Below are 895,687 nucleotides of genomic sequence, written 5' to 3'. Positions count from 1 at the left end.
GGCGACGCGTGCGGCGGCTCGGCCGTGAAGGCGGCGCGCTCCGGCGGCAGCAAGACCGGCATCATCCACATGCTCTATCCCTACGACATGATCGCCGGGCCGTGGACCGAGTGCGTGCTGCAGGAGGACCGCTCCGGCCAGCGCTACACCCTGCTCGACCTGCCCAAGGCGGGCGGGAAGGCGGCGGTGCTGGCCTGGACCGTCGGCGACGTGTCCGCCGGCTCGAACTGCAAGGCCTGGGTCGGCCGGCTGGTGACCCTGGTCGTCACGGTGGAGACCGCCAAGCGCGAACAGCGGATGGAAACGACCGCCGCCAGCGCGATGGGGCAGGGGCTCGCGCAGGAGGGCCGCGTCGCGCTCTACGCCATCCAGTTCGACACGGCGAAGGCCGACATCAAGCCGGAGAGCCGGCCGCAACTCGCGGAACTGGTGAGCTTTCTGCGCGGCGCCCCCGCGACGAAGGTTCTCGTGGTCGGGCACACCGATAACCAAGCGGGGATCGACTACAATCTCGATCTCTCGCGCCGCCGCGCCCAGGCGGTCGTCGCCGCTCTGACGAGTGCAGGCATCCCGGCAGGCCGCATGGCGGCGCAGGGAGTCGGCATGGCCGCGCCACTGGCGAGCAACGAGACCGAGGAAGGCCGCGCCAAGAACCGGCGCGTCGAACTGGTCAAGCAGAACTGACAGGCCTCTCATGCGCGACCGGCTCCTCGCCGCGATCCTCCTGCTCGCATCAAGCTCCGGGGCCGGAGCCGCTCCCACCCCCTCCTTCATCAAGGACAGCGTCGGCGAGTGGCTCATCGCCACCGATGATGGCCGGCCGGGATGCCGCGTGACGCTGTCGGCCGAGCCTGCGGGCAAGCTGTGGCGGGCGACCCCCGCCGAGGCCTGCGCCGCGCGCCTGCCGGCCGTGGCACGGGCGAGCGCCTGGGACTACCAGTCCGGCATCCGCCTCTTCGCCCCGGACGGCAAAATGCTCCTCGAATTCGGGGAGGACGAGACCACGATCATGAAGACGTCGTTCGAGGCGCCGCCGGTCCACTTCATGGTCCGGACCAAGCCCGGCGTCGAGCGCGCGCCCTACGCCCCCGCCCTCGTTGGATCGTGGGTGCTTCGCCGCCCCGGCGGACCGAGTCTGTGCCCGCTCACCCTCGCGCGGTCGCCGAAGGACGGCGAGACCGAACTGACGCTCAAGACCGGCACGCCCTGCGATCCCGCCATCGCGCGGCTCAAGCTCGACTCGGTCCGCGTCGAGGACTTCACGCTGATGCTCTACGGCAAGCCGGAAACGTCCCTGAGCCTTGAACCGTCGGGACCCGAGAGCTTTGCCAAGAGGGAGGGCGGCAAGCCGCTCGAGATGGTGAGAACGCCCTGATTCAGACCATGGTCGATCGCAGCGGAGCCCGTATCGGCGGGCCCGCGCGGTGTTCGGGAGCAGCTCGAACCCGCCTTGCAGCGATCGATGGACCGGATCTCGTTTGCGCTCAGGCTCCCCACGGCATCCGTCCGCCGGCGTAGCGCATGATCGCACCGATCCGGTCCTCGACCGGGGGATGGGTCGCCAGCAGGTCGAGAAAACCCGAGCGCGGATTGTCGAAGCAGAGTTCCATGACCCCGGAGGGTGCGCGCACCAGATCGCCGCGCCCGGAGATCTTGAGAAGCGCCGAGATCAGCGCGTCCGGATCCTTGGTCAATTCCACCGCTCCGGCATCCGCGACGTATTCGCGGCTGCGCGAGAGGGCGAAGCGGATCGCCTGGGACAGGACCCAGGCGAGCACGATCAGCGCCGCACCGAGGAGCATCGCCGGGACGGCGCCCGTCCTCTTGCCGTCGCCCTGCGCTGGCGCGCGCATCAGGTCGGCCCGGGCCATCCCCTCCGCCACGAAGGCGTAGAGGCCCGCGATCACGACGGCCAGCATCATCGTCCGCACGTCGTCGTTGCGGATATGGGTCAATTCATGGGCAAGCACCGCCCGCATCTCCCGGGCATCGAGCGCTGCCATGAGGCCGGTCGTCACCGTGATCGCGTATTGCTGCGGGTTGAGGCCCGTGGCGTAGGCGTTCAGCGCGGAATCGTCCACGATCTGCAGCGCCGGGACGGTGATGCCCCGCGAGATGCACAGGTCTTCGAGCAGGCGATGCAGGCCGGGCGCCTCCGGCCGCGCCAGCAGGCGGGCGCCGACCACGCCGGAAACGAGGGCTTGGTGAGCGTGAAAGGCGACGAAGAGCCAGAGGACGGTTCCGGCGACGGCCAGCGGCCCGACCCAGACAAGGTCATGCATCGCCGCGCGCAGATAGGCGCCGAAGCCGGAGACCGTTCCAACCGGCAGGGCGGCCTGCATCGCCCGCACGACGAGGGCCACGCCGTAGGCCAGCACGAGATTGAGGACGAACAGGCCGAGGAGGAGGGTGCGGGACCGGACCTCGTTCGCGCGGATGTGGGTGTAGAGGCCGTAGGCGGGCAGCATCGCGAGGCCGGAGGCGCACTCAGAACGCGACCCGGGGCGGGACATCGAGCGACGGGCGCGCGCCCTCGCCGACGTCGAAGAACGGCCTGGGCATGAAGCCCAGGGGGGCCGCGAAGAGGACGGCGGGCACCGCCGCGATGGCGGCGTTGTACTCTGCGACCGCGTTGTTGAAGAAGCGCCGGGCCGCCGCGAGCTTATCCTCGATCTCCGCGAGCTGCCCCTGAAGCGTGAGGAAATTCGTGTTCGCCTTGAGGTCGGGATAGGCTTCGCCCAGGGCGACCAGACGTCCGAGCGAAGCCTGCAGCGCCCCCTCGCTATGCGCCACCTGATCGGGGCCGCGGGCCGCCGCGGCGGCGTTGCGCGCTTGGATCACCGCATCGAGCGTGCCCTTCTCGTGAGTGGCGTATCCACGCACGGTCTCGACAAGGTTCGGAACGAGATCGTGGCGCTGCTTCAACTGGACATCAATGTCGCCGAAGGCCTGTGCCGTGCGCTGACGGAGGGCGACGAGCCCGTTGTAGGTGACGACGATCCAGATCAGCAGGAGGATTACGGCGGCCACGAAAACCCATTCCATGACCAAATTTCCCCAGCGAGCAGGACAGTTCGAGGCCGAAATCCATGAACACAGATGCCCCTCGAAGTCCACTTCACTCGGAAGAGCGGCGAGAACTGCTTTCGGAAGCGAAGCATCCTGAGCCGGTCCGCGGATCATGATCAGGACAGGCACCGCGCCACGGATCGCCAGGAATGCGTGCAGCCTCGCCACCACCATCATGCTCGCGCATAGCCTGGGTCTGGAGGCGTTCGGCCTGTTCTCGACAGCCTGGATCGCGGTGCTGCTCACCGTCAGCCTGCAGCTCGGCCTTGTCGTCTGCCCGATGATCAGCATCGCGCCGGGTGAGGCCGGGCACGGCCTGTGCCGCTCGGCAGGCTGCAGCCGGCCTGAATGCGGGACCCCGAAGGGATCATCCCTTTGGCGGGGTGCCGGGGCAGCGCCCCGGCTTCCCTTCAACCAGGGCTCTGGCCTGGACCCGCGAAAGGACTCGTCCTTTCGAAATTTGGATCGATGCGCGCTACAGACGCAGCGTTCCGCCAGTAATCTGCACGTAGAGCGCTCGATCGATCCGGCGGTAGGCGCCGTCGCGGTCGATGTAGAGCGGGTCGTCGGTGCGGTCCGGGTCGAAGCCGTCCTCGGCCAGCGCGCCCTTCTTCTGCTTGAAGGTCTCGGTGTGGCCGAGTTCGTCGCTCAGGCGCAGGAACAGCGGCCGGGCATAGGCCGGCAGCCGGCTCTCCATCTCCGCGTGAAGCTGCGCGAGATCGAAATCGGGCCCGACCGCGAGCGCCGCCATGCCCGCCCGGCCCTCGGCGCCCGGCACGGCGACGCCGTAGACATTGGCCTCGCGCACGCCCGCGACGCGGTGGAGCGCGTCGGCGACCTCCGTGGTGGCGACGTTCTCGCCCTTCCAGCGGAAGGTGTCGCCGAGTCGGTCGACGAAGTAGAAGAAGCCCTGCGCGTCGCGGCGCATCAGGTCGCCGGTGCGCATCCAGGCATCGCCGGGCTCGACCACGTCGCGCAGCACCTTGCGCGCGCTCTCGGCAGCGCTGGTATAGCCCTCGAAGGTGTATTCCGCCTTGTCCGAGAGCCGGCCGAGCAGCTCGCCCGCCTCGCCGGACGCGGCGGGGATGCAGCGCCCCGCTGAATCGCGGGCGGGCAGGCCCGTCGCCGGATCGTGGCGCACGATCAGGGCCGGCGAGCGCCTCGCCATGAAGGAGGGCACGCGCCCGACCGCGCCGATCCGGCCCTCGACATTGTAGAGCGAGAGCGTGCCCTCGGTCGCGGCGTAGAATTCGAGGATGCGGGGGATGCCGAAGCGGGCCTGGAACGCCTCCCAGACCTCCGGCCGCATCCCGTTGCCGGTGCAGAGCCGCAGGCGGTGCCGGGCCTCGACCGGATCGGGGGCAGCCAGCGTCAAGTAGCGGCACAGCTCGCCGATATACTGGAACAGGGTCGCGCCGGTCTCGGCCACGTCGGCCCAGAACCGGCTGGCGGAGAACTTTTCGCGGAGGACGACGGAGCCGCCGCCGAGCAGCACCGAGCCCGGCGCCACCACGCCGCCGACGCTGTGGTAGAGCGGCAGGCAATCGTACATCCGGTCCTCCGGCGTCGGGTCGATCAGGCCGGCGAACCAGTGGGTCCACATCATCACCCGGTGGTGGCTCACCCGCGCGGCCTTGGGCAGACCGGTGGTGCCGGAGGTGTAGATCAGGAGCGCCGGGTCGCGCAGAGTGACGGAGGGCGCCTCGTCGGGGCCGAGCGGCGCACCGGAGAACGCCGCCGAGGCCGCCGCGAGGGTGCCGTCCGCATCGCCCCCCTGCCACACGATCTCCGGCCTCTCGGCGAGGTGGGGCAGGGCACCCTCCAAGGCCTCGGCAGGGTCGGCGGCGACGATGACGAGCCGGGGCGCGGCGACGGCGATGCAATGGGCGAGGCCCGCGCCGCGCAGGTTGGTGTTGAGCAGCGCGACGCAGACGCCGACGCGGGTCAGCCCGAGCCAGACCGCGAGATAATCCGGACAATTCCGCATCAGCAGGGCGACGGTGTCGCCCTTGGCGAGCCCGCGGGCCAGGGCCCAGCGGGCGTAGCGGTTGCGGCGCTCGGCCAGTTCGCTGTGGCTCAGGGTCTCGTCACGGCCGATCAGGGCCGGAGCCGACCCACGCTCATCGGCGATCGCGTCGAGGACGAGGGGGAAGATGCGCTCCGGCTGCGCGTCGATCCGCGCCGTGCGGGCGAGGGCGCCGAGCCAGCCGGCGGTGGAGGAGGTCCGCGGCGGGGGAAGCGCCGCGCTCTCCGGCTCCGGGCTATCGGGGCGCGGATCGGGGGAGGGCCGTTCGGACGACGAGAGATCCATCGCGGGCGACCTCAGGCGGCGAGCGCGGCGGTGCGGGCCGAGACCAGCGCGAGCCAGTTGCGGAACAGCCCGGCGGCGCCCTCCGGCCAGCCGGCCGGCCGGGCGGGTGTCTCGGCGATCGTCGGGAAGTCGGCATGCAGGGCCGGCGCACGGTCGGCCCGCGCCATCGCCGCGAAGGCCTCGAGACAGGCGACCGACTCGTCGGTGTAGTAGTTCTCGGGAAGCGAAGGGCAGGTCTCGCGCTCGCCCTCGAGGAAGCGGCCGACATCCCGGCGGTACTCGCGGGCCAGGGTGTCGGCGTCGTATTCCGGATGGCCCTGGAGAAAGACCATCGGGGCGCCGCCCGCCCCGTCACGAACGAACAGATCAACCCCGACCGCGTCCGAGCGGCGCAGGATGCGGTAGCCGCGGGCCGCCAGTGCCGCCTCGGGAAGGTCGTTCCAGCGCGAATGCGGCACCGGCATACTCGCCGGCATCCCCGCCAGCAGCGGGTGCTCGGCCACCACCCGGCAGGCGTAGACGCCGGAATACTTGGCCGGCAGCGGCCGCCGCTCGATGCCGTCGAGATGCAGCACCGCCGCATGGGCGGCGAAGCAGGAGAATAGGGTTGGGATCCCTTGCGCCTCCGCCCAATCCACCACCGCCGCGAGAGCTGCGAAGAACGGCTCGTCGGCGAGGTGCCTCGCCTTCGGCTCGGCGCCGGTCACGACGAGCGCGTCGAGCCCGGCCCCGGCCAGCGCCTCGTGCGACGCGTAGAAGCGATCGAGATGGGCGCGGGCCAGCGGCCCCCGCGGCACGGTGTCGAGGCTGAACAGGCGCAACTCGACGCCGGGACCGATCAGGCGCCGGAACTGCCGCTCCGTCTGCATCAGGGCGGCATCGGGCATGTTGTTGAGGAGGCCGACCCGCAGGATCCGCTCGGGATGCGCTGGCTCCGACCACGGGGCGCCGGCGAGGCCGTCGAGTTCCGTCTCCGCGACGGGGCGGCTCGCGGGCAGGATCGAGGTGCCGTGGTCCAGCATAGCGGATCTCCCCTCAAACGGTGAGGAACGACGTCAGGCCGCGAGCGCGGCGGGGACGGCCGCCGCGAGCGCCTGGTCGAGGTCTTCGAGGATGTCGTCGATATGCTCGATGCCGACGCTGAGCCGGATCGTCTCCGGCAGCACGCCCGCGACCCGCTGCTCGTCGCGGGTCATCTGGCGGTGGGTGGTCGAGGCCGGGTGGCAGGCGAGCGACTTGGCGTCGCCGATATTGACGAGGCGCTTCACCAGCTTCAGCGCATCGTAGAACGCCTTGCCGCCCTCGAACCCGCCCGCGACGCCGAAGGTCAGGAGCGAGGAGCCCTCGCCCTTGAGGTACTTGCGCGCCATCGCGTGGTTCGGGCTGTCGGGGAAGCCGGCATAGTTCACCCAGGCGATGTGCGGGTGCGCCCGCAGGTACTCGGCGACCTTGCGCGCGTTCTCGACATGGCGCTCCACCCGCAGCGCCACCGTCTCGATGCCCTGCAGCAGCAGGAAGGCGGACATCGCCGGCAGCACCGCGCCGGTGGTGCGCTGGTAGACGCTGCGCGCCCGCGCGGCGAAGGCGCCGGGGCCGAAATGCTCGGCGTAGACGAGACCGTGATAGGAGGCGTCGGGCCGCGTGAACATCGGAAAGCGGTCGGGCTGCGCCGTCCAGTCGAAGCGCCCGGAATCGACGATGATGCCGCCGAGCGTGGTGCCGTGGCCGCCCATGAACTTGGTGAGCGAGGCGATGACGATGTCGGCCCCGTAATCGATCGGCCGCATCAGGATCGGGGTCGGCACGGTGTTGTCGACCACGAGCGGCACGCCGTGGGCGTGGGCAACCGCCGCCAGCGCCTCGATATCGCAGATATTGCCGGCGGGATTGCCGATCGACTCGCAGTAGACGGCGCGGGTGTCGCCATCGATCAGCGCCGCGATGTCCTCGGCCCGGTCGCTCGCGGCGAAGCGGCAGGTGATGCCCTGCCGCGGCAGGACATGGGCGAGCAGTGTGTGCGTCGTGCCGTAGAGCTGGGGCACCGCGACGATGTTGCCGCCGTGATCGGCGAGCGTCGCAATGGCGTAGTGCAGGGCCGCCTGCCCCGAGGCGACGGCGAGCGCCGAATGGCCGCCCTCCAATTCCGCCACGCGCCGCTCCAGCACCGCCACCGTGGGGTTGGCGATCCGGCTGTAGCGGAAGCCCTCCTCCTCCAGGTTGAACAGGGCGGCGCCGTGGTCGGCGCTGTCGAAGGCGTAGGCCACGCTCTGGTAGATCGGCACCGCGACCGCATGCGTCGCCGGGTCGTGCTCGAAGCCGGCATGGAGGGCGATCGTTTCGCTGCGCATGGTGTGAAGCCGTCCCGGAACCGCAGGGTTGGAGCCCCGTGAGCAAGGCCGGGACCAGGCTTCGCCGTACCGGAACGGGATGGCAGGGGCCGGCCTTCGACCGCGCGCGGAACCGACGCGGACCCCGGCCGGCGCCTCGGCGCGGAGAGGGGCAACAATCCTCGACCCGGTGTCGCGGCGCCGCCCGCCCGCTTTGTCCATGAGCAGGATCGATGATCGCCACCCGTCCCGAAACGGATCAGGCGTGCCAAATCGGATCTAACCTATCGAATAACGCCCATACGCGGAGATCAGCAGTCTTCGCGCCCATCGTCGTTAGTCATATTGCCAGGATCGACTTGTGATCCAGTCACCACCGTGCTTTCGATTCGAGCGAACGCCACCGGTGCGAATCCGGGCGCCAGCCCCCACAGCGAGGATGCCGTGTCGACCACAGCGATGATTCCGTCCGTGACCTCGGGCGAGCTGCGCTCCGCCCCGATCGAGCCGAGCTGGATCCACGAGGGACGGCCGGTGGCCCGCAACACCATGCTCTCGCGCAGCGCAGACGGCATGGCCTGGACCCTGGTCTGGGACTGCACCGCCGGGCGGTTCGAGTGGCACTACGACATCGACGAGACGATCCACTTCATCGAGGGCTCGGCGACGATCAGCGACGGCGTCTCGCCGCCGAAGACCTTCAAGGCCGGCGACGTGCTGTTCATCCCCCGCGGCGCGGTCTGCCACTGGCACGTCGAGAGCTACGTGCGGAAGGTCGCCTTCTGCCGCAAGACCCAGCCGAAGGTCGTGGCGCTGGCCCTGCGCGCCGCCGGCAAGGCCAAGCGGATGCTGAACCGCCGCGCCGGCTCCGGCGGGCAGCTCGAAGCCGCCTGAGACAGGCTTGCGCAGAGGATCGGACGCGATGACGATGCCGGACCACGATACCTGGACGTTCTTCGAGGGCGCGTGGCATCCCGGCAATGTCCGGATCATGGGGCCGCGCACCCACGGCGCGTGGCTCGGCTCGACGGTGTTCGACGGCGCCCGCGCCTTTGAGTGCGTCACGCCCGATCTCGACCTGCACCTCGCCCGGGTCAACCGCTCGGCCACCGCCCTCGGGCTGACGCCGAAGGTCGCGGTCGAGGAATGGGCCCGCCTCGTCGCCGAGGGGCTGACGCGCTTCGCGCCGGACGCCGAACTCTACATCCGGCCGATGTACTGGGCCGAGAGCGGCTTCGCCGGCGGCGTGCGCTTCGATCCCGCCTCCACCAATTGGTGCCTGTCGCTCTACACCGCGCCGATGCCGCTGCCGTCGGGCATCAAGGCGACGCTCTCGCCGTTCCGCCGCCCGTCGATCGAGGTGGCCCCCGTCGACGCCAAGGCAGGTTGCCTCTATCCCAATGGGGCGCGGGCGCTGACCGAGGCGCTGTCGCGCGGCTTCGGCAATTGCCTGATGCTCGACGGGCTCGGCAACGTCGCGGAATTCGCCAACGCCAACGCCTTCTTCGCGCAAGACGGCGTGGTGTACACGCCGGTCCCGAACGGCACCTTCCTGGCCGGCATCACCCGCGCCCGCGTCATCGCGCTGCTGCGCGGGGCCGGCGTCGAGGTGGTGGAGAAGACGCTGCGCTACGAGGACTTCCTGAGCGCCGACGAAGTCTTCACCGCCGGCAACTTCGCCAAGGTCGCCCCCGTCACCGGGCTCGACGACAGGCGCTTCGAGCCGGGTCCGATGTTTAGGCAGGCGCGCCAGCTCTACTGGGATTTCGCGCACGGCCGGCTGTCGTAGCGCTTCAAACCTGACGCTTCGGACCAGCCGCCAATGGCTGTTCGCCAATCTTTTTCGGCCAAGCGCTTCGATGCCTCAGCAGTGCGCTTCAGGCCAGATCCTGACGAACGGCCGTTCGGATCTGAGGCTTGACGCTCTGACCGGTGGGCCATCGCTGATCCAGCCATGGTGCCGAGAACGATTCCCGATCGGCTGCGTTTAGGGCCATGCTTTCGAAGACCTCCAGACATCCGCTCCGCGCCCGAACCGCCAGATTGGCCGGCAAGATCGAGGCGATTGATGTCGCAACGGGGATCTCGCTCGCTCGAACGAAGGATCATCCGGCCAATCGCGCCCTCGGATCAGTCGGCGAGGTCGGAAGCTGGCAATCTCTTCTCGCCTTGTCGGTTACGGTTCTGGCTTGCGGGACGATCGCCGGCAATCGCGGTCTCGCCGAGGCTGGACGCAACATGCTCGCCGCCGGCATCGCGGCCAGCATCGTCAAGACGACGCTCAAGCGGAGCGTCCACCGCACCCGTCCCAACGTGCTGATGGACGAGGGGCGCTACGCTCGAGGCTGGCCTGGGACCGGCATCGGCCCCTGGCAATCCTTTCCTTCAGGGCATGCGGCGCTGAGCTTTGCCGTCGCTCGGTCGGTGGCGCGCACCTCTCCCGGCCTTGCGGAAGCGGCGTATGCCGCCGCCGTCGGCGTCGCGGCCATACAGGTCGTCCGCGGGGCGCATTTTCCGATCGACGTCCTGGCTGGCGCCGCGATCGGCGTCGGAGCCGAATCTGTCTGCCACCGCATGCTGCGTCCGGACCCGGCAGGCGCGGGTCCTGATCCATCGGTGGGTTGAGGCAAACTCCGCTCCACGCCAGGAACCGAGCTGCGAGCGCGTTCCGACGAAGTAGCCGCCCCCTTCTCCCGACTTAGGAACGTGCGGCCGATCGGATCGAGGGCGAGCTACCGGGCGCCGTCACGTCGACGCTCCCCCGTCCGCCCGACGAAGATCCGTCTCCGCGAAGGGGAGGGCTCCTGTCTCATCCCCCCGCCAGCGCCCGCTCACGGATCGCCGTGAGGCTCATGCCCGGCGCGATCGCGTCGACCGACATCTTCACGTGGATGATCGCCGGGCGCCGCGCCGCCAGCGCCTCGTCCAGAGCGGCGGCAAAATCCTCCGTGCGCTCCACGGTGAAGCCGACGCCGCCGAAGGCGCGGGCGTAAGCTGCAAAATCCGGGTTCACGAGGTCGGTGGCGCAGACGCGGCCGGGGAAGTCCCGCTCCTGATGCATGCGGATCGTGCCGTAGCTCGCATTGTCGGCGACGATGCAGACGATGTTCAGGCCGTATTGCACGGCGGTGGCGAAGTCCTGGCCGTTCATCAGGAAGTCACCGTCGCCGTTGATCGAGATCACCGTGCGGTCGGGAAAGATCCGCTTCATCGCGACCGCCGCCGGCACGCCGTAGCCCATCGAGCCGGAGGTCGGCGCCATGTGGGTGGCGAGGCGGCGGAAGCGGTAGAATCGGTGGATCCAGGCGGCGTAGTTGCCCGCGCCGTTGCACAGGATCGCGTCCTCCGGCAGCGCCTCGCGCAGGCGCACCATCACCTCGCCGAGATTGACCGGGCCGGGCTGCGGCGTCGGCACCTCCGACCACGCCAGGTATTCGGCGTGCGCGGCGCGCGTCGCCTCGGCCCAGGGCCGCGCGGCGGGCGGCGCGAGCTTCGCCAGCGCCGCCGCCATGCGCGCGGGCGCGGCGGTGATGCCGAGATGGGGCACGTAGACCCGCCCGAGTTCCTCCGATCCGGGATGGATGTGGACGAGCCGGGTGCGGGGCGCCGGGATGTCGAGGAGCGAGTAGGTCTGGCTCGCAACCTCGCCGAGGCGCCCGCCGAGCACGATCATCAGGTCGGCGGCCTTCGCCCGCGCCACCAGCTTCGGATTGGCGGCGAGCCCCAGATCGCCGGCATAGCTCGGGTGCAGCGGGTCGAACAGCGGCAGCCGCCGGTAGCTCGTGGCCACGGGAAGGTCGAAGCGTTCGGCGAAGCGCCGGATGTCGGCGTAGGCCTGCTCGGTCCAGCGGCTGCCGCCGAGCACGAGGAACGGCCGCTCGGCCTCGGCGAGCAGAGCGGAGAGCCGCTCCAGATCCTCCGCGCCGGGAGCCGCCTCCACCGGTTCGAACGGGGGCGCCAGCGGACCCTCTGCGGCATCCTTCAGCATGTCCTTGGGCAGCGCCATCACGACAGGGCCCGGCCGCCCGCCGGTGGCGGTGTGGAAGGCGCGGGAGACGTATTCCGGCACGCGCGCTCCGGTCTCGATCTCGGTGGCCCATTTCGCGATCGGCCCGAAGGCGGCGCGGTAATCGATCTCCTGCCACGCCTCGCGGTCGCGCAGGCCCCGCTCGATCTGGCCGACGAACAGGATCATCGGCGTCGAATCCTGCTGGGCGATGTGGATGCCGGCCGACGCGTTGGTCGCCCCCGGCCCGCGGGTGACGAAGCAGATGCCGGGCCGGCCCGTCGCCTTGCCGTGAGCCTCCGCCATCATCGCCGCCCCGCCCTCCTGGCGGCAGACGGTGAGGGCGATGCCTGATTCGTAGAGCGCGTCGAGCACCGGCAGGTAGCTCTCGCCGGGCACCGCGAAGACGTGGGTGACGCCGTTGGCCGCGAGCTGCTCCACGAGCGCCTGGGCGGCGTTCCGCCCGCGGCGGGCGGCGGGCAGGGCGGGTTCGGCGCTTCGGGACATCGATCGGATCTCGCTTGACGGCCGGGCGCGTCCCGGATCGGGACCGGCCCCTTTGCACATCCTGCGGTTCGTACCGGAACTGCACAGTTTCCGGCCCCATCGGCCGGGCCCTGGACTTGCACAGACACGCCGCAAGGACAGGCAACGACATAGCGATGAACCGATAACGTCCGGTTTCGACCGGCCCGGAGCGGACAGGTTTCACCAGGCTCGATTTCAGCCCGCCGAACGGATTGCGAACGATGAGCGCGCCCCGGAGATCACCGATATCCCGCCTTCCGGCCGGCCCGCATACCGTCGTCGGTTCGAGCCAGGGACGGAGCGCGTGATGGCCGCCGCCGCGCTGCTCCCCCCGCCGCTCGCCGACGGGGCCCTCCTCAAGCAGGCGATGCGCCGCCTCGTCGGCGGGGTCGTCGTGGTCACCGCCGGCATCGGCGAGGACCGGGTCGGGTTCACCGCGACCTCGGCGGTCTCGCTCTCGGTCGATCCGCCGACCATGCTGGTCTGCGTCGATCGCCGCGCCTCGACCTGGCCGGTCATCGCCCGGCGGCGGCACTTCTGCGTCAGCATCCTCGGCGCCGGGCAGCAGGCGATCGCGGAGCGCTTCGCCGGGATCGGCGGGGTGCGGGGCGCCGCCCGCTATCGCGACGCGGACTGGAGCATCATGAAATCGGGCGCCTCCGGTCTCACCGAGGCACAGGCCATCGTCGATTGCACCCTGGACGAGGTCATCGAGCGGCACAGCCACGCCATCCTGCTGGGCGCCGTTCGCGAGGTGCGGCTGAGCCGGGTGGAAAGACCCGGACTCGCCTATGGCAACGGGCGCTTCATCAGGCTTTCACCGGAGTGAATCGTTGAAAGAACCTGCGGATGCCCGCATGCACTCCGAATGCAGCAGATTAACCAAGGAAGTATTTAAGATCAAAACGCACTTTTCTCATATAATACGAATCAGTATTTTCAATAAAACAAGTTGTCGTTGAGCCGAACAATCAGACGCCGGCGCATCCGGAACAGGTCGAGGGGAATTAGGACAATGTCGCAAGCGGTGACTGCAAGCGTCGCGGATCGCACCATGGGCCTCGCCTGCGCGATCGCCGCCCGCCACGCGATCAAGCCGGAATTCGGCCGATCGGACGCCCTGGTCGATGTCGGCCTGTCCTCCCTCGACCTCGTCAACCTGATGGTCGCGGTCGAGGCGGAGTTCGACATCATGATCCCGCCGGCCAGCCTGACGCCGAAGAACTTCTACTCGATCGAGACCATCGCCCGGATGGTCGAGAGCGTGCGCGGCCCGCACGCCTGACCGGTCCGGGATCGCGCGCCCCGAACCTCCGCGAACCCCTCTCACGTGCCGCCGGCCCGGCCGGCTTCAGCCCATCGGAGCCCCGCCATGACGATGCAGCCCTCGCCGCAGCCGGACGCCCGCATCGGCGACGCCGCCGACCTCCTGACCCGCGCCAGCGCCGCCGCCGCCATCGCCGCCGCCCATGCCGAGGCGGTGGACCGCGACGGGCGCTTCCCCGAGGAAGCCGTTGCCGCCTTCCGTTCGCAACGCCTGCTGGGAGCCGCCGTGCCGATCGAACTCGGCGGGGAGGGCGCCTCGCTGCGGATGCTCGCCGAGATCGCCTACATCCTGGGCCGGGCCTGCGCCTCCTCGGCGATGATCTTCGCCATGCACCAGACCAAGGTCGCCTGCCTGATCCGGCATGGCCGGGGCGAGCCCTGGCAGGACGGGCTGCTGCGCCGCATCGCCGACGAGCAGATGCTGATGGCCTCCTCGACCACGGAAGGGCAGGGCGGCGGCAATGTCCGCTCGTCGGCCGCCGCGATCGAGGCCGAAGGCGCGGCCGTCACGCTGGAACGGGCCGCCACGGTGATCTCCTACGGCGCCCAGGCCGACGGCGTCGTCACCGTCGCCCGCCGCTCGGCCGAGGCCGGGCCGTCCGACCAGGTGCTCTGCGTCTTCCTGAAGGAGGATTACAGCCTGGAGCGCCTGAGCGGCTGGGAGACGCTCGGCATGCGCGGCACCTGCAGCAGCGGCTTCCGCCTCAAGGCCCGCGGCCTGCCGCAGCAGGTGCTCGCCGCCCGCTATGCCGACATCCACAACCAGACCATGACACCGGTCTCGCACATCCTGTGGTCGAGCGCCTGGGCCGGGATCGCGGCCTCCGCCGTCGACCGCGCCCAGGCCTTCACCCGGACAGTGATGCGCGGCGCCGGCGGCGTCGCCCCGCCCGGCGCGCTGCACTACGCCCGCGCCGTCTCCAGCCTGAAGCAGGCCCGCGCCCTCATCACCCAGGCGCTCGACACCTTCGAGGGCGCCGAGGGCGATCCCGCCGCGCTCGCCGGCCTCGATGTCCAGACGGCGCTGACGATGCTCAAGGTCGAGGTCTCGGAACTCGCCGTCGCCACGGTGTCGAGCGCGCTGCGCGCCAACGGGCTCGCCGGCTACCGCCAGGACGGCGACTTCAGCATCGGCCGGGCCCTGCGCGACATCCTCTCGGCGCCGATCATGATCCACAACGACCGGATCGTGGCCAACCTCGCCACCGCGACGCTGATGTCGCCCGTCGCCGCCTCGCTCGGCGCCTGACGCCTGCGCCCGCTCTCACGCCCTGAGGACTTGCCTGCCATGAACATGCCCGTGATGAACGCGCCGGCCTCGCCGCCCGCGACCGATCCGCTCGACGCCCTGTTCGACGCGATGTTCAAGCCGATGAACGCGCAAGGCGTCTACGCCCGCACCGGCGCCTACGAGTCGGTGGTGGAAGCGCTGGCCGCCTTCATCTCGGCCCGGCGCGAGGCCGACACGGAAGTGTTCCGCTTCCCGCCCGTCATGAGCCGGGCGCATCTGGAGCGGCACGGCTACCTCAAGAGCTTCCCGAACCTTCTCGGCTGCGTCTCCTGCCTCGAAGGCACCGAGACCGAGATCCGTGCCTCGGCCGACAAGCATCTCGCCGGCGGCGACTGGACCGCGGACCTGCAGACGGCCGACCTCGTGCTGACCCCGGCCGCCTGCTACCCGGTCTACCCGATCGCCGCCGCCCGCGGCGCGGTGCCCGTCACCGGCTACCGCTTCGATGTCGCCTGCGACTGCTTCCGCCGCGAGCCCTCGCGCCATCTCGACCGGCTGCAATCCTTCCGGATGCGCGAATACGTCCGCATCGGCACGCCGGAGCAGATCGTCGCCTTCCGCGAGAGCTGGATCGCGACCGCCACCGCCATGGCCGACGAACTCGGGCTTCCCTACACGGTGGAGACCGCGAGCGATCCGTTCTTCGGCCGGCTCGGCCAGATCATGGCCTTCAGCCAGCTCGAACAGGCGCTGAAGTTCGAGCTGCTGATCCCGCTCCGGGGGGCTGCCGCCGGCACCGCCTGCATGAGCTTCAATTATCACCGCGAGCATTTCGGCACGACCTGGGGCCTGAACCTGGAGGACGGCGAGCCGGCCCATACCGGCTGCGTCGCCTTCGGCATGGACCGTCTCGCGGTGGCCCTGTTCGCCACCCACGGCGCCAGCATCGAGGCGTGGCCGGCCGCAATCCGCTCCGCGCTGAAGCTCTGACGAAGGCACCGGGAGCCGTCCGATGCCGCTCGATCCGCATGTCAGCCGCTTCCTCGACATGATGGCGCTCGGGAGCTCGGACGGCATCGCCCTGGACGCCCGCCGGGAAGCGATCCGCGGGCTTGCGCGCCTCGCCGGGCTGACGGCGGAGAGCGTGGGAGGCTGCGATCTCGTCCTGCCGGGTCCGGCCGGGCCGCTCGGCGCGCGGCTCTACGCGCCGGAGGGCGGCGAGGGTAGCGAGGGCAGTCCCGGCCTGATCTACCTGCACGGCGGCGGGTTGGTGACCGGCGACCTCGACACCCATGACGGGATCTGCCGGGTTCTGGCCGAAGGCGGCTCGGTCCGCGTCGTCTCGATCGATTACCGGCTTGCGCCGGAACATCCGTTCCCGGCCGCCCTCGACGACGCGCTGGCGGCGGCCGATTGGGTAGCCGCCCATGCGGACGAACTGGGAATTGATCCGGCCCGCCTCGGGATCGGCGGCGATTCCGCCGGCGCGGGACTGGCGGCGCGGGTCTGCCAGGAGCGGCGCGGTGGCACGATCCGCGCGCAGCTCCTGATCTGCCCGGTGCTCGATGTGCACGGCGCCCCCGCCTCGCGCCGCGACTTCGCCCGCGGCTACTTTCTCGACGAAGCGACGATCCAGGGCGATCTCGCCGCCTGCGGCCCCGCGGCCGCCGCGCCCTCGCCCCGGCTCTCGCCCCTGCGGGAGGCGGACCTCGCCGGCCTGCCGCCGGCCCGCATCCATACCGCCGAATACGATCCCGTCCGCGACGAGGGCGCGGCCTATGCCGCGCGCCTGCAGCGGGCGGGGGTCGGCGCCGCCCACACCTGCCACGCCGGCATGATCCACTTCTTCTACGGCCTCGGGCGGCTCGTGCCGCGCGGCCGACCGATCCTGTCGGACATCGCCCGCGACTTCGGCGAATGCCTTCGCGGCGCGTCCAGCCAGCCCGTCCTTGCAGCCCATCCTTGAGGAGAGCCACCATGTCCCTGCGTTCCACCGTCTTCGCCGAGATCGCCGCCATCGCCGCCGAGCAGGAGAAGCGGATGCCGCCGATCACCGACGACCTCGTGATGCTCGACACCGAGTTCGACTCGCTCTGCTTCGCCCTGCTGGTGGCGCGGATGGAGGATCTCACCGGCGCCGACCCGTTCAGCGAGATGGACGCCTCCGACCTGCCGGTGACGGTGGGCGACCTCGTCGCCCTCTACGACCGCGCCGCGACCCGTCTGGCGGCCTGACCGCGATGATCCTGCGCGAGAGACTTCTGGCGGCGGGCGGTCTCGACGACCTGTTCCTGTCCGATCACCGCACCGAGCGGAATCTCGCCGGGATCGTCTCCGGCGGGCGCGACGCGCACGCGACCGCGGCGCTGGCCGGCCGCCGGGTGCTGCTCGCCGTGGGCGGGCAGATGGCGTCCGCCCGCGCCATGATCGCGCTGGACGGCCTCGCCGCCCGGCTCGCCCTCGTCCCGCCGAAGCTCGCGCCGGAGCACATCGCCCGAATCGCCCTCGATGCCGAGGCCGAGATCTGCGTCACCGACGCGGAAGGGCTTCCCGCGGACGCCCTGCCGGGCCTGCCCCGCATCGACGCCGAGGAGGCTTTTCGCGCAGCCGCGGAGACGCCGCGCGAGACGGAATGGGCTCTGGCCACCTCCGGGACGACCGGGGCGCCGAAGCTCGTCGCCCACACCCTCGAAGGGCTGGCCGGCGGCATCAACACCGCCGCGACCCCGGAGCCCGGCACGGTGTGGAGCACCTTCTACGACATCCGCCGCTACGGCGGGTTGCAGGTCCTCCTGCGGGCGATGCTCGGGCCGTCCTCGCTCGTGCTCTCCGAGGCGAGCGAGCCGGTGCGCGACTATCTCGTCCGTGTCGGCGAACGACAGGTCAGCCACATCCTCGGCACGCCCTCGCATTGGCGCTTGGCCCTGATGAGCGCGGCGCTCGACCGGCTGAGCCCCCGCTACGTTCGGCTCTCGGGCGAGATTGCCGACCAGACCATCCTCGATGCCCTGCGCGGCGCCTTCCCGCAGGCGCGCATCGCCCATGCCTACGCCTCGACCGAGGGCGGCGTCGGCTTCACCGTCGAGGACGGGCAGGAAGGCTTCCCGGCCGCCCTGATCGGGACGCGCGCCGGAATTGAGATCACCGTGCGCGAGGACAGCCTGTTCGTGCGCTCATCCCGCACCGGCCGGCGCTATCTCGGCGCGGCGCCCGAGGCGCTGATCGCCGCCGACGGCTTCATCGATACCGGCGACCTCGTGGAGCGGCGCGGCGAGCGCTACCACTTCCTCGGCCGGCGCAGCGGCGTGATCAATGTCGGCGGCGCCAAGGTGCAGCCGGAAGAGGTCGAGACCGTCATCAACGTCTTCCCCGGCGTGTCGATGTCCCGCGTGCGCGCCCGGCCGAACCCGATCCTCGGTGCCGTGGTCGAGGCGGAGGTGGTGCTGCGCGCCGATGCGGGCGCGGATCAGGCAACCCTCAAGAAGGCGATCATCGCCCATTGCCGCCCGCGGCTTGCCGGCCACAAGGTTCCGGCGAGCGTGAAATTCGTCGACGCGCTGCCGATCACCTCGGGCGGCAAGCTGGTGCGGAGGGGCGCGTGAGCGACGAACTCAAGACCGGACGCCTCGTCGTCGTCACGGGGGCGAGCCGCGGGCTCGGCCTCGCCACCGCCGCGACGCTCGCCGCCGACGGGTTTCGCGTGGTGGCGCTCGCCCGGCGCCCGAGCGAGGCGCTGGAGGCGGCACAAGCGGCGGCCGGTCCCGGCCGGATCAAATTCATGGCCGGCGATCTCGGCGAGATCGACGCGCTGCAGCCGCTCGCGCAACGAATCCGGGCCGAGCACGGGCCAGTCTACGGCCTCGTCAACAACGCCGCGCTCGGCACGCCGGGCCTGCTCACGACGATGCCGGCGAGCAAGATCGCCGAACTCGTCCACCTCAACACCCTCGCGCCGATGGTGCTGACCAAGTATCTCGCCCGCGGGATGATGACGGCCGGCGCCGGCCGGATCGTCAATGTCAGCTCGATCATCGCGTTCACCGGCTACAACGCGCTCTCGGTCTACGCCGCGACCAAGGCCTCGATGATCGGCTTCACCAAGTCGCTCGCCCGCGAAGTCGGCCGGCTCGGCGTGACGGTGAACGCGGTGGCGCCGGGCTTCATCGAGACGGCGATGACCGGCGAGATGGACGAGGCCGAGCGCGGCCGCGTGGCCAACCGCAGCGCCCTCAAGCGGCTGGCCGAGCCGCAGGACGTGGCCGACGCCGTCGCCTACCTGATGTCAGACCGAGCCCGGAACATCACCGGCACGGTCCTCACCATCGATGCCGGCAGCACGGCGTGAACTGCGCCGGCGGCGGTGCCGCCGATTCAGACGGCCACGCGATCCGACGATCGTTGGTGTGAAATCAGTATTCGCCCGCGCTGTCTTGCTTGATCCCGATCGATCAGATCATTCGTCTACCAAGAAGTGCCGTCTCGCAACGGGACAGACCGACCGGCATCGATTTCGCTCGATTTCGAGCATGTCCGGGCGCGGGACGAGAATGCGCCGGTCTCCCTCGGTCGATGACGTCGATTCCTGGGGGCACCGGTGCCGGGCAGCACGATCAGGCGAAGGGGGCCGGCGATGAATGAAGTGAACGAGGGGTTGGTCGATGTCCCCCCCACAGGGGAGGGCGTTCGGGCGGCGCGAGTGAAGGTCCGCTGCCGCCTCATCGAGGAGGACGACCTCGATTCGGTGGTTCGGCTTCTGCAGATCGGCTTTCCCGACCGCTCGGAAGCCTACTGGTGGACCGGGCTCGATCGGCACCGCATCCAGCCCCTGCCCGACGACGTGCCGCGCTACGGCTATGTGCTGGATCGGGACGGCGCGATCGTCGGTGTCCTGCTCGCGCTCTACCGAACGGTGACGGACGAGGCCGGCACGCATCTGCGCTGCAACCTGTCGAGCTGGTACGTGCTGCCGGAATTCCGCGCGCTCGGCACGCTGCTCGACGGCTTCGCCATGCGCGACCGGCGCGTGACCTACACCAACGTCTCGCCCGCCCCGCAGACGTGGCAGATGCACAAGGCGCGCGGCTTCAAGCCGGTCTGCTCCGGTCAGATGCTCGTCATGCCGCTGCTCGCCGGCTTCGGCCGCGGACGCCGCGTCCGGGCGGCCACACCCGAGACCCTGCGCCTGCTGCCGGAGCACGAGGCCCGTCTGGTCGCCGACCACATCGCCTATGGCTGCATCGGCCTCGTCTGCTCGGAGGGGGACAAGGCCTGGGCCGTCCTGTTCCAGCGGCGCGCGATCAAGCTGCGGCCGGGGGAAACCCGGTGGCCGCGCCTGCCCTGCCTCCAACTCGTTTACCGCTCGACCGCCCTCGACTTGGCCGCCTTCCTCGGCGCGATCGGGCGCTACCTCGTCCTGCACCACGCCATGCCGTGGTTCGTGCTCGATGCCGTGGGGAAGCTGCCGGGGCTCGTCGGCCACTTCTTCGACGGCCGGGCCCCGAAATACGCCCGCGGCCCGAACCCGCCGGCCACCGGCGACCTCACCTATACCGAGGTCGTCCTGTTCGGCGCCTAGAGCGCATCCCGACGAAGTGGTCACCGGTTCGTCGAAAGAAGGCGCGCCAAAACAATGAGCTAGAGACGCCGGCCTGATGCAATCAGGTCGGATACGGCTCTAGAGGCGCCTTCCGGCGAAGTGGTCGCCGGCCCGTCGAGAGAGGAGGCGCGGCGGAGGAGCAACCTGGGAAGGCCGACCTGATGCGATCGGGTCGGTTACGGCCCTGGAAAGCATTTCGACAAGTCCGCGTCCCGCCTTTACCGAAAAATTGGCTAGGCGCCGCAGGGTCACGGCGTCGCGCACGGCCCTGGCGGCCCGAAAGGCGCCATAAACCAAGATTCCACGGAGTCTTGGCAGGCACGGGATCGACGCGGCACGCGGTCGGCTTCCTTCCCATCCGGCCGAACTGAGGAGACGACCGGGGATTCCGCCCGAGGAAAAGCCGATGGAACCGCCGGAATGCTGAATCTCCTCTTGGTCGTCGCCGTGGTGGTCTGGTTCGCGCTGCTCTACCCGCTGGCGCGCCACCGTCTCGAGACCCGGCTGGGACCGCTGAACGGACCCGTCGCGGTGCCCTTCGCCCTGATGTCGGTCTTCGCGCTGCTGCCGCTCGTCTTCAACGTCCCGCGGGACGACGGGAATGCCGTGCTGGACCAGGGGCTCACGGCCTCCAACATCGCCCTCGTCGCCATGACAGGCCTGACTGGGCTCTATCTCGCCATCCGCATCGCCGTCGACCGGCGCGTCCTGCTGGTGGCGTTCTCGATGCCGTACCTGCCATTCACGCTGATGATCCTCGTGAACGGCGTCAGCACCGCGTGGTCGATCGTGCCGACCTACACGGTCTACCGCACGGTCGAGCTGGCGATCTTCACGCTCGCCTCGATCCTGATCTTCGACCGAAGCGACATCGAGCGGCGGCTGCCCAACCTCTTCGCGGCGTTCATCGTCCTCTGGCTGATCGCCACGGCGCCGATCATCCTCGACAACCTCGCGCACGGGATCGTCTTCTCGTCGGCCAAGCACAACCTCGTCCCCTATCTCTGCGCGACCTACGCCTTCCTCGTCATCTTCGACGACCGCATCCGCCACCGGGCCCCCCACCTCCTGCTGGCCTTCGCCGGCTTCGTCATCGCCGGCTCGGCGGCGAGCACCGCCTCGCTCGTGGCGGCGGTGCCCGGCCTGATGGTGGCATCGCACCACCGGCGGCTGCGCCTCCTCGGCTATGCCGGGTTCACCGTCTACCTGACCCTGTTCGTCGTGCTGATGGGCGGCCTGTCCGCCTTCCCGGCGCTCCTCGACGTGATCTCGACCGTGCTGCAGAAGCCGCCGGAGGAGCTCGCCGACGCCACCGGCCGCGGAACCTTCTGGCCGGTCTTCATCGAGGCGACCAAGGACCGCTTCGTCGGCGCCGGCTACGCGGCTGGCGACCGCTTCATCCAGCTCCTGATCCCGACCACGGCGCTGGCGGAGACGCTGGCCCGGGACGCGGTGTTCATCTCGAGCTCGCACAACATGCTGCTGAGCGCCTGGGCCGGCACCGGCATAATCGGGATCGGCCTCTGCGCGATGGTGCTGGGGGCGGCGATGCGCTGGGGTATGAAGCTCGACCGCGCCGGGCGCCGGCTCGTCGCCACCTGCGTGTTCTTCCTGATCCTCAACGGCATGACGACACCGGGCATCTTTCAGGACTGGAACATCAACGTGCTGACCTTCGTGGGCCTGCTGGCCTATGCCCGCATCGGCGCCCTGCGCCGCGAGCCGGCGGAGGCGCTCGCGGCGGACACGGCTTCCTTCGACTTTCGACGGGCGGCGCCCGCATGACGTCCGCAGGGCGTGCACATGGCGTGCTGGTGGCGTGCATCTTGAAGCGTGAGCCGCCAACCGACATCCGGCGCGCGGCCGATGTCCCGAAACGGGAAGGATCATCTCGTGTGATCCGCTCCGGGACAGGGGCGGCGGGCCGGATCGATCGCAGCGGGCCGGCTGAGTCCGCGGAAGCCCTTTGTTCGAAAGTCTTGCGATGACGATGGTCGAGCGGATGCCTTCGCGATTCTTCGTCGGCGCCGAGCCGGGCAAGCCCGACGTGACGCCGGAACCCTGGTTCCTCGATCCGCGGGAGATCGCGCGGGCGTTGCGCGCGCGCTGGGCACTCGTGCTCGCCCCCGTGGCCCTGCTCCTCGTGGCGGCGGTGGCGTGGCTCGCCCTGGTGCCGCCGCTCTACGCCGCCGTGACGCAGATCCTGATCGACCCGCGCGGCATCCAGGTGGTCAAGGACGGCGTGACGCCCTCCGATCAGGCGAGTGACGCGAGCCTGCTCCTCGTGGACAGCCAGATCCGCGTCCTGATTTCCGACGACGTCCTGCGGCAGGTCGTGGGTCGCTTCAAGCTCGATCAGGACCCGGACTTCGTCCGCTCCGCTTCGCTGCTGGAAACAGTCAAGGGCAGCCTGTCCTCGCTGCTCGGTGCCTCCGGCGGTCCATCCGACGACCGTCTCACGGCCCTGCGCACCCTGCGCGACCGCACCGCGGCCCGCCGGCTGGAGCGCAGCTTCGTGGTGGAACTCGCCGTCACCACCGAGTCGCGCCAGAAATCCGCAGATCTCGCCCAGGCGATCGCCGAGACCTATCTCGCCACCGTCTCGCAGGCGCAGGCGCAGGTTACCCGCAAGGCCGGCGAGGCGGTAGCCGGTCGGCTCGGCGAATTGCAGGACGATCTGCGCACGGCCGAGGACAAAGCGCAGAAGTTCCGCGCCGCCAACAATCTCGTCGGCACCCGCGGCCAGCTCGTCAGCGAACAGGCGCTGACCCAGCTCAACCAGCAGCTCGGCGCCGCGCGCGCCCGGGCCGGCGAGCTGCGCGGGCGCCTTGCCCAGATCGAGGCGGTCGCCAACGGGCGAGCCGATCTCAACTCGGTGACCGAGATCGTCCAGTCCACGACCATCGCCCAGCTGCGCGCCCAGCTCGCCCAGATCGAGGCGGCGCGCGCCGACACGGTGTCCAACCTCGGGCCGCGCCACCCCACCCTGCGCACCGGCGAGCTGCAGGTGCAGACCCTGCGCAACGACATCAACGCCGAGATCCGGCGCATCGCCGCGGCGACCCGGAACGACTACCGCTCGGCGCTCGCCAACGAGGCCTCGCTCGCCGCTACCCTGGAGAGCCGCAAGAAGGAGGCCCTGTCCGTCGACAGGAGCTTCGTGCGCCTGCGCGAGCTGGAGCGGCAGGTCGAGGCGAGCCGCGCGGTCTACGAGGCCTTCCTCGTCCGCGCCCGCGAACTGCAGGAGCAGCAGCGCCTCGACACCTCGACCTCGCGCATCATTTCGCCGGCCTCGCTCCCGGCCCGCCGGCTCGGCCCGCCGATCCCGGCGATCTTCGCGGCGGCGGTAGCGGCCGGGCTCGGCATCGGCGTTGCGCTCGCGCTCCTCGCGGTCCCGGCTGCCGGGCGGATCGGTTCCCGCCGCCGGCTCCAGCAACTCGCCGGCCTCCCGGTCGTCGCGGCGCTGCCGGTCCGGGCGCGGACCCGCACGCGGGGCCGGGCCGGCGGCAAGTCCCTGCGCGCCGACACCGCCTACGACCTCGCCGTGGCGCGCCTCGGAAGCCGGCTCCAGCGCGACGTCGCGGCCGCGCGACCGACGATCGTCCTCGTCACCTCGGCGGATGACCGGACCGGCAAATCGGAGCTGGCGCGCAGCCTCGCCGCCTCGGCCGCGCTCGACGGCCAGCGGGTGCTCCTCGTCGATGCCGATCCGGAGGCGATGATCTCGCGCGATCTGCGGGTCACGGCCAAGCGTGGCGTCGCCGAAGCGCTGCGGACGCAGTCGGGGCTCGGCGACGCGCTGGTGGACGGGCCGACCGGGGTCAAGATCCTGCCTTTCGACGACGCGGCCCTGAGCCTCGGCACCGCGGCCTATACCGGCGCGCTCCTGACGGCGGCCTCGTCCTTCGACACGGTCTTCGTTGATATCGGGCTGATCGGCACCGACATCGCCGCCGAGCGCCTCGCCCAGGACCAGCGCTTCCCCGCGCTGCTGCTGACGGCGAGCGCCACCCGCAGCGCCGTCAGCCGGCTGCGGCGGGCGCTCGATGCCATCGGCCGCGACCCGCGGGTGCATCTCGTCATGACCGACGCGGACGCCGAGGCGTGAGCCTCGGGCCGCTCCGGACCCTGGCCGCGCTCGTCGCGGCCGTCCTCGCAGGATTTTCCGTCCCCGGCTTGGCCGGGCGGGTCCAGGCGGGCGATCCGCAGGCATCCCTGATCCTGCGCGTCACCCCCACCGGAGCGGCCGGCACCGGCCGGAAAGACCGCTTCGCGGACCTGCCGCAGGCGCTCGCCCGCGTGGCGGCCCTGCGCCGACAGGGGGAGGGGCGAGCGATCGTCGTGGAACTGGAGCCTGGCACGCACCGCATCACCGCGCCGGTGCGGATCGGCCCCGAACATTCCGGGACTGAAGGGGCGCCGCTGATCCTGCGCGGCGCGGCCGATGGATCGAGCCGGCTCGTCGGCAGCGTGCCCTTGCCGTCCGCGCCGCTGCCGCCGGACCTGCGCGAGCGCCTGCCCGCGGTCGCCCGCGAGGCGGTGCGGGCCTACCGCCTGCCGGATGCGCTGCGCCGGGAGCCGGCCTTCCGCGCCCCGCGGCTCCTGCGTGAGACGCATCCGCGCATCACCGAGATCTTCGATTCCGTCGGTGCCCTGCGGCCGGCGCAGTGGCCGAATATCGGGACGTCCGGTCCGGATGCCGCCTGGGCGAGGATCGCCACCGCCGCCCCCGAAGGCCTGGACTTCACCCTCAGGGACGCACCGCCTCTGCCCGACTTGGCCCGGGAGCGCGAGCTGTGGGCCGCGGGCTTCTGGCGGTGGGACTGGCTGCTCGAAACGCTGCCCGTCGCGCGGGTCGACCACCGCCACCGTTTCGAGTTGGAGGTGCCGCCCTACGAAGGAATCCGCGAGGGCGCCCGGATGCGGCTGGTGCACGCGCTCGCGGCCCTCGACGAGGCCGGCGAATGGTGGCGGGACCGCGACAGCGGCCTGCTGCTCGCTTGGCCCTCCCCCGGCGCGACCGAACTGGAAGCGAGCCTCGCCGAGACGCTGATCCGGGCCGAGGGCGCGCGGCACCTGCGCATCGAGCGGCTCCGGCTGGAGCGCGCCCGCGGCGATCTGATCGTCGCGCGGGGCGGGGAGGACATCGAGATCCGGGCGAGCGAGCTGTCCTGGGCGGCGGGCCGCGCAGTGGTGTTCGAGGATGTCGTTCGGGGCGGCCTCTCCGGCAGCGCGATCCACGATATCGGCGCGAGCGCGGTCCGCCTCGTCGGCGGCGACCGCGCCACCCTCCGGCCTGGCAGCCTGTTCGTGCGCGACACCCGCTTCTCCCGCTTCTCCCGGCTGAGCTGGACCCAGAGTTCGGCGATCGAACTCGACGGCGTGGGCGCGGAGGCGAGCGGGAACCTCATCAGCGACGCGGTCGGCTACGCGGTCTACCTGCGCGGCAACGATCACGTCTTCCGCCGCAACGAGGTCGCCCGCCTGATCCACGGCCTGAGCGACACCGGCGCGATCTATGCCGGCCGCGACTTCACCGCCCGCGGTTCGATCATCGAGGACAATTATGTCCACGACATCCGCACCGTGCCGGGGATGGAGGTGAAGGGCGTCTACCTCGACGACATGGCGAGCGGCTTCACCATCCGGCGCAACCTGTTCGTCGATGTCCAGCAGCCGGTCTTCATCGGCGGCGGCAGCGACAACACTGTCACCCGCAACGTCTTCGTCGCGTCGAGCCCGATGGTGGCGCTCGATGCGCGCGGCCTGACCTGGATGAAGTCATCCCTCGACGAGGCGGATTCGGAATTTCGCGCCGCCTTCGCCGCGATGCCGCTGGACTCGCCGCCCTGGAGGTTGCGCTTTCCGAAGCTCGCGGAGGCGCTCTCCGATCATCCGGGCGTGGCGCGCAACAACCAGATCATCGACAACGTGACCATCGGCGGCGACCTCGTCACCCTCAGCGAACGGGCCGAGGCGGGCCGGCAGATCATCCTGTTCAACACCCGCCTCGACGGCCCAGCACCGCCATCCGGCGACCTCGCGGCGCTCGCCCGTCTCGTGGCCGGGCGCGGCGTCGCGCTCGGGCTGGATCCGCCGGCGATGCGGCGGGACGATCTGCCGCCCTCGCCCTTCACCGACGCGCGGCCCTGAGCCCCCGCCCGCCGGAGGGACGATCACGCAACCTTGGACGGCGCCTCCGTGAGGATCGAGAATTCGCTGACGATGGCTTCGTGGACCTGCTTCAGCCAATCCTCGGCGATTCGCGCCCGCTCCTCCGCGGCCTCCGCCCGCTCCTCCGCCGCCCGGATGCGCTGCTCGGCCTGGGCCTGAATGTTGGCCGCCCTGGCCTCGGCGGTCCGCACCCGCTCGCTGGCGAGCTTGACGTCGTCGCGAACGCGTTCCAGCAGCTCGTGCACCCGCTGCTCCTGCTCCTGGGCCTGCGCCTCGACTTCGCGGGTCCGGTGGGCGGCGGCCCGCACGCGCTCGATCAGGCTCGTCCAGTCCTGGGGAGACGAGGGCGTCGCGACCGCCGCAGCGGCGCCCGCCCCGGCATCCGATTGCACGAGACGCAGAATATTCGTCAGGCTATCCGTCGCCTTCGGACCGTCTTGAGACACGGTGGTCGCATTTTGAGACTCAAAATGATCAAATTCGAGCGGCCGCTCCCAACGCATTTTCTTGACGATGTCCATTTCCAAGAGCTTTCATCGTGAGATGGAGGCTGGGCCGATACATGCGGGGAAGGGGTGAACCGCAACACCACATTCGTGCAGGACAAAGTTCCGAGGCAAGACAAATTCTCAACGGCTAAATTGCCGAGTTTTACCTTCCAGGCCGATGTAGCAAAAATATCACGAATGTAATTTATGCATCTTTTTGAGCACGGAGTCGGTTTACTCGTGCCGCGCGCGCCATGGGCTCGACGATTTCAAGCTTCGATATGGCCTCCGCCGAGGCAGGCGGAGACCAACTCACGGACGTCCGTGCAGAAACGGCTCAAGGACGTCGAGATATCCCGCGACGGCCGCCTCCGCCGTGAAGCTTGGGAGCGCGCGTTCGGCCGCGCGCCGCAAGTCACCACGAAGGGGCTCGTCGTCGAGGAGCCGCAGGGTCGCCGTGACCCAATCCGCCACGACCATCGGCCGCACCGCGCCGCAGCCATGGGCTTCGAGCAGGCTGCGGGCCGCGCCGGAATGGGGCGAGGCCAGTACCGGTGTCCCGCTCTGGAGCGCCTCCTGCACGACGATCCCCCACACGTCGCCGCGGCTCGGAAACAGGAAGAGCCTTGCCGAGGCATAGACCTCGGGCAGCGCCTCCTGGCCGAGGAAGCCGTCGAACCGGGCGGCGAGGCCGGCCTGCGCGAAACGCGCCTCCATCTCCGCCCGCAGCGGCCCATCGCCCGCGATCCGGACCGACAGGGGCCTTCCGCGCTCACGGCAGCCGAGCACCACGTCGGTGAAGAAGCGGGCGCCCTTCACCTCCTCGTTCAGCATGCCGCAGAAAAGAAGGTCGTAGCGCCGCGCGGAATCGGGCGGCGGCGGGGCAGGTGGCGTCCAGGCCGGGAAGAGCGGGCTGAGGACGAACCGTTCGGGCGGCAAGCCGTATCGGGCGAGCACGGCGCCGCTGCCCTCGCTCGGCCCGATCCCGGCGACGGCCCCGGAGACGATGGCACGGCGCAGCCAGCGATGCGGGGCAGAGCGCCGCCCCGGATCGGTCTCGGGCACCCCGTCGGTGCGGATCAGGGTGGGGATGCGCCGCAGGCGCGCCGCTGCGCTCGCGAACAGCATGGTCGGCGAGAAGTCGTTGAGCACGAGTGCCACCGGCCGAAGCGCGGCGAGCCGCGGCACCACCGCCGGGTTGACGTAGAGGTTGCGGATCGAGGAGCGGTGCCAGCGCAAGCCCGGCAGCACCGCGTGGCGGTAGAGGCGCGGCGGCGGCATCACCCATTGCCGCGCCCGCTCGCGCGGCGTGCAGGACAGGACGTGCAGGGCGCGTCCGTCACGCTCCGCCAGACGCTCCGCCAGACCTTCGTAGAGGACGTGGGTGTAGGGCGCGAGCGCCCCGGTCACGACGACGACCGGGCGCGGATCGGAGGCATCGGGGGCGATGTCGGGAGGCCTCGCTCCGGCTGGCATGGTCGGGGACCTCGGGTCGGGATTTGCCGGCCCGAACCGGTGCCGCGCCGATCACCAGCGATAGATCGGAAATCTTCTCAAGCCGTTCCCTTTGCCGTTCCCATCGCCGTGCCCGTCGACCGCCATCCCGTCCTGCGGCCGCCCATCAGGGCCTCGAAGTCCGAGACCGGCCAATGCGGCTCGACCACGTGACGGGGCAGCATCGGAAGATCGGCGGCGCTCAGCGCCCGGCCGCGCCGCGTGGTGAAGAACGTGTGGTAGCCGCTCTCCAGGGCCAGCGCCGGGTCGCGCCCGGGGTCGAAATCGTGGATGGCCACGCCCCAGGGGCAGGCGAAATGGCGGATCTCCCGTCCGGTGATGGCGGCGAGGTCGCGCCGGGAGCGGGCGATCTCGTCGGCGACCCGATCGCGGTCGAGCCGGCTCAGGCGGTGATGGGTGGCGGTGTGGGATCCGACGTCGAGGCCGTCGGCGCACCAGGCCATCACCTCGGACCGGTTCATGTACAGGCGCCCGCTCGGGGAGAGGGACGTCACCCGATCGAGTCCCGGCGGGACCGACGGCGGCGCATCGATCCAGTCGCTGACCAGGAAGACGATGCCCGGAACGCCGAGGGCGTTCAGAACGGGCCGCGCCACCTCGAAGGTGTCGGCATAGCCGTCGTCGAAGGTGATCAGGAAGGCACGCTCACCGGCCGGCCATCCCGCGGCGAGCCGGTCGATGGCGCTGTCGGCGTCGATGAAGTCTCCGTGCCGGCCGAGATGGCGCAGTTGCGCGGCGAACTGATCCTGCTGGGCTTCCGGCACCTGATGGTAGCACAAGGTGTACAGGCCGGCCTCGGCGCGGGCCAGCGACTTGAACAGAGCGGCGCCGCGCAGGGCGAGCGCGCGCATGCCCGGCGCGCGGCGCAACGTCGATTTGACCCAATGCTTCATCCGGCCGCCCACCTCCGAACCATTCGCCTATCACGAAAATGTTCTGAGGGCACCTGTACAATTAATCCCGGAATACCGTGGTTAATCTGTCTTATTGGTTTCATTATTGGTACCAGCGCCGTGGCTCGACGCTTGCTGAGAGGAAGCGGGCGGGCCATGGATCGTCCCGGCTTGGGACATCGGGCACGTGAAGGATCGGTAGAGTGGGTCAAGCGACGGTCGTCGATCTGACGGACGATCCCGATTGGGACGAGGCGATCTGGCAGCATCCGGGCGCCAGCATCTACGCGTCGCGCGGGTGGGGCGAGTACAAGCGCCGCATCGGCTGGGATGTGAGGCGGCTCGCGATCCGCTCAGACGACGGGCAGGCGCTCGGCTTCGCTCAGATCCAGCGCCGACGCCGCTGGCTCGGCCACGTCGTTCTGGCACAGGGCTGCCCGATTCTGACGCCGCTCGGGGCGCGGCGGGCGGAGACGGTGTTCCGCGCCTTCCTCGACCATCTCGAGCTCGGCCGCCTCGACCTGCTCGGCGTCAACTACCAGCAATTCCAAACGCCGGCGGCGATGCTCGCCCTGCTCGGCCACGGCTTCGCTCCGGTCGTCACCACCCGGACCCACACCCTGGAGCTTGACCTGACCCGAGAGGCGGAGCGGATCCGTGCCGGCATGGAGGGCCGCTGGCGCGACGTGCTCAAGGCCGCCGAGGGCAACCCAGACCTCACCACCGGCTTCCCGACGGGGCCGGCCGAGCGCCTGTCCGCCTTCGAGACCTTCAGCGGCCTGTATGCCGCCCTGAAACGGCGCAAGGGCTTCCGCAACAGTCTCGACCCGGCGGCCTTCCGCGATCTGGCCGCCCACGAACCGAGCCTCCTGTTCCTCGAGGTCCGGGAGCGGGGCGAGCCGATCCTGGTGCGGATCATCCACCGCACCTTGCATCGCTGGACGGATTTCTACGTCGCCTCGAACGACCGGGCCAAGGTCACAGGCGCCGGGCGCCTCGCACTCTGGCGCCTGATCGAGCGGGCCCAGCGCGAGGGAGCCTCGGTACTCGATCTCGGCGGCATCGACCCGGCCGGTAATCCGGGCGTCTACGAATTCAAGCGCGGCATCTGCCGCAACGCCGTCGCGGCCAACCCACTCTGGCTCTTCAGCCGGACCCGGTCGGTGCGCCGCGCCGCGACGGCCATCCTGGCCACGCGCTGAGCAGGAGATCCGCGTTGACCAAAGCTCCGACCGCGTTCCGCCGGCCGACCGACCTGCTCCGGCGCGCCGCCGGCCTCGTCCGGCATCCGCCGGCCGCGCTCGTGGCCCTGGCCGACCAGGGCGTCGTCAGCGGCTTCGGCTTCGTCAGCGGCATCGTCGCCGCCCGGCTCCTCGGGATCGCCGAGTTCGGGCATTTCGCGATGATCCTGATCGTGCTCAGCTTCGCCCAGGCGCTGCACAACGCCCTCATCACGGCACCGATGATGACCCTCGTCGGCGCCCGCAGCGGCGTGTCGACGGCCTATGCCGCGACCATCCTCGCGGGCGCCTTCCTGCTCTCGGTGCCCGGGGCCCTCTTCGTCGTGGTCGCCCTCCTGATCGCCGGAATGTCGGGCGAGACGCTCCTAGCGGCCTGCGCCCTGATGCTGGCGCAGAACCTTCAGTTCACCCTGCGCCGCCTGCTGTTCGCCAAGGGCCGGGGGATGCAGGCCCTGCTGATGGATTTCGCCCGCGCCGCGAGCTTCCCCTTCGTCGCCGCGCTGATCTGGCTGGAGCACGACGTCATCGGCGGCAACGGCTTCGTCTGGCTGCTCGCCGCAACCTCGTTCGCCACCTGCCTTCCCTTCGTCGTCGCGTTCGGACGGCCGATCCTGCGCTGGCCCGGCTGCGTGCAGACCGGCGCCGTCACCCGGCGCCACATCCCGCTCGCGCGCTGGCTCCTGCCCATCGTCTTCGTCACCTTCGTGCAGGAGCAGCTGATCTGGCTGGTCGCGGGCTCGACCCTCGGCCTCGAGGAACTCGGCGGCCTGCGGGCGGCGCAGTACCTCGTCGGGACGGTGCTTCTGCTGCTGTCCGCCACGGAGAACGTCCTGCCGGTGGCCGCGGCGCGCGCCCATGCGGAGGGCGGGGAGGCGGCCCTGCGCGCTTACCTGCTGCGCACGAGCGTGAAGCTCGGCGTGCCGATCGTCGCGATCCTGGCGGTTCTCGCCGTTCCCGGCGAGATGTGGCTGCGGCTGATCTTCGGCGCGGAATACGCGGCCTACGCCAACTGCCTTCGCATCCTCTCGGTCAGCGTCGTGATCGTGCTCGCCCGGGATCTCACAGCCAACTATTTTCGCGCCAAGCAGAACACCCGCGTGCTGTTCGAATCGCTGTGCGTGAGCATGGTCGTTTCGGTCGCTGTCGTGGTCCCGCTGATGCGCGCCGGCGGCGTCAGCGGCGCGGCGGCGGCGGTGGGCGCGGGACACCTTGCCTCCCTCGTCTACCTCGTGCTCGCGGCGCGGCGGCAATCGCGCCGGAGCCCGGACCGTTCGGCCTTCGGCCGGTGGCGGCGCTGCCCCGGGCTGCCGACGGGCTCGTAGTCCGAGACGGCGGCGATGGCTGTCTCTGCAGCCCCCTGCGGATCGGCTCGCGACGACCGCGCGCGCGAGCGGCGGCCTGTACGCGCCGCGGCAAAACCCGTACGCTGCATTCATGTTTGAGGAGCGTTTCCAGGCCGACCCGCAGCTGGCGCGGACCGCCGAGCTCATGGCCGAGGCCGGCTCCCTCGAGGACGTCGTGTCCATCCTGACGCGGACCGGCCGCTGGATCGCGGGCTCCGACGGCATCGCCGTCGTGCTGCGCGAGGACGACGTCTGCGCCTACGTCGCCGAGGACGCGATCGAGCCGCTTTGGAAGGGACGCCGCTTCCCGCTCGATACCTGCGTCTCCGGCTGGGCGATGCAGAACCGGGAGACGGCCGTCATTCCGGATATCGGCAGCGATCCGCGCATCCCGACCAGCGCCTACGCCTTCAAGGCGATCCGAAGCCTCGTGATGGTTCCGATCGGCGCGCCCGAGCCGGTGGCCGCGCTCGGCGCCTACTGGTGTGCCATGGTCTGGCTCGATACCGCGACGGTGTCGCGCCTCGAAGCCCTGGCCGGCCAAGCCACGGCGGCCATCGCCCGCCTGCAGGGGCAGCGCAGCCCCGAACCGGCTCCCCCCTGACGTTCGGCCCGCCGGTCGGCGTCCCCGCCCTCGGGGCGGCGGGTCCGGCGCGCGCACCATTTCGGCGTGACCAGTGGTGCGGCCGAGGTTATGCAGCGTCGGTCGGGAGGATGGGGGAGACAGGCATGCCGGTTTTCGTTCTCAGGGGCGCCCACCGGACGGCGGACGGCCAGATCGGACCGCCGCTGTTCGAGGAGACGATCACCGCAGACCATCCGAACGAGGCCGTCCGCCTCGCCAACGCGCAGGATCTCTCGACCAAGGACGAGCGGGCGAATGCCCTCTGGCTCGTCGATGCGCAGGGTGTCCTGCACTGGTCGCTGCGGCGAGCGGACCGGGATTGAACGGGGCAGGGCAGGTCAGCGGGGTAACGTCTCGGCGGGATCGCGCTCCCGATTCGAGCGGGGGCGCGAAGAGCGGGGGAAAACCGGCTCTGCTCCGGCCGAATTGGTCTTTGCCGGCGCTTTCGTGCTAAGTCCGAAGGCAGGAATCCTCGACGGTCCCGCTCGGGGTTTTTCGCCGTCCCACGCCCGATCCCATCCGCGTCGGGACGCCGCGCGCCGCCGCCGGGATTTCACGCGGCGCGAGTTCTCGCCGAAAGATTTTTTATGAGCGACGACATCGACGCCAAGACCCGCGCAGCGGAGCGCGCCGAGCGGGCCGAGCGCATGGCCCGCGAAGGGCAGCAGGCCATGGCCGAGCATCTGGCCGCGGTGAAGGCCGTGGACGAGCGCACCGTGCGCCTGCGGGCCCTGCGTCTCGCCAAGGAAGCCGAGGAGGCCGCGGAGCGGGCCGCCAACCCGCCCGCGCCCAAGCGCGGCCGCAAGAAGGCGACGGCCTGAACCCATGGCCATCGATCGTACCCGTCGCCCGAGCGACCCGCGCCAAGCGGCCGAGGCCGCCTTCCGGGCGGTGACGCGCAAGACTCCCGAGGCCGCACCGGAGGTGGTCCGGGCACCGGTGATCCCCGGCACGCGTGAGACCGTCTCCCTTCGCATCGACCGCGCGGTGCTGGAGCATTTCCAGAAGGACGGGCCCGGCTGGCAGGACCGCATCAACGCGGCCCTCAAGGCCGCCGCCGGCCTGTGAGGCGGGCCATGAACAAGTGCCTTGAGGCATGTGCCATGAGGCGGGCGTTCTCAGAACTCGGCCGGTGAGGGCGAGGCTCGGCCCATGAGCGCGTGCCTTCCGGCGGAGAGGGCGCCGTGAGCGGTCTCGCGGACTGGCTCGGCCTCAGCCCCGACGAGACGACCGCCCTCCTGCTTTCCCTGCGCATCGCCTCCGTGGCGACGCTGGCGAGCCTGCCGTTGGGTCTGCTGGCGGCGTGGCTGCTGGCGCGGCGGCGGTTTCCCGGCCACGCCCTGCTCGACGGCCTGGTCCACCTGCCGCTGATCCTGCCGCCTGTGGTGACGGGCTACCTGCTGCTGCTCGCCTTCGGCCGGCGCGGAGTGTTCGGCGCGTGGCTCGCCGAGATCGGCGTCGTGTTCTCGTTCCGCTGGACTGGCGCGGCGCTCGCCTGCGCGGTGATGGGCTTCCCGCTGATGGTGCGGGCGATGCGCCTGTCGATCGAGGCGGTGGATCGCCGGCTCGAACAGGCGGCGGCGACCCTCGGCGCGGCCCCACCCCTGGTGTTCCTCAGCGTGACCCTGCCGCTCAGCCTGCCCGGAATCCTGGCGGGCGCGGTGCTCGCCTTCGCCAAGGCGATGGGCGAGTTCGGCGCGACCATTACCTTCGTCTCCAACATCCCCGGCGAGACCCAGACCCTGCCCTCGGCGATCTACACGCTGACCCAGGTGCCGGGTGGGGAGGCGGGGGCGCTGCGCCTCACCCTGATCTCGGTCGCGGTCTCGATGCTGGCGCTGGTAGCCTCGGAGGCGCTGGCGCGGCGCATGAGCCGGCGGATCGGGGCAGGGCGGTAGGGACAGCCGAGGACCGCCTGCCGATCGGCAGGGCGACAGCCACCGCGGCCGGTCGACCGGGATGTCGCCCCTTTCTCTCAATTCTCGAAACGGCCACGCCCGTGCATCGCGGAGACGCCGATATCGACGCGGGCCTTCCGCGCTCGGCAGGCGCTCGAAGGTTTGCGGAACAACGAATTCGAACGGTGCAATCCCGGCGACGGCCTTGGTTGCGGAGCGTCGAGCCATCCGCCCCGACCGTGCGCGACACGGGCGAAGGTGGTGCGTGGTCACGCGCCGGGACCGGATCGAGCCTGCGCGACGCGCCCTCGGCGCCCGATGCGCAGACTCTCCGCATCCAAGCGGCCCCTATCGTATAGTCGGATCGATCCCTCCCTTCGGGATAGACCATACGATCAAATCTCAGTTTTAATCCGTGCAAAAATTTAGGCTTTGCCAATTTTTATTGCATTATTTCTGATGTGTTATTTCGCACTTGGCTCAAGAAACCAGACGTATATTTGAGCAATGTGCCTCATGTCTGGGCTTTTCTCTGTAAGTCAGGAGAGATTTGTTGCCTCGCGGATTGACCTATGCCCTCGCAATGCTTGTCGCGACGGCAGGTGCCCTTCATCCGACCTCGGCCACGGCGCGGCGCACGATGGACCTCCGCAGCGCATCCGATCCCAATCGGGCCTACTGCGACATCGTCGTGAAACACTCGGGCGGAAATCCAACCCAGGATATGACCGGCTCCATTGGCCATGCAAAGAGCTACCAAAGTGGCGGACGTCGAGCGAACCCATTGATTTGTTATCTCCCCGGGACGCGTTGATTTTATTGAAATATTATAAGATCGTAAGCGTCGATAAAATAATATTTATAAGATAATTAAAGCATTAAATGCAAAACGTTTTCTGAATAAGCACCAAATATGCAAGAATTATATTTTCTTATTCAATAATACAGCATAGATATTCTATTTCCGCAAAAATCAACTCCACATCAGCACGGGAGGCGATGCGTGACCGAAACGAAATTTCTCAAGATCGCGCTCGTCGGTTTGGGCTGCCTGCTCTCGAATACGGCGGCACATGCCATGAATCAGCCGGCCCGGACCGGAACAGGCGGCGGCCCGGAGACGACGATAACAGCGCCATATACCGCGCCGACCGGGCGGGTGATGCCACGCCCGCGCGCCGTGGACACGCAGACGCGTGGCGAGGCCGCACAGAACACAGCACCTCAGTTCAAGGATAGTTTCCTTATGAAAGATATCTGCGTCGGCTGTTGAAGCGGGTCGAGCGAGACGATCATCGATGCAGTCGGAGCGGTGCCGTCATCGAACAACAAGATGAGCAGGTGATCGGAGGCGGGCCACAGCTCCTTGCTGCGGACAACGTGTTCGCATCAAGTCGGGACCGTCGGATCGACCGAGGCCGGATCTCGGGGATCGGCGCGGGGCGAAGACCGGTCTCAGGGCCCGCGATCCCCACCGAACGTGCCTTCGCGGAGGAGGCCGGCGGGTGTCGTCATCGGCGGCCCCGACGCCTCACGCGTAGGCGTAGGGCCCGCCCCGCTCCAGCGCCCGTGCGTAGGCGGGCCGTGCGTGGAGGCGCGCCAGCCAATCCGTTACCCGCGGCCCCGCGCCGGTGCCGCGGGCGGCGAACGCCTCCAGCGGGAAGCTCATCATGATGTCGGCGGCGGTGAAGGCGTCGCCGCAGAAATACGGCCGTTCGGCCAATTCCGCCTCCCAATAGGCGGCGTGGCGGCGCAGCTCCGGATCGACGAAGCCGCCCGTCACCCGGGCCGCGATCGCTCGCACCAGCGGGCGCAGCAGGGCGGGGCTTCGCGGAGCGAGCTGCGAGAATACCAGTTTGAGCAGGAGCGGCGGCATCGCCGAGCCCTCCGCGTAGTGCAGAAAGTAGGTGTAGCGGTCCCGCTCCGGCGTGGCGGGCGGCGGCACCAGCGCGCCGTCGGCGCGGGCGGTGAGGAATTCCACGATGGCACCGGTCTCCGCCACCACCCGCCCATCGGCCTCGATCACCGGCGACTTGCCCAGCGGATGCACCGCCCGCAGCGCGCGCGGCGCCAGCATCGTCGCGGGTTCCCGAGCGTAGCGCTTCACGGTGTAGTCGAGCCCGAGTTCCTCGAGCAGCCACAGCACCCGCTGCGAGCGGCTGTTCTCCAGATGGTGAACGGTGATCATCGTGCGCCTTTTTCGATCCTGCGCCGACAACGCGGCAGGCCGCACATCGAGCCTCTTGTCTCCGCACCGTTTTTGCTGAGAAGCCGGCCGCACGGGTTCGGACCGAGGCTGCATGACCATCGACGTCGACGTTTCCCTCCGCCGCGACGGGTTCGCGCTCGACGTCGCCTTCAGCGCGGGCGACGGGCTCACCGCCCTGTTCGGGCGCTCGGGCTCGGGCAAGACCACGGTGATCGACCTTATCGCCGGACTGATCCAGCCGCAGCGCGGACGCATCGTCGCCGACGGCACGGTGCTGCTCGACACGGAGCGCGGCATCCGCGTGCCGGTGCATCGGCGGCGGATCGGCTGCGTGTTCCAGGAGGCGCGGCTGATGCCGCATCTCAGCGTACGGCAGAACCTGCGCTTCGGCCGCTTCTTCGCCCGCGGCACGGGGGGCCCGAGCCTCGATGCGGTGGCCGATCTCCTCGGGATCGCTCCGCTGCTGGAACGGCGACCCGCCGGCCTGTCGGGGGGCGAGCGGCAGCGGGTGGCGATCGGCCGGGCGCTGCTCGCGCGCCCGAGGCTGCTGCTGATGGACGAGCCGCTCTCGGCGCTCGACGAGGCCCGCAAGCGCGAGATCCTGCCCTATATCGAGCGGCTGCGCGACGAGGCGGGCCTGCCCGTCGTCTATGTCAGCCACTCGGTGGCGGAGGTGGCCCGCCTCGCCTCCACCGTGGTGGTGCTGGAGGCCGGCCGCGTGGCGGCCAGCGGCCCGGTCGATGCCGTGCTGCGCCGGCCGGACCTGATCCCCGACGGCGCGGAAGCCGGCAGCGTGCTCGCCATGCGGGTCGAGCACCATGATCCCGAAACCGGGCTGACGCGCCTGACCGGCCCGGCCGGCCCCCTCGATCTGCCGCTGATCGACGCCCCCGAGGGACGCCGCCTCAATCTGCGGGTGCCCGCCCGCGACGTGCTGCTGGCGCTCGCGCGGCCCGAGGATCTGAGCGCCCGCAACGTCCTGCCGGGCCACGTCGCCACCCTGCGCGAGGAGGGGACGGCCTGCCTCGTCGAGGTGACCTGCGGAGAGGCGACCCTCGCCGCCCGCCTGACCCGCGCCTCCGCCCGCGACCTGGGGCTCACGGTCGGGCGCCCGGTCTTCGCCATCGTGAAGAGCGTGGCACTCGATGCGGGGAGCACGCCGGGAGGCGGCCGGATCGAGATCTGAAGCGACGGACGCAGCTCGACTTCCGGAACGTCGCGCCGAGAAGCGGAGCGTGAGGCTCCGGCCATCCTGCGACGCGCCGCACCGGTCGGGGTGGTGGATTCGGCCTCCGTTCGAGCGCCGCGCGGGCTTGCCGCGACGTCGATCGAGCGGCCACCGTCCCGGGCGGTCGAGCGGATGAATCGGCCGGCGCCTCTCGGCACGCGCGGTGGCCGCGCCATCATGGGCACTCGTAGCGGAAGCGTCCCCGCGCAGGCGGCTGGGCCGCGAGCCGACCGAGTCCCCGCTCCATGTCGCCGGCGCCCGCCTGCCAGCGGTCGCGGATCGAGGAGGGCGAGAAGTCGAAGCTCTTCGATGCGAGCTGGTCGGCGCCGGCCCGGTAGACGAGGTGCAGCAGCGTCGCGACCGGCCCGTCCGGATCGAGCCGCTCGCGCAGGGCATAGCTGCGCGCGAGACCGGCGACCGCGCGCCGGGCGGCGCTGGCGAAGATGAGGTCGTTGGCCCGCTCCAGCACCGCGTCGAGCGAGCGCGGCGGATCGGCCCGCAGGGAGAACAGGTCGAGGGCGATGCAGAGCCGATCGCGGGTCGGCTCGGGCTCGAACAGCGGGTCGAGCGGCAGGTTGTTGGTGTAGCCGGCATCACACAGCAGGCGCCCGTCCACCTCGACCGGCGGGAAGGCCGGCAGCAGGGCCGCGCTCGCCAGGACATGCTCGGGCCGGATCGCCTGGCGGGTGTTGTCGAAATAGACCTCCTCGCCGGTCGCCACGTCGATGCAGGCGATCGTGAGCCGGATCTCGGCCCGGTTCAGGCGCTCGAAATCAACGAGCCGCTCCAGCGTATCGCGCAGGGGCCGATGATCGAACAGGGCGACGTCGTTGGGCACCCATGGCAGTGCCGACCACAGGCCGGGATAGCGGTGCGTGAAGATGCTGGGCCGTCCCCAGGCCAGCGTCAGGAGCGAGTGCAGGGCGTTGTAGTACTGGCGCGGCTTCAGGAGGTCGGTGCCGGAGAGGCCCGTATGCAGGGTCGCCTCGTTCCAGAACCGGTGGAGCCGCTCGATCCGGTCCTCCGGCGCGTTGCCGGCGATGATCGCCCCGGTGACCGCCCCCATCGAGGCGCCCACCAGCCAGTCCGGCCGGATGCCGCGGGCCTGCAGAACCTCGAAGGCGCCGGCATGGTAGGCGCCGAGCGCGTTGCCGCCGCCGAAGACGAGGGCGATGTCGCGGTTGGGGGACGTCAGTTCCATAGGGCGGGCGGACCTCTGCTTTCCCGGTCGGGACCCTGCGCGTGCGGCCGGTCTCCTGCTGGGCAACCCGGCGAGCGCGGCATGCGATGCATGAAGGCGCGCGAAGGACGCGGCCGGCACATCACCCCGGCGAGAACCCGGCGGCGAGGGCGAACAACGCCAATCCCACCGCCATCCACGTCACGTAATCGCCGACCAAGCCGCTATGCAGCGCCTGGAGCGCGCCGAACGCCGCTCTCTCACTCCGCGCGAGCGCCCGGGCCAGGCCGCTCAGCGCACGGCGGCGCAGCAGGGCGAGGGCGAGCAGGCCGGCGGTCAGCAGCAGCGGGGCCGGGCTGCCCCACCCGGCCTCGGGCAGGGCGAGCGGCGGGGCGGACGGGTCGTGCAGGCGCGCCGCCGCGGCGCCGAGGAAGGGCATCACGGTCGACGACGGCGCCAGAGCAAGGGCGACGAGGACGAGCGCCGGGAGTGCCATCAGCCAGAGCGGGCGGTCGGGCTTCTCCCGCTCTCGCTCCGTCGGCGCCAGGAGTTCGGGCCCGGGCACGCCGCTGGCGCCCGCGAAGATGCGGGCGGCCGCGCGCAGCACCGCGGCGCCGGTCAGGGCGGTGGCGATCGCCACGACCGCCCGGTCGGCGAGGCTCGCGGAACGATCCATGAGACCGGTCCCCGCATGCATCAGGCCGACCGGCAGGCCGCCGAGCAGAAGCCCACCCAGCCCCATGGCGAGCGCGGGCGCCCACAGACCCCGGCCCCGGCCGTAGAGGACGATCTCGTCCGCCGAGCGCCGCAGGGCCAGTAGGATGCCGGCGACCATGAACAGGGCGCCCTTCGTGAGCCCGTGGCCGACGATGTAGAGCAGCAGACCCGCGGTGGCGGTGCCGGTTCCGGCGCTGAGCGCGGTCAGCATGATCCCGAGATGGGCGATGGTGGAGAAGGCGAGGAGCCGCTTCAAGTGGCGCTGCGCGAAGGCCATCGACCCGGCCACCAGGGCCGTGGCGAGCCCGAGCCCGTGAAGTAGGCCGTGCACGAGGCCCATCACCTCGGCATTTCCGGAAAAGACCTGGGCCACGAGTTTGGCGAGGCCGAACAGGCCGAGGCTCACCATCGCCCCGGAAAAGATCACGGAGACCGGGCTCGGCGCCACCGCGTGGGCATCGGCGAGCCAGAGATGGAAGGGCAGGATCGCCGCCTTGGTCAGCAGGGCGGCGGCCACCAGCACGAATCCGCCGGTCAGAACCGGGTCGGAGCCGGTTCGGGCCAACACCTCGCCCATGGTTGCGAAATCGAAGCTGCCGGTGCGGGCGTAGAGCAGGCCGGTGCCGGCGAGCATCAGGAAGCTCGCCAGTGCGTTGGTGACCGTGAAGTTGAAGGCGCCCTCCAGCGCGCTGCGGCCGAGCGGATAGGCGGTGAGCGCGAAGGCGGCCACGCTCATCAGTTCGAACCAGACGAACAGGTTGAATAGGTCGCGGGTCAGGCAGAAGCCGACCATCGCCGCGAGGAAGAGCAGCATCAGCACGTGGAAATGCGCGTGCTCGGTGTCGAAATAGCCCCAGGCGAAGAGGAAGGTGGCGCCAAACATCAGGCCGCAGAAGGCGGCGAGCGCCGCGCTCGCCGGATCGGCCTGGAAGCCGATGCCGAGGATCACGCCGGGCCGGTGGGCGGCGTCGGGCGTCCAGCCGCCGAACCAGTGCCGCACCGGTCCGTCGAGGCTGGCATGGGCGAGGCCGACGCAGATCGCGCAGACGGCGAGCGCCACGAGGATCGCCACGATCTTCGGCAGCCGCGGCGGCAGCCAATGGGCCAGCGCCAGCAGCGCCGTCGCGACCCCGAGCGGCAGCAGCACCGCGACGGGCAGGAGCGTCTCGGAGCGGCTCATTCGGCGGAAGAGGGCGGCGGGCGCAGGGGGCGCAGAACCTGCGGGTCGAGGGTGCCGCGGCGCTTCTGCACCTGGATCGCGATGGCGAGCAGCAGCGCCGTGACGGCGGCGCCGATGACGATGTCGGTGAGCACCAGCGCCTGCACCACCGGATCGACCGCGGGCGTGCCGGGCGGGTGGTCGTAGAAGACCGGCGGCCCGGCCTCGTGGACGTAGCCGAGGCCCAGAAGCAGCACGTAGGTCGCCGATTGGCACACCGTCAGGCAGCCGACGAGGTGCACGCAGTGGCGCGAGGTGACGATGCCGTAGAGGCCGACCGCGAACAGCCACGCGGCGACGAGCCAAGGAAGAGCGCTCAGCGGGAGTGCCGTCGTCGGGAGTGCCGTCATCGCGAGGGTGCTCATCAGTCCTCCTCGTCGGGAACGGGATCGTCGTCGGCCTCGCGGGTTTCTTCGAGGAACTCGACGAGCAGCAGGCCGAAACTCCCCGCCACCGACAGGGCGACCGCGACGTTGACGACGACCATCAGCCCGCCGGAATAGAGATCCTTGAGAGCGCCGAGCGGCAGCCGGTTCGCGAGCGCCGGATGGCCGGCGAGCAGCGGCAGGCCGGCGCAGAGCACGAACAGGAGGGCGCCGCCGCCTTCCAGCACGGCGAGCACCGGAGGCGGAACGAGTGCGCGCCAGCCCTCGTAGCCCTCGCCGAGATAGAGCAGCAGCAAGCCGGAGGCGGCGATCACGCCGCCCTGGAAGCCGCCGCCGGGCGTGGTCATGCCGTGGAGTGCCACAGAGAGCCCGACCATCAGGGTCAGCGTCGCGAAGAGGCGGCAGAGCAAGACCGTGGCGTCGGCCCGCGGCGTCACCGGCCGGCCGGGCAGGTGGCCGGCCCGCGCGGTGTCGCGCTCGCCCCGGGCGCCGCGCAGCAGCACCGTCGCCCCGGTGACGGCGCAGAGCAGCATGCATTCCTCCCCCAGCGTGTCGATGCCGCGCAGGTCGAAATTGACCGCCGCCACCATGTTGGTGACGCGGCGCAGATCCGGCACCAGGGCGTTGATCGTCTGGCCCAGGGCGGCGGTCGGCGCGCCGAATGCGGGCAGGGACAACGCGATCCGGAGGACGGCCGGCGTCAGGACCAGCAGCGCCAGCGCGAGCAGGAGGAGACGCCAGCGGGGCGTCATTGCGGCCCTCCCGGCGCCATCATCGCTTGGCTCGGTCCATGCGGATGGCGGCGAGCGCGGCCAGGAACAGCAGCGGCGTGACCGCGGTGCCGACGGCGATTTCCGAGAGGGCGACGTCGGGCGCCTGGAGCACGAGGAACAGCAGCCCGAGCACGAGCCCGTTGCCGGCCATGGCGAAAACCTGCCGCCGCGGATCGCGGGACAGCACCACGAGGAGGCCCGACAGGGCGGCGAGGAGCAGAAGCGCGGCGACGAGGATGGTCATCGCCGCTCCCCGTCGCGGATCTGCAGGGCATGTCCCGTCATGTGGCCGAGGAGCGCGCCGATCAGCAGCGTCACGAGCCAGATCGCGGCGCATTTGAGCACCCGCGACGAGAATCCGTCGGTCAGACAAGCGGCGAGCAGCACCGTCCCGCCCCCGGCGACGTTGACGAAGGTGACGGCGTGCAGCCGCTCCAGCGGCGTGCGCAGACGCCAGAGGGCTACGGCGGCGATCCAGGCGGAGAGGACCGCCAGCGCGAGGCAGAGCATGACACCGACGCTCATAGCCAGCGCTCCTGGAACAGCGCGAAGAGCAGGGTGCCCGGCAGCGTCAGCACCGCGAGGGCCAGCGCGAGGTCGATGGTCGCGGGCTGATCGAGGGCGAAGCTCAGGGCGACGAGGAGCAGGGTGGCGAGCGAGGTCGCGAACTGCACGGCGACGAGGCGGATGCGAAGGGCCCCGCGCCCGCTCGCGACCACGGCGAGGGCGAAGGGCGGCAACAGTGCCAGCGCGGCGACGAGCCAGAGTTCGCTCATGCCAGCCAGCGCGGGTCGGGGGTGGGGCCGGGTTCGCCCAGCGCGTGGATCAGCGCCTCGTCGCGGCCGGGATCGGCACGCAGGACGAAGCTGTCGGGGCTGAGCGAGGCGAGGAGCACCGCGCAGGCCCGGCGCCCCGCCTCGGCCGGGTCATCCGCGGGACCGTGCCGGAAGGGGCGGCGCAGGGCGTGGCCCGGATGACCGCCCGCGAAGGCCGCTCGCAGCAGCACCCGCCCGGTCCGCGCCGTGGCCGGGACGAGACCGGCGAGCCCCCGTCCGACATGGCGCGCCGCGCCGGCCGGGACAGCGAAGCGCCGCGCGGCATGTCCCCGGATGCGTCCGGCCCAGAGCGTCAGCAGGCCGGCGACGACCGCGCCGGTCAGCGCCTCGTGCAGGCCGGCTTGGCCCGCCAGCCCGAGGTAGAGGGCGAACAGTCCGAGCCAACTCGCGCCTGTGCGCAGGATCATCGTGGCGTCCCTTTCCTCGAAGCTAACTCGGCAGGAAGCCATCGTGTTCTGTCGGCTGATCGTGGGCCGTCACCGTGGAGGGAGAGGCGTCGGAGAAGCCCCTCGTGCCGGTCTCATCGCCAGGATGAGGATTTCGATCGAAACGCGATGCCCGGGACGACGGTCCAAGGCCGCCGAGGGTGGAGCGCCATCATTGGCCCGGAGCATCGTCCGACGACGTGGAGACCGGCCCGCCAAAAAAGATACCGCCCAATCAAAACCTTGGGGCGACCTCCAATGGCAATGCCACGGTACACGGCCGCGGCATGGGATCTGGCGGCCTCGGGCATTCCCAGCCGCAAATTCAGGTTGAAGTCTCGGGCTGGACGGGCCAGCCGAGCGTTCATCCGTGTTGCCGCGGACCGTGAAGCTACGCGATCGGACGCTGCTCCGGCACGTCGATCTGAGGGCGTGCCGCCCCCTCGCGTGCCGCTCCCGTATCGTTCGGAATGTTCACGCCGGGCCTGACGCCTGTGCGGTCGCGCGGGCCGTGAACTTGTAGGCGCCCACGAGCGCAAGCACCGTCGCGATGATGTCCAGGCGCCTGGGGATTTCCGGGACCCAGAGCATCGCCGCGTCGGCCAGAACCAGCACTGCGAAGGCCGCGGCCCAAACGAGGGAAATGGTGCGATTGACCGCTCGGAAGCGCGGATGGTCCCAGACCTCCGCCGGGGCGCCCTCACGGGCGTATTGGAGCGTGAACGGCTGCCCCGCCGCGAGCGAGGCGAGCACGATCAGCAGCAGACCCGCATCCACCACGAGACGCACGGCCGGGATTGTCCAATCTTGCCCTGTGGCCCGCGTGTAAAGCGCGAGGGCAGTGAACAACAGGAGCGTGGCGATCTCCAGGATCTTCAAGGAGCGGCCGAGCACAAGCCGATCGCGGATCAGGAGGAGGCCCGCGACGAGTGCACTGGCCCAGAGCGCCGCCTCGACGTAGCCGAGGTGGATAAGCACCGCGAAGGCGAAGAACGGTGCGAAGCTTAGGAGCAGGCTCATCGCAGCACCGCACATCCTGATCAGCGTCCGCTGGTCTACACCTTTTCGGCATACCCCGCACGTCACTACGATGATCGCTCAGGATGAATTGCAGACGTCTTCCCTACCACCTGATCTGGATTGTTTCGTGAACCTATAAACCGGGCGACGAGGATGTGGGATCGGCTGCCGTCTGCCGAGTCAGCGCTTGAGCGGAACTTCGCAAGTCATCCACCGTGCAGAAGGTCCATACGTCTCAAGCTTTTCCAGAAATTTCCTCGAAACTTCTCCTTCGACAAACCCGAGCCGGCGCCAGTAATCTGCTGCGCCTTCCACCGCGATCAACTCTGCGCTGCGAAGACCGTCTTGAGCCGCCAACTCGAACGCGCGCGTGATGAGCCTTTGACCGACCATCAGCCCACGATACGCAGACGACACCGCAAGATCATGTATGAAGAGCACCTCGCTCGGTACGTCATCCGGAAGTACCGTCCCTAAAGGAGGCGGCGACTGGCGGCGCCAACTATGAGCAAGCAGGTATCCCAGCAATTCTTCTCCATGTTTCGCTGCGAGGCAATATGAAGCTGTCCGGTTGATCCGGCTCAGAAAGGTGTCTTCGTCCTCGATGAGAAACGTCGGGTACGTCTCTGCTTGGATGCTGAGCGCGGCAGGCAAATCCTGCCGCCCGAGCGCCTCGATTGAGATAGTTGGCTTCAGACGTGACATATTGCTTTTCGCTTGGGCACCGAGCGTTCGCAAGGATGCATTAGCTGCCGGACAGCTTCAGAGTTGAGGCGGTCTTTGCAGACAGGCAGGGCTTGATGCCTTCGAAGACCCATGGAGCCAGAGGCCTGCAATCGGTGGCAAGCGGAACTCGACTCCGCGCCGGGGAGTGGACGTTCCGCCCTCGACCTGAACCGGGCGTACGAAGCGTTGTCGCCAGCTCTCTCAAAAGCGGGCATCCTCTACAAGCGACGTCCGCAGCAACGGGAAAGGAATGAGTTCGATAATGAGCGACATCAAGACGATTGCGAAGGCTTTCTTCGACGCCTGTGAGACGGGTGGAGGATGGGAGAACTGCGAGCGCTATTGCACTCCTGACGCGACCTTCTCGGCTCAGGCCGACGCCCTGGCCGGCGTCACCTCGCTACGGGACTACACAGAGTGGATGAAGGGGCTTCTGACCTTCATCCCCGACGGTCGGTACGAGGTAAAGTCCTTCGCCACGGACGAGGAGCGCCGAAACGTTGCGGCCTACGGGATCTTCCACGGAACCCATACGGGAGAAGGCGGCCCCTGCCCGCCGACGGGCAAGAGCACGTCGACCGACTACGTCTATGTTATGCAATTCGAGGGTGATAAAATCGTCGGGCTGACGAAGATCTGGAACGACGCCAGAGCAGTGACGGAGTTGGGTTGGGCTTAGCCACCGCAGCGGCGAGCCTCGTCTTCGACTGAGCAACGTGACGAGGCTGCGCTAAAGCCTCGTCAGCTCAACAACAGCATTCTTTGGTGTTGGTCTCTTCAGCGGAACGGCCGAAAACCATCCGACCTAGTCGTAAGTCCCCGCCTAATCGATAGCCCGAAAGCGGACCATCCCAGGGTCTGGAATGGGTCGAGGCTGTGTGAAAACGAAGACACGCTGCGAGACCGTAGAACAATCTTCTGCTTGACGAGGAGTCCAACTCGCAAGGCAGTCATGCTGATGGCGGCAATGCGTCCTTTTCGACGCTTCACACAGCGCCTTGGGGAATAACCTTCTGCCGCAACCGATACCTCTCACGTTTTCACACGGCCTCGGTCGAGAGCGGCCCCTCGCCGGGTCAAGTTGATCGGGCTTCGCTCTACCGGAAATTCCGCGCCCGCACCGGCAGCGCCGACGCCCGCGGGTCGGGCCGGGCGCCCTGGCCGGTCTCGTCGCCGCGGCCGGTGCGGAGCGCGATGACCGCCTCGTCCTCGTCGATCCGTCGTAGCAGGCCGGAGCGGTCGTAGAGTTCCGCCGCCACGAGGTGGACGACGTCGCCGACCCTCTGCACCCGGCCGCGGCAGGCCATCAGCCGGGCGCCGAGCACGACCCGGCGCTGGCGGTCGAACAGTTCGGGCCGGACGATCAGGTTGGCGATGCCGGTCTCGTCCTCCAGGGTCATGAACATCGTGCCCTTGGCCGAGCCCGGCCGCTGGCGCATCAACACGATGCCGGCCACGACGATCGACGCGCCGTTGCCCGCCCGATCGAGCGCCGCGCAGGGCCGCGCCCCCAGACCGGCCAGCGTCCCCCGCAGGAAGGCGAGGGGGTGGGCGCGCAGGCTGAGGCCCTTGGCGCAGTAATCGGCCACCACCTCGCCGCCCGCGCTCATCGCCGGCAGGGTCACAGGCGGCTCGACCGCCATCGGCGCGGACGGTTCCGGCAGGGCGGCGAAGAGGGGCAGGGCGTCAGGGCCCAAGGCCTTGGTCGCCCAAGCGGCCTCGCGCCGGTTCAGCCCCAGCGAACGGAACGCGTCGGCCCGCACGAGGCAGGTCAGGCCGGCGGCCGGGATGCCGGATCGGTCCGCCAGTTCGGGCAGGGAGGTGAAGGGCCGCCCGCCGCGCGCCGCCACGAGGCGCTGCCCGTCCCGTTCGGCCAGGCCGCCCGCAAGGCGCAGGCCCAGGCGCACGGCAAACAGTTTTCGGCCATCACCGAGGGATTCGAGGGTGCAGTCCCAATCCGAATAATTCACGTCGAGGGGACGGATCACGACGCCGTGGGCGCGGGCGTCGCGGACGATCTGCGCGGGCGCGTAGAAGCCCATCGGCTGCGCGTTGAGGAGCGCGGCGCAGAAGACGTCCGGATGGTGGCACTTCATCCAGGAGGAAGCGTAGGCGAGCAGCGCGAAGGAGGCGGCGTGGCTCTCAGGGAAGCCGTAGGACCCAAAACCTTCGAGCTGCTTGAAGGTACGCTCGGCGAAATCCCGGGCGTAGCCGTTGGCGATCATGCCCTCGACCAGCCGTGTCTGGAAGCGGTGCACGCCGCCGGTGAACTTGAAGGTCGCCATGGAGCGGCGCAGTTCGTCGGCCTCCGTGGCCGAGAAGCCGGCGCCGACCATCGCCACCTGCATCGCCTGCTCCTGGAACAGCGGCACGCCCAGCGTCTTCTCCAGCACCGCCTTCAGCTCGGGCGTCGGGTAGGTCACCTCTTCAAGCTTTTCCCTGCGCCGCAGATAAGGGTGGACCATGTCGCCCTGGATCGGGCCGGGGCGCACGATCGCCACCTCGATCACGAGGTCGTAGAATTCTTTCGGAGCCATCCGCGGCAGCATCGCCATCTGCGCGCGGCTCTCGATCTGGAAGACGCCGAGGGTGTCGGCGCGCCGGATCATCGCGAAGGTCGGCTCATCCTTTGAGGGGATCGAGGCGAGGTCGTGCGGGTCGTTCTTGACCTCGGCCAGCAAATCGAAGGCGCGGCGCAGGCAGCCGAGCATGCCGAGCCCGAGCACGTCGACCTTCATGAACTTGAGGGCGTCGATGTCGTCCTTGTCCCACTCGATGACCTGGCGGTCGGCCATCGCCGCCGGCTCGACCGGCACCAGTTCGTCGAGCCGGTCCAGCGTCAGCACGAAGCCGCCGGGATGCTGGGAGAGGTGGCGCGGGGTGCCGATCAGCTCGCGGGCGATCTCGAGCGTCAGGCGCAGGCGCCGATCCTCGGGATTGAGGTTGAGTTCGCGCAATTCGCGCTCGCCGACGCCCTCGCTGCTCCAGGACCAGGTCAGGCGGTTGAGGGCGCCGGTCACGTCCTCGGGCAGGCCCATCACCTTGCCGACCTCGCGGAGCGCCCCCCGCGAGCGGAAGCGGCTGACGATGGCGGTGAGCGCGGAGCGGTGGCGGCCGTAGGTCTGGAAGATCCACTGGATCACCTCCTCGCGGCGCTCGTGCTCGAAATCGACGTCGATGTCGGGCGGCTCGCGGCGCGCCTCCGACACGAAGCGCTCGAACAGCAGGTTCTGCCGGATCGGATCGATCGAGGTGATGCCGAGGCAGAAGCAGACCGCGGAATTGGCCGCCGAGCCGCGCCCCTGGCACAAAATCTTCTGCTCGTTCGCGAAACGGACGATCGATTCGACCGTGAGGAAGTAGGGGGCGTAGGCGAGACGCCCGATCAGGTCGAGTTCGTGGCGCAGCTGGCGCGTAACCGCCTCCGGCACGCCGGCCGGATAGCGCCGTTTCGCGCCGGCCCAGGTCAGGACCTCCAGGCGCTCCTGCGGCGAGAGCCCGTCCTCGCGGGTCTCCGTGGGGTAGGTGTAGGCGAGGTCGTCCAGCGAGAAACGGCAGGCGGCGGCGATCTCGCCCGCTCGCGCCAGCGCCTCGGGAAAGCGGGCGAACAGGCGCGCGGTCTCGTCCGGGGGCTTGAGGAAGCGGTCGGCGTGGCGCTCCTTGGCAAACCCCGCCCGGTCGATGGTGAGGCCGAGCCGGATGCAGGTGACCACGTCCTGAAGCCGGCGCCGGCCGGCGACATGGTAGAGGATGTCGCCGGTGGCGACACAGGGCACCCGCGCGGCGCGGGCGGCGGCGGCCACGGCGTCGAGCCGGTCGGCGTCGTCGGGCCGGAAGCGGCGGGTCAGGGCGCAGGAGGCGCGGGCACCGAATGTTTTTTTGAGTTGGACGAGATTGCCCGGCAGCGTCGGCTCCGGCCGTTCGGCGAGCAAAATGGCGAAAAGCCCCTCCTGCCACGCTTCGACATCGCGCCATGTCAGGCGGCAGCGGCCCTTGCCGCCGCGGGCCTTGCCCAGGCTGAGCAGGCGGCAGAGCCGGCCGTAGGCGGCCCGGTCGGTCGGATAGACCAGCAGCGGCGAGGAAAAATCATCGAGGTCGAGCCGGCAGCCGACGACGAGGCGCACGCCCGTGACCTTGGCCGCCTGATGCGCCCGCACCATCCCCGCGAGCGAGCCGTGATCGGTGATCCCGAGCGCCGGGATGCCGAGCAGGCTTGCTGCGGAAAACAGCTCCTCCGGGCTCGAGGCGCCGCGCAGGAAGGAGAAATGCGTCGTGACCTGAAGCTCCGGAATGCTCACGCCTCGCCGAGCCCGTGCAGCCACCAGCGGCCCTGTGCCTCCATCGGCCCGTCGCGGAACAGCCAGAAGCGCTCACCGGCTTCCGTCTCGACCCGGTAATAGTCCCGGGTGAGGTCGGCCTCCGCCTCCGCCACCCACCACTCGCCGAGGATGCGCTCCGGCCCGTCGGCCCGGGCGATCGCGTGGCGGGTGTTGCGCCAGACGAAGAACAGCGGCGGGGCGTCGGGGATCTCGGCCACGGCCGTGACCGGCTCGGGGGGTGCCAGGAGGCGGGCCGGGCGCGGTAGGTCGGCGGGCCAGACCGCGCCGAGGGGATCGGCGAGCGCCGGCACGCGGCGCACCGCCCGCTCGGGCAGATCGCTCTCCACGGGGGCCAGCCGGTAGACCCGCGCCGCGCCGAGGCGCACCAGCAGGGTATCGACCAGGGCGGCGAGGTCCGGCGCCTGCGGGCCGGCGGCAAGATGGGAATCCTGACGCTCGGCCAGGGGCTCGACGCGGGAGGCGGACAGGACCGCCTCCTCGATGCCGAAGCCGGGATCGACCAGGGACAGGCACTCGGCGAGCAGCCGGGCGAGGTGGCGCGCATCGCGGCTCGGCCGCGCCGTGCCGATGCGGATCGCCTGATCGAGGCGGTCCACGCGGGCGAAGACGAGGTCGAGGCGGCGCGCGCCGAGACCGCGCCGCTCCAGTTCCGGCACGAGCCGGGCGCAGAGGTCGGCCACGATCCGCTCCAGGCTCTCGCGGGCGCCGACCGGCTCGGCGAAGCGCAGGGCCACGCGCGGCGTCTCGGGCGCGGCGAGCGCCGTCAGCGGCTCCGGCTCGCGGCCCAGCGCCCGGTCGAGGCGGAACAGCAACTCGGCGCCGAAGCGCAGCCTGAGCGACGACCGCGGCTTGTCGAGGAGATGGCCCACGCGAGTGATGCCGACGTCCTGCAACGCCCGCACCGCCCCGAAGTCGAGACGCAGGGCCGCCACCGGCAGCCCCGCGATCGCCTGCCCCGCCTCGCCCCGGAGCACGATCCCGCCCTCGCCGAAGCGGGCCACACCCCAGGCGCAGCCCGGCGTGTCGGCGAGCGCCAGCCGCGCAGCGATTCCCGTCCGCTCCAGACGCACGGACAGGTCGGCGAGCAGGGGCGCCTCGCCGCCGTGGAGATGGGCGGCGCCGGTGATGTCGATCATCAGCCCGTCGGGCGGGTCGAGGGCGACGATCGGCGCGTAGCGCTGGCACCACAGGCCGAGCCGCTCTAGCGCCGCCGCGTCGGCGGCCTCGTCGGCGGGGACGAGGTGCAGGCCGGGCACCAGCGCCTGGGCGTGGGCGGCACTCATGCCGGGATGCAGGCCGAGGCGGCGGGCGGCGGTGTCCACGCCGGCCAGCCCGCGCCGGGCGCCGTCCTGCGCCACGGTGACGAGGGGCTCACCCTGCGGCGGCGCGGCGGACCCGCTCCGGCGCAGCCGGTCGGTCGGCCAGGACGGCAGGTAGAGCGAGACGACCCTGCGCATCGCAAGCCTCCACGATCCAAGCGCCCGGCGCCCCGCCGCGGCAGCGCTGCAGGTCGAGCCGCCAGCGCGGACGGCCCAGTCGACGGTCGAGGCGGCGGTCGCTTCCCTCGGAAGGGGCGGGCGCCACCCGCCAGCGGGTTCGCGCGGCGGAGGGCTCCGGCTCGGCGGCCTCGCCGGCGCAGAGGCGGTGCACGACGAGGGCCGTGACGCCCGAGCCCTCGGCCGCGAGCTGGAGCCGGCGCGAGGGCGTGAGCGCCATGCGGGTGAGTTCGCCGACGACGCCGGCCAGCCCGCGATGGCGCAGGCCCTCCTCCATGGCCGGCAGCACCTCGGCGTCCCGCCAGGTCTCGCAATAGACGACCCGGTCGGGATGGAGGCCGACGCGGGCGAGAGCCGGAGCGAACAGGTCGCGGCTGTGCAGGCACCACAGCACGGGACCGTCGAGCCGGGCGAGGATGCCGCCGGCGAACAGCACGGCGGTGGCGGCGTAGCGCCCGCGCGGACCGCCCTCGTGGATCTGGTGCAGCGCCCCGAGCGCCAGCCCGCCGCCGGGCAGGGCGGCATCGAGCCCGGCGATCCCGAAGGGCAGGGTAGGAGCAGCGTCGGGCCCGAGAGTCCCTCCGGCGGAATCCGTCAGCCGGCGAAGCTCGGCCAGGGTCGGCGCGGCGGGAGATCGGGGAGGGGGCATGGGTTCGGAGGCCGGCTTTCGATGTGTTTCTTAGAACAAATAGTGAACACACCTGAGCCGTAACCCGTCAACCGCTCTGTTGTTGCCATCCTTGTTGAAAAGGCGGATTTTATTCCGAATCCGCCCTTGACCATCGAATCGAGGCGGCCCGGCCTGTCGAGTCCTGCACGCAGCGCGGGTGCGGCGGCTTATCTCATCCGAAACTGCATGCCGACTCGACCCGAGAGCAACAAATCCGCCCGCTGTTGCCCTTGAACGACAGACGTTTGCCCTCGCCGTTCTATCGTAATGTCTGCCGGGGACTTTGCCGGAGGATGTCGCGCGGGATGCGCAATCTGCGTTTTCCCCGCACTCTCAAGATAAGCCAGGGTCATGAGTGACCGGTCATGAGTGACGCACGACCCACAGACCGCCGGCCCGTCATCCTCGTCGTCGAGGACGAGCCCGACGAGCGCTACCTCGCGGCCGAGCTCCTGGAGGAGAAGGGCTTCGAGGTGATCGAGGCCGAGACGGCCGAGCGCGCCCTCGACATCCTGCGCCAGCGGGGCGACGGGATCGACGTGGTGTTCTCCGACGTGCGCACCCCGGGCACGATCGGCGGCTTCGAGCTGGCACGGATCATCGGCGTGACCTGGCCGCGCATCCGCATGCTGCTGACCTCGGGCGATGCGGGCGACCAGCCGAGCGACCTGCGCGTCACCGCGACCTTCATGCCGAAGCCCTGGCGGGCGCCGGAGATCCTGACGTGGCTGGAGGAGGCGGCGGGCCTCAGGCAGCCGCCGGAGGGGTGAGCTACAAGCCGCTCCCTTCCTCCTCGGGGGGAGTGCCTCGCGGATGCGGGGGCGAGAATGGAGTCATTGCGGCCCCGGCGGCTCTCACAAAACCGCCGCTGCGCCGTCCTGCCCAGAGAAGCGTCCGGTGACCGGAAGTGTCGTGGGCTCCTCTAGTATGATTTCCGGTTGACCGAATCGGATCCGGACCGGCGCCGTCACCGCTTCGCCCACGCTCGCGAGGAGATATGAAGCCCCGCAGCGATCCCGCGGATACTGCATCATAACAGAGCCAACTCAATTTTCCTGCCGATGCGGGGGGCCTGCAATCTTTCTTAGATTTCGAAAAGGCTTTCCTGCCGACGGTCGAAGAATGCCGGATCACCCAGACATGACCGAACATACGATTTACTCAACAATCTATATATTGATGGCGATCAAAATCTCGGAACACGCCTCAATCGGGTTTTATAGGTAAGAAGACATCCGGATTATTTGAGCACAAAAACCACACAAACCCACGTCAGACTTGCAAAGTTCAAACATCGGATGATGCCGTCACGGCTCTGTTGAGAGAATGGAAGCCGCCGGCATCGAGGGAGACCGGTACGGGCCAGTCGGGGCGCCATTCGGCATGAGCGGTGTCATCCCCGTCGCGCGGAGCGGCGCGCCCAGTCCGGTTCGATCAGGAGGGAACGATGCGGCGGACCTTCTTTCTGGCAACGGCGCTCATGATCGCGACGCCCACCATCTCATTCGCCCTGGATCCGGCGATGATCGCGCAGGGTCAGGTGCTTTCCGGCATGGCACGGGGTTACGCTGAACGCGGATACGCGGAGCGCAGGGGCGTCCGGTCACGACGCGCCGAGCCCAGACGTGCCGAACCGAGCGAGGCGAGAACCCGGCAGACCTGCGCCAACGGGCGCGCGATGGCCCGCCGCGGAAATCGCGATCCACGGCTTCGCTATCTGCTCGCGTTGTGCCGCGAGGGTGGCTGGTAGGCTCCGTGAATCACGGGATGAGCGCAAAGCGGAAGTCGGCCTCCCGGTGGTGAGCCGATGACCACCTCCCAACCCAAGCGATCTTTCCGCACGGCCGAGCTGCCGTGAGTTTGGATGTCACAGCTGCAGGGAAGCCGACGGAGGGTCGGCCTTCAAAGAATCGATTTCTAAAGCATCTGCGTCCGGCCAATGCCCGCCGCCCCGCAGCATGGGGCAACCGGCGATGAGGACACCTCATCGCCGGTTGGGTCTTACGCCGCGGCCACGGTCGCCTTCACGATCCGGTCCGGATCGCGCACGGGCTCACCGCGCTTGATCGTGTCGACCACTTCCATGCCCTCGATCACCTTGCCCCACACCGTGTACTGGCGGTCGAGGAAGCGGGCATCGGCAAAGCAGATGAAGAACTGCGAGTTCGCCGAGTGCGGGAAGTTGGTGCGCGCCATCGAGCAGGTGCCGCGCACGTGCGGCTCGGCGTTGAACTCGGCGTTGAGGTCGGGCAGCTCGGAGCCGCCGGAGCCGGTACCGGTCGGATCGCCGGTCTGGGCCATGAAGCCGTCGATGACCCGGTGGAACGGCACGCCGTCGTAGAAGCCCTGGGACGCCAGCGTCTTGATCCGCTCGACGTGGTTGGGGGCGAGATCGGGGCGCAGCGCGATGACGACGCGGCCCTTCGTGGTCTCCAGGACGATGGTCTCGTTCGTCTCTGCCATGGCTTAAATTCCCTGTCCTCTGGGTCCGTCGTAGATGAAGCGCAGCGCCAGGGGGCGCCCCGCGATGGCGCCGCCGAGAGCCGGGGTGATCCGGACCGGCGTGCAGCGGGCGATCGCGTCGAGCGTCGCCCGTATCAGGATGTCCCGGGTCCGGGCGTCGCCCGGCGCCTTGGCGAAGGTGATCTGCGGCGTGCCGATCACCGAGCCGTCCCGGCGCAGCGAGAGCCGCGCCGTGATCTCCGCCCGCTCGAACCGGCTCAAGCCCTCGGGCACCTGCCAGCAGGCGGCGAGCGCCGGATAGAGTGCCCGCAAGGTGTCGGCCGGGGCCGGCTCCGTTTCCGCCGCAGGCAGCGGCACCCGCTGCGTGCCCCGCAAGGTCTGGGGCAGGGTGCGCCAGGGTTCAATGCCCTCGAACGCATTCGCCCTGCCCGGTGCGAGCAGGGCCGCGGGCAGGACGGCGGACACGGCAAGCCCGGCCACCAGGAGGCCGGCGCGACGGCCGGCCCGGCGACACGCGGTGCGTCCGGCCGCTATTGGCCGCCTCCGAGGGTCATCTTCACGATCTTGTCGGGGTCCTGAACCGTGCCGTTATTGGCCTTGGAGCCCTTCTTGATCTTGTCGACCACGTCCATCCCGGAGGTGACGACGCCGACGACGGTGTAGTTGTTGTTCAGGAACTCGGCGTCGCCGATGCAGATGAAGAACTGTGAGTTGGCCGAGTTCGGATCGCCCGAGCGGGCCATGCCGACGGTGCCGCGCTTGAACGGGGCGGAGGAGAACTCGGCGGGGATGTTGGGCAGGCTGGAGCCGCCGGTGCCGTTACCCTTGGGGTCGCCGGTCTGGACCATGAAGCCGTCGATGACCCGGTGGAACTTCAGGCCGTTGTAGAAGCCTTGGCCGATCAGCGTCTTGAGCTGCTTGACGTGCTTCGGCGCGATCTCCGGGCGCAGCTCGATCGTCACCCGCCCATCCTTGGTCTCGAGGGTGACGGTGTTCTCGCCCGCCCGCGCCGGTGCGGCGAGAAGCATGGCGGAGAGGGCGAGGCCGAGGACGGCGTGGCGGCGGTTCATGCGGGCGGAAGCTCCGTGGTGGAAATCAGGATTTTGCGAAGCGGGCGGCGAGCTGCGCGGCGACGCGGGGCGGCACGAAGGGCGAGACGTCGCCGCCCATGGCCGCGATCTGGCGCACCAGAGTGGCGGTGATCGGCCGCACCCCGGTGGAGGCGGGCAGGAACACGGTCTGGACCTCGGGCGCCATCGCGCCGTTCATGCCGGCGAGCTGCATCTCGTAATCGAGGTCGGTGCCGTCGCGCAGGCCGCGGATGAACAGGCTGGCGCCGCAGCGCCGGGCGGCCGAGACGGCGAGGTCGTCGAAGGTGACGACCTCCAGGCTCGCCCCCTCGGCGGCGGCCAGCGGCCCGCAGGTCTCGCGCAGCAGGGCGGCGCGCTCCTCGGCCGTGAACAGCGGCGCCTTGCCCGGATGCACGCCGATGGCCAGCACCAGCCGCGGCACGAGGCGGCAAGCCTGCCGCACCACGTCGAGGTGGCCGTTGGTGACCGGATCGAAGGAGCCGGCATAGAGGGCGGTGCGGGTCGTCACGGGAACGGGCCTAGAGCATTTTCCCCGCAAACGGAACCCGATGGCTTTCCGCCTCGTCACACCCCTCCGTCATTCCGGGGCGCTGCAGGCGAACCCGGAATCCATCCGTGTGCCCGGCTACGCATCACGGATGGACCCTAGTTCCGCTGCACAGCCCCGGGATGACGAGTGCAGGGCTCAGGCCTCGTCCTCGCCGGTCTCCTCCTCGCCCTCGATATGCTCCACCGAGACGACGCGCTCGGCCTTGTCGGTGTTGAACACCGTCACGCCCTGCGAGGCGCGGCCGACGATGCGGATGTCGTCCACCGGCACGCGGATGAGCTGGCCGGCATTGGTGACCAGCATGATCTGGTCCGAGGCCTCGACGGGGAAGGAGGCGACGAGGTGGCCGTTGCGGGCATTGACCCGCATCGCCGTGATGCCTTTGCCGCCGCGGCCGGAGGTCCGGTACTCGTAGGAGGACGAGCGCTTGCCGAAGCCGCGCTCCGACAGGGTCAGCACGAATTGCTCCGCGGCACCCATCTCGGTGTAGCGCTCCTGCGAGATCGCGGCCTCCGCCGTGCCGTCCTCGACCTCCGGCGCATCGCCCTCGGCCTCGGCCTCGCCGATCACGGCGCGGCGCATCTTCAGGTAGCCGGCGCGCTCCTCGGGCGAGGCGTCGAAGGCATTGAGGATCGCCATCGAGATCACGCGGTCGTCCTTGGCCAGCGAGATGCCGCGCACGCCGGTCGAGTCGCGGCCCTTGAAGACGCGCACGTCCTCGACGGGGAAGCGGATGCACTGGCCGAGCGCAGTGGTGAGCAGCACGTTCTGGTCGGCCCGGCAGATCTCGACATGGACGATGTGGTCGCCCGGATCGAGCTTCATCGCGATCTTGCCGTTGCGGTTGACCTGGACGAAGTCCGACAGCTTGTTGCGGCGGACATTGCCGGAGGCGGTGGCGAACATCACGTCGAGCGTCTCCCAGGACGCCTCGTCCTCGGGCAGCGGCATGATCGTGGTGATGCGCTCGCCCTCGTTCTGCAGGTGCAGGATGTTGACGAGGGCCTTGCCCCGCGCGTTCGGCGCGGCGACGGGCAGGCGCCAGACCTTCTCCTTGTAGGCTTGGCCCTGGTCGGAGAAGAACAGCACCGGCGTGTGCGTGTTCGCCACGAACAGCCGCGTGACGAAATCCTCGTCGCGGGTGCTCATGCCGGTGCGGCCCTTGCCGCCGCGCTTCTGCGACCGGTAGGTCGAGAGCGGCACGCGCTTGACGTAGCCGGCATGGGACACGGTCACGACCATGTCCTCGCGGGCGATCAGATCCTCGTCCTCGACGCTGAAGTCGGAATCGATGATCTCGGTCTTGCGCGGGGTGGCGAACAGCTCGCGCACCTCGGCCAGCTCCTGCTTCACGATCGCCTGGATGCGGGCGCGGGAGCGCAGGATGTCGAGATAATCGGCGATCTCGTCGGCGAGCTTCTTCAGTTCGTCGCCGATCTCGTCGCGGCCGAGCGCGGTGAGGCGCTGCAGGCGCAGGTCGAGAATGGCCCGGGCCTGGGTCTCCGACAGGCGGTAGGTGCCGTCATCGGCCACCCGGTGGCGCGGGTCGTCCACCAGCGCGATCAGCGGGGCGATGTCGTGGGCCGGCCAGTCGCGGGCCATCAGGGCCTCGCGGGCGGTGTTCGGGTCCGGCGAGGTGCGGATCAGGCGGATCACCTCGTCGATATTGGCGACCGCGATGGCGAGGCCGCACAACACGTGGGCGCGCTCGCGGGCCTTGTTGAGCAGGAACTTGGTGCGCCGGGAGACGACTTCCTCGCGGAAGTCGTTGAAGGCCAGGAGCAGGTCCTTCAGGTTCATCAGCTCCGGCCGGCCGCCGTTGAGGGCCACCATGTTGGCGCCGAACGAGGTCTGGAGCGGGGTGTAGCGGTAAAGCTGGTTCAGCACGACGTCAGCCATGGCGTCGCGCTTGATCTCGACGACGATGCGCATGCCGTCGCGGTCGGATTCGTCGCGCAGGTCCGAGATGCCCTCGATGCGCTTGTCCTTCACCAGCTCGGCGATCTTCTCGATCAGCGTCGCCTTGTTCACCTGATACGGGATCTCGGTGAAGATCAGCGCCTCGCGCTCCTTGCGCAGCTCCTCCACATGCGAGCGGGCGCGCATGATGATCGAGCCGCGGCCGGTGGTGTAGGCCTGCCGGGTGCCGGCGCGGCCGAGGATCATGCCGCCGGTGGGGAAGTCGGGGCCGGGGACGATCTCGTTGAGCGCCTCGATGGTGAGGGCTGGATCGTCGATCAGCGCCACGCAGGCATCGACCAGCTCGCCGAGATTGTGCGGCGGGATGTTGGTGGCCATGCCCACCGCGATGCCGCCCGCGCCGTTGACGAGCAGGTTCGGGAAGCGGGCGGGGAGGACCGTCGGCTCCTCGCGGGAATCGTCGTAGTTCGACTGGAAGTCGACGGTGTTCTTGTCGATGTCGGTGAGCAGCGAGATCGCCGGCCGGGCGAGCCTCGACTCGGTGTAGCGCATGGCCGCGGGCGGATCGCCGTCGACCGAGCCGAAATTGCCCTGCCCGTCGATGAGCATCAGGCGCATGGAGAAATCCTGCGCCATGCGGACCAAGGCGTCGTAGATCGACTGGTCGCCGTGGGGGTGGTACTGACCGATCACGTCGCCGACGATGCGGGCCGACTTGACGTATTTGCGCTCGGGCAGATGCCCGGATTCGAAGGCCGAGTAGAGAATGCGCCGGTGCACCGGCTTGAGGCCGTCGCGGGCATCGGGCAGCGCGCGGCTCACAATCACGCTCATGGCGTAATCGAGATATGAGCGGCGCATCTCGTCGGTGATGGAGACGGGCTTGATGTCGGTCGCGGGCGGCGGAGTGCCGGCGCCGGTGTCGTCCTTGTCGTCTGCCAACGTCGTTCTCTCGATCTTCTGTTCGTTCACCCACCGCCGGGAGGCGCCGGGTGGGACGGAAAGGCCGTCGCGGGGCGGCTGCTCCGATCCACCGTCCATCCTGAGGTGCCGGCGCGAAGCGGCGGCCTCGAAGGATCCTCCAGGGATTTTGCGCCTGCTGGAGGATCCTTCGAGGCCGCTTCGCGGCACCTCAGGATGAGGACGTCGGACGGGACACCCCGCCAGGAGCCAAAGGCCGTCGTTTCAGTTACTTAAATATGAATTCCGGGGCTCCGGCACAACATCTGCGGCCCTGTCGGCGGCGCTTTCCCGACGCCTCAGGGATGCCGCGCCAGCAGCGCCTCCGCCGCCGCGAGATCCTCCGGCGCGTTGAGGTTGAGGAAGGGGTCGAGGGGCTCCGCCGGCCAGGCGGCGACCGCCGCCCCGTGCCGCTCGATGAAGCCGCCGACCCGCCGCTCGCCGCGGGTGAGCCAGTCGCGCAGGTCCTCGCGCAGAGCGACCGGCCAGAGCGCGGAGGTGAAGTGGCGCCGCTCGCCCGAGGCCGCGAGTGCGATGGGCTTTCTCTCCGCCGCGGCGGCGGCGGCGAGGCGCGCGACGAAGTCGTGCGGCAGGAACGGCGCGTCGCCCGGCACGCTCGCGACATGGGTGACGCCGGGCAGGGCGGCCGCCGCCTCCATCCCGGCGAGAATGCCGGCCAGCGGCCCCGGATGATCCGGGATGGTGTCCGGCAGGACGCGCCCCGCAAACGCGATTTGGAAGCGGGCCGGATCGCCGTTGGCGCTGAGCGCGAGGCCGCCCCCGCATTGCGGTTCGAGGCGCTCGGCGACGTGTTCCAGCAGGGTACGGCCGGAGAGCGTCCGGAGCGGCTTGTCGCCGCCCCCCATCCGCCGCGACAGACCGCCGGCCAGGATCAGGCCCAAGATACCCGACCCCAAGATGCCCGATCTCAAGGTACTCGTCCCGGAGACCGGGGCGCCGCTCACTCGATGACGATCCGCGGCGCCGCCCGGCCGGCGGGGGCGCCGGTGAGATTGCCCCAGAGTTTCTGGGCGATCTCGCGGTAGACCTTGGCCTGCGGCCCGTCGGGATCGGTCGCGACCACGGGGCGGCCGGCATCCGAGGTCTCGCGGATCGCCATGGTCAGCGGGATCTCGCCGAGGAAGGGCACCTCCAGGCGCTCGGCCTCGTGGCGGGCGCCGCCATGGCCGAAAATCGCCGAGGCCGCCCCGCAATTCGGGCAGATGAAGGTCGCCATGTTCTCGATCACGCCGAGGATCGGCACCGAGACCTTGCGGAACATGGTCACGCCGCGGCGGGCATCGATCAGCGCCAGATCCTGCGGCGTCGAGACGATGACGGCGCCCGACAGCGGGGTCGCCTGCGCCATGGTGAGCTGGGCATCGCCCGTGCCGGGCGGCATGTCGACCACGAGCACGTCGAGTTCGCCCCAGGCCACGTCGCGCAGCATCTGGGTGATCGCCGACTGCACCATCGGCCCGCGCCAGATCATCGCCGATTCCGGCTCGATCAGGAAACCGATCGACATCGCCTTGAGGCCGTAGGCCTGCATCGGCTCCAGGGTCTTGCCCTCGATCACCCGGGGCTTGCCGGACAATCCCAGGAGCTTCGGCACCGAGGGGCCGTAGATATCGGCATCGAGCAGGCCGACGCGCAGACCCTGCGCACTCAGCGCCAGAGCGAGGTTGCAGGCGGTGGTGGACTTGCCGACGCCGCCCTTGCCCGAGGCGACCGCCACGATGTGGCGCACGCCCGGCAGGGCATTGCCCTGGGGCGGGCGCGGCGGCGCGGCGCCGGGGCCGCCGGATTGGCGCGGCGCACCGGGCGCGGGGCCGGGGGTGGCGGAACCGCGCTCGGCGGTGAGGCTCACCAGCACGCTCGACACGCCGGGGAGCGCGAGCACGCGGCCCTCCGCCTCGCGACGCACCGGCTCGAAGCGCTCGGCCTCGCTCGGATCGATCAGGATGGAGAACATCACCCGGTTGCCGGGATCGATCACCACCGGCGAGAGGCGGCCGGAGCCGGGCAGGGTGGTGCCGCCGCGATCGACCGTGACGGTCGAGAGCGCCTTCAGCACGTCGTCGCGGGTGATCGCCAAAACTCGAACTCCATCCGGCGAAGGGGCGGGCCTTCAGGGCAGGCCAGGCCGCTCCCGTTCATCTAACCGCCCCCGCGGGAAACACCAGCCCGGGCGCGCCGTCTCAGCGCCGCTGCCCGGGCGGGATGGCGATCAGGTTGCACTCCTCCATCGGCCCGCGCACGACCGAGCCGTCGCCGCGCCGGTAGGCGCCGCGGCGCAGGTGCCTGCATCCGACGGGACCGCGCAGCCGCTTCACCCGCTCGATATGGACGCTGCGGTAGCGCCGGTTCGAGAAGTCGTGGCCGCCGATACGCACGCCGGGCCCGTAGCGCACCTCGGCCGCGGCCGGTCCGAGGCCGGCGATCACCAGTGCTGCGAACAGCGCAACCCTTATCCCCATCCTCGCGCGGCTCCCCAACCCGACCCTGAACCAATACAGGCCTCGCTCGTTGTCGAGGCAATCGCCGGACGGCCCCGCGCGCGGCCGGCTCACAGCATTGCCGACAACGGAGAACGGATCTCATGCACCAGGGCAACCATCGCGACCACGAGGGCGCGAAGAAGCTCTTCGAGCTGACCAAGGACGTCAAGGTCGCGATGCTCACCACCGCCGACCAGAGCGGCACGCTGAACAGCCGCCCGATGTGGAACAACGAGATCGACGAGAACGGCGACATCTGGTTCTTCACCAAGCTGCACAGCCCGAAGACCGCCGAGATCAGCCGCGACAACCAAGTCAACCTCGCCTATTCCGACCCGTCGAGCCAGACCTACGTCTCGATCGCCGGCAAGGCCGAGGTGATCCGCGATCAGAAGCTGATCGACGAGAAATGGCAGGAGAGCCTCAAGACGTGGTTCCCCAACGGGAAGAACGACCCCGAGGTCGGCCTGATCCGCATCCATCCCGAGCAGGGCGAGTACTGGGACAGCCCGTCCTCCACGATGGTCCACCTCTACGGCTACGTGAAGGCCTCGCTCACCGGCGAGAGCCCGAAGACCGAGACCAAGAAGGTCAACCTCGCCTGATTCTTTTCGGATGGGGCCGCGTGCCCCTCCGCGACGTTCGGCGCTCCCGTCCCTGGCGGGGGCGCCTTTTTTGTCACGAGGCATCCGACCGGTCGGCGTTGATCGACGGCGCGATCCGTCCCAAGCTCGGGCGACACTCCCCGAAAACGGACGGCCCATGATCGACCTCGCGAAGCGGGTCTACGACCACAACTTCCGCATCGACCCGATCGTACGCTCGCTGCTCGATACGGATTTCTACAAGCTGCTGATGGCGCAGATGATCTTCCGCCGTCACCGCGACGTGCGGGTCAGCTTCGGGATCCAGAACCGCACCAAGAGCGTGCGGGTGGCCGACGAGATCGATCTCGGGGAATTGCGGGCGCAGCTCGATCACGCCCGCACGGTGCGCCTGAGCCGGGGCGAATCCACCTGGCTTCGCGGCAACACCTTCTACGGCCGCCGCCAGATCCTCTCCTCCGAGTTCATGGCGTGGTTCGAGACCTTCCGGCTGCCGGACTACGAGCTGGAGGTCCGCGACGGACAGGTGGCGCTCACCTTCCACGGCCCCTGGGTCGAGACCACGATGTGGGAAGTGCCGGCGCTGGCGATCCTCAACGAGCTGCGCTCGCGCGCGGTGCTGCGCGGCATGGGCAAGTTCGAGCTTCAGGTGCTCTACGCCCGCGCCATGACCCGGGTCTGGGAGAAGATCGAGCGGCTCAAGCGCCTGCCCGATCTGTCCATCGCCGATTTCGGCACGCGGCGGCGCCACGGCTTCCTGTGGCAGGATTGGTGCGTGCAGGCGATGAGCGAGGGGTTGGGCGAGCGCGCCTTCCTCGGCACCTCGAACTGCCTGATCGCCATGCGCCGCGAGGTCGAGGCGGTGGGCACCAACGCCCACGAACTGCCGATGGTCTACGCCGCGCTCGCCGGCGACGACGATGAGGCGCTGGCCCAGGCGCCCTACGCCGTGCTCGCCGACTGGCAGCAGGACTATGCCGGCAACCTGCTGGTGGCGCTGCCCGACACCTACGGCACCACCGGCTTCCTCGCGAACGCCCCCGACTGGCTCACCGCCTGGACCGGCATCCGCATCGATTCGAAGGAGCCGATCGCGGGCGGCGAGGAGGCGCTGGCCTTCTGGGAATCGCGGGGCTGCGACCCGCGCGAGAAGCTGGCGATCTTCTCCGACGGGCTCGACATCGACGACATCGAGGCGATCCACGCCCATTTCCACGGCCGCATGCGCATCGGCTACGGCTGGGGCACGCGGCTGACCAACGATTTTCGCGGCCTCGTGCCGGAGGGACGCCTCGATCCGATCTCGGTCGTCTGCAAGGTGACCGAGGCCGAGGGCCACCCGACGGTGAAGATCTCCGACAATCCGAGCAAGGCGCAGGGGCCGGCGGCGGAGGTGGAGCGCTACAAGCGGGTTTTTGGAGTGGGCGAGCAGGCGGCGATGGCGGTGGCGGTCTGAGCTGCTTGGCATCCGCCGACGGCCTGCAAATGATCGAGTTCAATTCTGAAGAGCAAGCGCCAAGCCGATCGGCTTCTTTCCAGTCCAATGTCGTGCATAATGGAGGCATGACCGAGTTGCTGGAAAGAGCCATCGCACGCGTCCGCGCCCTCCCGCCCGAGACGCAGGACGATATGGCTCGCGTCCTTCTCAGTCTCGCAGGCGACGAGGAGCCGTCCGTTCCGCTCACACCGGAGGAAGAAGCCTCGTTCGCCAGCTCCCGTGCTCAGGCCGCGTGTCGCGAATTTGCGACGGACAAGCAGGTGCGGGCGATCTGGGCGAAGCATGGCCTGTGAGACTGCGCTACACTCCGGACGCCGCCGCCGAGCTTGACGCGGTTCTGACCTACATCCGAGCCTGTCACCCCAAGGCGCTCGCCGCGTTCAGCGCCGCATCCAGGCAGTGATCGACCTGCTCTTGCTGCATCCCCTGAGCGGGCACGCGACCAGCCTTCGGCCCATGCGCCGGATCGTGGCGACACCTTATCCCTACCTGATCTTCTACGAGGCGACCGAGGACGAGGTGGTCATTCTCGGCATTCGGCACGCTGCCCGCGACCCGGCCTCCATGCCCGGCACCTCCTGAGACTCGCGAGAAGGACGGAAAGGCGGCGCCGGGCTCATCACCCGGCGCCGCCGTCACTTCGTTTCCGCCTCGGCGGCCTTCGCCACGCGCTTCGCCGCCGCCTTCTTCCGCCAGGGCGCGTCGGCCTCCCAGTCGCCTGCCATGATGCAGCCGTAGGGCTCCACCGTGTCGACGACCTCGGCCAGATCGTACTTGGCGATCTGGGCGCGCACGGAAGCCGCATCCTTGTAGGCGCCCGGCAGCTCCGACAGGTCGGGCTTGCCGCAGAAGAAGCGCACGTCGATGCCCTCGGGCAGGGCGGGCGCGTGCTCCCGCAGGTAAGCCGTCCGGCTCATGTTGCGGCCCGCCCCGTGCGGGGCGAAGCCGAGCGAGGCCGCGTGGTCGCGGTGGCGGGCAATCAGGATCGGCTCGGCCATGTTGAGCGGGATCAGCGTGCGCCCGTCATCGTCGGCCGAGAATCCCTTCCACGACGGGGTCGCCCCCTTGCCGTGGTAGTAGAGCCCGTCCTCGCGGCGGAAGACGAAGTTGTGCTCGTTCCAGAACCGGTCCGCGACGGCGTTGCCGACCTTGCGCGCCACGAGGTCGTGGAGCGCGAAGTGGCTCGCCTTGGTCCAATCCCGCACGATCTGCAGCGCCTCCCAATAGGCCCGGCCGTCGTCGGATTCCGCCCGGATCCAGGCGTTGTGCGCCGGGACCCGCGGGGCGACGATCGCCGTGTGCCGGCGCGCGGCGGCCATGCCCTTCTTGTAGAGCTGGGCACCGAGCCCCCGCGAGCCGTGATGGGTGACGAGCGCCACCTGCCCGGTCGAGGCGAGGTGCCCGACATAGGCGAAGTGGTTGCCGTCGCCCTGGCTGGCGAAGTGGCCGACCGCGATGTTGGCGAACTCGGCGAGGAAGCGGTTACCCGCGACTCCCGCCATTACCGCGTCCGGCGGCTTGACCACGCCGTTGCGCCCGCCGGGCCCGAAATGCGTCACCGCCTGCATGGCATCCAGCACGCGCTTCGGGTCGTCGGCCCGGCGAAACACGGTGATCGCCACCGAGCAGCAGATGTCGGCCGAGTGGAAGCCCGGATGGATCGCGTCCGCGCAAGCCACCGCGCCGCCCACGGGGATGGTCCCCTCCGCGAAGCCCGACGGGCAGGCATCCGGCATCACCGCCCCCTTCACGATGGTCGGCACCCGCATGAGCGCGTCCATGTGGCGGATGACAGCGACCGCGTTCGCCCGCTCGGCCTCCGTCTCGGCGTCGAGGAAGACGCCGAAATCCAGGGCGTTCGTGCGCATCGGGATCGCGTGGGTGGCGGGGTCGAGGGTGGCCAGATGCGCGCGGATCGCCGCATCGTCGGCGCCCTCGAGGCGCATGGCGTTGGCAATGGAAACCGCGCGCTTGAACCACTCGCCGGGCTCGAAGCCCCAGACGATGAGATCGCGTCCGTTGATCGCGGTCATGGTGCCGCTCCGTCTTCTCGAATTTTTTCCGAATCGGGACGGGCGGCCCGTCCGGAGCCGTCCGTCCCTCTCGTCATACGCGGATGAAGTCCGCGATCAGCGCGGGCGCCGCCGTGTCGAAGCCGACCACGTCGAGCATGCCGGAATCGTTCGGGTCGGCGATGCTGAACCCGTTGGAGACGAGCCCCACGACCACGAGCTTGGCCGGAATCCCGGTCTTCTCCCGGTACTCGCGCAGCGCTTGGACCGGGTGGACCGGCCCCGCCCAGGTCTCCGAGTCCGTGTAGACCACGAACGCGTCGGCCCGGACGCCGCGCTCCAGCGCCCACCGCATCGGCAGCGAGCAGTCCGTCCCGCCGAAGGGCAGGCCGGCCGTCGCCGCCACCGCCTGGTCGAGCCGCATCGACGGCCCGATCGGCAGCGCGGTCAGCGCCGCCCCCTGGCTCCAGGACTGGCCGGGCTCGGCGGTGAAGCCGAGGACCTGCCAGTGCTCCTCCGTCGCCGCGGTGACGAGCGCCATCGCGGCGGCCGCCTCGCGGGGTGTCAGGGCGGAGCCCGCGACCGAGCCGCAGGCCATGGAGCCGGAGACGTCCAGCGCCAGCACGAGGCGCCGGCCCGTGGGCTCGACGCAACCGAAGGCGGTGTAGAACGCCGCGTTCAGCGCCTCGACGATCGCCGCCACCGGCTCCCAGGAGAGCCGGCCGTGCTGGCCGCGCCCGGACGCGTAGGTCTGGAGCGCGATCAGCAGCGCCATCGGATGCAGGCGGGCCTTCAGCAGACGCTCCCGGTCCGACAGCACGGACACGACGTGCTCGGTCGCCGGGGTGAAGGGCGCGAGCGCTCCCGAAGCGGTGAGCCGGCCGAGCTGGCGCACGAGGGCGCCGACCGGCATCCGCTCGATCAGGGCCTCGTTCACCGCGCGGCTCGTCATCAGCCCGGTCGGCAGCGCCTCCCAGGGCAGGCCGTGCGTGCGCACCTGCGCCGCCGCGAAAGCGCCGTCGACGCCCTCCGCCTGCACGCAAGCGAAGGCGTGGACGAGGGCGGGGGTCTCCTCGGTCAGCGTGCCGCGGCAGATCCAATCGAACAGCGCCTTCCGCGCCGGCTCGTCCGTCTCCGGATGAGCCAGTCGCAGGAGGTCGCGGTGCGACCAGCCCTGACGGGCGCGGTATTTCACCGCCTGGTAGGCGAGGGCGTCCACCGGACGCGCCCGGTACCAGTCGCCGACCGCGCGCCGCAGCGCCCGGCCCCAGCCGCGCATCGCCTCGACGGCGTCCGCGAACTGGAACAGGTGCGTGCCGGTGCGGCAGACCCGGGGCAGGGCGGCGAGCGCCAGCCGGCGGGTCGCCTCCGCTTCCGCGGAGGCCGCGAGCGCCAGGGCGAAGATCGCCGGATCCTGCTTCAGGGCGCGACCCGCCTCGCTCACCGCGACGATGGTCGCGACCGCCCGCGCACCGTCCTCGGCGATGCAGCGCATCACCGCGACGGCGTTCTTCCGGGAGAGAGCCCGCTCACCCGCGTAATAGGAGCCGCCCTCCGAGCCGAGCATCAGGAAACGGTCGAGCCGCGCCCAGTCGCTCACCGCGAAGACGTGGCCGCCGGCCGAATTCGGCACGGTGCCGGGAAGGGGCTCCGACTGCGGGGTGCGCCGGAGCGAGAACAGCTTTCCATAGTTCAACATTGCTCGCTCCTCTCTCCGCGGGGTTCTTCTGGAATTGTCCCCGAGGCTCGTTGCGGCCACGCGGTCGTGAATCGTGCGAGGGATTCCGGCGCCTCGCGGCGCCCGGGATTCGAACCCAAGGACCTGATCACCCTCGCAATCCGGCCCGCGCGGCCGAATTCGTTTGTTCCGTCAGCGGCCGTGCGGGCATGGAGGAGAGACAGGCGGTCCGCTCGCGCGGCCTGCGTCGCCCGTCCGCCACCCGGGCATCGGACCTCGCGGCCCGTGGGATTCGAACCCGGCCTTCCGGCCGACGATCACCCGTCTCCATCGGCCCGCACGGCCGATTCCTGTGTTGGTTTGTGCCCGCAGGCCGGACGGGTGTCCGGCTCGCGGGCCGCGCGGTCGTGGGATGAGGAAAGGGGCGCTCTACCCGACTGAGCTACGGGCCTTGCGACCCGGCGGGCTTCGAACCCGCGACCACCTCATGAGGAATGATAACCTTCCCTCTTCGGCCCGTGCGTCTTTGAATGTTTTCCTACAACTTAGCCGAGAACGGCCCTGCGGTCATGGGGGTCGGGGGCGGATGACTGAGCTACGGGCGTGATGCTCGGCGGACATCGAATCCGCGACCTCCGCGGCCTAGGCCGCGGCGCTCTACCGGTAACCGTCCCCGTTCGGCCCGCAGGGGCCGCCGGGATGGGGATTTGGGGAATTGAAAGGCCGAGCCGGAGCGGCGGCCACGCGGGCATGGGGGTGCGGACGGGAACGTCCTTGCGGACAACGGAGCCCTCCGCCCGAAGGCGTCAGGCGTTCGATTCCCTGAGATAACCGTCCGCTATCGGCCCGCGCGGCCGGATCGCTCCTGAGCGGTCGGATTCGACCGCATCGACCATGGCCGCTCCGACCCTGGACGGGCGAAAGCGGCGACATGTAGGTCGTCGTATCTCATGCCTTGCTCCGTCGAGGCGGGGCCAATGGGGAGCGCGGGCGTGTAAATTGTGATCGGGGCTTCACGGTGCAGGTGATAACCGATCACGACCGGCCCGCGCCGGTGATGGTGTTCAAGCCGAAAGCCGAACATGATGTGAAAGAGCGGAGGAGTTCTCTGATGGAGAATGGGATACCGCTCGTTTCTCCGGCCCGGCTGAGCCGATGGACCCGTGCTTACGGTTGTGCCGCGGATGCGTCAACCCGAAACTTGAAAATTCTTTCAGCTTCACGCATCTCCCCTCCATGAACCCATCGGCCATCACCCCTGCCCAGATCCGCGCCGGCCGCGGCCTTCTCAAATGGACGCAAGGGGTTCTGGCGAGCCGCGCCAGCATCTCCGCCGTCACCCTGAACATGATCGAGAGCGATCAGGTCGCGCCGCGCACCAAAACCCTGGATGCGATCCGCACGGTGCTCGAAGGCGAGGGCATCCGTTTCATCGGCGACGCGGCGGAAGGCTTCGGCGTGATGATGCGCCCGCGTTCCGAGACCTCGACGCATCCGCGTCCATCCGCGTCACCTCGTGGGAAGAGGTCGAGTTCCATACGGGCTGCCGAGTGAGCGCCCGCATCGATCTCAACGCCGATCTCGGCGAGGGCTTCGGCCCCTGGCGCCTGGGCGACGACGCAAGGCTCCTCGATATCGTCACCTCGGCCAACATCGCCTGCGGCTTCCACGCGGGCGATCCCGACATCATGGTCGAGACCGTCGCCGCGGCGCGGGCCCGCGGCGTGGCCGTGGGCGCCCATCCAGGCTTTCACGATCTGCGCGGTTTCGGCCGGACCCGGATCCAGGAGAGCCCGAGACGAATCGAGCGCGACATCGCCTATCAGATCGGCGCGCTCCAGGCCTGCGCCGCGCTGGCGGGCGCTCGCGTCACCCACGTCAAGGCGCACGGCGCCCTCGCCAACCTCTCGAACGAGGACGAGGCGGTCGCCGACGCCCTGGCCCGGGCCGTGGCCGGGGTCGATCCGGGCCTTGCCCTGGTGGTGATGCCGGGGCTCGCCGCCGAGCGGGCCGGCGCGCGCGCCGGGCTGACCCTCGTGCGGGAGATCTACGCCGACCGCGCCTATGCCGAGGACGGCACGCTCAGCCCCCGCGGCTCGCCGGGCGCAGTGATCCACGAGGCGCAGGAAGCCGCCGCGCGCGTCGTGCGCATGGTCGAGGAGGGTGCCGTCTTCACACGCGGAGGACGATGCATTCCCGTCGAGATCGACACCGTCTGCGTCCACGGCGACAATCCGGAGGCTATCGCGATGGCACAAGCCGTGCGCGCGGAGCTGGAGCGCGCTGGTTTTAGCCTCCGGCCCTTCACCAACTCCTTCGTCGAGATGTGTCCAGGGGCCTGACGGGTCGCCCTGTTACGGCGACGTTTCAGGGATCGAATCCGGCCTGCTCACGGTTTCTTGAGTTCTAGTGCCCCCGGGCACCGGCGGCTGCGTCGGACCCGCGCGGCTCTCGAGCAGGACGAAAGGGCCGCGACGCGGTCCGTCGGGCCTTGCGATGAAGCGTGGCGTGAGAGGGAAGTTCGGCCTGACATGAAGCGCATATCCCCCGGTGAGGGCTTCATCGTGCCGCCACGCCCCACGCGGGTCGCCGCCGCCGAGACGCCCAAAGGTCCGCTCGCCTCATCCCTCGTCGTGTTCGCGATCATCGTCGCCGGCCTGTTCCTTGCGCGCGAGGTGCTGATCCCCATCGCCATCGCGGTGCTGCTGTCCTTCGTGCTCGGCCCGCTGGTGAACTTCCTGCGCCGGCTGCGGCTGGGGCGGGCGGTGGCGGTCCTCGTCTCGGTGCTGTTCGCCGCGGGCGTCATCGCCGCGCTCACCACCGTCATCGGCGTGCAGGTCGCCGAGCTCGCCCAGGACGTGCCGCGCTACCAGCGCACGGTCGAGCGCAAGATCGAGGGACTGCGGAACGGCTCGCTCGGCCAGACCATGGACTACATCGCCAACATCAACCGCGCGATCCACCAGGGCGGGGAGGAGAACAAGGAGAGCGCCGAGCGGGCCAAGGAGCGATCGCTTCGCGAGCAGGCCGCCCGCGACAGCGCCCGCAGGGCCGAGCCGGAACCGGCCAAGCCCCTGGTGGTGCAGGTGGAGGAGCGCCGCCCGAGCCCGCTCGAACTCGCCACCACCGTGCTCTCGCCGGTGGCGCAGCCGCTGGCCACCGCCGGCATCGTCATCGTCGTGCTCCTGTTCATCCTGATGCAGCGGGAGGACTTGCGCGACCGCCTGATCCGCCTCGCCGGCTCGAGCGACCTCCACCGCACGACGGTCGCCATGGACGACGCCGCGCGGCGGCTCTCGCGCTACTTCCTGGGGCAACTCGCCCTCAACACCGCCTTCGGCATCGTCATCGGCGTCGGGCTCTGGATCATCGGCGTGCCGAGCCCGGTGCTGTGGGGCATCTTCGCGCTGGTCATGCGCTTCGTGCCCTATATCGGCGCCGTGCTCTCGGCCGTGCTGCCGATCGCACTCGCAGCCGCCGTCGAGCCGGGCTGGAGCATGGCACTGGCGACCTTCCTTCTCTTTGCCCTCGTCGAGCCGATCGTCGGGCAGATCATCGAGCCGCTGGTCTACGGCCACTCCACAGGCCTCTCGCCCTTCTCGGTGCTGGTCTCGGCCCTGTTCTGGACCTGGCTGTGGGGACCGGTGGGGCTGCTTCTCTCGACGCCGCTGACCGTCTGCCTCGTCGTGCTCGGGCGCCACGTCGACCGGCTCGAATTTCTGGACGTGCTGTTCAGCAACCGGCCGGCACTGACCCCGATCGAGAACTTCTACCAGCGCATGCTCGCCGACGATCCGGAGGAGGCGCAGGAGCATGCCGAGCTGATCCTGCGGGAGTGCTCGCTCTCGGCCTATTACGACGACGTGGTGCTCAAGGGTCTCGAACTCGCCGCCCGCGACGCCGCCCGTGGCGTGCTCACCCCCGACCAGAAGGACGAGATCCGCGCCTCGATCACGGCGCTCGTGGAGGATCTGGAGGATCGCGACGACAAGGTGCCCGAGCCGGCCTCGAAATCCGCCCGCCTGATCTCGGACGGAGCGGGCGACGGCGAGAGCGCCTGCAAGAGCGATCCGATCCCAGAACCGGATCCGGACGACCTGCCCGAGGCCTGGCGGCAGGACGGGGCGGTGCTCCTCGTCTCCGGCCGCGGCTTCCTCGACGGGGCCGCCACGGCCATCGCCGACCAGCTCCTGCGCAAGCGCGGGTTCGGCACGCGGCAGGTGCCCTTCGCCGAGGTCGCGCGGGTGCGGATCGGCGCGTGGGAGCCGGGCCCGGCCCAGGCCGTCTGCGTGATCTCGCTGGCGCTGTCGGGCGAGCCGACCCATCTGCGCCGCCTCGTCACGCGGCTGCGCCAGAAGATCGACACCGTGCCGATCGTCGCCGGACTGTGGCGCCTCGACGAGCCCATGCTCTCCGATGACGCGCTACGGGCCAAGCTCGGGGCGGACGATCACGTCACGTCCCTGCGTGACCTGATCGAGACGATCCTCGCCATCGCCCGCCACGGCACGCCGCAGGAGCCGGAGCGCCAGCAAGCGGCAACGCCTCCGCGGCAGGCCCTGCCGGAACCGGCCTAGCCGGCGTCCCGGCGGAACGGCGGCTCCATCAGCCCTCCGTCAGGTAACTTCCGTGCACCCAGCCCGAGAAATCGGGCTGTCCGGCCTCGTTCAGCACCGAGACGAAGCGCCAGTTTCCCTCGTGCTCATGAACGATCACCCGAGTGCCGTCCGGCAACGGAACCGGCCGAAGCGTCTGCGCCGAGGCCCGCGGCTCGGCCCGGATATTGAGACCTGTCGGCGAGCGCACGACGAAGATCTCGGGCCCGTCCTCCTCCCGCCCGAACACCTTCGCCCTGAACATCGCCATGTCCCAGGCCGGCCCGGGATCGGTCTTGCGGCCGGGCGAGATGTCGTCGTGGCCGATGATCTCCGTGAGGCCGTAGTGGGAGCAGACGGCCTGCGCGACGTCGATCGTGGCGTGGATCTGCGCGTCGGTATACGTCTCCCAGCCGCAGACGGGACCGCCGTTCTTGTGCCGGGCCTCCACGACCTTGCTGGCATCGACCGCGCTGCCCGTCCACGAGACCCAGCCCGATCCGGACTTCCTGAGCGGCCCCCAATTCTCGATCTCGATGCCGATCGCGCTGCGATTGAGGCCGGTGTAGCGCTCGCCGTCCTTGGCCGTCCAACTGCTCAGGCCCGCGTGCCACGCGACCACGTTGAAGGGAACGCATTGGATCACCGATCCGTCGCGGCGCACGACCACGTGCGCCGACACCTTCGCCTGTCGGTTCGAGAAGTACTTTGCGATATCGGAACTCGGCCCACTGGCTGTGAAGTGAATGACGAGGAATTTCGGATCAAGCGCGCCGCCTGTATTCGGCGAAGCAACGAAGTCGATCCCCGTCTGTCCGATGACGAGCTTATGCGAGCGAATCTTGTACATGGAATCCTCCCGGACCATGGACACAAACAATAGAAATGTTCGCCAGATTTTGGCGATTCAATAATCAACCTTATGGTCTCACGATTCTACAAGAGTGACAACATCAATTCACGACACCGGGGCCATTCAGCCGGCCGCCCGGTGCCTGCAAAACCTCTCGGCTCAAGACTATCCGCCTCGGCCTCGCCGCAAGCGAGGAGGGGGCGCCCGCCCTGGCGGCGCGGGGACGCGAACGGAAATCGCGGCGGCGGCTTGACGGAGCCGTCCGCCGACGGCTTCGTCTCGGGCAGTCAACGGGAGGCTGTCCCTCGATGAGCGTCGTCGATCTCGCCCAGTTCATGGAAGACCTCGCCACCCAGTCCGGGGCGGCGATCCTGCCGTTCTTCCGGGCGCATTTCGGCCTGGACGACAAATCCCACGGGACAGGGCACGCCTTCGACCCGGTCACCGAGGCGGATCGCGCGGCGGAGACCGTGATGCGCCGGATGATCAAGGACCGGCTTCCCAGCCACGGCATCCTCGGTGAGGAATTCGGCTCCGAACGGGCGGACGCGGAATGCGTCTGGGTGCTCGATCCGATCGACGGCACCCGCGCCTTCATCAGCGGTCTGCCGACCTGGGGCACGCTGATCGGGCTCACTCATCACGGCGCGGCGGTGCGCGGACTGATGCACCAGCCCTATCTCGGCGAGCGCTTCCTCGGCGACGGCAAGACCGCGAGCGTGCGCAGCCCGAGGGGCGAACGCCGCCTGCACAGCCGCCGCATTGAGGCGCTCGGCGACGCCATCCTCGCCACCACCGATCCGCGCCTGTTCGCCGACGGCGAAGAGGCGGAGCGCTTCCGCGCGATCGAGGCGCAGGTGAAGATGTCGCGCTACGGCGCCGACTGCTACGCCTACTGCATGCTGGCGGCGGGCCAGATCGACCTCGTGGTCGAGGCGGGCCTCAAGCCCTACGACATCGTCGCGCTGATCCCCATCGTCGAGGGCGCGGGCGGGGTCGTGACGGGCTGGGACGGCGGTTCGGCCACCGGCGGCGGCCGGATCGTGGCGGCGGGCGACCGCCGGCTGCACGAGGCTGCCCTGAGGCTGCTCAATCCGTAGGCCCGGCTCGCTCCGGTGGCGCGGCCAGGCCGGAGCGGTCCCCTTCTCCCGCAAACACCCATCGCCGAGGCGCGGTCCGCCGCGGCGATGGGGCTCGGGATCAGGCGAAGATCAGATCCTTCACCTGTCCGGCCAGCGCGGTATCCCAGGACCAGTTGGAATGGCCGACCAGGTCGCTCGTGCGCAGGACGTCAAGCGGAACCGCCCCCTGCCCCTCGGCGACGACCTTCTCGTTCTTGAGCAGGCGCATGTAGCCGGCCTCGTCCACGCTGGCCTGCCACTTCGCCATCTCCCCCTCGACGATCGCGTCCGCCGCCGTGATCCGGTGCTTGGTGGCGCCCGTCAGGATCTCGAACGCCATGTCGTCGCCGTTGCCGACCTGGCCGAGCCAGATGTTGTCGCTGTCGCGGCCATTGCCGGTGTCGAACACGCGCTGATAGCTGCCGTGGCTGAGATCGTCGAAGCGAACCTCGGCGAACATCTTGAAGGCGCCGTCGATCTCCGGGATGCCCTTGAACGGCGTGATCGTCAGGTCGCTGACTTCGCCGACGAGCGGCTTGTCCGAGGCCCAATTGGATTTGCCGACGAACTCGTTGACCCGGGCGATATCCTTCGGGACGATCCCCTGCCCCTCGGCCACGAGCGCCCCGTCCTTGAACAGGCGCATCCAGCCGGCCTCGTTGACGCTGGTCGTCCAGGTCGCCTGCTGACCTTCGACGATCGCGCCCTTGGCCACGATGGAGGCAGCCTTGCCGTCGTTCAGAATGGTGAACTGCATGTCGGTGGAGGTGCCGACCTGACCGAGGAAGACGTTGTCGGCGCCCGGGCCATTGCCGAGGTCGAAGACCCGCTGCCACGCACCGGCATCGATGTCGTCGAACCGGACCGTCGCGCTGGCGGTGAAGGCGCCGTGGATGTCGGGCAGGTCGTCCTTGAAGGTCAGGTCGTAGACGTTACCGACCAGCGCCGTATCCTGCGCCCAGTTGGAGTGCCCGACGAACTCCTTCGCCCGCGTCACGTCGCGTGGCACGGTGCCCTGACCCTCGGCGACGAGCGCGCCGTCCTTGTAGAGCGACATCCATCCCTTCTCGTCGACGCCGGCGGTCCAGCGCGCCTCCACGCCCTGCGTGATCGCGTCCTCGGCGGTGATGCGGTGCTTGACCGCGCCGTCGAGGATCTCGAACGCCATGTCGCGCCCGTTGCCGACCTGCCCGAGCCAGATGTTGTCGCTGTCGGGGCCGTTGCCGGTGTCGAAGACGCGCTGATAGTTGCCGCCCGCGAGATCATCGAACCGCACCCGCGCGGTGACGCTGAACGCGCCGTCGATATCGGGAATGTCGGGGCGGTAGGCTTCGTCGGCGGCGGCGTTCAGGGCCATCTCGTAGGTCGCGCCGCCGGCCTTCACGGTGCCGAAGCGCCCCTGCAGGTGGGCGAGAAGACCGGCCGTGCCGAGCACCGTATCGTCGAAGCTCAAGGATTCGATCGAGGTCAGCGTATCGACGCTGCCCGAGGGGAGATGCTTGATGGCGAGCGTGCCGGTGGCGGCACTCGCGTCGTAGAGGGCGACGTAGTCCCGGCTCCGGCCTGCGAACACGGCCTTGTCGATGCCGTCGCCGCCATCCAGCGCGTCGTTTCCGGCTCCGCCGATGAGAACGTCGTCGCCCGCGCCGCCGAAGAGCCTATCGTCGCCCGCACCGCCGTCGATCCAGTCGTTGCCGCCGTAGGCATAGAAGGTGTCGCTCCGGTTGCCGAGCCAGATCTTGTCGGCACGCTCGGTCGCGATCGGCATGCCCCGGTCCTGGAGCATGGCGAGGTCGAGGTCCGAGATGCCCTTGCGCACACCCGAGGAGATCGAGGCGCCCATCAGATCCCCGTCGAACCCGACATGCGCCCGACCCCAATCGAGCGGGCTCGCGCCACCGAGAACCGCCCGCGTGTTCTCGCCGTTGAAGACGAAGCCCCCGCCGGCATCCGTCGCGGCCTGGAAATCGAGAAAGCCGAGCGCGTGGCCGAGCTCGTGCTGCATCACCGAGAAGGCGTCGATCCGGTCGCCGGGAACACCTGCAACACCCGCCGGATCGTAGAACCAACCGCGGTAACTATAATCGGCGAGCGTGAGGTCACCGTCGGGCTTGCTGCCGTTCCCGTCATAGCCCTCGCGGGCCTTGAGGATGGTGGCATAGTCCCACCCGCCTCCGTTCCAGGCGTAGTTGGGTCCGGCGTTGGCGAGGATGCCGCCGCTGCCGATATTGCCGATCGCGAGGGCAATATCGATCGTGCTGTCGCCTTGAATGTACTTGGCCCAGCCGTCGGCCGCGCCTTGAGCCGTCGCAAGGATCAAGTCGGCCTGCCAACCGGCGAGCCAAGGCGAGTAGCCGTTTGCCCAAAAGACAGAGATTTTCGCCATCGATGAATCTTTCCATTCATTTGGACTTCGATCCGCCGCCGGCATGTCCGTTCACCGGCCGAGATCGACAACTTCAAGTTCAAGCTTTTTCAGTCCACCGATCGGCTCATCTGACCAAGCCTTCGCAACCGAGAGCTATTATCAATCTGCTTTTCGAATATTGAGGAGCGAATTAAAGTTTTATCTTAACATATGCTGGATTTTTGCGGGTCGACGGGAGCAAGCTCGTTCGCGACAGGACGAGCGCATCCAAGAACATTTCAGTGCAAACGCCATCGATCAGGAGAGACATCCGCTTGCCCGGCACGATCGACCGCGTGACAAAAAAAATTTTCAGCGAGCATTCAAATGATTGCGCCACTAAAAATACGCATAGTGTCGTACTTTATTCTCAGTATGCGGCGTCTTCTGGCACAGAAAATTTGCGCACAAGTGCTCGGATCGAATACCTGCAAGAAGATGCGTCGATCGAGGAAGGCCGACCGTCGAGACGGCATTCCGCTTCGGTCCGGGGCGATCGCATCGGACCGGAACGCCCCTCGGGAGACGACCGCCGCCGGCCATTTCCATCCCTGGCGCGGCGGGCGCTGCGTATGAGGCGCGAAGGGGATCGGCGGCGGCGCGCTCAGCGCGCGTCCGGCGAACGCTCTCAGGCCGGTCCGGCGCCTCAGCCGGGGAGGGCGGGCTCAGACAGGGTCCGCTCGGCGGCAGCCTGGGAGCCGTGGCCGGGGATGAAGGCGTCGAAGGCAGCCCAGAAATCGGTGCGGACCGCGTCGCACTCGCTCAGGATCTCGTGGCGGGCACCCGGCAGCACGATCAGGCGCCCGGTCTTGAGCCGGGCGACGAAGCGCTCGATCGTCGGCGTCCCGCAGACGGGATCGGCCCCGGCCCCGATGATGAGACAGGGCGTGCGGATCTGCCGGATCAGCGCCGGATCTTGAAGCCGACGCATGGCGCGAAAGGCGGAGGCGAGCCAGGCGATCGTCGGATCGCCGACCGCGCCGGCGCCGACTTCGCGGGCGGCGGCCGCGTTGCGGGCGTAGCGCACCGGATCGGTGGAGAGGCGGTTGCCGGGGAACGGCTTGGTGGCGATCGAGACCTTGCTGCCGGAGGGCACGTAGCAGCGCCCGAGGCCGAGCCGGTGCAGTCCGCGCGCGAGCAGCGAGACCGCCGCCGGCCAGCGCACCATGCGGATCGACAGCATCGGCGCGACGGTGACGAGCCGCCGGAACGGCAGCCAGCCCTCGGCCGAGCCGATCAGCGCCACCGCGCCGCCCATGGAATGGGCGAGCCCGAAATACGGTTCGGGCATCATCGGCACGAGCACCGTCTCGGTGATCGCCTTGAGGTCGAGGCGGTAATCGTCGAAGTGGCGGACATGGCCCTTATGGGCGTCGCGGACCTGCCGGCCCGAATCACCCTGTCCGCGCCAGTCGAAGGCGACGACGCAGAAGCCGCGGGCGCGCAAGTCGGCGATCGTCTCGAAATACTTCTCGATGAACTCGGCCCGGCCCTGGAGCAGGCAGACCGTGCCCTTCACGCCGCGCGTCGTCGGCTGCCACGTCGCAGCGCGCAACGCCACGCCGTCCTCGGTCTCGACCGGCACGAGCCGGGCGCCGGGCGGCACCGGGTTGCCGGGGGTGGGTCTCAGGCTCAGCACGGCCGACGCATCCCGCAAAAATTTCCGCTCAAGCTCACGCAAAAACCTCGCAAGCAGACCCTTGCGCGGTTTTCGGCTCCCACCAATATCGTGGGCGCGCCGGCCGAGACGGCGGCGCGACGGTCCGGCCCACGGGCGGACCCGAATACACAGAGCATGTTGCTTCTTCTGGAGGATATGTAATGCGTCAGTTCGATCTGGCTCCCCTGTACCGTTCCACCGTCGGCTTCGACCGCCTTTTTGCGGCCCTCGACGGTTTCGTGAGCGCCGAGGCTGCTCCAACCTATCCGCCCTACAATATCGAGCGCACGGGTGAGAACGTCTATCGCGTGACCGTCGCGGTGGCCGGCTTCACCGAAGCCGACCTGTCGATCGAGGTGAAGGAAAACGCCCTCACCATCAAGGGCGAGCGCAAGGCCGCCGAGGGCAAGTCTTCCGAGGTTCTCTATCAGGGCATCGCCGCCCGCGCCTTCGAGCGCCGCTTCCAGCTCGCCGACCATGTCCAGGTGACCGGCGCCGTGCTTGAGAACGGCCTCCTCCACGTCGATCTCGTTCGCGAGGTCCCGGAGGCGAAGAAGCCGCGCCGCATCGAGATCGCGAGCCGGCCGTCGAGCCAGCCGGTGATCGAGGGCTCGGTCCAGCAGGCCGCGTAATCCTCCGGCCGAAAGGCCGCCACGCCCGACGGGGAGCGCCCCGGCCCTGATGGCCGGGGCGTATTCGTATCGGGCGCTCAGAAATCCCCGAACCGGTCGCCGCGGCCGGGCTCGTAGCAGGTGAATCCGACGAAGCAGCCCGGTGTGTCGCGGGTGGGCACGAAGGCGCGCCGGCCGATCTCCGTCGCCTCGCAGAACGAGCGGTCGCGCACGAAGCGGTCGTAGGTCGGTCCGCCGGTGCCGAGCACCGCCGCGCCCTGCCGCGTGACCAGGGCACGGGCCTGGGCGCAGGTGAGATTCGTCGTGGAAGGGCGCTGCGCCAGGGCAGAGCCGCTGCCGGCGGCGAGCAGGGCCGCGGCGGCGAGGATACATCGCGAGAGAGGGCGTCGCATGAAGGGGATCCGGCGCGAGGAAATCTGTCTCCTCAACAGCGCCGATCACGGATGTATCCCGTCGAGTTCCGGCAGCAGGACCACGCTCTCCTGCTCGTTCGGATCGGTGCGGGCGATGATCGCCGTGCAGGGCTCGGTCAGGCTCGGATTGTAGGGCAGGTGCGGCACGCCGGCCGGGATGTAGAAATACGCGCCGGGCTTCAGCTCGGTGTGGTGCTCCAGCCGCTCGCCCCACCAGGTGCAGGAGGTGCCCGCGAGCGCGTAGATCGCGGTCTCGTGGCCCTCGTGCTTGTGCGCCCTGGCCCGGGCACCGGGCGGAATCGTCACCATCTGCAGGTGGATGCCGGTCGCGCCCGCCGTCTCCGCCGAGATGCCGGGGGCGTAGGACAGCCCCTGCTTGCCGATGAAGGCGTCGCCGGGCTGCACCAGCCGGCAGCGCCTCTCGCCCGCCCCGGCCATCGCCTACAGGTCCCCGAAGGCGAGTTGCCCCTGGGGTGCGGCCGGCTTCTTCGCCGCGCGCGGCGCATCCCTGCGGGCGAGGGGCTTCGTGCGCGGCCTCGGCTGCGATTTGGGGTCGGCGCGCATGCGGGCCTTCGCCTTGTCGCGGGCCACCGCCTCGGGGGCATGCGGATCGTCGTCGAGCCACTTGCCGCGCTTGATCACCTCGTTGACGCGGCCCTGGTTCACCCCGACCTTGAAGGCGATCTCCTGCTGGGTCATGCCGGTGGAGGCGTGCAGCTCCAGGATCGCGCGGGCGAGGTCGGGCGTCATCTTCTGGCCGGTGATGCGCCGGGCCGGGCGGATGGTGCGGGTCTGGCGGTCGCGCTCGCGCAGGCGCTCCAGCAGGGCGAGCGCCATGTGCATGCCGTGCTCGCGCAGGGCCTCCTCGAATTCCTTCAGCGTCGCCATGACCGGCTCCTCGTCCGGGGGGCGGACATCCGACGGGGAAACGCCCTGCCCATGCCCCAGGTTGCCTACGCTCCGGGGCGCCGATCAGGAGACGCGCGCGCGGGCGACGGGGCAAGCCGACGCGATGTCCCGTCCACCGCAAAACATCCCGCTTGCCCCCGCGTGACGCCGCGGCGGGTTGGCGTGTTGGCAGAGCGTCGGCCCGTCGGTTACACCGCGCACCAACCTATCGTGCGGAAACGACAGCCATGATCAGCCCCGTCCTTCCCGTTTCCCGCTCCGAGGCGGCGCCGGGCGCGCCCGCCCTCGTCGAGGCGCTGGAGAGCGGTTCGGTCCTCGTCTTCCGCGATCTCGACTTCCCCTTCGACGCCTTCGAGCAGCGCTTCGTCGAGCGTCCCTTCGCCGACGGCAAGGCCAAGAACGTCTCGATCCGCAACGAGACCGCCGAGCTGCGGGGCGGGGCCGGCAGCGCGGAGGAACAGGCGCGCCTGCGCGACCTGCTGGTGCGCTACCGCCGCTTCGCGCAGGACCTGATCGAGACCTACCTGCCGGCCTACAGCGGCAAGCTCTCGCTCGCGGGCACCTCGTACCGGCCGTTCGACGTCGACAAGCGCAAGCTGAGCTGGCGGCGCGACGACACGCGCATGCACGTCGACGCCTTCCCCTCCAACCCGATCGGCGAGCGGCGCATCCTGCGCATCTTCCGCAACATCAACGCCGAGGGGCAGCCGCGGCTCTGGCGGGTCGGCGAGGATTTCGGCTCGATGGCGGACAAGTTCCTGCCCAAGCTCCCGGGCTATTCCGGGCTCTCGGCGAGCGTGCTGGCCGCGCTGAAGATCACCAAGGCCAAGCGCTCGGAATACGACCACCTGATGCTGCACCTCCACGACGCCCTGAAGCGCGACCTCGACTATCAGGCCAACGCGCCCCAAGCCGATGTGCGCTTCCAGCCCGGCGAGACCTGGGTGACCTTCTCCGACCTCGTGATGCACGGTGCGATGGGCGGTCGCTACATGCTGGAACAGACCGCCTACATCGCCGTCGCCGATCAAGCCGATCCGGAGAAGAGCCCGCAGCGGATCCTGGCGAGGAAACTCGGACGGCCGCTGAAGCATTGAGCGGGCCGCGGCCTCAGACGGCCTCCGGCCCCTCCGTCAGTTCCCGCCACAGCAGGATCAGGGCGGCCATCACCGCCGGGCCGATGAACAGGCCGAGCAGGCCGAAGGTCTCGACCCCGCCGAGGATGCCGAGCAGCACCCACAGGAAGGGCAGGCGGGTGGTGCCGCCGATCAGAGCCGGGCGGACGAAGTGGTCGGCGACGAAGGTGACGACGAAGCCGGCCACCAGCACCGTCACCGCGGGCACCACCGAACCTCCCGCCAGCAGCAGCGCGGCGGCGAGGCCGAAGGCCAGCGGTGCGCCGAACGGGATCATTGCGGCGACCGCCGTGACGGCGCCGAACAGCACCGGATGCGGCACGCCGGCGAAGGCGTAGACGATTCCGAGCAGGAAGCCCTCGCCGATCCCGACGAGAACCAGCCCGTCCACGGTGCCGTGGACCGAGGCCACCATCTGGCGCGCGACCCGCTCGCCGCGCGGCCCGAACAGGCGCTCGCTCGCCCGCAGCGACTGCGCGACGACGGCATCGCCCTCGCGGAACAGGAAGAACAGCGACAGCAGACAGAAGCCGAACAGCACCACCCGATGCACCAGCCCGGCTCCGACGGTGCGGGTCAGGTCGCGGTTGGAGGCGGTGTTGAGACGCTCGCTCAGCTCATGCGCCAGCCCGGCATGGGCGAGATGCGCGTTCCACCATTCGGTCACGGCGGAGGCGCCGTAGGGCAGGTGGGCGACGAAGTCCGGGACAGAGATTCCGTTGCGCTCGGCTTCGCGGGCGTAATCGAGAAGGTCGTGCGCCTCGCGGCCCGCCTCGACCCCCAGCAACGCCAAAGGCAAGAGTAGAACCAGGGCGACGAGGCCGGTGAAGACGGCCGGCCAGAGGATGTTGTGCCGCCCCGGCGGAAAGCGGCGGCGGGCGCGGGTGAAGAGCGGCCAGAGGGCGATGGCAAGCACCAGCGCCCAGATCAGCGCCCGCAGGAATCCGGACAGGATGTACAGGCCGAGGCCCAGCAAACCCGCAACGAGAAGCGCCCGCAGCACCCGCTGACTGCGATCGATTTCGGGCCCCGTCTGATCGCTGGCGCGCATCGCCGCCTTGCTCCGTTCCGCCGGGTTGGCGGCGCGGGCAAACTAAGGCGGATCGAGCCGCGATCCAGGGCCGGCGGCAGGGCGCCGCGCCTTCGGGTCCCGGACGGGCCCGGAAAGGGTCCGCGCGGTATCCCGCACCCGGGCTGACGGGGGAGGCGGCCGATCGCTCCGCGCCGAGCCCATCCGGATAGGACGGGAGCGGGCGGAAGGCGGATCGCCGCTTGGGGGGAAGCCGCGCTCACGCCGCGACGGTGCCGTCGATTGTCGGAACGAACTGCGAACAAACGCTTGACCGATCCGGCGCCCGAACGCATTGTTCATGGAACGTTCCGGACCGATTCGCGGCGCTTGCCGCGAACAAGGCAGGAGGCTTCCATGATCGAGATCGGCTTCGACGACGATGTGCTCGACCGGCCGGCTCCTGCGGCGCTGACGCCGTCCCCCGATCGGGACTGGCGTATCCTCGACGATGGCCTCGAACATCCGGCGAGCGGCTACTTCATCGCCCGTGAGGAAATCGCCGGCCGCCGCGGCGACGGGCTCTGGATCTGGCCGATGCAGCTCGCCGAGAAGGCGTGGTGCGCGCCGCTCGGCTTCCGGCGGGTCTTCCTGGCCGCCCTGGAACGCTACGGCGTGGCGGCGGATGCGGATCTCGCCCGCTCCTTCGCCCTCGGCTTCGGCATCCAGGATGCGGGGCAGAGGCACAACGACCGCTTCGTGGCGCTCGGTGAGCTGGTGCGCCCGCGTGCGGCGGAGCGCAAGCGGCCCCTGCCGATGGAGAGCCGCCGTTCCGGCCGCGAGCGGCCGCGGCAGGGGGCGGATACCCGCACGCCGGCGCACGACCTCAGCCGCTCGGCCGGGTGAGGAGCGGCGGATCGGGCCATGTGGAAGGCGGCGCTGCATGGGGGCGATCGCCCGACGCGACGCCCGAGGTTGCCCGCGCTCCACCGCTTCGTGTAAGGGGTCGCGATCTTTTCAGAAGCGCCATCGGGAACCGGCGGCGATGCGGGGCCGCGGACCGGCTCGGGCGCCATGGGGGCGTGCCGCGCGAGGGGTCGGCGACGCCGGACATGAAGAATCGAGAAAGCGGCCAGCCCTAATGTCGAACGAGACCGCCACCTTCGACCGCGTCGCGGACATCATCGCCGAGACGGCGGACATCCCGCGCGACAAGATCACTCCCGAGAGCCACGCCATCGACGATCTCGGCATTGATTCGCTCGCCTTCCTCGACATCGCCTTCGCGGTCGACAAGGCCTTCGGGATCAAGCTGCCGCTGGAGCGGTGGACCCAAGAGGTCAACGAGGGCAAGGTTCCGGCCGAGCAGTACTTCGTGCTGAAGAACCTCTGCGCGCGCATCGACGCGCTGGTCGCCGAGAAGGCGGCCAAGGCCTGATTCGTCGGGCTTGAGGAGTTCGCGCGATGCGGCTCGAATATTTCGAGATGATCGATTCCGTGGTGCGGCTCGACCGCGTCGCCGGCCGCATCGAGGCGCGGGCGCTCGTGCCCGAGGCGAGCCCGGTCTTCGAGGGGCATTTCCCCGGCCATCCCCTGGTGCCGGGGGTGCTGCTGACGGAGACCATGGCCCAGGCCTCCGGATACCTCGTGCTCGCCCATCTCGACTTCGCGCAGATGCCGTTCCTCATGGCGGTGGACAAAGCGCGGTTCCGCTCGTTCGTCGGGCCGGGCGCCGCCCTCGACATCACGGCGAGCCTGGAACACGACGGTTCGGGCTACGCGGTGACGAAGGCCGCGATCCGCCACGAGGGCAAGGCGCTCTGCGACGCGGAGCTGAGGTTCCGCACCATGCCGTTTCCCGACGGGCTCGATGCGCCGATGCGTGAGCGCGCCCGAAAGATCGGCCTGCTCGAGGGAGATCAGCCGTGAGCCGCCCGCAGGCCCGCGACGTCGTCGTCACCGGAATCGGACTCGTCTCCTGTGCGGGTGAGGGAATCGAGGCGCATCTGACGGCCTTCGCCTCGGACGCGCCGCCGCGGACGGATGCCGAGACCTTCGCGCCCTATCCGGTGCATCCGGTCGCGCCGCTCACCTTCGATACGCAGATCCCGAAGAAGTCGGACCAGCGCCAGATGGAGCTGTGGCAGCGGCTCGGCGTCTATGCCGCCGGCCTCGCCCTCGATTCGGCCGGGGTGAAGGAAGATGCGGCCTTCAAGTCAGCGCTCCCGCTCGTGGTGGCGGCGGGTGGCGGCGAGCGCGACTATGCGGTCGATGGGGCCATTCTCACCGGCCTGCGCGGGACCAACGATCCCGGCGCCTTCCTCAACGAGCGGCTCCTGAACGACCTGCGGCCGACCCTGTTCCTGGCGCAGCTCTCGAACCTGCTCGCGGGCAATATCAGCATCGTCCACGGCGTCACGGGGGCCTCGCGCACCTTCATGGGCGAGGAGTCAAGCGGCGTCGACGCGTTGCGCATCGCCCATGCCCGGATCGCCTCCGGTCAGGTCGAGACGATGATGGTCGGCGGCTCGTACAATGCCGAGCGGCCGGACGTCCTCGTCATTCACGAGATGGGCGGCTACCTCCTCAAGGACGCCTACCGGCCGGTCTTCGAGCGCGGGGGCGAGGGGAACGGCGGCTTCATCCTCGGCAGCGCCGCCGCCTTCCTGATTCTGGAAGCGGCCGAGCACGCCGCCGCCCGCGGCGCCCGAGCCTTCGCCCGGCTGATGCCGGTGGCCAACGACCGGGTGGCGCGCGCAACCAACAGCGTGTCGGCGAGCCTGACCCGCCTGATCGCCGAGGCTGGGATCGAGCGGCCGGACGTGGTTCTCTCGGGCGCCACCGGGCTGTCCGACCTCGCCGCCGAGGAGATCGCGGGCATCCACGCGGCGCTGCCGGGGGCGGGCATCCGCGCCACGGGCGACGTGATCGGCCATCCGATGGAGGTTGCCGCTCCGTTCGGAACGGCCCTGGCCGCGGCGCTCTGCGCGGTCGGCTCGGCCCGGGAAGTCGCGGTCACCTCGGTCGGCCACCGTCGCGGCGAGGGCGTGATCCGCGTCGTGAAGGTCTAGAGCATCATCCCGAAAGGTGGTTTCCGGCTTTCGGAAAAAGATGATGCAAAACCAAAAGCCTAGCGCATCGTGCTGGATCCGATATCCGGCACGATGCGCTAGAGCGTCATCCCGAAAGGCGGCCGCCGGCTTTTGGGAAGAGACGATGCGGAAGAGAAGGGCTGCCGCTCCGGAGATCGCCGCCGCGGCGGTCCGGATGCATGCCGGCCGAGAAAATGGTCTGAGGCCCCGATGTCACAACCGCGCTCCTCATCCACCCACGACGCCCAGGGCCGGCCGCTCGTCGCGGTGACGGGCCTCGGCATCGTCACCTCGCTGGGCCGCGGCGTGACCGAGAACTGGGACGCGCTCACCGCGGGCCGCTCCGGCATCCGGGCCATCAGCCGCTTCCCCACCGAGGGCCTGCGCACCCGCATCGCCGGCACGGTCGATTTCCTCGACACCGACCCGCTGGTGGCGCCGCTCCTGTCGGAGCGCTTCGCCATGGTGGCGGCCGAGGAGGCGGTGACGCAGTCCGCCATCGGTGCGGGCTTTCCCGGCGGCCTGTTCGTGGCGGTGCCGCCGGTCGAGATGGAGTGGCCGCAGCGCCAGGCGCTGGCCGAGGCCGGGGGCGAGGCGGGCGAGGTGAGCTACGCGGGTCTCCAGCGCGCCGCCGCGACCCGCCGCTTCGACGCGTGGCACGACCTGTTCATCTTCGGCACGGTGGCCGACCGGCTGGCCGACCGCTTCGGCACCCGCGGCTCGCCGATCTCGCTCTCCACCGCCTGCTCGTCCGGCGCCACGGCGATCCAGCTCGGCGTCGAGGCGATCCGCCGGGGCGAGATGGACGCCGCGCTCTGCATCGGCACCGACGGCTCGGTGAACCCGGAATCGCTGATCCGCTTCTCGCTGCTCTCGGCGCTGTCGACGCAGAACGACCCGCCGGAGGGGGCCTCGAAGCCGTTCTCGAAGAACCGCGACGGCTTCGTCATGGGCGAGGGCGCCGCCGCGCTGGTGCTAGAGAGCGCGGCGTCCGCGCGGGCGCGCGGGGCGAAGATCCTCGGCTACGTGCTCGGATGCGGCGAGAAGGGCGACGGCTTCCACCGCACCCGCTCCAGCCCGGACGGGGCGCCGGTGATCGCGGCGATGCGCGCGGCGCTCGACGACGCGGGCATCGGGCCCGACCGGATCGATCACGTCAACGCGCACGGCACCTCGACGCCGGAGAACGACAAGATGGAGGCGCTCGGCTGCTCGGCGGTGTTCGGCGACCGGATCGGTCAGTTGCCGATCTCCTCCAACAAGTCGATGATCGGCCACACGCTGACGGCGGCCGGCGCGATCGAGGCGGTGGTCTCGCTGCTGACGATCCGCGAGGGGCGCATTCCGCCCACCATCAACTACGCTCTGCCCGACCCGGCGCTGCTCCTCGACGTGGTGGGGACCGCCCGCGACACCCGCGTGGCGCGGGTCCTGTCGAACTCCTTCGGCTTCGGCGGGCAGAACACCTGCCTCGTCCTGGGAGACGAGCCGGCATGAGCGGAGACCGCAAATCCGTCCTCGTCGTCGGCGGCGCCTCGGGGCTCGGCGCGTCGACCGTCCGCGCCCTGGCATCGGCCGGCCACGACGTGACCTTCACCTATCGCTCCTCACCGGAGCGCGCCGGGGCGCTGGCCGACGAACTGGCGCAGGCGCACGGGGGGGGCCGGGTCGCCGCCCGCGCCCTCGACCTGTCGGACCGCGACGCGGTGGAGGCATTCTGCGACTGGGCCGAGGACCAGGGCTTCTACGGCTACGTCCACAATGCCGGTCAATCGGCGGACGCGCTCGCGGCCATGCTCGACCGCGACCGCTCGGAAGCGGCGATGCAGGTCAATTTCTGGTCGATGACCCGGATCTCCAAGGCGCTCGTGCGCGGCATGACCCGGGCCCGCGCCGGCCGCATCGTCGCCATCGGCTCGGTGGCCGCGCTCCAGGCCAATGCCGGCAACGCGGCCTACGCGGCGACCAAGGGCGCCCTGATCGCCTATTGCCGGACGCTCGCCATCGAGTCGGCCAAGCGCGGGGTGACCGTCAACGTCATCGCTCCGGGCTTCATCGATACCGAGATGCTGGCGGGCTATGCCGGCCACCGCGAGGGCATCGAGCGCCAGATCCCGCTCGGCCGCTTCGCCCGGCCGGAGGAGGTCGCGGCCATGGCCGCCTTCCTGATCGGCGAGGGCGGGGCCTACATCACCGGCGCGGTGCTGCCGGTCGATGGCGGACTGACGGCGATGATGGGCATCCACCGGACCTGAGCGCCACCTCGATGCGCCGCCTCCCGCCCGCTCTCGCCGCCGCCCTGCTCCTCGCGGGCGGCCCGTCCGTCCGGGCGGCCGAGACGTTCCGGGTCGAGGGGCTGCCGCGGGATGACAGTCTGACGATCCGCGAAGCGCCGGATGCGGCCGCGCCGGCGCTCGGGCAGATCCCGGCGGGGCGACGGGTGCTCGGCTTCGGCTGCACCAACGAGACGCCGAGCGGCCTGACGTGGTGCCGGGTGAAGTTCGGCGGCAGCCTGGGCTGGGCGCGGCGACGCTACCTCACGCCGGATTGAACGGCCTTTCCGGGCAAGGGCCCGTCTCGCCCGGAAAGGTCCGAGCCTTCGCGCCGCCCGCCGCGGCGACCGGCTTCACAGCGGCGCCCGCAGCGTCGCAGCGAGGAAGTGGACCACACGCCGCAACTCGACCGGCTTCTGAAGCCGTTCGACGTCGGCGAAATCCGGCGGGATCACGCCCTCGTCGTAGCCGGTGATGAACACGAACGGCACACCGCGCTCCCGAAGCAGGGCCGCCAGGGTGAAGGAGGGACCGGTCCCGAGGTTGATATCCACCAGCGCCGCCGCCGGGGCGTCGTTCTTCAGCGCCTCGCGGGCCGCTGCCTCGGTCGGACAGGGACCGATCACTTCCGCCCCGACGCCCTGCAGGGCGCGCGCCGTGTCGGTGGCAAGATAGTAGTCGTCCTCCACCACGAGGATGCGGTGGCCGCTCAGGTCTACTTCGCCGGTCATGTCGAGCGCTCCTCCGAAAACGGTCGCGCGCTGCGGAGCATCCGTTTCCAGAATGCTCGCTCCCTCGCGCAGAGGGAAGTCCAGACGGCACCGGGCGCCCTCGGGCCCGATCTCGAGACGGCCGTGCCCCTCGAGTTCGTAGGGCAGGCGCCCCTCGATCAACTCGCGGCCGAAGCCGCGGCGCAGAGCGGCGGGACCGTCCCCCCGGCCCATGTCGCGCGCTTCCCGCGGGGCGCCGTCCTCCAACCAATCGAACCCGAGCCAGTTCTCGCCGCCCTTCTCGAACAGCGTCCAGCGCACCCGGACCCGACCATCCGGCACCGACAGGGCACCGTATTTCAGGGCATTGGTCGCCAGTTCGTGGACGGCGAGCGTCAGGATCTCCGCCGCCTTGGGCGAGAGCTCGACCTCGGGTCCCGACAGGTCGTACTGGTCCTCGCGCAGGGCCTGGGCGCTGACCTCGTCGTGGACGATGGTCGCCACCGGCACGCCGGCATTGGCCGAACGTGTCAGGAGCGCCTGGACGCGGGCCAGGGTCATGAGACGGCCGCCGACGAGGGACACGTAATCGGCCACCGTCTCCGCCCGCTCGCCGGTGCGGGCGACGATCGAACGGGTCAGCGCCATGATGTTGCGCACCCGGTGCTGCAACTCCGCCAGCAGCACGGATTGATGTCCGGCGAGCAGCTTGGCTTCGGTCATGTCGGACGACATGCCGCCGATGCGCCGAACCCGGCCCTGATCGTCGCGCAGGGGAAACAGCGTGCTTCGGATCCAGCGGAAGGCGCCGTCGTTCGGCCGCATGATACGAAACTCGTTGACCAGCGCTTCACCGGCCCCCGCCCGCCGCAGGTTCTGAAAGCCGCGCTCGCGATCCTCCGGCACCATGTGGCCGGCCCATCGCCGGACGTCGCGTCCAAGGGTCTCCGGATCGACGCCGTACACCGTCCCCAGCGCCGGACTGACGAACTCCATCTCGAGCGTCTCCGCGTCGCGGATCCAGAGCACGTCGGAGGAGGCCTCGGCAAACTGCCGGAAGCGCTCCTCGCTCTCGCGCAGGCGCAATTCGGCCCGCTTGCTGCGCAGGGCGTGCCAGATCGCGGGCGCCAGCGCCTCGACCGCCTCCAGATCTTCGGGCCGGTAGCCGCCTTCACGGTTGCCGAGTCCGATCAGGCCGCGGGTCCTGTCGCCCTGCTTCAGCGGCACGCCGAGGAAGGCGGTCAGCGGCGCGTGGCCGGCGGGAATACCGACGCGGTCGGGGTGAGAGGCGGGGTCGTTGACGATGAAGCTCTCGCCATCCCGCAGCACGCGCCCGTAGATGCCGTGGACGGCGAGATCCAGGGCGACCTTTCCCGGCGGAAGGCTGCTGCCTCCCTCGCCCGCGAGCGCGGCATGGTGCGCCCGGCTTCGGTCACTGAAGAACAGGCCGTCGAGGCGCCCGGTCGCCTCGTCGATCTCGCCCATGAAGCCGATGGCACTGCCGGTCAGTTCCTCGGCCAGATCGAGGGAGATGCGCGCCAGATTCTCTTCCGAAGAGGCGCCGAGCGTCTCGCTGAAGACGAGATTGATCGCCTGAAGGACGGCGTTGTTGCGCCTGACGCGCTCCTCGGCCTGCCGCCGCTCGGTCACGTCGATCGAGACGCCGACGAAGCGGCCGTCCTCCAGGGGCCGGCCCGAACTGCTGAGCCAGCGGTACTGCCCGTCGGCGCGGCGGAACCGGGCTTCGTCGGCGAAGGGACGGCGCTGGGCGAACGCGTCACGGAAGAGGGCGAGGTGCCGCTCCGCATCCTCGGGATGCAGGAACCTCTCCCAGCCGTCGCGCGCCAGGGCCTCGAAGCCCAGGCCGAAGAAGGCGAGGTAGTGTTCGTTGACGAAGACCGCGCCCTGCCTGTCCACGTCCCAGTGGAGAACCGGCGCGGCGTCGGCCATCGTGCGCAGCCGCGTGTCGGCCTCGCGCGCGGCCCGCTCCGCGCGGGCGCGCTCCGTCGCCGCCCAGATGCGCTCACCCGTTTCGCTGACAAGCCTGACCTCGGCCTCGCTCCACGCGCGCGGACGGGTGCAGGAGACGCTCAAGGCGCTGACCCATTCGCCGCGCTTGATCAGCGGAACCCCGATCCAGGCGACGAAGCCGGTGGCGATGGCCGCCGACCGATCCGCCTCCGAGATGAGGTCGGAGTTTGCGACGTCGGCCAGAACGACGGGACGCCCCTCCCTGTAGAGCAGGAGAAGCCCCTGGACGAGGGAGAGGCGATGTCGGCCGATCAAGGGGTGGAGCGGTCCTCGGATATGCTCCTGCTCGACGGCGAGGCCGTCCCCGGCCTCGTCGATCACCGTGTACTGGGTACGCTCGACCTCGAGGTGCTCGCCGAGCAGCCGGCAGGCTTCGGCCTGCATCGCGGACGGGTCCGTCAAGGGGCGCAATGCGTCGCTGAGCCGGAGCAGGAAGGCCTGGTGCTTCTCGCTCTCGCGCAGGGCCCGCTCGGCCAGAACACGGTCGGTCGTCTCGATGCTGGAGAGATAGACGCCGACGATGCGGCCGGAATCGTCGCGAACCGGTGTCCAACTCGACGTGAACCAGCCGAAGGGTCTTTCCGACCGGGCGGTCAATTCCCAGAAGCGGTCGACCGTGTGGCGCGCTTCCCCGCGCAGGATCAACCGCGCGATGTCCTGGCCCTCCGGCGCCGGCCAGACATCGAGGAACGGCCGTCCCAGAGCGGATGGCTGTCCGGCGCCGATATTCGCCTCGAATCCGTCGTTGTAGAGCACCGTCAGGGCTGGGCCCCAGGCAATGGCGGCAGGTTGCGGGGCGCCGAGCATCAGCTCAACCACAACCTTCAGGCTCTGCGGCCAATCCGCGATCGGCCCGAGCGGAGTTCGTGCCCAGTCATGAGCACGGATACGCTGAGCCATCCCTTCGCCACGGGGCCAATCGGTCATTTCTTCTTGCACCTCCCATCGCAAAAACATGACTTTCTGGAAAAGTCACGCCGCGAATTTTCCAATGAACCGGCTGAATTTGGAACAATCGATGCAGCGTCGGGCGAACCGGAGGCATGGACGAAAGGGGCATCCGGCCGGCCGGGGCCGCTTCGGCTGGAGCCTTCCATGGATCGGCCTTTTCGCGATACGGAGGCGGCAGCCTTGCCGGGCCGGAATTCTGACGAGAGGACCGGACCTGTTTCATTCGCGGACGAGATCACACCTGATGCAAGCCCTCCAGCTCTTCGGCGACCGCGACCTGCGCCTGACCGAGGTCGAGCCGCCGCCCGCGCCCGGACCCGGCGAGGTTCAGGTGCGGGTGCGGGCCGTCGGGCTCAATTTCATCGACGTGTGGGGCTTTCGCGGCATGGCCTTCGCCAAGCGCAAGCTGCCGCTCACCGTCGGCGCGGAGGCTGCGGGCGAGATCGCGGCGATCGGGGAGGGCGTCGAGGGCCTGTCCGTCGGCGATGCGGTGGTGCCCTACGGCGCCCTGACCTGCGGGAAATGCCGGGCCTGCCGTGAAGGCCGCGACAACCTGTGCGAGGACGTCTCCGGCGTCATGGGCTTCCATCTCGACGGCTTCGCCCGCGAGCGGGTGAACCTGCCGGCCCGCCTCGTGGTGCGGGTGCCGGAGGGTGTCGATCACGTCGGAGCGGCCTGCGCCGGCATCGCCTTCGGCACGGTGCAGCACATGCTGTTCGACAACGCGCGGCTGGAGCCCGGCGAGTCGATCCTCGTCCATGCCGGCGGCTCGGGCATCGGCACCGCGGCGATCAAGATGGCCAAGGCGATCGGCTGCACCGTCTACACGACGGTGGGCGACGACGCGAAGGGCGAGAAGGCGAAGGCGCTCGGGGCCGACCATGTCATCAACTACCGCGAGGAGCGCTTCGAGGGCGAGGTGCGGCGCCTGACCAAGCGCAAGGGCGTGGACGTGGTGTTCGAGCATGTCGGGCCGGACACCTGGAACGGCTCGCTGCTCTGCCTCAAGCGCGGCGGGCGCCTCGTCACCTGTGGCTCGACCTCGGGCGTGTCGGTGCAGATGAACCTGATGCAGCTGTTCCAGCAGCAGTACCGCATCACCGGCTCGTTCGGCTGCCGCATCGCCAACATGCGCGAGAGCCTCGACAAGATGGCGTCCGGCCTCACCCCGGTCATCGACACGGTGCTGCCGCTCGCCGACTTCGCGCAGGGGCTGGAGCGCCTGGAATCGCGAAAGGTGTTCGGGAAGATCCTGGTGACGCTCTGATCGGACGGATGCGATAGCGCTCAGGCGAAGAGCCGGCTCGCGAGGCCCGGGATCTCGCGAAAACTGTCCGCGACGTGGCCCGCGAGAGCCCGCGCCGCCGGCCCGGGGCCGTCGCGAAGGCGCATCAGCACGTCGTAGCTGCCGAGCGGCGGCAGGGCCGTGATCCGGCGGAACGGCGGCCGCGCGACGCTCAAGGGGAGCGGTGCGACCGCGAGGTCGGCCTCCACCGCCGCGATCTGTCCCTGGCAATGCTCGCTCGTGTAGGCGACGCGGTAGGGAATGCCCGCCTGATCCAGCGCATCGAGCGCCGCCGCCCGCCAGGTACAGCCGCTCTGACAGAGGGCCAGGGGTAGGGGGCGGCGCGCCTCGGCAAGCCCGCCGGACAGACCGATCCAGGCCAAATCCTCCGAATGAACCACCTGTGCCGCACGGTTCGACGGGTGGTGGCCGGTATAGAGCACGAGGTCGAGGCTACCTTGAGCGACCGCCTCCGCTAGCAGACGGCTCGCGTCGAGGCGCACATCGACCTCGACCTGCGGATGGGTGGCGGCGAAGCGCCGCAGCATGGCCGGCAGGGCGAACAAGCCGGAATCATGGGGCGCGCCGAAGCGCACGCGCCCCTCCATCGGCGGCGCATCGAAGAAGGCGACCACCTCGTCGTTCAGGGCCAGCAGGCGGCGACCGAGACCGAGTAACGCCTCGCCGTCGGCAGTGGGAACGACCGCGCGGGACTGGCGCACGAACAGGGCCCGGCCCAGGCGCTGCTCCAACCGCTTGACCTGGAGGCTGACGGCCGAGGGCGTGCGACCGACCCGGTCGGCGGCACGGGCGAAGGTGCCGGTTTCACAGATCGTCACGAAGGTGCGGACGAGATCGAGATCGAGGTTCGACGGGGTGGACGCGCTCACGATCGGCTTCCGATGACATGGCGTTCCGATGAGATTCCCTCACCATTTGCGTGAAATCAATTCGTTCGACTCATCACAACGCCGCCTGCATCCTCGCGGCGCCACGGATGGAGCAACAATGATGGAGTGGATCGGGAACGCCTTGCGCCGAGGCCTCGACGGGGTCGTCGCGGGATGGCGCCGCCGTCGGGAGGCGGCCTCGGGCGCTGCGCGGAATGAGCGGATCACGGAGGCTTTGGCTGGCCTCGACGCGCGGCTTCTGGCCGATCTCGGCGTGACGCGGACGGGCGCTGCGATCCCGAGCGCCGAGGCGCCGCCGCGTCAGCGCAGACAGACGAGGACGAGGCCGCCGATCATCAGCGCGCAGCCGAGAATGCGCCACGGATCGGCCGTGTGCTGGGCGAATCCGACCCAGCCGAAATGGTCGAGCACCACCGAGGTGATGATGGCCGCCGTCACGGTGATGCCGGTGAACACGGCGGCCCCGAGCCGCTCGGCAATGAAGATCGTGGCGAGCACGTAGGTCGCGCCCATCGCACCGCCGAGCCACGCCCACCACGGCACGCCCGCGATCCGCTGGCTTCCCGGCCAGCCGATCCCGACGAAGGGCGCGGCGGCGAGGTAGACCGCGACATTGGCCGCGGTGACGACGAGGGCGGCGAGGATCGGCTGACCGAGCCCCTTGTTGAGCGAGGCGTTGGCGCCGGATTGCACCGTGTTGAGGATGCCGGCGATGGCGGCCGCGGCGGCGATGAGAAACGGCATCGTTCGGCTCCTATCCGCCCGTTCGCGGAAGCTCAGGGCCAGCCCCCGAGCAGCTCGACCTCGCGGGGGCCGCCGAGGCTGGACAGCGGTCGTTCGCCGATCACGGGGCGAACATCCGGAATGCGGACCAAAGCGGATGCCCTCGGAGGACATACACCCTACTTCGCTCGTGACGGCGGAGGCTCTGCGGGAGATGCCTTCTTCGACGGCGTGCTCCCCGGCCCGGCCTTGGTCCCCCATTCCGGATCGAAACGAGGTCCACCAGCCGCGCCCGTTGCCGCTTGCAGTTCACCGGATGCGACGTCGGTGACGCGCTTCCAGGCTTGCGAAGCGCAGAACACCAGCATGCAGCCCTTCACGGTCAGGCTTGATGGTTGCTCGCTCCACACCGTGACGTCGTAGGACTTGCCGTTGTCCGCGTTGTAGATTTTGCCCTCGAAGCGCCCCTCGCTGTTCGGCCTCAATCCGAGCAGCATCTGATGGCCGAGCTGGGGGCGAGCCTGCTTGGCCGGGTCCGGATTGTATCGGTCGATTTTCGGCCTGCCGTCCTCGCCGAGCGGCTGGCTCCCCCACACGACGAAGCCGCAGAGGCGGGTTGGATCCGAACCACACCGCTCGGTTCGAACGCGGGCACGACCGTCTTCAGTCAGCCATGTCCCGGTCGGGACGACCGCTTCCGCGGCACGACATTGGGAGCCCATGAGGGCGGCTGTCGCGACCAGCGCGGCTGTGGCCGCGCGGATGAGGATCAAAGGCATGAAGCAACTTCGCGGTTGATGATCTGGAATGAGCCGCGCCGCAGCAACCGAGCCTCGCACCGAGATGTTTGGCTCAATACGCTGATCCATCTTCCTTTTTTGGCTGCTCGGCGAAGCGATGCGAGCGTTGTAAGGTTGGAGCATGGTCCATGGTCAAGGGATGAGGGTCATGCTCATTTCGGAATTCGCCCGAGCCACGGGCCTGACGACCGACACGGTGCGCTTCTACATCCGCCACGGGCTTCTCGAACCCAACAAGACCAGCAAGGGCGGCCGCAACCCCTACAGCGTTTTCACGAAAGAACATCTGAGACTGGTCGAGGATATCCGTGTGGGCCAGATGCTCGGCCTTTCGATCAAGCAGATGGTTGCCCTGAAGAAGGAGCAGGATAGCTGCGGACTTCCCCCCGAGCGAGGCAGAGAAGTCGGGGTTGCCCTGCTGAGGGATCTGGAAAGAAAGGCAGAGCACTTTCAAAAGCTGGCCGCGTGGCTGAAGGCGTCCATCGAATGGGAGGATAAGGGGCAGACCGGGCCACGGCCGGAGATGCCGCCAATCCAAAAAATCCGGTGATGGACAAGAGGCCTCGATCACGCAGAGGTCTCGACCGCACGCCACGGCCGGGGGGCGCTTTTTCATCAACGCTTGGTGTCACGAGAAGCCGGCGCAAAGGTCCGAGCCGGGTGAGGAACGGACCACGACGCGTCGCCGGAAAGTGGATGTTATCGCCGCCGTCCCCGCTGAGCCGAAGGTATGGCCTGGGCGCCGTCCCGGAAGCGGCGCGTCCCGAGGTTATCGTTCTCTGGACGGGCGACACGGCTCGCCCGTTTCAGCCTCGTCACGACAGGAAAGGCTCAACCGGCCTGTCGGTTGTCCGCACCGAGCTCGTAGGTCTGCGCCGTTCCCTTCCGGGTGCGCTTGGCAGCGTAGAGCGCCGCATCCGCCTGACGCAGGAGCACATCGCGATCCTGTGCGGCCCCGCGCGACCACGCGATGCCGATCGTTCCCGTCACGCGGGCGATGTGCCCCTGTCCGTCCGCGACGATTTCGAGGTCGTGCAGCAGGCGCCGCACCTTCCGATCGAGTCCGTCGCGATCGAGACCGGCGGACATCACGACCGCGAATTCATCACCACCCAGTCGGGCCGGAAGACAGCCGTCGTTGCAGGCGGCGCGCAGCCGCTCGGCGATACGGCGCAACACCGCGTCGCCCGCCGCGTGGCCGAGGACATCGTTGACGCCCTTGAAGCCGTCGAGGTCGATCAGAAGCACCGCCACGTCGCCGTCCGCAACGCGCGCCGCGCGCAGCCGTGCATCGAGAACCCGGTGAAACTCGGCCCGGTTGGCCAGCTGAGTCAGGTCGTCGGTGCGGGCTTGGTGGCGCAGGCGCTGCTCCAGGTCGTGCCGCTCGGTGATGTCCTGGATCAGACCGATGAGAGCGACAGGCTTGCCCTTGGCCAACTCGATCTCGCAGGAGCACCGCACGCGCCGCGCATTGCCTTTCGCGGTCACGAGATCCGCGTCCATCTCGAACGGCTCGCCCGTGTCCAGCGTGCGCATCACCGCGGCAACGAACCGGGCGCGGTCGGGCTCGGGAAAGTGGTTCATGATCTCGCCGCTCGGCACGCCGCCGCTGACGGGCCGCTCGTGGATGGCGAAGACGCCGTCCGACCAAGTGGTGGACCGCTTCTCGATATCGTACCGGTAGGAGCCCATATCGGCCATGCGCTCGGCCTGTTTGAACTGGCGGCGTTCACGCTCCAGCCGCTCGACGGCCAGGCGATGCTCCTCGGCAACCTTGGCGGCGCGAAGGGCGGCGGCCCGAGCCTCGATCAGGGCTTCGGCGACGCAGGCCAGCTCCTCCAGAACCTCCACGTCGGTCGGCATCGGCACGCGCGGTTGCTCGTCGAGGACGCAGAGCGTGCCGATCGTCACCACGTCGCCGTCCGACAGACGGGCGCGAACCGGGACGCCTGCGTAGTAGCGGATGTTCGGTGCGCCCGTGACGAACGGGCTTCCGGCGAAGCGCGGGTCGAGGCGGGCATCCGCCACGGTGAGCGGCGCCTCGGTCTCGACCACGACGGGGCAGAACGCCCGAGCCCGCGCGGTCTCCGGCGCCAGGGGGCCGCACCGCGCCTTGAACCACTGGCGCTCCGGGGCGATCAGGGTGATCGAGGACATGCCGGTGCCAAGCATTCGTCGTGCGAGCTTTGCCAGCACATCGAACTCGCGCTCGGGCGGCGTATCGAGGAGAGCGATCTCGGCCAACACTTTCTGGCGGAGTGCCTCGCGCTGATTGTCCGACATGTGCCGCCCCACCCCCCATAGCCTCGCCGCGGCCGGAATGCGGGAGTGGCTGTATGCCGAGTGGCTTTAACCGCTCGTGACGGAGCCGGATAATTTCTCGTCCCGTGTGGACAGGCGACGAATGGCCCTCCGTCCAGGACGTTCACCCCGCCCTCATCGAGCACCGGAAGGCGGACCTTCGAGGTTCGGCAGAGTGCCGAGAGCACATCCTCATCCGGCCGGTCCGGCGCGATCCAGCGGCGGCTCAGACGCGCGGAGTCGGACGCCAGTCCTCGGGCGCCATCTCGAAGCCTGAGAACTCGAAGCCCGGTGAGACCGTGCAGCCGACGAGCGTCCAGGCGCCGAGGCTGGTCGCCGTCTGCCAATGGCCCGCGGGCACGACGATCTGCGGGCGCTGACCGCGCAGGAGCTCGGGCCCGAGATGGTGGGCGGAGGCGTCGTGGCCGTTGGGGCTCATCGTGATCACCATCGGCGCGCCGGCATGCCAATGCCAGATCTCGGCGGCATCGACCCGGTGCCAGGCCGAGGTCTCGCCGACGCCGAGCAGGTAGTAGATCGCGGTGCCGACCGAGCGGCCCTCCACGGTGCGGGGATCGCGGAACGTCTCGCGGTAATGGCCGCCCTCCGGATGGGGCTCGAGCCCGAGGGCGTCGATCACCTGGGCAGCCGTCAGACTGTCGGTCATAGGGTCTCGTCCTCTCTCTCGTCGCAGCGGGCCAGCCAGCCGCGATAATGCACGAGCAGCCCGACGAGCGGCAGGAACAGGGCCACATCGAAGCGGAAGCGGCCCTGCGCATCGATCCGCTCGCCCGCTTGCGTCGTCGGGCGCAAGGCCCGCGGCAGCGGCAGCGGGCCGAAGCGCCACCCCGTCACCACCATGTCGAGCCCGTCCGCATGGGCGCTCACCGCGAGGTCCATCACGAACGGGCCGAAGCGCTCGCGCAGCCGCCCGCTTCCGTCGGGTCCGGCGCGCTCCATCCGGCTGGAAAAATGCCGGCCCGGAAAATGACGCGTCCAGCGCTCCGCACCGGCGTCAAGATCGGGTTCGATGCCGACGCGCACGGGCCCGTCCGCCATGGCCGGCGGCAGCCGGAAGATCAGGGCGACGAGGGCGACCACGGGTCCGCGCCCGCGCCGCACTTCGGCCCGGCCCCGGAAAGCGCCGTCGCCGACCGAACCGTGCAGGGCCTGAATCGCGCCCGGCATCCGCGCGAAGCCGGCGCCGAGCGCCCGCTCGAACAGCGGCACGGGATGATCGCTGTCGCGGCGGGTGCGGATCGCCAGCCGCTCCATCTCCGCCTCGATGGCAGCGAGCGGCAGCACGCCGACGCAGGCGCGGGCGCCCGGCGGGATCGGCGCGGCGGCCGGATCGGTGAGGCGGCGGATCGCGGCGAGCGCCGGAAGCGTCGGGACGAAGGGGCCGTCGCCGGCCTCCGCGACGAGGCCCCACACGGCGCGCGCCGGCCGCCCGGTCGCGTCACGGCCGAGCACCTCGACGCTCATGCCGCCGCGGTCGCTGCCGAAGCGGTCGAGCCAGCCGGCCATCGCCAGGAAGGGGCGGGCGAAGGGCACGAGCGAGGGCAGGAGGCGCCACCGCACCGGCAGGCTCGCGAGACTCAGGCCCAGATGCAGCGCGGGCAGTTCGAGCCCGGCCCGGAACAGGGCCGTCCGCAGCCCGGGGAAACGGGCGGGCAGGATGTCGAGGTCGGGTGTCTCGCACAGGCTGGCGAGGCGCCGCCCGAGGCCCGGCACGGCGATCCGCCGGAGCAGCCCCCAGCCGGGACGGTTCTGCCACGCACCGACCCGCAGCACGCGCACGGGACGCCCGGAATAGGAGAGAATCGCGCGCATCACCGAGAGGCCGCGGGGCGCCCGGTTGCCCGGAACGATCGCGACCCGAACCGTCTCGAGCGAGCGCCAGCCCTCGGTCAGCGCGTCGAGGGCCGCGTTCGACAGGGCCGGAGTCGAACTCGCACCGGTGAGCGCGACGACGCCCTTCGTCCGTGCCGCCGGGTCGAGGGCGGAGAAGGCAGCCACGAAGTCGCGGCCGTCGGCGAGATCGAGATAGGGCAGGCCGGCCTCGATCGCCGCGCGGGCGAGGGCCGGTGCGCCGCCCTGGAACGGTCCGGCGGCGTCCACCACGATCGCCGCGCCGAGTGCTCGCAGCTCCGCCGCATCCGATCGCGTCGCGTCGAGGCGCGCCGCCCGCCCGCGCCCCTGCGGCACGGTGCGAGCCACGGCCTCGGCCCTCGCGAGGTCGCGGCCGGCGACGATCACGGCGAGGTCGGTGGTGGCGGCAAGCCCGGCGACGAGCCGCACGCCGAAGGCGCCGGCTCCTCCCACAACGAGGATGGCAGGCGGCTGCGTCAGGGAATCGCCCCCTGCGGCAGAGCCGAACCCGGTGCTCGCGACGGGACTTGGGGAGACGACCGCACGCCGGCGGCTTTCGCGGCCTCGCGCGCCGCGGCCTTGGCGGCCTTCTCCGCTTTCTCCGCCTCCGCCGCGACGGCTTCCGGCGTGGGCGCCATGCGGCGCGCCTTCGGCGGCGGCAGGAGCTTGCCCGACGGCGGGGCGGTGCATTCGCGGAAGCGCAGCTCGGCCAGGGGCTCTCCGGTCTCCGCGTTGATCGGCAGGCTATCGGGAAGCGGCGGCAGGGAGGCATCCCAGTGGATCTTGCCGCCGATGGTCCCCTCCAGCGTCGCCGGCGATCCTCCCCGGCGCAGGGAGAGCAGGTCCGGCCCGTAGGCGGTGGCGACCTTGCCGGCGACCACGACCTGGAGCACGCGGGTCACGTCGGGCGTGAGCGGGCGCAGGGGATTGTCGAGGGTGATGGCGCCGCTGCGCGTCACCCAGAGCTCGACGTTCTTGGCACCCTGATAGCGGACGGCCTGGCCCGCCTCGCAGACCACCGGCGGCGCGGCGAAGTTCGTCGCGGCGGGCAGCGGGGAAGACGGGATCGGATTCGCGGCGCCGCCCCTTGCGGCCGGCTCTCCCCCCGGCTTCGTGTCCACAGGTTTCGCGTCCGCGGGCGACGAGGCCGCCGATGCGGAATCGGCGTCAGACTTGGCCTCGGATTTCGCCTCGGGCTTCGATTCTGGTTTCGCCTGCGGCTTCGGGCGAGGCTTGGGCCGCGGCTTCGGCTTGGGTTTCGGCGATTCCGGCAACGCCTCGGACCCGGCGGGCGCCTGCGCCGCCGGCGCCTCGTCCTGACCGAGTGCCGCCGGGATCATCACCGGGACGAGCGTCATCCAGGCCGCTGCGAGGGCGGTGAGCGGGCCGATGCGCCTCATCGGACTCGGCGATCTCATCGGCCCGGCCGTTCCTTCGGCCCGGAGGGTGGGGCCGCGTCGGGTTCCAGCGCCTGCTTCAGCGCCCGGTTCTGCTGGTCGAGAAGTTGATCGAGCATCCGGCTATCGAGTTCTTCCGCGTCGAACCTTCGGGATGTCCCGGCGTCGCTCCCGCGCGCCGCGTCCGCAGGGGTGTTCAGCACTTCCCCCTCGATCACCGGCCCCTCGATGACCGGCCCGCCCGCCATCCCGTCACCGACGCGGCGGGCATCGAGCACCTGCGCCCCGCGGTCGATCGGGCTGGGGTGGGCGGCGTTCAGCACCTTCGAGACTTCGTCCGCGTGATCAGACCATTCCTCCTCGCGGGGCAGGCGCAGCGGAGGCTGGCGGGGCCCTTTGGAGAGCGTCGCCACGAGGATGCAGGCGAGCAGGGTCGCCGCCACCGCGGCAAGGATCACCAGGGTTTCCATGGTCGAGCCGACCCTAGACCGGATCGCGCGCCGTTGCACGTGCTGGGGACACGGCACCCCATCCGGGAACGGTCCTTGCGTCGCGGGCCGAAGGGTGAGAACCGCGTGGGCACCGCCGTCCGACGGTCACCGGCCGCTCACGACCAGGAACGCTCGATGCCCCTCGAAGCCCCCCGCTCCAGCCAAGCGCAGCCTGCCGCGCCGATGCCCGCCCATCCGCCCGCCCATCCGAATGCGGGCCCGGCGCGCCCGACGGATCGCGACGTCGATGCGCGCGACGTCGATGCGCGCGACCTGGAATCGGAGCTTCTCGACCTCGTCGCCCGGACTCGCGAGCAGGCGAGCGAGGATCCGTTCCGCAATCCGGTCCTGGCGGTCACGCTCGCCATCACCCGTCAGCTCGACCGCGACGAGATCGGGGAGGCGGACCTCGATGCGCTGCTCGCCACCCTGCGGCGGCGGGCGCTCACGGCCCGGGCCGAGCGGCTGCGCGGCTATGTCGGCCTCGATGCCGATGCGTCGACCGGGGAACCGTCCCCCGTGGTGGACCTCGCCAACCGGCTCGTCGCGGCGGTGTCGCGCGGCTCGGGCGACTTCGAGACGTTTCGCGAGCGCGTCGGCCGGACCGCCTTCGCGGCGGTGTTCACGGCGCATCCCACCTTCGGCATGCCGCGGGCCGTGGCCGAACTGATCGCGCGCGCCGCCTCGCTGGCGGACGCCGACAAGCGCGCGCCGATCATCGGCGAAGCCGCCGCCCGCTCGACCCGGCCCGACCCGCAGATCAGCCTCGACGACGAGTTCGAGCAGGCCTGTGTCGCGGCCAATCACGGCCGCGCGGCGATCGACGCCTTCAACGGCGCGATCCTCGATGCCGCCCGGGCCCGCTGGCCGGATCGCTGGACCGAGCTGGTGCCCAAGCCGCTGGCCATCGCGAGCTGGGTCGGCTGCGACACCGACGGCCGCACCGATATCGGCTGGTGGGACACGATGCGCTACCGGCTGATCTCCAAGCGCATGCAGTTCGACCGCCTCCTGCGCGGCCTGCCCGACATTCCGGCGACCCGCGTCGTGCGCGAGCTGACCGCGGGCGCGCGCGACGCCGTAGAGCGCCAGCTCGCGGGCGCGCCGCTGCTGGGCACCAAGCCATCGCTGGAGGCGGTCCACCGCTTCGCGCTGGCCCTCATCATCGAGCGCGAGCGGGCTCAGACCGATGCCGGGCCGATCCTGGCCGGTCTCGCCGCCGCGATCGGGGCCGCCGAGACCGATGCGGATCGCCGCGCCATCGCCGTGCTGCGCTCGGGCGTCGCCGCCCACGGCCTGTCGAACGCCCTGCCGCATTTCCGGCTCAACGCCAGCCAGATCCACAACGCCGTGCGCCGGGTCATCGATCTGGAGGGCGAGCCGACCGACGCCGCGCAGCGCCGCTCGCATCTCGCGGCGATCAACACGCTGCTCAACGACGTGCGCGCCGTGCCGGTCGATTTCGGGGCGCTGGCTGCCGAGCGGGCCTCGGCCGCGCGGCTGATGATGACGATCACCCAGATCCTCAAGCACGTCGACGGCACCCATCCGGTGCGCTTCCTCATCGCCGAGACCGAGACCGGCTACACCCTGCTCGCGGCGCTCTGGCTCGCCCGCCACTACGGCATCTCCGACCGGCTCGAGATCACGCCGCTGTTCGAGACCGCAAGCGCCCTGGAACAGGGCATCCGCGTGCTCGACGACGCGCTGCGCAACCCGCACTGGCGCGCGCATCTGAAGCGACTGGGCCGGCTCTCGGTGCAGTTCGGCTACTCGGATTCCGGGCGCTATGTCGGCCAGCTGGCGGCGACGTTCTGGATCGAGCGGCTGCGCCTGCGCATCACCGAGCTGATGGTGCAGAACGGCCTTTCCGACATCGAACTCGTCATTTTCGATACCCACGGCGAGTCGATCGGCCGCGGCGCCCACCCGACGAGCTTACGCGACCGCCTCGCCTATCTCGCGCCCGAGGATTCGCGCCAGCGCAACGCGCGGGCAGGCATCCGCGAGCGGCTTGAATCGAGCTTCCAGGGCTCGGACGGGTACCTGATGTTCGGCTCGCCCGAACTTGCCGGCGCCTCGGTGGCGCGCATCGCCGAGCACGTCTTCGCCGACGCGCTGGCCGAGGACGACGCCTTCGCCGATTACGCGCTCAACGACCGGGCCACCGCGCCGGCGACCGACCCGATCTACGAGGAGGCCGATTTCGCCGCCGAGTTTTTCCGGGTCGTGCGCCAGGACATGGAAGCCCTGGTGGACGATCGCGGCTACGCGGCCTTGCTCGGCACCTTCGGCCCGAGCCTGATCGACCGCACCGGCTCACGCCCCGTCGCGCGCCAGTCGGATGCGGGCGGTCCGGCGGCGATCACCCATCCGCGCCAGATGCGGGCGATCCCCAACAATGCGATCCTGCAGCAGCTCGGCTATCTCGCCAACTCGCTCCACGGCGTCGGCCGCGCCGCGCACCGGGCGCCGGAGCTGTTCCGCCACATGCGCCAGGATTCGGTGCGGTTCTCGCGCGCCTTCCGCCTCGTGCAGCACGCCGCCAGCGTCGGCGATCTCGACGTGATGCGCGCCTATATCGACAGCCTCGACCCGGCGGTGTGGCTGGAGCGGGCCCGCCGCACCCGGCGCGACGCGCGCCGCGACGAGCTCGTCACCATCGCCGCGGCGCTGGAGCGGCTGAATCTCGCCCCCGACCTGCGCCGCCTGTTCGGCCGGCTGACCCGCGACGGGCTGTACCTGCAGGCCGCGGCGCCGGATCTCGCCACGATGTCGACCCGGCTCGCCCTGCTCCATGCGATCCGCCTCGCGCTGATCCACCGGATCTGGTTCCTGGCCGCCCACATCCCGAGCTTCCGGCCGCAGGCGGGCCTGACCCGCGAGATGCTGCTGGAGCGCTTCCTGCGCCTCGACATCGACGGCTGCCTGAAGCTGCTCGACGAGATCTATCCGGTCACGCCCGACCCGACGCTGGGCCTCAATTTCGGTGAGCCGCCGGGACCGCGCGACGTCGGCACCTACGAGACCGAGCACAACACGCTGTTCGGGCCGATCCGGCGGATGTTCGAGCGGGTGCGGGAGATTTCCGGGATCATCCAGCACGAGGTCGGCGCCTTCGGCTGAAGGCGGAAGGAAGCGGCGGAAGAGGGCTGCCGCCCCCCCCGCCTCAATGCTTCATCATGCTCTCGAGGCTCTCGAAGCTGGCATCGGGCTCGACCTTGCCGGCGAAGCGGGCGAGCCGGCTCAGGCTCGGCTCGGAGAGGCCGCCGGCATTGGCGTAGGTGGCCAGCGCGAAGCTCACCAGAAGCTCGGCCTCCTCGTGGGTCATGGCCCGGCCGCTCAGGGTGCTGGCCGCGCCGCGCACCGCGAGGGCGGCTTGGCGGAAGGCGGGGTCGTTCTTCAGTTCGTCCAGGCGACTCATGGCGTCCTCGGGGCCGTCCTCGGTGTTGCGTGGTCCTGCCGGCGGCGCCGGCCGCGCGGGCTCGCTCGTGAAACGCACGAAGCCCGGTCCCGTCTCCGGCGGGGCCGATGCCGCGGTGGACAGGCTAAGCGCGGCTTAAGTGAACTGCGCCCGAACGGAAACACCGTTCAGCCGGGAGCGCGGTCCGGTTGTTCCGGGATCCCCTCGCCATCCCTGCGGGCAGCGATACATTCGCTGATCGGTCGGCCCGCGGGCCGCGCGGGGAGGACGAACCATGGACGGGATCGGCGAGGGCATCGATCGGGACGAGACTAACTCACCCGCCTATCGCGACGGCCGTGGGGCTGCCGAGCGGCGCGAAGCGGCTGACAGAAACCCGCATCCCGCCGGCTCGAACGAGCACCGCCTCTGGCAGGCGGGCCATGCCTCGGTGACGGCGCCCGACATCGTCGCCGACAAGGTCGGCGATTTCGCCTGAACCCGATCCTCGGAACCATCGCCTGGGGCGGGCGTCTTCGCGTCGGCTTCTCTCGCGAAACGCCGGCCCCGATCGCGTGTCAGAAAATCTGGCAGCGGAGGAGTCTCGTGAGGACGCTTCCGAGGATCAGCGCGGAGGAGCGGCGATGCGGGTGCTGGAAACGCCGGACGGGCGCTACATCGTCGTGCACGGCCGGCTGTGGCGCCGGCATCGGCCCGATCTCGAACCGATGCAGCGCGACCGCTTGGTCCGCGACCTGATGGATGCCCGCCGCGCGGTGCGCGCCGCCAAGCGATCCGGCGAGGCGGCGGCGCTCGTCCGTGCCCGGGCCGCGGTGGATGCCGCCAAGCACGGACTCGGTGAGCGTGGGCCGGTCTGGTGGACGGACGGCGCACCCGATCAAAACCGGCGCATGATCGCCAACACGCCCTATGCCGCGTGGTACGCGGCCCTGCCCGATGCCATGAAGGCCGACCACGACCGCCGCGGACGGTAGGACGGGAGGCGAGCGGGCCGTGCAGCATATGCTGCAAGGCCGGTGTGCGGCACCGCACAGACGGTTTTCGAGGTTTGGGCCGCACCGCGCGCGACCCCTTCTCCGGGACGCCAAAGCCTCGGACACGACCGAGTCGCGCGATTGCCATAGCCTCCCGGTTCTGATTAATTCCAAACAAGAAATGCAGTCGAGGCCGTTCCGCGGCCTCCGCATCGTTGCGGCGCCGCGGCTTCGCCGCCCTCGCGACCGACCACGAGCATGAACCAAGAGCCGGACGGCATCCGCCCGTAAACCGGCCGCCACGGCAGCGATCCACCCGCCCGTCGGGCTTCGGATCGCGTCCGGTACGGCATCCCTGGGGAACGGCAGATCGAACCGGCGGCCGGGCGGGGTCTCTCCGCTCGCGCGCCCTCCAATCTGAAACGGCAGATGGCAGCGATGATAAAACTCACGGTCAACGGAGCCGAGCGCAGCTTCGACGGCGATCCCGAGATGCCGTTGCTCTGGTATCTGCGCGACGAACTCGGCCTCACCGGCACCAAGTTCGGTTGCGGGATCGCCCAGTGCGGCGCCTGCACGGTCCATCTCGGCGGCACCGCCGCACGCGCCTGCATCACCCCCGTCTCCGCGGCGGAAGGCCAGGAGATCACGACGATCGAGGGGCTCTCCCCCGACGGCAACCACCCGGTTCAGGTGGCGTGGCGCGACCTGAACGTCGCCCAGTGCGGCTACTGCCAGACCGGCCAGATCATGCAGGCGGCGTCCCTCCTCAAGGACAGCCCGAAGCCGACCGATCAGCAGATCGACGAGAACATGAGCGGCAACATCTGCCGCTGCGGCACCTATCCACGCATCCGCGCCGCGATCCATCAGGCTGCCGGCCAGGCGCCCGCCAGCAAGGGAGACCGCCTGTGATTCACGAAGCCAAGCTGATGGCCGAACTCGCCGCCGCCAAGGACTCCGCTGGTCCGGTCCGGATCGACAATTTCAGCCGCCGCGGCGTCCTCGGCGGCATGGGCGCCCTGGTGCTCGCCCTCTCGCTCTCGGACCGCGCCAAGGCCGACGAGGGCCAGACCGAGGAGCAGAAGGCGAAGAAGTTCGGCGCCGACGGCATGCCGAACGGCTGGCGCGACGATCCCAAGATCTTCGTCGCGATCGCCAAGGACGGCACCGTCACCGTCACCAACCACCGCTCCGAGATGGGCCAGGGCGTTCGCACCTCGATCGCCTTCACCGTCGCCGACGAGCTGGAGGCCGATTGGTCGAAGGTGAAGGTGGTCCAGGCCTGGGGTGAGGAGACCCATTTCGGCAACCAGGACACCGACGGCTCGCGCTCGCTGCGCCACTTCTTCCAGCATTTCCGCCATGCGGGCGCCGCCGCGCGGCTGATGCTGATCCAGGCCGCCGCCAAGCAGTGGGGGGTCCCGGCCTCCGAGGTGAAGGCCGAGAACCACGTCCTGACCCACGCCAAGTCCGGCCGCACGCTGGGCTACGGCGACGTGGCCGAGGCGGCAGCCAGCCTGCCGGTTCCGGCCCGCGAGAGCGTGCAGCTCAAGAAGCCGGAAGCCTTCCGCTACATCGGCAAGGGCAAGATCGGCCTCATCGACAACCACGACATCACGACGGGCAAGGCGATCTACGCCCTCGACGTGAAGCTCGACGGGATGCTCTACGCCGTGGTCGCGCGCCCGGCCGTCTACGGCGGCAAGGTCGTCTCCTTCGACGACACCGAGGCCAAGAAGGTCCCGGGCGTGGTCAAGATCGTCAAGATCGAGGGCGGGGAGATCCCGTCCGAGTTCATGCCGCTCGGCGGCGTCGCGGTGATCGCCAAGAACACCTGGGCGGCGATGAAGGGCCGCGAGGCTCTCAAGATCACCTGGGACGACGGCCCGAACGCCTCCTACGACACCGATGCCTTCCGCAAGGAGCTGGAGAAGGCGGCGCGAGCCCCCGGCAAGGTCGTGCGCGTGGCCGGCGACGTCGATGCGGCGATGAAGACCGCCAAGTCGAAGTTCGAGGCGGAGTACTTCGTGCCCCACCTCGCCCAGGCGCCGATGGAGCCCCCGGCCGCGGTCGCGCGGATCAAGGACGGCGTCTGCGAGGCCTGGGCCTGCACCCAGGGTCCGCAGGCCGCCCATGACCGGGTGATGAAGCGCCTCAACCTGCCCGCCGACAAGGTGCGGGTGAACGTGACGCTGCTCGGCGGCGGCTTCGGCCGCAAGTCGAAGCCCGACTACGTGGTCGAGGCGGCGCTCTGCTCGCAGGCCGTGGACGGCCAGCCGGTAAAGCTGGTCTGGACCCGCGAGGACGACATCCAGCACAGCTACTACCACACCATCTCGGTGGAACGGATCGAGGCGGGCGTCGACGACAAGGGCATGCCGGTGGCGTGGCTCCACCGCTCGGTGGCGCCGACGATCGGCTCGATCTTCGCGCCCGACCCGAAGCACGAACTGCCGTTCGAGCTCGGCATGGGCCTCGTCAACAACCCGCTCGCCCTGAAGAACCTGCGCTTCGAGAACCCGGAAGCCTCCGCCCATACCCGGATCGGCTGGTTCCGCTCGGTCTCGAACATCCCGCACGCCTTCGCGATCCAGTCCTTCGTGGCCGAACTCGCGCATGCCGCGGGCCGCGACCCGAAGGACTACCTGCTCGAACTCATCGGCCCGGCCCGGAAGATCGACCCGACCGAGATCGGTGACGTCTGGAACTACGGCGAGGATCCCAAGCGCTACCCCGTCGATACCGGCCGCCTGCGCCGCGTCATCGAGACGGTGGCCGACGGCGCCAAGTGGGGCCGCAAGCTGGAGAAGGGCCGGGGCCTCGGCATCGCCGGCCACTACAGCTTCGTCACCTACACCGCGGTCGCGGCCGAGGTTGAGGTCGATGACAAGGGTCAGGTGAAGGTTCACGCCATCGACATCGCCGTCGATTGCGGGCCGCAGGTGAACCCGGAGCGCGTCCGCTCGCAGATGGAGGGCGCGGTGGTCATGGGGATGGGCCTCGCGCTCACCTCGAAGATCACCTTCAAGAACGGCCGGGCCGAGCAGGCGAACTACGACGGCTACGAGGTCATCCGCATCGACGCCGCCCCGAAGGTGGTGCGGGTCCATCTCGTGCCCTCGAACGACTACAACGCCCCGCTCGGCGGCGTCGGCGAGCCGGGCGTGCCCCCGGTCGCGCCGGCGATCGCCAACGCGGTCTTCGCCGCCACCGGCCGCCGGGTGCGCGAACTGCCGCTGCGCGAACAGCTCAGCAGCTGAAGTCCACCATCGACGCTCTCCCCCCTCGCCGGGGGGAGGGCGGCTCCGGAGGGGGACGGGTGAGGGGAGCGATGCCTCCCCGGCAAGCTTGGCCCGCCCCTCTCTCGCCCGCTGCGCGGGCATCCTGCCCCGCAGAGGGGAGAGGAAAAATCCGCGGCAACTCTGCGGGTGCCTCGCGACTTTCTCAGGCATCAGTGTTGTACGAGGATCGACGTTTCATGACGCTTACCGCCCGTCTGACCTTCGGCCTGTCGCTGACCGGCATCCTGCTGGCGGGGCCGGCGCTTGCCTCGCCCTGCGCCGACAAGATCGCCAAACTCGACGGCCGCGCGAAGTCCGAGGCGTCTGAGTCGATCGCGGCTTCGACCGGCAGCAAGACCGTCGCCGCCCATCGCGAGGGCGAGGGGCAGACAGGTACCGGCGGCCAGACCGACCAGCGCGAGGCGCCACCGGAGAAGTCGGCGGAAGCCGGCAAGGGCGGCGATCAGGCCCAACAGGCGCGTGTCGCGCTGGAGGAAGCCCGCACCGCCGACGGCAAGGGCGACGCCAAGGGCTGCGAGGAGGCCGTGGCCCGGGCCGAGAAGCTGATCAACGCCAAGCCCTGATCGAGCGAAAGGCCGGCCCGCGCGCGGGCCGCGCCCCGCCGGCCGAACCCTCTCGATCAATGGCTTGCATGGAAGGGTTCGGCAGCGCCGGGCCTTTCCATTCTGCGTTGCGCACCCAACCTTCCCATATTGCCGACACCGTCGTCTGCCATCGCGCGTCTGCCCGGCGCATCGCACGCGCGAGACCGGCCTTTTGGGAACGCTGAGACGATCCTATGACCGAGCTTTCGCCGGCGGCCCTCGACCTTCGGCTGCGCCAGCAGGCGATTCTCTCCGATTTCGGCGTCGAGGCCCTGCGCGCCACCGAACTTCTTCCGCTGCTGCAACGGGCGACCGAGCTCTGCGCGGAAGGGATGCAGGCGCAGTTCTGCAAGGCGCTCGAGTATCAGCCGAGGCAGGACGTGCTCCTTGTCTGCGCGGGCGTCGGCTGGGAGCCGGATTGCGTCGGCCGGGCGATCGTCGGCGCCGACCTCGCCTCGCCGGCGGGCTACGCCCTGAAGACCGGACAGCCGGTCATCTCGAACCATCTGGAGAACGAGACCCGATTCCGGACCCCGGAACTGATGGCGAGTCACGGCATCCGCCGCGCGGTGAACGTCCTCATCACCAATCGGGACGGCCATTACGGCGTGCTGGAGGTGGACGACACCCGCGAGGGCGTGTTCGGCCCCGCCGACATCGCCTTCATGCAGGGATTCGCCAATCTCCTCGGCAGCGCCATCGAACGTCAGCGCTCCGAGGCGCAGCTCAAGGTCGCCCTCGAGCGGCAGGACCTGTTGAGCCGCGAGATGAGCCACCGGGTCAAGAACAGCCTCGCCGTGGTGGCGGGCCTGCTCGCACTCCAGGCCCGCGGTACCGAGAACGAGGACGTGAGGAGCGCGCTGGCCGATGCGCGCGCCCGCGTCGAGGCCGTGGCGCAGGTCCACGACCAGCTCTGGCGCCAGCCGGACCTGACGCAGATCGACGTCGCCGGCTTCCTCGAAGCTCTCTGCGAAAAACTGACCGAGAGTGCGGGCGCCCACGCCCTGCGCTGCCGCGCGGCGGCCGTGACGATGCCGGCCGATCTCGCGATCCCGCTCGGGCTGTTCGTCAACGAACTCGTGACCAACGCGATCAAGTACGCCTATCCCGACGGCCAGGGCGAGATCCGCGTCGGGGCGATGATGCGGGAGGATGGCGGGCTCACCGTCTCGGTCTGCGACGACGGAATCGGCCTGCCGCCGGGCTTCGATCCCCTGAAAGCCAGAGCGAGCCTGGGCATGCGCGTCGTCGGCAACCTCGCCCGTCAGCTCGACGGTACGCTGATCCTGAAGCCCGGAAAGGGCGCGCAGTTCGAACTGCGGATGGCCCCACGGGGCTGAGCCGGAACCGGCGCGGGCCGGTTCCGTCATGTCTTCGAGGATCAGTTGCCGCCGGAGCTGCCGCTCCCGCCGCCGCCGCTTCCCTGCGGCACCGCGCGGGAGGGCTGGTTGGCGTTGCCGCCCGCCGCCGAGTCGGTCTGCACCGTGTCAGCCCCGGTGCTGCCGCGGGGAATCGTGGCGTTGGTGTCGGCCCCGGTGTTGTTCTGGCCTCCGGTAACGGGCGCGCCCGGCCGCGGCGCCGTCGGCGCGGCGGTCTGGGCGAAGGCGGGCGCAGCGAAAGCCAGCGTCGCGGCCAGGATTAAAGTTCGCATCAAGTCCTCTCGTCCGAGTAAGGTGACCGTCGGACGGGCATCCAATCGAATGCACCGACGGTCCGTGTGCCCGAACAACCCCGCAAACGCGGGATGGCTCCAAAAAAGTCGTGCGAACAATATGTTCGCGTTCGTTCGACGGAACCGTCGCATCGTCGTGACCGAGATGCGATGAACGGGGGGATCAGAGTGACACGCTACGCGACGACGCCTGCCCAGCTCACGTCTGCGCGCATCGGCCGGGGCGGAATAAGCTTCGCCGCCGCGCTGCTGCTTCTCGTGCCGGCGCTCCTGCCGAGGGCGGGTGCGTCGGCCCAAGAGGCCGCCCGCTCCTCCGGTGACTGGCCGGCCTTCGGGCGGGACGCCACCAACACCCACCACTCGCCGCTGGCCCAGATCGACCGCGGCAATGTCGCTCGCCTGCGCCCGGCCTGGATCTTCCAGACCGGCGTAACCGGCTACTTCCAGGCCGAGCCGGTGGTGGTGGAGGGCGTGATGTACGTCTCGACCACCGGCAACCACGTGGCGGCGCTGGAGGCGAAGTCCGGCCGGGTCTTGTGGACCTACACCCACAAGGCACGCACTGAGAAGATCTTCGGACCGCCCTCGAACCGAGGCGTCGCCGTGTCCGGAGGCCTCGTCTACGAGGCCACGATGGACGGGCGTGTGATCGCGCTCGATGCGAAGACCGGCCAGCTCGCATGGGACCGCGAGGCGGTGCGCCCGGAGGAGGGCGAGACCGAGACCGCCTCGGCCCTCGCCGCAACCTTAGGCGACAAGCCGGTCCAGGGGTCGAGCCGTCTCGGCTTCAAGATGCCGCCGCTGGTGGCCGAAGGCCTCGTCATCGTCGGGGTGACGGGCGCCGGCTACGGCCTGCATGTCGAGGACGAGCGGGGCGGTCTCGACGGCGGCGCGGTGGTCGGGATCGAGGGCGGCTACGGCCGGCGCGGCTGGCTCGCCGCCTACGACGCGAGGACCGGCGAGGAGCGCTGGCGCTGGTACGTCACCAAGGCCGATGGCTGGGAGGGCGCGTTCGCCGAGACGACCCCGGACGGGATTCCGCTCAACCGCGATATCGCAGCGGAGAAGGCTGCCGCGCCGAAGCACAGGGAGGCCTGGAAGGTCGGCGGCGGCTCGCTCTGGATGACGCCGGCCTACGATGCCGCTCTCGGCCTGATCTATCTCGGCACCGGTAACCCCGCGCCGCAGAATTTCGGCCTGACGCGCCCCGGCGACAACCTCTACACGATGAGCCTCGTCGCCCTCGACGTGAAGACCGGGCAGCTCCGCTGGCACTTCCAGCAGGTGCCGCACGAGGAGTGGGGCTACGACGTAGCGAGCCCGCCCTTCCTGCTCGACTATCCGACCGCGAACGGCCCGGTGAAGGCGGTGGCGCAGGCGAGCAAGCTCGGCTGGATCTATGTCCACGACCGCGCCGACGGGCGCCTCCTCGGCAAATCCGCCCCCCTCATCACGCACAAGAACCTGTTCGTGCCGCCAAGCCCGGAGGGCACGGTGGTCAGCCCGGGCCCCCTCGGCGCGGTGTCCTGGCATCCGGTTGCCTACGATGCGGGAAGCGGCCTCGCCTTCGCCCAGGTGCGGCACGGAGCGGCGACCTATACGGTGAAGACGGCGCCAGCCGCCGGGGGACGCGGCGAGATCCGCTACACCGAGACCGGCGAGGCGAAGGGCGAGCCGGCCTACTCCACGCTGACGGCGGTCGATCTCGGCCATGGCGGTGCCGTGGCGTGGTCGCGCAAGGCGGGAAGCCGGCTCTCCGGCGGGACGCTCGCCACCGCGGGCGGCCTCGTCTTCTCGGGCGAGGAGGACGGGCATCTCGATGCCCACGACGCCCGGACCGGCGAGATACTGTGGCGCTTCCAGTGCGGAGCAGGGATCGGCGGGCCGCCGGTCACCTACACGGTCGACGGCCGCCAATACGTCGCCGTGGCCGCGGGCGGCGCTTCCTTCACCAGGGCGTCCGGCTTCGGCACCGGCGACGCGCTCGTGGTGTTCGCGCTTCCCGAGTGAGCCGGATCGCGGGCGCCCGCCTCACTCGGCCGCGTCGGACTCCTCGTCCCCGTCGGCCGGCTCCTGCGGGTCGACCGCTTCGTCCGACGTCTCGTCGGAGGCGGGATGGGCCGTTCCGGCCGCGTAGAAATCGCCGCGGCGCAGAGCCTCGCCGCTGTTGGCCATGACGCTGAGATAGGTGTTGAGCGTGTTGGGCGCGACGTCGGGCAGGCGCCGCGCGATTTCGGCATGAGACAGGCCCTGCGGTCCGGCACCCTCCAGAAGGGCCTTGAGCCGCCCCTTGGCCGAGTTGGCCCGCGGCCCGCGGCTGCCGCGCCCGCCGCGTCCGGAGCGCATCTCGGCCGAAAACGTCTGGGCGGTCGCGCTCGCAGCGCCCAAGGCATCCTCGAGGGGCGCGCCTTCCACGATCGCCGCGAGCGACTTCTCCGCCACCCGGAGCTTGGTCAATTCGGCGGAGACGCGCTCGTACTGGCTCTGGAGATCGGCCATCCGCTGCCGGACATCGGCAAGGGCCTTGGCCAGCGTATCGCCTTCGGACATGACGGAATCGAACCCCTCGCAACACGAAGAGGCCTACAGCCATAGCCGAGGGCCGTCGTCAACAGAGCGATTTGGCGGCTCGTTTCAGCAAAGCCCGGATCGCACGGACTGCTTTGGCCGGTCTCAGCCCTGCGCGGCACGGGCCGGCGGCGGCAGGAGCTTGCCCGATTGATAATCCAGCGGATGCGGCTTCGGCGGGGGCGCGTCCGGATTCTTGCTCCATCCCCGCCGTCCCTCTGAGAGGCCGCACTCGACGAAATGAACGAGCGGGTTGCAGCCGCTCTCGCGCACGTCCGGATTAGCCCTCAGATAGCCCTCGGTGCTGAACCCGGCGCTCGGATCGCGCCCTTCCCGCCAGCCATAATGAATATAGTGGACCAGCGGACCCTGCGGAAACGCGCGCACGTCCGGGTACCAGTAGAGATAGTAGATCGGATCGAAGCCCGGCAGCGGCGTGCGGACGATCGAGGACGGCGCCCGCCGCGTCGTCAGGGCCTGCAGTTTCGCCTTCTTCAGAAACTTCTTCACGACGCGCACGGCTCAAGGACTCGCTGGGACAAGGCGCCCTTTCATCGGCGGGTTGCCCGCCCCTGTCCAGTGTTGCGGGCCGACATTCGCGGGCGGAAGGCGTGAGCCTCACCGTTACGGTGCACGGGCACTGGGCGGGGCTGCCTGCGGACAATCGGGGGAGCGGGACGCCGCTCCGGGCTTCGGCTGATCGCAGGGTGCGCTGGTCCGAAGACCGGCCGTATCCCGAGCCGTACTGGGCCCGTCGCTGGTGGTGCGCAGCACGATGGCCGCGATCGCGACGACGGCGAACAGGAGGACGGCGAGAAGGGCGATCGGGCGGAAGCGGGTCATGGTGTGATGCATGTGCCGAGGCGATAGGGACGTATCCGCCGGCGCGGGCCGGCCGTTCCCGATCCAGGCCGGCGTTTCGCCTTTCGCCTTTCGCCTTCATCCCCGCCGCGTGCGGGATCGAGCTCGATCCCGTGGACATGCGGTCCAACATCCACACGAAGCGGACCGGCTCGCGAGATCCAGGTAGACCACGCAATCAAAACCGGGCAAAAGTGGCAAATCGCGCGAAGAACGCGAGGGGTGCGGAGAGGATGAGATGCGGCGGCGGGTCGTTCTGCCCGTGGGGCTGGCGCTGGGCTTGGTCGGGCTCGGCGTGCTCGCCCTGACGGAAGCCGGATCCGGCCTGCGCGTCAACGCCGGTCCGGTCTTCTCCGACCTGCACGATCGACTGTCCAGCGCGATGAGGCCCGCGGCACACCAACCGCCGGCCGGGAACCGTCCCCCGGTCCGGATCGCCGTCGAGGGCGGACGAGCCGTCGTCCGGCTGAGCGACGAGGAACAGGAGCGGATCGGCATCGAGACGGCGCGGCACCAGCGGAAGGCTCACCGCATCGAGGTGCAGGCGTTCGGTTCGGTTCTCGACCTCGCCCGGGTCACGGAACTCACCAACAGCTATGCCAGCGCCAAGGCGCAGCTGCAGACGGCCGAGGCGAAGGCGGAGGTCTCGCGGGCGGCCTATATCCGGGCGCGCAGCCTGGGCCAGTACGCGACGCAGGTCCAGCTCGAGACGGCCGAAGGCACCTTCCGCACCGACGAGGCGGCACTCGCGGCGGCGCAGTCCCAGGTCCGGACGCTGGCGGCCACCGCGCAACAGGAATGGGGCACCGTGATCGGCCGCGCCATCATCGAGCGCTCGCCCGTCATCACCCGGCTGATCGAGCGCACCGACTTCCTGGTGCAGGTGACGCTGCCGCCCGGCGAGACGCTGAAGGCACCGCCGGCGATCGCCCACGCCGAAGTGCCCCCGCAGAGCGAGCGCGTCGCCCTGCGCTACATCTCTCCCGCGACCCGGACCGACCAGCGCATTCAGGGCGTCAGCTACTTCTACACCGTGGCCGGCGACAGTGGGCTTCTGCCCGGCATGAGCACGCTCGCCTTCCTGACCTCGGAGCGCGAGACGAGCGGCATTGCCGTGCCCGAGAGCGCGGTGGTGCATTGGCAGGGGAGCGCCTGGATCTACCGCAGCGTCGGCGACGACGCGTTCGCCCGCCATCCGCTCAAGCCGGACGCACCGATCTCGGCCGACGCCTATGTCGTGGACGATCTCGGCCCCGAGGCGGAGATCGTCGTGACCGGACCGCAGGCCGTTCTCTCCGAGGAGCTGAGAGGTCAGATCCAGGCCTCCGACGCGGACGACGACTGAATGCTCGACCATCCGCCCGCACGCCGGCCGGTGCGAGACGACGCGCCGGCGACACCTCCGGGCCCGGCCCCGTCGGGCCTGCAATCCGCCCTGGTCGCCTTCGCGGTGCGACGGCCCGGCATCGTCCTGGCGCTGGTCCTGGCGCTCGCCGTCTACGGCGTCGTCGCCCTCGGTTCGGCCAAGTACGACGTCTTCCCGGAATTCGCTCCGCCCACGGTGACGGTGCAGACCGAGGCGCCGGGCCTGAACCCGGAACAGGTCGAGGTGCTGGTGACCCAGGCGCTGGAGGTCGCGATCGGCGGCCTGCCGGGGCTGGCCACGATGCGCTCGAACTCGATCCAGGGCCTGTCGGTCATCACCGCGACCTTCGCCTCCGGCAGCGACATCTACCGGGCACGCCAGCTCGTGAACGAGCGGCTAGCCTCGGTGACGGCGCGGCTGCCGCAGGGCGTGCTGCCGCCCACCATGACCGCGCTGACCTCATCGACTAGCTCGGTGCTTCTCGTCGGCCTGAGCTCGCCGACGCGGTCGCTGATGGACCTGCGCACGGTCGCCGACTGGCGCCTGCGTCTTCGCCTGCTCGCGACTCCCGGCGTCGGCGAGGTGCTGGTCTATGGCGGCGACCTGCGCTCGATCCGCATCCAGGTCCGGCCGCAGGATCTGGTCCGCTTCCGCATCGGCCTGAACGACGTGCTCGCGGCCGGGCGCAAGGCGACGGGCGTGCGCGGGGCGGGGTTCGTCGACACGATCAACCAGCGCATCACCCTGCAGACGGAGGGGCAATCGCTGACCCCGGAGGCGGTGGCGCGCACCGTGCTCATCAACGAGGGCGGCGCGAGCGTGGTGCTCGGCGACGTCGCCGATGTCGTGGCCGGGCCGGAGCCGGCGATCAGCGCGGCCCTGGTCGACGGCCAGCCCGGCGTGCTGCTGATGGTCGGCGCCCAGTACGGCGCCAACACCCTCGACGTGACGGCAGGGGTCGAGGCGGCGCTCGCCGAGATGCGCCCCGGACTGGAGCGCGACGGCATCACCCTGCGCGCCGACCTGTTCCGTCCGGCAAACTTCGTGACGCAGGCCACCGACAACGTGGTCCAGGCGCTCGCGCTCGGCGGCCTTCTCGTCGTCGTCGTGCTGTTCATCTTCCTGGCCGACTGGCGGACGGCGCTGATCAGCGCCTCGGCGATCCCGCTCTCGCTGATCGGCGCGGTGCTGATGCTCGGCGCATTCGGCCAGAGCCTCAATACGATGACGCTCGGCGGGCTCGCCATCGCCATCGGCGAAGTCGTGGACGACGCGGTGATCGGCGTCGAGAACGTGATGCGCCGCCTGCGCGAGAACCGATGCGCCGCCGTTCCCCGATCCGGGGCACAGGTGGTGCTCGACGCGATCCTCGAGGTGCGCGTCTCGGTCGCCTACGCCACCTTCGCGGTGCTGCTCGTGTTCCTCCCGGTGCTGGCGCTGACCGGGGTGCCCGGCCGGCTGTTCGCGCCGCTGGCGCTGGCCTACATCCTCGCCGTACTGACCTCGCTCGCCGTGGCGCTGACGGTGACGCCCGCGCTGGCCCGCCTGCTCCTTGCCGGGCGTACGAACCTGCCGGTCCGCGAGCCGCCGGTGAGCCGCCACGTGCGCGGCACCTACGCCCGCGGGCTCGCTCGGCTCAACCGCCACCCCCGTCTGGTCCTGATCGGGAGTTTTGCCCTGATCCTCGCGGCGGCCCTGCCGGTGCCGTTCTTCGGCGGCGTGTTCCTGCCGGACCTCAAGGAAGGGCACCTCATCCTGCACATGGCCTCCGCGCCCGGCACCTCCCTGCAGGAGACGCTGCGGCTCGGCGAGCGCCTCACCGCCGGGCTGAAGGCGGTGCCCGGCGTGCGCGCGGTGGCCCAGCAGGTCGGGCGCGCCGAGGCCGGCTACGATCTGGGCGGCACGCATGACAGCGAGATCCATATCGATCTCGAGCCGGGTCTCGACGGCGCAGGGCAGGAGCGGGCGGAGGCCGGCATCCGCGCGCTGATGGCGGCCACGCCCGGAGCGAGCTTCTCGCTCAAGACCTTCCTGACCGAGCGCATCGAGGAGGTCGTCTCAGGATTCACGGCGCCGGTCGTCGTCAGCATCACCGGCACGAATCTCGACCGGATCGAGGCCACCGCCCGCGACGTGGCGCGCGAACTCGCCGAGGTGCGCGGCGCGGCCGACGTCCAACTCAAGTCGCCGCCGGGCCTGCCGCAGGTCAATGTCAGCCTGCGGCCGACCGACCTGCGCCACTGGGGACTCGACGCGATCGAAGTGCTGGAGATCGTGCGCACGGCCTATCAGGGCGACATCGTCGGTCAGGCTTACGAGGGCAACGCCGTGTTCAACGTCGTCGTCGTGCTCGAACCGGCCGTGCGCACCCGCCTCTCGACGCTCGGCAACCTGCCCCTGCGCACGCCGAGCGGCAGCTACATCCGCCTCGCCCAGGTGGCGGACGTTTACGAGACCGCCGGCCGCTACGCCGTCGGCCATGTCGGCGCGCAGCGGGTGCGGGTCGTGACCGCGAATGTGGAAGGGCGCGACGTCGCCTCGTTCACCGAGGCCGCGAAACGCAAGATCGCCCGCGAGGTCGCGCAGCCCTCAGGGATCGACATCGGCTTCGGCGGCGCCGCCGAGACGCAGGCGAAGGCGCGGCGCGAACTCGCGCTCTACACAGGGCTCGCCGGTCTCGGGATCGTGCTGCTGCTCCTCGTCGTGACGGGTTCGCTGACCAATCTCGCCCTCGTCCTCGTCAACCTGCCCTTCGCCTTCGTCGGCGGCGTGCTGGCGGTGGCCGCGAGCGGCGCGGTGATCTCGCTCGGCTCGATCGTCGGCTTCGTGACGCTGTTCGGCATCTCGCTGCGCAACACCATCATGATGATCGCGCATTACGAGCACATGGTGCTGGTGGAGGGCCGCGCGTGGAACGAGGGTGCTGCGATTGAGGGGGCGGCCGACCGCCTGGTGCCGATCCTGATGACGTCCCTCGTCACCGGCCTCGGACTGCTGCCGCTGGCGCTCGGTGCGGGCGAGCCCGGCCGCGAGATTGAGGGGCCGATGGCGCTCGTGATCCTCGGCGGCCTCGCGACCTCGACGGTGCTCAACCTCGCCGTGCTGCCGATGCTGGCCCTGCGGTTCGCCCGGTTCAAGGCCGCGGACACCGCGCTGTGATCGTCGTCTCGGTCTCAGAGTTCCTGACCTGACGCGGCCTCGGCCGGGAGGATCGCTTCGCACTCCCCGGAAATGACTCCGGCGCCGTCAGGCGCCGGAGGATCGTGTGGCACATCCGTGCGTCCCATCGGGCCGGCTCAGAAGGCGGCCTGCCGGGTCCTCACGTCCGTGGCGGGGGTGACGATCCACTGGACCGAGCCGGGGAGGGCGAAGCCGCCCTGGCGGTGGACCGAGAGATCGCTGGTGGCGAGCCCCCGGGTCTCGAGGGTCAGTGCGCCGACCGTCTTGACGTTGTGGGCGATGCCGGTCTCGTCGGCGCGGGCGGATGCCGTCGCGAGGGCGGTGAGAGCCAGGGCGGCGGCGGTGAGCGAAACAAGGGTCTTGGACATCGTGATCAGCCTCTTTTTTCTCGGCGGCGGGCTCCCCGTCGCCTTGTGAGACTGTATGTGCTGGGTCGTAGGCTATGAATCAAATGGATCGATTTCATAATGCGCATCGATCACGTGCATCTTGCTCGTCTCGACCTCAATCTGCTGGTCGCCCTCGATGCACTGCTGACCGAACGGAGCGTGACCCGCGCGGCGGGGCGGATCGGCATCAGCCAATCGGCGATGAGCCATGCCCTGGCGCGGCTGCGCACCACCTTCTCGGATGAGCTGCTGACGCGGGGACCCGACGGCATGCGGCCGACGCCGCGGGCGCTGGCGCTGATCGCGCCGGTGCAGGCGGCGCTGTCTCAGATCCAGGAGATCACGGCGCCACCGGACGCCTTCGATCCGGCGACAGCCGACATCACGTTCACCCTCGGCATCCCGGACTCGACCGAGGTGCTCTTGATGCCGACCCTCATCGCGCATCTGCAGGCGGTGGCACCGGGTGTGAAGCTTTTGCTGCACACGGTCGATCGGCACCGGATCCTCGACGATCTCGATACCGGCCGTGTCGATCTCGGCATCGGCGTGTTCGAACAGGGCCAGACGCACCACAAGCGGCGCATCCTCAACAAGGAGAGCTACCTCTGCATCTTCAACGCCGACCTCGTCGGGGTGACGGCGCCGATCTCGCTCGACGACTACGTGCGGCTGCCCCACCTGCTGACCAGCCTCGTGGAGAGCGCCCACGGCGTCGTGGACGACGCGCTGGCCAAGATCGGCCGCAAGCGCGTCATCGCCCTGACCTCGCCGCGCTTCTCGGTGATGCCGTTCGTCGTGCGGCAGGCCCCCGTCATCGCCACGATGCACGCGCGGCTGGCGCGCTTCTTCGCCGACAGCATGGGCCTGACCGTAAGTCCGGCGCCGATCACGCTGCCGGACGTCTCGATCTCGATGATCTGGCACGCATCCAACGATGCCGTGCCGAGCCAGCGCTGGTTGCGGGAGACGATCGTGAGGCTGCGCCGGCCGGGGCCGACAGCCCCCGCACCAGAGGCATCGTGATCGTGGAGGCCATCGGAGGGAGACGCTGCCGGCTCTCAGTGACACGCGTCCCCCGTCAGGATCGAAGGCAGCGGCGAGGCTCGAAGAGCACCAAGGAAGACGGACGATGCAGCTGCCGCGCAGATGGTTGCGCGACGGTCGAGGTGTTGCCACCCGCGCTTCCGTTCGGCCCCTCCTCGGCGAGGAATCATCAAAGATGCCGCAGGAATAAGGACAGGCCGACCTTGGTCAGGCAGTCATGTTACTGTTCCAAAAATTTGGCACGGCACCGAGGGTCTGCTTCGAGGAAAGGCCTGCAGCGATGATCAGTAAGCTACCGACCGATTCACGGACTTCCGTTACGCTACACGAAGCCGCTGTCGGGCGAACCGCAATCGGGGCTCTCGCGGTTGGAGCGGTGGCCCTCGGTGCGCTGGCCGTAGGAGCCTTCGCGATCGGACGGCTTTCGGTCGGGCGAGCTCGGATCGGCCGCTTGGAGATCGGCGAGTTGACGGTGGATCGGCTCCGCATCCGGCGGCAGGAGTGACGCCCACCTCCCTCGGCGGTCGTCGATCGGCCCTGATCAGGCCGAATCGCCGACAGCGAGCCCCGAAGGCCGCTCGAACAGGAACTTGCGAGAGGGTCTGCGAAACGGCGGCAGATCAAGAAGGCTGAAGCAGCCCTAAGCCGTTGCAGAATGATGGTCGGAGTGGCCGGACTTGAACCGACGACCCCCTGTCCCCCAGACAGGTGCGCTACCGGGCTGCGCTACACTCCGATACCCTTGCCGGGCTTGCGGCTCATAGCCGTCCGCTTCGGGCAGCGCAACCCCTGCCGCATGCTTGGGACGCCGAGGCACGATCCTGCGCGGCCGCGCCGAGGCTGTGGGCAAAGGTGCATTGTTCCTGCGACATTGACACGGCGCATTGTTCGCCCCCACGGCATCAAGCACGACGGCAGACAGGAAGATGCCTCGGCCGTCCGCGCCAAGCGCCTCGGCGCGCTCCCGATGAAGCAACCTAAAGGAAATTTTCGATTGCTCTTCTCAAAGGCGACCGAGAGACTTATCGTGATGCGAGAGCGATAGTTTTGCTTGGCCATGTCTAGAAAATCACTCGACCTCACGTTGGAAATCCTCAAATCGCTCGATCGAGCGCATTCGCGCGAGGATATCCTGCGGGCGATCATGCCGAGGCTGAACACGCTCGGTATTGATTATATTATCTCAGCCATGATCCCGCAGAAACGCCTTCCGGCACGCACTCAAAAGAATTACGTGATACTGGAGAATACTTCGGACGAGTGGAACCGGCTCTATTTCTCGAAAGGCTATATGTATACTGATCCGATCGTGCAGACGACCTTGTCCAGCACGACCGGCTTTCGGTGGTCGGAGATAGAACCGGCGGGCGGCCTCGATCTCCGCGCGCGGCAGGTGATGAACGAGGCGGGCGAGTTCGGCCTCGGCGACGGCTTCACCGTGCCGCTGGCCACGCTCGAGGAGGAGCGGGGCGGCCTGACCTTCGCCGGCCGTCAGCTCGATATCAGCCCGGGGCAGCGCGGGATGCTGACTCTGATCGCCTCCTACGTGGTCGGGCAGACGCTGCTCATCGACAACGGACCCAGCGAGCGCCGGATGGGACTGACGCCGCGCGAGCGCGAGAGCCTGCAATGGGTCGCCGAGGGAAAGACAGATTGGGAGATCGGTGAGTTGATGGGCATCTCCCGGCACGGCGTCGATTTCCACCTGCGCTCGGCCCGGATGAAGCTCGGATGCATCTCCCGCACGCAGGCGGTCGCCGAGGGATTCCGGCGCGGCCTGATCGTCTGACCGGACCCGACGGCATCGCGAGCGATACCGGCCGCCCGCTCCACGAGCGTCGGGTCTCTCCGCGTCCGGAGAGCCGGCGCGCGCGCGAGGCGCCGCTCGCTCAAGGATCCGCGCGCTAGCGCATCGTGCTGGAAATCGGATCCAGCACGATGCGCTAGGCTTTTGTTTTTGCATCATCTTTTTCCGAAAACCGGAAACCACCTTTCGGGATGATGCTCTAACGGGCGCAGGGCATCGACCCGACAAGCTGTGGTCCGGTTTTCGGGAAAGACAATGCAAAATTGAATGTCGGCGCATTCGCTCCGATGCGCTACCCGGAAGGGCCCCTCGGTTCGAAGACATCACCCACGGACCTTCGAGGCATCATGGGTGGAGCGATCCGTGCGGAGGCTCGATCGCTCGCGTCGGTAGGCTCAAGCCGATTCTCTCGTCGATCGGCGCACTCTGTATTGTCTTCGACATACAATCCAAGATAGAGATCGCCGCGGCGCGACTCTTACCGTATCGGCGTGCGCGCTCACGACTGGCCTCATCTCTCGGACCGCGCGTCTCATCGCACGAAAACCTACGGGTTCTCGTAGTGCCGCCGTCGGGCTGAATTTGGGACGAACACCTCAGGTTTACGAAGAGGTGTTCCGATGATTCATGTCGTGACCGCTGAGAACATGCAGGACTATGCCGGCGCCCTGGACCAGGCCTTCCGTCTGAGGCACCGGGTCTTCGTCGAGGAGCTGGGCTGGTCCAACCTCGCCCGGCCCGACCGGCGCGAGATCGACGAGTTCGACGACGAGCACGCCGTCCACCTGCTCGCTCTCGACGAGGGCGAGACCGTCATCGGCTATTCGCGCCTGCTGCCGACGACGCGCCCCTACCTGCTGCCGATGGTGCTGCCGCAGCTCTGCGAGGGCACGGCGCCGTCGGGTGCGCATATCGTCGAGTGGGGCCGCATCTGCGTCGCCGAGAGCGCGCGGACCTCGGGCCGGCGGCTCAACCCGACGGCGCTCGCCCTGATGACGGCGATCGTCGAATGGGGCCTGCCGCGGGGCATCACCAGCTTCGTCTCCGAGATGCCGACGAGCTGGATCCTGCGCCTGCTGCAGCTGCATCTGCGCGCCATCCCCCTCGGCCTGCCGCACGAGATCGAGGGCGAGGAGATCGTCGCAGTGGAAGCGGCCTTCGACCGCCGGTCGCTGCGCCAGCTCCAGACCAAGCGCGGCGACATCCGCTCCGTCCTGGCGCCGCCGCGGGCGAGCGTCGCTCGTCTCGCCTCCTGAGACGCGTCTCCCGAGACACGAAGCGACCGATACAGGCGCCGCGGCACGGTCGCTGCGGCGCCGGAACACCTCATCAGCCTGACGCATCCCGCGCGGGGAGTAAGTACCTTGAAACGCAGACGCAGTGACACCCGGCTCGGAACAGCCCCGGCGCTCGTTCGGACGCTGGCGAAATCCGAGAGCGTCGGAACCTGGGAATGGGATCCGGAAACCGGCTACTTCCACCTCGACGGGGGGGCGGCCGGACTCATGGCGGGCGATGTCCGCCTTGCGGGGCGCCCCCTGCGCAGCGAGCAGGCGACCGCCGGCCTCGCCGCGCCGGAGGCTGCCCGCTTCCTCTGCGAGGTGGCCCGTGCCGCCGAGCAGGACGACGACGTCGCGGTCGATCTCTGGGTCGCATCCTCGTCCGAACCCGCGCGCCAGGTTCGGTGCCGCGGCCGGATCCATCGGGATGCGCGCCGCCACCCCACGCGCGGGGAGGGGACCCTGGTCGAGGTTGCCGAGGCCGGTGCCGAGACGCGGACCTTGTGCGAGTTGAAGAGTGCGGCCGCGGCGGACGCCATCGACGAGGCGGCCGAACTCCTCATCGCGGCGCGCCGGGCGATCGATGCGAGCGGCAGCCCGCGGCTGCGCCAGCTCGTGGACGTCCTCCTGATGGAGGTGGCACGGGAAATCGCGAGCCATAGCTGCGCCGAGCCTCAGTCTCATTAGGCCCGAGACGCGGGATCGGCGCCGGTCGCCAGGGTCATGGGTTCCGGTCTATGCAGCGGCCCATGCACGCCTGCCTCGCCATCGACCTGACCCGCCTCATCACCCGGCTCCGGCATGCCAGCCCGACCGGCATCGACAGGGTCGATCTCGCCTATGCCCGGCACGTCCTGTCCGGGGGCGCGCCCGGCACGCGCTTCGGTCTCGTCTCGACGGCCCTGGGTCCGCGCGTCCTCGACCGGGACACGGCGCGCGGCATCGTCGAGGCGGTCGCCGAGGGCTGGGTCGAGGACGTTACGGCCGACGCCGATCCGGTCTTCCAAGCGCTCGCGGCATCGCTCGCCGCCGATCCGGCCACCGACGAGCGCCGGCCGCGGCGCGTCGGCAAAAGCCGGGGAGAGGGCGGCCTCGACCGGCGCCGCCTCCAGGCCGAGACCGCCCTGCGGGTGCTGCGCTCCGGCGGCGCCGAGCGGCTGCCTGACGGCACGATCTACCTGCACACCTCGCATCTACGGCTCGACCGACCCGAACGCTTCGACTGGCTCTACGATCGGCGCGACATCCGGCCGGTCTTCTTCGTCCACGACCTGATCCCGATCTCCCACCCGGAATACGGCCGGCCGGGAGAGGCGGAGCGCCACGCGCTGCGGATGGAGACCGTCGCGCGGCACGCCGCGCACGTGCTCGTCAATTCGGGCGATGTCGGCGCCCGCTTCACCGACTATGCGCGCCGGCTCGGCCTGGGCGCCAAACCGGTGACCGTTGCCCCTCTCGGCGTCGAGCCGGTCTTTTCGGGCAGCCCCGGCGCGGCGGACCTGCCGGGGCTCGCGCGGCCGGTCCTCCTCGTCTGCGGCACGATTGAGCCGCGCAAGAACCACCTTCTGCTGCTCAACCTCTGGCGCGATCTCGCCGGGCGCATGGGCCCGGCGACGCCGCGCCTCGTCCTCGTCGGACGTCGCGGCTGGGAGATCGAGAACGTCGCCGACATGCTCGACCGCTGCCCGGCCCTGCGTCCCCATGTGAGCGAGGTGGTCGGCCTGTCGACCCACGGCCTGGCAGCCCTGATGCGCGGCGCCACCGCCCTGCTGATGCCCTCCTTCATCGAGGGCTACGGGCTGCCGGTGGTGGAGGCGGCGGCGAGCGGCCTTCCTGTCGTGGCCTCCGATATCCCGGTCCACCGCGAGATCGCCGGGCGCTTCGCTCATTTCCTCGATCCGCTGGACGGCCCGGGCTGGAGGCAGGCCGTCCAGGCCCTGAGCGAGCCCGGCTCCGAACTCCGGGCGGAGCTGGCCGGCCGCCTCGCCGGATACGAACCGCCGGGTTGGAGCGCGCATTTCGCCCGCGTCGATGCGGCGCTCGCCGACCTGCCGGAGGCGGCCGTCCCGATGTTGCGCCGCACGGGCGAGACGACTTAAGACAACCCTACGCGTTTCGAACCGCCCATTCGCGGCGGCTTCCCTCTGGAAAGATCGGTTGCGATGAAGGTGGTCGACCTCGACCGCGAGACGGTCAAGCGGGGCTTGGCGGACGGCTCGCTGCTGCTCATCGACGTGCGGGAGGATCACGAATTCGCCCGCGGGCACATCCCCGGTTCCGTCTCGCACCCGCTCTCGACCTTCGATGCCGCGGCGCTGAAGGCGCTGATCGAGGCGGATGGCCGCCGGCCGGTCTTCTCCTGCGCCTCGGGGGTCCGTTCGATTCACGCGATCGCCGCAGCGCAGCAGTCGGGGCTCGACCTCAGCGAGCATTACGCGGGCGCGTTCAAGGATTGGTACGCCGCGGGCGAACCGATTGAAGCGTAGATCGGGCAGGTCTGCGCCGCAGCGTGCCTCAGCGTTCCTTCCGAAAATGGCCGTCATGTGCGCGGGCGCACGCCCCACATCCGGTTGCCGGGACTAGGCCGCGCCATGCAGGGAACCGAATGATGCGTAGCCTCAGGCCTCTTCTTCTCGTCACACCGCTGATCGCCTCCGCGCTGCTGGGTGCCGGGCCGGCCGGCGCGCAGATGCCGGGCGCGCCGCCCCCCGGCGTGACCGTTGCGAAACCGGTGGTGCGGGAGATCATCGAGCAGGACCAGTATACCGGCCGCTTCGACCCGATCGAGTTCGTCGAGGTCCGCGCCCGGGTGACCGGCTACCTCGACAAGATCATGTTCCAGGACGGCGCCAACGTGAAGAAGGGCGACGTGCTCTTCGTCATCGACCGCCGGCCCTACAAGGCGACGCTGGAGCAGGCCCAGGCGGCGCTGGTCTCCGCCAAGGCGCGCCTCTCCTTCACCCAGACCGACCTGGAGCGTGCCCAGGTCCTCTCGCGCGGCGGCAACATCTCCGAGCAGGTCACCGATCAGCGCCGGCAGGCCTCGCAAACCGCCCAGGCCGACGTGGACAGCGCCGAGGCGGCGCTTCGCAATGCCCAGCTCAACTACGACTTCACGGAAGTGAAGTCGCCGATCAACGGACGGATCAGCCAGCGCCTCGTCACCGAGGGCAACATCGTCAGCACCGACCAGACGATCCTGGCCCGGATCGTCTCGCTCGATCCGATCTATTTCGGCTTCAACGTCGATGAGCGCTCGTTCCTGAAGTACCAGGGCTCGCTCGGCATCGGCATGGGCCAGATGCAGCGCGGCAAGGGCGCTCCGGTGCTGATCGCCCTGTCCGGCGAAGAGAAGCCGACCCGCAAGGGCACGCTCGACTTCGTCGACAACCGGGTCGACTACCAGACCGGCACGATGCTCCTGCGCGCCACGGTCGAGAACCCGGACGAGTTCATCAAGCCGGGCCTGTTCGGCATCGTCGCGATGCCCGCGACCAAGCCGTTCCAGGGCATCCTGATTCCCGACGAGGCGGTCTCGGCCAACCAGGACAAGCGCATCGTCTACGTGCTCGGCGAGGGCGACAAGGTCTCCGCGCGGACGGTGAAGCTCGGACCGATCGTCGACGGCTACCGCGTGGTCCGCGACGGCCTGAAGGGCGACGAACTCGTGGTCATCAACGGCGTCGCCAAGGTCCGCCCGGGGGCGCAGGTGAAGCCCGAGACGGTCGAGTTGCCGCCGACGAAGAAGTAAGGCCGCGGTGATGCCGCGCCGTCGCGGGGGCGAGGCGGAGAGCGGACGAGAAAGATTCGAGCGCCGGCGCTCCCGGACCGACCGGGCGGCGCCGGCCTGGACGCAGACGGCAAGCCGCACGGGTCGCGCCAGCGCGCGCACCGGCCGGCGAGAGGTTTGAACGATGCGTTTCGCCCATTTCTTCGTCGACCGGCCGATCTTCGCCTCGGTCACGTCGATCGTGTTCCTGATCCTCGGCTTCGTCGCCTACGAGAAGCTGCCGGTCTCGCAATATCCCGAGATCGTGCCGCCGACCGTGACCGTGCGCGCGAGCTTCCCCGGCGCCAACGCCGAGACCGTGGCCGCCACGATCGCGACGCCGCTGGAACAGGAGATCAACGGCGTCGACAACATGCTCTACATGACGTCGTTGTCGACCAACGACGGCGCCATGCTGCTGACCGTGACCTTCAAGGTCGGCACCAACCTCGATATCGCCAACGTGCTCGTGCAGAACCGGCTCTCGGTGGCGCAGCCGCGCCTGCCGCCGGACGTGCGCAACCTCGGCGTGACCGTGCGCAAGGCCTCGCCCGACCTGATGCTGGTCGTGCACCTTCTCTCGCCCAAGCGCACCTACGACCAGAACTATCTGGCCAACTACATCTACCTCAACATCCGCGACGAGCTGCTGCGCCTCGACGGCGTCGGCGACATCTCGATCTTCGGCGGCAACGAGTACGCCGAGCGCATCTGGATCGACCCGCAGAAGATGGCCGCCTACGGCCTGACCACCACCGACGTGACGAGCGCGCTGCAGGAGCAGAACGTTCAGGTCGCGGCCGGGCAGCTCAACGGCCCTCCCGCCGCGCCCGGCGCCGCCTTCCAGCTCGTGGTGCAGTCACAGGGGCGCTTCCAGACGCCGGAAGAGTTCGCCGACGTCATCGTCAAGGCGAGCGACGGGCGCCTCGTGCGCGTGCGCGACATCGCCCGCGTCGAGATGGGCCAGAAGGACTACACCACCAACTCCTTCCTCAACGACACGCCCGCGGTCGGCATCGGCGCCTTCCAGCGGCCGGGCACCAACGCGCTCGAGGCCGCGGAATCGGTCAAGGCGACGATGGAGCAGCTCAAGAAGAACTTCCCGCCGGACGTCGAGTACCGCATCGCCTACAATCCGACGGAGTTCATCGAGGAATCGATCCACGAGGTCTACAAGACCCTGTTCGAGGCGGTCCTCCTCGTCGTGATCGTGGTGCTGGTGTTCCTCCAGAGCTGGCGCACCGCGCTGATCCCGGTGATCGCGATTCCCGTGTCCCTCGTCGGCACCTTCGCGGTGATGTCGGCGCTGGGCTTCTCGCTCAACAACCTCACCCTGTTCGGTCTCGTGCTCGCCATCGGCATCGTCGTCGACGACGCCATCGTCGTGGTGGAGAACGTCGAGCGCAACATGGCCGACGGGCTCTCGCCCGGCGAGGCGGCCCACAAGACCATGGACGAGGTGGGCGGCGCGGTCATCGCCATCGCGCTGGTGCTCGCGGCGGTGTTCATCCCGACCGCCTTCATCCCCGGCATCTCGGGCCAGTTCTACAAACAGTTCGCGCTCACCATCGCGGCCTCGACCATCATCTCGGCCTTCAACTCGCTCACCCTTTCGCCGGCGCTCTGCAAGCTGCTCCTGAAGCCGCACCACGAGCATAAGCCGCCGAAATTCTTCCTGACGCGCTTCGTCAACTGGTTGGCGCACCTGTTCAACCGCGGCTTCGACTGGCTGTCGAACGTCTACGGCCACACCATCCGCGTGCTGACCGGCACCGTGGTCGGCGTGATCGCGATGCTGCTCGTCTACGCGGGCGTGATCGCCGGCACGCTGCACCTCGCCCAGACCACGCCGACGGGCTTCATCCCGGATCAGGACCAGGGCTACCTCATCGGCGTCGTGCAGCTGCCCTCGGGCTCCTCGCTCGACCGCACCACGGAGGTGGTGAACCGGGCTGCCGCCATCGCCCGCAAGATCGACGGCATCACCAACACCGTCATCATCGCCGGCTTCGACGGCGCCACCTTCACCAACACCACCAACGCGGCGGTGATGTTCCTCACCCTCAAGAACGCCAAGGAGCGGGCGGCGCAGGGGCGCAGCGCGGCGGTGATCACCGGCGACGTGATGAAGGCGACCGCCGGCATCCAGGAGGCGAGAGTCATCGTCATCCCGCCGCCGCCGGTGCGCGGCCTCGGCCAGGGCGGCGGCTTCAAGATGCAGATCGAGAGCCGTCAGTCCTCCGAAATCGGCCCGCTGCTCGCGGCGGCCGGCGAGGTGATGGGGCAGGCCAACCAGAGCAAGGACGTGACGCGGGTCTTCACGACCTTCAGCAACGACACGCCGCAGCTCTACCTCGACATCGACCGCACCATCGCGCGCATGCTGAACGTGCCGCTGGCCAACGTCTTCTCGACCGTGCAGACGGCGCTCGGCGGCGCCTACGTCAACGATTTCAACACCCTCGGCCGCATCTATCAGGTGCGCGTGCAGGGTGATGCGATCTATCGCATGTCGCGGCGCGACATCGAGCAGCTCAAGGTGCGCTCCTCCACCGGTGCCCTGGTGCCGATGGGCACGCTGGCCTCGATCCGCGACATCGCCGGCCCGCAGATCGTGCAGCGGTTCAACCTGTACTACTCGGTGCCGCTGCAGGGCGTGGCACAGGCCGGTGTCTCGACCGGTCAGGCGCTCGACACGATGGAGGAGATCGCCAAGCGGGCCCTGCCCGAGGGCTACTCCTACGACTGGACCGAGATCGCCTTCCAGCAGAAGGCGGCGGGCGGCACGGCGATCTACGTTTTCGCGCTCGGCGTGCTCCTCGTCTTCCTCGTGCTCGCGGCACAATACGAGTCCTGGGCATTGCCGCTGGCGATCCTGCTGGTGGTGCCGACGGGCGTGCTCGCCGCGCTGTTCGGGGTGCAGCTGAGGGGACAGGACAACAACATCCTGACCCAGATCGGTCTCATCGTGCTCATCGGCCTGGCCGCGAAGAACGCGATCCTGATCGTGGAGTTCGCGCACGACATCGAGAAGAGCGAGCACAAGGGGCCGGTGGACGCCGCCGTCCAGGCCTGCCGCCTGCGCCTGCGCCCGATCCTGATGACGGCCTTCGCCTTCATCCTCGGCGTGCTGCCGCTCGTCATCGCCACGGGCCCCGGCGCAGAGATGCGCCAGGCGCTCGGCACGGCGGTGTTCTTCGGAATGATCGGCGCGACCTTCTTCGGCCTGTTCCTAACGCCGGTCTTCTACGTCGTGATCCGCAAGACGGTGATCTGGATCGGCCGCAAGCGCGGCAAGGATCCGCACGGGAGGGACTCGCACGGCGAGCCGAACGGGGCCCCGGCCCACGGCTGAGGCACCACCCGGCCGGACGCGCGGCAGAAAGCGCGACTGGGGATGAGATTGCGGCCGGGAGCACTAGCTTCCGGCCGTTCTCTTTTTTTCCAAGCAGGTTTGCCCGTGCCCGGTTATCTGCCCTTCGCGGGCGCCCTGAAGCTGCCCTCCTACACCTGCGACAATTGCGGTTTCTGGCAGCGCCACTTCGAGGTGCCGCCGCATTGCCCGATGTGCCTGGACGCCCGCCACGTCGTGCCGCAGGACGGCTGGCGCTTCCGCACCGCGCAGGAGGCGCAGGACGCGTTCCCCTGCCACTGGGAGGAGCTGGAGCCGGGTGTCTGGCGCTTCTGGAACGAGCCGGTCTCCGGCATCGGCCCGAGCGCCTACCTGATCCGGACCGAGAACGGGAATATGGGCTTCGAGGGCTGCCCCGTCTTCAGCGAGGCCGCACTCGACCAGATCGAGCGGCTGGGGGGCATGCAGGTGCTCTCGGCCTCCCATCCGCATTCCTACGGCGCGCTGGTGCAGCTCCAGGACCGGTTCGACCCGGAACTCTGCCTGCCGGCCGCCGACTTCACCTGGAGCGCGGCGCTTCAGGTGTCCTGGCCCTACGACGACTTCCTGGAACCCCTGCCCGGATTGGAGTTGCACCGGACGGCGGGTCATTTCGACGGCCACGCCGTGCTGTTCGACCGGAAGCGAAAGATCTGCTTCTGCGGCGACGCCCTCAAGTTCGAGCTCGACCCGGACGACTTCCGCCGGGCGCTGACGATCTCGGCGCACAAGGCCTTCGTGCGCGGGGTGCCGCTGACCGTCAGCGAGTTGCGCCGCTATCGCGACGTGTTCGAGCGCCTCGACTTCATCCAGACCTGGACCCCGTTCGAGCCGGCGGCCAATGTCGGCCGGGCGGAGGTTCTGGCGCTGATCGATGCGATGCTCGGCAGTCGGCCCCACGCCGCGCCGGTGCCGCTGGACCAGCTCGGCCGGCGCGGCTGACACTGCCCCATCATCCCGCCCTCGGCACGCGGCCATCCTCCCGGCACCTGAAGGGTTCCAGGTGCCGACAGCCTGTAGAGGAAGGCACTTTTCCAACGCGATGCCTTCACATGTTTTGTTATTTATCAGGCAAATCGTCAGTTACGGATCAGTCACCACCTCCAGCCCGGCAGTGTTATCCGCCGCCTTACGAAAGCAAAACTTGCAACATTAACTGTAAATTTAAGAATGTGGCTTAGTTTCCAACCCGAGATCGGTTATCGAGAGTCATCGGATAACCTCGACCCGAGGCCGGCATCTCATCTACGACTCGGATCACTCTTCATGACAGCGCGGATGGAGGGAGATCTCGTCACGGGGGCCCTTCCATGTTTCGCATGCCGAAGCACAACGACGCACAGGCCAAGCTCGACCGCTCGCTCGCCACGATCGAATTCGCCATGGACGGCACGATCCTGAGCGCGAACCAGAACTTCCTCTCGGTCGCAGGCTACGCGCTCGACGAGATCCAGGGCAGGCACCACCGCATCTTCGTCGATCCGGACTACGGTGCGAGCCCCGAATACGCTGCCTTCTGGGACAATCTGCGCGCCGGCCGCTACGCCGCCGGCGAGTTCGCGCGGCTCGACAGGGCCGGCCGCCGGGTCTGGCTGGAAGCGACCTACAACGCCGTTCTCGACGCGGAGGGCAAGCCGGTCCGGGTGATGAAGTTTGCCACCGACATCACGGCCAAGAAGAACGAAACCAACCGCCTGATGACGATGATCGACGGCATGCCCATCGCGGTCATGACCGCGGATCCGCGCGACGACTTCAAGATCAACTACCTGAACGCGACCTCGCGCACGACGCTCGGGACGATCGAGCAGCATCTGCCGATCAGGGTCTCACAGATGCTGGGACAGTCCTTCGATGTGTTTCATAAGAACCCGCATCATCAGCGGGCCATGCTCGCGGATGCGAGCCGCCTGCCGCATCGCGCCCGGATCAAGGTGGGACCGGAGACGCTCGACTTGCGCGTCTCGGCGATCAACGGGCCTGATGGGCGCTACCTCGGCCCCATGATGACCTGGGCGGTGGCGACCGCGCAGGTGGAGATGGAGGCGGAGGTCTCCCGCGTCGTCGCGGCGGTCGGCAACGCGGTCGAGGAGATGCAGCTCTCCGCCGCGGGGCTGGCGCGTTCGGCGGAGGACGCCCGGCAGCGCGCCGCCTCGGTGGCGGCGGGCTCGGCACAGATGACCGCCTCGATCCAAGAGATCTCGGGGCAGGTCGGACGGGTCTCCGAACGTGCCCAGCGGATCGCGGCCCAGGCCGAGACGACCGATCTCACCGTCCGCCGCCTCGCCGAGAACGCCGGCAAGGTCGATGCGGTGGTGGCGATGATCCGCTCGATCGCCGACCAGACCAACCTGCTCGCCCTCAACGCCACTATCGAGGCGGCGCGGGCGGGCGCCGCCGGCCGCGGCTTCGCCGTGGTGGCCGCCGAGGTGAAGGCCCTGGCCGAGCAGACGGCCCGGGCGACCGGCGAGATCTCCGGGCAGATCGCCGCGATCCAGGGCGCTACGGGCGAGGCGGTGGAGGCCATCGGCACCATCACCGCGGCGGTGACGGACCTCTCCGGGCTGACGCTCGCCATGGCGAGCGCGGTGGAGGAGCAAGCGGCCTCGACCCACGAGATGTCCGGCAACATCGTCGGCGTGTCCTCGGCGGCGGACGCCACCGGCGGCCATGTCGAGGCGGTCCGCGCCATCGCCAGCGATCTCTCGGCGCATTCCGCGGGCCTTGGCGCCAGCGTCGAGAAGTTCCTCAAGGCGGGCTGAGGGCGAGAGGGAGAACGGACCGCGCGGCGGGCTGTAGCCGACGTGCCGCATGTCACGAAGATCGACAGGTTCGTGCAACCCTCGGGCGTCGGAAGGCTTATAGGCACTCCCGCCCCGGCGCTTCGACCCCGGCACCTGTCATGATCGACACCACGCGCCTTCACCCGCCCGGCTCCGGTCTCTCGACGAACCCGATCCTGTTCGGGATCTCGGAAGGCCTCGCACGGTTGCTGCCGCTGCCGGAGGACGACGCCTTCGCGGCCCGCTGGCCGCTCGCGGCGGGAGAGGAGCCGGCACCCGCGGCGGCCCCGGTTCTCGCCGAGGTAAGTGACGCCGGCTGACGGGGCCGCCCTGCTGCGGCCACGTTCGTGGACAGACTGCGCCGCGCCACGTGCTGCGGAGCCCTTTCATCCATGTCCTTCCTCCAGGGACTTCCGATCGCCGACCTCATCGCCCATTACGGCTATCTCGCCGTCTTCGTCGTCGTCGCGCTGGAGAGCGCGGGGGTACCGATGCCGGGGGAGACCATCCTGATCTCGTCGGCCGTCTATGCCGGCAGCACCGGAAGCCTGAACGTCGTCCTGATCGTCGCCGCCGCCGCAGCCGCCGCGATCCTCGGCGACAATCTCGGCTACTGGGTCGGGCGCCGCTGGGGCATGCCGCTGCTGCTGCGCTACGGCCACCTCATCGCCCTCGACCACGGCCGGCTGAAGCTCGGGCAATATCTGTTCCGCGAGCATGGCGGGAAAATCGTGTTCTTCGGCCGCTTCACCGCGATGCTGCGCGCCTACGCGGCGGTGCTCGCGGGCGTGAACCGGCTCGATGCCCGCCGCTTCATGCTGTTCAATGGCCTCGGCGGCGTCGCCTGGGCCGGCATCATGGGCTTCGGCGCCTATGCCTGCGGCCGTTCCATCGAGCACATCGTCGGCCCCGTGGGCCTCACACTTCTCGCCTTCGTCGTCTTCGGCGGAATCGCCCTGTGGCTCTTCATGAAGCGCCACGAGGAGAGGCTGCTGGTGAAGGCCGAAGCCGCGATCCCCGGCCCGCTGACGCACTGACCTTTTTTCGAAGACGGATCGCGACGGCCGCCATTGTCGCCCTCTCCCCCCGCTTGTGGGGAGAGGGCCGCGACAGCCCCGTCGTCGGCGCGGCAAGGCCGCAACCGAAAGTGAGGGGGCGATTCAGGCGGAGCCCCTTACGGAGCCGTCCTCTCACCATCGCTTCGGCCTCGCCTCCGCTTCCTGCAGGCACAACAGGGTGCCTGCGGACCTCTCCCTGCGCGCGGGAAGAGGGGGGAAGCCTTATCCGGCAACCGCCGCCTTGATCGCCGCGGCGACGCGCTTCACGCCGCCGGACACATCACCACCCTTGAGGTGGATTCTCAGCGCCCGGCGCTTGCGCTCGGACAGCACGGCGAAATCGCCCCGCGCCTGGGCCGCGATCACCGTCTTGAAACCGAGCTTGCGCCCGGGGATCGGCAGGTCGGCCGACGGGTCGGCGGTGATCTGCAGGAACACGCCGGAGGCCGGACCGCCCTTGTAGGCCTGTCCCGTGGAATGGAGGAAGCGCGGGCCGAATTCCAGGCAGGTCGCGACCTGCCGCGCGTCACGGACCGCGAGGCGGGCCTCCTGCAGCACCGCGTGATGCGCCTCGTTGCGCTCGACATAGGCCAGCAGGGCGACGTAGTCGCACGGCTTCACCCGAGCGAGATGCGCGGCCACGATCGCCTCGAAGCCCTCGCCGGAGCGCAGGGCCTCGGCGTTGGCCGCATCGGCGTAAAGCGCCACGGTGTCGTCCTCGAAGATCGGCGTCTCGGCGGGCAGCGCGCCGGTCTCCTCGGCGCTGGCAAACAGCTTCTTCGTCTCGATCTTGCTCGCCTCGACATCGGGCTGGTCGAACGGGTTGATGCCGAGCACCGCACCCGCCACCGCCGTGGCGATCTCGAAGCGGAAGAATTCCTGCGGAAGCTGCTCGGCCTTGTCGAGGTCGATGCGCACCACCGGCTGCGCCTCGCTCTCCAGGATCTTCACCGCCTCGTCCTGGCGCGCATCGGCCTGGCTTGCCAGGCGCAGATACACGAACAGGCGGTCCTCGCCGTAGACGGCCGGCACGCCCACCGGCTCGCCCTCGACCGGGATGATGCCGACGCCCTCCTTGCCGGTCGACTCGGCGATGAGCTGCTCGGCCCAGGTACCGAAGGTGTCGATGCCAGGCGAGGCGATGATCGTGATCTTGTCGCGCCCGAACTCCTTGGCCGCGACGCCCATCGCCGCGCCGAGGCGCACGCCGGGATTGGCCGCGGGCGGCACCGCCGGCCCGCAGGAGCGGACCATCATGCGCGCGCTGTCGAGGAAATCGCGGATCTCGACGCCCGCCGCCGCGGCCGGCACGAGGCCGAAGGCGGAGAGCACGGAGTAGCGGCCGCCGATCTGCGGCACCCCGAGGAAGGTTTTTCTGAAACCGTCGTCCTTGGCGGCCCGCTCCATGGCCGAGCCGGGATCGGTGACGGCGACGAAGTGACGGCCGGCCTTGTCGGCCCCCACCACGTCCTTCATCCGGCCGAGGAAGTAGTCGCGGAAGACGTTGGGCTCGAGGGTCGAGCCGGACTTCGAGGCGACGATGAACAGCGTCTTCTCGAGGTTCACCGCGGCCTCGACGGCGCGGACCTCGTCCGGATCGGTCGAGTCGAGGATGCGCAGCCGCGGATAGCCCTCGCGATGGCCGTAGGTCGCGGCGATCACCTCCGGCCCGAGGCTGGAGCCGCCCATGCCGAGCACGACGGCGTCGGTGAAGCCTTCCGCGCGGATCTCCTCGGCAAAGCCCTCGTAGAGATCGACCCGCTCCAGCTCGTCCTCGACGATGCGCAGCCAGCCGAGCCACTTGTCCTCGTCGCGGCCGGTCCAGACCGTGTTGTCGTGGGCCCAGAGGCGGCGGATCGCGCCGCTGGCGCGCCAGGATTCGATTGCCTTATCGGTGGCCGCCTGGAGCGCGTCGTCGAACTTGAAGGACTGCGCGTCGAGCCGGTGGTCGAGCAGCGCCGCGCGCTTTCCCGCGACGGCGCCGAGCAGGGCGTCGGCGGCATCGACGAAGAGCTGCACGCCCTCCTCGACGAGCTGGCGCGCCACCGCCTCGATGTCGATCCCGGCCTCGGCGAGACGCGCCATCACGGTCTCGGCCTCGCCGACATTCTCTTCCAGCGTCGCCCGCACCCGGCCATGGTCGCGGAAGGCGTCCATGGTGGCCGGCGGCATGGTGTTGACGGTGTTCTTGCCGATCAACTCCTCGACGTAGAGCACGTCGGAATAGGCCTTGTTCTTGGTGCCCGTCGAGGCCCAGAGCAGGCGCTGCGCCTTGGCGCCCTTGGCCTCCAGGGCCGCCCACTTCGCCCCCGAGAAGATCCGCTTGTAGCGCTGGTAGGCGAGCTTGGCGTTGGCGATCGCCACCTTGCCCTTCAGATCCTCGTAGCCGCCGGTCTCGTCGAGGCGCTTATCGACGAGGCTGTCGATCCGGCTGATGAAGAAGCTCGCGACAGACGCGACCTTCGAGACGTCGCCGCCCTTGGCACCGAACTCGGTCAGGCCGTCGATGAAGGCGTTGGCCACCTCCTCGTAGACGCTCTGCGAGAAGAGAAGGGTGATGTTGACGGAGATGCCCTCCGCCGTGAGCTGGCGGATCGCCGGCAGGCCGGCGGGCGTGGCCGGCACCTTGACCATCAGATTGTCGCGCCCCACCGCCTGATGCAGGCGACGCGCCTCCTTCAGGGTCTCCTCGGTGTCGAGCGCGAGGTAGGGCGAGACCTCGAGGCTGACATAGCCGTCGGCGCCATCGCTCGTGTCGTAGACCTTGCGCAGCACGTCCGCCGCGGCCTGGATGTCGGCGATGGCGAGCCCCTCGTAGAGATCGATGACGCGGGCGTCGCTGTGATCGAGGGCGGCCTTGAGGCTGTCGTCGTACTCGGCCGAGTGGCCGATCGCCTTCTCGAAGATGGCGGGGTTGGAGGTGACGCCGCGCAGGTCGTCCTTCTCCACCAGCGCCTGGAGTTCGCCCTTGGCGATGAAGCCGCGGGCCACGAAGTCGAGCCAGACCGCCTGCTCGTGCTCGGCGAAGAGGGCGTTCAGCGGGTTCATCTCGGTCGTCCTCGCGTGATTTTCGTGCGTCCCGTGCCCGGTAGATAGGGCGGCGGCGGGCGCCTTAACCCTCCCCCCTCTGCGGGGGAGGGTGCCCTGCGGATGCAGGGCGGGAGAGGGGCCGGCTCAGGTCTCTCCGAACGCGTCGCGCCCCCTCACCCGTCCCCCCTCCGGGGGCCGCCCTCTCCCGCGGAGGGGAGGGGGTTCAACGTCCGCGCCCTACTTCTTGTGCTTGGCCACCTGGGCGCGGGCCGCCTCGATCACCTTCTCGGCGGTGAAGCCGAACTTGCCCAGCAGATCCTTGATCGGAGCCGAGGCACCGAAGGTGTGCATGCCGACGATGGCGCCGGAGGAGCCGGCGTAGCGGTCCCAGCCGATGACGCTGCCCTGCTCCACGGCCACGCGGGCCAGCACCTCGGGCGGCAGCACGCTGTTGCGGTAGGCCTCGTCCTGGCGCTCGAACAGATCCCAGGACGGCATCGAGACGACGCGGGCCTTCACGCCCTCGCCCTTGAGGGTCTCGTAGGCGCCGACGCAGAGCTGCACCTCGGAGCCCGTGCCGATCAGGATCACGTCCGGCGTGCCTTCGCTATCGGCCAGCACGTAGGCGCCCTTCGCGGTGCCGGAGGCGGGCGCGTATTTCGTGCGGTCGAAGGTCGGCAGCGGCTGGCGCGAGAGCGCGAGCACCGCCGGCTGATCTTTCAGCGAGAAGATCACCCGGTAAGCCTCGGCTACCTCGTTGGCGTCGGCCGGGCGCAGGGTCACGAGACCGGGGATGCAGCGCAGCGAGAGCAGTTGCTCCACCGGCTGGTGGGTCGGCCCGTCCTCGCCCACGCCGATCGAGTCGTGGGTGAAGATATGGAAGACCGGCAGCTCCATCAGCGCGGCGAGCCGGATCGGCGGGCGCATGTAGTCGGCGAAGACGAGGAAGGTCGCGCCGTAGGCCCGCAGGCCGACGAGGCCGAGACCGTTCACGATCGAGCCCATGGCATGCTCGCGCACGCCGAAATGGATGTTGCGCCCGCCCGGCTCGAACGGGGTCAGCGAGCCGGCGCCCTCGAAGGTGAGGTTCGACTTGTTCGACGGCGCCAGATCGGCCGAGCCGCCGAGCAGGAACGGCACGTGCTTGGCGATGGCGTTGAGCACCTTGCCCGACGACTCGCGGGTCGCAAGCCCCTTGGCGTCGGCCTCGAAGACTGGAATATCCTTGTCCCAGCCCTCCGGCAGGCGGCCTTCGAGGAAGGCAGAGAGATCCTCGGCATGCGCGGCGTCGGCCGCCTTGGCTTCCTCGAAGAAGGCCTGCCACTGGCTGTAGAGCGCGGCGCCGCGCTTGCCGATGCCCTCGGCGAAGGTGTCGTAGACGCCGTCCGGCACGAGGAACTCGGAATCCTCCGGCCAGCCATAGGCGCGCTTGGCGCCCTTCACCTCGTCGGGACCCAGCGCGTCCGAGTGGGCCTTGGAGGTGTTCTGCTTGGTCGGCGCGCCGTAGCCGATGATCGAGTTGACGATGATCAGCGTCGGTCGGTCGCTCGATTGCAGGAAGGTCTCGAGCGCCGAGGCGATGGCGTGGGTGTCGTTGGCGTCGGCCACCCGCAGCACCTGCCAGCCATAGGCGAGGAAGCGCGCCGCCACCTCCTCCGAGAAGGCGAGCTCGGTGTGGCCCTCGATGGTGATGGTGTTGTTGTCGTAGATCCAGCACAGGTTCGACAGGCGCAGATGGCCGGCGATCGAGGCGGCCTCCTGGCTGACGCCCTCCATCAGGTCGCCGTCCGAGCAGATGGCGTAGACGTTGTAGTCGAACAGCGGCAGGTCGGGCCGGTTCAGGCGCTCACCCTTGAAGCGGCCGCCGATCGCCATGCCGACGGAATTCGCCACGCCCTGGCCGAGGGGGCCGGTGGTGGTCTCGACGCCGGTGGTGAAGTGGTATTCCGGGTGACCCGGCGTGCGGCTGTCGAGCTGCCGGAATTTTTTGATATCTTCGAGAGAAACTGCCGGGGCGTTGGCGCCATCGCCCTCCGCGACCCGAGCCAGGTGCAGCAGCCCGTAGAGCAGCATCGAGGCGTGGCCGGCCGAGAGCACGAACCGGTCGCGGTTCGGCCAGTGCGGATGGGCCGGATCGTAGCGCAGATACCGGTTCCACAGGGTGTAAGCCACGGGCGCCAGCGCCATCGGCGCGCCGGCATGGCCGGAATTCGCCTTCTGCACCGCGTCGATCGCGAGCGTCCGGATCGTGTCGATCGCGAGCTTGTCGCCCTCGCTCAGGGCCGCCTTCGGGCTCGTGTCTGCACCGCTCATGGAGTACCCGTCTTTCTCGCTTCCATTGCCCGCCCACCGGACGGGACGCGCCTACTGCGCCGCAATGGATTCGCCTACCCTCGACTCGGAATGGTCCGTGCCGCTGCCTCGTTCCGCCGCCGGACCGATTGCGCGGCTGTAATTGAGGATCGTGTTGACGAGTGCAACATGCGTGAACGCCTGAGGGTAGTTCCCCACCAGCCGTTTTTCGCGCACGTCGTACTCCTCGGAGACCAGTCCGAGATCGTTGCAGACGCCGATCAGGCGCTCGATCAGCGCATGGGCCTCCTGGCAGCGGCCGAGACCGATCAGGTTGTCGGCGAACCAAAAGCTGCAGGGCAGGAACGCCCCCTCGTTGCCGGGCAGGCCGTCGGTGGTCTGTCCCTCGGTCTCGTAGCGCAGGATGAAGCCGTCGCGCATCAGATGCGCCTCGATGGCCGCCACCGTGCCGACGACGCGGGGATCGTCCTGGGGCAGGAAGCCCATATGCGCGATCAGCAGCAAGCTCGCGTCGAGCGCCTTGCTTCCGTAGGATTGGACGAAGCTGTTGAGCTCCGGGTCGAAGCCCTTCGTGCAGACCTCGGCATGGATCTCGTCGCGGATCGCCTTCCAATGCGCGACCGGCGCCTCGCCGGAATGCAGATCGTCGTCGCCCCGCATCTCGACGCTGCGGATCGCCCGGTCGAAGGCGACCCAGGCCATGACCTTGGAATGGACGAAGTGGCGCCGCCCGCCGCGCACCTCCCAGATACCCTCGTCCGGCTCCCGCCACGCCGACTCGAGATGCTTGATCAGCGCCTGACCGACGCGCAGGCCCTCCTTGTTCTGCCCCATGCCGCGGGCGCGGGCCTGGAACAGCGCGTCGAACAGCTCGCCGTAGACGTCGAGCTGGAATTGCGCGATCGCCGCATTGCCGATGCGGACGGGCCGGGAGTTCTCGTAGCCGGGCAGCCAGTCGAGCTCGATCTCCGGCAGGAGCCGCTCGCCGGCGATGCCGTAGAGGATGTGCGCCTGCTCCGGGTTGCCCGCCACCGCCCGGGTCAGCCAGTCGCGCCAGGCGCGGGCCTCCTCGATATAGCCCGAATCCATCAGCGCCAGCAGGGTGAAGGTCGAGTCGCGCAGCCAGCAGAAGCGGTAGTCCCAATTGCGCACCCCGCCGAGCTCCTCGGGCAGGGAGGTGGTGGGCGCGGCCACGATCCCGCCGGTCGGCCGGTAGATCAGCGCCTTCAGCGTCAGGAGCGAGCGGCGCAGGATGTCGTCCCACGGCGTCTGCGCGGCGGTGCAGCGGCCCGACCATTCGCGCCAGAACCGATTGGTGTCGTCGAGCCAGCGGCGCGGCTCGATCGGCGGCGGATCCTCCTCGTGCGAGGCGCCGTAGCTGAGCACGAAGCGAATCGCGTCGCCCTTATAGACCGTGAATTCCGAGATCGTGGTCTGGCGGCTCGATCCGTGCATCGGCGCGTTGGTGCGCAGGACGACCTTGTGCGGACCCGAGATAGCGCGCAGATCGCCGAGCTCGCTGCGCGACACCCACGGCACCGCCGAGCCGTAATCGAAGCGGACGGCCAGCTCCATCCGCATCGCCATGCGCCCGCGGATCCCCTCGACGAGGCGGATCACGTGGCTGCCGTCGCCGACGGGCATGAAATCGGTGACGCGGACTTCGCCCTCGTGGGACCTGTGCGTCGTCTCCAGCACCAGCGAGCCGGTGCGGTAGCGCCAGCTATGCTGCGCGCCCTGCGCCGCGGGAGCGAGCTTCCAGAAGCCGTGCTCCTCGGTCCCAAGCAGGCTCGCGAACAGGGCGGAGGCGTCGAAGCGCGGCATGCACAGCCAGTCGATGCTGCCGTCGCGCCCGACCAAAGCGGCGGTGCGCCCGTCGCCGATCAGGGCGTAATCCTCGATCCGTCCCGCCATCCCGGTCTCCGTCGTCGCATCCCGAGCCGAACGGCGCGGGGGAAACGCGGGATCGGCCTCACTGGCAGAGGATCGCAGGTGTCGAGGCCGCCCCGTCGCCAACGAGGCGGGCGCAATCACCGCCCTGCCAAGCGCGAAGTGGCGCAGCGGCCGCGCTTCGCAAGGTTTCGCGACGAAGGATCGTGATGCCGGCCGCTTCGACGCCGAGACGGCGTCCGATCGCCGAGCGTTCGAAAACCCACCTCAAGCCGGGCTTCGACGAGGACGCGCGAACCAGGCCGCCGCTCTCCGTACAGCCCCGGCTCAGCGCAGATCCGAGACGAGGCTGACGGCCGAACGGCCGAGGGTCTCGACACCGGTCACAACCCCTGTTGCAACGCCGGTCGCGACCCCCGTCGCTGCCCCGGTGCCGACCTTGCGGGCCACATCCCAGGCTGCGTCGACGGCGGCGAAGGGCAGGGCGCCGGTCGGCAGGAAGCGGTCGTCCTCTTCCTCCGCGCGGGCCATCGGCGCCGGCGCCGGAACAACCGGCTCCGCGGCCCTGGGCGGGTTGGCCGGCTGCGTCGTCGCCATCCGGCTCGCGGGCGCGCGGCGGCGCTCGGGTCGGGCCGCGACTCGCGGGGGACGGGTCGACGACGGCGCCGCCTCGCTGGCGGCAACGAGGGGCATGAGGCGGGCGAAGGCCTCGCTGGCCGGCCCCGCCTCGACATCGGCGAGCAGAGCCTTGCCCGGATCGAACACGGTGAGGCCCGGCGCCGCGGCCATGGCCGGAACGGGCCGCGCCGAGGATGGCGGAGCCGATTCCTTGGCCGGCTCGCGGCAGGCGAGAGAAAGCAGCGCGGCGACCACGGCGAGCCCGAGGGTCGGCAGGAAGGGGGGAAGCACCGGACGGGAGGTCGCGGACACGTCCGGCTTTCGCAGCGGATCGACGACGCGCATGAACCGGACCCTCCTGATGGATTCGCGAACGGGTTGAGTGTGCGCCCCGGTTTGCGGCAGAAGCGGGGCCGACAGATGTCCGATTCGTAACTGGCGTCGCTGATTCGGGGGCACACGGCTTGCGTGCCCACGCGGCAGCGTCACTCTCAGCCCGTTCGCCCGCACCGGCCACTCCCAGTCCCACCCGCCCCCCCTCCTCGAACGGATCGAACCATTCGGGCCTCGATGACCGAGACCAGCCTCACCGTTGCCGTGATCGATCCGAGTCCCGCCCGCGCGGCGATCCTCGAGGAGGGTCTCCGGGTAGGGGGCGTCGGCCACGTGGTGGTGATCCCGGACGGCCCGGATCTCCAGGCCCGGGTGGCGAGCCTCAAGCCGGACGTGATCGTGGTGCATCTGGAAAGCCCGAGCCGGGACGTGCTGGAGCAGATGTCGGGCCTGTCCCGGCAGGCGGAGCGGCCCGTGGCGATGTTCGTCGACCGCTCGGACCAGACCATGATGCAGGCGGCGGTCGATGCCGGCATCTCGGCCTACGTGGTCGACGGGCTGCGCTCCGAGCGGATCCGCTCGATCCTCGACATCGCGATCCTGCGCTTCAACGCCTTCGCGCGCCTGCAGCGCGAACTCGACGAAGCCCGATCGGAACTCGCCGACCGCAAGCTGATCGAGCGGGCCAAGGGCATCCTGATGACGCGCAAGGGCATGAGCGAGGACGAGGCCTACAAGCTCCTGCGGCGCCAGGCGATGAACGAGAAGCGCAAGATCGTCGACATCGCCCGCGCCATCGTCACCGCGGCGGACCTGCTCGGATGAGGATCAGGCTCGGATACGTTCCCCTTACCGACGCCGCCCCCGTGATCGCGGCGGCGGAGTTGGGCTTCGCGCGGGCCGAGGGGCTCGACATCGAGCTCTCGCGCGAGCCCTCCTGGGCGACGCTGCGCGACCGGCTGGCGCTCGGCCATCTCGACGCCGCGCACATGCTCGGACCGCTGGCCATCGCCAGCGCGCTCGGACTCTCGGGGCCGCAGGCCCATTTGAGCGTGCCGATGGCGCTCAACCTCAACGGCAATGCCGTGACCGTCTCGAACGCGCTCTGGGCGGCGATGGCGCCGGAGAGCGACGAACTCGACCACGTCGCTGCGGGCTTCGCGCGGGTCGCCCGCGCGCGGGCCGGGGAGGGACGGCCGCTGACCCTCGGCACCGTGCATCCCTTCTCCAGCCACTCCTACCAGCTTCGCTTGTTCGCCGAGCGCGGCGGCCTCGATCTCGACGCCGCGATCCGCCTCGTCGTGGTCCCGCCCCCGGAGACGGTGGACGCGCTGCGGCGCGGGAGTATCGACGGCTTCTGCGTCGGCGCGCCCTGGAACAGCGTCGCAGTCGCCGCCGGCCTCGGCCGGATCGCGGCCCTGGGCTGCGAAATCGTGCCCGACTGCCCGGAAAAGGTCCTGGCGCTTCCTGCGGACGGAGCCGATTTCACGGTTCCCCTGGTGCGGGCGGTCCACCGGGCCGGGCTATGGTGTGCCGATGCCCGTAACCGCGGCAGCTTGAGCGTTCTCCTCGCGGAACGGGCCGAACTCGATTCCGATGCCGGGCTCATCGCCCGCACGCTCGACGGCGCACTGATCGTGGATGCCGACGGGCGCGAGCGGACGAACCCGGCCTATCTGCGCCTCGGGACCGAGACCCACCGGCCCGATCCGGACCATGCCCGCTGGCTCGTGGCGCAGATGATCGCCTGCGGGCAGGTCGCCCCCGGCGGGGACGCCGCCGACCGGGCGGCGGCGCTCTACCGGCCGGACCTGTTCGACGCGGCGGTCGGCCGCTGAGCCCTCGGCCGACCGGGCGAGCCCGGCTCGGGCCACCCATCGCGGCACCATCAGCCTAATTTTTGTGCAACGCAAGAAATTGCCGCGCTTTTGAGCGCGCAGCGCAGCAAATGCGCCTCGACGACAGCCACGAGGGCTATGACACACGCCACCCCACACTCGGAAGGCTCTTGGCACGCCTCCTGCAAAGAGCCTCGCAAGGGCTCGCCAACGATGACGGCCCCAAGACGTCAGCAAAGCCGCTGATCCGGAATGCCCGCACGCGACGAATGTCGATCGCGCAGGCGATCCCCGGATGGCGGCTTTTTTCATGTGCGGACAGCGCACCGGAGCGGAGAGCGGATGAGCATCGATCACGGCAACACGACCCGCCGCGGCGTCCTGAAGGGAGCGGCGGCCGCCCTCGCCCTCGCGGGTGCCGCCCGCGCCGCTCTGCCGGCCGGTGCCTTCGCGCAGGGCGCGGGGCCGGAGGTGAAGGGGGCCAAGCTCGGCTTCATCGCGCTGACCGACGCCGCGCCGCTCTTCGTGGCCAAGGAGAAGGGCATCTTCGCCAAGTACGGCCTGCCCGAGACCGAGGTGCTGAAGCAGGCGAGCTGGGGCACCACCCGCGACAATCTCGTCCTCGGCTCCGAGGGCAACGGCATCGACGGCGCCCACATCCTGACGCCGATGCCCTATCTGATCTCCGCCGGCCGGGTGACGCAGAACAACGTGCCGGTGCCGATGTACATCATGGCCCGGCTCAACCTGAACGGTCAGTGCATCTCGATCGCCAAGGAGCATATCGACCACAAGATCGGGCTGGACACCAAGCCGTTCAAAGCCGTGCTGGAGGCCAAGAAGGCGTCGGGCAAAGCGGTGAAGGCGGCGATGACCTTCCCCGGCGGCACCCACGATCTCTGGATCCGCTACTGGCTCGCCGCCGGCGGCATCGACCCCGACAAGGACATCGAGACCATCGTCGTGCCGCCGCCCCAGATGGTGGCGAACATGAAGGTCGGCACGATGGACTGCTTCTGCGTCTGCGAGCCGTGGAACGAGCAGCTCATCCACCAGGGCATCGGCTACACCGCCATCACCACCGGCGAGCTGTGGAAGGACCACCCGGAGAAGGCCTTCGCCATGCGCGCGGCCTGGGTCGACAAGTATCCCAACGCCGCCAAGGCCCTGCTGATGGCGGTGATGGAGGCCCAGCAATGGTGCGACAAGCCTGAGAACCGCGACGAGATGGCGGCGATCGTGGCCAAGCGCCAGTGGATCAACGTGCCGGTGGCCGACGTCGTCGACCGGATGAAGGGCAAGTTCGACTACGGCACCGGCCGGGTCGTCGAGAACAGCCCGCACATCATGAAGTTCTGGGCCGACAATGCCTCGTACCCGTACCAGAGCCACGACCTCTGGTTCCTCACCGAGGATATCCGCTGGGGCAAGTTCGACGCGGCCACCGACACCAAGGCGCTGATCGGCAAGGTCAACCGCGAGGATCTCTGGCGCGAGGCCGCCAAGGCGCTCGGCGTGTCGACGATCCTGACCTCCACCTCGCGCGGCGTCGAGACGATGTTCGACGGCAAGGTCTTCGATCCGGAGAACCCCAGCGCCTACCTCAACAGCCTCGGCATCAAGAAGGTCGCGTGATGGCCACCGGAGCAACGCTCACCGCAACCCGCGCGCGCGCCTCGGCGAAGGCCCGCGCGCCCTTCATCACCGGGGCCGGGCTGCGCGGCATCGCCGCCCGCATCCTGCCCCCGCTCGTCGTGCTGGCGGGTTTCCTGCTGCTGTGGGAGGTGCTGTGCTCCTCCCCCACCGCCGGCCTGCCGCCGCCCTCGCGGGTGCTGACGGAGGCCTGGGACATCATCGTCGATCCGTTCTACGACAACGGCGGCACCGACAAGGGCCTGTTCTGGCATATCTCCGCGAGCCTTCAGCGCGTGGCGCTGGGCTTCGCGCTGGCCGTCGTGGCCGGCGTGCTGCTCGGGACGCTGGTCGGCCAGTCCGAATGGGCGATGCGCGGGCTCGACCCGATCTTCCAGGTGCTGCGCACGATCCCGCCGCTGGCCTGGCTGCCGCTCTCGCTCGCCGCCTTCCGCGACGGGCAGCCCTCGGCGATCTTCGTGATCTTCATCACCTCGATCTGGCCGATCATCATCAATACGGCCGTCGGCATCCGCAACATTCCGCAGGACTACCGCAACGTCGCCGCGGTCATCCGGCTGAACCCGATCGAGTTCTTCTACAAGATCATGCTGCCCTCGGCGGCGCCGTACATCTTCACCGGTCTTCGCATCGGCGTCGGCCTGTCCTGGCTCGCCATCGTCGCGGCCGAGATGCTGATCGGCGGCGTCGGCATCGGCTTCTTCATCTGGGACGCGTGGAACTCGTCGCATATCAGCGAGATCATCGTCGCCCTCGTCTATGTCGGACTCATCGGCTTCGTCCTCGACCGGCTGGTCGCCGGCGTCGGCGTGCTCGTGACCCGCGGCACCTCCGCAGCCTGAGGGACACATTCACATGGCCCATCTCTCCCTCTCCCAGGTCGGCATCTCCTTCCGTCGCGGCGGCAAGACTTCGGAAGTGCTGCGCGACGTGAACCTCGACATCGCCAAAGGCGAGTTCGTCTCGATCATCGGCCATTCGGGCTGCGGCAAGTCGACGGTGCTCAACATCGTCGCCGGCCTGCTCAAGGCCTCCACCGGCGGCGTGCTCCTCGACGGCAAGGAAGTGAACGCCCCCGGCCCCGATCGTGCGGTGGTGTTCCAGAACCACTCGCTCCTGCCCTGGCTCACCGTGCGCGAGAACGTGGCGCTGGCCGTCGACAAGGTCTCGAAGGGCAAGAAGACGCGCTCTGAGCGTGCCCAGTGGATCGAGCACAACCTTGCGCTCGTGAACATGATGCACGCCGCCGACAAGCGACCGGCGGAGATCTCCGGCGGCATGAAGCAGCGCGTCGGCATCGCCCGGGCGCTCGCCATGGAGCCGACGGTGCTGCTGATGGACGAGCCGTTCGGCGCCCTCGACGCGCTCACCCGCGCCCATCTCCAGGACCAGCTCATGGAGATCCAGACGCGGCTCAAGAACACCGTCATCATGATCACCCACGACGTGGACGAGGCGGTGCTGCTCTCCGACCGCATCGTGATGATGACCAACGGGCCGTCGGCCAGCATCGGCGAGATCCTGCCCGTGCCGCTGGCGCGCCCGCGCCGCCGGCTCGACCTCGTGGAGGACGCCACCTACGTCCACGCCCGCGCCGCGGTGCTGGAATTCCTCTACGCCCGCCACGCCAAGCCCGCTCTCGCCGCCTGAGTTCGTGAAGGGGGATCACGAGCCCATGAGCGCGAAGGACAGACTCGTCGTCGTCGGCAACGGCATGGCCTCGCTCCGCTTCCTCGAGCGGCTGACGGAGCGCGCGCCGGGCCGCTACGACGTGACGGTGGTCGGCGCCGAGCCGGTGGCGGCCTACAACCGGGTGCTGCTCTCCTCGCTGCTCGGCGGCGAGGTGGATGAGGCGGCCTGCGGCTTCCGTCCGCTCTCCTGGTACGAGGAGCATGGCATCCGCCTCGTCACCGGCGCGCCGGTGACCGAGATCGACCGGGCGAACCGCATCGCCCTGGTCGGGGAGACACATGTCCTGCCCTACGACCGGTTGGTGCTGGCGGTGGGCTCGCTGCCGATCCGCCTGCCGCTGCCGGGCATCGACCTGCCCGGCGTGCTGACCTTCCGCGACTTCGCCGACGTGGCGGCGATCCGGAAGGCGGCGGTGGAGCATGCCAGGGCCGTGGTGATCGGCGGCGGGCTTCTGGGCCTTGAGGCCGCGGTCGGGCTCGCCCGGCTCGGGGTCGACACCACGCTGGTCCACGTCATGGATCGGGTGATGGAGCGCCAGCTCGACCACGCCGCCGCCCGCCTCGTGCGCACGGCGATGGAGGCCCGCGGCGTGAAGGTGGTGCTCTGCGCCGACACCGCGGCGATCGAGGGCGAGGGTCGGGTCCAGCGGCTGCGGATGAAGGACGGCAGCGTGATCCCCGCCGACCTCGTGGTGATGTCGGTCGGCATCCGCGCCTCGATGGCGCTGGCGCAGGGCTGCGGGCTCGCCTGCGGGCGCGGCATCACGGTGGACGACCGGATGACGACCTCCGATCCGGCCATCCATGCGCTCGGCGAATGCGCCGAGCACAGGGGTGTCGTTTACGGCCTCGTCGAGCCCGCCTACGAGCAGGCCGAGGTGCTGTCCCGTCACCTCGTCGGTGAGACGGCTTCCTATCCCGGCACGTCCGTTGCCACGAGCCTGAAGGTGTCGGGCTTGCCCGTCTTCTCGGCGGGCGTGGTCGATACGCCGGACGGCGCCGAGGCGGTGGTGATGCACGACGCCGCCGCCGGGCTCTACCGCAAGCTGATCATCGCCGACGGCCGGCTCGCGGGAGCCGTCTTCGTCGGCGACATCTCGGAGCAGGCGCGCTGCAAGGAGCTGATCCGCTCCGGCGCGCCGCTCTCCCCTGACGACCGGGACGATCTGATGTTCGGCCCGGCCCCGAAAACCCTCGCAGCGTGAGTGAGGCAGCGATGGCAGACGAATTCAACGCCGAGCAGAAGCGGTATCTCGAAGGCTTCGCCTCCGGCATCGCCGCCGCCCGGATGACCGGCGGCCTCGCCCTGGGGCAGACCCCGGCGGGTGCGCCGGCCGAGCCCACGGGCCCGGACGCGATCCACATCAAGGCGCAGGACCGGACCGTCAAGGAAGGCGGCAAGCTCTGCGAGCAGGAGAAGTGGAAGCGTGCCGAGAACCCGTTCGACGGCCACAACCGCCTGAAGGCGGAGGCCGCCACCGGCAAGCAGCCCAAGCCTGAGGACAATTTCCGCTGGCGCTACCACGGCATGTTCTGGGTGGCGCCGACCCAGACCTCCTACATGTGCCGGATCCGGGTTCCGAACGGCATCCTGCAACACTGGCAGTTCGCCGGCCTCGCCGACCTCGCGGACGCCCATGGCGGCGGCTACAGCCACGTCACCACCCGTGCCGGCCTGCAGGTGCGCGAGATCAACCCTGAGCACGCCCAGCCCTTCCTCGACGGGCTGATCGATCTCGGCCTGACCGCGCAGGGCGCGGGGGCCGACAATATCCGCAACGTCACCGGCTCGCCCGCCGCCGGCATCGACGCGCAGGAACTGCTGGACACCCGTCCGCTCACCAAGTCCTGGCACAACTGGATCCTGAACGACCGCTCGCTCTACGGCCTGCCGCGCAAGTTCAACGTCTCCTTCGACGGCGGCGGCGTGATGCCGGCGCTCGAAGAGACGAACGACATCGGCTTCCAGGCGATCCAGGTGCTGGAGGGTGCCGCGGTCGCGCCGGGCGTCTGGATGCGCCTCGTGCTCGGCGGCATCTCGGGCCACAAGGATCTGGCCCGCGACACCGGAATCGTCCTCAAGCCCGAGGACTGCAACCGCGTGGCCGACGCGATTATCCGGGTCTTCATCGAGAACGGCGACCGGACCAACCGCAACAAGGCCCGGATGAAGTACGTCCTCGACGCCTGGGGCTTCGACAAGTACATCGCCGCCGTCGAGGAGAAGCTCGGGCGCAAACTCGACCGGGTCGATGCCGCCCATGTCGCCCCGCGCCGGCCGACCGATCGCTTCAGCCATGTCGGCGTCCATGCCCAGGCCCAGCCCGGACTGAACTGGGTCGGCGTGGTGCTCCCCGTCGGCAAGATGACCACCGACCAGATGCGCGGCCTGGCCAAGATCGCCGCGGAATGCGGCGACGGCCAGATCCGCATGACGGTCTGGCAGAACTTCATCTTCTCCGGCGTGCCGGACGCGAAGGTGGCCGAGGTCGAGACCCGGGTGCTCGCCCTCGGCCTCACCACCAAGGCGGCCGGCATCCGCTCGGGCCTCGTGGCCTGCACCGGCGCCCGCGGCTGCAAGTTCGCGGCCTCCGACACCAAGGGTCACGCGATGATCATCGCCGACCATGTCGAGCAGACCGTGCCGGCGCTCGACGTGCCGGTGAACGTCCACCTCACCGGCTGTCATCACAGCTGCGCCCAGCACTACATCGGCGATATCGGCCTGATCGGCGCCAAGGTCGTCGTCTCGGAGGAGGGCGACACTGTCGAGGGCTACGACGTGGTGGTCGGCGGCGGCTTCGCCGAGAACCCGAAGATCGGCACCGAGATCTGGAAGGCGATCAAAGCCGAGGACGTGCCGACCCGCGTCGAGGCCCTGCTCAACGCCTATCTCGCCCGCCGCCAGGGCCCGGAGGAGAGCTTCCAGGCCTTCACCGCGCGCACCGGCCCCGAAGCCCTGCGCGACGCCGCCGAAGAACAACCCGCCCTCAAGGCCGCCGCATGACCCAGCACGTCGCGCCCCCGCTCGTTCTCATCCCCGAGAGCGCCCCCTTCACCGCCGACCAGCGCTCCTGGCTGTCGGGCTACTTCGCCGCGCTGCTGGGCCCGGCGGTCGAGGGCGCCACCGCCCTCGCGCCCGGCGAAGCGCCCTCGACGGGTCCGAAGCTCGCCGACAACGACGACGCGCCCTGGCACGACCCGTCGATGCCGATCAACGACCGCATGGCGATCGCCAAGGACCGCTCCGAGCCGCAGAAGCTGATGGCCGCCATGGCCCAGCAGGATTGCGGCCAGTGCGGCTACAACTGCGCCGACTACGCCAACGCGATCTTCCTCAAGAACGAGGAGCGGCTGAACCTCTGCCAGCCCGGCGGCAAGGAAACGCTCCGGATGCTGAAGAAGCTGGAGGAGGAGTTCGGCGCGTCGGGCGGCGCGGCGGCCCCGAAGAAGGACGAAGGGGACGCGCCCAAGAAGGAGCCGGAACTCGGCCCGCTGGGCTTCTGCCGCGAGAATCCGGTCGAGGCGACCTTCCTGTCGCGTACGCGCCTCAACGCCCCGGGCGGTGAGAAGGAAACCTGGCACATCGAGATCGACCTGAGGGACACGCCGATCACCTACGAGGCCGGCGATTCCCTCGGGCTGTTCCCCGCCAACGCCCCGGCCCTGGTCGATGCGGTGATCGCCGAACTCGGCACGCGCCCCGAGCGGATGATCCGCGGCAAGACCCTGCGCGACCGGCTGCTGACCGACTATTCCCTCGGCGCGGCGCCCGACAACCTCTACCAGCTCCTCTCGCTCCTGACCTCGGGCGAGGCGCGCAAGAAGGCGCAGGCGCTGGCGGCCGGCGAGGATCCGGACGGCGACGCCGCCTATCTCGACGTGCTCGGCGCCCTCCACAAGTTCCCCGGCGCCCGGCCCGACGCCGAGGTGTTCCTGGAGGCGCTCGACGAGTTGCAGCCGCGGCTCTACTCGATCTCGTCCTCGCCGAAGATGGATGTCGGCCGCGTCTCGCTCACCGTCGACGCGGTGCGCTACAACCACCGCTCGCGGCTGCGCCTCGGCGTCGCCTCCACCCATCTGGGTGAGCGCCTGCCCGAGCAGACGAAGGTCAAGATCTACCTGCAGAAGGCGCACGGCTTCGGCCTGCCGGAAGATCCGTCGAAGGACGTGATCATGTGCGGCCCCGGCACCGGGGTCGCCCCGTTCCGCTCCTTCCTGCGCGAGCGCGCCGCGACGAAGGCGCCCGGCCGCAACTGGCTGTTCTACGGCCACCAGCGGCAGGCGACCGACTTCTTCTACAAGGACGAGCTGAACGGCCTTAAGGACGACAAGGTGCTCACCCGCCTCTCGCTCGCATGGTCGCGCGACGGCAAGGAGAAGACCTACGTCCAGGACCGCATGCGCGAGAACGGCGCCGAGCTGTGGAAGTGGCTGGAGGGCGGCGCCCATTTCTACGTCTGCGGCGACGCCAAGCGCATGGCCAAGGACGTGGAGCGGGCGATCATCGACGTCGCCGCTCAGTTCGGCGGCAAGAACCCCGACGAGGCGGTGGCCTATCTCGCCGCCCTGAAGAAGACCGGACGCTACCAGGCCGACGTGTATTGAGCGCTTGCCGGCCGCCTCACGGGGCGGCCGGGTTCACCCGCGGGTCGGCGCGCAGCCGTGCCGCGGCGAGATCGACGAAGGCCCGCACCTTGGCCGGCGCCCGCCGCCCTTCCGGGCTCACCACGTGGATCGGGACGGGCGCCGCCTCGTGCTCTTCGAGCAGCAGGCGCAGGCGTCCCTCGGCCAGGGCCGGCGCGACCTGATAGGACAGGAGCCGCGCGATCCCCCAGCCCTCCACGGCCGCGGCGAGCACCGCATCCACCGTGTTGCAGGTCAGCCGGGGCTCAATGGTGACGACCGTCCGCTGCTCGCGCCCGAACCGCCATTCCGACAGGCTGCCGGGATTCGATGAGCCGATCACCGCGTGCCCGCGCAGGTCGCGCGGGGCCGTCGGCACGCCGCGCCGCTCCAGATAGAGCGGCGCCGCGCACACGACCCGGCGCACGCTGCCGACCCGGACCGCGGTGAGCCCGGAATCGGCGAGATGCCCGATCCGCACGCCGACATCGATGCCCTCCTCGACCATGTTGACGATCCGGTCGAGGAACAGCGTCCGCACGGCGACCGCGGAATGGTGGGTGAGGTACTCGGTCGCCAGCGGCAGCACGTAGAGGCGCCCGAACTGCACCGGCGCCGTCAGCGTCAGGGTGCCGGTGGGCGTGGCGGCCGAGCCCGCTGCGGCGGCCTCGGCTTCGGCAAGCTCCGAAAAGATCCGGCGGCAATCTTCCAGATAGCGCCCGCCCGCCTCGGTGAGCTTCACCGAGCGGGTGGTGCGGATGAGGAGCCGCGCCCCGATGGCGGCTTCGAGCGCGGCCACCGCCCGCGTCACCGCCGGTGGGCTCATGTTGAGCGCCCGCGCCGCGCCGGCAAAGCCACCGCTCTCGGCAACCCGCACGAACACCCGCATGCCCTGAAGCCGATCCATCGCAGCGCCTCCCTGTCGCGGACAGCGTGGCGATTATTCCGCTTCACGCAACAGTCGCTTGCCCACAATCCCGGTTCACCCGGGAGCGAATAAACAGTCTGATCCCTCGCATGGCCGGCCCCCGCGGCCGGGAGGAGATGACGCGATGAAGCTCTACAGCCTGACGCTTTCGGGCCATGCCCACCGGGCGCGCCTGTTCCTGTCGCTGCTCGGCCAGCCCTACGAGGCGGTCGAGGTCGATTTTGCCGCCGGCCAGAACCGCTCACGCGAGTTCCTGGCGCTCAACCCATTCGGGCAGGTGCCCGTCCTCGACGACGAGGGGGTGATCGTGCCGGATTCGAACGCCATCCTCGTCTATCTCGCGAAGAAGCTCGGGCGCGGCGACTGGCTGCCCGAGGATGCGGAGGGGGCGGCGCGGGTGCAGCGCTGGCTCTCGGTCGCGGCCGGACAAATCGCCTTCGGCCCCTGCGCCGCGCGCCTCGTCACCCTGTTCGGGGCGCATTTCGACGTGGAGGAGGTGATCGCCCGCGCCCACCGGATCCTGGCGCTGATCGAGGCGGAACTGTCGTCCCGCGACTGGATCGCCGCCGAGCGCCCGACCATCGCCGACGTGGCGCTCTACAGCTACATCGCCGCCGCCCCCGAGGGGAACGTCGATCTCGCGGCCTACCGCCATGTCCGCGCGTGGCTCGCCCGCATCGAGGCGCTGCCGGGCTTCGTGGCGCTGCCGGCTTCGCCGGTCGGCCTGAACGCGGTGGGAGATCCGTCATGAGCAGGCAGGCCGCCAACCCATCCTCTCCCTGGCACCGGGGCGAGGTGGCGATCCAGGAGCATGTCGGCATCGCCGGCCGGATGGCGGAACTCGGCCCGCGGGTGATCCGCGATCACCTGAACGAGCAGCACCGGGCGTTCTTCCCGCTCCTGCCCTTCGCGGTGATCGGGAGCGTGGACGCGGACGGCCGCCCCTGGGCGACGCTGCGGGAGGGTGCGCCGGGCTTCCTCCATGCGCCGGACCCGTTCCAGCTTCGGGTGGAGGCGCCGCGCGATCCCGACGACCCGGCCGAGGCCGGCCTGCGGGACGAGGAGGGCGTGGCCCTGCTTGGGATCGAACTGGCCACGCGTCGCCGCAACCGCTTGAACGGACGGATCGAGCGGAGCGGACCGGAGGGATTTGCAGTCCGCGTCGAGCAGAGTTTCGGAAACTGCCCGCAATACATCCGCATTCGGCACGAAGTCGGCCCGGACGTGCCGTGGGCCTCCCGTCCCCGCCCGCGCGTGTCGGACCGGCTCGATGCGGCGGCGCGGGCAGTCGTCGCGGCCGCGGAAACCTTCTTCGTCGCGAGCGCCGTCGAGGAGGCGGGCGGACGGCGGCAGATCGATGTCTCGCACAGGGGCGGTCCGGCCGGCTTCGTGCGGGTCGACGCGGAGGGCCGCCTCACGATCCCCGATTATTCCGGCAACCGCTTCTTCAACACGCTGGGCAACATGCTGGAGAACCCGCGGGCAGGGATCGTCTTTCCGGATTTCGCGACCGGCGATCTGCTGCAGATGAGCGGGCGCACCGAGGTCGTCCTCGAACCGGCGGCGGAGGAGCGGATCGAAGGCGCCGAGCGTCTGTGGCGGTTCATGCCGGAGCGGGTCGTGTTCCGGGCCGGCGCGCTGCGGCTGCGGTTTGCCGCGGCCGATGCGGCCTGACGCATCAGCTCGAAACGCGACCGCCGGTTTACGAGGAAGAGGGAGGCAGAGCCTCAGTCGGATTTGCGTCCGCAGCGGATATAGTTCGCTTGGCCCTTGCCGCTCGTCCAAGTGAGCCGGTCATGCTCGACGAGGAGGCGGACCTGGGAGGTCCAGCGCCGGCCGCGCTCACTGCAATCGGCGGCCATGGTCCAGGCGCTTCCCTCGCGGCGATTGTTGCGGAAGCGGCAGACGGTGCGCCCGGCCTTGGCGCCGTCCTCGGTGATGGTGGCGGGCAGGAAGCCGCGGCGGCGCTGGCGCTGGCCGCAGGCGACCGGGGTCGGCCCCCAGATCCCGACGAAGGCCGCCCGCTCCACAAGCGGCGCGGCGGGCCGCGGCTCGACCGGGGCAACGACGGTGTCCAGCGGCGGAGCGGGAGCGGCAACCGTGAGCACCCGCGGCTGGGCGCTGGCGGCGGGTGCTGGCGGCCGCTCCGGTTCGGGCAGGCGCACCTCCGGCAGGTCGATCCCGTCCGCCGCCGCGAGCCGGGTGTGCCCGGCATGCGCCGCAACCGGCCCGTCATCGGTGAGCACGATCAGCGTGTAGGCGAACAGCGCCCCCCAGCCCGCGGCGAGGATGACGGGGATCATCAGACGTCGCGACAGGGCCGAGGGGGGAGCCTCCCGCGTCGCGTCCTTCCCGTCCACGTTCTGCGCGCCGTCCGCCATCGTCGTCCCGAACGCCGTCTCGTGCGCTTCTGCTCCCGACATCGTCATCCTAGCGTCCAAAAATAGCTTTCAGCAATCGCGCATCGCGGGTACGCCTCAGCCGAGGCGCGCGTGGCGCCGCTCCAGGCCACCGGCGCGGCCCGTCCTCGGCGCGGCACCTCAAGGTTGAGGATCCACAGGGCCGCCATCGTTCGGCTCCGCTCCCATCCACCGGATGATTCGGCCCCGGTCGCAGGGCGGTGCGGACCGGACGGGCCCAGCGTGGCCCGTAGGCCAGGATACACTCTCCGAATGCGGCAGAGGCACGGCAACCCCTTCCCGGCGCAAGCGGAACCTGCCATGGTCAAGCTTGGCGGCCGCAACCGGCCGTCGGCCGTACCCGCGTGATGAAACCTGTCACCCTCGCCGTTCTGGGCTCGGCATTGGCGCCCCTTCTGACGTCGCCCATCGCCCTTGCTCCCGCATTCGCCCAGGCGCGCACGCAGACGGCGCGCCCGACCTGCGCTGAGGCGATGGCCATGGTGAAGGCCGAAGGCGTGGTGACGCTCGGCTTCGGCGGGCGCCCGCCCGAGCGCTTCGTGCGCGACCGCAGCTTCTGCGAGATCACCGAGATCGCCGAACTGCGCTTCGTCCCCACCCGCGACAACCCGCAATGCCCGATCGGCTACCGCTGCCGCGAGCCCGATTACGGCGACTGGAACTGGGACGCGAACTGACCGCGACGCGGGTTCGGCACCTGTTCACGGTGTCGCACCCGGCCCGCGCACCGCTGACGAGCCGCGGCCCCGGGCCATGACATGACCGAAATTTCACGTGACAGCTGCGGTCCCGCGCCACGTTCTCGCCACGACGGATAGCCAGGGGCGCCGCATTCGGCGATTGAACCCGGCGGCCGGCGCGTCATCCGTAACCGGGATGGGGCAGGGCCGGTGCAGCGAGAAGGAGTGATCCGCGTGGCCGCATACAAGAGCAGGCTCGGCATCCAGGCCGTGCTGACCGCGCTCTTCGCGCTCCTGCTGCTGGCCATCCCAGTGATCTTGCCGGGGATCCCGAGTCCGCCGCTCTACGTCTCGCTCGCGGGCTTCGCGATGGCGGGCATCCTGCTGGCCTCGAACACCCTCTCGGCCTACCTCAAGATCTTCGTCTCGGTCTACGGAATCGGCTACCTCGTGCTGGCCGGCGCCAAGACGCTCGCCGCCGTGGGCGCGCTGCCCGCCACCGTCGCGGCGCTGCTGCCGCCGGATTTCGCGGCCACCGGATCGGTGGTGTTCGGCGGCATCGTGCTCGCCATCTCCCACTGGAAGCCGATCCGGGACATCACCCTGATCGCCGACCCCTATTTCGCGAGCCACGACGCCCCGAGTCGGGAGATCGGCATGTTCCGCCGCTTCGGTCGCACGGAAGGGCAGATCGGCCGCAATCTCGTGGCGCTGTCGATCTTCGTGAATTTCGCCGACGTGGCGCTGACCCTGCGGTTCAACTTCTTCTACCGCGACATGTACAACGCGCTGCAGGAGTTCGACGCGGCGGCCTTCTGGTACCAGCTCGGCTACATCTTCGTGCCGCTCGCGATCCTCAACGTCGTGATCGGCATGTTCGACATCTACGTCGATTCGGGCCTGCAGCTGCGCTGGCGCACTTGGCTCACCCACAATCTGTACGAGCGCTGGCTGGGGCAGGGCACGCATTACCGCATCCCCTTCGTCGACGAGCACGCCGACAACCCAGATCAGCGCATCCAGTCGGACGTCAACAACTTCATCGCCCAGACCACGACGCTCTCGACCCGGCTGCTGTCGCAGGCCGCTCAGCTCGTCTCCTTCATCGTCATCCTGTGGACGCTCTCGCGCGACTTCGTGCTGCCGTTCACCGACACGGTGATCCCGGGCTTCCTGGTCTGGCTGGTGATCGCCTACGCCGTGGTCGGCACGTGGCTGACCCACCTGATCGGCAAGCCGCTCATCGGCCTCGACTATCGGCAGGAGCAGGTCGAGGCGGATTTCCGCTTCGCGCTGGCGCGCAACCGCATCTACTCGGAGCAGATCGCGCTGCTGCGGGGCGAGCGGGCCGAATCCTCGCGGCTGGCCAGCCTGTTCCACGCCATCGTCGACAACTACGTCGGCATCATCTTCCGGCGCATCAAGCTGATCGCCTTCACCTTCAGCTACCGGCAGGCGAGCACGATCTTCCCCCTCGTGATCGCCGCCCCCTCGTTCTTCGCCAAGAAGATCACCCTGGGCGCGCTGCAGCAGACGTCGAACGCGTTCAGCAACGTCCAGAACTCGCTGAACTTCTTCATCAACTCCTACACCATCCTCGCCGCCTACAAGGCGAACACGATCCGTCTCGGCTCGTTCAAGCGGGCGATGACCAAGGCCGAGGCGCTGGCCGGCGCCGGCTACGGCCTTGCCAGCGGCAACGACACCGCCGGTGCCGTCAGCGCCCACGACCTGACGCTGGCACTGCCCGACGGCCGCGAGATCGTGCGGGCGAACGCGCTCGAACTGCCGAAGGGCGGTGCGACCCTGGTCACCGGCCCATCGGGCTCGGGCAAGTCGACCCTGTTCCGGGCGATCGCCGGGATCTGGCCGTTCGGCAAGGGCCGGGTCGATGTGCCGGCCGGACAGTCGGCGCTGGTTCTGCCGCAGCGGCCCTACCTCCCCCTCGGCTCGCTCCGCGGCGCGGTGGCCTACCCGCAGACGGTCGATCACTTCTCCGACGAGGCGATCCGCGACGCCTTGCGCGCCGCGCGGCTGCCGCAACTCGCCGACCAACTCGACGTGGTCGATAGCTGGGACCGTCGCCTGTCGGGCGGCGAACAGCAGCGGCTGGCCATCGCGCGGGCGATCCTGGCCAAGCCCGACTGGCTGTTCCTCGACGAATCGACCGCCGCCCTCGACGAGGAGACCGAGGCCGAGATCTACCGGATGCTGCGCGAGACCCTCCCCGGCACCACCATCGTCTCGATCGGCCACCGCTCGACCCTGAACAAGCACCACGACCGGCGGGTCGAGATGAAGCCGGCCGGCGACGGCCGGTTCGAGCCGCGGATGTCGGCGATGCCGGCACCGGCGGAGTAGGGGCCGTTCACAGCCGGGCCTCATCCCGGCCCTGTCCGGTTGAGTCCGCGGCCGACGACGAACCGCCGCCGTTCGGGCATGGTGGACGGCGCGAGGCCGCGAGGGTCGCAGGAAGGCGGCGTGATCGCGCCCGTTCACGCTCGGAGCGACAGGATGACCGACCTCGCGGCGAACAAGGCGACCGTCATCGCCTTCTACGAGCTGATGTTCAACGCGTGCCGGCCGAGGGAGGCGATCGAGCGCTACGCCGGCGACGACTACATCCAGCACAACCCGCACGTCGCCAGCGGCAAGGACGGATTCATCGCCTATTTCGAGCGCATGGCCCGCGAGTGGCCGGGCAAGCGGGTCGAGGTGAAGCGGGCGATCGCCGAGGGCGATCTCGTCGTGCTGCATTGTCTCCAGCACTGGCCGGGCAACCACGACTACGCGGCCATCGACATCTTCCGGCTCGATGACGCGGGCCGGATCGTCGAGCACTGGGACGTGCTGCAGATCCTGCCCGAGACCTCCGCCAATTCGAACGGAATGTTCTGAGCGATTTCTTTCGACGGGAGCCTCCGGTCGCCCCCGTCCGGCGTCCTCTCCGTCATCGCGAGCGGCAGCGAAGCGATCAAGGGGCGGGCGTCTCAGGCGCCCGCCGCCTCCAGACACCCTTCGACCAGGCCGTCGTAGCCGGCGCCGAACAGGCGCCGATGCACCAGCGCCGGCCAAAGCTTGTAGATCGCCGCACGCTCCGACGCGCCGGGTTCCGACGGCCCATAGGCGATGCGGAACGCGGGACCGGGACGGCCGAACAGGCTCAGCATCGCCAGATCGACTTCGGCATGACCGTAATAGCAGGCCGGATCGATCAGTCCCGAGACCCGGTCGCCGGCAGTGAGGACGTTGCCGCTCCACAGGTCACCGTGGAGCAGGGCGGCGCGGGGCCGTTCCGGCAGGCGGCTCCTCAGGTCTCCCGCCAGCCGCTCGACCCGCTGGAACAGCGGGACGGGGAGGTGGCCGGCATGACAGAGCAGGCGGCGCTCGCCCCAGAAGGCGGGCCAGTCCTCGGCCCACGCATTCGCGATGGCCACGGGACCGAAGGCGTAGTCGGCGTGCCAGCCGTAGCGCTCGCCCGCGGCGGCGTGCAGGCGGGCAACGACCTGACCGAGGTCGGCCTCGGCGCCCGGCCCGGCACCGGTATCGGGCAGGGCTTCGAGGACGAGCAGCGTCGCGTCCACGGCCAGCACGGCGGGGGCGGGCGCGCCGGTCGCGGCGATGGCCGCGAGCATCCGGGCCTCCTCCGGCGGCGCCGGTCCGGTCTTGGCCACCGCCTCGCGTCCGTCCTCCAGCCGCAGGCGCATGCATTGGGACAGATCGCCGCCCGCCATCGGCCGAGCCTCGGCGACGGAGATGCCGAGCAGGTCCGCCGCCCGGCGGGCGAGGACGTTCATTCCGGCTCTGCCAAGCGGCGGGCGAGGGCGCGGGCGCCCGCCGTCACGTCGGCCCAGGTGGTGTCGAAGCCGTCGTCTGCTCCGTAATACGGGTCGGCCACCGGCTCGCCCTCCCGGCCCGGCACGTGGTCGAGGAGCAGGCTCAACGCGGCCCGTGAACCGGCCGGCCGCAGGGCGCGCAACTTGGCGAGGTTGGCGAGATCCAGGGCGACGACGTGGTCGAACCGCTCAAAATCGTCCGGCGTCACCTGACGCCCGCGATAGCCGGCAATCTCGACGCCGTGCGCCCGCGCCACGGCGATCGCGCGGGCGTCGGGCGGCTCGCCCACATGCCAGTCGCTGGTGCCGGCGGAATCGACCATCACGTCGAGCCCGATCCGCGCCGCCTCGCTCCTGAAGGCGGCTTCGGCGAGCGGCGAACGGCAGATGTTGCCGAGACAGACGAACAGGATCGCGGGACGGGTGGGCGCGTTCACGCGGCGGCCTCGGCGAGTGGCCGCGTCGCCGCCTCCAGCCAGCCCCGCACCGGCCCGTCGAGGTCGGGTGCGAGCGCCGCGCGCACCCGCGCGTGATAGGCGTCGAGCCATTCCACCTCCGCCGGGGCGAGCAGGGACGGATCGATCAGGCGCCGGTCGATCGGAGCGAGCGTCAGGGTCTCGAAGCCGAGCATCGGCCGATCGCCGCCGGAAATGGTCCGCTCCTCGACGAGGATCAGGTTCTCGATGCGGATGCCGTAGGCGCGGCTCCGGTAGTAGCCCGGCTCGTTCGAGAGGATCATGCCGGGCTTCAGCGCCACGGTGCCGGTCTTGGCGATGCGCTGCGGCCCCTCGTGGACCGAGAGGAAGGCGCCGACACCGTGGCCGGTGCCGTGATCGAAATCGAGCCCCGCCTCCCACAGGCTGATGCGGGCGAGGGCATCGATCTGCGCGCCCGTCGTCCCCTCGGGGAAGACGGCGCGGGCGATGGCGATGTGCCCCTTGAGCACACGGGTGAAGCGGTCGCGCATCTCGTCGCTCGGCACACCGATCGCGACGGTGCGGGTGATGTCGGTGGTGCCGTCGGCGTATTGCGCACCGGAATCGATCAGGAAGAGTTCGCCGGGCCGCGCGGTGCGGTCGGTGGCGCGGGTGACGCGGTAATGGACGATGGCGCCGTTCGGGCCCGAGCCGGAGATGGTCGGGAAGGAGACGTCCCGCAGCAAGCCGCTCTCCCGGCGGAAATCCTCCAGCGCCTCGACGGCGGCGATCTCGCTCACGCCCTCCGCGGCCGCGCGATCGAGCCAGGCGAGGAAGCGCGTCACGGCGAGCCCGTCGCGGCGGTGGGCGGCACGGGTGCCGGCGATCTCGGCCGCGTTCTTGACGGCCTTCATCGCGGTGACCGGATCGGCGCCGACATCGACGACGCCGCCGGCCGCCTCGACCCGATCCTTGAGCGCCGCCGCCCCCGTCGCCGCATCGAGCCGCACCCGCGCGGCATTCCTGCACGCGCTTGCCAGATCCCCCGCGAAGGCGTTGCGCGGGCGCAGGTCGGCAAGCGGTTCGAGGGCTGCGCGCAGGTCGGCGTCGATCGCCTGGGAGGTGAGGTAGAGCGCCGCCCGTCCCTCGCGGAGGACGAGCGCGTAGCCGAGCGCCAGCGGCGTGTGCGGGATGTCCGCCCCCCGCAGATTGAAGGCCCAGGCGAGATTGTGAGGATCGGAGATGACGAGGACATCGATCGCGCCCTCGGCGAGGGCGGCGCGGATGCGGTCGAGCTTCTCGGCCCGCGTCTCGCCCGCCAGATCGTCGGGATGGGCCGTGACCCGGCCGGCCGGCGGCCGGGGCCGCCCGGCCCAGACCGCATCCACGAGATTGTCCGGCACGGCGCGAAGCGACGCGCCCGCCTTCGTGGCGGCGCGCTCGAGGCGGGCCACGCCGTCGGGCGTGTGGAGCCAGGGATCGTAGGCAAGGACCTGGCCCGGTTTCAGATGCGTCCCGAGCCACGCCTCCGGCGTCGTCTCGGCGAGCGGCACCACCGTGACCGTCGCGGTATCGACCTGTTCCGGCGCCTGCAGCGTGTAGCGGCCATCGACGAACAGGGCGGCCTCGTCGGCGAGCACCGCCGCGAGGCCGGCCGAGCCGGTGAAGCCGGTGAGCCAGGCGAGACGCTCGGCGTTGGCGGGCACGTATTCGGATTGATGCTCGTCGGCCCGCGGCACCACGAAGCCGTCGGCGCCGGTCTCCCGCAGGGCGGCGCGCAGGGCCTCGATCCGCTCGGGCCCCTTGGCGTGGCTCGGATCGTCGAAGGTCTGGAAGCGGGCAGAGGGCGTCGTCATAGCCTGAAACCTACCGCGTCGGACGACCCCGCGACAGCCTCCTCGGTGCGGGCTTCTCGGCGCCGGCTTCTCAGCGCGGGCGCGCCGCCGCCCCGCCCCGGCGCAGCACCAGCGTGGCCCAGCCCTCGATCACGCCGGAGCGGGCGAGATGGAAACCGCGATGGCGGTAGGTCGAGAGCACGCCCGGCACGTCGCGCTCGATCAGGCCGGAGAGGATCAGCACGCCGTCATCGGCCACCACGGCGGTGAGCGAGGGCGCGAGCCGCTTGAGCGGACGGGCCAGGATGTTGGCGAAGACCACGTCGAAGCCCCGGGAACGGTTCGCCAGCGCGTGGCGCACGCCCGGTGCGTGGTAGAGGCGCATATAGGGTCCGAGCCCGTTGAGGCGGGCATTGCCGCGGGCGGTGGAGACGGCCTCGGGATCGAGGTCGCCGGCGATCACCGGCATGCGCAACGCCTTGGCGGCGGCAAAGCCGAGAATGCCGGTGCCCGTGCCGACATCGAGCACGCGGGCCGGACGGCGCCGCTTCAGCTCGTCCACCAGGGCCCGCAGGCAGCCGAGCGTGGTGCCGTGATGGCCGGTGCCGAAGGCGAGGGCCGCCTCGATCTCGATGGCGAGGTCGTTGGCCCGCACCTGATGCCGGTCGTGGCCGCCATGGACGAGGAAGCGGCCGGCGCGGACCGGCTTCAGCCCCTCCAGCGAGGCGCGGACCCAATCCTGCTGGTCGATGGTCTCGAAGAGCGCCTCCTCCGCCTGCGCGCCGAGCACCGGGCGGATCAGCTCGCGGATCATCTCCGCGTCGGGCTCCTCCGAGAAATAGGCCTCCAGCCGCCACGCGCCGGTTTCCTCCACCTCGAAGGCGGCCACCGCCGTCTCCATCGGGTCGAACATCTCGCCCAGGAGTTCGGTCATGGCGCGAGCGGAGGGCTCGTCCGTGATCAGGCGCAGAACGTGCGTGGGTCGGTGCGGCGGCAGACCTTCGAGCATGGAGCGCCCTCTATCACCGGCACGCTCGGAGGGCCACGGTCTTCACGTCCGCCCACGCCCGACCGGTCCATAATCGGAATGCAGCACGCGCCGTGTTCGGAAAAGCACAGACAAGACCAGTCGTGATTAATCCACAGGCATGATGTTTAATTTCTAGCCGAAATCCGCGGAACCGGGGCGGAAAGGCGGCGTTCTCATCGTCCGAAGCACCTCGCACCTGCCCCTCGCCGATCCTGCATCGACGGGGCTGTGCCCAATGGCAGGTCCCTGCGGGGGTGCTTCTCAGTACCGCACATCATGCGCCTTCGAGTCCCCATCGCGTCATGACACCCAGATCCGCCCGCCGCCGCTCCCCCGTCATCGTGAAGCGCGAGCCGCGACTCGACCGCCGCCGTGCCGCGAGCACGGACATCCTCGCTCCGGACAGCCTGGAGGCCCCGCTGCCCGGCTCGCTGCTCGTGCTGCTGAGCCGTCTGCACCGCGCGGAAGCGAAGCCCGCTCCCGAATCCGACCCTGTCGCCTGACTCGAGGACCTGAAACAGACGCGACTCCTGCGGGAACCGCGTCCCCTTCGGATCGCTTCTGTTCCCGCTCCCTCCGGCCCGACAATGCCCGGGCCCGCATCGCGAAAGGATCGGTCGATGGTCGTGGTATCGAGCAAGATCTTCCAAGAGGGCAAAGCCGCGAAGGCAACGGGCCAGCCCGATTCGGCGAACCCCTACGAGGCGGGCTCGCAGGAGAGCCTCGACTGGCTTGAGGGCTACACCGACGGCGAGCCCGAGCCTTCGGCTGCCGGCCCTTCCGAGAACTGAACCGCGCAACGAGCCCCGCCTCGCGGGAGACCTTGCGCGAATCCTCTGATCATCGGAGGCATCCGCTCGGATCGGGGCACGATCGTCCCCGGCTGAGTGCGGCGCCCGTGGATGCGACCCGCGCGGGACGGGCCGCACCGTATCGAACGTCGTGAGCATCCTCGCTCACGTCCGCTCTTCGAGCCCCGGAGCCTCGTCACGGCGGGGTCGGCCGATACTCTCAAGCGAAGCCAGGCGGACGCCCCCTCGCGGCCGCCTCGCCCCGATCAGGAGGCCAGTGCGCGCTCCAGCTCGCCCTTGGTCATCTTCGAGCGGCCGGGAATGTCCTGCTTGCGGGCGCGCTGCATCAGCTCCGCCTTGGTCGCGCCGCCATTGCCGCCCTTAGCCGACGTCTTCTTGTCCGACGTCTTGCCGGTCTTGCGGGCGGTGGCCGCCTTCTTCGCCACGTCGGCGGGCTGCTTCGAGTGCTGCTTGCCTTCGGCGGAATCGGCGCGCTTCTTGGCGGTCGAACGCTTGTACTCAGAGTCGGACAGTTTCTCGCGCGCCTTCTTGGGCAGGTAGCGCTCGCCCGTCTTGCCGCTCTCCTTGCCCGACTTCGTACCCCACTCCTCGTCGGTCCACTGCTTGAGATGGTTGTCGTCGGACTTCTTGCCGGCGTAGCCGCCGCCCTCCTTCTTGTATTCGCTGGTGGCCATTTGCGCCTTGCGGGCCGACCACTGACCGGGCTTGCCGCCCTTGGACGATTGCGTGACCTCTTTCTTGACCTTGTCCCACAGCTTCGGGTCGGTCTTCTTCGCGGTTCCTGACATCGGCTTCGCCTCCTGAGCGACATTCGGCTGTCAACAGAAGGCGTCATTCTGGGTTCCGGCCGCGCCGTGCCTGTCCACGCACAACACGGCTCGCCCGCGACCCGCCGGGGTCGCGCCGATGAGCGTGTGCGGACACCGAAGGCGTTGACAGGGGAGGGCGGAGCTTCCACCTCCGCGCCACCGGCGAGTCGGGCTGCTCCGCCCACGAGCTGTTCAGAGCGGTCCGGATCAGGGCCGAGCGAGGATTGTTGCGATGTCCGACGGCGTCAGCGCCCCGAAGGTGTTCATCGATGGCGAGGCCGGCACCACCGGACTCGGCATCCGCGAGCGCCTGGAACGCGACGGCAGGGTGCGCCTCGTCAGCATCCCGCACGAGAGCCGGAAGGATGCGGGCGTGAAGCGGGCGATCCTCCAGGACGTCGATCTCGTCGTGCTCTGCCTGCCCGACGACGCCTCCCGCGAGACTGCGGCCCTGGCCGACAGCCTGCCCGAGGGCGGCCCGAAGCTGCTCGACGCCAGCACCGCCCACCGCATCGCCCCGGGCTGGGCCTACGGTTTCGCCGAGATGGCGCCGGATCAGGCCGAGGCCATCCGCAGCGCGCGCCGGGTCGCCAATCCCGGCTGCTACCCGACCGGAGCGATCGCGCTGCTGCGCCCGCTGGTCGAGCGCGGCCTGATCCCGCCGGATCATCCCATCAGCATCAACGCCGTCAGTGGCTATAGCGGCGGCGGCCGCAGCATGATCGAGAGTTACGAGCGCGGGGAGGGGGCACCGTTCCAGCTCTACGGGCTCGGCTTCGGCCACAAGCACCTGCCGGAGATCGAGGCCTATAGCCGGCTCACCCGCCGGCCGATCTTCATCCCCTCGGTCGGCAACTTCCGACAGGGCATGCTGGTCAGCATCCCCCTGCATCTCGGCACCCTGCCCGGCCGCCCCACCCCGGGCGACCTGGAAGGCGCGCTGATCGATTGGTATGCCGGCGCGTCGCTGGTGAAGGTCGTCAGCGGTGCGGAGGAAGGCGCTCACCGCGAGCGCCTTGAGCCGGAAGCCCTCAACGACACCGACCACCTCGAATTGCGGGTCTTCGGCTCCGACAGCCACGGCCAAGCCGTGCTGGTCGCCCGTCTCGACAATCTCGGCAAGGGCGCCTCGGGGGCGGCGGTCCAGAATCTCGGCCTGATGCTCGGCCTCGACTGACGCACCGGACCGTTCGGGCTTTCTCGCCCGGCGAAGCGGCAGCCGGCCCGTCGATCAGGATAGGTCCGAAGAGGGTTGCTCCGCGGGCGGGCCGTCCGCCGGCATTGGAGCGGCGGTGCGCTGGGGAAAAAGCAGGGCAGATGCGGTTCGAGACCGCATCGGCCGAGACGAGCCCTTGAATTCGACAACCGCAGAGCGGCCTGGCACCGGCTCCTCTTCGACTTCCGTGTCGAAGCGATGCAACGCCGTGGTCGGCGTGACGCCGGAACAGGCCGACGGCAGGACGAGAAGCTTCGGAGCAGTCGATTCGCTTCGATCAATCCCGCGCGATCCACAGAAAATACGTAGACCTGCGGCGGGGTGTCGCAACCGAAAGCTGTTTTGCGAAGCTTCGCCCCCTGCCGGAGGCGGCCTGTGTCGCGACCCGTGTCATCGGCGATGCAACCGTCTCCTTGTTCGAAGTCTCAACTCGTTGAAACAGCACCATTTTCCAAGAGACGACGACACCTATCATAACATATGAAATAATTCAGTCCGCCCTTAAGGCTGAGCCGCAAGTCGGGCGTAATCGTTCTTTTCTGCAGCTTCGCATCGGCGTTTTTTTCATTCGGGCTGCATAGAAACACGCGTATCGTTCCATTCGCCTCGACCTGATTGAGCCCGAAATCAGCGACGATGTCTTGCTCATCCGCGGCTCTGAGCTTACCGTCTTGCAGGTAATCACCCCTCACAGAAGATCGCGCCATGGAAACCAGTGAACAGGACGCGGAAACAGCCCGCCTCGTTACCCTTACGGCGGACGTCGTTTCTGCTTATGTCAGCAACAATCATGTCCAGAGCGCCGAGCTTCCCAAATTGCTCGGAGAAGTGCATGAGGCGATCCGCTCGGTCAGCTTAAGCGGACGCCCGTCCCCCGAGACCGGCCCGCCGAAGGCGACGCCGCAAGAGATCCGCAAGTCGATCAGCCACGACTTCCTGGTCAGCTTCGAGGACGGCAAGCCCTACAAGACGCTGCGTCGCCACCTCACCCTGCGCGGTCTGTCGCCGGAGCAGTATCGGGCGAAGTGGGGGCTGCCCAACGACTACCCGATGACGTCGGCGAGCTATTCGGAGCAGCGCTCGGAACTGGCACGCGCGCTCGGCTTGGGTCAGCAGCGCCGCCGGATCGCGGAACCGGAGCCGGAACCGGCCCCCGAGCCCGTGGCGGCCGAGCCGGAGCCCGCTCCGGAGAAGAAGCGCCGCGCCCCGCGCCGCAAGAAGGAGACGCAGGCCTGAGGCCGCAGCGGCCCGGATGACGTGGGCTCGGCCAGGTCGGGCCCATGACCATGCGGCGGCCTCTGGATCGCTCCACGATTTCGGTGGACGTCTCATCCGCGGGCCCTCGTGGCACCTGCCCTGCGCCAGGATCGATTGAGGGACCATCCTGCCATCGGCAAACGCTCTGTCGGAGGGCGCTGGCCGATGGTCTGGGCACAAAGGCGAATGGCGGCCGACACGATCCGGTCGGTCGAGATCCTGTTTCGCGAGCAGGCGGCGTCTCTCGATCCGTTGTGCCAGATGCTCCTCGTCAGGGTGGACGAGGATTGGCCGATGGTCCGTCTCTGGGTCTGCGTTCCCGAGCCGGATCTGCTGACGCCCTACTACGGCTTCAGCCTCTGCACCCGCGCCGACCTGCCCCTGGCACCCACCCTCGTCGCCGGCTGCCCGGAGCAGTTCGGGCGCATCCTCCAGCGCTGAGCACGGCCCCGCAGGGACAACGGGCCCTCACACCGTCCGTCGCGACGGTGTGAGCCGCACGCCGGGGGCCGGGCGCTCCAGCAGAACCTCCCGTCGGAACCGCACCAGCCGGGCCGGACGTCCGGCATTGCCGCTGGTGAGCGCCTCGGTCTCCTCGACGAGCCCTTGCTGCGCCACGAGGCGGCGGAAATTCTGCTTGTGCAGCCGCGTGCCCGAGAGCGCCTCGACCGTGCGCTGAAGCTGGAGCAGGGTGAAGGCGGGCGGCATCAGCTCGAACACCACCGGGCGATACTTGATCTTGCCCCGCAGGCGCCCGATCGCGGTGGCGAGCACCCGGCGATGGTCGTGCGCCATCGGCTGGCCGGTGATCGCGACGTCGTCGGGCACGGCGGCGCCGGTCTGCCCGTTGGCCTCGGGGATCAGCCCGGCCTCGAACAGCAGTTCGTAGCGCTCCAGCACCCGCTCCTCGTTCCAGGCGCCGCCGATCCCGAAGCTGAGGCCGACCCGGTCCTCGCGCAGGCGCCGGAGCTTGGCGTCGGGGGCAGCGGCGACCCAGGCCATCAGGCGCGGCTCGATCTCGGCCAGCGCCGGCGGGCGCCCTTCGCGAAAATCCTCCCAGGGCAGGTAGCGGTACCAGTTGCGCCACGCGGCCTCGGCGAGGCCGGCCGGGCGCAGCTCGCGCACCAGGGCGAGATAGGCCACCGAGAGCAGGTGCACGCCGTGCTGCCCGCCCTCCCGGTCGCGGTCGCCGAAGGTGTAGAGCTGCTCGACATAGCCCAGCCGCTGGTGGGTCTGCTGCTCGACCCAGGCGCGGAGGCCCTTCTCCAACGTGGCGTGCTCGGGCACCAGCGGGCCGGCGGGCAGGGCGGTCTCACGTCCCGGCGCCTGCCCGGCAACCTGCACCGTGAGCGCGCGCGGCTCCCCATCCGTCGCCGCGACGATCACGGCGACGAGCCCCACCGAGGAGGCACTGGCGGCGCGCGTCCCCTTGTCCGCCGCTGCGGCGGTCAAACCCAATTCGGCCGTGCTCATGGTTCGTCGGCCTTGAGCCCCTCTCCTCGGGCCGCCCTCGACGGCGGAAGCGGTTCCAACCCACCACCTCGCTCTTGCCGGATCGGCCCCGGCACCGTCAACGGAGGCTGCGGCCTCATCCGCAGGCGAGCAAGGCCAAGGTCGCCGCGGCGGGCCGATCCTGCTAGACCGGAAGCGGGATCATCGGAAGGGAGCGGCCATGGCGCTCGGACGGGACGGGGAGTCGGCATGAGCATCGCGGCAGGGCTCGGTTCGTACCGGCCTTCAACGGGGATCACGGTGGATCTGCGCCTCTACGGCATCCTCGATACGGGCGTCCTGGGCGGCGATGCAGCGGCGCTCGCCGCCCTGGCGGCGGAGGCCGTGGCCGGCGGCGCCACCCTGTTCCAGTACCGCGACAAGGATACGACCGATGCCCGTGCGGCGCTCGCGCGGATCCGGGCGATCCATGCGGCGCTCGCCGGCCGCGCGCCGCTGCTCGTCAACGATCGGGTCGACCTCGCCCTGGCCGCGGGCGTCGAGGGCGTGCATCTCGGCCAATCCGATCTCCACCCGGAGGACGCGCGCCGGCTGCTCGGCCCGCGCGCGATCATCGGACTGACCGTGAAGACCGGCGCCCAGGCCGACGAACTGTACCGCCTTCCCATCGACTACGCCTGCATCGGCGGTGTCTTTGCCACGACCAGCAAGGACAATCCGGACCCGCCAGTCGGCCTCGACGGGCTGCAGCGGATCGTGTTCCGCGCCCGGCTCGCCCGGGGACAATCGCTTCCGCTGGGCGCGATCGCCGGGATCGACGCCAGCAACGCCGCCTCCGTGATCCGGGCTGGCGCCGACGGGGTGGCGCTGATCGGTGCGCTGTTCAAGGGCGGCGCGACCGAGGCCAAGGCGCGGGATCTGCGCGCCCGGGTCGACGAGGCCCTCGGACAGCGCGGGGAGGCAGGAGGACGCTAGAGGCGGTCCGACGCCGTGGATAGCGGATCGACGAGAGAAGGCGCGTCGAGGCAAGGACCTGGAGACGCCGGCATGATGCAATCCGGCCGAATGCCGGTCTAGAGCGCATTCCGACGAAGTGGTCACCGGTTCGTCGAAAGAAGGCGCGCCAAAACAATGAGCGAGAGACGCCGGCCTGATGCAATCAGGTCGGATACGGCTCTAGATGGAGCCGACGCCAGAAGAGCCGACGACGGGAGACGCCCATGACCGCCATCGCCCTGACCATCGCCGGCTCGGATTCGGGCGGGGGCGCCGGCATCCAGGCCGATCTCAAGACTTTCGCGGCCCTGCGCGTCTACGGCGCCAGCGTGGTCACCGCTCTCACCGCACAGAACACCCGCGGGGTGCAGGCGATCCACGACGTGCCCGCCGACTTCGTCGCCGCGCAGATCGACTCGGTCTTCGCCGACCTCGCGGTGGGTGCGGTGAAGATCGGCATGCTTTCGCGGCCCGAAACCATCCGCGCCGTGGCCGAAAGCCTGCGGCGGCACGCCACCGGCATCCCGGTGGTGCTCGATCCCGTCATGGTGGCCACTAGCGGCGACCGGCTGATCTCGCAGGAAGCCGTCGAAACGCTGCGCGGCGAGCTGATGCCGCTGGCCACCGTCGTCACGCCCAACCTTCCGGAGGCCGCGACCCTGCTCGACGAGGCGGAGGCCGGACACGAGAACGAGGCGGTGGGCCAGGCCCGGCGATTGCTGTCGCGCGGGGCGCGGGCGGTGCTGATCAAGGGCGGCCATGGCGAGGGCCGCGAGAGCGTCGATCACCTCGTCGCCGCGGACGGAACGCTGCGCCGGTTCGCGGCGCCGCGCATCGAGACCCGCAATAGTCACGGCACCGGCTGCACCCTCTCGGCGGCCGTGGCGGCCGGGCTCGCCCGCGGCCAGGGCCTCGCCGAGGCGGTGGGTGGGGCGAAGACCTATGTCACGGCGGCGATCCGCGCGGCGGATTCGGTGCCCGTCGGCCATGGCCACGGCCCGCTCCATCACTTCTACGCGCTCTGGCAATAGGCTTCCCGCTGGGACGAAACCGCGTCACCGCCGCGGTTTTGCGTTTGACAGATCAAACGCTCGTTCGGATAACGGAACGCCTTTCGGTGCCCTGCCCATGACGTCGTGAACGGTTCCACCCGCGAGGGCGGGTCCGGCGCGCGGATGTCCCGGCGGGCACTCTCAGCGGACCGACGTGATGCAGGACATAGCGGCAAGCCTCGAGCGTGGACGGCCGAAGGATCTCGCCAGCGGTGCGCAGGTGCTCTCGGGCCAACTCGGCAAGACGATCCAGCGCCTGCGCAAGGCCTACAACCTCTCGCTATCGGAACTCGCCGAGCAGTCGGGCGTGGCGAAGTCGATCATCAGCCAGATCGAGCGCAACGAGACCAACCCGACACTGGCCACGATTTGGCGCCTCAGCCAGGCGCTCGACGTCTCGATCGAGCGCGTCCTGGCCACCTCCGACGAGGAGCCCTTCATCGAGCGCTTCTCCCGCGCCGATACTCCGCGGCTCGTCTCCGACGACGGCAAGGTGCGGCTCGCCATCATCGGCTGGATCAAGACCGTCGAGTGGCTGCAATGGTACGACGTCACCGCCGATCCCGGCGGGGTGCTCGAATCCGACGCGCACCAGCGCGGCTCGGTCGAGTCGCTCTCGGTGCTAGAGGGCAGCTTCGAGGTCGAGGTGGGCGGCGAGGTGCAGCGGGCCAATGCCGGCGAGACCCTGCGCTACCGCTGCGACCGTCCCCACAGCATCCGCTGCCTCGGCGACGAGCCGGGCCGGGCGACGATGGTGGTCATCATGAAGGCCGCCGTGATGGAGTGAGCGGATCTCCGCCCGATCGGAGCGGACGCCGTACAGGCGCGCCCGCGCGGTGCGGGACCCGCCCTGCGACGGGATCGATCGGACCCTCCCATGAGACCGCACAGGCCGGCCGCCTGGGACGGCCGCATCCCATGAAAAAGGCCCCTACCGCGCGTGCGGTGGGGGCCTTTTTCATGGGCCGCCCGCTCGATGGCGCCGCGAGGCGGCTCCGGCAATACCGAACCCGCCTCGATCGGAGCTTGCGCCTCACACCTCGTCGAACCGGCCGCTGGCATGGGCGAGCATGGTGTAGACCTTGCCCGTCTCCGAGGTGAGGTAGGCGTCCGCGCGCTTGGTGTCGCGGTCGTTCTTCGTCACCTCGCCGAGCAGACGCTCGAACTCGCCGACATAGCGATCGACCGTCCGGCGGAACTCCGCATCCGCCCGGTAGCGGCGCTGGATCTGCTCGAAGGTCTGGCGCCCCTGCGCCGTGTAGAGACGGCCGTCGAACAGGTTCGCGTCGCCCCGGCGGTAGCGCTGCCAGAACTCGACGGACGCGCGATGATCCACCATCCGGGCGATGTCGGTCGAGATCGCATCGAGCGAGATCCGCTCGACCGGTCCCTTCGCTTCCGGCGCCGGGGTGGGTGCCGGGGCGGGAATCGCCTCGGCGCCGTCATCGTCGATCGAGGCGCGTGTCAGGAGGTCGGACAGCCAGCCGCGGTTGTCGCGGGTGCCGGGCCGCCCCTGAACCGCTCCTTGAGCCGCGCTTTGGCCCCCACCCTGGGCGGCAGCCGGGCTTACCGGACGCGGCGCGGCCGGGGGAGCCGGCGGCTGGGGCCGGGCCGCCGTCGGCGCCGCGCTGCGGGCCGGCGCCGGCTGCGGCGGCGCGGCGGGAGCGGAGACGCCGCGGCCAGCCTCGGCGGTGCGGCGCTGCTCGCCGGCGCGGGCCTGCGCCGCCGGCTGGGCGACATCCACCGACCGGTTCGAGCGGGCCACCAGGGCCGCGAGTTCGTTCAGTGCGTCGATCTGCTCGGCCACCACGCGACGCATCTCGCTGGTCGCGTCCTGCGTCTCGCGAGGCAGGTCGAGCACGCCGCGCTGCAGGTCGCTACGGGTCGCGTCGAGTTCGCGGCGGATCTCCGCGGCCATGGCGTTCATCCGCGCGACCGAGTCGCCGAACTGGCTGGAGGCTGCGGCAAAGCTCTCCATCATCTTGGCCGAGGCCGCCTCGATGGCGCTGTGCACCGCGGTCGTGGTGCGGGCGCTTTCCTCTTCGGCGCCGCTGCGCAGGCGGGCGAAGTCGCCCGCCACCGAGGTCCCGGCCTCGCGGGCCGCGCGGGCGACGCTCTCGTTGAGTTCGCGGGCGCGGGCTTCGGCCGTGCGCAGCGTCTCCTCGATCACGCTGCCGAAGCGGCCGGTCTGGGCCTCGATGGCCTGGCTGCGCTCTTCGAGGCGGGACAGCACCGCCTCGATCACGGCCTGCCGGCTCGACAGGCTCTCGGCCAGACGGCTCTCCACCGCCTCCAGGGTGCCGGCGGCCTCGGAGAGGGCACCGACATGGCTGCCGGTGCGCTCCACCAGAGTCCGGCTGCGAGCATCGAGGGTCTCGGCGAGTTCGGAGGCCTGGGCGAGGGCCCCCTGCGAAGCCTCGCGCAGGGCCACGACCTGCGTCGACACCCGGTCGGAGGCCTGCGCCGTGTCGGCGGCGACCCGGTCGAGGGTCGACTGGATCTGCTCGACGCGGGCCGCGAGCCCCTGCTCGACGGCAGCGAGGTTCTCGGAGGCGCCTCCGACGAGGTCCTTGAGCGCGCCGTTGGCGCTCTCGATCCGGGTGAGGACGCCGGCGACGTCGCGGCGGACCCGCTCATGGGCCTGGCCGACCGTCTCGGCGGAGGCCGCCGCGCCCTCGTCCAGGGCCGCGCGCAGCGCCTGGGCCGACTCGACCGTGCGGACGACGATGGCGTCAGTGCGATCGCGCAGCGCCTCGACCAGCGGTGTCCCCTTGTCGGCGATGAGCCGGTCGAGGGCCTGCTCCCGCTCGGCCAGCGCATCGGCCAGGGCCGCGGCCGGTCCGTCGATCAGGCGCGCCAGCGCCGCGTTGCGCTCGTCCATGGACTCGGCCAGCGCGGCGGCGCGGGCCTGGACCTCGGCGGCGTGACGCTGGGCGCGCTCCTCCAGCATCCGGCCCATCCGGGCGATGCCGTCCTCCACCAGCGCCGCGTAGGCGTTGCGGCGCTCGTCGAAGCTCTCGGTCAGCGCCAACTGCCGCTCGGCGCGCTCGTCGAGCGCCGCGACCATCCGGGCGGTGCCGCCGTCGATCAGGGCCGCGTAGGCCTCCTTCTGGCGGTCGAACGCCTCGGCCAACACCGCGTGGCGGCGCGCCCGCTCCTCGAGAGCCGAGACCATCCGGGCGGTGCCCTGCTCGATCAAGGTGGCGTAGGCGTCCCGCTGCCCCTCGAAGGCTTCGGTGAGAGCCGCCTGCCGCTGGGCACGCTCGTCCAGGGCCGCCACGAGGCGGGCGGTGCCCTGCTCGATCAGGCTCGCATAGGATTCCTGCTGTCCGTCGAAGGCTTCGGCGAGGGCGACCTGCTGACGGGCGCGCTCGTCCAGGGCCGCCGCGATCCGATCGGTACCGGCCGCGACCAGGGCCGCGACAGACTTCTGGCGCTCTTCGACCGTCTCGAACTGGGCCACGTGCTGGCGGGCCCGCTCGTCGAGCGCGGCGACCATGCGCGTCATGCCCTCGTCGACCAGGGCCGCGTAGGCGTCCTGGCGTTCGTCGAAGGCGTCGGCGAGCGCGTTGGCGCGGTTCGCCACCACGGTCGCGAAGGCGCGCAGGCGGGCGTCGATACGGGCGGTGAAGTCCTCGCTGCGGGTATCGACGGTCCGCGCCAGGGTGGCGGCCTGGTTCTCCACGATCTGCGCGAAGGCGCCGCCGCGGCTCTCGACCAACCCGTCGAGGCTCTGCATCCGCTCGTCGAACAGGGCTGCCAGCGCCTGGGTCTGGCTGTCGACGCGGCCGGTCAGGGTGTTCGCACGCTCGTCCACCAGGGTGCCGAGGCGGGCGTGGATCTCGTCGAACAGGGTGCGCAGCTCCTGCGTCCGCGTCTCGACGGTCTGCGCCACCTGCTGGCCGCGCCCGTCCACGAGGTCGCCGAGGACGCCGAGGCGCTCGTCGAACAGGTGGGTGAGCCCCCGCGTGCGGGCATCGACCTCGCTCGTGGCCCGGCCGATGCCGCCCTCCAGCGTCTCGACGAACAGGCGCGCGCCCTCGGTCAGCGCCGCCTGGAGCGGCAGAACGCGGCCCTGGAAGCCCTCGTCGAGGCGGCCGGCATGGCCGTCGAGCAGCCCACGGATCTCGCCGGTGCGGTGGTCGAGAATCTCCTGAACCGTGCGGGTGCGCTCCTCCAGGGTCGTGCGCAGGTCGTCGCCGCGGGCGTCGAGCATGGCGCGGATCTCACCGGCGCGGCTGTCGAGCAGGTCCTGCACCGTGCGGGCCGGCTCCTCCAGGGCGGCGCGCAGGGCGTCGAGCCCGGCCTCGAACTCGCCGCGGACATGGCCGGCGCTGCCGTCCACGAGGCCGCGCAGGGTACCGGTGCGGCTGTCGAGGGTGTCGCGGATCTCGTGGCTGCGGGCGTCGAGCAGGTCGCGCACCGTGCGCAGGCGCTCTTCCAGCACCGTCTCGAGGGCGCCGAGGCTCGCGTCGAAGGCGCCGCGCACCTGTCCGGCGCCGCCCTCCATCAGGCCGCGCAGGTCGTCCGTGCGGTGGTCGAAGGTGTCGCGGATCTCGTGGCTGCGGGCCTCGAGCAGGTCGCGCACCGTGCGCAGGCGCTCCTCCAGCGCGGTCTCGACGGCGCCGAGGCCGGCCTCGAACTCGCCGCGCACCCGCCCGGCGCTGCCCTCCATCAGGCCGCGCAGGTCGTCGGTGCGGCTGTCGAGCAGGCTGCGGATCTCGCCCGCCTGGGTCTCGAGGGCTTGGCCGAGGCGGCCGGTGCCCTCGCCGAGCAGGCCATCGACCTGCCCCACGAGGTCGCGCAGGGCGGCGAGCAGGGCGGTGCCGCGCCGGTCGAGCAGGGCGCCGAGCGAGGCGCCGCCCTGTTCCAGGGCCTGAGTGATCTCGGAGAGGCGTCCGTTGAGGCCTTCGACCGTGGCGCGGCCCCGCTGGTCGAGGTCGGCGGCGAGCGCGCCGCCGCGCTCTTCGAACAGGTGGTTGAGGCTCTCGGCCCGCTCGTCGAACAGCCGGGCAATGGTCTCGACATGGCCGCCGAGCGCCTCGACCGCGAGGCCGCTGCGGCGCTCCAGCAGGGCGACGAGGTCGCGGATCCGCGTCGTCAGCTCGCCGTCGATGGTGCGGGTGCGGCCCTCGATCAGGCGCACTGCTTCGAGGGCCTGGATGCCGAAGGACTCGTCGAGATGGCGGGCGCGCTCCTCCAGCGTGCCGCTGATCGAGTCGAGGCGCGCGACGACGCCGGTATCGAGGCGCTCGGCGCCCTCATCAAGGCGGCGGGCGAGATCCTGCGTCGTGCGCTCGAGCCGCTCGGCGATCTCGGCGGCACGGGCGGCGAGAACGTCGCCCACGGAGCGGCCGCGGTCGGCGATGTCCTGCGCCGAGCCTTCGATGCGCCGGTCGAGGGCGTCCGTGAGGATGCGGTTGCCCTCGTCCAGAGTGCGGGCGATCTCGGAGGCGCGCAGCACCAGGGTTTCGTTGAGGGCGTTGGCGCGGGCGCCGAGACGCGTATCGACATGGCCGACCAGGGCCGCGAAGCTCTCGCCGATCTCGGCGGCGCGGCGGGCGGAGAGGGACTCCATCTCGCTGATCCGCGCTTCGACCGTCTCGCCGGCGAGGCGGGCGCGCTCGGCCAGGGATTCGGCGAGTGCACTGCCCTGCACCGCGATGATCCGGTCGATCTCGCCGAGGCGCGAATCCAGGGTGGCCCCGAGGGTCTGCGCGTTGCCGGCGATCCGGTCAGCGAGGATGTCGCCGCGGGCGATGGTCTCCTGCAGGGCGGCGAGGCGGCTGCCCAGCGCCTCCTCCACCGCGCGGGCGCGGCTGTCGGTGGTCTCGATGAAGGCGGCGTGGCTGCGGTGAAGCGCGTCGCCGACCTGCGAGACGTGGCCGGCGATGGCAAGCGCCACCTCGCGGCCGGCGCCTTCGAGGCGGGACTGGGCCTCGTCGGACTGGCTGGCGATGAGCGCGGCGGCGCCGCGGCCGTGGCGGCCGAAGCCTTCCTCCAGGGCGCCCAGACGGGCATCCAGCTCGGAGCCGACCCCTGCCGCGCTGCGCGACAGTGCCTGAACCGTAGCCTCGCCGCGGGCGGACAGCTCCTCGCCGATCCGCTCAAGGGCGTCGCGCAGGCTCCGCAGCGACTCCTCGGTGCGGGTGCCGACTTCGCCACCGACGCGCTCGGCGGTGCGGGCCAGGGCGTCGGTCATCTCGGCGCTGCGGCCGTCGATCTCGTCGCGGACACGGGCCAGCAGGTCGCGCAGGTCCTGTACCGACTGGTCGGCACGGCTGCCGATCTCGCCGCCGGCCTGGGCCGCGGCCAGCGACAGGGCGACGCTCGCCTCGGAGCCGCGGACGGCAATCTCGTCGGCCACCTGGCGCAGCAGGTCCTGTAGGGCGTGCATCGACTGGTCGGTGCGGTTGCCGATCTCGCCGCCGGCATGGGCCGCGGCGAGCGCCAGGGCGCCGGTCGCCTCGGCGCTGCGGGCGGTGAGTTCGTCGGCCATCCGCTGGATCGCGGCGTGCAGCGTCTGCGAAGCGCTCTCGCTGCGGCTGCCCAGCTCGCCCCCGACGCGCTCGGCGGCGGCGTGGAACCGGCCGACCACGTCGTCCGAACGGCTCTCGACGGCGGCCGCGGCCTCGTCGGCGGCCCGGCGCAGGGTTTCGGCGGCTTCAGTGAAGCGCGCGGCGACCGCGGCGGCCTGCGCCTGCGCGGCGCCCGAGGTCTCCTCGGCGGTGTGCAGCATCCGGGCGGTGGACTCGGCGGTGCGCTCGGCGAGCAGCCCGGTCAGGGTTTCGGACGCCTCGCGCAGGCGGCGCTCCAGCGCCTCGACGCTGGCGCCGACGGAGGCGGTCGCGGCCTCCGCGTTGCGGCGGATGCCGTCCTGGGCGGCGCCCGTGCGGGTGTCGAGGTCGTCGCCCAGCCGCGCTACCACCTCGCGCAGGGTCTCGGCGGTGCCGGCGGCGTTGGCGGCGAAGGACGAGCCGAGCCCGGCGAGCGCCTGCTCCACGGTGGCGGCGGCCTGGGCCGCGCGGTCGGTCATCAGGCCGGCGACGCGGTCGCCCGCGGCGTCGAGGTTCGAGGCGAGCGCCCCGCCCTGGACCGCAATGACGTCGTCGACGCGGGTCGCCGCCGCCTCGATCCGGCCGGCGAGTTCGAGGCCGCGGCCATCCATGATCTCAGCCGCCTGGGTGGCGGAGGCGAGAAACCCGTCGCGCACCCGGTCGATGCGGGCGGAGAAGTCGTCGGCGACGCTGCCGGCGGCGAGCGCCAGGGCGGCCTGGGCATCGCGCCCACGGCCCTCGATCAGCTCGGAGACGCCGGTGCCGGCGGCCTCGATCTCGGTGCGCAGCAGGGCGCCGCGGGCGGCGATGTCCTCGGAGATCGCCGCGCCGGTGGCGGCGAAGTGCCGGCTCAGGCCCTCGCCGGTCTCGGCGAAGCGGGCGGTGATCGCGCCGCCGGTCTGGGCGAAGCGCTCGGTCAGTTCGGTCCCACGCGACAGGAAGGCCTCTTCCAGGCCCCTGGTCGAGCGCTCGAAGGTCTCGCGCACGGCGCCGCCCTGGCGGTCCAGCGCCTCGATCAGGCCGGTACCGGTCTCGGACAGGGACTGGGCGACGGCGCCGGCATTGTCGGCGAGCGTGCGGGTCAGCGCCCCGCCGGTGCGCTCGAAGGCCTGCGTCACCTCGTCGGCGCGCTGCTGCAGCGTCGTGGTCAGGCTGCCGCCGATCTCCTCCAGGCCGCTGCGCACGCCCTCGCTGGTGGCGGTGAGCTGGCGGATCAGGTCGTCGCCGCGGGTCGAGACGTTGCCGACCACCCGCTCGCCGACTTCGCCCAGCGCCGTGGTGATCGCCTCGCCGCGGGCGTCGAGCGCCCCGGTCACGCGCTCGCCCGCGCCGTTGATCGCCGCGACGATGCGCTCGGCCGCGCCCTCCAGCTCGCTCGACAGGTTCTCGTGCGAGCCGGTGATGGCGCCGCGCACCCGGTCGGCGCTGCCGACGATGGATTCACGCTGGGCGATCAGCTCGTCGACGAGGCTGCGGATGCGGATCTCGTTGTCGGAATAGGCCCGCTCCAGGGTCGAGATCTCGCCGCGCACCAGCGTCTCGAGTTCGCCCGCCCGGGCGAGGGCCCGCTCCACGCCGTCGCCGACGGCGGCGACCTCGCGGCGCACGGTCTGCGACATGGTGAGCACGGCATCCGTCGAGAAGCTCTCGGGCTCGGCCAGCCGGATCGCCACCTCGCCGACGGCGCGGGCGACGAGGCGCATCTCGTGGGCGCGCACCGCCAGCATCGCGGTGATGAGAAACAGCACGATTGGCCCGGCGATGGCGGTGGCCACCACCGCCGCCTGGAGCGCGGTGAGCCCGGTGATGAACGCCTTCAGGTCGCCGCCGGACTGGTTCCAGGCGAGCGCCACGAGGCCGTTGAGCCAGAGGAAGGAGGCGATGGCGGCGACGAGGTACGGCTTGCGCGAGGGCCGCACCCGCAGGGTCTGCTGCAGGATGCCGATGTTCTGGCGGTCGTCATTGGCCACCAGCGAGCGGTCGGGGGGCAGGAGGCCGCCCTCGCGGCGCGAGCGGCCGCGCTCCGGCGGCGGGAGGTCGGAGGGCCCGGGATCGATATCGAGGGTCGGGGTGCGGCGTCCCCCGGCCTCGGAGAAGGGATCGGCCAGCGGGTCGCCGTCGCCGACATCGGGCAGGCGCGGCTCGACCCGGGCGGTCTCGCCCGGAGCCGGAATGTCCAGATTCAAAGCCTGCTCGATCGCGGAGAGGGCCGCCTCCGCCGGATCCTTCAGCTTCTTCTCGGTGGCCATGCAACGCCTCGTACGCATCGCCGTCCACTGCAGAGCACGCGCCCTCCGCAATGGAGACGGATTTACCCGACTAGCCGAGGAACCTTAGTCCCTCGGAACCCGCACCCGATACCCGATCGGCCCGGCGCACCCAAGAAACCTTAACGGAATGGTTACCAAGCCAGGGCCCGTGATCGGGCACTCGCCCCAAGTTCTGACGCGTGCAGACATAAACGGGTACGCCCCGGGCGGGCCTGCGCTGTGGATAGCCCCCGCCGCCCACAGGCAGGTCGCCGCGCCGGCCGGATCCGCGGGCCGGGCAAGGCCGTTCGGCGCGGGGGTGGGCTCGAGGACGCAAGAGGGCGCATGAGGACCGACATGGACGCCGAGAACCAGCCCGTGCTCCTGCTCGACCGCGCTCATCTCGACGCGCAGACCTTCGGCGACGCGGATCTCGCCCGGGAGGTGCTGAGCCTGTTCGAGGACCAGTGCCGCCGCCTGCTGCCGGCGCTGGCGGAGGCGGGCCGCCCGGCCGAGGCGCGGGCCGACCTCGCCCACACCCTCAAGGGCGCGGCCCTCGGCGTCGGGGCGATGCGGGTGGCGCAGGCGAGCGCCGCCGTCGAGGCCGGTTTCCGCTCCGGCGCGGGAGCGGACCTCTCGAGCCTTCAGGCCGCCGCGGCCGAGACTCTGACAGCACTCGCGACCTTCGGCCTGGAGGCGTAACGGGCTCGCACCGTCCGGCCGCTCTCGCCGCGGCGAAGGCTTGTCGTGGCCTCACCGGACCCGATCCGCCCACAGAGGCGCCGGATCGAGACCGGCGCGACGGAAAAGCGCCGGCTTCCCGCTTGCATTCTGACTCCGTCGCCCGCAAGCAGGCGCCACGCCGCCCCTCGAAGGATCGCAGGCGGACGCGGACACGTCCCGGAGCAAGGAATGCCCAAGATCACCTTCGTCGATCACGCCGGCACGGCCCGCACGATCGACGGCGAGGTCGGCTCGACCGTCATGGAGACGGCGATCCGCAACAATGTGCCGGGCATCGATGCCGAGTGCGGCGGGGCCTGCGCCTGCGCCACCTGCCACGTCTACGTGGACGAGGCTTGGGCCGACAAGGTCGGGCCCGCCGAGCCGATGGAGCAGGACATGCTCGACTTCGCCTCGGACGTGCGCGCGACCTCGCGCCTGTGCTGCCAGATCCGCGTGACGCCCGAACTCGACGGGCTGACCGTGACGACCCCGGCCCGCCAGGGCTGAGGCGCGCCTGCCTATCGCAGCAGCGCCCGCATCGCCCCGTCCAATCCTTCGAGCGTCAGCGGGAACATCCGGTCGGAAAAGATCCGGCGGACCATGCCGATCGACTGGGTGTAGGCCCAGTGCTCGGCCGGGACGGGGTTGAGCCAGACCGCTTTCGGGAAATGATCGAGGACGCGGCCGAGCCAGACCTCGCCCGCCTCCTCGTTCCAATGCTCCACCGAGCCGCCGGGATGGGCGATCTCGTAAGGGCTCATGGAGGCGTCGCCCACGAACACCACACGGTAATCGGACGGATAGGTGCGGATCACGTCGAGAAGCGGGATGCGCTCGTCGTGGCGGCGGTGGTTCTCGGTCCACACCGCCTCGTAGGGGCAGTTGTGGAAGTAGTAGTGCGCGAAGTGCTTGAACTCGGAGCGCGCCGCCGAGAACAGTTCCTCGGCCAGTTCCACGTGCCAGTCCATCGAGCCGCCGACATCGAGGAAGAGCAGAACCTTCACGGCGTTGCGCCGCTCCGGACGGAGCCTCACGTCGATGAAGCCCTTGCGGGCGCTCTCGCGGATGGTGCCGTCGAGGTCGAGTTCCTCGGCCGCCCCCGTGCGGGCGAAGCGGCGCAGGCGGCGGAGCGCCACCCGCATGGAGCGGGTGCCGAGTTCGCGGGAATCGTCGAGATCCTTGAACTCGCGCTTATCCCACACCTTCACCGCGCGGAAGTTGCGGTTGCCGTCCTGGCCGATGCGGATGCCCTCCGGATTGTAGCCGTAGGCGCCGAAGGGCGATGTGCCCCCGGTCCCGATCCATTTCGACCCGCCCTGGTGGCGCTCCTTCTGCTCGGCGAGGCGCTGCTTCAGGGTCTCGAACAGCTTGTCCCAGCCGAGCCCCTTCAACTCGGCCTTTTCCGCCTCGGTCAGGTATTTCTCGGCGAGTTTGCGCAGCCATTCCTCGGGGATGGCGGCAGGCTCGACCGCCTCGCCCAGCGTCTCCAGTCCCTTGAAGACCGAGGCGAAGACGCGGTCGAACCGGTCGAGATTGGCCTCGTCCTTCACCAGGACCGTACGCGCGAGGAAGTAGAACTCCTCGACGCGCTTGTCGGCGAGGTCGCTCTCCATCGCCTGGAGCAGGGTGAGGTATTCGCGCAGGGAGACCGGCACGCGGGCCTCGCGCAGGCCCGTAAAGAATTGCAGCAGCATAAGGCCTAAACGCCCGAGCCCGGCCCACGGGTCAAGCCGCGGCTGGAGGCGGCCGAGCCGCAGGCGTCGAACAGCCGAGCTTGAGAGTCTTCGACTCCTGTGGACAGTGCCGTTTTCCCGTGGATATCGCCCGACACCACCTTTGCGCGTGAGGAATAACCGTCATCTCGCGGGAACTAAGGTGCCCTCGCACAATGCAGGATGAGTCCGTGACTTGACGACTGGAAGGACGCCATGCCCGTGGTCTTGCGATCTCTGAGCGATTTCAAGAAATTCCTCCGCAAGCCCGGGGCGACCCTTCAGATCGTGCAGAACACCTTCGTCGACCGCCAGGGCGAGGAGGCCCGCGCCGCCTATCGCCGCAAGGGGCTCTACGAGCCGCGAACGCTCAGGGCGATGTCGAAGAAGGCCGCCATCTTCGACGTGAAGGGCCACGACACCACGGTGTGGCTCTACTGGGATCGCGGCACCCGCAACTGGCGCTTTTCCGGTGATACCGTCACGGTGCCGCTCAACGCCACGCTGGGTCCGCCGGATGCAGTGGTCTATCGCTGCAGTCTGCCGACGAGGCCCGAGCGCTGCAGGCAAAGCCGGCCCGCTCCCCAGCACGAAGACGACGAGATGATGCTCCCGGGTATGTAACCGCGACAGAGCGTCGCTTTAATCCCGTCACATCGGCGGCGGCATACGATCTCAAACTGCCGCAATCCATCGAAGTTACCCGACTCCATCACCCTTGACCCACGATTAGCCCGAATTTGCCTCTCACGATTTGTTGAATGGCCGAATCAGGTGGCGCTCATCATGACGGCCGTCGAACCTCAGCTTGCGCACACCACCTTGAGCAACCCCGTTCTGCCCTCTCATCGGGTCTGATCGTTGGCAATATCGGCCAAATCGGAGCTTTTTCTCAATTTTGCAGTCGTTTTTCGTGAAAACTCGTAGAACCGGCCTTGAAACTTTTCTAGATCCTTTTAGCTAACAAGAACGAGGGGCAAACAGGATCACGTACAATGTCTGAAACAAGTCAGGTCTCGCAACACGATCGTATCGAACTCGCTGCCGATCTCGTCTCGGCTTATGTCTCGAACAATTCCCTGCCATCGCCCGAACTTCCGGCCCTGATTGTTCAGGTTCACGCCGCGCTCCTCTCTCTGTCGGCGCCGCAGGCCCCGAAGGAAGAAGAAGTCGAGCGGGCGACGCCGGCCCAGATCAAGAAGTCGATCACGCCGGACGCCCTGATCTCCTTCATCGACGGCAAGCCCTACAAGACGCTCAAGCGGCATCTGACGACGCACGGTCTCGACATCGAGGGTTATCGCCGTCGCTACGGTCTGCCGGCCGACTATCCGACGGTTTCGTCCAACTATTCGGCCGCGCGTTCGGCGCTGGCGAAGGATCTCGGCCTCGGCCAGCAGCGCCGCAAGTCCTCCGCCAAGGCTGCGGAGCCCGTGGACGAGGTGGTCGCGGAAGCGCCGCCTGAGCCGCGCCGGAAGAGCACCGCTTCGGGTGAGGGACGCAAGACCGGCGGCCGTCGCAAGGCGGCCTGACAGCCAAGGCTCGAACCGACAGGGCTCTCCGTCCCTGTCGGTCGGCCCGAAGACCGGTTGCCGGTTCGGCCGAACCGGCTTGTGACGCAAGCGACGAGCAGCCGGAAGTCCGCTCCACTCCCGCTCGGGCCGCTCTGTCAGGGCGATTTGGCCCTTCCGCCAATCGCGCCGGAGGAAATGACGCGACCGGCCGGCGGCGACATCGTCAGCGGCGCGGCGTCTCCTTAACGAATCCCGCACGCTGGCAGAGGAGCGGCGGGCAGGTGCCTTTCGCGAACGACCCGGCTCTCTGAGGACCGGGTCCGCGCTGTCCTTAAGACGATCAGGCGTCCGGCATCGCCGATTGGATGAAGCGGTCGGAGGAGAGATCCTCCTCGTCGTAGCCGAGGAGTTCGGCGAGGCGGCCGCGGGCGCGGCTGACGCGGCTCTTCACCGTGCCGACCTTGCAGCCCATGATCGTGGCGGCCTCCTCGTAGGAGACACCCTCGGCGCCAACGAGCACCAGCGCCTCGCGCTGGTCCGGCGGCAGCTTGGCGAGCGCCGTCTGCAGATCCTCGACGTCGAGCCGGTCGCCCTGATGCGGCGCGGTAGCGAGGCGGGCAGCATAGGAGCCGTCCTGATCCTCGACCTCGCGGACGCGCTTGCGATGGTCCGAGTAGAAGATGTTGCGCAGGATCGTGAAGAGCCACGCATTGAGGTTCGTGCCCGGCTGGAAGCGGGCCCGGTGCTGCCATCCCTTGAGCAGGGTGTCCTGCACGAGGTCGTCGGAACGGGCCGGGTTCGAGGTCAGCGACAGGGCGAAGGCCCGCAGGGACGGGACCGCGGCGAGCAGGCCGTTGCGGAATTCGGGATCGACCCGCTCACCCTGAGCCTTGAGGGCCGCTTCGAGCTTGCCGATCAGTTCGGAGAAGCGGACCGGTGTGTCCTCGCCCGCGCCCAGCGTGTCGTAGACGCTGCGAAGGTGATCACCCAGATGGCTCCGGATCGAGTCGGAGAGTTTCGGACGGCCGTCTGTCATCGCGGGACGATCCAGGGTCGCTTCGGCATCGTTGCGCATCGGGTACTTCGCGATCGGGGCATTTCGGCAATCGGCGGGGCGGCACGGCACGCGGAGACCGCCCCGGCGGGGCATTTAACATAGTTGTAGCGCATCGGCCCCGCACCGCACACCCGCGCCGCGCGAAATACTGCCACGCTTGCACACAAGACGATCGGCACACTGTGAAGGGCCACTGTGAAGGGCGATACGGTTTCCGCCCGATCCGAGCGAAAACCGTATCGCTCGGCCCGCGCGGCGCTCGAACGACGTCCGAATCCAGTCCTCCCGCAAGGGATCAATCGGATCTGGCATGGAATGATCCGTCGAACCTGCGGCATGAATGCGGCAGATCAACCGCACAGTCCCGGGGCGCGGGCCCCCGGTCTCACGCCGCGCCGCGCATCTCCGGCTCCGTTTGTGGCCGGCGCCGCGCCTTCCCCTTCAGCACCCGCACCGCCCCGTCGGTGAGGACCAGGGTGTCGCCGCGCTCCAGCTCGGTCCAGGTCTCGTCCCGGGTCAGCGCCCGTGTGGCGATCACGGTGACGATGTCGGTCTCGGTGGTCTCCTGCGCGAAATCGACCCGCCAATCCTCGTCGATCAGCGTCGCCGTTCCGAACGGCGCCCGGCGGGTGAGATAGCAGAGCCGCTTGCCGCAATGCGCGTAGAGCACGCGGCTGTCGGTGAGCAGCATGTTGAACACGCCGAGCTCCGACAGAGTGAGGGCGTAGCCGGCGATCGCCGCCTCGAGGGTGGCAGCACGGGGCGGCTTGGGGAACCGTTCCTGGAGCTGGGACAGGATCCAGCAGAAGGCGTGCTCGCTGTCGGTGGTGCCGACCGGCTCGAACCGGCCGAGCGGCAGCCGCTTCACGCCCTTGAGCTGGCCGTTATGGGCGAAGGTCCAGCGCCGGCCCCACAGCTCCCGGGAGAAGGGGTGCGTGTTCTCGAGACTGACGCGCCCGCGATTGGCCTTGCGGACATGGGCGACGACGATGCGGCTCTTGATGGGATAGCGGCGCAGCAGCTTGGCGAGTTCGGAACGGGCGCTCGGCTCCGGATCGTGAAAGGAGCGGCAGCCGCGTCCCTCGTAGAAGGTGATGCCCCAGCCGTCGGCGTGAGGCCCGGTCTCGCCGCCGCGCCGGGCCAAAGCCGCGAAGGAGAACCGGATGTCGGTCGGCACATTCGCGCTCATTCCGAGCAGTTCGCACATGGTCGCCGGGGTCTTTTCGCGTCGCGCAGGGTCGAGGATGGGGTGAAGGAAACTAGAAAGCTTCCGGAGGGCGAACAACCGATTTGCGGCCCGTGTCCCCTGCCGCCGCGGCGCGGGTCTTCACGCGCTCCCGGCCCGGCCAGGCCGGAGTGACGGCGAGCCCAGGAATCAGGCGGCGGATTGCGGGCGCCAGCCCCAGGGCCAGCCCGGTGACGCCGGCGAGGGCCAGGAGATCCGTCAGCCCGAGGCGGAAGCCGCCGCGGAAGGCCGGCGTGACGAACCAGAACAGCTCGGCGAGGTGAACCCCGACGGCGAGCGCCGCCACGAGCCGGGTGCGGTTCTCGCCGGGACGCAGGGTGAGGACGGCGGCGAGCGCCACGACGGCGGCGGCGGACAGCGCCAGGACGCGGCCGTAGAAGCTCGAGCGCAGCCGGTACCACGCGGCGGCCTCCGGATCGGCCGCGGCGCCCAGCATCAGGAACTGCACGGCGTGCAGGCCGGCCCAGACGAGGAGCAGCACGGCGAGCGGTGTCAGGCGGTCGTGCCGGCGCCGGGCCGGTCCGACATCGGGCGGCGCGAGCAGGATCGCCGCGGCGAGCGCGAGGCTCGACCACGCCGCGAGCACCAGCAATCCGAAGGCGCTGGCGTGGAAGCGCAGGCCGGGATCGGTGCCGACCGCCATGACGAGATCGTCGGCCGCCAGCGTGCCGACGACGGTGTGAAGGCCGAGGCCGAGCACGGCGCGCCCGTCGTCGATCCGCCCGGCCTTGGCCCAGGGCTCGCCGCCGCGGCGGGCGAAGAGGAGGGCGAGCCCGGTCCAGAGGGCGAAGTAGAGGGCGAGGCGGGCGGCGAGGAAGGGCGGCGCACCCGCGCGCAGGACGAGCGGCCCGTCCGGCCCGGCGCTCTCCGGACCCGGGTAGAGCAGGCCGGCGGCGAGCGGGATCGGCAGGGCGAGGATCGCGGCCACCGGCATCAGCACCAGCAGGCCGCGCAGGGTCTCCAGCAGGGCGGTTTCGGGCTGAGGGCGCCACGCATCCGCCCGTTCGATCATGATGACGACGGGAAGCGCCCCCGCGGGCAGGGCCAGGAGGCAGGTCCAGGCGGCGAGATAGGAGGGCACGAGCCGCGGCAGGCCGGCATGGTGGAGCGCCAGCAGCAGGCAGCCCAACCCCACGGCGAAGGCCGCCGCCGGGCGTCGGGCAGGGTCGAGAAAGTAGCCGCTGGCGGATTTCGCCCCCGCCGCCTTTCGGGCGGCGCCGCCCTTCTCCTCGGCGCTCACCGCAATCGCCCCGGAGCGCCGGGACCGTAGACGGCGAGCGGCCGTCCGGCCTTGGCCGGCAGGGCGTCGAGCCGCCGCAGGAGCGCGGCCGGGTTGAACGACCCGCGGGAGGATCCGATCGCGGGATCGATCGTCAGGACGAAACGTCCGGTAAGGGCGGAGGGCGGCCGGCGGTCGCCGCGGGCGGCCCTGAGCGCCGCCATGAGCGCCGCCCCGAGACCGAGAACACCGCCCATCGCTCCGGCGGAGAGCGCCGGCACCGCCGCCATTGCCCAGGAAAGCGGCCAGGAAAGCGGCCAGGACCGCGGCCAATCGGCAGGCCAAGAAGCGGGCCAACTAGTCGGCCAAGTGGCGGGCCAACTGGCCGGCGAGGCGAGCACCGCGACATCCGCGAGCCCCTGCGGCATTGCATCGGCGAGGCCGACGAGGCGGGCCGCGAGGAAGGCTGCGACACCGAGGAAGGCGCCCGACAGCGCCAGGCGGCTCAAGCGCGACTCGCGAGCGTGCAGGGCGGCGGCGGCCTCCGGCATCGGCGCCGGGCCGTAGGCGTCGAGCCGCGACGGCGCATCGGCCCCCGAGAGCCCCCGCACCGCCGCGGCCAGCTCCGCCTCCGCGGCGAAGACCGCCAGGAGGCCCGGCCGTGGACCCTGATCCGACGACGGATGCCGGTCATCCCCGAGCCCGGATGCCGGCGGCGGCAGCGACGCATGCGGGTTAAGTCCGAGGGCGAGTTGCCGCGTGTCGGCGATCGAGATCGGCGGCACGAGGCGGAACAGCAGGAGCAGGCCGAGACCGAACAGCCCGGCGGACCCGATCGCGGCGGTCAGGGCGGTCACCAGATCCGCCCAGGTCGCTCCCGCCCGCGCCGCGAGCACGTGATCGGCGCCGAGGCCGGCAGCGACGAGGGCACCGATCAGCCCGAGGGCGGCGGCACGGCGGCGGACGGGCGCGATCCAGAACAGCTGCGTGGGAAGGAGGCCGGCGAGCATGAGCGTCCAGAAGGCAGGAGCCTCGTCGCCGAGGAGCCGGCGGACCAGGCGCGCCCGCTCGGCCGCATCGCCGTAGAGAAGGGCGGTGACGATCTCGGTGACGTGGCAATAGAGGGCGGCGAGGCCGAAGGCGAGGATCAGCCTCCCCAGGATGTCGAGATGCCGACCGGTGACGAGGCCGTCGAGCCGCAGGTTCCGGCGCAGGGCCACCGCGAGCGCCGCAATCAGTCCCGCGCCCGAGAGCACCGCCTCGACCAGCAGGGCGACGGGGAGGAGGGTGTCGTGCCGGTCGCTGTGCAGCGCCGCGGCGAGGGCGAGGTCGATCAGCACCGCCACCGCCGCGAGGATGCCGAGCAGGGCAAGCCCCCGGCAGGCGCGCTCCCAGGCGAGCCACTGCAACATCGAGCCGCGCCAGCCGGCCGACAGCACGCGGTAGACCGCGCCCCGCCGGCGATCCGGCCCCGCGGCAAGGCCGTCGCGCAGAACCGCCAGGTCCGGCAGGAGCGCCGCCGCCCAGAGTCCGCCCGCCGCCGCGAGCAAGGCCGCGAGGCTCACCGAATGCAGCGGCACCGGGTGGAGCGCGGCGAGGCCGGCGCTCAGCAGGGCGGCGGTCTGGGCGAGGCGACCGATCCCGCAGCGCCACGCAACGTCCGCGAGCAGCAGCAGCCCCGAGATCAGCAGGCATCCCGAGGCGAGCCCGATCCACCACCCGGCTCCGGCTGCCGCAAGGGCGGCGGGCACGGCCGGGCGCAGGGTGGCCCAGAGGAGGGTCAGGGCGAGCGTGCCGACAACAGCGAACCACCAGGGGCGGCCGGCCGGGGTGAGCACGGCCCCGGTGAGTGCGGCACCGATCGAGGCGACCGTCTCGCCGGGGCCGATCACCGGCATTCCGTAGAGGGATGCGCGCTCGGGGAATGGCGGATGCGCGGGCTCGCTCATCGGCTCAACGACCGGCCATCGAACGCCGGCGGCCCCGCAGTCGAAGGGGAGGAGCAGGCGCTGGAATGTCTCGCACGACCATCCGGCATCGTCCGGTGAGAGGGGAGGCTGGGGGCCCGCCGATCGGAATGGCCGGGATCCACGCGAAAGGCAGGCCCTCCGCGCGGAAGACGCGGGCAGGCCCCACTCGCCATGTGCTCTCCCGCACCAAAGAGCAACGCGTGCACGGGATTGCAATGCGACACGCGGGCCGATCGGGCTTGCGCCGCGGCGTTTCCGTGCGAAGAGGGCGGTCCGTGACGGCCTCCTCACGCGCCTGCCCGCCGGATCAGCCCTTCACAACGCCGAAGCCTTCGCCGATGCCGCTTCCCCCCGCAGCGAACACGCCAGGCACGCCTCGGCCCGGTGCCCGGAATGCCGATGGAGCGTAACCCGGTCCGGTTCGCCTTCGCCTCGTCGCCGCGCCGGCACGCGGCGGCGCTCGGGCTGGCGGTGGGTCTGGGCGGACCGCTGGCGCTGTTCGTGCTGCTCTGCCTGCGCGACCTCATCGCGGTCCTCACCCGCAGCAGCTCGGACTTCCTGCCCTTCCTGCGGATCGCCCTGCCGCTGCCCGGCCACCACGACAGCGAGACGCCGATCCTGTTCGGCGGCTGGAGCCTTTCGCCGGCCGAGTTGCCGCTGATCGCGCTGAGTTCGCTCGCCGCCGCCGCCCTGCTCCTGGCCGGCCTCGGTGCGGCGGTCGCCTATCTCTGCTTCTCCGTCCAGGCCCGGGCCACGGCGCGGCTGCGGGCGCGGGCCACCGAGGCGATCCTCGCCTCGCCGCCGGGTGCCCGCGAGGACCTGCGGGCTCTTCCCGGCCTCGTCGGCCAGGCCCTGGCGCGGATGGGTCCGCTCGCCGCGGTCGGCATCGTCCTTCCCGGCCTGACCCTGGCCGCGATCCTCCTCGCCCTGGTGATGGCGGAGCTTGCCGCCCCACGCCTCGTGCCGGTCATTGCCCTGCTGCTCGCCGCCGTGGGCCTCGCCCGCGCCCTGCTCGCCAGCCGCACCGCCGCCCGCCGCGGCCTGCGCCGAGCCGACACGGCCGCGACGGAGGCGGGCCTGCGCGACCTGATCCGGCGGATGCCGGCGGTGCGCGCCCACGGAGCGGCGGCGTTCGAGCGGCGGCGCCTCGGCCTTCGGGCGCGGGCGGCGCGGACGGCCCTGGTGCGGGCCGAGGCCCGGCTCGCCTACGCGCGGGCCCCGGCGCTCGCCCTCGTCGTGATCCTGCCCGCGCTCCTCATCGCCACCGCCCTGTGGCAGGGCGAGGCCGCCACGGAGGCCGACAACGTCCTGCCCGGCGCACTGGTCGCCGCCGCCGGCGCCTTCGCGCTGGCCGCGGTCCTCGTGGCGATCAGCCTGCGGCTATGGACCCAGTACCGGGTGGTTTCACCCCTGTTCCGCACCATCGCCGAGACCCTGGACGCCCTCGATCCGCGGCTGCCGGGCGACCGCTCCCGCAGCCCGGCCCCGTTCCCGCAGACGGGCGCGCTCGTCGCGCGCGGGGTCGGCGCCTACGACCCCGGCAGCGGCGAGCGGCTGACCGGGGTCGACCTCACGCTGCCGATGCCGGCGCATGTGGCGATCGTGGGTCATCGCGGCAGCGGATCGCGGGCCCTCGCCGCCCTGCTCGCGGGGCAGATCGAACCCACCGCCGGGGCCGTCACCTATGGCGGCACCGACCTGCGCGCCTTCGACTCCGCCGAGCGCGCCCGGCGGATCGCGCTCGCCGGCTCCGAGGCGATCCTGATCGAGGGGACGCTGCGCCAGAACCTGCTCTACGGCGCCCGCAGCGGCGACCGCGAAGCCTCGGGCCTGGCCGAACGGATCGCCATCCTCAAGCTCACCGGGCTCGATGCCTTCGTCTACGAGCGGGGCCTGGAGGCCTCGATCGACCCGGAGGACGATCCTGCCACGGCCCAGGCGGTGGTCGCCGCACGCTGGGCCGTGCGCGAGGCCCTTGCCCGCGAGGGCATGGCCCGGCTCGTCGAGCCGTTCGACCCGGCCCGCTACAACCATCAGGCCGATATCGGCGAGAACATCCTGTTCGGCGAAGCGGTGAGCCCCGCCTTCTCGCAAGCGCGGCTCGCGGCGCATCCCTATCTGCGCGCGGTGCTGGAGGCGGAGGACCTGACCCGGACGCTGGTCGATGTCGGGCTGCAGGTCGCCCGCTCCACCGTTGAGATCTTTTCGGACCTGCCCGACGACCACCCCCTGTTCGAGACCTTCTCGCTCTTCCCGGCGGCGGAGCGGGGCTATTTCGAGGATCTCGTCGCGCGCCAGCCCGAGGCCCGCGGCTTCCGCCGCGGCCCGGCCGGACACCGCGACCGCGAGCGGCTGATCGGGCTGGCGCTCCGCTACAGCGAGACGCGCCACCGCTTCGGCCTGATCGACGCCGCGCTCGAGGAGCGACTGGTCGCGGCGCGTCACTCCTTCGCGGCGATGCTGCCGCCGCGCTATCGCGAGAAGGTCGAGTTCTACGATCCCTCCCGGCTCACCGCGGCCGCGAGCCTGGAGGAGAACCTGCTGTTCGGGCGCATCACCCAGGGTGAGGCGGGCGCCGAGGGGCGGGTGCGCTCCCTGGTGCGCCGGGTGCTCGCCGAGCAGGGGCTGGAGCCCACCGTCTACCGGCTCGGCCTCGCGGCACGGATCGAGGCCGGCGTCGCCGTGGCCGGCCAGGGCCAGCGCGCGGTTCTGGGGGAGGGCGCCATCGGCCCGCGCGAGCGGGTGGCGATCGAGTTCGTGCGCTGCCTCGTGCGCCGCCCGGATATCCTCGTGGTCGGCCTGTCGCTCGATGACCGCAAGCCCGACGAGATCACCGCCCGAATCGAGCGCCTGCGGGCGCTGCGGGCGGGCGAGGCCCTGATCGTCTGCCTGCCCGACGAGGACACCCTGAGGCGTCAGGCACCGTTCGACGCCGTGCTGCGGGTCGAGCGCAACACCGTCGTGACCGGGGATCCGCTGGAAACCGCCGCGCTCCCCGCCTGACGGCTTCCGTTTCCCGCAAAACCGCCCCAAAGCTTGGGCACGATCCGGCTTTCGCCGCCCCCAGGCGCCGCCGGCCGCCCCCGGCCTCGATCGAGACGGTGCATGCTTTCCCCGAACGGCCCGAGACGCCCCGAGAGGTCCCGCCTGCGCATCCTCGTGCCGGCCCTGATCGGGTTGCTGGGCGTCGCCCTCTCGAATGCGAGCGCCCTGGCCGACAAGGCGAACGCGCCGATCCCCGCCGCGACCCTGGCCCTGATGTCCGCCCGCGGGACCGATGCCGCCTCGCCGATCGTGCTGCGGGCCTACAAGAAGGAATCCGAGATCGAGGTCTGGAAGCGCAACGCCGCCGGCCGCTACGTGCCGATCAAGACCTATCCGATCTGCCGCTGGTCCGGGCAGCTCGGGCCGAAGACCAAGACCGGTGACCGGCAGACGCCGGAGGGGTTCTACACCGTGGCCAAGAGCCAGATGAACCCGAACTCGCGCTACTATCTCTCCTTCGACGTCGGCTACCCCAACGCCTACGACCGGGCGCACGGCTCCACGGGCTCGGCGGTGATGGTGCACGGCGTGTGCTCCTCCATGGGCTGCTTCGCCATGACGGACGCCGTAGCTGGAGAACTGTTTTCCATCGCCCGCGAGGCATTCTCCGGGGGGCAGCGCGCGTTTCAGTTCCAGTCGTTCCCCTTCCGCATGACCGCCGCGAACATGGCCCGGCACCGAACCGACCCGAACATCGCCTTCTGGCGCCAGCTGAAGGAGGGCTCCGACCGCTTCGAAGCCACCGGCGAGGAGCCGGTCGTGAGCGTATCGGGCGGACGCTACGCCTTCGCGCCCTCGTCCGATCCGGCCAAGGAGGCGGCCTTCGTCGCCCTGCACAAGGACGAGAGCGACCGCATCGCCGCCCTGGTCGACGAGGGCGCGGCGGCTATTCGCACGACCTATTCCGATGGCGGGCAGCACGCCTTCTGGGCCGCTCGGATCCGCCAAGGCTTCGCGGTGGGCGACATCAGCCGGCCGGAGGCTCTGGCCTATGCCGGCCAGGAAGTGGTGCTGATCCCGGCCCGCCGCCGTGCGCCGCCGGTGCCGGAGGCGGTCTGGGCCGCCTGGATCGGCCGGGACAGCCCCTCCCTCGCGGTGCGGACCGCGGATTTCGTGCCGCCCTACGAGGCCGGCGCGGGCCGCTTCGCCGCGGGCGTCGCGCGCTCCGCGCAAACCTACGCGCAGACATGGCCGAGCCTTGCCCGGGCCGCCATCGAGGCGCAGATACCGCCGCCGGCATTCGCGCCGTCGCAACCCTCGATTGAGAAGGTGGCGCAGCGCTGACTTGGACCGTCTCAAAACGGCGTGTGCGAGCACGCACACATACCCGAATGGCGGGCCCCCATCTCAGCGCTGTACACTCCGTACCCGAAGAGGGGCCGAAGGACAGCCGCGAAGACGTGCGCGGATGCGCACGGCGGCGCCGCTGCTACCCGAGAAAGCCCGGCATGAGGCCGGGCATTGGTGCCGATCCATGACCCTGCCATATCCAGCCAAGGACGACGCCCTCGTCCTGCGTTTCTGGGGCGTACGCGGCTCCACGCCGGTCAGCGGCCCGGAGACCGCCGAGTTCGGCGGCAATACGCCGTGCCTGGAGATCCGCTGCGGGGAACGCCTGTTCGTCATCGATGCCGGCTCGGGGCTCGGCGCCTTCGGGAGCAGCTGCCGCGAGTCGCTGCCCCAGGACATCGACCTGCTGTTCAGCCACCTTCATCTCGATCACACGGCCGGCCTGCCCTTCTTCAAACCGGCGGTGATGAACTGCGACCACACGATCCACACCTATTGCGGGAATCTCGACGGCGCCAGCGCGCAGGACGCGCTCGACCGGCTTTTCTCGCCGCCGCTGTTTCCGGTGACCCTCGACGTCCTGCCCTGCACCTTCCAGCACCACGGCTTCAAGGCGGGCGAACCGCTGACCTTCGCCGACGGCATCCGCGTCGACACGATCCTGCTCGACCATCCGCAGGGCTCGACCGGCTACCGCTTCGATTACGGCGGCAAGCGCCTCTGCGTGATCAGCGACATCGAGCACAGCGCGAACTGGCCCGATCCGGAACTGTGCCGCTTCGTCGAGGATGCCGACCTCCTCGTCTACGACGGCATGTTCACCGAGGGCGAGTATCCCTGCTGCAAGGGCTGGGGTCACTCGACGTGGCAGAAGGGCGTCGAACTGGCCAAGGGGGCGGGTGCCAAGGCGCTCGCCATCATCCACCTGCACCCGGCCCATTCGGACGTGCAGCTGCGCAAGGTCGAGGCCGAGATGCAGGCCGAGATGCCGACTGCCTTCATCGCCCGCGAGCGCCAGTCGATCGAGGTGGGCCGTCCCCTCATCGGCCTCGCCGAGCCACCGATACTGGCGCTGGCCCGGCGGGCCTGACCGCCCTCGAAGTCACATCGCTACAGCACGCGATCGGCGCGGTCGCGCGGCTGGATGGCTCCGCCGCGCGATGACGACGGGTCATCCGACACCGCCGTCGCGAGCCGTCAGGCGCCGCAATCCAGGGACGCGACGCCGTCCGGACATGACGGCGGAGGGGCAGTCGCCGGCGCGGATGCGAGCGGCCGCCCCTCCAGGCGGCTCACAGCGCCGTCGTCGCGCCCGCACCCTCCTCACGGCCGATGCGGCTGTGCTTGCGGCTCCAGGCGAAGTAGATCACGAGGCCGATCGCCAGCCAGATGATCAGGCGCAGCCAGGTGTCGCCGTCGAGCGAGAGCATCATCGCGAGGCAGAACAGCGCGCCGAGGATCGGCACGAACGGCACCAGCGGGGTGCGGTAGGCGCGCGGCGCGTCGGGCTGGGTCCGGCGCAGGATGACGACGCCGGCGCAGACGAGGATGAAGGCGAGCAGGGTGCCGATGCTCGTCATGTGGCCGAGCTGCGAGATCGGCAGGAAGCCGCCGAGGGCGCTGGTGAACACCATGAAGAACAGGTTCGAGCGGTAGGGTGTCTTCCACTTCGGGTGGATCGCCGAGAAGAAGCCTGGCAGCAGCCGGTCCTTCGACATCGAGTAGAACACCCGGCTCTGCCCGAGCAGCAGCACGAGGATCACGGTGGAGAAGCCGCAGATCACGCCGAAGGTGACGAGGCTCTTCAGCCACGGATAGGGCGTCGCGGCGATCGCGGTGTTCACCGGGGCGGCGTCGCCCCGCATGGCGTCGTAGTGGACGAGGCCGGTCAGCACGCCCGCGAAGGCGATGTAGAGCGCCGTGCAGATCGCGAGCGAGCCGAGGATGCCGATCATCATGTTGCGCTGGGGGTTCTTGGCCTCCTGCGCCGCGGTCGAGACCGCGTCGAAGCCGACATAGGCGAAGAACACCACGCCGGCCGCGCGCATCACGCCGCTCCAGCCGTACTCGCCGAAGGTGCCGGTGTTCGGCGGCAGGAAGGGATCGTAGTTCTGCGCCTTGATGTAGAACAGGCCCACACCGATCACGGTGATCACAACCGCGAGCTTGAGCAGCACCACCGCGCCGTTGACGCGCGCCGATTCGCGGATGCCGATGATGAGCAGCGTCGAGGCCGCGACCACGATCAGGATCGCCGGGACGTTGACGAGACCGTGCGCCATCGTGCCGTCGGCGAGCTGGTAGGTCTCGAAGGGCGAGTGCACGAGCGAGCCGGGCAGATTGATGCCGAGCGAGTCGCGCAGGAAGCGCGTGACGTAGCGCGACCAGCTCACCGAGACCGTGGCCGCGCCGACCGCGTATTCGAGCACGAGATCCCAGCCGATGATCCAGGCGATGAACTCGCCCATCGTGGCGTAGGTGTAGGTATAGGCCGAGCCCGCGACGGGGATCATGCCGGCGAGCTCGCTGTAGCACATGCCGGCGAGCGCGCAGCCGATCGCCGCGATGGCGAAGGAGAGCGTCACCGCCGGACCCGCATGCTCGGCCGCGGCGATGCCGGTGAGCGAGAACAGGCCGGCCCCGATCACCGCCCCGATGCCGAGACCGATCAGGCTCCAGGGGCCGAGATGGCGTTCCAGCTTGTTCTCACCGGACTCCGCGTCGGCGTTGAGCCGTTCCAGCGTCTTGATCCGAAAGAGATCACTCGCCAAGCCTGACGCCATATCCGTCCCACCCCCGTTCGATGACCCCGCCTCTCGTGAGAAGGCACGGCGTCAAGCCTCATAGATCAACCGCGAAACCGGCCTGCGCGCAACGGCCGGCTGTGACAAGACCGTGCAAGGAAACGGCCAAGATGCACGGATCCGCTGTCGGATTCAGGTCACAGCGGCCAGGAAACGTCGCGGTAGGCCCCGTCCCAGAACCCGTATTCGAGACGGGTGGCGTGGGTGTAGGCCGCCTGCATGCGGTCCCGCAGGATGGGCGAGGCGTCCGCCGCGGCCTCGTCGGTGGCGGCGATCATCGCCGCCACCGCCTCGCCGAACTCCTCTCCGGCGTAGGTGTCGATCCAGGCGCGATAGGGGTTGTCCGGGCTCGCGCGGGCGAAGATGTCGCGGCCGACCTCGGCATAGATCCAGAAACAGGGCAGGAGCGCTCCGAGCACGACCTCGTAGGGCTCGGCATAGGCCGAGGCCAGAAGCCACGCGACGTAGTGGTCGCAGGCCGGCGAGAGCGGCGTCGCCGCGAACGTGCCGGCATCGATGCCGTATTCCCGGAAGAAGCCGCCGTGCAGGGCGCGTTCGACCACGATGGCGGTCTCGGCGCCGCGGGCGAACTGCACGATCCGGTCGGGATGCGGCGCCTTGGCGGCGGCGAGCGCCAGCGCGCGACCGAAGCCGATGAGGTAATGCGCGTCCTGCACGATGTAGCGGCGGAAGCGCTCGCGACTCAGGGTGCCGTCCGCCAGTTCCGCGTTGAACGGCATCGTGCGGATGGTCTCGTAGGCCGCGAGGTTGCGGGCCCAGGCCGCCTGCGAGAAGCGCCCGGCAGAAAGGGGATCGGCCAAGAACCGCGCTCCGTCTTCGAGAAAAATCGGCCCCGACTTGGCCTTGCCTCAGCCCTGCCGCTGCGCCTGGGTCACCGCCACGTGGATCAGCTCAGCCAGCGTGCGCACCTTGAGCTTCTGGCGCATCTGCGAGCAGGCGTTGGTGACGGTCTTGTAGCTGACCGAGAGGTCAGCGGCGATGGCGCCGTAGGACTTGCCCTGGGCGAGGCGGGCAAGGATCTGCTGCTCGCGCGGCGTGAGCTGGGTCTCCGGGGTGCGGCGCGGGTCGGCCCGCAGCATGGCGACCTCGGTGGCGAGACGGCGGTCGAGATAGACCTCGCCGGCGCGCACCCGCTCGAAGGCCTGGAACAGCTCGTTCGAGGCGTGATCCTTCAGAACGTAGCCGAGCGCCCCGGCCTCCAGAGCCCGCGAGACGATGACGGGATCGTTGTGCATCGAGAAGACGAGGACGCGGGTCTCGGGCTCGATGGCGCGCATGCGCCGGATCAGGGCGAGGCCGGCAAGTCCGCTGCCCTGGAAGGTCAGGTCGCAGATCACCACGGGCGGGCGCAGGCGGTGGAAGGCGCGGTAGCCGGAGACGACGCCGGTGGCCTCCACCACGGTCTCGATCCCGGCATCCTCCAGCACGCGGCGGCAGCCCTGCAGGACGATCGGGTGATCGTCGATCACGAGAACCGGGACGGGGCCGCCCTTGCTCGACGCCGCTTTCATCACGGGGCTGCTGACCGGGGCGTTCATCTTACACGCATCACTTGAGTTGCGGCGCGGCGGGCGGAGGCGGACCCTCGCTGCCGTCGCGCTCGGGATCGATCGGGAGGGTGATCCGGACAACGGTTCCGGAGGCGCCGTTGTCAAGAGAAGCCGTGTCGAGGTGGAAATGGCCGCCGAGCGCCTCGACCCGCTCGCGCATTCCCGAGAGGCCGAGGCCGACGCGGTGGCCGGGGGCGATGCCGCTGCCGTCATCCTCGACGCTCAACCGCAGGGTCGTCAGGCCGGCCGCGTCGGTCTCCTCCGCCACCCGGGCCCGGACGTGGTGGGCGCCGCCGTGGCGCACGGCATTCGTGCTGCTCTCCTGGATGCAGCGGAACACGGTGAGATCGACGATGTCGCCGTAGCCCCGGGCCAGCCCTTCGAACGCACCGTCGAAGCGCGTTTCGGGATGGCGCCGCTGGAAATCGCGCAGCAGGAGGCTGAGGCAATCGGCGAGCGGCACCTCGCCGAGGCCGTGCGGGCGCAGGCGGTTGAGGAGGTCGCGGTTGAGGGTCTGAACCTGGCCGACGATGCTGCCGATATCCCCGGCCCGCGCCGCGAGCCGGCCGCGGTCGATCTCGCCGGGGCTGGCGGCGAGCCGCGCCACGGAGGCCGCGTTCGCCTCCAGAGCGAACAGGCACGGGCCGAACTCGTCGTGGAGTTCGAGCGCGATGCGGGCGCGCTCGTCGTCCTGGGCCGTCAGCAATTGGCGGTTGAGACGGCCATTGGCGGCCCGCGCCTCGGAGAGCGCCCCGGCCACGCGGTTGAAGCGCTCGGCGATCACCGCCAGCTCGCGGGAGGCGGGCGGATCGAGATGAGCGGTGTAGTCGTGCCGCTCCAGCCGCGTCAGCCCCTCGGCGAGGCGGCCGAGCGGCCGCAGGATGCGCCCGAGCGCCAGGGTGAGGGCGGCGAGCACCGCGAGGTTGAGGATGAGGCTGGCCAGCGCCAGGGAGCGGGCATAACCCCAGACCTCCTCGATCTCGTCGAGGGGCTGGGTGGTGATCGCGGCGGTTCCGATCCGTTCGCCTCGCACGACGATGGGAAGATCGTGCTGGTGCGTCTCAGGAGCGATCAGACGGACGAACCAGCGCGGCGCCCGGCGCTGCTCGCGCCCCTGATCGGACGGACCGAAGCCGATCCGCCGGCCCTCCGCATCGAGGATCGTCACGCGCACGTGGCGCAGCGCCTGGAAGCGCAGGTCGAGGGTGTGGAGCACGCTCTCCGGACTCGGGCTGCGCAGGGAGCGGATGGTATCGGCCACCAGAGGCTCGACGGTGGCGAGGCTGGCGGCCATCTCGACCTGCACGGCGCTGCGCGCGGTCAGAACGATGACGCCGCAGGAGACCAGGGCGGCGACGACGTCGATGGCGAGCACGATCAGGATCAGGCGCGCGCGCGTCGGCCAGCCGGCCCAGAACGGCACGGACGCGCCGCCGGCCCGATCCTGCGCCTTGTCGGTTTTGGGATCGGCCGTCGGCTGCGCCATCATCGGCGACAGATCGGGTTGCGTCGCGGCGGGATTCGGCACGGGCCCTCGCGGTCGGTCAGGCCACCGCCCGCCGAGGGCGCCGCGGACCGGTCGGGCCCGGGACAATTCGGCAAGCCGACATCGGATAAAAGTCTCAGATCTCTACTCTTTCGGCACGTCGGCACCGTGGCCGATCCCCGGATGAAAGTCCATGGCGGGGCCGCGCGGCAGGGCGGCGCGGCCCACTGATGTTTCTCTTATGATCGCCCATGATCGCCAGCCCCGAAAAGAGCGCAGCGCCCCGTCGAGGCCTGCCCCGACTACACGCTCCGTTAAAGCGCGCCCTGTATAAGCGTTTGCGAGAACAGATCGGGGCGAGACTTGTCCGCGGCTTGCGCCTTCCGGCCAGGTTTCTCCGCCTCGGAGTTTCCGACAGATTCGTGTGGATGGACGGCGCCTGAATTCTGTTCAGACCGCTCGGACATCTTGCCGCCGCATTGCCGAGGCCGTGTCGTTGCAGGGGTACAACGTGCAAGAGGCCGACCGCATGTCGGTGGCGATTCATCCGTCCGAAACCCGTCCGTCCGAGGCGAGGACTCAGGCCCGGTTCCGGCTGCCCGTCGTCGCGGGCGCCGCCGGCGGGAGCATAGCCCTGGCCGTTTTCGCCGTCGGGGCGTTCTCGTTCTTCTCCGATCTCGCCGATCCCCGGAGCCGGCCGGCCCGGATCGCGCCCGTCGCCTCGCAATGGCCCGACCTGAAGGACGGTGTCCCCGCCCTGGCGCCGTCCGCCGCCGGATCGTTGCCGATGCCGCGCCAAGCGAGCCTCCCGGCCGCCGAACCCGCGTCGCCGACACCGCCATCGCCGGCGGCATCGGTCCGCGCGACGGCGCCCGTCCAGGCCGCGGCGCCCACCCAAGTCACCGTGCCGGTCCAAGCTGCGGCTCCGGTCCAGACTGCGGCTCCGGTCCAGACTGCGGCTCCCTTGCCATCGTCTGCCCGGGCAAACCTTCCGATCGAACCCACTCCCACGGTCCCGGCCGCGGCCCGCACGGCGGCGGCCCTCGCGCCCGCCAAGGTTACGGTGCCGTTGCCTCCCAGCCGGAGCGAGACGGTTCGGGCCAAGACGGAGCAGCCCGCCAAGTTCGTGTCGCTGCCCGCGCCGAAGGCGAAGTCCGAGATCGCCAAAAGCGAGAGCAAGCCCGAAGCGAAGGCCGAGGTCGCGAAAGCCGATGCCGCCCGCAAGGCCGTGCCGGCGAGCCGCAACCGGGCCGCGGAGACGAGGCCGACGCAGACCGCCTCGGCGGAAGCGCCCTCGGCCAAGCCGGCGCCGGATGCGGCGGACGAGCCCGAACTGCTCGGCGTCAAGATTCCGGGCGGCCGGCAGATCCGCGAAGGCTGGGATGCTGCCGTGAACGGCCTGCTCGGCAGCAAGTCCGCGGGCCAGTAGCCGCGGCGGAACGGCGCGACGCCCGCCTCGCTCGGACATCGCGCCTGGCCTTGCCGGGCCGGCATCCGCTCGAGCGCCCCGTCCGAAAAGTCGCGACCTGGATCAGATCGCCGACGCGCGATGACGGCAGGCCGCCATCGCCGCGGCGATCGGGGCCGGGGTGATCGATTCGATATCGCCCTCCGCCCTGGGATGAAGCCCGAGCGTGACCCGGCCGACGGCGACGCTCAGCCGCCCCGGCCGGCCTTGGTCGCCTCGCGGCGGTGGCGCTGGGCGCGGGGGCTCTTCGGCGCCTTGGCCGGCGCGGGCCCATCCCCCTGCATCCGCTCGACGCGCACATCGGCCGGTCCGCGCCGGGCGAAGGCGGCGGCGAAATTCTCCGCGGCGCTGGCACGCACCTCGAAGGCGGTCTCGTTGTCGAAGATCCGGATCGCGCCGATATCGCCGCGGCCGATCTGCCCGCGACGGGTCAGCATCGGCAGCAGGCGGCGCGGCTCGACCCGGTCGCGGCGACCGAGATTGAGGCGGAACCACGCCGCCGGCTCGTCCTCGTCGATCCGCGAGGCACCGACCGGCACGCCGCTGCGGGCGTCGGAGCGCCGGCTCGTCTCGTAGGCCGGGTCGCTGACCTCCTCCGGCACGGGGATGCGCGAGCGGTAGAGCCGGGCGAAGGCGGCGGCGAGGCGCTCGGGCGGGCAGCGCTCCATCAGCGCCTCGGCCCAGTCCCGCTCCCACTCGCGCTCCTCTTCCGTCTCGGATTCGGAGAGCAGCGGATCGGACATCATCCGCTCGCGGTCGAGGGTGCGGATCTCATCCGCGGTCGGCGGGCCGCTCCAGTCGGGGCTGACCTTGGCGATGGCGAACATCTGCTCGGCGCGCCGCCGCCGGGCGGGGGGCACCAGCACGACGCTCGTGCCCTTGCGGCCGGCGCGGCCGGTGCGGCCGGAGCGGTGCTGCATCACCTCGGCGTCGTGCGGCAGGTCGGCGTGGATGACGAGGTCGAGCCCCGGCAGGTCGATGCCGCGGGCGGCGACATCGGTGGCGACGCAGACGCGGGCACGGCCGTCGCGCAGGGCCTGGAGCGCGGCATTGCGCTCGCCCTGGCCGAGCTCGCCCGAGAGCGCCACGGCCGAGAAGCCGCGCTCGGTCAGCGAGGCCTGGAGATGGCGCACCCCGTCGCGGGTGTTGCAGAACACGATCGCCACCGGGGCATCGACGTAGCGCAGCACGTTGACGACGGCGTGCTCGACCTCCCGCGGCATCACCCGCACCGCACGGTAGACGATGTCGGCGTGACCGCGGGTCTCGCCGGCGACCGCGAGGCGCAGGGCGTCGCGCTGGTAGCTCTCGGCGAGGGCGACGATGGCCTTCGGCAGGGTCGCCGAGAACAGCAGCGTGCGCCGGTCCTGCGGCGTCGCCGCCAGGATGAATTCGAGATCCTCGCGAAAGCCCATGTCGAGCATCTCGTCGGCCTCATCGAGGACGACGGCGCGCAGCCCCTCGGTGACGAGGCGGCCGCGCTCCATGTGATCGCGCAGGCGCCCCGGCGTGCCGACGACGATGTGGACACCCGCTTCCAGCGCACGGGCCTCGCGGCGCGGATCCATGCCGCCGACGCAGGGGACGACGCGGGCCGCGGTCTGCGCGTAGAGCCAGGTCAGCTCCCGCTGCACCTGGAGCGCCAGTTCGCGGGTCGGGGCGATGACGAGGGCGAGCGGCGCGGCCGGTGGCGGCAGAGCCTCCTCGGGCCCGAGCAGCGTGCCGGCGATGGCGAGACCGAAGGCGACGGTCTTGCCCGAGCCGGTCTGGGCCGAGACGAGCAGGTCGCGGTCCGGTGCGGCGTCGAGCACCGCCTGCTGGACGGGGGTCGGCTCGGCATAGTTGCGCTCGGTGAGCGCCCGGGCGAGGGGGGAGGGCAGGGACGGAAATGGCAAGGGAGCTGCGCCTTCGGACCGAAGTGGATCGGCCGGATCGGAATCAAGCGCCGCTTCTAGCCCCAAGCGGCGGCCGCGACCACTACCCGCGCCGCGCAGGGGCCTTGCACGAGGGTTGCATGAGGAAGGGGGCCTCTCCTAAGCCGCCCGCTCCTCCACCAAGGCGACGATGTCCTCCCACCGCGAGAGGAAGGCGGCGACGCAGGCCGGATCGAAATGCCGACCGGATTCCGCCTCCAGGTGCGCGCGCGCCCGCTCCAGGGACCAAGCGGGCTTGTAGCTTCTCGCGGAGATCAGCGCGTCGAACACGTCGGCGACCGCGACGATCCGGCCGGAACAGGGAATCTCCTCGCCCTTGAGGCCGCGGGGATAGCCGGTGCCGTCCCAGCGCTCGTGGTGGGTCAAGGCGATCTCGGCGGCGATCTGAAGCAGGCGCGAGGAGCTGTCGTGCAGCATGTGGTAGCCGCGCAGCGCGTGCCGGCGCATCTCCTCCCATTCCTCGGACGTGAGCGGGCCGGCCTTCATCAGGATGTGGTCGGGAACCCCGATCTTGCCGATGTCGTGCATGGTCGAGGCGAGCGCCACGTCGTCGGCCTCCGCGGGCGACAGGCCGAGGCCCTCGGCCACGGCGATGACGCAGCCGGCCACACGGGTGAGGTGGTCGCCGGCCTGGTCGTCGCGAAATTCGGCGGCCAGCATCAGACGGCGGATGATCTCGCGCTCCCGGGCCGTGGCGTCGGCCACCGCCTGGGCGGCGTCGCGCCGCATCGCGTGCGCGCGATCGTCGTTCTCCCGACGCGCCAGGGCGAGTTCGATCAGCACGCCCAGCCGGTCCTGCAATTCCGCGGCGTCGAAGGGCTTGGACAGCACGTCGGTGGCGCCGGCCTCCCGACCGATCCGGCGCAGGGTCCGCACGTCACCGCCGGCCACCAGCAGTACGGGGGTGCGCGCGAGGCTGTCCTGCTCGCGCAGGGCGCGGATCAGGGCCGGTGCGTCGAAGCGCTCGGGCTCGGCCTCCACCACGACCACGCCGGGTGCCTCGGCGACGAGATCCTCGACGACGCGGCCGGAGACCGCGACGACGCAGGCGCTGCAGGGCAGCCCGCGCAGGGCGAGGACGAGCGGGGCCGGGGTTCGCGCCGCCACGACCGCGACGACCGCGTGCCCGCTTCCATCCGCGCCGCCCGTCATCACGTCATCCACGGCGATCCCGGCGCGGCCCGCCGCCCGCCGAATCCCGATCGCTGCCTCATGCGTGCCCGAACATGGTTAACTGATCGTGAACCGATGCGGGAGATCTTCGAGCGGTCGAAGCCGCCGCGCAAGCGGCAAACCAGCCCGCCCCATTTCGGGCCGGTGCCGGTCTTCCGCCCCGCACCGGCCGCTCCGAAAACCGGCCACCACTTTTCGGGCCGGTGCGCTAGATCCCCGGCATGACCGATGCCTTCTCCCTCGATCCGCGGCTCGCCGCCGACACCCACCCCGTGGGCGATCTCGCCCTCTGCTCCGTCCTCCTGATGGACGACGCGCGCTTCCCCTGGCTGATCCTCGTGCCGCGGCGACCGGATCTGCGCGAGCTCACCGACCTCGCGCCGGAGGATGCGAGCCTGGCCTTCGACGAGATCCGTATCGCGGTCGGGGTGGTGCAGGCGCTCGCCCGGCCGGACAAGGTGAACGTGGCCAGTCTCGGCAACGTGGTGTCGCAGCTCCACATCCACGTCGTGGCGCGGTTCCAGTCGGACCCCGCCTGGCCCGGACCGGTCTGGGGCGTCGGCGAGCGGAAGCCCTATCCGCCGCATGCCCGCGCCGCCCTGCTCGAACGGGCCGCCGCCCTGTTCGTGGCCGCGTGAGGCGCCCGACATGACCGGCTCGCCCGATACCACCGGCCGGGACGCGCTCGCCTACGCCGCGAGCCGTCTCGTGCGCCATTCCGCCGAGTTCGGTCCGGCACCCGCGCTGGCCGAGGCCGGCCCCGACGCCCGCCTCGTGCTGATGGCGGGCGAGACGGTGATCCTGCGCGCCGACCCGGAACAGGCCGGGACGGCCCTGCTCAGGCCGGACGAAGCGGCGCGCGCGGGGGAGCGGGCCGTGGAAATCTTCCTCGGCCGGGCCGAAGGACGGCCGGTCTTCGCCGGCGCCGTCCCGGGGGAGGTCGCCCCCCTGTTTCCGGCGCCCGGTTACCGCGTCCTCGACCTGCGGACGCTCGCCGCCGAGGGCGCCGTCGCCCGCGAGGAGCAGGGGCTCCTCGCCACCGCCAAGTCGCTTCTGGCGTGGCACGCGCGCCACCGCTTCTGCGCCAATTGCGGCAGTTCGACCGCCATCGCCGCCGGAGGCTTCCGGCGGGAATGCGGAGCCTGCGGGCTGCATCACTTCCCCCGCACCGATCCGGTGGCGATCATGCTGGTGCGGCGGGGGGATGCCTGCCTGCTCGGGCGCGGCCCGCACTTCAAGCCGGGGATGTATTCCTGCCTCGCCGGCTTCATCGAGCCCGGTGAGACGGTCGAGGACGCGGTGCGCCGCGAGACCCGCGAGGAGACCGGCGTCGCGGTCGGCGCGGTCACCTATCACGCCTCGCAGCCCTGGCCCTTCCCGGCCTCGCTGATGCTCGGCTGCGTGGCGGAGGGGCTCACGGAGGACATCCGGACCGATCCGGACGAGTTGGAGGATGCGCGCTGGTTCCCGCGTGCCGAGGTGATGCGGATGATCGCGGGCGATCACCCGGAGGGCCTGACCGTGCCACCGGCCACCGCCATCGCCCACCTGCTGCTGCGCGACTGGCTGGACGGCGTCATCGCGGCTCCGCCTGCCCTCGGGGCGTAAGCCCGGCGCGCCCGCGCTTCACGGACGCGAGCGGATGGTGTAGGCGCCCCCACTTGGCCGGAAACGGCCGAAGATCGGCCGGGGAAGCCGGGCCCTGCGCGGCGGCCCGGTTCCGGGGACAGCGTGCCCCGGGCCTCACAGGCCGGACGTGACGCCGGGAGCGAGAACCATGACCGCCCGCATCGATGCCGCCTTCGCCCGCTGCCGCGCGGAAGGACGGGCCGCCCTCGTCACCTACGTCATGGCGGGCGATCCCGATCCGGAAACCTCGCTCAGGGTGCTCGAAGCCCTGCCGAAGGCCGGGGCCGACATCGTCGAGTTCGGCCTGCCCTTCACCGATCCGATGGCCGACGGGCCGGCGATCCAGGCGGCGGGCCTGCGCGCCCTGAAGGCCGGGCAGGACCTGCGCGGCACGCTGGCCCTGGTGCGCCGCTTCCGCGAGGGCGACGACCGGACGCCGGTGGTGCTGATGGGCTACTACAACCCGATCCACACCTACGGCGTGCCGCGCTTCCTGGAGGATGCGGGGGCGGCCGGCATCGACGGCCTGATCGTGGTCGATCTGCCGCCGGAAGAGGACGACGAACTCTGCCTGCCCGCCCGCGAGAAGGGCCTCGCCTTCATCCGGCTCGCGACCCCGACGACCGACGACAAGCGCCTGCCGGCCGTCCTCGCGAACACCGCCGGCTTCGTCTACTACGTGTCGATCACCGGCGTGACCGGCACCGCGACCCCCGATTTCGGCAAGGTGTCTCAGGCCGTCGGTCGGATCTCGGCGCATACCGACCTGCCCGTCGTCGTCGGCTTCGGCGTGAAGACCGGCGCGCACGCCGCCGCGATCGCCCGCGGCGCCGACGGCGTCGTGGTCGGCTCGGCCCTCGTCGATGCGCTGGCCCGCAGCCTCGAACCCGGAGACCGCGCCGGCAGCGGCACGGTGGAGGCGGTCGCCGCCCTGGTACGCGAGTTGGCCGAGGGCGTTCGCAGCACCACGAAGGTGCCGGCCGAGGCCTGAGCGTCCGTCAATCCGTCGCCCGCCTCGCGGGACGCCGCACCCGCAGCGTCTCTTCGGCAAGATCCCTTGGCATCGGGGCGGCGGCGATCCGATATCAGCGCGGCAAGAGAACGCGGTCAGACAGGAATCCGACGCCATGGTCGAGCCGATGAACTGGATCTCGGAGGTCGTGCGGCCCCGAATCAAGACGCTGTTCAAGCGCGAGACGCCGGAGAACCTCTGGATCAAGTGCCCCGATACCGGCCAGATGGTCTTCCATAAGGAAGTCGAGCAGAATCACTGGGTCATCCCCGGGTCCGAGCACCATCTCAAGATGAGCGCGACGGCGCGCCTGAAGATGATGTTCGATGAGGGCACGTGGATCGACGTGCCGCTGCCCGAGGTTCCGGCCGATCCGCTCAAGTTCCGCGACGAGAAGCGCTACGTCGACCGTCTCAAGGAGGCGCGGACCAAGACCGGCATGGCGGATGCCTTCAAGATCGGCTTCGGCCGTGTCGGCGGCCTGCCGATGACGATCGCGGCCCAGGAATTCGGTTTCATGGCCGGCTCGCTCGGCATGGCCGGCGGCGAGGCCTTCGTCCGCGGCGCCGAGACGGCCCTGGAGAAGCGCACCCCCTACGTGCTGTTCGCCGCCTCCGGCGGGGCGCGGATGCAGGAGGGCATCCTCTCGCTGATGCAGATGCCCCGCACGACGGTCGCCGTTCGCCGTCTCAGGGCCGCGCGGCTGCCCTACATCGTGGTGCTGACGAACCCGACCACCGGCGGCGTCACCGCCTCCTACGCCATGCTCGGCGACGTGCATCTGGCCGAACCCGGCGCGCTGATCTGCTTTGCCGGCCCGCGCGTCATCGAGCAGACGATCCGGGAGAAGCTGCCGGACGGCTTCCAGCGGGCCGAATACCTGCGCGAGCACGGCATGGTCGATCAGGTCGTGCACCGGCACCAGCTCAAGGAGACGATCAGCCGGCTCTGCGGCCTGCTGATGGATGTGCGCCGGACGCACGATTCCGGTACGCCTCCCCGGCCGGCTGCCCCCGAACCCCTGCCCAACGCGGCCTAAGATCAATCCGCGACAGAAGGTCTTCGCGCGAGATGGACTCCTCCGACGCGCTGATGGCGCGCTTCCTCGCCCTGCATCCGCGCACGATCGACCTGTCGCTCGGGCGCATCGAGCGCCTGCTCGCGGCCCTCAACCATCCCGAGCGGCGCCTTCCGCCGGTGATCCACGTCGCCGGCACCAACGGCAAGGGCTCGACCATCGCCTTCATGCGGGCGATCCTGGAGGCGGGGGGCTTGGCCGCCCACGTCTACACCTCGCCCCACCTCGTGCGCTTCCACGAGCGGATCCGTCTGGGCGGCATCGGCGGCGGCCACTACGTCGCCGAGGACCGGCTCGCCGACGCCTTCGCCCGCTGCGAAGCGGCCAACAAGGGCGATCCGATCACCGTGTTCGAGATCACGACGGCGGCGGCTCTGCTCCTGTTCTCGGAGGCGCCGGCCGACGTGCTGCTGCTCGAAGTCGGCCTCGGCGGGCGGGTCGACGCCACCAACGTGATCGACCATCCGGCCTGCGCCGTCGTCACGCCGATCGGGCGCGATCACGCCGAATATCTCGGCGACACCGTCGAGGCGGTGGCGATGGAGAAGGCCGGCATCTTCAAGCGCGGTTGCCCGGCGGTGATCGCCGCCCAGGACTACGCCCAGGCCGACGCGGTCCTCTGCCGCCAGGCCGAGCGGGTCGGCGCGGTGCCGGTGCGCGTCGGCAACCAGGATTTCTCCGTCCACGAGGAGAGCGGGCGGCTCGTCTACCAAGACGAGACCGATCTGTTCGACCTGCCCCGGCCCCGGCTCGCCGGGCGCCACCAGCTCACCAATGCCGGCACCGCCATCGCGGCGCTGCGCGCGGCGGGCTTCGGCGATATCGGCACGGCGGCCCTTGAGGCGGGCCTGCGCAACGTCGATTGGCCGGGCCGGCTCCAGCGCCTCGTGCGCGGCGCGCTGGCCGAACGGATGCCGAGGGACGCCGAGCTGTGGCTCGACGGCGGCCACAACGCCGATGGCGGGCGCATCCTCGCCGCGGCGATGGCCGATCTCGGCGAGCGCAGCGATGCGCCGCTGGTCCTCGTCGTCGGGCTGCTCGGCACCAAGGACGCCGAAGGCTTCCTGAAGAACTTCGTCGGCCTGGCCCGCTCGCTCGTCGCGGTGCCGATCACCGGTCAGATGGCCGCGCGGCCCGCCGAGGAAGTGGCGGAAATCGCCCGTTCCGTCGGCCTCTCGGCGGATGTCGCCCCGAGCGTCGAGGCGGCGGTGGCGGGCCTGTCGGACACCATCTTCGAGCGTCCGCCGCGCGTCCTGATCTGCGGCTCGCTCTACCTGGCGGGCGCCGTCCTCGAGGCCAACGGCACGATCCCGGTCTGAGCCGGCATCCGCTCGATCGAAGCGAGACTCGTATCGGCCGTCCCGAGCGACGCGTGAGGACCGCGCCCCTCGGCATGCCCGATGGAATGCGCCGAACCCCGCATCCGCTGCCCGAGCGGATAAGGCGCGGCAGGCTATCCGCTCCGGTGAGAGTGGGTGCCGGACCGGCGCGCACATCCGGTCCGTGACCGTGAACAGCACATTCGTGCCGGAAAGCCGTCGATCGGCGATCGGGTGAGCCGGGATCGACTGGCCCGCATCTTCGGACGACGAGCCCATGTCCGGCCTCTGCCGAGGGAGGATCGTCTTCGAGCCGAATCATCCGGTCGGAACCCCTTCGAGGCCGCCCCTCGACCAGTCGTCGCGGACCAGCGTCTTGGCTCATGGCCCATCCTATTCGCCCGGCTTGGCGCGAAGTCTGGTTTCGGCATCGGTCCGAATAGGTTGCAACCGCCCATCGGCCGGATTGTCGCGCGGCGGGTGTGTCCTGCTCGCTACATCTCGGGCCGGAGAAATGGTCTAGCTTGCGGGCGATCGGGTTTCTGCTGGGGATCAAAAAATGAAAAAGCTTCTCACTTCTCTCGCCGCCTTCACGGCGCTGACCGCCGCGGCCTCCGCCGCTGACCTGCCGCGCCGCGCTGCTCCGCCGCCGGTCTTCACGCCCGTCCCTGTGTTCACCTGGACCGGTTTCTACGCCGGTCTCAACGCCGGTTACGGCTTCGGCGTCGAGGACTCCCTGGCTCCGACGCAGGTCGTCACGATCGATCGTCGCGTCGTCGGCGGCCCGGTCGGCGCGATCGCCGGCTTCGCCTTCGACAACGGCGGCCGCAGCGACGGCTTCGTCGGCGGTGGTCAGATCGGCTACAACTATCAGTTCACCCCGGGTTCGGGTGTCGTGATCGGTATCGAAGCCGACGCTCAGTACGCTGACCTCGGCGGTCGCTTCGGCCGTGCAGGCGGCTGCGGCACGGGCGGCATTGCCTGCGCGGTGACGCCGGGCGGCTTCATCCAGCCGGGCGTGACCCTGATCAACCCGACCGGTCTCCAGGGCCTCGACTTCTTCGGCACCGTCCGCGGCCGTATCGGTTACGCCTTCGACCGCGTCCTGTTCTACGGCACCGGCGGCTTCGCCTACGGCAGCTTCGGTGGCGGCCGCGCCGTCGACACCGACGACTTCAAGACCGGCTACGCCGCCGGTGGTGGTGTCGAGTACGCGCTCCCGACCGACTCGTTCCTGAACTTCTTCCGCTCCTCGGCGGTGACGCTCAAGGTCGAAGGTCTGTACGTGAACTTCGACGGCAACAACAGCCGCTACGGCTTCGCCAACGCCAACGGCGTGATCGTCAACGCCACCCCGCTGACCGCGGCCGGCCCGATCTCGCCCTCGACCATCCTGAACAACACCGCCCGCCGCGACGTCGACTTCGCCGTCATCCGCGCCGGCCTGAACTACAAGTTCGGCAGCTACTAAGCCGAACCTCCGATAAGGGTCTCGAAACCAGGAAGCCCGGCCGCAAGGCCGGGCTTCTTGCGTTTCACGATCCGTCGCAAGCGCCCGGTCGATGGGCGGGGCGGCGGGCATGAAAAAGCCCGGCCTCGCGGCCGGGCTGTCTCGGGGGATGCGGCCCGGATCGGGCAGCGCGTCAGGCGCTCGCCTGGATCCAGCGGGAGAGGTCGCCCTTGGGGGCAGCGCCGACCTTCTGGCTGGCGAGCTTGCCGTCCTTGAAGATCATCAGCGTCGGGATCGAGCGGATGCCGTAGGTCGAGGCAATGCCGGGGTTTTCATCGACGTTGACCTTGGCGATCTTCACCTTGCCCTGGAGATCGACGGAGATCTCCTCCAACGCCGGGCCGATCTGCCGACAGGGGCCGCACCACTCCGCCCAAAAATCCACTACGACGGGCTCGGCGGACTGCAGAACGTCCTGCTCGAAGCTCGCATCGGTCACTTTCACGGTCGCCATCGTACGTCCTTTCGACACGCGGTCCCACGCGGGAACAGGGAAGTCCCCTGCATGGACGGCACCGGGGAGTGGGTTCGGCGCCTCACGGTGGCAGAGAATTGGCGACGCCCCATCCTCCGGTCAAGGCGTCGCGCCCCGGCCGCGGGTCTGACGCGCCGAACCCACATGGGTACGGCGCCGCTCGTCCCCGCAATCCCCGCGTCGATCCCCGGCCCATACTCGTGCAAAGCCGCCGCCTTCGGCCCTCTGCGGCGCCGCGACCCTCGCCATGGGCCGCCCGCGCCCCATTTGGCGGGCAGGATCGGCGACCCGCACAAGGATCAATCGACGTGACGCGCACACTTTCCCTTCTGCTCGCCACCGTCGCGGCCCTCGGCCTCGATGCCTCCGCCTTCGCGCAACAGCCCTCCGGGCAGGGCGGCGGCGAGGACACGCGGGCGCCGCGCGTCCAGGGCGAGTCGTTCCAGGCACCGGCCGCGCCGAGCGCCGGCACCTCCATCGCCGAGAAGGAGCCCCCGAACACCGAGTACAAGCCGCTTCTGCCCAACCAGACCCGCGCGCCGGAGCCGGCGCAGAAGACCGAAGTCGAGACCGCGGTCGTGGCGAAGGGTCTCGAAAGCCCCTGGGCAATGGAGTTCCTGCCCGACGGGCGCATGATCGTGACCGAGAAGGCCGGCAAGATCCGCCTCGTCGCCAAGGACGGCACGGTGGGCCAGCCGGTGGCGGGGGTGCCGAAGGTCGATCCGAAAGGGCAGGGCGGTCTGCTCGACGTGGCGCTGAGCCCGAGCTTCGCCTCCGACCGCACGATCTACTTCAGCTACAGCGAGCCGCGGGACAAGGGCAACGGCACCACGGTAGCCAAGGCCAAGCTGGTCGAGAGCGACGGCAAGGCCCGGCTCGACGACGTCAAGGTCATCTTCCGCCAGATGCCGACCTATGACGGCGACAAGCATTTCGGCTCGCGCCTCGTCTTCGCGCCGGACGGCAAGCTGTTCGTCACGGTGGGCGAGCGCTCCGACAAGCAGACCCGCGGGCAGGCTCAGGATCTCACCAGCGGGCTGGGCAAGGTGTTCCGCATCGACACCGACGGCAACGCGCCGAAGGACAACCCCTTCACCGGCGGCGAGAAGGCCAAGCCCGAGATCTGGTCCTACGGCCACCGCAACGTCCAGGCCGCCGCCCTCGACGGCCAGGGCCGGCTCTGGACCGTGGAGCACGGCCCCCGCGGCGGCGACGAGCTGAACCGCCCGCGCCCCGGCCTCAATTACGGCTGGCCGGTGGTGACCTACGGCATCGAGTATTCCGGCGAGAAGATCGGCGACGGCCAGACCCAGGCCGGCGGCACAGTGCAACCGGTCTATTACTGGGATCCGGTGATCGGCCCCTCGGGCATGGCGCTCTACGACAAGGATCTTTTTCCGGCCTGGAAGAACCAGTTCCTCATCGGCGGCCTCGTCAGCACCGGGCTCGTCCTGCTCAAGCTCGACGGTGACAAAGTCGTCACCGAGGAGCGGATTCCTCTGGAGCACCGCGTCCGCGACGTGCGGGTCGGTCCCGACGGCGCCGTCTATGCAGTAACCGAGGATGACGGGCAGATCGTCAAGCTGACGCCGAAGAAGAGCAGCTGAACTCAATCCGAGAGAGATCCCGGCCAGCTTTTCGAGCCAGCCGGATCTCCGCCACGCCTTCGCCGATCAGCCTCCAATTTGCGATCGACACTTCCGTGTTCAGGATCGTGTACTTGCCAGCACGACCTTAATTCTATTATAAATTTTATTTGATTACTCTCCACCTTGTATTTTAGCAGTGTTTCCGTCAAGCCAATAAAATCACAAAATCTGATTGCGACTGAGATTTTGGCGATGAGGACTCAATCAGCCGATAAGTTTCTTCCGCGTTCTGAGGATTTGAAGAAGACTCTTGCAGACCATGTGCTATTTCTAGCATCCGAGGGTAAGCTCGGAAAGAAAATTTGCTTCGCTGAGTGCGATCTGAAGAAGCAAAATTTCAATGGTTGCGATCTGCGTCTTGCCGATTTCAGATCGGCTAACCTGACGGACACTGGATTCAGAGACGCCGATCTACGCGGTGCAACGCTCGATTTTGCGCACGTCGATGGAACGGATTTCGCAGGCGCCAAGCTTTGCAGAACGTCTCTTATAGGGATCGTAGGACGAAGAGCAAATTTCTGGCGAGGAACGTTGAAAGGCGCCGAGATGTCGGGATGTCACCTGACGGAGGCGAACTTCGAGGAGGCGGATTTCGATACCGACACGATTTCCGACGATGACAATCTCAACTGGCGTCAGTCTCTCAGTCAGAAACACCCATCGGACGCGACGAACCTGTCGAAAGCCTGCCTTCTCGGCGCAAACTTTCGCGGCCCTCTCATGGAGAGCGTTTGGAATCTGGGACAAGACGGTATCGCAGGCTCGCTACAAGGCGGCGCGCGCCTTCCGACAAGTTTGCAGAAGTATGAAGCGACAAATCTCGTCAATGATGCCGCAAAGTCTTTCTGGGCCGTTATTGTTTCCACTAATGTGGTAAATGCGTACGGCATACTCGCGTTATTGGATGGAAAATTGGACTCGCAATTAAAACTTCCAGCACAATTAGGACATGTCAGCTTCTTCGCATTTTTATTCGTATTTCCCGTTCTGTCTTTCATCTTATTTACGTATCAACAATTAATCCTCAATAGATTCTGGGCAGCAATCGCAAGTCTCCCACGCGAATTCTTCGATGGCCTGTCTGTGGAGAGCCGAGCTTTCTTTATGGTCTTCGTTGGAGGAGTGTTCCCCCGATTTGAGGAATACAATTCCAGATTTGATGCCAAAGTCGACGAGCGCATTTTATCTATTTTTGTAATATATGGATCTTTTATTATTCTTCAACTCGCCTTCGTCATGTCAAAAACAATAGTACTAAGCGCGCTCGCCGCAACCCTGGAACTCGTCTTACTCACAGCAGGCGGCTTATATTGCTACTATAGTTTCCAAAGCGCAAAAATCCTACTACACGATCCGAATCCGAGGCACAGCAGATCATTGGATTGCAAGAAACAAGAAAACGACGAATCAATCCGCCTGTTAAGTCCTGAAGTGTTTTCAAAACTTTGATCGGACTGGAACGTCAAGCTGGTCTCGGATTGCCATTTGCAAGTCCCACCCGCCGCACCACCGGCCCCGAGGTCCAGACCAGCAGGGCGGTGATCGCGTGGTCCGGCCAGATCGCGGCGGCGAGTCGGGCGTAGAGGGCGACTTGCGCCGCCTCGCGCTCGGGGAGCGGGGCGCCCTCCGCGGGTGGTCGGCCGGTCTTGAAGTCGCACAGGATCACCCGGCCGTCTTCCACCACGAGGCGATCGATCCGGCCGGTGACGTCGCGCTCCACGCCGTCCACCACGATCCGCCCCGAGAGTGCCACCTCGGCCCGCGCCTGGCCCGAGAACAGCGGCGCGAGGTCCGGCGCCTCGATCAGCCGCAGTACCGAGCGCACGAGATCCCTGCGCTTGCCCTCGTCCAGGGCCGGCGCTCGGGCGCGGGTGAAGCGGTCGGCGGCCTCGGCGCGGCGGGCCGGTTCGATCCGCGGCAGGTGTTCGAGGAGGGCGTGGACCAGGGCGCCGCGGCGGCGCGCCTCGGCATCTCCCAGCCGACGCTGCGGCTGGCGCTGCCCGTCCGCGGCGCCAAGCGCGCCCGAGGGGCTCAGGGGTGGCGCGGCCTCAACCTCCGGCGCGGCGTTCGAGAACAGCCAATCCGGCACCGTCTCGGGGTCCGGCAGGGCCAGGGTCTCCGCCGCCGCGGCGAGCGAGGCGGCCGAGCCGTCGCGCCAGAGCGTGATCGGCCCGTGCTCGGTCTCGATCGCCTCGCCAGGCCCCAGCCCCCGTTCCAGGCCGATGCGGACCATCTCGCACCACGAGGCCGACGTCTCCCGGGTCGCGCCGCGATAGGGGGCGATGACGAGGTGATCGGCGGCCCGGGTCATGGCGACGTAGAGTAGGCGGTTGTGCTCCTCCCGCGCCCGCGCCTGGAGGGCGGAGCGGGCGGCGAGCGTCGCCGCACAGTCCTGGGTGCGTCCCCCGGTCCAGACCGGCGGCAGCGGGCCGTCGGCGGCGGGGTCGAGGCCGAGCAGCGGCGGGTCGTTGCGGCCGAGCGGTTCGCAGCCGTCGATGACCACGACCACCGGCGCCTCCAGGCCCTTGGCGCCGTGCACGGTCATCACCCGCACCTCGTCGCGGCCGGCCTCGAGGTCGCGCTTGACCGAGAGGCCACTTTTTCCCCGGCCGGGCCGCACCACGTAATCGGCGAGGAAGGCGTCGAGGCAGGGCGCGTCGCCCCCGGTCTCGGCCTCCGCGGCCTTGGCGAGAAACACGTCGATGGCATCGCCTGCCTCGCCACCGAGCCGCGCCACCAGCCGGCTGCGCCCGCCATGGGCGCCGAGCAGGGCGGCGTAGAAGCCGAACGGACCGTTCTCCGCCGCGAGCCGGATCCAGAGCCGCAGCGCCGCGAGGCCGCGGATCGCCGCGGTATCGCCGACCTCCGCATGGCGGGTCAGCGCGTCCTCCAGCGTCTCGGAGAAGGGGCGACGGGCAGCGATGCGGGTGAGATCGTCGTCGGTGAGCCCGACCAGCGGCGTCTTGAGGGCGGTGGCCAGCGTCAGGTCGTCGGCAGGGAGCAGGCCGGCGCGGCCGACCGCGACGAGGTCGAGCACGGCGATATGGCCGGCAACCTCCAGCCGGTCCTGGCCCGCCACCGGCACGCCGAGACCTTTGAGCGCGCGGATCACCTCCTCGAAGGCCGCCGAGCGCTTTCGCACGAGGATCAGCACGTCCCCCGGCCGCCAGATCCGGCCGCAGGCGTCGCCCCGGGTCGTCCAGGCCTTCACCGCGCGGGCGATGCGGCGGGCGGTGACGATGGCCGGGGCGTTGGGCTCGGGCGCATCGACGGGCGCGGCCCAGGCATCGGGTTCCTCGGCCTCGGCGGGTTCCTCGATCCCCCACAGCTCGACCGCGCCGGGGACGCCTGCCCGGGCGGAGGCGTGGACGGTGCCCGACGCCCCCGCATCGAAGGACAGGCCGGCGAAGTGCTCCGGCACGCGGAACACCGCATCGACCGCGGCGAGGACGTGGCTCGCGGTGCGGAAGGACAGCCTCAGGCTGACATCGGCGAAGTCGAGTTCCGCGCCCTTCGCCGCCCGCTCCCAGGCGCGGCGGGTCAGCTCGAATTCCCGCGGGTCGGCGCCCTGGAAGCTGTAGATCGACTGCTTGGGGTCGCCCACGGCGAAGCGGGTGCGGGTGAGGCCGCGGGCGCCTTCGCCCGCCGCGAACTCGGCGGTGAGGGTGCGCAGGATCTCCCATTGCTGCGGGTTGGTGTCCTGCGCCTCGTCGACGAGGACGTGGTCGACGCCGCGGTCGAGCTTGTACAGGACCCAGGAGGCGCCGACCCGCGAGAGCAGGTCGAGGGTCTTGTGGATCAGGTCGTCGAAATCGAGGGCGCCGAGCCGGGTCTTCTGCGCCTCGACCCGGCGGTGGATCTCGGCGGCCAGCCGAAACAGCCCCTGCGTCCGGGCAAGCGCGCGCGCGGCGCGAAGGGCATCGAACAGCGGGATCAGCCGGGCCTGCTCGTCGAGGAGCGCCTGCTTCACCTCCTCCGGCACCGCCTTGGTGCCGAACGACTTCGCCGCGCGCGGCTCGTCCTTGTCGGTGAAGAAGACCGAGCGGTAGGGGCCGAGCGCCTTCGGCGTATCCCTGGCGGCGTCCGCCTCGACGAGCGCGTCGGCGAGCTTCTCGTCGGTCGCCTTGCCGGTGCGCAGCCGGCCCGCGACCGCGCGCCAGTCGCCCAGCGTGCTGCCTTCCAGAATCTCCCTCTCGATGGTCTCGACGCTGGCGCCGTCGGGAAGCGCGAGGGCGCGGGGCAGGCGGGCGAGGGCCGGCTCCAGGGCGCGGTGGTCGGAGAACAGGGCGCGGGTGCGCATGGCGGCGCGGATCGCCTCGCGCAGGGTGTCGCCGGAGGCTTCCGCGCCGACGACGGCGAGCGCCTCGGAGAGCGCCTGATCGCCGCCGAGGATCGCGTCGGCCAGCACGTTGTCGGTCTCGATCTCGAAGGCCGCGCGCGACTGATTGTCGTCGAGCACGACGAAGCGGGCCGGCACGTTGGCCTCGAACGGAAACATGTGCAGCAGCCGCTCGCAGAGCGCGTGCAGGGTCTCGATCTTGAGCCCCCCCGGCGTCTCGACGGCGCGGGCGAACAGGCGGCGGGCGAGCCGCAGGTTGTCGCGGGCGGGCCGCTCGCCGGTGAGTTCGATCAGCTCGGCGGTCAGCGCCGCGTCGTCCAGCGTCACCCAGCGGCCGAGGCGCTGGAACACGCGGATCGACATGTTGGCGGCCGCCGCCTTGGTAAAGGTGAGGCAGAGGATGCGGCCGGGCGGCGCCCCATCGAGGAGCAGACGCAGCACCCGGTCGGTGAGCACCTTGGTCTTGCCCGCCCCGGCATTGGCCGAGACCCAGGCCGAGAGGCGCGGGTCGGCCGCCCGGCGCTGGGCCGCCTTGGTGAGGTCATCGACGGTGAAGCCGGTCAGCGGGGCGTTCACGCGGCCTCTCCTTCGCCCGCCAGCGACCATTCGAGCACGCGGGCGAGATGATCGTACTCGTTGTAGGCGCGCACGTATTGCGGATAGGGGCGCGAGGGATAGGCGGCCTCGCCGGTCATGTAGCGGGCGATGAGTCCGCGCAGGCGCTCCAGATGCTCCTCGACGATGGCCGCCACCGCCCGCGCGTCGCCCGGCGGCGCCTTGACCGGGATCGGCCGGAACGGCTCGCGCCCGCCCGAGGCGTGGACGTAGAGGAGATCCGGGGGCGAGGCCGCCTTCAACCCCTCGAAGGCGCCGTGCATCAGCATCGCCGCCTCCAGGGTGAGCTGGGGCGAGAAGCCGGCGAAGACCGTGCGGTTGCTCGGCGGAGTGCCGGTCTTGAAGTCGACGATGCAGTAGCCGCCGTCGGCGCGGGCCTCGATGCGGTCGGCGCGGGCCGAGAGGGTGAAGGTCTTTTCGCCGAGCGGGATCGTCAGCTTGCCGGAGCGCTCGGCGTGGATCGCGCGCAGGCCCTGGCGCTGGCTCGCCTCCCATTCGAGGAAGGCCACCGCCATCCGCTCGTAGCGGGGGAACCACTCGGCGTAGAGTTCCGGATACTGGTCCTGGAGCGGGCCGAAGGCGTCGAGGGCGATGGCGTAGAGCAGGGTTTCCGCGTCCGCCGGCAGCGGGCCGGGATGGGCTGCGGAAAAATCGCCGAGGATCTTGTGGATCAGGCTGCCGCGCTCGGCCGCGCCCGGCACCACCGCCATCGGCTCCAGCGCCTCCAATCCCAGAATGTGCCGGGCGAAGATCGAGTAGGGGTCGCGCACCAGCGTCTCGATCTCGGTGACGCTGAGGCGGGACGGAAACAGGTCGGGATCGGGCCGCGGCGCCGGCCGGGTCAGGCGCGGCGGCGGCGCCTCCCGGCCGCGGTCGAGGATCGCGGCGAGCCCGCGCAGGCGCTGGCCGCGGGCGATGGCATCGGCCCAGACCGCGTCGCCGCCGAAGGCGCGCAGGCGCTGGAGGAAGCGCGAGGGCACGGTCGGCGAGCCCTCGCGCTTGGCCGCGCGGGTCACCACCGCGTCGTGGGTGCCGAGCCCCTGCACGAAGTCGTGGGCGGCCTGGCCGATCCGGCGCTCCGGCGGGCTCAGGCCGACCTGTCCGCGCATCGGCCGGTTGAGGAAGGCGTCGGTCGTCTGGCGCACCGGCCAGACCGCCTCGTCGAGCCCGCCGAGCACGATGCGGTCGACGGAGAGCAGGCGCGCTTCGAGCGGCCCGAGGATGCGCAGGCGCGGATGCGCGCTCCGCTGGGCGCAGGCCACCGTGCGGTCGCGGGCGAGCGCGGTGAAGAAGGCGGCGTAATCGGAGAAGCGGCCCGGCAGCGCCTCCTGCTCGGCCGATTCGAGATCGTCGAACAGCCCGTCGAGGGTGTCGAGGGAGGGGTCGTCGACGGCCTCGGCCTCATCCTCCGCCCCGCCCATCATCCGCTCGCAGGCCTCGCGGTGGAGGGCGGCGAGCGCCACGAGATTGCCGATGGCCGGCTGGAGGTCGGTGCGGAAGCGGTCCAGCGCGATCTCCAGCCGGTCGAGGATGTTCTCGGCGAGATCCCAGTCGATCGCCTTCAGGCGCCGCTTCGCCCGCGGCACCCGCTCGGTGGCGTTGCGCTGGAGCGCCACGGCGGCGCGCATGCCGTCGAAGCTGTTCTTCGGAATCGGCGCCGGGCCGCGCAGGCCGCCGATCTCCAGGGCGGCGGCGGCGCGCACCACCTCGCTGCGGCTCAGCCCCAGCCGGACGAAGGGGTGGGCGAGCAGCGCGATGACGCGGGCCGGCGCCACCTCGGCGGCGAGTTCGGCCACGAGGCGGGCGAAGCGGCCCGCCTGCGAACGGGCGAGACTCAGGCCCGCCGAATCCTCCGCCGCGATGCCCCAGCGGGCGAGCTCGGCGGAGACGCGGAGCGCCAGCCCCCGATCGGGGGTGACGAGGGCGGCGGTGGCGCCGGGGGTTTCCAGGGTCTCGCGCAGCGCCAGCGCGGCGACCAGCGCCTCCTCGCGCTCGTCCGCCGCCTCGACCACGGCGAGGCCGGCCATGCCGCCGCGCGCCAGAGCCAGCCGCTCGGCCGCGTCGAGGCGGGCCCAGAGGTCGGTGGTCTCGGCCGGGCGCAGGGCCTGGGACAGCAGCCTCTCCCGCGACAGCGCCTCGGGCGAGGGATCGCCGAGGGTCCCGACCTCCGCCCGGCCGGCGGCGAGACCCCTCGGTCCGATCAGCGCCCGCAGGATTGCCTGCGGGTGGCCGTGCGCGATCTCGTCCCGCGTGCCGCCGGCGCCGTCGATCGCCTCCCAGCCCTCTTCGTCGAGATGCAGGTCTAGCCCCGGCAGCACCACGGCGCCGCGGGGCAGGCGGGCCACCGCCGCGATCAGCCGGGCGGTGGCGGGCACCGAGCCGGTGGAGCCGGCGACGATCACCGGATCGTCCGGCCGGTCGCGGTCGAGCCGGGCGGCCTCGGCGAGCACGAGGCGGCGGGCGCGGGCGGCGGGGTCGGCGAGCGAACGCGCGGCGAGGATGTCGGGCCAGTGCTCGGCGGCGATCCGCAGGAAGTCGAGGGTGAGGCGGAAATAGCGCGAGTGCTCGGCCTCCACGGCGGAGGCGATCTCGCTCCAGGGCAGGCCCTCGACGGTGAGCGCGTCCATCAGCCCTTCGAGGTCGGCGGCGAGCGCCACCGCGTCGGCGGGGGAGGAGGGCACGAGGAAGGGCACCTCGTCGTCGATGGGCAGGAGCTCGCGGTCCACCGTCTCCGCCCATTTCTGGACGAGGCGCGCCAGGATCAGCCGACGCTCCAGGGCGGGGATCGAGGGATAGAGCAGATCCTCCGGCGTCTCGAGGAGCGTGTTCGAAGAGAGGTCGAGTTCCGCCTCGTCGGCTTCGCCCAGCGGGATCATCCGCGGCAGCAGGGCCGCCCCGCCGAGCCGCTGGGCGAGAACGGTCGAGAGCGCCCGCACCGCGCGCTGCGTCGGCAGGTAGAGCGTGACGGAGGCCAGCGCGAACGGATCGTGGCCGACCTCGCCGACGAGGCGGCCCGAGACGAGGGCGTCCGCCAGCGTCGGCAGGAACGGGGTGCCGGGGGGAATCGTGAAGACGCGGGGAGCGGCGCTCGCGGACATGCTCGACGGTGTGAGACCTGACGCTGTGAGGAACGTGACCGACCGGACGCCACGCTCCTTGGCCGACCACCTGAGGACAAGATGGTGAAGGCTTTCGAAAGGCGGCGGCCGCGGCGTCAACCGTTCGAGGTTTGTTCTAGCACGGGGCGGTGATTTCTGGCGAGCCGCCTGTTCGCCGCCCCAGGCTTGGCTTATCTCCTGCGCCGTTCCCAGACAGGGCAGGGCGGCAAGGCGGACCGGTGGAAGAAGTCCTCACCCGATGGCTCGGCACGACGGCCTCGCTGCGCACCGAGATCGTCGCGGCGATCGGCCTCGTGCTGTCCCTCGGCGTCAGCACCCACGTGCTGCTGCGCAAGCGGGTGGTGGGCGCGGCGATCGGCTGGATCGGGCTGGCATGGCTGGCGCCGGTCTTCGGCACGCTGCTCTACCTCACCTTCGGCATCAACCGGGTCGAGCGGCGCGCCCGGCGGCTGAAGCGGCGTCCCTCGCAGGCCGTCGACGACACGCCGCAGCCCTCCGCCCACGTGCCCGAATCCTACCGCGCGCTCGACCGGGCGGTGCAGGCGATCACCGGCCTGCCGACGGTGGCGGGCAATCGGGTCGAGGTGTTCCGCAACGGCGACGAGGCCTATCCGGCGATGCTGGCGGCGATCGGCGAGGCCCGCCGCAGCGTCGCCCTGTCGAGCTACATCTTCCGCGACGACGAGATCGGCCGGGCCTTCTGCGCGGCGCTGCACGCGGCGCAGGAGCGGGGCGCCGAGGTGCGGGTCATCCTCGACGGCATCGGCAGCGGCTACTTCTTCCCCGCGGCGTGGCGGCGGCTGCGCAGGCTCGGCGTGCCGGCCGGGCTGTTCATGCACTCCGTCCTGCCCTGGCGGATGCCGTTCCTGAACCTGCGCACCCACAAGAAGCTGCTGATCGTCGACGGGCGGACCGCCTTCACCGGCGGCGTCAACATCTCCGACGGCAACCGCATCCGCGAAAAGCCGGCCTTCCCGATCCGCGACACGCATTTCCGGATCGAGGGACCGGTGGTCGAGCACCTGACCCAGGCCTTCATCGCCGACTGGCTGTTCGTGAGCGACGAAGAGCTGGAGGGCGAGGCGTGGCTGCCGCCGCTGGCGCCGGCCGGCACCGTCACCGCCCGCGTCGTCACCTCGGGACCGGACGCCGACATCGAGAAGATCGCCACCGTCATCCTGCAGGTCATCGCCTGCGCCAGACAATCGATCCGGCTGGCGACGCCCTACTTCCTGCCCAACGACCTCATCGTGAACGCCCTCTGCCTCGCCGCGACGCGGGGGATCGAGGTCGATGTCGTCATCCCCAAGGCGAGCGATCACCGCTTCGTCGATTGGGCGACCCGCGGCCATATCGACCCGCTCCTCAGGAGCGGCGTGCGGATCTGGATCGACGGCCCGCCCTTCGACCACTCGAAGGCGATGACCGTCGACGGGCAATGGTGCTTCATCGGCAGCGCGAACTGGGATTCGCGCAGCTTCCGCCTGAATTTCGAGCTGAACGTCGAGGTCTACGACGTGCCGCTGGCCCGGACCCTCGAAGCCTTCATCGTGGGGAAGCGGCAGACCCGTCTGACGCTGTCCGATCTCGACGCCCGCCCGCTCCCCGTGCGTTTGCGCGACGCAGCCGTCCGACTGCTTCTGCCATACCTCTGAGCCGCCCGACAGCGGCGGCCCCCTCCGGCGCGGGCGAGAGGCGCACCACGATCGGATGGTGGTCGGACAGCCCGCGGGGCAGCACCGCGCGCTCGTGGCAGACGAGCCCGCGCACGAGGCAGCGGTCGAGCCGGAGCGGCAGCACGTTGACCATGGCATGGGTCGGCCGCCGGGGGCCGACATCGCGGAACCCCGGCACGAGGGCCGGCCCGACGATGTTGTAGTCGCCGAGCACCGCGGCCTGCTGCGGCAAGTGGCTCTCGATCCGCCGGAGCTGGCGCCGGTTCAGCACCTGCCCGTGGGAAAGGTGGACGTTGGCGACGCCGAACTCGCCCCAATCGAGCACTTGGCAGACCCGGTCGATCAGCACGCCCGAGGGGAGCGGGACGATCTCGGGCGGCTTCGCCCAGGGGATCGGGCTCCACATCGCCAACCCGTGGATGCGCCCCGGCAGTTGCGCCCAGGCATAGACGCCGCCGACCCGGTCCTTGAGCGCGGCGATCTCCCGCGTCGCCTCCTGCATCAGCAGCAGGTCGGGCCGCTCCTGCTCGATCAGCGTCACGAGGCAATCCACCGCTGCACCGGTGCGGCGCAGGAGGTTCCAGCTCACAATTTTTTTCGTGTCCGGACCCGGCTCGGGGGAGATCGGAGGAGGGCGTCTGAGGAGCATGCGAGTCCGATTGCCCAGGGGTCGTGACGGCTTGAGGGCGCCGCGGAGGCAATGCGCGGGCGGACAATCGGTTCGCGCCTCACCGCGCCTTACGGTCGAGAAAAGCGCCGATCCCCTCCTCCGCCGCCCGTGCCAGCATGTTCTCCGTCATCACCCGGCCTGCATGGGCGTAGGCCTCGGCCAGCGGCATCTCCAGCTGCTCGTAGAAGGCCCGCTTGCCGACCCGCACGGTGTACGGACTGCGCGCGGCGATGCCCGCGGCCAGCGCCTGAGCGGCCGCCAGGGCACCGCCCGCCTCCACCACCTCGTTGACGAGCCCGAGACGCCGGGCCTCCTCCGCATCCGCCATCTCGGCGGTGAGCAGCATCCGCATCGCCGCCTTGCGCGAGAGGTTGCGCGAGAGCGCCACCATCGGCGTCGAGCAGAACAGGCCGATCTGCACGCCCGGCGTGGCGAAACGCGCCTGAGCCCCCGCGACCGCCAGATCGCAGGAGGCCACGAGCTGGCAGCCGGCGGCGGTCGCCACGCCTTCCACCGCCGCGATCACCGGCTGGGGCAGGGCAGGGATCGCCGACATCACGCCCGAGCACAGCGCGAACAGGGCCTCGAACCGCCTCGCGCCGCGGTCGGCCTCGCCCCGGTAGCCGGTCATCTCCTTGAGGTCGTGGCCGGCGCAGAAGGCGGGCCCCGCCGCCGCCAGCACCACGGCGCGCACGCTGGCGTCCTCCGCCAGGGCGGCGAAGGCGTTGCTCAGGGCTTCGAGCAGGGCGAGAGACAGGGCGTTGCGGGCTCCGGGCCGGTTGAGCGTCAGCGTGGCGACGCCGTCCCGGTCGGCGCGCAACAGAAGGGGGTTCGAGCTGGTCTCGCTCACGGGCATCCTCGTCGCGCCGATGTCATCCACGTCGTTCTCGCCCGCCTCGGGAGGCGCGGCAACACCACCCCCTAGCCCGCTCTTGTGCGCTGCCATACGGTGCGCCGCACCAAAGCCCTGCCAGCCTGGAGCCCGTCCCCGGTGACCGAAGCGACGACCCGTCCCACCACCCGCACGCCCGACCACGCGATCGACTCGATCTTCCTCGAGCGCTGGTCGCCGCGCGCCTTCACCGGTGAGGCGGTGCCCGAGTCCGAGCTGCTCAGGATGTTCGAGGCGGCGCGCTGGTCGCCCTCGTCCTACAACTCGCAGCCCTGGCGCTTCGTCTACGCTCTGCGCGGCACCCCGGAATGGGAGGGGTTCTTCGACCTTCTCGTACCGGGCAACCAAAAATGGGCGAAGGATGCCGGCGCGCTCGTGATCCTCGTCTCGAACACACGAATGAAGGTCGGCGACGAGTTCAAGCCCTCGGCCAGCCACTCCCTCGATGCCGGTGCGGCCTCGCTCGCCTTCGCGCTCCAGGCCAACCGTCAGGGCTGGCACGTTCACGGGATGGGCGGCTTCGACAAGGAGCGGGCGGTGACGGCGCTGAACGTGCCCGAGCATCATCGTGTCGAGGCGGCCTACGCGGTCGGGCGGGCTACGCCCTGGGCGGAACTGAGCGAGGAACAGCAGGCCAAGGAACAGCCGAACGGGCGCCGCCCGATCACCGATTTCGCCTTCCGCGCCGGGTTTCCGCAGCGCGAAGACTGAGCCCCGTCACTGCGCGTCGAGTGCGGATTGCGACCGGCGCGGCGAGGGCGGATGAGAGGCGATCGGTCCCGCTGCGGCGGAACCGGCAGGACGAAGCACGACCGGCGCCGGGGGGCCGCCGCAGGTTCGGGGACATTGCCGTGCCGGAGCCGGCCGACACTTACGAAAACCTCGTCGCGGGTTTCCGCTGGGAGATCCCGGAGCGCTACAACATCGCGGCCGATGTCTGCGACCGCTGGGCGCTGACCGAGCCCGACCGCACCGCGCTGCTCGTGCTCGGGTCCGACGACCGGCCCGAGACGGTGAGCTACGGCCGCCTGCGCTCCGACTCGCTGCGGCTCGCGGCGGCGCTCGCCGCCCGCGGCGTCGAACCGGGCGACCGGGTGGCGGTGCTGCTCCCGCAATCGGCCGCGGTGGTGATCACTCACTTCGCCGCCTATCGATTGGGGGCGATCGCGTTGCCGCTCGCCGGCCTGTTCGGCGAGACGGCCCTGCTTCACCGGCTCGCCGATTCGGGCGCGCGGGCCATCGTCACCGACGCGGCCGGTCTGGCCAAGCTGGAACGGCTGCGGGCCGAGCTGCCGGATCTCGTCACGATCCTCTCGGTCGATGGGGCCGCCGCATCCGCCGAGGATTTTTTCGCGTTTCTGGAGGCGGCTCCGGACGGGTTCACGACGCGGGCGACCGGGCCGGACGATCCGGCGCTGATGATCTACACCTCCGGCACGACCGGTCTCGCCAAGGGGGCGCTCCACGGCCACCGGGTGCTGCTCGGCCACCTGCCGGGCTGGACGCTCATGCACGGCTTCCCCTCCGCGGGCACCGGGCTGATGTGGACCCCGTCCGACTGGGCCTGGGCCGGTGGGCTCCTCAACGTGCTGATGCCGTCCTTGCGCCTCGGCATGCCGGTTGTCGCCCGGGCCTCGGGCCGGTTCGAGCCGGAGGCGGCGTTTCGGCTGATGGCCGATCTCGGCGTCACCCGCGCCTTCCTGCCGCCGACCGCGCTGCGGATGCTGCGCGGCGTCGCGAACCCGCGCGAAACCTTCGATCTCTCCGCCCTGCGCAACATCGCCTCGGCCGGCGAGGCGCTCGGGGCCGAGACCTTCGAATGGGCGCGAGCCGCGCTCGGCCTCACCATCGGTGAGGCCTACGGCCAGACCGAGTGCAATCTCGTTCTCGCCTCCAGCGCGCGGATCGGCGTGGCGCGGGCCGGCGCCACGGGCAAGCCGGTGCCGGGCCACCGCGTCGCGGTGCTGCGCGAGGACGGGACCGAAGCGGACACCGACGAGACCGGCGAGATCGCCGTGCGCGCGCCCGACCCGGTGCTGTTCCTCGGCTACTGGAATCAGCCCGAGGCGACCGCCAAAAAATTCCGCGACGGCTGGTGGATGACCGGCGACCAGGCGCGGCGCGATGCGGACGGCTACATCCGCTTCGTCGGCCGCGAGGACGATCTCATCACCTCGGCGGCCTACCGGATTGGCCCGGCCGAGATCGAGGCCTGCCTCTGCGCCCATCCGGCGGTGGCGCTGGCGGCCGCCGTCGGCGTGCCCGACCCGCTGCGCACCGAGACCGTGAAAGCCTTCGTCACCTTGCGCGCGGGCTTCTCTCCCTCGGACGCGCTCGCCGCCGAAATCCTCGCCTTCGCCAAGGCCCGGCTCTCCGCCCACGAGATGCCGCGCGCGCTCGCGTTTCGCGACACCCTGCCGATGACGACGAGCGGCAAGATCATCCGGCGGCAATTGCGGGATGAGCCGGCCTAGGGCCGCGGCGGCATCCTTGTGCCAGCCCCACCCTGGAATCAAACGCATAAAGACATCTTTATGTCTTGATTGCTCCCTAAGCCGAGCCCTGCTACAGGGATGGCCGACCCGGCCGGGTGAACCGGCCGATGCGCCGGGCCGAAGCGCCGGAACAACTCGCTGTTTCGCGCCGGCCACGACTGAGAAGGGATACCGACATGGCAGCTGCCAACGATTACATCGTCCGCGACATCGGGCTGGCCGATTACGGCCGCAAGGAGATCTCGATCGCCGAGACCGAGATGCCCGGCCTGATGGCGACCCGCGCCGAGTACGGCGCGTCGCAGCCGCTCAAGGGCGCCAAGATCGCCGGCTCGCTGCACATGACGATCCAGACGGCGGTGCTGATCGAGACCCTGAAGGCGCTCGGCGCCGACATCCGCTGGGTCTCGTGCAACATCTACTCGACCCAGGACCACGCCGCCGCCGCGATCGCCGCCGCCGGCATCCCGGTCTTCGCCGTGAAGGGCGAGACCCTGACCGAGTACTGGGACTACACCTCGAAGTTGTTCGACTGGCATGACGGCGGCATGCCGAACATGATCCTCGACGACGGCGGCGACGCCACCATGTTCGTCCACCTCGGCCTGCGCGCCGAGAACGGCGACACCGCCTTCCTCGACAAGCCGGAATCCGAGGAGGAGGAGGTCTTCTTCGCGCTCCTGAAGAAGAAGCTCGCCGAGAAGCCGAAGGGCTGGTTCGCGGGTCTGGCCGACTCGATCAAGGGCGTCTCCGAGGAGACCACCACGGGTGTGCACCGCCTCTACAACCTCGCCAAGGAGGGCAAGCTGCTCTTCCCGGCGATCAACGTGAACGACTCGGTCACCAAGTCGAAGTTCGACAACCTCTACGGCTGCAAGGAGTCGCTGGTCGACGGCATCCGCCGCGGCACCGACGTGATGATGGCCGGCAAGGTCGCGATGGTCGCGGGCTTCGGTGACGTGGGCAAGGGCTCGGCCGCCTCGCTCCGCAATGCCGGCTGCCGCGTGCTGGTCTCCGAAATCGACCCGATCTGCGCTCTGCAGGCGGCGATGGAAGGCTACGAGGTCGTCACCATGGAAGATGCCGCGCCGCGCGCCGACATCTTCGTGACCGCCACCGGCAACAAGGACATCATCACGATCGAGCACATGCGGGCGATGAAGGACCGCGCCATCGTGTGCAACATCGGCCACTTCGACAACGAGATCCAGGTCGCGGGTCTCAAGAACCTCAAGTGGACCAACATCAAGCCGCAGGTCGACGAGATCGAGTTCGCCGACGGCCACCGCATCATCCTCCTCTCGGAGGGCCGCCTGGTGAACCTCGGCAATGCGACCGGCCACCCGTCCTTCGTGATGTCGGCCTCCTTCACCAACCAGACGCTCGCCCAGATCGAGCTCTGGACGAACCCCGGCAAGTACGAGCGGCAGGTCTACACCCTGCCCAAGGCCCTCGACGAGAAGGTCGCGGCCCTGCACCTGGAGAAGATCGGCGTGAAGCTCTCCAAGCTCCGCCCCGATCAGGCCGCCTATATCGGCGTGTCGCAGACCGGCCCGTTCAAGCCCGAGCACTACCGCTACTGATCGGCCCCCGCGAGCCCGGCATCCCCGCAGGATGCCGGGCTCGCGACAGGATCTCGGCGCGAACCGAAGCGGGCGAGCCATCGGCCGGCCCGCACGGCCGCGCGCGAGACGCCAGCCCGAAGGATGAAACCGGATCGGGCTCGACCCAATTCGGCCTCGCGAACAAGATTCGCGAAAAGAAGCCCGGCCCATGGCCGGGCTTCTCTCGTCTGGCGGCAAGCACGTCGCCAGAACCGGCGGCGCGGGCGCATTCGGCGAAACTGTTTTCCCGCTGCGCCGCCCCCGGAATCGGCGGTCCCGGCACCGTCCGGCGCGCCGATCACTCGCGAGAACTCGTCAAGGGACCATTTCGGTGGTGTGGCTTTTGGGTGCTGTAAGCCACCGGAATGCAGGGCGGACCCGTCCGGGGCGATAAAGGCGCTTCCAGCCGGAATCGCCCCCGCGTTACAGTGGCGCGAATCTTCGGAAGCAGGTGCCCGCGCGGCGGCGGCAAGCCGGACGCGACGGCAGGCATTTGCCCGGCGCTTTCCGGGAGCTTTCCAGGCCGTGGGCGCGAGTCCCGCGGAGTGCCGGGTCTGGTGGGGTGGGGGCGGGACATGGGTCTGGAACGGGCGGCGCGCGTTCTGTCGCGCGTCGGCGTCCTCATCGTCGCGGCGCCGGTCGCCGCATTCGCCGAGGGCGCTCCGTCCATCGAAGCGAGGCCGATGCTGGGAGCGATGCAGACGCACAACGTTGCCGGCCTCGCCGTCGTTCTCGGCCTGATCCTGTTCGCGACCATCCTGTCGCTCGTCTACCTGCGCGAGCGCGTCAGCTGGACACGCAAGGAACGCGTGTATCAGGACGAGCTCGCCCAGCTCCGCGGCGCCCATGACCGGGCCGAGATGCTGCTCCATTCCGAGCGCCAGGTGCTCGTCGCCTGGGCCGGGCGCGGCGAGCCGAGCATCGTCGGCGACGCGGGGTTCGCCCAGGACCTTCGCCAGGATCTGCGGAGCCAGGATGCGCGCGGGAGCCAGGGCAACTCGCGGCACCTGCTGACCTTCGGCACGTGGCTCACGCCCCAGGACGCGCAGCTCCTCGAGGCGGCGGTCGCCACGCTGCGCGAGCGCGGCACCGGGTTCCGGACGAACCTGCGCAGCCTCGCCGGGCGCTTCATCGAGGCGCAGGGTCAGGCGGTGGGCGGCCGGGCGCTGCTGCGCCTGCGCGAGACCACTGAGGAGCGCCGCGAGCTGATCGAGCTCCGCCACACCCTGGACGAGGCCAAGCGCGGTCTGGCCGCACTCGCGGGCCTGCTCGACGCGCTGCCGCAGCCGGTCTGGCACCGGGGCCCGGATGGAGCGCTCGCCTTCGTCAACGCCGCCTACGCCGCCGCCGTCGAGGCCCCGAGCCGCGAGACCGCCCTGAGCCACGGCCTGGAACTCCTCGACCGCGGCGCCCGCGACCTGATCGCCCGCCAAGTGCGGCGGCCCGGCCTCGCGCCCCAGCCGCTGCGCCTGTCGGCGGTGGTGGCGGGCGCGCGCCGGACCCTCGACGTCAGCGAGAGCACCCTGGAGACCGGCCGCGTCGGCATCGCCGTCGATGTGTCCGAGCTGGAGAGCGTGCGGGCCGACCTGCAGCGGCAGATGGATGCCAATGTGCGCACCCTCGACCAGTTGCCGACCGCGGTGGCGATGTTCGATGCGCGCCAGCGCCTGATCTTCCACAACGCTGCCTACCAGCGCCTGTGGGACCTCGATCCGGCCTTTCTCGAAGGCCGCCCGCTCGACGGCGAGATCCTCGACCGCCTGCGCGCCGCCCGCAAACTGCCCGAGCAGGCTGATTTCCGCTCGTGGAAGACCGACGTGCTCGCCGCCTACCGCGCGGTCGAGCCGACCGACACACCCTGGTACCTGCCCGACGGGCGGACGCTTCGCGTCGTCGCCGCCCCCAACCCGCAGGGCGGCCTGACCTATCTCTACCATGACGTCTCGGAGAGCATGAAGCTCGCCTCGCGCTACGACGCGCTGATGAAGGAGCAGGCCGAGACGCTGGAAGCGCTCAAGGAGCCGGTGGCGGTGTTCGGTGCCGACGGGCGCCTGACGGTGGCCAACCGCGCCTTCGCTGCGACCTGGCGCCTCGATCCGGCGACGCTGGCGGGCAAGCCGCATGTCGATGCGGTGATCGCCGCCTGCCGGACGCTGACGCCGGACCAGAGCCCCTGGGCCGGCATTCGGCAATCGATCACCGGCCTGTCCGAGACCCGCAGCGGCCATGCCTGCCGCCTCAACATCAACGACGGCACGGTGCTCGACTGCTCCTCGCAGCCCCTGCCGCTCGGCGCCACGCTGCTGACATTCATCGACGTCACCGCGAGCGCCAATGTCGAGCGGGCGCTGACCGAGAAGAACGACGCCCTGGAGCGCGCCTCGCAGCTGCGCGACACCTTCGTCCACCACGTCTCCTACGAGCTGCGCTCGCCGCTCACCAACATCATCGGCTTCACCCAGCTCCTCGGCGACGAGACCGTCGGCGCCCTCAACGAGCGCCAGCGCGAATATTCCGAGCACATCATGCGCTCGTCCGCCGCGCTGCTCGTCATCATCAACGACATCCTCGACCTCGCCTCGATCGATGCTGGCTCGCTCGAGCTCCAGCGCGAGACCATCGATGTGCGCTCCACCGTGGAGGCCGCCGCCCGCGGCATCGAGGATCGGCTGGCGGAATCCGATATCGGCCTCGACCTCGACGTGCCGGAGGACATCGGCAGCGTCTTCGCCGACGGCAAGCGGGTGCGCCAGATCCTGTTCAACCTGCTTTCCAACGCGGTCGGCTTCTCCGCCCCCGGCCAGCAGGTCCGCGTCGAGGCGCGGCGCGAGGGGACGGCGCTGCGGCTGACGGTGATCGATCGCGGCCGCGGCATCGCGCCCGAGGTGATCGACCGGGTGTTCGACCGGTTCGAGAGCAACACGCTGGGCACCAAGCACCGCGGCGTCGGCCTCGGCCTCTCGATCGTGCGCTCCTTCGTCGAGCTGCACGGCGGCCGCGTCGAGATCCACTCGGCACCGGGCGCGGGCACCCGCGTCACGTGCCTGTTCCCGGTCGACACGCCGCCGGGCAATGGCGGGCTCGCCGAGGCCGCCGAGTAGCGTCGGGCGGCCGCGAAATCGTGACGAGACCGGCCGACGCCGCAGGGCGGGGCTCAACGCGGGCGCGGAAAAAGGGTTAAACATCCCCCGCTAGGATGGTTGAGGCTTAACCCTCATCGGGGTGGCCGTTCGCGATGGTGCGGAGGATTGGGGCGTTGAGCGAGGTTCCGGACAGCACGGCGGCAAGCCCGCGGCCCGGCCCGTCGCAGGGCGAGGCGGCGGTTCCGCGGCGCGCCGCCTGGGAGGTGCTGCTGCCCGAGGAGGGCGCGACCGAGGACATGGCCGCCTTCCTGGCCGGCATTCTCCGACCCGGCGACCTCGTCGCCCTCTCCGGCGGGCTCGGTGCCGGCAAGACCACCCTCGCCCGGGCGATGATCCGCGAGCTGGCCGGCGACCCGGCGCTCGAAGTGCCGAGCCCGACCTTCACCCTGATGCAGCCCTACGAGACCCGCTCGGGCCGCAGCGTGATCCACGCCGACCTCTACCGCCTGCGCGGGCCGGACGAGCTGGTGGAACTCGGCTTCGACGAACTCTCCGAGACCGCGATCACCCTGGTCGAGTGGCCCGAGCGGCTGGGTGCGCGCGACAATCCCACGCTGATCGTCGAGCTGTCCCTGCGGGCGGAGTTCGGCGAGGAGGCGCGCCTCGTGCGGATCGACGGCAGCGGCGACATGCGCGAGCGGCTGGAGCGCGCCCGCGCCGTCCGGGCGCTGCTCGCCCGCACCGGCTGGGACGAGGCCGACCGGGTGCTGATGCAGGGCGACGCCTCCTCGCGCGCCTACGAGCGCCTGGTGAAGCCGGGCGGCGAGACCGCCGTGCTGATGATCTCGCCCCCCCGGCCCGACGGGCCGCCGGTGAAGGACGGGAAGCCCTACAGCGCGATCGTCAAACTCGCCGAGAGCGTCCATGCCTTCGTCGGCATGGACCGGGCGCTGCGGGCGATCGGCTTCTCGGCCCCGAAGATCCTGGGCGAGAACCTCGATGCCGGCCTGCTGATCCTGGAGGATCTCGGCACCGAGCCGGTGATCGAGAACGGCGCGCCGCGGCCGGAACGCTACGCCGAGGCCGTTCGCCTGCTCGCCAAGCTGCACGCCACCGACCTGCCCGCGACGGTGCCGGTGAGCGAGGGGATCGATCACGTCATCCCGCCCTACGATCTCGAAGCCCTGCTGTTCGAGGCGGAGCTGCTGCCGGAATGGTACGCCCCCGCGATCCGCGGGACGATGCTGTCGCCGGAGGCGCGCGCGGCCTTCCGCGACCTCTGGACCGAGGCGCTCAGGGATCTGGTCGCCGAGCCCGCCACCTGGACCCTGCGCGACTACCACTCGCCCAACCTGATCTGGCTCCCCGAACGGACCGGGCTGGAGCGGGTGGGGGTGATCGACTTCCAGGACGCGGTGATGGGCCACCCGGCCTACGACGTCGCCTCGCTGCTCCAGGACGCCCGGGTCGATGCCAGCGCCGATTTCGAGCTGCGGCTGCTCGGCCTCTACATCCGCGAGCGCCGCAGCCGCGACATCGGCTTCGACATGCAGGCCTTCGCCCGCGCCTACGCGGTTCTGGCGGCGCAGCGCGCCACCAAGATCCTCGGCATCTTCGCGCGCCTCGACAAGCGCGACGGCAAGCCGGGCTACCTCGCCCACCTGCCGCGGATCGAGGGCTATCTCGCGCGCAACCTCGCCCATCCGGCGCTGGCGCCGGTGCGGGCGTGGCACGAGACGCACCTGCCGAGCCTCGTCGCGCCGCGGCCGGACTCCGACCCCGCCCCCTAACCGCTCCCTTCGAACCGGCCCGCGAACGCGTCATGAGCGACGAGCAACATCCCAAACGAATCACCCGCGCTTTCGTGCTCGCGGCGGGCCTCGGCAAGCGCATGCGCCCGATCACCGCGACCTTGCCCAAGCCCCTGGTCGAGGTCGCCGGCAAGGCGCTGATCGACCACGCCCTCGACCGGGCGGCGGCGGGCGGCATCGAGACGGCGGTGGTCAACGTCCACTGGCTCGCCGACCTGATGGAGGGGCACCTCACCCACCGCACCGGTGCGCCCGACATCGTCGTCTCCGACGAGCGCGACGCGCTGCTGGAGACCGGCGGCGGCGTGAAGAAGGCGCTCGACCGGTTCGGAGACGAGCCCTTCGTGGTGTTCAACTCGGATTCGTTCTGGCTGGAGGGGCCGCGGCCCAATCTCGGCCGGCTGATCGAGGCCTGGGATCCCGACACGACCGACATCCTGCTCCTCGTCGCCCCGACCGCGACGAGCCTCGGCTACGAGGGGGCGGGCGATTTCGACATGGACGCGGACGGCCGGCTGTCGTGGCGCGGCGAGCGCGAGGTCGCGCCCTTCATCTATGCCGGCGTGGCGATCCTGAAGCCGGAGCTGTTCGCCGACACGCCGGAGGGTCCGTTCTCCCTCACCCTGCTGTTCGACCGGGCGATCCGACGCAACCGCCTCCAGGGCCTTCGCCTCGACGGGCAATGGCTGCATGTCGGCACGCCGGAGGCGATCGAGGCTGCCGAAGCGCGGGTGCGGGACAGCGCGCGGATCGTTTGACCGGCATCCCCGTTGTCGGGGCTCCGAGATGGGGTTTTGTCGGGCAGGGTTTTGTCAGGACATGGGTCTTCTTCACGACGCGGTTGAGCGGTTCCGCACCACCCTCAAGGCCTATGCCGGCGACGAGTCGCTGATGCAGGCGGCGGTCTCGGCCTGCGCCAACGTCGCGGTCGCCGATGGCGAGTTGATGAGCGAGGAGTTCGAGACGGCGCTGGCCGGCATCCGGTCGAACCCGATCATCGAGAAGGGCTACGACAGCCTGATGCTGGAACACGCCCTCTACGAGGCGCTCGGCCGCGCCCGCACCCGCGCCGGCCGCGCGGAGAACCTCGTGCGCATCGGTGCCGTCGCCGGACGATCCGAGGAGCAGCGCCGCAACGTCTTCCTCGTCGCGGCGGACGTGGCCGACCACGAGGGCATCGGACGCGAAGAGCACGCCGCCCTGGCCGAAGTCGGCGCCGCGCTCCGGCTCGACGGGAACGCGCTGCTCCGGCGGTTTCCCGAAGTGTGAGCCGGGCCGCGGGCGACCGGCGAAATCCACCGGTCCCGCTCACTTCCCCTTAAGCCTCTTTCTCAAGCGGCGCTTCACGCGCGGCTGGCACTGTCGCTCCCCTGACGTGCCGGGCCTCCGGCATCGGCCGGCTTTAGGGGACCTGCGTGGAACCGATAACCCTTGCGGTGAGCGTGATGGGCCTGGGCATCGCCGCCGCGATGCTGACGCTGATCCTGGTGTCGCTCCGCCGCGGCGGGTCCGTCGTGCCGGATTCCGATGTCACGGAGGCGCTCCAGGATCGACTCTGGCACATCGCCGAGAGCGAGGAGCGCTACCGGGTGCTGGTCGAGGCCACGACCGAGGCCGTGGTCCAGCGGGACGGGCAGGGACGGATCACCTTCGCCAGCGAGGGCTTCGCCGCCCTGCTCGGCGTGAAGCCACTGGAGCTGATCGGCTCGACGCTGAGCCCGCAGGTGATCGAGCGCGGCGCGAGCGAGCAGCGGCCGGACGGCGTGCGGGTGGTCGAGGAGCGCCTGATGCCGGTGGACGGGGTGCCGCGCTGGTTCTCCTTCATCGAGATGCCGGCGACCGGCAGCGCGGACGGCCCGAGCTGGCTGCGGGCGGGCCACGACGTCACCGAGCGCGTCGAGGCGGCGCGCTCGCTCGATGAGGCGAAGAGCCGGGCCGAGGCCGCCAACGTCGCCAAATCCCGCTTCCTCGCCACGGTCAGCCACGAGTTGCGCACGCCGTTGAACGGCATCCTCGGCATGGCGGATCTTCTGCTCGAGACGCGGCTCGATCCCGAGCAGCGCACCTATGTCGAGGCGTTCCGCACCAGCGGCAAGGCGCTGCTCGGCCTTGTCGACGGCATCCTCGACTTCTCCCGCATCGAGGCCGGGCGCCTCGATCTCGCTGCCGAGCCCTTCGACGCCGCCGCCCTGGTCGAGGGCGTGGTTGAGCTGCTGGCGCCGCGCGCTCAGGACAAGGGCCTGGAAATCGCCCTCGACATCGCCGACGACCTCGCCCCCCTGCGTATCGGCGATGCCGACCGGGTGCGGCAGATCCTCGTCAATCTCGCGGGCAACGCCATCAAGTTCACGCAAGCCGGCGGCGTCGGCGTCAGCCTGGCGCGCGCGGGGGAGGGGCTCGTCCTCACGGTCGAGGATACCGGGCCGGGCATCCCGGAGGAGCGCATTCCGATCCTGTTCGAGGAATTCGAGCAGGGCGACGACAGCGCGAGCCACGAGGGAACGGGGCTGGGCCTCGCCATCACCCGCCGCTTGGTCGAGCGCATGAGCGGCACGATCGAGGCCCGCTCGACGGTCGGACGCGGCTCGACCTTCCGGGTCGTGCTGCCGCTGCCGGCGGCGGAGCGTGCAAAGGCTCCCGGAAGTCCCGCCCTCGCATCGCGAAAGGTGCTGATCGTGGCCGACTCCGCCTTTCAGGCGCCGTTCCTGGCGCGGCGCCTCACCCGCTCCGGTGCGGCGGCGGTGACCGTGAACAGCGTGGAAGCCGGCCTCGACGCGCTCGCGGGCGTCGCCTTCGATGCGCTCATCGCCGACCGCAGCCTGGGCGATGCCGCCGTGCGCCGGCTCGCGACGGAGGCCACCCGCAGCGGCGTGCGCTGCAGCCTGATCCTGCTCTCGCCCTTCGACCGGCGCGAATTCGGAGCCCCGAACGCGGCGGGGTTCGACAGCTACCTGATCAAACCGGTGCGGGCCCGCTCGCTGTTCGACCGCCTTCTGGAACCGAGGCCCGCCCCGTCCCCCGGCTCCGCCGAGGCGACGGCCGTGCCGGCCGCGGAGCCCGCGCTTGCCCACGCCGCCGCGCCGGGCCGCCGGGTCCTGCTGGCGGAGGACAACCCGATCAACGCGCTGCTCGCCACCAAGGCGCTGGAGCGGCTCGGCGCACGGGTGATCCATGTCCGCGACGGGCTCGAGGCCCTGGCCGCGTCGGCGGGGCAGGGACCGTTCGACCTCGCCCTGATCGACATCCGCATGCCCGGCCTCGATGGCCTGGAGGTCGCCCGCCGCATCCGCGCCCGCGAGGCCGAGACCGGTGCGGCGCCACTCCACCTCGTCGCCCTCACAGCCAATACCGGTCGCGAGGACGTCGCCGCGGCTCATGCGGCCGGTTTCGACGGTTTCCTGCCCAAGCCGCTCAACCTGCGCGCCCTGCCGGAACTGCTGGACCGCCGCGCCGAGGCGGCCTGAGCGGCGGACCGAGCGGCGCCCTGGACGCAAAAAGAGGATTTCATCCCCTCGCCCTGGTGCGGATTCTGCCTCATGGTCCCCGCCGAAACGACGGGGATTGCATGACCGGACCACGAGGCTGTCATCCTGAGGCATCGCCGGGGAGAGGCCGGCGATGAAGCTGATTCCGTGGCTCGCGGCCCTGCCCGCCCTCGGGATGCTGGCCGGGCCGTTCTTCCTCAACCGGGTCGAGCCGCTGGTGCTCGGCATGCCGCTGCTGCTGGCGTGGCTCGTCGGCTGCACGGTCGCGACCTCGGCCATCATGGCGCTGATCTACCTCACCGATCCCGCCAACCGGGGCCCGGGAGAGGAGCCATGAACGCCGCGCTGCCGATCATCGCGCTCGCCGTCGTGGTGGCGCTCGGCCTCGGCCTGCGGGCGCGGTCGGGCCACGACATGGACATGGAGCAGTGGAGCGTGGGCAAGCGCGGCTTCGGCACGCTGCTCGTCTTCCTGCTGATGGCGGGTGAGATCTACACCACCTTCACCTTCCTCGGCGGCTCGGGCTGGGCCTACGGCAAGGGCGGGCCGACCTACTACATCCTCTGCTACCTGACGCTGATCTACGTCATCTCGTACTGGATCCTGCCGCCGGCCTGGCGCTTCGCCAAGGAGCGCAACCTGTTCTCGCAGCCCGACTATTTCGCCGCGCGCTACGACAGCAAGAGCCTCGGCATCCTCGTGGCGCTCGTCGGGATCGTGGCGCTGGTCCCCTACATGGTGCTGCAGTTGAAGGGGCTCGGCATCATCGTCGCCACCGCCTCCTACGGGGCGATCTCGCCGACGCTGGCGATCTGGATCGGCGCGGCGGTGCTCACCGTCTACGTCATGGTGTCGGGCGTGCGCGGGTCGGCCTGGACCGCCGTGCTCAAGGATTTCATGATCCTGTTCGTGGTGATCTTCCTCGGCATCTATCTGCCGTATCACTACTACGGCGGCATCGGCGCGATGTTCACCGCGATCGATGGGGCCAAGCCCGGCTTCCTCGCCCTGCCGGACCGCGGCCAGAGCGCGACGTGGTTCGCCTCGACCACGCTGCTGACGGCGCTCGGCGGCTGGATGTTCCCGCACATCTTCGCCTCGATCTACACCGCGAGCGATGCGCGCACCTTCCGGCGCAACGCGGTGTTCCTGCCGCTCTACCAGCTCATGCTGCTGTTCGTGTTCTTCGCGGGCTTCGCCGCGGTGCTGCAGGTGCCGGGGCTGACGGGGCCGGACGTCGATCTCTCCCTGTTCAAGATCGCGCTCCAGACCTTCCCGCCGTGGTTCGTCGGCATCATCGGCGCCACCGGCGTGCTGACCGCCCTGGTGCCGGGCTCGATGATCCTGATCGCCGGTTCGACGCTCATCGCGCAGAACCTCTACCGGCCGCTGGCGCGCAACGCGACCGATGCGACCACGGGCCGGCTCGCCAAGGGGATCGCGCCCCTGCTGGCGCTCGCCTGCGTCGGCTTCACCCTCTACGGCGGCGAGACCATCGTGCAACTGCTGCTGATCGGCTACGCCGTCGTCACGCAGCTCTTCCCCGCCTTCTTCTTCAGCCTCCTGCCCCGCAACCCGCTCACCCGTGCGGGCGCGATGGCCGGCATCCTGGCCGGCGTGGCCGCGGTGGCGGTGACGGTGGTGGGCGGCTACACCCTCGCCAAGCTGGCCCCCGGCCTGCCAGGGCCTGTGCAGGATCTCAACATCGGCGTGGTGGCGCTGGCGCTCAACCTCGCGGTGGCCTTCGCCGTCAGCCTCGCGGGCGGCGGCGGGCGTCGGGAAGCGGCGCCCCAGGCCGCTGTCAGAGGGAAGTGACGCCGGGCCGACGAAGGACTGCGGGTCGCAACAGGGGCCAGGAAATGCCGACCTGACGTGATCGGGCCGGGTACGGCTCTTGGTCTCGCCACCCGGTCTCGAACACGGATAGTCGGACCGTCAGCGTCCGGCCGCCTCCCGCTCGCCAGTCTGCTCCTCGGCGGCAGCGGGCCGGTGATCCTCCTCCCGCGCGTCCTCGAAGGCCTCACCGGTCCAGATCCGGACGGTAACCGTCGCCCGCCCGTCCTCGATGACGATGCGGTTGTAGGCGTTGGGCTCGTTGCCGCGCAGCCGCGTCGAGGTGGCCGAGCCCGCCTGCACCGCGAGCAGCCGGGCGCCGCCGGCCTGCGCCCGGCCGCGGTCGACCGCGACCCTGTCGGGCTCGATACCGGTCTCCGGCGCCTCGGCGAAGCGGGCGTAGTGGCGGTGGAGATGGCCGGCCAGCGTCAGCCCGACGCCGTGGCGGCGGAAGGCGTCGAGGGCCTCGTCGGCGCGCCCGACGAGGCGGGCCTCCGCGTCCCAGGGCGGCGGCATGAACGGGTGGTGGCCGACCACGATTCGGAACACGTGGCCCGGCAGCGCCGCCAGCCGCTCCTCGGTGCGGGCGATCTGCGCCCGGGTGATCTTGCCCTGCGACCAGTCGGTCTCCGGCGCCCAGGTCCGCACCGTGTTGAGGCAGACCACCGCGATCTCGTCGTCGAGGAAGGTCGGCTCGGTGTCCCGCGCGATGAAGCGGCGGTAGCGGCCGAAGGGATGGAAGAAGCGGGTGAAGAGCTTGAAATAGGCGATGTCGTGGTTGCCCGGCACCGCGATCCAGGGCGCGACGAGCCCGTCAAGAAAGGCGCGCGCCTCGGCGTATTCCTTGCGCCGCGCCCGCATGGTGAAGTCGCCGGAGGCGACGATCAGGTCCGGCGGATCGCGGTTCAGCTCGGCGGCGAGCCCCTCGACCACCGCGGTGTCGGTGCGGCCGAAATGCAGGTCGGAGATGTGGGCGATCCGTCTCACTCTGCCAGCTCCTTGGACAGATCCTTGGCCGCCTCAGGGACGATCACGGTCAATGCGCGGGGCATCAGGCGGTAGCGCAGGGGCGGGGCGATCAAGCGGACCTCTCCATCGTTCATCACCCGCAGGGCCCGCCTCCGGGCGGAGACGGCGAAGCGGGTCGCACGGCGACGCTCCAGGCCCGGCAGCCGCCGCCAGCGGCCGAGCCCGAATCCGAGCGCCAGACGGACGACGCGCCACGGCGAGAGGCGGCGGGCGATGTAGAGCGTCAACTCGCCGCCATCGACCTGGCTCCGTTCCAGAATCCGTCGGGGGCCCTCGGCGTAGTCGTTGTTGACCACCGCAAGCAGGCGGAGGCGCAGCCGCGTCCGCCGCCCGTCCTGCGAGAGCACCGTCGAGAGCCGCGGATAGGGGCCGAGATGGCGCAGGCTCGCCGCAGCGAGCCGCAGGAGCGCCACGAGGCCGAGGCGCCGCCCGCGAAAGGCCTCGCGGTGGCGGACCATGCGGGCGGGCATGCCGAGCACCGAGTTGATGAGAAAGACGTGCCCGTTGACGCTGCCGAGATCAATGGCGCGGCGATGCCCTGCCGCGAGCACCGCGACCGCCGCGTCGAGGGCGAGCGGGATGCCGAGATCCTTCGCCAGCAGGTTCATGGTGCCGAGGGGCAGGATGGCGAGGGCGACGCCGCTTCCCGCCAGCAGGCCGGCCGCGCAATTGAGCGTGCCGTCCCCGCCCGCCACCGCCACGGCCGCGACACCCTCGGTGTGTAGGGCGGCCCGCAGGCGCTCGGGCAGGGGCAGGGTCTCGTCCGGCTCGGGGAGGAGGTCGAGCCCCGCCGCCCTCAGCCGCGCGCGGACCGCGTCCGGCGTCACGCCGCCGGCGAAGGCGCCCGACGCGGGGTTGGCGACGAGGACGATCCGCATGTGGCTCCGAGACCCGCCCGTTTCCGGCCCGTGACGGCGCGGACATGACAGGCTCGGGCGTCGACCGTGTGACGGAAGCCGTCGATCAGCCCGGCGGAGGGCGCCGCTGCACGAAGCGCGCCTGGAACCAGTCCCGCAGCACCTCGCGCTCGTAGAAGAAGGTCTGCCCCGAAGAGAGGCGGGTGGCCCGGAGCAGGAAGTTGATGTCGGTCACGGTCTCTTCCGCTGCCTGCACCGTGCGGCCGCGCTCCTTGAGCGCGTAGCGCAGGCGGAAGCGGGGCGGGGTGATGTCGGTCACCACACGCACGCCCTGGGCCGCTCCGAAGCTCGGCTGGTCGAGCCCGGCGAGGTCGATGTCGAGCACCGCGATGTCCAGCGTCTGGTCCGGTGCCAGCACGGGATTGCCGAGCGTCTCGAACAGGCGGCGCATCTCGGCCAGCACCACCCGTAGCGACAGGCCCGAACCGAAGCGGTTCTGGGCATCGGTGTAGCGCTCGGGCGCGACGAAGGTCACCCGTACCTGCGCCGCCGCGGGTGAGGCGGCGAGGGAGAGCGGAGCGGCCAGAGCCGCGAGCAGCGCGAGCGCCGCTGCCCTCATTGCTGCGAGCGCTTGAGGATCGCCTGCAGGGCGCGGGCGACCGGCTCGGTGATGGTGCGCCGGTACTTGCGGTGGACGAGCTGGCCGTTGTGGTAGATGTCCTGCTCGACATAGAGCCGCTCACCGTCCCAGCGGACGATGTTGTCGGATTCCGTCGTCTCCTCGACGCCCAGATCCTGGCGGAGGATCGGTGCGCCGGATGTCGTGTGCATGGAGCGGCCTCGGCCTTCGCTTGAGAGAACGTCGGTCCTGTTTAGGGCCTCGACGCGCGCTGTACCAGGGTCGGATGCACGGCGCGGGCAGCGGAGGACGGTCCAGCGGTTTCGCTCACGCCCGCTTGTCTCCCGAACGGAGGCTGTCCCGCCGATGTTCGATGCCTCCGGTGCGTCTTCGCGCCATCGGCCCGGTGGCCGCTACTGCACCGTCACCTGGTCCTTGATGCGCTGGTAGGTGGCGCGGTTGAGGACGCGCTTGCTGAGGAGTTGATCGACGGAGGCGTAGGGCCGGTGCTGGATGATCGTCCGGCCGATGGCGCCGCCGCCCTTCAACCCGTTCAGCTCGGCAAGCGAGGCGGTGTTGAGATCGATCAGGGCGACCGCGGCGGGCGGGGCATTCTCCTCGGCCTCGGCCACCGGATCCGGCGGCGGGGACGGCGCTGCCCGCACCACGGGAGGCGGTGCCGGCTCGGTCGGCGGTCCGGGATCGGCCCGCGGGACCAGGGGAGGTGGGGGAGCCGGGGTCTCGACGGGCGGACGGGCCGCCTCCCTTGCCGGTTCCCGCGCCGATTCGGCCGACCCGACCACCCGCACCGGCTCGGGGGGAGCCGTCGGGACGGGACGTCCCGCCGGCGGGCCAGACGTCACCGTCGTGGCCGCTGGCGCAGCGCCTCGCTGCTCGGGGCCGTGAAGCCAGAACGATTGGACGAACCAGGCCAAACCCGCCGCCGCCAGAATCAGAACGACAACCCGCAGGATCGCCGATCCGCTCAGCACGGGCGCCTCCCGCCCAGGACGCGGACGCAGGATAGCATGGCGGTCTCGTGCTCGGCTCCGGACATTCCTGGGATCCTAACCTGCGGACACCGCTCAAACATATGACAAATCCGAGAGATACGACATGGCGCCGTGCCGGGCTTCCGGCGGCGCCCCACCGATCCCGCGGGGCCCGTGCAAGCCCCGCGCAGGCCCAGGTGCTCAGGCTGACCGCACGGTCCGCTTCGGCCGCCCGCCTGCCGCGAGCGTTGTTGCAGCGCGGCCTCAACCCGCGCCTGAGCACAGTTGCCATGTGCGGGAACGCAATACGGCCAAGCTCGTTTGGTATAGGCTGGCCCCACTTCCTTCGGGCTTGTTCAGGTCATGTCGATGCCAAAGGGTTTGCGCTGGTCGCGTCTGCTGCTCGCCGCGGCGGTTGCCGGACAGGCCGCGGCCTGTTCCTCGTTGCCGCGGACGAACTACACCAAGGAGGAGGCGGAGGCCGCGACCGTGCCCGGCATGGTCGGGGTGCGCGCCTATGCCGATGCCAGCGCCGTCGATTTCGTGGCGATGGCCGCCGGCCCGCAGAAGAAGCGTCAGGCCTTCAGCTATCTGGCGCTGTCGGGCGGCGGCGGTGACGGCGCCTACGGCGCGGGCGTGCTCAACGGTTGGACCGCCTCGGGCAAGCGGCCGGACTTCACCATCGTCTCCGGCGTCTCGACCGGCGCCCTGATCGCGCCCTTCGCCTTCCTCGGACCGGCCTACGACCCCTACCTCACCGACATCTACACCAGCGGCATCGCCGAATCGCTGGTGCAGAGCCCGAGCCTCGCCAACGTGCTGTTCGGGTCCGGCCTGTTCGGCGACGGTCGGCTGCGCAACCTGATCGCCCGTTACGTGACGCCCGACCTGCTCCAGGCCATCGCCGAGGAGCATGCCAAGGGACGCCGCCTGCTCGTGGTGACGACGAACCTCGACACGCAGCGCGCTGTGATCTGGAACATGGGCGCCATCGCCGCCAGCGGCGCGCCGAACGCGGTCTCGCTGTTCACCGACGTGCTCACCGCCTCGGCCAGCATCCCGGCGGTTTTCCCGCCCCAGCTCCTCGACGTTCAGGCCGAGGGCCGCGCCTTCCAGGAGATGCATGTGGACGGCTCGGTGGTGACGCCGGTCTTCACCCTGCCGCAGAGCTTCCTCGTGCGCGACGGGCGCTTCCGCAACGCGGGCAAGGCCGACATCTACGTCGTCATCAACGGGCGGCTGGAGCCCGAATTCGACGTGACGAAGAACAACACTCTGTCGATCGTCGAGAAGTCCTTCACCACCGCGAGCCGCGCCCGCTCCCGGGCGACGCTGGTGGCCACCGACGTGTTCGCCCGGCGCAACGGGATGGGCTTCAACCTGACCTACATCGACGAGAGCGCGCCGCAGACCACGACCGCCCGCGGCTTCGACACCGCCTACATGCGCAGCCTCTACCAGTACGGCTACGAGGCCGGCCGCACCGGCCAGTTCTGGCAGCCGAGCGTGCCGGCCGCGCCGCTGGTCAAGAGCGTGGTGCGCGAGGCGGTGGCGGGACGCTGACCCGCCGCCTCGCCCACGTCACCGGGCGATCCTAGAGCGCGATGCGCAGCGGCTCGACGCTGAGGCGAACCGCGCCCGCGCGGCGGCCGGTCTCGGCGACCGCGTACTGGAACGCCGCTTCGCGGCTGCGGAAATAGCCGCCGCCGAGACCGTGACTTTCCAGGGCGATCCAGCGGCCCTGCCCGTCCTGTCCGACGATGTAGCTCGGCAAGCCTCGGCTCGCCTCGGATTCGGCCGAGAGGGATTCGGCGGCCGGGGCAACGTGGTGCAATGGGGACATGATCGCAGATCGGGTCGCGCGGTCCGGTCAGGTGAACCGCGGCAGGAACCTGTACCTTCGCGTGTAAGGATTCGAGAGAGGAAGGGAGGCCCGGGCATAACGGCCTCATCAGGAAAAGGCCACCCGAGCGGGCGCGGCCGGTGACCGGCAGCAAAAAGGGCCGTGCCGCCCCTTCGAGCGACCGGCCCTCGGGTCTGCGCCTGGCGGCGAGACTACTTGCGCAGGATCTTCGTGACGAGGCGGCCGATCGGGGAGCTCGATTCGGCGTTGCGCTCGTCTCGGGCGACGACGCGGTCGTCGGTGCCGAGGATCTTGGTGACGATGCGTCCGATGAGGCTCATGTTCGGGCTCCTTCGCGTCGGGAGGACGGGCAACGGTGCAGCTTCGACAGGATAACGAGGGCCGCCGGGGCGGCGTTCCGTGCCCCGTCGCATCGGTCCGTCTCTGAGCGTCAGGCCGCCCGCTCCCGCGCGAGGCTGCGAACCACCGGCACCGCGTAGAGCCCGAACAGCAGGCTCATGGCGACGGCGAAGCCCTGCGGCGGGTGCAGGTCCATGCCGCCGCCGATCAGCGGCGGCCCGAGCATCAACCCGGCATTGTAGAGCATCACGAAGGCGGCGTTGGCGCCCGCCAGATCAGGCCCGCGCAGGCTGGCGCCGAGATGGGCGAGGCCGACCGTGTAGAGCGTGCCGACGATCCCGCCCCAGGCGAAGAGCAGGGCGGTGAGCCCCGGCAGGGAGGCGGAGGCCGCCGGGATCAGCGCCGCTCCGAGCGCCCCCGCGAGGCTGCCGCCGAGCAGGACGAGGCGCCGGTCGACCCGGTCGGCGAGGAGACCGACGGGGATCTGGAACACCACGTTGCCGAGCGCCACCGCGCTCACAAGGGCGGCGGCGGTCTGCGCGTCGAGGCCGATGCGCAGGCCGTAGAGCGGCAGGATGGCAAAGGCGCCCGCCTCCACCGCGCCGTAGAGGGCGGCGGCCAGCACCGCGAGCGGCGCGAGGCGCAGATAGGTGACGATCCCGCCCCCCTCGTCGTGCCCGAGCGCGGGCGAGAGGTTGCGGGCCAGCACCAGCGGCGTGAGGCCGAGGAAGAACAGGGCCGAGCCGGCGAGATAGGGCGCGAGTCCCTCGGTGCCGAGCAGCGTCAGCAGGGTCGGCCCGATGGCGAAGCCGATGGCCAGCACCGTCGCGTAGACACCCATCACCAGACCGCGCCGCTCGGGGGGCGCCGCGTCGTTGATCCAGTACTCGGAGAGGACGAAGAGCACGCCCATCGTCGTCGAGAAGACGAAGCGCAGGGGAAACCACAGGACGAGGTGGGGCATCAGCTTGAAGGCGGTGAGGCACAGGCCGCCGAGGATGATCGCCAGGATCAGCAGGCGCACCACGCCGATCCGCGCGGCGAGCCGCGGCACGAACGGCACCGTGAGAATCGCCGCGAGCCCGGCCACGGCGGTGTTGAGGCCGATGACCACGCTCGACGCGCCCATCCGCTCCATTTCCAGCGACAGGAGCGGGATCGACAGGCCGAGCCCCGTGCCCACCACCGCCACGCAGGCGATCGCGGCGGCCATCGCGCCGAGGCGGTCGCGATCGGAAAGGGGAGCGGAGACGGCGGGCATGACCCTCGGACGCGGCGTCAGGGTGGGGGGACGCCCGCCTCAGCAGGGCCGGGCCGCCCCGGCAACCCGCCGCGCTCAGGCGGCGTGCCGATCCGCACCCGCGCCGAAATGGCCGATGTAGCGCGCCGAGATCGCCGAGACCGGCAGCACCACGAGCACGTCGGTGGTGCCGAACTGGCGATCCACCACCGCCCCGTCGCCGAAGGTCGCGCCGACCCGGAGATATCCCTTCACCAGGGGCGGCAGCGCCATCAGCGCCGCCTTCGGATCGACCGCCTCCTTCGCCAGCCGGTCCATCGCGACGTAGCGCTCCGGCAGGGCACGGGCCCGCCACGCCTCGGGAGCGCGGGCATGGTGGTGGAGGAAGCTCAGGGGGAGCGCCAGGCGATCCGGATCGGTGCCCTCCAGGCTGGCGCAGCCGAGCATCGCGTCGATGCGGTGGTGCAGCACGTAGGTCCAGATGCCGTGCCACAGCAGTTCGACGGTGCGCTTGGTGCGGTAGGGCTTGAGGACGCAGGAGCGCCCGAGTTCGAGGAAGCGCTTGCCCGGATGGCGCTCGAGAAGGGGCGCGAGGTCGTACTCGCCCGAGGAGTAGAAGCCGAAATGCGCCTCCGCCCGGTCCTGGCGCAGCAGCCGGTAGGTGCCGACCACCTTCGGCCGGGCCTTGCGGAAGGGCTTCGCCTCGGTCGCGGCGTGGTCGATCACCAGGAGATGATCACAGATCGCGTCGTAGGCATCGACATCCCGGCGCTTGAGCGCCGCCATGCCGGTCGGCACCGCCGACATCTCCTCGTAGAACACGCGGAAGCGCAGGCGCTGCGCCCGCCGGATCTCGGATTTGGTGGTGGCCAGCCGCACTTCGAGCGGGCCGATCCGGCCCAGGCTGGGATCGAGGCCCGGCTCCAGCAGCAGGCGCTTGGCCCGGGTCTTCAGAAGGATCGGCGCCGCGCCGGGGAGCGCGAGGTCGCCGCCCTCGAAGGTCTGGCGGAAGCGGGCGAAGGGCGCCTGGACCTTGGTCTCCCAGCCGGCCTTCCACGCCGCCGTGGCCTCGCGCGGGGAAAAATTCGGCAGCATGGGCGGCGCGATTCCGTCGTGGCGGAGGCCGCGCGATGCGTCCTCTTGCGCGGCGACAACATCACGAAGGCCGCACGCTTTTATGACGGAAATCTTCTTGCTTTGACAGCGACTTGCGCGAAGCCGTTGCCGGGCTTCGCGCGAAGTTCCCCTGCTAGCCGGCGAATGAAAACCGGCTAACGATCCCAACGGTTTACCGGATGACCCTGCCGTCTCAGACGAACTGGTTCAGCCCCGGGATCGAGCCGACGATCGGGCCCATCACGTCCTCGCCGGCCTTCTCGCGACCGTAGGCGAACAATTCATGGCCAAGCGGCTGCATCTGGTTCATCGGCACGCCGGCCGAGATCAGCTTCTGGCCGAGCGCCATCACGCCGCCGCCCATCATGCCGCCGAGCATGCCCATCAGTCCGCCGCCGCCCTCCGACGCATTCGCCTCGGCGAGCGCCGCCTCGGAGCCGGGAAGCGCGGCCATCAGCTGGCTGACCTCGGTGGCCGGCCCCTCCTTCTGGAGGAAGGCGAGGATGTGCCCGATCGCGGTCTTGGCGGTCGCGGCGTCGAGGCCCGTGCGGTTGGTGACGCGGGCAATCAGCTCTTCCATGAATCGCTTCCTCTCTGGCGGATTTTTCGTCTGTCCGACGCGGCGGCGGCGAAATCAAGGGTTGCCGCTGTCCCGCCCCCCTGGATCGGGCGCGCGGGGCGCCATACCCTGTCGTCCGCAACGGTCACGGTTCGGGCGAGGGCGGCGAGATGGCGGGCGAGGGAACGATTCTGGTCGGCCGGAGCACGGGCCCGCAGCGCAAGCCAGAGGTGCTGACCCTGCGGCTGGCCAACCGCCACGGCCTCGTGGCGGGCGCCACCGGCACGGGCAAGACCGTGACGCTGCAGGTGCTGGCCGAGGGATTCTCCAATGCGGGCGTCCCGGTTTTCGCCGCCGACATCAAGGGCGACCTGTCCGGCTTGGCCGCCGCGGGCGAGGCGAAGCCGCATTTCGTCAAGCGCGCCGAGGAACTCGGGATCGCTTACGAGCCCGACCGCTTCCCGACCGTGTTCTGGGACGTGTTCGGCGAGCAGGGCCACCCGATCCGCTGCACCGTCACCGAGATGGGCCCGCTGCTGCTCGCCCGGCTGCTCGAACTCAACGATACGCAGGAGGGCGTGCTCAACATCGCCTTCCGGGTCGCCGACGAGAATCAGTGGCCGCTGATCGATCTGAAGGACCTGCGCGCGCTGCTCACCTTCCTGTCGGAGAACGCCAAGGAGCTGTCGGCCACGTACGGCAACGTCTCGGGCGCCTCGATCGGCGCGATCCAGCGGGCGCTGCTGGTGCTGGAGAACCAGGGCGCCGACAAGTTCCTCGGCGAGCCGGCGCTCAACCTCGAAGACTTCATGCGCACCGACCGGGAGGGCAGGGGCTTCGTCAACATCCTGGCCGCCGACCGGTTGATGCAGCGGCCGCGCCTCTACGCCTCGTTCCTGCTGTGGATGCTCTCCGAGCTGTTCGAGCAGCTTCCCGAGGTCGGCGACCTCGACAAGCCCAAGCTCGTGTTCTTCTTCGACGAGGCGCACCTGCTGTTCAACGATGCGCCGAAGGCGCTGCTCGACGCGGTCGAGCAGGTGGTGCGCCTGATCCGCTCGAAGGGCGTCGGCGTCTATTTCGTGACGCAGAACCCGCTCGACGTGCCGGAGACGGTGCTCGGCCAGCTCGGCAACCGGGTGCAGCACGCGCTCCGGGCCTTCACTCCCCGCGACCAGCGCGCCGTGCGCGCCGCCGCCGAGACCTTCCGCCAGAATCCCGGCTTCGACGTGGCCTCCGCCATCACCGAACTCGCCGTCGGCGAGGCGCTGGTGAGTTTCCTGGAGGCCAAGGGCACGCCCTCCATCGTCGAGCGGGCGCTGATCGCCCCGCCGCAGGGCCGGGTCGGGCCGCTGACGCCGGCGGAACGGGCCGAGCTCATCCAGCAGAGCCCGCTGCGCAGGAAATATGACGAGGCGGTCGACAACGAGAGCGCCTACGAGATGCTGGCCAAGCGCAAGCACCTCGATTCCGCCCCGGCCGAAGCGGCAAGCCAGAGCGAGGGCGGCCTCTCGGGCATGCTCGGCGGGTGGCTCGGCGGCCTTCTCGGAGGCGGTGGGGAGGCCGCCCCGAAAGGCAAGGGCCGCTCCCGCCGCCCGCCGCCAAGCCTGGCCGAGCAGGTCATCGGCAACGCCGCCCGCTCGATGGCGCGCAAGGTCGGCACGGAGGTCGGCGACGCGATACTCAGGAACGTGCTGGGCGGGCTGACGAAGCGGTAGGCCAGCCACTGGCCTGCCGGCCTGCGCAGCGGCCAGCCTTCTTGACAGAACCCCTGCGCCCGACTATCCGGCCGGCACCGCGCGGCTTCCTCGACGAAGTCCGCGCGTTTCGCGTTCGCGTGCACACGGCCAAGTCGAAGCGATCGACCCCGACCCGCGCGGATGACCTGAACAAGAAGACGGTCCAGGCCCCTCGCGGTGCCGGAGGCCGGCAGAGAACACGAGAGACAACGATGTTCGCAGTCATCAAGACCGGCGGCAAGCAGTATCGCGTTGCCGCCAACGACGTCATCACCGTGGCCACCCTCGAGGGCGAGGCCGGCGCCGCCGTGACCTTCGGCGACGTGCTGCTGTTCACCGACGGCGATGCCACCCAGATCGGCACCCCGCTCCTGTCGGGCGTCGGCGTCACCGGCGAGATCGTCCAGCACGGCCGCACGCGGAAGGTCATCGCCTTCAAGAAGCGCCGCCGCCAGAACTCGCGCCGCCGCCGCGGTCACCGTCAGGACTTCACGGTCGTGCGCATCACCGAGATCAGCGCCGGCGGCAAGTCCTCGAAGGCCGAGCCGCGCAAGACCCGGAAGGCCGAGCCGGCCGCCGAGTCCGCCCCGGCCGCCGCCGAGTAATCGGCCGCCCGTCCGAACGCAGATCTAAGCAGAATTCCGGAGCAATCCCATGGCACATAAAAAAGCAGGCGGCTCGTCCCGCAACGGCCGCGACTCCGCCGGCCGGCGCCTCGGCGTCAAGAAGTTCGGCTCGGAGGCCGTCATTCCGGGCAACATCATCGTGCGCCAGCGCGGCACGAAGTGGCATCCCGGCACCAATGTCGGCATGGGCAAGGACCACACCCTGTTCGCCCTCGTCCCCGGCAACGTGCAGTTCGAGACCCGCCGCGGACGCGCATTCGTCACCGTCGTACCGCTGGCCCAGGCCGCGGAGTAACGGCGGACGCTTGTCGCTGACGACGAAGCGAGCGTCCCGCCGGTGTCCCACACCGAACCGGCGGACGAGTCGCTAAGGCTTCAGGCGAAGCTTCGAGCGGATCGGAACACGGGGGAGGATGGGACACCATCCTCCCCCTTCGTCGTCCCGGACGGCGCCGCGCGCGCCCTCACATGACCGGCTCACGATGTTCCCCGATCTCACCCGCGACGACGTCTTCCGCATCGAGACGCGACGGCTCTGGCTGCGCTGGCCCACCGCCCGCGACGCCGAGGCGGTCTCGCGGCTCGCCGGCGATCCGGCGGTCGCCGAGAGGACCGCGCGGCTCACGACGCCGCTTCCGCTGCACGAGGCCGAGGGCTTCGTGATCCGGGCGCGCGCGGCGAACACCGCGGGCGACGGGCTGATCATGGCGGTCTGCCGGCGGGCGGCGCCCGCGAACCTGATCGGTGTCGTCTCGGTCGAGGACCGGCCCGACGAGACGGAGCCGCATCTCGGCTACTGGCTCGGACGCCCGTTCTGGGGCGAGGGGCTGATGACCGAGGCGGCCGAGGCGCTGGTGGATGCCCATTTCGCCTATGCCGGCGGGGGGGCGCTCGTCTCGGCCGCGATGACCGGGAACCGCGGCTCGCAGCGCGTACTGGAGAAGTGCGGATTCCACCGCACCGGCGAATCGGCGCCGGTCTTCGAGGCGCGGGGCGGCGCCGTGCCGAGCTACACCTACCGGCTCGACCGGGCGGCGTGGCTCGACCGGCGCGGGACCGTGGCGGGGGGGCCCTCGCTATGAGGACGCGAACGGTCGCCGGCCTCGGGGCCGGCCTCACCGCGATCGCCCTCGGCAGCCTGATCTTCGCGATCACCCGCGACGTGCCGCCGCCGCCGATCGAAGCGGCGGCGGCGCCCGCTCCGCAGCCTCAAGGAGAAACCCGGCTCTACTGCGAGTTCTACAATTTCGCGGGCCGCACGCCGAAGGTCGGGTTCTACTTCGCCGCCCCTGCGGGCGGTGGCACCGCCTACGGGCAATTGTTCCAGCGGGAAGCGGACGGTTCGCAGACGCTGTTCGACGAGCGCCCGACCTGGACCTACGATCGATCGGGCGAGGCACCGACCCTGCGCTCGCCGGACGGCGCGATCCAGATCAACCTCTACGGCGATGGCGGCGCCAACGGCCGCCAGCCGGATGCCGGCGGGTGGTTCGAGGCGGGCCTGCGCAGCATCCAGTACCTCAACCTCGACGGCCAGTGCCGTCGCACGGGGAGTTGAACCAATGGTGCAGACGGCCCGACCGATGGTCAGTCCGCCTGCGCCCGGCGGACGACCGCCGTCCGCACCGTCCGCACCGTCCGCACCGTCCGCGCGGGCGAGGGGCGATGATCGGGATCATCGCCCCTCGACGACCCGCACCATCCGTGTCCCGTACCTGAGAGAAGCACCGTGAAATTCCTCGACGAAGCCAAGGTCTACGTCCGCTCCGGCGACGGCGGTCCCGGCTGCGTCTCGTTCCGGCGGGAAAAGTTCATCGAGTTCGGCGGCCCGAACGGCGGCGACGGCGGACGGGGCGGCGATGTCTGGATCGAGTGCGTGCAGGGCCTCAACACCCTGATCGATTACCGCTACCGGCAGCACTTCAAGGCGAGGAAGGGCGAGCACGGCATGGGCTCGAACTGCCACGGCGCCAAGGGCGACGACGCGGTGCTCCAGGTGCCCGCCGGCACGCAGGTCTTCGCCGAGGACGGCGAGAGGCTGATCGCCGACATGACGGAGGTCGGACAGCGGGTGCGGCTGGCCAAGGGCGGCAATGGCGGCTTCGGCAACGCCTACTTCACCACCTCGACGAACCGCGCTCCGCGCCACGCCAATCCCGGCCAGGAAGGCCAGGAAATGTGGCTGATCCTGCGCCTCAAGCTCATCGCCGATGCCGGCCTCGTCGGCCTGCCGAACGCCGGCAAGTCGACCTTCCTCGCCACCGTCACCGCCGCCAAGCCGAAGATCGCCGACTATCCCTTCACCACGCTCCATCCAGGCCTCGGCGTGGTGCGCTCGGATGCCCGCGAGTTCGTGCTCGCCGACATTCCCGGCCTGATCGAGGGCGCGCACGAGGGTGTCGGTCTCGGCGACCGCTTCCTCGCCCATGTCGAGCGCTGCCGGGTGCTGCTGCACCTCGTGGAGGGCACGAGCGAGCACGCCGGCAAGGCCTACAAGCTGGTGCGGCGCGAGCTCGAAGCCTATGGCGGCGGCCTCGCCGAGAAGCCCGAGATCGTGGCGCTGTCGAAGGCGGACGCGCTCGACGCCGACACGCTCAAGCAGCAGCTGGCCCGGCTCAAGCGGGCGGCGGGGGGGAAGCCGCTCGTGCTCTCGGCGGCCTCGGGGCAGGGCGTGCAGGAGGCGCTGCGGGCGATCCAGGCCCAGCTCGACGGACAGGATGCGACGGAGGAGGCAGACGTGGCCGCCGAGCCCTGGCACCCGTGAATCTGGCACCCGTGAATCTGGCACCCGTGAATCTGGCACCCGTAAACCTGACATCCCTGAACGCGGCCGGCGCGTCCGGAGCGGCGCTACGCCTCAGTCCGCTCCCGCAGACGAGCCTTGCCGCTTCGTCCTACCATCGCGCGATGCGCACCGCCCTCGCCCTTCTCCTCGTCCTCGCCGCCTCGCCGGCCCTGGCGGAATCCTCCTGCTCCGACCTGATCGAGCGGGTACGGGCCGCCACCGGGGCCGAAGTCGCCGAGCGAAACGCCGATTTCGCCCGGTTCGATGCCGGCCCGCAGACCTCGCTGACGCTCTCCTGCGCCGGGGACCAATCCTCCGTTGGCGCGCAGTACAAGGGCGAGACCGTGCCGCCGGAATACGACGCGCTGTTCGTGAAGGCAGGGCATGCCGTGACGGGGATCGCGCCGGACCGGCTGCGGGAGGCTGCCCGGCAGGCCCGCGAGGGCGCGCAGGCCAAGCGCCACAGCACCGTCGACGTCGACGGCGCCCGCGTGACCTGTGCCTTCATGCGCAAGGAGCCCGGCGCGCTGACGCAATGCGCCGTTCTTCAGCGGCCCAGCACCTGATTGCTGCCGGGAGAGAGGCGCCGTACCGGTGCCCGCCGAAGGAACGAACCGCGGGGCCCAGGCTCAGGGCGTGCCGGAGGCCTGCAGCACGGCCGGGACCGGATCGTCCGCGTCGAGGGTACGGGCCACGGTGCGGGCGACGTTGACGAGGGCGGTAACCATCGGTGTGGCCGGATCGCGGCGCGGAGCGACGAGGCCGATGGCGTGGCGCAGGTCGGGCTCGACGATCGGGATCGCCCGCAGGCCCTCGGTCGGCCCCAGCGCGTCGGCGAGGATCGCCGGCATCACGCTCGCCCATTGCAGCGTGCGCACATGGGTCATCAGCACGACCATGGAATTCGATTCCAGCGTCGGCGCCGGTTCGCCGCCGGCGGCGCGGAGCTGCTGGTCGATGATGCGCCGGTTCTGCATGTTCGGCGTCAGCAGGCAGAGCGGGATCTTGGCGAGCTCGGCCCAGGTGACGCTGGCCCGGTCGTCGTAGGGGCCGCCCGCCGCGGTGAGCAGCTGGTAGTGCTCGGTGTAGAGCGGCACGGCGATGACGCGGCCGAGCGGCTCGTTGTCGAGATAGGTCAGCCCCGCATCGGCCTCGAGATTGTCGATCAGCGAGAAGATCTCCTCCGAGGTGGTGGAGATGACGCTGAAGCGCACATTCGGGTAGCGCGCCCGATAGGGCGTGGTCAGCGCGGCCACCATCGGCAGCGCGGTCGGCACGGCGGCGATGCGCAGATGTCCCGACAGGCCGCGTCGGAGCGCGGCCACGTCGTCCTGCATCGCCCGGGCGTCGCCGACGATGCGCCGGCCCCAGGCCAGCACCCGGTCGCCCTCGGGCGTGAAGCCCTGGAAGCGCGAGCCCCGCTGGACGAGCCGCACGCCGAAGCGGTCCTCGAGGCTCTTCACCCCCGCCGAGAGCGTCTGCTGGGTGACGCCGCAGGCTTCCGCCGCGCGCCCGAAATGCTGCTCGCGGGCGAGTGCCAGAAGGAATTCGAGCTTGTCGATCACGTGAGTGCCGCCCCGACGCCCGCGGGGAGGGCGGGCTCCCGCCGTGGTAGGCCGATTGCGGGAGGCTGCTCAAGCCGCGCAGTGACGGGGTCTAACCCGCGTCGCTGGCACCCTCGCCCGCGAGCTGCGGGTTGCGGGTGGCCGGACGCACGGGGCTGTCCGTCGTCGGCTCGCCTTCGAGCGCCTTGTGCACCAGGGCGTCGAGGCGCTCACCGGCCTCGTCGGCATAGCCTTCGAGGTCGCGGCGCATCTTCGGTGTCCAGAACGCCACGATGTGGTTGTGGATGCCCGCCACCGCCTCGTCTTCCGGATAGGACCGGAAGAACAGGGCGATCTGGTTGGCCATGCGCACCAGTCGGTCGTTGGTGGTCGTTGCGCTCATTGCCTGCTCGGGATTTCCCTATTCCGGATCAGAGACCGACCCGACGGTTGGTCTGGCTTCCGCCGTCACTGCGATCGGAAGCGAAGCAATCCGGCAGCGCGACCCTTCCGGATCGGACTGCGCCCTGGATTGCCTCGGCTTCGCCTCGCAGTGACGGCAGAGGCATCAGAACCAAACAACCCATACGGGAGCGGGCCGAAGGCCCGCTCCCGAACTCTCCGAGAAATTACTCCGCGGCTTCCGCGATGCGGGTCAGCGAGAAGTCCTCCTCGTAGAACTTCGCCTGCCAGTCGGAGGGCCGGTTGGTGCGCCGCACCTGCACCGCCGTCACCTTGTACTCGGGGCAGTTGGTCGCCCAATCCGAGTAGTCCGTGGTGATGACATTGGCGCCGGTCTTGGCGTGGTGGAAGGTCGTGTAGACGATCCCCGGCTGCATCCGCTCCGTGACCTTGGCCTTCAGCGCGATGTCGCCCGAGCGGCTCTCCAGCGCGACGAGGTCGCCGTCGACGATGCCGCGGGTCTCCGCGTCGAAGGGGTGGATCTCCAGCACGTCCTCCTCGTGCCAGCGGGAGTTCTCGGTGCGCCGGGTCTGCGCGCCGACATTGTACTGCGAGAGGATGCGGCCCGTGGTCAGGATCAGCGGGAACTTGCCCGTGGTCCGCTCGTCGGTGGGCACGTATTCCGTGATCATGAAGCGGCCCTTGCCGCGCACGAACCGGTCGACGTGCATCATCGGTGTGCCGAGCGGCGCCTTCTCGTTGCAGGGCCACTGGATCGAGCCAAGCTCCTCCAGCTTGTCGTAGGAGACGCCGGCGAAGCTCGGGGTGAGCGCCGCGATCTCGTCCATGATCTCGGACGGGTGGGTGTACTCCATCTTGTAGCCCAGCGCGTTGGCGAGCAGCACCGTGCCCTCCCAGTCGCCGTAACCGCCCATCGGAGCCATCACCTTGCGCACGCGGGAGATGCGGCGCTCGGCGTTGGTGAAGGTGCCGTCCTTCTCCAGGAAGGAGGCGCCCGGCAGGAAGACGTGGGCGTACTTGGCGGTCTCGTTCAGGAACAGGTCCTGGATCACGATGCACTCCATGGCCTTCAGGCCGGAGGTCACGTGATGGGTGTCGGGGTCGGACTGAGCGATGTCCTCGCCCTGGATGTACATGCCCTTGAAGGTGCCGCCGACGGCCTCGTCCAGCATGTTGGTGATGCGCAGGCCCGGCGCGTTGTCGAGCTTGGCCCCCCAGATCGCCTCGAAGCTCTCGCGGGTGGCGTCGTCCGAGACGTGACGGTAGCCCGGCAGCTCGTGCGGGAACGAGCCCATGTCGCAGGAGCCCTGCACGTTGTTCTGGCCGCGCAGCGGGTTCACGCCGGCGCCCACCATGCCGATATTGCCGGTGGCCATGGCGATGTTGGCCATGCCCATCACCATGGTCGAGCCCTGGCTGTGCTCGGTCACGCCCAGCCCGTAGTAGATCGCGGCCTTGCCCCCCGTGGCGTAGAGTCGGGCGGCGGCACGGATCTCCTGCGGATCGACGCCGGTGATCGCCTGCGCGGCCTCGGGCGAGTTGCGCTCTTCGGCGATGAACCGGGCCCAGGACTCGAACTCGGCGAGGTCGCAGCGCTCGCGGACGTAGTCCTCGGCGATCAGCCCTTCCGTGACGATGACATGGGCGAAGGCGTTGATGAAGGCGACGTTGGAGCCGGGCTTCAAGGGCAGATGATGGTCGGCCTTGATGTGCGGCGACTTCACGAGGTCGATTTTTCTCGGATCCGCGACGATCAGCTTCGCGCCTTCCCGAAGGCGCTTCTTCATCCGTGAGCCGAAGACCGGGTGACCGTCGGTCGGGTTGGCGCCGATGACGAGGATCACGTCGGATTCCTCGACCGACTTGAAGTCCTGCGTGCCGGCGGAGGTGCCGAGCGTGGACATCAGGCCGTAGCCGGTCGGCGAGTGGCAGACGCGGGCGCAGGTGTCGACGTTGTTGTTGCCGAAGGCGGCGCGCACCAGCTTCTGGACGAGGTAGGCCTCCTCGTTGGTGCAGCGCGACGAGGTGATGCCGCCGACCGAGTCGCGGCCGTACTTGGCCTGGATGCGCTTGAACTCGCTGGCGGCGTGCGAGATGGCTTCGTCCCAAGAAACCTCGCGCCACGGATCCGTGATCTTGGCGCGGATCATCGGCTTGGTGATGCGGTCCTTGTGGGTGGCGTAGCCGTAGGCGAAGCGGCCCTTAACGCAGGAATGGCCCTCGTTGGCCTTGCCGCCCTTGTAGGGCACCATGCGCACGACCTTGTCGCCCTGCATCTCGGCCTTGAAGGCGCAGCCGACGCCGCAATAGGCGCAGGTCGTGACCTCGGAATGGTCCGGCTGGCCGTATTGGTGGATCGTCTTCTCCTGCAGCGTCGCGGTCGGGCAGGCCTGGACGCAGGCGCCGCAGGACACGCATTCGGACTGCATGAAGTTGGTCGGGCCGGCCGCCACACGGCTGTCGAAGCCGCGGCCCTCGATGGTGAGCGCGAAGGTGCCCTGCGTCTCCTCACAGGCGCGGACGCAGCGGTTGCAGACGATGCACTTCGACGGGTCGTAGGTGAAGTAGGGGTTCGACTCGTCCTTGGGCAGGTAACGGTCGGAGGACGGCTTGACGTGGTTGTCGCCGTCATAGCCGTAGCGCACCTCGCGCAGGCCGACCTGACCGGCGGTGTCCTGCAGCTCGCAATCGCCGTTGGCGGCGCAGGTCAGGCAGTCGAGCGGGTGGTCGGAGATGTAGAGCTCCATCACGCCCTTGCGCAGGCGGTGCAGCTTGTCGGTCTGCGTATGCACGACCATGCCGTTCTCGGCCGGTGTGGTGCAGGAGGCGGGCGTGCCGCGGCGGCCGTCAATCTCCACGAGGCACATGCGGCAGGAGCCGAACGGCTCGAGCGAATCCGTGGCGCAGAGCTTGGGGATCTTGGTGCCCATATGCATCGCGGCGGCCATGACCGAGGTGCCCGCGGGCACCGTCACGCTCTCGCCGTCGATGGTCAGCGTCACCGTCTGCTCGTTGAGCCGGATCGGCGTGCCGTAGTCGATTTCCTTGATGAGGGTCATCGGCTGCCTCCTCACTCGGCCGCGACGGGCAGATCGCCCGCGCGCCGAAAATCTTCCGGGAAATTGGTGATCGCGCTCATCACGGGCATCGGCGTCAGGCCGCCCATGGCGCAGAGCGAGCCGTCGGTCATGATCTCGCAGAGATCCTCGACGAGCTTGAGATTGGCCTCCGGGCGGATGCCGGAGATGACCTTGTCCATGGTCTCGACGCCGCGGGTGGCGCCGACGCGGCAGGGGGTGCACTTGCCGCAGGATTCGGTGGCGCAGAACTCGAAGGCGAAGCGGGCCTGTCTGGCCATGTCGACCGTGTCGTCGAACACCACGATGCCGCCATGGCCGACGAGGCCCTTCTTGGCCGCCATCGCCTCGTAATCGAGGGGCGTGTCGAGCAGTTCGTCGGGGAAGTAGGCACCGAGCGGACCGCCGACCTGCACCGCGCGGACCGGGCGGCCCGAGGCGGTGCCGCCGCCGAACTCGTCGATCACCTGACGGATGGTGATGCCGAAGGCGTACTCGATCAGGCCGCCATGCTTGATGTTGCCGGCGAGCTGGATCGGCAGGGTGCCGAGCGAGCGGCCCATGCCGTACTCGGCATAGGCTTTGGCGCCGTGCTCCATGATCCACGGCACGGCCGTGAAGGTCATGACGTTGTTGACCAGCGTCGGCTTGCCGAGGAAGCCCTTGAGCGCCGGGATCGGGGGCTTGGCTCGGACGATGCCGCGCTTGCCCTCGAGGCTCTCCAGCAGCGAGGTCTCCTCGCCGCAGATATAGGCGCCGGCGCCGAGCCGGACTTCCAGGTGGAAGCTCTTGCCCGACCCTAAGATGTTGTCGCCGAGGACGCCGGCCTTGACGCCGTTGGCGATGGCATCGCGCAGGGTCTTGAAGCTCTGCGGATATTCCGAGCGGCAGTAGATGTAGCCGCGCGTGGCGCCGGTGGCGACCGCGGCGATGGTCATGCCCTCGATCAGGTTGAAGGGGTCGCCCTCCATCATGATCCGGTCGGCGAAGGTGCCGGAATCGCCCTCGTCGGCGTTGCAGACCACGTATTTCTGGTCCGACTTGGCCAGCATCACCGTGTTCCACTTGATGCCCGCCGGGAAGCCGGCGCCGCCGCGCCCGCGCAGGCCCGAGTCGCGCACCTGGGCGACGATGCCCTCGGCATCGAGCTTCAGCGCGGCTTCCAGGCCGCGATAGCCGCCATGGGCCCGGTAATCCTCGACCGAGACCGGATCGACCACGCCGCAGCGGTGGAAGGTCAGCCGGTGCTGCTTGGCCAGGAACGGCATCTCCTCGGGCTTGCCGAGGCGGAGCGCGTGCTCGCCGCCCTCAATGAAGTTGGCGTCGAGCAGGCCCTCGACATCGGCCGGGGTCACCGGGCCGTAGGCGACGCGGCCCTCAGGGGTGGCCACTTCGACCATCGGCTCCAGCCAGAGCAGGCCGCGAGTGCCGGTGCGGACAATGCGCACGTCGAGGCCGCGGCGCTCGGCGCCGGCGAAGATCGCGCGGGCAACGCGATTGGCGCCCAGCCCCAGGGCGACGGCGTCCTGCGGGACGTAGACGGTGATGCTCACGCGCGGGCCTCCTTGAGGGCGGCGTCGAGGGATTCAGCGGAGAGACGGGCCAGCGGCTCGTCATCGACCAGGGCGGCCGGGCCATTGGCACACAGGCCGAGGCAGTAGACCGGCTCGACGGTGACGCCGTCGGCGCTGGTGCCGTGCCAGTCGCAGCCCATCCGCGAGAGGATCTCGCCGTGCAGCCGGTCGGACCCCATCGCCTGGCACGCCTCGGCCCGGCACAGCTTGACGTGGTGCCGGCCGGTCGGCGGCTCACGCCGGAAGTCGTGGTAGAAGGTCAGGCAGCCGTGCACCTCGGCGCGGGACAGGTTCAGCGCCTCGGCAATCATCGGCACCGCTTCCGCATCGACGTAGCCGAAGGTTTCCTGCAGAGCATGCAATATAGGGAGAGTGGCACCCTCCAGGGATTGCAGCTCGGCGACGATCCCGGCCGCGCGGGTGGCGTTCCAAGGCTCGGCACTCGCCATGTTTTCCTGCCCAACTTGGTTTTGTTCTAAGGCTGGATCCAACCAGGGTTGGAACTAAAGTTCAATCAAGCTGTCTCGTGAGACGACAAAAAATCTCGATCAAAGACGCGCGTTTGCACTGCATCAATCATGCAATGAGGGGTTAAAATTTTTTTGATACCACACTCAAGCTTTTCTTGAGGAAGCCAACCGGAGCGGGGCATCCAATTAAAATTTATCAATTCAATCAGATGTTTATAGGTCGACAGCCGGCGCATGTGCGCGTGCCTTGCAGCGTCCGCCGACAGGGCCGCTCACCGGAGCCCCGTTGTGACGGTCGGCCCGGCGGGCTCGAAGCCCGCTTCAGACGTCGATCGCGGCGTAGGTCAGCACGCGCAACTCGCGCCGCAGGGGCAGCGCCGATGAGGGGACGAGCTGAGCGAGCAGCACCACAGCCATGTCCTCGTCCGGATCGATCCAGAACGAGGTGCTTGCCACCCCGCCCCAGGAGACTTCGCCCGGCGTGCCGAGTATCTGGGCGCGCGCGGGATCGAGCATCACCGAGAAGCCGAGCCCGAATCCGATGCCGGCATAGGAGGATTCAGCGAAACGCGGCTGTCCCATGGCGGCGAGGTCGCCGGGCAAGTGGTTCATCAGCATCAGCTCCACTGTCTTGCGGCCGAGAAGCCGCACGCCGTCGAGTTCGCCGAGGTTCAGGAACATCCGGCAGAAGCGCATGTAGTCGGCGGCGGTGGATACGAGCCCACCCCCGCCGGACGCCAGCGGCGGCGGCGACAGGAAGCGGCTGCCGACGCTGTCGTCGTAGAGGCGCAGCTTTCCGGCGCGGTCGAAGGCGTAGTTCGCCGCGAGTCGCGCCTGCTTCTCCTCCGGCACGAAGAAGTCGGTGTCGTCCATGCCGAGCGGGCGCAGGATCCGCCTGCGCATGAAATCAGCAAAATTCTGGCCCGATACCACCGACACGAAGTGACCGAGCACGTCGGTGGCCACCGAGTAGTTCCACTCCGCCCCCGGCTGAGCCAGGAGCGGCTGCTGGGCGAGCCGTGCGACCAGTTCGCCGAGCGGCAGGGTGGAGGTCTGGAAGTCGATCTCGTTCTGCCGGTAGAGCGCGTCGACCAGCGTCGCCTCCATGAAGCCGTAGGTCAGGCCGCTCGTATGGGTGAGGAGGTCGCGGATGGTGATCTGGCGGAGCGCCGGCTCGGTCTCGAGCCTCGCCCGGTTGCCGCCGGTCATCACCCGCATCTCCGCGAACTCGGGCAGGAAGCGCGCCACCGGATCGTCGAGCTGGAACCGCCCCTCCTCGTAGAGCATCATCACCGCGAGCGAGGTCAGCGGCTTCGTCATCGAGTAGATGCGGGTGAGGGTGTCGGCGGCAAACGGCCGCTCCCGCGCGAGATCCGCGTGGCCGTGCGCGCGGAAGAAGGCGGTCCGGCCGCCGCGGAGAACGCTGACCGAGAGGCCGGCGAGGCGCCCGCTCTCGACGTAGCCCCGCATCCAGGCGTCGATCCGTTCCAGGCGGTCGGGGCAGAGGCCGACATCTCGGGGATCGGTCTCGACCTGCATGCAAGGCTCCTCGCGTTCGTCTCCGAGGCCGGTGTAGCGGCCCCGCGGGGAGCGGCGCCAGCCCGAAAACCGTCACCAGCCCATGGTGCCGGGCCCGCCCTTGAACGGGCCGGCGAGCCCCGGCGTGATCCAGCCGCCGTAGAAGCCGCCGGGCTGCGGCTCGGCCCGCACATCGCCGACGCGGCAGGCATCCATCGGCCCGGCATAAAAGGCGACGTAGCCGGCGATCGGCCGGAAGCCCGGCGTCGGATCGGGATAGGCCCAGGCGGCCCCCGGCACCGTTTTCCCGCCGCCCGTCACATCGAACAGCACGGCCCGGCCCTTCCACTCGCAGATCCCCGCCCGGCGCGGGGGCCCGAGCACGCCCGCCGCGATCGCCTCGGGCGGGAAGTAGTAGGTCGGCGGGTGGCTCGTCTCCAGCACCCGGAATCCGGCCGTGGTCGCGGCGATGGTCCGGCCGCCGAGGATCACCGTCAGGCGCTCCGGCACCGGCTCCAGCCGGGGCGGGCGGGGATAGTCCCAGACGCTCTCCTGCCCCGGGCCGGGGCGGACGGGTATGGGGCGCACGGTGTCCTCCGTAGGTGTCGCATCGGGGTGGCGCATCACCGGTTTGTCGCAACCCGCCCCCATGCTAGCGCAGGGAGAGCCCGAGAGAAGGACGACGCCGTGAGCGACACCGCAGACTACGCCCTGTTCCTCGATTTCGACGGCACGCTGGTCGAGATCGCCCCGCGGCCCGACGCGGTGCAGGTCGATCCCGATCTCGTGCCCGCCCTGGAGCGGCTGCGCGAGCGGCTCGGCGGGGCGCTCGCGATCGTCACCGGGCGGCCGGTCGCGGTGATCGACGACTTCCTGACACCGGCCCGGTTCGACGTCGCCGGCCTGCACGGCGTGGAGCGCCGGGTGGACGGGACCTTGAGCGGCGGACGGCCGGAGGACCACCCGGACCTGCGCGCGGGCGTCGAGCGGCTGCACGCGGAGACCGCCCGCTACGAAGCGGTGCTGATCGAGGACAAGGGCGCCTCGGTCGCGGTGCATTGGCGGCTTGCCGCGCCGGGCGATGCGCAGGCGGCGGAAGCGATCGTCAAGGCCGTGGCAGCCGATCTCGGCGCCGCCTACCGGCTCCAGCTCGGCAAGGCAGTCGGCGAGATCGTGCCGGCCGACGCCACCAAGGGCCACGCGATCCGCGCCTTCGGGGAGGCCGCGCCCTATGCCGGCCGCCGGGCGATTTTCCTGGGCGACGACCGCACCGACGAGATCGCCTTCGCCTCGGTCAACGAGGATGGCGGGGTCAGCGTGCGCATCGGCGAGGGCGAGACGGTGGCGAGCCGGCGCCTCGCCGACCCGGCCGCGGTGCGCGCGCTGATCGCCGCCTGGGCCGAGGGCGCGCCGATCGATCCGGACGCGCTGCCCGCGGCCTGACACGGCTCACCGCTTGTCGAACCGCCCGCGCACCCTCTGTTAAGGTCGCGGCAAAGCACGGCGAGAAGCGAGAGGCGGATGTTCGAATTCCCGGTGCTGATCGGCGATATCGGCGGGACCAATGCCCGCTTCGGCCTGATCGAGACGAAGGGCGCGGCGCCCCGCCTCCTCTCCCGCGAGGCGACTCACGGCCATCCGCATCCGAGCGCGGCGATCCGGGCCTCCCTGACCCAGGGCGGCGGGCCGGCGCCGCGCTCGGCGATCCTGGCGATCGCGGGCCGGGTCGATGCCCCGGCGGTTCAGCTCACCAATGCCGACTGGCTGGTGGACGCCGCCGCCATCGGCCGGGATTTCGGGCTCGCCCGGGTCAGCCTCGTCAACGATTACGTGCCGGTGGCGGCGGGCGCGGCCGCCATCGCGCCCGACGACCTCACGCCGATCGGACCGGTGCTGGGGGAAGCCCGTGGACCGCGCCTCGTGCTGGGTCCGGGCACCGGCTTCGGCGCCGCCGCCCTGATCCCCTACGAGGATCGCCTCGCCATCGTCTCGACGGAGGCCGGCCACACCGATCTCGGGCCGACCGATGCGGAGGAGGCCGAGATCTGGCCGGCGGTCGAGCGCGTCGAGGGACGCGTCACGGTGGAGACGCTGCTCTCCGGTCCGGGCCTCGCCCGGCTCTGCGCCGCAATCCGCGCCGTGCGGGCGGGCGGCGACGGCTCCCTGTGCGACCCGGCCGAGATCACGAGCAGCGGGCTCTCGGGCGAGGATCCGCACGCGCACGCCGCGCTCGCCCTGTTCAGCAAGCTGCTGGGCCGGGTGTGCGGGGATCTGGCGCTCACCTTCCTGGCCACCGGCGGGGTGTATATCGGCGGCGGCATCGCCCCGCGGATCGTCCCGGTCCTGCGGGAGGGCGCCTTCCGCGAGGCCTTCGAGCGCAAGGCGCCCTTCGCCGCGCAGATGCGGGAGATCCCCACCAGCGTCATCACCGTCGAGGACCCCGCTTTCAGCGGCCTCGCGGCCCTGGCGAGCGAGGGCGCGCGCTTCGTCTATCACGGGCAGGCCTGGACGCCCGAGGGCTAACGCGCACGCCCCCCCTGGCGCCGGCCGAACGGTCTGTTAACCATGGGTCGCGATAAGCTCGACCGTCCGGCCCGCCTCGTCCCGAGACGGCCGGAGCGTGGAGCCGCCCAGAGTCCCGACCATGCGCGCCAAGCCTTTCCTTCGCGCCCGCTTCCTCGTCCTCGCCGGGGCGCTCGCCCTTCCGGCCGGGGCTGACGCCGCGCCGCGGGCCCACAAGACCAAGGCGGCGCCCGCGGGCGTCGCGGTCGATTACAGCGTCAACCTTGCCGGCATTCCGATCGGCAATGCCCAGCTCACCGGCGCCTTCGACGGCGCGCGCTACCGCATGGACGTCTCGGCGGTGCTGACCGGCCTCGTCGGCGCGGTCACCGGCGGCCAGGGCTCGGCCCGCTCCTCGGGCAGCATCGCCGCCGCCCCGCTGCCGAACGCCTTCTCGATCGCCACCCGCACCAGCAGCTCGGGCATCGCCGTGCGCATGGCGCTGGCGAACGGCAACGTCACCCAGGCCGAGGTGACCCCGCCGCTCCTCGATACCGGCGACCGGGTGCCGGTCACGGCCGCGGCCAAGCGCGGCGTGATCGATCCGGCCAGCGCCCTGATGATGCCGGCCCGCGCCCGGGCCGATCTCACCGACCCGGAGAACTGCAACCGCACGCTCCCCGTCTTCGACGGCGCGACCCGCTTCAACGTGGTCCTGAGCTACGGCGAGACCCGGCAGGTGGAGAAGCCCGGCTACAGCGGCCCGGTTCTGGTCTGCAACGCCCGCTACGTCGCCATCGCCGGCCACCGACCCGACCGGCCGGGGGTGAAGTTCATGGAAGACAACCGCGACATGTCGGTCTGGCTCGCCCCCGTCGAGGGAACGCGGGTGCTGGTACCGATGCGGATCGCCGTGCGCACCACCCTCGGCACCAACATCATCGAGGCGATCCGCTGGACCCGAATCGGCACCGCGACCGCCACCGGCGGCGAGGCACAGCCGGCCGCCGTCGCCGATGCGAGCCTGTCGCAGCGGTAGTTTTTCGCACCGGGATGCGGCTCGCCCGTCCCGCTCCCGCCCTCATCCTGAGGTGCCGACGCGAAGCGGCGGCCTCGAAGGATCCTCCAGTGGTCGCGCGGGATCTGGAGCCTCCGTCAATGCCCGCTGACGCGGGCACCTCACGATGAGGAAGGCGGGTTGGGACACAAATTCGAACGGGGTTCGAAAGCGGTCAGAGGGTTTCCCATGCTCCGGTTCACGCCCCCTACAACCCGGAAAAGCGCACTCCGGCTCCTCTGCCTCGCCCTGCCGCTCCTCGCCGCGCCCGCCGCCTGGGCCGGCGAGCCCCTCTCGACCGGTCCCGATTGCGGCCCCGACGCCTTCTCCTCGGCCCAGGTGATCGAGGGCCGACCGCCCCGGCGCGGCCCGCTCACGGCGATGCCCGACACCCTCTGCACCGACCTGACGCCGCAGCAGCCGCAGCCGCGGATCGACATCTACGCCTATCCCAGCCTCGGCGCCCCGGCTGGCGCCCCGGGCGCCGGCGTCCCATATGAGGGAAGGCCGCAGCGTTACCTCCCGTCCCGCTAGCGGCCGTTCTCCGTCGCAGGGCCCACACGCCCGGCTGCCCTCCGCTCCGCCGACGGCCCTCAGCGCCGCAGGGATCGCCGCCCTCCGCATGACGCTCCGCACCCTTCACCGCGAGGCCCGCGCGCGCGGCGTCACGGCGGTGCTCGGCCCGACGAATACGGGCAAGACCCACATGGCGATCGAGCGGATGCTGCTGCATCCGACGGGCATGATCGGCCTGCCGCTGCGGCTGCTTGCGCGCGAGGTGTATCTGCGCGTCGTCGCCAAGGTCGGCGTCGAGAACGTCGCCCTCGTCACCGGCGAGGAGAAGATCAAGCCGGACCGGCCGCGCTACTGGATCTGCACCATCGAGGCGATGCCGCGCGACCTCGAGGTCGCCTTCGTGGCGATCGACGAGATCCAGCTCGCCGCCGACATGGACCGCGGCCACGTCTTCACCGACCGCCTGCTCTACCGGCGCGGGCGCGAGGAGACGCTGCTGATCGGCTCCTCGACCATGCTGCCGCTGGTGCAGGCGCTGATCCCCGGCGTGCAGACGACGACGCGGCCCCGCCTCTCGAGCCTGACCTTCGCGGGTGAGAAAAAGATCTCGCGGCTGCCGCACCGCACGGCGATCGTCGCCTTCTCGGCGGAGGAGGTCTACGCCATCGCCGAACTGATCCGGCGCCAGCGCGGCGGGGCGGCGGTGGTGCTCGGGGCGCTTTCGCCCCGCACCCGCAATGCGCAGGTCGAACTCTACCAGTCCGGCGATGTGGACTACCTCGTCGCCACCGATGCGGTCGGGATGGGGCTCAACCTCGACGTCGATCACGTGGCGTTCGCCGCCAACTGGAAATATGACGGCACCCGCTTCCGCAAGCTGACGCCCGCCGAGATGGGCCAGATCGCCGGGCGCGCCGGCCGCCATACCTCCGACGGCACATTCGGTTCGACAGGACGCTGCCCGCCCTTCGAGCCGGAGATGGTCGAGGCGCTGGAGACGCACGATTTCGAGCCCGTGCGCATGCTGCAATGGCGCAATCCCGATCTCGATTTCGCCTCGCTGGAAAAGCTGCAGGCGAGCCTCGACGAGCATCCGCACGAGCAGGGCCTGACCCGCGCCCCCATGGGCGAGGACCAGCAGGCGTTCGAAATCCTGATGCGCGAGGACGACATCCGCGACATGGCGAAAGGGCCGGCGGCGGTGCGGCGGCTGTGGGACACCTGCGGCGTGCCGGACTACCGCAAGGTCCATCCGCAGACCCATGCCGATCTCGTGGCGCAGCTCTACCGCTTCCTCATGCGCGGCATGGCGGGCCGCATCCCCAACGACTGGTTCGCCCGCCACGTGGCGGCGATCGACCGGACCGACGGCGACATCGACGCCCTGTCCCAGCGCATCGCCCAGGGGCGCACCTGGACCTTCGTGGCGAACCGCCCCGACTGGTTGCTCGATCCTCTGCATTGGCAGGGCGAGACGCGTCGGGTAGAGGACAGATTGTCCGACGCCCTGCACGAGCGCCTCGCGAGCCGCTTCGTCGACAGGCGCACCAGCGTCCTGATGCGGCGCTTGAGAGAGAAGACGATGCTGGAAGCCGAAATCACCTCCGGCGGTGACGTCACCGTCGAGGGTCAACATGTGGGCCGTCTTCACGGCTTCCAATTCGTGCCCGACCCCCAGGCCGAGGGCCACGAAGCCAAGACCCTGCGCTCCGCCGCGGAGAAGGCGCTGGCCGGCGAGATCGAGGCGCGGGCCGACCGCTTCGCCTCGGCCGCCGACGCCGCCCTGGTGCTCTCGCACGACGGCGTGATCCGCTGGACCGGCGACCCGGTCGCCAAGCTGACGCCGGGCGACAAGCTGTTCGAGCCGGGCATCCGCCTCGTCGCCGATGACAGCCTCGCCGGCGCGTCCCGCGAGAAGGTCGAGACGCGGCTGACCGCGTGGCTGCGGGCGCATATCGTGCGCCTGCTCGGGCCGCTGATGGAGATCGAGTCGGCCGCCGACCTCACCGGGCTCGCCCGCGGCATCGGCTATCAGGTGGTCGAGGCGCTCGGCGTGCTGGAACGGGCCAAGGTGGCGCACGAGATGCGCAGCCTCGATCAGGACGGGCGCGCCAACCTCCGCCGCCACGGCGTGCGCTTCGGCGCCTACCACATCTTCCTCCCGGCCCTGCTGAAGCCGGCGCCGCGCACGCTCGCCGCCCAGCTCTGGGCGCTCAAGAGCGGCGGCCTCGACCAGCCGGGTCTCGACGAGATCGCGCATCTGGCCAGCTCTGGCCGCACCTCGATCAAGGTCGATCCCAACATCGCCAAGGGCCTCTACCGCGCCGCCGGTTTCCGGGTCTGCGGCGAGCGTGCGGTGCGCGTCGACATCCTCGAGCGCCTCGCCGACCTGATCCGCCCGGCGATCGCCTACCGCCCCGGTACCACGCCGGGCGAGCCCCCGGCCGGCACCGCCGACGGCGACGGGTTCGTGGCTACCGTCAACATGACCTCGCTGGTCGGCTGCTCGGGCGAGGATTTCGCCTCGATCCTGAAGTCGCTCGGCTACGTGGCGCAGACCCGCCCCGGCCCGGCCATCACCGTGCCGCTGGTCGCCGCCGCGCCGACCGTGCCCGCCGCGCGAGCCGCCGAGGCCGCACCTTCGGACGAGACGGTGACCGAGGCGCCGGCCCAGGACATAGCCACCGAGCCGGCGGGCGACACCGCCGCCGAGCCGACCTCCGAGGATAGCGTCGAGGCGCCGACGGAGACCGCCGCTTCCGAAGCCGAATCCGCTGCGGCGGAGACGGCCGAGTCTCCCGCCGAGTCGACGGCTCCGACCGAGGAGCCGGCACGGGCCGAGGCCGCGACGGGGGAAACGCCTTCCGAGACGGCCGACCCTGAAGCTGCTGCCCCCGAAGCTGCGGCGCCGATGCCGGCCGAGACCGCGGTCGCTGCGGAGGAGGCTGCGGCGACCGGCGAGGTCGAGGCGGTGGACGCCGCCGATTCGGCGCTTCCCACCGAAGAGCCGACGATGGAAGAGCCTGCCGCGGAAGCCGTCGTCGCCGAAGCCGGCACCGAGCCGGCCGAGCCGGCGGCGCCCGAGACCGTCGAGGTCTGGCACCTGCACCGCCCGCAGCGCCATTCCGGCCAGCGGCCCGGCCGCGGCCAGGGACGTCAGGATGGGCGCCAGGACGGACGGCAGGAAGGTCGGCAGGACGGCCGCCAGGATGGACGCCACGGCGAGCGGCGGGGCGACGGCCCACGCCGTCCCCGCGAGGACCGTCCGGAGGGCGGTCGCCCGGCCCGCGCCGAGGGGCGGGGGGACGGACGTCGGGACGGCGAGGGGGGTCCGCGCCGCGATCACCAGGGCCCGCGCAACCGGCCCGACCGCCGCGACGACAACCGCCGCCCGAACGCCGAGCCGCGCCCGCCGCGCCGCGAGCGCCAGCCCGATCCCGATTCGCCCTTCGCGGCGCTCGCCGCACTGAAGGCGAAGCTCGAATCCGACGGGGGCAAGCGCTGAGAGCGCTTCGCCCGAGCGCGGAATGAGCGAGGGCCGCCAGCGCCTCGACAAGTGGCTGTGGTTCGCGCGCTTCGCCCGGACCCGCTCGATGGCGGCCCGTCTCGTGACCGACGGCCATGTCCGCGTGAACGGTACCCGCGCCGATGCACCGGCCAAGGCGGTCCATTGCGGCGACGTCCTGACCGTCGCCGCGCCCCACGGCACGATGCTGGTGCGGGTGCTCGATCTCGGCGAGCGCCGCGGCGGCGCACCGGAGGCGCAGCGGCTCTACGAACCGGTCGGCGACGGCTCTTCCTAAGGGCTCAAACGCGGCAATTCGGTCTCCCGGCAAACCTGCCGCTTGATCATCGCCGCGCAAGCCTCTAAGCGGACCGCGCCTTTACGCCCGGCAGCGGCCGGTCCCGCGGTAGGATTGCACGATGGCCAAGGAAAAGTTCACCCGTTCGAAGCCGCACTGCAACATCGGCACGATCGGACACGTCGATCACGGCAAGACGTCGCTGACGGCGGCGATCACGAAGGTTCTGGCGGAGTCGGGCGGCGCGACCTTCACGGCCTACGACCAGATCGACAAGGCCCCCGAGGAGAAGGCGCGCGGCATCACGATCTCGACGGCGCACGTCGAGTACGAGACCACCAACCGCCACTACGCGCACGTCGACTGCCCCGGCCACGCCGACTACGTGAAGAACATGATCACGGGCGCCGCCCAGATGGACGGCGCGATCCTGGTCGTGTCCGCTGCCGACGGCCCGATGCCGCAGACCCGCGAGCACATCCTGCTCGCCCGCCAGGTCGGCGTGCCGGCGCTGGTGGTGTTCCTCAACAAGGTCGACATGGTCGACGACGAGGAGCTCCTGGAGCTCGTCGAGCTCGAGGTGCGCGAGCTTCTCTCCAAGTACGACTTCCCCGGCGACGACATCCCGATCACCAAGGGCTCGGCCCTGATGGCGCTCGAGGACAAGGAGCCGAAGATCGGCCGCGACGCCGTTCTGAAGCTGATGGAGACGGTCGACGCCTACATCCCGCAGCCGGAGCGTCCGATCGACATGCCGTTCCTGATGCCGATCGAAGACGTGTTCTCGATCTCGGGCCGCGGCACGGTGGTGACGGGTCGCGTCGAGCGCGGCATCGTCAAGGTCGGCGAGACGGTCGAGATCGTCGGCATCCGCCCGACCACGACGACGACGGTGACCGGCGTCGAGATGTTCCGCAAGCTGCTGGACCAAGGCCAGGCGGGCGACAACGTCGGCGTGCTGCTGCGCGGCACCAAGCGCGAGGACGTGGAGCGCGGCCAGGTCGTGTGCAAGCCGGGTTCGGTGAAGCCGCACCAGAAGTTCAAGGCCGAAGCCTACATCCTGACGAAGGAAGAGGGCGGGCGCCACACGCCGTTCTTCACCAACTACCGCCCGCAATTCTACTTCCGCACGACGGACGTGACCGGCGTGTGCACGCTGCCCGAGGGCACCGAGATGGTGATGCCGGGCGACAACGTGACCATGGACGTCGAGCTGATCGTGCCGGTGGCCATGGAAGAGAAGCTGCGCTTCGCTATCCGCGAGGGCGGCCGCACCGTCGGCGCCGGCGTCGTCGCCGCCATCAACGACTGATCTTTTTTGAGATTCGGCGCACGGGCCTCGCTCGTGCGCCTGCCTCGAACGATCGAAGCGAAGGGCCGGCGCGATGCCGGCCCTTTTTTCGTGCCGCTATCGATCCGGGGTTTTCCGAACGACGCGCCGCCATGCGATGATCGCGTCCGCGGAGTTCAATCGATATGCACGACACCGGCGACGGCCACACCCATCCCCCTGAGGCCCACGATCAAGACGGAGAAGCGGCCGGGCGTTGGAAGCACGACGGGGTGCGGGTGATTCCCGGCGACCGGCTCGACCCCAACACCGCCCAGACACCCGGCATGTTCCGGCAGGCGGCGGTCAATGCCGCCCGTGTGGGTGCCCAGAAAATCTGGGCGGGCACGGTGGCGATCGAGCCGGACGCGAAGACCGGCGTCCATCACCACGGAGCGTTGGAGAGCGTGATCTACGTCGTCTCCGGCCGCGCCCGGATGCGCTGGGGCGAGCGCCTCGAATACGTCGCCGAGGCGGGGCCCGGCGACTTCATCTTCGTGCCGCCTTACGTCCCGCACCAGGAGATCAACGCCTCGACCGATGAGCCCCTGCACTGCGTGCTGGTACGCTCCGACAACGAGGCGGTGGTGGTCAACCTGCCCGACGTCGAGGCGGCCGAGCGGCCGGAAGCCGTCTACTGGGTCGATCCGATCCACAAGCAGCCTTGAGGCGTCGCCGCGGTGACCGGCCGGCGATGAGCGCTCCCCGCTGACGGGGGAGAGCGCGCGGTCCGAGCGGGTCGCCGCGGTGCTCGACGGCCTCATCCCGATGCCGCTGCGAAGAGATTCCGCCGGCGTCAGGTGCCAGTGCATGTTCCGTCGCACCCGAGCGAGCGCACGCGCAGCCCGCTCCGTCGACGCCCCCCATCCACGGCCCCGCGTCGGAGGGAGGCGATCCGGTCGCTGGGGACGTCGCCAACCGCGTTCCCCGTCGCGTCGGGCCAGCGATCCCGGCGCCTCCGGCTTCTCGTCGCGCGGATGCCCGGAACATGAGCACGGAGCGCGCGTTCAATGCGCAATTCGTGAACAATCACCCGCCAACAAGGCAGTCACATGCGCGACCTCAACAAGTCGAACGGCCGTGCTATGCTCAATCGACGCAAGCGTAGCGGCGAAACGGCACCCGCAATGGGTGTCACTGGACTGGCGAAATCACGGCCGGTCGACACTGCGAGCCACACGCCTCACGGGCAGGCATGCGCGCCCGTCAAACGGATTGCGCCGACAAGCGACTTCGAGGGTTTCGGCTCCTTTTCGAGCTGATCGCCGGTCATCCGCATACACGCGGCCCATCACCACAAGGAGCCGGACTGAGCCGGCCATGAAACAAGAAAAATCCCGCACCTTTCACAAGGTACGGGACCAAAACTTCACAGAACAATCGATCTCGAAGATCTGGAGATCAATTGGTGCCCAGGAAAGGACTCGAACCTTCACCTCTTGCGAGACTGGTACCTGAAACCAGCGCGTCTACCAATTCCGCCACCTGGGCGCCGGGCCGTTTCCGGTCGGCGATGGGGTTCGTTTAGGGGGCGGCGGCCAAGGCGTCAATCGCTGTTTCGCCGCCGCCCGCCAAAAATCCCGAAGCAGGTTCGTCTCGCGGCACGGGGGCAACATGCCCGCGCCGCGGACCGATCGTGGCCGCCTCAGCCGCGCCAGTCGCGGATGTCGACGAAGCGGCCGGCCACCGCTGCCGCCGCCGCCATCGCCGGGGAGACGAGGTGGGTGCGGCCGCGCGGGCCCTGGCGGCCCTCGAAGTTGCGGTTCGAGGTCGAGGCGCAGCGCTCGCCGGGCCGCAGCTTGTCCGGGTTCATGCCCAGGCACATCGAGCAGCCCGGCTCGCGCCAATCGAAGCCCGCATCCTTCAGGATGCGGTCGATCCCCTCGGCTTCCGCCTGCGCCTTCACGAGGCCGGAACCCGGCACCACCATGGCCGAGACGCCGTCATGGACCTTGCGGCCCTCGACCATCTTGGCGACGATGCGCAGATCCTCGATCCGGCCATTGGTGCAGGAGCCGATGAACACCCGGTCGAGGGTGATGTCGGTCATCCGCATACCCGGCGTCAGGCCCATATAGGCGAGCGCCTTCTCCTTGGACTGGCGCTTGTTCTCGTCGGCGATCTGCGCCGGGTCGGGCACGGTGCCGAGGATCGAGACGATGTCCTCCGGGCTCGTGCCCCAGGAGACCAGCGGGGGAAGGTTGGCCGCATCGAGCCGGATCTCGCGGTCGAAATGCGCGCCCTCGTCGCTGACGAGGCTCTCCCAGTAGCGGCGGGCGGCGTCGAACGCCGCGCCCTTGGGCGCCTTCGGGCGGTCCTTGACGTAGGCGTAGGTGGTCTCGTCGGGGGCGACCATGCCCGCGCGGGCGCCGCCCTCGATCGACATGTTGCAGATCGTCATCCGGCCCTCCATCGAGAGGGAGCGGATCGCCTCGCCGGCATACTCGATGACGTGGCCGGTGCCGCCGGCGGTGCCGATCTCGCCGATGATGGCCAGCACGATGTCCTTGGCGCTGACGCCCGGCGGCAGGGTGCCGTCCACGGTGACGCGCATGTTCCTGGCCTTGCGCTGGATCAGCGTCTGGGTGGCGAGCACGTGCTCGACCTCGGAGGTGCCGATGCCGTGGGCCAGCGCGCCGAAGGCGCCGTGGGTCGAGGTGTGGGAATCGCCGCACACGATCGTCTGACCCGGCAGGGTGAAGCCCTGCTCCGGTCCGATGATGTGGACGATGCCCTGGCGCCGGTCGAGCGCGTCGTAGAACTCGATGCCGAAGTCGCGCACGTTCTCGGCGAGCGCCTCCAGCTGGGTGCGGCTCTCGGGATCCTCGATGCCCTTGGAGCGGTCCGAGGTCTGGACGTTGTGGTCGACGACGGCCAACGTCTTGTGCGGCGCGCGCACCTTGCGGCCGGCGACGCGAAGCCCCTCGAACGCCTGGGGGCTCGTCACCTCGTGCACGAGGTGGCGGTCGATGTAGAGGAGGGCGGAGCCATCCGGCTGAACATCGACGACGTGGTCGTCCCAGATCTTGTCGTAGAGGGTGCGCGGCGCGGTCATGATGCGGCTATTCTGACGGGTTGAAGGCTCCATCGCGGAAAACGCCCCCGTCGGGCCGCGAGAAACCGTGCGGCCGGATCTTGGGGAATATCCGGAAGTGGCTCTTGTGTAATGCTCCTCGGCCGATTTCGGAAGGGCGGCAACGCACATGCGGCGCGCATGACACGTCTGCCGCGGGCTTGCCCCGGCGGCCGGGGATGGCTGGACCGGCGCGCGGGGCGGCATTACTCCCGATCCAACCTTTGTTGATCGCCCCTCCATCGACCTTCGGGAGGCCGTGAGCCTGTGCCGTCCGAGACCCCCGAAATCCTGCTGATCCGGCAGACCCGCCCCGACGTGGCCGGACGGCTCGCCGAGCGCTTCCGCCTGCACCGCCTGGAAGAGGCGTCCGATCGCGACGCGATGCTCGACGCGGTCGGACCGCGCATCCGGGCGCTCGCCGTCGGCGCGATGTGTCCGATCGACGCCGCCCTGTTCGATCGGTTGCCGCGGCTCGAGATCGTGGCGAGCTTCGGCGTGGGCTACGACACGATCGACGCGGCCGAGGCGGCTCGCCGCGGCATCGTCGTCACCCACACACCGGACGTGCTCTCCGACGAGGTGGCCGACCTCGCGCTGGGCCTGCTGCTCGCCACCCTCCGCCGGATCCCGCAGGCGGACCGCTACCTGCGCGCCGGGCGCTGGCGGGAGGGAAGCTTCCCCCTCACCACGAGCCTGCGGGAGCGCCGGGTCGGAATCCTCGGGCTCGGACGGATCGGGCGGGCGATCGCCCGGCGCCTCGAGGGGTTCGGGGTGACAATCGCCTATCACGGCCGGACGCCGCGAGGGGACGTGCCTTACGCCTACCACGACAGCCTGCTCGGGCTGGCGCGGGCGGTCGATACGCTGATCGTGGCCGCCCCCGGCGGGCCGGGCACCACCGGGATCGTCGATGCCGAGGTGCTGGCGGCGCTCGGGAAGGACGGCATCGTCGTCAACATCGCCCGCGGCAGCGTCATCGACGAGGCGGCGCTGACCGCAGCGCTCCAGTCCGGGACGATCCTCGGCGCGGGGCTCGACGTGTTCGAGAACGAGCCGCACGTGCCGCAGGCGCTGATCGACCTCGATCAGACGGTGCTGCTGCCGCATGTCGGTTCGGGCTCGCATCACACCCGCGCGGCGATGGGCCGGCTGCTCACCGACAACCTGTTCGCCTGGTTTGACGGCAAGGGGCCGGTGACGCCGGTGCCGGAAACGCCCTGGAAGGGCCAGCGATGAAGGGGCCGACGATGAGGCGCATGGCACGGGCCGGGATTTTCGCCGGAGCTCTGGCCGCGGCCCTGATCGCGCTGGCGGCGAGCGCGGCTCCTGCGCAGGAGAGCCCGGCCGCTCCGGAGCCGCCCCCCGCCACCGTCCCCGAGACCGTCCCCACGACGGCGCCCTCGGAGAACGGCGGAGCACCGCCCGGCCCCGCGACTCTGCCCACAGCCTTGCCGACGACCTTGCCAACGACCTTGCCAAAGACTCTGGCGGGCGCAGCCGGCACCTGGGATCTCTCGCTCGAAGGCGGCCGGCGGCGCTGCGTGCTGACGCTCGCGATGGAGACCGGCCCGAGCGGGCGCGCGGCGCGCTTTCCCGCCGGCTGCCGCCGGGCCCTGCCGCTCATGGCCGGCATCGGCGGCTGGCTGTTCACCGGCGAGGAACTGCGCCTCGTGGACCGGAACCTGCGGCCGGTGCTGACCTTCGCCCGGAGCCCTGACGGGATGAGCCTCGGCGCCACCGCCGAGAACGGGGAGCGCTACAACCTCGTGCCGCTGCAGATCGCGGCGATGCAGCCGCCCGCCCCCGATTCGGCGCCCGTCACCCCCGCAACGACCGCGGCGGAGGGCCAGGCATCGACCCCGGCCGCCGCGACGGAGAAGGCGGCCGAGCCACCGGCTCCGGGCCCGGCCCCCGGCCTCTACGCCCTCGACCGCGCCGAGCAGAAGGATGTCTGCCGCCTCGAATTCACGCTGTCCCTCGAAGCCGGGAAGGACACGGCTCCGGTGCGGGTGCTGCCGGATTGCCGCGACAGCGGCATCACCGTGTTCGATCCGGTGAGCTGGCGCTTCGCCAACGGCCACCTGACCTTGAAGGCGCGGCGCGGCCACGCGGTGAACCTCGTCGCGATCGGGGAAGGCCGCTGGCGGCGCGATCCCGAGATCGGCGCGCCCCTTCTGCTCAGGAAGGTCGAGCCGTAGGGCGCTTGCTTCAGAACAGCGGCCGCAGGGCGAGGTGAAGCCCGAGGCCCAGCAGGCCGACGAAGAAGCAGCGCCGGAACACCCGCTCGCTCACCCGGCCCCGCACCCAGCCGCCGAGCATCATCCCGAGCAGGGCAGGGACCAGGGCGATGAGGGAGGTGCCGGCGACGCCGAGCGAGAGGGCGCCGCCGCCGGCCAGGGCGACCGCGAGCGCCATGGTGGAGACGGTGAAGGACAGCCCCAGCGCCTGGATCAGGTCGTCCTTGGTCAGGCCGAGCGCGCCGAGATAGGGCGCGGAGGGGAAGGACGAGACGGCGGTGGCCGCGGTCACCAGCCCCGTCGCGGCGCCGACGAGCGGCCCGAGCCAGCGCTCCGCTGCGGGTGGAACGTGGAGCCGCAGGGCGGCCAGCCCCACTACGGCGTAGGCGATGAGCGCGAGCCCGAGGAAGACGGTGGCCTCGGCGCCGTAGTTGCCGTGCAGGATCCCCGCCGCGACCAGGGTGCCGACCACGCTCGCCGCCAGCATCGGCCAGAGCCGGCGCAGCAGCGTGCCGAAGCGCGGGCCCGCCGCGAGCTGCCAGACATTGGTGACAAAGGCCGGCACCACGAGCAGGGCCGCGGCCTGGACCGGCGCCATGACGAGGCTGAGCAGCCCCATGGCGACGGGCGGCAGGCCGAGGCCGACCATGCCCTTGACGAAGCCGGCGAGCAGGAAGGCCGACGCTGCGACCGCGAGGGGGAGGGGGTCCGTAGGGAAGGACATGCGCGTATTCGGATTTCGGGCCGGGATGCGTGGTTCAATCGTGGAGCAGCATGTCGCGCAGGATCGCCTGTCGGGCGGCCTCCGCCTCGCCCCCCTGCGCCGATGGCGGCGCCGCGACGGGCGTGGCGGCGGAGACCGGGCGCGAGGCTGCCGTCGGCCTATCGAGGCCCCGGGGAGCGGCATCCGAGCGAGCGATGGCGACCACGGCCGTCAACGCCGCGAGGAGGAGGGCTGCCGTTTCGAGCCGGGCGTCGCCTGGACGGGTTCTGGTTCGTGTGTCCCATGCCATGGGCGGAATGTGACAGCCTGACGGCGGACGACAATGCGGATCTGGCCCGTGTCAGCCTTCGGCTAAGACGAAGCCCTTGCCGACAGGAGCCTGTCCGCCGACGATGCGGGCATGCGCTTCGATCTGACCGACCTGCGCCTGTTCCTCCACGTCGTCGAGGCGGAGAGCATCACCCGCGGTGCCGAGCGGGCCGGGCTGGCGCTCGCTTCGGCGAGCGAGCGCATCCGCGGCATGGAGGCGGATGGCGGCGTGCCGCTCCTGGAGCGCCATGCCCGCGGGGTGCGCCCGACGCCGGCGGGCCTCGCGGTGGTGCATCACGCCCGGCTCGTGCTCGGCCAGCTCGAACAGATGCGCGGCGAGCTCGGGCAATACGCCCACGGCCTGCGCGGCCATGTCCGGCTGCTGTCGATCACCGCGGCGGCGGCCGCCTTCCTGCCCGACGCGCTGTCGGGCTTCCTCGCGGCGCATCCGAGCATCGACATCGATCTGGAGGAGCGCACCAGCCGCGAGACCGTCGATGCCCTGGCCGGAGGACTCGCCGATATCGGCATCGTCGCCGACACCACCGATCTCGGCGCACTCGAAACCGTGCCGCTGAACCTCGACCGGATCGTGCTCGTCGTGCCGGCGGACCACGCCCTGGCCCACCGCAGCGGCGTCACGTTCCGGGAGGTGCTGGACGAGCCGCTGGTCGGCCTCAGCCACGGCCGGGCACTCCAGGCGCATCTGGCGACCCACGCCGCCCGCGCCGGACGGCCGTTCAAGCTCCGGGTGCGGCTGAACGGGCTCGACGCGGTCTGCCGCATGGTCGAGCGGGGCGTCGGCGTGGCGATCGCGCCCGAGGCGACGGCGCGGCGCGCGGCGGAGACGCTGGCGATCCGCGCGATCGCGATCGACGAGCCCTGGGCGCTACGCCGCCTGCGGCTCTGCGCTCGCAGCTTCGCGGCGCTGCCGCCGCACGCCCGCCAACTCGTTGAACACCTGGTCGCACATCTGGGCGCGAGCGAGATTTCAGGTTTCGAAAGGACGAGTCCTTTCGCGGGTCCAGGGCAGAGCCCTGGATAACGAAAAGCCGGGGCACTGCCCCGGCTCCCCGCCAAAGGGATGATCCCTTTGGAAGCCCGCTTATCGGGAGGCGAGGGCCTTCGGCAGGCGGAAGGCCCAGAAGCTGCCGCCCTGGTTGATGCCGGCGGTGGTCTTGGCGACCTCGCCGCCCCAGAGCGGCACCGCGCCGCCCCAGCCGGCCGCGACGCCGATCCACTGCTCGCCGTCCTGCTCCCAGGTGATCGGCGAGGCGACGACGCCGGTGCCGACCTGGAACTTCCAGACTTCCTCGCCGGTCTTGGCATCAAAAGCCTTCAGGAAGCCCTCGGGCGTGCCGGTGAAGACGAGGTTGCCCGCGGTGGTGAGCACGCCGGCCCAGAGCGGGGCCTTGTTCTTGTACTCCCACACGACCTTCTTGGTCGCCGGGTCGATCGCCTTCAGCGAGCCGATATGGTCCTCGAAGGTCGGCTTGATGGTGAAGCCCGCGCCGAGATAGGCGGCGCCCTTCTTGTAGTTCACGGGCTCGTTCCAGATGTCCATGCCCCACTCGTTGGAGGGGACGTAGAACAGCCGGGTGTCGGGGCTGTAGGCGATCGGGTTCCAGTTCTTGCCGCCGAGGAAGCCCGGCGTCGCGTAGACCGACTTGCCCTTCTTGCCGTCCTCGGACTTCGCCGGATCGCCGGGGCGGTTGGCATCGTCGTAGATCGGGCGGCCGTTCTCGTCGATGCCCTTGGCCCAGTTGATGTTGGACACGAACGGCGTGGCCGACATGAACTTCCCGTTGGTCCGGTCGAGGACGTAGAAGAAGCCGTTGCGGTCGGCGGTGGCGCCGGCCTTCACGGTCTTGCCGTCCTTCTGCATGTCGAAGGGCACGAACTCGTTGACGCCGTCATAGTCCCAGCCGTCATGCGGCGTGGTCTGGAAGCCCCACACGATCTCGCCGTTGTCGGGGTTGATGGCGAGCCGCGAGGCCGACCACTTGTTGTCGCCCGGGCGCAGGGCGGAGTTCCACGGACCCGGATTGCCGGTGCCGAAATAGATCAGGTTCAGTTCCGGATCGTAGGTGCCGCCGAGCCAGGTGGCGCCGCCGCCGAACTTCCAGGTGTCGCCGGGCCAGGTCTCGTTGGTCTTTCCGGTCATGGTCGAGGGCTTGCCGTTGAGTTCGCCCATATGGCCCTCGATGACGGGGCGCTTCCACACGATCTCGCCGGTCTCGGCATCGCGCGCCTCGACGCGGCCGACCACGCCGAACTCGCCGCCCGACACGCCGGTGATGATCTTGCCCTTCACGATCATCGGCGCGGCGGTGTAGCTGTAGCCGGACTTGAAGTCGTCGATGTCCTTGCGCCAGACGACCTTGCCGGTCTTCTGGTCGAGCGCGACGAGCTTGGCGTCGAGCGTGCCGAAATAGACCTTGTCCTTGTAGAGGGCGGCGCCGCGGTTCACCACGTCGCAGCAGGGCAGGATGCCCTCGGGCAGGCGGGCGTTGTACTCCCACTTCTTCTCGCCGGTGCGGGCATCGACGGCGTAGAGGCGCGAGTAGGAGCCGGTGACGTAGAGCACGCCGTCCTTGACCAGCGCCTGGCTCTCCTGGCCGCGCTGCTTCTCGCCGCCGAACGAGAACGACCAGGCCGGAACGAGGCCCTTGATGTTGTCACGGTTGAGCGTCTTGAGCGGGCTGAAGCGCTGCGCCTGCGGGCCGAGGCCGTAGGTGACGACGTCGCCGGGGGTCTTGGCGTCGTTGAGGATGTCCTGCTCGGTCACCTCGGCGATCGCGGGAAGGGCGAGGCCGACACTGAGGGCGGCGAGCCCCACCGCCGTCAGGAACTGGTTCCGCACTCTCATCGGGCATGTCCTCCATCGTACCGGACCCGGTTTTCCGGGATCCGCGGGGCTTTGCCGCCCCGCAGAATCGGCGGGGCGCCCCTTAGGATCCGGAGCGTAGAGTGGTTCTCAGGAAACGCTTATTGGCCTTTGGTCGAACTTCGCCGGATCAGGCTCACGCGTGCTGTGGAAACTGAAGATCCCACCGCTCTCGACAGAGCGGCGAAATCGAATTCAGGCGAAATGTATGACAGATCGACCGGCGCGTTGCTTCTCGTCGACCGGGCGGAGCATTTCCACGCTCCGACGACTATGGAGCGACCTCAATACCCCTGCGGCGCGGTGTAGCTGACGCCGTAGCTGGCGCAGATCGCCTTGAGCCGTCCTTCTTGCGCCAGGGCGGCGAGCGCATCGCCGACCGCGTAGGCGAGGTCGCGGGAATCGCTGCGGACCGCGCCGCCGAGGTCCCACCGCGTCCGCACGAGACCGGGGATCGGCACCTCGACCACGGGATTGTCTTGCCCCGCAACGCCGGCCGCCGCGAGCGCCGCCTCGATGCCCGCGCGGGTGCCGGCGAGGATCGGGGTCTCGCCGGCGAGATAGGCTTTCACCGCCTCGTCGAAGCTGCGGAAATGCCGGACGGTGCTGCGGAAGCGCCCGCCCTCGGCATTCATCACGAGGCTGTCCGAGGCGCTCGTGCCCTCGACCGCGACGGTGTTGCCCTCAAGGTCGCGCACCCCTTCGAACCCCTCGATCCGGCCGCGATGATAGGCGAAGGCGAGGCGCTGCTCGAAATAGGGATTGGTCAGGAAGATCTGCTCGTTGCGGGTGGCGAGGATGCGGTCGTGGGGCACGTGCAACATCAGGTCGGCGAGCGGGGTACCGGCGAGGTCGCCGCGCCACAGGTTCAGCCGGAAGTCGCCGTCCACGTTCTCGCCGGCATCCACCACCCGCAGGTCGAGCTTGAGCTTGAGCCGCTCGGCGATGGCCCGGGCGAGATCCGCGTCGATGCCGCGGGGACCCGCTGTCCCCGCTTCGGAGAAGGGGCGGTTGTCGTCGTAGATCGCCACGCGCAGGACGCCCGAGGCCGTCACCTCGTCGAGCGGGCGCGCGGCGGCGGGCCTGCCGGTGATCACCCCGGCGGCGACGAGGCAGGCGAGGATGGCGCGGGCGACGGCGCGGCGGCGGGGGAGGGCGCGCATGGGCGGCCTTCCTACTCCTCGTGCTTGGCTTCGATGTAGGTGCGGATCGCCCACAGGGCCTCCTGCGACAGCACGCCCTCGAAGGCCGGCATCTTCATCACGCCGTTGGTGGTCGCGCCGTGGCGGACGCGCTCCACGAAGTACTCGTCACCCTCCTTGCCGAGGGGCAGGTAGCGCAGGTCCGGCGCCAGCCCGCCCGAGATGACCTGCAGGCCGTGGCAGCGGGCGCAGTTCTGATTGAAGCCGGAATCGCCGATGGCGATCGCCTTGGCGTCGCCGCGATAGGGATTCTCCTCGCGCCACGCGTCGCCCAGCGGCGCCAGGCCGGTCGTGTCCACGGGCTGCGGCTGCACGTCGCCATGGCCGAAGGCGGCGGACACGGACAGGACGAGCCCGACGGCGAGGAGCCCGCCCTTGAGGGGTGCAGCCTTCATTTTCATTCCTCCCATTCTTGAGAGGACGGTTAGCAAGCGCGCCCGGCCGAACCCATTGTGCTTTGGTACGGGGGCGCTGGGGAGGTGGAGGAGGTGAGGGGGAGACCTTGGTCCAATACCGGGGGCCCCTCGATCGAACGTATCCTCGGCTCCAACAACAATCGGGAGGCGAGCAGGGCGCGATGCTGGCGCGGCTCGGGAAACGGCAGGGCGGCCCTCTCCGGGCGACGCCGCGGCGCAAGGCGTGCGGCGTCGGGCTGAGCCTGCACGGCCTGCTGTGGCTTGCGCTGCTGTCGCCGGCGCGGGCCGAGCCGCTGGCGATCCACTACCTCGAGCGGCGCGTCGAGCGGCCCACGCCCCTCAACAACGAGGATCCGATCCCCGACGACGAGGGGCTGAAGGGCGCCGAACTCGGCCTCAAGGATTCGAACGCCACCGGCCGCTTCGTCTCCCTGGACTTCACCCTCGACAGTCGTGTCGTCGCCGCCGGCGAGGACATCCGCGTGGCGTTTCGCGCACTCGGCGAGAGGCCGCGCTTCGTCGTGCTGAACGCACCCGCCGAGGACGTGCTGGCGCTCGCCGACATGCCCGAGGCCAAGGGCACCGTGTTCCTCAATGTCGGCGCGCCGGATTCGCGCCTGCGCGAGGCCGATTGCCGGCCGCGCCTGCTTCACGTCCTGCCCTCGCGGACGATGCTCGCCGACGCGCTGGTGCAGTTCCTCGCCTACAAGCGCTGGACCCGCATCCTGCTGCTCTCCGGCCCGGCCCCGGCGGATGCGCTCTATGCCGAGGCGGTCAAGAAGAGCGCCAAAAAATTCGGCGCGCGGATCGTGGCCGAATCCCGCTACGATCCGCAGGGCGGCGACACCCGCGACACGGCGCTCCGCGAGTTCGTGCTGCCCACCCGCGGCCCCGAGCACGACGTGGTCGCGGTCGCCGACGAGGCCGGGGCGTTCGGGGCGAACCTCGTCTACAACACCGCCGCGGCCCGGCCCGTGGTCGGCACGCAGGGGCTCACCCCGGTGGCCTGGGGGCGCCCGGTCGAGGCCTGGGCGGCGGTGCAGCTCCAGACCCGGTTCCGCCGCCTCGCCGGACGGGCGATGCGGCCGATCGATTACGCCGGCTGGATGGCCGTGCACGCGCTCGGCGAAGCGGCGGTGCAGGCGCGCAGCACCGATCCCGAGAAGGTGGCGGAGCTGGTGCTGTCGCCGCGCTTCGAGGTCGGCGGCTTCAAGGGGCGCCCCTTGAGCTTCCGCGCCTGGGACGGGCAATTGCGCCAGCCGGTCTTCCTGCTCTGGCCGGGCGCGGTGACCGCCACCGCCCCGATCGAGGGCTTCCAGCACCACCGCACCGAACTCGACACGCTCGGCCCCGACGAGCCGGAGAGCGCGTGCCGGGCTTTTCGGAAACCGGGCTGATGCGGGGCCCAACCGCCGAGCCGCCAACGAGAACGGGATCCGCCTCATGAGCCGCGCCGCGACCGCACGCCTCCTCCTCTGCGCCGGCCTGCTCGGGCTCGTAGGCTCGGCCGCGGCGGAAGAGATCTTCGTCTCGAACGAGCGCGACAACACCGTTTCGGTGATTGACGGGGCCACGCTCGAGGTGATCCGCACCTTCCCCGTCGGCCGGCGCCCGCGCGGGCTCACCTTCTCCCGCGACGGCCGCACGCTCTACGTCTGCGCCAGCGATTCCGACGCGGTGCAGGTGATCGACCCCGATACGGGCGCGTTGCGCCACAACCTGCCCTCCGGAGAGGATCCGGAGCAGTTCGCGCTGGCCCCCGACGACCGCACCCTGTTCATCGCCAACGAGGAGAACGCTACCACCACCGTGGTGGATGCGCAGACCCGCAAGGTGCTGGCGCAGATCGATGTCGGCATCGAGCCCGAGGGCATGGCGGTGAGCCCGGACGGGAAGACCGCCGTCACCACCTCCGAGACCACCAACATGGTCCACTGGATCGACGTGCCGACGCTCACGGCCAACGACGCGACCCCGGTGGGCCAGCGCCCACGCGCCGCCGCCTTCTCCGCGGACGGGCGGATGCTCTGGGCCTCCTCCGAGATCGGCGGCACGGTCGCGGTGATCGACGCCGCCACCCGTAAGGTGGTCGAGACCATCGAATTTGCGGTGAAAGGCATCGCCGCCGACCGGCTCCAGCCCGTGGGCATCACCCTGACCCGGGACGGGCGCTTCGCCTTCGTTGCGCTCGGCCCCTCCGACCGGGTCGCGGTGATCGACGCCAAGACCTACAAGGTCGTGAACTACATCCTCGTCGGCCGCCGGGTCTGGCAACTCGCCATGACGCCCGACGAGTCGCGGCTCTTCACCACCAACGGCGTGTCGGGTGACGTCACCGTGATCGACGTGGCGACCCAGCGCCCGATCCGCAGCGTCAAGGTCGGCCGCTTCCCCTGGGGAGTCGCCGTGCGCCCCGCTTCCGGCACGTCCGAGCGCTCGGCGGGCGCCGCCCCGTGACGCGGGTCGGACGCGGCCGCACCGCATCGAACGCCCTGCGGTCGGCCCTGCTCGCGCTGCTGGCCCTGGCCCTGGCCGCCCCGCTCGCCGCGGCGGGCAGCCTCGACCGGGCCGGGATGGAACGCCACTTCCCCGCACCGCTCGTGGTCGGCGAGCGCGACGCGACGCTGCCGGTCTGGCCGATCCTGAAGCAGGAGGCCGGCAGCTACGAGGTCTTCGCCTACGCCTTCGAATCGATCGACCTCGCGCCGATCCCCGGCTTCGGCGGCACGCCCCCCGACCTCCTGGTGGCGCTCGCCCCCGACGGGACGTTCCGCGACGTGAAGGTGATCTCCCATCACGAGCCGGTCTTCCTCGAAGGTCTCGGCTCGGAGCCGCTCTTCGCCTTCGTCGAGCAATATGTCGGGATGTCGGCCCGCCGCCCGATCCGGGTCGGGCGCCCGAACGCCCGCGGCTCCGGTGCCGCGCCGCAGACCACGGTCGACGGCATCTCGATGGCCACCGCCTCGACGCGGGTGATCAACGAATCGATCCTCGCCGCCTCCCTCGCGGTGGCGCGGGCGAAGCTCGGCTTCGGGGCCGCCAATCTCGGCCTGAAGGTCGAGGCACGGCCCGAGACCGGCGAAGCCCTGAATGTGGCCGAGCTAAGCGCGCGGGGCTGGCTCCGGCGCCTTACCGTCAGCAACGGCCAGGCGGAGGCCGCTTTCCGCGATGCGGGCGTGGCGGTCGCCGGTGACGGCCCGGCCGAAGCGCCGCTCCTCGACCTGACCTTCGCCTATCTCAACGCGCCGGCGATCGGCCGCACCCTGCTCGGGCCTGAGCGCTTCGCCGCCCTGACCCGCGAGCTCGGGCCCGGCGATCACGCGGTGCTGGTGGTGAGCCACGGCCCCGAGAACCCCCTCGGCGACGAGTTCGTGCTCGGCTCGATCCCCGACCGGCTGACGGTGACGCAGGGGGGCCTCGCCGTGAACGCCCGCGACATGGCGATCGAGCGGCGCGGAGCCGCCCCCGGCCTGCCGGACGGGCCCTGGACCATCCTGCGGATCACGGGCGCGGCGGGCTTCGACCCGTCCGCCCCCTGGACGCTCGGCGCGAAGATCGTGCGCGAACGAGGCCAGATCTTTCCAGAGAAAATTGCCCGTGAGTTCTCCGCCGATTACGCGCTGCCGGCCGATCTCTTCATCCGCGAGGCGGCGGAGGCGGGGCCGGGCTGGACCGATCCGTGGCGGGCGCGCGGCGTCGAACTCGGGGTGATCGCGCTGGCGCTGGCCGGGCTGCTCCCGGTGCTGGCGCGCCAGCGCGGCCTCGTGGCCGACCGGCGCCGCTTCCCCATGTTCCGGCTCGCCTACCTCGCCTTCACACTTCTCTTCATCGGCTGGTACGCCCAGGCGCAGCTCTCCATCGTCACCCTGGTCGGCCTCGTGCGTGCCGCGGCCGTGACGCACGATCTGACCTTCCTGCTCTACGATCCGCCCTCGCTGCTGCTCTGGGCCTTCGTCATCGCCACGCTCCTCGTCTGGGGCCGGGGCACCTTCTGCGGCTGGCTCTGCCCGTTCGGCGCGCTGCAGGAATTCGTCGCGTGGCTGGCCAAGCCCCTGCGCCTCCGGCCGGTCGCGGTGCCGCCGCGCCTCGACCGCGCCCTACGGCAGGCGAAATACGTGCTTCTGGCCGGCATCCTCGCCGCCGCGGCGGAAGGCTCGCCGCTTGCCGACAGCCTGTCCGAGGCCGAGCCGTTCAAGACCGCGATCACCCTGTACTTCGTCCGCGCCTGGCCGTTCATCGCCTACGCCCTCGGCCTGCTCGTGCTCAACCTGTTCGTCTACAAGGGGTTCTGCCGCTACCTGTGCCCGCTGGGCGCGAGTCTGGCCGTCCTCGGCCGCCTGCGCCTGCTCGACTGGATTCCCCGCCGGGCCGAATGCGGCAGCCCGTGCCAGCTGTGCAAGGTGCGCTGCCGCTACGGCGCGATCCGCACGGACGGCCGCATCGACTATCCCGAGTGCTTCCAGTGCATGGACTGCGTCACGATCATCCACGATCCCGGCCAATGCGTGCCGGAGGTAATGGCGCGCCGCCGCGGGCGGCGGATCGCGCCGCAGCCGGTCGCGGCGGAGTGAGGCCGTGCCGATGACGCCCCCTCCGTCCCGGCGCCGCGCTCTCCTCGGCATGGCCGGACTCGCCGCCCTCGCGGCCCTGAGCGGCCCCGCCGCCTTCCGGACGCTGGCGGCGGCGCGGGGCCTCGCGACCCGCACCCGCGCCGGCCTCGCCTTCGGCACCACGGTGGCGCTCACCGCCGCCGGCCCCGACCCGGCCGCGCTCGACGCCGGCCTCGCCGACGGATTTGCCGCGATGCGGGCGGTCGAGGCCGCCGGGAGCCTGTTTCGCGCCGACAGCGCCCTGTCGCGCCTCAACCGCGAGGGCAGGCTCGACGCGCCGCCGGCCGACCTCGTGGCAATGCTCGGCCTCGCCCTCGATCTCGCGAAGGAGACCGACGGAGCGTTCGACCCGACCGTGCAGCCGCTCTGGCCGGTCTGGTCCGAAGCCGCCGCGCGGGGGGACAAACCGGATCCGAACCACCTGCGTGAGGCCGTCGCTCGAGTCGGCTGGCGCCGCGTCGCGTTCACGCCGGAGCGGATCGTCCTGGAGCCCGGAACGGCGCTGACGCTGAACGCCCTGATCCAGGGCCATGCCGCCGACCGGGTGATGGCGGCCCTGCAGGGGCGGGGCATCACGGACGCCTTCATCGATACCGGCGAGTTCGGCGCCATCGGCGCGCATCCCGACGGCACGCCGTGGCAGCTCGGCATCGCCGATCCGCGACGGCCGGAGGCGCTGTCGGCGGTGATCGCCCCGTTCTCGGGCTTTGCCGCGACCTCGGGGGATTACGGCATGAGCTTCTCACCCGACCGGGCCGACCACCACATCTTCGATCCCGCCACCGGACACTCGCCGCGCGGCCTCGCCTCGGTCACCGTCATGGCCGGGACAGGCCTCCTGGCGGACGGCCTCTCGACCGCCTGCATGGTTCTCGGCCCCGAGAAGGGCTGCCGGCTCGTGGCGCAGCGGCCGGGCTGCTCCGTGCGCTTCCTCGGCAAAGTCTGATCCCGAGGCTCGACCATGTCGCCCCTCCGCTTCAGCCGCCGCAGGATCCACGGACAGGCGTTCCGTCGCCGCGTCGGGCCCGGCATCGCGGTCGCCGCCGCGCTCGCGATGGCGCTCCGGATCGGGCCGCCCCTCGGCGGCGCCCGCGCCGAACCGGCGGGCGCGGCCTCGGTCGCCCTCGTCGTCTCCGTCGACGTGTCGCAATCGGTCGACGATAGCCGCTTCGTCTTGCAGATGGAGGGCATCGCGGAGGCGCTGGAGGATCCGGGCGTGATTGCGGCGATGACCGGCCATCCCGGCGGCACCCTCTTCGCCATGGTCACCTGGGCCGACCGCGCGGGCCTCCCCCTGGGCTGGCGGCGGATCGCCACCCGCGCCGACGCCTTCGCGGCGGCGGCCCAGGTCCGCGCCACGCCCCGGCAATCGGGCGAGTTCACCTGCCTCGGCCAGATGTTCCGCACCGTCACAGCAACCGTTCTCCCGGCGATGCCGGTTCCGGCCGAGCGGATCGTCGTCGACGTCTCGGGCGACGGCATCGACAACTGCACCGACCCGGAGGATCTCGAGGCCGAGCGGACGGCGCTGCTCGCCACCGGCGCCACGATCAACGGCCTGCCGATCCTGGTGCCGGGCGAGAACGACGTCGTCGGCGCCGGCGCCTACCGGGCTCCGGGCTACGGGCTTCGCGCCACGCCGCTCCCGCAGGAGCGGACGGATCTGGTGCAATGGTACAGGGCCCACGTCGTGGCCGGACCCGGCGCCTTCCTCCTGAAGGCGGCGGGCTACGGCGACTTCGCGCGGGCTCTGCGCCGAAAGTTCGTGATCGAGGTCAGCGGTCTCGCGCCGGGCCGGCGCGACGAGTGATCCGGCACGGCATCGTGGCGTTCGCGCGCCGCTCGTCCGTCCCGGCTACACGAAGCCCTCCTCGACCAAGCGGCTGCCCATCGAGGTGATCTCGTGCCGCTGCCCGGAGCCGCCGACGACGCGGCACCAGCTTTCCGCGACGAGCACGGCGTCGATGCCGTCGGTCCGGAGGCAGTAGGCGAAACCACCGTACATGCCGGGCACGGCAAACCAGATCTTCTGGTCCGCCGGAACTTCCAGCAGCGGACCGAGCTCGGGAAGCCGGAGGCCGGACTTGCGGACGAGATCGTCGGCGCGGCCACGGATGACGGCGTGGAAGTGGGTCTGGATCATCGCAAGGACGCCCGCCGGTACACGGCGGAGCAGCACCGGGCGCAGGATCGCGGCGGCGCGCCCGTGGCCGCACCGCTCCGCCACATCGACGGGCCGCTCGCCGCGCGCGTTCGGGAGCATCCGCCAGGCACCCAGCCGGATCAGCTCGTCCAGGATGCCGGGCGGCGCGTTCCCGTGCGCGGCCTGATGGAGCGGCGCGAACAGTGACGAGCCGCCGGGCCGCGTCGTGTTCACGAGTTCGGGGCGCTCGCGCAGCAGAGCCAGCACCCTCGTCCAATCGTAGGCCTTGGCGGCATCGGCCAGCCGATGCCGCTCGGACGCACTTCCCTCGCTCACCACGCCGTTGGTGATGATGCCGTCCCAGACCAGCGACATGGTTTGCCCCCGCTCGCACGATGACGCCATCATGCCGGTCCGACGGCAAGCGGGCGAGCCCGGCCGACACGGCACCAACACGGCACGGGCAGCCCGAGATCGCGCCGGTCCGCATCGCGCCGGCGTCAGAGGCCGAGGGCGAGGCCGTCGCTGCGCGGATCGTGGGCGCCGACGAAGCTCCCATCCGCCTCGATGCGGATCGCGCCCGGATGGCCGGCGAGCGGGCTCTGGGCCGGGATGGGGCTGATCTCGTGCCCCCGTGCGGTGAGTTCTTCGAACACGGCCTGCCCCGCATCGAGTTCGAGCTTCAGGCTGTCGCGGCTGTCGGAGAAGGTCTTGCCCAGGAGGAAGCGAGGCCGCGCGAGGGCGGTGAGCGGGTCCATGCCGTAATCGATCAGACGCGTCAGCACCGCCGCGAGGGTCTGCGGCTGCCCGTCCGCGCCCTGGGTTCCGTAGAGCAGCCGCGGGCGGCCGTCCTTGAGGTACATCCCGGGATTGAGGGTGTGGAACGGGCGCTTGCCGGGGCGCAGCGCGTTGATGCTCCCGGGATCCACGCTGAAGGCCGCACCGCGATTGTGCCAGAGGATACCGGTATCACCCGCGACGACGCCGCTTCCCCAGTCGAAATAGACCGTCTGCAGGAGGCTGACGCAGTTGCCGTCTCGGTCGGCCGCGCCGATGAAGACGGTGTCGCCGGTCTTGAAGACGTGCGGCCAGGGCGCGGCCTTGCGCGGATCGATGCTGCGGGCCAGCCCATCGAGATGGGCGGGCGACAAAAGCCGCTCGACGGGAACCTCGGCGAAATCCGGATCGGCGATGAAGCGGTTGCGGTCGATGAAGGCCCGCTTCACCGCCTCGACGAGGAGGTGGTAGTAGTCGGCGCTGCCCTCGGGAATCGAGGCCACGTCGAAGCGGTCGAGAACGCCCATGATCTCGAGGGTGGTGAGCCCTTGCGTCGGCGGGCGCAGGCTGATGAGTTCCCCGCCGCGGTAGGGCACGCGCAGCGCGCTCTCGTTGCGGGCCCGGCAGCGGGCGAGGTCGTCAGCCGTCAGGGGCGAGCCCGCCTTCTCCAGCCCGCGCGCGATCCGCTGGGCCAACTCGCCCTCGTAGAAGTCGCGTCCGCCGTTCTCTGCCAGCATCGTCAGCGTGCGGGCGAGGTCGGGCTGCCGAAACGTCGCCCCGGCCTCCGGGATGCGGCCCCCGTCGGTGAAGACGCGCACGACATCGGGCCAGTCGCCGATCTCCTTGGCGCGGAAGATGGCCCAGAAGCGCTGCGACGGCGTCAGGGGAAACCCGTCCGTGGCATAGGCGATGGCGCGCCGGAACAGATCCTTCCAGGATTGCCGGCCGCCCCAGGCCCGCTGGCTGAAGGTGAAGGCCTGCTCCCAGGTATCGACGGCCGCCGCCGCGGTGATCGCCGAGCCGGGTCCGCGCACCGGAATCGGTCGCCCGTCGTCCGGCAGTTTCGCCGCCGCCTGACCGATGCCGGACAGGGTGATGCTCGCGCCCTGACGGTCGCTGACGATCATGAAGGCGTCGCCGCCCAGGCCGCAGAAATGCGGATAGGTCACGCAGAGCGTGGCGTTGATGGCGATGGCCGCCTCGATGGCGTTGCCGCCGGCCCGCAGCACCTCCCGCCCGGCCTCGCTGGCGAGTTCGTGCGGGCTCGTCACCATGCCCTGGCTGGATCGGGCCAGCGCGCCGCGGGGGGCGCCCGCTTCGGCGAAGAGACGGGTCGGCATGGTCGTCGCCCCCAGGGCAGAAGCGGAGGTCAGGAGAAGCGCGCGCCGCGAAACGTCCGGCGCGACAGGTCGATGGTCTTCGCTACGATCCATGACAGGGTCCTCGCGGCCTCCGCACGGGGATGCGGGCGCCGCCGCTACGCCGCCCGTTCGGCGGCATGCGCCGCGATGGCGCCGGCCGTGGTGAGCCAGACCGTGTCCCGCTGCCCGGCGATCCGTTCGAGCGCCTGCCGCAGGGGGCGTAGCCGGTGCGGCTGGCCGACGATGTAGGGGTGGAGCGCGATGCCCATGACCAGCGGCGCGCGGCGCGACTGTTCGAGCATCTCCTCGAAGGCATCGGTGATGGCCTCGGCGAAGGCCCGGCCGGTATCCTTGCGCGCGACGATCGCCGGGATATCGTTCAGCTCCTGCGGATAGGGCACCGAGAGGATGCGCCCGCCGTTGCGCGTCGCGAACCAGGTCGGCTGATCGTCGTGGCACCAGTCGAGCAGGTAGCGGTAGCCCGCCTCCGCCAGCAGGTCCGGCGTGACGCGCGACTGCGAGATCCAGGGGCCGAGCCAGCCGGCCGGCGCCCGGCCCTCTTCCCGCGTCAGCACCGCCGTCGCTTCGTCGATCAGCGCCCGCTCCTCGGCCTCGGAGAGCGTGCCCTGCCGCTCGGCATTGGTGCGGCCGTGCCCGACAATCTCGTCGCCGCGGGCGCGAAACGCCTCGATCAGGCCCGGACAGTCCCGGTAGATCCGGCTGTTGACGAGGATGCTCGCCGGCATCTGCAGCTCGTCGAGCATGTCGCGGAGGCGCCACGCGCCGACCCGGTTGCCCCAATCGCGCCACGCGTAGTTCAGCACGTCCGGCTGCGGCCCGCCCGGGGCCAGCTCGGCGCCCAGGCCCGCGCCGAAATCGAAGGTTTCGAGGTTGAGCGCGAGGTAGACCGCGAGGCGCTTGCCCTCCGGCCAATCGTAGACCGGCCGGTCCGGCAGGGCGGAATAGGCGTAGCGGCCATGGCTCGACACTGTCGGCTCCGATGTCGTCACGGGGAAGGTCTCGATCCTGTCGTGGAGGGATAGCGCGCGGTCTCACGCGGCGCCGAGATAGGCCGCCTCGAGCGCCGCGTCCGCCTTGAGCTCCGCCGCCGTGCCGGAGGCGGCGACGCGCCCCTGCTCCAGGACGTAGCCGCGGTCGGCTACGGTCAGCGCCAGCGCGGCCATCTGATCGACGATGAGGATCGTCGTGCCCGCATCGCGCAGCTCGGCCACGGTGGCGTAGAGGCTGTTGATGATCGCCGGCGCGAGCCCGAGGGAGGGCTCGTCGAGGAGCAGGATGCGCGGACGCGCCATCATCCCGCGGGCGATCGCCAGCATCTGCTGCTCGCCGCCCGAGAGCAGGCCGGCGCGGCTGCCCGCCCGCTCGCGCAGGCGCGGGAAGCGGTCGAGCAGCGCCTCGACCTCCGCCGGATCGACCCGGCCACGGCGGCTCCCGGAACGACTCCAAGCGCCGAGGCGGATGTTCTCGACGACGGTGAGTTCGGGAAAGACCTGCCGGCCCTCCGGCACCAAAGCGAGGCCGAGGCGGGCGATCCGGTGCGCCGGCAGGGCGGCGATCGGAGCGTCGGCCAGCACCACCGAGCCCTCGACCGGGCGCAGCAGGCCCGCGAGCGCCCGCATCGCCGTCGACTTGCCGGCGCCGTTGGAGCCGAGCAGGGCCACGGTCTCGCCGGGACGCACCGCGAGGGCGAGGCGATCGAGCACGGGCGCGGCGCCGTAGCCCGCGCTGAGATCGTGGGCGGCCAGAACCGCGTCGGCCGGGCCGCTCCAGGGGGCGGAGCGCGGCCGGGCCGGGGTCTCGGCGGCCCCGAGATAGGCCCGGAGCACGGCGGGGTCGCGGCGCACCTCGGCGGGGGTGCCGCGGGCGATCGGCCGGCCGGCATCCATGACGAGGATGCGGTCGGACACGCCCATTACCAGGGGCATGTCGTGCTCGACGAGGATCACCGCGATGCCGCAGGCCGCGATCCGGCGCAGCAGCACGCCGAGGCGGTCGGTCTCGGCGCGGGCGAGGCCGGCGGCCGGCTCGTCGAGGAGCAGCACTTTCGGAGACCCGGCCAGCGCGCGGGCGATCTCCACCAGCCGCCGGTCGACATGGGGCAGCTCGGAGGCCGGCCGGTCGAGGGCGCCGGCATAGCCGACGAAGGCGAGCAGGGCCGCCGCCGCCTCGCGGTCGCGCGCCTGCGCCCGGCGCAGCAGGCGTCCGGGGGCGCGGGCAAGGACGACGTTCTCGATCACGCTGAGCGAACCGAACAGCCGCGTCGTCTGGTAGGTGCGGGCGATGCCGGCGCGGGCGATGGCGTGGGCGGGCCGGCCGCCCAGCTCGCGCGTCCCGAGGCGGATCGTGCCGGCGCTCGGGCGGTAGAAGCCCGAGATCATGTTGAGGACGGTGGTCTTGCCGGCCCCGTTCGGACCGATGACGCTGGTGATCGCGCCGGGCAGCGCCTCGAAGGCGACGCCGTCGGCCGCCCGGATGCCGCCGAAGGCGATGCCGAGCCCCTCGACGGCAAGCGGCGCGCCCTCGGTCCGGCGCAGGAAGTCCGGGGCCTCACCCTGCGCCTCCGGGCGCGCCGCGCCGCCCCGCGGCAGCAGCCGACTGATGCTGCCGACGAGACCCGCCGGCACGAGCCAGAGCACCACCAGGGTGGTGAGGCCGAAGAACAGCAGCCGGTACTCGGCCAGCCCCGACAACGCCTCGGGCAGGAGCACCGTCACCAGCGCACCGAACAGCGGCCCGAGCACGGTGCCGGCCCCGCCGACCACGACGGCGAGGACGAACAGGATCGACTGCGTGAACGGGAACGAACTCGGGGCGATGAACAGCATCAGGGGCGGCAGCACCGCACCGGCGAGCCCCGTCAGCGCCGCCGAGATCGCGAAGGCGGCGGTCTTCACCCGGACCGGATCGAAGCCGAGCGAGGCCGCGGCGACATCGGCGTCGCGCACCGCGCGCAAGGCCTGGCCGAGACGGGCATGGCGCAACCGGTGGAAGCCGTAGAGGCTGAGGCCCGCCGCGATCACCGCGAGCCAAGCGAGGTCGCGCTCGCCCAGCGGCAGGCCGAACAGGCTCGGGCCGGTGGCGACCACGAGGCCGTTCTGGCCGCCGGTGAGTTCGCCGCCCTCGATCAGCGCGTGCTCGACGAGGAAGCCGAAGGCGATCGTCACCATGGCGAGATAGGGGCCGCGCACCCGCATCGCCGGCACGGCGAGCGCCGCGCCGACGAGGGCGGAGAGCCCGGCCGCCGCGGGCAGCGCCAGCCAGAAGCTCACGCCCTTCAGCGTCAGGATCGCGCTCGTATAGGCGCCGATCGCGTAGAACCCGGCATGGCCGAAGGAGATCAGCCCGCCGAGCCCGAGGAGGACGTTGAGGCCGGTGGCGGCCACCACCGTCAGCGCGATGAGGGCGATGACGAAGTGGCTGTAGCCGCTTGTGCCCGCGACGAGGCCGAGGCCCGCGAGCGTCAGGGCCAGGATGGCGAGCGGCATCGCCGCCGGCGCCCGGAGAAGCGAGCCCATCGTCAGACCTTGTTGACGGCGGCGCGGCCGAGAAGGCCGTTCGGCCTCAGGGCGAGGGCCAGGATGATGACCGAGAACACGACGATCTGGGTCGCGCCCGAGCCGAGGGTGGCGGTAACGCCGGCCTCCACGAGGCCGTAGAGGAGGCCCGCCAGCACCACCCCGGTGGCCGAGCCGATGCCGCCGAGGATCGCCACGGCGAAGGCCTTGATCCCGAACAGCGCGCCCATCTCGGCCGAGACGGAGAAGAGCGGCGCGATCAGCAGCCCCGCCGCGCCCGCGAGCACGGCGGAGAGCGCGAAGGCGCAGGCCACGGTGCGGGCGACATCGATGCCCATCAGCCGCGCGGCTTCGGAATTCTGCGCCACCGCCAGCAGCACCCGGCCGAGCTCCGTCCCGCGGAACACCGCGCGGATCGCCACCGCGGCGGCGATGCCGACCACCGGTATCAGGAGCTGGAGCGGGTAGATGCCCGCCCCCAGAACCTGCACGGGCGCCGCGACCAGGGCGGAGGGCAGGCTGCGCGGCTCCTTGCCGAAGGTGAACAGGAGCACGTTGTCGAGGATGATGCCGCCGGCCACCGTGGCGAGGAGCCACGCATCCGAGCCGCGGGTCACGAAGGGGCGCACCAGCAGGCGCTCGACGACGAGGCCGAGCCCCGCGCAGCCGGCGAGCGCCGCGGCGATGGCCAGCGGCATCGGCCAGCCGAGCTGGACCCCGAAGGTGTAGCCCAGCACCGCCCCGAGGGTGACGGCGCTGCCCTGCGCGAAGTTCACGGTGCCGGAGACCGCGAAGGTGATATGGAAGCCGAGCGCCACCAGCCCGTACATGCTGCCGAGGCCGAGCCCACTGACGAGGGTGCCGGTCAGCATGGGCGCGTCTCCCTGCGCTGACTCCTGAAGCCGCTCACGACGTCATTCACTTGGACACCGCGACGATCTCGCCGTTGCGGAAGCTCGCGAAGATGTAGTCGTCCGGCTTCAAGGCGTCGTGCCGGTCCGGGGCGAAGGGCGCCTCGTAGGTCTTGATCAGGCCGGCATAGGCCGGGACCTTGTAGAAGCCGTCGCGGAGCTTCGGCCCCTCGGTGGCGCCGGCCGCCTGGATCGCGAGCGCGATCAGGTGCGTGGCGTCGTAGGCGTTGGCGATGCCGACGGCGGGGGTGACGTCTGACATGGACTTGATCGCCGGGTACTTCGTCTTCAGCGCGTCGAGCACCGCCTTCGCCTTCGGGCTGTCGTTGCCGGCAAACGTGAAGGTCTGGACGAAGTGGACCCGCGCCGCGCCGGGGCCGGCGAGTTCGTCGAAGCGCCCGCCGGCCGGGCCCCAGTGGGAGATCACCGGCACGGTCCAGCCCATCCGGTCGAGGGACTTCACCACCTGAGCCGAGGGGCCGACATTGCCGACGAGGAACAGCGCGTCGGCCCCCGCCTCCCGCAGGCGGGACAGCTGGGGCACCATGTCGATGTCGTTGGCCTCGTACTTCTCGATCCCGGCGCTAGGGAGGCCCGCGGCCTTCAGCGCCGCGACGATCCCCTGTTGGTTCGACTCGCCCCAGGCGTTATTGACGAGGATCGCGCCGGGCTTCTTGGCGCCGTAGGTCTTCACCGCGTAGGCGACCAGCGCCTCGTCCACGAGCGCGTCGACCGCCGAGACCCGGAACACGTAGTTGTCGGCCGCGCCGTTGCGGGTGATGCCGGTGCCGGCGGCCCAGGGGCCGACGAACGGTACCTTCATCTGGTTGGCGATGGGCACGATCGCCATCGAGACCGGCGTGTCGAGCCCGCCGATCAGCGCTACGACCCCGGCGCGCTGGATCAGCTCGCGGGCGGCGAGCACGCCCTTCGACGGGTTGGCCTCGTCGTCGCGGGCGACGAGTTCCAGCGGCCGGCCGAGGACGCCGCCGCCGCGATTGACCTCGTCGATCGCCAGCCCGATCCCGCGGGAGATCGCCTCGCCCGACTTCGCCGACTGGCCGCTGAGGGCGGTGACGAGCCCGATCCGGATCGGTTCGGCCGCCTTGACCGGTCCCAGGCTCGCGAACCCTGCCAGCAGGGTGCCGAGGGCGAGCCGCCGCGTGAGGGAGCGGGCGGCGTTGAGGCGGTGAAGCATGGCGTTCCGTTCCCGTATGTGGTCGACCGGCATCCGCAACAGCCGTGCCAGCCGATGAGCCTCTGATCTCTATAGCGTTTTTCGATTCGTCCGCCCGTTGCCCGTAAAGTGTGCACAAAGCCGCGGCAAAGTGCATACACTTTCTGCATGCACACCTGTTCCGGCTCCGCCATGCTCGGCCGGTGATTCCGGACAGGATGGGGCCGGCCCCACGGAGAGGACAGCATGGACGCGAAGGAAGCAGGGGCCGCACGCGACGCGGCGGCGGTGACGGCCTATCTCGAAGCCTCGATGGTGCCCGATCCGGAGACCGCCGCGCGCTACATGGCGCCCGGCATCGCCATCGTCTTCACCGGCGGCCGGGTGTTCCACCATCCGCGCGAGGTGACGGCCTTCAATGCCGGCCGCTACGCCTGGGTGAAGAAGCGGATGGAGCGGCTCGACGTGGTGCCGGGCGAGGGCGTCACCACCGTCTACAGCCTCGGAACGCTCTACGGCGCGTGGCCGGACGGCACCGCGTTCGAGGGCAACCGCTACGTCGACCGCTTCACCGTGCGGGACGGGCTGATCGTCTCCATGGAGGTGTGGAACGACAGCGCCGAGCGGCTCCTCGACCGGCAGGGCGCCTCGGCCTGATCCGTCCTGCGACATCCGGATGTTCGCTTCGCGAGGGGGATTTCGTGCCTCGCTCGAAAGCCGCGCGGGCTTGGTGATCCCGTGCCCGCCTTCATCGAGCGGACACCGGGTCACCCCTCAACGTAGGGGGCGAGCAGGCGAATGAGGTCGTGCTCGCGCCGGGGCTCGTTGAGGATGCGCGCCCGCTCGGCCACCGCATCGAGATGGTGATCCATCAGGGCGACGGCCCGTCCGGCATCGCCGGAAACGAGAGCCGCCACGATCTCCCTGTGCTCACTCACCGCGCAATCCGACGAGTGCGGCCGGCTGTAGAGCGACAGGATCAGGGCGCAGCGATAGCCCAGTTCGGCGACGTAGCGGCGCAGCACCGGACTTCCGGTCATCTCGGCGAGCAGCAGGTGGAATTCCGTGGCGAGCCGGATCGAGGCCGCCTCCGGCCCGCCGCTTGCCCGCTCCTCACCGGCGATATGGTCCGCGAGCGCGGCCTGCTGCTCGGCGCTGAGGCGCCCGGCGAGCCGCTGGACCACGAGACGCTCCAGGCTGATGCGCACGTCGAAGGTATCGCGCGCCTCCTCCCAGCTCGGGCTCGCGACCACGGCGATGCGGTTGCGGCGCAATTCGACCAACCCCTCGCCCGCGAGCTGGCCGAGGGCCTGACGCGCGATGGTGCGGCTGACGCTGAAGCGCTCGCCGAGCGCATCCTCGGGCAGCCGGTCCCCGGGAGTCAGGGCCCGCTCCACGATGGCCCTGCGCAGGGATCGGCAGATCGTTCCAACGCGATCGGTCGGGGGGCTCGTCTCGCCCTGTCTCATCGCTGACGCACATCCTGTTGCGGAGCGCGGGCGCTCCCGACCGAAACACCACATCGGTTCCGTGGAACGCGACACCGCCGGCCCATGGCCGGGCTGATCGCCTTCGCCCATGGCACCGGCTCGCTTCAGATGCACGATTGACGCCGATGCGTCGCGGCCGAGGCCGATCCGGACCGCGTCGCGGACGATGCCTCCCTTGAGGGTGATCCAGCCCAGATCGAAGGCCGCCTGGATTGCAAGTTCGGAAACGAACAATGCGTCCGCGCACACTCCGCCCCCCGAGGCTCGCTCAAAGCCCTGGGTCACGCCGCAGCGCGACTGCGCGAGGGGCGAAGCGAACGGATGATTTGAGGAACTTAAGTGGCTGGGGGACCTGGATTCGAACCAGGACTAGCGGAGTCAGAGTCCGTTGCCATTTCAATCTCCTCAATGGGTTATATGTAAAATCCGACCATTTCGCAAGGTGATTTCAGAGTGGGTTAGCTTCGGTTTGTAAAAGGATTTCCCCAGGGACTTCGGGCTTGGCGCCGGCCGAAACGGCGGCTTCAAGCTTGCGCATGGCGCTCTCCGCGAGGCCGTTCCCGCGACTCAGGTAGTGCTTGTCTAGGATCGCCTCGACATCTTTCAGGGAATGCCCTGTGATGGCGGCGATCTCAGGCACGGAGCAACCGGCGAGAGCCAGCCGCGTGACGGCAGAGCCGCGCAGATCGTGGAAGGTGACGCCCTCGACCTTGGCCTTCGCACACGCTTTGCGCCAAGACGAACGGAAGCCATCAGCGGTCCACGGTTTGCCATCCAGCGTCAGCAGTACGAAGCCTGAGCGCTCGCGCGCCTTCTCGGCGTCTAGGGCGATCCGAAGCACCTCGCCGCAGGGGATCATGATGTTCTTCCTGGTCTTCCCCTGCATGAACCGTAGGGCCTTGCCGTCGTAGGCAGACCACACGAGCCGTAGGAGGTCGCCCTGCCGCTGGCCAGTCCAGAGAGCCAGCAGCAGTGGCAAGCGCATGTGGCCGGGTGCCTTCAGCAGGAACCGGGCCTCGTCCTCGCCAGTCCAAATCTTGTCGGTGCGCTCGGCCACATAGAGCCGCCCGCCCTTTTCGGCTGGGTTCGTGGCGAGCTTGCCCCGGTCCTTGCCCCATGAGCAAACACGGGCGAGGATGCTCCAAGCGTAGTCGGCCTGCCGTACGGAGGCTTTGGAGAGGACATCGCGCCAAGCCTTGAAGTTGCCGCGCGTCTCCGTCCGGAACTTCTCATCGAACGCCACGATAGGCATTGCGCCGAACTTTTCCTCGATCTTGACGAGGTGCTTCAGGTAGTCGGCCTTGGTCCGCGGCGAGAGCTGCTTGTTGAACTCGGCGGACTCCTTGTAGGCGGCGATGACGGATCGGAACTGCCCTTGTGGTAGCACCTTCCGCGAGGCCACGGCTGCATTGTAGCTTGCCAAGAACTCCGGCGAGCCATAGCGCCCCTCAAGCCGAGGGCCACCGCGCCAAGCGTAGTAGTAGGTGCGCTCCTTGCCGCCCGCGAGCTTCATCTTCACGGCGTGCAGGCCGGTCATTTTAACCCGCACGGTAGGTCTTCCTCCATTCCTCCATCGCCATGTCGGCGGCACTCATTTCGGAGGCGCCGATGCCTGAAATCATGTCCCATGCGCGATCAATCGCCTTGCGGTCCCACCGGTGCGTGCCGGGCAGGGGAGGCGGCATGCGGCCGTCGCTCACCCACCGATCCCATGTCGCCGGCGACAGGCTGCAATAGGCCGCCGCGGCTTCGCGGGTCATGCCCCGAGGCTCAAGGCCAGAGCGTCCGCCCCTCTCTCTAGGCAAGATCCTCTCTCCCCTTGTCTTCGGTGGTGGGGGTGGGTTGGTCTCGAAGCCGAGCCGCATTCTTGCGCTGATCGTCGTCCACCACGCCGGCCATGTCGTTGCGACGCATCCGCCAGCCGTGTTCGAAGGCGACGGACGGGAAGGCCGGACGCTCAAAGCTGCCACTGGCCGCTAGATAGCCGCCGAGCATGTCGTGCGCTTCCTGCGGCGTGGGGTTCAGCGGGTCGAAGTCGGGCGCGTTGTTGCCGTTACCGGTCATTCCGCTCCCCTTCGGGCTGGAGAGGGAGGGCAGCGAGCAGGCGCTCGACGGCGTTCGAGAGGCCCTTCGCCATCAGCGCGGCTGCATGCCAGTCGGTGGCCTCGCGGCTCTCCCATGCTTCCTTGTAGTCGGCGAGGAAAAGCGTCTGGCAGTCGCGCACCGCCTTGATCTCGGCGGCGAGGCTCTTGGTTGCGTCACCCATGACGGTCGGCCTCCTCACGGTTGAGGGCGGGCCGCTTGCTGCCGAACTGGAGCCACCAAATCCGCATAGCGATCAGGATGAAGGCCAAGCCCAAAGCGATGAGCGGCATGAACGGCTGAAGGATCGCGAGGGGCACCAGCACGGCCCCCATGAAGATCAGGAAGCGCCACGGCTCGGGTATCCGGTCGTAGCGGCGATTGAGGCGAGCGATCATGGCTCTACCCCTTACCTGTTAGGGCCTTGCCGGATGAGGCTGGCGGTTGGTCCGAGACGCCAAGCAGCCCGAGCACTGTCCGCACGTCGTCGATCGGCACCTCCACAACCTCATCCCAGAGATCAGGTCGCTCCCCCATGTCATGGGCGTCGGCCGCTTCGCTCTCGAAGTCATCAACGGCCTGCTGAAGGCGCTGGCGCACTTCCTGCGAAAGCCCGGACGAGGCCAACGGTTGATCCGAGGTGCCGGGCGCAGGCCCCATTAGGTTATTGATCGGGGCGCTCGGATCGCACGTTAGATACCGTTCGATCTCATCGCATCTTCCTCGAATTTCTGCGAGAAACTGCCAGCATTTGTCGTCGTATACCGGCTCAAGTAAATATTGTGGGGCGATCATCGAGCCCTTGGCCCAGTGCGCGCAGACTTCCGCCAGAGCAGCGGCCTTGAGAACGAATGTTGCTCCATCAAGCTTCTTGCTCATCTCAGCGCCCTCCATTTGAGAGCGCCTGAGCGCTCAGGCTGGACTTGCTGTCGGCGCATACTGCTTTGTCGTGAGCAACCTTTCCTTCTTGCAACGATCCCAGGGTTCTAGCCCGCCAGTCCTTGATCCAATCAAGATCATAAGCGGACGCTATGTTTGGGCTTGGAGTGCGAGGCCACGGCATTTGCTTTTCCGTATTACACATTTTAGTATTACCCTGTTTATATTTGCGGTCTGGCACGTAACGAAAATCGGTAAGGCGCCTTCTGACGTCTGCTGAACTTCTGACAATTGGACCCTGGCCTAAATCGAGCTTCCAGCGTCCCGCACGATCCGGCTCAACAGACATCGCCTCAAGGATTTCGCAGGGTACGCCGAAGCGTTCCCATGGACCGACTCTGGCGCCTTTGCTTGGAACGTAGCGTCGGACTGTGTGGTAGCCGATACTGGCGTCAAGCTCTTCTGCCGTATATCGTCCCGCCATAGGCAGAGACCAGAAGTAACCGGCACTTTCTGGACCCCAAAAAGTAATGTATGGCTGGCGAGTCCATTCCTTTCGGAAATCGACGACGAAATACATTTGACGCGCATCTTTCATCGCCGCCTCCACATGTGAAGGGCGATCGCAGCCGTCCGTCGATCGTATGAAAGCCCACCCGCCGACGAGCGCCGGGCAGTCAAGGGCGAAGCCGCGCGGGGCATCACTGCGCCTTACCTGTTAGGGCCTTGCCGGATGAGGCTGGCGGTCGGTCCAGGGCGCCCAGCAACCCGTTGCCCTCCAGTTTCAGCATGATGCTGCGGACAATGGCTTCGCGTGCGGGCTCGGCGAGGCCGGGGGCGCCGAGCCTAAGAGATTGCCGGATCACTTCGCGAGTGTAATCGGCAGGAGCGCGTTCTTGCTGTTCGATCATCTCAGCGCTCCTCGGTCTGGCCGGTGCGGGCGATGTAATCGGCGCGCTGGATGGCGGCCTTCATCGCATCGAAGGCTCGCTCCTCTCGATCCGGGTCACCCGGATCAAGGTCGCCAAGTACGAAGTCGTAAGTCGCCAGGGCCGCCGAGATGCGCTCGGACTGGAAGAGTTCGGCGGCCTCCTCATCCTTGGCTAACGGCCAGCGGGGACCATGGAGTGCCGCATGGAGCCGTCGCAGATCGCCGACCCTCAGGGCCGACTTCCATTCGCCGAACAGGGTCTCACGCACGGGCTCATCATCGTGCAGCGCGTCAGGGAGGCCGAACTCCATGTCGGCGACGCAGGCCCAGAGAACCGTATTGGCGGCCTTGCGTAGCTCGCCTTCCCTTGACGCGATCCGCTGGCGTGCCTCCGGTATGGCCTGATGCCAGACCTCTTCCGGCAGCCGCGCCCCCGTGGGGTCGGCCGAACCGACCTTCTCGGCAGCGATGGATCGCGCAAGGGCCTCCAGGTCATCAGCTTGGACCGTATTCGTCCTTTCGCCCTTCGCCCGAATGGCTTCTGCGATCTCGCGGGCCGTTTTGTCCTGGCGTTCGGTGCGCTCCCGGATCACCTGCGGCATGTCCGGCAGCGTCTCGCACCGCCAGCATTCCGCCGTTTGCGCGCAGTCCTCGTACGCGTCCGTCGAGAGGCTGATGAACAGCGTTGCGTGGGTCGGTATCTCAGCCATCTCAGCGCCCTCCAATGAAGAGCGCCTGAGCGCTCAGGCGTGTCCGTCGATCGTATGAAAGCCCACCCGCCGACGAGCGCCGGGCAGTCAAGGGCGAAGCCGCGCGGGGCATCACTGCGCCTCCGGGGCTGCCGGGCGGGCGGCGATCATGGCGCGGTAGATATCGTCGGGGTCTACGTCTTCCTTGTCGATCCAGCCCGCCGCAATCATCTCCTCGGTCGGCTTGGCGGGCACCAGAACCCAATCCGTCCCCTCGTCCCCCGTACGGGTGCTGTCGGGGGCGGGCATCTCGGCGAGACAGGCAGCGACGGCGACTCGGTTCCAGCACTCGATGGCGTTGTCGCTGCTCTCCTGGAGAGAGCCGTCCGGATAGCGAGCCGCGTAAGCTGCAATGGCCCCGGCGGTCGGGATCACGGCGCCGGTGACGAGTTCGGTCGAGCGTCGCGATGTGGTGGGCCAGCCGTGGTACCAGCAGAACGCGGCATAGGCGGCCACGTCGAGCGGATCGCCCTTGCCGACGTGGCGCACAAGACCCTGCTGGCACTCCGCCTGCCAATTGGTCTTGAGCCAACCGCTCTGCCAGCCGTACTTTGCCTCGGCTGCCCGCAACTTCGCCTTGAGGGCCAGCGCGAACCGATCCACGAGTGCGTCGGTGCCCGCCTCCGACCCGGCGCTCTGCCCGGCCGGATGGGAGGCGAGGAGGGTACGGACGAAGTTGACGGCGGCGACGATGAAGGCGGTGTTCGTCCGCGCCGTCTCGTCCCAAGCCGTGAAGCCGTCCTCGTCCGACTCCTCATGGATCACGCCGAGCGTGCTGTTGCTCGTCTCCGCGATCACGCCAGGGTTGCCGTAGCGGGGCTCGGCGTCTGTCAAGATGCTGTAAGCGAGATACCCCTCGCCACAGTCCTCACCCGAGCCATAAGACCCGTCGCACTTCTCACTCTCGGTGTACCACTCGCCCTGCGTCGCCGCCTCGCTCAGCGCCCGCAGGCCATCCGGCACGGCCCCTGCCGGCTGGGCGGGGGCGGCTGAAGCGAGGACGGACGACACGTTCGCCGCGCGCCCGGTCGCAACGTCGAGCCAAGACGCGGCCTTCCCCTGCTCGCCTGTCAGATCCTCGCCGATCGTGTGCAGATCAGCGCGAAGCCGTTCAAGCTCGGCGAGCAGGTAGGCGCGCGTCCGCTCAAATGGCCACGCGCTTTCCGCGTCAGAGGCTCGGGCGTCTCGCAGCGCTTTTTCGGCAATGATCTGCACATCACCGTGCCGGTCGGCGAGCGCATCATGATCGAAGTGCCCGCTGCGAGGGTCGGTCAAGCCAAACCGGGTCCAGGGCAGGTTCAGAACCTGCGTCGCGATCTCGCTCACCAAATCATGAGGTGCATCGCCGAAGTTCGCATCCTCCCCCGCCGTCATCCCGCCGTCCGTGCGGGGAGCGGGTGTAGCGAGGGCAACGACGGCCGCAGCCGCACGGCGCCAAAAATCGCGCACATTCTCAGTCTGGGCCTGCCAGAGGCGGCTATCCGGCGACAGACCGTAAGCCGCGTCATGGGCAACCTGCCCCGCCGTCATCGTCTCAGCGCCTACCGCGCCCTGGTGGGTGGTGGTGGACATGGCGTCAGGCTCCGGGGGTGAGGGAGGCGGGGGAAATGGGAGCCGACCAGGGCACGAGCGGCCGGTCGTAGCCCTGCATCAGCGGGTGCAGCGGGTGGCCGTCTTGGGCCGTGCCGATGCAGAAGAGCGGGATGCCGTGGGCTTCGGCGATACCGACGACCTCCATCCACCGGTTGCGCAGCCACTTCGGCAGCTTGGCGCACGAGCCCCACGCCACGATGACCTTGTCGGCCTCGCGCACGATCCGCCTGAGATGGTCGCCGCCGTCGATGCCGATCGGGTCGGACGCCGTGCGCAGCGCCTTGATGTCCGTCGCGCGGAACGCGAACAGGTTGCCGACGACGACCCGGCCGGCGCCGAGCCGACGCGAGAAGCCGAGCACCTTGCGGATGGTTGGATCATCGGCCGTAGCATCCGCCGTGGACGGGTTGACCATGATCCAGGCGACGGTCGGCCCGGCGAGCATGCCGCCGAGATCCCGTTCGAGCCGGTAGCGGTACAGGCCGCAGGGAGAGATGATCGCGCCCATCACCGCCCCCCTTCAGCGAGACCGCCAGGGGTCGGGGTGGGCGAGGACGGTATGAGGGCCGCAAGTTTGGTCGCGATGGAGACGGTCTCAGCGACCTGTTCAGGCGTGCCATACTCGCGGGCGCCGTCGAGAAGCTCGCAGATCTCGTATGCGTGGATGGGCGCAATCGCCTCGACCAAGGCGTCGGAAGACCAATGCTCCAACTCCTCTCCGAATGCGTACTGGCTCAGGCTGTAGCCGAGAAGGTGGCCGCATCCGCCGCAGAATGAGGTGCCATCGCTCTCGCGGCGGTGATCCCAGCCGCCATCCGCAACAGCGTCCTTCTCGCCGCGCCGACGAAGGTGCTTGGCCTTCCAGCGCGCGCAGTCGGGGCAGTAGTCTGTGCCGGCGTCACCAATGCCCGAGATCCAGCAAATTGGACGCGCATCGGCCTGCCGGGCGAGCGGACGAAATAGGCGCAGGAGGTCATCGAGCCCGCTCATACCGCAGCCCCCTCTTTCTGGCTTTCGTTGGCGGGGAGGGGTGACGCGACAAACAGGATATCGCGTCCGCCGAGCAACGCTCTGGCCTTTGCCCGACCGCGAGCCGTCAGCATTTCCGCCCCTGCGGAATGATCCCAATAGCTGCCGAGCCGACGAAGCCGCCGGACGAAGCGCGCGGTGACGGGCGTAGGCGGGCCGTCATAGACCACGGCGCCCGTACCCGGCCTCGGCCATCCAGCGTGCAATGGGCCGCCGTCCACGCCGCCATCGGCGTCAACGTAGACGTACAGGAGCCCGCCGCAGGCCATGCCCGAAAGCAGCCGGCGCTCTTTGCCGTTGAGCTTCGGCGCCTCTCTCGTCCCCACAGGCGCTCGTGTCTCTGATGTGAGGGTCATTAGGCTGCTCTTCTCATGTAGGCGAGGCAATGGGCGACGAAGTTGTCGGATCGGCCGTCGAAGAGATTTCCGATCTGACGCGCGGTCATCTCGGGATGAGCCGCGCGAATGTTCGCAACAGCTTCGTGGCGAGCGAGACTAACTGCTTCGACGTAGCACCGACCGATGACATCATGCGGGGCCACGCTGTACTTCCGAGACGTATCCTCGATGATTTGCATCGGCGAAGGCGCTTCGGCGCAAACCACTCCGGACTTTTGCCGATTGGCGCTTCGTGGTCTCGGGTTCAGTCCGAGCGCATTGCGGATCGAAGACGGATCGCGCCCGCCGAAGATGCGTCCAAGCCGCTTGATGCTGAAGGTCGGATGCGCCTCTCTCACAGCTCGAATTGCGGCATGCCGAGCCGTGACGAACTGAACGGAGCGATCCTCGCCCACGATGTCGTCAAAGGTCACTCCGTGCTGAGCGGCCACCCGGCGAATAATTGATCTCGGCAGGCGTGCGAGCGCGTCGCGCAGGTCAGACGATCCCTGCGGAAGGGCAGCCGGCGGCGGCGCTGTTTCTGCCGGCTCCTGCTCCGCCTCGACCAGAACGGGCTTCGGCTGAAGCGCCTTAAGCTTGCGGCCTGCTTCCTCCTGCCGACGCCGGATCTCCTTCTGCCGGGCGATCATCTCGGCGGCGGTCGTCAGATCAGCGACAGGAACGTAATCGACGTTCATGACTGGGCGTCTCCGTAGAAGGGACGGTTGCGGGGAACGGGCGGTTTGGTGAGGGGAGTGGAGGCCCGGCGCTGCGGCGGGGCCTTGTCGAAGCCGCGGCCTTGCAATCGCTGCTTCGGCGCAGGCTTGGCGCCCAAGTGAAGAACCTCGCGGCGCTTCGCCTTGGCGATCATCGACACGTCCTGCTGAGCAGTCTTCGCGCCGTGACATGTCTTTCGGTGTGCGGGGGCGAGGTTGGCTTCCTCGTCCTCGCCGCCCATTGCGATCGGCGTGATGTGGTCCAGGTCCCACGCTTCGCCGATGCCAATCTTGCCCTTGCAGATGTGGCAGATGCCATCATGCGCGAGGAAAATGCGGAGGCGGGCCTTCGCTGTGCGGCGCTTACGCATGGCGCTTGATCCCCGTGACATGAGACCAAGCCTTGCCGTGCCGGATATTGTAGATCGCGGCGGCAGTTACGCCGTATCTGGCCGCAATGATGCGGTCTGGCTCAGAGGACTTAATGGCCCTTAAGACCTGCTCCTTGTTGAGCTTTGACGTTGAACTTTTTTCCCCACGGATTACAGGCGGCGTCGCGTTCCTGCCTTTGGCAAACATATCGTCCATGTTCTGCCGGTGAGTGCCGAGCCACAGGTGACTGGGGTTACAGCAGGGTGGATTATCGCAGGCGTGGCAGACGAACAGACGCTTATCCAAGCTCCCGTTTGCCAACCGATAGGCTATCCTGTGGGCCTGTTGAGTGTCGCCCCGCTTATTTGTGAAGCGCCCATAGCCAAGTGGGCTTCTATGCCCCTTCCAGGGCCAACACTCATCTTTGCCGTTGACATCAACCAGCGCCCAAAATCTGTTCGGGGCCCTCGCCGCGGTGCGCGCGGCCTTGCCAGCGGTCTCGCATTCAATGCCGCAATACTGCCTCCCCGCAGCTCGCTTGCGAGAAACTGTATAGCCGCGCTCAAATGCCGAGCCGCAGTGCGCGCAGGCGAAGACGGTCTGCGCTTTATCTCTCGGCGGCGCCTGAAATGCCGCGTATCTGATCCACATCTGATAGTGGCGATTGCAGACCGGGCCGCCGCCGCTTCTCAGAAGCGCGCTGCGATTGCAACCCGGCGCAGAGCACGGCAAATCCTTGATCCGAGTCGTCGTGCCGACATCGGCCTCTTCGGCGCGGTAGAGGCGGCTCATGCGCCGTCCCTCATCGCGGCGCGGAGGGACATGCCCCACCGCTTGCGAGGGTTGGCCTTGCAGCCACAACCCTCGGCGCAGACGGTCTCGATGCGCGGGTCGTAGTACGCGCCGGTCGGGAAGTCGGCTTCCTGCGTGTAGGGCGCCTCGTAGGAGCCAAGGCCGCCGTGCGGATAGTCCCAGCTCGTGATGACGCGGCTAACCGTGTCCTCGGCTGGCACCTTGCAGGCGCAGCAGTCCGTCCAGATCCTCTGGCCGGCAGCGGTCGAGAACATCTCGTGCGTCGCCCAGAACGGTCGGGCGCAGGACGGCGTGCGGAGGATGTGCAGGGTCATGCCGCCCCCCTCCGCTCGTCCACAAGCGTCGGATCGGACCACACGACACCGTGCTCGGCGCCGAAGGCATGGATCAACTCGATGAGGTCCGAGAACTCGCCCTTTGTCAGTTTCGACGTGCGGAGCCCGAGCACCACGAAGGAACCCGCATCCAGGCCGGGGACGACCTTCGCTTTGCGGAGAGACGCGCTGAATACGTCCTTCCAGTCGTCGGCGGTGAGGTGTTCGCCGTACCACTCGACCTGACGGGACACGTCCGTCAGACAGGCCCAGAGCTTCGCGTTCTGCTCAAGCGAGCGGGTGGACGGCTTGAACTCGACCGACATGCCGAACGGCGCGGCCATGATCCAGCGCACCGCACGCGCTTTCACAGCCTCGTTGGCGAGGATGAGGAAGTGGCGGGCGCTCATGCCAGCGCCTCCCGCTCGGCGGCTTCCTCGCAAGCCTCGATCATCTCCCAGCGGTCGCCATAGGCGAGCGGCGAGGGGGAGAAGCCTTCCGGCGCTTGGTGGCCGGTGGCGTCCAACTGCATCGAAAGGAAGCCTGCACAGACCAGCGTGCCGGCCGTTGCCTCGGGCTCGCCCTCGTCACCGTCGTAGTCGAGGGTCTTGTGGCAGTAGAACTCCGAGTAGGGGTTTTCCGTCGCGTAAGCCAACTCCGTCGCCCGGTCAGGGCGCAGGAAGGGCTTCACGTCCCGCCGAAACGGGCAGTGCTTGCAGGGGGCGGCCATGAACCAAGGCTTGCTCATTCCCCTGCCTCCCGACGACGGAAGACGGCGACCGGCCTGCCGTGGCAAGTTTTCCTGCCGGAGTTGAGGTAGCCGACCTTCTTCCACTCGGAGCGGAGGAGGACGCCGCCCATGCACCTCGGGTCGATGCCGGCCGGCGGGGGCGCAGCCTCGCGAACCTCGTCAATCGTGATGCGCTTGCCGCCCTTGCCGAGTTCAACAGCGACGCGGCGGGCGTGGGCGAGATAGGCGGCGCGGTGCTGCTCAAAGAGCGGGGGCACCTTCTGCTCGAACTGGCTGGTCATGCGGCAGCCCTCCGGCTGTCGTCGCCATCCGAGCCGCGACCGATGGCTTGAAGCCGGGCCGTCACGGCGTCCTTGAGGGCATCGATCTCGGCTTGGCTCAGGCCGAAGTCGCGACGAGCGGCCTTCTCGTCCGCCGACATCCACCAAACCTGCAGCAGCTTGCCTTCTGTTGTCGCCGCGATCGTGCGCTTGCAGGCCGCGATGTACTCGGCGCGCTGGTCGGCCTCGCTGCGCTCTGAGCGTTCTTCCGTCTGCTCGTCGGTCTGGTCGATCGCCTCGCCGCGCGCCTTGAAGTCGTCAGCTTCCTCTTCCGAGTAGGCGAGCCCATGCAGGGCGAGGAGCTTCAGGATCACTCGATCCTTCGCCCGCTTCTCCGCCATCGCATAGACGTAGGCCGCCTGCTTGCCGGACACGCGATAGTTCACGTTCACGACGCATTCGCCGATGGACCACTCCCGCAGGTCGCCGCGTGTGCCGGCAACCAGCATCACGGCCTCGTCGCGCTCAGCCCGCAAAATGGTCGGCAAATCGAAGCGGATGCCGACGCGGCCGGCGATGCGTTCAAGCGCCTTGTGGGAGATTACGGCAGTCCCCTGCACCCTCCAGACGGTGGAGGCGTTGGCCTGCTCGCCGTGCTCTTCAAGCACCTTTTTGATCGCCAAGTCGGCAGCGCGCTTGGCTCCTGCATCCTGATCGCGGCTCATCGGGCAACTCGCTCGTCGTGGAAGGCAAGGCCGGGCACGCCGCGCACGCGCTGCGCGCAGAGCGTCTGGGCGAAGGTGTCCAGCATGCCGCGGAGGGCTTCGGGGCGGTTCTCGGCGATCCACCGCAGGAAGGCGCGATGGTCCGTAATCTCGGCTCGGGTGACGGTGCGGAGGCCAGTAGCGACAGGCTTGCCGGCACGCTTCGCATCGGCCTCAGCGGCCTTTGCCTGCGCGGCCAGATCCTCGGCGCGCTGGCGGCCCTCAAGGTCATCGCTGCGGGTCACGTCGAAGGCAAAGGCGGCGTCGCCCTTGGCCTCCTCGGCGGCCTTGCGTGCCGCCTCGGCAGCGGCTTGACGCTCTGCCTCGATCCGAGCCCGCCACGGCGTCAGGGCCTTGCGGCATACATCCCGAACGAGGATGGCCGTGCCGGTGACGCTCTTCGTCTCGCCGATAAGCTTGCCGTAGCGAGCCTGGACCTCGGCCTTGCCGTCATCGAACGGCTTGTTCTCGTCGCGGCGGCGCTGCTCGGCCGTCTTGATCTCGTCGCCGATCATGTCAAGCAGCTTCGACACGGCGTCGGCCTCATCCTGCGAACGGATGGGCTCGCCGGTAAGCCAATGTTTGGCCTCGCCGGCAATCTCGTTGATCCGGTCGCGGGACACCTCGTAAGGCGTCGGCTCAGCGCCGGCCGAATTGTGACCGATCACGGCCAGGGCAGGGGAGGCGGCCATCATGCAGCCTCGACCAGCTTGAGGGCGGGCCGGGCGAGCGCATGAGCCGTCGCCGCTTCCACCGAGCCGAGGAAGCCGGCGATGACCAGTACCTCATTGCGCAGGTCGGTCGCCTGCAATGCCTGATGCACGGAGGCGTGGCCTTCGTAGGCACCGGCTAGGATGCGAGCCGCTTCGTTGCGAGCGCACGCTAGGGCACCCTCAAGAGCGCGGAGGGCATCGGCCGTCTCACAGAAGGCCGAGCACGGGTCAGGGTGACGGTCGCTCACGGCTCTTCTCCGATTGCGATGTGAGAGGTAGGGGCGAAGTCGCGAGCCTCATCGAGGCGGGCGAGATGACGGCTGAGAAGGGCGATGCCGACCGAGCCGGCGAAGGCCGAGAGAATGGCGAGGGCGATCATTGGCCACCTCCCTGGATGCTCTCTTCATCCATGGCCGGGCACATGAAGCGGAAGGCTTCACCGTCGCTGTCGTAGCCAGCGAGCGCGCCCGTACCGCCGCCGAGGAAGCGTGCGCGGGCCTCAGTGATCTCGCCATCGCGGAAGCGGCGGCGATTGTGGAAGCGGTCCTTGCAGAGGCGGCGCCCGCGAACGGGCGAGCAGAACATCTGCGACGGGTGCTTGGCGGAGATCGCCTTGCCGCACTCGCGGCACTTGCGCTGCGCGGTCATCACCAGAAGCTCCCGACAGCAGGCAGGCGGGGCTCAAGGCAATCGGCGGGGATCAGCCGGTGTTCGTCGTCGTCGGCTCGGCCCGTCTGCTCGTTGCGCCCGAGCCGGGTGAGGAGCGCGTCCTTCATGTCGTCGCTGTCGTTGGCAGCGAGGCGCCGGCCTTTGACGAACTCGACATCGAGGGCGGCATAGATCGCCCGGTCCATGTCCTGGCGGGCATGATCGCAGCGGGCTACGGCAGAGCGGACGGTCTCGACCGAGACGACATCGCCGGCCGCCAGCTTCGCAACGAGGCCCGTCAGGTTGGCATCCGCCGCCATAACGTGGTTGCGGGCGAGGGTGAGCGGGTTGCGGATGGTTTCGAGGTAAGCCGAGGTCATGGCCGGGCATCCATCTCATGGGGGACAGGCTTGCGGCGGCTCTGCGCGGCTTCCTCGCGGCGCAGTCCGATCTCAACGGCCTTGCGGCGCTCAGCCTCGATCCAGGCGTGAGCCTTGGCGCCAGCCTCATCGGCCGTGGCGGCGTAGAAGCCGACCGACGTGCCCTCGCGAGGGTTGCCGCCCTTGACCGGCTTCATGGCGATGGCGCGGGCGTAGAAGCGTTCGCCCGGCTCGGCTTCGCCAACGGTCTCGTAGACGCGGACGGAGACTGTCATCGTCCCGCCTCCGCCTCTGCGGCAGCAATGGCGGCGTCGAGGATAGCCAGAGCAGCGTCGTGGCCCCGCCTATCTTGAACTGCACCTATAAAAGCGCTGCCGTAGAGCTTTTCACACGCCCGCTGAGCGAGCCGCTGCTCTGGTCCGCCAGGGCGCCCTCCTTCGGCGCAAATGCTGCCAAGTGTGCACCAACATGCAGCTGTGCGGTCTAACGGATCAACATAATGACCGTCAGAGTTCCGGGCCGAATATTCGGTCGTCCAGCTTCTGAGAGGTGTAATCCGAGCGCGCGCGGCGCGGAGGATGTCGGCGGAGGCCATGGATCGAGCCTCCATCTCGTCAGCGGTCCGCACGAGCAACGCCGCGAAGACGCGCAGATCCGTGGGCTCGCCGTAGGAGCGGACGAACTGTCGAAGTCCTTCGGCGTCGTCAGAGTCGAGCTTTTCAACCTGACGGGCGATCAGAGCGATGACTTCACCCATCTCCTCTTCGTCATCGCGGAGTTCGTCCACGATCTGATCAGCACTGACGTGCGCGTAGAACTGAGCCATGACTAGAGCCACCCGTTGATGCGAAGGCAGATCACGAGCATGGCCGCGCTGCCGGGAATGATGACGAGGAAGCCGGCGGCGATGCCCCATGCGGTGGCGTTCGGATGCGGCTCGGGCATTGGTTGAGGTTGAAGCACGGCTAGGCACTCCGGTTCGGGAGACGGGGAGGGGATCAGGCGGCTTCGGCAATCTCGGCAGCGTCGGCCTGCGCATGCAGCCGCTTCGCCTGCGCCCAAAGCCGGGCGGCTTCGTCGTGGCGATGTTCGTTCCAGGCATTCGCGCCGGCCTCGTCATTCCAGAGGGCGCAGGCGCGGAGACGGCGGGCGAGGATGGAGGACATGACGGGCTCCTGAGTGTCGTGCGGGGAGGGGAAGGGGAGCGTCAGACGGCTTCGGCAGGCGCGATGTGCGTGACCGTGCCGTTGAGGATGCCGGGCTTGGCATCGGCCAGCATGCGGGCGACGCTCTCGCGGTCGTGCATCAGCTGAAAGGCTAGCGATGCAGCGGCCTTCTTCGCGCAGCAGGCACTGCCGCCCTGCTGGCCGATGATCGTGTGAAGCGCACCAGTCCAAGGATCGCGGACGGTGCGGGGCGCATCGACGTGCAGCGCGTAGTAATTCGGCTGCTGCTTGGGCCACGAGATGGTGTGACCATGAACGGTGACGGTCTCGCCGTGCTCGATCACGCGCGTCAGCGCGGCGAGGAAGTCGGCATAGAGAACCGGGTCGGGCTTCGGCTTAGCGGCGCGGGCAGCATCGCGGGCCTGAGCCTCAGCGAGCTTCTTGGCGTGCATCGCGGCGATGGCATCGCGACGAGCCGTGTCGGAAACGCGATCAGCGCGGAGGTCCGAGAGAGCGTTCGACCAAGAAAGGCTGCGGCGGGACATCGGGTAGCTCCATCGCTTGCTGCGATGAAACCGTTGTAGCGATAGGCGCTACGTGCCGTCAATCCCGCGTAGCGAAGAACGCTACAATTATTTTCCGCGGCGCCCGGCGCTCGGGCCAATGTCCAGCATGGTGCGATAAACCCGACCCACTACGCGGAAGGGGCCATCCATCAGAACCGGTCCATGATCCCGATTAGTGCTGTAGGGCGCGAAGTGCTCCGGCTTGGACCGATAGCGTTTGTATGTGGTGCCATGGTCACCGTCCGCAGCGACCACATAGAAGCCGCCATCGATCAGCCGAGTGTCGGCGCGATTGACGAAGATGATCGACCCAGGCGGTGACACGAGATCCATGCTATCGCCCTCAACTGAGAGGGCAATCCAATCTCCGGGCGGAAGATCGCTGGCAGCGATGTAGCGTTCAACGTCTTCAGCCTTCACGGCTTCACGCGCAGACAGATTGCTGGCGCTCACGAGGCTATCCAGCATCGGCACCTTGACGAGACCGTCGGCATTCTCAAGAGGAGCCGGGAAGCCGGTGATCTCCTCGATCGCAATCATTTCGTCGCCGGCTACAGCTCGCTTGCCTAGCGTCATTTTGTTGACGGCGGCACGATCAATAGCGCGGTGCAGATGCGCAGTTAGCCGCCTCGCAAGCTCTGCCTGTGAGAGCTTCGAGTGCTTCAGCGCGTCTGTGACCCACCCCTGTAACATAGGTTCGGCGTAGCGCCTATCGCGACGCGCGTCCGTGACTAAGTTCGCTACACCCACTTGCGCCGTCGTAGCGATATGCGCTACAACCGGCGCATGGAACCGGCTGCCTCGATAGTCAGAGCCCTCGGAGGGCCATCCAAAGTCGCTGAGATCGTCGGCGTCCACCGGACGCGCGTCTCTAACTGGATGCGCCCGCGCTCGAAGGGCGGCACGGGCGGCTTCATCCCTCAGAAGCACGTCGGCAAGCTCCTCGGGTACGCCATCAAGCACGACAAGCCGGTGAGCGCCGCGTCGTTCATCCCCGCGCCTGCGGAGGCGGCATGACCCGCCGCCCGATCACACTCCCGCGCATCTCCATTCAGAACTTCGACCCGACGGCCGATTGTGTCGCGGACAAAAGAAAGGGCGCAGCCGGCGAAGCGGCGCGCCCAGTTAGTCAAAGCAGAGGAAGAGATACCATGTTGCAGGCTCGCGCGCCACAGACGAGTGGCACCGAACGTCGGTTTGTTGGACGCAATGATGGCATCAACCGCAGTCAGTCGCATGCGGAGCAGTGGTACATCGCGCAGATGGCGCGCGGCGAGAAGGAAGTTTTCTCGGAACAAGCGAGTATCACCCCGGAAATTGCGGCGCTGCTCCTGAATAAAAACCCCGACAATCGGAACCTCAGCAAGAAGCGCATCGGCGAGATCCGCGCCGATCTCGAAAGCGGTCGCTATGTCCTCAACGGCGAGCCGATCATCGTCTCGAAGGACGGCCTGCTCAACGACGGCCAGCATCGTCTGATCGCCTGCGTTGAGTCCGGGGTCACTTTCCGCACGATCATCACCTTCGGAGTCACTCGCTCCTCTCGCCTGACGCTGGATCAAGGCGGCGCGCGCACCGTAGCCGACTACCTCGATATGCAGGGTGGCGGCGATAACACGAAAGTGGCCGCCACAGTTGCTCGGATGCTGTGGCAGTATCAGAAGCTCGGCCATCTTTCTTCGAACGGCAAGAGCAAGCAACGGACTTGGCCCACAAAGGCTGAAAGTCTGGTCGTGGCCGCCGAGAATGAACGAGAGATCGCCTTCCATCTCTCTTGCGTGCAGAAGACATCTCGTCTGGTGGGCTCGCTTTCCTTTGTTGTGCTCTGCCGGATCGTGTTGGCGCGGGCGGACGCTACCATGGGAGCCGTCTTTATCGACAGGCTTCTGGACGGCAGCAACTTGAAGCCCGACAGCCCGATCTTTGTCCTGCGCGAGCGCTTCATCAACGATCCGAAGATGCGCCAACCTGATCGGTTCGAGGCGGTGGTGCGCGCTTGGAACGCCATGCGCAAGGGCAAGACGCTTGGCAAGATCCAGATCATGGGCTCTGTGCCGAAGGTCGAGGCGTAATCCATGCTGCCTCAAGACCTTCCGATTTCGCACGTCTTCACGCGGCAGGACGCGCGCAAGATTGATGAGGCCGCCGTGCGCGGCCTCATGGAGAGCATCCGCGAAATCGGGGTCATCAATCCGCTTCGGGTACGCCCGGCGCGGAAGCACGTGGATGGTGAGGACACCGACGCCTACGAGGTTACGGCAGGCTCTCACCGCCTGCGTGCGTGTCGCAAGCTGGGCCTGGAACTCGTGCCTTGCATCGTCGTCGCTGACGACGACCTCCGCGCCGAGTTGGCCATGATCGATGAAAATCTGATGCGGGCAGAGTTGTCGCCTGCTGACCGGGCTCGTGGCACGGCTCGCCGCAAGGCAATTTACGAAGAGCTTCACCCCGAGACTCGGCACGGCGTCAATCAACACGACAGCAGTCGCCAAGTTGGCGACTGCTCTGAGAGGTTCAGCGCGGAGACCGCCGCAGCTACCGGGCGCTCTGAACGCGCCGTGCAGCGCGACGCCGAGCGTGGCGAGAAGATCAGCGAGCGCGCCCTTGCTCTCGTGGCTGGCACACACCTCGATAAGGGAAACTACCTCGACAAGCTCAAGAAGCTCGGCCCGAATGAGCAAGAAGCGCGCGTTCAACGCGAGTTGGCCGCTGTTCAGGCGCCGCGCAAGCCAATCGGTCCATCCGACCCGCCCCGCAATGATTTCGAGATCATCAACAAGGATCACCGCGCCCTCGTGCGTGCATGGGAGAATGCGCACCCTGATGCGCGCGAGAAATTTCTGACCGACATCGGCGCTGTGCTCGACACCCCCGTCTTCGACCGGGGGGCGGCATGAGCCCTCGCGATATCCGACTCTGCCGCATCTTCGGTGCCTTCGGCCTCGCGATGGTCCTGGCGACCTTCGCTGTCTGCGGCGGTCTCGCCATCGCCTCCGCCAAGCGCGGTGATCTCTTCCCTCAGATGCATTGGAGGACTGAGCGGTGATCTCGCTGTGGTTCGCATCTCTGGCGGCCCTGTTCGCTCAGCGTGCGGCTGTGGTCGGCAGCTTCGAGCGTGAAGAGCACGGCATCGTCATCGCCATTCCCGGCTCGCTTCTGGCTGTCGGCGCTGTCCTCCTGCTGGTGGGGCGCTGAGATGCACCCCGATTTCCAACGCGGCGAAGCCTACGGCGAGCGGTTCGATGACGAGATCGTCGCCGCTCTTGATGATGGGCTGAACGGCTATCAGGCAGCGGCCCGCATCGGCATCAGCCGAGACTTCGTGGTCAAGCGCGCTCGCGAACTCGGCTTTGAGAACGCTTGGCGGCAGAGGCGCCGCCCCGTGTCCGGCAGAGATCCGCTGCGCCCGACGAAGCGACCCGGCAAGCCGTCGAAGGCTGCGGCATGCGCTTATGCGTCCCGTCCTGACGATCATCCGACGCGGCTCGCTCGCTCGCTTCGCCGACAGCTTCTCGTCGTTGATCGTGATGGCCTGGACCCGTCCCATGGGGTCGCTTGCCTGCATGCGGCGGGTCTGACGCTGGACGAGATCGAGCGGTTCACGGGCGTTCCGGTCCCGGCCGTGATCGCCGCTGTTCGCCGGCACTGCTCGCTCTCGACCTTTGCCGAGGTGCGGGCATGACCGCCCCCTCAAAACTCATCCTCGGCTGCCAGATGCGCCCAATACGGATGCATCTGCATGAAGCGCGGATGCGGCTCGGCCAGGGCTGCGAAGCCAAGGGTGGCTTGCACCTGTCGCATCTCGCGTCGGACGGCCTGCCAGTAGACCCGCTTTCTCGCGGCTCGGTCTGGCATCGCTCGGGCGAGGCTGCGTGATGCTACCCGCCTCATCGTCCGCCCTCAATCACCAGCCCGCCGTGCATTCGCACGAGCCGGGCCATTTTCTGACGACCTCGCTTGCCGGCTTGGTCGTCTCCTTTGTCCGCCGTCTGCCTTGCCGGGCTTTCGGCTTTCCCCTGCGCGTCCGCTCCAGCCTGCAAGCTCTCGGCCGCGCCGTTTTCAGTGTTGCGTACCCGATCCGTCCTTTCTGTCTGCACCGCTCGAACCCCTCTGTGACGCTCACAAGCTCACACGGAGGATTGTTTGAGTGCGGACAAAAATTGCCCGGAAACGAACAATGACGACCGCTGCCGATCTCGCGTTCCCTCGCGTCGGTGCTCTCGTTGATCTCGCAGAGCGCCGCAGCGGCTCGCGGATGAACGCCTACGACGACGTTGGCCGGAAGATCGGCGCGACCGCTTCATGGGTGCGCAAGTTCCTCGGCCGTCAGCCGATCCGGCTCGACGCCGACACCTTCCTCAACATTCACGCCGCCTACCGCGCCGAGTGCGACCGGTTGGAGGCTCAAGCCGAGTTGGAGTGGGCGCGTTTTCGCGCGCTCGGAGAGGGCGACGATGCGATGGCTTACGAGGCGGATCGATCTCTGGATGGCCCGACAGGGGGTCGCTCATCGCACGGCAAGGAAGCCGCTGCCCTGGTGGCTCCGCTGGTGGATCAGGGCGCGAAGTGACTAGCGCCGCTCGCCTCCGCGCCGCGACGACGCTCGCCGCCTTCAACCAGCGCCAGGACGCCGAGCGCGTCGTCCTGCGCCTGCCGGTTCCGGTGAGCGTCAACGACATGCATGCGCCTCGCAAGGGCGGCGGCATCCGGCGGTCAGATCCTTACAAGGATTGGCTCAGGGACGCCGGCTGGCGCCTTGCAGAGCAGCGCCCCGGTCGCATCAGTGGCCGATACGTCCTGCATCTCGGATTGCCGCGCGAGCGCAACTTCGACCTCGATAACTTGCTGAAGGTCACTTCGGATTTTCTTCAGATCCACGGCGTGATCCGCAACGACCGCGCCGCCGAGCACATCGGCCTCTGGTGGCAAGACGAGACATCCGAGGTGGTTGTCGTCGTCGCCCCTGCGGCTGGCCCTATCAGCATGCCGGAGGTGAATGCGTGACTTATCGCGTCGAACAGATCTCCGATGATGTGCAGATCATCTGTGGCGACAGCAGAGAGATCGTGCCGACGCTGCCGGTTCCTGGCGCGCTCGCAACCGATCCTCCTTACGGCATGGCTTTTCGGTCCAACTTTCGAGCGGTGAAGCACGACGCGATCGCCAACGACAAGGACGATGCCGCGCTCATCTGGTGCTGCAGCGTGCCGGTCTTGCACTCGCGCTACATCTTCTGCCGGTGGGACAATCTTGTCTCAGTGCCAAAGCCGAAGAGCCTTGTCACCTGGGTCAAGAACAACTGGTCGATGGGTGACTTGGAGCACGAGCACGGTCGGCAGACCGAAGTCGCGCTCTTCTATCCTGGCCCGGAGCATCGCTTCCCGAAGGGGCGTCCGAACGACGTCATCATCGCTCCGCGCACGGGTAATGAGCATCACCCGACCGAGAAGCCGGTCCAACTGATGCTTGCTGTGCTGGAGTGGACGGAAGGACTTGTCCTTGACCCCTTCTGCGGCAGCGGCACGACCGGCGTGGCCGCAGCCCGTCTCGGGCGCCCGTTCGTTGGCATCGAACTGGACCCGAAGCACTTCGACACCGCCTGCAGGCGTTTGGAGAAGGCTGCGGCCCGTCCGGACATGTTCGCGGCGGCTCGTCCCGAGAAGGCGCAGCAGCGGGCATTCTTGTGATCTCCTGGCTTCGCTACGCCCGGCACGCGGACGTGCCGACCATGGAGGCCGCCGGCTGGCGCAACCTCGGCCCTCTGCCGGGCAATCACGGCCATTGGTCCGTGCTGATGATCTGGGAAGGGGAGGGAGAGCCGTCATGAGCGCCCCCCTGTCCTTCGCCGAATTGCAGCGCCTTGAGCGCCTTGTCGAGTGGAACGAGAACAGCGCCAGAAGCTGCTCCGACCTCGCTGACGGCCTTGAGGCTCACGCTCGCCACGAAGCCAACCAAGGCCGCATTAGCGACGCCGAGGGCACCAAGGAAGCCGAGCGCCGCAACCGCGTCCGCGCCAAGGCTCACGCCGACACAGCGCGCTTCCTGACGCGCCTCCTGCCCCGCCACGACAGCGAGGCCACGACTTTCCGAGCCCATCTGAAGCCGAAGGACAAAGCGCAGATCCGTGCGCCGCCGTGACCTGACGCGCCTTCCCGTCCGTCACCGCCTCTCTGCAATCGAGCGCGTCTGCGCTTCTCGGAACGGCTTCGTCATGTCCGATGTCATGCCTAGGCTCAACGCCGATCCTGCTCTCTACCGAGCCGCGAACGACGCCCTGAGGGCGTTGCGCGACGACCTCGTGCGGCGCGCCAGAGGCTCCGGTGATTTCCGGCATGTGGTGGAGTTCGGCGAGAGCCTGATCCGCTACGGTGCCTCGACCGTCTCTCAGGCTTCCGGCCTGCCCTATGCCGCCGAGGTGGCATATCGGACGGCTGACGATCTCGTGGCTGCCTCCATGAAGGGAGGCGAGCAATGAGCGTCACCGCCATGAAGTGGGCCAAGCGCCAGCGCGTTCGCACGACGTGCCGTGTCGTCCTCAACGCGCTCGCCGACCGTGCCGACAAGGAAGACAAGTGCTGGCCGTCGCAGGCCCTGCTTGCCTCGGAGACGGGCCTAGCGGTTCGCACCGTCCGGCTCGTGCTGGCCGAGTTGGAAGCGGGCGGCGTCATCGTCCGGCAGCACAGAGGTAACGGCTACGGTGGGCGAGCGTCGGACCTTATCACCCTCATTACCGGGCATGACTTCGACCTGATGGTGGAGCCCGAACCGGCCACCGCCGAGGCCCCCTTAGCGGCACCAGGTGCCGGAAATAACAAAGGAGGTTACCGGCATATTAAGGACGGGTTAGCGGCATATGAAGGACAGGTTAGCGGCACCACGTGCCGGGGAAAGAACCTAACAGGAAACCAAAGGAACCTCCTTCCTAGCCGTGAACAAGGGTTTCAGGATGTAGCTCTGTACCCCACGCGATGGGCTGAGGCAGACGCCGACCCGTTCGGGGATTTCGACTACAGCCCCCCCTCATCTCGCGGCTCGGACAAGTCGGCCGACGATTGGCTGGCGAGAGCGGATGAGGCGCTTTACGGCTCAGGTGGCCCAGGACGGGCGAAAACCGATTTCGGCACCCTGCCTCACGACGAGGCGCTGAAAGCCGCCCTGAGTCGCCCTGCGCGATCTGGCGGGCATCCCACGGCTCGTGTCTGTCGTCGCACGGTGGAGGTGGCCCGATGAGCCGCACCCTCCACCCCCATCAGGTCAAGGCGCTCGACAGCCTTCGCTCCTCGCTCATGGCCGGCTTCCGCCGCCCGATGCTCCAAGCCAGCACGGGTTTTGGGAAGACCGTTCTGGCCGGCGCCATCGTCAAGAACGCCCGAGCTAAGGGCAAGCGCGTCCTGTTCGTCGTGCCCGCAATCGCGCTGATCGACCAGACGGTGCGCTCGTTCTACGCGGAGGGCATCCGTGACATCGGTGTGATCCAGGGCAATCACCCGATGACGAACTCGGCCGCGCCGGTCCAGGTCGCATCCGTTCAGACCCTCCAGCGGCGCGCGATCCCGCCGTTCGACCTGGTGATGATCGATGAGGCTCACCGCTGGTTCGAGATGGTCGGGCAGTGGATGCGCGACGACGGCTGGCAGAAGGTCCCCTTCATCGGCCTGTCCGCCACGCCTTGGACGCGCGGCCTCGGCAAGCACTACGACGACCTGATCCAAGTCACGACGACCGCCGAATTGATCGAGGCCGGCTATCTGTCGCCGTTCCGGGTCTATGCGCCGTCGCATCCTGACCTCGGCAAGGTCCGCACCGTCGCCGGCGACTACCACGAGGGCGACCTAAGCGAGGCGATGAACAAGCCCGCTCTGGTGGCCGACGTGGTTACGACCTGGCGCCAGCGCGGGGAGAACCGGCCGACCTTCGTGTTCGCCGTCGATCGGGCGCACGCCAAGCATCTTCAAGGCGAGTTCGAGAAGGCCGGCATCGGCTGCGGCTACATCGACGCCTACACGAAGCCGGACGAGCGGGAGGCGATGTTCAAGCGATTCTCTGCCGGAGAACTGCGCGTGATCGCCAGCGTTGGGTGCCTGACGACGGGTGTCGATCTAGACGTGCGCTGCATCTGCCTCTGTCGGCCGACACGCTCGGAAATGCTCTACACACAGATCGTCGGGCGGGGCCTCCGTACGGCGCCCGGCAAAGACCACCTAATCCTGCTCGATCATAGCGATTCCACTCTGCGGCTCGGCTTCGTCACGGACATCCACCACGACGTGTTGGACGATGGCCGCGAGCGCCAGAAGGCGGAGGCTCGGCAGAAGCCGGAAGCCCTGCCGAAGGAGTGCAGCGCCTGCAACTTCCTCAAGCCCGCCAAGACGCCGAAGTGCCCAGCCTGCGGGTTCAAGCCGGAGCGTCAGAGCGAGATCGTCTGCGAGGACGGGCAACTCGTGGAGATGACGCCGATCCGCAAGAAGGCGAAGGCCGACGAGAAGGCGTTCGTGTTCGGGCAACTCCGCTCCTACGCCAAGAGCCGGCGCCTCCGAGAGGGATGGGCCGCCCACAAATTCAAGGAAATGTTTGGTGTCTGGCCGAACGCGCACCGCCTCGCGCCGGACGTGGAGCCGACGCCCGAAATCCTCGGCTGGATCAAGTCCCGCCAGATCGCTTTCGCCAATCGCCGCAAGGAGCCGACCTATGCTGCCGCCGCTGAGTGAGCGCGCCCGCGGCCGGTGGGCGGGCTTGCTGCCGATGCTAGGCGTGGACAGCCGCTTCCTGTCTGGCCGCAAGAATGGACCGTGCCCGATTTGCGGAGGCAAGACCCGCTTCCGGTTCGATGACCTGGAAGGCCGGGGCACCTGGATCTGCAATCACTGCGGGGCCGGCGATGGTGCCGACCTCGCGATGCGGACGCTCGGCATCGACTTCAAGGAACTTGCCGAGCGGATGGCCCCTCTGATTGGCGAGGTTAAGCCTACAGCTCCGAGGAAGGGGCGAGACGAGGCAGACACCCGGAAAAGTTTGAACGCCCTCTGGCAAGCCTCCAAGCCGGTCAAGCGTGGCGATGCCGTTTCCCGCTACCTCGCGGCTCGGGTTGGCCTCGTTGCCGTGCCTGACTGCCTGCGAACGGTGGAGCGCCTGCGCTACTCGGACACCCCGCCGTCGTACCACCCCGGCATGCTTGCCAAGGTGGTTGCGCCAGACGGGCACGGCGCGAACATCCATCGCACCTATCTGACAGCGGACGGGCGGAAGGCGGACCTAGAAGCTCCCCGCCGTCTAATGCCCGGCCCGCTGCCTGATGGCTCCGCGGTTCGGTTGTTCCCGCCAGGGCCTATCCTCGGAATCGCCGAGGGCATCGAGACGGCCTTCGCTGCCGCATCGTTGTTCGGCATCCCGGTTTGGGCCGCTCTCAACGCGACGATGCTGGCGAAGTGGGAGCCGCCGCCGGGAACCGATGAGGTGGTCATCTTCGGCGATGCGGATGCCCAGTTCGCGGGGCAGCATGCCGCCTACACACTCGCCCGGCGCCTCTGCCGCCTGCTGAAACGGCCCGTCAAAGCGCGCGTCCAGATCCCCGAAACCCTCGGCTCGGATTGGTGCGACGTGTTCAACGAGGGTCGGAGGGCAGCCGCATGATCTGCTGCCCCGCCTGCGGCTGGCCAACCTCCCGCGTCCTCGACAGCCGGGACGCTCCCAACGCCATCCGTCGCCGCCGTCGCTGCCTCAGATGCGAGACGACATGGGCGACGCTCGAAACCGTCGAGATTTCATCGGATCGGCGAGTGCGCATTGCCGGGCGCCTCACCGCTCAAGTTCCCGCCTCACCTAACCCGTAGCCTTCGGAGGAAAGCCGCCATGACCAACAAGGAACGCCAGGCCCTCCGTCGAGCGGCTGCCCGCCAGAAGGCTCAGAAACGGGCCGTGAGGCGCAAAGTCGCCGTCAACATGCAGTCGGTGCGGGCAGGGGCCTATTCGGCCGCCAGGGAGACCCAGGATCGATTTATCGTGGACCCTGATCGGACATGGTACGTCGTCCGCGCCCTCCCGCGCCGTGCATCGTGGGCCGCCGAGCAGATTGCGGCGGTCGGCATTCCGGTGTTCGAGGCTCGCGAGGCGGTGCGTCTCGTGTCCGACATCGGCAAGGTTCGGACGGCGCTGATCCCGGTCCTGCGGCGCCTGCTGTTCGTCGGCGTCCGCAACTGGCAGGAGTTGAAGAAGGCCGAGGAACACCCCGGCGTCTACGACGACCGTACGGGCTTCGGCCGAAAGGGTACGGTCATGGGGCCAGGCGGTGCTCCGATGGTGATCTCGGCAGAAGAGCTTCAGAACTTCGCGGACTGCATCACTGGTTACGGCGGTGACATCGAAGCAGCTCGACGCATCCTGTTCGCTATCGGCGATGATGTGGTCGTGGAAGAGGGCGCCTTTACCGGGCAGTCGGGCAAGGTGAGCCGCGTGGACGAGCGCACAGGCCGGGTGAAGGTGGAAGTTCCATTCACGGGCGGGACCATCTGTGTTGATGTCCCCGCACAATCTGTTCGCGCCGCTTGACAGAACGAAATAGCGATGCATCTATGTCGGCAGGATACCTGCCGGCCAAGTCCTAGCGCCTCGCGCATGTTGACGGTCAGAGCGGCCCGGCCCACGGACCCCTAGGCCCGAGGCGAAAGGGTTGTTGTCCCTAAAATTCCAGTTTGGTGCGGCGACACGGTGAAAGGGCTTCGGCCCTGAGAGCGCACATAGACCCGCGCTCAATCTGCTGGCCGTAGGACGAGGCACCGCCGCTGCTCCGGCTCGGATGACACGCCTCGGATCGCAATGCGGGGTTCGGTAGCAGGCCCTGCCCGCATCAATCAGTTTGCCGACGTAGCTCAGATGGCAGAGCACCCGCCTTGTAAGCGGGCGGTCGCTGGTTCGATCCCAGCCCTCGGCTCCAAGCTCCCCGCCCAGGCATCGGACAGCGCTTCAAGCCTCGCGCCCCTTTGCACCCTGACGCTGACCGGTCTGGGCGGTGGCGAATTCGATGACGTGGTGCCCGCCGACTGTCACCTGATGACATAGGGGTGGCGGGTTGAATGAGGCCATGCGTCAAGCCCGTCATCGAAGCCTTCCGGGCGTCCGACAGTGGCGTTCCGCGAACCGCATCTCTGCTCCCCGTGGCGGAATGCGGTGGCTCCTAGGGCCACAGTCACGGGGTGCTCTGCGGCTGGGCGAGGGTCGCAGCTAAGACAATCGGCTCTGCGTCAGCGGGGCTGATAGCTCGCCCCGAATTCGAGTTCGATGACGGCGGCACGGAAGGACGTGCTGAGGGACAATGCAGGCGAGCGGGTGCCCGTTCGGCCCAAGGGTACACGGTCAGGTAGGCACGGTGCCGTGTGAAGCTACCCAGCTAAAAGCTGGATGCCAGATCCCTGATAAATCCTGCAAGCGCCACCTCGATAGACTGAGGCGGGCTACAGCCGGTGTCGAGTCCGGCCCGTCATCGAACCCCTCTCGCAGGACGAGCGCCATGGCTGACAAAGCGCTGATGGAGGTTGGCAGGCGCTTGTCGGAGCATCTGGCTCGGCATGGTGTTCGGCAGCCTGTTGTGGGCGCTGGCTCACGCGGCCTGTTCGTCTACGCGCTCAACTCCGACAGGCGCGCGATTGAGCGGCTAGGCGGATTGCCGGAATTCGAGGGCACACCCGTTCAGTACAGCTTCGGCGGCAGGTTCAAGGCTCAGGCGGCATGACCGAATCCGACCGCCGCCTCATCTCCCGCATCGCTCGCGACCACGGCCTCACGGAAGAAGCTCTCGCCAAGGCCGTCAGAGAGCAGAAGCGGAAGCCGAAGGGCGATCGGCATGCGGTGGGGGAGTGAGAGCATGCATATGATCGCCGTTCCCCGCGAGGCGCATGAGCGTCTGATCAGGGCCGCGCAGGAAGTCTGCCAAGCGCCTTACGCATCTGGCCGCGAGGCTGCTGTCGCAGAGCTTCGTGCTGCTGGCGTCGCATACGGCGAGGCGATGAGACGTTCGGGCTATCAGCGATCCCATCCCCACGGCTTGTTCGATGCTGCTGTCGTGCGGCACCAAGACGGCGGATGGGCCGCATGATCCTCCCCTCCGGCCTTTCCGCTCATAGCGCCCGCATGGATGACGCTCCGAATGTGAAGGGCGCTGTCGATATGGCGAAGAGGCTGCGACGGCGGGCGGCCATGGCTGAGTTGATTGCGCTGGACGCTGATCAGATCGGCAACGAAGACCCGGCCGAAGTGCTTGAAGCCGCCGCTGCCGCTCGTCGGGAGCTGGCCCGCGAAGACTTCGACTGTCACGCCCGGCTTCTCATCGGCTCGGCATACCGGGCACAGGATAGGCGGTGATGCCGCGGTTGGCCCTGTCTGATATTCAGGCTATGCCTCACGATGTTGACGAGGCTAGGCTCGATGCGTTGACGGATGAGGACATTCGTCGGTTCAAAGCGTTCGAAGGCTACGCTGACGCCCGGCCGGTCAAACGTTCAAGATTGCGCGTCACATTTCATATCTGCCAGCCAATCGAGATTGCCAAGCTAAGAGCCCCGTCCGTCAGTTCGACCCACTCGAAACAGGATAGGCGGTGATGGATTTCCTGTTCGGCATCCTCTCGACGGTCGTCTACGTCCTCGGCGTGACGTGCGCTGCCTTCCTCGGCGCGTTCGCCGCCTTCGTCGTCATCCTGTTCGTCGTCTCGGCCGTCGACGGCTTCGTGAAGGGGCGCCCTCAGGGGCATCGCCGTGGCTGAGGCCGTCGTTTCGCTCACCCTCCGCATGGACCCTGACGTCGGGAATATCATCGGCCGCCTGCACACCCTTATCGTGAGCGCCTATGAGCGTGGCGCGATCTCGTGGGTAGAGCGCCAAGAGATGATCGACACGCTCGGCAGGGAAGAGGCGCTGAGCTTCATTGACTTTCACACCTACGAGCTGCCGGTTAGCAAGGACCGATTGGTTGCCGGTGTCTTTGCGGAGCCTTCACAATCATTCCTCTCACGGCTAGGATTTGCAGATGCAGACCTGTGAGACGTGCCGGCATTGGCATGTTGATATGGACCGCTCAGTGGGCGACTGCCGCCTTTCTGAAAGTAGCGAGCACGGCGAACCACGTCAGGCCAACACGTTGGCTTGGGCCGTTGGGGAAGACTCCTGTGGTGAGGCTCAATGGGGCATCCTGCGAACGGCCCCAAGCTTCGGCTGCATCGCTCACGAGCCCCGCGAGTAGGCGGTGAAAGACCTCGCCCTTGTCTGGGCTCTCATCCTCGCCGCCAACCTCGCAATGGCTCTGACGGCTCGCAGGCTTCCGTAGGACAATCACCATGGGCTCAGAGACAGAGCCGAAGAAAGGGGCGGGCGGTCGGCCAACGAAGTACGATCCGGCGTTCTGTGGCGTGGTTGAGGCTGAGATGGCCAACGGCCTCTCACTCGGCGCTGTGGCCGGGATCATCGGTGTCGCAAGATCCACGATCAACGAGTGGATGGCTGAGCACCCCGAGTTTTCGGAAGCGGTATCGCGCGCGAAGGCAGGGCGCTTGCTTCATTGGGAGCGCGCTGCTCTGCGCGTTGCGACGACAGGCGGCGGTCCCGGAACTGCGACCATCATCGTCTTTGGCCTGAAGAACATGGGCGGTGACGAGTGGACCGACACGACGAAGACCGAATTGTCCGGTCCCGGCGGCGGCCCGATCAAGACCGAAGAGACGAGCGCTCGTGAACTCCTCTCTAGCAAGCTCGCTCGCCTCACTGCCGGCGGATCAAAGACAGGCGGTGCTGGCGAGCCTGAGTGAGGCTCAGTCCGAAGAACTCCTCTGGGACTGGCGCTTCTGGGCGCGGCCCAACCAGATCGCCCCTGACGGCGATTGGCAGACATGGCTGGCCCTCGCCGGCCGTGGGTTCGGGAAGACGGAGGCCGGCGCACAATGGGTGCGCGACCGAGTTAAGAACGGCGCCCGCAGCATCGCTCTGATCGCCGAGACGCAAAAGGACTTGGAAGAGGTGGTGGTGGCGCGGCTGATCGCGATCCACCCGCCGAAGGAAGCCCCGACGGTTCGCTACAAGCCGGTTCGCCTGATCTGGCCGAACGGCGCGGTGGCTCTGGGCTACAACGGCACCGAGCCTGATCAGCTTCGCGGTCCCGAGTTCGATACTGCCTGGATGGACGAGCTAGCGAAGTATCGCTACGCCCGCGAGATCTGGGACATGCTTCAGTTCACGATGCGCAGCGGCACTGATCCGCGCGTGTTCGTGACCACCACCCCGCGGCCGATCCCGGTCATTCGGGAGATCTTGGCGGATGCGGCGACCGTCGTCACCCGCGGTTCGACCTTCGACAATGCCGAGAACCTGCCGGCGCAGTTCCTCGCCCGACTGAAGGAGCGATACGCAGGCACACGGCTAGGCCGACAGGAGCTGGAAGCCGAAATCCTCGATGATGTGCCTGGCGCCCTCTGGACGCGGGCCATGATCGACGTTGCCCGCAAGGTTCGTGAGGCGCCACCGCTCGCTCGCGTGGTGGTGGGCGTAGATCCTTCAGGTACGGCGGGACAAGCTGACGGCGGCGACAGCATCGGCATCGTTGCGGCCGGGAAGGGGTTCGACGGCCGGGGCTACATCCTCGGCGATTGGACGTGCAAGCTTTCGCCCGCCGGGTGGGGGCGACGTTCGGTTGAGGCTTACGCGCACTTCAAGGCCGACCGCATCGCCGCTGAGCGCAACTACGGCGGCGCGATGGTCGAGAGTGTCATTCGAACGGCCAACCCGAACGTGGCCGTGAAGCTCGTCAACGCGACGCGGGGCAAGGTGGTCCGCGCCGAGCCGATCGCAGCCCTTTACGAACAGGGGCGTGTCTCGCACGTCGGCGAAGGGCTCGAAGCCCTAGAAGACGAAATGGTCTCGATGACCGGCGATGGCTTCCTCGGTGAGGGTTCCCCAAACCGAGTGGATGCGGCGGTCTGGGCGCTGACCGAACTGATGCTTGATGACGAAACCTACGACCCCGACATGTGGGCCAGCCTTCTGAACTAAGGGCGCGAGAGGACAGCACGCTGCCCATGACAGAGGAGATCACTAAGCCTCGCGTTCGTGTGCCGGCCGGCGTCCGTAGGACGACCGACGCCCGCACGACCGATAGCTTCCAGAATTTCGAAGCCGCGCTTGGTCTCGGCGCCGACAATCAGATGTCGAGTTCGCGCTACGGGATTACCCCGCTAACGCGTAACCGTGCCGAGTTGGAGGCGATGTATCGATCGTCGTGGATCGTGCGGCAGGCAGTCAGCGTGCCGGCTGACGACATGACGCGAGCGGGCATTGAGTTCTATGGCCTAGGTGAGAACAGCGAATCTCAGGAGCGCAACCCGCTTGTGCTTCAGAACGCTCTTGACCGGCTCGATGTCTGGGGGAAGCTGGCATCCACGATCCGGTGGGCCCGTCTTTACGGGGGTGCCCTAGCGGTCATCCTGATCGAGGGGCAGGATCTTACAACGCCACTTGATCCCGCCACGATTACGAAAGGCCAGTTCAAGGGCCTTCTGCCGATTGACCGCTGGGCGCTGACACCGTCCACGGAGACGGTGACTGAGCTTGGTCCAGACTTTGGGCGTCCGGTTGGGTACGCTGTCATTGCGGGCCAGAGTTCCGGCGCAGCGGTCGGCGGCCGGTGGATACACCACACCCGCGTGGTCCGCTTGGAGGGAAACGATCTTCCCTACTATCAGCGCCAAGCCGAAATGGGTTGGGGCATGTCAGTCGTGGAGACCTTCCATGACCGGCTGGTGGCCTTCGACTCCACCACACTCGGCATGGCCCAGATGGTCTACAAAGCCCATTTGCGCATTCTGAAGATGAAGGATTTGCGCAAGAACATCGCGACGGGCGGAAAGCCGTTCGCCGCTGCGCTGACGCAAGTCGAGTTGATCCGCCGCTTCCAGACGAATGAGGGTTTGACTCTTCTGGATTCCGAGGATGATTTCAGCGCGCTGAGCTATAACTTCAGCGGCCTATCGGATGTCATGGTTCAAATGGCACAGCAGATCGCTGGCGCCATTGATATGCCGATCGTGAAGTTGTTCGGGATGAGCCCTGCCGGCTTTTCAACCGGTGAAAGTGACCTTCGGTCTTACAACGATAATATCCACCTCTCGCAGGAAAGGGATCTGCGCCGACCACTAGAAGTCATCGCGCATATCACCTTCCGTAGCGAGTACGGCGAGGCGCCGCCCTCCACTTTCGGCTTCCGGTTCGCCTCGCTGTACGGACTGAACGACAAGGAAAAGGCCGAAATCGCAGTTCAAGTGGCAACGGCTCTTTCGACTGCCGAAGGGACTGCCGCTCTCAAGCCGTCGATTATCCTTCGCGAGTTGAAGCGCTCAAGCGAGACGACCGGCATTTTCGCATCAGTGAGCGACGACGACATTGCTCGTGCAGAGGCGGACGAGGCGGATACTGCCGCGCCGCCGCCGGAGAGTGATGAAGGTGACGGAGCCAAGCCCGTGAGTGAGCCGGGCGAGGTCAACGCTGACCCCAAGCGCATCTTGTCCCTCGTGCCCCGCATCCCCGCGGCAGCCTAGCGACGTATGGAGACGCATCATGACCGAGAAGAACAAGTCCACTGAGACGAAGCCGTCCGCTCAGGCCGTGACGGAGACGAAGCATTCAGAGCCGGTGCCGAACTCGGCCTCGACTGCTCCGGCCGTGCCGCTCGCGGGCGTGCCCGAAACGCCCCTGTCCAATGCCGGCATTGCCTCGACTGGTCCTGCGGTCCCGAGCACGGATCACACCGTGGAAAAGGCGTCTAACGAGGACTGAGCGCGATCACCGCAGATGGCGCAATCGCCCTACCGGCTCGACCCGCGGGCGTGTCCGTCCTGTCTTCGACCACGGCCGCCATTGCTGGATGGACAACGATCCGGTGTCCAGCATCGCGACCGCGGCCCATCACCTCGCTCTGCGTTCATCCGGGCGACCAAAATCGTCCAGATCTACGAAACCCGGCTCCGTTCAATCGCGAAGCACATCGGCGATATCCTCGGGGCGCACGACGTAGCATCGCTGATTGGTTCAAGCGCGGCTTCGGCGGCGCTCCGGCGCTATGCCGATACGGTCGCACCATGGGCCGAAGCCGTCGCCGAGCGGATGGTGCGCGAGACAGCGGCGCGAGACGAGAGAAGCTGGTTCAAGGTCGCGTCTCGCATGGGGCGCGAACTCAAGCGCGAGATCCAAGCGGCCCCGACCGGGCAGGTGATGAGATCACTTCAGACGGAGCAGGTGATACTGATCCGCTCCATTCCGCTTGATGCCGCTGAGCGGGTTCAAACGCTTGCGCGGGAAGGGCTGTCGCAAGGTATGCGGGCCGAGACGCTTGCCAAGGCCATCATGGAGGGCGAGGGCGTCTCGCGCAGCAAGGCAACCCTGATCGCCCGCACCGAGTGCGGACGCGCAGCAACGACGCTGACGCGCGCACGCGCCGAGCATGTTGGGTCCACACACTTCCGGTGGATCACCGTTGGCGATAGCGACGTTCGCGCCTCGCACAAGAAGCTCAACGGCAAGGTTTTCCGCTGGGATGATCCCCCAGTCTGTGACGAGCCGGACTTGAAGGCGCTCCCCGGCGCCATCTTCAATTGCCGCTGCTACCCCGAACCGATCCTCGACGACCTGTAGTCGCGGGCAAGGAACGCTCTCTATGTGCCAAGCCTGCGGAGGCGCCTGCGGGGCGCTTCCTTCGCGCCGCAGCGGTCTAGTGCTGGACGTCAATGTCGCGGGGCGCTCGCTGCGCATTCGTGATGCTGGAGGCGCGGCGCCTCTCTACGTCTCGCGTCCCTTGGACGCTGATAGCGCCTCCCGAATGACGGAGTGGGCACGGCGGTGCGGCTTCGTCGATCTCGTGCCGCAGGATCAAATGCATGTCACCGTGGCCTACAGTCGGGCTCCGGTTGATTGGTTCAAGTTTCCCTCTTGGTTCGCCGCCGATGACCTCGTTGTGCCAGCGGGTGGCCCGCGTCGCGTCGAGACGTTCGACGGTGATGTATCCGTCCTCCGCTTCGCCTCTGAACCCCTGAACCTTCGCTGGGATGAGTTTCGGCGCGGCGGATGCTCTTGGGATCATCCGAGCTACGCGCCGCACATCACGTTCGCCGGCCGCCTCGGTACGGCTGACCCGTCTCGCCTCAAGGCGTTCGCGGGTGAGTTGCGCTTCGGCCCCGAAGAGTTCGCTCCGATCTGAGCCATGACTGAGCGCCATCGTGTCATTGACGCGGCGATCATACCGCCGCGCCTCGAAACCACGCCTGAAGGCTTTTTGATCTGCCGCGACGTACCGCTCGCTCGAACGGGTGAGCAAACCTACTACGCGCACGAACTTCCGAGCATTCCTGCCAAGAACGGCCAGATCATCGCGGTTCGCGACGAGGATGAGGTTTTCTCCGAGGCGGCGATCGAAAGCTTCCGCGGCAAGCCCTTCACCGACGACCATCCCGATGAGGATGTCGATACGAAGAATTGGCGGACGCTCATGCGGGGCGTCGTCATGAACCCCCGGCGCGGGGAGGGTGAACTTTCCGACCGACTGCTTGGCGATATCATGGTCTATGACCCGACCACCATCGCCAAGATCAGGGCCGGCAAGCGCGAAGTCTCGAACGGCTACGATGCCGACTACGAGGCGATTGAGCCGGGGCGAGCCCGGCAGATCCGCATACGCGGAAATCACGTCTCGCTGGTCGATGAAGGCCGGTGCGGACCCTCCTGCGCCATCCGAGACAGGAAGCCTCTCATGACCAACCGAAAGACCTCCATTGGCGACATCCTCCGCCGCGCCTTCAAGGCTAAGGATGAGGCCGCCCGTGAAGAAGTCCTAGCCGAGGCGGATGCCGGCATGTCCGGCGACGAGTCGGCACACGAAGGCGATGGGCATCACATCGTCGTCAACGTCGGCAGTCCGCCGCCCGCCAAGCCCGAGGGCGAAGGCGACCAACCCAACCCGAATGACCCTGATGGGCTCCTCAAGGACGAGGAGGGCGATCCCGAGGAGAACAAGGACATGGACGAGGAGAAGGTCAAGGCGCTGATCGCCGAAGCGAATGCGCCGATCATGGAGGCGCTGACTGCGCTCACAGACAAGATCGAGCCGCTGCTGCCGAAGATCACCGAGACCGTGGAGAGGGTTGAGGAGCTGTCCGAAGCCGTCGATGACATGGCGGACCCGGAGGACATGGCGACTCAGGATGCCGTGGCACGCGCCGCGATCCTTGCTCCGAGCCTCAACCGCCCGACCAACGACGCCAAGCCTGGCTCCAAGTCGCACCGTGACGCGATGAGTTCCTTCAAGCGCGATGCGCTGAAGGCCGCGCTGACGACCGATGCGGGCCGTTCCGCTGTCGGCGCGGTGCTCGGTCACGTGCAGTCGCATCGCATCGCTGCGATGACCCCGGCCGAGGTCAACGTTGCTTTCCGCGCCTCGTCTCAGATGATGCTGGATAGCAATGCCGCGCGCACCGTCGATACGCTGCAATCGGCGACGTCCGGCTATGTCCGCGACGACAAGGGCCAGCGCCAGCGTGCCATGACGCCCGCCGACCTCCAGGCCCGCGCCAACGCTTATTACAAGCGCGGCTGATCCCCTCACACTCGAACTTAGGAGACAGCCGATGGCCGTCGTTCAGAACGTCTACGCCTATCGCATGCCGGCGGGCATCCCCGGCCGTGTGAACCGTGAGCAGGAGCATACCGGCGAGCCGAATGCTCTGGATGCAACCACCCCGCCCACCGCCTTCGGGGATGCCGTCAAGATCGGCGCAAATGGCCGTATCCAGGCGCTCGCCGCAGGTGACGCTGCCACTGCTGTGTACGGCCTGCTGGAAGCTGCCTTCCCTGGCGGTCCCGGCACGACCTACGGCGCGGAGACGCAGTTGCTCGGCAACACCACGCCGCAGCCCGGCAGCCGCTGCACCATTCTAAAGCGCGGGTACATGACCGTTCGCCTCCAAGGCGCCACGGCGGCGGCCAAGGGCGCACCGGTCTACATCCGGCTCGGCGGCACCATCCCGGCCGGCGGGCGCCTCAATGGCTTTGAGGCCGCTGCCGACTCCACCAACACCATCCTGCTGACCGGCGCCTACTGGATGGGCGCGGCGGACGCCGCAGGCAACTGCGAACTCGCCTACAACCTCTGAACCTACGGCGGCGTCGGGCGACGGCCGTCTTTCCTGTCACGCGGGCACGACCACGTCGCCCCACGGAGATCACACAACCATGTCGTACGGTGTTTCCCCGATCCCCGGCTTCGGCCACAACGGCGGCCCGCCGCTCAACCGTCTCGGCTTCCGCACCTTCGATGGTGTCGGCCATCACGATGCGCGCACGATCGACAGCGCGGGTGTGTTCCTCCAGAGCGAGTTGGAGCGGCTTGACCCGATCCTGCACGAGCCGCTGGCGGGCTACACCTACCTGCGCGACGTCCCCCTGCGCCAGGATGTGACCATCGGCGACGAGGCATCCTCGTTCGCCAGTGTCGGCTACGCTGCGGCCGGCGGCATCAATCCGACTGGCGTCTCGTGGGTCGGCAAGACCTCCACTGCGATCACCGGCATCCAAGCGGACGTCGGCAAGATCGTGACGCCCCTGAACCTCTGGGCGATGGAACTTGCCTACACCATTCCCGAGTTGATCAGCTCGCAGCAGGTGAACCGGCCCATCGACCGCGTGAAGCTTGACGGCCTGAACCTCAAAGGCAATCAAGACGCCGATCAGATCGCCTACATCGGTGACGCGACGGTGGGCAGCTTCGGCCTGACCAACCACCCCGATGTGGTCGCGACCAACGCGGCGACGGGTGCGGGCGGCTCGGCCACCTTCGCGAGCAAGACGCCTCGCGAGATCCTGGCTGACTTCAACGCCGGTCTGATGGCCGCCTACACGGCGTCTGGCTTCACCATCGTTCCCAACAAGGTCGGTCTGCCGCCGATCCAGTACGGGCGCCTTCAGCAGATCGTCAGCGAGGCCGGCACTTCGTCGGTGCTGGAGTACCTGAAGAAGAACACCGTCGCCTCCTCCATGAACGGCGTCGATCTTGAGATCGTCCCGATGAAGTGGCTCGTGGGTCGCGGCGTCGGCGGCACCGACCGCATGGTGTTCTACACTCAGGACGAGTCGCGAGTGCGTCTGCCGATTACCCCGATGCAGAACACCCCGATTCAGTTCCGGGGGCTGCACTACCTGACCTACTACTACCGCCGCATCGGCTCGGTGGAGATCACCAACTCGCAGCTCGTCTACTACGTTGACGGAATCTGAGGAGGCGCGCGATGCAGGATCTCCACTTCGCCAAGCCATGCACCTTCACCGATGCCAACGGTGAAACCCGCGTGTTCGCGCCAGGCCGGCACAAGAACGTGCCTGCTGAGATCGCGGGGCATTGGTTCGTCCAGGCACATCTGGTCAAGGACACGGATGAGCCTTCCGTGCCCGAAACCGCGCCGCTCCAGCATGAGGAGCGGCTGAAGGTGAAGGCGGCGATCGATGCCGCTGAAGGACGTGCGGCAGGCTTTGAGGCCGAGCGCGATGCTGCGGTCGCCAAAGCGGAAGCGCTTGAGGCGGACAACGCCACCCTCAAGGCGCGGGTCGCCGAGCTTGAGGCGGCTCAGCAGTCGAGCGGTGAGGGCTCTGGCCAGAGCGGCGATAACGAGTTCGCCGGCAAGGTGCATGGCATCAAGCGTCGTCATCAGGGCAAGTTCGCCGTGGTGACGCAGGCCGATGGCAACGTCGTCGTTGACAGCCTCAGCAAGGCGGATGCCGAGGCTAAGGCGCGCGAACTGAACGCTCAGGGCTGAGGCACTTCCTTTGGCTCTCACCGTAGGTCAATTCCGCGAGATCTTCCCCGAGTTCGCGGATGAGTCCCGCTACCCCGACACCCGTATCGCCTTTGCGATCAGCGAGGCATCCCTGCGGCTCCTCCCGAACGTCTGGGGGGAGTTGCTAGACACGGGCATGGCCTACTTCGTGGCTCACCGCCTTGCGCTGGCCTCGCCGCTGACGCCTGCACAAGGCGGCGGTGGAACCGCTACAGCGTCGGTCGTGCCCGCCGCTGGGCTGGTGACATCGAAGTCGGTTGGCGGCGTATCCAAGTCCATGGACGTAAGCGTTGGCCAGACGGAAGGGGCGGGGGAATTCAACCTGACCTCCTACGGCCAGACGTTCGCTTCTATGGCGGCAACGGTCGCTGTTGGGGCGATGCAGTTCTGATGACTGTCGTCGTCACGCAGGATCGCACTGCCGCAGTGCTGGCAGCCCTGCGCGAGTTGACACGGAAAGAGGTGCTGATCGGCGTTCCGGCTGAGAATGCGGATCGGGACCCGGCGCCGGGAGAGGAGAACACCCCCAGCAACGCCGCGCTCGGCTACATCCACGAATTTGGCATGCCGGAGGAGAACATCCCGGCTCGTCCTCATCTTCTGCCGGCGGTGGAAGAGATCAAGGACAAGGCGGTGGAGCGCCTGCGAAAGGCGGGCCAGCAGGCTCTTTCTGGCAAGCCGGAAGAGGCCGAGAAGGCCCTGCATGTCGTGGGGTTGATGGGCCAGAACGCAGTGCGCGGGCGCATCACGAACGGTCCCTTTGCGCCGCTGTCACCCGTCACCATCAAGCGCCGCAAGGCCAAAGGCCGAACGGGCGAGAAGCCTCTGCTCGACACCGGCAACCTGCGCCAAGCCTACACCTACGTCGTGGTTTCGAAGGGCAGGAAATGAACACGCTGTCTATCGACATCTCGCGACCCGAGTTCGCAGAGTGTGCTGAGGATGCCGTTGCACAGATGATGAAGGTGTCGGAGGCGCTTCACTTATTGCAGCGCAGCCGTGCTTCTCTCTGCATGAAGGTAGACGGCGGCACGGGGCAGGCGCTTGTTATTTCCGATATTGGTATCACGTCGGATGCAATGAGCGGGGCTTGTCTCCGTATTGAGGTAGGCTTCAAAGCGGTCGGACCCTAATGGGGCACGCACTCCTCGACGTCACCGACGTTCTCGACGATCCCGACTTTCTCGACACCACCCTCGTGCTGGTTCGCCGCGTGGTCGCGCAGCAGCAGGATGGCACGGCGCGAGGTGTGGGCGGGCCAATTCCGTTCGCTGGCGTGGTGATCCCTGATGGTGGTCAGGAACTGATCCAGACCCCTGAGGGCAATCAGGTCCAGGGCGACATCACAATCTACACCCGCACTGCCCTGACGGCGGGCGACGCCAATTACGACGCCGACGTCGTGATCTGGAACGGCGCCGTTTACCGCGTGATCGCCACGAAGCCTTGGCTTTACGCCTCGGGCTACACGCAGGTCGTCGCAGCCCTGACCGATCTGAACCCGACTCCGCCAGGGACGACCGCGCCCGATGCCGGCTACCTCACCTAACACGAGCGCGAGCGGCGGCTTCCTCGGTCCGCTGACGTCGGCCCCAGATGATGACCTCGACCTTGACCTCTTCATGCAGTCGCTGGTGGTGGGCCTAACAGGTCTCAAGGGCGAGAATGTCCGCCCTCGATATGTGACGCTGGGCGATGACGAGAGGGCCACGCCTCGCAACCCGAACCAAAGGGACAACTGGGCGGCTGTCGGCGTCATGTCGATGGAGGCTGATGGGCAACCCGCCATGATCCACGACGGGACAGGTGAGGGGACTTCCACACAGGTCCAACATCTGACGCTTGATGTGCTGGCGAGTTTCTATGGCCTGCGCAGCTCGGCTCTCGCGGAACTGCTCCGGTCTGGCCTCTACGTCGCCCAGAACAGGGAAGCGCTGTTTCGGGTTGGCATGGGATTGATCGACGTCGGGGCCGGTCGGCACGTCCCCGAGATCATCAACACCAGCCCGCGCCGTCGCACGGACATCGGCTTCCGTCTCCGCCGCCGTGTCGAGCGCACCTACGCTGTCCGAAACGTGCTCGAACTCGACGGCACCCTCATCGGGAGGGGCGGGAGCCAGGACGGCGCCGTCACTAACCAGCAACCACTCAAGACGCCGAAAGTCTGAACATGGCCAAGGGATTGGACGTCTCCGGCGTCGTTCGCGTTTCCGTTACCCTCCAGCCGATCGCGGCTCAGGAGCGGAATTTCGGCACCGGCATCATCGTCGGCTCGTCGAACGTCATCGACGTCACAGAGCGCAAGCGCCTCTACACCTCGGCGGAAGCCATCGCGACCGACTTCGGCGTCGATAGCCCCGAGGCTAAGGCCGCGACGCTGTACTTCAGCCAGGAGCCGCAGCCCGAGATCGTCTATGTCGGTCGATGGGCTCAGACGGCGACGGCTGGCCTCCTGCGCGGTGCCACGCTCAGCCCGACGCAGCGGGCGCTTTCCAACTTCACCGCCGTCACCAACGGCTCGATGAAGGTCAGCGTCGATGGCGTTGAGCGCACGCTGACCGCCCTGAACTTCTCCGGCGCGCTCAACCTCAACGGCGTCGCTCAGATCGTGCAGGACGCTCTCGCTGCCGTCTCGACCGGAGCCACCGTGAAGTGGGACAGCGTTCTTGGGCGCTTCACCGTTCAGTCCGGCACGACCGGCGCGGCCTCGTCGGTGTCCTACGCCACGAGCCACACGACCGGCACCGACGTTTCCGGCCTGCTGCACCTGACTGCGGCCGACGCCTCTGCGCCCGTAATCGGCGTCGAGCCCGAGACGCTGCCGGCCTGCATCAGCCTGTTCGCGGACCTCGATAGTCGCGACTACACCTACCTGCTCGCGGTCAACACGCCGCCCGATGACGCGACCTATCTCGCCACTGCCGCCGTAGTTGAGGGGCTTGGTCAGAGCCATCTGTTCGGCATCACCATTCAGAACGCGAACGTGCTTGATCCAACCACGAGCGCGGACCTCGGCAGTCAGTTGAAGGACTCTGGGTTTAAGCGGACGTTCTGGCAGTACTCCGCGACCAATCCCTTCGCGCACGCTTCGTTCTTCGGCCGCGCCGCCACCGTCGATTTCGACGGCGCGGACACGACGATCACGCTCATGTTCAAAAAAGAGCCGGGCGTCATCGCTGAGACGATCGCCGAAAGCCAAGCGGCTACCCTGAAGGCCAAGAACGGCAACGTGTTCGTCAACTACAACAACGACACCGCCATCCTTCAGAACGGCGTGATGGCGAACGGCTACTACTTCGACGAGGTCCACAACCTCGACTGGCTCCAGAACACGATGCAGACGGCCGTCTACAACCTGCTCTACACGAACCCGACGAAAGTTCCGCAAACAGACGCCGGCATGGAGATGGTGAAAGCTGTCATCAAGAGCCGGTGTTATCAGGCGGTCAGCAATGGGATGCTCGCTCCCGGCGTCTGGACCGGCCCGAAGATCGGCTCGCTCAACACGGGCGATGTGCTTGAGAACGGGTTTTTCGTCTACGCTCCGCCGATTGCCACGCAGTCGGAGGCCGACCGCGCTGCTCGCAAGACCGTACCATTTCAGGTCGCCGTGAAGCTCGCGGGCGCTGTGCACGCGGTCATCATCAGCGTCGTCGCCAACCGCTAATCGAGGCCCAGCGATGCCCACCTATTCCTTCCAAGACGTCGTGGCCACGATCACTGGCCCCGGCGGCACGATCAATCTCTCCGATGAGTCGGTGGCCGATGAGGGCATCACCATTGAGATGATCGACGACAAGACGTCGATGACGACTGGTGCGGGCCGCGGCGCGATGCACTCGCTCCACGCCTCGAACGCTGGACGTGTGCGGGTGCGCCTGCTGAAGACCAGCCCGGCCAACGCTGCGCTGATGTCGATGATGAACTTCCAGTCCACGTCGAGCGCCTACACCGGGCAGAACGTCATCACGCTCTCCAACCCGGCTTGGGGCGACGACCACTCCTGCCGCCAGTGCGCTTTCGTGAAGCGTCCCGACAACGCCAACGGCAAGGACGGCGGCATGATGGAATGGAGCTTTAACTCGGCCGACGTGAGCAGTCAGCTCGGGCTCGGCATGATCGTCACGGGCGCGTGAGGCGGCGATGAACGAGTTCGAGGTTGACGGGCACACCTACCGCTCGAAGAAGATGAACGCGCGGACGCAGTTCCACGTAATGCGTCGCATGGCTCCGATCCTGGCGCCGCTCCAGTCGGTCGCTACGGGCGATCTGAACGGCACGCTGGTCCCTCTCGCGCAGGCGATCGGCAGCCTGTCGGATGATGCTTCCGACTACATCCTCGACCGCTGCCTTGAGGTGGTCGAGCGCAAGCAGGGCGAAGCCGGCTGGGCCAAGGTGAAGCTCGACGGCGGGCGCAACATGTTCGACGACATCGACCTGATGGCGCTCCTCCAGATCGCAGCCAACGTGCTCCGCGACAACTACGCCGTGCTTTTTCAAAAGGGCCTCGCCCTTCAATCGAACGGCGGGGCCTCTCTCTAGACGTTGATCTTGCCCAGATGCCAGAGGGCGAAGAGTTCTACTTGGCGCCGATCCCGCTCGGTTATTACCGCTACCCGGACCTTCTCGACGGCACGCTTCAGATCGAACACCTCGTAGAGATTAACGAGGCGATGGCCTACGAGGGGGAAAATAGACGTCGCATCCAAGAGGCCCAGCGTCCGAATGGCTGACGACGTACTCAAATCCTTCGTAGTCTCGCTCGGCTGGAAGGTTGATCGCGAGGGCGAGCGACGCGTCACGGAGACGATCGCCAGTGTCACGCGGCAGGCCGGGCTGCTTGCTGCCGCTCTCGGCGCGGCGGCTCTGGCCGCAGGCGCAGCGGTCGCCAAGATCGCTGAACAGTTCGATACGCTCTATTTCGTGAGCCAGCGGACCGGCGCGACGGTCCAAAATATTAAAGGCTTGGCGTATGCCTTCGGGCAGGTCGGCGGCTCGGGTGCCGGTGCGGTCTCGGCAATTGAGTCGTTCTCGCGATCCATGCGGACGAACCCCGGCATCCGCCAGTTCGTCCGGGATCTGGGTGTTGCGACTGAAGCCGGCGGCAAGGCTCGCGATACCGTAGACGTGTTGTCGGACGCTGTTGAGGCGATCCAGAAGAAGCACCCCTACTACGTCGGGGCGCAGATGGCCGCCCTGCTCGGGATCGACGAGCAGACGTTCAACACCGTCTCGCGCTACGGTAAGGAGATCAAAGAGTTTCGCGCCGAGTATGAGCGGACGGCGCGCACGGTTGGCTTGAACAACGATGCGGCTGCCGCCTCGTCGAACAAGTTCATGACCGCGCTGCGCGGGCTCCAAGCCGCAGCGCAGGCAGTCGCTGAGAAGATCCTGACCGACCTGTCTCCGGTGCTCACGAAGTTCCTGGAGGACGTTCGGTCTTGGATCGAGAAGAACCCAGAAGCGATCACGAAGGCGATCGAGGCCATCATCGCTGCGGCGATCGCCTTGGTGACCACATTCCGGGACATCGCCACGGCGCTCACGCCGGTCGCACAGGGGTTCCAGTCCATTGCCGAGAGCCTGACCGGCAAGGAGGGGCTGGAAGCCGCCATGACCGCGTTCGCTGCGTTCCTCGTTGGGACGTGGCTGGTGAAGATCCTCGGGGCGTTCGGAGCGGTGAGCACGGGTTGGGTTGGATTGCTTGCGACGCTCGGCCTCGCCAAGGGTGCTAATGCGAACGGCATTTTGAAGCCCTCTGAGCACGGGGCCACTCTTGAAGGCTTCATCGACAACCTCGACCCCGGCTTACGGCGGCTGATCTACGGCCCCACAGAGCAGCAGAAGGCGGACCAGGGGAAGCCCGGCCTGCTTCGCAGGATGTGGGAGGGCGGCAAGAAGATGCTCGGCCTCGGTAATTCCGCACCTACAGATGGTGGCGGGGAGGCCGCGCCGGGCCGGTTCTCAGCCCTCAAGTCCCTCATTCAAAGCAGAGAGTCGGGGTCGCACTCCTACAACTCGGTCTACGGCAACGGAAAGTATGGCTGGCCCGAAAAGAAGGTCACAGAGATGACCGTCCGTGAGTCCTTGGAATGGCAGCGGCAGCAAAAGGCAAAATTCGGCACCCCTGCTTTCCCGGTGGGGCGTGGTCAATTTGTCGGCAGGACGCTTGCCGGGTTGGCCCGCGAGCACAATGCTCTGGATGAGAAGATGACGCCCGAACTTCAAGAGAAGTTCATGGACAGCCTGATCAAGCGGCGCGGGCGCAGCGTGCAAGGGCTCCGGAATGAGTGGGAGGGCCTAATCGGCGTTCCTGCCGACAAGATCCTCAGCGCCTACGATAAGGACGGAAGTGCTAGGTCACCGGTCCCGTCAAAGCCTTCAACTCCCATCCCGCCGCTGAAGGTGCCCGCGGGCGGCATCACCTCCCAGAGCTTCAACGATCGCTTCGGGGCGGCGCCGCCGATGGGGTCGATCAGCAACAGCTCCTCAGTCGACAATCGGTCGGTCAAGATCGAACATAAGACCGATGTCAACATCAATGGGGCGGGCGATCCGGCGACAACGGCCGAGCGCTTGAAACAGACGCTCGGCCGTGGAAACGAACTCAGCCTGCGGAACGCACAAACGGCAATTCGCTAGTTAAATAGGGCTTACATCAGAGAACCGGAAAAGGTATTCCGGTCTCTCTATCGACCCCGATAGGGTTAGACTTCCTTCCTTCACACAGTCTATTGACGAAGGAATAAATGATCCGGAGAATTGTATATCAGCACCCTCTCGCAACGCTGATGCCTGTCGAAAAACCTTCGACCCCGCCTCTATCAGCGTTCCGTCGGATATATCTGATAGGGCGTTGTTCCATGTTTTGAGTGTTATTTGGGGTGAAATCTCGATATGCAGGACGCCCTTGCCCTCGCTATTAGACGATAACTTGGATATCTTACCTATCCAGCCTGAGACTGAATATCCCTTGAGTGCCGCACAAACGTTCTTAGCCCTCATGGGGCGTGCAGCGCCCTTGGCCATGTCATTTTGGCCTTGAGCATATTCGGTTCGAGCATGCTTAACAGCGGCAATAAATCCTGCCTGTTGGTTCAAATTTGCCTCCCTGTCTGAATGCGCGCTCGCGGGGGTCGCTGGCGCAATGTCGGGGAGGTTGCTAGGTTCTTCTTTGCCGCCCAAGGCGCGTTGGACAGATTGTAGATTGCTTGCGTCACCTATGTTGTAGCAGGCTTCTTCAGGCCCTATTTCGGACTGCTGGTACTCATTAAAGTTTCGATCTACGAGTGCGAGTACCTTCCTGACGCACCGCCCTCCGTACTGCCAGTACGCTATTATGGCAGAGCTATTTATGTTGTAGAACATCTGAAGATATGGAGTCTCCTCGCCGCCGATAGGCACGTTGCCAACATATCCATTGCGATTGTCGGCGATGTATACCTGCGTGCATCCGGTGCCACACCCAAATGAGATGAGGGAATAGGTTCCAGAGAAGTTTGGCCCACTTGAAATACCTGCGCGAATACGCGTTCTGTATAAATTAAATCCCCGGTCTCTTCCTCTAAAATCAGGAAATACAGGGGGGCCATGGTATATCTCGCTGACAGCAAACCGTTTCAGCGCGCCTTTATCCTGTTGCGACTGCGGCGAGGCCGGCGACGCAATAAGGGCGATCAATGCAGTGAGGGTGAGAACGTAGCGCATCGGCTGAACCTAGCTGCGGCAACCGCCTTGTCGAGTCCGCCCGTTCCGCCTAGCGTTCTGGTATGCTTCTGAAGCCTCCATCCTTGCCGCGCATGACCCTCGACGAGATGGTTGAGGATCTACGTGCGGATGCTGAGGACATCGCCTCCGACCTTGAAGGCATCCCACCTGAGGAGACGGTGACGGGCCAAGCGGCCCAGACCCTGGAAGAGTTCGGAGCCGCCCTGGCTCAGATCCGAGATGGGGCAGCGGAGGCGGTGGAAATCGCCCGCGCGGCCCTGGCCCTTGAGAAGCCGCTTAAACCGATTGGCGGGGCTGAGGACACCATACGAGGGCTGCTCAAGCCGCGGCACGTTTGAGCCCTTCATTTCTTGCCGCCGCCAGATGGTTTCGGCGACGGCCTCGGTGCTGGCTTTGTGTCGCCCGTGATGATGTGAGGCTTGCGCGTGCTCCCGTCAGGCCCTTTTGTGCCGGTTGGCCGGTCCTTCGGCTGCATGTGATAATCGTGGTGCTGCATGTCTGACATCGCCGAGAGCCTTTCGCGTGCGGACGATGACACGCTGGAGTTAATCAAGCGAGATGCCGACGCTTATCTTAGCGCGCAGTTGACGGTGGCCTTGGCGGGCAATCAGCGGGCAATGACCTTCTTCGGCTTTTTGGCCGCCGCCTCGGCCGTGATCGGCAGCGCCAGCATCGCGGCGCTGGCCACGAATGCACCTGCTGCTCCATTCGCATGGGCTGGCCTACTCACTGTCGCTGGCCTGTTAGGGGCTATGTTCCTCGCAAACCGGGCGGCGATGCCGGATGCCTTTTCCTACGTCGGCAATGATCCCGAGGGGTGGGTTGACGACGTAAAGGATGCCAAGCCGCTCGCCACTTCAAAGGCAGAGGCTCTGGCCGACAGCTCCCGGTGCATAGGCCGCAATCAGGCCGTCCTCCACCGGAGCGCGAAGCTGACGCGCATGGCGGTGTGGACAGCCTGGGGAAGCTTGCTCGCGGGCACGGTTATGGCAGGCGTCACGGCCGGCGTGATGACACCGTAGGCTGGCTGATTAGCGCGCCCCAAACGCGCCGAAGACGTGCCACAGTCGCAGCCCGACCTTGTACGCGCTCAGGTGCTCTAGTGTGTTCGTGCGAACCCAACGAAGGATGGCTTCAAGGGCTGCGAACGGCGCAGCTAGAACGGCTGCGAGGAACGTGGAAACGGGCCACGTTTCAAAGCAGAGCTTGACCGACAGCCTAAGTGCGACGGGCAGTCTGTCATCATCCCAAAGGGGGGACGATGCAGGCACGTGGCGTAGCGTCCCAAATGCGTAGACGATAGAGCGGGGCCTATCGGGGCTCGGGATCGCATCCTCTTCGAGCCGAGGAGCCAGAATGTCGGCGATCACCATGATTGGAAGGATGATCGGCGTGAGCGCAACAACCGGCGAGCCATAGGCGTCGTCGTCGATCTGGTTGAGCGCGTCCTGTTCTGGCTTCCCCTGATAGGCAGGGTCGGCCTTCATCTCGTCAATCAGGGCGCGAAAAGCCAAGCGATCAGCGCGGCGTAGGCGGATCGCAACGATCTGGATCAACGGGTAGGCGATTAAAACCGCCAAGGCGACAAGGACGGGCGTCGGCATCTACGGCTCCTTGCTCCACTCCCAATCGTACATCAGGTTCACGATAAGGGCGAGGACGAGCCCAATCGCGAGTTCCCAGCGGTAGTCCTTGATCACGTCGGTGTAGGCGTCTTCGACGCCGAACACGGTGAGATAGGTACTCAGGGCGCCAAAGACCGCACCGCTGCGAATGACGAAAAGCCACAGGCTGCGGACAAGCCAGCGCCAGAAGGAAAACGGCTCGACGTTGCGCGGCACGTCAGTTCGCGCTCTCGGCGTTCTCCCGAAGCCTCACGCCAGGGCCGCCGCCATTAGCGGGAATGAATTCTAGACCGGCTTGCTCGAACACCCGTCGTAAAAGCTCAAGGGTTGATCTCTTCGCCTCTCCGTTCTCGGCTCGGTTGAGGGTGTTTCGATGGAGGCCGGTCATCTCAGCCATCATAGGATTTGACCAGCCGAGGGCGGCCTTAGCCATCCGGATTTGCTCAACGGTGAGAACCACCGTTCGCCCATCGGTCTCAGTCATGTGCTAATGGCACCATTTTTGTGTTGACAGCACCTTTACGGCGCCTCATATTGTGCTGGTAGCACAGAAATGGGGCCAACGTCCATGTCTTCCCGCCGCCAACTCTCTTGGTCCTCCGCTCTCACCGGCCTCCGCGCCGACCGCCAACAGGTACCCGCCGGCTTCCTCGGCGCTCGCGGTCGGGTTGAGGTTTTTGTCAAGTTCCAGCGCCGTCCGCTGGTCGTGAACGGTCAGTTCGACCGCGCCGCAATCATGAAGGCAGCCGTTCTCGCCGCGAAGGCGCATCAGGATCGTTTCGGCGATAGCTGGGGCGAGGCCATGTCGGTGGCGCTCAAAGCTGCGTGGCAGACGGCGCGCACCGCTCGCGCCAAGACCGCGAACTGAGGGGAGGGGGCAATGTCCAACCACTCCCGGCGCGGTTTCCTTCGCGGCCTCACGACACTGCCTTTGATCGGAGGTGGCGTCACTCTCATCGGCTCGCCAACGGCTGTTGCCGAGCCCGTCACTGACCGACTGTTCGATGCCTATCTCGGTTTCATCGTTCATAAGCATCGCGAGATCCTGGCGCAGCACTCCTATCGAAAAGCGGTTGCGCGCGCTGCTTCTCTATCCCGAGAGGGGGTGACGATGCCGGCGGGGTTTCCGGAGGCCTGCGCTCAAGACACCCGCGAGTTGCCGTACTTGCAGTGGGTGCCCAAGGGCAGCGACGCGGTTGATTATTTTTGCCGCGCAGCCTGCCCAACGACCCGAGCGGCGCTCGTTCTGAGTGCTGTCGGCTACGACTGGCGCCAATCCTAATCGCAGATCCGTCGGAAGACGGAAGCGGACGACGACCGTATCGGCAGTGCCGCCCAATACCGTTCTGTCGTCGTCTGCACCTATCCCGCCCCGCCAGGGCGGTATCAAGCGCGATCCCGAGTTCCCCGACTTCACGGGTGCCGGCGGTCGCTTCCGACCACCTGTACGCGCTTCAGGCCCTGGCGGGCCGGCGCCCGTGGAGACCCGACATGGCCGCTTCAGCAAAGCCCAAGGAAAGAGATCTCGTTGCCGAGGCGGCTCGTGCCGCTTTGGAAGCCGCGAACGGCGATGTGCGTGAGGCGACCCGCGCCCTGGAGCAGTCCGTGCGCAACAACCGTCGTCTGCGAGACGATCTGACCGACCCACTTCTCTCGACCGCTTGCTACGCCGCCGTGACCGCACAGTGCCGCGTCGAGCGCCGGAAGGTGTGGACCCCGCCGGCCGAGAAGCTGGTCGCCAACCGCACGAACGGTTCGCACCGCGTGGTGCAACTCGCGGCTGGCACGCTCCTCATGTTCCCGCTCCCCGGCGGCAAGAAGCTCGGTGAGGCGACCCGAGAGGAGATTGCAGAGGCCGCGCAGTTCTACGATGCGCAGGCAACGGATATGGGGGTCAAGGCGCGCTGGCTGCGCCTCGTGGCTCAGTCTGTGCCGGGCGACAAGACGGCTGGCGATGTGCTCACCGATCGGCGCCTGCGCGAATTGCAGGAGGCGGCACGTGGCCTCGCGGAGTAATTCAGAGATGCCGGGCACGTCCCGGCGCGGTCGGGCGACCGTTGAACATCTGCCACCCCATCACGATGCGTCGCCCACCGCACCCCTTTACCCAATCGGCGGTAACGCCGATGACGAGGCTGGCCAGTGCCTTCGTGGCACCCATACAACCACTGCCAGCCTCGTCGCCCATGATACCGAGATCGCCGACCGTGAGGCCGGCGAAGGCGAGGCCGGCCATGGCAGACGCGTTATCCAACTACCCCCTGCCGACCTCGCCGACCTTATTGCAGAGGTCCGTGAACAATGGCGGCGCCGGCAGGCGTGGCACCGCGCCGAGAAGTCGTTGACCTTGCAGGCAAAGGCCCTGTGCCGTCGCCTCGCTGAGGGCGGCGACAAAAAGGAAGCGGACAAGATCTACGGTGCCGCCATCGGCAAAGGCTCTCATCCCATGGGTGAGGTTGCCCTGGCTGCAATGTTTCCTCTGACCGAAGCCCGAGATGGTGTCGAGCGCCACCGCAGGGCTGTTGAGAAGCGGCTAGTGGCCTTGGCGAAGGGGCTACCCGTCGCGCCGTGGGTTGAGGCCACACGCGGCGTCGGCTTGCTGTCTCTGGCGGCCATCGTCGGCGAGGCTGGGGATCTCGGCTCCTACGGCAATCCCGCCAAACTATGGAAGCGCATGGGGCTGGCCGTGATGCCTGATGGCGGCCGGCAGCGGCGTGTCGGTGGTGTCGAGGCGCTTGACCACGGGTACAGCCCGGCTCGGCGCTCGGTGATGTGGAACCTCGGTGCCTGCATCGTGAAGGCTGGCGGGCCGCTCAAGGTAATTTACGACGCACGGAAGGTCTACGAGGCCGAACGGGTCGAGACCAAGGCGCACGCGCACAATCGGGCGCAGCGCTACGTCGAGAAGCGATTTCTCCGGGACCTCTGGTCCCAATGGAGGAAGGGTGAGGGTGGCCATCTGATGGACGGCACCCAAATGGCAGGCGCCGCTCTCACCCACTAATCGCAGACACCGCCTCGGCGGTGAGGCGAGGGCGGCCGATGTATCAGCGCGCCCCAGCCGAGAGGTGCCGCCCTCGTCACTCACTTAATGGACGATACCAGCCACACGACCGCTAGGGCTTGAGCGCCTACCGTTGCAAGCGTACCTAAAGCTGGGACATCGAATTCGACCACGTAGGTGTCACCCAGATTGACGACATGCACGACCGTACCTTCAGACCCAGACGGTATGCGCTCGCCTTCGTCTCCTACGGCATCTGACAGCAGGCGCACCACGTCGAGATCGCGCGGTGGCGCCTGATCCAAAGTGACGGTGCCAACACTCATGCAGCCGTCTCCAACGGTCTGATCGCAGCGATCTCTGCCCCGATCTCGCGGTCCAAGACGTCGATTTCGTACTTGCGCTGAAGGTTGAGCCAGAACGCGGGGGTGGTGCCGAAGTAACGCCCGAGCCGCAGCGCCGTGTCGGTCGAAATCCCGGTCTCCTCCGTTGCGATCCGCTCGATGCGGGTGCGCGGCACGCCGCAGGCGCGAGCAACGGCGCCGGCCGACAGGTTGAGCGGCACGAGATACTCCTCCCGGAGGATTTCGCCGGGGTGGATGGGAGATGTGATCTCCTCAATCTGAGTGAGGTCGAGGGCGCGTAGTTCGGCAAGGGGCGGATAAGCGGTCATCGGACGGATCTCCGTGGCGGCGGAGTGGTGACGGGCGGTCAGTGATAGTCGGTGAACTCGACCCGCTCCGGCCCGGCTTCGGTCCAGACGAAGCAGAGACGGAATTGATCATTGATGCGGATCGCGTGCTGGCCGGCGCGGTCGCGCTCCAAGGCGTGAAGCCGATTGCCGGGCGGCGAGCGAAGGTCCTCCAGGGTCTCAGCGGCGTTCAAGGCTGCCAGCTTACGCCGCGTCGCCTTGAACAGGTCGGCCGGGAAACCCTTCGGGCGCAGACCTTGCGCCACTGTCTCGGTCAGGCTGTCGTGAAAGCTCTGGATCGCCACGTGGCAGCTCGCGTCTGAACGGCCCATGTATCGCACGATGATACATCCACGTCAACAATTTTGTATCGCCTCGTGATACGCGGGTTTCGTTGATGGCCCTTCTTGGCGAGCTGACTTACGCCCTGATCTCTACGTCCTCGCGGTCCATCGGTGGCATCATCCCCGATGTCGTGATCGAGGAAACCCACCGCGACAGCCTCATCATCACGCAGCACCCCGTGGAGAAGGGCGCGGCGATCACCGATCACGCATTCTTGCGGCCTGCCGAGGTTGAGATGCGGTGCGGGTTCTCCAATTCGTCCCACGGCGATGCGGGGTATGCGAGGCAGGTTTACGACGCGCTAAGGCGCCTCCAAGCCTCGCGGCAGCCGTTTAGCGTCTATACCGGCAAGCGCGCCTACCGCGACATGCTCATCGCCGATCTTGGCGTGACGACGGAGGCGAGGACAGAGAACGTGCTGGCTGTCGCGGTGCGGCTCCAGCAGATCATCATCGTCTCTACTAAAACGACGGGTACGGGCACGAGCACGACGACGGCCGGCGGTTCGCAGAGTGCGCAGGCCAATCCTGAGTCCACGGGTAGCGTGCAGAATAAGGGCGAGCAACAGGGCGTCGGCGTCGGCAACCAAGAATTCATCGGCGCCGCCCAGCCGAACTTCAACCCGAACAATCCAAGCTTTTCTCCAGGTGGCTTCGGCACAGACGGAAATGGCTCGTTCGGCCTGAGCCCTAACCAATTCGGCTTGGACGGCATCAGCTCGGGCGGGCCGCTTGAGGTGACGCTGCCTGAACAGAGTGTGGTGGGAAGCAGCCCTTCGGCAGGCGCCGGGGGCGTCTACGCGGACCCCTATAATGTCTTCGGATCTTGATCTGTGGCGATCGTCGAAATCCCGCTGACGCCTGAGGCGCAGTCATTTTCCATCACGCTCGGTGGTGTGTCTTACCGAATGCGCTTGATGTTCAACGATGCCGACGAGGGCGGCTGGACGCTCGACATTGGCGACCAGGGCGGCGCGCTCCTCCTTGCCGGCGTGCCGCTCATTCCGGGCGTCGATCTGCTCGCCCAGCACGCGCACATGGACTGGCCAGGAGCGCTGGTGGTGACGACCGACCGCGATACCGGCGAGATCCCGACCTTTGATGGCCTCGGCGCCACATCGCACCTCTATTTCGTGACGATCTGACGGGCGATGGGACAGCAATACGCTCGAAACTGGAAGGCCAGTTTCACGGTCGGCGGCAAGGCGCTTGATCCGAGTAGCCTTCGCATGCGGTTTGCGACGCAGCAGAAAGACACCTCGACGCCGCACGTCCTGAACTTGTTCATCACGAACCCGAGCCGGACGACCATCGAGGCGATCCGCGAGGAGTACAAGAAGGTCGAGATCAGCGCCGGCTACGATCAGGACATCGGCACGATCTTCTCCGGTGAGATCATTCAAGTGCGGTCCGGTCGGGAGAACGTCGTGGACACCTACGTCCACATCCTCGCCACCGGCTCGGAGCGCCCCCGCAACTTCGCGGTGGTCAACAAGGCGCTCGCTGCGGGCCACACCTTCCGGGATCGGGTTGATGTCGCCGCTAAGGCGCTTCAGGAGTACGGCGTCAGCGTCGGGCACATCGACGACCTCGGCAACAAGAAATTCCCGCGCAACTTCATCTGCTTCGGCATGGCGAAAGACTTGCTGCGAGAGGTCTGTGAGGCGACCGGCGCCTCATGGCACATCCACAACGGCAAGCTGAACATCCTCAAGAACCAGAACACGCTGCCTGACGGCGCAGTGGTTCTGAACTCCGACACGGGCATGGTGGGACTGCCGGAGCAGACGCTTCAGGGGGTCATCGTCCGGTGCCTGCTGAACTACCGCATCCGGCCCGGCACGAAGCTTCAGATTAATGAGTCAAGCATTCAGCGGGCGGCGATCAGCCCGGCCTACGCGGCAGGCGCGCAGAACACGTTCTTCCGAGATCAGAGCCCGAACGAAGCCTTGCAGAGCGGCATCCTCGGGATCGCGGCAGACGGCTTCTACAAGGCTCTGCTGGTTGAGCACAACGGCGATACCCGTGGACCAAATTGGTACACCGAGATCGTCTGCGTGAAGGCTGATGGCGGTTATTCCCCCGCGCTGATCTCGCGCGGCATCTCGGACGCGGAGGGCAACTGATGGATCTGCGTTACCGCTTCGACGACGAGACCGAGATGCACGAGACGATCCGCGACGCGGTGCTCTCGGGCCTGCACATCGCGATCCCGGTCGGCGTGTCCGAGGACAGCAAGGACGGCCACACCGTGAAGCTAAAGGCGCTCGTGAAGGCGGTGCGCAGGAAGCCAGACGGCAGCAAGGAACTGGTGGAGATGCCTCCGTTCTCTGACGTGCCGATCCAGTTCGCGAGCGGTGGGGGGACTACAGCAACCTTTCCGATCAAGTCTGGCGAGGAGGGGATCTATCTTGTCGCCTCGCGCGGCTTTGATGCATGGCATCAGCAGGGCGGCGCGCAGCCAGCGATCGATGCTCGGCGGAACAGCCTGTCGGACGGCTTCTTCATCCCCGGCGTTCGCAGCGGCAAGCGCAAGCTGGAGAACTACTCGACGGAGTCGGCGCAGATGCGGTCCGACGACGGGAAGCACGTGTTCGACCTCCACCCAAAGAACGGGCCGTCCATGGCGGCCGATGGGGGCAAGCACGTGGTCTCGGTGAACCCGACCGGCGGCATCTCCATCAAGACTTCGACGGCGCTCGCTGTGGATGCCGCCAAGGGCACGACCTTCAAGGGCGCCGCGCACTTCACCGATGCCGTGAGTTCGGACAAGAGCTTCAAGGCACCTACCCTGACTGGACAGGTCGGCGGCGGCTTCACAGGCATCGCCAACGGCTTTGTGGGCGCCCTGATCGGCGCGGGTGCCGTTCTGATCGCCATGGCCGCCCAGGCGCCCTCTGACGGCGTCCAACGCGCTTCCTACACGCTCGCTAAGGTGATCCGCTGATGCGGGTTCGGAAAGTCGATGCGACCGGCGACTACGTGTTCGGCGGCAACCAAGCGGCCTTCCACCGCGACACGCCCGACGCAGTCGCCCAGATCGTAGAGAGCCGCCTGCAACTCTGGTCTGGCCAGTGGTACTTGGATCTCGACGAGGGCACGCCCTACGAGACACAGGTGCTCGGCAAGCGCACCGAGGCGATGCGTGATCCGGCTCTGCGCGCTCGCATCCTCGACACGCCCGGCGTTACCGAGATCGCGGACTACAGCAGCGTCCTGAACCGCGATACCCGCGGCTTCTTGGTCAGCGCGGCGATCATCACCGATTTCAGCCGGACCGACCAGCAGGGCCGGACCGTCAACACCGCGACCGTCACCACGTCGGTCCGCGAGGCGCGCTGATATGGGCACCACCCCAACTTGTCAGATCACCGCGGCCGGTATCGTGCGGCCGACGTTCGAGAGCGTCCTAGGCTACGTGCAGACGGCCTACCGCGGCATCTATGGGCAGGACGTGTATCTCGGCGCGGACAGCCAGGATGGCCAATTCATGGCCCTGCTGGCGAACGCGATCCACGACTGCAACGGTGAGACCGTCTCCGTCTTCAACGCCTTCTCGCCCTCGACCGCGCAGGGGGAGGGGCTGTCTTCGGTGGTCAAGCTGAACGGCATCCGCCGGAAGTCGGCGACATTCTCCACCGTCGATCTCCTCATTGTCGGCCAAGTCGGTTCGGTCATTTCCGATGGCGTGGCCCGAGATGCCAGCGGCGTGGCATGGAGCCTGCCTGATCCGGTTGTCATCCCGAACAGCGGACAGATCACCGTAACAGCAACCTGTCAGGTGAAGGGCGACGTCCAGGCGCCGACCAATACCGTCACCATCGTCGCAACTCCGACGCTTGGATGGCAGTCGGTCACGAACCCGAGCCCGGCTTCGCCCGGCTTGCCTGTTGAAACGGACCTCCAGCTTCGGCAGCGACAGACGCTCTCCACAGGCCTGCCGGCGAACACCCCGCTTGACTCCCTCCGCGGTGCCCTGATGGCAGTATCGGGTGTGGCGGCGAGCCGGGTCTACGAGAACGACAGCAACATCATCGACGTCTATGGCGTGCCGGCCCACTCTATCGCGGCCGTGGTGGATGGCGGGGACGTCAACGACATCGCGGGCATCATCGCGCGGAAGAAGACCCCCGGTGTCGGCACCTACGGCGACGTCATCGTGCCCGTGACCGACAATTACGGCGTCCCGCACGACGTCGGGTTCTTCCGCTCCAAGCCTGTCAAGGTCGCGTTCTACATCCCGATCCGGGTGTTTCGCGGCTACACCGCCGATACCAAGGCTGCGATCCAGCAGGCTGTAGCGGCTTGGGTCAACGCCCTCGGCATTGGCAACCGTCTCCCGCTCAGCCGCGCCTATGACGCCGCGAACCTGAAGGAGTCGCCGATCAATGCGCCGTTCGAGATCGTGCCGGATGGCATGGTAGCGACGCGCGACGGCTTTGCGCCGGGCGAGCCCTCTGACTTGGAGGTGGCCTTCTACGAGCGCTTGGTGTGCGCCGCTGAGGACGTGAACGTCACGGTCGTCGGCTGATGGTCACGCTCGACGACTACCTCGGCCGGATCACGCCGTGGCAATCGCCGCGTCCGAAGTTCAGCGCGACGGTCTCGGCCACTTTGGAGCCGATCACCACGGCGAAGGCCGTCATCGCCTCAATCCCAGTCGCCTACGATCTCGACACGGCGGCCGGCGCGCAACTCGATGTAGACGGTGAGTGGATTGGCCCATCACGCCGCGTGCCGGTGCCGATCCCGAATGCCTATTTCGCGTGGGCGACGCCGGGGCGGGGATGGGGCCAAGGCGTTTGGCGCCAGCCCTTCTCGCAGCGCTTCGGTGTCTCCCTCCTTGATGACGAGACCTATCGGCGTCTGCTGAAGGCCGTGGTGCTCGCCAATCGGTGGGACGGCACGGTGCCGGGAGCGCAGGAGGTGTTGGACGCCTTCTTCATCGACCCCGAGACCTTCGTCTTTATCCAGGACAAGGGGCAGGTGCCGTTCCCGCGCGCCACGTTCGCGTGGGGCATCGCTGGCCGAGGATGGCAGCGGGGTTCCTGGCGAGGCGATGGGGTGCAGAAGCCGAATATCGGCACCGTCAACGTCGCCATGAGCATTTGCATCGCCGGCAAGATCCCGCCTCCGGTCATGCTCGGATTGCTCGGTCAGAACGCACTTCGGTTGAAACCAGCCGGCGTGACGGTGACGTACCGCGTCACCTCGGTCAATCGGCGGCCGATCTTCGGATTCGGCGTGCAGAACAAGTACATTTCCGGCTGGGGGGCAGGCGCTTGGGCCGTTTCCCCGGAATATCTGCTGAACAAAGCTTGAGGCTCCGCCTCCCCTAACTTGCAGGCAAGCAATGGCTGGTCAGAACGACTTCTACCCGTTCGCTACGGGTTCGGGAGCGAATGTCTACACCGTCGCCAGTTACATGGCGAACGCGGCGCGGCAAACCGGCGTCGTGGAAGGGGAGGCCGATCCGCTCCTCGCCAACAATGCATGGCGACAAGGCACCGTCCTCGCCTCCATGATCGGTGACTTCATCGCGGCGCAAAACTACGATGCGCGCGATAACGGCGACATCGCTGGACTGCGGACCAACTTTCAGAACGCGCTTGGTCAATACGTTGGCGCCAACGTGGTGCCTTCGGTCGAGCGGGTTCACTATGGTCTAGATACGGGCACGCAGAACAACATCGTCGCCAACGTCTCGCCCGACATCGCAAGCTACGTGGCCGGCGCGCTCTACCAGATCCGCGTGCTGTTTGCGCCAACCGGGGCCGTGGTTGCCAACCTCGACGGGCAGGGTGCTCGTGCAGTCGTCAGATCGGATGGCACGCAGATCCAGGCTGGCGATTGGGGCACGGGCGACATCCTGCTCATGTCGGATGACGGCTCGGTTCTGCGGGTGCAGGGCATCCGGTCCTCCAACCTCCCGGCGCGGCGTCTCTCGTCCTACACGGCAGCAGGCAACTACACCTTCACGGTCCCGCCCGGCGTGTTCTGGATCTTCGCCGAGTGCGTTGGCGCTGGCGGTGGCGGTGGAGGCGGCGGCGGCGGCGCGACGTGGTCGTCGGGCGGCGGCGGCTCGGGCGGATACGCTGCGGGCTGGTTCAGCGTCAATCCCGGCGACACCATCGCGCTCGTCGTCGGAGCCAAGGGCATCGGCGCGAACAACGGCAACAATGCTGTGGCGACAACCGGTGGCACAACCACGGTCGGTTCGCTGATGCAGGCGTCCGGCGGCACAGGTGGACGCGGAGGCGGCAACGGCTCGCCTGGCGGCACGCCCGGCGGCGGGCTCGGCGGCCAGCGCAATCTCTACGGCTCAAACGGCGGCGACGGGAACCCCTACAGCAACGCCGTCCAAGGCGGCCAGGGTGCGGCATCAGCCTTCGGTGGCGGCGGTCGAACTGCGACCAACAACACCAACGGCGTGCTTGACGGCTTCGCTCCGGGCTCCGGCGGCGGCGGCATCTGGCACACGAACACCGCTCAGGTCGGCGGTAACGGCGCGGATGGCGCCATCTTCATTCAGTACTGATCGGGGCTCTTTGACATGCAGACCTTCGCCCATGTCGTGGACGGGACGGTTCGCGAGATCCTGACCGTCGAAGATGGCCTGAAGCCCGGCGAGGATGTGTTCCGGCCCGAGTTCGCTGCGGCTCTGGTTGCCTGCAACGACAGCGTGGCGGAAGGAGACCTCTACGCCAAGGGCAAGTTCAAGAAGCCCCCGCCGCAGCCCGATCCAGTTCCGCCGAGCATCAGTGCGGCGCAGGCCAAGATCCAGCTTCGCCGCTCTGATCTGCGTGAGAAGGTGGAGGCGGCCATCGCCAAGGCGGATGACGACGTCAAGGACTGGTACGCACTTGCGGGCACGTGGGAGCGCAACAACGCCTACGTGACTGCGATCGGCGAACTTGTGGACCTCGACAGCGCCGCCATCGACGACCTTTTTCGCCAAGCCGTGACGATCGGGAGCTAAGCCCTCTCGTGGTGAGCCAGATCCTCAATATCATCCCGCGCAAGCAGAATTTCGAGACCGGCACCAACGAGGATTGGGTCGATGGCTTCGCCTTCGTCGTGGCAGCGTCGCCGGTCGAGGTGGCCGATCCATCCAACAAGGGCAACGGCACGGTCGGCGCCGTGACGGTGCAGCCCTACACGCCGCTCGGCACGTATCGCATCGTCATCACCGATATCGAGGCGGGGGCAACCTTCTACTCGCTCTCACTGCTCCAAGTCGGCGGGGGAGCGAACGAACTCGCCCGCGGGGTCGTCGGCGCGCCGCTCGTCGTCAACGGAATGAGCCTGACGGTCAATCAGGGTTCAACGGCTTTCGCGGTCGATGATGGGTTCTCGCTGGCTGTGCTCGGCGCCTTGCAGGACGTGTCTGGCATCCGCTTCGACATGCAGCTTCGGCGCACGCTTGGCACGGCCTCGGACTATCCTGCCACGGTGGTTCTGTCGGCTTCGACCGAAGCGGCCCCGACGCCGACGCTGGTCAACGCAGGCGCCGGTGGAACGGTCAACATCGCCTTCCCTGCCGCCAAGATGCAGGGCATCGCACCAGCCCTCTACGACTACGACCTGATTGCCCGCGACGGCAGCATCACGCGCCGCGTCTACAGCGGCACGGCGAACATCGTGCCGGGCGTCACCCGCGTGGCCTGACGGGTCACGCATCACCCTTTTCCGCTCCTGATCGTGTCGAGGCTGTCCGCCTCCGCGGTCCCTTGCGCCGTGGGTCTCCCATCATGGCTATCGTAAACAGCACGGTGCCCGCACCGTCCGCCATCTATGTGCCGGGCATCGGCACGCCAGGGCGTGACGGCACTGACGGCGTGGATGGCCGGAACGGCACCGATGGCCGCGATGGCGCACCGGGGCAGGGCGTCATCTTTACCCGCACCGCTGCGGCGAGCATCCCGGCCTGGCGGGCTCTCGTTGCCAATGCGGACGGCTCGGTCATTCCTGCGGCCCCCTCCGATCCTACCCACCGAGGCCGAATCATCGGCATCACGGCACGGGGCGCTTCGGTTGGATTGCCGGCCTCCATCCAGAATGCCGGGGACTTGCTCGGCCCCGACGGCGGCTTCACGGCTGGGACAACACTCTTCGTCGGAGCCAACGGCACCCTCGTCACGACCCCTCCCGCCTCTGGCTGGCGGCAGATTGTGGCGACCGCGACGGCATCAGGTCAGGTCGTCGTCGCCCTCGGGGAGGCGCGCGTCGTTGCCGAGGAGGGTACGGCGCTCGTCGTGCCGGGCGGGTTCGCCTCGGCCGCATCGTCCGCCGACGTGGATCAAGGCGAGGCGACCGACAAGTTCGTGACGCCGGCCGCGCTGGACCCCGCTCTGTCGGGCAAGCTCGGTCTCGCCGCGTTCCTTCAAGCGGCGGCCGGCTACAACCTTCCGTCCTCGAACAAGACGATCCTCGATTGGCTCGCCGACCTGATGATTGAGGGCGCTGAGCTGCGCGCGCTCGGCTTCGTTGGAGACGGGCAGAGCCATCCGCTCAGCGAGCGATTCGGCACGGGCTCGGCGGGCCTAGCGGCAGCGAAAGCCGTATTCCCGCGTGCGGTCGCCCTGACGGAGGAGATCGACGGCCACGCGATCCAGCGTCGGATCGATATTGCCGTCGGGAACGGGATGGCCTCTTGCACGGTGCTCCCGCGCGGCTGCACGGCGCTGACCTCGTTCCCGATCGACAGCACCGCAACCAAGGCATGCCACGTCTCAAGCCCCGGTCCCGCGACGATCAAATGCGTCGGAGCCTCGTCGGGGTGCTGGAATCACGGCACGGAGGCCGCGAAGGCGTCGGGGCCCTTCACATGGCGCGGCGTCGATCTCGACAGTGCGTCGAGCGTTCCGACGACCCTGCTCACGACATTCTTCGGTGTGGGCGGGATCGGACGCGGCCAATGCCTCACCGTGCAGAAGGCTCGATTTGATCGCGGTACACGCGGATGGCTGCTCGGAGATATGCCGCGCGGGGCGACGATCTACGACCTTCAGGTGTTCGGTCCCGACAATCAGATGCAGGCTGGCGCCGGCATTGAGGTCAAGGTCACCAATGCCTGCACCTACGGCTCGTTCGCCTACTCGTGGAAGGACGTCATCGTCGCCAACTATACGTGGGCGTGGGACTGTTCTTGCGCTCAAGCCCTCGAAGCCGTGCTGTTTTCTGGATGCCATGGCTACAACGGCTGGGGCTTCTGTCGCGTCAACAACAGTCGCTCCGGCTTCTATTACTCCCTCCTCTGGGAGTTCAATGGCTGCGATTGGGAAGGCCTCGGGTTCGCCCTCGACATGTACCGCTGCAAGGGCGTGCGCGTGCGTGGCGGGTTCTGGATACAGACGGCCAACAACGCCGGCCGACCGCTGCCGGCCGGCGTCGTGACGGATGGGGGCGAGCTGCGGCACGTCAACTTCCGCGACGTGAACGACTTCATGCTGGACGGAATGCAGTTCTCGGCCGGAGCCCCCTCGGACGGGAGCACGCGTACCAACTACGTCCTCGTCCACACGGACACGGCCTGCTTCGCGGGCGAGATCACCGGAAGCTCGCTGCTCACCGACCACGCCACCGCAACGTGCGCCTTCCGTATGGGTGGGTCGAAGACGGGCACGATCGTCGAGCGTCGCACGAAACTGTTGAATTGGTGGGGCAACCCGCCGGTCGTCGTCTACGCCGGCACGGGCGATCAGCCGTACCAGATCAGCGAGGCCGATGCGGCTTCAAAAGGCGGGACGGTCAGCGACAGCGGCTACTATCGGTTCAAGGGAGTCGGCGTGTACACGTCCGACGCTCAGGGACGGTTTACCATCCCGCTCCCGCGCCGGTCCGGCGGCGTCCTCCCGTTCTTCCACGAGACGCCGGTCGCCATGGTGACGCCGGGCAACTCGAACGGCGCCACAGTCGGGCTCTCGATCATCAGCGTCACGGGCACGGTAATCACTGTCGTTGTCGCCGGCAACGCCTCTGGGGTGACCCTGGCGGCGTACTGGACGGTTGAGGGCTTCTAGCGCTCGCGCGCTCCTGTCTTCCGTACATCACCTGACAGCAAGGCATCTGCATGCCCGAGTTTCGCTTTGGCGCATATATCGACGGTGTTCTGTCCGAATTGAAGCCTGGAGATGCGCGGGTTGGCGCAGCGTTAGCTGCGGCACCTGTGCCGCTTGAAGGTGGAATCAAGACGATCGCCGCCGCTATCGACGGCGCGGTCCAAAAAGACAAGCTCCCACAGCAGCCCGTCGCCGGGCGACTGTTGCGTGATTGGTTCAGTGACGACATCAACTTCAAAGCGCTTGGAGCGCCAGGGGATGGTGTTACCGATGCAACGGCATACTTGGAAGATGCCTTGGGGAACGCCTCCCTGAGGGCGGATCGTTTCTTTCTAAACAAAGGGAAATTTAGATTTGTAAGACCGCTCACCCTCGATATCTCCAAGCGACTTGAAGATGGGCGCACGCCAAACTTCCAGGCTGCTGGCCCCTCATCGGCACAATTGTTCTATGACGGGCCAGATGGCAATCTGTCAGCGCTGACGATTGTTGGAGACCCGGCCATCAGCGGAAATTTCGGCGCCTATTTGAGGCACCGCCTGGGGGGATTTACAATCACGACGGGCGGCAAACAGCAGGCCGTCGGCCTGTCGCTGAAAAAACTAGCCTTTGCCGATTTTGATCCCATTTATGTGGAAGGGTTCGGGCTCGGGTTCGGACTCACAGACGTCGTCTCTTGCTCCTTTAGTAAGTGGGAAGCAAAATACAATCGTGCTGGGCTGCGCGTATTCCCGAGAACTACATTCTCGAATGGAAACGCGCTTACATTTAACGCCCCCGTTATTTCTCTAAATTCTCTCTACGGGGCTCATATCGAAGCTGCATCTTGTGTGGCGATTGTAGGGGGAAGCATCGAGGCAAACGGGGGAGATGCTGGGGGATTTGGGTTCGGCCTTCAGATGCTCAACTCGGGCGGCGAAGGCGGAGCAGCGCTGTCGATGCTGGGTACATATGTTGAGGGGAATATTGGACTCTCCGATATAATGCTGACCGCAGGCAGCGATCCCTCAACCTATTCAATGACCGGAGTTACCTTCAATCGGCCGGATTCATCGCATTTTGCCACGCACAACGTCATGGTTGAGACAAGTGCGAATTCTGGCCATGTCAAACTTGATATGAGGGCGTGCGCTCATCGAAGTTACAATGATTATCAGCCTCTGGCTTCTCGCAGATATATCCAGCACTACGGCCCGTCGAACAAGTTTACCTTCAGCGATAGTTCACCGATTTACAACAGCCCGGTTGAGGCGCCTGGACTACTCAGCGCTCGGGTTATCGCCCGCGCTAGGTTCGACGGCACTGTGGCGAGCGGGCAAGTTGCGCCGGTATCGTCATTTGGTGTGGCGAATATTTCTAAAGATGCAACCGGCACCTACACGATAACTCTACTCGACTCAACGGGGAACGCGACTAAAACACCCGTTGTCTCAACGAATGCCCCGGTTACTGTGCAGACGTTCGGCGAGAGTGCGTCTCAAGTTGCAATTCGGTTGTTCGACCGAAATGATGCCCTGCGAGACGCGAGTATTATCTCCGTAGCCATCTTCGACGGTTGAATTGGGCGCTGGTCCTGCTCGCCCGACACCTTGCCTCCATACTGGAGAGGGCCATGCGCCGCGAAGAAGCCGCCTACTTCGGTCTCTGCCTTGCCGTCTGGGAAGCTGGATGGCGCCTTTGGTGGGAGCGCTGCATGACCTACGGTTGGGGTGACCTGTAGATGGCGATCATCGTCTCCGCCCCCGACGCGTTTTACGACGCCGAGCCGTGGGAGTTCGATCTGACGGTCAACGAGTTGGACGGCTCCGCTCCAATGAACCTGACCGGCTCGGAACTCTTCGTGAGGTTCGTGTCACTGTCGGACAACGTGTCGGTTGGCGTCTGCAACACGGCTGCCGCGAATGGCTCGCTGACCATCGTAGAGCCCGCCGCCGGCAAGGTGCGGGTGAGCGTGCCGAGCCAGGGGCGGACTTGGCGACTGTCGGCTGTACGTCCCGGCGCGCTCCTGCTTCCATCCACGGTCGTCGGAGATCTCTTCCGCCGAGCTACAGCGCAGGGCGAGCCCAAGGGCATCGGCCGCATTCAGATCCGGGTTCTGCCGAGCACGGGTGCTGCGTGAGCAAGTTGCCCGTCTATGCCATCGCCGTACAGGGGCGCCCTCAGGTGGCCGTAGCGGCCCTTGGGCGGCCTGCCGTGGCTTCCGTGACCGTCCCCGGCCAGCAGGGCGCACGGGGCATCCAAGGCGAGCGAGGGCCGCAGGGCGACTCGGGCGACTACGGCACGGTCCGCTACGGCGAGATGATGGGGGCGACCGTCACGGATCTGCCCGCCAACACGGATGCTCCCTTTATCGTGACCGCGCCGAGGGATGTGCTCGGCAACCTGCGCGGCCCCTTCGCCGACTTCGCCTTTCTGGATGACGACGGCGTGCTGCGTGCTCGCAAGTCGGGCGACTCCTACCAGCTTTCGCTCCGAGTGACGGCCGTGCCGCAGCTCTTCGGCGGCTGGCTCAAGATCGGGATCTACATCGCCGGCAATATCTCGGGCCTTGAGGGCGCGACCTCCGAGCGCACCGTGCCGCTGACGGAAGCGGCCGGCACGCCCCACCGCATTGATGAACTGTTCCAAGTGACCCCGCGGTCAGGTTTCCTCGCGAACGGCGCCAAAATCATGCTGCGCGCGTCGGTCCCGGTCCGGCTCTCGCAAGAGACCTTGTTCGTGACTCCCTTGGTGGCTGCGCCGTGATCGTCGTCCAGTACCTCGCCGATCGCAACGTCCTGTGCATCACGGGGGTGGCGACGCCGTTCCCGGCCGGGTCGCTGGAGGCTCGGCGGCAGGGCGACACGGCCGGGACCGGAACGTGGGACGACATCAGCCCGATCAACCGGGATAGCGTCCAGGCCACGGCCGGAAGCCGTCCGACCGCGAACACGACAGACGGCGGCATCACGACGACCAGCACGCAGAAGATCCCTTCCACGTTGCCGGCCGATCCTGAGATCGAATACGGCTGGGCCGTCATCACGATCCCGGTCCTGACGGGCAGCAACAAGTCGATCATCGGCTCGACCGACGGCTCGGGCAACAGCGGTCGCCAGATCGCGGTGAACACGTCCGGCGGTATCGTGATGAACCGTCAGGGGCAATCGCAGCAGATCGGCACCGCGAGCGGCCGGATCGTCGCGGGGCAGAAGCAGCTTGTCGAGTGGATCAGGCAGCGATCGACAACGCTGCCGACCCAGATCTGGGTCGATGCCGTCCAGTCTGCGTCGGGCACCGTCAACGACGCTTATGCTGCGGGAGTGACCTCGTTTATCGGCGGGCGCCAGAGCGGCGAGAACTTCGTTGGCTCTATCCACGAAATCGGCGTCGTCCAAGGCAACATCCCTGACGCGGCGACCCGGGCGAAGGTTCAGGGCCGGGTGGCTTGGGAGCACGGCATCCAAGGGCGCTTGCCGGCCGCGCACCCGTACAAGGCTACGGCGCCAGCCTGACTGCTCATTGGTTGCCTAGCCCTCATCGCGGTCGGCATCAACGCGCCGCTGACGAATCGATCTCGGGCCGCTCAACGCCCGCCCTTCCTGACAATCCGGAGAACACGAATGGACCTGTCGCCCATCGGGCGCGCGGCTCTGAAGTCGCGCGAAGGCGAGGTGCTGACCGCCTACAAAGACAGCGTGGGTATCCTCACGATCGGCGTCGGGATTACGACGGCTTCCGGGCTGATCAAGGTGACGCCGGGGCTGACGATCACGGCGGCCACCAGCGACGCGCTCTTCACCGAGGCCGTGAAGGCATATGCCAAGCCGGTGTCGGATCTCGGCGTGAAGCTCGAACAGCACCAGTTCGACGCACTCGTGTCGCTCTGCTTCAACATCGGCCAGCCGGCGTTCACGCGCTCCACCGTGGCCAAGCGGTTGAAGGCCGGAGACGTCAAGGGCGCCGCCGAAGCGATCCTGATGTGGAACAAGCCGGCAGCAATCATCTCGCGGCGGCAGGGCGAGTACGACCAGTTCCGCACGCCCTACGCCGTAGCTCTGCCGAAAGCTCGGCGCGGAGACCGTTCGCCCGTGAAGACGCCGAACTTCATGGCGCCCGTACCTGCCCCGGCGCCCGCTGTTCTGCCGAAGCCCACCCCGCCTGTTGCTGAGGCGACCGTGAAGACCGGCGCCCTCGGCGGCTGGCTGTCCTCGCTGTTCCGGTGGGCTTCGTAATGGGCTGGGCTGCTCTCGTCCTTCTCGTCATCGGCTGTGCTCTGTTTTGGATGGCATGGAGCGACAACGCTCGCCCCACCAGTGCAGACGAACGGCTCGGGTCCGCGATCTTTGCCATCCTCGGGGCCGCCTGCCTCGGCTTGGCGTTCCTACTCTGGATGGCGTGGGTATCGTTTCGCTGAGCCTTTGCCCCTCACCCGCTGAACACAAGCGGGCTTGCCTCTCACAAATCGGCTTTCGTTGAAGACAAGCCCCGCCGCCGGCCGGTTGCCGCGCACCTCCAGAACGAGACAACGACATGACCCGTTTGCTTCTCGCGGCGCTGGCGCTCGCCTGTGCCTGCTTCCCCGCTCTCGCCGCAGAGGCCGCAGAGCCCGTCACTTGGGGCGCGCTGGGCGCCATCTTCGGCTGGATCGGCCTCGGCCTGATTGCGCTCGTGGTGGGCGGCATCGCTCTCGCCGTGATCGGCGGCATCATTCTTAAGGCATGGAGTCACTGACATGCCGCAGGAGCAATTGCCGCCTATCACTGTTGCCACGCCCGCCGCGGCTGCGACCGTCACGACGACCATCGTCAAGCGCCGGCCGTTCAAGATCGTGCTGTTGAACGCCGTCAATGCCATCGCGACGACCGCTCTTGCCGTGCTCGGCTACCTCCAGACGATCAACCTCAACGGCATCGTCTCTGCCGAAGCCGCGCTGTGGTGGATGGTCGGCATCAACGTCCTGACGATCATCCTGCGGCAGTGGTTCTCGCCCTCCGAGACGGTGCAGACGACGGTGCACCCCTCGCACGAGGGGCCGTGATGTGGGGCGCTCTCGGCGGTTTCGTCCTCAAGCTCTTCGCGGGGCCGATCCTCGACTACATGAAGCAGCGGGACGCCAGCGGTCGAGACATCACGATCGCCGGCATCGGCTCGGAGAAAGAACAGGTCGTCGCGCAGCTTCAGGCTGCCGCTGAGACCAACCGCCTCCGCGCCGCAGCCCAGCCGCAGTTTCGCTTCCTGATCTACCTCATAGCGCTACCACCAGCCCTCCAGGCCGCAGGCGTCTACCTTGATAGCCTGCCGTTCTGGACCCCTTGGGGGGCGCACATCGTCGGCGCCTGGGGCGTGCCGAAGCCGCCGCCTCCGTATGACGCTTATCAGAAAGAGATCCTTCTGAGCTTCTTCCTCGTCGCGCCGGCCGTGCAGGGCATCAAGGCCCTCGGCTCGATTGCGGCGGCGGCGGTCGCTCGCCGCTAACCCTTCCCCCGAAGCAGGCGGGACCGGTCGCGAGCTTGGAACCCGAGCGACCGATCCCTGACCATCAACGCCAACAGAGGGCGCAATGGCTGAGAGCTTGATCCCCCGCTTATGGCCCGACTCGCAAGTGCCGATCCGCCACACGAGAGCGGGAGGCGCGAGATCGTGACGAGCCTTGATGTGGCAGGGCTGCTTCGCGAATATGGGGGGTGGGGCTTGTCTGCCATCCTCATGGGCGTGATCGCGAAGCAGTACGCAGACAACAAGGCGCTCAGCGGCGGGCACATCGAGCGGCTTATCACGGGCCTAACGGCGGCCACGCAGGCGGCTGGTGGCGTGCAGAGCGCTCTCAACGAACTCCGCGCTCTAATCGACGCGAGCGGCAAGACAATCGGGGACCATACTCACCAGATCGGCATTCTCATCGAGAAGGTCCAGCACGGCTTCGGCAATACCTCCCAAGCAATGCAGGGGGTGACGAGCGAGCTTCAGCGGATACGCGATGATCGAAGAGAACGCGCCGAACGGGGGCGCTCCTGATGTGGAGACGCTTCATGACATGGCTTGGATGGGGGCCGCCGGCTGAGAGCTTGGCGAAGCTTGACGCTGCGATTGCCGGCAATGTGGCGGCACAGAAGGCCGTGCAGCGAGCGGGAGACGCCGCCGCAGCTTCGGCGCAGCGGCAGCGCCGTGAGGCGGTGATCCAGCGAAGACAGGCACGCGCCGCCTCACACCAATTGCGGAAGCAGGCGCTTCAAACGAGCGAGGTTCGCGCCCTCGTGGATGACATGCTGCGGAGCTTTGAGGCTTCGCCTGAGAGGCAGAAGGACGGCCCGCCGTGCTGATTTATCACGACCCGAGGCCAGAGAACATTCGAAGCGTCATCGCCTGGACCGCGTTTCTGCTCGGCTGCGGCTACATCGCGTTAAATGCGGTTCTGCCGAACAACGACATGAACATCGCCGTCGATATCCTGATCGGCGTGATGGCAACGGTGGTGCTCAGCTTCTACATCCGAGCCGGGATCTTAGCGCTATGGACCGGCTCGCGCACCAATACCGACTATCTGATCGTCGGCATCGCTCTATCCTGGCTGTCTCAGGACGGGCAGGCTTGGCTTAGGACGATCCTGCGACTGTCGAATTTCAATCCGGCCTTCGCAAACAGTGAGTTGTTCGTCCCAATTAAGTTGCTGACGGTGATTGCAGCGGTTCTGCACATCGTCCCGAAGGGGGCCGCCAATGGCGTCGTGCCTCGGGGCAACACGTACTCCGTTCTCGTCGGGTTTGGCATCGCGGCGGTGCTCGTCTTCGCGACGCTCGTCTATAAGCCGGATGTGCAGCCGGTCATTGACCGGATACCGCCTTGGACCCGAGACCTATTCCGAACCGGTGCGGTTCCGACAGGGCCGCCGAACCCACCGGCCTGAGGGTCCTAGCCGAGTTATAGCCGCTCCCCGCTAAACCATCCTAAACTCGCTCAATCTCAGCCCCGCCGGGTCCGCCCGAGCGGGGTTCGTCGTGTCTAGGCGTTCGCTTCCATGAGATCGCGGCCCCAACGCGCATAGGCTTTCTGGAAGCTTGAGACCGCAGTCGGGTCGCCCCACACCTTGAAACGGACAACGCTGCCGGCGCGCTCGTGCTCGAACTCAAGCCCATACTTCCAAGCTGCGCCCTTGATCTCGTTGACCATTCTGCCACGGATTAAGATGCCGGCATCAAACCAACTTTTGAACTCAGCGACAGCCATCCCCGCCTCCTCTCAGCCCGCTCGGCACCCGCTTGGCGGGCTTTTTCGGCATATCGAGAAGCTTTGGTTGATGGCACGGGCCATGCAGTCCGTTTCACACCTGAGAAGCTTTGGTTGATGGCAAGGAGGCGGGCTCGAACTCCGCTTCGCCATTCCGGGTTGATGAACGCCCAGGCCACAGGCAGGTAACAGCGTGAGGCGGCTCGGCCGGCAGCTCATCAGGCGGGATGAGCGCTTTCAGTGTGTTGAGATCGGCCACCAAGTCATTCCAATCATCGCGGCTGACGGTGAGTGGAAGCCAATCGTGATAAGCCGTATTGTCCACGAGCGCCCAGGCCGAGCGGACGACCGCGAGAACAGCAGCATAACCTCTCGTGGTGTCTTTCATTTGCCGCGCACCTCTAAACGATCCAGCCGCTCCACTTCAGCGATAAGCAACGCTGCTGCGCGGATCAAATCTTCTCTGCGGCTCTTCCGCCTAAAGCTGCCTGGAGCCCACGGCCAGACGTGATTGGCCAGCTTAAGCCCAAGAGTTCCCCTCGGGGGAAATGGCGCTAAACAGCCAGTGTAGACTGCCACGGGCAGAGCGTAACACGCAGCGGCGGCGGCCAACTCACCGCGAGCATGATTGTCGTCGTGCTCGAAAGAATAGCCTTCGGCAGACACTTGGCGCATTCGCTCTGCCAAAATGTCACGCCGAGCACGCGACGAGACGATGTGAGTCAGTGCACTGGCGCATTGCGCGTCGCCAGCCTGTGTCCGCTCTCGGATTTGGGCCTCGCCGTGGCATGGCTCACGATCAACTCCGCAATATGGGCAGTCGTAGATGCCTTTGGCGTCCATTGAGGGCTCCCACAAGTGCATAACCTCACCGTCTTCCGGAAAGACGACTACATCGAATGCCCGCCTCCGGACTCCGACAGGCCCCGTTGGCTAAGCCATGCCCGCATCTGGTCGATCTCGTTCTGTTGAGCAGCCCTGATGCGAAGCGCCAACTGCTTCGCCCAGGGGTTCGACCCGTAGACGATCTCCGTGTTCGCCATTCGAATTGCCATCTCGTGGTGCGGGATCATGCCCCGGATGAACCGGACATCGTTATCGTTGTAGTCTTTCACGCGAAGCCTCCTTAGTAGATATCCAGGGTATCGGGAACATCGGGCTGATGAGTGATCCATCGGGCCGGACACCACACGGGAAAATCGGGTTGATCGGCCCATCGAGAGCATGAAGGCGGCGCGTAGCCCCACACAGCGCAGAGCCGCCTTCATGCGGGTTTAGTTCGCTCTCGTGCATCTCGGCAGGCGGCGCACATGCACCGGCCATCGTCGCGAGGTAGAGCGCCAAACTCCATGATCGCGTCAGTCAGCCAGCGCACCCCAGCGGTATCGCTGAACTTATCCCACCGATTGGCGGCAGCCTCGGCAATGGCGCGGGCCTTTTCATAGGTCTCGCTATTCTCTCGCCCAGCCGAAACTTGCAGGCGCCTCCGGTCCAGCCGCTCAATCTCAGCGAGGATCAGGGCTCCGGCCTTCACGAGGTTGTCGCGGTAAGATCGCGGCTTCCACCACTGAAGCTCCCAGGGCCATAAGGGGCCGGGACCGCCGAGCGCATCAAGCTGCCGACCGGCGGTCGCATAGGCCGCCGCCGCCGCCGCAAGTTGCCCGCCGTTGTGGGCGTCATCATGCTCCGGCGTCCAGCCTTCTACCTCAATCTGTCGTCGCCTCTCGGCCAGCACATCGCGGGCGGCCTCACTCACATCCCGCTCGGCGATCATCAGCGCGTCGCTCATCTCCTCAAGCTGCTGCCCGCAAGCGAAGTTGCGCGCTATGAGGTCCGCGTTCTCACGCTTCAAATCCGCGACCTCGGTTGCGCCCACGCCCTGTCGATACCGATCCCAAGCCTGAACTACGGTGCGACGGGTGGCGTCATCTGCCGGTGGCAAGTCCGCCGCCTCATCCACGCCGAGCAGCGCGTCGAAGGCATTGCGAAGCATCTTCGCAGAGCCTGAACGACCGATGCCCTCAAGCTCCTGGGCGACGCCTTCGACCGCTGCGGCGGCATCGACGTATGATTGATCCATGAACAGGCTCCAATCCGATATCTGATTGAAACCTAATCCGACATCGGATACGGGTCAACAAGCGATATCGCATTGGAGGCGGTTTTGACTCGGAAACCGATATCGGTCACAACCGTGGCCGTGCCCAAGGAACCGTTCAAAGACAAGACGCTCGTCCGCTTTAAGGAGGGCACGCTCGACCGCATCGACGCGGTCGCGGGCAAGTTTCGCCGCGCTGAGTACATCCGCGATGTCGTCGAGACATCCCTGGCGAGGGACGAGAAGCGGAAGTCGCGCAAAGGGGCTGCCGAGGGGGAGCAGCCGTGAGCGATCTGCTCAACCTGCCCGGCGTCGTAGAGACGGCACGAGAAGAGGCGGACGATCACTACGTTGTCCACGCACGGTCTCGCAGGCCGACCGCGCAGGCGTGTAACCTCGCGTGCAAGCTGCGCAAGAACGGTACGAGGGTCACGGGCATCAACGACGTGCCGCACCACGGCAAGGCGACGCTGATCGAGTTCAGCGTTCAGAGGTTCGCTTGCCCTGACTGTAAGAACGAGGCGGGCGAAGTCGTCGGCAACGACGCGATCTCGGAAACGCTGCCCTTCAAGGAGCCCGGCTTCTTGATGACACGCCGTCTTGTACTCTGGATGGCCCGACAAGCTATGCGTCGGACGTTCGCCGAGATCGGCCGTGATGTTTATGTGGACCCGAAGTCGGTTGCAAAAGCGTTCGACGCCTACACTTCAGTTGAGATAGCAAAGCTCCATCGCGAGACGCCGCGCGTCCTTGGGATCGACGAGAAGAAGCTACGCGGCGAGTTCCGTGCCGTGATGGGCAACCTTGAGGAACTGACCGTCCTCGACATGCTGAAGGACAGAGGTGAGACGCTTGAACTTTACCTCAACCAGTTGTCCGAGGATCGGCGGCTGGAAGTCGTTGTCACTGATCGGTTCGACGGTTACCGCAAGATGATACGAAGGTGTCTGCCTGGGCGCCTTCACGTGACCGACCGCTTCCACGTCACGCGCGCGGCCAACGAGGTGCTGGACAACATCCGCGCCGCCGTGGCGAAGCGGCTGCCGGATAGGCGCGAGGGGGCCGCCTTGCGCATGTCCCGGCAGCTATTCCGCACCCGATGGAGCCAGACTTCGGAGGAGCAGAAAGCTACCATCAACAACTGGTGCAACCGCTGGCCGATCCTGCATGACGCTTATTGGACCAAGGAGCGGTACTGCGACCTCTATCTGTGCTCGTCCCCTGCTGAGGCCGAGACTTACTACAAGGATTGGCTCGCCACGTTACCGCCGACCGTGTCTCTGGCCTACAAGACTAAGTGCGCGATCCAGCGACGCTGGATGCCGATGGTTCTGGCCTACTTCGAGGAACCCTACACCACCGGCTACGTCGAGTCGGTCAACCGCTTTCTCGACGACCTACAGCGGGACGGGCGCGGCTACTCGTTCGAGGTGATGCGGGCGAAGCTGATGCTCGCCGGCAAGCTGGAGAACAAGACCTTCCGGGACCGGCACCCCGGCGCCTTCATGGGCGGCGGGGCCAACGTGGAGCCGCTGGAAACGTACCACTGGGGCGTGGACCTGGGCCGCCTTTCCGACGTGTTCAGCGCCGAATTCTACATCGTCCGGGACGGTCGCCGGTTCGACCAGCCGAAGGGCCTATCAACCCTGGACCCCGATTTCGACCTTGCCGCCTAGCGAGGTCGGATCAACCAATCCTTCTCGATAGCTGCAATTTCTGCGGCTAGGTCTTCGATGCGCCGACGCCGCTCGCCATGGAAGCGGTTGATCTGCTGGCCGCTCATATCGGGCATCGGGTTGAGCAGGAGCGCAATCCGGTTCGCGATCTCTCTGGCGTCCATCGTCCTATCCTTCTGCCTTGCATGCGGTGGGGCGGGGCAAGCGCTTCGTGGCGAAGGCAACCCCCTCGGACTGCTCTAGCCGGCGCCGCTCATCCGGAGTGAGGTCGGCCAAAAAGCCCCACGTCATCTTCATGCTGTCTTCCTCGCCGTGACAGCGGACCTTGATCCCCCGCGACATGTCGGCGGGGTTTTCCCACATCGTCCACTCATCGACCGGCTTGTCACAGACGGCGCACCTGATCCTCATTCGTAGGCGGGTCGGAGCCATCATCCTCTCCCCTAAAACTCCAGGCTCTCCAGCCGTTCGATCTGCCGGCGAAGGCGGTCACTGGCCTTCCATGAACAGGTGCCAGACGAAGCCGCCGTCTTGCAGCGAGCCGACGTGCGTGCATCCTGTGGGGATCGGATGCCCCGTGCCGACGATGTAGATGCCGCGCGGCAGTTCGTGCCGCTCCCATGGTGAGACGACGGCCCACACGGTTGGGATGCCGTCTTGCAGAGCGAAGTGGACCGGCCTCGGCAGCCCCGGCCCGGTTATCTCTTGGCGTCCGTCCGCGATGCGAACCGGGAACTTCCACACGGCTTGTTCTGACATCGGGAGGGCTCCTAGGATGCGGGGAGTAGCGTGCGGACGATACCGCTCGGGATCGGCATGCGGACTCGGCTGTCTGCCTGCCACCAGTGCATCGGGAAGTGGCCGAGTTCGTCGGCTCGGCGAACGGCGGCCGGAAGCGAAACGCAGCCGGGAAGCTCCACGATAGCGACGTTACCCTCGGCAACCGGAATGCGGAGCCAGAACGGAGCGCTCTGGCAATCACGATCAAAGACGATCTCTGCACTCACGGCTTGGCCTCTCTTCACGAAGGACGGATCGGGTGGGGTGGGGCTAGGCGGCGCTCTTCTCGGGCGTCAGCGGCACGCCGAGCTGCTTCAACAGCATCGAGCTATGACCGTGCTCGTGCGCGTACTTCATCAGGGCGAGGATCAAGCCATCGGCGTTGTTGCCGGCTTGCGCCGCCGCGTCAGCCATGCGGATGCCGAGGCCGCTGCCGGCTTGAAGGGTGAGCGTCCGACCGTGCTCGCCGGGTTCCCACTCAACCACGGCTAGGAAAGACAAGCCGCGATCCTGGCAGCGCTTGGCCAGACCGGCGAGAGCCGGGGCGATCTCATTGTCGTAGAAGGTCTCGTTCTCGCTCATCATTCTCTCCGTTCAGCAGGAAGGGGAGGGCGGGTTAGGCAATGCAGAAGCGTTCAGGATCGCAGTCGAGGCAGGGCTTGCCATCGCCGTCATCCCGAGCCGTGCGACAGAACTCGGCGCATTCCTGCGGGTTGGCTGGACCGTCCGTCAGCAACCGCATCAGGCGGGCGTTCTCGGTCTCGACCTCGGCCTTCTCCTTGAGGACAAGACGATAGAACTCGTTGTGGCGGGCGGCGCTGTTCATCCGGTGCCATACCTGCCAGACCAGCACGTCGGCGGCGTCTGAGTGACCGGCCGCGTCCAGCGCGTCGATCACACCCCGCAGATAGCCCCAATGGGTCGCCGTGTGCTTGTTGACCTTCGTCTTGCGCTCGAAGGCGCCGAGCTTCTGAAGCGTGTCGTTCGTCGGGTGCTCTGTGACGCCATCCATCACGGCAAGGAGGCGACGCGCGCCGTCCTCACTCAGGGAGTTGCCGAAGCCGCAGACTAGAGGCTCCTCCACGCGACACATCTGATCGGACAGCCACGCGGTGACGGCTTTGGCCTCGACGGACATGCTCATCGCCGCGCCTCCACGATGAACTCGTACTGGTCGCTGCCTGTGTCGAGCATGACGATCTCAAGCCCTTCCTCGGCTAGGAGACGATCTACGGCCTCCAGCACGACATGCGGCGCCGCCTTCCAATCGACGGAGGCGATCTCGTCGTCCGCCTCGCGGCTCTCGCGCAACTGAGTGGTCTTCTGCGTTCTCATCTTTGCCTCGGCTGCGGTTGAGCGTGATCTGGCTGATGCTCGGTCAGGCTCGGTGGATCGCCAACCATGAGGGCTACGGGCGGGTGTGAGACACCAAGGATGACGAGGTAGATTGGCGCTCCTGCTGCGATCCGCGAAAGCTCGTCTGGCGTCGGCAACCAAGCCGAAGTCATCCGATTGACGCCAGGGCTGTGCGGCTCGTCTCTGATCGGCAGATGTGCGCAGTGCCCGTCTTTCTCAGGCTCCCATCCGGCCGGCGCCCCGAGATAGCGGGTGGCGCCCTGTACGCGTCCGACCTCCATCACTCTGCTCCTGCGTGCCGGGCGGGCTGCTGATGACTGCTGCCCTGGATGCCGTGCGGGTTGACCTTCAGCCCCGGCGCAGCAGCGAGCGCATCGCGCCCCTTCGCCGTGATCCCGATGCGCAGATCTCCGCGCACCTCAATGTGGCCGGTTGTGATGAGCCGGAGCCACGTCACGGGCTCCAAGCCGAGCAAGCGTTCACCGCTCGCGACGACCTTGCCATGCTTGTCGATGACGCCCTCGCCCCCGTGATCGCGGAGTTTCTTGAGGGCTAGGTGCTGTGCGTCGGTGAGCATTAGGCCCTCCCGAGATAGTAGGAGCCGGCCCGCAGGCAGAATTCACGCTCGGCGTGGAATGCGGCCAGCGCCTTGCGGGGCGCGCGGACCGTGCCGACGAAGCCGGTCGCCTTGCTGAAGACCTCCCAAACTTTCCACTCGCGTTCGGGATAGTCCCTGTTCGGATCGGGGTAGCAGTAGGCCATGGCGGTATCTCCGTCGCGGATATGGACAAAATAACCGTCCCCGCTTATATGTCAATAAGCGTCCCCGCTTATGAGGCGATTTTGACGAATATTCCGTCCCCGGTTATGGGCCGACGTATGGGCCGCCCTGCCATGAACCTCGAAGAGACGAAGGTCCGGCTGAATGCTGGGGCCAAGGAGCGCATAATTGCGCTGGTTGGGGAGCAGCGCATGGCTACATTCATCCGCACGGCCGTTGAGGAAAAGCTTCAGCGCGAGGAAGACTCTACGGCTCGTCCCTCCAAACCCTCCCCCGCAGAGGGGTAGGGGAGAAACCTAGGGCGTCCCCACTGCGTGGGCCGGGCTGTCGTGCTCCGCACCGGACTGCTGCGCATTCCGGCCCTTACGGGCGTCCATCCCCTGACGCGGGCGGCTCAAGGGAAAAGGGCGAAGCTGACCAAGACCGCGCCGAGCATAAGCGCGATGGCCAGCACGATGCCGAAGGCGATATCCCACCCGCTCGTGCGATCCTCAGGGCGGCACGGTCGGATACCAAGCCTCCCACGCTCGACTGCTATACGGCGCATCGCTCGCTCGCGATCCGGCGATTGCGGAGCATGCCGCCACGCGCTCTCCATGTTATCGAGAACGGCCGAGCGGATGATCCAATCCATCTCACCAGAGGCTTGCAGATCAGCGACCGCATCCTCGCCGATCTTTTGCCCTATGGAGCGGAAAAGGCTCATCGCGCCCCTCCCCGATCCACCACCTTCCCGCACTGGACGCAGATGTCGTGCAGGTACGTCTTAGGCTTCAGCGCCTCGTAGAAGGGGCCGGCGTCCTCGGCGTCTGCGAACCGAACACGGCCCATACCGGTCATGTCTGGCGCCCCAACGTCATACCGCGGCTCGAACCGGCAGCCCCGGAACCACTTGTCCCGGCGAGGGCAGGGAGGGTCAGCGCCATCGGCAATTCCCTCGGCGGCGGGCGGCTCAGGGAGGGGCATCCAGTGAGTGAATGCCTTTCGGTGGTAACTCGGGCCGTCGGCCGTAGAAAGCTCCCAGCCGACGCGGGGCGGATCGTCGTCCCAGAAGACGACCTGCTGAAAGCCGCCCGCTATACGAGCATCGGCGGCAAGAAACGCTTCGCCATCCTTTGGCAGCGTTGCGATTGGCCGCCAGCCGTCGCGCGAGGAACACTCGCCGGAGGCTGAGACCGAAGGGCTCGGGGCAGAGCCCGAGTGGTCCGGTCCCGAAGGGACGCGCCCAAGATCGTCGCTCATCTCTCGCCCTCCGATTTCCCTTCAGCCGCGAGCAGGGAGGGGGAAGGACGCCGCTTGCGAGGCTTCGTGACGCTGTAGCCGTGGCGCTCAAGGCACTGACGCATCTGGTTGAGCGCGACGAAATCGAGATCGTTCGCCTCGTCGGCTCGGACGCCACTGTTCCGGCTGACGATCACGACCTGAGACCAATCAGCGTGCGCCTGCGAGACGACCGTGCCGCCGAGGAAGTTGCGGTGAAACGGGTTCGGGTGGTCGTACTGCCTGATGGCGTCGGCCATGCTACGACCGATCCGCCCCTCGCGCTCGAAGTCTGCGGCATAGTCGTTGAGCAGAACGGCAACCGTGTTGAAGCCCATGGCTACTCTCCTTCAGCGATCATCGGATGGCGGGGAAGGGCGGGGGGGCGAGGTCGGGAAGGTCGGCTTTGACCCAGTAGTGCCGGGGCCGATATCCGCCCCGAGCCGCGGTTGCCTCACCCCACCGAGAAGCGATGACGCCTTCACGCTCTAGGTCGAACAGGTGCCCGTAGATGGAGGCGATCGGCCAGCGCTTGCCGAGCCGCTGTTCGCACTCCTTCGTCAGCGTGTAGCCTGTGCCGTTGGGCTGCTGTGCGCGGACTGCATTGAGGACGAGGGCGCGACGGTCGCGGGAGCGCTTGCTTGCGGCTCGGAAAAGCCGGCCGACGCCGAAGATGAAGCCACCGATCCCGAGCACGAGGAGCGGCAAGCCGGCGACGTAGGTTGCGAGGTTCATCGCTCAGGCTCCTTCGGATCGGATGGGGGTAGGGATACGCTCGACGGACACGCCAGCCGCTTCGGCCTGCCGGATCATGTCGGCAGTGCCTCTGATGAACTGTCCGCCCGGCCCTCTCTCGGCCGTGCCGTGGATCAAGCGATCAGCCTGATTTTCGGCCGGCGTTGCCCAGCGGATGTTTTTGTCCGAATTGTTGGACGGGTTGCCGTCGTTGTGCGCTGCCTGATGCAGTGCCGTCGGCGGCTCTCCCCTGAAGGCGTGGGCTATCAGACGATGCACCGAGTGCCGCTTGGACTTCCCGTCAACTTGCAACTGGACGTGAACGTAGCCGTCCTCGTCCATCCAAGTAGACAGGTACTCACCCATTCGCCCAGGCAGCAGGGATATCACACGCCCTATGCTGGAAACGGCATAGGGCAGCCCACCGCGGACCAAGCGCCATTTCTCGTTTTCGGTATCGTATTTGCTCGGGTCCGGCAGGCATTCCATTGAACGCCTGAGGCCGTGCGTTGTGACGAGCCGCTTGATCGCTACGCGCGATCTTCCGAGTGCGGTAGCAATCGCGTTGTTGCTCTCGCCTTTGGCGTACATATCGGCCGCAAGTGCCAATTCCTCGTCGGACCAGTCGGCACCTCGTTTGAGGGTCTCGCGAGGGCGCTGTATCCCCTTCGCTTGACGGAGGTTGGACACCGAGCCGACAGACCGGCCGAGCGCCACCGCGATAGCGGCGTCATCCTCGCCAGACGCGTACCACTCCCGAACCCGCTCAACTTCGTCGGGCTGCCATCTGCGCTTATTCATCGAACCACCCCACCGTGACGACGGGTATTCCGGCGGCGCGAGCCTGCCGAACGCAATCCTGAGTTCCGCGCCCACCCTTGAAGGCGATCACAACGTCGGGCTTGCCCTCGGCGAGCATGTGAGCGTTGCGGATCGGGCCAGCCGCCTTGCCGTGCTTCTTCCAATCAGCCGGGAAGTGCTCGTAATCGTAGCCGTAGGTGCGGCACCACTCTCGTGCCAGCATGTCGGCACCGGGTGCTCCGCCCTGGATCACCCGCACGCCGTTGTGGCGCTGGGCGATCTCGTGGAGCGTCCCGAAAAGGGTATCGCGGTCGGCATAGTCGCGACCGCCGCAGACGAGGACGCGGATCATGCGCCGGCCCTCCCGGCGCAACCGGACAGGCTGGCAAGCGATTCGCAGCCTGTAAAACGGCTGTAAAATGCGGGATATGGGTCGAGCGATGCGCTGCCGTGAAAGCCTGAAATCGGCCTACAGCACCAATCACTTAGCGATTTGCAGGAAGTGGCTGGGGGACCTGGATTCGAACCAGGACTAGCGGAGTCAGAGTCCGCGGTTCTACCGTTAAACTATCCCCCACCGGGGCTTTCGCGCGTCCGGCTGATCGGACTAGCGCGTTCGGGGAAGCGTTGGCCGTATCCCCGAGCTCGGTGCTGGCGTCAGATAGGCTGTGACGGGCGCCGCGTCAACATGGCTGCACGCATCGTCGGCGTGGTGAGGCCTGACGGCCACGCTCGCCCGCTCTCATCCGGTCCGATCGCGCGGCCTGCGGGACCGGAGGCACGGATCTGTTCCACAAATCTGTTCATTGAGGGCTGTCTGTGACTGGCTTCGGCTTTGACGAGCGTCTTTCCCGCGGGCGGAGGCGCGGGCCGGGCGACCGGACCCGGCGCCAGCGTCTCCTCGATCACGTATCGGGCGAGCGCGTCGAACGTGTCGATCCGCTGGACCGGAGCCTGGGCCGCGGCCGTCGTCCGATCGACCTGCGCGTCGTCGGTGCGCAGGATGAGGCCGAGGGCCCGCTCCAGATCCTCCCGCGGGTCGAGGTAGAACCCCTCGCGACCGTGCAGGAAGGGTTCGATGCCCGTCAGCGGACGGGTATCGAAGAGTCGGGACGCTGCCCAGTGGGGCGACCTCGCCCAGCGCCCGCGCCTTGCGGGCGAGGTTGGCGCTGTTGTTCTGCCCGGTGCGGCGAAAGCAGGCCACCGGGCGGGCGACGCGCATAGGGCTCCCGCGCCAGGGTTCGGCGGAACATCTCGCAGCCACCGCAATCCTTGAACGCGTGATCGAAGCCGCCGGAGGTCGGCGTAGAGATCGCGCGAGATGTGGGTCGCGATGTACATGACTGGGTTCCAGCCAAGGCACACGAGCATGCGCGGCGTCATCCGGTTGGGCGGCGCGGCGAGCCCACCGCGACCGCCGATCCACCGCCCAGCGCCGCTTCGAGCGGTTCAGTGTCGAACTGACCACAGACGACTTCAGGCCGGTTTCCTCGTCTCCGGATTGTCTGGCGCTCGGATCGCATCGATGGCGGGTATGTTGGGAGCGGCACCGGGCCCCTCACGGCGCCGCGCTATCCTCAGGCGACAGCCACCAGGGTGCCGGAGGTAAATCCGTCGCGACCGGAGACGAGGGGGAAGGGGGACAGAACGCTCCCGAACCGCTCGGCGGGCGGGGCGGCGCTCGTCACGATGCCTCTGTTCATCGCCCAGACCGCGGCCTGCGTCCGGTTCTTGACCCGGACCTTGCGCAGGATCGCCTTGACGTGGACCTTCACGGTGGCCTCGGCGATGTCGAGGTTGCGGGCGATGACCTTGTTGGATTCTCCGAGCGCCAAGCCTTCGAGGATGTTGACCTCGCGGCTCGACAGGCTGGAGAGCGAGGTTCCGTCCGCCCGCTGAAGCCCGGTCAGGGCGGCGACCGGGCCGGGCGCCCGCACGGGATCGGCCGCCAAGCACAGACGCCCGAGGAAGCTCATCGGCAGCACCGCGCAATCGGCGATCACCACCTCCAGAGTTTTCAGAAGGTCGGCGGGAGAGACGTCCTCCGTCAGATAGGCCGAGGCGCCGAGTTGAAGACTGCGCAGCATCAGCCCTTCGGTATCCCGCAGCGCCAGCGCCACGATCTTGACCTCGGGCAGCGCCTCGGCGACCTGCCCGACGATGCAGGCCGCCTCCTCGTCGATGACGACGAGTGCCAATCGCGCCGCCTCAAGGTCGTCGAGGTGCAGCCCGGGACACGCCGCGACCTGTCGCACCGTGAAGCGGGTGCCGGACAGGAGCGCGACCAGGCTTTCTCTGACCATGCGATTGTCGCTGACAATCAGTGTATCGACGTGTTCCATCGGAGCCACTCCCCTGATCTGCAAGAAACCTCCCGCGCCCGATTCTCCTGAACGCCGCTTCTATTCGGACCATTCGCGCCGACGTATTGTGCACCGCAGGATGTTAGGCACAAATTAACTAGACCGAATGGGACCTTTCCTGTCACGTCGGAAAAAACTTGGACACCCATTAGGATCTATCCAGTCCGTACTAGTTTTTGCCCTTGAGAATTGTCGGAGCGAGGAGCGCAGCCTCGGTCCGATTTCTGACTCCGAGCACCCGGATCACACCGGAGACGTGAATCTTCACTGTCGCTTCGGCGATGTTCAGCGCGAACGCAATCTCTCGATTGGACAATCCTTTGCCGATCAGAGCCAGAACCTCGCGCTGACGCAGGGTCAGCCCGATCGCCCGCACGTTGCGCTCCGGTGGTCGCATGGCCGGGACGGCATCGGGCGGCTTCGCGACCAGGATCGCGTCGGGAGCGTAGAGCCGGCCGTCGAGCGTTGTGCGGATCGCCTCGACCATCTCCTCGTGGCGCTGCCGCCGGATGATCAAGCCGTGAAAGCCGAGGCTCAAGGCGTCCTGAAACAGGTCGGCGGAAGCCTGCGGGACGACGAGCAGGAGGCGCGCGGCGCCGGCCGCCCGCTTCAGGGCCCCCAGATAGGTCGGGTCGCCGGCGGGAAGGAGGCGGGACCCGACGATGACGAGGTCCGTCTTCATCGGTGACCGGACATCGTTGATCAACTCGGATGCCCCGGACACATCGACGATGATCACGCCGCTCAAGCCGGCTTCCAGAGCCCTGCGCAGACCGATTCGGAAGCTCTTCTGTTCATCCGCGATAATGATCCGCCACATGATTGAGTGCTTACTCCACTGGCGGCAAACAATATTCGGGTGAAATCCACTCCGACTTGGCTATCGCGCTCCAGAAGCGAAGGAGGCGCGCCGATTGTGCGCAAAGGGTTTGCCGCCGAGCTGTACAACGGATGGCGCGAACGAATTCGATGGGGAAAACCCTTGGCTAAGGGCAAGATCGCAAGTTCGCCACGCCACAGCAAAGCTCAACGCCGCCGATTCTGAGCACTCGTCCGAGCGACATCAAGCATCCTTCGAGAGGCTACCCTCTATGGTCGAATAATATTCCGAGTCTCCGTCCAAGCGGTCGATCGAAGCCAGGATACGCCCACCCAGTCCAGAATCTGTCATTGAATACGCCCTTCGGACTATCAACAATGAGGTATCATCGAATCGCTTTTGTTATATACCGCGGTGCAACTGAGGCATATCGTGTCACCCTACAGTGGCCTGCGCGATACCGATCCAATGTCTAGGCCGTAGCCCGAATGGATCATGCCGCCGCAGCCGCCGTGCATCTTTGGGGGCTCTGATGACGTCAGTAATCGCGGCAGGCGACGCCCATTCGCCCACGATTTCGACTGCCGAGTGGCCGCACGCCCCCTCGTGCGACACGTCGCGGACATGCCCGGCGCAACGCCATCCGTGGGACGGATCGACCCGGCCCGGTACGCTCAGCCGCTGACACGCCGAGGGGGGCCTCGTCGATGGACCAGGACATGGCATCGGCAGCGGTCCGCCCGGGTCCGCTGACCCCGGAGGACATGCGGGCCCTGGAGGCGATCGGCGACCCGGTCCTGGTCGCCACCCGCTCCGGCAGCGTCGCCTTCGCCAACGAATCCGCCCATCTGCTGCTGCCGCGGGAGGATCCATCCCGGATCCATCTCACCGGCAAGGCCTCGACGGCCTTCCTGGCGCGGGTCCGGGCGGCGGGAAGACCGCTTCCCGGCGTGGTCGCGGTCAAGCGGGGAACAGGAGTGCGCCGCTACCGCTGTCAGGGCTGCCGCCTGAACCGTAACAGGCTGGATCCCCTGGTTCTCGTGCGGCTGCTGTCGGTGCGGGACGCGCGTTTCAGCCTGCTGGCGAACGAGGCCGTCACGCTGCGCCGTGAACTCGCCGAGCGCGAGCGCTATCAGCAACGCCTTCAAGCGCTGCTGCGCGAGCGCGACCTGCTGCTGGCCGACCTTCGCAGCACCGACCAGGCCCGGACCCGCGCCGAGTGCGACAGGGATGCGGTGCTGGCTCAGCTCTACCGGGCGCATCAGGCGGAGCGGGAACGCCTCGCCCGCGAGCTTCACGACGAGGCCGGCCAGCAGCTCGCGTGGCTGAAACTGCGGCTCGACCGCCTGCGGCGCGAGCCCTCGCCCGAGGAAGTCGGGGCGATGCTGAACCAGGTCGACGCGATTTCAGCCAGCCTGCGGCAGGTGGTTCGGGAACTGCGCCCGGTCGCGCTGGCCGAACTCGGCCTCATCCTCGCCCTGAACGGCCTGGTGCGCGAATGGTCCGACCGGTGCGGAGTCCCGATCGAATTCCAGCTCTCCGGCGCCTCGGTGCCTCTCACACCGGAAATCGAGGTGACGATCTTCCGGCTCGTGCAGGAAGCGCTGACCAACATCGTCAAGCACGCGCCGGGATCAGGGCACGTTTCGGTGACCCTTCAGTACAACCGCGACGGCGTCACGCTGGCGATCGAGGATGACGGGCCGGGTCTCGGACCGGACCCCGAATCGGAATCCGTGGACGGGCCGGTGTCGGAGAAGTGTCGTGCGGGGAGCGGGTTCGGACTCGCGGGGATGCGCGAGCGGCTGATGCTGCTCGGAGGAAAGCTCTTAATCGAATCGCCTCCCGGCGGTGGGACGACGATTCTCGCGCGCTTGCCGTTGTTGCGCGCTTGCCGATGACAGGGGGATGATGTGCGTACGGCGAAAGCAAGAATCAGGGTCGCCCTGATCGACGACCACCCGATCTTCAGGAGCGGCGTCCGCGGTCTGCTCGGCGAGACCGCCGGCATCGAGGTCGTCGGAGAGGCCAGCGACGGCCGGCACGCCCTCGACCTCGTTGGTCGAACGCTGCCCGACGTCGTTGTCATGGACATCACCATGACCGGCATGAGCGGCCTCGCCGTCGCGCGGGCCCTCCGCGACGCCGGCTCGGCGGTGCACATCATCTTCCTCACGGTCAACGAAGATTTCGCCTTCGTTGACGAGGCGCTGACCGCGGGAGCACAGGGCTACGTCCTGAAGCGCTCCGCCGGCACCAGCCTGCTGGAGGCCATTGAGGCCGTCGTCTCCGGCGGCCGCTACATCGACAACGAGATGCGCTCGCCGCCATCCCTGTCCGATCGCACGGAAGCCGGACCGCCCGCACCCCAAGCCGGCGAGGAAGGTGGCCTCACCGCGCGGGAGCGCGACGTGCTCCGGCTGATCGCTCTCGGCATGACGATGAAGGAGGTGAGCCTCTCCATGTCGATCTCGGTCGCGTCGGTCGATACCTATAAAATCCGTGGCTGCAAGAAACTCGGCCTGCGTTCCCGCGCCAGCATCGTCCGCTACGCTCTCGGACAGGGCTGGCTCGAGATGGAGAATAGACGACACCCGTCGGATCGGCCATCGCCCTTGATGTGAGCTTTTCGAAAACACCATTTCAATGTCCGGGAGCAGAGTGCCCCTCGAGCCCGCTCCGCACCTGGGACCCGGCTGGATCAAGTCTGCCTCCGCCGATCCGATTCTGCTGATCCTGATGTCTCCGAATTGATTTCTTCGATCCGGTTCAACGGACCCCGGTTCCCCGCGACGCAGGGCGGGACGAGCGCCCACGATCCAAATCAGACGCACGAGCCGCGAGACACGGACGGACATCGACGGCTCCGCTCCGTTCGAGGGAATCGGCCGAGGCGCTTCAGGCGAGTTCTCGCGCCGCGCGCTCCAGCGCACCCAGGAGCGGCTCGATCTGCGCGGAGTTCAGATCATGGAAGCCGAGGGTGCGGCCCATCACGACACCGAGTAGGGCGAAGAACAGCGCCGCCCCGACCCCTGCCGGCCCTTCCGCGGCCTCGAACCGGGCGAGCCTCTCGGCCACGAAGGCGCGGTAGCCGGCGAGCGCGTCCGGATTCTCGGCCGAGGCGAGGAGCAGCGCGCGGCTAAACTCGTCCTCGTCGCAGTAGCTGCGGCGCAGGTGCTCGATCATCCCGAGCGCGAGCCCCTCGGCTCCCCCCGCCTGCTCGGGTTCGCAGGCGGCGATGCCGGCGCGCAGATGCTGCAGCTTGCGCTCGACCAGAGCGAGGATCAGCGCATCCTTCGAGGCGTAGTGGTGCAGGACCCCGCCCTTGCTTAGGTCCGCCTCCGCCGCCACGGCATCGATGGTCAGAGCCCGCGCCCCGCCGCGGCGCAGCACCGCGCCCGCCGCCTCAAGAATCACTTCCGCGCGGTCGTCGCGGCGGCTGCGCGTTCTCTGCGACATGATCGCCCCCGAACTCCACTCCCGTACGCCGTCCCGGATGCCATATCCGGATCGCCAAACTAAATCTCTGTGGAATATTGATTTTTCGGAGCAGAAAGACCGGGTTCCCCGATCTGCCGAGATAAAAACCGTCTGGACGGTCGGTAAGATACGCGATAAGCCTGCGCCGCGAAAGCGGGCTCGTCGGAATTGGTCGCCCGGGCCCTCCCGTGTCCGGATTCCGGTTCAAGTCCGGTTCGAGTCCTGGTCCAAATCACGCAGCGTCCCACCAAGTCCCGTCTCAAGCTCCACTCCCTGCCCGGAAGCTCGGCCGATGTCCTCAGGGCGACGCCCCATCCTCACCGCAACCGCACGCGCGGCCGTCTTGTCGGCCCTTCTCGCGACCGCGGCTCTCCCAACGCCCGCATCGGCCGCCTCCGCCCTCCCGGAGGCGGAGAACCCGTCGGTGGTGATGGTGCGCGTGGTGACGGCGAAGAAGGAGCCCGTCACCTCGGACGTAGTGCTGACCGGCGACGTCCAGGCTCAGGCTCAGACCAACGTCGCCTTCCGCACCAACGGCAAGGTCGCCGAGCGCCGGGTCGAGGTCGGCGACCACGTCGCCGCCGATCAGGTGCTCGCGGTACTGGAACCGCTGGTGCAGCGCGCCAATCTCGACAATGCCCGCGCCGCCCTGGCCTCGGCGGAGGCGCAGCTCACCCAGGCCAAGGTGACCTTCGAGCGCCAGAAGCAGCTCATCAGCGGCGGCTACACCACGCGTCCGGCCTACGACAACGCCGAGCAGCAATTGCGCACCTCCCAGGCCGCGGTCGATTCGGCCAGGGCGGCGCTCGGCACCGCAGAGGAGCAGCTCTCCTACACGGAGCTGCGCGCGGGCGTGCCCGGCATCGTCCTGAGCCGGACCTTCGAGGTCGGGCAGGTGGTGCAGTCGGGACAGGCGGTGATGGTGCTGGCCCAGGACGGACCGCGCGACGCGGTGTTCAACGTCTACGAGGCGCTGACCGCCCACCCGCCCGGCGACAAGACGATTCAGGTCACCCTCCAGTCGGACCCCACGGTGGCGGCGAAGGGGCATGTGCGCGAGATTTCGCCGACGGTAGACGCGGCGAGCGGCACGGTGCGGGTCAAGGTCGGCCTCGAGCGGACGCCGCCCGCCATGTCGCTCGGCGCCGTGGTGATCGGCCGGGGCCGCTTCGCCTCGCGCGAGGCGGTGGTGCTGCCCTGGTCGGCGCTCTACCGCTTCGACGACCGCCCGGCGGTGTGGATCTACGAGGCCAAGACCGGCACGGTCGCGGTCCGCACGATCGAGATCGACCGCTACGGCTTCGACGACATCGTGCTCAAGGGCGGCGTCGAGCCCGGCGAGGCGGTGGTGACCGCCGGCATCCAGTTCCTGCGTCCCGGACAGCAGGTCGCGCTGGCGGGGCAGGAGCGCGCGCGAGACACCAGGAGATCCGCGGCGGGGGAGGACGGACAATGAAGTGGGCGCCCCTCGTCGCTATCCTCGTCGTCGGCGCCTCTCTACTCACCGCCTGCCAGCCGTCACAGGAGGCGCCGCCGCCGCCGGTGCGGCCGGTCCTGACCACCCTGGCGCAGCCCACCGACAGCGAGATCTTCGGCCCCTTCGCCGGCACGGTCGAGCCGCGCTACCAGTCGCAGCTCGGCTTTCAGATCGGTGGCCGGGTGGTGGCCCGCGACGTCACCGTCGGCGATGTCGTGAAGAAGGACCAGCGGCTCGCGGCCCTCGACCCGATCGTCTCACGGTTCGACCTCAGCCGGGCCGAGGCGGAACTGGCCGACGCCAAGGCTCAGGCCGAGAACGCGACGGCCACCGAGGCGCGCACGCGGCGGCTGATGGAAGGCGGCAACGTCACCCAGGCCCAGCTCGACGCGGCGGTGGCCCGGCGCGACACCGCCCAGGCCCGCCTCGCCCAGGCCGGGGCCAGCCTGCAGAAGGCCCGCGACCAGATCGGCTACACCGAGCTGCACGCCGATTTCGATGGCGTCGTCACCCAGCGGCTCGCCGAGATCGGGCAGGTGGTGAGCCCGGGCCAGGGGATCGTCACGCTCGCCCGGCCCGAGACCCGCGAGGCGGTGGTCGACATTCCCGAGACGCTGACCGGCGCCATGCCCAAGGACGGCCTGTTCACGGTGGTGCTCCAGAGCGCGCCGGAGATCACCGCCCGCGGCCGGGTGCGCGAGGTCGCCCCCTTCGCCGAATCCGGCACCCGGACCCGCCGCGTCCGCCTGACCCTGGAGGAGCCCGGTCCCGCCTTCCGGCTCGGGGCCACCATCACCGTCGCGCTGGAGCGCAGCACCGAGCGCCGCTTCATCCTGCCGGCCACCGCGCTCCTCGACGCCGACGGGCGCCGCTCGGTCTGGATCGTGCCGGAGGCCGGCCAGCCGGGGGAGGCCGATGCGGACAAGGCGGCGGGCGACCGGCACGTCGAGCGCCGCGATGTCACCCTCGACGGCGACCGGCCGGACCGGCACGGGCGCGTCGCCGTTCGCGCGGGGCTGAAACCCGGCGAGCGGGTCGTGGTGGCGGGCGTCCACTCCCTGCGCGACGGCCAGACCGTCCGGCTGGCCGACGACCGCAACTGAGCCGGAACCCGGCAGCAATCCCGGCAAGAGAGCCGCAAAGGTTTTTCGCGCGTGAAGGACTTCAACCTTTCCGATTGGGCGCTCGGCCACCGTTCGCTGGTCTGGTTCCTGATGCTCGTCTGCCTGGTCGCCGGCGTGATGGCCTATTCCCGGCTCGGCCGCGAGGAGGATCCGCCCTTCGCCATCAAGACCATGGTGGTCCAGGCGAGCTGGCCCGGCGCCACGATCAAGGACACCCTCGATCAGGTCACCGACCGGATCGAGAAGGAGCTGCAGCAGATCAACGCCCTCGATTACGTGCGGAGCTACACCACGCCGGGACAGGCGACGGTGTTCGTGCAGTTCCGCGACACGACGCGGAAGGAGGAGATCCAGCCCGCCTTCTATCAGGTGCGCAAGCGCCTGGGCGACATCCAGCACACCTTTCCGCAAGGGGTGCAGGGCCCGGCCTTCAACGACGAGTTCGGCGACGTCTACGGCAACGTCTACGCCTTCACCGCCGACGGCCTGACCCACCGGCAGTTGCGCGACTATGTCGAGGGGGTGCGCACCGAGATCCTCAAGGTGCCCAATATCGGCAAGACCCTGCTGATGGGCGTGCAGGGCGAGACGATCTATCTCGACTTCTCCACCCGCAAGCTCGCGGGCTACGGCATCGACATCCAGGCCCTGATCAAGGCGCTGCAATCGCAGAACGCGGTGGCCGCCTCCGGCGTGGTCCAGGCGGGACCGGAGCGGGTGAGCCTTCGCGTCAGCGGCCAGTTCAGCTCCGAGGAGTCGCTGCGAAACGTCAACCTGCGCTTCAACGACCGGTTCTTCCGCCTCGCCGACGTCGCCGAGATCTCCCGCGGCTACGAGGACCCGCCGGCCGCCCTGTTCCGCGTCGACGGCAAGCCGGCGATCGGACTCGCCATCGCCATGCGCCCGAACGCCAACCTCCTGAAGTTCGGCGAGGATCTGAAGGAGCGCATGCACGTCGTCGAGGGCAAGCTGCCCATCGGCGTCGGCATCCACCTCGTCTCGGACCAACCCAAGATCGTCGAGGAGGCGGTCGGCGGTTTCACCAAGGCGCTCGTCGAGGCGGTCGTCATCGTGCTGGTGGTGAGCTTCGTCAGCCTCGGCCTGCGCGCCGGGCTCGTCGTCGCGGTCTCGATCCCGCTCGTGCTCGCCATCGTCTTCGTCATCATGCAGATCATGGGCGTGACGCTGCAGCGCATCTCGCTCGGCGCGCTCATCATCGCGCTCGGGCTCCTCGTCGACGACGCGATGATCACCGTCGAGATGATGGTGGCCCGCCTCGAACTCGGCGACAACCTGAAGAAGGCGGCGACCTACGCCTACACCTCCACCGCCTTCCCGATGCTCACCGGCACGCTGGTGACGGTGGCGGGCTTCCTGCCGATCGGCTTCAACGGCTCTTCCGCCGGCGAGTACACCTACTCGCTGTTCGTGGTGATCGCCGCCTCGCTGCTGGTCTCCTGGGTGGTCGCGGTGCTGTTCGCGCCGCTGCTCGGCGTGACCATTCTCCCGAAGACCATGAAGCACCATTCGGAGAAGCAGGGGCTGTTCACTCGCGCCTTCATGGCGGTGCTGCGGGTCGCGATGCGGCTCCGCTGGATCACCGTGATCGTCTGCGTCGCCCTGATGGGGCTGGCCGTGGTCGGGATGGGCCACGTGCAGCAGCAGTTCTTCCCGTCCTCCGACCGCTCCGAGGTGCTGGTCGACCTGACCCTGCCGCAGAACGCCACGATCACCGAGACGCGGGCGCAGATGGACCGCTTCGAGGCCCATCTGAAGGACGACCCCGATATCGAGCGCTGGTCCTCCTATGTCGGCCAGGGCGCGGTGCGCTTCTACCTGCCCCTCGACCAGCAGCTCGCCAACGCCTTCTACGGGCAGATCGTGATCGTCACGAAGTCGCTCGCGGTGCGCGACGAGGTCATCAAGCGCCTGCAGCGAATCGGCCGGCGCGACTTCGTCGGCACCGACGTGCTGGTGCAGCCGCTCAATCTCGGCCCCCCCGTGGGCCGCCCGATCCAGTACCGCCTCTCCGGCCCCGACGTGCAGGAGGTGCGCCGCCTCGCGCTCAAGCTCGCCGACGTGGTGGCCACCGACAAGCGGCTGGCCGTGCCGACCTTCGACTGGAACGAGCCGGGCAAGGTGCTGCGCGTCGAGATCCTGCAGGACAAGGCGCGTCAGCTCGGCGTCACCAGCCAGGACATCGCCGGCATCCTCAACGGCATCGTCGGCGGCCAGGCGATCACGCAGGTGCGCGATTCGATCTACCTCGTGAACGTGGTCGGCCGGGCGCGGACCGTCGAGCGGACCTCGCTCGACACGCTCCAGAGCCTTCAGGTCGCCCTCTCCAACGGCTCGGTCGTGCCGATCCTGGCCTTCGCCAAGATCGACTACGACCTGGAACAGCCGATCGTCTGGCGCCGCGACCGGGTGCCGACGCTGACGGTGCGCGCCACCATCAACGACGCGACGCAGCCTCCCACCGTCGTCGCCGCGCTCCAGCCCGCCATCGACGCCTACGTGAAGGCGCTGCCGGAGGGCTACACGCTGGCGACCGGCGGCGCGGTCGAGGAGGCGGGCAAGGGCCAGGGACCGATCGCCGCCGTGGTGCCGGTGATGCTGCTGGCCATGGCCTTCTTCCTGATGATCCAGCTGCAGAGCTTCCAGAAGCTGTTCCTGGTGTTCTCCGTGGCGCCGCTCGGGCTGATCGGCGTGGTGCCGGCGCTGCTGCTGTTCGACAAGCCGATGGGCTTCGTGGCGATCCTCGGCATCCTGGCGCTCATCGGCATCATCGTGCGCAACGCCGTGATCCTGGTGAGCCAGATCGAGGAATGCGAGGCGGAGGGGATGGCACCGTGGGACGCCGTGGTGGAGGCCACCCGCCACCGCATGCGGCCGATCCTGCTCACGGCGGCGGCGGCGAGCCTCGGCCTGATCCCGATCGCCCGCGAGGTGTTCTGGGGTCCCATGGCCTACGCGATGATCGGCGGCATCCTGGCCGCGACGGCGCTGACGCTGCTGTTCCTGCCCGCACTCTATGTCGGCTGGTACCGGATCAAGGCGCCGCCGCGGGGCACGGCGACCGAAAGCCGCGCCGCCGCCGCGCACTGACGGATGCTGCCGAATCTGCTGATCCGGTCCCTGGCCGGATTCGGCGGATTTGGTGCGCTCACTCCGTCGGCGGGCCGGGATGTGCTGTCGATCAGGATAAATCCGGATCTATTATGCAGTTTACGCGCATCAATCCGCCATAAGCGCGCGTAAACGCCGTATCCCTGTCCTGCTTGCATAGCCGGGCTGTGCGGCCTATTGCGACGCCAAATTCTCTTTTCGTATGTCAACCCATCCGCTAGGCACGTGCCGAACGCCGCGGCAAGGCGGCTTCGATCGTACCTTCAGGCGAGCCGGCTGCCCGCGATGACCCCCGACCACGCCACCGCCAATTCCCATCCGCTCGAGCGCGACGCGCAGGTGGCCATGAGCCATCACGACGTCAGCCCGAACGACATCGCGCTCGGCGTGGTGATCGGGCGGGCCTCGGAATATTTCGACTTCTTCGTGTTCGGCATCGCCTCGGTGCTGGTGTTCCCGAAGGTGTTCTTCCCCTTCGCCGATCCCCTGACGGGCACGCTCTACTCCTTCGCCATCTTCGCGCTCGCCTTCGTCGCCCGCCCGCTCGGGTCGATCTTCTTCATGTGGGTGCACAAGCGGCACGGGCGCGGGGTGAAGCTCACCGCCGCCCTGTTCCTGCTCGGCGGCTCGACCGCGGCGATCAGCTTCCTGCCGAGCTACAACTCGATCGGCGCCGTCGCCATCGAGCTGCTCGCGATCCTGCGGGTGGCGCAGGGCTTCGCGCTCGGGGGCGCCTGGGACGGGATGGCCTCGCTGCTGGCCCTCAACGCCCCGCGCGAGCGCCGCGGCTGGTATGCGTCGCTCCCGCAGCTCGGCGCGCCATTCGGCTTCATGGTGGCGAGCGCCCTGTTCGCGTTCTTCGCCGTCAACCTGACCCCGGAGGACTTCACCGACTGGGGCTGGCGCTTCCCGTTCTTCTGCGCCTTCACCATCAACGTCGTGGCCCTGTTCGCCCGGCTCAGGCTCGTCGCCACCCCCGAATTCACCCGCCTGCTCGACAAGGGCCGGCTGGAACCGGTCAGCGTCGTCGACCTCGCCCGCCATCACGCCCTCGACGTGTGGATCGGTGCCTTCGTGCCGCTGGCGAGCTTCGCTCTGTTCCACCTCGTCACGATCTTCCCGATCGCGTGGCTCGCCCTGTCGAGCGACCGTTCCGCCGGCGACTTCCTGATGGTGCAGTTCTCCGGTGCGCTGATCTGCGCCGGCGCCGTCGCCGCCTCGGGCCTGATCGCCGACCAGATCGGGCGCCGCAACGTGCTGCTCATCAGCGCCGGGCTGATCGCCGTGTTCGCCTGCGGCAGCATCCTGGCGCCGCTGATCTTCGGCGAGAACGCCATCGGCCAGACGATCTACGTCAATATCGGCTTCATGCTGCTCGGCCTGTCCTACGGCCAGACCGCCGGCGCCGTGACCTCGCGGCTCGGCGCGCGCTACCGCTACACCGGCGCGGCGCTGACCTCCGACCTCGCCTGGCTGTTCGGTGCCGGATTCGCGCCCCTCGTGGTGCTGTACCTCTCCACCGCCTACGGGCTCGCCATGGTCGGCGTGTACCTGCTGTCGGGTGCCCTGGCGACGCTGCTCGCGCTCTCGCTCGATCGCTCCGAGATGCGCCAGATGTGATGGTTTCGGCCCGCGGGCGGAGTGTGCCTCTCGCCGCGCGGAGCCTTGTGAGAAACGAACCGTCGCCGCGCGGGAAGATGCCCGCGCGGCCCTTGTGATGGAACGAAGATTCGTGGCCATGACCGCCGACCGTTCACTGAGAGCCCGTGCAGGCTCCGCGCGCCGGATCCTGAGGGGCCTTGTCCTGCTGCCCCTGTTCGGGCTGCTCGCCGGCTGCAACCTCGTGGTGATGCAGCCCTCCGGCGACATCGCCGTGCAGCAGCGCAACCTCGTCCTCGCCTCGACGGGCCTGATGCTGCTCATCATCGTGCCCGTGATCGTGCTGACCCTGCTGTTCGCGTGGCGCTACCGCGCCTCGAACACGGCCGCCCGCCACGATCCCGACTGGGACCACTCGACCGGACTCGAGGTGGTGATCTGGACCGCGCCGCTGATGATCATCATCGCGCTCGGCGCGTTGACCTGGATCAGCACCCACACCCTCGACCCGTTCCGGCCGCTCTCGCGCATCGAGCCCGGCAAGCCGGTCGCGGCGGATGTGAAGCCGCTCGAGGTGCAGGTCGTCGCCCTCGATTGGAAGTGGCTGTTCTTCTACCCCGAATACAATGTCGCCACCGTCAACGAGCTGGCCGCGCCGGTGAACCGGCCGATCCAGTTCAAGATCACCGCCTCCTCGGTGATGAACGCCTTCTACGTCCCCGCGCTCGCCGGCATGATCTACGCCATGCCCGGCATGCAGACGCAGCTCCACGCGGTGATCAACAAGGCCGGCGAGTATGAAGGCCTGTCCTCGCACTACAGCGGCAGCGGCTTCTCGCGCATGACGTTCAAGTTCCACGGGCTCGAGGGCGACGGCTTCGACCAGTGGATTGCCAAAGTGAAGCAGCAGGGTTCCGAGCTGAGCCGCGATGCTTATCTCGAACTCGAGCGCCCGAGCGAGCGGGTGCCCGTCACCTACTACTCCACGTTCGCCGACGGCCTCTTCAGCAAGATCGTCGGCATGTGCGCCGTTCCCGGCAAGATGTGCATGGGCGAGATGATGGCCATCGACGCCAAGGGGGGCGCCGGCAAGGAGAGCCGCGAGAACGTCGAGCGGCTCCAGTACGACAACCGCCACACGCAGCGCGGCGACGAGGCACCGGGGGCGACGACGCCGGCCTCGCACCGCGCCCCCAAGAGCGAGTCGCCCAAGACCGGGTCGCCGGACGGCAAGACCCACGAGAAGAGCGGCGAGGGCCAACCGGCCCCCGACCAGACCAACAACTGATCCGTCGCCGCCTCAGGATTTACGGACGAGTTTCGACCCATGTTCGCAAACACGGACCTGCAGCACCTGCTGTTCGGGCGCCTCTCGCTGGAGGACATCCCGTTCCACGAACCGATCCTGCAAGTCACCTTCGCAGGCGTCGCCGTGGCCGGGATCGCGGTGCTCGCCGCAATCACCTATTTTCGCTTCTGGGGCCCGCTCTGGCGCGACTGGCTGACCTCGGTCGACCATAAGAAGATCGGCATCATGTACGTGGTGCTGGCGCTGGTGATGCTGCTGCGCGGCTTTGCCGACGCGCTGCTGATGCGCTCGCAGCAGGCGATCGCCTTCGGCGCCAACGAGGGCTACCTGCCGCCGCACCACTACGATCAGATCTTCACCGCCCACGGCGTGATCATGATCTTCTTCGTGGCGATGCCCTTCGTCACCGGCCTGATGAACTACGTCGTGCCGCTGCAGATCGGCGCCCGCGACGTCGCCTTCCCGTTCCTGAACAACTTCTCGTTCTGGATGACGGTCTCGGGCGCGGTCACGATCATGATCTCGCTGTTCGTCGGCGAGTTCGCCCGCACCGGCTGGCTCGCCTACCCGCCGCTGTCGGGCGCGGACATGAGTCCGGGGGTCGGCGTCGACTACTACATCTGGGGCCTGCAGATCGCGGGCATCGGCACGACGCTGTCGGGCATCAACCTGATCGCGACCATCGTGAAGATGCGCGCGCCCGGCATGTCGATGATGAAGCTGCCGATCTTCACCTGGACCTCGCTGTGCACCAACGTGCTCATCGTGGCCGCCTTCCCGATCCTCGCCGCCGTTCTCGCGCTGCTGACCCTCGACCGCTACGTCGGCACGCACTTCTTCACGAACGACCTCGGCGGCAATCCGATGATGTACTTCAACCTCATCTGGATCTGGGGTCATCCGGAGGTCTACATCCTCATCCTGCCGGCCTTCGGCGTGTTCTCGGAGGTCACCTCGGCCTTCTGCGGCAAGCGCCTGTTCGGCTACACCTCGATGGTCTACGCGACCGTCGTCATCACGATCCTGTCCTACCTCGTGTGGCTGCACCACTTCTTCACGATGGGTTCGGGTGCCAGCGTGAACTCGTTCTTCGGCATCACGACGATGATCATCTCGATCCCGACGGGTGCGAAGATCTTCAACTGGCTGTTCACGATGTATCGCGGCCGGATCCGCTTCGACGTGCCGATGCTGTGGACCGTCAGCTTCATGGTGACCTTCGTCATCGGCGGCATGACCGGCGTGCTGCTCGCCGTGCCCCCGGCCGACTTCGTGCTCCACAACTCGCTGTTCCTGATCGCGCACTTCCACAACGTGATCATCGGCGGCGTGCTGTTCGGCATGTTCGCCGGCGTGAACTACTGGTTCCCGAAAGCCTTCGGCTTCCGCCTCGACGAGTTCTGGGGCAAGGTCAGTTTCTGGTTCTGGACCATCGGCTTCTACGTCGCCTTCATGCCGCTCTACGTGCTGGGGCTGATGGGCGTCACCCGCCGTGCCCAGCATTTCGACGACCCGTCGCTGCAGCCCTGGTTCGTGGTCGCCGCCATCGGCGCGGGCCTGATCGCCATCGGCATCGGCGCCATGATCGTGCAGTTCGCGGTCTCGATCAAAAACCGCGAGAAGCTGCGGGACGTGACCGGTGACCCGTGGCAGGGCCGGACGCTGGAATGGTCCACCTCCTCGCCGCCGCCGGACTACAACTTCGCCTTCACGCCCGTGGTGCACGGCCTCGACGCGTGGTGGGAGATGAAGGCCCGCGGCTTCCAGCGCCCGGCCTCGGGCTACAAGCCGATCCACATGCCCAAGAACACCGCCACCGGCGTGATCCTGGGCGTGGTCAGCATCGCCTTCTCCTTCGCGATGATCTGGTACATCTGGTGGCTGGCGGCGCTGACCTTCGTGGCGGCCCTGGCGATCGCGATCGGTCACACCTTCAACTACAACCGCGACTTCTACATCCCCGCCGAAACGGTCAGCCGCACGGAGCAGCGGCGGACCGAGGCACTGGCGGCGGTGCGGGCCTGAGGACACCATGGCATCCCATGCAAATCCCGCCCTGAACCCGGCTATCGCCGGGGCGGCCTCCGCCGACGTGCCGGACTTCCTCGATCTCGAGGGCGAGCATCACCCGGAAGGGAGCACGATGCTCGGCTTCTGGATCTACCTGATGAGCGACTGCCTCATCTTCGCGGTCCTGTTCGCCACCTACGCCGTGCTCGGCCGCAGCTACGCGGCCGGGCCCTCGCCCAAGGACCTGTTCGACCTGCCGATCGTGGCGGTGAACACGTCGATGCTGCTGTTCTCCTCCATCACCTACGGCTTCGCCATGCTGGCGATGGAGCGGAACGATCTGGCCAAGACCCAGCTCTGGCTGGCGGTGACGGGCCTGTTCGGCGCGGCCTTCGTCGGGCTCGAACTCTACGAGTTCGCGCACCTGATCCACGAGGGCGCCACGCCCCAGCGCAGCGGCTTCCTGTCGGCCTTCTTCACCCTGGTCGGCACCCACGGCCTGCACGTCACCTTCGGCCTGATCTGGCTCGTCACGCTGATGGTCCAGACCCGGCTGCGCGGCCTCGTGCCCGAGAACAAGCGCCGGCTGATGTGCCTGTCGATGTTCTGGCACTTCCTCGACGTCATCTGGATCGGCGTCTTCACCTTCGTGTACCTGATGGGAGTCCTGCAATGAGCGGGGCAGCGCACGCCGACGATCACGGGCATGGCCATGACGGCCACGGGCAGGACGCCCACGGCCACGGCTCGTTCAAGGATTACGTGACGGGCTTCGTGCTCTCCGTCATTCTGACGGCGATCCCGTTCTGGCTGGTGATGGGCAACGTCATCGACGACAAGGTCGTCACCGGCGCCGTCATCCTCGGGCTGGCCGTGGTGCAGATCGTGGTCCACATGATCTACTTCCTGCACATGAACACGAAGTCGGAGGGCGGCTGGACCTTCCTGGCGCTGATCTTCACGGTCACGATCGTGGTCATCACCCTGTGCGGCTCGATCTGGGTCATGCACCACCTCAACACCAACATGATGCCGATCTCGGCCGAGGAGATGCGTCACGCCCCCTGACGCCTCACCGAAACCCGCTGGTCCCCGGCCCGCCACCCCGGCGGTGGGCCGTCGGCGCCCTCTGCTTGCCCGGCTGGTGCTGGTCCTGGCGGGCTTGGCCGTGACGGGCGTGTTCCTCGGCCTCGGCACCTGGCAGGTCGAGCGCCGGGTGTGGAAGCTCGACCTGATCGACCGGGTCGAGGCCCGCAGCCGCGCCGAGCCGGCGCCCGCACCGGGGCCGGAGGATTGGGCCGGGCTTACGGCGGCCTCGGCCGAGTACCGGCGGGTCCGGCTCACCGGCCGCTTCGCCTACGACCGCGCCACCCTGGTCCAGGCGGTGACCGGGCGCGGCGCCGGTTTCTGGGTGCTCGTGCCGCTCGCGACCGATCGCGGCTTCACCGTCCTCGTCAATCGCGGCTTCGTGCCGACGGAATCCCGCGAGCGCGCGGCCCGCGCCGCGGGCGAGCCGGACGGGGAGGTGACGGTCACGGGCCTGCTGCGCCTGACCGAGCCCGGCGGCGGCTTTCTCCGCCGCAACGATCCGGCGGGCGACCGCTGGTATTCCCGCGATGTCGCGGCCATCGCCGCCGCCCGCGGGATCGACCGGATTCCGGCCGAGGTCGCCCCCTACTTCGTGGATGCGGATGCCGCGCCCAATTCCGGCGGCCTGCCGGTCGGCGGCCTCACCGTGGTGGCCTTCCACAACAACCATCTCGTCTACGCGCTCACGTGGTACGCCCTCGCCCTGATGAGCGCCGCGGCCCTCGTCTATGCGCTCAAGGTCTCGAGCAGAGCGCCGAAAGCTCCGAGCGCCTGACCCCGCGTGGCGGCGCACAGCCGCGGCACCGGGGCGGGCTGCACGCACAGCCGTCCGTCAAAACTTTCTTTGCTGCTCAGATTACGCAATCATGTCGATTCGACCGCTCAGGTTGTTAATCCTCTGCACGCTGGCTGCCGCCGCGATTCGCGGCGGTCATCGCATCCTCGGGTGACGTGAAGGAATCCGTATGGGAGTCGCCCTGCACGGGCTTGCGCGAGAGAGACTCGGCCGCCGGGACAGCGACGAGCCGTCCGCGCGCGTGCCCGTGCCCCTGGCGGGTCTCATCGTCTCCATGGACCGGACCCTGGCCGCGCTGGCGGGGGAGGGCGGAGGCCGCAACGAGCTGCATGCCCTGCGCAACTACCTCTCCGACCTCTGCGTGCTGACCGAGGAGACGCCGCGGATCCGGCGAGCGGTGGATCGCCTCATCCTCGCCGGCGACCGCCTCGGCGAGGCGGTGATCGCGCCGCGGGGCTACGAGCAGCGTTGGCGCAGCCCCCGCCTGGGCAAGGCCCGGCAGGCGCTCGCCTCCCTCGAACGGACGCTCGCCGGGGCCCGCCCGAGCCGGATCGCGGTGCGGCTCGACCGCGACTGGTGAGCCGAGCCGAGGGCGGCACGGTCGGGGTCGCAGGCGAAAACGGCCGAGCTTGGCGGGAACAGTTACGCCGGCCAACGGTTTGCGGACGCGGGCACAAGCCGCACCAATCCCCTTCGAGCCACCGAATGGATAAACCCAGCCGCTCGGCCCAGACCTGGGCAGCCACGGCCGGCGCCGCCGCCCTGGCGGTCGGAGCCTGGTACCTCCTGCCGGTCGAGGAATGGCTGCGCGCCTTCTCGGGCTGGGCGAACGGCCTCGGACCCTACGGCCTCCTGGCCTTCGGCGTGCTGTTCTTTCTCGCGACCCTCCTCGTCGTGCCGGGCACCCCGCTCACCATTGCCGGGGCGGTCGCCTTCGGCTGGGCGGTGATGCCGGTGGTGCTGCTCTCGGCAACGCTCGGCTCCTGGCTCGCCTTCGTGGCCGCCCGATACCTCTTCCGCGACCGGGTGCGGGGGCTGATCGAGCGCCGGCCGGGGCTGAACGCCACCGTGGAGGCGGTGGGCGACGGGGGCTGGCGGCTCATGACCCTGATGCGGCTCAGCCCCTTCGTGCCGTTCAATGCCCAGAACTACGTCCTCGGGGTGACGGATGTCCGCACCTCCGCCTATCTGATCTCCACGGTGATCGGCATGCTGCCGGGCACGGTGGTCTGCGTCTATCTCGGCGTGATCGGCCGCCATGCCGGCAGCGACGAGCCAACCCACTGGATCACCCTCGGCCTCGGCCTTCTCGCCACCGTCGCGGCGGTGGAACTGACCCGGCGGCGGGTGCGGGCCAAGCTGGAAACGGGCAAGTTCGAGGCGGGAAAGGCAATGGCGCGATGAGGGCTTCGCTCCCACGATCCGCACCGGATACTCGGCGCCCGTCGCCGCATGGCGGATCGCTGCACGCATGAGGATGGAACTCGGGGTGGGTCAAGGATCGGGCGAGAGCTGGCTGCGGCCCGGGCTCACCTGCTGGCGGCGGGAGCGGGCGGGACGCGTCGCGGTGCTGCATGACGGGGCGGCCTATTTCGCCGCGGCGCACGCGGCGCTCACGAACGCGCGCCGCTCCATCACCCTGATCGGCTGGAGCTTCGACCCGAGGGCGCGCCTGCTGCCGGGGGACGCGCCCGATGCGGGCGAGACCCTGGCCGAGCTGCTGCAACGCCTCAAGGCCGCGCGGCCCGAACTGGCCATCCGCATCCTGATCTGGGACATGCCCTGGCCGATCTCGGCGGGCAACGACCACACGCCCGACAGCGTGCGCGCGAGCCTCGGCCCCGCGATCGACTTCCGTATCGACGGCACGCTGCCCTTCGGTGCCTGCCAGCACCAGAAGATCCTCGTGGTCGATGACACCATCGCGTTCTGCGGCGGCAGCGATTTCGAGGTGAACCGCTGGGATACCCCCGCCCACCGCGACCGCGATCCCCGTCGGCGCCTGCCCTCCGGCGAGGACTACCCGCCGCGCCACGACGTGATGATGCTGGTCGATCGTTCCGCCGCGCGGGCGCTGGCCGAACTCGCCCGCGAGCGCTGGCACCGCGCCACCGGCGAGACCTTTCCGCTCGCCGCTCCCGATGGTGGCCGTGATCCTTGCCGTGATCCTTGCCACGATCCTTGGCCGACTACCCTGGCGCCGCACCTGACCGACGTGACGGTGGGGCTCACCCGCACCGATCCGCCGTTCGGCGGCCGTCCGGCGGTCACGGAGAGCGCCGCCCTGTACCGCGCCTCGATCCGGGCGGCGGAGCGCTTCATCTATCTCGAGAACCAATACCTCGCCTCGCCGGTCGTGGCGGAGGCGCTGGCCGCGCGCCTCGCCGAGCCGGAAGGGCCGGAGATCGTGATCGTGCTGTCCGAGCGCAGCCCGAGCGGCTTCGACCGCCTGACCATGGACAGCGCCCGCCGCGGCCTGATCCGCGGCTTGCGCCGGGCGGACCGCTTCGGCCGCCTGCGGATCGTGGCGCCGCACACGGAGAAGCGCCGGCCGATCCTGGTTCACGCCAAGGTCGCGATCATCGACGAGCGCCTGCTCAGGATCGGCTCGACCAACCTCAACAATCGCTCCTTCGGCTACGACACCGAGTGCGACCTCGCCGTGGAGGTGCCGGCCGAGGATAGGGAGTCCCGCGCGGCGGTGCGACGGCTGCTCGTGCGGCTGCTCGCCCATCACGGCGGCTGCCCGCCGGACGTGTTCGCGGAAGCCTTCGAGGCGCGCGGCTCCCTGAGGGCGGTCCTCGACGACCCCCGCCTGATGCCGAGCCCGCGGGTCTGTCCGCTGGTTCCCTCCCGCCGCGGTCCCGTGGCGCGCCTCGTCGAGGCGTTCCATCTCGGCGATCCGGTGGGCCCCGCCGACGCGTGGCGTCCCTGGCGGCGGCGCGCCCTCCTGCGCCAGGCCCGCGGGGAGGCCGCCTCGGACGTCGGGACGGCCGCGCGGCGGGAGGTGCTGGAGCCGTCCTGACGGCTATCTGTCGAACACCGCCTGCAGGGCCGCCCGATCCTTGCGGGCCTCCTTGTCCGCGGGGAGGGCGATCAGGGTAAGGATGCGCGCCTTGTCCGGCGTGAGGTCGCCCGCGAATACGGCGCCGGCCTTGCGCAGGGTGTTTCCGCCGCCCTTGAAGCCGTAGACCGGCAGGGCGCGACCGTCATGGACCTTGGTCGCCACGACCACCGGCACGCCCTTGGCGATGACCTCGGCGATGGCGTCGTGCATCTCGGCGTTGACGTTGCCCCAGCCATAGGCCTCGACCACGATCGCCTCGGCTCCGCTCTCGGCGGCGTGGCGCACCTGCGAGCCGTCCGCCCCGGCATACATCGCCACGAGATCGACCCGCGGCATCCGCTCCGGCAGCGGCAGGGTCTGGCGGCGCAGGGAACGGCGGCTGAACACGACGCGATCCTCGTCAACGTAGCCGAGGATGCCGGCCTCCCCCGAATTGAAGGTCTCGACGTTGCTGGTGTGGGTCTTGCGCACCTCGCGGGCGGCGTTGATGCGGTGGTTGAGCGTCACCGTCACGCCCTGGCCCCCAGCGCCCTCGGCCAGAATCTGCCGGGCCGCGTTGAGGAGATTGCGCGGGCCGTCGGCATCCGCGTCGGAGGCGTTGCGCTGGGCGCCCACCAGCACCACCGGCTTGTCGCTCTTCAAGGTGAGATCGAGGAAGTAGGCGGTCTGGTCGAGGGTGTCGGTCCCGTGCAGGACGATCGCGCCGCGGATGCCGGGATCGGCGAGCAGCGCGTCGAGCTTGGCGGTCAGAGCCGGCCAGCGGTCCGGGCCCATGTAGTCGCTCGGCACGTTGCTGAACTCGGTGACCTCGATGGTGGCGATGTCCTTGAGCTTGGGCACCGCCGCGACAAGATCCTCGCCGGAGAGTGCCGGCACCGGCGCGTGGGTCTTGGGATCGAGCTTCATCGCGATGGTGCCGCCGGTCGCGACCACGGCGATCCGCGGCGGTTCGGCCAGAGCCGGCCCGGCCGTGAGGGCGATCAGGGCGGCGAGACCGAGAGCGGTCAGGGGTCCGCTCGTCTTCTGTCCGGTCGTCTTCGTCATCGTGCGCGCGTCCTCACCCATCCACGGCCGGTCGTCGGGCCGGCCCGCGGAGGAGCATGCTCATACGCGGAAAAAACCCTCAACCCGGCCCGATCCGGATCTCCGCCAGAACCGGCAGATGATCCGACGCCTGCCGCGCCAGCGGCGTGTCCACCACCGCGACGCGCTCGACGCCGACCTGCGCGCTCACGAAGACATGGTCGATGCGCAGCAACGGGAAGCGGCTCGGGAAGCTCGCGCCGCCGCGCCGCCAGCCCCGCTCCCCGGTGAGACGGCGCGCATCGGTGAGGCCCCGGCTCAGCCGGCGGTAGGCGCGCGACCAGCCCGTGGCGTTGAAGTCGCCGAGCAACACCGTCGGCGCGCGGCAGGCGGGATCGCCGAGCCAGTCGGGTCCGAGCAGCGCCTCGGCCTGGGCGATGCGCTCCGCGCCGAGCAGTCCGAAATGGGTCGTGAGCACTTGGAGCGCCGTGCCGCCGGCCGTCACCTCGACCCAGAGCGCCCCGCGCGGCTCCAGGCTGGGGCGCCGCAGCAGGCCGGGCAGGGGGCCGGCGCGCCTGAGCCGCGAGGGCAGGTGGGTGAGCAGGGCGTCGCCGTAGCGCTCCTCCTCGATATGCAGGGCCGGGTGGAAATGCGTGAACATGCCGACGAGCCGAGCGATCTCCTCCGCCTGATCCAGGCCACCGGTGCGCGCGCGCCCGACATCGACCTCCTGCAGGGCGACGATGTCGGGCTCCAGGGCAGCGATCACCCGCGCGACTCGCTCCGGCGCCACCCGCCCGTCGGTGCCGCGGCAATGGCGGACGTTGTAGGTGAGCAGGCGCAAGCGCCGCGCGGCCGCCGGGAGCGCCGCTTCCCCCGCCGGATCCGGCCGATCACGCGTCTCCCCGTCGATTGCCTGTCCGTCGATCTGCTCCGCTCCCACGCCCGCTCCCCCGGCCGATCCCAGCGCATCCGTCTGCAAGAGCCAGAGAGGCGCGCCAACCGAACGCCGGGAGGGGCCAACCGATCCCGGATCGATCCGCGGCCCGCGCGGCAAAACCGCGCCGGAGGCCGTTTTCCGCGCCCGGCGGAACCGCATCGGGGATCACCTCTTTCGAACAGGCGAGGGGCGCGATACGGCGCCGAGGCGGGACCGGATGAGGGCGATGCGGACGCGAGGGACGCAAAGAAGGGTGCGGCAAGGAGCGCGGCAAGGGCCCCTGCAAGAGGCCCTGCAAAAGGCCCTGCAAGGAGCGCGCGGGGCATGAGGACCGAGGACGCCAGCGCCCGCTACGTCGACCTCGACGCCTGGGGCGGTCTCGACATCCTCCAGGCGCTCTGGGAGGGCCAGCTCGCGGCGGTCGCGGCGGTCGGGCCGGCCCTGCGGGCGATCGACGCGGCGGCGCGGGCCGCCGAGCCGGGCCTGCGCGAGGGCGGGCGGCTGGTCTATGTCGGGGCGGGAACCTCCGCGCGGATCGGCGTGCAGGACGGGGCGGAGCTGCCGCCGACCTTCGACTGGCCGGAGACGCAACTCGGCTTCGCCATCGCCGGCGGGGAGGGCGCCCTGCTGCGCGCCGTGGAGGATGCCGAGGATTCCACCACCGACGGCACCGGGTGGATCGCCCGCGCGGCGATCGGTCCCCGCGACGTCGTCATCGGGCTCGCCGCCAGCGGCTCGACGCCGTTCACCGTCGAGGCGCTGAAGGCGGCCCGCACCCGCGGCGCCGTCACCGTCGGCGTCAGCAACAATCCCGAGGCGCCGATCCTGCGCGAGGCCGCTCACGGCATCCTCGCCGCCACGGGCGCCGAGGTGCTGGCGGGATCCACCCGCATGAAGGCGGGCACGGCGCAGAAGGTGATCCTCAACCTGTTCTCGACGCTGGTGATGATCCGGCTCGGCCGGGTCTATCGCGGGCGGATGGTGGCGATGCGCGCGACCAACCGGAAGCTGCGCGCCCGCGGCGTGGCCATGGTGTCCGAACTCGCCGGCTGCCCGGCGGAGACCGCCGCCGATGCCCTGGCGCGGGCCGAGGGCGACATCAAGCGCGCGGTGCTGATCGCCGGCGGGATGAGCGCGATGCGGGCCGACGACCTGCTCAACCGCCACGACGGCAGCCTGCGCCGGGCGCTGCGCGAGGTGGGGCGATCATGAGCGCGACGACCTTCATGGCGCGGGAGATCGCCGAGATCCCCGCCGCCGCCGAAGCGGTGCTGACGGCGGGCGAGGCGGCGCGGATCGGCGCGGCACTGAGTGCCAGGACATTCCCGTTCGTGGTGGTGTGCGGGCGGGGCAGTTCCGGCCATGCCGGCGTGCATCTGCGCTACCTGATCGAGACGCGGCTCGCGCTGCCGGTCTCGGCCGCCGCGCCCTCGGTGGTGACGGGCTATGCCCGCCCCCCACAGGTCGCGGGGGCGCTCTTCATCGTGGTCTCGCAATCGGGCCGCTCGCCCGACCTCGTCGCGGCGACTGAAGCCGCGCGGGCCGGCGGCGCGCTGACGCTCGCCCTCGTCAACGATCCCGACTCGCCGGCCGCGCGGGCGAGCGACCTCGTCCTTCCGATCCTGGCCGGACCGGAGCGGGCGGTCGCCGCCACCAAGACGGTGACGAATTCCGCCATCGCCGGCGCCGCCCTGGTGGCCGCCTGGGCCGGCGATCGAGCGCTCGACCAGGGCCTTGCCGCCCTGCCGGAGCGCCTGAACCGCGCGCGCGCTCTCGACTGGTCCGCCTGGAGCGCCGATCTCGCCGGCGCGCCCGCGGCCTTCGTCACCGGGCGCGGTCACGGCCTCGGCCCCTTGCGCGAGATCGCCCTCAAGCTCGCCGAGACCCTGCGCCTGCCCGCGCTCGGCTACTCGGCGGCGGAGCTGCGCCACGGCCCGCGCGCCTCCGTCTCCGCCGCGACGCCGGTTCTGGCGCTGCGTCAGGCCGATCCGCTCGCCGAGGGCGTGGACGACCTCGTGCGCGACCTGACCGGGGACGGCCTGCGGGTTCATGCCTGCGGCGGTCCCCTCGGCACGCTGCCCTGGCTCGGCGACGGACATCCGGCCTGCGATCCCGTCGCCATGCTGGTGCCGGCCTACCGCGCCATCGAGGCCGAGGCCCGCCGCCGCGGTCTCGACCCGGACAAGCCGGTCGGCCTCACCAAGGTCACGGAGACGCTGTGATGAATCCGGATCTCGAAAGGGCGAGCCATTTCGCGGGTCCAGCTCAGGGCCCTGGAGGGAGGCCAGGGCTCTGCCCGGACCTCCCATTGTCCGCCCCGCCGAAGGGGTGACCCCTTTGCGATCCCAGGATCATCAGGCGCTCGCCGCCGAGCGGGTCTTCGATGGCGAGCGAATGATGCGTGACCGCGTCGTCGTGCTGCGCGAGGGGCGGATCGCCGATGTCGCCACCGATCCGCCCGCCGGCCTGCCCCTCGTGCGGCTGCCGGCCGGCGCGATCCTGGCCCCGGGCTTCATCGACCTTCAGGTCAATGGCGGCGGCGGGGTGCTCCTCAACGACGATTCCAGCGTCGCAGGCATCGCCCGGATCGCGGCGGCGCACCGGCGTGGCGGCACCACCGCCCTGCTGCCGACCCTCATCACCGACACGAGGCCGGCGATCCGGGCGGCGATCGAGGGCGTTGCGGCAGCGATCGCCGCGGGCGTTCCCGGCATTCTCGGCATTCATCTCGAAGGGCCGTTCCTGAGCCCGCAGCGGATCGGCATCCACGATCCCGGCCGCCTCGCCGGGTTCGGCCCCGGCGACGCCGAGCTCCTGACCGGATTGGGACCGCGCGGCATCACCCTGGTGACGCTGGCACCGGAGCGGGTGCCCGCCGGCGCGGTGGCCGACCTCGTCGCCCGCGGTGCGCGGGTCTGCGCCGGGCACACGGCGGATGCGGGCCCCGCGATCCGTGCGGCGATGGCGGAGGGGCTCACCGGCTTCACCCATCTGTTCAACGCGATGTCGCAGATCGGCCCGCGCGAGACCGGCGCGGTCGGCGTCGCCCTCTCGGAAGCGGCGACGTTTGCCGGGATCATCGCCGACGGCCACCATGTCGGCGACGACCAGCTCCGGCTGGCGCTGCGCCTCAAGGGGCATGACCGGCTCATGCTGGTGAGCGACGCCATGCCGCCGGTCGGCGACACCCGCGCGGACGCGTCCTTCACCCTGTTCGGCCGCCGCATCCTCCTTACCGGCGACCGCCTCACCGGCGAGGACGGCACCCTGGCGGGCGCGGCGATCACCATGGCCGAGGCCGTGCGCCACATGAGCACCCGGGGCGGCGCCTCCCTCGATGAGGCCCTGGCCATGGCCTCATCGACGCCGGCCCGCTTCCTCGGGCTCGACGCCCGGCTCGGCCGGATTACCCCCGGCTCGGCTGCGGACCTCGTCGCCCTCTCCACCGACCTGTCGGTGCTCGGCACGTGGATCGCCGGGGAACAAGCCCCTTAGGCCGCGGTTCGCCCTCTCACGGAGCCTCTCGGGGCCTTTTTCAGAGGATTGAGAACCATGACATATCCGCTTCGAAGCGGCCTCTTCGCCCTGGCCGCGGCGTTCGTCCTCGCGGCCGGCCCCGCCGCCGCGCAGGGCGCCAGCAGCAATGCCGGCAGCGGCCTGTCGCCTTCGGCGGCCGCCACCGGCAACGACCGCACCGCCGGCGTCAACAACGGCAACTACCGCCGGCCCGGCGGCTACGGCACGCGGGGGGCCTACCGTTCGGTCAAGACCCATCCGCGCCGTCTGATGCGCGGCGCACGCCGCTACTGAGCCGCGCCTCCGGTCCTCCCACGCCTGCGCACCGCGTCGCCTGATGTCGCAGGGGCGAACCCTGCGCATCACGGAACGTTGGCGCGGCGCCACTCGACGGAAGCGACCGTGACGGACAGACCCATCGCCGACTACGCCGTGATCGGCGATACCTGCACCACGGCCCTGATCGCCCGCGACGGTTCCCTCGACTGGCTGTGCTGGCCCCGGCACGACGGGCCGGCGGTGTTCCTGGCCCTGCTCGACAGCGAGCGCGGCGGCTCCTGCCGCCTCGTCCTCGACGGCCTGACCGAGACCACCCGCCGCTATCTGCCCGAAACCAACATCCTCGAGACCACCTTCGTCACCGCCACCGGCCGGGCGGTGCTCACCGATTTCATGCCCCTTCACCGGCCCGAAACCGTGCCGGAGGAGGGACCGGACGGCCGTGCCCAGGCCCAGGTGATTCGAAGACTCGCCTGCCTGTCCGGCCACGTCTCGGGCCGTTGGCGGCTGCGCCCGAGCTTCGACTATGCCCGCGCCCCGACCGAGATCGTGGCGCGGGGCGAGGCCTGCCTCCGCTTCCAGGGCGGCGGCGACAGCCTTCGCGCCCTCTGCGCCGTCCCGCTCGCCCGGCGCGACGACGGCGCCGAGGGGACCTTCGCGCTCGAGGCCGGGGGGCGTGCCGACCTCGTGATCGCTCACGGCGACGGCGATGATCACGCGGCGGGAGCGGCGCTCCCCGACGCGGTGGACGCCTCGCTCGCCGCCACGCGGGACTATTGGGAGGAATGGTCGGGCCGCTGCACCTACGAGGGTCCCTACCGCGAGGCGGTCCTGCGCAGCGCGCTCACCCTCAAGCTCCTGACCCACGGCCCCTCGGGCGGGATCGTCGCCGCCGCCACCGCCGGCCTGCCCGAGGCGGTGCCGGGCAACCGCAACTACGATTACCGCTACGTCTGGATGCGGGACGCGAGCTTCACCGTCACCGCCTTCGTCAATCTCGGCTACGACCGCGAGGCCGCCGAGTTCCTGCGCTTCCTGCGCGAGGCCGATGCGAGCCGGGGCCGCGACCTTCATCTGATGTACGCCCTCGACGGAGCAGTGCCGCCGGAGGAGACCCTCGACCACCTGTGCGGCTGGCGCGGCGTCAGCCCGGTCCGGATCGGCAACGCGGCGGCGGATCAGGATCAGTACGACATCTACGGCGAGTTCCTGGTGGCCCTCCACGGCTACCTGGAGGCGGTGGAGTACGACCCGCCGGTCAAGGTCAACGACCACCTGCCCGAGGCCCTCGGACACCTCACCGACCACATCCTGCGCGCCCGCCACGCCCCCGACCACGGCCTGTGGGAGATGCGGACGGAGAAGCGCCAGAGCCTGCACACCAAGGCGATGCTCTGGGTCGGCCTCGACCGCGCCGTGCAGATCGCCCGCTCCGATCCGAAGCACCGCCTCGCCGACCCGGCCACGATCGAGCGGTGGGAGCAGGCCGCCGCCGAGATCCGGGCGGAGTACCACGCCCGCGGCTGGAACCCCGCGCGCGGCGCCTACACCATGGCCTACGGCGCGGACGACCTCGACGCGGCGGTGCTGCGCACCGTGCTGTTCGACGCCTTCGATGCGCACGATCCGCGCGTCGCCCGAACCGTCGAACGAATCAGCGAGGATCTCGGCGCGGGCGACCTCCTCTACCGCTACCGGATCGACGACGGGCTGGAGGGCGACGAGGCGACCTTCACCGCCTGCGCCTTCTGGCGGGTCGGCTGCCTTACGCTGGCCGGCCGGAACGGCGAGGCGACCGCCCTGTTCGAGCGGCTGCTGGCGCGTGGCAACGATCTCGGCCTGTTCGCCGAGGAGATCGACGCGGAATCGGGCGAGCAGCGCGGGAACGTGCCCCAGGGCTTCACCCACATGGCGGTGATCAACCACGCCGTCCGCCTCGCCGCGGCCGACGGCGAGACCCGGACCGACGAGCCGGATTGCCGGGCGGAATCCGATGCGGTCCCGGCATGATCGGCCCGGCCTGATCGGCGCCGATCGACACAAACCGGACCGATTGTCGGGTTAACCCTTCGCTCGAGGGTGCGGCGATGCGGAGGCGATCCGATGCGAAGCTACAACCTGTTCCGGCGCCGGGGCGGGGAGGCGCTCTTCTGCGCCGTCCCGGAGAGTTGCGCCGTGCCGCGCTTCGTCGGCGGACGCCGCTGGACCTTCGGCGGCCGGATCGACGGCAGCGCGAGCCCTCCTCCCGGCTTCGACGATCGCGCCGCGGCGACCGCCGTGCGCTTCAACGGCTTCTACCTGTTCCACTGCCTCGACGAGGGCGAGAAGCGGCGATCGGCCGAAGAACCTTGAGTGGGTGCGCGGTCGCGTCGAGCATTCCTTAACGGCCGGCATGCCAGACAAGTCGGGCCGTCGGAGGGGCCGGAGACCGATCATGATCAGCGAGAAGCGCCAGGAGGCTCGCAAGCGCACCTTCCTCAAGGGAAGGATCCACTTCAACAAGGGGGCGTCCAGCATGGACTGCCTCATCCGCGACTTCTCGGAGATGGGCGCGCGGCTGGAACTGAGCGAGACCAACACCCTGCCGGAATCGTTCGACCTCTATATCCCGCAGAAGGAGATGACCCTGCGGTCGAACCTGCGCTGGCGCCGGGGCGACGCGGTGGGCGTCGCGTTCTCGGAAGCACACAAGCCCGCCTCGCCCGAGCCCGTTTCGGCGACCGACCCGTCGATCGCCATCCTGCTGCGCCGGATCGCCGAGCTGGAGGCCGAGAATGCCGGCCTGCGCGCCGTCATCGCCAGCATGGGAACCGGAGTCGCGAACGGAACCCGGCTCGCCTGATGCGACGCCCGCCCCCGAAGGGCGTGACGCCGCAGCGCGCGGATCAGCCCGCGTTCTCCAGCGAGCCGCGGATGCGTGCGGCGTGCTCGGCCAGCACGGCGTTGTCGGCCATGCCGCCCTCGTGGCGCTTCAGCGGCACGCCGTCGTGCCGCGGCACGAGGTGGAAATGCAGGTGGAACACCGTCTGCCCGCCCGCCGGCTCGTTGTACTGGAACAGTGTCAGCCCGTCCGCGTCGAAGGCCGCCTTCACCGCGCGTCCGACCCGCTGCACCGTGGCGATCAGCGCCGCGAGCGTCTGCGGCTCGGCGTCGAGCAGCCCGCGCGAGGGCGTCTTCGGGATGACGAGGGTATGGCCCTCCCCCTGGGGCATCACGTCCATGAAGGCGAGGCTGTGCTCGTCCTCGTAGACCTTGTGGCAGGGGATCTCCCCGCGCAGGATCTTCCCGAAGATGTTGTCCGGATCGTAGGGGGGCATCGCACGGTTCCTCGCAGAGATGGGCGGCAGGTTGCACGGGCCGTCGCCTCGCAGCAACCTCGGCCGCTCCGGCGGCGTTGTCGCCCCCGTGACGGCGGCGCGCCTGGGCGCCTGCCGCGCAGGAGCGGGACATGGCCGAGAGCACGGGTGCGATCTACACGGCGGCGGGCGCCAACCTCGCCATCGCGGCGGCGAAGTTCGTCGGCGCCTTCCTCACCGGCTCGACGGCGATGCTGGCCGAGGGCGCGCACTCGCTGGTGGACACCGCCAACCAGCTCCTGCTGCTGGTCGGGCTGAAGCGGGCGAAGAAGCCGGCGGACGCCAAGCACCCCTTCGGCTACGGGCGCGAGGTGTACTTCTACGCCTTCATCGTCGCCCTGTTCATCTTCCTCGGCGGCGGCATCTTCGCGATCTACGAGGGCGCGCACAAGATCGAGCATCCCGAGCCCGCCGCCGACGCGACCGTGTTCGGCTTTCACCTGTCCGGCTTCTGGACCAACGTCTCGATCCTCGGCTTCGCGATCCTGGCGGAGGGGTATTCCTGCCTCGTCGCGGTCAGGGCGTTCTGGGCCGAGAAGGGCGAGCGCAGCGCGATCACCGCGATCCACCGAAGCAAGGATCCGTCGCTCTACACCATCCTCGTGGAGGACGTCGCCGCGCTGATCGGCCTCGTCATCGCCATGACCGGCGTGGTGCTGGCCCACCTTCTCGACAAGCCGGCGCTCGACGGCTGGGCCTCGATCGGAATCGGCCTCGTGCTGATCGGCATGTCGATCTTCCTGATGATCGAGACCCACGGCCTGCTGATCGGCGAGGCCGCCGATCCGGAGGTGGTGCGCACGATCCGGGCGGCAGTGCGGGAGGAGGGCGCCGTGCAGCACGTCAACGAGGTGCTGACGCAGCATCTCGGCCCCTCCGACATCCTGGTGAACCTCAGCCTCGACTTCGCCGACGACGTGCCCGCGGGCGAGGTCGAGCGGACGGTCGCCCGGCTGGAACAGCGCATCAAGGCGAAAAGCCGCAACGTCACCCGCGTCTTCATCGAGATCCAGTCGCGGAAAGCGGATGCCGCCGGGCGTGCCCCGGTCGCGGCGCCCACGGGATCGGACGCGGCCCCGCCCGGCTCGGCGGTGCCGGCGTGAGCGCCTAGCGCATCGTGCTGGATATCGGATCCAGCACGATGCGCTAGGGATCTGTTTTTGCATCATCTTTTTCCGAAAGCCGCAAACCACCTTTCGGGATGATGCCCTAGCGCTTCACGCCCTCGCGGGCGAGAAGGGCCGCCTTGCGGGCCGTCCCCCAGCGGTAGCCCGAGAGCGCCCCGTCCGAGCGCACCACCCGGTGGCAGGGGATCGCCACGGCGAGCGCGTTGGCGCCGCAGGCCATGGCGACGGCGCGCACCGCGGCCGGCGCACCGATGGCGCGGGCGATATCCGCGTAGGTCGCCGTGCTGCCGGCCGGGATGCGGCGCAGGGCCTGCCACACCCGCTGCTGGAAGGCGGTGCCGCCGATATCGAGCGGCAGGTCGAAGGCGGACACCGGTGCCTCGACGAGGCGCACGACCGCGGCCACCGTCGCCGCGAAGGCCGCGTCGCCGCCGACGATCGCCGCCTTCGGGAAACGCGCCGCGAGATCGCGCCGGAGCGCCTCCTCGTCGTCGCCGAGCAGGATCGCGCAGATCCCCCGCTCGGTCGCGGCCACCAGAACCCGCCCCAGGGCACAGCTGTCGATCGCGAAGGCGATCCGCTCGCCCGCGCCGCCCTTGCGGAAGGCCGACGGGCTCATGCCGAGCCGCTCCGCACCGTCCGCGTAGAACCGGCTCGGCGCGCCGTAGCCCGCCGCGTAGACGCTCTCGGTCACGCTTTTGCCCTCCGCAAGGCTATCGGCGGCGCGGGCGGCGCGGTGCGCCTGCGCGTAGGCCGCCGGCGTCACCCCGGTCACGGCCTTGAAGGTCCGGTGGAAGTGGAACGGGCTCAGACCCGCCGCCCGCGCCAGGGCGTCGAGGGAGGGCGGCATCTGCGCCGCCTCGATCAGCCGGCAGGCGCGGGTGATTCTTTCGGCCTGCTGATCGAACAAGGCCGGCTCACTTGGCCGGCAGCGTCGGCAGGGCCGGAAGCCCGCGGCCTCGGCTTGCGCAGGATCGGCGTGGAAGGACAGGTTTTCCGGCCGCGCCGCCCGAGACGGACAGCCCGGCCGGCAATACACGCCCGTGGAGCGTACCGCGTAGACGAAGCGCCCGTCGAAGCCGGCATCGCGCGCGAGGACGGCCGCGCGCATGCGGGCCTCGGTCAGGGGCACCGCGTCGGGGAAGCGGGTTTTGGATTCGGCAAGCATGGACTCCTCCGGGAGACGGGGATGCGGCGATCCTGACGGACCGGCGCGGCGCGCGCATCCCGTCTCTTGCGGTCAAATCCCGATGCCGTCGCAAGCCCCTCTCCCTGCACGCGGGGAGAGGGGCTCAGCTTCGTCAAGCCGCCGTGCGCCGCTCCACCATCCGCGCCAGGTAGGCGGCACCGAGCGGGATCAGGCTGTCGTCGAAGTCGAAGCTCGCATTGTGCAGGCCCGGCCCCGGCGTCGCGCCGAGCCAGGCATAGGCACCGGGCACCGCCGCGACCATGTCGGCAAAGTCCTCGCTGCCCATGCGCGGCACGGTGTTGGCTTCGACCTTCTCGGAGCCGAACAGCTCGGTCGCGATCTCGGCGGCGGCCGCCGCCTGCTCCGGATGGTTGTCGAGCACCGAGAACACGTCGCGCAGGTCCACCTCGATGGTGGCGTCGTAGGCCGCCGCGAAACCGGCCGCCAGTTCGCGGATGCGTCCCGCGATCAGCTTGCGCAGATCGGCGTCGAAGGTGCGCACCGTGCCGGCGAGGTGCGCGCCCTCGGGGATGACGTTGTAGGCCGCGCCCGCATGGATCTGGGTGATCGAGACCACGGCGGATTTGAGCGGGTTGCTGTTGCGGCTGACGATCGACTGCATCGCCTGGGCGAGCCCCGTGGCGATCACGATCGGGTCGATGCCCTGGTGCGGCATCGCCGCGTGCGCGCCGCGGCCGGTGATGCGGATGTCGAAGAAGTCGGCCGCCGCCATGATCGGGCCGGGCTTCACCTGCAACACGCCGTGCGGCCCGTGCGGCGCGTTGTGGATGGCGTAGATCTCGTCGACCGGAAACTTCTCGAAGAGACCGTCGGCGATCATCGCGCGGGCGCCGCCCAATCCCTCCTCTGCCGGCTGGAACACGAACACGGCGGTGCCGTCGAAATCGCGGGTCTCGGCGAGGTAGCGGGCGGCGCCGATCAGCATGGTGGTGTGCCCGTCATGCCCGCAGGCATGCATCTTCCCCGGCACCGTGGAGCGGTAGGGGAGGTTGGTCTCCTCGGTGATCGGCAGGGCATCCATGTCGGCGCGCAGGCCGATCCGGCGGGAGCCCGGCCGGCCCTGCAGCACGCCGACGACGCCGGTCTTGCCCAGCCCCCGATGCACCTCGATCCCGAATTTCTCCAGCTGCTCGGCGACGATCCCCGAGGTGCGGACCTCCTCGAAGCCGATCTCGGGATGGGCGTGGAGATCCCGCCGCAGGGCGGTCAACTCGTCGGCGTATTCACGGATGCGGTCGATCGTGTTCATTCGCTGGCGTCCTCGCAGGTCCGGCGGAAGGGCGACATCGCCTCGTACTCGGCGATGGCCGCGCGCACGTGGCGGCGCTCCCGCTTCAGGTAATCGGCGACGGCACGGGCCAGCGCCGGGTCGGCGATGTCGTGGGCCGAGTACATCGGCACCGGGCGGTAGCCGCGGGCGAGCTTGTGCTCGCCCTGGGCGCCGGCCTCGACCCGTTTCAACCCGCGGGCGATCGCGAAGTCGATGGCCTGATAGTAACAGACCTCGAAATGCAGGAAGGGGTGATCCTCGATGCAGCCCCAGTTGCGCCCGTAGAGCGCCGTGTCGCCGATGAAGTTGATGGCCCCGGCGATCGGCCGGCCCGCATTCCTGGCGATCACCAGCAGGATGCGATCCGCCATCCGCTCGCCGATCAGCGAGAAGAATGTGCGGTTGAGGTAGGGCCGGCCCCATTTGCGGGCGCCGGTATCCTGATAGAACTCGTAGAAGGCATCCCAGTCGGCTTCCGAGATGTCGGCACCGGTCCTGTGCTCGACCGTGATGCCCCGGCTCAGGGCGTCCCGCCGCTCGCGCCGGATCGCCTTGCGCTTGCGCGAGGCGAGCGCCCCGAGAAAGTCGTCGAAGCCGGCATAGCCCTCGTTCAACCAGTGGAACTGCTGATCCATGCGCGGCAGCATTCCGAGCGCCTCCGCCTGCTCGGCCTCCCGCTCGCGCATGAAGGTGGCGTGGATCGAGGAGGCCTCCGTCTCGGCCCGCAGGGCGCGCAAGCCCGCGACGAGGGCCGAGGCCGCGGCGTCGGGGTTCTCGCCCGGCGCGACGAGGAAGCGGGGGCCGGTGACGGGCGTGAACGGCACGCTCACCTGGAGCTTCGGATAGTAGCTGCCCCCGGCCCGCTCGTAGGCGTCGGCCCAGCCGTGGTCGAACACGTACTCGCCCTGGCTGTGGGATTTCAGGTAGCAGGGCGCCGCGCCGACGAGCTTGCCCTCGCGCTCGACGCGGACATGCAGCGGCAGCCAGCCGGTGTGGCGGGAGACGCAGCCCGCCTCTTCCAACGCCGAGAGGAAGGCGTGGGAGGTGAACGGGTTGAAGGTCTCGTCGCCGGCGCCCAGCGTCTCGGGGGAGGTGGCGCAGGCGTCCCACTCGGCCGCGTCGAACCGGGCCATGCCCGGCACGGCGCGCACCTGCAGGACGGGCTCGGGAGCGTTCGCCGTCGCGGGGGTGGTCATGGACGCCAAGGTAGAGCGCCTGTGCGCGGAAGTGGATAGCGGTTCGGCACATGCGAGGCGCGACAAAACGGGAATCCGGCGTGAAGCGGGCCAGCCGCCGCTGTGACTCACGTGTCCGAACCGCTTGATCCGGCACCCGCCGCACGACCATATCGACCGCATGTGCGGGCGCTTCTTCATCGGCCAGCCGCCGGAGGTCTACCGCGCCTCCTACGGCTACCCGGAACAGCCGAACTTCCCCGGCCGCTTCAACGTGGCCCCGACCCAGCCGGTGCCCGTGGTGGTGCGTGAGCAGGGTGAGCGGCATTTCCGGCTGATGCGCTGGGGCCTGTGGCCGGGCTGGCTCAAGGACCCGTCGGACTTCCCCGTCCTGTTCAACGCCCGCATCGAGACGGCCGCCGAGAAGCCGGCCTTCCGCGGGGCACTGCGCCACCGCCGCTGCATCTTCCTCGCCGATGGGTTCTACGAGTGGCGCCGCGACGGGGAGGGCAGAACCGCAACGAAGACGCCGTTTGCCGTGCGCCGGACCGACGGCGCGCCGATGGCGCTCGCCGGCCTTTGGGAGCCCTGGATGGGAGCGGACGGCTCGGAGGTCGACACCGCCGCCATCGTCACCTGCTCGGCCAACGGGACGCTCAGCGCGATCCACGAGCGGATGCCGGCGATCCTGGCGCCGGAAGCGATCGGCGCGTGGCTCGACGCGGCGGTGGATGCGCCCGAGGCGGCCCGCCTGTGCCGGCCCTGCCCCGACGACTGGCTGCGGCTCGACCGCGTGAGCGAGCGCGTCAACAGCGTGCGCAACGACGATGCCGGCCTGCCCGAGCCGGTGGCCGCGGAGCCGCCCGCCGGCCGTGCGGCTCCGGCGACGCCGAAGGCCGTTCAGGGCGAGCTGTTCTGAAGCGCCGCCCGCCTCAGGCCGCCGCGCCGCTCTCCCCCCTGAGCTCCGCCCCGAACCGTTCCGCGGCGTAGGCCTCCAGGTCGAAGTCGTCGTCGGGGACGCGGAACATGAAGCGTTCGGCGATTTCGGTGAGCAGGATGTCGGGCCGGACCCGCTCGACGTAGCCCCAATCGACCGAGGTGCTCCAGACGAAATGCACCTCGGCGAACGTCTCCGCCAGCATGATGGTGAGCATCAGCGGCGCGAAATGGGAGTAGGAATCGCCGAAGAGAACGAGGCGGCGCGGGTCGCGCGCGGCGGCGTTGGCGTAGATCACGTGCGAGCCGACATGGAGCGTGTCGGCGCGGCCGGCCGCTTCCCGCGCCGCCACGATCGGGCTGGCGTAGCGGCGCACGGCGTCGCGCTGGATCTCATGGATCCGGGTCCGCTCCGTGCGGGGCGGATCGAAGCGTCCCCCCAGATCGCCGGAGATCTCGGTCTCGCGGGCACCGCGCGCCGCGAGATCCGGACAGGGCTCGGCCCGCAGCGCGCGGCAGATCTCGCCATAGGCGAGGTGGCAGCCGGCAAAGCTCCAGTGGCTGTCGGTGCGGTAGAACAGATCCTCGCCCGACCGCGCGGCCCGCATCGGCTCGACGAGGTCGATGCAGGTCCGCCGCAGGACGCGCGTCGTGGGCCATTCCCGGAGCCAACCCTTCAGCCGCGAGAACCAGTGGCGGCGCGGCAGGCCGCGGATCAGGCGGCGGGCCGGGGAGAGGCGGTGATCGACCGCGATCCCGTCGAGGAAGTTGTCGTAGACGCTGAGCTTTTCCGGGACGACGACGTGGTGGTAGGCGATGCCGAGACCGCGCGCCCGCGCCGCGCGGGCGGCGATGCGCTGGCGCCACAGCTCGGATTGGTGCGCCATGAAGCCCGACGCGTTGAACTGGGCGATGACGTTGTTGCTGCCGGCGACGACGAAGAGCCAGCCGTCCCTGCCGACGTGAATATGATCGGTGGCCGTGTCCGACACGCAGGTCCCGCTCTTCCTCAACCGTCTTCGCCGATGCCGAACGCGCGGGCGGGCCGAGGCTCCCTACAGGCCCCGGCGGCCCCAAGGCAAATGCGGCGGAGGGCAGGGACATGCGTCGGACTTCGCCCCCGACGATATGCTAGCCGTTGCTGCGATCTGCTTGAGCGGACGACGATCCGCGAGGAACGGACTTGGACGGGCCAGGCGTGAACAGGACGGGAGCGGACGCGGCGCATGCGCGGCTGATCGAGGACAACCTCGTCCTCACCTGCGACGCCGGGCAGCTCTATCGCGACGGAGGATTTGCCGGCGAAGCCGCCCTTCTCGACCGGCTGCGGGGGCGGGTGAGCCCGCTGACCCGGGTGCTCGGCGAGGTCTTTCCGGGTTTTCCCGCTCACGATCCCGCGCCGCCGCGCCTGTTCGGCGGCAGCGCCGCCTTCCGCGAGAAGCAGGGCGCCGCGCTCGCGGCCCCGCGCCCGGCGGGGCCGCCCTCGCTCCTGTGCGAGACCCGCGACGTCCGGCTCGCGGGCAACGCCCTGTTCCACGTGGCGGACGGTCGGCCGCAGGTGCTGTTCGAGACCTATCGGCCGCAGGAGCGGCACGTGGTGCCCGGTCCCGGCCCCGATTTCCTGCAGGTGGACGAGACCGTCGCGGCGCCGGGCCCCGTCTTCCTCGTCAACTCGGCGGGCTCGTTCAACTACGGCCACTGGCTCATCGACGACCTGCCCCGCCTGCACGCGCTCGACGGGCTGCGCGCGCACCGTCCCGGGGAGCCGATCACCGTGGCGCTGGTGTCCTACTTCCCGCATATCGATGCGGCCCGGCGCACCTCCATCGAGCTTCTTCTCGGCGTCGGACACGGCGTCTCGATCCGCTTCCTCGACCGGTCCAAGTCCTACCACTTCGCCCGCCTGCACCATGCTACGCCGTGCAGCCTGCCGAGCACGGGCAAGTCTCCGCACGCGCTGCGCTTCCTCACTCGGCAGGTGCGTGCGCGGACGCGCCTGCCGCGCGCGCTGTTCGGGATCCGGCAGCTCACCGGGCGGGGACGCCGCCTGTTCGCCGATCGGCATCCGGGGCGGGGGCGGGGGCTCGCCAACCGCGAGGCGGTGCTCGCCGTGCTGCGCGGACTCGGCTTCGAGGTCTTCGATCCGGAACTCACCAGCGTGCGGCAGCAGGCGGTGCGCTTCTCGGGGGCCGAGATCGTGGTCGGCATCGCCGGGGCGGGCATGGCCAACACGGTGTTCTGCCGGCCCGGCACACCGGTCATCCACCTCGTGCCGGAGGGCTGGGAGGACCCCTTCTACGGCGAGATCGCCACCGCCTGCGGCCAGGGCTACGCGGCCGTCTTCGGCCCGCGGATCCCGTCGGAGGGGCCCGAATATCTTTGGGATTTTGCGATCGACCCCGAGCCCCTGCGCGAGGCCCTCGCGACCGCAGGTCTGCGATAAGGTTCCGGGGATTCCAGAGGGATCATCCCTTCGGCGGGAGGCCGGGGCGGAGCCCCGGCCTCCTTCCGGGACTCAGCGCGGGCGCCGCAACGTCCGTCCGGCGGGCTTGCGCGCCGCCTTGCGGAAGACCCCGACCAGCTCGACATGGGCCGACCACGCGAACTGATCGACCGGCGTGACCCGCTCCAGCCGGTAGCCGCCGGCGATCAGGGTCGCCGCGTCGCGGGCGAAGGTGCCGGGATCGCAGGCGACGCCGACGACGAGGGGCACCTTCGATTCCGCGATCCGGCGCGCCTGCGCCTCGGCCCCAGCCCGGGGCGGATCGAACACCACGGCGTCGAGGGCATCGAGCTCCGGCCCGAGCAGGGGGCGGCGGAACAGGTCGCGGGCCTCCGCCGTGATCCGGGCATAGCCGGCCCCGGCCCGGTAGGCGCGGGTGAGGCTGGTGATCGCCGCCGCCTCGCCCTCGGCAGCGTGGACTTCGCGGCCTCCGGCGGCGAGCGCCAGGGCGAAGGGGCCGCTGCCGCAGAACAGGTCGCCGACGCGCCGCACCTTGGCCTTGCCCTCGTCCATCGCCTCCAGAACCAGGGCGGTCAGGGCCGCCTCGCCGGCCTGCGTCGCCTGGAGGAAGCCGCCGGGCGGGGGCACGCGCCGGGCCGGACCCTCGCCGACGGCGGGCGGGCGGCGCTCCACCACCACGTCGCCGTGGATCGAGAGCCGGGCGAGGTCGAGTTCGCCGGCGAGCCGGGTGAGCACGCCGCGCACGCCCTCGCTCACCGCGCCGTGGCCGCGGATGTCGATGTCGAGGCCGGTGACGGTGGCGGTCGCGGCGATGTCGAGAGGTTTGTGGCCGTGCCCGAGCGGGGCGGCCAGCGCCTCCGCCACCGCGGGCGCCCGGTGCAGGGCGGGCACGGTGATCGGGCAATGGTCGATCGCCACCAGCGCGTGGCTGCGCGCCGCCATCAGCCCGGCCTCGGCCCGGCCCTCGATCTCGCGCACGTGCAGGGTGATCCGCCGCCGGCCGGCCCCGCGGGCATCGACGAGCGGCGCAAGCTCCGTCTCGATCCGCGCCTGGGCCAGGGCGCCGGCGACGAGGCCGCGCTTCCACTCCGCGTAAGGGCCGGGCGCGAGGTGCTGCACGGCGCAGCCGCCGCAGGCCGAGAAATAGGGGCAGAACGGCGCGATCCGGTCCGGCGAGGGCTCCTCCACGGCGATCAGCGTAGCGACGCGATCGCCGCGGCGCACCCGCACCCGCTCGCCGGGCAGCGCGCCGGGCACCGCCAGCGCGCCCTCGGTGAGGCCGTCGCCGCGGGCGCCGAGCCGGGCGATGGTGAGGGTCTCTTCGACCGGGGATTCTTCGGCAACGTCGGACATGTCATTCATCTTGAGCGGAGCGCCTCGCGGCGACCAGAAATTCGCGGTTGCCGTCGCCGCCCTCGATCGGGGAGGGGATCGGCCCGGACACGGTGAAGCCGAGGCCGACGAGCACGGCGCGCACGCCCTCGCAGACCTCGGCATGGACGTCCGGCTCGCGCACGATGCCGCCGCGCCCGACCCGCTCGCGCCCGGCCTCGAATTGCGGCTTGATCAGCGCGGCGATGGCCGCCTCTCCGGCGAGCTGCGCCGCCACCGCCGGCAGGACCAGCCGCAGGCCGATGAAGCTGACATCGATGGTGGCCAGACGCGGCGCCGGCTCGATCGCGCCGGGGGGCAGCGCGCGGATGTCGGTGCCCTCCAAGCTGGTCACCCGCGGGTCGGCGCGCAAGGCGGCGTCGAGCTGGTCACGGCCGACATCGACGGCGTGGACATGGGCAGCGCCGCGCCGCAGCAGCACGTCGGTGAAGCCGCCGGTCGAGGCGCCGACATCGAGACAGGGCAGGCCGGCGGGGTCGAGGCCGAAGGCGTCGAGCGCCGCGGCGAGCTTGAGGCCGCCGCGGGAGACGTAGGGGTGAGGGGCCGAGGCCTCGATCCGCGCGCCCGCGCCGATGAGGTCCGAGGGACGCGTGACGAGGCCGCCATCGGCGCGGACGAGGCCGGCCTCGATCGCCGCCCGCGCCTGCGCCCGGCTGCGGAAATGCCCGTGCTCGACCAGGAACCGGTCGGCCCGCAGGCGCTCGCCCGTCATCGGATCTCCCTTCCGGAAAAGCGCCCGGCCGCGTCATGGTGGCAGAGATGGAAGCGGCTTGTCCCCTGTCGAAAGGTGCCGCTTCGCGTTACCTAGAGCATCGCCCGGGGACGGGGCGTGCCGCACGGTCCGAACAGGGCGTGCCGGATCCGCCGGCCGCGGTAGCCCGGATCTAGCACCGCCTCAAGCGGTGGCGCGGCGCCGGATGGGGTGCAGCAACGGAGTGAGTCAGTTCATGAGAGGTGCCATCATGCGAGGGGCCACGACGCCTGCCATTCGACGCCTTCCGCTTGCGATTCCTCTTGCCGCGACCCTGCTCGCGGGCCTGGCCGAGTCCGCCCTCGCGCAGGACGCCAAGGAGGCCCCGAAGGAGCCCGCGCCCGCCAAGGCGGAGACGTCCGGCGCGCCGCAGACCTACGAGAGCGGGATCACCAACGGCAAGGGCGAGACCATCGGCAAGATCCTGATCCGCGACGGGGCGAACTCCCTGGTGATGCGGCTGACGATCGGGGCCGGCGGCCTGCCGCCGGGCTGGCACGGCATCCATTTCCACGCGGTCGGCGATTGCTCGGACACCGAGAAGTTCGAGAAGTCGAAGGCCCACGTGAACCACGACCAGAGCAAGCACGGCCTGCTCAATGCCGACGGCCCGGACGAGGGCGACCTGCCCAACGTCTACGCCAATGCCGACGGCTCGGTGAATGCGGAGGTGTCGAGCGAGACCCCGCTGACCGGCGAGGGCGGCCTGCGCGACGGCGACGGCTCGGCGCTGATCATCCACGCCAACGAGGACGACCACACCAGTCAGCCCATCGGCGGGGCGGGCCCGCGCATCGGCTGCGCGGTGATTAAGTAGTCCCTGAAAAACCCTCCCCCCTTTGCGGGGGAGGGTGCCTGCGGAGCAGGCGGGAGAGGGGTCGGCTCCGCATTGTCCGGAAACGTCGCACCCCTCACCTGACCGCCTTCGGTGGCCACCCTCTCCCGCAGAGGGGAGAGGGTTGCTGTGGTACTACCGCTTCAGGCTGACCACGCTGCCCTCGCGCTGTGCCGCCTTCTCCGGCAGTGCGGCGCGGACGGCCTTGAGGATGCCCTCGGCATCGAGACCGGCCTCGGCGTACATCTTCTCCGGCTTGTCGTGGTCCTGGTAGGTGTCGGGCAGCGTCAGCGTGCGCACCCGGACCCGGCCCGCATCCAGAACACCCCGCTCCGCGAGAAGGTGCAGCACCATCGCCCCGAAGCCGCCGACCGAGCCCTCCTCCACCGTCACCAGAACCTCGTGGCTCATCGCCAGATCCACGATCAGCTCGGCATCCAGCGGCTTGGCAAAGCGCGCATCCGCCACGCTCACCGCCACGCCCTCCGCCTCCAGCGCGTCGGCCGCCTTCAGCGCCTCCGACAGCCGTGTGCCCAGCGACAGCAGCGCCACCCGCGCCCCCTCCGGACGGCGCACCACGCGGCCGCGGCCGATGGCGAGCGGCTCGCCGTTCTCCGGCAGCTCCACGCCCACCCCCTCGCCGCGCGGGTAGCGCAGGGCGATCGGCCCGCTGTCATGCGCGTGGGCGGTCGCCACCATGTGCACCAGCTCCGCCTCGTCGGCCGCCGCCATCACCGTCATGTTCGGCAGGCAGCACAGATAGGCCAGATCGAACGCGCCCGCATGCGTGGCGCCGTCCGCGCCCACCAGACCGGCGCGGTCCAGGCAGAACCGCACCGGCAGGTTCTGCAGCGCCACATCGTGCACGACCTGATCGTAGGCCCGCTGCAGGAAGGTCGAGTAGATCGCCACGAACGGCTTGTAGCCCTCGGTCGCCAAGCCGCCGGCAAAGGTCACCGCGTGCTGCTCGGCGATGCCGACGTCGAAGGTCTTGTCGGGATGCGCCTTGCCGAACAGGTCGATGCCGGTGCCGCCGGGCATTGCCGCGGTGATCGCCACCACCTTCGGATCGGCATCGGCCGCCTTGATCAGGCTCTCGCCGAACACGCGGGTATAGGCCGGGGCGTTGGCCTTCGCCTTGGCCTGCACGCCCGAGACCACGTCGAACTTGACCACGCCGTGGTAGCGGTCGGCCGAGGCCTCGGCCGGGGCGTAGCCCTTGCCCTTCTGCGTCACCACGTGGAGCAGGATCGGGCCCTGATCCGAGTCGCGCACGTTCTTGAGGACCGGCAGCAGGTGGTCGAGGTTGTGCCCGTCCACCGGCCCCACATAGTGGAAGCCCATCTCCTCGAACATCGTGCCGCCGCCCACGATCAGCGAGCGGGCATATTCTTCCGCGGCCGCCGCGCGCTGGTAGAGCGCCTTCGGCAGCAGTTTTCCCAGTTGCTTGGCGGTCTCGCGCAAGCTCCGGTAGGTGCCGCCGGAAGCCAGCCGGGCGAGGTAGGCCGACATCGCGCCGACGGGGGGCGCGATCGACATGTCGTTGTCGTTGAGGATGACGATGAGGCGCGAGTGCAGCGCGCCGGCATTGTTCATGGCCTCATAGGCCATGCCCGCCGACATCGAGCCGTCGCCGATCACCGCGACCATGTTGCGGCGCTTCTTCGGCGCCTCGCCCCGGGCCTTGGTCTCGGCATCGTCGAGGTCGCGCGCCACCGCCATGCCGAGCGCCGCCGAGATCGAGGTCGAGGAGTGGGCCGCGCCGAAGGGGTCGTATTCGCTCTCCGAGCGCTTGGTGAAGCCGGACAGGCCGCCGCCCTGGCGCAGGGTGCGGATGCGGTCGCGGCGGCCGGTGAGGATTTTGTGCGGGTAGCACTGGTGGCCGACGTCCCAGACGATGCGGTCGTTGGGGGTGTCGAAGACGTGGTGGAGCGCCACCGTGAGTTCGACCACGCCGAGCCCCGAGCCGAGATGGCCGCCGGTGATCGACACGGCGTCGATCATCTCGGCGCGCACCGCGTCAGCCACCCGCTGCAGCTCGCTCTCCGGCAGTAGCCGGAGACGATCCGGCGTCTCAAGACCCTCGAGGATCGTCGTGTCCGCTAGTGCCACCGGACCAGCCTCATGCCCGAAGTGAGAAAAGGCGCGCAAACCTTTGCGCGCGATGAGTTTTGTTGGAAGTGAACCCGCACCCGATCCGCCTACTCGACGTCGAGCGGCGCGGTGCCGGCGGCCCGGCCGTCCGGCCCGATGGCGATCTTCTGGATCCGCGCCTCGGCCCGCTTCAGCAGGGTCTCGCAATGGCGCTTGAGCGCCTCGCCGCGCTCGTAGATCGCCACCGACTCGTCGAGGGGAACATCGCCCCGCTCCAGCCGGCGCACGATCTCCTCGAGCTGCTCCATCGCCCGCTCGAACGGCAGATCGTCCGGCGTCTGCGCCGCAGCGGCGTCGGGTGCAGATCCGTCGGGTGTCTGATCGTTCATCCGGATTCCCTTTGGGGCGGGTTATGACGGGCGACGTGCGGTCGCACAAGCCCGGGTCGATTGCGTGCGACCGATCTCCGCGGTCGGCCGCCGCCCGCTCACGCCAGGGTGAATTGGAACGGCGTTCCCTCGAAGGCCTCCGCCCCGCGCCCGATTCCGGCGATGGCCGCGCTCATCCGCCCCTCGCGTCCGAGCAGGCGGTCGGCGATCTCGACGAACAGGCGATTCGGCGTGGCGCTCGGCGCGAGCCGCCGCAGGTCCCGCGCGAGTTCCGCCTCGTCCCGGTCCGGCCTCAGGGCGCAGGCCGCGGCGAAGGCGGCGGCCGTCGAGCGGCTGATCCCGGCATAGCAGTGGATTACCATCGGTTTCTCGCGCGGCCAGGCACCGACGAAGTCGAGGACAGCCCGGACATGCGCCTCGCCCGGCGGCAGGTGGCCCTCCATCGGCGCGACGATGTCGCTGAACCCCACCCGCAGGTGGTGCTCCGGCCGGATCGCGGCCGGGCGCTCTACCGTGCTGCCGAGGGTGGCCAGCGTCACGAGATGGCTCGCGCCGGTGGCCGCGACGGTCTCGGGCAGGCGGGAGAGGGGGCAGATGTGGAGGCTCGGCATCCGTGTCCGGTCTCACGCTCCGCGCTGGAGCGTCTCGAAGCGGGCGAGATAGCACGCCTCCGCCTCCGCCGTCGGCCATCCGGCGACCAGCCGCTCGATCTCCCCGCGAATGGGATCGGGCAGGGCCGGCGGGCGGCCGAAGATCCCGTCGGCCTCCGCGCTCGAGAAGCCGGCGAGCCGGGTCGCCTCGATCGCGGCGGCGATCCGGTCGGCGCGCTTGACCAGGCGCGACAGGGCCGGGGAGGGGGCGGCGAGCCCGAAGCGCTGGCGGATCGCCGCGAGCAGACGCCGCTCGACGCTGCGATAGGCATCGCCGATGGCGGCCTTGAGCGGCGAGATGATGTCGCCGATCACGTATTCCGGCGCGTCGTGCAGCAGCAGTTCGAGCCGCTCCGGCGGACCGATCCGCGGATCGAGGGCGCCGCCGACCGCCTCCACCAGCAGCGAGTGCTGCGCCACGGAGAAGACGTGCGGACCCGCCGTCTGCCCGTTCCAGCGGGCGACGCGGGCGAGCCCGTGGGCGATGTCGGTGATCTCGACATCGAGGGGCGAGGGGTCGAGCAGATCGAGGCGACGGCCCGACAGCATCCGCTGCCACGCCCGTACCGGCTTCTTCGCGGCGGCACTCACGGATGGCGGTCCTGACCCATGGCAGCGCAGGCCGCGTGGCGATGGCAGCCGGTGAGGTGGTCGTTGACCATGCCGACCGCCTGCATGAAGGCGTGGACGATGGTGGGCCCGCAGAAGGTAAAGCCCTTCGCCTTCAGGGCCTTGCCCATCTTTCGCGAGACATCGGTTTCGGTGGCGATCTCGGCCCGGCTGGCGGCATTCGTCTGGATCGGCCGGCCGTCGCAGAAATCCCAGAGGAAGGGCGAGAAGCCGGGGCCGCTCTCCTCGATGGCGAGCCAGGCGCGGGCGCCGTTGATCGCGCCGCGGATCTTGGCGCGGTTGCGGATGATGCCGGTGTCGCCCATCAGCCGCTCGACATCGGCTTCCGTGAAGCGGGCGATGCGCTCCGGCTCGAAGCCCTCGAAGGCGCGACGAAACCCGTCGCGGCGGCGCAGGATGGTGATCCACGACAGGCCGGCCTGGAACCCGTCGAGGATCAGTTTTTCGTAGAGCGCGCGGGAATCATATTCGGGCACGCCCCACTCGGTGTCGTGATAGGCGACGTAGAACGGGTCGAGCCCCGGCCACCAGCAGCGCGGGCAGCCGTCGGGATGGGTGATGAGGCCGGACGCGGCGTCGCTCATCCGGCGGCGGCCGTGTCGGTGGGGAAGGCGAAGGTCGCGAAATCGGGCTTGCCGACCGCCGCGATGCTGCCCCCCGCCCGCACCGGCTCGCCGGCGGCCAGTGCATCGCCGAGGCGGTCGAGGCGGATGGTGGCGAGGCCGCGATCCCCCGCCGCGCTGCCCGTCACTCCGAGGCTGCGGGCGCCCGCCGTCACCTCGGTGCCGGGCGCCGGGGCCGGGCCGCCGCGGTAGACGATGGGCAGGATGCGGGTGCGGGCAGTGCCGCGGTGCTGCATCCGCGAGACGACCTCCTGGCCGACATAGCAGCCCTTCTTGAAATCGACGCCGCCGAGCTGGTCCATCAGCGCCTCGTGCGGGAAGGCGTCACTGAGCGCGAAGTCGCGCCCTCCCTCCGGCACGCCGAGGCCAATGCGGTGGGCGTGGTAATCGTCCTCCGTCGCGTCCGCTGAGAAGGCGCCTTGCGAAAAGTACAGCCGCTCGCCGAGAGCGGGGAGGCGCCCGTCGCGCACGCGCACCGTCTCGGCCGCGGTCTCCGCTTGGCTCCCGTCCTTTGCCCAGGCGGCGGCGACGCCGAGCGTCGGGTCGGCGGCCACCGTCACCTTGGCGCGCAGGCGATAGAGCCCGAGCCGCTTGACGAGATCGGCGACGCGCTCGGCGGCGACGTCGAGACGGAAGCCATCCTCCGCGCGGGATACCAGGAAATCGAACTGGATCTTGCCCTGGGGCGTCAGCAGCGCGCCGAGCCGCGCCTCGCCCTCCGGCAGCGTCTCGACATTGCAGGTGAGGATGCCCTGCAGGAAGGGGAGCGCGTCCGGCCCCGACACGGCGACGACGGCTCGGTCCGGCAGCAGGGCGATCGGCATGGCATCTCCTTCGGGGCGCGGGCGAGGCACGGGTGGCGTTGCGCGGGTGGGACGCCTGACATAAGCCGCGCCTATCCTCGTCTCAATCGCACGATGCGAACCGGGAGAGCCCGATGGAAGCGCCTTTCGACCTCGTCCTGTCCGGCGGCACGCTGGTGAACCACGACGGCGAGCATCGCGCCGACCTCGGCATCCGCGGCGGACGGGTGGCGGCGATCGGCGACCTCGCGGGGGCCGCGACGGCGGAGCGGCGCGACTGTCGCGGCCTGCACCTCCTGCCGGGCGTGATCGACAGCCAGGTGCATTTCCGCGAGCCGGGCCTCGACCACAAGGAGGATCTGGAGACGGGCTCGCGCGCGGCGGTGATGGGCGGCGTCACGGCGGTGTTCGAGATGCCCAACACCAACCCGCAGACGACGAGCGCCGCGGCGCTCGCCGACAAGGTCGCCCGCGCCCATCACCGGATGCATTGCGACTTCGCCTTCTGGGTCGGCGGCACCCACGAGAACGCGGCCGAAGTCGCCGAGCTGGAGCGGCTGCCGGGGGCGGCGGGGATCAAGGTGTTCATCGGCTCCTCCACCGGCTCGCTGCTCGTCGAGGACGATGCCGGCGTGCGCGCGATCCTAAGCCGCATCCGCCGTCGCGCCGCCTTCCATTCCGAGGACGAGCCGATGCTGCGCGAGCGCAAGGGGCTGCGCGTGGCGGGCGATCCCGCCTCCCACCCGGTCTGGCGCTCGCCGGAGGTGGCGGTGAAGGCGACGCAGCGCCTGATCGCGATCGCGCGGGAGACCGGCGCGCGCATCCACATCCTGCACATCTCGACCCGGGACGAGATGCCGATCCTCGCCGAGGCGAAGGACGTGGCGAGCGTCGAGGTGACGCCGCACCACCTGACGATCGACGGTAGCGAGGCTTACGCCCGGCTGGGCACGCTGGTGCAGATGAACCCGCCGGTGCGCGACGCCGGGCACCGCGACGGGATCTGGCGCGGGCTCGGCGACGGTGTGGTGGACGTGCTCGGCTCCGACCACGCGCCGCACACCCTCGAGGAGAAGGCCAAGCCCTATCCGGACTCCCCCTCGGGGATGACCGGCGTGCAGACGCTGGTGCCGATCATGCTCGACCACGTGAATGCCGGCCGGCTCTCGCTCGCCCGCTTCGTCGATCTGACCAGCGCCGGGCCGAAGCGGCTGTTCGGCATCGCCCGCAAGGGGCGGCTCGCCGTGGGCTACGACGCCGACGTGACCGTGGTCGATCTCAAGCGCCGGGAGACCATCCGCAACGAGTGGATCGCCTCGAAATGCGGCTGGACCCCCTATGACGGCGTCACCGTCACCGGCTGGCCGGTGGGCACCGTGGTGCGGGGCACGCCGGTGATGTGGCAGGGCGAGCTGGCCAACCCGTCGCGGGGCGAGGCGGTCCTGTTCGAGGAGGCGCTGCCGGCGGCGGGCTGAGCCCGCGCCGGGTTCGGGACGCGGCTCTCGCGTTCTTAACCCTCGCCTCGCCAGAGCGGCCGGATCTTGCCCCCGCTCGTCGCGAGCGGATCCCGCGCGCCCGTCTTCGTCAGTGCTGCAGCGTCGTGGTGAAGCCGCCGCCGCGGATGCGCTCGGGCAGGGTCTCGGCGTAGCGGGCGGTGGCGTCCTCGCCGTAGGTGGCGACCAGTTCCTGGAAGGCCGCGAACAGGGCGGCCTGGGCCATGCAGTCGCCGTCGATCCCGTCGAGGCAGCCTTCGGCGAAGGCCTCCGTCACGAGTCCGAGCGCGAGGCGCTTGCTCTCCGCATCGACGTCGAAGGCTGCGGTGTCGGAATCGTGGATCATGGCGAACGGCTTCGTTTCTCGGCCGGAACAGTGCCGGCAAGACATCGCCACGATACGGCAGCCTTAGCGGGCCGGGAAGCAGGGAATTGCGAAGAGGTTAATGTGAAGGCGCAATTGCGAAGGATTTTCGCAACGGCCCCGCAATGTGGCGTTCCCGCCACAGGCGCTGTTCTACCCTCCGAACCGTCCGGCAATGGCGTGCGAGAGCCGCTCGCCCTCGGCGATGTAGCGGCGGGCAGCCTCGCCCGCGGCGGGGGTGCAGACCCGATAGGTCAGGCTGTAGCCGCGAAAGCCGCGGTTATAGGCGCCGGCGAGCCGGTCGCGGCGGGTCGGCGTCACCCCCTCGCTGTCGAGGATCGCCTTCATCCGCGCCGGCCATTCGACTGCGTCTGGCTCTGAGCAGAGGCTGCGCAGGAAGGCGAGCGCCCCGACGATCTCCGAGAGCCGCATCAGGTCGCGATCGTAGGGCGCGGGCGGCGGCTCGGCCGGGGGTGGCGGCTCCTTCTCCTTCTCGGGCGGCTTCGGGGCGGACTTGGTCGAGCCGGAGCGCTGCTGCGCGAACGCCTCCGTCGCAGGCGTGAGGGCGAGCAGGGCGGCGAGGATCAGGCGGACGAATCCCGTACTCATACCGAACCTTCTGCCGAACCTTCTGCCGAACCTTCCGGTACCGAGCCCACACGGGAAAACGCTTCGCGCAGGGTGTCGATCAGCCCCGGCGTGGTGGACAGGCCCGCGACCTCGTCGAGCGTGGCCCAGCGCACGTCGAGCGCCTCAGGGCCCGGCACCGGCTCGACCGCGCGCCAGAGCGCGGCGTGGGGATGGATCACGTAGTGGTGGCGGATGCGGCCGGCCTCGTCCCGCAGGATGATCTCGGTGGGGGTCAGGCTCGGACCGACGATCTCGGCGAGCGCGCCGACCTCCTCCTGCAACTCGCGCAGGGCGCCGGCGGCGAGGGACTCGCCGGCCTCGACGAGTCCGCCGGGCAAGGTCCAGACGCCGCGCATCGGCTCGTTGGCCCGGGCGGCCAGCAGGACGCGGCCGCCGCGGATCACCGCGATCGACACGCCGATCAGCGGGCGGGCCGGAAACAGCCGCCCGTCCTCCTGCTCCCGGCCGCTCACGGAGCCGGTACCGCGACGAGGCGGCCATCGGCGAGGCCAACGAGGATCTTTCGGGCGACTCCGCCCGCATCGAGCACGGCGACGCCGTGGGCGGCCGGAGCGGGCAGCGGGATGCGGAGGCGCTCCTCCGGGCGGCCGCCCTTGAACGCGACCACGGCGAGGGCGCCGCGGCCCGCCACGGGCAGGGCGAGGTCCGGCGGACGACCGCTGCGGGGAACGGGGGCGGCGAGATCCGCCTTCTCGCCCGCGGCCGGGCCGGCATAGCCGGGTCCCTCGCCCACGAGGCTCAAGGCACCGTCGGCGAAGCGCCAGAGCTGCAGCACGCCCTCGCCGTCGGGAGCGCGGATCGTGGCGATCTGCGGCTGGCCGGCTCCGATGAAGTCGGCCAGGCCGGCGAGCGCCAGCGGGGCGCCCTCCGGCGCCTTGCCAGCCTGCGGCGGCGTCTGCGCCGCCAGCGTCCAGGCGCCGTCCTTCCCCTTGGCCGCAAGGGCGAGGCCGGAGCCTGCCGCCCCCTGCGCGGTCACGGCAACCGCCGCCGGGCGGCCGTCGAGGCGGGTGATGCGCGGGGTGCGGCCGGCGAAGACCCGGTCGTCCCCCGGCGCGAGGGTGTGCGTCGTCACCGGCACCGCCTTCGGCTCGGCGGTGACGCCGAGCGGCTGGCGCTCGCGCAGGGTCAGCACCGCGCCCTGGCCCGGGGCGCCGCCGAGGGCGCGGGTCGGCCCGGTGAGATAGGCGCTCAAGGGTCCGTCGAGGGCGCGGCGCGAACCTGGCACGGCGCCGCGCGGCGTCTCGGCGGCGGCAAAGCCCTCGATCGCCTCGGCGCCGATCAGCGTGGTGCGCAGGGTCGCGCCGTCGAGGCTGAGCACGGCGCCGCCGCCCTCGCCCCAGACCACGACGACGGGCGGCGGCGCGGTGTCGGCGCTCGCCTTCGGGTCGGCGCTCGCTGGGGCGCGAGCGATCGGCAGGAGGCCGGACGTCGCGACCGAGAGCGCCACGTCGCTGCCGGGGCCGCGCATCGCCTTGACGGCAAAGGGCAGCGTGACCGGCTCGGCGCGCGGCCCGTCCTCCGCCGCGAGAGCGGGAAGGGCGTGCAGCGACACCAGGGCGGCGAGCACCGCCCGGCGGTCAAACATGCTGGCCGCCGTTGATGTGGAGTTCGGCGCCGTTCACGTAGGAGGAGGCTTCGGTGCAGAGGAAGTAGATCGCCTTCGCGACCTCGTCCGGCGTGCCGAGCCGGCGCTGCGGGATCTGCTGCACCAGCTTGTCGGTGCCGGGCGAGAGGATCGAGGTGTCGATCTCGCCGGGCGAGATCGCGTTGACCCGCACGCCGAGCGGCCCGAAATCCGCGGCCATCTCGCGGGTGAGGCCGGCGAGCGCGGCCTTCGAGGTGCCGTAGGCCGCCCCCGCGAAGGGGTGGACCCGCGAGCCGGCGATCGAGGTGACGTTGACGATCGATCCGCGCGCGCGGGTCAGCTCGTCGGTGAGCCCCCGCGCCAGCAGGATCGGCGCGAAGAAGTTGACCTGAAAGACGCGGGCCCAATCCTCGTATTCCGTGCTCAGCGCGCCGAGGCGCTCGCCCTCCGGCCCCTTGGGCGAGATGCCGGCATTGTTGACGAGCGCGTGCAGCAGGCCGCCCTCGGCGGCGAGCCGTTCGGCCACCTCGCGCACGCCGCGCACGGTGTCGGCCGCATCGGCGAGATCGACCTGGAGGTGGTCCTCCGGACCCATCTCCCACGGGCAGTTCTCGGGGAATGCGTGGCGCGAGCAGGTGATGACGCGCCAGCCCGCGGCGGAGAAGCGCTTGACGGTGGCGTGCCCGATGCCGCGGCTCGCGCCGGTGAGCAGCATCACCCGTCGACGGTCGTTGGATGAGGCCAAGGCCGGGGTCCCTCGCTGCCCGCGATGCGCACCGCGGTGAGCGGGCCTGAGCGGGTCTTCGCCCCAAGGGATAAGCCGCGCCCCGCCGGAAATCCAGGGCGGCGCTGCATTGCGAAAACCCTGACGGACGCCGCGGCGCGACCCGCGCCTCCGCCCGCCCCGGTCTCGGCGGCTGCGCCCGCTTTCCGCGCTTGTTCTGTCACGACCTTCGTGCAACCCCGGGATGGGGTTCGCGGGTTCAAGAGATCGGACAGGGCGTGGGGGCGAAGGATGCGACGCGCGTGAGCGAAGCCGAAGCGAGGCCGACCGTCCTCGTCGTGGAGGACGATGCCGTGACCCGGCACGCCGCGGTGGAGCTGATCGCCGAGGCCGGCTACGCCGTGCGCGAAGCCCGCAACGGCAACGAGGCGATCCGCATGCTCGACGCCAGCGAGGAGGCGGGCGAGGCGGTGTGCGTCGTCGTGACCGACATCGACATGCCCCTCGGCATCGACGGCATCAAGCTGGCCGCCTGTATCGACCGGCGCTGGCCGGGGATCGGCATCGTCATCACCTCAGGCAAGGTGCGGCCGGCCCCCGGCGACGTGCCGACCGACGGCCTGTACATCCGCAAGCCCTACACCGAGGAAGGCCTGATCTCGGCGATCCGCTCGGTGATGCCCTGAAGGGCCCTAACCGGCTCCCGCGACATCAGGGATAGAGCCGCGCGCGTGTCCAGCCGTCGCCCGCGCGGGTGAAGCGGACGCGGTCGTGCAGGCGGTAGTCGCCGTTCTGCCAGAACTCCAGCTGCACCGGGGCGATGCGGAAGCCGAACCAGTGTTCGGGGCGCGGCACCGGGCCGTTCTCGTACTTCTGCGACAGGGCGGCGACCTCCGCCATCAGGGTCGGGCGGTCCTGAAGCGGGCGCGACTGCTGGCTGGCGATGGCACCGATGCGGCTGTCGCGGTGGCGGCTTTCGAAATAGGCGTCGGCCTCCTCGCGAGTGACGCGGGAGACGGGGCCGCGGGCCCGGATCTGCCGGCCGAGCGACTTCCAGTACAGCACCGTCGCCGCCTGCGGGTTGGCCAGCAATTGCTCGCCCTTGGCCGATTCGGCATTGGTGTAGAAGACGAGCCCGCGCGCATCGAAGCCCTTCAGCAGCACCACCCGCACATCGGGCAGGCCGTCCGGGCCGGCGGTGGCGAGCGCCATGGCGTTGGCGTCGCAAGGCTCCGAAGCCTCCGCCTCCGCCATCCAGGCGGCGAACAGCGCCCAGGGGTCTGACGATAACGTGAAATCCTGCGGGTCGACCGGCGGCGCGCCCGCATCACCCTCTCTTAACCGATCGATGGTCATTTTCATCCCTGTGGCAGCCGGGTCGGGGGGCACCGACGTGGGCAGCACACCCCGTCGGACCCCCGTCTGTCTCGAGTTCAGGTGTAATGCGTCTGCGTCCGTGTAAAGTCCTCGGTAAAGCCCTCGCCCGACCGCTCTTCGACCGGGAGGCCGCTTCGACGCGCGCACCCGCGTTCCGGCACGGTGTCGCGGGTCGGATCGCGGGCGTTGTGACGCTCGGCCTCGCCGCCTTCTCCTGCGGCGCCTGCAGCGGGCCGATCCTGTCCTTCAAGACGGAGGAGCCGCCGGCCGCGCCCGAGCCGCTCGTCACGGGCAGCATTCCGAAGCGGCCGGCAAGCTTCGGACGCGACCTCGACGGCGAGGATTGGCGCCGGGCCCACGCCGCCCTCTCGGTCGCCCTCGATCCGCAGGGCAACGGGCGCCCGGTGAAGTGGGAGAACCCGGAGACCGCCATGCGCGGCGCGATCAACCCGACCGGGCTGCCCTACGTGGCCGGCGACGAGATCTGCCGCGACTTCCTCGCCACCGTGGTGGGCGGCGCCAACAGCCGCTTCGTGCGCGGCACCGGCTGCAAGCCCTCCGGCGGCGAGTGGGAGCTGAAGCGCCTGCGCGGCTCCGTGGAAGCGCGGTCCTGACGCGGCCGGATCCTGCCAGTTCCGCTCCTGACGAGGCCGGACAGGGTTGCGCGAAATGACCGGTCGCGGAGCGGTGAAGCGGGCTCGCGAGGGTGTTGCAGAACCGCAACGCCCTTCCCACGTTGAAGCCACGCGGCAGAGGCCGTATCCCTAGACGGTTGCGATCCCCACAAAAGAACCCCGATGCGAAACCCCTACGACGTTCTGGGTGTGCCCAAGGGCGCGGGCGAGGCCGAGATCAAGAAGGCCTTCCGCAAGCTCGCCAAGGCCTATCACCCCGACAGCAACAAGGATCCGAAGGCCGCCGAGCGCTTCGCGGAGGCGAATACCGCCTACGAGATTCTCGGCGACAAGGAGAAGCGCGCGCAGTTCGACCGCGGCGAGATCGATGCCGAGGGCAAGCCGCGGGCGACCGGCTTCGAGGGCTTTTCCGGCTTCGGTGGCGGCCGCGGCGGCTTCGACTTCGAGGGCTTCACGCAGCGCCGCGGCGCGGGCGGAGGCGGCGGAGCGGGCCCCGGCGGCGTCGGCGAGGACTTCATCAGCCACATCTTCGGCGAGGCGTTCCGCGCCGGCGGCGCCGGGCCCGGCGGGTTCTCCCGCGGCGGACCGGTCCGCGGCGAGGATGTCGCGGCCGAGCTCAGCGTGACGCTCGAACAGGTCGCGGGCGAGGAGAAGATGCGCATCGGCCTGCCGGGCGGGCGCGACGTCGACGTGATGATCCCCAAGGGTGTCGTCGACGGCCAGACGATCCGCCTGCGCGGCCTCGGCGGCGCCGGCGGCCCCCGCGGCGAGCCGGGCGACGCGCTCCTGACCATCCGTGTCCTGCCCCACCCGCTGTTCAAGGTGGACGGGGCGGACCTGCGCGCCACCGTCGATCTGCCGCTGGAGGATGCGGTGCTCGGCGGGTCGTTGCGGGTGCCGACACTCACCGGCGCGGTCGAGATGAAGGTGCCGGCGATGACGAGTTCCGGCCGCACCTTCCGCCTGCGCGGCAAGGGGCTGCCGAAGAAGGACGGCAGCCGCGGCGATCTCTTCGCCACCACCGCGGTCGTCCTGCCGGCCGACGACGACGCGGCGCTCACCGAGTATGCCCGCCGCCGCCGCGAGGCGAAGGCCGGGACGGCCTGACCCGGCGGGGCCGCATCGCGGCCTCCCCGGCAGGCTGGCCCGAAAGACGGACGCGTACCGTATAGCCGGCGCGAAAAGCACCCGTGAGGGCGACCGCCGGCGTTCGAGGCCGGAATAAATCACCGGGATCGCCCTGACGCGATCCCGAACGCCTTGAGGCTTCCCCCTCCGGCCACCCTCCGCTAAGGAAGCCCCCGGCGCAGGGCCGTCCCTCGAGAGGCGCCCGCGCGGCCGAAGCGAAGGTGACGCATGTCGGAACAGAAGCCGGGCGGGCTGCTCGCGGGCAAGCGCGGGTTGGTGCTGGGAGTGGCCAACAACCGCTCGATCGCCTGGGGCATCGCCCGCAGCGCTGCCGCGCACGGGGCGGAGCTGGCCTTCACCTATCAGGGCGAGGCGCTCAAGAAGCGCGTCGAGCCCCTGGCGCGCGAACTGAACGCCCACGTGGTCGGCCATTGCGACGTCACCGACCCGGCCTCGATCGATTCCGCCTTCGCGGCCACCGCCGAGGTCTTCCCCGAAGGGATCGATTTCGTCGTCCACTGCATCGCCTTCTCCGACAAGGACGAGCTGACCGGGCGCTACATCGAGACCTCCGAGGCGAATTTCACGAAATCGCTCCTGATCTCCTGCTACTCGTTCACGGCCGTGGCGCAGCGGGCGGAGAAGATCATGCGCGAGGGCGGCTCGATGCTGACCCTGACCTATTACGGCGCCGAGAAGTGGATGCCCCACTACAACGTGATGGGCGTCGCCAAGGCCGCGCTGGAAGCCTCCGTGCGCTACCTCGCCGCCGATCTCGGCCCGAAGCAGATCCGCGTCAACGCGATCTCGGCCGGGCCGATCAAGACGCTGGCGGCCTCGGGCATCGGCGATTTCCGCTACATCCTCAAGTGGAACGAGTACAACGCGCCGATGCGGCGGACCGTGACGATCGAGGAGGTCGGCGAGACCGCGGCCTACCTGTTCTCCGACATGTCCCGCGGTATGACCGGGGAGATCCTTCACGTCGATGCCGGCTACCACGTCGTCGGCATGAAGAACCCCGACGCGCCCGACATCACCCGCGAGCGGGACTAGTTCAGGCCTCCTCCCCGAGCCTGCGGCGCCAATCCTCCACGGCGCCGCTCGCGAGCCGGCGGGCGGCGAGTTCGCGCCAGGATGGCGTGAGGGCGGCGAGCCCGGCGATCGCCCGCAGCGCCGCCGCGTCGAGGCGATCGACGTAGAGGTGGTGCAGAAGCCGCGACAGCGGCCAGTCCGGATGCGGGCGCCCGACCAGCTCCAGCCGGTCGCCGGCCGAAACGACGCCTTCCTCGATCACCCGGTAGTACCAGCCGGTGCGCCCGCTCGCCTGCACCCGGCGCGCCATGTCGGGCACGCCGAAGCGCAGGTTCAGCTTGAAGCAGGGCTGGCGCGCCTGCGAGACCTGGAGCAGGGCGCTGCCCGTCTGCCACAGGTCGCCGACGCAGACGTCGCGCTCCGTCAGCCCCGATGTCGAAATATTTTCGCCGAAGGCGCCGGGCCGCTCCAGCAGGTCGGGCAAGCCGGGCAGGTCGGCGCGCCACGCGGCGGCATGGTCGAGGGCATAGTGGTGGACGGCCTTTTCCGGTCCGCCGTGGAAGCGGCGGTCGGCCTGCGCGTCGCCCGCGAGACCGAGCGGCCCCACTGCGACCGGCTCCTGCACGGGGATCTTGGCGATGGCGCTCGCCGCCGTCCCGAGCGGCGCGACGCGCCCGGTCAGCACGGCCCCGATCACGATCCGCATCGCTCAATCGTCTCCATCGGAAAAATCACCGGAGAGCCGCAGGCCCTCGATCCAAGTCGCACCCTCGCGCTTGAGCACGATCCGCGGACGCACGCCCCCGTGTTCGGCCACCGCCGCGGCGAGGCGCTCGGAATGCGTCACGAGCCAGACCTGCGTGCGCCCCGACGCCCGGACGATCATCCGCGCCAGCGGTTCCATCAGGTCGGGGTGCAGGCTGGTCTCGGGCTCGTTGAGCGCCAGGAAGGGCGGCAGCCGGTAGGCGAGCAGCGCGCCCGCCAGCGCGAGGTAGCGCAGCGTCCCGTCGGAGAGTTCCGAGGGCTCGAAGGTCCGCTTGGGATAGTCGGGAAAGATCACGCCGAACCGCGCCTCGCGGTCCGGCGGCGGCACCACGAGGCGGGCGCCGGAGAAGGCGTCGGCGAACGCCGCGTCGAGGTCGGCGGTGTCGCCGCGGATATGGGCCAGCGTCGCGAAGACGGCGGCGAGGTCGGCCCCGTTGGAGGCCAGCGTCGGCGTCGTCACCGCCAGGCAGGGGCGGCGCAGGGGCGAGCCCGCATCGGTGCGCACGTCGTGGTAGAAGCGCCACGCGCCGAGCGCCTGCCGCACGATCTGCAACTCGGGAAAGCGCACGGCGTCCTGCAGCGCGGCGAGCGCCGTCTCGGTCGGCAGCAGGTCGGCGCCGAAAGGTCGCCGGCGGCCCTCCTCGTCGCGCACGAAGCCCGCCGGCCCGTCGCGGTCGAGCACGGTCACCGGCCGCGCGCCGGTCTGTACGGTGAGCCGCTCGGTCTTCACCTGCGGCTCCAGGGCGAAGGCCGCGGCCGTCATCAGCGGCGGGATGCCGACTTCGACGGCGTAGGTGTAGACGTGGCCGGTGACGTCGTCGGACAGCTCGGCGGACAGCCGCACCCGCGCGGGCTCGCCTTTGCGTCGGAGCCCCGCCCAGAGCACCGATTCCATTCCGCCCTCGGCGGCGAGCGCCCGCGTCAACTGGCCGGAGGCGGCCGCCTGGAGCAGGGAGAGGGCGCGGTAGAGGTTGGTCTTGCCGGTGCCGTTGCCGCCGACGAAGACCGAGAGCAGCCCGACCGGAAAGCGGATGCTCCTCAGCGACCGGTACCCGGCCGCCTCGATCTCGCGAACCGTCGGCATCGGCGACCTCACGCGTTGAAGGGGAACAATCTAGACCGTTGGCATGATTCGGGAAGGAACGTGCGGCCCTGATCGCTCTCGTCCATCTTTTTCCCATGACGAGAAGAGGTTAGCATTCGAGAAGAGCCGTTGCCGATCGCCGGGGATGCCACATGACGGAAGGAGAGCGCTTTGTCGGATCACTTCCGCGCAAGGCCGACTTCCACGACGGGAACAAGCGTCGGTCCTACGAGCTGACGCGACGGATCGCGGCGCGCCTGATCGACGATCCCGAACTCGTCGCCAGCGGCAGGTCCTACCTGGACCGCTTCGTCCGCCCTGACCCGGCCCAGGCCCACGCCTACTCCCTATGGAACGCGCTTCTGGATCAGGACATCAGCCAGATCGTGCGCCAGATGCTGGAGGATTCGCCGAAAGGCGAACTGCTCCGGGATACGCAGCCCGTCTTCACGGTCATCTCCTCGCAAGGAAGCAAAATGGCCGAGATGGTCGGACTTCAGTACCGACCCACTGCCAGTCCGGAACGCCGTGAATGATGCGGCGGGACAGGCTCGACCACATCCTGCGTGCTGCGGCAGGCGTCACGGGCCACGATACCTTCGTTCTTGTCGGCTCATCGGTGATCGTCGTTCGATGCCGGAATATCCCAGGCGACATGTTGATGACGCGCGAGGCGGACGTTTATGTCCCCGACACGAGCGAGACCGAAGCGCTATCGGATATGATCGACGCCAATATCGGCCAGGGATCCGCTTTCCATCGCCAGTACGGATACTACGCAGACGGGGTTTCGCCCGGCACATCGGTGATGCCGAGCGACTGGATGGATCGCGTTCAGCACTATCGAGGCACCGGATGCCCCGGCGTGACCGCGATCGTGCCCGACATTGAGGATGTGGCCTTGGCTAAGGTCGTAGCCTGGAGAGAGAAGGATCAGAACTGGATCTTATCCGGCGTCAGATCCCGGCTGTTCTCCCTCGAACGGATGGCATCTCGCATCGATCGAATGCCCAGCGCTGCCCCCGAACCGGCCGAGATGATGCGGCGGCTCCGCTCGGTCGCGGCGACGTGCGGGATGGCTTCGGCCCTTCCCGGCCCCCTGGCCTCGGATGTCGACTTGGAAAAAGGAATCAATCCGGCACCTTGATCCCCACGAGCCCCTCGCGCGGCTCCGGGAAGCGCGGATCCATCGCCTCCAGGGTGTCGGCGATGGTGCGGGCGACCATGACGTTGCGGGCCCATTTGCGGTTGGCCGGCACCACGTGCCAGGGGGCGTAGGGCGTCGAGCAGCGGGCGAGCGCGTCGTTGAACACGGTCTGGTACACGTCCCAGCTCTTGCGCTCCACGAGGTCGGCGGGATCGAACTTCCAGTGCTTTTCCGGATCGGCGAGGCGCGCCTCCAGGCGCTCCTTCTGCTCGTCCTTGGAGATGTGGAGGAAGAATTTGAGGATGACCGTGCCCGAGAGCGTCAGGAGCCGCTCGAAATCGTTGATGAGCCCGTAGCGCTCGCGCCACGTCTCCTCCGGCACGAGCCCCTTCACCCGCACCACCAGCACGTCCTCGTAATGGCTGCGGTTGAACACGCCGATCAGGCCGCGGCCGGGCGTGCGCAGGTGGTAGCGCCAGAGGAAGTCCTGATCGAGCTCCTGCGGGCTCGGCACCTTGAACGACGAGACTTGGCACCCCTGCGGGTTCACCCCCTCCAGCACGTTGCGGATGGTGCCGTCCTTGCCGCCGGTGTCGATGGCCTGGAACACCACGAGCAGGGCATGGCGGTGCTCGGCGTAGAGCTTTTCCTGCAGGGCCCTGATACGCGCGCGCTGCGCGTCCAGCGCCGCCTTGGCCTCCGCCTTGTCGAGGCCGCCGGTGGCGTCGGGATCGATCGTGGAGAGATCGACGCTCTGGCCGGGCTCGACGGTGACGATGCCGGGCGCGGCCGGCGGCAGGACCTGGTGGAGATGCGGCGACAGGCTCGGTGCCGTGCCGCTACCCGCGATCGCGGCCCGGGCCCAGCCGGCGAAGGAGGGCGGATGGTCGCGCCAGCCCGCCTGCGACTTTGTTTCCGCGGCTTTGTCGGCCGCTTTGTCACTTGCGGAGCCGCTGCCGTCCTTGCCGTTCTTGCGCGCCATGCCGAAGATTATCCGCTCACGAGCCGTTCGCGAGGCCGCCGGTGCGGGCCCGCAGGAAGGGAAAAGCTTGGAGCCCCAACAGATGCGCCGCCTTCGCCGTTCCCGATCCGGCGCGTCGGGGTTTGCGAGCGGATATGCCGGCCGCGGCGTAGCGACCGCATGAGCGAGGGCATGAGCGGAGTGCCGACGATCTGGTTCGTGCGCCACGGCCAGACCGACTGGAACGCGGAAGGGCGCCTCCAGGGCCATCGCGACACCGATCTCAACCCAAGTGGGCTCGCCCACGCGGCGGAGGCGGCCGAGCGCCTGCGCCGCGTCGCCGGGGCGGAACTGCCGACGGCCGATTACGTGGCGAGCCCGCTCACCCGCGCCCGCAGGACGATGGAGATCCTGCGCGCCGGCATCGGGCTGCCTCCGACGGGCTTCCGTGCCGATGCGCGGCTTAAAGAGATCGGGTTCGGTACCTGGGAGGGCCAGACCTGGGCGGAGATCCGGCGGCGCGATCCGTCGGGGGCGGCGGCGCGCGACCGCGACCGCTGGGGCTACCAGCCGCGCGGGGAGGGCGCGGAGAGCTACGCCATGGTCGAGACGCGGGTGGAGGAGGTGGTGGCCGAATTACGCCGCCCGACCGTGATGGTCGCCCATGGCGGCGTCGCCCGGGTGCTGCTGGTCATCCTCGGCCATCTCGACATCTACGCCGCCCCGCGGCTCGGCATCCGCCAGGGCAGCATTCTCGTCATCGAGGCCAAGGGCTGGCGCTGGGCGTGAGCGCCCTTCGGGACAAGCGCGGGCAGCGACGAGCCACCCCGCCCGGCCGCCGTGTCCGCAGCCCGGTGCCGGACGCGCGCGGCGCGTCCGGGGCCGGTCAGGCGCGGGCGGCGCGCCCGCGGGCGAGCAGCCGCACGGCGGTGACGGGAAGGAGCAGAGTCTTGACCGTCGCGGTCACGGCGAGGACGGCGACGACGGGCAGGATTGCGAGACAGATACCGCTCACGCGCATCGGACACTCCCTGAAGCTTCTGACTCGGCGGCGCCGGGCCACCCGGTTGAGGACAGTCCGCCACTCAATCGCGGCAAGACCAAGGTAAACGGGGCACATTCACGCATTTCTGCGCTCCGCGCCGGGCTCTCGTCTCGTCTCTCGCCTCGGCTCGCCCGGGCCGGCCTTCCGAACAGCATAGCCGGCATGGGCGCCCGAACCTTGTTCCGCGTCAACGGATTCGATCGGCGCCCGGCCCGCTTCGGGCCGCGGCGGCCGCCGCCGTGCGCGGGGATGGGCGTCCTCGAAGGCGCTCATCAGGCGGGCGGCATCGACCTTGGTGTAGATCTGCGTGGTCGAGAGCGAGGCGTGGCCGAGCAGTTCCTGGATCGCCCGCAGCTCCCCCTGGCGGGCTAGGAGATGCGTCGCGAAGGAGTGGCGCAGGGCGTGCGGGGTCGCGCTCTCGGGCAGTCCGAGCGCGCCGCGCAGGGCGGCCACCGCATATTGCACCACCCGCGGCGAGAGCGGTCCGCCCTTCACGCCGACGAAGAGCGGCCCCTCCGGATCGAGGGGGTGCGGGCAGAGCGACAGGTAGGCGGCCACCGCCTCCGCCACCGCCGGCAACACGGGCACGGCGCGGACCTTGCCGCCCTTGCCCGTCACCCGGACCTCGTCGATGCCGGGAACCGGCGCGTCGCGGGCGGCGAGCCCCAGCGCCTCGGAGATGCGCAGGCCCGAACCGTAGAGCAGCGCGATCACCGCCGCGTCGCGGGCGAGCACCCAAGGGTCGCGGGCATCGTCGGGGCGGGTCTCGGGCGCGGTCATCGCGAGGGCGGCGGACACCGGCAGCGGGCGCGGCAGGCGCCGCTCGACCTTGGGCGAGCGCACCGCGCCGAGTGCGGCCACGCTGCCGTGCCCTTCGCGCTCGAGGAAGCGGGCGAAGGAGCGCAGACCCGCCAGCATCCGCATCAGGGAGCGCCCGCCGACGCCCTCCGCCCGGCGCGCGGCCATGAAGGCGCGCAGGTCGCGGGGTTTGAGGGCGATCAGCCCGGCAATGGTCGGCGTGCCGGACCGGCCGGCGCGATGGATCAGGAACTGGCGCAGGTCCCGCTCGTAGGCCTCGACGGTGTTGGCCGCCAGGCGCCGCTCGCGGGCCAGCGCCTCGCGCCAGCCGCGCATCGCAGCGCGCAGGGCGGCATCGCCCGGCGGCAGCAGGGCGTCGGCATCGACGGCATCGGGGGACGCGGCTCGCATCATCGCGGCCAGCAAAGATCCCTTAAGGTTGACGAAGGGTTAAGGCGCAAAACCCTTTCCGCCCGGCCGCCCACGCGCCAGATGAGCGCACATTCGCTCAGGTTCGCCCGAGGGCGTTCCCCCAAGGGTACGTTCGCTCAGAAAGAGAGGGCCGATGGCCAAGCCCGTCCACACCATGATCCGCGTCCGCGACGAGGCGCGTTCCCGCGACTACTACGCCCGCGCCTTCGGCCTGGAGCCGGCCGACCGCTTCGACTTCCCGGACTTCACGCTGCTCTACCTGCGCGACCCGTCCTCGCCGTTCGAACTCGAACTGACTGTCAACAAGGACCGTTCGGAGCCCTACAATCTCGGCGACGGCTACGGCCACCTCGCCTTCGTGGTGGAGGACGCGGAGGCGGAGCACGCCCGCTTCGAGCGCGAAGGGTTTCCGGTCACGCCGGTCAAGACGCTCAAGCACGGCGGCACCGCGCTCGCGACCTTCTTCTTCGCCACCGATCCGGACGGCTACAAGATCGAGGTGATCCAGAAGGGCGGCCGCTTCGCCTGACTTCCGGGAGACGCTACGGCGCCTTCTCCAGCCGCTCGAGACCCGCCAGCGCCTTGTCGCACGCGCCCGGAGAGGGCGCCGGCAGGCTCGTTTCCAGGCGCATCGCGTCGTCCAGGGCGAGCGCGTAGCGCTCCTCGGTCAGCGCCCGGCCGACCGCTGCCAGCATGCGCTCGCGGCCGGCCCTCAGCACACGCTCGATCCGCCCGCGCTCCGCGCCGCAGGCCAGCGCCCGGCCGAGGACCTTGCCCTGGCGCTCGCCTTCGACCTGGGGGATGACCAGCGGACGGGCGCCGCTGACGTCGGGCGCCGTCTCTGCGCGGGCCGCACCGGCGACGAGGCCTGCGAGCATGAGCGCCGGGATCAGGGCCGGGATCGGTACGCAGGTGCGGCCGGTCGCTGAACCCATGGAATCGTATCCTTCCCGTCTCGCGTGGGCGCGGCGTGCCGCGTGCGCTCCCTCACGCTCAGGCGAGCGAATCTCGGCCACGGTCAAGCCGGAAACGACAGGGGGCGGCAATGAGTCCTTCCGGCAATGCGGCGACGGCAGATGAGCCCGTGATCGGGCAGGACGGCGTCAGAGACGGTGTCAGGGGCGTCCGCGCGCGCAGCCCCGCGCGCATCCCCCTGAGCCTCAAGCTCGCCTACTCGGCCTTCATGGCGGTGCTGGTTCCGGTCTATCTCACCCAGTACGGGCCCACGAACTTCCTGTATTTCTGCGACATCGCCCTGATCCTGACCCTCGTCGGCATCTGGGCCGAGAGCGCGCTGCTCGTCTCGGTCTGCGCCGTCGGTCTCCTCGCACCGCAGACGCTCTGGGTCGTCGATTTCGCGGCCGAGGCGGCGGGCACCCCGCTGACCGGCATGACCGCCTACATGTTCAACCGCGAGACCTCGCCGTTCCTTCGGGGGCTGTCGCTGTTCCACGGCTGGCTGCCGTTCCTGCTCGTCTTCCTCGTGTGGCGGCTCGGCTACGACCGCCGCGCCTGGACCGCGTGGTCGGCGCTGGCCGTGCTCGTCCTGTTCGTCTGCTTCTTCCTGATGCCGCCGCCGCGGCCCGATCCCGGGCTGACGCCGGTCAACATCAACTACGTCTGGGGCATGGGCGACCACGCCGCCCAGACGATGATGCCGGCCTGGGCATGGTTCGCGGGCCTCGTCGCCGGCATCCCGCTGCTGATCTGCTGGCCGACCCACCGGCTCCTGATCCGGCTGATACCCAAAGTCCCCGTCACGTCCCCCGCGGCTTCGCACGGCGGGTCGGCGCCTCGCTGAGCGGATCCTCCGGCCAGGGATGGCGCGGGTACCGCCCCCGCATCTCCGAGCGCACGGCACTCCACGAGCCGCGCCAAAAACCCGGCAGGTCGCGGGTGATCTGGATCGGGCGGTGGGCCGGCGAGAGCAGGTGGAGCACCAGCGGCACGCGTCCGCCGCCGAGGGTGGGGTGACGGTCGAGCCCGAACAGCTCCTGCACCCGCACCGCGAGCACAGGTTCGGGGCCTGATTCGTAGTCGATCGGGATGCGCGAGCCCGTCGGCACCTCGATATGGCTCGGCGCCTCCGCCTCCAGGCGGGTGCGCAGGGTCCAGGGCAGCAGGCCCTGCAGCGCCTGGCCGAGATCGTCGGCGGTGATCGCCGCCAGCGAGGCGCGCCCGAGGATGGCTGGGGCGAGCCACTCCTCGACACCGGCGGCCAGAGCCTCGTCGGACAGGTCCGGCCATTCCCCGCCCTCGGCCTCGTGGAGGAAGCGGATGCGGGCCCGCCACTGCGCCAATGCGGGTGTCCAGGGCAGGCGGTCGAGGCCGAGCCCGGCCACGCCGCGGGCCAGCACCCGCGCCGCCTCCGCGTCGGCGGGGACGGGCATCGTGCGCTCGTCCAGGGTGACGGCCCCGAGCCGGCGCCCCTCGCGGGCGCGCAGCGCGCGGGCTTGCCCGTCGAAGCCGACGCTGCGCACGGTTTCGATCCGGTCGCGGAACAGGGCGTCGATGGACTCGGAGGAAATCGCGGCGGCCGAGAGGATGCGGGCGGAGGCCGCGGCGCCGGTGAGGTCGGCGACGACGATGAAGGGCTCGCGGGCGAGCGGGCTCGCGGGGTCGACGAGGCCGGCGCGGCCATTGGCCATCAGGAACGCCCCATCCCGACCCCGCGCCCGCGCCACCCGATCCGGGTAGGCCAGCGCCAGCAGGGCACCGGGCTCGGCGAGAGCGGGATCGGGATCGGCCGCATCGCCCGAAGCCCGGGCCGCCTGCCGCGCCCAGCCTTCGGCGAGGCGGCGCATATCGGCGGCCCGGCCGCCGCGGTCGCGGCGGAAGCGGTCGAGGCGCTCGGCGAGATCGGCCGCGTCGCCGCCGAGGCCGCGCTCGACCAGCACGGCGGCGAGATCGGCGGCGGCCCGCGCCTGACCGGATTCGGCGGCGCGGGCGACCATCCGGGCGAGACGGGGCGGCAGCGGCAGGCTGCGCAGGGTGTGTCCGGTGGCGGTGAGTCGCCCGTCCGGGTCGAGGGCGCCGAGATCGGTCAGCATCGCCCGCGCCTCGGCCAGCGCCGGAGCCGGCGGCGGATCGAGGAAGGGCAGGGCGGTCGGGTCGGTGACGCCCCAGGCGGCGCAGTCGAGGGTGAGGCCGGCCAGATCGGCGGAAAGAATCTCGGGCCGGGCGAAGGGTTCGAGCGCGGCGGTCGCCGCCTCCGGCCAGAGCCGCCAGCACACGCCGGGCTCGGTGCGGCCGGCGCGGCCCCGGCGCTGGTCGACCGAGGCGCGCGAGGCCCGCGCGGTGACGAGGCGGGTCATGCCGTTACCGGGCTCGTAGAGCGGCACGCGGGCGAGCCCGGAATCGACGACGATGCGCACGCCCTGGATCGTCAGCGAGGTCTCGGCGATGGAGGTCGCGAGCACCACCTTGCGCCGCCCGGGCGGGGCGGGCGCCACCGCCCGGTCCTGCTCGCCCTGGCTCAGCGCGCCGTAGAGGGGGGCGAGGTCGGTGTCGGCCGGCAGGCGCTCCGCCAGCCGCTCGGCGGTGCGGCGGATCTCCGCCTGCCCCGGCAGGAAGGCCAGAACCGAGCCGGGATCGGCCCGCAGCGCCCGCAGGATCGCGGCGGCCATCGCGTCCTCGATGCGCTCGCTTCCGTCGCGGTCGAGATGGCGCGTCTCGACCGGATAGGCGCGCCCTTCGGATTCCACGACCGGCGCGTCGCCGAGGAGCCCCGCGACCCGAGCCCCGTCGAGGGTCGCCGACATGGCCAGGATCCGCAGGTCCTCCCGCAGCGCCCCCTGGGCATCGAGGGCGAAGGCCAGTCCGAGATCGGCGTCGAGCGAGCGTTCGTGGAACTCGTCGAACAGGACCGCGCCGATGCCGGCAAGCTCCGGATCGTCGAGGATCATGCGGGTGAACACCCCCTCGGTGACGACCTCGATCCGGGTGCGGGCCGAGATCTTGGAGCCGAGCCGCACCCGCAGGCCGACCGTGTCGCCGACCCGCTCGCCGAGGGTGGCCGCCATGCGCTCGGCGGCACCGCGGGCCGCGAGGCGCCGGGGTTCGAGGAGGATGATCTTCTTCCCCCCGATCCAAGGTTCATCGAGGAGGGCCAGCGGCACCCGCGTGGTCTTGCCGGCTCCCGGCGGCGCCACGAGCACGGCGGAGCTGCGCGCGGACAGGGCCGCCCGCAGGGCGGGGAGGGCGGCTTCGATCGGGAGTGCGGAGGCAGGCGGCGACATGGTTCGGGAGGTGCCGCGGTTCGCGCGCGGGTGCAACCGTCCCGCTACGGTTGATTGATCAAAGTAATCCAACACGAAAATTTGTTAACATAGCTTGATCTCTACCCGGAACGGAGGGGTGAACGACGACTTGTGCGCTCGGCGTGCGTCCCATGCACGCGACGGAGAAAGACGACGATGCGTATTGCCCTGACACTCGCAGCCGGTGTGCTGCTCGGCAGCTTCGGCCTGGGAATCGGGGCCGCATCGGCCGCCCCCGCGATGCCCGCGCCCGGCGTGATCGCCGGCGACACGGTCGAGATCGTTCGCGACCATGGCCGCCATCACCGGCGCTGGCACCGCTCCCACCGCAGCGTGCTCGGCCACCACCACTCGACCAAGGCCGAGCGCCATCGCCGCCGCATGAACACCTATCGCCACGGCAACCCGAACGCCCGCAACCCGGAGCGGTCCGGCTACCAGCAGCAGCTCGGCAACACCACGGGCGGCCCGCGCTACTGAGCTTCGGCCTCCGGAAGCAGGTTTGTTGAAAGAGGCCCGTCCGGGGCAATGCCGGGCGGGCTTCGGCTGTTCTCGCTGGCCCCGTCGCCGCTTGCGAGGGCTGGGGAGAGCGCCCACTTGTCCACGGTCTTCACGGCCGGCCGGCGGTGCCCGGCGCAGGCGGGGCTGCTAGCCTCCGATCCATGCCCAGACCCCAGCGTCCCCAACCCCTCGAACGGCGTGCCCAGGCGGCGGATACGGTGACTTCCTCGCCCCTCGACATCCCCGGCGCCACGCCGATGATGGCGCAGTACATCGAGATCAAGGCCGCCAATCCGGACTGCCTGCTGTTCTACCGGATGGGCGACTTCTACGAGCTGTTCTTCGAGGATGCGGAGATCGCCTCCCGGGCGCTGGGCATCGTCCTGACCAAGCGGGGCAAGCACGGCGGCGCCGACATCCCGATGTGCGGCGTGCCCCTGGAGCGGGCCGACGATTATCTCCACCGGCTGATCGCACTGGGCCACCGCGTCGCCGTCTGCCAGCAGACCGAGGACGCCGCCGAGGCCAAGAAGCGGGGCCCGAAATCGGTGGTGCGGCGCGAGGTGATCCGCCTCGTCACGCCGGGCACGCTCACCGAGGACCGCCTGCTCGACCCGACGCGGGCCAACCTGCTGCTCGCCATCGGGCGGCGGAGGGTCTCGGACAACCGCGAGGCCTACGGGCTCGCCGCCCTCGACATCTCCACCGGCCGCTTCTCCTTGAGCGAGGTGGAGGGCTCCGAACTCGCCGCCGCGATCGCCCGGCACGAGCCGCGGGAGATCGTGCTCTCGGAAGTCATCCACGCCGATCCGGCACTCGCCAAGCTGTGGCGGGAGACCAAGGCCGCGGTGGTGCCGCTGGCCCAGGGCGAGTTGGAGCCGGCCTCGGCCGAGCGGCGCATCCGCGAGCAGTTCGGCGTCAAGACCCTGGACGGGTTCGGGACTTTCAGCCGGGCGGAGATCGCCGCCGCCGGGGCGGCTTTGCTCTATCTGGAGCGGACGCAGCTCGGCACCCGCGTGCCGCTCTCGGCGCCGAGCCGGGAGGCGACGGGGGCGACGCTCGCCATCGACGCGGCCACCCGCGCCAACCTCGAACTCACCCGCACCCTCTCGGGCGAGCGCCAGGGCAGCCTGCTCGACGCCATCGACCGCACGGTCTCGGCGGGCGGCGCCCGGCTGCTGGCCGAACACCTCGCCGGCCCCCTGACGGACCTGACGAAGATCGGGCGCCGCCACGACGCCGTCGCCTTCCTCGCCGATGACGGCGCCCTGCGCGCGCAACTGCGCGACGCGCTCCACGCCGCCCCCGACATCGCCCGGGCGCTCTCCCGCATCGGCCTGAACCGGGCCGGCCCGCGCGACCTCGCCGCCCTGCGCGACGGGCTCGCGGCCGCCGCGACCATCAGCGAGCGGCTGGCGCGGGAGGATTTGCCGGACGGGCTCGCCCGCCTCGCCCGCCGCCTCGACAAGGCCGACCGGGCGCTCACGGAGGAACTGGCCGCCGCGCTCGCCGACGACCTGCCGCTCAACCGCCGCGACGGTGGTTTCGTGCGCGCGGGCTACCACGCCGAGATCGACGAGGCGCGCCTCCTCGGCCAGGACTCGCGCAAGGTCATCGCCGCGCTCCAGGCGCGCTATGCCGAGGCCACCGGCTGCAGGACGCTCCGGATCAAGCACAACAACGTGCTGGGCTACTACATCGAGGTGCCGCAGGCGGTGGGCGAGGCCTGCCTCAAGGGCCTGATGCAGGACTTCGTGCATCGCCAGACCATGGTCGACGCGATGCGCTTCACCAGCGTCGAACTCGGCGAGCTGGAATCGAAGATCGCCGGCGCTTCCGACCGGGTGCTGGCCCTCGAATCGGCGGTGTTCGACGCGTTGAGCGCGCGGGTGAGCGAGGGCGCGGAGGCGATCGCCGATATCGCCGAGGCGCTGTCGGGCCTCGACGTGGCGGCAAGCCACGCGGAACTCGCGGTCGAACTCGCCTGGACCCGTCCCGTCATCGACGAGAGCCTCGCCTTCGAGATCAAGGGCGGGCGCCATCCTGTCGTGGAGGCGGCGCTGGTCAAGGCGGGCGAGGCCTTCATCGCCAATGCCTGCGACCTGTCGGGCGACGAGGCCGGGCGCATCCGCCTCGTCACCGGCCCGAACATGGGCGGCAAGTCGACCTTCCTGCGCCAGAACGCGCTGATCGCCGTGCTGGCGCAGATGGGCGCCTTCGTGCCGGCGGCCTCCGCCCGGCTCGGCGTGGTGGACCGCCTGTTCTCCCGCGTCGGCGCGGCCGACGACCTCGCGCGGGGCCACTCGACCTTCATGGTCGAGATGGTCGAGACCGCCGCGATCCTCAATCAGGCGACCCGCCGCTCGCTGGTGGTGCTCGACGAGATCGGGCGGGGCACCGCGACCTTCGACGGCCTCTCCATCGCCTGGGCCTGCCTGGAGCACCTGCACGAGAAGAACGGCTGCCGGGCGCTGTTCGCCACCCATTTCCACGAGCTGACGGCACTGAGCCAGCGCCTGCCGCGCCTCGACAACGCGACCCTGAAGGTGGCCGAGGACCGGGGCGACGTGGTGTTCCTGCACGAGGTGGTGCCGGGCGTGGCCGAACGCTCCTACGGCCTGCAGGTCGCCCGCCTCGCCGGCCTGCCGCCGAGCGTGGTGGCCCGCGCCGGCGCGATCCTCAAAGGTCTCGAAAGCTCCGAGCGCGAGCGCCCCGCCCGCCGCAAGATCGAGGACCTGCCGCTCTTTGCGAGCCTTTCCGCCGCGCCGCCCCCGCCGCCGGAGCCGGCGAAGCCCGAACCGGACGACCGGCTCGGCCGATTGATCGATGCCCTCGATCCCGACGCGCTGACCCCGCGCGAGGCGCTCGACGCGCTCTACCGGCTGAAGAAGGAGCGCGCCGCGGGCTGAGGGCGGCGCGGTTCGAGGCCGCGGGGCCGTGCGGCTCACGGGGCGGGGAAGGTCTGCTATACCGCTCGGCTCGTGACAGCCGGCCCGCCCCGGCCCGACCGGCTTCTCCGCCCTGCGCGGTCTCGGGCTTGCCCTGGGACCGCACCATCCGCGGGGGGAGAGGCGCCGGGCTGCTCGGAAACAGATCGATGCTCCGCCTTCTCCTCGCCCTCCTCCTGACGCTTGCCGCCCCCGGCCTCGCCGGGGCGCAGGGCGCGATGACGGCGGCCAAGGCCCGGGATCTCGTGCGCGCCAGCCTCGTCGCCGAGAGCGATGCGCTGGTGCCCGGCCGTACGGTGACGCTCGGCCTGCACATGGCGATGAAGCCGGGCTGGCACGTCTACTGGCGCAATCCCGGCGATTCCGGCCTGCCGCCGGAGATGGCGTGGCGCCTGCCGGAGGGCTTCACGGTCGGCCCGGTGCAGTGGCCGGTCCCGGAGCGCATCCCGGTCCAGACCCTGATGAATTTCGGCTACGAGGGCGCCGTCACCCTGCTGGTGCCGCTCACAGTGCCGGAGAGCGCCAAGGAGAACGCCAAGGCCGGCGACACGGTGCGGCTCGCCGGCACGCTCTCCTACCTCGTCTGCGAGGAGATCTGCATTCCGGGCTCGGCGGAGCTGAGCCTCGACCTGCCGGTGGCGGGCACCGCCGAGCCGGCCTCGGGCCAGGCCGCCCTGTTCGCCCGCGCGCGGGCCGCCCTGCCCGAGGCCGCGCCCGGTCCCCATCGCACCACCCGCGAGGGCGACCGGCTGGTGCTGCATCTCGACCGGCCGGGCCTCGCGGGCGTGAGCAGCGCGGCGTTCTTCCCCTACGCGGAAGGCGCGCTCGACAACGCCGCCCCGCAGGATCTCGCCGTCGATGCCGCCGGCCTGCGCCTCGCCCTCACGCCGGGCGATGCGGGACAGGCCCCCGAGGCGCTTGCCGGCGTGCTCGCCCTCACCGAGGACGGGGCGCGCCGGGCCTACGCGCTGGGACCGGAGCCCGCACCCGCACCGACGGCGGCCGCGGCCGTGCCCGCCGCGCCCGAGACGCCGCCCGCCACGGCGGCAGAGGAGACGCTAACCCTGTGGAGCGCCGCCGGTCTGGCGCTGCTGGGCGGCCTCCTCCTCAACCTGATGCCCTGCGTCTTCCCGGTCCTCTCGATCAAGGTGCTGAGCCTCGTGCGGCAGGCGGGCGAATCCGCGACCCGCGTGCGGCTGCACGGGCTCGCCTACACCGCGGGCGTGCTCGCGAGCTTCCTCGGGCTCGCCGGGCTGCTGATCGCGCTGAAGGCCGGCGGCGCCGGGATCGGCTGGGGCTTCCAGCTCCAGTCGCCGGTGGTGGTGGCGCTGCTGGCCTACGGGCTGTTCGCCATGGGCCTCAGTCTGTCGGGCGTGGTGCATCTCGGCGGGGGAATCGCCGGGCTCGGCGACGGCCTGACCCGGCGGGCGGGCTATCAGGGCTCGTTCTTCACCGGCGTGCTGGCGACGCTCGTCGCCACGCCCTGTACCGCGCCGTTCATGGGCGCGGCGGTGGGCTTCGCCCTGACGCAATCGCCGCTGACCGCGCTCACCGTCTTCGCGAGCCTCGGCCTCGGGCTCGCCCTGCCGTTCCTGGGCCTCACCCTGTTTCCGCAGGCGCTGCGCCTGCTGCCGCGGCCCGGCGCCTGGATGGACGTGCTGAAGGGTGCGCTCGCCTTCCCCGTCTACGCCACCGTGGCGTGGCTGGTCTGGGTGCTGGCGCAGCAGGTCGGGCCGGACGGGCTGCTCGCGGGGCTGACCGGTCTCGTGCTGGTGGCGCTGGCCGCCTGGGCCTGGGAGCGCGCCCGCCACGCGGGACGGCTCGGCACGGGGCTCAGCCGGGCGGCGGCCCTCGTCGCCCTCGCCGCCTCCCTCGGCCTCGTCGCCGTCCTCGACGGCGACCGCGCCACCGCGCGCGCCGCCCTGGCCCAGGGCGAAGAGGCGTTCACGCAGGCCCGCCTCGACAGGCTGCGGGCGGAGGGGCGCACGGTGTTCGTGGACATGACCGCGGCGTGGTGCATCACCTGCCAGGTCAACGAGCGGACCGTCATCGCCCGCGACGCGGTGCAGGCGGCGTTCCGGGCAGGCCAGGTGGCCTATCTGAAGGGCGACTGGACCAACCAGAACCCGGAGATCACTCGCCTCCTCGAGCGCCACGGCCGCAGCGGCGTGCCGCTCTACCTCGTCTATCGCGGAATGGGCGAGGCGCAGGTGCTGCCGCAGATCCTGACGGAAGGCATCGTGCTGGCGGCCATCGGGCAGAAGGACGTCGCGGCGGCCCAGCAGGGCACGCTCCAGTAGGGCTCGATCCGGTTCAGCGCATTCCCTCTCCCCGCCCAGCGGGGAGAGGGGGGAAAAATTCGCCTCAGCCCGCGAGCTTGGCCGCGATCCCGGCCACGTGGCGGCCCTGGTAGCGGGCGCCGTCGAGTTCGACCTGGGAGGGCTGGCGCGAGCCGTCGCCGTCGGCGATCGTGGTGGCGCCGTAGGGGGAGTTGCCCTTCACCTGCTCGACGCCGTTCTGACCACTGAAGCTGTAGGGCAGGCCCACCACCACCATGCCGTGGTGGAACATCACGGTGTGGAAGCTCGTCAGCGTGGTCTCCTGGCCGCCGTGCTGCGAGGCGGTCGAGGTGAAGGCCGAGCCGACCTTGCCGACGAGCGCGCCCTTGGCCCAGAGCCCGCCGGTCTGGTCGATGAACTGCTTCATCTGCGAGGCCATGTTGCCGTAGCGGGTCGGCGTGCCGAAGATGATCGCGTCGTAATCGGCCAGCTCCTCGACGGTGGCGACCGGCGCCTCCTGGTCGAGCTTGTAGTGGAACTGCCGGGCGACCTCTTCCGGCACCAGCTCCGGCACGCGCTTGACCGCGACCTCGGCCCCGGCCTCGCGGGCGCCCTCGGCCACCGCCTTGGCCATCTGCTCCACATGGCCCCAGGACGAGTAGTAGAGCACCAGAACCTTCGCCATCGTCGTCTCTCCTGTTCGCGGGCCCGGCGCATCGTCCGAAAGCGGGTTCCGCTTCCGATCGGAGAACGATGCGCTCGCGCTGGCCCGAGCGTCGAATGCGCGGCGAGTATGGCGGTTCGCCCTCTTTGCAGAAATGCCCCGTCGTGCAAGACCATCCTTGCAAGTCTGCAAGGAGGAGGGCGGAGTGCCGGTGGCCTGGGACGAGTTCCGCCTCGTGCGGGCCATCGCCGAGCGGGGGGCGCTGGCACCGGCCGCGGCGCATCTCGGCATCAATCCCTCCACCGCCTTCCGCCGCCTCGCCGCGGTCGAGGCCGAACTCGGCGCGCGCCTGTTCGAGCGCCACCGCTCCGGCTACGTGGCGACGCCGGCGGGCGAGGCGATGGCCGCCGCCGCCGCCCGGATGGAGGAGGAGGTGGCCCGCTTCGACCGGGAGGTCGCCGACCGGGCGCAGACCCCCTCGGGGCTGCTGCGCGTCACCGCCGCCGCGACCCTGGTGACCGACCTCCTGATGCCGATGCTCGGCCGCTTCCGGGCGCGCTACCGACAGGTCCAGCTCGAACTCGTCACCTCCGAGGAGGCGCTGAACCTGTCCCGCCGCGACGCCGACGTGGCCTTGCGCGCCACCCGCGACCCGCCGTCCAACCTCGTCGGGCGCCGGCTCGCCACCATCGCCTGGGCGGTCTACGGCCCGGCGCAAGGGAGGGCGGACGGCGCCGAGGCCGACTGGGTCAGCCCGAGCGAGGCGGTGGCCGGCGGCCTGTTCGCCCGCTTCGTCGCTGCCCGTGCCGGGCCGGAACGGGTGGCCCTGCGCCTCAACACCGTGCAGGGCCTGTGCGAGGCGATCTGCGAGGGCGTCGGCATCGGCCCGCTGCCCTGCTATCGCGGCGACCGGCTCGCCTCCCTGCGCCGCCTCTCGGGGCCGGAGCCGGAGCTGGCCGGCACGCTCTGGCTCCTGACCCATCCGGACCTGCGCCACGCGGCACGGGTGCGCGCCTTCATGGACCATGTCGCCGCCGAAGTCGGGCCGCTGCGCCCCGCCCTGGAGGGGCGCAGCGTGGAAGGATGCTGACGGTCAATGCAATTGCGCATCGGCCGGTCCCGCCTGTATAAGAGGCGATCCCCTCATTCATCGCGACATGGGATCCTTCGGACCTGACCGGGCCGGAGGCCGCGGGAGAGCCTTTCCGGGTTCCCGCGCCTTTCCCCGCCGCGAACCACGAAAAACTGCCTGGAGCTTTGTCCGATGTCCCAAGGTCCGCTGATGCCCAAGGCGACCGCCGTGTGGCTCGTCGAGAACACCTCGCTCGCCTTCGAGCAGATCGCCGACTTCTGCAAGCTGCACCCGCTCGAGGTGAAGGGCATCGCCGACGGCGAGGTCGCCGCCGGCATCAAGGGCCTCGACCCGATCACCACCGGCCAGCTCACCCGCGACGAGATCGAGAAGGCGCAGAAATCGCCGCACTACCGGCTCAAGGTCGCGGTCTCGAAGGTGAAGCTGCCCGAGGTCAAGCGCACCACCAAGGGCCCGCGCTACACGCCCCTGTCGCGCCGCCAGGACCGACCGAACGCGATCCTCTGGCTGATCCGCAACCATCCCGAGTTGAAGGACGCGCAGATCATCCGCCTCGTCGGCACCACCAAGGCGACGATCCAGCAGATCCGCGAGCGCACCCACTGGAATTCCGCCTCGCTCCAGCCGATGGACCCGGTCACGCTCGGCCTGTGCTCGCAGATCGACCTCGACTTCGAGGTCCAGCGCGCCGCCAAGGACCGCCCCGCCGTGCTGCCGACCGACGGCGGCGCCAAGCTCCTGCCGACCGAGATCTCGACCGCCCCGGCCGCCGAGGAGCGGGAGGAGGAGCGCGACGAGGAGGATCTCAACGCCGACGCGGTCTTCGCCAAGCTCAAGGGTATGAGCCGCATCGACGAGGACGACGACGAGGATTGATTGGGCCGAGGCCGGGCCGAGAACCGCCGCTCGCGGGCGACGGCCGGCTGAAGGAAAGAAACTGCTCGCCCACCCACGCCAAATGAGAAATAATGCCAGCCGGCCGCTCCCGCGGAGCGGCGGCAGCGCGAGGACGTGGCATGATCCACGGTGGCGTGACCGAGAGCGGCTCTCCCCCGGGCGGCTCGAATCCCGGCGGCCTGGCAGAGGGCGGCATGACCGGTCCCGCCCTGTCCGATGACGCCACGGCTGCGCTCGATCGGCCGGTGGGCACCGATCATCCCGGCGAGCCGGTGACGCTCGCCGAGTCCCTGATGCGCGAAGCGGGCTGGGGCCCGGAGAATTTCGGCACCGAGGGCCCGAACCCGCCCTACCTGCGCATCGGCGGCAAGCTGCGGGTGACGCTCACGGAGTTCGAGCCCTGCTTCGCCTCGTTCCGCCGCGACCGCGGCCCGTTCCGCTCCAAGGTCGCGATCGTCGATCACCTTGCCAAGTACGACGCGATCATGGTCGATCCCCTGGCCTTCGAGGAATGCTTCGGCCCCGGTGAGGGAGCCGAGACGGTGTTCCCGTTCGGCGCGTGGCTGGAGATCCGCCGCGTCGGCTTCGGCGGCCTCGACCTGTGGGGCAAGCGCCAGGGCGCCGTGACGCTCCCGCTCGACGCCCTGGCGGTGGCCTCGGCGATCTGGCTGCGGCGGAAGGATCGATCCGGAGAGCCGTCGACGGCCTCAACCATGAGCGGCTGATCCAATCCGCGCGTTTTCTGCTATCCTCGACAGGCTGAGGAGAGCGGTATGAACGTTTCCGTGGGTGATCGCTGGGAAGGATTCATCGAGCAGGTCGTGCGCGAGGGGCGTTATGCGTCCGCGGGTGACGTCGTGCGCGAGGGGCTGCGGCTGGTCGAGGAACGGGAAGCGCGCCTCGGCGCTCTTCGGGAAACGCTTGCTGCGTCCCTTGCAGCGGGAGGAGAGGTCAGCGAGAGCGAGATCGATGCCGCGCTCGCGGCTCGGAGCGCGCAGCTCGAAGCCGAGGGCTTCTGATCTCGACTGTCCGAGCGTGAGACGACCCGTCTTCCTGGCCGCCGCCAGAGCCGACCTCCTGCAGATTCTCGAGGATGTGACCCGCGCCAGCGGAAGCCTTGCGACGGGGCAGAGCTTCGTTCGCCAATTGCGGGCGCAGTGCCACCGCCTCGCAGGTCTTCCCGGCACCTTGGGCCGAGCCCGGCCGGACCTGCAGCCCGACATTCGCAGCAGCCCGTACCGGGGTTACATCATCTTCTTCCGCTATCTCGGCGATCGGTTCGAGATCGTGAACATCCTTCATTCCCGGCGGGACATCGACGATGTTTTCGCGGCCGACGAGACGCCGTAGCGTCATGGCTCACGCCGAGGCCAGCGGCTTCGACACGTCCTCCAGCGACTTGCCCTCGGCCGCCGTGCCCCAGACCGCGCCGACCACGGCCGCCACCGCCATCAGCGCCGCGCCGATGAGGTAGCCGACCAGCACGAGGTCGCGCGAGCCGGTCTCGACCAGGGTGCCGAACAGGAGCGGGCCGGAGACGCCGCCGATGCCGGTGCCGATGGCGTAGAAGGCGGCGATCGCCAGCGCCCGGATCTCGAGCGGGAAGGTCTCGGCCACGGTGAGGTAGGCGGAGCTCGCGGCCGCCGAGGCGAAGAAGAACACGCCCATCCACGCCGCGGTCTGGCCCACGGGGCCGAGCAGGTCGGCGCGGAAGACGAGGCCGACGACGGCGAGCAGCACTGCCGAGATGCCGTAGGTGGCTCCGATCATCGGGCGCCGGCCCACCGTGTCGAACAGGCGGCCCAGGAGCAGCGGGCCGAGGAAGGAGCCGAGTGCGAAGGGCAGCAGGTACCAGCCGACATCGCCGCCGGGCACGTCGTAGAAGCGCTCCAGCACCAGGGCGTAGGTGAAGAACAGGGCGTTGTAGAAGAAGGCCTGGGCGATCATCAGTGCCAGCCCGACCATGGTCTGGCGGCGGCTGGTGACGAACATCGCCTGCGCCACTTCCGCGAGCGGCGTATGGCTGCGGACCTTGAGCTTGAGGCGCCGCTTCTCGTCCGGCGGGGGCAGGGTGATGCCCTCGTCGGTGAAGCGCTTCTCGATGCCCGTCACCACCCGGTCGGCCTCCGCGGCGTAGCCGTGGGTGACGAGCCAGCGCGGGCTCTCGGGGATCCAGGTGCGCAGGAGCAGGATCACGAGGCCGATGCCGCCGCCGACGAAGAAGGCGATGCGCCAGCCCCAGGCCGGGTCGATCCATTCCGGGCGCAGCAGCGCGATCGAGAGGAAGGAGCCCAAAGCCGCGCCGATCCAGAACGAGCCGTTGATGACGAGATCGGTCCAGCCGCGCACGCGGGCCGGGATCAGCTCCTGGATGGTCGAGTTGATCGCGGTGTACTCGCCGCCGATGCCCGCCCCCGTGAGGAAGCGGAACAGGCAGAAGCTCCAGATATTCCACGACAGGCCCGTGGCCGCGGTGGCCACGAGGTAGAGGGCCAGCGTGATGAAGAACAGCTTCTTGCGCCCGATCCGGTCGGTGAGCCAGCCGAAGCCGACCGCCCCCGTCACCGCGCCGACGAGGTAGGAACTCGCGGCAAGGCCGACGTCGAACTCGGTGAAGGACATCGGCGCCTTGCGCAGGGCCCCGACCAGGGCGCCGGCCAGCGTCACTTCGAGCCCGTCGAGCACCCAGGTGATGCCGAGCGCGACGATGACGAGGGTGTGGAAGCGGCCGAAGGGCAGGCGGTCGAGCCGGGCGGAGATGTCGGTGTCGATGACGGTGCCGGCCGCCACGCGCTCGGGGGCAGCCGCCCCGGCCTGACCTTCCGCTCGGCTCGTCATTGCCCCTCCGTTTACCCTGACTCGGTAAAATTGTTCGCAAAACCGGCCCGGTGAGAGCAGGCGGCGGCGTTCGGAAACGCTTCAGGTTGCGGAATGGCCCCATTCGCCGGGCCACCCGCCATGACTTTTTTCGCGCATCTTTCCGTCAGAACCCTGCTTCCCCCGATCGCCGCCGGACTGGCTTCCATGGGCGCCGTGCTCGCACTCTCGACGCTGGCGAGTGCCGGCGGCGCCGAGCGCTGGGCGCTGCGGCCCAAAGCACCGACCGCGCCGATCGCGCCTCCCGGTTCAGCAATCGCCGAAGCCGGCCCGGCCGTGCCCGCCCTGCGCGGGTCGCGGGCGATCCCGGTCTCGGACCTGCCCGGCGAGCGGCGCACGGTGCGCATCGTCTATCAGGGCTACCTGCCGGCCGAGTCCCGCGGACCTGAGTCCCGCTGATATCGCGGATCGAGCGCCTCGCCGAGGCCGTCGCCGAGCCGGTTCAAGGCCATCAGGGTGACGACGAGGAAACCTGCCGGTGCCGCGAGCATCCAGGGCGCGGATTCGAGCGCCCGCGACCCTTCCGCGATCAGCACGCCCCAGGAGGTTGCCGGCTCCTGCACGCCGAGGCCGAGGAAGGACAGGAAGCTCTCCAGCAGGATCACCCGCGGCACCAGCAGGGTCGCCGCCGCGATGATCGGCCCGAGCGTGTTGGGCACGATGTGGCGGGCGATGACCGACTCCGTCGAGAGCCCCAGGGCATAGGCGGCACGGACGAAGTCGCGGCTTTTCAGGGAGAGCGTCTGGGTGCGGACGATGCGGGCCATGTCGAGCCACTCGACCGCCGCCACCGCCACCAGCACCAGCCACAGCCCGGCGCGGAAGAACACCAGCAGCATGATGACGAAGAACACGAAGGGCAGGGCGTAGAGGATGTCGAGGAGGCGCATCATCAGCGCATCGACCGCGCCCCCGGCCATGCCGGAGACCGCGCCGTAGGCGACGCCGATGAGGAGCGCGGCGAGCGCCGCGGTGAGCCCGATCAGCAGGGAGACCCGCCCCGCCGCGAGGCAGCGGGTGAGAAGGTCGCGCCCCAGCGCATCGGTGCCGAGGAGGAAATACAGCCTTCGGACCGGCGCCTCGGCCACGAGCCGGCGGCCATCCGCCGACCGCTCCAGCACGGTCGCCGCGCCGAACAGGCCGGAGCGGGACAGCAGGCGCAGGGCGCGCGCGTCGATGGGTTTTGGCGCCGTCAGGGTCAGGCGAACCCGGTCGCCCTCCTGCGCCACATCCTCCAGCGAGACCCGCATCCGGAAGGCGAGGCGTTGAAGCGCCGGGCGCAGCGCGTCGGGCTGCGGATGGGCGGCGAGGCTCGGGGGGATCCGCACGAAATCCGGATAGATCCGCTCCGGCGGGTGGCCGGTGAGGAACGGGCCGATCAGGCAGGCCAGCACGATCAGCACGAGGCTCGCCAGGGCCGCGAGCGCCGGCCGGTCGCGGGCGAGGCGGCGGGCGAGGTGAGCCAGCGCCGCGCTCATGCCGAGAGCCTCAGGCGCGGATCGAGGGCGGCGGCGATCAGGTCGGCGATCAGGTTGAAGACGATCACCAGCACGGCCACCAGCACCACCGTGCCCATCACCAGGGTGTAGTCGCGGTTGAGCGCCCCCTCGACGAAGTAGCGCCCGATCCCGGGCAGGCCGAAGATGGTCTCGACCACCACGGAGCCGGTCATCAGCGCCGCCGCCAGCGGCCCCAACGTCGCGACGACGGGGAGCAGCGCCCCGCGCAGCGCGTGCCGGGCGATACGGGCCCGCGACAGCCCCATGGCGCGCTGGGTTCGGATATGCGGCTGGATCAGCACCTCAGCCAGCGAGGCGCGGGTGAGGCGGGCGATGCCCGCCGCATGGGGCAGGGCGAGCGTGAGGACCGGCAGGACGAGGTTTCTCGGATTCCCGTCGGCCCAGCCGCCGACGGGGAGCCAGGCGAGCCCGAGGCCGAACACGATCTGGAACAGGGGCGCGGTGACGAAGTTCGGCACCGCGAGCCCGAGGGAGGCGGCGAGCCCCACCAGCCGGTCGGCGGTTCCGCCGCGGTCGAACGCGGCGAGGCTCCCGACCGCCAAGCCGAGGGCCAGCGCGAGCGCGAGCGCGAGGCTGCCGAGCGTCAGCGAGACCGGCAGGCCGCGGGCGAACAGGTCGGTGACGGTGAGGTCGCGAAACGTGAAGGAGGGGCCGAGATCGCCCCGCAGCAGGCTCAGGAGGTAGCGCCCGAACTGCACGATCAGCGGCTGATCGAGGCCGTAGACCCGGCGCAGGTTCTCCATCGCCGCCGGCGGCAGCGGCCGCTCCAGATCGAACGGGCCGCCCGGCGCCAGCCGGATCAGGAAGAAGCTGCCCGCCACCACGAGGAACAGGGTCGGCAGGCTCTGGGCGATCCGGCGCAGGATGAGGGCGATCACGGATCGAGCCAGAGATAGCGGGTGGGGGCGACGTTGCGGATGTTCGGGTGCATCCCGTGCAGCCGCGGCGAGACCAGCGCCTTCGACCGGTAATGCAGCAGCGGCAGCCAGGGCAGCTCGTCGAGCACAATGGTTTCCGCGTCGAACAGCATCCGCGCGCGGGCCTGCACGTCGCGCTCCTGCGCCGCCCGCGTCAGCAGCCCGTCGAAGGCCGGGTTCGACCAGCGCCCAGCATTGAACCCGTCATTGCCGGTGCGCAGCAGAAACAGAAAATTCTGCGGATCGGAATAGTCGGCGACCCAGGACATCCGGGCGAGGTCGAAGGGGCCGCCGTCGCGCAGATAGGCGAAGTGGGTCTTGGCGTCGGTGGAGACGAAGCGGGTCTCGACGCCGATGCCGCGCCAGGCATCGGCCAGCGCGATCGCCGTGTTGCGATTGTTGTCGGTGACGTTGAAGCGGTACTCGATTCTCAGGGGATTGCCCGGCCCGTAGCCGGCCTGCGCCAGCAGCCGCAAAGCCTCCTCCTCGCGGTCGATCGGCCCGTCCTCGCGCCCCGGCAGGAGCGGGGGCGGCAAAGCGTTGTCGAGGCCCGGCGGGCAGAAGGAATAGGCCGGGGCCATGGTCTGCCCCCACACGATCTCGGCCAGGAATTCCCGGTCGATGGCGAGCGAGAGGGCGCGGCGGACCCGGACATCGTCGAAGGGTTTTTTTCGCAGGTTGAAGGCGATGGCGAGCAGGCCGAGCCCCGGCCCGAGCTGCACCTGGGTGCCGAAGCGCTGTTTCAGCGAGGCGATCTGGTCGGCGGGCAGGTCGGACAGCGAATCGATCTCACCGCCCGCGTAGCGCCGCACCGCCGCGGCGAGGTCGGGGGTCGGGATGACGTCGACCCGCTCGATCGGGATCGCGGCGGCGTCGCGGTAATGCGGGTTCTTCGTCAGGGTGATGCGGTCGTTCGGCACCCAATCGACCAGGGCGTAGGGGCCGTTCGAGACGAGGTTGCCGGGCCGCGCGAAGGCGTCGCCCCAGCGCTCCAGCGAGGGGCGGTGGACCGGCAGCGAGGTCTGGTGGGTGAGGAGTTCGAGGAGGTAGGGCACCGGCTCGGACAGCCCGATCTCCAGCGTCCGGGCATCGGGAGCCGCCACCGCCAGGGTCTCCGGCGGCTGCTCGCCCGCATTGACGGCCGCCGCCCCGCGGATCGGGAACAGCACCTCGGCGTATTTCGCCGCCGTCTTCGGATCGAGGATGCGGCGCAGCGAGAACAGGAAGTCGTCGGCGCTCACCGCATCGCCGTTCGACCAGCGCCCGTCGGGGCGGAGATGGAAGCGGTAGGTGAGGCGGTCGTCGGAGACGGTCCAGCCCTCGGCCATGCCGGGGATGATGGTGCCGCGGTTGTCGTAGGTCAGCAGTCCCTCGAACAGGTCGCGCAGGATGTGCGCCTCGGCCACCGTCGAGGTCTTGTGCGGATCGAGCGTTTCCGGATCGGCGTCGTTGCCGCGGCGATAGACGGGGGCGGCCGCCCGCGCGGGCGCGGGGAGGGCGAGCCCGGCGGCGAGCGCCGCGCCGCTGCGAAGGACGGTGCGGCGGGGGAGGGTCATGGAACGGACCGCCTGCGGGGTGCCGCTTCATTCCCCTCGCCCCGCTTGCGGGGAGAGGGCCGCGTCTCCCCCTTGTCGGGGAGCGCAGCGAGGCGGCAGCCGAAGGTGAGGGGGCGGCTACGGAGGAGTCTCATCCGGACATACCCCCTCACCCTTGCTCCAGCTTCGCCTGCGCTTCCCGCAGGCACGACAAGGAGCCTGCGGGCCTCTCCCCGCCTGATCCCGGGCTTGTCCGGGATCAGATCAGCCGTCGCCAAAGTCGGGCGAGCCCGACTTTGATCGGGGAGAGGAGTCAGGCGGTGCGCGTCGCCGACCACGGCCGTCAGGCGCTCACGCCCCCGTATCTCCCTTCAAGCCCGCCGCCTCGATGCCGGCGAGCGCGCAGATCTCGTCGTTGTCGGAGGTATCGCCGGAAACGCCAACCGCGCCGAGCAGACGGCCGCCGGCATCGCGGATCAGCACGCCGCCGGGCACCGGCACCAGCGCGTCCGGGCCGACGAGGTGGCTCACGGCGGCCACGAAATGCGGCTGCTCCTCGGCGCGCTTGGCAATCGCCCGCGAGCCGAGGCCGAGCGCCAGCGCGCCGTTGGCCTTGCCGCGGGCGATCTCGGCCCGGCGCAGGGAGGTGCCGTCCTCGGCCGCGAGGCATTTGAGAGCGCCGCGGGCGTCGTAGACCACCACCGCCAGCGGCTTCAGGTTGCGTTCGCGCGCGGTCTTCAGGGCGGTCGCCACGAGGGTCTGGGCGGCGGCGAGCGTCAGGTCGGTCATCCGGATGTCCTCGAAGGGGCAGGTCGTCCCGAGGACATGCACCGGCGGAGGCGGTTTCGCCAAGCGCGGCTCGAAGCGCGGGCAAGCGCCGCCCTCAGGCGACCGTCACCTCCGTGCGCACGGAATTGGCGATGAAGCAGGTTTCGTGCGCTTGCGTGTGGAGGGCGGCGAGCCGCTCCGCATCGGGCGCCGCGCCGGCCCACTCGATGCGCGGGTGCAGCACCACCCGCGTCACCGCCTGCCGGCCGGGGGCGATGTCTGCCATGCTGCCCTCGGCATGGTCGCGGTAGGCCTGCGCGACGAAGCCGGCGAGCCGCGCGACGTGGAGGAAGCTCAGCATGTGGCAGGAGGAGAGGGCCGCCACCAGCATCTCCTCGGGATCGACCGCCGACGCCACCGCCCACTTTCCGACGACGTGCGGCGAGGCCGAGCCCGCGAGTTCCACCCCGCCGTCGAAGCGCAGGGTGTGGCCGCGGCTGTAGCGCCCGGCGGCAAAGTCCTCGCCGGCGGCGAGCGTCCAGCGGAGATCCGCGGTGTAGGTCGCCATGCTCGGTCTCCTCGTGTCCGGCGCGCAGCCTATCCGCGGCGCCCTACGCAAGAAAGGCGGCGCGCCCTGCCCCTGGCCGGCGGCCGAAGGCGGTCTAGTTGCGGCCTCCGATCCCGAACAGCAGGAAACCCGCCGCCATGGCCGACACCGCGGAGCGCCCCTACGTCCTGTGCCACATGACCACCTCGGTCGATGGGCGCATCAAGGTCCGGCGCTGGACCACCATCGACGCGGATTCGCACTACGAGGAGGTCCATAAGCGCCTCGGGGGCGATGCCTGGATGTGCGGACGCATCACCATGCAGGGCTATGCCGACAGCGCCAAGCCGCTGGCCTCCGCGCCCTCGGACGAGCCGGTGTCGCGCGAAGACCACGTCGCCCGCACCGACGCGCCCGGCTACGCGGTGGCGCTCGATGCCCGCGGCGCGATGGATTGGGGCGCGCGCAACGACATCGAGGGCGATCACGTCATCGTGCTCACCACGGGACAGGCCTCGGACGACCGTCTGCGCCGCCTGAAGGCCGGCGGCCAGTCCTACATCATCGCCGGCGCGCACGAGGTCGATTTCGCCCTGGCGCTGGCCAAGCTCAAGCGCCTGTTCGGCATCGAGCGGCTGTTGGTGGAGGGCGGCGGGCGCATCAACGGCTCGATGCTGAAGGCCGGGCTCGTGGACGAACTCAGCCTGCTGCTGGCGCCGGCCGTCGACGGCGTGATCGGCACGCCGGCCCTGTTCGACTTCGAGGGCGGCGAGGACGCGTCCATGGGTTCGCGCCGCCGCCTCACCCGTACCGCCTGCGAGCCGTTCGACGATGGCACGGTCTGGCTGCGCTACCGGATCGAATCGGTCGGCTGATACGGTTTCGCTTGATCAAAGCGAAGACCGTATCAGCAAGCCCGCGCGGCGCCTGAGCGACGTCCAAATCCACCATCCCGAAGGGATCAAACGGATTTGGTATGATCCCGCGCCTCGGGATGGGCGGCGAGGAAGGCGTCGTAGGCGCCTGTCACCGCCGCCCGGTCCTCGAAATGCGGAAAGGCGCCGGTGGGCAGCCGCAAGATCGTCCAGTTCGGGCGCCCCGCCACCGCGCCGACATGGCGGTAATCGACGAAATCGCCGCGCGCCCCGTGGACCATGAAGACGGGCAGGCGCAAAGCCTCGTAGACCCGCATCGTGTCGTCGGGGAACAGGTAGCCGGAGAGGAACGAGAACGGCGCGTGCTCGGCCCCCGGCTGGCGGGCCGAGAGCTGGTCATAGGCGAACAGGCCCTCGTCGATGTCGCGGCTGCCCCAGGTCTTTTCCAGGAAGAAGCGCATGCTCGGGCGGCTCACCAGGGCGTCGAAGAGCGGGCGGCCCCAGAGCGGGAAGGCGGCGAGCCCACGGGCCAGCGGCTTGCCGCGGTTGGCGTCCTTCGGTCCGCGGCCGGAGAGGCGGGCGTCGAAGCCGGTCGGGCTGATGAGGCCGAGCGTCGAGAACAGGTCCGGCCGCTCCAGGGCGGCGCGGGCGAGATAGGCGCAGGGCAGTGAGAGCGCGATGGCGTCGAGCGCCGCGCCGCCGTGACGGCCGGCGATCTCGGCCGCCGCGTCGAGGATCGCGTCGGTCATCAGGCGGGGCGTGTAGATCCGGTCCGCCCGCTCGGAGAAGCCGAAGCCCGGCAATTCGAGCGCGTAGACCGGCCGTCTGCCCCGGTAATGCTCGTAGAGCGGCTTCACCTCGTAGGCGTTGGCGGCGGCGTTGATCGAATGGATCAGCAGCAGGGGCCGGCCGCCCTGCGCGTCAGCGGCGTAGAGGTTCACCCGGCCGGAGCGCGTGCGCAGGGTGGTGCGCCGCCCCGGCAGGGCCGGAGGCAGGGGGCCGGCCCGGTTCAGCCCAAGATGGCTCCAGGCGATCCAGGCGCCGGCCGCCGCGAGCGGCAGCAGAGCGAGGGCCTTGCCGCTCTTTCGTGTCACGGGATGGCTCGTGCCGCGCATGGTTCCTCCGTTCCGGCCTCGCAGCGGACAACGCGGGGCGGGGGCCGGCGTTGCTCCGATAGCCTGCCACCCACGGTTCACGCCGCGGCGGCTTCCCGTTAAGCTTGCAGGCGAACGAAGGGGGGAAGGAACCAGATGCCGGAGCGCCGCGTCCTCGCCATCATCGCCGTCCTGACGGGTTTCGGAGTGACGGTGCTGCCGACCACGGGGATGGCGTTCCTGATGCCGTGGGTGATGCAGCAGGGGGCGTACCCGGTCTCCACGGCCGCGGTGATCCAGTCGGCGCACACCCACGGGCTGATCCTGGGCGCACTGCCGATGGCGGCGCTGGCCGCGCGCCTCGGACCGCGGCACGGCTTCCTCGCCGCGCTCCTCGCCCTCACGGGGCTCGTCCCCACCGCGGCGCTGCCGCTCGACCTCGTGCCGCTGCTCGGTCTGCGCCTGGCTCAAGGCATCGCCACGGCGCTTCTCGTCTGCGCGGGATGGAGCCTGCTGCGCCGCCTCTTCGGCGAGGCGCGTCTCGGGCTCGGCCTCGGACTGGGGGAGGTGGCCGCCCTGCTGGCGCTGCTGGTGCTTCAGATGTCGGCTGGGTTCGCGCTGCCGCGGTTCGGAAGCCTCGGCATCCTCGTCCCCACCCTTCTCCTGGCGGGGCCGAGCCTGTTCCTCGGTCTCCTTGCCCTGCCGAAGGACGACGCCCCGCGGCCGCGCTTCGACGGGCTCGGCGCCGTCCTCTCGGTGCTTTGCTTTGGGCTGCTCCTGGCCGCGGCCGTGCTCGCGGCGATCCGGCCCGTGATGGCGCTGCTCGTGCTCAATCTCGGCCTGATGGGGTTGGGGCTGTGGATCTGGCAGCAATGGCGGCGGCCGGCGCCGCTGCTGCCGCTCGACCTTCTCCCGCGACCGGGATTCGCTTGGCCGCTCGCCGCGGCGCTCGTGGGCAACGGCGCCCTCACCGCGGCGGACACGGCGCTCATGCCCCCTCTCAACGCGCTCGACGGCCTGTTGCAGGACAGCGTCGGCATCGTCTTCCTGGGGCTTGCGGCCCTCAGCGCCGGGGCGGGCTTCACCGCCGGCCGGTCCGGCGCGCCGCGTCTCCCCCGGATCGGGATGGGGCTCGCGGCGGCCGGCCTCGCCGCCCTCGCCGTGGTGCCCCCGGAGGGCGGCGAGACGGCGCGCGCATGGCCGATCCTGGCCCTTGGCCTCCTCGCCTTCGGAATCGGCCGCGGCCTGTTCGTCGTCGGCAACGTCCTCGCCCTGCTGCGGGCCGCGCCGCCCGAGCGCAATGCCGCCGCGGCCGGATTGTTCGTCCTCGCGGGCGGGCTCGGGACGCTGCTCGGTCCGCTCTACCTCGTGCAGCTTCCGGCGCTGTTCGATGCGACCAAAGCGAACTCGTCCGGGCTCTGGCTGGGGCTCACGGCGGGGGCGGCGCTGGTCGCGGCTCTACTCAGCCGGTCGGGCACGGACCCGTCCGTCGATGCCGCGCCGGGGGGCGGGCGCCTTTCGCGGGAGCCCGTTTGAGCGACGGTTCTCCCGGCAGCCCGCCGCCGTGGCATCGACCGTTCCGGCGTGCTTCGGACAGGTTCGCGGCGGGACCCTCAGGCCGCCTCGATCTCCCCGCTCACCTCCAGCCACTCCTCCTCGGCCTTGGCCAAAGCCTCGGCGGCCTCGGCACGCATGCGGGCGAGGTCGCCGGCCTTGGCCGCATCCTTGAGGAAGGCGGTGCCGTCGGCCAGTGCCGCGTCGATCTTCTCGATCGCCCCCGAGAGCTTGGCCATCCGCGCCTCGATCGTCTCGAGCCTCTTCTTCAGCGGCGCCAGCGCCGCGCGCCGCTCCACCGCCGAGCGGCGCGCCTCCGCCTTCTGGCCGCCGGTGCCCTCGCCGGACGTGTCCACCCGTTCCGGACCGGCGAGAACGAGGCGGCGATAATCGTCCATGTCGCCGTCGAACGGCTTCACCGAGCCGTCGCCGACGATCCAGAGCCGGTCGGCGCAGGCCTCGATCAGGAAGCGGTCGTGGCTGACGAGGATCACCGCCCCCTCGTAATCGTTGATGGCCTCCACCAGAGCCTGCCGGCTCTCGATGTCGAGGTGGTTGGTCGGCTCGTCGAGGATCAGGAGGTGCGGCCCGTCGAAGGCGGCGAGCCCCATCAGCAGCCGCGCCTTCTCGCCGCCCGAAAGCTTCTCCACCGGCGTGTCGGCCTTTGACGCCGGAAAGCCGAGGCGGGCGGCGGCCGAGCGCACACGCGCCTCCGGCGCGTCGGGCATCCGGTCGCGCACGTGGGCCACCGCGCTCTCGGACGGGCGCAGCTCGTCGAGCTGGTGCTGCGCGAAATAGGCGACCTCCATCTTGGAGGAGCGCTTCAATTCGCCCGCGAGCGGCGGAAGCCGGCCGCCGATCAGCTTGCAGAAGGTCGACTTGCCGTTGCCGTTGGCGCCCAGAAGCGCCACCCGGTCGTCGGGGGCGAGCGAGAGGTTGAGCCCCGAGAGCACGACCCGCTCGCCGTAGCCGGCCTGCACCCGCTCCATGGCGACGATCGGCGGCGAGAGCGGCTTTTCCGGGCTCGGCAGGTGGATCACCGGCGCCTCGTCCTCGAGGAGCGCGGCGATCGGCTCCATCTTGGCGAGCCGCTTCATCCGCGACTGGGCCTGACGCGCCTTGGTCGCCTTGGCCTTGAAACGGTCGATGAAGCTCTGGAGATGCGCCCGCTCGGCATCCTGCTTGGCCTTCGCCTTAGCCTGGAGCACCCGCTTCTCGGAGAGCTGGCGCGAGAAGCTGGTGAAGCCGCCGCGGTAGATCGTCAGCTTGCCGCGGTCGAGATGCAGGATGTGATCGACGGATGTGTCGAGCAGTTCCCGGTCGTGGCTGATGATGATCGCCGTGCGCGGATACTTTTCGAGGTAGTCGTAGAGCCAGAGCGTGCCCTCGATATCGAGGTAGTTGGTCGGCTCGTCGAGGAGCAGCAGGTCGGGCTCGGAGAACAGGATCGCCGCGAGCGCCACCCGCATCCGCCAGCCGCCGGAGAAATCCGAGCAGGGCCTCCCTTGCGCCTCCGCATCGAAGCCCAGGCCGTGCAGGATCGCCGCGGCGCGGGCCGGTGCCGAATGCGCGCCGATATCGACGAGCCGCGTCTCGATCTCGGCCCGGCGCAGGCCGTCGGCCTCTTCCGCCTCGCGCATCAGCCGGGCGCGTTCGAGGTCGGCGGCGAGCACCACCTCGTGCAGGGTCTCGGGGCCGGCGGGCGCTTCCTGCGCCACCGCGCCGATGCGCATGCCCTTCGGCACCGAGACCGCCCCGGCGTCGGTCGGCAACTCGCCGAGAATCGCCCGGAACAGGGTGGTCTTGCCCGCCCCGTTGCGGCCCACCAGCCCGACGCGGGCCCGGTCGGGAATCGCGAAGGTCGCCGAATCGAGGATGACCCGCTCGCCGATGCGGTAGGTGAGATCGTTGACGCGCAGCATGAGCGGCGTTCTGGGGGCGGGCGCGCCTCAGTGCAAGAGCGCCCGCCCCGCGACCGCCCCGCGACTGTCCCGCGCCGTCCATTCCCGGCGCGTCCGCGAACGTTTTGCCAGCTTGAGCGTTCGGCTCGGACGAACAACGACAACAACGAGCGGAGGAACCATGGCCGAGCCGGATGTCGCCAAGCCGGGCTTCAAGGCGCCGCGCCCGCCCGAGCTGCTCTCGCCCTGGCGCACGGAGAAGCGCGTCGCCCTGCAGCAGGAGGCGCGGGATTTCGCCCGCGACGTGATCCTGCCGATCGCCGACGAACTCGACCCGCAGAAAGGCGAGATGCCCCGCGCGCTCATCGACCAGATGGCGGCGAAGGGCTGGTTCGGCATCACCATCCCCGCCGAGTATGGCGGGATGGGGCTCGGCGTGTTCGAGTACTGCCTGATCTCGGAGGAACTCGCCCGGGCGTGGCTCTCCACCGGCTCGATCCTGGCCCGCGGCCAGGGGCTCGGCACCCAGACCCTCGACGACGAGAGCCGCCGGGCGCTGCTCGCCAAATCCGCCAAGGGGCAGTGGATCGGATCGATCGCGCTGTCCGAACCCAAAGCCGGCTCGGATCTGGCCGGCGTGCAGACGCGGGCGGTGCGCGAGGGCGACGAATGGGTGCTCACCGGCACCAAGCGCTGGGCCGGCTTCGCGAAAGGCGCCGACTTTATCGAGGTCCTGGCCCGGGTACGCGACCCCGAGCCCGGCGAGCCGCGCTCGGCCGGGCTGGAGCCCTTCCTCGTCGTCAAGGAGCCCGGCACCTTCCCGAAGGGCATGACCGGCACGGTGATCGACAAGATCGGCTACCACGGCTTCCTCACCTTCGAGCTGACCCTCGACGGGGTGCGGGTGCCCGAGCGCGACCGGCTCACCGGCCTCTACGGCGACGAGGGGGCGGATGCGGATTCCGGCGGCTTCGCCTCGGTCCAGCGCGGCCTCAACATCGCCCGGGTCCACACCGCGGCCCGCGCCGTCGGCGTGGCCCGCGCCGCGGTGGAGGATTGCACAGCCTACCTTCAGGAGCGCGAGCAGTTCGGCCAACCGATCGGCCAGTTCCAGGCCCTGCGCTTCGCGCTGGCCGACATGGCGGCCGAGGTGGCCCAGGCCCGCGCCTACTGGCAGCAGGTGGCCCACCTCCTCGACGAGGGCCTGCCCGCCGAGAGCGAATCGGCCGGCGTGAAGCTGCTCGCCACCGAGATGGCGGTGCGGGTGACGAACCAGGCGATGCAGCTCCACGGCGGCAACGGCTACACCACCGAGCGGCGGATCGAGCGCTACTGGCGCGATGCGCGGCTCACCACGATCTTCGAGGGCACCAGCGAGATCCAGCGCCGCATCATCAGCGACCGGATGCTGCCGCGGGGATGAGGCCATGAGAGACCGCCGGCTCGACGGAAACACCGTCGGGCCGGCGGTAGGCAAGGGGTCAGGCCGACCCGATGCTCAAGGCTTGGAGGGCCGGGCCGGGCGTCGGGACATCGGCGAGGCCGATTGCTGCGACACGGAGGTCGCCGTCTGCAGGGGGCAGGCGTTACACTGGCAGACCGACAGCTCGCCGGTATAGGACGCATTGGTCCAGTTCCCGTTCCAGCCGGCGTGCTGACTGCAGATCGGGTTGCAGATTGCCGGCGCAGCGCTGTTGTTCGCGATCACCTGACCGGCCGAATAGTCGCATCCGCACTGATAATTCAGCCTGTAGTCCCTCTTGATGGTGTCCTTGACCGAATTCACCCAGTTTCTGGCGTCGGCATTGAGGGCGAACAGGATCGGATTGGTCTGCGTCAGTTTGAACATCTCCGCGTAGATCGGATATTTCGGCGCCAGTGCGTTGAACACGCTCGGCCGTGCCGGCATCAGGTATTGCGGCGGTACACCGGCATCCGTACCGGCGAAGCTTGCGACGACCGTGGCACTGGACGCCATCACGTTGGCGAGTTGCTTGGCCAGTGCCGTCGTCCCGCGTGTGCTCGTCGCCGTGTTCACTCCGATCATGTCCGAGTAGAAGAGCGGACGGTTGGACGAATTGTCGGACAGCGGCATGACTTTGAACGCCGTATTTTCGAGCGTCTGCGGACTCATCTCGCTCATCGACTCCGTGAAACCAACCACGGATCGCCCGAAACCTTGCGAAAACCAGGCGCTCCGCGCATAGGCATCGACGGTGTCGGCTGTCGCGTTGTAGTAAGACGACGTCGCGAACAGCAGCTTCATCGTCGCAATCGCCTTTTCATCGAGGTCCCCCGATGGGGGCTGCGGCAGGGGATAGATACCGGTGATCGCATGATCGATATCGGCATAGAGCGCGGCGTTCGTCGTACCGCCGGCCATGTCGATCATGATACCGCGCCGATCCGGTGGCTTGATGCTGGTGAACGTGCACTGATTGAGCGTATTCGTCACGGCTGTGAGCGTCGCCGCCTGCGCCAGCTGCGCATCATTTTTCTGATAGAAAAGAATATTGGCGCAGCCAAGCAGCGGTATCGCGAGGATGTCGTTATCTGAAGACGCTCCCTGGATTGCATAGCTCAAAAAATCATCGATGTTATCGACCTCAGCCCGACTGAACGGAACCAGATTGTTCTGCGACTTGAACAGGGCGAGGTACATGGCGTCGAAGACAAAGACGTCCGCGCCGTCCGGCGGGTTGTTCGTGTATCCGCCATCCCAGTCCCGCGTCGGCAGGAACGTCAGCGGGACCTTCGGCTGTACCTCGGCCCAGGCTTCCGTGATCGCGGTTTTGAACTGTTCGATGCGAGGGACGTAGGGATAGAGAGCGACCGTCAAAGATTCCGCGGTCGATATTTGCGTAAAACTACATAGAAACAGCAAGGACGCAGCCCAAATGTTGAGCGCGCGGCTGATTTTCTTAATGGGCGGCGGCATGATCCATCCTCCGTGAAACTGGTCGATTGGCCTTGTTTCGCGATGCAAATCGATTGTGCTGAACGAAGGAAAATTCAGCTGTCGCGACGATAATTTGTATTTTCACCACGCGACTTCGCGGCAAAGCAAATGGTGACCAAAATATTTGATTAAGTGAGCAATCGAACTGCGGAGACCTGCGACTGTGTTCGGCTCCGATCACACTTCAGCGAGCGATTCGCGCTCAGGTTGCGCGATGATACTGGATTGAGACGCGATTTTAAGAAACCTCAAATTGATAAATTTCTTTTGAGTTTATTTTGCTCGTCGGCGCCGGCTTTGGAGGTGCCTATCGGGCGGCCCTCGGACCCCCTATATTTTGCGGGTCATGTCCGCCGCTCCCGACGTCCGCAATCCGCCGCGCACCGCCGTCCGCCGCCTCGACCCGATCCTGGTCGACCGCATCGCCGCCGGCGAGGTAGTCGAGCGGCCGGCCTCCGCCGTGAAGGAGCTCGTGGAGAACGCCATCGATGCCGGCGCGCGCAGCATCGAGGTGGCGATCGAGGGCGGCGGTCGGCGCCTGATCCGCGTCGTCGACGATGGGATCGGCATGGGGGCGGAGGATCTGGCGCTCGCGGTCGAGCGCCACGCCACCTCGAAGCTCCCCGACGGCGACCTCACCCGGATCGGCTCGCTCGGTTTCCGCGGCGAGGCGCTGCCCTCGATCGGCGCGGTGTCGCGCCTCACCCTGACCTCGCGCACCGCCGACGGGGAGGGAGTGAGCCTGACGATCGATTCCGGCACCAAGGGCCCGGTGCGGCCGGCGCCCGCGACGCGGGGCACCCGGATCGAGGTGACCGAACTCTTCGCCGCGACTCCGGCCCGGCTGAAATTCCTCAAATCCGACCGGGCCGAGACGGCGGCGGTCTCCGAGATCCTGCGCCGGCTCGCGGTGGCGCAGCCGCAGATCCGCTTCACCCTGCGCACCGAGAGCGGCAGCCCGACCGTGTTCCCCGCCGAGAGCGAGCCCGGCCCGGCGGCCCTGCTGCGCCGCCTCGGCGCGGTGCTGGGGCCGGACTTTCCGGGCAACTCCGTGCCCGTCGACATGGCCCGCGAGGGCTTCGCGCTTCAGGGCCATGTCGGCCTGCCGACCTTCCACCGCGGGGCGGCAAACCACATACACTTCGTCGTCAACGGGCGCCCGGTGCGCGACCGGCTGCTGCTCGGGGCCGTGCGCGGGGCCTATGCCGACACGATGAGCTCCGACCGCCACCCCGTGCTGGCGCTGATGCTCACCTGCGATCCCGCCCTCGTCGACGTGAACGTGCATCCGGCCAAGACCGAATTGCGCTTCCGCGAGCCGGGGCTGGTCCGCGCCCTGATCGTCAGCGCGATCCACGAGGCCCTGCGCCGGGCGGGCGCGCGCTCCTCCAGCACCGGCACCCAGGCCGCCCTCGAGGCGCTTCGGGCCGGCGGCGGCGACGCGCCGCCGATGGTATCCGCCGGCGGCTTCGCCGTGCATTCGGGCGTCACCGCCGCGAGCCCGCTCATGCCGCGTCCAGCGAGCCGCCTGTTCTCCGGCCCCTCGGTGGCCGCGCCGGCGGGCTACCGCCCGCCGCAGCGCCCGGCTTATCAAGCGGAGCGTTCCGGCTTCGCCGAGACACCGCAGGCCTTGTTCTCCGCCGATCTCGCCCCACCCGGCGCCGACCTGCGGCCCGAGCCGGAGACGGCGCCGGAAGCCGAGGCGCATCCCGAGTCCCATCCGCTCGGTGCCGCCCGGGCGCAGATCCACGAGACCTACATCGTCGCCCAGACCCGCGACGGGATCGTGCTGGTCGATCAGCACGCCGCCCACGAGCGCCTCGTCTACGAGCGGCTGAAGCGCGAGCGGGCCGGCGGCGGTGTGCTCGCCCAGGGCCTGCTCATCCCCGACGTGGTCGAGATGGCGCCCGAGGAGGCCGACCGCCTCGTCGAGGCCGCGCCCGAGCTGGAGCGGCTGGGCCTGAGCCTGGAGGCGTTCGGCCCCGGCGCGGTGCTGGTGCGGTCCGTGCCGTCGGCGCTCGCGGGCGGCTCGGTGAAGGGTCTCGTGCTCGACGTGCTCGACGCGCTGGAAGCGAGCGGCGTCGAGGAGGGCGGGCCCGCCGGCGCGGGCGATCCCGACCCGGTGAGCCGCCGCCTCGACGCGATCCTCTCGCGGATGAGCTGCCACGGCTCGATCCGCGCCGGGCGCCGCCTCAAGCCCGAGGAGATGAACGCGCTCCTGCGCGAGATGGAGGCGACGCCGCTCTCCGGCTCGTGCAATCACGGCCGCCCGACCTTCGTGACGCTCGGTCTCGCCGATATCGAGCGGCTGTTCGGGCGGCGGTGACGGCGTCCTCCCGCGGAGGGCGCCGCCGGGCGTCAGACCCAAGCTGAGCCCGGACGCCGCCTCGCGGTCAGGCCAGGATGCCGACCGCCAGGGCCGCGCCGCTCGGGGGCGTCCGCGGGCGCGGCCTCATCGCCGCCGGGCAGGGCGGCGGATCGTCGTCATCGTTCCGGCGCCCAGGGCGAAGGAACCGGTGCCGGTTCGACAAGCGCCGCGGGCGCCGGGGCTCTGCGCGACGGCCCGGATACGGATTCGTCGCGGAGGAACGCTCCTGGTCGAGGGTGCCGAGCGCGGCGAGCACGGCATCGACCGGCACCGGCTCGGCCTTGCAGCCGGTGAGGCACCGCATCGCGGGCGCGTTCTCGAGGGCGCAGGCATCGGACGCCCAGGCGGCCAGGATCGCGCGCTTGTCCGCGCGCGCGAGGAGCGGGTGGGCCAGCACCTCGCGCGGATGGCGGAACACGTCGCCGGGGGCGACGAGCGCCTGCCACGTCTCGAACGAGGCGGCCGGCGCGCCGGCCGGGTTCATGGGGCCGGAACGGGCGGGATCGATTTCCATCATCGTCACGGGTCATCTCCCTGAAGGCACGGGGTTTTCGTGCGAAAAGGAAGCGGTCCCCGGAAGCGTGAGGCCCCGGGGATGCCGGCTCGTGTGCGCTTGCGCGATCGGTCAGGCGGCCTTGGACCGATCCTCGACCTGAACCGGCGCGTTTCGGGCCGGCCCGTTGTCCTGCCCGACGGCGGCCTGTGTGCCGCCGATGGCGATGCGGCGGGGCTTGAGCGCTTCCGGCACCTCGCGCTTCAACTCCACCGTGAGCAGGCCGTTTTCCAGGCTCGCGCCCGTGACCCGCACGTGCTGGGCCAGGTTGAAGGTCTGGCGGAAGGTGCGGCCGGCGATGCCCCGGTGCAGGTACTGCCGCTCGCCCTCCTGGGCCTTTTTCTGGCCCGTGACGAGAAGCGTGGTGTCGTGCTGGGTGAGCTCGATCTCGTCCTGCGCGAACCCGGCGACCGCCATGGTGATGCGGTAGGCGTCGTCGGACATCTTCTCGATGTCGTAGGGCGGCCAAGCGGCCGAGGTCTCGGCCTGGTCGAGCAGGGAGAACAGTCGGTCGAAGCCAACGGTGGAACGGTAGAGGGGAGCGAAGTCGAAGGTCCTCATGACCACATCCTCCTTGGAGCAACGTGATGACGAGGGCCGCCGGACACCTGCGTCCGGCGCCCAACCTGTGAGCCCTGCGGGGCCTCACACGCGCGTAACGCGGATGACCGCGCCGGGTTCCCGCATCTTCGAGATTTTTTGCAATTTTCCAGAGGAGGGCGTTCTGCTGTTCCCGAAGGGAGGCAAGTTCGCCCCGACGCGGTGCCGACATGACGGGAGGCGCACGCGGGTCATGGGACGTCCGCCGTCCCCACGCCCCGCAACAGCGGCACGAAGGAGACCGGGCCGAGATCGCGGGTCTCGAACCGGTCCGGCCCGCGCCGGATCAGCCGCAGCAGCGTCTGCCCGCCGGGCGGGCCGGCCGGGATGACGAGGCGGCCGCCGTCGCGAAGCTGATCCTTCAGCGCCCGTGGCACCTCCGACCCCGCCGCGGAGACGAGGATCGCGTCGAAGGGTGCGGCCTCCGGCCAGCCCACCTGTCCGTCGCCGACGCGCAGATGCACCGAGGCGAAGCCGAGCGCGGCGAGACGCGTCCGGGCCGGCTCGGCGAGAGCGGCGTGGCGCTCGATCGCGAAGACCTGCGCCCCCATCCGCGCCATCACCGCCGCCGCGTAGCCGCAGCCGGAGCCGACCTCCAGCACCCGGTCGCCGGGCCGCAGGGCGAGCGCCTCGACCATCAGGGCGAGGACGTAGGGCTGCGAGATCGTCTGTCCGGCCCCGATCGGCAGCGGCCCGTCGCCGTAGGCCTCCACCGCGAGATCGGCCGGGACGAAGGCCTCCCGCGGGACGCGCCCCATCGCGTCGAGGACGGCGGCGTCGCCGATGCCGCGGGCGATCAGCTGCGCCGCGACCATCCGGGCTCGGTCCTCGGCACGATCCGGCACCGCCTCACTCCGTGCCGCCGCCGTCCGTCCTGTCACCGGGGGACGATTCGTCGGAGGGGGACGGAGCCGGCGGCAGATTCGGCGGCGGCAGCCGACCGGGGCTCGGCGGCGTCGGCAGGCCGGCATCCTCGCTGACCGGCGGGGGCGGCACGGGGTTGGTTTCGGGCATCGATCCGTCGCAAGCTGCGGCGGCGCGGGGGCGCGCCGCCTTCCCTGATTCAACGCCGAGAGATCGGCTCGGTCGCACACCGGCTCGGGTTTCGGCGCGTGCTCCCGGCCAGGGGAGACATCCGCATGACCGCCCGCAACACCGTCTGTCCGAATCTGTTCGCCGGATTGCCGGCGCAGGCGGATGAGGAACTCTTCGAGACCCTGCTCGCCCGCCCCGGCATGCGGGTGGAGCGTATCGTCTCGACGGGGCAGGCGAGCCCGCCGGGCTTCTGGTACGACCAGGATGAGGACGAGTGGGTCGCGGTGCTCCGGGGCGGCGCCGAACTGCGGTTCGCCGACGAGCCCGCGCCGCGCCTGCTGGCGGCGGGCGACCACCTGCTGATCCCGGCGCACCGCCGGCACCGCGTCGAGAGCACGCAGAATCCGACGATCTGGCTCGCGGTTCACTTCGCGCCGCGCTAACGCCTGTCGCCATGATCGCGTGCCGCATCGAACCGAAGGGACAGGTCGAGCCGGAGGGGGAGGGCGTGTGGCGCTCCACCGGCTCCGACCCGCAATTCCGGCTGACCCATCCCCGCGGCGGGCGGCTGTTCCCGTTCCGGCTCGCGGGGGGCTGGGTCCGCATCCGCGCCGACCTCGAAGGGCTGGGCTCCACGAAACCGGTGCCGCTCCTCTACGTCGATGACGGCTCGGGTTTTCGCGAGGACGAGGCGGTCCGGCTCGAAGTACGGGAGGACGGAGGGATCGACGACCTCGTGCGCCTGCCGCGCCGGGTGCGGGGCCTGCGCCTCGATCCGCTGGCCGCGAGCGGGCGCTTCCGCCTCGCTCGGGCGACGCTGGAGCCGCTGCGCGGCCCGGCCGCCGCGCTCGCCGTCGCCCGCCGGCTCGTGGCACGGCTGCCGGAGGAGGAGCGGGGGGCCGCTTCCCTGCTCGGGCGCCTCGCCCGCCTCGCCGCGAGCCGGCCGCCCGCCGCCCTGTGGCGGGCGTTCTGGGACAGCGCCCGGCCGCGGCCGGCCGCGGCCTCCTACGCCGCCTGGATCGAGCAGGTCGAGCGCCCGGCCCTGCCGAGCCCGGAGGCGATGCGGACGGCGATCGCGGGGTTCCGCCTGCGGCCGCGCATCTCCATCGTCATGCCGGTCTACAACACGCCCAAACCCTATCTCGAGGCGGCGCTCGCCAGCATCCGGGCGCAAGCCTATCCCGACTGGGAGCTGTGTCTCTGTGACGACGCCTCGACCGCCCCCCACATCGCGCCGATGCTCGACGCGCTGGCGGCGCAGGAGCCGCGGGTGCGGCTGCACCGGAGACGTGAGAACGGCCGCATCGTCGGGGCGAGCAACGACGCCCTGGCACTCGCGACCGGCGACTGGATCACCCTGATCGACCACGACGACGTGATTCCCCCGCACGCGCTGTTCGCCTTCGTCGAAGCCCTGAACGCGGATCCGCGGATCGATTTCCTCTACTCGGACGAGGACAAGATCACGGTGGCGGGCGAGCGCTACGAGCCGTTCTTCAAGCCGGACTGGTCGCCCGAGACGCTGGAGGCCTGCATGTACACGGCCCATCTCGCGCTCTACCGGCGGGACATCGTCGACCGCATCGGCGCGTTCCGGGCGGAGTGCGAGGGCGCGCAGGATTACGACTTCGTGCTGCGCTACACCGAGCACGTGACGCGCGTGCGCCACGTGCCCCAGGTGCTCTACCACTGGCGGGCGATCCCCGGTTCGACCGCCCAGGCAATGGACAACAAGGGCTACGTCGTCGCTGCCGCCGTCCGCGCTCTGGAGGACCGGGCGCGGCGCACCGGCGGGCTCGATTTCGTGCGCCCCACCGCCTTCGCCGGCAGCTTCCACCTGCGCCGTCCGCTCAAGGAGCGGCCCCTGGTCTCGATCGTGATCCCCACCGCCGGCCGCGACAGCGAGGTGCGGGGCCGCAGCGTCGATCTGCTCGCCGCCTGCCTTGCCAGCATCCGCGAGCGGAGCAGCTACGAACACATCGAGATCGTCGCCGTCGACAACGGCGATCTCCGGCCCGCGACGAAGGAAGCGCTGGCGCGCTTCGGCGCCCGCTCGGTCACCTGGGACCGGCCGGACTTCAACGTCGCCGCCAAGATGAATCTCGGCGCGCGGGCGGCGAAGGGCGAAGTGCTGATCTTCCTCAACGACGACATCGAGACCATCAGCCCCGACTGGATCGAGGCGATGCTGGCGCTCCTGCAGATCCCCGGCGTCGGGGCGGTCGGCCCGAAACTGCTGTTCGAGACCGGCGAGTTGCAGCATGTCGGCGTCACGGTGATCGACGCGACCCCCGACCATCCCCGCCGCTCCTATCCGCGGGAGGATCCCGGCCACTTCTTCTCGACCGCGGGCAACCGCAACTACCTCGCGGTGACGGGCGCCTGCGTGATGGTGCGCCGCGCGGATTTCGAGGCGATCGACGGCTTCGACGAGGGCTTCGCCGTCAATTACAACGATGTCGATCTCTGCCTGCGCCTGCGGGAGCGGGGCCTGCGCAGCGTCTACTGCGCCGAGGCCGCGCTCTACCATTACGAGAGCCGCAACCGGGCGCGCACCGTCGCGGCGGACGAGCAGGCCCGCTTCCGCGCCCGCTGGGCGGAGGCGATCCCGCGCGACCCCTATTACAGCGAATGGTTCGAGGCCCTGCCGCCGACCTTCGAACTCGATCCGGCGCGGTTTTAATCGCACGTGCCGGCTGGGCTTTCCCCTCTCCCCGCCACGCGGGGAGAGGGAATCCGAGCCTTGATCCGCGCGACGAGACGAGGGCTTGCCCCCTCACCGCGTGTTGATCATCTCCTTGATGCGCGCGGCGAGCACCTCCATCACGAAGGGCTTGGTGATGACCTGCATGCCGGGCTCCAGGTGACCGTTGCCCACCGCGGCGTTCTCGGCATAGCCGGTGATGAACAGCACCTTCAGGTCAGGCCGCAGGACGCGGCCCGCATCGGCCACCTGCCGCCCGTTCATGCCGCCCGGCAGACCCACATCGGTCACCAGCAGGTCGATGCGCACGTCCGATTGCAGCACCTTGAGGCCGGAGGGGCCGTCGGCCGCCTCGATCGCGGTATAGCCGAGATCCTCCAGAACCTCCGTCACCAGCATCCGAACGGTCGGCTCGTCATCGACGATCAGCACCGTCTCGCCCTGCTCGGCCCGCGGCGCGGCGGCCAGATCCGGGGCGAGATCGGGCTCCTCGGCGGCTCCGTAATGCCGCGGCAGGTAGAGACACATCGTCGTGCCCTGCCCGACCTCCGAGTAGATCCGTACCTGCCCGCCCGACTGGCGCACGAAGCCGTAGATCATCGACAGGCCCAGCCCCGTGCCCTGGCCGATCGGCTTCGTGGTGAAGAACGGATCGAACGCCTTGGCGATCACCTCCGGGCTCATGCCGGTGCCGGTATCGGTCACGCAAAGAGACAAGTACTGGCCGGGATCGAGATCGCGCTCCCGGGCACCGCGGTCGTCGAGCCACTTGTTGGCGGTCTCGATGGTGATGCGGCCGCCATCCGGCATGGCGTCGCGGGCGTTGATGCAGAGGTTCAGCAGCGCGTTCTCGAGCTGGCTCGGATCGACCAGCACCGACCACAGCCCGCCCGCGGCCACGACCTCCAGGGTGATGGAGGGGCCGATGGTCCGGCGCAGCAACTCCTCCATCCCCATCACCAGCCGGTTCACGTCGGTGGGCTTCGGATCGAGCGTCTGACGCCGTGAGAAGGCGAGCAGGCGATGCGTCAGCGCCGCCGCCCGCTTGGCTGCCCCCTGCGCCGCGTTGACGTAGCGGTCGATCTCGGTGAGCCGCCCCTGGGCGAGGCGGGTCTGGAGCAGTTCGAGCGAGCCGGTGATGCCGGTGAGCAGGTTGTTGAAGTCGTGGGCGAGGCCGCCGGTGAGCTGGCCCACCGCCTCCATCTTCTGCGACTGGCGCAGCGCCTCCTCGGTCCGCATCAGTTCGGCGGTGCGGGCCGCGACCTGCTGCTCCAGGCTCGCGTTGAACGCCTCCAATTGCGCCTTGGCGCGCAACTCGTCCTCGATGTTGCGCGCCTCGATGACGGTGCCGATCGGCGCGCCGCCCTCGTCGCGGATCGGGCTCGCGGTGAAGGCGACGGGGTAGAACGAGCCGTCGCGGTGGACGAAGATCTCCTGGCCCTGCTCCTGGTTGTTCTCCGGGAAGGCCTGATCGATCGGGCATTCGTGGAGCGGGTAGGGGCTGCCGTCCGGCCGGGTGTGGTGGACGACGTCGTGGAGCGCCTGGCCCCGCGTCTCCTCCAGGGTGTAGCCGGTCAGCCGCTCGGCGGCGCGATTCATGTAGGCGCAGTGCTGGCGCTCATCCATCATGAAGATGGCCTGCGTCGCGTTGTCGAGCACCGCGTCGAGGCGGCGGGTGGCCTCGAGGAGGCGCTCCTCGGTCGTCTTGCGCGCGGTGATGTCGATGGCGCTGCCGACGGCGCGCAGGCAGCGCCCCTCCGCGTCGAACACCCCGCGCCCCTTGGCGGCGATCCAGCGGACGGTGCCGTCCGCGCGCCCGATCGTGCGGAATTCCTCGTCGTAGAAGGCGCGGGAGACGGGATCGAGGGCGGCGGCGAAGGCGGCGCTGACCCGCGCCCGGTCGTCCGGATGGAGGCCTTCGGAGAAATCGTCGAGGGTCACGTCCGCCTCGGGCGGCAGTCCGAACATCGCCTTGATCCGCGGCGGCCAGAACAGGGTGCCGGCCCGCGGATCGAAGTCCCACAGGCCGATCTCGCCGCTCTCGACGGCGAGCCGCAGGCGCTCCTCGCTCTCGGCGAGCGCCAGCTCGGCGGCGCGGCGCTCCTCGATATCGACCACCGAGCCGATATAGCCCATAAAACTCCCGTCGGCGGCAAAGCGCGGGCTCGCGGTATCGATCGCCCAGCGATAGGCGCCGTCGCGGCGGCGCAGACGGTATTCGAGGCTGAAGCCCTCGTGCCGGGCATTCGCCCTCAGGAAGGTCTCGCCCGACCAGCCGCGGTCGTCCGGATGCACGGCGTCGAGCCAACCGAGGCCGAGCGCCTGCGCCTCGATCTGGCCGGTGAACTCGTACCAGCGCCGGTTGAGGTACTGGCAGGCGCCGTCCGGATCGGTGACCCACATCATCACCGGCGCATCGTCCGCCATGGTGCGGAAGCGCGCCTCGCTCTCGGCGAGCGCCGCGTTGCCGGTGATCCGCTCGGTCACGTCCGAGCCGTCGACGAACACGCCGGTGATCGTGCCGCTCGCGTCGCGCATCGGCTGGTAGACGAAATCGAGGAAGCGCCGCTCGGGTACGCCGCCGGGCACCCGCAGGAGCGTCACGGGCGCCCCGTGCGCGGTGTGGGTGCGGCCGGTGACGAAGACCTCGTCGAGCAATTCGAAGAAGCCCTGCCCCTCGATCTCCGGCAGGGCCGCGCGCACCGGCTTGCCGAGAATGTCGCGGTGGGCGACGAGCCCGCGATAGGCGGCGTTGGCGAAGGCGAAGACGTGGTCGGGCCCGTCGAGCACCGCGACGAAGCTCGGCGATTGCTCGAACAGCCGGGCGAAGCGCTCGCGCTCGGCATGCATCTGCCGGCCGGCGCGCACCGCGGCGGTGGTCTCCGAGCAGGCGCAGAACATGCCCGCCACGGTACCGTCCTCGACGCGCACCGGCGTGTAGCCGAAGGCGAAGTGGGTCTCCTCCGGATAGCCGTTGCGGTGCATCGTGAAGGTGATGTCCTCCATATGCGTGGCCTCGCCGGCATAGGCCCGCGACAGGATCGGCTCCACCTGATCCCAGATGTCGTGCCAGACCTCGTCGAAGGGCCGGCTGAGCGCGTGCGGGTGGCGGGCGCCGCACATCGGCGCGTAGCCGTCGTTGTAGAGCGTGACATGCGCCTCGCCCCAGACGATCAGCATCGGCTGCTGCGAGCCCAGCATCACCCCGACCAGGGTCTTGAGCGCGGCCGGCCACGCCTCGGGCGGCCCGAGCGGCGTCGATGCCCAATCGAGCGCGCGCATCAGCGCGCCGGTCTCGCCGCCGCCGGCGAGGAAGGTGGGCGTGGCGCTCACGCCGCGCGCTCCCGCCACGGCGGCAGCCCCCCGGGATGCGGGATCGATCGGAGACCGGGCGAGGGGGTCGGGTTCGGACAAGAGAGCCGGTGCGCAGACAAGGGGGAAGGGGACAGGAGGGAAGCGGGCAAGGGGGAAGCGAGACCGTATGTTCGAGAGCGTTCAACGCGCTGGTTCGCCAGCCGTGCCATCGCCGGGCACAGGAAGCTGAGCCGGGCGCGTTCCGAACGCCTGCCATGGCCTCAACCGGTGGCCGTACCAAGACGTTCGATCGCCGCGGATCCGGGCGCCCAGAAGGGCTCGAGGCCGGTCAGTGCTTTGTCGGTGCCTTGTCGCCGCCTTGTGTCGACGCACCGGCCGCGCCAGCATCGGACCAGCCGCCACTCCACCCGCCGGCGCAATCGAGCGGCCCGATACCTGAAGGAACCCCTCTTCGTGGACGCGCTGCCTTCCTTCTACGACGACCTCGACGGCTTCCGCGCGGAGGGCTGGCGCTGCCTCACGGAGGGGGTCGAGAACCGGCGCAGCCCCTTTCACACGCCCGCGCTGGCGACCGTCGATGCGGGCGGCCGTCCGCGGCTGCGCACCGTGGTGCTGCGCGCGGCGGATGCCGCGACGGGCGCCGTGCGCTTCCACTGCGACCGGCGCTCGGACAAGGCGCGGGAGATCGCGGGGAGCGGGCTCGCCGCTCTCCACGTCTACGATCCGCGCGCCAAACTCCAGCTCCGCCTCGAGGGGCGGGCGCGCCCGCATCACGACGACGCGGTCGCCGACGCCGCCTGGGCCGCCGCGCTGGCGATGAGCCGGGTCTGCTACGGGGTCGAACCCGCCCCCGGCACCGCGCTCCCCACCGGGGACGCCTACGCCCTGCCCGACGAGGACCCGGAGGCGCGCCTCGGCCGCGAGAATTTCTGCGCGGTGGTGCTGACCGTCGAGCGGATCGACCTGCTCTACCTCGACCGGCGCGGGCACCGGCGGGCCGTCTTTTCCGGGGAGGGCGGGGGCTGGCAGAGGACGTGGGTGGCCCCTTGAGGCCCCACCGCGAGACAGAGCCCGCACCCTTCCGATCACTGGGTCGGCTCACGCGCCTTGCGGCGGCGAACCGGCAGATGCCTCGACAGGAATCCGGCCTCGAACCATGATCCCGGGCCGTATCCGGCCTGATGCGATCGGGTCGAACACGGCTCAAGCGCCAGATCATTCGTCGGCACGACCGGACGTCGAAACCAGGATCCCGAGGCGCCGGCCCGATGAGATCAGGCCGGCCTCACCTCTAGACGCGCTCGATCTCGAGATAGCCGATCACGCCCATCACGTCCTCCGTGTAGGTCGTCCGTCGGACCTGGGACGTCTCAAGCTCCTGCGCGAAGGCCTCGACCTCCTCACGGGTGCGGTACAGGAGGTACCAGTCCATGAAGACTTCCATATAGGCTTCCTCCGGGACGCCCCAGAGAAAGTTCGGAATGAGGAGCCGCCCGCCTTCGTTGAGGTGCTCGAAGAGAATCCGCGTCAGGCGTGCCGCGACTCTCGCATCGAGATAGTCGTAGAGCCCCGCGGCGTAGATGAGGTCGAAGCGGCCCAGATCCGCCTTTTCCGAGAGAATGGTTCGGACGGTGACCTGCCTGGTCTCGATCGCGTCCGAGATCGAGGTGCGGTATCCATCGACAACCGCGAGGCTGGAAGCGTCCTGATCGGTTGCGAGCAGACGCCCGACCCGGCCGTCCGTCAGGGCGATGCTGAGCTCCGCCTCGCGCAGATGGCCGCTGGCAACCGACAAGATCGAGGGACGATCCCGGCGTGCCGCGGCCTCGTCGATCTTCCCGGCCAAGATGGACCGGCGGTGGCGCACCGCTTCACACGCCGTCACCCCCACGGTGAAGGTCATGACCGTGCGCCCGGCCTCCGTCGCGGCCTCCTGTGCGGGCCGCGCGGCCGGGTGGCGATAGACGAAGTCGAGAAGCCCGGCATCTCCGGGGTATCCACGGGGCTTCGTGAAAGAGTGGCGCGTGAAGGGGCACTCGTGAACGAGGCCGGCCAGGGCATGAGCGCGGGCGGCCGGCAGCACGGCTTCCCGCCATGTCCGGTCACTGAAGGTCTCCTTCAGCAACTTCAGCAGATCGATGACCGCGTCCGTCAGGCCCGTGTAGTTTCCCGGAAGCGCAAGGTCGAGAAGGCCGGTCAAGGCGCGGCTGACGTCATCCGCCACCACCGGATAGAGCGCCGCCGGCAGCTCCGTCGGGATCCGACCGCCGTCGAGTCGTGATCGTTCGAACTCTCTGAGCGAAGCGAAATCGCGCAAGCGATCAGGGTCACGAGATAAAGAAAGTTGCCCACCCGACATGCTCGACCGCCCTTAGCCTCAGACGCCGGAGCGCATCCGGGTCTTATGGTTAAGGTTAATGAATGGTTAAGCTTTGTCCAGGGGCTTGTTCCGCTTGTTCAATGGCTTCGTTCATCGCTGCCTGTAGGCAGCGCGCCCGCATCTCGACGTGGCTTTTTCGCACTTGTATGAACGCTTTTTTTCGTCCTCATCCGGCGATGCGCGGCCGAGTCGCTGTTGCCGGGGTCTGTGCATAACGCGCCGCACCTGCCGATCGGGCTTGGCACTGCCAAAGATCCCGAATGATGATGCATCAAGGGTTTGATGCCCGGGCCGTACGATCCACAGCGACGAAGCCAGCATTAAGAGTTTTGGGACACCGCGTTGGTATCGATGCTGGATGAGGCTCGGTCCACGATGAACAGCGATACGCTTGATCTACTCGATCGGGAGCTCGGCAAGCGTTGGTTTCAACGCCGTTCGCCGATTCTCCATGCCGCGTTCCGGGCGCAATACGCACAGGCGATGCGCGAAGAGATCGGTCGCGCCTGTCAGTTGGTGGGCCTGCTCTACATCGCGTTCGGCGTGATGGATGCGCTCCTCATCCACGACATGCTCCCCCAGCTCATCGCGCTGCGTCTCGTGCTCGGCGTGGGCTACGTCACGGCGATCGTGGTGCAGGTCCGTCGCGGCGTCGATACGCGCATCCTTGAACTTCAATGCGCGCTCGGCATCTACATCGGCTTCGCGGCCTGGCTCTATCTCGCGACCCAGAGTTCCGACGAAACAGCGCTTCTCTACTATGCCGGCTACGGCCTGATCTTCATGCTGGTCGCAAATTTGTTTTTCGACCTCAGCTTCGGGTTTGCCCTGCTCTCGTCCGGTCTGATCACGGCGACATTCCTGTTTTGGGCCCTCCGATCGACGGGGAATGCCGCCTACATCATCTGCTTTGGGTCCCTCTATATACTGAGTTTTGTGCTCACCGCGTTCCTGAATCTCAAGTACAATCGCGAGCGGTATCGCGTGCATCTGAACGCGTGCCGGGCCGAGCTGCGGCAGCGTGAGGTCGTCCAACGCGGCGAGGAACTGTTCCGGCTGTCCACGACCGACGTTCTGACGGGCTTGGCCAACCGCCGCGCGATCGACAGCGTCCTCCAGGAACTCTGGCTCGCCAACGTCAATTCGGGGCAGGCGTTCGGCGTGATCCTGATCGACGTCGATTTCTTCAAGCTCTACAATGACCGCTACGGGCATCAGCGGGGGGATAGCTGCCTTGCCACCCTGGGGGAGGCGATGCGCGGCGCGGCCGAGAAGAGGCAATATGCCCTCGGGCGCTTCGGAGGCGAGGAGTTCGCGGCGCTCTTTCAGGCCGATTCGGCCGAAACGGTTCTCGAATTCGCCGAGGAGGTGCGTCAGGCCGTCGAGTCGTTGCAGATCCCCCATGCCGCACGGCGGGATCTTCTCTCCAACGTTACGGTGAGCATCGGAGCGGCGTTCTCGGCGGATGTCGCGGCCGACAAGCCGGAGCGTGCGATTTCCGCCGCTGACAACGCTCTCTATGTCGCCAAGGAAGAAGGCCGCAATCGCGCGCGCATCTTCAATGCGAGGATGCTCCACAGCGCTGAGAGCGACGATCTCAATGCGGAGATGCTTCGAGCGGCCGTCACGGACGGGCGCATTTCCGCGGTCTTCCAGCCCATCATCGATGTCTCGAGCGGACGCGTCTGGGCCGCGGAGACGCTCATGCGGCTCAAGGACACGCAAGGCCGAGCGGTTTCCCCCGACACGTTCATCCCGATCGCCGAGCGCACAGGCGCCATCCTCGAAATGGGCGCATGGATCCTGCGTCAGGCTTGCGACCTGCTCGCGAGCGAACCCGAACTGTCCATCGTCAGCGTGAACATCTCCGCACGGCAGATTGCCGACCCGAACTTCATCAGTTCGGTCGAAGCCATCGTCCGTGCGGCCGGTATCGCTCCGTCACGTCTTGCCCTGGAGATCACCGAGAGCGGACAGATCAGTGGCAACCCAGAAGTCGCCCGGCTGATGGACCGGCTCAACGCGACAGGGATCCGCGTCTGGCTGGATGATTTCGGGACAGGGTTTGCCGGCCTCACATGCCTGAGCGAACTGCGCTTCGATATGGTGAAGATCGACCGTTTCTTCGTGCAGAGCTGCGACACGCCGCGCGGGGCGAAGCTGCTCAAGAACATCATCGATTTGGTCAACAACTGCGCCCAGAGACCGATCGTGGAAGGCGTCGAAGAGGCGTGGCAGATCGACCTCGTATCGTCCTTCGGCGCGGATCTCTTTCAAGGCTACCATCTCGGCAGGCCGATGCCCCGCAGTGAACTCAAACAGATGCTGTCCGAGTCTTCATCGCCGAAAAACACCCTCGAGAAGGATCCTCTCGAGAAGAACACCGTCGAGATGCAGTGCAGCGCTTGAACGCCTCGCCCGGCATCCGACGTATTCGGCTGACGATGGCATCGCGCTTCGGTCGCAGCCTCCGTGGACTCGCATCCCTGACGAGGAATGGGGCCACGGGCCGGCTCAGCGGCCTGAGGCCCGGATCCGCCCAAGCGTGAGGTGCGAGCCGGGCGGCGGCAACGGGCGCAAAGCCGAGTCAACGGCTGGCCCCCTCTCCCGTCCCGGCTCTCTCGAATTGGCCGCGGTTCAACCGCGGGCCAAGCCGGCCATCCGCGCGAAACCGGCTTCCAGATCCGCCTTCAGATCCTCCGGATCCTCCAGCCCGATATGGAAGCGGAGCGCCGGGCCGCCCGGCTGCCAGCGGGTGGCGGTGCGGTACACGGTCGGGTCGAAGGGGATGACGAGGCTCTCGAAGCCGCCCCAGGAAAAGCCCATCCCGAACAGTTCGAGCCCGTCGAGGAAAGTGGCCAAAGCCTCCTCGGAGACGGGTTTGAGGATCACCCCGAACAGGCCCGAGGCGCCGGAGAAGTCGCGCTTCCAGATCGCGTGGCCGGGATCGTCGGGCAGTGCCGGATGCAGCACCCGCAGCACCTCGGGACGGGCCTGGAACCACTCGGCCATGGCGAGCCCGCGGGCGCCGTGCTCGCGCAGGCGCAGGCCCATGGTGCGCAGGCCGCGAAGCCCCAGAAAAATGTCCTCGGGGCCGGGGCAGTTGGCGAAGTGCTCGTAGGTCCGCTTGAGCGCCGGGTAGTGCTTGGCGTTGGCCGAGACGAGGCCGAGCAGCAGGTCGGAGCCGCCGCTGAGATACTTGGTGCCGGCTTCCACCGCGAGATCGACGCCGCGCTCGTGCGGCGGGAACAGCAGCGGCGTCGCCCAGGTATTGTCCATCACCACCGTGCCGCCGCGGGCGTGCATGGCCTCGGCGATGGCCGGCACGTCCTGCATCTCGAAGGTCTGCGAGCCCGGCGCCTCCACGAGCACGGCGCGGGTGTTTTCGCGCATCAGGCCCGCGATGCCCGCGCCGATCACCGGGTCGAAATATTCGACCTCGACGCCGTAGCGCTTCAGCACGCCGTCGCAGAAGATCCGGGTCGGGCGGTAGGCGGAATCGGTGACGAGGAGGTGGTCGCCCGCGCTGACGCAGGTCATCAGCGCCAGCGTCAGGGCGGAGAGGCCGGACGGCGCCAGCACCGTGCCGGCGGCACCCGCGATCTCGCTCCACGCCTCGCACAGCGCGTCCATCGTCGGCGTGCCGGAGGTGCCGTAATTGTAGCGCCCGCGCCGATGCTTGATGTCGTCGTAGGTCGGGTAGAGGACCGTCGAGCCGCGATAGATCGGCGTGTTGACGAAGCCGTGCTGGGCGCCAGGGTCGCGCCCGGCGAGCACGAGGCGGGTGTCGGCGCCGAAGCGGCCGCGGTCGCGGGGAGGGGTCTTGGACATCGGCCTCGGAGGAAGTGAGCAGGCGTTGCGGCCCTTTCAGCCCTCCGGGGCCGGAAGCGTCAAGACGGGCGTCACTCCGCCGGGTCGTCGGCGGCCGCCTCCTCGTAGGCCTGGAGCCAGGCCGCGCGGTCCTGGGAGCCCTCCGGATAGGGGCACGCCTCGATGCCCTTGCCGTAGAGGCGAGCGTTGCGGCCCTGGATGAAGGGGCTGTCGCTCGCCGTCGCCTGCTCGTTCATGGCGCGATCCTTTGCCGGTTGTCCTGAATAGGGCCGGTCCGCGGCGGGCCCGGCCGTCCGGTTCGTTAACGACAGCGGGCGCATCCTGTTTCCGGGGGCCGCCGTTCACGCTCCCGCGTCGCCCGCGTATCCGAGTTCCCCATCGTGAGCATCCTGCGCGTCATCGCCTTCGGAACGGTCATCGTCTTCGGCACGCTGTCGGTCGTCCTTGTGAGTGCGGACCGCCTCATGCATCAGGCGGTCGCCGCCGCGCCGGCCCCGACGATCGCGCGGGCCGCCCCGATCCTGCCCGATCCCGTCACGACCGGCACGGTGACCCAGGGGCCGGCGGCGGAGTCGAAGAAGGACCGCATGCTCACCGGCTTCGACACCGAGCGCCTCAACGCCCTGATGCGCGGCGAGATCGCCCCGGCGCCCGCCCGCAAGCGCTGACCGCGGCCCCGGTCCGGGCTACAAGCGGCGCCCCGCCACGCCGCCGACCGAGACATCGTGGGCCTGATCTACGCGCTCGCCGCCTATCTGAGCTGGGGCCTCGTCGTCCCGGTGCATTTCCGGCTGCTCGACGGCATCCCGCCGGGAACGATCCTGGCGCAGCGCATCCTCTGGTCGGCGCTGCTCGTCACCGGCCTGATCGCGCTGCTGCGCAGGCGGCTCGCCAACCCGTTCCCCCTGCGGCCGCGCCATGCCGGACTTCTCGTCTCGGCGGCCCTGATCGCGATCAACTGGATGCTCTACCTCCTGGCGGTGACGAGCGGGCACATGCTCGATGCGAGTCTCGGCTACTTCATCAACCCGCTGGTCTCGGTGGCGCTCGGCGCCCTCGTCCTCGGCGAGCGCCTGCGCCCGATCCAGGTGGCGGCGGTCGCCATCGTCGTGCTCGGCGTGGTGATCGCGGTGGCGATGGCGGGGCGCCTGCCGCTGCTGTCGCTCGGGCTCGCGGTCACCTTCGCGCTCTACGGACTCGTGCGCAAACTCGTCGCCGTCGACGGCATCGTCGGCTTCTGCGCCGAGACCTTCCTGCTGCTCCCCGCGGCTTTGGCCTATCTCGCCTTCGCTGCCCCGCCCGTGCCCGACGACGCCCGCACCTGGGGGCTGCTGGCGCTCACCGGCGTGACCACGGCGCTGCCGCTGATCTGGTTCGCCGCCGCCGCGACCCGGCTGACGCTCGCGACCCTCGGGCTGATGCAGTACATCGCGCCCTCCTGCCTGATGGGGCTCAGCACGCTCGTCTACGGCGAGACCCTGACGCCCGACCGCATCGTGCTGTTCGGGCTGATCTGGCTGGCGTTGGGCCTGTACGCCTACGACGCGATTTCGAGGCACCGCAAAATATCAACGATTTAGATCATATATTCGTTGACCCAAATAGTCATGGAATTGGATTTTCTCCTCCCGAAGAGGAGGATTCGATGAAGTATCCCGGACGAATTATCAAGATCGGCGAGGCGGATACAACTCTCGTTGCGACGATCTATGCTGGCTTGTCAGCGAAGGGATACGTGATCGCACCGCCGCCGACGCGGTACGACGGCAAGTTCGCGGCGCTCGTGAAGTTGTTTCAGGCTCAGAACGTGAGCAGGGGCGGGCAGCCCCTGGTCGTCGACGGAGAGATCGGGCCGCTGACATGGCGCACGATCTTCGGAGGCGAATCAACCAATCCCGCACCGGCCGGTCTGGCGGGCGCGGCCCTCGGCAAAGCCCTCTCGCAGGTCGGCGTTCGCGAGCACCCGGTCGGATCGAACGACGGTCCGGAGGTCAGGGCGTATCTCGCCTCCGTCGGCCTTCCTCCGCGACTGTTCTGGTGCATGGCGTTCGTCTACTGGTGCTTCGATCGGGCGGCCCGTGACGCCGGAATCAGCAATCCCTGTCCGAAGACAGGCAGCGTCATGACCGCCTGGAACAGGGTCAAAAGCCGGTCGCCCCAGCACATCATCACCCGCAGTGCCGCCATCGCCAACCCGAGTCTGGTCAAGTCCGGGCAGGTCTTCATCCTCGATTACGGCCGCGGCATGGGACATACGGGCTTCGTCAAGAACGCCAACGGCGGCTCCCTCACGACGATCGAGGGCAACACGAACAACGACGGCAGCAACAACGGCATCGGCGTGTTCGAACTCAACAGAAGAAGCGTCATGAACAAAAACCTGAAGGGCTTCCTTGACTTCACCTGACGTCGACTCACTCTCCGGAGACGGTGCCGTCTCGGCGTGACGGAGGGCATCGCACAGACAGTCCGGGCATGACCGATCCGACGGGACCGGGCACGGTTCCGGCGGTGCCCGAACCCAGGACGATCCTTGCCCGCATCCCTCAGCCGCATCACCGACATTTCCGGGATCCGCGTCGGCCACGCGGAGGACGAGCGGGTCGCGAGCGGCGTCACCGCCCTCGTCTTCGACACGCCCTGCACCTGCGCGGTGGACGTGCGCGGCGGCGGCCCCGGCACCCGCGAGACCGACCTGCTCGATCCGGCCGCCACCGTGCAGGCGGTCGACGCCCTCGTCCTGTCGGGCGGCTCGGCTTTCGGGCTCGACGCGGCGGCGGGCGTGGTTGCCTACCTCAGGGAGGCCGGGCGCGGCTTCGCGGTCGGCGACGTGCGGGTGCCGATCGTGCCCGGCGCCATCCTGTTCGATCTGCTCAACGGCGGCGACAAGGCGTGGGGCCGCTACCCGCCCTACCGCGATCTCGGCTACGCGGCGGCTGAAGTTGCGCGCGGCGGAGCCTTTCCGCTTGGCTCGGTCGGGGCCGGGTTCGGTGCCCGCACCGCCAACCTCAAGGGCGGTCTCGGCTCGGCCTCGAGCACGGTGCCGGGGCTCTCGGCGCAGGTCGGCGCGCTGGTGGCGGTCAACGCCTTCGGCCGGGTGACGATGGGGCAGGGGCCGCATTTCTGGGCCGCCCCGTTCGAGCGCGACGGCGAGTTCGGCGGCCTCGGCCTGCCGGCGCCGTTGCCCGACGACGCCCTGTCGTGGCCGCGCGCGCCGCTGCCCGGCGCCAACACGACGCTCGCCGTCGTCGCCACCGACGCGGCGCTCACCAAAGCCCAGGCCAAGCGCCTCGCCATCGCCGCCCAGGACGGCCTCGCGCGGGCGATCCACCCGGCGCACACACCGCTCGACGGGGACGTCGTGTTCGCCGTCGCCACCGGTGCAGTGCCGCTCGGGGATGAGGTGGCCGACCTCGCCCGCCTCGGTGCGGCGGCGGCGGAGACGCTGGCGCGGGCGGTGGCCATCGGCGTCCACACCGCGACCCGGCTGCCGTGCCTCGACCTGCCGGCATGGCGCGAGCTTTACGGGACACGATAGCGCCGCCCGTCGTCGCGACGCGGAGCCGAAGCGATCCAGGGCGCGACCCTGCCGGATCGGACCGCGCCGCCGGATCGCTCCGCTCGCGCGGGCGGCCCTGCGTCCTACAGGTTGGTGTAGTTCGGCCCGCCCGGCCCCTCCGGGGTGACCCAGTTGATGTTCTGGTTCGGGTCCTTGATGTCGCACGTCTTGCAGTGGACGCAGTTCTGCGCGTTGATCTGGAAGCGCACGCCGTCGCTGGCCGAGGCATCCTCGACCCACTCGTAGACGCCGGCCGGGCAGTAGCGGCTGGACGGACCGCCATAGACGTCGTGCTCGGACGCCTTCTGCAGCTCCATATCCTTCACCTTGAGGTGGGGCGGCTGGTCCTCCTCGTGGTTGGTGTTCGAGAGATACACCGAGGAGAGCCGGTCGAAGGTGAGCTTGCCGTCGGGCTTCGGGTAGACGATCGGCGTCACCTGCGAGAGCGGTTTCAGGCAGGCATAGTCCGGCTTGCCGTGGCCCAGCGTCCCGAACAGCGAGGCGTTGGCGATCGAATTCATCCACATGTCGAGGCCGCCAAGGCCGACGCCGACGAGGGTGCCGTACTTCGACCAGAGCGGCTTGACGTTGCGCACCGGCTTGAGATCGCGCCCAATCGGGCTGTCGCGCCAGCCCTCCTCGTAGGCGGTCAGCTCGTCGCCCTGGCGGCCGGCGACCAGCGCGTCGAAGATCGCGTCCGCCGCCTGGATGCCGGACAGGATCGCGTTGTGCGAGCCCTTGATGCGCGGCACGTTCACGAAGCCGGCGGAATCGCCGACGAGGCAGCCGCCGGGGAAGACGAGCTTGGGCACCGACTGCCAGCCACCCTCCATGATCGCGCGGGCGCCGTAGCCGATCCGCTTGGCGCCCTCGAACGTCTCGCGGATCATCGGATGGGTCTTGAAGCGCTGGAACTCCTCGAACGGCGACAGGGTCGGGTTCTCGTAGTTCAGATGCGTGACGAAGCCGACCGAGAGCAGGTTGTCGTCGAAGTGGTAGAGCCACGAGCCGCCGCCGGCCTTGTTCGGCAGCGGCCAGCCCATCGTGTGCTGCACCAGCCCCGGCTCGAACTTGTCGGAGCTGAGCTGCCACAGCTCCTTCACGCCGAGGCCGTACTTCTGGTGGTCGCTGTTGCGGTTGAGCCCGAACTTTTCGATGAGCGTCTTGGTGAGCGAGCCGCGCGCCCCCTCGCCGAACACCGTGTACTTGGCCCGAAGCTCCATGCCGCGGGTGAAGTCGTCGCGCGGATCGCCGGTGCGGGAGATGCCGAGATCACCCGTGGCGATGCCGGTCACCGTACCGCGCTCGTCATAGAGCACTTCGGAGGCCGGGAAGCCGGGATAGATCTCGACGCCGAGCCCTTCCGCCCTGGCGCCGAGCCACTTGACGGTGTTCGAGAGCGAGCCGACGAAATTACCATGGTTCGACAGCAACTTGGGAAAGAACAGGTTCGGCATGCTGACGCCGCTGTTCTTGGTGAGGAACAGGAACTCGTCGCGCTCCACCGCCGTCTTGAGCGGGCGCTCGGGATCGTCGCGCCATTCGGGCAGCAGGGTATCGAGGCCGATCGGATCGACCACGGCGCCGGAGAGGATGTGCGCGCCGACCTCGCCGCCCTTCTCCACGACGACCACCGAGATCTCCTCGCCCTTCTCCGCGGAGAGCTGCTTGAGACGGATCGCGGCGGCGAGGCCGGCGGGTCCCGCGCCGACGATCACCACGTCGAAATCCATGCCTTCGCGTTCGGGCAACGCCATCCTCATTCCTCCTGCAACCGCTCGTTGGACGCCGTCTTACGCCGCTGCGGCCCTATCCATTGTCAAGATGTCTCTCAAGCGATTCCAAGGTAGGAAGGCAAGTCTGTTCGGGTAGCGTCAGGCGGGCGCAGGGGATGCGGAGGCTGCGCCCGTGCGACGATCCGCGGGGCGCGCCCGGGCGCCATCCGACGTTGTCCACAGGGCGCTTCCACGCCACATGGAAAAGATGACTGCGAACCACGCGGATAGCGACGCCAGGGCCGACCTGATCTCCTACCTCGACTTCCACGTCGAGGCGGGCGTCGACGCGGCCCTCGACGAGCGGCCCCACGACCGTTTCGCCGAGGCCGAGGCGGCCCAGGCCGCCGCCCCGCGGGCCGAGCCGGCCCCGCGCCGCGATCCGCCGCCGCGCCGGGAATCTCCCTCCGGCGAGGACGCGCCCATAGAGTTCCGGCGCGAGCTGCCGAGCCGCGATCCGCCGCCGCGGGAACCCGCCCGCACCTACGGCAATGCCGCCGGCGCCAAGCCCGGCGAGGCCGCGGACGACGCCCGGGCGCGCGCCGCGCAGATGACGACGCTCGAGGAGCTGGAGGCGCTGCTGCGCGGCTTCGAGGGCTGCGGCCTGCGCTTCACCGCCAAGAACCTCGTCTTCGCCGACGGCAATCCGCAGGCGCGGGTGATGTTCGTCGGCGAGGCGCCGGGTGCCGACGAGGACCGGATCGGCAAGCCGTTCATGGGCCGCTCCGGCCAGCTCCTCGACCGGATGATGGCGGCGATCGGCCTCGATCGGTCGAGCGCCTACATCTCCAACGTCGTGCCCTGGCGCCCGCCGGGCAACCGCAACCCGACCCCGCAGGAGATCTCGATCTGCCGCCCCTTCGTCGAGCGCCAGATCGAACTCGCCAATCCCGACATCCTCGTCTGCCTCGGCGCGCCCGCGACGCAGACGCTGACCGGCACCAAGGACGGCATCCTGAAAGCGCGCGGGCGCTTCTACCCCTACCGCTTCGGGGATGGCCGCGAGATCCGTGCGCTCGCCACCCTGCACCCGGCCTACCTGCTGCGCCAGCCGGTGCAGAAGCGGCTGGCCTGGCGCGACTTCCGCATGCTGAAGAGCGCCCTCGACGGGAGCGCTCCGGGCAAGTAGGCCCGGGGACGGGCGGAAGCGGAACCGTAGCCTCCGCGCAGCCATTCTAGAAACCAAGCCCGGCATCCGGATCAGGCCGGGCATGATGCGGGCGGCGGGAGACTCTATGCGCTGGGACGATTTTCGCGCCTCTGAGAACGTCGAGGACCGGCGCGGCGAGGGTGGCGGCGGCGGCTTTCCCGGCGGCGGCATGGGGGGCCTGGGCATCGGCACCATCGTCGTGGTGCTGCTGATCTCCTGGGTCACCGGCATCAATCCGGCGATCCTGCTCGGCGGCGCCCAGCAAATGGCCGGCGGCGGGCAGCAGCGCGAGCAGCGGGTCGATCCCGAGACGCAGGCGCGCCGCCGCGAGGCGCCGACCGACCGCGCCGGCCAGTTCGCGTCGAAAATCCTCGGCAACACCGAAGACGTCTGGAAGGAGATCCTGCCGAACCAGACCGGGCGGCAATACACACCGACCACGATGGTGCTCTACCAGGGCGGCACCCGATCGGGCTGCGGCATGGCCCAGGCCGCGATGGGTCCGTTCTACTGTCCGCTCGATAAGAAGGTCTATATCGACCTGGGCTTCTTCAAGGAGATGCAGACGAAGTTCGGCGTGAAGGGCGACTTCGCCTACGCCTACGTCATCGCCCACGAGGTCGGCCACCACGTGCAGGACGTGCTCGGCATCCTCGGCAAGGTGCAGAACCGCCAGCAGAACGCGAGCAGCAAGACGGAGGCGAACCAGCTCTCCGTGCGCGTGGAACTGATGGCCGACTGCCTCGCCGGCGTCTGGGCCAAGAACTCCAACGACCGCTGGAATTCCCTCGACCAGAGCGACATCCAGGAGGCGTTGAACGCCGCCAGCGCCATCGGCGACGACAAGCTCCAAGAGAAGTCGCAGGGCTACGCCGTGCCGGATTCCTTCACCCACGGCTCGTCCGAGCAGCGGATGCGCTGGTTCATGACCGGCTATAAGAGCGGGCAGACCAAGTCCTGCGACACCTTCCGCGCCAGCCGCGGCTGATACCTTCGGATTGGGGAGGCTGACATGGCCGAGACCGCCCGCGAGCTGATGCTCGCCGGAAAGCCCTATCGCGGCGACGATCCGGAATTGGTCGAGCTGCGCAACGCCGCCAAGCGGCGGCTGCTGCGGCTGAACACCATGGAGCCCGAGCATGCGGCGGGCCGCGAGGCGGTGGTCCGGGAGCTCCTGGGATCGGCCGGCCGCAACCCGACGATCTGTCCCGGCTTCGCCTGCGACTACGGCAGCAACATCACGGTCGGCGACGACTTCTTCTGCAACTTCAACTGCGTCTTCCTCGACTGCGCCCCGATCACGATCGGCCACCGGGCGCAGATCGCCCCGGCTGTGCAGATCTACACCGCCGAGCATCCCCTGGACCGCGCCGCGCGGGCCGCCTTCTGGGAATCGGCCCGGCCGGTCACCATCGGCGACGACGTGTGGATCGGCGGCGGCGCGATCCTCCTGCCCGGCATCAAGGTGGGCGACGGGGTGGTGATCGGCGCAGGCGCGGTGGTGACCCGTGATGTTCCGCCCTGCGCGGTCGTGGCCGGCAATCCGGCGCGGGTGGTGAAGTGGACTCAGGAGTGATCGCGGCAGACGGCTGAGGCAGCAACGCTCGCCCGCTACTCCACCCGCACCCAGCCCTGCGGCATCAGCCGCTCCTGCGGCAGGAACTTGGCCTTGTAGTCCATCTTGCGGGAGCCATCGACCCAGTAGCCGAGATAGAGATACGGGAGGCCGAGCGCGCGGGCGCGCTGGATGTGGTCGAGGATCATGTAGGTGCCCAGCGAGCGGCTGGCCTGCGCGGGATCGTAGAACGAGTAGACCATCGACAGGCCGTCGGCGAGCACGTCGGTGAGGCAGACGGCGACCGGGGCGCCGACACCGCGGCCGTGGATCGCGCTGTCGGGGCCGCGCTCGCGGTAGACCACGAGATGCGTGTCGACGTGGCTGTCCTCGATCATCATCGCGTAGTCGAGCACGGTCATGTCGACCATGCCGCCGTCGCCGTGGCGGGCGTCGAGATAGCGGCGGAACAGGGCGTACTGCTCCGAGGCCGGGCGGTTCGGCTCCGGCGTGCCGATCAGCCCGGCATTGCGCTGGAGGATGCGCCGCTGGCTTCCGGTAATGGCGAAATCCTCGACCACGACCCGCACCGAGACGCAGGCACGGCAGGTTTCGCAGGCCGGGCGGTAGGCGATGGTCTGCGAGCGGCGGAAGCCGCCCTGGGTCAGGATCTCATTGAGGTCGCGCGCACGGCGCCCGACGAGGTGGGTGAACACCTTCCGCTCCTCCTGGCCCGGCAGATAGGGGCACGGGGAGGGGGCCGTGAGGTAGAATTGCGGGGTGTCGCGCGGATGACTCGTCACGCTCGGAAGGCTCGCCCTCGGGGCCGGCGGCATCGGACGCCGAGGCCACCGTCAATGTAGCGGGATCACGGCGGCGCTCAACCGGATTGATGAGCCGTGGCGGCGTCTTTGCGGCGTCTTTCCGCCGCCATCCCCTCAGCCGAAGGAGGGATCAGTCACGCACGACCGCGAGGCCGAGCAGCAGGTCGTGGCCGAGGCGCCGGTCGGAGCGGACGAGGCCGAACAGAACGTCGAGGCACCAAAGCAGGAAGGTCGAGATCGCCACGTAGAACAGCAGCGCATGAACCGCCGCCGTCAGGAAATCCACCGGCCGGCCGCTCTCGGGCGCCACCACCCGCAGGCCGAGCATGCGCATGCCCAGCGTGCTCTGCTTGGGGCCGCCGACGGTGATCGCGCTGTAGAGAATGCCGCTGATGCCGAGGATCGGGAACAGCATCCAGGCGAAGCCGAAGGTGAGCACGCCGAGGATCGCGATCGCGGTGGCGAGCACGGCCGTGAATACGAAGATGAAGGCGAGGTCGAGCAGGTAGGCGACCGTGCGCCCGCCGAGACTGGCGCGAACGTAGGGCACCGGGAATCCGCCGGAGCCCTGCATCCCCGCCGGGTTGGTGTAGCCGGGGTGATAACCGGGCTGGAAATCCGTCATGGCCGCCGCTTCCTCGACCGTTGCGTGCACGTTCGATCAAGTGGGGAGACGGCGCGGCGATGCCAAGAGCGGCCCTGGCGAGAGCGGCACTGGCGAGAGGAGGCGGGAGCGAGCCGCCCGCCCTCATCGGGCTCCCGGATCGGCGGCCTCGGCCTCGGGCGTCGCGAGATAATAGCGCCTGAGCAGGTAGAGCGAGGCGCCGGTCACCGGTCCCTGCTCGGTCGTGAGCGCGGTGAGGTCGTCGCCCGCGCCGAAATGGCAGACGAGATGGCGGGGCCGGGTCGCCTCGGCCTTCGGCAACGCGCCGCTCCCGCCGACGAGGCGGTAATCGACGCGCACGCTGCCGCGGCTCGCCCCCGGCCCGACCCTGAGCAGGTCGATCTCGGCTCCGGGGGGAGCCAAGGCCGGCACCGCCCGGCGGCAGAGCGTCGCCCGGCGCGCGTCGAGCGCGGTATCGCAGCCGGATCCGGCCGCGAGCCAGAAAAGGAGGGCGGTCGCCAGCGCGGCGCCCCGGCGGCCCCGAAGCACGTTCGTCCCGCTCCCGCCGTCTCGGCCGGCCCGGCCCTCAGGCGCCCGCGCGCAGACGCTCGGCGACGCGGGGGGCGTAGTAGGTCAGGACCCCGTCGGCACCCGCGCGCTTGAAGGCGAGCAGGCTCTCGGTCATCGCGCGCTCGCCGTCGAGCCAGCCGTTGCGGGCGGCGGCCTCGATCATCGCGTACTCGCCCGAGACCTGATAGGCGAAGGTCGGCACGCCGAACTCCGTCTTCACCCGGGTGATGATGTCGAGGTAGGGCAGGCCCGGCTTGACCATCACCGAGTCGGCCCCCTCGGCCAGGTCGAGGGCCACCTCGCGCAGGGCCTCGGAGGCGTTGCCGGGATCCATCTGGTAGGTGCGCTTGTCGCCGACCAGCGCCGCCTTGGTGCCGATGGCGTCGCGGAACGGGCCGTAGAAGGCGCTGGCATACTTGGCGGCGTAGGCCATGATCTGCACGTCGCGGAAGCCCGCCCGGTCGAGGCCGGTGCGGATCGCGCCCACGCGCCCGTCCATCATGTCGGAGGGCGCGATGATGTCGGTGCCGGCCTCGGCCTGGATCAGGCTCTGCTCGACCAGCACCGCGACCGTCTCGTCGTTGAGGATCGCACCGTCCTCGATCAGGCCGTCATGGCCGTGGCTGGTATAGGGGTCGAGCGCGACATCCGTCATCACGCCGATCTCGGGCACCGCCCGCTTCACCGCCCGCACCGCCCGGCAGACGAGGTTCTCGCGGTTCAGGGCCTCGGAGCCGGTAGCATCGCGCAGGCCCGGCTCGGTGTAGGGGAAGAACGAGACCAGCGGGATGCCGAGCTTCGCCGCGCGCTCGGCCTCGCGCACGACCTCGTCCACGCTCAGGCGCTCGACGCCGGGCATCGAGGCGATCGGCTCGCGCCGCCGCTCCCCCTCGATCACGAAGAGCGGCCAGATCAGGTCATCGACGGTGAGGGTATGCTCGCGCACGAGGCGGCGCGACCACTCCGCCTTGCGGTTGCGGCGCGGACGCTGGGTGAGGCTCAGCGGCCCCGAGCCCGGTGCGGCCTCGCGCGCGGTTTCGATGGCGAGCGGGCGCGGGGTGGCGTCTGACATGGCCCTCAGGACTCCGGTGCTCCAGCGCGCTCTCGAGCCGAAGGGTGCGCCGGCTCGGGGGTAAAGCGCGCATCACGACTAAAGACGTCAGAGCCATGGTCGACGGCAAGTCGATCGGCGATGGCCCGAGGCGAAGCATTCCAGGCTCGCATCCCCAAAAACCGTCCGGCGGCCGGAGGTTTCCCCCTCAGGGCGGATCGGTGGGGAGAGCGCCGCGGAACGCGCGGCCACGGCCGATGCGCCTACCACATCCCGATTTGGACCCGAAAGGCGCCATTGCCGCAGGGCAGGCTCCCGCTTCGCTGCGGATCTTCCCGCGATCCCGCTGGAGATCTCCCGCTGAGGACATTCCGCCGAGGAGATCCCGCCGAGCGTCCGCGGCTCGGCGGAGAGCGGGCCGGATGCGGCGCGCCGCGTTGACGCTGCCGCCGGGACTTCGTCTAAGAGGCCCGCCCGGCCGGTACCCGCGACGATCGCGCCGCCGGGCAGCGGGCGTCCGCCCGGGAGCGGGGTGGCGGAGAGGAGCGCGGCGGTGGAGCGCGGAATGTCGGGTGGGCCAGGTAGCGTGCGAGAGGACGTGCGAGCGGATGCGGCCGAGCCCGAGATCGTTTTCGAGACACGCGGCGAGGCCGGGCTGATCACCCTGATGCGGCCGCGGGCGCTCAATGCCCTGACCCTGCCGATGGTGGAGGCGATGCACCGCCAGCTCCGGGCCTGGGCCGCGGATGCGCGGATCAGCCGGGTCGTCGTGCGCGGCTCGGGCGGGCGGGCCTTCTGCGCGGGCGGCGACATCCGCCGGATCCACGCCCTGGGCCGGGCCGGGCGGCACGCCGACGTGATGGCGTTCTGGCGCAGCGAATACTGGCTCGACGCCACCGTGAAGACCTATCCCAAGCCCTACATCGCCCTGATCGAGGGCATCGTCATGGGCGGGGGCGTCGGCATCTCCCTGCACGGCGACGTGCGGGTGGCGGCCGAGAGCTACAGCTTCGCCATGCCCGAGACCGGCATCGGCTTCTTTCCCGATGTCGGCGCGACCTACGCCCTGCCGCGACTGCCCGGCTGCACCGGGCGCTACCTCGCGCTGACGGGTGCCCGGATCGGCGCGGGCGACGCGCTCGCCGTGGGATTGGCGACCCACGCGGCGCGGGCGGCCGATTTCGAGACGATCATCGACCGGCTGGCGGCGGGCGGAGCGATCGCCGACGCCCTCGACGGCCTCGACGCGCCGGGGATGGAGACCGGTCCTCTCGTCGCGGAACGGGCGCTGATCGATGCCTGCTTTTCCGCCGACACCGTCGAGGAGGTGCTCGCCCGCCTCGACGCCGCGGCCCGGGAGGGCTCGACCTTCGCGGAGGCGAGCGCGGCGACGATCCGCACCCGTTCGCCCACCAGCCTGATCATTGCCCAGGCGCTGATGCGCCGGGGCGGCGACCTCGACTTTGCCGAGGCCATCCTCGCCGAGTACCGGTTGGCCGAGCGCGTGATGCGCGGGCACGATTTCTACGAGGGCGTGCGGGCGGTGATCATCGACAAGGACAACCGGCCGGACTGGCGCCCCGCCTCCCTCGAAGAGGTCGACGGCGCGGAGATCGAAGCCGCCTTCGGCCCGCCCGAAGAGGCCGACCCGCGCTTCGACGGCAGCCAGGGCCCCTGCGGCCCAATGCCGGCCGCGGGAGCAGACCCGGGAGACCGGACGTGAGGGCGTTGAGCAAGGTGGGCAGCACCCTCGACGGGCGCGGGCGCCCGAGTGCCGGAAATGGCGACCGGATCGAGGGCACCGCGCCGCGGGCGCAGACCCGCTGGGACGTGGTGCTGGTCTGGTTCATGCGCATCACCGCCCTGGTCTGGCTCGCCAAGGGCCTCGCCACCTGGGGCGAGATCCTGGACCTGATTCCCGGCCGGACGCCGTTCGCCGACCTGCCGATGGGGCGGCAATCGGCGATCGTCTACTTCGCGGTGATCGACTTCGTGGCGGCGGTCGGCCTGTGGCTGACGAGCGCCTGGGGCGGGGTGGTCTGGCTGCTCGCCGCGACCTCGGCGCTCACCCTGGCGCTGCTGACGCCGCAGCTCCTGCCGATGTCGGTGCCGCTGATCGCAGTGCAGGCAAGCATTGTCGCCGTTTACTTCGTGTTATCCTGGCTGGCGGCGCGCGATGTAGGCTGAACAGGAGGTCAACATCATCGTTTCATTTTGCATTTACCGACAGAAGTAAATCGCGAGTTCATCCTGTCGCTTAAATCGGCTTTCATCGGTGCGGCCTAGGTTCACCTCATAAGCGAGGCCGGCCAGCAAGAGCCGGCACGAACCGACAGGAAGGCACCACGATGAGCACGAAGGCCGCCAACACCGCCCTCAAGACCACCGAGACGACCCCCGAGACCCAGGGCGCCGCCGGCTCCTATCTCGAAGCGCTGCACCTCGTGGAGCGGCTGCACCGCCGTCTCCTCGACGTCATCAAGGACGAGTTCGACCGGCGCGGCCGGGAGGACGTCAACAGCGTCCAGGCGCTCCTGCTCTACAACATCGGCGACAAGGAGCTGACGGCGAGCGAGCTGCGCTCCAAGGGCTACTATCTCGGCTCGAACGTGTCCTACAACGTCAAGAAGCTGGTCGAGGCCGGTTTCCTGCACCACGCCCGCTCCAAGACCGACCGCCGCTCGGTGCGCATCAGCCTGACGCCCAAGGGCCGCGAGATCCACGACCTGATCCAGGGCCTCTACGACAAGCACGCCCGCACGATCCAGCCGATCGGCGGCATCTCGGAAGACGATTTCGGACGCCTGAACCAGGCGCTCACCCGGCTGGAGCGCTTCTGGACCGACCAGATCCGCTACCGCCTCTGAGAGCGGAAGCGCGCGAATTCGCCCTAAAATGCGCAAGTCCGGAACACCGGACTTGCACGCGCTTCCGGCTCGACCCGATCCGCTCTCGTCCCTGATCGGGTTTTCCGACGATCGCCTTGCTGACGCTCGCGACGGTGGCGTGCAGGACAAGCCGAAGCGAGCCCCTCGAACAGCGGAAAGACCCGAGGGTTCATGACAGAACCCTCGGGTCTTTCCGCTTGCCGTTGCGACGCCGCGAACGAAAAAAGGGCGCCGTCCTTTCAGGCAGCGCCCTCGATTTCACCGGATGAGCCCGGCGACAGCCTTCTTAGTTGAAGGTGTCGATCTCGGCGGACTCGTAGGAGGTGACTTCCATGCCGACGCAGATCTCGGCAACGACGGGAGCGGACCACTTCATGACGTTTCTCCTGCTGGACGAATGGATCAAAACCGGACCGGTCTAGGACCGGCGACGCCTTCTCAGTTGAAGGTGTCGATCTCGGCGGACTCGTAAGAGGTGACTTCCATGCCGACGCAGATCTCGGCAACGACGGGGGCAGACCACTTCATGGCGTGTCTCCTGGTAGCAATTTGAATACGAAGGTCGGCTTTATCACCGCTTCACCTCGAACTGAGGTGGTGGCCGTTCGATTGCCGGGCCCCTCGTGTTCGACGCCCTTGATATAGACAATCCGTTGGGCGCAATTCAAGCGGACCCTACACTTATATTTCTCATAGATTGCTCTCAGAAACGGCCACGCTGGGGCTCGAAGGCGGCCGCTTCCTGCCGGAAGCGCGAAAAAGTGCTGACTTTCCAACGAAATGGTGGCGACCTCAGCGATCCACAAGCGAGAGTGGCGGGATCATTCGCAAAGACTCTTGCCGAATCGTCCCATTCACTTTTGCCGGAAATCCGGCGCTTCGGGCCCCGACCGGCGCACCGGGGGGCCGCGCCGGCACGCGGCGGGCCGGCGCGGCCGCTCTTGTGATGCGGGGGGCGATGCGGCAAAGCGGGGCCCTCGCGCGCACAAGACCTCAAGAGCCCCGAAATGCACGACATCCGCGCCATCCGCGAGAACCCGGAGGCCTTCGACCGCGATCTGGAGCGCCGCGGCCTCTTGCCCCTGAGCGCCGAGTTGATCGCCCTCGACGATGCGCGCAAGGGCGCCGTCTCGGCGGCGCAAGCGGCCCAGGAGCGGCGCAACGCGCTGTCCAAGGAGATCGGCGCCGCCAAGAAGGCCAAGGACGAGGCCCGCGCCGCCGAATTGATGGCCGAGGTCGCCCGCCTGAAGGAAGAGGCGCCGGCGCTGGACGCGGCGCAGGCGCAAGCCGCCAAGGTCCTCGACGAGCGCCTCGCCGCGATCCCGAATCGGCCGAAGGAGGACGTTCCCCCCGGCGCCGACGAGCACGGCAATGTCGAGTACCGCCGCTTCGACGCCTCCCGCGAGCGCTTGGTGCAGGGCCGCCAGCATTTCGAGTTGGGTGAGGCCACCGGGCTGATGGATTTCGAGGCCGCCGCGAAACTCTCCGGCTCGCGCTTCGTGGTGCTCAAGGGCCAGCTCGCCCGGCTGGAGCGGGCGCTCGGCCAATTCATGCTCGACCTGCACACCGGCGAGCATGGTTACACGGAAGTGGTGCCGCCTGTTCTCGTGCGCGACGAGGCGATGTTCGGAACGGCGCAGTTGCCGAAGTTCCGCGACGACCAGTTTGCGGCGGGCGACGGCTTTTGGCTGATCCCCACGGCGGAAGTCCCGCTCACCAACCTCGTGCGCGAAAGCATCCTGGCCGAGGACGAGCTGCCCCTGCGCTTCACCGCGCTCACTCCCTGCTTCCGCGCCGAGGCCGGGGCGGCGGGGCGCGATACCCGCGGCATGCTGCGCCAGCACCAGTTCAACAAAGTCGAGCTGGTCTCGATCACCGCGCCGGAGAAATCCGCCGAGGAGCACGAGCGGATGCTCGCCTGCGCCGAGGCCGTGCTGCAGAAACTCGACCTGACCTACCGGGTGATGACGCTCTGCACCGGCGATATGGGCTTTGCCAGCCAGAAGACCTACGACATCGAGGTCTGGGTGCCGGGCCAGCAGACGTTTCGCGAGATTTCGTCCTGCTCGGTCTGCGGCGAGTTCCAGGCGCGGCGAATGAATGCGCGCTACCGGGCCAAGGAGGGTAGGGGGGTCGGCTTCGTCCACACGCTCAACGGCTCCGGCGTCGCCGTCGGCCGCGCCCTGATCGCCGTGATGGAAAACTACCAGAACCCCGACGGCAGCGTCACGATTCCGTCGGTGCTCCAGCCCTACATGGGCGGCCTGAACCGGATCGAGGGACCGAACACCTGATGCGCATCCTGGTCACCAACGACGACGGCATCCACGCGCCGGGCCTGGAGACGCTGGAGGGAATCGCCCGCGAGCTCAGCGACGACGTCTGGGTGGTCGCGCCCGAATACGATCAGTCCGGCGTCTCGCACTCGCTCTCGCTCAACGATCCGCTGCGCCTGCGGCAGGTCTCCGAGAAGCGGTTCGCGGTGAAGGGCACGCCCTCCGACTGCGTGATCATGGGGGTGTCGCACATCCTCAAGGACCACCGGCCGGATCTGGTGCTGTCGGGAGTCAACCGCGGCCAGAACGTCGCCGAGGACGTGACCTATTCCGGCACCATCGCCGGCGCCATGGAGGGCACCATCCTCGGCATCCGCGCGATCGCGCTGAGCCAAGCCTACGGCGCGGGCGGGCGGGCCAACCTGAAATGGTCCTGCGCCGCCGCGCACGGGCCGCAGGTGATCCGCAAGATCCTGGAGATCGGGATCGAGCCCGGCATCCTCGTCAACGTCAACTTCCCGGATTGCGATCCGGATCAGGTGCAGGGCGTGGCGGTCTCGGCGCAGGGCCAGCGCAACCAGGCGCTCCTGCAGATCGACGCCCGCCACGACGGGCGCGGCAATCCCTATTTCTGGCTCGCCTTCGCCAAGGCGCGGTTCGAGCCCGGCAACGGCACGGATCTCAAGGCGATCGCCGAGAACCGCATCTCGGTGACGCCGCTGCGGCTCGACCTCACCGACGAGCCGGAACTGACCCGCTTCGCCGCGGCGTTCCGGCCGTGAGCGGAGGCGGTCGATCCGGCGGCCGCCTGGGGCCCCATGCCTCCTGAGGGTGAGGAGCCGGACGCGACCGGGCTGACGCAGGATCCGGCGCAAGAGCTGGAAGCGGCGACCGGCAACGCCGCCTTCGTGCTGGCGCTGCGCGAGCGGGGCGTGCGCGACACCGCCGTGCTGCGGGCGATGGAGCGAGTGCCGCGGGAGCGCTTCGCCCCGCCGGCCCTGCGCACACACGCCCGGCGGGACATCGCCCTGCCGCTCGCCTGCGGTCAGACCATGACGGCACCGAGCATCGTCGCCGCCATGCTCGGCGCCCTCGACATCACCCCCGGCGTTCGGGTGCTGGAGGTCGGCACGGGCACGGGCTACGTCACCGCCCTGCTGGTGCGGCTGGGCGCGGCCCATGTGCGCAGCCTGGAGCGCTACGAGGGGCTTGCCCGCGCCGCGCGGGCGCATCTCGGGCACGATTTCGACGCCGCCGCCGTCGAGACCGCCGACGGGCTGGCGCCGGAGGTCGTCCGAGGCGGCAGCTACGACCGCATCCTCCTGAACGGCAGCCTCGCCGCGCTGCCCCCGCACCTTCCCGCCGCGCTCAAATCCGGCGGGCGGCTGGTCGCCGGGTTCTGGACCGGGCGGGGAAGCCGGCTGGTGACCCTGACCCGCGACGGCGCGGCGGCTTTTGCGCGGTCGGAAGGGCCGACCCTGCGCCTCGGCCCGCTCACCCCGGGGCGGGCGCTCGCACCGTAGCGGCTCGTGCCCGATCACGCGGCGGCGGGGAGGGGGCGGAAACGGCTGCGCACAGCGAAGATGCAACCGGCGCCGTCACCAGGATTCCTCAACCTTTACGGAACAGGCGCGAAACTGACCCCTGCATCGATCTCGGGAACGGTTGCTTAACCTGAATCCCGTTTGAATAGCGCATCACGTTGCGTCAGTGTTCAAACGGGTGCGTCGATGCCGGTTCGGGGGAAAGTTCTGGGCTTGAGGACGCTGTCGCGCTTCGCCCTCATCGGAATGATCGGCGGCGGCACCGCCGCCTGCTCGTCCGACGCCTCGCGCCTCGGCGATCCCTTCACCAACCCGTTCGCCTCGCTTTCGGGCGAGCCCTCGGCCACCGGCAGCCTGCCGGCGGAGGGGAGCGAGGGTGAGATGGCGGCGGCCCCGGCGATCCGCACACCGCGGATCCAGTCGCAGGCGCTGCCCGCCCCCGGCCCGGCCCTGTCGCCGCGCCCCGGCGCGATGAGCGCCGCCGCGCCCCGGGCCGCGACCCGCGTGGCGACTGCCGAACCGATCTCGGGCGGCATGGCGAGCAGCGTGTCGGGCCTGAACCCGGATTCGGGCCGCGCGATGACGCCGCGCGCCCCGGCGCCGCAGCCCAAGCTCCAGTTCGGCAAGCCTGTCGACAAGGCCGCCGAAAAGGCCGCGGAGAAGCGCGCCGCCGAGGCTGCCGCCGCGAAGGCGGCCGACGCCCGCCGCGAGGCCGAGCGCCAAGCCGCCGCAGCCAAGATCGCCGAGGCGAAGGCGGCCGAGGCCAAGGCCGCGGAGAAGGCGGCGCAGTCGAAGAAGCTCGCGGAAGCGAAGAAGGTGGCCGACGCCAAGGCGCATCCGCGTCCGGGCCAGAAGGGCGCTGAGAAGACGGTCAAGGCCGAGACGAAGCCCGATCCGAAGGACGTCGCCAAGGAGGCAGCAAAGGCGGAGGCCGCTCGCAAGGCGGAGGCCGAGGCCAAGCAGGCCAAGGCGGACGCCGCCAAGAAGCTCGCCGAGGCCCGCGCCGCGGAAGCGGCCGCCAAGGCCGCCGCCAAGGAGAGCAAGGAAGCCGCCAAGGCGCCCGCGAAGGAAGCCGCCCCGGTGAAGGTCGCCAGCGCCGATGCTTCGGCCCCGATCCCTGCCGCGGCGGCCCCGCAGGCGCCGGCCGAGTCGTTCCGCTGGCCGGCCAAGGGCCGGATCATCAACGGCTACGGCTCGAGCGGCAACGAGGGCATCAACATCGCCGTGCCCGAGGGCACCCCGGTCAAGGCCGCCGAGGACGGCACGGTCGCCTATGCCGGCTCCGACGTGAAGGGCTACGGCAAGCTGGTTCTGGTGCGGCACAACAACGGCTACGTCTCGGCCTACGCCCATAACGGCGAGCTGGACGTGCGCCCCGGCGAGAAGGTGAAGCGCGGCCAGACCATCGCCAAGTCGGGCGCGACCGGCAACGTCACCTCGCCCCAGCTCCATTTCGAGCTGCGCAAGGGCGCGACCCCGGTCGATCCGATGCCCCATCTCGGCGGCTGAGTTTTCTCCTGACGTCAAACGGAAACGGCGGCTCCGCGAGGAGCCGCCGTTTTGTTTTTGGCCCTCTCCCCGCCTGCGGGGAGGGGGGCGCAGCGAACTGGAGCGTCTGAAAAACTTAGCCGTCGAGCCGCTGCCCGAGCCGCCCCGCCAGATCCTGGATGAACTGGAACGCCGTGCGCCCCGAGCGCGAGCCGCGGGTGGTGGCCCATTCGAGCGCCTCGGCCCGCACCCGGTCCGGCTCCGCCTTGAGACCGTGGCGCTCCACGTAGGCGCGGATCATCGCCAGATATTCGTCCTGGCTGCATTTGTGGAAGCCGAGCCAGAGGCCGAAGCGGTCGGAGAGCGAGACCTTCTCCTCCACCGCCTCGCCGGGATTGATCGCGGTGGAGCGCTCGTTCTCGACCATCTCGCGGGCGAGCAGGTGGCGCCGGTTCGAGGTGGCGTAGAACAGCACGTTGCCGGGCCGGCCCTCGATCCCGCCGTCCAGCGCCGTCTTGAGCGACTTGTACGAGGTGTCGTCGGCGTCGAACGAGAGGTCGTCGCAGAAAACCAGCCAGCGGTGCGGGTCGTTGCGCAGCAGGCTCATCAGTTCCGGCAGGGCCTCGATGTCCTCGCGGTGGATCTCCACGAGCTTCATCGGTAGCGCGCCCTCGGGCCGCCGGGCGTTGATCTCGGCATGGGCCGCCTTGACCAGCGAGGACTTGCCCATGCCGCGCGCGCCCCACAGCAGGGCGTTGTTGGCAGGCAGTCCGCGGGCGAAGCGCTCGGTGTTCTCGACCAATATGTCGCGGGCCCGGTCGATGCCGGTGAGGATGCCGATCTCGACCCGGTTGACCCGCGGCACCGCGATCAGCCGGCGCTCGGGCCCCCAGAGAAAGGCGTCGGCGGCACTCGTATCCACCTTCGGGACGATGGGCGGGGCGGCGCGCTCCAGGGCTGCGGCGATCCGTTCCAGGAGCGGGAGAAGGTCGGCGGGCGTCGGCTCTGCGGCCATGATGGGCGGGTCCGGTTGCGGGGGGAGGGCGGCGGCCCTCGCTGCGGTGGCGCCTTTTAGGCCGAGGGCGGACGAAAGGGGAACCACCGGACCGCGGCGGCGGATGCACCACCCTGCCGTTGCTTTCGAATCGCCCGTCGCTATAGTCCGCGCGCTTTTCGGCAGGCTCGTCGTCGCAAGGCTCCGGCGTCGCCGGGCCTCACGGGCCGCATGCCCTCGATCAGGAGTGTTCGGCGTTGATCACCCCCGCCTTCGCGCAAGGAGCCGGTGCCGGAAGCGGCGCGGATGTCGCGTTGCAATTCGTACCTTTCGTCCTGATCTTCGTGATCATGTACTTCCTGATCCTGCGCCCGCAGCAGCGCCGGCTCAAGGATCACCAGAACATGGTGAAGAACGTCCGCCGCGAGGACACCATCGTGACCACGGGCGGCCTTGTCGGCCGGGTCACCAAGGTCGCGGACGACGCCTCGGAGATCGAGGTCGAGATCGCCCCGAACGTGCGCGTGAAGGTGGTGCGCACGATGATCTCCGAGGTCCGCGTCAAGGGCGCCCCGGTCAAGGCCTCCTGAGGCGCCACACGCGCGTGCCGGTCCTCAAACGCCCGGCACCCATGACAGAAAAGTCGGAACCGGGCGGATGCTGCGCTTCTCGAGAACCAAGATTTTCGCGACCCTGGCCATCATCCTGATCGGTCTGAGCCTCGCGGTGCCGAGCTTTTTCTCGAAGGAGCAGCGCGAGGCCTTCGTCAACGCACTGCCGAAGCCGATCCAGTGGATGGTGCCGACCCGGGCGATCGTGCTCGGCCTTGACCTCCAGGGCGGTTCGCAGATCCTCCTGGAAATCGACCAGCCCGACCTCGTCCGCTCGATGGTCACGGGCCTGCGCGACGACGTGCGCCGCATCCTGCGCGAGGCCTCCGTCTCGCCCGAGGGCGGCATCCGCGTGATCAACCGCGGGGTGGAGCTGCGCATCCCCGATGCGGCGGCCCGCGCCAAGGTGATGCCGAAGCTGCGCGAGCTCGCCCAGCCGATCAACAATCCGCTCGCCGCCGGCGGCCAGACGCTGACGGTCAACGAGGCCGAGAACGGCACGATCCAGCTCGTCCTGACGGATGCCGGCGTCAACGACCGCACCCGCCGCGCCGTCACCCAGGCGATCGAAGTGGTGCGCAAGCGCATCGATTTCGGCGGCACCAAGGAGCCGTCGATCCAGCAGCAGGGCGCCGACCGCATCCTCGTCCAAGTGCCCGGCCTGCAGAACCCGCAGGAGCTGGAGGACCAGCTCGGCAAGACCGCCAAGCTCGAATTCCGCATGCTGGCCGATTCGCCCTCCGGCGACGTCGATCTGCTGCCCTCGAAGGACGAGGGCGGCGCCAAGGTGCCGGTCGAGCGCCGCGTCATGGCCGATGGCAGCGATCTCACCGACGCCCAGCCCGCCTTCGACCCGCAGACCCACGAGCCGATGGTGAGCTTCAAGTTCAACCTGCGCGGCGCCCAGCGCTTCGGTCAGGCGACCTCGGAGAATGTCGGCCGCCGGATGGCGATCGTGCTCGACGGGGTGATCCAGTCGGCCCCCGTGATCCGCTCGGCGATCACCGGCGGCTCGGGCCAGATCACCGGCAACTTCACCGTCAAGGACGCCAACGACCTCTCGGTGCTGCTGCGGGCGGGCGCGCTGCCGGCCAAGCTCACCGTGGTCGAGCGCCGCGTCGTCGGCCCCGGCCTCGGCCGCGACTCGATCGAGGCCGGCAAGATGGCGACGCTGGTCGCCGCCGGGCTCGTCATCGCCTTCATGTTCGCGACCTACGGCACCTTCGGCTTCATCGCCAACATCGCGCTCATCGTCCATGTGGGCCTGATCCTCGGCCTGATGTCGGTGCTGGAGGCGACGATGACGCTGCCCGGCATCGCCGGCATCGTGCTCACCATCGGCACCGCGGTCGATTCCAACGTGCTGATCTACGAGCGCATGCGCGAGGAATCCCGCGCCGGACGGTCCCTGGTCTCGGCGCTCCAGGCGGGCTTCGACCGGGCGTTTGCCACCATCATCGATTCGAACTCGACCATGGCGATCGCCGCCCTGCTCCTGTTCTTCATGGGTTCCGGCCCGGTGAAGGGCTTCGCCGTGGTGTTCATCCTCGGCATCCTCACCACCGTCATCACCGCCGTGACCCTGACCCGCATGATGATCGCGGTGTGGTACAACTGGTTCCGGCCCAAGGCCCTGCCGTTCTGATCGACCCCCGCCCGGGGATTTGAGGCGGTCCGCATGAAGCGGGCCGCGGACACCGCTTCGAAGGCTCAGGCGCGGCGCGCCGGCCTTCATGATCCGAGACCGACCATGCGCCTGCTCCGCCTCTGGCCCGACGAATCGCATTTCGACTTCATGCGGTTCCGGCGCGTCACCTTCCCGCTCTCGGCGGTGATGTCGGTGGTGACCGTGCTGCTGTTCGTCACGGTCGGGCTCAATTTCGGCATCGATTTCAAGGGCGGCACCCTGGTCGAGCTGCAGGCCAAACCCGGGCAGACGGCGGACGTCGCCGAGATCCGCCACACCGCCAACGGCTTCGGCTTCGGCGAGACCGAGGTGCAGGAACTCGGCGGCCAGGGGCAGGTGCTGGTGCGCTTTCCGCTCCAGCCGGGCGAGCAGGGCCAGACCGCGGTGATGCAGAAGGCGCATGCCGCCTTCGACGCGCAGTACGATTTCCGCCGCACCGAGACGGTGGGCCCGCGCGTCTCCGGCGAGCTGGTGCAGTCCGGCACGATCGGCGTGGTCCTCTCGGTGCTGGCGGTGCTGCTCTACCTGTGGTTCCGCTTCGAGCGGGAGCTGGCGCTCGGCGCCATCGTCGGCACCCTGCACGACATCGTGCTCACGGTGGGCATCTTCATCATCACCCGCATCGAGTTCAACATGACCTCGATCGCCGCGATCCTGACCATCGTCGGCTACTCGCTCAACGAGACGGTGGTGGTGTTCGACCGTACCCGCGAGCTGATGCGCCGCTACAAGACCATTCCGGTGGTCGAGCTGCTGAATCTCTCGATCAACTCCACCATGTCGCGCACGGTGATGACTTCGCTCTCGACCACGCTGTCGCTGGTGGCGCTGGTGCTGTTCGGCGGCGAGGCGATCAAGGGGTTTGCCGTGGTGATGCTCTGCGGCGTGGTGATCTGCACCTACTCGGCGATTTTCGTCTCCACGCCGGCACTGATCTATATCGGCCTGCGTCTCTCGGGGGCGAAGGCGTCGCAGCGCGAATCCGGCCTGCCGCAGGCGGCGGAGTAGGGCGGGGCGTGCGGCGCGCCGCGGGATACCGGTTCGACACGGTCCCCGCAGCCGCGGCGGTCGAGGGCGGCGCCGGCGCGTCCGATTTCGTCCGGGACGCGATGAGGGGAGACGCGGCGTGAGCGAGGGACGGGTACCGGGGCAGATCCACGACGGCTTCCTGCCCGGCCGCCACGGCATCGACGCCTACGGCAATGGCGGCTTCCGCTTCGGGCAGATGTCCCATCGCGGCTCGATCCTGCTGCTGCCCTCGGGCGTGCGCGCCTGGGATGTGAGCGCGCCCTCCGCCATCGACGGGCCGAGCCTGTCGCCCGTCCTCGCCGAGGCCGAGGCCATCGAACTGCTCCTCATCGGCACCGGCGCCGATATCGTCTTCTTGCCCGAGGCCCTGCGCCAGCGCCTCAAGGCCGCGGGTATCGGCCTCGACACCATGCAGACGGGGGCGGCGGCGCGCACCTACAACATCCTGATGGCCGAGAACCGCAAGGTCGCGGCCGCGCTGATCGCCGTTGCTTGAGCCTTAGAACGCCGCATGAGCCCCGCTCCATGACGCGCCCCGAGACCCGAACCGAGACGAGCCCGGAGGCCGGCAATGGCGGGCTCGCCTTCGCCTTCCGGCACTGCGAGGAGCTGGTGCGCGCGGGCGACCCCGACCGCTACTTCGCGACGTTGTTCGCGCCGGCCGCCTTCCGGCCGCACCTGTTCGCGCTGGCCGCCTTCAGCCTGACCATCGCCCGCGTGCGAGAGGCGGCCTCGAACCCGATGGCCGGCGAGATCCGGCTGCAATGGTGGCGCGACGCGCTCCAGGGCGAGGCGCGGGGCGACGTGCGGGCCAATCCCGTCGCCGCGGCGTTGGAGGACGCCATCGTCACCCGCCGCCTCGGGCGCCAGCCCTTCGTCGACCTGATCGATGCCCGGGTCTTCGACCTCTACGACGACCCGATGCCCCGGGTGAACGATCTGGAGGGCTATTGCGGCGAGACCGCCTCGGCGCTGATCCGCCTCTCCGGCCTCGTGCTCGCCGACGGGGCCGAGCCCGGCGGCGCGGCGGCGGCCGGCCATGCCGGTGTCGCCTACGGCATCACCGGCCTCCTGCGGGCTCTGCCCTGGCACGCGCGCCAGGGACAGGTCTACCTGCCGGGCGACCTGCTGCGGCAGAACGGGGTCACCCGCGAGGACATCGTCTCGGGCCGCGGCGGACCCGGCCTCGTGCGCACCTGCGCCGAGCTGCGGGCCTTGGCGCGCCGCCATCTCGCCGCCTGCGAGGCCGCCCGCGCCACCATCGCGCCGGCCGCCCGGCCCGCCTACCTGCCGACGGCGCTGGTCGAGCCCTATCTCGCGGCGATGGAGCGCCCCGGCTACGACCCGCTCAACAGCGTGATCGAGATCCCCCGCTGGCGCCGCCTCTGGCGGCTGTGGCGGGCGGCGCGCACTGGGCGGTGAGAGTGCGGGAGAGAGCCGGCGATCATCCGAATTGCGCCTGCATTCGATAGCAAATTGCTATTCTATAGCATTTTGCTATGCATGTCGCATGGCCGCGGTCCTCTACAGCAAAGCTGCCTTGAAGGCCCTGCTTCGGCTCCCGCCCGACGTCACTCGAAAGATTCGCCTTAAATTCGAGCAGTATGCGGCCGCACCCGAGTCACTCGCCAACAACGTGAAAGCGCTTCGAGGCGAGCAAGGTGTCCTGCGTCTGCGCGTCGGGGATTGGCGCGTGCTCTTCACAGAGGACGGTATCGTGGTTGCGGTCATCAGGATCGCACCACGGGGTGACGCTTATGACTGACGGGTGAAGATACGACGATCATGACCAGGCAGATCATCACGACGCCCGGCGGCGAACGACTTGTGCTGATGCCCGAGGCGGATTTCGAGGCGCTGGTCGCAGCCGCTGAAGACAATGCGGACCGGACCGCCGTCGCGGAGTTTCGGCGCAAGCTCGCTGCCGGCGATGAAGAGCTGCTTCCGGCTGCTCTCGTCGAGCGTCTCATTTCCGGTGAGAACCGTGTCCGCATCTGGCGCGAGCACCGCGGCCTGAGCGGGGCCGCACTCGCCAAACAGGCCGGTCTGGCACAGGCGTACCTGTCACAGATCGAGACGGGAGCACGGGAGGGTACCGTCGAAACCTACGGCAAGCTCGCCGCGGCTCTCGGGGTTTCCCTGGATGATCTCGTGGGCTGACGCCCCGCCGGATTGGCGGCCGGCGTTCCGGCCGGCCGCCGATGGTCGCCTCAGCGTGCCTTCTTCGTCAGCTTCTGCGCGATCTCGAACATCTCCTCCGGCGCGTAGTCCGGTGCGAAGGCCGAGGGAATGCCGGTGAGCTGGTGGATCTTGCCGCCGTCGGGCATGCCCTCGACGACTTCCAGCTCGCCCGGCGGATCGCCCGGCAGCGCGTGCTCGCTGCTGTTCCAGATCCCGGCAATGTCCCGGTAGTCGTTCGGACTCCAGGTGTAGAGCCGGCGGTGCGAACCCTCCTGGAGGTACTTCTGACACTCGGGGATCTTGTCGAGATTGATGTTCGGCGTCGGCAGGAACTTGTCGAGATCGACGCCGGTGATCTGCTTCAGCGCCAGGGCATAGGCGTGGGCATGAACCGAGCCGCGGACCAGCAGGTAGCCGCAGACCTCGCGCCCGGTCGGATCGGACAGGGTCTCGTACACCCGTAGCTTGTGCAGACGGGCCCCGCATTCGAGGTGGAAATTGTGCAGCAGGTCGACGACGACATTGCCCGTCGAGGTGATGAAGTCGTTGTTCCAGGGTGCGCCGTTGCTGTTGATCGGCGCCGAGCCGCCGCCGTTCGAGAGAAAGGCCGCAGCGAGGCGGATGTCCTTCATGTCCTCGAAGGGCGCGCCCGAGATGTCGCCGCCATCCGTCGCATCGCCGTCGTTGTCGGGGCCGTTGTTGAGCATGGCCACGCCGTTGCTCACGAGCTCGACATGGCCGAGTTCCTCCGCGGTGATGCTGGCGACCAGGCTGTAGAACGGTTTGAGCTTGTCCTTGCTGCGAAAATTGAAGCTCTGGAACATGTAGTTCCCGAGCGTGGACATCTCCCCGTACTTGCCGCCGAGCAGCTCCTGCAGCGCGGCGGCCGCGTTCGGATCCTTGCGTTTCGGGGCGGGAAGCTCGGCTTGTAGCTTGTCGACGCGCATGAACATGGGAGGAGTTTCCTCTCGCTGCGTTCGGAGGTCGCCCGGAGGCACAAGGCGGGAACCGGCGTTTTCCGACCCAGTTCCTGGTTGTGTCGAGCAATCGGCTCACGCCGGCGTGAAAAGGCCTCTTCCCTGACGCCGCATTGCTTCGGCCGCCGCCGGTGCGAAAAAGCGTCACCCGGCCAACATCGGCCGGGATACGGATTGAATACATGATGTCGTGCGTTGAGCGAGCTTGGCGGCTCTGCTAGCACCCTGTGCCAGAAGGCTCCGGCGGAAGATCGGGGCGTGGGAGGAGGCCGACACCCGTGACCCCCTGGAATCAGGTCTACGATCCATTTGGGAGCCAGTGGCTCTCGACCTTCGTCGCGTCATTGCCGGTCATCGCCCTGCTCGGGATGATCGCCAGCGGCAAGATCAAGGTCCACATCGCCGCGGTGCTGGCCCTCATCGTCGCCTTCCTCGTGGCGGTGGTTGCCTTCGGCATGCCGACGGATCTCGCCGTGCGCGCCACGATCCTCGGCGTCGTCACGGGCATGTTTCCGATCGGCTGGATCATCCTCAACGTCATCTTCCTCTACCGCCTGACGGTGGAGAAGGGATGGTTCGCCATCCTCCAGCAATCGGTGGCCGGCATCACCGAGGACCGGCGCATCCAGCTCCTGCTGGTGGCCTTCGCCTTCGGCGCCTTCTTCGAGGGGGCGGGCGGCTTCGGCACCCCAGTGGCCGTCACCGGCGCCATCCTGATCGGTCTCGGCTTCTCGCCGCTGGCCGCCTCCGGCCTCTCGCTCATCGCCAATACCGCCCCCGTGGCCTACGGCGCGCTCGGCGCTCCGGTGCAGGGTCTCGCTTCGGTGACGGGCTACGACCCCTACGTGCTCGGCGCGATGATCGGCCGCCAGCTGCCGTTCTTCTCGGTGATCGTGCCGTTCTGGCTGATCTGGGTGTTCGCGGGCTTCCGCGGCATGATGGCGATCTGGCCGCCGATCGCGGTGTGCGGCATCTCGTTTGCCGCGGCGCAGTTCCTGATCTCGAACTACATCAACCCCTGGATCGTCGACATCGGCGCCTCGCTCGTCTCGATGGCGGCGCTGGTCGCCTTCCTGAAGGTTTGGCGCCCGGCCCAGATCTGGACCTCGCCGGCGCTCCGCGGCCACGACCCGTCCATCGGCTACGGCGAGCCCAAGCCCGCCTCCCTCGGCGCGGGCGTCCCCGGCGACCTGCCCAAGGTGCATGTCGGCGGCCGCTCGGCCTCCTCGCAGGAGATCCTCATGGCCTGGGTGCCGTGGATCATCCTCTCGATCATCGTGGCGATCTGGGGTACCGGCTGGTTCAAGGGGATCGTGAACCCGATCTTCTCGTGGAAGTACGAGGTGCCGGGCCTGCACAACATGATCATGAAGGTGCCGCCCGTGGAGGCTGCGCCGAAGGCCGAGGCCGCGATCTTCAACTTCACCTACATGTCCTACACCGGCACGGGCGTGCTCTTCGCCGCGATCATCTCCGGCCTGATCATGCGCTTCTCGCCGGTGCGCCTCGTCACCGCCTATGTCGAGACGATCTGGGTGCTGCGCTACTCGCTCATCACCATCGCCGCGATGCTCGCGCTCGGCGTGCTCACCCGCTACGCCGGCGTCGACGCGACGCTGGGTCTGGCCTTTGCCGGCACGGGCATCCTCTACCCGTTCTTCGGCACGCTGCTGGGCTGGCTCGGCGTCGCGCTGACGGGCTCTGACACCGCCTCCAACGTGCTGTTCGGCGGCCTGCAGCGGATCACCTCGGAGCAGCTCGGCCTGTCGGGCATCCTGATGGCCTCGGCGAACTCGTCCGGCGGCGTGATGGGCAAGATGATCGACGCCCAGTCGATCGTCGTCGCCTCGACCGCGACGGGCTATTTCGGTCAGGAGAGCAAGATCCTGCGCTTCGTGTTCTGGCACTCGATCGTGCTGGCCTGCCTCGTCGGTGGTCTCGTGATGCTCCAGGCCTACGTCTACCCGTTCACCGAGATGGTGATCCATCCGGCCGCCACGGCGCCCGCGGCGCACTGACCGACCGGATCGACGACCGCACGACGAAAAGCCCGCCCCGATCACTCGGGGCGGGCTTTTCGATTTCCGGCGATCCCAGGGGGATCATGCAGCGTCCGCCGGATTGAGGCGGAAGCCACCCGGCCCCGCCCTCGGTGAGGGGCGGAGCGCGCCTCGCGGAACACGCCGATGGGAATGCGTATCGACGCGGCTCAGCGCGGGCCGGGCACGTCCGGCTTCGCCGTCGGCGCGGAGGGCGGGACCGGGCGCGCGAGCCGTCCCTCCTCGGCCCGGTGGACGTACTGGCTCGCCACCAGCCAGCCCTTGAAGAAGCGCAAGGGGAGGGTGCAGGTGATCAGCACCACCGGGAGCGTCAGGACGAAGTGCAGCCAGAGCGGCGGGTCGTAGGTCAGTTCCAGCCACAGGCCGAAGGCGACCGCCGGAATCGCCGTCGTCATCATCACGAAGAAGGCCGGACCGTCGGCGGGATCGGCGAAGGAGAAGTCGAGCCCGCACACGTCGCAGCGCGGAGCGAGATTCAGAAACCCCTTGAACAGGTGGCCTCGGCCGCAGCGCGGGCAGGCGCTGCGCGCCGCCACGGAGAGCGGCGACTGGGGCTCGTACCGGGTGTCGTCACGGGTATCGTTCATCGCGGTCTCCTGGCGGGGCAACCGGCACCCGCTGCGATGGTTCGCCGACGCCCCGCACTCTATCCATGCGGGACCGAACCGCCTTTTTCGAGCCAATATTTTTTCGGGCGAGCGGGATTAACCGGCGCCATCGGCGCGTTCATTCAGTCACGCGTGCCACATCGTTTCCCGACAATGTTCTTCCGCCGCGTCCGCCGCGACAGCCTGAACGACCTGCCCGGTCTCGAGACCGCGCGCCTGACGATCGCGCCGCTCGGCGCGGGTGACGCGCAGGCCCTGCGCAGGCTCACCGACGATCCGGCGATCATCGGAGCGGTCGATTTCCTTGCGGTTCCCTTCACTCTGGCGGATGCCGAGGCGCTGATCGCCTCCGGCCGGCACGGACGCGACCGGTTCCTCGGGGCTTGGAGCCGCGAGGAAACCACCCCGCTCGTCGGCGTCGTCGGCACGCATCTGCGGGGGGAGGGGGCCGTCGAGATCGGCTACTGGATCGGCGGTGCCGCCCGCGGGCGCGGCTTCGGGACGGAGGCGGTCTCCGCCATCGTCGGCCTGCTGCGCCGCCGCTTTCCGCGCCGGGCGATCGTGGCCGAGTGCCGGCCGGGCAACGTCGCCTCCTGGGGCCTGCTGCACAAGCTCGGCTTTCGCGAGACCGGCTCGGAGGGGCACCGTCCCGGCCGCCGCCAACTCGTCCTCGAAGGGGCGTGACGCCGGACGCCGCGCCCTCCCGGATTTCGTCGGGAGCTCTCCATCCACGGGTCGAGGATGCGTCGCCATCCGCTCCCGCATCGCAGCCGCGAGGATCTTTCCGGCTTTCCGGACGGCTCGCATTGGACGAAAGGTCGAGAGGCGGCCGCGCCCGAAATGCCTTATGAGATCCAGGAAGGGACCGTGGGCCGGCCCCGCCGGAAGGCATGATCGCGATGACGGCCACCGCAGCATCGGACTTCGTACCGGACACGAGGGAGAGCACGGGTTTGCCCGCGCTTGCGGGCGAGAACGCCCTGCGCCTCCTCCTCGTCGACGATCATCCGCTCTTCCGCGAGGCGCTGGCGAGCGCCATCGCCCTGGCCTTTCCGAAGGCGGAGCTGCACGAGGCCGACGGCATCCGCGCGGCCTGCGAGGTTCTGGACCGGAACCCCGCCATCGACCTGACCCTGCTCGACCTCTCGATGCAGGGCGTGACTGGGTTCGAGGGGCTCACCACGATCCGCGCGCGCTTTCCCCGCGTCCCGATCCTGATCGTCTCCGGCGTCACCGAACCGCGCGTCATGCAGGAGGCCTTGCGCCACGGCGCGGCGGGCTTCGTGCCGAAGGCCGTCGACAAGGCGACCCTGACCCGGGCGATTTCCGAGGTGCTCGGCGGCGCCCTGTTCATGCCGCCCGACCTCTCCGCGACGCCGGCCCCGGTGCGGGGCGGCGACAAGGCGCCGATCGCCGAGCGGGTCGCCCGCCTGACCCCGCAGCAGATGCGGGTGCTCGGCATGATCCGCCAGGGCAAGCTCAACAAGCAGATCGCCTACGAGTTGCAGGTCGGCGACTCGACCGTGAAGGCGCACGTCTCCGAGATCCTGCGCAAGCTCGAAGTCATCAGCCGCACGCAGATCGTGATCGAAACGGCCTTTCTCGACTTCGATCAGACGTCGGGCTTCTGAACCGATCGCCTCAGGCGAAGCGCTTGGCCGCGACGACGCACAGCACCACCCCGGCGGCGACCGCGATCATCCCGCCCTCGACCGGCTCGTGCAGCAGGAGGCCGGCCAGCGCGAGGGCGAGGAAGGGCTGGAGCAGTTGCAGCTGCCCGACCCCGGCGATGCCGCCGAGCGCCAGCCCGCGATACCAGAACACGAAGCCGACCAGCATGCTGAAGACGGAGACGTAGCCGAGCCCGGCCCAGGCCGGCAGGCCGATGCCGCGCCAGGTCTCGGGCAGGGTCGCGAGCGCCAGGACCGCCATGGCAGGAGCGGCCAGCAGGAGTGCCCAGGAGATGACCTGCCAGCCGCCGAGCCGGCGCGACAGGTGCGCGCCCTCGGCATAGCCCAGGCCGCAGAGCAGGATCGCGCCGAGCATCAGCCCGTCGCCCGCGAGGTCGCCGCCGCCTCCCCGGGCCAGAGCGAAGCTCGCGACCAGAAGGCTGCCCATGCCCGAGAACAGCCAGAAGGCGGGTTTGGGCCGGTCGGACGCGTGCAGCCACACACCGAACCCGGCCGTGGCGAGCGGCAGCAGGCCGATGAAGACGATGGAGCGGGCCGATGTGATCTGCCGCAGGGCCAGCGCCGTGAGCAGGGGAAAGCCGACCACCACGCCGAGGGCCACCACGGCGAGCGGACCGAGATCGGCCCGCGCCGGCCGCCTCTGCCGCAGCAGGGCCAGAAGGACGGCTCCGAGCCCGGCGGCGATCACGGCGCGCGAGGCGGTGAGGAACAGCGGCGTGAAGCCGCCCACTGCCAGCCGCGTGGCCGGCAGCGACCCGCTGAAGATGATCACGCCGAGGAAGCCGTGGCCCCAGCCGTCCCAGTTCGTCCCGCGCGGTTCGTTCTTGTCATGATCCTGCATCGTTCGCCTCTTGAGCCGTCAGAGGCTAACCGGCGGGCCCTGGCCGCGACAGAAACAGTAACGTACGGTTTTGCCCAAACTGTATGGTCCGCTGCATCGGTACGCCCGGATGATCGTGACATGACGGATGAAGCAGGCGGACGCATCGGAGCGGTGGTGACGGCGATCCGGCGAAAGCTCGCCGGCGGCGCCTTGATGCCGGGGGAGAAGCTGCCCTCGATCCGCGGCTTCGCCGCAACGATGGGCGTCTCGCCCTCGACCGTGGTCGAGGCCTACGACCGGCTGGCGGCGGAGGGGCTGATCCGGGCCCGGCCGGGCTCCGGTTTCTACGTCGCGGGTGCGGTCTCGCCGCTGGCGCTCGCCGAGGCGGAGCCGCGCCGGGAACGGGCGATTGATCCGCTCTGGGTGTCGCGTCAATCGCTCGATGCCGGGCCGGAGATGCTGAAGCCGGGCTGCGGCTGGCTTCCGGCCGAGTGGATGCCGAACGCGGCGCTCCGCCGGGCCGTGCGCGGCCTCGCGCAGGCCGGGGACACGGTTCTGACCGATTACGGCGCCGCCCGCGGCCCCCTGTCCCTACGCCGCCACCTCGTGCGCCGGCTCGCGGGGGAGGGGATTGAGGCTGGGGCGGACCAGTTGCTGCTCACCGCCTCGGGCACGCAGGCCATCGACCTGATCGGCCGCTTCCTCCTGCGGCCCGGCGACACGGTGGTCGTGGACGATCCCTGCTACTTCAACTTCCAGGCCCTGCTGCGCGTGCACGCGGTCCGGATCGTCGGCGTGCCCTACACGCCGACGGGCCCCGACCTGACGGCCTTCGCCGCGGCGCTCGCCGAGCATCGCCCGCGCCTCTACGTCACCAATTCCGCGCTCCACAATCCGACCGGCGCGACGCTCGCGCCGCAGACCGCTCACCGGCTCCTGACGCTCGCGGCGGGCCACGACCTCACGATCGTCGAGGACGACATCTTCGCCGATCTGGAGCCCGAGCCCTCGCCCCGGCTCGCCGCCCTCGACGGCCTCGCCCGCGTCATCCGCATCGGCAGTTTCTCCAAGACGCTCTCGGCCTCGATCCGCTGCGGCTACGTCGCGGCCCGGCCGGACTGGATCGAGGCGCTGGTCGATCTCCAGGTCGCGACGAGCTTCGGCGGCCCGAGCCCCGTTGCCGCCGAGCTGATCGCCGGCACGCTCGCCGACGGCAGCTACCGCAAGCATCTGGAGAGTTTGCGCCGCCGCTTGTCGCGGGCGCGCTTGGAGGCCACCGCCCGGCTCGGGTCACTCGGCATCGCGCCCTGGATCGTGCCGCGCGGCGGGTTCACTCTCTGGTGCCGCCTGCCCGAGGGGCTCGACGCGGCGGCCCTGGCCCGCGCCGGCCTGCAGGAAGGCTTGGTGCTGGCGCCCGGCAACGTCTTCAGCCACTCGCAGACGGCCGGCGGCTTCATGCGCTTCAACGCCGCGCAGATGACCGACCCGGGGGTCTACGAGAGGCTGGCGCGGGCGATGGCATGCGCGCGAATTGGCGCCGATCGCCCGTCCACACCCTGAGGCAGGCGGCCGGAAAAAGGCCGGCCGATGCTACGGCGGCAGCTTGTCGATCAACCGCTGGATCTTGCCCGGCAGCGGGGTGCCGTCCTGTCGGGCGTAGAGGTCGCGCAGTTGCCGGCCGATCTCGGACAGGCTCATCGAGCCCTTCATGATCAGCCGGTCGGCCTGGGCGCCCAGGCTCTCCCTCTCCGAGGGGGTGATCTCCTTGGCGGTGAGCACCACCACGGGGATGGTGTCGCCGTCCGGGCGCCCGCGCAGCGCCCGCAGGAAGGCGAAGCCGTCCATCACCGGCATCATCAGGTCGAGCAGGATCAGGCTCGGGCGCTCCGTGTCGAGGCTCTCGAGGGCGGCGGCGCCGTTCTCGGCCTCGCGCACCTGCCAGCCGTCGCGCGCGAGCGTGCGGCGTACCCGCTCGCGGGCATCCGCATCGTCGTCGACCACGAGCACGCTGCCCTCGCGGTCCACGGGTCGGTAGCGCTCCATCGCCTCCTTGAGCGCGCTCCAGTCGATGGGCTTGACCATGTAGTCGGTGGCGCCGAGCACGTGGGCGAGGCTGAACTCGTTGACCACGCTGGTGATGATCACCGGGGTCTCGGCGATCTCGGGATCGGTGCGGATCGCGTGCAGCACCGCCCAGCCGTCCATGCGCGGCATCTCGATGTCGAGCAGGATCGCCCTGGGCTTCAACGCCCGGGCCAGGGTCAGCCCGGCCCGCCCGTCATTGGCGGTGCGCACGCGAAATCCCTCGCGTTCGAGGAAGCGCTGGAGCAGGTCGCGGGCGGCGGGGTCGTCGTCGACGAGCAGCACCACGTCGTGCAGATGCGCCTCGCCGTCGGTGATCTCGTGGACACGGGCGGCGACGCTCTCAGCCTCAACCTCCTCCTCGTGGGCGTCGATCTCGGCCGGCAGGCGGATCGTGAAGGTCGCGCCCGCGCCGAAGGTGCTCTCGACGCCGATCGTGCCGCCCATGCGCTCGACGAAGGCGCGGGTGATGGCAAGGCCGAGGCCGGTGCCGCCGAACTGGCGCGTGGTCGATTCGTCGGCCTGGGAGAAGCGCTCGAACAGCCGGCCGATCTGCTCCTCGGTCAGGCCGATGCCGGTGTCGGAGACGGCAAAGCTCATCCAGTCGGCCCCGTCCTCCCGGAAGCGCCGCACGGAGAGGACGATCTCCCCGTCCTCCGAGAACTTGGCGGCGTTGCCGATCAGGTTGATCAGCGACTGGCGCAGCTTCAGCTGGTCCTGATGCATCGCACCCAGGCCGGTCGTCGGATCGCCTTCGAGGTCGAGGCGGAAGTGGTTGCGCTTCTTCGTGATCAGGCTCTGCGTCGCGGCGGTGACGTCCTCGATCAGCGTCGCCACGTCGAAGCTCTCCGCCGCCAGCGTCAGCCGCCCGGCCTCGATCTTGGAAATGTCGAGCACGTCGTTGATGAGGCCGAGCAGGTGGCGGGCGGAGGCCTCGATCTTGCGCAGGTCCGGCAGCAATTCCGCCTGCCCCAGATCCTCCAGCTCCTCGCCGAGCATCTCGGAATAGCCGATCACCGCCGAGAGCGGCGTGCGCAGCTCGTGGCTCATATTGGCCAGGAACTGGCTTTTCGCGAGATTGGCGGCTTCCGCCGCCGCGCGGGCGTGCTCGATCGCGGCCTCGGCTTCCTTGCGGGCGGTGATGTCAATGTTGAGCCCGACCCATTCGCGGATGGTGCCGTCCTCGCCGAGCACCGGCACGCCGCGCACCTCCATGTCGCGCCACACCCCGTCGTGGCGGCGCAGGCGGTACTCGACCTCGTAGGTCTTCACCGCCTCGACGCATTCCGCCCAGACCTCGGCGGCCCGCGCCCGGTCGTCGGGATGGACCGCGTCGACCCAGCCCCAGCCCTGGTAGGCCTCGTCGCCCTGGCCGGTATAGGCGGCCCAGCGCGGCTGGGGCGGCATCAGCTCGCCCGCGGCCGTGGTGTTCCAGATCACGGCGGCGGAGGCATCGACCAGCGCCCGGAAACGCTGCTCGGAATGGCCCAGCGCGTCCTGCGCGAGGCGCGTCTCGGTGACGTCGGTGTTGGTGCCGTACCAGCGCACGATGACGCCGTCGGCGTTGCGCACCGGCTCGGCCAGCGACAGGAACCAGCGATACCGCCCGTCCCTGCCGCGCAAGGGGAAGGTGTCCTGCCACGATTCCCCGGCCGCGATGCAGGCGGCGAAGCGGGCCGCCGCGCGCTCGAGATGGTCCGGGTGGTGCAGCTTGCGCCAGCCGTGATCGGCCATCTCGGCGGGCGTGGTGCCGGTGTAGTCGTACCAGCGGCGATTGTACCAGACGAGGTTGCCGTCGGCCTCGGCGATCCAGGCGAGTTGCGGCAGCGCGTCGGCGAGGTTGCGGAAATCCGCCATGGTCGGCCCGGTGGCCGGCACCTTCCCGTCCTGTACGGTCACGGTGATGTCTCCCGTCATGACGCTGCCGTCCGGCATCGCGTTGAAAGCTGTGGCCGGCTTTCGCGGCGATGCGAAATCAAAAGTCGGAGCCGCCGCTCAGCGCCGCAGCCGGTTGCCGAGGACGAAGCCGAACAGGCCCATCAGCACGATCCCCGCGGCGCCCTGCAGCCCGACCAGCAGGTTGGTGACGCGCCCCAGCGGCTTCACGCCGATCTCCGGGGGATTGGCGGTCATCATGTTGAGCGCGCTGTAGCTGACGAGGTCGAGGGGGTTGTAGGTCGGGGTGTTCGCACCCTCGTGGAACAGCCCGCCCGTCGCCCCGTAGGCCGCGGCGAAGAGCAGGATGCCGACGAGGAAGGCGCGGGCGATCCGCGACAGGCTCTCGCCGTAATCGCACAGCCACTCGACAAAGCGGTCGGCGATCCAGCGGTAGCCATAGCTCACCGTGCCCCGAAAATCGCGGGTGGAAAGGGCCTCGCGGGCGCGTAAGCCCGCATGGCGGCGGCCCATGCGGCGCCCGCGCTTGTAGGCCCAGCTCGCGCCTTCGGGGCTGCCGATGCTCTGGAGGTTGCGTTCGAGCGCGAGATAGCTCGCCTGCGCCGCCTCGTACTCGCCCGCGATCTCCTCGCCGACCGCTCCGCCGAGCTGATCGACGGTGAGGCGCACGCCCTCCAGCCACGCCCCGGCGAAGCGCGCGTGGCGCAGCCGGCACCCGGTGAGATCGAGCCGTACGAGGCTGGTGCGGGAAAAGTCGGCCCCCGACAGGTCGGCCCCGTCGAGCCGCGCGTCGGAGAAGTTGGCGCCGCGCAGCCGCGAGCCGACGAGCCGCGCCTTCTTGAGGCTCGCGCCGGAAAAGTCGGCGCCGGTCAGGTTGCAGTCGGAGAGGTTGGCCTCGTCGAGCCGGGCCTTCCGGAACACGGAATCGTCCGCATCCGCTCCCGAGAAGTCGGTGCCCCACAGGTCGGCGCCCTCGAAGCGGGCGCCGTCGAGCAGCGCCTTGTCGAGCCGGGCGAAGCGCATGGTCGCGCCGGAGAAGTCGGCATCCTCGATCATCGCCTCGCGGAAGGAGGCCTGTCCGCCGGCGATTCCGATAAAGCGCGCGCCGCTGAGGTCGGCGCCGGCAAAATCGGCCTCTTCCAGGCAGGCGCCCGCGAAGCCGGCGGAGCGCGCGAGCGCACCCGCGAGCGAGGCGCGGCGCAGGTTGGCTCCCGACAGGTCCGTCTCCTCCAGCCGGGCATCGGCGAGATCGGCCTGCGCCAGATCGAGCCCGCCCGGGTCCCGCGCCCACCAGCGCGGCGGCGCCTGCGGGTCGAGGCGCGCCGTCAGGGCGGCGTGCCCGAGGTCGAGCCCGGCGAGGTCGTCGCGCCCGCTGATCGCGAAAGGCGCCTCGCGCACCGCGAGATGCGCGAGCAGCGCCGCGACGCGCGGATCATCGTCCTCCGCCCCGCCATCCCGCACCGCGCCAGCCCCGCATGATCCGCCCGTGAGCCCCTTAACCGCGTCGGGCCGAGCGAGACAAGGCGACGAAGATGACAAGGGTTACGGATTGCGCGCAGCCCCATGACACCGCAACGGGTTTTTGCGCGTTAGAGCATCGTCCCGAAAGGTGGCCTCCGGCTTTCGGAAAAGACGGTGCAGAAACGAAGGCCTGGAGCCTGCTCCCGATCCGATATCCGGAACGGGCTCCAGGCTGCGGACAGCCGCGTGCGGCGCGGGAAGGGGTTTCGGGCGTGTCGGGAAAAATCCTGCTGGTGGAAGATCACGAGGAGATCTGGGACTTCCTCTCCCGCCGGCTGAAGCGCCGCGGCTACGAGGTGGTGCTTGCCCATGATGGAGAGGCCGGCGTGCAGCAGGCCCGCGCGGCCCAGCCCGACGTGATCCTGCTCGACATGAACCTGCCGATCCTCGACGGCTGGTCGACCGCCCGTGCCCTCAAGGCCGCCGCCGATACCCGCACGATCCCGATCATCGCCCTCACCGCCCACGCCATGTCGGGCGATCGCGACAAGGCGATCCAGGCCGGCTGCGACGACTACCATCCGAAGCCGATCGACTTCCCCAAGCTGCTCACCCAGATCGGCACGGCGATCGGAACGGGGGGTTGAGGGCGGCGGCCCGGCTCCCGTCTCATCCTCGGCCTCGTCCAACGCGGCCGCGATGCGGCCTCGAAGTGCGGTCCGAGAATCGCGCGGCGGGCGGAGTCCTCCGAGGCCTCGCTGTATCCCCTCAGGATGCGGGGCGCGATGGGAGCAGCTCTCCGTGCGATCCCCCGGTCCGGTCCCGGAAGTGCGGCCTTCCGCACCTCCCCGATGCCCGTGAGTCCGCCTTCATGAGGACGCCATGACCAACGACCCGGTCACCACGCGGCTGCTGCGCCAAGCGCTGCCGGTGGTGACGACGCTCGCCTCGCTGCTCCTCGTCGTGACCCTCGCCGGCGCGCTCTATCTCGGCCGCGACATCCTCGTGCCGGTGGCGCTGGCGATCCTGCTCAGCTTCGTCCTCGTTCCCGCCGTGCGCTGGCTGCGGCGCCTGCGGGTGCCGCGGGCGGCGGCGGTGCTGCTCGTGGTGCTGCTCGCCTTCGGAACGCTGGGGGCGGTGGGCAGCCTGATCGCTCGCGAGGCGGCGCAGCTCGCCGCCGACCTGCCGCGCTACTCGCTCACCCTGCGCGACAAGATCACGGCCCTGCGCGCCGCCACCGCCGAGCGCGGCGGCCTGTCCGACACCTTCTCCGGCTTCTTCGACATGGCGGAAGAGATCGGCAAGGAGTTGCAGCCGCCCACCAAGACCGAGTCCGAGACGGGCGCGGCTTTGGGCACGGCGGAGCGGCCGATGCAGGTCGAGATCCACGCCCCCCGCACCGGCCTGCTGACGACGCTGGGCAGCGTGGCGGGCGGCGTGCTGCACCCGCTGGCGACGCTCGGCCTGATCCTGCTGTTCACGATCTTCATCCTGCTCCAGCGCGAGGACCTGCGGAACCGCGCGATCCGGCTCGCGGGATCGAGCGACCTGCGCCGGACGACCGCGGCGATCGACGACGCCACCGCCCGGCTCAGCCGGTTCTTCATCGCGCAGCTCATCCTCAACCTCGCCTTCGGCCTCGTGATCGGCGTCGGCCTCTGGTTCATCGGCGTGCCGAGCCCGATCCTGTTCGGCGTCATTGCCGGCATCGCCCGGTTCGTGCCCTATATCGGCGCGGTGATCTCGGCGGTGCTGCCGCTCGCCATCGCGGTCGCGGTCGATCCCGGCTGGTCGATGGCGATCCAGGTCGCGATCCTGTTCGTGATCGTCGAGCCGATCGCCGGCCACGTGGTCGAGCCGCTGCTCTACGGGCACTCGACCGGCATCTCGCCGGTGGCGGTGATCCTGGCGGCGACGATCTGGACCTTCCTGTGGGGGCCGATCGGCCTGCTGCTCGCCACCCCGCTCACCGTCTGCCTCGTGGTGCTCGGCCGCCATGTCGAGCGGCTGTGGTTCCTCGACGTGATCCTCGGCGACCGCCCGGCGCTCGGACCGCAGGAGATCTTCTATCAGCGCATGCTCGCGGGCGACCCGGCCGAGGCGATCGAGCAGGGGCGGCTGTTCCTCAAGGAGCGGGCGCTCGTCACCTACTACGACGAGGTCGTCCTGGCCGGCCTGCGCATGGCCCAGGAGGACGCGGCCCGCGGCATGCTCGACCGCGAGCGGCAGAGCGAGGTGGGTGCGGGATTCCGCGCCGTGGTCGAGGCGCTGGGTCAGGCGCGCCGCCGCGTCATGCCGCGGCGCTCGCGCAAGCCCAGGGGCGCCGAGGCCGAGGCCGCCTTCGCCGCGGTGGGGCCGGATCGGCGCGCGGCCGGCATCGTGCTCGCCCCCGAGGATCTGGCCCCGGCCTGGCGCGGCCCGGCACCGGTCCTGTGCGTGGCGAGCGGGGGCGCCTTCGACGAGGCGGCCACCCTGATGCTCGCCCAGACCCTGTCCCGCCACGGCCTGGGTGCACGGACGGCGGCGGGCGATGCTCTGCGCGAGGGCGTGCCGGAGAGCGAGCGCCCGGCGATGATCTGCTTCTCCTATCTCGACCCGATCAGCCTCTCGCAGATCCGCCTGACCATTCGCCGCGCCCGCAAGGCCGCCCCGGGGGCGACGATCCTCGTCGGCTTCTGGCGCGAGCGCGACCCGGCCTCGCTCGCGCGTCTGCGGCGGGCCGTCTCGGCCGACCTGCTCGTGACCTCGCTGAGCGATGCCCTCGACGCGGCGCTGGAGCGGGCCCGGACGGCGCCCGCGGCTTCGGCCGCGCCCCGGCTGGCTGCGGAATAGGGCCGGTCACGGCTCCTCCGCGGCCCGATCCGCACGATTCCTCTCGGAGCAGCGGATGCGGGCCTCGCTCGGCCATCGCGCGGGCTGGCCGAGGCGGCCCTCGGCTTCGATCGGGCGCAGTCCGTGTCAGAACAGCGCCACCAGGGCGACGCCCGCGATCATCAGACCGCCGCCGACGAGGCGCGCGAGGCTCGCGGGATGGGTCGCGAAGCCCTCGAGTCCGAAATGGTCGAGGGTGATCGAGGTAACGACGCCCGCGGTGACGAGGAGGCCGAGGAAGGTCGCCGCCCCGATCCGCTGCGCGACGAAGAGCTGGGCCAGGATCACGCCGGCCCCGAGCACGCCGCCGCCCCAGGCCCACCAGGGCGTGCCGGCCACCTGCTGAAGCCCCGGCAGATGCAGCCGCCCCGTGGCGAGGCCGACGGCGAGCATGGTGACGGTGCCGACGAGCATCGAGACCAGCCCGGCCGCGAAGGGCTCGCCGCCGAAGGACCGCGCGAGTTGCGTGCTCTGGCCGGGCTGGACCGCCGTGGCGATGCCCGCGAGCAGGGCGATGCCGTAGAGGAAGATCATCGTTTTCCAGATCCCTGCGGCGCGATGGGAGCGTTTCGAGGACGCGTAGACGATTTCTGCTTGATCGCTTCGGGGCCGCCGGCTTCCGTCATCTGGAGGGCCGCGCAGCGGAACCCGGTATCCACCCGTGATGCGGGAAACACGGCTCCGTCGAAGCCCGTCGTGGATTCCGGCTTCGCTCGTCAGCCGCCCCGGAAGGCCGGTTGTGAGAATCGAACCCGAGTCAATTGGCCGGGAACGATCTCAATTCTTCGGCACCTTCTCCTTGCCCCTGCCGGGGTTGGAGGTGTTCACGAGGTCCGGAGCGGATTGCGCCGAAAGCGTCTGCTTCTGCGCCTCGGTGTCGATGCGGCGCCCGCGCGTGAACGGCTCCAGCTTCACCGGCCCGCCGGTTTCCAGAGCCTTCAGGATACCCTCGATCACCCGCAGGTCGGCATAGCCCTCCTCGGCGTCGGATTCGGGGTCGGTGCCGTTGAGGATGCAATCCGAGAAATACTTCAGCTCGCCGCCGAAATGGTCGGTGTTCTTGAAGCTCTCGTGGCTCTTCTTCTCGCCGAGCGTCACCGTGCGCTCCAGCGGCTTGCCGTACATGTAGGCCGGATTGACCTCGACGCTGCCCTTGGTGCCAACCACGGCGTAGGTATCGAGGACGTTGCCGTAATAGGACAGCACGAACTGTGCGAGGCGGTTGTTCGGGAAGCGCAGCGTCACCGCGACCGTGTCATCGAAGTCGCCGAACCCGGCCTCCCCGTGGCGCACGCCGACGGCCGAGACCACTTCGGTCGGCTCGTCACCGAACAGGTAGCGCACGGCATTGATCGGGTAGGGGCCCATGTCGAAGATCGGGCCCGCCTCGACGCCGCTCTTCGCCCGGTGGTTCTCCGGCGAGACCATCTGGGTGAAGGTCGAGCTGAAGGTCAGGATCTCGCCGAGCTCGCCTGAGCGGATCAGGTCGATGGTGGCCAGCGTCGCCGGCTCGAAATGCAGCCGGTAGGCGACCATCAGTTTGGCCGAGGATCCGGCCTGGGCCGCCATAATCTCCCGGCATTTCTGCGTCGAGATCTCCAGCGGCTTCTCCACCAGCACGTGGATGCCGGCCTTGAGGGCGGGGATCGCGAACTCGGCGTGGCGCCAGTTCGGGGTGGCGAGGTAGATCGCGTCGATGGTCCCCGAGGCGAGAAGATCTCCGAACTGCCCGTAGCCGTAGGTGTCGCTCACACCGTACCGCTCGCCGACCCGGCGCGCCTTCTCGGGATCACCGGTGACGAAGGCCGTGACCTCCGAATTGCCGGTATGCGCCACGCCCGGAAGCATCGCCTCCTGAGAGATGTCGCCGAGCGCCACCACGGCGTAGCGGACCTTCTTGCCCGAGGTCAGACCGAGGGCGGACAGGACGCTCATGCGGGAAATCTCCTTGATGCTCGGACAGGATAGCCACGGGCGACGGGCCCGTGCCGGTGGCCCGCTTCGCGGCGAAAGTCGGCGGGCTCGGGAAGGCCAGGGAAGGACGAGGGAAGGACGAGACCGGACGGCTGCAGATTGCCCGGGAAACCGGGGGCGACGGGCCCTGTTCCGCCGCACGGGACCATCAGCCGCGGTTCATCAAGCGTGGCGTAGAGGGGCGCGAGGCGCTGGCCGGAACCGCATCCGGTCCGTCCGGCGCCTCTCTTCGGCCTTCCCGGAGCCCGTCCGTGCCGCCCGTTTCCCCGACCCTCGACACCATCATCGCCATTCCCGTGCGCAACGAGGCCGAGCGGATCGCCCGCTGCCTGACGGCGATCGACGGGCAGGCCGGCCTCCCGCCGGGGCGCCTCGGGCTCGTGCTGTTCCTCAACAACTGCACCGATGGCACCGAGCGGATCGTGGCCGATCTGGTGCCGCGGCTAGCGATCCCGGTCCGGGTGATCGAGCGCGTCCATGCCGGGGCGCATGCCGGATGGGCGCGCCGCGCGGCGATGGACGCGGCGGTGGCGTGGCTCGAGGAGGAGGGGACGGCCGAGGCGGCCACGCTCCTGACGACGGATGCCGACAGCATCGTGCCGCCGGATTGGGTCGCGGCCAACCTCGCCGCCCTGGAGGCGGGTGCCGATGCGGTCGCCGGCCGGGTCGAGCTGATCCCGGAGGAGGCGGCCCTGCTGCCGCCCTCGCTGCCCGCCCGCGGCCGCCTGGAGGACACCTACGACGCGCTCATCACCGAGATGGAGGCGCGCATCGATCCCGATCCGCACGATCCCTGGCCCTGCCACCGCACCACCATCGGCGCCTCGCTCGCCGTGCGGCTGCCGGCCTATCGTGAGGTCGGCGGCATGCCGGAGATCCCGCTCGGCGAGGACGGCGCCTTCGTCGGCGCCCTGCTGCAGCGGGGCTTTCGCGTGCGTCACGACCGGGCGGTTCTGGTGCTGATCTCGGCCCGCCTCACCGGCCGCGCGGCCGGCGGCGTCGCCGACACGATCCGCTCCCGCTGCGAGGAGCCCGACGCCCTGTGCGACGCCCGGATGGAGGCGGTGCCGCGCGCGCTCCACCGCTACGTCTGGCGGGCGCGGCTGCGCCGCCTCTACAACGAGGGCCGTCTCACCCGCGATCTCGGCTGGGCGCGTCGGCTCGGCATCCCTGACGGCGAAGCCCGCCGCATCGCCGCCCTGCCGCGGGTCGGCGAGATCGTCGCGGCGGTGGACCGGGCCAGCCCGCGCCTCGCCTACCGCCCGCTGATGCCGAAGCAGTTGCCGGGGCAGATCCGGCTCGCCCGCCTCGTCCTGCCGCTGCTGCGCGCGGCCCTGCGCCGGCCGGCGCCATCCGCACTCCCCGTCATCCCGGCGGCCACCGCCGACGCGTAAAGTCTGGGATCCCAAAGGGGTCACCCCTTTGGCGGGGCGCCGGGGCAGCGCCCCGGCTTAACCCACCACCAGGGGTCCGCCCTGGACCCGCGAAAGGGATGATCCCTCTCGAAACCCCTGATCTCAGGCCTCGTCGCGGGTCGGGCCGAAGATCGGCTCGAAGGCCGCGCGCAGCGCCATGTCCACCTCGGGCAGGCTGACGATGCGGCCGAGATCGGCCAGGCTCGTGACGCCGTGCTCGCGCACGCCGCAGGGCACGATGCCGGAGAAGTGCGACAGGTCCGGCTCGACGTTGAGGCTGATGCCGTGCAGGCTGACCCAGCGCCGCACCCGGATGCCGATCGCCACGATCTTGTCCTCGACGCAGACACCGTTCACCTCGCCCTTCTCCGGGCGGCGCACCCAGACGCCGACCCGGTCCTCGCGGCGCTCGGCCCGGACGTTGTAGGCGTCGAGCGTCGCGATCAGCCACGCCTCCAGGCTCGCCACGTAGGCCCGCAGATCGGGCTTCCGCCGGTTGAGGTCGAGCATCACGTAGGCGATGCGCTGGCCCGGCCCGTGATAGGTGTACTGGCCGCCCCGCCCCGTGCGGTGAACGGGGAAGCGGTCCGGCTCGACGAGGTCGGCGGCCTTGGCCGAGGTGCCCGCGGTGTAGAGCGGCGGATGCTCGAGGAGCCAGACCAGCTCGTCCGCCTCACCCCGGGCGATCGCCGCGGCGCGCGCCTCCATCTCGGCCTCCGCCGCCGCGTAGTCGACGAGGGCGTCGGTCACGCGCCAGGCCACCGGCGGCGCGCCCGTGCGCGGCAGGAATGTCGCGGGTGCGATCGAAAGCCGGGAAGCGGGCGCCGTGAAGGAATTGTTTACCAAGACTTCACCCTTGCATGCGGAAGGTTGTCCGAGGGTTGACAAACGGAGCATCCGCGCGTGGCGGTCCTGGACGAATTGCAGGTCGATCTCAAGGTCGTGCTGGGGCGCAGCCACATGCCGCTGCACATGCTGCTGCGCATGGGCCGCGGCGCGGTGATCGAACTGGAGGCCACCGAGACCGACATGGTCGAGATCCTCGCCAACGACCATCCGATCGCCCGCGGGCAGATCGTGGTGACCGGCAACCGCATCTCCGTGGAGGTGACCGAGCTGATCCGCAAGGCCGAGGTGGTGCGCACCCCCGGCGTGACGATCGGCGAGGGCGCCGTGCCGATCCTCGACGACACGGATGCGGGGCTCTGACGCGTTTTCCGAGGCGGCAAAATGCGAAGAAGCGAATCCGGCGCTTGTGCCCGCCCCGGGCTTCTGTTATCCGCTGCGCCGCCCACACAAGACACCGGCCGCTGACGAAGCGGCACGGCGGCAAGGGCGGCCATGGCGGAATTGGTAGACGCGCTAGCTTGAGGTGCTAGTCCCGCGAGGGGTGGAGGTTCGAGTCCTCTTGGCCGCACCAACCTTTTTCCTAACGATGGGAAGAGGTTAGGTGGATGATAGAGATGAGGATGACCGCACTCTCACACAGCGGTCTCACACACAGTGCCTCTCAGAGTAGCCCGACCGTGGAAGGACCCTAAGACAGGGGTCTACCATCTACGGCAACGAACTCCCCGTGACATTCTCCCGAGCTTGAAGGGACAGTCCGTAACACTGCCGGTGGGTAGCTTGCGGGTGTCGGTCATGGTCGGTGTCATCGTCCAAGTGTCGTTGCGGACGAAAGAGCCGAATCAAGCGCGCATCTGGCATTCGGTCGCCGATGGGGCTTTGAAGCTCATCTGGCAGGCCTGCAGGGATGGCTCCAAGGGATGCGCTGAATCCGATCAGCCCTTGAAGGGTGCCGGACACGCTGATCCTATTCCGGTTGCGAATCTGGACGCTGAAAAGCCACGCTCAAGGGCGGCCACTGCATCGAGTGAATCGAAGACGCCTCCCATCACCGTGTGCGATCTGTTTGAGCGGTGGGCCGCATACAGCGCGGATAAGAAGGCCCTCAACACCATCAAGCGGTACCGCAACAGTTTCCGTTCGCTTGGGGCCTTCGCCAAGAAGCGTGACGTTCGAACGCTTACGGCCGATGACCTGTATGGGTGGGCAGAACACCGGCGCGATGTCGAAGGCGTTTCACCGCGTGCCATCAACAAAAACGACACCCAAGCCGATGGGCGGAGATCAACGCTCGCACCGGATCGAGACGCAGGCCGACCTGATCCTGTCGCTCTACGAGGCGCAGCCCGGCATCTACCTGCATGAACTCCGTGCGGCCCTGGCCGAGCGCGGCGTCAGCGTGGCTCAGAGCAGCCTTTCGCGCTTCTTCAAGCGCCATGGGATCTCGCGAAAAAAAGCACGGGCCACGCGGCCGAGCAAGACCGGCCGGACGTGAGGGCTGCGCGCGAGGCGTGGTTCGAGGGCCAGCTCGACCTCGATCCGGATGGCCTCGTGTTCATCGACGAGACGGCCGCCAACACCGCCATGGCCCGCCGCTACGGACGTGCGCCCCGCGGCGAGCGCTGTCGGATGAGCGTGCCTCAGGGCCACTGGAAGACCACCACCGTCACGGCGGCCTTGCGCAGCAACGGCATCACCGCACCGTGGCTGCTCGACGGTGCGATGAACGGGCAGGCCTTCCGCACCTATGTGGCCGACGTGCTTGCCCCAACCCTCAAGGCCGGCGACACCGTCGTGCTCGACAACCTGCCGGCCCACAAGGTCAGCGGCGTCCGCGAGCGTATCGAGGCCGTGGGAGCCCGGCTGCTCTACCTCCCCGCCTACAGCCCCGACTTCAACCCGATCGAGATGGCCTTCGCCAAGCTGAAGGCGCTGCTGCGCAGCGCAGCGGCGCGGACCATCCCGGACCTCTGGGACGCCATCCGACGCAGCCTGTCCCGCTTCGCGCCAGCCGAGTGCCGAGCCTACTTCGCCGCAGCTGGCTACGATGCAACCTGATCGGATGCCGCTCTAAGTGATACAAGTTAATTTGCACGCTTTGATCGATTGATACCAAAGCAACGCGTTATACTGAGGGAGCTTAGCCATGGCCGAACGCCAACAATTGTTAGATACAAAAGTTCTCATCGTCGAAGACGAGTATCTGATCATGGATGAAGTCAAGCGCATTGTCGAAGCCGCTGGCGGCATCGTAGTGGGTGCGCACGGCAACCTTGATGATGATGTCTTCGAGCGTTCCGCGCTACGCACAGACATCGCCATGCTAGACATCAACGTTCGTGGAAAGATGATCTATCCGCTTGCTGACGTTCTACGTGAGCGTGGCGTCCCGTTTATATTTGCAACAGGCTATGATTTTGAAAGTATCCCGGATAAGTTTGCCTCGGTGCCAAGGATTCAAAAGCCGTTCGATGCAGATGAGCTTGTGAACGCCTTGGCTGACACCCGCACAAGGACATCGCATGCCGGATGAAACAGAATTGGCCCTCGACTTTTGAGGGCTTCTTCCTTACGACCTGCTTCAACACCGCGTCGAAGTTTGCCTCAAGCGCCGCCATAATGAAGCGCCGCCGCAGCTCCGGTGTCAGCTTGACGCTTGCCCAAGTTCTCTTAGGAGTCGGTCACGGTCGGCAACATGCGTAGCTTGCGTAGCTTCGAAGGTGCGCAGCAACTCCCGCGCGAGCGCACTGTCGAGGCCGGCCGCTTCCATCTTGGCAACAATTTCGTGCTGCCGGCTTAGGTGACGGTCGCCTTCAGCAACATGCTGTTAGGCCAAGGCGAGGCGATCAAGCAGACTGTTTCGACCCATGTGTTCTTTTCACATGGATCAGCGGTGTCATCGCTGCCCAATGACACGATCTGCACATCGTGGCCGCAGGGTCCGTCGAGCGTCGATCAACAAGTCAAATGGTTGCCACACCTTTCGTCCGATCCGACCCTAGCAGGCGGTAGACGGAGGCGCGGCTGACCCGCAGTTCCTTGGCGATCGCGGTGCCGCCCATGCCCGATGCCGCCAGTTCCCTCACACGGATTGCGTCGATAGAAGGCTTACGGCCCTTGAACGCCCCTTCGGCTTTGGCCTTGGCGATACCCTCCATCTGACGCTCACGCCTGATCGCTGTCTCGAATTCCGCGAACACGCCGAGCATCTGTAGGAAGCATCGGCCAGCAGGTGTGGACGTCTCAATGGGCTGCTCGATGGCGACGAGGATTACGCCAATCGATTCCATCCGCTTCACGATAGCTGATAGGTCAGCGATGGAGCGTGCAAGGCGATCTATGCGGGTCACGACGATCCGATCCCCGGCCCTGGCAAACTGAAGCAACGTCTCAAGCTCCGTCCGCCCTTCGACCTTGGTGCCCGTATGGGTTTCCGCCCTGATGATCTCACACCCATACGCGCGAAGGGCTTCCTGTTGGATCGTCAGGGACTGTGAGGCCGAACTGACCCTTGCATATCCATAGGTCGCCATGGCGTGATTGTCTCTTATGGGTCTAGACCCTCAAACCATGCCGTCTCATAATGCGGATGTCGAGTCTAAAAAGACACCGGCCTCGGATGAGCGGGTGTCTTGGGGCGGTGACTCGTAAGGGTTTACCCCAAAAAAACTAAATCCGTTCACCGAAAGAGGCTAAGTGGCCAAACGAAGCAACAAAGCCGATTCGCTCGGCGGGAACGAAACGCTCGATACGCGGCGCAGCCGTGAGGCGAGATACTAATGACGCTAAGCAATGCCTTATCGGCCAAGTCACTTAAACGCGTAGTACGAAGAGGTGACTCAGCCCGCTTCAAAATTGATCTCGCAAAAGATCGAGAAGCTATTATCACAGAAATAGCCGAAAGCGCTTCCTGCCGCGAGATTGATTTAACATCTTTCGTCAAGTCAAAAATTAAAGGGCGAAGGTGCATAAGTTATAATAACTACAATGCTAATCTCTTGCTTCGCGCAGTTGCGAAGCATATAACGAGCCGCTTTAGGATAAGAAACCCGAGTAGAGAGTCTATCGTCGACGGGGTGATCGAGTCACTGATAGAATCCACGCCGATGTACATCATCCGGCGCGACATAAAGTCGTTCTATGAAACTATCCCTATCGACGAAGTTCGGAAAAGACTTATATATGACACAGCGATCCCAAGGACAACAAGACACTATATTCGATCTTTTTTCGAAACGCATTGCAATGGAGCAGCTGCCGGGCTTCCGCGCGGCGTAGGTCTCAGCTCAACAATTGTTGAGCTCGCGATGGAGCGTTTTGACAAGGAAGTCCGCGGACTTGAAGGCGTCTATAAGTACTTCCGCTATTCTGATGATATATTGATTTTTACTTTTATTGAACCAACTCAGATAGAGATTAAAATTGGTGAGCTTCTGCCCGAGCCGATGACTTTCAATACGGAAAAGTTTGGAACTACCTCGCTTATTAATAAGGATAAGAAATCGACTTCAAAAAAATCTATAGAGTACCTCGGATATAAGTTCATTGTATCGGACTACTGCGACAGCAACAAACATCGCAAGGTTGAAGTTACCTTGTCGGACAAAAAGACTATTAAGCTGAAGACACGTATAGTACTTGCCCTTAATGAATTCGTCAAAACTGGGAATGGCAATTTACTCTGCGAGAGAATGGAATTTTTAAGCGGAAACTATCGGCTTAGGCGAGTTGGTAACAGCTATGTCGCAAGCAATGACTTCTTCCTTTCTGGAATCTACTATAGTTATAGACACTGCGGAATTCACACCTGTGACGGTTCTGAAGAACAAACCCCGCCTGAATTGACTTTAGTAAACTTATTTTATCACAATTTGATCAGAAACAAAAGGCATCGGTTTCGGCGATATCTCTTACAAAATCTGAATCATCAGCAGATGGAACGGTTGCGCAAAGTGAGTTTCCCTCACGGATTTTCAAGCCGGATGTCCATCAAAATACGTTACGATAGGCTTAGATCAATAAAATCGGTGTGGCAAAATGCGAAATGATAAGCACGCGTCGGTCAAGTATCGCGCGCTATTAACCGATACATTGCCATACGAAGTTCCAGTAATATTCTCGAACGATAAATTTCATCTTGGCCTCTGCGCACCTATGAGCGCAGATGTGGAGAAGGCATACTTGAAAGTTGTCAAGCCAAGCACGGCATTCACAATACCTTATAGTTATACGATTTCGAAAGACAGCTCTCGAACCACAACTTTGTCTATTGTGCATCCTCTTGCTCAAATGGCAGTCGCAGAATTCTACACAATTCATGCTAATAGCTTATTGAACTACTGTGCGAACAGCCGATTTTCGCTTCGTCGGCCAACTGACGTTGCATCTCCCTACGGCGCTGTAGTCACTGCTGAAGCGGACGAAGGGCTCAAATTAGGGCTTGTAGAGGCGCTTAGAGAAGACGGACAGCCCGACGTCGGACATTTGTCGTCATTCTTTGTATATGGAAAGTACAATCTGCTCGGAAAGTTTATGGATTCAAGAGAGTTCATCCGGCTTGAATCAAAGTTCAGATTTCATCGCTCGGCCGACGTGTCTAAATGCTTCTACAACATATACACACATTCTCTAAGCTGGGCAGTCAAAGACAAGTCTTTTGCCAAAGACAACAGGAACTACTATAGCTTTGAGAATGAATTTGATAAGCTGATGCAGATTTGCAACTACAACGAAACGAATGGCATTGTTGTAGGTCCAGAGTTCTCGCGCATATTTGCAGAGATTATATTGCAGGACGTCGACAGCAGAGTTGAAACCGAATTGAAGCAAGACAAAATCTTTGCTGGTACGGACTACGATCTTCGTCGGTATGTCGATGACTATGCTATCTTTGCAAACGACAAATTTATATTGAGCAAAGTTGAAGCTGCTGTCAAAAAGCACCTTGAATCCTATAAACTCTTCATTAATGAAAGGAAAGTGGTCGATAGCGAGAGGCCTTTTGTATCCGCAATCACACTCGCTCGCAATGAATTAGGTCCAATACTTCGCAGTATACAAGGTCGACTATCTGACATTGAGAAAACATCGGAAGTCGCTCCAGATACTGTTAGATTTATACGGTCTCAATCTAAAAGCATTCGCATCATCGTTGCGAAGCATGAAATTTCATTTTCGAATGTTAGCGGATGGATTATGTCCGTCATCAGGCGTGCGATTTTGCATGCTGTGAAGCTTATAGAAAATCCTGATTTCGTCGAAAATCAAACCGCTCTGTGCGATGTTGTCGCAATGCTACTCGATGTTGCGTTTTACATCTGCGCTATGGACGCTAGAGTTCGCACAACATACTCTATATGTCAGATTGTACTCTCTGTCAGCTCCACTTTTGATAAGATGCCGGAGGAACAAGCTGATACTATTCGACATGTGATGATGGAAGAAATAACTTCTATTGTACGAACGCTGCGCTCGAAACTGGGAGATCATTTGGGAAGCGTTGACAATATTGAGATATTTAATCTACTAATCTGCGGATCGTATTTTGTGGGAGAGGAGTTTCTCAACTCAAAGCATGTACAAGATACGCTTAAAAGCATCATACGTGCTCCGAACTTGTCATACTTCTCTTATATAACTGCTAAGTTCTGCTATTTGAGAAATGATACTTTGTTCCATGATGAAATCAAACAATTGGAACAAGAGGTTAAAGAGCGCATTTTAGCGCGGCCCGACGCCGTATTTTCGGAATCTCAATCATTTCTAATGTTTTGCGACTACATATCCGACAAAAAAATCGATATCAAAGAAAGAATGGTGTTATTTAAACTCTGCGCGCCTGGCGAACTTTCCAAGTCGTGCTTCGAAGATGTCTCGGACCGCCTCGGTTTCGTTGATTGGTCAGGCATCAGCGTTAAACACCTTCTGAGAAGAAAAGAGTTGCGTCCCGTGTACGCATGGCGATAGGAGAGTGGTGGGACTGCTGGGGTGAAGCACTTTCGTCCTAGGATGGAAGTTACAGAGCTTTTAGTTCTGGGCTCATGAATTTGCGCTTCCCGCGCGAGCGATTGGCACACACACATCGCTCTGGCGGTCCCGCCCATCTAGGTTTCATCGTTACCAAGATCGACGTCGGCCGTTGATGGTTCGTTGTCAGCGAAAAACTATGTTGATCCGGACGGCTTGAAACGGTCTCTCAGGACTGGCCCGAAGCTCGCTTCACCGTCAGAAAACTGTTGCTACGGATTCTCCAAAGGACGATGCGTTAGGTTCGGTTGACGGATGCACCAAACTCTCGCACAGTACGGTCAATTAGGTCGTCTTTAGCTTCGAAACAACAGTAAAATGATGTTTCGAGTCCTCTTGGCCGCACCAAACTCTTTCCTGTTTCGGAGCAAAGAGTTGGTGCTTTTCGGCGGTCGGTGATCGACCCCGTTTCACACAACGATTTCACACAGAGCGGCGCCGGCCTGAAGGTCTGGAAGCGCAGTTGCATCGTAGGCGCGGTCGGTGCCGTCCAGCCCGCGGCTGACGGCGCGATCGGATCGCCGCCGACCGTGCCGCAACGAGCGCGCAGCGCCTATATGAGGGCCGTCCCTTCCGCGGAGATGGCTCATGGACCTCGACGTTTCGCTTCACATCGCCGGCCGGTGGCGCTCCGGCAGCGGCGGCGAGACCCTGTCCATCCTCAACCCGGCCACGGGTGAACCGGTCGGGCGGGTCGCGGTCGCCGGGCGGGCCGATCTCGATGAGGCGCTGGAGGCGGTCGAGCGCGGTTTCGCCGCGTGGCGAAAGGTCTCCGCCTTCGATCGGTCCAAGGTGCTGCGCCGGGCAGCCGCCCTGATGCGCGAGCGCGCGGAGGCGATCGCCCGCACCATGACCCTCGAACAGGGCAAGCCGCTGGCCGAGTCGCGCATCGAGACCGGCGTCGCCGCCGACATCATCGAGTGGTTCGCGGAAGAGGGGCGCCGCGCCTACGGCCGGGTCATCCCGGCCCGCGCCGAGGGCGTGCTCCAGATCGTCACCCGCGAGCCGGTCGGGCCGGTGGCGGCCTTCACGCCGTGGAACTTCCCGATCAATCAGGCGGTGCGCAAACTCTCGGCGGCGCTCTGCACCGGCTGCCCGGTCATCCTCAAGGGGCCCGAGGACACCCCGGCCTCCTGCGCCGAACTGGTGCGCGCCTTCCTCGACGCCGGCGTGCCGGGCGACGCGCTCGCCCTGGTCTACGGCGATCCGGCCGAGATCTCCGGCTACCTCATCCCGCACCCGGTGATCCGCAAGATCACCTTCACCGGCTCGACCGCAATCGGCAAGCAACTCGCGGCGCTCGCCGGCCAGCACATGAAGCGGGCGACGATGGAACTCGGCGGCCACGCCCCGGCGATCGTGTTCGACGATGCCGATGTCGACACAGCGGTGCGGGTGCTCGCCGCCAACAAGTACCGCAATGCCGGGCAGGTCTGCGTCGCCCCGACCCGTTTCCTCGTGCAAGACCGGGTGTACGACCGCTTCGTCGACGGGTTCGTCGCGGCCTCGAAGGCGCTCAAGGTCGGCGACGGTCTCGATCCCGCGACGCAGATGGGTCCCCTCGTCCACGGCCGCCGGGTCGAGGCGATGGAAGCCTTCGTGGCCGATGCCGAGGCGAAGGGGGCACGGCTCCTCACCGGCGGCAGCCGCATCGGTAACCGCGGCCATTTCTTCGAGCCCACCGTCTTCGCCGACGTACCGCTCGATGCGCGCATCATGAACGAGGAGCCGTTCGGGCCGATCGCGGCGATCCGGCGCTTCGCGGCGGACGAGGAGGCGTTCGCTGAGGCCAATCGTCTGCCCTACGGGCTCGCGGCCTACGCCTACACGCGCTCGGCCACCCGGGCGAACCGAGTGGGCGAGGGGGTCGAGTCCGGCATGATCTCGATCAACCATCACGGCATCGCACTCCCCGAGACGCCCTTCGGCGGCGTCAAGGATTCCGGCTACGGCAGCGAGGGCGGCGCGGAGGCGATCGAGGCGTATCTCGTGACGAAGTTCATCACCCAGGCCAACACCTGAAACGACTTCCGCGCGATCGCGTCGGGGCCGCGGCCCGTCATCCCGGGCCGCGGAGCGGTCCCCGAATTCCACCCGGGATGCGGGAAACACGGCCACGTCAGGGGTCATCGTGGATTCCGGGTCCGCCTTCGGCACCCCGGAAGGACGGCTGCAGGGATCGAACCGAACCCATCGACCGGGAGCGGTTTGAAACCGCGCTTTCGCGGCAAAAGCCGTCGGCCCCGTTAGACAAGTCGGTCCGCGATGATGCGGGCCGCCTGTTCCGCCTGTCACCCTCGCGCAACTCGCAATGTCACGTAACGCGCAATGTCGAGTGAATGTCGCGTGTGCGCCCGCGATGACCCTCACGGCTCAAGGCAATCGAGGGCGGCGGGCTCTTCCGTTTTTTGCCAGTCCATCCTCAAGCTCGGGCGGCGCCATCAACAGGGGGATCTTGTACAAACGAAACCTTTTCTCGGGCCCGCGAGTTGCACCTTCCACCAACGCAAGAAAAGGACAGCTTGGGTCAAGCGAGCTGCTCCAGGGAAGCGCTCGCATGCTGTACCCTCTTTATGAGGCTGGCCATCTCATGCTCGCACCGATGCGCCTGGCGGCGGAAGCCACCCGGCTTGCCTGCGAGAACCCGTTCAATCCTCTCGCCTACGCCCCCCACAGCCGCACCGTGGCCGCCGGCTGCGAGATGTTCGAGCGCGCCACCCGCGTCTATGCCAAGCCCGCCTTCGGGCTCGGCGTGAGCGAGCGGATCGTCTGGGAGCGCCCCTTCTGCCGCGTGATCGCCTTCGGCGAGCCCTCCGCGGCGCTGGACGCCAAGCCGAAGCTCCTGATCGTCGCGCCGATGTCGGGCCATTACGCCACGCTGCTGCGCGGCACGGTCGAGGCCTTCCTCGACAGCCATCAGGTCTTCATCACCGATTGGACCGATGCCCGCCAGGTGCCGGCGCGCGCCGGCCGGTTCGGGCTCGACGACTACATCGACACCTGCATCGACCTGTTCGCGGCGCTGGGGCCGGACCTGCACGTCGCGGCCGTGTGCCAGCCCTCGGTGCCGGTGCTCGCCGCCATCGCCCGGATGGAGGCGGAGGATCACCCGCTCGTGCCGCGCTCGGCCGTGCTGATGGGCGGGCCGGTCGATACCCGCCGCTCGCCCACCGCCGTCAACGTTCTCGCCCAGGAGAAGGGCTTCGCCTGGTTCGAGCGGCACTGCATCCACACCGTGCCGCCCGGCTATCCAGGCGCGGGACGCGCGGTCTATCCGGGCTTCCTGCAGCTTGCCGGCTTCATGGGGATGAACCTTGAGCGGCACCGGGACGCCCACCACGCGATGTTCGACCATCTCGTGCGCGGCGACGGCGACTCGGCCGCCCGCCACCGGGCCTTCTACGACGAGTATCTCGCGGTGATGGACCTCACCGCCGAATTCTACCTCGAGACGATCGAGCGGGTCTTCATCGGTCACGACCTGCCCCGCGGCACCCTGCGCCATCGCGGCGAGCCGGTCGATCTCGGCGCGATCCGCCGCTGCCATCTGATGGCGGTGGAGGGCGAGAAGGACGACATCACCGGCCTCGGCCAGACGAGAGCCGCGCTCGATCTCGCCGTCAATTTGCCCGAGGCGGCCAAGAGCTACCACATGCAGCCGGGCGCCGGGCATTACGGCATCTTCAACGGCTCGCGCTTCCGCGCCGACATCGTGCCGCTGATGCGGGACTTCATGGAGCGCAGCCAGCTGCGGCCCGCCACGCCGCGGCCGGCTCCGGTGGTGCCGGCGCCGGAGCCGCACCCGATCCTCCTGCGCGACGGCCCCACCCTCCAGCCGCCGCGCGCCCTGCCCAAGCGGCCGATCCTGCTGCCCGAGCCCGTTCCCGTCCTGGCCGAGCGGCACGGCCCTCAGGAGACGATCCCGCAGCGGATCGCGCTGTAGACCCTCCGGTTCCATCTATACAGCCGAGCGGCCACCGATCCCCTCGGCGGCCGCTTCGTCGTGTGACCCGGCCGGCACGACGCGTGGAAGCCGCGCCGCGACAGGGTCATTGCAGATCGCTTTACATTCCAGATCACGTGATGCGCCCCGCGACGCTGCCGCGTTTGACCCGCCCCTTCGCGCGAATTATGAATTCAAAAAAGCCGAACGCCTGTCCAGGGTGCGGCGCGGGGAGGGAGGTTCCACTTGAGCGCGAATCCGGGCGCGAGCGCGAAACCGGCCGAGGCACCGGCTCCGACCGCGCGGGCGAAGGCCCGCAACGATGCCGGGCTGCCGCGCAAGCTCGCCGAGGTCCTAGAGGGCGAGGCCCGCTTCGACACCTTCACCCGCGGGCGATACGCGACCGACGCCTCGATCTACCAGATCATGCCGGCGGGCGTGGTGTTTCCCAGGAGCGCCGCCGACATCGCCGCGACCCTGAGGGTGGCGGCCCAGTTCGACCTGCCCGTGATCATGCGCGGCGGCGGCACCTCGCAGAACGGCCAGCCGATCGGCGCCGGCCTCGTGGTCGATTGCTCGCGCCACTTCAACGGCGTCGTCGCCTACGACGCGGAGGGCGGCACCGTCACCGTCGAGCCCGGACACGTGCTGGAGCGCCTCAACGCCCGGCTGAGGGCGGACGGCTGGTTCTTCCCCGTCGAGCCCTCGACCGCCACCCGCTGCACCATCGGCGGCATGGCCGGCAACAATTCCTGCGGCGCCCGCTCGCTGCGCTACGGCAAGATGAGCGACAACGTGCTGGCCATGGAGGCGCTGTTCCACGACGGCGCCGCCTTCGGCTTCGGGCTGACCGGCAACGAGGCGAGCGCGGTGACGGGTGGGGCGCGGGCGGACGACCTCGCCCGGCGCATGCTGGCGCTCGCCGCCGAGAACCGCGACGAGATCGAGAGGATGTACCCGCGGGTGCAGCGGCGGGTCGGCGGCTACAACCTCGACTCCCTGGTCGAGCCGCGGCCGAACCTCGCCCATCTCCTCGTCGGTTCGGAGGGGACGCTTGCCGCCACCACCACGGTGACGCTGAAGCTCTCGCGCCTGCCGGCCCACCGCGTCATGGGCGTGTGCCACTTCCCCTCGTTCCGCGCGGCGATGGAGACCACGCGCCACATCGTGGCTCTCGACCCCGTGGCGGTCGAACTCGTCGACAACAACGTACTCGTGCTCGGCGCCGACATCCCGCTGTTCCGCACGACGCTGGCCGACATCACCCGGGGCCAGCCGAACTGCCTGCTGCTGGCCGAGTTCGCCGGCGACGACCTCGCCGCGCTCAAGCAAGACCTGAAGCGCCTCGACCAGTGCATGGCCGATCACGGCTTTCCCGACGCGGTGGTCGAGGTGGTGGAGCCCAACCGCCAGAAGGCGGTGTGGGAGGTGCGCGAGGCCTGCCTCAACATCATGATGTCGATGAAGGGGGACGCCAAACCGGTCTCCTTCATCGAGGATTGCGCCGTCCCCCTCGACCATCTGGCCGACTACACCGACGCGGTCACCGAGGTGTTCACGCGGCACGGCACCCGCGGCACGTGGTATGCCCACGCCTCCGTCGGTTGCCTGCACGTGCGCCCGATCCTCGACATGAAGAAGGGCGGCGACGTCCGGAAGATGCGCGCCATCGCCGAGGAGACCGCGGAGCTGGTGCGCCGCCACAAGGGCTCATACTCGGGCGAGCACGGCGACGGCATCTCGCGCTCCGAATTCGTGGAGCCGCTGTTCGGCGCAAAACTCACCCGCGCCTTCGAGACGGTGAAGGACGGCTTCGACCCCGAGAACCGCCTGAACCCCAACAAGATCGTCCGCCCGCTGAAGATGGACGACCGCACCCTGATGCGCTTCGCGCCCGACTACGCGGTGAGCGCCCCGGTGAAGACCGCGCTGGACTGGTCGGATTGGGGCGGCTTCGGCCCGGCGGTCGAGATGTGCAACAACAACGGCACCTGCCGGAAGCTCGCAGGCGGCGCCATGTGCCCCTCCTACCGCGCCACCAAGGACGAGCAGCACCTCACCCGCGGCCGCGCCAACTCCCTGCGGCTGGCGATCTCGGGTCAGCTCGGCAAGGATGCCTTCACGAGCCCCGAGATGAAGCGCACGATGGACCTGTGCGTGTCGTGCAAGGCCTGCCGCCGGGAATGCCCGACCGGCGTCGACATGGCCAAGATGAAGGTCGAGTTCCTGCACCACTACCACGCCCGGCACGGCCTGCCGCTCAAGGAGCGGCTGGTGGCCGAGATGCCGCGCTATGCCGGCGTGGCCGCGGCGCTGGCGCCGCTGCTGAACCTGCGCAACCGCTATCCGGCGCTCGCCCGGTTCGGCGAGCAATGGGCCGGCTTCTCCGCCCGCCGCTCCCTGCCGGAATGGCGCCGGCCCTGGCGCGAGAGCGGCGAGGTCGCCCATCCGGAGGACGTGATGGGCGATTTCCGCGACCTCATCCTGTTCGGCGACACCTTCAACCGCGCCTTCGAGCGCGAGAATCTGGAAGCCGCCGAGCGGGTGCTGCGGGCCGCCGGCTATCGCCTGCACCGCGTCGTCGCCCACAAGGGCCGCCGTCCGCTCTGCTGCGGCCGCACCTATCTCGCCTCCGGCCAGACCGACCGGGCGCGGGAGGAGGCCCGGCGGACGCTGGACACGCTCCTGCCCTTCGTGCGGGCCGGCGCCCGGGTGGTCGGCCTCGAGCCCTCCTGCCTCCTCACCTTCCGCGACGAGTTCCTGTCGTTGCTGCCGCGCGAGGAGGCGGACGAGCTCGCGAGCAAGGCTTTCCTCTTCGAAGAACTTCTTGCCGCCGACCTCGCGGCCGGCCGGATCACGCTTCCGCTCGCCGACCAGGGCGGCCGGGTCGCCCATCTGCACGGCCATTGCCACCAGAAGTCGTTCGGGGCGATGGGGTCGGTGGAGACGGTGCTGCGCGCGGTGCCGGGGCTCGATGTGCGGGTCATTGAATCGAGCTGCTGCGGCATGGCTGGCGCCTTCGGCTACGGCCGGGACACGATCGACGTCTCCTTCGCCATGGCCGAGCTGTCGCTGTTCCCGGCCTTGCGCAAGGCCTCCGCCGACGACCTCGTGGTGGCTGACGGCACGAGTTGCCGCCACCAGATCCACGACGGCCTCGGCCGCGACGCGATCCACGTCGCCCGCGTGCTCGACGCGGCCCTGACGCCGGGGCGCTGAGCGCGGCCCGGCGTCGCCCTTCGGAACGGCGGCCCTCGCCTGCGGTTGTCGCGGCAATCCCCAAAAGGAGCCGTGATGACCGATCCGCTGACGAAGTACCCGCGCCCGCCCTTCGAGACGCAGCCCCAGAGCTTCCCCGGCAAGACGGCTCAGATGGCGCCCGAGCCCGACCACGGCGAGGAGAGCTACAAGGGCTCCGGCAACCTCACGGGCAAGGCCGCCCTTGTGACGGGCGGCGACAGCGGCATCGGGAGGGCGGTGGCGATCGCCTATGCCCGCGAGGGCGCCGACGTGGCGATCGCCTACCTGCCCGACGAGCAGAAGGATGCGGAGACGGTCGGCAACTGGATCGAGAAGGCGGGCCGGCGCGCCCTGCTGCTTCCCGGCGACATCAAGGACCCGGCCTATGCCCGCGAAATCGTCGAGCGCACGGCGAAGGAGTTCGGCCGGCTCGACATCCTGGTGAACAACGCCGCCTTCCAGCAGCCGAACCAGGGGGTCGCGGACATCGACGACGACGTGTTCGAAAAGCACTTCCGGACCAACATCTTCGGCCCGTTCTACGCCACCAAGGCGGCGCTGGCGCATCTCAAGCCCGGCGCCTCGGTGATCTTCACCTCCTCGGTCAATTCCAAGCACCCGGTGCCGACCCTGTTCGCCTACAGCGCCACCAAGGGGGCGCTCAGCAACATGGTGCTCGGCCTCGCGCAGCTGCTCGCCGAGACCGGCATCCGCGTGAACGGCGTGCTGCCGGGCCCGATCTGGACCCCGTTCATCCCCGCCGGGATGAGCGAGGATGCGGTGAAGACCTTCGGCAGCCAGGTGCCGTTCAACCGCCCCGGCCAGCCGGCCGAGCTCGCCTCGGCCTACGTCATGCTGGCAGCGGAAGAGAGCAGCTACACCTCCGGCGCGCTGATCACCGTCGCCGGCGGCATGCCGATCTTCTGATCGCAGGTTTCGAAAGGACGAGTCCTTTCGCGGGTCCAGGGCAGAGCCCTGGAGACAAGCCGGGGCTCTGCCCCGGCGCCCCGCCGAAGGGATGATCCCTTTGGGATCACACAATCTTCAGCGATAGGCCGTCATCCAGCCGAGCCCCGCCGCGGTGCCGGAGGCGGGCAGGTATTCGCAGCCGATGAACCCGTCGTAGCCGAGGCGGTCGAGGGTCGCGAAGGCGGCGGAGAAATCGATGCGGCCGGTGCCGGGCTCGTGGCGGCCGGGGGCGTCGGCAATCTGGACATGGGCGATGCGGGCGCGATGGCCTTCGAGGCTCCCCGCAAGGTCCTCGCCCATTGTCGCCATGTGGTAGAGATCGGCCTGGATGAACAGGTTGTCGGACCCCACCGCCTCGATCACCGCCGCCGAGTCCGCGAGGCGGTTCAGGACGAAGCCCGGCATGTCGCGGTCGTTGATCGGCTCGATCAACAGGCGGATGCCCGCACGGCCCAGCGCATCGGCGGCGTAGGCGAGATTCTCGGTGAGCGTCGCGCGAAGGCGGGCCGGCTCGACCTCCGGCGGCGCGAGGCCGGCGAGGCAGTTGAGCTGCCGGCATCCGAGCGCCCCGGCATAGTCGATCGCCCGCGCCACCCCGTCGCGGAATTCGGCCTCACGGCCGGGCAGGGCGGCGATGCCGCGCTCGCCCGCGGCCCAGTCGCCGGGGGGCAGGTTGTGCAGCACCAGCGGCAGGCCGGTCTCGGTGAGGCGCGCGGCCAGCGCCGCCTTCGCCTCGGCATAGGGAAACTGCATCTCCACCGCCGCGAACCCGGCGGCGCGGGCCGCCGCGAACCGATCGAGCAGCGGCACCTCCATGAACAGAAGGCTCAGATTGGCAGCGAAGCGGGGCATAAACGAGCCGTTCGGTCGCGCAAGATGCATTCAAAAATGATGGAGATGCGGGCGTCAGGCACTCTCGCCGACGACGATCTCGCCGAGGGCCGGCGCCGCGGCCTCGCGATCGGCGGCGGCCTTCCGCTTGTTGCGCAGGTGGCGGAACAGGATGTCGCTGAGTTCCGCCCCGGCCCGGCGGCGCAGGGCGTCGAGGATCTCCTCATGCTCGCGCATCGCCTCGCCCCAGCGGTCCCGGTTGGCGTCGAGATTGGCCGAGTAGCGCGCCCGCCGCAGGCGCCCCGCGAAGCTCGCGTAGGCGGCGCTCAGGGCCGCGTTGTCGGCCGCCTGCACGATGCGGTCGTGGATCGCCTGGTTGCAGGTGAAGTAGCCGTGCAGGTCGCGCCGCAGGTAGTGGCCGTACATGTCGTGGTGGAGCCGTTCGATCTCGGCATAGGCCTCGCTCGAGATGCGCTCGCAGGCGAGCCGACCGGCCAGGGACTCCAACCCGCCCATCACGTCGAACAGCTCGACGATCTCCCGCTCACCGATCCGGCGGACCCGGGCGCCGCGGTTCGGCAGCAGGTCTATCAGCCCCTCCGAGGCCAGCACCTTCAGGGCCTCGCGCAGGGGGGTGCGCGAGATGCCGAAGCGCTCGCACAGGAGGCGCTCGGGCACCCGGGCGCCGGGCGCCAGATTGCCCTCGACGATGAAGTCGCGCAGTCGTGCCAACACCTCGTCGTGAAGGGAATGCACGAGGTTTTCCCGGGGTTTGGCGGGCGATCCGGCCGAACGCCCGGCGGGGAGGGGGATCGGACGGTCCGCGCCCCCCGATTCGCCTTCGGCGTGTATCACGGCGGGAATCGTGGCGGAGGTCATGACGGATTGGTAGCAGCGGGCTCGATCGCCGTCGATGGGATGATTGAAGGCATGATACTTCTTGTCTCAATCAAAAATGAATGCAAATCTGGCGGGATGAAACGATCGGGCGCAGCGTGAAACGCCCGGCATCCGGCCGAACGGGAGGAACCATGACGAGCCGCACCGGACGACACTTCCTGCACATCCCGGGGCCGAGCCCGGTGCCCGAGCGTGTGCTGCGCGCCATGGACCGGCAGGTGATCGACCACCGCGGGCCGGAATTCGGCGCGCTCGGACGCGAGGTGCTCGAGGGCTGCCGCACCATCTTCCGCACCAAGGGTCCGGTGGTGATCTATCCGGGCTCGGGCACGGGGGCCTGGGAGGCGACGATCGTCAACACGCTCTCCTCCGGCGACCGAGTGCTGATGTTCGAGACCGGCCACTTCGCCACCCTGTGGCGGCAGATGGCGGCGCGCTGGGGCATCGAGGTCGAGTTCGTGCCCGGCGACTGGCGCCACGGCGTCGATCCGGCCCAGGTCGAGGCCAAGCTCGCGGAGGATCGCGGCCACACCTTCAAGGCGGTGATGGTGGTCCACAACGAGACCTCCACCGGCGTGACGAGCCGCATCCCGGCGATCCGCGAGGCGATCGATGCCGCCGGCCACCCGGCCCTGCTTCTGGTCGACACCATCTCCTCGCTCGGCTCGGTCGATTACCGCCACGACGAGTGGGGCGTCGACGTCACCGTCAGCGGCTCGCAGAAGGGGCTGATGCTGCCGCCGGGCCTCGGCTTCACCGCGATCTCGGACAAGGCGCGGGCGGCGGGCCGGTCCAACAACCTTCCCCGCTCCTACTGGGACTGGGAGGAGATGCTGAAGCCCAACGCCAACGGCTACTTCCCCTACACGCCCGCCACCAACCTGCTCTACGGCCTGCGCGAGGCGGTGGCGATGATGCTGGAGGAGGGGCTCGACAACGTCTTCGCCCGCCACCAGCGGCTCGCCGCCGCGACCCGCGCCGCGGTCGAGGCCTGGGGACTCGAAGTGCTGTGCCGGAACCCGGACGAGTACTCGCCGGTGCTCACCGCAGTGATGATGCCCGAGGGCAAGGGCGCGGACGCCTTCCGCGCCCTGGTGCTCGAGAAGTTCGACATGTCGCTCGGCGCCGGGCTGTCGAAGCTCTCCGACAAGATCTTCCGCATCGGCCATCTCGGCGAGACCAACGACCTGACCCTGATGGGCGCCCTGTCCGGCGTCGAGATGGGGCTGGCGGCGGCCGGCGTGCCGCACCAGCGCGGCGGCGTGCTCGCCGCCATGGCGAGCCTGCGCTCCGGCCTCGACGGCTGATCCGTTTCCAAGACGCCGACGCCCCGGGCCAAGCCGCGCATCAGATGCGGGGCCCGGGGCGATAGCCCAAAAATCCAGAGGAAACCCCGATGATCACGATCCCACGCCGCGTGACGGCGCCGGGCATGGTGCTGTTCCTGCTCTGCCTGATGTACTTCATCACCTATGTCGACCGGGTCAACGTCGGCACCGCCGGCCCGGCGATCAAGGGCGAACTCGGCCTCAGCAACACCGAACTCGGCCTCGTCTTCTCGGCCTTCGCCTACCCCTACGCGGTGTTCCAGATCATCGGCGGCGCCATGGCCGACAAGTGGGGGGCGCGGCGCACCCTGCTCATCTGCGGCCTGATCTGGGCGGCGGCGACGGTGGCGACCGGCTTCGTCGGCGGTGTGGTCTCGCTGTTCCTCGCCCGCTTCGCGCTGGGCTTCGGCGAGGGCGCGACCTTCCCCACCGCGACGCGCGCCATGCAGTCCTGGGTGGCCAAGGACCAGCGCGGCTTCGCGCAGGGCATCACCCACTCGTTCGCCCGTTTCGGCAACGCGGTGACGCCGCCGCTCGTCGTCCTGATGATGGCCTATGTCGGCTGGCGCGGCGCCTTCGTCGTCCTCGGCATCGTCAGCTTCGCCTGGGTGCTGGTCTGGGCGTTCTACTACCGCGACGATCCGCGCGAGCATAAGGGCATCACCGGCGAGGATCTGGAGCGGCTGGCGATCCGCGACCGCACGGCCAAGCCCGTGGCCAAGCCCCCCGTGCCGTGGCGCCGGCTCGTACCGCGCATGGCCCCCGTCACGCTGACCTATTTCTGCTACGGCTGGTCGCTGTGGCTCTACCTCAACTGGCTGCCCTCGTTCTTCAAGGACGGCTACGGCCTCGACATCAAGAACTCGGCCCTGTTCGCCTCGGGCGTGTTCTTCGCGGGCGTCGTCGGCGACACTTTGGGCGGTGTGGTCTCCGACCGCATCCTGAAGAAGACCGGCGACCTGCAGAAGGCGCGCCGCAACGTGATCTGCCTCGGCATGCTGGGCGCCGCCGCCTGCCTCGCCGGCGTGTTCTTCACCAAGGAACTGACCCTGGTGGCGCTGCTGCTCAGCGGCGGGTTCTTCTTCCTCGAACTGGTGATCGGCCCGATCTGGTCGGTGCCGATGGACATCGCGCCCCAATATGCCGGCACGGCGAGCGGGCTGATGAATTTCGGCTCGGCCTTCGCGGCGATCGTCTCGCCGCTCACCTTCGGCCTGATCGTGGACCTCACCGGCAACTGGATCCTGCCGTTCGCGGGCTCGATCGGCCTGCTGCTGCTCGGCGCCGGCCTCGCCTTCACCATGCATCCCGAGCGTCCGTTCGAGGACGAGCCCACGCCCCTGACGCCGCGGGCGGTGCCGGCGGAGTAGCAGCAATCCCCTCCGTCGCCGCTCCGGCGGCGACGGAGCCGGGTGTCCACCGCCGCATCTCTCGCTCGGTCGTCGGTGTCCGCAAGGTCGTGCGGACGACGGGCGAGAGGCTCAGGACGCGGGGAAGCGGCGCTGGAGGTCTGCCAGGATCTCGACTGCCTCGCTGGAGATGCCCGCCTCCCGCACGGCCTTGAGGCTGCGATCCTCAGGCCCCGGCGCGACCGCGGGCTCGAACTGGCGGCGGTGGGCCTGATCGAGGATCTCGGCGATACGGTCACCGACCGCCAGGGCGATGGCGGTCGAATCCGGCCCTTCCGAGCGGTGGGCGTGCATGCGCTGGAGCGCGTCGGCGATCTGCCGCTCGAAGGCCTGGAACAGCGCCTCGGCCGCCGACGGATTCATCCGCCTCAGGGCGCCCGCGGCCGCGCAATAGGTCTCCTTGAGCATGTACAGGGTCAGGCGGTCGATGGCCTGCTCGTCGTCGTCCCCCGGCTTCGCCATGCGTCCTCTGTCCTCTGATCCGGATCCACGCCGCGACGGGGGGATTGGATCGTCGCTCCCAACCATGGATGGGGGATGGGGTCTGCTCGGTATCGCTCACGAAACGCCCGCCGCGCCGTCGTCGCCCGAGCGACAAACGTGAGAGGTCGGGAGTTTTGCGAAAGACACTCTAAGCCTCATCGCAGGCTTCATCGTCAACCTCAACGCCGAGCCGCGTGGTCAGACCTCGCGGTCAAGTCTTGCCGGGTGCGGTCGCATCCCGGATCCTTCCGTTTCCTTCGGGACGGCGGATTCCGGCTCCGCTCCGGCGTCGCGCGGGGCGGCCGATCCTGCCGATACGGTCTCCGCTTCGGTCGAGCAGGGATCAAATCGTCCCCGCAAACTGCCGCGATACTGCCCCGCTAGGGGGCCTCAGCCCGCGGGCGGGGTCAGGATCACCTTGCCCTCGGAGGGGTTGCTCCGGCTGTTGGCGCCGGTGCAGGCGAAGGACTTCTCGCCGGCCGAGACCGTGCGCAGGCGCAGCTGCCCGCGCCCTTCCCGCTTGACCGTGTAGCCCTTCTCGCTCGCCACATGGACGAGATCGCCGTCGGCGTGCAGCACGCGGCCATTCTCGAATTGACCCGGCATGGTGATCGTCACCGGCTGGTCGGCCCGGCTCACCACGTTGAGCGCCACGTTGGTGTCGGCCGGCAGACGCAGCTCCATCGGCAGGCAGACGGGATGGCCGTCGCGCATCTCGACGGTCAGCTCGATCGACGGCATCGCATCGCTGGCGGGCGGCGGCAGCGGCTTTCCCTGGCCTTGTGCCTGCGCGGCGGCCGGCAGCGCGAGGCCGGTCACGGCGGCGAGCAGGACGGCCGGGATGCGGAGGCGGGTCGAACGACGGGGCATGCACGAATCCTTCGCGATGGGTTCACGGCACCCTCCGGATCGGCGGTCCGCCCGTTCAAGGCGGCCCGGTCCGGACGATGCGGCCGCGCGAGGGCGCCGGCTCGTCCAGGGAAGACGCCGGCCCTCGGCCCTGTTCCGCTCCGCGACGCCCCGACGCGGCAGCTGTCGTGTGCGGGCCGGAGCCGGAGGAGACTGTCGATGGGAGATCGAACGTGTTCGGTTCCGCGGAGCCCGCTGCTTCGGCGGCTACGGCGCCGTGCTTTGACGCGCCATCGCGGGTCTGGCGGCCCCGCCGTCCAAGCCGGGACGGCGGGGGGTGTCGTTCGCACGACCGAGCCGATACGCAACGTGGCTCCCCCGCAGAATGACCGCGACCGGTTAGCCGAAGGTCAATGCCGGGAACGGCCACCGTTCCGGAACGGGACCGCTCTCAGACCTCGGGTGCCGCCGTTCTCGGTGCCGGCGCGAAGACGAGGCGCTGGTAAACGAGGCCGATGCCGATCAGGCAGGCGCCGAGCCCGAGGAAGGACAGGGCCCGCAGCGGCCCCTCCAGTCCCGAGAGGTCGAGCAGGAACACCTTGAGCGTGGCCAGCCCCACGAGCACGGCGGAGGCCAGACGCGCGGTGGCCGAGCCGCGCAGGATGCCGTAGCCGAGGGCGGCGAGGCCGAGACCGAGCCACGCCGCCGAGTAGGCGTACCACTCGGCCTGTCCGGTCTCGCGGTCGAGTCCGAGCCGCTCGCCCTGAAAGCCGTGTCTTACGGCGAGGCACAGGGCGAGGAAGCTCAGGGCCAGTCCGAGGCCGCCCGCCATCCGCACGAACCAGACCGGCCGCACGTCTCGCGCCGCCCGCGCCAGCGCGAAGGCCGCCGCCGCCGGCAGGGCGTAGGCGAGCACGGCGTCGTTCACGATGAGCCCGCCCGCGACCGGCTCGTCGGTCAGGAGGGGGTTCGCGGCGAGCCCGAGGCCGAGGGCGCCCTGGATCAGGGCGAGGCAGGCGAAAGCGAGCCCGCCGAAGCGGATCACCGGTGAGGCCGAGGGTCCGGAGAACCGCGTCAGCACCAGCGAGAAGCCGAGGGCGGTCAGCGTCGTCAGCCCCTGTTCCAGCACGCTCGTGCCGGGCTCGGACAGGCGGCCGCCATGGAGCGCGTGACGGATCTCGAGGAAGACGAACAGGGCCGAGAGGAGCAGGCTCAAGGCCTGCGCCACCTGTTCCGGGATGTCCGCCGGGCGCGCCGGCCAGCGGATCGCCCGGGCGGCGAGGCCGAAGCAGAGGGCCGGCAGGCCGTAGGCGGTCAAGAGGCCGTTGAGGATCGGCGTACGCGACAGATCCCCCCGGATCAGGGCCGGATCCCAGGCGAGCCGGGCGGCGACGATGACGGCGAGCCCGGCCACGCACCAGCGCAGGGCCGGGATGTCGAGGCGCCGCGCGATCAGGGCCGTGGCGAGGGCCGCCCCGGCCAGGGCCGGTGTCAGCGAGCCGCCCGAGAGGGCGAAGACGAGGCCGAGGCACAGGTTCGCCACCGCCGCCGCCGCGAAGGCGCCGAGCCCGAGCGCCAGAGCCGGGGAGGGGGTTTGCTCGCCCTGGCGCCGGCACAGGGCGGCGAGCCCGCAGAACCCCGCGGCCAGGATCCCCGCGGCGGCGGCGAAGCCCGGCGCCACCGCCCCGCCCGCGATCCGCAGATCCGCGATCGCGAGCGCCGCGAGTGGCGCCGCCGCCCCGGCGGCGAAGCTCAGCGCCGTGGGATAGGGCAGCCGGCTGCCGCCCAGGAGCCGCAGCGCGCCGAGAGCGGTGACCGCGAGCGAACCGGCCGCGGCCAGCCCGATCAGCAGACCGGGATTCTCGACGCCGTACCAGAGGAGGAAGAAGGGGATGCCCGTGGGGTCCGCCGCCTGCGGCCAGAGCATCAGGGCCCCCGCGAGGGTCAGGGCCGCGATGGCGCTGCCCGCGGCGGCAGGCGCGGCGACGAGACCCGCGAGCGCGGGCAGCACGGTCGCGGCCAGGGCGGCAGCCGCCCAGCTCAGGTCGTTGCCGTCGGAAGCCGTCCCGCCGAGCACCGCCAGCGCCACGCCGGCCGCCGCCGCGAGCGCGAGGGTGGCGAAGCGGTCGAGCCGCGCCTGCCCGTCGGGCACGCCGCGCCCCGGCAAAACGGCGAGAACGAGCACCGCCAGCGCCTGCTGCAGAACGAGGTGGGCGTGGACGGCCGCGCCCTCTCCGGGTAGAATCGTGAGGAACAGGGCCCAGACCGCCGCGCCGAGACCGGCCGACACCGCGAGCGCCCGCCAGCCCTTCAGCCAGGCGAAGGCGTAGGCGCTGCCGGCCACCACCGGCAGGTAGAGGGCGAGCGGCCACAGGCTGGTGCCCCCGCCGCCGACGAGGAGGGGCGTGGCCAGCGCCCCGACAATGCCGATCCCGGCCAGGGCCGGCCCGTGCAGCAGGGCGGCCACCATCGCTGCGAGGCCCGTCACGGCCAGCCCGGCGAAGGCGAGGCCCGGTCCGATGAAGCCGTAGAGCGCGTGCGCGGCGTAGACCGCTCCGAACAGGCCGACGGTGCCGGCGGCGGTGACCATGGCCGGAACGTCGGGCCAGATCGAGGGCATCGGCTCGGCCCCGCGCAGGCGCCGTCTGAGAACCTCACCGAGCCCGATGAGGCCGAAGGCGAGGGCGAAACCGCCGGCGATCCGTACGCCCGGTCCGAACAGGCCGCGCTCGGCCGAGTAGCGCACAAGCAGCACCGCGCCGAAGGCCAAAGCGAGGCCGCCGACCCAGACGGTCCAGCGGGTGCCGAAGCGCTCCTCGATGGACGGGGCAGGGGAGGGGGAGGAGGCGGATGCCGGCCGGCCCGGCGCCATGGCCGGGACGGCGCCGCGCGGCGGCGGCTCGGGCGAAGGCTTCGGCGACGTCTCCGGCGACCTCTCCGGGCGGGGCGGCTCGGGCACAGGGGCCGGCGGCGCGGAGGACGCCGGGATCGGGGCCGGCATCGGCGCGGGGCCGGCGATCGGACGCGCCTCCACCAGCGCGAGACGCCGCTCCAGAACCTGAATCCGGTGCCGCTGCCGCAGCGCCAGCAGCAGGCCCGCCGGACCGGACAGGGCAAGCGCCAGCGCGATCAGCACCGCACTCAGGAAAAGTCCATCGTCCATAGGCCGAGCGTCCGCTTCGAGAGCGGCGAAGCTAGCCTCGTTCCCGGCCCGAATGGGTGCGGGTGCTCACACGCTCGTGAATCATTGCGCCACGAATCCTATGGATCGCGCGGTCTTGCAAATGACGGCCGGGCGGGATGTCAGCAGCGGATGCGGCAGCCGTGCCGCCTCAGCGAACGAATGCAAGATAAAGACGACAGCCCTCACGCTCGACCACGTCGCAACGACAGTCGATCTTCAAGCAGGCGATGGATAAGCGCACAGAATCAGGAACGATGACATCAGGACCGACTTCGACATCGACTCCATCGGGTGTCTCGTCCCAAACGAGGCACCCAATATCACCACGACTCTCTGAAGATGAAATCAGTCCTACTTTGAAAGCGTCCTGCAGAAATAAGTCACGGTAACCTTCCAACATCGGTTAACTCCGCGATTGCCTCAGATCCGCAACGAAAGGTTACGGTTAATGCTTCCTAAAATCACGCGGAAAATGACTACATGCGGTACAAAAAACCTGTTGCGCGGCGGACAACTTCATGGAAGACGATTGGAGGCTGCCTATTCGTTCTCCGGCTAAGTGCTTATCAGTTTAGCCTTTTAGCGCGATTACAGCCGGCCGCGACGTCCGAATCAGCCCGCGCCCCGCGACGCCTCGCCGGATTCGGTCGCCGCCCCGGCGCGGCGCGGGGAACCGTCCGAGGATCCCAGCCGTCCACCTCAATCGTCGGGCAGCCGCGCGCGACGACTTGACCCGCCCCGGCGGGAGCCTCACCATCCAGGCTACGCGCGTAGACAAGGTACAAGAGGCGTGGCGACAGGCCGGTTGGCGAGCATCCCGTTCTTCAAGGAACCGGGTGTCGATCTCTCCCCATTCGAGACGCGCTGCCATTGGCGGCGCTTCGACGAGAACGAGACCCTCGTCGACTACGACGACATCTCGACCGACGTGTACTTCCTCGCCATGGGCGAAGTGCGCATCCTCAACCGGTCCCAGTCCGGCAAGGAGGTCATCCTCGGCGAGATGCGCACCGGCGCCTTCTTCGGCGAGCTGGCAGCACTCGACGGCATCGGCCGCTCGGCCAACGTCACGGCGCTCACCCGCGGCGAGGTCTGCGTGGTGCCCGCCCCGGTCTTCCGCCAGATCGTGTTCGCCTCGGAAGCGATCGCCGACCGGCTGTTCCGCCTGCTCGCCAAACGCGTGCGCGAGTTGAACACCCGGCTGATGGAGCACGCGCTGCTCGACCTGCGCCACCGGCTCTACGCCGAGCTGCTGCGTCTGTCGGTCCCGCGGGCCGGGCAGGATGGCGAGCGGGTGGTGACGCCGCCGCCCTACCACCACGTGCTGGCCGCCCGCATCGGCTGCCGCCGGGAGCAGGTGACCCGCGAGTTCACGGTGATGGCGGGCGAAGGCCTGATCGACCGAACCCGCGGCGCCCTCGTCATCCGCCGCCCCGACCTCCTCGAGGCGCGGGTCCAGGAGGCGCTGCGGGAAGACGCCTGAGCCTTGCCGCGGCGCCGTTCTCTCGAAATCGCCCTTCTCAACAGACAAGTCGCCGGGAATCCGCCGCGACGCCGGTCCGAAGATCCATCTTGCACGCAAGCACGTCCCATCCGGAACAGAGGCTCCGCCTGGAGCGGGTCGCTAAGCGCTTCGGCCCGCACATGGCGGTCGATGGCGTCTCCCTCGATCTCGCAGGCGGCGAGTTCTTCTGCCTGCTCGGGCCCTCCGGCTGCGGCAAGAGCACCCTGCTGCGGATGGTGGCCGGGTTCGAGACGCCGGATTCCGGGACGATCCGGCTCGGTGACGTCGATCTGACCGCGCTGCCGCCGCACCGGCGGCCGGTCAACATGATGTTCCAGTCCTACGCGCTGTTCCCGCATATGAGCGTGGCGGCCAATCTCGCCTACGGGCTGAAAGGTTTGGGCCTCAGCCGGGCGCAGGTATCCGGGCGGGTGAAGGAGCTGCTCCGGCTCGTGCGGCTCGAAGGCTTCGAGGCGCGCCGCCCCGACAAGCTCTCCGGCGGCCAGCGCCAGCGGGTGGCCCTGGCCCGGGCGCTGGCCCGCGAGCCGCGCCTCCTGCTCCTCGACGAGCCGCTCGGGGCGCTGGACCGAGCCCTGCGCGAGGAAACGCAAGGGGAATTGCGGGCGATCCAGCGGCGGCTCGGCACGAGCTTCGTCGTCGTCACCCACGATGCCGAGGAGGCGATGGCGCTCGCCGACCGGATCGGCGTGATGGAGCGCGGGCGCCTCGTGCAGGTGGGGCCGGCGCGCGAGCTCTACGAGCGCCCGGCGAGCCGCTACGTCGCGGGCCTGCTCGGCGACGTGAACCTGATCGATGGCCGCCTCAGGGGATCGGAGCCCGGCGGGATCCGCAGCGTCGAGACGGCCCTGGGACTCGTCCGCGCGACCGGCGAGGGCGAGGCGGGCAACGCCGTCGTGGTCGCGGTCCGTCCCGAACGTCTCGTCGTGAGCGGGGAGGGTGAGGCCGGCGGCCTGCCCGGAACCCTGACCGAGGCGACCTTCCTCGGCGACCGCATCCGCTACCGGGTGGAGATGGCCAACGGCTCGGTCCTGCGCGCCTCCGCCGCCCTGCCGGCCGCCGGCCCGATCCCGGCCGTCGGCGAAACCGTCACCGTCGCGGTGCCGGCGGACGCCGCGCGGATCCTGCCGGCATGAGCGGCCCTTCGCGGCGTCCTTCCCGTCACCCGTCGCGTCACCTGTCCCAGCGCTTGGGTCGAGGCTTCGTCCGGGGCTTGCCCTTCCTCTGGCTGGCGCTGTTCTTCCTCGTGCCCTTCGCGGTGACGCTGAAGATCAGCCTCTCCTCGCCGGCCACAGCGCAGCCGCCCTACCTGCCGGTGCTCGAATGGGACGGTGGCCTGGAGGGCTGGCGCGAGTTCTTCGAGGCACTCGATTTCCAGAACTACCAGATGATCGCGGCCGACGCGCTCTACCGCGACGCCGCCCTCTCCTCGCTCGGCTACGCCGCGCTCGCCACCGCGATCCTCGTCCTGATCGGCACGCCGACGGCCTACGCCATGGCCCGCGCCTCGGCGCGCTGGCAGCCGATCCTGGTGGCGCTCGTCATCGTGCCGTTCTGGACGAGCTTTCTCATCCGCGTCTACGCCTGGATCGTGATCCTCAAGCCCGAGGGGCTGCTCAACGCCGCCCTGATCAAGCTCGGGCTGATCGCCGCGCCGCTGCCGATCCTCGACGGTCCCTTCGGCGTGCTGATCGGGCTCGCTTACGCCTACCTGCCCTTCATGGTGCTGCCGCTCTACGCGGTGATGAGCCGGCTCGACCCCGCGCTCACCGAGGCCGCCGCCGATCTCGGCGCGTCGCGGGCGCGGACCTTCTTCACCGTCACGCTGCCGCTGAGCCTGCCCGGCCTCGCCGCCGGGGCGCTGCTCTGCTTCATCCCCATGGTCGGCGAGTTCATCATCCCGGATCTGCTGGGCGGCTCGGACACGCTGATGCTCGGGCGCGTCCTGTGGAGCGAGTTCTTCTCGAATCGGGACTGGCCCCTCGCCTCGGCCGTCGCCGTGCTGCTGCTGATCCTCGTCGTCGGGCCCGTGGTGCTGTTCCGCGAGGCGGAGCTGCGGCGCGAGGAAGCGGCGGAGGGGGCTCAGCGATGAGTCTCTTCGCCCGCACGGTGCTGATCCTGGCGCTGGCCTTCCTCTACGCGCCGATCGGGGTGCTGATCGTCTACTCGTTCAACGCGTCGAAGCTCGTCACGGTCTGGGGCGGGTTCTCGACCGAGTGGTACGGCGTGCTGTTCCGGGACGGGCCGCTCATCGCCGCCGCCCTCGTCTCGCTCAAGGTTGCCGCCCTCTCGGCCACCATCGCCGGGGTGCTCGGCACCTGCGCGGCGCTCGCGCTCGACCGGCACGGGCGCTTCCGGGGGCGGGGCGCCTATACCGGGCTCCTCTACGCGCCGATGGTGATGCCGGAAGTCATCACCGGCCTGTCGCTGCTGCTCCTCTTCGTCGGCATCGGCCTCGACCGGGGCATCACGACCCTCGTCATCGCGCATGCGACCTTCGCCACCGGCTTCGTCGCGGTGGTGGTCGGCGCCCGCCTGAAGGGCCTCGACCGCTCGCTGGAGGAGGCGGCCGCCGATCTCGGCGCGGGACCGGCCCGGGTCTTCTTCGGCATCACCCTGCCGCTGATCGCGCCCTCGGTCGCGGCCGGGTTCCTGCTCGCCTTCACCCTGTCGCTCGACGACCTCGTGATCGCGAGCTTCGTCTCCGGCCCCGGCGCCACCACCCTGCCGATGCGGATCTACAGCCAAGTCCGCCTCGGGGTGAATCCGGAGATCAACGCCGCCTCGACCCTGCTGATCGCCGCCGTCGGGCTCGTGGTGCTGACCGCCTCCTGGCTGACGGGGCGAAAGGGCGCGGCGGCCTAGCCATGGTCGCGCCGCGCCTTCCGCTGTGCTAGCCCGCATTCCATGTCGAGCGATGCGCCGCGGGGCGTCTTCATCACCTTCGAGGGCGGGGAGGGGGCGGGCAAGTCCACCCAGATCGCGCGTCTCGCCGAAGCCCTGCGGCAGACGGGCGGGCGCGAGGTCGTGACCACCCGCGAGCCCGGCGGCACCGAGCGGGCCGAGGACCTGCGCGCGGCGCTGCTGCGGGGCGTCGCCAAGCCCTACGGGCCCTTCGCCGAGGCGCTGATGTTCGCCGCCGCCCGCATCGACCACATCGAGAACCGGATCCGCCCGGCGCTCGCCCGCGGCGCGATCGTACTGTGCGACCGGTTCTCCGATTCGACCCGCGCCTATCAAGGCGCGGCGGGCGGCCTGGAGCCGGGGCTGATCGCCAGTCTGGAGCAGGTGACGCTGGAGGGCCTGCGCCCAGACCTCACCCTGATCCTCGACCTGCCGCCCGAGGCCGGGCTCGCCCGGGCGCAAAGCCGCGGGGAGGGGAGACCCGCCGACCGTTTCGAGGCGGAGGGCCTGCGCTTCCACGAGCGGCTGCGGGCGGCCTTCCGCGCCATCGCCGAGGCCGAACCGGAGCGCTGCCGCGTCATCGATGCGGAGCCCGGGCCCGACGCGGTCGAGGCTCGGATCCGCGAGGCCGTCTCCGCGTGGCGGCCGGATCTGCTTCCCCAGCGCGTTCCGGCGCCGGGGGAAGGGCAGGGCCATGCGGCCTGATTCCACCCGCAGCGGCGCCCGCGATTCCGCCCGCACGGAATCCGAGGCGGGCGACCTCGCCAACATCCCTCGCCCCCGCGAGCAGACCTGCCTCCTCGGCCAGCCCCAGGCCGAGGCCGCCTTCGCCGCCGCCCTGGCCTCGGGACGCCTCCACCACGCCTGGCTGATCGGCGGCCCCGCCGGCATCGGCAAGGCGACGCTCGCCTACCGCGTCGCGCGCCGGCTCGTGGCGGACCCGCGCACGCTTCCTTCCCCCGAGTCCCTCGACGTGCCGGAGGACCATCCGGCCGCGCGGCAGGTGGCGGCCCTGTCGCATCCGAACCTCGTGGCGCTCCGCCGGGTCCAGGCGCCCGGCGCCAAGACCCTTCCGACGCGCATCTCGGTCGATGCCGCCCGCGAGGCGCTCGCCCTGTTCGGCGCCACCGCGGGCGGGGAGGGGGGCTGGCGGGTCTGCATCGTCGACAGCGCCGAGGATCTCAACGCCAACAGCGCCAACGCACTCCTCAAGATGATCGAGGAGCCGCCGCCGCGCGCGATCTTCCTCATCGTCTCGCACGCGCCCGGCCGCCTGCTGCCGACGATCCGCTCCCGCTGCCGGGCCCTGGCGCTGCGCCCGCTTGCCGAGACCGATCTGCGCGCGGTGATCGAGGGCTTCCCGCCCCCCTTCGTCCGTCCCGACGCCGCGGCCCTGGCGCGGGCGGTCGCGCTCTGCGAGGGCTCGGTCGCCCGCGCCGTGGCCCTGCTCGATCCCGCCACCGCCGCGGTCGAGGCGGAGGTGTCCGCCCTGCTGGCCGGCCTGCCCGAGCCCGATGGGCGGCGCGTCCTCAAGCTCGCGGAGACGCTGGCCGGCCGCGACGCCGAGCCCCTGCTGGCCACGGCGCTGGACGCGATCCAGCGTCATGTCTCGGCCGAGCTCGACCGCCGCCAGGGCGAGGGCCCGGCCCGCCTGCTCGGGCTCGTCGAGGCGGCCGAGCGCATCGCAGCCTCCGCCCGCGAGGCGGCGATCTACAACCTCGACCGCCGGCCGCTGGTGCTCGCGGCCTTCCGCGAACTGGCCGCCGCCGCACGGGCTTGAGCGGAAGCCGAAGCCGCCCTGCCCGAAGAGAGCATCCGGCTTCCGCCTGAGACGCGTTCAGCGCCCCAGCACGGCCATCCGCCCGTCCGGATCGATGGCGAGCACGAGCGGAGCCGGGTCTGCCGCGCAGGCGGCGGTGGGGATCTGCATCAGGAAGCCGATCCGGCCCGGCCGCGTCGAACCGGTCACGGCGGCGAGGTCCTTGCGCCACCGGCGCGGCCGGTCGAGGCCGATCAGGCGGCCGGAGCAGTAAACGGCCAGAAGGTAGGTCTGCTTCGGCCGCGCCGGATCGTAGGCGTAGGCCGAGACGACGGTATCGACCGGCGAGGCGGGCTCGATGCCCTCCAGCGCGGCCTGCATCGATGGGGGAAGCGCGAGGCCGCGGCCCTCGATCGCCGCTTTGGCCGCCCCGGGGCTGGACCAAGCCTCAGCGGGCAGGGCGGCCAGCGCCGCGCGCGCCCGCCGCTCGTACCCGTCGTTGCGGGCGGTCTCGGCGTTGCCCCAGGCGGCACAACCGGCAAATATCAGCAGGTAGGCGGTGAGCCCGCGCTTGAGGGTGGCGGGCGCGGCCGCGTCGATGCGGCGGCGCAGGGCGCGGTAGAGCGCCAGATCGAAGGGCCCGAGCATCGCGGCGAGCCCGAGCGCGGCCATGACGGCGGTGAGACCGTAGGCGAAGCCGGACCAGTGGGCGGGCACCGCCCAGGCGGTCAGCACCAGCACCGGGACGTGGATGAGGTAGAGCACGTAGCTCGCATCCCCGAGGGCGAGCGCAGCCCGCGTCACGGCGCCCTCGCTCCGGGCCTGACGGCCCGAGGCCGCGGCCCCCACGAGCAGCACCGCCGCGATCCCGCCGAGCCAGCGCGCCGCATCGCGCTCGACGAAAAGGCAGGCGGCGAACAGCGGCAGCGCCAGCAACCCGGCCACAGGTGTCATTCGACCGGAGGCGATCAACCGGGGCAGCAGCAGGCCGCCGGCGAAGGGCACGCAGGCGGCCATCAGCGGAAGCAGGTAGGCCGGCGGCAGAACCAGATCGCGCGAGGCCGCCGGCAGCAGCAGGAAGGCCGCCGCGAGCACGGCGAGCCAGAGGACGGCCAGCGGCACGATCCGGCGGGCAAGACCTGCGCTCGCCAGCAGGAACAGGCCGACATAGAAGCTCGTCTCGAAGACGAGGGTCCACTCGACGTTGAGCGCGTAGCTGCGCGGGCCCGCGGGCGCGAGCGACAGCGAGAGCGGCGCGAGACCGCCGAAGCTCAGGCCGAGGGCCGCGAACAGGGCGGCGAACAGCGCCACGACTGCGAGATAGGTCGGGAAGATCCGCGAGATCCGGTGCGCCAGAAACAGCAGGGGGCGGTCGCGCACCACGAGCCCCGCCATGAGGGAGCCTGAGATCGCGAAAAAGACGGCAACGCCCCACAGCCCCATCATCGCGTCGAGGGTCGGGAACAGACGGTCCGCGCCGCGAAGGAGCTGCGCGTAGACCGCTGCATGGTGGACGAGCACCACCGCCGCCGCGACCCCGCGCAGGATCTGGATGTTGGCCAAGCCGGCGGTCGCGCGGCGACCGGCCGGGGCGGAGACGGCCTCCGGAGCGATGCTCGGGGCGAGGCCGGTCGACGGATGTGCGGCGACCAGCGACACCGTCCGTGCGGGCCTGGCCAGCCTCCTGGCAAGACGTGCGAGCATGACTTTGCGTGGTCCGACTCCGGCGGGCGCGACGGATCCCCGCCGGCTTACGGACTCGACCCGTACCGAAGACTTGGGCGGTTTTGGTGTGGCGGCGGCGTTCCTCGGCGCCTGCTGCCGTTCGGCAACAGGCTGCGCGGCCGGCCTGCCGTTCGGGGACACGGAGACGCGGAACCGGCCCATCCCGCTGACGTTCCGTCCCGGCCGAACAGGAAGCCGCCATGCTCGATCTCAACACCGCGACCGCCGAGGAACTGGATGAGGTGCCGGCGCTGAAGGGCCACGGCTTCGAGATCGTGCGCTACCGTGAGGAGCGGGGCCGCTTCACCAGCCTGCGCCAACTCGACGAAGTGCCGGGCCTCAGCGGCAAGACGGACGGCATCGCCGGACAGGTCGCGGTTGTGGAGAACTGAGCCGTTCGCGGGGTGATCGGGGGCACTAAAGGTTCCCGGAATTTTGCAGTCTTTCCCCCGATGATTTTCGGACCCAAGCGCCGAGCTTCGCGTTTTTGCAGGACAGGCCGCCGGTGAGGCCACTCCCGCGGCCCACTCTTTCAGAAAAGCGGAGATATCTTACTATGGCTGCCAAGCAGAAAACTTTGCACGACGCGTTCTATGAGACGCTGAAGGATGTTTACTACGCGGAAAAGCAGTCCGTGCGTGCGCTGAAGAAATCGGCCAAGGCGGCCGAGCACGAGGAGCTGCGCCAAGCCTTCGAGACACACGCCGAGGAAAGCGCCAATCAGGTCGAGCGGCTGCAGCAGATCTTCGACATCATCGGCAAGGCGGCCCGCGCCAAGACCTGTGAGGCGATGCAGGGCCTCACCGCGGAGATGGAGGAGGACCTCGAGGATTTCGAGGACAGCCCCGCGGCCGATGCCGTGCTCGCGGCCTGCGCCCAGGCCGTGGAGCACTACGAGATCGCCCGCTACGGCACGCTGAAGACCTGGGCGAGCCAACTCGGCTACGCGGACGCCGCCAAGCTGCTCGACGAAACCCTTCAGGAAGAGAAGAAGACCGACCAGCTGCTGACGCAGATCGCGGAGCGACTCAACGTCGAGGGCTCGGAACGCGCCGTCGAGAGCGAGGCGAAGAGCAAGGGCGGGCGCAAGGCCGCCTAAAGCCGGCCGTCGGGCCATCGAGACGGAAAAGGCGCCGAGAGGCGCCTTTTTTCGTGCTCAGCGGTGGGTGGAAAGATCGATCCGAGAATCCGCTCAGACCAAGGCACTGATGAGCGTGGCGGCACCGATCAGGGCCACGCAGGCACCGACCTGCACGGCGCGCAAGGTTTCTATCGATGAGCGACGGTTATCGTTGGCAGCCTGTCCGCGCGAGCGCAGAAAATGGCGCTCAAGATCGGGCTCCGGAAGCTCGATCCAGTGCTCGTCCGACTCGCGAATCTTGGCGATAGACATGCGGACCTTCCTCGCAGAAGCCAAAGGGCGGTCGGCGCTCCTGGTTCTTGCCGGAGCGACACTATTCGACTGCCTCGTCGTGAGCCCGGATTAAGCAGACATCCGCGGGCGTGTCCATGCAAAATAGATCAGATTGGGGAGATAATACGAACCATATTGCAAAAAGCACGGGGCTCACCTCCACCGAGGGCCGATCCATGCGCTGAGCGAATGTCTGGCATTTGGTGTCTGGTATACCAAAAAGTGCAGCGCGGTGGCACATACGCTGCAACGCAACACACCCGCTAACGCCTTCGCCAATCCCCTCGCACAGACCGGACAGGACGCTCCCCATGATCTCTCTGGCTCTCCTCGCTGCCGTCGCCGCCGGTGCGGTCAACATCGCGCTGGTCACCCTGGTGGCCGACCGCCTGGGCCCGAAGGTCGGCACCGCTGCCGCCGGCGAGTTCGCTGCCACCGGCGGGGCGGCCCCCACCGCCAAGCGCGGCGCCGTCCGGATCGGCAACGAGAACGCCGCGCCGCTCGCCGCCCGGCGCGCCGCCTAAGCGCACGGCACTCTGAATCCATCACGACACGAAGGCCCCGCCGGTTCCCCGGCGGGGCCTTCGCGCGTCTACGACGGCGTTCCGCTTCGCGGATGGCCGCGACGCTCGGCCATCCGGTTGCGTCGCGGGACGTTTTCGCGCCACAAGGCACTTCAGTCCGACTGACCCTTCGCATCCGGGACATCTTCTGACGTGAGCGCGAGCGAGAAGGCGAACGAGCCCTTCCTCATCACCACGGCGATCTCCTACCCCAACGGCGCGCCGCATATCGGCCACGCCTACGAGGTGATCGCCACCGACGCCATCGCCCGCTTCCACCGCCTCGACGGGCGCGACGTGCTGTTCACCACCGGCACCGACGAGCACGGCCTCAAGATCCAGCAGACCGCCGCCCGGGCCGGCGTGACGCCGCGCGCCTTCGTCGACGACATGGCCGGACGCTTCAAGGCCGTGGCCGACCGGCTCGACTGCACCTACGACCGCTTCATCCGCACCACCGAGCCCGCGCATTACGCCGCGGCGCAGGAGCTGTGGCGGCGCATGGAGGCCAACGGCGACATCTATCTCGCCAAGTATGCCGGCTGGTACTCGGTGCGCGACGAAGCCTATTACGACGAGGCGGAGACCGTGCTCGGTCCCGACGGCGGCCGCCGCTCGATCAAGACGGACACGCCGGTCGAGTGGATGGAGGAGGAGAACTATCTCTTCCGCCTCTCCAACTACCAGGACCGCCTGCTGACGCTCTACGCGGAGCAGCCGGGCTTCCTCGGCCCCGAGACGCGGATGAACGAGGTCGCGAGCTTCGTGCGCTCCGGCCTCAAGGACCTATCGATGAGCCGCACGACCTTCGACTGGGGCGTGCCGGTGCCGGACCGGCCGGGCCACGTCATGTATGTCTGGGTCGATGCGCTGACCAACTACCTGACGGTGACGGGTTTTCCCGATGCGGAGGCGCCGAACGCCCGGTTCTGGCCCGCGAGCCTGCACATCATCGGCAAGGACATCGTCCGCTTCCACGCGGTCTACTGGCCGGCCTTCCTGATGTCGGCCGGGTTGCCGCTGCCGAAGCGCATCTTCGGCCACGGCTTCTTCCTCAGCCGCGGGGAGAAGATTTCGAAGTCGCTCGGCAACGTGGTCGATCCGCTCGATCTCGTCGACACCTACGGCGTCGATCCGGTGCGCTATTTCCTCCTGCGCGAGGCCCCGTTCGGCAGCGACGGCAATTACGACCACGAGGTGATCATCAACCGCATCAATGCGGACCTCGCCAACGATCTCGGCAACCTCGCCCAGCGCTCGCTCTCGATGATCGCCAAGAACTGCGAGGGCACGGTGCCGGAGCCCGGCGCGTTCACGGAGGCCGACGAGCGCCTGCTCGCCGCCGCCGCCGCGCTGCCGGAGAAGGCGCGGGGGCTGATGCGGGATCTGGCGCTCCACGCGATCCTGGCCGAGATCTGGGCCGTGGTCGGCGAGGCCAACCGCTACTTCGCCTCCGAGGAACCGTGGCGCTTACGCAAGAGCGATCCGGCGCGGATGAGCACGGTGCTCTACGTCACGGTCGAGACCCTGCGCCGGGTCGGCCTGATGGTGCAGCCCTTCGTGCCGACGGCGGGCGGGGCGCTGCTCGACCTGCTCGCCGTGCCGGTGGACCAGCGCAGCTTCGCCTTCACCAGCGCCGAGCACCGTCTGCGGGCCGGCACGGCGCTGCCTGCCCCGGCCCCGATCTTCCCCCGTTTCGAGAAGCCGGAGGCGACGGCCTGACGCGGGCCGCCGTCCCCGCATCGCTCCTCTCCGAAGATAGAAATTCGCCGAACAGACCATGCTGGTCGACAGCCACTGCCATCTCGACTTCCCCGATTTCGCCGAGGACATCCCCGGCGTGATCGCCCGCGCGGCCGAGGCCGGCGTGACGCGCCTGCTCACCATCTCGACGCGGGTCGCCAAGGCGGACAGCTACCGCGCGCTCGCCGAAGCGCATACGGCGGTCTGGTACACGGTCGGCACCCATCCGCACGGCGCCGCCGAGGAGCCGGACGTGCCGGCGGACACGATCGCCGCGCTCGCCGCCGCGCCGCGCTGCGTCGGCATCGGCGAGGCGGGGCTCGACTACCATTACGAGGACGCCGCGCCGGAGGCGGTGCAGGAGCGGGTGCTGCGCGCCCATATCGAGGCTGCCCGCCTCTCCGGCCTGCCGCTGGTGATCCATTCCCGCGACGCCGATGCGCATATGGAGGCGGTGCTCACCGACGAGATGGCCAGGACACCGTTCAAGGCGGTGCTGCACTGCTTCTCGTCGGGCGCGCGGCTGGCGCAGGTCGGGGTCGAGCTCGGCCTGTCGGTGTCGTTCTCCGGCATCGTCACCTTCCGCCGCTCCGACGCGCTGCGCGACATCGCCCGGAACGTGCCCCTCGACCGCATCCTGGTCGAGACCGACGCGCCGTTCCTCGCCCCCGAGCCGCACCGCGGCCGGCGCTGCGAGCCGGCCTACACCGCCGACACCGCGCGGGTGCTGGCTAGGACCCTCGACCTGTCCTTCGAGGATTTTGCCGCCCGCAGCACGGCGAACTTCTACCGGCTGTTCTCCAAGGCCGCGGCGATCGACGGGATCGCCGCATGATGAGGGGGGAGGGCGCATGCCGAGCCTGAACCTGCGGATCCTCGGCTGCGGCTCCTCCGGCGGCGTGCCGCGGGTCGGATACGGCTGGGGCGCCTGCGATCCGGCCAACCCGCGCAACCGCCGCCGCCGCTGCTCGCTGCTGGTCGAGCGCCGCCAGGGAGACGGGGGAGGGGGCGCCACAACGGTGCTGGTCGACACCTCGCCGGACCTGCGCGAGCAGCTCATCGATGCCGGCGTCACCCGCCTCGACGCCCTGCTCTACACCCATGCACATGCCGACCACACCCACGGCATCGACGACGTCCGGCCCCTCGTCATCCACATGCATCGGCGCATCCCGGTCCACGCCGACCCCCTCACGCGTGCATTGCTGATCAAGCGCTTCGGCTACGCCTTCGAGACGCCGCCGGGCAGCCTCTACCCGCCGATCCTCGACCTGCACGAGATGCGGGCGGGCGCGACCCTGACCATCGGCGGCGCGGGCGGCCCGATCGAGGCGGAAGCCTTCCGCATGGAGCACGGCAACGAGATCGCCCACGGCTTCCGCTTCGGCCCCGCCGCCTACGCGCCGGACGTGAGCGTGATGCCCGAGGCGGCCAAGGCCCGCCTGCACGGCCTCGACCTGCTCATCATCGATGCCCTGCGCGAGACCCCTCACCCGTCGCACTACTCGGTCTCGGACGCGCTGGCGCTGATCGAGGAGGTCGCGCCACGCCGCGCCATCCTGACGAATCTCCACACCGATCTCGACTACGCGACACTGGCGAGGAAGCTGCCGGCGAACGTGGTGCCGGCCCATGACGGGCTGACGGCAACCGTCGATCTCTGAGACGTCAGGCGCGAACGTCGCGCAGGTCAGCCCGGAAGAACAGGCCGGCCTTGAGGCTGTCGCCGATGCGGTGCGCCCGCTCGACGATCTGTTCCGCGATCGGCGGCTCGAACACCTCCCTGGCGGTCTCCTCGAACAGGCCGAGCCAGCGCGCGAAATGCGCCGGCTCGATCCCCTCGATGCCGAGATGGCGGCCGAACGGGTTGCCCTTGTAGCGGCCGGTCTTCAGCAGCACCGAGGACCAGAAGTCGCGGATCGTGGCGAGATGGCGCGGCCACGCCTCGTCCGGGATCTTACGGGCGAAGACGGGCCCGATCAGCGGGTCGCGGCGCACTCGGGCGTAGAACGCGTCGAGGAAGGCGGCGAGCGCCGCCTCGGTCAGTTCGGCCTGCTTCATGGGACGGCCCGAGAAGGCGGGGAGGGGGCTTCCTGAACGGGAAAGGCACCCCTGCCCCGGTCAGTTCCGGCGTCAGTTCCGGGCCAGCGAGGGCTGGATCAGGCCGGCGCCGACGAGGATCTGGGCGGCGGCCGCCTTGGCGAGCTGGCGGTAGCCGGCATCGGTCATGTGCAGGCCGTCGGGGCCGATCATCTGGGCCGGGGTCATCAGTCCGTGCGTGACCCAGGACTGCATCAGGGCGCGGCGGCGGATCACCGGCACGCCGAGTTCGGCGGCCAGGGCGTGCAGGGCTTCGCCGTAGCGCTCGGCGCCGCCGACGCCCGAGAGCTTGCTGCACCATTGCTGGTCCATCAGCACCACGTCGGCCCCCGTGGCGCGGATCGCCTGGATGCCCGCACGGGTCAGTTCGACGAAGCGTTCCAGCGGCACGCCCGCGAGCGGATCGTTGCTGCCGGTCTGCCAGACCACGAGGTCGGGCCGCTCGGCGAGCACGTCGCGCTCCAGCCGCCGCGCCATCGCCTCGGACGTGTCGCCGCCCTTGCCGCGGTTGATTACGGTGATCGAGCGCCGGCTCGACGCGCCGATCTGCAGGCGCTCCTCGAGGTCGCGCTCGAGCAGGGCAGGGTAGGCCGTGGCCGGCGACGAGGCACCCGCCCCTTCCGTCGAGGAGGAGCCGAACGCCACGATCCGCACGTCGCCGTCCCGGCCGAGCAGGGAGGCGAGCCGGACGAGCTTCGCCGGCAGGCGCTCGCCGGAGGCCGGCTTCTGCGGTGACAGGACCTGCTGCGCCGTCACCGCCGGCGCATCGGGCTGCGCGCAGGCACCGGACAGGCCGAGCGGGCCGGCGAGGGCTGCGGCGAGGATCAGGCCGGGTAGCGTGCGAAACGAGAACGTGCGGAACGACATGGCGAAGCGTCCGACAGCCGGCTCTGTTGCCCGAGGTCTCCGGCTGTTGCCCGATGATTGTGACGATAGCGAGGGATCCCGCCGCGTCCTGTGACACGGGTCCCACCGCAGCCACGAACCGGACTGGCAGGGAAAGGCCGAAAAGCGGGAAAACGCGGGCGATTTATGGTTAATAGGAGCCCAAAGGCAGCCCATATCCGCCCTTAAGTTCCATAATATATCTTATGCGAACGGCGTTGGTGCGGTTCGGATACGGTGGCCGGAAGCCCGAGCGGCAGGTCGCTGGGATGGCTCGCCAGTGCAGTATGGACCATTGGCATCCGTCCCCAGCTTTGCCGGTCGAAGCCGCCCTACCCTCACGCCGGCGCCGTCACGATGCCCGCTTCGATCACGCGGACACCGCATCGCTCGATCAGGCCGCGGCCGGCGCGGGACCGGTGGCGAAGACGAGGCGGACCACCGTGCCGCCCTCGTTGGCGTAGGTCAGCGTGCCGTCGAGCTGGGCGGCCAGCCCCTGGACGATCCGGAAGCCGAGGCTGCGGCTCGCCGCCGGGTCGAAGTCGGCGGGGATGCCCGGCCCGTCATCGGCGATGCTGAGGGCCGCCTGGCCGCCGTCGAGGGTTTCGAGCCGGATGGTGATGGTGCCGCGCCGGCCTTCCCGGAAGGCATGCTTCAGGGCGTTCGTCACCACCTCGACCACGAGAAGCGACAGGGTGGTGAGGCGGGCGAGGTCAAGGCGCACCGGCGGAACGTCGACGAGGCAGACGATGTTGCGCGCGCCCGTGGCGTCGAGCAGATCGGTGCAGAGCTCCTGAAGGTACTGGCCGACGGGCAGATCGGCCAGGGCCGGGTCGTAGAGGCGGCGATGGATGCGCGCGATCGTCTCCAGCCGGGTCTGCGCCTCGTCGAAGACGCCGACCGCCTCCTGCGGGTTCTCGACGACCTTGCGCCGCTGCAGGGCGAGCAGGGCCGCCACGAACTGCATGTTGTTGGCGACCCGGTGCTGCAATTCCTGGAACATGGTGCGCTGCTGCTCGTAGAGCTGCGCGCTCAACGCCCGCTCCGCGCTCAGGCGCTCGCCCGCGACGCGCATCAGGTGGATGAGCGCGATGTCGACGGCAACGATGAAGGCGTAGAAGCCGAGCGCCAGAGCGGTCTGCGCATCGAGCAGGAAGGTGTTGGACTCGCCGATGAAGACGTACCACGCGGCGAGCCCCGAGAGCACCGCGCAGACGATCCCCGGCCGCAGGCCGAAGAAGAACGTCGTCAGGATCACCGCCGGGAAGAAGGTCAGGAACGGAAAGCCCGGCGGCAGCACGTCGTCCAGGGCGTGGCGCAGGGCGGCCGCGGCCCCCGTCGCGCCGAGGGCGGTGACATCGCCGAGCCACAGCGGCACGGGCCGCCGTGCGACGGCGGGGGTGAGGGGAGACGACATGTCGACGAGAAAGATCCGAGAACGTGATTCGAAAGAACTCTAGCGGGTTTTCAGGCCCGATCTGTGACCCATCCAACGCGGCGCAGGTTTTTCGCCCGTCACCCGGACAGTAACGACTGAGAAGATGTTCAACCCTCAGTCGGAGATCGGGCGGATCGTTCCCCTCCCCTCCGCCGCTTCTGCCTTCATTCTCAAAGACGCCTGTCCTGGCTCTTGGCCCGTGCCGCGCGCCGCCCTGTGGTCTCGGCGATGAGGATGCCGCCGAGCACGAGAAGCAGCGCCAGCGTCTCGGCCCCGCCGAAGGGCTCGCCCGCCAGCAGCACGGCGAGCCCCGCACCGAAGACCGGTACGAGGTTCACGAACAGCCCGGCCCGGTTCGGGCCGATCAACTCGACCCCGCGGATGAAGGAGAGCTGCGCCAGCAGCGAGGGACCGAGCGCGACGAAGGCGACGATCGCCCAGGCCGTGGCGGTGCCGGGCCAGATCGAGCGACCGAGCGCCCATTCGGCCGCCAGCGGCGGCAGCGAGGTGAGGAAGGCGGCCAGCGCCAGGGCGGTGAAGAAGGCGAGTCCCGTCACCGCCGGCCGCCCGGCGAGCGCCACGGTGTAGCCGGCATAGACGAGGCTCGCAGCCAGCATCAGCCCGTCGCCGAGATTGAGGCCGAGATGGGCCAGCACCGCGAGGTCGCCGTGGGTCGTCGCCACGGCGACGCCCACCAGGGTGACGGCGGCGCCCAGCACCTGCCCGGCCCGCACCGGAACCCGCCGCACGACGAAGTTGAGCATCATGACGAAGACCGGGATCGCCCCCTGGATCAGCGCGACGTTGACCGCTTTGGTGTAGATGCCGGCGGCGTAGAACAGGCTCGCGAAGATCGTGAAGCCGCAAGCTCCCATCAGGAACAGGTAGCGCCAGCGCTGTACCAGCCGGTCCCAATCCGCCAGAACGGCGCGGCGCGCCACCACGAGCAGCACCGCGAAGGCGAAGGCCCAGCGCAGGGTGGTCAGCACCTGCGGCGAGACCTCGCCGACCGCCCATTTGCCGGCCACGGTGTTGCCCGCCCACAGCAGGGTGGTCAGCGTCAGGATCGGATAGGCCGCCGCGGAGGCGCGGGCGCCGGGGGTGCCTTGGGTCACGCTGGGAAATCCGTGCTCGGGGCTCGTTTCGATGCGATGCCATGCCGTGACGGACCCGGGATAGCCAGGGCAGGGCACGGCACCCATTCCGTGGTGGGATCGCCCCTCCCCGCCGGTGGGTTCACCCTTTCGTCGGCTTGACGTTCCCCCGCGCCTGCCCGACTCCTCCCGCCGCTCAGGAGCCGCTCCCCTGCCCGCCCATCGACCCTCGCGCCGCCACGCCGATCTCGGCCCCGACTTCTCCGACGTCGTGGCGCCGGCCGACTTCCCGTCGGCGATCCTGCGCTACCGCAACCAGCCTTGGGCGCGGCGGATCGGGCTCGACGACCTGTCGGACACGGCCTGGATCGCGCATTTCGCGCGCTTCACCCCCGTGCCCGGCTCGTTCGAGAGGCCGCTGGCCCTGCGCTACCACGGCCATCAGTTCCGCTCCTACAATCCCGATCTCGGCGACGGGCGCGGCTTCCTGTTCGCGCAACTCCACGACCTGCGCGACGGGCGGCTGCTCGATCTCGGCACCAAGGGCAGCGGCACGACGCCGTGGTCGCGCGGGGCGGACGGGCGGCTCACCCTGAAGGGCGGCGTGCGCGAGGTACTCGCCACCGCCATGCTGGAGGCGCTCGGCGTCGAGACCTCGAAGTCGCTCAGCCTGATCGAGACCGGCGAGGCGCTGGAGCGGGGCGATGAGCCCTCCCCGACCCGCTCGGCGGTGCTGGTGCGGCTCTCGCATTCCCACCTGCGCATCGGCACCTTCCAGCGCTTCCTGTTCCTCGAACAGCCCGAGGCCATCGCCCGCCTCGTCGATTACGTGGTCGAGACCTACTATCCCGGCATCCAGGAGGCGGACGGGGCCGAGCGGGCGGCGCTGTTCTTCGAGGCGATGCTGGCGCGGGTGGCGCGGATGGGCGCGCAGTGGATGGCCGCGGGCTTCGTCCACGGCGTGCTCAACACCGACAACATCAACGTCACCGGCGAGAGCTTCGATTACGGCCCCTGGCGCTTCGCGCCCGCCCACGATCCGGCCTTCACCGCCGCCTATTTCGACGAATGGGGCCTCTACAGCTTCGGCCGCCAGCCCGAGGCCCTGTTCTGGAACCTGAGCCGCCTGGCCGACTGCCTGCTCGGCCTCGTGCCCAAGGAGCGGCTGGAGGCGGGGCTCAAGACCTTCGGCCCGGCGCTGCAGGACGCCTTCGCCGAGGCGATCCTGTTCCGGCTCGGCGTCACCCCCGCCCAAGGGGAGGGCGAGGGCGCGGTCCACCGGCTGGTCGGCGCATTCTGGGCCTTCCTGGAGAAGAGCCGCGCCCCGTTCGAGCAGGTTTTCTTCGACTGGCGCGGCGGTCTGGCGAGCGAGCCCCGGGCGGCGCGCAGTCCGGCGGGCGAGCACTACGCCAGCGACGCCTTCCGTCCGGTTCACGCCGCGCTCCAGGCGATGCGCCCGGCGGCCGAGGCCAACCTTGACCACCCCTATTTCGCCCGCGAAAAGCCCTGCACGATGCTGATCGACGAGGTCGAGGCGCTCTGGGCGCCGATCGCGGAGGCCGACGACTGGTCGGCGCTCCATGCCAAGCTGGCCGAGGTCGAGGCGATGGCCGAGGCCTATGGCACCCGTCCCCTCCCCCCGGAGGCCTGAGGCGGAGATGGCTCGGCGCTTCGTCCTGCGGGGCCGCACCGCCCTCGTCACGGGGGCCGCGAGCGGCATCGGCGCGGCGCTGAGCCTCGCGCTGGCGGGCCGCGGCTGCGCCCTCGCGCTCGCCGACCGGGACGCGCAGGGCCTCGCCGAGACGGCGGAGAAAGCCCGCGCCTCGGGTGTTGCGGTCAGCGAGCACGTCCTCGACCTCGCCGACCGCGAGGCGCTCCTCGCCCTGCCGGAGGCGGTCCGGGCCCGTCACGGCGGCCTGCAGCTTCTCGTCAACAATGCCGGCGTGGCGCTGGGCGGCCGGTTCGAGGAGACGGACCCGGCCGATATCGACTGGCTGATGGACGTGAACCTGCACGCGGTGATGCGGCTGACCCATGCCTGCCTGCCGTTGCTGCGGGACGAACCCCAGGCGCAGATCGTCAACCTGTCGAGCGTGTTCGGCATCATCGCGCCGGCGGGGCAGGCGGCCTACGCGGCGAGCAAGTTCGCCGTGCGCGGCTTCACCGAGGCCCTGCGCCACGAGTACGAGGGCACCGGGCTCGGCGTCACCCTGGTGCATCCGGGCGGGGTCGCCACCGCCATCGCCCGCAACGCCCGCACGCCGCGCTCGATGGATCCGCGGGAGGCCGCCGCGGGGCTGGCCGCCTTCGAGCGCCTGCTGACCCTGCGCCCAGAGACGGCGGCCGCGGCGATCCTGCGCGGGATCGAGGCGCGGGCGCCCCGCGTGGTGATCGGCGCCGACGCCCGCCGCGCCCTCTTGGTCCAGCGGCTGCTGCCGGTGCGCTACTGGTCGCTGATCCGCCGCGCCGTTCGGGACACATGACCATGGCGAGCCTGCGCGCCCACCTCTACGATCTCGCCATTCGCCTCGCGGTGAAGCGGCGGCTCGGCAACACCCTCGACGTGCTGGCGATCCGTCGCGCCTTCGAGAGCGCCCGGTTCCCGCAGCCGCCCGGCGTCGCCTTCACCGCCGGCGAGGTCGGCGGCGTGCCCGGCGAGTGGGCGCAGGCCGAACGGAAGGAGACTGAGGGGGCGGAGGGTACGCGCCCCACCCTGCTCTATTGCCACGGCGGCGGCTTCATCGCCTGCTCGGCGCAGGTCTACCGCCCGGTCACCGGCCGCTTCGCCCGGGCCGGCTTCCGGGTGTTCACGCCGGATTACCGGCTGGCGCCGGAGCACCCCTTCCCGGCCGCGGTCGAGGATTGCAGCGCGGTGTGGGCCGCGCTCGTGCAGGCCGGACCGGCGGTCGTCGCCGGGGATTCGGCGGGCGGCACCCTGGCGCTCACCACGATCATCGAGGCGCGCCGCCTCGGCCTGCCTCCGCCCGCGGCCGCGGCGCTGTTTTCGCCGGCCACGGATCTGATCGGCCGCAGCGCCTCGTTCCGCACGAATGGGCGCCGCGACGCGATGTTCCGCCCGGAATCGCTGATGCGGCTCGTGCCGGCCTATCTCGCCGGGGCCGACCCCGCCGACCCGCGCGCCTCGCCGATCGAGGCGGACTTTTTTGGGTTTCCGCCGCTGCTCATCCATGTCGGGGCGCGCGAGATCCTGCGCGACGACTCCCTGCGGCTTGCCGAGAAGGCGCGGGCCGCAGGCGTGCCGGTCGATCTCACGGTGTTCCCCGTGGTGGCGCATGCCTGGCAGCTCGCGGAGAGCTTTCTGCCGGAGGCGCGAAGCTCCCTCGATGGCGCAGCTCTCTTCCTGCGCCGCGCCTTGGAGGCGGGCTCCCATCCCGGCACGGAGGCGGCGGCGTGAGCGAGGCGCCCCTCAACCTCGTCATCGTCGGCGCGGGCTTTTCCGGCCTCGCCATGGCGATCCGTGCGCGGCAGGCGGGGTTCGAGCGCCTCCTCGTGCTGGAGAAGGCCGCGGGCATCGGCGGCACGTGGCGGGCGAACACCTATCCCGGCGCCGCCTGCGACGTGCCCTCGCAGCTCTACTCCCTCTCCTTCGCCCCGAAATCCGACTGGTCGCGCCTGTTCGCGCCCCAGGCCGAGATCCAGAGCTATCTCGAAGGGCTCGTCGCCGGGCACGGCCTCGCGCCGTTCCTGCGCCTGGAGACCCGCGTGGAGCGCGCCGTGTTCGACGCGGCGGCGGGCCTGTGGCGGGTCGAGACCGACAAAGGGACGCTCTCGGCCCGGGTGCTGGTCGGCGCGATGGGCGCCCTGCACCACCCGTCCCTGCCCCGCATCCCCGGCCTGGACAGCTACTCCGGCACCGCCTTCCACTCCGCGGCCTGGGATCACGCCTGCGATCTGCGAGACAAGCGCGTCGGCGTGATCGGCACGGGGGCGAGCGCGGTGCAGTTCGTGCCGGAGATCGTCGGCCGCGTCGCCCACCTCACCCAGTTCCAGCGCTCGGCCCCCTGGATCCTGCCCCGCGGCGACCGCCCCGTCGGGGACGGGCGCCGACGCCTCATGCGGCTCGCGCCCCTGCGCCGGCTCTACCGCGCCTCGCTGTTCTGGCGCCGCGAGGTCGCGGCGCTCGCGGGCTTCACCCGCGTCTCGCGCGTGACCGCCCTGGCAGAGGGAATGGCCCGCCGTCACCTCGCCGCCTCGATCGCCGACCCGGAGCTGCGCAGAAAGCTGACGCCGGATTACCGCCTCGGCTGCAAGCGGGTGCTGCTCTCCGACGCGTACTATCCCGCCCTCGCCCGCCCCCATGCGAGCCTCGTCACCGCGCCGATCCGCGCGGTTCTGCCCCACGGCCTCGTCACCGCGGACGGCACCGAGCACCCGCTCGACGTCCTCATCTTCGCCACCGGCTTCTCCCCCGGCGGCAGCCTGCTGCGCACCGAGGTGATCGGGCGCGACGGCGTGAGCCTGCTGCAGGCGTGGAAGGACGGGGCCGATGCGTTCCGGGGCATCTCGGTCGCGGGCTTCCCGAACTTCTTCCTGCTGCTCGGCCCCAATACCGGGCTCGGCCACAACTCCGTGCTCCTGATGGTCGAGGCCCAGGTCGCCCACGTGCTCGATGCGCTGCAGCGCCTGCGCAGCCATCCCGGCGGCGTGCTGGAGGTGCGCCCGCAGGCACAGGCGCGCTTCCGCGCCGAGGTCGATGCGCTGATGCGGGACAGTATCTGGACGCGGGGCGGCTGCGGCAGCTGGTATCTCGACCGTGCGGGCCGCAACCGTACGCTCTGGCCCGGGACGGTGGGCGATTACGTGCGCGGCACCGAGCGGCTGCGGGCGGAGGATTACGACTTCGTCGGTCCTCCAGGGCTCCGCCCTGGACCCGCGAAAGGGCTTGCCCTTTCGAAACCCTGATTATCCCGCTTGGTCCTGCTTACGCTCGACCTCCAGGCGCACGCCCCTTCCGGCCAGAAGGATCTCGGCGAGGAAGGCCAGGATCGCCAGGATGGTGCAGACGAGCGCGAGGCCGAAGCAGGCGAACAGCACCGAGGCGGCCGAGGCATCCCTGAGCGCGCCGACGAACAGCGTCAGCACCGCGGCGCCCGTCATCACGCCGCCCAAGCTCGCCAGCACCACGGCGAGGTCGAGCAGGAGCGAGCGCCGCCGCAGATAGGCGAGACGCCGGTCGAGCGTCGCCCGCCCCTCCCCGTTCGCCCCGGGCAGGGTCGCCGAGAGGGCATCGACCTTGTCGGCGACGCGACCGAGGCGGGTCGAGAAGACGTTGAGCAGGGTCGCCAGCGCCGAGAGCAGGAAGGCGGGGGCGAGCGCCACCTGGATGATGTGGGCGATGCTGTCGGGATCGCCCGTCGCGGTCTGGAACATGCCGTCGGGATCGTCTCAGGCCCTGCGGGCGCGCCGCTGCTCGCGGAAGATCAGGGCGAGGTTGCGCAGATAGATGAAGGTCGACAGTCCCTGGCCGATGATGATCACCGGCTCCCGGCGCACGAAGCCGTAGACCAGGGTCATCAGCCCGCCCGCGATCGACAGGAACCAGAACGAGAGCGGCATCACGCTCTTGCCCGCCCGCTCGCTGGCGATCCATTGCAGGATGAAGCGCGAGCCGAACACGAGCTGCGCGGCGATGCCGAACACCAGCCAGAAATCGAAGCGGGTGACGAAGACGTCGTAGAAATAGGCCGGGAGGTCCTCGGCGAGCTGGATCAGCATGGGGTCACCGGGTCTCGCTCTGCGGCACGTCTTCGGCCCGCGGGGCCGGGCGCCGCCGCCGGATCAGCCACCAGACTCCGGCCAGATCGAGGATGCCGACCCAGAGCCGGTCGAACATCCCGTAATTCGAGCGGCCGGTGAAGCGCGGCCGGTCGACCACGTCGCGGTGGACCACGCCGAACCCCTCGCGGGTGACGAGCGCCGGCATGAAGCGGTGGAGCGCGTCGAAATAGGGCAGCGCGAGATAGACCTCGCGGCGGAACACCTTGAGACCGCAGCCGGTGTCGCGGGTGGCATCCTTCAGGATCTTTCCGCGCACGCCGTTGGCGATGCGCGACTGGAACTGCTTCCAGGCGCCTTTCCGGCCAACCCTCTGGCCCTGCGCCAGGCCGACGCCCGCGCCGCCCTGTTCGAGGGCGGCGTAGAGGACGGGGATGAAGGACGGGTCGTTCTGGCCGTCGCCGTCGAGGGTCGCGATGACGGGGGCTCGGGCGCGCAGCACGCCGCTGCGTACCGCCCCGCTCTGGCCGCCGCTGCGGTCATGGCGCACCACCCGGAGCCAGGGGTGCTTTCGCCGCAATCCCTGAAGCGTGGCCAGGGTGTCGTCGGTCGAGCCGTCATCGACGTAGATGACCTCGAAGGGCGCGAGGCTCTGGCAGGCATGGCCGATCTCGGCCACCAGGGCCTCGATGTTGCCGGCCTCGTTCTTCACCGGCACCACCACGCTGAGGCGCGGCGGCTCGGTTTCGCTGATCATGCTCATGGTGTGGCGCCCGGCCGCGCGGCGTAGGCCGAGACCCCCACCGGCTTGCCGCCGTTGATGTTGAAGCCGGTGACCCGGCCGGCGGGGCTCAGCGGCTGCCCGCCTTGCGCGCCGGTGAATTCGGCGGCGAACCGGTCCTCGACCAGCACGAGGCGGCAGCCGCCCTCACGCAGGAAGGCGGCGGCCTCCGCGCCGGAATTCAGCATGGCCAGATCCGTGCCGATGGTGAAGACGAGGCTCGGCTCGCGAAGCCCCAGGCTCGCCACCCGCGCCTCCGCACAGGGCAGGGCGTCGCGGATCGCGGCGAGTCGCGGCGAGACCTTGAGGCTCTGCAGCACCGGCTGGGTCAGGCCGAACACGGCCCCCGACAGCACCACCGAGGCGGCGATTCCGAGGGTCAAAGCCCCCTCCCCGGCCCTCTGCCCTGCCCCTTGGGCGAAGGCGGCCCAGGCCGTGGCGGCGAGGGCGCAGGCGGCAAGCAGCAGCGGCAGGGCGGCGAGCGGCAGCACATGATCGAGCCGCCACGCGGCGAGGCTCAGGCCCAGCGTCAGCCCCACCGGGATCAGCACCACGAGGCCCGCCACCCAGCGCGCGCCCGGGCGGCGCGGATCGAGCGCGCCGCGGGACAAAGCCAGCACGGTCAGGATCGCCACCGCCGGCATCAGGGGCAGGACGTAGTGCGGCAGCTTGGTCGGCACCGCCTCGAAGATCAGCCACATCGGCACGATCCAGGCGAGCAGCAGCGCCACCGCCTCCTCGCCCCGCTGCCTCCAGGCGAAGGGAATGGCGAGGGTGGCGAAGGCCGCCCCCGGCCAGAAGGTGGCGAAGAAGGCGAGCGCGTAGGCGCCGGGCGGGCCCCAGTGCTTCTCGGCGCCGGAGCCGACCTTGCCGAGCATGTCGCGCCCCACCGCCTCGCCGAAGAAGGCGCCGCCGCTCTTCCAGGCGATCGCCAGGAACCAGGGCGCCACGATGGCGAGGGTGAGGACGAGGCCCAGGCGCGGGCGCAGGTCGAGGAGCCAGCGGGCCGAGCCCTCGCGCAGGCAGAGGACGAGGGCGGTGAGGCCGGCAAACAGCGGCACCATCGGCCCCTTCACGAGGATGCCGAGCGCCAGCCCGAGCCCGAAGACCAGGGCCGTCCCGAGCGAGGCCGGGCCCCGCCGCCGCTCCAGCCGGGCCCGCCCGAGCCAGGCGCGGGCGAGCGCCCCGAAGGCGGCGACCGAGCAGGCGGTGAGCAGTGCGTCGGTCTTGGCCAGCCGGGCTTCGGCCGAGAGCATGATGCAGGCGCCGAAGAGCGCCGCAGCGAGCAGCGCCCGGCGCCGGTCGAGCAGCGCGAGAGCGGCCCAGTAGGTCAGGAGGATCGCCGCCAGCGCGCCGACGAGCGAGGGGATCCGGTAGAGCCCGATCTGCGTGCGGGCCGCCGGCACCCCGAGCGCCTCGCCGGCCGCGACGGCGGCGGCCTGCGCCCAGTAGATCCCGACCGGCTTCTTGTGGCGCGCCTCCGCCTGGAAGCGGATATCGACGAGGTCGCCCGTCTCCAGCATCTGCTTGGAGGCCTGCGCGAAGCGCGGCTCGTCCCGGTCCATCGGCTGGAGCGAGGCGAAGCCCGGCAGGAAGCTCGCGAGCCCGAGACAGAGGAGCAGGAGGCAGGCCCGGACATGGCTCGCCGCGCCGAAGGACAGCGCTCGGTCCGCGAGGTTCAGCGCGCCGGCGAGCGGCCGGACAAGTTCCGTCCGCGGCGCGGCGGACGGGCCGACGCTGAGGCTCGTCATGGGCAGACGCTGCGGAAGGCGCTGTGACGGAGGCGGCCCGCTTTCGGCGCGGCCTGGCTCGGGCGGGAAGGTACGGGCATCGGCGGCTCGGGCGGGCGGATCGGTTCAGGCCGGTGGACGGCCCGCATCCGGCCGGGGCGCCGTGTCGGTGATCCCGCCCGGATTGTCAAATGCGGCCGGGCCCCGCCGCAGAGCCGCCCCGAAAGCCTTGCCGCAAGCCTCGTCGAACGCGGGGCCGCCCACGAAAAGCAACGCAACCATGCACCGGGTGGGTAGCCGGACCGGGAGGGCGACCCTATATCCCGCTCATGGCAAACAACAGCGCAAATCCCTACACCCTCGAAATCGAAGCCTGCGAGCGCCCCGCCGGGCACTTCACCTGGGCCATCCGCCGGAACGGCAAGCTCTTCCAGCGCGCCGACCGGGTGCAGACCACGGAAGAGGCAGCCGAGCGCAGCGGGCTCGCCGCCCTGGAGAAGCTCCTCAGCGGCCGGGAGCGTTGATCGACCGTTCCAGTCCTCTTCGCCCCAAATCTCTCGAACCTGACCGAACAAGGCTCCCGGGCGTATGCCCGTGGGGCCTTTTCTCTGTCGTCTCGTCTGCGGGGCTCCGCTAGTCTGCCGTCCGAACGGGAGGCGGGACCATGGCGCGCGCGACGATCTACGACCGGGATCTCGACCGGAACCCAGCGAACTTCCAGCCGCTCACGCCGCTGACCTATCTCGACCGCGCCGCCCGGACCTTCCCGGATCAGATTGCGGTGATCCACGGCCCGCTGCGCCGCTCCTATGCCGAACTCTACGCCCGCTGCCGCCGCCTCGCCGCGGCCCTGGCGGCACGGGGCATCGGGCGCGGTGACACCGTGGCGGTGCTCCTGGCCAACACGCCGGCGATGATCGAGTGCCACTACGGCGTGCCGATGACGGGGGCGGTGCTCAACACCCTCAACACCCGCCTCGACGCGGCAGCCTTGGGATTCTGCCTCGACCACGGCGAGGCCAAGGTGTTCATCGTCGACCGCGAGTTCGCGAAGATCGGCCGCGAGGCGCTCGACAAGGCGGGCGTCTCGCCCCTCGTCATCGACTACGACGACCCGGAATTTGTCGGGGATGGCACCGCCCTCGGCGAGACCGATTACGAAGATTTCCTCGTCGGCGGCGATCCCGACTACGACTGGGAAATGCCGGCGGACGAGTGGGACGCGATCTCGCTCAACTACACCTCCGGCACCACCGGCGATCCGAAGGGCGTGGTCTATCACCACCGCGGCGCGGCCCTGCTCTCGCTCGGCAACGTCATCACCGCCGGGCTGCCGCAGCACGCGGTCTATCTCTGGACCCTGCCGATGTTCCACTGCAACGGCTGGTGCTTCCCGTGGACGCTCTCGGTCGTCGCCGGCACCCATGTCTGCTTGCGGCAGGTGCGGGCGCCCGCGATGTACGCGGCGCTGGCCGAGCACGGCGTCACCCACCTGTCGGGGGCGCCGATCGTGATGTCGACGCTCCTGAACGCGCCCGAAGAGCAGAAGCGCCCCCTCCCCCACCGCGTCCACTTCCTCACCGCCGCCGCGCCGCCGCCGGAGGCGGTGCTGGCGGCCATGGGCGAAGCGGGCTTCGACGTCACCCATCTCTACGGGCTGACCGAGACCTACGGCCCTGCGGTGGTGAATGCGTGGCACGAGGAGTGGGACGCCCTCCCCTCCGACGAGCGGGCCCGGAAGAAGGCCCGCCAGGGCGTGCGCTACCCCGTGCTGGAAGGGCTCGACGTGCGCGATCCCGAGACGATGGAATCGCTGCCCGCCGACGGGACCAGCCTCGGCGAGGTGATGTTCCGCGGCAATGTGGTGATGCGCGGCTACCTCAAGAATCCGGCCTCGACGCAGGCCGCCTTCGAGGGCGGCTGGTTCCGCTCGGGCGATCTCGGGGTGAAGCACCCCGACGGCTACATCCAGCTGAAGGACCGCTCGAAGGACATCATCATCTCGGGCGGCGAGAACATCTCCTCGATCGAGGTCGAGGACGCCCTGTTCAAGCACCCCTCGGTCGCCGCCGCCGCGGTCGTCGCCAAGCCGGACGCGAAATGGGGCGAGACGCCCTGCGCCTTCGTCGAGCTGAAGGAGGGGCGGGAGGCGACCTCCGAGGAGCTGGTCGCGTGGTGCCGCGAACGGCTCGCCCCCTACAAGCTGCCGCGCCACGTGGTGTTCGGCGAATTGCCCAAGACCTCGACGGGCAAGGTGCAGAAGTTCGTGCTGCGGGAGAAGGCGCGGGAGCAAGACGCGTAACGGCCACTTCCTGCACATTCCTCGCCGCTCCAGAATAGGGTCCATGACGGATCTTCTCGAACGGGCGGTCGCCACCGCGCGGGGACTCTCCCCGGAGATGCAGGACGAGATCGCGCGTCTCGTGCTCGCCTATGCAGGTGAGGAGCAAGCGGTCATCCCGCTCACCCCCGAGGAGGAGGCCGATCTCTCGGAGTCGGATGCCGAAGAGGCGCGCAGCGACTTCGCAACGGAGGACCAGATGCGCGCCATATGGGCGAAGTATGCCCGGTGAGCGTTCGCTACACTCTCACCGCCGCCCGGCAGATTGAGGCAGCGCTCGATTTCCTCGCACACGAATCGCCCCAAGCGACCTCCAGACTTCAGGAGCGCATCCTGTCGGTCGTGGCGCTCCTGCAGGCTCACCCGCAGGCAGGGCGCCTGACGAGCAAGCGGGGCATCCGGCGGTTCCCGCTGAACCCGTTTCCCTATGTGATCGACTAGCGCAATGTGCCGGATATCGGATCCGGCACGATGCGCTAGGGATCTGTTTTTGCATCATCTTTTTCCGAAAGCCGCAAACCACCTTTCGGGATGATGCTCTGTCGCGCGGCGGACCAAGACATCGTCGTGCGCCGCTTCCGGCATACGGCCCGGCGTCCTCTGTCGTGATCGGCTCCTGACCTCACCCCACCCCCAATTGCTGCGCGGCGCTCATGATCGCGGTCATGCGGTAGGGCTTCATCACCAGCAGGCTCTCGCTCACCTGCCGGGGCTGCTCGGTGCTGTAGCCGGTCACGTAGATCACCGGCAGAGCCGGGTGGAGCAGGCGGGCGCGCTCGGCGAGGTCCCAGCCGTCGAGCTGGCCCGGCAGGCGGATGTCGGTGAACAGGAGATCGACCCGCTCGGCCCCCTGAAGCAGGCCGTAGGCCTCCTCCGCGGTGCCCGCGCTGAGCACGGCGAAGCCGGCATCCTCGAACTCCATGGTCACGGCGTTGAGCAGCATCTCCTCGTCCTCGACGACGAGCACCGTCCGCTTGTCCGTCATCCCTCCCCTCTCCCTCCCTCGTCTCGTGGCCCCTGCGATCCCCGCGCGCTCAGGGTGAGCAGAAGACGCCGAAAACCGCGAAGATATCCTTAGCCCCTCGTCTCGATCCGAACTTTGGCCAACGCCGTCCGCCGCCTCTCGGGACGAGGCCTAGCCCGCGACCGCCACCGGCGGCAGCAGCGGCGGCGCGAGGTCGGGGGCGACGACCGGGGACAGGCGCGTCGGCGCCGGGCGCTCCGCGGCCGGCGCCTGGGCCGGGAAGGACAGGCGCACGGTGGTGCCGCCCCGGTCGCCGCGCACGAAGGTGGCGTTGCCGCCCGATTGCTGGGCGAAGCCGAACACCTGGCTGAGCCCCAGGCCGGTCCCCTGGCCCAGAGGCTTCGTGGTGAAGAAGGGCTCGAAGGCCCGGGCCTCGACCTCCGGCGTCATCCCGGTTCCGGTATCCGAGACCTCGACGGCGAGCCCCTCCCCCCCCCGGCAGCGGACGGGTGGCAAGCGTCAGGGTCCCGCCCTCGGGCATCGCGTCGCGGGCATTGACCGCGAGGTTGAGGATCGCGTTCTCGAGCTGGTTGGGATCGATGTTTACCCGCGGCAGGTCCGGGGCGAGATCGGTCTCGAGCCGGATCCGCGAGCCGATCGTGCCGCGCAGGAACTCGGCGAAGGAGGCGATCTGCGCGTTGACGTCGGTGCTCACCGGCGAGAGCGGCTGGCGGCGGGCGAAGGCCAGCAGCTTGTGCGTCATCGTCGCCGCCCGCTCGGCGCCCTTCACCGCGTCGCGCAGACGCTTGCGCAGGGGGCTCTCCTCGGGCAGGCCGCGCTCGACCCGGTCGAGGTTGAGCAGCACCACGTTGAGCAGGTTGTTGAAGTCGTGGGCCACGCCCCCGGTGAGCTGCCCGATCGCCTCCATCTTCTGGCTCTGGCGCAGCGCCTCCTCGGCGCGCTGGCGCTCGGCATTGGCGGCCTCCAGGGCCGCGAGCGCCGCGTCGCGCTCAGCGATCCGGGCCTGAAGCGCCTCGTTGGCCTGCCGGAGCTGGGTGGGCGACGGCAGCGTCAGCGCCTTCGGCATCAGCACCCAGAGCGCCACCGCCGTGCCGATCGAGGCCAGCCCGGTGAGGAGCTTGACCGCCGCCTCCAGCCCGTAATCCGGCACCCAGAGCGTCCAGATCGCCATGAGGTGGGTCGCGCCGCAGGCGGTGATGAAGACCGCGAACGACCAGAACATCCAGCCGAACACCACGTCCCGGCGACGGGACACGAAATAGGCCAGTCCGACGGGAATCGAGAAGTAGGCGAAGGCGATCAGGCTGTCGGAGACGACGTGGGTCCAGATCAGCTCCGGGCGCCAGAGCAGACAAATGCCGTGGGGCGAGAGATTCTCGACCTCCCACAGCCGCCGCAGAAGTTCGAGCATCGCTTCGGCCCCGGCTCATCCGCGCGCGATCCTACAGACCGCGCGGCCACACGCTCAACAGGAATCGGGTGCTCCGGTGCGTGCGGCCTCCCCTGGCTCCGATTCTCTACGCGAGACAGCCGCGACCATCAAATTTTAAGCTTTGCTTAACTCTATTCGTTCATCAAACGGAGTGGTTTTCGAGGGCGGGCGCGAGTGTCGGCGCAACGGGCTATCACGCAAGCTGAGGCTTCGCCGCGAGCCTTGCAGGACGCTCTGCAAGGGGCGCTGCAACGGGCCTTGCAGGGAGCGCTGCACGGAGTCTTGCAGGAGGCTTCGACGGACGCGTCGCACCAAGCCGAGGCCCGCGACGCAATTCCCCCTGACGAGGTCCCTGAGACGATCGCGCCTGCGGCCGCCGCTCCCCAGCGGCGCGTCAGCCTCGGCAGTCTTCTGGCCGCCACGGCACGGCGCCACCCCGACCGGATCGCGGTGGTCGATCCGGCCGACAAGCCGGACTGGAGCGACCGGCCCGCCATCACCTGGACCTATGCCGCCGCCGCCGAGATCGTCGAGCGCCTCGCCCGCGGCCTGCGGAGCTGGCGCCTGCCTCCGGGAAGCCGCATCGGCCTGTGCCTGCCGGGCTCGGCCGAGAGCGCGCTGGCGATCCTCGCCGTCGAGGCCGCCGGCCACGTCGCCTGCCTGCTGCCGATCTCCTGGGACGAGGAGCATCTGCTCACCGCGGCGCAGGGCGCGGCGCTCAGCGCGGTGCTGACCCAGTCACGGGTCGGCTCCGCCGCACCCGCGCAGCGCCTCTGCAACGTCGCCGCGCGCTATTTCGGCCTGCGCTACCTCGGCGCCTTCGGCCCCGACGTGCCGGACGGGGTGATCAACCTCGACCGGTTCGTTCTCGACGGCCCCGCCGGGGAGCCGGCCGAACCGGCCCCTGCTTCCGCCGGCATCATCAGCTTCGTCGGCGGTGATCCCGAACGACCGATCTATCGCAGCGGCGAATCGATCGTGGCGGCCGCCGCCGCGCACCTCGTGGCGATGCGGGTCGCGCCGGCCGAGCGCATCCTCAGCCTGATCGGCCCGCACGACCTGCGCGGCCTCGCCACCGGACTCGCCGCCGCCCTCGTGGCGGGCGCGAGCCTGGAGACGATGCCCCTGTTCGACGGCGCCGCCTTCGCGGCGGCCCTGCGCCGGCCGGGACCGACCCACCTCGTCGCCCCGGCCTTCCTCGAAAAGAATCTCGCCGACCGCGACCTACCGGCGGATCTGCTCTCCGTCGCCCTGGTTCAGCGGGCGCCGACGCGCCTCCCCGGCCGCAGCCGCGCCGCGGGCCGGCCGCAGAGCCTGCGGCTCGACACGGTGATCGACACGGTCGTCTTCGACGAGACGGCGCTTCTCTCCGGCCGGCGCGGGACCGCGGGCGATATCTCGCTGGTGCTCGGCAAGCCGGAGCGCCTCTCTCTCCCCGCCTCGCTGATGGCGCTGCGGCACGAGCCGGATGGGCGCCTCGCCTTTCGCGGCCAAGCCTGCGCGGCGGCCACGCTGCAGCGCCAAACCCAGCCGGCGGCGCCGGAGGGAACGTGGCAGGAGACATCTTACGCGCCGGTGCTGTTCGCGGGTCTCGCCACCGCGATCGAAGCGGTGGAGAGGCCCGAACCCGCCGCCCTCCCGAAAAATTTTGCGCCTGCGTAATCCGCCCCGCGCGCCAGAGCGCCGGCGGCGCGCCCGCCCTCGTCGGCAGCGGAAAAAATTCAGCGATATGAGAGCCTAGCCAGGATCGCGGCGCGGCGGGCTCCGCCAGCTCACGGCCTGTGCAGCGCAGTTCATCGCAGCTTCATCCGGGCGATTCCAAGCTCGATTGATCTGCATGGCCGGCGAACCAATCGTGGCCGTGCGGGTTATCCGGGGTGCCTCTTCACACGGGGCGCGACATGGGGTAACGCTGAAGCTTATGGGTGCGCTGCAACAAGTGCTGGTCGTCGACGATGGCCGCCGGGCTATCGATCGCTCCCTCGCCGCCGACCTTGCCGGGCTCGGTTACGCGAGCGTCACCGCTTCGATCGAAGCGGCGGACGACGTTCTCGCCGTGATCGCCCGCCCTGCGGCGATCCTGCTTCAGCTCTCAAACAGCACGAACCCGCACACCGCCGCGCTCGCCGAGCGCCTGCGCGCGCAGATGCGGGCCGGAGGCATCCCGGTGATCGAGATGGACGACGCGGGGCCCCGTGCCGGTGCGCCGGTCGATTTGAAGAGCCGAATCGGCCCCTATGTGCTCAACGAGCCGGAGCTGTAGGGCCTTCCCATAACGGGACAATGACGGGCGGGCCGAAGGGTCCGCCTTTTTTGTTGGCGCGTTTGGGGCGATCACGCCGCCGCGACAATCTCGCTCTCGCGCACGGCGCGCTCCGCCGAACCCGAGCGGATGCGGTAGGAGGGTTCACCGGTCGGATCGTCGGGCATCAGGCGGACGATCTCGCTGATCGCGCCGAAACCCAGCCGCTCGTCGAGGGGGGTGGACTGCGCGCGGCGGACGCGCTGGCCGAGCTTGAACTTGTGCATCGTCATATCTCCGGACTTCGTGCCAGGGGCCGGCCCGCGCGGCGGATCGTCCGCTCCGCGGATCTGGATCATCGTTCCGAGAGGTGGAACCGGATTCCGGAACAAGAGGACGCGAACCAGGGATCTGGGCATCGTGCCGGATCCGAGATCCGGCACGATGCCCTCAGCCGTCAGCGGCGCAGCTTGATCTTGGCCTTGCGGGCGGCGTAGCGGGCGTCCCGCTCTTCCTTCTGCTTGGCCTGGGCGAGGCGAACGCGCTCGGCGGCGGCCTCGATCTCAGCGGCCTTGCGCGCCGCCTCGGCTTCACGCTCGGCGGCGGCGATGGCGGCCAGCCGCTCGGCTTCGAGGCGCCGCTGCAACGCGCGCTCCTGGGCCCGCTCCTCGCGGGCGGCGGCGATCGCGCGGCGCTCGGCCTGCCGTGCCTGCACGACCGGGTCGTCCTGGGCGGGGCGGGCGCGGAAGCGGGCGAGCATGGCCTCCCGGGCAGAGGCGGAATCCTGGCGACGGTCGTCGAAGGAATTTTGTTTGCTGAAGCTCACAGAGTGTCCTTGATCGTGCCGGGCTCAGGGCGGGCCGCGGCCAAAAATGCGCAAAGCCGCTCCGGGCCGGAGCGGCTTCGACCTGTCGGGTTCAGGTGCGGATCACGCGACTTGAAGCTGACCCGCCGACTGCTTGCCGGAGCGGCGGTCGGTTTCCATCTCGTAGGAGACCTTCTGACCCTCCGCGAGGCCGCGCAGGCCGGCGCGCTCGACGGCAGAGATGTGGACGAACACGTCCTTCGAGCCGTCTTCGGGCTGGATGAAGCCGAAGCCCTTCTGCTCGTTGAACCACTTTACGGTGCCAGTCGCCATCGAAACGTCCTCGTCTTCCGCAGGATGTAAGCAAAGAATCCCCGCGCCCTGCGGCACCGGGACCTGTCGTTCAACCGATTACGAAGGAAAATGAGAACCGCCCTGCGGAGGCGTCACGGCCCAGAAAATCCGGCCTCGCATCGATAAGATCTTATATGCGATTCGATGAGAGCTTTATCAAGGCACGATTTTATTTTTGTAGCGCAATAACGGCTGGCAGGTCATGCGAAATGATCTGCCCGCACGCGCGATTCCTCAACCCGTGGCGTGCTTTGCGGCGAGGTCGTCCCATCTCCCCCACGGACTTCACAGCCGTCATTCCGGGGGACTGATAAGCGAACCCGAAATCTACGATTGGGCTCGGCACGGCCGTGTTTCCCGCGCCACGGGTGGATCCCGGGCTTCGCTGCGCAGCCCCGGGATGACGGGTACCGGCAACGAAGCGACCGATCGGACGATCCGTGTCACGCCGCCTTCTTCGCCCGCTTGGCGATGGTCACGAGCCCGCGCATGATCTGCGTCGTCTCCTTGAGGCGCTTCGGGATGCCGTCGAGTTCGCGGATGAACACGACGCTCATATCGGGCCGCACCTTGGCGAAGGAGCCCTGCTCCACGACCATGGCGGCAAGCCCCTGCGGGTTGGCGAAGGACTTGTCGCGGAAGTGGACCACGACGCCCTTGGGACCCGCTTCGACCTTCTCGACATTCGCCTCGCGGCACAGGATCTTGATGGTCACGATCTTCAAAAGCTGCTCCACCTCCGGCGGCAGCGGCCCGAAGCGGTCGATCAGCTCGGCGCCGAAGCTCTCCATCTCGGCGTCGTTCTCCAGCGTCGAGAGGCGCCGGTAGAGGCCGAGCCGGACGGTGAGATCCTCGACATAGTCCTCCGGGATCGTGACGGGGGCGCCGAGGGCGATGGTCGGCGACCACGCCTCCTCCACCGGCTCCTCGATTCCGGCCTTGAGCGCGGTGACGGCGTCCTCCAGCATCTGCTGGTAGAGTTCGTAGCCCACTTCCTTGATGTGGCCGGACTGGGCGTCGCCCAGGAGGTTGCCGGCGCCGCGGATGTCGAGGTCGTGGGAGGCTAGCTGGAAGCCGGCGCCGAGCGTGTCGAGGCTTTGCAGCACCTTGAGCCGCTGCTCGGCCTGGGCGGTGAGTTGGCGGTTGGCCGGCGTGGTGAACAGGGCGTAGGCCCGCGCCTTGGAGCGGCCGACGCGGCCCCTGAGCTGGTAGAGCGCGGCCAGACCGAACATGTCGGCCCGGTGCACGATCAGCGTGTTGGCGGTCGGGATGTCGAGGCCGGATTCGACGATGGTCGTTGAGAGCAGCACGTCGTACTTGCCCTCGTAGAAGGCCGTCATGACGTCCTCGAGCTGGCCCGCCGCCATCTGGCCGTGGGCGACCGCGACGGTGACTTCAGGCATCTCTTGGTCGAGGAAGCGTTTGACTTCAGCGAGGTCTTCGATCCGGGGGACCACGTAGAAAGCCTGCCCGCCGCGGTAGCGCTCGCGCAGCAGCGCCTCGCGGATCAGCAGCGGATCGAACGGCGTCACGAAGGTGCGCACCGCCAGCCGGTCCACCGGCGGCGTGGCGATGATCGAGAGTTCGCGCACCCCCGTCATGGCGAGCTGCAGCGTGCGCGGGATCGGGGTCGCCGAGAGCGTCAGCACGTGGACGTCGGCCTGGAGCGCCTTCAGCCGCTCCTTGTGGGCCACACCGAAATGCTGCTCCTCGTCGACGATGATGAGGCCGAGATCCTTGAACGCGACGTTTTTCGCCAGCAGCGCGTGGGTGCCGACCACGATATCGACCTTGCCCTCGGCGAGCCCCGCCCGTGTCTGGCGCTGATCGCCGGCGGAGACGAAGCGCGAGAGCTGGGCGACGTTGATCGGCAGGCCTTTGAAGCGCTCGGCAAACGTCCGGTAGTGTTGGCGGGCGAGCAAGGTGGTGGGCACCACCACCGCCACCTGCTTGCCGGAGATCGCCGCGGCGAAGGCGGCGCGCAGCGCCACCTCGGTCTTGCCGAAGCCGACATCGCCGCAGACGAGGCGGTCCATCGGCCGCCCGGCATTGAGGTCGTCGAGCACGGCGTCGATGGCGTTGGCCTGATCCTCGGTCTCCTGGAAGGCGAAGCGCGCGGCGAATTCTTCGTAGAGCCCCTCCGGAGCTTTCAGGCTCGGGGCGGGCTTCACGAAGCGCGCGGCGGCGACCTTGATGAGTTCGCCCGCCATCTCGAGGATGCGGCGCTTCATCTTGGCCTTGCGGGCCTGCCACGCCCCGCCGCCGAGGCGGTCGAGCGCGACCTCCGAATCCTCCGAGCCGTAGCGGGTCAGAAGCTCGATATTCTCCACCGGCAGCAGCAGCAGGCCGCCGGCATATTGCAGCTCCAGGCAGTCGTGCGGAGCGCCGGCCGCGGTGACCGTCTTGAGGCCGACGAAGCGGCCGATGCCGTGGTCGGCATGGACCACGAGATCGCCGGGCTGGAGCGCCTGGACCTCGAGGATGATGTCCTGCGGGCGCTTGGATTTGCGCTTCTGGCGCACCAGCCGGTCGCCGAGGATGTCGCCCTCGGCCACCACCGCGAGCTTGTCGAGGGTGAAGCCGGATTCCAGGCCCCAGACGGCGACCGCCACGTCGGTGCCGCGCTTGAGCGCGTTCACGGCGGCGAAGGTGTTGATCTCGATCGGTTTTTTAAGGCCGTGATCGGTCAGCACGCCGCAGAGCCGGTCGCGCGAGCCGTCGGACCAGGATCCCAGGATCACGTGATGACCGGAGGCCTGCAGGTCGCGGATATGCGCCACCGCGGCGTCGAACACGCTGGCCGCTTCGTCCGCCCGCTCGGGCGCGAAGTTGCGGCCCGCCCTCGCGCCGCAATCGATGACGGCGCGCTCATCCGAATCCGGCTGGGCGAAGGGGGTGAGCCGGGCGACCGTGCCGGCCTCGACCTTCCCCTTCCACTCGTTCGGCGTGAGGTAGAGCGCCCGCGGCGGCAGCGGCTTGTAGGGCGCCACGCCCGATTGCGGATTCTTCAGCGCCGCCTCGCGGGCCTGGAAGTAATCCTGGATCAGGGAGAGCCGCTCGGATGCCGCCTCCTCGACCTGCGGGTCGAAGACCATCGGCACGTCGCCGAGATAGTCGAACAGGGTGTCGAGGCCGTCGTAGAACAGCGGCATCCAGTGCTCGAGGCCGGCATAGCGGCGGCCCTCGCTCACGGTCTCGTAGAGCCGGTCGTCGCGGGTCGCCGCGCCGAAGCTCGACAGGTAGCCCTGGCGGAAGCGCCGGATCGTCTCGGTGGTGAGCTGCACCTCGCTCATCGGCACGAGATCGAGGGAGCGGAGCGACCCCACCGTGCGCTGCGTCTCGGGATCGAAGGCACGGATCGATTCGAGAGTGTCGCCGAAGAAGTCGAGGCGGATCGGGTTCGGCAGGCCGGGCGGCGAGAGATCCAGAATGCCGCCGCGCACGGCGTACTCGCCGGTATCCCGCACCGTTCCCGTGCGCAGGAAGCCGTTGGCCTCGACCCAGGCGACCACCTTGTCCATCGGCACCACGTTGCCGATCGCCGCCGAGAAGGTCTCGACCGCGACCCGGGCGCGGGGCGGCACCCGCTGCACCAGGGCGTTCACCGTGGTGCAGAGGATGCGCGGCTTCTCCTCCGACGAGCGCGAGCGGGTGAGGCGCGAGAGCGCGGTCATGCGCTGCGCCGCGATCGCGGCGTTGGGGGAGACGCGGTCGTAGGGCTGGCAGTCCCAGGCCGGGAAACTCATCGCCTCGATCTCGGGGGCGACGAATTTCAGCGCGTTCTGGAAGGCGTTGGAGCGCCCCGAATCGCGGGCGACGTGGACCAGCACCGCCGGCCCCTCGAAGGTGCCCGACAGGGCGCGGGCGAGGTCGGCCGCCACCAGCGCGTCGAAGCCGTCGGGCACGGAGGCCAGCGTTGGGCTGTCGCCGCGGCGGATCGCGTCGAGCGCCTTGGTCAGCGGCGCCGATTTCGGCAGGGCGAAGCGGGCGGTCTGCGGCTTCGGCGCGGGCGGCTTGGGTTGGGGCTTGGCCATCGGTCTTTTGGCAATCGGGCGGTGAAGAACCCTTCCCCCTCTGCGGGGGGAGGTTGGCCCTCGCGTCAGCGAGGGTCGGGAGAGGGGAACGCCGTTTCCGGAGGTGGCTGGTCGAGCGCGGCCAAGCGGGACCGTCGCTCCCCTCTCCCGACTGCTCCGCGGGCACCCTCCCCCCACTCAAGTCAGGCTTGCCTGACTTGAGCAAGCCTGCCGATCTCGGGCAAGCCCGAGATCGGAGGGGAAGGGTTATGACTTGCGCGTAACAGGAAGCCGTCCGCGGCGGCAAACGTTCAGTTATGGATCGGCGCGTCGTGCCGATGGAACGCCTTGAGCCGGCGGTAGACGGGCGTGTCGTAGTTCTCCGGGGTCGGATCCTCGCCGGTGAGCCAGCGGAACAGGTCGCGGTCGGGCACCTCGATCAGCGCCTCGAACTGCGTCAATTCCTCCTCCGAGAGTGCACCGATCTCGGCATCGGCGAAGCGGCCCATGATGAGATCCATCTCGCGGATGCCGCGGTGCCACGCGCGGAACAGCGTGCGGCGGCGGCGCGGGTCGAGGTCGGCGCTGGTTCGGGTGGTACCGGACATGGGACACCGAAGACTGTTTCGGATGCGGCGGGCTCGCGCGGCAAACCTCGCGACGGGCCGGAGGGTCAGCCCAGGATCGCACGCACGATACCCGCGTGTCGCGCCGCTTCCGATCCGACTCAAGCGAATTCTCGCATCGGCGGATCGGCGACACCGGATCGCTCCCCGCCGCGAGCGAGCGCCGCCGCGCTCCGACAGGTTGTCGTAAGGTCGAAGCGGCAGCCTGTCTCCGCCCTCCACGAAATCAGGAAAGTGGGACGGATGAGCAGCGGCCCCTCGAATCTCGGCTCCATCGCTCCGAGCCCCACCTTCGCGGCGGGGCCGACCGGCGGATCGCCTACGATCGACCTGCCGGAGATCAGCGTCGGCCCCAAGCCGGACCTCGGCGGTGCGCTGCCGGGCGACGGCAGCTACGGCGATCCGATCGCGGATTTCCACCAGATCAACGGGCAGTTCGCCGAAAGCCAGCGCGCCTTCTCGGAGCGGATGGACGCGCAATCGGCGCAGTTCAACAACCAGCTCCAGGCCCAGGGCGAGGCACGCTCCGCCCAGTTGCAGGCGCAGTTCGAGTCCAACATGGCGGGCATGGACGCCCAGCGCGCGGCGATGTCCGCCGCGCCGCCGGTGACGGGCCCGATCCTGCCGCCGAATTTCTCCGAGACCGCGCAGGTGCCGCCGCCGCAGGATCGTCCCGCGGCGCCGCCGGCCGCGCCCGGCGTCGGCGCCGATCCGGGCATCGGGCCGATCGGACTCGCCGCCGAAGCAGCGCAAACGGCGGGAGAAGCGGGCGTCGGATACCGCGCGGCCATGTACGGGGAGGTCGGCGCCTTCGGGCGGACGGCGCAGATCGGGCCCGAGCAGCAGTTCGGCCGGCTGGCGGCCAATTCGACCCTGGCCAACCCGCAATTCCGCGGCTACGGCATCGATCAATTCGCCAGGAGCAATCCCTGGCCGATGCAGACCATGGTCAGCACGCAGGCGACCTACGATTACGCCCGCCAGCAGGCGGCGCTGAACAACATCCCGCCCGGCGACGTCCGCTTCGAGGTGCGCGATCCCGGGATCGCCAACCGCATCTACGACGTCCAGACCGGGCAGCAGGCGCCCTACACGGAGATCAAGGCCGGCAAGTCGATCGACGGGCGCCAGCTCGGCATCGACATCCGTGCCGCGCAGAACGGCGCGCAGATCGATTACCGCTTCACCGGCAACCCGCTGACCGGCAATCACGGTCCCGATCCGGCGGTAGCGAACCGCCTCGCCGCCGCCAACGCGGCGACCGGCGGCAACTTGACCTCGGGCATCGCCGACATCGCGCCGACCGCCCGTCAGGTGCAGGCCGTGGAGACGGCGGCGAGGGTGAGTCAGGCGGCCCGCGGCTTCGGCCGTGTCGCTGCCCCGGTGGGGCTCGCCGCGGACGCCTACGCGATCGGATCGGGCATTCAGGCCGATGGCGGCCGGTTCGGCCGGAACGCCGCGGTGGCGACCGCGGGTGCCGCCGGCGGCTGGGGCGGGGCGGCCGCGGGCGCGGCGGGCGGCGTCAAGTTCGGCACGCTGGCCGGCACCATGCTCGGCGGGCCGGTCGGGGCGGCCGTGGGTGCGGTGGCCGGCGGCCTGATCGGGGCGGTCGGCGGCGGCTTCCTGGGCGGCTGGGGGGCGGAGGAGGCGGCGCGGGCGGCCACGCAGTGAGCCGGCGTCCCGCCCCCTCTCCGCTCCATCCGCGATGCCGGGCTTGCGGGCGCCCGGCGGCCCGGCGACGATGGCAGGCCCGCCCGATCAGGAACCTTCGCCTTGTCTCTCCTGAGCCAGATCGTGAGCGCCTTCGCCCCCGGAGCGCGGGCTCCCGACGCGCCGACCTACCGATCGCTCCTGCGCGAGAGCGCGGCCTATTCCGGCCGTCTCGACGGCTATGCGCCCTACGCCGCCGACCACGAGCCGCCCGACCTGACCGCGACCGCGGAACGGGCAGGCCTCGTCGCCGGGCGCATCGTCGCCGTCGCGGCGGAGCGGGCCGCGGAGGCGGAGGCGTGGCTCCGCCGGGCAGGGCTCGCCGTCTCGCCTGACCCGGACAGCTGGGATGCGGTCGGCCGTCATCTCGCGGAGCGCGTCGAGGGTAGCCGCGAGCCGGGCTCGGACCGGTACTCGCCCGCCCTGCCCCGGCGCGGCCCCGGCCCGGCGCCGACCCAGATCGGCGGCGAGAGCACGACGCAGCTCCGGCCGCTCTGGCGCTCGCTCGCCCTGGATCTCGGATTGCTGCTCGGCCGCGACATGATCGCGGCCCGCCCCGGCGCGGGCTGGATGGCGGAGAACGCGTTGCGCGCGCGGGATTCGAGCGTGAGCGGCGAGCCGGTCGTGGCGACCGCGGACGGCCTCGTCCTCGGCGCCCCTGTCCACGAAGTCCGGCGCTTCCTCCACGCCGCGCTGCTCGCCCGGCTCGGCCTGCGCGAGGCCGCCCCGCCGCTCGGCGACGCGCTCCGTCGCCTCGCCGCCGCGGAGGATCCCGAGAACCGTCCCGACCCGGCGGCGGATCTCGTCTCGGCCCTGCGCGCCTTCGTCTCGGAGCACGGCACCCTGCCGCCGGAGCGCGACCTGCCCGCAATCGCCGCGGAATACGGCCTCGACGCGCTGCCTTCGCTCCCGCCCGACCTCGACGCGCTCCGCCGCCCCGCCCCGTGAGACGGGTCGGCCGGAGGAACGCTCTCAGCGGAGTGCCGGCCCCGGCGCCCGCGCCTGCGGCGAGACGTCGTCCGGATCGTGGGCGAAGGGCATCGTTGCCCCCTCTCGGGCGGAAGCCCAGCCCCCGCTCGGCGCGTGAGGCGTCGTAGACCCAGCCGGTACGTGCCGGTAGCCTCCGGCCGCGCCACCATGCCCACCGCATCCTCCTTCGGCGCCCGCGCATCCCAGCAGGTCGGACGTGCCGGTCGCGTTCACATCGATGAAACGCTGCGCCGGATACCGGGCGATGTCCGGCTTGTGCAGGGCGCCGGCATGGATCACCGCCTCGAAGACCTGCGCGATCAGCCCGGCCTCGGCGACGGCGCCGACCACCCCGTCTCAGGCCCCGGCATCACGTCGAGCCCGGTGACGGCATCTTCCATCCCGACGGTCATGTCCGCGCGGCCGCCCTGCAACGGCGCGACGATCCTGCACGGACGGCCTTCGACGTCGCCGCGATCGCCTACTGCCTCAATGATTGGGCGCCCCCGTGCGTGAGGCGGCGCGGAACTGCGCGGCGCGCGTCTTTCCGCGGACCGGCGCGGATGTCCTCGCCGAGGCCCTGCCCTTCCTTCTCGAGCGAATGCATGAATGGCAGCGCTGGCAGGAGGACGGAGCGGGCAACCGGGCGATCCTTGACGATCTCATGACGCGGCCGGAGGTGTGCGAGCGGCTCGTCGAGCGCTTGAGCACAGCCCGAGGCGGGCGAATGGGACACCTGCTCCGACGCGCCTGTCGGTGGCCCGGCCTCGACCCTTTCCTCCCCGATCTGGCCCGCCGCGCCTTCCTGCCTTCCGTCCGGGCCTACGCCCTGCGCTTCCTGATCGAGGAGCGGGCGACATGGCCCGAAGGATACCGGCGGGAATGGGTCGACAAGTCCTATGGCTTGGCTCGCCGCGTTCGCGTAATCGGGGAGCGCCGGTTCGTTCGGAGCTCGGACGTGGAGACCCTGGTCGTGCAGGGCGCGCAGGACCGTTCCGCCATCGTGCGGCGGGTGGCGGGCGATGCCCTGGTCCGGCATCGTTCCGGGCTCGACGACGCGATGCTCGCCCTGGTCCGACAACTGGCCGACGACAAGAGCCCGTCCGTGCGTGAGCGGGCCACCTTCATCCTGAAGGAGCGCGCCGCCCGGTGACGGGCACCCCGCTCCTCCAACCCACCTTCCGATGACCGACGACGCCCCCGGCCTTCGCCCCAGCATCCTCGACCCGCTCTTCGCCCCGGCCCGCGGCCTGCCCGGCGTCGGGCCGAAGATCGCGCCGCTGATCGAGAAGCTGCTCGGCTCCGAGGAGCGGCCGGCCCGGGTCGCCGACCTGCTGTTCCACCTGCCCCAGAGTGGCGTCGCCCGGCCGCTCTGCGGCTCGATCCGCGATGCGCCGACGGGCGAGCCCGTCACGCTGGGCGTCACCGTGGTGGCCCACCGGCCGCCGATGCTCGGCAAGCGCGCCTTCCGGGTGCTGGTGGAGGACGGGACCGGCGATATCAGCCTCGTCTTCTTCGGCATGCCGCGGGGGCGCATCGAGAAGATGCTTCCGGTGGGCAGCCACCGCTACGTCTCGGGGCGGATCGACCTGTGGGACGGCACCCGGCAGATGGTGCATCCCTCGCGCATCCTCGACGAGGCGGGGCTCGCCAGCCTGCCCGCGGTCGAGCCGATCTACGGCGCGACCGAGGGGCTGACCTCGCGGGTCATCAGCAGGATCGTCCACGGCGCCCTCGACCGGCTCCCCGTCCTGCCCGAGTGGCAGGATCCGTCATACCTCGCCCGCAACCGCTTCCCAGCCTTCGCCGAGGCCCTGCGCATCGAGCACCGGCCGGAGGAGGCGCCCCCTCCCCCGGTCGAGGGCCAGGCGCCCCCCGCCAGTCCCGCGCGCAAGCGCCTCGCCTACGACGAGTTGCTCGCCTCGCAGCTCGCGCTCGCCCTGGTGCGCGCCCGCCAGCGGCGGAAGGCCGGCCGGGTCAATGCCGGCGACGGGCATCTGAAAGAGCGCGTCGAGGCCGCCCTGCCCTTCGCGCTGACCGGAGCCCAGGCGCGGGCGGTCGAGGAAATCCGCGCCGACATGGCCTCCGAGCGGCGGATGCTGCGCCTGCTCCAGGGCGATGTCGGCTCCGGCAAGACTGCGGTGGCGCTGCTCGCCATGGCTTCCGCCGTGGAAGCCGGGCGGCAGGCCGCGCTGATGGCGCCGACCGAGATCCTGGCGCGCCAGCACTACGAGCGGCTGGTGCCGCTGGCCGGTGCCATGCGCCTGCGCCTGCTCACCGGCCGGGACAAGGCCGCCGAGCGCCGGGCGACGCTGGCGGATCTCGCCGCGGGCGAGATCGACATCGTGGTCGGCACCCACGCCCTGTTTCAGGAAGCGGTAGCCTTCCGCGACCTCGGCCTCGCGGTGGTGGACGAGCAGCACCGCTTCGGCGTGCACCAGCGCCTCGCGCTCGGCGCCAAGGGCGAGGCGGTCGACATCCTCGTGATGACCGCGACCCCGATCCCGCGCACGCTCGCGCTCACCTTCTTCGGCGACATGGACGTCTCGGTGCTCGACGAGAAGCCCGCAGGGCGCCAGCCGATCAAGACCATCACCGTGCCGGTGGAGCGCATCGACGAGGTGGTGGCGGGGCTGCACCGGGCGCTGCAGGCCGGCGACCGGGTCTACTGGATCTGCCCGCTGGTGGCGGAATCGGAATATGTCGATCTCGCCGCCGCCGCCGAGCGGTTCGAGGATCTTCAGAAGCATTTCGGCGACGCGGTCGGCCTGATCCACGGCAAGATGCCGGGGCCGGAGAAGGATGCGGCGATGGAGGCCTTCGCCGCCGGCCGCACCCGCGTGCTCGTCTCGACCACGGTGGTGGAAGTTGGCGTCGACGTGCCCGAGGCCACCATCATGGTGATCGAGCATGCCGAGCGCTTCGGATTGGCCCAGCTCCACCAGCTCCGCGGCCGGGTCGGGCGCGGCTCGAAGGCTTCCTCCTGCCTGCTGCTCTACCGTGGCCCCTTGGGCCAAGTCGCCAAGGCGCGGCTGGAGATGATGCGCTCGAGCGAGGACGGGTTTCGCATCGCCGAGGAGGATCTGCGCCTGCGCGGCGAGGGCGAGGTGCTCGGCACCCGGCAATCCGGCATGGCCGCCTTCCGCCTCGCCCGGCTGGAGAGCGACGGCGACCTCTTGGAGGCCGCCCGCGACGATGCGCGGCTGATCGTCGAGCGCGACCCGCGGCTCTCGGGCGAGCGCGGCCGGGCGCTGCGGGTGCTGCTCTACCTGTTCGAGCGCGAGGCGGCGATCCGGCTGATCGGAGCGGGCTGACCGAGCGATTCCGTTCAGATTTCCGTTCAGGCTCGCGGACGTCTGAACGGTCCGTTCAGGAACCTTGCGGCCGGACAAAACGGCGAGCGCCTGCGGCAACGCTGCGCGCCATCGCAGCGATTTATCAATAAAATCAGTGATTTATTGTCTCATTCTCGCGCTTCTGCCGAGGATCAGTGCAGGCAGAAAAAGCGAAATTACCTTGTATCTGCCCAAATTGCCGCTTAACTGGAGATGAACAAACGGCCTCGTAGACCGGGGTGCCACTGGAAAAAAGGAGGATCGCGATGTCGATCGCACCGTTCCAACGCCTGCCGGGTTCCTCCGAGAATTGGGGAGCCGATGCGCTCTCCGTCGAACCCTGGCTCATGCCGATCTCGGATCGCGAGACGCGCGACGAGACCACGACGGACGCGCTCGTCAGCGCCGTGCGGCAATCCTCGCGCCGGCTCTGGATCGCGGCCAATGCTCTCTGCGCCGGGCTCGCCCTGCTGCTGACCGCCCAGATCGCAACCGATTGGTCCTCGCCGGTTGCCCGCCCCGTGACCGGACATCAGGTCGCCGACGCGACCCCGCCGACGCTGCCGGTCGAGAAAGCCTCGCTGCGCCACTGAGGCGGCGACGCCTCGCAGACGGCCTCAGAGATCAGGGCGCGCCGGTTCCCGGCGCGCTTTTTCCGTTTCGGGGGCGGCCTCGTCCTCCGCCATCTGGGCCTGGCGCAGGGAGGCGGCCATGGCATGGAAGCCGGCCCGCGGATCCTCCGGCTGGATCACGCCCGCCGACATCACGAGCTTGGCCGCGTCGTCCACGCTGATGTTGATCTCCACGATCTCGGCCCGCGGCAGGTAGAAGAAGAATCCCGTGGTGGGATTCGGTGCACAGGGCAGGAACACGCCGACATAGTCGTGGCCGCCGCCCTCCTTCGCCTGGAGCGCGCCCTGCACCTCGTTCGCCGCGGGGGCCGAGAGAAACACCACCGACCACGTTCCCTTCACCGGGAACTCCACGAGGCCGACGGTGCGGAACGAGGTGCCGTTGGCCGAGAACAGGGTCTCGAAGATCTGACGAAGGCCCCGGTACAGGCCGGAGATCACGGGCGTGCGCGCCAGCAGCACCTCACCGAATTCCACCACCGAACGCCCGACGAGGTTGGCGGTGAGGAAGCCGAGCAGGGTCACCGCCACGAAGGCGATAAGAAGACCGAGGCCCGGAATCGAGAACGGCAGGTAGTGGTCGGGCAGGTAGCTCGCCGGCACCAGCGGCTTCACCCAGCCGTCGATCAAGGCGATGAACCACCACGTGATGTAGATCGTGATCGCGAGGGGCCCCGCGACGATCACGCCGGTGAGGAAGTAGGTCCGCAACCGGCCGCGGGCGCTGACGCGCGTCTTGGACGAGGCGGGTTCCGGAGCGTCCGGAATCGGCGAGAGGGTCGGCGCCACGCATGCACCTCAGGGAGGCGGAACGAGCGGGCGGACGGCGCATTCCGGCCTCCGGCTCTCCGGGCAGAGACCTAGCGGCTGCGCACGGACGGCTCAAGAGTCGTCGGCGCCCGAGTGCCGATTGAGCGGGCCCCTAATCCGCCATCCAGGAGGGAACGAGCGGATTCGACGGGTGGATTCGGTATGAGTGGCGCGCGAGGCAACTTGATCGAGGGCCGCGAAATCTTACCTCGATGCAGCCCGTTGTGGCCAAGTTTCAGGGAGTGGACGCGATGCACGTCACCATCGAGCAGGCGGAAAAAGCGATTCAAGCCGCGCGCGCCAAGGCGGTCGAACTCGGCACGCAGATGTGTATCGCCGTGGTGGATTCCGGCGGCAATCTGAAGGCGTTCCACCGCATGGACGGCGCCTGGGTCGGCTCCATCGACATCGCCCAGAAGAAGGCCAAGACCGCCGTCTTCTTCGGCATGAAGACGGGACAGATCGGCTCGCTGTCGCAGCCGGGCGGCTCGCTCTACGGCATCGAGCACTCGAACCAGGGCCTGATCACCTTCCCCGGCGGCATTCCGATCGTCGATGCGGACGGCGAGATGTCGGGCGCCATCGGCGTCAGCGGCTCCTCTGTGGAGAACGACGACGCAGTGGCGCTCGCGGGGGCCAGCGCGATCGGCGATACCGAACTGCCGGATCACCCCTGGCGCACCTGATTCCGCGGGCGGAAACAAGGCGGCAGGGGCCATCCGTGCTCCTGCCCGCTCTTCCTAGAGCCAGCTGACCCCTTCGAGACGATCGATTCGGGGTCCGCTTCGATCGAGCGGATCCCGGATCACTCGACCGTCACCGATTTCGCCAGGTTGCGCGGCTGATCGACGTCTTTCCCCATGAAGACGGCGGTGTGGTAGGCGATGAGCTGGATCGGCACCGCGTAGACGATCGGCGCGATCACCGGATCCACGTCCGGCATGGTCAGCGTCGCCAGCGTGTCGAGGCCGGCAGCGGCTGCACCTTTCGCGTCGCCGACGAGGATGATCCTGCCCCCGCGGGCCGCGACCTCCTGCATGTTCGACACCGTCTTTTCGAAGATCGCGTCGTGGGGGGCGATCACGATCACCGGCACGCTCTCGTCGATCAGGGCGATCGGCCCGTGCTTGAGTTCGCCCGCCGCGTAGCCCTCGGCGTGGATGTAGCTGATTTCCTTGAGCTTCAGGGCGCCTTCGAGCGCCATCGGATAGCTCGTGCCGCGGCCGAGATAGAGCACGTCGCGGGCCTTGGCGATCTCGCGGGCGAGCCCCTCGACCTCGGCCTCCATCTTGACCGCCTCGGCCATCAGGCCCGGCGCGGTGATGAGCGCGTCGACGATGGCGCGCTCTCGCCCCGCATCGAGGATGCCGCGGGCGCGTCCCGCGGCAAGCGCGAGGCACAGCAGCACCGTGAGCTGGCAGGAGAACGCCTTCGTGGAGGCCACCCCGATCTCGGGACCGGCGAAGGTCGGCATCACCGCGGAGGATTCGCGGGCGATGGTCGAGGTCGGCACGTTGACCACCGCCAGCGTGTGCTGGCCCTGCGCCTTGGCGTAGCGCAGCGAGGCGAGCGTGTCGGCGGTCTCGCCCGATTGCGAGATCACCAGCGTCAGCCCGTCCCGCTCCAGCGGCGGCTCGCGGTAGCGGGTCTCGGAGGCGACGTCGATCTCGACCGGCAGCCGCGCCAGGGTCTCGAACCAGTACTTGGCCACCAAGCCGGCGTAATAGGCGGTGCCGCAGGCGGTGATCGAGAGGCGCGAGAGCCGGGCGAAATCGAAGGGCAGCGTCTCCTGCAGGACGACCTGGCCGCGGGCCATGTCGATGTACTGGGCGAGCGTGCGGCCGACGACCTCCGGTTGCTCGTGGATCTCCTTGGCCATGAAGTGGCGGTGGTTGCCCTTGTCGACGAGAAAGGCCTGGGTCGCGATCCGCTGACGCGGCCGATGCACCGCCGCACCGGTGATGTCGCGGATCTCGGCACCGTCGCGGGTCAGGATCGCCCAATCGCCCTCTTCGAGATAGGTGATCTCGTCGGTGAAGGGCGCCAGCGCCAGGGCGTCGGAACCGAGATAGGTTTCGCCCTGCCCGAAGCCGATGGCCAGCGGCGCGCCGTGGCGGGCACCGATCAGGAAGTCCTCCTCGCCCGTGAACAGGAAGGCCAGGGCAAAGGCGCCGTGCAGGCGCGGCAGCGCCGCCGCGACCGCCGCCACCGGTCCGAGCCCCTGCTCCATCAGGTGCGTGACGAGCTGGGCCACGACCTCGGTGTCGGTCTCGCTCTCGAAGCGCGCGCCCGCCGCCTCGAGCTCGCCCTTCAACGCGCGAAAATTCTCGATGATGCCGTTATGGACCACGGCCAGCCGCGGGGTGGCGTGCGGGTGGGCGTTGGTCTCGTTGGGGCGTCCATGCGTGGCCCAGCGGGTATGGCCGATGCCGATGGCGCCGGGAAGCGGTGCCTCGACCAGCTTGCGCTCGAGGTTCGAGAGCTTGCCTTCCGCCCGGCGGCGGTCGAGCCGGCCTCGCTCCAGGGTGGCGATGCCGGCCGAATCGTAGCCGCGATATTCGAGCCGCCTCAGCGCCTCGACCAGCGCCCCCGCGACAGACTCACGCCCGACGATGCCGACGATCCCGCACATGGCCGATCCTGCAAGTCACCAAAGACAGACGCCCGATGCCCCGAAAGCGGGACAGGTCCCAGGCCCGGCCCTCTGCTGTGCAAGGGCTGGACCTTAGGCGTGGCGCGAACCCTGAGCTTGTAAGGACCGGACCGCGATAAGGCCAGCGCTTCGGGCGCCGCTCAATCCGGCTGCGCCGCGCGGGCCGCCTTCGCGGCTTTGGCCGCCTTTAACGTCTCGCGCAGGGTCTTGGCTGCCCCCTCGCGGGTGATCTGCCGCCCGCGCGCGACGGCGAGCGCGTCCCCCGGCACGTCGCGGGTGATGACCGAGCCGGCCCCGACCAGCGCACCGGCGCCGACGCTCACCGGCGCTACCAGGGCCGAGTTCGAGCCGATGAAGGCGCCCGCGCCGATGATCGTGCGGTGCTTCGACACGCCGTCATAGTTGCAGGTGATGGTGCCCGCGCCGATATTGGCGCCGGCCCCTATCTCGGCGTCGCCGAGATAGGTCAGGTGGGACGCCTTCGCGCCCGCGTGCAGGGTCGCGTTCTTGATCTCGACGAAGTTGCCGAGGTGGACGCCGGCCTCCAGCACCGCGCCGCCGCGCAGGCGCACGTGCGGGCCGATATCCGCGCCCTCCATCAGCCGGGCGTCGTGCAGGTGCGAGAAGGCGCGGATGGTGCAGCCGTCCCCCACCACGACGCCGGGGCCGAACACGCAATGCGGCTCCACGACGACGTCGCGGCCGAGCACCGTGTCGACGCTCAGGAACACCGTCTCGGGGGCGATCAGCGTCGCCCCGCCGAGCTGGGCCGCGCGGCGCAGGCGCGCCTGGATCGTGGCCTCGGCCTGGCTGAGCTGCACCCGGTCGTTGACCCCCTGCGCCTCCGCCTCGGCCACCGGCACCACGGCGACGGGAAGCCCGTCGGCGACGGCCAGCGCCACCGCGTCGGTGAGGTAGTACTCGCGATTGGCGTTGTCGTTGCCGATCCGCTCCAGGAGGCCGAGGGCGAGGGCACCCGAGAGCGCCATCAGCCCGGCATTCGACAGGCGGACGCTCCGCTCGTCTTCCGAGGCGTCCTTCTCCTCGCGGATCGCCCGGACGCGGCCGCCCTCCGTCAGGACGCGCCCGTAGCCGGTCGGGTCGGCGGCCTCGAAGGCCAGCACCGCCACCGCCGCGCCCTCGCGCAGGGGCGCGCGCAGCCGCGTATAGGTCTCGGCCGTGATGAGGGGCGTGTCGCCGAAGGCGACGATCACGTCCTGTCCGCCTTCCAGCGCCGGGCGGGCGGCGAGCACCGCGTGGGCCGTGCCGAGGCGCTCGGCCTGGGGGTGGACGCCGGCGCCGGGCGCCATTCGCTCGATCTCGCGGGCGACGTCCTCGCGGCCGGGCTCGACCACCACGGCGAGGCGGGACGCGCCGGCCTCCTGCACGGCGGCGAGCACGTGGCCGAGCATCGAGCGGTTGGCGAGCGCGTGGAGCACCTTGGGCCGGTCGGAGCGCATCCGCGTGCCCTTGCCGGCGGCGAGCACGATCGCCGTGAAGCCGTCCGCCGCCCCTTGTGCCAGCGCCCCTGTAGCCAGCGACCCTGGGTTCGTGCCTGCCGTCATCGAAATCCGCTTCCTGCCGTTTGAGCGTGTCTCACGAACCGTTCGGCCGCCGGGCCGGGGCGGCGCAGCGCGAGCCCCGTGAGAGACACTGAATCGGCGGCCGGTTTAACCGATCGGACGGCGGGCGCGAAGGGTGCCCGCCGATAGGGCGGAACGGGAACCGCGGCGGGCAGCCGCGGTTCGCCCCAGCACCCGGTGCGTCCCCTCGGACGCGCATACCGCCAGAGGAGCGGCCCCCGTTGGACGAATTCGCCGCCGCCGCGGAGACCCTCCCCCTCGAAGAGCGTCCGCTCAAGGTGCTCCTCGTGGCGGGCTCCGCCCGGCGCCTCGACGGCTGCCCGGGCCTCGACGGCAAGGCGCGCTTCCTGATGCACCGGATGCTGGCCCGGCTGCCGCCCGGATGGCAGGCCGACCACGTCGATCTCGGCAACGAGCACGGCAAGCCGAAGATCCAGGGCTGCAACGGCTGCGTCGGCAGCTCGATGGCGCTCTGCGTCTGGCCCTGCAACTGCTACGGCCCGGACAGCGACCACCAGCCCGACCTGATGTGGAACGAGCGGCTCTATCCGCGGCTCGCCCGGGCGGATGCCTGGGCCTTCATCGGCCCGGTCTGGTGGTACGGCCCCACCACGAATCTCAAGGCGCTGTTCGATCGGCTCGTCTGCATGAGCGGCGGCAATCCGCGGCCCGACCTGATCGACAAGAAGAGCACGCTCAAGGCGCAGGCGCTGGAGCGCTCCGCCCTCTGGCCCGAACTGACGCGAAACCATCTGGAAGGTCGCAGCGCCGCCTTCTTCTGTTACGGCAACGAGGGCGGCAATGAACTCGACGCCGCGGGACGTCCCAAGATCCTGCGGCACAAGGATTGGTTTGATCCGGACCGGGAACCCTATGGCGGCGACCAGCGCCTCGCCTATCAGGGGCTCGTCTGGCAGTGCCGCTACAGCGGAATCGAGGTGCCGGACGCCCTGTGGAGCCATGCCGAGACGGGGATCGGCCGCGCCTATGCCGACGATCAGGCCGACGACATGGCCGCCGAGGAGGCGGCGATAGCTCGCTTCGACGCCTGGATCGATACCTTCGTGCGCCACGTGGCGGCGAAGGGGGCCGTGCCGGGCACCGAGGCGGCGGAGCGCGGGGCACAATCGACGACGTGAGGCGCTTCGGGCGCGGGCTCTCTCACCACGGCAGGCAACGGATCTGCAGCAGGTCCTCGGCGCCCAGCCGGACACCGAACGCCAACCCACGCCATGCCGGCATCGTCGCGAGGCCGAGGCCGCCGACTAGGACGAACCAGGGCAGGACCCGCCGTGAGCCTCGCCGCAGACCGCCCGCCTTCGCCCGCCTCATCGCCGCAGCGCCGCCTGAGCGGCCCCGCCCGGCCCGCGGCCGGCCCGCCGCAGCAGCCAGACGCCGCCCAGCAGCATGGCGAGGCCCCAGGCGAGGAAGCCGAGATCCCAGGCGAGCCAGTGCTCGCGCGCCACCCGCTCGTTGACGTGGTGAACGCCGAGCCACTGGTGGTCGATCAGCCCTTCGACGAGGTTGAACAGCCCCCAGCCGACGAGCAGGCTGCCGATGAGCGCCCGGTTCGACCAGCGCAGATGCCGCCCCCGCGCCCGGCGCCACAGGATGAACAGCCCGATCACAACGAAGACGTAGGTCGCGCTGTGGAAGATGCCGTCCCACAGCGTGTTGAGTTCGAGGTTCTCGATCGAAGTGATCGGGTACCAGGCGCTGAGCATGTGGTGCCATTGCAGCACCTGATGCAGCACGATGCCGTCGAAGAAGCCGCCGAGCCCGAGCCCGAACAGCACGCCCGCCGCGACCGGGAAGTCGGCGTCGGACCGTGCCGGATCGGGCGGCCGAGCCTGATTGTCGGGCCCCATCGCCGTTGGCCTCACGGCGAGCGGTAGGCGGAGCCGTCCTCGGCCCGCGCCGGCGTCTCGACGTAGCGGCCCTGATCCGGCACGGCGACGCGCTCGAAGTCCTGCGCCAGGGCGTCGAGGCCGCGGCGCAGCTCCGGTCCCTGGAGCGGACGTCCGTGGCCGGTCACAGCCCGCTCGGGCCTGAGCGCGGCGAGGCTGCGCACCGAGCCGCCCGCGGCCGACCAGTCGAGGGTAAGGTACATCGGCGGTCCGTGGATCTCCGGCTCCTGCGTCACCACGGCATAGGCCGATTCCTGGGCGGTGGTGACGAAGGCGTCGCCGGCGATCAGGCTGCGGTCGGCCTCGCGCCAGAACGAGACGTGGCCCGGCGCGTGGCCCGGCGTGTGCAGCCAGCGCCAGCCCGGCATCGGCGGCACGCTGCCGTCGGCGGGCAGCAGGTGCAGGCGCGCCGACACATCCACCGGCTTGGTCGGGTAGAGCGGGGCGATGCGCGCCATCAGCCCGCCGCCGACGCTCGGATCCGGTGCCGGATAGGCGGCGCTGCCGTCGAGATAGGGGCGCTCCAGGCCGTGGGCGAAGACGGGGACATCCCACTCCTGCGCCAGATCCTCCAGCACGCCGACATGGTCGAAATGGCCGTGGGTCAGCACGATCGCCGCCGGTCGGGCGCCCTCGCCGAAGCGGGCGGCGGCGGCGCTGCGGATCGCGGCTTTCGATCCGGGAATGCCGGCATCGACGAGGACCCAGTTGCGGTCGCCGGCACCGGGAGAGCCGACGAACACGACATTGGCCAGAACGAGACGGCGATAGGCGAGATCGGGTGCGACTTCGTGGGTGCCGTCGTCGCGCTCGGCATCGGCCCGCGGATCGTCGGCGCGGGCCTGGCGGCTGATCGGGATCTGCTGCGCCATAGCCTTCTCCTGTGCGAGGGGAAACGAGCCGCCGGCCGGCGCGCCGGCCGTGCGGGATCGGTCATCACGGAAAGGCCGGCGCGAAAGCGTTTTGTTCCCGCGCCGCGACGGGCGGGAAAGCCGGACGAAAAGGACCGCCCCTGGGCTGCCCCCCGAAACTTCGCTCCGAAACTTCGCGAGGAAGGCGAGGTTGGAAGGCTACAAGGCCGGCACGACGATCCGCCTTCGCGATCACCGGGCGCGCCTCTCGCGACGGGTCGCCCCGTGCCGCCGTCCCGTTCCTGTCATGCGGCTGCCGAGCGCCGGCTCCATGATAGCGTCCGTTGCGACCCTCGAATCCGGGCCCGATGCCGTGAGCGATCCCACCTACCCGCCCCTCGACCGGATCAAGCCCGTGGCCTTCGGCCTGTGGATCGTGGATAGCGGGCCGATCCACGCCGCGGGGATGATGCCCCTGCCGGTGCGCATGAGCGTGGTGCGGCTCTCGGACGGCGGCGTCTGGCTGCACTCCCCGACCCGCTACGACGCGGGCCTGCACCGCGAGATCGAGGCGCTCGGGCCGATCCGCCACCTCGTCGCGCCCAATGTCGCCCACTGGACCTATCTGAAGGCGTGGCAGCGCCACTGCCCGCAGGCCCTGACCTGGGCCGCCCCGAACCTGCGCGAGCGCCGGCAGGTCCGCCAGGCGGGCGTGCGGCTCGACCGCGATCTCGGTGATTCGGCGCCGCCCGAATGGGCCGGCGACCTGACGCAGGTGGTGGTGCCCGGGGGCTTCGGATTCCGGGAGGTGGCCTTCTTCCACGCCGCCTCGGCGACGCTGATCCTGACCGACCTCGTGCTGAACCTGGAACCGGGCAAGCTGCCGCCCCTGATGCGCCCGCTCCTGCGGATCGCCGGGGCGACCGCGCCGGACGGACGCGCGCCGATCTATCTCCGGCTGGTGGTGCGTTTGCGCAAGCACGAGGCGGCCCGCGCCGCCGCCCGGCTCGTGGCCCTGGCGCCGGAGCGGGTCGTGTTCAGCCACGGGGCCTGGTTCGACCGGAACGGCACGGACGAACTGCGCCGCTCCCTCCGCTGGCTGCTCGACTGAGACAGGCAGCACCACGGACCGCTCGGGCGATCGCTCAGGCGTTCGTCCGCCCGCGATGATCGGGATCGACCCCGCCCTCGGGCGTGGTCTCGTTGGCGACATTGCCCTCGACGGTGGAATCGCCCCGGATCGCCTCCGGGTCCGTCCCGGTCATCCCCTTCGACTGCCCGATGCCCGGATTGCCCTTGAGGTCGGCATCGCTCGGCGTGTCCGTCTTCAGATGCTTCGACATGCGGATGTCGTCTCCCGGTTTCTCGGCTGGAAGTCCGGGCAACCTGGGTTTTCGCTGGGTGTTCCGGGCGCATTCCGCCGCGCCGCCCGGCCGGGGGCGCCCCGCGCCACGGGACCGGCCCACAGAATTTCTCTCGGTTGAGGCGTGTGGATGGCTCCGCTCACCGAACCCGTCACGGCGCCTGGGGGGCCACATCCTCCCGCTGCGCCCGCCTCAGGGCATCGAGCAATTCGCCCTCGATGAGCAAGGCGGAGCCGTAGTGGAACTCGATGTCGAAGGCGTGGCGGGAGTTCATGGAGAGCGAGGCGCTCTGCATGGCCACGAGCCGCCCGGCCTCGTCGAACAGTCCCGAACCGGAGCCGCCGTAGCCGTCGTTGCAATCGTGGCGGGCACGCCGGATGCCCCCTTCCGTCGGCGGATCGATCCGGCGGACCGTGCAGGTCTCCAGGCTGCTGTCGCCGCGGTAGTTCTGGTGACCACCGGGGGCGACCAGGGTCACGGGCAGCGCGAGGTCGCCCGTGGACAGGTCGAGGGCCGCCTCCGGCACGGCTTGGCGCAGCGCGTCGGCAGGGCGGGCGAGGCGCAGCAGCGCCCAGTCGTCGGTGATGTGGAGCCGCGTCGCGTCCGCGGCCACGCCGAGGCGCAGGCTCTCGGCGACGAAGTCGTAGTTGCGGCCGCCGATCTGGAAATAGCAGTCGCCGACGGGCCGCGTCGTCTCGAGTTGCCGGTTCCGGAAGTTGTGAGCGTTCAGCATCACGGTCGAGGCCGTGCCGATCAGCCACGCGGCCGCGGCCTTCTGCGGCACCCCGTCCGAGCGTCGGCACCAGAGGACGCCCGCCCCCGGATAGCGGGCACGGTCGCCGCTCGTCAGTTCGCGGCGTCCGTCACGAGGATAGAGCGCGGCGCTGCGGCTCACGCCGCCCGCGGAATCGCCTGCCGCCGGGGCAGTCCTAGTCGGCGGGTTCGGCGACAGCGGCGTTGACAGGTGCGTCGGATCGCCTCCGGCCGAGGCGCCACCGCGAGCCAGCGCAACCACAGCGAGCATGCCGCCCACCGCCAGAACGCGCCGTGCGCGCCGCCCCTGCGCCATCGCCGACAAGCCTCCCGCTGCACCGGGCCGCTTCGCGAGGACCCGTTGACGCTAGTGGTGCGACGGGTCCCGGCGGCGGTCAAGCCAACCCGCAAGGGCTGCGACGCTACGTCTTGGCATTTTTAGAATTACCTTATCGTCCCGACAAGAAATGTCCGACCAGCTAAAGACATCTCGTCCAATCAAAGCCTAGAAAATATAGGCGAAGGGGCGCTAATAAGTCTTTTATAAGACCGCAGCGATCTAAGAATCCTCTTAGTTCCACGATGCGGCACTTCGAAGGACTTCGAAGCGAGCCTGGAACCTCAGCAGAACGTCTGAGAGATACCGCGAGGCCGAAAGGCGAGGCGGTTCAGTGAGGAGACGCAGGATGAGCAGGTTTGTGACATCGGTCTCGGCCCTGGCGATGCTGGCGCTCGCGCCGGCCGCGCTGTCGAGCGCCGCATACGCCAACGACAAGCTGGTCGAGTTGTCGAAGAAAGACGAAAACTGGGTGATGCCCGGTAAGAACTACGACTCGGACAACTACAGTGAGTTGAAGCAGATCAACAAGAGCAACGTGAAGCAGCTTCGGCCGGCTTGGACGTTCTCGACCGGCCTGCTGAACGGCCACGAGGGCGCGCCGCTCGTCGTCGACGGCAAGATGTACATCCACACCTCGTTCCCGAACAACACCTTCGCGCTGGGCCTCGACGATCCGGGCACGATCCTGTGGCAGGACAAGCCGAAGCAGAACCCGGCTGCCCGCGCGGTCGCCTGCTGCGACCTCGTCAACCGCGGCCTCGCCTACTGGCCCGGCGACGGCAAGACCCCGGCGCTGATCCTCAAGACCCAGCTCGACGGCAACGTCGCCGCGCTCAACGCCGAGACCGGCGAGACGGTGTGGAAGGTCGAGAACTCCGACATCAAGGTCGGCTCGACGCTCACCATCGCCCCCTATGTCGTCAAGGACAAGGTGATCATCGGCTCCTCGGGCGCCGAGCTCGGCGTGCGCGGCTACCTGACCGCCTACGACGTCAAGACCGGCGAGCAGGTGTGGCGCGCCTACGCGACGGGTCCGGACAAGGACCTGCTGCTGGCCTCCGACTTCAACATCAAGAACCCCCATTACGGCCAGAAGAACCTCGGCACCGGCACCTGGGAGGGCGATGCCTGGAAGATCGGCGGCGGCACCAACTGGGGCTGGTACGCCTACGATCCGGGCACGAACCTGATCTACTTCGGCACCGGCAACCCGGCGCCGTGGAACGAGACCATGCGCCCGGGCGACAACAAGTGGACGATGACGATCTTCGGCCGCGACGCCGACACGGGTGAGGCCAAGTTCGGCTACCAGAAGACCCCGCACGACGAGTGGGACTATGCCGGCGTCAACGTCATGATGCTCTCCGAGCAGAAGGACAAGGACGGCAAGACCCGCAAGCTGCTGACCCATCCGGACCGCAACGGCATCGTCTACACGCTCGACCGCACCGACGGCTCACTGGTCTCGGCCAACAAGCTCGACGACACGGTCAACGTGTTCAAGTCGGTGGATCTCAAGACCGGCCAGCCGGTGCGCGATCCGGAATACGGCACCCGGATGGACCACCTCGCCAAGGACATCTGCCCCTCGGCGATGGGCTACCACAACCAGGGTCACGACTCGTACGATCCGAAGCGTGAACTGTTCTTCATGGGCATCAACCACATCTGTATGGATTGGGAGCCCTTCATGCTGCCCTATCGTGCGGGTCAGTTCTTCGTCGGCGCGACGCTGAACATGTATCCGGGCCCGAAGGGCGACCGTCAGAACTACGAAGGTCTCGGCCAGATCAAGGCGTACAACGCGATCACCGGCGACTATAAGTGGGAGAAGATGGAGCGCTTCGCCGTGTGGGGCGGCACCATGGCCACCGCGGGCGACCTCGTCTTCTACGGCACGCTCGACGGCTACCTGAAGGCGCGCGATTCCGACAACGGCGATCTCCTCTGGAAGTTCAAGATCCCGTCCGGCGCCATCGGCTACCCGATGACCTACACCCACAAGGGCACGCAGTACGTCGCCATCTACTACGGCGTCGGCGGCTGGCCGGGTGTCGGCCTCGTGTTCGACCTCGCCGATCCGACCGCCGGTCTCGGCGCGGTGGGCGCCTTCAAGAAGCTCGCCAACTACACCCAGATGGGCGGCGGCGTGATCGTGTTCTCGCTCGACGGTAAGGGTCCCTACGACGACCCGAACGTCGGCGAGTGGAAGTCGGCCGCCAAGTAAGGCCGGAACCTCACGACAAGGCACCCCTCCCCCTCGCGGGGGAGGGACACGGCTTGGGATGGTGCGGGCCTTCGAAAAACCCGCGGCCGGGTCCGCACCATCCCGCTCCGCTCTCCGCAGGACGTGTCCTCCAAGCGTGCCGATGCCCCGGCACCAGCGGCGGCCTGCACGGGAGATGCGTGGTGGGCAGGCCGGGACATCCCGATGAGGACGTCCGATCGAGAGCCTGAGCCCCGCGCCAAGACGTCATAAGAATAATCCAGAGGAAACGAAGATGTCGCTCGTGAACGGACGCCGCCGGGCCGTCGCCTCGGCCGTCGCCCTCGCTGCCCTGACCGGCCTGTGCGCGCCCGCCCTGGCGCAGGATCAGAAGGCCGCCGCGGCCGCGAAACCCGATGTCGGCTCCCTGCGCGTCTGCGCCGCCGAGCAGCCCCCGCTCTCGATGAAGGACGGCTCGGGGCTCGAGAACCGCATCGCCACCGCCGTCGCCGAGGCGATGGGACGCAAGGCCCAGTTCGTGTGGCTCGGCAAACCGGCGATCTACCTCGTGCGCGACGGGCTGGAGAAGAAGACCTGCGACGTGGTGGTCGGGCTCGATTCCGACGATCCCCGGGTGCTCACCAGCAAGCCGTACTACCGCTCGGGCTACGTCTTCCTCACCCGCGCCGACCGGGATCTCGACATCAGGTCCTGGTCCGACCCGCGGCTGAAGCAGGTGAGCCACATGGTGGTCGGCTTCGGCACCCCCGGCGAGGCGATGCTCAAGGATATCGGCCGCTACGAGGAGGACATGGCCTACCTCTACTCGCTGGTGAACTTTCGCGCGCCGCGGAATCAGTACACGCAGATCGATCCGGCCCGGATGGTGAGCGAGGTCGCCTCCGGCAAGGCCGAGGTCGGCGTGGCCTTCGGGCCCGACGTCGCCCGCTACGTGCGCGATTCCTCGACCAAGCTGCGCATGACCCCGGTGCCCGACGACACCACCCGCAGCGACGGCCAGAAGATGCCGCAGAGCTTCGACCAGTCGATGGGCGTGCGCAAGGACGACACGGCCCTCAAGGCGGAACTCGACGCCGCCCTGGAGAAGGCAAAGCCCAAGATCGAGGCGATCCTGAAGGAGGAGGGCGTGCCCGTGCTGCCCGTCTCGAACTGAGCCGCCGGACGAACGGCACCGCGATGAGGAACAAGAACAAGACAATGATGAAGCGTACAACGATCGGAACCGCCCTGCTCGGCCTCGTGCTCGCCGGCAGCGCCCTGCCCGCGCTCGCCCAGCCCCAATCCGGACCGCAGACGGGCGTGGTGTTCCGCAACACCGTGACCGGCGAGGCTTTGGACGTCACGCAGGGCAAGGAGGGCGGGCGCGATACCCCGGCGGTGAAGAAGTTCTTCGAGACCGGCGAGAACAGCTACATCGACGACAAGTCCTGCCTGCGCAACGGCGAGAGCCTTTACGCGACCTCCTGCTCGGGCTGCCACGGGCATCTCGCCGAGGGCAAGCTCGGGCCGGGCCTCAACGACAACTACTGGACCTACCCGTCCAACACGACCGATGTCGGCCTGTTCGCGACGATCTTCGGCGGCGCCAACGGCATGATGGGCCCGCACAACGAGAACCTGACGCCCGACGAGATGCTGCAGACCATCGCCTGGATCCGCCACCTCTACACGGGGCCGAAGCAGGACGCGCTGTGGCTCAACGACGAGCAGAAGAAGGCCTACACGCCCTACAAGCAGGGCGAAGTCATCCCGAAGGACGCCAAGGGCCAGTGCAAGCCGCTGGAGCAGTGATCCTTTCGGGGTTCGGGCCGGGTCGACCGGCGCGATCGAGGGGCCGATGGGATCACGTCGCCGCTCGCGGCGCGATCCCCTGAAAGAGCAAGGCCCAAAAAGAGCACGTCTCAAAAAGTGGAGGAAACCATGAAGACCACTCTCATCGCCGCCGCCGTCGTCGCCCTCGCCGGGATGGCCGCTCCGGCGCTCGCCTATGACGGCACCAAGTGCAAGGCGCCGGGCAATTGCTGGGAGCCGAAGCCCGGCTTCCCGGAAAAGATCGCCGGCTCCAAGTACGACCCCAAGCACGATCCCAAGGAGCTGAACAAGCAGGCCGATTCCATCAAGCAGATGGAAGAGCGCAACAAGAAGCGGGTCGAGAACTTCAAGAAGACCGGCAAGTTCGAATACGACGTCAGCAAGATCTCGGCGAACTGATCAAGCGCGAACCCTCCCCCTTGCGGGGGAGGGTGAACGCGTCGGCTTCGTTGCGCCATGGCGTCTTAAGCAAGAAACAAAGGCCACATCGGCGAATGAACACCTTGCCCCCCGGCGACGCCATGCTCACCGACTGGCGGGAGGCGGCCGCGCGCTTCGAGCGCGAGATCGCCAAGGCCGTGGTCGGCCAGGAGCGGGCGATCCGCCTGCTCACGATCGCGATCTTCGCCCGCGGCCACGTCATGCTCGAAGGTGATGTCGGCGTCGGCAAGACCACGCTGCTGCGCGCGGTGGCGCGGGCCCTCGGCGGTGCCTACGAGCGCGTCGAGGGCACCGTCGACATGATGCCCACCGATCTGATCTATCACACCTATCTCGGCGAGGACGGCCGCCCGCGGGTCGAGCCGGGCCCGGTGCTGCGGCAGGCCGAGGACCTCTCGGTCTTCTTCTTCAACGAGATCAACCGCGCCCGGCCCCAGGTCCACGCCCTGCTCCTGCGCATCATGGCCGAGCGCAGCGTCACCGCGTTCAACCGCGAGTACCGCTTCCCCAACCTCCAAGTCTTCGCCGACCGCAATCGGGTCGAGCGCGAGGAGACCTTCGAGCTGCCGGCCGCCGCCCGCGACCGCTTCCTCATGGAGATCGGCATGGAGGCGCCCCGTGATCCGGAGGCCCGCCGCGCCCTGGTGTTCGATCCCCGCTTCCACGACACCGACCGGCTGACCGAAGAAGTCGCGGCCGGCGTGCTCGATCACGACCGCATCGGCACCATCGCCAGCGCGATCCAGCACGCGATCTCGGCCGAGCCGGCGATCGAGGCCTACGTCGTCGGCCTGTGGGAGGCGCTGGTGCGCCCCGGCCCCGCCGGCATCCGGCTCCCCGGGATCGACATGGACCGCCTCGTCCAGGGCGGCGCCTCGCCCCGCGGCGTCGCCTTCCTCGTGCGCGCCGCCCGCGTCCGCGCCTGGCTCGAGGGCCGCGACTGGCTGGTGCCGGAGGACATCCGCGCCGTCTTCCCCGAGGTGATGGCCCACCGCGTCTTCCTCGAACCGGTCTACGAGATGCGCCGCGCGCAGATCGTGCCCGACCTGATCCGCGCGGTGTTCGAGACGGTGCCGGCCCCGTGAGCGGCCCGGAGGACGCGGTCAAGGACGGGGCCGACATCATCTACCTGCCGCGCTGGCGGCCGGGCGGACATCGGGTCGGCGCCCATCGCGGCCGCGATGCCGGCGGGCTCGGCACGTTCCGCGATCCCGTCAGCTTCCTGCGCCTGCCGGATGCGCGGCGCATCGACCTGCGCGCGTCCCTGCGCGATCCGTTCGAGGGCGTGTTCGTGCGCCGCTTCGAGGCGCGCAGCCCGGTCGAGACCTGGGCGCTCGTCGATCTCTCCGCCTCGATGCGCTTCCGCGGCCGGGCCGACCGGCGCGCGCTGGCGCAAGCCTTCTGCACCGTGCTCGCCCGCTCCGCGACGCGGATCGGCGACGGCTTCGGCGTGATCGCCTGCGACCGGACGCTTCGCGACGACCTCTTCCTCCCCGCGACCCGCCACCGCGCCGCCGCCCAGGTCGCCGCCGCGCGCCTCGGCGAGGCGGCCTGCGAGGGACGCGGCGCCGAGGGTTTTCTGGAGGCGGCGCGCCGTCTCGCCGGGCGCCCGAAGCTGATCTTCCTCGTCTCCGACTTCCGCTGGCCGGAAGCCTTGATCGAGGCCGTGTTCTCGGCGCTGGCGCTGCACGACGTGACGCCGGTGCTGCTCGCCGATTCCGCCGAGGACGAGGGCCTGCCGAGTTGGGGCCTCGTGGAACTCGACGATCTGGAGGGCGCCGGGCGCCGCCTCGTCTTCCTGCGCCCGTCCGTGCGCCGCCGCTGGATCGCCCGCGAGGCGGAGCGCGTCGAGCGCTTGCGCCGGATCTGCGCGCCCTTCGCCCGTCCGCCCTTCCGGCTCGCTGACCGCTTCGACGCCGAAGCGCTCAGCCGCCACCTGATGACGACGTGAGCGCGATGCGCCTGCCGCCCCTCGCCCTCCTTCTCGCGCTGGTGTCGCTGCCCGCCTCGGCGCAGGTGCGCGGCGTCGAGCTGCGCACGCCCCGCGCCTTCGGCTATTTCCAGGGCGACCTCGTGCAGGTGCTGGCCGAGATCCGCACCGATCCGGGTTTTTTCCTGCAGCGCCCCTCCCTGCCGAAGCCCGGCCCGGTGACCTACTGGCTCGACCTGCGCGACGTGCGGGTGGAGGAGGGCCGCGGCGCCGACGGCGCACCCGTGATCCGCCTGCGCCTGACCTATCAGGACTTTTACGTCGCGCTCGACGCCCGCACCCTCGAAGTGCCGGGCTTTCCCGTCACCGTCGAGAGCGCCGGCGCCCACGGATCGACCACGGCGGTGGCGCAGGTCCCGGCCTGGAAGATCGGCGTCTCGCCCTTGCGCGAGGTGCAGCCCGAGCGCCGCGACGACCCGGCCGAGTACCTCCGGCCCGACGGGCGCGCCCCGCGGCTCGATCCGCAGCCGGCGCTGGCCTCGGCGGCCGGCTTCCTTGCGCTTGCCGCCCTGGCGCTGGTGCTGCTCGCCTACGACCGGGCGTGGTGGATCTTTGGAGGTCGCCGGGACCGGCCGTTCGCGCAGGCGCTGAAAGCCCTCCGCCGGGCCAAGCGGCGCTCGCAAGGGGAAACCCTGTACCGCGAGGCGCTGCTCGCCCTGCATCGCGGCCTCGACGCCACCGACGGCCGCCGGGTGCTGGCCGACGACCTGCCGGATTTCCTCGGGCGCCATCCCGCCTTCCGGGAGCAGGCGAGCGGACTGCAAAAATTCTTCTCGGCCTCGCGGCTGGCCTTCTTCGGCCGGGACACCGCCGGGGCCGGCACGACGCTGCCCCTGCCCGAGGCCGAGGCCCTGCTGCGCCGGCTCGGCGCGGTCGAGCGGAGCGCGTGATCGCCGTGAGCCCGCTTCTCGCCTCCGTCGGGGCCGCCACGCCCTGGCTGCTCTGGCTCCTGCCCCTGGCGGGTCTGCCGCTGCTCCTGTCCGTCACCCGGCGCAGCGCGGTGGCCTCGGTCGCCGCCGCGCCCGAGGATCCCCTCTCATCCGGCCTGCGCATCGCCCTGACCGCCGCCGGCATGCTGGCGATCGGCGGCCTCGTCCTGGCGCTGGCCGGCCCGTACCGCGCGGGCGAGCGGGTGACCCGCACCGGCATCGGCGCGCAGATCTCGATGCTGATCGACCGTTCGGGGAGCATGAACGAGACCTTCGCCGGCCGGCAGCCCTCGGGGGCAGAGGAATCGAAGGCCATGGCCTCCCGGCGGATCCTGCGCGACTTCGTCGGCGAGCGCGCCCACGATCAGTTCGCCGTCACCGCCTTCTCCACCGCGCCGATGCTGGTCGTGCCGATGACCGACCGGCACGATGCCGTGCGCGCGGCCATCGCTGCCATCGACCGGCCGGGCCTCGACTACACCAACGTCGCCCGCGGCCTCGGCATGGCGCTGTCGCAGTTCGGGGCGGGCGCGCCGGGGGTGTCGCGGGCGCTGCTGCTGGTCTCGGACGGGGCGGCGGTGATCGATCCGCGCATCCAGGCGCAGCTGCGCGCGGAATTCGCACGGGTGCAGCCGAACCTCTACTGGCTGTTCCTGCGCACCAAGGGCTCGCCCTCGATCTATGACAAGCCCGCGGGCGAGGACACGCCCCAGGCGGCGCCGGAGCGCCATCTCGACCTGTTCTTCAAGGGCCTCGGCGTGCCCTACCGCGCCTTCGAGGCGGAGGGCGCCGACGCGGTGGCGGGCGCCGTGCGCCAGATCGAGGCGCTGGAGCGCGACCCGATCCCCTACACCGAGGAGCGCCCCCGCCGCGACCTGACCGGCTGGGCCTACGGGCTCGCCGCCCTCGGCCTGCTCCTCCTCGTCCTCGCCAAGCTGGCCGAGACCGATTTTCTGCGCATGCCCGTCCGTGAGCGGGATGCCGCTGCGGCCGAGCCCGCGCGGGCCGCGCCGGAAAAGGCCGCCGCATGATGCTCTCCGCCCTCCCTCACGCCTCCGCGCCGTCCCTGCGCGCCCGGCTCGGCGCGGGCTTGAGCCTGGGCTGGCGCACGCTCCGACCGACCCTGCTCGTGCTGCTGCCGATCCTGCTGCTGGCGGCGGCCGCCGCCTTCGCGCTCTCGGCCTGGCGGGACGCGCGCACCAACGCGGCCATCGCCGAATTGGAAGCGGGGCGCGACATCGCCGTCCCGCCCGACGCCGCCGACCCGCTCCTCGTCGCGCGCATCAAGTTCCTCGCGTTCCGCGATCGCCTCGGTGAGACCGAGCCGCTCTTGGAGACCCTCGACAGCCGGCGCTCTGCCGACGCCTCGGCGCGCGCCCGCTACGTCGTCGCCAATGCCCGCATCCGGGAGGCCTTCCGGCTGATCGAGCGCAGCGAACTCGACAAGGCGGGTCCGCAGGTCACGCTCGCGCGCCAGGATTACCGCCGGGCGCTCCAGGCGCGGCCCGACTTCTGGGACGCGAAGTTCAACTTCGACGTCGCCTCGCGCCTGATCCGCGATTTTCCGGAATTCGACCGCAAGTTCGGCGACGAGCTGAAGGCCGAGCCCAAGCAGATCTGGACCGACATTCCCGGCCAGCCGCGAGGCGGGCCATGACGACGCCAGATCGCAGCGTCTGGGCCGAACTGCCGTTCGCGAGAAACCTGCGCGACCGCCGCTTCCAGGCGCTCGCCGCCGCCCTGCTGCTCGCAGGTCTGGCGATGGTCGCGCCGCCGCTGCCGCTCACCCGCTCGGGCGTGTCGGTGCTGGCGGTGGTCGACATCACCGGCAGCATGAACGTGCGCGACTATACGCGCGACGGGCGCCCGGCGAGCCGGCTCGACATCGCCAAGGCGGCCCTGCGCAACCTGCTGCCGGAACTGCCCTGCGGCTCGCGCCTCGCGCTGGCGCTGTTCACCGAGCGGCGTCCCTTCCTGCTGTTCGCGCCGATCGAGGTCTGCGCCGACTTCGCCCCCCTCGACGGCGCGATCGCAGGCCTCGACTGGCGCATGGCCTGGGAGGGCGACAGCCGCATCGCGTCCGGCCTCCATCGCGCCCTCACGATGGCGGGCGAACTCGACACCGACCTCCTGTTCATCACCGACGGCCAGGAGACGCCGCCGCTCCCCGCCACCGGCATCCCGCCCTTCGAGGGCAAGCCCGGCGCGGTGCGCGGCCTCATCGTCGGGGCGGGCGGCTACAGCCTCGCGCCGATCCCGAAATTCAACGACCGCGGCCGCGAGACCGGCTTCTACGCCGAATCGGACGTGCAGCAGGAGAACCGCTTCGGGCCGCCGCCGGCCGACGCGGAATCGCGCGAGGGCTACAATCCGCGCAACGCCCCCTTCGGCGGCGCCGCGGCGCGGGGCGAGGAGCATCTCTCCTCGGTGCGCGAGCCGCATCTGAAGGCCTTGGCCGCCCAGACCGGCCTCGCCTACGCCCATCTCGACGGGCCGGATCTGCGCGCGCCCCTCCTCGCCGCCGCCACCCCGCGCCCCCTGCCCGGCCGGCTCGACCTCCGCCCCTTTCTCGGCGCGGCGGCGCTCGCCCTGGTGCTCGCCGGCTTCCTCGCGGACGCGCTGCGCGCCCGCCTCACACCCTTCACCCCCAGCAGGACCTCATGATGCGTCTGTCCCTTCTCGTTCTTCCGCTCGCGCTCGCCGCGACCGCCGCGCTCGCCCACGGCCCGACGCCCCAAAAAGTCTCGCAGTCGATCACGATCAAGGCGAGCCCGGACGCCGTGTGGAAGGTGGCCGGCGACTTCGCCGGGATCGGAAAGTGGCACCCGGCGATCGAGCGGGCCGAGGGCAGCGGGAGCAAGGACGGCGGCACCCGCACGCTGACCTTCAAGAACGGCGGCAAGCTCGAGGAGAGCCTGGACGAGTACAAGGCGGACGCGCGCACCTATTCCTACCGGATGGGCGAGCCGGACCTGAAGGCGCTGCCGGTCTCGTCCTACTCCGCGACCTTCACCGTGAGCCCCGAGGGCGACGGCTCCAAGGTCGAGTGGATGGGCCGCTTCTACCGCGGCGACACCGGCAACGAGCCCCCGGAGAACCTCAGCGACGAGGCCGGCAAGGCGGCGATGAACACGTACTTCTCGGAAGGGCTGAAGGGCCTGAAGGCGGCCGTGGAGGGCGGCAAGGCGAAATGATCCGCCCCGCCCTCGCCGCGCTGATCCTCGCCCCTGTGCTTGCCGGCCTGCCGGCCGGCCCCTCCGCGCGCGCCGCGACGGTCTACGTCGCGAGCCAGCAGGGGGCGCAGGTGACGCGCGTCGAGGCGGAAACGGTCGCGGGCCACACGCCCGTGGCGGGGGCGCCCGCCACGGTGGCCGCGGGCGGCGGCCTCGTGTTCCTCAGCCATCCCGACGGGCAGGCGATCACGGTCGCCGACGCCGCCACCGGCGCGGTGCAGCGCCGTCTCCCCTACAAGGGCCAAGCCTTCGGCCTCGCGGCGTCGGCGGACGGCAAGACCCTGTTCGTCGCCGGCTGGGCGGGCCACCGCGTCGACCGGCTCTCGACCGCGGACGGCACGGTCGAGGCTTCCGCCGAGACCGGCCGCGACCCGGCCCATATCGTCCTCGACCGCGCCGGCCGTCTGTTCGTTGCCGACCGGGAGAGCCATCAGATCAGCGTGTTCGACACCGCCCGGATGACCCGGCTCGCGACGATCCCTGCCGGCACCGCGCCCTTCGCCCTGGCGCTGAGCCCCGACGAGCGCCGCCTCTATGTCGGCAACGTGCGCAGCAACGATCTCACCGTGATCGACACGGAGGCGCTGAAGGCGCTCGCCACCGCGCCGGCCGGCGCCATGCCCTACGGCGTCGCCGTGAGCCCGGACGGGGCGCGGATCTTCGTGACCAACCAGCATGCCGCCACGGTCACCGTGCTCGATGCGGGCACGCTCGCCATCGCGGCGACGGTGGGCGTCGGGCGCTATCCGGAGGGCATCGTGATCGAGGGCGGCCGGGCCTACGTCGCGAACTGGTTCTCCGACAGCGTCTCCGTCCTCGATCTCGCGACGCTGAAGGAGGTCGCCCAGCTGCCGGTCGCGGAAGGCCCGCGCAGCCTCGCCGTCGCCGCTTCCACCGAGGAACCCCCGCGATGAGAGCGCTCGCCACCGGTCTCGCGGCAAGCCTCACTGCATGTCTCACGGCATGTCTCGCGGCCCTGCTGATCCTCTCCGCCTGCGACCGCGGCGGTGAAACGTCTAGCGAGGCATCGAACGCGGCGCCCGACCGCGGCGACGAGGGAGCGATCGTCGCCTCCACCGCGGAGGATCACCTGCCCGATTGGCTCTCGCCCACCGACGGCACCGATCCGGCGCGCTGGCTCGCGGGCCGCGAGGCGGGACACCCCTTGCCCGCGGACGCCGCCGCGGTCAGGGAACTGCGCGAATCCCTCGACGGGGCGCGCAGCGCCTTCGTGGAAGACAAGCGCATGATCGCCAACCGCACGGTGCAGCTCGGCCAGATGTTGTCCGAGATCGGCAAGACGGAATCCTATCGCGGCCTGATCGACGGCCTCGGCGCGGTCGCGTCGGTGCGCGGGCGCCACAAGAGTCTCTACGGCGAGATGTGCCAGCACTACTACAACACCCGCGTTCAGGGCGCCGACCACGCCACGGCACTTGCCCGCCTCGAAGCCCGCGAGCGGCCGGAGATCGCCGCGCCGGAGCGGCCGTCGGGAGGGCAGCCGTGAGCGACGGACGTGCTCCCCTCCGGACCGCGCCGACGCGGCCGGAGACGCTCCTCGTCATCGACGACCACCCGATCGTGCTCCAGGGGGTGCGCCGGCTGGCCGAAGCGGCGGGCGTGGCCCGCGTCTACGAGGCCGCCGACATCGTCTCGGGCTACCGCCTGTTCCACCGGCACCGCCCCGCCCTCGTCGTGGCCGACCTGAGCTTCCGCGACGACGGCCTGTCCGGCCTGTCGCTGATCCGCCGGATCCGGGCGCTCGACCCGAAGGCGCGCATCCTCGTCTTCAGCATGCATGCCGACCCGGTGCTCGTCTCCCGGGCGCTGGAGAGCGGGGCGCTCGGCTTCGCACTCAAGGATGCCGGGCCGGACGCCTTCATCGAGGCTCTCGACGCCGTCCATGCCGGACAGGGCTACTTGCCGCACGCGCTCGCCACCGATGTGGCGATGCTGAACCGCAGCGCCCGCCCCGCCCCGCTCGCGACCTTGAGCGCCCGCGAATTGCAGATCCTGTCGCTGCTGAGCCAGGGCAAGTCCTACGAGGCCATCGCCGGCGCCATGGCGGTGAGCTACCGCACGATCATCAACGCCAGTTCCAGCATGCGCAAGAAGCTCGGCGTCGAGTCCCGCGCCGGGCTGGTCCAGATCGCGGTCAACCGGCGCAACGCGCTGCTGTGAAGGGCGGGCAGACGCGAGCCCGCCCCGTCATCGTTCGAGAACGCGGCTCAGGCGCAGCTCCGCCGGGTCGGCGTCAGGCGCGGTGGTAGGCGTCTTCGAGGCGGACGATGTCGTCCTCGCCGAGGTCCCGTCACGGCGCAGGAGCATCCCCCTGCCCGCGCGGGAATCTGGATGGTGCCGGCCGGAGGTCGATCCGATGCCGGAGCCGTGACCGACCAAATTGTATCGGGTCGGCGGCTCCACATCATCGTTTTGACGCGCATTCCTTCGGCGAACCGGTGACCACCTCGTCTGAATGCACTAGGGATCTGTTTTGCATCATCTTTTTTCGAAAGCCGCAAACCACCTTTCGGGATGATGCTCTAGATGGTCTGGTTATATGCCCCGACCTCCGGGTGCTGGCGCAGCACCGCGTCGACCGCCGCGAACATCTCGTGCAGCCGCGCCTCGGAGACCGGGCTCTCCACCACCACGACGAGTTCGGGTTTGTTGGAGGAGGCCCGCACCAGCCCCCAGGTGCCGTCGGCGGTGGTGACCCGCACGCCGTTGACCGTCACGAGACGGGTGATCGCGTGGCCGCCCACCGGCTCGCCCGCGGCCTGGAGCGCGCGGAACCGCTCGGTCACCGCCTCGACCACGCCGTACTTCACCTCGTCGGCGCAGTGCGGCGACATGGTCGGCGAGCCCCAGGTCTTCGGCAACGCCCGGTAGAGGTCGGCCATGGTCTGCCCCGGATTGCGGTCGAGCATCTCGATCACCGCAATCGCGGTCAGCAGGCCGTCGTCGTAGCCGCGGCCCACCGGCGCGTTGAAGAAGAAGTGGCCCGACTTCTCGAAGCCGGCCAGCGCCGAGAGCTCGTTGACCCGCCGCTTGATGTAGGAGTGACCGGTCTTCCAGTAATCGGTGCGCACGCCGCGGGACTGGAGTTCGGGATCGGCGGCGTAGAGGCCGGTCGACTTCACGTCGACCACGAAGGTCGCCTCCGGGTGCAGCTTGGACAGGTCGCGGGCGAGCATCACGCCGATCTTGTCGGCGAAGATCTCCTCGCCCTCGTCGTCGACCACGCCGCAGCGGTCGCCGTCGCCGTCGAAGCCGAGCCCAACATCGGCGCCGGTCTCGCGCACCTTGTCGGCGATGGCGTGCAGCATCGCCATGTCCTCGGGGTTGGGGTTGTAGCGCGGGAAGCTGTGATCCGGCTCGACATCGAGCGGGATCACCTCGACCCCGAGCCGCTCCAGCAGAGCGGGCGCGAAGGCACCGGCGGTGCCGTTGCCGCAGGCGGCCACGACCTTGAGTTTTCGCGACACGGGCTTGGCGCGCGAGACGAGGTCGTCGAGGTAGATTTCTGCGAAGTCAGGCACGAACTCGTAGGCGCCGCCGTCGCGGTACCGGAACGCGCCCGTGGTGACGATCTCCTTCAGGCGGCTCATCTCGTCGGGGCCGAAGGTCATGGGGCGTTCGGCGCCCATCTTCACGCCGGTCCAGCCGTTGTCGTTGTGCGAGGCGGTGACCATGGCCACGCAGGGGCAGTCGAGGGCGAACTGGCCGAAATAGGCCATGGGCGAGAGCGCGAGCCCGATATCCTTCACCCGCAGGCCCGCCGCCTGCATGCCGGCGATCAGCGCGAGCTTGATCGCGGAGGAGTAGGCGCGGAAGTCGTGTCCGGTGACGATATCGGGGCGCACGCCGCGCTCATGGATCAGCGTGCCGAGGCCGAGGCCCAGCGCCTGGACGCCCATCAGGTTGATCTCCTGCGGGAACAGCCAGCGGGCGTCGTACTCGCGAAAGCCGGTCGGCTTGACCATCGGCCATTGCTCGAAGGCGAAGGTGTTGGGCTCGAGCCGCGGCAGAGGCGTGGGAAAGGCCTTGGACCGATCGAAGGACATGGCAAACCTTTCGCGAGGGCGGCGAACGGGACCCCGTGCGCCGCCGGAAGAGAACCCGAGACGTGTCGCGCTTCTAGACCAAGAGCGCGTCCTGAGCCGAGGCACCCTTGACCTTCCACACCTCGATCGCCGCCACGGTCGGGGTCTCGGCCGCGCCCTGCCAGAAGGCGAGGTTGAGCGTTCCATCGGTGACCGGGACCGTCCGCGTCAGGCTCATCGCCGTCGCCCCTCGGCCCAGATCTCGCAATCGGCGATCGTCGTGCCCTCGATGCCGATGTCGAACTGGCGCGGGCCCGCCCCGCTGAGGCCGCGGTCGATCGCTCGGCCGAGATGCCGGCCCTCGCGCAACGAACCCTCGGGGATGTCTCCGCCCGCACCAGGGGCTCATCGACGTCGCGCCGGAGGGTCCGTTCGATGCCGCCTTCACCGTCGCCTCGGGCGTCGAGCCGGCCCAGGCTCAGAACGGGCGAGCCGGGATCGCAGAGCGGCTGCCGATCCTCAGACCGGACGACGAGGCGCTCCTGCGGGAGGCTGGGTTCAGAGGAATCGGCCTGTCCTACGCGGGCTTCGCATTTCGCGGCTGGGTCGCCTACGCCTGAGCGCCTCGGGCAGGGGCGCGGACGGCTCAGATGTAGTGGCGGTAGACGATCGAGCGGGCCGCCTCGTCGCCGTCGCCGTCGAGATCGACACTCGCGACCCGGTCGGCCGGCAGGCCGATCATCGAGATCAGCGCCAGAGGCACCACCTTCGGCAGGACGCGGGCGAAACGACGCGCGGAGGATGCGAGGTCACGGGCGGACCGAATCAGGCTCGTCATGCGTAAGGTCTCCCTTAGCCGGCAGTCGCGCCACGATACCCGATCGGTGATGCCGCATTGTGTCGGAAATCGGCAGGGCGCCGGAGCGCCGCCCTGCTCGGATCCCGCGACGGCAGGCGATCAGGGCGTGGGACGGCGGCGGCCGAACGCCCAGGTGCCGACGGCCAGGGCCCCCACCGGGGCGAAAAGGAGAGCGATCACGGACAGCATGCTCGACATCAGTTGGGCCTCTCTCGCGGCATGGGATCCGCGGCATGGGATCGGCGCCCGATCGCTTCGGGATTGCCGAGGGATCGCGGAGCCGTTGCGCCTGCCTAACATGAAATATCGTTCGGTCCACGGACGAATCGATCACTATTCCGCAAGATCGTTCCTCGAACGGCGTTCCGCGCGGCGGGGCCGGAGGCCGGAATCCGACCCATCGATCGGCCCGGACGTCCCGATCCGGCACAGGATGCGATGGCATCCCGCTCGCACCGGCGGCCGCGTGGGGTTCGGTCCGTCTCGTCCGGCCCGCCCCGTTCGGGGAGGATCGTTTCCGTGTTTCCCAAGCTCGTCGGCTCCCTCGCCCTCCTCGCGGCCGGAATTGTTCTCCTCCACAGCTGGGAGATGCCGCGCTGGGTGATCGCGACGCTGTGCGCCATCGGGACAGTCGCGACCGTGCTGCTCGTCGCCCCCGCCCTGGAGCAGGCGATCGCTCCGGCCGCGATGATGCCGGTCCGCGAGCGGCCGAAGGGGCCCGCTCCGGTCTTCGAGGGCATCTGGGATCCGGTCGACCACCGTCAGGTTCTGAGTGGGCCGGGATTGTAGCATCGCGCCGGACCCCCGCTCTCGCGAACGGTCGAGGACCGAGGCCGCGCCATGGGCGGCGTCCCTCGAAGCCCTCGGATCCTACGCCGCCGCCCGGCCTGCCCGTCCGTGCGGTTCCCGCCGTCTTCGGGCAGCCTCGTCACGCCGCCTTTCGCTCGGAAGCCGGGTCCGGCTGATGCGTTACCGCATCAGGTTGCAAAAATATCGTGCAAGTAGAACGGTTGCACGCAACTCAGATCATCGATCCAAGTATCTGTATTTATAACAGTTATAAAACATAGATCTTGCATACATCATTCCGCCTTTGCCATACGCGACACGCAGTTCGTGGTGTCCTCTTAGGTTTTTGTAACCTAAGCTAAAAGCGTTCCGGAAGAAGATGTTCGAAGATCGTGGCGTTCCCGCTCGGCTATCTCCGCGTGCGGGCTGGATTTTACGCTTGATGGCCTCGACGGTCCTTTCGGGAACGGCCCTCTGCGGCCTCTCCGCACCGGGCCTCGCGCAGGATGCTGCCGGCGCCATCGAACTGTCCGAACTGAGCGTGACCGGTGAGGGCCGCGGCGCCACGCTCGGCGGCGCGCTCTACGGTCCCGGCGGCGCCCTCGGCGCGGTTCCGGGCTACGTCGCCAGCCGCAGCACCGTCGCCACCAAGACCGACACGCCGATCCTGGAGACGGCGCAGTCGATCTCCGTCGTCGGCCGCAAGCAGATCGAGGACCAGAACGCGCTCACCATCAACCAGGCGCTGCGCTACACCCCGAGCGTCACCACGGAGCAGCGCGGCGGCGCCGGCTCGACCCGCCTGGAGCAGTTCTACATCCGCGGCTTCACCGCCCCGATCTTCCTCGACGGCCTGCCGCTGCCCGGCAGCCGCGACGCCTCGCCCACCATCGATCCCTATCGGCTGGAGCGGGTCGACATCATCAAGGGACCGGCCTCGGTGCTCTACGGGCAGTCGGGCCCCGGCGGCATCGTCAACCTCGTCTCCAAAGTGCCCCAGTTCGTCCGCCACAACGAGATCTTCGTCCAGGGCGGCGGCTTCAGCGAGGTGCGCGGCGGCTTCGATGTCGGCGGCCCGGTCGGCGACGGCAGCGGCGGCGTGGCCGACCAGTTCGCGTACCGGGTGGTGGGCCTCGGCTGGAAGGGCGACGGGCCGGCGGTGACGACGCAGGTCGAGCGCTTCTTCATCAATCCGAGCCTGACCTGGCGGCCCGACGCCGACACGCAGCTCACGATCATCGGCCAGTACCAGCGCGATCCGTTCTCAGGCTTCTACGGCGGCTTCCCGGCGGTCGGCACGGTGTTCGCGCGAAACTTCGGCAACGGCGTGTTCGGGCGCCTGCCGGTCGATTTCTACGACGGCGACCGAGGCATCGAGCGCTCCGACCGCACCCAGGCCTCGATCAGCTACCTGTTCGACCACCGCCTCAACGAGAACCTGCGCTTCCACTCCGCCGGCCGCTACCTGCGCACCGAGGGTGATTATCGCAGCGTCTACAGCGCCTTCAACACGCAGAACGGTCCCTTCGCCAGCGGGCCGGTCATCCCCCGCTCGGTGGGCGGCACCCAGGTCGGCATCGACGCCTGGACCATCGACAACAATTTCGTGGCGAATTTCGACACCGGCCCGGTGGCGCACACGGCGCTGCTGGGCGTCGATCACCGCACGTTCCGCACCCGCACCCTGGCCGGTCCGTTCAACCCGGCGCCGGGCCTGAACGCGCTCAATCCGAACTACGACATGAACGTCGCGTTCCCGGCCTTCACCTCGGACGCGACCATCACCGCCGAGCAGACCGGCGTCTACTTCCAGGACCAGATCAAGTTCGACCGGCTCGTCCTGACGCTCGGCGGGCGCTACGACGTCGCCCGGCAGAGCGGCCCGACGCGCACGCTCGCCACGGGCGCCCTGGCGATCCAGAACGTCCCGGCCGACGCCTTCACCGGGCGGGCGAGCCTCCTCTACCTGTTCGACAACGGCATCGCGCCGTACGTCTCCTACAGCGAGGCGTTCGAGCCGATCGCCACGGGCCGCATCTTCGACACGACCTTCGGCACGGTCGGGCGCATCCCGGACCCGGTCTCCAGCAACCAGTACGAGGCCGGCATCAAGTACCAGCCGCCCGGCACCGACATCCTGCTGACGGCCGCCGCCTTCGACATCCGCCGCTCCAACGCGACGCAGCCCGACCCGAACAACAGCGGCTTCGTGGTGCAGACCGGTGAGGTCGGCGTACAGGGCATCGAGTTCGAGGCGCGGGCCAACATCAACGAGAACCTGACCCTGATCGGCGGCTTCTCGATCCTCGACATCAAGAACACCCGCGACATCACCAACACCACCAACGACCTCACCGGCCAGCCGGTGCCGCTCGTCGGCCGCAGCCCGGTGCTGGTGCCCGATTCCACCGCCTCGCTGTTCGCCGATTACCGCTTCACCGACGGGCCGCTGCTGGGCCTCCAGGTCGGCGGCGGCGTGCGCTATCTCGGCCCCTCCTGGGGCGACCCGGCCAACACCTTCAAGGTGCCGGAGAGCGTGCTCGTCGACGCGGTGGCGAGCTACGACCTGAAATATCTCGACGCGACGCTCCAGGGCTTCCAGATCCAGCTCAACGCCCAGAACCTGCTCGACGAGCGCTACGTGACCGGCTGCTTCTCCTATTCGGGCTGCTATTACGGGCTTCCGCGCACCGTCTATGCAACCCTGCGCTACCGCTGGTAGGAGGCCCCGCATGGCGGCACAGGGCAGATCAACGGCGCTCGCGCGGGCTTCCGTGGCCGGCCGGGTCGTGCTGGCGGCGGGCGGCGGCTACGGCGTCGCGGCGCTCGCCACCGCGCTGCTGTCGCTGACCCTGCCGATGGCGCGCTCGGAAGCCGTGGCGACGGCGACGCTTCTCAGCTTCGCGGTGATGGCGGGCATCGTCGTCCTCGTCTTCGCGACGCGCACGCTCCTGCGCGCGCTCCTGATCGTGGCCGGCACCGCCCTCGTGCTCGGCGCGCTCCTCTGGCTGGCGATGGGAGGATCCGCGCCATGAAGGGAAGCTTCCGCCAGTCGATGGCGTGGCTGCACACCTGGTCCGGCCTGATCGTCGGCTGGGTGCTGTTCGCGATCTTCGTCACCGGCACCGCGAGCTACTACCGGCCGGACATCTCCCGCTGGATGCGCCCCGAATTCACGCGGGCCGAGCCGGTGGAGGGGGCCGCCCTCGGGCCGGCGGCCGAGCGGGCGGTGGCCTATCTCGGCGAGCACGCCGCCAAGGCCCGGACGTGGTTCATCGGCCTGCCCCAGCCCGACAAGCCGGTTCTCGACCTGTTCTGGCGCACCCGGCCCGGCGAGCCGCCGGGCCATGTCCTGCTCGATCCGCGCACCGGAAACGAGTCCACCGTGCGGGAGACCCAGGGCGGCGACTTCCTCTACCGCTTCCATTTCGAGCTGCACATGCCGCCGCTCTGGGGGCGCTGGGTCGTCGGAATCTGCGCGATGATCATGCTGGTGGCGCTGATCTCCGGCATCGTCACCCACAAGCGGATCTTCGCCGACTTCTTCACCTTCCGCCGCGGCAAGGCGCCCCGGCGCAGCTGGCTCGACGCCCACAACGTCACCGGCGTGCTGGCGCTGCCGTTCCACCTGATGATCACCTATACCGGGATCGTCACGCTCGCGACCTTCTACATGCCCTGGGGCGTCACCGCCGCCTACAAGGGCAACGCCCAGGCCTTCTTCAGCGAGGCGAGCTGGATCACCACCCCGCGCCCGCCCGCGAACCGGCCCGCCGCCCTCGCCCCGGTCGGGCCGATGGTGGAGCAGGCGCGCGCGGCCCGATCCGAGCCGCTGGAGCGGCTGATGATCGTCAATCCGGGTGACGCCAACGCCACCGTGGTCGCGGTGTTCGAGGAGCCGCACGGCCTCTCGCACGAACATCCGCAGATCGCCTTCGACGGGGTGAGCGGCGCGATCCTGGAAGTCCGCGACGGCGGCCTCAAGCCCGCGGCCAAGACCTTCACGGTGATGACCGGCCTGCACGAGGGCCATTTCGCCGGCCCGATGCTGCGGCTCCTGTTCTTCCTGTGCGGGATCATGGGCTGCGCCATGGTCGCCACGGGGGTCGTGCTCTGGTCGCTGGCGCGCCTGCCGAAGGCGGGGGAGCGCCCCTTCCTCGGCCTGCGGCTGGTCCAGGCGCTCAATGTCGGCAGCATCGCCGGCCTGCCGGCGGCGGTCGCCGTGTACTTCCTCGCCAACCGGCTCCTGCCCCTCGATCTCGCCGGACGCGAGGAGTGGGAGATCCGCGCCTTCTTCGGGGCCTGGATCCTCGCGGCCCTGGTGCCGCTCGCCCGCCCGCAGCGCCGGGCGTGGTGCGAGGGTCTGGCCGCCGTGTCGGTGCTCTGCCTCGCGGTGGTCGCGGCCGACCTCCTGACGATCTCCGACCATCCCCTGCGGCTCGGCGGGGGCGATTCGGTCTTCGCGTGGTTCGACGGGGCGATGCTGCTGCTCGCGGGCCTGTTCGCCCTCGCCGCCCGCAAGGTGCTGCGCTACGAGGCGCCCAAGAAGGAGCACATGCGGGAGCGGGCCGCCAAGCCGGCGCCCGTGCCCGCCGCCCCCCAGCCCGCGCGGCGCCCGGAGCCGACCCACGCATGACGCCCCTCGTCCTGGCCGCGAATCTGGGCCTCAGCTTCGCCGCGCTCGCCGCCCTCTGCCTGAGCCTCAACCGGCACCATGCGGAGGTGTTCGACCGCAAGGCGGAGCGGGCGGCGGTCCTGCGCCTGCGCCTGTTCGGCTGGGGGGCGATCGCCCTCTCCTTCTTCGTCGCCGGGCTGTGGGAGGGCTGGGCCTTCGGCCCCGTGCAGTGGATCGGCGCGCTCACCGGGGCCGCCGTGGGGCTGGTGCTGCTCCTGTCCTACCGGCCGCGCTACGTCGCGCCCGCCGCACTCGCCGCGCTGGCCGCCTCGGCCCTGCCGCTGGCGGTCCTCGCCGTCGCGGCCTGATGCGCCCGCTCCCGCCGCTCGAAGCGCTCGCCCATGCGAGCCGGCTCCTCGAAGCGCAGGGTTTTCGCGAGACCGCCCGCAACGAGCGCGGCGACAGCCGCTATCTCGCCCGCGGCGAGGGTCCGGAGCGGCTGCGCCTGTCGAACCATGCCCGCACCCCGAAGCAGCGGCGCATCCATCCGGAGGTGATGGCGAGCCTCGTGATCCGCGCGCCGAAGACGGAAGCGCAGGTCTCCGCCCTGGTCGCGGCGGCCCTGCGCGACTTCGCCGGCGGCCTCGCCCGGCGGGACGCCCGCCTTACAGAGCCGCGCTGAGGCGGCGCATCCGGCGCCGCTCGGCGGGGATCTCGAACACCCCCGACCACAGCCCGACCCGGCGGCCCCAGGCACGCCGGTCCTGGGCCTCGTACGCGGCCGAGGCGCTCCGGTCGGCGATGGCGTAGCCATTGGTCACCATCCAGGCGGCGAGGTCGTCGCCGTCGCGCCGGCACAGGGCGGTGGCGGTGCCGTCGGCGCCCGCGCCGCGCGGCTCGCAGGTCACGCTCTCGCCGCCGATCCGCGCCGCCAGGGCCTCGGCGGCACCGCGGCCGCAGGAATAGTCGCGCTCATGCCCGTCGGAACAGGTCTGGTCGAGATCGGGCGCGTCGATGCCGTAGAGCCGCAGGCGCCGGCCGCCGATCTCGAGCGTGCTCCCGTCGATCACGGTGGCGGGGCCGCTCACGGCCTGGGGCGCCACCTCGCCCGCCCGGGCCGGGAGCGTCTGAGATCCGGCGAGCAGCGCGAGGGCCGGGACGAGGAGCGCTCCCAGCAGGCGCCGGGTGCCCGGCTCCTCCGGAGGCCGATCGGCGTTGGATCGGGCCGGGCTGGCGATGGTGCCGACGAGGCAGGCGGCGTAGATCAGCAGGATGGTGGCGGTGAGCGACATCGGAAGCAGTCTCGCGAGGAGAGGGTGGCCAGCGCGCCGGTCAGGGCCGCGCCGTCGATGCCGCCTTCTCGCAAACCCGAGGGCGCGCGAGCCTGACGCCCTCTGTCAGCCTCGCGTCAGCCGGGCTCGGGCACATCCGCCTCGCGCCCTCTCCCGTGCCCCGATGTCCCCTTCCCTGCTCCGCCCGCTCCTCTTCGCCCTCGTGGCCCTCGTCGCCCTCGCCCCGGTGCTGGCAGCCGTCCCGGCACGGGCCGACAGCGACGGCGAGCGGGCGCGGCGGGCCCTGGAGCGGGGCGAGATCCGTCCCCTCGACGCGGTGCTCGCCGCCGCCCGCGCCGCCGTGCCGGGGGACGTGGTGGCGCTCGACCTCAAGCGCGACGATGGGCGCTGGCTCTACAAGCTGCGCATCCTCGGCACCGACGGGCGGCGGCGCGACGTGAAGATCGATGCCAGCTCCCTCAAGCTTCTGGACGTGGACGACGATGATTGAGGCCTGGATCGAGGCCGGCACGGGGCGGGAGGCGGCATGCGCATCCTCGTCGTAGAGGACGAGCCGCGCATCGCGGCCGATATCCGCGAGGGTCTGGAGCGGGCCGGCTACGTCGCCGAGATCGTCGGCGACGGCGAGGCGGCGTGGTTCCAGGCCGAGACCGAGACCTACGACGCTATGGTGCTCGACCTCGGCCTGCCGCGCCTCGACGGGCTCGGCGTGCTGCGCCGCCTGCGCGGGGCCGACGTGCCGCTCCCGGTGCTGATCCTCACCGCCCGCGACGGCTGGCGCGAGCGGGTTGAGGGGATCGATGCGGGCGCCGACGACTACCTCGTCAAGCCGTTCCGGATGGAGGAGCTGGTGGCGCGGCTGCGCGCGATCCTGCGCCGCACCGCCGGCCACGCCTCCCCCGTGCTGCGGGCGGGCGCGGTCGAACTCGACACCCGCACCCGCGCCGTCTCGGTGGCGGGCCGCGAGACCGATCTCACCGCGCTCGAATACCGCCTGCTCGCCTTCCTGCTGCATCGCCAGGGTCAGGTGGTGGCGGCGGGCGAGCTGCTCGACCATCTCCACGGCAGCGACAGCGACCGCGAGGCCAACGCTCTCGAAGCCCTGCTGACCCGGCTGCGGCGCAAGCTCGGCCCCGGCATCATCGAGACCCGCCGCGGCCACGGCTACCTCGTGCCGTCCGATCCGCCGTGAACAGCGGCTCGCTGCGCCTGCGCCTCGGGCTCGCCGCCGCCGGGCTGATCGCCCTGGCGCTGGTCCTGGCGGGCGTCGGGCTGACGCTGATCTTCGACCGGGTGCTCGACGCCCGCACCGCCGACGGGCTCGACCGCACCGCCAAGCTCATCGCCGGGCAAGTCGCCCTGGCGCCGGACGGCACCCTGACCCTGCCGCGCGAGCCGCCGGATTCGCGCTTCTTCGCGCCCTATGGCGGGCTCTACTGGCAGGTGGAGCGCGCGGGCGGCCCCGCCCTGCGCTCGCGCTCGCTCTGGGACCGCGGCCTCGTCACGGTGCCGGACGCCGCGCAGGAGCCCGCGGTCGGCGACCTCGCCGGGCCGGATGGCGGAGCCCTGATCGCCGTCACCCGGCGCGTGTCGATTCCGGCCAACGGCGCCACCGTGGCGCTTACCGTCACCGTGGCCGAGGACCGCCGCGACCTCGCCGAGAGCCGCGCCACCTTCCTGCGCCTGCTGGTGCCCTCGCTCGGCGCCCTGTTCGTCGCGCTGACGCTCGCCATGTCGCTGTTCGTGCGCCGGGCCCTGGCGCCGTTCCGGACGCTGCGGGCGGATCTCGCCGCGATCCATGCGGGGACGCGGGCCCGGTTGCCCGAGACCTTTCCCGAGGAGGTGCGCCCGCTGGTGGCCGACCTCAACCGCCTGCTCGACGCGCAGGAGCGCGACCTGGAGCGGGCCCGCACGGGGGCCGGCGACATGGCCCACGGCCTCAAGACCCCGCTCGCGGTGCTCGACGCGCTGGCCCGCCGCACGGAAGGCCAGCATCCGGCGCTGGCGGCGGAGATCGCGGAGCAGGCCCAGGCCATGGGCCGGCAGGTCGAGCGCACCCTCGCCCGGGCGCGGGCGACTTCGGGCGGCTTGCGGCGCAGGGCCAGCCCGGTCGCTCCGACGGTGGCGAAGATCGTCGGCGCCCTCAAGCGCCTGCCCGAGGGCGAGGCCCTGCGCTGGGAGATCGCGGTCCAGGAAAACCTCGCCTTCCCCGGCGACGAGGGCGACCTCACCGAGATCCTGGGCAACCTCCTCGACAATGCCCGCAAATGGGCCCACCGCCGCATCCGCGTCTCGGGCGACTTGGAGGGCGGGGAGGCCTGCCTCGTGCTGGAGGATGACGGCCCCGGCATGAGCGAGGCGGCGATCGCCGGCATCGCCCGCGGCCGGCGCTGGGACGAGACCCGGCCGGGCACCGGCTTCGGCATCGCCATCGCCCGCGACCTCGCGGAGGGGGCCGGCGCGCGGATGCGGCTCGGCCGCTCCGATCTCGGCGGCCTGCGGGTGGAGCTGCGCTGGCCCGTTCCGGAATCGTGAGAGACGCGGCGGAGGCCGCGTCAGGCCGCTTGCCCGAGGGCGCCGAGCAGGTCGGAGCGGCAATAGGGCTTCGGCAGGAAACAGCCCGCATCGGGCAGGTCTGTGCTGCCCGGCCGGACCCGGCCCGAGGTGACGACGAGGCGGATATGCGGCCAGCGCGCCCGCACCCGGGCGGCGAGCGTCAGCCCGTCCATCGAGCCCGGCATGTCGATATCGGTGAACAGCGTGCCGAAGGCCTGCGCCTTTCGCTCCAACAGCCGCAGGGCCGTGTCGGCATCCGGAGCCTCGGCCACCGGCAGGCCGGCATCCTCCAGCATGTCCACGGCGACCATGCGCACGAAGCTCTCGTCCTCGACGACGAGCACGTGAGAGGCATCTGTAGGGGTGGCGGACTTTGACAGAGAAGACATCGGCGCGAGCGGTTTCGAGGAACGGGACGGCTTTCCTCAAAGTGCCCGCACCGCGATTGGTTTCAGCGGAGCCGCAGAAGTTTTCACGAAAAGTCCGCGAAAAATCCGCAAGAGATCGCGGCGGGGTGCGGGCGGCGGGCGCACACAGGACTGCGTATTGCCAACCCCCCGGCCTTTGCATTACGGGAGCCCGGACCTGGGCGCTCGAGGCCCGCCATGACGCCTTCATGACGACGCTCCCGGCCTTTCCCGCCGCCTGCGCCCGGCGCCGGATTCGGCGCTCGCGCCGTCCCCCCCCATCCCTGCCGCAGCGCTCCGCCCCGTCGAGGGCAGGCGCGCGGGTGGCATGTCCCGGCATCGGAGCGGGCGCAACGCCCCCGGTGACGACCCGCGGGGAAGCCCTCCGCGGGGCCGCCGTCTTGGAGAATTGCCGTGGCGCCTGAATCCGTGCGTGAATCCGCGCAGTCGTCCATGAGCCCACCCACCGGCGCGCCCGCCCTGCCGAAGGTCGCCACCGGCATCGACGGCTTCGACGCCATCACCTTCGGCGGCCTGCCGAAGGGGCGGCCCTCGCTGGTCTGCGGCGCCGCCGGCTGCGGCAAGACGCTGTTCGCCACGACCTTCCTCGTCAACGGTGCGACCCGCTTCGACGAGCCCGGCGTGTTCATGAGCTTCGAGGAGCGCGCCGAGGATCTCGTCGCCAACGTCGCCTCCCTCGGCTACGACCTCGACGCGCTGGTGGCGCAGGGCAAGCTCGCCATCGACCACGTCCGCGTCGAGCGCTCCGAGATCGAGGAGACCGGCGAGTACGACCTCGAAGGGCTGTTCATCCGCCTCGGCTTCGCGGTGGATTCCATCGGCGCCAAGCGCGTCGTGCTCGATACGATCGAGACCCTGTTCGCCGGCTTCTCCGACGAGACGGTGCTGCGCGCCGAACTGCGCCGCCTGTTCGGCTGGATCAAGGACCGGGGCCTAACCGCGATCATCACCGGCGAGCGCGGCGACGGCCAGCTCACCCGCCAGGGAATGGAGGAATACGTCTCCGACTGCGTGGTGCTGCTCGACAACCGGGTCGAGGACCAGATCACCACCCGGCGCCTGCGCGTGGTGAAGTATCGCGGCTCGGCCCACGGCACCAACGAATACCCATTCCTGATCGATGCCGAGGGCATCAGCGTCCTGCCGGTCACCTCGGCCGACCTCGACTACCGCATCGCCGAGGGCGTGATCTCCACCGGCATCCACGGCCTCGACGCGATGCTCGAACCCGGCGGCTTCCACCGCGGCACCAGCATCCTGATCTCGGGCGAGGCCGGCACCGGCAAGACCATGATCTCGTCGAGCATGATCGACGCGGCCTGCGCCCGGGGCGAGCGCTGCATGGCCTTCGTGTTCGAGGAGAGCGGCGACCAGATCACCCGCAACGCCCGCTCCATCGGCCTCGACCTCGCCCGCCACGTGGAATCGGGTCTTCTGCGCTTCGAGGCGGCGCGCCCGAGCCTCTACGGCCTGGAGATGCATCTGGCGCGGATGCACCGGGACATCGACCGGTTCGCGCCCAGCCTGGTGGTGATCGATCCGCTCTCGGCGCTCCGCGGTCCGCCGGCCGAGCTGCAGGCGACGATGCTGCGCATGATCGACCTGCTGAAGAGCCGCGGCATCACCGCGGTCTTCACCAGCCTGCGCGAGGATGGCGAGATCGACCGCGACAGCGCGATCGGCGTCTCCTCGCTGATGGATGCCTGGATCAAGCTCCTCAACGTCGAGGCCAACGGCGAGCGCTCGCGCACGCTCTACGTCATCAAGGCCCGCGGCATGCGCCACTCGAACCAAGTGCGCGAGTTCACCCTGTCTCGCGAGGGCATCACCCTGGTCGATGCCTATATCGGCCCGGCGGGCGTGCTGACCGGCACCGCCCGGGTGGTGCAGGAGGCGGAGGAGGTCGCCGCCGCCCTGCGCCGCGAGCAGGAGAACCGCCGCCGCCAGCGCGAGGCGGAACGGCGGCGCCAGTCGCTGGAACGCCAGATCGAGGAACTGCGCGCCACCCTGGAAGCCGTGGAAGAGGAAGAGGCCGTGCTCTTGAACGAGGACGAGATGCGGGAGGCCCTGCTGGCGAGCGAGCGGCGCACCCTCGCCACGCGCCGGGGAGGCACGAAATGAGCGGGCCGGGACCGACCGGGGACGGGCTCGAGGCCGACGGCGCCGTGGACGAGGGCCACTACCATCTGCGCCTCTACGTTGCCGGGCAGACCGCCAAGTCGCTGGCGGCGATGGCCAACCTCAGGCGCTTCTGCGAGGAGCACCTCGCCGGCCACTACGACATCGAGGTCATCGACCTGATGAAGAACCCGCAGCTCGCCGCCGGCGACCAGATCCTGGCGATCCCGACCCTGGTGCGGCGCCTGCCCGCGCCGCTCAAGCGGATCATCGGCGACCTCTCCAACACCGAGAAGGTCCTGGTCGGCCTCGATATCCGCCCGAAGGTCGACGGGCTTTGAGCGGCGGGGCCATCACGGGCGGCGGGACCGGCGGGCGCACCCGGCTGCGCCTCTACGTCGCCGGCACCTCGCCGCGCTCGACCCGCAGCATCGAGAGCGTGCGCCGCCTGTGCGAGCGCTGGCTCAAGGACGCCTGCGACCTCGAAGTGGTCGACATCTACCAGCAATCGGCCCTCGCGGGCGCCGACGGCGTGGTCGCGGCGCCGACCCTGGTGCGGCTCTCGCCTCTCCCCGCCCGGCGCATCGCCGGCGACCTGAGCGACGAGCGGCGCGTCCTCGACGGTCTCGGTCTCGACGAATTCGGGCTCGACGGACCCGACATCCCGCCGGCGGATCCGGAAGCGGCGTCGCGCGAGGCCTTGGGCGGAGGCGCCGGTGAGCGCTGAGGCCGATGCCCTCGCCGCGCAGGCGCGCATCCGCGAACTGGAGACGCGGCTGGAGGAGGTCGAAGACACCCTCGCGGCGATCCGCCGGGGCGATTTCGACGCCATCGTGGTGGAAGGGCCGAGCGGCGAGCGGCTGGTCTACACCCTGGAGAATGCCGACCGGCCCTACCGGGTGCTGATCGAGCAGATCCAGGAGGGCGCCTTCACCCTCGGCCCGGACGGGACGCTGCTCTACTGCAACCGTCGCCTCGCCGAGACCCTGGGTACGCCCCAGGAACGCCTGATCGGCCAGCCCTTCGCGCGCTTCGCCGCCAGGGATCAGGAGGCAACCCTCGCTGCCCTGGTCGCCCAGGCCGCGCGGATGCCGGCCCGCGGCGAGATCGCCCTGTGCGACGAGGGGGGGATCGAGCGCCCGGCCTACCTCTCGCTGAGCCGCCTCGACGGCGACGGCGACACCCTGCTCCTGTGCGGCGTGATCACCGACCTCACGGCCGAGCGGCTGCGCCTGCACGAACTCGCCGAGACCAACGAGCGCCTGCGCGCCGAGGTGGCCGAGCGCGAGCGGATCGAGGAGGCCCTGCGCCAGTCGCAGAAGATGGAGGCGGTGGGCCAGCTCACCGGCGGCGTGGCGCACGACTTCAACAACCTGCTCACCGTCATCAAGTCCTCCACCGACCTGCTCAAGCGCCCCGACCTCGCCGAGGAGCGCCGCCGCCGCTACGTCGACGCCATCTCCGACACGGTGGGACGCGCGGCCAAGCTGACGGGCCAGCTCCTCGCCTTCGCCCGGCGCCAAGCGCTCAAGCCCGAGGTGTTCGATGCCGGCCGCGGCGTCGCCTCGGTGGCCGACATGGTCGGTACGCTCACCGGCGCGCGCATCCAGGTGAAGACCCTGATCGAGCCCTGTTTCGACGCGGCGGGCGAACCCTTCGCCTGCCTCGTGGAGGCCGATCCGAGCCAGTTCGACACGGCACTCGTCAACATGGTCGTCAACGCCCGCGACGCCATGGACGGCGAGGGCACGCTCACCATCCGCGTCGGCCATGCCGGGCAGATCCCGGCGCTGCGCACCCATCCGGCGGTGCCCGGCGACTTCGTGGCGGTCTCGATCTCGGACACCGGCTCCGGCATCGCGCCCGCCGACCTGTCGCGGATCTTCGAGCCGTTCTTCACCACGAAGGGCGTCGGCCAGGGCACCGGGCTCGGCCTCTCCCAGGTGTTCGGCTTCGCCAAGCAATCGGGCGGCGACATCGCGGTGGAGAGCGTGCTCGGCCAGGGCACCACCTTCACCCTGTTCCTGCCCCGCGCCAAGATCGCCCCGACCCTGCCGGAGGCCGCCGACGAGCCCGAGCCGCTGGCCCCCGGTCACGGCACCTGCGTTCTGCTGGTGGAGGACAACCGCGAGGTCGGCGCCTTCGCGACGCAGGCACTGGCCGAACTCGGCTACGGCACCGTCTGGGCGACGGATGCGGAGCAGGCGCTGGCCGAACTCGCCCGCACGCCGGACCGGTTCGACGTCGTGTTCACCGACGTGGTGATGCCCGGCATGAACGGCGTCGAACTCGCCCGCACGATCCTGAGCCAGACGCCGGGCATGCCGATCGTGCTCTCCTCCGGCTACAGCCACGTGCTGGCCGAGGACGGGCGCCACGGTTTCCCGCTGCTGCACAAGCCCTACTCGGTGGAGGATCTCTCGCGCATCCTGCGCCGGGCGATCCAGCGGCGCAGCGCTCGGGCGAAATGATTTGCCCTTCGCCGCAACGGCTTGGCTTGCGGGCAAGAAAAAAGGCTCGGATTGCTCCGAGCCTTGAAGGAAAAAGGCCATTGGGGGCTGAACTGGCCTTCGTAACCAGACAATGCGCCGGAGGCGGAACGGTTCCGCAAAAAAGTTTCGCAAAAAATCGCGTTGCGTTCAGCGCGGCGCCGCGGCCCGGCGCAGGCGGTCGTTGATCGCCTCACCCAGGCCCTCCTCCGGCACAGGAACGACGGCGATGGTCGGCGCGCCCGAGGCGTCGAGCCGGCGCAGGGCCCCGAACAGCCGCGCGGCGGCCTCCGCCGGATCGCCGCGCTCGCTCAGGGACTCGACCGCCGCCGCGCCCTCCAGCCCGGCGGGGCGGACGGCACCGAACAGCAGAACCGCCTCCCCCGGCTCGATGCGCTCCGCGTCGAGCCGCACCCCGGCCCGCGGCGCGTAGTGCGAGGCGAGCAGGCCCGGGCCCACCGGCCGCGAGCCCGGATCCCCCCCCGCCTCGGGGGCAGAGCCCAGGACGGCGGCGATGGCCGCCCGCGTCACCCCGCCGGGGCGCAGCAGCCGGGGCGGTCCGCCGAGGCAGGCGACCACCGACGACTCGACCCCGACCGGGCATGCGCCCCCGTCGAGCACGGCGGCGATGCGGCCGTCGAGATCCGTCAGCACATGGTCGGCGCTGGTGGGGCTGACGCGCCCCGAGCGGTTGGCCGAGGGCGCCGCCACCGGCCGCCCGACCCGCTCCAGCAGCGCCTGGGCGGTGGCGTGGGCCGGCACGCGCAACGCCACGGAATCGAGCCCGGCCCGGGCGAGATCGCAGACCGAGCCGCCGGGGGCCACCGGCACCACCAGGGTCAGCGGCCCCGGCCAGAATTTTTCCGCGAGCCGGAGGGCGGCGGCGTCGAACACGCCCTGGGCCAGAGCGGCGTCCATCGTCGCCACATGGGCGATCAGCGGGTTGAAGCGCGGGCGGCCCTTGGCGGCGTAGATCGCGGCCACCGCCTCCGGATCGGTGGCGTCGGCCCCGAGCCCGTAGACCGTCTCCGTCGGCAGGGCGACGAGACGCCCGGCCCCGATCAGCGCGGCCGCCCGCGCGAGTCCGTTGACATCGGCAGCCAAGCGTAGCGTGGGAGCGGTTGACGGTGGTGCGTCCATGTCGGAGTGGGTGCGAGAATGAGCGGCCGGCCGTAGACCCTCGAGCCACGAGCCGTCAAACGGGATCGCCGCCCTCGAAGGTGCGGCGGGAGGAGCGGTGAGAAGACCATGAGCTATCGCGCGCCCGTCGAGGAGATGGCCTTCACGCTCCGCCACGTCGCGGGGCTCGACGCCGTGCTGGCGCAAAACGGGGCCGAGATCGCGCCCGAGGATGCGCGCGCCATCCTCGAAGAGGCGGGTCGGTTCGCCGGCAACGTCATCGCACCGCTCAACCGCACCGGCGATCGCCACGGCACGCCGTTCTCGGACGGCACCGTCACCACCGCACCGGGCTGGGCTTCCGCCTACCGCGCCTTCGTCGAGGGCGGCTGGAACGGCGTGCTCGCCGACCCCGACCATGGCGGCCAGGGCCTGCCGCACCTGATCGCCGCCGCCTGCACCGAGATGTGGAACGGCGCCAACCTCGCCTTCGGCCTCTGCCCCCTGCTCACCGCCGGCGGCATCGAGGCGCTGGCCGCCCACGGCTCCGACGAGCTGAAGGGCCGCTACCTCGAGAAGCTCGTCACGGGGGAATGGACCGCGACCATGAACCTGACCGAGCCGCAGGCGGGCTCGGACCTCTCAGGCCTGCGCACCCGCGCCGAGGCCAACGGCGACGGCAGCTACCGGATCACGGGCGCCAAGATCTACATCACCTACGGCGAGCACGATCTGGCCGACAACATCTGCCACCTCGTCCTGGCCCGGCTGAAGGACGCGCCGGCCGGCACCCGCGGCATCTCGCTGTTCCTCGTGCCGAAGGTGCTGCCGGACGGGAGCCGCAACGACCTGCGCTGCTCGGGGCTGGAGCACAAGCTCGGCATCCACGCCTCGCCGACCTGCTCCATGGCCTTCGGCGATGGGGGCGGGGCCACCGGCTGGCTGATCGGCGAGGAGAACCGGGGCTTGGCCTGCATGTTCACGATGATGAACTCGGCCCGGCTCAATGTCGGCCTGCAGGGCGTCGGCGTGGCCGAGGCCGCGTATCAGAAGGCCCTCGACTACGCCCGCGAGCGCCGCCAGGGCCGGGCGCCGGGCGCGTCGGAGCCCGTCAGCGCCATCGTGGCGCATGCCGACGTGCAGCGCATGCTGCTGACCATGAAGGCCTACACGGCGGCGGCCCGCGGCATCTGCTACCTCACCGCGCAAGCCCTCGACGCGTCCCACGGCCCCGAGGGGAAAGCGGCGCATGAGCGCGCCTCGCTGCTGACGCCGGTGGCCAAGGCCTTCGCCACCGACATCGCCAACGAGGTCACCTCGCTCGGCGTGCAGGTCCATGGCGGCATGGGCTTCGTCGAGGAGACCGGCGCGGCCCAGCTCATGCGCGACGCCCGCATCCTCGGCATCTACGAGGGCACCAACGGCATCCAGGCGATCGACCTCGTCACCCGCAAGCTGCCGCTCGCCGGCGGCGCCACGGTCGGCGCCCAGATCGCGTCGATGCGGCGGGTGGCGGAGGGCCTCCTGAAGGACGGCGCGCCCGGCTTCGGCCACGCGGCGGCGCGCCTGCGGGAGGGCATCGGCAGCCTCGACCGGGCGACGAGTTTCCTGCTGAAGGCGCTGGCCTCGAACCGGCCGCAGGAGGCGCTCCCCGGCGCCACGCCCTACTTGCGCCTGTTCGGCCTCGTCCAGGGCACCGCCTGCCTCGCGGCGGCGGGGCTCGCGTCGAGCGCCGCCGTGAAGGCGGGCGAGACCGATCCGGCCCATGCCGCGCGCATCGCGCTTGCCCGCTTCTTCGCCGAGAACCTGCTGCCGGCGGCCGGCGGCCTGGAGCAGGCGATCCTGACGGGCGGCGACTTCGCCGACGATCCGGCCTTCGCGCTCGCGGGGTGAGCGCTCACCCCGCCGCGAACGGGCCGTAGCCCGCGTAGAAGACCCGCACGGCTTCCGTGACCCGGTGCCGGATCTCGTCCTCGTCCGGTGCCGCGCCCGCGTTGAACAGCAGCCGCGTCAGCATCCCGGCTTGGCAGAGCTGCAGGAAGTGCTTGGCGGCGAGATCGGTGTCGGCGACGGAGAGGCGCCCGGCCGCGACCTGGGCATCGAGATAGGCCTTGAGCCGCCCGACCCCGCAGGCCGGGCCCGCCTCGTAGAAGGCCTGCCCGAACCGGGGAAACTTCTCGCAGGCGCCGATCACCATGCGGATGATCGAGACGTGCTCCGGCCGCGCCATCATCGCGAGGTAGCTGGTGCCGAGCCGCGTCAGCACGGCGCGCACGTCCGCGTCGTCCTCGTCGAGCCGGAACAGGTTCTCGGCCAGCCCCGCCTTGGCCTCGGTGGTCAGGGCCTCGAACAAGGCCTCCTTGCTGTCGAAATAGACGTAGAGCGTGCCCTTCGACACGTTCGCGGTCTTGGCGATCTCGCCCATGCTGGCGCCGTCGAAGCCCGACGCCATGAAGACCTGGCGCGCGCCCTCTAGGATCTGCCGGCGCTTGTCGCTCTCGCCGGCTGAGGCCGCCTGCGGGGCTGCCGGCCCCCGCTCCCGTATCGCCGCGTCCGCCATCACACCGACTTGCCACTCATTCGCGTTGACCGAACCGTTCAGTCAGTGATAACTAGCCTTCGAATACCGACGGCGTCAACCTGACCCGCCGAGTGACCGAACGGTTCGGTCAATGGATGTCTGGGACTTCAGCCATGTCGCTGCGTGAGTCGCTTCGTGAGGACTCCGCCCGGTCGGAGACGGGTGGGGAGCGCGTCGAGGACGAGCGGGCTGAGGGCGGCCGCGCGCCGGCCCTGCCCTCCACCGTCGTGGCCGCGCCAGCCGCGCCCCTGGCCGCGCCGGTGCAGCCCGCATCGCCGGCCAAGCCCCGGCGCCCGCTGCGGCGGGCGGTGCTGGGCCTCGTACTCTGCGCGGCGCTCGGCGGCGGCGCCTATGCCGGCTGGGACTGGTGGACGGTCGGGCGCTTCTTCGTCAGTACCGACGACGCCTATGTGCAGGCCGACATCTCGGTTCTGGCCGCCAAGGTCTCGGGCTATCTCGAGGCGGTGCCCGTGGTGAACGGGCAGGCGGTGAAGCGGGGCGACGTCATCGCCCGGCTCGACGACGGCGATTACCGCCTCGCGGTGACGGCGGCGCAGGACAAGCTCGCCACCCAGGAGAGCACCATCGCCCGGATCGGCCGGCAGGCGGAAGCGGCGCAGGCGCAGGTGCTGCAGAGCGTGGCCCAGATCGATGCGGCCAAGGCCGACGCGGTGCGGGCGAGCGCCGACTATGCCCGCGCCACGGGGATGCAGGCCGATTACGTCGCCAAATCCCGTCTTGATCAGGCCAAGGCCGACCGCGACCGCACCGACGCGGCGGTGAAGTCGGCCGAGGCCGCCCTCGTCGCGGCGCGGGCCAATGTCGAGGTGCTGAAGGCGCAGACGCGCGAGGCGGAAAACCTCGCCGCGGAGCTGCGCACCGCCGTCGACCGGGCGCAGCGCGACCTCGACTTCGCGGTGATCCGCGCGCCCTTCGACGGCGTCGTCGGCAACAAGGCGGTGGAGGCCGGCGCCTACGTCTCGCCGGGCTCGCGCATCGCCGCCCTGGTGCCGCTGAAGAGCGTGCGGGTCGATGCGAACTTCAAGGAGACGCAGCTCGCCCGCGTCCGGCCCGGCCAGGAGGTCCATATCCACGTGGACGCCTATCCCGACCGCGACATCGTCGGCACGGTGGAATCGCTCTCGCCCGCCTCCGGCTCGGTCTTCAGCCTGCTGCCGCCCGACAACGCCACCGGCAACTTCACCAAGATCGTGCAGCGTCTGCCCGTGCGCGTCCAGGTGCCCGAGGACGTCGCCCGCGAGGGCCTGCTGCGGCCCGGCCTGTCCGTCGTGGTGCGGGTCGACACCCGCGAGGGCGCCGACGCGCCGGTGCAGAAGCTCGCCGCCCGGCGCTGAAACCTTGCGCGGCCTGCAGGAGCGGGCCGCCTGAACCACCCGTTCCACCCGAGCCTCATCCTGAGATGCCCGCGTCGGCGGACCTCGAAGGATCCTCCGGATCCCGCGCGATCCCCGCAACACCCTTCGAGGCCTCCGCTTCGCTGCGGCACCTCAGGAGGAGGGTGTGAGGGGAGCTCCGCACCAACGACCCTTCCGAGGCGCCCCATGGCCGCCACCGCGACCCTCGCCGCAAGTCCCGCCGCCGACCCGCCCATCGACCGCCGCCGCATGGTGGCGTTCCTGTGCATGGTGTTCGGGATGTTCATGGCGATCCTCGACATCCAGATCGTCTCGGCCTCGCTCAACGAGATCCAGGCCGGCCTCTCGGCCTCGGGTGACGAGATCCCCTGGGTGCAGACGAGCTACCTCATCGCCGAGGTGATCTCGATTCCGCTCTCGGGGACCCTGTCGCGGGTGCTCTCGACGCGCTGGATGTTCTCGGTCTCGGCCGGCGGCTTCACGCTGATGAGCCTGATGTGCGCCACCTCCTCGTCGATCGACGAGATGATCGTCTGGCGCGCGCTCCAGGGCTTCATCGGCGGCGGCATGATCCCGACCGTGTTCGCCGCGGCCTTCACGATCTTCCCGCCCTCCAAGCGCTCCATCGTCTCGCCGATGATCGGCCTCGTGGCGACGCTGGCGCCGACCATCGGCCCGACCATCGGCGGCTACCTCACCGACCTGTTCTCCTGGCACTGGCTGTTCCTGATCAACATCGTGCCGGGCATCTTCGTCACGGTCTCGACCTTCCTCCTGATCGATTTCGACCGGCCGAATTTCGACCTGTTGAAATCCTTCGACTGGGCCGGGCTCGCCTTCATGGCAGGCTTCCTCGGCTGCCTCGAATACGTGCTGGAGGAGGGCCCGAACCACGACTGGCTGCAGGACGAGGCGGTGTTCGTCTGCGCCCTCGTCTGCACCGTGTCAGGCCTGGCCTTCTTCGCCCGCGTCTTCACCGCGCGCCAGCCGATCGTCGATCTGCGCGCCTTCTCCGACCGCAACTTCGCCGCCGGCTGCATCTTCAGCTTCGTGATGGGCATCGGCCTCTACGGCCTGACCTACCTCTACCCGGTCTATCTCGCCCGGGTGCGCGGCTACTCGGCGCTGCAGATCGGCGAGACGATGTTCGTCTCAGGGCTGTGCATGTTCGCCACCGCCCCGATCGCGGGCAAACTCTCGGCGAAGCTCGATCCGCGCATCATGATGGCGATGGGTTTCTCCGGGTTCGCCGTCGGCACCTGGATCGTCACCGGGCTGACCAAGGATTGGGACTTCTGGGAGCTGCTCTGGCCCCAGGTGCTGCGCGGCTGCTCCTTGATGCTGTGCATGATCCCGATCAACAACATCGCGCTCGGCACCCTGCCGCCGGAGCGGATGAAGAACGCGTCCGGCCTGTTCAACCTCACGCGCAACCTCGGCGGCGCGGTGGGGCTGGCGCTGATCAACACGATCCTGAACGCCCGCTGGGACCTCCACCTCACGCGGCTGCACGAGCGCTTCACCTGGGCCAACAGCGCCGCACTGGAGCGGCTCGACGCCATGCGGCGCCAGTTCGAGGTGTTCGGGGGCGACGCCAACGGCATGGCGCTGAAGGCGCTCAACAACACCGTGCGGATCCAGGGACTGGTGATGAGCTTCGAGGACGTGTTCCTCGTCCTCACCGTGCTGTTCTTAGGCATGGCCTGCGGCACGCCGCTGATCCGCCGCCCGCGCGCGGCCGCGCCCGCCGGTGCGGGGCATTGAGGGCAGTCGAACCTTCGGGGAACCTACATTGAAGGCGGCGCCTACGCCGCCTTCACCCCCGCGGCACGGTCCGGGATGACGATGCGGAAGCGGGCGCCGCCGGCGGTCTCGTCGAGGCAGAGGGTGCCGCCGTTGAGGCGGACCAGTTCCGAGGCGATGGCGAGGCCGAGGCCGGTGCCGCCGGCCCGGGTCGAGCCCTGGAAGGCGGCGAACAGGTTGGCCTTGGCCCGCTCGGGCACCCCGGGGCCGTTGTCGCTCACGAGGACCGTGACGGAGCCCGCGCCGGGCGGTCCGACCCGGACACCCTCGATCAGCACGGTGCCGTCCGCGGTCCTGGCCGCGGCATGGGCCTGGACCGCGTTGCGCACGAGGTTGGTCAGCGCCCGCAGGAGCTGTTCGGGATCGGCGTCGATCTCCAGATCCGGCGCCGCGCGCACCTCCACGCGGATGTGGGCGGCGGGCATCAGGTCGGCGAGGTCGGTCAGTTCCTCGAGGAGGGGGCCGAGCGCCACCATGCGGCGCTGCGGGTTCGGCTCCGTGGCGCGGCCATAGGCGAGCGTCGCCTCGCAGAAGCGGATCGCCCGGTCGAGGGTCTCCACGAGGCGCGGCGCGACGCGCTGGACCAGGGGGTCGGAAACGCTTTCGAGCCGGTCGCCGAGGAGCTGGGCGGTGGTGAGCAGATTGCGCAATTCGTGGTTGATCTTGCTCACCGAAAGGCCGAGCTCGGCCAGCCGCCGCCGCTGGCGCAGCTCGCCGCCGAGCGCCACCTGCATCCGGGCGAGCGCGTTCTCCGCCTGCCCGATCTCGTCGCTGCGCGCCGAGCGCCGGGCCACGAGGTCGGTGCGCTCGGGATCGTCGGCGAAGGCGGCGATGTCGCGGGCGAGCCGGACCACCGGCCGCACGATCGCCCGCTGGAGCACGAAGAAGACGAGCCCGGCCGCCAGTACCGCGATGATGAGGCAGGCGACGAGCAGCCGGAGCGAGAAATCGGCCAGGGCCGCCCGCAGAGGCCCCTCGTCGAGCAGAACCTCGACGGCATCGAAACCGTCCTGCCCCGGCCCGATCGCCCGGATCGGCGCCTCGGTGGGAAGGAACAGCGTCCGGAAGGCGCCGCCGACCGAGCCGGTCAGGCCGCGCTGGCGCAGATCGACCGTCTCGGCGACGGCGGACGGTGCCGGCCCGTCGGTGAGGTAGCGCCACGTCTCGCCGACCCGCACGGCGATGGCGCGGGCGCCGACGCCCATCAGCAGGCGCCGGGCGGTCTCGTCGGGGACCTGACCCTCGGGCGCCGCGTTCAGCACCAGGGCGGCGACCCGTGCCGCCGCGACCCGGTCGGACAGCCGCGACAGCCGGTAGGTCGCCACGGCCGGGACGTAGATCAGGATCTCGGCCAGGACGACGAAGGCCACCGTCAGCAGGAACAGGCGGCCCGAAAGGCCCAGGCGCCCGAACCAAGCGAAGGCGCGCGCGCGCGGCGGCGTCGTGCCGGCCGGTGCCTCGATATGCCAGGGCAAGGCGGCCGTTGCCGCCGAATCATTCTGCGCCGCGTCCGCCGGCTTCGATGGCCGGCCAGGAAACGGAAGGCGGGGCCGTTTCAAGCGTCACCCGTCGTTGTGTCGTCCAATCGCAGTCCGAATGGCGCGCCCCCTCTAACGCCCCCCTAGCGCACAGGTTGCGCGGGTGTCCGGCGACGCGCGCCATTCGCTTGTGCGCAAGTCTTATGCGCGAAGCGTCCGCCGCTCAAGCCGTCGGCGCAGATAAACCGTCAAAAGAGCAAATCCTGCCAGGGCCGCCAGGGCCGCCACCATTCCGGGCGTCACCAGCGCGCGCAGATCGATGCTCTTCGAACAATCCGTTCCTCCATCGGCGAGGCAGGCCGCCTTCGCCGCGTCGCGGGTCGCCAGCAGATCCTCGAGACCGGCGCCGAGCCCGGCATAGATGAAGGCGCCCGGCGTCAGGCCAACCAGGGTGGCGAGCGCGAAGGTGCGCAGGCGGACGCCGAACGCCGCCGGGGCGACGTTGGTGATCCAGTAGGGAAAGATCGGCAGCAGCCGCAGGATCAGGATGTAGCCGAAGCCGTCGCGACGGAAGCCCTCCGCGAAGCGACCGATCCGGGGTCCGGCCTTGCGCCGGATCAGGTCCCCGGCGGCGTAGCGCCCGACCGAGAACACGATCGCCGCGCCCGTCGTCGACGAGCCGATGGCCATCAGGGCTCCGGTCACGGGGCCGAACAGCAGCCCGGCCAGCACCGTGAGCACCAGCGTCGCGGGCAGCGAGACCACAACCGAGCCGACATAGACGAGGCAGGCCAGCGCGATCGCCCGAATCCGGTCCTCGGCGATGAGCGTCTGGAGCCAGACCCGCGATTCGGAGAGCCGGTCGAGGTCGAGGAGGTGGGCGCCGCCTGAGGCGAGGATGCCGACGGAGAGCGCGGCCAGGATCAGGAGCGGGAGCCAGCGCAGCCAGGGCCGGCGCGGCCCCGGCGTCCCGCCGGACTCGGGATGCTGCTCACGCGGCCGGTCATGCGGCCGGACGCCCTCCCCGCCCCGTGGCGTCATCGGCCTGCCTCCGCCGGACGGTGTTCGCCTGCCAGCCCTCAGCCCCGCTTGCGCATCCGCAGGATCTTGAAGAACCCGCCGGGGAAGGTCGGCGCGAGGCCGACAACCTCGACGCCGTTGCGCTGGGCCCAGGCCTCGATCCGCGTCGCCTTGAAGTCCGAGGACCAGCCGATCTTGGTACAGAGCGGCGCGACGATCTCCTCGACCCGCGCCACCGGACCGTTCGATTGGCCGAAATGGTTGGCGAGCACGATGCCGCCGCCGGGACGCACCACGCGCAGGAACTCGGAGAGCGCGGCCTCCGGGTTCGGCACCAGGGTGATGAGGAACTGCGCCACCACCGCGTCGAAGCTCGCATCGGCATAGCCGAGGCGGCACACATCCATGACCTGAAGGCCCTTGACGTGGGTCAGCCCCTTGCGCCGGACTTTTCCGCGGGCGCGCTTGAGCATGTCCTCGGACAGATCGACGCCGCAGACGAAGCTGTCGCGGGGATAGTAGCCCAGCGACAGGCCGGTGCCGACGCCGGCCTCCAGCACCCGCGGCCCGTGGGCGACGGCCGCCTCGACGGCGGCACGGGCGGCCGGCTCGGTCAGCTTGTCGTAGACGACGTCGTAGACCGGCGCCCAGCGGGCATAGGCCTTGCGCATCAGCTCGGTGGTGGGCCCGGCCTCGGGCGCCCGCTCGCTCAGCATGTAACCGTCACCCTCTCAATCTGTCCGGCCTCAAGCGCCGGCAGCCGCCTCCGCGGCTTCGGCTCTCGCAATTTCGTTCCGCATCGTCCCCTCCCGAAAGCCGGCAACCACTTTCGGGACGATGCTCGAGCCCCCCTCGGCGTGGCCGAGGCCGCTCCGCGGGCGCTCTTCGCGCCTGTCGAGCGGTCCAATCGCTCGCAGAGCGATTGCAGGGTCTTGAAAACCTGAATCCGCGCGGCGTGAGGCGCCCCCATCAGGCGGCCTCGGCGGCGCCTGCCTGCAACGCGCCGATGCGCCGGATGGTGCCGCCGCCGAGCACCTGCGCGCGCGGGCCGTCATCGGCGTAGATCACGCAGGCCTGTCCCGGCGAGACCCCGTCCTCGGGAACGACCAGCTCGATCTCGGCGCACGCCTCGGCCACGTTCCACGACAGGCGCGCCGGCCGCGGCTCGCGGGTCGAGCGCACGCGCACGGCCACCGACCGGTCGCCGATCTCTTCCGGCGCGCCGTCGCCGAGCCAGTTGAGGTCGGCCAGACGGATGCGGCGGGTGGCGAGCGCCGCCCGCGGGCCGACCACGACGCGGGCGGTCTCAGGTTCGAGCCGCACCACGTAGAGCGGCTCGCCGACCGACAGCTTGAGGCCGCGGCGCTGGCCCACGGTGTAGTGGATGATGCCCTCGTGCTCGCCGAGCCGGCGCCCGTCGAGATCGACGATCTCGCCGGGCCGGGCCGCCTCGGGCCTCAGCTTGGCGATCACGTCGGCATAGCCGCCCTGCGGCACGAAGCAGATGTCCTGGCTATCGGCCTTGTCGGCAACGGCGAGGCCCAGATCCCGGGCAAGCGCGCGGGTCTCGTCCTTGGGCCGCTCGCCCAGGGGAAAGCGCAGGAAGGCGAGCTGCTCGGGCGTCGTGGCGTAGAGGAAGTAGCTCTGGTCACGGGCCGGATCGAGGGCACGGTAGAGGGCACGCCCCCCCTGCGGCCGCGGCCGGCTCGCGACGTAGTGGCCGGTGGCCAGCGCCTCGGCGCCGAGATCCCGGGCCATGCCGAGCAGATCGCGGAACTTGACCGAGCGGTTGCACTCGACGCAGGGAATCGGTGTCTCGCCCGAGAGATAGCTCTCGGCGAAGCGGTCGATCACCGATTCGCGGAAGCGGTCCTCGTAGTCGAGGACGTAGTGCGGGATGCCGAGCGTCTCGGCGACCGCCCGCGCGTCGTGGATGTCGCGTCCGGCGCAGCAGGCGCCCTTGCGGTGGGTCGCCGCGCCGTGGTCGTAGAGCTGGAGCGTGACGCCGACGACGTCGTAGCCCTCGCGCTTCAACAGGCCGGCCACCACCGACGAATCGACGCCGCCCGACATGGCGACGACGACGCGCGTCTCGTGCGGGGGCTTCGGGAGATCCAGCGAGTTCATGGCCGGTGATGAGGGCCGGTTGCCGGCCGTTGGCGGAGCCTTCGGGCGCGCGCGGACCTGCGGAGCCCGGACGCATGTCCGGTGTCTATAGCGATCCCGATCCGGACTTTCCAGGGATGGCGGGTCCGAGAGCAGACCTGTGGCGCGCATCGCCTCCCCGGCGCGGCCGGCAAATCCTGCCGGGAGGACGGCAGATCCGACCGGGCCGGCGCGCGACGTCGCCCGCGCGGTCGAAATTTCTTCATGGATATCAGCGTCTTGGAGAATTCCGCCGGTGGCGCGCGGATTGCTGTGATCGCCCGCGGCTTCGGCCCGGCAGGATGAGGACGGCATCGTGGTTTCGCGCGCAGATCTGGCGGAGGTGTTTTTCAGACAGACCCTGCGGCCCGCCGCGTCCACGGGGCGCGGGAGCGAGGGCACCGGGCGCTTCAGCCTGGAGCCTGCGGAGCGGAAACCGGCGGCCCCGGCCCGGCCCGCCCTCCGCCGCGACGAGACCGCCTCCACCCGGGACGATGCCGCCAGGACGGATCGGAGGCAGGCGGCGAGAACCGAGGCCGCCAGGACCGAATCCGCCAAGACCGAATCCGCCGAGGCCGGAACCTTGAAGCCCGGAAGCTCGAAGACCGGAAGCGCCAGGGCCGACGGGGCGGAGAGCTGGCAGTCCGGAGCATCGCCGGAGAGCCGCGCGCAGTCCGCTCCCGGCCGCACCGCCCCGCTTCCGGCAGGTCATGCGCGGGACGGCCGGGAGGCCGCGTCGGCGCGGGCGCCGGGCGCGGCCGGGGATTCGAACCCGCAGAGGCCGGAACGCCCGGCCGAAGGCGAGGCGGCTCAAGGGGCCCTGCAGGAGGCGGCCGCGGAAAAGGCTGCGGAAGGCGCCGCCGCGCAGGAGGCCGGGGCCGTCGTCCAATCCGAGGACGAGACCCGGGACCAGGACGAGACCGATGCCGCGGCGTCGGAGGCCGCCGATCCCACCGCCCTCCTCTCGCCGCCGCCCGCTCCCGCACCGGCTGCGGCGGTGACGGGACCGGCCGCGGGCGCGGCCGGCGAGAGCACACCCGTGGCGGGCGGGCCCAGCGGGACGGCCGCGACCGGAAAGACCACGAAAGCGGGCGCGGCCGATGCACCCGCCTCCGCTCCGGGAACGGCCGGCTTCGAGGCGGCGCTCGACGGGATGCAGGCCGCGGCCCCCTCGCCCGCTCCGGCCGCCGGCGCTGCAGCCCCCCCGACACCGCCCGGCATCAACGGCGCCGGCCCCGCGCCGGGGATGCAGGCCGCCCAGGCAACGGACGCCGCGGCCGCGACGCCTCAGCCCGCGACGCCGCCGATTCCCCTCGGCGCCGTGCCGATGACGATCGGGCTGCGCTCGCTATCGGGCATGAACCGCTTCGCGATCCGCCTCGACCCGGTCGAACTCGGCCGCATCGACGTGTCGCTCGACCTCGACAAGGCGGGCGGCAAGGCCCGGGCGCATCTCGTCGTGGACCGGCCCGAGACCCTTGCCCTGCTCCAGCGCGACGCAGGCTCCCTGCAGCAGGCGCTGGCGCAGGCGGGCTTCGACGTCGGCGCGGAGGCGGGCGGGATCGATCTGTCCCTGCGCGGCGAAGCGGGATCCCAGGGCGGCCGGGACGGCGAGCCGGCCTCCCGGGGGCATTCCGGCGGAGGGCCGGCCGGGCGGGACGAGAAGCCCGCGCCCCTCGACCCCGTTTCCCTGCGGCACCTGCGCGCCGCCAGCGGCCTCGACATCCGAATCTAGAGCGTCGTCGCGGACGACGCTCTAGGCCCCTGTTTTCGCATACCCCTTCCCGAAGGCCGGCAACCGCCATTCGGGACGATGCCCCAAGGACGACGCCATGGCCTCCGGGATCACCAGCAGCACAAGCATCACCGCCACCGGTGCCGCCTCGACCACCGACACGAAGTCGATCGCGGGCAACTTCACGCAGTTCCTGACGCTGCTCACCACGCAGCTCAAGAACCAGAACCCGCTCGATCCGCTCGACACCAACCAGTTCACCCAGCAGCTCGTGCAGTTCGCGGGCGTCGAGCAGCAGCTCAAGACCAACGCCTCGCTGGACACGATCCTGACCAACTCCAAGGCCGCATCAGCCTCCTCCGCCTCCGGCCTGATCGGCCGGACGATTACGGCCGACGGCGCCTCGACCGATCTCGCGGACGGCAAGGCGACCTGGACGCTGACCCCGGAACGGGCCGCCGCCAAGGCTGTCATCACCATCAAGGCCAGCGACGGCACCGTGGTGGCCACCAAGACCACGACGCTCAAGACCGGGGCGCAATCCTTCGCGTGGGACGGCACCGCGACCTCGGGGCTCGCGGCCAAGGACGGACGCTACACGATCACCGTCGATGCCCTCGATACGACGGGCACGCGGGTCAACGTCGACACCAAGGTGACCGGCACCGTGGACGGCGTCGACCTCAGCGGCTCTGAACCGGTGCTGACGATCGGCTCGGCGCGCGTCCCGGCCTCAAGCGTCAAAACGCTTTCTGCGCCAGCGTCTTGATGCATTGCAGCATCGAGGAAAGCGAAATTGTCCACATCCGTTAACAACGAACGAATCGCATTCGAACGGCCGACTTCAAGAACTTTTAAGCGGACGCAAGTAGCTTCCCTCTCGACAGGTCAGTCGAGTGTAGAGCGTATCATGACCGAAACACCCCGGCCCCGCGTGAAGTATGTGATTGGGCCCGACGGCAGCCCCCTGACGATCGCCGATCTTCCCCCCGTCACCACCCGCCGTTGGGTCATCCGCCGCAAGGCCGAGGTCGTCGCCGCCGTCCGCGGCGGCCTGCTCAGCCTGGAGGAGGCCTGCCAGCGCTACACGCTGACCACCGAGGAATTTCTGAGCTGGCAGTACTCCATCGACCAGCACGGTCTGGCCGGCCTGCGCACCACGCGCATCCAGCATTACCGCCACTGAGTTTTTAACACCATCGATCCGACCGTTGCGCATGCCTGTTCGCGCAACGCATGAGGAGCCGCCTCCGGAGCACCGGGGCGGCTCTCGTCGTTTCCGGGACTATCGGCCGGATCGCGCCGGCCGCGACTTCGTGAACGGCAGGGCCTCGGCGTTAACGCCTCGCTAACCACGCACCGGGCAATTCTTGCCGGGCGGTCGCGCATTCCTCGCGGCCGCATCCGCTGTCCTCAGGCGTGCCGGCCCGTGAAACCCATCCTCGATCTGGTGACGAAGCTCGGGCCCGCGCGCATCGCCGCGATGGCGGCCGTGACGCTGACGCTGGTCGGCTTCTTCGCCTTCGTGATTCTGCGTGTCTCGCGGCCCGATATGGGCGTGCTGTTCTCCGACCTGTCGATGCAGGATTCCTCCGCCGTGATCCGCGAGCTCGACGCCCGCGGCATCGCCTACGAGACCAAGGGCGACCTCGGCCAGACCGTGCTCGCCCCCCGCGCCGACTTGGCCAAGCTGCGCATGGACTTCGCCGGCAAGGGCCTGCCGGCGCAAGGCGGCATCGGCTACGAGATCTTCGACAAGGGCGACGCCTTCTCCTCGACGAGCTTCGTCCAGAACGTGAACCACCTGCGGGCGATGGAGGGCGAGCTCGCCCGCTCGATCCGCGCCATCGGCCGGGTCCAGGCGGCCCGCGTCCACCTCGTCATCCCCGAGCGCCGCCTGTTCGAGCGCGACCGCGAGGCACCCTCGGCGGCCATCGTCGTCAAGCTGATGGGCGACCTCGACCCGAGCCAGGTGCGGGCGATCCGGCATCTCGCCGCCTCGGCGGTCGAGGGCCTGAAGCCCGAGCGGGTCTCGATCGTCGACGAGCGCGGGCGGCTGCTGGCCGACGGCGCCCGCGGCGCGGAGAAGGACGGGGCCGGCGCCCTGGAGGAGCGGCAGACGGGCATCGAGCGGCGGATGCGCTCGCAGATCGAGGAGATCGTGGCCGGCATCGTCGGCCAGGGCCGCGCCCGGGTGCAGGTCACCGCCGAACTCGACCTCAACCGGGTCGAGAGCCGCTCGGAGAGCTTCGACCCCGAGAGCCGCGTCGTCCGCTCCACCCAGACCCGCTCGGAGAATTCGCTCACCGGCGGGACGGAGGGGCAGGTCAGCGTCGGCAACGAGCTGCCGGGCGCCAACCAGAACCAGGCCCAGCCGCAGCAGAAGGATTCCTCGCAGAAGAACGAGGAGGTCACGAATTACGAGATCTCCCGCGTCACCAAGGTCGAGACCCTGGAGGGCGGGCGCCTCAAGCGCCTCTCGGTGGCGGTGCTGGTCGATGGCGTCTACGCCCCCGGGGCCGACGGCAAGCCCGCCTACCAGCCGCGCTCCGACGCCGAGATCGCGCGCATCACCGCGCTGGTGCGCACCGCGGTCGGCTACGACAAGGCCCGCGGCGATCAGGTCGAGGTGGTCAACCTGCGCTTCGCCGAGACCCCGGCCGCTCCCGAATTCGCCGAGCCCGGCCTGATCCAATCCTTCCTGAGCCCGAGCAAGGAGGACGTGATGCGCCTCGTGGAGCTCGTGGTCCTGAGCCTGCTCACCCTGGTCGTGCTGATGGCGGTGGTGCGCCCGCTCCTGCGCCGCGTGCTCGAAGCCGAGGAGCCAGTGGCGGCGCTGGCCGGCCCGGCGGGAGCGCTGGCGCTGGCCGGGGCGGCCGGCGAGGGGCCGGTCGAGATCGCGGTGCGCGAGAACAGCACCAACCGGTTCCTCGAATCGGCGAAGATCAACGGCCAGATCCAGGCCGAGACCGTGGAGCGCGTGGTCGACATGGTGCGGGCGAGCCCGACCGAGACCGTCGAGGTGCTCCGCAACTGGATCCACGATTCCTGATGCGCGCCGAGACCAGCCATAGCCGGACGAGAGGAGCGAATTCGTGTCCGCGGGCGTAAACTTCAACGCTGCCATGGAGAGCCTCGACGCCTCGAAGGCCTTCGCCGAGATGCCGGGCCCGCAGCGCGCCGCCGCCCTGCTGCTGCTGCTCGGCGAGGAGGAGGGCGCGCCGATCTGGCAGCGCCTCGACGAGGACGAGATCAAGCTCGTCAGCCACGCCATGGTGCAGCTCGGCTCGCTGGAGGCCGCCACCGTCGAGCGGCTGATCGTCGATTTCGTGTCGCGGCTGTCCTCGGGCGGCGGCATCACCTCGAACTTCGAGCGCACCGAGTCGCTCCTGCTCAAGATCTTCCCGCCCGAGCAGGTCTCCTCGATCATGGCGGAGATCAAGGGCGCGTCGGGCAAGCGCGTCTGGGCGAGCCTGACCCAGATCGATCCCGAGATCCTCGCGAACTTCCTGCGCAACGAGTACCCGCAGACGGTCGCCGTCGTGCTGTCGAAGGTGCGGGCCGACTACGCCGCCAAGGTGCTCACGATCCTGCCGGAGGAGTTCGCCATCGACGTGCTCAACCGGATGCTGCGCATGGAGACGGTGCAGAAGGAGGCCCTGCGCCACATCGAGGAGACGCTGCGCACCGAGTTCGTCTCGACCATCGCCCAGACCACGCGGCGCGACGCGCACGAGCTCATGGCCGAGGTGTTCAACGCCTTCGACCGGCAGACCGAGACCCGGTTCCTCGCGGCGATCGACCAGGCCAACCGCGGCTCGGCCAAGAAGATCCGCCAGCTCATGTTCACCTTCGAGGATCTCTTGAAGCTCGATCCGGGCTCGGTCCAGACCCTGATGCGCAAGGTCGACAACGACACCCTGTGCCGGGCGCTGAAGGGTGCGGACGAGCGGGTGCGGGCCTTCTTCATGAGCCAGATGTCGACCCGCGCCGCCAAGAACCTCAACGACGAGATGGGCTCGATGGGGCCGATCCGCCTCAAGGAGGTCGATGAGGCGCAGGCCAAGATGACGGAACTCGCCAAGGATCTGGCCGAGAAGGGCGAGATCATGATCGCCAAGAACGGCGGCGAGGAGGAGTTGGTCTATTGAGCGCGCGCGCCTCCCGCCCCTTCCTGTTCGACACCGATTTCGGCCGCCCGCGCGGCCCCTCCCCCGCCGACGCGGAGGCCTCGGCCCGGGCCGAGGCCGAACGCGCGGCGGGGGAGGCGGCCGCCTATGCCCGCGGCCTCCAGGACGGCCGCTCGGAGGCCGCGCTCCAGGAACAGGCCCGGCTCGCCGACGCCCTGACCCGGGTCGGGCTCGCCGCCGCCGGCCTCCTCAACCAGTCCGACCTCCGCGACGGCGAGCGCGAGGCGCAGGCACTGGCCTTCGCGCAGGCGCTGGCCCGCCGGATCGCGGGCGAGGCCCTCGACGCGCGCCCGCTGGCGGCGGTGGAGGAGGCGGCCCGCTCGGCGCTGCGGCACCTGCGCGGCGTGCCTCACCTCGTATTGCGGGTGAACGAGACCCTGGTCGACGAGGCGGAGACGCTGATGCGGCGCCTGTCGCGCGAGCACGGCTTCGAGGGCCGCCTCGTGGTGCTGGGCGAACCCGACATGGCGCCGGGCGATGCCCGGCTCGAATGGGCCGACGGCGGCATCGTGCGCGAGCGCGCCCGCATCGAGGCCGCCGTTGAGTCCGCCCTCTCCCCCAATTTCGCAAGCGCGGAGGCCTGAGCCCGATGTCGAGCGACGATTTCAGCCTGCCCCAGCTCAACGAGGGCGACCTGCCCTACGACGAGGGCGGCGCGGCCTCCGTCCGCGACGCGCCGACGAGCCCGAAGAGCGCGGCGGACCTCGAACAGGTCTTCGACGTGCCGGTGGTAGTCTCGGCGGTGCTCGGCTCGTCGCGCATGCCGATCGGCGACCTGCTGCGGCTCGGCCCCGGCGCCGTGCTCGAGCTCGACCGCAAGGTCGGCGAGGCGATCGACGTCTTCGTCAACAACCGCCTCGTCGCCCGCGGCGAGGTCGTGCTGGTCGATGAGCGCCTCGGCGTGACCATGACCGAGATCATCAAGAACGATCACTGATCCTTTGGTGTGCCGATCCCGGCCGCGCCGGGATCGGCACGTCCGGCGGACGGCCGCCGCCCCGCCGTCGCGGGAGCGGCCTGCGATGAGGGATCATCGTAGGCCGGGCGAGCCACCTGAACCGGAAGAATTTCGGAGATACCACGCCATGCGGCTGCTCATCGTCGGACGGCTCTCGGGCGAACTCGTCACCGCCTCGAAGATCGCGATGCACCGGGGGGCCTCGGTCACCCACGCGGACGGGATCGACCAGGGCCTCGCGGCCCTGCGTGCCAAGGGCGGCGACCTCGTCATGGTCGATGTCGGCCTCGACATCCGCCGGCTGGTCCAGGCCCTGGCCGACGAGCGCATCCGCACGCCGGTGGTGGCCTGCGGCATCGCCTCCGACGCCCGCGCCGCAGTGGCGGCGATCCAGGCCGGCGCCAAGGAATACATCCCCCTCCCCCCCGATCCGGAGATGATCGCGGCGGTGCTGGAGGCGGTGGCGGCCGACGCCCGCAGCTTCGTCTGGCGCGACCCGTCGATGGAGCGCGTGGTGCGGCTCGCCGAGCAGGTCGCCCGCTCGGAGGCCTCGGTGCTCATCACCGGCGAGAGCGGCACCGGCAAGGAGGTCTTGGCCCGCCACGTCCACGCCAAGTCGAACCGGGGAAACCGTCCCTTCGTCTCGGTCAACTGCGCGGCGATCCCCGAGGCGCTGCTCGAATCCGAGCTGTTCGGCCACGAGAAGGGCGCCTTCACCGGCGCGATCGCCCGGCGCATCGGCCGGTTCGAGGAGGCCCATGGCGGCACGCTGCTCCTCGACGAGATTTCCGAGATGGACGTGCGGCTGCAATCCAAGCTCCTGCGCGCCCTGCAGGAGCGGGTGATCGACCGGGTCGGCGGCGCCGCGCCCGTCAAGGTCGATATCCGCGTGCTCGCCACCTCGAACCGCAACCTCGCCGAGGAGGTGAAGAAGGGCACGTTCCGCGAGGACCTGTTCTACCGCCTCAACGTCGTGCATCTGCGCCTGCCGCCCCTGCGCGAGCGGCTGGCCGACATCCTCGAACTCGCCACCCACTTCGCCCGCAAATACGCGGAGCTGAACGGGCTGCCGCTGCGTCCGCTGGCCCGCGACGCGCAGGCGCTGGTCGCCCGCAACCCCTGGCGCGGCAACGTGCGCGAGTTGGAGAACACGATTCACCGCGCGGTGCTGCTGGCCCAGGGACCCGAGATCGGCCCCGATGCGATCCTGAGCCCGGAGGGCGAGTCGCTCGCAGCGCCTCCCGTTCCCGGCCCGGTCGAGCGGGCGGCGAGCGCGGCGGAGGCGGCGACCCGCGGGCTCGTCGGGCGCACCGTGGCGGATGTCGAGCGCGACCTGATCCTCGACACCCTCGACCATTGCCTCGGCAACCGGACGCATGCCGCGAAAATCCTCGGCATCTCGATCCGGACCTTGCGCAACAAGCTCAACGAGTATGTCGAGGCGGGCGTGCAGGTGGCCGAGCCCGGCGGCGTGCGGGCGGTTGCCGCCTACGGCTGAGGCCGACCGGATCGGCGCGAGACCGCGAACCGGTCCTATGACACCAGCGCCGCGGAGACAGCGGGCGGCAGCGCCGCGCCGCGCATCGGTGAGAGGATCCGCGCACGCCCCCGACTCAGCCGTCCGGCGGCATGGAACGAGACAGCGGCGGCGAGCAGGCCGGCGACGCAATCGCAGGCGTAGTGGGCACCGTGCGTCACCGCCGAGACCGTCATCACGGCGTTCAGCAGGACCACGGGCCAGCGCAGACGCTCGAGCGGCCAGAAGGCGGCCGTGACGAGATAGGCCACTGCGCAGTGGAGCGACGGGAACGAAATCACGGGTCCGACCTCCTCCAGGCGGACGATGCGCAGCGTGCCCTCACGCAGGGCGTGCAACTCCGCGAGCGGTGTCGCGCCCTGGAGTAAGAGATGTGCCTTGTCCGATCCGACGAGACCTGCGGCGCCCTCGGCCGGCAGCAGGGCACTGACGGCCACCGTAATCAACACGCATAGGATGAAGGACGCGACGAAGCGGTCGGCCCGGCGGATCTCGCCGAGGATCGCCAGGATGACGGGCGCCGCACTCAGCTGCAGGAAGAAGGTGTCGTAGGCCAAACTCAAAATGGCCATCACGACATCCTTCTCGACCATGAAGGATTGAACCATCATCCAGTCGAAGCCGAATGCGCGATCGATCCCGACGAAGAGATCATCCCGCAGCGGCAGGCCGAAGGATTGAACACCGTAAGCAAGAGCGCAGGTGACAGGAAGCTGGATGGTCAACACGGCCGAGAGCGTGACGGCAGCGTTGAAACGGGGCCGGCAAGACGATCCGGCGCTCAAACAGATGACGCCGGCGAGCATCGATACCGGCGCGAGCCACTGAAAGTGAGGGATGCGGATCCACACCCCGGTCAGACCCTGAAGACTCAAGGCGGCGAAAACCGACAGGCAGAGCAGGCCGCAGGTCGGCAACGACAGGCCGGCAGCCTCCACCATCCGAATCGGAGAGATGCGCAGGAGATGCATGGGACGCTCGCTCGCGGGACGTCGCGATTTCGCGCGAGAGACGTTGTGGCTCCCCTTATAACAACCCTGAGATCATAACATTTGCAAGTTTTTGACGCGAAACGTCCGCGCGGCCATGTCCGGCCGACAGCCGGGGAAGCCCGGCCCAAGTCGGTCCCCGCAGGTCGGGGAAGTCATGCATTTGAGCGTCGGGCCGGCGGCGCGCGGGAGAGGGGCGTGTCGCCCTGCGGCGCGCAGGCCGACGCCTCACGGCTTCTTGGCGAACTGCGCCTCGTACTCGGCGTTCTGCGCCGCCCGCGCCTGCTCGATCCGGCGCAGGGTGAGGAAGCGGACGATGTCGAACTCGACGTCGCGGATCGTCTCCTCGATCAGGTGGCGCTGCAGCAGGATGCGGGGATCGTCCCCGGCCAAGTTCTCGCGATCCTGCAGCCGCTGCACCGCCTGGCGGACCACGGTATAGACCTGTTCGCGCTCCTCCCGGCTCATGGACGGGCTGACGGCGCGGGCGATGAGGTCGGTGAAATCCGCCATGCCAATCGTTCGATTCGAGCCGTCCGCCGCTCAGAGCCGGTTGTCGTTGACCGCCGCGGTCACGAGCGAGACCGAACTCCACAGGACGGTGAAGCAGAACAGGGCCGCGAACAGGGCGTAGAACGGGGCCGGGTATTCCGAGTAGGTCGGCAGCAGGGGCGGGACGAAGGTCGCCAGATAGATCTGCTGCTTGGCCGCCGCGATCCGGGCGCGGTCGAGGATGAGTTGCATCGAGGCGTTGAGCTTCTCCGCCACGGTCTGCTCGACCATCAGGCTCTCGTATTCGAGCAGCGCCTGGGTCAGGTTGTGCTCGGAATTCGAGACGATGCCGTCGGTGGTGAGGCGGCTCTGCAGGTCCTTGATCTGGCCGTCCAGCGCGCCGACGGTGGCCACGAGCACCTGGATGCCGCGGCTCTTCTCGTCGAGCTTGGAGTCGCGCAGGACGCGCAGGTCGTTCTCCGCCTTGATCTTGTCCTTGCGCAGGAGCTCGATCGTGGTCACGGCGGCCTCGGCCGACTTGATCGGGTCGATGATGCCCCACCGGTTGCGGAACTCCTGCAGAGCGACCCGCGCCTGCTTGAGCCGCTCGGCGGTCTGCTCCACTTCCTTCTTCGCGTTGGTGATCATGTCCTCCTGGGCCCGGCGCGAGATGCCGTTGACCAGGGTCTCGGAGCGGGCGATCACCTCCTGCGAGATCGCGACCGCATCCTCGGGCTTGAAGGCACGCACCTTCAGGTGGATCACGCCGGAGATCGCATCGATCTGCGGAATCACGTGCCGGCGCCAGTAGCGCACCAGCTTTTCGACCGGCTGGTCCGCGTCGTAGCGGGCCCAGAAATCGATCCCGCCTTCCGAGAACATCTTCGCCAGGCCGAGCTTGGCGTCGACGGCCTCCACCATCGGCCGGCTGCCGATGTAGTCGCGCAGGATGAAGCTGTCCTGGCTGTTGTGCTTCAGGATCAGGTCGGTGTGCAGGCCGAGCTCGGCGCTGGCCATCGGCTCGACGTTGCCGCGCACGGCGAACTGCGACTCGACGATGTATTGCGGAGAGGCGATCACAAAGACGTAGAGCCCGACCACCGCGGTCGGCACCAGCGCGAACAGGCAGTAGCTGCGGAACAGCCGCTTGGCCATCCGCTCGGGCGGGCGCGCCTCCCGCGGCCGAAGGCCGGGCAGTCGGGTCCATTCGAGGGTGCGGCGCGCCCGCTCGACCAGCGCGCCGCCGAGCCGCCGGCCCGGCGCGACCGGCTCGATCGTCTCGGCGTTGCGCCGCAGATCCGGCACGGAGCGCCGGGCGAGATCCATGAGCGACTGGACGCTCGGGCTCGGCCGGACCCTGGTCGCCTGCTTGACCTCGTCGTCGGAACTCATCGAATGGGGGTCCTCACGGATCCTCGGCCGGAGCGCGCCCGCGCGAGATGCCTCGCGCCCGGTCCCTCGCGATATGCTCGGGCAAGGCGCACAGGCAAGGCGCACGGGCAAGGCTCTTCGGCAAGCTCGAGCGGCATCCTGTCTGGTGGTTCAGGTCACGTTCTTTTCGGCCCTTTTTAAGGCGCGGCGATCCGCCGGGATTGCGCCCCGGGCGGGGGGACTGCGATACCGCCCCGGACATTAGGGCGCGGCCCGAATCGAGCGGCCGGACGGGAGGATATGTGGGACGGCGGCAGGATCCGGGCGGGGCGGCCCGCGAGACCCAGGGTGAGACGGCGCGGGGCGGGACGACCGGAGCCGGGATGGCCGAGGCCAGGACGGCGAAGGCGGGCTTCTCGGACCTCGTGCTGGTCTGCCGCAAATGCGCCAAGCGCCAGGGCGTGGACCGCAAGCGGATCGGCCGCGCCGTCAAGCGGGCGCTCAAGCAGGGTGCGCGCGACACGGGCTCCACCAAGCGTGCCGGCAAGGTCCGGCTGCTGGAGACGGGCTGTCTCGGGCCCTGCCCCAAGCGGATGCTGACTCTGGCCACGCCGGACTCCCTGGCCCGCCGCCGCGTCATCCTCGTCGATCCGGCGCTCGAGACCCTCGCCGCCGAGGCGCTCGTCCTCGCGCCCCTGCTCCCGCCGAGGGCGGCCCGTACGTCGCCCGGCGCGGCGAGCCCGGACGATCCGGCCGATGGAGCGGGAAATGGTTGAAGCCCCCGCACGCAGCCGGGAGCGCCCCGCCGAGCGGCGGCTGCCGCAGCGCCTCCTGCACGGACTGCTGCGCCGGCTGCCGCTGATCGGCACCCTGGTCGGACTCGGGCTGGGCGTCTGGCTCGTCACCACCAACGACCTCGCGGCGATCGGGGCGGCGTTCGGACGGATCGGGGTGGCGGGGCTGGCCGCCATCGTGGGCGTGCGGGCGGTCATCGTGCTGCTCTGCGGCCTCGCCTGGTCGAGCGTGCTGGCCGGCATCCCCCCCTCCGGCCGGATCCGGACGGGGGCGGCCTCGGCCGGGCTTTCGGTCAAGCCTCGGGTCGAACCGCCTGTCGAAACCGGCGCCTTCGTGATCCTGCGCTTCGTACGCGAGGGCGTGAACGTGCTGCTGCCGGTCGCCTCGGTGGGCGGCGAGGTGGTGGGGGGTCGCCTGCTGACCTTCTGGGGCGTCGCGGGCAGCCTCGCGGCGGCCTCGCTGCTCGCCGACATGCTGATCCAGGTCGCGACGCAGGTGGCCTTCACCGGGCTCGGCGCCGCCCTGCTCTGGCGGCTGCCGGGCGAGGCCGCCGCCGCGCTCGCGTGGTGGACGACGCAGGCCGCCGCGGTGGCGGTGGCGGCGGTCGCCGCCTTCTTCGCCCTGCAGACCCTCGGCGCGGCGCGGGGACTGGAGCGGCGCCTCGCCGGCCTCGGCCGCCGCTTCCTGCGCTCGGCGGCTCCGGAGGGGGCGAAGCCGGAGGGGGGCGCGGCGAGCATCCTCTCGGTGCAGGAGGCCCTCGACGCGGTCTGGGCGCGGGGCCGGCGCGGACGCATCGCCCAGTCGGTCACCCTGCACGCCGTGGCATGGGGGCTCGGCGCGGCGGAGATCTGGATCGTGCTCGCCTGTATCGGGGTCGAGGTCAGTCTGACCGAGGTCTTGGTGCTGGAATCGCTGTCGCAGGCGATCAAGTCGGCGGCCTTCGCGGTGCCGAGCGGGCTCGGCGTGCAGGAGGGCGGCTTCGTCGTGGTGGGCGCCCTGTTCGGGCTCGATGCCGGCACCGCGATCGCCCTGTCGCTGGCCAAGCGCGTCCCCGACGTGGTCCTCGGCCTGCCCTCGCTGATCGTCTGGCAGATCCTGGAAGCGAAGCGGACGCAGGTGCTGGCACCGCCCTGAATCGGGATTTCGAACGGGCGAGCCCGTTCGCGGATCCGGAGCGGAGACCTGGAACGGCCCCTCAGCCCTCGCCCGACACGAGCCACCCCCGCATCGCCTCGAAGGTCGCGATCCCGGCGGCGAAGGCCGCGGCGGCGTCCGCTTCCGGGAGCCCGTCCAGCCGCTCGCGGAAGCTGCGCCAGAGCGGACCGGTGTCCCGACCGCGGCCCGCGTAATAGGCCAGCGGCACGCCCTCCCCGTGCAGGCGGGCGACGTGGCGGCCGATGACGGCGCCGCCGAGCGTCGAGCCCTCCAGCACGTAGAGCGCGCCGAGCGCCGCGCCCGGCCCGTCGAGCCGGGGCGCGGCGGGGGCGGATGGAGTGTCGGGCGCGCGCCTGTCGAGGGCGTGCAGATCCGCATCGAGAGCCGGGAGGCGCCGCCGGGGATCGAAGAAGGGTGCGTCCGCGAGCGCGGCGCCGATCGCCGGCTCGTAGGCGGCGTGGAAGCCGCGCAGGCGGACCAGCAGGTCGCGGTAGCCGGGCAGCGTCGCCACCCGCGCCTCCCAATCGAGGTCGCGCTCCAGCGCCTCATGGGCCGCGGCCGTGGCTTCCCGCAGGCGGGCGTGCAGGCTGTCGCTCAAGGAGGGCTCAGGCGTGAACGGTGAAGCAGGCGCCGTCGGCGTTCTCGACGTCGAGGCGGGCGCCGATCTGGTCGAGCATGGCCCGGATCAGCTTCATGCCGAGCCCGGTGCCCCGCGCCTTGGCGCTCTCCCAGCCCGGCGGCATGCCCTCGCCGTCATCGCAGACCCGAAGGCGGACGGCGCCCTCCTCGCCCGCGACGCTGACGCTGATCCGCGCGCCCTTGTCGGGCCGGCCGGCATATTTGAACGCGTTGGTCACGAGCTCGGTGGTGATCAGCGAGAGGGCCACCGCGTGGCGGTAGGGCACCATCAGGCCGGGCTCGGCGGTCAGCTCGACGCTGTGCTCGTCGCCGGCCATGCCGGCGAGGTCGCTGCACAGGGTCTGGATCGTCTGGCCGAGATCGACCTGCTCCATGCTCTCGCCCTGATACAGGCTGTCATGGACGCGGGCGACGCTCATCACCCGGGCCGAGGTCTCGGAGAAGGCCTGCCGCGCCTCCGGATCGGCGATCTGGCGGCGCTGCATGTGCAGGAAGGCGGTCACGATCTGCAGCGAGTTCTTGACCCGGTGGTCGATCTCGCGGGTGAGCAGGTCCTTCTGCTCCAGCAGGCGCTCCTTGTCGGCGAGCAGCCCGGTCAGCTCGTCGATCTTGCGGCGCTGGCGCAGCACCACGCCGTCGACGGCGTCGGCGAGCTGGGCGGCGAGCGCCACCTTCCACGTCGCCCAGGGGGTGGAGTGGCCGCGCCGCTCCTCGATCCAGCGTTCGAACGAGCGCCGCGGCAGCACCGCCACCGGGCCGCTGCCGGGCAGGACGGGTTTGCGCGGGTCGCCGCCCCAGGTCACGGTGCTCGGCACTTCCGGCTTGAGCCAGAACAGCAGATGCTGGCGCGAGGTGCCGACGAAGGCCGCGAGCAGGCCGCTGGCGATCTCGGTGTACTCCGCGGCCGGCGCGTGGTGCAGCACCAGCGTGTCGGTGACGAAGGTGGTCTCGCCGGGGGGCAGGCTGTGCCGCAGCCAGTCGGCGAGCGCCCGCACCGCCGCCTCGTCCGGCGTCGTGCCGACGAGGCAGACGGCCTCGTCCGAGACGATGCCCGCGCCGGTGGCCCCGAACAGGTCGAGCAGGGTCGGGCTGCCCTGGGTCAGCGAGCCGACGAAGTCGTCGGAGCGGGTGAGCCCGCGCACCAGCAGGCCCTGCACGTCGAGATGGCGCTGCCGCTCGCTCCACAGCGCCTTGCCCTCGATCTCCTGCACCCGCATGGCGAAGCCGTCGGTCAGCACGGTCGCCGCGGCGCGGGTCTCCGGCGCGACGTAGTGCGGCCGGCGATGATGCCCGATCATCAGGCCCCAGAGCCGGTTCTCGACCATGATCGAGATCGACATCGAGCCGTCGACGCCGAGGTTGCGCTGGTATTCGAGGTGGATCGGCGACAGGGTGCGGTTCTGCGCGAAGGTGAGGTCGATCGGCGCGTTGCCGGCGGCGCGGTCGGCGACCAGCGGCACCGGCACGCAGTCCCGGTCGATCACGAAGCGGCTCTTGGCCTTGGTGTAGAGGGCACGGGCCTGGGCCGGAATGTCGGAGGCGGGAAAGCGCAGGCCGATCAGCGGGCGCTGCCAGTCCGGCACCATGTCCTCGGCGATGGCCTCGCCGTTCCACTCCGCGTCGAAGCGGTAGACCAGCACCGATTCGAAGCCTGTCATGGCGCGGATTTCGAGGGCGGCGATCTGCGCCGCCTCGGTCAGGGTCTCGGCGGCGCGCAGCCGCATCATGGCGAGCTCGGCGTCGAGCGGGCTTGCGGCGAGGAAGTCCTCGGGCCGCTCCGGCGCCAATTCCAGCTCGACGATGACCCGACCGAGATGGGCGTGCGCCACGAGATGGAAGCGCTCCTCCCGCGGCGGAAGGGTGAGCGTGCGGCGCAGGAGCCGGCCGTCGGTCAGGGTATGGGCGGCGAGGCCGTCGCGGATCGCCGAGACGATCCCGCCCGGCAGCACCGCCTCCAGGTTGAGGCCGGTGGGCGGGAACTGCGCGGGCGCCAGCACGTCGGCGGCGTTGGCGCTGAAGGCCAGGATCTCGAGGCTCGCGGCGTCGGCGGCGAGCATCACCGCGTTCGGCTGGATCGAGCCGGGGATGTGGATCGGCTCGCGCTCGCACAGGCTCGGATCGACCGGCTCGGCGCGGCTGCGCTGCGAGATCGCGGCCAGCACCGCCTCGCGCGAGGGGCCGGCGGCGATCTGCTCCAGGGGGCTGATCGTCAGCCACGTGCAGCCGTTCGCGCCCGCCCGCAGGACGATGCGCGCCCGCAACGGGGCCGGGATGCGGCCGAACACGAACTCGAAGGCCTGATCGGCCAAGCCCCGGCGCTGGCCGGCGAGAAAGCGGCCGTAGAAACCGGGCACGTGAGCGCTCGGCACGAGGTCGCGGAAGAAGTTGCGCCCGATCATCACGTCGGGCGAGAGGCCGCACAACTTTCCCGCCGCGCGATTGCAGGCGAGCACCTTCCCTGCGGCGTCGAGAGCCAGGAGACCCGCGCCGAGTTCGTCCCGCTGCTCAGGAGTCAACGTGTCGAAATCGACCGGAAGGTCGATCGGACCAGCGTTCGGCCCTGCGGCGTGCATCTGCGACGGATCGACCATTACGGCAGTCGGTATGCCTGCCGCGCTCTGGTTACGCAATGCCGAGCCGGCGGTCGCCTCACGTTTCGGGTCACCGCAAAGTCGCACCAAGTGACTGACAAGCCCCACTATTGTCTGAAACCATACACTCGGCGCGACACAGTGCGTGGGTCGCGCCGAGCCGCCGCGACGGGCGGTCCGCCGTTCGCGCCGGACACGCGCCGCGTCCGCACGGCAGGGCGGATCGCCTCACCGCTCGGCGAGGTCGGACAGGGCCGTCTCGAGCCCCTCCTCGAGGGTCGGATGGTAGAAGGGGCGATCGCGCAGGCGCCGCAGGTCGAGGCCGTCCTGGACCGCGTAGGCGAGGAGGTGGGCGAGATGCTCCACCTCCGGGCCGATCAACTCGGCGGCAGCGAGGCGGCCGTCCGCCTCCGCGTAGAGGCGGATGCCGCCCTGCGCCCGGTCCATCACCCGGGCGCGGCCCTGGTCGCAGAAATCGGCGCGGCCGACCCGGTGGCCCGCTTGGCGGTCGAAACCGCCGCCGATCACGGCGATCTGCGGATCGCTGAACACCATGGCGAGCGCCACCCAGCGCTCCGGCCGCGCGGCGTCCTCCCCGCGGGCAAGCCGCGCGGCGTTGCGCCCTGCGATGCGGCCCTGACGGCTCGCCTCGTGCAGCACCGGGCGGTCCGCGTTGGCGTCGCCCGCGATCAGGATCGGCGCCCCCTCGCAGAGCAGGGAGCGGGGATCGTGGACCGGGCCGCCCTTGTCGTTGAGGCTCACGCCGGTCCGCTCCAGGCCGATTCCGGCGACGTTGGGCGGACGGCCGGCAGCGGCGAGCACCCGGTCGAAGGTTTTTTCGCCCTGACCCTCATCCCCCTTCCAGCCGAGACGCGCCCCCTCTCCCTCGATTGCGCCGCTCTCCACCTTTGCGCCGAGATGCAGGTCGAAGGCCTCCGAAAAGATTTCGCGGGCGGCCTGCTTCAGGTCGGGATCGCTCAGGCCCCCGAGGCTGTCGCCGGGATCGAACACGCTGGTCGCCACCCCGAGCCGGGCCATGGCCTGCGCGAGTTCGAGCCCGACCGGGCCGGCGCCGAGCACCGCGAGCGAGGCGGGCAGATCCGCGATCTCGAACACCGTATCGGTGGTGAGGAGCCGGTCACCGAGCCCCCGCAGCGGCTCCGGGACGCTCGGGCTGGAGCCGGTCGCCAGCACCGCCGCCTTAAAGCGCAGGCGGGTATGGTCGTCGATGCGCAAGGTGTCCGGCCCCTCGAACACGGCCCGGCCATGCAGGCGCGTGCCCTCCGGCAACCCGTCGAGCCCCTCGAAGACGGAGGCGACGAAGCGGTCGCGCAGGTCCCGCATCCGCGCCAGCACCGCTGGGCCGTCGACGCGCACGCCGCCGACCCGGATGCCGAGCCGGTCGGCCGCGCGGGCCGCGTGCGCGGCCTCGGCCGCGGTGATCAGCAGCTTCGAGGGCATGCAGCCGACCCGGGCGCAGGTGGTGCCGCCGGGGCCCTGCTCGATCAGCACGGCCCTCACCCCGGCCTCGAGGGCGGCGCGGTGGGCGGCGATGCCGGCGGTGCCGGCCCCGATCACCGCGACGTCGCAGGAGCGTTCCCGCATCGCTCAGGCGGCCATGGTGAGGACGGCGCCGCCATCGACCCGGAGGTTCTCGCCCGTGATGAAGCTCGCCTGCTCCGAGCACAGGAAGGCGACCGCCGACGCGACCTCTTCCACCCGGCCGCGGCGCTTGGCGACGATGCCGGGACGCTTCTCCGCGAGGAAGCTCTCGATCGCCTCGTCGAACGAGACGCCGAGTTCCCCGGCGCGCTTCTCCATCATCGCGTCGGTCATCGGCGTGGCGACGAAGGCGGGCGCCACCGAGTTCACCAGCACCCCGTCCGGCCCGTAGGCCTTGGAGAGGCCCTTGGTCAGGTTCATCAGGCCGGCCTTGGCGGCGCAGTAGGGCAGCTCCTCGACGTAGGGCTGCACCGCGTCCTCGGAAGTGAAGAAGACGATCCGCCCCCATTTCTGCTGGCGCATCCCCGGGATGAAGGCGCGGGCGACCCGCACCGCCGCCATCAGATCGGCCTGGATCGTCGAGAGCCAGCCGTCGTCGTCGATCTCGAGAAAGTCGCCGGTGGCCCCGGTGACGCCGGCGGCGTTGACGAGAATGCTGGGCCGGTCGCCGAAGGCCGCATCCGCGAAGTCGCGCAGCTTGCGCGCGCCGGCGTCGTCGGAGAGGTCGGCCTGGCACGCCTTGACCGGACCGAGGGCGGCGAGCCGCCCGGCCGCCTCCGCCAGCTCCTTCTCCTTCACGTCGGAGAGGACGACCTTCACGCCCTCGCGCAGCAGATACTCCGCGCTCGCGTAGCCCATGCCGGAATCGCCGCCGGTGATCACCGCGACGCGGCCGCTGATGCCGAGATCCATGAATCGACCCTTGAAGTTGTCGGCGTCCGGTTCGACCGTTGCGTGCCGGCGCGGGCTACCCTTTGATAAGGCGGCGGGCCAACGGAGGGCGTGGCCGATCGTTCCAGCCCCTCCCCCGGCTGCGGCGATCCGACCGGGATGGAAAACCACCGCCGCACGTCGCCGGTCCGCGGCAGCGGGAAAACGCGTTGCCCGGCGGGCGGGCGCGGGCCACCCTCCTCCCGGCAGAATCGATTCGCGCAGCGAGGTCCGAGGATGAGCGAGACGGATGCAGAGCCGCCGGGTCCGGCCGTTCCCCCGAGGGGCGGCGTGGTCGCCTATCTCACCGTCGACGGCGCCCTGCGCGCGGCGGAGTTCTATCGACAGGCCTTCGCTGCCGAGATCCTGGCCTCGGTCCCGCCGGACGAGAAGGGGCGGACCATGCATGTTCACTTGGTCGTGAACGGCACGTCGGTGATGCTCTCCGACGCCTTTCCCGAATACGGCCACCCGCTCCAGACGCCGCAATCGTTCAGCCTGCTCCTGCCGGTCGACGACATCGCGGCGTGGTGGGACCGGGCCGTCACGGCGGGCGCCGAGGTGGTGATGCCGTATCAGGAAATGTTCTGGGGTGACGTCTACGGGCAGTTGCGCGACCCGTTCGGCGTGATCTGGGCGATGAACCAGCCCAAGCGCGCCGCCTGATCCGATTCGGACGACATGCCGGGAGACCGACCATGAGCGACGCCGACGATCCCCGCGACCTCGTTCTCACCCGCCTGATCCCAGCGCCCCGGCGGGCGCTGTGGCGGGCCTGGACCGAGCCGGAGTTGCTGAAAGCGTGGTTCGCCCCGAAACCCTACACGACGCCGCGCGCCGAACTCGACGTGCGGCCGGGCGGGTCGAGCCTGATCGTGATGCGCAGCCCCGAGGGACAGGATCTGCCCAACCGGGGCGTCTACCTCGAGGTGGTGCCCGACACGCGCCTCGTCGTCACCGACGCCTACAGCGCGGCCTGGATCCCCTCCGACAAGCCGTTCCTGACGGTGATCCTCACCTTCGCCGACGAGGCGGGCGGCACCCGCTACACCGCACGGGCCCGCCACTGGACGCTGGAGGACCGCGAGCGGCACGAGGCGATGGGTTTCGCGCAGGGCTGGGGATCTGCGCCGATCAGCTGACCGAGGTGGCGAAGGGATTGGGCTGACGGCTTTCAGAAACCCTCCCCCCCCGCAGCGGGGGGAGAGTGGTGCCGTGTCGGTCAGGCCGCCTCGCCCAGGCACCAGGCCAGGATGCCCTTCTGCGCGTGCAGGCGGTTCTCGGCCTCGTCGAACACCACCGATTGCGGGCCGTCGATCACCTCGGCGGTGACCTCCTCGCCGCGATGGGCCGGCAGGCAGTGCATGAAGATCGCGTCCTTGGCCGCGGCCTTCATCAGCGCCGCGTCCACCCGGTAGGGCGAGAGCAGGTTGTGGCGGAAGTGCTCGTCGTCGTCGCCCATCGAGACCCAGCAATCGGTCACGACGGCGTCCGCCCCCGCGACCGCCGCGTAGGCGTCGGTGGTGGCGTTGACCCGCGCGCCCTCGCGCTCGGCCCAGGCGACGAGCGCCGGCGGCATCGCCAGCTCGTTCGGGGCGGCGACGTTGAGGGTGAAGTCGAAGCGGGCGGCGGCGTGGACCCAGCTCGCCAGCACGTTGTTGGCGTCGCCCGACCACGCGATGGTGCGGCCCTTGATCGGCCCGCGATGCTCCTCGAAGGTCAGCACGTCGGCCATGATCTGGCACGGATGCGAGACCTTGGTCAGCGCATTGATCACCGGCACGGTAGCGTGCTCGGCCAGCTCCACCATCAGCGTGTGGTCGAGGGTACGGATCACGATCGCGTCGACGAAGCGGGAGAGCACGCGGGCGGTGTCGGCCACCGTCTCGCCGCGGCCGAGCTGCATCTCCTTGCCCGTCAGCATCAGGGTGTCGCCGCCGAGCTCACGCATCGCCACGTCGAAGGAGACGCGGGTGCGGGTCGAGGGCCGGTCGAACACCATCGCCAGCATCTTGCCGGTGAGCGGTCGCTCCGCCGCGGGCTGGCCCTTCACCCGCGCCCGCTTCATCGCGGCCGAGGCGTCGAGGACGCCGCGCAGGGTCTGCGCAGAAAAGTCCTTCAGGTCGAGGAAATGGCGGACATGCGGGCCGCTGCCGTTCAGGGTCGTGGTCATCTCAAATTCTTCGCTCGCGGGACCGCGCTCAGAGTGGCTCACGAAACGCCCGACCCCGTACCGTGCCCGATAAGGGGGCGACGGCGTGGCGGGTGTTTCGTGAGAGGCACTCAGGCGGCGCCGCGCATCTGCGCCTCCAGATCAGTCGCCGCGGCCTCGAGCCGGGCCACGGCCTCGTCCACCTCCGCCTCGCCGATGATCAGCGGCGGAAGCAAGCGGACGACGTTGTCGCCGGCCGGGATCACCAGCAGGTGCTGGGCGCGGGCGGCCGCGGCGAACTCGGTATTCGGCAGGTTGAGCTTCAGGCCGCGCATCAGCCCCTGCCCGCGCAGCTCGGCGAAGACGTGGGGGTGGCGGTCGATCAGCCCGGCGAGCTTCTGCGTCAGCAGCAGGCCCATCCGCTCGACATGGGCGAGGAAGCCGTCCGCCAGCACGACGTCGAGCACGGCATTGCCCACCGCCATGGCGAGCGGATTGCCGCCGAAGGTGGTGCCGTGGGTGCCCGCCGTCATGCCGCGGGCGGCCTCGGCCGTGGCGAGGCAGACGCCGAGCGGGAAGCCGCCGCCGATACCCTTGGCCGCGCTCATGATGTCGGGGGTGACGCCCGACCACTCGTGCGCGAAGAACTTACCGGTACGCCCGACGCCGGTCTGCACCTCGTCCATGATCAGGAGCAGGCCGTGCGCGTCGCAGAGCGAGCGCAGGCGCCGCAGCATCTCGCCGGGAATCACCCGCAGGCCGCCCTCTCCCTGGATCGGCTCGATCATCAGGGCGGCGGTCTCCGGGCCGATCGCGGCTTCCAACGTGGCGAAATCGCCGACCGGCACCTGATCGAAGCCCTCGACCTTCGGGCCGAAGCCCTCGATGTACTTCTGCTGTCCGCCCGCGGCGATGGTCGCGAGGGTGCGGCCGTGGAAGGCGCCCTCGAACGTGATGATGCGGTAGCGCTCGGGATGGCCGCCGGCGGCGTGGTACTTGCGCGCCATCTTGATGGCGGCCTCGTTGGCCTCGGCGCCGGAATTGGCGAAGAAGGCGACGTCGGCGAACGTCGCGTCCACGAGCCGCCGGCCCAGCCGCTCCCCTTCCGGGATCTGGAACAGGTTCGAGGTGTGCCAGAGCTTCTGCGCCTGCGCGGTCAGCGCCTCCACGAGATGCGGATGGGCGTGGCCCAGCGCGTTGACGGCGATGCCGGCGCCGAAATCGAGGTAGCGGTCGCCGTCCTCGGCGACCAGCCAAGCGCCCTCGCCTCGCTCGAAAGCGATCGGGGCGCGGGCATAGGTCGGCAGCAGGGCGGAGGTCACGCGGGTCCGTCTCCTCGGGCTCGATCCAGTGGCAAAGCCGCCAAAAGAAAGTGCCGCCTCGGGGGACGGGCGGCACGCGCGCGATTACTATGAAACAGGACGCTCCTGTCAATCTCGGGCCGAGGTTTATCGGACCGGAGCGGGCCGCATCCGGAGGCCGTCGGGGGCTACCCCGCTACAGCCGCGCGGCCTCCGTCGGGGAGCGCCCGATCACCTTGCGGAAGGTCCGCCCCATCCGCCGCGCATCGGGAAAGCCCGCGCGCCTGGCCGCCTCGCCGAGGGACACCGTCCCGGAGCGGATCAGCGACTGGGCCAGGGTCACGCGCTCGCGCAGGACATATTGATAGGGCGTCAGCCCGAAGCTGCCCTTGAAGGCCCGCACGAAGTAGCTCTCGCTGAGGCCCGCCGCCTGCGCCATCTCCCGCAGGGACAGGGGGGCATCGATTCGCTCGGCGACGAGGTCGCGCACCCGCCGCGCCTGCCGGGCGGTGAGGGCCGCGCTCCGGCGCGGGCCGGGCGGCGTCAGCACGCCGGAGGCGCGCAGCACCGCCAGCGCCACGCTGTCCACGAGGAGCGCGTCCGCGGCGGTGTCGTGTCCGGCCGCCTCCTGTCCGAGGGCGGCGAGCAGGTGGAACACGCTCATCCGCTCGGACAGGTCGCTGGTGAGGGCCGGGATTTCGGCCTGCGAGAGCGGCGCCTCGATCATCCGCTCGACCGCAGCCGGCATGTAGGCGAGATAGCGCCCGCGGCAGGGGCCGCTCCAGTGCGTGCTGCCGCCATAGCCGGGGCCGCGCAGCACGAAGACGTCGTCAGCCCGCTCGTCCGGCACCCCGCCGTCGCAGAAGGTCAGCCGGGTTCGCCGGTCGCGGTCTTCTGTGCCGACCGCGTGCGGAATGCCGTGCCAAGTGCCGACGAGGAGTCCGTCGACGCGGTGGGTGCTGTGCCCCGCGGACGCGTAGGCGAAATCGAGAAAGGCGATGCCGTCGAGGCCGCTTGCCGGGATCTGGCCGAAGATCTGGTCGGGCTGGGCGGAGAGTTCGCCCTGCACGGAGGCGTTGACGAACGGAACGCTCATCGGCCGCTGGCTTCTCCCGGTCTGTGCCACCCTCGAGGCCATCCTCGACACGGGGCGCCCTCCGTCCCCGCCGCCTCGCCCGGTCGCTCGACGCGGCGACCGGTCCGGTGAACGGTCAAGCTTGCGCTCGGCTTGGCAGAACGACGCGCCGGCCGATCCCGTTCCTTTGCCGACCAAGATGCAGAGCCCGAGAGGCGCATCGCGCTCGAATCTGACGCTGCACCCGCACCGCGCGTCCCATCCCGAACGGCCGGCGCGCGCCCGAGGGCGCGCGGAACGACGCGTCCTGCGGAAGCGGCGGGGTCGACCGCTTCCGCAGGACGGTCAGCCCCGGCTGCGGGGCTGACCGGGGTTTTCGGGGGCTACTTGCCGAGGACGCCGCCGAGCAGGCCGCCCACCGCACCGAGGACGGTGTCGAGCGTGCCGCCGACGAGGCCGCCCACCTGACCGATCGTGCCGGAGACGGCGCCGAGTTCCTGGCTGAGATCGAGTTCCACGCCGACGCCGAGAGACAGACCGCCGCCGACCTGATCCAGCTCCGCAGCGTTCAGCTCACGGATGGTGTCAATGTTCTGCTGCATGTGTTCTCCTTAGTCCGTACGATATTGGAAGATCGTTCTGTATTTATGTCTTCCCGTGGAATAAGAGCGGCGTTGCTGCGCTGCTCTGCTGGATAAGGTACGGATATTATTCCGGCAGGCAACCCGGTTTGCGCTGGAGCCTCGGCACGGATGGGAAGGAAAACGCGCGGGTGGACAAATCTTGCCCTTCGAAATCACCACCATTGGTCGTGAAAGCGTCGCGGCGGGCACGCGCGGGCCGGCGCGTTCGGTCGTCCTACGCCATTTACCGAGCCCCCAGGGCGGCCTGGAGGGACCGTCCGCCGGTCCGATGCCACGGGGTCAAAAATTGCCCTGGCATTGAGTTGGACCGCCAGCCCATCGGCGCGGCTCGGTAAAAAGTTGAAATTATTGCGGATTACGACACTTATGCGTCAGAATAACGCACCCTGCCGCACTGTCGCAGGCCGGAATGCAGGCTCCGGGGAGGCTCAGCCTTGAACGCGCCGCTGTTCCGTCACGAGGTCGTCGAGGCGCGTCGGAGCGCCTGGCTCGGCGAGGCCCAGGTGGTGCAGCCGCTCCCGATCCGCGTCGTGGTCGGCCTCTGCCTCGGCTTCGTCGTCCTGGTCGGCCTCTACGCCTGGCTCGGCAGCTACACGCGCCGGGTCCATGCCAACGGCCTGCTCGCGCCCGATATCGGGCTCATTACCGTGGCGAGCCCGCTGGCGGGACGGATCAGCGCGTCGGGCGTCAAGGAGGGCGACCGGGTCGAGCGCGGCCAGCTCCTCTTCACCGTCGATCTCGACGCCGTCTCCGCGAGCGGCCCGACCCAGGAGCGGGTGATCGCCCAGCTCGGGCGCCAGCGCGAGAGCGTCGAGCGCCAGCGCGCCGCCCGCGCCGCCATGGCCGCGGCGGAGAAGGAGGGGCTCAAGGAGCAGATCGCCAATCTGGAGGCGCAGCGCGCCAAGATCGACGAGCAGCTCGCGCTCCAGGAGAAGCTGGTGCCGCCGCTCAAGGCGCGGGCCGACGAACTCGCCGACCTCGTCACGCGGGGCTTCGCCCGGGCGGCGGACTTCCAGAGCCAGAACTACCTCTACCTCCAGGCGACCTCGCAGCTGGCGCAGTTCCGCCAGGGCGGTCTGCAGGTCGAGGGCAAGCTCGGGGATCTCAAGGCCAAGCTCTCGACCTTCGACGAGACCCTGGCGCGCGATCTGGCCGAACTCGACCGCACCGCCGCCCAGCTCGAACAGCAGCGGGCCGAGAGCGAAGCGCGCCGGGCCATCGAGGTGCGCGCGCCCGAGCGCGGCATCCTCACTTCGATCCGGGCGCAGGCCGGGCAGACCGTGGCGGCGGGGGCGAGCCTGCTCACCCTGCTGCCGAGCGAGGGGCGGCTGCAGGCCAACCTGTTCGTCGATTCCTCGGCGATCGGCTTCATCGAGCCCGGCGCCAGCGTGATGCTGCGCTACGCCGCCTTCCCGTTCCAGCGCTTCGGCCTGCACCGGGGCCTCGTGACGGAGGTGACCCGCGCCCCCCTCGAAGGCGACGGTGCCGGCCAGCCGGAGGCGGCCCGCGACGCGGCCAAGAGCGCGGGGAGCGGTGGCGTCTACCGCATCGTCGTGCGGCCGGATGCCGACAGCGTGACGGCCTATGGCGAGCAGCGCCGGCTCGAGGCCGGGATGCGGGTCGAGGCCGATATCGCGCTGGAGAGGCGCCCGCTCTACCGCTGGCTCCTCGACCCCCTCTACCACGTCAAGCGCAGCGTCGATCTCGTCACGGAAGGAGGGGAGCGTTGAGTCTGCTGTCGGATCTTCAGTTCGGTTTCCGGCGGCGCCTGCCGGTCGTGCTCCAGGCCGAGGCCGCCGAGTGCGGCATGGCCTGCCTCGCCATGGTGCTGGGCTACCACGGCCGCCGGGTCGACCTCGGAAGCTTGCGCGCCCGCCACGCCCTCTCGCTCAAGGGCATGACGCTGCGAAACCTCATGGACCTGTCGGGCACCATGGGCCTCTCGACGCGGGCGCTGCGGGTGGAACTCAACGATCTCGGCCGCCTGCGCCTGCCCTGCATCCTGCACTGGGGGCTCAACCACTTCGTCGTGCTGGCCCGCGTCGGGCGCCGGGAGATCGTGATTCACGATCCCGCCCGCGGGCGCCGCACCTTGAGCCTCGCGGAAGCCTCGCGGGACTTCACCGGCGTCGCCCTGGAGGTGAGCCCGAACCAGAGCTTCGTGCGCGAGCGGGCGGCGCGGGGGCTCGCTTTGTCCGACCTGTTCCGCGGCATGGCCGGCATCCGCTCGGCGATGATCCAGATCCTGGCCCTGTCGCTCGGGATCGAACTCGTCGCGATCCTGATGCCGATCGCCTCGCAGATCGTCATCGACGAGGTGATCGTGAACGGCGATCTCGACCTGCTGCTCGTCGTGGCGCTGGGCCTCGCCCTGCTGCTGGTGCTGCAACTGGGCCTCGGCGTCGCCCGGAGCTGGGCGATCATGCTCACCGGAACGGGGCTGAACTACCAGTGGTCGGGCTCGCTGTTCGACCACCTCTCCCGGCTGCCGCTCGACTATTTCCAGAAGCGGCATGTCGGCGACGTGATCTCGCGCTTCGGCACGCTGGCCACGATCCAGAAGGGCATCACCACCGACCTCGTCCAGGCGCTCCTCGACGGCATCATGTCGATCGGCATGCTGATCATGCTGTTCCTCTACGGCGGCTGGCTCGCCCTGGTGGCGCTCGCCGCCACCGCCCTCAACGCCGGCTTACGGATCGCCGCCTACAAGGCCTATCGCGAGGGCACCGAGGAGGCGATCGTCGCGGAGGCGCGCCAGCAGAGCCACTTCATCGAGACCGTGCGCGGCATGGCGAGCGTCAAGCTCCTGAACCTGCGCGAGCGCCGCCGCGGCACCTGGATGAACCAGTTCGTCCAGGCCCTGAACGCCCGGCTGCGGCTGCAGCGGCTCGACCTCGTGTTCGGGCGCGGCAACGAGTTCCTGTTCGGTGCCGACCGGCTGATCCTGCTGGTGCTCGGCGCCCGCGCCGTGATCGACCAGTCGATGACGCTCGGCATGCTGGTGGCCTTCCTCGCCTATCGCGACCAGTTCTCGACCCGGATCGGCAACCTGATCCAGTCGGGCTTCCAGCTGCGGATGCTCAACGTGCAGACCGACCGGCTCTCGGACATCGTCATGACCGAGCCCGAGGAGGCCGCCGCCCCCATGCCCGCCGCGGTCGAGCCGGTGGCGGCCCCTGCCCTCCTTCCCGCCGGCGAGCGTCCGCCGGTGCGCGGCGCTGGCTTACGCGCCGTCGGCCTGTCCCTGCGCTACGGCGACGACGAGCCCTGGGTGTTCCGCAATCTCGGCCTAGAGGTGCCGCCGGGCCAGAGTCTCGCCATCACCGGCCCCTCGGGCTGCGGCAAGAGTTCGGTGATGAAGATCCTGATGGGCCTGCTGCCGCCCTCCGAGGGGGCGGTGCTGGTCGACGGGCGCGACATCCGCGCCGGGGGGCTCGCGGCCTACCGCGCCCGCATCGCCGGAGTGATGCAGGATGACGGCCTGTTCGCCGGCTCGATCGCCGAGAACATCGCCTGTTTCGACGAGCGCCCCGATCCCGGCTGGATCCGCGAATGCGCGGCCCGCGCCGCGATCCTCGACGACATCGCCCGCACGCCGATGGGCTTCGAGACGCTCGTCGGCGACATGGGCTCGACCCTGTCCGGCGGCCAGCGCCAGCGGGTGATCCTCGCCCGCGCCCTCTACCGGCGCCCGGAGATTCTGTTTCTCGACGAGGCGACGAGCGCGCTCGACGAGCCCACCGAGGCGGTGATCGCCGCGGCGCTGCGCGACCTGAAGATGACGCGGGTCATCGTCGCCCACCGCCCGGCCACCGTGGCCCATGCCGACCTACGCTACGATTTTTCCGCCGACGAACCGCGGGCCGCGGTGCAGGCGCGGGAGACCGCCGGTTGAGGACGCGGTTCGGCCCTCCCCCTTGCGAGTCGCCCCGCCCCCGTGCTCAGAGCCCGGCAGCAACACGGCTTCGGGAGATTTGAGGCGATGAACTCGGTCAAGGAACGTCTGGAAGCGCTCGGCCTCAAGCTGCCGAAGGCTGCGGCGCCGGTCGCGAACTACGTGCCCTACATCCGCACCGGCAACCTCGTCGTCATCTCCGGCCAGATCTGCTTCGGGCCGGACGGCACCCTCGACCCGGCCCACAAGGGCAAGCTCGGCGCCGAGGTCTCGGCCGAGCAGGGGATCGCGGCGGCCCGCCTCTGCGCGCTCAACGTGCTGGCCCAGGTCCAGGCGGCGGTGGGCGACCTCGACCACGGCGTCGTGCAATGCGTGCGGCTCGGCGGCTTCATCAACGCGGTGCCGAGCTTCGCCGGTCTCGCCCCGATCATGAACGGCGCCTCCGACCTGATGGTCGAGATCCTCGGCGATCGCGGCCGCCACGCCCGCTCGACGGTGGGTGTGGCCGAACTCCCCCTCGACGCCGCCGTCGAGGTCGAGGCGATGTTCGAGGTCGCGTGAGCGCGACCCTGGAGCGGGCACCGGACTGGCTCACCGCCCGTCCGATCGCCCATCGCGGCCTGCACGACCGCGCGAACGGCATCCCCGAGAACACCCTCGCGGCCGCCGAGGCGGCGGTCGCGGGCGGCTACGCCATCGAGTGCGACGTGCAGCTCAGCGCCGACGGCGAGGCGATGGTGTTCCACGATGAGGCGCTGGGCCGTCTGACGGACGTTTCCGACCGAATCGAGACCCGCACGGCCGCCGACCTCGGCACGCTCACGGTGGCCGGCACGAACGAGCGCATCCCGACCCTGCCGGATTTCTTGGCGAAGATCGCGGGCCGCGTGCCCGTCATCGTCGAGATCAAGTCGCGCTTCGACGGCGACCGGCGCCTGACCCGCCGCACCGCCGAGATCGTCACCGGGTTCGACGCGCCGGTGGCGCTCAAATCCTTCGATCCGGGCATCGTCGCCACGCTCGCCGAGATCGCCCCCGACCTGCCCCGCGGCATCGTCGCGGAGGCGAGCCAGGACGATCCGCACTACGCCCTGCTGACGCCGTCAGCGCGGGCCGAGCTGTCGGGCCTGCTCCACCTGCATGTGAGCCGCCCGCACTTCCTGTCGTGGCGCGTCGGCGACCTGCCGGGCCCCGTCCCCTATCTCTGCCGTCGGCTCGGGCAGATGCCGGTGATGACCTGGACCGTGCGCACCGAGGCGCAGCGGGCGCTGGCGCAGGAGCACGCCGACCAGATGGTCTTCGAGGGTTTTCGCCCGTAACGGGCTCCCCAAGGGCAAGCCCTTTCGCGGGTGCAGGGCAGAGCCCTGCTGACGCTCAGGCCGCCCGCACGGTCTCGAGGAAGCGTCCGACCTCCGCCGAGAGGTGCTCGGACTGGCGCGACAATTCGGTCGCCGAGGACAGCACCTGCGCCGCCGCCGCGCCGGTCTCCTCCGCCGCGCCCGCCACGCTGGCGATGGTGCGGGTGACGGATTCCGTGCCACTCGCCGCCTGGGCGACGTTGCGCACGATCTCCTGGGTCGCCGCGCCCTGCTCCTCGACCGCCGCGGCGATGCCGGTGGCGACGCCGCTGATCTCGCGGATGCGCCCGGCGATGCTGTCGATGGCGCCGACTGCCTGACCGGTCGCCCCCTGGATGCGCCCGATCTGCCCGGTGATTTCCTCCGTCGCCCGCGCCGTCTGGTTGGCGAGTTCCTTCACCTCCGCCGCGACGACGGCGAAGCCGCGGCCCGCCTCGCCGGCGCGGGCCGCCTCGATCGTGGCGTTGAGCGCCAGCAGGTTGGTCTGGCCGGCGATGGTCGAGATCATCGCCACCACGTCGCCGATGCGCGCGGCGGCCTCGGAGAGGTCGCGCACGAGGGCCGCCGTCTGCCCGGCCTCGGCGACGGCCGCCTGCGCCAGCGAGGCCGAGCCGTCGACCTGCCGGCCGATCTCCTGCACCGAGGCGCCGAGTTCCTCGGCCGCCGCGGCGACCGTGCCGACATTGGAGGCGGCCTCCTCGGCGGAGGCGGCCACCGTGCCGGACTGGCCGGCGGTCTGGCTGGCATTGGCGGTCAATTGCTGGGCGGTGGCCTGCAGCTCGGTCGCGGCGGCGGTCACGCCCTGAACGATGCCGCCCACCGCGCGCTGGAAGTCGTCGGCCAGGGCCCGCGCGGCGGCCCGGCGCTGCGCCTCGGCGCCGGCGCGGGCGGCCCGCGTCTCCTCCTCCAGGGCGCGGGTGCGGATCAGGTTGTCCTTGAACACCTGCACCGCCGCGGCCATGGCGCCGATCTCGTCGCCGCGCTCCCGCCCCGGTACGGCGACCGCCGCATCACCGCCCGCCAGCGCGCCCATCGTCCCGGTCATCTGCGTGATCGGCCGCGAGATCCCGAACCAGCCGAACAGGGCGGCGGCAAGCGCGGAGAGCAGGGTCACGGCCATGGCGATCCAGGCGGCGGCCATGGCGGAGGCAGCATTCCCGACGGCCCCCTCGACGCTGGCCTTGGCCCCGCGCTTGTTGAGGGCGAGGTTTTCCTGAAGCACCTTGGTCGCGGACTGCGCGAGGCCCAGGGCCTCGGGCCCGGTCAGCAGGGCGAGAGCCTCGGGCTGGCGCCCTTCCCGCATCAGGCCGACGATCGTATCGACCCGCTGCGTGTAGGTCGCCCAGGTCTCGGAGAAGCGCTCGTACAGCGCCCGCTCCTCGGGCGAGGTGATCATCGGCTCGTAGGTACGCCGCAGGGCCTCGAGGGCGGCCTGGCTCGTGCGCACGCTCTTCTCGTTCTCCTCGCGCAGCGCGGCGGTCGGCGAGGCGGCGACGAAGCGGTAAGTCTTCACCCGCTCGTCGCGGGTCGCGGTGCTGATGTCGCCGAGCAGTCCGACCGAGGGCAGCCAGTTGTCGGCGATGTCGCGGACCTCGTGGTCGATGGCCGAAAGCTTGACGACGCTGAGGCCGCCCTGAACCGCAGCAACCACCGCCAGAAGGCTGAACGAGCCCGCCAGGGCTGCCTTGAGGGAAACGCGCATGATGAGTCCGGGAAGGGATAGAGACGCTCAGTCTCGCTACCCTGCACCGGAATACTTAAGGTTCTATCGATTTCTGCAAGAAAATGCACATTCCGATGCCGCTGCGCGCTGGCCGGGCCGAAGGCGGCCCGGCCTGCACCCGTCGGCTTACCGGCTGCCCTCCGGCTGCTCCGACGAGCTCTTCTTCTCGGTCGTCGCCTCGGGCTGGCCCAGAAACTCGGCGAGGTAGCCCTTCCACAGGCCGGCGAACCGCAGGGATTGGTGGCCGTGGGTCTCGGGCGAGGTCGGGACCAGCACGAAGCGGCCGTCCTTCACCCGGGCGAACGCCGCGTTCATCACGTCGAGCTGAGGCGGATTGAGCTCGTCGTCGGCGAAGTTCACCGCCAGCACCTTGGCGGTGATCTTTTCCAGGTCCGGCGAGGGGTCGTAGTCGTAGGAGGAATCGAACCAGTACATCCAGTCGTTGGCGTCGGCCTTGTTCTCGTAGCCGGCGATCATCTTGTCGTAGGCCTTGTCGGCCGCGGCGCGGGTCGGCGCCTGTTTCTGCAGGCCGAGCACGCTCTCGGTCATGATGTTGAAGATCGGCAGGATGCGCCCGAAATGGCGCGGCTGCTCGGTATAGTCCCCGCCCTTCCAATCGGGATCGGTGCGGATGCCCTCGATCAGCAGGCGCCGCCACATGGCGTTGCGCCCGCTCACCGGGATCGGCTGGCTCGCCACCGCCATCAGCAGGTCCATCTCGCCGGGATAGCGCTCGCCCCACATCCAGGCCTGCATCCCGCCCATGGAGGTGCCGAGCACGAGGCGCAGATGCTTGACCCCGAGCGCCTCGGTGACGACCCGGTGCTGACCCTCCACCACATCGCCGTAGCCGTAGCGGGGAAAGCGGGCCCGAAGGCCGTCGGAGGGCTTGGAGGAGCCGCCGCGGCCGAGCCCGTCGGGCAGGATCACGTACCAGCGCCGCGCATCGAGCGGCGCGCCCTCGCCGAACAGCTCCGGCCCGAGGGTCGGGATCAGGAAGCTCTTGCCGGTGCCGGTGGTGCCGTGGAGGACGAGCACCGCGTTGTCGATTTCGCCGTCGGCGCCGCGATGCGGCGTGCCCAGCGTGGTGTAGTGCAGCTTGACCTTGTCCAGGCTCTCGCCGCTGGCGAACTTGAAGTTCTCGACGACGAGATCGCCCTCCTTCTGGCCCGGATAGGGAGCGGCGGCCGGCGCGGCGGCGACCGGAGCCGGCGCGAGGCCGGCAGCGAGCGGGGCCAGCGCCATCGCCGTGACCAGCAGCGCCGTGCGAAGCGAGCGTATCCGAGCAGCCATCAAGCGTCCTCCTCAACCCATCCGAACGAACGTTCCACCGCCCGGCCCCACCCGGCGAACAGTGCCCGACGTTCTTCCGCCGCGATATGCGGATGCCAGCGTTTGTCCACGGCCCAATTATCGCGAAGATCTTCGAGCGTTTTCCAGAAACCGGTGGCCAGCCCCGCGGCGTAGGCTGCGCCGAGCGCCGTCGTCTCCGAAACCTTGGGGCGCAGGGTCGGCCGGTCGAGGATGTCGGCCTGGAACTGCATCAGGAGGTCGTTGCCGGTCATGCCGCCGTCGCAGCGCAGTTCGGACAGCGGGCAGCCGGAATCGCGCTCCATCGCCTCCAGCACCTCGCGGGTCTGGTAGGCGGTCGCCTCCAGGCAGGCGCGGGCGATGTGGCCCTTGTTGGCGTAGCGGGTCAGGCCGATGATGAGACCGCGGGCGTCATCCCGCCAGTGCGGGGCGTAGAGGCCGGAGAAGGCCGGCACCACGTAGACGCCGCCATTGTCCTCGACGCTGCGGGCCAGCCCCTCGATCTCGCTCGAGGCGCCGATCAGGCCGAGATTGTCGCGCAGCCACTGCACCAGGGCGCCGGTGATGGCGATGGAGCCTTCGAGGGCATAGGCCGGCGGGCCTCCGTCGAGCTGATAGGCCACGGTGGTGACGAGCCCGGCGGTGGAGGCGACGGGGTCGGGGCCGGTGTTCATCAGCGCGAAGCAGCCGGTGCCGTAGGTGTTCTTGGCCTCGCCCGGCGCGAAGCAGGTCTGCCCGAACAGGGCCGCCTGCTGGTCGCCGAGGATGCCGCCGACCGGCACGCCGGGGAACGGGTCGCGGGTCTCGCCCAGCACGGCACTGGAGGAGACGATTTCGGGCAGCACCGCCCGCGGGATGCGGAACACGCCGAGCATGGCCTCGTCCCAGTCGAGGGTCGCCAGCGACATCAGCTGCGTGCGGCTGGCATTGGTGACGTCGGTGACGTGCAATCCGCCGTCCGGGCCGCCGGTGAGGTTCCAGACGAGCCAGGAATCGATCGTGCCGAACAGGGCGGTGCCGTCCTCGGCCCTGGCCCGGGCGCCCTCCACGTGGTCGAGCAGCCAAGCAAGCTTGGAGGCGGAGAAATAGCTCGCCAGCGGCAGGCCGGTGACGGCGCGGAAGCGGTCGCGTCCGCCGTCGCGGGCGAGCGCGGCGACGTGCCGGTCGGTGCGGGTGTCCTGCCAGACGAGGGCGTTATGCAGCGGCTCGCCGGTGGTCCGGTCCCAGAGCAGGGCCGTCTCGCGCTGGTTGGTGAGGCCGATGGCGGCCAGATCCCCCGGCGCCAGCCCGGCCCGGGCCAGCCCCTCGCGCATCACCGCGTGGGTGTTGCGCCAGATCTCCCGCGGGTCGTGCTCGACCCAACCGGGGCGGGGAAAGATCTGCTCGTGCTCGCGCTGGGCCTGCGCCCGGATCGTGCCCTGGCGGTCGAACACGATGAAGCGCGTGCTCGTGGTGCCCTGATCGATCGCCCCGACCGCATCCGGCATGGCCCGTCTCCCGGCATCCCTCGCGTCCGGGATTGTTTCGCCCGGCTCGAGCCCGATCCTACACGAGGCGGGGCGCGCCGGAACCGGTCAGCCGGCCTGTCGGTCCCCTTGCGCCCGGTCCAATTGAGCCGGGGTGTTCTGGGCGCCCATCTGCCGGGCCATGTCGGCGGCGCTCATCCCCGAGGCGTCGCGCTTGGCCGGATCGGCGCCGTGGGCGAGCAGCAGCTCGACGATCTCGGTGCGGTCGAACATCGCCGCCACCATCAGCGCGGTGCGGGTGCCGTCGCCGGCCCCGTCGACCTGCGCACCGTGCTCCAGGAGCAGCCGGACCATGTCCGCCTCGCCCTTGAAGGCGGCCCCGGCGAGCGGGGTCTGGCCACGGTCGTTGGCGAGTTCGGGGTCGCCCCCCGCCTCCAGGATGACGCGGGCGGCCGCCGCCTGGCCGTTATAGGCGGCGAGCATCAGGAGGCTGTCGCCCTTGTCGTTGCGCAGATTCGCCGGAAGCCCCTGACCGAACAGCTCGGCCAGCTCCTCGGCATGCCCCATCCGGGCGTACTGGAAGACGCGGGCCGCGAAGGCGAGCGTCTCGTCGTCGAGGGCGAGCGGTGCGGCGTTCGGATCGGCCTGCATCGGGATCTTATCGTGGCTTCGTGACGGGATCGGCTCCATGCATGTGGCGTTTCCGGGGGCTTCGTCCAGTCAGGCGGCCTCGCGACCGTCCGGACGGGATCGGGCCGCGGCGCGCACGGCCATCGCCTCCTCCCGCTGCTGCCCTCTCCCCCAGAACGCTGCGACCGTCGGACCCATTCGTGTCAGCGGATCGCGAAACCAAGCCAGGATCTCATGGGGCCAGACCCGGCGGCCCATCCGCGTGTACCAGCGCATGGCATGGCGCAGGCGGGGATCGCGGTTCAGATAGGTGCGCGCCACGGCCTTCGGCCGCGCCTGGAGGATCACCTCGATCAGCTTGAACCAGAGCAGCACCCGCCAGGGCGGCATGTGGCGGGTGGCGAGCACCTGATGCTTGTAGTCCCAGCGCCGCCGGTCGAGCTGGATCACCCGGCGCTCCTCGGCGAGCCGGAAATACGGCGTCCAGCGGTGCGGCGTGACATAGAGCATCTGGATCTGGTCCGGGTCGTAGGCGAGCAGCTGCCGCAGGCCGCGCCAGTAGTCGCGGTCGCGCTCCTCCTCGAAGCCGACCACCCAGGTCGCCATGGAGAGGATGCCGTTCGCCCGCAGCAGACGGATCGCCTCGCGGTCGGTCGTCGTGGTGGCACCCTTGCGGATCAGATCGAGGGTGGCCGCATCGGTGCTCTCGAGCCCCAGCAGGAAGCGCTCCCATCCCGCCCGCTTGTACAGCGGCAGGATGTCGGCATCGCGCACGATGTCGTCCGCCCGCGTCGAGCCGACCAGGATGAGATCGACGTTCTCGGCAATGAGGGCTTCCAAGAAGGTGCGCCAGACCTTCTTCGAGACGGTCGGATTCTCGTCGGCGAAGTTGATGACGCGCACGCCGTGCTCCCGGTGGAGCCGAGCGAGTTCGGCGGCGAAGCGGACGGGATCGCGGTGGCGCCAGCGGGTCCAGAACCCGCGCTGGCCGCAATAGGTGCAGGGGTGCGGGCAGCCGCGGGAGAACTGCACCACGACGGCGCGCAGGCCGCCCCAGTAGCTGTAGCGGGCGTGGTCGATCAGCTCCCAGCCGACCCGGTAGGCATCGAGATCGCGGATCAGCGGAGCCGGCGGCGTCTCGCGGATCGCGTCGCCGTCGCGATAAGCGAGGCCGGGCACGCCGCCGAGCGACCGTCCCGCCGCGAGCGCTGCCACGAGCCGCCGGGCGGTCTCCTCTCCCTCCCCGCGCACGATCGCAGCGACGTGCGGTTCGGCCTGCAGGATTTCGCGCCCGTGATAGGTCGGGAATACGCCGCCATAGACGATGGTCACGCCCGGCATCGCCGCGGCCACCCCCGCCGAAACCTCCGCGATGACCGGGTGTCCCGAGGTCGAGCCGGAATGGCCGAACAGGACCGCCTCAGGCCTCCGCGCCACGATGTCTCGGACGAGGTCCGGCAGCGGCACCGGTCCGAACTCGGCATCGATGAGCGAGACGGCATGGCCGTCGTCGATCAACGGGCCGCCGATGGCGAGCAGTCCCAGCGGCGGCAGATGGTCGTCGGGGATCCGGCTGCCGATCGCCGGATGGGGCACGTTGACGAGCAGAATCTTCATCGCGCGCTCCGGACAGGGGCGAGGGTTCGCAGAACCGGATGGATCCTGCGTCGAGACCCGGCCGGACGGCCGAGCCCTGTAATGGTCGAGAGGTTCAGGCGGCTTGCGGCACCGCGGGCGGGTTCAGCCCCCCGAACCGCCGGTCGCGGGCGGTGAAGTCGGCGACCGCCGCGGCGAGGTCCGCGGCGCCGAAATCGGGCCACATCCGCTCGGTGAAGTGCAGTTCCGCGTAGGCCGCCTCCCAGAGCAGGAAGTCGGAGAGCCGCTTCTCGCCGCCGGTGCGGATCAGGAGATCGACGTCGCCGGGCCCGCACAACGCCTCGCTCATGGCCTCGCGGCTCAACCCCTCCGGCCCGAGCCGGGCGGCCGCCGCGAGGATCGCGTCGCGCGAGGAGTAATCGACGGCGATGCGCAGGTGCAGCCGGTCGCCCGCTTCGGTCGCGGTCTCCGCCCGCGCGATCGCCTCCGGGATGCCCGCGGGCAGGCGGTCGCGGCGGCCGATCACCGTGAGGCGGGTGCCGCTGCGGGCGAGGCGCTCGGTCTCGCCGCGCAGATAGGCCCGCAGCAGCCGCATCAGCCCGCCGACCTCCTCGGCCGGGCGGCGCCAGTTGTCGCTGGAGAAGGCGTAGAGGGTCAGCGTGCCGATGCCGAGGGCGGGGGCGGCCTCCGCCACCCGCTGGATCGTCTTGACGCCCGCCCGGTGGCCCGCCCCCCGCGGCAGGCCGCGGGCACGCGCCCAGCGGCCGTTGCCGTCCATGATGATCGCCGCGTGAAGACTCGATCTGCGGTCGAGAGGGCTTTGCATCGTAAAGTCTCCGGGCGGCATTCGACGCGGGGGCGAGGGGACGTTGGACACGGTTCGGCTTCCGGCGGGCGGTCCGCCCGTCAGACGGGTTCGGCGAGGCCGGAGCGGTCGTGGCCAGCCGGACTCTGGGTCTTGCCGGCGGCGCTCTGCGGCCTGCCGGCGGCGCTCTGTGGCCTGCCGGCGGCGCTCTGTGGCCTGCCGGCGGCTTGGGCAGCGTCGCGCACCACCTGTTCCAGCACCCCGAGATAATCGAGGAAGCGGGTGCGCCCGGAGGGGGTCAGGCGGCACAGGGTCTGCGGGCGGTTCTGATCGTAGCCCTTCTCCAGGCTGACGAGGTCGGCCTCCTGCAGCACGGCGAGGTGGCGGCTGAGATTGCCGTCGGTGAGCCCGCACAGGCGCTTGAGGTCGGGGAAGGCGAGGCCGCGGGGATGCGAGACCAGGGAGGTCAGCACCGAGAGCCGCGCCCGCTCGTGGATGATCCGGTCGAGGCCCTCGTAGGAGAAGCGGGCCTCGGTGCGGTCAGAGGTCGGCATCGGCGTCTCCGTGACCGGCGTGGCGGTAGATGATGAGGGCCATCAGCCCCTGCCCCACCGCGAAGGGCAGGCCCATCAGCCAGGGCGAGAGGTGGCGCGTCTCGCTGGCGAGCACCAGCACGGTGAGCCCGGCGAGCAGGTACCATGCCCCCGCCAGCGGCACGGTGCGGGGCAGGATGCGGACCGAGGCAAACAGGCCGAGCCCGACCAGCACCTGCCACAGCCCCGGCAGCATCCAGAGCTGGTCCGGCGCGAAGCGGGCGAAGACGAGGCCGAGGCACAGACCCGCCCCACCCGCGGGCAGAAAGCCTTCGATCGCGCTGAACACCATCGCGTCGGCGAGTCCCGAATGGACCCGGCGCGAGCGGCGCACCGCCTCGAAGCCGATCAGGGCGCAGGCGGTGACCGCGGCGGCGATCCACAGGCCGAAGAAGGCGACGGGCCGGGCGGTCGGGTCGTCGAGCAGCAGCGCCTGCCCGCCCGCGACGGCGAGGGCGAGAATGCCGGTCGCGGCCAGCGTCGCCGTGCCGAGGCCGCGAAAGGCCGTGTCCCGCGCGATCTGCATGCGGATCGCGACGATGTCGGCCAGCGCCCTGTCGAGGTCGCCGTGGGTGTCACGCATGGGGCTCGTCTTCCCGCGTCGAGGCGCGCTTTGCATTGCAAAGTACACGCGGGCGCAGAGCCGTCAAGCGGCGTTTCTCTGCGCGGCTCAGCCTTCCTCCCGCAGCCCCGCGAGGTCGAGGCGGCGGGTGAGCATGGCGAGGGCGCCCTGCCCGTCGCGCGGCCACTCGGCCTCCGGCCGGTCCCGGTACAGCTCGACCCCGTTGCCGTCGGGGTCGCGCAGGTAGAGCGCCTCGGACACGCCGTGGTCGCTGGCACCGTCAAGTGGGAGACCGGCCGCCTCGACCCGGCGCAGGGCATCGGCCAGGGCCGCCCGGGTGGGATAGAGGATCGCGAGGTGGTAGAGGCCGGTATGGCCGGGCGGCGGCGGAGAACCGCCGGCGCTCTCCCAGGTGTTGAGGCCGATATGGTGGTGGTAGCCGCCGGCCGAGACGAAGGCGGCCCGGGCACCGTAGCGCTGCGTCAGCGCGAAGCCGAGCACGCCGCAGTAAAAGGCCAGCGCTCGTTCAAGGTCGGCCACCTTGAGGTGGACGTGGCCGATGCGGGCCCCCGGATGGATCGGTTCGCTCACGCGCTCTCTCCTCGCCTGGCGCGTCACGCGCGCCGCAGGGCGTAGGGGCCGTCGCCGAGCCCCGCCTGGACCAGCAGCATCACCGCCCAGAAACCCGCGAACTCCCAGCCGCCGCCGGGATTTTGCGCGAAGAAGCCGTTGGCACCGTGCACGGTGACGATGGCGCCGATCAGCACCGGAACCAGAGCCAGGGCGACGAGGCGGGCATAGAGGCCGAGGATCAGGGCGAGGCCGCCGACGGCTTCCACGGCGATCACCGCGTAACCGAGGGCGGGCGGCAGGCCGAGGGAGCCGAAGAAGGCCGCCGTGCCCGCGGGCGTGAACACGAACAGCTTCAGCCCGGCATGGGCCAGGAACAGGCCGCCGAGGGTGAGCCGCAGCAGCAGGGCGGCGTAGGGAGCGGTGCGAGGGTCGGTCGAGGTCGTCGCGGTCGGGGTCGTCGCGGTCATGGTCATCTCGGTTCGGTCGTTTCGATCGGCGCCGCGGTGGCGGCGTTCGCGATGACCGGACCATGCCCGGCCCAGGCGATTGCGATAATCCGCGTTCGCTGCCATTCACCTCACTCTGAGAGAGTGAGGTGAGCCGTGCTCGACCGCGTGACGGGAATGCAAGTCTTCGCCCGGGTGGCGGCGCTCGGCAGCTTCTCGGCCGCCGGGCGCGCGCTCGGCCTGTCGCAGACCGGGGTGACCAAGCACGTGGCGGCCCTGGAGGCGCGGCTCGGTACGCGGCTCCTGCACCGGACGACGCGCCGCCTGACGCTGACCGAGACCGGCCGCAGCTATCTCGAGGCCTGCGAGCGCATCCTCGCCGAGATCGCGGAGGCCGAGGCAGCGGTCGGCGCGGAGGGGGTGGAGGCGCACGGCACCCTGCGGCTCAACGTGCCGCTCTCGTTCGGCGTGCGGGAAATCGCGCCGGCGCTCGCGGCCTTCTCCGCCACGCACCCGGCGCTGACGATCGAGCTCGGCCTCAACGACCGGCGGGTCGACCTGATCGAGGAGGGATGGGACCTCGCGGTGCGGATCGGGGCGCTCGCCGATTCCGGGCTGATCGCCCGGCGCCTCGCCTCCAGCCGCCTCGTGGTCTGCGCCGCGCCCGGCTATCTCGACCGGCATGGCACGCCGCGTCAACCCGAGGAACTGAAGGGCCATAACTGCCTCGGCTACACCCTGTCCGATGCGAGCGGCTGGCGCTTCGGTGATCAGGCCTATCCGGTCTCGGGCACCCTGCGGGCGCCGAACGGCGCCGCCCTGGTGGCCGCGGCCGTGGCCGGTCTGGGGCTCGTCTACCAGCCGACCTTCCTGGTGGCGGAGGCCCTGCGCGCCGGCACCCTCGTCGCCCTCGATCTCGGCGCCCCCTGCCCGACCCTGCCGATCCACGCCCTGATGCCGCCGGGCCGGCGCCCGGCCAAGACCCGCGCCTTCGTCGATTACCTGGCGGAGCGCTTCGCGGGCGAGCCGGCCTGGGAACGGGATTTGCCGGCGGTGCGAAGTGCGGGCGCCAACAGTCTCCCGTCATGAGAACGCCCCGACGCGCGTCCCGACCTCAATCGGCCGCAAGTCTCGGCCATCTCGGGCCGTTCGAACTCTTCCTGAGACCGCCCGACGGGCCCATATTGCCGCTATGCCCGCATCCAAGAATCCGCGCGTGAGCCCGGCCAAGGCGACGGCCAAGCCGGCCTCCAAAGCGACATCGAAGGCAACCTCGAAGACGACGGCGAAGGCCGACCGGCCGGAGCTGATGCCGCTCGACGAGCATCTCGCCGCGCTGCTCAACCCCGCCCTCAACCGCAACCGCCCGAAGGCGATCGAGCCGGTGTCCCCGCCGGAGCCGGTCCGGAAAGGGCGCGGCCGCAAGGGTGAGGCCGGCGAAGCGAAAGCTTACAAAAAAATCGCGCAGGACGGCTGCGCCGAGGCGCCGCAGGCGGGTTTCGCCATCGGCGACGCGGCGGAGGTCGATCCGCGGCTGGCCCAGGCGCTCGGCCTGGTCCCGCCCGACGACGGCCCGGCGCCGGAGGCCGCGCCCGAGGCGCCGTCCCTCGCCACCGAGGGCGTCTCGGCCACCGTCGAGGCGCTGGAAAAGCTCCTCACCGAGGGCAACCCGCTGTTCAAGAACGGCGAGGCCTGGGTGCCGCACCGGCCGGAGCGCCCGGCCAAATCGGAGGGCGGCGTCAAATTCACGCTGAAATCCGACTTCACCCCGGCGGGCGACCAGCCCAGGGCCATCGCCGAACTGGTGGAGGGCGTCAAAATCGCCGAGCGCGATCAGGTGCTGCTCGGCGTCACCGGCTCCGGAAAAACCTTCACGATGGCCAAAGTCATCGAGGAGACGCAGCGGCCCGCCCTGATTCTGGCTCCGAACAAGACGCTGGCCGCACAGCTCTACGGCGAGTTCAAGAGCTTCTTTCCGGACAACGCGGTCGAGTACTTCGTCTCGTACTACGACTATTATCAACCCGAAGCCTACGTGCCGCGGTCCGACACGTTCATCGAGAAGGAATCCTCGATCAACGAGCAGATCGACCGGATGCGCCACTCGGCCACCCGCGCCCTCTTGGAGCGCGACGACGTCATCATCGTCGCCTCGGTCTCGTGCATCTACGGTATCGGCTCGGTCGAGACCTACACGGCAATGTCGTTCACCGTCTCGCTCGGCGAGCGGATCGAGCAGCGCCAGCTCATCGCCGACCTTGTGGCACTGCAGTACAAGCGCATCCAGTCGGATTTCGCCCGCGGCACCTTCCGGGTGCGCGGCGACGTGATCGAGCTGTGGCCGGCCCACTTGGAGGACCGCGGCTGGCGCATCGGCCTGTTCGGCGACGAGATCGAATCCATCGTCGAGTTCGATCCGCTGACGGGCAAGAAGCTCAACGAGTTGAAGTTCGTGAAGGTCTACGCGAACTCGCACTACGTCACGCCGCGCCCGACCCTGCAGCAGGCGATCAAGGGCATCAAGACGGAGCTGAAACAGCGCGTCGAGGAGCTGACCCGGATGGGCCGCCTCATCGAGGCGCAGCGGCTGGAGCAGCGCTGCACCTTCGACATCGAGATGATCGAGGCGACGGGGGCCTGCAACGGCATCGAGAACTATTCGCGCTACCTCACCGGCCGCAAGCCCGGCGAGCCGCCGCCGACCCTGTTCGAGTACCTGCCCGACAACGCCCTCGTCTTCACCGACGAGAGCCACGTCACCGTGCCGCAGATCGGCGGCATGTATCGCGGCGACTTCCGCCGCAAGGCGACACTCGCCGAGTACGGCTTCCGCCTGCCCTCCTGCCTCGACAACCGCCCCTTGCGGTTCGAGGAATGGGACGCGATGCGCCCGCAATCGATCCACGTCTCGGCCACGCCCGCCAAGTGGGAGATGGAGCGCACGGCGGGCGTGTTCGCCGAGCAGGTGATCCGCCCCACCGGCCTCGTCGATCCGGTGATCGAGATCCGCCCGGCCCGCTCCCAGGTCGACGATCTTCTCGGAGAAGTCCGCGCCGTGGCCCAGGCCGGCTACCGCACCCTGGTCACCACGCTGACCAAGCGCATGGCCGAGGATCTCACCGAGTATCTGCACGAGAACTCGGTGCGGGTGCGCTACATGCACTCCGACATCGACACCCTGGAGCGCATCGAGATCATCCGCGATCTCCGGCTCGGCGCCTTCGACGTCCTGATCGGCATCAACCTGCTGCGCGAGGGCCTCGACATCCCCGAATGCGCGCTGGTGGCCATCCTCGATGCCGACAAGGAGGGCTTTCTGCGCTCCGAGACCTCGCTGATCCAGACCATCGGCCGCGCGGCGCGCAACGCCGAGGCCCGCTGCATCCTCTACGCCGACACCATCACCGGCTCGATGGAGCGGGCGATGGCGGAGACCGAGCGCCGCCGCCAGAAGCAGCTCGCCTACAACGCCGAGCACGGCATCACGCCGCAATCGGTCAAGCGCGGCATCAGCGACATCCTCGAGAGCGTCTACGAGCGCGACCATGTCCGCGTCGATACGGGGCTGGCCAAGGACGCGATCACCGTCGGCCACAACCTCAAGGCCGTCATGGCCGATCTCGAGAAGCGGATGCGCGCGGCGGCCGCCGATCTCGACTTCGAGGAGGCCGCGCGGCTGCGCGACGAGCTCAAGCGCCTCCAGGCCACCGAACTCCTGGTCTCCGACGATCCCATGGCCCGCCAGAGCGACGTCGAGCGCGAGGCCGGGCGCTACGGGCAGAAGGGCAGCCGGATCTCGAAGCCGTCGCTGGACAATATGGGGCCGGGCACCGACCGCGAATTGCCGGCCGGGGCCGTGCCCTGGCAGGAGCGGCCGAAGGCGCGCTCGACGCAGGGGCTCGGCGGTCAGAAGCCCCGCTACAAGGGCGGCGGCGGGCGCAAGCGCGGCTGAGGCCTCCGGGCAAATCCCCGACGAGGGGAGGCTCGACAAGGGGAACCTTGGCCATCGGCTGGGATTGGCCCTTCAGATCCTGCAACCGCCGGGTGGCCCCGCCGCGAGCCCGGCCGGCGGCCGAAGCCTGCGGGAAGTCTCGAAGGAGCCGACCGATGCGATCCCCCTCTCCCCTCCGCCGGGCCGCTCTGAGCGCCCTCCTCGGCAGCCTGATCCTGTCGGCGCCGGCGCTCGCCCAGAGCGTGGCCAATCCCAACGACCAGCCCACTGCCGGCACCCTGCCCTCCGGCACCGACACCGTGCGGGGCAACGCGCGCACCGCCGAGCGGGCGACCGGCGAGGTGTCGCCTCCAAGCGCGATCCGCTCCTCGACCTCGGTCATGCCGGAGGGCCGGAGCAGCGGCAAGACCGTGCGCACCAACCCCTCCGACCATCTCTCGAAGCCGTTCCGCTCGAGCTACGAGAACTGATCCGCAACCTCATCCCGCCCCCCGCCGTTGGACCGGCACGGCTGCCTGAGTGCGCTCCGCCGAAGTGGAATACCGGTTCGGCGGAGCGCGCACCGAAGCGAGGATCTGGAGTCCTGCCCGAAGGCATCGCCTTCGGGAGGACTCCAGAGGCGGCGTGAACCGGCGGGAGGAGACGAGATGGGGCTGCTCGATCAGGTCATCGGCGGAGTCGTGGGACAGGTTCTGGGGGGCGGGCGCGGCGGCGCCCTCGCCTCGCCGGTGGTCAAGGCGCTGCTCATGCTCCTGCTCGCCAAGGGCGCGAGCGGCGGCCTCGGCGACATTCTCGGCCGCGGATCGCCCGGGTCCGGCGGTCGCCCCCTGCCCGGCCCGGGCGCCGACGACGGCGATCTCGGCGGCTTCAACCAGGGCCGCCGCAGCGGACCGCCGGGCCAAGGGGGCGATCCCGGCGGCGATTTCAGCGATCTCGCCGGCATGCTCGACGGTCCGGGGGACGGCCCCTCCGGGCACCGCTCGCCTGGCGAAGGGCCCTATGCCGGGCTCGACCGGGAGCCGCAGGACGAGAGCGGCGCGGTCGCCGGCGGCCTCGACGGCCTGATCCAGAGCTTCGAGCGCAGCGGGCTGGGCGATGTGATCGGCTCGTGGATCGGCCACGGCCCCAACCGCGAGATCGCGCCGAACCGCCTCGCCGACGCCCTGGGTCCGGACACCCTCGACACGTTGGGCCGCGAGACCGGCCTGCCGCGCGAGGATCTGCTCGCGCAGCTGGCGCAGGCCCTGCCCGGCGTGATCGACGCCCTGACGCCCCAGGGCCGCGCCCCGAGCCGCGAGGAACGCGGCGGCTGGTGAGCCCGCAGAAGGAACCCGCCATGGCCTACGAGCTGCACTACTGGCCGATGATTCCCGGCCGCGGCGAGTTCGTGCGGCTCGCCCTCGAACAGGCCGGGGCGGATTACGTCGATGTCGCCCGCCTGCCGGAAGAGGCGGGCGGCGGCATCGCGGCGATGATGGACCGCCTGGAGGACGAGCCGGTCCGGCCACCCTTCGCCCCGCCCCTCCTCAAGGACGGCGACCGGGTGATCGGCCAGACCGCGGCGATCCTGCTCTATCTCGGGCCCCGCATCGGCCTCGTCGGAGCGGAGGAGGCCGACCGGATCTGGACGCACCAGATCCAGCTGACGATCGCCGACATGGTGGCGGAGGCCCACGACACCCATCACCCCGTCGGCGTCGGCCAGTACTACGAGGACCAGCGGCCGGAGGCGCGCCGCCGGGCCGAGGACTTCTGCCGGAACCGGATTCCGAAGTTCCTGGCCTGGTTCGAGCGCGTGCTCGCCGGCAACGTGGCGGGGCCGGAGCACCTCGTCGGCGACGCGGTCAGCTACGCCGATACCTCGCTGTTCCAGCTCGTGGCGGGCCTGCGCTACGCCTTCCCGAATGCCGCGGCCCGGGCCCTGGCGCGGGCGCCGCGCGTCGTCGCCCACGCCGAGCGGATCGGGACGCTGCCGCGCATCGCCGCCTACCGCGCCAGCGAGCGGAGCATCCCCTTCAATGAAGAGGGCATCTTCCGGCATTACCCGGAGCTCGATTTCGGCTGATCACCGACGCGCACGATCGACGCTCACGGCTCGACCTGTGACATCGTCGTGAAAGCTGTCTTCCGGCCAAACGGTCGCGCTTGTGCCGCCCGGCGGCGTGCTACACGTGGCAGCGTGAGCATCACAGAGAGCCTCCCCACCATCAGCGAGCCGAACGTCGAACCGGCGCGTGTCCGGGTCGCGGAGCCGTTGCGCACAGCGCAGGATGCCCTCGCCCGGGCGCAGGACGCCGCCGGGATCGGTGTGTTCACCCTCGACCTGCGCACGGGCATCCTGCATCCGAGCCCCGCCTTCTGCCGCCTGCACGGCCTGGCGGTGCGCGAGGCCTATCCCCTCGCCGCGCTGATCGAGCGGCTCGGGCCGGAGGACCCGGCGGCGGTGCCCTCGGGCGCGGCGCCGGCCGAAGAGGCGGTCTACCGCGTCCGCGATCCCGAGACCGGCGCGCCGCGCTGGATCGCCCGCACCCTCGAAGTCGAGCGCGGTGCGGACGGCGCGGTCCTGCGGCTCGCGGGCGTGACCCGGGACGTCACCGAGCAGCGGGCCCAGCGCACGGCGCTGGCCGAGAGCGAGCAGCACTACCGCACGCTGTTCGAGCAGATGGACGAGGGCTACTGCGTCATCGAGTTCATCGACGGCCCGCACGGGCCGCTCAGCGACTACGTCCACGTCACCGCCAACCGCGCCTACGCCCAGCATGCCGGCATCGAGAACGTCGCGGGAAAACGCCTGCGCGAGATCGTCGGCGACGAGGCCGAGGGCTGGCTCGCGCTCTACGGCGACGTCCTGCGCACCGGCCGGCCGATCCGCTTCCAGCGCGAGCTGGTCGCCACCGGGCGCTACCTGGAACTCGCCGCCTTCCGCATCGAGCCGCCGTCACGCCGGCAGGTCGCGGTGCTGTTCCAGGACATCACCGCGCGCCGCCGCGTGGAGCACCTGCTCCATTCCAAGACCGCCGACTTGGAGGCGGAGGTGGTGGCGCAACGGCGCGACCGCGACCGCGTCTGGACGCTCTCGCCGGTGCTCAAGGTCGTGGCCTCTCCCGACGGGCGGATCGGCGCGGTGAACCCGTCGTGGAGCCGCACCCTGGGCTGGGCGCCGGCCGAGACGGTCGGCCGCTGCGTGCCCGACTTCTTCGCCCCCGAGGAGCGCGCGGCGGCCGAGGCGGCGCTGGAGCGGCTCGCTTCCGGCGACTCGACCGACCTCGAACTGACCTGCCTGACCCGGGACGGCGGCACCCGCCGGGTGCTCTGGACCATCGTACCCGCCGACGGCCTGCTCTACGGCTTCGGCCGCGACATCACCGAGCAGCGCCAGGCGGAGGATGCCCTGCGCCAGTCGCAGAAGCTGGAGGCGGTGGGCCAGCTCACCGGGGGCGTCGCCCACGACTTCAACAACCTGCTCACCATCATCCGCTCCTCGGTGGAGTTCCTGCGACGGCCCGACCTCGCGCCCGAGCGCAAGGCGCGCTACCTCGACGCCGTCTCCGACACCGTGGACCGCGCCGCCAAGCTGACGGGCCAGCTCCTGGCCTTCGCCCGGCGGCAGGCGCTCAAGCCCGAGACCTTCGACGTGGGCGAGCGGCTGCGCAGCATCTCGGAGATGCTCGACTCGGTGACCGGCGCACGCATCCGCGTCGTCACGGACCTGCCCGGCACACCCTGCTACGTGCGCGCCGATGCGAGCCAGTTCGAGACGGCGCTCGTCAACATGGCGGTGAACGCCCGCGACGCCATGGACGGCGAGGGCCGCCTGACGCTGCGCCTCGACGGCGGCGCACCGATGCCGCCGATCCGCGGCCATGCCGGCGCGGCCGGGCCCTTCGTCGCGGTCTCGGTCGTGGACACCGGCACCGGCATCGCCAGCGCCGACCTGATCCGCATCTTCGAGCCGTTCTTCACCACCAAGGAGGTCGGCCGGGGCACCGGGCTCGGCCTGTCCCAGGTGATCGGCTTCGCCAAGCAGTCGGGCGGAGACGTGGACGTGCGGAGCCGCGCGGGCGAGGGCACCACCTTCACCCTCTACCTGCCCGAGGTCGCCGCGCCGCCTCCGGCTCCCGCCCCTACCGGACCGGGCGAGGCGGCGGGCACCGAGTCGCATCTGCGCATCCTCGTGGTCGAGGACAATGTCGAGGTCGGCCGCTTCTGCACCCAGATCCTGGAGGAACTCGGCCACCAGCCGGTCTGGGCCGAGAACGCCGAGGCCGCCCTGGCTGCGCTGGAGCGGGCCGAGCCCCCCTTCGACGCGGTCTTTTCCGACGTCGTGATGCCCGGCATGGGCGGCATCGCGCTCGCCCGCCTCCTGCGCGAGCGCCTGCCGGACCTGCCGGTGGTGCTCACCTCCGGCTACAGCCACGTCCTGGCGCAGGACGACGCGCACGGCTTCGAATTGCTGCGCAAGCCGTATTCGGCGCAGGAGCTGGGGCGGGTGCTGAAGGAGATGACGGGGCGGCGGGGGATGCGGGACGCGATGCCGAACTGAGGTCAGGCTCGATCGGCTTGACAATGGGCCGGGCTGCTTGTGACCAGTTGCAGACTCAGGAGAGGTCCGCTTCCAGGGGATGATCGGGCAGAGACTTAGGACCGAAGCTCGCATTTCTAAAAAATTTCTGATTCGGCAAATATTAATGCAAAATCTGTAGCCTTGCAATTGGTCCTGTATCTATTTGATCATCCAAATTGCACCAATGATTGCCGAGCTTCGCTGCAAAAAGTTTTCGACAAATTATCTTCTACGCCGAACATGCAATTTTTGACGAGCGCGCTCCACACGCTTTGAGACAGCTTCGTCAACAAGAGCAGCGAGGCAGCCACATTGCAGCGGTACCAGCGCCGCCAGCAGCCAAGCCGGCCTGATATGTTCCGCGACAAATGACCACCGAATTTTAGCGCACCATGCCTCAGACAAACTTCAACCATTTTCATGTCGGCGAGCGTTGCAAATACGCTCCTTCTGTGGCCACTTATGCGCAGAATTTTCGCAGAAAGTGAGTCAAGGAGCGCCCGTCAGTGTCTCAAAAACGAGAAAAATTTCGCGAATTAGCGGAAGCCCGGACGACGAAGGCACTCGACGCGATCGCGCGCATCGGAAACCTGTCGAACCGCCAAGTCTATGAATATGAGGATACCGAAGTAAAAAAAATCACCCGTGCTTTGCGTGATGCAGTGGCCGAAGTCGAAACACGGTTCGAAGAGCCGCGAGCCCGCAAATCAGGCTTCAAACTCTAGGATCCACAATGAGATCAGCTAGCATCACGCCGATACAAATTGACGACACCGACTTCCTAGTCGCATCGACGATCGAGCGGTGTCCCCGCACCATGATGATCCGAGAATTGACCAAAAACGCGCTGGAGGCTGCATCGCTTGCACCAGACGGCCATCGCCGAGTGACCTTTCGCACGGTCAAGTCGGGCGACACACCTAAGCTCGCTATCTGGAATACGGGTCCAGGCATGGACGCCGATGAACTTTACCGCATGTGCGATCTGGCGTCGTCGATCCGCAAGGAGAAGGGGCTTGAAGGAAATTTCGGAATGGGCGCCAAGGTCGCGTCGCTTCCCTCTAACAAGCACGGAATGATTTATCGATCCTGCAAGGCTGGCTGCGTTAACGAGGTCATCCTTTGCCAACGGGAGGGTCGGTATGGCCGACTAAGGCGCCAACTGGAAGACGGAAGTTTCTCGGAAATTATCGACGTTACCAAACTCGCCCGCGACGAAGGCTATGATCTTTCCTATGATTGGACTGAGGTTCGACTTCTCGGAAACAACGTCGAGCAGGAGACGGCGCGCGCACCGTACAATGGTGACCCTGTTGTCGATGCTCAGTGGCTCGCAACCTACCTGTATCACCGCTTCTATCGCGTTCCAGATGGGGTCCGTGTCGAACTTCAATCCGGCACGCACAAGCTCGGTCCCGGCGTAAGGGTATTCGAACCGCTTCCACGCAGGGCCGCGAACGGCGCCTTTGAGCGAACCGAAACAGCGGAAACAGTCGATGGGATCAAGATCCACTATTTCTATGACCCCCCATACGACAAGGCTCCCAGTCATAACCGTTCAGTTAGCGGTGCAATCCAGTCGGCGCTGAGCCTTGCCGGAATCGTTTACAAAGATGAGCTCTACGACGTGAAGACCGGACGCGCTTGGTCAATCAATGCACCTCTTTTCGGCATTCCATTTGGCTCGAAGCACATCTCCGTGCATATCGAGCTGCCGGACAACGCAGCCGTTCTTCCGGAAGCGTATAGACAGTTTCTTCGCTATCGTTCAGGAGAGCAGGACGTCGTTCAAGCGGTACATTTTGGTGATATTGTCGCCCAACATCGCCCACAGTAGTTAATAGACATTATAAGGTCATTCGCTCCAGAGAGTACTTCCAGCGACGATATCAGGGACGAACTACAGAAGCTTCTCGATGATCTTCGAGTCCGGCGCATTGCGCCGCGACCGACCCCTACCGGGATCCGCTTGGTGGATGCATCTCCAGGCGTCGGCACTCAGCCGACGAGAGAAGGAGAGGGCGCCGCTACTACTGGGTCTAAACCCAACACAAAGCATGTGGACCTGAGCCTTGCGCCGCAGGGTGCCAAAGCCGCGGATCTTTGGAAGGATCGCGAGCGTGCTCCCGAGATAGTTCTCCTCCGCACTACCGAGGACATTGACGACAAGCAGCTGCGAGGCCGCGCAGCACGCTATTACGATAACGGTCAGCTCTTTCTCAACATGCTCTACCCATCGATCGGAGAGATGCGCGAAGCACTCGAACTGCACTACGCGACGGTCGCAGATCTCGATAGTATGCGTGAGGCAGCTCTTCGCCAGGCTGAGAAGAGTATGGTCCTTCGGGTCGGACGCGCAGTGGTATTTGCGCTCGCGAAGCAGCTGAACAAGGAATGGGATGCCGATGCCGTGCGACACGCTCTGGCGCCAGAGAGCCTAAGCCTTGCCGCAGACGACTTCTACGATTCTATCCAAAGTGCGCGTCGTAGTATGGGCCGTCAATTTCGACCGAATCGACAAGGCGATGATGGCGGCCTCTCAGACGACGAAAATCCAATTTGGGGGCGGTCCTAATACGGCCAGAAGGCAACGCTTGTTGGTGTCCGGCGTCGGTACCCTTCCAGAGCGACTAGCAAGGGCTATGAGATAACCTAGCGGCGCGAGGGACACTGGACCGGCGGCTATCACTGGCTGTCGGGACAGCGCCAGAGCGTGATCCGAGACGACATCATTTCCGCTAATCGCGAGGATCCGAATTTGTCGGGCGGCTGCCATGTGACCGCTTTTGGACAACCGTCACGACTGTTCGCGGCGTTGACATGGGTCGAAACCGACCATTTGTGTTCGAGCAAAAGGTAAGAGCCCACTTCCCACCTTCAGCAATCAGTCACACAGTCAAGCTGATCGCGCTTAACCTTGCGCCGCGGTCCCATCGCCCCTCACGCGGCCAGGCGCGGAAACACCAGCGTCTGGTGCAGGGAAACACCGGCTGTCACGCCGTCGGCCGACGCCCAGGCCACGCTGTGCGGGAACCGCGCCGCGTCGCCCGCCGCGTAGACGCCGGGAACCGTCGTCTCCTTCATCGCGTCGGTGCGGATCGTCGGCCCGAGCATCCCCTCGTCCACGGCGCAGCCGAGCTGCTCCGCGAGGGGGCTGTTCAGGCGGTAGCGCGGGCCGACGAAGAGCGCCTCCAGCGGGATCGTTCGGCCATCCGCGATGGCAAGCGCCGACAGGGCGCGCCCCTCGCCCAAGAGGGCCTGGACGGGGCCGGGCTCGATCCCGGTCGTGCGGGCGGCGAGCCGCGCGCGGGCCTCCGCGTCGGGCGCCGGATGCCCGTTCAGGAAGAGCGTGGTCGGCCCCCATTCCGCGATCAGCTCCGCCTGATGGAGCGATTTGGGGCCGGCGAACAGCACGCCGAGGACGCGCCCGGCAAACTCGAAGCCGTGGCAATAGGGGCAGTGCAGCACGCTCGCGCCCCAGCGCTCGGCCAGCCCGGGGAGGTCCGGCAGGATGTCGCTGATGCCGAAGGCGAGGACGAGTTTCGAGGCTTCGAGCCGTTGACCGTCTGCGAGCGAGACGGCGAAGCCGTCGCCTGCGGCCCGCGCCGACACCGCCTCCCCCGCGACGAAGCTGGCGTTCGGATAGCCCGCGAGCTGCGCGCGGGCGGTGGCGATCATCGTCAGCGGGTTCTCGCCATCCTGCGCGAAGAAGCCGTGCGAGGCGTCGGCGAACCGGTTGCGGGGGGCGCCGGCATCGATGATGCAGACCCTGCGGCGGGCGCGGGCGATGTAGAGCGCCGCGGACAGGCCGGCGAAGCTGCCGCCGACGATGATCGCATCAGACCGCATGGGCAGTCTCCGGGTTGACGTCGCCGCCCCGCGCGGCGAGGCGGGCATGGAAGTCGGCGCTCAGCGCGGCGAGGGTGATCCGGCCGAGCTGCGCCATCAGCAGCGCCTCCGCCTCGCGGAAGCTCGCGTCCATCGCGGCATTGACCGCCTGTTCGACGAGGCAGCCGGGCGCCTCGCTCCGGTTGCCCATGGCGAAGATCTCGGGCGCACCGAGCGCCTCGTAGATGTCGCGCAGGGTGACAGCCTGGAGATCGCAGGCGATCCGCCAGCCGCCGCCATGCCCCTTCTCGGAGCGGACGTAGCCCCGGTCTCGCAGCCCCGCCATGATGCGCCGGACTACGACGGGGTTGGTCTGCATCATGCCGGCCAGGAACTCGGACGTCACCGGCCCCTCGATCTCCGCCATGTGCAGGAGGACGTGGAGGATACCCGAAAGCTTGCTGTCGCGTCTCATGTAACTTCACATGTTTCATGATAGGGCGCCTGTCAAGCGCGCGGAGCGGTGTGTCCGAAACGCAAGAAGGCCCGCCTCCCGGCGAGCCTTCCCCTGTCCGAGCCAGCCGGCCATCGGCCGGGCAGACCCGAGAGTCTCCTAGAGCCGTATCCGACCTGATTGCATCAGGCCGACGTCTCTAGCTCATTGTTTTGGCGCGCCTTCTTTCGACGAACCGGTGACCACTTCGTCGGAATGCGCTCTAGATCGTTACGGCTGACCGGCCGGCTTGTTCGCCGCGGGCGGGTTGGTCGGGGCCGTGGTCTGGCCGGCGGCCGGCGGCGTTGCGGGCGGCGTCGCCGGGGCGGTGGTCGTGGTGTTGGCCGGAGGCGTGGTCGTGCCGGTCGTGTCCTTCTTCTCGTCCTTGCAAGCGGCGAGGCCGAGGGCGACGAGGCCGAGGACGGGAATGAGCTTGATGGCGCGCATGGTTTTCCTCCGTGTCGTTGGACCCGTCCGGCGCCGCCGCGGACGGACGGCGTCGGAAGAGCGGAAACGGGCTTTGCCGTGTTGTGGCAAAGCTGAGAACGCATCGCGGCCCCGAACCGTTCAACATTCCCGCGACGCGCGGCCTGAAGAACGTGGAAAGACCGAAGATTTTTCGAACAAAACAGGCGGGATGAAAGCGCTGATCCCGCCGTGCAGACCTTACCGGGCCGGCAGGACTTGGCATGTCTCGCAGAAGAAGGTCGAACGTCCGCCCTGCACGATCCGGCCGATTCGCCCGGTGCAGCCCTTGGTCGGGCAGGCATGGCCCACCCGATCGTAGACGCGGAACCCGTGCTGGAAGGCGCCGCGCTCCCCGTCCGGCCGGGCGTAGTCGCGCAGGGTCGAGCCGCCGGCCGCCACCGCCTCGGTCAGCACCGCCTTGATCTCCTTGACGAGTTTCCTGGCCTTCGGCGTCGGGGTGCCGTCGGGCTTGGCCAGCGCCCCCGCCGGCAGGACCGGGTGGAGGCCGGAGCGGTGCAGCGCCTCGCAGACATAGATGTTGCCCAGGCCCGCGATCAGGCGCTGGTCGAGGAGCGCGGCCTTCAGCGGCGTGATCTTCTTCGCGAACAGGCGCGCGAGCACCGCCTCGTCGAAGGCGTCGGAGAGCGGTTCGACGCCCATCCCGGCAAAGTGCCGGCAGGTCTCGAGGTCGCGCGTCGCCACGAGGTCCATGAAGCCGAAGCGCCGGGTGTCGTTGTAGGTGACGGTGGCACCGTTGGCAAAAGCCATCACCACGTGGTCGTGCTTGGGCTGGCCCAGCGCCCCTTCGAGGTAGAAGTCGCCCGGGGAGAGGTTCGAGCCGTCGGGCATCCGCACGTCGAAGCGCCCGCTCATGCCGAGATGCAGGATCAGGCTCTCGCCGGAATCGAGAGGCGCCGTCAGGTACTTGGCCCGGCGCGCGAGGTCGAGCACGGTCTTGCCCTCGAGCCGCTCGGCGAAGCGGTCGGGGAAGGGGAAGCGCAGGTTCGGCCGGCGCAGGGTGACGCGGGCGAAGCGCGCGCCGACCATCGCGGGGGCGAGGCCCCGGCGCACGGTCTCGACTTCGGGCAGTTCGGGCATGGTCGCGAGAGGAGAGCAGCGGATGAGAGGAACGCTGTAGCGCCCTCCCCGCCCCCGGCGCGAGCGGCGCCGTGCGTCCACGGTGTCGCGCTTCCCGCCGAGCAGTCGCCCTGGAACCCTTGAGCCCGCAAACGGCTTGCTCCCGGCCAAGGTCCTTCACGCTGCGCTCCCCTCGCCGGACCGGTCTCCCCTTCGGTGAGAGAGCGCACCGGCCGGTCGTCGGAGTCAGTACGGCATGAGCGCCCATCCCTACCGGTTCGGGATCGAGGAAGAGTATTTCCTCGCCGATGCCGAGACCCGCGGCACGCCGCGCCGCTCGGTCAAGCCGTTCCACCAAGCGGCCGGGGAGCGGCTGCCGGAGATCGGGCGCGAGCTGCTGCAATGCCAGGTCGAGGTCTGCACCCCGCCCTCGATCGCCTTCGCCGCCGCCCGCGAGGCGCTGCTGCGGCAGCGCCAGGCGCTGGCGGAGCTCGGGCGCGAGCACGGGCTTCTCGTCTTCGCCGCCGGCACCCACCCCATCGCCGACTGGGCGCGGCAATTGCCGACCAAGGGCGACCGCTACCGCGGCATCCTGCGCGACGTGGGCCTCGCCGGGCGGCGCAGCCTGATCTGCGGCATGCACGTCCATGTCGAGGTCTCCGATCCCGACCGGCGCGTGGCCCTGATGGACCGGCTGCTGCCGTTCCAGCCGCTGCTGTTCGCCCTCTCCGCCTCCTCGCCGTTCTGGCAGGGCAAGCCGACGGGGCTCTCCGCCTACCGCCTCAGCGCCTTCGGCGAATTGCCGCGCACCGGCCTGCCCGACCTGATGGGCGACGCGGCCGCGTACGAGCGCTACGTGCGAATCATGACCAATGCCGGCTCGATCCAGGATGCGAGCTTCCTGTGGTGGTCCCTGCGCCCCTCGGTCAAGTTCCCGACGCTCGAACTGCGCATCGCCGATTCCTGCACCCGGCTCGCCGACGCCATCGTGGTGGCGGCCCTGTTCCGCTGCCTCGTGCGGCTGGTGGAGCGCCGGCCCGACATCAATGCGGGCTTGACCGGCGTCTCGCGGGCGATCGCGGCGGAGAATCTGTGGCGGGCCCAGCGCAGCGGCATCGAGGCCGAGCTGATCGACGAGGCCTCCGAGCAGGCCTTTCCCTTCGACGCCGCCCTCGACACGCTGCTCTCGCTGATCGCGGAGGATGCGGAGGCGCTCGGCTGCACCGAAGAGGTCGCCGATGCCCGCCGCATCCTGCGCGAGGGCACCAGCGCCGACCGGCAGATCGCCGCCTTCGAGGCCACCCGCGGCGGCGACACCAGCAACCGTCAGGCCCTCGACGCGGTGGTGGACTGGCTCGCCGAGACGACGCGGGCGGGGTGAGGCCTACCCGAACAGCCCGGCGAGGCTCACGAGGCTCAAGCTCGCGATCAGCAGCCCCACCACGGCCATCAGCGCCCGTGCCGGGATCACCCGCACCAGCAGCGCGGCGATCGGCGCGGCGAACAGGCCGCCGACGATGAGGCCGGCGATGGTGGTCCAGTGGGTCAGCCCGCCGAGCAGGGTGAAGGAGAGGCCGCTCGCCAGCGCGACGAAGAACTCCGCCGCGTTGACCGTGCCGATCGAGGTGCGCGGATCCTGCCCGCCGCCGACCAGCGTCGTCGTCACCACCGGCCCCCACCCGCCGCCGCCGACCGCGTCGACGAAGCCGCCGCCAAGCGCCAGCGGCACCACGGCGCGGGGCGGGTCGCGGCGGGTCTTCAGGGTGCGGAACGCCTTCGACAGGACGTAGAGCCCCATCCCGAGCAGGTAGACCGAGACGAACGGCTTGATCACCTCGCCGTCGACCGAGGTGAGGAGCGTGGCGCCCGCCACCGCGCCGATCACGCCGGGGATCAGCAGGCGCCGGAACAAGGCGCCGTTCACGTTGCCGAGCCGCCAGTGCGAGAGGCCGGAGAAGGCAGTGGTGAAGATCTCGGCCACGTGCACCGAGGCCGAGGCCGCGGCCGGCGGCACCCCGGTGGAGAGCAGGAAGGTGGTCGAGGTGATGCCGTAGGCCATGCCGAGGGCGCCGTCGACGGTCTGCGCGGCGAGCCCGACCGCGACGGCGGTCCAGAAGCCGCGGCTCGTCAGCCCCTCGCTCACCGTCTGGACGGCGCCCCCGCCCGCCCCGTGGACGAGCAGAGCCAGAAGCGTCGCGATCACGGCGAGGGCGGCAAGAGCGGCGCCCCCCAGGAGGGCGAGGGTGCGCGGCTCGCCGAGCTTCGCCGGCCGCGCGGCGGCGGAGGACGATCCGGCCATCGGAAAACGATCCATGCGAGAGGGAGCCGACAAGCTAAGGACTCGGCCGGGGCAGGCAAGGCGTCGGGTTTTCCAAAGTTCAACGCGCAGGGAAGCGAAAATTCTCCGCCGCTCGCCTGCGTGAGAACGTCCTTCCCGCTCGGTACGAAAACCGCAGCAGCGGGATCAGCAGGCCGCCGTGACGACCGTCCTCCCCTTCGGCGGCGTCCCATGGTGCGGAAGGCCGAGCGCTTCCGGCTTCGCCGGCAGCAGTCTCAGCACGGAGAGACCGCCGGGATCGCCGGCGGTCCGGCTGGGGGCGATGCGCGTTCCGTCCCAATCGACGACGCAGAGTTCCGGCTCGGAGACGGTGCCGTCCGGCAGCCGGCGGACGAAGGGCGCCCAGGCCTGCCAGAGGGCGGCGTCGGCCGCGCGGTAGGTCGCGGCGATGGCCGGCAGCGCGGCGACGAGGTTGACGGGCCGGTACGGCGTCGCTCCCGTATCGCCCTCGTAGGGAACGCCGCCCGGACGCGCCAGCAGCGCCAGGGCGCCGATATGCACCGCCTCGTGGATCGGATCGGCATGCGGCATTGCTCCGACCGCCCGCATGCCCCTCTGAGGCAGCGGCGGGATCTGGTTGATGGAGCGGGCCGCCCGCCGGAAGCGGGTGATGCTGTGCCAGGGCCGGTGGATCATCGCCCCGACCGCCGCGGGCAGATCGATCCGCAAGGGCTGGCGGCCGGCCTCCTCGAAGCGGGCGAAATGGAGCCCCGGCGTCAGCGCGTTCACGCGGGCGATCATCCAGGCGAGGGCGAGTTCCGCCCGGCCGGTCCGCGAGGGATCGTCGCGGGTCCAGTCGGCGTAGCCGCCGCCGATATCGGCGTGGGCGCCGGGAAACCAGACCTGCTCGACCCTGGCCCGCTCGTCGCGCTTGAATTTGGGCCGTTGCCAGAGGGCGGCCTCGAAGGGGCGGCGGCACTCGTCGATGGCCACGGCGTGCAGGCTGACATCGACGATCGAGGACAGTTCGGTGTTGTGGAAGGCGTAGCGCTCCGCATTCGCGATCCGGAAGGGGCTGAGCGGCACGCCCAGCGCGCCGACGGTATCGAAGACGCCGAGGCAGGCGATCCGGAGCGCCTTGCGGTCGAAGACGAAGGGTTCAAAGGCAAACCACTCGGCACAGTAGCGGTCCTGGGGCTTGCGCCGGTAATGGCGCCAGGCGCGGCGCTCGTTCTCCGGGGTGCAGGAGCGCGGCTTCAGGAGTCCGATCGCGTAGAGGTAGCCCACGAGGCTGCGGGCGGTGAAGGCGCCGCGGGAAAAGCCGAAGACGTAGATCTCGTCGCCCTCGGCATAGTGCTCGCTGAGAAAACGGTAGGCCTGCCGGATGTTGCGGCCGAGACCCCGCCCGAACACACCGCCCTTGATCGGATCGAGCCAAGCTCCGGTGCCGACGCCGCGATCGTAATAGACGACGTATTCGACGAGCCGGCCGTCCTCCACGATGAAGGATCCGGTGGCGGAGGAGCCGCTGGTGGCGGATGGTCTCGGCGGTGCTTGGGCGAGCGCCTCGTCGACGCCGATCTTCAAGATTTCACGCATCCGCACGATGTTCGTGGGCGGATGATCCGCATCGTCCTTGTTCCACGTCCCGTCCAGGAACAGGACGAGACGACGATGCGGCCTTGCAGTCATCGCTGCGCTCCTCCGGCGTGACTGGCCGAACTCTGAAGATCGCAGCTTGAGGTTACAAGGACAATGTCTCGTTCAGCGGTGGAATGCCGAGGCCGGCTCCGGGAACGGCGAGTCTCGCCGCCGGAGCCGTCCGGTCGCGGCCGTCAGCCCTTGTCGAACGGATTCTTGGACGTGCGCAGGGACAGCCGGATCGGCGTGCCGGGCAGGTCGAAGGCCTCGCGCAGGCCGTTGACGAGGTAGCGGGTGTAGGATTTCGGCAGGGCGTCGAGCTGGTTGCCGAACAGGGCGAAGTGCGGCGGACGGCTCTTCACCTGCGTCGCGTAGCGGATCTTGATGCGCCGGCCCGAGACGGCCGGCGGCGGGTTGCGCTGGAGAGCGTCGGTGAGCCACGCATTGATCCGTGCCGTCGAGACGCGCCGGCTCCAGACCTCGGAGGCGTCGACCACCGCCTGCATCAGCCGGTCGATGCCATCGCCGGCGAGCCCCGAGAGCGGCACCACGGAGACGCCGCGCACCTGGGGCAGCAGACGGGTGCAATCCTCGCGCAGGCTCTTGAGCAGCCCCGGCTGGTCGGCGACGAGATCCCACTTGTTGAGGCCGATCACCAGGGCGCGGCCCTCGCTCTCGACGAGATCGACGATGGTGAGATCCTGCTTCTCGAACGGGATCGTCGCGTCGAGGAGCACGACCACGACCTCGGCGAAGCGCACGGCGCGCAGACCGTCGGAGACCGCGAGCTTTTCCAGCTTGTCGTCGATGCGCGCCCGGCGTCGCATGCCGGCGGTGTCGTGCAGCTTGATCCGGCGCCCGCGCCACTCCCAGTCGAGGGAGATCGAATCGCGGGTGATGCCGGCCTCGGGACCGACGAGAAGCCGGTCCTCGCCGATCATCCGGTTGATGAGGGTGGATTTGCCGGCGTTCGGCCGCCCGACGATGGCGACGCGCAGGCCCTTGCCGCCCTCCTCGTCCTCGTCCTCCTCGTCGGGCTCGGGCAGAACCTCGCGGAGCGCATCCTGCAGCGAGCCCAGGCCCTCGCCGTGCTCGGCGGAGAAGGGAATCGGGTCGCCGAGCCCCAGCGAGAACGCCTCGTAGGCGCCCGCCATCCCGGCGCCGCCCTCGGCCTTGTTGGCGATGAGGATCACGGGGCAGCCGGAGCGGCGCACCAGCTCGGCGAAGGGCCGGTCGGCCGGCAGCACCCCGGCGCGGGCGTCGATGACGAACAGAACCGCGTCGGCCTCGAGGATCGCGGCCTCGGTCTGCGCCCGCATCCGGCCGAGCAGCGAATCGGCGTCCGCTTCCTCCAGGCCCGCGGTGTCGATGACGCGGAAGGCGACGTCGCCGATGAAGCCCTCGCCCTCGCGGCGGTCGCGGGTCACGCCGGGGCGGTCGTCGACCAGGGCGAGCTTGCGCCCGACCAGCCGGTTGAACAGGGTCGACTTGCCGACATTCGGGCGTCCGACGATCGCGACGGTCGGCAGATCCATGGGAAACAACAGTCTCGTCAGGCGCGCGGGCGAGGGGCCCGCCGCGCGGTATCCGTTTCAGAAGATAGGCGGTTCCGGCCGCGCCGTCAGCGGGTGATCGGCGGCGGCGGAGCAGCGTTCTCGGGCTTGGCCTCCGTCACGGTGACGGGGCCACCGGCCACCAGCGCCTCGTAGACCTCGACCCGCTGGCGCAGGCCCTGGGGCGTCTCGGCATCGGCGCTGATCTGGTCGAACCAGCGGCCGGCCCCCTCGATGTCGCCGCGCTTGAGCGCGGTGAGGCCGAGCATCTCGCGGGCGGTGTGGCGGAAGGCGTTGGTCGGCGCGGCCAGCCCCTGGAGGCTGGCCAGGGCCGCGTTCGGATCGGTCCCGTCGAGGCGCAGCAGGGCTGCGCGCAGGCGGGCGAGGTCGCGCAGGGAATCGCCGATGCCGGTATCGGCGGCCAGCCCGTCATAGGCCGTCGCCCCGGCGGCCGGGTCGCGCTTGGCCGTCTCGGCGGCGAGGCGGAAGCGGGCGAGGAGCGCGTAGCCCCCCGGTCCGTCGGTCCGGATCGCGGCGAAGTCGCGGTCCGCCTCCTCGGTCTTGCCGTCCTTGGCGAGGCGGTTGGCGAGGTCGTAGCGCTCGGAGGCCGCCTCGGCGCGGGTGCGCTCGGCGTGGCGCCAGTAATTGTAGCCGCCGACGCCGGCCACGAGGAGGATCGCCCCGGTGATGATCAGCGCGTTGTAGCGCTTCCAGATCTTGGCGATCTGGTCGCGGCGGTAATCCTCGTCGACCTCGCGGATGAACTCGTTGTTCTCGGCCATCTTCGAAAAAATCCGGGCGCCCCTCACGGAAGCGCGCTCGCCTCGCCTGTCGTCGTATCGTGGGCGCCTAGCACAGCGCCCCCGCTTTGGCGAATGGAGAGCTCAACCTGTCAGGGCCTTCGCTCGAAGCCGCTCGAGCGGCTTCGCGGCGCGAAGAGCGCCGCGCGCAGCGGGCTTTTCGGGGCTTGAGCCCCGGAAGGCATCGAGCGGAGCGAAAGCCTGAGCCCGCGGAGGCGGGCGCCGGCGACTGAGGCCAGCCAAAAACCACGGCGATCGCTTCAAGCGATTGCCGGGTCAGGCCTGTCCCGGCCAGGCGGCGACGCCGATGAGCAGCGGGTGCAGGTACTTGCCGAACACGAACCACGCCACGATGCCGATCACCACGGCGATGGCGTCGTTGCGCCAGCCGGCCGGGGCGGCCTGCCCGCCGTGCTGCTGCGCCACCTGCCCCGCGGTCAACGTCCGGCGCTTGGCGCTGATGCGGGCGGCCACCGCCCAGGCGAGGAAGGAGCCGAACAGCAGGATCGAGCCGAGATCGCCGTTGGCGAGCAGGTGGGCCGTCGCCCAGATCTTCACGGCCAGCAGCATGGGGTGCTTGAGCCGGGCGCGGAGATGACCGGGCAGGTAGGTCGCCGCGAGGCTGATGAAGGCGAACAAGGTCAGCAGAACGGCGAGGTGGCGCGTCCAGAGCGGCGGCGACCAGACCGGGATCATGCCCTCCTGACGGTAGAGCCCGTAGCCATAGACGGTCAGGATCAGGCCGAGCCCCGAGAGCAGGGTGTAGCCGAGCTTGAACCGCCCCTCGCCGATCCGGCCGATCACCTCCGCCCGCTTGGTGCGCGCCATGGAGAAGGCATGCGTGCCGAGGAACAGCACGAGGCCGAGGATCAGAACCAGCATGGGGCAGCCTGTGGACGGCGCTCGCTCCGGCGGATGCGGACAAGCTCCCTGTAACGGTTCAAAACGCAATCTTGGAGCGATGTCCAGACTGTCTCGCCCCCTCGTCGCAGCGCTCGCGCTCTCGTGCGGCGCCGTGCCGCCGGCCCGCGCCGCCGCGGAGCCGCCGCTCTCGGCGCTGACTCTGACGGGGCCGGAGCGGACCCTGTTCTCCGCCACCCGCGACGCCTGCGACGGCGCCGACGTGCCCGACGCGCCCGCCCGCGCCTTCCGCGACGCCTCGGGCGGAATCGCGCTCTACGGCCTGCATTACCGCAACCGGGCCCTGCGCGGCCCCGATTTCGACAGCCTGAAGATCGATTGCCGCGTGGTGCTCGATTCGGGCGAGAAACCCGATCCGGCGCTCTACGACGACCGCTCGTGGATCACCGCCACCTGGACCGAGGACGGCACCACCATCGCCGCCCTCCTGCACCACGAGTACCAGGCCAACGAGCACGAGGGCCGCTGCCGCTCCAAGGTCTACATGGAGTGCTGGTACAACACGGTCACGGCGGCCTTCTCCCGCGACGGCGGCCGGAGCTTTTCCCGCGCGGCGCCGCCCGCGGTGGTGGCGGGCGCGCCGTTCCGGCAGGAGGAGGGCCAGGGCCGGCACCGGGGCTTCTTCAACCCCTCCAATATCTTCGGTGAGGGGCGCACCCGCTACTTCTTCGCCTCGACCACGGGCTGGGACCGGCCCGGCAGCGACCAGGCGGCGGGCGTCTGCCTGTTCCGCACCGAGCGGCCCGACGACCCGGCGAGCTGGCGCGCCTGGACCGGCACCGGCTTCACCGCTGCCTTCCCCGACCCCTACCGCAAGTCGGTCAAGCTCGCCGACACCTGCAAGCCGATCCAGCCGTTTCCCGCCCCGGTCGGGGCGGTGGTGCGCCACCGCGGCAGCGGCGCCTGGATCGCCGTGTTCATGGCGGCCAAGGGGGGCGCCTTTCCGGAATCGGGCTTCTACTGGAGCACGTCGCGCGACCTGCTGACCTGGGACGTGCCGCGGCTGCTGCTCGCCGGCGCCACGCTCTACGACGATCCCTGCAAGGCCAAGGGCCGGCTGATCGCCTACCCGTCCCTGCTCGATCCGGGGGCCAAGGGCCGCAACTTCGACGATGTCGGCGAGGGGGCGCTCCTCACCTTCGCGACGCTGCGCCTCGAGGGCTGCACCATCACCTCCGACCGCGACCTCGTGCGGCGGCCGGTATCGATCAAGGTCTGGCCGTGACGGGCGCGGGCGACGGATGCGGGTTCAGAGGCTGACAGACATTTTCCGCTCCATCCCGCCGTCATTCCGGGGCCGCGTCGCGGAACCCGTAATCGACCCGTGAGATGGGGCCGAGCCTGGCATCACGGGTGGATTCCGGGTTCGCCTTCGGCGCCCCGGAATGACGGCCGTCGGGGTGGGCACTGCCGCATCCATCAAGCGGAGGCCGTCCCCCCTGCGAGACGGGCACCCTCACCCCAGGCCGAGCGCCGCCTTCTCCTCCAGATAGGCCGCGCGCACGGCCTCCTTGCCGTAGGCGCGCTCCAGCCGGCGCACGGTGAAGTGGGCGCGGCCCATGGACTGGAAATGGTCCATGAAGGCGGCGTTGACCGCGGCCCCTCCGAGCGCCCCGATCACCGGCACGGCCTGGGCCGCGACCTTCTGCGAGACCACGAGGCCGAACCGGGCGGCGATCTGCGCCGTCAGCCGCACCAGGGGCGGGGCGCCGGCATCGAGCAGGGAGCGGTGGGCGGCGTAGCGGGCGGCCTCCGACATGGTCTTGGCGAGCGCCGCGCGCACCGCGAAGTAGCCGCTATCGGCGAGTGCCGTCTCGGCGCCGGCGCGGCCGCCGAGGGCGAAGACCTGCACGCAGGCGAGCGCGGTCTCGGGATCGCTCAGATCCTCGCCCTCCTCCCGGGCGATCTCGGCGATGGCGCGCAGCATCAGCGTCGTGGAGACCGGCAGCTCCACCGCCAGCGTGGCGAGGCCGAGCACGCCGCCGACGGCGCCGGTCACCGCGGCGAGCGCCTTGTGCCGGGTGTCGCTCGATCCGAGCAGGCGGCTCAGGCGGCTGCCCGCCTCGGTCTCGATACGCTCCACCGCCGTTCCGGCGGGCTTCACGGCCTTGTCGGGCAGGGTCGCGAGCGCGACCCGCAGGGCCGTGCGCATGGCCCCTTCCGTGGCGCTGGCCACCGTCTCGGTCACAGGCGCCGGCAGGGCGCGGCCGATCATGTCGAGCGGCGCGCCGGCTGCCGCCGAGAGCCGCGCGGCGAGGCCCGGCTTCTCCAGCACGGCCACCGCCCGCCGCAAGACGGCGCGGTCGTCCTCCGATAGGGGCTTCCCGGCCGGCGGGGCGACCGGAACGGGAAGGGTTTCTCCGACAACGGCAAGGTCGTTCACGTCTGCGCCCTCGCGGCTTTTGGCGAAATCTCGGGGCTGGCTTCGGCTGAGGCAAGACCGACGGGGCCGGTTGGGTTCCCCGACACGCTCGCCGGTCCGGTCTCGGGGGCGGCTTCGGAGACGGCCTCGGCCGGAGCCGCCTCGGGCGCCGTGCGCTGCGGGATGCGGCCGACGGCGAAGCACAGGGCGACCACGGGAATGCCGACCGCCGCCGTCATCGCGAAGAAGGTCGGAAAGCCGTAGGCCGCCACCACGAAGCCGGAGGTGCCGGCGACCAGCTTGCCCGGCAGGGCGTAGAGCGAGGAGAACAGGGCGTATTGCGTGGCCGCGAAACCCGGCGTGGTCAGGCTCGACATGTAGGCGATCAGCGCGATGCCGGCGAAGGAGCCGCACAGGCTCTCGATCGACACCGCGATGGCGAGCCGCCACTGCTCGGGCTCGCCGAGCGCCAGCCAGGCGAGCGACAGGTGCGAGGCGGCGGCGATGAAGGCGCCGGTCACGAGCGTCGGGAACATGCCGAACCGGGCGATCGACCAGCCGCCCGCAAAGCCGCCGGCGATCCCGACCCAGATGCCGAACAGCTTGACGATGGTGGCGATCTCCGCCTTGCCGTAGCCGAGCTTGATGTAGAGCGGGTTGGCCATCACGCCGGAGACGAAGTCCGGCATCCGGTAGAGCGCGACCAGCGCCAGAACCGCGAACAGGGCGTTGCCCATCCGGGCGTGCAGGTCGGTCAGCGGCTCCAGCACGGCGCGGCGCACGGCGGCAGGCAGGTCGCGCTTGGCCGGTGCCGCCTCCCGCGGCCGGTCGTAGGGCGTGGCGAGCAAAGCCGCGATCAGGCCGACGCCCATCAGCGCGGCCATCGAGAGATAGGCGAGCGTCCAGCCGCCATAGGCCGCGACGTAGAGCGCGCCGGCGCCGGCCAGGATCAGCCCGAACCGGTAGCCGAGGTTCGAGGTGGCGGCCATGATCCCCTGCAAGTCGGTGCCGGCCGCCTCGATGCGCCAGCCGTCGATCACCACGTCCTGGGTCGCGGCGCAGAAGGCGACGAGGAAGGCGCCGACCCCGAGGAGCGCGAGCTGCTCCTTCGGGTCGGCGAAGGCCATCAGGACGAGCGCCAGGGCAGTGGCGATCTGCGTCGTCACCATCCAGGCGCGCTTGCGGCCGAGGCGGGCGGCGAGGAACGGCACGTCGACCCGGTCGATCGAGGGCGCCCAGAGGAACTTCAGCGAGTAGGGCAGCGCGACGTAGCTGAACAGGCCGATCGTCTTGATGTCGATCCCGGAATCGGCGAGCCGCAGGGTGAAGGTGCCGAGCACGAGCAGCAGCGGCAGGCCGGAGGAGAAGCCGAGCGCCAGCATCTGCGCGACGCGCTTGTCCTCGGTGATGTCGCGCAGGCGCAGCTTGCGCGGCTGCGCCTTCGCCGGCGTCTGGTTCCGAGGCGCCCTGGAATCCGCCGCATCCGCCGCCATCGCGTCAAACTCCCTGGAGCCCCGGAGGGGGCGGGGTTTCATGGATCTGGGGACGCCGCGAAACGCCGGGCGCCCGGACACGCGCATATTGTCGATGCCGACTCCGCACAAAACATGACGGTCCTGCGGCCGTCTGCCCCCGCCGCCCTCCTTGCGAAGACGACGCGCGTTCGGAATCCTGCTCTCCGTATGGGGCGGACATGGTTGACGAAAGCGTAATCACAGGCCCCCGCCCCGGATCGGGGCGGAAGACGTTCCGTGCCGGGCCGCACGGAACGGGGGAGGGCCGGACTCGTTTCAGTCGCGGAGCCGGACGCTGCGGAATGCGCTCGGAGACTCCGTTTCACGCGCCGCAATCCCTCGCGGCGCGCCTGTGTCGGCGTAGAGATGACGGGTTTTTCCAAAGGAGCGAGTCTGCCCTCGGGCGTCACGGTGGACGTCTTCGCGGCAGCCTTCGAGGCGAGCCCGACGCCCATGGTGGTCACCGATCCGCGGCGGGGCGACAACCCGGTCGTGTGGGCCAACGCCGCCTTTCTCACGCTCACGGGCTACGACCGCGAGGAACTCTACGGCTACAATTGCCGCATGCTGCAGGGCCCCCACACCGATGCGGGCGTGCTGCAGACGATGCGCACGGCGCTCAGGGCCGGCCGGCCCTTCGAGGGCGAATTGCTCAATTATCGCAAGGACGGCACGCCGTTCTGGAACGGGATGACGATCAATCCCGTCCGCGACGAGGCGGGCGAGGTGGTCTACTTCTTCTCGGCCCAAGCCGACATGACCGACAAGCACGGCCTCGAACTGGCCCTGCGCGATGCCAACGACGCGCTGGAGCGCGAGGTGGGCGAGCGCACCGCCGACCTGCGCTCGGCGCTCGAACAGAAGACCGCGCTGCTCCACGAGGTCGACCACCGGGTCAAGAACAACCTCCAGGTCATCTCCTCGCTGATGCTGCTGAAGGCCCGCCGCACGCCCGAGGGCGAGACCCGCGACGCGCTCCAGGCCATGGCCGACCGGATCGGCGCCCTCTCGACCGCCCACCGGATGCTCTACTCGGAGGGCGACGTCTCCCGGTTCGACTTCAAGGAATTCACCAACGACCTGATCGCCGATCTCGCCGCCGGCCTCGACGAGGACCGCACCCGGATCGAGACCGAGATCGAGGCGCTGGCGCTCTCCGCCGCCATGGCCGCGCCGCTGGCGCTGCTGATCCACGAACTGGCGACGAACGCCCTGCGCCACGCCTTCCCGCAGGAGCGCCAGGGACGGGTCTTCATCGAGGCGCGGCGCTGCGAGGCGGGAATGCGCCTCGTCATTCAGGACGACGGCATCGGCATGGCCTCGGCACCGTCCAATGCCGCCGGCTTCGGCCGAACCCTCGTCGAGATGGTGGTGCGACAGCTGCGCGGAACCCTCGACTGGTCGGATGCCGGACCCGGCACCCGGATCGCGATCACGATCCCGCTCACCGGGGCCGACGCGCCGTGAACGGCTCCTCCACTTTCCGGACGATCCGCCTTCGCCGCGGGCGGATCGTGCCGCGTCCGGCAAAGCGTCCGGCAGAGCCGATCCCGGCGAATCCCGCGGACGTCGCCGGTTCACGCAGGAGAGCGGGAGCGCCGCGATGGCCGAGGTGAGGGAGGCGCCCCTGCGTATCCTCGTCGTCGAGGACGAGGTGCTGATCGCCCTCGAACTGGAATGTCTCCTGGAAGACCTCGGCCATGTCAGCGTCGGCGTGGCGGGGTGCTCGGCGGATGCGATCGCGCTCGGCCGCACCGCCCGGCCGGACGTGGCGCTCGTGGACATCCACCTCGTCGACGGCCCGACCGGCATCGAGGTGGCCCGCGCCCTGTGCGGCGACCCGCGGGTCACGGTGGTGTTCATGACCGCCAACGCCAAGCGCATCCCGCCGGATTTCGCCGGCGCGCTGGGGGTCATCGCCAAGCCCTATTCCGAGCGCGCCGTGGCGGGCGTCCTCGACTACGTCGCCCAGCGCCGGGCCGGGCGGGCGCCCTCCGTCGCGAAGCTCGACGGCTTCCATCCCGCCCCGGACGCGGGCGGCGGCACGTGGACCGGCGACGCACCGTGAGCCGGCCCTGGGAGCGAGGGCGTCCGGCGCCCGTCACGCCTTCGGGACGTTGCGCTCCAACTCGTCGAGCCACGCCCTGGCGCTGGCATCCGACGGGGCGCGCCAGTCGCCGCGGGGCGAGAGGGAGCCGCCGGCCGAGACCTTCGGACCGTTGGGGAGCGCCGAGCGCTTGAATTGGCTGAAGCGGAAGAAGCGGTCGAGAAAGACGCCGAGCCAGCGCCGGATCTCGGCCAGGTCGTAGGCGACGCGCTTGGGCATCGGAAAGTCCGGCGGCCAGTCGCCGGCCGCCGCATCGCCCCAGGCATGGAGGGCGAGGAAGGCAATCTTCGACGGCGGAAAGCCGTGGCGCAGGGTGAACCAGAGATTGAAATCCTGCAGGGCGTAGGGGCCGATCTTCCCTTCCGTGCTCTGCGGTCCCTCGCCCTCCGAGGCCGGCACCAACTCGGGGGAGATCTCGGTGTCGAGCACCGCCTGAAGGGTGCGATTCTCCTCCGCCCCGAGTTGCCCGGACGAGATCACCCAGCGGATCAGGTGCTGGATCAGCGTCTTGGGTACGCCGGCGTTGACGCCGTAATGGCTCATCTGGTCGCCGACGCCGTAGGTGCTCCAGCCGAGCGCCAGCTCCGAGAGATCGCCGGTGCCGATGACGATCCCGCCGTGCTGGTTGGCCAGCCGGAACAGGTAGTCGGTGCGAAGCCCCGCCTGCACGTTCTCGAAGGTGACGTCGTAGACCGCCTCGCCCCGCCCGAACGGGTGGCCCATGTCGCTCAGCATCTGCCGGGCGGCGGGGCGGATGTCGATTTCCTCGGCGCTCGTGCCGAGCGCCCGCATCAGGGCGTGGGCATTGGTCTTGGTCTCGTCCGAGGTGGCGAAGCCCGGCAGGGTGTAGGCGAGGATGTCCTTTCGCGGCAGCCCGAGGCGGTCGAAGGCCTTGGCCACGACGATCAGGGCATGGGTCGAGTCGAGACCGCCGGAGACGCCGATCACCGCCCGCTTCGTGCCGGTCGCCGCGAGCCGCTGGGCGAGACCGGCGACCTGGATGTTGTAGGCCTCGTAGCAATCCTGCGCGAGGCGGGCCGGATCGGAGGGCACGAAGGGGAAGCGCTCGACCCGACGCTCCAGGCCGAGATCGCCACGCGGCGGATCGAGCCGGAACGGCACCGTGCGCCAGGGCCGGAGGCTCTGATTGCGGGCGTTGTCGTCGAGGCTGCCGGCCTGGAGCCGCTCCTGGGCGATCAGGTCGAGGTCGATATCGGCGATCGTCACCACCGGTCCCTCGGGAAAGCGCGCCCCCTCGGCCAGCCGCACGCCGTTCTCGTCGATGCTGGTCTGCCCGTCCCAGGACAGGTCGGTGGTGGATTCGCCGGTGCCGGCGGCGGCGTAGACGTAGGCGCACAGGCCCCGCATCGAGGCGGCGCGGGTCAGCAGCGCGCGGGAATCGGCCCGGCCCACGGTGATCGGGCTGCCCGAGGGGTTGGCGATCACGGTCGCTCCGGCCAGCACCGCCTCCATGCCCGGCGTCTGCGGCACCCAGAGATCCTCGCAGACCTCGATGGCGAGGCGGAAGCCCGGCAGATCGTCGGCGGAAAAGATCAGGTCGGTGCCGAACGGCGCCTCCGCCCCGCCGAGGCGGATCGTCTCGCCCGCGATGCCGGCGCCGGAGGCGAAGTGGCGCTTCTCGTAGAACTCCCGGTAGTTCGGCAGGTAGCTCTTCGGCACCACGCCGAGCAGCCGCCCGCCCCGGATCGCCACGGCGCAATTGTAGAGCCGGTTGCGCCAGCGCAGGGGGGCGCCGACGACGAGGAGCGGCGTCAGCCCAGCGCTCTCGGCGACCAGCCGGACAATGCCCGTCTCCACCGCGTCGAGGAGGGTCGCCTGGAGCAGCAGATCCTCGATGGCGTAGGAGGAGACGCAGAGTTCGGGAAAGACCGCGAGCGCCGCGCCGGCCCCGTGCGCCTGCCGCGCGAGCCCCAGGATGTCCTCCACATTGGCCGCCGGATCGCCCGGATGGCTGCGCCCGGTGCAGGCGGCGACGCGGGCGAAGCCGTGCCGGTAGAGGCAGCGGAAGTCCTTCGGGCTCACGGGTTCTTGGCTCGCCATCGTCACCGGGTCTCGGAGCTCACCTGATACGGCAGGAAACCCTGCCAAGTGCCTTTCGGATCATTGTTTCTCAAGCCCGGTCCACGACACGACCGCGACGGCGGCGGCCTCTGTCACCGGGTCTCGAAACATCACCGCAAAGCGCCAACCGCGCTCGATGATATCCGGTTCGCGCCACGCTTGCACCGGCGCGCCGGGACGGTTCGGCGGAGGGGAGGGCAAGCGTTCGTTAACGACGATCCGCCTAGCTTGGGGCTCGAACCGCTCCGCAGGAGCCGGACCTTGTTTCGAGTCATCTCACAGATCATGCGCGCATCGGGACGGCCTCCCCATTCCCATCGTGATCCGTCGCGGCCGAGCCGCGGCGGCGACCGCCTGGACCGGTCGATCGGCGGCATCGCCCATCGGTTGATGAGCCTGCGCTCCAACCTCGCCCGGCGCATCGCCGGTGCCCCGCCGGCCCCGCCGCGGGCGCTGCCGCACGCCTTGCCACACCCCTTGCCGCACCCGGCCCTGCCGCAGCCCGGCGCGGACGGGTTCGACGCGGGCACGGTCCCGAGCTGGCTGGTGCCGCCCGGGGCGATGCTCGGCCGCATGCCGGCAGGGCAGGAGCCGTGGATGTCCGAGCCGTGGGCGTCCGCGGCGGAGGAGGGGCTGTTCGAGATGCCCGTCCCGGTCCATCCCGGCCAGCACGGTCTCAGCCATGACGGCCAGCCGGAGATGCCGTTCGAGAGCCGCATCGATCCCCGCGCCTCCGGCCCTGGCGTCCTCGTGCGCACGCCGCGCCGCCCGGCGGCGATCGCGCCGGAGGCCGGCCCGGTGCCGCATGCCCTGCCCGTCTCCCAGCCCGCCCCGGGCGGGTCCTACGGCGTGCCGCAGGCGCCGCTGCCCGAGGCGGTGCGCTTCACCCGCACGCCCGACACCGTTCTGATGGAGCGCCGCCGCCAGGCGCTGGAGGCCGAGCGCGAGGCCCAGGCCCGGGCCCAGGCCCTGCTCGACGCCCAGGCCGCTGCCGAGGCCGCGGCTCTGGAGGCGCAGCGGGCCCGCGAGGCGGCGGAGCACGAGGCCGCCGAGCGCGCGGCGCAACTCGCCGCCGAGGAGGCCGAGGCCGCCCGGCTGCGCGCCGAGCAGGCCGTCTCCGAGGTGCCGAGCTGGCGCCGCCCCTTCGTGCCGCCGCCGGGCGTGAGCTTCTTCCGCACCCCCGACCGCCGGCCGAAGCCCGTCGTTCCGTTGCAAGGGGCTGGACAAGGGGCCGCGCAAGAAGCCAGCGTCGCGCCTCAGCCCCTGCCCGAGCCCGCGATCGAGGCGCCGCGCGTCGAGGCCGCCGCACCCTCTGCTGAGGCCGAAGCGGCCACGGCCTTCGCCTCGCTCTACGCGCCCTTCATCCCGCCGGTCCCGGCCGAGCCGTCCGACTGGTCGGACGTGCCGGACTGGTCGGCGCTGCACGGCTGGTTCGGGCCGGCCGAGACCATGGTCGAGGTCGCCGCGCCGGTCGCGCCCGCCGCCCCGCGTCCGGTGCTGAACGCCATGGCCGCCCGCGCCGCGATCCGCTCGGCCCATTCGGCCCGCCCGGCCCTCATCGAGGCCGCGCCGCACGCTGTGGCGCCCGCCCTGGCGCCCACGCCCCTCACCGCTCAGCCGGTCGCGGCACAGCCGGCTCCGGCCCCCACGCCGATGCCGATGGCGCCGCAGACCCCCTCCCCTGCCCCGCAGGCGGCGGCGCCGCTGACGATCGCGGCGCGGCCGGTCCTGCTGCGCACCAAGCCCGGCTCCGAGGCCGAGGAGCCGGCCGCCGAGACGGTGCAGGCGGAGGCCCGGGAGATCGCTCAAGAAGTGGTTCAAGGGGCGGTCCAGGAGGAGGGCTGGGACGTGGCTCAGGAGGTCATCGAGGCGGCGGCCCCGGAGACCGCCCCCGCCTTCGAGGAATCCGCCGAGCCCGAGAACCGTCCGCGGGCGATCCTGCCCGAGCGCCCGATGCTGATCCCCGCCGGCCGGCATCTGGAGGCGTCGTTCGTCGGCAATGCCGATTACGAGCTGCCCTCGCTCGAATTGCTGGCCGAGCCGCCGCTGCCCGACGGCGAGGAGGTCGATGCGGACGAGCTGGAGCAGAACGCCCTCAACCTCCAGCAGACCGTTCAGGATTTCGGCGTGCGCGGCGACATCCTGGCCGTGCGCCCCGGCCCCGTCGTCACCCTCTACGAGCTGGAGCCGGCACCGGGCACCAAGTCGAGCCGCGTCATCGGCCTGTCGGACGACATCGCCCGCTCGATGTCCGCCGTCTCCGCCCGCGTTGCCGTGGTCCCCGGCCGCAACGTCATCGGCATCGAGCTGCCGAACCCGGTGCGCGAGACCGTGTACCTGCGCGAGCTGCTGGCCTCGGTCGACTTCGTCGAAACCAAGCACAAGCTCGCCCTGTGCTTAGGGAAAAACATCGGCGGTGAGCCGATCATCGCGGATCTCGCCCGCATGCCGCACCTGCTGGTCGCCGGCACCACCGGCTCGGGCAAGTCGGTGGCCATCAACACCATGATCCTGAGCCTGCTCTACCGCCTGAAGCCGGAGGAGTGCCGCCTGATCATGGTCGACCCCAAGATGCTGGAGCTGTCGGTCTATGACGGCATTCCGCACCTGCTCTCCCCCGTCGTCATCGACCCGAAGAAGGCGGTCATCGCCCTCAAATGGGCCGTGCGCGAGATGGAGGAGCGCTACAAGAAGATGTCGAAGATCAGCGTGCGCAACATCGACGGGTACAATGCCCGGATGAAGGAGGCGCGCGAGCGGGGCGAGATCATCACCCGCACGGTCCAGACCGGCTTCGACCGCACCACCGGCGAGGCGGTGTTCGAAGAGCAGGAGATGGACCTGTCGGCCCTGCCCTACATCGTGATCGTGGTCGACGAGATGGCCGACCTGATGATGGTGGCGGGCAAGGACATCGAGGGCGCGATCCAGCGTCTCGCCCAGATGGCGCGCGCGGCGGGCATCCACCTGATCATGGCGACGCAGCGTCCTTCGGTCGACGTCATCACCGGCACGATCAAGGCGAACTTCCCGACCCGCATCTCCTTCCAGGTGACGAGCAAGATCGATAGCCGCACGATCCTGGGCGAAATGGGTGCGGAGCAGCTGCTGGGCCAGGGCGACATGCTGTTCATGGCCGGCGGCGGACGCACCACCCGCGTGCACGGGCCGTTCTGCTCGGACTCGGAGGTCGAGACGGTGGTGGCCCACCTCAAGGCTCAAGGCCGGCCCTCCTATCTGGAGGCGGTCACGGCCGATGACGGCTCCTCCGACCAGCCGGAGAAGCCGGCCAAGGGCTCCCGCGCCGCGGCCAAGGCCGAGAAGGACGACTTCGCGGAGGCCGAGGAGGCCGACGCGCCGGTCTTCGACATCGGCGCCTTCGCGGCGACCGCCGGGGCGGAGGGCGGCGAACTCTACGAGCAGGCCATCGCCGTGGTCCTGCGCGACCGCAAGGCCTCGACGAGCTACATCCAGCGCCGTCTCCAGATCGGCTACAACCGCGCCGCCTCAATCATGGAGCGGATGGAGATCGAGGGGATCGTCGGGCCGGCCAACCATGCGGGCAAGCGCGAGATCCTGGTCGAGGGTCTCGCGGGCGCCCCGTCCGGCGGCTACGACGACGAGTGAGCCTTCAGGACCCGGCCCGTCGCATATTCGCCACAGGGGCCGGGTCTACCCGCCGACACGACATCCGACGCGCCGCAGTGCCGGCGCGTCCGCATCCGGGACGACCTGCCCCGCGCGCCCGCACGCTTTCGGAGATGCCCACACGATGACTGGCCGACGCCTCCGCCCCGCCGCCGGTCCGCTGCTCGTGGTCGCCGCGCTGGCGCTCCAGCCGCTTCCGGCGAACGCCCAGGTCTCCTCCTTCCTCGACGGCCTGTTCGGCCGCAAGGAAGAGCCGGCGCCGCCGCCGGCCGCTTCGCCCGAACCGGAAGCCGCGCCGGCGCCGGCCAAGAAGGCGGCGGCCAAGCCCGGCAAGGGAACGGACAAGGCCACTGAGAAGAGCGCGGACAAGCCCGCCGAGAAGACCGGCAGCCTCAAGGCGGCGGCCAAGCCCGCTGCGGCCGCCCCGGCAACGCCCGCGGCCTCGGGCACGCGGGTTGCGGCGGTGGGGGCACCCAATCTCGCCGCCTCGCTGCAGGACGCCGACCCGGCCACCGTGGTCGCGGCGGCCAACGCCTATTTCAACGGCTTCCAGACGCTGACCGGCGGGTTCATCCAGATCGGCGCCGACGGGCGGCGCATCGGCGGCAAGCTGACGCTCGCCAAGCCCGGACGCCTGCGCTTCGAGTACGACCAGCCCTCCCCGCTCGAAGTGGTGGCCGACGGCACCTCGGTCGCGGTGCGCGACCGCAAGCTCGGCACGCAGGATCTCTACTTCATCTCTCAGACGCCGCTGAAATTCCTGCTGCGGGACAAGATCGACCTCGCCCGCGACCTGACGGTGAGCGAGGTCACCAACGATCCCGGCGGCGTGCGCATCGGGCTGGAAGACCGCTCGACGCTCGGCGGCACCTCGAAGATCCAGCTCTTCTTCGATGCCGAGATGAAGACCCTGTCGCAGTGGCGGATCACCGATCCGCAGGGCTACCTTACCACTGTGCAGCTCTCGAACCTGCAGAAGGGCAAGGCGGTCGACGGATCGCTGTTCTTCATCAATTACGGCCGGTCCGAGGACAAGGCGATGCAGCAGCAGATCGACGGCCGCAATCCCTGATCCGGGGAGGCAGGACCGAGGAACAACATGGGTTGATTTTAACCCGCCACCGCCGCAGATAGCTAGCATATCCTATGTTGCGACCGGGGGAATTCTTGGAATAACAGCGTGATTACGCTGAGGCGGACGCCCGCCTTAAGCATCCGTTGAGAAGCGGGCGGGCCAATGGGCAGGCCGCCCACGAGGGGCGGCCTCCATGGGACGCCATCCGGCCGCATGTCCGCCCTCATGTCCGCTCTCGCCGCTCCGTCGCTTCCGGCCTCCCCTCCGTTGGAGGCGGCGCTCGCCGAGATGGCCGCCCCGCTCGTCCTTCTCGACGCGGGCGGCACCGTCCTCTTCGCCAATGCCCGCGCCGCGGCGCTTCTGTCCTGCGCGGATCCGGCCGGCCTCTCGCTTACCGCCCTGCTGGCGTCCGCCGGCGCCGCGGAACCGGAGGGCGTGCCCGTTCTCGATGCCGTGCGCGCGGCCCGCCCGGTCCGGGCACGCCTGACGCTCGCCGCCGACCGCCGCGTCGAGGCGGCGCTGGCGCCGCTCTCGATCGGCGGCTTCGCCCTCACCTTCGAGGACGTGACCGAACATCTCCGCGGCGCGGCTCTGGCCCGGCAGGAGCCGCTGACCGGCCTGTGCAACCGCGTCGGCCTGCACGACCGCCTCGATGCGGCGCTCGCCGAGGCAGGCCAGACCGGCACGCCGCTCGCGGTGCTGATGCTCGACCTCGACCGGTTCAAGGCGGTCAACGACACCCTCGGCCACCCGGTCGGCGACGCGCTCCTGCGCAAGGTCGCCGAGCGCCTGCGCAAGGCCACCCGCGGCGGGGACGTGGTGGCACGGCTCGGCGGCGACGAGTTCGCCATCCTCCAGGCGGGTGCCGAGCAGCCGCAGGCCGCAGAGGCCCTGGCGCGCCGCCTCGTCGATCTGGTCGGGCGCACCTACGTCGTCGACGGCCACATGCTCAATGTCGGCGTCAGTGTCGGCGTCGCGGTCGCCCCCGTCGACGGTCGCGATGCCGACGACCTCCTGAAGCACGCCGACCTCGCGCTCTACCGGGCCAAGGCCGAGGGGCGGGGCACCTACCGCTTCTTCGAGCCGGCGATGAACGCGCAGATGCAGGCGCGCCGCAGCCTGGAGATCGACCTGCGCCGGGCGCTCGCCCTGAAGCAGTTCGACCTCGCCTTCCAGCCGCAGATCCGGCTGGAGACGGGAGAGGTGACCGGCTTCGAGGCGCTGCTGCGCTGGAACCATCCCGAGCGCGGCCCGGTCTCGCCGGCCCTGTTCATCCCGCTGGCCGAGGAGATCGGCGTCATCACCGGCATCGGCGAATGGGCCCTGCGCGCCGCCTGCCGCGAGGCGGCGTCGTGGACGCAGCCCGCCTCGATCGCCGTGAACCTGTCTCCGGTGCAGTTCCGCGGCGGCAAGCTGGTCGAGACGGTGATGAACGTGCTGGCCCAGACCGGCCTCGATCCGGCCCGGCTGGAACTGGAGATCACCGAGGGCGCGCTCCTGGAGAACACCGACAGCGTGCTCGACGTGCTGAACGGCCTGCGCGCGCTCGGCGTGAAGATCTCGATGGACGATTTCGGCACCGGCTACTCGTCCCTGAGTTACCTGCAGAAATTCCCCTTCGACAAGATCAAGATCGACCAGTCCTTCGTCCGCGGCATGGAAGGCAATGCCGAGTGCGGGGCGATCGTGCGGGCGATCGCCCGGCTCGGCGCTAGCCTCGGCATGCGCACCACCGCGGAAGGGGTCGAGACGAAGTCGCAGCTCGACGCCATCCGCGCCGAGGGCTGCACCGAGGTTCAGGGCTACCTGACCGGGCGACCGATGCCGGCGGCCCAGGCGGCCGCCCTGCTGAAGCCGTCCCTCGCCTGATCCAAGAAGCCCCGATGAGCAGGAGCCCCCGATGAGCCCGAACGCGCCGAACCAGGATGCGACGAGCCAAGATCTGCGCCGCCTCGTCTATTACAGCCGCAACCGGGTCTCCGGCGAACCGGCCGCGATGCACGAGACGATCCGCGGCATCCTCGCCACGAGCCGCACCAACAACGCCCGCGTCGGCGTCACCGGCGCGCTGATGTTCAACGCCGGCTGCTTCGCGCAGGTGCTGGAAGGGCCGGGCGAGGCGGTCGAGACCACCTTCGAGCGCATCCAGCAGGATGAGCGTCACGGCGACGTCTCGCTGATCGCCTTCGAGGCGGTGCAGGGGCGGCTGTTCACCAATTGGTCGATGGCCTTCGTCGGCGCCTCAAAGGCCGAGGCGGCCCTCTACGGCGAGATGGGGAGCGAGAGCGGCTTCGACCTGTCGCGGATGACCGGGGACAAGCTCTGCGCCGTGCTGCACGGCCTCGCCCTTGAGGAGGAGGCCGCCGCGGCGTGACGGTTTTACGAGCCGCGCGGGTTGGGCTAACGGGGCGGCACCCCACGCCACGCTTCTCAGGCAACGCCCGTGCGCCTCACCGTCACGACCTGGAACATCAACTCGGTGCGCCTGCGCATCGAGTCCGTGCTGCGCTTCCTGCGCGAAGCGCAGCCCGACGTGCTCTGCCTGCAGGAGACCAAGTGCCCCGACGAGCTGTTCCCGCTCAAGGCGTTCAAGGGCTCGGGCTACGAGCACATCGTGTTCGCCGGGCAGAAGGGGTATAACGGCGTTGCGATCGTCTCGCGCTTCCCCCTGCTGACTCGCGACGTGATGAGCTTCTGCGAGCGGGCGGATGCGCGCCACATCTCGGCGGTGCTCGGGCCCGAGGCGGGGCCGGCGGCGGGGATCGTGCTGCACGATTTCTACGTGCCGGCGGGCGGCGACGTGCCCCACCGCGACCTCAACCCGAAATTCGCGCACAAGCTCGACTTCCTGTCCGAGCTGCGCGCCTGGGGCGGACGGCGCGTCTCCGGCCCGGCGATCCTGGTCGGCGACCTCAACGTCGCGCCGCTGGAGCACGATGTCTGGTCGCACAAGCAGCTCCTCGACGTGGTGAGCCACACGCCTGTCGAGACCGAGGCCCTGGAGACCCTGCGCGGGGAGGCCGGCTGGATCGACGCGGCCCGGCTCCTCACCCCGGAGCCCGAGAAGATCTACACGTGGTGGAGCTACCGCTCGCCGAACTGGGAGCTGGCCAACAAGGGCCGGCGCCTCGACCATGCCTGGGTCTCGCCGGATCTCGCCGGCACCGTGCGCGAGGTCGCGGTGTTCCGCGCGGCCCGCGGCTGGGAGAAGCCGTCCGACCACGTGCCGGTCACGCTGTCGCTGGAACTGTAGCCGGGGAACGCGGACGCCCTTCCGGGCATTTGGCCTCCAACGCGAATTGTTGAGACGGAGTCCAACCGAATGCGCTCGATCCTGCGCCAGATCCTCGTCGTCTTCCTGCTGCCCAAGGCCATATCGTACCTGCGCCGCCGCTACGGCGGCGGCCGCGCCGCGGGCTCCCACCGCTCGTACTAAGTCTAGGGATTCATCCCTTTGGCGGGGTGCCGGGGCAGAGCCCCGGCCTCCCTTCAACCAGGGCTCTGCGGGGAACCCGCGAAAGGACTTGTCCTTTCGAAACCTGGATCTGCCCCGACCCGGCGACGGCCGTAGCCGAACCAGATCGCCAGCCCGAGGCCGAGCCAGGCCAGCAGCCGCAGCCAAGTATCGCCGGGCAGGCTCGCCATCAGGGCGAGGCAGGCGAGGATGCCCAACACCGGCACGACCGCGCCGCCCGGCACCCGGAAGGGCCGCGCCCGCTCCGGCTCCGTCCGGCGCAGGATCAGCACGCTGGCGCAGACGAGGATGAAGGCGAACAGCGTGCCGATGCTGACGAGTTCGCCGAGGATATTGATCGGCACCAGCGCCGCCACGAGAGCGGTGGCGACCCCGATGATGCCTTGGGCGACGAACGGCGTCCGGCTCCGCGCGCCGATGCGCGCGAAGGCATCCGGCAGCATGCGGTCGCGGGCCATGGCGTAGCCGATCCGTGCCTGCCCGTAGAGCGCGGTGAGCGCCGCCGTCGTCAGCCCGATCAGGGCGCCGAGCTTGATCGCCGCCGAGAAGCCGGTCAGCCCCGTCACCGCCATCGCCTTGGCGATCGGGTCGGCCACATCGAGTTCGCGATAGGGCACGAGGCCGGTGAGCACCGCGGCCACCGCCACGTAGAGCGCCGCGGTGACGAGGAGCGAGCCGAGCAGGCCCACCGGCGCGTCCCGCTGCGGATGGCGGGTCTCGCTGGCGGCGGTCGAGATCGTCTCGAAGCCGACATAGGCGAAGAACACGACGCCGGCCCCGCGGAAGATGCCGCTCCAGCCGAAGGCGCCGAACGCGCCCTCGTTCGGCGGCACCAGCGGGTGCCAGAGTTCGGGCCGCAGATGCGCGGCGCCGAGGCCGAGGAAGGCGAGGATGATCGCCACCTTGAGCAGCACCAGCACGGTGTTGGTGCGGGCGGCCCCCCGGTTGTCGCGCATCAGCAGCGCGGTGAGCACCAGCACCACGAGGGCCGCCGGCAAGTCGACGAAGCCGCCCTCCCCCGGCGCCGCGGCGAGCGCGGCCGGCAACCGCAGGCCCATATCGGCGAGCAGGCTCTGCGCGTAGCCCGACCAGCCGACGGCGATGGTCGCCGCGGCCATGGCGAATTCGAGCACCAGATCCCAGCCGATGATCCAGGCCGGCAGCGCGCCCAGCGTCGCGTAGGTGTAGGAATAGGTCGAGCCGGCCACGGGGATCATCGCGGCGAGTTCGGCGTAGCAGAGCGCCACCAGCCCGCTCGCCACCGCCCCGAGCACGAAGGAGAGCATCAGCCCCGGCCCGGCGAAATTGGCCGCCGCCGTGCCGGTGAGCACGAAGATCCCCGCCCCGACCGTCGCTCCGACGCCGATGCAGACGAGGCTGAAGGCGGAGAGATTCCTGGCCAGGGTCGGACCGCTCGGATCGGCCTCGTCGGCGACGAGGGCGGCGATGGGCTTGCGGGCGCCGAGGGCGGGAAGGGGCATGAAGTCTCGCATGGCTGAGGCGGTTGCATCCGGCAACGCGAAATCCGCGCCGGGCGTGAGGCCGTGTGAAGCCGATATCGCCCGGGCGGGCAGCACTGGCACTTCCCGCAATTTCGTGTATGGTCCGCGCCGCCTCGACCCGGTCACCGGGCGGGGCTTGTGCCGCTTGCGGCTGACCGTGCTGGACGACATCCCGGCACCGGCCCGACCGCAAGTTTCTCAAAGGCGCCCTTCCCCTCCCGTGGGCGGCGCCTCCGACCCAAACCTCATCTGAAAGGCCTGCGATGTCGATCACGGCAGAGCGCAAGACCGCGCTCATCAAGGAATACGCCAAGGGCAACAAGGACACCGGCTCGCCGGAGGTCCAGATCGCCATCCTCACCGAGCGGATCACCAACCTGACCGCCCACTTCAAGACCCACGGCAAGGACAACCACTCCCGCCGCGGCCTCCTGAAGCTGGTGTCGCAGCGCCGCTCGCTGCTCGACTACCTGAAGCGCAAGGAAGAGGCGCGCTACCGCACCCTCATCGAGCGCCTCGGCATCCGCCGCTAAGGCTATCCGCGCGGTCCCTCGGGACCGCGTTTTCACACGTGCTCTCAGCCGAAGCGGACACCGGTTCGGCGCCAAGTTCGGCGCCAAGAGAGCACGGCACACCAAGAGGGACTGTCCGGGCATGGGGCCCGGCCGGTCCGCCCCGGGCGGCTTGAAGGCAAAGGGCGCCAGGGCAGGATCGCGAGACGCTTCCGTTCAACGATGAAGCGTCTCGCCGTCTTGCCTCTGGCGGCGCCGGGCTCGCCCGACCCGCATGTTCGAAGGCAGAAGACACACATGTTCGACGTACAACGTGAAGAGCTGATCTGGGGCGACCGCAAGCTCGTCCTCGAGACCGGCAAGACCGCCCGCCAGGCGGACGGCGCCGTGGTCGCCACCTACGGCGAGACCACCGTGCTCGCGACCGTGGTCGCGGCCAAGGAGCCCAAGGCCGGCATCGACTTCATGCCGCTCACCGTGAACTACCAGGAGCGCGCCTACGCCGCCGGCCGCATTCCGGGCGGCTACTTCAAGCGCGAGGGCCGTCCCTCCGAGAAGGAGACCCTGGTCTCCCGCCTGATCGACCGGCCGATCCGCCCGCTCTTCGTCGAGGGCTGGCGCAACGACACCCAGGTCGTCGTCACCGTCCTCTCCCACGACCTCGAGAACGATCCCGACATCGTCTCGATGGTGGCGGCCTCCGCCGCGCTGACCCTGTCCGGCGTGCCGTTCATGGGCCCGATCGGCGCCGCCCGCGTCGGCTACCTCAACGGCGGCTACAAGCTGAACCCGCTGGTGACCGAGATCGCCGAGTCCACCCTCGACCTCGTCGTCGCCGGCACCCAGGACGCCGTGCTGATGGTCGAGTCCGAGGCCAAGGAGCTCTCCGAGGACGTGATGCTCGGGGCCGTGATGTTCGGCCACAAGCACTTCCAGCCGGTCATCGAGGCGATCATCCGTCTCGCCGAGAAGGCCGCCAAGGAGCCGCGCGACTTCTCCCCGCCGGAGAACGCCGACGTCGAGAAGGCCGTCCTCGACATCTGCGAGGCGGAGCTGCGCGACGCCTACAAGAAGACCGTCAAGCAGGAGCGCTATGCCGCCGTCGATGCCGTGAAGGCGAAGGTGGTCGCCGCCCTCTGCCCGGCCGAGGGCGAGCAGAAGTTCTCGCCTGAGAAGGTCAAGGCCGCCTTCAAGGAGGCCCAGTCGAAGGTGGTCCGCTGGAACATCCTCGACACCGGAAGCCGGATCGATGGTCGTGACGTGAAGACGGTCCGTCCGATCGTCTCGGAAGTCGGCGTGCTTCCCCGCGCCCACGGCTCCTCGCTGTTCACCCGCGGCGAGACCCAGGCGCTGGTCGTCGCCACGCTCGGCACCGGCGAGGACGAGCAGTTCATCGACGCGCTGGAGGGGACCTACAAGGAGCGGTTCCTGCTCCACTACAACTTCCCTCCCTACTCCGTCGGTGAGACCGGCCGCATGGGTTCGCCCGGCCGCCGCGAGATCGGCCACGGCAAGCTCGCCTGGCGCGCGATCCGGCCCGTTCTGCCGCCGGCCCACGAGTTCCCGTACACGATCCGCGTGGTCTCCGAGATCACCGAGTCGAACGGCTCCTCCTCCATGGCCTCCGTCTGCGGCGGCTCGCTGTCGCTGATGGATGCGGGCGTGCCCCTGCGCCGTCCGGTGGCCGGCATCGCCATGGGCCTCATCCTCGAAGGCGAGCGTTTCGCGGTGCTCTCCGACATCCTCGGCGACGAGGATCACCTCGGCGACATGGACTTCAAGGTGGCCGGCACGGACGAGGGCATCACCTCGCTCCAGATGGACATCAAGATCGCCGGCATCACCGAGGAGATCATGCGCGTCGCCCTCGCCCAGGCGAAGGACGGCCGCGCCCACATCCTCGGCGAGATGGCCCAGGCCCTGACCGCGGCCCGTCCGGAGCTCGGCGAGTACGCGCCGCGCATCGAGACGATGCAGATCCCCACCGACAAGATCCGCGACGTGATCGGCACCGGCGGCAAGATCATCCGCGAGATCGTCGAGAAGACCGGCGCCAAGATCAACATCGAGGATACCGGCGTCGTGAAGATCGCCTCCTCCGACGGCAAGGCGATCAAGGCGGCCTATAACTGGATCCGCTCCATCGTCGCCGAGCCCGAGGCCGGCACGATCTACGACGGCACGATCGTCAAGATCATGGAGTTCGGCGCCTTCGTGAACTTCTTCGGCGCCAAGGACGGCCTCGTCCACATCTCGGAGCTCGCCCCGCAGCGCGTCGCCAAGGTCGGCGACGTCGTGAAGGAGGGCCAGAAGGTCAAGGTGAAGTTCCTCGGCGCCGACGAGCGCGGCAAGATCCGCCTGTCGATGAAGGTCGTCGATCAGGAGACCGGCGAGGACATCACCGAGAAGCTCAAGGCCGAGCGCGCGGAGCGCGGCGAGCCGGAGCGCGAGGAGCGCAGCGACCGGGGTGATCGCGGCGACCGCGGCCCCCGCCGCGACCGCGGCGAGCGCCGCCGGGAATCGGCGGGCGAGTAAGCCCTCCCTCACCGTCCCATCGAGTGCTTGAAGAGCGCGGTCCCTCCGGGGGCCGCGCTCTTTGCTATTGGCCGGTCGGTTCGGAGCACTCCGGCCGCGCGAACGATCTCTCGCCCGTCATCCGGTTTATGACGCCGGTCGCTTCTCCGTCATCGCGAGGCGAAGCCGTGGCAATCCAGTGCGCGACATCTGCGAAAAGGTCGCGCCCTGGATCGCTTCGGCTTCGCCTCGCGATGACGGCGTTTGGTAAAACCCGAGGCGATCAACCGAAAACGGTATCATCCGCCTCAGTGAATTGCGCAACGGCACAGGCCCAATTGCCTAATTTCCATAAGATATCGGCAGATCCGGAATAGTTCGTATTTCGCGAAACCGGCCCGGATTATGGCCAAGCCTTCCCCGTCTATTCTAATAAAATAAGGGGGAAGACTTATGAAGAACGCTCGCAAGAGCCGTGCTTTGCTGCGGCCGTTGTTGCTGAGCTCCGTCGCTTCAGCCAGCATCGCGGCGGCTTTAATCCATCCAGCCCAAGCACAAGTCACCGAAATCAACACCGGCCTGCCGACAGCTCAAGCGCTCCATCCGCTCGCCGCGTCCCCCTCGGTCGGTGGCGTCACCCTCGACATGATCAGCGTGGCCGGCTCGGGGCTCGGGCGCGGCCTCGTCGTCGACAGTTCCGGCTCCCAGGCGGGCTACGTCGCCCGGCGCCTGCGCTCCTCCACCAAGACCGACACGCCGCTGATCGACACGCCGCAGGCGATCTCGGTGGTGACGGAGGCGCAGATCCGCGACCAGAACGTCCAGTCGATCGGCGAGGCGCTGCGCTACGTGCCCGGCGTCGCCATCGCCCAGGGCGAGGGCCACCGCGACGAACTCCTGATCCGCGGCCAGCGCACGACCGCCGACTTCTTCGTCAACGGCATCCGCGACGACGCGCGCTACTACCGCGACCTCTACAACACCCAGCGCATCGAGGTGCTGAAAGGCCCCAACGCGATGATCTTCGGCCGCGGCGGCGGCGGCGGCGTGGTCAACCGCGTGCTGAAGGAAGCCGACGGCTTGGCCGTCCGCGAGGTGCTGGTGCAGGGCGGCCAGTTCTGGAACAAGCGCATGGCGGTCGATGTCGGCGACCGCGTCTCCGACACCGTCTTCGTCCGCATGAACGGCGTGTTCGAGGATACGGCGACCTACCGCGACTTCATCGACATCCGCCGCTACGGCGTGAACCCGACGATGACCTTCCTGCTCGGGCCGCAGACAACGCTACGCCTATCCTACGAGTTCTTCTCCGACAACCGCATCGCCGACCGCGGCATCCCCTCGCAGTTCGGGCGCCCCTGGCGTTATCGCGAGAACACCAGCACGCTGTTCGGCGCGCCCCTCATCTCGAACGGCTTCGTCGATGCGCATATCGGCAACGCGCAGCTCGACCACGTCTTCGAGAACGGCGTCGTGATGCGCAGCCAGACGCGGATCGCCGACTACGCGAAATACCATCAGAACGCCTACCCCAACTCTCCGGTCAATGCCGACGAGACCTCGTTCGTGATGCGCGGCTACGGCAGCCAGACCGACCGCACGAACTATTTCAACCAGACCGACTTCACCTACAAATTTACGACCGGCCCCCTCGCCCATACCGTGGTGGCCGGCCTGGAACTCGGCTTCCAGGAGGGGATCGACTTCCGGCGCGACTTCCTCTGGGACTCGACCGGCACCCGCAATCTCCCCGTCAATCCCTTCGCCCCGACCACGACCGAGGGGGCGGCCCTCCGGAATCTCGCCACCGGCCGCAACAATACCTATCGGCTCGGCGTCTTCTCCGCCTTCGCCCAGGACCAGATCGAGATCGACGAGCATCTGCAGTTCATCGTCGGCGCCCGCTTCGACCGCTTCGATTTCCAGTCGCGCGACCGTCGGCCCGACGCCGCGACTGGGCTCCCTGCCCAGCCGAACAGCCGCATCGACAATCTCGTCTCGCCGCGAGTCGGCGTCGTGGTGAAGCCGCTGCCGAATCTCGCCTTCTACGGCAGCTACTCGGTGTCCTTCCTGCCGAGCGCGGGCGATCAGTTCCGCGTGCTCGACCCGACAACCGCTCTGTCCGCGCCCGAGCGGTTCGAGAACGTGGAAATCGGCGTGAAATACGAGATCACACCGGCCCTGATCCTCACCGCGGCGCTGTTCAACCTCGATCGCGACAACCAGCCGATCCCCTCCTCCACCGAAGCCGGCTTCTCCGCCGGCCCGGGCAAGACGAACACGCGGGGCGCCGAGATCGGCTTGGCCGGCTACGCGACCGATTGGTGGCAGATCTCCGGCGGCTACGCCTATACCGAGCCGCGCATCGTCGCCGACCTCGACGACGACGGCGACGTGATCCGGGCCGGCAACCGCGTCGGCGGCGTTCCCCTCAACAGCTTCAGCCTGTGGAACAAGTTCGACATCGGCGAGCGCTTCTCCGTCGGCGTGGGCTACCTCTACCAGGACGCCAGCTTCGCATCGTCGGACAACACGGTGCGCCTGCCGAGTTTTTCACGGTTCGATGCCGGCGTGTTCTACGCGTTCAGCGAGACCATGCGCGCCCAGGTCAACATCGAGAACCTGTTCGACCGGCGCTACATCGTCTCCGCGCACAACAACAACAACATCCTGCCCGGCGCACCCCGCACCGTACGCTTCCAGCTCATCGCGCGGTTCTGAGGCCGTGCTGTTCTGAGATCGTGCGACCGAGGCTTCCTCGGTCGCGCGCCCTCGCCTAACACCGGGACGACGCCCGCCGCGCGGGTGACTGGCCCCGGAACCTGCCGATGTCCGACGACCTCGTCTTCTACACCCACCCGATGTCCCGCGGCCGGATCGTCCGCTGGATGCTGGAGGAGGTCGGCGCGCCCTACCGCACCGAGATCCTCGGCTACGGCGCCTCGATGAAGGCGCCGGCCTACCGGGCGATCAACCCGATGGGGAAGGTGCCGGCGCTGCGCCACGGCGGCACGGTGGTGACCGAATGCCCCGCGATCCTCGCCTATCTCGCCGATGCCTTCCCGCAGGCGGGGCTCGCCCCCGCGCCGGATCACCGCGACCGCGGCCCCTATTACCGCTGGCTGTTCTTCTGCGCCGGCCCGCTCGAGGCCGCGGTGACGAACGGGGTGCTCAAGGTCAGCGTGCCCGACGACCCGCGGATGCAGGGCATGGTCGGCTACGGCAGCCTGGAGACGGCCCTCGACACCCTCGAAGGCGCGGTCTCCGGGGTCGAGTTCGTGGCGGGCGACCGGTTCAGCGCCGCCGACCTCTACGTCGCCTCGCATCTCGGCTGGGGGATGCAGTTCGGCACGATCCCGAAGCGCCCCGCCTTCGAGGCCTATGCCGGGCGCCACCTCGCGCGGGAGGCCGCCGTGCGGGCGCGGGCGATCGATGACAGGCTGCTCGCTGAAGCGCAGGCGGCGTCATAGTCGCCGACCGACGGAACGGCCCCGCCGGCCCCGCGTTCGCCCCGCGAAGTCGCACGAGCGTCGAGAAGGAGTGCGTTGACCGTGAACGAGATGATCGAGGACATTTTTTCGGGCGAGCCGAACCTGAGCATGACCGAGCGGGCGGTCTCCGTCGCGCTGGGCCTCGGCATCGCTGCCGCGGCGGCCCAGCCCCGGCCGAACAAGCTCCTGAGCCTCGCCGCCCTGGTGGTCGGCGTCGGGCTCGCGGTGCGCGGCGCCACCGGCCATTGCGCGGTCAAGGCCGTCACGGCGGGCGGGCGCGACCTGACCGGCTGATTTCTTTCACGAACCCGGATCGGCCGGCGGCAGCTTCGCTCATTCGCCGACCGGTCCGGGTATCCGCAACGAAAAAGGGGCGCTCCCCGAGGAGCGCCCCTTTTTCGTGGTGGTCGGTCTGCCGCGTATCAGAGCGAGCGGCTGCTGGTGCGGCCGGCGATGAAGCCGTAGATCGCGAGTACGACGCAGGCGCCGACGATGGAGCCGATGAAGCGGGCGCCCTCGTTGGGGCCGTACCAGCCGATCGCCTGACCGATGAAGGTCGCGACGAAGGCGCCGACGATGCCGAGGATCGTCGTCATGATGAAGCCGGCGGGCTCCTTGTCACCGGGCATGATGAACTTGGCGATGACGCCGGCCACGAAGCCGATGATGATGGTCCAGAGAATTTCCATGTCGTTCCAACCCCGAAATGCGTCTTCGATCTGAAGTTCCGGCCGGAAGACTTGGCCGTATTCGCATGACAAACGCGCGAGCAACGATGCCGGTTGCCTCGGGAAATGCGCGCGCCTTCAAAAAATCGGGGCGCAGGGCGCCGGGCCGGTCTCCGGCGCCAGTCCGCTCCCATGGCGCGGCGCACGAACCCCTTTACGGGCAACCGCCCGGGACGGCAGAAGGGTCCGCCCTCATTCACGAACCGAGACCGGCGACCACGACCATGACCATCGAACGCTACGAGACCGGCCCGCGCATGTCCCAGGCGGTCGCCCACGGCGACCTCGTCTTCCTGGCGGGTCAGGTGGCCGCCGACGTGGTCGGCACCGGCGTTACCGCACAGACCCAGCAGATCCTGGAGCAGATCGACCGGCTGCTCATGGCAGCCGGCAGCGACAAGTCCCGCATCCTGTCGGCGACGATCTACCTCGCCGACATCGCCGGCTTCGCCGAGATGAACGCCGCCTGGGACGCCTGGGTCGACAAGACCAACCCGCCCGCCCGCGCCACCGTCGAGGCGCGGCTCGTCGCCCCCGAATACCGCGTCGAGATCGCCGTCACCGCCGCGCGGGGCAAATCGTGATCCGGCGGCGTCTGCTGGGAGGGCTCGCCGCCCTCCCCTTCCTCCTCTGCGCGGCCGGTAGCCTGCGGGCCGAGGAGCGGGTCGTCAACATCTACAACTGGTCGGACTATATCGACCCGAAGGTGCTCGACGACTTCACCAGGGAGACGGGGATCAAGGTCGTCTACGACACCTACGACAACAACGAGATCCTCGAGACGAAGCTCCTGGCCGGCAAGTCCGGCTACGACATCGTCGTGCCCTCGGGCCCGTTCCTGCAGCGCCTGATCCGGGCCGGAATCTTCCTGCCCCTCGACAAGGCGAAGATCCCGAACCTCAAGCACGCCTGGCCCGAGATTACGGGCCGGCTCCAGGCTTACGACCCCGGCAACACCTACGCCGTCGATTACATGTGGGGCACGACCGGCATCGGCGTGAATGTCGCCGCCGTGCGCGAGCGCCTGGGCGCGAATGCGCCGCTGAACAGCTGGAGCCTCGTGCTCAATCCGAGCTCCATGGCCAAGCTCAAGGATTGCGGCGTCATGCTCCTCGATTCTCCCGAGGACCTGATCCCCTCGATCCTGCCCTTCTACGGCTACAAGTCCGACTCGAAGCGCTGGGACGACATCACGGCGGTGACCGACGCGCTCTACAAGGTCCGCGGCTCGGTGCGGAAATTCCACTCCTCGGAATACATCAACGGGCTCGCCAACGGCGATGTCTGCCTCGCGGTCGGCTATTCCGGCGACGTGATGCAGGCGAAGAAGCGCGCCGAGGAATCGAAGAACGGCGTCGAGGTCGCCTACTTCATCCCGAAGGAGGGCGCGCTGATGTGGTTCGACGCCTTCGCGATCCCGAAGGACGCCGCCCACCCGGCCGAGGCCCACGCCTTCATCGACTACATGATGCGCCCCGAGGTGGCCGCGGCCAACACCAACTTCGTTTCCTATGCCAACGGCAATCTCGCCTCGCAGAAATTCGTGAAGCCGGAGATCCGCAACAATCCCGGCATCTACCCGGACGAGGCGGTGATGCAGCGGCTCTCGGTCAACACCGCCTGGAACGACTCGACCCAGCGCTTCGTGACGCGCGCCTGGACCCGGGTGCGCACGGGGCGGTGAAGCGGGACGGACACGCCGGAGCCGTGACGCGGCGCCCCCGCGGGCTCGCATCACGGCTTTCCCCGATCGTGGACACGGGCTGCATGGAAACGGGCTTCAGGGAAACGGCCGGCGACCGCGTCCGGTGTCGGCGTGATCGACGTCGACACCGTCTCGGCCAATCCGCGCCTCGCCCGGGCGAGGCGTGGATCCGCGATTTTGGAAGGACCAGCCGGATGGGGACTCAGCCGATCAGGCCGAAATCGAACCGTCCGTCGTTGAGAACGGCCCGGTTCTCGACGAGGCCGTACTGGAGGTAGTGCTGAAGGGGGTTGAGCCCCGCCTGGGCCACGTCGGGATTGGCCTGCAGGTAGGCCGAGCTGTCGAAGTCGCGCGACGGATCGCGGCCCTCCTTCCAGCCATAGGTGTCGTAGTGGTTCAGCGGGTTGATGCCGGCCTGCGCCACATCCCTGTAGGCGGCGAGATAGCCCTTGGTGTCGAACACCGCGTTCGGATCGCGGCCCTCCTTCCAGCCATAGGTGTCGAAATGCTGGCGGGCGTAGGCGAAGGTGTCGGTCCGGCCTGCGGCCTGGGCCGCCTGGAGGACGTCGGCATTGCCGAGCAGGTAGAACTCGGCGTCGAACCCGCCCTTGATGGTGTCCGCCTTGCCGACCGCCTCGAAGATGGCGCGGCCCTCGGACTGGCCGTACTCGAGATAGTGCTTGAGCGGGTTGAGCCCGGCGGCGGCGACATCCTTGTTGCGGGCGAGGTAGAACTCGTTGTCGAAGCCGACGCCCGGATCGCGGCCCTCCTTGTAGCCGGTGGTCTCGTAGTGGCTCAGGGCGTTGGCGCTCGAGCGGACGGCGTCGGCGTTGATGCCGGCATAGCCCTTGGCGGAGAAGAAGGCGTTGGGGTCGCGGCCCTCGCTCGCGCCGTTGGCGGCGTAGTGCGCGTCGGCGTCCTGCCCGGAGGCGAGCACGTCCTTGTACTGGGTCAGGTAGAACAGGTCGTCGACGAGGGGATTGCCGTCTGCCAGGTCGACCACCCGGTCGCTGAACTGGAACTGCTCGATCCCCGTCACCGTGTCGGTGCCCTCGGTGCCCGTGAGGGTGAGGAACCCGCTCGCGTCGCGCCCCAGGGCCAGGCTGCCGAGGGCGTAGGAGAAGATGGCGCGGTCGGTGCTGTCGCCGCCATTGATGCGGTCGTTGCCCGCGCCGCCGATGAAGCTGTCGTTGCCGGCGAGGCCGTCCAGCGTGTCGTTGCCGGTGCCGCCCACGAGGAAGTCGGCGGCGCTGCCGCCGGTGACCCTGTCGTCGCCCTGGCCGGCATTGATGTAGTGGCTCTCGGCCGTGCGGCCGGTGAGCGGTGCGAGCGTATCGGCGGCCGAGGTGCCCAGCGCCACGACCCGGAAGGTATCGCCCCGCTCCGTCCCGGCGACGAGGTCGCGCACGTCGAAGGTGAGGCCGTCCGTCGTCGCGACCAGGGTGATGCCCTCGTCGTCGATGCGGGTGACGGAGCCGGTCAGGGCACCGTCGGCCCCCTCGGCCTGCAGCCGCACGGCGAGGCCGCCATCCTGGTTGGCGTTCGCGCGCCCGTCATTGGCGCTGCCGTTGCCGACCTCGGCGGAGGTGAAGGTCAGGCGCACCTGCCCGGCGGCGGCGGCCGAGACATCGACGCGGTCGCTGCCCTCGCCGAGATTGATCTGGTCGGCGCCGTCGGTGCTGACGTCGAACAGGGCGGTGTCGCTGCCCGCGCCACCGGTGACGGTGTCGTTGCCGAGGCCGCCGCGCAGCACGTCGTTGCCGAGGCCGCCGATCAGGGTGTCGTTGCCGCCGCGCCCGTCGATGACGTCGTTGCCCGCGAGCCCGTCCAGCGTCTCGCCGGCATCGGTGCCGATCAGGTTGTCGTTGCCGGTGGTCACCGCCGTGGCGCCGAGGCGGGTGGCCCCCAGCAGGTAGTTGCCGAGCTCGGCCTCGTCCGTGTAGGCGCGCCCGCTGCCGACCACCTGACCCTGCGCGTTGGTGAAGGAGTCGGTCTGGTCGGCGAGCTGCTTGAGCTGGGCCGATCCGGCGCCTGCGGCGAAGAGCGGAATGATCTGGTTCGAGTGGCTGCCCGAGAAGAACAGGCCCTCCGGCACGCCGTCGCCGTTCCGGTCGGGCTGGACCGGCTGGTAGGGAATGGTGGCCCCCTCGGGACCGAAGAACAGGTGGTCGTGGTCGGCGGTGACGATGAGCAGGGTGTCCTCGAAGGTCGCCCGGCTCGTCGGCGAGTTGATGTAGTCGACGACCGTCTTCACCGCGTTGTTGAAGTCGATGTATTCCTCGATCATCCGACCGCGATTGTTCGCGTGCATGGCGCGATCGACGGCGCCGCCCTCGATCATCAGGTAGAGACCGTCCGGATCGGCGTTCAGCTTGTTGAGGGCGGCGAGCGACAGCTCGGACAGCGTGGCCGAGGATTCGAGGCGCGGCACGCTGAAGGGGATCTCGGTGCCGTTCGGCGGCGCCTCCCCCGAGCGGTTGAAGTTGCTGCTGGTGAACGCCTTCGAGATCATCGCCAGGCGCTCGGCCGTCGGCGCGCCGGTGCCGGCGGCCTGGATCGCGGCGCGGTCCTGCAGCAGGTTCCAGCTCGCCCCGTCCTGCGAGCGGTAGGTGTCGGCCTTCAGGCCGTTCCAGAGGTCGGCGCCGATCCAGGTGTTGTCCGGCGCGGTGCGCAGGCGCCCGTTATCGTCGTAATCCGGGTTGCCGGTGCCGGCGATCACGTCGAGCGTGCCGCTCCCGAACATCTCCCGGGCGATCTGGTTGGCGTTCGAGCGGGCGATGTTGTGGGCGCCGCCCGTCGCCGAGGGCGTCGCGTCGCTGAACTGCACGGTGGTGACGACACCGGTCGCCTTGCCCTGCTGCTTGGCGAGTTCCGCGATCGAGAACAGGTCCGCGCCGTTGCCGTCGACGTCGATGGCGTTGTTGTAGGTCTTGCCGCCGGTGGCGATGGACGAGGCGGTGTTGCCCGAATCGGGATAGGTGTTGCGGTTCCACTCGTAGCCCGCGAAGGCGCGGGGCTGGCCGTTCGGGTCGAGGCCCGCGACGCGGGTGAAATCGTAGTTCTTGGCCGGGTCGTAGACCACCGTCGGGTTCTGGGCGAGGCCGGTCTCGCCGGGAACGGGGGTGGTGCGGTTGTCGAGCGGGTAGACCGACTGCGCGGTGGCGGTGAAGCTGGGTCCGTCGGCAATCAGCACCTTGCCGGCCGCGCCCGCCCGCGGATCGCCGTTCGCGAGACCGTTCAAGTAAAGACGGGTTGCCTCGAGTGTATTGAAGCCCGCACCGTCTGCGATCATCACGATCACATTCTTGATGGGACCGGCAGTCGAGGCCATTTTCATCTCCAGCGATTTTATTGTCATTCCTGCAGACAACCCGATGCCTGCAGTCCGAGACGTGCCTTTCGGGCAAGCGCGACACGCCTACGGTCCTTCGCTGGAATGCGCTGAGACCGATGACAAGCGCATGACAAAAAAGTCAAAACAAGCCGGCTAATACTGTAATTTTCTCAGGTTTCAAATTTTCGCCCGCGCCAATTCAAATATCGGGCGACGCACCCCAGACGAAGGCGCCGTTGCTCGTCTGATCCGATGCGCCGAACGGGTCGGACGGGTCGGGTGCCTGGGGGGCCCGGAGGGCGGATCGCAGGTCACGCCCGCGCCCGCTTCGAGGCCGATCGCTTCGTCGCCCCCTCCCCGCGCCTCGCGATCGCCGCGCTTGCGGGACATCCAAACCCGCGATCACGAAAGGATCGGGCACGCCCGGACTCAACGAAAAAGCCCCGGCTCTCGCGAGCCGGGGCTTTTCTCGTCCGCCTTATCCGTCCGCGAACCGCGGACGGGCGATCGTTGCCGGAAGGCCTACTCGGCCGCGGCCGGGGGCAGCTCGCTGAGCTCGGCGGCGTTGGCCGCGTTCTCGGCGGAGCGCTGCTGCAGGATCAAGCTGTCGCGGCGGCGCGCGATGGAGCGGATATCCGCCGCGAGCGAACCGGTGCCGGCCGGGATGAGCGAGCCGACGATGACGTTCTCCTTCAGTCCCTCCAGGGTGTCGACCTTGCCGTTGACCGCCGCCTCGGTGAGGACGCGGGTGGTCTCCTGGAACGAAGCCGCCGAGATGAACGACTTCGTCTGCAGCGACGCCTTGGTGATGCCGAGCAGGACCGGAACGCCCTGGATCGGCTTCTTGCCCTCGGCGAGCAGCTTCTCGTTGTACTCGGCCAGCTCCGTCCGGTCGATCTGGTCGCCGGTGAGGATGTCCGAGTCGCCGCCGTCGGTGATCTCCACCTTCTGCAGCATCTGCCGGACGATGACCTCGATGTGCTTGTCGTTGATCGACACGCCCTGGAGCCGGTAGACCTCCTGGATCTCGTTGACGAGGTAGGCGGCCAACTCCTCCACGCCCTTGATCGCCAGGATGTCGTGCGGCGCCGGGTTGCCGTCGACGATGTAGTCGCCGAGCTCGACCACGTCCCCGTCCTGCAAGTGGATGTGCTTGCCCTTCGGGATCAGGTACTCGACCGCCTCCGAACCGTCGTGCGGCGTCAGCGTCAGGCGACGCTTGTTCTTGTAATCGCGGCCGAAGGCGATCGTGCCCGACTTCTCGGCGATGATCGCCGCGTCCTTCGGACGACGCGCCTCGAACAGCTCCGCCACCCGCGGCAGACCGCCGGTGATGTCGCGGGTCTTGGCGGACTCCGTCGAGACGCGGGCCAGCACGTCGCCGGCCTTCACCTTCGCCCCCGGATCGAGACCGATGATGGCATCGACCGGCAGGAAGTAGCGGGCATCCGAGCCGCGGGCGAGCTTCACCGGCTTGCCGTCCTGATCCAGCACGAGCATGGCCGGCTTCAGGTCGGAGGTGCGGGCCGAGCCGCGCCAGTCAATGACGACGCGCTTGGCGATGCCGGTCGACTCGTCGGTGGTCTCCGTGATGGACTGGCCATCGTAGAGATCCTCGTAGCCAACGATGCCGTCCACCTCGGCGACGATCGGACGGGTATAGGGATCCCACTCGGCGATCCGCTGCCCGCGCTTGATCGTGTCGCCCTCGTCCACGCGAACCTTGGCGCCGTACTGCAGGCGGTGGACCGCCCGCTCGGTGCCGTCCGGCCCGACGATCACCACCGCGACCGAGCGGCCGGTGGCGATGAGGTCGCCGTCCGAGTTCTTGGCGAGCGAACGGTTGCGGATCCTGATCGTGCCTTCGAAGCTCGACTCGATGAAGGACGAATCCGCGATCTGCGCCGCGCCGCCGATGTGGAAGGTGCGCATGGTGAGCTGGGTGCCCGGCTCGCCGATCGACTGCGCCGCGATGACGCCGACGGCCTCGCCCATGTTGACGGGCGTGCCGCGGGCGAGGTCGCGCCCGTAGCAGGTGGCGCAGACGCCGCTCTTGGTCTGGCAGACCAGCACCGAGCGGATCTTCACCTCCTGGATGCCGGCGGCGTTGATCGCCGGCAGATGCTTCTCCTCGATCGTCTCGCCGGTCTTGACGATGACGGTCCCGTCCTGGGCCACCAGATCCTCGGCCGTGGCGCGGCCCAGGATGCGGATGGCGAGCGGGGCGACGACCTGGCCGGCATCGATGATGGCGCGCATCTTGATGCCGTTGGTCGTGCCGCAATCCGTCTCGCGGATGACGGCATCCTGCGCCACGTCGACGAGGCGGCGGGTCAGGTAGCCCGAGTTCGCGGTCTTCAGCGCCGTGTCCGCGAGGCCCTTACGGGCGCCGTGGGTGGAGTTGAAGTACTCGAGAACGTCGAGGCCTTCCTTGAAGTTCGAGATGATCGGGGTCTCGATGATCTCGCCCGACGGCTTGGCCATGAGGCCGCGCATCGCCGCGAGCTGCTTCATCTGCGCGGGCGAACCACGGGCGCCCGAGTGGCTCATCATGTAGATCGAGTTGACCTGCTTGTCGGCTCCCTTGTCGTCCTTCTGGACGGCGGAGATCCGGCCCATCATCTCGGCGGCGAGCTTGTCCGAGCACTTGGCCCAGGCGTCGACGACCTTGTTGTACTTCTCGCCCTGGGTGATCAGGCCGTCGTTGTACTGCTGCTCGTAATCCTTCACGAGCGCGCGGGTGTCGTCGACGATCGACCACTTGTTCTCCGGCACGACCATGTCGTCCTTGCCGAACGAGATGCCGGCGCGGAAGGCGTGGCTGAAGCCCAGCGCCATGATGCGGTCGCAGAAGATCACCGACTCCTTCTGACCGCAATGGCGGTAGACGGTGTCGATCATCGCCGAGATTTCCTTCTTGGTCATCAGCTTGTTGACGACGTCGAAGGGCACCTTCGGGTGCAGCGGCAGCACGCCGGACAGGATCACGCGACCGGGCGTCGTGTCGTAGATCTTCGACACGGGCTCGCCGTCCGGCCCGAGGCCGCGCCAGCGCCACTTGATCTTCGAGTGCAGCGAAACGGTCTTGGCCGCGAGCGCGTGCTCGAGCTGACCGATATCGCCGAACACGCCCTGCATCGGGTTGTTCTTGTCGTCAGCCTTGTGCTCGCCGACCGCGCCGTCGGCGACGATCGAGAGGTAGTAGAGGCCGAGCACGATGTCCTGCGACGGCACGATGATCGGCTGGCCGTTGGCCGGGTGCAGGATGTTGTTGGTCGACATCATCAGGACGCGCGCTTCCAGCTGAGCCTCGAGGCTCAGGGGAACGTGCACGGCCATCTGGTCGCCGTCGAAGTCGGCGTTGAACGCGGCGCAGACCAGCGGGTGGAGCTGGATCGCCTTGCCCTCGATCAGCTTCGGCTCGAAGGCCTGGATGCCGAGGCGGTGGAGCGTCGGCGCGCGGTTCAGCATCACCGGATGCTCGCGGATCACCTCATCGAGGATATCCCAGACTTCGGGCTTCTCCTTCTCGACGAGTTTTTTCGCCTGCTTGACGGTGGCCGAGAAACCCTTGGCATCGAGGCGCGCGTAGATGAACGGCTTGAACAGCTCCAGCGCCATCTTCTTCGGCAGGCCGCACTGGTGCAGCTTCAGCTCCGGACCGACGACGATGACCGAGCGGCCCGAATAGTCGACGCGCTTGCCGAGCAGGTTCTGGCGGAAGCGGCCCTGCTTGCCCTTCAGCATGTCGGCGAGCGACTTCAGCGGTCGCTTGTTGGCACCCGTGATGACGCGGCCGCGGCGGCCGTTGTCGAACAGCGCGTCGACCGCCTCCTGAAGCATGCGCTTCTCGTTGCGGATGATGATGTCCGGCGCGCGCAGCTCGATCAGCCGCTTAAGGCGGTTGTTGCGGTTGATGACGCGGCGGTAGAGGTCGTTCAGGTCGGAGGTCGCGAAGCGGCCGCCGTCCAGCGGGACCAGCGGGCGCAGGTCCGGCGGGATGACGGGCACGACCGTCAGGATCATCCACTCGGGCTTGTTGCCCGATTGCTGGAACGCCTCGATGATCTTGAGGCGCTTCATCAGCTTCTTCGGCTTCAGCTCGGAGGTCGTCGTCGCGATCTCCTCCTTGAGCGAGGTCGCGATACCCTCGAGGTCGAGTTCCTGCAGGATGCGCCGGATCGCCTCGGCGCCGATCATCGCCGTGAACGAATCCTCGCCGTACTCCTCCTGCGCGCGCAGGTACTCCTCCTCCGACAGGAGCTGACGCTCCTTGAGGGGGGTGAGGCCCGGCTCGATGACGACGTAGGATTCGAAGTACAGGATCCGCTCAAGGTCCTTGAGCGCCATGTCGAGCAGCAGGCCGATGCGGCTCGGCAGCGACTTCAGGAACCAGATATGGGCGACGGGGGCGGCCAGCTCGATATGGCCCATGCGGTCGCGCCGGACGCGCGCGAGGGTGACCTCGACGCCGCACTTCTCGCAGATGACGCCCTTGTACTTCATGCGCTTGTACTTGCCGCACAAGCACTCGTAGTCCTTGATCGGCCCGAAGATGCGCGCGCAGAACAGGCCGTCGCGCTCGGGCTTGAAGGTGCGGTAGTTGATCGTCTCCGGCTTCTTGATCTCGCCGTAGGACCACGAGAGAATTTTTTCCGGCGACGAGATCGAGATCTTGATCTGGTCGAAGCTCTGCGGCTGGGCCTGCTGATTGAAAAGGTTCATGACCTCTTGGTTCATGATCCGCTCCTTGCTCGCCGGGTGCCCCGCGCCTGGGCCGTCCCGGCTTCATCCTCATGGCGCCGCGCTCTGCCGGAGCGCCGCTGGCCGTCTTGGGTCTTCGGAAGGCCCCGCCCCTTCCCGCTCGACCGCGGCGGCGCCTCGGGAGAAGCGCCGCCGCGGGAGGTGATGGTGGTTGTTACTCGGCGGCGTCGGCCGGCGGCTCGATCTGGTCGTTGGCCGCCTGCTGCTGCTTGGAGTTCGTCAGCTCGACGTTGAGGCCGAGCGAGCGCATCTCCTTCACGAGCACGTTGAAGCTCTCGGGGATGCCGGCCTCGAAGGTGTCGTCGCCGCGGACGATCGCCTCGTAGACCTTGGTGCGGCCGGCCACGTCGTCCGACTTCACCGTGAGCATCTCCTGCAGCGTGTAGGCCGCGCCGTAGGCCTCCAGCGCCCAGACCTCCATCTCACCGAAGCGCTGGCCGCCGAACTGCGCCTTGCCGCCCAGGGGCTGCTGGGTGACGAGCGAGTACGGACCGATCGAGCGCGCGTGGATCTTGTCGTCCACGAGGTGGTGCAGCTTCAGCATGTAGATGTAGCCCATGGTGACCTTGCGGTCGAAGGGCTCGCCGGTCCGCCCGTCGTAGAGCGTCGACTGCGCCGAGCGGTCGAGCCCGGCCATCTCCAGCATCGTCTCGATGTCGGCTTCCTTGGCACCGTTGAACACGGGGGTCGCCATCGGCACGCCGCGGCGGACGTTGTTGCCGGCCTCCGCCAGATCCTCGTCCGACAGGCCTTCCAGCTCGGCGGGGGAGTAGATCGCCTTCATCTCCTCCTTGAGCGGGTTGATGTCCTGCGTCTTCAGATAGGCATCGACCGCCTTCGAGACCTTGCGACCCAAGCCCGCAGCCGCCCAGCCGAGGTGGGTCTCGAGGATCTGACCGACATTCATGCGCGAGGGCACGCCGAGCGGGTTGAGCACGATGTCGGCATGCGTGCCGTCCTCGAGGAACGGCATGTCCTCGATCGGCACGATGCGCGACACGACACCCTTGTTGCCGTGGCGGCCGGCCATCTTGTCGCCGGGCTGGATCTTGCGCTTCACCGCCACGAAGACCTTGACCATCTTCATGACGCCGGGCGGAAGCTCGTCGCCGCGCTGCAGCTTCTCGACCTTGTCGAGGAAGCGCTGCTCGAGGCGCTTCTTCGACTCGTCGTACTGCTTCTGCATCGCCTCGATCTCCGTCATCAGACGGTCGTCGACGACGGCGAACTGCCACCATTGCGAGCGGGGATACTCGCTGATGATCTCACGGGTCAGCGTGGTGTCCTTGCGGAAGCCCTTCGGCCCGGCGATCGGCGACTGGCCGATCAGAACCTCGGCGAGACGCGCATAGGTGTTGCGGTCGAGGATGGTCTGCTCGTCGTCGCGGTCCTTGGCGAGACGCTCGATCTCCTCACGCTCGATCGCCTGGGCGCGCTCATCCTTGTCGACGCCGTGGCGGTTGAACACCCGGACCTCGACGATCGTGCCGGTCACGCCCGGGGGGACCCGGAGCGAGGTGTCGCGCACGTCGGACGCCTTCTCGCCGAAGATGGCGCGCAGGAGCTTCTCCTCCGGCGTCATCGGGCTCTCGCCCTTCGGCGTGATCTTGCCGACGAGGATGTCGCCGGCATGGACCTCGGCGCCGATATAGACGATGCCGGCCTCGTCGAGGTTCTTGAGCGCCTCTTCCGAGACGTTCGGGATGTCGCGGGTGATTTCCTCCGGACCCAGCTTGGTGTCGCGGGCCATCACCTCGAATTCCTCGATGTGGATCGAGGTGAACACGTCATCCTTCACGATCCGCTCGGAGAGCAGGATCGAGTCCTCGAAGTTGTAGCCGTTCCAGGGCATGAACGCGACGAGCACGTTGCGGCCGAGCGCGAGCTCGCCGAACTCGGTCGAGGGACCGTCGGCGATGATCTCGCCCTTCTTCACCGGCTCGCCGACGCGCACCAGCGGCTTCTGCGTGATGCAGGTCGACTGGTTCGAGCGCTGGAACTTCTGCAGGCGGTAGATGTCGACGCCGGGCTTGGTCGGGTCGGTCTCCTCCGTGGCGCGGATGACGATACGGGTGGCGTCCACCTGATCGACGATGCCGGAGCGGCGGGCGGCGATGGCGGCGCCGGAATCGCGGGCGACCACGGCCTCCATGCCGGTGCCGACGAAGGGCGCGTCGGCGCGAACCAGCGGCACCGCCTGGCGCTGCATGTTCGAGCCCATCAGCGCACGGTTGGCGTCGTCGTTCTCGAGGAACGGGATCAGCGCGGCTGCGACCGACACGAGCTGCTTCGGGGACACGTCCATGAGATCGACGCGGTCGGGGGCGACCACGATGACCTCACCGGCGCGGCGGCAGACGACGAGGTCGTCCGTCAGCTTGCGGTTCTCGTCCATGCCGGCATTGGCCTGGGCGACGTAGTACTTCGCCTCCTCCATGGCGGAGAGGTAGGCGACCTCGTCGGTCACCACGCCGTCCTTCACCCGGCGGAACGGGGTCTCGATGAAGCCGTACTTGTTCACGCGGGCGAAGGTCGCCAGCGAGTTGATCAGGCCGATATTCGGGCCTTCCGGCGTCTCGATCGGGCAGATGCGGCCGTAATGGGTCGGGTGCACGTCGCGCACCTCGAAGCCGGCGCGCTCGCGGGTCAGACCGCCCGGGCCGAGCGCCGAGAGGCGGCGCTTGTGCGTCACTTCCGACAGCGGGTTGGTCTGGTCCATGAACTGCGAGAGCTGCGACGAGCCGAAGAACTCGCGCACCGCCGCCGCGGCGGGCTTCGCGTTGATGAGGTCCTGCGGCATCACCGTGTCGATATCGACCGAGGACATGCGCTCCTTGATGGCGCGCTCCATCCGCAGGAGACCCAGGCGGTACTGGTTCTCCATCAGCTCGCCGACCGAGCGGACGCGGCGGTTGCCAAGGTGGTCGATGTCGTCGATCTCGCCCTTGCCGTCGCGCAGGTCCACCAGCGCCTTGACGACCGCGAGCATGTCCTCGCGGCGCAGCGTGCGCACGGTGTCGGCGGCGTCGAGGTCGAGGCGCATGTTCATCTTCACGCGGCCGACCGCGGAGAGGTCGTAGCGCTCGGCGTCGAAGAACAGCGAGTGGAACATCGCCTCCGCGGTGTCGAGCGTCGGCGGCTCGCCGGGGCGCATGACGCGGTAGATGTCGAACAGCGCGCCCTCGCGGCCGGAATTCTTGTCCACGGCCAGCGTGTTGCGGATGTAGGGACCGACATTGACGTGGTCGATGTCGAGCACCGGGATCTCGGTGACGCCGACATCGTCGAGCGCCTTGAGCAGCTTCTCGGAGATCTCGTCGCCGGCCTCGGCCCAGATCTCGCCGGTCTTCCCGTTGACGAGATCCTCGGCGATGTACTGGCCGACGAGATCCTCGTCGGTCGCCTTGAGGAACTTGGTGCCCTTCTCGCCGATGAGGCGCGCGTTGCGGGCGTTGAGCTTCTTGCCGGCTTCGAGCACCACCTCGCCGGAATCGGCGTCGATGAGATCGACGGAGGCCTTGAAGCCCTTCAGACGCTCGGCGTCGAACGGCACGCGCCAATCCGCCCCGTCCCGCTCGTAGGAGACGCGGTTGTAGAAGGTCGAGAGGATTTCCTCGCCGTCGAGGCCGAGGGCGAACAGCAGCGAGGTGACCGGCAGCTTGCGCTTGCGGTCGATGCGCACGTGCACGATGTCCTTGGCGTCGAACTCGACGTCGAGCCAGGAGCCCCGGTAGGGGATGATGCGGGCGGCAAACAGCAGCTTGCCGGACGAGTGCGTCTTGCCCTTGTCGTGGTCGAAGAACACGCCCGGCGAGCGGTGCATCTGCGAGACGATGACGCGCTCGGTGCCGTTGACGATGAAGGTGCCGTTATCCGTCATGAGCGGCATGTCGCCCATGTAGACATCCTGCTCCTTGATGTCCTTGACGGACTTGGCGCCGGTGTCGGGATCCACATCGAACACGATCAGGCGCAGCGTCACCTTGAGCGGGGCCGCGAAGGTGATGCCGCGCTGGCGGCACTCGTCGACGTCGTATTTCGGCTGCTCGAAGGTGTAGCGCACGAACTCCAACAGCGCCGTCGAGGCGAAGTCGGAGATCGGGAACACCGACTTGAAGACGCTCTGCAGGCCCTCGTCGGCGCGTCCGCCTTCCGGCTCGTCCACCATCAGGAACTGGTCGTAGGACGCCTTCTGAACCTCGATGAGGTTCGGCATCTCGGCGACTTCCCGGATCTTCCCGAAGAACTTGCGAATGCGCTTGCGACCGACCAGCGTATTGGCCATGAGACCTCGCTCCACCACCTCAGCGTAGGGTGTCCGGGGAAGGTGAAACACCTCCCGTCACCGGACCAAGAAGGGCCGCCCCGCCGGACGATCAGCCCACCCGAACCGAATTCGTCTTCGTTCGCCGCACGATCCCGCCCTCGGAAACGACGGCCGCCCGAAGCGGCGTTAGCCCGCGAGCCGGAGCCCGCGGGCGTGAAGGCCGGCGCGGCCCCGGGGGGCACGCGCCGGATGCAATGGGCCGGAACGGCCCACCGACGGATTACTTGAGCTCGACCTTGGCGCCGGCCTTCTCGAGCTGGGCCTTGAGCTTCTCGGCCTCGTCCTTGGTCGCGCCTTCCTTGACAGGCTTGGGCGCGCCCTCGACGAGGTCCTTGGCCTCCTTGAGGCCGAGGCCGGTGATCGCGCGGACCTCCTTGATGACCTCGATCTTCTTGTCGCCGGCCGAGGCCAGGACGACGGTGAACTCGGTCTGCTCCTCGGCGGCCGGGGCGGCGGCGCCACCACCAGCAGCGGGGCCGGCGACGGCGACGGCGGCGGCAGCCGAGACGCCCCACTTCTCCTCGAGGAGCTTGGCGAGCTCGGCGGCCTCGAGAACGGTCAGCGAGGAGAGGTCGTCGACGATCTTGGCGAGATCAGCCATGTGTCTGTTCCTTCAATATATCGGTTTGAACGGGTCGGTTTGTAAGGGGGAAACGGCTCAGGCCGCTTCGTCCTTCTTGGCATAGGCCCCGAACACGCGGGCGAGCTTGGCCGCCGGCGCGTTGACGACCTGGGCGACCTTGGTCGCGGGAGCCTGGATGAGGCCCACGAGCTTGGCGCGCAGTTCGTCGAGGGACGGGAGCGTGGCGAGTGCCTTCACGCCGTCCGGGTTCAGGGCAGTCGTTCCCATGGCGCCGCCGAGAATCACGAGCTTGTCGTTCGTCTTGGCGAAATCCACCGCAACCTTGGCGGCCGCGACCGGATCGCTCGAATAGGCGAGCAGGGTCGGGCCCTTCAGGAGGGGCTTGATGGAGGCGACGTCCGTGCCATCGAGAGCGATGCTGGCGAGCCGGTTCTTGGCGACCTTCACGGTGGCGCCGGCCTGCTTCATCTGCGAGCGCAGCTTCTGCATGTCGGCGACCGTGAGGCCCTTGTAGTGGGCCACGACGACGACGGCGTTCGTGGTGAACACGCCGTTGAGCGTCGAGACGAGATCAGCTTTTGCTGTCCTGTCCACTGGTGCTCTCTCCGGTTGGCGGAACCTGAGGCAGGTCCGCCGGTTGCACTTGCCGCCCGGAACGGATCTCGGCTGAGAAGCCGGAACCGTCGCCCGGGCGACGTCTCACGGCCCTGTCCCCTTGAAGCGCCGATGCCGGCCCCCCGCGGGTGAGATTGGTTCAAACCGATGCCTCCCTCCGATGCCTGGCGGCCTCGAAGCGAGGTATAAGAAAATTCGGTCTTCCCCGTCTGTGCAGGCTGTCGCCGATTAAGCCGGTCGCCCGGCGCCTGCAGTCTCGGACAGGACATAGCCGGAAACGGCGCTCGGAGCGGCTGCCCCAAGTCCTTTCCGGCCATCACCACCCGGTCGCCCGGGCGGCATCTCGAATGGAAACCGACCGATCGGCCGATCCCTTCCAATGGGTGAATTCGTGGAGCGCGGTCTATAGCGGCGTGCAAGCTCCCTGCCAAGTCCCGCAACGCGACTTTTCCGTCGCAGGCAAGCGCGCAGGCAAATGGGCCGGCAAGTCGGCTGGCAAGTCGGCTGGCAAGCATCTCGGGAGCCGCGCGGACGCGTCACCGGCGAAGCCGCCCCCCCGCCCGGCATCGCCATCTCCCGAACGCCGGGGCGCGCGTCGAGACCGGTCTCGGCCCGGCTTTTACCCGATGTTGACTCTGTTCGCCCGGGCCCTGCCGCGCCGTGGGATCCGTGTGCGCCAGCGCATCCCGCACCCGGCCGCGGCGGCCTTACACCGCAGCGCACAAAAGGCAGGGAAAGTCTCGGGCGATGGCCTCGAAGGTGTTGCTGGCGGTGGTGGTGATCGTCTTCGTTCTGGACGGCCACCTGCCCGGGATGCGCGAGCTGCGCAACCCGGACGCCGAGGGTGGCAAGGGCGCGGGCCGGGCCTCGCTGCTGTCGAAGCGGCCCGAGGCCTGAGCCGGAGGCAGCCTCGGGATCCCCGCCCGAGACCCGACGGCAATCCGTCGCCGCGTATCAGTAGTTGATCTGCAGCTGGGCGCGGAAAAGATCGCCCTTGGCCCGGCCGAAGCGGCTGATGCTGGCCTCGCGCCGGTTCATGTTGGCGTAGGCGAGCGTCAGCTCGACCGCCTTGATCGGCTGGAACTCGACGCCGAGCTCGAACTCGTCGGTGTCGAGCCGCGGCGCGCTCGTCCCCACCTTCCAGCCGCCGTCGTAGGTCTGCCAGCGGGCATAGGGCATGAACGGACCGACCGGCGAGTGGTCGACCCGGTACATCGCCTGGACGTAGCCGCCCTGCAGCGGCTTGGTCTGGATCGCCCGGGTGACGGGATCGTATTCGGGTCCGCGGCCCCAGTTCCACTCCGCCTGGAGGCCGAAGGGCTGCGGGTACAGGATCGCGTGCAGGCCGACGCGCTCGTCGTCGTAGCCGTTTCCGAGACCGGGGCTGCCGAGCTCGGGCCGGAACCGGTTGCGGTAGGCCGAGCCGCCGACCTCCAGCACCTGGCCCCGGAACGCCTCCCCGAGCCCGTCGAGCTCGAACGGCCAGGTCGCCATCATGACCGTCATCAGGTCCTCGTTGGCCTCGATCCGGTTGATGGTCTGGCCGTTGTAGATGCCGAGGCCGAAGGCGCCGTAATTGCCGAACAGCTTCTGGCCGCCCTTGGCGAGCCGGTCCCAGATCCGCTGCACGTGCCAGGGCGTGTAGTAGAAGGAGATGCCGATATCGCGCTCACCGGGCACGCCGCTGTTGATCGCGTCGGAACGGTCGAGGGTCAGGCGGTTCTGCGAGGATTGCAGGTTCTCCCAGCCGTAGGGCACCTTCTGCTGGCCGAAGCGCAGCTTGGTCCGGCGCTCGTCGTCGAGGAACACGTCGGCGTAGGCGTCGCGCAGCTGGGTGTAGTGCTGGCGCCCCTCGGGACCCGACTGGTTGGACACGTTCACCGCGAAATCGGGCTGCAGGTAGATGAACACCCGCTCGTGGATGTCGCCCTGCAGCACGAGGCGCACGCGCCGGAAGGTGAAGTTGTTGCGATCCGAGATGCCGCTGTCGTGGACGGAGCGCAGCCGCGAACGGCCCGCCGGCGCGGTGTCGTCGCCGGAAAGGAACTCGTTCCAGCGCAGCTGCGTGTAGCCGCGCAGCGACAGCCGTTCGAACCACGTCTTCGGCCGGGCGCCGTGGTTCGGCCCGTCCGCGAGCAGCTGCGGCGCCGGCGGCACCAGCGCGTCGTACCACGTCTCCGGCTCGTCGAGGGCGAAGCGGTGCGGCACCGGGGCGGGCGCCGCCGGCTGTGCGACCGCCGACTCGACCGGCCGGCCCGCCGCGGGGAAGGTGCCGGCATCGGTGATGCGGGCATTGGCCGGCCGCGCGAGGTCCCGGGCGGCGACCGGGCCGCCGCGCCGCCCCCTTCCCTGCTCCTTCGCCTCGGCCTGCGCCCGGATCATCGCTTTGAGCTCGTTGATCTGGCGCTGCAGCTCCGCCACCGTCTGAGCCTGAGCCCGAGCCGCGGGGAGCGCCAGGGCGCCCGATAAGAGCAGCGCGGTCAGAAGACGTCGTTTCATCTCTCGAACCCCTCGGCGCGCTCCAGGCCGGCGTGATGCCGTCCGCCGTGTTGTGCTGGAGCGCGATCAGCCTCTGGTTGCGTGCATTCGGGCCGGGAGCGGACCCGGATCGCAAAGTGAAGCCGCACGCGACAGGACGCCGCGAAGCCCGCGACGGCCGGAAAAGTCGTTAGTTGGCTCAATCGCTTAGCGATCCGGCGCGTTCTCGCCCGGTGCTTGGCCGATAGCATCGGAATTCGGGGATTGAAAGTATTGTCGAATATTTTGCTACGACTATCGCCACTCTTTACTTTATAAACGAGCGATATGAGCGTTTAATCCCGAAAAAATCTAAGTAATCATTGTCATATAACCGACATCCAAACGTGATTTACAACGCAGTTCAACCCTCATGTTGTCTGCGGCGCGTCCCGCCCCTGGGGGCCGATCGCCTCGGCCCGAGGCGGCGACCGACGGAGCGGCCCCCACCTTTGCCTGGGGAAGCATGCCCACCGGATCGAGGGAGGCCCATGTGCCTGCCGCATACCGCGGATCCCGCAGCGGGCGTCGTCCACGGATCCGCCCGCCAAGCGGCACCGGGCCGCGATGCGATCGGTTCTGTGACCGGCTTTCTGCCGAGACACGCCGCCCCGGCCTTCGCGGCTCCGGAAATGGGGCGGGGACCGACCGGGATCGCCTTCGCACCGCGATTTGAAGCCGCTGCCGCGTCAAACAGGGGACGCCAAACCATCGCGCTGTGCTAGATTGCCTGCCATGCGTTGCACTCTCCCCGTCTCGTCCCGCCGGCGCATCCTGTGCGTCTTTCCCGCCTACACGCCGTCCTTCGGCACGTTCTCCCACGCCTACCCGCTGATGGGCGGGGTGAAGGCGTTCATGCCGCCCCAGGGGCTCCTGGTGATCGCGGCCTACATGCCCGAGACCTGGGAGTGCCGCTTCGTCGATGAGAACATCCGGCCGGCCTCGCCGCAGGACTTCGCCTGGGCCGACGCGGTGTTCGTGTCGGGCATGCATATCCAGGAAGGCCAGATCCACGACATCGGCCGGCGGGCGCACGAGGCCGGCAAGGTGGCGGTGCTCGGCGGCCCCTCGGTCTCGGGCGCGCCGGAGAAGTATCCGGACTTCGACTATCTCCATGTCGGCGAGATCGGCGACGCCACCGACCGCCTCATCGAGATCCTCGACCGCGACCTCGCGCGGCCGGCGGCCCAGGTCGTGCTCGACACCAAGGACCGGCTCGCGCTTTCCGACTTCCCCGCCCCGGCCTATGAGGCGGTGCCGCTCAAGCGCTACCTGATCGGCTCGCTGCAATTCTCGTCGGGCTGCCCCTATCGCTGCGAGTTCTGCGACATCCCGCAGCTCTACGGCCGTCAGCCCCGGCTGAAGAGCCCGGAGCAGATGTGCGCCGAACTCGACGCGATCATCAGCCAGCCCGGCCATCCGGCGGTGGTCTACTTCGTCGACGACAACTTCATCGCCAACCGCAAGGCGACCCGCGAGATGCTGCCCCACCTCGTGGAGTGGCAGAAGCGGAACAACTATCCGCTCCAGTTCGCCTGCGAGGCGACGCTCAACATGGCCAAGCAGCCCGAGATCCTCGAGCTGATGCGGCAGGCCAACTTCATGACGGTGTTTGTCGGCATCGAGACGCCGGAGGCCGACGCGCTCAAGGGGATCGACAAGACCCACAACGCCGCCGTGCCGATGTACGAGGCGATCGAGACGCTCAATTCCTACGGCCTCGAGGTCACCTCGGGCATCATCCTCGGCCTCGACTCCGACACCGACAAGTCCGAGCAGAACCTGATCGACTTCATCGACAAGTCCGCGATCCCGGTGTTGACGATCAACCTGCTCCAGGCCCTGCCCAAGACACCGTTGTGGGACCGGCTGGAACGGGAGGGCCGGCTGCTGCACGATGCCAGCCTCGAATCGAACGTGCTGTTCAAGCGTCCCCACGACACGGTGGTGAATTCCTGGCGCCGGGCCATCGCCCACGCCTACGCGCCCGAGCACCTGTTCGAGCGCTTCAAGCACCAGTGCGACGTGACCTACGGCAATCGCATCGTCACGCCGACCAAGGGCAAGCTCACCAAGACCAACCTGCGCCGCGGCCTGATCCTCGGCTTCAACATCATCACCCGGGTCGGCATCTTCTCCGACTATCGCCGGCCGTTCTGGCGGGCGGCGGGCCACGCACTCAAGCGTGGACAGATCGAGGCGGTGTTCAACATGGGCTTCGTCGCCCACCACCTCATCCGCTTCACCCGCGAGGCGCTGCGGGGCGAGCACAACGCGTCGTTCTACGCCGCCAAGGCGGCGGAGGCCGAGGCGCAGCGCCAGCGCAGCTGGTGGGAGAACGCCCGCCGCCGCCTCGCACCGGAGCGCGAGGCGGCCTGACCCGTCCGGGCTTCGCCGGCACCGGATGGGGCGAGGGGACGGAGATCCGTCCGCTCCCTTCCGGCGACGGCCCCGCCGTCAGGCGCAGGCCTTGGCCGGCGGCCCGTCGAACAGGGAGCGCAGCCGCGCCCGCTCCAGATCCGGGAATGCCGATATCGGGGTCGTCATCGGACCCGTCATCGGCGTCGGGCGGGCGAACAGGTAGCCCTGCATCTGGTCGCAGCCGAGTTCGCGCAGCACGGCGAGCTGCTCTTGCGTCTCCACGCCCTCGACCGTGACCTGAAGGCCGAGATTGTGCCCGAGATGGGTGATCGCGCGCACGATCGTCAGCGAGTCCGCGTGCTGTCCGAGCCGGCGCACGAAGGACTGATCGACCTTGATCTTGTCGAACTTGAACCGCTGCAGGTAGCTCAAGGACGAGTAGCCCGTTCCGAAATCGTCGAGCGCGAGGCGCACGCCGAGGGTGCGCAAGGCGGTCAGCACCTCCACCGCCATCGCCGCGTCCTGGATGAACACGCCCTCGGTGATCTCCAGGACCAGCCGACCCGGCGGGAGCCCGTGGCGGCCGAGCACCGCCGCCACGCCGGCGGCGAAGCCCGGCTGGCGAAACTGCTTGGGCGAGACGTTGACCGAGACCCGCCAGGGATGCGACCAGGCGGCGGCGGTGGCGCAGGCGGTGTCGAGCACCCAGGCGCCGATCCGCCCGATCTGGTCGGTCTGCTCGGCGAGCGGAATGAACTCGGCCGGCGGCACGCAGCCGCGCTCCGGATGATGCCAGCGGATCAGAGCCTCGAAGGTCTCGATCTCGCCGGTGCGGCCGTTGACGATCGGCTGATAGTAGAGCTGCAGCTCGCCGCGCGGGATCGCGCCGCTCAGCTCGTGCTCGATCCGGCGGCGCGCCTGGAGCTGCTCGTCCATCGCCGCCTCGAAGAAGCGCACCGTGCCGCGCCCCTCGTCCTTGACCCGGTACAGGGCGGTGTCGGCGGCGCGCTTCAGGCTCTCGGCCGTGCTCCCGTCGCTGGGATACAGGGCGATGCCCGCCGAGGCACCGATCTCGATGCGCAGGGTTTCGCTGCGGCCCTCGCTCCGGCCCTCGATCTGGAACGGGCGGCCGAGCGCCGCGACCAGCCGCTCGGCGGTCTCGGCGACCTGCGCGGGGGTGCGGGTATGGGCCAGGACGATCACGAACTCGTCGCCGCCGATCCGGGCCAGGGTGTCGGTCGGCCGCAGCTCCGCCTGCATGCGCTTGGCCGCCTGCACCAGCAGGGCGTCGCCGGCGGCGTGGCCGTGGAAGTCGTTGACGGGCTTGAAGCGATCGAGGTCGAGATAGATCAGCGCCACGCTCGTCCCGTTCTCGGCCGCCGTCTCCAGGGCTAGCCCCAGGCGCTCCTCCAGCAGGGTGCGGTTGGGCAGGTCGGTCAGAGCGTCGTGCAGGGCGAGGTGGCGGATGCGCGCCTCGTCGCGGCGGCGCTGGCTGAGATCGCGCAGGGCCACCGCCGTGGCCGGCCGGCCCAGATACTCGATGGGGCGGCAGGAGAGCTCCACCGGCACGAGGGTGCCGGTCGCCGTGCGGATCTCGAACTCCTCCGGGCGCAGATCCTCCGGCCGGCAGCGGCTGAGGCGCATCAGGGCCGGCGCGTCGGCCTCGCTGAACAGGTTCAGCACCGGCCGGCCGACGATCTCCTGCACGCTGGTCTCGAACAGGCGCAGACCCGCCTGGTTGATCTCGACCACCCGGCCGCCGCGGTGGATGAGAAGCACCTCGTGGGCGAGGTTGCCGAGCAGGCGCATGCGGCCCAGCTCATTCATGCGGCGGCGCATGAGATGCCGCTGCATCAGCAGGGCGGTGAGGCCGGCGGCGAGGACGACGAGGCTCACGAGCCCGACCGCGAGGCCAAGCTGCATCGAGCCGAGGGCGGAACCATCCTCCTCCCGCGGCGCGGCGGGTGCGACCGTGAGCGCCGTCATGCCGGTGAAGTGCAGTCCGCAGATCGCCAGCGCCAGCCAGAGCGTGACCTCGATCCGGCGGCCGAGGCCGGTGAGATCGCCGGCGCGGGCGAGGGCGACCACCGCCAGGGTAGCGCAGAGGCCGAGCGAGGCGTGGACATAGGCGCCCTCGAACACGAGCAGGCTGCTCGCCGCCATCGCGCCCACACCCGTGTAGTGCATCCCCGCGATCGCAGCCGCGAGAACCACGCCGGCCGCGGCCACCTTGAGCGGGTCGTGGCCTGCGTGAGCCCGGATCAGAAGAGCGACCAGGGCCCCGGCCACCGCGATCGCGATCGAGGCTGCCGTGGGCAGGAGGCCGTAGGCCGCTTCCCCGCCGGGCTGGAAGGCGAGCATCGCGACGAAGTGGAGCGACCAGACGCTGCAGCCGAACACCGTCGCCGCCGCGAGCAGCCAGGGGGAAAGGGCCCAGCGCTCGACCTGCTCGACCTGCTCGGCCTCGGCCATCAGGGTCACCGTCGAGAAGCAGCCGAGCAGGCAAATACCCGCTGAGATGGCAACAAGGCCGAGATCGTGCTGTTGCGCGACACAGGCAACGATTTTGAACATGATGAATGGTAAATCCGGCGACCTACGTCCAGTTTATGCCGCGCCTCTTAAGGTGACGTTGCTAGGATTCTTCTTAGTTTTCACATTCACACGATCGAAGTCTCTGGAATAAAACCTATGATATCTTCCATAACTGTTTCGGTGTGACGCATCTCGGAGCACAATTTCTGCGTTGCGGCCTCGGCGTGCGTCCGGTTCCGAGGGCGAACAGGCCGGGGAGCCTTGACGGTGCAGCCATGCCTGGCTAGAGGCGCGCCATCATGATGGGCCCCCTCCTCTCCGGATCGTATCGCGCGCCGCTCCCCTAAGCGGCCCCGGACTCGTCATGTCTCCAGCCGCAGCGTCGTCGGCGGCTTGAGGATCATGGAACATCCCGCAAACGGACCGCCGGCCTCGCCCTATCCCGAGGTCACACCGTGTCTGCCCTGCCTCCTCGCTCGTCTCGTCCATCGGTCGGTCTCGTCGGCTTCGGCGCCTTCGGCCGCCTGATCGCCCGCCATCTCGCGCCGCACGCCGCGCTGACGATCCACGACCCGTACCTGCCGGCCGGAACGCTCGCGGCGCATCTCGCCGCGGATGCGGGGCCCGACGCCGCCGCAGCCGATCTCCCGAGCGCGGCGGCCTGCCCGGTGGTGATCCTCGCCACGCCGGTGGCGCGCCTCGCCGAGGCGGTGCGTGCCCTCGCCCCGCACCTGCGGCCGGGCACGCTGGTGGTCGATGTCGGCTCGGTGAAGACGGGACCCGCCAAGATCCTCGAAGAGGGATTGCCGGACGATGTCGAGATCCTCGCGACCCACCCGCTGTTCGGGCCGCAGAGTGCCGGAGGCGGCATCCGGGGCCTCAAGATCGCCGTCTGCCCGATCCGCGGACGGCACAGCGTGAGGGCGGCCGCCTTCCTGCGGCGCGGGCTCGGCCTCGATGTCATCCTGACGACGCCGGAGGCGCACGATCGGGCGATGGCCTCGGTTCAGGGTCTGACCCACCTCATCGCCAAGGTGCTGGTGGCGATGGAGCCGCTGCCGACGCGGATGACGACGCGCAGCTTCGACCTGCTGATGCAGGCGGTCGGCATGGTGCGGCACGACGCGCCCGAGGTGTTCCACGCCATCGAACGCGCGAACCCGCACGCGGCGGCGGTGCGGCAGCGCTTCTTCGCGCTAGCGCGCCGGCTCGACGCCGAGCTCTCCGCAGAGGCGTCGTTTTCCGCGGAGGCGGTTCGCGCAGGGCCGGACCGGCTCGCCTCGTAGAAACGGCACGCCCGGCGCCGGACCGTCTCAGGTCGGGCGCCGGGCGTGCCGCAGGGACAAGCGACAGGCGATCAGTACTTGCGCACCAGCGGGGCCGGGGCGACGGCGGCGGGGGCGTCCCACTGGTAGCGGAAGCCGACCGACACGACGTCGGCGCTGACGTCGGTGGAGGCCGCGAGCGGGATGTTGCCGATGTTGTAGTCGCGGCCGGGGCCCGCCAGGAGAAGGCCGCGGTCGAAGAAGGCGTGGGCGTAGCTGGCCGTCAGCAGCACCTTCTCGCTCCAGCGATAGCTGCCGCCGATCGAGACGACGTAGCGGTCGCTGTCGGGCAGGCGCGCCGAGCGGTTCGTGACGTCGATCGGCACGTTGTCGTAGCCGAAGCCGGCCCGCAGGGTCAGGTTCGGCGACCAGTCGTACTCGGCACCGATCGAGTAGAAGAACGAATCCTTGAAGTTGAGCGGCAGGTGGTTGACCGTCACGCCCAGCGCCCGCGAGACGATGCCGACGTCGCCGAGCCTCGACCAGTTGTCCCACTCGAAGCCGAGTTGGATCCGGGTGACCGGGTTGATCGCCTGAGTCAGGCCGACGCTGACCTTCTCGGGCGTATTGAGGTTGGCCCGCACCTGCCCCAGGGCGATGGCCTGCCGCGGGTCGGGGAAGCCGATCGAGCCCTCGATGTCGTGGTGAACCGAGGAGCGGTAGCCGACACCGATCGACGTACCGGCGGCGGGGGTGACCAGGACACCGGCGGTGAAGCCCACGCCCCAGGACTCGCCCTTGACGAAGCCCGACGGGTAGAAGCCCGGGAAAGTGCCAGGCACCGGCACGGCCGCGCGCAGGGTCAGGCGGAAATACTCGATGTTCGGGCCGGCGGCGACGGACAGCCAGTCGTTGACCTTGAAGCCGACCACCGGGTTGAAGGCCAGCGAGAAGATCCGCGAGGAGCGGGCGTAGACCGAGCCCGCCCAATCCTGGCGCGGCTTGGTGACGAGGCCGTAGGGCGCCCCGGTCTGGATGCCGACCCAGAGCCGGTCGGTGAGCTGGTAGGAGGTCGCGCCCGAGGGCACCACGGCGCCCTGGCCGACCTCACCGGAGGAACCGAACGGCAGCAGGCCCGGCGCGGTGCCCACCGTCGGCGTGATCTCACCCGAGAGATTGATGAAGCTCAGATTCTGCTCGCTGGCGAAGCCCGGCCGCATCGTCACCGTCGCCGGGTTCCAGAAGATCGACGAGACGCCCGCCCCGCCCGAGGCCGCGCCCGCGAAGACGACACCCAATCCCTGCGCACTCTGCTCGCGCAGGCCGAAGGCGCCGGCCTGCGCTCCCGTCGCGCCCACCACCGAAGCGGCCGCAACGGCCCCCGCGAGCCCGAGCGCGCGGATCGTCCCCCCAGTCATTCTTGTTCTCCGAAGCGATTTTTTGCAGACCCAAGTCCCATCGCGATGGAAGAGGATCGCGCGCGTCCGGTCCAGAGGGAGAAAACCGAAAATAGAATTATATATCAATTGAGGAATTTATGTCACGGAACCGGGGCGCTCCTGCCCCTGTATGAACGGTACGGTCCAGGATGTGGGCTCAGACGCGGGTCCGAGGCGCGCTCGAGCATGAGCTCAAGGCGCCGCTTGCACCCTGGACCGGCCGCGGCCATGGTTCCGCCCCTCTGGGCGAGCCTCAAGCAGGATGGAGACGCCGACGATGAAGCTGATCCGGCACGGAGCGAGCGGGGACGAGAAACCGGGCCTCGTGGACGCGAAGGGCGGCTTGCGCGACCTGTCCGGCACCCTGCGCGACATCGCCGGACCGGGCCTGTCGCGGGAATCGCTCGACCGCCTCGCCCGCATCGATCCCGAGAGCCTGCCGCTGCTGCCGCCCGGCACCCGTCTCGGCCCCTGCGTCGGCGGGACCCGCAACTTCGTGGCGATCGGCCTGAACTACGCCGACCACGCCGCCGAGACGGGCGCCGCGATTCCGGCCGAGCCGATCATCTTCAACAAGGCGCCCTCCTGCATCGTCGGGCCCAACGACACGGTGATCCTGCCCAAGGCCTCGGCCAAGACCGATTGGGAGGTGGAGCTCGCCGTGGTGATCGGTGCCCGCGCCTCCTACGTCCACGCCAACGAGGCCCTGCGCTACGTGGCGGGCGTGTGCATCTGCAACGACCTGTCTGAGCGCGAATTCCAGATGGAGCGCGGCGGCACCTGGACCAAGGGCAAGGGCTGCCCGACCTTCGGCCCCCTCGGCCCCTGGCTCGTGACGCTGGACGAGATCCCGGACCTCAAGAACCTGTCGATGAGCCTCGACCTCAACGGTCAGCGGATGCAGACCGGCTCGACGGCGACGATGATCTTCGACGTGGCTCAGCTCGTCGCCTACGTCTCGCACTTCATGATGCTGGAGCCCGGCGACATCATCACCACCGGCACCCCGCCGGGGGTCGGCCTCGGTATGAAGCCGCCGCGCTACCTCAAGAGCGACGACGAGATGGTGCTGCGCATCGACGGCCTCGGCGAGCAGCGCCAGCGGGTGGTGGCGTTCGACGACTGGACCGCGAAGGTCGCCGCCGGCGAGCCGACCAACTGACGGGCGGCGCCCGGCGAATAGGGGCCCACGATGACCCTCCCCTCGCAGAACCGGCCCGGACCGGTGGTCTTTCTCGGCGGCGGCCCCGGCTTGGCCGTCGCCTACGCCGCGGATCCGCTGCGGCGCGCAGGTTTCGCGCAAGACTGGGCCTTCTTCGAGCAGCCCGGATGCGACGGCTCCGGCCCGACCGAACCCGTGACCGCGCAGAGCGTGCTCGATGCGGCCGCCGCCTTCGTCGCGGGGCGCGCGGGGGAGGGTGCGGTGAGTCTTGTCGCGCATTCCTGGGGAGCGTGGCTCGCGCTGGCTCTCCTCGACCGTCTGCCGCCGGGCAGGATCGCCCGCGCCGTGCTGCTCCATCCCGCCCCGCCGACCCGCGCCGGGCGCGACGCGGGCGTCGCCGCCCTGTTCGCCCGGCTCTCGCCCGAGGCGATGGGTCGGGCCGCGCCGCTGATGGCGCGGACCGATGCCGAGGCCGGCCGGGCGATCATGGCGATCCTGCTGCCGGCCTATTGCGGCCGCGAGACCAACCTGCCGGATCTCGACCTCGCCCTGGTCCCGCCGGTCTACCACGGCGTCTCGGCCAGCCTCGGCGACGACGACCAGCGCGGGATCGTAGCGGCCCATGCAGGCCGCCTCACCCTCGTCTTCGGCGAGGCCGACGTCTTCTCCCACGATCTCTACGTGCAGCACGGCGGCGATCCGGCCGGCCTCGACTCCAGCCTCGACATCGCCACCCTCCCCGGCGGTCATTTCGGCTTCCTGGAGGATGTGGCCGGCTTTGAGGCCATCCTGCGTCGACGGGGCGTGATCTAGCCCTCACGCCATGGCGCCTCCTTCCCCGTCGGCCCCCTCCCTGCCGCTGCCGGACCGGCCCTCGGTCGCCGTGCTGCCCTTCGCCGATCCCGAGGGCGATTTCGACACACAGGCGCTGGCCGACGGCCTCTCGGAACACGTCACCGACGCGCTTGCCTGCACGCCCGGCCTGTTCGTCAGCGCGCGCAACTCCGCCTTCACCTTCAAGGGCCGGGCCGTCCCCCCCGACGTGGCGGCCGGGCGGCTCGGCGTCGCCCACATCCTCACGGGAACCTTATCGCGGGCGGGCACGCGCCTGCGGGTCCGGGCCCGGCTGCACCGGACGGCGGCCGAGGCGCCGGTCTGGATGCAGGATCTCGACGCGGACGAGGGCGCCATCCACGCCCTGCGCAGCCGGATCGTCGCCGGCACGGTGGCGGCAATGGCGCCCGGACTCGCCCGCGACGCCGTGCCCGAGTGGGTGGGACCGCCGCTCGATGCGGGCGTCTACGCGCCGTTCCTGTCGGCCTACTCGAACCACGCCATGCCGAGCGCCGAGAGCGTGCGCCTGCGCATCGCCTCGATCGAGGCGGTGCGCCGCCTCGTGCCGGAGCATCCCCTGCCCTACGCGCTCTTGGCGCAGTGCTACACCAACCTCGTGGTGCAGGGCTGGAGCCCGGATGCGGCCGCCGACTGCGCCGAGGGCGCACGGCTTGCCCGCCTCGCCCTGGAGCGCGACGCGGGCGATCCGGCGGTGCTGATGATGGCCGGGCACACCCTCGCCTTCCTGGCGCAGGACTACGATACGGCCCTCGACCTGCTCGACCGCTCGCTCGTCCTCAACCCCAACAGCGCCGCCGCCTACGAGCGCAGCGGCTGGGTGCGCTGCTACGTCGGCGAGCCGGGATTCGCCGCGGATCATTTCCGGGCAGCCAAGCGGCAGAGCCCGCTCGACCCCAACACCTTCCGCTTCGAGTCCGGCCTCGGGCTCGCCCTGTGCATGGCCGGCGCGCACGAGGAGGCCCTGGTCTGGCTCGACCGCTCGATGGCCGAGGATCCGGGCTGGACCAGCACCCATCGCGTCCGCGCCGCGAGTCTCGCCTGGCTCGGCCGGCAGGCCGAGGCGGAGGCCGCCGCCGCCCGCTTCCTCGAACTCGAGCCGAGCTACCGGATCAGCCGCGCCATGCGCCTCTACCGGCCGTCCGCCGGCAAGGACCGGTTCGTCGAAGGGATGCGGCGGGCCGGGGTGCCGTTTGAATAGCCAGGCTTGATTTTTCCCCCGCCTTCGCTCTCAAAGAAACACATGAGCGACTCCGTGGTCTCCCTCACCCCCTCCGCGCCCCCGGCGCCCATCCGGCATGACTGGACGCTCGCCGAGATCCAGGCGATCCACGACATGCCGCTGCTCGATCTCGTCCATCGGGCGGGCACCGTGCACCGGGCGCACAACGACCCCGCCGACATCCAGCGGGCGGCGCTCCTGTCGATCAAGACCGGCGGCTGCCCCGAGGATTGCGCCTATTGCCCGCAATCGGCCCACCACAAGGGCGCCAACCTTCCCCGCGAGCGGCTGATGCCGGTCGAGGCCGTGCTGAAGGAGGCCGCCGCCGCCAAGGCCAACGGCGCGCACCGCTTCTGCATGGGCGCGGCGTGGCGCAAGCCGAAGGACGGGCCGGACTTCGACGCGGTGCTGGAGATGGTGCGCGGCGTGCGCGGCCTCGGCATGGAGGCCTGCGTCACGCTCGGCATGCTGACGCAGAGCCAGGCGCAGCGCCTCGCGGAGGCCGGGCTCACCTCCTACAACCACAACCTCGACACCGGCCCGGACTTCTACGGCGACATCATCTCGACCCGCACCTACGACGACCGGCTCCAGACCCTGGAGCATGTCCGGCAGGCCGGCATCGGCGTCTGCTGCGGCGGCATCGTCGGGATGGGCGAGCGGGTGCGCGACCGGGCCGAGATGCTGCTGGTACTCGCCAACCACGCCCCTCACCCGGAGAGCGTGCCGATCAACGCGCTGGTGGCCGTCGAGGGCACGCCGCTGGAGGATCGCCCGCCGATCGATCCGCTCGACCTCGTGCGGATGTGCGCCACCGCCCGCATCGTCATGCCGAAGGCCCGGGTTCGCCTCAGCGCCGGCCGCAAGAGCCTGACCCGCGAGGCTCAGATCCTGTGCTTCCTGGCCGGGGCCAATTCGATCTTCTACGGCGAGCGCCTGCTCACCACCGCCAACAACGAGGCCGACGCCGACGTCGAGTTGCTGCGCGACATCGGCGTGCCGGTGCCCGAGGTGACGCTCGCCGCGGCCGAGTAGGCGGGAGCGGCCCGCATGGCCGCTTTACCTTGACTTCACCCGCCTCCCGTGAATGGTGCCGGCTCACTCAAAAGAGCCCGCCATGCACCGTTACCGTTCCCATACCTGTGGGGCGCTCCGCCCGTCCGATGTCGGGCAGACCGTCCGCCTGTCCGGCTGGTGCCACCGCATCCGCGACCATGGCGGCGTGCTCTTCATCGACCTGCGCGACCATTACGGCCTGACGCAGTGCGTGATCGATTCCGACTCGCCCGCCTTCAAGGCCGCCGAGACCGCCCGCTCCGAATGGGTGATCCGCATCGACGGCCGGGTCCGCACCCGCCCCGCCGGCACCGAGAACGCCGAGCTGCCGACCGGCGCGGTCGAGGTCTATATCGATGATCTCGAAGTGCTCGGCCCCGCGGGCGAACTGCCGCTGCCGGTCTTCGGCGACCAGGAATATCCGGAGGAGACCCGGCTCAAGTACCGCTTCCTCGATCTGCGCCGGGAGAAGCTGCACGCCAACATCATGAAGCGCGGCGCGATCATCGACTCGCTCCGCCGCCGCATGCGCGAGGGCGGTTTTTTCGAGTTCCAGACGCCGATTCTGACGGCTTCGAGCCCCGAGGGCGCTCGGGACTACCTCGTGCCGTCCCGCGTCCACCCGGGCAAGTTCTACGCGCTGCCGCAGGCGCCGCAGCAATTCAAGCAGCTCACGATGATCGCGGGCTTCGACCGCTACTTCCAGATCGCGCCCTGTTTTCGCGATGAGGACGCCCGCGCCGACCGCTCCCCGGGCGAGTTCTACCAGCTCGATATCGAGATGAGCTTCGTCACGCAGGAGGACGTGTTCCAGGCGGTCGAGCCGGTGCTGCGCGGCGTGTTCGAGGAGTTCGCGAACGGCAAGCGCGTGACGAAGGAATTCCCGCGCATCACCTACGCCGACGCGATGCTGAAATACGGCGTCGACAAGCCGGACCTGCGCAACCCGCTGATCATCGCCGACGTCACCGACGAGTTCGCCGACGACGCGGTGGAGTTCAAGGCGTTCAAGGGCGTCATCAAGTCGGGCGGCGTGGTGCGCGCCATTCCCGCGACCGGGGCCGCCGGCCAGCCACGCTCGTTCTTCGACAAGCTCAACGACTGGGCCCGCTCGGAAGGCGCGCCGGGGCTGGGCTACATCGTGTTCGAGGAAGAGGGCGGGGCGCTCACCGGCAAGGGGCCGATCGCCAAGTTCATCCCGGCCGCGATCCAGGCGCGGATTGCCGAGAAGGCCGGGGCCAAGGCGGGCGACGCGGTGTTCTTCGCCGCCGGCGCCGAGGCCAAGGCCGCCGCGCTCGCCGGCAAGGCGCGCATCCGTATCGGCGACGAGCTCAAGCTCTCCGACACGGACCAGTTCGCCTTCTGCTGGGTCGTCGACTTCCCGATGTACGAGTGGAACGAAGAAGACAAGAAAATCGACTTCTCCCACAACCCGTTCTCGATGCCGAACTATGATCGCGACGAATTCCTCGCCCTGGGCGAGGAAGACTCGCAAAAAATCCTCGGGATCAAGGCGTTCCAGTACGACATCGTCTGCAACGGCATCGAGCTGTCCTCGGGCGCGATCCGGAACCATCGCCCCGACGTGATGGAGAAGGCCTTCGCCATCGCCGGCTACGGGCGGGACGTGCTGGAGGAGAAGTTCGGCGGCATGCTGAACGCGCTTCGCCTCGGCGCCCCGCCGCACGGCGGCATCGCGCCGGGCGTCGACCGCATCGTCATGCTGCTGTGCGAGGAGCCGAACATCCGCGAGGTCGTGCTGTTCCCGATGAATCAGCGCGCCGAGGATCTGATGATGGGCGCGCCCGCCGAGGCGACCCCGAAGCAGCTGCGCGAGCTGCACATCCGGCTCAACCTGCCCGAGAAGAAGGGGTGAGGCAGATGCTCGAACCCTCCCCCCTCTGCGGGGGAGGGTGCCTGCGGAGCAGGCGGGAGAGGGGAACGCTCTCTCCGGAAACGTCGCTCCCCTCACCCGACCCGCTTCGCGGGCCACCCTCTCCCGCGGAGGGGAGAGGGAAGTCGCGCGGGACCTGATGTTGCCCGACCTCACCGCCATCGTCGTCGCCCACGACAGCGCGGACGCCCTGCCCGCCTGCCTCGCGGCACTCGCGCGCGAAAAAATCCCGGCGATCGTGGTCGACAACGCGAGCCGCGACGCCTCGGTCGCGGTGGCCCGTGCCCACGGCGCGCGGGTGATCGCCCATCCCCGCAACGAGGGCTATGGGCGGGCCAACAATATCGGCGTGCGCGCCGCCGAGGGGGCAGGGCACGTCCTCATCCTCAATCCCGACCTCGTGCTGCAGCCGGGCGCCGCCGCCGCGCTGCTCGCCGCGGCGCAGGCCTGGCCCGATGCCGGCCTCCTGGCGCCGCGCATCCACGAGCCGGACGGGCGCTTCTTCTACCAGCCGCGCTCGCTGCTCGCCCCCTACCTCACCAACCCGAAGGGCCGGCTGGCGCTGCCCGAGGGTGATGCCTGCGCGCCCTTCCTCTCCGGCGCCTGCCTGATGATCGAGCGCGCGCTCTTCCTCGAACTCGGCGGGTTCGACGAGAACATCTTCCTGTTCTACGAGGACGACGACCTCTGCCGCCGGGTGGCCGATGCCGGCCGCGCCCTGGTCCATGTCCACGGCGCGGTGGCCCTGCACGGGCGCGGGCGCTCCTCGGCCCCTGCCCCCGGCCGGGTCTTCCGGACGCGCTGGCATCAGGCTTGGTCGCGGGCCTACGTCTCCAGAAAATACGGCCTGCCCGATCCGAGCCCCGGCCTGCTCGCCGCCAACGCGCCGAAGGCGGCGCTCTCCGCCCTCGTCCTCCGCCGCGGGGGGCTGGAGCGCTACGGCGGCTCGGCGGCTGGGGCGCTGGCCGCCCTGCGCGGGCAGAGCGCGCTGGCCCGCGAGGGGCTGGCGCCATGAGCCCGTTCTCCGGTCCGACCGTCGGGCAGGCGCTGGCGCGCCCCCACAACGGCTTCTCCTCCTTAAGGCTGGCGCTCGCGCTGATGGTGGTGGTCTCCCACGCCTTCAGCGTCGTCTCCGGCAACGGGCTCGACGAGCCGCTCGCCCGCAGCACCGGCTTCTCGCTCGGCGAGCACGCGGTGAACGGCTTCTTCGCCGTCTCCGGCTTCCTCGTTACCATGAGCTACGACCGGCGCGGCTGGCGCGACTACGTCATCGCCCGCTCCTTGCGCATCGGGCCGGGCCTCGTCGCCGCGACCCTGGCGGTCTCGCTGCTGCTCGGCGGCGCCCTCACCCGGCTGCCGCTCGCCGAGTACCTCGCCTCGCCGGAACTGTGGCGCTTCGTGCGCGGCACGCTCCTGTCCTTCAAGAGCAATGCCAGCCTGCCCGGCCTGTTCGAGGCCAACCCCTTCCGCAGCCCGCTCGGCACGGTCTGGACCCTGAAATACGAGACGATCTGCTACGCGGGCGTCCTCGTCGTCGGGCTGTGCGGGCTGCTGCGCCGCCGCTGGGCCGTGCCGGCGCTCACCGCCGCCCTGGCGCTGGCTCTGGCGACGCTGGAAGTCGTGCGGCCGGAAATGTCGAAGGGGACCGAGACGGCCCTGCGGCTCCCGCTGATCTTCGCCTTCGGCGCCTGCCTCTACCTGTGGCGCGACACCATCCGCCTCACGGCGTGGCCGCTGCTCGGCCTCGCCGCCGCCCTCCTGCTTCACGGCCACGCGCCGGCCCGGACGCTGCTGTTCCTGTCCGAGAGCTACGCGGCGGTCTGGCTCGCCTTCCTGCCCCCCCTCGCCCGCCCGGCCCTCGACCCGCCCGCCGACCTCTCCTACGGGGTCTATCTCTACGGCTGGCCGATCCAGCAGAGCCTGCATGCAGGGTTCCCCGCCGCCTCCGCGCTCGCGCTGCTGCCTCCCGCGCTGGTTCTCGCCCTGCTCGTCGCGGCACTCTCCTGGTACGCCGTCGAGAAGCCGGCCCTGCGCCTCAAGGCGCGGGCGCTCGGACGGCGCACGCTGGGCACCATCGAGCCCGCCGCCCCCTGAAGCGGAATTGATCCGCGCCCGCCCCCGGCGCGTTCGAAGAGGGCGAGGCGTGTCGCCGTGCCGCCGTGGTGGGGCGCCCCGCGCGCCCTAGCTACGGTGCTGGGCCGCTCGTCCGCCATCGGCCCGCCCTTTTCCCGGAAAGCCGGATCACCGCCCGCCATGAAGGTCGTCGTGGATCTCAACCGCTGCCAAGCCTACGCGCAGTGCCTCTACGCGGCGCCGGGGCACTTCGCCCTGCATGGCAAGGAAGCCCTGGTCTACGACCCCTCCCCCGACGAGGCGGCGCGGGGCGAGATCGAGCGGGCCGTCCACGCCTGCCCGGTCCGGGCGATCACCGCCTTCTCCGACGCCGCACCGAAGGATGGAGAAACCCGGTGACGGCGGCCCCCGCGCGCATCGTCGTCGTCGGCGCCTCCCTGGCGGGCCTCACCGCCGCGCAGCGCCTGCGCGAGCGGGGCTATGCCGGGGCACTGACCCTGGTCGGCGACGAACCCCACCTCCCCTACGACCGGCCGCCGCTCTCCAAGCAGGTGCTGCGCGGGCCCTACTCCGCCGACACCACCCTGCCTCGCCCCCCCGATCTTGCAGTGGAATTCCGCCTCGGCCAGCCGGCGACCCGGCTCGATCTGTCGGAGCGTGTGGTCGAACTCGGTAACAGTAGCCGCCTGCCCTACGACCGCCTGCTGATCGCCACCGGCACCCGGGCGCGGCCCTGGCCCAATCCGGAGGAGGCGGCGCTGGCCGGCGTCTTCACCCTGCGCGGCCGCGACGACGCACAGCGTCTCGGCGCCTGCCTGCAGGCCAAGCCGCAACGCGTCGTCCTCGTCGGCGGCGGCTTTATCGGCTTCGAGGTCGCCTCGACCTGCCGCGATCTCGACATCCCGGTCACCGTCCTGGTGCGCGACGCGGTGCCGCTCGCCGCGGCGCTCGGCCCCCGCCTCGGCGGCCTGATCGGCGAGGTCGCCCGCGAGCGGGGCGTGGATCTGCGCCTCGAATCCGAGATCGAGCGGATGGAGGCGGAGAACGGACGCCTGTCCGCCGTGACCCTGAAGGACGGCGCGCGGATCGAGACCGACTGCCTCGTCGCGGCGATCGGCACCCTGCGCAACGTCGAGTGGCTCGAAGGCTCCGGGCTCGAGGCCGACGCCAAGGGCCTGCGCTGCGACGCCTTCTGCCGCGTGCTGCGCGCGGACGGCCGCGTCGCCGAGGGCGTTTTTTGCGCGGGCGACATCGCCCGCTGGCCGAACCCGCACGACGACGACGCGCTGGTGGCGGTCGAGCACTGGGGCAATGCCCGGGCGCAAGCCGAGACCGCCGCCGCCAACATGCTCGCGGGCGACACATCGGCCATGCGCCGCCACGACCACCTGCCCGATTTCTGGTCGCAGCAATTCGGCCTGACGATCAAGCTCGTCGGCCTAGCGGACGGCGCCGACGCCTTCGCCGTGATGCACGGCTCGCTGGAGGCGCGCCGCCTCGTGGCCGCCTTCGGCCGGGACGGCCGCACCATCGCGGCGGCCTCGATCGACAGCGCCCGCTGGCTGCCCGCCTACAAGGCCGCGATCCGCGAGCGCGCGCCGTTCCCGCCGATCACGGATGCCGTCGATCAGCCCGGCATCCGTGTGCAGGAGCCCTGACCCCGTGAGCGGAAGCACCCTGTTCGAACAGATCCTCGATCCCGCCCACCGGGCGAACCCCTACCCGCTCTACGCCGAGATGCGGCGGGTGCCGGTCGCGCGGCAGGCCGACGGCACCTACGTCGTCAGCACCCATGCCGAGCTGGCGCGGCTGATCTCCGACCCGCGGATCAGCTCGGACGACCTGCCCGACCCCCAGAAATTCCGCTGGACCGGGCACCCCGTCACCGACCTGCTGGTGCGCCCGGTGCGCGCCGAGATCCGCAAGCGCCACCGCCCCTTCATCTTCCGCGATCCGCCGGACCACGACCGCTTGCGGGGCCAAGTGATGCGCTGCTTCACGCCGGAGCGGGTGCGCGGCATGCGCGCGAAGACGCAAGCCATCACCGACGACCTGATCGGCAAGATGCGGGACAAATCCCGCATCGATCTCGTCGACGACTTCTCCTATCCGCTGCCCGTCACCGTGATCTGCGAGTTGCTCGGCGTGCCGCCGGAGGACGAGTCGCAGTTCCACGGCTGGGCGACGCAGCTCGCCACCGCCCTGGAGCCGAACCAGCGCGGCGACGAGGAGACTCAGGCCAAGAACGAGGTCTGCTTCAACGAGATCGCCGACTACCTCCAGGGGCTGATCAAGGAGAAGCGCAAGGACCCGCAGCAGGACATCCTCTCCGACCTCGCCAATGACGGGGACGGGATGAACGATTTCGACCTGATCGCCACCGCCGTGCTGCTGCTGGTAGCGGGCCACGAGACCACGGTGAACCTGATCACCAACGGCATGCTGACGCTGCTGCGCTTCCCCGAGCACCGGGAGCGCCTGCGCGCCGAGCCCGATCGCGCGCCGCGCCTGATCGAGGAATTGCTGCGCTACGAGCCGCCGGTCCATTACCGCACCCGGCTCGCGCTCGCCGACATCCCGGTGGCCGGGATCACGATCCCCAAGGACGCTCCGGTGATCTTTCTGCTGGCCGCCGCCAACCGCGATCCGGCGCGCTTCCCCGATCCCGACCGCTTCGACCCCGACCGGCCCGACAACCGCCATCTCGGCTTCGGCGGCGGGCTGCACTACTGCGTCGGCGCGCCGCTCGCGCGGATCGAGGCGGAGGTGGCCCTGGTCAGCCTCGTGCGGCGGCTGAAGGGCGTGTCCCTGGTCGAGGACCCGCCGCCCTACCGGCCGGGGGCCTCGCTGCGTGGGCCGCGGCACCTGCGGCTGGCGCTGGAGGGTGTCGCGGAGGGGTGATCCCTCTCCGATGAGGCACTCGGATGCCGCGGGTTATCCCCTCTCCCCGCAGGCGGGGAGAGGGAGTGCATAGGCGGTGTACCGATACCTGTTGAAGCCAAAAGAAAAGCGCCCGGCCTTCTCGGCCGGGCGCTTCCCTGAAACGTCCTTGCGGATGCGTCTTACGCGGTCAGCACCGTGGAGGGCTCGACCTTCACGCCCGGGCCCATCGTCGAGGTGACGGCGATGCGCTGGATGTAGGTGCCCTTGGCGCCGGCGGGCTTCGCCTTGGCGACCGCATCGGCGAAGGCCTTGATGTTCTCGACGAGCTTCTGCTCGTCGAAGGACACCTTGCCGACGCCAGCGTGGATGATGCCGGCCTTCTCGACGCGGAACTCGACCGCGCCGCCCTTGGCGGCGGCGACCGCGCCCTTCACGTCCATGGTGACCGTGCCGACCTTCGGGTTCGGCATCAGGCCGCGCGGGCCCAGCACCTTACCGAGACGGCCGACCAGCGGCATCAGGTCCGGGGTCGCGATGCAGCGATCGAACTCGATCTTGCCGCCCTGGACGATCTCGAGGAGATCCTCGGCACCGACGATGTCGGCACCCGCCGCCTTGGCGTCGTCCGCCTTGGCGCCGCGGGCGAAGACCGCCACGCGGACCGTCCGGCCGGAGCCGTTCGGCAGGTTGCAGACGCCGCGGACCATCTGGTCGGCGTGGCGCGGGTCGACGCCGAGATTCATCGAGATCTCGACGGTCTCGTCGAACTTGGCCGAAGCCTTCGACTTCACCAGCTTGATCGCCTCGTCGATGGCGTAGAGCTTCATCGGCTCCAGACCCTCGCGGGCAGCGCGGATGCGCTTTCCTTCGCGTGCCATATCGCCCTCCCTTACGCGACGACTTCGAGGCCCATGGCTCTTGCGGAGCCACGGATCATCGCGACCGCCGCATCGACGGAGTCGCAGTTCAGGTCGGGCATCTTCTTCTCGGCGATCTCGCGAAGCTGGGCTTCGGTGATCTTGCCGACGGTCGGGCCCTTGCCCGGGGTCTTGGAGCCGGAGGCCGGCTTCTTGCCGATCTTCAGGCCCACCGCCTTCTTCAGGAAGAAGGTGACCGGGGGCTGCTTCATCTCGAAGGTGAAGGAGCGGTCCTGATACGCGGTGATGATCACCGGAATCGGGGTGCCCTTCTCCATCTGCGCGGTCTTCGCGTTGAAGGCCTTGCAGAATTCCATGATGTTGAGGCCGCGCTGACCGAGCGCGGGGCCGATCGGCGGCGACGGGTTGGCGGCGCCGGCCGGGACCTGAAGCTTCACGTAGCCCGTGATCTTCTTCGCCATGGGACTGCTCCCAAATGTTGCGCGTCGCCGGGCTGCCGAGGCACGGACGGACGGGCGGTTGCAGGTCGCGGTGCGATCCGTGGATCCCGGAGGCGAAGCCGGGCGGATCTCCCGCGGGTTGTGGCGACGCTCTCAGCGAAGCGCCGCCGTTTCCGGGCCGCGGCAGGGCCGCCGGCCGGGAAAATCGGCGATCGGTCAGGTCAGCGCCGACCGATCGCGAAATGCGAAAAAATCAGACCTTCTCGACCTGACCGTATTCCAGCTCGACCGGAGTGGCGCGGCCGAAGATCGACACCGCCACCTTGAGGCGCGAGCGGGCATCGTCGATTTCCTCGACGGTGCCGTTGAAGGAGGCGAAGGGCCCGTCGGAGACGCGCACCGTCTCGCCGATCTCGAAGGAGACCGTGTGCTTCGGGCGGTCGACGCCCTCCTGCACCTGTCCCTTGATGCGCTCGGCCTCGGCGTCCGGAATCGGCACCGGCTTCGCCTTGTCGGCACCGAGGAAGCCGGTGACCTTCGGGGTGTTCTTGATGAGGTGATAGACCTCGTCGGTGAGGTCGCACTTCACCAGCACGTAGCCGGGGAAGAACTTGCGCTCGGCATCGACCTTGCGGCCGCGGCGCACCTCGGTGACCTTCTCGGTCGGCACCATGACCTCGTCGAACAGCTCGGTCAGCCCGCGCTGGGCCGCCTGGTCCTTGATGGACTGGGCGACCTTGTTCTCGAAGTTCGAGTAGGCGTGGACGATGTACCAGCGCTTCGACACGGGTCTTCTCAACTCCTCGGCGTCCGGGAACGCCCGAAACGATCGTTAGGCGCCGATGCCCAGGATGAAGCCGACGCCGACGCGCAGCACCTGATCGACGGCGACGAAGAACAGGCTCGCGACCACCACCATGATGAACACCATCATCGTGGTGACGGTGGTCTCCTTGCGGGTCGGCCACGTGACCTTGCGGGCCTCGTCGCGCACCTGGCCCAGGAACTCGGCCGGGCCGACGCGCTTCGGGGCCGGGCGCGCGGGCGGCGTCGCGCGCTGGGGCGGTACGGGCGCCGCGCCGCGATTGGGTCCGCGCGCCGCGTCGGCTTTCTTGGTCGCTTCGTTCGATGCCATGGCGCAACTGAAACCGGACAGGGCTCCGGGAACCGCCGATCGCGGTGCGCGGACGAAACGTCCCACACCGACGGATTCTGAGGATCTCGGAATGCGCCCGCTCTAGCGCAAGTGATCCGGCTTGTCGATGGGTTCGAAAGAGGGCCGCCGCGAGGAGCAGTTAGGCTGCGCCGTGGCAGGAGTGGAGGGACTCGAACCCCCAACCCCCGGTTTTGGAGACCGGTGCTCTGACCAGTTGAGCTACACTCCTACGGCGCGCGCGGCGCGGCTCGCGTCATGCCGCAACCGGACGCCCAAAGCAAGGGCGGAACGCGGCGGGCCTTCCCGGGGCTAGTCGTCTTCCCCCTCTCCCGGCTCGAAATCCCCGCCCCCGAAGGAATAGGCCGCCTCGACGAGGTAGGGGCCGCCGCCGCGCGAGGTGCGGGCGGAGAACAGGGCGGCGCGCCGCGCCGTGAAGGTGAGGCGGGGGAACACGCCGGCCTCGCTGAGGGTGCGCGCCACAGCCTCCGGCCCGGCCTCGCGATTGAGCCGGGCGAGCGTCACGTGGGGCGTGAACTTGCGCCGCTCCGGCGCCGCGCCGGCCCGGCGGGCGATGCGCTCGTGCTCCTCCTGCAGATCGGTCAGGTCCGGACTCGGCACGACGGAGGCGTAGATCGCCCGCGGCCGGTCGCCGCCGAAGCTCGCGAGCCCGTCGAGGGTCACGCTGAAGGCCGGGCGCGCCCGCGCCTCGGCCAGCCCCGCATCGAGATCGGCGGCGACCACCTCGTCGACCTCGCCGAGGAAGCGCAGGGTGATGTGGTAGTCCGACGGCTCGATCCAGCGCGCGCCGGGCAGGCCGCCGCGGAAGAACGACAGCCGCTCGGCGATCTCCGGCGGGATCTCCAGGCCGGTGAACAGGCGCGGCATCGCTACTGTCCCTTCGGCTCCGGCGCCTGCCCGAGGCGGCCGAGGAAGGTCTCGACGGTGGGCCGAATGCCCTCGACCACCCGCTCGACGCCCTTGGCGGTGGGGTGCAGCCCGTCATCCATGGTGTTGGCGCGCTGGCCCGCAACACCGTCGAGGAAGAACGGGTAGAGCACGAGGTCGTGCGCTTTCGCGAGATCGGGATAGATGGCGTCGAACCGGGCGCGGTACTCGGCGCCGAGATTGGGGGCCGCCAGCATGCCGGCGAGCAGCACCGGGATGCCGCGCTCCTTCAGCCGCACGATGATCGTCTCCAGCGCCTTGCGGGTCACCGCCGGATCGGTGCCGCGCAGCATGTCGTTGGCGCCGAGTTCGAGAATCACCCCCTGGGTCCCATCCGGCACCGACCAGTCGAGCCGGTCGAGCCCTCCGGTGCTGGTGTCGCCCGAAACCCCGGCATTGGCGATCTCGACCTTGTACCCCTTGGCCTTCAGCGCCCGCTCCAGCACCGCGGGGAAGGCGGCATCGGCCGGCAGGCGGTAGCCCGCGGTGAGGCTGTCGCCCAGGGCCACGAGCTTCAGGGGCGGCTGCTCGGCCCGCGCGGCGCCGGGCCGCAGAGCGGCGGCGCCAACGAGCGTGGCTGCGGCGAAGAGGAGCATCAGCGCGGCCCTGCGGTCCGGCCGGCGCAGCCCCACATCGGACCCGTCCGCCTCGCGCCGGGCGTCCAAGCGTGACAAAAGGCGTGACACAAGCCTGCCGGATCCGGCCTCCGCCTCGTTCGCGTGGTGCAAGACCGTATCCTTTCGCTCGGAGCAGCCCGTGTGGCGGCTCGTGTGGCTCCCAAGTCGCTCATCAAGATCGGTCGGTGCCTGATGTCGAACAAGGCCGTCTCCCTGTCGCAGATCGAGCTGAGCCTCGGCCGCGGCCCCGCGCGGGTGCATGTCCTGCGCGGCATATCGCTCGATGTCGAGCGCGGCGAGGCGGTGGGGCTCGTCGGACCGTCGGGCTCGGGCAAATCGACCCTGCTCACGGTGATGGCGGGGCTGGAGCGGCCCGAATCCGGCCGCGTCACCATCGCCGACACCGATCTCGGGCCGCTCGACGAGGACGGACTCGCGCGCTTCCGCGGCCGCAACATCGGCATCGTGTTCCAGGCCTTCCACCTCGTGCCGACCATGACCGCGCAGGAGAACGTGGCGCTGCCCCTCGAACTCGCGGGGGCACCCGACCCGCATCGGCGGGCGGCGGCGGAACTGGAGGCGGTGGGGCTCGGCCACCGTCTGCGCCACTATCCGGCGCAGCTCTCCGGCGGCGAGCAGCAGCGGGTGGCGATCGCCCGCGCCCTCGCACCCGATCCGGCGATCCTGGTCGCCGACGAGCCGACCGGCAACCTCGACGAGGCGACCGGGCGGCAGATCGTCGATCTGCTGTTCGGACTCAAGCGCGACCGCGGCGCGACCCTCGTTCTGGTGACGCACGATCCCGGCCTTGCCCGGCTGTGCGACCGCACCGTGCGCCTGCGCGCCGGGCGGATCGAGACGCCGGCCGCGGCACAGGGCGCCTGAAACAACATTGCCTTCCGGTGCCGTGCAGGCGCCGAAAGGCAAGTGTTTTCCGGACGTTGAGAAGGCCTGTTCGCGCGTGGCTTCAAGCCGCGCAGCAGAACGGCAAAATGTCAGGCGCTCAGCGGGGCACCGATCCGGGCGCGGAGCTGGGCCCGCAGATTCTGGTTGGCGGCACTGCGATCGGCATCCAGGGCCCACATCAGGCGCAGGAGCCGGCTGATCGGCAGCGCCCGGTCCTCGATGGCCTCGGCGACCTGCTGCTGGAGGGATTTCGAGGTCGTCACGAACGTCTCGGCCGTGGTCTGCATGAGTCGTATCCGAAAGCGGGCTCGCCCCCCGCGGGGCGCGCTCTTAAACGGTTCCAAATCGCATGGCCATAGGTTTGCCGGCTCGCAGTTAGCGCTTCCTTGGGAGGCGCCAACAGTGCCTCACAGCTTTTTGACACCGCCCCGTCGCAGTCAGGCGGCCGGACCGGACATCAGGCGAGGGGCGAGCGCGCGTAGCCGTCGAGCAGGTCCTGCGGATCGCGGTAAATCGCGACGCAGCCGGCCGCCGAAAGCTCGGCCTCAGCGAAACCGCCGCAGAGGACTCCGATCGTCGAAAGTCCAGCACGGGCAGCGGCTTGCGCATCGTAGGGCGTGTCACCGACCACCATCACCGCCTCCTTCTGGAGGCCGGGAAGCTTTTCCAGCACCGCTTCGAAAATGTCGGGATGCGGCTTGGAGCGGTCGGCATCGTCGGAGGTCGTCACCACGTCGACGAGATCCGTGATGCCGAGGATCTTCTGATAGTTCTCGACCTCGTCCGCCTTGCCGGAGGAGGCGAGGGCGACGGTCTGGCCTGCATCTCGGACATGGCTGAGCAGTGCCCTCACCGCGGGGAATGGCTTGGCCTGCGAGAGGTAGGCTCGCTTGAACAGATCCGAGCGGTAGTCTTCGATCGCCTTGCCCTCGCGGGCCAGCCGATCCGCGTCCACGAAGACCGGCAGCAACTGGTCGCCGCCCTTGCCGATCTGGTGGCGGACCTCCGCCTCCTCCGTCTCGATCCCGAAATGCGCGAAGGCCTCGACCCAGGCGCGGGCATGCAGATCGACGCTATCGAGCAGCGTGCCGTCGATGTCGAACACGACGGCCTTGACGCGGGCGGACATGCGGACCCGCCGTCAGCGCGGGAAGAGGTGGAGGCCGTCGTCGGGCAGGAGGTTGCGGGCCGGTCCGCCGGTCTGCTGGCCGCGCCCCTGCTGATAGTAGGGCAGTTCGGGACGGCGATCGTTTCCGCTGCCGGAATCGTACTCCCAGGGCGCACTCCACGGTGCCCGACCGCTCACCGCCGGCACGGCGGGCCCGGTGTAGAACGCATCCCCTGCCCCCAGCGGCCCCGCCGCCGCGGCGCCGGCCGCCAGCATCGTGCCGAGAAAAACGGCGGCAGCACCTCGTCCGATCAGCGCGCGCATCGCTCGTCCGTCCTCGATCCTGGAAATGCTCCGGGAGTGCATCCCGGGCGGGCCCCGCCCGCGGAGCGTGAGGGGAAACGGCCGAGCCTCGCCGGCGTTCCCGGTGCGATTGCCCGCCCCGCATTCCTGCATCTGCCTCGCGGTCTTGTATCGGCTTCCCCGAAAGGCGGCGGCCCCGCTTTCGCGGGCGGTACCCCGAAAAGCGAAGCCCGCCATCCTCGGGGGACGGCGGGCTCTCGAACCGCGTTCCGTTCAGGGGAGCGGCTCAGTGGAGGACGACAGCCTCGGCTCCGGCGCGGGACTTGGCGCGGCCGGCGGCCGGCTGAACCTTGGAAGCCGTCTTGGAACCCGTCTTGGAGGTCGTCTTGGGCGCCGCCTTCACCGCCTTGGCAGCGGGCTTCTCGGCGGCCTTTTCGGCGATCTTGGCGACAGTCTTGGCGACGGTCTTGGCGACGGTCTTGGCAGGAGCCGTGACCGGCGTCTGGACGGCCTTGGCGCGGCTGGCACGGGGCTTGGCGGCCTTGACCGGAGCGGCGACCGCCTCGGCCTCGAGCGCCGGCACGGTCCGCCGCAGCTCGGCCTCGGCCTGCAGCCAGTGGGCCTCGGCCCGGCCGAACACCCGGCCCTCGCCTTCCCAGATGTAGTAGGCGCGCTCGCGCACGCTGTTCTCGCACACCACCATGAAGCTCTCCCGAAATCGTCCGACGTGAGTTCGAACGATGGAAGTTCATGGTTAAGAGTCGGTTAACCGCGTTTCGCACCGCGGGAGAGACGGCGGTGGTTCGCCCGCACCTTGCGGCGATAGCCGGCCACCACCGCCCCGTGGGAGGCGCCCGTGGCGAGCTGCATCGCCGCCTCGCCGGCCGCGAGCACCTTCTCGCTCACCATGCGCTGCGCCTCCGCCTGCGCGGCGGTGCCGCCGGCCGCGAGCTTGGCCATCCGCAGGGCGATCACCGACTGGGCCTCGAAGGCGAGCAGGGTCGTGTCGAGGCCGAGCTTCCACCACGTCGCGAACATCGAATGGATCCTCTGGTCACCATGCGGCCTCGCTTCCAACGGACATCCGAACCGACAGAAGCAAGCCGCGCTCGCCTATGGCCGCGCTTTGGAGCGACGCAAAGACACAAATCGAGACTACAAGATCGAGAGGCCCCGTTCCGGCCACCACCGGTGATCGCGGCGGCCGAAACAGGTGTCCGCGCTCAGTCGAAGCTGCGGCCCTTGGCGGCGGAGCCGCCGAGGCTGATCTTGACCTTCTTCGGCTGGGCCGCCTGGGCGCCCCGGCCGCGCGCGACCGGCACCTCGGCCTCGGGCGCCGCCTGGGCCGGCTTCAGACGGGACTGGCCGTAGATCACCGAGCCGATCTCGCCCACGGCCCGGATCAGATCCTCGCGCTCGCAGGCGCGAGCGACCTTCAGGCCGAGCTGGTGCATGTGGCTTTTGCCGTAGAGATAGGCCGCGAGCTTGGCCCGGGTCAGGGCCGGGATCGTCTCGAGGATGTAGGGCAGATCGTACTCGTCGGCGCGGTAGACCTCGCCGAGCAGTTCGAGCGAGACCGGGCATTCCGGATCGACGGTCGCGCCGGTGGTCGGGTGGGCCTGGGTCATGGGTCACCTGCTGTCGGTGCAAAGGGCGAGGGAGAGGGTGAGGAAAGCGGCGAAGGCGCGTCGGAGGCCGGCGCTTCCGCCACGGAGGAGGGCATGAACGCCTGCAGGGCAGAACGCCCGGCGAGGCATCCGGTGCAGACCGAGGCGATCGCGATCCGGGCGCGCCGGTCGCTGCGCTCCCAGGCGGATTCCCTGCGCGCGGTCCCGGCGGCGGGCGGGCCGCCCGTCGGCCCGGCCGCCGCAGCCCCGTCGAGCCGGGCTTCCGGGTTCGCGCGGATCCGCAGGTAGAGCGGCTCCTGCGCCCGCACAGCGGTGATCGAACCGCAGAGGATCCCGAGCAGGGCGGCTGCGCGGACCGCCCTACGCCCCGGGCACGCCGAGGCGGCCCACCGTGCGGCGCGTCCTGCCGTACGGTCCGATCTCATGCCGGTTGTCATGCGGATGCGCGGGTCTCGCCGTGGCGGTTGCGGGCGCCGGTCCCCGCATCGGGGCGTCCGGGCCGTCCAGAATCGGCCGGGATGGTCAACAAGACCTTAACCGCGACATCGGCTGGAGGCGAGGCATCCAACGCGAAAAAGCCCGGCGCGCGGCCGGGCTCTTTCGGGGAAGCCCGGCGGTCCGGTGGGGACCGCCGGGGGATCCGGATCTTATGCCAATCGGCGATGATCATGACTCACCGCCGATGGCCCGCGCGACGGTGCGGCGGCGGTCGTCCGCCGGACGCCCGGAACAGGACCATCGGTCATGATCCGGGCCGCTTGGTATTAGTACGAGCCGAACTTGTAGTTCAGGCCGGCGCGGACGACGGCGAACTCGGTGTCGCGGACCTGCTGACCGCCGCTGACGAGCACGACGCCCGGGTTGGTCACGGTGACCGTGCGGCCCGCGTTGTCGACCGCGAAGGCGCCGCGGCCGCCGGAGTTGCGGTCGAGGTTCACGTAGAGACCTTCGACCTTCAGCGTCACGGCCGAGGACTTGAAGAAGTTCAGGAACGAGTCGGTCGGGAGAGCGTACTCGACACCGCCACCCGCGACCCAGCCGGTCTGGAAGTCGTCGCTCGACACGCCGGTGCCGAACTCGCGACCGCCGCCCGAGCCGTAGGCGAAGCCGCCGGTGCCGTACACGAGGGTACGGTCGAAGGCGTAGCCGAGGCGACCGCGGACGGTGCCGAAGAAGTCGAGGCCGGAGAGGCCGCCCGGGTTGAACACCTGCTGGGCCGCCAGCGGGCTGGTCGTGAGGAAGCGGTTCCGGTTACGGCCGAAATCGGCGTACTGGGCGTCCGCCTCGACACCGATCACGACACCGGAGCCCGGGGTGAACTGATAGTTGTAGCCGATCTGGCCACCGCCGACGAAGCCCTCGTTGGACTCGCGGTTGTTGAAGGCCACCACGGCGGTGGTGCCCGGGGGCACGAGCAGGGAGGCCGGGCCGACGCCGATCACGGTCGGGGCGCGGTCGTCCTGGGTACCGAAGCCGTAGCCGGCGTTGAAACCGGCGTAGAAGCCCGTCCAGGTGAAGACCGGCACCGGCTGGAACACCGGCGGCGGGGCGGCGCGGCGCGGAAGGTCGGCGGCCGAGGCGGCGACCGTGGCGGCAACGAGCGCGCTCGAAGCGAGAAGCAGGCTTTTCATCGTGTCGTGTCCTGGTTTGGCGGGAGCCGGTGTTGGTGTGAAGTGGTCCGGGGATCCTCCCCGGTATCCGTCGCCCTCCTGCGATGAAGCGTTCAATGCACCCGAACCCGTCAACGAAAGGTGAAGCTTACCCGGCCGTGAGGACTCGATCAGGCCCGATGTGTCATTGCGCACATCGACGGCTCGTCTTGTCGAAACCTGGCAACAGTCAAATTCTGGAGGAAAGTCTTCCGGATATACGGTTAACGATCGGTTGCGCCATCATCGTAAGCCCACATTAACCTTGTTCGGGCGATCCTCGGCGCGCCGGCGCCCGCTCCCGGAGCCGGCCCGACGGATTGCGCTGTTCATGTCCCTCGATTCCGGCTCGCCCCGACCGCGCGGTCCCCTTGCCTGGACGATCAAGATGTCGCTGATCGTCGGCCTCGGCGCCACGGCCCTCGCCCACCACGTCGCCAAGCCGGCCGGCAAACCGGGCGTGCACGTGATCGACCCCGAGGTCACCGGCTCGATCGGAACCAGCGCGCGGACGACGCGCCTCGATCCCTGCACGCTGCGTGGAAACCTCGCGAACTGACGCGTCCTGTCACGGCGGCGCTCCGGGCGGCGGCCGGTTCCTCGCCGGCACGAAAACGCCGCCGCCGACCCGCTTGGGCGGATCGCGGGATGCTTGCGGCGCAACGGTACTCGGCCCGCGGGAGGCGGCTGCGGGGGCACGGTCGATTGACAAGCAGGCAGAGGGGTCTAAGTGTCGCGCGCGTTCGGACGCGTGACGGCGTACCGCGCACGGCTCTCGCGATCATCCGCCGGCGCGAGCTCTGAGCCCCAGATCGGCCCACTCCACGCGCGCAAATGGTTTCCCACACCCGATGTCTTTCGCCGATCTTGGACTGAGTGACAAGGTACTCCAAGCCGTCTCCGCGGCCGGCTACACCGAGCCGACGCCGATCCAGGCCCAGGCGATCCCGCACGTGCTCGCCCGGCGCGACGTGCTCGGCATCGCCCAGACCGGCACCGGAAAGACCGCCGCCTTCACCCTGCCGATGCTGACCATGCTGGAGACCGGCCGGGCGCGGGCGCGCATGCCGCGCACCCTGATCCTGGAGCCGACCCGCGAACTCGCGGCGCAGGTCGAGGAGAATTTCGAGCGCTACGGCACCAACCACAAGCTCAACGTGGCGCTGATCATCGGCGGCGTCTCCTTCGCCGACCAGGACGCCAAGCTCACCCGCGGCACCGACGTGCTGATCGCGACGCCGGGGCGCCTGCTCGACCATTTCGAGCGCGGCAAGCTGCTGCTCACCGGCGTCGAGCTTCTCGTCATCGACGAGGCCGACCGCATGCTCGACATGGGCTTCATTCCCGACATCGAGCGCATCGTGAAGATGGTGCCCTTCACGCGCCAGACGCTTTTCTTCTCCGCCACCATGCCGCCGGAGATCGAGCGGCTGGCCGACATGTTCCTGCACAACCCGCAGCGGGTCGAGGTGGCGCGTCCCGCCTCCACCGCCACGACCATCGAGCAGCGTCTGGTGGCGACGGGCGCCGAGGGCCATGAGAAGCGCAAGGTGCTGCGCCACCTCATCCGCTCGGCGAGCGAGCTGCAGAACGGCATCATCTTCTGCAACCGCAAGCGCGACGTCGCCCAGCTCCAGCGCTCGCTGACCAGCCACGGCTTCAACGCGGCGGCTTTGCACGGCGACATGGACCAGCGCGCCCGCATGGCCGCCCTCGACGGCTTCCGCAGCGGCGAGGTTCCGCTGCTCGTGGCCTCCGACGTCGCCGCCCGCGGCCTCGACATCCCGGCGGTGAGCCACGTCTTCAACTTCGACGTGCCGCACCATCCGGAGGACTACGTCCACCGGATCGGCCGCACCGGCCGCGCCGGACGCTCGGGTGCGGCCTTCACCCTGGCGAGCCGGGCCGACGAGCGCTCGCTCTCGGCGATCGAGAGCCTGATCGGCCGGCCGATCGAGTGGCTCGACGGCGACCTCGCCTCCCTGCCCGACGACGCGGAGGGCGACGAGCCGCGCCGCCGCCGCGGCACCCGCCGGGCCAAGGGAAGCGAGCGGGGAACCGAGCGAAGCTCCGAGAAGACGAGCGAGCGGGCGACCGAGCGGCCGAGCGAGAGCCGATCGCGCGGCCGCCGGCCGGCCTCCGATCGCGGCCGCGGCGAGGGTCGCGGCGAGGATGTCCGTCGCGAGCCGATCCGCGAGCCGGAGCCGGTTTCCCCGGCCCGCGAGCCCGTCCGCAGCGCTCCCGAGCGGTCCCGCTCCGAGCGCCGTCCCCCGCGCCGCGACGAGGATGACGACACGCCGGTCGGCCTCGGCTCGCACGTCCCGGCCTTCCTGCTGAAGCCGACCGGGTTCGGGAAGAGCAAGTAACGGCCGGCGGGCGCATCGTGGGCCCACCCGAACGTCTCTCGCAGGATGTCTCTCGCGGCGGCGCTCCGGTCGCCGGCGCTGAGCGGCCGCCGGGCGTTTTGTGGGCCCCTCTTAACGTCCTGGCGAGGTTCTGAAGCGACACTCCGGCGGAGCGGACGATGCGGGCGGCGTGCCCCGTCCGCAGGAGCCTACGTCACCGGATGAGCCACGGCCCCGATCTCGACCGTGATCGCAGTTTCGTGCTCGCGCAGCGCAGCTTCGAGCTGATGCGCGACTACTGTGCCTGCGCCACCCCGCGGGCCTACGCGGTGTGGTACCTCTACGTGTCGGGCACGCAGCCGCTGATGAACGACGCGATCAAGCGGCTCACGACGCAGAACGGCACGCTGACGAGCGCCGACATCGAAGGATTGCACGACACCTACATCGACGGGCGCCGCCTCGCCCTGGAGGTGGATCGGATGAATTCGAGCCTCATCGCCGAAGTCGAGGGCATCATGGAGATGATCGAGGTCTCGATCCGCTCCACGACCCAGTACGGCGAGTCGCTCCAGGCCCTGTCCCACGACATCGCCAACACGGCCACGACCCGGACCCGCCTGCGCGAGATCGTCACGACGATCATCGCCAACACCCGCGACGTGACCGCCAACAACCGCACCCTCGAAGCGCGGATGCGCGAGAGCCGGAGCGAGATCGAGGGCTTGCGCGAGACGCTGGAAGCGGCCCGCCTTGAGAGCCTGACCGATGCCCTGACCGGCCTTGGCAACCGCAAGAGCTTCGAGACGGCGCTGCACCGGGCCTGCGAGGTGCCGGAAGCCGGGCGCCGGCCGACGAGCCTGATCGTCCTCGACATCGACTACTTCAAGCGCTTCAACGATCTCTACGGCCACCTGACCGGGGATCAGGTGCTGCGCCTCGTCGCCGTCGTCATGCGCGAGCATGTGGCGCAGCCGGGCGCGACGCTCGCCCGCTTCGGCGGCGAGGAGTTCGGCATCGTCCTGCCGGAGACGGACTTGGCCGAGGCCCGCGCCGTCGCGGAACGGGTGCGCACCAGCGTGACCGGCCGCGAGCTCGTGAAGCGCTCGACGGGCGAATCGCTCGGCAAGGTCACCGTGTCGCTCGGCGTGGCGACCCGCCGCGAGGACGACAACGCCGTCTCGTTGCTGGAGCGGGCGGATGCCTGCCTGTTCGCCGCCAAGCGCGCCGGGCGCAACCTCTGCCTCGACGAGACCGAGGCCTCGGTTCTGCGCGACGTCGCCTGAGATCAGGGAGGGGGCCGGGGCCCCTCGCGGTCAGGCCGGGGCGCCGGCGGCCAGGCGTTCCGGATTGACGGGTGTGATCGCCACCGACTCGCCGCAGCCGCAGGCCGAGGTCTGGTTCGGGTTGTTGAACACGAACTGGGACGACAGCTTGGTCGTCTGGAAGTCCATCTCGGTGCCGAGCAGGAACAGCACCGCCTTGGGGTCGATGAACACGGTCACGCCCCGGTCCTCGATCACGTCCTCGCCGGCTTTCCGCTCCTCGGCATATTCCATCGTGTAGGACATGCCGGCGCAGCCGCCGTTCTTCACGCCGACGCGCAAGCCGGCGATCGGCTTCTCCGCATCGGCCATGATCGCCTTGAGCCGATCCGCGGCGCGGTCGGTCAGCGTGATCACCTTGAAACCTGACATCGTGGTCTCTCTCCTGCGGCCGGGTTCAAGGCCCGGGCGGGTGAGGGGTTTTCGTACACCTGAAAAGATAAGCACTCCCGCAGCACCGGTCCACTGCGAGACCCGATGCGCCGGCCGATTGCAGCCGTGCTATGCTGAATCGGTGACGGAGGGTGCGATGGCCGATCCTGCGCGGCGGCGGATGACGCCGGACGAGTTTTTCGCCTGGCAGCTCCATCAGGACGAGCGCTACGAACTCGTCGACGGCATTCCGGTCCTGCGCCACCGGATGATGACGGGCAGCAGCGCGCAGCACGACCGAGCCACCGTCAACATCATCGCCTCGCTGCACACGCAGCTGCGCGGCTCGGGCTGCCGTCCGACGACGGCGGATATCGCGATCCGAACCGGCATTCGTGGCCTGCGACGCCCCGATGTGACGGTCGAGTGCGCCGAACTCGTCCGCGACACCTACGAGGCCCGCGAACCGCGGCTGGTCGTCGAGGTCGCCTCCCCCTCGACGAGCGCCGTCGACCGAACGCGCAAGCTGGAGGAGTACAAGCGCCATCCGACCCTGCGCTGCATCCTCCTCGTGGAGACCATCCTGCCGCAGGTTCTGCTCTATCGCCGCAACGACGAGGGCTGGGCGATCGAGACGTTCGACGGGCTCGAGGCGGTGGTGGACCTGCCCGAGATCGGGGCGCGGCTGGCGCTGTCGGACATCTACGACGGATTGACGTTCGAACCACGATGGGATCCGGCCGATACCGTGCCGGAAGCCTGACCCGGTTTCCGGTGGATCCCTTCCGTACCGTCCTATCGTGGATTCCGGGTTCGCTTCTCAGCGCCCCGGAATGACGGTGGTGAGGACGGAACCGAACTTGTCACCCGGAAGCCGTATCGGACCGATCCTGCGCGACAACGAGATCGGCCGACGGAACCGCCCCTCACCACATGTCGAGGGCGACGCGGGCCTCGTCGGACATCCGGCTCTGGTCCCACGGCGGGTCGAACACCATCGTGACCTGGCAGGACTGCACGCCCGGCACCGCCGAGACCGCGTTCTCGACCCAGCCCGGCATCTCGCCGGCCACGGGGCAGCCCGGAGCGGTCAGGGTCATGTCGATCAGCACGCGCCGGTCGTCCTCGATCTGCACCCGATAGATCAGGCCGAGTTCGTAGATGTCGGCGGGAATCTCGGGATCGTAGACGGATTTCAGCGCGACGACGATCTCGTCCGTCAGGCGGTCGATTTCTTCCGCCGGGATCGCGGAAGCCGCCGCGAGGGCGGGGGTGTTGGTGCCCCCGGTGATGGTGGCGTCGGTGCTCATCGGATCACTCCTTCCGGCCGCCGCGTCCGACGGCCGAAACGTTTCCAAAACTTAGGCGAACAGCATCTCGGCCTTGGCCAGGGCCTCGGCGAGGGCGTCGATCTCGTGGGTCGTATTATACAGGCCGAACGAGGCGCGACAGGTGGAGGTCACGCCGAAGCGGGTCAGCAGCGGCATGGCGCAGTGCGTGCCCGCCCGCACGGCCACGCCCTGCCGGTCGATCACGGTGGCGATGTCGTGGGCATGCGCGCCCTTCACCTCGAAGGCGATGACGCCGCCCTTGTCGCGGGAATTGCCGATCTGACGGATCGAATTCATCGCGCCGAGCCGCTCCTGCGCGTAGGCCGTCAACATCGCCTCGTGCGCGGCGATGTTCTCGCGCCCGAGCTTCATCATGAATTCGAGCGCGGCGCCGAGGCCGACCGCCTCGATGATCGCCGGCGTGCCCGCCTCGAAGCGGTGGGGCGGGTCGTTGTAGGTGATCGCATCCTGGCTCACCGTGCGGATCATCTCGCCGCCGCCCTGGTAGGGGGGCAACCGGTCGAGCCACTCCTTCTTGCCGTAGAGCACACCGATCCCGGTCGGGCCGTAGACCTTGTGGCCGGTGAAGACGAAGAAGTCGCAATCGAGCGCCTGCACGTCGATCGGGCGGTGGACGGCGCTCTGCGCCCCGTCGAGCAGCACCGGCACGCCGTGGGCGTGGGCGATGCGCACGATCTCCTCCCCCGGCGTCACCGTGCCGAGCACGTTCGACATATGGGTGAGCGCCACCATCTTGGTGCGCGGGCTGAACAGCTTTTCGTACTCTTCGACGAGGAAGTTGCCGTCGTCGTCCACCGGCGCCCACTTGATGACGGCTCCGCGCCGCTCGCGCAGAAAGTGCCAGGGCACGATGTTGGAGTGGTGCTCCATGATCGAGAGGATGATCTCGTCCCCCTCCCCGATCAGCCCGGCCCAGCCCATCGACGAGGCGACGAGGTTGTAGGCCTCGGTGGCGTTGCGGGTGAAGATGATCTCGTCGGTGGAGCGCGCGTTGAGGAACTGGCGCGTGGTCTCGCGCGCGCCCTCGAACCCCTCGGTCGCGGCATTGGCCATGTAGTGCAGGCCGCGATGGACGTTGGCGTAGCCCGTCTCCATGCAGGAGACCATCGCATCGATCACCGCCTTCGGCTTCTGCGACGAGGCGGCGTTGTCGAGATAGACCAGCGGCTTACCGTAGACCTTTTCCGAGAGGATCGGGAATTCTTTTCGGATCGCTTCGACGTCGTAGGGGGCAGGAACGGGTGCATTCATGAAAGGGCGCTCGCGAATTCCCCTCCGGTGGCGGAGGGTGCCTCGCGCAGCGAGGCAGGAGAGGGATAACCCCGATCCGCGATGGCCGCGCCGACGGCGTCCATCACCGCACCGGGATTGCTCAGAACGAGGTCGGTGGAGAAGCACAGGACGAGGAAGCCCTGGGCTGCCAGCCACGCATTGCGGGCCTCGTCGCGTCGGCGACGATCATCGGTCTCATGCACCGGACCGTCGATCTCCACGACCAGTTTGGCCGACGCACAAAAGAAGTCGGCGATGAAGGGCGAGATCGGCACCTGGCGCTTGAACTTGGCGCCGCGGAACCGGCCACCGCGCACCTGCTCCCAGAACAACGCCTCGGCGTGCGGCATGTCATGGCGCTGTGCGCGAGCGAAGCGGCGCAGGCGGGGTGAGACCTCATTCAGCCTCGGACGCTTGTCCATTGCCAATCCCCCATCGTACGCACCGCCCTCTCCCCTCCGCGGGAGAGGGTGGCCCCCGAAGGAGGTCGGGTGAGGGGCCGGGTCCGCATTGTCCGGAGACGTCGCTCCCCTCTCCCGCCCGCTCCGCGGGCACCCTCCCCCGCAGAGGTGAGAGGGTTTCTCTCACCCCCGCGCCGCCAGCCAAGCCTCGATCCCGCCGATCAGCGCGTCGCGCGCGCCCTCATGCGTGACCGTCTCCACCGCCTCGCCGACGAAGGCCTGGACCAGCAGGCTCTCGGCGGTGGCACGCGGCAGGCCGCGGGCCATGAGGTAGAACAGCAGGTCCTCGTCCGGGGCGCCGCAGGTGGCGCCGTGGCCGCAGGCGACGTCGTCGGCGAAGATCTCCAGCTCCGGCTTGTTCATCATCTGACCGTCGTCGGTCAGGAGCAGGCAGTCGGACTTCATCTTGCCGTCGGTCTGCTGCGCGACCTGGCGGACGATGATCTTGCCCTGGAACACGCCGGTGGAATCGCCGTCGATCACCGTCTTGAACATCTCGCGGCCGACGCCGCCCGTCGCCGCGTGGTCGGCGAGCAGGGTCGAGTCCGCGAGCTGGCCGTGGCCCAGCAGCGTCGCGCCGTTGACGACCGCGTTGGCGTCCTCGCCCGCGACGTGCAGGTAGATCTGGTGACGCGAGAGCTTGGCGCCGGTGACGAGGTTGACCGTCTCGAGCTGCGCCCGGGCGTCGAGCCGCACCGAGATCGTCGAGAGGGCGATCGCCGCGTCCCCTTCCCGGTTGAGCCGGGTGTGGCGGAAGGCGGCCTCGGCGCCGATGCGCACGTCGAGCGCGTCGTTGGGCTGGTAGGTCAGCCCGGACGGCCCCTCGTGGCTCTCCAAGAGGAAGAACTCGGCACCGGCCCCGATCTCGACCAGCACGCGGGTCGCGGTCGAGAAGGCCGCCTCACCCGTACCGACGAAGCGCAGGTGAACCGGCGTCTGCGGCTTGGCGCCGGGGGCGACCGAGATCAGCGCGCCGTCCGCCAAGAAGGCGGTGTTGAGCTGATAGATCGGGTTCTCGCGCACCTGCTCGACGGGGGCGAGGAGCTTGAGGCGGGCATCGCCCGCCGCAAGCGCCGCGTTGAGCGGGGTGACGGTGACGCCCTCGGGAATCCGGTCGAGATCGGAGAGCGCGGCCACGAGATGGCCGTTGACGAAGGTGAGGCGCGCGGCCTCGACCTCGTTGAAACCCGTGGCCCCGGCAACGGCGGCTCGGGCGGCGTCCTCGGACGGCGCCTCGGCGGGCGGGGCGGCCTCGGTGATCGCGGCGCGGAGATCCGTGTACTTGAACGCCTCGACCCGGCGGCTCGGCAGGCCGGTCGCCTCGAAGAAGCGGAACGCCTCCTCGCGGCTGATCGCGGACTCGCTGGCGAAGGCCTTGCGCGAGGACTCGAACAGCTTCGAGAGCCCGGCCTCGGCGGGGGAGCGGAGATTGGTGACGTCGGCCATTACGCAGCCTCGCTCGTGCGGTACTCGGCGTAGCCGGAGGCCTCGAGCTCCAGCGCCAGTTCCTTGCCGCCGGTCTTCACGATCTGGCCCTTCGACATGACGTGCACGGTGTCGGGCACGATGTGGTTGAGGAGCCGCTGGTAGTGGGTGATGACGAGGAACGAGCGGCCCTGCGCCCGCAGCGCGTTCACGCCCTCGGAGACGATGCGCAGCGCGTCGATGTCGAGGCCGGAATCGGTCTCGTCGAGGACGCAGAACTTCGGCTGCAAGAGCGCCATCTGGAGGATCTCCATGCGCTTCTTCTCGCCGCCGGAGAAGCCGACGTTGAGGGCGCGCTTGAGCATCTCCTTGTTGATCTCGAGCTTGTCGGCGGCCGCGTTCACCGCGCGGATGAAGTCGGGGGTCGAGAGCTCGTCCTCGCCGCGCGCCTTGCGCTGGGCGTTGAGGCAGGCCTTGAGGAAGGTCATGGTGCCGACGCCGGGGATCTCCAGCGGGTACTGGAAGGCCAGGAAGATGCCCGCGGCGGCGCGCTCGTCAGCGGCCATCTCCAGCACGTTCTGCCCGTCGAGCAGGATCTCGCCGTCGAGAACCTCGTAATCCTCCTTGCCGGCGATGACGTAGGAGAGCGTCGACTTGCCCGACCCGTTCGGGCCCATGATCGCGGCGACCTCGCCGTCGTTCACGGTGAGGTTCAGGCCGTTGAGGATGCGGTTGTCCTCGATCTGCACGACGAGGTTTTTGATCTCAAGCATAGTTGGATAGTCCTGTTCGATTCCGGTGTTTTCCCTCCCCCCTCTGCGGGGGAGGGTGGCCCGCGTCAGCGGGTCGGGAGAGGGGAGCGCCGCATCCGGAGAGGTCGCTCCGCTCTCCCGCCTGCTCCGCAGAGGCGGGAGGGTTTTCACGACATACGGTGCCTTGAGCTTTAGCCCACCGAGCCTTCGAGGCTGATCGAGATCAGCTTCTGGGCCTCGACCGCGAACTCCATCGGCAGCTGCTGCAGCACGTCGCGGACGAAGCCGTTGACGATGAGCGCGGTCGCCTCCTCCTCGGAGAGGCCGCGCTGCTGGCAGTAGAACTTCTGGTCCTCGGAGATCTTCGAGGTGGTGGCCTCGTGCTCGAAGACGGCCGACGCGTTCTTCGACTCGATGTAGGGCACGGTGTGCGCCCCGCACTGATCGCCGATCAGCAAGCTGTCGCAGTTGGTGAAGTTGCGCGCGCCCTTGGCCTTCTTGTGGGCCGAGACGAGCCCCCGGTAGGTGTTCTGCGAGCGGCCCGCGGAAATGCCCTTCGAGATGATCCGGCTGGTCGTGTTCTTGCCGAGATGGATCATCTTGGTGCCGGAATCGACCTGCTGCATGCCGTTCGACACCGCGATCGAGTAGAACTCGCCGCGGGAATCGTCGCCGCGCAGGATACAGGACGGGTACTTCCACGTGATCGCCGAACCGGTCTCGACCTGCGTCCACGAGATCTTCGAGCGGGCGCCGCGGCAATCGCCGCGCTTCGTCACGAAGTTGTAGATGCCGCCCTTGCCCTCGTTGTCGCCGGGGTACCAGTTCTGGACGGTCGAGTACTTGATCTCAGCATCCTCCAGCGCCACCAGCTCGACCACCGCGGCGTGGAGCTGATTGTCGTCGCGCTTCGGGGCGGTGCAGCCCTCGAGATACGAGACGTAGGAGCCCTTGTCGGCGATGATCAGCGTGCGCTCGAACTGACCGGTGTCACGCTCGTTGATGCGAAAGTAAGTCGACAGCTCCATCGGGCAGCGCACGCCCGGCGGGATGTAGACGAACGAGCCGTCGGAGAAGACGGCCGAGTTGAGGGTCGCGAAGAAGTTGTCGGTCACCGGCACGACCGAGCCGAGGTACTTCTTCACCAGGTCCGGGTATTCGCGGATGGCCTCGGAGATCGGCATGAAGATCACGCCGGCCTTCTCAAGCTCCTTCTTGAAGGTGGTCGCCACCGAGACCGAGTCGAACACAGCATCGACCGCGACGCGGCGCTCGGGGGCGATGCCTTCCAGCACCTCAACCTCGCGCAGCGGGATGCCGAGCTTCTCGTAGGTCTTCAGGATCTCGGGATCGATCTCGTCGAGCGATTCCGGGCCCTTACGCTTCGGCGCGGCGTAATAGTAGATGTTGTTGTAATCGACCCGGTCGTACTCGACCCGCGCCCATTCCGGCTCCTTCATCGTGAGCCAGCGCTTGTAGGCGTCGAGGCGCCATTCGAGCATCCATTCCGGCTCGTTCTTACGCGCCGAGATGAAGCGGATCACGTCCTCGGAGAGGCCCTTCTCGGACTTCTCCATCTCGATCACGGTCTCGAAGCCGTACTTGTACTGGTCGAGGTCGATCGAACGGACCCGATCAATGGTCTCCTGCACTGCAGGCATTCAGCGTCTCCTAACCTACTCCGGCGTCAAGGGCCGGGGGTTTCCAACGACACGGCGGGTTTCACCGCCGAAAGAATGGCTTGGGCGGGCGGCGCTGAGAGAGACTCAGGCTGCCTGCCCTCGCCGCTGATATAGGGACGAAACGACCCGTTCGAACCCCGCCACGAAGCGTGACAGGTCATCCGCGCGCGAATTCCAGCCGAAGCTGACGCGCAGCGCCCCTGCGGCGAGCGCAGGGCTCACGCCCATCGCCGCGAGCACGGGGGAACGGGCCACCTTGCCCGAGGCGCAGGCCGAGCCCGACGAGACGGCCAGGCCGGCGAGATCGAGGGCAATCAGCGCCGTGGCGGCCTCCAGCCCCGGCACGGCGAAGCTGAGAGTGTTGGGCAGGCGCGCCGCGCCCTGCCCGAACACGACCGCGTCGGGGGCGAGCGCCCGAAGCCGCGCTTCGAGCCCGTCGCGCAAGCCGGCGAGCCGCGCCGCCTCGCTCTCCAGAGCGGCCTGGGCGATCGCCGCCGCCTCGCCCAGGCCGACGATCCCCGGAAGGTTTTCGGTGCCGCAGCGCAGGCGCGCCTCCTGGCCGCCGCCGCGCAGGAAGGCGGTCTCCAGGCTCACCCCCTCGGCCAGCACCAGGGCGCCGACGCCCTTCGGCGCGGCGAACTTGTGGCCGGACAGCGTCAGGGCGTCGAGGCCGAGGGCGGAAAAATCGAGCGGGATCTTTCCGACCGCCTGGACCGCGTCGCTGTGGACGAGCGTCCGCCCGTGGGCGCGGGCGAGCCGCACGATCTCGGCGAGCGGCTGAACCACCCCGGTCTCGTTGTTGGCGGCGTGGACCGAGACCAGCACGCTCTCGTCGCGGCAGGCGTCGAGGCGCGCCGCCAGGGCGTCGAGGCGCAGCAGGCCCGCCGCGTCCACCGGCAGCACCTCGACCGCTTCCGGCGCGAAGCGGTGGCCGGCGGCGACGCAGGGATGCTCGGTGGCCGAGATCATCAGGCGGGTAGGGGCGGGGCGGCCCTCCTTGCGCAGGGCGCCGGAGAGGACGGCGTTGGCTGCCTCGGTGCCGCCGCTGGTGAAGGTGACGCACTCCGGGTGCGCCCCGACGAGGGCGGCGAGTTGCGCCCGCGCCGCCTGCAGCGCGTAACGGGCGGCGCGGCCCTCCGCATGGATCGAGGAGGGATTGCCGGGCAGTTCGAGCGCGCGCGCAACCGCCATCGCGACCTCCGGACGCACCGGCGAGGTCGCGTTGTGATCGAGATAGCTGCGCGCCGCTGACGTCATCCCGCCGTTCCGCTCCGCATCGCCCTGACAATTCCTGATTTTCTTGATTTCGCCCCCCTCCCCCGTGCTAAGCCGCGCGCAACGCGCGCCTTTTGCATCGGAGACCGAGGCCGAAACCTTGTTTAGAATAATTCTAATCGCCTAGAATTATTCTAAGAGCGCTTGTAAGTGGCGCGCGCAGCGAGTCAAGCCATTGCCGGCCGAAGGCCGGCCCGGTTCCCCCTGCCTTCCGGATGCGAGAGGGGCGGGAAGCGGATCATCTCGAGGACACCATGCCCGAAGTCATCTTTTCCGGCCCTGCCGGCCGCCTGGAAGGCCGCTATCAGGCGCCCAAGAAGAAGGGCGCGCCGATCGCGATCGTGCTCCACCCGCACCCCCAGTTCGGGGGCACGATGAACAATCAAATCGTGTACAATCTTTTCTACACCTTCGCCAATCGCGGCTTCGCAGCCCTGCGCTTCAATTTCCGCGGGGTCGGGCGCAGCCAGGGCGCCTTCGATCACGGCTCGGGCGAGCTTTCCGACGCGGCGGCGGCTCTGGACTGGGTGCAGTCGGTCAACCCCGAGGCGAAGTCCTGCTGGATCGCGGGCGTGTCGTTCGGCTCATGGATCGGGATGCAGCTGCTGATGCGCCGCCCGGAGATCGAGGGCTTCATCTCGATCGCGGCCATGGCCAACCGCTACGACTTCACCTTCCTGGCGCCCTGCCCCTCCTCCGGCCTGTTCGTGCACGGCTCCGAAGACCGGGTCGCGCCGGCCCGCGAGGTGATCCCGGTGATCGAGAAGGTGAAGACGCAGAAGGGCGTCATCATCGAGCACCAGATGGTCGAGGGCGCCAACCACTTCTTCGACGGCAAGGTCGACGAACTGACCCAGACCGTGGACACCTATCTCGACAAGCGACTCGGAGCGAAGGCCGAGACGGCGTGAGGCTGACGAGCGCGGCGGCCGTCAGCCTTTGACGGTCGCCGTGAAGTCCGACCATTGCTCGACGCGAAAGGCGCGCAGGTCGCGCACCGAGGCCGGGAACCACGGCAGAGCCTTCAGCGCCGTGATGGCCGCGAACAGCTTCGCCAGATCCTCGTCATGGCTGACGTAAAGGCTCCCCTGAACCCAGTCGAATCCCTGCCGGGCGAGCACCGTGCGGATGTCGCTGTAGGCCTGTGCGATCCCCTTCGGATGATGGGCCTGCGTCTCGACGACGACCAGATCGAAGGCGATGGCGAACATCAGCCTTCCGCAGGGTCGTCGAGGAGGTCCGTGAGCGGGTAGTCGAGTTCCTCGCCCGTCTCCAGAACGCGAATCCGCATCTGCGGGCGATCCGTCGCCTTCTCCGTCACACCGACGATTTCATAGACGGGCCCAACCGAGCCGAAGCGCCGCCATGAGCCGATCAGGCTGCGGGGTTCCTGGAAAGCCGCAGGCTTCGCATCGAGCATGAGAGTGTCCTCGGGAGCCGCAAGACCCATACCGACGATCATCGCATGAAAAGACCTGCGGCGGCGAGAGCCTGCCGGCTTCACGCCGCCTTCGCCACCGCCCCTCCCGCCGCGTGCACCACCGGCACGGCCGGCGCCCCTTCCCACTCGGAATGGGCCGGGATCGACTCGCCCTTCATGACGATGGTGAGCGGGCGCAGCCGCGCGTAGTCGCCGACATGGCTGTCGTAGAGCACGGTCGAGAACGCCCCGACCGACACGCCACGCCCGACCACGACCCGGCCGACCTTCATGATGCGGTCCTCGTAGAGGTGGGTCTGGAGCGCCGCCGAGCGGTTGATCGCCGCGTAGTCGCCGATGCTGACGCAGTCGAACTCGGTGATGTCGGTCATCAGCAGGCAGGTGCCCTTCCCCACCTTCACGCCGAACAGGCGCAGCACCCAGGGCAGGAACGGCGTGCCCATCAGGTGCTCCAGCAGCACCTTGCCGGCCAAGCCCCAATAGGCCACCGCGATGGCCTCGGTGCGCATCGCCCACCACGACCACATCGGCCGCATGCCGGGGCGGTAGATCCCCATCAAGAGCCACTTGAGACAGATGACGCTGCTCGTCTGGATCAGGGCGATGACGACGCTCGCGAGCACGAAGGCCACGGCCAGCCCGAGCCAGTCGCCTTCGAGGATCTCGGGGTAGAACACCCAGTCGATCGCGCAGATGGCGAGCGAGATGTAGAGCATCGGCGAGAACGAGGTGGCGAAGGCCTCGAACAGGCCGCGCCGCAGCTTGGCCCACACGCTCGGCTCGAAGGTCTGCGCGTGCGAGCCGAGATCGACCTTCTGCCGCACCGGCAGGCGGATCGGCGGCGAGCCGAACCACGTCTCGCCCGGCCCCATCTGCGCGTTGGCCGGGGGCTTCGACTTGATGCCGATCAGGACGTCGTCGGGCAGGCGCGTGCCCGGCGGCAGCACGCCGTCATTGCCGACGAAGACGCGGGCGCCGGTCTCGACGGTGTGGAGATGCATCCAGCCGCGGCGGATCTCCTCTTCGCCGACCACCACCTCGTCGGCGATGAAGTTGTTGGCGCCGATCGAGACGAGGTCGTGGCGCGAGCCGAGATTGGTCGAAATCTCGGCGCCCCGGCCCATCCTTGCCCCCATCAGCCGGTACCATGCCCGCATGTAGACGGTGGCGAAGAGCGAGGAGAGCGTCTCCAAGGTCACCTCGGAGGCGAGCGCCACCAGCCACTTGCGCAGGTAGAAGCCCGACCAGATCGAGACGGTGCCGGATGTCGCCCGCGGCAGCACCGCCCAGCGGATGGCGGCGATGAGCAGCACCGTGCCCGCCGTCATCAGCATGGCGGTGGGCCAGGTCAGCAGCGGCAGGTAGACGTGGTAATCGACGTCGGTGATCTCGGAGAGATTATCCGAGATCTGGTCGAAGATGTAGAAGGCCGGGAAGATCGGCAGCAGGCCGACCGCCGGCACCGCCGCGAGCAGGAAGGCGTAGACCGCGCCGAAGGCCGCCCGGCGGGCGGGCGAGGCGGTGGCCGGTTCGGGCAGGGCGGAGAAGTCCACGGTGCCGACCCGGCGGCCGGGCGAGCCGTCCCAGGCCTCGGCCGGGCCGACCTCGGTGCCCGCCGGCACGGTGGTGAGATCGGCGATCTCGGCATGGTCGCCGATCGCCGTGCCGGGGCCGATGACGCAGGAGGTGCCGATGGCGACATCCTCGCCGATCGCGACCCGGCCGATAACGAGTTCGTTGCCGACGACCTCGGCATTGGCGATGACGAGCCGCCCGCCGAGCGACGAGCCGCGGCCGATGCTGAGCAGGTCGGCGGCGCCGACATCGAGGTCGGAGATCAGCACGTCGTCGCCGATCTTCGCGCCGAGTAGCCGCAGATAGGCGACGATGGCGGGCGAGCCCTGGAGCCACTTGATGTGCACCAGCGGCGTCAGGCGCTGCGCCAGCCACCAGCGGTAATAGTAGACGCCCCAGAGCGGGTAGCGGCCGGGTCTGGTGCGCCCGAGGATCAGCCATTTGGCGGCGATCGCGATCGTCGCGGTGACCGCGTTGATGCCGATATAGACGAGAAGCAGGACGGCGAGTTCGCCCCAGAACCCGAGCCCGCCGCCGGTGAGCAGCAGATAGGTGACGAAGATGCCGAGCCACTGCGCCGTGGCAAGCGCGATGACGAAGGGCAGCGCCACGGCCTGCGCCAGCCCGCACAGGGCGCGCCGCAGGAGCGGGGGCGGGGCGAAGCCGAGGTCGCGGATCGCGGTCTGCGCGCCGACGCCGCCGCTGCGCTCGATCAGGCCCGCCGCCATCGCCCGGAGCGTGCGGCCGGCATAGACGTCCTGCAGGGTGATGCCGGCGAGCGCGGGCGTCTCGCGCACCGCGCCGACGAAGCGGGCGGCGAGGAGCGAGTGGCCGCCGAGTTCGGAGAAGAAGTCGGCCTCAAGCCCGATCGGCCCGTCGCCGAACACCCGCTTCGCCGCCGCCAGCAAGGCGGCCTCGGTCTCGTTGTCGGGCATCTCCTGCTCGCCGTCCGCCGCGGCGACGGTGAGCGGGGCGATGCGCAGGGCCTTGCGGTCGACCTTGCCCGAGGTGAGCCGGGGCAGGGTCTCGACCGTCTCGAAATGGCCGGGCACCATGTAGGGGGGCATCTGCGCCGCCAGATTTTTTCGGAGATTCGCGCGGTCGAGATCGGCGCCGCGCTCAGGGACAAGGAAGGCCACGAGGCGGTCAACCTCGTCGTCGCGGCGCAGGACCACCGCCGCCTGGTTGATTCCCGCCTCGCCGCGGATGCGGGCCTCGATCTCGCCGAGCTCCACGCGAAACCCGCGGATCTTGACCTGATCGTCGATGCGGCCGTGGAAGACGATGTCGCCCTCCGGCGTCATCGAGACGGCATCGCCCGAGCGGTAGAGCACGGGGTCGGTCCCGTCGGACGGGTAGGGGTTGGCGACGAATTTCTCCGCCGTCAGTTCGGGCCGCTTGAGATAGCCCCCGGCCACGCCGGGGCCGCCGATCAGCAATTCGCCTTGCTCACCGGGACCGAGCAGGGTCAGCGCCTCGTCGGCGACGTAGACGGAATAATTCGGGATCGGGCCGCCGATGGTGACGGGCCGGCCCGGCCGCATCTCGGCGGCGGTCGCCACCACGGTCGCCTCGGTCGGGCCGTAGGTGTTGAACAGGCGCCGCCGATCGGTCGCCCAGCGCGCCACCAGCGGCTCGGGCAGGGCCTCGCCGCCGAGCAGGACGAGGCGGACGCTCGGCAGGTCGCCGGGGATCATCGCGAGCAGGGTCGGCACCGTGTCGAGCACGGTGACACCGGCTTCCGCGATGATCGCCGGCAGCGATTCCACGTCGCCCATCATGGCCGGGCTCGCCACGAACAGGCAGGCGCCGACGAGATAGGGGACCCAGATCTCCTCCATCGAGAGATCGAAGGCGACGGAGGCGCCCTGGAACACCACGTCGTCGGCGCGCATGCCGTAGACCGCGTTGCCCGAGCGCAGGAAGTGGCAGATGTTGGCGTGGCTGATGACGATGCCCTTCGGCACGCCGGTCGAGCCCGAGGTGTAGATCAGGTAGGCCGGATGCGCCGGGGTGAGGCCGGCCGCATCGAGATCGGGCGGTGCCCCCCCCTGCCCCGCCGCCAGCACCTCTTCCGTGGTGAGCGCGGGCGTGCCCTCCGGCGCCTGCGGACGCAGAGCCTCCGAGACGAGCAGCGCCTTGGCCTCGGCATCGCCCAGGCAGACCGCGACGCGGTCGGCGGGCGCCTCGGCGTCGAAGGGGAGCCAGGCGGCCCCGGATTTCGTGATGCCGATCTGCGCGATCAGCAGCTCGGTGCCGCGGGCCATCCAGAGACCGACGACGTCGCCGGGGCCGATGCCGCGGGCGAACAGCCCGGCGGCGATGGCGTCGGAGCGGGCATCGACCTCCGCATAGGTCAGGACCGGGCGGCGCCCGCCGGAGCCGGGCTCGGCGGCATCGATCAGGCAGGGAGCGTCGGCCCGCGCCCGCGCGCTCGCCCGGAACAGGTCGGCCAGGGTCTCCCGGCGGATCAGGTCGGGGCGGACCGGCCCGCGCAGGACGGCGCGGCCCGCGAGGCTCCCGCCCGGCCCGTCCTCCCGCCGCCCCGCCTCGGCGAGGCCGCTCATCCGATGCTCTGCTGCCGATTCCACGTGCTGCCCATTCCCGGATCGGTCGAACCCCGCGCCGACGCCCACGGCCGCCCACGGCGCGCGCGATCACCCGCCCCATGCGCGGCACCCTTGGCGGTTTTGCGACAGGATCGCGCCCGACAAGTGATTGTGGTCCGGCCATCCGCCCGGACATCCCGCCCGCCTTCCATATACGGGATGGGCGGCCGGGAAACCGGTGTTCCCGAGCACCCCGCCGCCGCCCATCTCATCCGGTCACGAGGTGCAGGGCCCGGTCGGCCGGCGCGATCCGCACCTGCCGGCCCCAGCCAAACGCCAAAAAATCCTGCTCGATGCCGTCGGCGAAGACCACGCCGCCCTCGTTCATCCGCGAGGTGACGCGGAGCGGCGCATCGGTGAGCTTGCCGGCGCGCAGCCGCGTGGCGGTGGCGACGCTCGGGAACGGCTCGCGCACCCAGTAGCCCACCGCCCGCTCCTCGGGGTCGAGCGACAGGCCGAGCCGGGTCGCCTCGGCGATGGAACGGGCCCAGCCGGTGGCCCCGGTGCCGGAGGCGACGATGAGGCCGCTGGAGGAATGCTCCTCTCCCGCCTCCCCGGCCTCGATCCGGTAGCGGGCGGATTGGTGGCTGCGGTGCCCGACGAAGATCTCGTTGAGGGCGAACAGGCGCTCGGTCCCGTCGATCACCGCCTCGACCATGGTGCGCCGCTCGATCCCGGCCGCCCCGGCAGCGCTCGCCGGCAGCAGCCGGGGGAGCCGCTCGACGGAGTTGCGGACCAGCACGCCGTCGTAGAGCTCGGGATTCGGGTTCACCCCGATCACCGGCTGCGCGCCCAGATACTTCGCCACATTGGCGATCAGTCCGTCCTGCCCGACGGCCACGACCACGTCGTCCTCGGCGAACAGGAAACGGTCGAGGTCGGCCCGCCGCACCAGGACCTGCCGCCACGCGCCCGGCACCCCGGCCCGGGCCCGCGCCAGCACCGCGTGGAAGCGCTCGTGGCGCGCCTCGACCTGCGCCAGCCCCTGGCCGCGGCTCTCCAGGAAGAAGCGGGCCTGCCCTCTAGTGGCGTGCCGGGCGATCAGGAGCTCGTAATCGGTCTCTCGGGTGACGAAGACCGCCCGGGGGGTGAGCGCGGCCATCAATCCCTCCCTCAGCGGGCCGGGAGGCCGGTCGGCCGGCGGAATTCGCCGAGCAGGCTGGCGAGGAGGTCCGGCGTGACGTTGACGTGCTCGATCGTGTCGAGCTTGCCCGCCAGCGACTGGGCGGCGAGGCCGAGCAGGGTGCCCGGCGCCACGTCGCGGTAGATCGCCACGCGCGCCCGCTCGGTCTCGGTCCGCGCCCCTTCGACCACGCGAATGCGCTCGGCCTCGGCGCCGGCCTCGATCCCCTCCGCCTCGGCCCGGGCCTGCGCCCGGTTGCGGGCGTTCTGCGCCTCCTCCGCGATCAGCAGCGCCTCCCGCCGGGCCAGCTCGGTCCTGGTGGCGAGTTCGTTCTCGGCGATCGCCCGCTCCTTCTCCACGGCAACCGCCCGGCGGGCGAAGGTGGCCTCGTCCGCCTTCTGCTGCAGCGCCTCGTAGGTCGGCGTCTGGAGCGCGCGCTCCAGCTCGCTCGACGGGGCGAGATTGGTGAGCCGCACCGAGACCACGGCGACGCCGATCTCCGCGAGCGACGGCTCGGTGCGAAGCGCCGCCTGCACCTGCGCCCGCAGGGTCTCCGGCCCGGCATCGAGCAGGGCGCGCACGGGGGCGCCTCCGAGGAATTGCAGCACGGTCTGGTTGGCGAGCCCGGCGATGCGCGCCTCGATCCGCTCGATCGGCTCGCCCTGGAGCCGGCCGGTGCGCAGGTCGAGGGAGAAGTCGACCCGGGCGGCGAGCCGCTCGGGATCGGCGACGTGCCAGCCGATGCTGCCCTGCACCGCGACCGCCTGGAAATCCGCGCTGCGGCCGCGGACGAACAGCGTCATCTCGCGGTCGTCCATCGGCAGCTCGCTGATGCTGGCGGTCTCCGGACGGAACCAGAAGACGAGGCCGCGCCCGCTCTGGCGCGGGCGGCCGTTGCGGAAGCGGACGACGTAGTGGCTGGCCTCGCTCCGAAGCTGGGAGAGGACGCCGAAGCGGCGGATCGTGGCCATGTCAGTCTCCTTTCGAGGGGGTCGGCGAGGGGGTCGGCGATGAGTTTCGACGGAAGCGGTACAGCTCGGCGGGGCGGTAGGACGTGCCCGTCTCGAACCGGCCGGTGGGGTCGAGCCAGCCGCGATCGAGCATCCGGCGGCGGAAGGCGGGCTTGTTGAGGGGCGTGCCGAGGATCGCCTCGTGCACGTCCTGGAGCTGGCGCAGGGTGAACAGCTCCGGCAGCAGGGCGAAGCCGACCTCGGAATAGTCGAGCTTGCCCTGCAGCCGCCGCAGGGCGAGGGCGACGATCTCGGCGTGATCGAAGGCGAGGGGGAGCGCCGCGCCGTCGATCGCGCGGACCGTCACGGCCCCCTCCCCCTCGGCTCTCTCATCCAGGGTCACCGCGACCGTGCCGGGATGCAGGGCCGGCGCCCGCGCGAGCGCCTCGGCGAAGGCCGCCTCGGTCAGGAGCGCGAGATAGGCGACCGTGATGATGCGCATGCGCGGATCGCGCTCCACGGCGCCGAAGGTGTAGAGCTGCTCCAGATGCGCCCGCGCCCCGCCGGCCTTCTCGCGCAGGACGCGCGCGGCGGTCGCGTCGAGCGCCTCGTCGATGCCGACGAAGCCGCCGGGCAGCGCGTGGCGCCCCGCATGCGGGTGGCGGTCGCGCCGCTGCAGCAGGACGGCAGGGCGGCCGCCGGAAAGCCCCAGCAGCACCAGATCGACGGCCACGGCGGGCCGCGCGTAATCGGCGGGATCGTAGCGCGCCAGAAAGGCGGCCTCGGATTCGGGCAGGCTCATGGGCGTGCTCTCACCTTGACATATATCCAATATGAAAATTAGTTATTTTCATATTGGATATATGTCAAGGTGAGGGATGATGCTGACCGCGCCATTCCGGCCGGTGGCCGCTGTCGGCGCGCGGGCTAGCGCATCGTTCTGGATATCGGATCCAGCACGATGCGCTAGGCCTTTGTTTTTGCATCATCTTTTTCCGAAAGCCGGAAACCACCTTTCGGGATGATGCTCTAGCGGGTGCGAGACGGCGGGTACCATCGCGCCTCGAACGTCATGCCGCGCTGCAACCAAGCGGCGGTCCGGGCCGTTCAGAGGGTCCTCCACAAGCCCGAAAACGGGAAACCCGCCATGAAGACGAGCGCCATGAAGACGAACATCCTGCGCCTGACCGCCGCCAGCGGCCTCCTCGCCCTGATGACGGGCGTCGCGGCGGCCCAGAACCCCGACCTGACCAAGAACCCGGAAAACACCGGCCGTGCGCCCAGCGCGACGGAGGCCACCAAATCCAACAGCGACCTCAAGGAGTGGCAGGTCGCCAAGTCGGCGAAGGTCGGCCTCGCCCAGGCCATCGCCACCGCCGAGGGCAAGGCCGAGGGCGAGGAGAAGGGCGGCCGGGCGATCGACGCCGATTTCGAGAAGGCCGACAGCAAGAACCCGGCGCGCTACGCGATCAAGGTCGTGTACCCGAGCGGCAAGCTCGTCGAGCACGGCGTCAATGCCGATACGGGCGACCTCTACAAGAGCGAGAATCAGCCGATCGAGCGCTACTTCACCCGCCTCAAGGCGAGCGACTTCCAGAACGCCAAGGTGTCGCTGAAGGACGCGATCGCCCTGGCCGAGCAGAAGGTTCCCGGCAGCAAGGCTTACGAGGCCGAGGTCGAGCGCGAGGGCAATTCGGTCGAGTACGAGATCAAGCTGGCGCTCACAGACCGCGAGCAGGAGGTCAAGGTCGGGCCGGACGGCACGGTGAAGAACGACTGATCCGGATCGCCCCCGTCCCCGACGGGAGGCGGTCGAGCGGATGACGCTTGCGATCGTCCGGGAGCCCTACGGCGCCCGGGCGATCTCGGGCTGCCCGAACCTCGGGAGGAGCGGCCCACCGGGGGCGGGCAGCGCGCCTACCCCCTCCCCTTCGGCCGCCCGCTCCGGGCGCGATACGGGGCGGGCGCCCCGTGAACGACGTCAGCGGGCGTCGTGGCCCTTGCCCTGGGCGCCGGGCGAGGCGCCGGACCCGGCATCGTTCGCCCCCGTGCTGTTGGCGGTGCCGGAGCGGCTCTTGTCGCCGGAGGTCGGTCCGCTGCCGGCCGCCCCGGGCGAAGCGCCGGATCCGGCATCGTTCGCCCCCGTGCTGTTGGCGGTGCCGGAGCGGCTGGTGCCCGAACCTTCGGCGGCGATGGCGACGGGCGTGAGCAGGAGGGTGCTCGCGAGAGCGAGGGTCAGGGCCTTCATGGCGGATCTCCCTGTTGCTGACGTGATGGCCCCTTGATGGGCCTTCGGGAAACCGGCGCTCCGTGTCGCTGTTCCGCTCTCCTTCCGATCCCACCGCATCATGGGACCCGGGCCATCGGCGCTTTCCCCGATCGGGACCACGCCCCTGCCGCGGCGTTCGGACGGCACCCACCGCAATCCCATCCGCACGACCCACTCGCAAATCGCGCTGTTGTGATGGATGAAGTTGGAACGGCGGCGCGCGAGGGAACTTGAGCGGCGATTGCCGCGGCAAGCGTCGGTGTCGATGCCGCGGGATCGGCGTCGATGCGGATCGCCGGGTCTCGGGACTTCGGTCCCGGGCCTCGAATTCCGGAGAACGTACCGCGCCCTCTGTTATGCCGGGGCGTTCCGCAGGGGCGGCCCCGCTCCGATTGGCCCCCGCAACGGTCACCGAAAGAAGGAAGCCCGACGCCGATGGGCGCGCTCATCCAGAACCCTCACGCGGCGACATGGGGCATCGCCGCGCTGGCGACGCTCGGCGTGATCCTGCGCCCCTTCGCTTGGCCGGAGGCGGTCTGGGCGGTCGCCGGTGCGGCGCTCCTCGTCGGTCTCGGCCTGATTCCCTGGCAGACCGCCCTGGAGGGCACGGCCAAGGGTACGGACGTCTACCTCTTCCTCGTCGGGATGATGCTGCTCTCCGAGATCGCCCGGAAGGAAGGATTGTTCGACTGGCTCGCCGCCCACGCGGTGCGGGCCGCGAAGGGCTCGGCGACCCGGCTGTTTCTGCTGGTCTACCTCGTCGGCACGGTGGTCACGGTCTTCCTCTCGAACGATGCCTGCGCCGTGGTGCTGACGCCGGCCGTCTTCGCCGCGACCAAGGCCGCCGGCGTGAAGCAGCCCCTGCCCTACCTGTTCATCTGCGCCTTCATCGCCAACGCGGCGAGCTTCGTGCTGCCGATCTCGAACCCGGCCAACCTCGTCGTCTTCGCCGAGCATATGCCGCCGCTCAGGCAGTGGCTCGCGACCTTCACCCTGCCCTCCATCCTCGCGATCGTCGCGACCTACATCGTCCTGCGCCTGACCCAGAACGCGCGGCTGAAGGCCGAGACCGTCGCGACCGCCGTCGAGACGCCGGCCCTGGGCCGCGGCGGCATGGTCGCGGGCCTCGGCATCGTCGCCACCGGCGCGGCCCTGATCGGCGCCTCGGCCGCCGGAAGCGAGCTCGGCCTGCCGACCTTCGTCGCCGGCCTCGCCACCACCCTCGTCGTGCTCGCGATCAACCGGGGCGGCTTCGTCGCGGTCGCGCGGGACGTTTCCTGGGGCGTGCTGCCGCTGGTCGCCGGGCTCTTCGTCCTGGTCGAGGCCCTGGAGAAGACCGGTCTGCTCACACGGCTCGCCGACCTCCTGGGCCGGGCCGCGCAGGGCGATCCGACCGCCACGGCCTGGGCCGGCGGCGCCCTCGTCGCCTTCGGCTCCAACCTCGTGAACAACCTGCCGGCGGGCCTCCTGGCGGGCGCCGCGGTGCAGGCGGCGCACGTTCCGGACACGGTCGCGGGCGCAGTCCTGATCGGGATCGATCTCGGGCCGAATCTCTCGGTCACGGGCTCGCTCGCCACCATCCTCTGGCTGACGGCGATCCGCCGCGAGGGCGAGAACGTCTCCGCCTGGGCGTTCCTGAAGCTCGGCGCCCTCGTCATGCCCCCGGCGCTCGCGCTCGCCCTCGCCGCGCTGATCCTCGCCTGATCCCTCTCCCCGCCGATCCGGAGGCCGACCCGCGTGAGTGCCGCTCTGCTCTATCCCTTCATCATCGTGGCGGGCGCCCTCCAGGCGCTCGGCAACTCCATGAACGCGCAGCTGCGCGGGCAGCTCGTCAACCCGTTCCTGGCGGCCTCCGTCTCCTTCCTGCCGATCGTCTTCGTCTTCGCCACGCTGTTCCTCGTGATGCCGACGCCGCTGCCGGGCCTCGACACGCTCGCAGGCATGCCGTGGTACGCGCCGCTCGGCGGCGTGGCCGGCGCGGTGGCGGTGTTCGGCGGTCTCGCCTTCGTCGACAAGGTCGGCGCCGGCCCCTTCAACGGCCTGACGCTGACCGCCAACATCCTGACCTCGCTGGCGATGGATTCCCTGGGCCTGTTCGGTCTGCCGGGCGGCGGATTCAAGCCGATGCCCTGGCTCGGAGGCCTGCTCATGGCCGTCGGCGTGACGTTCATCGCCCGCGTCACGCCCGGCCAGGACGCGGGCCGGGACGGCGCGAGCGCGGAGGCCGGCCACGGCCTCAATCCGAGGCTGCTCTATCCCTTCATCGTCGTCGCGGGCGCGCTGCAGGCGATCGGCGTGGTCTGGAACGCGCAGCTGCGCGGGGCCCTGGTCAATCCGTGGCTGGCGGCGCTGGTCTCGTTTCTGCCGGTGGTGTTCGTCTTCGTGCTGGTCTTCCTGCTGCGGCCGAAGCCGCTGCCGCAGCGGACCGATCTGGAGGGGGTGCGCTGGTGGATGCCGCTGGCCGGCCTCACCGGGGCCGTGGCCGTGTTCGCCGGGCTGCTGTTCGTCGACAAGGTCGGCGCGGGCGCCTTCAACGGCCTGCTGATCACCGCCAACCTGCTGACCTCGGTGGCGCTGGATCATTTCGGCTGGGTCGGCATGAAGCGGGTGCGGGCCGGCGCGTCACGGCTGGGCGGAGCCGCCCTGATGGTGGCCGGCATCGTCCTCATCTCGCTGTTCTGACGAGAGGCGGAGGCGGGCGGCGCAGCGGCGGGGAGCATCCGTCACCCTGTCACTTCGTCGGAGGCACCCGCCCTCCCAGCTGTGACAGCCCCGAGCGCTTTCCAACGCAGCGCCTTCCGGTTCGGTAAAAGCACGCACCCCAAGACGCGGATCGGGAGGCGCGAACCGGATGCCGTCGAATCGGACCTGTTTTCAGAACATGCTCCGACCGTTGAGCCGATTGAACGCACCGGGACCTACACAGTTCGGCAATATCATACGCAAGACTTATGATTTCGCGCAGAGATGACCACCGTGAATCTAAGACCACCCTGCGAGATCTGCGACATGCGCATCCCGACCTTCTGTGGTCGCGCGCCGACACCTCGCGGATGCGCGTCCAACCCCGTCCCCAAAACATTCGCCGGCAAGCACACGATATTTTGATCGGGAAGAGGAGCCAAACTCTATCCCCGAGAGCGATTCATCGTTGAGCGAATATCTTATTAAGCACATTTATATCATATCCGGTCACGTCGGGTGGCTTTGTCAGCCGCATTAGCCTTAAGACATCATCGAATACGCAACGGGCAAGGAAGGATGATGCCGAACAACGACGCTGATGCCATCGCTGAGGTTGCCGTCCTGTGCACGGCCGCCCGCGCGAAGCTTCCGGTATCGGGCTTCCGCCGTCTCCGCATCCTGCTCGACATGCTCCTGATCGACCTCGGCCACCCGGCCGCGCCCCCGGAAGTGCCCGCACCGGATCGCCGGTCGAATACGACGCTCTCCAGGGATGCCCCTTGATCGTTCTCGAGCGCGCCTCGCGGGCAGGCCGTTCCCGTAGGGAAGGATGCGCCAGCGCCCCGCCCCGGTCTCCGCTTCGATCAGGCGGAGACCGGATCAGCCGTCATCGATCTGGCAGACGAGGCGGATCGTCATGACGCCATCGCCGTCGCCGTTGCGGACGGTCAGGACCAGCGTGCAATCTTGGCTGTCCTCGGCCTCCGCGGCCATCAGGCTCGTCATCACCCGCAGAGCCTCGCGGCGCAGGGCGAGCGGATCCTGGATCTCGCGACCCACCTCGTCCTTCAGATCCGTGCCATCGTTGATGTCGAAATAGTAACGCGGCATCCGAGAAGCGCTGTGCGAAAAAACCGGGACCCATCTCGGTCAGGCTCGGGACCGGCCCCACGGACGGTGCCTCTCGAAACCGACCCGAACAGCAACCCCACGCCGTTGCAACGTGGAGGAAACGGCACCGGTTTCAGCAGCACGCGCCACCAGCATATAGCCGATGCGTGCGATCGGGGAGAGCCGGGACCGCGAATCCGCGTCAATAAATCTGCTTCGCTCGATCCGTGGTCAATGAGCGAGGATCTTCGACAGGAATTGCTGGGCCCGCTCGCTGCGGGGCCGGTCGAAGAAGGTATCCTTCGGGACATCCTCGACGATCTCGCCGCGATCCATGAACACCACCCGGTCCGCCACCTTGCGGGCGAATCCCATCTCGTGGGTCACGACCATCATGGTCATGCCGTCGCGGGCCAGTTCCACCATCACGTCGAGCACCTCGCCGACCATCTCCGGATCGAGCGCCGAGGTCGGCTCGTCGAACAGCATCACCACCGGGTCCATGGCCAGCGCCCGGGCGATCGCCACCCGCTGCTGCTGCCCGCCCGAGAGCTGGCCCGGATGCTTCTGCGCATGGGCCGAGAGCCCGACCCGCGCCAGGAGGTCGAGGCCGCGCTTGGTCGCCGCCTCCTTCGAGCGCCCGAGCACCTTGCGCGGGGCGAGCGTCAGGTTGTCGATGACGCTCAGATGCGGGAACAGCTCGAAATGCTGGAACACCATGCCGACCCGCGCGCGCAGCCGCGGCAGGTTGGTGGCCCTGTCCCGCACCCGCGTGCCGTCGACGGTGATCTGCCCCTCCTGGAACGACTCCAGGGCGTTGACGCATTTCAGCAGCGTCGACTTGCCCGAGCCCGAGGGGCCGCAGACCACCACCACCTCGCCCCGGCTCACCGCGGTGGAGCAGCCGGACAGGACGCGGAATTCGCCGTACCACTTCGACACCGCCTCGATGGCGATCATCGGCCCGCCCGCGGCGGCCGGCTGCGGGGCCGAGGTTACGGGCGCCGAAGTCATGGGCGCCGAAGTCATGGGGTCTGTCGTCATGGGCCCATCCTCATCGCGTTTCTCCCTCACCGGACGATCGCCGTGCGGGCCTGGAGCCGGCGCACCAGCATCGAGGCCGTGAAGCAGACGGCGAAGTAGACGAGCGCGGCGAACAGGTACATTTCCACGAGCCGCCCGTCGCGCTGCGCGACCTTGGAGGCCGCGCCCAGGAAATCGGTCAGCGAGAGCACGTAGACGAGAGAGGTGTCCTGGAAGAGCACGATCGTCTGGGTCAGCAGCAGCGGCAGCATGTTGCGCAGCGCCTGCGGCAGAACCACGAGCCGCATCGTCTGCGCGTAGCTCATGCCGAGCGCCCGGGCCGCCGCGCTCTGCCCCTTGGGGATCGACTGGATCCCGGCGCGCATGATCTCGGCGAAGTAGGCCGCCTCGAACAGGGTGAAGGTGATCAGTGCCGAGGAGAAGGCGCCGACCTGGATCGGCGTGGCCGAGCCCGTCGCCCAGGCGCCGAGATAGGGGACGAGGAAGTAGAACCAGAAGATCACCAGCACGAGCGGCAGCGAGCGCATCAGCTCGACGTAGAGCTTGGCCGCGTGCGTGAGGCCGGGGATGCTCGACAGCCGCATCATGGCGAGAAGCGTGCCGAACACGATGCCCCCGGTCGCGGCGAGCGCGGTCAGCGTCAGCGTGAACACCATGCCCTGCCCGAACAGGTAGGGCAGCGAGGCGCCGATGACCGAGAAGTCGAAATTCGCGAACATCTAGCGCCCCCCCGGCACGGCGACGGCCCGCTCCAGCAGGGTCGCGCCCGCGATCACAACCAGGTTGAGGAGGAGGTAGAGGATGGTGGCCGCCGTGAAGGCCTCGAAGACCTGGAACGAGAATTCCTGCATCGAGCGGGCCCGGGCCGTCAGTTCGAGGAGGCCGATGGTCAGCGCCACCGAGGTGTTCTTGAGGTTGTTGAGGAATTCCGAGGTGAGCGGCGGCAGGATGACCCGGTAGGCGTTGGGCAGCAGCACGTGGCGATAGGTCTGGACCGTGGTGAAGCCCATGGCCGTGCCGGCCATCCGCTGGCCCCGCGGCAGCGACTGGATGCCCGCCCGCACCTGCTCGGCCACCCGCGAGGCGGTGAAGAAGCCGAGGCACAGCACCGCGGTGTAGAACGGCGCGTCGGGCAACTGCTTCACCGCCGTGCCGAGGCCTGCGGGCAGGAGTTCCGGCAGCACGAAGTACCAGAGGAACATCTGCACCAGCAGCGGCACGTTGCGGAACAGCTCGACATAGGCCGTGCCGACCGCGTTCGCGGCTTTCGACGGCAGCGTGCGCATCACCCCGATCACCGAGCCGAGGATGAAGGCGATGACCCAGGAGGCGAGCGCCGTGGCGATCGTCCAGGACAGGCCCGAGAGCAGCATGTCGGCGTAGGTGCCTACGCCCTCGGGCGAGGGCTCTTGGAAGATGCCCCAGTTCCAGGTGTAGTTCATGGCCGCCCCCCGCCGCCGTCAGGCATCAATAGGCGGCCGGGTCGGCGCTGTCGCTGGGATGGGCGAGGGCCTTCTGCATCGGCTCGCTCAGCGGGAGCTTGAGGTTGATGCCCCGCGGCGGGATGGCTTGCGTGAACCACTTCTCGTAGAGCGCCTTGCCCTCCGGGCTCTTGTAGAGCTTCGCGGTCGCCGCGTCGGCCACCGCCTTGAAGGGCGCATCGTCCTTGCGCAGCATGATCCCGTAGGGCTCGGGCTTCGACTGCGCCTCCGAGGATATGGCGTAGGCGTCCGGCGTCTTCGAGCCGGCAACCAGGGAGGCGAGCAGCACGTCGTCCATCACGAAGGCATCGGCGCGGCCCGTCTCGACCATCAGGAAGGCCTCCGCATGGTCCTTGGCCGGCAGGATCCGCATGCCGAGGCCGCGGGCCGCGTTGATTTCGTTGATCTGGCGGATGTTGGTCGTGCCCGAGGTCGAGACCACGGTGCGGCCCTTGAGATCGTCGGTCTTGTCGAGGCCCTTCTCCCGCTTGGCGACGTAGCGGGTCGCGGTGAGGAAGTGGGTGTTGGTGAAGGCGGCCTGCTTCTGGCGGTCGGCATTGTTGGTGGTCGAGCCGCATTCGAGGTCGATCGTGCCGTTGGCGATCAGCGGGATGCGGGTCGCCGAGGTGACCGGATTGAGCTTCACCTCCAGCTTGTCGAGCTTCAGATGCTCTTTGACCGCGTCGGCGATCTTGAGGCAGATCTCGTAGGCGTAGCCCACCGGCTTCTGGTTGCCGTCGAGATAGGAGAACGGCACCGAGGAGTCGCGATAGCCGATCGTGATTGCGCCGGTGTCCTTCACCTTCTTGAGGGTTCCGCTCAACTCCTGCGCGCCGACTGGTGCCGTGGCCGCCGGAATCGCGAGGGCGGCGAGGAGAAGCGCGTGGCTCAGGTGCATACGGCGGACCTTCTTCTGATGACGGCCGCCTCGTTGCAGCCGGGACGACACGCGTGACGTGCACGCGATTTGAACCGCATAGTGATGCCGAGAGAAGCGCTTGTCATCCGATCCGGACAGGCTCGCCGAGGCAAAGCCCGTACCATCGGCGCGAAGCGTCACTCCCCGCGGGGCCCCTCGGCAGGTGCGTCGCGGGGCGGATGCCAGGACCGCCCCCGCACCGAGGGCGCGAACCATCAGAAGTCGCGCTGGACCCGCATGCGGATTTGCGTCGTGTCGTAGCGCTTCTCGGTATAGGCCGGCAGGCCGTTCACGGTGACGGGGCGGCTCGCGTCGGCGACGCGCCCGCCGAGCGGGCCGGTGCCGATGTAGGTTCCCTCGATGCCGATATCGAGATCCTTGACCGGCGACCAGATCAGGCTGGTGCCGGCGATGATCTGGTAGTTGTCGCGCAGGATCGGGCTCGACGCGAAGGCCGCGCCGGTCGGCGGCGCGGTGGCGCCGACGAGACCGTTGACGAGACTGAACGCCTCGCGGGTGCCGCGCCGGAACCCGACCTCGCCATAGCTGCCGAAGAAGGCGGAGCGCCATTCGGGCGTCCAGTAATGCAGGAAGGAGGCGGTCGCCGTGAAGCTCGTCGAGAGGTCGATCCGGCCGGTCAGCGGGTTGATCACCGCGTCGGCCAGGGCGTGCATGAAGGGGGCGCCCTGCACCGGGTTGAGCTGGCTGCCATAGGTGCCGGTGAAGTACGAGAAGCCGGTATAAACCAGCGCGCCCTCGCCGTAGGCGCCCTGCAGGTAGAGCCCGTCCCCCGGGGCGATCCAGGGCAGGTTGACCTTGAGGCCGCCCTGCACCGCCCAACCGTAATCGGTCTGCGCTCCCGATGTGAGGCCGCGGGTGGCGAGCAGGGCCGCGGCGGTGCCGGCGCCCACCGGCCCGGTGGCGGAACCCGGCGCGGCGGTCAGGGTGGAGAGGCCGGAATTGGCGATGAAGCCGCCGATATTGACGTCCTTGACGGCGGCCGAGAGCTGGACCGAGCCCCAGCCCGCATCGTAGCGCAGCGCCCCGACGAAGTCCGGCATGCGCGAGCGCTGCACCGTGTCGACGAAGACGGCCGTGTTGGCGGTGCCGTCGGCGTTGGTGCCGAGGATGACGGGGCTCGGAGCGGTGATGAAGACGTTGTTCAGGCCGCTCTGGCCGGGGGTGGTCGCGGTGGGGCCGGCCGAGGCGGCGTAGAACGGGTTCTTGCGGACGTTCGGATCCTCCATCGACAGCGTCGCCGACCAGCCCTCCGCCGTCTTGTACGTGTAGGCCAGGAGGTTGGTGGAGGGCACGTCCGACCCCGCCGTCGAGCCGATCAGCTCGTAATCGTGGGCGTAGAAGTCGAAGAACGAGGAGGCGCGGCCCGCGGTCAGCCCGGCGAATTGAACGAAGGCCTTCTCGGTCACGAAGTAGTTCTGGACCCGGCCGAACGCGTCCTGACCGGTCCCCGGAAAGGCGTTGCCGATGCGTTGCTGCGTGCCCGACGTCATGAACACGCCGGTGCGGCTCGCGGCCTCCACGCGCAGGAAGGCGCGCAGGGTCCCGTAGCCGGTCTGAGTGCGCGCATCGAAGTTCAGGCGCATCAGCCCGCGGTACTGCGACAGGTCGCCCGAGCTGTTGGTGCGGTTCTGGACGGGGATGTAGCCGGCCTCGAAGCGGGCCCGGCCGGAAACGCGCAGGCAGGTATCGGTACCAGGGATATAGAAGAAGCCTGCACCGCTCGCGCTGCAGACCCGGACGTACTCGATCGGGACCGCCGTCTTGACGGGCAGGTCAGCCGCCCGGGCGGCGTCGATGGCCATCGCGGCAGCGACCGCGATCGTGGCTCCCGCGAGACGTGTCGTTGCACCCCGCTCCATCCACCGGACCTCCCTCATCAGTCCCGGCCCCTCATCGCACCGAGCGGCCCGCCATGCCGCCGCCCGAAGAGGCGTGGCGCGGGCCGACGGCACGACTTGCACGCCCGCTGTGCAGATCTGATCCATCTCTAGGCAATCTTATATAAGTCGAAATCAATACTGATACAATATAATTCTGTATTTGATACGTCACGCACAATCGCGCGTTGCCGCGGATCGGCGCCGGTCTGTGACTTTTCGGCCGCACCCCGCCCTCGCGAGGCGGCCGGTCGGGATGAAGCGGACGATCCGATCGTGCTGATGGGACGGTCCGACGCGAGGGAGCCCGATCGCACGATACGGTGCCCGGTTGATCGGTCCGGGCTCGACGAAGCGTCGCCATCGCGCGTCGGCGGAGCGATCCGGCAATGCCACCCTTCCGTGTGACGAGCGGCGCGTCCCGACCCGGACCGCTCGCGCGAGGGCTTCCGGTTTCGCGTCTCCCATACCGAACCCGGCCGATCCCTTCGGGACGGCGGATGTGGCCGCCGCTCAAGGCGCCGCGCGGCCCCGGCCGAGACGCGCCCTGCCCGGCTCGGGCGGGGCACGTCCGACAAACCGCACGCGCCCGCCATCGCCGGAGCGAGGACCGTCCCGTGATCGGGCGCCGCGCGAGTCGCATTTAATCCCGCTTGAGGCGCCAATACTTGATAATTTGCGCCCGCGTTGCGGCGGAGGGACAAGGCCGCTGCGGGAAACACGCCTACCGGACTTCCGTCAAATTATTGAACGGTCTGCATTTTCTTCGTATCCGTCGGTGTGGAAAACCACCCTGGACCGACAGCTCGGCTTCGCCATCCGTCAAGAAAGCGCACGAATAGCCGCAGCCCTTCTTGCGCTGGTATACCAGGCTGGGTGATTTTTAGCCTCCACGGGAAAGATTTTCTGCAAAAACGAGGGGCCCCTCCGTGAAACGATCGGTTCTGTACGCGTCTCTGCTTTCCGGAGTCTTCCTCGCCATTCCCACCGGCCTGGCCCGTGCCCAAAACGCGCCCGCCGCCCTCACCCCAGTCCCCACCCCGGCCCTCGCTCCGGGGGGGGCGGAAACGGCCCGGGTGCCGGCCGCGACGGTCAAGGCCCCCAAGGCACAGAGCGGGCCCTACTTCGCGGCCCAGCCGGCCCAGCCGCCGAACTTCCTCTACAGAGCACTCGGCGAGCCGGAGAACTGGCGCATCAGCGGCTCGTTCCGCCCCCGGGTGGAGGGGATCGCCAACCAGTTCCGCCCGGTGCCGACGTTTCCCGCCAACGACATCCTGAACTCGTATCTCACCACCCTCTACGTGGAGTACGGCGTGAAGGGCCCTGTGCGCTTCGGGGTCGAGCTCTTCGACAGCCGCGGCTACTTCCAGCAGCGCAACTCCTCCGCCTTCACCACGGAGATCAACGCCCTCGAACCGGGCCAGGCCTATCTCAACTTCGACACCGGCGATCTCGGTGGCGAGGGCTCGAAGAGCAGCCTCACGGTCGGCCGCTTCACCAAGAATATCGGCTCGCGCCGCCTCGTCTCGCGCCAGCAGTTCCGCAACACCATCAACGCCTATACCGGCGTGACCTTCGACTGGCAGGGCCTGGACAAGGACAAGTTCACGGCGCTGTGGGTGATGCCGCACACGCGCCTGCCCGACGACGTCAACGGCATTCTCGACAACGGCATCGAGTTCGACCGCGAGAGCCTGAACCTGCAGCTCTTCGGCGCCTCCTACACCTTCGCCAACATCTTCGGCGGCACGTTCGAACTCTACGGCTACGGCCTCTACGAGCAGGATTCGGGCACCGGCCTGCGCTCGGTCCAGACCCGCGACCGGCGCCTGTTCACCCCCGGCCTGCGGCTCGCCCGCTCGCCGCGGGTCGGCGAATTCGACTACGATTTCGAGGGGATCTACCAGACCGGGCTGGCCCGCGAAACCGCCGCGGCCACCGACCAGCGCGATCTCACCGTCTCGGCCTATTTCGTCCATGCGGAGGTCGGCTACACCCTCGACCACGCGTGGAAGCCGAGGCTGTCGCTGCACTACGACCAGGCCAGCGGCGACCGGAACAACGACGGCAAGTTCACCCGCTTCGACACGCTGTTCGGCGCCCGGCGCTTCGAGTACGGCCCGACCGGCCTCTACGGCCCGGTGCAGCGCGCCAACCTGATCTCGCCCTCGATCCGCGCCGAGATCACCCCGAGCAAGGTGTGGGACGCCTTCATCGCCTATCGCCCGCTCTGGCTGGAGAGCGCCACCGACACCTTCGCCGCGACCCTGATCCGCGACCGCACCGGCCGCTCCGGCACCTTCGCCGGCCATCAGATCGAGGGCCGCCTGCGCTACTGGATCATCCCCAACGAGATGATCCTCGACACCGGTCTCGCTTATCTCGCCAAGGGCGACTTCCTGCGCAACGCCCCCAACGCGCCGGATACGGGCGACACCTTCTACGGCTACCTCAACACGACGCTGTTCTTCTGATCCTCCCGCGGCGCGGATCGTCCGTGCGGAGGCTGACGGCGGGGCGATCCTGACACGTCAACCAGACGGCGAGTGGTTGACAGTCCGGCACGCGAGGCTCTGAACACCGACCCGACGGTCACCGGAATCGACGATGCGGCCGGATCATCCGCGGCATCGGGCATCATCGGGGCCGATCGGGGAGGCGTTCCGTGGCGAAGACGGCATCCGACACCAAGGCCGAGCGCTCCGCCGGGGATGCAGCCGGGAAGACCGGGGTCCCGGACGGCACGGGAAGGAAGGCGGCCAAGGCCAAATCCAAGGCGAAATCCGAGGCCAAGGCGGCGGCCAAGGTGGCGGCCAAGGCGGCGGCTAAGTCTGCACGCAAGGCCGCGGGCAAATCGGCGAGCGAGGTGGTAGCCAAGGCCGGGGCCATCGCGGCGGCCGAGCGGGCCGCCCGCCCGGGTCCGCCCGGCGCGGCAGCGCGCCGCGCCGCGGAAACGCCGCCCCATGAGGAGGATCTCGCCGTCGCCACCGTGCGCAAGGTGGCGATGGAGGGCGCCAAGACCCGCTCCGAGCACGATCTGCTCGGCGATGCCGAGGTGCCGGCGGACGCGCTGTGGGGCATCCACACCAAGCGCGCGGTGGCGAACTTCCCGATCACCGGCGTGCCGGTCGGCCATTATCCGGATCTCGTGCGGGCGCTCGCCCTGGTGAAGCAGGCGGCCGCGCGGGCCAACCACCGGCTCGGCTACCTGCCGGCGGGGAAGGCCGCGATCATCGACGAGGCCTGCACCCTCGTCGCGACCGACCCGGTCTACGCCGAATCCTTCGTGGTCGACGCGATCCAGGGCGGGGCCGGCACCTCGACCAACATGAACGTCAACGAGGTCATCGCCAATGTCGGCCTGAGGCTGATGGGACGGGCGCCGGGCGACTACGCCGCTTTGCACCCCAACGACGACGTCAACATGGCGCAATCCACCAACGACGCCTACCCGACGGCCCTGCGGCTCGCGGTGATCTTCGCCACGCAACCGCTGGTGAAGGCGCTCGACGACCTCGCCTACGCCTTCAAGAGCAAGGCGGTGGAATTCGCCGACGTGCTGAAGATGGGCCGCACCCAGCTCCAGGACGCGGTACCGATGACCTTGGGCCAGGAGTTCGACGGCTTCCACGCCACGATCAAGGAGGATGTGGCGCGGCTGAACGAGATCGTCGGCCTGTTCCGCGAGGTGAATCTCGGCGCGACCGCGATCGGCACCGGCATCAACGCCGACCCGCGCTACGCCGCGCTGGCGGTGGAGGAGCTGTCGCGGCTCTCCGGCCAGCCGATGGTGCTGGCCTCCAACCTGATCGAGGCGACCTCGGATCTCGGCGCCTTCGTGCTGTTCTCCGGCACCCTGAAGCGCGTCGCGGTCAAGCTCTCGAAGATCTGCAACGACCTGCGCCTGCTCTCGTCCGGCCCCCGCGCGGGCTTCGGCGAGATCCGCCTGCCCGCGGTGCAGGCCGGCTCCTCGATCATGCCGGGCAAGGTCAACCCGGTCATCCCGGAGGTGGTCAATCAGGTCGCCTACATGGTGATCGGCCACGACCTGACCGTGACCCTCTGCGCCGAGGGCGGCCAGCTCCAGCTCAACGCCTTCGAACCGACCATCGGCTACTGCGTGCTGAGCTCGCTGCGGATGCTGAGCGCGGCCATCGACACCCTGACCAAGCGCTGCGTCGAGGGCATCGAGGCCGACCGCGAGCGCTGCCGCAGCCTCGTCCAGGGCTCAATCGGCCTCGTCACGGCGCTGGCGCCGACGCTCGGCTACGAGGCGAGCTCCCGCATCGCCCGCCGCGCGCTCCGAGAGAACCGCACGGTGGCGGATCTGGTGCTGGAGGAGGGCCTGCTCACCGAGGCCCAGCTCAATGGGCTTCTGGAGCTCGAGGCCATGACCCATCCGACCCGGCGGCAGAAGGCCGGGACGGTGGGCTGAGACCCGTGACGGCCGATGGCGGTCACGGGATGACCCTGTCCGCCCGCAGCCGTTCGAACAGGTCGAAGAAGGCGTCGTCCGAGGGCTGGTAGTCGAGGAATCCCAGGCGCCGGCTCTTGCTCATGTCGGTGACGACCTCGATCGGGCGGCCGAGATCGGCATCGGTGTGCCAGGCCGAGGCCAGGCGGTTGAGGTCGGGCTCGATCAGGCCGTGGCGCGCCGCGATCTCCGCCCAGAGCGGGGCGGCGCCCGCCAATTGGTGTTCGAGCGGATTGATCTCCCCGTCGAAGGGCGCGGGTTCGACCCCGAACCATCGGGCGAGTTGTCCCCACATCCATTTCCAGCGGAAGACGTCGCCGTTGACGACGTTGAAGGCCTCATTGTGCGCGGCCGGCGTCAGCGCCGCCCATTCGAGGTGACGGGCCAGGAGCCGCGCATCGGTGACGTCGGTGAGCCCGTTCCACTGCGCCGCCGAGCCGGGGAAGCGGAAGGGGCGCCCGGTCTCGCGGCAGAGCGTGGCGTAGACGGCCAGCGTCACGCCCATGTTCATGGCGTTGCCGAGCGCGTAGCCGACGATCGTGTGCGGGCGGTGCACGCTCCAGGTGAAATTCTGGCGCGCGGCGGCCTCGAACACCGCATCCTCCTGCGCGTAGTAGAAATTCTCGACCGGAAGGCGCGGCAGGTCTTCGCGAAACGGCGTCGGCGGCAGGCTGCCTTTGCCGTAGGCCTCGAACGGCCCGAGATAGTGCTTGAGGCCCGTCACCAGCGCCACGTGGCGCACGCTGCCGGCCGGGCGCAGGGCCTCGAGCAGATTTGCGACCATCGCCGCGTTCACGCGGATGTTCTCGGCCTCCGTGGCTTGGCGCAGCCAAGTGGCGAGGAAGACGTGGCTGGGCGCATGGCCGTCGAGCGCCCGGGCCAGGGCGTCGGGGTCGAGCAGATCCGCGGCCACCGGCGTGACGCCGGCGATGTCCGGCGGGCGGCGGGCAAGCCCCTCGACCGTCCAGCCCCGCCCGACGAGGTGTCGGGCGAGATTGTTGCCGACGATGCCGCCGACGCCCGCGATCAGTGCCGTTCCGGTCATGTCTGTCTCCGCTCTCTTCCGCAGACCCGTCGCCACGGAGCTAGGCGTCCTGTCCGGACGGCGCTAGACGGCACCCTTTGGGGTCATAGGCACCGAAAGGTTACCACCATGGAGCCGGGAAGCCCGGACCACGAGGGGCGGGAGGATTGCGCGCCGCGGCGGATCCTGGCGCTGTTCTCGACCAAATGGACCAGCATGGTCCTGCACACGCTCCACAGCCTCCACGGGGGACGCGCCCGCACCGGCGTGCTCCACCGCAGCCTGCCCGGCATCTCGAAGAAGATGCTGACCCAGACGCTGCGGGAAATGGAGGGCAGCGGCCTCGTCACCCGCCATGTCGAGGGCACGGTGCCGCCCGCCGTGGAGTACCGGATCACCCCGCTCGGGTGCCGCTTCGTGGAGCCGGTGGAACTGCTCTACGCCTGGAGCCGGGCCAATGCCGACGCCCTCGACAGCCTCGGCCCTCGCTCGAACACCCGGCGATGAGCGGAGGGCTCAGACCAAGCCGGTGAGATAGTAGACGCCGATGACGAAGAACACGGCCACGGTCTTGATGATCGTGATGGCAAAGATGTCGCCGTAGGACTGTCGATGGGTGAGCCCGGTGACGGCGAGCAGGGTGATCACCGCGCCGTTATGGGGCAGGGTGTCCATGCCGCCGCTCGCCATGGAGGCGACGCGGTGCATCACCTCGAGCGGGATGCCGGCCGCCTGCGCCGCCTCGACGAAGCGGCCGGACAGCGCACCCAGCGCGATCGAGAGCCCGCCCGAGGCCGAGCCGGTGACGCCGGCGAGCACGTTGACCGTCACCGCCTCGTTGATCAGCGGGTTGGGGATCGCCGAGAGCGCGTCCGAGATCACCTTGAAGCCCGGAAGCGCGGCGATGACCGCGCCGAAGCCGTACTCGGTGGCGGTGTTCATGCCGGCCAGGAGCGAGCCCGCCACCGCCGCCTTCGACCCCTCGGAAAAACGCTCCGCGAGGTTGCGGAAGCCGAGGATCACGGTGGCGAGGATGCCGAGCAGGAGCGCGCCCTGCACCGCCCAGATCGCCGCCACGGTCTTGACCTGGACCGTGACCGGGTGGGCGGCCATTTCCGGGGTCAGCGCGGCGCTCGCCTGCTCGCCGTAGGCCGCCGTGATCCAGGCGAGCAACAGCTTGTTGCCGATCCCGACGATGAGGAGCGGCAGGATCGCGACCAGGGGATGGATGACGACCCGATCCTCGACCGCCTGCGGCTCGTTGCTGTGGCCCTCGCCGTACCCCTCGTCCCCGGCCCGGCGGCGGCGCCATTCGAGATAGGCGACGCCGACGCAGAACACGAAGAGCGCGCCGATGATCCCGAGCCAGGGGGCGGCGTAGGCGTCGGTCTTGAAGAAGGAGGCCGGGATGATGTTCTGGATCTGCGGCGTGCCCGGCAGGGTGTCCATGGTGAAGGTGAAGGCGCCGAGCGCGATCGTTCCCGGGATCAAGCGCTTCGGGATGTTCGAGCGGCGAAACAGCTCGGCGGCGAAGGGGTAGACCGCGAAGACCGCGACGAACAGCGAGACGCCGCCATAGGTGAGGATCGCCCCCACCAGCACGATGGCGACGATCGCCCTGCCCTCACCCAGGAGCCCGGTGACGGCGCCGACGATGGAGCGGGCAAAGCCCGAGATCTCGATGAGCTTGCCGAACACCGCGCCGAGCAGGAAGACGGGAAAGTACAGCTTCAGGAAGCCGACGAGCTTCTCCATGAACAGGCCGGAGAAGAGGGTCGGCACGGCCGCCGGGTCGGTGAGCAGCACCGCGCCCATCGCGGCGACGGGAGCGAACAGGATGACCGAGAAGCCGCGATAGGCGATCGCCATCAGGAAGAAGAGCGCCGCGAGGCAGATCAGGAAGCTCAAGGACGCGCCCTCCGCCGCACCACTCACGGTGCGCGGTGATCAATCTGTCCCAAGCGCGGCCGTGTTCAATGGAGGCGGGGTTACAGGCTCCGGTGCATCACCAGCGCGTCGACCGGTCCCTGCACGGGATGGCGGAACACGCCGGGCAGGCGGCCGACCTCCCGCAGGCCGAGGCTCGTCCACAGGGCGACGGCGTGGGCATTGGTGGCGACGACGAGGTTGAACTGCATCGCGGAGAAGCCCAGCGCCCGCGCGGTCTCGAAGGAATGCAGGCCCATGGCGCGGGCGATGCCCCGGCCCCGCGCGGCGGGATGCGTGGCGTAGGTGCCGTTGGCGACGTGGTCGCCGGGGCCGAGCTGATTGGCGCGGATGTAGTAGCTGCCCAGCACCGCTCCGGCGTCCTGCGCGACGAAGACGTGGTGGGCCGGGGAGAACCAGTAGGCGAGCGCCCGCGCCCGGTCCCAGTCCCGCGGCAGGGCGTAGGTCTCGCCCGCCCGCAGGATCGGCTCCAGGATCGACCAGATCGCGTCGTGGTCGCGGCTCTGCGCCGGGCGGATCAGGAGGTCGGACATCGCGTTCGGGAGGGTGCCGGCGGCCGGGGACGGTCCCGGCGCTGGTAGCACGGATCGAGGGCGGCCGGATCTTTCGGCGTAGAGCCCTGTCCCATTCGGACAACGCGCCCCCCGCGCGGAGATGAAACCTCCCTCAAGATGCGGAAAAATCAGGAAGATTGGCTTCGTTTCCCCGCCCGCCCCCAGCGTTGACGGCAGGTTTTTTCCCGATCGAGACTTCGACGCGGCCGTGCCGCGGCCGCCCGACGACCTGTCCGAGGGAGCAACCGCGATGTATCGCAGATCGACGATCCTTGCCGTCCCCCCTGCCGCCGTCCTTGCCGCCGCCTTGTCGCTGGCCCCGCTCCTTCCGGCGGTTGCCGTCGCGATGCCGATGGGCGGCAGCTTCACCGGCCGCGTCGACAGCCAGACCCCGCAGGTGCTGGGTCCGAACGAGGTCAAACTCCGGCAGACCGCCTCCGGGATCAATACCGGCCCCGGCACGCCGCTCGACGGCGCCCAGGTCCAGTGGGTGGAGACCGTCACGCTCAAGAACGGCCAGGGTCCGGTGGAAGGCACCATCACCTTCACGACCCCCGGCGGCTCGACGTCGAGCCGCTACAAGGGCACCGTCACGACCGATGCGCAGGGCCGCGTCACGGCATCGGGCACCTATCGGGACGGCCCGGCCACCGGCGAGTTCGCGGGTACGAAGGGCAACGGCACCTTCTCCCTCGCCTATTCCTCGAAGACGGACTTCGCCGGCCAGTGGCAGGGCGAGGTGACGCTGCCGGGCCAGAAATCCTCGAAGCGTTGAAGCCCCCCGGAGGGACCTCAGCCCGAAACGGGACCGGAGGCCGGGCGGCGCTCCGGCCCCGTTGTCGGGCGCGCCTTGTCGACGTCGCCGCCGGGGATCAGGGCGATCCGGCCCCAGCCCGGCAGCTTCAGGGCCGGGCGGCGCCAGTCGAGGCCCGCCACCGCGCCGAGCAGGTTGAGTTCCAGCCCGTCGACCCAGCCGAGCGTGAGGCCGACATAGCCGCGCCAGGATAGGCGCAGGCCGGTGCCGCTCGGGGTGATCTCGGCGTAGCGGCCCAACGGGGTCCAGTCCTTGCCCAGAGCGGTCGGCGGCAGCGGCACGTCGTTGTCGGGGATGCGCGCGACGACGTGGGCGGCGAAGGTGTTCGAGTTCGGCCCCGGCCACGCCTGGTACGAGCCCTGGCTGCGATAGGGATAATCCGCCACCGCCGCGCGGATCTGCGGAATCGCCCGCGCCGCCGCATCGCCGTCGAGCCCGAGCACGATCTCGGGCGCGTTGCCGAACCAGCGCCCGTCCGGGGCGTAGGCGTCGGTGCGCACGGGCGTGCCCCAGCCGACGACGTCGTAGCGGGTGTAGCGGGGGGCGCCCGCCTCCTTGATCACCACCCAGCTGTGATGGGCGAAGATGCCCCGCCAGCGCCCGACCCGGGCGGCGTAGACGCGCACCATCGCTCCCGGCACGGCGGCGGCCGGGGGCAGAAGGCCGGCGCTCGACCAGTCCGCCGTCGACCAGGTCTCCGCACGCCCCCCTTTCGCGCTCCACCACAGGGCGTGGGTCGCGAGGGGAACGAGGAAGAGAAGGACGAGGAGGCCGAGGCCGAGGAGAAGGAAGCGGAGGGCAGGCAGAAGCACGTCGACAGGCATCGGGTTCCGAAAGGCGGCAGATCCCGACAGGCGGCAGGCTCCTCCGGGAGCTCCAATGTCACGTTCGGCCCCGCCCGGCACAAGCACCCGCGACGCCGTGTGCCGGGGCGCGGCGCGCGGGCCGTGCAGCAGCGCACCGGGGTGCACCGGCGCGCATCGCCTGATGCAGGCCGGTCACACCCCGGCTCCATGATGGGCCGCTCGCCCGATATGCCTTGCAACATTGTAACATCCGGTCGATGAAACGTTGTAACGTGACCAATCTGGACCGGTGGGAATGCGGCGCGGGCGCTCGAGACGGATTCTGCTGGCGGCGGGAGCGGTGCTGACGGGCGCGTCCGCAACCATCGCCACGGCGCAGGCGCAGAAGGCGACCACGCTGGAGGAAATCAGCGTGACCTCGGTGAGCCCGATCCAGGGCCCATCCGCCGCCGCGCCCGACGGTTCCTCCGCCCAATCGCCGCCCCCCTCGCCCGCCGCCCTCCCCGCGCGGGCGGCCGAGGTACTGCCGGTGGTAGCGAACACCTTCTCGCCGGTCACCGTCGTGTCGCAGGAGCGGATCGCCCGTGACCAGCCGCGCACCCTCGGCGACGCACTGTTCGACCGGCCCGGCATCTCCGCCTCGACCTACGCGCCGGGGGCGGCCTCGCGCCCGATCATCCGCGGCCTCGACAACGCCCGGGTGCGCATCCAGGAGAACGGTATCGTCAACGGCGGCGTGTCGGATCTCGGCGAGGACCACGCGGTGCCGGTCAACCCGCTCAATGCCGGCCGGATCGAGGTGATCCGCGGCCCCGCGACGCTGCGCTACGGCTCGGGCGCGATCGGCGGCGTGGTCTCGGCCGAGAACAACCAAGTGCCGACCTTCATCCCCGCCCGCGGGATCACCGGGCAGGTCACGACGGGCTACACCACCGTCGACAACGGCCGGACCGGCGCGGCCAGCGTCGATGCCGGCGCCGACGGGATCGCGGTCCACGCCGACGGCTTCAGGACCGCCACCGATTCCTACGCGATTCCCGGCGGCATCCAGCGCAACTCGGCCACCGAATCGCAGGGCGGCTCGGTCGGCATCTCGGCGATCGGCGACCGCGGCTTCGTCGGCCTCTCCTACAGCCACACCGACGCGATCTATCAGATCCCCGGCGGCGAGGCGGAAGAGGCGCGCACCCGCCTGACCCCGAACCAGGACCGGCTGCTCGCCCGCGGCGAGTACCGGCCGCTGAACGGGCCGTTCGAGGTGCTGCGATTCTGGGCCGGCGGCTCGGTCTACCGCCACGAGGAGATCGGCATCGGCGAGGACGGGATCGAGGGCGTCCAGGCGATCTTCAAGAACCGCGAGGTCGAGGCCCGCTTCGAGGCGCAGCACGTTCCGGTCTTCACCGCGCTCGGCACGCTGACCGGCGCGGTCGGCGTGCAGACGGGCCGGCGCGTGCTGAACTCGCAGCTCGAGAGCTTCCTGCCGCCGACCGAGTCGCGGATGCTCGCCGGCTACCTGTTCGAGGAGCTGGCGGTGGGGGGCGGCCTGCGCTTCCAGGCGGCGGGCCGGATCGAGGGCGACCGGGTCAACAGCATCGCCACGCTGTTTCCCAACGATTACCTGCCCGAGGGCACCGATCCGTTCAGCTACGCCCTGACCCGCCGCTTCGCCCCGAAGAGCGCCAGCATCGGCGCGCTGCAGGATCTGCCCTACGGCTTCGTGGCCAGCCTCAACGGCTCCTACGTCGAGCGCGCGCCGACGGGCTACGAGCTGTTCTCGCAAGGGCCGCACGACGCCACCGCGACCTTCGAGATCGGCGACCCGACCCTGCGGCTGGAGCGCGCCCGCACGGTCGAGATCTCGTTGCGCCGCGCGGAAGGCCCGCTGCGCCTCGACGCCACCGGGTACTACACCCGCTACACCGGCTTCATCTACAAGCGCGACACCGGCAATCGCTGCGACGACGACTTCGCCTCCTGCGGCAGCGGCGACGAGTTGCGCCAGGTCGTCTACTCGCAGGCCAACGCCACCTTCTACGGTGCCGAGATCGGCGCGCAGCTCGATCTCCTGCCCGTCGGCGACGGCTGGGCGGGACTCGAGGCGCAGTACGATTTCGTGCGCGCCCAGTTCGACGACGGCTCCTACGTGCCGCGCATCCCGCCGCACCGGCTCGGCGGCGGCGCCTTCGTGCGGGCGAACGGTTGGTTCGCGCGGATCAACCTGCTCCACGCCTTCGACCACACCGAGATCGCCCCGTTCGAGACGGTGACGCCGAGCTGGAACGATCTGCGGGCCGAACTCGCCTATACCCAGGCCCTCGATCCCGCGGTCTACGGCGCCACCGAGGTGACGCTCGGGCTGCAGGGCCGCAACCTGCTCGACGACGACATCCGCAACTCGGCCTCGTTCAAGAAGGACGAGATCCTGCTGCCGGGCCGCAACCTCCGCCTGTTCCTGACGGCGCGGTTCTGAGGGCGCACCCTTCCCCGAACCGGATCGCGCGCCGAAGCGCCAGCCTACTTGCCGCGGGCCGGCTTTCCCGCCGGGCGCTCGGGCGGCGTGACGGCGCCCGCCACCGTCCAGTGGCACACCGCTGTGCCCTTGAGGGTGAGGCAGTCGTAGGCGCGGCCGTTGAGGGCGACGTGGTCGGCAAGTCCCGTGACCGCGGCGCGGTCCACGGGGCTGCAGCCGAGATCGGATTTCGGATCGGTCGCGATGGCGAGCGCGGCGGCGCGATCCTCCCCCGCGCTGCGCAGGAGGCTGCGCAGGTTGGCCAGCGAGGTGCAGCCGACCACGGAAGCGGGCCGGGCCTGCGCCTTCGGATCACCCGCCTTGCCCGCTGCACCCTGCGCGAAGGCGGCCGGCGCGGACAGAGCCAGGGTGACGACCGCCGGGGCGGCGAGGGTCCGGAAGACACGGAGCGGCGGGCGGGACATGGATCGGCCTCGGGCGGCAGAACCCCATCCCGAAAGGCCGTTGCCGGCCCCCGGGCCGGAGCACTGAAGCCCGGCATACCATGCCCACGGCCTCGCACCGAGCGCCGCCGCCCCCGCGCCGCGCCTCACGATCCCGACGATCCCGCGCGCGCCTGCTGCACCCGCAGCTTGGCGTAGCGCTTGAGGACCCGGTCGCGGCGCAGCCGGCTCAGACGGTCGATCCAGAAGATGCCATCGAGCTGGTCGATCTCGTGCTGCAGGCAGGCGGCGCGCAGGCCCTCGGCCTCCTCCTCCTGCTCGGCCCCGTCGAGGTCGCGGTAGCGCACCCGGACGCGCGCCGGCCGCTCCACCGGCTCGACCACGCCCGGCATCGAGACGCTTCCCTCCGGATGCAAGGCCCGTTCCGGCGAGGCCCAGGCGACGACGGGATCGACGTAGACCGCGTGCGGCTCGTCCGGCTGCAGGCGGATCACCACCACCCGCTCCGGCTGCCCGATATGGATGGCGGTCAGTCCCATCGCCGAGACGGCGCCGAGGGTGTCGAGCACGTCCGCCGCGAGCGCGCGCACCGTCTCGTCGGGGGCGGCGATCGGACCGGCGGCCTGATGCAGGCGCGCATCGGGATAGAGGATCAGCGGGCGGACGGGCATGCGCGCGGGTTCCGGGGCCTGAACCAGGAAGGGCTGGACGATGCCCGCCCCGGGCGACGATTCCGGGGCCGACATGCGGGGGCCTCCCCATACCAGAAGGCGGACGGCCCGAAGCCCCGTCATCGACCAACGCACGACCCGGCGTGAGCGGCGGCGAGGGTCCTGCGACGCGAACCGCCTGTTCGGACAAGCCGATGTTTCGGACAAGCCGGCTTTCGCGTCGCCCGAACCGCCGATCGAACGCGAAATCGGAAAAATTCGCTGCGGCGGCGGCCTCCGCGCATCGAGTCCCAGTCTATCCGCACAGATCGATCGGACTCCACAAATGTTGGAACCCTGACAGCATCAATGCATTGGACCCGAATTCCAAAGGGAGCTTGCCAGCATGATGAAAACCATGACGACCCTGCTCGCCGGCACTGTCGTGGCCGCGACGATGATCGCCGCGGCACCGGCCTCAGCGCAGTCGATCACGATCGGCCCGGACGGCCCGGGCGTCGATTTCCGGTCCCGGGGCCAGCGTGAGCGCGATTACCGCCGAGAGATGCGCATGCGCGACCGGGACGATTACTACCGCGAACAGCGATTCCGGGATCGCGATCGGTTCGACCGGGGCGGCTACAACCGTCGCGGCTACGATTACTGATCGAGACCGGCCCCTTCCCTCGGGGGGTGCGTCACGACCAGGGCGGTCACGGCGCAGCCCCGGAGGCGCAGCGACGGGCTCACGCGAAACTGGGACAGCCGGAGCAGGTGCGATCGCGCAGCCGGGCTCGGTTTTGCGAATCACCCGAGTCGGAAGTCACCTTCGCGTCGATCCGCAACAAATGTTGTCCTCACGGCAATGTTAAGAACCATCCATCGGGTCAAAATGCTCGCGCCGCGACCGTACTCGTCCCGAATGGCCAAGTTTCTGCCACGAATTTTCATCTTGAATGCCGAGCAGTGCCGGAGGGAAACCTTTGCGCCGCTTGCGGGTTTGCCTCACCGAACATAACTATGCCTCGTCGATCGGTGGCCGCCTTTGACAAGGCCTTCGATGCCCCCGGAAGGGACGCGGCACCGGCTTACTTCCTCGGTCGCTCTGACGAACGGGACGGCCTTTTCGGCCGAGAGCGGGACGCATTTCACACGGGGTGCCGCGGCGAGCGGAGGAGGAACCCGGATGAACACTGGCACTGTGAAATGGTTCGATGAGATCAAGGGTTACGGGTTCATCCAGCCCGATGCCGGCGGCAAGGACGTGTTCGTCCACATCTCCGCCGTCCAGCAGGCGGGCCTGCGCGGTCTCGTCGAGGGCCAGAAGGTGACCTTCGACGTCGAGAACGACCGCCGCAGCGGCAAGCCGGCCGCGGTCAACCTGCAGGCCTCCTGAGGCTGGATCTTTTCCGATCCCGGCCCTAAATCTGCTTCCGTATCGCAACAGGCCCAAAAATGTTATCGGAGCCGCCCCGAACAGGGGCGACATCTGTTGCGTGTTGCGGCGCACTCGTGCATCGACTGCGCCGGTCTATCTGATCACAGCGCCGAGTCCCGACCGTCCGGAACCAGGATTGATCCGGCGGTCGGTCGTGTCACCGCATGAGAAAGGTCATATGAGCGCATTCGACTTCAGGAACTTCGAAGACCGCCGTCAGAACTCCCAGGCCGCCAAGGCGGCATTGCTCGAGAAGTTCAAGGCCCGTCCGGCTCTGGACGATCCGGAAGTGCGGGCCAAGGCCCAGGCGCGTGCCGAGGTCGCGCGCGCCCGCGACGAGCGCGCCCGCGAGCGTGAGCGCATCCGGATCGAGACCGAGCGCAAAGCCGCGGAAGAGAAGCGCCTGCGCGAGGAAGCGGAGCTCGCCGCTCAGCTCGCCCGCGAGGCTGCCGAGGCCGCCGCGCTCGCCGAGCGCAAGGCCGCCGACGCCGCGGAAAAGAAGGCCGCCCGCGACGCGCGCTACGCCGCCCGCAAGGCCAAGGTGAAGATCCGCCGCTGAGCTTCCCGCGGCGCTCCCGGCTTCCGGGAGCCCGCACGGGACGCTTTGCCAGGCGGTCGCCCTGTCGAGACGACCCCACGCGCCGGACGCTTCGAGCCCGGCGCGTTTTCTTTTGCCCTTGCGCCACCGCACCGGATGACGCAGGGCGCGGCGCAGCCCCCGCCCTTCGCGGCCGGCCCGATGCCCCGGCCCACGGCATTCCTTGTGGGCAGATTACGCAGTTCGGGGCCGGGACCGTCCGGCAACGCTTGGCAAGTCCGCTTCCCCCGACGTTAGAGTGCCGGACGCTTCGATGATGCGCGCCGCGCTGGGGTGAACAGGGAGGGCCAGATCTTGCGTATCCTGGGCAACCATCTCGGCACGCCGGCGCGGCGGCGCGGCCTGACCCTGACCGGTCTGTATCTCGGCGCGCTGCTCTGGCTTGGGACCAGCCTCGGGCCGTCGCCCGCCGCCGCGCAGGGCGAGCCGCCGATCCGCAGTGCGGAGGATGCGTTCTGCCGCAGCGAGGCGCGGGCGCAGGTCTTCTCCGCCCCGGACCCGCTCAATCTGGGCCTGCGCGAGATCGGCCGCCGCATCTGGGCGAGCTGCATGGAGCGGACCCAGCGCAAGGGACAGGGCAAGGGGCAGAAGTCGCGCAAGCGCCGCCACCGCTGAGCGCCGCCGCCCTCGCGCCCGAGCAGGATCACCCCCACATCCTGCCGGTGACAGGCAGGAGACGCGTGATGGGCTTTCTCGACGGGCTGCTCGGGCACGGCAGCGATCTCTCCGCGGACGAAGTGGACCGGCAGCTTGCCGGGGTGCTGGCGCCCGGCGAGAGCGTGCGCGTCGCCTTCAAGGTGATCCGCGACCTGATGGTCTTCACCGACCGGCGGCTGATCCTGGTGGACCGCCAGGGCATGACCGGCCGCAAGGTCGAGTACCTGACCGTGCCCTACCGGGCGATCACCTCGTTCTCGGTCGAGACCGCGGGCAGCTTCGACATGGATTCGGAGCTCAAGATCTGGATCTCCAGCCGGCCCGAGCCGATCCAGCGCACGCTCAGGCGCGGCGCCGACATCTTAGGGATTCAGCAGGCCATCGCCGGCTCGCTGAAATAGACCGCTGCCATGACCTCGACGGATGGGTCCGCGCCGGGCTTCGCGGTCCGGCGCCTCGGCCCCGGCGACATCCCGTCCATGCGCGCCCTCAACGCCCTGTTCGGGCGCGCCTTCGCCGAGCCCGACACCTGCGGCGCCGCACCGCCGGACGACGCCTACCTCGCGGACCTGCTGGCCAAAGCGCATGTCGCGGTGCTGGTGGCGGAGCGCGACGGCGCCGTTCTGGGCGGCCTCGTCGCCTACGAGTTCGACAAGTTCGAGCGGGCGCGGCGCGAGATATACCTCTACGACCTCGCCGTCGCGGCGGAGCACCGCCGCCGCGGCATCGCCACGGCGCTGATCCGGCAGCTTCAGGCCCATGCCGCGCGCCGGGGCGCCTGGGTCGTCTTCGTCCAGGGCGATCCCAGCGACGGCCCGGCGCTCGCGCTCTACGACCGGCTCGGCACCGGCGAGGACGTCCTGCATTTCGACCTGCCCGTCGGCGACCTGCCCTTGCCATAGGGAGCGAATCCCTCTAAAGGCGCGGCCTTCGCGTTCGCTCCGGCCGGGGGCTGAACGGACGGTGCCGCAAGAGATGACCTCTCTCGGCACAGGGTTTTTCGAAGAACCCGTCGTCCGGTGTCTCCGCCTTCGATCAACCGCTCGGGCCATCATCACGGCTCGAAGGGCTTGGCGCCGAGAGAATGCGAGACGAACCGGCCCGATTCAACCCGCGACGCGCGGGCGGGCTTCCTTATGGCAAGGAAAGGCCCAAAAATGCCTCTCTACGAGCACGTCTTCCTGGCGCGCCAGGACGTGACGGCCCAGCAGGTCGAGACCATGGTCGAGACCTACAAGGGCGTCATCGAGGCGGGCGGCGGCACGATCGAGAAGATCGAGTCCTGGGGCGTCAAGTCCCTCGCCTACCGCATCAAGAAGAACCGCAAGGCGCATTTCACGCTCCTCAACATCTCCGCCCCCCCGGCCGCCCTGGCCGAGATGGAGCGCCAGATGCAGATCTCCGAGGACGTGCTGCGCTTCATGACCGTCCGCGTCGAGCAGCTGGAGGCCGAGCCTTCCGCGATGATGCAGAAGCGCGACCGCGACGACCGCAAGGATCGCGACCGTGGCGACCGTCCGCGCCGCCGCGACGACGACTTCGGTGGCGGCGACCGTGGTGATCGCGGCGACCGCGGCGACCGTCCCGAGCGCAACTTCGGCGGGGAGAACTGATCATGGCCTTCGGTGCTGGTGGTGGCGGCGGTGGCCGTCGTCCGTTCTTCCGTCGTCGCAAGAGCTGCCCGTTCTCGGGCGAGAACGCTCCCAAGATCGACTACAAGGACGTGAAGCTGCTCTCCCGCTACGTCTCGGAGCGCGGCAAGATCGTTCCCTCGCGCATCACCGCGGTTTCGGCCAAGAAGCAGCGCGAGCTCGCCCAGGCGATCAAGCGCTCCCGCTTCCTCGGCCTGCTGCCCTACGTCATCAAGTAGGTCTTTTGCCGGTTCGCCCTCGGGCGGACCGGCCTATCATCGCCAGGGCGGCTCCCCGCAAAGGACCCGCCCGATCGTTGGGGCGCCGTCTTCAGCCCCTAACCCTGCCCTAGTGGGACAGCGGGACAGCGGACCTTATGACCAAGGACATCTCCGTCGGCGCCGGTGCCGGCCTCGTGGCGGCGCTTCTTTTCGGCGTGCTGCTCAAGGCCACGACGCTCGCCATCCTGCTCTACCTGCTCGCCCCGCTGCCGATCCTGATCGTCGGCCTGGGCTGGAGCCACCGCGCGGCGCTCGCCTCCGTGGTCTCGGGCGCCCTGGCGCTCGCCCTCTTCATCGCGCCCTCTCTCGGCCTCGCGTTTGCGGCTTACCTCGCCATCCCCGCTTGGTGGCTCGCCTATCTCGCCCTGCTCGGCCGGCCCAAAGCAGACGGCACCATCGAGTGGTATCCGACGGGGCGCCTGCTCGCCTGGGTCGCGGGGACCGCGGCGCTCGCCTTCATTGCCATCGCCGTCATCGCCTCGCCCGACTACGACACCTTCCGCGCGCAGCTCACCGCGATGAGCCGCCGGGTGGTGCAGGTCCAGGTGCAGCGCGGCCGGATCCCGCCCCCCGCCCAGCCCGCCCCCACCAACGAGGCGCCGGCCGGCGACACCGATACATCCGCCGCGAAACCGGCCGAGCCCGCCGCGCCGGAGTCGCCGGGCGGCGCTCAGGCCGGTGAGAAGCCCGGCGAGAAGCCCGACGATCTCGCCAGCGAGGTGGCCGATGCTCTGGCCACCGTCGCGCCCGCGATCGCCGCCCAGGGTCTGACGATCCTGTTCACCTTCTATCTCTGGGCCGCCGCCCGCATCGTGCAGATCTCGGGACGCCTGCTCCGGCCCTGGCCCGACCTGCCCTCGACGGTGATGCCGCGGACCGCGCTCCTGGTCTTCGCCGCCGCCCTGACGCTGGCGATGGTGCCCGGCTATCCGGGCGCCCTCGGCATCGCTCTGATCGGCGCCTTCAGCGCGGCCTTCGCGCTCCAGGGGCTCGCCGCCTTCCACGATCGCAGCCGCGGCCGGCCGGGGCGCTTCGCCCTGCTCGCCGGCCTCTACGTGCTGCTGTTCCTCACACAAGGGGTGGCCATGCTCGCCCTGATCCTGTTCGGCATCGCCGACACCGCCCTCGACCGGCGCCGCCCGAAACCTCGCGGCGACGCCTGAGACGAATCTTCCAACCCACTCAAGGAGAAGTCAGATGGAAGTCATCCTGCTCGAACGTGTCGCCAAGCTCGGCCAGATGGGCGAGACCGTGAACGTGCGCCCCGGCTACGCCCGCAACTTCCTGCTCGCCCGCGGCAAGGCCCTGCGCGCCACCGAGAACAACAAGAAGCACTTCGAGGCCCAGCGCGCCCAGCTCGAGGCGCGCAACCTCGAGCGCCGCAACGAGGCCCAGACCGTGGCCGAGAAGCTCGACGGCCAGAGCTTCGTGCTGATCCGCCAGTCCGGCGAGACCGGCGTGCTCTACGGCTCGGTCTCCACCCGCGACCTCGCCGAGGTCGTCACCAAGGAGGGCTTCACCGTCGAGCGCGGCCAGTTCGTGCTCAACCAGCCGATCAAGACGCTGGGCCTGCACACCGTGCCGGTGACCCTGCACCCCGAGGTCGAGGTCAAGGTGACCGTCAACATCGCCCGCTCGCCGGAAGAGGCCGAGCGTCAGGCCCGCGGCGAGTCGGTGACCGAGCGCGAGCAGTTCAACCTCGACGACCTCGGCCTCGAAGTCGGCCAGGCCCTGGCCGATGCCGGCGAGGGCGCCGACGACCGCGGCTAAGTCCGGGATGGCGAAGGGATCATCCCTTCGCCGGGGCGCCGGGGCCGAGCCCCGGCATTCTCCCAAGGCTCTGCCCTGGACCCGCGAAAGGGCTTGCCCTTTCGAAACCCCTGACAACCGCATAAGCGGTGGAGAACGGGGATGCGCCGGGCTTCGGCGTTGACTTGTTCCCAATCCGTTCCAGCATGACGCCCGCGATTCCCGCCGCCCGGGAGCCGCGGGCGTCTCGCGTTTCGGGGCCCGTGGCCTGCGTGTTGCAGCCGGCCCGAGGAGGGTCGGCTAAGGAAGGCTTCACCATCCCGAGGCAAGGTCCGGCGGGCATGAAACGGGGCGGATGAGCCGCCCGCATCGGAGCGACGGACAAGCGCCATGGCCCTGCCCAACGCCCTCACGGCCAAATTGGAGACGGTGCAGCCCGAATACCGGGTGCCGCCGCACAACATCGACGCGGAGCAGGCCCTGCTCGGCGCGATCATGGTCAACAACGACGCCTATTACCGCGTCTCGGACTTCCTGCTGCCCGAGCACTTCATGGAGGCGGTCCACCGCCAGATCTTCGAAGTCGCGGTCTCGCTGATCAAGGCCGGCAAGCTCGCCACGCCGATCACGCTCAAGACCTATCTCGGCGACGCCGATCTCGGCGGCGTCACGCCGATGCAGTACCTCGCGCGGCTGGCGGCGGAGGCGACCACCGTCATCAACGCGGGCGAGTACGGCCGCACCATCTACGATCTGGCCATTCGCCGCCGCCTGATCACCATCGGCGAGGATCTGGTCAACGGCGCCTTCGAGGCGCCGGTCGAGTCGCGGCCGCGCGACCAGATCGAGGCGACCGAGCGCCGGCTCTACGAACTCGCCGAATCCGGCAAGTACGACGGCGGTTTCCAGAAATTCTCCGACGCGCTGACCGCGGCCATCGACATGGCGGCCAAGGCCTACCAGCGCGACGGCAAGCTGTCGGGCATCTCCACGGGGCTGACCGACCTCGACGCCAAGATGGGCGGGCTGCAGCCCTCCGACCTCATCATCCTCGCGGGGCGCCCGGCCATGGGCAAGACCTCGCTCGTGACCAACATCGCCTTCAACATCGCCAAGGCCTATCGCGGCGAGAAGCAGCCCGACGGTACCATGCAGACCGTCAACGGCGGCATCGTCGGCTTCTTCTCGCTCGAAATGTCGGCCGAGCAATTGGCCACCCGCATCATCGCCGAGCAATCCGGCGTGCCCTCCTACAAGATCCGCCGCGGCGACATCCGCCCCGAGGACTTCTACAAGATCACCGACGCCGCGCGGGACATGCAGACGATCCCGTTCTACATCGACCAGACCGGCGGCATCTCCATCGCCCAGCTCGCCGCCCGCGCCCGCCGCCTCAAGCGCCAGAAGGGCCTCGACCTCCTCATCGTCGACTACCTCCAGCTCCTGTCGGGCTCTGGAAAGCGCAGCGACAACCGCGTGCAGGAGATGACCGAGATCACCACCGGCATGAAGGCCCTGGCCAAGGAGCTGGCGGTGCCGATCATCGGCCTGTCGCAGCTCTCCCGTCAGGTCGAGAACCGCGACGACAAGCGCCCGCAGCTCGCGGATCTGCGCGAATCGGGCTCGATCGAGCAGGACGCCGACGTGGTGATGTTCGTGTTCCGCGAGGAGTACTACGTCGGCAACAAGAAGCCGCGCGAGGGCACGGAAGAGTTCTTCGCCTGGGAAGCCGAGATGCAGCGCGTCCACGGCAAGGCCGAGGTGATCCTCGGCAAGCAGCGCCACGGCCCGACCGGCACGGTGGAGCTGCAGTTCGACGCCAACATCACCCGGTTCTCGAACCTGGCGCAAAGCGACCGGATGCCCGAGCAGATGTGATAAGGTGGGCCCGTGCTGACGGATCGGGGAGGCGACGTGGCTCTCGCACCCAAGGCGCGGTCGCCCGCGCGCCCTACGCTGAACGAGGTCTTCGAGGCCGAGCAACAGCTCGTCGGCCTCATCCTGGCGCAGCCCGCCGTCCATGGCCGGGTCGCCGCGATCCTGCGCGACGAGGATTGGACCGAGCGATTGCATCGCGGCGTCTTCGAAGTCGTGGGCCGATTCATCAGAGAGGGCCGGCCCGTCTCGCCCGTGTCGGTGTTGCCGAGGGTCAGTGACGTCGCGCCCGATGGCGGACCGGCCCTTGGCTACCTCGTGGCCCTTGTCGCGAAGGCTCCGCCTCCAGCGCTCGCCGAGCCCCTCGCGCGTCTGCTAGCCGAAGCCGCGCAGGCCCGCACAAGTCCCGACCACCTCGATCGCGACCTCTATGCCTGGGCCTACGAGCAGGCCCAGGCGCTTCGCCGCGGGCAGTTCGACGCCCTCGACGCGCTCAATCTGGCCGAGGAGATCGAGGACTTGGGCGGCGAGATCTACAACCGGCTGGAGAGTGCCGTTCGGATCATCCTGATGCATCTCCTGAAGTGGGATCATCGGCCCGGAAAGCGTTCGCGGAGCTGGACGATCTCCATCCGCGTCAAGCGCGTCGATGCCGAGCTTCTTCTCGAACGGTTCCCGAGCCTCAAGCACCGCCTGCCGGGCGCCATGCGCGACGCCTATCGTCGGGCGCGAATCGAGGCGGCCGGCGAGACCGGCCTCGACGACGACGTGTTTCCAGCCGAATGCCCCTATACCTTCGAGGCGATCATGACCCGGCCGGTGCCCTGGCCGCCGGAGGGCGGGGAGTCCTGACCATCTCCGGAGACACTCTCGTGGCCCCGGGCCACGGCGCCCGCCTGACGGTCGATCTCTCGGCGATCGCCGCGAATTGGCGCGCGCTCGGCGCTTGCGCACCGCAGGCCGAGTGCGGCGCCGTGGTGAAGGCCGATGCCTATGGCTGCGGCCTCGCGGCCGTCGCCCCGGCTCTGTGGCGGGCGGGCTGCCGGACGTTCTTCGTGGCGCATTTTTCCGAAGCCGTCGCTGCGCGAGAAATCCTGCCGGAGGCGGCGATCTACGTGCTCAACGGGCTTCCGCCGGGCAGCGCCGAGGCGGTACGCGCCCATGCCCTGCGCCCCGTCCTCGGCGACCGCGACGAACTCCTCGAATGGGCCGCCGCGACGGAGGGCGCGGCGCCGGCCGCGCTCCACGTCGATACCGGCATGAACCGGCTCGGCCTCCCCGTCGAGGCGGCGCTGGCGCTCGCCCGCGATCCGGTGATCGCCCGGGCCGGCATCGACCTCGTGATGAGCCATCTCGTCAGCGCGGAAGCCCGCGCCGATCCGCTCAATGCGCGGCAGGCCGCCGATTTCGCCCGCATCCGGGCCGCCCTTCCGCATGTGCGCGCCTCGCTCGCCAATTCCTCGGGCACCTGCCTCGCGGACGCTGCGCGCCACGATCTGTTGCGGCCGGGCTATTCCCTGTTCGGCGGCAATCCGGAGCCCGGCCGGCCGAACCCGATGCGGCCGGTGGTGCGGCTGGAGGCGGCGATCCTGCAGGTCCGCGACGTCGCGGCCGGCGAGACCTGCGGCTACAACGCCCGCTGGCGGGCCCCTGCCCCGCGGCGGCTGGCCACCCTCTCGCTCGGCTACGCCGACGGCTACCCCCGCTCCGCCAGCAACAGCGGTCATGCGCTGGTCGGCGGCGTGCCCTGCCCGATCGTCGGGTTGATCTCGATGGACCTCATCATCCTCGACGTCACCGACGCACCCGAAGCCCGCCGCGGCGGCACCGCCACGCTGATCGGCGATCGTCTCGACATCGACACGGTGGGCCGCGCCGCCGGCACGATCGGCTACGAGATCCTGACCGGGCTGGGTTCCCGTTATGTTCGCTCTTATGTAGAGTAACCAACGGCCGACCCGCCGGTCCCCTCCATCGACGCCCTGCTCCCGAATGGCCAAGATCCAACAGACCTTCGTCTGCCAGTCCTGCGGGGCGGTCTACAACCGCTGGCGCGGGCGCTGCGAGGCCTGCAACGGTTGGAACACGATCCAGGAGGAGGTGCCCAGCGCCGGCCCGCAATCGGGTCCGGCCGCGACCCGGCCGTCGCGGGCGCGGGGCCGCGTCTTCCCCCTCGAAGGCCTGACCGGCGAGGCCAAGGAGGCCCCGCGCACGGCCTCGGGCATCAACGAACTGGACCGGGTGACCGGCGGCGGCTTCGTGCGCGGCTCGGTGATCCTGCTCGGCGGCGATCCCGGCATCGGCAAGTCGACGCTGCTGATGCAGGCCTCCGCCGCCATGGCGAAAAGCGGGGAGCGGGTCGCCTACATCTCCGGCGAGGAGGCGGTGGGACAGGTGCGCCTGCGCGCCGAACGCCTCGGGCTGGCGGGTCACCCGGTGGAGCTGGCGGCGCAGACCAATGTCGAGGACATCGTCGAGACGCTGTCGCAAGGCCAGCCGCCGGCGCTGACCATCATCGACTCGATCCAGACCATGTGGACCGAGACGGTGGAATCGGCGCCGGGCACCGTCACCCAGGTGCGGAGCTCGGCCCAGGCGCTGATCCGCTTCGCCAAGACCACGGGCACGGCGGTGATCCTCGTCGGCCACGTCACCAAGGACGGGCAGATCGCCGGGCCGCGGGTGGTCGAGCACATGGTCGATGCGGTCGCCTCCTTCGAGGGAGACCAGGGCCACCACTTCCGCATCCTGCGCGCGGTCAAGAACCGCTTCGGGCCCACCGACGAGATCGGCGTGTTCGAGATGACCGATGCCGGGCTCGCCGAGGTGCCGAACCCCTCCGCCCTGTTCCTAGCCGGCCGCGACCACGCCGCGCCGGGCACCGCGGTCTTCGCCGGGATGGAGGGCACGCGGCCGCTTCTCGTCGAGATCCAGGCGCTCGTCGCCCCCTCCTCGCTCGGCATGCCGCGCCGGGCCGTGGTCGGCTGGGATCCCAACCGCCTGTCGATGGTGCTCGCCGTGCTGGAGGCCCATGGCGGCATTCGGCTCGGCGGCCACGACGTCTACCTCAACGTCGCGGGCGGCCTGCGCATCACCGAGCCCGCCGCCGACCTCGCGGTCGCCGCCGCGCTCGTCTCCTCGCTCTCGGGGGCGGCGCTTCCCTCCGATTCGGTCTATTTCGGCGAACTCGGCCTGTCGGGGGCGGTGCGGCCGGTCTCGCAGGCGCCCGCCCGGCTGAAGGAGGCGCTCAAGCTCGGCTTCGGCAAGGCGATCACCCCGCAGGGGCGCGGCGAGACCGGCGACCGGGCGCTGCCGACGGAGGCGCTGCGTCACATCGCCGACCTCGTCGCCGGCATCGCCTCGGGGGCGCCCCGGCGCGGCGGCGGACGCCCGCGGGCCGTACGCTACGAGGAGGAGGTGTAGCGCGGCCTATTCCGCAGCGGGACGGGCAGTGAGATGCGGCCGCAGGATCGTCATCATCCGCTCGGCCGCCGTGCCGGGCGGAAAGAATCCGAGATAGGCCCCCGATCGGTCCATCAGATAGATGAAGGCGGAATGCTCGACGGCCCGGCCGCCTCCGGGGCGCGGGCTCGTCTCGTAATAGACCTTGTAGGCGTCGGCGGCGCGGCGGACCGCCGCCTCGCTGCCGGTCAGGCCGACCAGACGCGGGTGGAAGTTCGGCAGGTACTCCGCCAGCAGCCCGGCCGTGTCGTGCTCGGGGTCGAGCGTGATGAAGACCGGCTGGACGGAGTCGGCGTCCGGGCCCAGCAGCGTGAGCGCCCGGCCGATCTCCATCAGGTCCGTCGGGCAGACATCCGGGCAGGCGGTGTAGCCGAAATAGACGAGGAGGAGGCGGCCGCGAAAATCGGCCTCCGTGCGAGGCCGTCCCGCCTGATCGGTCAGCGCGAACGGGCCGCCGACCGGCTCGCGGTTCCACATCAGCACGTCCATCAACTCGGCGGCCGAGCGGCGCGGCGGGGTCTCGCCGCGCGCGGACCCGGCCATGCCGAGCAGGCCGAGCAGGACGGCCGCGAGCGCCCGGTTACGCACTGAAGACGAGCCGGCTGCCGGTCGTCGGAACGATCACGTTCTCCGGCATCTGCGCCTGCGCCTCGAGCGCGAAGTTCAGGCCGCTGCAATGCATCGGCACGACCACGTCGGGCCGGAGCCCTTTGATCTCGGCCACGACCTGGGTCAGGTATTCCTTCGGCGCGGGGCCGAGATGGAAGCCGCCGACGATGGCGTGGACGCGCTCGACGCCCGAGACCTCCTGCGCCTGCCGCACCGAGTTGACGATGCCGACATGGCCGCAGGACGAGATCACCACGAGGCCCTTGCCCCGCACGTTGAAGCAGGTGGCGTGCTCGTGGACGTGCTCGTCGGGAATGATTTTCCCTTGAAGTTCGGCGGGCGAATAGTGGCTGGCATCGCAACCGAGCCCGTCCTTGATGCCCCGCTCGACGAAGGTGTTCGGGAGGATGCGCTCGATCGAGGCGCGCTTGATCTGCCCCGTGGTGAAGGCGTGGCCGGCCACCACCGTCGGCGTCTCGCACAGCACGGTCGAGATCCGCTGCGCCGCCAGTTCGCGCCGATCGAGCTGGCCGAAATCGGTGAACTGGCCGGGGACGCCGCTCGGGGACAGGCGGTGGCAGAAATTGTCCTCGCCGCCGGCATAGAGCTTCAGGTCGGGCGCGAGCGCGCTCCTGTACTTGTCGAGGAAGCCGGTCAGGCCGCCGTAATGGTCGTGATGGCCGTGGCTGACGATCAGCGCGTCGACCTTGGTCGGATCGACCTTCAGGATCTCGATATTGTTGAGGAGCGCCTCGGGGCTGTAGCCGAAATCGAGCAGGATCGTGCGCGCCTCCTCTGCCCGCCACGATTCCGCGAAGAGGGACAGGCCCCACTGATTGTGCAGCACCCGGCGGTAATCGGCGCCGCGGCCGTTGCCCGGCGGCTGGTGCAGCACGCCCTGGACGGTCGCGGGCTTCAGGAACTGGTCCAGGCCGTGTCAAAACTCTGGGATTGGGACTTTGCGGTCGGGTGACGTCCCGGTCTCTTGAGAATGGGCTGTTCATCGCGTCGAACGGGTTTTTGCGGTCGGGAGACGACCAGTTTTTGATTGAAAGCGCCTCCTGGACGGTTTCCCGGCCTCTTCGGCGAGCGATCCATGCTCCCGCTCAGGTGGGGATCGCCGCCAGGAGCTTCCGGCTTCCCAGGATGTTGAGAACCCGCGTCAGATTGTAGGCGAGGACATGGAGCGCCATCTCGGTCGAGACGCGCGGCAGGGTCTTGGTGAGGAAGTGCGTGGCCCCCATCCGCGCCTTCAGCGTACCGAAAGGATGCTCGACCGTCTCACGCCGGACCCGCATGGCCAGCGGATCGGCGTCCAATCGGCGCTGCACCGTCTCCAGCACATCCTCGTGCTCCCAACGTGTCACCCGGCGCTCCTTGCCCGTCGTGCATTCCGCCTTCATCGGGCAGGCCGAGCACACGTTCGTCCAGTACCGATGCAGCGTCAGGCCGTTCTCCACCGTGGTGCATCGGTGGGGCAGCGTCTCGCCCGCCGGGCACAGGTAGGCATTCTCCTGAGGGCGATAGAGAAAATCCTCCTTGCCGAAGCGGCCGGCGGCCTTGGCGCCCGAGGTCATCGGCCGGGGCAGCGTGACCGAGATGCCGGCGCGTTCGCAAGCCAGAATCTGTTCACCGGAATAATAGCCCCGGTCGGCCACCGCATCGAGCGTGTCCGTCTCCAGAGCCTGCTTGGCCCGTACTGCCATACCACGGAGCTGCGCCCGGTCCGAGCCGGCATTGGTCACCGCGTGCGCCACGATCAGATGATGCTCGGTCTCGACCGCCACCTGGACGTTGTAGCCCACCACGCCCGACCCGCGCCCGCTGGTTGCCATCGATCGCGCGTCGGGATCGGTCAGCGAGATCTGCCGGTCGGGCGCCGCCTTCATCTGCTCCTCCAGGCCGGCCAACCGCTCCATCTCCTGCCCGAGGCGGGCGATCTTCTCCTTCAGCCGCACCACCTTGGCGGCCAGTTCGGGTGTGGGATCCTGACGATCGGCCGTGTCGAGCTGCGAGAGGTAGCGCGACACGCTCTCCTCGATCTGCTGGCGGCGCCGGTCGAGCTTGCCTTGCGTGAAGTTGCGGTCGCGGTTGTTGACCGCCTTGAACTTCGAGCCGTCGATCGCGACGCGTGTGCCGGTCAGCAGGCCCATCTCGCGGCACAAACCGACGAAGCGGGCACAGACGCGCCCGATGGCCGGTCCGTTCTGACGGCGGAACTCAGCAATGGTCTTGTGATCGGGCGACAGCTGACCCGTCAGCCACATGACCTCGACGTTGCGGCCCGCTTCACGCTCCAGACGCCGGCTCGACGGGACCCGGTTGAGGTATCCGTAGACGTAGAGCTTCAGGAGAGCGGCCGGATGGTAGCCCGGTCGCCCCGTCCGTGCCGCATCGACGCCCGCGAAGCCGAGCGCCCCAAGATCCAGCGCATCCACGAAGGCATCGACCACGCGGACCGGATTGTCCTCGGCGATCCAGTCTTCAAGACACGGCGGAAACAGCGTCGTCTGATCACGCTCGGCACCGACAACAAACCGTCCCATGCCAGCCTCCGGTCGACCCGGAGAAAGATACCATCATGGGAGTTTTGACACAGCCAGGGTCGTGAGCCGAATCAATCAGGACGCGCAGGGACAGCTTGTCGACCGTCGGCACCGCGATCGGCGCAGCGTCGGCGATCTCGATACAGGAGAATCCGGCGGCCGCACCGGCCGCGAAGACCGCGGATCCCCGCAGAAAACCGCGCCTGTCGATCGTACCGGCCATCCCCTTCAACCCCGTCCGTATCTTGAATACTTCGGTTATAGCCGAGATTACCAGAAAGATCTTTTTCTCTTTCGGCGAATTCGTGAAACGTTGTGCGCGTCACTGCGGCAGCGGCGGGAATCCTGCTCTCGCGGCCCGATCCTCCTGTGGGGACCGCCCCCGAGCCGAAATGCCGCGTCTGCAGGGATGAGCGGCGCCCTGCCCCCGCGGGCGGCCGCGCGCCGGATCGCCTCAGCGAGGGTGAGGCTGCCCCGGCCCGCCCGGGGACGCCTGGAGGCCCGCACGGGGGCATGCGCCCCGAAGGTGACGGCCGAGGTTCGCCGGGGTATATGGTTAAAGACCAGAGCGGACGCGCGGCCCGGGGGAGCCGTCGTCGTCCGGGCAAGGCTGCCCCGTCCCGCCCCAGCGAACCATATCCTGCGATGCCGTTTTCCGTCCTCGACCTCGTGGTGCTCGGCATCGTGCTCGTCTCGGCGCTGCTCGCCGCCGTGCGCGGCGTGACCCGCGAGGTGCTCGCGATCATTGCCTGGGTGGCCGCCGCCGCGGTGGCATGGTCGCTGCACCCGCTGCTCCTGCCTACCGTCAAGCAGCACATCTCCAGCGACACCGTGGCGCTGGTCGCCTCCATCGCCGCGATCTTCCTCGCCACCCTGATCGTGGTCTCGCTGGTGACGGTGAAGGTCTCCGACCTCGTGCTCGACTCGCGCATCGGCGCCGTCGACCGCTCCCTCGGCTTCCTGTTCGGGGCGGGCCGCGGCTTCCTGATCTGCGTGATCGGCTGGGTGTTCCTGGCCTGGCTCGTACAGGGCAAGGTTCCGGACTGGGCGGCGCAGGCCAAGAGCCGCTCGCTCTTGGAAAGCTCGGGCGAGGCGCTGGTGGCGCAGCTGCCCGACAATCCGGAGGGCTTCCTCAAGCAGTTCCGCAAGCCGAAGGGCGAGGGGCCGGCCGAGGAGCCGCCGCCGGAGACCGACCTCCCCGCCCAGCGCCGCAGCGAGGCCGGGCCCGCGCCGAAGCGCTGACGGCCGCCCCCCCCGCATCCGGGCCGCGCAAGCAATGCGCGCGGATGACGAAGGATATGCTGGAATCGGTCTTGGTTGCGACGAGATCCGAGCCTAGGTAACGGTTTCACGACGGTCCCGGCGTCATCCCCGCGGCAGAGCCTGCGGACGAACGGCGCCTCCGGCCGTTTCCCGCCGTGCCGGATGCGAGGCCCGCGTGACCCGCGCGCCTCCAGGATTCGAGATCGACATGTCAGCTGTCAGCGCGAGCGCCGATGTCCGCGACCTGGACATCGACGGGGATACGCTTCGCGAGGAATGCGGCGTCTTCGGCATCTACGGGCACGACGACGCCTCGGCGATCGTGGCGCTCGGCCTGCACGCCCTGCAGCATCGCGGCCAGGAGGCGGCGGGCATCGTCTCCTACGACGACGGGGTGTTCCACTCCGAGCGCCGCCAGGGCCTCGTCGGCGACAACTTCTCCGACCGCGGCACGATCGAGCGGCTGGCCGGGCGCTCCGCCATCGGCCACGTGCGCTACTCGACCACCGGCGGCACCATCCTGCGCAACGTTCAGCCGCTGTTCGCCGAACTCGCCAGCGGCGGTCTGGCGGTCGCGCATAACGGCAACCTGACCAACGCGCTGTCGATCCGCCGCGACCTCGTGCGCGACGGCGCCATCACGCAATCGACCTCGGACACCGAGGTGATCCTGCATCTGGCCGCCCGCTCGCGCAAACCGCGCATCGTCGAGCGCTTCATCGACGCGCTGCAGCAGATCCAGGGCGCCTACGCCATCGTCGCGCTCACCAACAAGAAGCTCATCGGCGCCCGCGATCCGCTGGGCATCCGCCCCCTGGTGCTCGGCGAGCTCGACGGGCGCTACATCCTCGCCTCCGAATCCTGCGCGCTCGACATCATCGGCGCCCGCTTCATCCGCGACGTCGAGAACGGCGAGGTGGTGGTGATCTCGGAGGAGGGCGTCGAGTCGATCCGCTTCGCGGAGGCGCGGCCGATGCGCCCCTGCATCTTCGAGTACATCTACTTCGCCCGCCCCGACTCGGTGGTGAACGGCAAGAGCGTCTACGGGGTGCGCAAGGCCATCGGCCAGGAACTCGCCCGCGAGGCGGCCCCCGAGGCCGACGTGGTGATCCCGGTGCCGGATTCCGGCGTGCCGGCGGCCCTCGGCTTCGCGCAGGAGGCGGGCCTGCCCTTCGAGATGGGCATCATCCGCAACCACTATGTCGGGCGCACCTTCATCCAGCCGACCCAGACCGTGCGCGAACTCGGGGTGCGGATGAAGCACTCGGCCAACCGCGCCGCGGTCGAGGGCAAGCGCATCGTGCTCGTGGACGACAGCCTCGTGCGCGGCACGACGTCCGTGAAGATCGTGCGGATGATGCGCGATGCCGGCGCCCGCGAGGTGCATTTCCGCATTGCCTCGCCGCCGATCACGTACCCTGACTTCTACGGCATCGACACGCCCGAGCGCGAGAAGCTGCTGGCCGCCACCCACGACCTCGAGGGCATGCGCCAATATATCGGCGCCGATTCGCTGGCCTTCCTGTCGATCCCCGGCCTGTACCGGGCGATGGGCGAGGAGGCGCGCAACGCCGACTGCCCGCAATACACCGATCACTGCTTCACCGGCGACTACCCGACCGGCCTGACCGATCTGGCGATTGCCGGGCCGAAGCGCTTCGCGATGCTGGCCGAGGCGGATTGAATCCGATGGCCGACAAGATCCTCGACGGCCGCGTGGCCGTCGTCACCGGCGCCTCGCGCGGCATCGGCCGTGCCGCGGCGCTCGCGCTGGCAGGCGCCGGGGCCCACGTCGTCGCGATCGCCCGCACGCAGGGGGGGCTGGAGGAGCTCGACGACGCGATCCGGCAGGCCGGCGGCCACGCGACGCTGGTGCCCCTCGATCTGACCGATTACGACGCCATCGACCGTCTGGGTGCGGCGCTCAACGAGCGCTGGGGCCGGCTCGACGCGGTGATCGGCAATGCCGGCATCCTCGGCAACCTGATGCCGGTCAGCCACGTCACGCCGAAGGTCTGGGATCAGGTGATGGCGATCAACGTCACCGCCAACTGGCGCCTGATCCGCTCCGTCGATCCGTTGCTGCAGCGCTCGGATGCGGGACGCGCGATCTTCGTCTCCTCGGGCGCGGCCGCGAAGTGCCGGGCCTATTGGGGGCCCTACTCCGTCTCGAAGGCGGCGCTGGAGGCGATGGTGCGCACCTACGCCGCCGAGAACGAGCGCACGGAGGTGCGTGCGATGCTGGTCAACCCCGGCCCCCTGCGCACCCGCATGCGCGCGGCGGCGATGCCGGGCGAGGATCCGGCGACCCTGAAGACCCCGGAGGCGCTGGCGCCGCATTTCGTGCGCCTCGCCTCTCCCGAATGGAACGAGACGGGCAAACTCTACGATTTCCCCAGCGACCGGGTTCTCGCCTTCTCCGCACCCCAGTAAGGGGGTCCGGGGCCTCGGGCCCCGGCGGGGTTGCGGGGGAGCCCGCTTGTCTTGGGGCTTGTAGGGTTTCAGCCATGATCGACGTCCGCTGCATCTGCGCCATCGGCCAGCGGGGCCAGCTCGGCCTCAACGGGCATCTCCCCTGGGAAGGCAACACCGATCCGCTCTTCGTCGAGGACGTGACGCGCTTCTTCGCGCTCACCATGGGCCACGTGCTGATCGCCGGGCCGAAGACCGTGGCCTCGGTGCCCGAGTTCGCGTTCAAGGACCGCACCATCGACGTGATCCGCTCGCACGAGGATCCGGAGGCGGTGCTGAAGCGCTATCCCGGCCGGCGCATCTTCGTCGGCGGCGGCATCGCGGTCTGGAACGTCTACGCGCGGTACATCCAGCACTGGGACGTCACCCGCCTTCCCTACGACGGCGAGGCCGACCGCTGGTTCGATCCGGCCTGGCTCGTCGGCGGACCGCTGCGGGCCGGCTGACGCATCGGCTCTCGCGGGCATCTCCGGGGTCGTGCAGGCAGTGTCCATGTTTCGCAAGCGCCGGACGGCCGAGCCTCCGCCCGTCGTCATCGGCAGCCTCGACGGCTTCGCGAACGGACGCCTGCACGGCTGGATCTGCGACTTCCTGCATCAGGGCGAGAGCGCCTATGTCGAGGTGCATTGGCGGGGGACCATGCTGATGCGCCTGCGGGCGAGCCTCGCCCGGCACGACGTCAACGCGATCGGTGTCGCGGGCGATCACGGGTACTGCTTTTGGCTCCCTGCCCTTCCGCCCCTCGCGCGCGGCGACCTGACCCTGACGGCCGAAATCCGGGGGACGTTCCATCCCATCGCCCTCGGGGCCCTGGAAGATCAGATCCTCGCCTTCTTCGCCCCCGGTCCCGCGGCCGCTTCCCTCGACCGTTGCCGGCAGTTGTGGGGCACGAACCAGGAGCGCGAAACCGTCTCGTCGAGGACGTATCACGATGTAATCTACCTGCCCTTCACCGCGGGGATATTGCTCGACCACGATCCCCGCTGGGGCCTCTACACCGGCGACGGCTATCTCATTCCGGAAGCGGCGTATCGCCGGGGGGCCGACCTCGCCCTCGTCGGCCAGAGCGAGAGGATCGAGATCGATGGCGAGACCGTCGATGACGCGCCGTTCGAGACGATGATCTATGGCGGGCCTCTGCTGGCGCATTACGGCCACTTCCTTGTGACGACCCTGGCCCGCTGCTGGGCCATCGACGGCTCGCTCCCGGTCCTCTTTCACTCCGTGCCCGCGGTTCAGGACCACGCAGCAAGCTACATCGTCGAGCTTCTCCGGCATGCCGGGCTGGAGAACCGCAGTTTTTCGTTCGATCGGCCGACCCGCATCAGGAGGGTCGTCGTTCCCGAGGCATCCTTCTACGAATTGCACAGCGTCTGGACGCATTACGCGACCGCCATGTCGGCGATCGGGCGCAACGTCGCACCGGTCGCGGCTTGCGTGCCGAAGAAGGTCTATCTCTCGAAATCCCGCCTGCACGCCGGCGTGAATGGGGTGGAGGGCGAGGCTTTCGTCGATCTCAGGATGAGGCAGGCCGGCTTCACCGTCATCCACCCGGAAACCCTCGGTCTCGCCGCGCAGGTCAACATCTTCCGAAAGGCCGAACTCATCGTGGGGACGGCCGGGTCGGCGTTCCACACGCTCGCGCTGGTGCCGCACACGTCGGCGAGACGGGTCATGCTGACGCTGGGAGAATCCCTGAACAGCAACTTCCTGCTCCTCGATCGCGTCTGCGGCGGACGAGCGGACTATTTCACGATCAAGGACGAGTTGACTCGATCGGAGTCTGAAAACTTTTCCATGACGCACGTCATCAAGGACGCCAATCGTCTGGCAGACAGGATCATCGCCACCGTATCGTGAAGCGATGCCCTCACCGGCCCGGCATCCCCCCACCCCGCGGCCGCCGCTGCGGCGATGTCCCGCTCCGCATGGCGGTGAGAGCCGGCATTCGCTAAGGAGGCTCGGCCGAAGCCGTGGACGGCTGCGGGCCAGCGCAGGGTAGGATCGGATGAGCGGAACGGACGCGAGAGCCGGCGACAGCGAGGCCACCGCCGATTTCGGCTACGAGCGGGTGCGCCTCTCCGAGAAGCAGGCCCGCGTCGACGACGTGTTCCGCTCGGTCGCGCGCCGCTACGACCTGATGAACGACTTGATGTCGGGCGGGCTGCACCGGGCCTGGAAGTCGCACCTGATCTCGATGCTGCGCCCGTCGCGCACGCGGCCCTACCAGCACCTCGACGTCGCCGGCGGCACCGGCGACATCGCCTTCCGCACCCTGGAGGCGGGCGGCCCGGAGACCCACGTCACGGTGCTCGACATCAACGAGGCGATGCTGCGGGTCGGCGCCGAGCGGGCGGGCACCACGTATGACGGCCGCATCGACTTCGTGACCGGCAATGCCGAGACGCTGCCCCTGCCGGCGAACCAGTTCGACAGCTACACCATCGCCTTCGGCATCCGGAACGTGCCGCGCATCGACGTGGCGCTGCGCGAGGCGCACCGGGTGCTCAAGCCCGGCGGGCGCTTCCTGTGCCTGGAATTCTCCCGGGTCGACCTGCCGGTTCTCGAGAAGATTTACGACGCCTACTCCTTCCACGTGATCCCGCGCATCGGCGAGCGGGTGGCGGGCGACCGCGACTCCTACCAGTACCTCGTCGAGTCGATCCGCAAGTTCCCCTCCCCCGAGGCGTTCGCCCGGATGATCGAGGCGGCGGGATTCGCGCATGTCAGCCACCGCCGGCTCTCGGGCGGCATCGTCGCGATCCATTCCGGCTGGAAGATTTCGTGAGTCTCGCTCGGCTTCGAACGCCGGCGGGCACCTCCATGGCCTCGGCTCTCGCTCCGCTCGGCGCCTCGGCAGGGCCGAGGCCCGCTGCGCGGGGGGCTGTTCGCGCCCGCCATCCGGCGCCATCGCTCTCCGGGCAGCCGCCTCATAGGTCTCGATGATGCTCGGCGCGGTCTTCCACCTCGCCCGCGGCGCCCATGTCGGCTTCGTGCTCGCCCGCGAGGGCGGGCTCGCGCTGATCGACCCGGCGCAATTGCCGCCGCACCTGCGGCTCGCGCTGAAACTCGGCCGATCCCTGGAGCGGCGCGGCGTCGCCGAGGCGCCGGGCGCGAGCCCGCTGGAGCGGGCGCTGACCCGGCTCGGCCCCTCCTACGTCAAGTTCGGCCAGTTCCTGGCGACGCGGCCCGACATCGTCGGCATGGCCGCCGCGCGCGACCTCGAGCGGCTTCAGGACCGGGTGCCGCCCTTCCCGCAGGACGTGGCGATGCGGGTCGTCGAGGCCGAGCTCGGCAAGCCGGTCCCCGTCCTGTTCACCGCCTTCAGCGAGCCGGTGGCGGCGGCCTCGATCGCCCAGGTCCACAAGGCGACCGTGCTCGACGCCGACGGCACGCAGCGGACCCTCGCCGTCAAGGTGATGCGGCCGGGCGTGCGCGAGCGCTTCGCCAAGGATCTCCAGGCGATGCGGTTCATGGCCCGCATCGTCAACGCGCTCCTGCCCGACGCCGAGCGCCTGCGCCCGCGCGAAGTGGTCGAGATCCTGGCCCGCTCCGTCACCATGGAGATGGATTTCCGGCTCGAGGCGGCGGCGATGTCGGAACTCGCCCAGAACACCAAGGGCGACGCCGATTTCCGCACGCCCCGGCCCGAATGGGCGCTGACGGCGCGGGATGTGCTGACCTCCGAATGGATCGACGGCGTGCGCCTCAACGACCGCGCCGGCATCGTCGCGGCGGGCCACGACCCGAAGGCGCTCGGCCGCACGGTGATCCAGTCCTTCCTGAGGCAGGCGATCCGCGACGGCTTCTTCCACGCCGACATGCATCCGGGCAACCTGTTCGTCGATCCGCAGGGACGGCTGGTCGCGGTCGATTTCGGGATCATGGGCCGGCTCGGCCACGCGGAGCGGCGGTTCCTCGCCGAGATTCTTCTCGGCTTCATCACCCGCGACTACCGCCGGGTGGCGCAGGTGCATTTCGAGGCCGGCTACGTGCCGCGCCACCACTCGGTGGACGATTTCGCGCAGGCGATCCGGGCGATCGGCGAGCCGATCCACCAGCGCCGGGCCGACGAGATCTCCATGGCCAAGGTGCTCACGCTGCTGTTCGACGTGACCGCCCTGTTCGACATGAGCACCCGCACCGAACTGGTGATGCTGCAGAAGACCATGGTGGTGGTGGAGGGCGTCGCCCGCTCGCTGGATCCGCAGCTCGACATGTGGACCGGCGCCGAGCCGGTGGTGCGCTCGTGGATCACCCGCCATCTCGGCCCGGTCGGCCGGATCGAAGGGGGGGCCCGGGCCGCGATGACGCTGGCCGAGGTCGTCTCCGACATCCCCGACATCGCCCAGCGCATCCGCCGCATCATGATCCGCCTCGACGAGGAGGGCACGCGCGACACCAAGGCGATCGAGCGGCTGGTCAAGCTGGAGCGCCGCCATGCGGTCGTGACCACCCTGGCCCTGTGGGGGATCGCCGTGGGGGCCCTGGTGCTGGCGTTCCGCTGACGGGCCTTCTCACCGGGCGGAATTCTCCTACACTCGCCCCATGACCGATCTGCTCGAAAAGGCGATCACCGCCGCCCGGAACCTCCCGCCCGAGGTGCAGGACGCGATCGCGCGCATGGTGCTGAGCTATGCCGGCGAGGACCAGGCCGTCTACCGCTTTACCCCGGAGGAGGAGGCGGAGTTGGACGAGTCGGAGGCTGCCGCGGCGCGTGGCGATTTCGCGACCGACGAAGAGGTGCGTGCCATCTGGGCCAAGTACGGCTTGTGAGACTGCGCCTTTCCCGCCCTGCTATCCGTCAACTCGACAGAGTGCTGGCCTATATCAGTCAGCATCATCCGCAGGGTGCGCAGCATGTGAATGAGCGCCTTCAAGCCGTGATGGATCTTCTGCTTGCTGCAGCATCCTTTCGCAGGCCATGTGACGACGCGGCGCAACATTCGGCGCATCGTCGCCCATCCTTATCCCTATGCGATCACCTACAGCCTCGGTAAGGACGAAATCATTGTCCTTGGCATCCGCCACACTGCGCGGCGCCCTCTGACCTGATCACCCGATCATCTCCGAAGCGATCGGAACGTGCCGCATTGCATCCCTCCGGTTCTGAACCCGCTGCCGGGGAGGTTGGGGCTAGGCCCCTCGATCAAGGGCAGCCGTTGATGGCCTCGCCGCTCTTCCCCGCCCCTTGACGCGCGGCCCGCAAGTCCCCGTTCTGCGCCCATGACTCCGTCGTCCCCAAAATCCCTCGCCGGCCGCCGCGTCCTGCTCATCGTCGGCGGCGGGATCGCCGCCTACAAGGCGCTCGACCTGATCCGGCGCCTGCGCGAGCGCGGGGCGCAGGTGCGGCCGCTGCTGACCGAATCCGCCCAGGAATTCGTCACGGCGCTGGCCGCCGCCGCGCTCGCCGGGGAGCGGACCCATACCGATCTGTTCGACCGGGAGAGCGAGGCCGATATCGGCCATATCAAGCTGGCGCGCGACGCCGACGCCATCGTGGTGGCGCCGGCCACCGCCAACCTGATGGCGCGGATGGCGACCGGCCACGCGCCGGATCTCGCCTCGACGGTGCTGCTCGCCACCACCCTGCCGATCCTGATCGCCCCGGCGATGAACGTGCGGATGTGGCTGCATCCGGCGACCCGGCGCAACCTCGCGACCCTGAAGGCCGACGGCGTCGCCGTGGTCGGCCCCAACGAGGGCGCCATGGCCGAGGCCGAGTTCGGGCCGGGGCGCCTGGCCGAGCCGCACGAGATCGCCGACGCCCTCGAAGCCCTGCTGGCGCAACGCGCGGAGGGCCAGGGCCTCGGCTTCCTGGCCGGCCGCGAAACACCGAAGAAACTGCTGACGGGGCGGCACGTGCTCGTCACCTCGGGGCCGACCCACGAGGCGATCGACCCCGTGCGCTACCTCGCCAACCGCTCGTCGGGCCGCCAGGGCCACGCGGTCGCCGCCGCCGCGGCCGAGGCCGGCGCCCGCGTCACCCTGGTCTCGGGGCCGGTGGCGATCCCCGATCCGGCGGGCGTGACCGTGGTGCGGGTCGAGAGCGCCCGCGATATGCTGGCCGCCGTCGAGGCGGCCCTGCCCGCCGATCTCGCGATCTTCGCTGCCGCCGTCGGCGACTGGCGCCCGGCCGAGATCCGGGCGGGCAAGATCAAGAAGGACGGCAGCACGCCCGCCCCCCTGCAGCTCGTGGAGAACCCGGATCTCCTCGCCACCATCGCCGGCCGGAGCGAGGGGCGCCCACCCCTCGTCGTGGGTTTCGCGGCCGAGACCGACGACGTGATCGCCAACGCCCAGAGGAAGATCGCGCGCAAGGGCTGCGACCTGATCGTGGCCAATGACGTCTCGGCGGAGGGCGGGGTGATGGGCGGCTTGGAGAACACCGTCCACCTCGTCGCCCGCGACGGCGGCGTCGAGACCTGGCCGAAGCTCGCTAAGGAGGAGGTCGGGCGGCGGCTGGTGGCGCGGTTCGCGGAACGGCTCGCGGCACCATCGCGCTGAGCTTCGTCCGCGCTTCGAAGCGTATTCGCCGCCCAGTAGACGCCTCGACGTCGTTCTCTTGGAAACAAAGCCCCGATCACCGGGGGCGAAAAAATGTTCCCCGGCGGGCGTCTTTTAAGTTTTCCGCTGCTCGGCTTGCCCTCTTCGGCCCGGCACCCAGATCTGTCCTCCACGTCATCATCAGCGACAGGAGCGACATCATGGCCAAGGCCGACCGGCACAGCATGGGCCCCGGCGCGCAGGGCAAGGGCGACGGCAGCGGCGCCATGACCGAATTGCCCGAGGGCATCCTCGGGGAGAACGAGGTCCTGAGCAACCGCGACAAGTCCCGGCATTCCGACGAGCGCGGCCTCGACAGCCGCCACGTCCAGACCGAGCAGTACCACGACCATGTCGGCGCCCGCCAAAGCGGGGGCCGCACCGGCGAGGAAGAGGCCAATTCCAGCGGCCCCGCCGGGCCGATGACGAACACCTCGGGCGACACCAGCAGCCTGCGCTCGAAGCAGCGCGGCTGATCCTTGGCGGGGAGGGCGGCGCTCGCCCGCCCTCCCCGGCCCGGGCTCAGCTCTGGCGCAGGAACAGGGCGATCGCGGCGGCGCGGCGAACGAGCCGGTTGCGCGCGTAGATCCAGGTCGGGCCGCCCTGCACCACGTTGCGGCTCAGGGCCCGCTTGAAGTCGAAGACGCCGCGATTGCCCAGCGGGTCGATGCCACCGAAATCGAAGCGGCTGGCGCCCGCCTCACAGGCGCGCTCGACGATCCGCCACACGGCGAAGCTCGCCGCGCCGGTCGCCCGGGCTCGCTCGTTCGAGGCGGTGAAGAAATCGGTCCAGCGCTCGCGTCCGGTCTGGACGATGCGCACCAGGATCGGCGCCCCGCCCTCGCGGATTTCGAGGAAGAGCAGGTGCGGGTCGGAGGCCGCGAGGTCGCGATAGGCGGCCGTGTCGAGGTCGCTCGAGAAGCCCTTGCGCTGCTGCAGGGCGGCGTACATCCGCACGAAGGTGTCGAAAGAGCGCAGGCGCTCGTCCGGATCCGTCAGGAAGACGGCGGTGAGGTCGGGCTGTCCCTCCGCCTTCTTGACCTCCCGCCGCCAGCGCCGGTCGGAGGCGGCCAGGATCGCGTCCCGGCCCGGCGTCAGATCGAGTTCGATCGTGTGATCCTTCGCCCCGACGACGGGCACGAAGCCGTGCGCCAGAAGGGCGGTGATCCCCTCGGGATCCTGGGGCCGGTAGCTCTTCACCGCGAGCAGGTCCGCCGGGCGCAGGGCGAGATGATCGAGGAGGGCGGCGAGCACCGCTTCCGACCGGGACTGCCCGCGGGCGGTGAGGACCGGGCCGCCCTGCACGAGGATCCGGCGCAAGGGGCCGTTCCGGCGCTCCTGATACTGGATGTAGGCGAGATCCTCACCGTTGTCGCAGACGGCGACCCGACGGACGGTCCCGCCGAGCCGGCCCTTGTAATCGCCCCAGCGCCGTGAGGCGTAGATGTTGGCGGCAGGCTGCTGCCAGAGCGCCTCGTCCCAATCCGCGGTCTCCGAACGGTCGATGACCGCGACCTGAGCTGTCATGAACCGTGCTCCCCTGTCCGTCTCCGCCGGCCCGTCCCGGGCGCCTGCCCCGGGCGGCTGCCCGATCCTCGATTCGCCGCGTCGTCCCGGCACGCATTCGGAGGAAGAACCGTCCCTTTGGGAAGGCTTGGCCGTATCACGAGTCCGGAGGCCCAACGCCATCGAAGGCGAATGTATCCGCTCCCCGGGCCGGGCCTGCGTAGTCTTGCCTGCGCAGTCTTGCCGTGCGCCCGCCGCAGCCGGAGCCGACGAGGCCCATCGAGGGCTGCGCGCCGGGAGGCTTGCGGAGGGAGCCTCCCGGCGGCTTGATGCGGATCGCAAGCGACACCGCGCCGGAAAGGATCGTCATGGCGGATGACAGCGAGGCCGCGGGGGCGCGGGCGGAGCGGCTGGCGCGGTTCCGGCCCGCCTCGGGGATGGTGACGCCGCGCTTCTCCGGGCTTTCGAGCTTCATGCGGCTGCCGGTGCTCGATCCCGGGGCCGCCGCGGGCGCGGTCGAGATCGGCCTGATCGGCATCCCCTTCGACGGCGCCACCACCAACCGGCCCGGGGCGCGGCTCGGGCCGCGGGCGGTGCGCGAGGCCTCCACCGGCACGCGGGCGCTCAACCACGCCACGGGGGTGGCGCCCTACGCCCTGGCGGCCTGCGCCGATCTCGGCGACGTGCCGGTCAACCCGGTGGACGCCGCCGAGACCGCCCGGCGGATCGAGGCGTTCTACCGGCCCCTCGCCGAGGCGGGAATCGTGCCGCTCACGGTCGGCGGCGACCATTTCGTCACCTACCCCGTGCTGCGGGCGCTCGGAGCGGCCCGGCCGCTCGGGCTGATCCATATCGACGCCCATAGCGACACCGACGACGCGCAGTACGACGGGTCGCGGCTGACCCACGGCACGCCGTTCCGGCGCGCGATCGAGGACGGCGTGCTCGACCCGCGGCGCTGCATCCAGATCGGCATCCGCGGCAGCATGGACGCGGCGGACGAGCGGGACTGGGCGCTGGCGCAGGGGATGCGGATCGTCACGATGGAGGAGGTCTGCGCCCGCGGTCTGCCGGAGGTGGCCGCGGAGGCCCGCGCCGTCGTGGGCGAGGGCCCGACCTATCTCAGCTTCGACATCGACGCGCTGGATCCCGCCTTCGCCCCCGGCACCGGCACCCCGGAGATCGGCGGCTTCACCACGCGGGAGGCCCTGCACCTGCTGCGGGCATTTCGCGACCTCGACCTCGTCGGAGCGGATGTCGTCGAGGTCGCCCCTTCCCTCGATCCCGCCGGCCTCACGGCGTTGGCCGGCGCCGGCATCGCCTTCGAGATCCTGTGCCTCCTGGCGGAGCGGGTCGCGGCCCGCGCCTGACCGCGCCGCGAAAGATCGGATTTCGAAAAGGCGGGCCTTTTCGCGGGTCCAGGGCAGAGCCCTGGAAGAATGCCGGGGCGCTGCCCTGGTGCCGCGCCAAAGGGATGATCCCCTTGGAATCCCGGGATCAGTCCAGAACCGACGGTCCGCCCGCGGCGCCGCCGGCGCGGGCGATGATCGGGCGGTAGACCCGGAGCAGGTCGGGATCGAGCTGGCCGGCCTGGGCCTCCATGATCGCGGCCGCGTCGGCAGCGGAGAGGGGCGGGCGGTAGACCCGGCGCTCGGTCAGGGCCGAATGCACGTCGCAGATCGCCACGAGCCGCACGAGATCGCCGATCTGCGCACCCTTCAGCCCCTCCGGATAGCCGGACCCGTCGAGGCGCTCGTGGTGGTAGCGCACCACGTCGAGGATCTCGGGCCCGAAGGCGTCCTCCTTGGCCAGCAGGTCGGCGCCGAGGGCGGCGTGGGTGCGCATCACCGCCATCTCGTCCGGTGTGAGAGGGCCCGGCTTGTTGAGGATGGCGTGGGGGATCAGCGCCTTGCCGACATCGTGCAGGAGCGCGGCCTGGGCCAGACGCTGCCGGTCGCTCCGGGAGAAGCCGAGTTCGGCGGCGAAGGCGGCGGCGAAACCCGCCACGCTCAAGGAATGCTGGTAGACTTGGATGTCGTGGCGCCAGACGAGGTCGAGCCAGGCGCGGATGCCGACCTCGGACACCGTGTCGAGCACGATCCGCGTGCCCTCCTCGGCCTCCTCCGGGCTCGGCGGCCGGCCGGCGGCGGCCTTGTCGAACAGGTGGGTGACCAGGACGGTGGCCCGCTCCACCCGCGCCGCGGGAGGTCCGCCGCCCGCTTCGTGCAGGCCGCCGCGCGCCGCCCTCCCCTCCGCGACGAGGCGCTGGAGCGTCGGGACGATGCCGGCGGGGCGGCGCGGATCGATCACCGTCGGCGCACCGAGCAGGGCCACGGCCGCCGCATCCTTGGCCGCGTTGCCGCGGGCGAGATAGAGGCAGGGCAGGCCGCTCTCGCGGATGTTCTTGGCCAGCCACGTGACCCAGGCACGGCTTCGTTCGCCGGTCAGGTCGGCGGCCGCGTCGGTGGTCAGGTCGGTGGCGAGATCGACGACGAAGGCGATGGGCCGGCCGGCCGGCAAGCCCGCGCCGGGCTCGATCACGCGGCAGGGCAGAACGAGGGCGATGCCGCGGGCCAGACGCTCCGCCCGCTCGCGGCGATCCGAGACCAGGACGACGACCTCCTCGGGGCGTCCGTGCCGCTGTCCCTGGCTCGCGTCTCGGCGTGCGTCTCGGTCTCGAGAGTCCCGCATCGGTCATCCATCGGCCGCAAGGCCCGTGGTGGACGCGAAGCGGTGTCCTGGCTCGAATACATCAAAAGTGTTTCGAAAAACTTCGCACCGCCTACCCGTACAACCCTGACGTATTCGCACAATGCAGAGCCTCGGCAGAGCCTCACGGCCGATCCGCCTCTAGCCTCCGGCCGGTTTCACCGCGCCTCGGTCCGGCCGTGGGTCCGGGTTTGATACTCTAGGTCATCGTGTCGTCAAGAAAACTCAAGACGCCGCGCCGCCCGCCCCCGCCCGGTCCAGACCCGCACCGATACAATTCGTCCGATTTGTTTGGAAAAGCAGATTTCGTGCCTCGCGCGGACGGGATCACTCGGCGGCGGTCGGCCGGCGGTCGAGCCCGCCGGCATTGGCGGGCGGGCCCGGCCGGTAGGCATCCTCCCCTCCCTCCCACCCGGCCTCCGGCTCGTCCGCTTCGCCGACGAAGCGGCCGAACAGCCGCACGAACAGCCGCGACAGGTCGTCGACCAGCAGGAAGATCGCCGGCACGAAGACGAGCGACAGGCCGGTCGAGACGATCAGCCCGCCGATCACCGCCACCGCCATCGGCGCGCGGAACTCGCCGCCGATGCCGAGCGCCAGCGCCGAGGGCACCATGCCGGCGGCCATGGCGATGGTGGTCATCACGATCGGCCGCGCCCGCTTGCGGCCGGCATCAACGATGGCCGTGACGCGATCGACACCGCGGGCCATTTCCTCGATGGCGAAATCGACCAGCATGATCGCGTTCTTGGTCACCACGCCCATCAGCATCAGGATGCCGATGACCACCGGCATCGAGATCGGCATGTGGAAGACGAGCAGGCCGAGGATCGCCCCGCCGATGGAGAGCGGCAGCGAGAACAGGATGGTGAGCGGCTGGAGGAAGTTGCCGAACAGCAGCACGAGGACGCCGAACACCATCATCAGCCCGGCGCCCATGGCGAGCGCGAAGCCCTCGAACACCTCGCCCATGATCTCGGCATCACCCGTCTGGCGGATGGTCACGCCCTCGGGAAGATTCGTGGCGGCGGGCAGCGCCATCACCTGCTCGATGATCGAGCCCAAGGCGTCCGAGCCCTGGAGGTCGCCCTCGACGGCGACGCGCACGGTGCGGTCGTAGCGCTCGATCGCCGTGGGACCGCGTCCCAGCGTCAGATCGGCGACGGTGGCGAGCGGCACCGCCGCGCCCGTCTTCACCGGCACCTTCAGACTGGCCAGCTCGGGCAGCTCCCCGCGCAGGCGTTCGGGCAGCATCACCCGGATCGGGATCTGGCGATCCTTCGCGTTGAACTTGGCGAGGTTGGCCGCGATGTCGCCGATGGTGCCGACGCGCACCGTCTCGGCGATGACGTCGGTCGAGACGCCGAGATCGGCGGCGACGCCGGCCTTGGGGGTGATGCGGAGCTCGGTGCGGTCCAGCGGCGCGGTCGACATCACGTTGACGAGGTGGGGCACGCCCGCGGCCTCGCGCTGGAGCCGGGCGGCGACGTCGGCCACCACCGTCTTGTCGGGCCCCGACACGATCAGCGCGAATTCCCGCTGCCCACCCTCCTGCAGCGACCAGAACCGGATGTCGGGCACCTGCCGCAGGACGCGCGAGATCTTGAGATCGACCTGCTTCTGGGTCAGCGCCCGCTCGCTCTTCGGCACGAGGTTGACGGTGAGGCTGGCCAGCCGCACCTCCTTCTTGCCGGGCAGCTGGCGCCCGCCATCGACGAAGACGCTTCTGACCTCGGGCATCGCGCGGAGCGTCTCGACGAGGCGGTCGGAGACGCGGCTCGTGTCGTCGAGCCGGGCGCCGGGGGGCAGTTCGACCACGAACATCGTGCGGGCGGCATCCTCGGCCGGGATGAAGCCCGCGGGCAGGAGCCGGGTCGAGGCGATCGAGCCGGCAAAGCAGGCCAGCCCCAGGATCAGCGTCAGGACTTTGTGGCGCACCGACCACGCCACGAGGCGGGTATAGGCGCGCATCACGGGGCCCTCGCGCGCGTGGTCCGGGCCGTGGTCGCGCAGGAAGTAGGCGGCGAGCAGCGGCGTGATCAGGCGGGCCACCAGAAGCGACACGAACACGGCCGCCGCGATGGTGAGCCCGAACTGCTTGAAGTACTGGCCGGCGATGCCGGGCATGAAGGAGACAGGGGCGAAGATCGCGATGATGGTCGCGGTGATGGCGATCACCGCGAGCCCGATCTCGTCGGCGGCCTCGAGCGCGGCGCGGTAGGCGGATTTGCCCATCCGCATGTGGCGGACGATGTTCTCGATCTCGACGATGGCGTCGTCGACGAGGATGCCGGTCACCAGGGTGATGGCCAGCAGGCTGACGGCGTTGAGCGAGAAGCCGAGCGCGCTCATCACCCAGAAGGTCGGCAGCACCGAGAGCGGCAGCGCCAGAGCCGCGATCAGGGTGGCGCGCCAGTCCCGCAGGAACAGGAACACCACGATCACGGCGAGAGCGGCGCCCTCGAGCAGGCCCATCATCGCCGAGTGGTAGTTGCCGATGGTGTTGACGACGCTGGTGTCGATCAGGTCGAAGCGCACCCCCGGATTCTCGGCGTGCAGCGTCTCGATGCGCCGGGCCACGGCGGTCGCGACCTCGGCATCGCTCGCCCCCATCGCCCGGGAGATGGCGAAACCCACCACCGGCTCGCCGTTGAAGCGGGCGAAGGTGCGCGGTTCCTCGGCCGCGTCCATGAGCGTGGCGAGCTCGTCGAGGCGGACCTTGCGCCCGCCGGGCACGACGATGGAGGTGGCCCCGAGCGTCTCCAGGCTCGCCGAGGCGCCCAGCGTGCGGATCGACTGTTCGCCGCCCGCGAGTTCGCCGCGCCCGCCCGCCATGTCGGCGGAGGTGAGGCGCAACTGCCGGTTCACGTCGGCCGCGGTGATGCCGAGCGCGAGCAGCCGGTCGGGCCTCAGGGTCACGCGGATCTCGCGGGCGACGCCGCCGAGCCGCTCGACGCCGCCCACCCCCTTCACCCCCTGGAGCTGGCGCGCCACCACGTCGTCGACGAACCACGACAGGTCCTCCGGCGTCATGGCCGGCGCCGAGGCGCCGTAGATCATGATCGGCAGGCCGGCGATCTCGACGCGGCTGATGATCGGCTCGTCGATGGTGCGCGGCAGGTTGATGCGGATCTTCGAGATCGCGTCCTTCACGTCGTTGACGGCGCGGTCCTGGTTCACCTCCAGGCGGAACTCGATCGTCGTGATCGAGGAGCCTTCCGAGATGGTCGAGAGGATGTGCTTGACCCCCTTCACCCCGGCCACCGAATCCTCGACCCATTTCGTGACCTGGGTCTGCAGTTCGGAGGGGGCGGCGCCCGACTGCGTGACCGTCACGGAGACGATCGGGATGTCGATGTTGGGAAAGCGGGTGATCGGCAGGGCGCGGAAGCTGACGAGGCCGAGCACCATCAGCACGAGGAACAGCACGAGCGAGGGGATCGGCTTGCGGATCGCCCAGGCCGAGACGTTGAGGCGCATGGGACAGCTCCTCAGCGAGGCCCGGCGGGAGGGGCGGCCGCAGCCTGGGCCGCGCCGGGGAGGACCGGCCGCACCCGGTCGCCGTCGCGCAGGAACGAGCCGGCGCGGGCGACCACAGCCTCCCCTGCGGCGAGGCCGGTGCGAACTTCGGTGAACCCTTCGGCCGAGAGGCCGGTCTCGACCCGGCGGGCGGAGACGCGACCGTCCGCGACGGCGAGCACGCCGGCCGAGCCGTCGGCGGCGTAGAGCACGGCGGCGAGCGGCACCGCCACGCCCTCGCGCCGGGCGACCTCGACCCGGCCGCGGGCGAAGGCGCCGATATGCAGCGCCGGGTCGGCCTCCAGGCGGATGCGGACCCGGCCGAGGCGGGTCGCCCGGTCGACCTCCGGATAGACCCGGCGCACGGCGCCCTGCGTCACGCGCCCGTCCTCCCATTCGAGGCGGGCCGGGGCATCGACCCTCAGCCGCGGCAGGGCGAATTCGGGCACCTCGCCCTCCAGCTCGATCTCGCCGCGGGCGATCAGGCGGAACAGCGGCTCGCCGACCGCGCTCGCGGTGGCGCCGACCCGCGCCGTGCGGCGGCTGACGATCCCGGCCTCCGGGGCGCGGATCTCGGCGCGGGCCCGGCGCAGACCGATCTCGCGCGCCTGCGCCCGCGCGGCGGCGAGATCCGCCTCGGCGAGCGCCAGCCCGGCCTTTGCAGCCTCGACCCGGCCGTCGGCGCCCTGCGCCGCCGAGACCCGCTGCTCCAGGGTAACCGCGGTGGCGTTGCCGGTCTTCACCAGCGCCTGCGCCCGCTCCAGGGCCTGACGCGCCTCGGTCTGGACCGCCTGCGCCTGGACGATCTGGCTCCGCGCCTGGACGATGGCGGCTTGCGCCTTCGCGGTGGCGGCGAGGTTGGCGGCCTCCTGCGTCTCGATCATCTCCAGGGAGAGCCGCGCCAGCACCGCGCCGCGCTCGACCCGGTCGCCCTCCTCGACGAGCAGGGCGACGATGCGCAGGCCCTCGATTTCGGGGGCGACGAGGATCTCGTCGCGGGGGACCAGCGTCCCGGTCACCACCGCCCGCTCGACGATCTCGCGCCGCTCGGCCGGGACCACGCTCACCGCCGGCAGGAGCGCGGCGGGATCGGGAACGCCGGCCGCCGGCGGTTCCTCGGTGGCGCGGACCGGCACGGGGGCGAGGCCGGCTGGGAGGACGGCGGCGAGCAGAGCCGGGAAGAGGGCGGCGAGGCCGCGGACGGCGGGACGAAAGGGCAGACGGGCCGGCATTGCGAATCGCCTCACGGGGCGCGCCGATGCGCCGCAACCTGCTTTCCGCGCCGCGCCGGCGATTTCGTGGCGGTGCCGTCCCATGGCTGCCCCATGGCTGCGCGGCCGGCGCGCAGGCCTCCTCCCCTCTTCGGCACATCGCCTCCGCGAAGGAGGCCCGGCCCATCGTTGCGGACCGTCCAAACCTGCCTCTCCGCCAAAGGCGCCTTCGAGAGAAAGACGTTTTCAAGAGAGGATCGGGACCAGCGCGCGCGCCTCTTCAGTTCTCGCCTGCAACCGGGACGGCTTCGGCGGGTTGTCTCCTCAAGAGATTTTCGACGACGGACGGTTCACCATGAGCATCTTCCAGATCCGGCAGAAGACGAGCGGCGCGATCCTCTGGACGGGCAGCGCCGACGACGAGCACACCGCCCTCGACGCCATGGCCCGCGAGGCCGGCTATCCCGATTACTCCGCCCTGCCCGATACCTTGCGGGCGGCGGGTTTCGAGACGGCCAAGCTCGACCTGATCTCCTGATTGGGTGACCGCCTGATCGAAGCGGAGAGCGCCTCGGCAGGCCCAGACGGCCCTCGATCGGGGTCGGGATCCGCCTCCCGAAGCAATCGACAGGATCGGCTCCGAGAGCGGTCCGATCCCCCTCTCATCGATCGATGCATCGAAGGGGTGCCCGCCAAACGGGCGCCCCTTCATCTTGGAGTCTTGGGCAGCGGTGCCTGGCCGCCTCAGGCGCAGCAGCCCTTCCCGGAGGAGAGCGGGGACGGCGCCGTGTCCGGCTGGCGGTGCCCGGAACCGCGCTCCGGAGCCGGCGGCACCGAGCGACGGACCTGCAGCCGGTTGCGACCCTGGTGCTTCGCCTCGTAGAGCGCCGCGTCCGCCAGGGCCGTCAGGGCCTCGAGCGCTGTGTCGAGCTTGGCCGAGCCGCCGGTGAACAGGGCGGCGCCGATGCTGACCGTGGCGCCGGCCGGCAGATGCCGGCGACTGTCGCGGGCCATGCGGGCGCCGATCGCCGCGCCGAGGTCGCGAACCGCCGCCTCGTCCAGCCCCGGCCCCAGGATCACGAACTCGTCGCCGCCGAGCCGTGCCGGGATCGCCTCCCGCGCCAGGCCGGCTTCGGGCGCTTCCGCCAAGGTTTCCGCCAGCACCTCCGCGAGCACCACGAGGAGGCGATCGCCGGTGGCATGGCCGAAGCTGTCGTTGACCGTCTTGAACCGGTCGATGTCGAGCAGCAGCAGCGCCCCCGGCCGGGGCCGCGCGGCCATCGCGCCGAGGGCCGCATTCGCCCGGCTCGTGAAGGCGCGGCGATTGTAGAGGCCGGTGAGGGCGTCGCGCTCGGCGAGCGCCGCCATCGCCTCCTCGCGGCGCCGACGCACCGCGGCGGCCATCGCCAGGGCGAGCAGCACCTCGACGACGATGCCCTCCACCAGCGAGACCTGGATCAGCACGCCCTTGAAGCCGACGATGCTGACGAAGGCGCCGGGCAGCGGCACCAGCAGTGTCTTGGCGGCGTAGAAGGCGCCGTGAACGGCGAAGATGAAGCCGAAGCCGTCCGAGGCCGCGGTCCTCTCCGCGAATGGCGCGCCCGCCCGGGACAGCAGGCCGTGGGCGGCCCTCAGCGAGACCCCGGCGACGAGGGCGGAGTTCACGATCGCGTAGACGGGGGTGGGGTCGAGGCCCGCGGGCAGGAGCAGGAGCCCGGCCCAGGGCAGCAGCAGGGCCCACCAGAGCGGTGCGACCCGCCGCCCGGTGAAGCGCGCGACGCCGAACAGGAACAGGAGATGGGCCACGACGAGCAGGCCGTTGGCGAACCAGACCCCGACGAGGAAGGAGGTGGCGCGCAGCAGCGACAGCGAACTGCCGAGAACGATCACGGCGAAGCCGGCGCTCCAGAACAGCAGCACCCGGTTGCGCAGGGTCAGCCACTCGAACGCCAGGAAGCCCGCGGCGGCGGCGGCCGCCACGAGGCTCATGAACAGCATGGTGACCACGTCCATCGCGATCAGACATCCGGGCAACGGTGACGTTGCTTCACCCGATAGCGCCCGCGGTTGAACAAAGCGTTCCGCGACGGGAACTCTACGCTCCCGCTACCGGGGCAAGCGGAAGGGGGCCGGCCGAAGGTCAGTTCGCGTGGCCGATCCGCATGCGGTAGGCGCCGTCGGCGCTGCGCTCGAACACCTCGCTGATGCCCGCATGGCGCAGGGCCTCGCCGGAGGTGTCGGGCACGAGGTTCTGCTCCGAGACGTAGGCGACGTACTCGCTGTCCGCGTTCTCGGCGAGCAGGTGGTAGAAGGGCTGGTCCTTGCGCGGCCGGACGTCTTCCGGAATCGCGAGCCACCATTCCTCGGTGTTGGCGAATTCCGGATCGACGTCGAACACGACGCCGCGGAACGGGTAGATCCGGTGCCGGACCACCGCCCCGAGGCCGAATTTGGCGGTTCTCATGCTGGTCTGGGTCATGACCGATAGATAGGCCTCGCGCCCCTTCCGTTCCAACGCGAGGCCAGCATCCGCGACGATCAGGGCAGATTGTAGACCTTGGCCAGATCCGGATCCTTCTCGGCCACCAGCCGGGCGAGATCGACGATGACCTTGGCCTGCTTCCAGGTGGCGTCGTCCTGCATCTTGCCGTCGATCATCACCGCCCCGGTGCCGTCGGGCATCGCCTCGACGATGCGGGAGGCGAAGTTCACCTCGGCGGGATCGGGGGCGAACACGGTCTTGGCCAAGGCCACCTGGCTCGGATGCAGGGTCCAGGCGCCGGCGCAGCCCATCAGGAAGGCGTTGCGGAACTGTACCTCGCAGGCCGCCGCGTCCGAGAAGTCGCCGAACGGGCCGTAGAACGCCTTGATGCCGTTGGCCATGCAGGCATCGACCATCCGGGCGATGGTGTAGTGCCACAGGTCCTGCTGGGCGGAGGCGCGCTCGGCGTCGCCCTTCGGGTCGGACAGGACGCGGTAATCCGGGTGGCCGCCGCCGACGCGGGTGGTCTTCATGCCGCGCGACGCCGCGAGATCGGCGGGCCCGAGGCTCATGCCGTGCATGCGCGGCGAGGCGCAGGCGATGGCATCGACGTTGGCCACGCCCTCCGCCGTCTCAAGGATGGCGTGGACGAGGATCGGCTTCTTGACCCCGTGGCGCGCCTCGAGCTGGGCCAGCAGCTGGTCGATGTAGTGGATGTCCCAGGGCCCCTCGACCTTGGGCACCATCACCACGTCGAGCTTGTCCCCCACCTCGGCGACGAGGGTGAACAGGTCGTCGAGGATCCAGGGCGAGTTCAGGGCATTGATGCGGGTCCACAGGCCGGTGCCGGAGGCCGCGAAATCGGTGGCCTTGGCCATCTCGACGAAGCCCTTGCGCGCCGCCTCCTTCTGGTCGGCGGGCACCGCGTCCTCCAGGTTGCCGAGCACCACGTCGACCGTCTTGGCGAGTTCCGGCACGCGGGCGCGGACCTTCTCGTTGTGCGGCGGCACGAAATGGATCATCCGCTCGAGCTTGATCGGCAGTTCGCGGAAGGGCTCGGGCGCACCGGCGGCGAGCGGCTGGAAGAAGCGGCGCGGCAGTTTCATCGGCTCTCGGTCTCCGGCTACGTGAAGGCCCCTTGGCGAAGGGCTCATGGCGAAAGGCTCATGGCGTCCGCCCTCCGCTTGTCTCCCCGGCGTTAGAGCACGGCGCCCCCTGGCGTAAAGCCGACCTTGGTCGTCCCCTCTTCACCTGTCCGCGCGCGTCTTCCCCTGGGCCGGATCGTGCGCCCGCGCACGGATCATGCGGCGCCTGCGCCGGTGGAGTATCCGAAAGCGAAGATTGCGTCGCGATCCGAATTGGGAGACGATTTCCGAAGGTTCAGGCGTTTTCATCAAGACGTTTGCTGTTCTCGCCTCCGTGGCCCGTCTGCCGAGACAGACTCGAGTCCTTCGGCAGCGTGACCGCGGGATGCGCAAAACGGCAAAGCTTGCCCGGCGAAGCATTCGGCGCCGGGCCGGGAGGACGGAACGGACCGCCGCGACCCGTGTTTTCCGGCCGAGGCGGGCTGTCGAACACCGTCGGGAGACGTGCGTCGATGCCAAAACTGTTCAACCAACTGATCCTTCGAGAATGTTCTTCGCCCGGCCCGCGGGCCGGGCACCGGGTCGCCCGGCCTTTGGCCCTCGCCCTGGTCGCGCTCACCCTGTCGCAGGGGGCGATGGCCGGGCCGGCGGCGAAGAAGTCCCCCGACGAGCGGCCGGACTACACCGCCGCCCAGGCCGCGACCGCGCGGCCCGAGGGCTTGCCGGCCTCGGTGCGGATCGCGGGCGACGACGTCCGCGCGTTCCAGGCCCTGATCGATGGGGCGCCCCGCGCCGCCGATCCCTGGCTGGTGCTCTCCGGGGGCGGCGAGAACGGCGCCTTCGCCGCCGGTCTGCTGTCCGGCTGGTCGGAGCGCGGCGACCGCCCCGAATTCGGCGTCGTCACCGGCGTCTCGACCGGCGCGCTGATCGCGCCTTTCGCCTTCGCGGCGCCGACGATCGGGGCGAAGGCCGACGCGGCGCTCAAGGAGAACTACACCGAGATCTCGGCGGCCGACGTGTTCGAGTTCGGCGGCACGCGGGATTCGCTGACCGACACCTGGCCGCTCAAGGAGCGGATCGGGCGCGCGGTGACGCCGGCGCTGCTCAAGGCGGTGGCAGCCGAGCACGCCAAGGGCCGCCGCCTGCTGATCGTCACGACGCAGGTCGACAGCGAGCGGCCGGTCGTGTGGGACATGGGTGCGATCGCGAAGCGCGGCGCCGAGTCCGGCGACCCGCGGGCGCTGGCCCTGTTCCGCGCGATCGTGCTCGCCTCGACCGCGGTGCCCGGCGTGTTCCCGCCGGTGGCGATCCCCGCCGAACCGGCGGACGGGGCGGGCACGAAGGCCAAGCCCTTCGCGGAGCTGCACGACGATGGCGGGGCGATGGCCCCGTTCTACCTCGCGCCGGCCGCCGCCCTGGAGGGTGAGGCGCGGCTGCGCCTGCCGACGGACCGGGTCTACCTCGTCGTCAACAACCGGCTCGAACCGGAATTCCAGATGGCCTCGCGCACCACGCTCTCGGTGCTCGGCCGCACCATGTCGGCGGCGATCAAGGCGCAGACCCGCGCGGCGCTCGCGCTCTCCAAGGGCTATGCCGAGCGCACCGGCCTGGATCTGCGGATCGCGCTCATCGATGGGCGCTTCGCCAAGACCTCGGAGAAGCCGTTCGACCAGCCCTACATGCGGGCGCTGTTCGCCCACGGCGAAGCTCTTGCCCGCGACGGCAGCGCCTTCGTCCAGGCCCATCCGCCCGCGACCGCCCTGGGCCGGGAGCGGCGCGACGTGACGGAATCGACCGGCTCCGTCACGGCCTCGCGCTGACGGCGCGGCCGTCCCGCCGAAACACGGGGGAGGCGGGGTTCAGAGGCGGCTCGGCGCGGGCCGCCTCCTCGTGTTTCGAGCCAGCGGCGGACGGGAACACAGCTTATCCCTCCTCCGCATCGGCCGGGGCGTAGACGGCCTCGCCGAGGCGCTTCAGCGGGCCGCCGGGACCGGAGCGCTTCCAGAGCCGGGTGTTGAGCGCCGCCACCGGATCCTGCCCCGGCAGGGAGAAGCCCTGCTCGGTGATCCGCGCCAGGATCTCGCTGGCATGCAGCGGGCGGCCCGCCTCCTCCAGGGAGGCGAGCGCCGCCTCGATCACCGCCCGGCCGTAGCGGCGGGCGAGCACCGTCTCCGACAAGGCCGCCTCGCCCTCGACCGGATCGGCGAAGGCGGGCGCGGGCGGCCGTTCGGATCGAACCGGCGGCTGGGCCGGAGGGGCCGCGACCGGAGCCGACACGGGAGGCGGGGCGGGCGCGTCCCCCCGGGGAGCCGGGTCCGTTGCGGCCGGAGCCGGAGCGGGCGGGCCACCGAGACGGCGCCCGAGATCGAGATAGAGGAGGAGGTCGGCGATCTGCCGTTCGAGCGCGTCGCGTTGCCGGCGCAGCTCCTCCAGCCGCGCCAGGGCCTCGGCTTCCGACAGGACCATGATGGCGTTTCCGGTCGCTCGTTCCGAAAAGGGGGATAGGAAGGAACAGACAATGACACGGAATAGAACGGAAGACCAGGGAATTATTCCGTCCGGCTCATTTCCGACGCTCCGATGGACGGAACACCGTAGAACCCCGGCGCCACCACGCCCGTCCATTCCCTTCTGCTCGGAACGCATAAGGAATAGAACGAAGACGGATATGGAATATTCCAGCCTGCTTCGTTACGGAATGGGAGCGACGGAACAGATCGTCAGGCGTCGCGAAAAAAATTCCGTCAGGCCCGGGCCGCGACTGTCGCCGCGCGCGCGGGGCGGGCGGCCTTGGGCGGCACCAGCAGGCTGCCGGGATCGGCCGGGTGGAGCAGCATGCCGCCCTCGTCGAGGTCGATCCGCAGCCGCGGGAACACCTCCAGCAGGCCGGCGAGGTCCGCCTTGAAGGCCTGGCGGAAGCTTCGCAGGCTGGCGTTCTCCGCCCCGAACTGGCGGTGCAGGTTGTCCCAGGTGAGCCGCAGGGGGCGCTGCAGGGCGCGCAGCCGGTAGCCGGTCCAGAACAGGAGGTCGAGCTTGCGCGCCGAGCCGGAGAAGGCCCGCGCCGCGCGGATATCGACCGGCAGGGCGTGGCGGATCAGGCTGTCGTAGAAATCCTGATGGAACGAGACGGTGCGCTGCCAGACGAGGCCGTCCTCGCCGCGCCGCCACAATTCGAGCTGGCGGAAGGGGGGCACGTTGAGGGTCGAGGCCTGCCCCTCCCCGTCCCACAGGCCGATCTGCATCGAGCAGGCGGCGAGCCGGTTGAGCTGTTCCTTGAAGGCGCCGATGGTGCCGCGCTCGCCGCCGGTGACGGCGAAGCCCATGGCCTTCATGAAGCCGGAGAGGCTGTCGGCGACCTCGATGGTCGGGCTGCGCTGGCGCACCGCCTCGGTGCAGAGATGCAGCAGCACCAGCCGGGCCTTGGGGCCGTAGGGCAGGCCCTGCAGCTCCATCTCACCGGTGACCGGGTTCTTGAGGCGCCCCGCCGAGAGGCTGAGCGAGTTGCGGCCGTATTCGCGCACGAAGTCGCGGGCGTCGCCCGGATCGCGGTAGGGCAGGCCGCACAGGGCCAGCACGGAATGCAGGTGCTGGAGGTTCTCCGGGCCGGTGGGCTCGTTCTCGATCACCTCGCGCACGGCGTCGCGGCGACGGCGGTCGCGGCCCATGGCCTCGCGGGCCTCGGCCTGCGCACCTTCCTGCGCCCGGGCGGCATCGCGCTCGCGCTGACGGAACAGCAGGTGCTCGACGATCGGCGCGAACAGGAACCCGCCCCGCGCCGCCTCCAGCTCCGCCAGCAGATCCGGGTCGCGGATCGCGGCGATCTTGGCCTCCAGCCCCGACATGGCGCGCTCTCAGAACCTCCCGCTGCGTGTCACGTCGATCCGCCTCTCGAAGTCTTCGGTCCCGATCCCGGGGCGAACCAAGCGAAAGCCGCCGGTCGCCTCAGGTCCGCAACCGATCTGTCACGATTCGGCTCCGCGGAGTCCCGTGGCCGATCGGAGTTTTCCCGGGAATCCACGCTTGGCGCCGGGAATCCTGCACAGGCGCGTCGTCCGCGGCCGGGGCAGGGGCCGTTTCCAGGCACGCAGAGTTCCATACGCCCGCCGGCCGGCCCGAATCGGCCTGCGCAGAGTTCGATACGCCCCCCCCGGCCCCGGACTTGTCCCCGCTCTTCCCCGACTGATCCGGTTTTGCACGCTGAATCCGGTACGCCCCCGCGCAGAATCCGATGCGGGAGGCCCCGGGAGGCGCGCAGAATCCGATGCGAGGCCGCGCAGAGTTCCATGCGGTTTCGCGCAGAGTTCGATGCGCGAGGTGGCCTCAAGCCACGGGGCCGACACGGCTTTTCGGCGCCCCCTATAACCTGCTGAACTGACTCCCTAAGAATCCTTAACAGATAGCTTTCCTAAGGAGGGGGGAGGTGCGTTCGCCAAACCGAACGACGCCTTTCTCTCCTCTTTTCAAAAGGAATATATGGAATTTTGCACAGGCTGTCCCCCTCCCCTGCCCGGATGACGTCGTCCGACCGGCGCTGCGCCGCCTCTCCGGACGGTCTATGAGCGGAGGCAGGCCCGGGACCGGGCGGCGGATGCGGGACGGGGTTCGAGCGATGGACGAGGCGCCGATCGACAGGCTGCTGGCGCTGATGGCGCGGTTGCGCGATCCGGAGCGGGGCTGCGCCTGGGACGTGGGGCAGACCTATGCGAGCATCGTCCCCTACACGATCGAGGAGGCCTACGAGGTCGCCGACGCGGTCGAGCGCGGCGACCGGGCGGATCTGCGCGACGAACTCGGCGACCTGCTGCTCCAGGTCGTGTTCCAGGCCCGGATCGCCGAGGAGGAGGGCGCCTTCCGCTTCGACGACGTGGCCGAGGCGATCTGCGCCAAGCTGATCCGGCGCCACCCCCACGTCTTCGACGCCTCGGGCGCGTTCCTGCCCCGCGACCGGCGCCCGACCGATCCGGCGGCGATCAAGGCGGCCTGGGAAACCATCAAGGCGCGGGAGCGGGCGGAGAAGGCGGCGGCTGGTAGAGGGGAGGCGGCGGGTCCGCTGGCGGGGGTGTCGCGCGCCCTCCCCGCCCTCGCCCGGGCCGACCGGATCTCGAAGCGGGCGGCCGCCGTCGGCTTCGACTGGCCGGACGCGGCCCAGGTTCTCGCCAAGGTGCGCGAGGAGGTCGACGAGGTCGAGGAGAGCCTCGGTGCGGGCGAACCGGAGGCGGTGTTCGAGGAGATCGGCGACCTGCTGTTCTCGGTCGCCAACCTCGCCCGCCATGCGGGCGTCGATCCGGAGGAGGCGCTGCGGCGCGGCACCCTCAAGTTCGAGCGCCGCTTCACCGCCATGGCCGCCCGGCTCGCCGCCGAGGGCCAGATCCTGCAGGACGCCCCCCTCCCCGCCATGGAAGCCGCCTGGCAGGCGGTGAAGCGCGATGAGAAGAAGTGAGACTCGATCCCGGGGGATCCTAAAGGGCTCAGGCCCTTTGGCGGGTTGTTAGGGCGGTGCCCTGGCGTCGGCGGAGCCAATATGCAGGGCTCTGCCCTGCACCCGCGAAAGGACTCGTCCTTTCGAAACCATGACTATGAAGGCTCAGCCCTTCGTACGCGGGCTGCCCTTCTTCACGGGCTTCGGGGCCGGCGCCTTCGGCTTCAGGCGCTCCACGATCTGCTCCAGGGCGCGCTCGACGGCCTCCTGCTCCGGCGGGGCGGCACCGTCTCGCGGGCGATTCGTCGGGTTCGAGTCGCGGCTCTTCGGCATGGAAGTGAGCCTAGACAGGGTCGCAGGGTGAACACCACCGGTTGAGCCCGACCGGATACGCTGACGGCGCTGTTTTCCTCAGAGAAAAGCCTTTTGCAATTCCGGATTAATCTTAACGAGGTGCTCCGCCCGCGTCCGTTGATCTCGCCGCGAACGGCCAGTCGAGAGCGCGCACGGCGTAGAGCGCCCACCACACCATCACCGGCTGAAGCGCCAGACGGGGGCCGTGATACCACCACGTGTCGGGGATCGGCGGCACGGGAATCCCCTCGACCGCCTGCTTGATGTTGGCCGGGAACACGCAGACCGCGTAGAGGGCGAGCATCAGGCCGGCGAGCCGCCGCAGCCGCGGCACGAACAGCGCCAGGGCGCCGGCGATCTCGCACAGGCCGGTGCCGATCACGACGAGGCGCGGCGCGGGCACCCAGCCCGGCATGATCGGCAGGAACCGGTCGGTGGCGACGAGATGGACGGTACCGATGAAGCCGTAGAGGCCGATCAGACCGAGGCGCAGCCCGCGGCGGTCGTCGCGCATCGGGGCAGCGTCAGGCGGAGCGGTCGTCCCCGGCCTGCCGCTTGCTCTCGCCCGACTTCGTGTTGCCGCGCGCGGCCTCCTCGGCCTCGGTGCCGGCGCGCTCCATCGGTCCCGGTTGCGACTTCAGCCGGCCCGTCGCCGGATCCTTGGGCGAGACCGCGGCCTCGTTGCTCTGGTCGCGCTGCTCGTCCGCCATCGTTGCCTCGTCCGGTCGTTGATCGTGACGGGGCAACGTTTCCGCGCGGGCGGCGGTTCGCTCGCGAGCCTCTGGCCCTACCCTCGCCGCTACACCGCGATGCCGTGCAGGTCGTAGGCGTCGGCCCGCTCGATCTTCACGGTGACGATGTCGCCGGGCCGCACGGGACGGCGCGAGGCGACGTGGACGCTGCCGTCGATCTCCGGGGCGTCGGCCTTGGAGCGGCCGCGCGCGACGCTCGGGCCGGCCTCGTCGATGATGACTTGGAGGCGCTTGCCGACCTTCGCCCGCTGCAGCCTGAGCGAGACGAGGCCTTGCGCTTCCATGAAGCGGCGCTTGCGCTCGGCCTTCACCTCCGGCGGCACCAGCAGGCCGAGATCGTTGGCGGGCGCGCCCTTGACCGGCTCGTACTCGAAGCAGCCGACCCGCTCGAGCCGCGCCTCGCGGATCCAGTCGAGCAGTTCCTCGAACTCGGCCTCGGTCTCGCCGGGGAAGCCGACGATGAAGGTCGAGCGGATGGCGAGATCCGGGCAGATCTCGCGCCAGCGCCGGATGCGGTCGAGCTGCTTCTCCTGGTTGCCGGGCCGGCGCATCCGCTTGAGCACCGAGGGGCTCGCGTGCTGGAGCGGCATGTCGAGATAGGGAAGGATCTTGCCCTCGGCCATCAGCGGGATGACCTCGTCGACATGCGGGTAGGGGTAGACGTAGTGCAGCCGCACCCAGGCCCCGAGCTCGCCGAGTTCGGAAGCCAGATCGTAGAAGCGGGCCCGCACCTCCCGATCGCGCCACGGGCTCGTGGCGTAGCGGGTGTCGATGCCGTAGGCGGAGGTGTCCTGCGAGACGACCAGCAGCTCCTTCACCCCGGCCTTCACCAGCTTCTCGGCCTCGCGCAGCACGTCCCCCGCCGGGCGGCTGACGAGATCGCCGCGGAGCGACGGGATGATGCAGAAGGTGCAGCGGTTGTTGCAGCCCTCGGAGATCTTCAGATAGGCGTAGTGGCGCGGGGTGAGCTTGACCCCCTGCGGCGGGATCAGGTCGAGGAACGGGTCGTGGGCGGGCGGCACCGCCTCGTGCACGGCGGCGACCACCGACTCGTAGGCCTGCGGGCCGGTGACGGCGAGCAGGTTCGGATACTTTTCGCGAATCTCGTCGGGCTGCGCGCCCATGCAGCCGGTCACGATCACCCGGCCGTTCTCGGCCATGGCGTCGCCGATCGCCTGGAGCGATTCCGCCTTGGCCGAATCGAGGAAGCCGCAGGTGTTGACGATGACCACGTCCGCCCCGTCGTGGCGGCGCGACAGCTCGTAGCCCTCGGCGCGCAGATGGGTGAGGATGCGCTCGGAATCGACGAGCGCCTTGGGGCAGCCCAGCGACACGAAGGAGATCCGCGGCGCGGCGGCGCCCTTGGTGTCCGAGGGGGAGGCGGTTGCGGTCATGACGGCTCGTTGGGGCGGCCCTCCGGAACGGAGGCCCGCGCGTCCTGCATCGATGGCGGTGGATGGCCCGATATAACCGCATTGGGGCGCGGTTGCGAGCGTGGCCGGAAACAGGAGCGATCGGAAACGGATGGAGCGCGACCGCACCCGGATCAGCCTGCGCATCCGGCACCCGAGCCGGACGGCGGCGGAGCTGTGCGGCGCCCTGCCCTTCGCGCCGGGCCGGACCTGGGACGTCGGCGCCCCGCGCACGGATCCCAGGGGCACGCCGCGGCCCGGGCGCTACGGGGAGAGCTACGCGACCTTCCCGCTGAGCGAGGGCGCCGGTCCGCCCGCCGAGGCGGTCGCGGCCACCGCCGAGCGGGTGGCGCCGTACGGCGAGCGGTTCCTGGCGTGGCGGGCGGAGGGCGGCACGGTCGAGTTCTTCGTCGGCTGGTTCATGGAGGGCGGCAATGCCGGCGACGAGTTCGGGCCCGAACTCCTGAGCCGGCTCGGCGCGCTCGGCATCGGCCTGTCGCTCGACATCTATTCCGGAGCGGATGCGTAGAACCGTCCGAGGGCAAAAGACGTACGCTTTACCAGTGCTTTAAGAACGTGTCCTGAACCATCACTCGAATAGGCCGGCGGGCGCCGTGCATACCCCTCCCGCGGGTCCGGAAGGCGGGGGCGATTGACTGACACGCGCCGCGCGCCCTTGGGTAATCCGAATGAGCGCCGCACGAGGCATGACGGCCGAACCCATGGTCTGGACCCGCGAGATCCCCTTCATCGAACCGGTTGCGGCCGCCGCGCGGCTCGCCCGGTGGCCCGGGTTCGCCTTCCTCGACAGCGCCATGCCGCACGACACGCTGGGCCGCGTCTCGGTGCTGGCCGCCGACCCGTTCGCGCGCTTCCGCTACCGCGACGGCCGCGCGACGCTCGATGGACACGCGGTGCCCGGCCGCCCGCTGGAGGCGCTGCGGGCCTGCCTCGCGCCCTACCGCCTCGCGCCGCGGGCCGACCTGCCGGCCTTTCCGGGCGCGGCGATCGGCTACTTCGCCTACGATCTCGGCGCGAGCCTGGAGCGGGTCGATCCGCCGGCCCGCCGGGCGGGGCTGACCGACGACGTCGCGTTCAATCTCTACGACACGCTGCTCGCCGTCGATCACGGGCGGCGCCGCTGCCTCCTGATCGCCACCGGCTTCCCCGAGACCGATCCGCAAGCGCGGGAAGCGCGCGCGAAGGCCCGGCTCGACGCCTTCGCCGATGGGCTCGCCGCAGCCGCCGAACCGTCCCCGGAATGGGCCGGAACCCCGCTCGCATGGCGCTCGAACTTTTCGCGGCAAGCCTATGAAGAGGCTGTCGAAAAGGTCCGAGATTACATCCGCGCCGGCGACATCTATCAGGCCAACATCGCCCAGCGCTTTGCCGCCGACCTGCCGCCCGGCTTCGACCCCTTCGCCTTCTACCGACGGCTTCGCGAGACCAACCCCGCGACCTTCGGCGCCTATCTCGCCTTCGAGGGGCTGACGGTGGCCTCCTCCTCGCCCGAGCGCTTCCTCAAGCTCGAGGGGCGGGCGGTCGAGACCCGGCCGATCAAGGGCACGGTGCGCCGCGACCCCGACCCGGCCCGCGACGCGGAGATCGCCGCCGCTCTCCAGGCCAATCCGAAGGAGCGGGCCGAGAACATCATGATCGTCGACCTGCTGCGCAACGACCTGTCGCGGGTCTGCGAGCCCGGCAGCGTGCGGGTGCCGACCCTGTGCGGGGTGGAATCCTATGCCGGCATCCACCATCTCGTATCGGTGGTGACGGGCACGCTGCGCGAGGGCGCCGACGCCCTCGACCTCATCGAGAAAACCTTTCCCGGCGGCTCGATCACCGGCGCGCCGAAGCTCAGGGCCATGGACATCATCACCGAGATCGAGGGCGACGCGCGCGAGCTCTATTGCGGGGCGATCGGCGCGCTCGGCTTCGACGGATCGCTCGACACCTCGATCGCCATCCGCACCGTGTTCATGGACGGCGCCCAAGCCGTGCTCCAAGCGGGCGGCGGCGTGACGCTGCTCTCCGAGCCCGGTCCCGAATACGAGGAGACGCTGACCAAGGCGGCCCGCGTCTTCGCGGCTTTCGAGCCGGCCTTCGAGGCGGAGGGCACGCCGTGATCCTCGTCATCGACAACTACGATTCCTTCGTCTTCAACGTGGTGCGCTACTTCGAGGAGCTGGGCGAACACGTCGAGGTCGTGCGCAACGACGCGCTCGATGTCGCCGGCATCCGCGCCCGGGATCCGGAGGCGGTGGTGATCTCGCCGGGCCCCTGCACGCCGCAGGAGGCCGGCGTGAGCCTGCCGGCGATCCGCGACCTGTCGGGCGAGGTGCCGATCCTCGGCGTCTGCCTCGGGCATCAGGCGATCGGCGCGGCCTTCGGCGGCCGGGTCGAGCGGGCGGGGCGCCCGCTTCATGGCCACGCCACGCCGATCCGGCACGGCGGCGAGCGGCTTTTTGCCGGGCTGCCGCAGCCGATGCAGGTCGGCCGCTACCACTCGCTGATCGTGGCGCCGACGCCGGAGATGGAGCGCCACCTCACCGTCGATGCCGCCTCGGGGGAGGGCGAGGTGATGGCGCTGTCGCACCGCAGCCACCCGACCTGGGGCATCCAGTTCCACCCGGAATCGGTGCTGACCGAGAACGGCCACGCGCTGTTTTCCAACTTCCTCAAGGGCGCCCGCGCGTGGCGCGCGAAGGATCCGGCGCGCACCGACAGGCTCGCCGATGCTGTGGTCTGACGGGCGGCTGGTCGAGGGCGGCACCCTCCCCTTCGCCATGGCGGATCGCGGCCTGCTGCTCGGCGACGGGGTGTTCGACACCGCCCTCGCCGTCCGGGGCCGGGTCGCGTTCGAGGCCGCCCATGTCGACCGCCTCACCGCCGCCGCGGCGGCGCTCGGCTTCCTTGTCGACCGCGCGCCCATCATCGAGGCGATGCGGGCGCTCGCCGGTACCGCGCCGCTGGCGGCGATCCGCACCACGCTGACCCGCGGCCCTGGCCCGCGCGGGCTCGCGCCGCCGCCCGAGCCGGCGCCGCTCCTGTTCGGCAGCGCCGCGCCGGCCCGCGCGGCCCTGTTCTTCGCACCCCTGCGGCTGGTGCTCACCTCGATCGCCCGCAACGACACCTCGCCGGCCGCCCGCCTCAAGACGCTCGGCTATCTCGACGCGGTGCTCGCCGCGCGCGACGCGCAGGCGCAAGGCTTCGACGAGGCCCTGTTCCTCAACACGAAGGGCCGCGCGGCCTGCGCCGGGACCGGCAATGTTTTCGCGGTGTCTGGAGGGACACTCGTCACGCCGCCGCTGGAGGATGGCGTCCTGCCGGGCATCGTTCGGGCCGAGCTTCTTGCCAGGATCGCGCCGGGTCTCGGCCTCGCGGTCGAAGAGCGCCCTCTCCTGCCCTCCGAACTGGAGGATGCGGAGGCGCTGTTCGTCACCAACTCCCTGCGCCTGCTCGCGCCCGCGACGGCGCTCGGTGCACGGGCCTACGACAGCGCCGGGCACGGGACGGTTCGCAGGCTCTGCGCCGCGTTGCGGGAGTCGGTGGCAGCGGAATGCGGAGTCGGGGTGGACGCGCTCGACCCGTGATCCCGCGTCGCTGACGCCGCGGCTATCCCGGCCCTCCCCTCATCCTGAGGCGGCGACGCTTCGCGCCGTCTCAGGATGAGGACGCGGGTGGGCGAAGGATCGTCAGGCGAGGGCCGCGCTCTCGACGCGCCCGACTCCGGCCCGTTCCATCGCGTTCCAGGCCCGCGCCAGCGAGCCGTCGAGATCGATGCCGCGCACGGCGTCCTCGACCACGAGGACCTCGAACCCGGCTCGGCGCGCGTCGAGGGCGCTCCAGAGGACGCAGAAATCGGTGGCGAGGCCGGCGAGGAACAGGCGGGTCAGGCCGCGCTCGGCGAGGTAGCCGGCCAGACCCGTGCGGGTCCGGCGGTCGGCCTCCAGGAAGGCCGAGTAGCTGTCGATGCCGGGGTGATAGCCCTTGCGGATCACCAGTTCGGCCCGGTCCGTGTTCAGGCCCTCGGCCAGCGCGGCGCCGCGCGTGCCCTGCACGCAGTGCTCCGGCCAGAGCACCTGTTCGCCGTAATGCAGGTCCGTGGTATCGAAGGGGGCCTTGCCCGGATGGCTCCCGTGGAACGAGGCGTGGCCGGGCGGGTGCCAATCCTGGGTCAGGATGACGTGGGGCAGGCGCGCCGCCAGCCGGTTGATCGGGGCGATCACCGCATCGCCCTCGGGCACGGCGAGCGCCCCGCCGGGCAGAAAATCGTTCTGCACGTCGATGACGAGCAGAACGTCGTGTTCGGTCAGTCTCATCGCAAAGTCCGAGGGTTCCGAGGGACAAGTCCCTCGGCGGGTCCGGGCGGAGCCCGGAATCCTTTGATCCTATGAGCGGAGGATCACGGCGTCATCACCGTCGTGCCGGTGGTCTGCCGCCCGGCGAGGTCGCGGTGGACCTGGCCTGCGTCGGCGAGCTTGGCCCGGGCGTGGATCGGGATCTTCACCGCGCCGCTGGCCACCACCTCGAACAGCTCGGCGGCGTTGGCGTCGAGGCTCTCGCGGGTGGCGATGTGAGTGAACAGGGTCGGCCGGGTGGCGTAGAGCGAGCCCTTGGCAGCGAGGATGCCGATGTCGAACGCCTCGATGGCGCCGGAGGACGAGCCGAAGCTCGCGAAGATGCCGAAGGGGGAGAGGCAGTCGAGGGAGGCGGGGAAGGTCGCCTTGCCGACGCCGTCATAGACCACCGGCACGCCCTTTCCGCCCGTGATCTCCTTCACCCGGGCGGCGAAATCCTCGTCGCGGTAGAGGATGACGTGGTCGCATCCGTGCTCGCGGGCGAGCTCCGCCTTCTCCTGCGAGCCGACCGTGCCGATCACGGTGGCGCCGAGATGCTTGGCCCATTGCGTGGCGATGAGGCCGACGCCGCCGGCGGCGGCGTGGAACAGGATCGTGTCGCCGGGCTGCACCCGGTAGGTCCGGCGCAGCAGGTACTGCGCGGTGAGGCCCTTCAGCATCATCGCCGCGGCGGTCTCGTCGGAAATCGAATCCGGCACGTGGACGACGCCCTTGGTGTCGACCACCACTTCCTCGGCATAGGTGCCGGTGGCGCCGGCATAGGCGACGCGCTCGCCGACGCGGAAATCGGTGACGCCCTCGCCGAGCGCATCGACCACGCCCGCGCCCTCCTTGCCGAGGGTGAAGGGCAGCGAGGGGGCCTTGTAGGCGCCGGAGCGGAAATAGATGTCGATGAAGTTGACGCCGATGGCGGTCTGGCGGACGCGGATCTGGCCGGGGCCCGGCTCGGGCGAGGGCACGTCCTCGTAGACCATCGCCTCGGGCCCACCGTAGGCATGCACCCGGATCGCCTTCATCGCGTTCTCCCGCGTTCTCACTCACGAATTCCGGGCGAGATATCGGTCCGGCGGAGCGAGGCAAGGGGCACGGGGCATCGCCCTGGGCGTTCATGCCCGAAGCACACAGGCCGGGCCCATGGGCCATGCATTGGGAAAGCGCCTGGAAACAGCGCTCGGAGCGGAGATCCCGCCGGTATCGTCGCCCGCCTGAGCGCAGTCCGACGAAGGGGCCACCGGTTCGTCGAGAGAATGCGCGTCAAGACGAGGAACGCGGGACGCCGGCCTGATGCAATCAGGTCGGAGACGGCTCTAACCTTCCCGAACCGCGACCTGCATGCCCATGCCCGACAGGCAGCGCTCGATGCGCGCGCTGAGTTCGGGCGTCAGCTCGTGCACGTGGACGTGCAGGGTTCCGGTATCCTCCGGGCGCACGGTGACCCGGTAGCGCAGCCCCTCATCCTCCATCTGGCGCAGCAGGTTGCCGCTCGCCGTGGTCATCGCGGTGATATGCTGCTCGACCAGTTCGGGCTTCATCATCCGCGGCCACCCTGCCCGCCGCCCGTGCCGTTCCGCTGGCACGCCGAGCCGCCCTTTCCCCCGTCCTGCGGCGGCTGGCCGTTGTGGACCGGCGGAAACAACCGCGCGAGTCCGCGCGCGACACCCGAAAGTACGGGATCGAAGGCGGATTCGAGACGTGTCCGCCCAGCATCCGGCTGCGAGGTGATGAATGGCTTCATGGAACGCCCCCCTCGGACGTCAATGATCGTTCAGGCTCCCAGAGAGTGCGGCGTGAGCGCGCAGTTCTCTCAACATAGGTTGGCAATGCAGCGGGCGGGATTTGGTTTCATTTCAGCCCGCTCCCGCCACGCTCGAACGCTTGGTCGCGCCCGGATCTTCCGGATCGCCGCTCGAAGCGCTCGCCCCGCCGGCCTCTTGCCCGCCGCGGCGGCAGCCGCCTCCGGGGCCTCGTTCCCACTCGGCGCGACGTTCGAGCGGCGATGCCAGCTCTCGGAGACGCTCTCCTTGCACGCCGCCACCCGGCGGCAGGGCCATCGCCCGACACCGCGCCTGTCACAGCACCGGCCCGGACCCTTCCGTCGCACTTGACCCGGCGCCCGCCGCACCTCTGTAGAGGGCCGGTCTTCGATCTTCGCCCCGAGGAAACTTCAATGGGCACTTCAAGGAGGCTCCCGTCGTGACGGGCCCGGTGCAGACCCTCGCCGCCGCGCCGCCGCGCTTCGCCGTGGCGGTGGTGGGAGCCGGGGCGGCAGGGCTCGCCGCCGCCCTGGCGCTGGCCCGCGACGGGGTCGAGACCGCCCTCGTCGGACGGCACGCGCCGGTGGCGGACGGGCGCACCGTGGCGCTGCTCGACGGCTCGGTGCGCTTCCTCACGGCGCTCGGCGCCTGGGCCGAGATCGCGCCGCACGCCAACCCGTTGGCCGAACTCCAGATCGTCGATGACACGGGCAGCCTGTTCCGGCCGCCGCCCGCCCGCTTCTCGGCCTCCGAGATTGGCCTGCCCGCCTTCGGCTGGAACGTCGAGAGTGCCCGCCTCGTCGAGACCCTGCGCGGTCAGGCCCGTACCACGCCGGGCCTGACCCTGTTCGAGGCGGATTCAGCCGGGATGCGCCTCGAACAGGGCGCGGCCGTGCTGGACCTGGAGGACGGGCGCAGTCTCGCGGCGCAGCTCGTCGTCGGCGCCGACGGCGGCCGCTCGCCGCTGCGCGCGGCCTCGGGCCTGCGCACCCGGGAATGGTCCTACCCGCAGGCGGCGCTGACGACGCTGCTCGCTCACGAGCGGCCGCACCGGGACATCTCGACCGAGTTCCACACCCGCAACGGGCCCTTCACCCTCGTGCCGCTGCCCGGTGGCCACCGCTCCAGCCTCGTCTGGGTCACGGCCGAGCGGGCGGCCAAGCGTCTGTCGGACCTCGACGATGCCGCTCTCGCCGCGGCGGTGGAGCATCAGGCCCGCTCGATGCTGGGCGCCATGCGGATCGACGGCCCGCGCGGCCTCGTGCCGATGCGCGGCCTCTCGGTGGAGCGGCCGGTCGCCGACCGCCTCGCCCTGATCGGCGAGGCCGCCCACGTCTTCCCGCCGATCGGGGCGCAAGGCCTCAATCTTGGTCTGCGCGACGCCGCGGCCCTGCGCGACGCGGTCTTTTCCGCCCGCGAGGCGAGCCGCGATCCGGGCGCGCCGGCCTCGCTCGCGGGGTTCGGACGCAACCGGGGCGTCGATGCGCGTCTGCGCGGGGCGGCGGTGGACATGCTCAACCGCTCGCTGCTCACCGATCTGCTGCCCGTCGATGCCCTGCGGGGCCTCGGCCTCGTGGTGCTCGGGGCGATCCCGCCCCTGCGGCGCCTCGTGATGCGCGAGGGCGTGCAGCCGCGGTTGGGCGCGCCGAGCCTGATGCGCTGAATTTTTCTGGGCGACGTTTCCGGGGGCAGCCCGGGAGGCGGAAAACCGCGAAACGATTACAAAAAATCGCCGTAGAGATCGACCGTCTCGAAGCCGCGCGGGGCCAGCCGCTCGGCCAGAACGCGGCGGTGGCAGCGGGCGGGATCGCGCTCGAAGCAGAGCAGGCAGACCGGGCGCTCGGCGGCGAGGTCCGCCAGGGCGTCGAGGGCGAGCCCGCCCTCGGCGGTGTCGAGCACCTCCTCGCAATAGATCCGGCGCATCAGCCCGGCATCGTGGGCGCGGGCCGCCTCACGGCCGGATTTCGGCGTGCCCAGGCTCCGGAAATGCTCGTAGCCGAGCCCGGCCTCCAGCAATCCCGCCTTCAGCGCGCCCTTCGAGAAGCCGCGCTTGCGCGAATTGGCCACCGCCCGCACGTCGGCGAGCACGGCCACGTCCGCCGCCCTCAGCGCGGCGTGCAGGCGTTCCGGCGACAGGCCTTCGTATCCGATGGTGAACAGAGTCTTGCGCATCGCGGGCTCAGGGAAAATTCAGGATCGACAGGCTTTTAGATGGGATCGCTGCGGTCGCCGGACAGCACTGGCGGCGTCTATGTGCCTGCGGCGCAACGCCTTCCGGAATTCCGCCGCAATGCCAGCAAAGTTCTGTTAACCCGATCAAGGGCATCGAATACCCATTGAAGTCGCACGCAAGAAGTGGCGGGCCGTCGATGTCGCTGGACACCGAAATTTCCCTGAGGCGCGCACCGGCTCCGCGCGGCTGGCTCAAGCGCGGGCTCGCTGCCCTGCTGCTGTCCGGGCTCGCCGCCTGCGCCGCGCAGAACGACTTCTACCCCACCAAGGGCGACGCCAAGCCCCATCCCGGCGTGGCGCGGGCCAAGAGCCACCCGATCCAGGGCATCGACATCTCGAAATGGCAGGGGCCGATCAACTGGGCCTCGGTCAAGAGCGCGGGCACGCAGTTCGCCTACATCAAGGCGACGGAGGGCGGCGACCACGTCGACGAGCGCTTCCGCGAGAACTGGGACGGCGCGGGCCGGGCCGGCGTGCCGCGGGGCGCCTACCACTTCGTGTTCTGGTGCCGCTCGGCCGAGGACCAGATGGCGTGGTTCAAGCGCAACGTGCCGAACGATCCGACCGCCCTGCCCCCGGTGCTCGACGTGGAGTGGAACGGTCACTCGGCCAAGTGCCCGAAGAAGCTGCCCAAGGCCCAGGCGCTCGCCATGATCCGCTACATGCTGGACGAGATGGAGGCCTATACGGGCAAGCGGCCGATCATCTACACCGACATCACCTTCCACAAGGACGTGCTGGAAGACGAGTTGCCCGACTACCCGCACTGGGTCCGCTCCACCGCGGCCGAGCCCGAGCAGCGCTACGCCAACCGCAAGTGGATGCTGTGGCAGTTCACCTCGACGGGCCGCGTGCCCGGCGTGCGCGGCGACGTCGACCGCAACGCCTTCTACGGCAGCCCGACCGAGTGGGCCTCGTTCCTCGCCACCGACTGCGACCCGCGCGAGCATCGGCGCCTGTCGAGCCAGGGCCTCTGCACCGGCAAATAGACGGGCACGGTCTCCGCCGGATCGGTGCGGAGTGCACCTTCGCATTCCGAAGGGATCGGCCGAACCGAGGCGAACGGCAAGTCGACCGGACCGAGCCGGAGGCGGCGATCCGTGTTACGCCGTCGAGCGGCCCAGGTAAAAACATCCTATGTTATGTGCCTTTCGGTATGCTTCCGTAGAGATGCTGGGGGCGACTTGGCCGTGATCTGGATTTTTTCGGATTTGACGGCTCATTTGTCTACTTGTAGACAGACTGTGCGCCGAGCGTTGCGTTAGGAGCCGTTCCGGCGACCCTACGGACTTCGAGTTGTACATGCCTTCGGCCTCAGAGCGCTGCTTCGAAGGCAACCTGCTCCTGAACTGCCTGAGTTCCCAGGATCGCGGCCTGCTTCTGCCCGATATGGAGCGGCAGGAGTTCCAGCGCGGCGACACGCTGTTCGCCGCCGGCCGCGAGGTCGACTTCATCAGCTTCCCCCTCGATCAGACCGTCGTCACCCTGCTGATCTCGATGATCGACGGGCGCAGCGCCGAGACCGCCACGATCGGCCGGGAGGGGGCCGTCGGGGGCGTGGTCAGCAACGGCGGCCTGCCGGCCTCGACCCATGCCCTGATCCAGATCGCCGGTCCGATCCTGCGGATGGAATCGGTGCGGCTCCAAGAGGCCAAGCGGCGCTCGGAATCCCTGCGCAACCTCTTTACCCGCTACTCCGACTGCCTGCTCGCTCAGGTGCTGCAATCGGTCGCCTGCAACGCCCTCCACCCGATCGAGGAGCGCTGCCTGCGCTGGCTCCTGACGCTTCAGGACCGGCTCGGCAGCGACGTCCTGCCGATCACCCAGGAATCGTTGGCCGCGATGCTGGGCGTGCAGCGCACCTATCTCACCCGCATCCTGCGGATGCTGCAGCAGCAGGGGCTGATCGAGGTCGGACGCGGTCGCATCACCATCGTCAACCGGGCGGCGATCGAGGAGGTCGCCTGCGAGTGTCATGCCTGCGTCAAGCGCCATTACGAGACCGTGCTCGGGGCGGTCTACAGCCCGGCCGGGCGCCTCATCGCGATCGAGCCGCCCGATTAGGATGCGCGCGGGTCCGACCGGACACCTCGGATTTTCCATCGGGAAGCACGGCGATCCCGCAAGACGTCTTGTGCCCGGACCGTCGCCGATGCACCATCGCCGCCGTCCGGATGGCCGGTCGCAGCTGGCGGCTCCGGAGGGAGGGCGCCGCGATCGCCCGGCTCGCCGGCTTCGTCCTTGCCGGGTCCGTCCATGAGCCGACCGCCCGACGATTTCGCAAGCCCCGGTGAGGCCGAGCGGCTGGCCGCGCTGGCCCACTACGGTGTGCTCGACACGCCCGCCGAGGACGCCTTCGACGATGCCGTCGCGCTGGCCGCCCAGCTCTGTGCCGCACCGATCGCCCTGATCGGCCTGCTGACGAGCGACCGGCAATGGTTCAAGGCGCGACTCGGCTTCGCGCCGGCCGAGATCGGGCTCGACCGTTCGCTCTGCGTCCACACGCTGGCCGGGCGGGACGTCCTGATCATCGCCGACCTCGCCGCCGATCCGCGCACCCGCACCAACCCCCTCGTCGCGGACGAGCCCCGGATGCGCTTCTATGCCGGCGCCCCCCTGGTGACCCCGGAGAATGTGGCGATCGGCACGCTGTGCGTGCTCGACACCGTCCCCCGGCCGGAGGGGCTGAGCGCCGCGCAGGCGGCGGGCCTGAAGGCACTCGCCCGGACGGCGATGACGCAGCTCGAACTGCGCCGGGGCATCGCGGAACGGAAGACCGAGGCCGCGATCCTGGCCGACCATGCCTTGCGCCTGCGGCTCGCGCTCGAGGCGGCCGGCGTCGGCATCTTCGACTACGACCTCGTGTCGGGGACCCTCTCCTGGGACGGGCGCACCCGCGCGCTGTTCGGGGTCGGGCCGGACGAGGCCGTGAGCTACGCCGGCACCTTCCTGGCCCGTCTCCATCCCGAGGACCGGGCCCGCACCGACGCCGCCGTGCGGGCGGCCCTCGACCCCGCCGGGCCCGGCCTGTTCGACGCCACCTACCGCACGATCGCAGGCGATGGCGCAGGCGACGGTGCGGGTGACGGCGCGGTGATCGCCTGGATCGCCGCCCGCGCTGCCCTCGTCGTCGAGGCGGATATCGAGGGCGGTGCCGCGATCAGGCGGGCGCGGCGCCTCGTCGGCACGGTGCGCGACGTGACCGCCGAGCACACGGCGCAGGCCGCCATCGCCGCGACCGAGGAGCGCTATCGCCTCGTCACCCGCGCCACCAACGACGCGATCTGGGATTGGGACTTCGCCACCGACCACGTGCTGTGGAACGAGGCCCTGCAGGCCGCCTATGGCTGGGCGCCGGAGGCGGTCGAGCCGACCGGCCGATGGTGGCTCGACCATGTCCATCCCGAGGACCGCGCCCGGATCGAGGCGGATATCCGCCGCGTCATCGCCGGCGACGGGCAGGACTGGCGCCACGAATACCGCTTCCGCCGCGCCGACGGCTCCTACGCCGACGTGCTCGACCGCGGCTCGATGGTGCGCGGGCCGGGCGGGACGCCGCTGCGCATGATCGGCGCCATGCTGGACCTGACCGAGCGCAACCGCGTCGCCGCCCAGCTGCGGGCTGTGGTCGAGAGCGCCAATATCGGCATCGTGCAGATCGATCCGCGCACCATGATCGCGCTGGAGGCCAATCCGAAGCTCTGCGCGATCTGGGGGGCGGAGGAAGCCGACATCGTCGGGCATTCCATCGCCAAGTGGACGCCGGAGGCGGATGCGGCGGAGCGCGACCATCTGCACCGCCGGCTCGCGGCGGGCGAGATCGTGCGCGAGACGCTGGAGAAGCGCTACCGCCGCAAGGACGGGCGGCTGATCTGGGGCCGGGTCAACCTCGTCTCGCAGGTGCGCGGCGAGGCGATCCGGGCCACGGCGATGATCGAGGACATCACCGCCGAGAAGGCGGCCGAGGCGCGTCAGACGGCGCTGATCGAACTCGGCGACGGCTTGCGCGACGCCGCCGGACCCGCGGAGATCCGCGGGATCGCGGCCCGGATCCTCGGGCGCCTCCTCGGCCTGTCGCAGGCGGGCTACACCGCCGTCGATGCCGCCGGCGGTCTCACGATCGGGCGCGAGGAGCCCGGCATGCGGGCGGATTCACCGCCGTTTCCGGCCACTCTGGCGCGGCTGCGCCGCGGCGAGATCCTGGCGGTGGCCGACCTGGCCGCCGATCCGGGCCTCGCGCCGGACGCGGGTGGCTACGCGGCCGTCGGCGCCCGCGCCCTGGTCGGCGTACCGCTGATGCGGCGGGGCGACCTCGTCGGCCTCGTCTACGCCCACGCCGCCGAACCGCGGGCCTGGGACGCGGGCGAGATCGATTTCGTCCGCGAGGTGGCCGGGCGGGTCTCCGTGTCGCTCGCCCGCATCCAGGCCGAGGAGCAGCAGCGCTTCCTCAACCGCGAGCTGAGCCATCGCCTGAAGAACACCCTGACCATGGCCCAGGCCATCGCCTCGCAGACCCTGCGCAACACCACCGACATCGCCGCGGTGAAGGAGGCGCTGGTGGCCCGGCTGGTGGCGCTCGGCAAGGCGCACGACATCCTGCTCTCGGGCGAGGGCGAGGGGGCGGCGCTGGAGGCGGTGATCGCCGGTGCGCTGGCGATCCACGACGACGGCGAGCCGGGCCGCATCCACCTGTCCGGTCCGGCCCTGGAGGTCGGGCCGAAGGCCGCCCTGTCGCTGGCTCTGATGATCCACGAACTCGCCACCAACGCCGCCAAATACGGCGCCTTCTCGGTGCCGGGCGGCCGCGTCGGCATCGCGTGGACCGTCTCGCAGCTGCACTGGCGCGACGACGCGCCGGACGAGGGACAGGAGGAGGAGCGGGACGAGGGACAGGAGACCGAGCCGGTCGTGACCCTGACCTGGGCCGAGCGCGGCGGGCCGCCGGTGACCGCCCCCACGCGCAAGGGCTTCGGCTCGCGCCTGATCGAGCGCGGATTCTCGGGCGCGGTCGGCGGCCAGACGCAGATGATCTACGCCCGCGAGGGCGTGACCTGCCGGATCAGGGCGCCCCTGAAAGGGCTCCTCGAAAAAGAATAGAGCGAAAAACGGGGGGCGCGGGGCAACGAACGGGCCGCTCGCCGCTTGTCGGCAGGACGCCCCAGGCGCGCTCCCCACGGCGCGCTCCAAGGACATCCGGGAAGCCCTATGGATCGGCCCGCTTCTCCTGCCCCGCACAGCGACGTGCGGCTGCTGGCTCTCATCATGGAGAGCGAGACGGAAGCCCGCATCGCGACGGCGGACCGGCTGGCGGAAGCCGGCTTCGAGGTGCTGGAAGCCTGGAGCGCGCAGAGCGCCCTCCTCCAGATCGAGCGCCATCCGATGCTGCGCCTCGTCGTCGTCGATGCCGACCTGTCCGGCTCCGGGACCCGGTTCGCCCTGACCTGCGAGATCGCCCGCAACCGGCCGGATCTCGCGGTGGTCGCGCTCTCTGCCGGCCCGGCCCCCTCCGAGGGCGAACTGCCGGAAGAGGTCCGCTTCGCCGCCAAGCCGCTCAGTCCCGCGCTCGCCCGGGAGGCGCTGGCGCAGCTCTCGGCGTGAGCGGCGGCTCCTAAGCCGCCGGCGCCGTCTCGGGCTGCGCCTTGTCCTCTGCCCTCTCCTCCCTCCGCAGCCGCTCGGCGGCGACGTAGAAGACCGGGGTGACGAACAGGGTCAGGATCGTCGCCACCAAGAGGCCGCCGATCACCACCGTGCCCATGGAGAGCCGGGCATTCGCCCCCGCGCCGCTGGCGATGGCGAGCGGCACCGAGCCGAGGATGAAGGCGAAGGAGGTCATCAGGATCGGGCGCATGCGCATCCGCGTGGCGTGCTGGGCCGCCTCCAGCGCGCCCTCCCCCTTGGCGCGCAGCTCCTCGGCGAAGGAGACGAGCAGGATCGAGTTCTTGGCGGCCAGGCCGACGAGGAGCAGCAGGCCGATCTGGCCGAACACGTCGAGCGGCATGCCGCGGAGCGCGAGGAACCCGACCGCCCCGAAGATGGCGAGCGGCGTCGCGAGCAGGATCACCAGCGGCATGCGCAAGCTCTCGTACTGCCCGGCCAGGAAGCAGAAGATCATGAACACGCCGAGGCCGAAGATCAGCGGCGCGACGTTGCCGGCGATCTTCTCCTGATAGGCGATCTCGGACCACTCGATCGAGGTGTTGCGCGGCAGATCCTCCGCCAGCTCCTCGATCGCCGCGATCACCGTGCCGGAACTGGAGCCGGGTGCGACCGTCACCGCGACCTCGATCGCCGGATAGGTGTTGTAGGACAGGACCGCCGTCGGCCCCGTCGTGAACTTCGCCTGCACCAGGGAGCCGAGGCGCACGGGCTCGCCTTGCGCGTTCAGCACGGTGAGCGCCTCCAGATCCTGGAACAGGCGCCGCCCGGAGGCATCGCTCTGGACATAGACCTGGTAGACGAAGCCGAAGCGGTTGAAGAGGTTGACGAAGCTCGATCCGACATAGGTGCCGAGCGCCTCGAACAGCCGCGACAGCGGCACGCCGAGCTGCTCGGCCTTGGCCCGGTCGATGTCGAGGCGCAGCTGCGGCACGCCCCAATCGGTGGTCGGCGTCGCGCTCGACACGCCCGGCAGGGCCCGGATCCGCTCGATGAAGTCGCTCGCCGTCCGCGCCAGCTCGAGGCCGCCATTGCCGGAGCGGTCCTGGATCTCCAGCGTCAGGCCGCCGCGGGAGCCGAGCCCGGGCAGGGGCGAGGGGTTGGCGATGCGCACTTGCCCGTCGGGATCGTGCCGGAAACGCTCCTCCATGTGGCGGATCAGGTCGTCGACCGTGGTGGTGCGCTCGTCCCAGGGTTTCATCACGGGGATGTTGAAGCCGTAGAACGGGGCGACCGTGTCGGCGAGGAAGCTGCGTCCGCTGACGCCGATGGTATGATCGACGTCGTCGCGGGCGCGCAGGGCCGCGCCGAAGCGGGCATTCATCGCCTCCGTGCGCTGCACCGAGGCGCCGAGCGGCATCGCGACCTCGGCATAGAGGTAGCCCTGGTCCTCGTCCGGCACGAAGCCGGTCGGGCGCTGCATCAGGAGCATGACCGTGGCGCCGGCAAACAGCGCGAACACGACGAGCGTCAGGACGACGTGGCGGGCGAGCCGGCCGATGGTGCGGGCGACGAAGTCGGCCGAGCGCTCCAGGGCGCGGTTGAACCAGTCGAGCGGCTTGCGCCACCAGCGCGTCTTCCGGCCGGTGTGCGGCTTCAGCAGCAGGCCGCACAGGGCCGGCGTCAGGGTCAGCGAGACGATCGCCGAGATCAGCACCGAGATGGCGATGGTGAGCGCGAACTGGTTGTAGAGCTGCCCCGTGAGGCCGGGGATGAAGGCCACCGGCACGAACAGCGCGGCGAGCACCAGCGTCGTCGCGATGACGGGGCCGCCGATCTCGTTGACCGCCTCGCGGGCGGCGGGCTTCGGCTCCATGCCCTCGCCCATCAGCCGCTCGGTGTTCTCGACGACGATGATCGCGTCGTCCACCACGAGCCCGACCGCGAGCACGAGGCCGAGCAGGCTGAGCGTGTTGAAGGAGAAGCCGAGCAGGGCCATCGGCCCGAAGGTGCCGATCAGCGCGATCGGCACGGCGATGGTCGGGATCAGGGTGGCGCGCCAGTTCTGCAGGAACAGGTAGGTGACGACCGTGACGATCAGGATCGCCTCGAACAGGGTCCGCACCACCTCGTAGATCGCCTCCTTGACGAACTCGGTGGAGTCGAGGGCGATGGTGTAGTGCAGCCCCGGCGGAAAGCGCTTGGCGAGATCCGCCATCGTCGCGCGCGTCCCGTTCATCACCTCGACCGCGTTGGCGTCGGGGTTCTGGAAGATGCCGAGCGTCGCCGAGGGCTTGCCGTCGAAGTTCGAGGTGACGCCGTACTGCTCCGAGCCGAGCTCCACCCGCGCCACGTCCGAGACGCGCACCACCGAGCCGTCGGGGTCGGCCCGCAGGACGATGTTACCGAACTCCTCCGGCTTCATCAGCCGGCCCTTGGTGACGAGCTGCAGCTCGAACGGGGTGGCGCGGCCCATCGGCAGCTTGCCGAGGGAGCCCGTCGTCACCTGCGCGTTCTGCGCCTGGACCGCCTGGAGCACCGTCTCGGTCGAGAGGGCGAGCGCTTCCATCTTGGCCGGGTCGAGCCAGATGCGCATGGCGTAGCGCATGTTGGAGAAGTTCAGGATGCGGCCCATGCCGGTGACCCGGCGCAGGGGCTTGATGACCTGGGTTTCGGCGTAGTTGGCCAGGAACAGCTCGTCGAAGCCCGTGCCCTCGTCGGCGTAGAGCACGACGTTGCCGAGCCGCTGACGCGACGATTTCTGGATCTCGAGGCCTTGCGCCCGCACCGCCTCCGGCAGCTTCGCCTCGGCGCGGCTCGAACGCGTCAGCACCTCCGCCGCGGCGGCGTCGAGGTTCGAGCCGACCTCGAAGGTAGCGTCGATCGAGACGCTGCCGTCGGTCGAGGAGGTCGACTGGATGTAGATGAGATTCGGCGCGCCGTTGATCTCCTGCTCCAGCGGAATCGCGATCGATTCGTAGGCCTGCTGGGCGGAGGCGCCGGGATAGGTCGCCTGGATATTGATGATCGGCGGAGCGATTTCAGGGTACTGCGCCACCGGCAGCGTCAGCCCGGCGACGAGGCCGATCACCGTGATGAGGACGGAGATCACGCCCGCGAGGATCGGCCGGTCGACGAACGTGGCGAACATTCGAGGGACCGTCTCCGAAATTTCAACGTGGCCTTGAAGGACCCGCGTGCAACGTCTTGGGACTCCGCGTGTTCCCTCCGGTGCCGCGCCCGGAACGGGCCGGGCGGCCGGCCCGTTCCGCTCTCGGAGAATGGATCTCGTGCGCTCAGGCGTCGGCTTCGTCATCACCGGTCTCGTCGTCGGCGCGCTCGGGATCGCCGCGGGTGCGTGGTGGGGGGCGGGACATCCGATCCCCGGCTTCCTGGCCCATCACCTCAAGGTGGCGAACCGCGCCGAGACGAAACGGGCCAAGGAGGAGCCGCGCCTCACGGTGCGGGCGGTGCGCGCCAGCGCCCAGGAGGTGCCGGTCGCCTTCGAGTATACCGGCACGATCATCTCGCCCCGCGACGCCGAGCTGCAGACGCGGGTGACCGGCTTCGTGGTGGAGCGCCCGTTCGAGCCCGGCGGCCACGTGAAGAAGGGGCAGGTGCTGTTCCGCATCGACCCCCGCCCGTTCGAGGTCGCCCTCAAATCGGCGCGGGCCCTGCGCGACCAGGCCAAGGCCTCCCTCGACTTCGCCCAGGCCGAGGTGAACCGCACCGAGCAGCTCGCCGACAAGGGCTTCGCCACCGAGCAGCGCGCCCAGCAGAACCAGTCGAACCTCGCCACGGCCAATGCCAAGCTCGAAGAGGCGGAGGCCGCCATCGCCCGTCAGCAGCTGAACCTCGACTACGCGGTGATCCGCGCGCCCTTCGACGGGCGCTCCTCCCTGTCGCTGGCCAATATCGGCGACATGGTGATCGAGAACCAGACCAAGCTCGTCTCCGTGGTCCAGGTGAACCCGATCGACGTGCAGATGGCGCTCTCCTCCGAGGACGCGGAAGCCGTGCGGGTGGCGCAAGCCGAGGGGCGGGTGAAGGTCCAGCTCCTCGACGTGGGGCGCGAGCCCGTGCGCGAGGCCACGATCTACCGGCTCGACAACCGCTTCGACCCCCGCACCGGCCGCCGCCTGATCCAGGCCTGGCTCGACAACGCGGACGAGCGCTACCTGCCCGGCCGCTTCGTCCGCTCGCGCATCGAGGTCGGCCGGCAGGAGCGCCTCTTGGTGCCCACCATCGCCCTCTCGGCCCAGCTCGACCAGCAGGTGGTCTGGACCGTGGACGAGGCCGGCACCGTTCACATGACCGCGATCGAGGTCGGCGACGTCTACGGCGACAACACCGCCGTGCTCAAAGGCCTCAAGCCCGGCACGCTGGTCGTGACCGACCATCTCCAGAGCATGCGCCAGAACCTCAAGGTCGAGCCGCGGGCCGGCGACGAGGTCAACGCCGTGGGCAACACCCCCGCCCAGGGCGAGGCGCGGCACTGAACGAGGCGATGAGCGAGGCGAGACACCGAGTCCTGTCCCGTGATCGCCGGATCCCGTGAGAGGCAAGGTCTTGATGCGACGCGCGTTCCGCGGGCGACGCGTATTCTACCCGGATGGTGCGGGAACCATAATGCGGTGAAAGTCTCGCACAGGTTCGGGCGATGACCTATGAGAGGCCGCGATCAGACAAGGTCAAGGCTATGCAAGGTCAGCGTGTCGTCGGTTGCATCGTGAGCGCCGCGAACGATTGATCTCACACCGGAAGCCGTTCGAACGATGATGGTCGATACCAAGTATCTCGACGGATCGGCTCTCTACGGCGATGATCTCGCGCCGGGGGAGATCGCGCGCTGGTACGCGCAGGAGGAGCAGGGCTTCTATCGGCTCGCGACCGAGGTCTACAAACTCGAAGCCTCCGGCTCCTACAGCTACGAGTACGACGCGCTGAACGCCTTTCACGGCTTCGACCGGCTGCGCGACCGCCGCTTCGAGACTTGCGTCGCGCTGGGCTGCGCGGCGGGCGACGACGTCGCCCCCCTGGCCGACCGGGTGGAGCGCTTCGTCGGGATCGAGCCCGCCGAGGAGTGGTGGACCGACCGGATCGGCGGGCGCCCGGCCCGCTTCATCAAGCCGCTTCCCTCCGGCGACATCCCGCTGCCCGACAACGGCGCCGACCTGTTCGTGAGCCTCGGCGTGCTTCACCACATCCCCAACGTCTCGCACGTGCTGGCCGAGGCGCACCGCATCCTCAGGCCCGGCGGGCTCCTGGTCTTCCGCGAGCCCATCACCTCGATGGGCGACTGGACCCAGGCGCGCTACGGCCTGACCCAGAACGAGCGCGGCCTGCCGCTGCCGTGGCTGCACGGCCGGCTCGACCGCATCGGCTTCGACATCGTGCGGGAGGCTCCCTGCATGACCAACGCCCTGGCCAAGATCGCGCGCAAGGTCGTTCCGGGCCATCTCTACGCCCGACGGGGCTACGTCGCGCTCGACGCGGCGGTGAGCCGGCTGCTCGCCTTCAACACCAGCTATCACCGCACGACGTTCCTGAAGCGGATCGCCCCCTCGAACGTCTTCATGATCGCCGCGAAGCGCTGAGCCCGCGCGGGCGGGGGCGGGCGCCTTGCGGCGCCCTGCCCTATCCTGCTCCCGTCACGCCGCCCGGATCTGGGCGAGAAAGCCGCCGACCTCCCGGCGCAACGCCGTCGCCTGACGGGCGAGGTCGCTCGCCGCGTCGAGCACTTGGCCGGAGCCGGTGCTGGCGTCGTCGGCGGTGCGGGCCACCCCCGCCACGTCGTCCGAGGCGCGCCGCGTGCCCTGCGAAGTCTCGACCGTGGTGCGGGCGATCTCGGCGGTGGCCGCGCCCTGCTCCTCGACCGCGGCGGCGATGTCGCCGGAGATCCGCGACAGGTCGCGGATCGTGCGGGCGATGCCGGTGATCCCCGAGACCGAAGCGCCGGTGGCGGCCTCGATCTCGGCCATCCGCCCGGCGATCTCGTCGGTGGCCCGCGCCGTCTGGGCGGCCAGCCCCTTCACCTCGGCGGCGACGACGGCAAAGCCCCGGCCGGCCTCGCCCGCGCGGGCGGCCTCGATCGTGGCGTTGAGCGCGAGCAGGTTGGTCTGCCCGGCGATCTGCGAGATCAGCCCGACGATCTGGCCGATGCTGCTCGCGGCCGAGGCGAGGCGCTCGACCTCGCCGACGGTGCGGGCGGCCTCCTCCTCGGCCGCGCTCGCCGCCAGCGCCGAGGAGCCGACCTGGGCCGAGATCTCGCGGATCGAGGCGGACAGCTCTTCCGTCGCCGCGGCGATGCCGTCGGAGGAGCGCGCCGCCTGCGCCGAGGCCTGCGCCGCCGAGGCGCTGAGCGACGAGGTCTGGCCCGCCGCCGTGCTCATCGCCCGCGCTGCGCCCTCCAGTTGCTGCGCGGCGGCCGAGACCGCCTCGACGATGCCGCCGACACGGGATTCGAAGCCGTCGGCCACCGCCATCATCGCCGCGTGGCGCCGGCCGGCCTCCTCCTCGGCGCCGCGCTCCTGGGCGGCGCGGATGCGGGCGCGCTCGGCCACGCTGTCGCGGAAGGCCACGGCGGCTTCGGCGATGGCGCGCAGCTCGCCCGGACCCTTCACCGGGATCTCCACCTCGGTCTCGCCGCGCCCGATCGCGGTCAGCGCCCGCGCCATCCGGCTCAAGGGTCGCGCGATCGCCGAGCCGAGGCCGAAGGCCAACGCCACCGAGAGCAGCAGGGTGGCGAGCGCCGCCCCGGCCCAGAGCAGCACGGTGCGCTCGGCCTGCGACCGGGCCGCGCCCGCTTCCCGCGCCAGGGTGCCGGTCAGCTGGTCCTCGATCCCCTTCAGCCCGTCGATCCGCTGGGTGGCGAGCCGGAACCAGCCCTTGGCGTCGCTGAAGGCGGGCGCTTGGCCCGGCACCGTGTCGAGAGCGAGGGTGCGGATGCGGGTGACCTCGCGGGCGGCCTCCGCCGCATTCGCCGCATCGAGCGCGGCGATCTCCTCCGCCTGTGCCGCGGCGCGGAACAGCCCCTCGAAGGTCGCCTGATCCGAGGCCAGCCCGGCGAGCCGGCGCAGGCCCGCAAGATCGATTGCGCCCGCGGCGAACACGGCGGAGGCGGCCGCCCGCTCCTGGCCGGCGAACTCCTTGAGCGAGAGGAAGGCGGACAGGGCGGAGACGCGGGTGCCGATGGCCGGGTCGGCGGCGATCTGCGCCACCCCGCGCACGACCCCGAGGGCCCCGGCGATGACGCCGCTATAGACCGCGAGGTTGGCCGGCACGCCGACCTCCAGCCGGTCCACCGCGCCGCGATGCCGCTCGATCCCGCCGAGCCGAGCGCGCAGGGCCGCCGCCTTGCGCGCGAAATCCGCATCCACCCCCGCCCCGGCGGCGTCGAGATCGGCGATCAGGGCGGCGCGCGCCGCATCCGTCAGCGTGCGCTGCGCGGCGAGTTCCGGGGCGAACTGGCTCCCCTTCGAACCGAGATAGAGGCTGGAGGCCCCGCGCTCCTTCTGCGCCTCGTGGACGAAGGCGCCGATCCGGACCGAGAGGCCGGCCAGCTCCTCCATCCGCGCCATCGCCCGGCCCTGGCCCACCCGCTCCGTCACCGCCACCCCCGCCGCGGCACCGAAGGCGAGGCAGGGGATCAGCGCCACGGTGACGATACGGGCGCGCAGGGACGAGGGTAGCTTCATGACGGAACGGTCCGAACGGTTTGCGCCGCACCGTGACAGGCGGACGTAAAGTAAGGATTTCGCCCTATCGGCTTTGCTTAATTTTGGTGCATTCGTGCTACGATTTCATCAATCTGGCCACGCACAAACCGCCTATACGGGCCGAATACGTTTCAGGATGTCGTGGTAGGCTATAGGCGCCTCATTCGACCTGTTGTTCGATCACGCCGCGCCAGCCGAGCCCGCGATAGGTCTCGTAGCCGGGCGTTTCGTGGAAGGCGACGAGGCGGTCCCGCTCGTCGCGGTAATGGCCCTGGGACCGTCCGTCCGTGCGCAGGCGGTAGGTCTCGCTCAGCACCCCCTCGCCCCGGGAGCAGGCGATCACGCGGTTGCGGGCGTCGAGCAGCATCACGCGGGTCCGCTCCCGCTCGCCCGCGCCCAACCGGACGCCCTGGACGATGGCGCGGGCCTGCGGCTGCCAGTCGAAATGGATGGCGAGAATGCCGAGTGGCGCCCCCTCCGGGCGACCGCTGTCCCGCACGCTGGCGCAGTAGGTGGCGACCTGCGCCCCGCGCAGGCGCGGCTCGGTCCGCACGTCGACCGCCGTGAAGGCGTCGCCGCTGTGCAGGGCGCAGGCATCCCGGAACCACGCCTCGGCCTCGACCTGCGCCCCGACGATGCCGGGATAGGTGTCGGGCCGGCCGCTGGCGATCACCCGGCCCTGAAGATCGCACAGCCAGAGATCGAGATAGACCGTGTAGGCCGAGAGAATCACGCCGAGCCGCTCGGCCGCGTAGGCCGCGGCCTCCGGTGCGGGATGCTGTGCGCAAGCGACCAGGGCGGCGTCGGTCGCCCACCAGCGCACGTCGCAGGTGCGCTCGTAGAGATTGCGGTCAATCAACTCGACGGCGTTCAGCGCGAGGTCCACGCAGCGGGTGGCGCGGGCCTCGCCTGCCAGCCGCGCGACGGCCCCGGTGAGGTCGTCCACGCCGGTTCTGAGGCCGAGCCCGAGCGCGGTGGCCAGGGTCTCGACCTCGCCCGAGACGGTTCGGACTTCCTGCGCGACGACCGAGAAGCCCGCGCCCTTCTCGCCCGCATGGGCCGCCTCGATGAGCGCGTTCAGGGCCAGCAGCTTCATGCGGCTCGCAATCGACTGAATGGCACCGAGATTCGATGAGGCCTCGTTCTTCAGGGCGCGCGCAGACGCACCAACCACCTCGGCAAGGGATAAGTCGTTCATGCAACCCCCGAGAGCACTCTACGGCTGTGCTTCTTAGCATTGATCGGACTGTGCTGAGGTTTAGCAAAATTGTTCTTAAATTACTTCTAAAATACCTTTCAGTTTGCTTGGCTATTATTTTGGCGGTTGGCGTGTTTTTGGGCGATTCCATCGGGTTTAGGCTTGGGCCGAGAGATATTGGCCCGCGATAGGCTCACGGCGGACCGGATTGAGGCGACCGACCGGCCGGCTTTCCTGGCCGATCCGCAGGCCACCGCGATCGACGACACGATGCGGGCCGATGGCTGGGCGAACCCGAAGGTCTCGACCTCAGAAGTCGTGCGGACGCGCGATGCCGGAACCTCGGATGGGCCTGGGGCCGAATCCGGTTCGGCTCAGGCCAGAGGCCCGGCCAGTCGGTCTCCGGCACCGCGGACCGCGTCCGATCCGCCTTCCCCGCCGCGCAGAGCAGGTCGGCGTTGCCGTCGTACCCGTTCCGTTCTAGTGGTTTCGAGCCGCTGGGAACCCATCTCCGTCCCCGGATACTGTTTTCCCGCGCGGCACGCCCGTTGCCGTCCGAACGATCGAGGGGGCGCCGCATCCGGGCGGCCCGGATCCGCCGCAGAGAATTCGTCGCCCATGGCCACAGCCAAAGCCCGCAAAGCCGAGACCACGGCCAAGGATGCCAAGATCAAGGACGCCAAGATCAAGGACGCCAAGAACAAGGCCTCCACGAATAAGGTGGGAAGCCAGGACACGGCCGAGGCGAGGACCGACGCACGGCTGGCCGCCCTGTTCGACGCGGCCGCCCCGGCCGCGCGCGACACCCGCGTCATCTCGGTGCGTGGCGCCCGCGAGCACAATCTCAAGAACGTCGACCTGACGATCCCCCGCGATAAATTCGTGGTGTTCACCGGCCTGTCGGGCTCGGGCAAGTCGTCGCTGGCCTTCGACACGATCTACGCGGAAGGGCAGCGCCGCTACGTCGAATCGCTCTCGGCCTATGCCCGCCAGTTCCTGGAGATGATGTCGAAGCCCGACGTCGATCAGATCGATGGGCTCTCGCCGGCCATCTCCATCGAGCAGAAGACGACCTCGAAGAACCCGCGCTCCACCGTCGGCACGGTGACCGAGATCTACGACTACATGCGCCTGCTCTGGGCGCGCGTCGGCATCCCCTACTCGCCGGCCACCGGCGAGCCGATCGAGAGCCAGACCGTCTCTCAGATGGTCGACCGGGTGCTGGAATTGCCGGAGAAGACCCGGCTCTACCTGCTCGCGCCCGTGGTGCGCGGCCGCAAGGGCGAGTACCGCAAGGAGATCGCCGAGTTCCAGAAGAAGGGCTTTCAGCGCCTGCGCATCGACGGCGAGTACTACCCGATCGACGACGTGCCGAAGCTCGACAAGAAGCTCAAGCACGACATCGACGTGGTGGTGGACCGCATCGTCGTGCGCGACGACATCGCCAGCCGCCTCGCCGATTCCTTCGAGACCGCGCTGGATCTCGCCGACGGCATCGCCGACATCGAATTCGCCGACGCGCCCGAGGGTGAGACCCCGAGAAAGATCACGTTCTCGTCGCGCTTCGCCTGTCCGGTTTCCGGCTTCACTATCCCCGAGATCGAGCCGCGGCTGTTCTCGTTCAACAATCCGTTCGGCGCCTGCCCGACCTGCGGCGGCATCGGCCACGAGATGCGGATCGATCCCGAACTGGTGATCTCCGATCCCGCGCTCACCCTGAAGCGCGGCGCGGTGGCGCCCTGGGCGAAATCGACCTCGCCCTATTACGACCAGACCCTCGACGCCCTGGCCAAGCATTTCGGCTTCAAGACCAGCGTCGCGTGGTCGGCGCTGCCGGCGCAGGCCCGCGACGTGATCCTGTTCGGTACGGCCAAGGAATCGGTGCGCTTCGACTACAATGACGGGCTTCGCTCCTACTCGGTCAACAAGCCGTTCGAGGGCGTGATCCCGAACCTGGAGCGGCGCTACAAGGAGACCGAGAGCGACGCCTCCCGCGAGGAGATCGGCCGCTTCATGAGCGCCACGCCCTGCGCCGCCTGCGGCGGCAAGCGGCTCAAGCCCGAGGCGCTCGCGGTCAAGATCGACCGGCAGGATATCGGCGACGTCACCGCGCTCTCCGTGCGCGAGGCGCATCGCTGGTTCTCGGAGATTTCTGAAAAGCTCACCGACAAGCAGAACGAGATCGCGGTGCGGATCCTCAAGGAGATCCGCGACCGGCTGACCTTCCTCGTCGATGTCGGCCTCGAATACCTGACGCTGGCGCGCGGCTCGGGCTCGCTCTCGGGCGGCGAGAGCCAGCGCATCCGCCTCGCCTCGCAGATCGGCTCGGGGCTCACCGGCGTGCTCTACGTCCTCGACGAGCCCTCGATCGGCCTGCACCAGCGCGACAACGAGCGCCTGCTCGGCACCCTCAAGCGCCTGCGCGATCTCGGCAACTCGGTGATCGTGGTCGAGCACGACGAGGACGCGATCCTCCAGGCCGACTACGTGGTCGATGTCGGGCCGGGCGCGGGCATCCATGGCGGCGAGATCGTCGCGCAGGGCACGCCGGAAGAGCTTCTGAAGGACCCGGCTTCGCTCACCGCGAAGTATCTCACCGGCGAACTCTCGGTGCACACGCCCAAAGCCCGGCGCAAGCCCGGCCGCGGGATGCTGCGGCTGGTCGGCGCGCGGGGCAACAACCTGAAGAACGTGACCGCCGAGATCCCGCTCGGCACCTTCACCTGCATCACCGGCGTCTCCGGCGGCGGCAAGTCGACCCTCATCATCGACACGCTCTACAAGGCGGCGGCCAAGCGCCTCAACGGCGCCCTGGAGCACCCCGCCCCGTTCGAGCGGATCGACGGGCTGGAGCATCTCGACAAGGTCATCGACATCGACCAGTCGCCGATCGGCCGCACCCCGCGCTCGAACCCGGCGACCTATACCGGCGCCTTCACCCCGATCCGCGACTGGTTCGCCGGCCTGCCCGAGGCCAAGGCCCGCGGCTACCAGGCCGGGCGCTTCTCCTTCAACGTCAAGGGCGGGCGCTGCGAGGCCTGCTCGGGCGACGGCGTCATCAAGATCGAGATGCACTTCCTGCCCGACGTCTACGTTACCTGCGACGTGTGCAAGGGCAAGCGCTACGACCGCGAGACGCTGGAGGTGCGCTACCGCAACAAGTCCATCGCCGACGTGCTCG

The 895,687-nt window shown here is 69.6% G+C and carries 857 protein-coding genes, 6 tRNA genes and 6 pseudogenes (2 of these 869 running past the window's edge); 478 read left to right on the top strand and 391 right to left on the bottom strand.

Going from position 1 to position 895,687, the window contains the following annotated elements:
* Both MPPM_RS25105 and MPPM_RS25100 read left to right on the top strand, forming a co-directional pair.
* Positions 1 to 684, top strand: the 3' portion of a protein-coding gene (locus MPPM_RS25105; protein WP_096487399.1) for an OmpA family protein. It extends 405 nt beyond the left edge of the window; 684 of the gene's 1,089 nt are visible here — the last part of the coding sequence; its start codon lies off the left edge, out of view; its stop codon occupies positions 682 to 684.
* Between the two features lie 10 nt (positions 685 to 694).
* Positions 695 to 1,375: an AprI/Inh family metalloprotease inhibitor gene (locus tag MPPM_RS25100; protein ID WP_096487398.1), complete on the top strand. Its 681-nt coding sequence runs from the start codon at positions 695 to 697 to the stop codon at positions 1,373 to 1,375.
* A gap of 109 nt (positions 1,376 to 1,484) precedes the next feature.
* Here MPPM_RS25100 and MPPM_RS25095 read toward each other — a convergent pair whose 3' ends face one another.
* The 5 genes from MPPM_RS25095 to MPPM_RS25070 all read right to left on the bottom strand — a co-directional run bounded on the left by MPPM_RS25095 (position 1,485) and on the right by MPPM_RS25070 (position 7,728).
* Positions 1,485 to 2,468 carry a M48 family metallopeptidase gene (locus tag MPPM_RS25095; RefSeq protein ID WP_157914289.1) on the bottom strand — a complete coding sequence of 328 codons (984 nt, stop codon included), beginning with the start codon at positions 2,466 to 2,468 and terminating at the stop codon, positions 1,485 to 1,487.
* A 19-nt stretch (positions 2,469 to 2,487) separates the two neighbouring features.
* A complete protein-coding gene (locus tag MPPM_RS25090) occupies positions 2,488 to 3,045 on the bottom strand; it encodes a LemA family protein (protein ID WP_096487396.1) in 558 nt (185 codons plus the stop codon).
* 499 nt (positions 3,046 to 3,544) lie between these two features.
* Positions 3,545 to 5,380, bottom strand: coding sequence for a long-chain-acyl-CoA synthetase (locus tag MPPM_RS25080; RefSeq protein WP_096487395.1), 1,836 nt, complete (start codon positions 5,378 to 5,380; stop codon positions 3,545 to 3,547).
* An 11-nt stretch (positions 5,381 to 5,391) separates the two neighbouring features.
* Positions 5,392 to 6,402, bottom strand: a complete 1,011-nt coding sequence (gene metA / locus MPPM_RS25075) for a homoserine O-succinyltransferase MetA (protein ID WP_096487394.1) — start codon at positions 6,400 to 6,402, stop codon at positions 5,392 to 5,394.
* Positions 6,403 to 6,435: 33 nt separating this feature from the next.
* Entirely contained in the window at positions 6,436 to 7,728 is a 1,293-nt protein-coding gene (locus MPPM_RS25070; RefSeq protein WP_096487393.1) for an O-acetylhomoserine aminocarboxypropyltransferase/cysteine synthase family protein, read from the bottom strand.
* Positions 7,729 to 8,166: 438 nt separating this feature from the next.
* Here MPPM_RS25070 and MPPM_RS25065 point away from each other — a divergent pair, with 438 nt between their 5' ends.
* The 3 genes from MPPM_RS25065 to MPPM_RS25055 all read left to right on the top strand — a co-directional run bounded on the left by MPPM_RS25065 (position 8,167) and on the right by MPPM_RS25055 (position 10,332).
* Complete coding sequence (locus MPPM_RS25065) at positions 8,167 to 8,601, top strand: cupin domain-containing protein (protein WP_096487392.1); 435 nt, start codon at positions 8,167 to 8,169, stop codon at positions 8,599 to 8,601.
* A gap of 28 nt (positions 8,602 to 8,629) precedes the next feature.
* The gene (locus MPPM_RS25060; RefSeq protein ID WP_096487391.1) at positions 8,630 to 9,496 is read left to right on the top strand and encodes a branched-chain amino acid aminotransferase; all 867 of its coding nucleotides are present in this window, start codon (positions 8,630 to 8,632) and stop codon (positions 9,494 to 9,496) included.
* Between the two features lie 254 nt (positions 9,497 to 9,750).
* Positions 9,751 to 10,332, top strand: coding sequence for a phosphatase PAP2 family protein (locus tag MPPM_RS25055; RefSeq protein ID WP_244573412.1), 582 nt, complete (start codon positions 9,751 to 9,753; stop codon positions 10,330 to 10,332).
* A 184-nt stretch (positions 10,333 to 10,516) separates the two neighbouring features.
* Here the strand turns inward: MPPM_RS25055 and MPPM_RS25050 are convergent, their stop codons facing one another.
* Positions 10,517 to 12,220 carry a thiamine pyrophosphate-binding protein gene (locus tag MPPM_RS25050; protein WP_096487389.1) on the bottom strand — a complete coding sequence of 568 codons (1,704 nt, stop codon included), beginning with the start codon at positions 12,218 to 12,220 and terminating at the stop codon, positions 10,517 to 10,519.
* A 328-nt stretch (positions 12,221 to 12,548) separates the two neighbouring features.
* On the opposite strand from MPPM_RS25050, the gene MPPM_RS25045 reads away from it, so the two are divergent.
* The 12 genes from MPPM_RS25045 (at position 12,549) to MPPM_RS24990 (ending at position 26,547) form a co-directional block, all read left to right on the top strand.
* Complete coding sequence (locus tag MPPM_RS25045) at positions 12,549 to 13,070, top strand: flavin reductase family protein (RefSeq protein ID WP_096487388.1); 522 nt, start codon at positions 12,549 to 12,551, stop codon at positions 13,068 to 13,070.
* 186 nt (positions 13,071 to 13,256) lie between these two features.
* Positions 13,257 to 13,526 carry a phosphopantetheine-binding protein gene (locus MPPM_RS25040; RefSeq protein ID WP_096487387.1) on the top strand — a complete coding sequence of 90 codons (270 nt, stop codon included), beginning with the start codon at positions 13,257 to 13,259 and terminating at the stop codon, positions 13,524 to 13,526.
* Between the two features lie 87 nt (positions 13,527 to 13,613).
* Complete coding sequence (locus tag MPPM_RS25035; protein WP_096487386.1) at positions 13,614 to 14,816, top strand: acyl-CoA dehydrogenase family protein; 1,203 nt, start codon at positions 13,614 to 13,616, stop codon at positions 14,814 to 14,816.
* A 39-nt stretch (positions 14,817 to 14,855) separates the two neighbouring features.
* On the top strand, positions 14,856 to 15,788 hold the full coding sequence (locus MPPM_RS25030; RefSeq protein ID WP_096487385.1) for an amino acid--[acyl-carrier-protein] ligase: 933 nt from the start codon (positions 14,856 to 14,858) through the stop codon (positions 15,786 to 15,788).
* A 22-nt stretch (positions 15,789 to 15,810) separates the two neighbouring features.
* The gene (locus tag MPPM_RS25025; protein ID WP_096487384.1) at positions 15,811 to 16,764 is read left to right on the top strand and encodes an alpha/beta hydrolase; all 954 of its coding nucleotides are present in this window, start codon (positions 15,811 to 15,813) and stop codon (positions 16,762 to 16,764) included.
* A gap of 11 nt (positions 16,765 to 16,775) precedes the next feature.
* Positions 16,776 to 17,033: an acyl carrier protein gene (locus tag MPPM_RS25020; protein WP_096487383.1), complete on the top strand. Its 258-nt coding sequence runs from the start codon at positions 16,776 to 16,778 to the stop codon at positions 17,031 to 17,033.
* A gap of 5 nt (positions 17,034 to 17,038) precedes the next feature.
* Positions 17,039 to 18,400: an AMP-binding protein gene (locus MPPM_RS25015; RefSeq protein ID WP_096487382.1), complete on the top strand. Its 1,362-nt coding sequence runs from the start codon at positions 17,039 to 17,041 to the stop codon at positions 18,398 to 18,400.
* Positions 18,397 to 19,143 carry an SDR family NAD(P)-dependent oxidoreductase gene (locus MPPM_RS25010; RefSeq protein WP_096487381.1) on the top strand — a complete coding sequence of 249 codons (747 nt, stop codon included), beginning with the start codon at positions 18,397 to 18,399 and terminating at the stop codon, positions 19,141 to 19,143. The genes MPPM_RS25015 and MPPM_RS25010 overlap by 4 nt, the downstream gene beginning before the upstream one ends.
* A 285-nt stretch (positions 19,144 to 19,428) precedes the next feature.
* Positions 19,429 to 20,373, top strand: coding sequence for a GNAT family N-acetyltransferase (locus MPPM_RS25005; protein ID WP_096487380.1), 945 nt, complete (start codon positions 19,429 to 19,431; stop codon positions 20,371 to 20,373).
* A gap of 441 nt (positions 20,374 to 20,814) precedes the next feature.
* Complete coding sequence (locus tag MPPM_RS25000) at positions 20,815 to 22,179, top strand: O-antigen ligase family protein (RefSeq protein ID WP_096487379.1); 1,365 nt, start codon at positions 20,815 to 20,817, stop codon at positions 22,177 to 22,179.
* Between the two features lie 217 nt (positions 22,180 to 22,396).
* Positions 22,397 to 24,502, top strand: a complete 2,106-nt coding sequence (locus MPPM_RS24995; protein WP_244573411.1) for a GumC family protein — start codon at positions 22,397 to 22,399, stop codon at positions 24,500 to 24,502.
* A complete protein-coding gene (locus MPPM_RS24990) occupies positions 24,499 to 26,547 on the top strand; it encodes a right-handed parallel beta-helix repeat-containing protein (protein ID WP_096487377.1) in 2,049 nt (682 codons plus the stop codon). Before MPPM_RS24995 ends, MPPM_RS24990 begins: the two co-directional genes overlap by 4 nt.
* A 23-nt stretch (positions 26,548 to 26,570) precedes the next feature.
* Here the strand turns inward: MPPM_RS24990 and MPPM_RS24985 are convergent, their stop codons facing one another.
* The 3 genes from MPPM_RS24985 to MPPM_RS24975 all read right to left on the bottom strand — a co-directional run bounded on the left by MPPM_RS24985 (position 26,571) and on the right by MPPM_RS24975 (position 29,464).
* Positions 26,571 to 27,014 carry a hypothetical protein gene (locus MPPM_RS24985; protein ID WP_244573410.1) on the bottom strand — a complete coding sequence of 148 codons (444 nt, stop codon included), beginning with the start codon at positions 27,012 to 27,014 and terminating at the stop codon, positions 26,571 to 26,573.
* A 354-nt stretch (positions 27,015 to 27,368) separates the two neighbouring features.
* Complete coding sequence (locus MPPM_RS24980; protein WP_096487375.1) at positions 27,369 to 28,532, bottom strand: glycosyltransferase family 4 protein; 1,164 nt, start codon at positions 28,530 to 28,532, stop codon at positions 27,369 to 27,371.
* 77 nt (positions 28,533 to 28,609) lie between these two features.
* The gene (locus MPPM_RS24975) at positions 28,610 to 29,464 is read right to left on the bottom strand and encodes a polysaccharide deacetylase family protein (protein WP_096487374.1); all 855 of its coding nucleotides are present in this window, start codon (positions 29,462 to 29,464) and stop codon (positions 28,610 to 28,612) included.
* Positions 29,465 to 29,667: 203 nt separating this feature from the next.
* Between MPPM_RS24975 and MPPM_RS24970 the strand changes: the two genes are divergently transcribed.
* From MPPM_RS24970 to MPPM_RS24930, 8 genes are all read left to right on the top strand, one after another.
* Positions 29,668 to 30,666: a GNAT family N-acetyltransferase gene (locus tag MPPM_RS24970; protein ID WP_096487373.1), complete on the top strand. Its 999-nt coding sequence runs from the start codon at positions 29,668 to 29,670 to the stop codon at positions 30,664 to 30,666.
* Between the two features lie 14 nt (positions 30,667 to 30,680).
* Complete coding sequence (locus MPPM_RS24965; RefSeq protein ID WP_096487372.1) at positions 30,681 to 32,027, top strand: lipopolysaccharide biosynthesis protein; 1,347 nt, start codon at positions 30,681 to 30,683, stop codon at positions 32,025 to 32,027.
* A gap of 112 nt (positions 32,028 to 32,139) precedes the next feature.
* The gene (locus MPPM_RS24960; protein WP_096487371.1) at positions 32,140 to 32,652 is read left to right on the top strand and encodes a GAF domain-containing protein; all 513 of its coding nucleotides are present in this window, start codon (positions 32,140 to 32,142) and stop codon (positions 32,650 to 32,652) included.
* Between the two features lie 125 nt (positions 32,653 to 32,777).
* Positions 32,778 to 32,996, top strand: coding sequence for a hypothetical protein (locus MPPM_RS24955; protein WP_017483517.1), 219 nt, complete (start codon positions 32,778 to 32,780; stop codon positions 32,994 to 32,996).
* Between the two features lie 264 nt (positions 32,997 to 33,260).
* A complete protein-coding gene (locus tag MPPM_RS24950; RefSeq protein WP_003605770.1) occupies positions 33,261 to 33,494 on the top strand; it encodes a hypothetical protein in 234 nt (77 codons plus the stop codon).
* A gap of 4 nt (positions 33,495 to 33,498) precedes the next feature.
* Positions 33,499 to 33,741: a BrnA antitoxin family protein gene (locus MPPM_RS24945; RefSeq protein WP_096487370.1), complete on the top strand. Its 243-nt coding sequence runs from the start codon at positions 33,499 to 33,501 to the stop codon at positions 33,739 to 33,741.
* Between the two features lie 116 nt (positions 33,742 to 33,857).
* A complete protein-coding gene (gene modB / locus MPPM_RS24940) occupies positions 33,858 to 34,571 on the top strand; it encodes a molybdate ABC transporter permease subunit (protein ID WP_096487369.1) in 714 nt (237 codons plus the stop codon).
* Between the two features lie 1,003 nt (positions 34,572 to 35,574).
* The gene (locus tag MPPM_RS24930; RefSeq protein WP_096487368.1) at positions 35,575 to 35,844 is read left to right on the top strand and encodes a hypothetical protein; all 270 of its coding nucleotides are present in this window, start codon (positions 35,575 to 35,577) and stop codon (positions 35,842 to 35,844) included.
* 258 nt (positions 35,845 to 36,102) lie between these two features.
* Here the strand turns inward: MPPM_RS24930 and MPPM_RS24925 are convergent, their stop codons facing one another.
* Entirely contained in the window at positions 36,103 to 36,759 is a 657-nt protein-coding gene (locus MPPM_RS24925; RefSeq protein WP_096487367.1) for a glutathione S-transferase, read from the bottom strand.
* A gap of 112 nt (positions 36,760 to 36,871) precedes the next feature.
* Here MPPM_RS24925 and modC point away from each other — a divergent pair, with 112 nt between their 5' ends.
* Positions 36,872 to 37,966, top strand: coding sequence for a molybdenum ABC transporter ATP-binding protein (modC, locus tag MPPM_RS24920; protein WP_096487366.1), 1,095 nt, complete (start codon positions 36,872 to 36,874; stop codon positions 37,964 to 37,966).
* Between the two features lie 217 nt (positions 37,967 to 38,183).
* On the opposite strand, the gene MPPM_RS24915 is transcribed toward modC, so the two are convergent.
* From MPPM_RS24915 to MPPM_RS24870, 10 genes are all read right to left on the bottom strand, one after another.
* The gene (locus MPPM_RS24915) at positions 38,184 to 39,209 is read right to left on the bottom strand and encodes a patatin-like phospholipase family protein (protein WP_096487365.1); all 1,026 of its coding nucleotides are present in this window, start codon (positions 39,207 to 39,209) and stop codon (positions 38,184 to 38,186) included.
* Between the two features lie 121 nt (positions 39,210 to 39,330).
* Positions 39,331 to 41,085 (bottom strand): complex I subunit 5 family protein, encoded by a 1,755-nt coding sequence (locus tag MPPM_RS24910; protein ID WP_096487364.1) that lies wholly within the window; start codon positions 41,083 to 41,085, stop codon positions 39,331 to 39,333.
* A complete protein-coding gene (locus MPPM_RS24905; RefSeq protein WP_244573409.1) occupies positions 41,082 to 41,489 on the bottom strand; it encodes a sodium:proton antiporter in 408 nt (135 codons plus the stop codon). Before MPPM_RS24905 ends, MPPM_RS24910 begins: the two co-directional genes overlap by 4 nt.
* Positions 41,489 to 42,262, bottom strand: coding sequence for an MnhB domain-containing protein (locus tag MPPM_RS24900; RefSeq protein WP_096487363.1), 774 nt, complete (start codon positions 42,260 to 42,262; stop codon positions 41,489 to 41,491). The genes MPPM_RS24905 and MPPM_RS24900 overlap by 1 nt, the downstream gene beginning before the upstream one ends.
* Before the next feature lie 19 nt (positions 42,263 to 42,281).
* A complete protein-coding gene (locus MPPM_RS24895) occupies positions 42,282 to 42,527 on the bottom strand; it encodes a hydrogenase subunit MbhD domain-containing protein (RefSeq protein ID WP_096487362.1) in 246 nt (81 codons plus the stop codon).
* A complete protein-coding gene (locus MPPM_RS24890) occupies positions 42,524 to 42,808 on the bottom strand; it encodes a monovalent cation/H(+) antiporter subunit G (RefSeq protein ID WP_096487361.1) in 285 nt (94 codons plus the stop codon). The genes MPPM_RS24895 and MPPM_RS24890 overlap by 4 nt, the downstream gene beginning before the upstream one ends.
* Positions 42,805 to 43,059 (bottom strand): monovalent cation/H+ antiporter complex subunit F, encoded by a 255-nt coding sequence (locus MPPM_RS24885; protein ID WP_096487360.1) that lies wholly within the window; start codon positions 43,057 to 43,059, stop codon positions 42,805 to 42,807. Before MPPM_RS24885 ends, MPPM_RS24890 begins: the two co-directional genes overlap by 4 nt.
* Positions 43,056 to 43,526 carry a Na+/H+ antiporter subunit E gene (locus tag MPPM_RS24880; RefSeq protein WP_096487359.1) on the bottom strand — a complete coding sequence of 157 codons (471 nt, stop codon included), beginning with the start codon at positions 43,524 to 43,526 and terminating at the stop codon, positions 43,056 to 43,058. The genes MPPM_RS24885 and MPPM_RS24880 overlap by 4 nt, the downstream gene beginning before the upstream one ends.
* 492 nt (positions 43,527 to 44,018) lie before the next feature.
* Complete coding sequence (locus MPPM_RS24875; RefSeq protein ID WP_096487358.1) at positions 44,019 to 44,564, bottom strand: hypothetical protein; 546 nt, start codon at positions 44,562 to 44,564, stop codon at positions 44,019 to 44,021.
* Positions 44,565 to 44,744: 180 nt separating this feature from the next.
* Complete coding sequence (locus MPPM_RS24870) at positions 44,745 to 45,269, bottom strand: GNAT family N-acetyltransferase (protein WP_096487357.1); 525 nt, start codon at positions 45,267 to 45,269, stop codon at positions 44,745 to 44,747.
* Positions 45,270 to 45,552: 283 nt separating this feature from the next.
* Here MPPM_RS24870 and MPPM_RS24865 point away from each other — a divergent pair, with 283 nt between their 5' ends.
* Complete coding sequence (locus MPPM_RS24865) at positions 45,553 to 45,969, top strand: ester cyclase (protein WP_096488026.1); 417 nt, start codon at positions 45,553 to 45,555, stop codon at positions 45,967 to 45,969.
* A 418-nt stretch (positions 45,970 to 46,387) separates the two neighbouring features.
* On the opposite strand, the gene MPPM_RS24860 is transcribed toward MPPM_RS24865, so the two are convergent.
* The 3 genes from MPPM_RS24860 to MPPM_RS24850 are packed head-to-tail and all read right to left on the bottom strand — an operon-like array spanning position 46,388 to position 51,775.
* Positions 46,388 to 49,588: an error-prone DNA polymerase gene (locus tag MPPM_RS24860; protein WP_096487356.1), complete on the bottom strand. Its 3,201-nt coding sequence runs from the start codon at positions 49,586 to 49,588 to the stop codon at positions 46,388 to 46,390.
* Positions 49,585 to 51,087: a DUF6504 family protein gene (locus tag MPPM_RS24855; RefSeq protein ID WP_096487355.1), complete on the bottom strand. Its 1,503-nt coding sequence runs from the start codon at positions 51,085 to 51,087 to the stop codon at positions 49,585 to 49,587. The genes MPPM_RS24860 and MPPM_RS24855 overlap by 4 nt, the downstream gene beginning before the upstream one ends.
* Positions 51,002 to 51,775: an ImuA family protein gene (locus MPPM_RS24850; protein WP_096487354.1), complete on the bottom strand. Its 774-nt coding sequence runs from the start codon at positions 51,773 to 51,775 to the stop codon at positions 51,002 to 51,004. The genes MPPM_RS24855 and MPPM_RS24850 overlap by 86 nt, the downstream gene beginning before the upstream one ends.
* A 386-nt stretch (positions 51,776 to 52,161) precedes the next feature.
* Here MPPM_RS24850 and MPPM_RS24845 point away from each other — a divergent pair, with 386 nt between their 5' ends.
* The gene (locus tag MPPM_RS24845) at positions 52,162 to 52,566 is read left to right on the top strand and encodes a response regulator (protein ID WP_096487353.1); all 405 of its coding nucleotides are present in this window, start codon (positions 52,162 to 52,164) and stop codon (positions 52,564 to 52,566) included.
* A gap of 677 nt (positions 52,567 to 53,243) precedes the next feature.
* Entirely contained in the window at positions 53,244 to 53,546 is a 303-nt protein-coding gene (locus MPPM_RS24840; protein WP_096487352.1) for a hypothetical protein, read from the top strand.
* Between the two features lie 251 nt (positions 53,547 to 53,797).
* Here MPPM_RS24840 and MPPM_RS24835 read toward each other — a convergent pair whose 3' ends face one another.
* The 8 genes from MPPM_RS24835 to MPPM_RS24800 all read right to left on the bottom strand — a co-directional run bounded on the left by MPPM_RS24835 (position 53,798) and on the right by MPPM_RS24800 (position 61,260).
* Positions 53,798 to 54,259 carry a peptidylprolyl isomerase gene (locus MPPM_RS24835; protein ID WP_017483538.1) on the bottom strand — a complete coding sequence of 154 codons (462 nt, stop codon included), beginning with the start codon at positions 54,257 to 54,259 and terminating at the stop codon, positions 53,798 to 53,800.
* 3 nt (positions 54,260 to 54,262) lie between these two features.
* Positions 54,263 to 54,724 (bottom strand): UCP034077 family protein, encoded by a 462-nt coding sequence (locus MPPM_RS24830; RefSeq protein ID WP_173807952.1) that lies wholly within the window; start codon positions 54,722 to 54,724, stop codon positions 54,263 to 54,265.
* A 65-nt stretch (positions 54,725 to 54,789) separates the two neighbouring features.
* Positions 54,790 to 55,329, bottom strand: a complete 540-nt coding sequence (locus MPPM_RS24825) for a peptidylprolyl isomerase (protein ID WP_017483540.1) — start codon at positions 55,327 to 55,329, stop codon at positions 54,790 to 54,792.
* 25 nt (positions 55,330 to 55,354) lie between these two features.
* The gene (gene coaD / locus MPPM_RS24820; protein ID WP_096487351.1) at positions 55,355 to 55,858 is read right to left on the bottom strand and encodes a pantetheine-phosphate adenylyltransferase; all 504 of its coding nucleotides are present in this window, start codon (positions 55,856 to 55,858) and stop codon (positions 55,355 to 55,357) included.
* A 177-nt stretch (positions 55,859 to 56,035) separates the two neighbouring features.
* A complete protein-coding gene (gene gyrA, locus MPPM_RS24815) occupies positions 56,036 to 58,762 on the bottom strand; it encodes a DNA gyrase subunit A (protein ID WP_096488024.1) in 2,727 nt (908 codons plus the stop codon).
* 317 nt (positions 58,763 to 59,079) lie between these two features.
* Positions 59,080 to 59,697, bottom strand: coding sequence for a molybdenum cofactor guanylyltransferase MobA (mobA, locus tag MPPM_RS24810; protein WP_280176341.1), 618 nt, complete (start codon positions 59,695 to 59,697; stop codon positions 59,080 to 59,082).
* A 44-nt stretch (positions 59,698 to 59,741) separates the two neighbouring features.
* On the bottom strand, positions 59,742 to 60,878 hold the full coding sequence (locus MPPM_RS24805; protein ID WP_096487349.1) for an Mrp/NBP35 family ATP-binding protein: 1,137 nt from the start codon (positions 60,876 to 60,878) through the stop codon (positions 59,742 to 59,744).
* Positions 60,879 to 60,981: 103 nt separating this feature from the next.
* Positions 60,982 to 61,260, bottom strand: coding sequence for a hypothetical protein (locus MPPM_RS24800; protein WP_096487348.1), 279 nt, complete (start codon positions 61,258 to 61,260; stop codon positions 60,982 to 60,984).
* Between the two features lie 122 nt (positions 61,261 to 61,382).
* Between MPPM_RS24800 and MPPM_RS24795 the strand changes: the two genes are divergently transcribed.
* The 4 genes from MPPM_RS24795 to MPPM_RS29310 all read left to right on the top strand — a co-directional run bounded on the left by MPPM_RS24795 (position 61,383) and on the right by MPPM_RS29310 (position 63,966).
* A complete protein-coding gene (locus MPPM_RS24795) occupies positions 61,383 to 61,886 on the top strand; it encodes a pyridoxamine 5'-phosphate oxidase family protein (protein WP_012456772.1) in 504 nt (167 codons plus the stop codon).
* Between the two features lie 157 nt (positions 61,887 to 62,043).
* Positions 62,044 to 63,342, top strand: a complete 1,299-nt coding sequence (locus MPPM_RS24790) for a nicotinate phosphoribosyltransferase (protein WP_096487347.1) — start codon at positions 62,044 to 62,046, stop codon at positions 63,340 to 63,342.
* A 107-nt stretch (positions 63,343 to 63,449) separates the two neighbouring features.
* A complete protein-coding gene (locus MPPM_RS24785) occupies positions 63,450 to 63,677 on the top strand; it encodes a hypothetical protein (RefSeq protein ID WP_096487346.1) in 228 nt (75 codons plus the stop codon).
* 106 nt (positions 63,678 to 63,783) lie between these two features.
* The gene (locus MPPM_RS29310; RefSeq protein ID WP_348529750.1) at positions 63,784 to 63,966 is read left to right on the top strand and encodes a type II toxin-antitoxin system RelE/ParE family toxin; all 183 of its coding nucleotides are present in this window, start codon (positions 63,784 to 63,786) and stop codon (positions 63,964 to 63,966) included.
* Positions 63,967 to 64,019: 53 nt separating this feature from the next.
* Here the strand turns inward: MPPM_RS29310 and MPPM_RS24775 are convergent, their stop codons facing one another.
* A complete protein-coding gene (locus MPPM_RS24775) occupies positions 64,020 to 65,417 on the bottom strand; it encodes an RtcB family protein (protein ID WP_096487345.1) in 1,398 nt (465 codons plus the stop codon).
* Positions 65,418 to 65,490: 73 nt separating this feature from the next.
* The gene (locus MPPM_RS24770) at positions 65,491 to 67,095 is read right to left on the bottom strand and encodes a TROVE domain-containing protein (protein WP_096487344.1); all 1,605 of its coding nucleotides are present in this window, start codon (positions 67,093 to 67,095) and stop codon (positions 65,491 to 65,493) included.
* 1,215 nt (positions 67,096 to 68,310) lie between these two features.
* On the opposite strand from MPPM_RS24770, the gene MPPM_RS24765 reads away from it, so the two are divergent.
* The 3 genes from MPPM_RS24765 to MPPM_RS24755 all read left to right on the top strand — a co-directional run bounded on the left by MPPM_RS24765 (position 68,311) and on the right by MPPM_RS24755 (position 71,651).
* Positions 68,311 to 68,628 (top strand): helix-turn-helix domain-containing protein, encoded by a 318-nt coding sequence (locus MPPM_RS24765; protein ID WP_096487343.1) that lies wholly within the window; start codon positions 68,311 to 68,313, stop codon positions 68,626 to 68,628.
* Positions 68,625 to 69,416, top strand: a complete 792-nt coding sequence (locus MPPM_RS24760) for a LamB/YcsF family protein (protein ID WP_096487342.1) — start codon at positions 68,625 to 68,627, stop codon at positions 69,414 to 69,416. The genes MPPM_RS24765 and MPPM_RS24760 overlap by 4 nt, the downstream gene beginning before the upstream one ends.
* 189 nt (positions 69,417 to 69,605) lie before the next feature.
* Positions 69,606 to 71,651, top strand: coding sequence for an AI-2E family transporter (locus tag MPPM_RS24755; RefSeq protein ID WP_096487341.1), 2,046 nt, complete (start codon positions 69,606 to 69,608; stop codon positions 71,649 to 71,651).
* Positions 71,652 to 71,679: 28 nt separating this feature from the next.
* Here the strand turns inward: MPPM_RS24755 and MPPM_RS24750 are convergent, their stop codons facing one another.
* The gene (locus MPPM_RS24750; RefSeq protein WP_162296281.1) at positions 71,680 to 72,519 is read right to left on the bottom strand and encodes an N-acetylmuramoyl-L-alanine amidase; all 840 of its coding nucleotides are present in this window, start codon (positions 72,517 to 72,519) and stop codon (positions 71,680 to 71,682) included.
* 311 nt (positions 72,520 to 72,830) lie between these two features.
* Between MPPM_RS24750 and hisN the strand changes: the two genes are divergently transcribed.
* Positions 72,831 to 73,622 carry a histidinol-phosphatase gene (hisN, locus tag MPPM_RS24745; RefSeq protein ID WP_096487339.1) on the top strand — a complete coding sequence of 264 codons (792 nt, stop codon included), beginning with the start codon at positions 72,831 to 72,833 and terminating at the stop codon, positions 73,620 to 73,622.
* Between the two features lie 100 nt (positions 73,623 to 73,722).
* Here hisN and MPPM_RS24740 read toward each other — a convergent pair whose 3' ends face one another.
* On the bottom strand, positions 73,723 to 76,029 hold the full coding sequence (locus MPPM_RS24740; RefSeq protein WP_096487338.1) for a hemolysin: 2,307 nt from the start codon (positions 76,027 to 76,029) through the stop codon (positions 73,723 to 73,725).
* A 667-nt stretch (positions 76,030 to 76,696) separates the two neighbouring features.
* Entirely contained in the window at positions 76,697 to 77,689 is a 993-nt protein-coding gene (locus tag MPPM_RS24735; protein ID WP_096487337.1) for an alpha/beta fold hydrolase, read from the bottom strand.
* Between the two features lie 182 nt (positions 77,690 to 77,871).
* On the opposite strand from MPPM_RS24735, the gene MPPM_RS24730 reads away from it, so the two are divergent.
* Positions 77,872 to 78,342, top strand: a complete 471-nt coding sequence (locus MPPM_RS24730; protein ID WP_017483557.1) for an Hsp20 family protein — start codon at positions 77,872 to 77,874, stop codon at positions 78,340 to 78,342.
* A 77-nt stretch (positions 78,343 to 78,419) separates the two neighbouring features.
* On the opposite strand, the gene MPPM_RS24725 is transcribed toward MPPM_RS24730, so the two are convergent.
* Genes MPPM_RS24725 through MPPM_RS24715 form a run of 3 tightly spaced genes read right to left on the bottom strand, consistent with a single transcriptional unit; the run spans position 78,420 to position 79,643 of the window.
* Entirely contained in the window at positions 78,420 to 78,734 is a 315-nt protein-coding gene (locus MPPM_RS24725) for a hypothetical protein (RefSeq protein WP_096487336.1), read from the bottom strand.
* A gap of 45 nt (positions 78,735 to 78,779) precedes the next feature.
* A complete protein-coding gene (locus MPPM_RS24720) occupies positions 78,780 to 79,193 on the bottom strand; it encodes a cupin domain-containing protein (protein ID WP_096487335.1) in 414 nt (137 codons plus the stop codon).
* A 3-nt stretch (positions 79,194 to 79,196) separates the two neighbouring features.
* The gene (locus tag MPPM_RS24715; protein WP_096487334.1) at positions 79,197 to 79,643 is read right to left on the bottom strand and encodes an RNA polymerase subunit sigma-70; all 447 of its coding nucleotides are present in this window, start codon (positions 79,641 to 79,643) and stop codon (positions 79,197 to 79,199) included.
* A gap of 248 nt (positions 79,644 to 79,891) precedes the next feature.
* On the opposite strand from MPPM_RS24715, the gene kdoO reads away from it, so the two are divergent.
* Positions 79,892 to 80,761 (top strand): Kdo hydroxylase KdoO, encoded by an 870-nt coding sequence (gene kdoO, locus MPPM_RS24710; protein WP_096487333.1) that lies wholly within the window; start codon positions 79,892 to 79,894, stop codon positions 80,759 to 80,761.
* A 13-nt stretch (positions 80,762 to 80,774) separates the two neighbouring features.
* Here kdoO and MPPM_RS24705 read toward each other — a convergent pair whose 3' ends face one another.
* Positions 80,775 to 81,851 (bottom strand): AI-2E family transporter, encoded by a 1,077-nt coding sequence (locus MPPM_RS24705; RefSeq protein ID WP_096487332.1) that lies wholly within the window; start codon positions 81,849 to 81,851, stop codon positions 80,775 to 80,777.
* Positions 81,852 to 82,226: 375 nt separating this feature from the next.
* On the opposite strand from MPPM_RS24705, the gene MPPM_RS24700 reads away from it, so the two are divergent.
* The 7 genes from MPPM_RS24700 (at position 82,227) to MPPM_RS24670 (ending at position 87,452) form a co-directional block, all read left to right on the top strand.
* Positions 82,227 to 82,715 (top strand): hypothetical protein, encoded by a 489-nt coding sequence (locus MPPM_RS24700; protein WP_096487331.1) that lies wholly within the window; start codon positions 82,227 to 82,229, stop codon positions 82,713 to 82,715.
* A gap of 235 nt (positions 82,716 to 82,950) precedes the next feature.
* The gene (locus tag MPPM_RS24695; RefSeq protein ID WP_003601886.1) at positions 82,951 to 83,247 is read left to right on the top strand and encodes an acyl carrier protein; all 297 of its coding nucleotides are present in this window, start codon (positions 82,951 to 82,953) and stop codon (positions 83,245 to 83,247) included.
* 26 nt (positions 83,248 to 83,273) lie between these two features.
* Positions 83,274 to 83,738: a 3-hydroxyacyl-ACP dehydratase FabZ family protein gene (locus MPPM_RS24690; RefSeq protein WP_096487330.1), complete on the top strand. Its 465-nt coding sequence runs from the start codon at positions 83,274 to 83,276 to the stop codon at positions 83,736 to 83,738.
* The gene (locus tag MPPM_RS24685) at positions 83,735 to 84,880 is read left to right on the top strand and encodes a beta-ketoacyl-ACP synthase (RefSeq protein ID WP_096487329.1); all 1,146 of its coding nucleotides are present in this window, start codon (positions 83,735 to 83,737) and stop codon (positions 84,878 to 84,880) included. The genes MPPM_RS24690 and MPPM_RS24685 overlap by 4 nt, the downstream gene beginning before the upstream one ends.
* A 231-nt stretch (positions 84,881 to 85,111) precedes the next feature.
* Positions 85,112 to 86,398, top strand: a complete 1,287-nt coding sequence (locus MPPM_RS24680) for a beta-ketoacyl-ACP synthase (protein WP_096487328.1) — start codon at positions 85,112 to 85,114, stop codon at positions 86,396 to 86,398.
* Entirely contained in the window at positions 86,395 to 87,156 is a 762-nt protein-coding gene (locus tag MPPM_RS24675; RefSeq protein WP_096487327.1) for an SDR family NAD(P)-dependent oxidoreductase, read from the top strand. The genes MPPM_RS24680 and MPPM_RS24675 overlap by 4 nt, the downstream gene beginning before the upstream one ends.
* An 11-nt stretch (positions 87,157 to 87,167) precedes the next feature.
* Positions 87,168 to 87,452, top strand: coding sequence for an SH3 domain-containing protein (locus tag MPPM_RS24670; RefSeq protein WP_096487326.1), 285 nt, complete (start codon positions 87,168 to 87,170; stop codon positions 87,450 to 87,452).
* A 75-nt stretch (positions 87,453 to 87,527) separates the two neighbouring features.
* On the opposite strand, the gene MPPM_RS24665 is transcribed toward MPPM_RS24670, so the two are convergent.
* A complete protein-coding gene (locus tag MPPM_RS24665) occupies positions 87,528 to 90,815 on the bottom strand; it encodes a GAF domain-containing protein (protein ID WP_244573408.1) in 3,288 nt (1,095 codons plus the stop codon).
* A 295-nt stretch (positions 90,816 to 91,110) separates the two neighbouring features.
* Between MPPM_RS24665 and MPPM_RS24660 the strand changes: the two genes are divergently transcribed.
* Positions 91,111 to 92,133 (top strand): zinc-binding dehydrogenase, encoded by a 1,023-nt coding sequence (locus MPPM_RS24660; RefSeq protein ID WP_096487324.1) that lies wholly within the window; start codon positions 91,111 to 91,113, stop codon positions 92,131 to 92,133.
* 20 nt (positions 92,134 to 92,153) lie between these two features.
* On the opposite strand, the gene MPPM_RS24655 is transcribed toward MPPM_RS24660, so the two are convergent.
* The 3 genes from MPPM_RS24655 to MPPM_RS24645 form a co-directional block, all read right to left on the bottom strand.
* Positions 92,154 to 93,041: a LysR substrate-binding domain-containing protein gene (locus tag MPPM_RS24655; protein ID WP_096487323.1), complete on the bottom strand. Its 888-nt coding sequence runs from the start codon at positions 93,039 to 93,041 to the stop codon at positions 92,154 to 92,156.
* A gap of 321 nt (positions 93,042 to 93,362) precedes the next feature.
* The gene (locus MPPM_RS24650; protein ID WP_096487322.1) at positions 93,363 to 93,806 is read right to left on the bottom strand and encodes a DMT family transporter; all 444 of its coding nucleotides are present in this window, start codon (positions 93,804 to 93,806) and stop codon (positions 93,363 to 93,365) included.
* Positions 93,807 to 93,964: 158 nt separating this feature from the next.
* Entirely contained in the window at positions 93,965 to 94,654 is a 690-nt protein-coding gene (locus MPPM_RS24645; protein ID WP_244573407.1) for a DUF2147 domain-containing protein, read from the bottom strand.
* 79 nt (positions 94,655 to 94,733) lie between these two features.
* On the opposite strand from MPPM_RS24645, the gene MPPM_RS24640 reads away from it, so the two are divergent.
* Positions 94,734 to 95,135 carry a MerR family transcriptional regulator gene (locus MPPM_RS24640; protein WP_157914285.1) on the top strand — a complete coding sequence of 134 codons (402 nt, stop codon included), beginning with the start codon at positions 94,734 to 94,736 and terminating at the stop codon, positions 95,133 to 95,135.
* Between the two features lie 281 nt (positions 95,136 to 95,416).
* Here the strand turns inward: MPPM_RS24640 and MPPM_RS24635 are convergent, their stop codons facing one another.
* The 5 genes from MPPM_RS24635 to MPPM_RS24615 all read right to left on the bottom strand — a co-directional run bounded on the left by MPPM_RS24635 (position 95,417) and on the right by MPPM_RS24615 (position 100,625).
* On the bottom strand, positions 95,417 to 96,868 hold the full coding sequence (locus tag MPPM_RS24635) for a diguanylate cyclase domain-containing protein (protein WP_096487319.1): 1,452 nt from the start codon (positions 96,866 to 96,868) through the stop codon (positions 95,417 to 95,419).
* A 244-nt stretch (positions 96,869 to 97,112) separates the two neighbouring features.
* The gene (locus MPPM_RS24630) at positions 97,113 to 97,553 is read right to left on the bottom strand and encodes a cupin domain-containing protein (protein ID WP_096487318.1); all 441 of its coding nucleotides are present in this window, start codon (positions 97,551 to 97,553) and stop codon (positions 97,113 to 97,115) included.
* Positions 97,550 to 99,211, bottom strand: a complete 1,662-nt coding sequence (locus MPPM_RS24625) for a saccharopine dehydrogenase family protein (RefSeq protein ID WP_173807951.1) — start codon at positions 99,209 to 99,211, stop codon at positions 97,550 to 97,552. Before MPPM_RS24625 ends, MPPM_RS24630 begins: the two co-directional genes overlap by 4 nt.
* 23 nt (positions 99,212 to 99,234) lie before the next feature.
* Positions 99,235 to 100,158 carry a hypothetical protein gene (locus MPPM_RS24620; protein ID WP_096487317.1) on the bottom strand — a complete coding sequence of 308 codons (924 nt, stop codon included), beginning with the start codon at positions 100,156 to 100,158 and terminating at the stop codon, positions 99,235 to 99,237.
* Between the two features lie 14 nt (positions 100,159 to 100,172).
* Positions 100,173 to 100,625: a hypothetical protein gene (locus MPPM_RS24615; protein ID WP_096487316.1), complete on the bottom strand. Its 453-nt coding sequence runs from the start codon at positions 100,623 to 100,625 to the stop codon at positions 100,173 to 100,175.
* A 156-nt stretch (positions 100,626 to 100,781) separates the two neighbouring features.
* On the opposite strand from MPPM_RS24615, the gene MPPM_RS24610 reads away from it, so the two are divergent.
* A complete protein-coding gene (locus MPPM_RS24610) occupies positions 100,782 to 103,772 on the top strand; it encodes a phosphoenolpyruvate carboxylase (protein ID WP_244573405.1) in 2,991 nt (996 codons plus the stop codon).
* Between the two features lie 43 nt (positions 103,773 to 103,815).
* Here the strand turns inward: MPPM_RS24610 and MPPM_RS24605 are convergent, their stop codons facing one another.
* Positions 103,816 to 104,070 carry a hypothetical protein gene (locus MPPM_RS24605; RefSeq protein ID WP_096488021.1) on the bottom strand — a complete coding sequence of 85 codons (255 nt, stop codon included), beginning with the start codon at positions 104,068 to 104,070 and terminating at the stop codon, positions 103,816 to 103,818.
* Positions 104,071 to 104,344: 274 nt separating this feature from the next.
* Here MPPM_RS24605 and MPPM_RS24600 point away from each other — a divergent pair, with 274 nt between their 5' ends.
* The 6 genes from MPPM_RS24600 (at position 104,345) to MPPM_RS24575 (ending at position 110,273) form a co-directional block, all read left to right on the top strand.
* Positions 104,345 to 104,548, top strand: coding sequence for a hypothetical protein (locus tag MPPM_RS24600; RefSeq protein ID WP_096487315.1), 204 nt, complete (start codon positions 104,345 to 104,347; stop codon positions 104,546 to 104,548).
* 145 nt (positions 104,549 to 104,693) lie between these two features.
* Complete coding sequence (locus MPPM_RS24595) at positions 104,694 to 105,044, top strand: hypothetical protein (RefSeq protein WP_096487314.1); 351 nt, start codon at positions 104,694 to 104,696, stop codon at positions 105,042 to 105,044.
* 438 nt (positions 105,045 to 105,482) lie between these two features.
* Positions 105,483 to 105,959, top strand: coding sequence for a (2Fe-2S)-binding protein (locus MPPM_RS24590; protein WP_096488020.1), 477 nt, complete (start codon positions 105,483 to 105,485; stop codon positions 105,957 to 105,959).
* The gene (locus MPPM_RS24585) at positions 105,956 to 108,307 is read left to right on the top strand and encodes a xanthine dehydrogenase family protein molybdopterin-binding subunit (protein ID WP_096487313.1); all 2,352 of its coding nucleotides are present in this window, start codon (positions 105,956 to 105,958) and stop codon (positions 108,305 to 108,307) included. Before MPPM_RS24590 ends, MPPM_RS24585 begins: the two co-directional genes overlap by 4 nt.
* Before the next feature lie 218 nt (positions 108,308 to 108,525).
* Positions 108,526 to 108,912: a hypothetical protein gene (locus tag MPPM_RS24580; protein ID WP_096487312.1), complete on the top strand. Its 387-nt coding sequence runs from the start codon at positions 108,526 to 108,528 to the stop codon at positions 108,910 to 108,912.
* A 215-nt stretch (positions 108,913 to 109,127) separates the two neighbouring features.
* On the top strand, positions 109,128 to 110,273 hold the full coding sequence (locus MPPM_RS24575) for a sensor histidine kinase (protein WP_096487311.1): 1,146 nt from the start codon (positions 109,128 to 109,130) through the stop codon (positions 110,271 to 110,273).
* 41 nt (positions 110,274 to 110,314) lie between these two features.
* On the opposite strand, the gene MPPM_RS24570 is transcribed toward MPPM_RS24575, so the two are convergent.
* Positions 110,315 to 110,584 carry a hypothetical protein gene (locus MPPM_RS24570; protein WP_096487310.1) on the bottom strand — a complete coding sequence of 90 codons (270 nt, stop codon included), beginning with the start codon at positions 110,582 to 110,584 and terminating at the stop codon, positions 110,315 to 110,317.
* A gap of 189 nt (positions 110,585 to 110,773) precedes the next feature.
* Between MPPM_RS24570 and MPPM_RS24565 the strand changes: the two genes are divergently transcribed.
* Positions 110,774 to 112,615: a pyrroloquinoline quinone-dependent dehydrogenase gene (locus MPPM_RS24565; protein ID WP_432419834.1), complete on the top strand. Its 1,842-nt coding sequence runs from the start codon at positions 110,774 to 110,776 to the stop codon at positions 112,613 to 112,615.
* A gap of 21 nt (positions 112,616 to 112,636) precedes the next feature.
* Here the strand turns inward: MPPM_RS24565 and MPPM_RS24560 are convergent, their stop codons facing one another.
* On the bottom strand, positions 112,637 to 113,155 hold the full coding sequence (locus tag MPPM_RS24560; protein ID WP_096487309.1) for a hypothetical protein: 519 nt from the start codon (positions 113,153 to 113,155) through the stop codon (positions 112,637 to 112,639).
* Positions 113,156 to 113,278: 123 nt separating this feature from the next.
* Positions 113,279 to 113,692, bottom strand: coding sequence for a hypothetical protein (locus MPPM_RS24555; RefSeq protein WP_096487308.1), 414 nt, complete (start codon positions 113,690 to 113,692; stop codon positions 113,279 to 113,281).
* A 580-nt stretch (positions 113,693 to 114,272) separates the two neighbouring features.
* Between MPPM_RS24555 and MPPM_RS24545 the strand changes: the two genes are divergently transcribed.
* Complete coding sequence (locus MPPM_RS24545) at positions 114,273 to 115,379, top strand: efflux RND transporter periplasmic adaptor subunit (RefSeq protein ID WP_096487307.1); 1,107 nt, start codon at positions 114,273 to 114,275, stop codon at positions 115,377 to 115,379.
* Positions 115,380 to 118,559 (top strand): efflux RND transporter permease subunit, encoded by a 3,180-nt coding sequence (locus MPPM_RS24540; RefSeq protein WP_096487306.1) that lies wholly within the window; start codon positions 115,380 to 115,382, stop codon positions 118,557 to 118,559.
* A gap of 137 nt (positions 118,560 to 118,696) precedes the next feature.
* Here the strand turns inward: MPPM_RS24540 and MPPM_RS24535 are convergent, their stop codons facing one another.
* Positions 118,697 to 118,948: a hypothetical protein gene (locus MPPM_RS24535; RefSeq protein ID WP_017483591.1), complete on the bottom strand. Its 252-nt coding sequence runs from the start codon at positions 118,946 to 118,948 to the stop codon at positions 118,697 to 118,699.
* Positions 118,949 to 119,047: 99 nt separating this feature from the next.
* On the opposite strand from MPPM_RS24535, the gene MPPM_RS24530 reads away from it, so the two are divergent.
* Complete coding sequence (locus MPPM_RS24530) at positions 119,048 to 119,995, top strand: LysR family transcriptional regulator (protein WP_096487305.1); 948 nt, start codon at positions 119,048 to 119,050, stop codon at positions 119,993 to 119,995.
* 680 nt (positions 119,996 to 120,675) lie between these two features.
* Here the strand turns inward: MPPM_RS24530 and MPPM_RS24520 are convergent.
* A tRNA-Pro gene (locus tag MPPM_RS24520) sits at positions 120,676 to 120,752 on the bottom strand.
* A 348-nt stretch (positions 120,753 to 121,100) separates the two neighbouring features.
* Here MPPM_RS24520 and MPPM_RS24515 point away from each other — a divergent pair.
* From MPPM_RS24515 to MPPM_RS24465, 11 genes are all read left to right on the top strand, one after another.
* Positions 121,101 to 121,805, top strand: a complete 705-nt coding sequence (locus MPPM_RS24515; RefSeq protein ID WP_244573403.1) for an autoinducer binding domain-containing protein — start codon at positions 121,101 to 121,103, stop codon at positions 121,803 to 121,805.
* Positions 121,806 to 122,443: 638 nt separating this feature from the next.
* Entirely contained in the window at positions 122,444 to 123,079 is a 636-nt protein-coding gene (locus MPPM_RS24510; RefSeq protein ID WP_096487302.1) for an acyl-homoserine-lactone synthase, read from the top strand.
* A gap of 108 nt (positions 123,080 to 123,187) precedes the next feature.
* Entirely contained in the window at positions 123,188 to 123,790 is a 603-nt protein-coding gene (locus tag MPPM_RS24505) for a hypothetical protein (protein WP_244573402.1), read from the top strand.
* Positions 123,791 to 123,840: 50 nt separating this feature from the next.
* On the top strand, positions 123,841 to 125,202 hold the full coding sequence (locus tag MPPM_RS24500; protein ID WP_096487301.1) for a glycosyltransferase family 4 protein: 1,362 nt from the start codon (positions 123,841 to 123,843) through the stop codon (positions 125,200 to 125,202).
* A 63-nt stretch (positions 125,203 to 125,265) separates the two neighbouring features.
* Positions 125,266 to 125,589 (top strand): rhodanese-like domain-containing protein, encoded by a 324-nt coding sequence (locus MPPM_RS24495; protein WP_096487300.1) that lies wholly within the window; start codon positions 125,266 to 125,268, stop codon positions 125,587 to 125,589.
* Between the two features lie 122 nt (positions 125,590 to 125,711).
* Complete coding sequence (locus MPPM_RS24490) at positions 125,712 to 126,854, top strand: efflux RND transporter periplasmic adaptor subunit (protein WP_173807950.1); 1,143 nt, start codon at positions 125,712 to 125,714, stop codon at positions 126,852 to 126,854.
* Between the two features lie 163 nt (positions 126,855 to 127,017).
* Positions 127,018 to 130,227 carry an efflux RND transporter permease subunit gene (locus tag MPPM_RS24485; RefSeq protein WP_096487298.1) on the top strand — a complete coding sequence of 1,070 codons (3,210 nt, stop codon included), beginning with the start codon at positions 127,018 to 127,020 and terminating at the stop codon, positions 130,225 to 130,227.
* 105 nt (positions 130,228 to 130,332) lie between these two features.
* A complete protein-coding gene (locus MPPM_RS24480; RefSeq protein WP_096488016.1) occupies positions 130,333 to 131,205 on the top strand; it encodes an MBL fold metallo-hydrolase in 873 nt (290 codons plus the stop codon).
* A gap of 368 nt (positions 131,206 to 131,573) precedes the next feature.
* Entirely contained in the window at positions 131,574 to 133,025 is a 1,452-nt protein-coding gene (locus tag MPPM_RS24475) for a methyl-accepting chemotaxis protein (protein WP_096487297.1), read from the top strand.
* Positions 133,026 to 133,165: 140 nt separating this feature from the next.
* Entirely contained in the window at positions 133,166 to 133,366 is a 201-nt protein-coding gene (locus tag MPPM_RS24470; RefSeq protein WP_096487296.1) for a hypothetical protein, read from the top strand.
* A gap of 72 nt (positions 133,367 to 133,438) precedes the next feature.
* Entirely contained in the window at positions 133,439 to 134,083 is a 645-nt protein-coding gene (locus MPPM_RS24465) for a DedA family protein (RefSeq protein WP_096487295.1), read from the top strand.
* A 243-nt stretch (positions 134,084 to 134,326) separates the two neighbouring features.
* Here the strand turns inward: MPPM_RS24465 and MPPM_RS24460 are convergent, their stop codons facing one another.
* The 4 genes from MPPM_RS24460 to MPPM_RS24445 all read right to left on the bottom strand — a co-directional run bounded on the left by MPPM_RS24460 (position 134,327) and on the right by MPPM_RS24445 (position 142,300).
* A complete protein-coding gene (locus MPPM_RS24460) occupies positions 134,327 to 137,152 on the bottom strand; it encodes a bifunctional transaldolase/phosoglucose isomerase (RefSeq protein ID WP_096487294.1) in 2,826 nt (941 codons plus the stop codon).
* 219 nt (positions 137,153 to 137,371) lie between these two features.
* Positions 137,372 to 139,447, bottom strand: coding sequence for a transketolase (gene tkt, locus MPPM_RS24455; RefSeq protein ID WP_096487293.1), 2,076 nt, complete (start codon positions 139,445 to 139,447; stop codon positions 137,372 to 137,374).
* A 51-nt stretch (positions 139,448 to 139,498) separates the two neighbouring features.
* Positions 139,499 to 141,361, bottom strand: a complete 1,863-nt coding sequence (locus tag MPPM_RS24450) for a glycoside hydrolase family 15 protein (protein WP_096487292.1) — start codon at positions 141,359 to 141,361, stop codon at positions 139,499 to 139,501.
* Between the two features lie 303 nt (positions 141,362 to 141,664).
* A complete protein-coding gene (locus MPPM_RS24445; RefSeq protein WP_096487291.1) occupies positions 141,665 to 142,300 on the bottom strand; it encodes a hypothetical protein in 636 nt (211 codons plus the stop codon).
* A gap of 225 nt (positions 142,301 to 142,525) precedes the next feature.
* Here MPPM_RS24445 and MPPM_RS24440 point away from each other — a divergent pair, with 225 nt between their 5' ends.
* The 8 genes from MPPM_RS24440 to MPPM_RS24405 all read left to right on the top strand — a co-directional run bounded on the left by MPPM_RS24440 (position 142,526) and on the right by MPPM_RS24405 (position 152,078).
* Positions 142,526 to 143,113 carry an ANTAR domain-containing response regulator gene (locus MPPM_RS24440; protein ID WP_096487290.1) on the top strand — a complete coding sequence of 196 codons (588 nt, stop codon included), beginning with the start codon at positions 142,526 to 142,528 and terminating at the stop codon, positions 143,111 to 143,113.
* Entirely contained in the window at positions 143,110 to 144,126 is a 1,017-nt protein-coding gene (locus MPPM_RS24435; RefSeq protein WP_096487289.1) for a CmpA/NrtA family ABC transporter substrate-binding protein, read from the top strand. Before MPPM_RS24440 ends, MPPM_RS24435 begins: the two co-directional genes overlap by 4 nt.
* Positions 144,127 to 144,468: 342 nt before the next feature.
* The gene (locus MPPM_RS24430; RefSeq protein WP_096487288.1) at positions 144,469 to 145,761 is read left to right on the top strand and encodes a CmpA/NrtA family ABC transporter substrate-binding protein; all 1,293 of its coding nucleotides are present in this window, start codon (positions 144,469 to 144,471) and stop codon (positions 145,759 to 145,761) included.
* Positions 145,761 to 146,621, top strand: a complete 861-nt coding sequence (gene ntrB, locus MPPM_RS24425) for a nitrate ABC transporter permease (protein WP_096487287.1) — start codon at positions 145,761 to 145,763, stop codon at positions 146,619 to 146,621. The genes MPPM_RS24430 and ntrB overlap by 1 nt, the downstream gene beginning before the upstream one ends.
* A 13-nt stretch (positions 146,622 to 146,634) precedes the next feature.
* Entirely contained in the window at positions 146,635 to 147,429 is a 795-nt protein-coding gene (locus MPPM_RS24420) for an ABC transporter ATP-binding protein (RefSeq protein ID WP_096487286.1), read from the top strand.
* A gap of 25 nt (positions 147,430 to 147,454) precedes the next feature.
* The gene (locus tag MPPM_RS24415; protein ID WP_096487285.1) at positions 147,455 to 148,675 is read left to right on the top strand and encodes an NAD(P)/FAD-dependent oxidoreductase; all 1,221 of its coding nucleotides are present in this window, start codon (positions 147,455 to 147,457) and stop codon (positions 148,673 to 148,675) included.
* An 11-nt stretch (positions 148,676 to 148,686) separates the two neighbouring features.
* On the top strand, positions 148,687 to 150,477 hold the full coding sequence (locus tag MPPM_RS24410; protein ID WP_096487284.1) for a NirA family protein: 1,791 nt from the start codon (positions 148,687 to 148,689) through the stop codon (positions 150,475 to 150,477).
* Complete coding sequence (locus tag MPPM_RS24405; protein WP_096487283.1) at positions 150,474 to 152,078, top strand: sulfite reductase subunit alpha; 1,605 nt, start codon at positions 150,474 to 150,476, stop codon at positions 152,076 to 152,078. The genes MPPM_RS24410 and MPPM_RS24405 overlap by 4 nt, the downstream gene beginning before the upstream one ends.
* Before the next feature lie 16 nt (positions 152,079 to 152,094).
* Here the strand turns inward: MPPM_RS24405 and MPPM_RS24400 are convergent, their stop codons facing one another.
* On the bottom strand, positions 152,095 to 153,003 hold the full coding sequence (locus MPPM_RS24400; RefSeq protein ID WP_096487282.1) for a LysR family transcriptional regulator: 909 nt from the start codon (positions 153,001 to 153,003) through the stop codon (positions 152,095 to 152,097).
* Positions 153,004 to 153,148: 145 nt separating this feature from the next.
* Between MPPM_RS24400 and MPPM_RS24395 the strand changes: the two genes are divergently transcribed.
* Both MPPM_RS24395 and MPPM_RS24390 read left to right on the top strand, forming a co-directional pair.
* Complete coding sequence (locus MPPM_RS24395; protein WP_096487281.1) at positions 153,149 to 153,775, top strand: glutathione S-transferase family protein; 627 nt, start codon at positions 153,149 to 153,151, stop codon at positions 153,773 to 153,775.
* Positions 153,772 to 154,698, top strand: a complete 927-nt coding sequence (locus MPPM_RS24390) for a pyridoxamine 5'-phosphate oxidase family protein (protein ID WP_096487280.1) — start codon at positions 153,772 to 153,774, stop codon at positions 154,696 to 154,698. The genes MPPM_RS24395 and MPPM_RS24390 overlap by 4 nt, the downstream gene beginning before the upstream one ends.
* A gap of 53 nt (positions 154,699 to 154,751) precedes the next feature.
* Here the strand turns inward: MPPM_RS24390 and MPPM_RS24385 are convergent, their stop codons facing one another.
* Entirely contained in the window at positions 154,752 to 155,453 is a 702-nt protein-coding gene (locus tag MPPM_RS24385; RefSeq protein WP_432419833.1) for a hypothetical protein, read from the bottom strand.
* Positions 155,454 to 155,791: 338 nt separating this feature from the next.
* Here MPPM_RS24385 and MPPM_RS24380 point away from each other — a divergent pair, with 338 nt between their 5' ends.
* From MPPM_RS24380 to MPPM_RS24370, 3 genes are all read left to right on the top strand, one after another.
* A complete protein-coding gene (locus MPPM_RS24380) occupies positions 155,792 to 156,121 on the top strand; it encodes a hypothetical protein (RefSeq protein WP_096487279.1) in 330 nt (109 codons plus the stop codon).
* Positions 156,122 to 156,358: 237 nt separating this feature from the next.
* A complete protein-coding gene (locus MPPM_RS24375) occupies positions 156,359 to 158,485 on the top strand; it encodes an ABC transporter ATP-binding protein/permease (protein ID WP_096488014.1) in 2,127 nt (708 codons plus the stop codon).
* Between the two features lie 153 nt (positions 158,486 to 158,638).
* Entirely contained in the window at positions 158,639 to 159,022 is a 384-nt protein-coding gene (locus MPPM_RS24370) for a nuclear transport factor 2 family protein (RefSeq protein ID WP_096487278.1), read from the top strand.
* A gap of 92 nt (positions 159,023 to 159,114) precedes the next feature.
* Here MPPM_RS24370 and MPPM_RS24365 read toward each other — a convergent pair whose 3' ends face one another.
* The 4 genes from MPPM_RS24365 to MPPM_RS24350 all read right to left on the bottom strand — a co-directional run bounded on the left by MPPM_RS24365 (position 159,115) and on the right by MPPM_RS24350 (position 163,220).
* Complete coding sequence (locus MPPM_RS24365) at positions 159,115 to 159,921, bottom strand: fructosamine kinase family protein (RefSeq protein WP_096487277.1); 807 nt, start codon at positions 159,919 to 159,921, stop codon at positions 159,115 to 159,117.
* Complete coding sequence (locus tag MPPM_RS24360) at positions 159,918 to 160,397, bottom strand: low molecular weight protein-tyrosine-phosphatase (RefSeq protein WP_096487276.1); 480 nt, start codon at positions 160,395 to 160,397, stop codon at positions 159,918 to 159,920. The genes MPPM_RS24365 and MPPM_RS24360 overlap by 4 nt, the downstream gene beginning before the upstream one ends.
* Complete coding sequence (locus MPPM_RS24355) at positions 160,394 to 162,232, bottom strand: aminopeptidase P family protein (RefSeq protein WP_096487275.1); 1,839 nt, start codon at positions 162,230 to 162,232, stop codon at positions 160,394 to 160,396. The genes MPPM_RS24360 and MPPM_RS24355 overlap by 4 nt, the downstream gene beginning before the upstream one ends.
* A gap of 70 nt (positions 162,233 to 162,302) precedes the next feature.
* Positions 162,303 to 163,220, bottom strand: coding sequence for a 50S ribosomal protein L11 methyltransferase (locus MPPM_RS24350; RefSeq protein WP_096487274.1), 918 nt, complete (start codon positions 163,218 to 163,220; stop codon positions 162,303 to 162,305).
* Between the two features lie 323 nt (positions 163,221 to 163,543).
* Between MPPM_RS24350 and MPPM_RS24345 the strand changes: the two genes are divergently transcribed.
* Positions 163,544 to 163,744, top strand: coding sequence for a hypothetical protein (locus MPPM_RS24345; protein WP_096487273.1), 201 nt, complete (start codon positions 163,544 to 163,546; stop codon positions 163,742 to 163,744).
* A gap of 117 nt (positions 163,745 to 163,861) precedes the next feature.
* Positions 163,862 to 164,032, top strand: a complete 171-nt coding sequence (locus MPPM_RS28615) for a ribosome modulation factor (RefSeq protein WP_173807949.1) — start codon at positions 163,862 to 163,864, stop codon at positions 164,030 to 164,032.
* A 266-nt stretch (positions 164,033 to 164,298) separates the two neighbouring features.
* On the opposite strand, the gene MPPM_RS24340 is transcribed toward MPPM_RS28615, so the two are convergent.
* Positions 164,299 to 164,841 carry a hypothetical protein gene (locus MPPM_RS24340; protein WP_096487272.1) on the bottom strand — a complete coding sequence of 181 codons (543 nt, stop codon included), beginning with the start codon at positions 164,839 to 164,841 and terminating at the stop codon, positions 164,299 to 164,301.
* 253 nt (positions 164,842 to 165,094) lie between these two features.
* Here MPPM_RS24340 and argC point away from each other — a divergent pair, with 253 nt between their 5' ends.
* From argC to MPPM_RS24325, 3 genes are all read left to right on the top strand, one after another.
* Positions 165,095 to 166,039: an N-acetyl-gamma-glutamyl-phosphate reductase gene (gene argC, locus MPPM_RS24335; RefSeq protein ID WP_096487271.1), complete on the top strand. Its 945-nt coding sequence runs from the start codon at positions 165,095 to 165,097 to the stop codon at positions 166,037 to 166,039.
* A 744-nt stretch (positions 166,040 to 166,783) separates the two neighbouring features.
* Positions 166,784 to 167,314 carry a Ros/MucR family transcriptional regulator gene (locus MPPM_RS24330; protein ID WP_096487270.1) on the top strand — a complete coding sequence of 177 codons (531 nt, stop codon included), beginning with the start codon at positions 166,784 to 166,786 and terminating at the stop codon, positions 167,312 to 167,314.
* Between the two features lie 207 nt (positions 167,315 to 167,521).
* Positions 167,522 to 167,776: a hypothetical protein gene (locus MPPM_RS24325; protein WP_244573401.1), complete on the top strand. Its 255-nt coding sequence runs from the start codon at positions 167,522 to 167,524 to the stop codon at positions 167,774 to 167,776.
* A gap of 27 nt (positions 167,777 to 167,803) precedes the next feature.
* On the opposite strand, the gene MPPM_RS24320 is transcribed toward MPPM_RS24325, so the two are convergent.
* Entirely contained in the window at positions 167,804 to 168,808 is a 1,005-nt protein-coding gene (locus tag MPPM_RS24320) for an NUDIX hydrolase (RefSeq protein WP_244573400.1), read from the bottom strand.
* Between the two features lie 228 nt (positions 168,809 to 169,036).
* Here MPPM_RS24320 and thiE point away from each other — a divergent pair, with 228 nt between their 5' ends.
* From thiE to MPPM_RS24305, 3 genes are all read left to right on the top strand, one after another.
* Entirely contained in the window at positions 169,037 to 169,762 is a 726-nt protein-coding gene (thiE, locus tag MPPM_RS24315; protein WP_096487268.1) for a thiamine phosphate synthase, read from the top strand.
* Positions 169,763 to 170,007: 245 nt separating this feature from the next.
* Positions 170,008 to 170,814: a bifunctional hydroxymethylpyrimidine kinase/phosphomethylpyrimidine kinase gene (gene thiD, locus MPPM_RS24310; RefSeq protein WP_096487267.1), complete on the top strand. Its 807-nt coding sequence runs from the start codon at positions 170,008 to 170,010 to the stop codon at positions 170,812 to 170,814.
* A gap of 178 nt (positions 170,815 to 170,992) precedes the next feature.
* A complete protein-coding gene (locus tag MPPM_RS24305; RefSeq protein WP_096487266.1) occupies positions 170,993 to 171,622 on the top strand; it encodes a helix-turn-helix domain-containing protein in 630 nt (209 codons plus the stop codon).
* A gap of 246 nt (positions 171,623 to 171,868) precedes the next feature.
* On the opposite strand, the gene MPPM_RS29270 is transcribed toward MPPM_RS24305, so the two are convergent.
* Complete coding sequence (locus tag MPPM_RS29270; RefSeq protein ID WP_096487265.1) at positions 171,869 to 179,641, bottom strand: apolipoprotein A-IV repeat region-like domain-containing protein; 7,773 nt, start codon at positions 179,639 to 179,641, stop codon at positions 171,869 to 171,871.
* A gap of 357 nt (positions 179,642 to 179,998) precedes the next feature.
* On the opposite strand from MPPM_RS29270, the gene MPPM_RS24295 reads away from it, so the two are divergent.
* Together MPPM_RS24295 and MPPM_RS24290 are read left to right on the top strand one after the other, a co-directional pair.
* Entirely contained in the window at positions 179,999 to 180,343 is a 345-nt protein-coding gene (locus MPPM_RS24295; RefSeq protein WP_096487264.1) for an Hpt domain-containing protein, read from the top strand.
* A gap of 210 nt (positions 180,344 to 180,553) precedes the next feature.
* On the top strand, positions 180,554 to 180,874 hold the full coding sequence (locus MPPM_RS24290; protein WP_096487263.1) for a 2Fe-2S iron-sulfur cluster-binding protein: 321 nt from the start codon (positions 180,554 to 180,556) through the stop codon (positions 180,872 to 180,874).
* 11 nt (positions 180,875 to 180,885) lie between these two features.
* Here the strand turns inward: MPPM_RS24290 and MPPM_RS24285 are convergent, their stop codons facing one another.
* Positions 180,886 to 182,061: a vWA domain-containing protein gene (locus MPPM_RS24285; RefSeq protein WP_096487262.1), complete on the bottom strand. Its 1,176-nt coding sequence runs from the start codon at positions 182,059 to 182,061 to the stop codon at positions 180,886 to 180,888.
* A 234-nt stretch (positions 182,062 to 182,295) separates the two neighbouring features.
* On the opposite strand from MPPM_RS24285, the gene MPPM_RS24280 reads away from it, so the two are divergent.
* Together MPPM_RS24280 and MPPM_RS24275 are read left to right on the top strand one after the other, a co-directional pair.
* Positions 182,296 to 182,703, top strand: a complete 408-nt coding sequence (locus MPPM_RS24280) for a hypothetical protein (RefSeq protein WP_096487261.1) — start codon at positions 182,296 to 182,298, stop codon at positions 182,701 to 182,703.
* Positions 182,704 to 183,074: 371 nt separating this feature from the next.
* A complete protein-coding gene (locus MPPM_RS24275) occupies positions 183,075 to 183,611 on the top strand; it encodes a Ros/MucR family transcriptional regulator (protein ID WP_096487260.1) in 537 nt (178 codons plus the stop codon).
* A 322-nt stretch (positions 183,612 to 183,933) separates the two neighbouring features.
* On the opposite strand, the gene MPPM_RS24270 is transcribed toward MPPM_RS24275, so the two are convergent.
* From MPPM_RS24270 to MPPM_RS24255, 4 genes are all read right to left on the bottom strand, one after another.
* Positions 183,934 to 184,668, bottom strand: a complete 735-nt coding sequence (locus tag MPPM_RS24270; protein ID WP_096487259.1) for a sigma-70 family RNA polymerase sigma factor — start codon at positions 184,666 to 184,668, stop codon at positions 183,934 to 183,936.
* Between the two features lie 367 nt (positions 184,669 to 185,035).
* Complete coding sequence (locus MPPM_RS24265) at positions 185,036 to 185,857, bottom strand: class II glutamine amidotransferase (protein WP_096487258.1); 822 nt, start codon at positions 185,855 to 185,857, stop codon at positions 185,036 to 185,038.
* A gap of 52 nt (positions 185,858 to 185,909) precedes the next feature.
* Entirely contained in the window at positions 185,910 to 187,136 is a 1,227-nt protein-coding gene (locus MPPM_RS24260; RefSeq protein WP_096487257.1) for a hypothetical protein, read from the bottom strand.
* Positions 187,133 to 189,064 (bottom strand): quinol:electron acceptor oxidoreductase subunit ActD, encoded by a 1,932-nt coding sequence (locus MPPM_RS24255; RefSeq protein ID WP_096487256.1) that lies wholly within the window; start codon positions 189,062 to 189,064, stop codon positions 187,133 to 187,135. Before MPPM_RS24255 ends, MPPM_RS24260 begins: the two co-directional genes overlap by 4 nt.
* Before the next feature lie 420 nt (positions 189,065 to 189,484).
* Here MPPM_RS24255 and MPPM_RS24250 point away from each other — a divergent pair, with 420 nt between their 5' ends.
* From MPPM_RS24250 to MPPM_RS24240, 3 genes are all read left to right on the top strand, one after another.
* Complete coding sequence (locus MPPM_RS24250; protein WP_096488012.1) at positions 189,485 to 192,088, top strand: ATP-binding cassette domain-containing protein; 2,604 nt, start codon at positions 189,485 to 189,487, stop codon at positions 192,086 to 192,088.
* Between the two features lie 102 nt (positions 192,089 to 192,190).
* Positions 192,191 to 193,414: a L,D-transpeptidase family protein gene (locus MPPM_RS24245; protein ID WP_096487255.1), complete on the top strand. Its 1,224-nt coding sequence runs from the start codon at positions 192,191 to 192,193 to the stop codon at positions 193,412 to 193,414.
* A 190-nt stretch (positions 193,415 to 193,604) separates the two neighbouring features.
* Positions 193,605 to 194,510, top strand: a complete 906-nt coding sequence (locus MPPM_RS24240) for an MBL fold metallo-hydrolase (RefSeq protein WP_096487254.1) — start codon at positions 193,605 to 193,607, stop codon at positions 194,508 to 194,510.
* 202 nt (positions 194,511 to 194,712) lie between these two features.
* Here MPPM_RS24240 and MPPM_RS24235 read toward each other — a convergent pair whose 3' ends face one another.
* From MPPM_RS24235 to MPPM_RS24220, 4 genes are all read right to left on the bottom strand, one after another.
* The gene (locus tag MPPM_RS24235; protein WP_096487253.1) at positions 194,713 to 196,203 is read right to left on the bottom strand and encodes an amino acid permease; all 1,491 of its coding nucleotides are present in this window, start codon (positions 196,201 to 196,203) and stop codon (positions 194,713 to 194,715) included.
* Positions 196,204 to 196,361: 158 nt separating this feature from the next.
* Positions 196,362 to 197,045 carry a TenA family protein gene (locus MPPM_RS24230; protein WP_096487252.1) on the bottom strand — a complete coding sequence of 228 codons (684 nt, stop codon included), beginning with the start codon at positions 197,043 to 197,045 and terminating at the stop codon, positions 196,362 to 196,364.
* Between the two features lie 48 nt (positions 197,046 to 197,093).
* On the bottom strand, positions 197,094 to 197,783 hold the full coding sequence (locus tag MPPM_RS24225; RefSeq protein WP_017483679.1) for a response regulator transcription factor: 690 nt from the start codon (positions 197,781 to 197,783) through the stop codon (positions 197,094 to 197,096).
* Positions 197,784 to 197,793: 10 nt separating this feature from the next.
* The gene (locus tag MPPM_RS24220; RefSeq protein ID WP_173807948.1) at positions 197,794 to 199,323 is read right to left on the bottom strand and encodes an ATP-binding protein; all 1,530 of its coding nucleotides are present in this window, start codon (positions 199,321 to 199,323) and stop codon (positions 197,794 to 197,796) included.
* Positions 199,324 to 200,344: 1,021 nt separating this feature from the next.
* Between MPPM_RS24220 and MPPM_RS29080 the strand changes: the two genes are divergently transcribed.
* Positions 200,345 to 200,710, top strand: a complete 366-nt coding sequence (locus MPPM_RS29080) for an NADH-quinone oxidoreductase subunit E (RefSeq protein WP_244573399.1) — start codon at positions 200,345 to 200,347, stop codon at positions 200,708 to 200,710.
* 227 nt (positions 200,711 to 200,937) lie between these two features.
* Here the strand turns inward: MPPM_RS29080 and MPPM_RS24210 are convergent, their stop codons facing one another.
* Both MPPM_RS24210 and MPPM_RS24205 read right to left on the bottom strand, forming a co-directional pair.
* Positions 200,938 to 202,644, bottom strand: a complete 1,707-nt coding sequence (locus tag MPPM_RS24210) for a DEAD/DEAH box helicase (RefSeq protein ID WP_096487251.1) — start codon at positions 202,642 to 202,644, stop codon at positions 200,938 to 200,940.
* Positions 202,645 to 202,782: 138 nt separating this feature from the next.
* Positions 202,783 to 203,835 (bottom strand): HD-GYP domain-containing protein, encoded by a 1,053-nt coding sequence (locus MPPM_RS24205; RefSeq protein ID WP_096487250.1) that lies wholly within the window; start codon positions 203,833 to 203,835, stop codon positions 202,783 to 202,785.
* Between the two features lie 242 nt (positions 203,836 to 204,077).
* On the opposite strand from MPPM_RS24205, the gene MPPM_RS24200 reads away from it, so the two are divergent.
* The 6 genes from MPPM_RS24200 (at position 204,078) to MPPM_RS24175 (ending at position 210,365) form a co-directional block, all read left to right on the top strand.
* Positions 204,078 to 204,494 (top strand): HIT domain-containing protein, encoded by a 417-nt coding sequence (locus MPPM_RS24200; RefSeq protein WP_096487249.1) that lies wholly within the window; start codon positions 204,078 to 204,080, stop codon positions 204,492 to 204,494.
* 10 nt (positions 204,495 to 204,504) lie between these two features.
* Positions 204,505 to 205,464, top strand: coding sequence for an NAD(+) diphosphatase (gene nudC, locus MPPM_RS24195; RefSeq protein WP_096487248.1), 960 nt, complete (start codon positions 204,505 to 204,507; stop codon positions 205,462 to 205,464).
* 169 nt (positions 205,465 to 205,633) lie between these two features.
* Complete coding sequence (trpA, locus tag MPPM_RS24190) at positions 205,634 to 206,476, top strand: tryptophan synthase subunit alpha (RefSeq protein ID WP_096487247.1); 843 nt, start codon at positions 205,634 to 205,636, stop codon at positions 206,474 to 206,476.
* A 136-nt stretch (positions 206,477 to 206,612) separates the two neighbouring features.
* Positions 206,613 to 207,536, top strand: coding sequence for an acetyl-CoA carboxylase, carboxyltransferase subunit beta (accD, locus tag MPPM_RS24185; protein ID WP_096487246.1), 924 nt, complete (start codon positions 206,613 to 206,615; stop codon positions 207,534 to 207,536).
* Between the two features lie 32 nt (positions 207,537 to 207,568).
* Positions 207,569 to 208,894, top strand: coding sequence for a bifunctional folylpolyglutamate synthase/dihydrofolate synthase (locus MPPM_RS24180; RefSeq protein WP_096487245.1), 1,326 nt, complete (start codon positions 207,569 to 207,571; stop codon positions 208,892 to 208,894).
* A gap of 559 nt (positions 208,895 to 209,453) precedes the next feature.
* Positions 209,454 to 210,365, top strand: a complete 912-nt coding sequence (locus MPPM_RS24175) for an outer membrane protein (RefSeq protein ID WP_096487244.1) — start codon at positions 209,454 to 209,456, stop codon at positions 210,363 to 210,365.
* Between the two features lie 172 nt (positions 210,366 to 210,537).
* Here the strand turns inward: MPPM_RS24175 and trxA are convergent, their stop codons facing one another.
* Entirely contained in the window at positions 210,538 to 210,858 is a 321-nt protein-coding gene (gene trxA, locus MPPM_RS24170; protein ID WP_012456650.1) for a thioredoxin, read from the bottom strand.
* 329 nt (positions 210,859 to 211,187) lie between these two features.
* Between trxA and MPPM_RS24160 the strand changes: the two genes are divergently transcribed.
* Positions 211,188 to 212,486: a PQQ-dependent sugar dehydrogenase gene (locus MPPM_RS24160; RefSeq protein ID WP_096487243.1), complete on the top strand. Its 1,299-nt coding sequence runs from the start codon at positions 211,188 to 211,190 to the stop codon at positions 212,484 to 212,486.
* Between the two features lie 234 nt (positions 212,487 to 212,720).
* Entirely contained in the window at positions 212,721 to 213,977 is a 1,257-nt protein-coding gene (locus tag MPPM_RS24155; protein WP_096487242.1) for a pentapeptide repeat-containing protein, read from the top strand.
* Between the two features lie 13 nt (positions 213,978 to 213,990).
* On the opposite strand, the gene addA is transcribed toward MPPM_RS24155, so the two are convergent.
* Together addA and addB are read right to left on the bottom strand one after the other, a co-directional pair.
* Positions 213,991 to 217,443, bottom strand: a complete 3,453-nt coding sequence (addA, locus tag MPPM_RS24150; RefSeq protein ID WP_096487241.1) for a double-strand break repair helicase AddA — start codon at positions 217,441 to 217,443, stop codon at positions 213,991 to 213,993.
* Positions 217,440 to 220,580 carry a double-strand break repair protein AddB gene (gene addB, locus MPPM_RS24145; protein WP_096487240.1) on the bottom strand — a complete coding sequence of 1,047 codons (3,141 nt, stop codon included), beginning with the start codon at positions 220,578 to 220,580 and terminating at the stop codon, positions 217,440 to 217,442. The genes addA and addB overlap by 4 nt, the downstream gene beginning before the upstream one ends.
* A gap of 239 nt (positions 220,581 to 220,819) precedes the next feature.
* On the opposite strand from addB, the gene cls reads away from it, so the two are divergent.
* Positions 220,820 to 222,256 carry a cardiolipin synthase gene (cls, locus tag MPPM_RS24140; RefSeq protein WP_096487239.1) on the top strand — a complete coding sequence of 479 codons (1,437 nt, stop codon included), beginning with the start codon at positions 220,820 to 220,822 and terminating at the stop codon, positions 222,254 to 222,256.
* Here the strand turns inward: cls and MPPM_RS24135 are convergent.
* Positions 222,147 to 222,926, bottom strand: a complete 780-nt coding sequence (locus MPPM_RS24135) for an endonuclease/exonuclease/phosphatase family protein (RefSeq protein ID WP_096487238.1) — start codon at positions 222,924 to 222,926, stop codon at positions 222,147 to 222,149. The genes cls and MPPM_RS24135 overlap by 110 nt on opposite strands.
* 79 nt (positions 222,927 to 223,005) lie before the next feature.
* Positions 223,006 to 223,803 (bottom strand): enoyl-CoA hydratase, encoded by a 798-nt coding sequence (locus MPPM_RS24130; RefSeq protein WP_244573591.1) that lies wholly within the window; start codon positions 223,801 to 223,803, stop codon positions 223,006 to 223,008.
* A 135-nt stretch (positions 223,804 to 223,938) separates the two neighbouring features.
* On the opposite strand from MPPM_RS24130, the gene MPPM_RS24125 reads away from it, so the two are divergent.
* The 10 genes from MPPM_RS24125 (at position 223,939) to MPPM_RS24080 (ending at position 238,132) form a co-directional block, all read left to right on the top strand.
* Positions 223,939 to 224,550, top strand: coding sequence for a nitroreductase family protein (locus MPPM_RS24125; RefSeq protein ID WP_096487237.1), 612 nt, complete (start codon positions 223,939 to 223,941; stop codon positions 224,548 to 224,550).
* A gap of 140 nt (positions 224,551 to 224,690) precedes the next feature.
* The gene (locus tag MPPM_RS24120) at positions 224,691 to 226,313 is read left to right on the top strand and encodes an AMP-binding protein (RefSeq protein WP_432419832.1); all 1,623 of its coding nucleotides are present in this window, start codon (positions 224,691 to 224,693) and stop codon (positions 226,311 to 226,313) included.
* A gap of 197 nt (positions 226,314 to 226,510) precedes the next feature.
* Entirely contained in the window at positions 226,511 to 227,917 is a 1,407-nt protein-coding gene (gene ahcY, locus MPPM_RS24115) for an adenosylhomocysteinase (RefSeq protein WP_096487236.1), read from the top strand.
* 596 nt (positions 227,918 to 228,513) lie between these two features.
* Complete coding sequence (locus MPPM_RS24110) at positions 228,514 to 231,039, top strand: sensor histidine kinase (RefSeq protein ID WP_096487235.1); 2,526 nt, start codon at positions 228,514 to 228,516, stop codon at positions 231,037 to 231,039.
* A gap of 155 nt (positions 231,040 to 231,194) precedes the next feature.
* Positions 231,195 to 232,811 carry a tRNA (adenosine(37)-N6)-threonylcarbamoyltransferase complex ATPase subunit type 1 TsaE gene (tsaE, locus tag MPPM_RS24105; RefSeq protein WP_096487234.1) on the top strand — a complete coding sequence of 539 codons (1,617 nt, stop codon included), beginning with the start codon at positions 231,195 to 231,197 and terminating at the stop codon, positions 232,809 to 232,811.
* A gap of 32 nt (positions 232,812 to 232,843) precedes the next feature.
* Positions 232,844 to 233,590, top strand: coding sequence for a nucleotidyltransferase family protein (locus tag MPPM_RS24100; RefSeq protein ID WP_096487233.1), 747 nt, complete (start codon positions 232,844 to 232,846; stop codon positions 233,588 to 233,590).
* Positions 233,591 to 233,651: 61 nt separating this feature from the next.
* Positions 233,652 to 234,101, top strand: a complete 450-nt coding sequence (locus MPPM_RS24095; protein ID WP_096487232.1) for a tellurite resistance TerB family protein — start codon at positions 233,652 to 233,654, stop codon at positions 234,099 to 234,101.
* Positions 234,102 to 234,277: 176 nt separating this feature from the next.
* Positions 234,278 to 236,296 (top strand): ATP-binding protein, encoded by a 2,019-nt coding sequence (locus MPPM_RS24090; protein ID WP_096487231.1) that lies wholly within the window; start codon positions 234,278 to 234,280, stop codon positions 236,294 to 236,296.
* 154 nt (positions 236,297 to 236,450) lie between these two features.
* Positions 236,451 to 236,654, top strand: a complete 204-nt coding sequence (locus MPPM_RS24085) for a DUF3311 domain-containing protein (RefSeq protein ID WP_096487230.1) — start codon at positions 236,451 to 236,453, stop codon at positions 236,652 to 236,654.
* Positions 236,651 to 238,132 carry a sodium:solute symporter family protein gene (locus MPPM_RS24080; RefSeq protein ID WP_096487229.1) on the top strand — a complete coding sequence of 494 codons (1,482 nt, stop codon included), beginning with the start codon at positions 236,651 to 236,653 and terminating at the stop codon, positions 238,130 to 238,132. The genes MPPM_RS24085 and MPPM_RS24080 overlap by 4 nt, the downstream gene beginning before the upstream one ends.
* A gap of 120 nt (positions 238,133 to 238,252) precedes the next feature.
* Here the strand turns inward: MPPM_RS24080 and MPPM_RS24075 are convergent, their stop codons facing one another.
* The 5 genes from MPPM_RS24075 to MPPM_RS24055 form a co-directional block, all read right to left on the bottom strand.
* Positions 238,253 to 239,137, bottom strand: coding sequence for a metallophosphoesterase family protein (locus tag MPPM_RS24075; protein ID WP_096487228.1), 885 nt, complete (start codon positions 239,135 to 239,137; stop codon positions 238,253 to 238,255).
* On the bottom strand, positions 239,134 to 240,057 hold the full coding sequence (locus tag MPPM_RS24070) for a diacylglycerol/lipid kinase family protein (RefSeq protein WP_096487227.1): 924 nt from the start codon (positions 240,055 to 240,057) through the stop codon (positions 239,134 to 239,136). Before MPPM_RS24070 ends, MPPM_RS24075 begins: the two co-directional genes overlap by 4 nt.
* Positions 240,058 to 240,142: 85 nt before the next feature.
* On the bottom strand, positions 240,143 to 240,655 hold the full coding sequence (locus MPPM_RS24065; protein ID WP_096487226.1) for a DUF3016 domain-containing protein: 513 nt from the start codon (positions 240,653 to 240,655) through the stop codon (positions 240,143 to 240,145).
* Positions 240,652 to 240,867 (bottom strand): hypothetical protein, encoded by a 216-nt coding sequence (locus tag MPPM_RS24060; RefSeq protein WP_096487225.1) that lies wholly within the window; start codon positions 240,865 to 240,867, stop codon positions 240,652 to 240,654. Before MPPM_RS24060 ends, MPPM_RS24065 begins: the two co-directional genes overlap by 4 nt.
* A gap of 201 nt (positions 240,868 to 241,068) precedes the next feature.
* Positions 241,069 to 241,647: a ComEA family DNA-binding protein gene (locus MPPM_RS24055; RefSeq protein ID WP_096487224.1), complete on the bottom strand. Its 579-nt coding sequence runs from the start codon at positions 241,645 to 241,647 to the stop codon at positions 241,069 to 241,071.
* A 369-nt stretch (positions 241,648 to 242,016) separates the two neighbouring features.
* Here MPPM_RS24055 and MPPM_RS24050 point away from each other — a divergent pair, with 369 nt between their 5' ends.
* Positions 242,017 to 243,210: a patatin-like phospholipase family protein gene (locus MPPM_RS24050; protein ID WP_096488007.1), complete on the top strand. Its 1,194-nt coding sequence runs from the start codon at positions 242,017 to 242,019 to the stop codon at positions 243,208 to 243,210.
* A gap of 31 nt (positions 243,211 to 243,241) precedes the next feature.
* Here MPPM_RS24050 and MPPM_RS24045 read toward each other — a convergent pair whose 3' ends face one another.
* The 5 genes and pseudogenes from MPPM_RS24045 to MPPM_RS24025 all read right to left on the bottom strand — a co-directional run.
* Positions 243,242 to 243,490: a hypothetical protein gene (locus MPPM_RS24045; RefSeq protein ID WP_096487223.1), complete on the bottom strand. Its 249-nt coding sequence runs from the start codon at positions 243,488 to 243,490 to the stop codon at positions 243,242 to 243,244.
* 212 nt (positions 243,491 to 243,702) lie between these two features.
* On the bottom strand, positions 243,703 to 243,831 hold the full coding sequence (locus MPPM_RS24040) for a TFIIS helical bundle-like domain containing protein (RefSeq protein ID WP_096487222.1): 129 nt from the start codon (positions 243,829 to 243,831) through the stop codon (positions 243,703 to 243,705).
* A 110-nt stretch (positions 243,832 to 243,941) separates the two neighbouring features.
* Positions 243,942 to 245,111 carry an MFS transporter gene (locus MPPM_RS24035; protein ID WP_096487221.1) on the bottom strand — a complete coding sequence of 390 codons (1,170 nt, stop codon included), beginning with the start codon at positions 245,109 to 245,111 and terminating at the stop codon, positions 243,942 to 243,944.
* 75 nt (positions 245,112 to 245,186) lie between these two features.
* On the bottom strand, positions 245,187 to 246,185 hold the full coding sequence (gene olsB, locus MPPM_RS24030; RefSeq protein ID WP_096487220.1) for a l-ornithine N(alpha)-acyltransferase: 999 nt from the start codon (positions 246,183 to 246,185) through the stop codon (positions 245,187 to 245,189).
* A gap of 214 nt (positions 246,186 to 246,399) precedes the next feature.
* A pseudogene (locus tag MPPM_RS24025) lies at positions 246,400 to 246,804 on the bottom strand (DUF2267 domain-containing protein); the annotation flags it as partial.
* A gap of 131 nt (positions 246,805 to 246,935) precedes the next feature.
* Here MPPM_RS24025 and MPPM_RS24020 point away from each other — a divergent pair.
* The 6 genes and pseudogenes from MPPM_RS24020 (at position 246,936) to obgE (ending at position 251,891) form a co-directional block, all read left to right on the top strand.
* Entirely contained in the window at positions 246,936 to 248,480 is a 1,545-nt protein-coding gene (locus tag MPPM_RS24020; protein WP_096487219.1) for a helicase HerA-like domain-containing protein, read from the top strand.
* A 233-nt stretch (positions 248,481 to 248,713) separates the two neighbouring features.
* Positions 248,714 to 249,022 (top strand): annotated as a pseudogene (rplU, locus tag MPPM_RS24015) (50S ribosomal protein L21); the annotation flags it as partial.
* Positions 249,023 to 249,155: 133 nt separating this feature from the next.
* Positions 249,156 to 249,422, top strand: a complete 267-nt coding sequence (rpmA, locus tag MPPM_RS24010; protein ID WP_017483720.1) for a 50S ribosomal protein L27 — start codon at positions 249,156 to 249,158, stop codon at positions 249,420 to 249,422.
* 187 nt (positions 249,423 to 249,609) lie between these two features.
* Complete coding sequence (locus MPPM_RS24005) at positions 249,610 to 250,209, top strand: GNAT family N-acetyltransferase (protein ID WP_096487218.1); 600 nt, start codon at positions 249,610 to 249,612, stop codon at positions 250,207 to 250,209.
* Positions 250,206 to 250,685, top strand: coding sequence for a hypothetical protein (locus tag MPPM_RS24000; protein WP_096487217.1), 480 nt, complete (start codon positions 250,206 to 250,208; stop codon positions 250,683 to 250,685). The genes MPPM_RS24005 and MPPM_RS24000 overlap by 4 nt, the downstream gene beginning before the upstream one ends.
* 171 nt (positions 250,686 to 250,856) lie before the next feature.
* Complete coding sequence (gene obgE, locus MPPM_RS23995) at positions 250,857 to 251,891, top strand: GTPase ObgE (RefSeq protein WP_096487216.1); 1,035 nt, start codon at positions 250,857 to 250,859, stop codon at positions 251,889 to 251,891.
* Positions 251,892 to 251,913: 22 nt separating this feature from the next.
* Here the strand turns inward: obgE and MPPM_RS29400 are convergent.
* Positions 251,914 to 251,988 (bottom strand): annotated as a pseudogene (locus tag MPPM_RS29400) (hypothetical protein); the annotation flags it as partial.
* Positions 251,989 to 252,034: 46 nt separating this feature from the next.
* Between MPPM_RS29400 and MPPM_RS23985 the strand changes: the two are divergent.
* The gene (locus MPPM_RS23985; protein ID WP_096487215.1) at positions 252,035 to 252,478 is read left to right on the top strand and encodes a hypothetical protein; all 444 of its coding nucleotides are present in this window, start codon (positions 252,035 to 252,037) and stop codon (positions 252,476 to 252,478) included.
* Positions 252,479 to 252,541: 63 nt separating this feature from the next.
* Here MPPM_RS23985 and MPPM_RS23980 read toward each other — a convergent pair whose 3' ends face one another.
* The 7 genes from MPPM_RS23980 to MPPM_RS23950 form a co-directional block, all read right to left on the bottom strand.
* Complete coding sequence (locus MPPM_RS23980) at positions 252,542 to 253,477, bottom strand: LysR family transcriptional regulator (protein WP_096487214.1); 936 nt, start codon at positions 253,475 to 253,477, stop codon at positions 252,542 to 252,544.
* Between the two features lie 91 nt (positions 253,478 to 253,568).
* A complete protein-coding gene (locus MPPM_RS23975) occupies positions 253,569 to 253,859 on the bottom strand; it encodes a formate dehydrogenase subunit delta (protein WP_096487213.1) in 291 nt (96 codons plus the stop codon).
* A gap of 226 nt (positions 253,860 to 254,085) precedes the next feature.
* The gene (gene fdhF / locus MPPM_RS23970) at positions 254,086 to 256,938 is read right to left on the bottom strand and encodes a formate dehydrogenase subunit alpha (protein WP_096487212.1); all 2,853 of its coding nucleotides are present in this window, start codon (positions 256,936 to 256,938) and stop codon (positions 254,086 to 254,088) included.
* A gap of 11 nt (positions 256,939 to 256,949) precedes the next feature.
* On the bottom strand, positions 256,950 to 258,509 hold the full coding sequence (locus MPPM_RS23965) for a formate dehydrogenase beta subunit (protein ID WP_096487211.1): 1,560 nt from the start codon (positions 258,507 to 258,509) through the stop codon (positions 256,950 to 256,952).
* Complete coding sequence (locus MPPM_RS23960; RefSeq protein ID WP_096487210.1) at positions 258,506 to 258,979, bottom strand: formate dehydrogenase subunit gamma; 474 nt, start codon at positions 258,977 to 258,979, stop codon at positions 258,506 to 258,508. The genes MPPM_RS23965 and MPPM_RS23960 overlap by 4 nt, the downstream gene beginning before the upstream one ends.
* A 342-nt stretch (positions 258,980 to 259,321) precedes the next feature.
* Positions 259,322 to 260,539, bottom strand: a complete 1,218-nt coding sequence (locus MPPM_RS23955) for a serine hydrolase domain-containing protein (protein WP_096487209.1) — start codon at positions 260,537 to 260,539, stop codon at positions 259,322 to 259,324.
* A 72-nt stretch (positions 260,540 to 260,611) separates the two neighbouring features.
* Complete coding sequence (locus MPPM_RS23950; protein WP_096488006.1) at positions 260,612 to 261,106, bottom strand: DUF427 domain-containing protein; 495 nt, start codon at positions 261,104 to 261,106, stop codon at positions 260,612 to 260,614.
* 99 nt (positions 261,107 to 261,205) lie between these two features.
* Here MPPM_RS23950 and otsB point away from each other — a divergent pair, with 99 nt between their 5' ends.
* The 8 genes from otsB (at position 261,206) to MPPM_RS23910 (ending at position 270,394) form a co-directional block, all read left to right on the top strand.
* Entirely contained in the window at positions 261,206 to 261,961 is a 756-nt protein-coding gene (gene otsB / locus MPPM_RS23945) for a trehalose-phosphatase (protein ID WP_096487208.1), read from the top strand.
* Positions 261,962 to 262,039: 78 nt separating this feature from the next.
* Positions 262,040 to 263,041: a glucokinase gene (locus MPPM_RS23940; RefSeq protein WP_096487207.1), complete on the top strand. Its 1,002-nt coding sequence runs from the start codon at positions 262,040 to 262,042 to the stop codon at positions 263,039 to 263,041.
* Between the two features lie 121 nt (positions 263,042 to 263,162).
* Positions 263,163 to 264,059, top strand: a complete 897-nt coding sequence (locus MPPM_RS23935; RefSeq protein WP_096487206.1) for a DUF3108 domain-containing protein — start codon at positions 263,163 to 263,165, stop codon at positions 264,057 to 264,059.
* Positions 264,060 to 264,266: 207 nt separating this feature from the next.
* Complete coding sequence (locus MPPM_RS23930; protein ID WP_096487205.1) at positions 264,267 to 264,611, top strand: hypothetical protein; 345 nt, start codon at positions 264,267 to 264,269, stop codon at positions 264,609 to 264,611.
* Between the two features lie 88 nt (positions 264,612 to 264,699).
* A complete protein-coding gene (locus MPPM_RS23925) occupies positions 264,700 to 268,098 on the top strand; it encodes a helicase-related protein (protein ID WP_096487204.1) in 3,399 nt (1,132 codons plus the stop codon).
* Between the two features lie 22 nt (positions 268,099 to 268,120).
* Positions 268,121 to 268,396, top strand: a complete 276-nt coding sequence (locus MPPM_RS23920) for an RNA-binding S4 domain-containing protein (protein ID WP_096487203.1) — start codon at positions 268,121 to 268,123, stop codon at positions 268,394 to 268,396.
* Positions 268,397 to 268,517: 121 nt separating this feature from the next.
* Positions 268,518 to 269,708: an elongation factor Tu gene (tuf, locus tag MPPM_RS23915; protein ID WP_096487202.1), complete on the top strand. Its 1,191-nt coding sequence runs from the start codon at positions 268,518 to 268,520 to the stop codon at positions 269,706 to 269,708.
* Positions 269,709 to 269,872: 164 nt separating this feature from the next.
* Complete coding sequence (locus tag MPPM_RS23910) at positions 269,873 to 270,394, top strand: cupin domain-containing protein (protein WP_096487201.1); 522 nt, start codon at positions 269,873 to 269,875, stop codon at positions 270,392 to 270,394.
* 738 nt (positions 270,395 to 271,132) lie between these two features.
* Here the strand turns inward: MPPM_RS23910 and MPPM_RS23905 are convergent.
* Both MPPM_RS23905 and leuC read right to left on the bottom strand, forming a co-directional pair.
* Positions 271,133 to 271,217 (bottom strand) — tRNA-Leu (locus MPPM_RS23905).
* 154 nt (positions 271,218 to 271,371) lie between these two features.
* Positions 271,372 to 272,781 carry a 3-isopropylmalate dehydratase large subunit gene (leuC, locus tag MPPM_RS23900; protein WP_096487200.1) on the bottom strand — a complete coding sequence of 470 codons (1,410 nt, stop codon included), beginning with the start codon at positions 272,779 to 272,781 and terminating at the stop codon, positions 271,372 to 271,374.
* A 285-nt stretch (positions 272,782 to 273,066) separates the two neighbouring features.
* Here leuC and MPPM_RS23895 point away from each other — a divergent pair, with 285 nt between their 5' ends.
* Positions 273,067 to 274,038: a 2-hydroxyacid dehydrogenase gene (locus MPPM_RS23895; protein WP_096487199.1), complete on the top strand. Its 972-nt coding sequence runs from the start codon at positions 273,067 to 273,069 to the stop codon at positions 274,036 to 274,038.
* Entirely contained in the window at positions 274,035 to 275,000 is a 966-nt protein-coding gene (locus MPPM_RS23890; protein WP_096487198.1) for an AprI/Inh family metalloprotease inhibitor, read from the top strand. The genes MPPM_RS23895 and MPPM_RS23890 overlap by 4 nt, the downstream gene beginning before the upstream one ends.
* 10 nt (positions 275,001 to 275,010) lie before the next feature.
* Here MPPM_RS23890 and MPPM_RS23885 read toward each other — a convergent pair whose 3' ends face one another.
* The gene (locus tag MPPM_RS23885) at positions 275,011 to 275,763 is read right to left on the bottom strand and encodes a sulfite exporter TauE/SafE family protein (protein WP_096487197.1); all 753 of its coding nucleotides are present in this window, start codon (positions 275,761 to 275,763) and stop codon (positions 275,011 to 275,013) included.
* A 34-nt stretch (positions 275,764 to 275,797) separates the two neighbouring features.
* Positions 275,798 to 275,968, bottom strand: coding sequence for a hypothetical protein (locus MPPM_RS23880; protein ID WP_244573397.1), 171 nt, complete (start codon positions 275,966 to 275,968; stop codon positions 275,798 to 275,800).
* A gap of 195 nt (positions 275,969 to 276,163) precedes the next feature.
* Between MPPM_RS23880 and MPPM_RS23875 the strand changes: the two genes are divergently transcribed.
* Positions 276,164 to 277,117, top strand: a complete 954-nt coding sequence (locus MPPM_RS23875) for a LysR family transcriptional regulator (RefSeq protein ID WP_096487195.1) — start codon at positions 276,164 to 276,166, stop codon at positions 277,115 to 277,117.
* Between the two features lie 60 nt (positions 277,118 to 277,177).
* Here the strand turns inward: MPPM_RS23875 and exaF are convergent, their stop codons facing one another.
* From exaF to pedF, 3 genes are all read right to left on the bottom strand, one after another.
* Positions 277,178 to 278,941 carry a lanthanide-dependent ethanol dehydrogenase ExaF gene (gene exaF, locus MPPM_RS23870; RefSeq protein WP_096487194.1) on the bottom strand — a complete coding sequence of 588 codons (1,764 nt, stop codon included), beginning with the start codon at positions 278,939 to 278,941 and terminating at the stop codon, positions 277,178 to 277,180.
* A gap of 302 nt (positions 278,942 to 279,243) precedes the next feature.
* Positions 279,244 to 280,122 carry a substrate-binding periplasmic protein gene (locus MPPM_RS23865; protein WP_096487193.1) on the bottom strand — a complete coding sequence of 293 codons (879 nt, stop codon included), beginning with the start codon at positions 280,120 to 280,122 and terminating at the stop codon, positions 279,244 to 279,246.
* A gap of 11 nt (positions 280,123 to 280,133) precedes the next feature.
* Positions 280,134 to 280,556 (bottom strand): cytochrome c-550 PedF, encoded by a 423-nt coding sequence (gene pedF / locus MPPM_RS23860; RefSeq protein ID WP_017483748.1) that lies wholly within the window; start codon positions 280,554 to 280,556, stop codon positions 280,134 to 280,136.
* Between the two features lie 182 nt (positions 280,557 to 280,738).
* Between pedF and pedA1 the strand changes: the two genes are divergently transcribed.
* The 5 genes from pedA1 to MPPM_RS23835 are packed head-to-tail and all read left to right on the top strand — an operon-like array spanning position 280,739 to position 286,997.
* Positions 280,739 to 281,974 carry a lanthanide ABC transporter ABC transporter substrate-binding protein PedA1 gene (gene pedA1 / locus MPPM_RS23855; RefSeq protein WP_096487192.1) on the top strand — a complete coding sequence of 412 codons (1,236 nt, stop codon included), beginning with the start codon at positions 280,739 to 280,741 and terminating at the stop codon, positions 281,972 to 281,974.
* Between the two features lie 46 nt (positions 281,975 to 282,020).
* Complete coding sequence (locus MPPM_RS23850; RefSeq protein ID WP_096487191.1) at positions 282,021 to 283,034, top strand: YVTN family beta-propeller repeat protein; 1,014 nt, start codon at positions 282,021 to 282,023, stop codon at positions 283,032 to 283,034.
* Complete coding sequence (locus MPPM_RS23845; protein ID WP_096487190.1) at positions 283,031 to 285,148, top strand: 4Fe-4S binding protein; 2,118 nt, start codon at positions 283,031 to 283,033, stop codon at positions 285,146 to 285,148. Before MPPM_RS23850 ends, MPPM_RS23845 begins: the two co-directional genes overlap by 4 nt.
* Positions 285,149 to 285,158: 10 nt before the next feature.
* Positions 285,159 to 286,133: an FAD:protein FMN transferase gene (locus MPPM_RS23840; protein WP_432419831.1), complete on the top strand. Its 975-nt coding sequence runs from the start codon at positions 285,159 to 285,161 to the stop codon at positions 286,131 to 286,133.
* Between the two features lie 15 nt (positions 286,134 to 286,148).
* Complete coding sequence (locus MPPM_RS23835) at positions 286,149 to 286,997, top strand: DUF1194 domain-containing protein (RefSeq protein WP_432419830.1); 849 nt, start codon at positions 286,149 to 286,151, stop codon at positions 286,995 to 286,997.
* A 45-nt stretch (positions 286,998 to 287,042) separates the two neighbouring features.
* On the opposite strand, the gene MPPM_RS23830 is transcribed toward MPPM_RS23835, so the two are convergent.
* The 6 genes from MPPM_RS23830 to MPPM_RS23805 form a co-directional block, all read right to left on the bottom strand.
* Positions 287,043 to 287,705 (bottom strand): ankyrin repeat domain-containing protein, encoded by a 663-nt coding sequence (locus MPPM_RS23830; protein ID WP_096487188.1) that lies wholly within the window; start codon positions 287,703 to 287,705, stop codon positions 287,043 to 287,045.
* Between the two features lie 125 nt (positions 287,706 to 287,830).
* Positions 287,831 to 289,540: a gamma-glutamyltransferase gene (ggt, locus tag MPPM_RS23825; protein ID WP_096487187.1), complete on the bottom strand. Its 1,710-nt coding sequence runs from the start codon at positions 289,538 to 289,540 to the stop codon at positions 287,831 to 287,833.
* Between the two features lie 44 nt (positions 289,541 to 289,584).
* Positions 289,585 to 290,478, bottom strand: coding sequence for a polysaccharide deacetylase family protein (locus tag MPPM_RS23820; RefSeq protein ID WP_244573396.1), 894 nt, complete (start codon positions 290,476 to 290,478; stop codon positions 289,585 to 289,587).
* A gap of 42 nt (positions 290,479 to 290,520) precedes the next feature.
* Positions 290,521 to 293,004 (bottom strand): branched-chain amino acid ABC transporter ATP-binding protein/permease, encoded by a 2,484-nt coding sequence (locus tag MPPM_RS23815; protein WP_096487185.1) that lies wholly within the window; start codon positions 293,002 to 293,004, stop codon positions 290,521 to 290,523.
* 2 nt (positions 293,005 to 293,006) lie between these two features.
* Positions 293,007 to 293,876, bottom strand: coding sequence for a branched-chain amino acid ABC transporter permease (locus tag MPPM_RS23810; RefSeq protein WP_096487184.1), 870 nt, complete (start codon positions 293,874 to 293,876; stop codon positions 293,007 to 293,009).
* 46 nt (positions 293,877 to 293,922) lie between these two features.
* Entirely contained in the window at positions 293,923 to 295,113 is a 1,191-nt protein-coding gene (locus MPPM_RS23805) for an ABC transporter substrate-binding protein (RefSeq protein WP_096487183.1), read from the bottom strand.
* 225 nt (positions 295,114 to 295,338) lie between these two features.
* Between MPPM_RS23805 and MPPM_RS23800 the strand changes: the two genes are divergently transcribed.
* On the top strand, positions 295,339 to 295,749 hold the full coding sequence (locus MPPM_RS23800) for a nuclear transport factor 2 family protein (protein WP_096487182.1): 411 nt from the start codon (positions 295,339 to 295,341) through the stop codon (positions 295,747 to 295,749).
* 110 nt (positions 295,750 to 295,859) lie between these two features.
* On the opposite strand, the gene MPPM_RS23795 is transcribed toward MPPM_RS23800, so the two are convergent.
* The 33 genes from MPPM_RS23795 to MPPM_RS23665 form a co-directional block, all read right to left on the bottom strand.
* On the bottom strand, positions 295,860 to 296,561 hold the full coding sequence (locus MPPM_RS23795) for a GntR family transcriptional regulator (protein WP_096488004.1): 702 nt from the start codon (positions 296,559 to 296,561) through the stop codon (positions 295,860 to 295,862).
* A 469-nt stretch (positions 296,562 to 297,030) separates the two neighbouring features.
* The gene (locus MPPM_RS23790) at positions 297,031 to 298,119 is read right to left on the bottom strand and encodes a tyrosine-type recombinase/integrase (RefSeq protein WP_197705062.1); all 1,089 of its coding nucleotides are present in this window, start codon (positions 298,117 to 298,119) and stop codon (positions 297,031 to 297,033) included.
* Between the two features lies 1 nt (position 298,120).
* Complete coding sequence (locus MPPM_RS23785; protein WP_096487180.1) at positions 298,121 to 298,342, bottom strand: helix-turn-helix transcriptional regulator; 222 nt, start codon at positions 298,340 to 298,342, stop codon at positions 298,121 to 298,123.
* Between the two features lie 37 nt (positions 298,343 to 298,379).
* Positions 298,380 to 298,646 carry a hypothetical protein gene (locus tag MPPM_RS23780; protein ID WP_096487179.1) on the bottom strand — a complete coding sequence of 89 codons (267 nt, stop codon included), beginning with the start codon at positions 298,644 to 298,646 and terminating at the stop codon, positions 298,380 to 298,382.
* Positions 298,636 to 298,848: a hypothetical protein gene (locus tag MPPM_RS23775; RefSeq protein ID WP_096487178.1), complete on the bottom strand. Its 213-nt coding sequence runs from the start codon at positions 298,846 to 298,848 to the stop codon at positions 298,636 to 298,638. The genes MPPM_RS23780 and MPPM_RS23775 overlap by 11 nt, the downstream gene beginning before the upstream one ends.
* On the bottom strand, positions 298,841 to 299,062 hold the full coding sequence (locus MPPM_RS23770) for a hypothetical protein (protein ID WP_096487177.1): 222 nt from the start codon (positions 299,060 to 299,062) through the stop codon (positions 298,841 to 298,843). Before MPPM_RS23770 ends, MPPM_RS23775 begins: the two co-directional genes overlap by 8 nt.
* A 4-nt stretch (positions 299,063 to 299,066) precedes the next feature.
* Positions 299,067 to 299,543: a hypothetical protein gene (locus MPPM_RS28270; RefSeq protein WP_157914283.1), complete on the bottom strand. Its 477-nt coding sequence runs from the start codon at positions 299,541 to 299,543 to the stop codon at positions 299,067 to 299,069.
* 1 nt (position 299,544) lies between these two features.
* On the bottom strand, positions 299,545 to 300,123 hold the full coding sequence (locus tag MPPM_RS28265; protein ID WP_162296280.1) for a hypothetical protein: 579 nt from the start codon (positions 300,121 to 300,123) through the stop codon (positions 299,545 to 299,547).
* A gap of 121 nt (positions 300,124 to 300,244) precedes the next feature.
* A complete protein-coding gene (locus tag MPPM_RS23760) occupies positions 300,245 to 300,454 on the bottom strand; it encodes a hypothetical protein (RefSeq protein ID WP_096487175.1) in 210 nt (69 codons plus the stop codon).
* A 1-nt stretch (position 300,455) separates the two neighbouring features.
* Positions 300,456 to 301,184, bottom strand: a complete 729-nt coding sequence (locus tag MPPM_RS23755) for a hypothetical protein (RefSeq protein WP_096487174.1) — start codon at positions 301,182 to 301,184, stop codon at positions 300,456 to 300,458.
* Positions 301,185 to 301,295: 111 nt separating this feature from the next.
* Positions 301,296 to 302,795 carry a hypothetical protein gene (locus MPPM_RS23750; RefSeq protein ID WP_096487173.1) on the bottom strand — a complete coding sequence of 500 codons (1,500 nt, stop codon included), beginning with the start codon at positions 302,793 to 302,795 and terminating at the stop codon, positions 301,296 to 301,298.
* Positions 302,796 to 302,799: 4 nt separating this feature from the next.
* The gene (locus tag MPPM_RS23745; protein ID WP_096487172.1) at positions 302,800 to 303,324 is read right to left on the bottom strand and encodes a DUF1643 domain-containing protein; all 525 of its coding nucleotides are present in this window, start codon (positions 303,322 to 303,324) and stop codon (positions 302,800 to 302,802) included.
* A complete protein-coding gene (locus MPPM_RS23740; RefSeq protein WP_096487171.1) occupies positions 303,324 to 303,806 on the bottom strand; it encodes a hypothetical protein in 483 nt (160 codons plus the stop codon). The genes MPPM_RS23745 and MPPM_RS23740 overlap by 1 nt, the downstream gene beginning before the upstream one ends.
* Positions 303,803 to 304,201 (bottom strand): hypothetical protein, encoded by a 399-nt coding sequence (locus tag MPPM_RS28260; protein WP_157914279.1) that lies wholly within the window; start codon positions 304,199 to 304,201, stop codon positions 303,803 to 303,805. The genes MPPM_RS23740 and MPPM_RS28260 overlap by 4 nt, the downstream gene beginning before the upstream one ends.
* Positions 304,201 to 304,920: a helix-turn-helix domain-containing protein gene (locus MPPM_RS23735; RefSeq protein WP_157914278.1), complete on the bottom strand. Its 720-nt coding sequence runs from the start codon at positions 304,918 to 304,920 to the stop codon at positions 304,201 to 304,203. Before MPPM_RS23735 ends, MPPM_RS28260 begins: the two co-directional genes overlap by 1 nt.
* The gene (locus tag MPPM_RS23730) at positions 304,917 to 305,309 is read right to left on the bottom strand and encodes an HNH endonuclease (protein ID WP_244573395.1); all 393 of its coding nucleotides are present in this window, start codon (positions 305,307 to 305,309) and stop codon (positions 304,917 to 304,919) included. Before MPPM_RS23730 ends, MPPM_RS23735 begins: the two co-directional genes overlap by 4 nt.
* Positions 305,302 to 306,102: an HNH endonuclease signature motif containing protein gene (locus tag MPPM_RS23725; RefSeq protein ID WP_096487169.1), complete on the bottom strand. Its 801-nt coding sequence runs from the start codon at positions 306,100 to 306,102 to the stop codon at positions 305,302 to 305,304. Before MPPM_RS23725 ends, MPPM_RS23730 begins: the two co-directional genes overlap by 8 nt.
* Complete coding sequence (locus tag MPPM_RS23720; RefSeq protein ID WP_096487168.1) at positions 306,099 to 306,437, bottom strand: hypothetical protein; 339 nt, start codon at positions 306,435 to 306,437, stop codon at positions 306,099 to 306,101. Before MPPM_RS23720 ends, MPPM_RS23725 begins: the two co-directional genes overlap by 4 nt.
* Positions 306,434 to 306,847, bottom strand: a complete 414-nt coding sequence (locus MPPM_RS23715; RefSeq protein WP_096487167.1) for a recombination protein NinB — start codon at positions 306,845 to 306,847, stop codon at positions 306,434 to 306,436. The genes MPPM_RS23720 and MPPM_RS23715 overlap by 4 nt, the downstream gene beginning before the upstream one ends.
* Positions 306,844 to 307,185, bottom strand: coding sequence for a DUF6283 family protein (locus tag MPPM_RS23710; protein ID WP_096487166.1), 342 nt, complete (start codon positions 307,183 to 307,185; stop codon positions 306,844 to 306,846). The genes MPPM_RS23715 and MPPM_RS23710 overlap by 4 nt, the downstream gene beginning before the upstream one ends.
* Positions 307,182 to 307,469 (bottom strand): hypothetical protein, encoded by a 288-nt coding sequence (locus MPPM_RS23705; RefSeq protein WP_096487165.1) that lies wholly within the window; start codon positions 307,467 to 307,469, stop codon positions 307,182 to 307,184. The genes MPPM_RS23710 and MPPM_RS23705 overlap by 4 nt, the downstream gene beginning before the upstream one ends.
* Complete coding sequence (locus tag MPPM_RS23700; RefSeq protein WP_096487164.1) at positions 307,466 to 308,173, bottom strand: trna delta -isopentenylpyrophosphate transferase; 708 nt, start codon at positions 308,171 to 308,173, stop codon at positions 307,466 to 307,468. The genes MPPM_RS23705 and MPPM_RS23700 overlap by 4 nt, the downstream gene beginning before the upstream one ends.
* Positions 308,170 to 308,907, bottom strand: a complete 738-nt coding sequence (locus MPPM_RS23695; RefSeq protein ID WP_157914276.1) for a hypothetical protein — start codon at positions 308,905 to 308,907, stop codon at positions 308,170 to 308,172. The genes MPPM_RS23700 and MPPM_RS23695 overlap by 4 nt, the downstream gene beginning before the upstream one ends.
* A complete protein-coding gene (locus tag MPPM_RS29265; protein ID WP_280176340.1) occupies positions 308,904 to 309,035 on the bottom strand; it encodes a hypothetical protein in 132 nt (43 codons plus the stop codon). Before MPPM_RS29265 ends, MPPM_RS23695 begins: the two co-directional genes overlap by 4 nt.
* A 134-nt stretch (positions 309,036 to 309,169) precedes the next feature.
* A complete protein-coding gene (locus tag MPPM_RS29260) occupies positions 309,170 to 309,304 on the bottom strand; it encodes a hypothetical protein (protein WP_280176339.1) in 135 nt (44 codons plus the stop codon).
* Positions 309,301 to 309,573 (bottom strand): hypothetical protein, encoded by a 273-nt coding sequence (locus tag MPPM_RS23690; protein ID WP_096487162.1) that lies wholly within the window; start codon positions 309,571 to 309,573, stop codon positions 309,301 to 309,303. Before MPPM_RS23690 ends, MPPM_RS29260 begins: the two co-directional genes overlap by 4 nt.
* Positions 309,573 to 309,953 carry a hypothetical protein gene (locus MPPM_RS23685; protein WP_096487161.1) on the bottom strand — a complete coding sequence of 127 codons (381 nt, stop codon included), beginning with the start codon at positions 309,951 to 309,953 and terminating at the stop codon, positions 309,573 to 309,575. The genes MPPM_RS23690 and MPPM_RS23685 overlap by 1 nt, the downstream gene beginning before the upstream one ends.
* Positions 309,950 to 310,228: a hypothetical protein gene (locus MPPM_RS23680; RefSeq protein ID WP_096487160.1), complete on the bottom strand. Its 279-nt coding sequence runs from the start codon at positions 310,226 to 310,228 to the stop codon at positions 309,950 to 309,952. Before MPPM_RS23680 ends, MPPM_RS23685 begins: the two co-directional genes overlap by 4 nt.
* Entirely contained in the window at positions 310,225 to 310,779 is a 555-nt protein-coding gene (locus tag MPPM_RS28255; RefSeq protein ID WP_157914274.1) for a DUF6197 family protein, read from the bottom strand. Before MPPM_RS28255 ends, MPPM_RS23680 begins: the two co-directional genes overlap by 4 nt.
* A 2-nt stretch (positions 310,780 to 310,781) precedes the next feature.
* Entirely contained in the window at positions 310,782 to 310,916 is a 135-nt protein-coding gene (locus MPPM_RS29255) for a hypothetical protein (protein WP_280176338.1), read from the bottom strand.
* Between the two features lie 35 nt (positions 310,917 to 310,951).
* Positions 310,952 to 311,119, bottom strand: coding sequence for a hypothetical protein (locus MPPM_RS28250; protein WP_157914272.1), 168 nt, complete (start codon positions 311,117 to 311,119; stop codon positions 310,952 to 310,954).
* 41 nt (positions 311,120 to 311,160) lie between these two features.
* On the bottom strand, positions 311,161 to 311,571 hold the full coding sequence (locus MPPM_RS23670; RefSeq protein ID WP_157914271.1) for a hypothetical protein: 411 nt from the start codon (positions 311,569 to 311,571) through the stop codon (positions 311,161 to 311,163).
* A 180-nt stretch (positions 311,572 to 311,751) separates the two neighbouring features.
* The gene (locus tag MPPM_RS23665; RefSeq protein WP_157914270.1) at positions 311,752 to 312,543 is read right to left on the bottom strand and encodes a S24 family peptidase; all 792 of its coding nucleotides are present in this window, start codon (positions 312,541 to 312,543) and stop codon (positions 311,752 to 311,754) included.
* 21 nt (positions 312,544 to 312,564) lie between these two features.
* On the opposite strand from MPPM_RS23665, the gene MPPM_RS28245 reads away from it, so the two are divergent.
* From MPPM_RS28245 to MPPM_RS23490, 44 genes are all read left to right on the top strand, one after another.
* Positions 312,565 to 312,702 (top strand): hypothetical protein, encoded by a 138-nt coding sequence (locus tag MPPM_RS28245; RefSeq protein ID WP_157914269.1) that lies wholly within the window; start codon positions 312,565 to 312,567, stop codon positions 312,700 to 312,702.
* Positions 312,699 to 313,757, top strand: coding sequence for a hypothetical protein (locus MPPM_RS23660; RefSeq protein ID WP_157914268.1), 1,059 nt, complete (start codon positions 312,699 to 312,701; stop codon positions 313,755 to 313,757). The genes MPPM_RS28245 and MPPM_RS23660 overlap by 4 nt, the downstream gene beginning before the upstream one ends.
* A 3-nt stretch (positions 313,758 to 313,760) precedes the next feature.
* Entirely contained in the window at positions 313,761 to 314,582 is an 822-nt protein-coding gene (locus tag MPPM_RS23655) for a ParB/RepB/Spo0J family partition protein (RefSeq protein WP_096487155.1), read from the top strand.
* Positions 314,579 to 314,731, top strand: a complete 153-nt coding sequence (locus MPPM_RS28610) for a hypothetical protein (protein WP_173807946.1) — start codon at positions 314,579 to 314,581, stop codon at positions 314,729 to 314,731. The genes MPPM_RS23655 and MPPM_RS28610 overlap by 4 nt, the downstream gene beginning before the upstream one ends.
* Complete coding sequence (locus MPPM_RS28240) at positions 314,728 to 314,880, top strand: hypothetical protein (protein ID WP_157914267.1); 153 nt, start codon at positions 314,728 to 314,730, stop codon at positions 314,878 to 314,880. The genes MPPM_RS28610 and MPPM_RS28240 overlap by 4 nt, the downstream gene beginning before the upstream one ends.
* A gap of 1 nt (position 314,881) precedes the next feature.
* Positions 314,882 to 315,367: a helix-turn-helix domain-containing protein gene (locus MPPM_RS23650; RefSeq protein ID WP_096487154.1), complete on the top strand. Its 486-nt coding sequence runs from the start codon at positions 314,882 to 314,884 to the stop codon at positions 315,365 to 315,367.
* Positions 315,364 to 315,561, top strand: a complete 198-nt coding sequence (locus MPPM_RS28235; protein ID WP_157914266.1) for a hypothetical protein — start codon at positions 315,364 to 315,366, stop codon at positions 315,559 to 315,561. The genes MPPM_RS23650 and MPPM_RS28235 overlap by 4 nt, the downstream gene beginning before the upstream one ends.
* A gap of 379 nt (positions 315,562 to 315,940) precedes the next feature.
* Positions 315,941 to 316,255: a hypothetical protein gene (locus MPPM_RS23645; protein WP_244573394.1), complete on the top strand. Its 315-nt coding sequence runs from the start codon at positions 315,941 to 315,943 to the stop codon at positions 316,253 to 316,255.
* The gene (locus MPPM_RS23640) at positions 316,252 to 316,689 is read left to right on the top strand and encodes a RusA family crossover junction endodeoxyribonuclease (protein ID WP_096487152.1); all 438 of its coding nucleotides are present in this window, start codon (positions 316,252 to 316,254) and stop codon (positions 316,687 to 316,689) included. The genes MPPM_RS23645 and MPPM_RS23640 overlap by 4 nt, the downstream gene beginning before the upstream one ends.
* On the top strand, positions 316,686 to 317,372 hold the full coding sequence (locus MPPM_RS23635) for a DNA-methyltransferase (protein ID WP_096487151.1): 687 nt from the start codon (positions 316,686 to 316,688) through the stop codon (positions 317,370 to 317,372). The genes MPPM_RS23640 and MPPM_RS23635 overlap by 4 nt, the downstream gene beginning before the upstream one ends.
* Positions 317,369 to 317,512, top strand: a complete 144-nt coding sequence (locus MPPM_RS28230; RefSeq protein ID WP_157914264.1) for a hypothetical protein — start codon at positions 317,369 to 317,371, stop codon at positions 317,510 to 317,512. Before MPPM_RS23635 ends, MPPM_RS28230 begins: the two co-directional genes overlap by 4 nt.
* Positions 317,509 to 317,823, top strand: coding sequence for a hypothetical protein (locus tag MPPM_RS23630; protein WP_096487150.1), 315 nt, complete (start codon positions 317,509 to 317,511; stop codon positions 317,821 to 317,823). Before MPPM_RS28230 ends, MPPM_RS23630 begins: the two co-directional genes overlap by 4 nt.
* 145 nt (positions 317,824 to 317,968) lie before the next feature.
* On the top strand, positions 317,969 to 318,160 hold the full coding sequence (locus tag MPPM_RS23625; protein WP_162296279.1) for a hypothetical protein: 192 nt from the start codon (positions 317,969 to 317,971) through the stop codon (positions 318,158 to 318,160).
* Positions 318,157 to 318,915: a helix-turn-helix domain-containing protein gene (locus MPPM_RS23620; RefSeq protein ID WP_096487148.1), complete on the top strand. Its 759-nt coding sequence runs from the start codon at positions 318,157 to 318,159 to the stop codon at positions 318,913 to 318,915. Before MPPM_RS23625 ends, MPPM_RS23620 begins: the two co-directional genes overlap by 4 nt.
* Complete coding sequence (locus MPPM_RS23615) at positions 318,912 to 320,393, top strand: DEAD/DEAH box helicase (RefSeq protein ID WP_096487147.1); 1,482 nt, start codon at positions 318,912 to 318,914, stop codon at positions 320,391 to 320,393. The genes MPPM_RS23620 and MPPM_RS23615 overlap by 4 nt, the downstream gene beginning before the upstream one ends.
* A complete protein-coding gene (locus MPPM_RS23610) occupies positions 320,374 to 321,315 on the top strand; it encodes a DUF7146 domain-containing protein (protein ID WP_096487146.1) in 942 nt (313 codons plus the stop codon). Before MPPM_RS23615 ends, MPPM_RS23610 begins: the two co-directional genes overlap by 20 nt.
* Positions 321,312 to 321,515, top strand: coding sequence for an NrdR family transcriptional regulator (locus tag MPPM_RS29395; protein ID WP_432419829.1), 204 nt, complete (start codon positions 321,312 to 321,314; stop codon positions 321,513 to 321,515). Before MPPM_RS23610 ends, MPPM_RS29395 begins: the two co-directional genes overlap by 4 nt.
* A 19-nt stretch (positions 321,516 to 321,534) precedes the next feature.
* On the top strand, positions 321,535 to 322,230 hold the full coding sequence (gene nusG / locus MPPM_RS23605) for a transcription termination/antitermination protein NusG (RefSeq protein WP_096487145.1): 696 nt from the start codon (positions 321,535 to 321,537) through the stop codon (positions 322,228 to 322,230).
* A gap of 309 nt (positions 322,231 to 322,539) precedes the next feature.
* A tRNA-Thr gene (locus MPPM_RS23600) sits at positions 322,540 to 322,615 on the top strand.
* Between the two features lie 573 nt (positions 322,616 to 323,188).
* Positions 323,189 to 323,410 carry a hypothetical protein gene (locus MPPM_RS23595; protein ID WP_096487144.1) on the top strand — a complete coding sequence of 74 codons (222 nt, stop codon included), beginning with the start codon at positions 323,189 to 323,191 and terminating at the stop codon, positions 323,408 to 323,410.
* Positions 323,407 to 323,538, top strand: coding sequence for a hypothetical protein (locus MPPM_RS29250; RefSeq protein WP_280176337.1), 132 nt, complete (start codon positions 323,407 to 323,409; stop codon positions 323,536 to 323,538). The genes MPPM_RS23595 and MPPM_RS29250 overlap by 4 nt, the downstream gene beginning before the upstream one ends.
* 231 nt (positions 323,539 to 323,769) lie before the next feature.
* The gene (locus MPPM_RS23590) at positions 323,770 to 324,039 is read left to right on the top strand and encodes a hypothetical protein (protein WP_157914261.1); all 270 of its coding nucleotides are present in this window, start codon (positions 323,770 to 323,772) and stop codon (positions 324,037 to 324,039) included.
* Between the two features lie 238 nt (positions 324,040 to 324,277).
* Positions 324,278 to 324,439, top strand: a complete 162-nt coding sequence (locus MPPM_RS28225; RefSeq protein WP_157914260.1) for a hypothetical protein — start codon at positions 324,278 to 324,280, stop codon at positions 324,437 to 324,439.
* Positions 324,432 to 324,716, top strand: a complete 285-nt coding sequence (locus MPPM_RS23585) for a hypothetical protein (RefSeq protein ID WP_096487142.1) — start codon at positions 324,432 to 324,434, stop codon at positions 324,714 to 324,716. The genes MPPM_RS28225 and MPPM_RS23585 overlap by 8 nt, the downstream gene beginning before the upstream one ends.
* A gap of 293 nt (positions 324,717 to 325,009) precedes the next feature.
* The gene (locus MPPM_RS23580; RefSeq protein WP_197705061.1) at positions 325,010 to 325,477 is read left to right on the top strand and encodes a hypothetical protein; all 468 of its coding nucleotides are present in this window, start codon (positions 325,010 to 325,012) and stop codon (positions 325,475 to 325,477) included.
* Positions 325,458 to 326,714, top strand: a complete 1,257-nt coding sequence (locus MPPM_RS23575; protein ID WP_244573393.1) for a DNA-packaging protein — start codon at positions 325,458 to 325,460, stop codon at positions 326,712 to 326,714. Before MPPM_RS23580 ends, MPPM_RS23575 begins: the two co-directional genes overlap by 20 nt.
* 26 nt (positions 326,715 to 326,740) lie before the next feature.
* Positions 326,741 to 328,255: a DUF1073 domain-containing protein gene (locus MPPM_RS23570; protein ID WP_096487141.1), complete on the top strand. Its 1,515-nt coding sequence runs from the start codon at positions 326,741 to 326,743 to the stop codon at positions 328,253 to 328,255.
* 19 nt (positions 328,256 to 328,274) lie between these two features.
* Complete coding sequence (locus MPPM_RS23565) at positions 328,275 to 328,493, top strand: hypothetical protein (RefSeq protein WP_096487140.1); 219 nt, start codon at positions 328,275 to 328,277, stop codon at positions 328,491 to 328,493.
* A gap of 15 nt (positions 328,494 to 328,508) precedes the next feature.
* A complete protein-coding gene (locus MPPM_RS23560; RefSeq protein WP_096487139.1) occupies positions 328,509 to 329,348 on the top strand; it encodes a phage head morphogenesis protein in 840 nt (279 codons plus the stop codon).
* Positions 329,349 to 329,427: 79 nt separating this feature from the next.
* Positions 329,428 to 329,910, top strand: coding sequence for a phage prohead protein (locus MPPM_RS23555; protein ID WP_157914258.1), 483 nt, complete (start codon positions 329,428 to 329,430; stop codon positions 329,908 to 329,910).
* A 3-nt stretch (positions 329,911 to 329,913) separates the two neighbouring features.
* A complete protein-coding gene (locus tag MPPM_RS23550; RefSeq protein WP_096487137.1) occupies positions 329,914 to 331,302 on the top strand; it encodes a DUF2213 domain-containing protein in 1,389 nt (462 codons plus the stop codon).
* 31 nt (positions 331,303 to 331,333) lie between these two features.
* Positions 331,334 to 331,858: a structural cement protein Gp24 gene (locus MPPM_RS23545; protein ID WP_096487136.1), complete on the top strand. Its 525-nt coding sequence runs from the start codon at positions 331,334 to 331,336 to the stop codon at positions 331,856 to 331,858.
* Between the two features lie 79 nt (positions 331,859 to 331,937).
* Positions 331,938 to 332,978 carry a DUF2184 domain-containing protein gene (locus MPPM_RS23540; RefSeq protein WP_096487135.1) on the top strand — a complete coding sequence of 347 codons (1,041 nt, stop codon included), beginning with the start codon at positions 331,938 to 331,940 and terminating at the stop codon, positions 332,976 to 332,978.
* 11 nt (positions 332,979 to 332,989) lie between these two features.
* Positions 332,990 to 333,514 (top strand): STY1053 family phage-associated protein, encoded by a 525-nt coding sequence (locus tag MPPM_RS23535; RefSeq protein WP_096487134.1) that lies wholly within the window; start codon positions 332,990 to 332,992, stop codon positions 333,512 to 333,514.
* Between the two features lie 10 nt (positions 333,515 to 333,524).
* Positions 333,525 to 333,926: a DUF4054 domain-containing protein gene (locus MPPM_RS23530; RefSeq protein WP_096487133.1), complete on the top strand. Its 402-nt coding sequence runs from the start codon at positions 333,525 to 333,527 to the stop codon at positions 333,924 to 333,926.
* Positions 333,926 to 334,426 (top strand): hypothetical protein, encoded by a 501-nt coding sequence (locus MPPM_RS23525; protein WP_096487132.1) that lies wholly within the window; start codon positions 333,926 to 333,928, stop codon positions 334,424 to 334,426. Before MPPM_RS23530 ends, MPPM_RS23525 begins: the two co-directional genes overlap by 1 nt.
* Complete coding sequence (locus MPPM_RS23520; protein WP_096487131.1) at positions 334,423 to 334,668, top strand: hypothetical protein; 246 nt, start codon at positions 334,423 to 334,425, stop codon at positions 334,666 to 334,668. Before MPPM_RS23525 ends, MPPM_RS23520 begins: the two co-directional genes overlap by 4 nt.
* On the top strand, positions 334,668 to 335,084 hold the full coding sequence (locus tag MPPM_RS23515; protein ID WP_096487130.1) for a hypothetical protein: 417 nt from the start codon (positions 334,668 to 334,670) through the stop codon (positions 335,082 to 335,084). Before MPPM_RS23520 ends, MPPM_RS23515 begins: the two co-directional genes overlap by 1 nt.
* Complete coding sequence (locus MPPM_RS23510) at positions 335,065 to 335,703, top strand: phage neck terminator protein (protein ID WP_096487129.1); 639 nt, start codon at positions 335,065 to 335,067, stop codon at positions 335,701 to 335,703. The genes MPPM_RS23515 and MPPM_RS23510 overlap by 20 nt, the downstream gene beginning before the upstream one ends.
* 2 nt (positions 335,704 to 335,705) lie before the next feature.
* Complete coding sequence (locus MPPM_RS23505; RefSeq protein WP_096487128.1) at positions 335,706 to 337,202, top strand: DUF3383 domain-containing protein; 1,497 nt, start codon at positions 335,706 to 335,708, stop codon at positions 337,200 to 337,202.
* 13 nt (positions 337,203 to 337,215) lie between these two features.
* Complete coding sequence (locus MPPM_RS23500; RefSeq protein WP_096487127.1) at positions 337,216 to 337,671, top strand: tail tube family protein; 456 nt, start codon at positions 337,216 to 337,218, stop codon at positions 337,669 to 337,671.
* Positions 337,672 to 337,678: 7 nt separating this feature from the next.
* A complete protein-coding gene (locus MPPM_RS23495; RefSeq protein ID WP_096487126.1) occupies positions 337,679 to 338,077 on the top strand; it encodes a phage tail assembly chaperone in 399 nt (132 codons plus the stop codon).
* Between the two features lie 41 nt (positions 338,078 to 338,118).
* Positions 338,119 to 338,268 carry a DUF6889 family protein gene (locus MPPM_RS28220; protein WP_157914257.1) on the top strand — a complete coding sequence of 50 codons (150 nt, stop codon included), beginning with the start codon at positions 338,119 to 338,121 and terminating at the stop codon, positions 338,266 to 338,268.
* Entirely contained in the window at positions 338,261 to 340,177 is a 1,917-nt protein-coding gene (locus MPPM_RS23490; protein ID WP_096487125.1) for a phage tail tape measure protein, read from the top strand. The genes MPPM_RS28220 and MPPM_RS23490 overlap by 8 nt, the downstream gene beginning before the upstream one ends.
* On the opposite strand, the gene MPPM_RS28215 is transcribed toward MPPM_RS23490, so the two are convergent.
* Positions 340,178 to 341,242: a hypothetical protein gene (locus MPPM_RS28215; RefSeq protein ID WP_157914255.1), complete on the bottom strand. Its 1,065-nt coding sequence runs from the start codon at positions 341,240 to 341,242 to the stop codon at positions 340,178 to 340,180.
* Between the two features lie 92 nt (positions 341,243 to 341,334).
* Between MPPM_RS28215 and MPPM_RS23485 the strand changes: the two genes are divergently transcribed.
* Together MPPM_RS23485 and MPPM_RS23480 are read left to right on the top strand one after the other, a co-directional pair.
* A complete protein-coding gene (locus MPPM_RS23485; RefSeq protein ID WP_096487124.1) occupies positions 341,335 to 341,601 on the top strand; it encodes a hypothetical protein in 267 nt (88 codons plus the stop codon).
* A 156-nt stretch (positions 341,602 to 341,757) separates the two neighbouring features.
* On the top strand, positions 341,758 to 342,285 hold the full coding sequence (locus tag MPPM_RS23480) for a hypothetical protein (protein WP_096487123.1): 528 nt from the start codon (positions 341,758 to 341,760) through the stop codon (positions 342,283 to 342,285).
* A gap of 9 nt (positions 342,286 to 342,294) precedes the next feature.
* Here the strand turns inward: MPPM_RS23480 and MPPM_RS23475 are convergent, their stop codons facing one another.
* From MPPM_RS23475 to MPPM_RS29305, 3 genes are read right to left on the bottom strand one after another with little or no spacing between them, the layout of a single operon-like run.
* On the bottom strand, positions 342,295 to 342,867 hold the full coding sequence (locus MPPM_RS23475; protein WP_096487122.1) for a hypothetical protein: 573 nt from the start codon (positions 342,865 to 342,867) through the stop codon (positions 342,295 to 342,297).
* Entirely contained in the window at positions 342,868 to 343,104 is a 237-nt protein-coding gene (locus tag MPPM_RS23470; protein ID WP_096487121.1) for a hypothetical protein, read from the bottom strand.
* A 1-nt stretch (position 343,105) separates the two neighbouring features.
* Positions 343,106 to 343,321: a helix-turn-helix domain-containing protein gene (locus MPPM_RS29305; protein WP_096488001.1), complete on the bottom strand. Its 216-nt coding sequence runs from the start codon at positions 343,319 to 343,321 to the stop codon at positions 343,106 to 343,108.
* A 135-nt stretch (positions 343,322 to 343,456) separates the two neighbouring features.
* Between MPPM_RS29305 and MPPM_RS23460 the strand changes: the two genes are divergently transcribed.
* The 4 genes from MPPM_RS23460 to MPPM_RS23445 all read left to right on the top strand — a co-directional run bounded on the left by MPPM_RS23460 (position 343,457) and on the right by MPPM_RS23445 (position 345,892).
* Entirely contained in the window at positions 343,457 to 343,756 is a 300-nt protein-coding gene (locus MPPM_RS23460; protein ID WP_096487120.1) for a hypothetical protein, read from the top strand.
* A 12-nt stretch (positions 343,757 to 343,768) separates the two neighbouring features.
* Entirely contained in the window at positions 343,769 to 344,170 is a 402-nt protein-coding gene (locus MPPM_RS28210; RefSeq protein WP_157914253.1) for a hypothetical protein, read from the top strand.
* Between the two features lie 209 nt (positions 344,171 to 344,379).
* A complete protein-coding gene (locus tag MPPM_RS23455; protein ID WP_157914252.1) occupies positions 344,380 to 344,904 on the top strand; it encodes a hypothetical protein in 525 nt (174 codons plus the stop codon).
* 7 nt (positions 344,905 to 344,911) lie between these two features.
* A complete protein-coding gene (locus MPPM_RS23445) occupies positions 344,912 to 345,892 on the top strand; it encodes a hypothetical protein (protein ID WP_157914250.1) in 981 nt (326 codons plus the stop codon).
* Between the two features lie 80 nt (positions 345,893 to 345,972).
* Here MPPM_RS23445 and MPPM_RS28205 read toward each other — a convergent pair whose 3' ends face one another.
* The 3 genes from MPPM_RS28205 to MPPM_RS23435 are packed head-to-tail and all read right to left on the bottom strand — an operon-like array spanning position 345,973 to position 346,915.
* On the bottom strand, positions 345,973 to 346,218 hold the full coding sequence (locus MPPM_RS28205; protein WP_157914248.1) for a DUF4926 domain-containing protein: 246 nt from the start codon (positions 346,216 to 346,218) through the stop codon (positions 345,973 to 345,975).
* Complete coding sequence (locus MPPM_RS23440) at positions 346,215 to 346,565, bottom strand: HigA family addiction module antitoxin (RefSeq protein ID WP_096487116.1); 351 nt, start codon at positions 346,563 to 346,565, stop codon at positions 346,215 to 346,217. The genes MPPM_RS28205 and MPPM_RS23440 overlap by 4 nt, the downstream gene beginning before the upstream one ends.
* 38 nt (positions 346,566 to 346,603) lie before the next feature.
* Positions 346,604 to 346,915 carry a type II toxin-antitoxin system RelE/ParE family toxin gene (locus MPPM_RS23435; RefSeq protein WP_096487115.1) on the bottom strand — a complete coding sequence of 104 codons (312 nt, stop codon included), beginning with the start codon at positions 346,913 to 346,915 and terminating at the stop codon, positions 346,604 to 346,606.
* A gap of 65 nt (positions 346,916 to 346,980) precedes the next feature.
* On the opposite strand from MPPM_RS23435, the gene MPPM_RS28720 reads away from it, so the two are divergent.
* The 21 genes from MPPM_RS28720 (at position 346,981) to MPPM_RS23325 (ending at position 363,874) form a co-directional block, all read left to right on the top strand.
* On the top strand, positions 346,981 to 347,757 hold the full coding sequence (locus MPPM_RS28720) for a phage baseplate protein (protein ID WP_197705059.1): 777 nt from the start codon (positions 346,981 to 346,983) through the stop codon (positions 347,755 to 347,757).
* A gap of 3 nt (positions 347,758 to 347,760) precedes the next feature.
* Positions 347,761 to 348,072 (top strand): phage baseplate plug family protein, encoded by a 312-nt coding sequence (locus tag MPPM_RS23425; RefSeq protein WP_096487114.1) that lies wholly within the window; start codon positions 347,761 to 347,763, stop codon positions 348,070 to 348,072.
* Between the two features lie 6 nt (positions 348,073 to 348,078).
* Positions 348,079 to 349,053, top strand: a complete 975-nt coding sequence (locus MPPM_RS23420) for a phage protein (RefSeq protein WP_157914247.1) — start codon at positions 348,079 to 348,081, stop codon at positions 349,051 to 349,053.
* Between the two features lie 35 nt (positions 349,054 to 349,088).
* A complete protein-coding gene (locus tag MPPM_RS23415; RefSeq protein ID WP_157914246.1) occupies positions 349,089 to 349,874 on the top strand; it encodes a Gp138 family membrane-puncturing spike protein in 786 nt (261 codons plus the stop codon).
* Positions 349,874 to 350,269: a contractile injection system sheath initiator gene (locus MPPM_RS23410; RefSeq protein ID WP_197705058.1), complete on the top strand. Its 396-nt coding sequence runs from the start codon at positions 349,874 to 349,876 to the stop codon at positions 350,267 to 350,269. Before MPPM_RS23415 ends, MPPM_RS23410 begins: the two co-directional genes overlap by 1 nt.
* 1 nt (position 350,270) lies before the next feature.
* Positions 350,271 to 351,458 carry a baseplate J/gp47 family protein gene (locus tag MPPM_RS23405; RefSeq protein WP_096487111.1) on the top strand — a complete coding sequence of 396 codons (1,188 nt, stop codon included), beginning with the start codon at positions 350,271 to 350,273 and terminating at the stop codon, positions 351,456 to 351,458.
* Entirely contained in the window at positions 351,458 to 352,249 is a 792-nt protein-coding gene (locus MPPM_RS23400) for a baseplate wedge 1 family protein (RefSeq protein ID WP_096487110.1), read from the top strand. Before MPPM_RS23405 ends, MPPM_RS23400 begins: the two co-directional genes overlap by 1 nt.
* A gap of 31 nt (positions 352,250 to 352,280) precedes the next feature.
* Positions 352,281 to 353,465: a glycine-rich domain-containing protein gene (locus tag MPPM_RS23395; RefSeq protein WP_157914245.1), complete on the top strand. Its 1,185-nt coding sequence runs from the start codon at positions 352,281 to 352,283 to the stop codon at positions 353,463 to 353,465.
* 15 nt (positions 353,466 to 353,480) lie between these two features.
* A complete protein-coding gene (locus MPPM_RS23390; protein WP_096487108.1) occupies positions 353,481 to 353,906 on the top strand; it encodes a hypothetical protein in 426 nt (141 codons plus the stop codon).
* 8 nt (positions 353,907 to 353,914) lie between these two features.
* On the top strand, positions 353,915 to 354,595 hold the full coding sequence (locus tag MPPM_RS23385) for a hypothetical protein (protein ID WP_096487107.1): 681 nt from the start codon (positions 353,915 to 353,917) through the stop codon (positions 354,593 to 354,595).
* 83 nt (positions 354,596 to 354,678) lie between these two features.
* Positions 354,679 to 356,949 (top strand): hypothetical protein, encoded by a 2,271-nt coding sequence (locus MPPM_RS28715; RefSeq protein WP_197705057.1) that lies wholly within the window; start codon positions 354,679 to 354,681, stop codon positions 356,947 to 356,949.
* Positions 356,950 to 356,999: 50 nt separating this feature from the next.
* Positions 357,000 to 358,547, top strand: a complete 1,548-nt coding sequence (locus tag MPPM_RS28195; RefSeq protein ID WP_157914243.1) for a hypothetical protein — start codon at positions 357,000 to 357,002, stop codon at positions 358,545 to 358,547.
* A 161-nt stretch (positions 358,548 to 358,708) separates the two neighbouring features.
* On the top strand, positions 358,709 to 359,107 hold the full coding sequence (locus MPPM_RS23375; RefSeq protein ID WP_096487105.1) for a hypothetical protein: 399 nt from the start codon (positions 358,709 to 358,711) through the stop codon (positions 359,105 to 359,107).
* Positions 359,104 to 359,733, top strand: coding sequence for a hypothetical protein (locus MPPM_RS23370; RefSeq protein WP_096487104.1), 630 nt, complete (start codon positions 359,104 to 359,106; stop codon positions 359,731 to 359,733). Before MPPM_RS23375 ends, MPPM_RS23370 begins: the two co-directional genes overlap by 4 nt.
* Positions 359,730 to 360,482, top strand: a complete 753-nt coding sequence (locus tag MPPM_RS23365; RefSeq protein WP_096487103.1) for a hypothetical protein — start codon at positions 359,730 to 359,732, stop codon at positions 360,480 to 360,482. Before MPPM_RS23370 ends, MPPM_RS23365 begins: the two co-directional genes overlap by 4 nt.
* Before the next feature lie 108 nt (positions 360,483 to 360,590).
* Positions 360,591 to 361,202: a lysozyme gene (locus tag MPPM_RS23360; RefSeq protein WP_096487102.1), complete on the top strand. Its 612-nt coding sequence runs from the start codon at positions 360,591 to 360,593 to the stop codon at positions 361,200 to 361,202.
* Between the two features lie 298 nt (positions 361,203 to 361,500).
* On the top strand, positions 361,501 to 361,701 hold the full coding sequence (locus MPPM_RS23350) for a hypothetical protein (RefSeq protein ID WP_096487100.1): 201 nt from the start codon (positions 361,501 to 361,503) through the stop codon (positions 361,699 to 361,701).
* A gap of 1 nt (position 361,702) precedes the next feature.
* The gene (locus MPPM_RS23345) at positions 361,703 to 362,008 is read left to right on the top strand and encodes a hypothetical protein (RefSeq protein ID WP_096487099.1); all 306 of its coding nucleotides are present in this window, start codon (positions 361,703 to 361,705) and stop codon (positions 362,006 to 362,008) included.
* Positions 362,008 to 362,445, top strand: a complete 438-nt coding sequence (locus MPPM_RS23340) for a hypothetical protein (RefSeq protein WP_096487098.1) — start codon at positions 362,008 to 362,010, stop codon at positions 362,443 to 362,445. The genes MPPM_RS23345 and MPPM_RS23340 overlap by 1 nt, the downstream gene beginning before the upstream one ends.
* Before the next feature lie 165 nt (positions 362,446 to 362,610).
* Positions 362,611 to 362,985, top strand: coding sequence for a hypothetical protein (locus tag MPPM_RS23335; RefSeq protein ID WP_153876642.1), 375 nt, complete (start codon positions 362,611 to 362,613; stop codon positions 362,983 to 362,985).
* Positions 362,986 to 363,283: 298 nt separating this feature from the next.
* Complete coding sequence (locus MPPM_RS23325) at positions 363,284 to 363,874, top strand: hypothetical protein (RefSeq protein WP_096487095.1); 591 nt, start codon at positions 363,284 to 363,286, stop codon at positions 363,872 to 363,874.
* A 95-nt stretch (positions 363,875 to 363,969) separates the two neighbouring features.
* Here the strand turns inward: MPPM_RS23325 and MPPM_RS23320 are convergent, their stop codons facing one another.
* From MPPM_RS23320 to MPPM_RS23310, 4 genes are all read right to left on the bottom strand, one after another.
* Positions 363,970 to 364,194 (bottom strand): hypothetical protein, encoded by a 225-nt coding sequence (locus tag MPPM_RS23320; protein WP_096487094.1) that lies wholly within the window; start codon positions 364,192 to 364,194, stop codon positions 363,970 to 363,972.
* A gap of 94 nt (positions 364,195 to 364,288) precedes the next feature.
* Positions 364,289 to 364,582: a hypothetical protein gene (locus MPPM_RS28190; protein WP_153873081.1), complete on the bottom strand. Its 294-nt coding sequence runs from the start codon at positions 364,580 to 364,582 to the stop codon at positions 364,289 to 364,291.
* Between the two features lie 502 nt (positions 364,583 to 365,084).
* Positions 365,085 to 365,309, bottom strand: coding sequence for a DUF305 domain-containing protein (locus tag MPPM_RS28185; protein WP_157914242.1), 225 nt, complete (start codon positions 365,307 to 365,309; stop codon positions 365,085 to 365,087).
* A 149-nt stretch (positions 365,310 to 365,458) separates the two neighbouring features.
* Positions 365,459 to 366,274, bottom strand: coding sequence for a hypothetical protein (locus tag MPPM_RS23310; RefSeq protein ID WP_096487092.1), 816 nt, complete (start codon positions 366,272 to 366,274; stop codon positions 365,459 to 365,461).
* Positions 366,275 to 366,388: 114 nt separating this feature from the next.
* Between MPPM_RS23310 and MPPM_RS23305 the strand changes: the two genes are divergently transcribed.
* Positions 366,389 to 366,580 (top strand): hypothetical protein, encoded by a 192-nt coding sequence (locus MPPM_RS23305; RefSeq protein WP_096487091.1) that lies wholly within the window; start codon positions 366,389 to 366,391, stop codon positions 366,578 to 366,580.
* Positions 366,577 to 367,968 carry an ISL3 family transposase gene (locus tag MPPM_RS23300; protein ID WP_096487090.1) on the top strand — a complete coding sequence of 464 codons (1,392 nt, stop codon included), beginning with the start codon at positions 366,577 to 366,579 and terminating at the stop codon, positions 367,966 to 367,968. The genes MPPM_RS23305 and MPPM_RS23300 overlap by 4 nt, the downstream gene beginning before the upstream one ends.
* On the opposite strand, the gene MPPM_RS28180 is transcribed toward MPPM_RS23300, so the two are convergent.
* From MPPM_RS28180 to MPPM_RS23200, 17 genes are all read right to left on the bottom strand, one after another.
* Positions 367,965 to 368,132 (bottom strand): hypothetical protein, encoded by a 168-nt coding sequence (locus MPPM_RS28180; protein ID WP_157914241.1) that lies wholly within the window; start codon positions 368,130 to 368,132, stop codon positions 367,965 to 367,967. The two genes, MPPM_RS23300 and MPPM_RS28180, sit on opposite strands and share 4 nt — an antisense overlap.
* A 325-nt stretch (positions 368,133 to 368,457) precedes the next feature.
* A complete protein-coding gene (locus MPPM_RS23290; protein ID WP_096487088.1) occupies positions 368,458 to 368,727 on the bottom strand; it encodes a DUF7352 domain-containing protein in 270 nt (89 codons plus the stop codon).
* Between the two features lie 291 nt (positions 368,728 to 369,018).
* Positions 369,019 to 369,333: a hypothetical protein gene (locus MPPM_RS23285; RefSeq protein ID WP_096487087.1), complete on the bottom strand. Its 315-nt coding sequence runs from the start codon at positions 369,331 to 369,333 to the stop codon at positions 369,019 to 369,021.
* Between the two features lie 31 nt (positions 369,334 to 369,364).
* Positions 369,365 to 369,892: a hypothetical protein gene (locus MPPM_RS23280; protein ID WP_157914239.1), complete on the bottom strand. Its 528-nt coding sequence runs from the start codon at positions 369,890 to 369,892 to the stop codon at positions 369,365 to 369,367.
* The gene (locus MPPM_RS23275) at positions 369,889 to 370,083 is read right to left on the bottom strand and encodes a hypothetical protein (RefSeq protein WP_096487085.1); all 195 of its coding nucleotides are present in this window, start codon (positions 370,081 to 370,083) and stop codon (positions 369,889 to 369,891) included. Before MPPM_RS23275 ends, MPPM_RS23280 begins: the two co-directional genes overlap by 4 nt.
* 301 nt (positions 370,084 to 370,384) lie before the next feature.
* Positions 370,385 to 370,681, bottom strand: coding sequence for a hypothetical protein (locus tag MPPM_RS23265; RefSeq protein WP_096487083.1), 297 nt, complete (start codon positions 370,679 to 370,681; stop codon positions 370,385 to 370,387).
* Entirely contained in the window at positions 370,681 to 370,866 is a 186-nt protein-coding gene (locus MPPM_RS23260; protein ID WP_096487082.1) for a hypothetical protein, read from the bottom strand. The genes MPPM_RS23265 and MPPM_RS23260 overlap by 1 nt, the downstream gene beginning before the upstream one ends.
* 413 nt (positions 370,867 to 371,279) lie before the next feature.
* A complete protein-coding gene (locus MPPM_RS23250; protein ID WP_096487080.1) occupies positions 371,280 to 371,591 on the bottom strand; it encodes a hypothetical protein in 312 nt (103 codons plus the stop codon).
* Complete coding sequence (locus MPPM_RS28175) at positions 371,588 to 372,127, bottom strand: DUF551 domain-containing protein (RefSeq protein WP_157914237.1); 540 nt, start codon at positions 372,125 to 372,127, stop codon at positions 371,588 to 371,590. The genes MPPM_RS23250 and MPPM_RS28175 overlap by 4 nt, the downstream gene beginning before the upstream one ends.
* On the bottom strand, positions 372,124 to 372,483 hold the full coding sequence (locus MPPM_RS23240) for a hypothetical protein (protein ID WP_096487078.1): 360 nt from the start codon (positions 372,481 to 372,483) through the stop codon (positions 372,124 to 372,126). The genes MPPM_RS28175 and MPPM_RS23240 overlap by 4 nt, the downstream gene beginning before the upstream one ends.
* A gap of 19 nt (positions 372,484 to 372,502) precedes the next feature.
* Entirely contained in the window at positions 372,503 to 372,880 is a 378-nt protein-coding gene (locus tag MPPM_RS23235; RefSeq protein ID WP_096487077.1) for a PadR family transcriptional regulator, read from the bottom strand.
* Between the two features lie 3 nt (positions 372,881 to 372,883).
* Positions 372,884 to 373,681, bottom strand: coding sequence for an HNH endonuclease (locus MPPM_RS23230; protein ID WP_096487076.1), 798 nt, complete (start codon positions 373,679 to 373,681; stop codon positions 372,884 to 372,886).
* The gene (locus MPPM_RS23225; protein ID WP_197705056.1) at positions 373,674 to 374,033 is read right to left on the bottom strand and encodes a DUF2493 domain-containing protein; all 360 of its coding nucleotides are present in this window, start codon (positions 374,031 to 374,033) and stop codon (positions 373,674 to 373,676) included. The genes MPPM_RS23230 and MPPM_RS23225 overlap by 8 nt, the downstream gene beginning before the upstream one ends.
* A 151-nt stretch (positions 374,034 to 374,184) precedes the next feature.
* Positions 374,185 to 374,258 (bottom strand) — tRNA-Gln (locus MPPM_RS23220).
* Positions 374,259 to 374,338: 80 nt separating this feature from the next.
* Complete coding sequence (locus MPPM_RS29075; protein WP_244573392.1) at positions 374,339 to 375,022, bottom strand: hypothetical protein; 684 nt, start codon at positions 375,020 to 375,022, stop codon at positions 374,339 to 374,341.
* A gap of 236 nt (positions 375,023 to 375,258) precedes the next feature.
* Positions 375,259 to 375,984, bottom strand: coding sequence for a response regulator transcription factor (locus MPPM_RS23205; protein ID WP_244573391.1), 726 nt, complete (start codon positions 375,982 to 375,984; stop codon positions 375,259 to 375,261).
* 229 nt (positions 375,985 to 376,213) lie between these two features.
* Entirely contained in the window at positions 376,214 to 376,864 is a 651-nt protein-coding gene (locus MPPM_RS23200; protein ID WP_096487074.1) for a response regulator transcription factor, read from the bottom strand.
* Positions 376,865 to 377,583: 719 nt separating this feature from the next.
* On the opposite strand from MPPM_RS23200, the gene MPPM_RS23195 reads away from it, so the two are divergent.
* Together MPPM_RS23195 and MPPM_RS23190 are read left to right on the top strand one after the other, a co-directional pair.
* Entirely contained in the window at positions 377,584 to 378,765 is a 1,182-nt protein-coding gene (locus MPPM_RS23195) for a sensor histidine kinase (protein ID WP_244573390.1), read from the top strand.
* 12 nt (positions 378,766 to 378,777) lie between these two features.
* Complete coding sequence (locus tag MPPM_RS23190; protein WP_096487072.1) at positions 378,778 to 379,488, top strand: response regulator; 711 nt, start codon at positions 378,778 to 378,780, stop codon at positions 379,486 to 379,488.
* 274 nt (positions 379,489 to 379,762) lie between these two features.
* Here the strand turns inward: MPPM_RS23190 and MPPM_RS23185 are convergent, their stop codons facing one another.
* Positions 379,763 to 380,323 (bottom strand): TetR/AcrR family transcriptional regulator, encoded by a 561-nt coding sequence (locus tag MPPM_RS23185; protein WP_096487071.1) that lies wholly within the window; start codon positions 380,321 to 380,323, stop codon positions 379,763 to 379,765.
* A 313-nt stretch (positions 380,324 to 380,636) separates the two neighbouring features.
* On the opposite strand from MPPM_RS23185, the gene MPPM_RS23180 reads away from it, so the two are divergent.
* From MPPM_RS23180 to MPPM_RS23125, 12 genes are all read left to right on the top strand, one after another.
* The gene (locus MPPM_RS23180) at positions 380,637 to 381,800 is read left to right on the top strand and encodes an efflux RND transporter periplasmic adaptor subunit (RefSeq protein ID WP_096487070.1); all 1,164 of its coding nucleotides are present in this window, start codon (positions 380,637 to 380,639) and stop codon (positions 381,798 to 381,800) included.
* Positions 381,797 to 382,924 (top strand): efflux RND transporter periplasmic adaptor subunit, encoded by a 1,128-nt coding sequence (locus tag MPPM_RS23175; RefSeq protein ID WP_096487069.1) that lies wholly within the window; start codon positions 381,797 to 381,799, stop codon positions 382,922 to 382,924. The genes MPPM_RS23180 and MPPM_RS23175 overlap by 4 nt, the downstream gene beginning before the upstream one ends.
* Before the next feature lie 51 nt (positions 382,925 to 382,975).
* Positions 382,976 to 386,053, top strand: coding sequence for an efflux RND transporter permease subunit (locus MPPM_RS23170; RefSeq protein ID WP_096487068.1), 3,078 nt, complete (start codon positions 382,976 to 382,978; stop codon positions 386,051 to 386,053).
* 306 nt (positions 386,054 to 386,359) lie between these two features.
* Positions 386,360 to 387,694, top strand: a complete 1,335-nt coding sequence (locus MPPM_RS23165; RefSeq protein ID WP_096487067.1) for an MFS transporter — start codon at positions 386,360 to 386,362, stop codon at positions 387,692 to 387,694.
* A gap of 118 nt (positions 387,695 to 387,812) precedes the next feature.
* On the top strand, positions 387,813 to 388,961 hold the full coding sequence (gene cyoA / locus MPPM_RS23160) for a ubiquinol oxidase subunit II (protein ID WP_173807945.1): 1,149 nt from the start codon (positions 387,813 to 387,815) through the stop codon (positions 388,959 to 388,961).
* A gap of 39 nt (positions 388,962 to 389,000) precedes the next feature.
* The gene (gene cyoB, locus MPPM_RS23155; RefSeq protein ID WP_096487065.1) at positions 389,001 to 391,007 is read left to right on the top strand and encodes a cytochrome o ubiquinol oxidase subunit I; all 2,007 of its coding nucleotides are present in this window, start codon (positions 389,001 to 389,003) and stop codon (positions 391,005 to 391,007) included.
* A 7-nt stretch (positions 391,008 to 391,014) separates the two neighbouring features.
* Positions 391,015 to 391,668 carry a cytochrome o ubiquinol oxidase subunit III gene (cyoC, locus tag MPPM_RS23150; RefSeq protein WP_244573389.1) on the top strand — a complete coding sequence of 218 codons (654 nt, stop codon included), beginning with the start codon at positions 391,015 to 391,017 and terminating at the stop codon, positions 391,666 to 391,668.
* Complete coding sequence (gene cyoD, locus MPPM_RS23145) at positions 391,665 to 392,060, top strand: cytochrome o ubiquinol oxidase subunit IV (RefSeq protein ID WP_096487064.1); 396 nt, start codon at positions 391,665 to 391,667, stop codon at positions 392,058 to 392,060. Before cyoC ends, cyoD begins: the two co-directional genes overlap by 4 nt.
* Positions 392,061 to 392,121: 61 nt before the next feature.
* Positions 392,122 to 392,856, top strand: a complete 735-nt coding sequence (locus MPPM_RS23140; protein ID WP_096487998.1) for an SURF1 family protein — start codon at positions 392,122 to 392,124, stop codon at positions 392,854 to 392,856.
* Positions 392,857 to 393,046: 190 nt separating this feature from the next.
* The gene (locus tag MPPM_RS23135; RefSeq protein WP_096487063.1) at positions 393,047 to 393,457 is read left to right on the top strand and encodes a hypothetical protein; all 411 of its coding nucleotides are present in this window, start codon (positions 393,047 to 393,049) and stop codon (positions 393,455 to 393,457) included.
* Positions 393,458 to 393,582: 125 nt separating this feature from the next.
* Positions 393,583 to 394,281, top strand: a complete 699-nt coding sequence (locus MPPM_RS23130) for a TVP38/TMEM64 family protein (RefSeq protein WP_096487062.1) — start codon at positions 393,583 to 393,585, stop codon at positions 394,279 to 394,281.
* A gap of 67 nt (positions 394,282 to 394,348) precedes the next feature.
* Positions 394,349 to 395,902, top strand: coding sequence for a phospholipase D-like domain-containing protein (locus tag MPPM_RS23125; protein WP_348529749.1), 1,554 nt, complete (start codon positions 394,349 to 394,351; stop codon positions 395,900 to 395,902).
* A 3-nt stretch (positions 395,903 to 395,905) separates the two neighbouring features.
* Here the strand turns inward: MPPM_RS23125 and MPPM_RS23120 are convergent, their stop codons facing one another.
* Positions 395,906 to 396,988, bottom strand: a complete 1,083-nt coding sequence (locus MPPM_RS23120) for an asparaginase (protein ID WP_096487997.1) — start codon at positions 396,986 to 396,988, stop codon at positions 395,906 to 395,908.
* 79 nt (positions 396,989 to 397,067) lie between these two features.
* The gene (locus tag MPPM_RS23115; RefSeq protein WP_244573589.1) at positions 397,068 to 397,880 is read right to left on the bottom strand and encodes an endonuclease/exonuclease/phosphatase family protein; all 813 of its coding nucleotides are present in this window, start codon (positions 397,878 to 397,880) and stop codon (positions 397,068 to 397,070) included.
* A 351-nt stretch (positions 397,881 to 398,231) separates the two neighbouring features.
* Here MPPM_RS23115 and MPPM_RS23110 point away from each other — a divergent pair, with 351 nt between their 5' ends.
* The 7 genes from MPPM_RS23110 (at position 398,232) to MPPM_RS23080 (ending at position 404,544) form a co-directional block, all read left to right on the top strand.
* The gene (locus MPPM_RS23110; RefSeq protein ID WP_096487059.1) at positions 398,232 to 399,119 is read left to right on the top strand and encodes an N-acetylmuramic acid 6-phosphate etherase; all 888 of its coding nucleotides are present in this window, start codon (positions 398,232 to 398,234) and stop codon (positions 399,117 to 399,119) included.
* Positions 399,116 to 400,129 (top strand): SIS domain-containing protein, encoded by a 1,014-nt coding sequence (locus MPPM_RS23105; RefSeq protein ID WP_096487058.1) that lies wholly within the window; start codon positions 399,116 to 399,118, stop codon positions 400,127 to 400,129. The genes MPPM_RS23110 and MPPM_RS23105 overlap by 4 nt, the downstream gene beginning before the upstream one ends.
* 106 nt (positions 400,130 to 400,235) lie before the next feature.
* Positions 400,236 to 401,402 (top strand): N-acetylglucosamine-6-phosphate deacetylase, encoded by a 1,167-nt coding sequence (gene nagA / locus MPPM_RS23100; protein WP_432419828.1) that lies wholly within the window; start codon positions 400,236 to 400,238, stop codon positions 401,400 to 401,402.
* Between the two features lie 57 nt (positions 401,403 to 401,459).
* Positions 401,460 to 401,717 carry a hypothetical protein gene (locus MPPM_RS23095; protein WP_096487056.1) on the top strand — a complete coding sequence of 86 codons (258 nt, stop codon included), beginning with the start codon at positions 401,460 to 401,462 and terminating at the stop codon, positions 401,715 to 401,717.
* 108 nt (positions 401,718 to 401,825) lie between these two features.
* Positions 401,826 to 403,712 carry a glycoside hydrolase family 15 protein gene (locus tag MPPM_RS23090; protein WP_096487996.1) on the top strand — a complete coding sequence of 629 codons (1,887 nt, stop codon included), beginning with the start codon at positions 401,826 to 401,828 and terminating at the stop codon, positions 403,710 to 403,712.
* Positions 403,713 to 403,805: 93 nt separating this feature from the next.
* Positions 403,806 to 404,054, top strand: a complete 249-nt coding sequence (locus MPPM_RS23085; protein WP_096487055.1) for a hypothetical protein — start codon at positions 403,806 to 403,808, stop codon at positions 404,052 to 404,054.
* Between the two features lie 82 nt (positions 404,055 to 404,136).
* On the top strand, positions 404,137 to 404,544 hold the full coding sequence (locus MPPM_RS23080) for a PilZ domain-containing protein (RefSeq protein WP_096487054.1): 408 nt from the start codon (positions 404,137 to 404,139) through the stop codon (positions 404,542 to 404,544).
* 43 nt (positions 404,545 to 404,587) lie between these two features.
* Here the strand turns inward: MPPM_RS23080 and MPPM_RS23075 are convergent, their stop codons facing one another.
* On the bottom strand, positions 404,588 to 405,019 hold the full coding sequence (locus MPPM_RS23075; RefSeq protein WP_096487053.1) for an HIT family protein: 432 nt from the start codon (positions 405,017 to 405,019) through the stop codon (positions 404,588 to 404,590).
* Between the two features lie 131 nt (positions 405,020 to 405,150).
* On the opposite strand from MPPM_RS23075, the gene MPPM_RS23070 reads away from it, so the two are divergent.
* On the top strand, positions 405,151 to 406,161 hold the full coding sequence (locus MPPM_RS23070; RefSeq protein ID WP_096487052.1) for a cation diffusion facilitator family transporter: 1,011 nt from the start codon (positions 405,151 to 405,153) through the stop codon (positions 406,159 to 406,161).
* 106 nt (positions 406,162 to 406,267) lie between these two features.
* On the opposite strand, the gene ada is transcribed toward MPPM_RS23070, so the two are convergent.
* The 3 genes from ada to MPPM_RS23055 all read right to left on the bottom strand — a co-directional run bounded on the left by ada (position 406,268) and on the right by MPPM_RS23055 (position 409,861).
* A complete protein-coding gene (gene ada / locus MPPM_RS23065; RefSeq protein ID WP_096487051.1) occupies positions 406,268 to 407,353 on the bottom strand; it encodes a bifunctional DNA-binding transcriptional regulator/O6-methylguanine-DNA methyltransferase Ada in 1,086 nt (361 codons plus the stop codon).
* Positions 407,354 to 407,486: 133 nt separating this feature from the next.
* Complete coding sequence (locus MPPM_RS23060; RefSeq protein ID WP_096487050.1) at positions 407,487 to 408,644, bottom strand: M20 aminoacylase family protein; 1,158 nt, start codon at positions 408,642 to 408,644, stop codon at positions 407,487 to 407,489.
* Positions 408,641 to 409,861 carry a GNAT family N-acetyltransferase gene (locus MPPM_RS23055; RefSeq protein ID WP_096487995.1) on the bottom strand — a complete coding sequence of 407 codons (1,221 nt, stop codon included), beginning with the start codon at positions 409,859 to 409,861 and terminating at the stop codon, positions 408,641 to 408,643. Before MPPM_RS23055 ends, MPPM_RS23060 begins: the two co-directional genes overlap by 4 nt.
* Before the next feature lie 160 nt (positions 409,862 to 410,021).
* Between MPPM_RS23055 and MPPM_RS23050 the strand changes: the two genes are divergently transcribed.
* A complete protein-coding gene (locus MPPM_RS23050; protein WP_096487994.1) occupies positions 410,022 to 410,759 on the top strand; it encodes an SOS response-associated peptidase in 738 nt (245 codons plus the stop codon).
* Between the two features lie 13 nt (positions 410,760 to 410,772).
* Here the strand turns inward: MPPM_RS23050 and MPPM_RS23045 are convergent, their stop codons facing one another.
* Positions 410,773 to 411,768: an alginate O-acetyltransferase AlgX-related protein gene (locus MPPM_RS23045; RefSeq protein ID WP_096487049.1), complete on the bottom strand. Its 996-nt coding sequence runs from the start codon at positions 411,766 to 411,768 to the stop codon at positions 410,773 to 410,775.
* Between the two features lie 206 nt (positions 411,769 to 411,974).
* On the opposite strand from MPPM_RS23045, the gene MPPM_RS23040 reads away from it, so the two are divergent.
* Positions 411,975 to 413,219: a glycosyltransferase family 61 protein gene (locus MPPM_RS23040; RefSeq protein ID WP_096487048.1), complete on the top strand. Its 1,245-nt coding sequence runs from the start codon at positions 411,975 to 411,977 to the stop codon at positions 413,217 to 413,219.
* Positions 413,220 to 413,291: 72 nt separating this feature from the next.
* Here the strand turns inward: MPPM_RS23040 and MPPM_RS23035 are convergent, their stop codons facing one another.
* The gene (locus MPPM_RS23035) at positions 413,292 to 414,593 is read right to left on the bottom strand and encodes a class I SAM-dependent RNA methyltransferase (protein ID WP_096487047.1); all 1,302 of its coding nucleotides are present in this window, start codon (positions 414,591 to 414,593) and stop codon (positions 413,292 to 413,294) included.
* Between the two features lies 1 nt (position 414,594).
* Entirely contained in the window at positions 414,595 to 415,344 is a 750-nt protein-coding gene (locus tag MPPM_RS23030) for a TlyA family RNA methyltransferase (protein WP_096487046.1), read from the bottom strand.
* Between the two features lie 250 nt (positions 415,345 to 415,594).
* Here MPPM_RS23030 and MPPM_RS23025 point away from each other — a divergent pair, with 250 nt between their 5' ends.
* Positions 415,595 to 416,200 (top strand): superoxide dismutase family protein, encoded by a 606-nt coding sequence (locus tag MPPM_RS23025; protein WP_096487045.1) that lies wholly within the window; start codon positions 415,595 to 415,597, stop codon positions 416,198 to 416,200.
* Positions 416,201 to 416,353: 153 nt separating this feature from the next.
* On the opposite strand, the gene dxs is transcribed toward MPPM_RS23025, so the two are convergent.
* From dxs to ygfZ, 6 genes are all read right to left on the bottom strand, one after another.
* Complete coding sequence (dxs, locus tag MPPM_RS23020) at positions 416,354 to 418,330, bottom strand: 1-deoxy-D-xylulose-5-phosphate synthase (protein WP_096487044.1); 1,977 nt, start codon at positions 418,328 to 418,330, stop codon at positions 416,354 to 416,356.
* Positions 418,331 to 418,419: 89 nt separating this feature from the next.
* Entirely contained in the window at positions 418,420 to 418,701 is a 282-nt protein-coding gene (locus tag MPPM_RS23015; protein ID WP_096487043.1) for an exodeoxyribonuclease VII small subunit, read from the bottom strand.
* A gap of 98 nt (positions 418,702 to 418,799) precedes the next feature.
* Positions 418,800 to 419,312 carry a tyrosine phosphatase family protein gene (locus MPPM_RS23010; protein WP_096487042.1) on the bottom strand — a complete coding sequence of 171 codons (513 nt, stop codon included), beginning with the start codon at positions 419,310 to 419,312 and terminating at the stop codon, positions 418,800 to 418,802.
* 12 nt (positions 419,313 to 419,324) lie between these two features.
* Entirely contained in the window at positions 419,325 to 419,900 is a 576-nt protein-coding gene (locus tag MPPM_RS23005; protein ID WP_096487041.1) for an HD domain-containing protein, read from the bottom strand.
* 38 nt (positions 419,901 to 419,938) lie between these two features.
* Positions 419,939 to 420,565: a DNA-3-methyladenine glycosylase I gene (locus MPPM_RS23000; protein ID WP_096487040.1), complete on the bottom strand. Its 627-nt coding sequence runs from the start codon at positions 420,563 to 420,565 to the stop codon at positions 419,939 to 419,941.
* Positions 420,562 to 421,428, bottom strand: a complete 867-nt coding sequence (ygfZ, locus tag MPPM_RS22995) for a CAF17-like 4Fe-4S cluster assembly/insertion protein YgfZ (RefSeq protein WP_096487039.1) — start codon at positions 421,426 to 421,428, stop codon at positions 420,562 to 420,564. The genes MPPM_RS23000 and ygfZ overlap by 4 nt, the downstream gene beginning before the upstream one ends.
* Positions 421,429 to 421,541: 113 nt before the next feature.
* On the opposite strand from ygfZ, the gene MPPM_RS22990 reads away from it, so the two are divergent.
* Positions 421,542 to 422,882: a dihydroorotase gene (locus MPPM_RS22990; RefSeq protein ID WP_096487038.1), complete on the top strand. Its 1,341-nt coding sequence runs from the start codon at positions 421,542 to 421,544 to the stop codon at positions 422,880 to 422,882.
* A gap of 109 nt (positions 422,883 to 422,991) precedes the next feature.
* Here MPPM_RS22990 and MPPM_RS22985 read toward each other — a convergent pair whose 3' ends face one another.
* From MPPM_RS22985 to MPPM_RS22965, 5 genes are all read right to left on the bottom strand, one after another.
* Positions 422,992 to 423,246, bottom strand: a complete 255-nt coding sequence (locus tag MPPM_RS22985; RefSeq protein ID WP_096487037.1) for a hypothetical protein — start codon at positions 423,244 to 423,246, stop codon at positions 422,992 to 422,994.
* A 171-nt stretch (positions 423,247 to 423,417) separates the two neighbouring features.
* Entirely contained in the window at positions 423,418 to 423,873 is a 456-nt protein-coding gene (locus MPPM_RS22980; RefSeq protein WP_096487036.1) for a TIGR02301 family protein, read from the bottom strand.
* Entirely contained in the window at positions 423,870 to 424,367 is a 498-nt protein-coding gene (locus tag MPPM_RS22975; protein WP_096487035.1) for an NUDIX hydrolase, read from the bottom strand. The genes MPPM_RS22980 and MPPM_RS22975 overlap by 4 nt, the downstream gene beginning before the upstream one ends.
* Positions 424,364 to 425,500, bottom strand: coding sequence for a hypothetical protein (locus MPPM_RS22970; RefSeq protein ID WP_096487034.1), 1,137 nt, complete (start codon positions 425,498 to 425,500; stop codon positions 424,364 to 424,366). Before MPPM_RS22970 ends, MPPM_RS22975 begins: the two co-directional genes overlap by 4 nt.
* The gene (locus MPPM_RS22965) at positions 425,493 to 426,215 is read right to left on the bottom strand and encodes an SDR family NAD(P)-dependent oxidoreductase (protein ID WP_096487033.1); all 723 of its coding nucleotides are present in this window, start codon (positions 426,213 to 426,215) and stop codon (positions 425,493 to 425,495) included. The genes MPPM_RS22970 and MPPM_RS22965 overlap by 8 nt, the downstream gene beginning before the upstream one ends.
* Positions 426,216 to 426,526: 311 nt before the next feature.
* On the opposite strand from MPPM_RS22965, the gene MPPM_RS22960 reads away from it, so the two are divergent.
* Positions 426,527 to 426,910, top strand: a complete 384-nt coding sequence (locus MPPM_RS22960; RefSeq protein WP_096487993.1) for a response regulator — start codon at positions 426,527 to 426,529, stop codon at positions 426,908 to 426,910.
* 25 nt (positions 426,911 to 426,935) lie between these two features.
* On the opposite strand, the gene pdxH is transcribed toward MPPM_RS22960, so the two are convergent.
* On the bottom strand, positions 426,936 to 427,580 hold the full coding sequence (pdxH, locus tag MPPM_RS22955; RefSeq protein WP_096487032.1) for a pyridoxamine 5'-phosphate oxidase: 645 nt from the start codon (positions 427,578 to 427,580) through the stop codon (positions 426,936 to 426,938).
* An 86-nt stretch (positions 427,581 to 427,666) separates the two neighbouring features.
* On the opposite strand from pdxH, the gene MPPM_RS22950 reads away from it, so the two are divergent.
* The 3 genes from MPPM_RS22950 (at position 427,667) to fabI (ending at position 430,420) form a co-directional block, all read left to right on the top strand.
* Entirely contained in the window at positions 427,667 to 428,215 is a 549-nt protein-coding gene (locus MPPM_RS22950) for an RT0821/Lpp0805 family surface protein (RefSeq protein ID WP_096487031.1), read from the top strand.
* A gap of 183 nt (positions 428,216 to 428,398) precedes the next feature.
* On the top strand, positions 428,399 to 429,343 hold the full coding sequence (locus MPPM_RS22945; RefSeq protein WP_096487030.1) for a DnaJ C-terminal domain-containing protein: 945 nt from the start codon (positions 428,399 to 428,401) through the stop codon (positions 429,341 to 429,343).
* 249 nt (positions 429,344 to 429,592) lie between these two features.
* The gene (fabI, locus tag MPPM_RS22940) at positions 429,593 to 430,420 is read left to right on the top strand and encodes an enoyl-ACP reductase FabI (protein ID WP_096487029.1); all 828 of its coding nucleotides are present in this window, start codon (positions 429,593 to 429,595) and stop codon (positions 430,418 to 430,420) included.
* 1 nt (position 430,421) lies between these two features.
* Here fabI and MPPM_RS22935 read toward each other — a convergent pair whose 3' ends face one another.
* Together MPPM_RS22935 and MPPM_RS22930 are read right to left on the bottom strand one after the other, a co-directional pair.
* Positions 430,422 to 431,105 carry an MOSC domain-containing protein gene (locus MPPM_RS22935; protein WP_096487028.1) on the bottom strand — a complete coding sequence of 228 codons (684 nt, stop codon included), beginning with the start codon at positions 431,103 to 431,105 and terminating at the stop codon, positions 430,422 to 430,424.
* A 3-nt stretch (positions 431,106 to 431,108) separates the two neighbouring features.
* Positions 431,109 to 432,248: an AAA family ATPase gene (locus tag MPPM_RS22930; protein ID WP_096487027.1), complete on the bottom strand. Its 1,140-nt coding sequence runs from the start codon at positions 432,246 to 432,248 to the stop codon at positions 431,109 to 431,111.
* A gap of 152 nt (positions 432,249 to 432,400) precedes the next feature.
* On the opposite strand from MPPM_RS22930, the gene MPPM_RS22925 reads away from it, so the two are divergent.
* Positions 432,401 to 432,784 carry a hypothetical protein gene (locus MPPM_RS22925; RefSeq protein ID WP_096487026.1) on the top strand — a complete coding sequence of 128 codons (384 nt, stop codon included), beginning with the start codon at positions 432,401 to 432,403 and terminating at the stop codon, positions 432,782 to 432,784.
* Complete coding sequence (locus MPPM_RS22920) at positions 432,781 to 433,395, top strand: DUF6036 family nucleotidyltransferase (RefSeq protein WP_096487025.1); 615 nt, start codon at positions 432,781 to 432,783, stop codon at positions 433,393 to 433,395. The genes MPPM_RS22925 and MPPM_RS22920 overlap by 4 nt, the downstream gene beginning before the upstream one ends.
* Here the strand turns inward: MPPM_RS22920 and MPPM_RS22915 are convergent.
* Positions 433,379 to 434,377: a polyphosphate kinase 2 family protein gene (locus MPPM_RS22915; RefSeq protein ID WP_096487024.1), complete on the bottom strand. Its 999-nt coding sequence runs from the start codon at positions 434,375 to 434,377 to the stop codon at positions 433,379 to 433,381. The genes MPPM_RS22920 and MPPM_RS22915 overlap by 17 nt on opposite strands.
* A 171-nt stretch (positions 434,378 to 434,548) precedes the next feature.
* Between MPPM_RS22915 and MPPM_RS22910 the strand changes: the two genes are divergently transcribed.
* Complete coding sequence (locus tag MPPM_RS22910; RefSeq protein ID WP_096487992.1) at positions 434,549 to 435,145, top strand: histidine phosphatase family protein; 597 nt, start codon at positions 434,549 to 434,551, stop codon at positions 435,143 to 435,145.
* Between the two features lie 97 nt (positions 435,146 to 435,242).
* Here MPPM_RS22910 and MPPM_RS29245 read toward each other — a convergent pair whose 3' ends face one another.
* Together MPPM_RS29245 and MPPM_RS22905 are read right to left on the bottom strand one after the other, a co-directional pair.
* A complete protein-coding gene (locus MPPM_RS29245) occupies positions 435,243 to 435,377 on the bottom strand; it encodes a hypothetical protein (RefSeq protein ID WP_255700725.1) in 135 nt (44 codons plus the stop codon).
* 99 nt (positions 435,378 to 435,476) lie between these two features.
* Positions 435,477 to 436,613, bottom strand: coding sequence for a tyrosine recombinase XerC (locus MPPM_RS22905; RefSeq protein ID WP_096487023.1), 1,137 nt, complete (start codon positions 436,611 to 436,613; stop codon positions 435,477 to 435,479).
* Positions 436,614 to 436,764: 151 nt separating this feature from the next.
* Here MPPM_RS22905 and MPPM_RS22900 point away from each other — a divergent pair, with 151 nt between their 5' ends.
* Positions 436,765 to 437,160, top strand: coding sequence for a VOC family protein (locus MPPM_RS22900; protein ID WP_096487022.1), 396 nt, complete (start codon positions 436,765 to 436,767; stop codon positions 437,158 to 437,160).
* Positions 437,161 to 437,173: 13 nt separating this feature from the next.
* Here the strand turns inward: MPPM_RS22900 and MPPM_RS22895 are convergent, their stop codons facing one another.
* Positions 437,174 to 437,509, bottom strand: a complete 336-nt coding sequence (locus MPPM_RS22895) for a hypothetical protein (RefSeq protein WP_096487991.1) — start codon at positions 437,507 to 437,509, stop codon at positions 437,174 to 437,176.
* Between the two features lie 305 nt (positions 437,510 to 437,814).
* On the opposite strand from MPPM_RS22895, the gene MPPM_RS22890 reads away from it, so the two are divergent.
* Positions 437,815 to 438,432 carry a hypothetical protein gene (locus tag MPPM_RS22890; protein WP_244573588.1) on the top strand — a complete coding sequence of 206 codons (618 nt, stop codon included), beginning with the start codon at positions 437,815 to 437,817 and terminating at the stop codon, positions 438,430 to 438,432.
* Here the strand turns inward: MPPM_RS22890 and hrpB are convergent.
* Positions 438,389 to 440,869, bottom strand: coding sequence for an ATP-dependent helicase HrpB (gene hrpB, locus MPPM_RS22885; RefSeq protein WP_096487021.1), 2,481 nt, complete (start codon positions 440,867 to 440,869; stop codon positions 438,389 to 438,391). The genes MPPM_RS22890 and hrpB overlap by 44 nt on opposite strands.
* A 177-nt stretch (positions 440,870 to 441,046) precedes the next feature.
* On the opposite strand from hrpB, the gene MPPM_RS22880 reads away from it, so the two are divergent.
* The 3 genes from MPPM_RS22880 to MPPM_RS22870 all read left to right on the top strand — a co-directional run bounded on the left by MPPM_RS22880 (position 441,047) and on the right by MPPM_RS22870 (position 446,639).
* The gene (locus MPPM_RS22880; RefSeq protein ID WP_096487020.1) at positions 441,047 to 441,370 is read left to right on the top strand and encodes a hypothetical protein; all 324 of its coding nucleotides are present in this window, start codon (positions 441,047 to 441,049) and stop codon (positions 441,368 to 441,370) included.
* Positions 441,371 to 441,552: 182 nt separating this feature from the next.
* The gene (gene mutS, locus MPPM_RS22875; RefSeq protein ID WP_096487019.1) at positions 441,553 to 444,300 is read left to right on the top strand and encodes a DNA mismatch repair protein MutS; all 2,748 of its coding nucleotides are present in this window, start codon (positions 441,553 to 441,555) and stop codon (positions 444,298 to 444,300) included.
* Between the two features lie 188 nt (positions 444,301 to 444,488).
* Positions 444,489 to 446,639, top strand: coding sequence for a protein-disulfide reductase DsbD family protein (locus MPPM_RS22870; protein ID WP_096487018.1), 2,151 nt, complete (start codon positions 444,489 to 444,491; stop codon positions 446,637 to 446,639).
* Positions 446,640 to 446,703: 64 nt separating this feature from the next.
* On the opposite strand, the gene wrbA is transcribed toward MPPM_RS22870, so the two are convergent.
* On the bottom strand, positions 446,704 to 447,303 hold the full coding sequence (gene wrbA / locus MPPM_RS22865) for an NAD(P)H:quinone oxidoreductase (RefSeq protein WP_096487017.1): 600 nt from the start codon (positions 447,301 to 447,303) through the stop codon (positions 446,704 to 446,706).
* A gap of 133 nt (positions 447,304 to 447,436) precedes the next feature.
* On the opposite strand from wrbA, the gene MPPM_RS22860 reads away from it, so the two are divergent.
* The 5 genes from MPPM_RS22860 to MPPM_RS22840 all read left to right on the top strand — a co-directional run bounded on the left by MPPM_RS22860 (position 447,437) and on the right by MPPM_RS22840 (position 450,622).
* Positions 447,437 to 448,372 carry a LysR family transcriptional regulator gene (locus MPPM_RS22860; RefSeq protein ID WP_173807943.1) on the top strand — a complete coding sequence of 312 codons (936 nt, stop codon included), beginning with the start codon at positions 447,437 to 447,439 and terminating at the stop codon, positions 448,370 to 448,372.
* A 174-nt stretch (positions 448,373 to 448,546) separates the two neighbouring features.
* Positions 448,547 to 449,251 carry a DUF1013 domain-containing protein gene (locus tag MPPM_RS22855; protein ID WP_096487016.1) on the top strand — a complete coding sequence of 235 codons (705 nt, stop codon included), beginning with the start codon at positions 448,547 to 448,549 and terminating at the stop codon, positions 449,249 to 449,251.
* Between the two features lie 140 nt (positions 449,252 to 449,391).
* Positions 449,392 to 449,997, top strand: coding sequence for a hypothetical protein (locus MPPM_RS22850; protein WP_096487015.1), 606 nt, complete (start codon positions 449,392 to 449,394; stop codon positions 449,995 to 449,997).
* A gap of 48 nt (positions 449,998 to 450,045) precedes the next feature.
* Positions 450,046 to 450,291, top strand: a complete 246-nt coding sequence (locus tag MPPM_RS22845) for a type II toxin-antitoxin system ParD family antitoxin (protein ID WP_017483840.1) — start codon at positions 450,046 to 450,048, stop codon at positions 450,289 to 450,291.
* Between the two features lie 16 nt (positions 450,292 to 450,307).
* On the top strand, positions 450,308 to 450,622 hold the full coding sequence (locus MPPM_RS22840) for a type II toxin-antitoxin system RelE/ParE family toxin (RefSeq protein WP_096487014.1): 315 nt from the start codon (positions 450,308 to 450,310) through the stop codon (positions 450,620 to 450,622).
* Positions 450,623 to 450,631: 9 nt separating this feature from the next.
* Here the strand turns inward: MPPM_RS22840 and MPPM_RS22835 are convergent, their stop codons facing one another.
* Positions 450,632 to 452,110 (bottom strand): MFS transporter, encoded by a 1,479-nt coding sequence (locus MPPM_RS22835; RefSeq protein WP_096487013.1) that lies wholly within the window; start codon positions 452,108 to 452,110, stop codon positions 450,632 to 450,634.
* Positions 452,111 to 452,296: 186 nt separating this feature from the next.
* On the opposite strand from MPPM_RS22835, the gene MPPM_RS22830 reads away from it, so the two are divergent.
* Positions 452,297 to 452,548, top strand: coding sequence for a hypothetical protein (locus MPPM_RS22830; protein ID WP_244573385.1), 252 nt, complete (start codon positions 452,297 to 452,299; stop codon positions 452,546 to 452,548).
* Here the strand turns inward: MPPM_RS22830 and MPPM_RS22825 are convergent.
* The 5 genes from MPPM_RS22825 to MPPM_RS22805 form a co-directional block, all read right to left on the bottom strand.
* Positions 452,509 to 453,627 carry an ABC transporter permease gene (locus tag MPPM_RS22825; RefSeq protein ID WP_096487011.1) on the bottom strand — a complete coding sequence of 373 codons (1,119 nt, stop codon included), beginning with the start codon at positions 453,625 to 453,627 and terminating at the stop codon, positions 452,509 to 452,511. The two genes, MPPM_RS22830 and MPPM_RS22825, sit on opposite strands and share 40 nt — an antisense overlap.
* Positions 453,624 to 454,547 carry an ABC transporter permease gene (locus MPPM_RS22820; RefSeq protein ID WP_096487010.1) on the bottom strand — a complete coding sequence of 308 codons (924 nt, stop codon included), beginning with the start codon at positions 454,545 to 454,547 and terminating at the stop codon, positions 453,624 to 453,626. Before MPPM_RS22820 ends, MPPM_RS22825 begins: the two co-directional genes overlap by 4 nt.
* On the bottom strand, positions 454,544 to 456,142 hold the full coding sequence (locus tag MPPM_RS22815) for a peptide ABC transporter substrate-binding protein (RefSeq protein ID WP_096487009.1): 1,599 nt from the start codon (positions 456,140 to 456,142) through the stop codon (positions 454,544 to 454,546). Before MPPM_RS22815 ends, MPPM_RS22820 begins: the two co-directional genes overlap by 4 nt.
* 330 nt (positions 456,143 to 456,472) lie before the next feature.
* Positions 456,473 to 456,910 carry a GlcG/HbpS family heme-binding protein gene (locus MPPM_RS22810; RefSeq protein ID WP_096487988.1) on the bottom strand — a complete coding sequence of 146 codons (438 nt, stop codon included), beginning with the start codon at positions 456,908 to 456,910 and terminating at the stop codon, positions 456,473 to 456,475.
* A gap of 94 nt (positions 456,911 to 457,004) precedes the next feature.
* Positions 457,005 to 457,457 carry an OsmC family protein gene (locus MPPM_RS22805; RefSeq protein WP_096487008.1) on the bottom strand — a complete coding sequence of 151 codons (453 nt, stop codon included), beginning with the start codon at positions 457,455 to 457,457 and terminating at the stop codon, positions 457,005 to 457,007.
* A gap of 137 nt (positions 457,458 to 457,594) precedes the next feature.
* Here MPPM_RS22805 and MPPM_RS22800 point away from each other — a divergent pair, with 137 nt between their 5' ends.
* Positions 457,595 to 458,311 carry a dihydrofolate reductase family protein gene (locus MPPM_RS22800; protein WP_096487007.1) on the top strand — a complete coding sequence of 239 codons (717 nt, stop codon included), beginning with the start codon at positions 457,595 to 457,597 and terminating at the stop codon, positions 458,309 to 458,311.
* 86 nt (positions 458,312 to 458,397) lie between these two features.
* On the opposite strand, the gene MPPM_RS22795 is transcribed toward MPPM_RS22800, so the two are convergent.
* Positions 458,398 to 459,426, bottom strand: coding sequence for an alpha/beta hydrolase (locus MPPM_RS22795; RefSeq protein WP_096487006.1), 1,029 nt, complete (start codon positions 459,424 to 459,426; stop codon positions 458,398 to 458,400).
* A 135-nt stretch (positions 459,427 to 459,561) separates the two neighbouring features.
* On the opposite strand from MPPM_RS22795, the gene MPPM_RS22790 reads away from it, so the two are divergent.
* Entirely contained in the window at positions 459,562 to 460,941 is a 1,380-nt protein-coding gene (locus MPPM_RS22790; protein ID WP_096487005.1) for an MFS transporter, read from the top strand.
* Positions 460,942 to 461,018: 77 nt separating this feature from the next.
* Here MPPM_RS22790 and MPPM_RS22785 read toward each other — a convergent pair whose 3' ends face one another.
* Positions 461,019 to 462,881, bottom strand: coding sequence for an ABC-F family ATP-binding cassette domain-containing protein (locus MPPM_RS22785; RefSeq protein WP_096487004.1), 1,863 nt, complete (start codon positions 462,879 to 462,881; stop codon positions 461,019 to 461,021).
* 160 nt (positions 462,882 to 463,041) lie between these two features.
* Here MPPM_RS22785 and MPPM_RS22780 point away from each other — a divergent pair, with 160 nt between their 5' ends.
* Positions 463,042 to 464,283 (top strand): acyl-CoA dehydrogenase family protein, encoded by a 1,242-nt coding sequence (locus tag MPPM_RS22780; RefSeq protein ID WP_096487003.1) that lies wholly within the window; start codon positions 463,042 to 463,044, stop codon positions 464,281 to 464,283.
* 75 nt (positions 464,284 to 464,358) lie between these two features.
* Here MPPM_RS22780 and bcmE read toward each other — a convergent pair whose 3' ends face one another.
* The gene (bcmE, locus tag MPPM_RS22775; RefSeq protein WP_096487002.1) at positions 464,359 to 465,798 is read right to left on the bottom strand and encodes a thiamine pyridinylase; all 1,440 of its coding nucleotides are present in this window, start codon (positions 465,796 to 465,798) and stop codon (positions 464,359 to 464,361) included.
* Between the two features lie 367 nt (positions 465,799 to 466,165).
* Here bcmE and mutL point away from each other — a divergent pair, with 367 nt between their 5' ends.
* Positions 466,166 to 468,145, top strand: a complete 1,980-nt coding sequence (gene mutL, locus MPPM_RS22770) for a DNA mismatch repair endonuclease MutL (protein WP_096487001.1) — start codon at positions 466,166 to 466,168, stop codon at positions 468,143 to 468,145.
* A 67-nt stretch (positions 468,146 to 468,212) separates the two neighbouring features.
* Here mutL and MPPM_RS22765 read toward each other — a convergent pair whose 3' ends face one another.
* From MPPM_RS22765 to MPPM_RS28605, 4 genes are all read right to left on the bottom strand, one after another.
* The gene (locus MPPM_RS22765; RefSeq protein ID WP_432419864.1) at positions 468,213 to 468,704 is read right to left on the bottom strand and encodes a hypothetical protein; all 492 of its coding nucleotides are present in this window, start codon (positions 468,702 to 468,704) and stop codon (positions 468,213 to 468,215) included.
* 108 nt (positions 468,705 to 468,812) lie between these two features.
* A complete protein-coding gene (locus tag MPPM_RS22760; protein WP_096487000.1) occupies positions 468,813 to 469,301 on the bottom strand; it encodes an Hsp20 family protein in 489 nt (162 codons plus the stop codon).
* A 230-nt stretch (positions 469,302 to 469,531) separates the two neighbouring features.
* On the bottom strand, positions 469,532 to 470,185 hold the full coding sequence (locus MPPM_RS22755; RefSeq protein WP_280176336.1) for a protein-L-isoaspartate(D-aspartate) O-methyltransferase: 654 nt from the start codon (positions 470,183 to 470,185) through the stop codon (positions 469,532 to 469,534).
* Between the two features lie 4 nt (positions 470,186 to 470,189).
* Positions 470,190 to 470,354, bottom strand: coding sequence for a hypothetical protein (locus MPPM_RS28605; RefSeq protein WP_173807940.1), 165 nt, complete (start codon positions 470,352 to 470,354; stop codon positions 470,190 to 470,192).
* Positions 470,355 to 470,479: 125 nt separating this feature from the next.
* On the opposite strand from MPPM_RS28605, the gene MPPM_RS22750 reads away from it, so the two are divergent.
* Complete coding sequence (locus tag MPPM_RS22750) at positions 470,480 to 470,818, top strand: cupin domain-containing protein (protein ID WP_096486998.1); 339 nt, start codon at positions 470,480 to 470,482, stop codon at positions 470,816 to 470,818.
* 11 nt (positions 470,819 to 470,829) lie between these two features.
* Positions 470,830 to 473,058 (top strand): glycosyltransferase family 2 protein, encoded by a 2,229-nt coding sequence (locus tag MPPM_RS22745; RefSeq protein ID WP_096486997.1) that lies wholly within the window; start codon positions 470,830 to 470,832, stop codon positions 473,056 to 473,058.
* 93 nt (positions 473,059 to 473,151) lie between these two features.
* Here MPPM_RS22745 and MPPM_RS22740 read toward each other — a convergent pair whose 3' ends face one another.
* Positions 473,152 to 476,361 carry a PAS domain S-box protein gene (locus MPPM_RS22740; protein ID WP_432419863.1) on the bottom strand — a complete coding sequence of 1,070 codons (3,210 nt, stop codon included), beginning with the start codon at positions 476,359 to 476,361 and terminating at the stop codon, positions 473,152 to 473,154.
* Between the two features lie 486 nt (positions 476,362 to 476,847).
* Here MPPM_RS22740 and MPPM_RS22735 point away from each other — a divergent pair, with 486 nt between their 5' ends.
* Positions 476,848 to 477,444: a pyridoxamine 5'-phosphate oxidase family protein gene (locus MPPM_RS22735; RefSeq protein WP_096486995.1), complete on the top strand. Its 597-nt coding sequence runs from the start codon at positions 476,848 to 476,850 to the stop codon at positions 477,442 to 477,444.
* A 241-nt stretch (positions 477,445 to 477,685) separates the two neighbouring features.
* Here MPPM_RS22735 and MPPM_RS22730 read toward each other — a convergent pair whose 3' ends face one another.
* Positions 477,686 to 478,753, bottom strand: a complete 1,068-nt coding sequence (locus MPPM_RS22730) for a methyltransferase type 12 (RefSeq protein ID WP_096486994.1) — start codon at positions 478,751 to 478,753, stop codon at positions 477,686 to 477,688.
* A 396-nt stretch (positions 478,754 to 479,149) separates the two neighbouring features.
* Here MPPM_RS22730 and MPPM_RS22725 point away from each other — a divergent pair, with 396 nt between their 5' ends.
* Positions 479,150 to 481,183: a putative bifunctional diguanylate cyclase/phosphodiesterase gene (locus tag MPPM_RS22725; protein ID WP_244573383.1), complete on the top strand. Its 2,034-nt coding sequence runs from the start codon at positions 479,150 to 479,152 to the stop codon at positions 481,181 to 481,183.
* A 228-nt stretch (positions 481,184 to 481,411) separates the two neighbouring features.
* Here MPPM_RS22725 and metC read toward each other — a convergent pair whose 3' ends face one another.
* A complete protein-coding gene (gene metC / locus MPPM_RS22720) occupies positions 481,412 to 482,605 on the bottom strand; it encodes a cystathionine beta-lyase (protein WP_096486993.1) in 1,194 nt (397 codons plus the stop codon).
* Between the two features lie 71 nt (positions 482,606 to 482,676).
* Entirely contained in the window at positions 482,677 to 482,841 is a 165-nt protein-coding gene (locus MPPM_RS28600) for a ribosome modulation factor (protein ID WP_173807939.1), read from the bottom strand.
* Between the two features lie 144 nt (positions 482,842 to 482,985).
* Between MPPM_RS28600 and MPPM_RS22715 the strand changes: the two genes are divergently transcribed.
* From MPPM_RS22715 to MPPM_RS22700, 4 genes are all read left to right on the top strand, one after another.
* Positions 482,986 to 483,273 (top strand): hypothetical protein, encoded by a 288-nt coding sequence (locus MPPM_RS22715; RefSeq protein ID WP_096486992.1) that lies wholly within the window; start codon positions 482,986 to 482,988, stop codon positions 483,271 to 483,273.
* A gap of 57 nt (positions 483,274 to 483,330) precedes the next feature.
* A complete protein-coding gene (gene rarD / locus MPPM_RS22710; protein WP_096486991.1) occupies positions 483,331 to 484,185 on the top strand; it encodes an EamA family transporter RarD in 855 nt (284 codons plus the stop codon).
* Between the two features lie 65 nt (positions 484,186 to 484,250).
* On the top strand, positions 484,251 to 485,012 hold the full coding sequence (locus MPPM_RS22705) for a CHAP domain-containing protein (RefSeq protein WP_096486990.1): 762 nt from the start codon (positions 484,251 to 484,253) through the stop codon (positions 485,010 to 485,012).
* A 126-nt stretch (positions 485,013 to 485,138) separates the two neighbouring features.
* Positions 485,139 to 486,143, top strand: coding sequence for a P1 family peptidase (locus MPPM_RS22700; protein ID WP_096486989.1), 1,005 nt, complete (start codon positions 485,139 to 485,141; stop codon positions 486,141 to 486,143).
* Positions 486,144 to 486,247: 104 nt separating this feature from the next.
* Here MPPM_RS22700 and MPPM_RS22695 read toward each other — a convergent pair whose 3' ends face one another.
* Entirely contained in the window at positions 486,248 to 487,921 is a 1,674-nt protein-coding gene (locus MPPM_RS22695; protein ID WP_096486988.1) for an electron transfer flavoprotein-ubiquinone oxidoreductase, read from the bottom strand.
* Positions 487,922 to 488,138: 217 nt separating this feature from the next.
* Here MPPM_RS22695 and MPPM_RS22690 point away from each other — a divergent pair, with 217 nt between their 5' ends.
* The 3 genes from MPPM_RS22690 (at position 488,139) to MPPM_RS22680 (ending at position 490,665) form a co-directional block, all read left to right on the top strand.
* Positions 488,139 to 489,068 (top strand): uracil-DNA glycosylase, encoded by a 930-nt coding sequence (locus MPPM_RS22690; RefSeq protein ID WP_096486987.1) that lies wholly within the window; start codon positions 488,139 to 488,141, stop codon positions 489,066 to 489,068.
* Between the two features lie 106 nt (positions 489,069 to 489,174).
* Complete coding sequence (ypfJ, locus tag MPPM_RS22685; protein WP_017483873.1) at positions 489,175 to 490,077, top strand: KPN_02809 family neutral zinc metallopeptidase; 903 nt, start codon at positions 489,175 to 489,177, stop codon at positions 490,075 to 490,077.
* 24 nt (positions 490,078 to 490,101) lie between these two features.
* Complete coding sequence (locus MPPM_RS22680) at positions 490,102 to 490,665, top strand: sugar O-acetyltransferase (protein WP_096486986.1); 564 nt, start codon at positions 490,102 to 490,104, stop codon at positions 490,663 to 490,665.
* 35 nt (positions 490,666 to 490,700) lie between these two features.
* Here the strand turns inward: MPPM_RS22680 and MPPM_RS22675 are convergent, their stop codons facing one another.
* From MPPM_RS22675 to hemB, 4 genes are all read right to left on the bottom strand, one after another.
* The gene (locus tag MPPM_RS22675; protein ID WP_096487986.1) at positions 490,701 to 491,447 is read right to left on the bottom strand and encodes an arginyltransferase; all 747 of its coding nucleotides are present in this window, start codon (positions 491,445 to 491,447) and stop codon (positions 490,701 to 490,703) included.
* Between the two features lie 151 nt (positions 491,448 to 491,598).
* Entirely contained in the window at positions 491,599 to 492,093 is a 495-nt protein-coding gene (locus MPPM_RS22670) for an RDD family protein (protein ID WP_096486985.1), read from the bottom strand.
* 123 nt (positions 492,094 to 492,216) lie between these two features.
* Positions 492,217 to 492,621 (bottom strand): hypothetical protein, encoded by a 405-nt coding sequence (locus tag MPPM_RS22665; protein ID WP_096486984.1) that lies wholly within the window; start codon positions 492,619 to 492,621, stop codon positions 492,217 to 492,219.
* Between the two features lie 37 nt (positions 492,622 to 492,658).
* Positions 492,659 to 493,714: a porphobilinogen synthase gene (gene hemB, locus MPPM_RS22660; RefSeq protein WP_096486983.1), complete on the bottom strand. Its 1,056-nt coding sequence runs from the start codon at positions 493,712 to 493,714 to the stop codon at positions 492,659 to 492,661.
* Between the two features lie 544 nt (positions 493,715 to 494,258).
* Between hemB and MPPM_RS22655 the strand changes: the two genes are divergently transcribed.
* The 3 genes from MPPM_RS22655 to ldtR all read left to right on the top strand — a co-directional run bounded on the left by MPPM_RS22655 (position 494,259) and on the right by ldtR (position 496,560).
* Complete coding sequence (locus MPPM_RS22655) at positions 494,259 to 495,416, top strand: enoyl-CoA hydratase/isomerase family protein (RefSeq protein WP_096486982.1); 1,158 nt, start codon at positions 494,259 to 494,261, stop codon at positions 495,414 to 495,416.
* Positions 495,413 to 495,880, top strand: a complete 468-nt coding sequence (locus MPPM_RS22650; RefSeq protein ID WP_096486981.1) for a DUF6163 family protein — start codon at positions 495,413 to 495,415, stop codon at positions 495,878 to 495,880. The genes MPPM_RS22655 and MPPM_RS22650 overlap by 4 nt, the downstream gene beginning before the upstream one ends.
* 161 nt (positions 495,881 to 496,041) lie before the next feature.
* The gene (gene ldtR, locus MPPM_RS22645; RefSeq protein WP_096486980.1) at positions 496,042 to 496,560 is read left to right on the top strand and encodes a transcriptional regulator LdtR; all 519 of its coding nucleotides are present in this window, start codon (positions 496,042 to 496,044) and stop codon (positions 496,558 to 496,560) included.
* Between the two features lie 307 nt (positions 496,561 to 496,867).
* Here ldtR and pqqA (MPPM_RS22640) read toward each other — a convergent pair whose 3' ends face one another.
* Together pqqA (MPPM_RS22640) and pqqA (MPPM_RS22635) are read right to left on the bottom strand one after the other, a co-directional pair.
* Entirely contained in the window at positions 496,868 to 496,957 is a 90-nt protein-coding gene (gene pqqA, locus MPPM_RS22640; protein ID WP_015857429.1) for a pyrroloquinoline quinone precursor peptide PqqA, read from the bottom strand.
* Positions 496,958 to 497,019: 62 nt separating this feature from the next.
* On the bottom strand, positions 497,020 to 497,109 hold the full coding sequence (gene pqqA, locus MPPM_RS22635; protein WP_015857429.1) for a pyrroloquinoline quinone precursor peptide PqqA: 90 nt from the start codon (positions 497,107 to 497,109) through the stop codon (positions 497,020 to 497,022).
* Between the two features lie 479 nt (positions 497,110 to 497,588).
* Here pqqA (MPPM_RS22635) and serS point away from each other — a divergent pair, with 479 nt between their 5' ends.
* From serS to MPPM_RS22615, 4 genes are all read left to right on the top strand, one after another.
* On the top strand, positions 497,589 to 498,875 hold the full coding sequence (gene serS, locus MPPM_RS22630) for a serine--tRNA ligase (RefSeq protein WP_096486979.1): 1,287 nt from the start codon (positions 497,589 to 497,591) through the stop codon (positions 498,873 to 498,875).
* The gene (gene surE, locus MPPM_RS22625; RefSeq protein ID WP_096486978.1) at positions 498,875 to 499,639 is read left to right on the top strand and encodes a 5'/3'-nucleotidase SurE; all 765 of its coding nucleotides are present in this window, start codon (positions 498,875 to 498,877) and stop codon (positions 499,637 to 499,639) included. The genes serS and surE overlap by 1 nt, the downstream gene beginning before the upstream one ends.
* Positions 499,640 to 499,675: 36 nt before the next feature.
* Complete coding sequence (locus tag MPPM_RS22620) at positions 499,676 to 500,380, top strand: protein-L-isoaspartate O-methyltransferase family protein (RefSeq protein ID WP_244573382.1); 705 nt, start codon at positions 499,676 to 499,678, stop codon at positions 500,378 to 500,380.
* A 207-nt stretch (positions 500,381 to 500,587) separates the two neighbouring features.
* A complete protein-coding gene (locus MPPM_RS22615) occupies positions 500,588 to 501,910 on the top strand; it encodes a murein hydrolase activator EnvC family protein (protein WP_096486977.1) in 1,323 nt (440 codons plus the stop codon).
* A gap of 115 nt (positions 501,911 to 502,025) precedes the next feature.
* On the opposite strand, the gene MPPM_RS22610 is transcribed toward MPPM_RS22615, so the two are convergent.
* Positions 502,026 to 502,904, bottom strand: coding sequence for an ATP-binding protein (locus MPPM_RS22610; protein WP_096486976.1), 879 nt, complete (start codon positions 502,902 to 502,904; stop codon positions 502,026 to 502,028).
* A gap of 236 nt (positions 502,905 to 503,140) precedes the next feature.
* Between MPPM_RS22610 and yajC the strand changes: the two genes are divergently transcribed.
* The 7 genes from yajC (at position 503,141) to MPPM_RS22575 (ending at position 508,370) form a co-directional block, all read left to right on the top strand.
* Positions 503,141 to 503,473, top strand: coding sequence for a preprotein translocase subunit YajC (gene yajC / locus MPPM_RS22605; protein ID WP_017483888.1), 333 nt, complete (start codon positions 503,141 to 503,143; stop codon positions 503,471 to 503,473).
* A gap of 67 nt (positions 503,474 to 503,540) precedes the next feature.
* On the top strand, positions 503,541 to 505,139 hold the full coding sequence (gene secD, locus MPPM_RS22600) for a protein translocase subunit SecD (RefSeq protein WP_096486975.1): 1,599 nt from the start codon (positions 503,541 to 503,543) through the stop codon (positions 505,137 to 505,139).
* A 105-nt stretch (positions 505,140 to 505,244) separates the two neighbouring features.
* On the top strand, positions 505,245 to 506,189 hold the full coding sequence (gene secF, locus MPPM_RS22595; protein WP_096487984.1) for a protein translocase subunit SecF: 945 nt from the start codon (positions 505,245 to 505,247) through the stop codon (positions 506,187 to 506,189).
* Positions 506,190 to 506,307: 118 nt separating this feature from the next.
* Entirely contained in the window at positions 506,308 to 506,706 is a 399-nt protein-coding gene (locus tag MPPM_RS22590) for an Mth938-like domain-containing protein (protein ID WP_096486974.1), read from the top strand.
* Positions 506,707 to 506,735: 29 nt separating this feature from the next.
* Positions 506,736 to 507,632 carry a phytoene/squalene synthase family protein gene (locus MPPM_RS22585; RefSeq protein WP_096486973.1) on the top strand — a complete coding sequence of 299 codons (897 nt, stop codon included), beginning with the start codon at positions 506,736 to 506,738 and terminating at the stop codon, positions 507,630 to 507,632.
* Between the two features lie 88 nt (positions 507,633 to 507,720).
* Positions 507,721 to 507,975 (top strand): type II toxin-antitoxin system RelE family toxin, encoded by a 255-nt coding sequence (locus tag MPPM_RS22580; protein WP_096486972.1) that lies wholly within the window; start codon positions 507,721 to 507,723, stop codon positions 507,973 to 507,975.
* 20 nt (positions 507,976 to 507,995) lie between these two features.
* A complete protein-coding gene (locus tag MPPM_RS22575; RefSeq protein WP_096486971.1) occupies positions 507,996 to 508,370 on the top strand; it encodes a helix-turn-helix domain-containing protein in 375 nt (124 codons plus the stop codon).
* A gap of 50 nt (positions 508,371 to 508,420) precedes the next feature.
* Here MPPM_RS22575 and MPPM_RS22570 read toward each other — a convergent pair whose 3' ends face one another.
* On the bottom strand, positions 508,421 to 509,344 hold the full coding sequence (locus MPPM_RS22570; protein WP_096486970.1) for a manganese catalase family protein: 924 nt from the start codon (positions 509,342 to 509,344) through the stop codon (positions 508,421 to 508,423).
* A 302-nt stretch (positions 509,345 to 509,646) separates the two neighbouring features.
* Here MPPM_RS22570 and MPPM_RS22565 point away from each other — a divergent pair, with 302 nt between their 5' ends.
* Complete coding sequence (locus MPPM_RS22565; RefSeq protein WP_096486969.1) at positions 509,647 to 511,386, top strand: L-lactate permease; 1,740 nt, start codon at positions 509,647 to 509,649, stop codon at positions 511,384 to 511,386.
* A gap of 191 nt (positions 511,387 to 511,577) precedes the next feature.
* Here MPPM_RS22565 and MPPM_RS22560 read toward each other — a convergent pair whose 3' ends face one another.
* Entirely contained in the window at positions 511,578 to 512,015 is a 438-nt protein-coding gene (locus tag MPPM_RS22560; RefSeq protein WP_096486968.1) for a DUF983 domain-containing protein, read from the bottom strand.
* Positions 512,016 to 512,189: 174 nt separating this feature from the next.
* Between MPPM_RS22560 and MPPM_RS22555 the strand changes: the two genes are divergently transcribed.
* Both MPPM_RS22555 and MPPM_RS22550 read left to right on the top strand, forming a co-directional pair.
* Complete coding sequence (locus MPPM_RS22555; protein ID WP_096486967.1) at positions 512,190 to 512,720, top strand: GNAT family N-acetyltransferase; 531 nt, start codon at positions 512,190 to 512,192, stop codon at positions 512,718 to 512,720.
* A 206-nt stretch (positions 512,721 to 512,926) separates the two neighbouring features.
* Positions 512,927 to 513,667 (top strand): response regulator, encoded by a 741-nt coding sequence (locus tag MPPM_RS22550; RefSeq protein ID WP_096486966.1) that lies wholly within the window; start codon positions 512,927 to 512,929, stop codon positions 513,665 to 513,667.
* Between the two features lie 10 nt (positions 513,668 to 513,677).
* Here MPPM_RS22550 and MPPM_RS22545 read toward each other — a convergent pair whose 3' ends face one another.
* Positions 513,678 to 514,568, bottom strand: a complete 891-nt coding sequence (locus tag MPPM_RS22545) for a DMT family transporter (RefSeq protein ID WP_096486965.1) — start codon at positions 514,566 to 514,568, stop codon at positions 513,678 to 513,680.
* A gap of 120 nt (positions 514,569 to 514,688) precedes the next feature.
* Between MPPM_RS22545 and MPPM_RS22540 the strand changes: the two genes are divergently transcribed.
* A complete protein-coding gene (locus MPPM_RS22540) occupies positions 514,689 to 516,110 on the top strand; it encodes an aminotransferase-like domain-containing protein (RefSeq protein WP_096486964.1) in 1,422 nt (473 codons plus the stop codon).
* Positions 516,111 to 516,140: 30 nt separating this feature from the next.
* Here the strand turns inward: MPPM_RS22540 and MPPM_RS22535 are convergent, their stop codons facing one another.
* Entirely contained in the window at positions 516,141 to 518,549 is a 2,409-nt protein-coding gene (locus MPPM_RS22535) for a hybrid sensor histidine kinase/response regulator (RefSeq protein ID WP_096487983.1), read from the bottom strand.
* Positions 518,550 to 518,627: 78 nt separating this feature from the next.
* A complete protein-coding gene (locus tag MPPM_RS22530) occupies positions 518,628 to 519,989 on the bottom strand; it encodes a pentapeptide repeat-containing protein (protein WP_096486963.1) in 1,362 nt (453 codons plus the stop codon).
* Between the two features lie 272 nt (positions 519,990 to 520,261).
* Here MPPM_RS22530 and MPPM_RS22525 point away from each other — a divergent pair, with 272 nt between their 5' ends.
* Complete coding sequence (locus MPPM_RS22525; RefSeq protein ID WP_096486962.1) at positions 520,262 to 520,636, top strand: response regulator; 375 nt, start codon at positions 520,262 to 520,264, stop codon at positions 520,634 to 520,636.
* 235 nt (positions 520,637 to 520,871) lie between these two features.
* Complete coding sequence (locus MPPM_RS22520; protein WP_096486961.1) at positions 520,872 to 522,821, top strand: AI-2E family transporter; 1,950 nt, start codon at positions 520,872 to 520,874, stop codon at positions 522,819 to 522,821.
* Positions 522,822 to 522,947: 126 nt separating this feature from the next.
* Here the strand turns inward: MPPM_RS22520 and MPPM_RS22515 are convergent, their stop codons facing one another.
* Together MPPM_RS22515 and MPPM_RS22510 are read right to left on the bottom strand one after the other, a co-directional pair.
* Positions 522,948 to 523,394, bottom strand: a complete 447-nt coding sequence (locus MPPM_RS22515) for a DMT family transporter (RefSeq protein ID WP_096486960.1) — start codon at positions 523,392 to 523,394, stop codon at positions 522,948 to 522,950.
* A 243-nt stretch (positions 523,395 to 523,637) separates the two neighbouring features.
* On the bottom strand, positions 523,638 to 524,795 hold the full coding sequence (locus MPPM_RS22510; RefSeq protein ID WP_096486959.1) for a Gfo/Idh/MocA family protein: 1,158 nt from the start codon (positions 524,793 to 524,795) through the stop codon (positions 523,638 to 523,640).
* Positions 524,796 to 525,085: 290 nt separating this feature from the next.
* Between MPPM_RS22510 and MPPM_RS22505 the strand changes: the two genes are divergently transcribed.
* The gene (locus MPPM_RS22505; protein WP_096486958.1) at positions 525,086 to 526,228 is read left to right on the top strand and encodes a glycosyltransferase family 2 protein; all 1,143 of its coding nucleotides are present in this window, start codon (positions 525,086 to 525,088) and stop codon (positions 526,226 to 526,228) included.
* A 123-nt stretch (positions 526,229 to 526,351) separates the two neighbouring features.
* Here MPPM_RS22505 and lipB read toward each other — a convergent pair whose 3' ends face one another.
* Entirely contained in the window at positions 526,352 to 527,095 is a 744-nt protein-coding gene (gene lipB, locus MPPM_RS22500) for a lipoyl(octanoyl) transferase LipB (RefSeq protein WP_096486957.1), read from the bottom strand.
* Between the two features lie 57 nt (positions 527,096 to 527,152).
* Between lipB and MPPM_RS22495 the strand changes: the two genes are divergently transcribed.
* From MPPM_RS22495 to MPPM_RS28170, 4 genes are all read left to right on the top strand, one after another.
* Positions 527,153 to 527,458 carry a FliM/FliN family flagellar motor switch protein gene (locus MPPM_RS22495; protein WP_017483910.1) on the top strand — a complete coding sequence of 102 codons (306 nt, stop codon included), beginning with the start codon at positions 527,153 to 527,155 and terminating at the stop codon, positions 527,456 to 527,458.
* Positions 527,459 to 527,584: 126 nt separating this feature from the next.
* A tRNA-Leu gene (locus MPPM_RS22490) sits at positions 527,585 to 527,669 on the top strand.
* Positions 527,670 to 528,287: 618 nt separating this feature from the next.
* Positions 528,288 to 529,156 (top strand): IS630 family transposase gene (locus tag MPPM_RS22485; RefSeq protein ID WP_432419862.1). Its coding sequence is split into 2 segments (ribosomal slippage): positions 528,288 to 528,555 and positions 528,555 to 529,156, totalling 870 coding nucleotides; the frame shifts between segments, so codons are not numbered across the junction.
* 88 nt (positions 529,157 to 529,244) lie between these two features.
* Positions 529,245 to 529,631: a response regulator gene (locus MPPM_RS28170; RefSeq protein ID WP_157914236.1), complete on the top strand. Its 387-nt coding sequence runs from the start codon at positions 529,245 to 529,247 to the stop codon at positions 529,629 to 529,631.
* A 430-nt stretch (positions 529,632 to 530,061) separates the two neighbouring features.
* Here MPPM_RS28170 and MPPM_RS22480 read toward each other — a convergent pair whose 3' ends face one another.
* Complete coding sequence (locus MPPM_RS22480) at positions 530,062 to 530,631, bottom strand: recombinase family protein (RefSeq protein ID WP_096486956.1); 570 nt, start codon at positions 530,629 to 530,631, stop codon at positions 530,062 to 530,064.
* 246 nt (positions 530,632 to 530,877) lie between these two features.
* Between MPPM_RS22480 and drt3a the strand changes: the two genes are divergently transcribed.
* The 6 genes from drt3a to MPPM_RS22450 all read left to right on the top strand — a co-directional run bounded on the left by drt3a (position 530,878) and on the right by MPPM_RS22450 (position 542,234).
* Positions 530,878 to 532,146 (top strand): antiviral reverse transcriptase Drt3a, encoded by a 1,269-nt coding sequence (gene drt3a / locus MPPM_RS22475; protein ID WP_096486955.1) that lies wholly within the window; start codon positions 530,878 to 530,880, stop codon positions 532,144 to 532,146.
* Positions 532,136 to 534,064 (top strand): antiviral reverse transcriptase Drt3b, encoded by a 1,929-nt coding sequence (gene drt3b, locus MPPM_RS22470; protein ID WP_096486954.1) that lies wholly within the window; start codon positions 532,136 to 532,138, stop codon positions 534,062 to 534,064. The genes drt3a and drt3b overlap by 11 nt, the downstream gene beginning before the upstream one ends.
* A 648-nt stretch (positions 534,065 to 534,712) precedes the next feature.
* The gene (locus tag MPPM_RS22465) at positions 534,713 to 536,146 is read left to right on the top strand and encodes an NAD-dependent succinate-semialdehyde dehydrogenase (protein WP_096486953.1); all 1,434 of its coding nucleotides are present in this window, start codon (positions 534,713 to 534,715) and stop codon (positions 536,144 to 536,146) included.
* Between the two features lie 535 nt (positions 536,147 to 536,681).
* The gene (locus MPPM_RS22460; protein WP_096486952.1) at positions 536,682 to 538,067 is read left to right on the top strand and encodes a polyhydroxyalkanoate depolymerase; all 1,386 of its coding nucleotides are present in this window, start codon (positions 536,682 to 536,684) and stop codon (positions 538,065 to 538,067) included.
* A 246-nt stretch (positions 538,068 to 538,313) separates the two neighbouring features.
* Positions 538,314 to 541,286 (top strand): FAD-binding and (Fe-S)-binding domain-containing protein, encoded by a 2,973-nt coding sequence (locus tag MPPM_RS22455; protein ID WP_096486951.1) that lies wholly within the window; start codon positions 538,314 to 538,316, stop codon positions 541,284 to 541,286.
* Positions 541,287 to 541,361: 75 nt separating this feature from the next.
* Positions 541,362 to 542,234, top strand: coding sequence for an SDR family oxidoreductase (locus MPPM_RS22450; protein ID WP_096486950.1), 873 nt, complete (start codon positions 541,362 to 541,364; stop codon positions 542,232 to 542,234).
* 117 nt (positions 542,235 to 542,351) lie between these two features.
* On the opposite strand, the gene hyi is transcribed toward MPPM_RS22450, so the two are convergent.
* Both hyi and MPPM_RS22440 read right to left on the bottom strand, forming a co-directional pair.
* Positions 542,352 to 543,128 (bottom strand): hydroxypyruvate isomerase, encoded by a 777-nt coding sequence (hyi, locus tag MPPM_RS22445; RefSeq protein WP_096486949.1) that lies wholly within the window; start codon positions 543,126 to 543,128, stop codon positions 542,352 to 542,354.
* Positions 543,129 to 543,182: 54 nt separating this feature from the next.
* Complete coding sequence (locus MPPM_RS22440; RefSeq protein ID WP_173807938.1) at positions 543,183 to 543,986, bottom strand: GntR family transcriptional regulator; 804 nt, start codon at positions 543,984 to 543,986, stop codon at positions 543,183 to 543,185.
* A 152-nt stretch (positions 543,987 to 544,138) separates the two neighbouring features.
* On the opposite strand from MPPM_RS22440, the gene MPPM_RS22435 reads away from it, so the two are divergent.
* Together MPPM_RS22435 and MPPM_RS22430 are read left to right on the top strand one after the other, a co-directional pair.
* The gene (locus MPPM_RS22435) at positions 544,139 to 545,314 is read left to right on the top strand and encodes a pyridoxal-phosphate-dependent aminotransferase family protein (RefSeq protein ID WP_096486948.1); all 1,176 of its coding nucleotides are present in this window, start codon (positions 544,139 to 544,141) and stop codon (positions 545,312 to 545,314) included.
* Positions 545,315 to 545,403: 89 nt separating this feature from the next.
* Complete coding sequence (locus tag MPPM_RS22430) at positions 545,404 to 546,705, top strand: MFS transporter (protein ID WP_096486947.1); 1,302 nt, start codon at positions 545,404 to 545,406, stop codon at positions 546,703 to 546,705.
* 111 nt (positions 546,706 to 546,816) lie between these two features.
* Here MPPM_RS22430 and MPPM_RS22425 read toward each other — a convergent pair whose 3' ends face one another.
* The 3 genes from MPPM_RS22425 to MPPM_RS22415 all read right to left on the bottom strand — a co-directional run bounded on the left by MPPM_RS22425 (position 546,817) and on the right by MPPM_RS22415 (position 551,239).
* Positions 546,817 to 547,206: a hypothetical protein gene (locus MPPM_RS22425; protein WP_096486946.1), complete on the bottom strand. Its 390-nt coding sequence runs from the start codon at positions 547,204 to 547,206 to the stop codon at positions 546,817 to 546,819.
* Between the two features lie 411 nt (positions 547,207 to 547,617).
* Positions 547,618 to 548,097 carry an anaerobic typically selenocysteine-containing protein gene (locus MPPM_RS22420; protein WP_096486945.1) on the bottom strand — a complete coding sequence of 160 codons (480 nt, stop codon included), beginning with the start codon at positions 548,095 to 548,097 and terminating at the stop codon, positions 547,618 to 547,620.
* A gap of 430 nt (positions 548,098 to 548,527) precedes the next feature.
* Positions 548,528 to 551,239, bottom strand: coding sequence for a DUF2339 domain-containing protein (locus MPPM_RS22415; RefSeq protein ID WP_096486944.1), 2,712 nt, complete (start codon positions 551,237 to 551,239; stop codon positions 548,528 to 548,530).
* A gap of 811 nt (positions 551,240 to 552,050) precedes the next feature.
* On the opposite strand from MPPM_RS22415, the gene MPPM_RS22405 reads away from it, so the two are divergent.
* From MPPM_RS22405 to MPPM_RS22380, 6 genes are all read left to right on the top strand, one after another.
* The gene (locus MPPM_RS22405) at positions 552,051 to 552,743 is read left to right on the top strand and encodes a Crp/Fnr family transcriptional regulator (RefSeq protein ID WP_012456405.1); all 693 of its coding nucleotides are present in this window, start codon (positions 552,051 to 552,053) and stop codon (positions 552,741 to 552,743) included.
* 89 nt (positions 552,744 to 552,832) lie between these two features.
* A complete protein-coding gene (locus MPPM_RS22400; protein ID WP_096486943.1) occupies positions 552,833 to 553,918 on the top strand; it encodes an ABC transporter ATP-binding protein in 1,086 nt (361 codons plus the stop codon).
* Entirely contained in the window at positions 553,915 to 554,874 is a 960-nt protein-coding gene (locus tag MPPM_RS22395; protein WP_096486942.1) for an ABC transporter permease, read from the top strand. Before MPPM_RS22400 ends, MPPM_RS22395 begins: the two co-directional genes overlap by 4 nt.
* A complete protein-coding gene (locus MPPM_RS22390; protein WP_096486941.1) occupies positions 554,871 to 555,647 on the top strand; it encodes an ABC transporter permease subunit in 777 nt (258 codons plus the stop codon). Before MPPM_RS22395 ends, MPPM_RS22390 begins: the two co-directional genes overlap by 4 nt.
* 42 nt (positions 555,648 to 555,689) lie before the next feature.
* The gene (gene tmk / locus MPPM_RS22385; protein ID WP_096486940.1) at positions 555,690 to 556,391 is read left to right on the top strand and encodes a dTMP kinase; all 702 of its coding nucleotides are present in this window, start codon (positions 555,690 to 555,692) and stop codon (positions 556,389 to 556,391) included.
* Positions 556,381 to 557,466 (top strand): DNA polymerase III subunit delta', encoded by a 1,086-nt coding sequence (locus MPPM_RS22380; RefSeq protein WP_096486939.1) that lies wholly within the window; start codon positions 556,381 to 556,383, stop codon positions 557,464 to 557,466. The genes tmk and MPPM_RS22380 overlap by 11 nt, the downstream gene beginning before the upstream one ends.
* 57 nt (positions 557,467 to 557,523) lie before the next feature.
* Here the strand turns inward: MPPM_RS22380 and MPPM_RS22375 are convergent, their stop codons facing one another.
* A complete protein-coding gene (locus MPPM_RS22375) occupies positions 557,524 to 559,149 on the bottom strand; it encodes an acyltransferase family protein (RefSeq protein WP_096486938.1) in 1,626 nt (541 codons plus the stop codon).
* Positions 559,150 to 559,370: 221 nt separating this feature from the next.
* On the opposite strand from MPPM_RS22375, the gene MPPM_RS22370 reads away from it, so the two are divergent.
* A complete protein-coding gene (locus MPPM_RS22370; protein ID WP_096486937.1) occupies positions 559,371 to 559,562 on the top strand; it encodes a helix-hairpin-helix domain-containing protein in 192 nt (63 codons plus the stop codon).
* A 164-nt stretch (positions 559,563 to 559,726) separates the two neighbouring features.
* Positions 559,727 to 560,269, top strand: coding sequence for a YciE/YciF ferroxidase family protein (locus tag MPPM_RS22365; RefSeq protein ID WP_096486936.1), 543 nt, complete (start codon positions 559,727 to 559,729; stop codon positions 560,267 to 560,269).
* A gap of 93 nt (positions 560,270 to 560,362) precedes the next feature.
* On the opposite strand, the gene MPPM_RS22360 is transcribed toward MPPM_RS22365, so the two are convergent.
* The gene (locus tag MPPM_RS22360) at positions 560,363 to 560,563 is read right to left on the bottom strand and encodes a hypothetical protein (RefSeq protein ID WP_096486935.1); all 201 of its coding nucleotides are present in this window, start codon (positions 560,561 to 560,563) and stop codon (positions 560,363 to 560,365) included.
* Between the two features lie 332 nt (positions 560,564 to 560,895).
* Here MPPM_RS22360 and MPPM_RS22355 point away from each other — a divergent pair, with 332 nt between their 5' ends.
* The 4 genes from MPPM_RS22355 to MPPM_RS22340 all read left to right on the top strand — a co-directional run bounded on the left by MPPM_RS22355 (position 560,896) and on the right by MPPM_RS22340 (position 564,554).
* A complete protein-coding gene (locus tag MPPM_RS22355; protein WP_096486934.1) occupies positions 560,896 to 561,108 on the top strand; it encodes a hypothetical protein in 213 nt (70 codons plus the stop codon).
* Between the two features lie 192 nt (positions 561,109 to 561,300).
* Complete coding sequence (gene metG / locus MPPM_RS22350) at positions 561,301 to 562,869, top strand: methionine--tRNA ligase (protein ID WP_096486933.1); 1,569 nt, start codon at positions 561,301 to 561,303, stop codon at positions 562,867 to 562,869.
* A 58-nt stretch (positions 562,870 to 562,927) separates the two neighbouring features.
* On the top strand, positions 562,928 to 563,725 hold the full coding sequence (locus tag MPPM_RS22345) for a TatD family hydrolase (protein ID WP_096486932.1): 798 nt from the start codon (positions 562,928 to 562,930) through the stop codon (positions 563,723 to 563,725).
* A gap of 16 nt (positions 563,726 to 563,741) precedes the next feature.
* Entirely contained in the window at positions 563,742 to 564,554 is an 813-nt protein-coding gene (locus tag MPPM_RS22340) for an MBL fold metallo-hydrolase (protein WP_096486931.1), read from the top strand.
* A 4-nt stretch (positions 564,555 to 564,558) separates the two neighbouring features.
* Here MPPM_RS22340 and MPPM_RS22335 read toward each other — a convergent pair whose 3' ends face one another.
* The 4 genes from MPPM_RS22335 to MPPM_RS22320 form a co-directional block, all read right to left on the bottom strand.
* Positions 564,559 to 564,951, bottom strand: coding sequence for a group III truncated hemoglobin (locus MPPM_RS22335; RefSeq protein WP_096486930.1), 393 nt, complete (start codon positions 564,949 to 564,951; stop codon positions 564,559 to 564,561).
* Positions 564,952 to 565,023: 72 nt separating this feature from the next.
* Positions 565,024 to 565,857, bottom strand: a complete 834-nt coding sequence (locus MPPM_RS22330) for an SGNH/GDSL hydrolase family protein (protein ID WP_096486929.1) — start codon at positions 565,855 to 565,857, stop codon at positions 565,024 to 565,026.
* A gap of 412 nt (positions 565,858 to 566,269) precedes the next feature.
* Complete coding sequence (locus tag MPPM_RS22325) at positions 566,270 to 567,292, bottom strand: sensor histidine kinase (protein WP_096486928.1); 1,023 nt, start codon at positions 567,290 to 567,292, stop codon at positions 566,270 to 566,272.
* Positions 567,293 to 567,483: 191 nt separating this feature from the next.
* Entirely contained in the window at positions 567,484 to 568,428 is a 945-nt protein-coding gene (locus tag MPPM_RS22320) for a DMT family transporter (protein ID WP_096486927.1), read from the bottom strand.
* 190 nt (positions 568,429 to 568,618) lie between these two features.
* Between MPPM_RS22320 and MPPM_RS22315 the strand changes: the two genes are divergently transcribed.
* Genes MPPM_RS22315 through MPPM_RS22300 form a run of 4 tightly spaced genes read left to right on the top strand, consistent with a single transcriptional unit; the run spans position 568,619 to position 573,330 of the window.
* Entirely contained in the window at positions 568,619 to 570,058 is a 1,440-nt protein-coding gene (locus tag MPPM_RS22315; protein WP_096487981.1) for a protein adenylyltransferase SelO, read from the top strand.
* A 7-nt stretch (positions 570,059 to 570,065) separates the two neighbouring features.
* The gene (locus tag MPPM_RS22310) at positions 570,066 to 570,890 is read left to right on the top strand and encodes an SDR family NAD(P)-dependent oxidoreductase (protein ID WP_096486926.1); all 825 of its coding nucleotides are present in this window, start codon (positions 570,066 to 570,068) and stop codon (positions 570,888 to 570,890) included.
* A gap of 2 nt (positions 570,891 to 570,892) precedes the next feature.
* The gene (locus tag MPPM_RS22305) at positions 570,893 to 571,822 is read left to right on the top strand and encodes an alpha/beta hydrolase (RefSeq protein ID WP_096486925.1); all 930 of its coding nucleotides are present in this window, start codon (positions 570,893 to 570,895) and stop codon (positions 571,820 to 571,822) included.
* Positions 571,819 to 573,330, top strand: a complete 1,512-nt coding sequence (locus tag MPPM_RS22300) for a flavin-containing monooxygenase (protein ID WP_096486924.1) — start codon at positions 571,819 to 571,821, stop codon at positions 573,328 to 573,330. Before MPPM_RS22305 ends, MPPM_RS22300 begins: the two co-directional genes overlap by 4 nt.
* On the opposite strand, the gene MPPM_RS22295 is transcribed toward MPPM_RS22300, so the two are convergent.
* From MPPM_RS22295 to MPPM_RS22280, 4 genes are read right to left on the bottom strand one after another with little or no spacing between them, the layout of a single operon-like run.
* The gene (locus MPPM_RS22295) at positions 573,331 to 573,798 is read right to left on the bottom strand and encodes a DUF2721 domain-containing protein (protein WP_096486923.1); all 468 of its coding nucleotides are present in this window, start codon (positions 573,796 to 573,798) and stop codon (positions 573,331 to 573,333) included.
* Positions 573,799 to 573,813: 15 nt separating this feature from the next.
* Positions 573,814 to 574,143, bottom strand: a complete 330-nt coding sequence (locus tag MPPM_RS22290) for a lipid-A-disaccharide synthase N-terminal domain-containing protein (protein ID WP_096486922.1) — start codon at positions 574,141 to 574,143, stop codon at positions 573,814 to 573,816.
* Positions 574,144 to 574,147: 4 nt separating this feature from the next.
* The gene (locus MPPM_RS22285; protein WP_096486921.1) at positions 574,148 to 574,906 is read right to left on the bottom strand and encodes a glycosyltransferase family 2 protein; all 759 of its coding nucleotides are present in this window, start codon (positions 574,904 to 574,906) and stop codon (positions 574,148 to 574,150) included.
* A complete protein-coding gene (locus tag MPPM_RS22280; protein WP_096486920.1) occupies positions 574,903 to 576,675 on the bottom strand; it encodes an ArnT family glycosyltransferase in 1,773 nt (590 codons plus the stop codon). Before MPPM_RS22280 ends, MPPM_RS22285 begins: the two co-directional genes overlap by 4 nt.
* A 308-nt stretch (positions 576,676 to 576,983) precedes the next feature.
* On the opposite strand from MPPM_RS22280, the gene MPPM_RS22275 reads away from it, so the two are divergent.
* The 4 genes from MPPM_RS22275 (at position 576,984) to MPPM_RS22260 (ending at position 579,436) form a co-directional block, all read left to right on the top strand.
* The gene (locus MPPM_RS22275; RefSeq protein ID WP_003599068.1) at positions 576,984 to 577,178 is read left to right on the top strand and encodes a hypothetical protein; all 195 of its coding nucleotides are present in this window, start codon (positions 576,984 to 576,986) and stop codon (positions 577,176 to 577,178) included.
* A gap of 140 nt (positions 577,179 to 577,318) precedes the next feature.
* Complete coding sequence (locus MPPM_RS22270) at positions 577,319 to 578,956, top strand: acyl-CoA synthetase (protein WP_096486919.1); 1,638 nt, start codon at positions 577,319 to 577,321, stop codon at positions 578,954 to 578,956.
* Between the two features lie 43 nt (positions 578,957 to 578,999).
* The gene (locus MPPM_RS22265) at positions 579,000 to 579,227 is read left to right on the top strand and encodes a hypothetical protein (protein WP_096486918.1); all 228 of its coding nucleotides are present in this window, start codon (positions 579,000 to 579,002) and stop codon (positions 579,225 to 579,227) included.
* Positions 579,224 to 579,436: a type II toxin-antitoxin system RelE/ParE family toxin gene (locus MPPM_RS22260; protein WP_244573381.1), complete on the top strand. Its 213-nt coding sequence runs from the start codon at positions 579,224 to 579,226 to the stop codon at positions 579,434 to 579,436. Before MPPM_RS22265 ends, MPPM_RS22260 begins: the two co-directional genes overlap by 4 nt.
* 181 nt (positions 579,437 to 579,617) lie before the next feature.
* Here the strand turns inward: MPPM_RS22260 and MPPM_RS22255 are convergent, their stop codons facing one another.
* Positions 579,618 to 579,980, bottom strand: a complete 363-nt coding sequence (locus MPPM_RS22255; RefSeq protein WP_096486916.1) for a response regulator — start codon at positions 579,978 to 579,980, stop codon at positions 579,618 to 579,620.
* A gap of 49 nt (positions 579,981 to 580,029) precedes the next feature.
* Positions 580,030 to 581,391, bottom strand: a complete 1,362-nt coding sequence (locus MPPM_RS29300) for a hybrid sensor histidine kinase/response regulator (RefSeq protein WP_432419827.1) — start codon at positions 581,389 to 581,391, stop codon at positions 580,030 to 580,032.
* A gap of 195 nt (positions 581,392 to 581,586) precedes the next feature.
* Here MPPM_RS29300 and MPPM_RS22245 point away from each other — a divergent pair, with 195 nt between their 5' ends.
* Together MPPM_RS22245 and MPPM_RS22240 are read left to right on the top strand one after the other, a co-directional pair.
* The gene (locus tag MPPM_RS22245; protein WP_432419826.1) at positions 581,587 to 583,074 is read left to right on the top strand and encodes an AMP-binding protein; all 1,488 of its coding nucleotides are present in this window, start codon (positions 581,587 to 581,589) and stop codon (positions 583,072 to 583,074) included.
* A 259-nt stretch (positions 583,075 to 583,333) separates the two neighbouring features.
* On the top strand, positions 583,334 to 583,675 hold the full coding sequence (locus MPPM_RS22240) for a hypothetical protein (protein ID WP_096486915.1): 342 nt from the start codon (positions 583,334 to 583,336) through the stop codon (positions 583,673 to 583,675).
* Between the two features lie 71 nt (positions 583,676 to 583,746).
* Here MPPM_RS22240 and MPPM_RS22235 read toward each other — a convergent pair whose 3' ends face one another.
* The 5 genes from MPPM_RS22235 to MPPM_RS22215 form a co-directional block, all read right to left on the bottom strand.
* The gene (locus MPPM_RS22235) at positions 583,747 to 583,941 is read right to left on the bottom strand and encodes a hypothetical protein (RefSeq protein ID WP_096487979.1); all 195 of its coding nucleotides are present in this window, start codon (positions 583,939 to 583,941) and stop codon (positions 583,747 to 583,749) included.
* Positions 583,942 to 584,111: 170 nt separating this feature from the next.
* Complete coding sequence (locus tag MPPM_RS22230) at positions 584,112 to 584,480, bottom strand: DUF6481 family protein (RefSeq protein ID WP_096486914.1); 369 nt, start codon at positions 584,478 to 584,480, stop codon at positions 584,112 to 584,114.
* 102 nt (positions 584,481 to 584,582) lie between these two features.
* Positions 584,583 to 584,792 carry a cold-shock protein gene (locus MPPM_RS22225; protein ID WP_096486913.1) on the bottom strand — a complete coding sequence of 70 codons (210 nt, stop codon included), beginning with the start codon at positions 584,790 to 584,792 and terminating at the stop codon, positions 584,583 to 584,585.
* A gap of 464 nt (positions 584,793 to 585,256) precedes the next feature.
* A complete protein-coding gene (gene mfd / locus MPPM_RS22220) occupies positions 585,257 to 588,847 on the bottom strand; it encodes a transcription-repair coupling factor (protein ID WP_096486912.1) in 3,591 nt (1,196 codons plus the stop codon).
* A 290-nt stretch (positions 588,848 to 589,137) separates the two neighbouring features.
* On the bottom strand, positions 589,138 to 589,434 hold the full coding sequence (locus MPPM_RS22215) for an FAD assembly factor SdhE (RefSeq protein WP_096486911.1): 297 nt from the start codon (positions 589,432 to 589,434) through the stop codon (positions 589,138 to 589,140).
* Positions 589,435 to 589,695: 261 nt separating this feature from the next.
* On the opposite strand from MPPM_RS22215, the gene MPPM_RS22210 reads away from it, so the two are divergent.
* Together MPPM_RS22210 and MPPM_RS22205 are read left to right on the top strand one after the other, a co-directional pair.
* Entirely contained in the window at positions 589,696 to 591,123 is a 1,428-nt protein-coding gene (locus MPPM_RS22210; protein ID WP_096486910.1) for a hypothetical protein, read from the top strand.
* Positions 591,124 to 591,225: 102 nt separating this feature from the next.
* Entirely contained in the window at positions 591,226 to 592,110 is an 885-nt protein-coding gene (locus MPPM_RS22205; protein WP_096486909.1) for a hypothetical protein, read from the top strand.
* Positions 592,111 to 592,134: 24 nt separating this feature from the next.
* Here MPPM_RS22205 and MPPM_RS29060 read toward each other — a convergent pair whose 3' ends face one another.
* On the bottom strand, positions 592,135 to 592,482 hold the full coding sequence (locus tag MPPM_RS29060) for a hypothetical protein (protein ID WP_244573379.1): 348 nt from the start codon (positions 592,480 to 592,482) through the stop codon (positions 592,135 to 592,137).
* A 157-nt stretch (positions 592,483 to 592,639) separates the two neighbouring features.
* On the opposite strand from MPPM_RS29060, the gene MPPM_RS28165 reads away from it, so the two are divergent.
* The 3 genes from MPPM_RS28165 (at position 592,640) to MPPM_RS22185 (ending at position 596,059) form a co-directional block, all read left to right on the top strand.
* Positions 592,640 to 593,284, top strand: a complete 645-nt coding sequence (locus tag MPPM_RS28165; protein ID WP_162296278.1) for a hypothetical protein — start codon at positions 592,640 to 592,642, stop codon at positions 593,282 to 593,284.
* 31 nt (positions 593,285 to 593,315) lie between these two features.
* Complete coding sequence (gene recG / locus MPPM_RS22190; RefSeq protein ID WP_096486907.1) at positions 593,316 to 595,445, top strand: ATP-dependent DNA helicase RecG; 2,130 nt, start codon at positions 593,316 to 593,318, stop codon at positions 595,443 to 595,445.
* A gap of 287 nt (positions 595,446 to 595,732) precedes the next feature.
* Positions 595,733 to 596,059, top strand: coding sequence for a hypothetical protein (locus MPPM_RS22185; RefSeq protein ID WP_096486906.1), 327 nt, complete (start codon positions 595,733 to 595,735; stop codon positions 596,057 to 596,059).
* A 24-nt stretch (positions 596,060 to 596,083) separates the two neighbouring features.
* Here the strand turns inward: MPPM_RS22185 and MPPM_RS22180 are convergent, their stop codons facing one another.
* Positions 596,084 to 596,887 carry a DUF502 domain-containing protein gene (locus MPPM_RS22180; RefSeq protein WP_096486905.1) on the bottom strand — a complete coding sequence of 268 codons (804 nt, stop codon included), beginning with the start codon at positions 596,885 to 596,887 and terminating at the stop codon, positions 596,084 to 596,086.
* 272 nt (positions 596,888 to 597,159) lie between these two features.
* Here MPPM_RS22180 and MPPM_RS22175 point away from each other — a divergent pair, with 272 nt between their 5' ends.
* The gene (locus MPPM_RS22175; protein ID WP_096487978.1) at positions 597,160 to 597,594 is read left to right on the top strand and encodes a GlcG/HbpS family heme-binding protein; all 435 of its coding nucleotides are present in this window, start codon (positions 597,160 to 597,162) and stop codon (positions 597,592 to 597,594) included.
* 119 nt (positions 597,595 to 597,713) lie between these two features.
* Here the strand turns inward: MPPM_RS22175 and glmS are convergent, their stop codons facing one another.
* Both glmS and glmU read right to left on the bottom strand, forming a co-directional pair.
* Positions 597,714 to 599,540, bottom strand: coding sequence for a glutamine--fructose-6-phosphate transaminase (isomerizing) (glmS, locus tag MPPM_RS22170; RefSeq protein ID WP_096486904.1), 1,827 nt, complete (start codon positions 599,538 to 599,540; stop codon positions 597,714 to 597,716).
* A gap of 161 nt (positions 599,541 to 599,701) precedes the next feature.
* Entirely contained in the window at positions 599,702 to 601,126 is a 1,425-nt protein-coding gene (gene glmU / locus MPPM_RS22165) for a bifunctional UDP-N-acetylglucosamine diphosphorylase/glucosamine-1-phosphate N-acetyltransferase GlmU (protein ID WP_244573378.1), read from the bottom strand.
* Positions 601,127 to 601,365: 239 nt separating this feature from the next.
* Here glmU and MPPM_RS22160 point away from each other — a divergent pair, with 239 nt between their 5' ends.
* Positions 601,366 to 602,283: an NAD(P)H-dependent oxidoreductase gene (locus MPPM_RS22160; RefSeq protein ID WP_096486903.1), complete on the top strand. Its 918-nt coding sequence runs from the start codon at positions 601,366 to 601,368 to the stop codon at positions 602,281 to 602,283.
* A 189-nt stretch (positions 602,284 to 602,472) separates the two neighbouring features.
* On the opposite strand, the gene MPPM_RS22155 is transcribed toward MPPM_RS22160, so the two are convergent.
* Positions 602,473 to 603,012 carry a DUF2243 domain-containing protein gene (locus tag MPPM_RS22155; RefSeq protein ID WP_096486902.1) on the bottom strand — a complete coding sequence of 180 codons (540 nt, stop codon included), beginning with the start codon at positions 603,010 to 603,012 and terminating at the stop codon, positions 602,473 to 602,475.
* A gap of 11 nt (positions 603,013 to 603,023) precedes the next feature.
* Complete coding sequence (locus tag MPPM_RS22150; RefSeq protein WP_096486901.1) at positions 603,024 to 603,923, bottom strand: MBL fold metallo-hydrolase; 900 nt, start codon at positions 603,921 to 603,923, stop codon at positions 603,024 to 603,026.
* A 352-nt stretch (positions 603,924 to 604,275) separates the two neighbouring features.
* On the opposite strand from MPPM_RS22150, the gene MPPM_RS22145 reads away from it, so the two are divergent.
* Positions 604,276 to 605,013 (top strand): DUF4336 domain-containing protein, encoded by a 738-nt coding sequence (locus MPPM_RS22145; RefSeq protein ID WP_096487976.1) that lies wholly within the window; start codon positions 604,276 to 604,278, stop codon positions 605,011 to 605,013.
* 34 nt (positions 605,014 to 605,047) lie between these two features.
* Here the strand turns inward: MPPM_RS22145 and MPPM_RS22140 are convergent, their stop codons facing one another.
* Positions 605,048 to 605,245: a hypothetical protein gene (locus MPPM_RS22140; protein ID WP_096486900.1), complete on the bottom strand. Its 198-nt coding sequence runs from the start codon at positions 605,243 to 605,245 to the stop codon at positions 605,048 to 605,050.
* A gap of 172 nt (positions 605,246 to 605,417) precedes the next feature.
* Positions 605,418 to 606,335 carry a S1 family peptidase gene (locus tag MPPM_RS22135; protein ID WP_096486899.1) on the bottom strand — a complete coding sequence of 306 codons (918 nt, stop codon included), beginning with the start codon at positions 606,333 to 606,335 and terminating at the stop codon, positions 605,418 to 605,420.
* Positions 606,336 to 606,705: 370 nt separating this feature from the next.
* On the opposite strand from MPPM_RS22135, the gene MPPM_RS22130 reads away from it, so the two are divergent.
* The 14 genes from MPPM_RS22130 to MPPM_RS22065 all read left to right on the top strand — a co-directional run bounded on the left by MPPM_RS22130 (position 606,706) and on the right by MPPM_RS22065 (position 619,172).
* Positions 606,706 to 608,586 carry a methanol/ethanol family PQQ-dependent dehydrogenase gene (locus tag MPPM_RS22130; protein WP_096486898.1) on the top strand — a complete coding sequence of 627 codons (1,881 nt, stop codon included), beginning with the start codon at positions 606,706 to 606,708 and terminating at the stop codon, positions 608,584 to 608,586.
* 274 nt (positions 608,587 to 608,860) lie between these two features.
* Positions 608,861 to 609,739, top strand: coding sequence for a methanol oxidation system protein MoxJ (moxJ, locus tag MPPM_RS22125; protein WP_096486897.1), 879 nt, complete (start codon positions 608,861 to 608,863; stop codon positions 609,737 to 609,739).
* 44 nt (positions 609,740 to 609,783) lie between these two features.
* Positions 609,784 to 610,377, top strand: a complete 594-nt coding sequence (moxG, locus tag MPPM_RS22120) for a cytochrome c(L), periplasmic (protein WP_026105450.1) — start codon at positions 609,784 to 609,786, stop codon at positions 610,375 to 610,377.
* Positions 610,378 to 610,506: 129 nt separating this feature from the next.
* Positions 610,507 to 610,797 (top strand): methanol dehydrogenase [cytochrome c] subunit, encoded by a 291-nt coding sequence (locus tag MPPM_RS22115; RefSeq protein ID WP_017484021.1) that lies wholly within the window; start codon positions 610,507 to 610,509, stop codon positions 610,795 to 610,797.
* Positions 610,798 to 610,892: 95 nt separating this feature from the next.
* Positions 610,893 to 611,924, top strand: a complete 1,032-nt coding sequence (locus tag MPPM_RS22110; RefSeq protein ID WP_096486896.1) for an AAA family ATPase — start codon at positions 610,893 to 610,895, stop codon at positions 611,922 to 611,924.
* On the top strand, positions 611,921 to 612,790 hold the full coding sequence (locus MPPM_RS22105) for a DUF58 domain-containing protein (RefSeq protein WP_096486895.1): 870 nt from the start codon (positions 611,921 to 611,923) through the stop codon (positions 612,788 to 612,790). Before MPPM_RS22110 ends, MPPM_RS22105 begins: the two co-directional genes overlap by 4 nt.
* Before the next feature lie 5 nt (positions 612,791 to 612,795).
* A complete protein-coding gene (locus MPPM_RS22100) occupies positions 612,796 to 613,719 on the top strand; it encodes a nonribosomal peptide synthetase MxaA (protein WP_096487975.1) in 924 nt (307 codons plus the stop codon).
* Positions 613,720 to 613,724: 5 nt separating this feature from the next.
* The gene (locus MPPM_RS22095; RefSeq protein WP_096487974.1) at positions 613,725 to 614,789 is read left to right on the top strand and encodes a vWA domain-containing protein; all 1,065 of its coding nucleotides are present in this window, start codon (positions 613,725 to 613,727) and stop codon (positions 614,787 to 614,789) included.
* Positions 614,789 to 615,415: an MxaK protein gene (locus MPPM_RS22090; protein WP_096487973.1), complete on the top strand. Its 627-nt coding sequence runs from the start codon at positions 614,789 to 614,791 to the stop codon at positions 615,413 to 615,415. Before MPPM_RS22095 ends, MPPM_RS22090 begins: the two co-directional genes overlap by 1 nt.
* Complete coding sequence (locus MPPM_RS22085) at positions 615,412 to 616,422, top strand: vWA domain-containing protein (protein WP_096486894.1); 1,011 nt, start codon at positions 615,412 to 615,414, stop codon at positions 616,420 to 616,422. Before MPPM_RS22090 ends, MPPM_RS22085 begins: the two co-directional genes overlap by 4 nt.
* Positions 616,422 to 616,952, top strand: a complete 531-nt coding sequence (locus MPPM_RS22080; RefSeq protein ID WP_096487972.1) for an SRPBCC family protein — start codon at positions 616,422 to 616,424, stop codon at positions 616,950 to 616,952. Before MPPM_RS22085 ends, MPPM_RS22080 begins: the two co-directional genes overlap by 1 nt.
* Positions 616,949 to 617,905 (top strand): YncE family protein, encoded by a 957-nt coding sequence (locus tag MPPM_RS22075; protein WP_096486893.1) that lies wholly within the window; start codon positions 616,949 to 616,951, stop codon positions 617,903 to 617,905. The genes MPPM_RS22080 and MPPM_RS22075 overlap by 4 nt, the downstream gene beginning before the upstream one ends.
* Complete coding sequence (locus MPPM_RS22070) at positions 617,902 to 618,498, top strand: MxaH protein (protein ID WP_096486892.1); 597 nt, start codon at positions 617,902 to 617,904, stop codon at positions 618,496 to 618,498. The genes MPPM_RS22075 and MPPM_RS22070 overlap by 4 nt, the downstream gene beginning before the upstream one ends.
* On the top strand, positions 618,495 to 619,172 hold the full coding sequence (locus MPPM_RS22065; protein ID WP_096486891.1) for a response regulator transcription factor: 678 nt from the start codon (positions 618,495 to 618,497) through the stop codon (positions 619,170 to 619,172). Before MPPM_RS22070 ends, MPPM_RS22065 begins: the two co-directional genes overlap by 4 nt.
* Before the next feature lie 362 nt (positions 619,173 to 619,534).
* Here MPPM_RS22065 and MPPM_RS22060 read toward each other — a convergent pair whose 3' ends face one another.
* From MPPM_RS22060 to MPPM_RS22050, 4 genes are all read right to left on the bottom strand, one after another.
* Positions 619,535 to 621,058: a phosphomannomutase/phosphoglucomutase gene (locus MPPM_RS22060; protein ID WP_096486890.1), complete on the bottom strand. Its 1,524-nt coding sequence runs from the start codon at positions 621,056 to 621,058 to the stop codon at positions 619,535 to 619,537.
* A gap of 73 nt (positions 621,059 to 621,131) precedes the next feature.
* Positions 621,132 to 621,275, bottom strand: coding sequence for a hypothetical protein (locus MPPM_RS28160; protein WP_157914233.1), 144 nt, complete (start codon positions 621,273 to 621,275; stop codon positions 621,132 to 621,134).
* A complete protein-coding gene (locus tag MPPM_RS29240) occupies positions 621,272 to 621,406 on the bottom strand; it encodes a hypothetical protein (protein WP_280176335.1) in 135 nt (44 codons plus the stop codon). Before MPPM_RS29240 ends, MPPM_RS28160 begins: the two co-directional genes overlap by 4 nt.
* A 277-nt stretch (positions 621,407 to 621,683) precedes the next feature.
* Positions 621,684 to 621,875 carry a hypothetical protein gene (locus tag MPPM_RS22050; protein ID WP_096486889.1) on the bottom strand — a complete coding sequence of 64 codons (192 nt, stop codon included), beginning with the start codon at positions 621,873 to 621,875 and terminating at the stop codon, positions 621,684 to 621,686.
* 540 nt (positions 621,876 to 622,415) lie between these two features.
* Here MPPM_RS22050 and MPPM_RS22045 point away from each other — a divergent pair.
* The 6 genes from MPPM_RS22045 (at position 622,416) to MPPM_RS22020 (ending at position 627,982) form a co-directional block, all read left to right on the top strand.
* Positions 622,416 to 622,685 carry a hypothetical protein gene (locus tag MPPM_RS22045; RefSeq protein ID WP_096486888.1) on the top strand — a complete coding sequence of 90 codons (270 nt, stop codon included), beginning with the start codon at positions 622,416 to 622,418 and terminating at the stop codon, positions 622,683 to 622,685.
* A gap of 379 nt (positions 622,686 to 623,064) precedes the next feature.
* Complete coding sequence (locus MPPM_RS22040; RefSeq protein ID WP_096486887.1) at positions 623,065 to 625,407, top strand: TonB-dependent siderophore receptor; 2,343 nt, start codon at positions 623,065 to 623,067, stop codon at positions 625,405 to 625,407.
* A 10-nt stretch (positions 625,408 to 625,417) separates the two neighbouring features.
* A complete protein-coding gene (locus tag MPPM_RS22035) occupies positions 625,418 to 625,720 on the top strand; it encodes an iron transporter (RefSeq protein ID WP_096486886.1) in 303 nt (100 codons plus the stop codon).
* Positions 625,717 to 627,321, top strand: coding sequence for a PepSY-associated TM helix domain-containing protein (locus MPPM_RS22030; RefSeq protein WP_096486885.1), 1,605 nt, complete (start codon positions 625,717 to 625,719; stop codon positions 627,319 to 627,321). Before MPPM_RS22035 ends, MPPM_RS22030 begins: the two co-directional genes overlap by 4 nt.
* Positions 627,318 to 627,668, top strand: coding sequence for a DUF3325 domain-containing protein (locus MPPM_RS22025; RefSeq protein ID WP_096486884.1), 351 nt, complete (start codon positions 627,318 to 627,320; stop codon positions 627,666 to 627,668). The genes MPPM_RS22030 and MPPM_RS22025 overlap by 4 nt, the downstream gene beginning before the upstream one ends.
* Positions 627,668 to 627,982 (top strand): hypothetical protein, encoded by a 315-nt coding sequence (locus MPPM_RS22020; protein ID WP_096486883.1) that lies wholly within the window; start codon positions 627,668 to 627,670, stop codon positions 627,980 to 627,982. Before MPPM_RS22025 ends, MPPM_RS22020 begins: the two co-directional genes overlap by 1 nt.
* Here MPPM_RS22020 and MPPM_RS22015 read toward each other — a convergent pair.
* On the bottom strand, positions 627,966 to 628,592 hold the full coding sequence (locus tag MPPM_RS22015) for a thermonuclease family protein (RefSeq protein ID WP_096486882.1): 627 nt from the start codon (positions 628,590 to 628,592) through the stop codon (positions 627,966 to 627,968). The genes MPPM_RS22020 and MPPM_RS22015 overlap by 17 nt on opposite strands.
* Before the next feature lie 163 nt (positions 628,593 to 628,755).
* Here MPPM_RS22015 and MPPM_RS22010 point away from each other — a divergent pair, with 163 nt between their 5' ends.
* Genes MPPM_RS22010 through MPPM_RS22000 form a run of 3 tightly spaced genes read left to right on the top strand, consistent with a single transcriptional unit; the run spans position 628,756 to position 631,127 of the window.
* Entirely contained in the window at positions 628,756 to 629,082 is a 327-nt protein-coding gene (locus MPPM_RS22010; RefSeq protein ID WP_096486881.1) for a PepSY domain-containing protein, read from the top strand.
* 36 nt (positions 629,083 to 629,118) lie between these two features.
* Entirely contained in the window at positions 629,119 to 629,784 is a 666-nt protein-coding gene (locus MPPM_RS22005) for a response regulator transcription factor (protein WP_096486880.1), read from the top strand.
* Complete coding sequence (locus MPPM_RS22000; protein ID WP_096486879.1) at positions 629,781 to 631,127, top strand: ATP-binding protein; 1,347 nt, start codon at positions 629,781 to 629,783, stop codon at positions 631,125 to 631,127. Before MPPM_RS22005 ends, MPPM_RS22000 begins: the two co-directional genes overlap by 4 nt.
* Before the next feature lie 20 nt (positions 631,128 to 631,147).
* On the opposite strand, the gene MPPM_RS21995 is transcribed toward MPPM_RS22000, so the two are convergent.
* Positions 631,148 to 631,537 (bottom strand): response regulator, encoded by a 390-nt coding sequence (locus MPPM_RS21995; RefSeq protein ID WP_096486878.1) that lies wholly within the window; start codon positions 631,535 to 631,537, stop codon positions 631,148 to 631,150.
* A gap of 471 nt (positions 631,538 to 632,008) precedes the next feature.
* Here MPPM_RS21995 and kaiC point away from each other — a divergent pair, with 471 nt between their 5' ends.
* Genes kaiC through MPPM_RS21975 form a run of 4 tightly spaced genes read left to right on the top strand, consistent with a single transcriptional unit; the run spans position 632,009 to position 636,165 of the window.
* Positions 632,009 to 633,697: a circadian clock protein KaiC gene (kaiC, locus tag MPPM_RS21990; RefSeq protein ID WP_096486877.1), complete on the top strand. Its 1,689-nt coding sequence runs from the start codon at positions 632,009 to 632,011 to the stop codon at positions 633,695 to 633,697.
* Entirely contained in the window at positions 633,694 to 634,035 is a 342-nt protein-coding gene (locus MPPM_RS21985) for a circadian clock KaiB family protein (protein ID WP_096486876.1), read from the top strand. Before kaiC ends, MPPM_RS21985 begins: the two co-directional genes overlap by 4 nt.
* The gene (locus MPPM_RS21980) at positions 634,032 to 634,421 is read left to right on the top strand and encodes a circadian clock KaiB family protein (protein WP_096486875.1); all 390 of its coding nucleotides are present in this window, start codon (positions 634,032 to 634,034) and stop codon (positions 634,419 to 634,421) included. Before MPPM_RS21985 ends, MPPM_RS21980 begins: the two co-directional genes overlap by 4 nt.
* Positions 634,411 to 636,165 carry an ATP-binding protein gene (locus MPPM_RS21975; RefSeq protein ID WP_096486874.1) on the top strand — a complete coding sequence of 585 codons (1,755 nt, stop codon included), beginning with the start codon at positions 634,411 to 634,413 and terminating at the stop codon, positions 636,163 to 636,165. Before MPPM_RS21980 ends, MPPM_RS21975 begins: the two co-directional genes overlap by 11 nt.
* A 168-nt stretch (positions 636,166 to 636,333) precedes the next feature.
* Here the strand turns inward: MPPM_RS21975 and MPPM_RS21970 are convergent, their stop codons facing one another.
* The gene (locus MPPM_RS21970) at positions 636,334 to 637,323 is read right to left on the bottom strand and encodes an L-threonylcarbamoyladenylate synthase (RefSeq protein ID WP_096486873.1); all 990 of its coding nucleotides are present in this window, start codon (positions 637,321 to 637,323) and stop codon (positions 636,334 to 636,336) included.
* Positions 637,324 to 637,431: 108 nt separating this feature from the next.
* On the opposite strand from MPPM_RS21970, the gene MPPM_RS21965 reads away from it, so the two are divergent.
* Positions 637,432 to 639,195 carry an acyl-CoA dehydrogenase gene (locus MPPM_RS21965; protein WP_096486872.1) on the top strand — a complete coding sequence of 588 codons (1,764 nt, stop codon included), beginning with the start codon at positions 637,432 to 637,434 and terminating at the stop codon, positions 639,193 to 639,195.
* Between the two features lie 4 nt (positions 639,196 to 639,199).
* Here the strand turns inward: MPPM_RS21965 and MPPM_RS21960 are convergent, their stop codons facing one another.
* Positions 639,200 to 639,862, bottom strand: a complete 663-nt coding sequence (locus MPPM_RS21960) for a TetR/AcrR family transcriptional regulator (protein ID WP_096486871.1) — start codon at positions 639,860 to 639,862, stop codon at positions 639,200 to 639,202.
* A 134-nt stretch (positions 639,863 to 639,996) separates the two neighbouring features.
* Here MPPM_RS21960 and MPPM_RS21955 point away from each other — a divergent pair, with 134 nt between their 5' ends.
* Both MPPM_RS21955 and MPPM_RS21950 read left to right on the top strand, forming a co-directional pair.
* Positions 639,997 to 641,238, top strand: a complete 1,242-nt coding sequence (locus tag MPPM_RS21955; RefSeq protein WP_096486870.1) for an HlyD family secretion protein — start codon at positions 639,997 to 639,999, stop codon at positions 641,236 to 641,238.
* A 207-nt stretch (positions 641,239 to 641,445) separates the two neighbouring features.
* Positions 641,446 to 643,023 (top strand): DHA2 family efflux MFS transporter permease subunit, encoded by a 1,578-nt coding sequence (locus MPPM_RS21950; protein WP_096486869.1) that lies wholly within the window; start codon positions 641,446 to 641,448, stop codon positions 643,021 to 643,023.
* 41 nt (positions 643,024 to 643,064) lie between these two features.
* Here MPPM_RS21950 and MPPM_RS21945 read toward each other — a convergent pair whose 3' ends face one another.
* From MPPM_RS21945 to mnmA, 4 genes are all read right to left on the bottom strand, one after another.
* On the bottom strand, positions 643,065 to 644,621 hold the full coding sequence (locus MPPM_RS21945; RefSeq protein WP_096486868.1) for a sensor histidine kinase: 1,557 nt from the start codon (positions 644,619 to 644,621) through the stop codon (positions 643,065 to 643,067).
* A gap of 120 nt (positions 644,622 to 644,741) precedes the next feature.
* Positions 644,742 to 645,581: a TVP38/TMEM64 family protein gene (locus MPPM_RS21940; protein ID WP_096486867.1), complete on the bottom strand. Its 840-nt coding sequence runs from the start codon at positions 645,579 to 645,581 to the stop codon at positions 644,742 to 644,744.
* Positions 645,582 to 645,619: 38 nt separating this feature from the next.
* Positions 645,620 to 646,276 (bottom strand): class I SAM-dependent methyltransferase, encoded by a 657-nt coding sequence (locus MPPM_RS21935; RefSeq protein WP_003606502.1) that lies wholly within the window; start codon positions 646,274 to 646,276, stop codon positions 645,620 to 645,622.
* A 253-nt stretch (positions 646,277 to 646,529) separates the two neighbouring features.
* Entirely contained in the window at positions 646,530 to 647,687 is a 1,158-nt protein-coding gene (mnmA, locus tag MPPM_RS21930) for a tRNA 2-thiouridine(34) synthase MnmA (RefSeq protein ID WP_096486866.1), read from the bottom strand.
* A gap of 334 nt (positions 647,688 to 648,021) precedes the next feature.
* On the opposite strand from mnmA, the gene MPPM_RS21925 reads away from it, so the two are divergent.
* The 8 genes from MPPM_RS21925 to flbD all read left to right on the top strand — a co-directional run bounded on the left by MPPM_RS21925 (position 648,022) and on the right by flbD (position 656,086).
* The gene (locus tag MPPM_RS21925; protein WP_096486865.1) at positions 648,022 to 649,440 is read left to right on the top strand and encodes a flagellar hook-length control protein FliK; all 1,419 of its coding nucleotides are present in this window, start codon (positions 648,022 to 648,024) and stop codon (positions 649,438 to 649,440) included.
* 97 nt (positions 649,441 to 649,537) lie between these two features.
* A complete protein-coding gene (locus tag MPPM_RS21920) occupies positions 649,538 to 650,209 on the top strand; it encodes a flagellar hook assembly protein FlgD (protein WP_096486864.1) in 672 nt (223 codons plus the stop codon).
* Positions 650,210 to 650,350: 141 nt separating this feature from the next.
* Positions 650,351 to 650,626 (top strand): CtrA inhibitor SciP, encoded by a 276-nt coding sequence (gene sciP / locus MPPM_RS21915; RefSeq protein ID WP_009865968.1) that lies wholly within the window; start codon positions 650,351 to 650,353, stop codon positions 650,624 to 650,626.
* Between the two features lie 243 nt (positions 650,627 to 650,869).
* A complete protein-coding gene (gene fliF / locus MPPM_RS21910; protein ID WP_096486863.1) occupies positions 650,870 to 652,492 on the top strand; it encodes a flagellar basal-body MS-ring/collar protein FliF in 1,623 nt (540 codons plus the stop codon).
* A gap of 43 nt (positions 652,493 to 652,535) precedes the next feature.
* Positions 652,536 to 653,591 carry a flagellar motor switch protein FliG gene (gene fliG / locus MPPM_RS21905; protein ID WP_096486862.1) on the top strand — a complete coding sequence of 352 codons (1,056 nt, stop codon included), beginning with the start codon at positions 652,536 to 652,538 and terminating at the stop codon, positions 653,589 to 653,591.
* Positions 653,588 to 654,214 (top strand): FliH/SctL family protein, encoded by a 627-nt coding sequence (locus tag MPPM_RS21900; protein WP_096486861.1) that lies wholly within the window; start codon positions 653,588 to 653,590, stop codon positions 654,212 to 654,214. The genes fliG and MPPM_RS21900 overlap by 4 nt, the downstream gene beginning before the upstream one ends.
* 5 nt (positions 654,215 to 654,219) lie before the next feature.
* Complete coding sequence (fliN, locus tag MPPM_RS21895; protein ID WP_017484076.1) at positions 654,220 to 654,567, top strand: flagellar motor switch protein FliN; 348 nt, start codon at positions 654,220 to 654,222, stop codon at positions 654,565 to 654,567.
* A 148-nt stretch (positions 654,568 to 654,715) separates the two neighbouring features.
* Entirely contained in the window at positions 654,716 to 656,086 is a 1,371-nt protein-coding gene (gene flbD, locus MPPM_RS21890; RefSeq protein WP_096486860.1) for a sigma-54-dependent transcriptional regulator FlbD, read from the top strand.
* A 35-nt stretch (positions 656,087 to 656,121) separates the two neighbouring features.
* On the opposite strand, the gene MPPM_RS21885 is transcribed toward flbD, so the two are convergent.
* The 3 genes from MPPM_RS21885 to MPPM_RS21875 form a co-directional block, all read right to left on the bottom strand.
* Entirely contained in the window at positions 656,122 to 657,096 is a 975-nt protein-coding gene (locus MPPM_RS21885; RefSeq protein ID WP_096486859.1) for a phosphatase PAP2 family protein, read from the bottom strand.
* A gap of 246 nt (positions 657,097 to 657,342) precedes the next feature.
* A complete protein-coding gene (locus tag MPPM_RS21880) occupies positions 657,343 to 657,627 on the bottom strand; it encodes a hypothetical protein (RefSeq protein ID WP_096486858.1) in 285 nt (94 codons plus the stop codon).
* A gap of 30 nt (positions 657,628 to 657,657) precedes the next feature.
* Positions 657,658 to 658,998: a KpsE/RkpR family capsule polysaccharide export protein gene (locus MPPM_RS21875; protein WP_096486857.1), complete on the bottom strand. Its 1,341-nt coding sequence runs from the start codon at positions 658,996 to 658,998 to the stop codon at positions 657,658 to 657,660.
* 281 nt (positions 658,999 to 659,279) lie between these two features.
* On the opposite strand from MPPM_RS21875, the gene MPPM_RS21870 reads away from it, so the two are divergent.
* Both MPPM_RS21870 and MPPM_RS21865 read left to right on the top strand, forming a co-directional pair.
* Positions 659,280 to 659,753 carry a hypothetical protein gene (locus MPPM_RS21870; RefSeq protein WP_096486856.1) on the top strand — a complete coding sequence of 158 codons (474 nt, stop codon included), beginning with the start codon at positions 659,280 to 659,282 and terminating at the stop codon, positions 659,751 to 659,753.
* Positions 659,746 to 660,906: a lysylphosphatidylglycerol synthase domain-containing protein gene (locus MPPM_RS21865; RefSeq protein WP_096486855.1), complete on the top strand. Its 1,161-nt coding sequence runs from the start codon at positions 659,746 to 659,748 to the stop codon at positions 660,904 to 660,906. The genes MPPM_RS21870 and MPPM_RS21865 overlap by 8 nt, the downstream gene beginning before the upstream one ends.
* A gap of 61 nt (positions 660,907 to 660,967) precedes the next feature.
* On the opposite strand, the gene MPPM_RS21860 is transcribed toward MPPM_RS21865, so the two are convergent.
* The 4 genes from MPPM_RS21860 to MPPM_RS21845 all read right to left on the bottom strand — a co-directional run bounded on the left by MPPM_RS21860 (position 660,968) and on the right by MPPM_RS21845 (position 666,572).
* Positions 660,968 to 661,525, bottom strand: coding sequence for a biliverdin-producing heme oxygenase (locus MPPM_RS21860; RefSeq protein ID WP_096486854.1), 558 nt, complete (start codon positions 661,523 to 661,525; stop codon positions 660,968 to 660,970).
* A 7-nt stretch (positions 661,526 to 661,532) separates the two neighbouring features.
* Positions 661,533 to 664,157 carry a histidine kinase dimerization/phosphoacceptor domain -containing protein gene (locus tag MPPM_RS21855; protein ID WP_096486853.1) on the bottom strand — a complete coding sequence of 875 codons (2,625 nt, stop codon included), beginning with the start codon at positions 664,155 to 664,157 and terminating at the stop codon, positions 661,533 to 661,535.
* A 228-nt stretch (positions 664,158 to 664,385) separates the two neighbouring features.
* Entirely contained in the window at positions 664,386 to 665,762 is a 1,377-nt protein-coding gene (locus MPPM_RS21850; protein WP_096486852.1) for a dihydrolipoyl dehydrogenase, read from the bottom strand.
* A 3-nt stretch (positions 665,763 to 665,765) separates the two neighbouring features.
* Positions 665,766 to 666,572, bottom strand: coding sequence for an SDR family NAD(P)-dependent oxidoreductase (locus MPPM_RS21845; protein WP_096486851.1), 807 nt, complete (start codon positions 666,570 to 666,572; stop codon positions 665,766 to 665,768).
* 255 nt (positions 666,573 to 666,827) lie between these two features.
* Here MPPM_RS21845 and MPPM_RS21840 point away from each other — a divergent pair, with 255 nt between their 5' ends.
* Both MPPM_RS21840 and MPPM_RS21835 read left to right on the top strand, forming a co-directional pair.
* A complete protein-coding gene (locus MPPM_RS21840; RefSeq protein ID WP_096486850.1) occupies positions 666,828 to 667,256 on the top strand; it encodes a VOC family protein in 429 nt (142 codons plus the stop codon).
* Positions 667,257 to 667,288: 32 nt separating this feature from the next.
* A pseudogene (locus MPPM_RS21835) lies at positions 667,289 to 667,758 on the top strand (SRPBCC family protein).
* Positions 667,759 to 667,812: 54 nt separating this feature from the next.
* Here the strand turns inward: MPPM_RS21835 and argF are convergent.
* The 4 genes from argF to MPPM_RS21815 all read right to left on the bottom strand — a co-directional run bounded on the left by argF (position 667,813) and on the right by MPPM_RS21815 (position 671,720).
* Positions 667,813 to 668,763, bottom strand: coding sequence for an ornithine carbamoyltransferase (gene argF, locus MPPM_RS21830; protein WP_096486849.1), 951 nt, complete (start codon positions 668,761 to 668,763; stop codon positions 667,813 to 667,815).
* A 110-nt stretch (positions 668,764 to 668,873) separates the two neighbouring features.
* Positions 668,874 to 670,064: an aspartate aminotransferase family protein gene (locus tag MPPM_RS21825; protein ID WP_096486848.1), complete on the bottom strand. Its 1,191-nt coding sequence runs from the start codon at positions 670,062 to 670,064 to the stop codon at positions 668,874 to 668,876.
* Between the two features lie 175 nt (positions 670,065 to 670,239).
* Entirely contained in the window at positions 670,240 to 671,139 is a 900-nt protein-coding gene (locus tag MPPM_RS21820; RefSeq protein ID WP_096486847.1) for a helix-turn-helix domain-containing protein, read from the bottom strand.
* A 362-nt stretch (positions 671,140 to 671,501) separates the two neighbouring features.
* The gene (locus MPPM_RS21815; RefSeq protein ID WP_096486846.1) at positions 671,502 to 671,720 is read right to left on the bottom strand and encodes a hypothetical protein; all 219 of its coding nucleotides are present in this window, start codon (positions 671,718 to 671,720) and stop codon (positions 671,502 to 671,504) included.
* Positions 671,721 to 672,196: 476 nt separating this feature from the next.
* Here MPPM_RS21815 and MPPM_RS21810 point away from each other — a divergent pair, with 476 nt between their 5' ends.
* The 4 genes from MPPM_RS21810 (at position 672,197) to MPPM_RS21795 (ending at position 676,979) form a co-directional block, all read left to right on the top strand.
* On the top strand, positions 672,197 to 673,492 hold the full coding sequence (locus MPPM_RS21810; RefSeq protein ID WP_096486845.1) for an HlyD family secretion protein: 1,296 nt from the start codon (positions 672,197 to 672,199) through the stop codon (positions 673,490 to 673,492).
* Positions 673,489 to 675,660 (top strand): peptidase domain-containing ABC transporter, encoded by a 2,172-nt coding sequence (locus MPPM_RS21805; RefSeq protein ID WP_096486844.1) that lies wholly within the window; start codon positions 673,489 to 673,491, stop codon positions 675,658 to 675,660. Before MPPM_RS21810 ends, MPPM_RS21805 begins: the two co-directional genes overlap by 4 nt.
* 87 nt (positions 675,661 to 675,747) lie before the next feature.
* Positions 675,748 to 676,221 carry a RidA family protein gene (locus MPPM_RS21800; protein ID WP_096486843.1) on the top strand — a complete coding sequence of 158 codons (474 nt, stop codon included), beginning with the start codon at positions 675,748 to 675,750 and terminating at the stop codon, positions 676,219 to 676,221.
* Positions 676,218 to 676,979: a glycerophosphodiester phosphodiesterase family protein gene (locus MPPM_RS21795; protein ID WP_096486842.1), complete on the top strand. Its 762-nt coding sequence runs from the start codon at positions 676,218 to 676,220 to the stop codon at positions 676,977 to 676,979. Before MPPM_RS21800 ends, MPPM_RS21795 begins: the two co-directional genes overlap by 4 nt.
* Before the next feature lie 55 nt (positions 676,980 to 677,034).
* Here MPPM_RS21795 and MPPM_RS21790 read toward each other — a convergent pair whose 3' ends face one another.
* From MPPM_RS21790 to MPPM_RS21745, 10 genes are all read right to left on the bottom strand, one after another.
* Complete coding sequence (locus MPPM_RS21790) at positions 677,035 to 678,720, bottom strand: methyl-accepting chemotaxis protein (RefSeq protein ID WP_096486841.1); 1,686 nt, start codon at positions 678,718 to 678,720, stop codon at positions 677,035 to 677,037.
* 147 nt (positions 678,721 to 678,867) lie between these two features.
* Complete coding sequence (locus MPPM_RS21785) at positions 678,868 to 680,034, bottom strand: alpha/beta fold hydrolase (RefSeq protein WP_096486840.1); 1,167 nt, start codon at positions 680,032 to 680,034, stop codon at positions 678,868 to 678,870.
* Positions 680,034 to 681,539 (bottom strand): glycerol kinase GlpK, encoded by a 1,506-nt coding sequence (glpK, locus tag MPPM_RS21780; protein ID WP_096486839.1) that lies wholly within the window; start codon positions 681,537 to 681,539, stop codon positions 680,034 to 680,036. Before glpK ends, MPPM_RS21785 begins: the two co-directional genes overlap by 1 nt.
* 87 nt (positions 681,540 to 681,626) lie before the next feature.
* A complete protein-coding gene (locus MPPM_RS21775; RefSeq protein WP_096486838.1) occupies positions 681,627 to 682,169 on the bottom strand; it encodes an ankyrin repeat domain-containing protein in 543 nt (180 codons plus the stop codon).
* A 69-nt stretch (positions 682,170 to 682,238) separates the two neighbouring features.
* Positions 682,239 to 683,765, bottom strand: a complete 1,527-nt coding sequence (bchE, locus tag MPPM_RS21770; RefSeq protein WP_096486837.1) for a magnesium-protoporphyrin IX monomethyl ester anaerobic oxidative cyclase — start codon at positions 683,763 to 683,765, stop codon at positions 682,239 to 682,241.
* 94 nt (positions 683,766 to 683,859) lie between these two features.
* Positions 683,860 to 684,570 carry a di-trans,poly-cis-decaprenylcistransferase gene (locus MPPM_RS21765; RefSeq protein ID WP_096486836.1) on the bottom strand — a complete coding sequence of 237 codons (711 nt, stop codon included), beginning with the start codon at positions 684,568 to 684,570 and terminating at the stop codon, positions 683,860 to 683,862.
* An 80-nt stretch (positions 684,571 to 684,650) separates the two neighbouring features.
* The gene (locus MPPM_RS21760) at positions 684,651 to 685,103 is read right to left on the bottom strand and encodes a transcriptional regulator (RefSeq protein WP_096486835.1); all 453 of its coding nucleotides are present in this window, start codon (positions 685,101 to 685,103) and stop codon (positions 684,651 to 684,653) included.
* Entirely contained in the window at positions 685,090 to 685,725 is a 636-nt protein-coding gene (locus tag MPPM_RS21755) for a hypothetical protein (RefSeq protein WP_096486834.1), read from the bottom strand. The genes MPPM_RS21760 and MPPM_RS21755 overlap by 14 nt, the downstream gene beginning before the upstream one ends.
* A gap of 87 nt (positions 685,726 to 685,812) precedes the next feature.
* A complete protein-coding gene (locus MPPM_RS21750) occupies positions 685,813 to 686,295 on the bottom strand; it encodes a VOC family protein (protein WP_096486833.1) in 483 nt (160 codons plus the stop codon).
* 23 nt (positions 686,296 to 686,318) lie between these two features.
* Entirely contained in the window at positions 686,319 to 686,744 is a 426-nt protein-coding gene (locus MPPM_RS21745) for a DoxX family protein (RefSeq protein ID WP_096487971.1), read from the bottom strand.
* Positions 686,745 to 686,879: 135 nt separating this feature from the next.
* On the opposite strand from MPPM_RS21745, the gene MPPM_RS21740 reads away from it, so the two are divergent.
* From MPPM_RS21740 to MPPM_RS28150, 9 genes are all read left to right on the top strand, one after another.
* Positions 686,880 to 687,812, top strand: coding sequence for a LysR family transcriptional regulator (locus tag MPPM_RS21740; RefSeq protein WP_096486832.1), 933 nt, complete (start codon positions 686,880 to 686,882; stop codon positions 687,810 to 687,812).
* Between the two features lie 103 nt (positions 687,813 to 687,915).
* Positions 687,916 to 690,675, top strand: coding sequence for an excinuclease ABC subunit UvrB (uvrB, locus tag MPPM_RS21735; protein WP_096486831.1), 2,760 nt, complete (start codon positions 687,916 to 687,918; stop codon positions 690,673 to 690,675).
* Between the two features lie 155 nt (positions 690,676 to 690,830).
* A complete protein-coding gene (locus MPPM_RS21730; protein WP_017484107.1) occupies positions 690,831 to 691,145 on the top strand; it encodes a hypothetical protein in 315 nt (104 codons plus the stop codon).
* 177 nt (positions 691,146 to 691,322) lie between these two features.
* The gene (locus MPPM_RS21725) at positions 691,323 to 691,991 is read left to right on the top strand and encodes a YidB family protein (protein WP_096486830.1); all 669 of its coding nucleotides are present in this window, start codon (positions 691,323 to 691,325) and stop codon (positions 691,989 to 691,991) included.
* A gap of 20 nt (positions 691,992 to 692,011) precedes the next feature.
* Entirely contained in the window at positions 692,012 to 692,740 is a 729-nt protein-coding gene (locus MPPM_RS21720; RefSeq protein ID WP_096486829.1) for a glutathione S-transferase, read from the top strand.
* Positions 692,741 to 692,860: 120 nt separating this feature from the next.
* Positions 692,861 to 695,218, top strand: coding sequence for a PAS domain-containing protein (locus MPPM_RS21715; protein ID WP_096487970.1), 2,358 nt, complete (start codon positions 692,861 to 692,863; stop codon positions 695,216 to 695,218).
* A gap of 527 nt (positions 695,219 to 695,745) precedes the next feature.
* The gene (locus MPPM_RS21710; protein ID WP_096486828.1) at positions 695,746 to 695,964 is read left to right on the top strand and encodes a hypothetical protein; all 219 of its coding nucleotides are present in this window, start codon (positions 695,746 to 695,748) and stop codon (positions 695,962 to 695,964) included.
* Positions 695,965 to 696,056: 92 nt separating this feature from the next.
* Entirely contained in the window at positions 696,057 to 697,076 is a 1,020-nt protein-coding gene (locus MPPM_RS28155) for an ATP-binding protein (RefSeq protein WP_162296277.1), read from the top strand.
* 222 nt (positions 697,077 to 697,298) lie between these two features.
* Positions 697,299 to 697,814, top strand: coding sequence for a hypothetical protein (locus tag MPPM_RS28150; RefSeq protein WP_157914230.1), 516 nt, complete (start codon positions 697,299 to 697,301; stop codon positions 697,812 to 697,814).
* A 365-nt stretch (positions 697,815 to 698,179) separates the two neighbouring features.
* On the opposite strand, the gene MPPM_RS21695 is transcribed toward MPPM_RS28150, so the two are convergent.
* The 4 genes from MPPM_RS21695 to mutM form a co-directional block, all read right to left on the bottom strand.
* A complete protein-coding gene (locus MPPM_RS21695) occupies positions 698,180 to 699,088 on the bottom strand; it encodes an NAD(P)/FAD-dependent oxidoreductase (protein ID WP_096486825.1) in 909 nt (302 codons plus the stop codon).
* Positions 699,078 to 699,542 (bottom strand): Rrf2 family transcriptional regulator, encoded by a 465-nt coding sequence (locus MPPM_RS21690; protein ID WP_096486824.1) that lies wholly within the window; start codon positions 699,540 to 699,542, stop codon positions 699,078 to 699,080. Before MPPM_RS21690 ends, MPPM_RS21695 begins: the two co-directional genes overlap by 11 nt.
* Positions 699,543 to 699,791: 249 nt before the next feature.
* Complete coding sequence (locus MPPM_RS21685; RefSeq protein WP_096486823.1) at positions 699,792 to 700,007, bottom strand: hypothetical protein; 216 nt, start codon at positions 700,005 to 700,007, stop codon at positions 699,792 to 699,794.
* Between the two features lie 219 nt (positions 700,008 to 700,226).
* Positions 700,227 to 701,126, bottom strand: coding sequence for a bifunctional DNA-formamidopyrimidine glycosylase/DNA-(apurinic or apyrimidinic site) lyase (gene mutM, locus MPPM_RS21680; RefSeq protein ID WP_096486822.1), 900 nt, complete (start codon positions 701,124 to 701,126; stop codon positions 700,227 to 700,229).
* A gap of 235 nt (positions 701,127 to 701,361) precedes the next feature.
* Here mutM and MPPM_RS21675 point away from each other — a divergent pair, with 235 nt between their 5' ends.
* Complete coding sequence (locus MPPM_RS21675; RefSeq protein ID WP_096486821.1) at positions 701,362 to 702,486, top strand: carboxylate-amine ligase; 1,125 nt, start codon at positions 701,362 to 701,364, stop codon at positions 702,484 to 702,486.
* A 3-nt stretch (positions 702,487 to 702,489) separates the two neighbouring features.
* On the opposite strand, the gene MPPM_RS21670 is transcribed toward MPPM_RS21675, so the two are convergent.
* The 5 genes from MPPM_RS21670 to MPPM_RS21650 form a co-directional block, all read right to left on the bottom strand.
* Positions 702,490 to 703,404, bottom strand: coding sequence for a sulfite exporter TauE/SafE family protein (locus MPPM_RS21670; RefSeq protein ID WP_096486820.1), 915 nt, complete (start codon positions 703,402 to 703,404; stop codon positions 702,490 to 702,492).
* A 165-nt stretch (positions 703,405 to 703,569) separates the two neighbouring features.
* A complete protein-coding gene (locus MPPM_RS21665; RefSeq protein WP_096486819.1) occupies positions 703,570 to 705,075 on the bottom strand; it encodes a T6SS phospholipase effector Tle1-like catalytic domain-containing protein in 1,506 nt (501 codons plus the stop codon).
* Positions 705,076 to 705,218: 143 nt separating this feature from the next.
* Positions 705,219 to 706,559 carry a ribosome biogenesis GTPase Der gene (gene der, locus MPPM_RS21660; RefSeq protein WP_096486818.1) on the bottom strand — a complete coding sequence of 447 codons (1,341 nt, stop codon included), beginning with the start codon at positions 706,557 to 706,559 and terminating at the stop codon, positions 705,219 to 705,221.
* Positions 706,560 to 706,645: 86 nt separating this feature from the next.
* On the bottom strand, positions 706,646 to 707,359 hold the full coding sequence (locus tag MPPM_RS21655; RefSeq protein WP_096486817.1) for a tetratricopeptide repeat protein: 714 nt from the start codon (positions 707,357 to 707,359) through the stop codon (positions 706,646 to 706,648).
* A 294-nt stretch (positions 707,360 to 707,653) separates the two neighbouring features.
* Positions 707,654 to 708,259 (bottom strand): NnrU family protein, encoded by a 606-nt coding sequence (locus tag MPPM_RS21650; protein ID WP_096486816.1) that lies wholly within the window; start codon positions 708,257 to 708,259, stop codon positions 707,654 to 707,656.
* Between the two features lie 79 nt (positions 708,260 to 708,338).
* On the opposite strand from MPPM_RS21650, the gene MPPM_RS21645 reads away from it, so the two are divergent.
* A complete protein-coding gene (locus tag MPPM_RS21645; protein ID WP_096486815.1) occupies positions 708,339 to 709,523 on the top strand; it encodes a hypothetical protein in 1,185 nt (394 codons plus the stop codon).
* A 231-nt stretch (positions 709,524 to 709,754) separates the two neighbouring features.
* On the opposite strand, the gene MPPM_RS21640 is transcribed toward MPPM_RS21645, so the two are convergent.
* Together MPPM_RS21640 and MPPM_RS21635 are read right to left on the bottom strand one after the other, a co-directional pair.
* Positions 709,755 to 710,681: an EcsC family protein gene (locus tag MPPM_RS21640; RefSeq protein WP_096486814.1), complete on the bottom strand. Its 927-nt coding sequence runs from the start codon at positions 710,679 to 710,681 to the stop codon at positions 709,755 to 709,757.
* Positions 710,678 to 712,153, bottom strand: a complete 1,476-nt coding sequence (locus tag MPPM_RS21635; RefSeq protein ID WP_096486813.1) for an AmpG family muropeptide MFS transporter — start codon at positions 712,151 to 712,153, stop codon at positions 710,678 to 710,680. Before MPPM_RS21635 ends, MPPM_RS21640 begins: the two co-directional genes overlap by 4 nt.
* A gap of 387 nt (positions 712,154 to 712,540) precedes the next feature.
* Here MPPM_RS21635 and MPPM_RS21630 point away from each other — a divergent pair, with 387 nt between their 5' ends.
* Entirely contained in the window at positions 712,541 to 713,641 is a 1,101-nt protein-coding gene (locus MPPM_RS21630; protein WP_096486812.1) for a histidine kinase dimerization/phosphoacceptor domain -containing protein, read from the top strand.
* A 136-nt stretch (positions 713,642 to 713,777) separates the two neighbouring features.
* Positions 713,778 to 714,242, top strand: a complete 465-nt coding sequence (locus MPPM_RS21625; protein WP_096486811.1) for a response regulator — start codon at positions 713,778 to 713,780, stop codon at positions 714,240 to 714,242.
* Between the two features lie 33 nt (positions 714,243 to 714,275).
* Here MPPM_RS21625 and MPPM_RS21620 read toward each other — a convergent pair whose 3' ends face one another.
* Positions 714,276 to 716,342 (bottom strand): NAD(+) synthase, encoded by a 2,067-nt coding sequence (locus MPPM_RS21620; protein ID WP_173807936.1) that lies wholly within the window; start codon positions 716,340 to 716,342, stop codon positions 714,276 to 714,278.
* A gap of 411 nt (positions 716,343 to 716,753) precedes the next feature.
* Between MPPM_RS21620 and MPPM_RS21615 the strand changes: the two genes are divergently transcribed.
* The 5 genes from MPPM_RS21615 to xth all read left to right on the top strand — a co-directional run bounded on the left by MPPM_RS21615 (position 716,754) and on the right by xth (position 724,339).
* Positions 716,754 to 719,990: a DNA translocase FtsK gene (locus MPPM_RS21615; RefSeq protein WP_096487969.1), complete on the top strand. Its 3,237-nt coding sequence runs from the start codon at positions 716,754 to 716,756 to the stop codon at positions 719,988 to 719,990.
* Positions 719,991 to 720,135: 145 nt separating this feature from the next.
* Positions 720,136 to 721,083 (top strand): LolA family protein, encoded by a 948-nt coding sequence (locus MPPM_RS21610; protein WP_096486809.1) that lies wholly within the window; start codon positions 720,136 to 720,138, stop codon positions 721,081 to 721,083.
* Between the two features lie 228 nt (positions 721,084 to 721,311).
* Complete coding sequence (locus tag MPPM_RS21605; RefSeq protein ID WP_096487968.1) at positions 721,312 to 722,955, top strand: putative bifunctional diguanylate cyclase/phosphodiesterase; 1,644 nt, start codon at positions 721,312 to 721,314, stop codon at positions 722,953 to 722,955.
* A gap of 31 nt (positions 722,956 to 722,986) precedes the next feature.
* Complete coding sequence (locus MPPM_RS21600; RefSeq protein ID WP_096486808.1) at positions 722,987 to 723,460, top strand: BLUF domain-containing protein; 474 nt, start codon at positions 722,987 to 722,989, stop codon at positions 723,458 to 723,460.
* A 69-nt stretch (positions 723,461 to 723,529) separates the two neighbouring features.
* Positions 723,530 to 724,339, top strand: coding sequence for an exodeoxyribonuclease III (gene xth / locus MPPM_RS21595; protein ID WP_096486807.1), 810 nt, complete (start codon positions 723,530 to 723,532; stop codon positions 724,337 to 724,339).
* A 236-nt stretch (positions 724,340 to 724,575) separates the two neighbouring features.
* On the opposite strand, the gene MPPM_RS21590 is transcribed toward xth, so the two are convergent.
* Positions 724,576 to 726,042, bottom strand: a complete 1,467-nt coding sequence (locus MPPM_RS21590) for an amino acid permease (protein WP_096487967.1) — start codon at positions 726,040 to 726,042, stop codon at positions 724,576 to 724,578.
* Between the two features lie 284 nt (positions 726,043 to 726,326).
* Between MPPM_RS21590 and rpsO the strand changes: the two genes are divergently transcribed.
* The 5 genes from rpsO to MPPM_RS21565 all read left to right on the top strand — a co-directional run bounded on the left by rpsO (position 726,327) and on the right by MPPM_RS21565 (position 732,874).
* Entirely contained in the window at positions 726,327 to 726,596 is a 270-nt protein-coding gene (gene rpsO / locus MPPM_RS21585; RefSeq protein WP_009864833.1) for a 30S ribosomal protein S15, read from the top strand.
* A gap of 276 nt (positions 726,597 to 726,872) precedes the next feature.
* Positions 726,873 to 729,110 (top strand): polyribonucleotide nucleotidyltransferase, encoded by a 2,238-nt coding sequence (gene pnp / locus MPPM_RS21580; protein ID WP_096486806.1) that lies wholly within the window; start codon positions 726,873 to 726,875, stop codon positions 729,108 to 729,110.
* Positions 729,111 to 729,542: 432 nt separating this feature from the next.
* Entirely contained in the window at positions 729,543 to 731,810 is a 2,268-nt protein-coding gene (locus tag MPPM_RS21575) for a TonB-dependent receptor (protein WP_096486805.1), read from the top strand.
* Between the two features lie 107 nt (positions 731,811 to 731,917).
* Positions 731,918 to 732,559, top strand: coding sequence for a glutathione S-transferase family protein (locus MPPM_RS21570; RefSeq protein WP_096486804.1), 642 nt, complete (start codon positions 731,918 to 731,920; stop codon positions 732,557 to 732,559).
* Positions 732,560 to 732,649: 90 nt separating this feature from the next.
* Entirely contained in the window at positions 732,650 to 732,874 is a 225-nt protein-coding gene (locus MPPM_RS21565; protein WP_210279257.1) for a YgaP-like transmembrane domain, read from the top strand.
* 128 nt (positions 732,875 to 733,002) lie between these two features.
* Here MPPM_RS21565 and MPPM_RS21560 read toward each other — a convergent pair whose 3' ends face one another.
* Positions 733,003 to 733,269 (bottom strand): GlsB/YeaQ/YmgE family stress response membrane protein, encoded by a 267-nt coding sequence (locus tag MPPM_RS21560; protein ID WP_096486803.1) that lies wholly within the window; start codon positions 733,267 to 733,269, stop codon positions 733,003 to 733,005.
* Positions 733,270 to 733,532: 263 nt separating this feature from the next.
* Between MPPM_RS21560 and MPPM_RS21555 the strand changes: the two genes are divergently transcribed.
* On the top strand, positions 733,533 to 733,892 hold the full coding sequence (locus tag MPPM_RS21555; protein WP_096486802.1) for a RidA family protein: 360 nt from the start codon (positions 733,533 to 733,535) through the stop codon (positions 733,890 to 733,892).
* The gene (locus MPPM_RS21550) at positions 733,889 to 734,992 is read left to right on the top strand and encodes a polyamine ABC transporter substrate-binding protein (protein ID WP_096486801.1); all 1,104 of its coding nucleotides are present in this window, start codon (positions 733,889 to 733,891) and stop codon (positions 734,990 to 734,992) included. Before MPPM_RS21555 ends, MPPM_RS21550 begins: the two co-directional genes overlap by 4 nt.
* A 223-nt stretch (positions 734,993 to 735,215) precedes the next feature.
* On the opposite strand, the gene MPPM_RS21545 is transcribed toward MPPM_RS21550, so the two are convergent.
* The 5 genes from MPPM_RS21545 to rplJ all read right to left on the bottom strand — a co-directional run bounded on the left by MPPM_RS21545 (position 735,216) and on the right by rplJ (position 748,615).
* Positions 735,216 to 738,344 carry an alkaline phosphatase gene (locus tag MPPM_RS21545; RefSeq protein WP_096486800.1) on the bottom strand — a complete coding sequence of 1,043 codons (3,129 nt, stop codon included), beginning with the start codon at positions 738,342 to 738,344 and terminating at the stop codon, positions 735,216 to 735,218.
* 525 nt (positions 738,345 to 738,869) lie between these two features.
* Positions 738,870 to 743,087, bottom strand: coding sequence for a DNA-directed RNA polymerase subunit beta' (gene rpoC / locus MPPM_RS21540; RefSeq protein WP_096486799.1), 4,218 nt, complete (start codon positions 743,085 to 743,087; stop codon positions 738,870 to 738,872).
* A gap of 178 nt (positions 743,088 to 743,265) precedes the next feature.
* Positions 743,266 to 747,396 carry a DNA-directed RNA polymerase subunit beta gene (gene rpoB, locus MPPM_RS21535; protein ID WP_096486798.1) on the bottom strand — a complete coding sequence of 1,377 codons (4,131 nt, stop codon included), beginning with the start codon at positions 747,394 to 747,396 and terminating at the stop codon, positions 743,266 to 743,268.
* Between the two features lie 262 nt (positions 747,397 to 747,658).
* Positions 747,659 to 748,039: a 50S ribosomal protein L7/L12 gene (gene rplL / locus MPPM_RS21530; RefSeq protein ID WP_096486797.1), complete on the bottom strand. Its 381-nt coding sequence runs from the start codon at positions 748,037 to 748,039 to the stop codon at positions 747,659 to 747,661.
* Positions 748,040 to 748,096: 57 nt separating this feature from the next.
* A complete protein-coding gene (gene rplJ / locus MPPM_RS21525; protein WP_012456200.1) occupies positions 748,097 to 748,615 on the bottom strand; it encodes a 50S ribosomal protein L10 in 519 nt (172 codons plus the stop codon).
* A gap of 768 nt (positions 748,616 to 749,383) precedes the next feature.
* Between rplJ and MPPM_RS28595 the strand changes: the two genes are divergently transcribed.
* Entirely contained in the window at positions 749,384 to 749,533 is a 150-nt protein-coding gene (locus MPPM_RS28595; protein WP_173807935.1) for a hypothetical protein, read from the top strand.
* A 57-nt stretch (positions 749,534 to 749,590) separates the two neighbouring features.
* Here MPPM_RS28595 and MPPM_RS21520 read toward each other — a convergent pair whose 3' ends face one another.
* A complete protein-coding gene (locus MPPM_RS21520) occupies positions 749,591 to 751,135 on the bottom strand; it encodes a porin (protein WP_096486796.1) in 1,545 nt (514 codons plus the stop codon).
* Between the two features lie 753 nt (positions 751,136 to 751,888).
* Between MPPM_RS21520 and MPPM_RS21515 the strand changes: the two genes are divergently transcribed.
* The gene (locus MPPM_RS21515) at positions 751,889 to 753,532 is read left to right on the top strand and encodes a B12-binding domain-containing radical SAM protein (protein ID WP_096486795.1); all 1,644 of its coding nucleotides are present in this window, start codon (positions 751,889 to 751,891) and stop codon (positions 753,530 to 753,532) included.
* Between the two features lie 78 nt (positions 753,533 to 753,610).
* Here MPPM_RS21515 and MPPM_RS21510 read toward each other — a convergent pair whose 3' ends face one another.
* Positions 753,611 to 756,088, bottom strand: coding sequence for a bifunctional diguanylate cyclase/phosphodiesterase (locus tag MPPM_RS21510; protein WP_096486794.1), 2,478 nt, complete (start codon positions 756,086 to 756,088; stop codon positions 753,611 to 753,613).
* Positions 756,089 to 756,504: 416 nt separating this feature from the next.
* On the opposite strand from MPPM_RS21510, the gene MPPM_RS21505 reads away from it, so the two are divergent.
* On the top strand, positions 756,505 to 757,335 hold the full coding sequence (locus tag MPPM_RS21505) for a prephenate dehydrogenase (protein ID WP_096486793.1): 831 nt from the start codon (positions 756,505 to 756,507) through the stop codon (positions 757,333 to 757,335).
* Positions 757,336 to 757,406: 71 nt separating this feature from the next.
* On the opposite strand, the gene MPPM_RS21500 is transcribed toward MPPM_RS21505, so the two are convergent.
* The gene (locus tag MPPM_RS21500; protein ID WP_096486792.1) at positions 757,407 to 758,732 is read right to left on the bottom strand and encodes an OmpP1/FadL family transporter; all 1,326 of its coding nucleotides are present in this window, start codon (positions 758,730 to 758,732) and stop codon (positions 757,407 to 757,409) included.
* Between the two features lie 298 nt (positions 758,733 to 759,030).
* Here MPPM_RS21500 and MPPM_RS21495 point away from each other — a divergent pair, with 298 nt between their 5' ends.
* The 10 genes from MPPM_RS21495 (at position 759,031) to MPPM_RS21450 (ending at position 769,913) form a co-directional block, all read left to right on the top strand.
* Positions 759,031 to 759,915 (top strand): fumarylacetoacetate hydrolase family protein, encoded by an 885-nt coding sequence (locus tag MPPM_RS21495; protein WP_096487966.1) that lies wholly within the window; start codon positions 759,031 to 759,033, stop codon positions 759,913 to 759,915.
* 30 nt (positions 759,916 to 759,945) lie between these two features.
* Entirely contained in the window at positions 759,946 to 760,728 is a 783-nt protein-coding gene (locus MPPM_RS21490; RefSeq protein ID WP_096486791.1) for an alpha/beta fold hydrolase, read from the top strand.
* A gap of 10 nt (positions 760,729 to 760,738) precedes the next feature.
* The gene (locus MPPM_RS21485) at positions 760,739 to 761,968 is read left to right on the top strand and encodes a tetratricopeptide repeat protein (RefSeq protein WP_096486790.1); all 1,230 of its coding nucleotides are present in this window, start codon (positions 760,739 to 760,741) and stop codon (positions 761,966 to 761,968) included.
* Between the two features lie 42 nt (positions 761,969 to 762,010).
* Positions 762,011 to 763,024: a biotin synthase BioB gene (gene bioB, locus MPPM_RS21480; protein WP_096486789.1), complete on the top strand. Its 1,014-nt coding sequence runs from the start codon at positions 762,011 to 762,013 to the stop codon at positions 763,022 to 763,024.
* An 82-nt stretch (positions 763,025 to 763,106) separates the two neighbouring features.
* Positions 763,107 to 764,921 carry an aspartate--tRNA ligase gene (gene aspS, locus MPPM_RS21475; protein ID WP_096486788.1) on the top strand — a complete coding sequence of 605 codons (1,815 nt, stop codon included), beginning with the start codon at positions 763,107 to 763,109 and terminating at the stop codon, positions 764,919 to 764,921.
* Between the two features lie 157 nt (positions 764,922 to 765,078).
* The gene (locus tag MPPM_RS21470; RefSeq protein WP_096486787.1) at positions 765,079 to 765,954 is read left to right on the top strand and encodes a glycosyltransferase family 2 protein; all 876 of its coding nucleotides are present in this window, start codon (positions 765,079 to 765,081) and stop codon (positions 765,952 to 765,954) included.
* A complete protein-coding gene (locus tag MPPM_RS21465) occupies positions 765,951 to 767,033 on the top strand; it encodes an acyltransferase family protein (RefSeq protein ID WP_096486786.1) in 1,083 nt (360 codons plus the stop codon). Before MPPM_RS21470 ends, MPPM_RS21465 begins: the two co-directional genes overlap by 4 nt.
* 159 nt (positions 767,034 to 767,192) lie before the next feature.
* Complete coding sequence (locus MPPM_RS21460) at positions 767,193 to 767,411, top strand: ferredoxin (protein WP_096486785.1); 219 nt, start codon at positions 767,193 to 767,195, stop codon at positions 767,409 to 767,411.
* On the top strand, positions 767,408 to 768,670 hold the full coding sequence (locus tag MPPM_RS21455; RefSeq protein WP_096486784.1) for an NAD(P)/FAD-dependent oxidoreductase: 1,263 nt from the start codon (positions 767,408 to 767,410) through the stop codon (positions 768,668 to 768,670). Before MPPM_RS21460 ends, MPPM_RS21455 begins: the two co-directional genes overlap by 4 nt.
* Positions 768,671 to 768,674: 4 nt before the next feature.
* A complete protein-coding gene (locus tag MPPM_RS21450) occupies positions 768,675 to 769,913 on the top strand; it encodes a cytochrome P450 (protein WP_096486783.1) in 1,239 nt (412 codons plus the stop codon).
* Positions 769,914 to 770,074: 161 nt separating this feature from the next.
* On the opposite strand, the gene rplA is transcribed toward MPPM_RS21450, so the two are convergent.
* From rplA to MPPM_RS21415, 7 genes are all read right to left on the bottom strand, one after another.
* Positions 770,075 to 770,773 carry a 50S ribosomal protein L1 gene (rplA, locus tag MPPM_RS21445; protein WP_096486782.1) on the bottom strand — a complete coding sequence of 233 codons (699 nt, stop codon included), beginning with the start codon at positions 770,771 to 770,773 and terminating at the stop codon, positions 770,075 to 770,077.
* 11 nt (positions 770,774 to 770,784) lie between these two features.
* Positions 770,785 to 771,234, bottom strand: coding sequence for a 50S ribosomal protein L11 (gene rplK / locus MPPM_RS21440; protein WP_003597508.1), 450 nt, complete (start codon positions 771,232 to 771,234; stop codon positions 770,785 to 770,787).
* Positions 771,235 to 771,466: 232 nt separating this feature from the next.
* Positions 771,467 to 772,000, bottom strand: coding sequence for a transcription termination/antitermination protein NusG (nusG, locus tag MPPM_RS21435; protein ID WP_003597503.1), 534 nt, complete (start codon positions 771,998 to 772,000; stop codon positions 771,467 to 771,469).
* A 45-nt stretch (positions 772,001 to 772,045) separates the two neighbouring features.
* Entirely contained in the window at positions 772,046 to 772,348 is a 303-nt protein-coding gene (secE, locus tag MPPM_RS21430; protein ID WP_096486781.1) for a preprotein translocase subunit SecE, read from the bottom strand.
* 173 nt (positions 772,349 to 772,521) lie between these two features.
* A tRNA-Trp gene (locus MPPM_RS21425) sits at positions 772,522 to 772,598 on the bottom strand.
* A gap of 80 nt (positions 772,599 to 772,678) precedes the next feature.
* The gene (gene thpR / locus MPPM_RS21420; protein WP_096486780.1) at positions 772,679 to 773,254 is read right to left on the bottom strand and encodes an RNA 2',3'-cyclic phosphodiesterase; all 576 of its coding nucleotides are present in this window, start codon (positions 773,252 to 773,254) and stop codon (positions 772,679 to 772,681) included.
* Between the two features lie 2 nt (positions 773,255 to 773,256).
* Positions 773,257 to 773,910: an arylesterase gene (locus tag MPPM_RS21415; protein WP_096487964.1), complete on the bottom strand. Its 654-nt coding sequence runs from the start codon at positions 773,908 to 773,910 to the stop codon at positions 773,257 to 773,259.
* Positions 773,911 to 774,123: 213 nt separating this feature from the next.
* On the opposite strand from MPPM_RS21415, the gene MPPM_RS21410 reads away from it, so the two are divergent.
* Positions 774,124 to 774,816, top strand: coding sequence for an ABC transporter ATP-binding protein (locus MPPM_RS21410; RefSeq protein WP_096487965.1), 693 nt, complete (start codon positions 774,124 to 774,126; stop codon positions 774,814 to 774,816).
* Positions 774,817 to 774,926: 110 nt separating this feature from the next.
* Here MPPM_RS21410 and MPPM_RS21405 read toward each other — a convergent pair whose 3' ends face one another.
* From MPPM_RS21405 to MPPM_RS21370, 7 genes are all read right to left on the bottom strand, one after another.
* Positions 774,927 to 775,124 carry a hypothetical protein gene (locus MPPM_RS21405; RefSeq protein ID WP_096486779.1) on the bottom strand — a complete coding sequence of 66 codons (198 nt, stop codon included), beginning with the start codon at positions 775,122 to 775,124 and terminating at the stop codon, positions 774,927 to 774,929.
* Positions 775,125 to 775,294: 170 nt separating this feature from the next.
* Positions 775,295 to 775,966, bottom strand: coding sequence for an HAD family hydrolase (locus MPPM_RS21400; protein WP_096486778.1), 672 nt, complete (start codon positions 775,964 to 775,966; stop codon positions 775,295 to 775,297).
* A gap of 12 nt (positions 775,967 to 775,978) precedes the next feature.
* Positions 775,979 to 776,269 carry a hypothetical protein gene (locus MPPM_RS21395; RefSeq protein ID WP_096486777.1) on the bottom strand — a complete coding sequence of 97 codons (291 nt, stop codon included), beginning with the start codon at positions 776,267 to 776,269 and terminating at the stop codon, positions 775,979 to 775,981.
* A 265-nt stretch (positions 776,270 to 776,534) separates the two neighbouring features.
* Positions 776,535 to 776,951 carry a DUF2934 domain-containing protein gene (locus tag MPPM_RS21390; RefSeq protein ID WP_096486776.1) on the bottom strand — a complete coding sequence of 139 codons (417 nt, stop codon included), beginning with the start codon at positions 776,949 to 776,951 and terminating at the stop codon, positions 776,535 to 776,537.
* A 62-nt stretch (positions 776,952 to 777,013) separates the two neighbouring features.
* On the bottom strand, positions 777,014 to 777,286 hold the full coding sequence (locus MPPM_RS21385) for a hypothetical protein (protein ID WP_096486775.1): 273 nt from the start codon (positions 777,284 to 777,286) through the stop codon (positions 777,014 to 777,016).
* Positions 777,287 to 777,471: 185 nt separating this feature from the next.
* Positions 777,472 to 777,876 carry a hypothetical protein gene (locus MPPM_RS21380; protein WP_096486774.1) on the bottom strand — a complete coding sequence of 135 codons (405 nt, stop codon included), beginning with the start codon at positions 777,874 to 777,876 and terminating at the stop codon, positions 777,472 to 777,474.
* Positions 777,877 to 778,640: 764 nt separating this feature from the next.
* Positions 778,641 to 779,507, bottom strand: a complete 867-nt coding sequence (locus MPPM_RS21370; protein ID WP_096486772.1) for an outer membrane protein — start codon at positions 779,505 to 779,507, stop codon at positions 778,641 to 778,643.
* A gap of 349 nt (positions 779,508 to 779,856) precedes the next feature.
* Here MPPM_RS21370 and MPPM_RS21365 point away from each other — a divergent pair, with 349 nt between their 5' ends.
* The 3 genes from MPPM_RS21365 to MPPM_RS21355 all read left to right on the top strand — a co-directional run bounded on the left by MPPM_RS21365 (position 779,857) and on the right by MPPM_RS21355 (position 783,156).
* Positions 779,857 to 780,084, top strand: coding sequence for a hypothetical protein (locus MPPM_RS21365; protein ID WP_096487963.1), 228 nt, complete (start codon positions 779,857 to 779,859; stop codon positions 780,082 to 780,084).
* 292 nt (positions 780,085 to 780,376) lie between these two features.
* On the top strand, positions 780,377 to 781,891 hold the full coding sequence (locus MPPM_RS21360) for a DEAD/DEAH box helicase (protein WP_096486771.1): 1,515 nt from the start codon (positions 780,377 to 780,379) through the stop codon (positions 781,889 to 781,891).
* A gap of 200 nt (positions 781,892 to 782,091) precedes the next feature.
* A complete protein-coding gene (locus MPPM_RS21355; protein WP_244573377.1) occupies positions 782,092 to 783,156 on the top strand; it encodes a GGDEF domain-containing protein in 1,065 nt (354 codons plus the stop codon).
* A gap of 30 nt (positions 783,157 to 783,186) precedes the next feature.
* On the opposite strand, the gene MPPM_RS21350 is transcribed toward MPPM_RS21355, so the two are convergent.
* Positions 783,187 to 783,567, bottom strand: a complete 381-nt coding sequence (locus tag MPPM_RS21350) for a HesB/IscA family protein (RefSeq protein WP_096486769.1) — start codon at positions 783,565 to 783,567, stop codon at positions 783,187 to 783,189.
* A 157-nt stretch (positions 783,568 to 783,724) separates the two neighbouring features.
* Here MPPM_RS21350 and MPPM_RS21345 point away from each other — a divergent pair, with 157 nt between their 5' ends.
* Positions 783,725 to 784,330: a Uma2 family endonuclease gene (locus MPPM_RS21345; RefSeq protein ID WP_096486768.1), complete on the top strand. Its 606-nt coding sequence runs from the start codon at positions 783,725 to 783,727 to the stop codon at positions 784,328 to 784,330.
* A 163-nt stretch (positions 784,331 to 784,493) separates the two neighbouring features.
* Here the strand turns inward: MPPM_RS21345 and MPPM_RS21340 are convergent, their stop codons facing one another.
* From MPPM_RS21340 to MPPM_RS21310, 7 genes are all read right to left on the bottom strand, one after another.
* The gene (locus tag MPPM_RS21340; RefSeq protein WP_012456166.1) at positions 784,494 to 784,877 is read right to left on the bottom strand and encodes an SUF system Fe-S cluster assembly protein; all 384 of its coding nucleotides are present in this window, start codon (positions 784,875 to 784,877) and stop codon (positions 784,494 to 784,496) included.
* Positions 784,878 to 784,928: 51 nt separating this feature from the next.
* Positions 784,929 to 786,170: a cysteine desulfurase gene (locus tag MPPM_RS21335; protein WP_096486767.1), complete on the bottom strand. Its 1,242-nt coding sequence runs from the start codon at positions 786,168 to 786,170 to the stop codon at positions 784,929 to 784,931.
* Positions 786,167 to 786,613 (bottom strand): endonuclease domain-containing protein, encoded by a 447-nt coding sequence (locus tag MPPM_RS21330; protein ID WP_096486766.1) that lies wholly within the window; start codon positions 786,611 to 786,613, stop codon positions 786,167 to 786,169. The genes MPPM_RS21335 and MPPM_RS21330 overlap by 4 nt, the downstream gene beginning before the upstream one ends.
* 162 nt (positions 786,614 to 786,775) lie before the next feature.
* A complete protein-coding gene (locus MPPM_RS21325) occupies positions 786,776 to 788,098 on the bottom strand; it encodes a SufB/SufD family protein (protein ID WP_096486765.1) in 1,323 nt (440 codons plus the stop codon).
* Entirely contained in the window at positions 788,098 to 788,850 is a 753-nt protein-coding gene (gene sufC / locus MPPM_RS21320) for a Fe-S cluster assembly ATPase SufC (RefSeq protein WP_012456163.1), read from the bottom strand. The genes MPPM_RS21325 and sufC overlap by 1 nt, the downstream gene beginning before the upstream one ends.
* 170 nt (positions 788,851 to 789,020) lie before the next feature.
* Complete coding sequence (sufB, locus tag MPPM_RS21315; RefSeq protein ID WP_096486764.1) at positions 789,021 to 790,490, bottom strand: Fe-S cluster assembly protein SufB; 1,470 nt, start codon at positions 790,488 to 790,490, stop codon at positions 789,021 to 789,023.
* Positions 790,491 to 790,595: 105 nt separating this feature from the next.
* Positions 790,596 to 791,768, bottom strand: coding sequence for a cysteine desulfurase family protein (locus MPPM_RS21310; protein WP_096486763.1), 1,173 nt, complete (start codon positions 791,766 to 791,768; stop codon positions 790,596 to 790,598).
* 272 nt (positions 791,769 to 792,040) lie between these two features.
* On the opposite strand from MPPM_RS21310, the gene MPPM_RS21305 reads away from it, so the two are divergent.
* Entirely contained in the window at positions 792,041 to 792,697 is a 657-nt protein-coding gene (locus MPPM_RS21305; protein ID WP_096487962.1) for an alpha/beta hydrolase, read from the top strand.
* A gap of 21 nt (positions 792,698 to 792,718) precedes the next feature.
* Here MPPM_RS21305 and MPPM_RS21300 read toward each other — a convergent pair whose 3' ends face one another.
* The 6 genes from MPPM_RS21300 to MPPM_RS21275 all read right to left on the bottom strand — a co-directional run bounded on the left by MPPM_RS21300 (position 792,719) and on the right by MPPM_RS21275 (position 800,286).
* On the bottom strand, positions 792,719 to 792,997 hold the full coding sequence (locus MPPM_RS21300) for a virulence factor (protein WP_096486762.1): 279 nt from the start codon (positions 792,995 to 792,997) through the stop codon (positions 792,719 to 792,721).
* The gene (locus MPPM_RS21295; RefSeq protein WP_096487961.1) at positions 792,997 to 793,206 is read right to left on the bottom strand and encodes a DUF5397 family protein; all 210 of its coding nucleotides are present in this window, start codon (positions 793,204 to 793,206) and stop codon (positions 792,997 to 792,999) included. Before MPPM_RS21295 ends, MPPM_RS21300 begins: the two co-directional genes overlap by 1 nt.
* An 80-nt stretch (positions 793,207 to 793,286) precedes the next feature.
* The gene (locus tag MPPM_RS21290) at positions 793,287 to 797,369 is read right to left on the bottom strand and encodes a Pls/PosA family non-ribosomal peptide synthetase (RefSeq protein WP_096486761.1); all 4,083 of its coding nucleotides are present in this window, start codon (positions 797,367 to 797,369) and stop codon (positions 793,287 to 793,289) included.
* A gap of 250 nt (positions 797,370 to 797,619) precedes the next feature.
* The gene (locus MPPM_RS21285) at positions 797,620 to 798,513 is read right to left on the bottom strand and encodes an NAD(+)/NADH kinase (RefSeq protein ID WP_096486760.1); all 894 of its coding nucleotides are present in this window, start codon (positions 798,511 to 798,513) and stop codon (positions 797,620 to 797,622) included.
* 11 nt (positions 798,514 to 798,524) lie between these two features.
* Positions 798,525 to 799,505 carry an SPFH domain-containing protein gene (locus MPPM_RS21280; protein ID WP_096486759.1) on the bottom strand — a complete coding sequence of 327 codons (981 nt, stop codon included), beginning with the start codon at positions 799,503 to 799,505 and terminating at the stop codon, positions 798,525 to 798,527.
* A gap of 1 nt (position 799,506) precedes the next feature.
* A complete protein-coding gene (locus MPPM_RS21275; RefSeq protein ID WP_096486758.1) occupies positions 799,507 to 800,286 on the bottom strand; it encodes an NUDIX hydrolase in 780 nt (259 codons plus the stop codon).
* A 360-nt stretch (positions 800,287 to 800,646) separates the two neighbouring features.
* Between MPPM_RS21275 and MPPM_RS21270 the strand changes: the two genes are divergently transcribed.
* On the top strand, positions 800,647 to 801,264 hold the full coding sequence (locus tag MPPM_RS21270) for a PepSY domain-containing protein (protein ID WP_096487960.1): 618 nt from the start codon (positions 800,647 to 800,649) through the stop codon (positions 801,262 to 801,264).
* Between the two features lie 201 nt (positions 801,265 to 801,465).
* Here the strand turns inward: MPPM_RS21270 and MPPM_RS21265 are convergent, their stop codons facing one another.
* Positions 801,466 to 801,732 (bottom strand): hypothetical protein, encoded by a 267-nt coding sequence (locus MPPM_RS21265; protein WP_096486757.1) that lies wholly within the window; start codon positions 801,730 to 801,732, stop codon positions 801,466 to 801,468.
* Positions 801,733 to 802,188: 456 nt separating this feature from the next.
* Here MPPM_RS21265 and MPPM_RS21260 point away from each other — a divergent pair, with 456 nt between their 5' ends.
* The 3 genes from MPPM_RS21260 to MPPM_RS21250 all read left to right on the top strand — a co-directional run bounded on the left by MPPM_RS21260 (position 802,189) and on the right by MPPM_RS21250 (position 805,221).
* Entirely contained in the window at positions 802,189 to 803,457 is a 1,269-nt protein-coding gene (locus tag MPPM_RS21260; protein ID WP_096486756.1) for an arsenic transporter, read from the top strand.
* 33 nt (positions 803,458 to 803,490) lie between these two features.
* Positions 803,491 to 804,435: a DMT family transporter gene (locus MPPM_RS21255; protein ID WP_096486755.1), complete on the top strand. Its 945-nt coding sequence runs from the start codon at positions 803,491 to 803,493 to the stop codon at positions 804,433 to 804,435.
* A 579-nt stretch (positions 804,436 to 805,014) separates the two neighbouring features.
* Positions 805,015 to 805,221, top strand: a complete 207-nt coding sequence (locus tag MPPM_RS21250) for a hypothetical protein (protein ID WP_096486754.1) — start codon at positions 805,015 to 805,017, stop codon at positions 805,219 to 805,221.
* A gap of 96 nt (positions 805,222 to 805,317) precedes the next feature.
* Here the strand turns inward: MPPM_RS21250 and MPPM_RS21245 are convergent, their stop codons facing one another.
* The 6 genes from MPPM_RS21245 to MPPM_RS21220 all read right to left on the bottom strand — a co-directional run bounded on the left by MPPM_RS21245 (position 805,318) and on the right by MPPM_RS21220 (position 810,872).
* Positions 805,318 to 805,548: a DUF6894 family protein gene (locus MPPM_RS21245; RefSeq protein ID WP_096486753.1), complete on the bottom strand. Its 231-nt coding sequence runs from the start codon at positions 805,546 to 805,548 to the stop codon at positions 805,318 to 805,320.
* Positions 805,549 to 805,779: 231 nt separating this feature from the next.
* The gene (locus tag MPPM_RS21240; protein WP_096487959.1) at positions 805,780 to 806,508 is read right to left on the bottom strand and encodes an amino acid ABC transporter ATP-binding protein; all 729 of its coding nucleotides are present in this window, start codon (positions 806,506 to 806,508) and stop codon (positions 805,780 to 805,782) included.
* A gap of 110 nt (positions 806,509 to 806,618) precedes the next feature.
* On the bottom strand, positions 806,619 to 807,311 hold the full coding sequence (locus tag MPPM_RS21235) for an amino acid ABC transporter permease (RefSeq protein WP_096486752.1): 693 nt from the start codon (positions 807,309 to 807,311) through the stop codon (positions 806,619 to 806,621).
* Positions 807,312 to 808,034 (bottom strand): amino acid ABC transporter permease, encoded by a 723-nt coding sequence (locus MPPM_RS21230; protein ID WP_096486751.1) that lies wholly within the window; start codon positions 808,032 to 808,034, stop codon positions 807,312 to 807,314.
* 25 nt (positions 808,035 to 808,059) lie between these two features.
* Positions 808,060 to 808,971: an amino acid ABC transporter substrate-binding protein gene (locus tag MPPM_RS21225; protein WP_096486750.1), complete on the bottom strand. Its 912-nt coding sequence runs from the start codon at positions 808,969 to 808,971 to the stop codon at positions 808,060 to 808,062.
* Between the two features lie 236 nt (positions 808,972 to 809,207).
* Positions 809,208 to 810,872 carry a porin gene (locus MPPM_RS21220; protein ID WP_096486749.1) on the bottom strand — a complete coding sequence of 555 codons (1,665 nt, stop codon included), beginning with the start codon at positions 810,870 to 810,872 and terminating at the stop codon, positions 809,208 to 809,210.
* Positions 810,873 to 811,966: 1,094 nt separating this feature from the next.
* Between MPPM_RS21220 and MPPM_RS21215 the strand changes: the two genes are divergently transcribed.
* Both MPPM_RS21215 and MPPM_RS21210 read left to right on the top strand, forming a co-directional pair.
* Positions 811,967 to 813,364, top strand: coding sequence for an alginate export family protein (locus tag MPPM_RS21215; protein WP_432419825.1), 1,398 nt, complete (start codon positions 811,967 to 811,969; stop codon positions 813,362 to 813,364).
* A gap of 392 nt (positions 813,365 to 813,756) precedes the next feature.
* Entirely contained in the window at positions 813,757 to 815,325 is a 1,569-nt protein-coding gene (locus MPPM_RS21210; RefSeq protein WP_432419861.1) for an aspartate ammonia-lyase, read from the top strand.
* A 22-nt stretch (positions 815,326 to 815,347) separates the two neighbouring features.
* On the opposite strand, the gene MPPM_RS21205 is transcribed toward MPPM_RS21210, so the two are convergent.
* The gene (locus tag MPPM_RS21205; protein ID WP_096486746.1) at positions 815,348 to 816,409 is read right to left on the bottom strand and encodes an SDR family oxidoreductase; all 1,062 of its coding nucleotides are present in this window, start codon (positions 816,407 to 816,409) and stop codon (positions 815,348 to 815,350) included.
* Positions 816,410 to 816,517: 108 nt separating this feature from the next.
* Between MPPM_RS21205 and MPPM_RS21200 the strand changes: the two genes are divergently transcribed.
* A complete protein-coding gene (locus MPPM_RS21200) occupies positions 816,518 to 816,895 on the top strand; it encodes a winged helix-turn-helix transcriptional regulator (protein ID WP_096486745.1) in 378 nt (125 codons plus the stop codon).
* Between the two features lie 9 nt (positions 816,896 to 816,904).
* On the opposite strand, the gene MPPM_RS21195 is transcribed toward MPPM_RS21200, so the two are convergent.
* Positions 816,905 to 818,296, bottom strand: a complete 1,392-nt coding sequence (locus MPPM_RS21195) for a GntP family permease (RefSeq protein ID WP_096486744.1) — start codon at positions 818,294 to 818,296, stop codon at positions 816,905 to 816,907.
* A gap of 80 nt (positions 818,297 to 818,376) precedes the next feature.
* Complete coding sequence (locus tag MPPM_RS21190; protein ID WP_096486743.1) at positions 818,377 to 818,868, bottom strand: GNAT family N-acetyltransferase; 492 nt, start codon at positions 818,866 to 818,868, stop codon at positions 818,377 to 818,379.
* Between the two features lie 271 nt (positions 818,869 to 819,139).
* On the opposite strand from MPPM_RS21190, the gene MPPM_RS21185 reads away from it, so the two are divergent.
* A complete protein-coding gene (locus MPPM_RS21185; RefSeq protein ID WP_096486742.1) occupies positions 819,140 to 819,664 on the top strand; it encodes a hypothetical protein in 525 nt (174 codons plus the stop codon).
* 17 nt (positions 819,665 to 819,681) lie between these two features.
* Here MPPM_RS21185 and MPPM_RS21180 read toward each other — a convergent pair whose 3' ends face one another.
* On the bottom strand, positions 819,682 to 820,527 hold the full coding sequence (locus MPPM_RS21180) for a DUF3750 domain-containing protein (protein WP_096486741.1): 846 nt from the start codon (positions 820,525 to 820,527) through the stop codon (positions 819,682 to 819,684).
* Between the two features lie 301 nt (positions 820,528 to 820,828).
* On the opposite strand from MPPM_RS21180, the gene MPPM_RS21175 reads away from it, so the two are divergent.
* Positions 820,829 to 822,979 carry a TonB-dependent receptor gene (locus MPPM_RS21175; RefSeq protein WP_096487958.1) on the top strand — a complete coding sequence of 717 codons (2,151 nt, stop codon included), beginning with the start codon at positions 820,829 to 820,831 and terminating at the stop codon, positions 822,977 to 822,979.
* Positions 822,980 to 823,023: 44 nt separating this feature from the next.
* Here the strand turns inward: MPPM_RS21175 and MPPM_RS21170 are convergent, their stop codons facing one another.
* Together MPPM_RS21170 and MPPM_RS21165 are read right to left on the bottom strand one after the other, a co-directional pair.
* Positions 823,024 to 823,443, bottom strand: coding sequence for a hypothetical protein (locus MPPM_RS21170; RefSeq protein ID WP_096486740.1), 420 nt, complete (start codon positions 823,441 to 823,443; stop codon positions 823,024 to 823,026).
* 125 nt (positions 823,444 to 823,568) lie between these two features.
* A complete protein-coding gene (locus MPPM_RS21165; RefSeq protein WP_096487957.1) occupies positions 823,569 to 824,093 on the bottom strand; it encodes a peptide deformylase in 525 nt (174 codons plus the stop codon).
* 388 nt (positions 824,094 to 824,481) lie between these two features.
* Here MPPM_RS21165 and MPPM_RS21160 point away from each other — a divergent pair, with 388 nt between their 5' ends.
* From MPPM_RS21160 to radA, 14 genes are all read left to right on the top strand, one after another.
* Positions 824,482 to 824,739: a hypothetical protein gene (locus MPPM_RS21160; protein ID WP_096487956.1), complete on the top strand. Its 258-nt coding sequence runs from the start codon at positions 824,482 to 824,484 to the stop codon at positions 824,737 to 824,739.
* Positions 824,740 to 825,258: 519 nt separating this feature from the next.
* The gene (locus tag MPPM_RS21155) at positions 825,259 to 825,468 is read left to right on the top strand and encodes a cold-shock protein (RefSeq protein WP_096486739.1); all 210 of its coding nucleotides are present in this window, start codon (positions 825,259 to 825,261) and stop codon (positions 825,466 to 825,468) included.
* A gap of 220 nt (positions 825,469 to 825,688) precedes the next feature.
* The gene (locus tag MPPM_RS21150; protein ID WP_096486738.1) at positions 825,689 to 826,069 is read left to right on the top strand and encodes a DUF6481 family protein; all 381 of its coding nucleotides are present in this window, start codon (positions 825,689 to 825,691) and stop codon (positions 826,067 to 826,069) included.
* A 333-nt stretch (positions 826,070 to 826,402) separates the two neighbouring features.
* Positions 826,403 to 826,723: a hypothetical protein gene (locus tag MPPM_RS21145; RefSeq protein WP_096487955.1), complete on the top strand. Its 321-nt coding sequence runs from the start codon at positions 826,403 to 826,405 to the stop codon at positions 826,721 to 826,723.
* A gap of 68 nt (positions 826,724 to 826,791) precedes the next feature.
* Positions 826,792 to 827,166 (top strand): PH domain-containing protein, encoded by a 375-nt coding sequence (locus MPPM_RS21140; protein ID WP_096486737.1) that lies wholly within the window; start codon positions 826,792 to 826,794, stop codon positions 827,164 to 827,166.
* 9 nt (positions 827,167 to 827,175) lie between these two features.
* Positions 827,176 to 827,667, top strand: a complete 492-nt coding sequence (locus tag MPPM_RS21135; protein ID WP_096486736.1) for an AAC(3)-I family aminoglycoside N-acetyltransferase — start codon at positions 827,176 to 827,178, stop codon at positions 827,665 to 827,667.
* A gap of 255 nt (positions 827,668 to 827,922) precedes the next feature.
* Positions 827,923 to 828,378, top strand: a complete 456-nt coding sequence (gene rpsF / locus MPPM_RS21130; protein WP_096486735.1) for a 30S ribosomal protein S6 — start codon at positions 827,923 to 827,925, stop codon at positions 828,376 to 828,378.
* Positions 828,379 to 828,380: 2 nt separating this feature from the next.
* Complete coding sequence (rpsR, locus tag MPPM_RS21125) at positions 828,381 to 828,635, top strand: 30S ribosomal protein S18 (protein WP_004446294.1); 255 nt, start codon at positions 828,381 to 828,383, stop codon at positions 828,633 to 828,635.
* Positions 828,636 to 828,772: 137 nt separating this feature from the next.
* The gene (locus MPPM_RS21120) at positions 828,773 to 829,840 is read left to right on the top strand and encodes a YybS family protein (protein ID WP_096486734.1); all 1,068 of its coding nucleotides are present in this window, start codon (positions 828,773 to 828,775) and stop codon (positions 829,838 to 829,840) included.
* A gap of 34 nt (positions 829,841 to 829,874) precedes the next feature.
* Positions 829,875 to 830,447: a 50S ribosomal protein L9 gene (rplI, locus tag MPPM_RS21115; RefSeq protein WP_012456121.1), complete on the top strand. Its 573-nt coding sequence runs from the start codon at positions 829,875 to 829,877 to the stop codon at positions 830,445 to 830,447.
* A gap of 369 nt (positions 830,448 to 830,816) precedes the next feature.
* On the top strand, positions 830,817 to 832,304 hold the full coding sequence (locus MPPM_RS21110) for a replicative DNA helicase (RefSeq protein ID WP_096486733.1): 1,488 nt from the start codon (positions 830,817 to 830,819) through the stop codon (positions 832,302 to 832,304).
* 36 nt (positions 832,305 to 832,340) lie between these two features.
* The gene (locus tag MPPM_RS21105) at positions 832,341 to 833,153 is read left to right on the top strand and encodes a DUF29 family protein (RefSeq protein WP_162296276.1); all 813 of its coding nucleotides are present in this window, start codon (positions 832,341 to 832,343) and stop codon (positions 833,151 to 833,153) included.
* A gap of 20 nt (positions 833,154 to 833,173) precedes the next feature.
* Positions 833,174 to 834,247 carry an alanine racemase gene (alr, locus tag MPPM_RS21100; protein WP_244573376.1) on the top strand — a complete coding sequence of 358 codons (1,074 nt, stop codon included), beginning with the start codon at positions 833,174 to 833,176 and terminating at the stop codon, positions 834,245 to 834,247.
* Positions 834,248 to 834,293: 46 nt separating this feature from the next.
* Positions 834,294 to 835,724, top strand: a complete 1,431-nt coding sequence (gene radA / locus MPPM_RS21095; protein ID WP_096486730.1) for a DNA repair protein RadA — start codon at positions 834,294 to 834,296, stop codon at positions 835,722 to 835,724.
* Positions 835,725 to 835,730: 6 nt separating this feature from the next.
* On the opposite strand, the gene MPPM_RS21090 is transcribed toward radA, so the two are convergent.
* The 4 genes and pseudogenes from MPPM_RS21090 to MPPM_RS29055 form a co-directional block, all read right to left on the bottom strand.
* On the bottom strand, positions 835,731 to 836,351 hold the full coding sequence (locus MPPM_RS21090) for an SCO family protein (protein ID WP_096486729.1): 621 nt from the start codon (positions 836,349 to 836,351) through the stop codon (positions 835,731 to 835,733).
* A pseudogene (locus tag MPPM_RS21085) lies at positions 836,344 to 837,300 on the bottom strand (MBL fold metallo-hydrolase); the annotation flags it as partial. The pseudogene MPPM_RS21085 and the gene MPPM_RS21090, both read right to left, overlap by 8 nt.
* 178 nt (positions 837,301 to 837,478) lie before the next feature.
* Positions 837,479 to 838,918: an IS1182 family transposase gene (locus MPPM_RS21080; protein WP_096486419.1), complete on the bottom strand. Its 1,440-nt coding sequence runs from the start codon at positions 838,916 to 838,918 to the stop codon at positions 837,479 to 837,481.
* A gap of 58 nt (positions 838,919 to 838,976) precedes the next feature.
* Positions 838,977 to 839,141, bottom strand: a pseudogene (locus MPPM_RS29055) (MBL fold metallo-hydrolase); the annotation flags it as partial.
* Between the two features lie 422 nt (positions 839,142 to 839,563).
* On the opposite strand from MPPM_RS29055, the gene MPPM_RS21075 reads away from it, so the two are divergent.
* The 11 genes from MPPM_RS21075 to MPPM_RS21025 all read left to right on the top strand — a co-directional run bounded on the left by MPPM_RS21075 (position 839,564) and on the right by MPPM_RS21025 (position 849,675).
* Positions 839,564 to 840,160, top strand: a complete 597-nt coding sequence (locus MPPM_RS21075; protein WP_096486728.1) for a CvpA family protein — start codon at positions 839,564 to 839,566, stop codon at positions 840,158 to 840,160.
* A gap of 229 nt (positions 840,161 to 840,389) precedes the next feature.
* Positions 840,390 to 841,865: an amidophosphoribosyltransferase gene (purF, locus tag MPPM_RS21070; RefSeq protein WP_096486727.1), complete on the top strand. Its 1,476-nt coding sequence runs from the start codon at positions 840,390 to 840,392 to the stop codon at positions 841,863 to 841,865.
* Between the two features lie 5 nt (positions 841,866 to 841,870).
* Positions 841,871 to 842,614, top strand: a complete 744-nt coding sequence (locus MPPM_RS21065; protein ID WP_096486726.1) for an SDR family NAD(P)-dependent oxidoreductase — start codon at positions 841,871 to 841,873, stop codon at positions 842,612 to 842,614.
* Positions 842,615 to 842,688: 74 nt separating this feature from the next.
* Positions 842,689 to 843,099, top strand: a complete 411-nt coding sequence (locus MPPM_RS21060; RefSeq protein WP_096486725.1) for a dihydrofolate reductase — start codon at positions 842,689 to 842,691, stop codon at positions 843,097 to 843,099.
* 46 nt (positions 843,100 to 843,145) lie between these two features.
* On the top strand, positions 843,146 to 844,513 hold the full coding sequence (locus MPPM_RS21055; protein WP_096486724.1) for a glycosyltransferase family 61 protein: 1,368 nt from the start codon (positions 843,146 to 843,148) through the stop codon (positions 844,511 to 844,513).
* A 148-nt stretch (positions 844,514 to 844,661) separates the two neighbouring features.
* Positions 844,662 to 845,441: a bifunctional demethylmenaquinone methyltransferase/2-methoxy-6-polyprenyl-1,4-benzoquinol methylase UbiE gene (gene ubiE, locus MPPM_RS21050; protein WP_096486723.1), complete on the top strand. Its 780-nt coding sequence runs from the start codon at positions 844,662 to 844,664 to the stop codon at positions 845,439 to 845,441.
* 157 nt (positions 845,442 to 845,598) lie between these two features.
* Positions 845,599 to 847,161, top strand: coding sequence for a 2-polyprenylphenol 6-hydroxylase (gene ubiB, locus MPPM_RS21045; protein ID WP_096487954.1), 1,563 nt, complete (start codon positions 845,599 to 845,601; stop codon positions 847,159 to 847,161).
* A gap of 40 nt (positions 847,162 to 847,201) precedes the next feature.
* Complete coding sequence (locus tag MPPM_RS21040; protein ID WP_096486722.1) at positions 847,202 to 847,429, top strand: hypothetical protein; 228 nt, start codon at positions 847,202 to 847,204, stop codon at positions 847,427 to 847,429.
* Between the two features lie 123 nt (positions 847,430 to 847,552).
* The gene (locus MPPM_RS29050) at positions 847,553 to 847,708 is read left to right on the top strand and encodes a hypothetical protein (protein WP_244573375.1); all 156 of its coding nucleotides are present in this window, start codon (positions 847,553 to 847,555) and stop codon (positions 847,706 to 847,708) included.
* A gap of 171 nt (positions 847,709 to 847,879) precedes the next feature.
* Positions 847,880 to 849,160 (top strand): bifunctional phosphopantothenoylcysteine decarboxylase/phosphopantothenate--cysteine ligase CoaBC, encoded by a 1,281-nt coding sequence (gene coaBC / locus MPPM_RS21030; RefSeq protein WP_096486721.1) that lies wholly within the window; start codon positions 847,880 to 847,882, stop codon positions 849,158 to 849,160.
* 200 nt (positions 849,161 to 849,360) lie between these two features.
* A complete protein-coding gene (locus MPPM_RS21025; RefSeq protein WP_096486720.1) occupies positions 849,361 to 849,675 on the top strand; it encodes a hypothetical protein in 315 nt (104 codons plus the stop codon).
* 46 nt (positions 849,676 to 849,721) lie between these two features.
* Here MPPM_RS21025 and MPPM_RS21020 read toward each other — a convergent pair whose 3' ends face one another.
* Positions 849,722 to 850,726 carry a lipid II:glycine glycyltransferase FemX gene (locus MPPM_RS21020; RefSeq protein WP_096486719.1) on the bottom strand — a complete coding sequence of 335 codons (1,005 nt, stop codon included), beginning with the start codon at positions 850,724 to 850,726 and terminating at the stop codon, positions 849,722 to 849,724.
* Between the two features lie 347 nt (positions 850,727 to 851,073).
* Between MPPM_RS21020 and speB the strand changes: the two genes are divergently transcribed.
* A complete protein-coding gene (gene speB, locus MPPM_RS21015; RefSeq protein ID WP_096487953.1) occupies positions 851,074 to 852,075 on the top strand; it encodes an agmatinase in 1,002 nt (333 codons plus the stop codon).
* A 127-nt stretch (positions 852,076 to 852,202) separates the two neighbouring features.
* On the opposite strand, the gene MPPM_RS21010 is transcribed toward speB, so the two are convergent.
* From MPPM_RS21010 to MPPM_RS21000, 3 genes are all read right to left on the bottom strand, one after another.
* Complete coding sequence (locus tag MPPM_RS21010; RefSeq protein WP_096486718.1) at positions 852,203 to 853,396, bottom strand: HD-GYP domain-containing protein; 1,194 nt, start codon at positions 853,394 to 853,396, stop codon at positions 852,203 to 852,205.
* A 345-nt stretch (positions 853,397 to 853,741) separates the two neighbouring features.
* Positions 853,742 to 856,894, bottom strand: coding sequence for an efflux RND transporter permease subunit (locus MPPM_RS21005; protein WP_096486717.1), 3,153 nt, complete (start codon positions 856,892 to 856,894; stop codon positions 853,742 to 853,744).
* An 11-nt stretch (positions 856,895 to 856,905) separates the two neighbouring features.
* Positions 856,906 to 858,165, bottom strand: a complete 1,260-nt coding sequence (locus tag MPPM_RS21000) for an efflux RND transporter periplasmic adaptor subunit (RefSeq protein ID WP_096486716.1) — start codon at positions 858,163 to 858,165, stop codon at positions 856,906 to 856,908.
* Between the two features lie 334 nt (positions 858,166 to 858,499).
* Here MPPM_RS21000 and MPPM_RS20995 point away from each other — a divergent pair, with 334 nt between their 5' ends.
* The gene (locus tag MPPM_RS20995) at positions 858,500 to 858,682 is read left to right on the top strand and encodes a hypothetical protein (RefSeq protein WP_012456101.1); all 183 of its coding nucleotides are present in this window, start codon (positions 858,500 to 858,502) and stop codon (positions 858,680 to 858,682) included.
* Between the two features lie 206 nt (positions 858,683 to 858,888).
* Here MPPM_RS20995 and MPPM_RS20990 read toward each other — a convergent pair whose 3' ends face one another.
* From MPPM_RS20990 to MPPM_RS28425, 4 genes are all read right to left on the bottom strand, one after another.
* Positions 858,889 to 860,157, bottom strand: a complete 1,269-nt coding sequence (locus MPPM_RS20990; RefSeq protein ID WP_096486715.1) for a GGDEF domain-containing protein — start codon at positions 860,155 to 860,157, stop codon at positions 858,889 to 858,891.
* A gap of 127 nt (positions 860,158 to 860,284) precedes the next feature.
* On the bottom strand, positions 860,285 to 860,623 hold the full coding sequence (gene hspQ, locus MPPM_RS20985) for a heat shock protein HspQ (protein ID WP_026105486.1): 339 nt from the start codon (positions 860,621 to 860,623) through the stop codon (positions 860,285 to 860,287).
* Between the two features lie 59 nt (positions 860,624 to 860,682).
* The gene (locus tag MPPM_RS20980) at positions 860,683 to 861,732 is read right to left on the bottom strand and encodes an HpcH/HpaI aldolase/citrate lyase family protein (RefSeq protein WP_096486714.1); all 1,050 of its coding nucleotides are present in this window, start codon (positions 861,730 to 861,732) and stop codon (positions 860,683 to 860,685) included.
* Between the two features lie 274 nt (positions 861,733 to 862,006).
* Complete coding sequence (locus MPPM_RS28425; RefSeq protein ID WP_162296238.1) at positions 862,007 to 862,240, bottom strand: hypothetical protein; 234 nt, start codon at positions 862,238 to 862,240, stop codon at positions 862,007 to 862,009.
* Here MPPM_RS28425 and MPPM_RS20975 point away from each other — a divergent pair.
* Positions 862,224 to 863,531 (top strand): patatin-like phospholipase family protein, encoded by a 1,308-nt coding sequence (locus MPPM_RS20975; protein WP_096486713.1) that lies wholly within the window; start codon positions 862,224 to 862,226, stop codon positions 863,529 to 863,531. The two genes, MPPM_RS28425 and MPPM_RS20975, sit on opposite strands and share 17 nt — an antisense overlap.
* A gap of 103 nt (positions 863,532 to 863,634) precedes the next feature.
* Here the strand turns inward: MPPM_RS20975 and MPPM_RS20970 are convergent, their stop codons facing one another.
* Together MPPM_RS20970 and MPPM_RS20965 are read right to left on the bottom strand one after the other, a co-directional pair.
* A complete protein-coding gene (locus MPPM_RS20970; RefSeq protein ID WP_096486712.1) occupies positions 863,635 to 864,177 on the bottom strand; it encodes a winged helix-turn-helix domain-containing protein in 543 nt (180 codons plus the stop codon).
* A gap of 278 nt (positions 864,178 to 864,455) precedes the next feature.
* Positions 864,456 to 865,553 (bottom strand): replication protein RepA, encoded by a 1,098-nt coding sequence (locus tag MPPM_RS20965; RefSeq protein WP_096486711.1) that lies wholly within the window; start codon positions 865,551 to 865,553, stop codon positions 864,456 to 864,458.
* 767 nt (positions 865,554 to 866,320) lie between these two features.
* On the opposite strand from MPPM_RS20965, the gene mazG reads away from it, so the two are divergent.
* Positions 866,321 to 867,151 (top strand): nucleoside triphosphate pyrophosphohydrolase, encoded by an 831-nt coding sequence (mazG, locus tag MPPM_RS20960; RefSeq protein WP_096486710.1) that lies wholly within the window; start codon positions 866,321 to 866,323, stop codon positions 867,149 to 867,151.
* 144 nt (positions 867,152 to 867,295) lie between these two features.
* Here the strand turns inward: mazG and MPPM_RS28590 are convergent, their stop codons facing one another.
* From MPPM_RS28590 to rimO, 4 genes are all read right to left on the bottom strand, one after another.
* Positions 867,296 to 867,463: a hypothetical protein gene (locus tag MPPM_RS28590; protein WP_173807934.1), complete on the bottom strand. Its 168-nt coding sequence runs from the start codon at positions 867,461 to 867,463 to the stop codon at positions 867,296 to 867,298.
* Positions 867,464 to 867,575: 112 nt separating this feature from the next.
* Entirely contained in the window at positions 867,576 to 867,998 is a 423-nt protein-coding gene (locus MPPM_RS20955) for a DoxX family protein (RefSeq protein ID WP_096486709.1), read from the bottom strand.
* Between the two features lie 10 nt (positions 867,999 to 868,008).
* On the bottom strand, positions 868,009 to 868,194 hold the full coding sequence (locus tag MPPM_RS20950; protein ID WP_096486708.1) for a hypothetical protein: 186 nt from the start codon (positions 868,192 to 868,194) through the stop codon (positions 868,009 to 868,011).
* A gap of 89 nt (positions 868,195 to 868,283) precedes the next feature.
* A complete protein-coding gene (gene rimO, locus MPPM_RS20945; protein WP_096486707.1) occupies positions 868,284 to 869,630 on the bottom strand; it encodes a 30S ribosomal protein S12 methylthiotransferase RimO in 1,347 nt (448 codons plus the stop codon).
* Positions 869,631 to 869,760: 130 nt separating this feature from the next.
* Between rimO and MPPM_RS20940 the strand changes: the two genes are divergently transcribed.
* The 4 genes from MPPM_RS20940 to MPPM_RS20925 all read left to right on the top strand — a co-directional run bounded on the left by MPPM_RS20940 (position 869,761) and on the right by MPPM_RS20925 (position 873,241).
* The gene (locus MPPM_RS20940) at positions 869,761 to 870,177 is read left to right on the top strand and encodes a DUF4279 domain-containing protein (protein ID WP_096486706.1); all 417 of its coding nucleotides are present in this window, start codon (positions 869,761 to 869,763) and stop codon (positions 870,175 to 870,177) included.
* Positions 870,178 to 870,355: 178 nt separating this feature from the next.
* On the top strand, positions 870,356 to 871,774 hold the full coding sequence (gene pabB, locus MPPM_RS20935; RefSeq protein ID WP_096486705.1) for an aminodeoxychorismate synthase component I: 1,419 nt from the start codon (positions 870,356 to 870,358) through the stop codon (positions 871,772 to 871,774).
* Positions 871,771 to 872,397, top strand: a complete 627-nt coding sequence (locus tag MPPM_RS20930) for an anthranilate synthase component II (protein ID WP_096486704.1) — start codon at positions 871,771 to 871,773, stop codon at positions 872,395 to 872,397. Before pabB ends, MPPM_RS20930 begins: the two co-directional genes overlap by 4 nt.
* Entirely contained in the window at positions 872,384 to 873,241 is an 858-nt protein-coding gene (locus MPPM_RS20925) for an aminotransferase class IV (RefSeq protein ID WP_096486703.1), read from the top strand. Before MPPM_RS20930 ends, MPPM_RS20925 begins: the two co-directional genes overlap by 14 nt.
* A 102-nt stretch (positions 873,242 to 873,343) precedes the next feature.
* On the opposite strand, the gene pncA is transcribed toward MPPM_RS20925, so the two are convergent.
* The 3 genes from pncA to MPPM_RS20910 form a co-directional block, all read right to left on the bottom strand.
* Positions 873,344 to 873,970 (bottom strand): bifunctional nicotinamidase/pyrazinamidase, encoded by a 627-nt coding sequence (gene pncA, locus MPPM_RS20920; protein ID WP_096486702.1) that lies wholly within the window; start codon positions 873,968 to 873,970, stop codon positions 873,344 to 873,346.
* 83 nt (positions 873,971 to 874,053) lie between these two features.
* Positions 874,054 to 875,025 (bottom strand): quinone oxidoreductase family protein, encoded by a 972-nt coding sequence (locus MPPM_RS20915; RefSeq protein ID WP_096486701.1) that lies wholly within the window; start codon positions 875,023 to 875,025, stop codon positions 874,054 to 874,056.
* Positions 875,026 to 875,316: 291 nt separating this feature from the next.
* Positions 875,317 to 875,544: a hypothetical protein gene (locus MPPM_RS20910; protein WP_096486700.1), complete on the bottom strand. Its 228-nt coding sequence runs from the start codon at positions 875,542 to 875,544 to the stop codon at positions 875,317 to 875,319.
* Positions 875,545 to 876,202: 658 nt separating this feature from the next.
* On the opposite strand from MPPM_RS20910, the gene MPPM_RS20900 reads away from it, so the two are divergent.
* Complete coding sequence (locus MPPM_RS20900) at positions 876,203 to 877,426, top strand: UbiH/UbiF family hydroxylase (protein ID WP_096486698.1); 1,224 nt, start codon at positions 876,203 to 876,205, stop codon at positions 877,424 to 877,426.
* A 56-nt stretch (positions 877,427 to 877,482) separates the two neighbouring features.
* Here MPPM_RS20900 and MPPM_RS20895 read toward each other — a convergent pair whose 3' ends face one another.
* Complete coding sequence (locus tag MPPM_RS20895) at positions 877,483 to 877,935, bottom strand: DUF488 domain-containing protein (protein WP_096486697.1); 453 nt, start codon at positions 877,933 to 877,935, stop codon at positions 877,483 to 877,485.
* Positions 877,936 to 878,132: 197 nt separating this feature from the next.
* On the opposite strand from MPPM_RS20895, the gene MPPM_RS20890 reads away from it, so the two are divergent.
* From MPPM_RS20890 to MPPM_RS20875, 4 genes are all read left to right on the top strand, one after another.
* Complete coding sequence (locus MPPM_RS20890; protein WP_096486696.1) at positions 878,133 to 878,984, top strand: glycoside hydrolase family 25 protein; 852 nt, start codon at positions 878,133 to 878,135, stop codon at positions 878,982 to 878,984.
* A 313-nt stretch (positions 878,985 to 879,297) separates the two neighbouring features.
* Positions 879,298 to 880,059: a Crp/Fnr family transcriptional regulator gene (locus MPPM_RS20885; RefSeq protein WP_096486695.1), complete on the top strand. Its 762-nt coding sequence runs from the start codon at positions 879,298 to 879,300 to the stop codon at positions 880,057 to 880,059.
* A gap of 192 nt (positions 880,060 to 880,251) precedes the next feature.
* Positions 880,252 to 883,092, top strand: a complete 2,841-nt coding sequence (locus MPPM_RS20880; RefSeq protein WP_096487952.1) for a PAS domain S-box protein — start codon at positions 880,252 to 880,254, stop codon at positions 883,090 to 883,092.
* Positions 883,093 to 883,200: 108 nt separating this feature from the next.
* Positions 883,201 to 883,593, top strand: a complete 393-nt coding sequence (locus tag MPPM_RS20875) for a response regulator (protein ID WP_096486694.1) — start codon at positions 883,201 to 883,203, stop codon at positions 883,591 to 883,593.
* A 10-nt stretch (positions 883,594 to 883,603) separates the two neighbouring features.
* Here MPPM_RS20875 and MPPM_RS20870 read toward each other — a convergent pair whose 3' ends face one another.
* Positions 883,604 to 886,741, bottom strand: coding sequence for an efflux RND transporter permease subunit (locus MPPM_RS20870; RefSeq protein WP_096486693.1), 3,138 nt, complete (start codon positions 886,739 to 886,741; stop codon positions 883,604 to 883,606).
* A 139-nt stretch (positions 886,742 to 886,880) separates the two neighbouring features.
* Between MPPM_RS20870 and MPPM_RS20865 the strand changes: the two genes are divergently transcribed.
* Together MPPM_RS20865 and MPPM_RS20860 are read left to right on the top strand one after the other, a co-directional pair.
* Positions 886,881 to 888,089, top strand: a complete 1,209-nt coding sequence (locus MPPM_RS20865; RefSeq protein WP_096487951.1) for an efflux RND transporter periplasmic adaptor subunit — start codon at positions 886,881 to 886,883, stop codon at positions 888,087 to 888,089.
* A gap of 276 nt (positions 888,090 to 888,365) precedes the next feature.
* Positions 888,366 to 889,187: a class I SAM-dependent methyltransferase gene (locus MPPM_RS20860; RefSeq protein ID WP_096486692.1), complete on the top strand. Its 822-nt coding sequence runs from the start codon at positions 888,366 to 888,368 to the stop codon at positions 889,185 to 889,187.
* 54 nt (positions 889,188 to 889,241) lie between these two features.
* On the opposite strand, the gene MPPM_RS20855 is transcribed toward MPPM_RS20860, so the two are convergent.
* Together MPPM_RS20855 and MPPM_RS29235 are read right to left on the bottom strand one after the other, a co-directional pair.
* Positions 889,242 to 891,287: a methyl-accepting chemotaxis protein gene (locus MPPM_RS20855; RefSeq protein WP_096486691.1), complete on the bottom strand. Its 2,046-nt coding sequence runs from the start codon at positions 891,285 to 891,287 to the stop codon at positions 889,242 to 889,244.
* A 181-nt stretch (positions 891,288 to 891,468) separates the two neighbouring features.
* The gene (locus MPPM_RS29235; protein ID WP_096486690.1) at positions 891,469 to 892,506 is read right to left on the bottom strand and encodes a methyl-accepting chemotaxis protein; all 1,038 of its coding nucleotides are present in this window, start codon (positions 892,504 to 892,506) and stop codon (positions 891,469 to 891,471) included.
* Between the two features lie 618 nt (positions 892,507 to 893,124).
* Between MPPM_RS29235 and uvrA the strand changes: the two genes are divergently transcribed.
* Positions 893,125 to 895,687 carry the 5' portion of an excinuclease ABC subunit UvrA gene (uvrA, locus tag MPPM_RS20845; RefSeq protein WP_096486689.1) on the top strand. Its footprint extends 569 nt past the window's final position, so 2,563 of the gene's 3,132 nt are visible here — the first part of the coding sequence; the start codon lies at positions 893,125 to 893,127; its stop codon lies beyond the right edge, outside the window.

Source organism: Methylorubrum populi (assembly GCF_002355515.1).
In the GTDB taxonomy this organism is placed as follows: Bacteria; Pseudomonadota; Alphaproteobacteria; order Rhizobiales; family Beijerinckiaceae; genus Methylobacterium; species Methylobacterium populi_A.
This window is presented reverse-complemented; position numbering and strand designations above follow the sequence as displayed.

Excerpts from the sequence above, each read along its gene's own strand:
- secE (WP_096486781.1), bottom strand. The coding sequence starts at position 772,348 with ATGGCATCGAACGAAGCGACCAAGAAAGCCGACGCGGCGCGCGGACCC.
- MPPM_RS22880 (WP_096487020.1), top strand. The coding sequence starts at position 441,047 with ATGCGTATTGCCCTGACACTCGCAGCCGGTGTGCTGCTCGGCAGCTTC.
- MPPM_RS29270 (WP_096487265.1), bottom strand. The coding sequence starts at position 179,641 with ATGGCCACCGAGAAGAAGCTGAAGGATCCGGCGGAGGCGGCCCTCTCC.
- MPPM_RS24595 (WP_096487314.1), top strand. The coding sequence starts at position 104,694 with ATGCGGGTGCTGGAAACGCCGGACGGGCGCTACATCGTCGTGCACGGC.
- metA (WP_096487394.1), bottom strand. The coding sequence starts at position 6,402 with ATGCTGGACCACGGCACCTCGATCCTGCCCGCGAGCCGCCCCGTCGCG.
- MPPM_RS22420 (WP_096486945.1), bottom strand. The coding sequence starts at position 548,097 with ATGCCCCGTCGTTCGACCCGCCTCCGCATCCCGGCCGTCCTGCTCGCC.
- MPPM_RS24895 (WP_096487362.1), bottom strand. The coding sequence starts at position 42,527 with ATGACCATCCTCGTCGCCGCGCTTCTGCTCCTCGCCGCCCTGTCGGGC.
- MPPM_RS22815 (WP_096487009.1), bottom strand. The coding sequence starts at position 456,142 with ATGACCCTCCCCCGCCGCACCGTCCTTCGCAGCGGCGCGGCGCTCGCC.
- MPPM_RS24445 (WP_096487291.1), bottom strand. The coding sequence starts at position 142,300 with ATGCGCGTCGTCGATCCGCTGCGAAAGCCGGACGTGTCCGCGACCTCC.
- MPPM_RS23785 (WP_096487180.1), bottom strand. The coding sequence starts at position 298,342 with ATGACCCGCGAAGCCGCGGCGGCCTATTGCAGCCTGTCGCCGGCGACA.
- MPPM_RS23205 (WP_244573391.1), bottom strand. The coding sequence starts at position 375,984 with ATGGTCAGAGAAAGCCTGGTCGCGCTCCTGTCCGGCACCCGCTTCACG.
- MPPM_RS24250 (WP_096488012.1), top strand. The coding sequence starts at position 189,485 with ATGGAGCGTAACCCGGTCCGGTTCGCCTTCGCCTCGTCGCCGCGCCGG.
- MPPM_RS22140 (WP_096486900.1), bottom strand. The coding sequence starts at position 605,245 with ATGTCGAAGCATCTGAAGACGGACACGCCGAGCGATGCCGACCTCAAG.
- MPPM_RS21815 (WP_096486846.1), bottom strand. The coding sequence starts at position 671,720 with ATGCAGCAGAACATTGACACCATCCGTGAGCTGAACGCTGCGGAGCTG.
- MPPM_RS21960 (WP_096486871.1), bottom strand. The coding sequence starts at position 639,862 with ATGGCGGACGCGGCGATACGGGAGCGGGGGCCGGCAGCCCCGCAGGCG.
- MPPM_RS28250 (WP_157914272.1), bottom strand. The coding sequence starts at position 311,119 with ATGTCCTCCATCCTCGCCCGCCGTCTCCGCGCCTGCGCCCTCTGGAAT.
- MPPM_RS23610 (WP_096487146.1), top strand. The coding sequence starts at position 320,374 with ATGCTGCCGCCGCTGAGTGAGCGCGCCCGCGGCCGGTGGGCGGGCTTG.
- MPPM_RS23940 (WP_096487207.1), top strand. The coding sequence starts at position 262,040 with ATGTTCGAATTCCCGGTGCTGATCGGCGATATCGGCGGGACCAATGCC.
- MPPM_RS21285 (WP_096486760.1), bottom strand. The coding sequence starts at position 798,513 with ATGGCCGCGCTCACCCCCCGGGCGGTCTTCGTCACCCGAGAGACCGAT.
- MPPM_RS22905 (WP_096487023.1), bottom strand. The coding sequence starts at position 436,613 with ATGATGCGAGCCGCGTCCCCCGATGCCGTCGATGCCGACGCCCTGCTG.
- MPPM_RS22585 (WP_096486973.1), top strand. The coding sequence starts at position 506,736 with ATGACGCGCCCCGAGACCCGAACCGAGACGAGCCCGGAGGCCGGCAAT.
- MPPM_RS21170 (WP_096486740.1), bottom strand. The coding sequence starts at position 823,443 with ATGTCCCGCCCGCCGCTCCGTGTCTTCCGGACCCTCGCCGCCCCGGCG.
- MPPM_RS22915 (WP_096487024.1), bottom strand. The coding sequence starts at position 434,377 with ATGGCGCGCAAGAACGGCAAGGACGGCAGCGGCTCCGCAAGTGACAAA.
- MPPM_RS22615 (WP_096486977.1), top strand. The coding sequence starts at position 500,588 with ATGCCGGTTCGGGGGAAAGTTCTGGGCTTGAGGACGCTGTCGCGCTTC.
- MPPM_RS23005 (WP_096487041.1), bottom strand. The coding sequence starts at position 419,900 with ATGCTGTCGGGCCGTCGCCTCGATCTGCTCGACCCCTCGCCCCTCGAT.
- MPPM_RS22740 (WP_432419863.1), bottom strand. The coding sequence starts at position 476,361 with ATGCGCGCGCTCGATTGGGCATCGACGCCGCTCGGGCCGCCCGAGGCG.
- surE (WP_096486978.1), top strand. The coding sequence starts at position 498,875 with ATGCGCATCCTGGTCACCAACGACGACGGCATCCACGCGCCGGGCCTG.
- MPPM_RS21340 (WP_012456166.1), bottom strand. The coding sequence starts at position 784,877 with ATGAGCACCGACGCCACCATCACCGGGGGCACCAACACCCCCGCCCTC.
- MPPM_RS23795 (WP_096488004.1), bottom strand. The coding sequence starts at position 296,561 with ATGAGACAGGGCGAGACGAGCCCCCCGACCGATCGCGTTGGAACGATC.
- MPPM_RS21560 (WP_096486803.1), bottom strand. The coding sequence starts at position 733,269 with ATGGAAATTCTCTGGACCATCATCATCGGCTTCGTGGCCGGCGTCATC.
- MPPM_RS20855 (WP_096486691.1), bottom strand. The coding sequence starts at position 891,287 with ATGAAGCTACCCTCGTCCCTGCGCGCCCGTATCGTCACCGTGGCGCTG.
- MPPM_RS21730 (WP_017484107.1), top strand. The coding sequence starts at position 690,831 with ATGCGATCCCCCTCTCCCCTCCGCCGGGCCGCTCTGAGCGCCCTCCTC.
- MPPM_RS28235 (WP_157914266.1), top strand. The coding sequence starts at position 315,364 with ATGACCGCCCCCTCAAAACTCATCCTCGGCTGCCAGATGCGCCCAATA.
- MPPM_RS24440 (WP_096487290.1), top strand. The coding sequence starts at position 142,526 with ATGACCGAGACCAGCCTCACCGTTGCCGTGATCGATCCGAGTCCCGCC.
- MPPM_RS25015 (WP_096487382.1), top strand. The coding sequence starts at position 17,039 with ATGATCCTGCGCGAGAGACTTCTGGCGGCGGGCGGTCTCGACGACCTG.
- MPPM_RS23405 (WP_096487111.1), top strand. The coding sequence starts at position 350,271 with ATGGGCACCACCCCAACTTGTCAGATCACCGCGGCCGGTATCGTGCGG.
- MPPM_RS24675 (WP_096487327.1), top strand. The coding sequence starts at position 86,395 with ATGAGCGGAGACCGCAAATCCGTCCTCGTCGTCGGCGGCGCCTCGGGG.
- cyoB (WP_096487065.1), top strand. The coding sequence starts at position 389,001 with ATGTTCGCAAACACGGACCTGCAGCACCTGCTGTTCGGGCGCCTCTCG.
- MPPM_RS22135 (WP_096486899.1), bottom strand. The coding sequence starts at position 606,335 with ATGGCGCAGGGGCGGCGCGCACGGCGCGTTCTGGCGGTGGGCGGCATG.
- MPPM_RS23275 (WP_096487085.1), bottom strand. The coding sequence starts at position 370,083 with ATGAGAACGCAGAAGACCACTCAGTTGCGCGAGAGCCGCGAGGCGGAC.
- MPPM_RS24340 (WP_096487272.1), bottom strand. The coding sequence starts at position 164,841 with ATGTCAGGAACCGCGAAGAAGACCGACCCGAAGCTGTGGGACAAGGTC.
- MPPM_RS23590 (WP_157914261.1), top strand. The coding sequence starts at position 323,770 with ATGATCCTCCCCTCCGGCCTTTCCGCTCATAGCGCCCGCATGGATGAC.
- MPPM_RS29250 (WP_280176337.1), top strand. The coding sequence starts at position 323,407 with ATGACCGAATCCGACCGCCGCCTCATCTCCCGCATCGCTCGCGACCAC.
- MPPM_RS22930 (WP_096487027.1), bottom strand. The coding sequence starts at position 432,248 with ATGCCGACGGTTCGCGAGATCGAGGCGGCCGGGTACCGGTCGCTGAGG.
- MPPM_RS28605 (WP_173807940.1), bottom strand. The coding sequence starts at position 470,354 with ATGCCCGAAACCAACCCCGTGCCGCCCCCGCCGGTCAGCGAGGATGCC.
- trxA (WP_012456650.1), bottom strand. The coding sequence starts at position 210,858 with ATGGCGACCGTGAAAGTGACCGATGCGAGCTTCGAGCAGGACGTTCTG.
- MPPM_RS24750 (WP_162296281.1), bottom strand. The coding sequence starts at position 72,519 with ATGTACAAGATTCGCTCGCATAAGCTCGTCATCGGACAGACGGGGATC.
- MPPM_RS24400 (WP_096487282.1), bottom strand. The coding sequence starts at position 153,003 with ATGGATCGGCTTCAGGGCATGCGGGTGTTCGTGCGGGTTGCCGAGAGC.
- MPPM_RS24775 (WP_096487345.1), bottom strand. The coding sequence starts at position 65,417 with ATGACCGCGATCAACGGACGCGATCTCATCGTCTGGGGCTTCGAGCCC.
- MPPM_RS24285 (WP_096487262.1), bottom strand. The coding sequence starts at position 182,061 with ATGCTGCTGCAATTCTTTACGGGCCTGCGCGAGGCCCGCGTGCCGGTC.
- MPPM_RS23615 (WP_096487147.1), top strand. The coding sequence starts at position 318,912 with ATGAGCCGCACCCTCCACCCCCATCAGGTCAAGGCGCTCGACAGCCTT.
- MPPM_RS23195 (WP_244573390.1), top strand. The coding sequence starts at position 377,584 with ATGGCATCGGCAGCGGTCCGCCCGGGTCCGCTGACCCCGGAGGACATG.
- MPPM_RS24670 (WP_096487326.1), top strand. The coding sequence starts at position 87,168 with ATGCGCCGCCTCCCGCCCGCTCTCGCCGCCGCCCTGCTCCTCGCGGGC.
- MPPM_RS22890 (WP_244573588.1), top strand. The coding sequence starts at position 437,815 with ATGGCGGTGCTGGTTCCGGTCTATCTCACCCAGTACGGGCCCACGAAC.
- MPPM_RS20955 (WP_096486709.1), bottom strand. The coding sequence starts at position 867,998 with ATGCGCGACGACCGCCGCGGGCTGCGCCTCGGTCTGATCGGCCTCTAC.
- MPPM_RS23350 (WP_096487100.1), top strand. The coding sequence starts at position 361,501 with ATGACCCGTTTGCTTCTCGCGGCGCTGGCGCTCGCCTGTGCCTGCTTC.
- MPPM_RS23975 (WP_096487213.1), bottom strand. The coding sequence starts at position 253,859 with ATGAGCGCAACGACCACCAACGACCGACTGGTGCGCATGGCCAACCAG.
- MPPM_RS23375 (WP_096487105.1), top strand. The coding sequence starts at position 358,709 with ATGGCGATCATCGTCTCCGCCCCCGACGCGTTTTACGACGCCGAGCCG.
- flbD (WP_096486860.1), top strand. The coding sequence starts at position 654,716 with ATGCGGCTGCTCATCGTCGGACGGCTCTCGGGCGAACTCGTCACCGCC.
- MPPM_RS23695 (WP_157914276.1), bottom strand. The coding sequence starts at position 308,907 with ATGATGGCCGCCTCCCCTGCCCTGGCCGTGATCGGTCACAATTCGGCC.
- MPPM_RS24890 (WP_096487361.1), bottom strand. The coding sequence starts at position 42,808 with ATGAGCGTCGGTGTCATGCTCTGCCTCGCGCTGGCGGTCCTCTCCGCC.
- MPPM_RS25080 (WP_096487395.1), bottom strand. The coding sequence starts at position 5,380 with ATGGATCTCTCGTCGTCCGAACGGCCCTCCCCCGATCCGCGCCCCGAT.
- MPPM_RS21135 (WP_096486736.1), top strand. The coding sequence starts at position 827,176 with ATGACCTCGACGGATGGGTCCGCGCCGGGCTTCGCGGTCCGGCGCCTC.
- MPPM_RS22040 (WP_096486887.1), top strand. The coding sequence starts at position 623,065 with ATGTTCGAAGATCGTGGCGTTCCCGCTCGGCTATCTCCGCGTGCGGGC.
- MPPM_RS25050 (WP_096487389.1), bottom strand. The coding sequence starts at position 12,220 with ATGTCCCGAAGCGCCGAACCCGCCCTGCCCGCCGCCCGCCGCGGGCGG.
- MPPM_RS21800 (WP_096486843.1), top strand. The coding sequence starts at position 675,748 with ATGAACTCGGTCAAGGAACGTCTGGAAGCGCTCGGCCTCAAGCTGCCG.
- MPPM_RS23435 (WP_096487115.1), bottom strand. The coding sequence starts at position 346,915 with ATGGGCCGTTCAGACGCGAGCTGCCACGTGGCGATCCAGAGCTTTCAC.
- MPPM_RS24095 (WP_096487232.1), top strand. The coding sequence starts at position 233,652 with ATGGGTCTTCTTCACGACGCGGTTGAGCGGTTCCGCACCACCCTCAAG.
- MPPM_RS24325 (WP_244573401.1), top strand. The coding sequence starts at position 167,522 with ATGGCGGCCGACACGATCCGGTCGGTCGAGATCCTGTTTCGCGAGCAG.
- hemB (WP_096486983.1), bottom strand. The coding sequence starts at position 493,714 with ATGTCAGACGCCACCCCGCGCCCGCTCGCCATCGAAACCGCGCGCGAG.
- MPPM_RS22935 (WP_096487028.1), bottom strand. The coding sequence starts at position 431,105 with ATGCGGATCGTGATCGGGGCCGTGCTGACCGGGCGCGTCGCGCCGCTC.
- tuf (WP_096487202.1), top strand. The coding sequence starts at position 268,518 with ATGGCCAAGGAAAAGTTCACCCGTTCGAAGCCGCACTGCAACATCGGC.
- drt3b (WP_096486954.1), top strand. The coding sequence starts at position 532,136 with ATGCGAAATGATAAGCACGCGTCGGTCAAGTATCGCGCGCTATTAACC.
- MPPM_RS22270 (WP_096486919.1), top strand. The coding sequence starts at position 577,319 with ATGGCGCGCGCGACGATCTACGACCGGGATCTCGACCGGAACCCAGCG.
- MPPM_RS22345 (WP_096486932.1), top strand. The coding sequence starts at position 562,928 with ATGCTGGTCGACAGCCACTGCCATCTCGACTTCCCCGATTTCGCCGAG.
- MPPM_RS28225 (WP_157914260.1), top strand. The coding sequence starts at position 324,278 with ATGGATTTCCTGTTCGGCATCCTCTCGACGGTCGTCTACGTCCTCGGC.
- MPPM_RS22255 (WP_096486916.1), bottom strand. The coding sequence starts at position 579,980 with ATGACGGACAAGCGGACGGTGCTCGTCGTCGAGGACGAGGAGATGCTG.
- MPPM_RS22920 (WP_096487025.1), top strand. The coding sequence starts at position 432,781 with ATGATGCGGCGGGACAGGCTCGACCACATCCTGCGTGCTGCGGCAGGC.
- MPPM_RS21000 (WP_096486716.1), bottom strand. The coding sequence starts at position 858,165 with ATGCCGGCCCGTCTGCCCTTTCGTCCCGCCGTCCGCGGCCTCGCCGCC.
- MPPM_RS21995 (WP_096486878.1), bottom strand. The coding sequence starts at position 631,537 with ATGTCTTCTCTGTCAAAGTCCGCCACCCCTACAGATGCCTCTCACGTG.
- MPPM_RS23460 (WP_096487120.1), top strand. The coding sequence starts at position 343,457 with ATGTCTTCCCGCCGCCAACTCTCTTGGTCCTCCGCTCTCACCGGCCTC.
- MPPM_RS22360 (WP_096486935.1), bottom strand. The coding sequence starts at position 560,563 with ATGTCTATCGCCAAGATTCGCGAGTCGGACGAGCACTGGATCGAGCTT.
- MPPM_RS24500 (WP_096487301.1), top strand. The coding sequence starts at position 123,841 with ATGCAGCGGCCCATGCACGCCTGCCTCGCCATCGACCTGACCCGCCTC.
- MPPM_RS24110 (WP_096487235.1), top strand. The coding sequence starts at position 228,514 with ATGGGTCTGGAACGGGCGGCGCGCGTTCTGTCGCGCGTCGGCGTCCTC.
- MPPM_RS24415 (WP_096487285.1), top strand. The coding sequence starts at position 147,455 with ATGAGCGCGAAGGACAGACTCGTCGTCGTCGGCAACGGCATGGCCTCG.
- rpmA (WP_017483720.1), top strand. The coding sequence starts at position 249,156 with ATGGCACATAAAAAAGCAGGCGGCTCGTCCCGCAACGGCCGCGACTCC.
- MPPM_RS21790 (WP_096486841.1), bottom strand. The coding sequence starts at position 678,720 with ATGCGCGTTTCCCTCAAGGCAGCCCTGGCGGGCTCGTTCAGCCTTCTG.
- MPPM_RS23760 (WP_096487175.1), bottom strand. The coding sequence starts at position 300,454 with ATGATCGAACAGCAAGAACGCGCTCCTGCCGATTACACTCGCGAAGTG.
- MPPM_RS23165 (WP_096487067.1), top strand. The coding sequence starts at position 386,360 with ATGACCCCCGACCACGCCACCGCCAATTCCCATCCGCTCGAGCGCGAC.
- MPPM_RS24755 (WP_096487341.1), top strand. The coding sequence starts at position 69,606 with ATGAAGCGCATATCCCCCGGTGAGGGCTTCATCGTGCCGCCACGCCCC.
- MPPM_RS24850 (WP_096487354.1), bottom strand. The coding sequence starts at position 51,775 with ATGCCCCCTCCCCGATCTCCCGCCGCGCCGACCCTGGCCGAGCTTCGC.
- nudC (WP_096487248.1), top strand. The coding sequence starts at position 204,505 with ATGACCGGCTCGCCCGATACCACCGGCCGGGACGCGCTCGCCTACGCC.
- MPPM_RS28590 (WP_173807934.1), bottom strand. The coding sequence starts at position 867,463 with ATGCCGAAGAGCCGCGACTCGAACCCGACGAATCGCCCGCGAGACGGT.
- MPPM_RS21845 (WP_096486851.1), bottom strand. The coding sequence starts at position 666,572 with ATGGATCTCGGCATCAGCGGCCGCGTCGCGGTGATCACCGGCGGCGAT.
- MPPM_RS22115 (WP_017484021.1), top strand. The coding sequence starts at position 610,507 with ATGAAGACCACTCTCATCGCCGCCGCCGTCGTCGCCCTCGCCGGGATG.
- MPPM_RS21120 (WP_096486734.1), top strand. The coding sequence starts at position 828,773 with ATGACCAAGGACATCTCCGTCGGCGCCGGTGCCGGCCTCGTGGCGGCG.
- MPPM_RS23510 (WP_096487129.1), top strand. The coding sequence starts at position 335,065 with ATGCCGGCTACCTCACCTAACACGAGCGCGAGCGGCGGCTTCCTCGGT.
- MPPM_RS21785 (WP_096486840.1), bottom strand. The coding sequence starts at position 680,034 with ATGGCTGCTCGGATACGCTCGCTTCGCACGGCGCTGCTGGTCACGGCG.
- MPPM_RS20990 (WP_096486715.1), bottom strand. The coding sequence starts at position 860,157 with ATGGACGTGGTCACCATGCTGTTCATGAGCCTCGTGGCGGCCGCCGCC.
- MPPM_RS22050 (WP_096486889.1), bottom strand. The coding sequence starts at position 621,875 with ATGACGAGCCTGATTCGGTCCGCCCGTGACCTCGCATCCTCCGCGCGT.
- MPPM_RS22725 (WP_244573383.1), top strand. The coding sequence starts at position 479,150 with ATGAACAGCGATACGCTTGATCTACTCGATCGGGAGCTCGGCAAGCGT.
- MPPM_RS21055 (WP_096486724.1), top strand. The coding sequence starts at position 843,146 with ATGTTTCGCAAGCGCCGGACGGCCGAGCCTCCGCCCGTCGTCATCGGC.
- MPPM_RS24040 (WP_096487222.1), bottom strand. The coding sequence starts at position 243,831 with ATGAGCCTCATCGGACGCATCGTCACCAAGATCCTCGGCACCGACGAC.
- MPPM_RS20880 (WP_096487952.1), top strand. The coding sequence starts at position 880,252 with ATGAGCCGACCGCCCGACGATTTCGCAAGCCCCGGTGAGGCCGAGCGG.
- MPPM_RS24865 (WP_096488026.1), top strand. The coding sequence starts at position 45,553 with ATGAGCGACATCAAGACGATTGCGAAGGCTTTCTTCGACGCCTGTGAG.
- MPPM_RS24320 (WP_244573400.1), bottom strand. The coding sequence starts at position 168,808 with ATGAGCACGGCCGAATTGGGTTTGACCGCCGCAGCGGCGGACAAGGGG.
- fliN (WP_017484076.1), top strand. The coding sequence starts at position 654,220 with ATGTCGAGCGACGATTTCAGCCTGCCCCAGCTCAACGAGGGCGACCTG.
- MPPM_RS22705 (WP_096486990.1), top strand. The coding sequence starts at position 484,251 with ATGAAGTATCCCGGACGAATTATCAAGATCGGCGAGGCGGATACAACT.
- MPPM_RS21880 (WP_096486858.1), bottom strand. The coding sequence starts at position 657,627 with ATGGCGGATTTCACCGACCTCATCGCCCGCGCCGTCAGCCCGTCCATG.
- MPPM_RS28270 (WP_157914283.1), bottom strand. The coding sequence starts at position 299,543 with ATGAGCAAGAAGCTTGATGGAGCAACATTCGTTCTCAAGGCCGCTGCT.
- MPPM_RS24470 (WP_096487296.1), top strand. The coding sequence starts at position 133,166 with ATGATCGACACCACGCGCCTTCACCCGCCCGGCTCCGGTCTCTCGACG.
- MPPM_RS22335 (WP_096486930.1), bottom strand. The coding sequence starts at position 564,951 with ATGAAGCAGGCCGAACTGACCGAGGCGGCGCTCGCCGCCTTCCTCGAC.
- MPPM_RS23685 (WP_096487161.1), bottom strand. The coding sequence starts at position 309,953 with ATGACCTCGGCTTACCTCGAAACCATCCGCAACCCGCTCACCCTCGCC.
- olsB (WP_096487220.1), bottom strand. The coding sequence starts at position 246,185 with ATGCTGCCGAATTTTTCCCCGCGCGAGGCCACGGCGGCGTGGAAGGCC.
- MPPM_RS20870 (WP_096486693.1), bottom strand. The coding sequence starts at position 886,741 with ATGTTCGCCACGTTCGTCGACCGGCCGATCCTCGCGGGCGTGATCTCC.
- MPPM_RS23130 (WP_096487062.1), top strand. The coding sequence starts at position 393,583 with ATGGATAAACCCAGCCGCTCGGCCCAGACCTGGGCAGCCACGGCCGGC.
- MPPM_RS24680 (WP_096487328.1), top strand. The coding sequence starts at position 85,112 with ATGTCACAACCGCGCTCCTCATCCACCCACGACGCCCAGGGCCGGCCG.
- MPPM_RS23810 (WP_096487184.1), bottom strand. The coding sequence starts at position 293,876 with ATGCTGACCGGCACCCTCGTCAGTGGGCTCGGCCTCGGCAGCATGTAC.
- MPPM_RS23890 (WP_096487198.1), top strand. The coding sequence starts at position 274,035 with ATGAAGGGGCCGACGATGAGGCGCATGGCACGGGCCGGGATTTTCGCC.
- MPPM_RS22570 (WP_096486970.1), bottom strand. The coding sequence starts at position 509,344 with ATGTTCATGCGCGTCGACAAGCTACAAGCCGAGCTTCCCGCCCCGAAA.
- MPPM_RS23320 (WP_096487094.1), bottom strand. The coding sequence starts at position 364,194 with ATGGCTGTCGCTGAGTTCAAAAGTTGGTTTGATGCCGGCATCTTAATC.
- MPPM_RS23310 (WP_096487092.1), bottom strand. The coding sequence starts at position 366,274 with ATGGATCAATCATACGTCGATGCCGCCGCAGCGGTCGAAGGCGTCGCC.
- MPPM_RS21205 (WP_096486746.1), bottom strand. The coding sequence starts at position 816,409 with ATGACCGGAACGGCACTGATCGCGGGCGTCGGCGGCATCGTCGGCAAC.
- MPPM_RS24540 (WP_096487306.1), top strand. The coding sequence starts at position 115,380 with ATGCTCGACCATCCGCCCGCACGCCGGCCGGTGCGAGACGACGCGCCG.
- MPPM_RS28610 (WP_173807946.1), top strand. The coding sequence starts at position 314,579 with ATGAGCCCTCGCGATATCCGACTCTGCCGCATCTTCGGTGCCTTCGGC.
- MPPM_RS21295 (WP_096487961.1), bottom strand. The coding sequence starts at position 793,206 with ATGCTCGATGCGAAGCCTGCGGCTTTCCAGGAACCCCGCAGCCTGATC.
- MPPM_RS24305 (WP_096487266.1), top strand. The coding sequence starts at position 170,993 with ATGCAGGACATAGCGGCAAGCCTCGAGCGTGGACGGCCGAAGGATCTC.
- MPPM_RS23050 (WP_096487994.1), top strand. The coding sequence starts at position 410,022 with ATGTGCGGGCGCTTCTTCATCGGCCAGCCGCCGGAGGTCTACCGCGCC.
- MPPM_RS23735 (WP_157914278.1), bottom strand. The coding sequence starts at position 304,920 with ATGAACGTCGATTACGTTCCTGTCGCTGATCTGACGACCGCCGCCGAG.
- moxG (WP_026105450.1), top strand. The coding sequence starts at position 609,784 with ATGATGAAGCGTACAACGATCGGAACCGCCCTGCTCGGCCTCGTGCTC.
- MPPM_RS21350 (WP_096486769.1), bottom strand. The coding sequence starts at position 783,567 with ATGTCAGGTTTCAAGGTGATCACGCTGACCGACCGCGCCGCGGATCGG.
- MPPM_RS23725 (WP_096487169.1), bottom strand. The coding sequence starts at position 306,102 with ATGAGCCGCCTCTACCGCGCCGAAGAGGCCGATGTCGGCACGACGACT.
- MPPM_RS22030 (WP_096486885.1), top strand. The coding sequence starts at position 625,717 with ATGAAGGGAAGCTTCCGCCAGTCGATGGCGTGGCTGCACACCTGGTCC.
- MPPM_RS23770 (WP_096487177.1), bottom strand. The coding sequence starts at position 299,062 with ATGATCGCTCGCCTCAATCGCCGCTACGACCGGATACCCGAGCCGTGG.
- MPPM_RS21460 (WP_096486785.1), top strand. The coding sequence starts at position 767,193 with ATGAAGGTCGTCGTGGATCTCAACCGCTGCCAAGCCTACGCGCAGTGC.
- MPPM_RS21510 (WP_096486794.1), bottom strand. The coding sequence starts at position 756,088 with ATGTTCAAAATCGTTGCCTGTGTCGCGCAACAGCACGATCTCGGCCTT.
- MPPM_RS28255 (WP_157914274.1), bottom strand. The coding sequence starts at position 310,779 with ATGGCTCAGTTCTACGCGCACGTCAGTGCTGATCAGATCGTGGACGAA.
- MPPM_RS21575 (WP_096486805.1), top strand. The coding sequence starts at position 729,543 with ATGAAGAACGCTCGCAAGAGCCGTGCTTTGCTGCGGCCGTTGTTGCTG.
- MPPM_RS21495 (WP_096487966.1), top strand. The coding sequence starts at position 759,031 with ATGAAGCTGATCCGGCACGGAGCGAGCGGGGACGAGAAACCGGGCCTC.
- MPPM_RS24855 (WP_096487355.1), bottom strand. The coding sequence starts at position 51,087 with ATGCGCAGGGTCGTCTCGCTCTACCTGCCGTCCTGGCCGACCGACCGG.
- MPPM_RS23545 (WP_096487136.1), top strand. The coding sequence starts at position 331,334 with ATGGCCGTCGTTCAGAACGTCTACGCCTATCGCATGCCGGCGGGCATC.
- thpR (WP_096486780.1), bottom strand. The coding sequence starts at position 773,254 with ATGCCGCGCCTGTTCACCGGCCTGGAGATCCCGCCGGAGATCGCCGAG.
- MPPM_RS24000 (WP_096487217.1), top strand. The coding sequence starts at position 250,206 with ATGAGGACGCGAACGGTCGCCGGCCTCGGGGCCGGCCTCACCGCGATC.
- MPPM_RS23060 (WP_096487050.1), bottom strand. The coding sequence starts at position 408,644 with ATGAACACGATCGACCGCATCCGTGAATACGCCGACGAGTTGACCGCC.
- MPPM_RS23400 (WP_096487110.1), top strand. The coding sequence starts at position 351,458 with ATGGTCACGCTCGACGACTACCTCGGCCGGATCACGCCGTGGCAATCG.
- MPPM_RS25035 (WP_096487386.1), top strand. The coding sequence starts at position 13,614 with ATGACGATGCAGCCCTCGCCGCAGCCGGACGCCCGCATCGGCGACGCC.
- MPPM_RS24090 (WP_096487231.1), top strand. The coding sequence starts at position 234,278 with ATGGGCCTGGGCATCGCCGCCGCGATGCTGACGCTGATCCTGGTGTCG.
- thiD (WP_096487267.1), top strand. The coding sequence starts at position 170,008 with ATGACCGCCATCGCCCTGACCATCGCCGGCTCGGATTCGGGCGGGGGC.
- MPPM_RS22390 (WP_096486941.1), top strand. The coding sequence starts at position 554,871 with ATGAGTCTCTTCGCCCGCACGGTGCTGATCCTGGCGCTGGCCTTCCTC.
- tkt (WP_096487293.1), bottom strand. The coding sequence starts at position 139,447 with ATGAGCGGTGCAGACACGAGCCCGAAGGCGGCCCTGAGCGAGGGCGAC.
- MPPM_RS29395 (WP_432419829.1), top strand. The coding sequence starts at position 321,312 with ATGATCTGCTGCCCCGCCTGCGGCTGGCCAACCTCCCGCGTCCTCGAC.
- MPPM_RS23340 (WP_096487098.1), top strand. The coding sequence starts at position 362,008 with ATGTGGGGCGCTCTCGGCGGTTTCGTCCTCAAGCTCTTCGCGGGGCCG.
- MPPM_RS23490 (WP_096487125.1), top strand. The coding sequence starts at position 338,261 with ATGGCTGACGACGTACTCAAATCCTTCGTAGTCTCGCTCGGCTGGAAG.
- MPPM_RS21955 (WP_096486870.1), top strand. The coding sequence starts at position 639,997 with ATGTCGCTGCGTGAGTCGCTTCGTGAGGACTCCGCCCGGTCGGAGACG.
- MPPM_RS21235 (WP_096486752.1), bottom strand. The coding sequence starts at position 807,311 with ATGTTCGCGAATTTCGACTTCTCGGTCATCGGCGCCTCGCTGCCCTAC.
- MPPM_RS22555 (WP_096486967.1), top strand. The coding sequence starts at position 512,190 with ATGTTCTTCCGCCGCGTCCGCCGCGACAGCCTGAACGACCTGCCCGGT.
- MPPM_RS21180 (WP_096486741.1), bottom strand. The coding sequence starts at position 820,527 with ATGCCTGTCGACGTGCTTCTGCCTGCCCTCCGCTTCCTTCTCCTCGGC.
- pabB (WP_096486705.1), top strand. The coding sequence starts at position 870,356 with ATGACGGCCGAACCCATGGTCTGGACCCGCGAGATCCCCTTCATCGAA.
- MPPM_RS23250 (WP_096487080.1), bottom strand. The coding sequence starts at position 371,591 with ATGAGCCTTTTCCGCTCCATAGGGCAAAAGATCGGCGAGGATGCGGTC.
- MPPM_RS24050 (WP_096488007.1), top strand. The coding sequence starts at position 242,017 with ATGCCAAAGGGTTTGCGCTGGTCGCGTCTGCTGCTCGCCGCGGCGGTT.
- MPPM_RS22790 (WP_096487005.1), top strand. The coding sequence starts at position 459,562 with ATGCCGGAGCGCCGCGTCCTCGCCATCATCGCCGTCCTGACGGGTTTC.
- MPPM_RS24615 (WP_096487316.1), bottom strand. The coding sequence starts at position 100,625 with ATGGAAACCCTGGTGATCCTTGCCGCGGTGGCGGCGACCCTGCTCGCC.
- MPPM_RS24575 (WP_096487311.1), top strand. The coding sequence starts at position 109,128 with ATGACCGAGCTTTCGCCGGCGGCCCTCGACCTTCGGCTGCGCCAGCAG.
- MPPM_RS21690 (WP_096486824.1), bottom strand. The coding sequence starts at position 699,542 with ATGAGACGCGACAGCAAGCTTTCGGGTATCCTCCACGTCCTCCTGCAC.
- MPPM_RS24495 (WP_096487300.1), top strand. The coding sequence starts at position 125,266 with ATGAAGGTGGTCGACCTCGACCGCGAGACGGTCAAGCGGGGCTTGGCG.
- MPPM_RS24350 (WP_096487274.1), bottom strand. The coding sequence starts at position 163,220 with ATGCTCGAAGGTCTGCCGCCGCACCGACCCACGCACGTTCTGCGCCTG.
- MPPM_RS28600 (WP_173807939.1), bottom strand. The coding sequence starts at position 482,841 with ATGAACGAGCAGGCGACGGCGAGCGACAGCCCCTTCATCCAGGGCCGC.
- MPPM_RS21335 (WP_096486767.1), bottom strand. The coding sequence starts at position 786,170 with ATGAATGCACCCGTTCCTGCCCCCTACGACGTCGAAGCGATCCGAAAA.
- MPPM_RS22910 (WP_096487992.1), top strand. The coding sequence starts at position 434,549 with ATGAGCGGAGTGCCGACGATCTGGTTCGTGCGCCACGGCCAGACCGAC.
- MPPM_RS23720 (WP_096487168.1), bottom strand. The coding sequence starts at position 306,437 with ATGACCCTGCACATCCTCCGCACGCCGTCCTGCGCCCGACCGTTCTGG.
- MPPM_RS21670 (WP_096486820.1), bottom strand. The coding sequence starts at position 703,404 with ATGGCCGGATCGTCCTCCGCCGCCGCGCGGCCGGCGAAGCTCGGCGAG.
- MPPM_RS23985 (WP_096487215.1), top strand. The coding sequence starts at position 252,035 with ATGCGCACCGCCCTCGCCCTTCTCCTCGTCCTCGCCGCCTCGCCGGCC.
- MPPM_RS23010 (WP_096487042.1), bottom strand. The coding sequence starts at position 419,312 with ATGCCGAGCCTCCACATCTGCCCCCTCTCCCGCCTGCCCGAGACCGTC.
- MPPM_RS21400 (WP_096486778.1), bottom strand. The coding sequence starts at position 775,966 with ATGTCCGCCCGCGTCAAGGCCGTCGTGTTCGACATCGACGGCACGCTG.
- MPPM_RS22540 (WP_096486964.1), top strand. The coding sequence starts at position 514,689 with ATGACGGATGAAGCAGGCGGACGCATCGGAGCGGTGGTGACGGCGATC.
- MPPM_RS24835 (WP_017483538.1), bottom strand. The coding sequence starts at position 54,259 with ATGGCAGAGACGAACGAGACCATCGTCCTGGAGACCACGAAGGGCCGC.
- MPPM_RS22215 (WP_096486911.1), bottom strand. The coding sequence starts at position 589,434 with ATGTCCGGTACCACCCGAACCAGCGCCGACCTCGACCCGCGCCGCCGC.
- argC (WP_096487271.1), top strand. The coding sequence starts at position 165,095 with ATGTCCGACGGCGTCAGCGCCCCGAAGGTGTTCATCGATGGCGAGGCC.
- MPPM_RS22240 (WP_096486915.1), top strand. The coding sequence starts at position 583,334 with ATGGGTGCGCTGCAACAAGTGCTGGTCGTCGACGATGGCCGCCGGGCT.
- MPPM_RS24740 (WP_096487338.1), bottom strand. The coding sequence starts at position 76,029 with ATGGCGAAAATCTCTGTCTTTTGGGCAAACGGCTACTCGCCTTGGCTC.
- MPPM_RS22415 (WP_096486944.1), bottom strand. The coding sequence starts at position 551,239 with ATGGACGATGGACTTTTCCTGAGTGCGGTGCTGATCGCGCTGGCGCTT.
- MPPM_RS24880 (WP_096487359.1), bottom strand. The coding sequence starts at position 43,526 with ATGATCCTGCGCACAGGCGCGAGTTGGCTCGGACTGTTCGCCCTCTAC.
- modC (WP_096487366.1), top strand. The coding sequence starts at position 36,872 with ATGACCATCGACGTCGACGTTTCCCTCCGCCGCGACGGGTTCGCGCTC.
- MPPM_RS24180 (WP_096487245.1), top strand. The coding sequence starts at position 207,569 with ATGGACTCCTCCGACGCGCTGATGGCGCGCTTCCTCGCCCTGCATCCG.
- MPPM_RS21245 (WP_096486753.1), bottom strand. The coding sequence starts at position 805,548 with ATGCCGCGTTACTATTTCGACATCAACGATGGCACGGATCTGAAGGAC.
- MPPM_RS24925 (WP_096487367.1), bottom strand. The coding sequence starts at position 36,759 with ATGATCACCGTTCACCATCTGGAGAACAGCCGCTCGCAGCGGGTGCTG.
- MPPM_RS21970 (WP_096486873.1), bottom strand. The coding sequence starts at position 637,323 with ATGGACGCACCACCGTCAACCGCTCCCACGCTACGCTTGGCTGCCGAT.
- MPPM_RS24135 (WP_096487238.1), bottom strand. The coding sequence starts at position 222,926 with ATGCTCCTCAGACGCCCTCCTCCGATCTCCCCCGAGCCGGGTCCGGAC.
- thiE (WP_096487268.1), top strand. The coding sequence starts at position 169,037 with ATGAGCATCGCGGCAGGGCTCGGTTCGTACCGGCCTTCAACGGGGATC.
- MPPM_RS23395 (WP_157914245.1), top strand. The coding sequence starts at position 352,281 with ATGGCTGGTCAGAACGACTTCTACCCGTTCGCTACGGGTTCGGGAGCG.
- MPPM_RS21610 (WP_096486809.1), top strand. The coding sequence starts at position 720,136 with ATGACTGGCCGACGCCTCCGCCCCGCCGCCGGTCCGCTGCTCGTGGTC.
- MPPM_RS22680 (WP_096486986.1), top strand. The coding sequence starts at position 490,102 with ATGGCCGAGACCGCCCGCGAGCTGATGCTCGCCGGAAAGCCCTATCGC.
- MPPM_RS22695 (WP_096486988.1), bottom strand. The coding sequence starts at position 487,921 with ATGGCGTTGCCCGAACGCGAAGGCATGGATTTCGACGTGGTGATCGTC.
- MPPM_RS25090 (WP_096487396.1), bottom strand. The coding sequence starts at position 3,045 with ATGGAATGGGTTTTCGTGGCCGCCGTAATCCTCCTGCTGATCTGGATC.
- MPPM_RS23480 (WP_096487123.1), top strand. The coding sequence starts at position 341,758 with ATGTCTGACATCGCCGAGAGCCTTTCGCGTGCGGACGATGACACGCTG.
- MPPM_RS22765 (WP_432419864.1), bottom strand. The coding sequence starts at position 468,704 with ATGATGGAAATCGATCCCGCCCGTTCCGGCCCCATGAACCCGGCCGGC.
- serS (WP_096486979.1), top strand. The coding sequence starts at position 497,589 with ATGCACGACATCCGCGCCATCCGCGAGAACCCGGAGGCCTTCGACCGC.
- MPPM_RS24460 (WP_096487294.1), bottom strand. The coding sequence starts at position 137,152 with ATGAACCCGCTGAACGCCCTCTTCGCCGAGCACGAGCAGGCGGTCTGG.
- secF (WP_096487984.1), top strand. The coding sequence starts at position 505,245 with ATGCGCCTGCTCCGCCTCTGGCCCGACGAATCGCATTTCGACTTCATG.
- MPPM_RS24485 (WP_096487298.1), top strand. The coding sequence starts at position 127,018 with ATGCGTTTCGCCCATTTCTTCGTCGACCGGCCGATCTTCGCCTCGGTC.
- MPPM_RS23440 (WP_096487116.1), bottom strand. The coding sequence starts at position 346,565 with ATGACCGCTTATCCGCCCCTTGCCGAACTACGCGCCCTCGACCTCACT.
- MPPM_RS25025 (WP_096487384.1), top strand. The coding sequence starts at position 15,811 with ATGCCGCTCGATCCGCATGTCAGCCGCTTCCTCGACATGATGGCGCTC.
- exaF (WP_096487194.1), bottom strand. The coding sequence starts at position 278,941 with ATGAGAGTGCGGAACCAGTTCCTGACGGCGGTGGGGCTCGCCGCCCTC.
- MPPM_RS24700 (WP_096487331.1), top strand. The coding sequence starts at position 82,227 with ATGATCGAGATCGGCTTCGACGACGATGTGCTCGACCGGCCGGCTCCT.
- MPPM_RS23505 (WP_096487128.1), top strand. The coding sequence starts at position 335,706 with ATGGCCAAGGGATTGGACGTCTCCGGCGTCGTTCGCGTTTCCGTTACC.
- MPPM_RS22895 (WP_096487991.1), bottom strand. The coding sequence starts at position 437,509 with ATGCTCGCAGGCCTCGTCGCCGGTGCGGCCCGCGCAGAGACGGCGCCC.
- MPPM_RS23035 (WP_096487047.1), bottom strand. The coding sequence starts at position 414,593 with ATGTCCGACGTTGCCGAAGAATCCCCGGTCGAAGAGACCCTCACCATC.
- MPPM_RS21685 (WP_096486823.1), bottom strand. The coding sequence starts at position 700,007 with ATGCGCGCCATCAAGCTCATTCCCGTCCTCGGCCTCGTCGCCCTCGGC.
- MPPM_RS29075 (WP_244573392.1), bottom strand. The coding sequence starts at position 375,022 with ATGTACATCGCGACCCACATCTCGCGCGATCTCTACGCCGACCTCCGG.
- MPPM_RS28265 (WP_162296280.1), bottom strand. The coding sequence starts at position 300,123 with ATGTATTTCGTCGTCGATTTCCGAAAGGAATGGACTCGCCAGCCATAC.
- MPPM_RS22515 (WP_096486960.1), bottom strand. The coding sequence starts at position 523,394 with ATGATCTTCCTCTACGGCATCGCCCTGCTCGCGGGCATCGCCACGGCG.
- MPPM_RS21465 (WP_096486786.1), top strand. The coding sequence starts at position 765,951 with ATGAGCCCGTTCTCCGGTCCGACCGTCGGGCAGGCGCTGGCGCGCCCC.
- MPPM_RS24065 (WP_096487226.1), bottom strand. The coding sequence starts at position 240,655 with ATGAGGGCAGCGGCGCTCGCGCTGCTCGCGGCTCTGGCCGCTCCGCTC.
- tmk (WP_096486940.1), top strand. The coding sequence starts at position 555,690 with ATGTCGAGCGATGCGCCGCGGGGCGTCTTCATCACCTTCGAGGGCGGG.
- MPPM_RS24410 (WP_096487284.1), top strand. The coding sequence starts at position 148,687 with ATGGCAGACGAATTCAACGCCGAGCAGAAGCGGTATCTCGAAGGCTTC.
- rplL (WP_096486797.1), bottom strand. The coding sequence starts at position 748,039 with ATGGCTGATCTCGCCAAGATCGTCGACGACCTCTCCTCGCTGACCGTT.
- MPPM_RS23135 (WP_096487063.1), top strand. The coding sequence starts at position 393,047 with ATGGGAGTCGCCCTGCACGGGCTTGCGCGAGAGAGACTCGGCCGCCGG.
- MPPM_RS23360 (WP_096487102.1), top strand. The coding sequence starts at position 360,591 with ATGGACCTGTCGCCCATCGGGCGCGCGGCTCTGAAGTCGCGCGAAGGC.
- MPPM_RS23105 (WP_096487058.1), top strand. The coding sequence starts at position 399,116 with ATGAGCGCGACGACCTTCATGGCGCGGGAGATCGCCGAGATCCCCGCC.
- MPPM_RS24035 (WP_096487221.1), bottom strand. The coding sequence starts at position 245,111 with ATGCCCGCCGTCTCCGCTCCCCTTTCCGATCGCGACCGCCTCGGCGCG.
- MPPM_RS29245 (WP_255700725.1), bottom strand. The coding sequence starts at position 435,377 with ATGCGCGTGAGCGGTATCTGTCTCGCAATCCTGCCCGTCGTCGCCGTC.
- MPPM_RS24490 (WP_173807950.1), top strand. The coding sequence starts at position 125,712 with ATGCGTAGCCTCAGGCCTCTTCTTCTCGTCACACCGCTGATCGCCTCC.
- MPPM_RS21300 (WP_096486762.1), bottom strand. The coding sequence starts at position 792,997 with ATGTTCGCCATCGCCTTCGATCTGGTCGTCGTCGAGACGCAGGCCCAT.
- MPPM_RS28715 (WP_197705057.1), top strand. The coding sequence starts at position 354,679 with ATGGCTATCGTAAACAGCACGGTGCCCGCACCGTCCGCCATCTATGTG.
- ubiE (WP_096486723.1), top strand. The coding sequence starts at position 844,662 with ATGAGCGGAACGGACGCGAGAGCCGGCGACAGCGAGGCCACCGCCGAT.
- MPPM_RS24465 (WP_096487295.1), top strand. The coding sequence starts at position 133,439 with ATGTCCTTCCTCCAGGGACTTCCGATCGCCGACCTCATCGCCCATTAC.
- MPPM_RS21850 (WP_096486852.1), bottom strand. The coding sequence starts at position 665,762 with ATGCGGGAACGCTCCTGCGACGTCGCGGTGATCGGGGCCGGCACCGCC.
- MPPM_RS22025 (WP_096486884.1), top strand. The coding sequence starts at position 627,318 with ATGACGCCCCTCGTCCTGGCCGCGAATCTGGGCCTCAGCTTCGCCGCG.
- MPPM_RS24960 (WP_096487371.1), top strand. The coding sequence starts at position 32,140 with ATGTTTGAGGAGCGTTTCCAGGCCGACCCGCAGCTGGCGCGGACCGCC.
- MPPM_RS21935 (WP_003606502.1), bottom strand. The coding sequence starts at position 646,276 with ATGCTGAGCGAGCGGGCGCCCGAGGCCGGGCCCACCACCGAGCTGATG.
- MPPM_RS24390 (WP_096487280.1), top strand. The coding sequence starts at position 153,772 with ATGAGCAGGCAGGCCGCCAACCCATCCTCTCCCTGGCACCGGGGCGAG.
- MPPM_RS23455 (WP_157914252.1), top strand. The coding sequence starts at position 344,380 with ATGGCCGCTTCAGCAAAGCCCAAGGAAAGAGATCTCGTTGCCGAGGCG.
- MPPM_RS23055 (WP_096487995.1), bottom strand. The coding sequence starts at position 409,861 with ATGACCACCCCCGCGACGGCGAACGCTCCCGAGCCCGTCCTGCAGGTG.
- MPPM_RS24580 (WP_096487312.1), top strand. The coding sequence starts at position 108,526 with ATGACGCTTACCGCCCGTCTGACCTTCGGCCTGTCGCTGACCGGCATC.
- MPPM_RS24955 (WP_017483517.1), top strand. The coding sequence starts at position 32,778 with ATGCCGGTTTTCGTTCTCAGGGGCGCCCACCGGACGGCGGACGGCCAG.
- MPPM_RS24945 (WP_096487370.1), top strand. The coding sequence starts at position 33,499 with ATGGCCATCGATCGTACCCGTCGCCCGAGCGACCCGCGCCAAGCGGCC.
- hrpB (WP_096487021.1), bottom strand. The coding sequence starts at position 440,869 with ATGTCGCCGCCTGCCTCCGCACTCCCGATCGAAGCCGCCCTCCCCGCC.
- MPPM_RS24620 (WP_096487317.1), bottom strand. The coding sequence starts at position 100,158 with ATGAGGCGCATCGGCCCGCTCACCGCCCTCGCAGCGGCCTGGATGACG.
- MPPM_RS22610 (WP_096486976.1), bottom strand. The coding sequence starts at position 502,904 with ATGGCCGCAGAGCCGACGCCCGCCGACCTTCTCCCGCTCCTGGAACGG.
- MPPM_RS21155 (WP_096486739.1), top strand. The coding sequence starts at position 825,259 with ATGAACACTGGCACTGTGAAATGGTTCGATGAGATCAAGGGTTACGGG.
- MPPM_RS22800 (WP_096487007.1), top strand. The coding sequence starts at position 457,595 with ATGGCCGACACCGCGGAGCGCCCCTACGTCCTGTGCCACATGACCACC.
- MPPM_RS23030 (WP_096487046.1), bottom strand. The coding sequence starts at position 415,344 with ATGACGGGCGAGCGCCTGCGGGCCGACCGGTTCCTGGTCGAGCACGGG.
- MPPM_RS21720 (WP_096486829.1), top strand. The coding sequence starts at position 692,012 with ATGGCCTACGAGCTGCACTACTGGCCGATGATTCCCGGCCGCGGCGAG.
- MPPM_RS24665 (WP_244573408.1), bottom strand. The coding sequence starts at position 90,815 with ATGGCTCAGCGTATCCGTGCTCATGACTGGGCACGAACTCCGCTCGGG.
- MPPM_RS23730 (WP_244573395.1), bottom strand. The coding sequence starts at position 305,309 with ATGCGTAAGCGCCGCACAGCGAAGGCCCGCCTCCGCATTTTCCTCGCG.
- MPPM_RS23570 (WP_096487141.1), top strand. The coding sequence starts at position 326,741 with ATGACAGAGGAGATCACTAAGCCTCGCGTTCGTGTGCCGGCCGGCGTC.
- MPPM_RS24590 (WP_096488020.1), top strand. The coding sequence starts at position 105,483 with ATGATAAAACTCACGGTCAACGGAGCCGAGCGCAGCTTCGACGGCGAT.
- MPPM_RS24535 (WP_017483591.1), bottom strand. The coding sequence starts at position 118,948 with ATGTCCAAGACCCTTGTTTCGCTCACCGCCGCCGCCCTGGCTCTCACC.
- kaiC (WP_096486877.1), top strand. The coding sequence starts at position 632,009 with ATGAGCCCACCCACCGGCGCGCCCGCCCTGCCGAAGGTCGCCACCGGC.
- MPPM_RS22070 (WP_096486892.1), top strand. The coding sequence starts at position 617,902 with ATGAGAGCGCTCGCCACCGGTCTCGCGGCAAGCCTCACTGCATGTCTC.
- MPPM_RS21615 (WP_096487969.1), top strand. The coding sequence starts at position 716,754 with ATGAGCCTGCGCTCCAACCTCGCCCGGCGCATCGCCGGTGCCCCGCCG.
- MPPM_RS23075 (WP_096487053.1), bottom strand. The coding sequence starts at position 405,019 with ATGCCCCCCTACGATCCGGACAACATCTTCGGGAAGATCCTGCGCGGG.
- MPPM_RS28195 (WP_157914243.1), top strand. The coding sequence starts at position 357,000 with ATGCCCGAGTTTCGCTTTGGCGCATATATCGACGGTGTTCTGTCCGAA.
- MPPM_RS21665 (WP_096486819.1), bottom strand. The coding sequence starts at position 705,075 with ATGACTGCAAGGCCGCATCGTCGTCTCGTCCTGTTCCTGGACGGGACG.
- sufB (WP_096486764.1), bottom strand. The coding sequence starts at position 790,490 with ATGCCTGCAGTGCAGGAGACCATTGATCGGGTCCGTTCGATCGACCTC.
- MPPM_RS22860 (WP_173807943.1), top strand. The coding sequence starts at position 447,437 with ATGCCCCGTCGTGCAAGACCATCCTTGCAAGTCTGCAAGGAGGAGGGC.
- MPPM_RS20965 (WP_096486711.1), bottom strand. The coding sequence starts at position 865,553 with ATGTCGGGGCTGGAGGCCAAGATCGCCGCGATCCGCGACCCGGATCTG.
- MPPM_RS24080 (WP_096487229.1), top strand. The coding sequence starts at position 236,651 with ATGAACGCCGCGCTGCCGATCATCGCGCTCGCCGTCGTGGTGGCGCTC.
- MPPM_RS23445 (WP_157914250.1), top strand. The coding sequence starts at position 344,912 with ATGCCGGGCACGTCCCGGCGCGGTCGGGCGACCGTTGAACATCTGCCA.
- MPPM_RS21865 (WP_096486855.1), top strand. The coding sequence starts at position 659,746 with ATGGTTGAAGCCCCCGCACGCAGCCGGGAGCGCCCCGCCGAGCGGCGG.
- MPPM_RS20970 (WP_096486712.1), bottom strand. The coding sequence starts at position 864,177 with ATGGTCCTGTCGGAAGCCGAGGCCCTGGCGCGGCTGGAGGAGCTGCGC.
- MPPM_RS20915 (WP_096486701.1), bottom strand. The coding sequence starts at position 875,025 with ATGAAGGCGATCCGGGTGCATGCCTACGGTGGGCCCGAGGCGATGGTC.
- MPPM_RS23740 (WP_096487171.1), bottom strand. The coding sequence starts at position 303,806 with ATGAGCGGGCTCGATGACCTCCTGCGCCTATTTCGTCCGCTCGCCCGG.
- MPPM_RS21515 (WP_096486795.1), top strand. The coding sequence starts at position 751,889 with ATGCGTTGCACTCTCCCCGTCTCGTCCCGCCGGCGCATCCTGTGCGTC.
- MPPM_RS21075 (WP_096486728.1), top strand. The coding sequence starts at position 839,564 with ATGCCGTTTTCCGTCCTCGACCTCGTGGTGCTCGGCATCGTGCTCGTC.
- MPPM_RS24650 (WP_096487322.1), bottom strand. The coding sequence starts at position 93,806 with ATGCCGTTTCTCATCGCCGCCGCGGCCGCCATCGCCGGCATCCTCAAC.
- MPPM_RS24570 (WP_096487310.1), bottom strand. The coding sequence starts at position 110,584 with ATGCGAACTTTAATCCTGGCCGCGACGCTGGCTTTCGCTGCGCCCGCC.
- pncA (WP_096486702.1), bottom strand. The coding sequence starts at position 873,970 with ATGAGACTGACCGAACACGACGTTCTGCTCGTCATCGACGTGCAGAAC.
- MPPM_RS24420 (WP_096487286.1), top strand. The coding sequence starts at position 146,635 with ATGGCCCATCTCTCCCTCTCCCAGGTCGGCATCTCCTTCCGTCGCGGC.
- ubiB (WP_096487954.1), top strand. The coding sequence starts at position 845,599 with ATGCTCGGCGCGGTCTTCCACCTCGCCCGCGGCGCCCATGTCGGCTTC.
- MPPM_RS23745 (WP_096487172.1), bottom strand. The coding sequence starts at position 303,324 with ATGGGCGCGATCATCTCTCCCTGCGGCCTGTACCGCTACCGGCTCGAA.
- wrbA (WP_096487017.1), bottom strand. The coding sequence starts at position 447,303 with ATGGCGAAGGTTCTGGTGCTCTACTACTCGTCCTGGGGCCATGTGGAG.
- MPPM_RS29260 (WP_280176339.1), bottom strand. The coding sequence starts at position 309,304 with ATGATCGCCCTCGCCATTCTCTCGGCCTTCGCCGGCTCGGTCGGCATC.
- ntrB (WP_096487287.1), top strand. The coding sequence starts at position 145,761 with ATGGCCACCGGAGCAACGCTCACCGCAACCCGCGCGCGCGCCTCGGCG.
- MPPM_RS21040 (WP_096486722.1), top strand. The coding sequence starts at position 847,202 with ATGACCGATCTGCTCGAAAAGGCGATCACCGCCGCCCGGAACCTCCCG.
- MPPM_RS20980 (WP_096486714.1), bottom strand. The coding sequence starts at position 861,732 with ATGAAACTGCCGCGCCGCTTCTTCCAGCCGCTCGCCGCCGGTGCGCCC.
- MPPM_RS23805 (WP_096487183.1), bottom strand. The coding sequence starts at position 295,113 with ATGCTTCACCGCCTCAACGCCGCCCGCTCCCTCACGCGGCGGCTCGCC.
- ahcY (WP_096487236.1), top strand. The coding sequence starts at position 226,511 with ATGGCAGCTGCCAACGATTACATCGTCCGCGACATCGGGCTGGCCGAT.
- MPPM_RS29235 (WP_096486690.1), bottom strand. The coding sequence starts at position 892,506 with ATGAACGACTTATCCCTTGCCGAGGTGGTTGGTGCGTCTGCGCGCGCC.
- MPPM_RS24635 (WP_096487319.1), bottom strand. The coding sequence starts at position 96,868 with ATGTCGGACAATCAGCGCGAGGCACTCCGCCAGAAAGTGTTGGCCGAG.
- MPPM_RS22295 (WP_096486923.1), bottom strand. The coding sequence starts at position 573,798 with ATGTTCCAGACCGCGACGGGCGATCCCGACAGCATCGCCCACATCATC.
- MPPM_RS23240 (WP_096487078.1), bottom strand. The coding sequence starts at position 372,483 with ATGGGCTTCAACACGGTTGCCGTTCTGCTCAACGACTATGCCGCAGAC.
- MPPM_RS23565 (WP_096487140.1), top strand. The coding sequence starts at position 328,275 with ATGACCGAGAAGAACAAGTCCACTGAGACGAAGCCGTCCGCTCAGGCC.
- MPPM_RS23535 (WP_096487134.1), top strand. The coding sequence starts at position 332,990 with ATGCAGGATCTCCACTTCGCCAAGCCATGCACCTTCACCGATGCCAAC.
- MPPM_RS24255 (WP_096487256.1), bottom strand. The coding sequence starts at position 189,064 with ATGAGCGAGCCCGCGCATCCGCCATTCCCCGAGCGCGCATCCCTCTAC.
- MPPM_RS23645 (WP_244573394.1), top strand. The coding sequence starts at position 315,941 with ATGAACGCCTACGACGACGTTGGCCGGAAGATCGGCGCGACCGCTTCA.
- MPPM_RS21655 (WP_096486817.1), bottom strand. The coding sequence starts at position 707,359 with ATGGCCGAGAACAACGAGTTCATCCGCGAGGTCGACGAGGATTACCGC.
- cyoD (WP_096487064.1), top strand. The coding sequence starts at position 391,665 with ATGAGCGGGGCAGCGCACGCCGACGATCACGGGCATGGCCATGACGGC.
- aspS (WP_096486788.1), top strand. The coding sequence starts at position 763,107 with ATGCACCGTTACCGTTCCCATACCTGTGGGGCGCTCCGCCCGTCCGAT.
- MPPM_RS21820 (WP_096486847.1), bottom strand. The coding sequence starts at position 671,139 with ATGAGCGTTCCGTTCGTCAACGCCTCCGTGCAGGGCGAACTCTCCGCC.
- MPPM_RS20875 (WP_096486694.1), top strand. The coding sequence starts at position 883,201 with ATGGATCGGCCCGCTTCTCCTGCCCCGCACAGCGACGTGCGGCTGCTG.
- MPPM_RS29305 (WP_096488001.1), bottom strand. The coding sequence starts at position 343,321 with ATGGCTAAGGCCGCCCTCGGCTGGTCAAATCCTATGATGGCTGAGATG.
- MPPM_RS22310 (WP_096486926.1), top strand. The coding sequence starts at position 570,066 with ATGGCTCGGCGCTTCGTCCTGCGGGGCCGCACCGCCCTCGTCACGGGG.
- MPPM_RS23960 (WP_096487210.1), bottom strand. The coding sequence starts at position 258,979 with ATGGCGAGTGCCGAGCCTTGGAACGCCACCCGCGCGGCCGGGATCGTC.
- MPPM_RS24980 (WP_096487375.1), bottom strand. The coding sequence starts at position 28,532 with ATGCCAGCCGGAGCGAGGCCTCCCGACATCGCCCCCGATGCCTCCGAT.
- MPPM_RS21765 (WP_096486836.1), bottom strand. The coding sequence starts at position 684,570 with ATGCAAAGCCCTCTCGACCGCAGATCGAGTCTTCACGCGGCGATCATC.
- MPPM_RS21600 (WP_096486808.1), top strand. The coding sequence starts at position 722,987 with ATGAGCCCGAACGCGCCGAACCAGGATGCGACGAGCCAAGATCTGCGC.
- MPPM_RS20890 (WP_096486696.1), top strand. The coding sequence starts at position 878,133 with ATGTCGCTGGACACCGAAATTTCCCTGAGGCGCGCACCGGCTCCGCGC.
- sufC (WP_012456163.1), bottom strand. The coding sequence starts at position 788,850 with ATGCTTGAGATCAAAAACCTCGTCGTGCAGATCGAGGACAACCGCATC.
- MPPM_RS24205 (WP_096487250.1), bottom strand. The coding sequence starts at position 203,835 with ATGACGGGCGGCGCGGATGGAAGCGGGCACGCGGTCGTCGCGGTCGTG.
- MPPM_RS23580 (WP_197705061.1), top strand. The coding sequence starts at position 325,010 with ATGGGCTCAGAGACAGAGCCGAAGAAAGGGGCGGGCGGTCGGCCAACG.
- MPPM_RS22870 (WP_096487018.1), top strand. The coding sequence starts at position 444,489 with ATGCTCCGCCTTCTCCTCGCCCTCCTCCTGACGCTTGCCGCCCCCGGC.
- MPPM_RS21385 (WP_096486775.1), bottom strand. The coding sequence starts at position 777,286 with ATGTTCGCGACGTGGTGGAAGCTCGGCCTCGACACGACCCTGCTCGCC.
- MPPM_RS22210 (WP_096486910.1), top strand. The coding sequence starts at position 589,696 with ATGAGCAGCGGCCCCTCGAATCTCGGCTCCATCGCTCCGAGCCCCACC.
- MPPM_RS23485 (WP_096487124.1), top strand. The coding sequence starts at position 341,335 with ATGACCCTCGACGAGATGGTTGAGGATCTACGTGCGGATGCTGAGGAC.
- MPPM_RS23750 (WP_096487173.1), bottom strand. The coding sequence starts at position 302,795 with ATGTCCACCACCACCCACCAGGGCGCGGTAGGCGCTGAGACGATGACG.
- MPPM_RS21520 (WP_096486796.1), bottom strand. The coding sequence starts at position 751,135 with ATGAAACGACGTCTTCTGACCGCGCTGCTCTTATCGGGCGCCCTGGCG.
- MPPM_RS23500 (WP_096487127.1), top strand. The coding sequence starts at position 337,216 with ATGCCCACCTATTCCTTCCAAGACGTCGTGGCCACGATCACTGGCCCC.
- MPPM_RS22460 (WP_096486952.1), top strand. The coding sequence starts at position 536,682 with ATGCTGTACCCTCTTTATGAGGCTGGCCATCTCATGCTCGCACCGATG.
- MPPM_RS24020 (WP_096487219.1), top strand. The coding sequence starts at position 246,936 with ATGGCGGGCGAGGGAACGATTCTGGTCGGCCGGAGCACGGGCCCGCAG.
- rpsR (WP_004446294.1), top strand. The coding sequence starts at position 828,381 with ATGGCCTTCGGTGCTGGTGGTGGCGGCGGTGGCCGTCGTCCGTTCTTC.
- MPPM_RS22235 (WP_096487979.1), bottom strand. The coding sequence starts at position 583,941 with ATGCACAAGTTCAAGCTCGGCCAGCGCGTCCGCCGCGCGCAGTCCACC.
- MPPM_RS21855 (WP_096486853.1), bottom strand. The coding sequence starts at position 664,157 with ATGGTCGATCCGTCGCAGATGCACGCCGCAGGGCCGAACGCTGGTCCG.
- MPPM_RS21965 (WP_096486872.1), top strand. The coding sequence starts at position 637,432 with ATGAGCTATCGCGCGCCCGTCGAGGAGATGGCCTTCACGCTCCGCCAC.
- MPPM_RS28175 (WP_157914237.1), bottom strand. The coding sequence starts at position 372,127 with ATGAGCGACGATCTTGGGCGCGTCCCTTCGGGACCGGACCACTCGGGC.
- MPPM_RS22290 (WP_096486922.1), bottom strand. The coding sequence starts at position 574,143 with ATGCTGATCCAGCTCGCCGAGGACCTCCCGGCCTATTTCTACGACGTC.
- MPPM_RS23525 (WP_096487132.1), top strand. The coding sequence starts at position 333,926 with ATGACTGTCGTCGTCACGCAGGATCGCACTGCCGCAGTGCTGGCAGCC.
- MPPM_RS22080 (WP_096487972.1), top strand. The coding sequence starts at position 616,422 with ATGCGTCTGTCCCTTCTCGTTCTTCCGCTCGCGCTCGCCGCGACCGCC.
- MPPM_RS22480 (WP_096486956.1), bottom strand. The coding sequence starts at position 530,631 with ATGGCGACCTATGGATATGCAAGGGTCAGTTCGGCCTCACAGTCCCTG.
- MPPM_RS24725 (WP_096487336.1), bottom strand. The coding sequence starts at position 78,734 with ATGCGACGCCCTCTCTCGCGATGTATCCTCGCCGCCGCGGCCCTGCTC.
- MPPM_RS22560 (WP_096486968.1), bottom strand. The coding sequence starts at position 512,015 with ATGAACGATACCCGTGACGACACCCGGTACGAGCCCCAGTCGCCGCTC.
- MPPM_RS21355 (WP_244573377.1), top strand. The coding sequence starts at position 782,092 with ATGAGCCACGGCCCCGATCTCGACCGTGATCGCAGTTTCGTGCTCGCG.
- MPPM_RS24240 (WP_096487254.1), top strand. The coding sequence starts at position 193,605 with ATGACCCTGCCATATCCAGCCAAGGACGACGCCCTCGTCCTGCGTTTC.
- accD (WP_096487246.1), top strand. The coding sequence starts at position 206,613 with ATGGTCGAGCCGATGAACTGGATCTCGGAGGTCGTGCGGCCCCGAATC.
- MPPM_RS22580 (WP_096486972.1), top strand. The coding sequence starts at position 507,721 with ATGGCCGCGGTCCTCTACAGCAAAGCTGCCTTGAAGGCCCTGCTTCGG.
- MPPM_RS23655 (WP_096487155.1), top strand. The coding sequence starts at position 313,761 with ATGCTGCCTCAAGACCTTCCGATTTCGCACGTCTTCACGCGGCAGGAC.
- MPPM_RS21360 (WP_096486771.1), top strand. The coding sequence starts at position 780,377 with ATGTCTTTCGCCGATCTTGGACTGAGTGACAAGGTACTCCAAGCCGTC.
- MPPM_RS25060 (WP_096487391.1), top strand. The coding sequence starts at position 8,630 with ATGACGATGCCGGACCACGATACCTGGACGTTCTTCGAGGGCGCGTGG.
- MPPM_RS22510 (WP_096486959.1), bottom strand. The coding sequence starts at position 524,795 with ATGAGCGTCCTGTCCGCCCTCGGTCTGACCTCGGGCAAGAAGGTCCGC.
- MPPM_RS24070 (WP_096487227.1), bottom strand. The coding sequence starts at position 240,057 with ATGCGGATCGTCCTCGTCGCCAACCCCGCGTCGGGCGCCTTCGCCGGC.
- MPPM_RS21725 (WP_096486830.1), top strand. The coding sequence starts at position 691,323 with ATGGGGCTGCTCGATCAGGTCATCGGCGGAGTCGTGGGACAGGTTCTG.
- MPPM_RS24870 (WP_096487357.1), bottom strand. The coding sequence starts at position 45,269 with ATGTCACGTCTGAAGCCAACTATCTCAATCGAGGCGCTCGGGCGGCAG.
- MPPM_RS24765 (WP_096487343.1), top strand. The coding sequence starts at position 68,311 with ATGAACCCATCGGCCATCACCCCTGCCCAGATCCGCGCCGGCCGCGGC.
- coaBC (WP_096486721.1), top strand. The coding sequence starts at position 847,880 with ATGACTCCGTCGTCCCCAAAATCCCTCGCCGGCCGCCGCGTCCTGCTC.
- MPPM_RS24610 (WP_244573405.1), top strand. The coding sequence starts at position 100,782 with ATGCCCCTCGAAGCCCCCCGCTCCAGCCAAGCGCAGCCTGCCGCGCCG.
- MPPM_RS21270 (WP_096487960.1), top strand. The coding sequence starts at position 800,647 with ATGAAGACGAACATCCTGCGCCTGACCGCCGCCAGCGGCCTCCTCGCC.
- MPPM_RS23630 (WP_096487150.1), top strand. The coding sequence starts at position 317,509 with ATGAGCGCCCCCCTGTCCTTCGCCGAATTGCAGCGCCTTGAGCGCCTT.
- MPPM_RS23025 (WP_096487045.1), top strand. The coding sequence starts at position 415,595 with ATGCGAGGGGCCACGACGCCTGCCATTCGACGCCTTCCGCTTGCGATT.
- MPPM_RS23815 (WP_096487185.1), bottom strand. The coding sequence starts at position 293,004 with ATGGGCTCGCTTCTCCGGGCGCCGGCGGCGATGCCGCTCGCCATCCTG.
- MPPM_RS22850 (WP_096487015.1), top strand. The coding sequence starts at position 449,392 with ATGATCCACGGTGGCGTGACCGAGAGCGGCTCTCCCCCGGGCGGCTCG.
- MPPM_RS23515 (WP_096487130.1), top strand. The coding sequence starts at position 334,668 with ATGGGGCACGCACTCCTCGACGTCACCGACGTTCTCGACGATCCCGAC.
- addB (WP_096487240.1), bottom strand. The coding sequence starts at position 220,580 with ATGTCCGCGAGCGCCGCTCCCCGCGTCTTCACGATTCCCCCCGGCACC.
- MPPM_RS28210 (WP_157914253.1), top strand. The coding sequence starts at position 343,769 with ATGTCCAACCACTCCCGGCGCGGTTTCCTTCGCGGCCTCACGACACTG.
- MPPM_RS24905 (WP_244573409.1), bottom strand. The coding sequence starts at position 41,489 with ATGAGCACCCTCGCGATGACGGCACTCCCGACGACGGCACTCCCGCTG.
- MPPM_RS21250 (WP_096486754.1), top strand. The coding sequence starts at position 805,015 with ATGATGCCGAACAACGACGCTGATGCCATCGCTGAGGTTGCCGTCCTG.
- MPPM_RS24235 (WP_096487253.1), bottom strand. The coding sequence starts at position 196,203 with ATGGCGTCAGGCTTGGCGAGTGATCTCTTTCGGATCAAGACGCTGGAA.
- sciP (WP_009865968.1), top strand. The coding sequence starts at position 650,351 with ATGACCGAAACACCCCGGCCCCGCGTGAAGTATGTGATTGGGCCCGAC.
- MPPM_RS24345 (WP_096487273.1), top strand. The coding sequence starts at position 163,544 with ATGACACCCAGATCCGCCCGCCGCCGCTCCCCCGTCATCGTGAAGCGC.
- MPPM_RS23000 (WP_096487040.1), bottom strand. The coding sequence starts at position 420,565 with ATGAGCGACGCCGCGTCCGGCCTCATCACCCATCCCGACGGCTGCCCG.
- MPPM_RS23230 (WP_096487076.1), bottom strand. The coding sequence starts at position 373,681 with ATGAATAAGCGCAGATGGCAGCCCGACGAAGTTGAGCGGGTTCGGGAG.
- MPPM_RS23185 (WP_096487071.1), bottom strand. The coding sequence starts at position 380,323 with ATGTCGCAGAGAACGCGCAGCCGCCGCGACGACCGCGCGGAAGTGATT.
- MPPM_RS22085 (WP_096486894.1), top strand. The coding sequence starts at position 615,412 with ATGACGACGCCAGATCGCAGCGTCTGGGCCGAACTGCCGTTCGCGAGA.
- MPPM_RS22375 (WP_096486938.1), bottom strand. The coding sequence starts at position 559,149 with ATGCTCGCACGTCTTGCCAGGAGGCTGGCCAGGCCCGCACGGACGGTG.
- MPPM_RS24600 (WP_096487315.1), top strand. The coding sequence starts at position 104,345 with ATGGACGGGATCGGCGAGGGCATCGATCGGGACGAGACTAACTCACCC.
- MPPM_RS21695 (WP_096486825.1), bottom strand. The coding sequence starts at position 699,088 with ATGCGGTCTGATGCGATCATCGTCGGCGGCAGCTTCGCCGGCCTGTCC.
- nusG (WP_096487145.1), top strand. The coding sequence starts at position 321,535 with ATGACCAACAAGGAACGCCAGGCCCTCCGTCGAGCGGCTGCCCGCCAG.
- MPPM_RS23285 (WP_096487087.1), bottom strand. The coding sequence starts at position 369,333 with ATGATGAGCGAGAACGAGACCTTCTACGACAATGAGATCGCCCCGGCT.
- MPPM_RS23780 (WP_096487179.1), bottom strand. The coding sequence starts at position 298,646 with ATGACCGGTAACGGCAACAACGCGCCCGACTTCGACCCGCTGAACCCC.
- MPPM_RS23200 (WP_096487074.1), bottom strand. The coding sequence starts at position 376,864 with ATGTGGCGGATCATTATCGCGGATGAACAGAAGAGCTTCCGAATCGGT.
- MPPM_RS23690 (WP_096487162.1), bottom strand. The coding sequence starts at position 309,573 with ATGACCGCGCAGCGCAAGTGCCGCGAGTGCGGCAAGGCGATCTCCGCC.
- MPPM_RS24560 (WP_096487309.1), bottom strand. The coding sequence starts at position 113,155 with ATGTCCGAAGGCGATACGCTGGCCAAGGCCCTTGCCGATGTCCGGCAG.
- MPPM_RS22275 (WP_003599068.1), top strand. The coding sequence starts at position 576,984 with ATGGCAAACAACAGCGCAAATCCCTACACCCTCGAAATCGAAGCCTGC.
- MPPM_RS22990 (WP_096487038.1), top strand. The coding sequence starts at position 421,542 with ATGGAAGCGCCTTTCGACCTCGTCCTGTCCGGCGGCACGCTGGTGAAC.
- MPPM_RS21025 (WP_096486720.1), top strand. The coding sequence starts at position 849,361 with ATGGCCAAGGCCGACCGGCACAGCATGGGCCCCGGCGCGCAGGGCAAG.
- rplI (WP_012456121.1), top strand. The coding sequence starts at position 829,875 with ATGGAAGTCATCCTGCTCGAACGTGTCGCCAAGCTCGGCCAGATGGGC.
- MPPM_RS22805 (WP_096487008.1), bottom strand. The coding sequence starts at position 457,457 with ATGGCGACCTACACCGCGGATCTCCGCTGGACGCTCGCCGCCGGCGAG.
- MPPM_RS28260 (WP_157914279.1), bottom strand. The coding sequence starts at position 304,201 with ATGACCCTCACATCAGAGACACGAGCGCCTGTGGGGACGAGAGAGGCG.
- rpoC (WP_096486799.1), bottom strand. The coding sequence starts at position 743,087 with ATGAACCAAGAGGTCATGAACCTTTTCAATCAGCAGGCCCAGCCGCAG.
- MPPM_RS22465 (WP_096486953.1), top strand. The coding sequence starts at position 534,713 with ATGGACCTCGACGTTTCGCTTCACATCGCCGGCCGGTGGCGCTCCGGC.
- MPPM_RS22110 (WP_096486896.1), top strand. The coding sequence starts at position 610,893 with ATGAACACCTTGCCCCCCGGCGACGCCATGCTCACCGACTGGCGGGAG.
- MPPM_RS22760 (WP_096487000.1), bottom strand. The coding sequence starts at position 469,301 with ATGAGGACCTTCGACTTCGCTCCCCTCTACCGTTCCACCGTTGGCTTC.
- MPPM_RS28615 (WP_173807949.1), top strand. The coding sequence starts at position 163,862 with ATGGTCGTGGTATCGAGCAAGATCTTCCAAGAGGGCAAAGCCGCGAAG.
- MPPM_RS24645 (WP_244573407.1), bottom strand. The coding sequence starts at position 94,654 with ATGGATCAGCGTATTGAGCCAAACATCTCGGTGCGAGGCTCGGTTGCT.
- MPPM_RS24405 (WP_096487283.1), top strand. The coding sequence starts at position 150,474 with ATGACCCAGCACGTCGCGCCCCCGCTCGTTCTCATCCCCGAGAGCGCC.
- MPPM_RS22670 (WP_096486985.1), bottom strand. The coding sequence starts at position 492,093 with ATGACGGATTTCCAGCCCGGTTATCACCCCGGCTACACCAACCCGGCG.
- MPPM_RS22150 (WP_096486901.1), bottom strand. The coding sequence starts at position 603,923 with ATGGCGCAGCAGATCCCGATCAGCCGCCAGGCCCGCGCCGACGATCCG.
- MPPM_RS24005 (WP_096487218.1), top strand. The coding sequence starts at position 249,610 with ATGTTCCCCGATCTCACCCGCGACGACGTCTTCCGCATCGAGACGCGA.
- MPPM_RS22355 (WP_096486934.1), top strand. The coding sequence starts at position 560,896 with ATGATCTCTCTGGCTCTCCTCGCTGCCGTCGCCGCCGGTGCGGTCAAC.
- MPPM_RS21985 (WP_096486876.1), top strand. The coding sequence starts at position 633,694 with ATGAGCGGGCCGGGACCGACCGGGGACGGGCTCGAGGCCGACGGCGCC.
- argF (WP_096486849.1), bottom strand. The coding sequence starts at position 668,763 with ATGACCACGACCCTGAACGGCAGCGGCCCGCATGTCCGCCATTTCCTC.
- MPPM_RS23835 (WP_432419830.1), top strand. The coding sequence starts at position 286,149 with ATGTCGCCCCTCCGCTTCAGCCGCCGCAGGATCCACGGACAGGCGTTC.
- MPPM_RS22520 (WP_096486961.1), top strand. The coding sequence starts at position 520,872 with ATGACCAACGACCCGGTCACCACGCGGCTGCTGCGCCAAGCGCTGCCG.
- MPPM_RS21570 (WP_096486804.1), top strand. The coding sequence starts at position 731,918 with ATGTCCGACGACCTCGTCTTCTACACCCACCCGATGTCCCGCGGCCGG.
- kdoO (WP_096487333.1), top strand. The coding sequence starts at position 79,892 with ATGATCAGCCCCGTCCTTCCCGTTTCCCGCTCCGAGGCGGCGCCGGGC.
- MPPM_RS21225 (WP_096486750.1), bottom strand. The coding sequence starts at position 808,971 with ATGCACCTGAGCCACGCGCTTCTCCTCGCCGCCCTCGCGATTCCGGCG.
- MPPM_RS22620 (WP_244573382.1), top strand. The coding sequence starts at position 499,676 with ATGCCTCCTGAGGGTGAGGAGCCGGACGCGACCGGGCTGACGCAGGAT.
- MPPM_RS22185 (WP_096486906.1), top strand. The coding sequence starts at position 595,733 with ATGTCGATCGCACCGTTCCAACGCCTGCCGGGTTCCTCCGAGAATTGG.
- MPPM_RS21265 (WP_096486757.1), bottom strand. The coding sequence starts at position 801,732 with ATGAAGGCCCTGACCCTCGCTCTCGCGAGCACCCTCCTGCTCACGCCC.
- MPPM_RS22175 (WP_096487978.1), top strand. The coding sequence starts at position 597,160 with ATGCACGTCACCATCGAGCAGGCGGAAAAAGCGATTCAAGCCGCGCGC.
- der (WP_096486818.1), bottom strand. The coding sequence starts at position 706,559 with ATGGATCTGCCGACCGTCGCGATCGTCGGACGCCCGAATGTCGGCAAG.
- trpA (WP_096487247.1), top strand. The coding sequence starts at position 205,634 with ATGACCGCCCGCATCGATGCCGCCTTCGCCCGCTGCCGCGCGGAAGGA.
- MPPM_RS22380 (WP_096486939.1), top strand. The coding sequence starts at position 556,381 with ATGCGGCCTGATTCCACCCGCAGCGGCGCCCGCGATTCCGCCCGCACG.
- MPPM_RS23865 (WP_096487193.1), bottom strand. The coding sequence starts at position 280,122 with ATGCGCGCCCTCCCCCGCCGCCGCGCCGTCGCCCGCGCCATCCTCGCC.
- MPPM_RS22365 (WP_096486936.1), top strand. The coding sequence starts at position 559,727 with ATGGCTGCCAAGCAGAAAACTTTGCACGACGCGTTCTATGAGACGCTG.
- MPPM_RS22855 (WP_096487016.1), top strand. The coding sequence starts at position 448,547 with ATGTCCCAAGGTCCGCTGATGCCCAAGGCGACCGCCGTGTGGCTCGTC.
- MPPM_RS24430 (WP_096487288.1), top strand. The coding sequence starts at position 144,469 with ATGAGCATCGATCACGGCAACACGACCCGCCGCGGCGTCCTGAAGGGA.
- MPPM_RS28720 (WP_197705059.1), top strand. The coding sequence starts at position 346,981 with ATGGCCCTTCTTGGCGAGCTGACTTACGCCCTGATCTCTACGTCCTCG.
- moxJ (WP_096486897.1), top strand. The coding sequence starts at position 608,861 with ATGTCGCTCGTGAACGGACGCCGCCGGGCCGTCGCCTCGGCCGTCGCC.
- MPPM_RS25065 (WP_096487392.1), top strand. The coding sequence starts at position 8,167 with ATGATTCCGTCCGTGACCTCGGGCGAGCTGCGCTCCGCCCCGATCGAG.
- MPPM_RS21310 (WP_096486763.1), bottom strand. The coding sequence starts at position 791,768 with ATGACGTCAGCGGCGCGCAGCTATCTCGATCACAACGCGACCTCGCCG.
- MPPM_RS21885 (WP_096486859.1), bottom strand. The coding sequence starts at position 657,096 with ATGCATCTCCTGCGCATCTCTCCGATTCGGATGGTGGAGGCTGCCGGC.
- MPPM_RS23800 (WP_096487182.1), top strand. The coding sequence starts at position 295,339 with ATGGACGCGAAGGAAGCAGGGGCCGCACGCGACGCGGCGGCGGTGACG.
- MPPM_RS23755 (WP_096487174.1), bottom strand. The coding sequence starts at position 301,184 with ATGGCTGAGATACCGACCCACGCAACGCTGTTCATCAGCCTCTCGACG.
- MPPM_RS21330 (WP_096486766.1), bottom strand. The coding sequence starts at position 786,613 with ATGGACAAGCGTCCGAGGCTGAATGAGGTCTCACCCCGCCTGCGCCGC.
- MPPM_RS23710 (WP_096487166.1), bottom strand. The coding sequence starts at position 307,185 with ATGAGCAAGCCTTGGTTCATGGCCGCCCCCTGCAAGCACTGCCCGTTT.
- MPPM_RS21760 (WP_096486835.1), bottom strand. The coding sequence starts at position 685,103 with ATGCCGACCTCTGACCGCACCGAGGCCCGCTTCTCCTACGAGGGCCTC.
- MPPM_RS22550 (WP_096486966.1), top strand. The coding sequence starts at position 512,927 with ATGATCGCGATGACGGCCACCGCAGCATCGGACTTCGTACCGGACACG.
- MPPM_RS21010 (WP_096486718.1), bottom strand. The coding sequence starts at position 853,396 with ATGCGGGACTCTCGAGACCGAGACGCACGCCGAGACGCGAGCCAGGGA.
- MPPM_RS25040 (WP_096487387.1), top strand. The coding sequence starts at position 13,257 with ATGTCGCAAGCGGTGACTGCAAGCGTCGCGGATCGCACCATGGGCCTC.
- MPPM_RS21410 (WP_096487965.1), top strand. The coding sequence starts at position 774,124 with ATGTCGAACAAGGCCGTCTCCCTGTCGCAGATCGAGCTGAGCCTCGGC.
- MPPM_RS21395 (WP_096486777.1), bottom strand. The coding sequence starts at position 776,269 with ATGCGCGCGCTGATCGGACGAGGTGCTGCCGCCGTTTTTCTCGGCACG.
- MPPM_RS21110 (WP_096486733.1), top strand. The coding sequence starts at position 830,817 with ATGGCCCTGCCCAACGCCCTCACGGCCAAATTGGAGACGGTGCAGCCC.
- MPPM_RS22395 (WP_096486942.1), top strand. The coding sequence starts at position 553,915 with ATGAGCGGCCCTTCGCGGCGTCCTTCCCGTCACCCGTCGCGTCACCTG.
- MPPM_RS22810 (WP_096487988.1), bottom strand. The coding sequence starts at position 456,910 with ATGACCGACCTGACGCTCGCCGCCGCCCAGACCCTCGTGGCGACCGCC.
- mazG (WP_096486710.1), top strand. The coding sequence starts at position 866,321 with ATGGACGAGGCGCCGATCGACAGGCTGCTGGCGCTGATGGCGCGGTTG.
- bchE (WP_096486837.1), bottom strand. The coding sequence starts at position 683,765 with ATGAAGATTCTGCTCGTCAACGTGCCCCATCCGGCGATCGGCAGCCGG.
- MPPM_RS22925 (WP_096487026.1), top strand. The coding sequence starts at position 432,401 with ATGACGGAAGGAGAGCGCTTTGTCGGATCACTTCCGCGCAAGGCCGAC.
- MPPM_RS24100 (WP_096487233.1), top strand. The coding sequence starts at position 232,844 with ATGAGCGACGAGCAACATCCCAAACGAATCACCCGCGCTTTCGTGCTC.
- MPPM_RS21940 (WP_096486867.1), bottom strand. The coding sequence starts at position 645,581 with ATGACGCCACGGGGCGGGGAGGGCGTCCGGCCGCATGACCGGCCGCGT.
- MPPM_RS24085 (WP_096487230.1), top strand. The coding sequence starts at position 236,451 with ATGAAGCTGATTCCGTGGCTCGCGGCCCTGCCCGCCCTCGGGATGCTG.
- MPPM_RS24630 (WP_096487318.1), bottom strand. The coding sequence starts at position 97,553 with ATGACCGACAGTCTGACGGCTGCCCAGGTGATCGACGCCCTCGGGCTC.
- MPPM_RS21390 (WP_096486776.1), bottom strand. The coding sequence starts at position 776,951 with ATGGTGGTGTGCGAGAACAGCGTGCGCGAGCGCGCCTACTACATCTGG.
- MPPM_RS25100 (WP_096487398.1), top strand. The coding sequence starts at position 695 with ATGCGCGACCGGCTCCTCGCCGCGATCCTCCTGCTCGCATCAAGCTCC.
- MPPM_RS28160 (WP_157914233.1), bottom strand. The coding sequence starts at position 621,275 with ATGAGCCTGACGCGGACGGTCCCGGTCACCGATGGAACGCTCAACCTC.
- MPPM_RS23620 (WP_096487148.1), top strand. The coding sequence starts at position 318,157 with ATGAGCGTCACCGCCATGAAGTGGGCCAAGCGCCAGCGCGTTCGCACG.
- drt3a (WP_096486955.1), top strand. The coding sequence starts at position 530,878 with ATGACGCTAAGCAATGCCTTATCGGCCAAGTCACTTAAACGCGTAGTA.
- MPPM_RS28215 (WP_157914255.1), bottom strand. The coding sequence starts at position 341,242 with ATGCGCTACGTTCTCACCCTCACTGCATTGATCGCCCTTATTGCGTCG.
- MPPM_RS20895 (WP_096486697.1), bottom strand. The coding sequence starts at position 877,935 with ATGCGCAAGACTCTGTTCACCATCGGATACGAAGGCCTGTCGCCGGAA.
- MPPM_RS22435 (WP_096486948.1), top strand. The coding sequence starts at position 544,139 with ATGACGAGCCGCACCGGACGACACTTCCTGCACATCCCGGGGCCGAGC.
- MPPM_RS24845 (WP_096487353.1), top strand. The coding sequence starts at position 52,162 with ATGAGTGACGCACGACCCACAGACCGCCGGCCCGTCATCCTCGTCGTC.
- MPPM_RS21325 (WP_096486765.1), bottom strand. The coding sequence starts at position 788,098 with ATGGCCGACGTCACCAATCTCCGCTCCCCCGCCGAGGCCGGGCTCTCG.
- MPPM_RS21185 (WP_096486742.1), top strand. The coding sequence starts at position 819,140 with ATGTATCGCAGATCGACGATCCTTGCCGTCCCCCCTGCCGCCGTCCTT.
- MPPM_RS23935 (WP_096487206.1), top strand. The coding sequence starts at position 263,163 with ATGCGCGCCAAGCCTTTCCTTCGCGCCCGCTTCCTCGTCCTCGCCGGG.
- MPPM_RS22005 (WP_096486880.1), top strand. The coding sequence starts at position 629,119 with ATGCGCATCCTCGTCGTAGAGGACGAGCCGCGCATCGCGGCCGATATC.
- MPPM_RS23830 (WP_096487188.1), bottom strand. The coding sequence starts at position 287,705 with ATGTCGCTGGTCTGGGACGGCATCATCACCAACGGCGTGGTGAGCGAG.
- MPPM_RS20975 (WP_096486713.1), top strand. The coding sequence starts at position 862,224 with ATGCCAAAACTGTTCAACCAACTGATCCTTCGAGAATGTTCTTCGCCC.
- MPPM_RS28170 (WP_157914236.1), top strand. The coding sequence starts at position 529,245 with ATGGCCGAACGCCAACAATTGTTAGATACAAAAGTTCTCATCGTCGAA.
- MPPM_RS22325 (WP_096486928.1), bottom strand. The coding sequence starts at position 567,292 with ATGTCGTCTCCCCTCACCCCCGCCGTCGCACGGCGGCCCGTGCCGCTG.
- MPPM_RS21490 (WP_096486791.1), top strand. The coding sequence starts at position 759,946 with ATGACCCTCCCCTCGCAGAACCGGCCCGGACCGGTGGTCTTTCTCGGC.
- MPPM_RS28245 (WP_157914269.1), top strand. The coding sequence starts at position 312,565 with ATGCGCCCGCGCTCGAAGGGCGGCACGGGCGGCTTCATCCCTCAGAAG.
- MPPM_RS24885 (WP_096487360.1), bottom strand. The coding sequence starts at position 43,059 with ATGAGCGAACTCTGGCTCGTCGCCGCGCTGGCACTGTTGCCGCCCTTC.
- MPPM_RS23955 (WP_096487209.1), bottom strand. The coding sequence starts at position 260,539 with ATGCAGGTCGAGACCGATCCCCGAGATGTCGGCCTCTGCCCCGACCGC.
- MPPM_RS23095 (WP_096487056.1), top strand. The coding sequence starts at position 401,460 with ATGACATATCCGCTTCGAAGCGGCCTCTTCGCCCTGGCCGCGGCGTTC.
- secD (WP_096486975.1), top strand. The coding sequence starts at position 503,541 with ATGCTGCGCTTCTCGAGAACCAAGATTTTCGCGACCCTGGCCATCATC.
- MPPM_RS23660 (WP_157914268.1), top strand. The coding sequence starts at position 312,699 with ATGACCCGCCGCCCGATCACACTCCCGCGCATCTCCATTCAGAACTTC.
- MPPM_RS23875 (WP_096487195.1), top strand. The coding sequence starts at position 276,164 with ATGCGCTTCGATCTGACCGACCTGCGCCTGTTCCTCCACGTCGTCGAG.
- ggt (WP_096487187.1), bottom strand. The coding sequence starts at position 289,540 with ATGGATCGTAGCGAAGACCATCGACCTGTCGCGCCGGACGTTTCGCGG.
- MPPM_RS22340 (WP_096486931.1), top strand. The coding sequence starts at position 563,742 with ATGCCGAGCCTGAACCTGCGGATCCTCGGCTGCGGCTCCTCCGGCGGC.
- MPPM_RS21220 (WP_096486749.1), bottom strand. The coding sequence starts at position 810,872 with ATGGAGCGGGGTGCAACGACACGTCTCGCGGGAGCCACGATCGCGGTC.
- MPPM_RS21060 (WP_096486725.1), top strand. The coding sequence starts at position 842,689 with ATGATCGACGTCCGCTGCATCTGCGCCATCGGCCAGCGGGGCCAGCTC.
- MPPM_RS24275 (WP_096487260.1), top strand. The coding sequence starts at position 183,075 with ATGTCTGAAACAAGTCAGGTCTCGCAACACGATCGTATCGAACTCGCT.
- MPPM_RS23520 (WP_096487131.1), top strand. The coding sequence starts at position 334,423 with ATGAACACGCTGTCTATCGACATCTCGCGACCCGAGTTCGCAGAGTGT.
- MPPM_RS23080 (WP_096487054.1), top strand. The coding sequence starts at position 404,137 with ATGATCAGCGAGAAGCGCCAGGAGGCTCGCAAGCGCACCTTCCTCAAG.
- MPPM_RS22945 (WP_096487030.1), top strand. The coding sequence starts at position 428,399 with ATGCGAAACCCCTACGACGTTCTGGGTGTGCCCAAGGGCGCGGGCGAG.
- ldtR (WP_096486980.1), top strand. The coding sequence starts at position 496,042 with ATGAGCACGAAGGCCGCCAACACCGCCCTCAAGACCACCGAGACGACC.
- MPPM_RS22425 (WP_096486946.1), bottom strand. The coding sequence starts at position 547,206 with ATGGCGAAGCCGGGGGACGACGACGAGCAGGCCATCGACCGCCTGACC.
- rplK (WP_003597508.1), bottom strand. The coding sequence starts at position 771,234 with ATGGCGAAGAAGATCACGGGCTACGTGAAGCTTCAGGTCCCGGCCGGC.
- MPPM_RS21150 (WP_096486738.1), top strand. The coding sequence starts at position 825,689 with ATGAGCGCATTCGACTTCAGGAACTTCGAAGACCGCCGTCAGAACTCC.
- speB (WP_096487953.1), top strand. The coding sequence starts at position 851,074 with ATGGCGGATGACAGCGAGGCCGCGGGGGCGCGGGCGGAGCGGCTGGCG.
- MPPM_RS28595 (WP_173807935.1), top strand. The coding sequence starts at position 749,384 with ATGGCCTCGAAGGTGTTGCTGGCGGTGGTGGTGATCGTCTTCGTTCTG.
- MPPM_RS20910 (WP_096486700.1), bottom strand. The coding sequence starts at position 875,544 with ATGATGAAGCCCGAACTGGTCGAGCAGCATATCACCGCGATGACCACG.
- mutS (WP_096487019.1), top strand. The coding sequence starts at position 441,553 with ATGCCCAGACCCCAGCGTCCCCAACCCCTCGAACGGCGTGCCCAGGCG.
- MPPM_RS23595 (WP_096487144.1), top strand. The coding sequence starts at position 323,189 with ATGGCTGACAAAGCGCTGATGGAGGTTGGCAGGCGCTTGTCGGAGCAT.
- MPPM_RS21140 (WP_096486737.1), top strand. The coding sequence starts at position 826,792 with ATGGGCTTTCTCGACGGGCTGCTCGGGCACGGCAGCGATCTCTCCGCG.
- MPPM_RS22980 (WP_096487036.1), bottom strand. The coding sequence starts at position 423,873 with ATGAGTACGGGATTCGTCCGCCTGATCCTCGCCGCCCTGCTCGCCCTC.
- mutM (WP_096486822.1), bottom strand. The coding sequence starts at position 701,126 with ATGCCCGAACTGCCCGAAGTCGAGACCGTGCGCCGGGGCCTCGCCCCC.
- MPPM_RS22835 (WP_096487013.1), bottom strand. The coding sequence starts at position 452,110 with ATGACGAGCCGAGCGGAAGGTCAGGCCGGGGCGGCTGCCCCCGAGCGC.
- MPPM_RS25000 (WP_096487379.1), top strand. The coding sequence starts at position 20,815 with ATGCTGAATCTCCTCTTGGTCGTCGCCGTGGTGGTCTGGTTCGCGCTG.
- MPPM_RS22015 (WP_096486882.1), bottom strand. The coding sequence starts at position 628,592 with ATGTCGCTCACCGCCACCATCCTGCTGATCTACGCCGCCTGCCTCGTC.
- MPPM_RS24175 (WP_096487244.1), top strand. The coding sequence starts at position 209,454 with ATGAAAAAGCTTCTCACTTCTCTCGCCGCCTTCACGGCGCTGACCGCC.
- MPPM_RS23715 (WP_096487167.1), bottom strand. The coding sequence starts at position 306,847 with ATGAGCGCCCGCCACTTCCTCATCCTCGCCAACGAGGCTGTGAAAGCG.
- MPPM_RS21370 (WP_096486772.1), bottom strand. The coding sequence starts at position 779,507 with ATGAAAAGCCTGCTTCTCGCTTCGAGCGCGCTCGTTGCCGCCACGGTC.
- MPPM_RS21200 (WP_096486745.1), top strand. The coding sequence starts at position 816,518 with ATGGAGCCGGGAAGCCCGGACCACGAGGGGCGGGAGGATTGCGCGCCG.
- MPPM_RS21305 (WP_096487962.1), top strand. The coding sequence starts at position 792,041 with ATGCCCGAAGTCATCTTTTCCGGCCCTGCCGGCCGCCTGGAAGGCCGC.
- MPPM_RS22035 (WP_096486886.1), top strand. The coding sequence starts at position 625,418 with ATGGCGGCACAGGGCAGATCAACGGCGCTCGCGCGGGCTTCCGTGGCC.
- MPPM_RS24295 (WP_096487264.1), top strand. The coding sequence starts at position 179,999 with ATGGACGCCGAGAACCAGCCCGTGCTCCTGCTCGACCGCGCTCATCTC.
- MPPM_RS21380 (WP_096486774.1), bottom strand. The coding sequence starts at position 777,876 with ATGACCCAGGCCCACCCGACCACCGGCGCGACCGTCGATCCGGAATGC.
- MPPM_RS24435 (WP_096487289.1), top strand. The coding sequence starts at position 143,110 with ATGAGGATCAGGCTCGGATACGTTCCCCTTACCGACGCCGCCCCCGTG.
- MPPM_RS22545 (WP_096486965.1), bottom strand. The coding sequence starts at position 514,568 with ATGCAGGATCATGACAAGAACGAACCGCGCGGGACGAACTGGGACGGC.
- MPPM_RS24770 (WP_096487344.1), bottom strand. The coding sequence starts at position 67,095 with ATGTTGAACTATGGAAAGCTGTTCTCGCTCCGGCGCACCCCGCAGTCG.
- MPPM_RS20950 (WP_096486708.1), bottom strand. The coding sequence starts at position 868,194 with ATGGCGGACGAGCAGCGCGACCAGAGCAACGAGGCCGCGGTCTCGCCC.
- MPPM_RS23885 (WP_096487197.1), bottom strand. The coding sequence starts at position 275,763 with ATGTCCTTCCCTACGGACCCCCTCCCCCTCGCGGTCGCAGCGTCGGCC.
- MPPM_RS23550 (WP_096487137.1), top strand. The coding sequence starts at position 329,914 with ATGACTGAGCGCCATCGTGTCATTGACGCGGCGATCATACCGCCGCGC.
- pedA1 (WP_096487192.1), top strand. The coding sequence starts at position 280,739 with ATGCTGGCGCGGCTCGGGAAACGGCAGGGCGGCCCTCTCCGGGCGACG.
- MPPM_RS20885 (WP_096486695.1), top strand. The coding sequence starts at position 879,298 with ATGCCTTCGGCCTCAGAGCGCTGCTTCGAAGGCAACCTGCTCCTGAAC.
- MPPM_RS23180 (WP_096487070.1), top strand. The coding sequence starts at position 380,637 with ATGTCCTCAGGGCGACGCCCCATCCTCACCGCAACCGCACGCGCGGCC.
- MPPM_RS22430 (WP_096486947.1), top strand. The coding sequence starts at position 545,404 with ATGATCACGATCCCACGCCGCGTGACGGCGCCGGGCATGGTGCTGTTC.
- MPPM_RS22010 (WP_096486881.1), top strand. The coding sequence starts at position 628,756 with ATGTCCCCTTCCCTGCTCCGCCCGCTCCTCTTCGCCCTCGTGGCCCTC.
- MPPM_RS21775 (WP_096486838.1), bottom strand. The coding sequence starts at position 682,169 with ATGCAGGCCGATCCGAACGCCGCACCGCTCGCCCTCGACGACGAGACG.
- MPPM_RS22690 (WP_096486987.1), top strand. The coding sequence starts at position 488,139 with ATGGAAAAGATGACTGCGAACCACGCGGATAGCGACGCCAGGGCCGAC.
- MPPM_RS24695 (WP_003601886.1), top strand. The coding sequence starts at position 82,951 with ATGTCGAACGAGACCGCCACCTTCGACCGCGTCGCGGACATCATCGCC.
- MPPM_RS21365 (WP_096487963.1), top strand. The coding sequence starts at position 779,857 with ATGTCCCTCGATTCCGGCTCGCCCCGACCGCGCGGTCCCCTTGCCTGG.
- MPPM_RS24510 (WP_096487302.1), top strand. The coding sequence starts at position 122,444 with ATGATTCATGTCGTGACCGCTGAGAACATGCAGGACTATGCCGGCGCC.
- MPPM_RS22155 (WP_096486902.1), bottom strand. The coding sequence starts at position 603,012 with ATGGGGCCCGACAATCAGGCTCGGCCGCCCGATCCGGCACGGTCCGAC.
- MPPM_RS24355 (WP_096487275.1), bottom strand. The coding sequence starts at position 162,232 with ATGACGACGCCCTCTGCCCGCTTCCAGACCTTCGACGATCCGAGCCAC.
- MPPM_RS23850 (WP_096487191.1), top strand. The coding sequence starts at position 282,021 with ATGAGCCGCGCCGCGACCGCACGCCTCCTCCTCTGCGCCGGCCTGCTC.
- fabI (WP_096487029.1), top strand. The coding sequence starts at position 429,593 with ATGTCGGAACAGAAGCCGGGCGGGCTGCTCGCGGGCAAGCGCGGGTTG.
- MPPM_RS24060 (WP_096487225.1), bottom strand. The coding sequence starts at position 240,867 with ATGCACACGACATCCGGCGCACCGATCCTCCGCCAGGATCTGGGCGTC.
- MPPM_RS21745 (WP_096487971.1), bottom strand. The coding sequence starts at position 686,744 with ATGACCGCGACGACCCCGACCGCGACGACCTCGACCGACCCTCGCACC.
- bcmE (WP_096487002.1), bottom strand. The coding sequence starts at position 465,798 with ATGCCGCCGCCCATTAAGAAAATCAGCCGCGCGCTCAACATTTGGGCT.
- ygfZ (WP_096487039.1), bottom strand. The coding sequence starts at position 421,428 with ATGCCGATCGCCCTGCTGCCGGACCGAGCCGTCGTCGCCGTGTCGGGG.
- MPPM_RS24155 (WP_096487242.1), top strand. The coding sequence starts at position 212,721 with ATGAGGACTCAATCAGCCGATAAGTTTCTTCCGCGTTCTGAGGATTTG.
- radA (WP_096486730.1), top strand. The coding sequence starts at position 834,294 with ATGGCCAAGATCCAACAGACCTTCGTCTGCCAGTCCTGCGGGGCGGTC.
- MPPM_RS24785 (WP_096487346.1), top strand. The coding sequence starts at position 63,450 with ATGACCGAGTTGCTGGAAAGAGCCATCGCACGCGTCCGCGCCCTCCCG.
- MPPM_RS21290 (WP_096486761.1), bottom strand. The coding sequence starts at position 797,369 with ATGAGCGGCCTCGCCGAGGCGGGGCGGCGGGAGGACGGGCCGGGCGGG.
- MPPM_RS23910 (WP_096487201.1), top strand. The coding sequence starts at position 269,873 with ATGCACGACACCGGCGACGGCCACACCCATCCCCCTGAGGCCCACGAT.
- MPPM_RS21020 (WP_096486719.1), bottom strand. The coding sequence starts at position 850,726 with ATGACAGCTCAGGTCGCGGTCATCGACCGTTCGGAGACCGCGGATTGG.
- hyi (WP_096486949.1), bottom strand. The coding sequence starts at position 543,128 with ATGCCCCGCTTCGCTGCCAATCTGAGCCTTCTGTTCATGGAGGTGCCG.
- MPPM_RS23495 (WP_096487126.1), top strand. The coding sequence starts at position 337,679 with ATGAACGAGTTCGAGGTTGACGGGCACACCTACCGCTCGAAGAAGATG.
- MPPM_RS21565 (WP_210279257.1), top strand. The coding sequence starts at position 732,650 with ATGATCGAGGACATTTTTTCGGGCGAGCCGAACCTGAGCATGACCGAG.
- MPPM_RS21485 (WP_096486790.1), top strand. The coding sequence starts at position 760,739 with ATGGCGCCTCCTTCCCCGTCGGCCCCCTCCCTGCCGCTGCCGGACCGG.
- MPPM_RS23560 (WP_096487139.1), top strand. The coding sequence starts at position 328,509 with ATGGCGCAATCGCCCTACCGGCTCGACCCGCGGGCGTGTCCGTCCTGT.
- MPPM_RS24385 (WP_432419833.1), bottom strand. The coding sequence starts at position 155,453 with ATGACGATGTCGGGAGCAGAAGCGCACGAGACGGCGTTCGGGACGACG.
- MPPM_RS24545 (WP_096487307.1), top strand. The coding sequence starts at position 114,273 with ATGCGGCGGCGGGTCGTTCTGCCCGTGGGGCTGGCGCTGGGCTTGGTC.
- MPPM_RS22060 (WP_096486890.1), bottom strand. The coding sequence starts at position 621,058 with ATGTCCTTCGATCGGTCCAAGGCCTTTCCCACGCCTCTGCCGCGGCTC.
- MPPM_RS23235 (WP_096487077.1), bottom strand. The coding sequence starts at position 372,880 with ATGAACCTCGCAACCTACGTCGCCGGCTTGCCGCTCCTCGTGCTCGGG.
- MPPM_RS21650 (WP_096486816.1), bottom strand. The coding sequence starts at position 708,259 with ATGCTGGTTCTGATCCTCGGCCTCGTGCTGTTCCTCGGCACGCATGCC.
- MPPM_RS24265 (WP_096487258.1), bottom strand. The coding sequence starts at position 185,857 with ATGTGCGAACTGCTCGGAATGAGCGCGAATGTGCCGACCGACATCCGG.
- MPPM_RS24200 (WP_096487249.1), top strand. The coding sequence starts at position 204,078 with ATGACCGATGCCTTCTCCCTCGATCCGCGGCTCGCCGCCGACACCCAC.
- MPPM_RS21840 (WP_096486850.1), top strand. The coding sequence starts at position 666,828 with ATGAGCGAGACGGATGCAGAGCCGCCGGGTCCGGCCGTTCCCCCGAGG.
- glmU (WP_244573378.1), bottom strand. The coding sequence starts at position 601,126 with ATGACGGCAGGCACGAACCCAGGGTCGCTGGCTACAGGGGCGCTGGCA.
- mfd (WP_096486912.1), bottom strand. The coding sequence starts at position 588,847 with ATGGCCAAGCCCCAACCCAAGCCGCCCGCGCCGAAGCCGCAGACCGCC.
- MPPM_RS23930 (WP_096487205.1), top strand. The coding sequence starts at position 264,267 with ATGCTCCGGTTCACGCCCCCTACAACCCGGAAAAGCGCACTCCGGCTC.
- MPPM_RS21405 (WP_096486779.1), bottom strand. The coding sequence starts at position 775,124 with ATGCAGACCACGGCCGAGACGTTCGTGACGACCTCGAAATCCCTCCAG.
- MPPM_RS22225 (WP_096486913.1), bottom strand. The coding sequence starts at position 584,792 with ATGGCGACTGGCACCGTAAAGTGGTTCAACGAGCAGAAGGGCTTCGGC.
- MPPM_RS21620 (WP_173807936.1), bottom strand. The coding sequence starts at position 716,342 with ATGGCGAGCCAAGAACCCGTGAGCCCGAAGGACTTCCGCTGCCTCTAC.
- purF (WP_096486727.1), top strand. The coding sequence starts at position 840,390 with ATGTCAGCTGTCAGCGCGAGCGCCGATGTCCGCGACCTGGACATCGAC.
- pqqA (WP_015857429.1), bottom strand. The coding sequence starts at position 497,109 with ATGAAGTGGTCTGCCCCCGTCGTTGCCGAGATCTGCGTCGGCATGGAA.
- MPPM_RS24790 (WP_096487347.1), top strand. The coding sequence starts at position 62,044 with ATGATCGACCTCGCGAAGCGGGTCTACGACCACAACTTCCGCATCGAC.
- MPPM_RS23775 (WP_096487178.1), bottom strand. The coding sequence starts at position 298,848 with ATGGGTGACGCAACCAAGAGCCTCGCCGCCGAGATCAAGGCGGTGCGC.
- MPPM_RS23700 (WP_096487164.1), bottom strand. The coding sequence starts at position 308,173 with ATGAGCCGCGATCAGGATGCAGGAGCCAAGCGCGCTGCCGACTTGGCG.
- ada (WP_096487051.1), bottom strand. The coding sequence starts at position 407,353 with ATGCTTGCCGAATCCAAAACCCGCTTCCCCGACGCGGTGCCCCTGACC.
- MPPM_RS28155 (WP_162296277.1), top strand. The coding sequence starts at position 696,057 with ATGATGATCCGAGAATTGACCAAAAACGCGCTGGAGGCTGCATCGCTT.
- MPPM_RS24605 (WP_096488021.1), bottom strand. The coding sequence starts at position 104,070 with ATGAGTCGCCTGGACGAACTGAAGAACGACCCCGCCTTCCGCCAAGCC.
- hisN (WP_096487339.1), top strand. The coding sequence starts at position 72,831 with ATGAGCGTCGTCGATCTCGCCCAGTTCATGGAAGACCTCGCCACCCAG.
- MPPM_RS23420 (WP_157914247.1), top strand. The coding sequence starts at position 348,079 with ATGGGACAGCAATACGCTCGAAACTGGAAGGCCAGTTTCACGGTCGGC.
- rpsF (WP_096486735.1), top strand. The coding sequence starts at position 827,923 with ATGCCTCTCTACGAGCACGTCTTCCTGGCGCGCCAGGACGTGACGGCC.
- MPPM_RS22985 (WP_096487037.1), bottom strand. The coding sequence starts at position 423,246 with ATGATCCACGATTCCGACACCGCAGCCTTCGACGTCGATGCGGAGAGC.
- MPPM_RS23790 (WP_197705062.1), bottom strand. The coding sequence starts at position 298,119 with ATGACCGGCCTGCACGCCGTGAAGATGAAGCTCGCGGGCGGCAAGGAG.
- MPPM_RS22970 (WP_096487034.1), bottom strand. The coding sequence starts at position 425,500 with ATGTTTGACCGCCGGGCGGTGCTCGCCGCCCTGGTGTCGCTGCACGCC.
- MPPM_RS23265 (WP_096487083.1), bottom strand. The coding sequence starts at position 370,681 with ATGCTCACCGACGCACAGCACCTAGCCCTCAAGAAACTCCGCGATCAC.
- MPPM_RS21625 (WP_096486811.1), top strand. The coding sequence starts at position 713,778 with ATGGCCGAGGTGAGGGAGGCGCCCCTGCGTATCCTCGTCGTCGAGGAC.
- MPPM_RS21920 (WP_096486864.1), top strand. The coding sequence starts at position 649,538 with ATGGCCTCCGGGATCACCAGCAGCACAAGCATCACCGCCACCGGTGCC.
- MPPM_RS21555 (WP_096486802.1), top strand. The coding sequence starts at position 733,533 with ATGACCATCGAACGCTACGAGACCGGCCCGCGCATGTCCCAGGCGGTC.
- MPPM_RS23390 (WP_096487108.1), top strand. The coding sequence starts at position 353,481 with ATGCAGACCTTCGCCCATGTCGTGGACGGGACGGTTCGCGAGATCCTG.
- MPPM_RS24330 (WP_096487270.1), top strand. The coding sequence starts at position 166,784 with ATGGAAACCAGTGAACAGGACGCGGAAACAGCCCGCCTCGTTACCCTT.
- MPPM_RS23680 (WP_096487160.1), bottom strand. The coding sequence starts at position 310,228 with ATGACAGTCTCCGTCCGCGTCTACGAGACCGTTGGCGAAGCCGAGCCG.
- rplA (WP_096486782.1), bottom strand. The coding sequence starts at position 770,773 with ATGGCACGCGAAGGAAAGCGCATCCGCGCTGCCCGCGAGGGTCTGGAG.
- MPPM_RS22370 (WP_096486937.1), top strand. The coding sequence starts at position 559,371 with ATGCTCGATCTCAACACCGCGACCGCCGAGGAACTGGATGAGGTGCCG.
- ypfJ (WP_017483873.1), top strand. The coding sequence starts at position 489,175 with ATGCGCTGGGACGATTTTCGCGCCTCTGAGAACGTCGAGGACCGGCGC.
- MPPM_RS23015 (WP_096487043.1), bottom strand. The coding sequence starts at position 418,701 with ATGAACGATCAGACACCCGACGGATCTGCACCCGACGCCGCTGCGGCG.
- MPPM_RS23475 (WP_096487122.1), bottom strand. The coding sequence starts at position 342,867 with ATGCCGACGCCCGTCCTTGTCGCCTTGGCGGTTTTAATCGCCTACCCG.
- MPPM_RS24875 (WP_096487358.1), bottom strand. The coding sequence starts at position 44,564 with ATGAGCCTGCTCCTAAGCTTCGCACCGTTCTTCGCCTTCGCGGTGCTT.
- cyoC (WP_244573389.1), top strand. The coding sequence starts at position 391,015 with ATGGCATCCCATGCAAATCCCGCCCTGAACCCGGCTATCGCCGGGGCG.
- MPPM_RS24365 (WP_096487277.1), bottom strand. The coding sequence starts at position 159,921 with ATGAACGTCCTCGCCCGCCGGGCGGCGGACCTGCTCGGCATCTCCGTC.
- MPPM_RS21345 (WP_096486768.1), top strand. The coding sequence starts at position 783,725 with ATGGCCGATCCTGCGCGGCGGCGGATGACGCCGGACGAGTTTTTCGCC.
- MPPM_RS29300 (WP_432419827.1), bottom strand. The coding sequence starts at position 581,391 with ATGCTCGAACTTCTGCGGCGGCTGTGGGAGGTCGAGAATCTCTCGCCC.
- MPPM_RS24290 (WP_096487263.1), top strand. The coding sequence starts at position 180,554 with ATGCCCAAGATCACCTTCGTCGATCACGCCGGCACGGCCCGCACGATC.
- mnmA (WP_096486866.1), bottom strand. The coding sequence starts at position 647,687 with ATGAACTCGCTGGATCTCCCGAAGCCCCCGCACGAGACGCGCGTCGTC.
- MPPM_RS23415 (WP_157914246.1), top strand. The coding sequence starts at position 349,089 with ATGCACGAGACGATCCGCGACGCGGTGCTCTCGGGCCTGCACATCGCG.
- MPPM_RS21280 (WP_096486759.1), bottom strand. The coding sequence starts at position 799,505 with ATGGCCACGATCCGCCGCTTCGGCGTCCTCTCCCAGCTTCGGAGCGAG.
- MPPM_RS25045 (WP_096487388.1), top strand. The coding sequence starts at position 12,549 with ATGGCCGCCGCCGCGCTGCTCCCCCCGCCGCTCGCCGACGGGGCCCTC.
- MPPM_RS23125 (WP_348529749.1), top strand. The coding sequence starts at position 394,349 with ATGAGGATGGAACTCGGGGTGGGTCAAGGATCGGGCGAGAGCTGGCTG.
- MPPM_RS24660 (WP_096487324.1), top strand. The coding sequence starts at position 91,111 with ATGCAAGCCCTCCAGCTCTTCGGCGACCGCGACCTGCGCCTGACCGAG.
- mutL (WP_096487001.1), top strand. The coding sequence starts at position 466,166 with ATGTCCGCCGCTCCCGACGTCCGCAATCCGCCGCGCACCGCCGTCCGC.
- MPPM_RS21160 (WP_096487956.1), top strand. The coding sequence starts at position 824,482 with ATGAAAACCATGACGACCCTGCTCGCCGGCACTGTCGTGGCCGCGACG.
- MPPM_RS22450 (WP_096486950.1), top strand. The coding sequence starts at position 541,362 with ATGACCGATCCGCTGACGAAGTACCCGCGCCCGCCCTTCGAGACGCAG.
- MPPM_RS23225 (WP_197705056.1), bottom strand. The coding sequence starts at position 374,033 with ATGATCCGCGTCCTCGTCTGCGGCGGTCGCGACTATGCCGACCGCGAT.
- MPPM_RS22020 (WP_096486883.1), top strand. The coding sequence starts at position 627,668 with ATGCGCCCGCTCCCGCCGCTCGAAGCGCTCGCCCATGCGAGCCGGCTC.
- MPPM_RS23070 (WP_096487052.1), top strand. The coding sequence starts at position 405,151 with ATGGCCGAGAGCACGGGTGCGATCTACACGGCGGCGGGCGCCAACCTC.
- MPPM_RS24795 (WP_012456772.1), top strand. The coding sequence starts at position 61,383 with ATGCACCAGGGCAACCATCGCGACCACGAGGGCGCGAAGAAGCTCTTC.
- MPPM_RS23345 (WP_096487099.1), top strand. The coding sequence starts at position 361,703 with ATGCCGCAGGAGCAATTGCCGCCTATCACTGTTGCCACGCCCGCCGCG.
- MPPM_RS23085 (WP_096487055.1), top strand. The coding sequence starts at position 403,806 with ATGCGAAGCTACAACCTGTTCCGGCGCCGGGGCGGGGAGGCGCTCTTC.
- hspQ (WP_026105486.1), bottom strand. The coding sequence starts at position 860,623 with ATGACCCAGACCAGCATGAGAACCGCCAAATTCGGCCTCGGGGCGGTG.
- MPPM_RS24705 (WP_096487332.1), bottom strand. The coding sequence starts at position 81,851 with ATGCGCGCCAGCGATCAGACGGGGCCCGAAATCGATCGCAGTCAGCGG.
- MPPM_RS20925 (WP_096486703.1), top strand. The coding sequence starts at position 872,384 with ATGCTGTGGTCTGACGGGCGGCTGGTCGAGGGCGGCACCCTCCCCTTC.
- MPPM_RS22285 (WP_096486921.1), bottom strand. The coding sequence starts at position 574,906 with ATGAGCATGATCAGCGAAACCGAGCCGCCGCGCCTCAGCGTGGTGGTG.
- MPPM_RS25020 (WP_096487383.1), top strand. The coding sequence starts at position 16,776 with ATGTCCCTGCGTTCCACCGTCTTCGCCGAGATCGCCGCCATCGCCGCC.
- MPPM_RS21590 (WP_096487967.1), bottom strand. The coding sequence starts at position 726,042 with ATGCCCCTTCCCGCCCTCGGCGCCCGCAAGCCCATCGCCGCCCTCGTC.
- MPPM_RS25095 (WP_157914289.1), bottom strand. The coding sequence starts at position 2,468 with ATGCTGCCCGCCTACGGCCTCTACACCCACATCCGCGCGAACGAGGTC.
- MPPM_RS22535 (WP_096487983.1), bottom strand. The coding sequence starts at position 518,549 with ATGACGGGAGACATCACCGTGACCGTACAGGACGGGAAGGTGCCGGCC.
- MPPM_RS24370 (WP_096487278.1), top strand. The coding sequence starts at position 158,639 with ATGACCGACCTCGCGGCGAACAAGGCGACCGTCATCGCCTTCTACGAG.
- MPPM_RS24475 (WP_096487297.1), top strand. The coding sequence starts at position 131,574 with ATGTTTCGCATGCCGAAGCACAACGACGCACAGGCCAAGCTCGACCGC.
- metC (WP_096486993.1), bottom strand. The coding sequence starts at position 482,605 with ATGTCCAAGACCCCTCCCCGCGACCGCGGCCGCTTCGGCGCCGACACC.
- leuC (WP_096487200.1), bottom strand. The coding sequence starts at position 272,781 with ATGACCGCGCCGCGCACCCTCTACGACAAGATCTGGGACGACCACGTC.
- pedF (WP_017483748.1), bottom strand. The coding sequence starts at position 280,556 with ATGAAGGCTGCACCCCTCAAGGGCGGGCTCCTCGCCGTCGGGCTCGTC.
- MPPM_RS22845 (WP_017483840.1), top strand. The coding sequence starts at position 450,046 with ATGAACGTTTCCGTGGGTGATCGCTGGGAAGGATTCATCGAGCAGGTC.
- MPPM_RS23120 (WP_096487997.1), bottom strand. The coding sequence starts at position 396,988 with ATGACGAAGACGACCGGACAGAAGACGAGCGGACCCCTGACCGCTCTC.
- MPPM_RS24800 (WP_096487348.1), bottom strand. The coding sequence starts at position 61,260 with ATGGGGATAAGGGTTGCGCTGTTCGCAGCACTGGTGATCGCCGGCCTC.
- MPPM_RS24715 (WP_096487334.1), bottom strand. The coding sequence starts at position 79,643 with ATGGCGACGCTGAAGGAATTCGAGGAGGCCCTGCGCGAGCACGGCATG.
- MPPM_RS24730 (WP_017483557.1), top strand. The coding sequence starts at position 77,872 with ATGCGTCAGTTCGATCTGGCTCCCCTGTACCGTTCCACCGTCGGCTTC.
- rpsO (WP_009864833.1), top strand. The coding sequence starts at position 726,327 with ATGTCGATCACGGCAGAGCGCAAGACCGCGCTCATCAAGGAATACGCC.
- MPPM_RS21875 (WP_096486857.1), bottom strand. The coding sequence starts at position 658,998 with ATGAGTTCCGACGACGAGGTCAAGCAGGCGACCAGGGTCCGGCCGAGC.
- MPPM_RS21240 (WP_096487959.1), bottom strand. The coding sequence starts at position 806,508 with ATGATCGCCATCGAGGCGGTGTCGAAGTGGTACGGCGAATTCCGCGTC.
- MPPM_RS24995 (WP_244573411.1), top strand. The coding sequence starts at position 22,397 with ATGCCTTCGCGATTCTTCGTCGGCGCCGAGCCGGGCAAGCCCGACGTG.
- MPPM_RS21630 (WP_096486812.1), top strand. The coding sequence starts at position 712,541 with ATGACGGGTTTTTCCAAAGGAGCGAGTCTGCCCTCGGGCGTCACGGTG.
- MPPM_RS22785 (WP_096487004.1), bottom strand. The coding sequence starts at position 462,881 with ATGCTGCGCGTCAACGATCTCACCTACCGCATCGGCGAGCGGGTCATC.
- MPPM_RS22090 (WP_096487973.1), top strand. The coding sequence starts at position 614,789 with ATGCTCTCCGCCCTCCCTCACGCCTCCGCGCCGTCCCTGCGCGCCCGG.
- MPPM_RS24130 (WP_244573591.1), bottom strand. The coding sequence starts at position 223,803 with ATGCCCGTGAGCGAGACCAGCTCGAACCCCCTTCTGTTGCGCGCCGAC.
- MPPM_RS25005 (WP_096487380.1), top strand. The coding sequence starts at position 19,429 with ATGAATGAAGTGAACGAGGGGTTGGTCGATGTCCCCCCCACAGGGGAG.
- MPPM_RS22825 (WP_096487011.1), bottom strand. The coding sequence starts at position 453,627 with ATGAGCGCGGCGCTGGCTCACCTCGCCCGCCGCCTCGCCCGCGACCGG.
- fdhF (WP_096487212.1), bottom strand. The coding sequence starts at position 256,938 with ATGACCCTCATCAAGGAAATCGACTACGGCACGCCGATCCGGCTCAAC.
- MPPM_RS22280 (WP_096486920.1), bottom strand. The coding sequence starts at position 576,675 with ATGACGAGCCTCAGCGTCGGCCCGTCCGCCGCGCCGCGGACGGAACTT.
- MPPM_RS21645 (WP_096486815.1), top strand. The coding sequence starts at position 708,339 with ATGTCCAGACTGTCTCGCCCCCTCGTCGCAGCGCTCGCGCTCTCGTGC.
- MPPM_RS24280 (WP_096487261.1), top strand. The coding sequence starts at position 182,296 with ATGCCCGTGGTCTTGCGATCTCTGAGCGATTTCAAGAAATTCCTCCGC.
- MPPM_RS23650 (WP_096487154.1), top strand. The coding sequence starts at position 314,882 with ATGCACCCCGATTTCCAACGCGGCGAAGCCTACGGCGAGCGGTTCGAT.
- pnp (WP_096486806.1), top strand. The coding sequence starts at position 726,873 with ATGTTCGACGTACAACGTGAAGAGCTGATCTGGGGCGACCGCAAGCTC.
- MPPM_RS24450 (WP_096487292.1), bottom strand. The coding sequence starts at position 141,361 with ATGGCGGGACGGATCGAGGATTACGCCCTGATCGGCGACGGGCGCACC.
- MPPM_RS23110 (WP_096487059.1), top strand. The coding sequence starts at position 398,232 with ATGAGGACCGAGGACGCCAGCGCCCGCTACGTCGACCTCGACGCCTGG.
- MPPM_RS22305 (WP_096486925.1), top strand. The coding sequence starts at position 570,893 with ATGGCGAGCCTGCGCGCCCACCTCTACGATCTCGCCATTCGCCTCGCG.
- MPPM_RS24045 (WP_096487223.1), bottom strand. The coding sequence starts at position 243,490 with ATGTCCCCATTGCACCACGTTGCCCCGGCCGCCGAATCCCTCTCGGCC.
- MPPM_RS24245 (WP_096487255.1), top strand. The coding sequence starts at position 192,191 with ATGCTTTCCCCGAACGGCCCGAGACGCCCCGAGAGGTCCCGCCTGCGC.
- MPPM_RS24910 (WP_096487364.1), bottom strand. The coding sequence starts at position 41,085 with ATGAGCCGCTCCGAGACGCTCCTGCCCGTCGCGGTGCTGCTGCCGCTC.
- glpK (WP_096486839.1), bottom strand. The coding sequence starts at position 681,539 with ATGCCGGATGCGGTCGGGGCGATCGATCAGGGCACCACGAGCACGCGC.
- MPPM_RS28190 (WP_153873081.1), bottom strand. The coding sequence starts at position 364,582 with ATGAAAGACACCACGAGAGGTTATGCTGCTGTTCTCGCGGTCGTCCGC.
- MPPM_RS21165 (WP_096487957.1), bottom strand. The coding sequence starts at position 824,093 with ATGCCCGTCCGCCCGCTGATCCTCTATCCCGATGCGCGCCTGCATCAG.
- MPPM_RS24900 (WP_096487363.1), bottom strand. The coding sequence starts at position 42,262 with ATGACGCCCCGCTGGCGTCTCCTCCTGCTCGCGCTGGCGCTGCTGGTC.
- MPPM_RS21065 (WP_096486726.1), top strand. The coding sequence starts at position 841,871 with ATGGCCGACAAGATCCTCGACGGCCGCGTGGCCGTCGTCACCGGCGCC.
- MPPM_RS22655 (WP_096486982.1), top strand. The coding sequence starts at position 494,259 with ATGTCGGGTGGGCCAGGTAGCGTGCGAGAGGACGTGCGAGCGGATGCG.
- MPPM_RS22575 (WP_096486971.1), top strand. The coding sequence starts at position 507,996 with ATGACCAGGCAGATCATCACGACGCCCGGCGGCGAACGACTTGTGCTG.
- MPPM_RS21605 (WP_096487968.1), top strand. The coding sequence starts at position 721,312 with ATGTCCGCTCTCGCCGCTCCGTCGCTTCCGGCCTCCCCTCCGTTGGAG.
- glmS (WP_096486904.1), bottom strand. The coding sequence starts at position 599,540 with ATGTGCGGGATCGTCGGCATCGTCGGGCGTGAGTCTGTCGCGGGGGCG.
- uvrB (WP_096486831.1), top strand. The coding sequence starts at position 687,916 with ATGCCCGCATCCAAGAATCCGCGCGTGAGCCCGGCCAAGGCGACGGCC.
- MPPM_RS24950 (WP_003605770.1), top strand. The coding sequence starts at position 33,261 with ATGAGCGACGACATCGACGCCAAGACCCGCGCAGCGGAGCGCGCCGAG.
- MPPM_RS23540 (WP_096487135.1), top strand. The coding sequence starts at position 331,938 with ATGTCGTACGGTGTTTCCCCGATCCCCGGCTTCGGCCACAACGGCGGC.
- MPPM_RS21260 (WP_096486756.1), top strand. The coding sequence starts at position 802,189 with ATGGGCGCGCTCATCCAGAACCCTCACGCGGCGACATGGGGCATCGCC.
- MPPM_RS20995 (WP_012456101.1), top strand. The coding sequence starts at position 858,500 with ATGAGCATCTTCCAGATCCGGCAGAAGACGAGCGGCGCGATCCTCTGG.
- MPPM_RS21755 (WP_096486834.1), bottom strand. The coding sequence starts at position 685,725 with ATGCGTGACACCCACGGCGACCTCGACAGGGCGCTGGCCGACATCGTC.
- MPPM_RS22330 (WP_096486929.1), bottom strand. The coding sequence starts at position 565,857 with ATGTCGTTCCGCACGTTCTCGTTTCGCACGCTACCCGGCCTGATCCTC.
- MPPM_RS23260 (WP_096487082.1), bottom strand. The coding sequence starts at position 370,866 with ATGGCCTACTGCTACCCCGATCCGAACAGGGACTATCCCGAACGCGAG.
- MPPM_RS22965 (WP_096487033.1), bottom strand. The coding sequence starts at position 426,215 with ATGCTGCTCACCGGCGCGAGCCGCGGCATCGGGCACGCCACCGTCAAG.
- MPPM_RS21080 (WP_096486419.1), bottom strand. The coding sequence starts at position 838,918 with ATGGGACGGTTTGTTGTCGGTGCCGAGCGTGATCAGACGACGCTGTTT.
- MPPM_RS21950 (WP_096486869.1), top strand. The coding sequence starts at position 641,446 with ATGGCCGCCACCGCGACCCTCGCCGCAAGTCCCGCCGCCGACCCGCCC.
- rimO (WP_096486707.1), bottom strand. The coding sequence starts at position 869,630 with ATGACCGCAACCGCCTCCCCCTCGGACACCAAGGGCGCCGCCGCGCCG.
- MPPM_RS24270 (WP_096487259.1), bottom strand. The coding sequence starts at position 184,668 with ATGCGCAACGATGCCGAAGCGACCCTGGATCGTCCCGCGATGACAGAC.
- MPPM_RS23670 (WP_157914271.1), bottom strand. The coding sequence starts at position 311,571 with ATGCACGCCAAGAAGCTCGCTGAGGCTCAGGCCCGCGATGCTGCCCGC.
- MPPM_RS23290 (WP_096487088.1), bottom strand. The coding sequence starts at position 368,727 with ATGTCAGAACAAGCCGTGTGGAAGTTCCCGGTTCGCATCGCGGACGGA.
- MPPM_RS24690 (WP_096487330.1), top strand. The coding sequence starts at position 83,274 with ATGCGGCTCGAATATTTCGAGATGATCGATTCCGTGGTGCGGCTCGAC.
- MPPM_RS22130 (WP_096486898.1), top strand. The coding sequence starts at position 606,706 with ATGAGCAGGTTTGTGACATCGGTCTCGGCCCTGGCGATGCTGGCGCTC.
- MPPM_RS22900 (WP_096487022.1), top strand. The coding sequence starts at position 436,765 with ATGGCCAAGCCCGTCCACACCATGATCCGCGTCCGCGACGAGGCGCGT.
- MPPM_RS22100 (WP_096487975.1), top strand. The coding sequence starts at position 612,796 with ATGCGCCTGCCGCCCCTCGCCCTCCTTCTCGCGCTGGTGTCGCTGCCC.
- MPPM_RS23920 (WP_096487203.1), top strand. The coding sequence starts at position 268,121 with ATGAGCGAGGGCCGCCAGCGCCTCGACAAGTGGCTGTGGTTCGCGCGC.
- MPPM_RS22075 (WP_096486893.1), top strand. The coding sequence starts at position 616,949 with ATGATCCGCCCCGCCCTCGCCGCGCTGATCCTCGCCCCTGTGCTTGCC.
- MPPM_RS25030 (WP_096487385.1), top strand. The coding sequence starts at position 14,856 with ATGAACATGCCCGTGATGAACGCGCCGGCCTCGCCGCCCGCGACCGAT.
- MPPM_RS24840 (WP_096487352.1), top strand. The coding sequence starts at position 53,244 with ATGCGGCGGACCTTCTTTCTGGCAACGGCGCTCATGATCGCGACGCCC.
- MPPM_RS22750 (WP_096486998.1), top strand. The coding sequence starts at position 470,480 with ATGACCGCCCGCAACACCGTCTGTCCGAATCTGTTCGCCGGATTGCCG.
- MPPM_RS21470 (WP_096486787.1), top strand. The coding sequence starts at position 765,079 with ATGTTGCCCGACCTCACCGCCATCGTCGTCGCCCACGACAGCGCGGAC.
- pqqA (WP_015857429.1), bottom strand. The coding sequence starts at position 496,957 with ATGAAGTGGTCCGCTCCCGTCGTTGCCGAGATCTGCGTCGGCATGGAA.
- cyoA (WP_173807945.1), top strand. The coding sequence starts at position 387,813 with ATGACCGCCGACCGTTCACTGAGAGCCCGTGCAGGCTCCGCGCGCCGG.
- MPPM_RS21190 (WP_096486743.1), bottom strand. The coding sequence starts at position 818,868 with ATGTCCGACCTCCTGATCCGCCCGGCGCAGAGCCGCGACCACGACGCG.
- MPPM_RS21675 (WP_096486821.1), top strand. The coding sequence starts at position 701,362 with ATGAGCGCCCATCCCTACCGGTTCGGGATCGAGGAAGAGTATTTCCTC.
- MPPM_RS25070 (WP_096487393.1), bottom strand. The coding sequence starts at position 7,728 with ATGCGCAGCGAAACGATCGCCCTCCATGCCGGCTTCGAGCACGACCCG.
- MPPM_RS22950 (WP_096487031.1), top strand. The coding sequence starts at position 427,667 with ATGCGTCTGCGTCCGTGTAAAGTCCTCGGTAAAGCCCTCGCCCGACCG.
- MPPM_RS21635 (WP_096486813.1), bottom strand. The coding sequence starts at position 712,153 with ATGGCGGCGGATGCGGCGGATTCCAGGGCGCCTCGGAACCAGACGCCG.
- MPPM_RS23840 (WP_432419831.1), top strand. The coding sequence starts at position 285,159 with ATGACGCCCCCTCCGTCCCGGCGCCGCGCTCTCCTCGGCATGGCCGGA.
- MPPM_RS22730 (WP_096486994.1), bottom strand. The coding sequence starts at position 478,753 with ATGTCGGGTGGGCAACTTTCTTTATCTCGTGACCCTGATCGCTTGCGC.
- MPPM_RS22780 (WP_096487003.1), top strand. The coding sequence starts at position 463,042 with ATGGCCGAGCCGGATGTCGCCAAGCCGGGCTTCAAGGCGCCGCGCCCG.
- MPPM_RS24395 (WP_096487281.1), top strand. The coding sequence starts at position 153,149 with ATGAAGCTCTACAGCCTGACGCTTTCGGGCCATGCCCACCGGGCGCGC.
- MPPM_RS21275 (WP_096486758.1), bottom strand. The coding sequence starts at position 800,286 with ATGAGCCTGCCCGAATCCGAGGCCGCCTTTCTGGCGCGCTACGATCCC.
- bioB (WP_096486789.1), top strand. The coding sequence starts at position 762,011 with ATGAGCGACTCCGTGGTCTCCCTCACCCCCTCCGCGCCCCCGGCGCCC.
- MPPM_RS23925 (WP_096487204.1), top strand. The coding sequence starts at position 264,700 with ATGACGCTCCGCACCCTTCACCGCGAGGCCCGCGCGCGCGGCGTCACG.
- MPPM_RS24530 (WP_096487305.1), top strand. The coding sequence starts at position 119,048 with ATGCGCATCGATCACGTGCATCTTGCTCGTCTCGACCTCAATCTGCTG.
- MPPM_RS21230 (WP_096486751.1), bottom strand. The coding sequence starts at position 808,034 with ATGAACTACACCTGGAACTGGGGCATCTTCCAAGAGCCCTCGCCCGAG.
- MPPM_RS21500 (WP_096486792.1), bottom strand. The coding sequence starts at position 758,732 with ATGACTGGGGGGACGATCCGCGCGCTCGGGCTCGCGGGGGCCGTTGCG.
- MPPM_RS24380 (WP_096487279.1), top strand. The coding sequence starts at position 155,792 with ATGAAACCTGTCACCCTCGCCGTTCTGGGCTCGGCATTGGCGCCCCTT.
- MPPM_RS24915 (WP_096487365.1), bottom strand. The coding sequence starts at position 39,209 with ATGGAACTGACGTCCCCCAACCGCGACATCGCCCTCGTCTTCGGCGGC.
- MPPM_RS22795 (WP_096487006.1), bottom strand. The coding sequence starts at position 459,426 with ATGCGCGGCACGAGCCATCCCGTGACACGAAAGAGCGGCAAGGCCCTC.
- MPPM_RS23410 (WP_197705058.1), top strand. The coding sequence starts at position 349,874 with ATGCGGGTTCGGAAAGTCGATGCGACCGGCGACTACGTGTTCGGCGGC.
- MPPM_RS24640 (WP_157914285.1), top strand. The coding sequence starts at position 94,734 with ATGCTCATTTCGGAATTCGCCCGAGCCACGGGCCTGACGACCGACACG.
- MPPM_RS24225 (WP_017483679.1), bottom strand. The coding sequence starts at position 197,783 with ATGAACGCCCCGGTCAGCAGCCCCGTGATGAAAGCGGCGTCGAGCAAG.
- pdxH (WP_096487032.1), bottom strand. The coding sequence starts at position 427,580 with ATGACCATCGATCGGTTAAGAGAGGGTGATGCGGGCGCGCCGCCGGTC.
- MPPM_RS24720 (WP_096487335.1), bottom strand. The coding sequence starts at position 79,193 with ATGGCCGGGGCGGGCGAGAGGCGCTGCCGGCTGGTGCAGCCCGGCGAC.
- MPPM_RS22745 (WP_096486997.1), top strand. The coding sequence starts at position 470,830 with ATGATCGCGTGCCGCATCGAACCGAAGGGACAGGTCGAGCCGGAGGGG.
- MPPM_RS23280 (WP_157914239.1), bottom strand. The coding sequence starts at position 369,892 with ATGAGCATGTCCGTCGAGGCCAAAGCCGTCACCGCGTGGCTGTCCGAT.
- recG (WP_096486907.1), top strand. The coding sequence starts at position 593,316 with ATGACCGACGACGCCCCCGGCCTTCGCCCCAGCATCCTCGACCCGCTC.
- MPPM_RS20940 (WP_096486706.1), top strand. The coding sequence starts at position 869,761 with ATGGAGCGCGACCGCACCCGGATCAGCCTGCGCATCCGGCACCCGAGC.
- MPPM_RS24975 (WP_096487374.1), bottom strand. The coding sequence starts at position 29,464 with ATGAAGCATTGGGTCAAATCGACGTTGCGCCGCGCGCCGGGCATGCGC.
- MPPM_RS21005 (WP_096486717.1), bottom strand. The coding sequence starts at position 856,894 with ATGCGCCTCAACGTCTCGGCCTGGGCGATCCGCAAGCCGATCCCCTCG.
- MPPM_RS28180 (WP_157914241.1), bottom strand. The coding sequence starts at position 368,132 with ATGGACGCCAGAGAGATCGCGAACCGGATTGCGCTCCTGCTCAACCCG.
- MPPM_RS28205 (WP_157914248.1), bottom strand. The coding sequence starts at position 346,218 with ATGAGTGTTGGCACCGTCACTTTGGATCAGGCGCCACCGCGCGATCTC.
- MPPM_RS22265 (WP_096486918.1), top strand. The coding sequence starts at position 579,000 with ATGACGGATCTTCTCGAACGGGCGGTCGCCACCGCGCGGGGACTCTCC.
- MPPM_RS21545 (WP_096486800.1), bottom strand. The coding sequence starts at position 738,344 with ATGGCCTCGACTGCCGGTCCCATCAAGAATGTGATCGTGATGATCGCA.
- MPPM_RS21415 (WP_096487964.1), bottom strand. The coding sequence starts at position 773,910 with ATGCTCCTCTTCGCCGCAGCCACGCTCGTTGGCGCCGCCGCTCTGCGG.
- rpoB (WP_096486798.1), bottom strand. The coding sequence starts at position 747,396 with ATGGCCAATACGCTGGTCGGTCGCAAGCGCATTCGCAAGTTCTTCGGG.
- MPPM_RS20860 (WP_096486692.1), top strand. The coding sequence starts at position 888,366 with ATGATGGTCGATACCAAGTATCTCGACGGATCGGCTCTCTACGGCGAT.
- MPPM_RS23705 (WP_096487165.1), bottom strand. The coding sequence starts at position 307,469 with ATGACCAGCCAGTTCGAGCAGAAGGTGCCCCCGCTCTTTGAGCAGCAC.
- MPPM_RS24825 (WP_017483540.1), bottom strand. The coding sequence starts at position 55,329 with ATGAACCGCCGCCACGCCGTCCTCGGCCTCGCCCTCTCCGCCATGCTT.
- MPPM_RS22830 (WP_244573385.1), top strand. The coding sequence starts at position 452,297 with ATGGGCGCCGTGCTCGCACTCTCGACGCTGGCGAGTGCCGGCGGCGCC.
- MPPM_RS22440 (WP_173807938.1), bottom strand. The coding sequence starts at position 543,986 with ATGACCTCCGCCACGATTCCCGCCGTGATACACGCCGAAGGCGAATCG.
- MPPM_RS23175 (WP_096487069.1), top strand. The coding sequence starts at position 381,797 with ATGAAGTGGGCGCCCCTCGTCGCTATCCTCGTCGTCGGCGCCTCTCTA.